Source organism: Sphingobium sp. EM0848, from assembly GCF_013375555.1.
Classification (GTDB): domain Bacteria; phylum Pseudomonadota; class Alphaproteobacteria; order Sphingomonadales; family Sphingomonadaceae; genus Sphingobium.
In genome coordinates, this window is sequence record NZ_JABXWB010000001.1 from 1,243,234 (window position 1) to 2,144,597 (window position 901,364).

The 901,364-nt window shown below is 63.5% G+C and carries 866 protein-coding genes, 15 tRNA genes, 1 other RNA gene and 7 pseudogenes (2 of these 889 only partly in view); 431 read left to right on the forward strand and 458 right to left on the reverse strand.

The window, feature by feature from the left end; genetic code table 11:
* Window positions 1-3,342: the 3' portion of a DNA polymerase III subunit alpha gene (dnaE, locus tag HUK73_RS05905; protein ID WP_176592838.1), read on the forward strand. The gene continues 192 nt to the left of window position 1, outside the view; the window shows 3,342 of its 3,534 coding nt (coding positions 193-3,534); its start codon lies off the left edge, out of view; it ends in the stop codon at window positions 3,340-3,342.
* On the opposite strand, the gene HUK73_RS05910 is transcribed toward dnaE, so the two are convergent.
* Window positions 3,339-4,406 carry a PA0069 family radical SAM protein gene (locus HUK73_RS05910; RefSeq protein WP_176591064.1) on the reverse strand — a complete coding sequence of 356 codons (1,068 nt, stop codon included), beginning with the start codon at window positions 4,404-4,406 and terminating at the stop codon, window positions 3,339-3,341. The genes dnaE and HUK73_RS05910 overlap by 4 nt on opposite strands.
* A gap of 82 nt (window positions 4,407-4,488) precedes the next feature.
* Here HUK73_RS05910 and HUK73_RS05915 point away from each other — a divergent pair, with 82 nt between their 5' ends.
* Window positions 4,489-4,998 (forward strand): YbjN domain-containing protein, encoded by a 510-nt coding sequence (locus HUK73_RS05915; protein WP_176591065.1) that lies wholly within the window; start codon window positions 4,489-4,491, stop codon window positions 4,996-4,998.
* Window positions 4,999-5,008: 10 nt separating this feature from the next.
* On the opposite strand, the gene moaB is transcribed toward HUK73_RS05915, so the two are convergent.
* From moaB to HUK73_RS05930, 3 genes are read right to left on the reverse strand one after another with little or no spacing between them, the layout of a single operon-like run.
* Window positions 5,009-5,536, reverse strand: a complete 528-nt coding sequence (moaB, locus tag HUK73_RS05920) for a molybdenum cofactor biosynthesis protein B (protein ID WP_176591066.1) — start codon at window positions 5,534-5,536, stop codon at window positions 5,009-5,011.
* Window positions 5,536-7,326 carry a lytic transglycosylase domain-containing protein gene (locus HUK73_RS05925; protein WP_176591067.1) on the reverse strand — a complete coding sequence of 597 codons (1,791 nt, stop codon included), beginning with the start codon at window positions 7,324-7,326 and terminating at the stop codon, window positions 5,536-5,538. The genes moaB and HUK73_RS05925 overlap by 1 nt, the downstream gene beginning before the upstream one ends.
* Window positions 7,323-8,036 (reverse strand): uracil-DNA glycosylase family protein, encoded by a 714-nt coding sequence (locus HUK73_RS05930; RefSeq protein ID WP_176591068.1) that lies wholly within the window; start codon window positions 8,034-8,036, stop codon window positions 7,323-7,325. The genes HUK73_RS05925 and HUK73_RS05930 overlap by 4 nt, the downstream gene beginning before the upstream one ends.
* Window positions 8,037-8,163: 127 nt before the next feature.
* Here HUK73_RS05930 and HUK73_RS05935 point away from each other — a divergent pair, with 127 nt between their 5' ends.
* Genes HUK73_RS05935 through HUK73_RS05965 form a run of 7 tightly spaced genes read left to right on the forward strand, consistent with a single transcriptional unit; the run spans window position 8,164 to window position 15,982 of the window.
* Window positions 8,164-9,816, forward strand: coding sequence for an electron transfer flavoprotein-ubiquinone oxidoreductase (locus tag HUK73_RS05935; RefSeq protein WP_176591069.1), 1,653 nt, complete (start codon window positions 8,164-8,166; stop codon window positions 9,814-9,816).
* A gap of 19 nt (window positions 9,817-9,835) precedes the next feature.
* Entirely contained in the window at window positions 9,836-11,458 is a 1,623-nt protein-coding gene (locus tag HUK73_RS05940; RefSeq protein ID WP_176592839.1) for a tetratricopeptide repeat protein, read from the forward strand.
* Entirely contained in the window at window positions 11,445-12,338 is an 894-nt protein-coding gene (locus HUK73_RS05945; RefSeq protein ID WP_176591070.1) for a 4-(cytidine 5'-diphospho)-2-C-methyl-D-erythritol kinase, read from the forward strand. The genes HUK73_RS05940 and HUK73_RS05945 overlap by 14 nt, the downstream gene beginning before the upstream one ends.
* Window positions 12,335-13,051: an N-formylglutamate amidohydrolase gene (locus HUK73_RS05950; RefSeq protein WP_176591071.1), complete on the forward strand. Its 717-nt coding sequence runs from the start codon at window positions 12,335-12,337 to the stop codon at window positions 13,049-13,051. Before HUK73_RS05945 ends, HUK73_RS05950 begins: the two co-directional genes overlap by 4 nt.
* A complete protein-coding gene (locus HUK73_RS05955) occupies window positions 13,048-13,392 on the forward strand; it encodes a hypothetical protein (protein WP_176591072.1) in 345 nt (114 codons plus the stop codon). Before HUK73_RS05950 ends, HUK73_RS05955 begins: the two co-directional genes overlap by 4 nt.
* On the forward strand, window positions 13,389-14,780 hold the full coding sequence (locus tag HUK73_RS05960) for an NAD(P)H-hydrate dehydratase (RefSeq protein ID WP_176591073.1): 1,392 nt from the start codon (window positions 13,389-13,391) through the stop codon (window positions 14,778-14,780). The genes HUK73_RS05955 and HUK73_RS05960 overlap by 4 nt, the downstream gene beginning before the upstream one ends.
* Window positions 14,777-15,982, forward strand: coding sequence for a class I SAM-dependent RNA methyltransferase (locus HUK73_RS05965; protein WP_176591074.1), 1,206 nt, complete (start codon window positions 14,777-14,779; stop codon window positions 15,980-15,982). The genes HUK73_RS05960 and HUK73_RS05965 overlap by 4 nt, the downstream gene beginning before the upstream one ends.
* Window positions 15,983-16,055: 73 nt before the next feature.
* On the opposite strand, the gene HUK73_RS05970 is transcribed toward HUK73_RS05965, so the two are convergent.
* The 7 genes from HUK73_RS05970 to HUK73_RS05995 form a co-directional block, all read right to left on the reverse strand.
* A complete protein-coding gene (locus HUK73_RS05970; protein ID WP_176591075.1) occupies window positions 16,056-17,261 on the reverse strand; it encodes a type III PLP-dependent enzyme in 1,206 nt (401 codons plus the stop codon).
* 149 nt (window positions 17,262-17,410) lie between these two features.
* A complete protein-coding gene (locus HUK73_RS05975; protein ID WP_176591076.1) occupies window positions 17,411-18,583 on the reverse strand; it encodes a carboxynorspermidine decarboxylase in 1,173 nt (390 codons plus the stop codon).
* A 132-nt stretch (window positions 18,584-18,715) separates the two neighbouring features.
* Window positions 18,716-19,921, reverse strand: a complete 1,206-nt coding sequence (locus HUK73_RS05980; protein ID WP_176591077.1) for a saccharopine dehydrogenase family protein — start codon at window positions 19,919-19,921, stop codon at window positions 18,716-18,718.
* 84 nt (window positions 19,922-20,005) lie between these two features.
* Window positions 20,006-20,356: a GFA family protein gene (locus HUK73_RS05985; RefSeq protein WP_176591078.1), complete on the reverse strand. Its 351-nt coding sequence runs from the start codon at window positions 20,354-20,356 to the stop codon at window positions 20,006-20,008.
* Window positions 20,357-20,367: 11 nt separating this feature from the next.
* On the reverse strand, window positions 20,368-20,499 hold the full coding sequence (locus HUK73_RS26695) for a hypothetical protein (RefSeq protein ID WP_255326210.1): 132 nt from the start codon (window positions 20,497-20,499) through the stop codon (window positions 20,368-20,370).
* A 72-nt stretch (window positions 20,500-20,571) separates the two neighbouring features.
* Window positions 20,572-22,155, reverse strand: a complete 1,584-nt coding sequence (locus HUK73_RS05990; RefSeq protein WP_176591079.1) for a cisplatin damage response ATP-dependent DNA ligase — start codon at window positions 22,153-22,155, stop codon at window positions 20,572-20,574.
* Window positions 22,155-23,147: a ligase-associated DNA damage response exonuclease gene (locus HUK73_RS05995; protein ID WP_176591080.1), complete on the reverse strand. Its 993-nt coding sequence runs from the start codon at window positions 23,145-23,147 to the stop codon at window positions 22,155-22,157. Before HUK73_RS05995 ends, HUK73_RS05990 begins: the two co-directional genes overlap by 1 nt.
* Window positions 23,148-23,282: 135 nt before the next feature.
* Here HUK73_RS05995 and HUK73_RS06000 point away from each other — a divergent pair, with 135 nt between their 5' ends.
* On the forward strand, window positions 23,283-24,500 hold the full coding sequence (locus tag HUK73_RS06000; protein ID WP_176591081.1) for a DUF3419 family protein: 1,218 nt from the start codon (window positions 23,283-23,285) through the stop codon (window positions 24,498-24,500).
* Window positions 24,500-25,147 carry a class I SAM-dependent methyltransferase gene (locus HUK73_RS06005; RefSeq protein WP_176591082.1) on the forward strand — a complete coding sequence of 216 codons (648 nt, stop codon included), beginning with the start codon at window positions 24,500-24,502 and terminating at the stop codon, window positions 25,145-25,147. Before HUK73_RS06000 ends, HUK73_RS06005 begins: the two co-directional genes overlap by 1 nt.
* A gap of 45 nt (window positions 25,148-25,192) precedes the next feature.
* Here the strand turns inward: HUK73_RS06005 and hemA are convergent, their stop codons facing one another.
* From hemA to HUK73_RS06020, 3 genes are all read right to left on the reverse strand, one after another.
* Window positions 25,193-26,413: a 5-aminolevulinate synthase gene (hemA, locus tag HUK73_RS06010; protein WP_176591083.1), complete on the reverse strand. Its 1,221-nt coding sequence runs from the start codon at window positions 26,411-26,413 to the stop codon at window positions 25,193-25,195.
* A 154-nt stretch (window positions 26,414-26,567) separates the two neighbouring features.
* Entirely contained in the window at window positions 26,568-27,371 is an 804-nt protein-coding gene (gene murI, locus HUK73_RS06015) for a glutamate racemase (RefSeq protein ID WP_176591084.1), read from the reverse strand.
* Window positions 27,372-27,411: 40 nt separating this feature from the next.
* Complete coding sequence (locus HUK73_RS06020; RefSeq protein WP_176591085.1) at window positions 27,412-27,657, reverse strand: hypothetical protein; 246 nt, start codon at window positions 27,655-27,657, stop codon at window positions 27,412-27,414.
* Between the two features lie 156 nt (window positions 27,658-27,813).
* Between HUK73_RS06020 and plsY the strand changes: the two genes are divergently transcribed.
* The 3 genes and pseudogenes from plsY to topA all read left to right on the forward strand — a co-directional run bounded on the left by plsY (window position 27,814) and on the right by topA (window position 32,178).
* Entirely contained in the window at window positions 27,814-28,428 is a 615-nt protein-coding gene (gene plsY / locus HUK73_RS06025; RefSeq protein ID WP_176591086.1) for a glycerol-3-phosphate 1-O-acyltransferase PlsY, read from the forward strand.
* Window positions 28,425-29,506, forward strand: a pseudogene (gene dprA, locus HUK73_RS06030) (DNA-processing protein DprA). The gene plsY and the pseudogene dprA overlap by 4 nt, the downstream one beginning before the upstream one ends.
* Before the next feature lie 116 nt (window positions 29,507-29,622).
* On the forward strand, window positions 29,623-32,178 hold the full coding sequence (gene topA / locus HUK73_RS06035; RefSeq protein ID WP_176591087.1) for a type I DNA topoisomerase: 2,556 nt from the start codon (window positions 29,623-29,625) through the stop codon (window positions 32,176-32,178).
* Window positions 32,179-32,235: 57 nt separating this feature from the next.
* Here the strand turns inward: topA and era are convergent, their stop codons facing one another.
* From era to lepB, 3 genes are all read right to left on the reverse strand, one after another.
* Window positions 32,236-33,144, reverse strand: a complete 909-nt coding sequence (era, locus tag HUK73_RS06040; protein WP_176591088.1) for a GTPase Era — start codon at window positions 33,142-33,144, stop codon at window positions 32,236-32,238.
* Window positions 33,145-33,218: 74 nt separating this feature from the next.
* Window positions 33,219-33,890, reverse strand: a complete 672-nt coding sequence (gene rnc, locus HUK73_RS06045; RefSeq protein ID WP_176591089.1) for a ribonuclease III — start codon at window positions 33,888-33,890, stop codon at window positions 33,219-33,221.
* Window positions 33,887-34,711: a signal peptidase I gene (gene lepB, locus HUK73_RS06050; RefSeq protein WP_176591090.1), complete on the reverse strand. Its 825-nt coding sequence runs from the start codon at window positions 34,709-34,711 to the stop codon at window positions 33,887-33,889. Before lepB ends, rnc begins: the two co-directional genes overlap by 4 nt.
* Window positions 34,712-34,944: 233 nt before the next feature.
* Between lepB and pgi the strand changes: the two genes are divergently transcribed.
* Entirely contained in the window at window positions 34,945-36,450 is a 1,506-nt protein-coding gene (pgi, locus tag HUK73_RS06055) for a glucose-6-phosphate isomerase (RefSeq protein WP_176591091.1), read from the forward strand.
* A gap of 67 nt (window positions 36,451-36,517) precedes the next feature.
* Window positions 36,518-37,864 (forward strand): glutathione-disulfide reductase, encoded by a 1,347-nt coding sequence (gor, locus tag HUK73_RS06060; RefSeq protein ID WP_176591092.1) that lies wholly within the window; start codon window positions 36,518-36,520, stop codon window positions 37,862-37,864.
* Window positions 37,865-37,883: 19 nt separating this feature from the next.
* On the opposite strand, the gene HUK73_RS06065 is transcribed toward gor, so the two are convergent.
* Both HUK73_RS06065 and HUK73_RS06070 read right to left on the reverse strand, forming a co-directional pair.
* A complete protein-coding gene (locus HUK73_RS06065; RefSeq protein WP_176591093.1) occupies window positions 37,884-38,588 on the reverse strand; it encodes a 2OG-Fe dioxygenase family protein in 705 nt (234 codons plus the stop codon).
* Window positions 38,589-38,662: 74 nt separating this feature from the next.
* Window positions 38,663-40,078: a short-chain fatty acyl-CoA regulator family protein gene (locus tag HUK73_RS06070; RefSeq protein ID WP_176591094.1), complete on the reverse strand. Its 1,416-nt coding sequence runs from the start codon at window positions 40,076-40,078 to the stop codon at window positions 38,663-38,665.
* Between the two features lie 122 nt (window positions 40,079-40,200).
* Here HUK73_RS06070 and HUK73_RS06075 point away from each other — a divergent pair, with 122 nt between their 5' ends.
* The 8 genes from HUK73_RS06075 (at window position 40,201) to alr (ending at window position 50,196) form a co-directional block, all read left to right on the forward strand.
* Window positions 40,201-41,733, forward strand: a complete 1,533-nt coding sequence (locus HUK73_RS06075; RefSeq protein ID WP_176591095.1) for an acyl-CoA carboxylase subunit beta — start codon at window positions 40,201-40,203, stop codon at window positions 41,731-41,733.
* Between the two features lie 214 nt (window positions 41,734-41,947).
* Complete coding sequence (gene mce / locus HUK73_RS06080; RefSeq protein WP_176591096.1) at window positions 41,948-42,385, forward strand: methylmalonyl-CoA epimerase; 438 nt, start codon at window positions 41,948-41,950, stop codon at window positions 42,383-42,385.
* Window positions 42,386-42,477: 92 nt separating this feature from the next.
* A complete protein-coding gene (gene scpA, locus HUK73_RS06085; RefSeq protein WP_176591097.1) occupies window positions 42,478-44,631 on the forward strand; it encodes a methylmalonyl-CoA mutase in 2,154 nt (717 codons plus the stop codon).
* Entirely contained in the window at window positions 44,628-45,629 is a 1,002-nt protein-coding gene (gene bioB / locus HUK73_RS06090; protein WP_176591098.1) for a biotin synthase BioB, read from the forward strand. Before scpA ends, bioB begins: the two co-directional genes overlap by 4 nt.
* Before the next feature lie 103 nt (window positions 45,630-45,732).
* A complete protein-coding gene (locus HUK73_RS06095; protein WP_176591099.1) occupies window positions 45,733-47,718 on the forward strand; it encodes an acetyl/propionyl/methylcrotonyl-CoA carboxylase subunit alpha in 1,986 nt (661 codons plus the stop codon).
* Window positions 47,719-47,874: 156 nt separating this feature from the next.
* Window positions 47,875-48,246 (forward strand): tRNA-binding protein, encoded by a 372-nt coding sequence (locus tag HUK73_RS06100; RefSeq protein WP_176591100.1) that lies wholly within the window; start codon window positions 47,875-47,877, stop codon window positions 48,244-48,246.
* 100 nt (window positions 48,247-48,346) lie between these two features.
* Window positions 48,347-49,063 (forward strand): aquaporin Z, encoded by a 717-nt coding sequence (gene aqpZ, locus HUK73_RS06105; RefSeq protein ID WP_218036429.1) that lies wholly within the window; start codon window positions 48,347-48,349, stop codon window positions 49,061-49,063.
* 86 nt (window positions 49,064-49,149) lie between these two features.
* Complete coding sequence (gene alr / locus HUK73_RS06110) at window positions 49,150-50,196, forward strand: alanine racemase (RefSeq protein ID WP_176591101.1); 1,047 nt, start codon at window positions 49,150-49,152, stop codon at window positions 50,194-50,196.
* A 63-nt stretch (window positions 50,197-50,259) separates the two neighbouring features.
* On the opposite strand, the gene HUK73_RS06115 is transcribed toward alr, so the two are convergent.
* Both HUK73_RS06115 and HUK73_RS06120 read right to left on the reverse strand, forming a co-directional pair.
* On the reverse strand, window positions 50,260-51,432 hold the full coding sequence (locus tag HUK73_RS06115) for an acetyl-CoA C-acetyltransferase (protein WP_176591102.1): 1,173 nt from the start codon (window positions 51,430-51,432) through the stop codon (window positions 50,260-50,262).
* 51 nt (window positions 51,433-51,483) lie between these two features.
* The gene (locus HUK73_RS06120) at window positions 51,484-52,572 is read right to left on the reverse strand and encodes an alpha/beta hydrolase (protein WP_176591103.1); all 1,089 of its coding nucleotides are present in this window, start codon (window positions 52,570-52,572) and stop codon (window positions 51,484-51,486) included.
* On the opposite strand from HUK73_RS06120, the gene phaR reads away from it, so the two are divergent.
* Window positions 52,571-53,161 (forward strand): polyhydroxyalkanoate synthesis repressor PhaR, encoded by a 591-nt coding sequence (gene phaR / locus HUK73_RS06125; protein ID WP_176591104.1) that lies wholly within the window; start codon window positions 52,571-52,573, stop codon window positions 53,159-53,161. The genes HUK73_RS06120 and phaR overlap by 2 nt on opposite strands.
* A gap of 73 nt (window positions 53,162-53,234) precedes the next feature.
* On the forward strand, window positions 53,235-54,761 hold the full coding sequence (proS, locus tag HUK73_RS06130; protein WP_176591105.1) for a proline--tRNA ligase: 1,527 nt from the start codon (window positions 53,235-53,237) through the stop codon (window positions 54,759-54,761).
* 86 nt (window positions 54,762-54,847) lie between these two features.
* Here the strand turns inward: proS and hslU are convergent, their stop codons facing one another.
* Both hslU and hslV read right to left on the reverse strand, forming a co-directional pair.
* Entirely contained in the window at window positions 54,848-56,149 is a 1,302-nt protein-coding gene (hslU, locus tag HUK73_RS06135) for an ATP-dependent protease ATPase subunit HslU (protein WP_176591106.1), read from the reverse strand.
* 27 nt (window positions 56,150-56,176) lie between these two features.
* Window positions 56,177-56,743 (reverse strand): ATP-dependent protease subunit HslV, encoded by a 567-nt coding sequence (hslV, locus tag HUK73_RS06140; protein ID WP_304413751.1) that lies wholly within the window; start codon window positions 56,741-56,743, stop codon window positions 56,177-56,179.
* Window positions 56,744-56,916: 173 nt separating this feature from the next.
* Between hslV and HUK73_RS06145 the strand changes: the two genes are divergently transcribed.
* A complete protein-coding gene (locus tag HUK73_RS06145) occupies window positions 56,917-57,105 on the forward strand; it encodes a hypothetical protein (protein WP_176591107.1) in 189 nt (62 codons plus the stop codon).
* 16 nt (window positions 57,106-57,121) lie between these two features.
* Here HUK73_RS06145 and HUK73_RS06150 read toward each other — a convergent pair whose 3' ends face one another.
* Complete coding sequence (locus HUK73_RS06150; protein WP_176591108.1) at window positions 57,122-57,250, reverse strand: entericidin A/B family lipoprotein; 129 nt, start codon at window positions 57,248-57,250, stop codon at window positions 57,122-57,124.
* 135 nt (window positions 57,251-57,385) lie between these two features.
* On the opposite strand from HUK73_RS06150, the gene HUK73_RS06155 reads away from it, so the two are divergent.
* The 5 genes from HUK73_RS06155 (at window position 57,386) to HUK73_RS06175 (ending at window position 62,485) form a co-directional block, all read left to right on the forward strand.
* Window positions 57,386-57,460: transfer RNA gene (locus HUK73_RS06155), tRNA-Val, on the forward strand.
* Window positions 57,461-57,585: 125 nt separating this feature from the next.
* The gene (locus HUK73_RS06160; protein WP_176591109.1) at window positions 57,586-59,835 is read left to right on the forward strand and encodes a S9 family peptidase; all 2,250 of its coding nucleotides are present in this window, start codon (window positions 57,586-57,588) and stop codon (window positions 59,833-59,835) included.
* A 152-nt stretch (window positions 59,836-59,987) separates the two neighbouring features.
* Window positions 59,988-61,013 carry an aspartate-semialdehyde dehydrogenase gene (locus tag HUK73_RS06165; protein WP_176591110.1) on the forward strand — a complete coding sequence of 342 codons (1,026 nt, stop codon included), beginning with the start codon at window positions 59,988-59,990 and terminating at the stop codon, window positions 61,011-61,013.
* A 10-nt stretch (window positions 61,014-61,023) separates the two neighbouring features.
* The gene (locus tag HUK73_RS06170; RefSeq protein WP_176591111.1) at window positions 61,024-61,707 is read left to right on the forward strand and encodes a DUF2238 domain-containing protein; all 684 of its coding nucleotides are present in this window, start codon (window positions 61,024-61,026) and stop codon (window positions 61,705-61,707) included.
* Window positions 61,708-61,723: 16 nt separating this feature from the next.
* Complete coding sequence (locus tag HUK73_RS06175) at window positions 61,724-62,485, forward strand: alpha/beta fold hydrolase (RefSeq protein WP_176592842.1); 762 nt, start codon at window positions 61,724-61,726, stop codon at window positions 62,483-62,485.
* 21 nt (window positions 62,486-62,506) lie between these two features.
* Here HUK73_RS06175 and HUK73_RS06180 read toward each other — a convergent pair whose 3' ends face one another.
* Both HUK73_RS06180 and HUK73_RS06185 read right to left on the reverse strand, forming a co-directional pair.
* A complete protein-coding gene (locus HUK73_RS06180) occupies window positions 62,507-63,961 on the reverse strand; it encodes an AMP nucleosidase (RefSeq protein ID WP_176592843.1) in 1,455 nt (484 codons plus the stop codon).
* 72 nt (window positions 63,962-64,033) lie between these two features.
* Window positions 64,034-64,516 (reverse strand): peroxiredoxin, encoded by a 483-nt coding sequence (locus HUK73_RS06185; RefSeq protein WP_176591112.1) that lies wholly within the window; start codon window positions 64,514-64,516, stop codon window positions 64,034-64,036.
* Between the two features lie 147 nt (window positions 64,517-64,663).
* Between HUK73_RS06185 and HUK73_RS06190 the strand changes: the two genes are divergently transcribed.
* From HUK73_RS06190 to trxA, 10 genes are all read left to right on the forward strand, one after another.
* Window positions 64,664-65,224 (forward strand): YqgE/AlgH family protein, encoded by a 561-nt coding sequence (locus HUK73_RS06190; protein WP_176591113.1) that lies wholly within the window; start codon window positions 64,664-64,666, stop codon window positions 65,222-65,224.
* Window positions 65,225-65,388: 164 nt separating this feature from the next.
* The gene (locus HUK73_RS06195) at window positions 65,389-65,931 is read left to right on the forward strand and encodes a hypothetical protein (RefSeq protein WP_176591114.1); all 543 of its coding nucleotides are present in this window, start codon (window positions 65,389-65,391) and stop codon (window positions 65,929-65,931) included.
* Between the two features lie 123 nt (window positions 65,932-66,054).
* Window positions 66,055-67,464, forward strand: a complete 1,410-nt coding sequence (ahcY, locus tag HUK73_RS06200) for an adenosylhomocysteinase (protein ID WP_176591115.1) — start codon at window positions 66,055-66,057, stop codon at window positions 67,462-67,464.
* A 176-nt stretch (window positions 67,465-67,640) separates the two neighbouring features.
* Window positions 67,641-69,989: a PAS domain-containing sensor histidine kinase gene (locus tag HUK73_RS06205; protein WP_176591116.1), complete on the forward strand. Its 2,349-nt coding sequence runs from the start codon at window positions 67,641-67,643 to the stop codon at window positions 69,987-69,989.
* On the forward strand, window positions 69,982-70,440 hold the full coding sequence (tsaE, locus tag HUK73_RS06210; protein ID WP_176591117.1) for a tRNA (adenosine(37)-N6)-threonylcarbamoyltransferase complex ATPase subunit type 1 TsaE: 459 nt from the start codon (window positions 69,982-69,984) through the stop codon (window positions 70,438-70,440). The genes HUK73_RS06205 and tsaE overlap by 8 nt, the downstream gene beginning before the upstream one ends.
* On the forward strand, window positions 70,437-71,423 hold the full coding sequence (locus tag HUK73_RS06215; protein WP_176592844.1) for an aminoglycoside phosphotransferase family protein: 987 nt from the start codon (window positions 70,437-70,439) through the stop codon (window positions 71,421-71,423). Before tsaE ends, HUK73_RS06215 begins: the two co-directional genes overlap by 4 nt.
* The gene (locus HUK73_RS06220; RefSeq protein WP_176591118.1) at window positions 71,420-72,130 is read left to right on the forward strand and encodes a nucleotidyltransferase family protein; all 711 of its coding nucleotides are present in this window, start codon (window positions 71,420-71,422) and stop codon (window positions 72,128-72,130) included. Before HUK73_RS06215 ends, HUK73_RS06220 begins: the two co-directional genes overlap by 4 nt.
* Window positions 72,123-75,098 (forward strand): double-strand break repair protein AddB, encoded by a 2,976-nt coding sequence (gene addB, locus HUK73_RS06225; RefSeq protein WP_176591119.1) that lies wholly within the window; start codon window positions 72,123-72,125, stop codon window positions 75,096-75,098. Before HUK73_RS06220 ends, addB begins: the two co-directional genes overlap by 8 nt.
* The gene (gene addA / locus HUK73_RS06230; protein ID WP_176591120.1) at window positions 75,079-78,522 is read left to right on the forward strand and encodes a double-strand break repair helicase AddA; all 3,444 of its coding nucleotides are present in this window, start codon (window positions 75,079-75,081) and stop codon (window positions 78,520-78,522) included. The genes addB and addA overlap by 20 nt, the downstream gene beginning before the upstream one ends.
* Window positions 78,523-78,551: 29 nt before the next feature.
* Window positions 78,552-78,872 carry a thioredoxin TrxA gene (gene trxA, locus HUK73_RS06235; protein WP_176591121.1) on the forward strand — a complete coding sequence of 107 codons (321 nt, stop codon included), beginning with the start codon at window positions 78,552-78,554 and terminating at the stop codon, window positions 78,870-78,872.
* Window positions 78,873-78,890: 18 nt separating this feature from the next.
* Here trxA and HUK73_RS06240 read toward each other — a convergent pair whose 3' ends face one another.
* The 3 genes from HUK73_RS06240 to argJ are packed head-to-tail and all read right to left on the reverse strand — an operon-like array spanning window position 78,891 to window position 81,543.
* Window positions 78,891-79,502 (reverse strand): glutathione S-transferase family protein, encoded by a 612-nt coding sequence (locus HUK73_RS06240; RefSeq protein ID WP_176591122.1) that lies wholly within the window; start codon window positions 79,500-79,502, stop codon window positions 78,891-78,893.
* 14 nt (window positions 79,503-79,516) lie between these two features.
* Complete coding sequence (locus HUK73_RS06245; RefSeq protein WP_176591123.1) at window positions 79,517-80,317, reverse strand: inositol monophosphatase family protein; 801 nt, start codon at window positions 80,315-80,317, stop codon at window positions 79,517-79,519.
* Window positions 80,317-81,543, reverse strand: coding sequence for a bifunctional glutamate N-acetyltransferase/amino-acid acetyltransferase ArgJ (argJ, locus tag HUK73_RS06250; RefSeq protein ID WP_176591124.1), 1,227 nt, complete (start codon window positions 81,541-81,543; stop codon window positions 80,317-80,319). The genes HUK73_RS06245 and argJ overlap by 1 nt, the downstream gene beginning before the upstream one ends.
* 246 nt (window positions 81,544-81,789) lie before the next feature.
* Here argJ and secA point away from each other — a divergent pair, with 246 nt between their 5' ends.
* Complete coding sequence (gene secA, locus HUK73_RS06255; RefSeq protein WP_176591125.1) at window positions 81,790-84,519, forward strand: preprotein translocase subunit SecA; 2,730 nt, start codon at window positions 81,790-81,792, stop codon at window positions 84,517-84,519.
* Between the two features lie 56 nt (window positions 84,520-84,575).
* Here secA and HUK73_RS06260 read toward each other — a convergent pair whose 3' ends face one another.
* The 3 genes from HUK73_RS06260 to HUK73_RS06270 all read right to left on the reverse strand — a co-directional run bounded on the left by HUK73_RS06260 (window position 84,576) and on the right by HUK73_RS06270 (window position 85,738).
* Window positions 84,576-85,040 (reverse strand): DUF983 domain-containing protein, encoded by a 465-nt coding sequence (locus HUK73_RS06260; RefSeq protein ID WP_176592845.1) that lies wholly within the window; start codon window positions 85,038-85,040, stop codon window positions 84,576-84,578.
* Window positions 85,041-85,338: 298 nt separating this feature from the next.
* Window positions 85,339-85,575, reverse strand: coding sequence for a hypothetical protein (locus tag HUK73_RS06265; protein WP_176591126.1), 237 nt, complete (start codon window positions 85,573-85,575; stop codon window positions 85,339-85,341).
* Between the two features lie 73 nt (window positions 85,576-85,648).
* Window positions 85,649-85,738: transfer RNA gene (locus HUK73_RS06270), tRNA-Ser, on the reverse strand.
* A 149-nt stretch (window positions 85,739-85,887) separates the two neighbouring features.
* Between HUK73_RS06270 and HUK73_RS06275 the strand changes: the two genes are divergently transcribed.
* From HUK73_RS06275 to mazG, 11 genes are all read left to right on the forward strand, one after another.
* Complete coding sequence (locus HUK73_RS06275; protein WP_176591127.1) at window positions 85,888-86,925, forward strand: lytic murein transglycosylase; 1,038 nt, start codon at window positions 85,888-85,890, stop codon at window positions 86,923-86,925.
* Window positions 86,926-87,004: 79 nt separating this feature from the next.
* Entirely contained in the window at window positions 87,005-88,168 is a 1,164-nt protein-coding gene (locus HUK73_RS06280; RefSeq protein WP_176591128.1) for a D-alanyl-D-alanine carboxypeptidase family protein, read from the forward strand.
* The gene (gene tmk / locus HUK73_RS06285) at window positions 88,138-88,803 is read left to right on the forward strand and encodes a dTMP kinase (RefSeq protein ID WP_369805444.1); all 666 of its coding nucleotides are present in this window, start codon (window positions 88,138-88,140) and stop codon (window positions 88,801-88,803) included. Before HUK73_RS06280 ends, tmk begins: the two co-directional genes overlap by 31 nt.
* Window positions 88,800-89,786 (forward strand): AAA family ATPase, encoded by a 987-nt coding sequence (locus tag HUK73_RS06290; RefSeq protein WP_176591129.1) that lies wholly within the window; start codon window positions 88,800-88,802, stop codon window positions 89,784-89,786. Before tmk ends, HUK73_RS06290 begins: the two co-directional genes overlap by 4 nt.
* Window positions 89,787-89,806: 20 nt before the next feature.
* The gene (metG, locus tag HUK73_RS06295) at window positions 89,807-91,369 is read left to right on the forward strand and encodes a methionine--tRNA ligase (protein WP_176591130.1); all 1,563 of its coding nucleotides are present in this window, start codon (window positions 89,807-89,809) and stop codon (window positions 91,367-91,369) included.
* Between the two features lie 3 nt (window positions 91,370-91,372).
* Entirely contained in the window at window positions 91,373-92,146 is a 774-nt protein-coding gene (locus HUK73_RS06300; RefSeq protein WP_176591131.1) for a TatD family hydrolase, read from the forward strand.
* A complete protein-coding gene (locus HUK73_RS06305) occupies window positions 92,143-92,934 on the forward strand; it encodes an MBL fold metallo-hydrolase (RefSeq protein WP_176591132.1) in 792 nt (263 codons plus the stop codon). The genes HUK73_RS06300 and HUK73_RS06305 overlap by 4 nt, the downstream gene beginning before the upstream one ends.
* 5 nt (window positions 92,935-92,939) lie before the next feature.
* Entirely contained in the window at window positions 92,940-93,551 is a 612-nt protein-coding gene (locus HUK73_RS06310) for a TIGR02281 family clan AA aspartic protease (RefSeq protein ID WP_176591133.1), read from the forward strand.
* Window positions 93,548-94,843: an MFS transporter gene (locus HUK73_RS06315; protein WP_176591134.1), complete on the forward strand. Its 1,296-nt coding sequence runs from the start codon at window positions 93,548-93,550 to the stop codon at window positions 94,841-94,843. Before HUK73_RS06310 ends, HUK73_RS06315 begins: the two co-directional genes overlap by 4 nt.
* Before the next feature lie 169 nt (window positions 94,844-95,012).
* Window positions 95,013-96,428, forward strand: coding sequence for an ISNCY family transposase (locus tag HUK73_RS06320; RefSeq protein ID WP_176592847.1), 1,416 nt, complete (start codon window positions 95,013-95,015; stop codon window positions 96,426-96,428).
* Between the two features lie 261 nt (window positions 96,429-96,689).
* On the forward strand, window positions 96,690-97,478 hold the full coding sequence (mazG, locus tag HUK73_RS06325) for a nucleoside triphosphate pyrophosphohydrolase (RefSeq protein WP_176591135.1): 789 nt from the start codon (window positions 96,690-96,692) through the stop codon (window positions 97,476-97,478).
* Window positions 97,479-97,490: 12 nt separating this feature from the next.
* On the opposite strand, the gene hflX is transcribed toward mazG, so the two are convergent.
* The 7 genes from hflX to dusB form a co-directional block, all read right to left on the reverse strand.
* Window positions 97,491-98,822 (reverse strand): GTPase HflX, encoded by a 1,332-nt coding sequence (gene hflX, locus HUK73_RS06330; RefSeq protein ID WP_176591136.1) that lies wholly within the window; start codon window positions 98,820-98,822, stop codon window positions 97,491-97,493.
* A 64-nt stretch (window positions 98,823-98,886) separates the two neighbouring features.
* Window positions 98,887-99,369 carry an RNA chaperone Hfq gene (hfq, locus tag HUK73_RS06335; protein ID WP_176591137.1) on the reverse strand — a complete coding sequence of 161 codons (483 nt, stop codon included), beginning with the start codon at window positions 99,367-99,369 and terminating at the stop codon, window positions 98,887-98,889.
* Window positions 99,370-99,513: 144 nt separating this feature from the next.
* Complete coding sequence (locus tag HUK73_RS06340) at window positions 99,514-100,887, reverse strand: sigma-54 dependent transcriptional regulator (protein WP_176591138.1); 1,374 nt, start codon at window positions 100,885-100,887, stop codon at window positions 99,514-99,516.
* A complete protein-coding gene (locus HUK73_RS06345) occupies window positions 100,877-103,129 on the reverse strand; it encodes an ATP-binding protein (RefSeq protein ID WP_176591139.1) in 2,253 nt (750 codons plus the stop codon). The genes HUK73_RS06340 and HUK73_RS06345 overlap by 11 nt, the downstream gene beginning before the upstream one ends.
* Before the next feature lie 97 nt (window positions 103,130-103,226).
* Window positions 103,227-104,672, reverse strand: a complete 1,446-nt coding sequence (ntrC, locus tag HUK73_RS06350) for a nitrogen regulation protein NR(I) (protein WP_176591140.1) — start codon at window positions 104,670-104,672, stop codon at window positions 103,227-103,229.
* Complete coding sequence (locus HUK73_RS06355) at window positions 104,672-105,781, reverse strand: nitrogen regulation protein NR(II) (RefSeq protein ID WP_176591141.1); 1,110 nt, start codon at window positions 105,779-105,781, stop codon at window positions 104,672-104,674. The genes ntrC and HUK73_RS06355 overlap by 1 nt, the downstream gene beginning before the upstream one ends.
* Window positions 105,778-106,797, reverse strand: coding sequence for a tRNA dihydrouridine synthase DusB (gene dusB / locus HUK73_RS06360; protein WP_176591142.1), 1,020 nt, complete (start codon window positions 106,795-106,797; stop codon window positions 105,778-105,780). The genes HUK73_RS06355 and dusB overlap by 4 nt, the downstream gene beginning before the upstream one ends.
* A gap of 106 nt (window positions 106,798-106,903) precedes the next feature.
* On the opposite strand from dusB, the gene HUK73_RS06365 reads away from it, so the two are divergent.
* Complete coding sequence (locus HUK73_RS06365) at window positions 106,904-108,070, forward strand: bifunctional 2-C-methyl-D-erythritol 4-phosphate cytidylyltransferase/2-C-methyl-D-erythritol 2,4-cyclodiphosphate synthase (protein WP_176591143.1); 1,167 nt, start codon at window positions 106,904-106,906, stop codon at window positions 108,068-108,070.
* A 4-nt stretch (window positions 108,071-108,074) separates the two neighbouring features.
* Window positions 108,075-108,590: a CinA family protein gene (locus HUK73_RS06370; protein ID WP_176591144.1), complete on the forward strand. Its 516-nt coding sequence runs from the start codon at window positions 108,075-108,077 to the stop codon at window positions 108,588-108,590.
* On the opposite strand, the gene HUK73_RS06375 is transcribed toward HUK73_RS06370, so the two are convergent.
* The gene (locus HUK73_RS06375) at window positions 108,539-109,012 is read right to left on the reverse strand and encodes a type II toxin-antitoxin system RatA family toxin (protein ID WP_176591145.1); all 474 of its coding nucleotides are present in this window, start codon (window positions 109,010-109,012) and stop codon (window positions 108,539-108,541) included. The two genes, HUK73_RS06370 and HUK73_RS06375, sit on opposite strands and share 52 nt — an antisense overlap.
* 4 nt (window positions 109,013-109,016) lie before the next feature.
* Entirely contained in the window at window positions 109,017-109,955 is a 939-nt protein-coding gene (gene lipA, locus HUK73_RS06380; RefSeq protein ID WP_218036523.1) for a lipoyl synthase, read from the reverse strand.
* Between the two features lie 65 nt (window positions 109,956-110,020).
* Here lipA and HUK73_RS06385 point away from each other — a divergent pair, with 65 nt between their 5' ends.
* Genes HUK73_RS06385 through HUK73_RS06395 form a run of 3 tightly spaced genes read left to right on the forward strand, consistent with a single transcriptional unit; the run spans window position 110,021 to window position 111,691 of the window.
* Window positions 110,021-110,671 (forward strand): carbonic anhydrase, encoded by a 651-nt coding sequence (locus HUK73_RS06385; RefSeq protein ID WP_176591147.1) that lies wholly within the window; start codon window positions 110,021-110,023, stop codon window positions 110,669-110,671.
* Between the two features lies 1 nt (window position 110,672).
* Entirely contained in the window at window positions 110,673-111,410 is a 738-nt protein-coding gene (locus tag HUK73_RS06390) for an NYN domain-containing protein (protein ID WP_176591148.1), read from the forward strand.
* Window positions 111,410-111,691, forward strand: coding sequence for an acylphosphatase (locus tag HUK73_RS06395; protein WP_176591149.1), 282 nt, complete (start codon window positions 111,410-111,412; stop codon window positions 111,689-111,691). Before HUK73_RS06390 ends, HUK73_RS06395 begins: the two co-directional genes overlap by 1 nt.
* Window positions 111,692-111,881: 190 nt before the next feature.
* Here the strand turns inward: HUK73_RS06395 and ettA are convergent, their stop codons facing one another.
* Window positions 111,882-113,567 carry an energy-dependent translational throttle protein EttA gene (ettA, locus tag HUK73_RS06400; RefSeq protein WP_176591150.1) on the reverse strand — a complete coding sequence of 562 codons (1,686 nt, stop codon included), beginning with the start codon at window positions 113,565-113,567 and terminating at the stop codon, window positions 111,882-111,884.
* Between the two features lie 101 nt (window positions 113,568-113,668).
* Here ettA and HUK73_RS06405 point away from each other — a divergent pair, with 101 nt between their 5' ends.
* From HUK73_RS06405 to HUK73_RS06415, 3 genes are all read left to right on the forward strand, one after another.
* Complete coding sequence (locus HUK73_RS06405) at window positions 113,669-115,045, forward strand: M28 family peptidase (RefSeq protein WP_176591151.1); 1,377 nt, start codon at window positions 113,669-113,671, stop codon at window positions 115,043-115,045.
* A gap of 156 nt (window positions 115,046-115,201) precedes the next feature.
* Window positions 115,202-115,417, forward strand: coding sequence for a hypothetical protein (locus HUK73_RS06410; protein WP_176591152.1), 216 nt, complete (start codon window positions 115,202-115,204; stop codon window positions 115,415-115,417).
* Between the two features lie 130 nt (window positions 115,418-115,547).
* Window positions 115,548-115,624: transfer RNA gene (locus tag HUK73_RS06415), tRNA-Pro, on the forward strand.
* A gap of 99 nt (window positions 115,625-115,723) precedes the next feature.
* On the opposite strand, the gene HUK73_RS06420 is transcribed toward HUK73_RS06415, so the two are convergent.
* The 4 genes from HUK73_RS06420 to HUK73_RS06435 form a co-directional block, all read right to left on the reverse strand.
* Entirely contained in the window at window positions 115,724-116,998 is a 1,275-nt protein-coding gene (locus HUK73_RS06420) for an alginate export family protein (RefSeq protein WP_176591153.1), read from the reverse strand.
* A gap of 377 nt (window positions 116,999-117,375) precedes the next feature.
* A tRNA-Ile gene (locus HUK73_RS06425) sits at window positions 117,376-117,451 on the reverse strand.
* A gap of 55 nt (window positions 117,452-117,506) precedes the next feature.
* Complete coding sequence (locus HUK73_RS06430) at window positions 117,507-118,544, reverse strand: polysaccharide deacetylase family protein (protein WP_176591154.1); 1,038 nt, start codon at window positions 118,542-118,544, stop codon at window positions 117,507-117,509.
* A gap of 43 nt (window positions 118,545-118,587) precedes the next feature.
* The gene (locus tag HUK73_RS06435; protein WP_369805445.1) at window positions 118,588-120,297 is read right to left on the reverse strand and encodes a sensor histidine kinase; all 1,710 of its coding nucleotides are present in this window, start codon (window positions 120,295-120,297) and stop codon (window positions 118,588-118,590) included.
* A gap of 203 nt (window positions 120,298-120,500) precedes the next feature.
* On the opposite strand from HUK73_RS06435, the gene HUK73_RS06440 reads away from it, so the two are divergent.
* On the forward strand, window positions 120,501-120,974 hold the full coding sequence (locus tag HUK73_RS06440) for an Lrp/AsnC family transcriptional regulator (RefSeq protein WP_176591155.1): 474 nt from the start codon (window positions 120,501-120,503) through the stop codon (window positions 120,972-120,974).
* An 83-nt stretch (window positions 120,975-121,057) separates the two neighbouring features.
* Here the strand turns inward: HUK73_RS06440 and HUK73_RS06445 are convergent, their stop codons facing one another.
* Together HUK73_RS06445 and HUK73_RS06450 are read right to left on the reverse strand one after the other, a co-directional pair.
* Complete coding sequence (locus HUK73_RS06445; RefSeq protein ID WP_176591156.1) at window positions 121,058-122,329, reverse strand: hypothetical protein; 1,272 nt, start codon at window positions 122,327-122,329, stop codon at window positions 121,058-121,060.
* 108 nt (window positions 122,330-122,437) lie between these two features.
* Entirely contained in the window at window positions 122,438-123,712 is a 1,275-nt protein-coding gene (locus HUK73_RS06450; protein ID WP_176591157.1) for a hypothetical protein, read from the reverse strand.
* A gap of 256 nt (window positions 123,713-123,968) precedes the next feature.
* Here HUK73_RS06450 and gyrA point away from each other — a divergent pair, with 256 nt between their 5' ends.
* The 3 genes from gyrA to HUK73_RS06465 all read left to right on the forward strand — a co-directional run bounded on the left by gyrA (window position 123,969) and on the right by HUK73_RS06465 (window position 127,607).
* Window positions 123,969-126,659: a DNA gyrase subunit A gene (gene gyrA, locus HUK73_RS06455; protein WP_176591158.1), complete on the forward strand. Its 2,691-nt coding sequence runs from the start codon at window positions 123,969-123,971 to the stop codon at window positions 126,657-126,659.
* Window positions 126,656-127,003 (forward strand): DUF952 domain-containing protein, encoded by a 348-nt coding sequence (locus tag HUK73_RS06460; protein ID WP_176591159.1) that lies wholly within the window; start codon window positions 126,656-126,658, stop codon window positions 127,001-127,003. Before gyrA ends, HUK73_RS06460 begins: the two co-directional genes overlap by 4 nt.
* A 268-nt stretch (window positions 127,004-127,271) precedes the next feature.
* Window positions 127,272-127,607 carry a hypothetical protein gene (locus HUK73_RS06465; RefSeq protein WP_176591160.1) on the forward strand — a complete coding sequence of 112 codons (336 nt, stop codon included), beginning with the start codon at window positions 127,272-127,274 and terminating at the stop codon, window positions 127,605-127,607.
* A 149-nt stretch (window positions 127,608-127,756) separates the two neighbouring features.
* Here HUK73_RS06465 and HUK73_RS06470 read toward each other — a convergent pair whose 3' ends face one another.
* The gene (locus tag HUK73_RS06470) at window positions 127,757-128,866 is read right to left on the reverse strand and encodes a glycosyltransferase (RefSeq protein ID WP_176591161.1); all 1,110 of its coding nucleotides are present in this window, start codon (window positions 128,864-128,866) and stop codon (window positions 127,757-127,759) included.
* A gap of 53 nt (window positions 128,867-128,919) precedes the next feature.
* On the opposite strand from HUK73_RS06470, the gene HUK73_RS06475 reads away from it, so the two are divergent.
* From HUK73_RS06475 to HUK73_RS06505, 7 genes are all read left to right on the forward strand, one after another.
* Window positions 128,920-129,777: a lysophospholipid acyltransferase family protein gene (locus HUK73_RS06475; protein WP_176592849.1), complete on the forward strand. Its 858-nt coding sequence runs from the start codon at window positions 128,920-128,922 to the stop codon at window positions 129,775-129,777.
* A gap of 9 nt (window positions 129,778-129,786) precedes the next feature.
* A complete protein-coding gene (locus tag HUK73_RS06480) occupies window positions 129,787-130,428 on the forward strand; it encodes a phosphoribosylanthranilate isomerase (protein WP_176591162.1) in 642 nt (213 codons plus the stop codon).
* Between the two features lie 79 nt (window positions 130,429-130,507).
* The gene (gene trpB / locus HUK73_RS06485) at window positions 130,508-131,776 is read left to right on the forward strand and encodes a tryptophan synthase subunit beta (RefSeq protein WP_176591163.1); all 1,269 of its coding nucleotides are present in this window, start codon (window positions 130,508-130,510) and stop codon (window positions 131,774-131,776) included.
* Complete coding sequence (gene trpA / locus HUK73_RS06490; protein ID WP_176591164.1) at window positions 131,773-132,603, forward strand: tryptophan synthase subunit alpha; 831 nt, start codon at window positions 131,773-131,775, stop codon at window positions 132,601-132,603. Before trpB ends, trpA begins: the two co-directional genes overlap by 4 nt.
* Window positions 132,600-133,451, forward strand: coding sequence for an acetyl-CoA carboxylase, carboxyltransferase subunit beta (accD, locus tag HUK73_RS06495; protein ID WP_176591165.1), 852 nt, complete (start codon window positions 132,600-132,602; stop codon window positions 133,449-133,451). Before trpA ends, accD begins: the two co-directional genes overlap by 4 nt.
* 24 nt (window positions 133,452-133,475) lie before the next feature.
* Window positions 133,476-134,798 (forward strand): folylpolyglutamate synthase/dihydrofolate synthase family protein, encoded by a 1,323-nt coding sequence (locus HUK73_RS06500; protein ID WP_176591166.1) that lies wholly within the window; start codon window positions 133,476-133,478, stop codon window positions 134,796-134,798.
* 68 nt (window positions 134,799-134,866) lie between these two features.
* Window positions 134,867-135,307 carry a DUF6628 family protein gene (locus HUK73_RS06505; RefSeq protein WP_176591167.1) on the forward strand — a complete coding sequence of 147 codons (441 nt, stop codon included), beginning with the start codon at window positions 134,867-134,869 and terminating at the stop codon, window positions 135,305-135,307.
* On the opposite strand, the gene HUK73_RS06510 is transcribed toward HUK73_RS06505, so the two are convergent.
* Window positions 135,292-136,614: an MFS transporter gene (locus HUK73_RS06510; protein ID WP_176591168.1), complete on the reverse strand. Its 1,323-nt coding sequence runs from the start codon at window positions 136,612-136,614 to the stop codon at window positions 135,292-135,294. The two genes, HUK73_RS06505 and HUK73_RS06510, sit on opposite strands and share 16 nt — an antisense overlap.
* 84 nt (window positions 136,615-136,698) lie before the next feature.
* Window positions 136,699-137,157 (reverse strand): response regulator, encoded by a 459-nt coding sequence (locus HUK73_RS06515; RefSeq protein ID WP_176591169.1) that lies wholly within the window; start codon window positions 137,155-137,157, stop codon window positions 136,699-136,701.
* A 161-nt stretch (window positions 137,158-137,318) separates the two neighbouring features.
* Between HUK73_RS06515 and HUK73_RS06520 the strand changes: the two genes are divergently transcribed.
* Window positions 137,319-138,245, forward strand: a complete 927-nt coding sequence (locus HUK73_RS06520; protein ID WP_176591170.1) for a pseudouridine synthase — start codon at window positions 137,319-137,321, stop codon at window positions 138,243-138,245.
* The gene (gene rsmD, locus HUK73_RS06525) at window positions 138,242-138,781 is read left to right on the forward strand and encodes a 16S rRNA (guanine(966)-N(2))-methyltransferase RsmD (RefSeq protein WP_176591171.1); all 540 of its coding nucleotides are present in this window, start codon (window positions 138,242-138,244) and stop codon (window positions 138,779-138,781) included. The genes HUK73_RS06520 and rsmD overlap by 4 nt, the downstream gene beginning before the upstream one ends.
* Before the next feature lie 59 nt (window positions 138,782-138,840).
* Here the strand turns inward: rsmD and HUK73_RS06530 are convergent, their stop codons facing one another.
* Window positions 138,841-139,290: a globin domain-containing protein gene (locus tag HUK73_RS06530; protein WP_176591172.1), complete on the reverse strand. Its 450-nt coding sequence runs from the start codon at window positions 139,288-139,290 to the stop codon at window positions 138,841-138,843.
* 111 nt (window positions 139,291-139,401) lie between these two features.
* On the opposite strand from HUK73_RS06530, the gene HUK73_RS06535 reads away from it, so the two are divergent.
* A complete protein-coding gene (locus HUK73_RS06535) occupies window positions 139,402-139,893 on the forward strand; it encodes an Rrf2 family transcriptional regulator (RefSeq protein ID WP_176591173.1) in 492 nt (163 codons plus the stop codon).
* Here the strand turns inward: HUK73_RS06535 and HUK73_RS06540 are convergent.
* Window positions 139,838-140,254 carry a Fe-S oxidoreductase gene (locus HUK73_RS06540; protein ID WP_369805446.1) on the reverse strand — a complete coding sequence of 139 codons (417 nt, stop codon included), beginning with the start codon at window positions 140,252-140,254 and terminating at the stop codon, window positions 139,838-139,840. The genes HUK73_RS06535 and HUK73_RS06540 overlap by 56 nt on opposite strands.
* A 124-nt stretch (window positions 140,255-140,378) precedes the next feature.
* Entirely contained in the window at window positions 140,379-140,774 is a 396-nt protein-coding gene (locus HUK73_RS06545; protein ID WP_176591175.1) for a GFA family protein, read from the reverse strand.
* Between the two features lie 103 nt (window positions 140,775-140,877).
* On the opposite strand from HUK73_RS06545, the gene HUK73_RS06550 reads away from it, so the two are divergent.
* From HUK73_RS06550 to HUK73_RS06560, 3 genes are all read left to right on the forward strand, one after another.
* Window positions 140,878-143,154 carry an ATP-dependent helicase gene (locus HUK73_RS06550; protein ID WP_176591176.1) on the forward strand — a complete coding sequence of 759 codons (2,277 nt, stop codon included), beginning with the start codon at window positions 140,878-140,880 and terminating at the stop codon, window positions 143,152-143,154.
* 17 nt (window positions 143,155-143,171) lie between these two features.
* Complete coding sequence (locus HUK73_RS06555) at window positions 143,172-143,636, forward strand: N-acetyltransferase (protein WP_255326214.1); 465 nt, start codon at window positions 143,172-143,174, stop codon at window positions 143,634-143,636.
* A 79-nt stretch (window positions 143,637-143,715) separates the two neighbouring features.
* A protein-coding gene (locus HUK73_RS06560) for an IS630 family transposase (RefSeq protein ID WP_176591283.1) occupies window positions 143,716-144,673 on the forward strand; the annotation gives its coding sequence in 2 pieces (ribosomal slippage) (window positions 143,716-144,057 and window positions 144,059-144,673; 957 coding nt in all).
* Window positions 144,674-144,814: 141 nt separating this feature from the next.
* Here the strand turns inward: HUK73_RS06560 and HUK73_RS06565 are convergent.
* The 3 genes from HUK73_RS06565 to HUK73_RS06575 all read right to left on the reverse strand — a co-directional run bounded on the left by HUK73_RS06565 (window position 144,815) and on the right by HUK73_RS06575 (window position 145,558).
* Window positions 144,815-144,890 (reverse strand) — tRNA-Ala (locus tag HUK73_RS06565).
* Between the two features lie 168 nt (window positions 144,891-145,058).
* Window positions 145,059-145,134, reverse strand: a tRNA-Ala gene (locus HUK73_RS06570).
* Between the two features lie 88 nt (window positions 145,135-145,222).
* Window positions 145,223-145,558 carry a TIGR02300 family protein gene (locus HUK73_RS06575; RefSeq protein ID WP_176591178.1) on the reverse strand — a complete coding sequence of 112 codons (336 nt, stop codon included), beginning with the start codon at window positions 145,556-145,558 and terminating at the stop codon, window positions 145,223-145,225.
* Window positions 145,559-145,705: 147 nt separating this feature from the next.
* On the opposite strand from HUK73_RS06575, the gene aroA reads away from it, so the two are divergent.
* From aroA to HUK73_RS06610, 7 genes are all read left to right on the forward strand, one after another.
* Window positions 145,706-147,046, forward strand: coding sequence for a 3-phosphoshikimate 1-carboxyvinyltransferase (gene aroA / locus HUK73_RS06580; RefSeq protein ID WP_369805447.1), 1,341 nt, complete (start codon window positions 145,706-145,708; stop codon window positions 147,044-147,046).
* A complete protein-coding gene (locus HUK73_RS06585; protein ID WP_176591179.1) occupies window positions 147,043-147,294 on the forward strand; it encodes a hypothetical protein in 252 nt (83 codons plus the stop codon). Before aroA ends, HUK73_RS06585 begins: the two co-directional genes overlap by 4 nt.
* Window positions 147,291-147,926: a (d)CMP kinase gene (cmk, locus tag HUK73_RS06590; RefSeq protein ID WP_176591180.1), complete on the forward strand. Its 636-nt coding sequence runs from the start codon at window positions 147,291-147,293 to the stop codon at window positions 147,924-147,926. Before HUK73_RS06585 ends, cmk begins: the two co-directional genes overlap by 4 nt.
* A 171-nt stretch (window positions 147,927-148,097) precedes the next feature.
* On the forward strand, window positions 148,098-149,810 hold the full coding sequence (gene rpsA / locus HUK73_RS06595) for a 30S ribosomal protein S1 (RefSeq protein ID WP_176591181.1): 1,713 nt from the start codon (window positions 148,098-148,100) through the stop codon (window positions 149,808-149,810).
* A 167-nt stretch (window positions 149,811-149,977) separates the two neighbouring features.
* Window positions 149,978-150,265 (forward strand): integration host factor subunit beta, encoded by a 288-nt coding sequence (locus tag HUK73_RS06600; protein WP_176591182.1) that lies wholly within the window; start codon window positions 149,978-149,980, stop codon window positions 150,263-150,265.
* Between the two features lie 56 nt (window positions 150,266-150,321).
* Window positions 150,322-150,407 (forward strand) — tRNA-Leu (locus HUK73_RS06605).
* Between the two features lie 77 nt (window positions 150,408-150,484).
* Window positions 150,485-152,269: a cation:proton antiporter gene (locus HUK73_RS06610; RefSeq protein WP_176591183.1), complete on the forward strand. Its 1,785-nt coding sequence runs from the start codon at window positions 150,485-150,487 to the stop codon at window positions 152,267-152,269.
* Here the strand turns inward: HUK73_RS06610 and HUK73_RS06615 are convergent.
* A complete protein-coding gene (locus HUK73_RS06615; RefSeq protein WP_176591184.1) occupies window positions 152,266-153,204 on the reverse strand; it encodes a glutaminase in 939 nt (312 codons plus the stop codon). The genes HUK73_RS06610 and HUK73_RS06615 overlap by 4 nt on opposite strands.
* A gap of 197 nt (window positions 153,205-153,401) precedes the next feature.
* Here HUK73_RS06615 and HUK73_RS06620 point away from each other — a divergent pair, with 197 nt between their 5' ends.
* The 4 genes from HUK73_RS06620 to HUK73_RS06635 are packed head-to-tail and all read left to right on the forward strand — an operon-like array spanning window position 153,402 to window position 155,900.
* A complete protein-coding gene (locus HUK73_RS06620; protein ID WP_176591185.1) occupies window positions 153,402-154,382 on the forward strand; it encodes an agmatine deiminase family protein in 981 nt (326 codons plus the stop codon).
* A 5-nt stretch (window positions 154,383-154,387) separates the two neighbouring features.
* Window positions 154,388-154,732: a DUF3147 family protein gene (locus HUK73_RS06625; RefSeq protein ID WP_176592851.1), complete on the forward strand. Its 345-nt coding sequence runs from the start codon at window positions 154,388-154,390 to the stop codon at window positions 154,730-154,732.
* 11 nt (window positions 154,733-154,743) lie between these two features.
* Window positions 154,744-155,592 carry an N-carbamoylputrescine amidase gene (gene aguB / locus HUK73_RS06630; RefSeq protein WP_176591186.1) on the forward strand — a complete coding sequence of 283 codons (849 nt, stop codon included), beginning with the start codon at window positions 154,744-154,746 and terminating at the stop codon, window positions 155,590-155,592.
* A gap of 17 nt (window positions 155,593-155,609) precedes the next feature.
* On the forward strand, window positions 155,610-155,900 hold the full coding sequence (locus HUK73_RS06635; RefSeq protein WP_176591187.1) for a putative quinol monooxygenase: 291 nt from the start codon (window positions 155,610-155,612) through the stop codon (window positions 155,898-155,900).
* A gap of 9 nt (window positions 155,901-155,909) precedes the next feature.
* On the opposite strand, the gene HUK73_RS06640 is transcribed toward HUK73_RS06635, so the two are convergent.
* Window positions 155,910-156,563: a uracil-DNA glycosylase gene (locus HUK73_RS06640; protein WP_176591188.1), complete on the reverse strand. Its 654-nt coding sequence runs from the start codon at window positions 156,561-156,563 to the stop codon at window positions 155,910-155,912.
* Between the two features lie 23 nt (window positions 156,564-156,586).
* On the opposite strand from HUK73_RS06640, the gene folK reads away from it, so the two are divergent.
* Together folK and HUK73_RS06650 are read left to right on the forward strand one after the other, a co-directional pair.
* Entirely contained in the window at window positions 156,587-157,087 is a 501-nt protein-coding gene (folK, locus tag HUK73_RS06645; protein WP_176591189.1) for a 2-amino-4-hydroxy-6-hydroxymethyldihydropteridine diphosphokinase, read from the forward strand.
* Window positions 157,088-157,132: 45 nt separating this feature from the next.
* Window positions 157,133-157,208, forward strand: a tRNA-Lys gene (locus tag HUK73_RS06650).
* Between the two features lie 358 nt (window positions 157,209-157,566).
* Here HUK73_RS06650 and HUK73_RS06655 read toward each other — a convergent pair.
* Genes HUK73_RS06655 through HUK73_RS06670 form a run of 4 tightly spaced genes read right to left on the reverse strand, consistent with a single transcriptional unit; the run spans window position 157,567 to window position 162,574 of the window.
* The gene (locus HUK73_RS06655; RefSeq protein WP_176591190.1) at window positions 157,567-158,739 is read right to left on the reverse strand and encodes an acetyl-CoA C-acetyltransferase; all 1,173 of its coding nucleotides are present in this window, start codon (window positions 158,737-158,739) and stop codon (window positions 157,567-157,569) included.
* 14 nt (window positions 158,740-158,753) lie between these two features.
* Window positions 158,754-159,419: an NADPH-dependent F420 reductase gene (npdG, locus tag HUK73_RS06660; protein ID WP_176591191.1), complete on the reverse strand. Its 666-nt coding sequence runs from the start codon at window positions 159,417-159,419 to the stop codon at window positions 158,754-158,756.
* Entirely contained in the window at window positions 159,409-161,802 is a 2,394-nt protein-coding gene (cofH, locus tag HUK73_RS06665) for a 5-amino-6-(D-ribitylamino)uracil--L-tyrosine 4-hydroxyphenyl transferase CofH (RefSeq protein WP_176591192.1), read from the reverse strand. Before cofH ends, npdG begins: the two co-directional genes overlap by 11 nt.
* A 52-nt stretch (window positions 161,803-161,854) precedes the next feature.
* A complete protein-coding gene (locus HUK73_RS06670) occupies window positions 161,855-162,574 on the reverse strand; it encodes a TetR/AcrR family transcriptional regulator (RefSeq protein ID WP_176591193.1) in 720 nt (239 codons plus the stop codon).
* Window positions 162,575-162,671: 97 nt separating this feature from the next.
* Between HUK73_RS06670 and HUK73_RS06675 the strand changes: the two genes are divergently transcribed.
* From HUK73_RS06675 to HUK73_RS06720, 10 genes are all read left to right on the forward strand, one after another.
* Window positions 162,672-163,694 (forward strand): phosphotransferase family protein, encoded by a 1,023-nt coding sequence (locus HUK73_RS06675; RefSeq protein ID WP_176591194.1) that lies wholly within the window; start codon window positions 162,672-162,674, stop codon window positions 163,692-163,694.
* 22 nt (window positions 163,695-163,716) lie between these two features.
* Window positions 163,717-164,457 (forward strand): SDR family NAD(P)-dependent oxidoreductase, encoded by a 741-nt coding sequence (locus HUK73_RS06680; RefSeq protein WP_176591195.1) that lies wholly within the window; start codon window positions 163,717-163,719, stop codon window positions 164,455-164,457.
* A gap of 23 nt (window positions 164,458-164,480) precedes the next feature.
* Window positions 164,481-165,707, forward strand: a complete 1,227-nt coding sequence (locus tag HUK73_RS06685) for an acyl-CoA dehydrogenase family protein (RefSeq protein WP_176591196.1) — start codon at window positions 164,481-164,483, stop codon at window positions 165,705-165,707.
* Between the two features lie 107 nt (window positions 165,708-165,814).
* Complete coding sequence (locus HUK73_RS06690; protein ID WP_255326215.1) at window positions 165,815-167,137, forward strand: MFS transporter; 1,323 nt, start codon at window positions 165,815-165,817, stop codon at window positions 167,135-167,137.
* Window positions 167,137-168,672 (forward strand): AMP-binding protein, encoded by a 1,536-nt coding sequence (locus tag HUK73_RS06695; protein WP_176591198.1) that lies wholly within the window; start codon window positions 167,137-167,139, stop codon window positions 168,670-168,672. Before HUK73_RS06690 ends, HUK73_RS06695 begins: the two co-directional genes overlap by 1 nt.
* 5 nt (window positions 168,673-168,677) lie before the next feature.
* Window positions 168,678-170,756: a PQQ-dependent dehydrogenase, methanol/ethanol family gene (locus tag HUK73_RS06700; protein ID WP_176591199.1), complete on the forward strand. Its 2,079-nt coding sequence runs from the start codon at window positions 168,678-168,680 to the stop codon at window positions 170,754-170,756.
* Window positions 170,743-172,818, forward strand: coding sequence for a 3-hydroxyacyl-CoA dehydrogenase NAD-binding domain-containing protein (locus tag HUK73_RS06705; protein ID WP_176591200.1), 2,076 nt, complete (start codon window positions 170,743-170,745; stop codon window positions 172,816-172,818). Before HUK73_RS06700 ends, HUK73_RS06705 begins: the two co-directional genes overlap by 14 nt.
* The gene (locus tag HUK73_RS06710) at window positions 172,815-173,966 is read left to right on the forward strand and encodes a thiolase family protein (protein WP_218036434.1); all 1,152 of its coding nucleotides are present in this window, start codon (window positions 172,815-172,817) and stop codon (window positions 173,964-173,966) included. Before HUK73_RS06705 ends, HUK73_RS06710 begins: the two co-directional genes overlap by 4 nt.
* Window positions 173,967-173,969: 3 nt before the next feature.
* Entirely contained in the window at window positions 173,970-174,386 is a 417-nt protein-coding gene (locus HUK73_RS06715) for a Zn-ribbon domain-containing OB-fold protein (RefSeq protein ID WP_176591201.1), read from the forward strand.
* 10 nt (window positions 174,387-174,396) lie between these two features.
* On the forward strand, window positions 174,397-175,434 hold the full coding sequence (locus HUK73_RS06720) for an SMP-30/gluconolactonase/LRE family protein (RefSeq protein WP_176591202.1): 1,038 nt from the start codon (window positions 174,397-174,399) through the stop codon (window positions 175,432-175,434).
* A 7-nt stretch (window positions 175,435-175,441) separates the two neighbouring features.
* Here the strand turns inward: HUK73_RS06720 and HUK73_RS06725 are convergent, their stop codons facing one another.
* The 7 genes from HUK73_RS06725 to HUK73_RS06755 all read right to left on the reverse strand — a co-directional run bounded on the left by HUK73_RS06725 (window position 175,442) and on the right by HUK73_RS06755 (window position 184,198).
* Window positions 175,442-176,086: a nuclear transport factor 2 family protein gene (locus HUK73_RS06725; RefSeq protein WP_176591203.1), complete on the reverse strand. Its 645-nt coding sequence runs from the start codon at window positions 176,084-176,086 to the stop codon at window positions 175,442-175,444.
* Between the two features lie 2 nt (window positions 176,087-176,088).
* A complete protein-coding gene (locus HUK73_RS06730; protein ID WP_369805449.1) occupies window positions 176,089-177,096 on the reverse strand; it encodes an LLM class flavin-dependent oxidoreductase in 1,008 nt (335 codons plus the stop codon).
* 30 nt (window positions 177,097-177,126) lie between these two features.
* A complete protein-coding gene (locus HUK73_RS06735) occupies window positions 177,127-179,523 on the reverse strand; it encodes a CoA transferase (protein WP_176591204.1) in 2,397 nt (798 codons plus the stop codon).
* A gap of 151 nt (window positions 179,524-179,674) precedes the next feature.
* Window positions 179,675-180,328, reverse strand: coding sequence for a flavin reductase family protein (locus HUK73_RS06740; RefSeq protein ID WP_176591205.1), 654 nt, complete (start codon window positions 180,326-180,328; stop codon window positions 179,675-179,677).
* Between the two features lie 13 nt (window positions 180,329-180,341).
* Window positions 180,342-181,151, reverse strand: coding sequence for an enoyl-CoA hydratase/isomerase family protein (locus HUK73_RS06745; protein ID WP_176591206.1), 810 nt, complete (start codon window positions 181,149-181,151; stop codon window positions 180,342-180,344).
* Between the two features lie 125 nt (window positions 181,152-181,276).
* Complete coding sequence (locus tag HUK73_RS06750) at window positions 181,277-182,011, reverse strand: TetR/AcrR family transcriptional regulator (protein WP_176591207.1); 735 nt, start codon at window positions 182,009-182,011, stop codon at window positions 181,277-181,279.
* Window positions 182,012-182,149: 138 nt separating this feature from the next.
* On the reverse strand, window positions 182,150-184,198 hold the full coding sequence (locus tag HUK73_RS06755) for a PQQ-dependent dehydrogenase, methanol/ethanol family (protein WP_176591208.1): 2,049 nt from the start codon (window positions 184,196-184,198) through the stop codon (window positions 182,150-182,152).
* Between the two features lie 175 nt (window positions 184,199-184,373).
* Between HUK73_RS06755 and HUK73_RS06760 the strand changes: the two genes are divergently transcribed.
* From HUK73_RS06760 to HUK73_RS06770, 3 genes are read left to right on the forward strand one after another with little or no spacing between them, the layout of a single operon-like run.
* Window positions 184,374-185,144, forward strand: coding sequence for an enoyl-CoA hydratase/isomerase family protein (locus HUK73_RS06760; protein ID WP_176591209.1), 771 nt, complete (start codon window positions 184,374-184,376; stop codon window positions 185,142-185,144).
* Between the two features lie 7 nt (window positions 185,145-185,151).
* Window positions 185,152-185,580 carry a Zn-ribbon domain-containing OB-fold protein gene (locus HUK73_RS06765; protein WP_176591210.1) on the forward strand — a complete coding sequence of 143 codons (429 nt, stop codon included), beginning with the start codon at window positions 185,152-185,154 and terminating at the stop codon, window positions 185,578-185,580.
* 3 nt (window positions 185,581-185,583) lie between these two features.
* Window positions 185,584-186,771 (forward strand): hypothetical protein, encoded by a 1,188-nt coding sequence (locus tag HUK73_RS06770; protein WP_176591211.1) that lies wholly within the window; start codon window positions 185,584-185,586, stop codon window positions 186,769-186,771.
* Here the strand turns inward: HUK73_RS06770 and glgX are convergent.
* The 6 genes from glgX to HUK73_RS06800 form a co-directional block, all read right to left on the reverse strand.
* Complete coding sequence (gene glgX, locus HUK73_RS06775) at window positions 186,739-188,619, reverse strand: glycogen debranching protein GlgX (RefSeq protein ID WP_176591212.1); 1,881 nt, start codon at window positions 188,617-188,619, stop codon at window positions 186,739-186,741. The genes HUK73_RS06770 and glgX overlap by 33 nt on opposite strands.
* Window positions 188,616-190,058 carry a glycogen synthase GlgA gene (gene glgA / locus HUK73_RS06780; protein WP_176591213.1) on the reverse strand — a complete coding sequence of 481 codons (1,443 nt, stop codon included), beginning with the start codon at window positions 190,056-190,058 and terminating at the stop codon, window positions 188,616-188,618. Before glgA ends, glgX begins: the two co-directional genes overlap by 4 nt.
* 20 nt (window positions 190,059-190,078) lie before the next feature.
* Complete coding sequence (glgC, locus tag HUK73_RS06785) at window positions 190,079-191,338, reverse strand: glucose-1-phosphate adenylyltransferase (RefSeq protein ID WP_176591214.1); 1,260 nt, start codon at window positions 191,336-191,338, stop codon at window positions 190,079-190,081.
* 25 nt (window positions 191,339-191,363) lie between these two features.
* The gene (gene glgB / locus HUK73_RS06790; protein ID WP_176591215.1) at window positions 191,364-193,541 is read right to left on the reverse strand and encodes a 1,4-alpha-glucan branching protein GlgB; all 2,178 of its coding nucleotides are present in this window, start codon (window positions 193,539-193,541) and stop codon (window positions 191,364-191,366) included.
* Between the two features lie 18 nt (window positions 193,542-193,559).
* Window positions 193,560-196,028 (reverse strand): glycogen/starch/alpha-glucan phosphorylase, encoded by a 2,469-nt coding sequence (locus HUK73_RS06795; RefSeq protein ID WP_176591216.1) that lies wholly within the window; start codon window positions 196,026-196,028, stop codon window positions 193,560-193,562.
* Window positions 196,029-196,113: 85 nt separating this feature from the next.
* Entirely contained in the window at window positions 196,114-197,325 is a 1,212-nt protein-coding gene (locus HUK73_RS06800; protein ID WP_176592854.1) for a serine hydrolase, read from the reverse strand.
* Window positions 197,326-197,469: 144 nt separating this feature from the next.
* On the opposite strand from HUK73_RS06800, the gene HUK73_RS06805 reads away from it, so the two are divergent.
* The 4 genes from HUK73_RS06805 (at window position 197,470) to HUK73_RS06820 (ending at window position 204,685) form a co-directional block, all read left to right on the forward strand.
* The gene (locus HUK73_RS06805) at window positions 197,470-197,982 is read left to right on the forward strand and encodes an RNA polymerase sigma factor (protein WP_176591217.1); all 513 of its coding nucleotides are present in this window, start codon (window positions 197,470-197,472) and stop codon (window positions 197,980-197,982) included.
* A gap of 55 nt (window positions 197,983-198,037) precedes the next feature.
* Window positions 198,038-198,967: a FecR domain-containing protein gene (locus HUK73_RS06810; RefSeq protein WP_176592855.1), complete on the forward strand. Its 930-nt coding sequence runs from the start codon at window positions 198,038-198,040 to the stop codon at window positions 198,965-198,967.
* Window positions 198,951-201,383 carry a TonB-dependent receptor gene (locus HUK73_RS06815; protein ID WP_176591218.1) on the forward strand — a complete coding sequence of 811 codons (2,433 nt, stop codon included), beginning with the start codon at window positions 198,951-198,953 and terminating at the stop codon, window positions 201,381-201,383. Before HUK73_RS06810 ends, HUK73_RS06815 begins: the two co-directional genes overlap by 17 nt.
* 101 nt (window positions 201,384-201,484) lie before the next feature.
* Window positions 201,485-204,685 carry an autotransporter domain-containing protein gene (locus HUK73_RS06820; RefSeq protein WP_176591219.1) on the forward strand — a complete coding sequence of 1,067 codons (3,201 nt, stop codon included), beginning with the start codon at window positions 201,485-201,487 and terminating at the stop codon, window positions 204,683-204,685.
* 162 nt (window positions 204,686-204,847) lie between these two features.
* On the opposite strand, the gene HUK73_RS06825 is transcribed toward HUK73_RS06820, so the two are convergent.
* The 6 genes from HUK73_RS06825 to gatC form a co-directional block, all read right to left on the reverse strand.
* Complete coding sequence (locus HUK73_RS06825) at window positions 204,848-205,468, reverse strand: hypothetical protein (protein WP_176591220.1); 621 nt, start codon at window positions 205,466-205,468, stop codon at window positions 204,848-204,850.
* Between the two features lie 9 nt (window positions 205,469-205,477).
* Window positions 205,478-206,635 carry a M48 family metalloprotease gene (locus HUK73_RS06830; RefSeq protein WP_369805451.1) on the reverse strand — a complete coding sequence of 386 codons (1,158 nt, stop codon included), beginning with the start codon at window positions 206,633-206,635 and terminating at the stop codon, window positions 205,478-205,480.
* On the reverse strand, window positions 206,632-207,375 hold the full coding sequence (locus tag HUK73_RS06835) for a hypothetical protein (protein WP_176591221.1): 744 nt from the start codon (window positions 207,373-207,375) through the stop codon (window positions 206,632-206,634). The genes HUK73_RS06830 and HUK73_RS06835 overlap by 4 nt, the downstream gene beginning before the upstream one ends.
* Before the next feature lie 129 nt (window positions 207,376-207,504).
* Complete coding sequence (gene gatB, locus HUK73_RS06840; RefSeq protein ID WP_176591222.1) at window positions 207,505-209,007, reverse strand: Asp-tRNA(Asn)/Glu-tRNA(Gln) amidotransferase subunit GatB; 1,503 nt, start codon at window positions 209,005-209,007, stop codon at window positions 207,505-207,507.
* Window positions 209,008-209,245: 238 nt separating this feature from the next.
* Entirely contained in the window at window positions 209,246-210,730 is a 1,485-nt protein-coding gene (gatA, locus tag HUK73_RS06845) for an Asp-tRNA(Asn)/Glu-tRNA(Gln) amidotransferase subunit GatA (protein ID WP_176591223.1), read from the reverse strand.
* Complete coding sequence (gene gatC, locus HUK73_RS06850; RefSeq protein WP_176591224.1) at window positions 210,730-211,017, reverse strand: Asp-tRNA(Asn)/Glu-tRNA(Gln) amidotransferase subunit GatC; 288 nt, start codon at window positions 211,015-211,017, stop codon at window positions 210,730-210,732. Before gatC ends, gatA begins: the two co-directional genes overlap by 1 nt.
* Window positions 211,018-211,118: 101 nt before the next feature.
* On the opposite strand from gatC, the gene HUK73_RS06855 reads away from it, so the two are divergent.
* Both HUK73_RS06855 and ruvX read left to right on the forward strand, forming a co-directional pair.
* Window positions 211,119-212,237 carry a DUF3089 domain-containing protein gene (locus HUK73_RS06855; RefSeq protein ID WP_176591225.1) on the forward strand — a complete coding sequence of 373 codons (1,119 nt, stop codon included), beginning with the start codon at window positions 211,119-211,121 and terminating at the stop codon, window positions 212,235-212,237.
* Between the two features lie 2 nt (window positions 212,238-212,239).
* Window positions 212,240-212,710: a Holliday junction resolvase RuvX gene (gene ruvX / locus HUK73_RS06860; RefSeq protein ID WP_176591226.1), complete on the forward strand. Its 471-nt coding sequence runs from the start codon at window positions 212,240-212,242 to the stop codon at window positions 212,708-212,710.
* 7 nt (window positions 212,711-212,717) lie between these two features.
* Here ruvX and HUK73_RS06865 read toward each other — a convergent pair whose 3' ends face one another.
* Window positions 212,718-213,119, reverse strand: a complete 402-nt coding sequence (locus HUK73_RS06865; RefSeq protein ID WP_176591227.1) for a MerR family DNA-binding protein — start codon at window positions 213,117-213,119, stop codon at window positions 212,718-212,720.
* A gap of 70 nt (window positions 213,120-213,189) precedes the next feature.
* Between HUK73_RS06865 and HUK73_RS06870 the strand changes: the two genes are divergently transcribed.
* Window positions 213,190-213,954 (forward strand): MauE/DoxX family redox-associated membrane protein, encoded by a 765-nt coding sequence (locus tag HUK73_RS06870; protein ID WP_176591228.1) that lies wholly within the window; start codon window positions 213,190-213,192, stop codon window positions 213,952-213,954.
* Window positions 213,955-213,995: 41 nt separating this feature from the next.
* Here HUK73_RS06870 and HUK73_RS06875 read toward each other — a convergent pair whose 3' ends face one another.
* The 3 genes from HUK73_RS06875 to serB form a co-directional block, all read right to left on the reverse strand.
* Entirely contained in the window at window positions 213,996-215,540 is a 1,545-nt protein-coding gene (locus tag HUK73_RS06875; RefSeq protein ID WP_176591229.1) for a murein L,D-transpeptidase, read from the reverse strand.
* Window positions 215,541-215,548: 8 nt separating this feature from the next.
* Window positions 215,549-215,809: a hypothetical protein gene (locus tag HUK73_RS06880; RefSeq protein ID WP_176591230.1), complete on the reverse strand. Its 261-nt coding sequence runs from the start codon at window positions 215,807-215,809 to the stop codon at window positions 215,549-215,551.
* 167 nt (window positions 215,810-215,976) lie between these two features.
* The gene (gene serB / locus HUK73_RS06885) at window positions 215,977-216,855 is read right to left on the reverse strand and encodes a phosphoserine phosphatase SerB (RefSeq protein WP_176591231.1); all 879 of its coding nucleotides are present in this window, start codon (window positions 216,853-216,855) and stop codon (window positions 215,977-215,979) included.
* On the opposite strand from serB, the gene miaA reads away from it, so the two are divergent.
* From miaA to leuA, 7 genes are all read left to right on the forward strand, one after another.
* Complete coding sequence (miaA, locus tag HUK73_RS06890) at window positions 216,854-217,798, forward strand: tRNA (adenosine(37)-N6)-dimethylallyltransferase MiaA (protein ID WP_176591232.1); 945 nt, start codon at window positions 216,854-216,856, stop codon at window positions 217,796-217,798. The two genes, serB and miaA, sit on opposite strands and share 2 nt — an antisense overlap.
* A gap of 102 nt (window positions 217,799-217,900) precedes the next feature.
* Window positions 217,901-219,649, forward strand: coding sequence for an acetolactate synthase 3 large subunit (locus HUK73_RS06895; protein ID WP_176591233.1), 1,749 nt, complete (start codon window positions 217,901-217,903; stop codon window positions 219,647-219,649).
* 11 nt (window positions 219,650-219,660) lie between these two features.
* Window positions 219,661-220,005, forward strand: coding sequence for a hypothetical protein (locus HUK73_RS06900; RefSeq protein ID WP_176591234.1), 345 nt, complete (start codon window positions 219,661-219,663; stop codon window positions 220,003-220,005).
* Complete coding sequence (gene ilvN / locus HUK73_RS06905; protein WP_176591235.1) at window positions 220,005-220,520, forward strand: acetolactate synthase small subunit; 516 nt, start codon at window positions 220,005-220,007, stop codon at window positions 220,518-220,520. The genes HUK73_RS06900 and ilvN overlap by 1 nt, the downstream gene beginning before the upstream one ends.
* 173 nt (window positions 220,521-220,693) lie before the next feature.
* Window positions 220,694-221,713 (forward strand): ketol-acid reductoisomerase, encoded by a 1,020-nt coding sequence (gene ilvC, locus HUK73_RS06910; protein WP_176591236.1) that lies wholly within the window; start codon window positions 220,694-220,696, stop codon window positions 221,711-221,713.
* A gap of 114 nt (window positions 221,714-221,827) precedes the next feature.
* Window positions 221,828-222,451, forward strand: a complete 624-nt coding sequence (locus tag HUK73_RS06915) for a YceI family protein (RefSeq protein ID WP_176591237.1) — start codon at window positions 221,828-221,830, stop codon at window positions 222,449-222,451.
* Between the two features lie 265 nt (window positions 222,452-222,716).
* Window positions 222,717-224,390 carry a 2-isopropylmalate synthase gene (gene leuA / locus HUK73_RS06920; protein WP_176591238.1) on the forward strand — a complete coding sequence of 558 codons (1,674 nt, stop codon included), beginning with the start codon at window positions 222,717-222,719 and terminating at the stop codon, window positions 224,388-224,390.
* A gap of 37 nt (window positions 224,391-224,427) precedes the next feature.
* Here leuA and HUK73_RS06925 read toward each other — a convergent pair whose 3' ends face one another.
* Complete coding sequence (locus tag HUK73_RS06925; protein WP_176591239.1) at window positions 224,428-225,786, reverse strand: M20/M25/M40 family metallo-hydrolase; 1,359 nt, start codon at window positions 225,784-225,786, stop codon at window positions 224,428-224,430.
* A gap of 250 nt (window positions 225,787-226,036) precedes the next feature.
* Here HUK73_RS06925 and HUK73_RS06930 point away from each other — a divergent pair, with 250 nt between their 5' ends.
* The gene (locus HUK73_RS06930; RefSeq protein ID WP_176591240.1) at window positions 226,037-227,338 is read left to right on the forward strand and encodes a dicarboxylate/amino acid:cation symporter; all 1,302 of its coding nucleotides are present in this window, start codon (window positions 226,037-226,039) and stop codon (window positions 227,336-227,338) included.
* 59 nt (window positions 227,339-227,397) lie between these two features.
* Entirely contained in the window at window positions 227,398-228,735 is a 1,338-nt protein-coding gene (gene trmFO / locus HUK73_RS06935; protein WP_176591241.1) for a methylenetetrahydrofolate--tRNA-(uracil(54)-C(5))-methyltransferase (FADH(2)-oxidizing) TrmFO, read from the forward strand.
* Between the two features lie 7 nt (window positions 228,736-228,742).
* Here the strand turns inward: trmFO and HUK73_RS06940 are convergent, their stop codons facing one another.
* Both HUK73_RS06940 and HUK73_RS06945 read right to left on the reverse strand, forming a co-directional pair.
* Window positions 228,743-229,207 carry a hypothetical protein gene (locus HUK73_RS06940; RefSeq protein WP_176591242.1) on the reverse strand — a complete coding sequence of 155 codons (465 nt, stop codon included), beginning with the start codon at window positions 229,205-229,207 and terminating at the stop codon, window positions 228,743-228,745.
* An 11-nt stretch (window positions 229,208-229,218) separates the two neighbouring features.
* Window positions 229,219-229,866 (reverse strand): hypothetical protein, encoded by a 648-nt coding sequence (locus HUK73_RS06945; protein ID WP_176591243.1) that lies wholly within the window; start codon window positions 229,864-229,866, stop codon window positions 229,219-229,221.
* A gap of 80 nt (window positions 229,867-229,946) precedes the next feature.
* Here HUK73_RS06945 and HUK73_RS06950 point away from each other — a divergent pair, with 80 nt between their 5' ends.
* The 3 genes from HUK73_RS06950 to HUK73_RS06960 are packed head-to-tail and all read left to right on the forward strand — an operon-like array spanning window position 229,947 to window position 233,211.
* Window positions 229,947-231,974, forward strand: coding sequence for a TadE/TadG family type IV pilus assembly protein (locus HUK73_RS06950; protein WP_255326216.1), 2,028 nt, complete (start codon window positions 229,947-229,949; stop codon window positions 231,972-231,974).
* Window positions 231,974-232,558: a TadE/TadG family type IV pilus assembly protein gene (locus HUK73_RS06955; protein ID WP_176591244.1), complete on the forward strand. Its 585-nt coding sequence runs from the start codon at window positions 231,974-231,976 to the stop codon at window positions 232,556-232,558. The genes HUK73_RS06950 and HUK73_RS06955 overlap by 1 nt, the downstream gene beginning before the upstream one ends.
* The gene (locus tag HUK73_RS06960) at window positions 232,558-233,211 is read left to right on the forward strand and encodes a TadE/TadG family type IV pilus assembly protein (RefSeq protein WP_176592858.1); all 654 of its coding nucleotides are present in this window, start codon (window positions 232,558-232,560) and stop codon (window positions 233,209-233,211) included. The genes HUK73_RS06955 and HUK73_RS06960 overlap by 1 nt, the downstream gene beginning before the upstream one ends.
* A gap of 49 nt (window positions 233,212-233,260) precedes the next feature.
* On the opposite strand, the gene HUK73_RS06965 is transcribed toward HUK73_RS06960, so the two are convergent.
* From HUK73_RS06965 to eno, 4 genes are all read right to left on the reverse strand, one after another.
* Window positions 233,261-234,613 carry a pyruvate dehydrogenase complex E1 component subunit beta gene (locus HUK73_RS06965; protein ID WP_176591245.1) on the reverse strand — a complete coding sequence of 451 codons (1,353 nt, stop codon included), beginning with the start codon at window positions 234,611-234,613 and terminating at the stop codon, window positions 233,261-233,263.
* The gene (gene pdhA, locus HUK73_RS06970) at window positions 234,613-235,680 is read right to left on the reverse strand and encodes a pyruvate dehydrogenase (acetyl-transferring) E1 component subunit alpha (RefSeq protein ID WP_176591246.1); all 1,068 of its coding nucleotides are present in this window, start codon (window positions 235,678-235,680) and stop codon (window positions 234,613-234,615) included. The genes HUK73_RS06965 and pdhA overlap by 1 nt, the downstream gene beginning before the upstream one ends.
* 130 nt (window positions 235,681-235,810) lie before the next feature.
* On the reverse strand, window positions 235,811-236,122 hold the full coding sequence (locus tag HUK73_RS06975; RefSeq protein WP_176591247.1) for a septum formation initiator family protein: 312 nt from the start codon (window positions 236,120-236,122) through the stop codon (window positions 235,811-235,813).
* A 77-nt stretch (window positions 236,123-236,199) separates the two neighbouring features.
* Window positions 236,200-237,474 (reverse strand): phosphopyruvate hydratase, encoded by a 1,275-nt coding sequence (gene eno, locus HUK73_RS06980; protein WP_176591248.1) that lies wholly within the window; start codon window positions 237,472-237,474, stop codon window positions 236,200-236,202.
* A gap of 230 nt (window positions 237,475-237,704) precedes the next feature.
* Here eno and HUK73_RS06985 point away from each other — a divergent pair, with 230 nt between their 5' ends.
* The 5 genes from HUK73_RS06985 (at window position 237,705) to HUK73_RS07005 (ending at window position 240,001) form a co-directional block, all read left to right on the forward strand.
* A complete protein-coding gene (locus HUK73_RS06985) occupies window positions 237,705-238,328 on the forward strand; it encodes a hypothetical protein (RefSeq protein WP_176591249.1) in 624 nt (207 codons plus the stop codon).
* A 53-nt stretch (window positions 238,329-238,381) separates the two neighbouring features.
* A complete protein-coding gene (locus tag HUK73_RS06990) occupies window positions 238,382-238,738 on the forward strand; it encodes a hypothetical protein (RefSeq protein ID WP_255326217.1) in 357 nt (118 codons plus the stop codon).
* Window positions 238,735-239,058 carry a hypothetical protein gene (locus HUK73_RS06995; RefSeq protein WP_176591250.1) on the forward strand — a complete coding sequence of 108 codons (324 nt, stop codon included), beginning with the start codon at window positions 238,735-238,737 and terminating at the stop codon, window positions 239,056-239,058. Before HUK73_RS06990 ends, HUK73_RS06995 begins: the two co-directional genes overlap by 4 nt.
* Window positions 239,051-239,671, forward strand: a complete 621-nt coding sequence (locus HUK73_RS07000; RefSeq protein WP_176591251.1) for a hypothetical protein — start codon at window positions 239,051-239,053, stop codon at window positions 239,669-239,671. Before HUK73_RS06995 ends, HUK73_RS07000 begins: the two co-directional genes overlap by 8 nt.
* 105 nt (window positions 239,672-239,776) lie before the next feature.
* Window positions 239,777-240,001, forward strand: coding sequence for a DUF4170 domain-containing protein (locus tag HUK73_RS07005; RefSeq protein ID WP_176591252.1), 225 nt, complete (start codon window positions 239,777-239,779; stop codon window positions 239,999-240,001).
* Between the two features lie 16 nt (window positions 240,002-240,017).
* Here the strand turns inward: HUK73_RS07005 and HUK73_RS07010 are convergent, their stop codons facing one another.
* From HUK73_RS07010 to carA, 5 genes are all read right to left on the reverse strand, one after another.
* Window positions 240,018-240,677 (reverse strand): rhomboid family intramembrane serine protease, encoded by a 660-nt coding sequence (locus tag HUK73_RS07010; RefSeq protein WP_176591253.1) that lies wholly within the window; start codon window positions 240,675-240,677, stop codon window positions 240,018-240,020.
* Window positions 240,678-240,682: 5 nt separating this feature from the next.
* Window positions 240,683-241,159: a transcription elongation factor GreA gene (greA, locus tag HUK73_RS07015; RefSeq protein ID WP_176591254.1), complete on the reverse strand. Its 477-nt coding sequence runs from the start codon at window positions 241,157-241,159 to the stop codon at window positions 240,683-240,685.
* Window positions 241,160-241,240: 81 nt separating this feature from the next.
* Entirely contained in the window at window positions 241,241-244,576 is a 3,336-nt protein-coding gene (gene carB, locus HUK73_RS07020) for a carbamoyl-phosphate synthase large subunit (protein ID WP_176591255.1), read from the reverse strand.
* A 59-nt stretch (window positions 244,577-244,635) separates the two neighbouring features.
* Window positions 244,636-245,004, reverse strand: a complete 369-nt coding sequence (locus HUK73_RS07025; RefSeq protein WP_176591256.1) for a ribonuclease E inhibitor RraB — start codon at window positions 245,002-245,004, stop codon at window positions 244,636-244,638.
* Window positions 245,001-246,176 (reverse strand): glutamine-hydrolyzing carbamoyl-phosphate synthase small subunit, encoded by a 1,176-nt coding sequence (carA, locus tag HUK73_RS07030; protein ID WP_176591257.1) that lies wholly within the window; start codon window positions 246,174-246,176, stop codon window positions 245,001-245,003. The genes HUK73_RS07025 and carA overlap by 4 nt, the downstream gene beginning before the upstream one ends.
* Before the next feature lie 153 nt (window positions 246,177-246,329).
* On the opposite strand from carA, the gene HUK73_RS07035 reads away from it, so the two are divergent.
* From HUK73_RS07035 to HUK73_RS07065, 7 genes are all read left to right on the forward strand, one after another.
* Window positions 246,330-246,782: a GatB/YqeY domain-containing protein gene (locus HUK73_RS07035; RefSeq protein ID WP_176591258.1), complete on the forward strand. Its 453-nt coding sequence runs from the start codon at window positions 246,330-246,332 to the stop codon at window positions 246,780-246,782.
* Between the two features lie 152 nt (window positions 246,783-246,934).
* Window positions 246,935-248,839 (forward strand): DNA primase, encoded by a 1,905-nt coding sequence (dnaG, locus tag HUK73_RS07040; RefSeq protein WP_176591259.1) that lies wholly within the window; start codon window positions 246,935-246,937, stop codon window positions 248,837-248,839.
* Window positions 248,840-248,882: 43 nt separating this feature from the next.
* A complete protein-coding gene (rpoD, locus tag HUK73_RS07045; protein WP_176591260.1) occupies window positions 248,883-250,928 on the forward strand; it encodes an RNA polymerase sigma factor RpoD in 2,046 nt (681 codons plus the stop codon).
* A gap of 140 nt (window positions 250,929-251,068) precedes the next feature.
* Window positions 251,069-251,749 (forward strand): hypothetical protein, encoded by a 681-nt coding sequence (locus HUK73_RS07050; protein ID WP_176591261.1) that lies wholly within the window; start codon window positions 251,069-251,071, stop codon window positions 251,747-251,749.
* Window positions 251,750-251,829: 80 nt separating this feature from the next.
* Entirely contained in the window at window positions 251,830-252,675 is an 846-nt protein-coding gene (locus HUK73_RS07055; RefSeq protein ID WP_176592860.1) for a MoxR family ATPase, read from the forward strand.
* A 3-nt stretch (window positions 252,676-252,678) separates the two neighbouring features.
* A complete protein-coding gene (locus tag HUK73_RS07060; RefSeq protein ID WP_176591262.1) occupies window positions 252,679-253,092 on the forward strand; it encodes a GFA family protein in 414 nt (137 codons plus the stop codon).
* Window positions 253,093-253,185: 93 nt separating this feature from the next.
* Window positions 253,186-254,229: a hypothetical protein gene (locus tag HUK73_RS07065; protein WP_176591263.1), complete on the forward strand. Its 1,044-nt coding sequence runs from the start codon at window positions 253,186-253,188 to the stop codon at window positions 254,227-254,229.
* 3 nt (window positions 254,230-254,232) lie between these two features.
* On the opposite strand, the gene HUK73_RS07070 is transcribed toward HUK73_RS07065, so the two are convergent.
* Complete coding sequence (locus HUK73_RS07070; RefSeq protein WP_176591264.1) at window positions 254,233-255,636, reverse strand: methyl-accepting chemotaxis protein; 1,404 nt, start codon at window positions 255,634-255,636, stop codon at window positions 254,233-254,235.
* A 108-nt stretch (window positions 255,637-255,744) separates the two neighbouring features.
* Here HUK73_RS07070 and HUK73_RS07075 point away from each other — a divergent pair, with 108 nt between their 5' ends.
* Both HUK73_RS07075 and HUK73_RS07080 read left to right on the forward strand, forming a co-directional pair.
* Window positions 255,745-256,920 carry a VWA domain-containing protein gene (locus tag HUK73_RS07075; RefSeq protein ID WP_176591265.1) on the forward strand — a complete coding sequence of 392 codons (1,176 nt, stop codon included), beginning with the start codon at window positions 255,745-255,747 and terminating at the stop codon, window positions 256,918-256,920.
* A gap of 521 nt (window positions 256,921-257,441) precedes the next feature.
* Window positions 257,442-257,870, forward strand: a complete 429-nt coding sequence (locus HUK73_RS07080; RefSeq protein WP_176591266.1) for a DUF1003 domain-containing protein — start codon at window positions 257,442-257,444, stop codon at window positions 257,868-257,870.
* Here the strand turns inward: HUK73_RS07080 and HUK73_RS07085 are convergent.
* The gene (locus tag HUK73_RS07085) at window positions 257,867-258,955 is read right to left on the reverse strand and encodes an anhydro-N-acetylmuramic acid kinase (RefSeq protein ID WP_176591267.1); all 1,089 of its coding nucleotides are present in this window, start codon (window positions 258,953-258,955) and stop codon (window positions 257,867-257,869) included. The genes HUK73_RS07080 and HUK73_RS07085 overlap by 4 nt on opposite strands.
* A gap of 53 nt (window positions 258,956-259,008) precedes the next feature.
* Between HUK73_RS07085 and tyrS the strand changes: the two genes are divergently transcribed.
* Both tyrS and HUK73_RS07095 read left to right on the forward strand, forming a co-directional pair.
* The gene (tyrS, locus tag HUK73_RS07090; protein WP_176591268.1) at window positions 259,009-260,226 is read left to right on the forward strand and encodes a tyrosine--tRNA ligase; all 1,218 of its coding nucleotides are present in this window, start codon (window positions 259,009-259,011) and stop codon (window positions 260,224-260,226) included.
* A 76-nt stretch (window positions 260,227-260,302) separates the two neighbouring features.
* Complete coding sequence (locus HUK73_RS07095; protein WP_176591269.1) at window positions 260,303-260,656, forward strand: PilZ domain-containing protein; 354 nt, start codon at window positions 260,303-260,305, stop codon at window positions 260,654-260,656.
* A gap of 97 nt (window positions 260,657-260,753) precedes the next feature.
* Here HUK73_RS07095 and recG read toward each other — a convergent pair whose 3' ends face one another.
* Window positions 260,754-262,817 (reverse strand): ATP-dependent DNA helicase RecG, encoded by a 2,064-nt coding sequence (gene recG, locus HUK73_RS07100; protein ID WP_176591270.1) that lies wholly within the window; start codon window positions 262,815-262,817, stop codon window positions 260,754-260,756.
* A gap of 87 nt (window positions 262,818-262,904) precedes the next feature.
* Here recG and HUK73_RS07105 point away from each other — a divergent pair, with 87 nt between their 5' ends.
* The 4 genes from HUK73_RS07105 (at window position 262,905) to HUK73_RS07120 (ending at window position 267,977) form a co-directional block, all read left to right on the forward strand.
* Window positions 262,905-263,174 carry a succinate dehydrogenase assembly factor 2 gene (locus HUK73_RS07105; RefSeq protein WP_176591271.1) on the forward strand — a complete coding sequence of 90 codons (270 nt, stop codon included), beginning with the start codon at window positions 262,905-262,907 and terminating at the stop codon, window positions 263,172-263,174.
* Window positions 263,175-263,283: 109 nt separating this feature from the next.
* Entirely contained in the window at window positions 263,284-266,745 is a 3,462-nt protein-coding gene (gene mfd, locus HUK73_RS07110) for a transcription-repair coupling factor (RefSeq protein WP_176591272.1), read from the forward strand.
* Between the two features lie 103 nt (window positions 266,746-266,848).
* Window positions 266,849-267,259 (forward strand): hypothetical protein, encoded by a 411-nt coding sequence (locus HUK73_RS07115; protein ID WP_176591273.1) that lies wholly within the window; start codon window positions 266,849-266,851, stop codon window positions 267,257-267,259.
* Window positions 267,246-267,977, forward strand: coding sequence for a TorF family putative porin (locus HUK73_RS07120; protein WP_255326218.1), 732 nt, complete (start codon window positions 267,246-267,248; stop codon window positions 267,975-267,977). Before HUK73_RS07115 ends, HUK73_RS07120 begins: the two co-directional genes overlap by 14 nt.
* On the opposite strand, the gene HUK73_RS07125 is transcribed toward HUK73_RS07120, so the two are convergent.
* A complete protein-coding gene (locus HUK73_RS07125; protein ID WP_176591275.1) occupies window positions 267,966-269,978 on the reverse strand; it encodes an EAL domain-containing protein in 2,013 nt (670 codons plus the stop codon). The genes HUK73_RS07120 and HUK73_RS07125 overlap by 12 nt on opposite strands.
* 137 nt (window positions 269,979-270,115) lie before the next feature.
* On the opposite strand from HUK73_RS07125, the gene moaA reads away from it, so the two are divergent.
* The 3 genes from moaA (at window position 270,116) to HUK73_RS07140 (ending at window position 272,054) form a co-directional block, all read left to right on the forward strand.
* Window positions 270,116-271,126, forward strand: a complete 1,011-nt coding sequence (gene moaA / locus HUK73_RS07130) for a GTP 3',8-cyclase MoaA (protein ID WP_176591276.1) — start codon at window positions 270,116-270,118, stop codon at window positions 271,124-271,126.
* Window positions 271,123-271,899, forward strand: coding sequence for an NAD kinase (locus HUK73_RS07135; protein ID WP_176591277.1), 777 nt, complete (start codon window positions 271,123-271,125; stop codon window positions 271,897-271,899). Before moaA ends, HUK73_RS07135 begins: the two co-directional genes overlap by 4 nt.
* Window positions 271,900-271,979: 80 nt before the next feature.
* Window positions 271,980-272,054: transfer RNA gene (locus HUK73_RS07140), tRNA-Asn, on the forward strand.
* A gap of 138 nt (window positions 272,055-272,192) precedes the next feature.
* Here HUK73_RS07140 and HUK73_RS07145 read toward each other — a convergent pair.
* From HUK73_RS07145 to HUK73_RS07155, 3 genes are read right to left on the reverse strand one after another with little or no spacing between them, the layout of a single operon-like run.
* The gene (locus HUK73_RS07145) at window positions 272,193-273,485 is read right to left on the reverse strand and encodes an SPOR domain-containing protein (RefSeq protein WP_176591278.1); all 1,293 of its coding nucleotides are present in this window, start codon (window positions 273,483-273,485) and stop codon (window positions 272,193-272,195) included.
* Window positions 273,486-273,499: 14 nt separating this feature from the next.
* Complete coding sequence (locus HUK73_RS07150; protein WP_176591279.1) at window positions 273,500-274,063, reverse strand: hypothetical protein; 564 nt, start codon at window positions 274,061-274,063, stop codon at window positions 273,500-273,502.
* A gap of 15 nt (window positions 274,064-274,078) precedes the next feature.
* Complete coding sequence (locus HUK73_RS07155) at window positions 274,079-274,798, reverse strand: ParA family protein (RefSeq protein WP_176591280.1); 720 nt, start codon at window positions 274,796-274,798, stop codon at window positions 274,079-274,081.
* 167 nt (window positions 274,799-274,965) lie between these two features.
* On the opposite strand from HUK73_RS07155, the gene HUK73_RS07160 reads away from it, so the two are divergent.
* Window positions 274,966-275,982, forward strand: coding sequence for an SPOR domain-containing protein (locus tag HUK73_RS07160; protein ID WP_176591281.1), 1,017 nt, complete (start codon window positions 274,966-274,968; stop codon window positions 275,980-275,982).
* A 111-nt stretch (window positions 275,983-276,093) separates the two neighbouring features.
* Window positions 276,094-276,966, forward strand: a complete 873-nt coding sequence (gene purU, locus HUK73_RS07165; protein WP_176591282.1) for a formyltetrahydrofolate deformylase — start codon at window positions 276,094-276,096, stop codon at window positions 276,964-276,966.
* Window positions 276,967-277,052: 86 nt separating this feature from the next.
* Here purU and HUK73_RS07170 read toward each other — a convergent pair whose 3' ends face one another.
* The 5 genes from HUK73_RS07170 to HUK73_RS07190 all read right to left on the reverse strand — a co-directional run bounded on the left by HUK73_RS07170 (window position 277,053) and on the right by HUK73_RS07190 (window position 282,589).
* Entirely contained in the window at window positions 277,053-278,009 is a 957-nt protein-coding gene (locus HUK73_RS07170) for an IS630 family transposase (RefSeq protein WP_176591283.1), read from the reverse strand.
* 816 nt (window positions 278,010-278,825) lie between these two features.
* On the reverse strand, window positions 278,826-279,038 hold the full coding sequence (locus HUK73_RS07175; RefSeq protein ID WP_176591284.1) for a DUF2093 domain-containing protein: 213 nt from the start codon (window positions 279,036-279,038) through the stop codon (window positions 278,826-278,828).
* Window positions 279,038-280,441: a nitronate monooxygenase family protein gene (locus HUK73_RS07180; RefSeq protein WP_176591285.1), complete on the reverse strand. Its 1,404-nt coding sequence runs from the start codon at window positions 280,439-280,441 to the stop codon at window positions 279,038-279,040. The genes HUK73_RS07175 and HUK73_RS07180 overlap by 1 nt, the downstream gene beginning before the upstream one ends.
* Before the next feature lie 96 nt (window positions 280,442-280,537).
* Window positions 280,538-281,701 carry a glycosyltransferase family 4 protein gene (locus HUK73_RS07185; protein ID WP_176591286.1) on the reverse strand — a complete coding sequence of 388 codons (1,164 nt, stop codon included), beginning with the start codon at window positions 281,699-281,701 and terminating at the stop codon, window positions 280,538-280,540.
* A gap of 15 nt (window positions 281,702-281,716) precedes the next feature.
* Complete coding sequence (locus HUK73_RS07190; RefSeq protein WP_176591287.1) at window positions 281,717-282,589, reverse strand: alpha/beta fold hydrolase; 873 nt, start codon at window positions 282,587-282,589, stop codon at window positions 281,717-281,719.
* A gap of 40 nt (window positions 282,590-282,629) precedes the next feature.
* Here HUK73_RS07190 and HUK73_RS07195 point away from each other — a divergent pair, with 40 nt between their 5' ends.
* The 8 genes from HUK73_RS07195 (at window position 282,630) to HUK73_RS07230 (ending at window position 290,005) form a co-directional block, all read left to right on the forward strand.
* Window positions 282,630-284,024, forward strand: coding sequence for a protein adenylyltransferase SelO (locus HUK73_RS07195; RefSeq protein WP_176591288.1), 1,395 nt, complete (start codon window positions 282,630-282,632; stop codon window positions 284,022-284,024).
* A 27-nt stretch (window positions 284,025-284,051) separates the two neighbouring features.
* A complete protein-coding gene (gene astD, locus HUK73_RS07200; RefSeq protein WP_176591289.1) occupies window positions 284,052-285,485 on the forward strand; it encodes a succinylglutamate-semialdehyde dehydrogenase in 1,434 nt (477 codons plus the stop codon).
* 127 nt (window positions 285,486-285,612) lie between these two features.
* A complete protein-coding gene (gene cobA / locus HUK73_RS07205) occupies window positions 285,613-286,404 on the forward strand; it encodes a uroporphyrinogen-III C-methyltransferase (RefSeq protein WP_176591290.1) in 792 nt (263 codons plus the stop codon).
* Complete coding sequence (locus HUK73_RS07210) at window positions 286,401-286,697, forward strand: DUF2849 domain-containing protein (protein ID WP_176591291.1); 297 nt, start codon at window positions 286,401-286,403, stop codon at window positions 286,695-286,697. The genes cobA (HUK73_RS07205) and HUK73_RS07210 overlap by 4 nt, the downstream gene beginning before the upstream one ends.
* Window positions 286,698-286,699: 2 nt before the next feature.
* Window positions 286,700-288,331 carry a nitrite/sulfite reductase gene (locus HUK73_RS07215; RefSeq protein WP_176591292.1) on the forward strand — a complete coding sequence of 544 codons (1,632 nt, stop codon included), beginning with the start codon at window positions 286,700-286,702 and terminating at the stop codon, window positions 288,329-288,331.
* The gene (locus HUK73_RS07220; protein ID WP_176591293.1) at window positions 288,324-288,764 is read left to right on the forward strand and encodes a DUF934 domain-containing protein; all 441 of its coding nucleotides are present in this window, start codon (window positions 288,324-288,326) and stop codon (window positions 288,762-288,764) included. The genes HUK73_RS07215 and HUK73_RS07220 overlap by 8 nt, the downstream gene beginning before the upstream one ends.
* Entirely contained in the window at window positions 288,757-289,548 is a 792-nt protein-coding gene (locus HUK73_RS07225) for a phosphoadenylyl-sulfate reductase (RefSeq protein ID WP_176591294.1), read from the forward strand. Before HUK73_RS07220 ends, HUK73_RS07225 begins: the two co-directional genes overlap by 8 nt.
* Window positions 289,549-289,612: 64 nt before the next feature.
* Window positions 289,613-290,005, forward strand: a complete 393-nt coding sequence (locus tag HUK73_RS07230; RefSeq protein WP_176591295.1) for an MAPEG family protein — start codon at window positions 289,613-289,615, stop codon at window positions 290,003-290,005.
* Window positions 290,006-290,054: 49 nt separating this feature from the next.
* Here the strand turns inward: HUK73_RS07230 and HUK73_RS07235 are convergent, their stop codons facing one another.
* On the reverse strand, window positions 290,055-291,536 hold the full coding sequence (locus HUK73_RS07235; RefSeq protein WP_176591296.1) for a replicative DNA helicase: 1,482 nt from the start codon (window positions 291,534-291,536) through the stop codon (window positions 290,055-290,057).
* A gap of 122 nt (window positions 291,537-291,658) precedes the next feature.
* Between HUK73_RS07235 and HUK73_RS07240 the strand changes: the two genes are divergently transcribed.
* The 5 genes from HUK73_RS07240 to HUK73_RS07260 are packed head-to-tail and all read left to right on the forward strand — an operon-like array spanning window position 291,659 to window position 294,715.
* Window positions 291,659-292,141, forward strand: coding sequence for a UPF0262 family protein (locus HUK73_RS07240; RefSeq protein ID WP_100238442.1), 483 nt, complete (start codon window positions 291,659-291,661; stop codon window positions 292,139-292,141).
* A gap of 32 nt (window positions 292,142-292,173) precedes the next feature.
* Window positions 292,174-292,839, forward strand: coding sequence for a glycoside hydrolase family 25 protein (locus HUK73_RS07245; protein WP_176591297.1), 666 nt, complete (start codon window positions 292,174-292,176; stop codon window positions 292,837-292,839).
* On the forward strand, window positions 292,836-293,294 hold the full coding sequence (locus HUK73_RS07250; protein WP_255326219.1) for a cytidine deaminase: 459 nt from the start codon (window positions 292,836-292,838) through the stop codon (window positions 293,292-293,294). The genes HUK73_RS07245 and HUK73_RS07250 overlap by 4 nt, the downstream gene beginning before the upstream one ends.
* A 6-nt stretch (window positions 293,295-293,300) precedes the next feature.
* Window positions 293,301-293,855 (forward strand): dCTP deaminase, encoded by a 555-nt coding sequence (gene dcd, locus HUK73_RS07255; protein ID WP_176591299.1) that lies wholly within the window; start codon window positions 293,301-293,303, stop codon window positions 293,853-293,855.
* 44 nt (window positions 293,856-293,899) lie between these two features.
* Entirely contained in the window at window positions 293,900-294,715 is an 816-nt protein-coding gene (locus tag HUK73_RS07260) for a metallophosphoesterase (RefSeq protein WP_176591300.1), read from the forward strand.
* Window position 294,716: 1 nt separating this feature from the next.
* Here the strand turns inward: HUK73_RS07260 and HUK73_RS07265 are convergent, their stop codons facing one another.
* Both HUK73_RS07265 and HUK73_RS07270 read right to left on the reverse strand, forming a co-directional pair.
* On the reverse strand, window positions 294,717-295,412 hold the full coding sequence (locus tag HUK73_RS07265; protein WP_176591301.1) for an anti-sigma factor: 696 nt from the start codon (window positions 295,410-295,412) through the stop codon (window positions 294,717-294,719).
* Window positions 295,409-295,897 (reverse strand): RNA polymerase sigma factor, encoded by a 489-nt coding sequence (locus tag HUK73_RS07270; RefSeq protein ID WP_176591302.1) that lies wholly within the window; start codon window positions 295,895-295,897, stop codon window positions 295,409-295,411. Before HUK73_RS07270 ends, HUK73_RS07265 begins: the two co-directional genes overlap by 4 nt.
* 92 nt (window positions 295,898-295,989) lie before the next feature.
* Between HUK73_RS07270 and HUK73_RS07275 the strand changes: the two genes are divergently transcribed.
* The 3 genes from HUK73_RS07275 to HUK73_RS07285 all read left to right on the forward strand — a co-directional run bounded on the left by HUK73_RS07275 (window position 295,990) and on the right by HUK73_RS07285 (window position 298,716).
* A complete protein-coding gene (locus tag HUK73_RS07275; RefSeq protein WP_176591303.1) occupies window positions 295,990-297,285 on the forward strand; it encodes a S8 family serine peptidase in 1,296 nt (431 codons plus the stop codon).
* Window positions 297,286-297,384: 99 nt separating this feature from the next.
* On the forward strand, window positions 297,385-298,056 hold the full coding sequence (locus tag HUK73_RS07280; protein WP_176591304.1) for a hypothetical protein: 672 nt from the start codon (window positions 297,385-297,387) through the stop codon (window positions 298,054-298,056).
* Window positions 298,057-298,296: 240 nt separating this feature from the next.
* A complete protein-coding gene (locus tag HUK73_RS07285; protein WP_176591305.1) occupies window positions 298,297-298,716 on the forward strand; it encodes a hypothetical protein in 420 nt (139 codons plus the stop codon).
* Between the two features lie 80 nt (window positions 298,717-298,796).
* Here HUK73_RS07285 and ctrA read toward each other — a convergent pair whose 3' ends face one another.
* The gene (ctrA, locus tag HUK73_RS07290) at window positions 298,797-299,504 is read right to left on the reverse strand and encodes a response regulator transcription factor CtrA (protein WP_176591306.1); all 708 of its coding nucleotides are present in this window, start codon (window positions 299,502-299,504) and stop codon (window positions 298,797-298,799) included.
* 209 nt (window positions 299,505-299,713) lie between these two features.
* A complete protein-coding gene (locus tag HUK73_RS07295; RefSeq protein WP_176591307.1) occupies window positions 299,714-300,607 on the reverse strand; it encodes a LysR family transcriptional regulator in 894 nt (297 codons plus the stop codon).
* Between the two features lie 124 nt (window positions 300,608-300,731).
* Between HUK73_RS07295 and HUK73_RS07300 the strand changes: the two genes are divergently transcribed.
* From HUK73_RS07300 to HUK73_RS07315, 4 genes are all read left to right on the forward strand, one after another.
* Window positions 300,732-301,451, forward strand: a complete 720-nt coding sequence (locus tag HUK73_RS07300; protein ID WP_176591308.1) for a pirin family protein — start codon at window positions 300,732-300,734, stop codon at window positions 301,449-301,451.
* Window positions 301,452-301,573: 122 nt separating this feature from the next.
* Complete coding sequence (gene wrbA, locus HUK73_RS07305) at window positions 301,574-302,173, forward strand: NAD(P)H:quinone oxidoreductase (protein ID WP_176591309.1); 600 nt, start codon at window positions 301,574-301,576, stop codon at window positions 302,171-302,173.
* Between the two features lie 156 nt (window positions 302,174-302,329).
* Window positions 302,330-302,785, forward strand: a complete 456-nt coding sequence (locus HUK73_RS07310; protein ID WP_176591310.1) for a carboxymuconolactone decarboxylase family protein — start codon at window positions 302,330-302,332, stop codon at window positions 302,783-302,785.
* Window positions 302,785-303,645 (forward strand): sigma-70 family RNA polymerase sigma factor, encoded by an 861-nt coding sequence (locus HUK73_RS07315; RefSeq protein ID WP_176591311.1) that lies wholly within the window; start codon window positions 302,785-302,787, stop codon window positions 303,643-303,645. Before HUK73_RS07310 ends, HUK73_RS07315 begins: the two co-directional genes overlap by 1 nt.
* Window positions 303,646-303,647: 2 nt before the next feature.
* Here HUK73_RS07315 and HUK73_RS07320 read toward each other — a convergent pair whose 3' ends face one another.
* Window positions 303,648-304,610, reverse strand: a complete 963-nt coding sequence (locus HUK73_RS07320) for an acyltransferase family protein (RefSeq protein WP_176591312.1) — start codon at window positions 304,608-304,610, stop codon at window positions 303,648-303,650.
* 68 nt (window positions 304,611-304,678) lie between these two features.
* Here HUK73_RS07320 and HUK73_RS07325 point away from each other — a divergent pair, with 68 nt between their 5' ends.
* From HUK73_RS07325 to HUK73_RS07340, 4 genes are all read left to right on the forward strand, one after another.
* A complete protein-coding gene (locus HUK73_RS07325) occupies window positions 304,679-305,356 on the forward strand; it encodes an RluA family pseudouridine synthase (protein ID WP_176591313.1) in 678 nt (225 codons plus the stop codon).
* 3 nt (window positions 305,357-305,359) lie between these two features.
* Window positions 305,360-305,785, forward strand: a complete 426-nt coding sequence (arfB, locus tag HUK73_RS07330) for an alternative ribosome rescue aminoacyl-tRNA hydrolase ArfB (protein ID WP_176591314.1) — start codon at window positions 305,360-305,362, stop codon at window positions 305,783-305,785.
* A gap of 47 nt (window positions 305,786-305,832) precedes the next feature.
* Window positions 305,833-306,318 carry a GAF domain-containing protein gene (locus tag HUK73_RS07335; protein ID WP_176591315.1) on the forward strand — a complete coding sequence of 162 codons (486 nt, stop codon included), beginning with the start codon at window positions 305,833-305,835 and terminating at the stop codon, window positions 306,316-306,318.
* Between the two features lie 112 nt (window positions 306,319-306,430).
* Window positions 306,431-306,946 carry a hypothetical protein gene (locus tag HUK73_RS07340; protein WP_255326220.1) on the forward strand — a complete coding sequence of 172 codons (516 nt, stop codon included), beginning with the start codon at window positions 306,431-306,433 and terminating at the stop codon, window positions 306,944-306,946.
* A gap of 6 nt (window positions 306,947-306,952) precedes the next feature.
* On the opposite strand, the gene HUK73_RS07345 is transcribed toward HUK73_RS07340, so the two are convergent.
* From HUK73_RS07345 to HUK73_RS07355, 3 genes are all read right to left on the reverse strand, one after another.
* Complete coding sequence (locus tag HUK73_RS07345; protein WP_176591316.1) at window positions 306,953-309,475, reverse strand: bifunctional diguanylate cyclase/phosphodiesterase; 2,523 nt, start codon at window positions 309,473-309,475, stop codon at window positions 306,953-306,955.
* Between the two features lie 134 nt (window positions 309,476-309,609).
* The gene (locus HUK73_RS07350; protein ID WP_176591317.1) at window positions 309,610-310,428 is read right to left on the reverse strand and encodes an arginyltransferase; all 819 of its coding nucleotides are present in this window, start codon (window positions 310,426-310,428) and stop codon (window positions 309,610-309,612) included.
* Window positions 310,429-310,561: 133 nt separating this feature from the next.
* Window positions 310,562-311,809, reverse strand: coding sequence for a threonine ammonia-lyase (locus HUK73_RS07355; protein ID WP_176591318.1), 1,248 nt, complete (start codon window positions 311,807-311,809; stop codon window positions 310,562-310,564).
* 167 nt (window positions 311,810-311,976) lie between these two features.
* Between HUK73_RS07355 and HUK73_RS07360 the strand changes: the two genes are divergently transcribed.
* The gene (locus HUK73_RS07360; protein WP_176591319.1) at window positions 311,977-312,846 is read left to right on the forward strand and encodes an NAD(P)-dependent oxidoreductase; all 870 of its coding nucleotides are present in this window, start codon (window positions 311,977-311,979) and stop codon (window positions 312,844-312,846) included.
* On the forward strand, window positions 312,843-314,546 hold the full coding sequence (locus HUK73_RS07365; protein WP_176591320.1) for an amidohydrolase: 1,704 nt from the start codon (window positions 312,843-312,845) through the stop codon (window positions 314,544-314,546). Before HUK73_RS07360 ends, HUK73_RS07365 begins: the two co-directional genes overlap by 4 nt.
* Before the next feature lie 66 nt (window positions 314,547-314,612).
* Here HUK73_RS07365 and HUK73_RS07370 read toward each other — a convergent pair whose 3' ends face one another.
* The 19 genes from HUK73_RS07370 to HUK73_RS07460 form a co-directional block, all read right to left on the reverse strand.
* Complete coding sequence (locus tag HUK73_RS07370; RefSeq protein ID WP_176591321.1) at window positions 314,613-316,367, reverse strand: MFS transporter; 1,755 nt, start codon at window positions 316,365-316,367, stop codon at window positions 314,613-314,615.
* A complete protein-coding gene (locus HUK73_RS07375) occupies window positions 316,367-317,119 on the reverse strand; it encodes an FkbM family methyltransferase (RefSeq protein ID WP_176591322.1) in 753 nt (250 codons plus the stop codon). Before HUK73_RS07375 ends, HUK73_RS07370 begins: the two co-directional genes overlap by 1 nt.
* Window positions 317,116-318,267, reverse strand: a complete 1,152-nt coding sequence (locus tag HUK73_RS07380) for a glycosyltransferase family 4 protein (protein WP_176592861.1) — start codon at window positions 318,265-318,267, stop codon at window positions 317,116-317,118. The genes HUK73_RS07375 and HUK73_RS07380 overlap by 4 nt, the downstream gene beginning before the upstream one ends.
* A gap of 8 nt (window positions 318,268-318,275) precedes the next feature.
* Window positions 318,276-319,562, reverse strand: coding sequence for a hypothetical protein (locus HUK73_RS07385; RefSeq protein WP_176592862.1), 1,287 nt, complete (start codon window positions 319,560-319,562; stop codon window positions 318,276-318,278).
* 29 nt (window positions 319,563-319,591) lie between these two features.
* A complete protein-coding gene (locus tag HUK73_RS07390; RefSeq protein WP_176591323.1) occupies window positions 319,592-320,344 on the reverse strand; it encodes a methyltransferase domain-containing protein in 753 nt (250 codons plus the stop codon).
* Between the two features lie 62 nt (window positions 320,345-320,406).
* The gene (locus tag HUK73_RS07395) at window positions 320,407-321,540 is read right to left on the reverse strand and encodes a glycosyltransferase (protein ID WP_176591324.1); all 1,134 of its coding nucleotides are present in this window, start codon (window positions 321,538-321,540) and stop codon (window positions 320,407-320,409) included.
* A complete protein-coding gene (locus tag HUK73_RS07400; RefSeq protein ID WP_176591325.1) occupies window positions 321,540-322,889 on the reverse strand; it encodes a sugar transferase in 1,350 nt (449 codons plus the stop codon). The genes HUK73_RS07395 and HUK73_RS07400 overlap by 1 nt, the downstream gene beginning before the upstream one ends.
* A 160-nt stretch (window positions 322,890-323,049) precedes the next feature.
* Window positions 323,050-324,945: an XrtA/PEP-CTERM system amidotransferase gene (locus HUK73_RS07405; RefSeq protein ID WP_176591326.1), complete on the reverse strand. Its 1,896-nt coding sequence runs from the start codon at window positions 324,943-324,945 to the stop codon at window positions 323,050-323,052.
* A 90-nt stretch (window positions 324,946-325,035) separates the two neighbouring features.
* Window positions 325,036-326,580 (reverse strand): exosortase A, encoded by a 1,545-nt coding sequence (gene xrtA / locus HUK73_RS07410; RefSeq protein WP_176591327.1) that lies wholly within the window; start codon window positions 326,578-326,580, stop codon window positions 325,036-325,038.
* The gene (locus HUK73_RS07415; RefSeq protein WP_176591328.1) at window positions 326,577-327,800 is read right to left on the reverse strand and encodes a TIGR03087 family PEP-CTERM/XrtA system glycosyltransferase; all 1,224 of its coding nucleotides are present in this window, start codon (window positions 327,798-327,800) and stop codon (window positions 326,577-326,579) included. Before HUK73_RS07415 ends, xrtA begins: the two co-directional genes overlap by 4 nt.
* Window positions 327,797-328,858, reverse strand: a complete 1,062-nt coding sequence (locus HUK73_RS07420; RefSeq protein ID WP_176591329.1) for a FemAB family XrtA/PEP-CTERM system-associated protein — start codon at window positions 328,856-328,858, stop codon at window positions 327,797-327,799. The genes HUK73_RS07415 and HUK73_RS07420 overlap by 4 nt, the downstream gene beginning before the upstream one ends.
* Window positions 328,855-329,700: an XrtA system polysaccharide deacetylase gene (locus HUK73_RS07425; RefSeq protein ID WP_176591330.1), complete on the reverse strand. Its 846-nt coding sequence runs from the start codon at window positions 329,698-329,700 to the stop codon at window positions 328,855-328,857. The genes HUK73_RS07420 and HUK73_RS07425 overlap by 4 nt, the downstream gene beginning before the upstream one ends.
* A gap of 3 nt (window positions 329,701-329,703) precedes the next feature.
* Complete coding sequence (locus tag HUK73_RS07430; protein WP_176591331.1) at window positions 329,704-330,933, reverse strand: XrtA/PEP-CTERM system-associated ATPase; 1,230 nt, start codon at window positions 330,931-330,933, stop codon at window positions 329,704-329,706.
* Window positions 330,934-330,963: 30 nt separating this feature from the next.
* Complete coding sequence (locus HUK73_RS07435; protein ID WP_176591332.1) at window positions 330,964-332,550, reverse strand: hypothetical protein; 1,587 nt, start codon at window positions 332,548-332,550, stop codon at window positions 330,964-330,966.
* Complete coding sequence (locus HUK73_RS07440) at window positions 332,550-333,482, reverse strand: exopolysaccharide biosynthesis protein (RefSeq protein WP_176591333.1); 933 nt, start codon at window positions 333,480-333,482, stop codon at window positions 332,550-332,552. The genes HUK73_RS07435 and HUK73_RS07440 overlap by 1 nt, the downstream gene beginning before the upstream one ends.
* A gap of 13 nt (window positions 333,483-333,495) precedes the next feature.
* Window positions 333,496-335,007, reverse strand: coding sequence for an XrtA system polysaccharide chain length determinant (locus HUK73_RS07445; RefSeq protein ID WP_176591334.1), 1,512 nt, complete (start codon window positions 335,005-335,007; stop codon window positions 333,496-333,498).
* Window position 335,008: 1 nt separating this feature from the next.
* Window positions 335,009-335,653 carry an XrtA/PEP-CTERM system exopolysaccharide export protein gene (locus HUK73_RS07450; protein ID WP_176591335.1) on the reverse strand — a complete coding sequence of 215 codons (645 nt, stop codon included), beginning with the start codon at window positions 335,651-335,653 and terminating at the stop codon, window positions 335,009-335,011.
* A gap of 133 nt (window positions 335,654-335,786) precedes the next feature.
* Window positions 335,787-337,019, reverse strand: coding sequence for a pyridoxal-dependent decarboxylase, exosortase A system-associated (locus HUK73_RS07455; RefSeq protein ID WP_176591336.1), 1,233 nt, complete (start codon window positions 337,017-337,019; stop codon window positions 335,787-335,789).
* A complete protein-coding gene (locus HUK73_RS07460) occupies window positions 337,016-338,557 on the reverse strand; it encodes an acyl-CoA ligase (AMP-forming), exosortase A system-associated (RefSeq protein ID WP_176591337.1) in 1,542 nt (513 codons plus the stop codon). The genes HUK73_RS07455 and HUK73_RS07460 overlap by 4 nt, the downstream gene beginning before the upstream one ends.
* A 49-nt stretch (window positions 338,558-338,606) precedes the next feature.
* On the opposite strand from HUK73_RS07460, the gene HUK73_RS07465 reads away from it, so the two are divergent.
* Both HUK73_RS07465 and HUK73_RS07470 read left to right on the forward strand, forming a co-directional pair.
* Complete coding sequence (locus tag HUK73_RS07465) at window positions 338,607-339,614, forward strand: GNAT family N-acetyltransferase (RefSeq protein ID WP_176591338.1); 1,008 nt, start codon at window positions 338,607-338,609, stop codon at window positions 339,612-339,614.
* Window positions 339,615-339,641: 27 nt separating this feature from the next.
* Window positions 339,642-339,932 (forward strand): acyl carrier protein, encoded by a 291-nt coding sequence (locus HUK73_RS07470; protein WP_176591339.1) that lies wholly within the window; start codon window positions 339,642-339,644, stop codon window positions 339,930-339,932.
* A gap of 131 nt (window positions 339,933-340,063) precedes the next feature.
* Here the strand turns inward: HUK73_RS07470 and HUK73_RS07475 are convergent, their stop codons facing one another.
* The 3 genes from HUK73_RS07475 to folE all read right to left on the reverse strand — a co-directional run bounded on the left by HUK73_RS07475 (window position 340,064) and on the right by folE (window position 342,375).
* Window positions 340,064-340,840, reverse strand: a complete 777-nt coding sequence (locus HUK73_RS07475) for an enoyl-CoA hydratase-related protein (protein WP_176591340.1) — start codon at window positions 340,838-340,840, stop codon at window positions 340,064-340,066.
* A gap of 90 nt (window positions 340,841-340,930) precedes the next feature.
* On the reverse strand, window positions 340,931-341,770 hold the full coding sequence (locus HUK73_RS07480; RefSeq protein ID WP_176591341.1) for an SDR family oxidoreductase: 840 nt from the start codon (window positions 341,768-341,770) through the stop codon (window positions 340,931-340,933).
* Window positions 341,767-342,375, reverse strand: a complete 609-nt coding sequence (folE, locus tag HUK73_RS07485; RefSeq protein WP_176591342.1) for a GTP cyclohydrolase I FolE — start codon at window positions 342,373-342,375, stop codon at window positions 341,767-341,769. Before folE ends, HUK73_RS07480 begins: the two co-directional genes overlap by 4 nt.
* A gap of 154 nt (window positions 342,376-342,529) precedes the next feature.
* Here folE and HUK73_RS07490 point away from each other — a divergent pair, with 154 nt between their 5' ends.
* Window positions 342,530-343,120 carry a nucleotidyltransferase family protein gene (locus HUK73_RS07490; protein ID WP_176591343.1) on the forward strand — a complete coding sequence of 197 codons (591 nt, stop codon included), beginning with the start codon at window positions 342,530-342,532 and terminating at the stop codon, window positions 343,118-343,120.
* Here HUK73_RS07490 and HUK73_RS07495 read toward each other — a convergent pair.
* Window positions 343,117-344,787, reverse strand: coding sequence for an MFS transporter (locus HUK73_RS07495; protein WP_176591344.1), 1,671 nt, complete (start codon window positions 344,785-344,787; stop codon window positions 343,117-343,119). The two genes, HUK73_RS07490 and HUK73_RS07495, sit on opposite strands and share 4 nt — an antisense overlap.
* Before the next feature lie 194 nt (window positions 344,788-344,981).
* On the opposite strand from HUK73_RS07495, the gene HUK73_RS07500 reads away from it, so the two are divergent.
* From HUK73_RS07500 to HUK73_RS07525, 6 genes are all read left to right on the forward strand, one after another.
* Window positions 344,982-346,190, forward strand: a complete 1,209-nt coding sequence (locus tag HUK73_RS07500; RefSeq protein ID WP_176591345.1) for an acetyl-CoA C-acetyltransferase — start codon at window positions 344,982-344,984, stop codon at window positions 346,188-346,190.
* A gap of 107 nt (window positions 346,191-346,297) precedes the next feature.
* Window positions 346,298-348,475, forward strand: a complete 2,178-nt coding sequence (locus tag HUK73_RS07505) for a 3-hydroxyacyl-CoA dehydrogenase NAD-binding domain-containing protein (protein WP_176591346.1) — start codon at window positions 346,298-346,300, stop codon at window positions 348,473-348,475.
* Between the two features lie 68 nt (window positions 348,476-348,543).
* Window positions 348,544-349,548 (forward strand): UDP-glucose 4-epimerase GalE, encoded by a 1,005-nt coding sequence (gene galE / locus HUK73_RS07510; protein WP_176591347.1) that lies wholly within the window; start codon window positions 348,544-348,546, stop codon window positions 349,546-349,548.
* Complete coding sequence (locus HUK73_RS07515) at window positions 349,545-350,018, forward strand: YbaK/EbsC family protein (protein WP_176591348.1); 474 nt, start codon at window positions 349,545-349,547, stop codon at window positions 350,016-350,018. The genes galE and HUK73_RS07515 overlap by 4 nt, the downstream gene beginning before the upstream one ends.
* 5 nt (window positions 350,019-350,023) lie before the next feature.
* Window positions 350,024-350,713 (forward strand): 6-phosphogluconolactonase, encoded by a 690-nt coding sequence (gene pgl / locus HUK73_RS07520; RefSeq protein ID WP_176591349.1) that lies wholly within the window; start codon window positions 350,024-350,026, stop codon window positions 350,711-350,713.
* Between the two features lie 75 nt (window positions 350,714-350,788).
* Window positions 350,789-351,934: an aminotransferase class I/II-fold pyridoxal phosphate-dependent enzyme gene (locus HUK73_RS07525; RefSeq protein WP_176591350.1), complete on the forward strand. Its 1,146-nt coding sequence runs from the start codon at window positions 350,789-350,791 to the stop codon at window positions 351,932-351,934.
* Window positions 351,935-352,122: 188 nt separating this feature from the next.
* On the opposite strand, the gene HUK73_RS07530 is transcribed toward HUK73_RS07525, so the two are convergent.
* A tRNA-Leu gene (locus HUK73_RS07530) sits at window positions 352,123-352,207 on the reverse strand.
* A gap of 274 nt (window positions 352,208-352,481) precedes the next feature.
* Here HUK73_RS07530 and zwf point away from each other — a divergent pair.
* From zwf to HUK73_RS07555, 5 genes are all read left to right on the forward strand, one after another.
* Window positions 352,482-353,945, forward strand: coding sequence for a glucose-6-phosphate dehydrogenase (gene zwf, locus HUK73_RS07535; protein ID WP_176591351.1), 1,464 nt, complete (start codon window positions 352,482-352,484; stop codon window positions 353,943-353,945).
* Window positions 353,938-355,764 (forward strand): phosphogluconate dehydratase, encoded by a 1,827-nt coding sequence (edd, locus tag HUK73_RS07540; protein ID WP_176591352.1) that lies wholly within the window; start codon window positions 353,938-353,940, stop codon window positions 355,762-355,764. Before zwf ends, edd begins: the two co-directional genes overlap by 8 nt.
* A gap of 62 nt (window positions 355,765-355,826) precedes the next feature.
* Window positions 355,827-356,801: a glucokinase gene (glk, locus tag HUK73_RS07545; protein WP_176591353.1), complete on the forward strand. Its 975-nt coding sequence runs from the start codon at window positions 355,827-355,829 to the stop codon at window positions 356,799-356,801.
* Window positions 356,792-357,409: a bifunctional 4-hydroxy-2-oxoglutarate aldolase/2-dehydro-3-deoxy-phosphogluconate aldolase gene (gene eda, locus HUK73_RS07550; RefSeq protein ID WP_176591354.1), complete on the forward strand. Its 618-nt coding sequence runs from the start codon at window positions 356,792-356,794 to the stop codon at window positions 357,407-357,409. Before glk ends, eda begins: the two co-directional genes overlap by 10 nt.
* Window positions 357,410-357,446: 37 nt before the next feature.
* Window positions 357,447-357,959, forward strand: coding sequence for a hypothetical protein (locus HUK73_RS07555; RefSeq protein WP_176591355.1), 513 nt, complete (start codon window positions 357,447-357,449; stop codon window positions 357,957-357,959).
* 50 nt (window positions 357,960-358,009) lie between these two features.
* Here the strand turns inward: HUK73_RS07555 and HUK73_RS07560 are convergent, their stop codons facing one another.
* The 3 genes from HUK73_RS07560 to HUK73_RS07570 all read right to left on the reverse strand — a co-directional run bounded on the left by HUK73_RS07560 (window position 358,010) and on the right by HUK73_RS07570 (window position 361,298).
* Window positions 358,010-358,594, reverse strand: a complete 585-nt coding sequence (locus HUK73_RS07560; protein WP_176591356.1) for a gamma carbonic anhydrase family protein — start codon at window positions 358,592-358,594, stop codon at window positions 358,010-358,012.
* Window positions 358,595-358,674: 80 nt separating this feature from the next.
* On the reverse strand, window positions 358,675-359,670 hold the full coding sequence (hemB, locus tag HUK73_RS07565; protein ID WP_176591357.1) for a porphobilinogen synthase: 996 nt from the start codon (window positions 359,668-359,670) through the stop codon (window positions 358,675-358,677).
* Window positions 359,671-359,717: 47 nt separating this feature from the next.
* Window positions 359,718-361,298 carry a M28 family metallopeptidase gene (locus HUK73_RS07570; protein WP_176591358.1) on the reverse strand — a complete coding sequence of 527 codons (1,581 nt, stop codon included), beginning with the start codon at window positions 361,296-361,298 and terminating at the stop codon, window positions 359,718-359,720.
* Window positions 361,299-361,417: 119 nt separating this feature from the next.
* Here HUK73_RS07570 and HUK73_RS07575 point away from each other — a divergent pair, with 119 nt between their 5' ends.
* The 4 genes from HUK73_RS07575 (at window position 361,418) to HUK73_RS07590 (ending at window position 365,058) form a co-directional block, all read left to right on the forward strand.
* Entirely contained in the window at window positions 361,418-362,149 is a 732-nt protein-coding gene (locus HUK73_RS07575) for a head GIN domain-containing protein (protein WP_176591359.1), read from the forward strand.
* The gene (locus HUK73_RS07580) at window positions 362,137-362,826 is read left to right on the forward strand and encodes a GIN domain-containing protein (protein WP_218036436.1); all 690 of its coding nucleotides are present in this window, start codon (window positions 362,137-362,139) and stop codon (window positions 362,824-362,826) included. Before HUK73_RS07575 ends, HUK73_RS07580 begins: the two co-directional genes overlap by 13 nt.
* 106 nt (window positions 362,827-362,932) lie before the next feature.
* Window positions 362,933-364,201, forward strand: a complete 1,269-nt coding sequence (locus tag HUK73_RS07585; RefSeq protein WP_176591361.1) for an ammonium transporter — start codon at window positions 362,933-362,935, stop codon at window positions 364,199-364,201.
* Window positions 364,202-364,206: 5 nt separating this feature from the next.
* Entirely contained in the window at window positions 364,207-365,058 is an 852-nt protein-coding gene (locus HUK73_RS07590) for a glycosyltransferase family 2 protein (protein ID WP_176591362.1), read from the forward strand.
* Between the two features lie 59 nt (window positions 365,059-365,117).
* Here HUK73_RS07590 and HUK73_RS07595 read toward each other — a convergent pair whose 3' ends face one another.
* Window positions 365,118-366,449, reverse strand: a complete 1,332-nt coding sequence (locus HUK73_RS07595) for an MFS transporter (protein ID WP_176591363.1) — start codon at window positions 366,447-366,449, stop codon at window positions 365,118-365,120.
* A 188-nt stretch (window positions 366,450-366,637) separates the two neighbouring features.
* Here HUK73_RS07595 and cyoA point away from each other — a divergent pair, with 188 nt between their 5' ends.
* From cyoA to HUK73_RS07630, 7 genes are read left to right on the forward strand one after another with little or no spacing between them, the layout of a single operon-like run.
* A complete protein-coding gene (gene cyoA / locus HUK73_RS07600) occupies window positions 366,638-367,756 on the forward strand; it encodes a ubiquinol oxidase subunit II (protein ID WP_176591364.1) in 1,119 nt (372 codons plus the stop codon).
* A gap of 5 nt (window positions 367,757-367,761) precedes the next feature.
* On the forward strand, window positions 367,762-369,762 hold the full coding sequence (gene cyoB, locus HUK73_RS07605; RefSeq protein ID WP_176591365.1) for a cytochrome o ubiquinol oxidase subunit I: 2,001 nt from the start codon (window positions 367,762-367,764) through the stop codon (window positions 369,760-369,762).
* Between the two features lie 26 nt (window positions 369,763-369,788).
* Complete coding sequence (gene cyoC / locus HUK73_RS07610) at window positions 369,789-370,391, forward strand: cytochrome o ubiquinol oxidase subunit III (protein WP_255326340.1); 603 nt, start codon at window positions 369,789-369,791, stop codon at window positions 370,389-370,391.
* Window positions 370,388-370,795, forward strand: coding sequence for a cytochrome o ubiquinol oxidase subunit IV (cyoD, locus tag HUK73_RS07615; protein WP_176591367.1), 408 nt, complete (start codon window positions 370,388-370,390; stop codon window positions 370,793-370,795). The genes cyoC and cyoD overlap by 4 nt, the downstream gene beginning before the upstream one ends.
* Window positions 370,792-371,517 (forward strand): SURF1 family protein, encoded by a 726-nt coding sequence (locus HUK73_RS07620; protein ID WP_176591368.1) that lies wholly within the window; start codon window positions 370,792-370,794, stop codon window positions 371,515-371,517. The genes cyoD and HUK73_RS07620 overlap by 4 nt, the downstream gene beginning before the upstream one ends.
* Window positions 371,514-372,842, forward strand: a complete 1,329-nt coding sequence (locus HUK73_RS07625; protein ID WP_176591369.1) for an ATP-binding protein — start codon at window positions 371,514-371,516, stop codon at window positions 372,840-372,842. The genes HUK73_RS07620 and HUK73_RS07625 overlap by 4 nt, the downstream gene beginning before the upstream one ends.
* Window positions 372,832-373,365: a response regulator transcription factor gene (locus tag HUK73_RS07630; protein WP_176591370.1), complete on the forward strand. Its 534-nt coding sequence runs from the start codon at window positions 372,832-372,834 to the stop codon at window positions 373,363-373,365. The genes HUK73_RS07625 and HUK73_RS07630 overlap by 11 nt, the downstream gene beginning before the upstream one ends.
* Before the next feature lie 18 nt (window positions 373,366-373,383).
* Here HUK73_RS07630 and HUK73_RS07635 read toward each other — a convergent pair.
* A tRNA-Gly gene (locus HUK73_RS07635) sits at window positions 373,384-373,457 on the reverse strand.
* Between the two features lie 200 nt (window positions 373,458-373,657).
* Between HUK73_RS07635 and HUK73_RS07640 the strand changes: the two genes are divergently transcribed.
* Together HUK73_RS07640 and HUK73_RS07645 are read left to right on the forward strand one after the other, a co-directional pair.
* Window positions 373,658-375,235: a PAS domain-containing sensor histidine kinase gene (locus HUK73_RS07640; protein WP_176591371.1), complete on the forward strand. Its 1,578-nt coding sequence runs from the start codon at window positions 373,658-373,660 to the stop codon at window positions 375,233-375,235.
* A 143-nt stretch (window positions 375,236-375,378) separates the two neighbouring features.
* Window positions 375,379-376,260 (forward strand): alpha/beta fold hydrolase, encoded by an 882-nt coding sequence (locus HUK73_RS07645; RefSeq protein ID WP_176591372.1) that lies wholly within the window; start codon window positions 375,379-375,381, stop codon window positions 376,258-376,260.
* A 40-nt stretch (window positions 376,261-376,300) separates the two neighbouring features.
* Here the strand turns inward: HUK73_RS07645 and HUK73_RS07650 are convergent, their stop codons facing one another.
* The 3 genes from HUK73_RS07650 to epsC (HUK73_RS07660) form a co-directional block, all read right to left on the reverse strand.
* Window positions 376,301-377,233: a nitronate monooxygenase family protein gene (locus tag HUK73_RS07650; RefSeq protein ID WP_176591373.1), complete on the reverse strand. Its 933-nt coding sequence runs from the start codon at window positions 377,231-377,233 to the stop codon at window positions 376,301-376,303.
* A gap of 134 nt (window positions 377,234-377,367) precedes the next feature.
* Window positions 377,368-377,727, reverse strand: a complete 360-nt coding sequence (locus HUK73_RS07655) for a DUF2794 domain-containing protein (RefSeq protein ID WP_176591374.1) — start codon at window positions 377,725-377,727, stop codon at window positions 377,368-377,370.
* Window positions 377,727-378,437 carry a serine O-acetyltransferase EpsC gene (gene epsC, locus HUK73_RS07660; protein WP_176591375.1) on the reverse strand — a complete coding sequence of 237 codons (711 nt, stop codon included), beginning with the start codon at window positions 378,435-378,437 and terminating at the stop codon, window positions 377,727-377,729. Before epsC (HUK73_RS07660) ends, HUK73_RS07655 begins: the two co-directional genes overlap by 1 nt.
* Before the next feature lie 161 nt (window positions 378,438-378,598).
* Between epsC (HUK73_RS07660) and HUK73_RS07665 the strand changes: the two genes are divergently transcribed.
* Window positions 378,599-379,372: a sulfite exporter TauE/SafE family protein gene (locus HUK73_RS07665; protein ID WP_176591376.1), complete on the forward strand. Its 774-nt coding sequence runs from the start codon at window positions 378,599-378,601 to the stop codon at window positions 379,370-379,372.
* Window positions 379,373-379,411: 39 nt separating this feature from the next.
* The gene (locus HUK73_RS07670; RefSeq protein WP_176591377.1) at window positions 379,412-380,338 is read left to right on the forward strand and encodes a hydrogen peroxide-inducible genes activator; all 927 of its coding nucleotides are present in this window, start codon (window positions 379,412-379,414) and stop codon (window positions 380,336-380,338) included.
* Here the strand turns inward: HUK73_RS07670 and HUK73_RS07675 are convergent.
* Genes HUK73_RS07675 through pgsA form a run of 3 tightly spaced genes read right to left on the reverse strand, consistent with a single transcriptional unit; the run spans window position 380,335 to window position 381,599 of the window.
* On the reverse strand, window positions 380,335-380,775 hold the full coding sequence (locus tag HUK73_RS07675; protein ID WP_176591378.1) for a molybdenum cofactor biosynthesis protein MoaE: 441 nt from the start codon (window positions 380,773-380,775) through the stop codon (window positions 380,335-380,337). The genes HUK73_RS07670 and HUK73_RS07675 overlap by 4 nt on opposite strands.
* Complete coding sequence (gene moaD, locus HUK73_RS07680; RefSeq protein WP_176591379.1) at window positions 380,772-381,032, reverse strand: molybdopterin converting factor subunit 1; 261 nt, start codon at window positions 381,030-381,032, stop codon at window positions 380,772-380,774. Before moaD ends, HUK73_RS07675 begins: the two co-directional genes overlap by 4 nt.
* A 3-nt stretch (window positions 381,033-381,035) precedes the next feature.
* The gene (pgsA, locus tag HUK73_RS07685) at window positions 381,036-381,599 is read right to left on the reverse strand and encodes a CDP-diacylglycerol--glycerol-3-phosphate 3-phosphatidyltransferase (RefSeq protein WP_150290382.1); all 564 of its coding nucleotides are present in this window, start codon (window positions 381,597-381,599) and stop codon (window positions 381,036-381,038) included.
* Window positions 381,600-381,734: 135 nt separating this feature from the next.
* On the opposite strand from pgsA, the gene HUK73_RS07690 reads away from it, so the two are divergent.
* Window positions 381,735-383,030 (forward strand): MFS transporter, encoded by a 1,296-nt coding sequence (locus tag HUK73_RS07690; RefSeq protein ID WP_176591380.1) that lies wholly within the window; start codon window positions 381,735-381,737, stop codon window positions 383,028-383,030.
* Window positions 383,031-383,043: 13 nt separating this feature from the next.
* On the opposite strand, the gene HUK73_RS07695 is transcribed toward HUK73_RS07690, so the two are convergent.
* Window positions 383,044-383,241 (reverse strand): hypothetical protein, encoded by a 198-nt coding sequence (locus HUK73_RS07695; protein WP_176591381.1) that lies wholly within the window; start codon window positions 383,239-383,241, stop codon window positions 383,044-383,046.
* Between the two features lie 105 nt (window positions 383,242-383,346).
* Here HUK73_RS07695 and HUK73_RS07700 point away from each other — a divergent pair, with 105 nt between their 5' ends.
* The 9 genes from HUK73_RS07700 to HUK73_RS07740 all read left to right on the forward strand — a co-directional run bounded on the left by HUK73_RS07700 (window position 383,347) and on the right by HUK73_RS07740 (window position 392,784).
* A complete protein-coding gene (locus tag HUK73_RS07700; protein WP_176591382.1) occupies window positions 383,347-385,422 on the forward strand; it encodes a transglycosylase domain-containing protein in 2,076 nt (691 codons plus the stop codon).
* Between the two features lies 1 nt (window position 385,423).
* The gene (locus HUK73_RS07705) at window positions 385,424-386,809 is read left to right on the forward strand and encodes a hypothetical protein (RefSeq protein WP_176591383.1); all 1,386 of its coding nucleotides are present in this window, start codon (window positions 385,424-385,426) and stop codon (window positions 386,807-386,809) included.
* 56 nt (window positions 386,810-386,865) lie between these two features.
* On the forward strand, window positions 386,866-387,288 hold the full coding sequence (locus HUK73_RS07710; RefSeq protein WP_176591384.1) for an iron-sulfur cluster assembly scaffold protein: 423 nt from the start codon (window positions 386,866-386,868) through the stop codon (window positions 387,286-387,288).
* On the forward strand, window positions 387,288-389,108 hold the full coding sequence (locus tag HUK73_RS07715) for a cation:proton antiporter (RefSeq protein ID WP_176591385.1): 1,821 nt from the start codon (window positions 387,288-387,290) through the stop codon (window positions 389,106-389,108). Before HUK73_RS07710 ends, HUK73_RS07715 begins: the two co-directional genes overlap by 1 nt.
* Window positions 389,105-389,431, forward strand: a complete 327-nt coding sequence (locus HUK73_RS07720) for a DUF423 domain-containing protein (protein ID WP_176591386.1) — start codon at window positions 389,105-389,107, stop codon at window positions 389,429-389,431. The genes HUK73_RS07715 and HUK73_RS07720 overlap by 4 nt, the downstream gene beginning before the upstream one ends.
* Window positions 389,432-389,492: 61 nt before the next feature.
* Window positions 389,493-389,963: a Fur family transcriptional regulator gene (locus HUK73_RS07725; RefSeq protein WP_176591387.1), complete on the forward strand. Its 471-nt coding sequence runs from the start codon at window positions 389,493-389,495 to the stop codon at window positions 389,961-389,963.
* 49 nt (window positions 389,964-390,012) lie between these two features.
* Entirely contained in the window at window positions 390,013-391,947 is a 1,935-nt protein-coding gene (dxs, locus tag HUK73_RS07730; RefSeq protein WP_176591388.1) for a 1-deoxy-D-xylulose-5-phosphate synthase, read from the forward strand.
* Between the two features lie 65 nt (window positions 391,948-392,012).
* Window positions 392,013-392,468: an SRPBCC family protein gene (locus HUK73_RS07735; RefSeq protein WP_176591389.1), complete on the forward strand. Its 456-nt coding sequence runs from the start codon at window positions 392,013-392,015 to the stop codon at window positions 392,466-392,468.
* Window positions 392,455-392,784 (forward strand): helix-turn-helix transcriptional regulator, encoded by a 330-nt coding sequence (locus HUK73_RS07740; RefSeq protein ID WP_176591390.1) that lies wholly within the window; start codon window positions 392,455-392,457, stop codon window positions 392,782-392,784. The genes HUK73_RS07735 and HUK73_RS07740 overlap by 14 nt, the downstream gene beginning before the upstream one ends.
* A gap of 10 nt (window positions 392,785-392,794) precedes the next feature.
* On the opposite strand, the gene HUK73_RS07745 is transcribed toward HUK73_RS07740, so the two are convergent.
* The 8 genes from HUK73_RS07745 to gpmA all read right to left on the reverse strand — a co-directional run bounded on the left by HUK73_RS07745 (window position 392,795) and on the right by gpmA (window position 400,553).
* Window positions 392,795-393,208, reverse strand: coding sequence for a DUF3035 domain-containing protein (locus HUK73_RS07745; RefSeq protein WP_176591391.1), 414 nt, complete (start codon window positions 393,206-393,208; stop codon window positions 392,795-392,797).
* Window positions 393,208-393,720 carry a signal peptidase II gene (lspA, locus tag HUK73_RS07750; protein WP_176592863.1) on the reverse strand — a complete coding sequence of 171 codons (513 nt, stop codon included), beginning with the start codon at window positions 393,718-393,720 and terminating at the stop codon, window positions 393,208-393,210. Before lspA ends, HUK73_RS07745 begins: the two co-directional genes overlap by 1 nt.
* Window positions 393,721-393,868: 148 nt before the next feature.
* Entirely contained in the window at window positions 393,869-396,700 is a 2,832-nt protein-coding gene (gene ileS, locus HUK73_RS07755; RefSeq protein WP_176591392.1) for an isoleucine--tRNA ligase, read from the reverse strand.
* A gap of 34 nt (window positions 396,701-396,734) precedes the next feature.
* Complete coding sequence (locus HUK73_RS07760; protein WP_176592864.1) at window positions 396,735-397,673, reverse strand: bifunctional riboflavin kinase/FAD synthetase; 939 nt, start codon at window positions 397,671-397,673, stop codon at window positions 396,735-396,737.
* A 7-nt stretch (window positions 397,674-397,680) separates the two neighbouring features.
* On the reverse strand, window positions 397,681-398,202 hold the full coding sequence (locus tag HUK73_RS07765; RefSeq protein WP_176591393.1) for a dihydrofolate reductase: 522 nt from the start codon (window positions 398,200-398,202) through the stop codon (window positions 397,681-397,683).
* Window positions 398,199-399,269 carry a 5-(carboxyamino)imidazole ribonucleotide synthase gene (locus HUK73_RS07770; RefSeq protein WP_176591394.1) on the reverse strand — a complete coding sequence of 357 codons (1,071 nt, stop codon included), beginning with the start codon at window positions 399,267-399,269 and terminating at the stop codon, window positions 398,199-398,201. The genes HUK73_RS07765 and HUK73_RS07770 overlap by 4 nt, the downstream gene beginning before the upstream one ends.
* A 1-nt stretch (window position 399,270) precedes the next feature.
* Entirely contained in the window at window positions 399,271-399,765 is a 495-nt protein-coding gene (purE, locus tag HUK73_RS07775) for a 5-(carboxyamino)imidazole ribonucleotide mutase (protein WP_176591395.1), read from the reverse strand.
* 101 nt (window positions 399,766-399,866) lie between these two features.
* Window positions 399,867-400,553 carry a 2,3-diphosphoglycerate-dependent phosphoglycerate mutase gene (gene gpmA, locus HUK73_RS07780; RefSeq protein WP_176591396.1) on the reverse strand — a complete coding sequence of 229 codons (687 nt, stop codon included), beginning with the start codon at window positions 400,551-400,553 and terminating at the stop codon, window positions 399,867-399,869.
* Window positions 400,554-400,707: 154 nt separating this feature from the next.
* Here gpmA and sppA point away from each other — a divergent pair, with 154 nt between their 5' ends.
* The 5 genes from sppA (at window position 400,708) to HUK73_RS07805 (ending at window position 405,440) form a co-directional block, all read left to right on the forward strand.
* The gene (gene sppA, locus HUK73_RS07785; RefSeq protein ID WP_176591397.1) at window positions 400,708-402,609 is read left to right on the forward strand and encodes a signal peptide peptidase SppA; all 1,902 of its coding nucleotides are present in this window, start codon (window positions 400,708-400,710) and stop codon (window positions 402,607-402,609) included.
* A gap of 49 nt (window positions 402,610-402,658) precedes the next feature.
* On the forward strand, window positions 402,659-402,997 hold the full coding sequence (locus tag HUK73_RS07790; RefSeq protein WP_176591398.1) for a hypothetical protein: 339 nt from the start codon (window positions 402,659-402,661) through the stop codon (window positions 402,995-402,997).
* A gap of 38 nt (window positions 402,998-403,035) precedes the next feature.
* A complete protein-coding gene (locus tag HUK73_RS07795; RefSeq protein ID WP_150290403.1) occupies window positions 403,036-403,701 on the forward strand; it encodes a response regulator transcription factor in 666 nt (221 codons plus the stop codon).
* Window positions 403,702-403,785: 84 nt separating this feature from the next.
* Complete coding sequence (locus HUK73_RS07800; protein WP_176592865.1) at window positions 403,786-405,090, forward strand: HAMP domain-containing sensor histidine kinase; 1,305 nt, start codon at window positions 403,786-403,788, stop codon at window positions 405,088-405,090.
* On the forward strand, window positions 405,087-405,440 hold the full coding sequence (locus tag HUK73_RS07805; RefSeq protein WP_176592866.1) for a YbaN family protein: 354 nt from the start codon (window positions 405,087-405,089) through the stop codon (window positions 405,438-405,440). The genes HUK73_RS07800 and HUK73_RS07805 overlap by 4 nt, the downstream gene beginning before the upstream one ends.
* Before the next feature lie 40 nt (window positions 405,441-405,480).
* Here HUK73_RS07805 and HUK73_RS07810 read toward each other — a convergent pair whose 3' ends face one another.
* Window positions 405,481-406,704, reverse strand: a complete 1,224-nt coding sequence (locus HUK73_RS07810) for a polyhydroxyalkanoate depolymerase (protein WP_176591399.1) — start codon at window positions 406,702-406,704, stop codon at window positions 405,481-405,483.
* A gap of 124 nt (window positions 406,705-406,828) precedes the next feature.
* Here HUK73_RS07810 and HUK73_RS07815 point away from each other — a divergent pair, with 124 nt between their 5' ends.
* Window positions 406,829-407,485, forward strand: coding sequence for a glutathione S-transferase (locus HUK73_RS07815; RefSeq protein ID WP_176591400.1), 657 nt, complete (start codon window positions 406,829-406,831; stop codon window positions 407,483-407,485).
* Here HUK73_RS07815 and HUK73_RS07820 read toward each other — a convergent pair.
* The 3 genes from HUK73_RS07820 to acnA all read right to left on the reverse strand — a co-directional run bounded on the left by HUK73_RS07820 (window position 407,482) and on the right by acnA (window position 411,253).
* The gene (locus HUK73_RS07820; RefSeq protein WP_176591401.1) at window positions 407,482-408,183 is read right to left on the reverse strand and encodes a glutamine amidotransferase; all 702 of its coding nucleotides are present in this window, start codon (window positions 408,181-408,183) and stop codon (window positions 407,482-407,484) included. The genes HUK73_RS07815 and HUK73_RS07820 overlap by 4 nt on opposite strands.
* A 71-nt stretch (window positions 408,184-408,254) precedes the next feature.
* Window positions 408,255-408,509 (reverse strand): hypothetical protein, encoded by a 255-nt coding sequence (locus tag HUK73_RS07825; protein ID WP_176591402.1) that lies wholly within the window; start codon window positions 408,507-408,509, stop codon window positions 408,255-408,257.
* Between the two features lie 74 nt (window positions 408,510-408,583).
* Complete coding sequence (gene acnA, locus HUK73_RS07830; RefSeq protein ID WP_176591403.1) at window positions 408,584-411,253, reverse strand: aconitate hydratase AcnA; 2,670 nt, start codon at window positions 411,251-411,253, stop codon at window positions 408,584-408,586.
* A gap of 411 nt (window positions 411,254-411,664) precedes the next feature.
* On the opposite strand from acnA, the gene HUK73_RS07835 reads away from it, so the two are divergent.
* Window positions 411,665-411,931 carry a hypothetical protein gene (locus HUK73_RS07835; RefSeq protein WP_176591404.1) on the forward strand — a complete coding sequence of 89 codons (267 nt, stop codon included), beginning with the start codon at window positions 411,665-411,667 and terminating at the stop codon, window positions 411,929-411,931.
* A gap of 39 nt (window positions 411,932-411,970) precedes the next feature.
* Here HUK73_RS07835 and HUK73_RS07840 read toward each other — a convergent pair whose 3' ends face one another.
* The 6 genes from HUK73_RS07840 to HUK73_RS07865 form a co-directional block, all read right to left on the reverse strand.
* A complete protein-coding gene (locus tag HUK73_RS07840; protein WP_176591405.1) occupies window positions 411,971-412,174 on the reverse strand; it encodes a DUF5818 domain-containing protein in 204 nt (67 codons plus the stop codon).
* A 165-nt stretch (window positions 412,175-412,339) separates the two neighbouring features.
* On the reverse strand, window positions 412,340-413,218 hold the full coding sequence (locus HUK73_RS07845; RefSeq protein WP_176591406.1) for a copper resistance protein B: 879 nt from the start codon (window positions 413,216-413,218) through the stop codon (window positions 412,340-412,342).
* A complete protein-coding gene (locus tag HUK73_RS07850) occupies window positions 413,215-414,951 on the reverse strand; it encodes a copper resistance system multicopper oxidase (RefSeq protein ID WP_176591407.1) in 1,737 nt (578 codons plus the stop codon). The genes HUK73_RS07845 and HUK73_RS07850 overlap by 4 nt, the downstream gene beginning before the upstream one ends.
* A 36-nt stretch (window positions 414,952-414,987) precedes the next feature.
* Window positions 414,988-415,569, reverse strand: coding sequence for an RNA polymerase sigma factor (locus tag HUK73_RS07855; RefSeq protein WP_369805457.1), 582 nt, complete (start codon window positions 415,567-415,569; stop codon window positions 414,988-414,990).
* Window positions 415,566-416,024: a periplasmic heavy metal sensor gene (locus tag HUK73_RS07860; protein ID WP_176592868.1), complete on the reverse strand. Its 459-nt coding sequence runs from the start codon at window positions 416,022-416,024 to the stop codon at window positions 415,566-415,568. Before HUK73_RS07860 ends, HUK73_RS07855 begins: the two co-directional genes overlap by 4 nt.
* 13 nt (window positions 416,025-416,037) lie before the next feature.
* The gene (locus HUK73_RS07865; protein ID WP_176591408.1) at window positions 416,038-416,316 is read right to left on the reverse strand and encodes a hypothetical protein; all 279 of its coding nucleotides are present in this window, start codon (window positions 416,314-416,316) and stop codon (window positions 416,038-416,040) included.
* A 140-nt stretch (window positions 416,317-416,456) separates the two neighbouring features.
* Here HUK73_RS07865 and copC point away from each other — a divergent pair, with 140 nt between their 5' ends.
* Window positions 416,457-416,834, forward strand: a complete 378-nt coding sequence (gene copC, locus HUK73_RS07870; protein WP_176591409.1) for a copper homeostasis periplasmic binding protein CopC — start codon at window positions 416,457-416,459, stop codon at window positions 416,832-416,834.
* Between the two features lie 18 nt (window positions 416,835-416,852).
* On the opposite strand, the gene HUK73_RS07875 is transcribed toward copC, so the two are convergent.
* On the reverse strand, window positions 416,853-417,851 hold the full coding sequence (locus HUK73_RS07875) for a D-glycerate dehydrogenase (RefSeq protein WP_176591410.1): 999 nt from the start codon (window positions 417,849-417,851) through the stop codon (window positions 416,853-416,855).
* Between the two features lie 113 nt (window positions 417,852-417,964).
* Between HUK73_RS07875 and HUK73_RS07880 the strand changes: the two genes are divergently transcribed.
* Complete coding sequence (locus tag HUK73_RS07880; protein ID WP_176591411.1) at window positions 417,965-418,432, forward strand: SH3 domain-containing protein; 468 nt, start codon at window positions 417,965-417,967, stop codon at window positions 418,430-418,432.
* Window positions 418,433-418,441: 9 nt separating this feature from the next.
* On the opposite strand, the gene HUK73_RS07885 is transcribed toward HUK73_RS07880, so the two are convergent.
* Entirely contained in the window at window positions 418,442-419,947 is a 1,506-nt protein-coding gene (locus HUK73_RS07885; RefSeq protein ID WP_176591412.1) for a peptide MFS transporter, read from the reverse strand.
* A gap of 139 nt (window positions 419,948-420,086) precedes the next feature.
* Between HUK73_RS07885 and HUK73_RS07890 the strand changes: the two genes are divergently transcribed.
* Together HUK73_RS07890 and HUK73_RS07895 are read left to right on the forward strand one after the other, a co-directional pair.
* Window positions 420,087-420,665: a nitroreductase gene (locus HUK73_RS07890; RefSeq protein ID WP_176591413.1), complete on the forward strand. Its 579-nt coding sequence runs from the start codon at window positions 420,087-420,089 to the stop codon at window positions 420,663-420,665.
* Between the two features lie 72 nt (window positions 420,666-420,737).
* Window positions 420,738-421,082, forward strand: a complete 345-nt coding sequence (locus HUK73_RS07895) for a GntR family transcriptional regulator (RefSeq protein WP_176591414.1) — start codon at window positions 420,738-420,740, stop codon at window positions 421,080-421,082.
* Window positions 421,083-421,121: 39 nt separating this feature from the next.
* Here HUK73_RS07895 and prsR read toward each other — a convergent pair whose 3' ends face one another.
* The 7 genes from prsR to HUK73_RS07925 all read right to left on the reverse strand — a co-directional run bounded on the left by prsR (window position 421,122) and on the right by HUK73_RS07925 (window position 428,245).
* The gene (prsR, locus tag HUK73_RS07900; RefSeq protein WP_176591415.1) at window positions 421,122-422,486 is read right to left on the reverse strand and encodes a PEP-CTERM-box response regulator transcription factor; all 1,365 of its coding nucleotides are present in this window, start codon (window positions 422,484-422,486) and stop codon (window positions 421,122-421,124) included.
* Window positions 422,486-424,588 carry an XrtA/PEP-CTERM system histidine kinase PrsK gene (prsK, locus tag HUK73_RS07905; RefSeq protein WP_176591416.1) on the reverse strand — a complete coding sequence of 701 codons (2,103 nt, stop codon included), beginning with the start codon at window positions 424,586-424,588 and terminating at the stop codon, window positions 422,486-422,488. The genes prsR and prsK overlap by 1 nt, the downstream gene beginning before the upstream one ends.
* A gap of 9 nt (window positions 424,589-424,597) precedes the next feature.
* Window positions 424,598-425,986, reverse strand: a complete 1,389-nt coding sequence (locus tag HUK73_RS07910) for a TIGR03013 family XrtA/PEP-CTERM system glycosyltransferase (protein ID WP_176591417.1) — start codon at window positions 425,984-425,986, stop codon at window positions 424,598-424,600.
* A 147-nt stretch (window positions 425,987-426,133) separates the two neighbouring features.
* Complete coding sequence (locus HUK73_RS07915; RefSeq protein WP_176591418.1) at window positions 426,134-426,406, reverse strand: hypothetical protein; 273 nt, start codon at window positions 426,404-426,406, stop codon at window positions 426,134-426,136.
* A 52-nt stretch (window positions 426,407-426,458) separates the two neighbouring features.
* A complete protein-coding gene (locus tag HUK73_RS07920; protein WP_176591419.1) occupies window positions 426,459-427,106 on the reverse strand; it encodes a sigma-70 family RNA polymerase sigma factor in 648 nt (215 codons plus the stop codon).
* A 116-nt stretch (window positions 427,107-427,222) separates the two neighbouring features.
* The gene (locus tag HUK73_RS26700) at window positions 427,223-427,357 is read right to left on the reverse strand and encodes a hypothetical protein (RefSeq protein WP_255326223.1); all 135 of its coding nucleotides are present in this window, start codon (window positions 427,355-427,357) and stop codon (window positions 427,223-427,225) included.
* Window positions 427,358-427,450: 93 nt separating this feature from the next.
* A complete protein-coding gene (locus tag HUK73_RS07925; protein ID WP_176591420.1) occupies window positions 427,451-428,245 on the reverse strand; it encodes a response regulator in 795 nt (264 codons plus the stop codon).
* Between the two features lie 65 nt (window positions 428,246-428,310).
* On the opposite strand from HUK73_RS07925, the gene HUK73_RS07930 reads away from it, so the two are divergent.
* The 3 genes from HUK73_RS07930 to HUK73_RS07940 all read left to right on the forward strand — a co-directional run bounded on the left by HUK73_RS07930 (window position 428,311) and on the right by HUK73_RS07940 (window position 430,581).
* On the forward strand, window positions 428,311-428,544 hold the full coding sequence (locus HUK73_RS07930) for a hypothetical protein (protein ID WP_176591421.1): 234 nt from the start codon (window positions 428,311-428,313) through the stop codon (window positions 428,542-428,544).
* A 39-nt stretch (window positions 428,545-428,583) separates the two neighbouring features.
* Window positions 428,584-428,835: a NepR family anti-sigma factor gene (locus HUK73_RS07935; RefSeq protein ID WP_255326224.1), complete on the forward strand. Its 252-nt coding sequence runs from the start codon at window positions 428,584-428,586 to the stop codon at window positions 428,833-428,835.
* 237 nt (window positions 428,836-429,072) lie between these two features.
* Entirely contained in the window at window positions 429,073-430,581 is a 1,509-nt protein-coding gene (locus HUK73_RS07940) for a sensor histidine kinase (protein ID WP_176592870.1), read from the forward strand.
* An 18-nt stretch (window positions 430,582-430,599) separates the two neighbouring features.
* Here the strand turns inward: HUK73_RS07940 and tgt are convergent, their stop codons facing one another.
* Complete coding sequence (tgt, locus tag HUK73_RS07945; protein ID WP_176591422.1) at window positions 430,600-431,730, reverse strand: tRNA guanosine(34) transglycosylase Tgt; 1,131 nt, start codon at window positions 431,728-431,730, stop codon at window positions 430,600-430,602.
* A 51-nt stretch (window positions 431,731-431,781) separates the two neighbouring features.
* On the reverse strand, window positions 431,782-431,961 hold the full coding sequence (locus tag HUK73_RS07950) for a hypothetical protein (protein WP_176591423.1): 180 nt from the start codon (window positions 431,959-431,961) through the stop codon (window positions 431,782-431,784).
* Between the two features lie 236 nt (window positions 431,962-432,197).
* Between HUK73_RS07950 and HUK73_RS07955 the strand changes: the two genes are divergently transcribed.
* Entirely contained in the window at window positions 432,198-433,157 is a 960-nt protein-coding gene (locus HUK73_RS07955; RefSeq protein WP_176591424.1) for a crotonase/enoyl-CoA hydratase family protein, read from the forward strand.
* Window positions 433,158-433,169: 12 nt separating this feature from the next.
* On the opposite strand, the gene HUK73_RS07960 is transcribed toward HUK73_RS07955, so the two are convergent.
* Window positions 433,170-435,119, reverse strand: coding sequence for an EAL domain-containing protein (locus HUK73_RS07960; protein WP_176592871.1), 1,950 nt, complete (start codon window positions 435,117-435,119; stop codon window positions 433,170-433,172).
* A 200-nt stretch (window positions 435,120-435,319) separates the two neighbouring features.
* Between HUK73_RS07960 and HUK73_RS07965 the strand changes: the two genes are divergently transcribed.
* On the forward strand, window positions 435,320-436,000 hold the full coding sequence (locus tag HUK73_RS07965) for a GNAT family N-acetyltransferase (protein WP_176591425.1): 681 nt from the start codon (window positions 435,320-435,322) through the stop codon (window positions 435,998-436,000).
* On the opposite strand, the gene HUK73_RS07970 is transcribed toward HUK73_RS07965, so the two are convergent.
* The 3 genes from HUK73_RS07970 to groES all read right to left on the reverse strand — a co-directional run bounded on the left by HUK73_RS07970 (window position 436,001) and on the right by groES (window position 438,785).
* Window positions 436,001-436,609: a hypothetical protein gene (locus HUK73_RS07970; RefSeq protein ID WP_255326226.1), complete on the reverse strand. Its 609-nt coding sequence runs from the start codon at window positions 436,607-436,609 to the stop codon at window positions 436,001-436,003.
* A gap of 192 nt (window positions 436,610-436,801) precedes the next feature.
* On the reverse strand, window positions 436,802-438,448 hold the full coding sequence (gene groL / locus HUK73_RS07975; RefSeq protein ID WP_176591426.1) for a chaperonin GroEL: 1,647 nt from the start codon (window positions 438,446-438,448) through the stop codon (window positions 436,802-436,804).
* Between the two features lie 49 nt (window positions 438,449-438,497).
* Complete coding sequence (groES, locus tag HUK73_RS07980; RefSeq protein ID WP_025549259.1) at window positions 438,498-438,785, reverse strand: co-chaperone GroES; 288 nt, start codon at window positions 438,783-438,785, stop codon at window positions 438,498-438,500.
* 458 nt (window positions 438,786-439,243) lie between these two features.
* Between groES and HUK73_RS07985 the strand changes: the two genes are divergently transcribed.
* Window positions 439,244-442,216, forward strand: a complete 2,973-nt coding sequence (locus tag HUK73_RS07985) for a TonB-dependent receptor (RefSeq protein WP_255326227.1) — start codon at window positions 439,244-439,246, stop codon at window positions 442,214-442,216.
* Between the two features lie 158 nt (window positions 442,217-442,374).
* Window positions 442,375-443,241 carry a glutathione-dependent disulfide-bond oxidoreductase gene (gene yghU, locus HUK73_RS07990; protein ID WP_176591427.1) on the forward strand — a complete coding sequence of 289 codons (867 nt, stop codon included), beginning with the start codon at window positions 442,375-442,377 and terminating at the stop codon, window positions 443,239-443,241.
* Between the two features lie 23 nt (window positions 443,242-443,264).
* Here the strand turns inward: yghU and ligA are convergent, their stop codons facing one another.
* From ligA to rimP, 18 genes are all read right to left on the reverse strand, one after another.
* The gene (gene ligA / locus HUK73_RS07995; RefSeq protein WP_176591428.1) at window positions 443,265-445,400 is read right to left on the reverse strand and encodes an NAD-dependent DNA ligase LigA; all 2,136 of its coding nucleotides are present in this window, start codon (window positions 445,398-445,400) and stop codon (window positions 443,265-443,267) included.
* 10 nt (window positions 445,401-445,410) lie between these two features.
* Window positions 445,411-445,602 carry a hypothetical protein gene (locus tag HUK73_RS08000; RefSeq protein ID WP_176591429.1) on the reverse strand — a complete coding sequence of 64 codons (192 nt, stop codon included), beginning with the start codon at window positions 445,600-445,602 and terminating at the stop codon, window positions 445,411-445,413.
* 3 nt (window positions 445,603-445,605) lie between these two features.
* Complete coding sequence (locus HUK73_RS08005) at window positions 445,606-445,980, reverse strand: putative quinol monooxygenase (RefSeq protein WP_176591430.1); 375 nt, start codon at window positions 445,978-445,980, stop codon at window positions 445,606-445,608.
* A gap of 60 nt (window positions 445,981-446,040) precedes the next feature.
* A complete protein-coding gene (gene recN / locus HUK73_RS08010) occupies window positions 446,041-447,717 on the reverse strand; it encodes a DNA repair protein RecN (RefSeq protein WP_176591431.1) in 1,677 nt (558 codons plus the stop codon).
* 122 nt (window positions 447,718-447,839) lie between these two features.
* The gene (locus HUK73_RS08015) at window positions 447,840-448,625 is read right to left on the reverse strand and encodes an outer membrane protein assembly factor BamD (protein WP_176591432.1); all 786 of its coding nucleotides are present in this window, start codon (window positions 448,623-448,625) and stop codon (window positions 447,840-447,842) included.
* A 182-nt stretch (window positions 448,626-448,807) separates the two neighbouring features.
* The gene (locus HUK73_RS08020) at window positions 448,808-449,821 is read right to left on the reverse strand and encodes a histidine kinase dimerization/phosphoacceptor domain -containing protein (RefSeq protein ID WP_176591433.1); all 1,014 of its coding nucleotides are present in this window, start codon (window positions 449,819-449,821) and stop codon (window positions 448,808-448,810) included.
* A gap of 144 nt (window positions 449,822-449,965) precedes the next feature.
* Window positions 449,966-452,293: a polyribonucleotide nucleotidyltransferase gene (gene pnp / locus HUK73_RS08025; RefSeq protein ID WP_176591434.1), complete on the reverse strand. Its 2,328-nt coding sequence runs from the start codon at window positions 452,291-452,293 to the stop codon at window positions 449,966-449,968.
* A gap of 175 nt (window positions 452,294-452,468) precedes the next feature.
* Window positions 452,469-452,738: a 30S ribosomal protein S15 gene (rpsO, locus tag HUK73_RS08030; protein WP_046763409.1), complete on the reverse strand. Its 270-nt coding sequence runs from the start codon at window positions 452,736-452,738 to the stop codon at window positions 452,469-452,471.
* 19 nt (window positions 452,739-452,757) lie between these two features.
* Entirely contained in the window at window positions 452,758-453,651 is an 894-nt protein-coding gene (gene truB / locus HUK73_RS08035; protein WP_176591435.1) for a tRNA pseudouridine(55) synthase TruB, read from the reverse strand.
* Window positions 453,652-453,684: 33 nt separating this feature from the next.
* The gene (locus tag HUK73_RS08040; protein ID WP_176591436.1) at window positions 453,685-454,032 is read right to left on the reverse strand and encodes a DUF6491 family protein; all 348 of its coding nucleotides are present in this window, start codon (window positions 454,030-454,032) and stop codon (window positions 453,685-453,687) included.
* Between the two features lie 110 nt (window positions 454,033-454,142).
* A complete protein-coding gene (locus tag HUK73_RS08045) occupies window positions 454,143-454,724 on the reverse strand; it encodes a thymidine kinase (RefSeq protein ID WP_176591437.1) in 582 nt (193 codons plus the stop codon).
* Complete coding sequence (locus HUK73_RS08050) at window positions 454,724-455,620, reverse strand: alpha/beta hydrolase (RefSeq protein WP_176591438.1); 897 nt, start codon at window positions 455,618-455,620, stop codon at window positions 454,724-454,726. Before HUK73_RS08050 ends, HUK73_RS08045 begins: the two co-directional genes overlap by 1 nt.
* A 71-nt stretch (window positions 455,621-455,691) precedes the next feature.
* Complete coding sequence (gene rbfA, locus HUK73_RS08055; protein ID WP_176591439.1) at window positions 455,692-456,090, reverse strand: 30S ribosome-binding factor RbfA; 399 nt, start codon at window positions 456,088-456,090, stop codon at window positions 455,692-455,694.
* A gap of 44 nt (window positions 456,091-456,134) precedes the next feature.
* Window positions 456,135-458,774 (reverse strand): translation initiation factor IF-2, encoded by a 2,640-nt coding sequence (gene infB / locus HUK73_RS08060; protein ID WP_176591440.1) that lies wholly within the window; start codon window positions 458,772-458,774, stop codon window positions 456,135-456,137.
* An 85-nt stretch (window positions 458,775-458,859) separates the two neighbouring features.
* Entirely contained in the window at window positions 458,860-459,516 is a 657-nt protein-coding gene (locus HUK73_RS08065) for a DUF448 domain-containing protein (protein WP_176591441.1), read from the reverse strand.
* 63 nt (window positions 459,517-459,579) lie between these two features.
* Window positions 459,580-459,828, reverse strand: a complete 249-nt coding sequence (locus tag HUK73_RS08070) for a 4-oxalocrotonate tautomerase family protein (RefSeq protein ID WP_176591442.1) — start codon at window positions 459,826-459,828, stop codon at window positions 459,580-459,582.
* Window positions 459,829-459,834: 6 nt separating this feature from the next.
* Window positions 459,835-461,406: a transcription termination factor NusA gene (nusA, locus tag HUK73_RS08075; protein WP_176591443.1), complete on the reverse strand. Its 1,572-nt coding sequence runs from the start codon at window positions 461,404-461,406 to the stop codon at window positions 459,835-459,837.
* Window positions 461,407-461,418: 12 nt separating this feature from the next.
* Window positions 461,419-461,943 (reverse strand): ribosome maturation protein RimP, encoded by a 525-nt coding sequence (gene rimP / locus HUK73_RS08080; protein WP_176591444.1) that lies wholly within the window; start codon window positions 461,941-461,943, stop codon window positions 461,419-461,421.
* A gap of 268 nt (window positions 461,944-462,211) precedes the next feature.
* On the opposite strand from rimP, the gene HUK73_RS08085 reads away from it, so the two are divergent.
* Window positions 462,212-462,946: a hypothetical protein gene (locus tag HUK73_RS08085; protein WP_176591445.1), complete on the forward strand. Its 735-nt coding sequence runs from the start codon at window positions 462,212-462,214 to the stop codon at window positions 462,944-462,946.
* Between the two features lie 34 nt (window positions 462,947-462,980).
* On the opposite strand, the gene HUK73_RS08090 is transcribed toward HUK73_RS08085, so the two are convergent.
* From HUK73_RS08090 to tpiA, 3 genes are all read right to left on the reverse strand, one after another.
* Window positions 462,981-464,612, reverse strand: a complete 1,632-nt coding sequence (locus tag HUK73_RS08090) for a CTP synthase (RefSeq protein WP_176591446.1) — start codon at window positions 464,610-464,612, stop codon at window positions 462,981-462,983.
* A 90-nt stretch (window positions 464,613-464,702) separates the two neighbouring features.
* Complete coding sequence (gene secG / locus HUK73_RS08095; protein ID WP_176591447.1) at window positions 464,703-465,071, reverse strand: preprotein translocase subunit SecG; 369 nt, start codon at window positions 465,069-465,071, stop codon at window positions 464,703-464,705.
* 165 nt (window positions 465,072-465,236) lie between these two features.
* A complete protein-coding gene (tpiA, locus tag HUK73_RS08100) occupies window positions 465,237-465,977 on the reverse strand; it encodes a triose-phosphate isomerase (RefSeq protein WP_176591448.1) in 741 nt (246 codons plus the stop codon).
* Between the two features lie 184 nt (window positions 465,978-466,161).
* Here tpiA and HUK73_RS08105 point away from each other — a divergent pair, with 184 nt between their 5' ends.
* Window positions 466,162-468,111 carry a peptidylprolyl isomerase gene (locus HUK73_RS08105; protein ID WP_176591449.1) on the forward strand — a complete coding sequence of 650 codons (1,950 nt, stop codon included), beginning with the start codon at window positions 466,162-466,164 and terminating at the stop codon, window positions 468,109-468,111.
* Window positions 468,112-468,130: 19 nt separating this feature from the next.
* Entirely contained in the window at window positions 468,131-469,633 is a 1,503-nt protein-coding gene (gene trpE / locus HUK73_RS08110; protein ID WP_176591450.1) for an anthranilate synthase component I, read from the forward strand.
* A gap of 3 nt (window positions 469,634-469,636) precedes the next feature.
* Here trpE and HUK73_RS08115 read toward each other — a convergent pair whose 3' ends face one another.
* The gene (locus HUK73_RS08115; protein WP_176591451.1) at window positions 469,637-469,909 is read right to left on the reverse strand and encodes a DUF4242 domain-containing protein; all 273 of its coding nucleotides are present in this window, start codon (window positions 469,907-469,909) and stop codon (window positions 469,637-469,639) included.
* 157 nt (window positions 469,910-470,066) lie between these two features.
* On the opposite strand from HUK73_RS08115, the gene HUK73_RS08120 reads away from it, so the two are divergent.
* Window positions 470,067-471,024 (forward strand): IS630 family transposase gene (locus HUK73_RS08120; RefSeq protein WP_176591283.1). Its coding sequence is split into 2 segments (ribosomal slippage): window positions 470,067-470,408 and window positions 470,410-471,024, totalling 957 coding nucleotides; the frame shifts between segments, so codons are not numbered across the junction.
* Window positions 471,025-471,141: 117 nt separating this feature from the next.
* Here the strand turns inward: HUK73_RS08120 and HUK73_RS08125 are convergent.
* Both HUK73_RS08125 and HUK73_RS08130 read right to left on the reverse strand, forming a co-directional pair.
* Entirely contained in the window at window positions 471,142-471,912 is a 771-nt protein-coding gene (locus HUK73_RS08125) for an NUDIX domain-containing protein (protein ID WP_176591452.1), read from the reverse strand.
* Window positions 471,913-471,977: 65 nt separating this feature from the next.
* A tRNA-Ala gene (locus HUK73_RS08130) sits at window positions 471,978-472,053 on the reverse strand.
* A gap of 217 nt (window positions 472,054-472,270) precedes the next feature.
* Between HUK73_RS08130 and HUK73_RS08135 the strand changes: the two genes are divergently transcribed.
* The gene (locus tag HUK73_RS08135; RefSeq protein ID WP_176591453.1) at window positions 472,271-473,182 is read left to right on the forward strand and encodes a DUF2171 domain-containing protein; all 912 of its coding nucleotides are present in this window, start codon (window positions 472,271-472,273) and stop codon (window positions 473,180-473,182) included.
* Between the two features lie 78 nt (window positions 473,183-473,260).
* On the opposite strand, the gene HUK73_RS08140 is transcribed toward HUK73_RS08135, so the two are convergent.
* Window positions 473,261-474,097, reverse strand: a complete 837-nt coding sequence (locus tag HUK73_RS08140; protein WP_176591454.1) for a CoA ester lyase — start codon at window positions 474,095-474,097, stop codon at window positions 473,261-473,263.
* A 333-nt stretch (window positions 474,098-474,430) separates the two neighbouring features.
* Here HUK73_RS08140 and HUK73_RS08145 point away from each other — a divergent pair, with 333 nt between their 5' ends.
* Window positions 474,431-474,769, forward strand: a complete 339-nt coding sequence (locus HUK73_RS08145) for a DMT family protein (RefSeq protein ID WP_176591455.1) — start codon at window positions 474,431-474,433, stop codon at window positions 474,767-474,769.
* Between the two features lie 12 nt (window positions 474,770-474,781).
* Here HUK73_RS08145 and queA read toward each other — a convergent pair whose 3' ends face one another.
* The 5 genes from queA to HUK73_RS08170 form a co-directional block, all read right to left on the reverse strand.
* Window positions 474,782-475,810 (reverse strand): tRNA preQ1(34) S-adenosylmethionine ribosyltransferase-isomerase QueA, encoded by a 1,029-nt coding sequence (gene queA, locus HUK73_RS08150; protein ID WP_176591456.1) that lies wholly within the window; start codon window positions 475,808-475,810, stop codon window positions 474,782-474,784.
* Between the two features lie 27 nt (window positions 475,811-475,837).
* Entirely contained in the window at window positions 475,838-476,611 is a 774-nt protein-coding gene (locus HUK73_RS08155; protein ID WP_176591457.1) for a peptidylprolyl isomerase, read from the reverse strand.
* A 108-nt stretch (window positions 476,612-476,719) separates the two neighbouring features.
* On the reverse strand, window positions 476,720-477,229 hold the full coding sequence (gene coaD / locus HUK73_RS08160; RefSeq protein ID WP_176591458.1) for a pantetheine-phosphate adenylyltransferase: 510 nt from the start codon (window positions 477,227-477,229) through the stop codon (window positions 476,720-476,722).
* A gap of 4 nt (window positions 477,230-477,233) precedes the next feature.
* On the reverse strand, window positions 477,234-478,121 hold the full coding sequence (locus HUK73_RS08165; RefSeq protein WP_176591459.1) for a polyprenyl synthetase family protein: 888 nt from the start codon (window positions 478,119-478,121) through the stop codon (window positions 477,234-477,236).
* A 26-nt stretch (window positions 478,122-478,147) separates the two neighbouring features.
* Window positions 478,148-478,411, reverse strand: a complete 264-nt coding sequence (locus HUK73_RS08170) for an exodeoxyribonuclease VII small subunit (RefSeq protein ID WP_176591460.1) — start codon at window positions 478,409-478,411, stop codon at window positions 478,148-478,150.
* 179 nt (window positions 478,412-478,590) lie between these two features.
* Between HUK73_RS08170 and HUK73_RS08175 the strand changes: the two genes are divergently transcribed.
* Entirely contained in the window at window positions 478,591-478,971 is a 381-nt protein-coding gene (locus HUK73_RS08175) for a hypothetical protein (RefSeq protein ID WP_176591461.1), read from the forward strand.
* 59 nt (window positions 478,972-479,030) lie between these two features.
* Here HUK73_RS08175 and HUK73_RS08180 read toward each other — a convergent pair whose 3' ends face one another.
* The gene (locus tag HUK73_RS08180; RefSeq protein ID WP_176591462.1) at window positions 479,031-479,459 is read right to left on the reverse strand and encodes a DUF805 domain-containing protein; all 429 of its coding nucleotides are present in this window, start codon (window positions 479,457-479,459) and stop codon (window positions 479,031-479,033) included.
* Window positions 479,460-479,566: 107 nt separating this feature from the next.
* On the opposite strand from HUK73_RS08180, the gene purL reads away from it, so the two are divergent.
* Together purL and purT are read left to right on the forward strand one after the other, a co-directional pair.
* Window positions 479,567-481,744, forward strand: a complete 2,178-nt coding sequence (purL, locus tag HUK73_RS08185; protein ID WP_176591463.1) for a phosphoribosylformylglycinamidine synthase subunit PurL — start codon at window positions 479,567-479,569, stop codon at window positions 481,742-481,744.
* Between the two features lie 132 nt (window positions 481,745-481,876).
* Window positions 481,877-483,046 (forward strand): formate-dependent phosphoribosylglycinamide formyltransferase, encoded by a 1,170-nt coding sequence (gene purT / locus HUK73_RS08190; RefSeq protein WP_176591464.1) that lies wholly within the window; start codon window positions 481,877-481,879, stop codon window positions 483,044-483,046.
* Here purT and HUK73_RS08195 read toward each other — a convergent pair whose 3' ends face one another.
* Entirely contained in the window at window positions 483,047-483,814 is a 768-nt protein-coding gene (locus tag HUK73_RS08195; RefSeq protein ID WP_176591465.1) for a methyltransferase, read from the reverse strand.
* 62 nt (window positions 483,815-483,876) lie between these two features.
* On the opposite strand from HUK73_RS08195, the gene HUK73_RS08200 reads away from it, so the two are divergent.
* From HUK73_RS08200 to bfr, 3 genes are all read left to right on the forward strand, one after another.
* Complete coding sequence (locus HUK73_RS08200) at window positions 483,877-485,106, forward strand: DUF418 domain-containing protein (protein ID WP_176591466.1); 1,230 nt, start codon at window positions 483,877-483,879, stop codon at window positions 485,104-485,106.
* Window positions 485,107-485,160: 54 nt separating this feature from the next.
* Window positions 485,161-485,331, forward strand: a complete 171-nt coding sequence (locus HUK73_RS08205) for a bacterioferritin-associated ferredoxin (RefSeq protein ID WP_025547882.1) — start codon at window positions 485,161-485,163, stop codon at window positions 485,329-485,331.
* A 147-nt stretch (window positions 485,332-485,478) separates the two neighbouring features.
* Window positions 485,479-485,958: a bacterioferritin gene (bfr, locus tag HUK73_RS08210; protein WP_176591467.1), complete on the forward strand. Its 480-nt coding sequence runs from the start codon at window positions 485,479-485,481 to the stop codon at window positions 485,956-485,958.
* A 48-nt stretch (window positions 485,959-486,006) separates the two neighbouring features.
* On the opposite strand, the gene HUK73_RS08215 is transcribed toward bfr, so the two are convergent.
* Window positions 486,007-486,414, reverse strand: coding sequence for a (deoxy)nucleoside triphosphate pyrophosphohydrolase (locus tag HUK73_RS08215; RefSeq protein ID WP_176591468.1), 408 nt, complete (start codon window positions 486,412-486,414; stop codon window positions 486,007-486,009).
* A gap of 78 nt (window positions 486,415-486,492) precedes the next feature.
* Between HUK73_RS08215 and HUK73_RS08220 the strand changes: the two genes are divergently transcribed.
* A complete protein-coding gene (locus HUK73_RS08220; protein WP_176591469.1) occupies window positions 486,493-486,678 on the forward strand; it encodes a Flp family type IVb pilin in 186 nt (61 codons plus the stop codon).
* A 137-nt stretch (window positions 486,679-486,815) separates the two neighbouring features.
* Window positions 486,816-486,977: a Flp family type IVb pilin gene (locus HUK73_RS08225; RefSeq protein ID WP_046764629.1), complete on the forward strand. Its 162-nt coding sequence runs from the start codon at window positions 486,816-486,818 to the stop codon at window positions 486,975-486,977.
* 76 nt (window positions 486,978-487,053) lie between these two features.
* Here the strand turns inward: HUK73_RS08225 and HUK73_RS08230 are convergent, their stop codons facing one another.
* The 5 genes from HUK73_RS08230 to HUK73_RS08250 form a co-directional block, all read right to left on the reverse strand.
* Window positions 487,054-488,520: a M48 family metalloprotease gene (locus HUK73_RS08230; RefSeq protein ID WP_176592874.1), complete on the reverse strand. Its 1,467-nt coding sequence runs from the start codon at window positions 488,518-488,520 to the stop codon at window positions 487,054-487,056.
* Between the two features lie 87 nt (window positions 488,521-488,607).
* Window positions 488,608-489,552, reverse strand: coding sequence for an acetyl-CoA carboxylase carboxyltransferase subunit alpha (locus HUK73_RS08235; protein WP_176591470.1), 945 nt, complete (start codon window positions 489,550-489,552; stop codon window positions 488,608-488,610).
* 11 nt (window positions 489,553-489,563) lie between these two features.
* The gene (locus tag HUK73_RS08240) at window positions 489,564-490,481 is read right to left on the reverse strand and encodes a tyrosine recombinase (RefSeq protein ID WP_176591471.1); all 918 of its coding nucleotides are present in this window, start codon (window positions 490,479-490,481) and stop codon (window positions 489,564-489,566) included.
* Complete coding sequence (locus tag HUK73_RS08245) at window positions 490,481-492,298, reverse strand: hypothetical protein (protein WP_176591472.1); 1,818 nt, start codon at window positions 492,296-492,298, stop codon at window positions 490,481-490,483. Before HUK73_RS08245 ends, HUK73_RS08240 begins: the two co-directional genes overlap by 1 nt.
* A gap of 5 nt (window positions 492,299-492,303) precedes the next feature.
* A complete protein-coding gene (locus HUK73_RS08250) occupies window positions 492,304-492,492 on the reverse strand; it encodes a hypothetical protein (RefSeq protein ID WP_176591473.1) in 189 nt (62 codons plus the stop codon).
* Window positions 492,493-492,568: 76 nt separating this feature from the next.
* Between HUK73_RS08250 and HUK73_RS08255 the strand changes: the two genes are divergently transcribed.
* Both HUK73_RS08255 and aroB read left to right on the forward strand, forming a co-directional pair.
* On the forward strand, window positions 492,569-493,117 hold the full coding sequence (locus HUK73_RS08255; RefSeq protein WP_176591474.1) for a shikimate kinase: 549 nt from the start codon (window positions 492,569-492,571) through the stop codon (window positions 493,115-493,117).
* On the forward strand, window positions 493,108-494,220 hold the full coding sequence (gene aroB, locus HUK73_RS08260; RefSeq protein WP_176591475.1) for a 3-dehydroquinate synthase: 1,113 nt from the start codon (window positions 493,108-493,110) through the stop codon (window positions 494,218-494,220). Before HUK73_RS08255 ends, aroB begins: the two co-directional genes overlap by 10 nt.
* Window positions 494,221-494,303: 83 nt before the next feature.
* On the opposite strand, the gene rpmE is transcribed toward aroB, so the two are convergent.
* From rpmE to rpsB, 12 genes are all read right to left on the reverse strand, one after another.
* Window positions 494,304-494,528 (reverse strand): 50S ribosomal protein L31, encoded by a 225-nt coding sequence (gene rpmE / locus HUK73_RS08265; RefSeq protein WP_013847278.1) that lies wholly within the window; start codon window positions 494,526-494,528, stop codon window positions 494,304-494,306.
* A 123-nt stretch (window positions 494,529-494,651) separates the two neighbouring features.
* On the reverse strand, window positions 494,652-495,134 hold the full coding sequence (gene fabZ, locus HUK73_RS08270; protein ID WP_176591476.1) for a 3-hydroxyacyl-ACP dehydratase FabZ: 483 nt from the start codon (window positions 495,132-495,134) through the stop codon (window positions 494,652-494,654).
* Between the two features lie 7 nt (window positions 495,135-495,141).
* Window positions 495,142-495,798: an OmpH family outer membrane protein gene (locus HUK73_RS08275; RefSeq protein ID WP_176591477.1), complete on the reverse strand. Its 657-nt coding sequence runs from the start codon at window positions 495,796-495,798 to the stop codon at window positions 495,142-495,144.
* Entirely contained in the window at window positions 495,798-498,476 is a 2,679-nt protein-coding gene (gene bamA, locus HUK73_RS08280) for an outer membrane protein assembly factor BamA (RefSeq protein ID WP_176591478.1), read from the reverse strand. Before bamA ends, HUK73_RS08275 begins: the two co-directional genes overlap by 1 nt.
* Before the next feature lie 112 nt (window positions 498,477-498,588).
* A complete protein-coding gene (rseP, locus tag HUK73_RS08285; protein ID WP_176591479.1) occupies window positions 498,589-499,722 on the reverse strand; it encodes an RIP metalloprotease RseP in 1,134 nt (377 codons plus the stop codon).
* The gene (locus tag HUK73_RS08290; protein ID WP_176591480.1) at window positions 499,719-500,876 is read right to left on the reverse strand and encodes a 1-deoxy-D-xylulose-5-phosphate reductoisomerase; all 1,158 of its coding nucleotides are present in this window, start codon (window positions 500,874-500,876) and stop codon (window positions 499,719-499,721) included. Before HUK73_RS08290 ends, rseP begins: the two co-directional genes overlap by 4 nt.
* Entirely contained in the window at window positions 500,876-501,652 is a 777-nt protein-coding gene (locus HUK73_RS08295) for a phosphatidate cytidylyltransferase (RefSeq protein ID WP_176591481.1), read from the reverse strand. Before HUK73_RS08295 ends, HUK73_RS08290 begins: the two co-directional genes overlap by 1 nt.
* 5 nt (window positions 501,653-501,657) lie before the next feature.
* Window positions 501,658-502,398 carry an isoprenyl transferase gene (locus HUK73_RS08300; RefSeq protein ID WP_176591482.1) on the reverse strand — a complete coding sequence of 247 codons (741 nt, stop codon included), beginning with the start codon at window positions 502,396-502,398 and terminating at the stop codon, window positions 501,658-501,660.
* A gap of 43 nt (window positions 502,399-502,441) precedes the next feature.
* Window positions 502,442-502,999, reverse strand: a complete 558-nt coding sequence (frr, locus tag HUK73_RS08305; RefSeq protein ID WP_176591483.1) for a ribosome recycling factor — start codon at window positions 502,997-502,999, stop codon at window positions 502,442-502,444.
* Between the two features lie 6 nt (window positions 503,000-503,005).
* Window positions 503,006-503,731 (reverse strand): UMP kinase, encoded by a 726-nt coding sequence (pyrH, locus tag HUK73_RS08310; RefSeq protein WP_176591484.1) that lies wholly within the window; start codon window positions 503,729-503,731, stop codon window positions 503,006-503,008.
* A 169-nt stretch (window positions 503,732-503,900) separates the two neighbouring features.
* A complete protein-coding gene (tsf, locus tag HUK73_RS08315) occupies window positions 503,901-504,827 on the reverse strand; it encodes a translation elongation factor Ts (protein ID WP_176591485.1) in 927 nt (308 codons plus the stop codon).
* A 100-nt stretch (window positions 504,828-504,927) separates the two neighbouring features.
* Window positions 504,928-505,686 (reverse strand): 30S ribosomal protein S2, encoded by a 759-nt coding sequence (rpsB, locus tag HUK73_RS08320; RefSeq protein WP_046764859.1) that lies wholly within the window; start codon window positions 505,684-505,686, stop codon window positions 504,928-504,930.
* A 261-nt stretch (window positions 505,687-505,947) separates the two neighbouring features.
* Here rpsB and HUK73_RS08325 point away from each other — a divergent pair, with 261 nt between their 5' ends.
* Entirely contained in the window at window positions 505,948-506,178 is a 231-nt protein-coding gene (locus HUK73_RS08325) for a hypothetical protein (RefSeq protein ID WP_176591486.1), read from the forward strand.
* Window positions 506,179-506,182: 4 nt separating this feature from the next.
* Here the strand turns inward: HUK73_RS08325 and HUK73_RS08330 are convergent, their stop codons facing one another.
* On the reverse strand, window positions 506,183-506,959 hold the full coding sequence (locus HUK73_RS08330) for a phosphatidylcholine/phosphatidylserine synthase (RefSeq protein WP_176591487.1): 777 nt from the start codon (window positions 506,957-506,959) through the stop codon (window positions 506,183-506,185).
* The gene (locus HUK73_RS08335) at window positions 506,959-507,693 is read right to left on the reverse strand and encodes a phosphatidylserine decarboxylase (RefSeq protein WP_176591488.1); all 735 of its coding nucleotides are present in this window, start codon (window positions 507,691-507,693) and stop codon (window positions 506,959-506,961) included. The genes HUK73_RS08330 and HUK73_RS08335 overlap by 1 nt, the downstream gene beginning before the upstream one ends.
* Window positions 507,694-507,860: 167 nt before the next feature.
* On the opposite strand from HUK73_RS08335, the gene HUK73_RS08340 reads away from it, so the two are divergent.
* Both HUK73_RS08340 and HUK73_RS08345 read left to right on the forward strand, forming a co-directional pair.
* Window positions 507,861-509,081 (forward strand): NADP-dependent isocitrate dehydrogenase, encoded by a 1,221-nt coding sequence (locus HUK73_RS08340; protein WP_176591489.1) that lies wholly within the window; start codon window positions 507,861-507,863, stop codon window positions 509,079-509,081.
* 168 nt (window positions 509,082-509,249) lie between these two features.
* Entirely contained in the window at window positions 509,250-510,863 is a 1,614-nt protein-coding gene (locus HUK73_RS08345) for a bifunctional GNAT family N-acetyltransferase/carbon-nitrogen hydrolase family protein (protein ID WP_176591490.1), read from the forward strand.
* On the opposite strand, the gene HUK73_RS08350 is transcribed toward HUK73_RS08345, so the two are convergent.
* Window positions 510,860-512,074 (reverse strand): FAD-dependent oxidoreductase, encoded by a 1,215-nt coding sequence (locus tag HUK73_RS08350; protein WP_176591491.1) that lies wholly within the window; start codon window positions 512,072-512,074, stop codon window positions 510,860-510,862. The genes HUK73_RS08345 and HUK73_RS08350 overlap by 4 nt on opposite strands.
* A gap of 44 nt (window positions 512,075-512,118) precedes the next feature.
* On the opposite strand from HUK73_RS08350, the gene HUK73_RS27120 reads away from it, so the two are divergent.
* A complete protein-coding gene (locus HUK73_RS27120) occupies window positions 512,119-512,202 on the forward strand; it encodes a KTSC domain-containing protein (protein WP_176592875.1) in 84 nt (27 codons plus the stop codon).
* A 72-nt stretch (window positions 512,203-512,274) separates the two neighbouring features.
* On the opposite strand, the gene glmS is transcribed toward HUK73_RS27120, so the two are convergent.
* The 3 genes from glmS to glmU all read right to left on the reverse strand — a co-directional run bounded on the left by glmS (window position 512,275) and on the right by glmU (window position 516,448).
* Entirely contained in the window at window positions 512,275-514,098 is a 1,824-nt protein-coding gene (glmS, locus tag HUK73_RS08360) for a glutamine--fructose-6-phosphate transaminase (isomerizing) (RefSeq protein WP_176591492.1), read from the reverse strand.
* Window positions 514,099-514,179: 81 nt separating this feature from the next.
* Complete coding sequence (locus tag HUK73_RS08365) at window positions 514,180-515,034, reverse strand: metallophosphoesterase (protein WP_176592876.1); 855 nt, start codon at window positions 515,032-515,034, stop codon at window positions 514,180-514,182.
* A gap of 13 nt (window positions 515,035-515,047) precedes the next feature.
* The gene (glmU, locus tag HUK73_RS08370) at window positions 515,048-516,448 is read right to left on the reverse strand and encodes a bifunctional UDP-N-acetylglucosamine diphosphorylase/glucosamine-1-phosphate N-acetyltransferase GlmU (protein ID WP_218036438.1); all 1,401 of its coding nucleotides are present in this window, start codon (window positions 516,446-516,448) and stop codon (window positions 515,048-515,050) included.
* A gap of 44 nt (window positions 516,449-516,492) precedes the next feature.
* Between glmU and HUK73_RS08375 the strand changes: the two genes are divergently transcribed.
* The 3 genes from HUK73_RS08375 to HUK73_RS08385 all read left to right on the forward strand — a co-directional run bounded on the left by HUK73_RS08375 (window position 516,493) and on the right by HUK73_RS08385 (window position 519,252).
* Window positions 516,493-517,161: an HAD family hydrolase gene (locus HUK73_RS08375; RefSeq protein ID WP_176591494.1), complete on the forward strand. Its 669-nt coding sequence runs from the start codon at window positions 516,493-516,495 to the stop codon at window positions 517,159-517,161.
* On the forward strand, window positions 517,158-517,919 hold the full coding sequence (locus tag HUK73_RS08380; RefSeq protein ID WP_176591495.1) for an enoyl-CoA hydratase/isomerase family protein: 762 nt from the start codon (window positions 517,158-517,160) through the stop codon (window positions 517,917-517,919). Before HUK73_RS08375 ends, HUK73_RS08380 begins: the two co-directional genes overlap by 4 nt.
* Before the next feature lie 154 nt (window positions 517,920-518,073).
* Window positions 518,074-519,252: a GGDEF domain-containing protein gene (locus HUK73_RS08385; RefSeq protein WP_176591496.1), complete on the forward strand. Its 1,179-nt coding sequence runs from the start codon at window positions 518,074-518,076 to the stop codon at window positions 519,250-519,252.
* 93 nt (window positions 519,253-519,345) lie between these two features.
* On the opposite strand, the gene lpdA is transcribed toward HUK73_RS08385, so the two are convergent.
* The 8 genes from lpdA to HUK73_RS08425 form a co-directional block, all read right to left on the reverse strand.
* The gene (gene lpdA / locus HUK73_RS08390; RefSeq protein ID WP_176591497.1) at window positions 519,346-520,746 is read right to left on the reverse strand and encodes a dihydrolipoyl dehydrogenase; all 1,401 of its coding nucleotides are present in this window, start codon (window positions 520,744-520,746) and stop codon (window positions 519,346-519,348) included.
* Window positions 520,747-520,772: 26 nt separating this feature from the next.
* The gene (odhB, locus tag HUK73_RS08395; RefSeq protein ID WP_176591498.1) at window positions 520,773-522,011 is read right to left on the reverse strand and encodes a 2-oxoglutarate dehydrogenase complex dihydrolipoyllysine-residue succinyltransferase; all 1,239 of its coding nucleotides are present in this window, start codon (window positions 522,009-522,011) and stop codon (window positions 520,773-520,775) included.
* An 8-nt stretch (window positions 522,012-522,019) separates the two neighbouring features.
* Complete coding sequence (locus tag HUK73_RS08400) at window positions 522,020-524,815, reverse strand: 2-oxoglutarate dehydrogenase E1 component (protein WP_176591499.1); 2,796 nt, start codon at window positions 524,813-524,815, stop codon at window positions 522,020-522,022.
* Between the two features lie 86 nt (window positions 524,816-524,901).
* Window positions 524,902-525,786 carry a succinate--CoA ligase subunit alpha gene (gene sucD, locus HUK73_RS08405; RefSeq protein ID WP_022681282.1) on the reverse strand — a complete coding sequence of 295 codons (885 nt, stop codon included), beginning with the start codon at window positions 525,784-525,786 and terminating at the stop codon, window positions 524,902-524,904.
* 104 nt (window positions 525,787-525,890) lie between these two features.
* Window positions 525,891-526,853: a malate dehydrogenase gene (mdh, locus tag HUK73_RS08410; protein WP_176591500.1), complete on the reverse strand. Its 963-nt coding sequence runs from the start codon at window positions 526,851-526,853 to the stop codon at window positions 525,891-525,893.
* A gap of 283 nt (window positions 526,854-527,136) precedes the next feature.
* On the reverse strand, window positions 527,137-528,249 hold the full coding sequence (gene zapE, locus HUK73_RS08415) for a cell division protein ZapE (protein ID WP_176591501.1): 1,113 nt from the start codon (window positions 528,247-528,249) through the stop codon (window positions 527,137-527,139).
* Window positions 528,246-528,707 (reverse strand): PaaI family thioesterase, encoded by a 462-nt coding sequence (locus tag HUK73_RS08420; protein ID WP_369805459.1) that lies wholly within the window; start codon window positions 528,705-528,707, stop codon window positions 528,246-528,248. Before HUK73_RS08420 ends, zapE begins: the two co-directional genes overlap by 4 nt.
* A gap of 5 nt (window positions 528,708-528,712) precedes the next feature.
* On the reverse strand, window positions 528,713-529,501 hold the full coding sequence (locus HUK73_RS08425; RefSeq protein WP_176591502.1) for a succinate dehydrogenase iron-sulfur subunit: 789 nt from the start codon (window positions 529,499-529,501) through the stop codon (window positions 528,713-528,715).
* A gap of 113 nt (window positions 529,502-529,614) precedes the next feature.
* Between HUK73_RS08425 and HUK73_RS26705 the strand changes: the two genes are divergently transcribed.
* From HUK73_RS26705 to HUK73_RS08440, 3 genes are read left to right on the forward strand one after another with little or no spacing between them, the layout of a single operon-like run.
* Window positions 529,615-530,727 (forward strand): glycosyltransferase, encoded by a 1,113-nt coding sequence (locus tag HUK73_RS26705; protein WP_176591503.1) that lies wholly within the window; start codon window positions 529,615-529,617, stop codon window positions 530,725-530,727.
* Window positions 530,724-531,803 carry a CDP-alcohol phosphatidyltransferase family protein gene (locus tag HUK73_RS08435; RefSeq protein ID WP_176591504.1) on the forward strand — a complete coding sequence of 360 codons (1,080 nt, stop codon included), beginning with the start codon at window positions 530,724-530,726 and terminating at the stop codon, window positions 531,801-531,803. Before HUK73_RS26705 ends, HUK73_RS08435 begins: the two co-directional genes overlap by 4 nt.
* Window positions 531,800-532,228 (forward strand): HIT family protein, encoded by a 429-nt coding sequence (locus tag HUK73_RS08440; RefSeq protein WP_176591505.1) that lies wholly within the window; start codon window positions 531,800-531,802, stop codon window positions 532,226-532,228. Before HUK73_RS08435 ends, HUK73_RS08440 begins: the two co-directional genes overlap by 4 nt.
* Here HUK73_RS08440 and HUK73_RS08445 read toward each other — a convergent pair.
* Window positions 532,216-532,983: a sugar phosphate nucleotidyltransferase gene (locus tag HUK73_RS08445; protein WP_176591506.1), complete on the reverse strand. Its 768-nt coding sequence runs from the start codon at window positions 532,981-532,983 to the stop codon at window positions 532,216-532,218. The two genes, HUK73_RS08440 and HUK73_RS08445, sit on opposite strands and share 13 nt — an antisense overlap.
* Before the next feature lie 119 nt (window positions 532,984-533,102).
* On the opposite strand from HUK73_RS08445, the gene HUK73_RS08450 reads away from it, so the two are divergent.
* Window positions 533,103-534,434: a lipopolysaccharide biosynthesis protein gene (locus HUK73_RS08450; RefSeq protein WP_176591507.1), complete on the forward strand. Its 1,332-nt coding sequence runs from the start codon at window positions 533,103-533,105 to the stop codon at window positions 534,432-534,434.
* On the opposite strand, the gene HUK73_RS08455 is transcribed toward HUK73_RS08450, so the two are convergent.
* The 7 genes from HUK73_RS08455 to HUK73_RS08485 form a co-directional block, all read right to left on the reverse strand.
* Window positions 534,431-534,937, reverse strand: coding sequence for an asparaginase domain-containing protein (locus tag HUK73_RS08455; RefSeq protein ID WP_176591508.1), 507 nt, complete (start codon window positions 534,935-534,937; stop codon window positions 534,431-534,433). The genes HUK73_RS08450 and HUK73_RS08455 overlap by 4 nt on opposite strands.
* 66 nt (window positions 534,938-535,003) lie before the next feature.
* On the reverse strand, window positions 535,004-535,816 hold the full coding sequence (locus HUK73_RS08460; RefSeq protein ID WP_176591509.1) for a pyrroline-5-carboxylate reductase: 813 nt from the start codon (window positions 535,814-535,816) through the stop codon (window positions 535,004-535,006).
* An 11-nt stretch (window positions 535,817-535,827) separates the two neighbouring features.
* Entirely contained in the window at window positions 535,828-536,334 is a 507-nt protein-coding gene (locus tag HUK73_RS08465; protein WP_150290870.1) for a YbjN domain-containing protein, read from the reverse strand.
* A 91-nt stretch (window positions 536,335-536,425) separates the two neighbouring features.
* The gene (locus tag HUK73_RS08470) at window positions 536,426-536,716 is read right to left on the reverse strand and encodes an accessory factor UbiK family protein (RefSeq protein ID WP_176591510.1); all 291 of its coding nucleotides are present in this window, start codon (window positions 536,714-536,716) and stop codon (window positions 536,426-536,428) included.
* Between the two features lie 45 nt (window positions 536,717-536,761).
* On the reverse strand, window positions 536,762-537,310 hold the full coding sequence (locus HUK73_RS08475) for a TspO/MBR family protein (protein WP_176591511.1): 549 nt from the start codon (window positions 537,308-537,310) through the stop codon (window positions 536,762-536,764).
* Window positions 537,311-537,460: 150 nt separating this feature from the next.
* Entirely contained in the window at window positions 537,461-538,198 is a 738-nt protein-coding gene (locus tag HUK73_RS08480; RefSeq protein ID WP_176591512.1) for a TlyA family RNA methyltransferase, read from the reverse strand.
* Complete coding sequence (locus HUK73_RS08485) at window positions 538,198-540,219, reverse strand: protein-disulfide reductase DsbD (RefSeq protein WP_176591513.1); 2,022 nt, start codon at window positions 540,217-540,219, stop codon at window positions 538,198-538,200. The genes HUK73_RS08480 and HUK73_RS08485 overlap by 1 nt, the downstream gene beginning before the upstream one ends.
* A 79-nt stretch (window positions 540,220-540,298) precedes the next feature.
* On the opposite strand from HUK73_RS08485, the gene HUK73_RS08490 reads away from it, so the two are divergent.
* Window positions 540,299-541,966, forward strand: coding sequence for an alkaline phosphatase family protein (locus tag HUK73_RS08490; protein ID WP_176591514.1), 1,668 nt, complete (start codon window positions 540,299-540,301; stop codon window positions 541,964-541,966).
* A 44-nt stretch (window positions 541,967-542,010) separates the two neighbouring features.
* Here HUK73_RS08490 and epsC (HUK73_RS08495) read toward each other — a convergent pair whose 3' ends face one another.
* The 8 genes from epsC (HUK73_RS08495) to HUK73_RS08530 form a co-directional block, all read right to left on the reverse strand.
* A complete protein-coding gene (gene epsC, locus HUK73_RS08495) occupies window positions 542,011-542,997 on the reverse strand; it encodes a serine O-acetyltransferase EpsC (protein ID WP_176591515.1) in 987 nt (328 codons plus the stop codon).
* A gap of 107 nt (window positions 542,998-543,104) precedes the next feature.
* Window positions 543,105-544,418 (reverse strand): ATP-binding protein, encoded by a 1,314-nt coding sequence (locus tag HUK73_RS08500; RefSeq protein WP_176591516.1) that lies wholly within the window; start codon window positions 544,416-544,418, stop codon window positions 543,105-543,107.
* Complete coding sequence (locus HUK73_RS08505) at window positions 544,415-545,125, reverse strand: response regulator (protein WP_176592878.1); 711 nt, start codon at window positions 545,123-545,125, stop codon at window positions 544,415-544,417. Before HUK73_RS08505 ends, HUK73_RS08500 begins: the two co-directional genes overlap by 4 nt.
* 198 nt (window positions 545,126-545,323) lie before the next feature.
* Window positions 545,324-546,145, reverse strand: coding sequence for a TorF family putative porin (locus tag HUK73_RS08510; RefSeq protein WP_176591517.1), 822 nt, complete (start codon window positions 546,143-546,145; stop codon window positions 545,324-545,326).
* 296 nt (window positions 546,146-546,441) lie between these two features.
* Window positions 546,442-547,938, reverse strand: a complete 1,497-nt coding sequence (locus HUK73_RS08515; protein ID WP_176591518.1) for a SulP family inorganic anion transporter — start codon at window positions 547,936-547,938, stop codon at window positions 546,442-546,444.
* A 6-nt stretch (window positions 547,939-547,944) separates the two neighbouring features.
* Complete coding sequence (locus tag HUK73_RS08520; protein ID WP_176591519.1) at window positions 547,945-548,643, reverse strand: carbonic anhydrase; 699 nt, start codon at window positions 548,641-548,643, stop codon at window positions 547,945-547,947.
* A gap of 139 nt (window positions 548,644-548,782) precedes the next feature.
* Window positions 548,783-549,493: a response regulator transcription factor gene (locus HUK73_RS08525; protein ID WP_176591520.1), complete on the reverse strand. Its 711-nt coding sequence runs from the start codon at window positions 549,491-549,493 to the stop codon at window positions 548,783-548,785.
* Window positions 549,494-549,641: 148 nt separating this feature from the next.
* Window positions 549,642-550,181: a hypothetical protein gene (locus HUK73_RS08530; RefSeq protein WP_176591521.1), complete on the reverse strand. Its 540-nt coding sequence runs from the start codon at window positions 550,179-550,181 to the stop codon at window positions 549,642-549,644.
* Window positions 550,182-550,457: 276 nt separating this feature from the next.
* On the opposite strand from HUK73_RS08530, the gene HUK73_RS08535 reads away from it, so the two are divergent.
* The gene (locus HUK73_RS08535; protein ID WP_176591522.1) at window positions 550,458-551,207 is read left to right on the forward strand and encodes an SDR family NAD(P)-dependent oxidoreductase; all 750 of its coding nucleotides are present in this window, start codon (window positions 550,458-550,460) and stop codon (window positions 551,205-551,207) included.
* A 727-nt stretch (window positions 551,208-551,934) separates the two neighbouring features.
* Window positions 551,935-553,290, forward strand: coding sequence for an endo alpha-1,4 polygalactosaminidase (locus tag HUK73_RS27065; RefSeq protein ID WP_176591523.1), 1,356 nt, complete (start codon window positions 551,935-551,937; stop codon window positions 553,288-553,290).
* Window positions 553,291-553,307: 17 nt separating this feature from the next.
* Here the strand turns inward: HUK73_RS27065 and HUK73_RS08545 are convergent, their stop codons facing one another.
* The 5 genes from HUK73_RS08545 to HUK73_RS08565 all read right to left on the reverse strand — a co-directional run bounded on the left by HUK73_RS08545 (window position 553,308) and on the right by HUK73_RS08565 (window position 556,251).
* Window positions 553,308-553,637, reverse strand: a complete 330-nt coding sequence (locus HUK73_RS08545; protein ID WP_176591524.1) for an FAD-binding protein — start codon at window positions 553,635-553,637, stop codon at window positions 553,308-553,310.
* Window positions 553,637-554,293 carry a maleylacetoacetate isomerase gene (gene maiA, locus HUK73_RS08550; protein WP_176592879.1) on the reverse strand — a complete coding sequence of 219 codons (657 nt, stop codon included), beginning with the start codon at window positions 554,291-554,293 and terminating at the stop codon, window positions 553,637-553,639. The genes HUK73_RS08545 and maiA (HUK73_RS08550) overlap by 1 nt, the downstream gene beginning before the upstream one ends.
* Window positions 554,293-554,988 carry a fumarylacetoacetate hydrolase family protein gene (locus tag HUK73_RS08555; protein WP_176591525.1) on the reverse strand — a complete coding sequence of 232 codons (696 nt, stop codon included), beginning with the start codon at window positions 554,986-554,988 and terminating at the stop codon, window positions 554,293-554,295. Before HUK73_RS08555 ends, maiA (HUK73_RS08550) begins: the two co-directional genes overlap by 1 nt.
* Window positions 554,989-555,144: 156 nt before the next feature.
* Window positions 555,145-555,468 (reverse strand): thioesterase family protein, encoded by a 324-nt coding sequence (locus HUK73_RS08560; protein WP_176591526.1) that lies wholly within the window; start codon window positions 555,466-555,468, stop codon window positions 555,145-555,147.
* Between the two features lie 135 nt (window positions 555,469-555,603).
* The gene (locus HUK73_RS08565; RefSeq protein ID WP_218036439.1) at window positions 555,604-556,251 is read right to left on the reverse strand and encodes a TetR/AcrR family transcriptional regulator; all 648 of its coding nucleotides are present in this window, start codon (window positions 556,249-556,251) and stop codon (window positions 555,604-555,606) included.
* 238 nt (window positions 556,252-556,489) lie between these two features.
* On the opposite strand from HUK73_RS08565, the gene HUK73_RS08570 reads away from it, so the two are divergent.
* Window positions 556,490-557,857 carry a DUF1214 domain-containing protein gene (locus tag HUK73_RS08570; protein ID WP_176591528.1) on the forward strand — a complete coding sequence of 456 codons (1,368 nt, stop codon included), beginning with the start codon at window positions 556,490-556,492 and terminating at the stop codon, window positions 557,855-557,857.
* A gap of 233 nt (window positions 557,858-558,090) precedes the next feature.
* On the opposite strand, the gene HUK73_RS08575 is transcribed toward HUK73_RS08570, so the two are convergent.
* The 5 genes from HUK73_RS08575 to HUK73_RS08595 all read right to left on the reverse strand — a co-directional run bounded on the left by HUK73_RS08575 (window position 558,091) and on the right by HUK73_RS08595 (window position 563,876).
* Entirely contained in the window at window positions 558,091-560,658 is a 2,568-nt protein-coding gene (locus tag HUK73_RS08575) for a bifunctional YncE family protein/alkaline phosphatase family protein (RefSeq protein WP_218036440.1), read from the reverse strand.
* Between the two features lie 549 nt (window positions 560,659-561,207).
* Window positions 561,208-561,837 carry a maleylacetoacetate isomerase gene (maiA, locus tag HUK73_RS08580; RefSeq protein ID WP_176591529.1) on the reverse strand — a complete coding sequence of 210 codons (630 nt, stop codon included), beginning with the start codon at window positions 561,835-561,837 and terminating at the stop codon, window positions 561,208-561,210.
* A gap of 4 nt (window positions 561,838-561,841) precedes the next feature.
* Window positions 561,842-562,549: a fumarylacetoacetate hydrolase family protein gene (locus HUK73_RS08585; protein ID WP_176591530.1), complete on the reverse strand. Its 708-nt coding sequence runs from the start codon at window positions 562,547-562,549 to the stop codon at window positions 561,842-561,844.
* A gap of 37 nt (window positions 562,550-562,586) precedes the next feature.
* Window positions 562,587-563,639 carry a cupin domain-containing protein gene (locus tag HUK73_RS08590; protein ID WP_176591531.1) on the reverse strand — a complete coding sequence of 351 codons (1,053 nt, stop codon included), beginning with the start codon at window positions 563,637-563,639 and terminating at the stop codon, window positions 562,587-562,589.
* Between the two features lie 24 nt (window positions 563,640-563,663).
* Entirely contained in the window at window positions 563,664-563,876 is a 213-nt protein-coding gene (locus tag HUK73_RS08595) for a hypothetical protein (protein ID WP_176591532.1), read from the reverse strand.
* Between the two features lie 312 nt (window positions 563,877-564,188).
* Between HUK73_RS08595 and HUK73_RS08600 the strand changes: the two genes are divergently transcribed.
* The 5 genes from HUK73_RS08600 to HUK73_RS08620 all read left to right on the forward strand — a co-directional run bounded on the left by HUK73_RS08600 (window position 564,189) and on the right by HUK73_RS08620 (window position 570,229).
* Complete coding sequence (locus HUK73_RS08600) at window positions 564,189-565,004, forward strand: IclR family transcriptional regulator (RefSeq protein WP_176591533.1); 816 nt, start codon at window positions 564,189-564,191, stop codon at window positions 565,002-565,004.
* A gap of 376 nt (window positions 565,005-565,380) precedes the next feature.
* Window positions 565,381-567,789, forward strand: coding sequence for a TonB-dependent receptor (locus HUK73_RS08605; protein ID WP_176591534.1), 2,409 nt, complete (start codon window positions 565,381-565,383; stop codon window positions 567,787-567,789).
* A gap of 106 nt (window positions 567,790-567,895) precedes the next feature.
* Window positions 567,896-568,102 (forward strand): molybdopterin-binding protein, encoded by a 207-nt coding sequence (locus HUK73_RS08610; RefSeq protein ID WP_176591535.1) that lies wholly within the window; start codon window positions 567,896-567,898, stop codon window positions 568,100-568,102.
* Window positions 568,103-568,287: 185 nt separating this feature from the next.
* The gene (locus HUK73_RS08615) at window positions 568,288-569,886 is read left to right on the forward strand and encodes a GMC family oxidoreductase N-terminal domain-containing protein (RefSeq protein WP_176592881.1); all 1,599 of its coding nucleotides are present in this window, start codon (window positions 568,288-568,290) and stop codon (window positions 569,884-569,886) included.
* 79 nt (window positions 569,887-569,965) lie between these two features.
* Window positions 569,966-570,229: a hypothetical protein gene (locus HUK73_RS08620; protein ID WP_176591536.1), complete on the forward strand. Its 264-nt coding sequence runs from the start codon at window positions 569,966-569,968 to the stop codon at window positions 570,227-570,229.
* Here the strand turns inward: HUK73_RS08620 and HUK73_RS08625 are convergent.
* Genes HUK73_RS08625 through HUK73_RS08660 form a run of 8 tightly spaced genes read right to left on the reverse strand, consistent with a single transcriptional unit; the run spans window position 570,226 to window position 578,096 of the window.
* Window positions 570,226-570,789, reverse strand: a complete 564-nt coding sequence (locus HUK73_RS08625) for a VOC family protein (RefSeq protein ID WP_176591537.1) — start codon at window positions 570,787-570,789, stop codon at window positions 570,226-570,228. The genes HUK73_RS08620 and HUK73_RS08625 overlap by 4 nt on opposite strands.
* 9 nt (window positions 570,790-570,798) lie before the next feature.
* On the reverse strand, window positions 570,799-571,296 hold the full coding sequence (locus HUK73_RS08630; RefSeq protein WP_176591538.1) for an aromatic-ring-hydroxylating dioxygenase subunit beta: 498 nt from the start codon (window positions 571,294-571,296) through the stop codon (window positions 570,799-570,801).
* Entirely contained in the window at window positions 571,293-572,657 is a 1,365-nt protein-coding gene (locus HUK73_RS08635) for a Rieske 2Fe-2S domain-containing protein (RefSeq protein WP_176591539.1), read from the reverse strand. Before HUK73_RS08635 ends, HUK73_RS08630 begins: the two co-directional genes overlap by 4 nt.
* A complete protein-coding gene (locus HUK73_RS08640; protein WP_176591540.1) occupies window positions 572,644-573,483 on the reverse strand; it encodes an SDR family oxidoreductase in 840 nt (279 codons plus the stop codon). Before HUK73_RS08640 ends, HUK73_RS08635 begins: the two co-directional genes overlap by 14 nt.
* Window positions 573,484-573,486: 3 nt before the next feature.
* The gene (locus HUK73_RS08645) at window positions 573,487-574,629 is read right to left on the reverse strand and encodes an FAD-dependent oxidoreductase (RefSeq protein ID WP_176591541.1); all 1,143 of its coding nucleotides are present in this window, start codon (window positions 574,627-574,629) and stop codon (window positions 573,487-573,489) included.
* Window positions 574,630-574,631: 2 nt separating this feature from the next.
* Window positions 574,632-575,564, reverse strand: a complete 933-nt coding sequence (locus HUK73_RS08650) for a VOC family protein (protein ID WP_176591542.1) — start codon at window positions 575,562-575,564, stop codon at window positions 574,632-574,634.
* A gap of 26 nt (window positions 575,565-575,590) precedes the next feature.
* Window positions 575,591-577,057: an NAD-dependent succinate-semialdehyde dehydrogenase gene (locus tag HUK73_RS08655; RefSeq protein WP_369805513.1), complete on the reverse strand. Its 1,467-nt coding sequence runs from the start codon at window positions 577,055-577,057 to the stop codon at window positions 575,591-575,593.
* A gap of 16 nt (window positions 577,058-577,073) precedes the next feature.
* Window positions 577,074-578,096: a dihydrodipicolinate synthase family protein gene (locus HUK73_RS08660; protein WP_218036441.1), complete on the reverse strand. Its 1,023-nt coding sequence runs from the start codon at window positions 578,094-578,096 to the stop codon at window positions 577,074-577,076.
* 25 nt (window positions 578,097-578,121) lie between these two features.
* Here HUK73_RS08660 and HUK73_RS08665 point away from each other — a divergent pair, with 25 nt between their 5' ends.
* A complete protein-coding gene (locus tag HUK73_RS08665) occupies window positions 578,122-578,895 on the forward strand; it encodes a recombinase family protein (RefSeq protein ID WP_176591544.1) in 774 nt (257 codons plus the stop codon).
* A 9-nt stretch (window positions 578,896-578,904) separates the two neighbouring features.
* Here the strand turns inward: HUK73_RS08665 and HUK73_RS08670 are convergent, their stop codons facing one another.
* Entirely contained in the window at window positions 578,905-580,458 is a 1,554-nt protein-coding gene (locus HUK73_RS08670) for an ISL3 family transposase (protein WP_176591545.1), read from the reverse strand.
* 137 nt (window positions 580,459-580,595) lie between these two features.
* On the opposite strand from HUK73_RS08670, the gene HUK73_RS08675 reads away from it, so the two are divergent.
* A complete protein-coding gene (locus HUK73_RS08675; RefSeq protein WP_176590058.1) occupies window positions 580,596-580,787 on the forward strand; it encodes a hypothetical protein in 192 nt (63 codons plus the stop codon).
* 193 nt (window positions 580,788-580,980) lie between these two features.
* Here HUK73_RS08675 and HUK73_RS08680 read toward each other — a convergent pair.
* The 5 genes from HUK73_RS08680 to HUK73_RS08700 form a co-directional block, all read right to left on the reverse strand.
* Window positions 580,981-581,057: transfer RNA gene (locus HUK73_RS08680), tRNA-Arg, on the reverse strand.
* Window positions 581,058-581,091: 34 nt separating this feature from the next.
* Window positions 581,092-581,574, reverse strand: a complete 483-nt coding sequence (locus HUK73_RS08685; protein WP_176591546.1) for a DUF1178 family protein — start codon at window positions 581,572-581,574, stop codon at window positions 581,092-581,094.
* Entirely contained in the window at window positions 581,571-582,401 is an 831-nt protein-coding gene (locus tag HUK73_RS08690) for a carbon-nitrogen hydrolase family protein (RefSeq protein ID WP_176591547.1), read from the reverse strand. The genes HUK73_RS08685 and HUK73_RS08690 overlap by 4 nt, the downstream gene beginning before the upstream one ends.
* A gap of 4 nt (window positions 582,402-582,405) precedes the next feature.
* A complete protein-coding gene (grxC, locus tag HUK73_RS08695; RefSeq protein WP_176591548.1) occupies window positions 582,406-582,663 on the reverse strand; it encodes a glutaredoxin 3 in 258 nt (85 codons plus the stop codon).
* A 49-nt stretch (window positions 582,664-582,712) separates the two neighbouring features.
* Complete coding sequence (locus HUK73_RS08700) at window positions 582,713-583,453, reverse strand: ComF family protein (protein WP_176591549.1); 741 nt, start codon at window positions 583,451-583,453, stop codon at window positions 582,713-582,715.
* 41 nt (window positions 583,454-583,494) lie between these two features.
* On the opposite strand from HUK73_RS08700, the gene HUK73_RS08705 reads away from it, so the two are divergent.
* Window positions 583,495-584,355, forward strand: a complete 861-nt coding sequence (locus HUK73_RS08705; protein WP_176591550.1) for a class I SAM-dependent methyltransferase — start codon at window positions 583,495-583,497, stop codon at window positions 584,353-584,355.
* A gap of 19 nt (window positions 584,356-584,374) precedes the next feature.
* Here HUK73_RS08705 and HUK73_RS08710 read toward each other — a convergent pair whose 3' ends face one another.
* Both HUK73_RS08710 and HUK73_RS08715 read right to left on the reverse strand, forming a co-directional pair.
* Window positions 584,375-585,343, reverse strand: coding sequence for a diacylglycerol kinase family protein (locus tag HUK73_RS08710; RefSeq protein WP_176591551.1), 969 nt, complete (start codon window positions 585,341-585,343; stop codon window positions 584,375-584,377).
* Between the two features lie 6 nt (window positions 585,344-585,349).
* On the reverse strand, window positions 585,350-585,844 hold the full coding sequence (locus HUK73_RS08715) for a DUF2141 domain-containing protein (RefSeq protein WP_176591552.1): 495 nt from the start codon (window positions 585,842-585,844) through the stop codon (window positions 585,350-585,352).
* A 131-nt stretch (window positions 585,845-585,975) separates the two neighbouring features.
* On the opposite strand from HUK73_RS08715, the gene lptF reads away from it, so the two are divergent.
* Window positions 585,976-587,187, forward strand: coding sequence for an LPS export ABC transporter permease LptF (gene lptF, locus HUK73_RS08720; protein WP_176591553.1), 1,212 nt, complete (start codon window positions 585,976-585,978; stop codon window positions 587,185-587,187).
* A 3-nt stretch (window positions 587,188-587,190) separates the two neighbouring features.
* On the forward strand, window positions 587,191-588,294 hold the full coding sequence (lptG, locus tag HUK73_RS08725; RefSeq protein ID WP_176591554.1) for an LPS export ABC transporter permease LptG: 1,104 nt from the start codon (window positions 587,191-587,193) through the stop codon (window positions 588,292-588,294).
* A 31-nt stretch (window positions 588,295-588,325) separates the two neighbouring features.
* Here the strand turns inward: lptG and HUK73_RS08730 are convergent, their stop codons facing one another.
* Entirely contained in the window at window positions 588,326-589,390 is a 1,065-nt protein-coding gene (locus HUK73_RS08730; protein ID WP_176591555.1) for a fatty acid desaturase, read from the reverse strand.
* A 148-nt stretch (window positions 589,391-589,538) separates the two neighbouring features.
* On the opposite strand from HUK73_RS08730, the gene HUK73_RS08735 reads away from it, so the two are divergent.
* The gene (locus tag HUK73_RS08735; protein WP_176591556.1) at window positions 589,539-590,696 is read left to right on the forward strand and encodes an N-acetyltransferase; all 1,158 of its coding nucleotides are present in this window, start codon (window positions 589,539-589,541) and stop codon (window positions 590,694-590,696) included.
* A 28-nt stretch (window positions 590,697-590,724) separates the two neighbouring features.
* On the opposite strand, the gene HUK73_RS08740 is transcribed toward HUK73_RS08735, so the two are convergent.
* Window positions 590,725-591,612 (reverse strand): diacylglycerol kinase family protein, encoded by an 888-nt coding sequence (locus HUK73_RS08740; protein ID WP_176591557.1) that lies wholly within the window; start codon window positions 591,610-591,612, stop codon window positions 590,725-590,727.
* Window positions 591,613-591,679: 67 nt separating this feature from the next.
* Between HUK73_RS08740 and HUK73_RS08745 the strand changes: the two are divergent.
* Window positions 591,680-592,006, forward strand: a pseudogene (locus HUK73_RS08745) (metallophosphoesterase); the annotation flags it as partial.
* A 31-nt stretch (window positions 592,007-592,037) separates the two neighbouring features.
* Here the strand turns inward: HUK73_RS08745 and HUK73_RS08750 are convergent.
* The 7 genes from HUK73_RS08750 to HUK73_RS08780 all read right to left on the reverse strand — a co-directional run bounded on the left by HUK73_RS08750 (window position 592,038) and on the right by HUK73_RS08780 (window position 598,740).
* Window positions 592,038-592,556, reverse strand: coding sequence for a DUF2239 family protein (locus tag HUK73_RS08750; protein WP_176591558.1), 519 nt, complete (start codon window positions 592,554-592,556; stop codon window positions 592,038-592,040).
* A 67-nt stretch (window positions 592,557-592,623) separates the two neighbouring features.
* Window positions 592,624-593,397 (reverse strand): exodeoxyribonuclease III, encoded by a 774-nt coding sequence (xth, locus tag HUK73_RS08755; RefSeq protein ID WP_176591559.1) that lies wholly within the window; start codon window positions 593,395-593,397, stop codon window positions 592,624-592,626.
* A gap of 133 nt (window positions 593,398-593,530) precedes the next feature.
* Window positions 593,531-593,857 carry an iron-sulfur cluster insertion protein ErpA gene (erpA, locus tag HUK73_RS08760; protein WP_176591560.1) on the reverse strand — a complete coding sequence of 109 codons (327 nt, stop codon included), beginning with the start codon at window positions 593,855-593,857 and terminating at the stop codon, window positions 593,531-593,533.
* Between the two features lie 80 nt (window positions 593,858-593,937).
* Window positions 593,938-594,663: a M23 family metallopeptidase gene (locus tag HUK73_RS08765; RefSeq protein ID WP_176591561.1), complete on the reverse strand. Its 726-nt coding sequence runs from the start codon at window positions 594,661-594,663 to the stop codon at window positions 593,938-593,940.
* A 107-nt stretch (window positions 594,664-594,770) separates the two neighbouring features.
* Window positions 594,771-595,580 (reverse strand): ferritin-like domain-containing protein, encoded by an 810-nt coding sequence (locus HUK73_RS08770; RefSeq protein WP_176591562.1) that lies wholly within the window; start codon window positions 595,578-595,580, stop codon window positions 594,771-594,773.
* Window positions 595,577-596,038, reverse strand: a complete 462-nt coding sequence (gene bcp / locus HUK73_RS08775; protein ID WP_176592883.1) for a thioredoxin-dependent thiol peroxidase — start codon at window positions 596,036-596,038, stop codon at window positions 595,577-595,579. Before bcp ends, HUK73_RS08770 begins: the two co-directional genes overlap by 4 nt.
* A gap of 2 nt (window positions 596,039-596,040) precedes the next feature.
* Complete coding sequence (locus tag HUK73_RS08780; protein WP_176591563.1) at window positions 596,041-598,740, reverse strand: bifunctional [glutamine synthetase] adenylyltransferase/[glutamine synthetase]-adenylyl-L-tyrosine phosphorylase; 2,700 nt, start codon at window positions 598,738-598,740, stop codon at window positions 596,041-596,043.
* A 71-nt stretch (window positions 598,741-598,811) separates the two neighbouring features.
* Between HUK73_RS08780 and HUK73_RS08785 the strand changes: the two genes are divergently transcribed.
* On the forward strand, window positions 598,812-599,003 hold the full coding sequence (locus HUK73_RS08785; protein ID WP_176591564.1) for a hypothetical protein: 192 nt from the start codon (window positions 598,812-598,814) through the stop codon (window positions 599,001-599,003).
* An 81-nt stretch (window positions 599,004-599,084) separates the two neighbouring features.
* Window positions 599,085-599,420 carry a hypothetical protein gene (locus tag HUK73_RS08790; protein ID WP_176591565.1) on the forward strand — a complete coding sequence of 112 codons (336 nt, stop codon included), beginning with the start codon at window positions 599,085-599,087 and terminating at the stop codon, window positions 599,418-599,420.
* 3 nt (window positions 599,421-599,423) lie between these two features.
* Here the strand turns inward: HUK73_RS08790 and HUK73_RS08795 are convergent, their stop codons facing one another.
* The gene (locus tag HUK73_RS08795; protein WP_176591566.1) at window positions 599,424-600,299 is read right to left on the reverse strand and encodes a neutral zinc metallopeptidase; all 876 of its coding nucleotides are present in this window, start codon (window positions 600,297-600,299) and stop codon (window positions 599,424-599,426) included.
* A 160-nt stretch (window positions 600,300-600,459) separates the two neighbouring features.
* On the opposite strand from HUK73_RS08795, the gene HUK73_RS08800 reads away from it, so the two are divergent.
* The 3 genes from HUK73_RS08800 (at window position 600,460) to HUK73_RS08810 (ending at window position 603,928) form a co-directional block, all read left to right on the forward strand.
* Window positions 600,460-601,638 carry a patatin-like phospholipase family protein gene (locus HUK73_RS08800; RefSeq protein ID WP_176591567.1) on the forward strand — a complete coding sequence of 393 codons (1,179 nt, stop codon included), beginning with the start codon at window positions 600,460-600,462 and terminating at the stop codon, window positions 601,636-601,638.
* Window positions 601,635-602,426: a 3-hydroxybutyrate dehydrogenase gene (locus HUK73_RS08805; protein ID WP_176591568.1), complete on the forward strand. Its 792-nt coding sequence runs from the start codon at window positions 601,635-601,637 to the stop codon at window positions 602,424-602,426. The genes HUK73_RS08800 and HUK73_RS08805 overlap by 4 nt, the downstream gene beginning before the upstream one ends.
* Before the next feature lie 146 nt (window positions 602,427-602,572).
* Window positions 602,573-603,928, forward strand: coding sequence for an amidohydrolase (locus HUK73_RS08810; RefSeq protein ID WP_176591569.1), 1,356 nt, complete (start codon window positions 602,573-602,575; stop codon window positions 603,926-603,928).
* A 63-nt stretch (window positions 603,929-603,991) separates the two neighbouring features.
* Here HUK73_RS08810 and bdcA read toward each other — a convergent pair whose 3' ends face one another.
* The gene (bdcA, locus tag HUK73_RS08815; RefSeq protein ID WP_176591570.1) at window positions 603,992-604,705 is read right to left on the reverse strand and encodes an SDR family oxidoreductase; all 714 of its coding nucleotides are present in this window, start codon (window positions 604,703-604,705) and stop codon (window positions 603,992-603,994) included.
* A gap of 72 nt (window positions 604,706-604,777) precedes the next feature.
* Between bdcA and HUK73_RS08820 the strand changes: the two genes are divergently transcribed.
* Complete coding sequence (locus HUK73_RS08820) at window positions 604,778-605,404, forward strand: TetR/AcrR family transcriptional regulator (RefSeq protein ID WP_176591571.1); 627 nt, start codon at window positions 604,778-604,780, stop codon at window positions 605,402-605,404.
* A 14-nt stretch (window positions 605,405-605,418) separates the two neighbouring features.
* On the opposite strand, the gene HUK73_RS08825 is transcribed toward HUK73_RS08820, so the two are convergent.
* From HUK73_RS08825 to HUK73_RS08840, 4 genes are all read right to left on the reverse strand, one after another.
* Window positions 605,419-606,408: a nucleotidyltransferase family protein gene (locus HUK73_RS08825; protein WP_176591572.1), complete on the reverse strand. Its 990-nt coding sequence runs from the start codon at window positions 606,406-606,408 to the stop codon at window positions 605,419-605,421.
* A complete protein-coding gene (locus tag HUK73_RS08830; RefSeq protein ID WP_176591573.1) occupies window positions 606,405-607,268 on the reverse strand; it encodes an HprK-related kinase A in 864 nt (287 codons plus the stop codon). Before HUK73_RS08830 ends, HUK73_RS08825 begins: the two co-directional genes overlap by 4 nt.
* Window positions 607,265-607,546, reverse strand: coding sequence for an HPr-rel-A system PqqD family peptide chaperone (locus tag HUK73_RS08835; RefSeq protein WP_176592884.1), 282 nt, complete (start codon window positions 607,544-607,546; stop codon window positions 607,265-607,267). The genes HUK73_RS08830 and HUK73_RS08835 overlap by 4 nt, the downstream gene beginning before the upstream one ends.
* Before the next feature lie 68 nt (window positions 607,547-607,614).
* Window positions 607,615-608,040 (reverse strand): hypothetical protein, encoded by a 426-nt coding sequence (locus HUK73_RS08840; RefSeq protein WP_176591574.1) that lies wholly within the window; start codon window positions 608,038-608,040, stop codon window positions 607,615-607,617.
* A gap of 99 nt (window positions 608,041-608,139) precedes the next feature.
* Here HUK73_RS08840 and HUK73_RS08845 point away from each other — a divergent pair, with 99 nt between their 5' ends.
* The 7 genes from HUK73_RS08845 (at window position 608,140) to phoB (ending at window position 615,482) form a co-directional block, all read left to right on the forward strand.
* Window positions 608,140-609,393 carry an ATP-binding protein gene (locus HUK73_RS08845; protein WP_176592885.1) on the forward strand — a complete coding sequence of 418 codons (1,254 nt, stop codon included), beginning with the start codon at window positions 608,140-608,142 and terminating at the stop codon, window positions 609,391-609,393.
* Window positions 609,394-609,561: 168 nt separating this feature from the next.
* Window positions 609,562-610,617 (forward strand): substrate-binding domain-containing protein, encoded by a 1,056-nt coding sequence (locus HUK73_RS08850; RefSeq protein WP_176591575.1) that lies wholly within the window; start codon window positions 609,562-609,564, stop codon window positions 610,615-610,617.
* 4 nt (window positions 610,618-610,621) lie between these two features.
* Window positions 610,622-612,016 carry a phosphate ABC transporter permease subunit PstC gene (gene pstC / locus HUK73_RS08855; protein WP_176591576.1) on the forward strand — a complete coding sequence of 465 codons (1,395 nt, stop codon included), beginning with the start codon at window positions 610,622-610,624 and terminating at the stop codon, window positions 612,014-612,016.
* Window positions 612,013-613,257 (forward strand): phosphate ABC transporter permease PstA, encoded by a 1,245-nt coding sequence (gene pstA / locus HUK73_RS08860; RefSeq protein ID WP_176591577.1) that lies wholly within the window; start codon window positions 612,013-612,015, stop codon window positions 613,255-613,257. Before pstC ends, pstA begins: the two co-directional genes overlap by 4 nt.
* Window positions 613,258-613,262: 5 nt before the next feature.
* Window positions 613,263-614,063 (forward strand): phosphate ABC transporter ATP-binding protein PstB, encoded by an 801-nt coding sequence (gene pstB / locus HUK73_RS08865; protein WP_304413752.1) that lies wholly within the window; start codon window positions 613,263-613,265, stop codon window positions 614,061-614,063.
* 22 nt (window positions 614,064-614,085) lie between these two features.
* Complete coding sequence (phoU, locus tag HUK73_RS08870) at window positions 614,086-614,778, forward strand: phosphate signaling complex protein PhoU (RefSeq protein WP_176591578.1); 693 nt, start codon at window positions 614,086-614,088, stop codon at window positions 614,776-614,778.
* A 2-nt stretch (window positions 614,779-614,780) separates the two neighbouring features.
* Window positions 614,781-615,482 (forward strand): phosphate regulon transcriptional regulator PhoB, encoded by a 702-nt coding sequence (gene phoB / locus HUK73_RS08875; protein WP_150290812.1) that lies wholly within the window; start codon window positions 614,781-614,783, stop codon window positions 615,480-615,482.
* A 98-nt stretch (window positions 615,483-615,580) separates the two neighbouring features.
* Here the strand turns inward: phoB and HUK73_RS08880 are convergent, their stop codons facing one another.
* From HUK73_RS08880 to HUK73_RS08890, 3 genes are all read right to left on the reverse strand, one after another.
* Window positions 615,581-616,396 carry a ferredoxin--NADP reductase gene (locus tag HUK73_RS08880; protein WP_176591579.1) on the reverse strand — a complete coding sequence of 272 codons (816 nt, stop codon included), beginning with the start codon at window positions 616,394-616,396 and terminating at the stop codon, window positions 615,581-615,583.
* 513 nt (window positions 616,397-616,909) lie between these two features.
* Entirely contained in the window at window positions 616,910-617,227 is a 318-nt protein-coding gene (locus HUK73_RS08885) for a hypothetical protein (protein WP_176591580.1), read from the reverse strand.
* A gap of 118 nt (window positions 617,228-617,345) precedes the next feature.
* Complete coding sequence (locus HUK73_RS08890; RefSeq protein WP_176591581.1) at window positions 617,346-618,941, reverse strand: phosphoenolpyruvate carboxykinase; 1,596 nt, start codon at window positions 618,939-618,941, stop codon at window positions 617,346-617,348.
* A 301-nt stretch (window positions 618,942-619,242) separates the two neighbouring features.
* On the opposite strand from HUK73_RS08890, the gene HUK73_RS08895 reads away from it, so the two are divergent.
* From HUK73_RS08895 to HUK73_RS08935, 9 genes are all read left to right on the forward strand, one after another.
* Window positions 619,243-619,950: a response regulator transcription factor gene (locus HUK73_RS08895; protein WP_176591582.1), complete on the forward strand. Its 708-nt coding sequence runs from the start codon at window positions 619,243-619,245 to the stop codon at window positions 619,948-619,950.
* Window positions 619,916-621,511: a stimulus-sensing domain-containing protein gene (locus HUK73_RS08900; protein WP_176591583.1), complete on the forward strand. Its 1,596-nt coding sequence runs from the start codon at window positions 619,916-619,918 to the stop codon at window positions 621,509-621,511. Before HUK73_RS08895 ends, HUK73_RS08900 begins: the two co-directional genes overlap by 35 nt.
* Window positions 621,512-621,600: 89 nt before the next feature.
* Window positions 621,601-622,065, forward strand: a complete 465-nt coding sequence (locus tag HUK73_RS08905) for an HPr kinase/phosphorylase (protein ID WP_176591584.1) — start codon at window positions 621,601-621,603, stop codon at window positions 622,063-622,065.
* On the forward strand, window positions 622,062-623,000 hold the full coding sequence (gene rapZ / locus HUK73_RS08910; protein ID WP_176591585.1) for an RNase adapter RapZ: 939 nt from the start codon (window positions 622,062-622,064) through the stop codon (window positions 622,998-623,000). The genes HUK73_RS08905 and rapZ overlap by 4 nt, the downstream gene beginning before the upstream one ends.
* A gap of 25 nt (window positions 623,001-623,025) precedes the next feature.
* Window positions 623,026-623,430, forward strand: coding sequence for a PTS sugar transporter subunit IIA (locus HUK73_RS08915; RefSeq protein ID WP_025547579.1), 405 nt, complete (start codon window positions 623,026-623,028; stop codon window positions 623,428-623,430).
* Window positions 623,427-623,699 (forward strand): HPr family phosphocarrier protein, encoded by a 273-nt coding sequence (locus HUK73_RS08920; protein ID WP_176591586.1) that lies wholly within the window; start codon window positions 623,427-623,429, stop codon window positions 623,697-623,699. Before HUK73_RS08915 ends, HUK73_RS08920 begins: the two co-directional genes overlap by 4 nt.
* A gap of 118 nt (window positions 623,700-623,817) precedes the next feature.
* Window positions 623,818-624,813: a sensor domain-containing diguanylate cyclase gene (locus HUK73_RS08925; protein ID WP_176591587.1), complete on the forward strand. Its 996-nt coding sequence runs from the start codon at window positions 623,818-623,820 to the stop codon at window positions 624,811-624,813.
* 74 nt (window positions 624,814-624,887) lie between these two features.
* Entirely contained in the window at window positions 624,888-625,685 is a 798-nt protein-coding gene (locus tag HUK73_RS08930) for an RNA methyltransferase (RefSeq protein WP_176591588.1), read from the forward strand.
* A 45-nt stretch (window positions 625,686-625,730) separates the two neighbouring features.
* The gene (locus tag HUK73_RS08935) at window positions 625,731-627,002 is read left to right on the forward strand and encodes an MFS transporter (protein ID WP_176592887.1); all 1,272 of its coding nucleotides are present in this window, start codon (window positions 625,731-625,733) and stop codon (window positions 627,000-627,002) included.
* Between the two features lie 81 nt (window positions 627,003-627,083).
* On the opposite strand, the gene def is transcribed toward HUK73_RS08935, so the two are convergent.
* Complete coding sequence (gene def, locus HUK73_RS08940; protein WP_176591589.1) at window positions 627,084-627,614, reverse strand: peptide deformylase; 531 nt, start codon at window positions 627,612-627,614, stop codon at window positions 627,084-627,086.
* 31 nt (window positions 627,615-627,645) lie between these two features.
* Window positions 627,646-628,242 (reverse strand): recombination mediator RecR, encoded by a 597-nt coding sequence (gene recR / locus HUK73_RS08945; protein WP_176591590.1) that lies wholly within the window; start codon window positions 628,240-628,242, stop codon window positions 627,646-627,648.
* A 186-nt stretch (window positions 628,243-628,428) separates the two neighbouring features.
* On the opposite strand from recR, the gene fmt reads away from it, so the two are divergent.
* Entirely contained in the window at window positions 628,429-629,334 is a 906-nt protein-coding gene (gene fmt, locus HUK73_RS08950) for a methionyl-tRNA formyltransferase (RefSeq protein ID WP_176592888.1), read from the forward strand.
* Between the two features lie 5 nt (window positions 629,335-629,339).
* Complete coding sequence (gene truA, locus HUK73_RS08955) at window positions 629,340-630,086, forward strand: tRNA pseudouridine(38-40) synthase TruA (protein ID WP_176591591.1); 747 nt, start codon at window positions 629,340-629,342, stop codon at window positions 630,084-630,086.
* A 5-nt stretch (window positions 630,087-630,091) separates the two neighbouring features.
* Here the strand turns inward: truA and HUK73_RS08960 are convergent, their stop codons facing one another.
* Entirely contained in the window at window positions 630,092-630,814 is a 723-nt protein-coding gene (locus HUK73_RS08960; protein ID WP_176592889.1) for a queuosine precursor transporter, read from the reverse strand.
* A gap of 85 nt (window positions 630,815-630,899) precedes the next feature.
* On the opposite strand from HUK73_RS08960, the gene HUK73_RS08965 reads away from it, so the two are divergent.
* Window positions 630,900-630,976, forward strand: a tRNA-Arg gene (locus HUK73_RS08965).
* 12 nt (window positions 630,977-630,988) lie between these two features.
* On the opposite strand, the gene HUK73_RS08970 is transcribed toward HUK73_RS08965, so the two are convergent.
* From HUK73_RS08970 to fsa, 3 genes are all read right to left on the reverse strand, one after another.
* On the reverse strand, window positions 630,989-633,028 hold the full coding sequence (locus HUK73_RS08970) for an acyltransferase family protein (RefSeq protein ID WP_255326229.1): 2,040 nt from the start codon (window positions 633,026-633,028) through the stop codon (window positions 630,989-630,991).
* A gap of 87 nt (window positions 633,029-633,115) precedes the next feature.
* On the reverse strand, window positions 633,116-633,442 hold the full coding sequence (locus HUK73_RS08975; RefSeq protein ID WP_176591592.1) for an antibiotic biosynthesis monooxygenase: 327 nt from the start codon (window positions 633,440-633,442) through the stop codon (window positions 633,116-633,118).
* Between the two features lie 98 nt (window positions 633,443-633,540).
* The gene (gene fsa / locus HUK73_RS08980; RefSeq protein ID WP_176591593.1) at window positions 633,541-634,194 is read right to left on the reverse strand and encodes a fructose-6-phosphate aldolase; all 654 of its coding nucleotides are present in this window, start codon (window positions 634,192-634,194) and stop codon (window positions 633,541-633,543) included.
* Between the two features lie 144 nt (window positions 634,195-634,338).
* Here fsa and HUK73_RS08985 point away from each other — a divergent pair, with 144 nt between their 5' ends.
* Genes HUK73_RS08985 through HUK73_RS08995 form a run of 3 tightly spaced genes read left to right on the forward strand, consistent with a single transcriptional unit; the run spans window position 634,339 to window position 637,369 of the window.
* On the forward strand, window positions 634,339-635,004 hold the full coding sequence (locus HUK73_RS08985; RefSeq protein ID WP_176591594.1) for a DUF2490 domain-containing protein: 666 nt from the start codon (window positions 634,339-634,341) through the stop codon (window positions 635,002-635,004).
* A 38-nt stretch (window positions 635,005-635,042) separates the two neighbouring features.
* Window positions 635,043-637,214 (forward strand): primosomal protein N', encoded by a 2,172-nt coding sequence (locus tag HUK73_RS08990; protein WP_176591595.1) that lies wholly within the window; start codon window positions 635,043-635,045, stop codon window positions 637,212-637,214.
* Window positions 637,214-637,369, forward strand: coding sequence for a DUF1289 domain-containing protein (locus tag HUK73_RS08995; RefSeq protein WP_176591596.1), 156 nt, complete (start codon window positions 637,214-637,216; stop codon window positions 637,367-637,369). The genes HUK73_RS08990 and HUK73_RS08995 overlap by 1 nt, the downstream gene beginning before the upstream one ends.
* On the opposite strand, the gene HUK73_RS09000 is transcribed toward HUK73_RS08995, so the two are convergent.
* Window positions 637,338-638,876, reverse strand: coding sequence for a hypothetical protein (locus tag HUK73_RS09000; protein ID WP_255326230.1), 1,539 nt, complete (start codon window positions 638,874-638,876; stop codon window positions 637,338-637,340). The genes HUK73_RS08995 and HUK73_RS09000 overlap by 32 nt on opposite strands.
* Window positions 638,877-638,915: 39 nt before the next feature.
* Window positions 638,916-639,977 carry a bifunctional DNA-binding transcriptional regulator/O6-methylguanine-DNA methyltransferase Ada gene (gene ada / locus HUK73_RS09005; protein WP_176591597.1) on the reverse strand — a complete coding sequence of 354 codons (1,062 nt, stop codon included), beginning with the start codon at window positions 639,975-639,977 and terminating at the stop codon, window positions 638,916-638,918.
* A gap of 116 nt (window positions 639,978-640,093) precedes the next feature.
* On the opposite strand from ada, the gene HUK73_RS09010 reads away from it, so the two are divergent.
* The 11 genes from HUK73_RS09010 (at window position 640,094) to HUK73_RS09060 (ending at window position 652,578) form a co-directional block, all read left to right on the forward strand.
* On the forward strand, window positions 640,094-641,641 hold the full coding sequence (locus HUK73_RS09010; RefSeq protein WP_176591598.1) for a trypsin-like peptidase domain-containing protein: 1,548 nt from the start codon (window positions 640,094-640,096) through the stop codon (window positions 641,639-641,641).
* 184 nt (window positions 641,642-641,825) lie between these two features.
* A complete protein-coding gene (locus tag HUK73_RS09015; RefSeq protein ID WP_176591599.1) occupies window positions 641,826-642,380 on the forward strand; it encodes a F0F1 ATP synthase subunit delta in 555 nt (184 codons plus the stop codon).
* A 10-nt stretch (window positions 642,381-642,390) separates the two neighbouring features.
* Window positions 642,391-643,920 (forward strand): F0F1 ATP synthase subunit alpha, encoded by a 1,530-nt coding sequence (gene atpA, locus HUK73_RS09020; RefSeq protein ID WP_176591600.1) that lies wholly within the window; start codon window positions 642,391-642,393, stop codon window positions 643,918-643,920.
* 151 nt (window positions 643,921-644,071) lie between these two features.
* Window positions 644,072-644,698, forward strand: a complete 627-nt coding sequence (locus HUK73_RS09025; protein WP_176591601.1) for a LysE family translocator — start codon at window positions 644,072-644,074, stop codon at window positions 644,696-644,698.
* A 3-nt stretch (window positions 644,699-644,701) separates the two neighbouring features.
* A complete protein-coding gene (locus HUK73_RS09030) occupies window positions 644,702-645,586 on the forward strand; it encodes a F0F1 ATP synthase subunit gamma (protein ID WP_176591602.1) in 885 nt (294 codons plus the stop codon).
* Window positions 645,587-645,607: 21 nt separating this feature from the next.
* The gene (gene atpD, locus HUK73_RS09035; protein WP_066558844.1) at window positions 645,608-647,053 is read left to right on the forward strand and encodes a F0F1 ATP synthase subunit beta; all 1,446 of its coding nucleotides are present in this window, start codon (window positions 645,608-645,610) and stop codon (window positions 647,051-647,053) included.
* Between the two features lie 55 nt (window positions 647,054-647,108).
* Window positions 647,109-647,363 (forward strand): ATP synthase F1 subunit epsilon, encoded by a 255-nt coding sequence (locus tag HUK73_RS09040; RefSeq protein ID WP_176591603.1) that lies wholly within the window; start codon window positions 647,109-647,111, stop codon window positions 647,361-647,363.
* A gap of 122 nt (window positions 647,364-647,485) precedes the next feature.
* Complete coding sequence (locus HUK73_RS09045) at window positions 647,486-649,465, forward strand: hypothetical protein (RefSeq protein ID WP_176591604.1); 1,980 nt, start codon at window positions 647,486-647,488, stop codon at window positions 649,463-649,465.
* Complete coding sequence (locus tag HUK73_RS09050; protein ID WP_255326231.1) at window positions 649,462-650,034, forward strand: hypothetical protein; 573 nt, start codon at window positions 649,462-649,464, stop codon at window positions 650,032-650,034. Before HUK73_RS09045 ends, HUK73_RS09050 begins: the two co-directional genes overlap by 4 nt.
* 71 nt (window positions 650,035-650,105) lie before the next feature.
* Window positions 650,106-651,632 carry a CpaF family protein gene (locus HUK73_RS09055; RefSeq protein WP_176591605.1) on the forward strand — a complete coding sequence of 509 codons (1,527 nt, stop codon included), beginning with the start codon at window positions 650,106-650,108 and terminating at the stop codon, window positions 651,630-651,632.
* 37 nt (window positions 651,633-651,669) lie between these two features.
* Window positions 651,670-652,578: a DMT family transporter gene (locus HUK73_RS09060; RefSeq protein ID WP_176591606.1), complete on the forward strand. Its 909-nt coding sequence runs from the start codon at window positions 651,670-651,672 to the stop codon at window positions 652,576-652,578.
* On the opposite strand, the gene HUK73_RS09065 is transcribed toward HUK73_RS09060, so the two are convergent.
* Complete coding sequence (locus HUK73_RS09065; RefSeq protein WP_176591607.1) at window positions 652,567-652,998, reverse strand: OsmC family protein; 432 nt, start codon at window positions 652,996-652,998, stop codon at window positions 652,567-652,569. The genes HUK73_RS09060 and HUK73_RS09065 overlap by 12 nt on opposite strands.
* A gap of 302 nt (window positions 652,999-653,300) precedes the next feature.
* Here HUK73_RS09065 and HUK73_RS09070 point away from each other — a divergent pair, with 302 nt between their 5' ends.
* The 10 genes from HUK73_RS09070 (at window position 653,301) to HUK73_RS09115 (ending at window position 663,304) form a co-directional block, all read left to right on the forward strand.
* Window positions 653,301-653,969: an alpha/beta hydrolase gene (locus HUK73_RS09070; RefSeq protein ID WP_176591608.1), complete on the forward strand. Its 669-nt coding sequence runs from the start codon at window positions 653,301-653,303 to the stop codon at window positions 653,967-653,969.
* Between the two features lie 100 nt (window positions 653,970-654,069).
* Window positions 654,070-654,261, forward strand: a complete 192-nt coding sequence (locus tag HUK73_RS09075; protein WP_176591609.1) for a YezD family protein — start codon at window positions 654,070-654,072, stop codon at window positions 654,259-654,261.
* Between the two features lie 175 nt (window positions 654,262-654,436).
* Complete coding sequence (locus HUK73_RS09080) at window positions 654,437-656,893, forward strand: TonB-dependent receptor (protein ID WP_176591610.1); 2,457 nt, start codon at window positions 654,437-654,439, stop codon at window positions 656,891-656,893.
* Window positions 656,894-657,023: 130 nt separating this feature from the next.
* Window positions 657,024-657,896 (forward strand): 3-methyl-2-oxobutanoate hydroxymethyltransferase, encoded by an 873-nt coding sequence (panB, locus tag HUK73_RS09085; RefSeq protein WP_176591611.1) that lies wholly within the window; start codon window positions 657,024-657,026, stop codon window positions 657,894-657,896.
* Between the two features lie 74 nt (window positions 657,897-657,970).
* On the forward strand, window positions 657,971-658,669 hold the full coding sequence (locus HUK73_RS09090) for a tetratricopeptide repeat protein (protein WP_176591612.1): 699 nt from the start codon (window positions 657,971-657,973) through the stop codon (window positions 658,667-658,669).
* Between the two features lie 14 nt (window positions 658,670-658,683).
* Complete coding sequence (locus HUK73_RS09095) at window positions 658,684-660,027, forward strand: PQQ-binding-like beta-propeller repeat protein (RefSeq protein ID WP_369805516.1); 1,344 nt, start codon at window positions 658,684-658,686, stop codon at window positions 660,025-660,027.
* Window positions 660,028-660,144: 117 nt separating this feature from the next.
* On the forward strand, window positions 660,145-661,512 hold the full coding sequence (der, locus tag HUK73_RS09100) for a ribosome biogenesis GTPase Der (protein ID WP_176591614.1): 1,368 nt from the start codon (window positions 660,145-660,147) through the stop codon (window positions 661,510-661,512).
* Complete coding sequence (locus HUK73_RS09105) at window positions 661,499-661,714, forward strand: sulfurtransferase TusA family protein (RefSeq protein ID WP_176591615.1); 216 nt, start codon at window positions 661,499-661,501, stop codon at window positions 661,712-661,714. Before der ends, HUK73_RS09105 begins: the two co-directional genes overlap by 14 nt.
* Window positions 661,715-661,795: 81 nt before the next feature.
* Window positions 661,796-662,236 carry an Hpt domain-containing protein gene (locus HUK73_RS09110; RefSeq protein ID WP_176591616.1) on the forward strand — a complete coding sequence of 147 codons (441 nt, stop codon included), beginning with the start codon at window positions 661,796-661,798 and terminating at the stop codon, window positions 662,234-662,236.
* Window positions 662,237-662,287: 51 nt separating this feature from the next.
* Window positions 662,288-663,304 (forward strand): LLM class flavin-dependent oxidoreductase, encoded by a 1,017-nt coding sequence (locus HUK73_RS09115; protein WP_176591617.1) that lies wholly within the window; start codon window positions 662,288-662,290, stop codon window positions 663,302-663,304.
* On the opposite strand, the gene HUK73_RS09120 is transcribed toward HUK73_RS09115, so the two are convergent.
* On the reverse strand, window positions 663,272-664,354 hold the full coding sequence (locus HUK73_RS09120) for an acyltransferase (RefSeq protein WP_218036443.1): 1,083 nt from the start codon (window positions 664,352-664,354) through the stop codon (window positions 663,272-663,274). The two genes, HUK73_RS09115 and HUK73_RS09120, sit on opposite strands and share 33 nt — an antisense overlap.
* A 188-nt stretch (window positions 664,355-664,542) precedes the next feature.
* On the opposite strand from HUK73_RS09120, the gene HUK73_RS09125 reads away from it, so the two are divergent.
* The gene (locus HUK73_RS09125; RefSeq protein WP_176591618.1) at window positions 664,543-666,201 is read left to right on the forward strand and encodes an ATP-binding protein; all 1,659 of its coding nucleotides are present in this window, start codon (window positions 664,543-664,545) and stop codon (window positions 666,199-666,201) included.
* A 3-nt stretch (window positions 666,202-666,204) separates the two neighbouring features.
* On the opposite strand, the gene HUK73_RS09130 is transcribed toward HUK73_RS09125, so the two are convergent.
* Both HUK73_RS09130 and HUK73_RS09135 read right to left on the reverse strand, forming a co-directional pair.
* Window positions 666,205-667,653, reverse strand: a complete 1,449-nt coding sequence (locus tag HUK73_RS09130) for an MATE family efflux transporter (RefSeq protein ID WP_176591619.1) — start codon at window positions 667,651-667,653, stop codon at window positions 666,205-666,207.
* Window positions 667,654-667,697: 44 nt separating this feature from the next.
* Window positions 667,698-670,421 carry a valine--tRNA ligase gene (locus HUK73_RS09135; protein ID WP_176592894.1) on the reverse strand — a complete coding sequence of 908 codons (2,724 nt, stop codon included), beginning with the start codon at window positions 670,419-670,421 and terminating at the stop codon, window positions 667,698-667,700.
* A gap of 76 nt (window positions 670,422-670,497) precedes the next feature.
* Between HUK73_RS09135 and HUK73_RS09140 the strand changes: the two genes are divergently transcribed.
* Window positions 670,498-671,211: an alpha/beta fold hydrolase gene (locus HUK73_RS09140; protein WP_176591620.1), complete on the forward strand. Its 714-nt coding sequence runs from the start codon at window positions 670,498-670,500 to the stop codon at window positions 671,209-671,211.
* A 4-nt stretch (window positions 671,212-671,215) separates the two neighbouring features.
* On the opposite strand, the gene HUK73_RS09145 is transcribed toward HUK73_RS09140, so the two are convergent.
* From HUK73_RS09145 to HUK73_RS09160, 4 genes are all read right to left on the reverse strand, one after another.
* Entirely contained in the window at window positions 671,216-673,258 is a 2,043-nt protein-coding gene (locus tag HUK73_RS09145) for a S9 family peptidase (protein ID WP_176591621.1), read from the reverse strand.
* Between the two features lie 219 nt (window positions 673,259-673,477).
* Window positions 673,478-673,987 (reverse strand): DUF2497 domain-containing protein, encoded by a 510-nt coding sequence (locus tag HUK73_RS09150; RefSeq protein WP_176591622.1) that lies wholly within the window; start codon window positions 673,985-673,987, stop codon window positions 673,478-673,480.
* A 128-nt stretch (window positions 673,988-674,115) separates the two neighbouring features.
* Window positions 674,116-675,582, reverse strand: a complete 1,467-nt coding sequence (locus HUK73_RS09155; protein ID WP_176591623.1) for a TolC family outer membrane protein — start codon at window positions 675,580-675,582, stop codon at window positions 674,116-674,118.
* A 20-nt stretch (window positions 675,583-675,602) separates the two neighbouring features.
* The gene (locus HUK73_RS09160) at window positions 675,603-676,235 is read right to left on the reverse strand and encodes a protein-L-isoaspartate O-methyltransferase (RefSeq protein WP_176591624.1); all 633 of its coding nucleotides are present in this window, start codon (window positions 676,233-676,235) and stop codon (window positions 675,603-675,605) included.
* A 199-nt stretch (window positions 676,236-676,434) separates the two neighbouring features.
* Here HUK73_RS09160 and HUK73_RS09165 point away from each other — a divergent pair.
* The 5 genes from HUK73_RS09165 (at window position 676,435) to HUK73_RS09185 (ending at window position 680,805) form a co-directional block, all read left to right on the forward strand.
* Window positions 676,435-676,508: transfer RNA gene (locus HUK73_RS09165), tRNA-Cys, on the forward strand.
* Window positions 676,509-676,673: 165 nt separating this feature from the next.
* Entirely contained in the window at window positions 676,674-677,882 is a 1,209-nt protein-coding gene (locus HUK73_RS09170; protein WP_176591625.1) for an integrase arm-type DNA-binding domain-containing protein, read from the forward strand.
* Window positions 677,883-677,889: 7 nt separating this feature from the next.
* Window positions 677,890-678,771, forward strand: coding sequence for a hypothetical protein (locus tag HUK73_RS09175; protein ID WP_176591626.1), 882 nt, complete (start codon window positions 677,890-677,892; stop codon window positions 678,769-678,771).
* A 544-nt stretch (window positions 678,772-679,315) separates the two neighbouring features.
* A complete protein-coding gene (locus tag HUK73_RS09180; RefSeq protein WP_176591627.1) occupies window positions 679,316-679,516 on the forward strand; it encodes a hypothetical protein in 201 nt (66 codons plus the stop codon).
* A gap of 587 nt (window positions 679,517-680,103) precedes the next feature.
* On the forward strand, window positions 680,104-680,805 hold the full coding sequence (locus HUK73_RS09185) for a hypothetical protein (protein WP_176591628.1): 702 nt from the start codon (window positions 680,104-680,106) through the stop codon (window positions 680,803-680,805).
* A gap of 324 nt (window positions 680,806-681,129) precedes the next feature.
* Here HUK73_RS09185 and HUK73_RS09190 read toward each other — a convergent pair whose 3' ends face one another.
* Entirely contained in the window at window positions 681,130-682,683 is a 1,554-nt protein-coding gene (locus HUK73_RS09190; RefSeq protein WP_176591545.1) for an ISL3 family transposase, read from the reverse strand.
* A 282-nt stretch (window positions 682,684-682,965) separates the two neighbouring features.
* Here HUK73_RS09190 and HUK73_RS09195 point away from each other — a divergent pair, with 282 nt between their 5' ends.
* From HUK73_RS09195 to HUK73_RS27135, 10 genes and pseudogenes are all read left to right on the forward strand, one after another.
* Window positions 682,966-683,274, forward strand: coding sequence for a type II toxin-antitoxin system ParD family antitoxin (locus tag HUK73_RS09195; RefSeq protein WP_255326233.1), 309 nt, complete (start codon window positions 682,966-682,968; stop codon window positions 683,272-683,274).
* Window positions 683,275-683,580 carry a type II toxin-antitoxin system RelE/ParE family toxin gene (locus HUK73_RS09200; RefSeq protein WP_176591629.1) on the forward strand — a complete coding sequence of 102 codons (306 nt, stop codon included), beginning with the start codon at window positions 683,275-683,277 and terminating at the stop codon, window positions 683,578-683,580.
* Window positions 683,581-684,063: 483 nt separating this feature from the next.
* Complete coding sequence (locus tag HUK73_RS09205) at window positions 684,064-684,237, forward strand: helix-turn-helix domain-containing protein (protein ID WP_176591630.1); 174 nt, start codon at window positions 684,064-684,066, stop codon at window positions 684,235-684,237.
* Between the two features lie 111 nt (window positions 684,238-684,348).
* Window positions 684,349-684,903: a hypothetical protein gene (locus HUK73_RS09210; RefSeq protein ID WP_176591631.1), complete on the forward strand. Its 555-nt coding sequence runs from the start codon at window positions 684,349-684,351 to the stop codon at window positions 684,901-684,903.
* A gap of 207 nt (window positions 684,904-685,110) precedes the next feature.
* Entirely contained in the window at window positions 685,111-685,482 is a 372-nt protein-coding gene (locus HUK73_RS09215) for a hypothetical protein (RefSeq protein WP_176591632.1), read from the forward strand.
* Entirely contained in the window at window positions 685,479-687,314 is a 1,836-nt protein-coding gene (locus tag HUK73_RS09220; protein ID WP_176591633.1) for a type IV secretion system DNA-binding domain-containing protein, read from the forward strand. The genes HUK73_RS09215 and HUK73_RS09220 overlap by 4 nt, the downstream gene beginning before the upstream one ends.
* Window positions 687,314-690,073: a MobF family relaxase gene (gene mobF, locus HUK73_RS09225; protein WP_176591634.1), complete on the forward strand. Its 2,760-nt coding sequence runs from the start codon at window positions 687,314-687,316 to the stop codon at window positions 690,071-690,073. Before HUK73_RS09220 ends, mobF begins: the two co-directional genes overlap by 1 nt.
* Before the next feature lie 145 nt (window positions 690,074-690,218).
* Window positions 690,219-690,644 (forward strand): annotated as a pseudogene (locus HUK73_RS27125) (type IIL restriction-modification enzyme MmeI); the annotation flags it as partial.
* Between the two features lie 68 nt (window positions 690,645-690,712).
* Window positions 690,713-692,680: pseudogene (locus tag HUK73_RS27130) on the forward strand (DNA methyltransferase); the annotation flags it as partial.
* Window positions 692,678-693,019 carry a type IIL restriction-modification enzyme MmeI gene (locus HUK73_RS27135; protein WP_369805464.1) on the forward strand — a complete coding sequence of 114 codons (342 nt, stop codon included), beginning with the start codon at window positions 692,678-692,680 and terminating at the stop codon, window positions 693,017-693,019. The pseudogene HUK73_RS27130 and the gene HUK73_RS27135, both read left to right, overlap by 3 nt.
* Before the next feature lie 56 nt (window positions 693,020-693,075).
* Here HUK73_RS27135 and HUK73_RS09235 read toward each other — a convergent pair whose 3' ends face one another.
* A complete protein-coding gene (locus tag HUK73_RS09235) occupies window positions 693,076-694,347 on the reverse strand; it encodes an IS110 family transposase (RefSeq protein ID WP_176591635.1) in 1,272 nt (423 codons plus the stop codon).
* Between the two features lie 246 nt (window positions 694,348-694,593).
* Between HUK73_RS09235 and HUK73_RS09240 the strand changes: the two genes are divergently transcribed.
* The 10 genes from HUK73_RS09240 to HUK73_RS09285 all read left to right on the forward strand — a co-directional run bounded on the left by HUK73_RS09240 (window position 694,594) and on the right by HUK73_RS09285 (window position 707,264).
* Window positions 694,594-695,412, forward strand: a complete 819-nt coding sequence (locus tag HUK73_RS09240) for a hypothetical protein (protein WP_176591636.1) — start codon at window positions 694,594-694,596, stop codon at window positions 695,410-695,412.
* Entirely contained in the window at window positions 695,409-697,472 is a 2,064-nt protein-coding gene (locus HUK73_RS09245) for a DEAD/DEAH box helicase (RefSeq protein WP_176591637.1), read from the forward strand. Before HUK73_RS09240 ends, HUK73_RS09245 begins: the two co-directional genes overlap by 4 nt.
* On the forward strand, window positions 697,459-698,673 hold the full coding sequence (locus HUK73_RS09250; protein ID WP_176591638.1) for a GIY-YIG nuclease family protein: 1,215 nt from the start codon (window positions 697,459-697,461) through the stop codon (window positions 698,671-698,673). The genes HUK73_RS09245 and HUK73_RS09250 overlap by 14 nt, the downstream gene beginning before the upstream one ends.
* A 362-nt stretch (window positions 698,674-699,035) precedes the next feature.
* A complete protein-coding gene (locus HUK73_RS09255) occupies window positions 699,036-699,818 on the forward strand; it encodes a HipA family kinase (protein ID WP_176591639.1) in 783 nt (260 codons plus the stop codon).
* Entirely contained in the window at window positions 699,815-700,678 is an 864-nt protein-coding gene (locus HUK73_RS09260; RefSeq protein WP_176591640.1) for a DUF3037 domain-containing protein, read from the forward strand. The genes HUK73_RS09255 and HUK73_RS09260 overlap by 4 nt, the downstream gene beginning before the upstream one ends.
* A 337-nt stretch (window positions 700,679-701,015) precedes the next feature.
* A complete protein-coding gene (gene istA / locus HUK73_RS09265) occupies window positions 701,016-702,512 on the forward strand; it encodes an IS21 family transposase (protein WP_082430708.1) in 1,497 nt (498 codons plus the stop codon).
* Complete coding sequence (istB, locus tag HUK73_RS09270; RefSeq protein ID WP_054944222.1) at window positions 702,509-703,276, forward strand: IS21-like element helper ATPase IstB; 768 nt, start codon at window positions 702,509-702,511, stop codon at window positions 703,274-703,276. Before istA ends, istB begins: the two co-directional genes overlap by 4 nt.
* Window positions 703,277-703,573: 297 nt before the next feature.
* The gene (locus HUK73_RS09275; protein ID WP_176591641.1) at window positions 703,574-704,209 is read left to right on the forward strand and encodes a hypothetical protein; all 636 of its coding nucleotides are present in this window, start codon (window positions 703,574-703,576) and stop codon (window positions 704,207-704,209) included.
* Window positions 704,206-705,762, forward strand: a complete 1,557-nt coding sequence (locus HUK73_RS09280) for a HEPN domain-containing protein (protein ID WP_176591642.1) — start codon at window positions 704,206-704,208, stop codon at window positions 705,760-705,762. The genes HUK73_RS09275 and HUK73_RS09280 overlap by 4 nt, the downstream gene beginning before the upstream one ends.
* A 554-nt stretch (window positions 705,763-706,316) precedes the next feature.
* On the forward strand, window positions 706,317-707,264 hold the full coding sequence (locus HUK73_RS09285; protein ID WP_255326236.1) for an ArdC family protein: 948 nt from the start codon (window positions 706,317-706,319) through the stop codon (window positions 707,262-707,264).
* A 255-nt stretch (window positions 707,265-707,519) separates the two neighbouring features.
* Here HUK73_RS09285 and HUK73_RS09290 read toward each other — a convergent pair whose 3' ends face one another.
* A complete protein-coding gene (locus HUK73_RS09290) occupies window positions 707,520-708,311 on the reverse strand; it encodes a sulfite exporter TauE/SafE family protein (RefSeq protein ID WP_176591643.1) in 792 nt (263 codons plus the stop codon).
* A gap of 176 nt (window positions 708,312-708,487) precedes the next feature.
* On the opposite strand from HUK73_RS09290, the gene HUK73_RS09295 reads away from it, so the two are divergent.
* The gene (locus HUK73_RS09295; RefSeq protein WP_176591644.1) at window positions 708,488-709,162 is read left to right on the forward strand and encodes a glutathione S-transferase family protein; all 675 of its coding nucleotides are present in this window, start codon (window positions 708,488-708,490) and stop codon (window positions 709,160-709,162) included.
* A gap of 71 nt (window positions 709,163-709,233) precedes the next feature.
* On the opposite strand, the gene ndk is transcribed toward HUK73_RS09295, so the two are convergent.
* The 3 genes from ndk to HUK73_RS09310 all read right to left on the reverse strand — a co-directional run bounded on the left by ndk (window position 709,234) and on the right by HUK73_RS09310 (window position 711,644).
* The gene (ndk, locus tag HUK73_RS09300; protein ID WP_009820765.1) at window positions 709,234-709,656 is read right to left on the reverse strand and encodes a nucleoside-diphosphate kinase; all 423 of its coding nucleotides are present in this window, start codon (window positions 709,654-709,656) and stop codon (window positions 709,234-709,236) included.
* A 93-nt stretch (window positions 709,657-709,749) separates the two neighbouring features.
* Window positions 709,750-710,187, reverse strand: a complete 438-nt coding sequence (locus HUK73_RS09305; protein WP_176591645.1) for a DNA polymerase III subunit chi — start codon at window positions 710,185-710,187, stop codon at window positions 709,750-709,752.
* A gap of 11 nt (window positions 710,188-710,198) precedes the next feature.
* A complete protein-coding gene (locus HUK73_RS09310; protein ID WP_176591646.1) occupies window positions 710,199-711,644 on the reverse strand; it encodes a leucyl aminopeptidase in 1,446 nt (481 codons plus the stop codon).
* A gap of 181 nt (window positions 711,645-711,825) precedes the next feature.
* On the opposite strand from HUK73_RS09310, the gene HUK73_RS09315 reads away from it, so the two are divergent.
* The 5 genes from HUK73_RS09315 (at window position 711,826) to HUK73_RS09335 (ending at window position 717,975) form a co-directional block, all read left to right on the forward strand.
* Entirely contained in the window at window positions 711,826-714,093 is a 2,268-nt protein-coding gene (locus tag HUK73_RS09315) for an LPS-assembly protein LptD (protein ID WP_176591647.1), read from the forward strand.
* An 86-nt stretch (window positions 714,094-714,179) separates the two neighbouring features.
* Window positions 714,180-715,565, forward strand: a complete 1,386-nt coding sequence (locus tag HUK73_RS09320; RefSeq protein ID WP_176591648.1) for a peptidylprolyl isomerase — start codon at window positions 714,180-714,182, stop codon at window positions 715,563-715,565.
* Window positions 715,543-716,568 carry a 4-hydroxythreonine-4-phosphate dehydrogenase PdxA gene (pdxA, locus tag HUK73_RS09325; RefSeq protein WP_176591649.1) on the forward strand — a complete coding sequence of 342 codons (1,026 nt, stop codon included), beginning with the start codon at window positions 715,543-715,545 and terminating at the stop codon, window positions 716,566-716,568. Before HUK73_RS09320 ends, pdxA begins: the two co-directional genes overlap by 23 nt.
* Window positions 716,558-717,400, forward strand: coding sequence for a 16S rRNA (adenine(1518)-N(6)/adenine(1519)-N(6))-dimethyltransferase RsmA (gene rsmA / locus HUK73_RS09330; protein ID WP_176591650.1), 843 nt, complete (start codon window positions 716,558-716,560; stop codon window positions 717,398-717,400). The genes pdxA and rsmA overlap by 11 nt, the downstream gene beginning before the upstream one ends.
* Window positions 717,401-717,528: 128 nt before the next feature.
* Window positions 717,529-717,975, forward strand: a complete 447-nt coding sequence (locus HUK73_RS09335; protein WP_176591651.1) for a hypothetical protein — start codon at window positions 717,529-717,531, stop codon at window positions 717,973-717,975.
* Between the two features lie 97 nt (window positions 717,976-718,072).
* Here the strand turns inward: HUK73_RS09335 and HUK73_RS09340 are convergent, their stop codons facing one another.
* The 9 genes from HUK73_RS09340 to ptsP all read right to left on the reverse strand — a co-directional run bounded on the left by HUK73_RS09340 (window position 718,073) and on the right by ptsP (window position 729,111).
* Window positions 718,073-718,591 carry a tetratricopeptide repeat protein gene (locus HUK73_RS09340; RefSeq protein WP_176591652.1) on the reverse strand — a complete coding sequence of 173 codons (519 nt, stop codon included), beginning with the start codon at window positions 718,589-718,591 and terminating at the stop codon, window positions 718,073-718,075.
* A gap of 92 nt (window positions 718,592-718,683) precedes the next feature.
* Window positions 718,684-719,859, reverse strand: coding sequence for an RsmB/NOP family class I SAM-dependent RNA methyltransferase (locus HUK73_RS09345; protein ID WP_176591653.1), 1,176 nt, complete (start codon window positions 719,857-719,859; stop codon window positions 718,684-718,686).
* Window positions 719,860-719,902: 43 nt separating this feature from the next.
* Window positions 719,903-721,360 (reverse strand): IMP dehydrogenase, encoded by a 1,458-nt coding sequence (guaB, locus tag HUK73_RS09350; RefSeq protein ID WP_176591654.1) that lies wholly within the window; start codon window positions 721,358-721,360, stop codon window positions 719,903-719,905.
* Window positions 721,361-721,579: 219 nt separating this feature from the next.
* Window positions 721,580-723,529: an ATP-dependent zinc metalloprotease FtsH gene (gene ftsH / locus HUK73_RS09355; RefSeq protein WP_176591655.1), complete on the reverse strand. Its 1,950-nt coding sequence runs from the start codon at window positions 723,527-723,529 to the stop codon at window positions 721,580-721,582.
* 67 nt (window positions 723,530-723,596) lie between these two features.
* The gene (locus HUK73_RS09360; protein ID WP_176591656.1) at window positions 723,597-723,788 is read right to left on the reverse strand and encodes a hypothetical protein; all 192 of its coding nucleotides are present in this window, start codon (window positions 723,786-723,788) and stop codon (window positions 723,597-723,599) included.
* 130 nt (window positions 723,789-723,918) lie between these two features.
* Window positions 723,919-724,863, reverse strand: coding sequence for a tRNA lysidine(34) synthetase TilS (gene tilS / locus HUK73_RS09365; RefSeq protein WP_176591657.1), 945 nt, complete (start codon window positions 724,861-724,863; stop codon window positions 723,919-723,921).
* 7 nt (window positions 724,864-724,870) lie between these two features.
* Window positions 724,871-725,779 carry a tol-pal system YbgF family protein gene (locus HUK73_RS09370; RefSeq protein ID WP_176591658.1) on the reverse strand — a complete coding sequence of 303 codons (909 nt, stop codon included), beginning with the start codon at window positions 725,777-725,779 and terminating at the stop codon, window positions 724,871-724,873.
* Window positions 725,780-725,881: 102 nt separating this feature from the next.
* Window positions 725,882-726,754 carry a helix-turn-helix domain-containing protein gene (locus tag HUK73_RS09375; RefSeq protein WP_176591659.1) on the reverse strand — a complete coding sequence of 291 codons (873 nt, stop codon included), beginning with the start codon at window positions 726,752-726,754 and terminating at the stop codon, window positions 725,882-725,884.
* A gap of 80 nt (window positions 726,755-726,834) precedes the next feature.
* The gene (ptsP, locus tag HUK73_RS09380) at window positions 726,835-729,111 is read right to left on the reverse strand and encodes a phosphoenolpyruvate--protein phosphotransferase (RefSeq protein ID WP_176591660.1); all 2,277 of its coding nucleotides are present in this window, start codon (window positions 729,109-729,111) and stop codon (window positions 726,835-726,837) included.
* Between the two features lie 202 nt (window positions 729,112-729,313).
* Between ptsP and HUK73_RS09385 the strand changes: the two genes are divergently transcribed.
* Complete coding sequence (locus HUK73_RS09385; protein WP_176591661.1) at window positions 729,314-730,480, forward strand: pyridoxal phosphate-dependent aminotransferase; 1,167 nt, start codon at window positions 729,314-729,316, stop codon at window positions 730,478-730,480.
* Window positions 730,481-730,537: 57 nt separating this feature from the next.
* On the opposite strand, the gene HUK73_RS09390 is transcribed toward HUK73_RS09385, so the two are convergent.
* The 5 genes from HUK73_RS09390 to HUK73_RS09410 are packed head-to-tail and all read right to left on the reverse strand — an operon-like array spanning window position 730,538 to window position 733,147.
* Complete coding sequence (locus HUK73_RS09390; protein ID WP_176591662.1) at window positions 730,538-731,005, reverse strand: SRPBCC domain-containing protein; 468 nt, start codon at window positions 731,003-731,005, stop codon at window positions 730,538-730,540.
* A complete protein-coding gene (locus HUK73_RS09395) occupies window positions 731,002-731,493 on the reverse strand; it encodes a VOC family protein (protein ID WP_176591663.1) in 492 nt (163 codons plus the stop codon). The genes HUK73_RS09390 and HUK73_RS09395 overlap by 4 nt, the downstream gene beginning before the upstream one ends.
* 12 nt (window positions 731,494-731,505) lie before the next feature.
* Window positions 731,506-732,303 carry a VOC family protein gene (locus tag HUK73_RS09400; RefSeq protein ID WP_176591664.1) on the reverse strand — a complete coding sequence of 266 codons (798 nt, stop codon included), beginning with the start codon at window positions 732,301-732,303 and terminating at the stop codon, window positions 731,506-731,508.
* Window positions 732,304-732,315: 12 nt separating this feature from the next.
* Window positions 732,316-732,678 (reverse strand): DUF1428 domain-containing protein, encoded by a 363-nt coding sequence (locus tag HUK73_RS09405; RefSeq protein WP_176591665.1) that lies wholly within the window; start codon window positions 732,676-732,678, stop codon window positions 732,316-732,318.
* A 28-nt stretch (window positions 732,679-732,706) separates the two neighbouring features.
* Window positions 732,707-733,147, reverse strand: a complete 441-nt coding sequence (locus tag HUK73_RS09410) for a VOC family protein (protein ID WP_176591666.1) — start codon at window positions 733,145-733,147, stop codon at window positions 732,707-732,709.
* A gap of 126 nt (window positions 733,148-733,273) precedes the next feature.
* Between HUK73_RS09410 and HUK73_RS09415 the strand changes: the two genes are divergently transcribed.
* Window positions 733,274-733,948, forward strand: coding sequence for a winged helix-turn-helix transcriptional regulator (locus HUK73_RS09415; protein ID WP_369805466.1), 675 nt, complete (start codon window positions 733,274-733,276; stop codon window positions 733,946-733,948).
* On the opposite strand, the gene HUK73_RS09420 is transcribed toward HUK73_RS09415, so the two are convergent.
* The 4 genes from HUK73_RS09420 to HUK73_RS09435 form a co-directional block, all read right to left on the reverse strand.
* Entirely contained in the window at window positions 733,929-734,243 is a 315-nt protein-coding gene (locus HUK73_RS09420; protein WP_176591667.1) for a multidrug efflux SMR transporter, read from the reverse strand. The two genes, HUK73_RS09415 and HUK73_RS09420, sit on opposite strands and share 20 nt — an antisense overlap.
* Before the next feature lie 114 nt (window positions 734,244-734,357).
* On the reverse strand, window positions 734,358-735,197 hold the full coding sequence (locus tag HUK73_RS09425) for a hypothetical protein (protein ID WP_176591668.1): 840 nt from the start codon (window positions 735,195-735,197) through the stop codon (window positions 734,358-734,360).
* Between the two features lie 215 nt (window positions 735,198-735,412).
* Window positions 735,413-736,423 (reverse strand): nitronate monooxygenase family protein, encoded by a 1,011-nt coding sequence (locus tag HUK73_RS09430; protein ID WP_176591669.1) that lies wholly within the window; start codon window positions 736,421-736,423, stop codon window positions 735,413-735,415.
* Between the two features lie 145 nt (window positions 736,424-736,568).
* A complete protein-coding gene (locus HUK73_RS09435) occupies window positions 736,569-737,834 on the reverse strand; it encodes an aspartate kinase (protein ID WP_176591670.1) in 1,266 nt (421 codons plus the stop codon).
* Between the two features lie 97 nt (window positions 737,835-737,931).
* Here HUK73_RS09435 and ubiG point away from each other — a divergent pair, with 97 nt between their 5' ends.
* Together ubiG and HUK73_RS09445 are read left to right on the forward strand one after the other, a co-directional pair.
* Window positions 737,932-738,669: a bifunctional 2-polyprenyl-6-hydroxyphenol methylase/3-demethylubiquinol 3-O-methyltransferase UbiG gene (ubiG, locus tag HUK73_RS09440; protein ID WP_176591671.1), complete on the forward strand. Its 738-nt coding sequence runs from the start codon at window positions 737,932-737,934 to the stop codon at window positions 738,667-738,669.
* Window positions 738,670-738,673: 4 nt separating this feature from the next.
* Window positions 738,674-739,282 carry a YdeI family protein gene (locus HUK73_RS09445; protein ID WP_176591672.1) on the forward strand — a complete coding sequence of 203 codons (609 nt, stop codon included), beginning with the start codon at window positions 738,674-738,676 and terminating at the stop codon, window positions 739,280-739,282.
* Window positions 739,283-739,341: 59 nt separating this feature from the next.
* Here HUK73_RS09445 and HUK73_RS09450 read toward each other — a convergent pair whose 3' ends face one another.
* Both HUK73_RS09450 and HUK73_RS09455 read right to left on the reverse strand, forming a co-directional pair.
* Window positions 739,342-740,118 carry a hypothetical protein gene (locus HUK73_RS09450; protein WP_255326238.1) on the reverse strand — a complete coding sequence of 259 codons (777 nt, stop codon included), beginning with the start codon at window positions 740,116-740,118 and terminating at the stop codon, window positions 739,342-739,344.
* Window positions 740,119-740,359: 241 nt separating this feature from the next.
* The gene (locus tag HUK73_RS09455) at window positions 740,360-741,175 is read right to left on the reverse strand and encodes a CoA ester lyase (protein ID WP_176591673.1); all 816 of its coding nucleotides are present in this window, start codon (window positions 741,173-741,175) and stop codon (window positions 740,360-740,362) included.
* Window positions 741,176-741,270: 95 nt separating this feature from the next.
* On the opposite strand from HUK73_RS09455, the gene HUK73_RS09460 reads away from it, so the two are divergent.
* On the forward strand, window positions 741,271-742,245 hold the full coding sequence (locus tag HUK73_RS09460) for an SPFH domain-containing protein (protein ID WP_176591674.1): 975 nt from the start codon (window positions 741,271-741,273) through the stop codon (window positions 742,243-742,245).
* Complete coding sequence (locus HUK73_RS09465; protein WP_176591675.1) at window positions 742,242-742,688, forward strand: NfeD family protein; 447 nt, start codon at window positions 742,242-742,244, stop codon at window positions 742,686-742,688. The genes HUK73_RS09460 and HUK73_RS09465 overlap by 4 nt, the downstream gene beginning before the upstream one ends.
* 93 nt (window positions 742,689-742,781) lie before the next feature.
* On the opposite strand, the gene rplS is transcribed toward HUK73_RS09465, so the two are convergent.
* The 7 genes from rplS to HUK73_RS09500 all read right to left on the reverse strand — a co-directional run bounded on the left by rplS (window position 742,782) and on the right by HUK73_RS09500 (window position 747,538).
* Entirely contained in the window at window positions 742,782-743,150 is a 369-nt protein-coding gene (gene rplS, locus HUK73_RS09470) for a 50S ribosomal protein L19 (RefSeq protein WP_176591676.1), read from the reverse strand.
* Window positions 743,147-743,893, reverse strand: coding sequence for a tRNA (guanosine(37)-N1)-methyltransferase TrmD (trmD, locus tag HUK73_RS09475; protein ID WP_176591677.1), 747 nt, complete (start codon window positions 743,891-743,893; stop codon window positions 743,147-743,149). The genes rplS and trmD overlap by 4 nt, the downstream gene beginning before the upstream one ends.
* On the reverse strand, window positions 743,890-744,162 hold the full coding sequence (locus HUK73_RS09480; protein WP_176591678.1) for a hypothetical protein: 273 nt from the start codon (window positions 744,160-744,162) through the stop codon (window positions 743,890-743,892). Before HUK73_RS09480 ends, trmD begins: the two co-directional genes overlap by 4 nt.
* 8 nt (window positions 744,163-744,170) lie before the next feature.
* On the reverse strand, window positions 744,171-744,650 hold the full coding sequence (gene rimM / locus HUK73_RS09485) for a ribosome maturation factor RimM (RefSeq protein WP_176591679.1): 480 nt from the start codon (window positions 744,648-744,650) through the stop codon (window positions 744,171-744,173).
* Between the two features lie 5 nt (window positions 744,651-744,655).
* Complete coding sequence (gene rpsP / locus HUK73_RS09490; RefSeq protein ID WP_176591680.1) at window positions 744,656-745,102, reverse strand: 30S ribosomal protein S16; 447 nt, start codon at window positions 745,100-745,102, stop codon at window positions 744,656-744,658.
* Between the two features lie 41 nt (window positions 745,103-745,143).
* Window positions 745,144-746,613 carry a signal recognition particle protein gene (ffh, locus tag HUK73_RS09495; RefSeq protein WP_176591681.1) on the reverse strand — a complete coding sequence of 490 codons (1,470 nt, stop codon included), beginning with the start codon at window positions 746,611-746,613 and terminating at the stop codon, window positions 745,144-745,146.
* A 205-nt stretch (window positions 746,614-746,818) separates the two neighbouring features.
* Window positions 746,819-747,538 carry a hypothetical protein gene (locus HUK73_RS09500; protein ID WP_176591682.1) on the reverse strand — a complete coding sequence of 240 codons (720 nt, stop codon included), beginning with the start codon at window positions 747,536-747,538 and terminating at the stop codon, window positions 746,819-746,821.
* 178 nt (window positions 747,539-747,716) lie between these two features.
* Between HUK73_RS09500 and HUK73_RS09505 the strand changes: the two genes are divergently transcribed.
* The 7 genes from HUK73_RS09505 to HUK73_RS09535 all read left to right on the forward strand — a co-directional run bounded on the left by HUK73_RS09505 (window position 747,717) and on the right by HUK73_RS09535 (window position 754,259).
* Window positions 747,717-749,117, forward strand: a complete 1,401-nt coding sequence (locus tag HUK73_RS09505) for an amino acid permease (RefSeq protein WP_176591683.1) — start codon at window positions 747,717-747,719, stop codon at window positions 749,115-749,117.
* Window positions 749,118-749,177: 60 nt separating this feature from the next.
* The gene (gene dapF, locus HUK73_RS09510) at window positions 749,178-749,960 is read left to right on the forward strand and encodes a diaminopimelate epimerase (protein WP_176591684.1); all 783 of its coding nucleotides are present in this window, start codon (window positions 749,178-749,180) and stop codon (window positions 749,958-749,960) included.
* On the forward strand, window positions 749,960-751,201 hold the full coding sequence (gene mtaB, locus HUK73_RS09515) for a tRNA (N(6)-L-threonylcarbamoyladenosine(37)-C(2))-methylthiotransferase MtaB (RefSeq protein ID WP_176591685.1): 1,242 nt from the start codon (window positions 749,960-749,962) through the stop codon (window positions 751,199-751,201). Before dapF ends, mtaB begins: the two co-directional genes overlap by 1 nt.
* Before the next feature lie 118 nt (window positions 751,202-751,319).
* On the forward strand, window positions 751,320-752,252 hold the full coding sequence (ftsY, locus tag HUK73_RS09520; protein WP_176591686.1) for a signal recognition particle-docking protein FtsY: 933 nt from the start codon (window positions 751,320-751,322) through the stop codon (window positions 752,250-752,252).
* Window positions 752,242-752,895, forward strand: coding sequence for a septation protein IspZ (ispZ, locus tag HUK73_RS09525; protein WP_176591687.1), 654 nt, complete (start codon window positions 752,242-752,244; stop codon window positions 752,893-752,895). The genes ftsY and ispZ overlap by 11 nt, the downstream gene beginning before the upstream one ends.
* Window positions 752,896-753,080: 185 nt before the next feature.
* Window positions 753,081-753,695: a superoxide dismutase gene (locus HUK73_RS09530; protein ID WP_176591688.1), complete on the forward strand. Its 615-nt coding sequence runs from the start codon at window positions 753,081-753,083 to the stop codon at window positions 753,693-753,695.
* 126 nt (window positions 753,696-753,821) lie between these two features.
* A complete protein-coding gene (locus HUK73_RS09535) occupies window positions 753,822-754,259 on the forward strand; it encodes a hemerythrin domain-containing protein (protein ID WP_176591689.1) in 438 nt (145 codons plus the stop codon).
* On the opposite strand, the gene HUK73_RS09540 is transcribed toward HUK73_RS09535, so the two are convergent.
* The 11 genes from HUK73_RS09540 to mscL form a co-directional block, all read right to left on the reverse strand.
* A complete protein-coding gene (locus tag HUK73_RS09540) occupies window positions 754,243-754,596 on the reverse strand; it encodes a (2Fe-2S) ferredoxin domain-containing protein (protein ID WP_176592899.1) in 354 nt (117 codons plus the stop codon). The two genes, HUK73_RS09535 and HUK73_RS09540, sit on opposite strands and share 17 nt — an antisense overlap.
* Window positions 754,569-755,117: a DnaJ domain-containing protein gene (locus HUK73_RS09545; protein WP_176591690.1), complete on the reverse strand. Its 549-nt coding sequence runs from the start codon at window positions 755,115-755,117 to the stop codon at window positions 754,569-754,571. Before HUK73_RS09545 ends, HUK73_RS09540 begins: the two co-directional genes overlap by 28 nt.
* Window positions 755,118-755,183: 66 nt before the next feature.
* An RNA gene (rnpB, locus tag HUK73_RS09550) (RNase P RNA component class A) lies at window positions 755,184-755,568 on the reverse strand.
* 42 nt (window positions 755,569-755,610) lie between these two features.
* Window positions 755,611-756,309 (reverse strand): N-acetylmuramoyl-L-alanine amidase, encoded by a 699-nt coding sequence (locus tag HUK73_RS09555; protein WP_176591691.1) that lies wholly within the window; start codon window positions 756,307-756,309, stop codon window positions 755,611-755,613.
* Between the two features lie 125 nt (window positions 756,310-756,434).
* A complete protein-coding gene (locus HUK73_RS09560) occupies window positions 756,435-757,331 on the reverse strand; it encodes a protein-glutamate O-methyltransferase CheR (RefSeq protein ID WP_176591692.1) in 897 nt (298 codons plus the stop codon).
* Window positions 757,331-758,410, reverse strand: coding sequence for a chemotaxis protein CheB (locus tag HUK73_RS09565; protein WP_176591693.1), 1,080 nt, complete (start codon window positions 758,408-758,410; stop codon window positions 757,331-757,333). The genes HUK73_RS09560 and HUK73_RS09565 overlap by 1 nt, the downstream gene beginning before the upstream one ends.
* Before the next feature lie 61 nt (window positions 758,411-758,471).
* Entirely contained in the window at window positions 758,472-758,837 is a 366-nt protein-coding gene (locus tag HUK73_RS09570; RefSeq protein ID WP_176591694.1) for a response regulator, read from the reverse strand.
* An 82-nt stretch (window positions 758,838-758,919) separates the two neighbouring features.
* Window positions 758,920-759,357, reverse strand: coding sequence for a chemotaxis protein CheW (locus HUK73_RS09575; RefSeq protein ID WP_176591695.1), 438 nt, complete (start codon window positions 759,355-759,357; stop codon window positions 758,920-758,922).
* A 12-nt stretch (window positions 759,358-759,369) separates the two neighbouring features.
* Window positions 759,370-761,751 (reverse strand): chemotaxis protein CheA, encoded by a 2,382-nt coding sequence (locus HUK73_RS09580; protein WP_176591696.1) that lies wholly within the window; start codon window positions 761,749-761,751, stop codon window positions 759,370-759,372.
* Between the two features lie 138 nt (window positions 761,752-761,889).
* Entirely contained in the window at window positions 761,890-762,165 is a 276-nt protein-coding gene (locus HUK73_RS09585) for a hypothetical protein (protein WP_150290710.1), read from the reverse strand.
* 135 nt (window positions 762,166-762,300) lie between these two features.
* Window positions 762,301-762,729 carry a large conductance mechanosensitive channel protein MscL gene (gene mscL / locus HUK73_RS09590; protein WP_176591697.1) on the reverse strand — a complete coding sequence of 143 codons (429 nt, stop codon included), beginning with the start codon at window positions 762,727-762,729 and terminating at the stop codon, window positions 762,301-762,303.
* 100 nt (window positions 762,730-762,829) lie between these two features.
* Between mscL and HUK73_RS09595 the strand changes: the two genes are divergently transcribed.
* From HUK73_RS09595 to polA, 5 genes are all read left to right on the forward strand, one after another.
* On the forward strand, window positions 762,830-763,432 hold the full coding sequence (locus HUK73_RS09595; RefSeq protein ID WP_176591698.1) for a LemA family protein: 603 nt from the start codon (window positions 762,830-762,832) through the stop codon (window positions 763,430-763,432).
* 8 nt (window positions 763,433-763,440) lie between these two features.
* Complete coding sequence (locus tag HUK73_RS09600) at window positions 763,441-764,226, forward strand: YgcG family protein (protein WP_176591699.1); 786 nt, start codon at window positions 763,441-763,443, stop codon at window positions 764,224-764,226.
* Complete coding sequence (locus HUK73_RS09605; RefSeq protein WP_176591700.1) at window positions 764,226-764,903, forward strand: TPM domain-containing protein; 678 nt, start codon at window positions 764,226-764,228, stop codon at window positions 764,901-764,903. Before HUK73_RS09600 ends, HUK73_RS09605 begins: the two co-directional genes overlap by 1 nt.
* Window positions 764,900-765,442, forward strand: a complete 543-nt coding sequence (locus tag HUK73_RS09610) for an NUDIX hydrolase (RefSeq protein WP_176591701.1) — start codon at window positions 764,900-764,902, stop codon at window positions 765,440-765,442. Before HUK73_RS09605 ends, HUK73_RS09610 begins: the two co-directional genes overlap by 4 nt.
* Before the next feature lie 76 nt (window positions 765,443-765,518).
* A complete protein-coding gene (polA, locus tag HUK73_RS09615; RefSeq protein WP_176591702.1) occupies window positions 765,519-768,299 on the forward strand; it encodes a DNA polymerase I in 2,781 nt (926 codons plus the stop codon).
* Between the two features lie 47 nt (window positions 768,300-768,346).
* Here the strand turns inward: polA and HUK73_RS09620 are convergent, their stop codons facing one another.
* The 3 genes and pseudogenes from HUK73_RS09620 to HUK73_RS09630 all read right to left on the reverse strand — a co-directional run bounded on the left by HUK73_RS09620 (window position 768,347) and on the right by HUK73_RS09630 (window position 770,973).
* Entirely contained in the window at window positions 768,347-769,825 is a 1,479-nt protein-coding gene (locus tag HUK73_RS09620) for a mannose-1-phosphate guanylyltransferase/mannose-6-phosphate isomerase (RefSeq protein ID WP_255326240.1), read from the reverse strand.
* Window positions 769,826-769,956: 131 nt separating this feature from the next.
* A pseudogene (locus HUK73_RS09625) lies at window positions 769,957-770,277 on the reverse strand (zf-TFIIB domain-containing protein).
* Window positions 770,278-770,280: 3 nt separating this feature from the next.
* Window positions 770,281-770,973, reverse strand: coding sequence for a Bax inhibitor-1/YccA family protein (locus tag HUK73_RS09630; protein WP_176592901.1), 693 nt, complete (start codon window positions 770,971-770,973; stop codon window positions 770,281-770,283).
* Between the two features lie 306 nt (window positions 770,974-771,279).
* Here HUK73_RS09630 and cysS point away from each other — a divergent pair, with 306 nt between their 5' ends.
* The 4 genes from cysS to HUK73_RS09650 all read left to right on the forward strand — a co-directional run bounded on the left by cysS (window position 771,280) and on the right by HUK73_RS09650 (window position 775,721).
* Window positions 771,280-772,797, forward strand: a complete 1,518-nt coding sequence (gene cysS / locus HUK73_RS09635) for a cysteine--tRNA ligase (RefSeq protein WP_176591703.1) — start codon at window positions 771,280-771,282, stop codon at window positions 772,795-772,797.
* Window positions 772,798-772,920: 123 nt separating this feature from the next.
* Complete coding sequence (locus HUK73_RS09640; protein ID WP_255326241.1) at window positions 772,921-773,280, forward strand: Rap1a/Tai family immunity protein; 360 nt, start codon at window positions 772,921-772,923, stop codon at window positions 773,278-773,280.
* A 123-nt stretch (window positions 773,281-773,403) separates the two neighbouring features.
* The gene (locus HUK73_RS09645) at window positions 773,404-774,774 is read left to right on the forward strand and encodes a class II 3-deoxy-7-phosphoheptulonate synthase (RefSeq protein ID WP_176591704.1); all 1,371 of its coding nucleotides are present in this window, start codon (window positions 773,404-773,406) and stop codon (window positions 774,772-774,774) included.
* A gap of 194 nt (window positions 774,775-774,968) precedes the next feature.
* Window positions 774,969-775,721 (forward strand): ParA family protein, encoded by a 753-nt coding sequence (locus HUK73_RS09650; RefSeq protein ID WP_176591705.1) that lies wholly within the window; start codon window positions 774,969-774,971, stop codon window positions 775,719-775,721.
* Here the strand turns inward: HUK73_RS09650 and HUK73_RS09655 are convergent.
* Window positions 775,718-778,009, reverse strand: a complete 2,292-nt coding sequence (locus HUK73_RS09655; protein WP_176592903.1) for a bifunctional diguanylate cyclase/phosphodiesterase — start codon at window positions 778,007-778,009, stop codon at window positions 775,718-775,720. The two genes, HUK73_RS09650 and HUK73_RS09655, sit on opposite strands and share 4 nt — an antisense overlap.
* Before the next feature lie 185 nt (window positions 778,010-778,194).
* Window positions 778,195-779,916, reverse strand: coding sequence for a fatty acyl-AMP ligase (locus tag HUK73_RS09660; RefSeq protein ID WP_176592904.1), 1,722 nt, complete (start codon window positions 779,914-779,916; stop codon window positions 778,195-778,197).
* Between the two features lie 198 nt (window positions 779,917-780,114).
* Here HUK73_RS09660 and HUK73_RS09665 point away from each other — a divergent pair, with 198 nt between their 5' ends.
* The 4 genes and pseudogenes from HUK73_RS09665 to HUK73_RS27140 all read left to right on the forward strand — a co-directional run.
* A complete protein-coding gene (locus HUK73_RS09665) occupies window positions 780,115-780,639 on the forward strand; it encodes a regulatory protein RecX (RefSeq protein WP_176591706.1) in 525 nt (174 codons plus the stop codon).
* A gap of 62 nt (window positions 780,640-780,701) precedes the next feature.
* Window positions 780,702-781,229, forward strand: coding sequence for a DUF192 domain-containing protein (locus HUK73_RS09670; RefSeq protein WP_176591707.1), 528 nt, complete (start codon window positions 780,702-780,704; stop codon window positions 781,227-781,229).
* Between the two features lie 45 nt (window positions 781,230-781,274).
* Window positions 781,275-781,673 (forward strand): NADH:ubiquinone oxidoreductase subunit NDUFA12, encoded by a 399-nt coding sequence (locus HUK73_RS09675; RefSeq protein WP_176591708.1) that lies wholly within the window; start codon window positions 781,275-781,277, stop codon window positions 781,671-781,673.
* Window positions 781,674-781,900: 227 nt separating this feature from the next.
* A pseudogene (locus tag HUK73_RS27140) lies at window positions 781,901-782,071 on the forward strand (DUF2155 domain-containing protein); the annotation flags it as partial.
* A gap of 35 nt (window positions 782,072-782,106) precedes the next feature.
* Here HUK73_RS27140 and aat read toward each other — a convergent pair.
* Window positions 782,107-782,862 carry a leucyl/phenylalanyl-tRNA--protein transferase gene (gene aat, locus HUK73_RS09685; RefSeq protein ID WP_176592905.1) on the reverse strand — a complete coding sequence of 252 codons (756 nt, stop codon included), beginning with the start codon at window positions 782,860-782,862 and terminating at the stop codon, window positions 782,107-782,109.
* Window positions 782,863-782,936: 74 nt separating this feature from the next.
* On the reverse strand, window positions 782,937-783,386 hold the full coding sequence (locus HUK73_RS09690) for a DUF6456 domain-containing protein (RefSeq protein ID WP_176591709.1): 450 nt from the start codon (window positions 783,384-783,386) through the stop codon (window positions 782,937-782,939).
* A gap of 97 nt (window positions 783,387-783,483) precedes the next feature.
* On the opposite strand from HUK73_RS09690, the gene HUK73_RS09695 reads away from it, so the two are divergent.
* Both HUK73_RS09695 and HUK73_RS09700 read left to right on the forward strand, forming a co-directional pair.
* Window positions 783,484-784,047 (forward strand): helix-turn-helix domain-containing protein, encoded by a 564-nt coding sequence (locus HUK73_RS09695; protein ID WP_176591710.1) that lies wholly within the window; start codon window positions 783,484-783,486, stop codon window positions 784,045-784,047.
* Window positions 784,048-784,105: 58 nt separating this feature from the next.
* Window positions 784,106-785,281 (forward strand): glycosyltransferase, encoded by a 1,176-nt coding sequence (locus HUK73_RS09700; RefSeq protein ID WP_176591711.1) that lies wholly within the window; start codon window positions 784,106-784,108, stop codon window positions 785,279-785,281.
* Here the strand turns inward: HUK73_RS09700 and HUK73_RS09705 are convergent.
* Entirely contained in the window at window positions 785,269-786,933 is a 1,665-nt protein-coding gene (locus HUK73_RS09705; RefSeq protein WP_176591712.1) for a molybdopterin-dependent oxidoreductase, read from the reverse strand. The two genes, HUK73_RS09700 and HUK73_RS09705, sit on opposite strands and share 13 nt — an antisense overlap.
* 100 nt (window positions 786,934-787,033) lie before the next feature.
* Here HUK73_RS09705 and modA point away from each other — a divergent pair, with 100 nt between their 5' ends.
* Complete coding sequence (gene modA / locus HUK73_RS09710) at window positions 787,034-787,807, forward strand: molybdate ABC transporter substrate-binding protein (RefSeq protein ID WP_176591713.1); 774 nt, start codon at window positions 787,034-787,036, stop codon at window positions 787,805-787,807.
* Between the two features lie 13 nt (window positions 787,808-787,820).
* Here the strand turns inward: modA and HUK73_RS09715 are convergent, their stop codons facing one another.
* The gene (locus tag HUK73_RS09715) at window positions 787,821-788,567 is read right to left on the reverse strand and encodes an HAD-IIB family hydrolase (RefSeq protein ID WP_176591714.1); all 747 of its coding nucleotides are present in this window, start codon (window positions 788,565-788,567) and stop codon (window positions 787,821-787,823) included.
* A gap of 109 nt (window positions 788,568-788,676) precedes the next feature.
* On the opposite strand from HUK73_RS09715, the gene modB reads away from it, so the two are divergent.
* Both modB and HUK73_RS09725 read left to right on the forward strand, forming a co-directional pair.
* Window positions 788,677-789,375: a molybdate ABC transporter permease subunit gene (gene modB / locus HUK73_RS09720; protein WP_176591715.1), complete on the forward strand. Its 699-nt coding sequence runs from the start codon at window positions 788,677-788,679 to the stop codon at window positions 789,373-789,375.
* A complete protein-coding gene (locus HUK73_RS09725; protein ID WP_176591716.1) occupies window positions 789,365-789,973 on the forward strand; it encodes an ATP-binding cassette domain-containing protein in 609 nt (202 codons plus the stop codon). Before modB ends, HUK73_RS09725 begins: the two co-directional genes overlap by 11 nt.
* Here HUK73_RS09725 and HUK73_RS09730 read toward each other — a convergent pair.
* The 8 genes from HUK73_RS09730 to thiS form a co-directional block, all read right to left on the reverse strand.
* Window positions 789,960-790,781 (reverse strand): aminoglycoside phosphotransferase family protein, encoded by an 822-nt coding sequence (locus HUK73_RS09730; RefSeq protein ID WP_176591717.1) that lies wholly within the window; start codon window positions 790,779-790,781, stop codon window positions 789,960-789,962. The two genes, HUK73_RS09725 and HUK73_RS09730, sit on opposite strands and share 14 nt — an antisense overlap.
* Window positions 790,782-790,803: 22 nt before the next feature.
* Window positions 790,804-792,087, reverse strand: coding sequence for a capsule biosynthesis protein (locus tag HUK73_RS09735; protein ID WP_176591718.1), 1,284 nt, complete (start codon window positions 792,085-792,087; stop codon window positions 790,804-790,806).
* Window positions 792,080-793,708 carry a beta-3-deoxy-D-manno-oct-2-ulosonic acid transferase gene (locus tag HUK73_RS09740; RefSeq protein ID WP_176591719.1) on the reverse strand — a complete coding sequence of 543 codons (1,629 nt, stop codon included), beginning with the start codon at window positions 793,706-793,708 and terminating at the stop codon, window positions 792,080-792,082. The genes HUK73_RS09735 and HUK73_RS09740 overlap by 8 nt, the downstream gene beginning before the upstream one ends.
* A gap of 102 nt (window positions 793,709-793,810) precedes the next feature.
* The gene (locus tag HUK73_RS09745; protein WP_176591720.1) at window positions 793,811-795,109 is read right to left on the reverse strand and encodes a glycosyltransferase family 1 protein; all 1,299 of its coding nucleotides are present in this window, start codon (window positions 795,107-795,109) and stop codon (window positions 793,811-793,813) included.
* Window positions 795,110-795,124: 15 nt separating this feature from the next.
* Window positions 795,125-795,565 (reverse strand): HIT family protein, encoded by a 441-nt coding sequence (locus HUK73_RS09750; RefSeq protein WP_176591721.1) that lies wholly within the window; start codon window positions 795,563-795,565, stop codon window positions 795,125-795,127.
* 9 nt (window positions 795,566-795,574) lie between these two features.
* Window positions 795,575-796,225 (reverse strand): CoA transferase subunit B, encoded by a 651-nt coding sequence (locus HUK73_RS09755; RefSeq protein ID WP_176591722.1) that lies wholly within the window; start codon window positions 796,223-796,225, stop codon window positions 795,575-795,577.
* Window positions 796,225-796,935, reverse strand: a complete 711-nt coding sequence (locus HUK73_RS09760) for a CoA transferase subunit A (RefSeq protein ID WP_176591723.1) — start codon at window positions 796,933-796,935, stop codon at window positions 796,225-796,227. Before HUK73_RS09760 ends, HUK73_RS09755 begins: the two co-directional genes overlap by 1 nt.
* A gap of 81 nt (window positions 796,936-797,016) precedes the next feature.
* The gene (gene thiS / locus HUK73_RS09765) at window positions 797,017-798,018 is read right to left on the reverse strand and encodes a sulfur carrier protein ThiS (protein ID WP_176591724.1); all 1,002 of its coding nucleotides are present in this window, start codon (window positions 798,016-798,018) and stop codon (window positions 797,017-797,019) included.
* 98 nt (window positions 798,019-798,116) lie between these two features.
* On the opposite strand from thiS, the gene aroQ reads away from it, so the two are divergent.
* The 4 genes from aroQ (at window position 798,117) to arsC (ending at window position 800,824) form a co-directional block, all read left to right on the forward strand.
* Window positions 798,117-798,557, forward strand: a complete 441-nt coding sequence (gene aroQ / locus HUK73_RS09770) for a type II 3-dehydroquinate dehydratase (RefSeq protein WP_176591725.1) — start codon at window positions 798,117-798,119, stop codon at window positions 798,555-798,557.
* Window positions 798,558-798,641: 84 nt separating this feature from the next.
* Entirely contained in the window at window positions 798,642-799,118 is a 477-nt protein-coding gene (gene accB, locus HUK73_RS09775; protein WP_176591726.1) for an acetyl-CoA carboxylase biotin carboxyl carrier protein, read from the forward strand.
* A gap of 9 nt (window positions 799,119-799,127) precedes the next feature.
* Window positions 799,128-800,480, forward strand: coding sequence for an acetyl-CoA carboxylase biotin carboxylase subunit (gene accC / locus HUK73_RS09780; protein WP_176591727.1), 1,353 nt, complete (start codon window positions 799,128-799,130; stop codon window positions 800,478-800,480).
* Window positions 800,477-800,824: an arsenate reductase (glutaredoxin) gene (arsC, locus tag HUK73_RS09785; RefSeq protein WP_176591728.1), complete on the forward strand. Its 348-nt coding sequence runs from the start codon at window positions 800,477-800,479 to the stop codon at window positions 800,822-800,824. Before accC ends, arsC begins: the two co-directional genes overlap by 4 nt.
* Before the next feature lie 235 nt (window positions 800,825-801,059).
* Here arsC and HUK73_RS09790 read toward each other — a convergent pair whose 3' ends face one another.
* The 4 genes from HUK73_RS09790 to sdhC all read right to left on the reverse strand — a co-directional run bounded on the left by HUK73_RS09790 (window position 801,060) and on the right by sdhC (window position 804,264).
* On the reverse strand, window positions 801,060-801,596 hold the full coding sequence (locus HUK73_RS09790) for a hypothetical protein (RefSeq protein ID WP_176591729.1): 537 nt from the start codon (window positions 801,594-801,596) through the stop codon (window positions 801,060-801,062).
* A gap of 132 nt (window positions 801,597-801,728) precedes the next feature.
* A complete protein-coding gene (sdhA, locus tag HUK73_RS09795) occupies window positions 801,729-803,543 on the reverse strand; it encodes a succinate dehydrogenase flavoprotein subunit (protein ID WP_176591730.1) in 1,815 nt (604 codons plus the stop codon).
* Window positions 803,543-803,932, reverse strand: coding sequence for a succinate dehydrogenase, hydrophobic membrane anchor protein (gene sdhD, locus HUK73_RS09800; protein WP_176591731.1), 390 nt, complete (start codon window positions 803,930-803,932; stop codon window positions 803,543-803,545). Before sdhD ends, sdhA begins: the two co-directional genes overlap by 1 nt.
* The gene (gene sdhC / locus HUK73_RS09805) at window positions 803,932-804,264 is read right to left on the reverse strand and encodes a succinate dehydrogenase, cytochrome b556 subunit (protein ID WP_369805468.1); all 333 of its coding nucleotides are present in this window, start codon (window positions 804,262-804,264) and stop codon (window positions 803,932-803,934) included. The genes sdhD and sdhC overlap by 1 nt, the downstream gene beginning before the upstream one ends.
* Window positions 804,265-804,569: 305 nt before the next feature.
* Between sdhC and HUK73_RS09810 the strand changes: the two genes are divergently transcribed.
* Together HUK73_RS09810 and HUK73_RS09815 are read left to right on the forward strand one after the other, a co-directional pair.
* Window positions 804,570-805,862 carry a methyl-accepting chemotaxis protein gene (locus HUK73_RS09810; RefSeq protein ID WP_369805518.1) on the forward strand — a complete coding sequence of 431 codons (1,293 nt, stop codon included), beginning with the start codon at window positions 804,570-804,572 and terminating at the stop codon, window positions 805,860-805,862.
* A gap of 64 nt (window positions 805,863-805,926) precedes the next feature.
* A complete protein-coding gene (locus HUK73_RS09815) occupies window positions 805,927-806,943 on the forward strand; it encodes a 50S ribosomal protein L11 methyltransferase (protein ID WP_176591734.1) in 1,017 nt (338 codons plus the stop codon).
* 33 nt (window positions 806,944-806,976) lie between these two features.
* Here the strand turns inward: HUK73_RS09815 and ruvC are convergent, their stop codons facing one another.
* The 6 genes from ruvC to HUK73_RS09845 all read right to left on the reverse strand — a co-directional run bounded on the left by ruvC (window position 806,977) and on the right by HUK73_RS09845 (window position 809,838).
* Window positions 806,977-807,468: a crossover junction endodeoxyribonuclease RuvC gene (gene ruvC, locus HUK73_RS09820; RefSeq protein WP_176591735.1), complete on the reverse strand. Its 492-nt coding sequence runs from the start codon at window positions 807,466-807,468 to the stop codon at window positions 806,977-806,979.
* A 78-nt stretch (window positions 807,469-807,546) separates the two neighbouring features.
* Window positions 807,547-808,290, reverse strand: a complete 744-nt coding sequence (locus HUK73_RS09825) for a YebC/PmpR family DNA-binding transcriptional regulator (RefSeq protein ID WP_176591736.1) — start codon at window positions 808,288-808,290, stop codon at window positions 807,547-807,549.
* Window positions 808,291-808,364: 74 nt separating this feature from the next.
* Window positions 808,365-808,859, reverse strand: a complete 495-nt coding sequence (locus HUK73_RS09830) for an arsinothricin resistance N-acetyltransferase ArsN1 family B (RefSeq protein WP_176591737.1) — start codon at window positions 808,857-808,859, stop codon at window positions 808,365-808,367.
* The gene (locus HUK73_RS09835; RefSeq protein WP_176591738.1) at window positions 808,856-809,182 is read right to left on the reverse strand and encodes a heavy metal-binding domain-containing protein; all 327 of its coding nucleotides are present in this window, start codon (window positions 809,180-809,182) and stop codon (window positions 808,856-808,858) included. The genes HUK73_RS09830 and HUK73_RS09835 overlap by 4 nt, the downstream gene beginning before the upstream one ends.
* Window positions 809,183-809,256: 74 nt before the next feature.
* Window positions 809,257-809,499 carry a DUF2312 domain-containing protein gene (locus HUK73_RS09840; protein WP_150290645.1) on the reverse strand — a complete coding sequence of 81 codons (243 nt, stop codon included), beginning with the start codon at window positions 809,497-809,499 and terminating at the stop codon, window positions 809,257-809,259.
* A gap of 39 nt (window positions 809,500-809,538) precedes the next feature.
* Window positions 809,539-809,838, reverse strand: coding sequence for a DUF1244 domain-containing protein (locus HUK73_RS09845; RefSeq protein WP_176591739.1), 300 nt, complete (start codon window positions 809,836-809,838; stop codon window positions 809,539-809,541).
* A 105-nt stretch (window positions 809,839-809,943) separates the two neighbouring features.
* Between HUK73_RS09845 and pyk the strand changes: the two genes are divergently transcribed.
* Entirely contained in the window at window positions 809,944-811,395 is a 1,452-nt protein-coding gene (pyk, locus tag HUK73_RS09850; protein ID WP_176591740.1) for a pyruvate kinase, read from the forward strand.
* Between the two features lie 37 nt (window positions 811,396-811,432).
* Here pyk and HUK73_RS09855 read toward each other — a convergent pair whose 3' ends face one another.
* Together HUK73_RS09855 and ykgO are read right to left on the reverse strand one after the other, a co-directional pair.
* Window positions 811,433-812,053: an HAD family phosphatase gene (locus HUK73_RS09855; RefSeq protein ID WP_176591741.1), complete on the reverse strand. Its 621-nt coding sequence runs from the start codon at window positions 812,051-812,053 to the stop codon at window positions 811,433-811,435.
* Window positions 812,054-812,103: 50 nt separating this feature from the next.
* Window positions 812,104-812,229 (reverse strand): type B 50S ribosomal protein L36, encoded by a 126-nt coding sequence (ykgO, locus tag HUK73_RS09860; RefSeq protein ID WP_004210176.1) that lies wholly within the window; start codon window positions 812,227-812,229, stop codon window positions 812,104-812,106.
* 200 nt (window positions 812,230-812,429) lie between these two features.
* Here ykgO and HUK73_RS09865 point away from each other — a divergent pair, with 200 nt between their 5' ends.
* Complete coding sequence (locus tag HUK73_RS09865) at window positions 812,430-813,029, forward strand: DUF4136 domain-containing protein (RefSeq protein WP_176591742.1); 600 nt, start codon at window positions 812,430-812,432, stop codon at window positions 813,027-813,029.
* A complete protein-coding gene (locus HUK73_RS09870) occupies window positions 813,026-814,159 on the forward strand; it encodes a carboxypeptidase family protein (RefSeq protein WP_176591743.1) in 1,134 nt (377 codons plus the stop codon). The genes HUK73_RS09865 and HUK73_RS09870 overlap by 4 nt, the downstream gene beginning before the upstream one ends.
* A gap of 62 nt (window positions 814,160-814,221) precedes the next feature.
* Here the strand turns inward: HUK73_RS09870 and HUK73_RS09875 are convergent, their stop codons facing one another.
* The 6 genes from HUK73_RS09875 to HUK73_RS09900 all read right to left on the reverse strand — a co-directional run bounded on the left by HUK73_RS09875 (window position 814,222) and on the right by HUK73_RS09900 (window position 818,248).
* Window positions 814,222-814,941 (reverse strand): dienelactone hydrolase family protein, encoded by a 720-nt coding sequence (locus HUK73_RS09875; protein ID WP_176591744.1) that lies wholly within the window; start codon window positions 814,939-814,941, stop codon window positions 814,222-814,224.
* 63 nt (window positions 814,942-815,004) lie between these two features.
* Window positions 815,005-815,298 (reverse strand): DUF2218 domain-containing protein, encoded by a 294-nt coding sequence (locus HUK73_RS09880; protein ID WP_369805469.1) that lies wholly within the window; start codon window positions 815,296-815,298, stop codon window positions 815,005-815,007.
* A gap of 3 nt (window positions 815,299-815,301) precedes the next feature.
* Window positions 815,302-815,919 carry a PadR family transcriptional regulator gene (locus HUK73_RS09885; protein ID WP_176591745.1) on the reverse strand — a complete coding sequence of 206 codons (618 nt, stop codon included), beginning with the start codon at window positions 815,917-815,919 and terminating at the stop codon, window positions 815,302-815,304.
* Window positions 815,920-816,093: 174 nt separating this feature from the next.
* Entirely contained in the window at window positions 816,094-816,648 is a 555-nt protein-coding gene (grpE, locus tag HUK73_RS09890; RefSeq protein WP_176591746.1) for a nucleotide exchange factor GrpE, read from the reverse strand.
* Window positions 816,645-817,688, reverse strand: coding sequence for a heat-inducible transcriptional repressor HrcA (hrcA, locus tag HUK73_RS09895; RefSeq protein WP_176591747.1), 1,044 nt, complete (start codon window positions 817,686-817,688; stop codon window positions 816,645-816,647). The genes grpE and hrcA overlap by 4 nt, the downstream gene beginning before the upstream one ends.
* A gap of 44 nt (window positions 817,689-817,732) precedes the next feature.
* Window positions 817,733-818,248: a DUF6438 domain-containing protein gene (locus HUK73_RS09900; RefSeq protein ID WP_176591748.1), complete on the reverse strand. Its 516-nt coding sequence runs from the start codon at window positions 818,246-818,248 to the stop codon at window positions 817,733-817,735.
* 97 nt (window positions 818,249-818,345) lie between these two features.
* On the opposite strand from HUK73_RS09900, the gene rph reads away from it, so the two are divergent.
* Both rph and rdgB read left to right on the forward strand, forming a co-directional pair.
* The gene (gene rph, locus HUK73_RS09905; protein WP_176591749.1) at window positions 818,346-819,062 is read left to right on the forward strand and encodes a ribonuclease PH; all 717 of its coding nucleotides are present in this window, start codon (window positions 818,346-818,348) and stop codon (window positions 819,060-819,062) included.
* Between the two features lies 1 nt (window position 819,063).
* Window positions 819,064-819,693: an RdgB/HAM1 family non-canonical purine NTP pyrophosphatase gene (rdgB, locus tag HUK73_RS09910; RefSeq protein WP_176591750.1), complete on the forward strand. Its 630-nt coding sequence runs from the start codon at window positions 819,064-819,066 to the stop codon at window positions 819,691-819,693.
* Between the two features lie 37 nt (window positions 819,694-819,730).
* Here the strand turns inward: rdgB and HUK73_RS09915 are convergent, their stop codons facing one another.
* Entirely contained in the window at window positions 819,731-820,261 is a 531-nt protein-coding gene (locus HUK73_RS09915; RefSeq protein ID WP_176592907.1) for a CAP domain-containing protein, read from the reverse strand.
* A gap of 187 nt (window positions 820,262-820,448) precedes the next feature.
* Between HUK73_RS09915 and hemW the strand changes: the two genes are divergently transcribed.
* Entirely contained in the window at window positions 820,449-821,624 is a 1,176-nt protein-coding gene (hemW, locus tag HUK73_RS09920) for a radical SAM family heme chaperone HemW (RefSeq protein WP_176591751.1), read from the forward strand.
* 4 nt (window positions 821,625-821,628) lie between these two features.
* On the opposite strand, the gene HUK73_RS09925 is transcribed toward hemW, so the two are convergent.
* From HUK73_RS09925 to HUK73_RS09965, 9 genes are all read right to left on the reverse strand, one after another.
* Window positions 821,629-823,110: a M56 family metallopeptidase gene (locus tag HUK73_RS09925; RefSeq protein WP_176591752.1), complete on the reverse strand. Its 1,482-nt coding sequence runs from the start codon at window positions 823,108-823,110 to the stop codon at window positions 821,629-821,631.
* Entirely contained in the window at window positions 823,107-823,475 is a 369-nt protein-coding gene (locus HUK73_RS09930; RefSeq protein WP_176591753.1) for a BlaI/MecI/CopY family transcriptional regulator, read from the reverse strand. The genes HUK73_RS09925 and HUK73_RS09930 overlap by 4 nt, the downstream gene beginning before the upstream one ends.
* 319 nt (window positions 823,476-823,794) lie before the next feature.
* Complete coding sequence (gene grxD / locus HUK73_RS09935; protein WP_176591754.1) at window positions 823,795-824,127, reverse strand: Grx4 family monothiol glutaredoxin; 333 nt, start codon at window positions 824,125-824,127, stop codon at window positions 823,795-823,797.
* 60 nt (window positions 824,128-824,187) lie between these two features.
* Entirely contained in the window at window positions 824,188-824,421 is a 234-nt protein-coding gene (locus HUK73_RS09940) for a BolA/IbaG family iron-sulfur metabolism protein (RefSeq protein ID WP_176591755.1), read from the reverse strand.
* Window positions 824,422-824,439: 18 nt separating this feature from the next.
* Window positions 824,440-824,757: a DUF1476 domain-containing protein gene (locus HUK73_RS09945; protein ID WP_176591756.1), complete on the reverse strand. Its 318-nt coding sequence runs from the start codon at window positions 824,755-824,757 to the stop codon at window positions 824,440-824,442.
* Between the two features lie 57 nt (window positions 824,758-824,814).
* Window positions 824,815-825,423 carry a 3-isopropylmalate dehydratase small subunit gene (gene leuD / locus HUK73_RS09950; protein WP_176591757.1) on the reverse strand — a complete coding sequence of 203 codons (609 nt, stop codon included), beginning with the start codon at window positions 825,421-825,423 and terminating at the stop codon, window positions 824,815-824,817.
* Window positions 825,424-825,535: 112 nt separating this feature from the next.
* Complete coding sequence (gene leuC / locus HUK73_RS09955) at window positions 825,536-826,990, reverse strand: 3-isopropylmalate dehydratase large subunit (RefSeq protein WP_176591758.1); 1,455 nt, start codon at window positions 826,988-826,990, stop codon at window positions 825,536-825,538.
* Between the two features lie 216 nt (window positions 826,991-827,206).
* Window positions 827,207-827,908, reverse strand: a complete 702-nt coding sequence (locus tag HUK73_RS09960; protein WP_176591759.1) for a glutathione S-transferase family protein — start codon at window positions 827,906-827,908, stop codon at window positions 827,207-827,209.
* Window positions 827,909-828,158: 250 nt separating this feature from the next.
* Window positions 828,159-829,751 (reverse strand): isocitrate lyase, encoded by a 1,593-nt coding sequence (locus tag HUK73_RS09965; protein ID WP_176591760.1) that lies wholly within the window; start codon window positions 829,749-829,751, stop codon window positions 828,159-828,161.
* 148 nt (window positions 829,752-829,899) lie between these two features.
* On the opposite strand from HUK73_RS09965, the gene HUK73_RS09970 reads away from it, so the two are divergent.
* Window positions 829,900-831,297 carry a short-chain fatty acyl-CoA regulator family protein gene (locus HUK73_RS09970; protein WP_176591761.1) on the forward strand — a complete coding sequence of 466 codons (1,398 nt, stop codon included), beginning with the start codon at window positions 829,900-829,902 and terminating at the stop codon, window positions 831,295-831,297.
* Window positions 831,298-831,449: 152 nt separating this feature from the next.
* Here the strand turns inward: HUK73_RS09970 and HUK73_RS09975 are convergent, their stop codons facing one another.
* Both HUK73_RS09975 and HUK73_RS09980 read right to left on the reverse strand, forming a co-directional pair.
* The gene (locus tag HUK73_RS09975; RefSeq protein ID WP_176591762.1) at window positions 831,450-831,653 is read right to left on the reverse strand and encodes a hypothetical protein; all 204 of its coding nucleotides are present in this window, start codon (window positions 831,651-831,653) and stop codon (window positions 831,450-831,452) included.
* 46 nt (window positions 831,654-831,699) lie between these two features.
* On the reverse strand, window positions 831,700-832,638 hold the full coding sequence (locus HUK73_RS09980; RefSeq protein WP_176592908.1) for a right-handed parallel beta-helix repeat-containing protein: 939 nt from the start codon (window positions 832,636-832,638) through the stop codon (window positions 831,700-831,702).
* A gap of 139 nt (window positions 832,639-832,777) precedes the next feature.
* Here HUK73_RS09980 and HUK73_RS09985 point away from each other — a divergent pair, with 139 nt between their 5' ends.
* Window positions 832,778-834,265, forward strand: coding sequence for an ABC transporter substrate-binding protein (locus tag HUK73_RS09985; RefSeq protein ID WP_176591763.1), 1,488 nt, complete (start codon window positions 832,778-832,780; stop codon window positions 834,263-834,265).
* A gap of 19 nt (window positions 834,266-834,284) precedes the next feature.
* The gene (locus HUK73_RS09990; protein WP_176591764.1) at window positions 834,285-834,707 is read left to right on the forward strand and encodes a DUF4112 domain-containing protein; all 423 of its coding nucleotides are present in this window, start codon (window positions 834,285-834,287) and stop codon (window positions 834,705-834,707) included.
* Window positions 834,708-834,713: 6 nt separating this feature from the next.
* On the opposite strand, the gene HUK73_RS09995 is transcribed toward HUK73_RS09990, so the two are convergent.
* Both HUK73_RS09995 and nadC read right to left on the reverse strand, forming a co-directional pair.
* The gene (locus HUK73_RS09995) at window positions 834,714-835,418 is read right to left on the reverse strand and encodes a ribonuclease T (RefSeq protein WP_176591765.1); all 705 of its coding nucleotides are present in this window, start codon (window positions 835,416-835,418) and stop codon (window positions 834,714-834,716) included.
* Entirely contained in the window at window positions 835,411-836,274 is an 864-nt protein-coding gene (nadC, locus tag HUK73_RS10000; RefSeq protein ID WP_176591766.1) for a carboxylating nicotinate-nucleotide diphosphorylase, read from the reverse strand. Before nadC ends, HUK73_RS09995 begins: the two co-directional genes overlap by 8 nt.
* 104 nt (window positions 836,275-836,378) lie before the next feature.
* Here nadC and HUK73_RS10005 point away from each other — a divergent pair, with 104 nt between their 5' ends.
* Window positions 836,379-836,864, forward strand: a complete 486-nt coding sequence (locus HUK73_RS10005; RefSeq protein WP_176591767.1) for an SRPBCC domain-containing protein — start codon at window positions 836,379-836,381, stop codon at window positions 836,862-836,864.
* 109 nt (window positions 836,865-836,973) lie between these two features.
* On the opposite strand, the gene nadA is transcribed toward HUK73_RS10005, so the two are convergent.
* Genes nadA through HUK73_RS10020 form a run of 3 tightly spaced genes read right to left on the reverse strand, consistent with a single transcriptional unit; the run spans window position 836,974 to window position 839,576 of the window.
* The gene (gene nadA / locus HUK73_RS10010; protein WP_176591768.1) at window positions 836,974-837,960 is read right to left on the reverse strand and encodes a quinolinate synthase NadA; all 987 of its coding nucleotides are present in this window, start codon (window positions 837,958-837,960) and stop codon (window positions 836,974-836,976) included.
* Window positions 837,961-837,993: 33 nt separating this feature from the next.
* The gene (locus tag HUK73_RS10015; protein WP_176591769.1) at window positions 837,994-838,713 is read right to left on the reverse strand and encodes a DUF4230 domain-containing protein; all 720 of its coding nucleotides are present in this window, start codon (window positions 838,711-838,713) and stop codon (window positions 837,994-837,996) included.
* Window positions 838,698-839,576, reverse strand: a complete 879-nt coding sequence (locus HUK73_RS10020; protein WP_176591770.1) for an MBL fold metallo-hydrolase — start codon at window positions 839,574-839,576, stop codon at window positions 838,698-838,700. Before HUK73_RS10020 ends, HUK73_RS10015 begins: the two co-directional genes overlap by 16 nt.
* Window positions 839,577-839,638: 62 nt before the next feature.
* Here HUK73_RS10020 and HUK73_RS10025 point away from each other — a divergent pair, with 62 nt between their 5' ends.
* Entirely contained in the window at window positions 839,639-840,535 is an 897-nt protein-coding gene (locus HUK73_RS10025; protein WP_176592909.1) for a tyrosine recombinase XerC, read from the forward strand.
* On the opposite strand, the gene HUK73_RS10030 is transcribed toward HUK73_RS10025, so the two are convergent.
* Genes HUK73_RS10030 through rsmI form a run of 4 tightly spaced genes read right to left on the reverse strand, consistent with a single transcriptional unit; the run spans window position 840,532 to window position 843,350 of the window.
* Window positions 840,532-841,131, reverse strand: a complete 600-nt coding sequence (locus HUK73_RS10030) for a DedA family protein (protein WP_176591771.1) — start codon at window positions 841,129-841,131, stop codon at window positions 840,532-840,534. The two genes, HUK73_RS10025 and HUK73_RS10030, sit on opposite strands and share 4 nt — an antisense overlap.
* Window positions 841,132-841,147: 16 nt before the next feature.
* Window positions 841,148-842,122 (reverse strand): glutathione synthase, encoded by a 975-nt coding sequence (gshB, locus tag HUK73_RS10035; RefSeq protein WP_176591772.1) that lies wholly within the window; start codon window positions 842,120-842,122, stop codon window positions 841,148-841,150.
* A 35-nt stretch (window positions 842,123-842,157) separates the two neighbouring features.
* Complete coding sequence (locus HUK73_RS10040; RefSeq protein ID WP_176591773.1) at window positions 842,158-842,511, reverse strand: YraN family protein; 354 nt, start codon at window positions 842,509-842,511, stop codon at window positions 842,158-842,160.
* The gene (rsmI, locus tag HUK73_RS10045) at window positions 842,508-843,350 is read right to left on the reverse strand and encodes a 16S rRNA (cytidine(1402)-2'-O)-methyltransferase (RefSeq protein ID WP_176591774.1); all 843 of its coding nucleotides are present in this window, start codon (window positions 843,348-843,350) and stop codon (window positions 842,508-842,510) included. Before rsmI ends, HUK73_RS10040 begins: the two co-directional genes overlap by 4 nt.
* A gap of 11 nt (window positions 843,351-843,361) precedes the next feature.
* On the opposite strand from rsmI, the gene HUK73_RS10050 reads away from it, so the two are divergent.
* Window positions 843,362-844,564, forward strand: a complete 1,203-nt coding sequence (locus HUK73_RS10050; protein ID WP_369805471.1) for a penicillin-binding protein activator — start codon at window positions 843,362-843,364, stop codon at window positions 844,562-844,564.
* A 54-nt stretch (window positions 844,565-844,618) separates the two neighbouring features.
* Here HUK73_RS10050 and HUK73_RS10055 read toward each other — a convergent pair whose 3' ends face one another.
* Complete coding sequence (locus tag HUK73_RS10055; RefSeq protein WP_176591775.1) at window positions 844,619-845,398, reverse strand: ABC transporter ATP-binding protein; 780 nt, start codon at window positions 845,396-845,398, stop codon at window positions 844,619-844,621.
* Window positions 845,392-846,387 (reverse strand): iron ABC transporter permease, encoded by a 996-nt coding sequence (locus tag HUK73_RS10060; RefSeq protein WP_176591776.1) that lies wholly within the window; start codon window positions 846,385-846,387, stop codon window positions 845,392-845,394. The genes HUK73_RS10055 and HUK73_RS10060 overlap by 7 nt, the downstream gene beginning before the upstream one ends.
* Before the next feature lie 104 nt (window positions 846,388-846,491).
* Between HUK73_RS10060 and HUK73_RS10065 the strand changes: the two genes are divergently transcribed.
* Window positions 846,492-847,313 (forward strand): ABC transporter substrate-binding protein, encoded by an 822-nt coding sequence (locus HUK73_RS10065; protein WP_176591777.1) that lies wholly within the window; start codon window positions 846,492-846,494, stop codon window positions 847,311-847,313.
* Window positions 847,314-847,465: 152 nt separating this feature from the next.
* Window positions 847,466-848,002, forward strand: a complete 537-nt coding sequence (locus tag HUK73_RS10070; protein WP_176591778.1) for a molybdenum cofactor guanylyltransferase — start codon at window positions 847,466-847,468, stop codon at window positions 848,000-848,002.
* Here the strand turns inward: HUK73_RS10070 and cobA (HUK73_RS10075) are convergent.
* From cobA (HUK73_RS10075) to HUK73_RS10105, 7 genes are all read right to left on the reverse strand, one after another.
* The gene (gene cobA / locus HUK73_RS10075; RefSeq protein WP_176591779.1) at window positions 847,956-848,768 is read right to left on the reverse strand and encodes a uroporphyrinogen-III C-methyltransferase; all 813 of its coding nucleotides are present in this window, start codon (window positions 848,766-848,768) and stop codon (window positions 847,956-847,958) included. The genes HUK73_RS10070 and cobA (HUK73_RS10075) overlap by 47 nt on opposite strands.
* Window positions 848,755-851,364: a nitrate reductase gene (locus HUK73_RS10080; protein WP_176591780.1), complete on the reverse strand. Its 2,610-nt coding sequence runs from the start codon at window positions 851,362-851,364 to the stop codon at window positions 848,755-848,757. The genes cobA (HUK73_RS10075) and HUK73_RS10080 overlap by 14 nt, the downstream gene beginning before the upstream one ends.
* A gap of 109 nt (window positions 851,365-851,473) precedes the next feature.
* The gene (gene nirD, locus HUK73_RS10085; RefSeq protein ID WP_176591781.1) at window positions 851,474-851,809 is read right to left on the reverse strand and encodes a nitrite reductase small subunit NirD; all 336 of its coding nucleotides are present in this window, start codon (window positions 851,807-851,809) and stop codon (window positions 851,474-851,476) included.
* A gap of 5 nt (window positions 851,810-851,814) precedes the next feature.
* A complete protein-coding gene (gene nirB / locus HUK73_RS10090; protein WP_176591782.1) occupies window positions 851,815-854,319 on the reverse strand; it encodes a nitrite reductase large subunit NirB in 2,505 nt (834 codons plus the stop codon).
* A 271-nt stretch (window positions 854,320-854,590) separates the two neighbouring features.
* Window positions 854,591-855,835: a NarK/NasA family nitrate transporter gene (locus tag HUK73_RS10095; RefSeq protein ID WP_176591783.1), complete on the reverse strand. Its 1,245-nt coding sequence runs from the start codon at window positions 855,833-855,835 to the stop codon at window positions 854,591-854,593.
* Window positions 855,836-856,058: 223 nt separating this feature from the next.
* Window positions 856,059-857,261: a CmpA/NrtA family ABC transporter substrate-binding protein gene (locus HUK73_RS10100; RefSeq protein ID WP_176591784.1), complete on the reverse strand. Its 1,203-nt coding sequence runs from the start codon at window positions 857,259-857,261 to the stop codon at window positions 856,059-856,061.
* Window positions 857,261-857,839, reverse strand: coding sequence for an ANTAR domain-containing response regulator (locus HUK73_RS10105; protein ID WP_176591785.1), 579 nt, complete (start codon window positions 857,837-857,839; stop codon window positions 857,261-857,263). The genes HUK73_RS10100 and HUK73_RS10105 overlap by 1 nt, the downstream gene beginning before the upstream one ends.
* A gap of 177 nt (window positions 857,840-858,016) precedes the next feature.
* Here HUK73_RS10105 and HUK73_RS10110 point away from each other — a divergent pair, with 177 nt between their 5' ends.
* On the forward strand, window positions 858,017-859,597 hold the full coding sequence (locus tag HUK73_RS10110; RefSeq protein WP_176591786.1) for an ABC-F family ATP-binding cassette domain-containing protein: 1,581 nt from the start codon (window positions 858,017-858,019) through the stop codon (window positions 859,595-859,597).
* A gap of 7 nt (window positions 859,598-859,604) precedes the next feature.
* Here the strand turns inward: HUK73_RS10110 and HUK73_RS10115 are convergent, their stop codons facing one another.
* Genes HUK73_RS10115 through HUK73_RS10125 form a run of 3 tightly spaced genes read right to left on the reverse strand, consistent with a single transcriptional unit; the run spans window position 859,605 to window position 863,830 of the window.
* Window positions 859,605-861,134 (reverse strand): DHA2 family efflux MFS transporter permease subunit, encoded by a 1,530-nt coding sequence (locus tag HUK73_RS10115; protein ID WP_176591787.1) that lies wholly within the window; start codon window positions 861,132-861,134, stop codon window positions 859,605-859,607.
* Between the two features lie 13 nt (window positions 861,135-861,147).
* Window positions 861,148-862,311 carry an EmrA/EmrK family multidrug efflux transporter periplasmic adaptor subunit gene (locus HUK73_RS10120; protein WP_176591788.1) on the reverse strand — a complete coding sequence of 388 codons (1,164 nt, stop codon included), beginning with the start codon at window positions 862,309-862,311 and terminating at the stop codon, window positions 861,148-861,150.
* Window positions 862,304-863,830, reverse strand: a complete 1,527-nt coding sequence (locus HUK73_RS10125; RefSeq protein ID WP_176591789.1) for an efflux transporter outer membrane subunit — start codon at window positions 863,828-863,830, stop codon at window positions 862,304-862,306. Before HUK73_RS10125 ends, HUK73_RS10120 begins: the two co-directional genes overlap by 8 nt.
* Before the next feature lie 89 nt (window positions 863,831-863,919).
* Between HUK73_RS10125 and HUK73_RS10130 the strand changes: the two genes are divergently transcribed.
* Window positions 863,920-864,567: a TetR/AcrR family transcriptional regulator gene (locus HUK73_RS10130; protein WP_176591790.1), complete on the forward strand. Its 648-nt coding sequence runs from the start codon at window positions 863,920-863,922 to the stop codon at window positions 864,565-864,567.
* A 58-nt stretch (window positions 864,568-864,625) separates the two neighbouring features.
* Window positions 864,626-865,249, forward strand: coding sequence for a response regulator transcription factor (locus HUK73_RS10135; protein WP_176591791.1), 624 nt, complete (start codon window positions 864,626-864,628; stop codon window positions 865,247-865,249).
* Between the two features lie 6 nt (window positions 865,250-865,255).
* Here the strand turns inward: HUK73_RS10135 and HUK73_RS10140 are convergent, their stop codons facing one another.
* The 5 genes from HUK73_RS10140 to argH are packed head-to-tail and all read right to left on the reverse strand — an operon-like array spanning window position 865,256 to window position 869,878.
* Window positions 865,256-866,209, reverse strand: coding sequence for a zinc transporter ZntB (locus HUK73_RS10140; RefSeq protein ID WP_176592911.1), 954 nt, complete (start codon window positions 866,207-866,209; stop codon window positions 865,256-865,258).
* Window positions 866,206-866,964, reverse strand: coding sequence for a bifunctional precorrin-2 dehydrogenase/sirohydrochlorin ferrochelatase (locus HUK73_RS10145; RefSeq protein WP_176591792.1), 759 nt, complete (start codon window positions 866,962-866,964; stop codon window positions 866,206-866,208). The genes HUK73_RS10140 and HUK73_RS10145 overlap by 4 nt, the downstream gene beginning before the upstream one ends.
* The gene (gene lysA / locus HUK73_RS10150; RefSeq protein WP_176591793.1) at window positions 866,964-868,229 is read right to left on the reverse strand and encodes a diaminopimelate decarboxylase; all 1,266 of its coding nucleotides are present in this window, start codon (window positions 868,227-868,229) and stop codon (window positions 866,964-866,966) included. The genes HUK73_RS10145 and lysA overlap by 1 nt, the downstream gene beginning before the upstream one ends.
* Before the next feature lie 21 nt (window positions 868,230-868,250).
* Entirely contained in the window at window positions 868,251-868,514 is a 264-nt protein-coding gene (locus tag HUK73_RS10155; protein WP_176592912.1) for a hypothetical protein, read from the reverse strand.
* On the reverse strand, window positions 868,514-869,878 hold the full coding sequence (gene argH / locus HUK73_RS10160) for an argininosuccinate lyase (protein ID WP_176591794.1): 1,365 nt from the start codon (window positions 869,876-869,878) through the stop codon (window positions 868,514-868,516). Before argH ends, HUK73_RS10155 begins: the two co-directional genes overlap by 1 nt.
* Before the next feature lie 58 nt (window positions 869,879-869,936).
* Between argH and HUK73_RS10165 the strand changes: the two genes are divergently transcribed.
* Window positions 869,937-870,542 carry a TlpA disulfide reductase family protein gene (locus HUK73_RS10165; protein WP_176591795.1) on the forward strand — a complete coding sequence of 202 codons (606 nt, stop codon included), beginning with the start codon at window positions 869,937-869,939 and terminating at the stop codon, window positions 870,540-870,542.
* Between the two features lie 92 nt (window positions 870,543-870,634).
* Here the strand turns inward: HUK73_RS10165 and HUK73_RS10170 are convergent, their stop codons facing one another.
* Window positions 870,635-870,913: a hypothetical protein gene (locus tag HUK73_RS10170; protein WP_176590059.1), complete on the reverse strand. Its 279-nt coding sequence runs from the start codon at window positions 870,911-870,913 to the stop codon at window positions 870,635-870,637.
* Between HUK73_RS10170 and HUK73_RS10175 the strand changes: the two genes are divergently transcribed.
* The gene (locus tag HUK73_RS10175) at window positions 870,801-873,344 is read left to right on the forward strand and encodes a TonB-dependent siderophore receptor (RefSeq protein ID WP_176591796.1); all 2,544 of its coding nucleotides are present in this window, start codon (window positions 870,801-870,803) and stop codon (window positions 873,342-873,344) included. The genes HUK73_RS10170 and HUK73_RS10175 overlap by 113 nt on opposite strands.
* A gap of 39 nt (window positions 873,345-873,383) precedes the next feature.
* Here the strand turns inward: HUK73_RS10175 and HUK73_RS10180 are convergent, their stop codons facing one another.
* The 5 genes from HUK73_RS10180 to HUK73_RS10200 all read right to left on the reverse strand — a co-directional run bounded on the left by HUK73_RS10180 (window position 873,384) and on the right by HUK73_RS10200 (window position 876,839).
* On the reverse strand, window positions 873,384-873,566 hold the full coding sequence (locus HUK73_RS10180; protein ID WP_176591797.1) for a Trm112 family protein: 183 nt from the start codon (window positions 873,564-873,566) through the stop codon (window positions 873,384-873,386).
* Window positions 873,563-874,171, reverse strand: a complete 609-nt coding sequence (locus tag HUK73_RS10185; protein ID WP_176591798.1) for an LON peptidase substrate-binding domain-containing protein — start codon at window positions 874,169-874,171, stop codon at window positions 873,563-873,565. The genes HUK73_RS10180 and HUK73_RS10185 overlap by 4 nt, the downstream gene beginning before the upstream one ends.
* Before the next feature lie 15 nt (window positions 874,172-874,186).
* Window positions 874,187-875,098 carry a tetratricopeptide repeat protein gene (locus HUK73_RS10190; RefSeq protein WP_176591799.1) on the reverse strand — a complete coding sequence of 304 codons (912 nt, stop codon included), beginning with the start codon at window positions 875,096-875,098 and terminating at the stop codon, window positions 874,187-874,189.
* Between the two features lie 97 nt (window positions 875,099-875,195).
* Complete coding sequence (locus tag HUK73_RS10195) at window positions 875,196-875,918, reverse strand: sterol desaturase family protein (protein WP_176591800.1); 723 nt, start codon at window positions 875,916-875,918, stop codon at window positions 875,196-875,198.
* A gap of 30 nt (window positions 875,919-875,948) precedes the next feature.
* Window positions 875,949-876,839: a prephenate dehydratase gene (locus HUK73_RS10200; protein WP_176591801.1), complete on the reverse strand. Its 891-nt coding sequence runs from the start codon at window positions 876,837-876,839 to the stop codon at window positions 875,949-875,951.
* A gap of 187 nt (window positions 876,840-877,026) precedes the next feature.
* Here HUK73_RS10200 and HUK73_RS10205 point away from each other — a divergent pair, with 187 nt between their 5' ends.
* The 3 genes from HUK73_RS10205 to argB all read left to right on the forward strand — a co-directional run bounded on the left by HUK73_RS10205 (window position 877,027) and on the right by argB (window position 879,970).
* A complete protein-coding gene (locus HUK73_RS10205) occupies window positions 877,027-877,653 on the forward strand; it encodes a cytochrome c family protein (protein ID WP_176591802.1) in 627 nt (208 codons plus the stop codon).
* 702 nt (window positions 877,654-878,355) lie between these two features.
* Window positions 878,356-879,027 (forward strand): queuosine precursor transporter, encoded by a 672-nt coding sequence (locus tag HUK73_RS10210; RefSeq protein WP_176591803.1) that lies wholly within the window; start codon window positions 878,356-878,358, stop codon window positions 879,025-879,027.
* 25 nt (window positions 879,028-879,052) lie between these two features.
* The gene (gene argB / locus HUK73_RS10215; RefSeq protein ID WP_176591804.1) at window positions 879,053-879,970 is read left to right on the forward strand and encodes an acetylglutamate kinase; all 918 of its coding nucleotides are present in this window, start codon (window positions 879,053-879,055) and stop codon (window positions 879,968-879,970) included.
* Here the strand turns inward: argB and HUK73_RS10220 are convergent, their stop codons facing one another.
* Window positions 879,971-880,498 carry a GNAT family N-acetyltransferase gene (locus HUK73_RS10220; RefSeq protein ID WP_176591805.1) on the reverse strand — a complete coding sequence of 176 codons (528 nt, stop codon included), beginning with the start codon at window positions 880,496-880,498 and terminating at the stop codon, window positions 879,971-879,973.
* Between the two features lie 142 nt (window positions 880,499-880,640).
* Here HUK73_RS10220 and HUK73_RS10225 point away from each other — a divergent pair, with 142 nt between their 5' ends.
* From HUK73_RS10225 to HUK73_RS10245, 5 genes are read left to right on the forward strand one after another with little or no spacing between them, the layout of a single operon-like run.
* Window positions 880,641-880,931 (forward strand): YggT family protein, encoded by a 291-nt coding sequence (locus HUK73_RS10225; RefSeq protein ID WP_150291612.1) that lies wholly within the window; start codon window positions 880,641-880,643, stop codon window positions 880,929-880,931.
* Entirely contained in the window at window positions 880,928-881,263 is a 336-nt protein-coding gene (locus HUK73_RS10230) for a DUF167 family protein (RefSeq protein ID WP_176591806.1), read from the forward strand. Before HUK73_RS10225 ends, HUK73_RS10230 begins: the two co-directional genes overlap by 4 nt.
* Window positions 881,264-881,313: 50 nt before the next feature.
* Window positions 881,314-882,207, forward strand: coding sequence for a bifunctional methylenetetrahydrofolate dehydrogenase/methenyltetrahydrofolate cyclohydrolase FolD (folD, locus tag HUK73_RS10235; protein ID WP_176591807.1), 894 nt, complete (start codon window positions 881,314-881,316; stop codon window positions 882,205-882,207).
* On the forward strand, window positions 882,204-882,878 hold the full coding sequence (locus HUK73_RS10240; protein WP_176591808.1) for a hypothetical protein: 675 nt from the start codon (window positions 882,204-882,206) through the stop codon (window positions 882,876-882,878). Before folD ends, HUK73_RS10240 begins: the two co-directional genes overlap by 4 nt.
* A complete protein-coding gene (locus HUK73_RS10245; protein WP_176591809.1) occupies window positions 882,875-883,492 on the forward strand; it encodes a MarC family protein in 618 nt (205 codons plus the stop codon). Before HUK73_RS10240 ends, HUK73_RS10245 begins: the two co-directional genes overlap by 4 nt.
* A 41-nt stretch (window positions 883,493-883,533) precedes the next feature.
* Here the strand turns inward: HUK73_RS10245 and HUK73_RS10250 are convergent, their stop codons facing one another.
* On the reverse strand, window positions 883,534-884,214 hold the full coding sequence (locus HUK73_RS10250; protein ID WP_176591810.1) for an OmpA family protein: 681 nt from the start codon (window positions 884,212-884,214) through the stop codon (window positions 883,534-883,536).
* A gap of 154 nt (window positions 884,215-884,368) precedes the next feature.
* On the opposite strand from HUK73_RS10250, the gene HUK73_RS10255 reads away from it, so the two are divergent.
* The 4 genes and pseudogenes from HUK73_RS10255 (at window position 884,369) to HUK73_RS10270 (ending at window position 889,041) form a co-directional block, all read left to right on the forward strand.
* Complete coding sequence (locus HUK73_RS10255) at window positions 884,369-885,685, forward strand: hemolysin family protein (RefSeq protein ID WP_176591811.1); 1,317 nt, start codon at window positions 884,369-884,371, stop codon at window positions 885,683-885,685.
* 5 nt (window positions 885,686-885,690) lie between these two features.
* Window positions 885,691-886,491 (forward strand): kinase, encoded by an 801-nt coding sequence (locus HUK73_RS10260; protein WP_176591812.1) that lies wholly within the window; start codon window positions 885,691-885,693, stop codon window positions 886,489-886,491.
* Between the two features lie 120 nt (window positions 886,492-886,611).
* A pseudogene (locus tag HUK73_RS10265) lies at window positions 886,612-887,874 on the forward strand (IS256 family transposase).
* A gap of 708 nt (window positions 887,875-888,582) precedes the next feature.
* Window positions 888,583-889,041, forward strand: coding sequence for a DUF4279 domain-containing protein (locus HUK73_RS10270; protein WP_176591813.1), 459 nt, complete (start codon window positions 888,583-888,585; stop codon window positions 889,039-889,041).
* 62 nt (window positions 889,042-889,103) lie between these two features.
* On the opposite strand, the gene HUK73_RS10275 is transcribed toward HUK73_RS10270, so the two are convergent.
* Genes HUK73_RS10275 through HUK73_RS10290 form a run of 4 tightly spaced genes read right to left on the reverse strand, consistent with a single transcriptional unit; the run spans window position 889,104 to window position 894,705 of the window.
* Window positions 889,104-890,618 carry a Ppx/GppA family phosphatase gene (locus HUK73_RS10275; protein ID WP_176591814.1) on the reverse strand — a complete coding sequence of 505 codons (1,515 nt, stop codon included), beginning with the start codon at window positions 890,616-890,618 and terminating at the stop codon, window positions 889,104-889,106.
* A 5-nt stretch (window positions 890,619-890,623) separates the two neighbouring features.
* Complete coding sequence (locus tag HUK73_RS10280; protein WP_176591815.1) at window positions 890,624-892,762, reverse strand: RNA degradosome polyphosphate kinase; 2,139 nt, start codon at window positions 892,760-892,762, stop codon at window positions 890,624-890,626.
* Window positions 892,763-892,792: 30 nt separating this feature from the next.
* The gene (locus tag HUK73_RS10285) at window positions 892,793-893,404 is read right to left on the reverse strand and encodes a chromosomal replication initiator DnaA (RefSeq protein WP_176591816.1); all 612 of its coding nucleotides are present in this window, start codon (window positions 893,402-893,404) and stop codon (window positions 892,793-892,795) included.
* Window positions 893,401-894,705: a heavy-metal-associated domain-containing protein gene (locus HUK73_RS10290; RefSeq protein ID WP_369805472.1), complete on the reverse strand. Its 1,305-nt coding sequence runs from the start codon at window positions 894,703-894,705 to the stop codon at window positions 893,401-893,403. Before HUK73_RS10290 ends, HUK73_RS10285 begins: the two co-directional genes overlap by 4 nt.
* 91 nt (window positions 894,706-894,796) lie before the next feature.
* Between HUK73_RS10290 and purM the strand changes: the two genes are divergently transcribed.
* Genes purM through nadB form a run of 5 tightly spaced genes read left to right on the forward strand, consistent with a single transcriptional unit; the run spans window position 894,797 to window position 899,922 of the window.
* Window positions 894,797-895,891 (forward strand): phosphoribosylformylglycinamidine cyclo-ligase, encoded by a 1,095-nt coding sequence (purM, locus tag HUK73_RS10295; protein ID WP_176591817.1) that lies wholly within the window; start codon window positions 894,797-894,799, stop codon window positions 895,889-895,891.
* A 19-nt stretch (window positions 895,892-895,910) separates the two neighbouring features.
* Window positions 895,911-896,861 carry a phosphoribosylglycinamide formyltransferase gene (gene purN / locus HUK73_RS10300; RefSeq protein ID WP_176591818.1) on the forward strand — a complete coding sequence of 317 codons (951 nt, stop codon included), beginning with the start codon at window positions 895,911-895,913 and terminating at the stop codon, window positions 896,859-896,861.
* 58 nt (window positions 896,862-896,919) lie between these two features.
* Window positions 896,920-897,852 (forward strand): ABC transporter ATP-binding protein, encoded by a 933-nt coding sequence (locus HUK73_RS10305; protein WP_176591819.1) that lies wholly within the window; start codon window positions 896,920-896,922, stop codon window positions 897,850-897,852.
* On the forward strand, window positions 897,849-898,298 hold the full coding sequence (locus tag HUK73_RS26735; protein ID WP_369805473.1) for an endonuclease domain-containing protein: 450 nt from the start codon (window positions 897,849-897,851) through the stop codon (window positions 898,296-898,298). Before HUK73_RS10305 ends, HUK73_RS26735 begins: the two co-directional genes overlap by 4 nt.
* Window positions 898,299-898,302: 4 nt before the next feature.
* Window positions 898,303-899,922, forward strand: coding sequence for an L-aspartate oxidase (gene nadB / locus HUK73_RS10315; protein WP_176591820.1), 1,620 nt, complete (start codon window positions 898,303-898,305; stop codon window positions 899,920-899,922).
* A gap of 128 nt (window positions 899,923-900,050) precedes the next feature.
* On the opposite strand, the gene HUK73_RS10320 is transcribed toward nadB, so the two are convergent.
* Complete coding sequence (locus HUK73_RS10320; RefSeq protein WP_176592914.1) at window positions 900,051-900,887, reverse strand: alpha/beta fold hydrolase; 837 nt, start codon at window positions 900,885-900,887, stop codon at window positions 900,051-900,053.
* A gap of 167 nt (window positions 900,888-901,054) precedes the next feature.
* On the opposite strand from HUK73_RS10320, the gene HUK73_RS10325 reads away from it, so the two are divergent.
* On the forward strand, window positions 901,055-901,364 hold the beginning of the coding sequence (locus HUK73_RS10325) for a serine hydrolase (protein ID WP_176592915.1). 836 nt of this gene lie beyond the right edge of the window; only the first 310 of its 1,146 coding nucleotides appear in the window; it begins with the start codon at window positions 901,055-901,057; its stop codon lies off the right edge, out of view.

A 901,364-nucleotide genomic window follows, 5' to 3' on the forward strand; every position in this document is an offset into this window, starting at 1 on the left:
ATCATCGGCGCCATGATCGGCATATCCCGGCCCGGCCGACCGGCCAATGCCGCGCCCGTCCATGACTGGATCGCGCTCTATGCGCAGGATGCAACCGGCTATGACAATCTCTGCGCGCTCGTTTCGATGGCGCATCTGGAGCGCCCGGTCGAGGAAGTGCCCCATATCAGTCTGGAGACGCTGGAGGGGCGCACGGACGGCTTGATTGCGCTGACGGCGGGCGGAGAGGGAGCGTTGGCCCGGCTCTTTGCCGAGGATCAGCCTGCCGCCGCTTCAGCCTATGCCGACCGGCTGGAGGCGCTGTTCCCGGGACGGCTTTATGTTGAAATCTGCCGCCGCCTCGATCCGGTCGAAGGGAAAGCGGAGCCGGAACTTCTCGACCTTGCCCATGCGCGCGACCTGCCATTGGTGGCGACCAATCCGACCTGCTTTGCCGAACCGCATTTCCATGAAGCGCATGACGTGATGCTGTGCATCGCCGACAGTGCCTATGTGGAGACGCCCGACCGTCGCACCAGTTCGCCCGATGCCTGGATGAAGCCGGCGGCGGAAATGAAGCGGCTGTTCGACGATCTGCCCGAAGCGCTGGCGAACACGCTGGTCGTGGCGCAGCGCTGTGCCGTGGCGGCGCCCAAGCGCAAGCCGATCCTCCCCAGCCTTGCCGGTGATATCGAGGGCGAGGCGAAGATGCTGCGCGAGCAGGCAGCCGAGGGGCTGGAAGCGCGGCTGGCCAAAGCGGGCATCACCGGGGAGGAGGCGCGCCAACCCTATTTGGACCGGCTGAAGTTCGAGACGGACATCATCATCCAGATGGGCTTTCCCGGCTATTTCCTGATCGTTGCCGACTTCATCAAATGGGCGAAGGAGCAGGATATTCCGGTAGGGCCGGGCCGCGGTTCAGGCGCGGGATCGGTCGTCGCCTGGGCGCTGACGATCACCGATCTCGACCCGCTGGAACTGGGCCTGCTGTTCGAACGCTTCCTCAATCCGGAACGCGTGTCGATGCCGGACTTCGATATCGACTTCTGCGAAACCCGGCGCGGGGAAGTGATCCGCTACGTCCAGCAGAAATATGGGTCGGACCATGTCGCGCAGATCATCACCTTCGGTAAGCTGAAGGCCCGCGCCGTTCTCAAGGACACGGGCCGCGTCCTCCAGATGAGCTATGGCCAGGTCGACCGCCTCGCCAAGCTGGTGCCCAACCACCCGACCGATCCCTGGACGCTGGAACGTTCCCTGAATGGCGTGGCGGAATTCCGGGCGGAATATGACAATGACGGGCAGGTAAAGCGCCTCATCGACTATGCGATGAAGCTGGAGGGCTTCCCGCGTCACAGTTCGACCCATGCTGCGGGCGTGGTAATCGGGGACCGGCCCTTGTCGCAACTGGTGCCGCTCTATCGCGACCCGCGTTCCGACATGCCGGTGACGCAGTTCGACATGAAATATGTCGAGGGCGCGGGACTGGTGAAGTTCGACTTTCTGGGCCTCAAAACCCTGTCGGTGTTGCAAAAGGCCGTACAGTTGCTCGCCGGGCGGGCCGTGGAGATCGATCTCAACAGCCTGAGCTGGGACGATCCGGCGGTTTATGAGTTGCTCCAGCGCGGCGATACGGTGGGCGTGTTCCAGCTCGAATCCGAAGGCATGCGCAAGACGCTGGCGGCCGTGCGTCCGACCAATTTCGGGGACATCATCGCGCTGGTGTCGCTCTATCGGCCCGGTCCGATGGACAATATCCCGATGTTCGGGCGTCGTAAGAATGGTCAGGAAGATATTGAATATCCTCATATTCTTCTGAAACCGATCCTCGAAGAAACCTACGGCATCTTCGTCTATCAGGAACAGGTGATGCAGGCCGCGCAGATATTGGCGGGCTATTCGCTGGGCGACGCAGACCTTCTGCGCCGCGCCATGGGCAAGAAGATCAAGGCGGAAATGGACGCCCAGCGCGCGCGTTTCGTCGAAGGCTGCGCCAAAAGCGATATCGCCGCAGGCAAGGCGAACGAGCTGTTCGATTTGATCGACAAGTTCGCGGGCTATGGCTTCAACAAGAGCCACGCTGCTGCTTATGCGTTGCTCGCTTATCAGACAGCGTGGCTGAAGGCCCATTATCCGGCGGAATTCTACGCCGCGTCCATGGCCTATGATATCCATCTGACCGACAAGCTCACTGTGTTCGTCGACGATATGCGGCGCATGGGGCTTGGCTGTCTGGCGCCGGACATCAATCGCAGTCTGGCGGATTTCTCGGTCGAGGCAGTCGAGTTTGAGGGGGACGATCCGCGTCTGGGCTTTGCCGTGCGCTATGCACTGGGCGGCCTGAAGGGCGTGGGTGAAAAAGCGATGGAGCAACTCGTCGCGGAGCGCGATGTTGGCGGACTGTTCAAATCGCTGGACGATTTTGCCGACCGGATCGAGCCGCGCCTGCTGAACCGGCGGCAACTGGAGAGTCTGGCGGCGGCGGGTGCCTTTGACGGGGTTCATGCCGACCGGGCAGGCGTGCATGCCGCCGCCGAGACAATATTGAGCGTGGCGTCGAGCGCGGCCGAGGCGCGGGAAAGTGGGCAGGGTGGCCTGTTTGGCGACGTAGAGACGCCCCATGCCGATGTTCGCATCCCGCCGCATCAGACATGGTCGACTGCGGACCGGATGGCGCAGGAAAAGGACGCCTTCGGCTTTTATTTCTCGGCCCATCCGGTGGATCGTTACCGCCATCTGGCCGAAGCTCGGGGGGCCAAAAGCTATGGTGCGATCTGCGCCGAGCCAGTGGCCGAGGGTGGTCGCGCCAACGGCGTAATGGCCGCCATGGTCGAAGATGTGCGCTGGCGCGAAACCAAGCGTGGCGCGCGCTATGCCGCCGCGACCTTCTCCGACAGCAGCGGCCAGTTCCAGGCAAGCTGCTTCGATGAGGACGCCTGCAAGGCTATCGAAGACATGGCGCGGGAGGGTGAGTGCGCCCTGCTGATGGTGGAACTGGACCGCCTGCCCGGTGAGGAAACGCCACGCGTCACCATTCGCGGGGTCGAACCGTTCCGCCAGTTGGCCAATAGTTCTCGCATGGAACTGGTAGTCGATGTCAGCGATGCGGCGGCGGTCGATGCACTGGCGCAATTGCTGACGCGTGCCAAGGGTGGACGGAGCGAGGTGTTCCTTCGCGCGCCCGTTGGGAATGGCAGGGCGGCACGGCTGTTTCTGGGCGACGATTATCTGATCGGCGCGGATCAGGTCGATGCCATCGTGCTGATCCCGGGCTTGCGCATTGGCCGCTTCGAACGGATGGAGGCGAAGGCCGACGGTTATCGGGCGCGTAACAGGCGGTCGGGATTGCGGCTCGTCGGTTAAAACAAGCGCAGTTGATCGCCCTGCGGCGGCCGGAAGAGATCGGTACGCAGCGTCAGGCGTTCACCCCCTAATCCTGCGCGCTTCCGTGCTTTCAGGAAGCGCGCACGGATAAGATCGGCCCAGACGCCCTGTCCCCGCATGCGGCTACCGAAATCAGGATCATTGTCGCGCCCGCCCCTCATGTCATGAATGATCCCCATGACCTTGGCGGTGCGATCCGGATAATGAGCTTCCAGCCAGGCCCGGAACAGCGGCGCGACCTCATGGGGCAGGCGGACCGGGATATAGCTGACCTCACGCGCTCCTGCCTCGGCCACGCGCGTGACAAGGGTTTCTATTTCATGATCGGTGATGGCCGGGATGATCGGGGAAAGGCTGGCGACGACCGGCACGCCGGCATCGGAGAGCTTGCGAATGGCGTCGAGCCGGCGCAGCGGGTGGGGGGCGCGCGGTTCCAGTGTTCGGGCAATGGCGGGATTGAGGCTGGTGACGGAAATCATCACGGATATCAGGCTGTTCTCTGCCATGGCGGCGAGGAGATCGATGTCCCGCAATATGCGGTCCGACTTGGTCGTGATATAGGCTGGATGGCGGCATTCCCACAATATTTCAAGGCATTGCCGGGTAATCCTCCAATCCTTCTCGATCGGCTGATAAGGGTCCGTATTGGTGCCCATGGCAAGCGGGGCGACGATATAGGATTTGCGCGACAGTTCGGCCTTCAGCAATTCTGCGGCATTGGGCTTGGCAAAAAGGCGCGTTTCGAAATCAAGACCGGGCGACAGGTCATGATAGGCGTGAGACGGGCGCGCGAAACAATAGATGCAGCCATGTTCGCAACCGCGATAGGCGTTGATCGATTGGCTGAAGGCAATGTCTGGGGATTTGTTGCGGCTGATGATCGTGCGCGGTTGTTCGACCGTGACCTGCGTCCGGCGTCGTGAGGGCAGGCCGTCGACCTCCTCCAGCGCGTCCAGCCAGTCACCGTCCGCGATCCGCTCAGGCATATTGAAACGGCGGCTTTCGCCGTTCAGCGTTGCGCCTCTGCCCTTCTCAACAGCCATGTTCTCATTAGAACATAAGAAGAACATGTTGACAAGTGGAGATGCTCCGGTCAACAGGGTTGCAGCAAATTCAGAGGGTTGAATGAAGAAGACAGCAATCGCCGCAGCGCTGTGGGCAGCCTTCATGACGACATCGGGCCAGGCGGCCGACAGTGATCCCTGTGGACCGGGTCTTGTCTGCGCCAATGACCCGCAAACTGTAGTCCGGGCTTTACAGGCCGAAGGCTATAAGGCAGCGCTCGGCAAGAGCAAGACGACTGGCAACCCGAAGATCGAGAGCGCGGCCAGCGGCTATGATTTCACGATCTTCTTTTACGAATGCGAGCAGGGGAAGAATTGCGGATCCCTGCAATTTCAGCTCAGCTTTGAGGATGATGGCGGCAATACGCCGGAACTCGCCAATAAATGGAACAAGGATAAGCGCTTCAGCCAGATGTCCGTCTGGGACGATCATTCGCTGGCGCTGGCCTATGACGTGACGACCGTGGGCGGTCTCAATCAGAAGAATTTCGCCGATGTAATCGACTGGTGGGCCGTGATGCTGGGCGAGGCCGCGAAGTTCTTCAAGGAAAACCCCGCCCCGGCGAAGTAGGGGATCAACTTCAGCGTTCCGTCAGGCGCGGCATCAACTCGACGAAATTGCACGGGCGAAATCGGCTGTCGAGTTGGCTGGCGAGAATCCCGTCCCATGCATCCTTCACCGCGCCGGTCGATCCGGGCAGGGCGAAGATATAGGTTCCACGCGCAACGCAGGCAGTGGCGCGCGACTGGATGGTGGACGTGCCGATGGTCTGATAGCTCAGCCAGCGGAACAGTTCGCCAAAGCCCGGTATTTCCTTGTCCTGCACCTGGGCGAGTGCCTCAGGCGTCACATCGCGTCCTGTGACCCCGGTGCCGCCCGTCGTGATGATGCAGTCGATCTGCGGATCGTCGATCCAGGCGTGGAGCCGGGCGACGATAGCGGCCCGCTCGTCCCGCTCGATATAACGGGCAGCCAGAAGATGGCCAGCAGCGGTGATCCGCTCCGCCAATATGTCGCCTGAGCGATCATCCTCAGCGGTACGACTATCGGAAATGGTGAGAAGCGCGATCCGAACCGGCAGGAAGGTCCGGCTTTCGTCGATGGGCATCAGTCGGAGCCGCCCGCGATACTCGCGCCTGCCATCGACATCTTCGGCGTCAGACGCACCAGACGGGTGCCCTTGGCGCCGGGGAAGGTCGGCCACAGGCCCTGCGCCATGCCGGCCAGCGAATCCGCGCTACCCTTCGCCTGAATCTGATACATCCAGTAATTGCGCATCACGATGTTCACATAGGCGCGGGTTTCATAATAGGGCAGCGATTCGATGAAGAGCAGCGGATCGCCATTGTCCTTCACTTCGCTGTTCCAGCGTTCGACCGGCAGCGGTCCGGCATTATAAGCCGCCATCACCTTGGGCAGCAGCCCGCCGGTTGCGCTCATGTCACGCAGATTTTCCAGATAGCGCTGGCCATATTCCATATTGGTCGATGGCACGAATAGCTGATCGGAAGAGGAAAGACCCATGAGATTGCCGGTGCTGGGCAGGACCTGCATCAGCCCGCGCGCTCCCGCGCTGCTCACGACATCGCGGCGGAAACCCGATTCTTGGAGGGTATGCGCATAGATCAGCGCGGGATCGACGCGCCAGCCGCCATCGGGCCGCCAATCAGGCGCGGGGAAGCGGGCGAAACTTGCCGGCTGCTTGCCCGCCGGCCCGTTATGCGCGAGCCAGAGCTGCGTTTCCGGCAGGTTCAGCGCACTTGAAAGACGGAGCAGAGCATCATATTGCCCGGTGCCGCCGATCCGCGCCTGATAGCGGAGCAATTGATCGGCCCGGCCATTTTCACCGATTGCCACCAGAGAAATCGCCGCGCGCACATTGGGGCTGTCCTTGAGCTGCTGCCATTCGACAGACCCGAAACGGGCCGCGACCGGCGCGCCGCCCAGCGGCAGCGCGAGCGTCTCGCGCGCCAGCAGGCCATAGAAACTTTCGTCCGACCGGGCGGCCGTCTTCAGCAGATTCTGAACCTTTTCAGGCTCGCCGCAGACCATATAGGCGCGGGCCGCCCAATAAGCTCCCGCCGCCCGCATATCCGCATTGCCCGCCAGCGCTGCGACGTTGCCGAAGGCGGGGGCAGCAGCGCGGCAATCATTCTGCCGCCAGGCCGCAAGGCCGGTGGTCCAATGAGCCTGAACCGCCCAATCGCCGCCGTTTCGACCTTCCAGAGCCTTGGCAGCCATGCGGCGGGCGTTGGCGTCATCGCTTTCGATATAATAGGCCCAGGCAACGCGCTGACGCACTTCTGTCAGGCCTTCCGGGGTTAGCCCCGCTTCGCCCGTTGCCAGCAGCGCTTCCGCGCCGGCGGGGTCGTCATTCTTGATGAAGGGCTGGATCTGTCCGACCAGCGCCTGCGCGAGAGTGTCTGTTTTGACCGCGGGCACATATTCGCGGCGCGGCGCACTGCCCAGCCAGACCATTTTCTGGATCTGCGGCAGGGTCGGCAATATCGTCGCGCCACGCTTCTGCGCGAGGCGGGAAAGCTGGTCCGCCTTATCGAGCCAGGGCGCTTTGTTGATGAGGTCGAGCAGTTCGAACAATTCGACCCGCGGCGAATTCTTCGCGAGATAAAGTTCGGCAAGGGCGACAGGACGTATGGCATCCTGAGCGTCCAGGGCCAGGGTCATTGCCTTCGCATCGGTCCATTTCTGGTCCCGCAGAGCCGCGAAAATGGCATTGTAACGGACCTTGTCAGCATCGCTCAACTGCAACGGCGCGGCCGGTGGGGCTTTGGAAAAAGCTGGCGCTGAAACGGCCGTATCGGCATGTGCGGGCATGGCGGCCAAAGCGGCTGCGGCGGCCATAGCCAGACGGGACGAGCGGGTGACGGCGCGAATCACTGGGGCATTTCCTCAAACAGACTCTGCAATATACGCCAACATTCCGACTTTGCCGCAGGCTGACCGAGCAGCAGGCGCGGATGAAATGTGGCAAAGGCGGGCATAGTGCCGCCATCATGGTTAAAAATTGGTAAACGATGCTCATCCTGCGGCATCAGCGTGCGGATCGTGCGATCGCCTAGCAGCAACAGCCGCTGCGGTGCGGCAAGCATCACATGTGTGCGCATGCGCGCTGCAGCCATCGTCAGATCCGAAGCCTCGACCATGCCGCCCGGCGGGCGTGAGAAGAAAAGCGATGCGAGATGGATATCCGCCCGGGCGAGGCCGATGGCGCGCAGCATGGCGTCGAACAACTGTCCGGCCTTGTCCGCCAGCAGTCGCCCTGCACTCATATCGGCCGGATCGGGCATGTCAGTGACGACCATCAATGGTGCCTGCGCCGGTCCCGTGGGAAGAATCGGCGTTCCGGGCCAGCGACGCTCGGGCTGGGCGGCATCTTCGGCAAGCCAGGCAAGGAACGCGTCGAAGCTTTGCGGGCGAAGCGGGGGCAGGGTTTCAGTCGCGGCAGGAGATGCCTGAACCGGCGCTGGAGCCGGGCGCAGCCAATTGGTCGGCGTTTCACCGATCGCGCAATCCACGCCGGCCAGATTCCACCACGCCAGATAGGCATCGGCAAGGTCCGCCGTATTTTTCTGCAATGATCCCCGCATCAATTGTCTTGGGCCAGAGGTTGACGCCGTGGTCAAGAATCTTCATCGCCTTTGATGGCAAAACGTTTGGGACATGCGGCGACCAGATCGGAGAGGGAACCGACGGCGCCCGCAAAATGGAGGGAATATGAGCGAACGGGATTCGATGCCCTATGACATCGTCATCGTCGGCGGGGGACCGGCGGGGCTGTCCTCTGCGATCCGGCTAAAGCAGCTGGCGAACGATGCGGGCCAGGAATTGTCGGTGTGCGTACTGGAAAAGGGGTCGGAAATCGGCGCGCACATATTGTCGGGCGCGGTCGTCGATCCCAAGGCGCTGGATGAGCTGTTTCCCGAATGGCGCGACATGGGCTGCCCGATGGCGGAAGTGCCCGTCACGGACAACCAGCACTGGTTCCTGACCAAGGGCGGCAAGATGGCCATGCCGCACATCATGACGCCGGGCTGGATGCACAATAAGGGCACCTATACCGGATCGCTGGGCAATCTCTGCCGCTGGCTGGCGGAGCAGGCCGAAGGGCTGGGCGTCGAAATCTTCCCCGGCTTTGCCGCAGCGGAAATCCTCTACAATGAGGATGGTTCGGTGAAGGGCGTCGCGACCGGCGACATGGGCATCGACCGCGAAGGCAATCGCAAGCCCGATTATCAGCCGGGCCTTGAACTGCACGCTCGCTACACCTTCTTCGCCGAAGGCGCGCGCGGCCACCTGACCAAGATCCTGAAGCGCCAGTTCGCGCTCGATGCGGACTGCGAGCCGCAGGTCTACGGTATCGGCATGAAGGAATTGTGGGACATCGATCCCGCCAAGCACAAGCCTGGTCTGGTCATCCACACCCAGGGCTGGCCGCTGACCGATGCCTATGGCGGCGGTTTCCTCTACCATCAGGCCAATGGCCAGGTGGCCTTGGGCTTCGTGGTCGGCCTTGGCTACAGCAACCCCTATCTCTACCCGTTCGAGGAATTCCAGCGCTGGAAGCAGCACCCGGAAATCCGGAAATATCTCGAAGGCGGGCGCCGCGTTTCCTATGGTGCGCGCGCGATCAACGAAGGCGGCTGGCAGTCGATCCCCAAGCTTGCCTTCCCCGGCGGCGCTCTGATCGGTTGCTCGGCGGGCTTCGTCAACGTGCCGCGCATCAAGGGCACGCATACCGCGATGAAGTCCGGCATGCTGGCCGCCGAATCCGCGTTCGCCGCGATCCAGGCGGACCGTTCGAGCGATGTGCTGGCCGATTATGAGCCGACGCTGCGGTCGAGCTGGATCGCGACCGAACTCCAGCTGGTCAAGAATGCCGAGCCGCTGCTGGCCAAGTTCGGCAACACCATCGGCACGATGCTGGCGGGTATCGACATGTGGATGCGCACGCTGAAGATCGGCCTGCCCTTCACGATGAAGCACAAGCCCGATTGCGAGAAGCTCGCCCGCAAGGACCACGCCAGGAAAATCGACTATCCCAAGCCCGACGGCGTGATCAGCTTCGACCGTCTGTCCTCGGTGTTCCTGTCGAACACCAATCATGAGGAGGACCAGCCGGTTCACCTGCAGCTCAAGGACCCGTCGATCCCCATCAGCTACAACCTGCCCCTTTATGACGAGCCGGCGCAGCGTTATTGTCCGGCAGGCGTCTATGAGGTGGTCGGGCTGGACGAGGGCAATCCCCGCTTCCAGATCAATGCGCAGAACTGCGTCCACTGCAAGACGTGCGACATCAAGGACCCGACCCAGAATATCAACTGGGTCGTGCCCGAAGGCGGTGGAGGGCCGAACTATCCCAACATGTAGGCGTCTATTTGCCGCAATGATGCTGATGCTGCCCGCTGCGGCGGGCGCATCGCTCGATCCTGCGAGCGCTTTGCATGCCTATATGCGGGGGCGCCTGGCCGATGGCGAAGGCGCTTCCGGCGTTGCGCTCAGCAGCTATCGCCAGGCGCTGGGACAGGATCCCGCCAGTCTGGCCGTGGCCCGACGCTCCTATTTTCAGGCGCTGATCAGCGGCGACAGGCTGCTGGCGCTCAAATCCGCCGCCATATTGGAAAGCGACGGGCAATTACCGCGCGACGGCACGCTGCTTCAGATCGGCGATGCTCTCGGACGCAAGGACTGGCCGTCAGCGCGACGCCTGGTCGACCGGCTCGTCGAGGAAGGAAATTTCGCCTTTCTCGCGCCGATCATCCGTAGCTGGATTTCGGTCGGGGAGGGGCGTCATGCGCCGCCTGCGATCGACCACAACGACCGCTTCGCCTCGCTCGCCAGACGCTATGCCGACGAACATCTGGCCTTGCAGGCCCTTGGCAAGGGTGATCTGGAAACCGGCCAGTCGGCGATCAATCGCGCCCTGGCCCTGCGGATCGGAGAGGCGGCGGAAATGCGCCTGCTCTTCGCAGGACAATTGGCGGCGCGCGGCGCAAGGACGCAGGCGCTCGATCTGTTGCCGGCACGGGAAGCCGATCTGGCGCAGGCGAGGGCGGACATCACTCGTGGCAAGTCGCTTTCCCAATGGGGCAAGCCGTTGACGCCGGCTCAGGGTTTTGCGCGCCTCGTCGCGCGGCTCGGCGCCGATATTGCGACAGACGGCAGCACGGGAACGCTTGGCATCAGGCTCGCACGCATCGCCGGTTTTGCGGACCCGGATGGACCCGCCGTTCATCTGATCGCGGCCAATCTGCTGACGCGCGCGGGACATGCCGAATATGGCGTGGACGAAGCGCGCAGGATCGCGCCTGCCGGCTGGTACGGCGCACTCGGACAGGAGGAACTGGTCGAGGCTCTGGCGGCATCGAACAGGCGAGGCGAGGCGATCGCGTTGGCGCGCGCACTGGCCGCCGCACCCGATGCCGAAGCGGAGCGTCATGTACAACTCGGTCGGCTGCTGGCGGACGAAAAGGATTATGCCGGCGCAGCGGACGCCTTCCGGGCGGCACAGGCGCGCTACCCGGAAAATGCCGCTCCCTGGATGCTCCTGCTGTTCGAGGGGAGCGCTCTGGAGCAAGGCGCACGCTGGACCGAAGCGCGGGCCGTGCTGGAGCGGGCGGCCCGGATCGCGCCCGATGAGCCTGCTGTCCTCAACTATCTCGGCTACGCGCAGATCGAGCGGCGGCAGAATATGACCGCTGCGCTCGATCTGTTGAAACGGGCCAGTGCGCTGAAGCCGGATGATGCATCGATCACCGATTCGCTCGGCTGGGCGCAATTTGTGACCGGCAATCTGGACGCGGCGGTGCCGATGCTGGAACGCGCGGCAGCGGGGGCGCCAGCCGATGTGACGATCAACGAACATCTGGGCGATGCACTTTGGTCCGCCGGGCGACGCTATGAGGCACGCTATGCCTGGCGGGCGGCTGCCGTCTTTGCCGAAGGGGAGGCTGCGGACCGGCTTGCTGCCAAGGCGAAAGAAGGAATGAAACCGGAATATGCCGCACGTTGACGCGGGAACGACGCCTGCGCTGTCGACTCTGGAATTGGTCGAGACAGCCTTTGCCAAAGTGAACCTGGCTCTGCATGTCCGCGAAAGGCGGGCCGATGGTTATCACACACTGGAAAGCCTATTCGTTTTTGCCGAAACAGGGGACCTGCTGTCTGCCCGCCCTCGGTCCGATGCCATGGTCAGCCTGTGCATTGAGGGCCCTTTTGCCGGTGCGCTGGATGCCGGGCCGGACAATCTGGTGATGAAGGCCGCGCACGCGCTACAGGCTCATATGGGCGAGGAGCGCGGCGCGGCGTTGCTATTGAAGAAGAACTTGCCCGTGGCATCGGGCATAGGCGGCGGTTCGGCCGATGCGGCAGCTGCGCTGCGGCTGCTGGTGCGGTTGTGGAATGTCGACATCGCACCGGAGGCGCTGGCGCAGATCGCCCTGTCGCTGGGGTCGGATGTGCCCGCCTGCATCGCGAGCGTGACGCAAATGGTGCGCGGTCGGGGTGAGGTGTTGCAGCAGCAGGCAGTGGAGGGTCTCCCCGGAACGCCGATGTTGCTGGTCAATCCGGGCGTAGGAGTTTCGACGGCGCGGATTTTCGGGGCGTGGGATCAGGTCGATCGCGGGCCACTAAATGCTGCCAGCCTGGCGCAGATCATGGGCGAGGGACGCAATGATCTGGAACCGCCAGCGATAGAGGCGGCTCCTGCGATCGCCGATGTGCTGACCGCCCTGCGTTCCTGCGAAGGAGTGAAGATGGCGCGCATGTCGGGATCGGGTGCGACCTGTTTCGCGCTGTTCGAAACGGATCGGCATCTGGCGGCAGCGGGAGCTTTGCTGCGGGCGGAACACGCCCATTGGTGGGTCGCGGAAACGAGGATCAGGACGGCATGAGCGAGGCTTTCACCCAAATTGTCGGCGGCGATCTCGACATATTGATCATTGCCGATCATGCCTCTGCCCATGTCCCGGCGGATGTCGATCTTGGCATCGATCCGGCATTGCTCCACGATCATATCGCGATCGATATCGGCGTGGCGGAGGTCAGCACGCTCCTGGCCCGGCAATTGGGCTGCACCGCGATATTGGGTGGCGTTTCCCGTCTTGTGATCGACCTCAACCGGGAAGATGACGCGCCCGGCCTGCTGCCCGTGATGAGCGATGGCCATGCCATTCCCGGCAATCGCCATGCCGATTTTGCCGAGCGGATGATCCGCTTCCACCATCCCTATCATCACCAGATCGGGCGGCGGCTGGACGATATGGGATCGCCCTTCATCCTGTCGGTCCACAGTTTCACGCCCCGGCTGGCCAGCGATCCCGATCAGCAGCGCCCCTGGGACATCGGCATCCTTTATAATGAGGATGACAGGGCGGCCCGCATTGCCATTCCCTTGCTGGAGGAAGCCGGGCTGAAGGTTGGGGATCAGCTACCTTATTCGGGCAAGTTGCTGAACGCCACGATGAACCGCCATGCCGAAGACAATGGCATCCCCTATCTCGGCATAGAAATGCGGCAGGATCTGGTCGGCAATGCCGAAGGCCAGGCCCGTTTCGCCCGAATATTGGAACCCATAGTGCTGGAATGCCGTAGTCGGCTGGCATGAGGAAGCGGACGCTTCGGAGTGGATTGCTCTGCCTGCCACTTCTGGGATGCGGCGGGCATGCCGGCTCCGACGCCGCTCCACAAAGCATCGAATGCGCCATTGGGGTCGGCGCTGACTGGACCGGCCATTGCCCGGTCGAACGCAATGGCGCCCTTTTGACCGTTCGCCATGTCGATGGGGGGTTTCGCCGCTTTCGGATCATCCAGCGCGGCCATGCCCTGATGCCCGCCGACGGGTCGGAGGAATCGAGCAGCCGCAAGATAGACGGCAACAGGATCGAACTCAGCATCGGTGAGGATCGCTATCGCCTGCCCTTACGATTTAACGAGGCGTTGAAATGACGAAAGAAGCAGTCCTGACCGTCGGACAGATGCGGGCAGCCGAACAGGCGGTCTTTGCGACGGGCGTTCCCGAATATGAGTTGATGGAGCGCGCGGGCGCGGCGGCGGCAGAGTTCATCTGGCGGGCGGGGGCAAAGAGGGACTTATTGGTCCTTTGCGGTCCGGGCAATAATGGCGGCGACGGCTTCGTGATCGCACGGCTGCTGCGGGCGCGGGGCGTGCCCGTTCGGGTCGCGGCGCTGGGTGAAAGCCGCACGCCGTCGAGCCTGAAGGCGCGGGCGAACTGGGCGGGGCCGATAGAAGATGTTTTCAGCGCCCCACCGGCGACGCAGATCGTCGATGCCCTGTTTGGCACGGGACTGTCACGAGGGCTGGAGCCCGGCTTGGCCGACAGGCTTTGCGCGCTGACCGCGCAGGCGAGCTTCAGCTATGCGGTCGACCTGCCAAGCGGTGTCGACACTGACGGAGGCATATTGCTGTCTGCTGTCCCGACTTTTGGCGTCTGCATTGCGTTAGGGGCGTTAAAGCCTGCCCACCTGCTCCAACCGTCCGCCGCCTGTTGGCAAAGACTGGTCTGCGCAGAGATTGGCATCAATGTGTCGGGCGCGATGATCCATCAACTTTCGGCGCCGCATCTCTTGGCTCCGCAGCCTTCGGATCATAAATATAGCCGCGGCCTCGTCGCGGTGATCGGGGGAGTCATGGCGGGAGCCGGTCTGCTTGCCAGCCATGCCGCCGCATGTTCAGGTGCGGGGATGGTCCGTCGTCTGGCTTGGGATTTGGGCGGCGATCCCCATGCAATCGTCACGCAACGGGCCGACAGCGCTGCGGATGTCGCGCGGCTGCTCGGAGACGACAGGATCAAGGCCGTTCTCGTCGGGCCGGGATTGGGCCGCGATGGGGATGCGCCTGACAGGCTGGAAGCCGCGATGAAGAGCGGGCACGCGCTGGTTCTGGATGCCGACGCCCTGTCCCTGTTGGCGGACAAAGGAACCAACACCATTCCGCCTGGTGCGATCCTGACACCACATGAGGGCGAATTCGTCCGTTTGTTCGGAGATTTACCGGGCAGCAAGATCGACCGCGCGCTGGAGGCCGCCAGACGGGCCGACGCGATCCTGATCTACAAGGGCAGCGACAGCATCATTGCCGCGCCCGATGGCCGCGCCATGATTGCGTCAGGCAGTTCGGCCTGGCTCTCCACGGCCGGAACCGGCGATGTATTGGCGGGCCTGGTGGCGGGACGGCTGGCCGTGACGGGGGACGGGTTCCGCGCCGCATGCGAGGCGCTGTGGCTCCACGGGGAGGCTGCGCGAAGGGCCGGGGCAGCTTTTGTCGCGGATGATTTGCTTGTGGAGTTGCCAGCGGCTATCGCCTCTCGCCTGTGACTGACACCGATATCGACATCATCGTCCGCATCGCCGCAAAAGGCGATGGCATGACCGCCCATGGCCGCCATATTCCGCTAACCGCTCCGGGCGACCGCATTGCGGCTGACGGAACCGTCCTGCGTGGACCGCATCATGTCGATCCACCCTGCCGACATTTTCCGGCCTGTGGCGGATGTGAGTTGCAGCATGTCGATGAGGGCAGCTACGCCGATTTCGTGACGGCGCGGGTTGTCGGGGCGCTGGCCGGGCAAGGGGTGACCGCCGACACCGTGCTGCCGCCGCACATCTCGCCGCCACGCACGCGGCGACGCGCTTCGCTGCGGGCGAGCAGGCAGGGGCGGAAGGTTGTCATCGGCTTCGCGGAGGCGGGGAGCCATGCGCTGATCGACCTCTCCATGTGCGAGATTCTCGATCCCCGGTTGTTCGCGCTGCTGGAGCCGTTGCGTGGGCTCTGCGGCGCGATCCTGCCTGATCGACGGGCGGCGCATGTGCGTATGTCACTGACGGACCAGGGTGTCGATCTGCTGCTGGAAGGCGTAAAGGTCGAGGGACTGGCCGCCGATGAAGCCTTGCTGGCTTTCGCGCAGGACCATGCGCTGGCCCGGCTGACCATCGATGAGGGGGATGGAGCGCAGACGCGTTGGGAACCGGAACCCGTGACGGTCAGCTTCGGCGGCGTGCCGGTGGCCTTTCCGCCATTCGCTTTCCTTCAGGCGACGCCCGACGGAGAAGCGGCGCTGGTGGGGACAGTCCGTGATGCACTGCCGGCGCAGGGCGTGGTGGCCGATCTCTTTTGCGGGCTTGGCACCTTTGCGCTGGTGCTGGGGCAGGACCATCCCGTCTATGCGGCCGAAGCGGCGCGCGATCTGGTGCTGTCGCTCAAAACGGCCTCCAATCGCGCACAGCGGCGGTTTGTGGCGGATCATCGGGATCTGTTCCGCCGTCCGCTGACACCGGCGGAACTGAATCGCTTCGCCGCCGTCGTCATCGATCCGCCCCGGGCGGGTGCGAGGGAGCAGGTGATGCAAATCGCAGCTTCTGCCGTTCCACTGGTCGCCTATGTCTCCTGCAATCCAGCCAGCTTTGCGCGTGATGCGGCGCATCTGATCGGCGGCGGTTATCGGCTGGAAAGCGTGCGACCGGTCGGACAGTTCCGTTGGTCGACCCATGTGGAACTGGTTGGGATCTTCCGGCGCTGAAAAGATTAATCCCCCGCCGCATGGGATTGCGGCGAGGGATCTTGCATCCTCTCCCAAGGGGAGGGCTGTGCCTCTAACCCAGCTTGATGACAGTTGCGCTACGACGAACGGGCACGGCGTCGATATAGAGGCTGGCCATCGGTTCATCCTCGACTTCGACGATGGTTTCCGACGTGAAGCCGTTGAAACCGGTGCGCATCGCCGCGCCATAGGCGCCGAGCATGCCGATCTCGATATAGTCGCCGGGCTTCACGTCCTCGGGAAGCATGAAGGGGCCGACCATATGGTCCATGTCGTCGCAGGTGGGGCCGTAGAAGGAGAAGCCGGTCAGCTCCGCCTCGCTCTCTTCCTCGCGCAGCAAAGCCACGGGGAAACGCCAGCCGATATGCGCCGCGTCGAACAGCGCGCCATAGGCCCCGTCGTTGATGTAAAGTTCCGTGCCGCGACGGCGCTCCACGCGTACAACGACCGAGCTATACTCCGCCGACAGCGCGCGGCCGGGTTCGCACCACAGTTCCGACGAGTAGCTGACCGGCAGGCTTTCGAAGCCGCGATGGATCGCGTCGAAATAATTTTCGAGCGCAACCGGCTCCATGCCCGGATAAATGGACGGGAAGCCGCCACCGACATCGATGATGTCGACCGTGACCGCCGCATCGACGATTGCAGCGCGAACGCGTTCGATAGCGTCGCTATAGGCCTGAGGGCTCATCGCCTGGCTGCCGACATGGAAGCAGATGCCGAGCGCATCGGCCGCCTGACGGGTCGCCATCAGCAGTTCGCGGGTCTCGCCCAGTTCAGCGCCGAATTTGGATGCGAGGCTGAGTTCCGAATGTTCGGAGGACACGCGCAGCCGCACGCAAAGCTCAAGGTCGGTCGCATCGTTCGTGGCGCGCATGATCTTGGCCAGCTCGTCGAGCGTATCGAGCGAGAAGGTACGCACGCCATGGACATGGTAAGCCTCCGCGATCGCTTCCTCGGCCTTGACCGGGTGCATGAAGCAGAGCTTCGCCTGACCCTGTTCGGCATTGGCCAGCGTTTCCGCGACCAGACGCACTTCCGCGATGGACGCCACGTCGAAATGCGTGATGCCCGACGCGAACAGCGTACGGATCAGATCAGGAGACGGATTCGCCTTGACCGCATAGAGCGAGCGCCCCGGAAACTTCTCAGAGAAGAATCGGGCGGCCCGGGCCGCAGCCTGGGGACGAATCAGCGTTACCGGTGCTGCCGGTGTGAGGGTGGTCGCTACCCCCAGCGCGCTATGATGCTTGTGCAACTCAAGGGACCTCCAGTGTAGTTTGTGGGCATTCAAGCTGCCTTGCGGTGGAAGTCCCATGGGGCAGCGGAGGGCCCGTATATGCCCCCCATCCCCCCCTGTAAAGCGCATGTGTAAATTTTGTTGCGCGGCCGGCTACGAAACGTGCGTCAGGAAAGACGGGACTTGAAATCTTCGTAGGAAAACTGGCGGATTTGCTTGAGTTCGTCGGTTTTGGAGTTCCACAGCCAGATGGCGGGCAGGGGCACGCCATTGAATGTGTTGGTCTTTACCATCGAATAATGCGCCTGATCGAGGAAGGCGATCCGCCGTCCCGGAGTCGCGCCACCGGGGACTCGATAATCGCCGATGATGTCGCCTGCGAGGCAGGAGGGGCCACCGAGTCGAGTCGGTTTGCCTTCGCCTTCCTCGTGAAGCATGGCGGGACGATAGGGGGCCTCAATGACGTCGGGCATGTGACATGTGGCCGAGATATCGGTGATCGCCACCGGCATGCCGTTATCAATGACGTCGAGGATTTCGCCGATCAGGATGCCCGCATCGAGCGCCATGGCCTCACCCGGCTCGATGTAGAGTTCCAGCCCGGTTTCCGCCTTGATCCGTTTGAGGAAGGCGATGAGGTCGTCGATCTGATAGTCGGCGCGGGTGACGTGATGGCCACCGCCAAAGTTCAGCCATTTCAGTCCGCCGACATGCAGCATGACTCGCGATTCAATCGCAGCCCAGGTCCGCTGGAGCGGCAGAAAATCCTGCTCGCAGAGATTGTGGACGTGAAGGCCGTCGACGCCCTCCAGATGTTCGGCGCGAAGTTGATCGATCGGGAAGCCGAGGCGGCTGTGCGGTTGCGACGGGTCATATTTGGGGACTTCGCCTTCCGCGTGGAGCGGGTTGATGCGCAAGCCGATGTCGAAGGCGCGGCCCTCAGCGCGGGCAGCTTCGATGACGGGCTTCATGCGCGCGATCTGGCCGGGGCTGTTGAAGATGACATGGTCGGAGATTTTGAGAATCTCGGCCAGGTCTTCGGGTTTGTAGGCGGCGCAATAGGTGGCGACCTCGCCGCCATATTCCTCGCGCCCGAGCCGGGCTTCGTAGATGCCCGAAGCGCAGACGCCGTCCAGATATTCCGCGACGACTCCGCCCAGCGACCACATGGAGAAAGCCTTGAGCGCGCCCAGCACCTTGATGCCCGCACGGTCGCGGATGTCAGCCAGGACGCTCAAGTTGCGGCGCACCGCGGCCTCGTCCACCACGAAGGCGGGCGAAGGGACGCGGTTCAGGTCGAAATGCGCGAAGGCGGCGGGATCGCCAGCTTTGGTTTCCATGGTGCTTCTCGTCATTCCCGCGAAGGCGGGAATCTATCTCCCGACGTCGCGACTGGGGCTAGGGCAGGAGATGGGTCCCCGCGTTGGCTGACGCCGCCCTTCGGGACGCGGGGATGACGATATATTCGTGGATTAGAAATCCAGCGGCGCGTCCAGTTCCTTCACCTGCCAGGGCAGGCCGTGCCTGTTCAGCATGTCCATGAAGGGATCGGGATCGAACTGTTCGATATTGAACACGCCCTCACCCTTCCACGCGCCCGTCAGCATCATGGCCGCGCCGATCATCGCCGGAACGCCGGTGGTGTAGCTGACCGCCTGATTGCCGGTTTCTGCATAGGCGTCCTCATGGTCGCAGACGTTCAGGACATAGACGGTCTTCTGCTTCCCGTCCTTCACGCCGGTCGCTATGTCGCCGATATTGGTCTTGCCCTTGGTGGTCGAACCCAGGCTCGACGGCTCGGGCAGCACGGCCTTCAGGAACTGGAGCGGAATGATCTCCTGACCATTGTAGATCACCGGATCGATGCGGGTCATGCCGACATTCTGGAGCACTTCGAGATGCTTCAGATAGGCGTCGCCAAAGGTCATCCAGAAGCGGATGCGCTTGATTTCCGGGTAGAATTTGGCGAGTGATTCCAGTTCCTCATGATACATGAGATACATGTTCTTCTCACCCACCTGATCGAAGTCGAACACTTGGCGATGCTTGAGCGCCGGACCTTCCACCCACTTGCCGCCTTCCCAGTGGCGCGACGGAGCGGTGACTTCGCGGATGTTGATTTCCGGGTTGAAGTTGGTGGCGAAATGCTGGCCATGGTCGCCGCCATTGCAATCGAGAATGTCGAGCGTGTCGATCCGGTCGAGCAGATGCTTCTTGATGTAGCTGGCGAACACGCTGGTGACGCCGGGGTCAAAGCCCGAGCCCAGCAGCGCCATGATGCCCGCTTCCTTGAAGCGCTCCTGATAGGCCCACTGCCAGCTATATTCGAACTTAGCGGTGTCGCGCGGCTCGTAATTGGCGGTGTCGAGATAGTCGACCCTGGTCGCCAGGCAGGCGTCCATGATCGCCAGGTCCTGATAGGGCAGGGCCAGGTTCACGACCAGCTTGGGCTGGACCTTCTCAATGAGGGCGATGGTTTCTTCGACATTGTCGGCATCGACCTGCGCCACGTCGATGGTGACGCCGGTGCGGGCCTTGACCGATTCGGCCACCTTCTCGCAGCTGATGATGCGACGGCTGGCGAGCGTGATATGGCTGAAAATGTCACTGTTCATCGCCATTTTGTGAACCGCGACAGAACCCACGCCGCCCGCGCCAATGACCAGAACCTTGCTCAATTCAACTGCTCCATGACTGTGGTCGCGCCAGACGCGCGAAAGCGCCCATATAGGGGCTGTGCGTGACAGCGCAAAGTCAGTCTGTCAGAAGCTGGCGCCGTCGACTTTTTTGATGGCTAGCGCATCGAGGTCGATGGAAGGCACGCAGCGCAGGTTGACGGCGCGTATGGCTGAGCCATCCGGGCCTTTACCCTCCGCGAAGGCCTGTGTGCCGCAGATGTTGCAGAACTGATGCGTGATCTTGTGCTTGTAGAATTGATAGTCGGTCAGCCTGTCCGCGCCGCCGTCGAGGGTGAACTGGTCGGCCGGCACAAAGGTCAGCACGAAGCCCTTGCGGCTGCAGTGCGAGCAGTTGCAGGTCATTGCGTCAGTCGGCGCGTCGGCGGCTACAGTGAAGGTGATGGCGCCGCAGTGGCAGCTTCCTGTATAGGGCACGGACTCTCCTTTCAGATGGCCTGAACAATAACCGCAATTGCGCTGACGATCCATGCACCGTAAATGATGGCAAGTGCCAAGATCGTCCATCCAGGTCCTTTGGCGGTCAGCCGGTTCAGAACGGATGCCAGGTAACGGTCCATCTTTTCCCTCCATCGATTTCAAATCGTTGATTGGGATATTTCAAGATGGTTGCCGCAACCCATTAAACCTTTCTAACTTACCAACCGCTTCAACCCTTCCACCGTATCCGCCTCATGCGCAGGCTTGTCCCGCCTGATGCGCGCAATCCGGGGGAAGCGCATCGCAAGCCCCGATTTATGCCTCCTGCTTTCGTGGATGCTGTCGAAGGCAACCTCCAGCACCAGCGACTTTTCCACCTCGCGCACCGGGCCGAAGCGGTTGATCGTGTTCCCACGCACGAAGCGATCGAGCCATTTCAGCTCCTCATCGGTGAAGCCGGAATAGGCCTTTCCCACGGGCAGCAGTTCGCCTTCCTCCGTCCAGCAACCGAAGGTGTAGTCCGAATAAAAGGATGAGCGTTTGCCGTGACCGCGCTGGGCGTACATCATCACGCAGTCGGCGGTCAGCGGATCGCGCTTCCATTTATACCAGAGCGCTGCCTTGCGCCCTGCCACATAGGGGCTGTCGCGGCGCTTCAGCATCACGCCCTCTATCGCGGCGTCGCGTGCGCCTGCGCGCAGGTCCGCCAATGCCTCGAAATCGGACGCTTCGATGAGCGCGGAAATATCGAAGCGGTGCGCATCGAGTGTCGGGACGATGGTTTCGAGGCGGACGCGGCGTTCCGCCCATGGCAGGGAGCGGAGGTCTTCGTCGGCGTCGAGCAATATGTCGTAGAGACGGACGAAGGCGGGGTAATCGTCCATCATCCTTGCCGTCACCGCCTTGCGGCCGAGGCGCTGCTGGAGGGCGTTGAAGCTCGCCGCCTCTCCGCCCTGAAACTCACCTTTGACGAGCAGTTCGCCGTCGAGGACTGCGTGATGGTGGAAGGCTTGGGCTATGTCGGGGAAGCTGCCCGTGATGTCATCGCCGGCGCGACTGTAGAGACGGGTTTCCTCTCCCGTGCCGACGATCTGGATGCGGATGCCGTCCCATTTCCACTCCGCCGCATAGTCGCCCAAATCGACACTTTCGGCTTCGAGCGGATGGGCGAGCATGAAGGGGCGGAAAAAGGGTGTGCCTGCGGGGTCGGGGCGGGGGGCCTTGCCCTGCGCCCAGGCGAAGAGGGCGGCATAGGGTGGGGCGAGGGCGTGCCAGCATTCCTCCACATCGTCGACATCCAGCCCGAAAGCTTGCGCGAATCCGGTTTTCGCGAGGCGGGCGGAAATGCCTACGCGCAGGCCGCCCGTGGCAAGCTTGAGCAGTGCGAAGCGGCCGGAGGCATCGAGATGATCCATCATTTGCGCGAGGATCGCGGGGGCAGTGGCTCGGCTGGTGGCGTGGAGCCGGTCGACAATGGCAGAAAGGGTTAGGGAGCCATCGTCCAGTTCTTCGCTCTGGTCTGCGGGTCCTGGCCAGAGCAGGGCCACTGTTTCGGCGAGGTCGCCCACATAGTCGCGGCTCATTTCGAACAGGACCGGATCGGTTCGGCTGCGCGCCATTTCCGCTATGGTGGAGGCCTTGACGGCTTTGAGATCGAGATTGCCGGTGAGGGCTGCCAGCGCCCAGCCTCGATCCGGGTCGGGGGCGGTGCGCATATAGCTGGCAATGAGGTCCAGCTTGCCATTGCGGGAACGGGTGTAGACCAGGCCATCGAGGAGTTGGGAAAAGGCGCGCATCAACCTTCATCCTCATCTTCGCGGCCGATAAGAGCGAGGGCGCGGGCGCGGAACTGGTGGGTCATGCACCAGTGGAGCAGGGCTTCCTCGCGGCCGTGGGTGATCCATGTTTCGGAAGGCGCAACTTCGCGGATGGTGTCGGTGAGTTCGTCCCAGTCGGCATGGTCGGAGATGACGAGCGGCAGTTCGACATTGCGCTGGCGGGCACGCTGGCGAACGCGCATCCAGCCTGACGCCATGGCGGTGATCGGATCGGGAAGGCGGCGGCTCCAACGGTCGTTGAGGGCAGAGGGCGGCGCGACGATGATGCGACCGCGCATGTCATTTGCGGCGATGCCGGTCGCTGGACGAAGGTCGCCCATATCGACACCGAACTGCTCGTAGAGCGCACACATTCTTTCCAGCGCGCCGTGGATATAGATGGGGTTTTTATGCCCTCTCGCGCGGAGTTCGCAGATGAGGCGTTGCGCCTTGCCCAAAGCATAGGCCCCGACAAGGACGCAGCGATCGGGATTGGCGTGCAGGACCGTGAGGAGTCGATCGACTTCGCTGCCCGTGTCCGGGTGGCGGAACACGGGCAGGCCGAAGGTCGCTTCAGTGACGAAGATGTCGCAAGGGACCGGCTCGAAGGCTCTGCAGGTGGGATCGGGGCGCCGCTTATAATCTCCGGTCACAACGACGCGCTCGCCTGCATGAGAGAGGACGATCTGGGCCGAGCCCAGGACATGGCCAGCGGGCACGTAGCGGATAGTGACGCCGTTCATGCGGATTTCCTCGCCATAGGGAACGGCTGTGCCCGACGCCGTGCCGTAGCGCAGGGCCATGATGGCAAGTGTTTCCTGCGTGGCCCAGACATGGCCATGCCCGCCCCGCGCATGATCGGCATGGCCATGGGTGACGAGGGCACGTTCCTGAGGCGTGGAAGGATCGATCCAGGCGTCGGCGGGGCGGATGTAGATGCCGGTCGGGTGAGGTTCGATCCAGTGGGCCATGGCGCAATAGCAAAGTGGTTGATGTGCTTTGGTTCCGCAAGGGACCTTCACATTGCCGTAACCTCATCGTCACGCAGCCGACATGCCATTGCCCTAGGAGCCGCCGAACGACCCGGCAGCGAGGAGGCGCGGCACATGGCATCTACGGCTCACCAGAATGTTACCCGCGCGGTACATCGGCATCGGCACCTTTCCAAACAGGGTTTGCTGGAACGTGCCTTTACCTTCGCGTTTCGGGGGCTGGTTTACGCGCAGATCTGGGAAGACCCGGAAGTCGATATGGAAGCGCTGGCGATCACGCCGGACAGCCATGTCGTCACCATCGCTTCGGGCGGCTGCAATGTCCTGAGTTATCTGACCGCCAATCCGGCGAAGATCACGGCGGTTGACCTCAATACCGCGCATATCGCGCTCAATCGCCTGAAGCTGGCCGCCGCACAGGCATTGCCGGATCATGAGGCGTTCCATCGCTTCTTCGCCAAGGCGGATTGCAAGGAGAATGTGGCGGCCTATCGCAGCTTCGTCGCGCCGCATCTGGACGATGCCACCCGGCGCTATTGGGAAGGGCGGGACTTCATCGGGCGGCGGCGCATCGGCGGCTTTGCGCGCGGGATTTACAAGCATGGCCTGCTGGGCCGCTTTATCGGTGCGGCGCATTTGCTGGCCCGCTTGCACGGCGTCAATCCGCGTCGGATGCTGGACGCGCAATCGCGTGAGGAGCAGCGGGCCATTTTCGAGCAGGAACTGGCTCCGGTGTTCGAGAGCGCCTTCATGCGCTGGCTGACGAGCCAGCCGGCTTCGCTTTTCGGGCTGGGTATCCCGCCCGCGCAATATGAAGCGCTGGCTGGCGATGACCGGATGGACAGCGTGCTGAAGGCGCGGTTGGAAAAGCTCGCCTGCGACTTCGATCTCAAGGACAATTATTTCGCTGTGCAGGCGTTCGGTCGTGGCTATGCCGGCGGCGAAGGGCCGTTGCCGCCCTATTTGCAGGCCGCAAACCATCAGGCTGTAGTGGAGCGCGCCCGGCGAGTGGACGTTCGCCATGTGAACTTCACGGATTTTCTGGCGTCGCAGGAGGCCGGATCGGCGGATCGCTATATATTGCTGGATGCGCAGGATTGGATGGACGACGCGCAGCTGAATGCGCTGTGGGCGCAGATCACGCGTACGGCCAAGCCGGGCGCGCGGGTATTGTTCCGCACTGCAGGCGAGCCGAGTATCCTTCCCGGTCGCGTCGTCGATGCGGTGTTGTCGCGGTGGGATTATCGGGCGGAAGAATCGCTGGATTACACGGCGCGGGATCGGTCGGCCATTTATGGCGGCGTCCATCTCTATGTGTTGAAGGACGCCTGATGAGCGCCGGGCATGATGGGCTGATGGACAGCGTCTATCGGCACCAGAGGCACATATACGATCTGTCGCGGAAATATTATCTGCTGGGGCGGGATGGGCTGATCGCGGATCTCGCTCCCCCCAAAGGTGGCGCCGTGCTGGAAATCGGCTGCGGGACCGGCCGGAACCTTATTGCCGTGGGCCGGGCCTGGCCGGAGGCGCGGCTCTATGGCGTCGATATTTCCGAAGCGATGCTGGAAACGGCGCGCAAGGCCGTGGCGAAGGCAGGCATGGCGGATCGCGTGGTGTTGGCGCAGGGCGATGCCTGCGCGTTCGACGCCCAGGCGCTCTTTGGACGGGCCGATTTCGAGCGGGTATTCATCAGCTACGCGCTGTCGATGATCCCCGATTGGCAAGGCGCTCTTCGGCAGGCTGCATGCAGTGTTGCTGCCGGAGGCAAGCTGGAAGTCGTGGACTTCGGCCAGCAGGACAATTTACCCGGCGTCTGGAAGCGGGCGTTGTTCGGATGGCTGGCGCGCTTTCATGTATCGCCGCGCGCCGAACTCGCACAGGCGATCAACAGATTGGCGGCCGATATGGGCGGTTTTCCCCACAGCCGGAGCCTGTATCGCGGCTATGCGGTCAGGGGTGGATTGATCCGGGTTTGACCACCGATCAACGGAGGCGGGACACGGACCGCCTCCTCCCAATTTTCATGCCGCCTTTTTCAGTTCCAGTTCCAGCCGGTCCCAGATTTCGACCAGCGCCTCGACCAGTTCCTTCATCATCTCTTCGCTATGCGCCGGGCCGGGCGTGAAGCGCAGGCGCTCCGTCCCGCGCGGGACGGTCGGGTAGTTAATCGGCTGCACATAGGCGCCATATTCGGCAAGCAATATATCGCTGATCCGCTTGGCCTTGACCGGATCACCGACCATCAGCGGAACGATGTGCGTCACCGACGGCATGACCGGCAGCCCTGATTCCGCCATCAGGCGCTTGAGGGTCCCGGCGGCGGCCTGCTGACCCTCGCGTTCCTCGTTCGACTGTTTCAGGTGGCGGACGCTGGCGAGAACACCCGCGACCAGCACCGGCGACAGCGAAGTCGTGAAGATGAAGCCCGGCGCATAGCTGCGGATCACGTCCACGATCATCTGATCAGCGGCGATATAGCCACCCATGACACCGAACGCCTTACCCAGCGTGCCTTCGATGATGGTCAGGCGATGGGCAACCTCATCCCGTTCGGAAATGCCGCCGCCATGGGCGCCGTACATGCCGACGGCATGAACTTCGTCAAGATAGGTCAGCGCGTTGAATTCATCGGCCAGATCGCAGATCGCAGCGATGGGGGCGATGTCTCCGTCCATGGAATAGACGCTTTCAAAGGCGATCAGCTTGGGCACTTCGGGGTCTTCGGCAGCGAGCAGTTCGCGCAGATGATCGACATCATTGTGACGGAAGACGCGCTTTTCGCAGCCCGAATTGCGGATGCCCGCGATCATCGATGCGTGGTTGAGCTCGTCCGAAAAGATGATGCAGCCGGGCAGTATCTTCGCCAGCGTGGAAAGCGTCGCTTCGTTCGAGACATAGCCCGAAGTGAACAGCAAAGCCGCTTCCTTGCCATGCAGGTCGGCGAGTTCGCTCTCCAGATCGACGTGATAATGGGTGTTGCCGCCAATATTGCGCGTGCCGCCCGATCCTGCGCCGACGTCGTGCAGCGCTTCTTCCATCGCGGCGACGACCTTGGGATGCTGGCCCATGGCGAGATAGTCGTTGGAACACCAGACGGTGATCGGTTTCGGTCCGTTATGGCCGTGAAAACAGCGGGCGTTGGGGAAGGCACCCTTGTTGCGCAAAATATCGATGAATACGCGATAACGGCCCTCGCTATGAAGCCGGTCGATCGCCTGCGTGAAGATGTGCTTGTAGTTCACTTAAGCCCTATCCCTCATTCCCGCATCCCCTCATTAAGAGGGGCATTTACCTTCAGCCGGGTCCCATTACCAGTGATAACCGTTCGCAGCCTTAGGGAGAATTCCCTATCATAGTGATAGAAAGACTTGCGATTGGACCAAAGGTCCACCCCCCTCAAAGCGCCTCAATCCGGTGCAATCCATAGCTGACAAGCGCAGGACGAAGCGCATCGACGCTGTCGTCCAGCCGGGTGAAGACGGCGGTTCCGGGCGGTGGGGCGCTGGGCCAGTCCTGCCCATGGGTCAAATAGGCGATGCGGCGGGCGATTCCTTCACCACCATGCACGAATCGAAGCGGGCGGGGTGAGGCGACGGCGAGTTCTTCTTCAACCAGCGGGAAATGCGTGCAGGCAAGCGCCACCACGTCCATCCGGTCGCCGCCGGGCTGGTCGAACAGGCCTGCAAGCGCGTCGCGGGCTATGGCGGGGTCGAGCGATTGGCCGCGCAGCTTGGCTTCGGCCAGCTGGACAAGCGCAGCCGATCCATGGCGCAGTACGATACAGTCCGAACCGAACTCGGCGGCTAATCGGTCCACATAAGGCTGGCGGACGGTCGCGTCCGTACCGAGGACACCAAAGACCCGGCTTTGCGAGAGCAGGGCGGCCGGCTTTATCGCCGGGACGGTTCCCACGACCGGAATGTCGAGCGCGGCGCGAACGGCGGACAAGGCTATGGTCGAAGCGGTGTTGCAGGCGATAACGGCCAGGCGCGGGCGGTAGCGCTCGACCAGCCGGCCCAGCAACGCCGGCACGCGGGCGGCGATTTCGGTTTCGCTTTTCGTGCCATAGGGGAAACCTGCGCTATCGGCGGCATAGACGATGGGTGCGTTGGGCAGAATCGCCCGCGCGGGGCCAAGGATCGAAAGCCCGCCGACGCCGGAATCGAAGAACAGGAGGGGGGCATTGGGTGCGATCGTCATAGATGGTCACATCTCAAGGGATCGATGCACGCTGTCAACATCAGGAGCGATCGCCCCAGCGCCATCGCCAGCCGCCTTCCGTTTTCAAGGCGCAGATGATGCAGAGGATGCCGATCGCCAATCCTGTGCAAAGGATAAGGGCAATGCCAGTCAATGCGATCTGGACCAGCAGGACGACGCCAATGAAAGTCAGCAGAACCAGCCAGCCCTGCCATGTGACGGGCAGGCCCGATCCATAGCCGTAGCGCTTTGGCGCGAACCAGGCTTTTGAGGGATGTTCGGTCATGGCGAAGAACGCTCCTTGGTGCGATGGATAGCATGGAGGGCAGGACAGGCCCAGTCTTCGCAACGGAAATGCCCGGCGCAAGCTTTTCCGACACCTTCGCCATTGCCCGCTCCGCCGGGGACGCTATGGTCGCGCCGCAACAATTTCGGCGAAACAATGACTCCTCCCTGGCTATTACCCGCTTTCGTCCTGCTGATCGGCTATCTGCTGGGCTCGATTCCCTTCGGGTTGCTGCTGACGCGCTTCACCGGGGCGGGCGATCTGCGCAAGATCGGTTCGGGCAATATCGGCGCGACCAATGTGCTGCGCACCGGGCGCAAGGGGCTGGCGGCGGCGACCCTGCTGCTCGATCTGGCGAAGGGCGCAGGGGCGGTCCTGATCGGTACGGCGCTGGTCGATGGCGGCGGGCCGATGGCGGGGGCGATGGCCTTTATCGGACATTGCTACCCCATCTGGCTGCGCTTTGCCGGGGGCAAGGGCGTGGCGACGATGATGGGCGTGGTGACGGCGCTTTATTGGCCGGCCGGGATCGTCTTTGCGGTCGTTTGGCTGGCTGCGCTGTTCGGGACGAAATGGTCGTCGGTCGGCGGCATGTCGGCGGCGGTGAGCGCACCTGTTGCGATGTGGTGTTTCGGGCGGCTTGATCTGGTGCCGGTGGCCTTGGCTCTGGCGCTGATCGTTCTGTGGCGGCACCGGGAGAATATCGCCCGGCTCGCCAAGGGGATCGAGCCCAAAGTCGGCGCCTCCAGGAAAGCCGCGTCGGACGAATGAGCGAGCAGGAGCGGTTCAACCGCCTGCGCCTGATCCGTTCGCCGCGCATCGGGCCGGTCACATTCCGGCAATTGATGGCGCGTTTCGGTACGGCGGGCGAAGCCCTGCGGGCGGTGCCGGATCTGGCGGCGCGGGGCGGCGGCAAGGGTAGCGTCATCGATGCGGCGCTGGTCGAGCGGAAATCGCGCGCAGCAAGGCGCTGGGCGCGCGCTATCTGTTGATGGGGGATGCGGATTATCCTTTTCTGCTGGATCAGATGGAGGGCGCACCGCCCGCGCTGATCTTTCGCGGCGATGTGACGCTGGCGGCGCGGGAATGCGTTGCGATGGTCGGGGCGCGCAACGCTTCGGCAGCGGCCTGCCGCTTTGCCCGGACATTGGCGCAGGATTTGGGACAGCGCGGCGTCGTCGTGGTGTCCGGGTTGGCGCGGGGGATCGACACGGCCGCGCATCAGGGATCGATCGGGAGCGGGACCATTGCTGTGATCGCCTGCGGGATCGACATTGCCTTTCCGCCGGAAAATGAGGCCTTGCAGGAGCAATTGGCGGAGCAGGGGCTATTGGTGACGGAGCATCCGCCCGGAACCCAGCCGCTCGCCCGGCAATTTCCTGCGCGGAACCGGATCATCGCCGGACTGGCGCGGGGCACCGTGGTCGTGGAGGCGGCGCCAAAGTCTGGATCGCTGATCACCGCGCGTTTGGCCGGGGAAGCAGGGCGCGAGGTCATGGCCGTGCCGGGATCGCCGCTCGACCCTCGTGCGCAGGGATGCAACCAACTCATTCGCGAGGGGGCGGTGCTGGTTCAGAATGCGGCCGATGTAATCGAGGCGATCGGAACCATCGACGCGCGAATGGTGCGGCAGGGCAGGTCCGATTTCGCAGGGGAGCCGATGCAATCGGACGTCACCGAGCGGGAGCGGGCGGCGGTGGTCGGGCTGCTGGGCGCGGCGCCGGTTCCGGTCGATGAGATCATCCGGCTGTCGGGACTTGGCCCCGCCGTGGTGCAGACCGTGCTGCTGGAGCTGGAGCTGGCCGCGCGGCTGGAACGGCATGCGGGCGGGAAAGTCAGCATTTCATGATCCTGCGGACTGGCCTTGGCGCAAATCCGCTCCTACATCGGGGGCGCTTGACGGGGGCCGTCATCACCTTCCAGACTCGCGCGTGTACGTGAGAACATTTTTGAACCGGGGCTTTAATGCAGCTTGTCATCGTTGAATCGCCGGCCAAGGCGAAGACCATCGAGAAATATCTGGGCGGCGATTTCCATGTGCTCGCCAGCTATGGTCATATCCGCGACCTGCCCGCCAAGGACGGGTCGGTCGATCCCGACGCGGGCTTTGCCATGCAGTGGGAAAATTATGCCGACAAGGGCAAGCAGCTGAAAGCCATTGCCGACGAAGCCAAAAAGGCGACGCGCCTGATCCTGGCGACTGACCCTGATCGCGAAGGAGAAGCGATCAGCTGGCATGTGCAGGAGGTGCTGCGCGCCAAGAAGGCGCTGCCCCAGAAGGTCGACCGCGTGACCTTCAACGCGATCACCAAACAGGCGGTGACCGAGGCCATGGCCCAGCCGCGCGCCTTGGACGAGGATCTGATCGACGCCTATCGGGCGCGGCGGGCGCTGGACTATCTGGTGGGCTTTACGCTCTCCCCGGTGCTGTGGCGCAAGCTGCCCGGCGCCAAGTCGGCGGGCCGCGTGCAGTCGGTGGCGCTGCGGCTGGTCGTGGACCGCGAGCGCGAGATCGAGAGTTTCGTGCCGCAGGAATATTGGTCGGTCGCGGCCGAAATGGAGCAGGGTGGGCAGGGCTTCACGGCGCGGCTGGTGCGCTGGCGCGGCGAGAAGATCGAGCGGCTGACCATCGGCAAGGAAGGCGACGCCATGGCCGCGAAGGCGGACGTGGAGGCCGGGCGCTTCACCGTCGAGAAGGTCGAGACGAAGCCGGTTTCGCGCAACCCTCCGCCGCCGTTCACGACCTCGACGCTTCAGCAGGAGGCGGCACGCAAGCTTGGCTTCTCGGCCAGCCATACCATGCGGATCGCGCAGCAGCTCTATGAGGATGGCGCGATCACCTACATGCGTACCGACGGCGTGCAGATGGACGGCAGCGCCATTTCCGCCGCGCGCAAGGCGATCGCGGACCGCTATGATGGCGGCTATCTGCCCGAAAAGCCGCGCCAGTATCAGACCAAGGCCAAGAATGCGCAGGAAGCGCACGAGGCCATTCGTCCGACCGAATTTTCGCGGGACAAGGTGGGTTCGGGCGATCATGCGCGGCTTTATGACCTGGTCTTCAAGCGCGCTCTGGCGAGCCAGATGGCTTCGGCGCGGCTGGAGCGCACGACCATCGATCTGGTGGATGGAACCGGGCAGCATGGGCTGCGCGCTACGGGCCAGGTGGTGATCTTTCCGGGCTTCCTGGCGCTCTATGAAGAAGGGCGCGATGATGCCGAGGATGACGACAGCAAGCTGCTGCCGCGCATGGTTACGGGGGATGCTCCGGCCAAGAAGAAGGTGACGGCGGAGCAACATTTCACCCAGCCGCCGCCGCGCTATTCGGAAGCTTCGCTGGTCAAGAAGCTGGAGGAATTGGGGATCGGGCGTCCGTCCACCTATGCCTCGACGCTGCAGGTGCTGAAGGACCGCGACTATGTGCGGGTGGAGAAGAACCGCTTCTTCGCAGAAGAGAGCGGACGGCTGGTGACGGCCTTCCTCGAACGCTTCTTCGAGCGTTATGTGTCCTATGATTTCACGGCGGGGCTGGAGGATGAGCTGGACGAGATTTCCGGTGGCCGTGCCCAGTGGCAGGCGGTGCTGGAAGCCTTCTGGCGTGACTTCAAGCCCAAGACCGCCGAGGTGATGGAGCAGAAGCCGTCCGACATCACGGCCGAACTGGACAAGTTCCTGGAGCCGATGCTCTTCCCGCCCAAGGCGGACGGCAGCAACCCGCGCGCCTGTCCGATGTGCGGCGATGGGCAATTGTCGCTGCGGGGCGGGCGTTTTGGCGCGTTCATCGCGTGCTCCAACTATCCCGAGTGCAAATATACGCGGAAGTTCGGGCAGCCGGGCGGCAAGGACGGCGCCGAGGATACGGGTCCGGAAGTGCTGGGCAAGCATCCGGAAACCGGGCAGGATATCGTTCGCAAATCCGGGCGTTTCGGTCCCTATATCGAAATGGGCGAGGGCAAGGAGGCCAAGCGCGGTTCCATCCCCAAGGATTTGCCCGATGGAGAGATGACGCTGGACTGGGCGATCAAGCTGCTGAGCCTGCCGCGGGAGGTCGGGCTGCATCCTGAGACGGGCAAGCCGATCGTGGCCAATATCGGGCGCTTTGGTCCCTATCTGCTGCATGACGGCAAATATGGGCGGCTGTCCTCCACCGCGGAGATTTTCGAGGTGGGCATGAACAGCGCCGTCGCCAAGCTGGCCGACGCGGCGAACAAGGGCGAGCGCGGGGCTTCCTCGCGAGAACCGCTCAAGGTGCTGGGCAAGCATCCGCGTACGGAGGCCGAGATCAAGCTGATGGCGGGGCGCTACGGTCCCTATGTGACCGACGGGACCACCAATGCGACTTTGCCCAAGACGATCGAGCAGGATGCTTTGACGCTGGAAGAGGCTGCCCAGTTGATCGATGCAAGGGCTGCGGCGGCACCTGCCAAGAAGGGGAAGAAGGCACCGGCCAAAAAGGCGGCTGCGAAGAAGCCTGCCGCCAAGAAGGCGCCAGCGAAGAAGAAGGCAGCGGCGGCAGAATGACCATCACCGTCATCCCTGCTTTCGCGGGGATGACGGTGATTTGATAGGCTGGGTGGCTTACTCGACCCAGTCGAGGCCGATATCGCGGTAGATGAAGCGGTCATCCTCCCAATCTTCCTTCACCTTGACGTGGAGGTAGAGGTGGACTTTGACGCCAAGCAGGCTCGCCAGTTCGGCGCGGGCTTTTGAACCGATTTCCTTCAGGCGCTGACCGCCCTTGCCCAGCACGATCGCGCGCTGGCTCGAACGCCCGACCAGGATTTGCTGGTGGATTTCGACCGAGCCGTCCTCACGCTCGCTATATTTTTCCGTGTCAACCGCGGTTGCATAGGGCAGTTCGGCGTGGAGTTGGTGGTAGAGCTGCTCACGGGTGATTTCCGCCGCCAGCATCCGGTCGGTGGCGTCGGAAACCTGATCCTCCGGGAAGTGCCAGGGCCCATCAGGCATTGCATTGGCGAAGGCAGTCTTGAGTTCCGCAAGGCCATCGCCAGTCGCGGCGCTCACGAAGAAGGTTTCCGCAATGTCGAGCTGTTCGTAGAGGCGCTGGGTGTGGACCAGCAACTTTTCCTTGATGGCGATGTCGACCTTGTTGAGGATCAGCCATTTTTTCTCCGGCCGAGCGGCCAGAGCGCTGATGATCGGCTCCATTTTGGGGCCAAGGCCCGCCTTGCCGTCGACGATCAGCGCGATCAGGTCAGCGCCCTGCGCGCCGCCCCAGGCAGCCTGAACCATGGCGCGGTCGAGGCGGCGTTTCGGCGCAAAGATGCCGGGAGTATCGACCAGCACCATCTGCGCGTCGCCCTCGATCGCGACACCCATGACGCGGGTGCGCGTGGTCTGCGCCTTGGGGCTGGTGATCGCCACCTTCTGGCCCACCAGCGCGTTCACCAGCGTTGATTTGCCCGCATTGGGTGCGCCCACAATGGCCACGACGCCACAGCGCTGATTATCGAGATCGATCGTCAAACAAAAACTCCGTTCACCCATGCGCCTTTCGCCTGGGCTTCTTTCCTAATGCAAAAAGTGGCCGTGGGACAGGCTCAGCCGCCAAGCTTTTCCAGCAGCGCCTTGGCGGCAGCGGTTTCGGCTTCCTGCTTGGAGCCACCGGTGGCGCTTGCCTCGCCCGCGCCCTTGATGCTCACCGTCACGGTGAAGCGCAGCGCATGATGCGGACCGGAGCGGTCGGTGAGCGCATATTCCGGCGGCTTGCGCTTGTTGGCGGCGGCCCATTCCTGAAGCGCGGACTTGGGGTGTTTGGGCGCGCTGGCCTGCGTGTCCACGCGGTCCCCCCAAAGGCGACGGACGAGGGTGCGGGCTTCTTCCAGACCGCCCTCCAGATAGAGCGCGCCGATCAGCGCCTCCATCACATCGCCCAGCACATTGTCGCTGTCGGCGGCGCCATCGTCGCGGGCCTGCTTGCCGAGGATGAGGTGGGTCGGCACGCCAGCGACTCTGGCGACTTCGGCGCAGGTTTCGCCTGACACCAGCGCGTTGAATCGGCGGGACAGCTTGCCTTCCGGTTCCGTGGCAAAGCGGTCATAGACCCACTCCGCGATCAGCAGGCCCAGGATACGGTCGCCCAAAAATTCCAGCCGCTCATAATTGACCGCATTGGCGCTGCCATGGGTCAGCGCCTGCGTGAAGGCGGCAGGGTCCTTCGGCGCACGGCCGATCAGGGCTTTCAGCCAGCCTTCGGTGTCCACTTTGGTCAAAAGCCTTCCCCGATGCGGCTCCAGCGCGCGGCGGTGATCCAGGTCCAGGGGAGCAGCCAATTGGCGCTGCCATCGGTCGAGAAGACCGAGATCATCGCCTTGCCGACCAGATTTTCTTCGGGGACAAGGCCAATGCCGCCCCCGTCGACCGCCGGGAAGCGGCTGTCGGCGCTGCGGTCGCGATTGTCTCCCATCATGAAGAGGTGGCCTTCGGGCACGACCACCGTGTCACGGTCGTCCGCCGCACCATCAGGCACGAGGTCGAGGACATTATAGCTCTTGCCGCCGGGCAGCGTCTCGCGGAACTGCGGGTAGCGGCACTGCCGGCCGCCGCCGGGCGCGGCTTCCTCGAACTTGGGGCGATAGCATGGGGAGGGGCTGCCTTCCTTGGCCGCCGCGTCTTCCATATTCGGTGTGACGGGAATGACGAGATCGGCGACCTTCTGCTTCGGGATCGCCTGACCGTTCAGATAGACCGTGCCCCCGCGCACAGAGATCATGTCGCCGGGCAGGCCGATGACACGTTTGATATAGTCATTCTTCTGGTTCGGCGGCGCCTTGAACACCACCACGTCGCCACGCTGGGGCGTCGAGGCAAAGACGCGGCCGGGGATCAGCGGGATGCCGAAGGGCAGCGAATAGCGCGAATAACCATAGGGCCATTTCGCCACCAGCAGATAATCACCGATCAACAGACGCGGCTGCATCGATTCCGATGGGATGTTGAAGGGCGAAACGATGAAGCTTCGCAAGATGAAGACGAACACCGCCAGCTTTGCGAGAAACCAGAGGAAATCCCGCGTTTCGGATTTTGCGCTCATGCTTTGATCGTCTTTTCCTTCAATTCGCCCTGAAAACAGGCCGTCGCGGCTTTTGCGGGTTCGTAAAGCCGCCGTCAAGCGCGCTAGAGACCAACGGGTCATCACCTTATGCTGCCCTGCAACCTGATTTTTGTGCCTGAACGGTGCAATAGCGCAACGACTTGGTTAAATAGAGACAAGAATCGACAGGTGCAGCGTCGATATCGATCAACGACGAATGAAGGATATTCCTCATGTCCAGCCCTGCACTGGCAGCGCTTGCGGCCCTTCCCCAAGCCGATCTCAAATCCATCTTCACCACCGATCCCGACCGGCTGAGCAAATTCACGCTGACGCATGGGCCGATCCGTTTCGACTGGTCGAAGACGCATCTGACGGATGCTCTGTTGGACGGGTTCCTGAAGCTGGCTGAGGAAAAGGGCTTTGCCGCGCAGCGGGATGCTCTGTTCGCGGGTGAAGCCGTCAACAATACAGAGGGCCGCGCAGCCGAGCATCCCGCCGAACGGGGTGAGGGCAATGCCGACAGCGTGGCGCGGGCCAAGATGTTCCATTCCCGGATGCGCGCGCTGATCGACGCGATCGAGGGTGAAGCGCTGGGGCCGATCCGGCATATCCTGCATATCGGCATCGGCGGGTCGGCATTGGGACCAGACCTGATCGTCGATGCTCTGGGCGGCGATGGTGCACGCTATGACGTTGCCATCGTGTCGAATGTCGACGGGACGGCGCTGGAACGGGCGATTTCACGCTTCGACCCCGAAGCGACGCTGATTGCCGTGGCGTCCAAGACCTTCACCACCACCGAAACCATGTTGAACGCGGCGAGCGCGATCAACTGGATGGTCGAAGCCGGTGTGGAAGATCCCTATGGCCGGGTGATCGCGCTCACGGCTTCGCCGGAAAGGGCGATTGAATGGGGCGTGGATGAAACGCGTGTGCTGCCCTTTGCCGAGAGCGTGGGCGGGCGTTATTCGCTCTGGTCTTCGATTGGATTTCCAGCAGCGCTGGCGCTGGGTTGGGATGCGTTCGAAAGCCTGCTCGAAGGGGCTGCGGCGATGGACCGGCATTTTCGCCTGTCCGACCCCAAAGCCAATGCGCCGTTGATCGCGGCCTTTATCGATCAATATTATGCACGGGTCATGGGTTGTCAGACGCGGGCCTTGTTCGCCTATGACGAACGTTTGCGGCTGCTGCCGTCCTATCTCCAGCAGTTGGAGATGGAGAGCAACGGCAAGAGCGTGACCCGCGAAGGAAAGCCGGTGGATGGGCCGACGGCGGCGATTACCTGGGGCGGTGTGGGCACCGATGCGCAGCATGCGGTATTCCAGTTGCTGCATCAGGGCACGATCCTGACGCCGGTCGAGTTCATCGCCTCCATCGAGCCCGGCCATGCGCTTGATCCGGCGCATCATCGGGCGCTGTTGGTGAACTGCTTTGCGCAGGGCGCCGCTTTGCTGCGCGGCAAGGATAATGCGGCCGATCCGGCGCGGGCCTATCCCGGCAATCGGCCTTCGACCACGATCCTGCTCGATGATGTGACGCCGGAGGCTCTGGGCGCGCTGATCGCTTTTTATGAGCATCGGACCTTTGCCAATGCGGTGCTGATGGGGATCAATCCCTTCGACCAGTTCGGCGTTGAGCTGGGCAAGGAAATCGCCAGATCCATCGAGGCCGAAGGGCCGAAGGGTTTCGATCCCTCGACCATGGCGCTGATCGATCTGGCGCTCGGCGGCGTATAAGCGCAAATCTCATTTGTAACTCCGCTGAGTAGCCTCCATATGCGGGCGCAACTCAGCGGAGGCAGGAATGAGCGACTACGACTTCGACCTTTTCGTCATCGGTGCGGGATCGGGAGGCGTGCGTGCTTCGCGCGTCGCGGCGGCTCACGGCGCCAGGGTCGCGGTGGCGGAGGAATATCGTGTCGGAGGCACCTGCGTCATTCGCGGCTGCGTGCCCAAGAAGCTGCTGATCTACGGCGCGCATTTTGCTGAGGATCTGAAAGACGCGCGCCGCTTTGGCTGGAATGTCCCGGACTGCGATTTCGAATGGACGACGCTGCGCGACAATGTGCTGGCTGATGTCGACCGGCTGGAGGGCCTCTACAAGAACACGCTCGATAGCCATAAGGTCGAACTGATCCCCGAGCGCGCGACGATCACCGGGCCGCATAGCGTGAAGCTCGCCAGCGGGCGGGACGTCAGCGCGAAATATATCCTGGTCGCGACCGGGGCCTGGCCGGTGATCCCGGACGTTGAGGGTGCCGAGCATGGCGTGACCTCCAATGAGGTGTTCCATCTGGAGGAATGTCCCAAGCGGATCGTCATCGTTGGCGGCGGCTATATCGCCAATGAATTTGCGGGAATCTTCCACCAGTTCGGCAGCCATGTGACGATCGTGAACCGGTCGGGCACCCTGCTGCGCGGCTATGATGAGAGCATTCGCGACCGGCTGCTTCAGATTTCGACGATGAAGGGCATCAATTTCCGCTTCAACGCCGAGATGGAGAAGATCGAGAAGAACGAGGACGGAACGTTTTGCGTGCGCTTCAAAAATGGCGATCCTGTGGCCTGCGACCTGCTGGTGTTCGCGACCGGGCGGCAGCCGCATGTCGACGGGCTGGGGCTGGAGAATGCCGGGGTCGAGCTGAACGAGAAGGGCGCGATCAAGGTCGATGACTATAGCCGTACGAATGTCGAGAGCATCTATGCCGTGGGCGACGTCACCGATCGTCTGCAACTGACGCCGGTGGCGATCCGGGAGGGGCACGCCTTTGCGGACACCGTGTTTGGCGATAATCCGCGGACGGTGGATTACAACTGCGTGCCTTCCGCCGTGTTCAGCCATCCGCCCTTGGCTGGCGTGGGCATGACCGAGGCGCAGGCCAAGAACAAGCTCGGGACGGTGAAGGTCTATACTTCCGACTTCCGGCCGATGAAGAATGTGCTGGCCGGGCGTGACGAGCGGGCGCTTTACAAGATGGTGGTGGATGCGACGACCAATCGCGTGGTCGGGCTGCACATGATCGGGCCGGACGCGCCGGAAATCCTTCAGGCCGCAGCCATTGCGGTGAAGGCTGGCCTCACCAAGCCGGAATTTGATGATACCGTGGCCCTGCACCCCAGCATGGCCGAGGAACTGGTACTGCTGAAATAAGGATCGAGGGGCGGGGGCGCTATTTCGTCTCTGCCGCGAAGGTAAGGACGAGGGCGTCGCGCCACGCGGGTTGCGCGGCGTCGACCGCGTGGATTTCCGTGACGCCGTGCATGATGCGACGGTCATCGATCAGCACGGCGTCACCGGGCCGGGCGAGGGTGAATTCGCCCAGTTCCCGCCCTTCCGGCGTGCCGATCCGGGTGGTGCCTTCCCGGATATTGCAGCGCTCGATCAGCATGACGAAGACCCAATCCACGCCGTCGCGATGCATGCCTTCGGGCGTGGGGCTGCCCGTTTCGCCGATACGTGCCTCGATACGGAACTGGTGGAGTTCGACATGCTGCCGCCCGGCCAGGGGGAAGCTGCGGGCGCAAAAGGCGAAGATCGACTGCATCACGGCGTTGTCGATCGTCGACTGTGCGACGGGATCGAACCAGCGCTGCACGTCGCCGTTCAGGGGGTTATAATCGCGGCTCTGGAAATGCGGCTGGTGCGGTTTGCGCGCGAAATTTCCGTTCTCGCTTGAAAAGGTTGCGTGACGGCGCCGGCGATAGCGGCCTCCGTCAGCCATATAGAGGTCCGTCCCAAGGGCGTCCCAGCTTCGCGCAAATGCGCTCCAATCGGCGGCTTCAATCCCAAGCTGGTCCAACAGGCCGGGGCCGGGCAGGCGGACATAGCCTGCCTGCTCCAATTCTTGCTGGAGGGTAATGGCGATATCGATCATCCGTCTTTCCTATCGGGAGAGACAAACGAGCGACAGGGCCAGTTTTTGCAAGCCGGATTGCGGCCGCGCGTCGCCTAGCCGATCCAGTAAGGCACGATCTGGCGATTGTCGGGATCGACATGGATCGGCCGGTCGGCGGGCGGAAAGGCGCGCTGGTCGCAGCTTTGACGCGGGCAGAGGCGGCAGGTGATGCCGATGGGCGTCGCCGCCCCTTCCACTTCCAGTTGCAGGCCGTCGGCATAGACGAAGTTCGCCGCATGCGCGATTTCGCAACCCAGCACCACGGCGAAGCGGCGCGGGGTGCGACTGTAGCTCCCGGAGGGTTTGACCAACCCCTTGGCCATGGAGACATAGCGCACGCCGTCCGGCGTTTCGCCAAGCTGGACGTTGATCCGGTCGGGGACGGCGACCGCTTCATGCACGTTCCACAGGGGACAGGCACCACCGAAGCGCGCAAATTGCAGGCGGGTGGCACTGTGGCGCTTGGTGATATTACCGGCCATGTCGACACGGCAGAAGAAGAAGGGAATGCCGCGCAAGCCGGGCCGTTGAAGCGTCGAGAGGCGATGGCAGGCCTGTTCGAAGCTGACGCCGAAGCGGCGTGCCAGCCTGTCGATATCGTGGCGAACTTCGCGGGCAGCCTCCCTGAACGGGGCATAGGGCATCAGCAGCGCGCCCGCCGCATAGTTGCCAAGACCGATGGCAAGCAGCCGGTCCGCGCCCATGACGGGCAGGCCGGCCTTGCTCACCACGTCCGCGATCACCGCTTGCCCCTCCAGCATCATGAGTTGATGGGCGAGCATGAATTTGCGGCTTTCGGTGGGCAGGGCCGCGTTCACGAACAGCCGCCTTTCGCTGCTGGTGTAAGAGCGGAGCGCGAAGTCCGGGGTTTCCGCGATCAATGTTTCGATGCCATGGCGCCGCGCCAGCGCTTCGACCAGCATGCCTTCGTCGAGCGACTGCCCAGCGGTGAAGCTCGCCGCCATATCCTCCGCCAGGCAATCGAGCGGATGGACGTAATTGCCGGCTTCATGGAACCAGTCGCGGGCCGCTTCCCAGGGCAGGCGGGCCTGAACCGCATGATCGTTGGCAATCGCCTCCTCGATCATGTTGATCCGCTCATTGGCACGCATATGGGCGTTGTAAAGGTCGACATAGCGCGCCGCGAATTCGGGGAATTGCAAATGCAGCTTTTCGATCCGTTCCGGCTCCATCGGTGCGCCGGGGAGTTCCGGATGGGCAAGCGCGAAGGTGAACGCGCCCAGCAGCTGCTCTTCCTCACGGCTGTCGAAACTGGCCCAGTCAGTGGGAAAGGCGCTGGCAAGCGCGGCCTTCACCTTGGCGGTAAGGGGGCGATCGTCATTCTCAAGCTGGCTGAGATAGGATACGGATATGCCCAACGCCTGTGCCATGGTTGCCTGGTCCATGCGATGGTCCAGGCGAAGTTGACGCAGGCGCGGACCTGCGAAGATTCGATTGCCACGAGCCATGCTTTGTCCTTAATTTGCAAAATCGCGATTTGCAAATTGGCAAAATTGCATTTGCGAAAATGGGGAAAGATTGAAAAGGGGCAGGCATAGACGCCCGCGACAAGCCGGAGAGAAAAGCTGATATGTCGAAGCTCGCGATTATCGAACAGCTGGAAGCCAAGCGCGAAGCCGCGCGTCTGGGCGGCGGCCAACGCCGCATTGACGGTCAGCATGCCAAGGGCAAGTTGACGGCCCGCGAACGGCTAGAAGTGCTGCTGGACGAAGGCAGCTTCGAAGAACTGGACATGTATGTCGAGCATAATTGCATCGACTTCGGCATGGACGAACAACATATTCCGGGCGACGGCGTCGTCACCGGATCGGGCACGATCAACGGCCGCCTCGTCTACGTCTTTTCGCAGGACTTCACCGTTTATGGCGGCGCGGTGTCGGAACGGCACGCGATGAAGATCTGCAAGATCATGGACATCGCCATGAAGGGCGGCGCGCCGGTAATCGGCCTTAACGATTCGGGTGGCGCCCGCATTCAGGAAGGCGTGGCTTCGCTCGCCGGCTATGCGGAAATCTTCCAGCGCAACGTGCTGGCTTCGGGCGTGGTGCCGCAGATCAGCGTGATCATGGGCCCCTGCGCGGGCGGCGCGGTTTACTCGCCCGCCATGACCGACTTCATCTTCATGGTGAAAGATTCCAGCTTCATGTTCGTGACCGGCCCGGACGTGGTGAAGACCGTCACCAACGAGGTCGTGACGCAGGAGGAATTGGGCGGCGCGGTAACGCACACCACCAAGTCCGGCGTGGCCGACGTGGCGTTCGAAAATGATATCGAGGCATTGCTGGCGGTGCGCGATTTCGTCGACTTCCTGCCCGCATCCAACAAGGAGCCGGTGCCCGAGCGCCCAAGCGCCGATCCGTGGGATCGGATGGAGGAAAGCCTGGACACGCTGATCCCGGCCAATGCGAACCAGCCCTATGACATGCATGAGCTGATCCGCAAGGTTGTGGATGAGGGTGACTTCTTCGAAGTGCAGCCGGCCCATGCGGGCAACATCATTTGCGGCTTCGGCCGGGTCGAGGGCAAGACCGTCGGCATCATCGCCAACCAGCCCATGGTGTTGGCAGGCGTTCTCGACATCAACTCGTCCAAGAAGGCCGGCCGTTTTGTCCGCTTCTGCGATGCGTTCGAAATCCCGCTCGTCACTTTCGTCGACGTGCCGGGCTTCCTGCCGGGGACGGCTCAGGAGCATTCGGGCATCATCAAGCATGGCGCCAAGCTGCTGTTCGCCTATGCCGAAGCGACCGTGCCGAAGATCACCGTCATCACCCGCAAGGCCTATGGCGGCGCCTATGACGTTATGTCGTCCAAGCATCTGCGCGGCGACCTCAACTATGCCTGGCCGACCGCCGAAATCGCGGTGATGGGCGCCAAGGGCGCGGTAGAGATCATCTTCCGCGGCAAGACGCCCGAAGAGATTGCGGAAAAGACCAAGGAATATGAAGACCGCTTCGCCAACCCCTTCGTGGCGGCGAGCAAGGGCTTCATCGACGAGGTGATCCAGCCGCACTCGACCCGCAAGCGGATCGCTCTGGGCCTGCGCAAGCTGCGCAACAAGAGCCTCGAAAATCCGTGGAAGAAGCACGACAATATTCCGTTGTGAACATGGTCAAGCACATCATCTTCTTGGCGTTGGCAGGACTTTTCCTCTGGCAGGCTATCCGCGCTATTAGGAGAGGGATGCTTGCGCCCAACATGGAACCTACAAGATTTCATCGACCTAAGCAGTTCTGGGTGATTATCACCATGCAAACTGCCTTGGCGATTGGGTTAATATATTATCATTTGCCGCCTTTGATTGGCGCAGGAGGTGCGATGTGAAACTCGGCCGTCTCAATCATATCGGCGTCGCGACGCCTTCGCTGGAAGCCAGCATCGCTTATTATCGCGATGTCATGGGCGCGACGATCACGCACCAGCCTTTCGACCTGCCCGCGCAGGGCGTGAAGGTGTGCTTCGTCGACACGCCGGGCGAGAACGGCACCAACGGCACGCAGATCGAGTTGATCGAGCCTTTGGGTGAGAACAGCCCTATCCACGGCTTCATCGCCAAGAACCCGGCGGGCGGGCAGCATCATATGTGCTATGAAGTGCCCGACATTCACGAAGCCAAGACATGGTTCGAAGGGTTGGGCAAGAAGGTGCTCGGCGAGCCGCGTATCGGAGCGCATGGCACGCTGATTTTCTTCGTTCACCCCAAGGACATGAACGGGGTGCTGACGGAGATCATGGAAACGCCGAAAGAGGCGCATTAAACCCACCGTCATTCGTGTCGAACGACATCGAGACGCGAATAGCGTAACCACATCGTCTCACCGCTTGACGCGAGACGAACGGAGAGTGTGAAGTGACCGAGAAGCCGACGCTGGATCAGTGGGCGACCGCCGCCGCCAAGGAAGTGAAGGGCAAGGACCTGAACTGGGAGACCCCGGAAGGGATCACCGTCAAGCCGCTCTACACCGCTGAGGATGTGACCGTCGATCCGGGTCTTCCCGGCTTCGCGCCGTTCACGCGTGGCGTGCGCGCCTCCATGTATGCAGGCCGTCCCTGGACCATCCGGCAATATGCGGGCTTCTCGACCGCCGAGGAATCCAACGCCTTCTATCGCCGCAATCTGGCCGCGGGGCAGAAGGGCCTCAGCGTCGCTTTCGACCTTGCCACCCATCGCGGCTATGACAGCGACCATCCGCGCGTCGTCGGTGACGTCGGCAAGGCGGGCGTCGCGATCGACACGATCGAGGACATGAAGATCCTGTTCGACGGCATTCCGCTCGATCAGATGTCGGTTTCCATGACGATGAACGGCGCGGTGATCCCGATCCTGGCCTTCTTCATCGTCGCGGGCGAGGAGCAAGGGGTCGAGCGCAAGCTGTTGGACGGGACCATTCAGAATGACATTCTGAAGGAGTTCATGGTCCGCAACACCTATATCTACCCGCCCGAACCCTCGATGCGGATCATCTCGGACATTTTCGGCTATACCAGCCGCGAGATGCCCAAGTTCAACAGCATCTCCATCTCCGGCTATCATATGCAGGAAGCCGGCGCGACGCAGGTGCAGGAACTGGCCTTCACCATCGCGGACGGCGCGGAATATGTGCGCTATGGCGTGGCGAGCGGCCTCGACATCGACAAATTCGCCGGGCGCCTCAGCTTCTTTTTCGCCATCGGCATGAACTTCTTCATGGAGATCGCGAAGCTGCGCGCCGCCCGTGTGCTGTGGCATCGCGTCATGACGAAGCTTGGCGCGAAGGACGAGCGCTCCAAGATGCTGCGCACCCATTGCCAGACGTCGGGCGTGTCGCTGACTGAGCAGGACCCCTATAACAACGTCATGCGCACCACCATCGAAGCGATGGCGGCCATGCTGGGCGGCACGCAGTCGCTGCACACTAACGCGCTGGACGAGGCGATCGCGCTGCCGACCGACTTCTCCGCCCGCATCGCGCGCAACACCCAGATCGTCATCCAGGAAGAGACGGGCATGTGCAATGTCGTCGATCCGCTGGGCGGCAGCTATTATATCGAAGCGTTGACCCAGCAACTGGTCGACGCCGCGCAGGAGATCATCGACCGCGTGGAAGCTGAAGGCGGCATGGCGAAGGCCGTGGGCGCCGGTTGGCCCAAGGCGATGATCGAAACCGCCGCCGCTGCCCGTCAGGCGCGCGTCGACCGGGGCGAGGACGTGATCGTCGGCGTCAACAAATATCGTCTGGCGAACGAGGATCTGCTCGAAACGCTGGAAGTCGACAACACCAAGGTCCGCGAAGCGCAGATCGCTCGCATCAACAAGGTGAAGGCAGAGCGCGACGAGGCCAAGTGCCAGGCTGCGCTGGAAGCGCTGCGTCAGGGCGCTGCGGGTGCGCAGTCGATCGAAAACAACCTCCTTGCCCTTGCGGTGGAATGCGCCCGTGCACGCGCAACGCTGGGCGAGATTTCCTCCGCCATGGAGGACAGCTTCAACCGTTATGGCACGGTGCCGACGCCGGTGAAGGGCGTCTATGCCGAGCCTTATGCCCAGGACAGCCGCTGGAAACAGGTTCTTGACGGGGTGCAGGCCGTCGAGCGGCGCCTCGGTCGCAAGCCCAAACTGCTCGTCGCCAAGATGGGACAGGACGGCCATGACCGGGGCGCCAACGTGATCGCGTCCGCTTTCGGGGACATGGGGTTCGACGTCGTGTCGGGGCCGCTGTTCCAGACGCCGGAGGAAACCGTCGTGCTGGCGCTCGACAGCGGTGTGGACGTGGTGGGCGCATCGTCGCTGGCTGCTGGACACAAGACGCTGATCCCCGAACTCATCAGGCAGCTTCGGGAAAAGGGCCGCAACGACATCAAGGTGATCGCGGGCGGCGTCATTCCTCCGCAGGATTATGACTTCCTTCGTGACGCGGGCGTTCAGGGGATTTATGGACCCGGCTCCAACGTCGTGGAATGCGCCGCCGATGTGCTGCGCCTCCTCGGCCACAACATGCCCCCGGCGGGGCTGGAGGAAGCCGCTTGAACACCACTACCGCCCGCACCGACTGGACCCGCGACGAGATCGCCGCGCTATTCGACCTGCCCTTCAACGACCTGATGTTCGAAGCGCAGTCGATCCATCGCGCGAACTTCCCGCGTAATGAAGTGCAGCTTTCAACCCTGCTGTCGATCAAGACAGGCGGTTGCCCGGAAGATTGCGGCTATTGCAGCCAGTCGACCGAGGCGGAAAGCGGCCTGAAGGCGACCAAGCTGATGGACGTGCAGGCCGTGCTTCAGGCGGCGGCGCAGGCCAAGGACCATGGTTCGGGTCGTTTCTGCATGGGCGCGGCGTGGCGCAACCCCAAGGAACGGGACATGCCCAAGCTCATCGAAATGGTGAAGGGCGTGCGCCAGATGGGCATGGAAACCTGCATGACGCTGGGCATGCTGTCCGCCGATCAGGCGAAGCAGCTCGCGGATGCGGGCCTCGATTATTACAACCATAATATCGACACCTCGCCGGAAAATTACGCCAACGTCATCACCACCCGGACCTTCGAGGACCGGATCGAGACGCTGGAAAATGTGCGCGACGCGGGCATCAATGTGTGCTGCGGCGGGATCGTCGGCATGGGCGAGACGCGGTCGGATCGCATTGGCTTCCTGCATGCGCTGGGCACCATGCCGCATCCCGAAAGCGTGCCGATCAATGCGCTGGTGCCGGTGGCCGGGACCGTGCTGGGCGATATGCTGAAGGACACGCCGCTCGCCAAGATTGACGAGGTGGAGTTCGTCCGCACCGTGGCCGTGGCGCGCATCGTCATGCCGCAGTCGATGGTGCGGCTTTCCGCCGGCCGCGAGAGCATGAGCGAAGCCTGTCAGGCGCTCTGTTTCATGGCGGGCGCGAACAGCATCTTTACCGGCGACAAGCTGCTGACCGCAGCCAATGCCGGGGACGACAAGGATAGCGCGCTGCTTTCCAAGCTCGGGCTGACGCCGATGATGGCTCAGCCGCACGGGCATCTGGAAGCAGCGGAATAATTCAACGCACAGGTCGAAGGCCGCGCATCCCTTTCAGGGAGCTGGCCTTCGGCAACTCGCACCAAGCGGCGCGAGAGGAATAGGACTGGGGCAAGGACTCAAGATGGCAATCACCAAGATCCTGATCGCGAACCGTGGCGAAATTGCATGCCGTGTCATTCGCACCGCGCGGAAGATGGGCATCAAGACCGTGGCGGTCTATTCGGACGCGGATGCGCGTTCGCCTCACGTCCTGATGGCGGATGAGGCCGTGCATCTCGGCCCGCCGCCTGCCGCGCAATCCTATCTGCTCGCCGACAAGATCATTGAGGCGTGCAAAGCGACCGGCGCCGATGCGGTGCATCCGGGCTACGGCTTCCTGTCGGAGCGGGAGAGCTTCCGCAAGGCGCTGGACGAAGCGGGCATCATTTTCGTTGGCCCTCCCGCCAACGCAATCGCCGCCATGGGCGACAAGATCGAGTCCAAGAAGCTGGCCAAGGAAGCCGGCGTCAACGTTGTCCCCGGCTATGTCGGCGTGATCGAGGACACCGAACATGCCGTCCGCATTTCCAACGAGATCGGCTATCCGGTGATGATGAAAGCGTCGGCCGGCGGCGGCGGCAAGGGCATGCGCCTTGCCTATTCCGAGCAGGACGTCCGCGAGGGCTTCGAGGCGACCAAGCGCGAGGGCCTCAACAGCTTCGGCGACGACCGCGTGTTCATCGAGAAGTTCATCGAGAGCCCGCGCCACATCGAAATCCAGATATTGGGCGACCAGCACGGCAATATCCTTTACCTCAACGAGCGCGAATGCTCGATCCAGCGCCGCCACCAGAAGGTGGTCGAGGAAGCGCCGTCGCCCTTCGTCAGCCCGGAAATGCGCAAGAAGATGGGTGAGCAGTGCGTCGCCCTGGCGCGGGCAGTCGGCTATTTCAGCGCGGGCACGGTCGAACTGATCGTGTCGGGCGCGGACAAGACCGGCGACGGCTTCTACTTCCTGGAAATGAACACCCGCCTGCAGGTGGAGCATCCCGTCACCGAAGAGATCACCGGCCTCGATCTGGTCGAGCAGATGATCCGCGTCGCCAATGGCGAGGAACTGAGCTTCCGTCAGGAAGATGTGAAGATCAACGGCTGGTCGATCGAGAACCGCGTCTATGCCGAAGACCCCTATCGCGGCTTCCTGCCCTCGACGGGCCGTCTGATCCGCTACAATCCGCCTGAAGCCGTGGACGGCGTGCGCGTCGATGACGGCGTTGTCGAAGGCGGCGAAGTCAGCATGTTCTACGATCCGATGATCGCCAAGCTGATCACCTGGGCGCCGACCCGTCTGGAGGCCATCGACAAGCAGATCGCGGCGCTTGACCAGTTTGAGATCGAAGGTCCCGGTCACAATATCGATTTCGTCTCTGCTCTGATGCAGCATGAGCGCTTCCGTTCGGGCAACATCACCACGGGGTTCATTGCCGAGGAATATCCCGAAGGCTTCACTGGCGCCCCGGCTTCGGAAACGCTGCTCAAGCGGCTGTCTGCCATCGGTGCCTTCGCCGCCATGGCGCAGGCCGATCGTGCCCGCCGGATCGACGGACAGCTGGGCAAGAAGCTCAAGGCACCGACCGATTGGCAGGTCAAGATTGGCGACGCCATCCATGACGTCGTGATCAATGGCGATGACGTCAGTGTCGACGGCGAAGCGATCGACATCGCACTGGAATATACGCCTGGTGATCGACTGATCGAGGCGGAATTCGGTGAGGAGCTGTTGGCGGTGAAGATCGCGCCGGTGCGTTCCGGCTTCGTCCTGACCGCCCATGGCGCCAGCCACAAGCTGCGCATCCTGCCCGCCCATGCGGCAATTCATGCCAAGCATATGATCGAAAAGATCCCGCCGGATCTGTCGCGTTACCTGATCTGCCCGATGCCGGGCCTGCTGGTCGCACTGCACGTCAAGGAAGGCGACAAGGTCGAGATCGGCCAGCCGCTGGCCGTGATCGAGGCGATGAAGATGGAAAATATCCTGCGCGCTCAAAAGGCGGGTGTGGTGAAGAGCGTTTCCGCCGCGCAGGGCGAAAGCCTGCCGGTCGACGCGATCATCCTGGAAATGGAATAAGATCTCCGCCGGAGCATCAAAATGATGCGGCAAGGGAGAAGTGGAGCACGCGCCCTGCGTCTGTTTTGAAGCAGCGCGCTCCAGTTTCGAGCGGGTCGGGAAGGATAGAATTATCCGTCTCTCGACCCGCCTGAAACGAATGGATAGAGTGGCTTCATGCACCTCTCCCACGAGCCCGACGCCCCTCCCGCAGAGTTGATCGGCTTTGACGATTTCCTGAAAGTCGACATTCGGGTCGGCACGATCCTGACCGCCGAGCCCTATCCCGAAGCACGCAAGCCTGCCTATAAATTGCTGATCGATTTCGGTCCGGCGATCGGGAAGCGCAAATCGAGCGCACAAATCACAGAGAATTATTCAGTAAACGACCTGCCAGGGCGACAGGTCGCTGCGGTGATCAATTTTCCGCCGCGTCAAATCGGCAAGTTCCTTTCCGAAGTGCTGACATTGGGTTTTGCCGATGGTCAGGGAGCGGTGACACTGTTTTCGCCGGACAAGCCCGTGCCCAACGGTGCGCGCCTTTTCTAGCGACCTGAGGGGGCAGCAGGTCATGGCTGTCTTTCAATAATCTTCTTGCCGTCTTGATCGATGTTACATAGCTTTCCGAGAAAAGCCGAAAGAGGAGAGTATGATGCGCAAATTGATCGCTGAATTCCTCGGTACTGGATGGTTGGTTCTTGGAGGTTGTGGTTCGGCGGTATTGGCGGCCGCTTTCCCTGATCTTGGCATAGGCTTTGCGGGCGTGGCGCTGGCCTTTGGCTTGACGGTCGTCACCATGGCCTATGCCATCGGCCATGTTTCAGGCTGCCATCTCAATCCCGCCGTCTCTTTCGGGCTATGGGCTGGCGGCCGGTTCGCTCTCAACGAACTGCCCGGCTATGTCATCGCACAGACACTGGGCGCCGCTGCGGGCGCCGGCGTGCTTTACCTGATCGCCAGCGGCCATCCCGATTTCAGCCTGGCAGGCGGATTTGCGAGCAACGGCTTTGGCGAACATTCGCCGGGGGGCTATTCGCTGGGTGCCGCTTTCGTCTGCGAACTGGTCATGACCTTCGCCTTCCTGTTCGTCATCATGGGAGCGACGCATGGATCGGCACCCAAGGGCTTTGCTCCACTGGCCATCGGGCTGGCGCTGACCCTGATCCATCTGATCAGCATTCCGGTGACCAATACGTCGGTCAATCCGGCGCGTAGCACCGGGCCGGCGCTGTTCGTGGGTGGCTGGGCACTTCAGCAACTCTGGCTGTTCTGGGTCGCCCCCATTTTGGGTGGGGTCGTCGGCGGTATTTCTTATCGTCAACTTAGCCCCGATCAACCCGCCCCCATCGATATTGGGGGACAGTGAAACAGCCGCCCTTCCCGAAACGCAGGGCGGAAAAACGGGAGGCGTGATGTCTCGACGGTGACGTCGAGCAACGCTATCCGCATCGTATGACCGATTTTTCCGCACCGTTGCGTCTGCGTCTGGATGAAGACGCGCTGCTATCCAACTGGCACTGGCTGAAGGGGAGGGGTGGTGCTCCGGCCTGTGGCGCCGCGGTGAAAGCCAATGGCTATGGGCTGGGCGCGGCAGAGGTGATGCGACGCCTGCTAAAAGCGGGCTGCCGGGACTTTTTCGTGTCCAACTGGGCAGAAGCGATGGCTTTGGAGTCATTGCTGGCTGAGGGCGTTTCGCTGTCGGTGCTCCATGGCGTGCGGGAAGAGGATATGGCGGTCGCGCTGGCTTCGCGCGCTCGGCCCGTCCTGTGCACGGAAAAGCAGATCGCGCGGTGGAAGGCAGCCGATGGCGGTCCATGCGACGTGATGGTCGACACGGGCATGAACCGGCTGGGTCTTGACTGGCGGGGCGATGTCGCGGGGCAGATAGCGGGGCTGACCATCGTGACATTGCTCAGCCATCTGGTGTCGGCCGATGAGGACACGCCGCTCAGTCAGGACCAGCTAGAGCGGTTCATCCGCGTGCGGGGGAGCGTGACGGCGGCGCGATACAGCCTGGCGAACAGCGCAGGCATCTGTCTTGGAACGGCCTACGGCTTTGACATGACCCGGCCTGGCCTTGCCCTTTATGGCGGCGTTCCGCGCGGCGAAGCGGTAGGGCATATCCGGCAGGTCGTCTTTCCCGAAACACAAGTGTTGCAGCGGCGGCGTGTCCGGGCGGGCGATGCGATCGGCTATAATGCCACCCATGTCGCGGCGGCCGACATGGAGATCGCGGTGCTGAATTTGGGCTATGCCGATGGCTATTTGCGGGGTTTTTCCGGGCGCGGATCGATGTGGGCAGGGCAGGTGCACCTGCCGGTGGTGGGGCGTGTGTCGATGGATCTGACGGCGGTGGATGTCTCCACGCTGCCTGATGTGGCAGAGGGGGATTGGCTGGCCGTTGACTATGCTCTGGATGAAGCCGCCGCGATTTCCGGGCTGTCGCAATATGAGTTGCTGACAGGTCTTGGCGCACGGTTCGACCGGCTCTGGGACTGAGCCAAAGAAAAGGGCCACCGATCCTTCCGGGATCGACGGCCCTTCTGTCAGTTCAGTTTCCGCTTAACGTTCGATGCACATGGCGACGCCCATGCCACCGCCGACGCACAGCGTAGCAAGGCCCTTCTTGGCGTCGCGCTTCTGCATTTCGTAGATCAGCGTGGTCAACACACGGGCGCCCGAAGCGCCAACCGGGTGACCGATGGCGATGGCGCCGCCGTTCACATTGACCTTGGCCGGGTCCCAACCCAGTTCCTGACCAACCGCCAGAGCCTGTGCGGCGAAGGCTTCATTGGCTTCGATGAGGTCCAGGTCGGCCAGCGACCAGCCGGCCTTGGCCAGCGCATTGCGGGTCGCGGGAGCCGGTCCAATGCCCATGATCGCCGGATCGACGCCGCAGGTCGCGAAACTGGCGATGCGCGCCAGAACCGGGGCATTGCGCTTGGCGGCGTCCTCGGCGCTCATCACGACCAGCGCGGCTGCGCCGTCATTGATGCCGCTGGCGTTGCCGGCGGTCACGGTGCCGTCCTTCTTGAAGGCGGGGCGCAGGCTCTGCATGGCTTCGATCGTCGCGCCGGCGCGGATATATTCGTCGGCATCGACGATGGTGTCACCCTTGCGGCCCTTGATCGTCACGGGAACGATCTCGTCCTTGAAGCGGCCGGCGGCGCGAGCGGCTTCAGCCTTGTTCTGGCTGGCGACGGCGAATTCGTCCTGCGCTTCGCGGCTGATCTGGTACTTCTCGGCCAGATTTTCGGCGGTGATGCCCATGTGATAATTGTGGAACGCGTCGGTCAGGCCGTCATGCGTCATCGTGTCGATGAACGAGATCGGACCCATTTTCGCACCGGCGCGCAGATATTGTGCATGGGGCGCAAGCGACATGCTTTCCTGTCCACCCGCGACCATGATGCGCGCGTCGCCCGCCTTGATCGCCTGTGCCGCGAGCGCGACCGCGCGCAGACCCGATCCGCAAAGCTGGTTGAGGCCGATGGCGGTGCGCTCGACCGGGATGCCGGCGTTGACGGCGGCCTGACGGGCGGGGTTCTGCCCCTGCGCCGCGGTCAGGATCTGGCCGAGGATGACTTCATCCACTTCCTCCGGCGCGACGCCGGCCTGAGCGAGAGCGGCGATGATCGCGGTACGTCCCAGTTCGTGTGCGGGAGTCGAGCCGAATACGCCCATGAAGCTGCCGACCGCGGTACGCTTGGCGGCGGTGATGACGATGTCTGACAAAGCCTTGATCCTCGATTCCGGGGGTGATTGTTTTCGCGGCCGCACATATCATCATCCGCCGTGCCTGCAAAGCCATTGGGACAGGGGGCCCCACAGGTACTGTCGGGCGCTGCCGCCGACGATCATGCCGACATGGCCGAGCGCCAGCGTCTCCTGTTCCGCCATTTCAGGCGCAGCTTCGGCGGGAACGATGCGGTCCCGCGCGGAACGGATTGAAAGCGTGGGACAAGTCAGCTCGGCAGGATCGATCCGCTTGCCGTTGATGCGCCACCGACCAAGGCCACTCGCATTCGCAGCATAAAATTTTTCGAACAGATCAAGACCCGCGCCATAGGTGAGCGGCGGGCCGCCATTGGCCCAATCCTCCACCGCCAGAAAGGCATGTTCCTCATCCGAACCCGTCATCGTTTCGGCGAAAGCGGCATATTTTCGGATGGTCCGTGCCGGATCCATCGCCCAGAAACCGGATTGCAGCACCTCCATGGGGACATATCCCAGACGCTCGCACATGGGTTTCGCGCCCTGCCATAGCGCCGAGATCTGTTCACGGTCGGCCTGTGGAATGCCATCGAAATCCCAGGGCGCGGCGATGGTCGCTACGGCTCGGGTTTCCATCGATGCTGCAGCGCCGATCACCAGATTTCCGCCCAGACAATATCCGACCAGGATCGGCGGCCGGGGCAGGGATTGCAGCATGGGAAGCAGCTTTGCGAACACATGGCCATCAAGGCCCAGGCCACCTTCGCCCTCAAGCGGGGCGCCCCAGTCGACCAGATAGGCGTCATGTCCTGCTGCACTCATATGGCGCAGCATGGAGCGGCTGGACGAGAGGTCCAGCACCAGCGGCGGGTTGATGAGGGAAGGCACGAAAACCACCGGCGCGCGGCCATTATCCGTCCCATAGCGGAGCAGTCTGGCATTGCCCGCGGATGCGAAAGGCGGCGGCGCATGCGGGGGAGAAGGGCGCCTAGCCTCTTGATATTTACGCAAACCTTGGAAAGCGCGCTTTCGCAGTTCGGGATCATCCTGCGTTTCCCGCCATAAAATATTGAGAAAAAGGGGTAATGGCCGCGGGCCATGTTGCGACGCGGCATTGGGCTGTGCTAATGCGGAAAATGCAGGTGTGGGAGAGGTATCCATGGCCAAATCTAAGACCGCGAACGAATCAGAGCCGGTCGTCATCAAGAAGTACGCTAACAGGCGGCTCTATAACACAGAAACGTCGAGCTACATCACGCTGGATCTTTTGTCGCAGATGACTCGTGAGGGGCGCGAGTTCGTCGTCGTCGACGCAAAGACCGGAGAGGACATCACGCACAATGTCCTGACGCAAATCATCATGGAGGAAGAGCAGCGCGGCAAGAACATGCTGCCCGTCAACTTCCTGCGCCAGCTGATCGCCATGTACGGCGATTCCATGCAGTCCATGGTGCCGCAATATCTGGAAGCGTCGATGGAGGCGTTCCGCAAGAACCAGCAGCAGTTTCAGGAAGCGATGAAGGGCGCTTTCGGCGGCGGCCCTCTGGCCGAAATCGCCAAGCGCAACATGCAGATGTTCGAGGCGGCGGCGAGCGCCTTTGGCACGGGAATGCCCGGGATGCCGGGAATGCCGACGCCTGCGCCGTCGCCGGCTCCATCGTCCGCTTCGGAAGAGGCCAAGGATGATGAAATTGCCGAACTGAAGGCGCAACTTGCCGCGCTCAATGCCAAGATAGACAAGCTGACTTAAGCCTTCGGGGTCGACATGGACGGCGCGCTTGGCTTATGGCGCGCCATCCACTCGAAAACAAGGTCGATCCGAAGTGAAGCACGCCCTTTCCGTTACCCGCGAACAGGATTTCGCCGCCTGGTATCAGGCCGTCATTTCCGAAGCCGATATGGCCGAGGAAAGCGGTGTGCGCGGCTGCATGGTCATCCGGCCATGGGGCTATGGCATCTGGGAACGGATGCAAAAGCTGCTGGACGAACGCATCAAAGCGACCGGCCACGAAAATTGCTATTTCCCGCTGTTCATTCCCTTGAGCTATTTCGAGAAGGAAGCCGAGCATGTCGACGGCTTTGCCAAGGAAATGGCGGTCGTCACCCATCACCGCCTGATCCAGAAGGATGGCAAGCTGGTCCCCGATCCCGAGGCCAAGCTGGAAGAGCCGCTGGTGGTTCGCCCGACTTCGGAGACGGTGATCGGCGCGGCCTTCTCGCGCTGGGTGCAGAGCTGGCGCGATCTGCCGGTGCTGATCAATCAGTGGGCCAACGTCGTCCGCTGGGAAATGCGCACGCGCATGTTCCTGCGCACCGCCGAATTTCTCTGGCAGGAAGGGCACACGGCTCACGCCAGCGTCGATGAGGCGATGGAAGAGACGATGAAGATGCTCGAAGTCTATCGCGAGTTCGCGGAGGAGTGCGTGGCGCTTCCGGTCATCGCGGGCGAGAAGCCGGAAAATGAGCGCTTCCCCGGTGCCGTCGCAACCTATTCCATCGAGGCGATGATGCAGGATGGCAAGGCTTTGCAGGCAGGGACATCGCACTTCCTGGGCACGACCTTCTCTCAGGCGCAGAACATCAAGTTCCAGAATGCAGAGGGACAGCAGGAGCTGGCTCAGACGACCAGCTGGGGTGTTTCGACGCGCATGATCGGCGGGCTGATCATGGTGCATGGTGATGATGACGGCCTGCGCGTGCCGCCGCGCATGGCGCCCTATCAGGTCATCGTGGTGCCGATGCTGCGCGATACCGAAGAGGATGCCGCGATCCTCGCCTATTGCGGTGATCTGGTGACGGAATTGAACAAGCTGGACGTGTTCCGCGAGCCGGTGCGTGCGTTGCTCGATCGCCGTCCGGCCAAGGCCGCCAACAAACGCTGGGGGTGGGTCAAGAAGGGCGCGCCGATCGTGATCGAGGTCGGCGGGCGCGATGTGGCGGGCGGCAACGTGTCCGTCATTCGTCGTGACCGGCTCTATCGCGAGGACGGCAAGCTCGACAGCCAGATTGTCGCCAAGGGCGATTTCCTGGGTGCGGCGACGGGAATGTTGGAGGATATCCAGCAGGCCTTGTTCGCGGACGCGCAGGCACGGTTGCACGGCAATATCGACAAGTCGATTACGTCGCTCGACGCACTCAAGGCTTATTTCAACGCGAGCAAGAAGCCCGGCTGGGCGCTGGTGCAGTGGTCCAAGCCGACCGGCGCGGCGCTGGACAAGGTGGTCGAGTGGCTGAAGGGCGAAAAGCTGACGCTGCGCAATGTGCCGACGGATGCGGAAGCGGCTGACGGTGCGTGCATCTTCACTGGCGAGAAAGCGGTGGAGCGCGTGCTGGTCGGGCGGAGCTACTGACTTTTTGAGGCGTGCCGTGTTCCTGCGAATGCAGGAGCACGGGAAGGTGATGTGGAAGGGCAGCCCAATGGGGCTGCCCTTTGCATTTACAGTACGTACTTGCTCAGGTCCGTGTTGCGCGCGACCACGGCCAACTGCTTTTCGACATAGGCTGCATCGACAATCAGCGTTTCGCCCTGACGATCCTCAGCCTCGAAGCTCACATCCTCCAGCAGCTTTTCCATCACCGTCTGGAGGCGGCGGGCGCCGATATTCTCAACCTCGCTGTTCACCTCGGCCGCAATCTTGGCCACCGCGCGGATGCCGTCGGGGGTCAGGTCGATGGTCACACCCTCGGTCGCCAACAGCGCGCGGTACTGCGCGACGAGGCTCGCCTTGGTGTCTGAGAGGATCGACACGAAATCATCCTCAGTCAGTGCCTTCAGTTCCACCCGGATCGGCAGTCGGCCCTGCAATTCCGGCAGCAGATCGCTGGGTTTCGCCACATGGAAAGCACCCGAAGCGATGAACAGGATATGGTCCGTCTTGAGCGGGCCATATTTGGTCGAAACCGTAGTCCCTTCAATCAGCGGCAGCAGGTCGCGCTGCACGCCTTCGCGGCTGACCGATCCGCCGCGTACGTCGCTGACCGCGATCTTGTCGATCTCGTCGATGAAGACGATGCCGTTCTGTTCCGCGCTGGAGATGGCGACACGGGCGACATCATCCTGATCGAGCCTCTTGTCCTGCTCTTCCTCGACCAGCTTGTCCCAGGCGTCGGCGACACGCAGCTTGCGGCGCTTCTTCTGTTGCTGACCAAAGGCTTTGGACATCATGTCGCTGAGGTTGATCATGCCGATCTGACCACCCATGCCGGGAATTTCCATCGGCATGGAGGGGCTGTCGGTGACTTCCACCTCAACCTCAACCTCATTCATCTGGTTGTTCTCGATCCGCTGGCGGAAGGAGAGGCGGGTGGCTTCGCTCGCTTCCTTGCCGGTGAGCGCGTCGAGCAGGCGGGCCATGGCGGCTTCGGAGGCGGCTTCCCGCACAGCCTCGCGGCGGCGGTCGCGTTCCAGGCGCACGGCTTCCTCGACCAGATCGCGGACGATCTGCTCCACGTCGCGGCCGACATAGCCGACCTCGGTGAACTTGGTCGCTTCCACCTTCACAAAGGGGGCATCGGCCAGCTTGGCGAGGCGGCGGCTGATCTCCGTCTTGCCGCAACCCGTGGGGCCAATCATCAGGATGTTCTTGGGCGTCACCTCATCGCGCAGGTCGGCGGAGAGGCGCTGGCGGCGCCAGCGGTTGCGCAATGCCACCGCGACGGCGCGCTTGGCGTCGGCCTGGCCGATGATGTGCGCGTCCAGCGCGGAAACAATGGCTTTGGGGGTCAGGTTATCGTTCATGATATTCCGCAAATTCCGTGAAAAGGCTCAGTTCACGCTTTCCAGCTCTTCGACGACGAGCTGGTCGTTGGTGTAGACGCAGATATCCGCCGCCACAGCCATCGCCTTGCGGGCGAGCGTTTCGGCATCCTCCTCATATTCCATCAGCGCCCGGGCGGCGGCGAGGGCGAAATTGCCGCCCGAACCGATGGCGGCGACTCCGCCCAGCGGCTCCAGCACATCGCCATTGCCGGTCAGGATCAACGTCACTTCCTTGTCCGCGACGATCATCATCGCTTCGAGGTTGCGCAGATATTTGTCCGTCCGCCAGTCCTTGGCGAGTTCGACGGCGGCGCGCATAAGCTGGCCATTGTGGCGTTCCAGCTTGGCCTCCAGCCGTTCGAACAGAGTGAAAGCGTCTGCGGTCGCCCCGGCGAAACCGCCGATGACCGATCCGTCATGGAGACGGCGAACCTTGCGGGCATTGGGCTTCATCACCGTCTGACCCATGGAAACCTGGCCGTCACCGGCCACGATCACCTTTCCGTTTTTGCGTACCGACATGATGGTGGTGCCATGCCAGACCGGCATGGAGCTGGAGCGTTGGTCGTTCATGGCCCGGCATATGGGAGCGATGGCGACTGCGTGCAAGCGCCCTCAATAGAAGCGCCCAATCGTGTCATTTTCTGGACAGATTTATTTCAATCCGTTCAGGAATCAACCTGGCTCAATTGACATTGTGCAATGCAACAATAATTATTGCCGACATGTTGCAGAGAGGAAACCTCATGTCCCTCAAGGCCAGGGCGCAGGAAAAAGTCGAACGCGCTGGAATATCCAACTATTCCTTCGACCAGGACGTACTGGTGATGTGCGGCGTGCGCTATACTATTGCGGCCTGCGATTGTGGCGAACCAGATTGCGACGGTGTGCGCCTGGAAAAAGATGCGGCCGTCGCCAGCCGCATCCTTCAATAAAGGCGATCCTGCCGGATCAGTGAATGACCCGTTCGCCAGCGCTGCCGACGGATTCGATATCCCGGCCTGCGCCCTTCACCGTGTTGCAGGCGGCGAGCGAGGAAAGAAGCAGCCCTGCGATGACAAGGGCGACGGTTTGACGCATTGGATATGCACTCCTTTTGATAGCGTTCCGATTATAACGCCCAGAGCGCGAATAAGTCCATTTTGTCAAATTGCGTTGTTTGAAGCGCTTGACAGGCGGCGCGGCGGATGCCAATGGCCGCCTCCTCCTTACAGGGGGCGCGTAGCTCAGCGGTAGAGCACACCCTTCACACGGGTGGGGTCACAGGTTCAATCCCTGTCGCGCCCACCATGACTTACCCAGTCATGGCCAGAGAAATATTATTTCCCAACATTGATCTTTTCGTCCGCGTCGCGCTAATTCTTGGCGCATGTCGCGCGGCGCTTCCATGCGCTGCGAGCAAGCAAGGGAAGATCATGTCGCCATATTGGAAATGCGGTGCGGCCTTGGGCGCGCTGCTGCTGAGCGTTTCCGCTCAAGCCCAAAACAAGCCAGCACCACAAAAGCTTACATTGGAACGGGTTTTTGCCAGCCCCGACCTGTCAGGGCCGCAACCGCGTGCGCTGAAGCTCTCACCCGATGGGAAGCTGGTGACGTTGCTGAAGCCCCGCACGGATGAGAAGGAGCGACTGGACCTTTGGGCGGTCGACACCTCGACCGGCGCGGAACGGATGCTGGTCGATTCGAAGAAGACCGGCAGCGGTGCGGAACTTTCCGAAGCGGAGAAGATGCAGCGGGAGCGCGACCGTTCGGTGGCCGGCAACACCGGCATCGTCAGCTATGACTGGGCGCCGGATGGGAAGTCGATCCTCGTGCCCGTCGATGGCGATCTCTATCTGGCCGCGCTGGACGGCAAGGTCAGGCGCCTCACCGATACGCCGGATGGAGAATTGAACGGCGTGGTCAGTCCCAGGGGCGGCTATGTGTCCTTCGTGCGCGGCGGCAATTTCTTCGTGCAGCCTATGGGCGGCACGGAGAAGCAACTGACGCAGGGCGCCAGCGATACGCTAAACTGGGGTGTGGCGGAGTTCGTCGCGCAGGAGGAAATGGACCGGCGCACCGGCTATTGGTGGTCGCCCGATGACAAGCTGATCGCGGTCGCTCGCGTCGATGAAAGCCCGGTGGGCGTCGTCACCCGCACGGCCATCGGCGGAGAGGGCACGAAGGTCTATGAGCAGCGCTATCCCGCTGCCGGCAAGCCCAATGCGCTGGTCGACCTCTATGTGATGAAGCCTGAAGGTGGATCGCAGGTCAAAGTCGATCTGGGGCCGGAGAAGGACATCTACCTCGCCCGCGTCGACTGGTCGAAAGACGGCAAGACCCTCTACGTCCAGCGTGAGAGCCGGGACCAGAAGACGCTCGACCTACTCGCCGTCGATCCCGCGACGGGCAAGGCCAGGGTGATCCTGACCGAAAAGGCGAAGAGCTGGATTAACCTCAGCAACAATTTCCATCCGCTCAAGGACGGCAGCTTCCTTTGGTGGTCGGAAAAGACCGGCCATGGGCATCTCTATCATGTGCGAGGCGGCAAATGGACAGCTCTCACCAGCGGCGATTGGGAAGTGCGCGATGTCGTCGGCGTGGATGAGGGTGTTAACGGGGGTAGGGGCCTCGTCTATTTCACTGGCAACAAGGAAACGCCGCTGGAGCAGCAGCTTTACGTCGCGTCGCTCGCCAAGGCGGGGCCGCTCAAGCAGTTGACCTCGACCGGCTGGTGGAATGACGCGGTGATGGACGGTGCGGCCAGTCGCATCGTCGTCGCGCGCAGCAATACGGATCAGCCTAAGCAGGTCTATTTGGCCGACAGCGCGGGCAAGCAGATGCAATGGCTGTCGGAGAACGCGATTCTGGGCGACCATCCCTACGCGCCCTATCTCGCCAGCCATGCGAAGACCAAGTTCGGCACCATCAAGGCGGCGGATGGATCAACACTCTACACGCGCATCATGACGCCGCCGCTGGAGGCCGGGAAGCGCTATCCCGTCTTCATGCTGCATTATGGCGGGCCAGGCAGCGGGCGGCAGGTCACGAACTCATGGGGTTCGCCTATCTACCAATATCTGGTGGACAAGGGCTGGATCGTCTTTGTCGTCGACAATCGCGGCACGCCCGATCGCGGCAAGGCGTTTGAGGACCAGATCTACCATGCCATGGGCACGGTCGAGGTCGAGGATCAGCTTGCGGGCGTGCACTGGCTCAAGACCCAGCCCTATGTCGATCCCCAGCGGATTGCGACCTATGGCTGGTCCTATGGCGGCTATATGTCGCTGAAGCTGCTGGAGAAGGCGCCGGGCGTGTTTTCGGCGGCGGTTTCGGGCGCGCCGGTCACGAAATGGGAACTGTATGACACCCATTATACCGAGCGCTATCTGGGCCAACCGCAGGAAAAGCCAAGCGCCTATCCCGGTTCCGGCGCGGTGGATGAGGCCGTGAAGATCAAGGACCCGCTGCTGCTGATCCACGGCATGTCGGACGACAATGTGGTGTTCGACAATTCGACCGCGCTGATCGCGAAGATGCAGGGCGCCGCCGTGCCGTTCGAGATGATGGTTTATCCGGGGCAAACCCATCGCGTCGGCGGTCCGGGCATCAGCGTGCACCTGTGGCACACGATCGAGGATTTTCTGGCACGTCACGGCACAGCGCCGGAAACGCCCGCAAAATAAGGCGCAAGGACGTTGCCGTGGACGCGAACCCGCGGCAACGTCCAGCGACAGAAGCAGCGCTTTGACGCAATAAACTGCTTGTCTCTGGACAAATGGCGCAAGGGCGCTATGGCGCGCACTCCGCAATTTTGCATGGAGTGGAGTGTTTAGTCATGGGTTACAAGGTCGTCGTCGTTGGTGCCACCGGTAATGTGGGCCGCGAGATGCTGACCATTCTCGCCGAGCGCGAGTTCCCTATTGACGAGATCGCGGCGGTTGCTTCGTCCCGGTCGCAGGGCACCGAAATTGATTTCGGTGACACCGGCAAGACGCTCAAATGCAAGAATATCGAGCATTTCGACTTCACCGGCTGGGATATCGCCCTGTTCGCCGCAGGCTCCGGCCCGACGGCGGAATATGCGCCCAAGGCGGCTGCGGCTGGCTGCGTCGTGATCGACAATTCGTCGCTCTATCGCATGGACCCGGACGTTCCGCTGATCGTGCCCGAAGTGAACCCGGACGCTATCGACGGCTATACCAAGAAGAACATCATCGCCAATCCCAACTGCTCGACCGCGCAGATGGTGGTGGCGCTCAAGCCCCTGCATGACGCCGCGACGATCAAGCGCGTCGTCGTCGCCACCTACCAGTCGGTTTCCGGCGCGGGCAAGGCGGGCATGGACGAGCTGTTCGAACAGTCGCGCAACATCTTCGTCGGCGATCCGGCCGAGCCGAAGAAGTTCACCAAGCAGATCGCCTTCAACGTGATCCCGCACATCGACGTCTTCCTGGACGATGGTTCGACCAAGGAAGAATGGAAGATGGTCGCGGAAACCAAGAAGATCCTCGATCCCAAGGTGAAGGTCACGGCGACCTGCGTGCGCGTTCCCGTGTTCGTTGGGCACTCCGAAGCGCTGAACGTCGAGTTCGAGAAGGAAATCTCGGCCAAGGAAGCGCAGGACATCCTGCGTGAAGCGCCGGGCGTGATGCTCGTCGACAAGCGTGAGGATGGCGGTTATGTCACCCCCGTCGAGTGCGTGGGCGACTATGCGACCTTCATCAGCCGCGTGCGTGAGGATTCGACCATCGAGAACGGTCTGAACCTCTGGTGCGTCAGCGACAACCTCCGGAAGGGCGCTGCCCTCAACGCGGTGCAAATCGCGGAACTGCTGGGCCGCCGCCACCTGAAGAAGGGCTGAGGCCTTCCCCATGATCTCCGGCGCTGTGGCTGTCTGGACAGCCGTTCCGAAAGCGCAGCGCCGGATGATCCTGCTGCTGATTGCGGCCATTGGCGCCGCCAATATCGATCAGCCCTATCCCGAACTTGCGCCGCTCCAGCATGGACCGACCGTCCTCTTGGCCATCGCCGCACCCTGGCTGCTGCGCCGATGGCCTTTGTCGAACGGATCGGCGGGCTGCGTCCTGCTTTTCCTGCTGCTGCATACGCTGGGCGGGCGCTACATCTATTCCTATGTGCCCTATGATGTCTGGGCGCGGGCGATCAGCGGGCATGATATTTCCGGCACTTTCGGCCTTGCGCGCAACGGTTATGACCGGCTGGTGCATTTCGCCTTCGGTGCGCTGCTGACAGCCCCTTTTGCTGAAATGGCACGACGCTATGGCGGCATGCGAATGGGATGGAGCCTGACCTTCGCCTTTACTGCGGTCGGCTTTGTGGGTGCGTTGTACGAGATTTTCGAATGGCTGCTCACCGTTATGGCGGCGGGCCAGACGGCCGACTGGTATAATGGCCAGCAGGGCGACATGTGGGACCCGCAAAAGGACATGGCAGCAGCGCAGATCGGAAGCACGCTCGCCCTGATCTGGCTTGCGGCCACTCGACAATGGCGCACGGAAGCCATATCGGCGGGTGGCAATCATCCCGAGGAGTAGTCCCATGCCGGCCCCCGTGCCTGACCTGCCGATCGAAAAGCTGGAGATCAAGGGGCTGGGCGGCCTGCCGATCGCGGTGCATGTGGCGGGCGAAGGCCGAGATATCGTCCTCATCCACGGCTATTTTTCCAACGCCTGGACCAATTGGGTTCGCTACGGCCATGCCGCCAGGCTGGTGGATGCGGGCTTTCGGGTCATCATGCCGGACCTGCGCGGCCATGGCGAAAGCGGCAAGCCGCATGACGTCGCCGCCTATCCCCCTGACGCGTTGACGGAGGACAATCTGGCGCTGGTCGACCAGCTTGGCCTGACGGACTATGACCTTGGCGGCTATTCGCTGGGTGCGCGGACGACGACGCGGATGCTCGCGCGGGGAGCCTCTCCCCGCAAGGTGATCCTGGCCGGAATGGGGCTGCGGGGTCTCGTCCAAACGCTCGACAATGGCGGCTATTACAGGAATGTGCTGACCAATCTTGGCACCTTCGAGCGCGGCACGTCAGAATGGATGACCGAAGCCTTCCTCAAGACCACCAAGGGCGATCCGGTGGCGATGCTGCACATCCTCAACACCTTCGTCGATACGCCGAAAGAGATCATTGCCGGGTTCATGCAGCCGACCGAGGTGATCTGCGGCGCCGACGACCGGGACAATGGCGTGGCGCAGGAACTGGCCGATGTGCTGCCCAATGGCCGCTACGTCGAGGTTCCGGGCAACCATATGAACGCCGTTACCCGAAAGGAGCTGGGGCAGGCGATGGTGGATTTCCTCACCGCCTGACCTGCGGGAACATGGCCATGTTTACCGGAATGGCGGTTCGTTGAAAGCGCGCAGTTTGCGGCTGTGGAGCTTCGGCCCCTCCTGCCGCAACAATTCACAGGTCATCAGGCCCACGCGCAAATGGCCTGCAATGGCTTCCTCATAGAAGCGGTTGGCCTGTCCCGGCAGTTTCAGCTCGCCATGGATCGGCTTGTCCGAGACGCAGAGCAGCGTTCCATAGGGCACGCGGAAACGATAGCCCTGCGCCGCGATGGTGGCCGATTCCATGTCGATCCCGACCGCGCGGGACAGGCTGAAGCGTAGCGCCGAACTGGAATAGCGCAGCTCCCAATTGCGATCGTCGGTGGTGACGACCGTGCCGGTGCGCAACCGCCGCTTGAAATCCTCCCGATCATTGCCGCCCAGCACTGCCTCCGCCGCCCTGGCGAGCGCGACCTGAACCTCGGCAATGGCCGGAACCGGAATTTCCGGGGGCAACATTTCGTCCAGCACATGATCATCGCGCAGATAGGCATGAGCCAGCACATAGTCGCCGATCCGCTGGCTGGGCCGCAGGCCACCGCAATGGCCGATCATCAGCCATGCTTCGGGACGCACCACCGCCAGATGGTCGCAGATCGTCTTGGCATTGGACGGACCGACGCCGATATTGACCAGGGTGATGCCGCTGCGATCCGGCGCGATCAGGTGGTAGGCGGGCATTTGATGCTTGCGCCACGCGCTGTCCGCGATCATCCGCGCGGGGTCGGCGGTTTCGGGCGTCACATAGACACTCCCGGCGCCGGAAAGCGCGGTATAGCGCGTCCCTTCCCGCTGCAATTCGGCGCAGGCCCAGCTCACAAATTCATCGACATAGCGGTGATAGTTGGTGAACAGGATATAGCGCTGCACATGGTCGGCGGGGGTTCCGGTATAATGTTTGAGCCGGGCGAGCGAGAAATCGGTGCGCAGCCCGTCGAACAAAGCGAGCGGCCTTTCGCCCTCCGCGTCCGGCATGAACAGCCCGTCCGCGATTTCGTCCCCGATCTCCGCCAGCTCGGTCGCCGGAAAATAGCGGGCCAGTTCGGTCGGCGGCGTCCCGTCCAGGGCGCTGATGTCCAATCCATCCAGCACATAGGGGAAGGGGATCTGCTGGTCGCTGATCGCCGTTTCGACCTCCACCCCATAGTCGCGGACCAGAAGATCGATCTGCTCGGCCAGATATTCCGCGAACATGGCGGGCCGTGTGACCGTGGTCACATATTGTCCCGGCTTGGACAGGCGCGCGAAGGACCTACCCGGCGGCGGTGCGTCGGTTTCGGCATGATGCGTGATCCGCAACTCGGGATAGCAGAAGCGACGATCCGTCGCGGCCTCCGCCGGCGGCACGCTGCCGTCGCGGGCATAGGCACGCATGGCCTCACGCAGATTTTCGATGGAATTCCGATAGATTTCGTCGAGCTGCGCGACGATGGCGTTGCCGATGCTTCTTGTCATCGACACTTGGTAACGCACTTATATGGCGGAAGAAAGATGCGCGCCCGAAACGGCGGGCGCGCACTCCATAATTCAGATCTGTTCCAGCAGATATTCGGCCGATGACACCTTGAAATCGCCTGGTGCTTCGACATTGAGTTCGGTCACGACGCCGTCCTTGACGATCATCGAAAAACGCTGGCCGCGCGTCCCCATGCCGAAACCGCTGCCATCCATGGTGAGGCCGACCGCCTTGGCGAAATCGGCATTGCCGTCGGCCAGCATCGTCACCTTGCCGTCGGCATTGGCGGACTTACCCCAGGCGCCCATGACGAAGGCGTCGTTGACGGCGGTGCATGCGATTTCATCGACGCCCTTGCCCTTGATATCCTCCGCCTTGTCGACAAAACCCGGCAGATGGCGCGCCGAGCAGGTGGGCGTGAACGCGCCCGGCACGGAGAAAAGCGCGACGGTGCGACCCGCGAAATAATCGTCCGAAGCGACCTTTTCGGGGCCGTTGTCGGTCATCTTGACGAAAGTGGTGCTGGGGATGCGATCGCCCTTCGAAATGGTCATCTTGTGTCTCCTGGCCCTTTTTGGACGGGCGGCACGTTGGTTCCGAGCCGTCTTCTGTCAAGGGGCAGATGAACGAATGTGGCGTGTCGCCTCGTCCAAGCGACAACCCGGCATTGGCAAAGACATGAAGGGGCGTATAGTCGGGGGATGACCACAGCGCGCTCCTATGCCGGCCAGTTTCTCCTCGCCCTGCCGGGCATGGAGGATATGCGTTTCAATCATTCTGTCATCGCCATGTGCGTCCATGACGAAAATGGCGCCCTGGGGATCGCCGTCAGCGACGAGATTGACGGCGTCACCCTGCACGACCTGCTCGAAAGTTTCGAGATCGAACCACGCGACGTCCCGGACATGCCGGTACTGCGCGGCGGGCCGGTCGAACCCCGGCGCGGCTTCGTGCTGCATTCGCTCGACTGGACAGGGCATGACATGGTCACGGTGGGGGATGGCTGGGGCCTTTCCGGCTCGCTGGAAATCCTCAAGGCCATTGCGGAGGGCAGTGGACCGAGTCGCTATCTGGTCGCATTGGGCTATGCCGGATGGGGGGCAGGCCAACTCGATGAGGAGATGAGCGGGGAAAGCTGGTTTCCGACGGGTTGCACCGCCGAACTGCTGTTCGAGGTTCCCGCGACGCGCAAATGGTCGGCGGCCTATGCCTCTGCCGGAGTCGATGCTTCTCATCTGGTCAGCGGCGCGGGGTCGGCCTGACATTTATCCATCGCGCCGGTCTTGGAAGGTGGCCTTGTGAAAGGCTTGTTTCCCTAACGTAACTGAACGCTTCACGGTAAAACCCGGCTAACCTTTATCGTAGAGGTTCCGGCAACCGGACGAGCGCACCCTGTTCCGTGGGCAATTGGACGGGGGTTCAAACCATGAGGAAACTGATCGCAGCGGCGCTTGCCGCGACGATGCCGCTTGCGCCGGCGACGGCCGCGACCTGCTGGAAGCAGACCGCGGTGGAAGCGGCACAGATCCGCGACTTCGAAATGATGTTGATGGTGTCGGCTTTGCGATGCCGGGGGACGGGGAATAATTTTCTGGCGGGCTATAACCGCCTCATCCGCGAAAAGCGGGATGCTCTGACGCAGGTGAATGATGAACTGCGCGAGCATTTCCGCTCTGCGGCGGGGCCGGTCGGCGGGCTGAATGCCTATGACAATTATGTGACCGGCCTTGCGAACATTTATGGCGCGGGCGCCGATGGATTGGCCTGTCGCGATCTGCAGTCGATCACCGATGCGGCCAATGCCTTGCCGCCGACCCGATCGGCTCTGCTGGAACTCTCCGATGCCGCCGGGATCCGCCCGCATCTGTCCGGAGCACGCTGTGATGTGGTCATGGCAATTGCTGGGAAAGCACAAAAATCGGAGGATAATGAGCCTGTGCGGGTCGCATCGCGAGGACTGACGAAGTGAGATATAAAGAAAACTTTATATGAGTTGCCTTAAACGGCGGCGATTGGTAAAGCCCAGCCCATCGCCGCCGTTTCGCATGTTTGCGATCGGCCCAGCACATTCTTGACCAATGGAGACACGCTCGTGGCCACCGCACCCGCCACCCAGGCGCAGGATTATGTGATCCGCGACATCGCACTTGCCGCTTTCGGCCGCAAGGAAATCGAGATCGCCGAAACCGAAATGCCCGGCCTGATGGCCCTGCGCGCCGAATTCGGCGCTGCCCAGCCGCTGAAGGGCGCGCGCATCACCGGCTCGCTGCACATGACGATCCAGACCGCCGTTCTGATCGAAACGCTGGCTGACCTCGGCGCCGAAATCCGCTGGGCCTCGTGCAACATCTTCTCGACGCAGGACCATGCCGCCGCCGCCATCGCACAGCGCGGCATCCCCGTCTTCGCCGTCAAGGGCGAGACGCTGGAAGAATATTGGGACTATGTCATCCGCATCTTCGATTGGGGTGACACGACCTGCAACATGATCCTGGACGATGGCGGCGACGCCACCATGTTCGCGCTGTGGGGCGCCCGCGTCGAGGCCGGGGAAGAGCTGTTCACGCCCGGCAACGAGGAAGAGGAAATCTTCGTCGCCACGCTGAAGCGCTTCCTGGCGGAGCGTCCGGGCTATCTCACCAAGACCGTCGCCGCGATCAAGGGCGTGTCGGAAGAGACCACCACCGGCGTCCATCGCCTCTATGAGCTGGCGAAGAAGGGCAAGCTTCCCTTCCCGGCGATCAACGTCAACGACAGCGTCACCAAGTCGAAGTTCGACAATCTTTATGGCTGCAAGGAATCGCTGGTCGACGCCATCCGTCGCGCCACCGACGTCATGCTGGCCGGCAAGGTCGCTTGCGTCGCCGGTTTCGGTGACGTCGGCAAGGGTTCGGCCGCGTCGCTCCGCAATGGCGGCGCCCGCGTGCTGGTGACCGAAGTCGACCCGATCTGCGCGCTTCAGGCGGCGATGGAAGGCTATGAAGTCGTGACGATGGAAGAAGCGGCGACCCGCGCCGACATCTTCGTCACCGCGACCGGCAACGAAGCCGTCATCACCGTCGATCACATGCGCGCCATGAAGAACATGGCGATCGTCTGCAACATCGGTCACTTCGACAGCGAGATCGAGATTGCCGGCCTCAACAACATGCAGTGGACCGAGATCAAGCCGCAGGTGGACGAAGTTCAGTTCCCCGATGGCAAGAAGATCATCGTGCTGGCCAAGGGTCGTCTGGTGAATCTGGGCTGCGCCACCGGCCACCCGAGCTTCGTCATGTCCTCCTCCTTCACCAATCAGGTGCTGGCGCAGATTGAACTTTGGACCAAGTCGGAAACCTATAAGAACGACGTCTATGTGCTGCCCAAACATCTGGACGAGAAGGTCGCCGCGCTTCATCTCGAAAAGCTGGGCGTGAAGCTGTCGAAGCTGACGCCGAAGCAGGCCGCCTATATCGGCGTGTCGGCGGAAGGCCCGTTCAAGCCGGACCACTACCGCTACTAAGATCAGGGAAAGGGAGGCGCAAAGCCTCCCTTTTTCGTTAGGGCAGGGCCTTGTCCTGTCGCATGACCTGCAATTCTTTGCATCTCAGCGCTTCACGCTGCATCCGACTTGGGTTAGTCCCCTGATCGAACATGAACGGGGGCAAACATTTCGCGATGAGGGTGAAGTAGGACGCAATGACGTCGTTGACCCCATTGGCCGCCGTAATCCTGGGCGTCGTTCTGGCCGGCTGGCTAGGCGCGGCGATCTGGGCGCTGTCGAGCGGCCAACGCCGTCGTCGCGAAGGGATGCAGGCGCAAGGCAAGCTCGATCGGCTGTCCGTCCTGCTGGCCTCCGCCCCCGCTGCGCCGATCGTCGTCCATCCCGATGGACGGCTGGAAGCAGCCGACCGTCTCGCCAAATGGCTGGGCAAGGAACGGGTGCCGACTTTCCTGTCCGAACTGACCGCGCCTGATGGCGGGCTGGAGCCGGACGATGCCGCTGCCCTTGCCCAGGAAATCGCCGCCGCCCAGCGTGCGGGACGCAGCTTTGCGCTGCCGGTGCGCGGGGTCGATTCGTCCCGGCTCCTGCTGGTTCGCGGTGCGCCTGCCGGGCCGGTGCTGGCGGAAAGCGGCGGCGTGGTGCTGTGGATATTCGACGCGACGGACAGCCAATCCGAAATTCAGGCGCTGAAAGGCAAGGTCGAGCAGCTCCGCGACGCGCTGGAAGCGCTGGCGGGGCTGGTGGAGGCTGCTCCCTTCCCGATGTGGCACCGCACGGCCGACATGCGGTTGAGTCTGGTCAATACGGCCTATGTCCGCGCCGTGGACGGGGACAGCGCCCGAGAGATCATCGCCAACGGCACCGAACTGGTCGAGACGGTGGCGGGTCTCAGCCCGCAGGCGGCGGCGGCGCAGGCGCTGGAGGAAGGCCGCTCCATCGAGCGCATGGTCCCTGCCACCATCGACGGCGAACGGCGCACCATGCGCGTGGTCGACGTACCGCTGGGAGCGGCAGGCGTGGCTGGCTTTGCCATGGACCAGAACGAGCTGGAACAGTCGCGGGTCGAACATCGTCGGCTGGAGACGGCGCAGCGCGATCTGCTGGACCGGCTGTCGGCGGGCGTCGCGCGCTTCGGCTCCGATCGCGCCCTGCGCTTCTGGAACCAGCCCTTCATGAGCCTGTTCGGGCTGGATCAGGAGCGCCTGACCGACAATCCGCCGTTCGAACGCGTCCTCGATCAGATGCGCGAGGCGCGGCGCCTGCCCGAAAATCGTGACTTCCCGGCCTGGCGCACTGAGCGGCGCGACTGGTTCCTCTCGCCCGATCCCAAGGAAGAAAATTGGCTGCTGGCCGATGGCACGCATTTGCGCGTCTATGCCCAGCCGCTGCCCGATGGCGGCCTGCTGCTGATCTTCGAGGATCGGACCGAGCAGGTGCAGCTTTCCAGCGCGCGCGACACACTGCTCCGCGTCCGTACCGCGACCTTCGACAATCTGTTCGAGTCGATCGGCGTCTTTTCGTCCGATGGCCGCCTTTCGCTCTGGAACAGCCGTTTCCGCTCGATCTGGGACGTACCGGAAGATTTGCTCGCCAAGCATCCGCGCATCGACGAACTGATGCGCGCCGTCCAGTCGCGCCTCGCCAAGCCGCAGCAGGCCAATCTCGTGCGGGAACTGGTGCGCGCCGCCACGGTGGAGCGCAAGCAGCGCGTCGGCCATGTCGGCTTTGCGGACGGGCGCATCTTCGAATTCGCCGCCATTCCCTTGCCGGACGGCAATGCGCTGTTCACCATGCTGGATGTGACCGACAGCCGCCGGGTCGAGCAAGTCCTCCGCGACCGCAACGACGCGCTGGAACAGGCGGACAAGGTCAAGACCGCCTTCGTCACCAATATGAGCTATGAACTGCGCACGCCGCTCACCACCATTGCCGGTTTCGCCGAGATGATGAGCGCCGGCTATGCCGGGGATCTGAGCCAGTCGGCCAAGGAATATGTCGACGGCATCCTGCAAAGCACCAGCCGCCTGTCGATGCTGATCGACAATGTGCTCGATCTGACGCAAAGCGAGGCAGGAATGCTGCCGGTCGAAAAGGCGCCGGTGGATCTGGCCGCCGAGGCGCGCGATGCTGCGGCGCGGATCAAGGGCGACGCCTCGGCCAAGGGGATAGACCTTGCCCTGTCGCTTCAAAGCTCGCTGGGCACGGTGCAGGGTGACAAGCGCAGGATCGGTCAGGTCCTCGACCATCTGCTGGAAAATGCCGTGCGCTATTGCAGTCGGGGCGGCCGGGTATTGCTGCACGGCGACGGCGGAGCGGATAGCGCCCGGCTGGTCGTTTCGGACAATGGTCCGGGCATCAATGCCAAACGGCAGGCCACGATCTTCGACGCGTCTTCCCGCACGGAACAGGCACGCAACGGCAGCAAGGCGGGCATCGGCCTGCCGCTCGCCAAGCAATTGGCGGAAGCGCATGGCGGCACGCTGCAACTCGTGTCCGAGCCGGGGCAGGGCACCATGGTCGTGATCGAACTGCCCCGTGGTTGAGACGGAAATCATCCTCGCCGGAGAGGCGGCCATGCTGGCCTTCGGACATAAGCTGGCCGGGCTGGTGCGCATCGGCGACGTCATCGCGCTGGAAGGCGGGCTGGGCGCAGGCAAGACCACGCTTGCGCGAGGCATTTTGGAAGGGCTGGGGCTGGAGGAGGAGGCGCCGAGCCCCAGTTTCGCCATCGTCCAGCCCTATGACATTCCCGAAGTCCGGTTGCCTGTCGCCCATGTCGACCTCTACCGGCTTGACGGACCGGACGAGGCGGAAGAACTGGCGCTTGGCGACTATCTGATGGACAGTCTGCTGATCATCGAATGGCCCGACCGGCTGGGTGAAGGGGTTTGGCCCGATGCCCTGCGGTTCCACATCGGCATTGAACCCGATGGCGCTCGACGCTTGACAGCGCGCGTGCCGGGCGCTTGGACGGAGCGATGGTCACAGATATGATCCCGCCCGCCGCCGCTCCCGCCTTTCTCGCGCAGGCGGGGTGGGAACATGCGGCCATCGTGCCGCTGGCCGGCGATGCGTCCTTCCGTCGTTATTTCCGGGTGATCGACGGTTCCCGCCGCGCCGTGCTGATGGATGCGCCGCCGCCGCATGAGGACCCGCGCCCCTTCATCGCCATCGCCGAATATCTGACGGGGAACGGCTTTGCCGCGCCGCTGATATTGGCGCGCGATCTGGAACAGGGGCTGGTGCTGATCGAGGATTTCGGCGACCTCCGGGTGAAAGAGCATATCGACGATCTCCCCGCCGCCGAACTGGAGATATATGGCCGTGCCGTCGACCTGCTGGCCGAACTGCATCGCCTGCCTGCTGCCGATGTACCTCCCTATGATCGCGCGGTTTACCAGCGGGAGGCGGGCCTGCTGACCGAGTGGTATTGTCCGGCCCTTGGCCTCGCCGTGGATGAGGAGGCCTATGTCCACGCCTGGGATGCAGTTCTACCGATCGTCGAACAATCGGCCAGTCCGGTCGTCACCGTGCTGCGCGACTATCATGCGGAAAATATCATGCTGATCGACCGGGCCGCGTCGCACGGTCTGGGCCTGCTCGACTTTCAGGACGCGCTGGCCGGGCATCCCGCCTATGATCTGGTGTCGCTGCTTCAGGACGCGCGGCGCGACGTGCCGCCCGCCGTGGAGGCGGCGATGCTGGACCATTATCGCGCCATCGCCCATCCGCCCGCCGATTTCGATGCGGCCTATGCGGTGCTGGGCGCGCAGAGAAACGCGAAGATCATCGGCATCTTCACGCGCCTGTGGAAGCGTGACGGCAAACCCCGTTATCTGTCCTATCTTCCGCGCATGTGGGATTTGCTGGAGCGCGATCTCGCCCACCCGGCACTCGCGCCCGTGGCGGCGTGGTTCGCGGCCAATATCCCCGCCGACAAGCGTCATCAGGCTCTTGAGGAATTTGCACCTGCATGATCGACACCGCGATGCTGATGGCCGCCGGACTGGGCAAGCGCATGCGTCCGCTTACCGCGACCCGTCCCAAGCCGCTGGTCAAGGTGGCGGGCAAGCCGCTGATGGATCATGCGCTGGACCGGCTGGCGGCGGGCGGCATCCGGAAGGTGGTCGTCAATGTCCACTATCTGGCCGACACGGTCGAGGCGCATCTGGCCGCGCATAATAACGGCATGACGGTTGCCATCTCCAATGAACGCAGGAAGCTGCTGGAAACCGGCGGCGGGTTGATGCATGCGAAAGAGCAATTGGGCGATGCACCCTTTTTTTGCGCCAATAGCGACAATCTGTGGATTGACGGGCCACAGGAAACGCTGGGGATGATGCGCAGGATCTGGGACCCGGCGCGCATGGATGCGCTGTTGCTGCTGGTTCCGCTCTCCCGTGCCACTTGTCACAAAGGTCCGGGCGATTTCCATATGGATGCGAACGGCCGACTGACACGGCGGAAAGCCGCCCATGTCGCGCCCTTCGTCTTTACGGGAGTGCAGATCATGTCACCGGGCCTTCTGGTCGATCCGCCTTCGGATGTCTTTTCCACCAATGTCTTCTGGAATCGGGCGATAGAATCCGGGCGCCTCTACGGTGTGTCGCATCAGGGCCTCTGGTTCGATGTCGGCACGCCGCAGGCAATCCCCGTCGTGGAGTCGATGCTGGCCCATGGGTGATCGCACCCGGCCCGCTCTGTTCAACATCCCCGCGCACCGCGCCTTTTCCGATGCGTTGGTAGCGGGAATTCTTGCCCAGCATGGCGCCGATCCGATGCGGCTGGCGCAGGGCATGATCCTGCTGCCCAGCAACCGTGCCGTCCGCGCCGTCAGTGATGCCTTCGTCCGTAAATCGGGTGGCGGATTGCTGCTCCCGCGACTGGTGACGCTGGGCGACCCGGACCTGGGCGAGCAGATTGGCGGCGCGCTCGATCCGCTGGGGGAGGGGGACGCGATACCGCCCGCCATCACGTCCATGCGCCGCCAGATGATCCTGGCCCGCATGGTGCAGCAGGCATCCACCCATCCCGTCGACGCGGGGCAGGCGCTGAAACTCGGTCAAGCCCTCGGCGCGGTGCTCGACCAGATGCAGGTTGAGCGTGTGCCCGTCACGGCGCTGGCCGATCTTGGCCTGTCGGACGAACTGTCACAGCATTGGCAGACATCGCTCACCCTGTTTTCCATTTTGCTGGCGCGCTGGCCGGACGAACTGGCGCGACTGGGGTGCATCGATCTGGCCGACCGCCGCAACCGGCTGCTGGATCGCATGGCGGCGCGCTGGGCGAAGGAGCCGCCAGGCGGTTTCGTGGTCGCGGCGGGTATTTCCACCACCGCGCCCGCCATCGCCGCACTGCTGCGTCGGATCGGAATGATGCCGAACGGCATGGTGGTCTTCGCTGGTCTCGATCAGGAGATGGACGGCGAAAGCTGGGACGCCATCGGCCCCTTCGTTCCCGATCCGATTACGGGCCGCGCCCCTGCGGGTCATGAAACCCATCCACAATATGCGCTGAAGCGCCTGCTCGACCGGATGAGCGCGACACGCGACGACGTGGCGCTCTGGCGCTGGGGCAGTGAGCATGATGCCCGGGCGGTGCGCGGGCGGAACATCTCCAACGCCATGCTGCCGCCACGCCTCACCAGCCGCTGGCGCGACCTCAAGACGGCGGATCGCTCGCTGGCGGGCGTCGAGGCGCTGGAAGTCGCGACGCCGGGCGAGGAGGCGCAAGCCATTGCGATCGCCTTGCGCGAAGCGGTGGAGACGGAAGGCCGCACCGCCGCGCTTGTCACGCCGGACCGGCAATTGGCGACGCGGGTGTCCGCGCATCTGCGACGCTGGGGCGTGGAGGCCGATGATTCCGCCGGTCAGCCCCTGTCCCGCCTGCCGCCCGGTACGCTGTTGATCGCCATGGCCGAAGCGTTGGCCGAACGGTTCGCCCCGATCGCGCTGCTCACCTTGCTCAAGCATCCGCTGGTGATGCGCGGCGAAGGACGCGTCGCCTGGCTGGAGGGGGTACGCGGGCTTGACCTGTTGCTGCGCGGTCCCCGGCCGCAGGCGGGCATTTACGGCATCGACCTGCTGCTTCAGGAACGGGACGGCGAGGACCGGCAGCGTGTCCTGCGCGCCCAAACGCGGCTATGGTGGCCGGAAGCCCGTGCCCTGTTGGAACCGCTGGAGCAGGCATTTCTCGCCGCGCCCGATCTCGCCGCGCAACTTGCGGCCATTCGCGAACATGCCGGCTGTTTTTCGCAGGATGCTATCTGGGCAGGACATCAGGGTCACGCCGCCGCGGATCTCTTCGCGGAGATGGAGTTGGCCGCCAGTGAAGGCCCGCGTCAGGCGGATATCCGCTCGCTTCCGACACTGCTCGATCATCTGCTGAGCGGCCTGTCGGTTCGCCCGCCTCAGGGCGGTCATCCACGCGTCAGCATCCTCGGCCTTATCGAAGCCCGGCTGGTTCAGACCGATCTTATGATCCTGGGCGGGCTCAATGAAGGCACCTGGCCGGGCCTGCCCACGCCCGATCCCTGGCTGGCGCCGCGCATTCGCCGGGAACTGGGACTGCCGGGCCTGGAAAGCCGCATCGGCCTTGCCGCGCATGATTTCGCAAGCGCGCTCGGCGCTCCCCATGTCCTCATCACGCGCGCCCGGCGTGGGGCTGGCGGCCCGGCGGTCGCATCGCGCTTCTGGCTGCGGCTGAAGGCGATGGCCGGTGCGCAGTGGAAAAGCGCCGATCGCTATGCGGCGCTGGCGCAGGCGCTGGACCATCCGGCGGAACACAAACCCGCTCGCCGTCCCGCGCCGGTCCCGCCTCTCTCGGTCCGGCCGAAGCTCATTCCCGTTACCGACGTCGACCGTCTGAAGGCCGATCCCTATGCCTTCTATGCCAAGCGCATCCTGCGCCTCGCGCGGCTGGACCCGGTGGATGCCGATGCCGGTCCCGCCTGGCGCGGCACGGCGGTGCATGAAATCCTTCAGCAATGGGCGGAGGCGGGCGAGGGCGACCTTGCCGATCTGGAAGCCCGCGCCCGGGCGATGTTCGACCGGCCCGATGTCCACCCCCTGCTGAAAGCGTTCTGGCAACCGCGCCTGATCGAAGCGATCCGCTGGATCGCCGCCGAAGTGGCGAGCGATCTTGCCGCGGGGCGCAAAATCCTCTCCGTCGAGATCGAGGGCCGGGCCGATATTGCGGGCGTCACGCTCACCGGCAAGGCCGACCGCCTCGACCTTCTCCCGGACGGGAAGCTCGGCATTGTCGACTACAAGACCGGCAAGCCGCCCAGCGCCCGGCAGGTCAGGGCGGGCTATGCGCTGCAATTGGGCCTGCTGGGCCTGATCGCGGAACATGGCGGCTTCCCTGGCACCGATGCCGCGCCGGTGGCGGGCGATTTCGAATATTGGTCGCTCGCCAAGAAGGGGGACGCTTTCGGCTATCGCGAAAGCCCGGTCGATCCGATGGGCAAGCGCGACAAGATCATCACCGCCGACTTCACATCCCATGTCCATGCGCAATTCGACGAGATCGCCGCCACTTATCTCAACGGCTCGGCGCCCTTCGATGCGCAGGTGAACCCCGAAGTCGCAAATTATGGTGATTATGACCAGTTGATGCGGCTGGAGGAATGGTATGGCCGCGACGATGGCTAAAAAGGCCAAAGCCCTGCAACCGCTGGCGGGTGCGCAGGCGCAGGCGGCGGCGCCCGATGCCCATGTGTGGCTGTCGGCCTCGGCGGGGACGGGGAAGACCCATGTGCTGACCGCCCGGGTGTTCCGCCTGCTGCTTCAGGGGGTGAGGCCCGAAAATATCCTCTGCCTCACCTTCACCAAGGCGGGCGCGGCGGAAATGGCCGACCGTATTCACGACCGGCTCGCCGCCTGGGTGCAGATGGAGGAGGGCGACCTCTTCCACGATCTGGAGGCCTTGGGCGAGGAGTCCGGTCCCGAAGCCCGCGACAGGGCGCGCCGCCTCTTTGCCGAAGTGCTGGAATCGACGGGCGGCGGCCTGCGCATCCAGACGATCCACGGCTTTTGCCAGCAATTGCTGACCGCCTTCCCGCTGGAGGCTGACCTGCCGCCCGGCTTCCGTCCGCTCGACCAGCGGGAGCAGGCGACGCTGGCGCGCCAGACGCTGGCCGATGTCGTGATCGTGGCGCAGGAACAGGGCGACGATGCGCTGATCGAGGCGCTGCAGGCGCTCAGCCTGCGCATGGGTGAGGGGGGTGCGGAAAACTTCCTGCTCCGCTGCGCGGCCCGGCTGGATGCGCTCAAGGAACTGCCCGAGGATATCGCGCCCTGGCTGCTGCGCGAACTCGACCTGCCCGAAGGCGATATCGATGCGCATATTGCCGAACAATGCGCGGACGACCTGTTCGACATGCGGACGCTGGGCTGGATCGCACAGGCCAATGCGGATTGGGGGACGGGACGGGCATTGGAACGCTGCGACCGGATTGCGCGCTGGCGGAACCTCGATCCAGCGGCGCGGGCGGTTACGCTCCCCGATCTGCATGGCGTCTGGGCCAAGTCCGACGGCGAACTCATTTCAACCGCCAAGGGATGGGCGCCGCCGGTCGACGGCTATGGCGACGCCATTGCGCGGATGCATGAGCGTTGCGCGGCATTGCTGGGCCTGAAGCTGCGGGCGGATTATGCCGCTCTGCTTGCCAGGGCGCTGCATGCCGGGCGGGCCTATGCGCGCGCCTATGCCGAGGCGAAGCAACTGGCGGGTGCGGTCGATTTCGACGACCTGATCGCGAATACGGCGCAACTGCTGTCGCAGCCCGGCATTGCCGACTGGATTCGCTTCAAGCTCGACCAGCGCATCGACCATATATTGGTGGATGAAGCGCAGGACACCAATGTCAGCCAGTGGCAGATCGTCGGCGCGCTCGCCGCCGAATTTTTCGCGGGCGAAGGGGCAAAGGGCGACAAGGTCCGCACCATCTTCACCGTGGGCGATTTCAAGCAGGCGATCTTCGGTTTTCAGGGCACCAGCCCCGAAGCATTCCGCGCTGCGCAGATCATCTTCCAGCGTCATGCCGAGGATGCGCAACACCCCTTCCACGACCTTTCGCTTCAGCACAGCTTCCGCTCGACCCCCGCCGTTCTGGATGTGGTCGACCGCACCATATCGACCCTGCGCGCCGAGCGGCTGGGCCTCGATCCGGGTGAGGTCAGGCATATCAGCGCCAACCGTTTCCCTGGCGAAGTGCTGCTCTGGAAGCCGATCATCGCTGGCTTGTCCGATGATGCAGATGGGGAGGAGGATTGGGCCGCCGATCAGGAGCGCGTGCTGGCGCAGAATATCGCGCGGCAGATCAGGCAATGGATCGATGACGGGCTGATGCTGGAAAGCCGGGGACGGCCGGTAACGGCGGGCGACATCATGATCCTGGTCCGCCGCCGTAGCGAGTTGGCGCGGCTGATCGTTGCGCGGCTTTATGAGGAAAAGGTGGCGGTGGCGGGCATCGACCGGCTTCGCCTGAACGCGCCGCTGGCGGTGCGCGACCTGCTGGCGGCGCTGCGTTTCGCGGTGCAGCCGGAGGATGACCTGAACCTTGCCGCGCTGCTGGTTTCGCCGCTGATCGGCTGGACGCAGGATCAGTTGATGGATCGCCTGATCGGACGGCGGATCGGCCTGTGGCAGCATCTGACCCGGACTTTGGAGGACCCGCTGCTGGCGCCCCTGCGCGGCTTGCTGGGGCAGGCGGATTTCACGACACCCTATCGCTATCTGGAAGCCATATTGTCCGGGCCGATGGATGGCCGCCGCCGCCTGATCGAGCGGCTGGGGTCCGAGGCGGCCGACCCCATCGAGGAACTGCTGAACGCGGCGCTGGCCTTCGAAAGCGACGATCATCCCTCGCTGCAACGCTTCATCGACTGGTTCGACCGGGGTGAAGTGGAGATTGTGCGCGATGCTGCAACGCAGGGCGATTCGCTTCGTTTGCTGACCGTGCATGGTGCGAAGGGCTTGCAGGCGCCCATCGTCATTCTGGCGGATGCCTGTCTTGACCCTGATGCGGGCAATCGCGCGGATTCGCTGGAATGGAACGGCCTGCCGATCATCGCGCCGCGCAAGGCGGAAAGGCAGGGACCGATTGGAGAGGTGGCCGAAGCCGCCAGCGCCATCGAACGGGCGGAACATTGGCGGTTGCTGTATGTGGCCCTGACCCGCGCTGAGGAAAGGCTGGTGGTCGCCGGTTCGCTCGGTCCCCGTACCAAGGGTGAGGTGAAGCCGGAAAGCTGGTATGCTGCGGTTGAGGGCGCACTGATTTCGCTGGATGCGGAATGGGAGGCCGATCCGCTCTGGGGCGCGCGGCGCAGTTGGCGGGGAAGCGAAATTCTCCCTTCGAAAGACCCCGACCCGGTCATTGCCGAAGACCGGCCCGTTGACGTCGAACCTCACTGGCTGCGCCAGCCCGCGCCGGCCGAAGCGCGGCCGCCCCGCCCGCTCGCGCCCTCCGCTGCGGTGGAGGATGATGTGCCTTATCCGCCTCCGACCCCAGCCATGCGCGACGCTGCCGAACGTGGACGCTGGTTGCATCGGCTGTTCGAACGGCTGGCGGACGTGCCGCCAGACAGTCGCCGCATCCGGGCTGATAGCTGGCTCGCACAGCAGGGGCTGGGCGACCCGGCGCGGCGGCATGACGTCATCGAACAGGCGCTGCGCGTGATCGAAGATTCGCAATTCGCCGCGCTTTTCGGCGCCGATTCCCTGGCCGAAGCCCCCATTGCCGCCGTGGTAGGGGAGGCGGTGATCGCGGGGACGGTCGATCGGTTGCGCATCAGCGATGATCTGGTTCAACTGGTCGACTTCAAGACCGGGCGCATCTCCCCCCTGACGGTAGAAGAAGTTCCGCTCGCCCATATCCGGCAGATGGCGGCCTATGCGGCGGCCTTGCAGGTGATCTTTCCCGATCGCCGGATCGAGGCGTCCCTGCTCTACACCGCCGCGCCGCGTCTTATTCCGTTGCGGCCGGAGCTGCTGGCCCGCCACAAGCCCGGCTTTTCCGATGCACAGGAGAATTTGCCGCTTCCGACCGTTGAGACGGATGCACAGCCGTCCTAAATATCCGCCAACTGAAGGAGATACCCCAAATGGCTACCAAGGCAGTCACTGACCTGAGCTTCCAGCAGGATGTCATCAATGCGGACAAGCCTGTCCTCGTTGATTTCTGGGCGGAATGGTGCGGCCCCTGCAAGATGATCGGCCCCGCTCTGGAAGAGATTTCGGAGGAGCTGGCTGACAAGGTCACCATCGCGAAGATCAACATCGACGAAAATCCCGATGCACCCGGCAAATATGGCGTGCGCGGCATCCCGACGATGATCCTCTTCAAAAATGGCGAAGCCGCCGCAACCAAGGTCGGCGCAGCACCCAAGAGCGCGCTCAAGGGCTGGATCGAAAGCGTCCTCTAAACTTTTGAAAAGGCCGGCTTATGTGAGCGGGATCATCACCGTTTCGACATAGGCCGGCCTTTCGCGCAGCCTGTCATACCAGGCGCGCGCATGGGGCACGTCGGGCCGTTCCATCTCCAGCGTGAAGAAGGTGTGGGCGTAAGCGCCCATCGGCACGTCCGCGACTCCGAAACTTTCGCCCGATAGCCAGGCTTGTCCCGCCAGCGCATGGTCGAGGATCAGCATGGCCTCACCCGATTGCCGGGCAGATTTCGCCAGCGCCGCGGCATCCCGTTCCTCCGGCTTCCTGCGGATCAGGTTCAGGAAGGCGCCGCGCTGGGCATCGGCAAAGCTGAATTGCCAATCCATCCACTTGTCCCCCTGCGCCCGCGCTGCCGGATCAGCGGGCCACATTGTCCTGGGCGCATAGCGCGCCGCCAGATAGCGCAGGATCGCGTTGGATTCCCACAGCACGACATCGCCATCCTCGATCGTCGGGATCAGCCGGTTGGGGTTCATCGCCACATAGGCATCGCTCATGCCGAACTGCCCGCCGACATCATGGCGAACATAGGGCAGGCCGATCTCACTGGCGAACCAGGCGACCTTCTTCACATTATGCGAGTTGAGGCGTCCCCAGATCGTCAGCATGTCCGTCCTTTCGTTCAGCGGAACAGCCGGTCCGCCGCCAAATCCCACAGCCGGGGAGACGAAGCCCCCAGCAATCCGCGCCGCGTGTCACCCACGACATAGGGCGAACCGTCGAGCCGCTGGCACCGCCCGCCTGCTTCATTCAGGAACAGCGTGCCCGCCGCATGATCCCAGGGCAAGGTGCGCGAAAAGACCGAAATGTCGTTCTGGCCCAGCACCAGACGGGGATATTGCTCGGCGGCGCAGCGTGGAATATCCACCAGCCGGAAAATGGCATCCGAACGACGCTTGATATCGGCGCGCTCTTCCTCGGTCATGAAATAGACGGCGAGCGCCGCGACGGGCAAATCCTCTCCGCTTTCGCGAGCATAGACCTGCCCACCGTCGATATGGCTGCCTGCGCCCAATATGGCATGGCATAACCGCCCGGACAGCGGGTCCAATATCCATCCGGCGAGGATCGTCCCCGCATCGGCCAGCGCGACCATGATGCCGAAAGGCGGCTTTCCCGCGGCGAAATTGCCTGTCCCGTCAATCGGGTCGATGATCCAGTTCAACCCTTCGCCCGCCCGCTCCAATATCGCTGGATCGGCGGCGCAGGCTTCTTCACCGATGATGCCGGCTTCCGGCAATATGGCGGACAATCCTTCGGCCAGCCGAATCTCGCTTTCCTTGTCCGCGATGGTCACAAGGTCATCAGCCGCCGATTTCTCGCTGACCTCATGGCTGGCGAGATTCTGGTAGCGCGGCATGACGATATCCCGCGCCACTTCGCGCATCAGCGAGACGACGGGTTCATGCAATTCTATCGGCATCAGCTCCGATAATCCGCGTTGATCGAGATATAACCGTGCGTCAGGTCGCAGGTCCAGACGGTCGCCCGGCCATTGCCCAGTCCCAGATCGACGCCGATCAGGATATCCTGTCCCTTGAGATGGGCCGCCACCGGCGCTTCATCATAGCCTTCGAGCGCAAGACCGCCCGAAGCCACCTGAGTCGCGCCGAAACGGATGGACAGCTTGTCGCGGTCCGCCGGTTCGCCTGCCTTGCCGACCGCCATCACGACCCGGCCCCAATTGGCGTCCTCGCCCGCGATTGCGGTCTTGACCAGCGGCGAATTGGCGATGGACAGGGCGATGCGATGCGCGCTGCCGTCGCTTTCGGCGCCTTCTACGGTGATCTCGATGAACTTCGACGCGCCTTCGCCGTCGCGGACCACCAGATGCGCAAGCTGGCGGCAGATATCGCCAAGCGCCGCCGCAAAGGCATCCGCCCCGGCATCGTCCATCGAGGTCAGTACATCATTGCCCGCCTTGCCGGTGGCGAAGGCCAGCACCGTATCGCTGGTCGAGGTATCGCTGTCGACCGTGATGCAGGAGAAGCTCTGCCTGTTGGCGGCGGACAGCATCTGCTGCAACAGCTTGGGATCGATTGCCGCATCGGTGAAGATATAGCCGAGCATCGTCGCCATGTCGGGCGCGATCATCCCCGAACCCTTGATGATGCCGACCAGTTCGACCCGCGTGCCGCCGATCATGGCGGAGGCATGGGCGCCCTTTGCATAGGTGTCGGTCGTGCCGATGGTGGTCGCCGCATCCTCCCAGCCGCACGGTTCGGCGGCGAAGGCGGCGTCCAGTCCCGCCTCCGCCTTGTCCACCGGCAGCGGAACCCCGATCACGCCGGTCGAGGAAACGAAAATGTCCGAAGGTTTGCAATCCAGATGATTGGCGACCTTCGCGGCAATCGCCTCCACCGCGGCGCGACCCCGATGGCCGGTAAAGGCATTGGCATTGCCCGCATTCACCACCAGCGCCCGCGCCGAGCCAAGGGGAATAGCGTCCCGGCACCATTCGACCTCGGGGGAGGGACATTTGCTCTGTGTCGTGACGCCAGCGACCGCCGTTCCCTCTGCCAGTTCGACATAGGTCAGATCGCACCGATCCCAGTTCTTGTAACGCGCTCGCGCCACGCGTGCGGTCACGCCGGCAACGGGCGGAAGGGCAGGGAAAGCGGCGGGGGCAAGGGGCGAGCACTGTGTCATGCCCGTCGCTTAGCGCAATATGCCCGCCCGTCAACGGCGAGATGATTCGGGCGCGCGCGCGAGCCCCAGGGGAAAAGTCGCGCCACGCAACTTTCCGGTGCAATATCCGCTTCAGCAAGTCCGTCTGTTGGCGTGGCGATCATTGCCGCTCTGATTGACTAACGCCTGTGCGCCCCCTAAATCGCCGCGCATGTCTGTGCGCGTTCCCTCAATGGGGCACGCGACCCCCTTTTGTCAGGAACTTGCATGTTCGGCGCACTCGCCAAGTCCATTTTCGGCTCCTCCAACGACCGCTATGTGAAGTCGCTGGGCAAGACCGTCGAACGCATCGCCTCTTTCGAATCCACCATTTCCGTGATGAACGACGAGGAACTGACGGCGCAGACCGTGCGATTCCGTGAGCGGCTGGCGCAGGGCGAGACTCTGGACGACCTGCTGCCCGAAGCGTTCGCCACCGTGCGTGAGGCCGCGAAGCGCACCCTTGGTCAGCGCCATTATGATGTGCAGATGGTCGGCGGCATCGTTCTCCATCGCGGCGAGATCGCCGAAATGCGCACAGGTGAGGGCAAAACGCTGGTGGCGACGCTGGCGACCTATCTGAACGCGCTGGAAGGGAAGGGCGTTCACGTCGTCACCGTGAACGACTATCTCGCCAGCCGCGACTGCGAATGGATGGGGCAGGTCTATCGTTTCCTGGGCCTGACCACCGGCGTCATCGTGCCGAACCTGTCGGAAGACCAGCGTCGTGAGGCGTATAATGCCGACATCACCTATGCGACGAACAACGAACTCGGTTTCGACTATCTGCGCGATAATATGAAATATGACCGCGCATCGATGGTGCAGCGGCCCTTCAACTTCGCCATCGTCGACGAGGTGGACTCGATCCTGATCGACGAAGCGCGCACGCCGCTCATCATCTCCGGTCCGACCGACGACAAGTCGGAACTCTATGTCGCCGTCGATGCCATCGTGAAGCGGCTGGACGAGTCCGATTATGAGAAGGACGAAAAGCAGCGCACCGTCACCCTGACCGAGGACGGGACGGAGAAGATCGAGCGCATGCTGGAAGAGGCCGGGCTGCTTCAGGGCGCCAACCTCTACGATTTCGAGAACACCGCCGTCGTCCACCACGTCAATCAGGCGCTGCGCGCAAATGCCATGTTCCGCCGCGACATCGATTACATCGTCAAGGACGGCAAGGTCATCATCATCGACGAGTTCACCGGCCGCATGATGGACGGCCGCCGCTGGTCGGACGGCCTTCATCAGGCGGTGGAAGCCAAGGAAGCGGTGAATATCGAGCCGGAAAACCAGACGCTCGCCTCCATCACCTTCCAGAATTATTTCCGCATGTACCCCAAGCTGGGCGGCATGACCGGCACGGCAGCGACCGAAGCGACCGAATTTTACGAAATCTACAAGATGAACGTCGTCACCATCCCGACCAACCGGCCGGTGCAGCGTGTCGATGAGGAAGACAGCTTCTACAAGAATCTGGAAGACAAGTTCCGCGGCATCGCCAAGACGATCAAAATCCATGCCGACAAGGGGCAGCCGGTCCTTGTCGGTACGGTTTCGATCGAAAAGTCGGAAATGCTGTCCGAATTCCTCAATCAGGAAGGCGTCAAGCACGCCGTCCTGAACGCCCGCTTCCATGAAAGCGAAGCGCATATCGTCGCACAGGCAGGCCGGAAGGGCGCCGTCACCATCGCCACCAACATGGCCGGTCGCGGCACCGATATCAAATTGGGCGGCAACCTGGAGATGCGCGTCGAGGACGAGCTGCGCGACATGCCGGAAGGGCCGGAGCGCGAAGCCGCGATCGCCCGCATCGACGCCGAGATCGAGGCCGAAAAGGCCGAAGTGCTCGCCGCCGGTGGCCTGTTCGTGCTCGCCACGGAACGCCATGAAAGCCGCCGCATCGACAACCAGTTGCGCGGCCGCTCGGGCCGTCAGGGCGATCCGGGCCTTTCGCGCTTCTACCTCAGCCTTGACGACGACCTGATGCGCATCTTCGGCCCGGACACCATGTTCGCCAAGATGATCCGCTCCAATCTGGAGGATGGCGAGGCTCTGCCGCCATCCAAGTGGCTCAGCAAGGCCATCGAGACCGCGCAGAAGAAGGTCGAGGCGCGCAACTACGATATCCGCAAGCAGGTCGTCGAATATGACGACGTGATGAACGACCAGCGCAAGGTCATCTATGAACAGCGCAGCGACATCATGGACGCGGAAACGGTCGATGATGTCGTCGTCGACATGCGCCATGAGACGGTCAATGATCTGGTCGGCGCCTCCTGCCCTCCGGGCACCTATCCCGAACAGTGGAACATGGAGCGCCTGAAGGCCCGTACCGCCGAGGTCCTGAATCTGGAGCCGGATTTCGACGCCTGGCTGGCCGAGGACCATGTCGATCCGGAAATGATCGAGGAACGGCTGACCGCTCTGGCAGACGAAGCCGTGGCCGAGAAGGTCAAGGAACTCGACCCCGAAAACTGGCACATGATCGAGAAGAGCATCCTGCTTCAGAGCCTCGATCATCACTGGAAGGAGCATCTGTCGACCCTCGACGCGCTTCGCCAGGTCGTTCACCTGCGCGCCTATGCGCAGAAGACGCCGATCAACGAATATAAGCAGGAAGCCTTTGCCCTGTTCGAACGCATGCTCGGCAATATCCGCGAGGATGTGACCGGATCGATCGCGCGCGTTCAGTTCCGGATGGAAGAGCCGCTGCCTGAATTCGACCTGCCGGTGCTGCCCGACTTCATCACCACCCATATCGACCCGTTTTCGGGCGAGGATAACAGTGCGGATATCGACGGCGCGCGGCTTGGCATCACCACCACCATTCCTCGCCCGCCAGTCGGCAACGCACAGCCGGGCGAGTTCGCCAATCTGGACATCAGCCGCAACGCCCCATGCCCTTGCGGATCAGGCCAGAAATACAAGCATTGCCACGGCGCGCTCAGCTGAGCGCGCCTTTCGGTCAAAGGATGACGATCGCACGTCAGGATTGATGTGCGTCGTCTTTATTGGCCCTTATCGTCGGGCTGCTCATCATTCAGCTTCGCCCATAAGCGGGCGGTGCCTGCCTCTTGCGCCTTGTTCACATATTGCGCAGCCACCAGCCATCCCTTGATCGGCCGCAACGGCAGCACCGCTGTCAAAATCAGGACGGGGATGCCGACCGCCAGATGCACCCACAGCCCCGGCCGCGCCAAAATCTCCAGCATCACAATGAAGATGACGCCGGGCACGCAGGCAAAGAGCTGAACGAACACGGCCGGCCCGTCTGCGGGATCGGCAAAGTCGTAATTAAGCCCGCAAACCTCGCATCGGTCGCGCAAGGTCAGAAATCCATGAAATATATGCCCCTCGCCGCAACGGGGGCAACGACCGAAGGGACCTGTCTCGACCGGCGAAAGACGCTTCCAGCGCCTGCCATCTTCAGCGGTCAAAAATTGCGCGGCTTGATCGGTTTCGCTCTGGTTCATCATTCCATCATCCTGTCGGACACAGGATGGCACGGCCATGGACGCTCTTCAATTGGGCCTTTTGCCCTAGGGTAAAACTACATGATCGGGCACGTCATATTGCAACGCACCCAGAGAATGACGCTACGGAAAGCTTGAGCATATCCCATTGGTTAAATTGCCCGGATCGCCCATCGCTGCTATGCAGAATGCGATTTGGATGCCCGACAGCATACAAATTGCGCTCCCGGTTCTTCCTTGCCCGGGAGCGCTTTTATTTTATCCTGATCAAATTGCTCGAAAAAGTTGCGAGCGCCGTTCAGTGGCGCGTCTTGCTCAAAAGAGAATCGGCGGATTTCTGGCCTCTCTCCATCGCATCATGCAGAACCTGATCAGGGCAGGACATTGCCAGGGCCCTGACCTTATAGCGCAAGGCCAACTCGCGATGAGCCGCAATTTCCTGTGGCGGGCCGCGCCTTTTCAATGCTGCGTCCGCCTTTGCGGATTCTTCGCGATAACGCTGGAACAGATAGCGGGCGTCGGTATCGACGGGCATCGTCATCTCCCGATAAAGAATGGCTGACCCTTAGCATGGGAAAAAACGACGCGCTTTAACGGGGATCAAATTGTGGCGGACAGGGTGGGATTCGAACCCACGGTGGGCGTAAACCCACGGCGGTTTTCAAGACCGCTGCCTTAAACCACTCGGCCACCTGTCCGTCGCCACGCTTCCTAGCGAACCCGGCGGCCATGCCAAGCGCAAAAATCGAGAAATATGGCTTTGTCCCCTATTATGCGGTCATGCGCCAATAAGGGGATTCACCTCACGGCATCCCTGTGCGACAAAAGGGCATAAGGAGATTCTTCAATGCGTTCGTCGATGTTGTCGCTGTTGCTGGGCATGGCCGCCATCATGGTGGGCGGTCTGACGGCGGACAGCGCGATGGCGCAGGGGGATCCGGGTTTCCAGGCCTATCTGGAATCCATCCGTCCCCGTGCCCGCGCCATGGGAATCAGGGACGCAACATTGAACGATGTCTTTGCGACGCTGACGCCCAATCCGCGCGTGGTTCAGTTGGACCAGAATCAGCCCGGCGGCGGTGCCTATGCGCCGATCCCCAATTTCGAACCCTATCGCCGCCAACATGTCGATGCAGCGCGCATCAGCCGCGGCCGTACAGCCTATCTCTCCAACCGCGCCCGGCTCGCCCGGATCGAAGCCGAAACGGGCGTGCCGGAAGAGATCATGGTCGCCATTTATGGGCATGAGACCAATTATGGCGCCTATACCGGCGATTTCGACCTGATCCGTTCGCTGGCGACGCTATCCTATGAAGGCCGCCGCCGCAGCTTGTTCGAGCCTGAACTGCTCGCGACGCTGAAGATGCTGGACAATGGCGTACCACGCAGCCGGCTGGTCGGCAGTTGGGCGGGTGCCACCGGCTATCCGCAATTCCTGCCCAGCGTCTATTTGCGCCTGGGCAAGGATGGCGATGGCGACGGCAGGGTCGACATCTGGAACAGCGAAGCCGATGCGCTGGCCTCAATCGCCAATTATTTCGTCCATGCCGGTTGGCGCCGCGGTCAACCCTGGGGCATCGCCGTGTCCGTGCCCGCCGGCCTGGACCGTATGTCGATCACCGCACGGACCAATCCGGCGCGCTGCGAGCGCGTGTTCAACCGGCACAGCCGCTGGCTCAGCATGGCGGAATGGCGACGCATGGGCGTTGTCCCGACCGGCGGCAGCTGGCCGGCAGACCGGGTGATGGCGACGCTGCTAGAACCCGACGGCCCGGGCAAGACCGCCTATCTGCTCACCAGCAATTACCGGGCGATCCTGGACTATAACTGCTCCAATTTCTATGCTTTGTCGGTCGGCCTTCTGGCAGACGCGGTCAGACAATAGACCTCTTTGCGATTGGCCCGGTCAGGGCTAATGAAAGCCAAAGGCACATCAGAATCCATTCATCCGAAGGCAGTCCTGCATGAAGAAGTCCGTCGCCGCCCTCCTTTTCGTCGGCTTGCTTTCCCAGCCGCTGGTGGCCGCCGCGCCGCCCTATACCAGTGAGGCGCCGATCGCCTATATGAAGGACCTGTCATCCGGCGCCGTGCTGCTTGACAAGGGCGGCGAAACGCGGATGCCGCCAGCGTCCATGGCGAAGATGATGACGGTTCACGTTGCCTTCCGTCTGATCCAGAAGGGCGATCTGAAGCTCGACACGAAATTCACCGTTCGCCCGGAAACCTGGCAGAAATGGCACGGCCCGCAGGCCGGTTCGACCATGTTCCTCTCGCCCGGCGAACAGGTGTCGGTCGAAAATCTGCTGCACGGCATCGTGACGCTGTCCGGCAACGATGCCTGCGTCGTTCTGGCCGAGGGCATCGCCGGAACCGAGCAGGCCTTTGTCGCGCTGATGAACCAGGAAGCCAAACGGCTGGGTCTGAAGAACAGCAATTTCGGGACCAGCAATGGCTGGCCGGACGAGGGCGTGACCTATGTGACCGCGCAGGACCTCGCTTCGCTGGCCGAAGCGACAATTGAGGAAACGCCGGGCCTCTATAAGAAATTCTACGCCACCCGCGCCTTCACCTGGGGCAAGACCATGGGCGGCGCGGATATCGAACAGGGCAACCGCAACCCCATTCTCGGCAAGGTGCAGGGCGCAGATGGCCTCAAGACCGGCCATACAGAGGAAGCGGGCTATGGCTTTACCGGCTCCGCAGAGCAGGAAGGTCGTCGCCTTGTGATGGTCGTCGCAGGGCTCACCAGTTCGAACCAGCGTATCGCCGAATCCGTGCGCTTCATGGACTGGGGTTTCCGCGCGTGGAAGGCGCAGCCGCTGTTCAAGAAGGGCCAGACCGTCGAAACCGCCGAGGTCCAGCAGGGCAGCGCCACCAAGGTCGCGCTAGTCGCGCCGCAGGATATGGCCGTGACCCTGCCGCGCGCGGCTTCGTCACAGATTTCGGTCAAGGTTGCCTATACCGGCCCGATCAAGGCGCCCATCGCCAAGGGACAGAAGATCGCACAGCTCATCATCTCCACCCCCGACACCCCGCCGCAGATCCTGCCGCTGGTCGCAGGTGAAGATGTGTCCGAAGCGGGCATTTTCTGGCGTCTGTGGAACGGCCTGAAGTCGTTCTTCGGGTGACGGTCCGGACGGCAAGGGGCCGTTTCATCTCTCTGGAAGGCGGAGAGGGGGCAGGCAAGTCGACCCAGCTTCGGGCGCTTGCCACCGCTCTGCGTGCACATGGGCTGGAGGTGGTCGAAACCCGCGAACCCGGCGGCAGCGAGGGCGCGGAAGCGATCCGGGCCTTGTTGCTGACGGGGGGCGCCGACCGCTGGAGTCCACGGGCCGAAGCCCTGCTGTTCGCCGCCGCTCGCGCCGATCATGTCGAAAAGACGATCCGTCCGGCGCTCGACCGCGGGGCATGGGTCTTGTCGGACCGCTTTCTGGACAGCAGCCGCGCCTATCAGGGCATGGGGGTTTTGACGGACGCCGACATATTGGCGCTTCACCGGATCGGCAGCGATGGCTTCCTGCCGGATCGCACCCTGTTCCTTACCTTGCCGGAGGGGGAGGCGACCGCCCGTACCCGCAGCCGCGATGGCGACGCCCCCGACCGAATCGGGGGACGAGACCGGACCTTTCATCTGGCCGTGGCTGATGCCTTCGCCCGCTTTGCCCAGACTGAGCCGGAACGCGTGCGTGCGATCGACGCGTCGGGCGCTGCCGGCGCTGTGACCGAACGCCTGTTGCTTGCGCTGCAAGACCTGCTGCCATGACGTCACTTCTCGGGCATGACGAGCAGGCCCGCACGCTGCTGGGCGCAGCGCGCAGCGGCCGCCTGCATCATGGCTGGATACTCACCGGCCCGCGCGGTATCGGCAAGGCCAGCTTTGCCCGCGCCATGGCCCTGCGCCTGCTGGCCGAGGCCGCCGATCCGGCCATAGCGGGCGACGGCCTCGACGTGCCGCAGGACCACCCCATTCGCCGGCTGTTCGAGGCGGATGCCCATCCCGACTATGCCGAGCTTTTCTGCCTCGAAAAGGAGACCGGCACTGCGCGCAACATCACGGTCGACCAGATCCGGGGACTTCAACGGCTGATCCAATCCGCTCCATCCATGTCCACGCGCCGTGTCGTCGTCATCGACAGCGCCGACGATTTGGAGCGAGGCGCCGCCAATGCGCTGTTGAAAAATCTGGAGGAACCGCCCGCCGACATGCTGTTCCTGCTGATCAGCCATGCGCCCGGACGCCTGCTGCCCACGATCCGCTCCCGGTGCCGGACGCTTCGTTTCGAAACGCTGAATGACGAAGCCATGCGGACGGTGCTTCGGGCCGAGAAGGAAGAGTTCTCCTCAACCGAACTCGACGCTCTGGTGCGTGCCGGTGAAGGATCGCCTGGCAAGGCATTGCGCTATGCGGGCCTTGACATCGCAGATATGGAACGCGCCCTCGCGGCCATCGCCGCGGATGGCGATCCTGGCAACCGCCAGCGTTTGACCCTTTCCAAATCACTCGCCTCCAAGGCTGCAAAACCGCGTTACGAGGCTTTTCTTGAGCGGGCGCCAGCCTTTATCGCCGCCGCCGCGCGACAGCGTCAGGGTTCCGATCTCGGCAAGGCGCTCGACCATTGGGAGGCGGCACGGCAACTTGCGAGCGGCGCCATCATCCTGTCGCTGGAACCGGGGGCGGTCGTCTTCGAACTGGCGGGCCATGTCGCCGCCCTTGCCAATGGAAAAGCGGCTTTGCGCGGGGACTAACAACCGCTAGGGAAGGCCGCATGTCCAAGCCCTATACCATCACCACAGCCATCAGCTATCCCAACGGCCGCCCGCACATCGGCCATGCCTATGAGGTGATCGCCACCGACGCGATTGCCCGTTTCCAGCGGATGATGGGCCGCGACGTCTTCTTCCAGACCGGGACCGACGAACATGGGTTGAAAATGGCCCAGACCGCACGCAACCGGGGCATCGAACCGCGTGAGCTGGCTGACGAAATGTCAGGATATTTCAAGGTCATGAACGATGGTTTGAATATCAGCTATGATCGCTTCATCCGCACCAGCGAGCCGGACCACCACAGCGCCAGCCAAGCCATCTGGCAGGCGATGGAGGCCAATGGCGACCTTTATCTCGGCCGTTATGAAGGCTGGTATTCGGTCCGCGACGAAGCCTTTTACGACGAAAAGGAACTGACCGAAGGGGAGGGCGGGCAGAAGCTGTCGCCCCAGGGCACGCCGGTCGAATGGACGGTCGAGGGAAGCTGGTTCTTCCGCCTGTCGGCCTACCAGCAGAAGCTGATCGACCTCTACACCAGCCAGCCGGATTTCATCCAGCCGGACAGCCGCCGTAACGAGATCATGCGCTTCGTCGAGGGGGGCCTTTCCGACCTCAGCGTCTCGCGCACCAGCTTCGACTGGGGCGTGAAGGTGCCGGGCAGCGATGGTCATGTCATGTATGTCTGGGTCGACGCGCTCACCAATTACCTGACCGGCTGCGGCTACCCCGACGATGCCGAACGCATGGCCCGCTACTGGTCGGAAGGCGGCGATATCACGCACATCATCGGCAAGGATATCGTGCGTTTTCATACGGTTTATTGGCCTGCCTTCCTGATGAGTGCAAATTTGCCTTTGCCGAAACAGGTGTTCGGTCACGGCTTCCTCCTCAACCGTGGGGAGAAAATGTCCAAATCGCTGGGCAATGTGGCCGATCCCATGGAACTGGCTGAGCGGTTCGGCGTCGACCAGTTGCGCTATTTCCTGCTGTCCGAAGTCACCTTCGGCAATGACGGCAGCTACAGTGCGGAAGCGATCGTTGCCCGATCCAATAGCGATCTCGCGAACAGCTTCGGCAATCTCGCCCAGCGGACGTTGAGCTTCATCGCCAAGAATCTGGAAGGTCGCCTGCCGGAACCCGCCGCGCAGGATGTGGACAGCGATCTCCTCAACGTCGTTGTCGAAGCCGCGCAGACCTTCCAGAGCGCGATGGCCGACCTTGCGCCTTCGACCGCCATCGAGGCGTGGATGCGCGCCGTCTTCGCCTGCAACGCCTATATCGACGCGCAGGCCCCCTGGGCACTTCGCAAGACCGATCCGGCTCGGATGAAGGCGGTTCTGGCCACCCTCTACGAAGCCATCGCCAATCTCGCCGTCATGATCCAGCCGATCATTCCGGCCAGTGCAACGGCGTTGCTCGACCAGATGGGCATGGGTGGGGAAGGGCGGACCTATGCGGCTATCGGCAGCAACTGGTATGAGCAGCTCCGGGCGTCGGGCTTCACCCTCAGCACGCCCAAGCCGCTTTTCCCGCGTCTCGAACTGCCCGCCGAAGAGGCGTAAGCCATGCTGATCGACAGCCATTGCCACTTGAATTACAAGGGGTTGATCGAGGATCAGCAGAATGTGCTTGAACGCGCGCGGGCCGCGGGCGTGGGCCTGATGCTCAATATCGCCACCCGCGAAAGCGAATGGGACGATGTGCTGGGCACGGCGCTGCGCGAGGCCGATGTGTGGGCGACCGTCGGCATCCATCCGCATGAGGCGGACGAGCATCCCCATATCGACACCGCCAAGCTGGTCGAGCGCGCGTCGCATCCTCGCGTCGTCGGCATCGGGGAAACAGGCCTCGATTATTATTACGACCATAGCGACCGCGAACGCCAGCAGAGAAGCTTCCGTGCCCATATCGCGGCTTCGCGCGAAACCGGCCTGCCCCTGATCGTCCACACCCGTGATGCGGAAGAGGATACGCTGGCCATCATGCGCGATGAGATGGGGAAGGGGGCCTATACGGGCGTCATCCATTGTTTCACGGCCAGCGGCGCCTTTGCCGACGCGGCATTGGAACTTGGTTTTTACATCAGCATTTCCGGCATTGTGACGTTCAAAAATGCCAGGGATTTGCAGGAAACCGCTGCACGCCTGCCGCTGGAGCGGCTGCTGGTCGAAACGGATTCGCCTTTCCTCGCCCCGGTGCCCCATCGCGGCAAGCCCTGTGAGCCTGCCTATGTGGCCGACACCGCCCGCTTTCTCGCCCAATTGCGGGGCGAAAGCCTTGAGCAACTGACCGAGGCAACCTCCGCCAATTTCCGCACTTTGTTCAGCAAGGCCGAATGAGCCTCAAGCTCACCATTTTGGGCAGCGGCACATCTTCAGGCGTGCCGCGGATCGGCAATGACTGGGGCGCCTGCGACCCAACTGAGCCAAAGAACCGGCGGACCCGCGTATCCATTCTGGTCGAAAGTCCATCCACACGCATTCTGGTTGATACATCGCCCGACATGCGTGCGCAGTTGCTCGCGGCCGATGTCATCGACATAGACGCGATCCTGTGGACCCATGACCATGCCGATCACAGCCACGGCCTGGATGATGTGCGCCAGCTCTATCATCATCGAGGCACGCCGCTTCCCGGCTACGCCCGCGCCGAGACGCTCAAATTGCTGAAACAGCGCTTCAGCTATGCCTTTGAGGGCCGCCATGGCTATCATCCGACGATAGAAGCGCATCCGCTGCCCGATGGCCTGCGCATCGGCGATATCGACATCGCCTGTACCGATCAGCCCCATGGCGAGATATTCTCGACCGGATTTCGCTTTACATATGGCGGCAGATCCATTGGCTATGCAACTGATTTTCATGATATGACAGCAGATATGCTGGCGCTTTACGATGGCCTCGACATCTGGGTCGTGGACGCGCTCCGCGAACGGCCGCATCCGACTCATGCCCATCTGGCGCTGACGCTGGACGGCATTGAGGCGCTCCGCCCCGGCCGTGCCATATTGACGCATATGGATCAGAGCATGGACTATGCAACACTATGCCGCACTCTGCCGCCCGGCATCGAACCGGGCTATGACGGCATGGTGATGGAATTGGATGCAAAGGCGAGAGGGGGCTGACAGGCATGAGCGGCGATCAGGCGATGTCCAGCCTTTGGTATGTGCTGGCGCTCGTCCTCGTCGGATCGGCCCTGTTGGCACGCCGGGTGCCCATGAGTGGCATGTTGCGCATGGCCATGATGTGGGTCGTGATTTTCGTAGCTTTGCTTGGCCTCTTCAAAATCGGTGAGAAATACGGCCTGTTTTCCAGCCGTACCGGGCAGGGGAGCGGTCTATCCTCCGAAGCGCCTCCCCCTGCCCGTGTGGAGGGTCAGGCTCTGCGCATTCCGATCGCCCCGGACGGCCATTATTGGGTCGAGGGTATCGTCAACGGCACATCGGCCCGCTTCCTGATCGACAGCGGCGCCAGCGTCACGGCCCTCTCCGTCACCACGGCCCGCGCCGCCGGCCTGAATTTTGATCTCAACGCGCCCGGCGTCAGCATGATGACCGCCAATGGAAAGATCGACGCCAAACGCTCGACCATCGCGACGCTCGCCATCGGACCGATCCGTGCGAGCGATCTGGATATCGTGATCTCGCCGGCCTTTGGCGATGTGAATGTGATTGGCATGAACACGCTGTCGCGCCTGAAAAGCTGGGGCGTCCAGAACGGTGAAATGGTGCTGACACCATGACGTCACATTTGACGGCGCCCAACCAGCGCGAGCGCCTGAAGGCCATAATCGGCGGTTCCACCGGCAATCTGGTGGAATGGTATGACTGGTATGCTTATTCCGCCTTCACCCTCTATTTCGCCCCGCATTTCTTCCCAAGTGAGGATCGCACGGCCCAATTGCTGAGCGCCGCGGGCATTTTTGCGGTCGGCTTTTTGATGCGGCCAATCGGCGCATGGGTCATGGGCGTCTATGCGGACCGACATGGACGAAAGAGCGGATTGACCCTCTCCGTCGCGCTGATGTGCGCTGGCTCTCTGCTGATTGCGGTCACGCCATCCTATCGGACGATCGGCATCGGCGCGCCCTTGCTGCTGGTCCTGGCCCGTCTGATGCAGGGCCTGTCCGTCGGCGGGGAATATGGCGCCAGCGCAACCTATCTATCGGAAATGGCAGGCCGGAACAGGCGCGGTTTTTTCTCCAGCTTCCAATATGTGACGTTGATCGCCGGGCAGTTGGTCGCGATCTGCGTGCTGCTCATTCTGCAGGCCATGCTCAGCGAAGCGGATCTGGATGCCTGGGGCTGGCGCATTCCGTTTCTGATCGGCGGGGCGCTGGCGGTAATCGTCTTCTGGCTGCGGCGCGGCCTTTCCGAAACGCAGAGCTATGCCAAGGTTCAGGCGGAAGGCGCACCGCGATCTGGCTTCGTCGAGCTCGTCACCCGCCATCCCCGAGAAACGCTGACGGTGATGTTGTTGACGGCAGGCGGCACCATCGCTTTCTACGCCTATTCCATCTACATGCAGAAATTCCTGGTCAACACCAGCGGCTTGAGCCGGGAAACCGCATCCCAAATCAATGGGATAACGCTGTTTCTTTTTATGCTGTTGCAGCCTGTGGCCGGCGCCTTGTCTGATCGGATCGGCCGCAAACCGCTGATGGTCGGCTTTGGCGTGCTGGGCGTGATCGCCACTTATCCCATCTTCACCACGCTGGCCGTGACCAGGGAGCCGGTGATCGCCGGGTTGCTGGTGATGGCGGGATTGGTCATCGTGACCGGCTATACGTCGATCAACGCCGTGGTGAAGGCGGAGCTTTTCCCGGCGCACATCCGGGCGCTGGGCGTCGCGCTGCCTTATGCGCTAGCGAATACCTTGTTCGGCGGCACGGCGGAATTTGTCGCGCTGTGGTTCAAGCAAATGGGTATGGAGCAAGCCTTCTACATCTACGTCACGATCATGATCGCCATATCGCTGATCGTCTATATCCGGATGCAGGATACGCAGCGCTACAGCCAGATCATGGAAGACTGATCCGGACCAGGATTCTGGACTGTATTTAACATAATCCTTATTATCGATCTAAACGAATGTAAGCGCCGGATAGAAATGACACCCCTCTGCTAGATAGAAATGACACCGTCGGGCGTCCTTAGCAGAGCTCGGTGGCATGGTCCTCCTGGCAGTTCGGGAGGACGCGCTTATGCCGGTGGTTGCGATGAGCGATGGCGAGCTTTTGCGGTTTGATACATTGTCACGTGTGGAGCGCGGCGAACTTCGGGTTGAGGATGCGGCGCTTCTGCTGGGATTGCAGCGCCGGCAGATTTTCCGGTTGCTGGAACGGTTGCGGACCGATGGTGCTTCAGGCCTGGTGTCGCGCAAACGTGGCCGGCCGAGCAACCGGCGTCACAGCGAGGCCTTTCGCGGGCGGATTCTATCGATCGTGCGCGAACATTATCATGACTTCGGACCCACCCTGGCCCGAGAATATCTGGCGGAACGTCATGCTATCAGCATCGGCTGCGAGACATTGCGGCAGTTGATGATCGAGGCGGGCATTTGGCAGGATCGCGCTGCCCGTCGTTCTCGGCCCTATCAGCCACGCCATCGGCGGGAGTGCCGTGGCGAGCTGGTCCAGATCGACGGCTCGGAGCACGCCTGGTTCGAGACGCGTGGTCCGAAATGCACGCTGCTTGTCTATATCGACGACGCGACCAGCGAGCTGCTGCATCTCAAGATGGTCGAGAGTGAAAGCACCTTTTCCTACATGGAGGCGACACGCGAATATATCGAGCGGCACGGCAAGCCGGTGGCCTTTTATTCCGACAAGCATTCGGTGTTCCGCAACGCCAAGGCGACGGCGAAGGGTGATGGCATGACGCATTTCGGGCGCGCGCTCGATGCGCTGAACATCGAGATCATCTGCGCCAACTCGCCGCAGGCCAAGGGCCGGGTCGAACGGGCGAACGGCACCTTGCAGGATCGCCTGGTCAAGGCGATGCGCCTGGAAGGCATATCGACGATTGCGGACGCCAACGCCTTTCTGAGCAGCTATCGCCTAACGCACAATGCGCGTTTTGCGCGCCCGGCGGCAGGCAGTCGTGATCTGCACCGCCCTCTGGCGCCGCGGGATGATCTGCACTCCGTCATGGTCTGGCGCGAAAAGCGGAAGGTGTCAAAGGCACTGACGCTGCATTACAACAAGATTCTGTTCATTCTGGAGCCGACTGCGATCAGCAAGGCCCTGGTAGGTAAGCGTGTCCACATCTGCGAATATCCTGATGGCCAGGTCGAGATCCGTCATGAGGAGCGCTCCCTTCCCTATCGCCTGTTCGACAAGATGCCCCGGATCAATCAACCTGCCATTGTCGACAACAAGCATCTCGACGCGGCACTGATGCTGGCGAAGCAGATCCAGGCGATGGCGCCGCATCACCGGCAGCGGAACAATAATGCGCCTGCCCGCCGCGACCAGCCCATGCATCTGTTCCCCGAGCCGGAAGCGCCGGCAAAGGTCGATCGCCGTCGCCTGGGCGGTCCCAAGCTCAAGCGTGGCCCCCGGCTCAGCGAGGCCGAGTTGCAGGCGCGGGGCACGCTGGAGTTTGTGAAGGCCCGCTGAGCCTGTCCGACCGGCGTTGACCGAGCCCGCTGCCTGCGCAGCGGGTCCATGCCCCTCCCCTCCATGTTCCGCTCACAGCAGGGCCTGCGCTGCGCTAAGCCGATGGCTCCACGCAGCCCCTGCTGTCCTCAAAGGTGTCATTTCTATCGGGGACAGAAAGTGCCTTTTCTAAACAGCAGGAACAACGAAAATGCCTCCGCCTCTGGCCATTCACCCGGCGAAACCCTATGCCAAGCGAAGATTCACGATCCAGGTCCCCGCATGTCCTCCAATGCCAAGGCGAGTCCCGCCGACATCATGCCGCTTGCCAATGTCATGGCGCGGCTCCGCGATCCGGAAACCGGCTGTCCATGGGACATCCAGCAGGATTTCGCCAGCATCGTGCCCTATACGATCGAGGAAGCCTATGAGGTTGCCGACGCGGTCGAACGCGACGATATGACAGCCCTGCGCGATGAACTTGGCGATCTGCTGCTGCAAGTAGCCTTTCACAGCCATATGGCCGAACAGAGCGGCCATTTCGCGCTGCAGGACGTGATCGACAGCATCACGGAAAAAATGGTCCGCCGCCATCCCCATGTCTTTGACGAAGGCGCGGTCCGGGAGGACGGCCATGCGCAATGGGAAGCCATCAAGGCCGCCGAACGTGCCGACAAGGACCCCGATCCCAGCGCGCTTGCAGGCGTCGCCATCGCATTGCCCGCTCTCCTTCGTGCCGAAAAGCTTCAGAAGCGTGCAGCCCGCACCGGCTTCGACTGGCCTGACATCGGCGGCGTCATCGATAAGATCGAAGAAGAACTGGACGAAGTCCGGGCGGCGTCATCGCAAGAGGATCGGGAGGAGGAAATCGGCGACCTGCTCTTTGCCGTCGTCAACCTCGCCCGCCATTTGAAGGTCGATCCCGAGGTCGCCCTGCGCGCCGCCAACGGTAAGTTCGACAAGCGTTTCCGGGTCATGGAAAGCCTGGCGGGAGAGGATTTTCCCGCCCTTTCCCTCGACCGGAAGGAAGCCTTGTGGCAACGGGCAAAACGGCAGTTGAAACAGATCTGATCCGGTCTGCTTTCAACTCCCCCGGCGCTTGAGAAACCGCGCCAGCGCCGAGTCCGACAACCGGACCTCCACCAGCATATCCTCGCCCTCCGCGCGGCTGCCGATCACTTCTCCATGTTCGTGCAACCATGCCGTTGCCGCACCGTCAGCCAACGGCACACGCAACTGGTGAAGTTGCGCACCGGAAGTCAGCCGCGCACTGATCATCCGCTGAAGGCCATCGACACCCTCGCCGGTCAAGGCCGACAGGATCACAACATCATCCCGCCGCGCAGCCGTTTCCCGCGCCAGAGCGGTACTTTCGTCGTCCAGCAGGTCAAGCTTGTTCCAGGCTTCTATAATCGGTGGCGGCTCATTGCCCTCGCCCGCTTCCAGCGCCCCTTCCCCGGCCACGCCCAGTTCGCCGAGTACGTCGAGCACGTCGTCGCGTTGCGCCTCCGTGTCGGGATGGGCGATGTCGCGCACATGGACGATCAGGTCCGCCGACAAAACCTCTTCCAGCGTCGCGCGAAAGGCCGCGATCAACTGTGTCGGCAGGTCCGAGACAAATCCCACCGTGTCCGACAGTATCGCCTTGTCCAACCCCGGCAGCGCGATCTGCCGCATGGTCGGATCAAGCGTCGCGAACAGCAAATCCTCTGCCATGACGTCAGCGCCGGTCAGCCGGTTGAACAGCGTCGACTTGCCCGCATTGGTATAGCCGACCAGCGCGATCACCGGCCAGGGTGCCCGCTGCCGCCGGGCACGATGCAGGCCGCGTGTCTTCGTCACCTGATCCAGTTCGCGACGAATCTTCGCCATGCGGTCGCGGATCATCCGGCGGTCGGCCTCGATCTGCGTTTCACCGGGGCCGCCGAGAAAGCCGAAGCCGCCGCGCTGCCGTTCAAGGTGGGTCCAACTGCGCACGAGCCGTCCCGCCTGATAATCGAGATGCGCCAGTTCGACCTGAAGCCGCCCCTCATTGGTCGCGGCCCGTTCACCGAAGATTTCCAGGATCAGGCCCGTCCGGTCGATGACCTTGGTTTCCGTCGCCTTTTCCAGATTGCTCTGCTGCACCGGGCTGAGCGCATTGTCGACAATGACCAGCTCGGCTTCTTCCATCCGGGCGAGCGTTGCGATCTGATCGACCTGACCGCTGCCGAACAGGGTCGCGGGCTTGCGGTCGCGCACGCGGAAGGCCTGCGCTGCCCGCACATCGATGCCGATCGCGAGGGCAAGCCCCTTCGCCTCCTCCAGCCGAGCGTCGCTGTCGCGGCGTTCCGGGCCGTGGACATCGGCGCGCACGACAATGGCGCGCGCTCCACGCGAAACCTCGTCTGCGGAATCTCTGTTGAAAACTGCCATATCGGCTTAACGCTTCTGCCCCCGGCCCGCTTCCGTCAAGTAGAGCCGGGGACGGAAAAAGCGATCAATCCTCGCCCTCGCCTTCACCGGAAAGGTCGAGATTATGCAGCGGCTGCACGGTCGAAATCGCGTGCTTGTAGACGAGTTGAACCATGCCGTCCCGCTCCAGCAACATGCAGAACAGATCGAAGGCCGCAATTTCACCCTGCAGCATCACGCCATTCACCAGGAACATGGTGACGGGGCTGCCGGACTTGCGCACCGCGCTCAGGAAGATTTCCTGGAGCAGTTTCGACTTGCCATTGCCGTCGCTCGCCTTGCGCAGATCGGTCAGATCCATGGATTGCGCCGGCATGACGGTGGAGATCGCATGCTTGTACACCAGTTGCGACTGACCATCCCGCCGCAGAAGCACGGAAAAATTGTCGAACCAGGTGATAATGCCCTGCAACTTCACGCCCTTGACCAGGAACATGGTCACCGGCGTCTTGCTCTTGCGCAGGCTGTTCAGGAAGATGTCTTGAAGGTTATTCACTTTGTCGGCCATGGTCTTCGCCAGTCCTTTATTGGCGGGACGTTACCCGCTCTCGCACTCCTGGGCAGAGTGTCTTGCCTGCCCCCGCCTGTCGGAAGCAGCGCGAACCTACCGCAATTGCGAAGAGCCGTCCATGCCCTGATTGGGTGAAAGCGATCAGCCGTCCTTCCCGTCCGTAATACCCAGCAGCTTCAATTTCCGATGAAGCGCGGACCGCTCCATGCCGATGAAGGTGGCGGTACGGGAAATATTGCCGGAAAAGCGCCGTATCTGGATGCGCAGATATTCACGCTCGAAACTCTCCCGCGCCTCGCGAAGCGGCGCGCCCATGATGGCGGACTGGCCCATACCTTCCGAACTGCCATTGCTGGTGAGTTCGGCCGGCAGCATGTCGAGTTCGATCCGCCCGATCCGCTCGCCTGGCGCCAGGATCATCGTGCGTTCGATGACGTTACGAAGCTGCCGGACATTGCCCGGCCACTCATTGGCCTGCAACGCAGCCATGGCGTCACTCGCGATCTCGGGGGACGGAACGCGGCGGTCAGCGGCGAAACGCGCCAGATAATGTTCGACCAGCGGCGGAATATCGTCGCGCCGCTCGGCCAGCGGCGGAATGACCAGCGGAACCACGTTCAGGCGATAGAACAGGTCCTCACGGAAACGCCGCTCCTCGATCTCCGTCGCCAGATTGAGCGCGGTCGAGGAAATGACGCGCACATCCACCTTCACCTGCCGCTGCCCGCCGACGCGGGTAAAGCTCTGGTCGGTCAGCACGCGCAGAATCTTGGCCTGAGTGGTAAGCGGCATGTCTGCAATCTCATCGAGATAGAGCGTGCCGCCATGCGCCTGCTCCAGATAGCCCGGACGCACCAGCCCGCTTGGGTCCTCGACTCCGAACAGTTCTTCTTCGACCCGATCAGGGTCCATCCGTGCAGCGGCAACGATGATGAAGGGGGCATCCGCCCGCCCGCTCCAGCTATGGAGCATGCGCGCCGCGACTTCCTTGCCCACGCCCGCCGGGCCGGAGATCAGCACACGGCTGCCGGTTCCTGCTACCTTCTTGATGGTCGCCCGAACGGCATTGATCGCCGCCGAAGTCCCGGTCAGTTCGTCATCCTGCCCGAAACGGGCGCGCAACACCTGATTTTCCCGCCGCAACCGCTCGGTCTCGGTCGCCCTCGACACGAGATGCAGCAACCGGTCCGCCTCGAACGGCTTTTCGATGAAGTCAGCGGCCCCCTTGCGAATGGCGGCCACCGCGGTGTCGATATTGCCATGACCAGAGATCATCAGCACCGGAATGGTCGCGTCGCGCCGCTTGATCTCATCCAGCAGTTCCAGGCCGTCCAGCTTCGAGCCCTGCAACCACACGTCCAGCAGCACCAGCGAAGGACGCCGCGAATCCAGCGCCTCGATCGCGCTGTCACTGTTTGCGGCAGTGCGGGTCGTGAAGCCTTCGTCCTCAAGCACACCCGCGACCAGATCGCGAATGTCCTCTTCGTCATCGACTATCAGAATATCAAGCGCCATGGGCCGTCACTTTTCCCTTGGGCAAGGCGATCACCTGCCCCTCTTCCAATTTTTCGAGTACCGCGACCGGGAAGCGCAACGTCACGCGCGCGCCGCCGCCTTCGGCATCGTCGAAGCGGATTTCGCCCATATGCTCCTCGACAATCTTCTTGACGATGGCGAGGCCCAGACCCGTGCCCTTGGTACGGGTCGTCATATAAGGCTCCAATATGCGTTCCCGCTCAGGCGGCAGGCCAATGCCATTGTCCTGCACCGAAATCAGCAGATTGCCTTCGTCGTGGCAGACGGTCATGCGCACCTTACCCCGCCAAGCGCCATCGTCGGCCGCCGGTTTGGGTTCTATGGCTTCCACCGCATTTTTGACGATATTGGTCAGCGCCTGTCCCAATTGCCGCCGGTCGCAGACCATCTCGATATCGCCATCCTCCAACCGATATTCGAAACGGATATCGGGATGAGCGACTTCATGGAGAAACAGCGCATGGCGAGCGATGTCATCGATCCGCTCCCGCCGGAACACCGGCTTGGGCATGCGGGCGAAGGAGGAAAATTCGTCCACGATCCGCCGCAAATCACCGACCTGCCGAACGATCGTGCCAGTCAGGCGGGTGAAGGTCGCCTTGTCGCTCGTCACCTCTTCGGAATAGCGGCGTTGCAGGCGCTCGGCGGCAAGCTGAATGGGGGTAAGCGGGTTCTTGATCTCATGCGCGATCCGCCGCGCCACGTCGGACCAGGCGGCGCGGCGCTGGTCGGAAAGCTGCTGGGTGATATCGTCGAAGGTCAGAATATGCCGAGAAGCATCCTCCGACACCTTCACCGCGAGCGTCCGCACATCGCCATGCGCGCGAATCTGCACGATGCCGGCTCCGTCCTGCGACTCGATCAACGCGGCAAGTTCAGGCGACACGTCGGTCAGCGGGCGGCCCACCGGATCATCCCCCTCCCGCACCAATATATCCGCCGCCGAGCTGTTGAGCAGCAGGATGACGCCATCGCGATCCACCGAAAGCACGCCCGCCGAAACCCCGGACAGGATCGCCTCGATAAAGGCGCGACGCTCATCAAGCTGGCTATTGGCTGCCACCAGCGCGCCGGTCTGCGCTTCCAGCCGCTGCGTCATCCGGTTGAAGGCGGACGCCAGCGTGCCAATCTCGTCGCGGGCCTGCGGACTGGTGACGCGCGCCGACAGGTCGCCCGCGGTGATCCGCCGCGCCGCCATCACCAGTTCATTGACCGGCCGCACCATCCAGTCGGCCACTTTGAGCGCGATATAGACCGCAACCCCCACCAGCAACAACGACCCGACGAACAGCATGATGTTGAAGCGCAACTGAAGCGCCCGGGATTGCGCGGCAAAAATGTCGTAATCCGACAACACCTTCTGCGCCCGCTCGACATTACTGAAGGCGGTCGATCCGGAATCGCGGGTGGCATAGAGATAGATTTTCGCGTTCGGATAGAGCAGCGTCACCGCTTCGATCTGATTGGGCTTGGCGGCGACCACGACGTTTTCGCCGGCGGCCAGCCGCTTGATCACATCGGCCGTCAGCATTTCCGATGCAGGCCGGCTGTCGGGATCGACCGTCGCCGCCGTGCGCGCCACGCCGTCATTGCCGACCTCTATGATCGCGGAGCGGTTCAGTTTCCGCGTCACCACCTGATAGATATAGCCCTCGGCAAAGCGCGGGCTCGAAACCTTCGACTGGTTCAGATAGTCGCGCAGGTCGCTCGCCATGGTGGTGGTTTCATCGCCGACCTCCCGCAAATTCTGCTCATAATAGCCGCGCGCCAGATCGCTCGCATTTTGCAGCATGCCGCGCGCGCTGTCGGAAAACCAGAATTGCACGCCATATTGGAACAGCAAGGAGGCGAAGATCACGACCAGCAGCATCGGCACGCTGGCGACGATGGAAAAGATCGCCACCAGCCGAACGTGCAATTGCCCATCGCTGCCGATGGCGGACTGCGTCGCGCGCCGTTTCGCCACACGCCGTCCCAGCAGGACCAGCAAAGCAATCGCCGGCACCAGATTGGCCACCAGCAGCAGCGCGACGATCGGCGGCGTCAGCAATGTGTAGCTTTGCCCCTGCCCGGTCAGCAGAAAATAGGTGATCCCCGCCACCCCGAGAAACAGGATCAACGTCACCACTTCCACCACTGTAGCCAGGCGACGGCGGAGGAAGGGCGGAAAATGCCTTTTCCATGCCCGGCGACGTACCGGGAGAGTCACTGCGCCTTCCATAGTGGCTTGGTTACAACATTAATGTGCCCGATCAAACACAGTAATTGTCCGAGGGAGGGCCGCCGGTCGAAAAGAGCTTTCGTTTCGTCCCGCCGCCTCAATCGCTGATCCGAAGCTGCAAGGGATCAAGCCCATAATCCGTCAGTTTCTTGCGCAGCGTGTTGCGGTTGATCCCCAACAGCCCGGCGGCGCGAATCTGGTTCCCGTCCACGCTCGCCAGCGTTTCCTGGAACAGGATCGGTTCGACCACCGCCAGCAGATCGTCGTGCAGATTGCGATTGGGCTGAATGACGCCGATCCCCAATTGCCGCTTCGCCCATTCCCGCACCGCCTGCGCCAGCAGGTCGGCGGGGGCAGCATGATCGGCGGGCACGGCATCCAATGGCAGGCTGTTGCGCAGAATCTCCGCCGTGATCACATTTTCGCGGCTGAGCACGGCCAGCCGCTGCATCAGATTCTGCAATTCGCGGACATTGCCCGGCCAGTGATAAGCCATCAGCAATTGCGCCGCCTCGTCCGAGAGGGATTTGCGCGGCAGGCCTTCCTGCGCCGCCCGATCCAGGAAATGGCGGGCCAGCAGGATCACATCCTCGCGCCGCTCACGCAGGGCAGGCAGGGCGATGGGCACGACATTCAACCGATAGTAAAGATCCTGCCGGAAGCGGTTTTCCTCGATCAGCCGGGGCAGGTCCTTGTTGGTGGCGGCAATGATGCGGACATTCACCTTGACCGATTTCGACCCGCCAACGGTCGTCACTTCGCCTGATTGCAGCACGCGCAGCAGCCGCGTCTGCGCCTCCATCGGCATGTCGCCGATCTCGTCGAGGAACAGCGTGCCGCCCTGCGCCTGCTCGAACTTGCCGGCGGTCCGGGCATGGGCGCCGGTAAAGGCCCCCTTCTCATAACCGAACAGTTCCGCCTCAATCAGTTCGCGCGGAATGGCGGCCATGTTGATGGGCACGAAAGGCTTCGTCCGCCGCTGCCCCAGGCTGTGAATCGCCTCGGCCACCAGTTCCTTGCCTGTGCCGGATTCGCCCAGCACCAAAATGCTGAGATCGTTCGACAGCACCCGCGCAATCGTCCGGTAAACCTCCTGCATCGCCGGGGAGCGCCCAACCAGCGGCAGGCCGTCATGCGGCAAGCCGGCATCGGCGGTGTCCTCATCGGCCTCTTTTCTGGCCCCCAGCGCATCGGAAACCGCCCGTGTCAGTTCGTTGAGGTCGAAGGGCTTGGGAAGATATTCGAACGCGCCCTTTTCCGTGGCGCGAATCGCGGTATTCAACGTATTCTGCGCCGAAAGGACGATCACGCTCAGCGCAGGCCGACGCTCCAGAATTCCGGCAATGCCTTCCAGCCCGTCACCATCGGGCAGCATGACGTCGGTGATCAGCACGTCAGGTGAAAAGCTTTCCAGAAGGGCACTGCGCTCCCGGATAGAGGCTGCCGTCTTGACCCTATGCCCCTGCCGCCGCAGCGCTTCACCAACGACCACGCAGATCGCCGGATCGTCATCCACCACCAGAACCGCGCCGATCGCCGCCATCAATCCATTCCCATCGGCAGCAAGATGCGAAAAGTCGATTCTCCCGCTTCCCTGTCACGCGAATATTGAACGAAACCACTCATGTCCCGTACCAGCTTGTCCACCAGCGCCAACCCCAGCCCCGTTCCATCCCGTCGCCCCGTGATGAACGGATTGAACAGATGGTCGAGAATATGTTCCGGCACCCCCGGCCCATTGTCGACCACCAGTATCTCAATGGGCAGCACCGCGCTGCCTTTCCCCTTCCCCACCACGACGGATACGCCATGGCGAAAGGCCGTTTCGACGCGGATGCGGGGCTTTTCCGTATATTCCAGCGCCTCGGCGGCATTTTTCAGCAGGTTGATCATCACCTGCACCAGCGCATCGTCATTGATATTGGCGAATGGCAGGGATGGATCATAACTCTTTATGATACGGATATTTTTTGCAAATCCCGCCGCGGCGATATTGGCCGCGCGGTCGATCAGAGGATAGATGTTGCCGTTACGGCATTCCAGCGTCCGGTCGGTCGTGAAATCCTGCATCCGGTCGATCAGCGCGGCGATGCGGTCCACTTCATTGCAGATAAGCTGGGTCAGGGCAGTGTCGCGCCCCTCATTGCCCGATTCCAGCAATTGCGCCGCGCCTCTTATACCGGACAGCGGATTTTTGATCTCATGCGCCAGGATCGCAGCCGCACCTATGGCGGAACGTGCGCCGCCCGCAGTGCCGCGATGGCCGATCTTGCGCGCCTGGCTCTGGGTGTGGATCGACACCACGCGCCAGCCTTCATGATCGACGATGGGGGAGATCATCAGATCGACCTCCATCTCCGCCGTTCGGCCGACATGCACGCGGATATCATAGGCCGCGATCGGCTTGTTGCTGTGCCAGATATCGAAACGCGCGCCCATTTCCGCGATACGGATGGTGCGCGCCACATCGCTGCCGACAATGGCGGACCGCGCCATGTTGAGCAGCGTTTCCGCCTTCACATTGGCGTCAGCGATGCTGTTATCCGGCCGGATCACCAGCGTCGCCACCGGCAGCGCGGTCATCAGTTCGGAAAGCGATGGCCCATCCTGTTGCGGTCGAAGCGACGGGATGGTCGTCATGTCTGTCGTCATGCCGCCTTGAGCGTCTCGACCGGCCCCTCGTCGGCGATCAGCGGTTCGTAGAAGCGCGCCAGCATGTCGAGTACGACCTCGCCGTCCGGCTCCTGATTCACGGCGTTGCGGAACTCGGCCGATCCCGGCAGGCCCTTGGTATACCAGCCGATATGCTTGCGGGCCATATTGACGCCCGTATGATTGTCATAATGTTCCAGCATTGCACGATAATGCTCTGTAATAACGCGATATTGCTCTTCCAGAGACGGGTCAGCCAGACGCTCGCCCGTTCGGAACCAGTGCATGACCTGCCCGATCAGCCACGGCCGCCCATAGGCGCCGCGCCCGATCATCACGCCATCCGCGCCACTCTGTTCCAGCGCCATCTCCGCATCATCGATCGAGCAAATATCGCCATTCACGATCACCGGCAGCGAAACGGCATCCTTGACGCTGCGCACGAACGCCCAGTCCGCCGATCCCTTGTACATCTGGCAACGGGTGCGGCCATGAACGGTGATGAGCTTCGCGCCCAGATCCTCCGCTATGCGGGCCAGTTCCGGTGCGTTCAGGCTGGCATGGTCCCAGCCCATGCGCATCTTGACCGTGACGGGAACGTCGACAGCCTTGACCGTCGCCTCGATCAGCGAAGCCGCCAAGGGCAAATCCCGCATCAGGGCGCTGCCCGCGTCGCCATTGACGACCTTCTTCACCGGACAACCCATATTGATGTCGATGATCGCCGCGCCGCGATCCGCATTGAGCTTCGCCGCCTCACCCATTTCGGTGGGCGAGCAACCGGCAAGCTGCATCGACACGGGTTCTTCCAGTGGATGCCAGGCCGCCTTTTGCAGGGATTGCCGCGTCTCCCGGATCATCGCGGCGGTCGCGATCATCTCCGTGACATTCAGGCCCGACCCATAACGCCGCACGAGCGTGCGGAACGGCATGTCCGTCACGCCGGTCATCGGTGCGAGCACGACCGGCATGTCAATCGTCACCGGACCAATGGAAATAGGGGAAAGCGTCGTCATCAATCTGTCACTGCCTAAAAAACAGGCAGCCCTTAGCCGAAATCGCCCCTCTCGGCAAGCAAAGCGGGTCTGGCGATCCGCCGCACCCTGCGATACATGGCCCGCCATGACAGAAAAAACCGTCGCATTGTTGGTCGCAGCAGGACAGGGGAATCGCGCGGGCGGCGAAATTCCCAAGCAATTCCGTCTCATCGGGGGCAAGCCGGTCCTGGCGCATGCCGTCGATGCCCTGCTCGCCCATCCTGCTATCGATTCCGTCACGGTGGTGGTCGGCGCCGGTCAGGAAAGTGCCGCTCGAGCCGCCCTCGCCGGACGCCCCATCGCTGCCATTGTCGAAGGCGCCGACAGCCGCCGAGGGTCCGTCCGCGCGGGGCTCGAACAGATCGCCGGTTCCGGCGGCGCAGCGCGCATTCTCATTCATGACGCCGCCCGCCCCGCCCTCCCCGCTTCCGTCATTGACCGGCTGCTGGCCGCGCTGGAGCATGCGGTCGGCGCCATTCCCGTCCTTCCGGTCGCGGACACGCTGGTTCGCCATCAGGATAATCGCGCGGGCGAAGTCGCGAACCGCGACGCACTCGCTCGGGTACAGACGCCCCAGGCATTCGATTTCAACACCGTGCTGGCCGCCCATCGCGCCTGGGACATTGCGCGGGAGGCGACGGACGACGCGCAGATGGTACGACATCAGGGCAGTGACGTCATGCTCGTGGCTGGAGACGAAAGGCTGGAAAAATTGACCTATCCGCAGGATTTCGCCCGCGCCGAGCGCAGCCTTGCCGCCGCGCGGAGCACCCGCGTCGGCATGGGCTATGATGTCCACCGTCTGGCCGACAAGGAGGAGCTTTGGTTGGGCGGCATCCAGATTCCCCATGATCGCGGCCTTTCCGGCCACAGCGATGCAGATGTCGCGCTCCATGCGATTGTCGACGCGCTGCTAGGCGCGCTAGCCGAAGGAGACATTGGCAGCCACTTCCCGCCCAGCGATCCGCAATGGCGCGGAGTCGCCTCTTCCCGTTTCCTGGAATATGCCGCCGAGCGTGTCGCGAAACGGGACGGCACCATCGAGCATGTCGACCTGACGATCATCTGCGAGGCGCCCAAGATCGGTCCGCATCGCGACGCCATGCGTGCACGGATCGCGGAAATCCTCGCCCTTCCGCTCGATCGGGTCAGCGTGAAGGCCACCACTACCGAGCGGTTGGGCTTCGCAGGCCGTCGCGAAGGAATTGCCGCACAGGCTGTTGCCACCCTCTCCCTGCCCACGCTATTCTGACGCCATGCCTGACAGCATCCTTCCCGCACCGCTTGTCGATCTTGCCGAGCGCGTCATCATCGCCAACCGCCGCGCCGGTCGTACCATTGCCGTGGCAGAAAGTTGCACCGGCGGCCTGGTTTCCGCAGCGCTGACTGAGATCGCCGGATCCTCGGAAGTGTTCGAGGCCGGATTTATAACCTATTCCAATGACATGAAGAGCGAACTTCTGAAAGTTTCGCAGGATGTCATTGAAACCTTCGGCGCGGTTTCCATCGCCACGGCGTGGGCGATGGCGCAGGGCGCGCTGAACAAGAGCCACGCCAATGTCGCCGTCGCCATCACCGGCATTGCCGGGCCCGGCGGCGGATCAGAGCAGAAGCCCGTCGGTACGGTCGTCTTTGCCCGCGCCGAGCGGGGCGGCAACCCCGACAAGGTCGTCGCCGACATGCATCATTTCGGGGATACTGGCCGGGGTGGCGTCCGCCTTCAGGCGGCGCTCTGCGCGCTCGAACTGCTGCTGCCCGAGTCGCCGGCGTAAAGCTCTGCAGCACGGGTCTCGAAGGCGCCGATCATCTTGCGCAGCGCCTTGTCGAACACCTGCCCCGCGAGCATCTCGAACAGCTTGCTCTTGAATTCGAACTCGACTTCGAAGTCCACCAGCACACCGCCCTTGCCATCGTCGCGGAAGCTCCATTCATTGTGAAGATGCTTGAGTGGTCCGTCGAGATAATCGACGCGCACATGATCCGGCCGATGCTTGTGGACGCGGGAGGTGAAGCTCTCCTTGATCCCCTTGAACCCCACGATCATGTCCGCGATCATTTCCGACTCGCTGTCGGAGCGGACACGAATGGCACTGACCCAGGGCAGGAACTCGGGATAGGCTTCGACATTCGCCACCAGGTCGAACATCTGTTCGGGCGTATAGGGCAGCGGCCTTGTTTCGTTATGCTTGGGCATCGGCTTATTTGGCGGCCTTTGCCAGTTGCGCCTCACGGGCTGCGCGCATTTCGGCAAAATCCTTGCCCGCATGATAGCTGGAGCGAGTGAGCGGACTCGAAGCGACCTGCAGAAAGCCCTTGGCCCGCGCAATCGCCGCATAGGCGTTGAACGCCGCCGGGGTCACGAATTCCATGACCTTGGCATGCTTCGGCGTCGGCTGGAGATACTGGCCCATGGTCAGGAAATCGATGTCGGCCGAGCGCATGTCGTCCATGACCTGATGGACCTCCAGCCGTTCCTCGCCCAGTCCCAGCATGATGCCCGACTTGGTGAAGATCGACGGATCGAGCTTCTTCACCGTCTCCAGCAGACGCAGCGACGCGTAATAGCGAGCGCCGGGACGAATGGTCGGGTAGAGCCGGGGCACCGTCTCCAGATTATGGTTATACACGTCGGGCCGCGCTGCAACGATCATCTCGACGGCCCGCTCATGTTTGTTGCGGAAATCGGGCGTCAGGATTTCGATGGTCGTGTCCGGCGTCGTGCGACGCAGCGCCTCGATCACCTTCACGAACTGCGTCGCACCGCCATCGGGAAGGTCGTCGCGGTCGACCGAGGTGATGACGATATGTTCCAGCCCCATTTCCGCGCAGGCGTCGGCCAGATTCTGCGGCTCATTGGGATCGACCTTCCGTGGCATGCCGGTCTTGACGTTGCAGAAGGCGCAGGCGCGCGTGCAGACATCGCCCAAAATCATCACGGTCGCGTGCTTCTTGGTCCAGCATTCCCCGATATTCGGGCAAGCCGCCTCTTCACACACCGTCGCCAGCCCCTTGGCCCGCATCAGCTTGCGGGTTTCATTATAGCCGGGGCTGGTCGGCGCTTTCACCCGAATCCAGTCGGGTTTGCGGGTTCGCTCGGGTCGATCGGTCGGCACAGGGATCGGGGCAATATCGGTCATGCGCCCCAGATAGCGATGCAGGGACACTCTTGCCAGCCCCTAGATTGTCCGGCACAGAGCGCGGCATGACCGATTTCGCCGACATGCTCGCTGGCTATCGCCGCTTCCGCAACACCGGTTGGGCGCAGCAGCGTGGGCGATGGGACGAACTAAACGAAGGGCAAAGCCCCCGCGTCATGGTCATCGCCTGTTCCGACAGCCGAGTCGACCCGACCCAGATTTTCGACACCAGCCCCGGCGAGATTTTCGTGGTTCGTAACGTAGCCGCGCTGGTGCCGCCCTTCGAAACCAATCCCGGCCGCCATGGCGTGTCCGCCGCACTGGAATTTGCGGTGCAGGTGCTGAAAGTGGATGAGATCGTCGTCATGGGCCATGGCAAATGCGGCGGCTGCAAGGCTGCGCTGAGTCAGGCGCTGAAGGACTCGCCTCCGGGCGAAGGCGGCTTCATCCATAGCTGGATCGAACTGCTCGACGATGCGCGGGAAAAGGTCGTGGAGCGCTTCGGCGACGATCGCGGCCGCGATGCCGAACGCGCCATGGAGCAGGAAGGGGTGAAGGTCAGCCTCGAAAACCTGCGCACCTTCCCCTGCGTCCGCAGCAAGGAACGCGACGGCGAACTCAAGCTGATCGGCGCCTTCTTCGCCATTGCCGACGGCCAGCTCCATCTGCTGGACGAGGCAAGCGGCGAATTTAACCCGGCACCGCTGGAGGCCTGACATGACGGCGCCGATCCCCAGCGGCAATGTTGCCCTGCTGATCGACGCCGACAATGCTTCAGCCGACCATTTCGACCCGGTGCTGACCGTTCTGGCGGAACTGGGCACCGTCAACATCCGCCGCGCCTATGGCAATTGGAGCAAGCCTGCGCTCAAGGGCTGGGCCAGTCAGGCGGTGATGCAGGCCATCGAAACCCAGCAACAGTTCGACCTGACCAAGGGCAAGAACGCCACCGACATGAAGATGACGATCGACGCCATGGACCTGATGGCGAGCGGCCGTGTCACCGGCTTCGGCCTGATGTCAAGCGACAGCGATTTCACGCCGCTGGTCACGCGCATCCGGCAGGAAGGCATCCCGGTCTACGGCTTCGGATCGGCCAATACCCCGCAGGCCTTTCGCAGCGCCTGCACCCGCTTCATCGATGTCGGCGCGCTGACAAGCGCGCGGGAGGACGCCCCGGTCGAACCGACAGAGCCCGATGACAATCCCGACGACGATGACGGCGCGGAGGTCGCGCCCGATCTCGTCAAGCTGCTGATCGACGCCTACAACGCCGTGAAACGCGACGATCAGGGCTTTGCCCGCCTCAGCGAAGTCGGCCAACTCGCCGGCAACCGCTCCAGCTTCGACACGCGCAATTACGGTTTCAAACGGCTGTCGGACCTTGTCCGCTCGATCAAGAATTTCAAAGTGGAAAGCCGCGATGGCCAGACCTGGATCAAGCGAGTCCACTAATGGCGGTCATCGCCCGCCATCTGATGATCCTTGGCCGGGTTCAGGGCGTATTCTATCGAAACTGGACCGTGGAAGCGGCAAGCAAATTGGGCCTCGCCGGCTGGGTTCGCAACCGCATCGACGGCAGCGTGGAAGCGCTGGTGGAGGGGCCGCAGGACGCTGTGGAGCAATTCATTGCCCTTGCGCATGAAGGCCCGCCGGCCGCTCGCGTTGCGCGGATCGACTCTCAGGATATGGCGCCTGAAGGCCTCACATCCTTCCAGAAGCGGCCAAGCTGCTGATCCTTGGCTTATCCCTGATCGAATAAAAAAAAGGCCGATCCCAAGGGGACCGGCCTGAAAGTTTTAGGAGAGGATGCCTGAAAGGCACTCCCTATGTGCGGTGCAGCACGTTATTTCGCAAGTGCGAAAGACGAAACCTTCATTGCAATGATTGCAACCGGGTTATCGTCCACGCGATGCACCACTCAAATCAGCGGGTCAGCTTCTTATAGGCAAGCCGCGTCGGACGATCCGCCGCATCGCCCAGACGACGGCGCTTGTCCTCTTCATACATTTCGAAATTGCCTTCGAACCATTCGACATGGCTGTCGCCCTCAAAGGCTAGGATGTGAGTTGCCAGACGGTCGAGGAAGAAACGGTCGTGGCTGATGACCACGGCGCAGCCCGCGAAATTCTCGATGGCTTCTTCCAAAGCCGCCAGCGTTTCGACGTCAAGGTCGTTGGTCGGTTCGTCGAGCAGCAGCACATTGCCGCCCTTCTTCAGCATCTTGGCGATGTGGACGCGATTGCGCTCACCGCCCGACAGCTTGCCGACATTCTTCTGCTGGTCCTGCCCCTTGAAATTGAAGGCGCCGACATAGGCGCGGGTCGACATGTCGTGACCGTTGACCTTCACATAATCGAGGCCGTCGGACACTTCTTCCCAGACATTCTTCGACGGATCGAGATGGTCACGGCTCTGGTCGACATAGCCCAGACGCACGGTCGAACCGATATCGATCTCACCCGAATCGGGCTGTTCCTGCCCGGTGATGATCTTGAACAGCGTCGACTTACCCGCGCCGTTCGGCCCGATCACGCCGACAATGCCGCCCGGCGGCAGCATGAAGGACAGGTTTTCGAACAGCAGCTTGTCGCCATAGGCCTTCGAGATATTCTTGGCCTCGATCACCTTGCCGCCCAGACGCTCGGGCACCTGAATGACGATCTGCGCCTTGCCGGGCGTACGGTTTTCCTGCGCGGCGACCAGCTCCTCGAACTTCTTGATACGCGCCTTGGACTTGGTCTGGCGACCTTTGACACCGGCGCGAATCCATTCCAGCTCGTCCTTGATCGCCTTCTGGCGGCCGGATTCCTCACGGGATTCCTGCTCCAGACGCTGTGCTTTCTTTTCGAGGTAAGTGGAATAATTGCCCTCGTAGGGGAAATATTTTCCGCGATCGAGTTCGAGGATCCAACCCACGACATTATCGAGGAAATAGCGGTCGTGGGTGATCATCAGCACCGCGCCCGCATATTCCTTGAGATGGTTTTCCAGCCACTCGACGCTCTCGGCATCCAGATGGTTGGTCGGTTCGTCGAGCAGCAGGATGTCCGGCTTCTGGATCAGCAGGCGAGTCAACGCGATACGGCGCTTTTCACCGCCCGACAGGCTGTCGACCGGCCAGTCCGAAGGGGGGCAGCGCAGCGCCTCCATCGCGATCTCAAGCTGGTTGTCCAGCGTCCAGCCGTCGACCGCATCGATCTGCTCCTGCAACGTGCCCATTTCCTCCATGAGCGCGTCGAAATCGGCATCTTCCGGCGGATCGGCCATGATCATGCTGATCTCGTTGAAGCGGTCCATCTTGTCCGCAATCTCGCGGGCGCCGTCCTTGACGTTCTCAAGGACGTTCTTGCTCGGGTCGAGCTGCGGCTCCTGCGGCAGATAGCCGACGGTGATATTCTCGCCGGGCCACGCCTCGCCGGTGAAATCCTTGTCGATGCCGCCCATGATCTTCATCAGCGTCGACTTGCCCGCGCCGTTGGGGCCGACGATGCCGATCTTGGCGCCGCGATAGAATTGCAGATTGATGGCGTTAAGCACCGGCTTCTGGGCGCCGGGAAAACTCTTGGTCATGTTTTTCATGACAAAGGCATATTGCGATGAGGCGGACATGGTTCGCGCGAGCTCCGAAAGTCAGACAGATAAAATCCGGGCGGAGTTAGCGGAGCCCAAGCGCGTTGGCAAATGGGCGTTGCCTCGCTAAGCCTTGATCCATGCAGAAAATCCGATCGGGCACGCTGGCCGCCCTTTTCCTCGGCAGCATCTTCACCCCCGCCCTGCCCCTCGCCGCCGCGCCATCCCCGGTGGAAACGATTCGCACGGCGGCCTTGACCGATGGGGTCGCGATGGACTTCACCGAAGGTCTGACCACAGAAGTCGGCCCCCGCCCGGCCGGCACCCCTCAAGAGGCCCGCGCCCGCGAATGGGCCGTGGCAAAGCTCAAGAGCCTCGGCTTCTCCAACGTCCGTGCCGAACCCTACACCATGCCCGTCTGGCTGCGCGGTCATGATGAAGTGCGCGTGCTTTCGCCCTTCCCCCAAAATCTGGTCGTTGCCGCGCTGGGCAACAGCGCCTCGACGCCGGACAAGGGAATCGAGGGCGAAGTCGCCTATTTTCCGACCCTCGCCGACCTTGAAGCCGCGCCCGAAGGCAGCCTTAAGGGCAAAATCGCCTTCGTCAGCCACGCCATGCACGCGACGCAGGACGGCAGTTCCTATGGCTATTTCGGCGCGACCCGCCGCCAGGGACCCAGCATCGCGTCGAAGAAAGGCGCCATCGCCATATTGATCCGCTCCATCGGCACCGACCATCACCGCCAGCCCCATACGGGGGTCCAGATGTGGGCCGATGGCGTCAAGCCGATCCCTGCCGCGGCCCTTAGCGTGCCGGATGCCGAACAACTGGCCCGCATGATTTCACGTGGCCAAGCGATCCGCCTGCACCTGACGCTGACGTCGAAGATGCTGAAGGATCAGCCCTCAGGCAATGTCATCGCCGAAATCCCCGGCAGCGATCCCAAGGCGGGCGTGGTCGTTGCCGCCTGCCATCTCGACAGTTGGGATCAGGGCACGGGCGCCATTGATGACGGCGCTGGTTGCGGCATCGTTGCAGCGGCTGCGCTGCAAGCCGCAAAGGCCGGACCGCTCCGCCGCACCATCCGCGTGCTCATGGCGGGCGCGGAAGAGGTGGGCGGCAATGGCGGCCGTGCCTATTTCGACGCCCATGGCAAGGAACCGCACGCCATGGCGATGGAATCGGATTTCGGCGCAGACCGCGTATGGCGTGTCGATTTCAAGCTACCGCAGGGCCATGACGCCCTCGCCCGCCGGATCGCTTCCGGTCTTGCACCGCTCGGCGTCGGCACCAGTCGATCGCCCGCCGGCGGAGGTTCCGACATCGAACCGCTGGTCAAGGCAGGCGTTCCCGTGATCGATCTCCAGCAAGACGGCACCCGCTATTTCGACATTCACCACACGCCCGACGATACATTGGACAAGATCGATCCGGCACAACTGCAGCAGAATGTCGCGGCTTGGACGGTTGCACTTTTTGAAATCGCAAATGCGCCGGAATCGCTAGGCGTTAACTGAACTTTTATTGTAGACAACTGCTTGTCGCGTGATTCTGTCGCTTCACCGACGCAGAAAAGCATTGATTTGTGCAGCGCACACGTTAATGCGGGTCGCTCGCGTAGGTCACGAATTTAACGTGTCTGACGCGGCAAAATGCTATGGGAGCCGTACACAATGAAGAAGATCGCTGTTGTTTTCGCTTCGGCCGGCCTGATGGCCCTCGCCGCTTGCGGTGAGAAGCCGGCCAACGAGACCGCGAACGCTTCGAACGCTGTTGTCGAGAACGTTGTCGAAAACGCCGCTAACGCTGCTGACAACGCTGCGAACGCTGCTGACAACGCCGCGAACGCTGCTGCGAACGTTGCGGGCAACGCTGCGAACGCCAAGTAATCTTCGCTTCAGCGAGATTTTCGAAAGGGCGGATCGTCTGGGACGGTCCGCCCTTTTTCTATGCCTCGCATATCCGCATAAAAGCTGGATTGACGGGCGCCCCACTTCGCCGCTAAGGCCGCCCTCGCGCCGGGGAGTAGCGCAGTCTGGTAGCGCGCCTGCTTTGGGAGCAGGATGTCGCAGGTTCGAATCCTGTCTCCCCGACCACCCCTTTCCCAAAACCGGAAAAGCCACCGCCACCGGACCTTCCACAACTCCGGCAGCGATGACTTCTCCGTCAGGGACAGCAACAACCGCCCCTAATGGTCAAAGCGCATAGTCGATCTGCGCCCAGAATTTCCGGGTGTCAGCATCCCCTGCATAGCTGGCGATCCCCTTGCGCTCATAATCGGCATATTTGACGAGTGCGCTCAGATGCCTGTCGATTTTCAGCGTCACCTGCGCATCATATTCATCACCATAATGGATCGACAGCCGGTCGCTGTTGAACCGATGATAGACGAAGGACGCCACCAGCGGCCCCGCCTTGCCAATCTTGGGCACGGTATAGCTTGCCCCCGCATAATAGTCCTGAATACCGGTCCCCGGCGTGGTCAGGAATTTGTCGGCCCAGCCATTGAACTTGTGCAATGTCGCAAAGGGCGTCTGGAAGGCATAACCGCCCGCGATCCCGGTTGCGCCCGGGTCCGAACCCAGCAATTCATAGCCGCCCGTCAGCTTGAACGCAGCGACATCCAAACCCAGCTCCGCCGCGACATAGTCCGCCGAATAACGAACCGGATTGGACGCATAGTCGCTCTGCCGCGCATAGCTCGCCAGATAACTGAGCTTCACCTTCTTCGATAAGGGCAGAGCGCCCATGAAACGCGCACCATAGGTCTGGCTGCTGTTCCGTCGCAGCGCGACGACGGCCTCATCCTCGTCCACCAGATAGGCAAAGCCGGTCAGCGTCCCCAGCTTGGTCTTGTAGGAAATATTGGCAAAGACATTGTCGCCGTCGATGTTCGTCGGCCGGTTGGTCGCGCCGAATTTACCGCCGTCGATGCCCCAGATCGTCCGCGCCGAAATCGCATAGGTGACGTCGACCTTCAGATTCTCAACGCCCATATATTCGACGCGCACCGCATCAAAGGTCTGCTCATTCTGCCGCCAGCCGACTGAACCGACGAAACGCTGATCGTCCAGATTGATCCGTTGCCGCCCGATGGTCACGACCAGCGGCTTGGTGCGGTACTGGATCTGCACCCGGTTGGCCTCGACATTCTCCGGATCGGCGACGATCGGATAGAGCGTCTTGCCATTGACGCCGCTATTATAATCCTTGTCGAGAGCCAGCGTACCCTCCGCCTCAGCCAGGAAAGCGAACGGCCCCTTGGAAATCTCTCCGCCCGCGCGCAACCGCATCGTCACCGCATTGGCATCCTGGCTGCTGGTGAGCGGCGCAGGGCCAGTCTGATCGACCGTCTCGTAACGCAGCCGCGCCTCGACGATCGGCTTGAACACCACATCCTGCGCCAAGGCCGGTCCTGCACATGCTGCCGCCAAGGCCGATGCCGACGCCAGAAACATTATTTTGCCCATTATTCCCCCTTCATTGTTCGCGCAGCCCCTTCCGCGCAAAAAGAGCGCAGCCTGCCTCCACCGGAACCCGTCCGATGTGCGAAAGATGTTTTTGAAAGCCGCCCGGCGACCTCCTGATCCCCGGCGGAAACCCAATAAAAAAGCCGCCGGGATCAAGGTCGTCTGACCTGTCCGGGCGGCGTCATTGCCTTTTATCGATCCTCTTGAGGATCGGAACCAAGTCCACCGTCATCGATGAACTTCAGCCTCTGCGCATCGAAGCGACCCTGCCTCGATGATGGTCAAGCTGTCATCGATTCATGAAAGGCGCAAGCAAAATTTTGCATTGCACAAATTGCCGCGACTTCAATCGCCATGCGCCTGAAATAAAAGGAATTTGGTGGGCCCGGCAGGACTCGAACCCGCAACCTAGCCGTTATGAGCGGCCAGCTCTAACCATTGAGCTACAGGCCCCACCCTGATGTGATGTCGAAGCGTCACATCCTTATGTTCGTCCGGATAGGCAGCATCAGGCCGCTTGGCAAGCCCGTCTGCGCGCCGGCACCGCGTTCAACAGCTGATCCAGCGTCGCCGGCAGAATATTTCGCCGGGCCAGATGATTGAGCACCGCGTCCCACCAGCGATAAAATGCCGTGCGGTCACCCTCATTCCGGACATAGGGCGCATGCCCCGGCTCCAGCGTAGGCGAGTGGAAACTGAAATTGAGGACCCGAACACCCTCCGCGATCAGCGCGTCGATCGCCTGAATCGCTTCCCGCGACGACACACCTTCCGGAGTCAGGGGCACCCGGCTCAGCATCCTTGCCCTTGCCATTGCACCCGCCATCGGTCCCATGCCCTGCGTGGCGCGATAAAGCCGCTCGCCACCGCTCCGCAGCAGGCCGACAAAAGCTGTCGATAGCGGCAACTCCACCAACGTCCGGTTCGGTCCTGTCCAATAGGGGTTCTGCGGCAACCCCCGGAAATCCGGCCCATGCTGCGCACTATAATCGAACCGGCTGCGTACGGAGCTATCCAGTCGAAATCCTGCCACTTCCAACAGGCGCGCACTGTTCGGCCCTACGCCGTAGCGCCCCGCCCGATAGGCGATGGGCCGCCGCCCGAACCGCTCTGCGATCCGCTGGCACAGAAACTCCAGTTTTGCCCGTTCGACCGTTTCGGGCAGAAAACCGACATAGCTGTTCGCAGCCGTCACCTCTTCCACATGCGGCGGATTGACCCAGGGATGGAGGTGCGCGCCAATATCCGCAGTAGCATCTGCCAGCCAGCGCCCCATCATGTCCGCTGCGGCATCGCTGTCGACCACCGGATAATCGGTGACATAGACAGGCCTCACGCCCGCCGCCGCAAAAAAGGCTTGTCCCCGCGCCAGACCATCGAGCGCCGTCACGCCATGCGCTGTACGGCTGAACGGCGCGTTCCAGTCAAACTCTTCTTCAGTATCCACGAACAGCATGAAGCGCGTGCCGAACGCAGGATCGAGCGCGATCCTGTCCTCCGCGGCGGGCGCGCGGAGCAGATTGCCGTCATGGGAAAGCCTGTCCATCCCGCTTCCCTACGCGGCAATGGTTGCCATAGGGTTCATGCCGTCAGCCGTTGCCGACCGCATCCCCGGTTTCGGCCATCGCCGGCACGGCAAGCAGGAAGCGCCCCGGCTCGATCTCCAGCGCTCCGCCGCATCCGGCGGCCAGGCTGCGGATCAGCCGCAGGGAAAAACCCAGCCCCAGCAAAGGCCCATCGGCCCAATTCCCGTCCGGCATATAGCCCGGATCGAGCAGCTTTCCTTCTTCCATCCCGATCAGGCTGGACGGCCGGTCGATCGCCAGCACGACCCGCCCCTCGCCACTTTCGGGCTGGAACCAACAGGATCCGGTCAGAGCTTCCCCGGCAGGCGCCACGGAAATCAGCGTGCGCAACAGATGCTGCACCATGCGTTCGCCCTGCACCGGATCGATGCGCACCATGGGCAGGCCGCGCGCCATGGCGATGTCAATCTGCGCGCCATCCCCCTGTTCGCGGAAGCGCGCCGAAACCTGCGTCACCAGCAGCGCCGGATCGATCGCCCGCGGCGCCATATTCCCTTCCCCGCGCGACACCCGCGCCGCCAGGTCGAGATCGTCGAAAGCCGTCAACAAGTGCCGCGCATCCAACGCGATCTTCCCGGCCATGTCGCGATAGGCTTCGCCAGCCGGACCGAACAGCTCCTGCTCGATGATCTCGGCAAAACCCAATATGGCATTCAGCGGCGTGCGCAGTTCATGCACAAGCTGCCGGATCGAGTCGGCGGAAAGCCCCGCGATGGACACTGGCTCCGCTCGCGGTTCGCTCGCCACCTCATGCAGATAGGGGCGCCGCGCCTGCCCGCGATAGCCCTGAAACCGCCCGGAACGCGGATCGAAAAACGGCGTTGCCGAAAGCCGCCATTCGCCCGCCATCGTCCCACCGACAATCGTATAGCGGCCGTTCTGAAAACCGCTGCGCCGCATGAAGGCGCCTGCGACATGGCCATCGGGACCGCTGCCGCCATCCAGTGCGATTTCGTTGAGTGCGAGGCCGATCAGCGCCGCCCTGGGCCCCTGATCGATCCAGACGATGACGCCGGCGGCATCAGTCTCAAAGGCAAAGGTGCGTGGCCCGGCGGCTTCATCGCGCCGCAGCGCTTCGACCGGTTCGCCGGTCCGCCGCGCATTGGTGAAGCGGGCGATCCGATCCACCAGATTGCGAATCTGGCTTTGGTCCTCAGCCGCTTCCAGGGGCTGATCGTGATCAGGCGCCACCTCCGCTTCGACCGGCTCCACAGGCACGATCATCGCCTCGGTCAGGAGCATATCCTCCTGCTGCTCGACCGCGCTGGTCAACACCAGATCGGTGGCGCCGAATGCCTCCAGCCCCTGCACCGTCGCCGTGCCCAGATCGCGCCGCGAGCGCAGCACCCCGCGCGCCGTCGGCGTCAAGCGCGGCAACATCGCCACCCAAAGTTCGTCCGGCAATTTTGCGCGGGATATGGCGGCCGCCGCAATGGCGGGCCGGTCGCCCGCGAAAAACTCGATCAGAGCCGGAGACCGCAGCCGCCCGCCCAGTTCCACCACCGTCGCGATCCGCTGCGTTTCCGACAGTTTCGGCAGCAGCCCGTTCATGCGTTCCAGCAGAACGGTGCGCTCGGAATCGGACATCACGGTCCGGTCATGCCTGTCATTCTGCGCCAGCAGATCCACGCATTGCCGCCACAGCGTCACGGCGCCAATGCCGCTCCTGCCTTCCGCAGCCAGAACCGTCTGCATGAGATCGTTGAAGCGCACCCAAATTCCCCATTCTGGCCCCCGGCGCAGCGCTAACCAACCATTCGCCGAAGGGATCGTTACACAGGGATAATGCTTCGCACCGCAAAGGGAAAGAGGCGCAAATGGGTTCTTATGCGAACGTCGCATAGTGGGACAATTGCATTGCTCTGAAATATTATTATGGTAACCTCCTCTTAACAGGCAAGGAAATAAGCGGAATAATGGCCGGCCCCAATATTGACGACATCGACCTCCAGATCCTGGGTGAGTTGCAGGACGACGGCAGGATGACCAATGTGGAGCTGGCCCGGAAGGTCGGGCTGACAGCTCCCCCCTGCCTGCGCCGCGTCCGCGCGCTGGAGGAAAGCGGCGCGATCAACTCCTATCATGCCGTGGTGAACCCAGCGATGCTGGGCTACACCATCACCGTGTTCGCGATGGTCAGCCTGAAGAGTCAGGCCGAAGCGGACCTCAAGGCATTTGAAGATCACATCGCGACACTGCCCGAAGTGCGGGAATGCTATATGCTGAACGGCGAAATCGACTTCATCCTGAAGGTCGTGGCAAAGGATTTGCAAAGCTTCCAGCAATTCCTGACGTCGAAACTGACGCCCGCGCCCAATGTGGTAAGCGTCAAGACGTCGCTTACCATTCGCACATCGAAAAACCTGCCGGGTGTACCGTTGCCCGTTTGAGGGCCGGTTAATGGTACAAATATAAAAAGCCCTCCCCATCATGCGATGGGGAGGGCTTTATTATCCGTGACGGTCGACACCGATCAACTTGCCGGCGGCACGACCACCGGCTTGAGCGCTGTTTTACGGCTCTGCTGATCAACCCATACCGACCAGAAACCCGCATCATTGACCCAATTGCCCGTCGTCACTTGTGCGAGCGCGGCTTTCGCGCCCGCCAGATCTCCCGAACGCGCCAGCGCCACGCCCAGCCGCGCATTGGCTTTACCCGTATCGACCCCACCCTTGCTCAAGGCCAGCCGATATTGCTCGACCGCCTGGGGGAACTGGCTGAGCGAGAAATAGGTGTCGCCGACCGTCATCGCCGCTGATCCATCCTTGGCCGCCGCCGCCTTTTTCGCTGCGGCAGGCAAGGCCGCGATTTCCTTGGCGGCCTTGGGGGTTGCGCTCTTCAACAATTGCGCCGTCGCCGCCTGAGTCAACGTAAGCTTGCCCGCCGAACGCCCGGCCTCGATGATCGCCTTGGTTTCCGCGCTATAGCCGGTCTTGTCGGCCAACTGTGCATAGGCCTGATAGTCGCGTTCGCTCGCCATCGCGCCATTGGCGGCCTGCAAGCGATAAAGATCCAATTGAACCTGCGGGTCCATGCCCGGCGCACTCAGATAATTGGCCAGCGCGGACCGCCACTCGCCAGCAGAATCATAATGGCTCAGCCGCTCACGATACAGTGCCCCCACATCGGACCAATCCCCCGCCTGATAGGCCATGGAGATGGCCCGGTCATACCAGGCCGCCGGGATCGGCTGTCCTGCCGTCCGCTGCCGGGCCAGCGCCTCCTGCACGAAAGCACGGGCATCCTTCGCCTTGTTCCGCCGCAGCGCGATATCCCCGCGCAGCATCGTCGCATCGATCGGGTCGTAGCCCAGCGTCTTGGCATAATCGAGCTGCGCCGTCGCATCGTCATAATTGCCGACGATGAAGGAGAGATAACCCGCAATATAGCGCAATCGCGGCATGTCCGTCTTGGGCACGGAGGATGTCTTGAACATATCGTTCAGCGCGACCCGTTGCGCCTGCCGATCGACCTTCAGCACCGCCAGTTCGAACCGCAGCCCGGCGGCCACATAAGCCTCGAAATCGCTGACCGGCATCAGCCCGGAAATCTTCGCCTGAGCACCGGAAACATCGCCCGCCTTGATGGCGCTGTCTGCCGCCTGCGTCGCCGCGCGGAAACTGTCCGACATCTCGATCACGGGGCCAGCCGCAACCGGCTTCTTCGCCCCAGCCGGCGTCGCCAGCACAGCCGCTCCCGCCAACAGCGCACAGGTCAGAATCGAATGTCGCATCTTGGCCATGTCAGCCATTCCCCTTGTCGCCTGGCCCTGACCAGCGCGTTGATCATGCTTGAAGATAAGGATGGCGCACCGCTCCATCGGAGCAGCGCGCCATATAAGCCCGAAAAATCAGGCCTTGGTGGCGAGATAGGCCAGCCAAAGATCGGCGATCTTCTTGCGCGAACCGGCCTGCACCGACTGGAAAGCCGCCTTGGCCGAAGCGGTGTCGCCACCCAGCGCCTTGGCAATGCCCATGCGGCTGTTGATTTCGTCCGCGTCGACACCGCCCTTCTGCTTGGCGAGTTCGAACATGGCCGCCGCCTTGGTATAATCGCCATAGCCCAGATAGGCATCAGCGGTAGCCGCCGCGATCTTGCCGTTGGCGGCCTTCTTCGCATCAGCCTCGGCCGAACCCAGCGAACCCTTGTCGCCCGCAATCTTCGGCACGGCGGTCTGATACAGGTCGCCACCCTGGCTGGCGCTCAGCACGCCCTTGCTGCGCCCGGCGTCGATCGCCGACTTCACTTCACCGTAAATGCCGGTCTTGGACGCCATTTCGGCATATTCCAGATAGTCCTGCGCGACCACCAGACCACCCGAAACCGCCATCAGACGGAGCACGTCGAGATTTTCGCGGTTGGAGATATTCGGATTGGCCTGCTGGAACAGGCGGACCAGCGTGCGCAGATTTTCACCGCTGGGATTGGCCTGATAGGCGAGCGTCGCCCATTCGGTGACTTCCGGCAGCTTTGCCGTCGCCGCGCGGCTGACGCCGATCTGATACCATTGGGCCGGCACCTGACCGCCCGCCGCCTTGGTCGCATCCGCCGCCGCCTTCAGCGCGACGAGGCCCTGCTGGTTCAACCCGCGCTGCGGCTCCACCGAAGCATTGGCGGTGCCGGCCTTGCCGAAATAGGCCTGCGCCAGCGTCACGTTCACCGCATCGGGCTTGTAACCGGCAGCAGCCGCAGCCTTGGCGCGTGAGATCGCCAGATCGTAATTCTTCGCCTGCAGCGCCTGATCAGCAGCCACCGCATTGAACTGGCCAACCTGTTCCGCCGGCGTCAGGCCGCTGTCGAGCATCTGCGTCAGCGCCTCACCCTGCATCGCGGCATCCTTGGCGGCGATGGAGGTGTTCAGCTTGACGGCACCGATCTGATATTTGTCGTCATTCGACTTCGCCTTGCTATCCGCCTCGGCCAGCGCGGCCTTGGCGCCCGCAAAGTCCTGCTTGCCGGCAGCCGTCTGTGCCGCCTGGAGCGCCTTGATCACGTCAGGCGACACATTGAGCTTGGGCGCGCTGCTCTTTTCTTCCTTCTTCGCAAATGCCGGAGCCGATACGGCGCCGCCGGTCAGCGCGAGAGTCAGCGCGAGCGCCACGGGGGTAACAAAACGCATGTTCATCTTCTCCTCTGCGCCCGGGGGACAGGCGGCCCTTGTATGACGCCGATAGGGGTCGGCGCGTGAATAACGTTTGAACAGCCTATATGCACGACTTGACAGCATGTCAGCCCCCGCCGCACGTTCTGGCGCGCTCTTCATGCATCTCATGGTTTGTGCAGTTCGTGCTTGGCGCGCGCGTGCGCGCGAGGGGTGACAGAATTGTTTCGCTCGGCTAGTGCATAGCCAACAACATACACTCACCAAAAAGAGAATCGATTTGACCGACGAGACCGTCCTCGCCGACCCCTCGGACATCAGCCCCATCTCCATCGTGGAGGAGATGAAGACGAGCTATCTCGACTATGCCATGTCGGTCATCGTCGCCCGCGCCCTGCCGGACGTGCGCGACGGGTTGAAGCCGGTGCATCGCCGCATTCTCTTCTCGGCCCATGAATCGGGCTTCCATCACAACAAGCCCTACCGCAAGTCGGCGCGCATCGTCGGTGACGTGATCGGTAAATATCACCCTCATGGCGACACGTCGATTTACGACGCGTTGGCGCGCATGACGCAGGACTGGGCGATGCGCGTGCCGCTGATCGACGGTCAGGGCAATTTCGGTTCGATGGACCCCGATCCGCCGGCAGCCATGCGTTACACCGAAGCGCGCCTCGCCAAGGTAGCCGGTGCGATGCTGGAGGACCTCGACAAGGATACCGTCGACTTCCAGCCCAATTATGACGCCTCCGAAAGCGAGCCGCAGGTCCTGCCCGCTCGCTTCCCCAACCTGCTGGTCAATGGCGCGGGCGGCATCGCGGTCGGCATGGCGACCAACATCCCGCCGCATAACCTTGGCGAAGTGATCCGCGCCTGCCTCGCCTATATCGACAATAGCGGCATCACCGTGGACGAACTGATCCAGATCGTCCCCGGCCCGGACTTCCCGACCGCTCCCCTGATCCTCGGCCAGTCCGGCGCCCGCAGCGCCTACCATACCGGTCGTGGTTCGATCATGATGCGCTCGCGCCATGAAATTGAGGAAGGGCGCGGCGACCGCCGCTCCATCGTGCTGACCGCCATTCCCTATCAGGTCGGCAAGAACGGCCTTGTCGAAAAGATCGCCGAAGCCGCCAAGGACAAGCGGATCGAGGGCATCAGCGACATTCGCGACGAATCGAGCCGCGAAGGCGTGCGCATCGTCATGGATCTGAAGCGCGACGCCACACCGGAAGTCGTGCTGAACCAACTCTGGCGCAACACCCCCGCCCAGTCGAGCTTCCCGGCGAACATGCTCGCCATTCGCGGCGGCCGCCCCGAAGTGCTGAACCTGCGCGACATTATCGAGGCCTTCATCCGCTTCCGCGAAGAGGTCATCACCCGCCGCACCAAATATGAACTCAACAAGGCCCGCGACCGCGCGCATATCTTGCTGGGCCTCGTCATCGCGGTCACGAACCTCGATGAAGTCGTCCGCATCATCCGTGGATCGTCCAGCCCGGCGGAAGCGCGCGAATCCCTGCTCGCCCGCGAATGGCCGGTGGCGGAGATCGCGCCCTATCTGCGCCTTGTCGAAGCCATCGAGACGGAAGTCAGCGGCGACACCTATCGCCTGTCGGATACGCAGGTCCGCGCCATCCTCGATCTGCGCCTGCACCGCCTGACCGCGCTCGGCCGCGATGAGATCGGCAATGAGCTGGCGGAACTCGCCGCCGCCATAGCCGAATATCTCGCCATCCTCGGTGATCGCGTGAAGCTTTACGCCGTGATGCGCGAGGAGTTCGAAGCCATTGAGCGCGACTTCGCCACCCCGCGCCTTTCGGAAATCACCGCTGCCGCCGACGGCATCGATGATGAAGACCTGATCGAGCGCGAGGAGATGGTCGTCACCGTCACCGTGCAGGGTTATATCAAGCGCACCCCGCTGGAGAGCTTCCGTGCCCAGGCACGCGGCGGCAAGGGCCGCTCCGGCATGGCGACCAAGGATGAGGACGCCGTCACCGAACTGTTCGTGACCTCCACCCACACGCCGGTCCTGTTCTTCTCGACGGCGGGCAAGGTCTATCGCCTGAAGGTCTGGCGCCTCCCCGAAGGCGGCCCGGCGACGCGCGGCCGCCCGATGGTGAACCTGCTGCCGCTCGGCCCCGGCGAGACGATCCAGACCGTCCTGCCGCTGCCCGAGGATGAGGATAGCTGGAAGGACCTGCACGTCATGTTCTCCACCGCGAACGGCACGGTCCGCCGCAACAGCATGGACGCCTTCGCCAACATCCCGTCGAACGGCAAGATCGCCATGCGGTTCGACGATGAAAGCACCGACCGCCTGATCGGCGTGGCGTTGCTGACCGAAGAGGATGACGTCCTCCTCGCCACGCGTCAGGGCAAGGCAATCCGTTTCCAGGCGACCGACGTGCGCGAATTCCAGAGCCGCACCTCGACCGGCGTGCGCGGCATGACGCTCAAGCGCGATGACGAGGTGATCTCCCTCTCCATCCTCCACCGCTCCGGCGCCGATCAGGAACAGCGCGAGGAATATCTGCGCTTCGCCCCCTGGAAGCCCGAAAAGGAAGGGGAAATGCAGGATCAGGGCATGTTCGCCCTCATGAAGGATCGCGAACAGTTCATCCTCACCGTCTGCGCCAACGGCTATGGCAAGCTGTCCTCTGCCTACGAATATCGCCGCACCGGACGCGGCGGTCAGGGCATCACGAACATCGACAATATCGGCCGCAATGGCCCGGTTGTCGCCAGCTTCCCGGTGACACAGGCCGACCAGCTCATGCTCGTCACCGATCAGGCGAAGCTGATCCGCATGGGCCTGGACAGCTTGCGCGTCATCGGCCGCAGTTCAGCGGGCGTGCGTCTGTTCAACGTGTCCGATAACGAACATGTCGTCAGTGCCGCGAAGATCGAGGAAAGCGACGAAGCTGAGGATGCGGCGGAAACCGGCTCCGAAAACAACGAAGCGTGACCGACCTCTTCGCCTACAAGATCCTGACGAAGGATCAGTATGACCAGCTGAAGACCGACGGCGTGTTCAAAGGCGCGCCCATCGATCTTCAGGACGGCTATATCCATATGTCCACACGCGAACAGGCGGCCGAAACCGCCGCCAAACATTTCGCGGGTCAGGACAATCTGGTGATGGTGATGATCGACCTCGCCCCCTTCGGCGACGCGCTCAAATGGGAAGAGTCACGCGGCGGCGCCCTCTTCCCGCACCTCTATGGTGACCTCCCGCTCGGCGCAGTGGCGGGCAAGGTCGTCTTGCGGCTGGACGAGCAGGGCAAGCATCTCTTCCCGGCAGGCTTCTAACCAACCTCCGTTCGTTTCTGGCGAAGGCGAGAAACGTGACTTAAAGCGCGCCCCTCCCGTCATTTCGGCAGCCGCAGCCGGCGCGAAATTGCCGGCTCGGCTTCGCGCCGCCTACCCAACGCTTTAATCCGCATGTCGCCAAACATTTTTTAAGGAACCGGTGAACCACTGCGGCTCCCGGCGCAACTAACAAAGCGCCCTACTGTTTCTGCAGGACAGGGCACTTTTATCAACGCAGTTCCGGTGAGTAGATGAAGGAGCTTTTGCCATGAAAGCCGCAATTATCTTATTTGGTGCCGCAGCCATTTCGTTCATGCCCGCATCGGCCTCTGCTCAAACATCGCCACCGGGCAACGGTCAGAATAATGGACAAGGCTATTGGCATTCGGTGGGGCCGCCGGTCACGACTGGCCAACCCGATGAGGACTGCGAAGCGCTTATCGCGAGCGGCACAGGCGCCGATCCGGGGCATTCAGCTGACTCCGGCCACTCTGCATTCGGCGGAAGCGCCGGCGACGTTTATGCCGGCTCCCAGCCGCAAAATTCGCGCAATTCGGCAAGTGTGTCGCAGTACGACGTCGCCTGTTCCGAGCAGCCCTTGTGATCTGAGCTGTACCCTCTTCATGCGGCGTTCGGCTTTGGCTCGAACGCCGCAGTTCCATGTCATCCGACAATCGCGGACGATCACTTCGATTACGGCCGCCCCTTACCCGCGCGCGCACTGTGAACTTCAGCGAAAAATGGCCAAAACAGCTATTCCACCCTTTCCATCCGCACGACCTTCCCGCCCTTCACCCAATAATCATATCCGCCCCACCTGATCCGCCGCGACCCAGCCGCCGCCAACTGCATCCCCCAATGCGCCCAGCACACCGCAAAGGGCGCCAACATATCCCACCAAAGCGACCGCCGCGCCTTCTGCGCCTGCCCTGACTCCACCACGCCCCCAATAATCCGCCGCCGCACCAGCACCCGCCCCACAGCCGCCGCATAGCCCACGGCCACGGCACTCCAGCCGCCCCAACCAAGCGCCCAGCCCCAGCCCAAGGCCTGCACCCCGACCACAGCGCAGGCTATCAGCCACATCCCCGCGCTGTTGGTCAGGATATGCCGATACTGCCGCACGCCAAAGCCAAGCGCCCCGTGCCCCTGCAACGTGCTCGCCACCAGCAAGTCCCGCACTGGCCGCAACCGCAGCTTCGCGCGCCATCCGGCCAACCCGATCGCCATGTCATCGGACAGACGCCCGGCCAGAGCCGCATCCAGGTCCAGCCGCTCCGCCACCTCCCGCGTCAGCGCCATCGCCCCGCCCCAGGGCATGGTCGCACTGGCGGCACGGGGAAGGGTCGCAAGCTGCATCTCCACTGCCCCCACCAGAGCCGCCTGCATATCCGCCTCCGGCAACAGCAACCGATAGCCGGTCACGATATCCGCCTTCCCCCGCACCAGAGGAAAGAGCAACCGCCCCACCAGCCGCGCCGGAGGCTCGATATCCGCGTCCACGAAAACCAGATAGCGGTCTCCCTCACGCAAAGCCCGCAAGGCCGCCCGCAATTTGTGCACCTTCTGCCCCTCATCGCTCGCAAGCCCGGCGCGAACGATCTGCACCCAGTCCCCCTCACGCGCCGCAAGAGCCTCAGCCGCTGCGCATCCTCCGCTCGAAGCAATCACCAGCCGGAAACGCACCGTTTGCGCCTTCAACCGCGCGATCAGCTCCGTCCCGCCGTTCCAATCATCCCGCACCGACAGCAGCACGACAACGCCCTCGGGCGCTTCCTCCTGCCTGTCCACCGGCAGATGCCGCCAGTAATTGAGTACCCCCAGCAGCGTCAGCCCCTGCAAGACCACCCATAACCAAAACATCGCAAATCCAAGCCCTTTACCGCCCCGACCGCTGCTGTATGACGGCAGGCGCGATGCTCTCCAACCCCTTTCTCTTCACCCTGCTCCGCCTTCTCCCCGCCTCCTTCGCCTCATGGCTGGGCGGCTGGCTGTCGGCAAACATCGCGCGCAAATCGATGAAGCTGCGCGACCAGCGCGCCCGCGACAATCTTGCCCTCCTCCGCCCCGACCTCCCCGAAGCGACCCGCGAGGCGATCCTCACCCGCCGCTGGTTCAACCTTGGCCGTACCATGGCTGAGCTCGCCAATGTCGACAGGCTGGTGAACGCCCGGCACGTCACCATTGCAAATGAAGCCGCCTACCGCGAAGCGCTCGCCTCGCCGCGCCCGATGATCTTCCTGACGACCCATATCGGCAACTGGGACCTGCTGGCAGCGCATCTCAAGGCCTCGACCGACCGCCCTGGCCTCGGCGTATACGACCCGCCCGAAGACCCCGCGCAGGCCGCCATGCTGAAACGCGCTCGGGAAAGCTATATGGGCGAGGCGATCACCGGCAACAGCGGCGCCGCGCGCGCGATCCTGCGCCATCTGGCGGAAAAAGACCGCGCCATGCTCTACATATTGGTGGACGAACGGCGCGATCGTCAGGTCTGGTTCCCCCGTTTCGGCCGCGATCTGGAGCCATCGGGCAATCTCTCCATCGCCCTGCGCCTCGCCCGGCGCAGCGATGCCCGCTTCCTCCCCTTCACGCTTGCCCGGACCAAGGGCGCCCATTTCCACCTCGACTGGCACCCACCACTTGATCCCAACGAAATGGACGAAGTCGAAATGTTGAAGGCCATGGACGGCTTCCTCGGCAAAGCCTGCATCGACCATGCCGACCAATGGCTTGCCCTCCATGACATGGACCTGACCGCCCCAACCGCCTAAAGCGCCTGCATGTCCCGACTCGCCATCAAAATCTGCGGCCTTTCGACACCCGACACGGTAGGCGCCGCCATGCGGGCAGGCGCCACGCATCTGGGCTTTGTCCATTTCCCCAAAAGCCCCCGCCATGTCGAAGCGGATCAGTTGCGCGCCCTCACCGCGCCGGTCCCTGCGCATATCGAGCGCGTCGCCGTTCTCGTCGACCCGACCGACGAAATCCTGACCGAACTCACCGCCGCGGGCGCCCTCACGGCCCTCCAACTCCACGGCAAGGAAAGCCCCGAACGCACCGCCGCCATCCGCGCCCGCTTCGCCATCCCTGTCTGGAAAGCCATTTCCGTCAAGACCCGCGCCGACATCGAAGCAGCCAAGGCTTACACCGGCGCCGCCGATTTCCTCCTCTTCGACGCCAAGACCCCGGAAGGCGCGGCCCTTCCCGGCGGCATGGGCCTGCGTTTCGACTGGACGCTCCTGCGCGGCGCGCCCATATCCACCCCCTGGGGCCTGTCGGGCGGCCTGGGCATCGACAATGTGGCAGAGGCCGTCCGCATCACCGCCGCCCCGCTGGTCGATGTTTCGTCCGGCGTCGAAAGCGCGCCGGGCATCAAGAGTGTGGACAAGATCATGGCCTTCTGCAATGCGGCGTCCTCATGAGGCAGCTAACCAGCACACGATGGCGTTGATCGCTTCGAAACCCGCGAAGTGACCCACATTGCCTGACGAGATTGATCCGATGACCGACACCATCACGCCGCCTATCACCTTGGCCAACAGCCTTCGCTCGCAGCCCGACGCCTCCGGCCATTTCGGCGCTTTCGGCGGCCGTTATGTCGCCGAAACCCTGATGCCGCTGATCCTTGAGCTGGAGAAGGTCTATAAGGAAGCCCGCCAGGACCCGGCCTTCGACGCCGAATTCACCGAATTGCTGCGCAGCTATGTCGGCCGCCCCAACCCGCTTTACTATGCCGAGCGCCTGACCGAAGCCCTGCGCGCTGAAGCCCCCGCAGGCCCAAATGGTCAGAAAAGGGGTGCCAAAATCTACCTCAAGCGCGAGGAACTGAACCACACCGGCGCGCATAAGATCAACAATTGCATCGGCCAGGCGCTGCTCGCCCGCCGCATGGGCAAGAAGAAGGTCATCGCCGAAACCGGCGCGGGCCAGCATGGCGTCGCCACCGCGACCGTCGCGGCCCTGTTCGGCATGGAATGCAAGATTTTCATGGGCGCCAAGGACGTCGAGCGGCAGAAGCCCAACGTCTTTCGCATGAAGCTGCTGGGCGCGGAGGTCATCCCCGTCGTCTCCGGCTCGCAAACGCTGAAGGACGCAATGAACGACGCCCTGCGCCACTGGGTGTCGAACGTACACGACACTTTCTACATCATCGGCACGGCGGCGGGTCCGCACCCCTATCCGGAACTGGTCCGCGACTTCCAGTCGATCATCGGCCGGGAAGCCCGCGAGCAGATTCTGGAACTGGAAGGCCGCCTGCCCGACATGCTGATCGCCCCGGTCGGCGGCGGCTCCAACGCCATCGGCCTGTTTCACCCCTTCCTCGATGATGCGGACGTCAAGATGATCGGCGTCGAAGCGGCGGGCGAGGGCCTGCAAGGCAAGCACGCCGCCTCCCTCGCGGGTGGCAAGTCGGGTATCTTGCACGGCAACCGCACCTATCTGCTTCAGGATGAGGACGGCCAGATCACCGAAGCGCACAGCATCTCCGCTGGCCTCGACTATCCCGGCATTGGCCCTGAACATAGCTGGCTGCACGAAATCGGCCGCGTCCAGTACATGCCAATCACCGACGATGAGGCGCTCGCCAGCTTCCAGAAGCTCTCCGCGCTTGAAGGCATCATCCCCGCGCTCGAATCCGCCCATGCGGTCGCCAGCGCGGAAAAAGTCGCGCCCACGCTCGACGCCGACCAGATACTGATCGTCAATCTCTCCGGCCGTGGTGACAAGGATATCTTCACCGTCGCCAGCGCCCTGGGTGTCGAAATATGACCGCTGACCGCCTTTCCGCCCGCTTCGCCGCCTGCAAGAGCGCAGGCCGCGCCGCCCTCGTCACCTTCGTGACGGCGGGCGATCCGACCGTGGCCGACACGCCCGCCATCCTCGACGCACTGGTCGAGGGCGGCGCGGATATCATCGAACTCGGCATGCCCTTCACCGATCCGATGGCCGACGGCCCCGCGATCGAACTCGCCAACCTGCGCAGCCTCGGCTCGGGCACCAGGACGAAGGACATCTTCGCCCTCGCCACCGCCTTCCGCGAGCGCCATCCGGATACCCCACTGGTGCTGATGGGCTATGCCAATCCGATGCTGGTGCGCGGCTCCGAATGGTTCGCCGACCAGTGCAAGGCCGCAGGCGTCGACGGCGTCATCTGCGTCGATGTCCCGCCAGAGGAAGATGCCGAAATCGGCCCGGCCCTGCGCGCGGCGGGCATCCACCTGATCCGCCTCGCCACGCCGACCACCGATGCGGCCCGGCTGCCCGCCGTGCTGAACGGCGCCAGCGGCTTCCTCTACCATGTCGCCGTCGCAGGCATCACCGGCAAGCAGCAGGCCGCCCAAGCCGCCGTCGAACAGGCGGTCGCGAAGCTCAAGGCCGCCACCGACCTGCCCATCGCGGTCGGCTTCGGCGTGCGCTCCGCCGAGCAGGCCGCCGCCATCGGCCGCGTCGCCGACGGCGTCGTCGTGGGGTCCGCCATTGTCGACATCATCGGCTCGCACGGCGATGCCGCTCCGCCCTTCGTCAAGGATTTCGTTGCCGCCCTTCGCGGCGCGCTCAACGCCAACAGCCCTCATTTCCGGGAGACCGCAGCATGAGCTGGATCAACCGCGTCCGTAACGCCCTTCCCTTCATGGCCAAGAAGGAAACCACGGCGGAAACGCTGTGGCACAAATGTCCGTCCTGCGCCGAGATGATCTTCATCAAGGAATGGGAAGACAATCTGTCCGTCTGCCCGCGTTGCGACCATCATGGCCGCATCGGCCCGTCGGAGCGTTTCGAACAGATTCTCGACGCCGGCTTCATCCTGTTGCCGACCCCGCATGTGCAGGAAGACCCGCTCAAATTCCGCGATTCCAAGCGTTATCCCGACCGCATGAAGGCCTCCCGCGCCTCGACCGGCGATCAGGACGCGCTGATCAATGCGCGCGGCGCCATCGATGACGTGCCGCTGGTTATGGGCGTGCAGAATTTCGCCTTCATGGGCGGTTCCATGGGCATGGGCGTCGGCGCAGCCTTCATCCAGGGCGTCAACGAAGCCATCGCCCACAAATGCCCCTATGTGATCTTCACCGCAGCAGGCGGCGCACGCATGCAGGAGGGCATTCTCTCCCTCATGCAGATGCCGCGCTCGACCGTCGCAATCCAGAAGCTGCATGCGGCGGGCCTGCCCTATATCGTGGTCCTCACCGACCCCACCACCGGCGGCGTCACCGCCAGCTACGCCATGCTGGGCGACGTCCAGATCGCGGAACCCAATGCGCTGATCGGCTTCGCAGGCCAGCGCGTCATTGAAAGCACGATCCGCGAAAAGCTGCCCGACGGTTTCCAGCGCGCGGAATATCTGCTGGAACATGGGATGCTCGACATGGTCATCCACCGCAGCGAACTGCGCGACACGCTCGCCCGCGTCATCGGCTATCTGACGCCCCGCGCGGCGGCCTGACGGCGCATCCGGGGGAAAGCGTCGATGGCCGACCACGCAGTCTCCGACGATCCGGGCGTCCAGGCCCAGCTAGACCGCCTCGCTACGCTATCGCCCGGCGCCGATATATTGGGACTGGACCGCATCACCCGGCTGCTTGACCGCATCGGCAACCCGCACCGCGCCCTCCCCCCGATCTTCCACGTCGCAGGCACCAATGGCAAGGGGTCGACCTGCGCCTTCCTGCGCGCGGCCCTCGAAGCGGACGGCAAGACCGTCCACGTCTTCACCTCGCCGCATCTGGTGCGCTTCAACGAACGCATCCGCATCAGCGGCAAGCTGATCACGGACGAAGCGCTCGCCCAATATCTTTCCCGCGTCCTCGACGTAGCGGAGGGGATCGGCGCCAGCTTCTTCGAAGTCACCACCGCCGCCGCCTTCCTCGCCTTCGCTGAACATCCCGCCGACGCCTGCATCATCGAAGTGGGCCTGGGCGGTCGCCTCGACGCCACCAATGTCATCGAAAAGCCCGTGATCTGCGGCATCGCCCAGCTCGGCCTCGACCATCAGAGCTTCCTTGGCACCACGCTCAAGGAAATCGCCGCCGAAAAGGCCGGCATCGCCAAGCCCGGCGCTCCGCTGGTGACGCAGCGCTATTCCGATTCGCTCTTTCCCGTGATGCTGGACGCCGCCGCCCGCAACCGGACCCAATGGTTCGCCATGGGCGAAAGCTGGGACGCGGCCGCTTACCGGGACCGCCTCCATTATCGTGACGATCTCGGCCATCTCGACACGCCGCTGCCCCGCTTGCCCGGTGCGCATCAGGTCCAGAACGCCGCGCTGGCCTTCGCCATGTTGCGCCATCAGAACGTCATCCCGGTCGGCGAAGCGGCGTTGAAGGCCGCCCCGCTCTGGGCACATTGGCCCGCCCGTCTGCAAAGGCTCGACCGTGGACCGCTGCTGGAGCCCTTGCCGGAACGCACTGAGGCATGGCTCGACGGCGGCCATAATGCCGGAGCGGGCGAAGCGATCGCCGCCTTCTTCACCCCTGACCGGCTGGAAGGGCAAAAGCTCCAGCTCGTCATCGGTATGCTCTCCAACAAGGATCTGGACGCCTATCTCGTCCCCTTCGCCGGCCGCATTGCCCATATCCACGCCCTCCCGGTCCCTGGACATGACCATCATCCGCCCGAACGATTCGCCGCCATCGCGGATTTATGGGGCATATCCTGCACCGCGCATGACAATGCCGAGGGCGCCATCGCCGCCATTGCCGCACAGGCCCAGCCCGCGCCAAAGCTGCTGATTGCAGGCTCGCTTTACCTGGCAGGCGAAATTTTGCGGCTGAACGGGCAATATCCCGACTGAAATTACTTGCGATTGACTCGCAATAGCGTACCTTCACCATCGAACGACAAGATAGAAGGTACGAACGCATGACCCATGGAGAGTCCCCCGCCCTCGATCAGCCCAGCCCGCTTCCCGGCGGCTATGGCAACCGGCTGTTCCTTTATGTGATGCGCCGCATGGCCACCGCCGGGGTCAACGATGCCCATGCCGCCAATGCGATGCTGGGCGCCTTTGGAAGAAGCTACCGCCGCCCACTGGTCCTGATGCGCGCGATGATGCTGGAACTGGCGCGCACGTCCAGCCGCAAGATCCTGATTGCTCCCTGTTGCTGCTCCCGCATGACGACGGACGAGGCGCTGATGATGCAGGCGGTGGGCGGCGCCCTGCGCAACCCGCGCACAGCCTATGACGATGTCGCGACCCTGCTCGGCAACGACCATGCGCTGGGCGCGCTCACCTGCCTGCAAGCGGTGGCACAGGCCCATAATGATCTGGGCCGCCCGCTTGACCTTTATGCGGCAGGCTGACCCGTGTCTCCCGCTGCGCTGCCGACGCTGGTTTCGACCAGACCGGCGCGCATCAGCAGCCAGAACAACAGGATTCCCGGCAGCGCCAACAGGGTCGTGAGCAGATAAAAGTCGACATAGCCGAAGCGTTCGATCAATGCCCCAGCCGTTGTCCCGGTCAGAAAGCGGCCCAATATGCTCGCCGCGGCGGAGATCATCGCATATTGGGCCGCAGTAAAGCGCAGATCGCACAGCGCGGAGAAATAGGCGACCACCGCGACCCCACCGATCCCGCTCGCGAAATTCTCGAAACCGATGGCACCGGCCATGCCGAGATTGCTCTTCCCCACCGCCGCGAGCGCCGCGAAGCTGAAGTTGGAAACGGCCATCAGGATCAGGCTGATCATGACCGACCGCTTCATCCCCAGTCGCGCATAGAGCACGCCGCCCACGAAAATTCCCGCCAGCAATGCCCAGAAACCCACGCCGACATCGTAAAGCGCGATCTCGTCATTGCTGTAGCCCAGATCGTTGAACAGCAACCGGAATGTCAGATTGGCCAGCGTATCGCCAATCTTGTGAACGATGATGAACAGCAGGACGAGCAGCGCACCCCTGCGCCGGAAAAAGTCGACGAACGGACCCACAATCGCCTGCGCCAGATTGCCCATGCTCTTGCGAGTCGCGATTTCACGATGCCGTTCAGGCTCCCCCACGACCAGCGCCGCCAGCATTGCGGGCAGGGCGAAGAGCGAGCAGGCGAGATAGGCAATGGTCCAGTTCCAGTGCTGCGCGACCACCAGCCCCACGGCGCCGGCCGCCGCAGCGCCGATCCGCCAGCCATATTGCGACATGCCCGCGCCGATACCCAATTGTTCAGGCTTCAATATCTCGATGCGATAGCCGTCGATGATGATATCGAAGGTGGCGCCCGCTATGCCCAACAGGATCGCGGCTCGCACCGTCCCCATGATATCGGCCGCCGGATCCACGACCGCCAGATTGACCACGGCCGCCATCACCAGCAGCCCCGCCACCAGCATCCAGGACACGCGCTGCCCCATGCGATGCAACAGAGGCAGTTTCACCCCCTCTATCACCCATGCCCACAGCCATTTGAAATTATAGGCCAGCAAAACCAGACTGAAGGTGGTGACGCTTTTCTTGTCGATCCCGTCCTGCGCCAGTCGCGACGCCAGATTGGCCCCGATCATCGCAAAGGGAAAACCGGAGGATATCCCCAGGAAAAGCGCGGCCAGGGGCGCTTTCTCGACATAGGGTTTGACCGCATCCAGCCAGCTTCCGGTACCCTTGGCGATGTCGGTCATAAATATGTGCGCCCCCGAATGAATTGATCGGTGCCACCATATGAACAAATGCCGCCGAGGCAAGCCGCGCCGCAGTGCTGAAAATCAGGCAGCATCCTCAAACAGATGCAATCCCTCGGGAAATCGCGGCAACGGCTTCCCACGCAACAGAGCGTCCAGCACTTCGATCGCCGCCAGCAGGTCCCGAGGCGCATAGGGCTTCGTCAGACAGCCCAACGCCACTTCCCGCGCATCGACGGGGCAGGCGCCAGTCACGAACAGCACCGATACGCCCTTGCCCGCAGCGAAGCGGGCCAGGTCGATCCCGGTCTTCCTGCCATGCAGCATCACGTCCGCAATGACCAGATCGACGCTCTCTTCCTCAATGACACTGACAGCATGGGCATATTCATCGACGGTCGCGGTCACGCGATAGCCGGCCATCTCCAGCACATGTTCATTGTCGAAGGCAACCAGCGGCTCGTCCTCAACCACCAGCACGCTGCGAATGGCCTTGCGGCGCCCCCGCGCCCCGGCTTCCCCTTTTACCAGCCCGAAAAACATTTGCCGATCCGCCCCAATTGCGCCATTCAGCCGACCAATGTGCGATGCCCCAAGCGGGTCTCTTGTCGTCCCGGCACATTGGCGTCAGGACAGCATCATTAGTCAATTTTCTGGCGCTCCCGATATGGGAATGCCATCCCGTTTTGAAAAGGAACTTTTCCGTGGAACCGCCGAAAAAATCTGGACCGCCGCGCCGGTCAGGCCCCGGCGGTCCCAGGCGTCCGGCCGGCACCAAAACCGGCACTCCGGTCACGCCCGGTTCCCGCCCGGCACGCCCGCCGTTCAAAAAGGCGAAAACGGCCCCAGCGAAGCCCGCAAACCCACATCCTGCCCGGGCGGCGGCAGCTGCCGGTGGCAAGACTGAGCCTCAACGGATCGCGAAACTGCTCGCCCGCGCCGGCGTCGCCTCCCGCCGCGAGATCGAACGGATGATCGAGGAAGGCCGCATCACCCTGAACGGCGAAGCGATCACGACCCCCGCGACGCTGCTCTCGTCGCTCCACGGCATTGCGGTCGACGGCAATCCGGTCGCTCAGCCTGCGCCCACCCGCCTGTTCCTTTTCCACAAGCCATCGGGTTTCCTGACCACCGAGCGCGACCCGCGCGGCCGCCCGACCATCTACGACAAGCTGCCTGCGGATCTGCCTCGGGTCATGCCGATCGGCCGTCTCGACATGACGACCGAAGGGCTGCTGCTGCTGACCACCGACGGCGAGTTCAAGCGGCAGATGGAACTGCCCTCCACTGGCGTGCCGCGCACCTACAGGGCACGGGCGTTCGGCGAGGTCAGCCAGAATCAGCTTGAGGACCTGTTCGAAGGCATAGAAATCGACGGTATCCGCTACGGCCAGATTGAGGCCAATCTGGAACGCCGTACCGGCCGGAACCAGTGGATTGAAATGACCCTGACCGAAGGCAAAAACCGCGAAGTCCGCCGCGTCCTCGAACATCTGGGCCTTCAGGTGAATCGCCTGATCCGCACCAGCTACGGCCCCTTCCACCTTGGTGAACTGGCCTCCGGCGCGGTTGAGGAGGTTCGCCAGCACGACCTCATCCTCTTCCGCAAGAGTCTGAAGGCGCCGAGATGAGGATCATCGCAGGCCAATGGCGGGGACGCCCGCTGTCCGCGCCCAAGGGTGATGCCACCCGTCCCACGGCGGACCGCACCCGCGAAACGCTGTTCTCCATGCTGCTGAGCCGCATCGGTTCCTTTGAAGGCTTGACGGTGGGCGATTTTTTCGCCGGTTCCGGGGCCCTCGGCTTCGAAGCCCTCTCGCGCGGTGCCGCAAGCTGCATTTTCGTGGAACAGGATCGCGCCGCCCTCGACGTGATCCGGGCAAATGGCGATAAATTGGGCATCCGTCCGGACGTCCGCCAAAGCAGCGTCCTGTCCCTCGGCCCGGCGGGCAAAGCGCTGGACCTCATCTTCATGGACCCGCCCTATAATACGGGAGCGGGATCGGTGGCGCTCGACAAGCTGAGCCGTCTGGGCTGGACCGGACCCGCCACCTGGATCAGCATAGAAACCGACCGCCGCGAGGACGTGGAGGTCAAGGGCTTCGCCATTGAAGCCACTCGCGATGTCGGCAAAGCCCGTCTCACACTGTTAAGAGCAGAAGAGTGACCATATGATTGGGAATCCCTGGCTCCCGCGCAGACAGGAGCCAGGTTTCGATTTCCGGTTCAGGCCGCTTCGGCGTCCTCATAAGCCACCGCTTCCTTGGCGATCAGAATATTCGCCAGAAACCAATAGGCCTGCCCCCAGGCGTTGAGCACGGCATCGGTCGCCACCTCTGCCCCCAACACATCCCGAATAGCCGGCAACAGCGCCTCAGCCACCTTGGGGTAATGCTCGGCCTTTACGCCAGTTTCGACATGGCGCTGCACCATCCGCGCAACCGCGCCGTCAAGCGCCTGCAACTTGTCGATATTTTCAGCATAGCCCAGTATGGCCGCAGCCAGTCGCTTGGGCTGCTCGCCGCTTTCCTGCGCGGCCTGGTCGAACATGTCCCTGATCGATGCATCCTGAAACAGCCGTGCATACATGGCCGTCGTGATTTCCACCCCATGCTGACGCAGCGCGGGTGCGGTAGCCTTGACGATGGCGATGGTGTCGGCGGTCAACTGGGTCATGAAATGCACCTTTCCTTGGAGACTCGATGAAGGTGTATTTAAATTGCATCTTTTAAGATGTAAATAGAATGAATGTTTGAATGCGCCGTTCGCGCTTTTAACGGTGACTCCATGCAATTGACCCGCCACACCGACTATGCCCTGCGCGTCCTGATCCACCTTGTGGTGGCGCCCTCCGGCCGCGCCACGATATGGGAAATTGCCGACACTTACGGCCTGTCGCGCAACCATCTTATGAAGGTCGTCCATCATCTGGGTCAGGGAGGATTTCTCGATACCCAGCGCGGACGCGGCGGCGGCTTCACCCTCGCCCGTCCGCCTGAAACGATCAGCATCGGAGAAGTGGTCCGCCATTGCGAACCCGATATGAACATGGCCGACTGCGGCTCCTGCGCGATCCGCCCCGCCTGCGGCCTGTCAGGCATATTAAAGGCGGCCACCGCCGCCTTCCTCGCCGTCCTCGATCAGCACAGCCTGGCCGATGCATCGCGCGACCGGGCCGGGTTGGCGGCGATCATCGCCGCCCTGCCCGGCCCGAACGCCTTACCTAATGATGCCTGCGCGCCGTCTTCTTCATCGCCCGCGGCGCCTCACTCGGATTGATGCAACTGTCCTGTACGGTCTTGCTGCACAGCGGATAGTTTTTCGCCTCGATCGGCGGCGGCGTCATATTGCCGCCAACGGTCGCCGGATTGGCTGAACTGCCAACCGGCGCGGTCGGATCCCTGGGCACACCGGCCGGCGCCGGAGCCATCCCTGTATCAGGCGGCACGGCCCCTGTCGGCTGCCCCGCATTGGGGTCCGCCCCCACAGGCGACGTGGCCTGAACGGGCGGAGGCGACGCATTGGCGGCAGGCTGCTGTGCGGATGCGGGCATATCCTGCGCGACAGCGAATCCGGTGACGCCGGAACCAAAGGCCAGCATGGCCGCGCCCGCAAATAGGATCGATTTCATCGGGATCATCCTTTCATTCTTCTTCACCCCGTTCCGCCGCGTGGGCTGAAGAAAAAACCGGATTTGTGACGCCAGCGTTCCGGCCACGACGACGAACCGTGGCTCACTTGCCGCAAGATGAACCCTTTCCCTGTCAAACCTCTGGATAGCGATCGAATTTCGGCAAATCGCAGGCCGCCTCCATCCAGGGAGCGGCTTCCGCATATTGCACATGAACGGCCGGCGGAAAGGCCGACTGATCATCCAGCGTCGCCGTCTGGATATCCACCATGCCCGGAAAGGCAACGGCATTGTGGTAGAACAACCCCGTTCCGCAGGTCCCGCAAAACTGCCTTATGGCATTTTCCGACGACCGGTAACTCACCGGCTCACCGCTCACAGTCACCATATTTTCGGGGAACAATGCCCAGCCGACCATGGGCGCGCCGGCGCTTTTCCGGCAATCGGAGCAATGGCAAAGCACGCTATAAGCCGGTTCGCCCCGCGCTTCATATTGGATCGCCCCGCATTGGCACCTTCCCGTAACCACGGCCTTTCTCCTTGCATGATTCTCCTTTTGTTCTCATAAACGACGGGCGGGCGCAAGAGCGCGCGCCCTTGCCGCCCTTCGTTCCGCACCCTAGTTGATGGCCATGACCCTGCCCGCTCCCTCACCCGACGATCCCGCCTATCTTCAGGGCCTCAACGAACCGCAGCGGGAAGCTGTACTCACCACAGAAGGCCCGGTCCTTGTCCTCGCCGGCGCGGGCACGGGCAAGACCGCCGCCCTCACCGCCCGGCTCGCCCATCTGATCGCCACCCGCCGCGCCTACCCTTCGGAAATCCTCGCCGTCACCTTCACGAACAAGGCGGCCCGCGAAATGCGTGAGCGTGTCGGACGCATGATCGGTCCGGCGGTCGAGGGCATGCCCTGGCTCGGCACCTTCCACGCCATCGCGGCGAAGATGTTGCGCCGCCACGCCGAACTGGTGGGCCTGCAATCCAATTTCACCATCCTTGACACCGACGATCAGCTTCGCCTGCTAAGACAACTCGTCCAGGCCGAAGGGATCGACGAAAAGCGCTGGCCCGTACGCCAACTGGCTGGTCTGATCGACCAATGGAAGAACCGGGGATGGACCCCGGAGGAAATCGGCGCAGGCGAAAGCGAAGGCTATGCCAATGGTCGGGGGCAGAAGCTCTACGCCGCCTATCAGGCCCGGCTGCGCGATGTGAATGCCTGCGATTTCGGTGACCTCCTGCTGCATGCTCTCACCATATTGAAACGCCATCGCGACGTTCTGGAAAGCTATCAGCAGCGCTTCCGCTACATCATGGTGGATGAATATCAGGATACGAACAGCAGCCAATATCTCTGGCTCCGCCTGCTCGCCCAACAACGCAAGAATATCTGCTGCGTGGGCGACGACGATCAGTCCATCTACAGTTGGCGCGGCGCGGAGGTCGCCAACATCCTTCGCTTCGAAAAGGACTTTCCGGGCGCGAAAATCGTTCGCCTCGAACAAAATTACCGCTCGACTCCCCATATCCTGGGCGCAGCGTCCGGCGTGATCGCGGAAAATGGCAATCGCCTCGGCAAGACGCTCTGGACCGAGATCGACGTGGGCGAGAAGGTGCGCATCATCGGCGTGTGGGACGGCCCGGAGGAAGCGCGCCGCGTCGGCGACGAAATCGAATCGATCGAACGCAGCGGCCAGTCGCTGGATCAGGTCGCCATCCTCGTCCGCGCCCAGCATCAGACCCGCGAATTCGAAGACCGCTTCATCCAGATCGGCCTGCCCTATCGTATCGTTGGCGGCTTTCGCTTTTACGAACGCGCTGAAATTCGCGACGCGCTCGCCTATCTGCGCCTCGTCAACCAGCCCGCCGACGACCTTGCCTTCGAGCGAATCGTCAACGTTCCCAAACGCGGCCTGGGCGACAAGGCGGTCGAAAAGCTCCACCGGCTCGCCCGCGCCGAATCCATTCCCCTGACGCTTGCCGCCGCGCGCATCCTCGACACCGATGAACTCACGCCCCAGGCCCGCCGCAGCCTTGGCGCCTTCATCGGCGACCTTGCCCGCTGGCGCGACCGCGCCGCGCAACTGCCCCACGCCGAACTCGCCCGGCAGATATTGGACGAAAGCGGCTACACCGCCATGCTTCAGGCCGAGCGCACCGCCGAAAGCGCGGGGCGGCTGGAGAACCTCAACGAACTCACCCGCGCCATGGAGGAATATGAAACGCTGGGCGCGTTCCTCGAACATGTGTCGCTGGTTATGGACAATGAGGCGCAACAAGACGAGCGCAAGGTCACAATCATGACCATCCACGCCGCCAAGGGGCTGGAATTCGACACGGTATTCCTCGCGGGCTGGGAAGAAGGCATCTTCCCGTCACAGCGCGCCCTCGACGAAGGCGGCCTCAATTCCCTGGAGGAAGAACGCCGCCTCGCCTATGTCGCGCTCACCCGCGCGCGGAAACGCTGCATCGTCCTCCACGCCGCCAATCGCCGCATCTACGGCCAGTGGACCAGTTCCATTCCCTCCCGATTCGTGGGCGAATTGCCGCCCGAACATGTGGAGGAGGAAAGCAGCATGTCCGGCGGCGCCTCGCTCTGGCGCGCCAACTGGTCCGAGCGGGCCGACCCCTTCGCCAATGTCCAGCGCGGCACGGGACGAGGCCCCGGCTGGCAACGCGCGCAACAAAGCGGGCATTTTGTGAAGGAGCCGGTCCGCATCGTCGAGGCCCGCGCGTCCGCCGTTTCACTCGGCAACAAGGGTCGCGACGACATGAGCGTCGGTCTGCGCGTCTTCCACCAGAAATTCGGCTACGGCACAGTCGCGGAGATCGAAGGCAACAAGTTGGAGATAGATTTCGAAACAGCGGGCCGGAAGCGGGTCATGGACAGCTTCGTCCAGCCCGCATGATCTGTCGTTGGAGACAAATGCGCGGACCTGACCTGCCGGCGGTCAAGGCGATCTCCGACGCGGTCCACGGCGCTTATACGGAGAGCGAATCGATCTATGCGGAAAGGCTGGCGCTCTACCCCTCAGGCTGCCTGATATTGGAAGGCGACGGAATGCCAATCGGTTATCTCATCGCCCATCCCTGGCACAGCCGGACGCCGCCGCCCCTGAACATACCTCTTGGCGCGATTCCCGCCGATGCCGACACCTATTATCTGCATGACATCGCGCTGCTGCCCGCTGCCCGAGGCAATGGCGCAGGCGTTCAGGCTACCATATTGGCTATGAGCGAGGCCGGAAAAGCCGGGTTCGACACGATCACATTAATGGCAGTAAACGGCGCCGATCGTTTCTGGGCCTCGCAGGGCTTCAGCCCAGTCGCAGACCAGCCAGCCCTTTACGGTCCTGAAGCGCAATTTATGTGGCGCCCTTTGCCCCGCTAGAGCAGTGAGCACAAAGTAGGAATCGCGGACGATTCCTTTTTGCGCGGATTTGTGATTCATGTGCCTGTGGAGGTGAACCATGGGCAGAGCATATTCGGCTGATTTGCGGGAACGGATATCGGCGCACGTAAGGGCGGGACACTCGCGCCGGGCGGCGGCCCGCCATTTCGGTGTGAGCGCGAGTTGCGCAGTGAAGTTGTTGCAGCGAGTGGAACGAACAGGTTCGGCTGCTTCTTCACGAATAGGGCGGCCACGCGGCGCTGGTAAGTTGGCGCCGTATATGGCCCGGTTGACGGGCTGGGTGGATAGGGAACCAGACATCGGCATGTCGGAGCTGTCCAACAAGCTTGCAGCGGAGACGGGCGTAGTTGCCCATCCGGCATCCCTCTCGCGGGTGCTGATCCAGGCTGGCTATCGGGTAAAAAAAAACGCTGCTGGCCAGCGAGTGCGGACGCGATGATGTCGCTCATGCGCGACTGCGATGGCGCCTCGACCGGCAGCCGCAGATGCGCGCAAAGCCTCATCACCTCGTCTTTCTGGATGAGACGGCGACCACCACGAAGATGACCAAGCTTCGTGGCCGGGCGCCAAAAGGAGAGCGTCTCAAGGCCCGCGCTCCGTTCGGTCATTGGAAAACGCAAACCTTCATCGCGGGGCTGCGCTGCGATTGCTTGGTTGCCCCGTGGGTGATCGACCAACCGATGAACCGGCGCCTGTTCGAAACCTATATCGAAACCCAGTTGGCGCCAACGCTCAGCCCCGGCGATGTTGTGATCGCCGACAATCTGTCGAGCCACAAAAGCGAAAAGGTCAAAGCCTGCCTTAAAGAGCGAGGTGCGTGGATCCTTTTCCTCCCCGCTTATTCACCCGATTTGAACCCAATAGAAATGGCCTTCGCTAAATTGAAATCGCACCTGCGACGGATCGGGGCGCGGACCATCGATGAGCTATGGAAGGCTCTCGGACATATCTGCGACCTCTATTCTGCCGAAGAATGTTGGGAATATTTCAAGGCCGCCGGATATGCGTCCAACTAATCGCTCACCGCTCTAGCCGTTCGCCAAGCCGGACTCGTGCCTATATGAAATCGGACGCTGGACGTGCGCGAAGGGCGGAGACAAAACGGCATCGACCCGAAGCCGCTTTCCATGATGTCGGGAATAATCGTTTCGGAAAATTGGTGGAGCCTAGCGGGATCGAACCGCTGACCTCCTGCATGCCATGCAGGCGCTCTCCCAGCTGAGCTAAGGCCCCATCGTTGCGCGGCATCATACCGCATCCCAATGGATCAGGCCATGACCGGCATGAAGCCGTCGGCCATATCTTCGACGCAAGGTCATTCATAACCTCACGACACCCCTCGCTTGCGCTCGGGAGTTTTTCGGGAAAATGTCCCCCGGACATTTTCTTTCTCCGAAAAACTGGTGGAGCCTAGCGGGATCGAACCGCTGACCTCCTGCATGCCATGCAGGCGCTCTCCCAGCTGAGCTAAGGCCCCGTTTCCAGTCTGGCGCCGTTTGGGTCCGGCGCCCCGGAGGTCGCTGCCATTAGGTGGCGGCGAACTCCTTGGCAAGCACAAAATTCAATTAATTGTCGTCGTCGCCGTCGTCGCCGCCAGCATCGACGCCCAGATCGTCGTCACCGCCCAGATCGACGTCATTATCCGGCGAATCGCCGTCATCATCCACGTCCAGATCCAGGTCCAGATCGTCGTCAGCCGTCTCACGTTCGCCATCGGCGGTTTCGATGATCTTCTTGGGCGCTTCCTCATAGGGCAGCGGCTGCTTCGACTTCAGCACCGGCTCGGGCTCCCAGGCCGTACCGCAGTTGATGCAGGTGACCGGGTCATCCTTGCCCAGGTCGTAGAAGCGCGTGGCGCATTTCGGGCAGGTACGCTTCGTGCCCCATTCAGCCTTGACCATGTCCGGCCTTGTCCTTCTTGCGAGTGCTCAAAACAGAGATTACGCGGCACGACTGGGTCGCCCGCGAAGAGACGGCGCCTTGCCATAGCGAAACCGCGCTGTCAAAAGCCGGGCGCATTTTTTCAAGTTTTGCAGACGGATTGACCCGTGACCGCTTCTTCCGACCAGCCCACCCCGATGACCTTCACCACTGCGCCCGCGCTTTCCGGCTCGATCACCGTGCCGGGCGACAAGAGCATTTCACACCGCTCGCTGATGCTTTCCGCCCTGGCCGTGGGCGAAAGCCGGGTCGAAGGACTGCTGGAGGGGGAGGACGTTCTCGCCACCGCCGCCGCCATGCGGGCCATGGGCGCCGACATCCGGCGCAATGCCGACGGCATCTGGCATATCCATGGCGTCGGCGTAGGTGGCCTGCTGCAACCCGACAGCGCACTCGACATGGGCAATAGCGGCACCTCGACCCGCCTTCTCATGGGCCTGATCGCCAGCCACGCCATCACTGCCACCTTCGTGGGTGACGCCTCCCTCAGCAAGCGCCCCATGGCCCGCGTCACCGAACCGCTCTCCCGCATGGGCGCAAGCTTCACCACCAGCCCCGGCGACCGCCTGCCGCTCACCATGCGCGGCGCCTGCCCGGCCGTGCCGCTGGACTACCGCCTCCCCGTCGCCTCGGCACAGGTCAAGTCGGCGATCCTGCTCGCGGGCCTCAACGCCCCCGGCATCACCCGCATCGTGGAACCGATCCCGACCCGCGACCATAGTGAGCGGATGCTCAAGGGCTTCGGCGCCGATCTCAATGTCGAAATCGAAGCCGACGGCGCCCGCATCATCACGCTCAAGGGAGAAGCCGAACTTCGCCCGCAATCGATCACCGTCCCCGGCGACCCCTCCTCCGCCGCCTTCCCGATGGTCGCCGCGCTGCTGGTCCCCGGCTCGAAAGTCACCATCGCCAATGTTGGCCTCAACGCGACCCGCGCAGGCCTGATCGACCTGCTGCGCGAAATGGGTGGGGATATCGTCATCGAAAATCCACGCGAAGTCGGCGGAGAGCCGGTTGGCGACCTCATCATCACCGCTTCGGCTCTGAAGGGTGTCGACCCCGACCCGGCGCGCGCGCCGTCGATGATCGACGAATATCCCGTCGCCTTCATCGCCGCAGCTTTCGCGGAAGGGCACAGCACTTTCCGCGGCCTTGAGGAATTGCGCGTCAAGGAATCGGACCGCATCGCCACCATGGCAACCGGCCTGCGCGCCATTGGCGTTCGCGTAGAGGAACTGGAAGACGGCATTGTCATCGAGGGTAGCGGCGGCGCGCTCCTGCCCGGCGGCGGCCCCATCTCCACAAAACTCGACCATCGTATCGCCATGAGCTTCGCAGTGGCGGGCCTCGTCTCGAAAAACGGCGTGGCCATCGACGACATGCGTCCCGTCGCCACCAGCTTCCCCGGCTTCACCGGCCTGCTGCAGGCACTCGGAGCCCTGATATGACCTTCGACTTCGCCAACATCATAGGCCTGATCGGCAGCGGCCTGATGATCGCCGCCTATGCCTATAGCAATGTGGCGAAGGTGCTGAATTTCACCCTGTTCAACCTGCTGAACCTGATCGGCGCCCTGCTGCTCATTTCCTCGCTGATGGTTCACTTCAACATCGCATCGATGGCGCTGGAAGTCGTCTGGGCCTTCATTGCGCTCATCGGCCTCACCAAGGCGCTGCGGAAAGGCAAAGCATCATGATCATCGCCGTCGACGGCCCCGCCGCCTCGGGCAAAGGCACGATCGCCAAGGCGCTCGGCCGCCATTATAGCCTGCCCGTCCTCGACACCGGCCTGCTCTACCGGGCGGTAGGTCTGGCTGTACTCAAGGCCGGCGGCGATCCCGACCATGAAGCGGACGCTCTTGCCGCCTGTGATTTCGAGGATGCCGTCCTGACAGACCCTGCCCTGCGCAGCGAGGCCGTAGGCTCCCTCGCCTCGCGCGTGTCCACTCATCAGAGCGTCCGCCAGGCGCTGGTAAAGCGCCAGCGCGACTTCGCCACCCAGCCAAGCGGCGCAATCCTCGACGGCCGGGACATCGCCACCGTCATTGCCCCTGATGCCGATGCCAAGATCTTCGTCACCGCGAGCGTTCACGTCCGCGCCCAGCGCCGCTATGACGATGCCCTGTCCCATGGCGGCCATCCCGATATGGACAGCCTGATCGCGGACATTCAGGCCCGCGACACCCGCGACATGAGCCGCGACCATGCCCCGCTGCGTATGGCCGATGGAGCGGACTTGCTCGATACCAGCAATTTGACTATAGACGCCGCCGTCCAGCAGGCCATTACACTGGTGGACGCCCAGTTGGAACGTCGGCAACAGGCCTGACGCGATGCCGGGTGCCGGGGATTCCCAGGCGCCCTTTTCGCTTATCCACAGGGCGTCGACTCGTTAGGGCCGAACGGATGTTCGCGTGCTATTCGGGTGCGCGGGCGGTTTGGCCTGAAAGACCACCGGATACAACCGGTAGGCCAGTAATGACGAGTGAAGGACTTAAATATGGCCTCTACGGCATTCCCCTCGCGCGACGATTTCGCCGCGCTTCTCAATGATTCTCTCGGTGGCGAGGACGGCGGCTTCGAAGGCCGTGTCGTCAAGGGCACCGTTACCGGCATCGAAAACGACATGGCGCTGATCGACGTCGGCCTGAAGTCGGAAGGCCGCGTGCCGCTGCGCGAATTCGCCGCGCCCGGCCAGAAGGCTGACCTGAAGGTCGGCGACGAAGTCGAAGTCTATGTCGACCGCGTCGAAAACGCCCATGGCGAAGCCATGCTGTCGCGCGACCGCGCTCGCCGCGAAGCCGCCTGGGACAAGCTCGAAGCCGAGTTCACCGAAAATGCCCGCGTCGAAGGCGTCATCTTCGGCCGCGTCAAGGGCGGCTTCACCGTCGACCTCGACGGCGCCGTGGCGTTCCTCCCCGGCTCGCAGGTCGATATCCGCCCCGTGCGCGACGTCACCCCGCTGATGGACATTCCGCAGCCCTTCCAGATCCTCAAGATGGATCGCCGCCGCGGCAACATCGTCGTGTCGCGCCGCGCCATTCTGGAAGAAACCCGCGCCGAACAGCGCAGCGGCCTCATCCAGACGCTGGCCGAAGGTCAGATCATCGAGGGCGTCGTCAAGAACATCACCGATTACGGTGCGTTCGTTGATCTGGGCGGCATCGATGGCCTGCTGCACGTCACCGACCTGTCGTACAAGCGCATCAACCACCCGAACGAGATGATCAACATCGGCGACACCGTCCGCGTTCAGATCATCCGCATCAACCGCGACACCCAGCGCATCAGCCTTGGCATGAAGCAGCTGGAAAGCGATCCGTGGGAAGGCGCCGCCGCCAAGTACCCGGTCGGTGCGAAGCTGTCGGGCCGCGTCACGAACATCACCGAATATGGTGCGTTCGTCGAGCTGGAGCCGGGCATCGAAGGTCTGGTCCACGTTTCGGAAATGTCCTGGACCAAGAAGAACGTCCACCCCGGCAAGATCGTTTCGACCAGCCAGGAAGTCGACGTCATCGTTCTGGAAGTCGATCCCGAAAAGCGCCGCATCTCGCTCGGCCTCAAGCAGGCCCAGAACAACCCCTGGGACAGCTTTGCCGAACGTCACCCGATCGGCTCGACCGTCGAGGGCGAAGTCAAGAACGCGACCGAATTCGGCCTGTTCATCGGCCTGGACGGCGACGTGGACGGCATGGTCCACATGTCGGACATCGCATGGGGCATTTCGGGCGAAGACGCGCTGGCTCTGCACCGCAAGGGCGAGACGGTTCAGGCCGTCGTTCTCGACATCGACGTCGAGAAGGAGCGCATCAGCCTCGGCATGAAGCAGCTTGAGCGTGGTGGTCCGGCCGCTGGCGGCACCGCTGCTGCTGCTGCTGGCCTGTCCAAGAACTCGATCGTCACCGTGACGGTTCTGGAAGTGCGCGACGGCGGTCTGGAAGTCCAGGCTGGCGAAGACGGCGCCGCCGGCTTCATCAAGCGCAGCGACCTTGGCCGCGACCGCGACGAACAGCGTCCGGAACGCTTCCAGGTCGGCCAGAAGTTCGACGCCATGGTCACCGGTTTCGACCGCGCCAAGAAGCCGACCTTCTCGGTCAAGGCGATGCAGATCGCTGAAGAGAAGCAGGCTGTCGCACAGTACGGCTCGTCCGACAGCGGTGCGTCGCTTGGCGATATTCTTGGTGAAGCATTGAAAGCCAAGAGCGAAGGTTAAGTCTCCTTCGATATCTAACTAAAGTAATAGAGCCCGCCGGAACTTAACTCCGGCGGGCTTTTTCTATTCCCAGAATGAGAAAAACATACCGATATTGGACAATTGTCAGAAGGTTAAGGATTCAGTATAAATTAACTGGGAACCAGAAGGGGGAGTCTGGAGGACCAATGATACGCTCGGAACTGATACAGAAACTGGCTGAGGAAAATCCAAACCTCAACCTCCAGGAAGTCGAAAGGATCGTCGATCTCTTTTTCAAGGAGATTGTCGACCGCCTTTCCAACGGCGGACGCGTCGAGCTGAGAGGCTTTGGCGCGTTCACAACCCGCGCCCGTGATGCACGCACCGGTCGCAATCCGCGAACCGGTGAACAGGTGCCCGTGGACGCCAAGCGCGTTCCCTATTTCAAGCCCGGCAAGGAAATGCGGGAACGGCTGAACGATAAGGTGGTGTAGTCTGTAACACATCCTTGACCTGTGCGCTGTTAGCCTTCAGGGGAAGTCTGCCTCAAGCGGACGTGGCGAAATCGGTATACGCAGCGGACTTAAAATCCGCCTCCCCCTGGGAATGCGGGTTCAAGTCCCGCCGTCCGCACCAGCGCACAGGCAAAGACCGGCCGGTTCCTTCCTAACCTTAAAGCTGGATATTTGCGGTATTTGCCGCAATGATTGACCATGGCCGGCGCAATCAATCCCCAAAGTTTCAGCGATTCCCTCGTCATTCTTGGTGCAGCGGGACTGGTCATTCCCGGCTTCGCCCGGTTTCGCATCAGCCCCGTCATCGGTTTCATTCTGGTCGGACTGGCGGTGGGGCCATCGGGGCTGGGCGCCTTGGTCAGCCAATATCCCTGGCTTTACCATGTGACCATTTCCGATAGAGCGGCCATAGAACCCTTTGCCGAACTGGGCGTCATATTGCTGCTCTTTTCCATCGGACTGGAACTGAGCTTCCGGCGCTTATGGATCATGAGAGCGCAAGTATTCGGTGTTGGCGCTGCAGAATTAATTGGCGGCGGAGCACTCATTGCACTTGGCCTTTACTTGCTGGGGCAATCGCCTGCGGGCGCATTTGGCCTGGGGCTGGCTTTAGCGCTGTCGTCCACGGCGGTTGTGCTTCCCATGGTCGGGACGCAAAGCGCCGTCGGCCGCGCCGCTTTTTCCATGCTGCTTTTCGAGGATCTGGCGCTCGTTCCCATCATCTTCATGCTGGGTGCGCTGGCGCCATCGGTCGCCGCCAGCCCCGAGGGGCCTTGGAATGAACTGGCCAATACGCTGATCAAGAGCGGCATCACCATCAGCATCATGCTGGTGCTGGGGCGTGTCTGCCTTCCGCATATTTTCCGGCAGGCAGCGCGCACCAAAAGCCCGGAAGTGTTTCTGGCTGCAAGCCTGCTGGTCGTCATCGTGTCCAGCATGGCGACCTCTATCGCCGGGCTTTCGCCGATCGTCGGCGCGCTGCTAGCGGGCCTGTTGATCGCGGAGACGGATTATCATGGCGAGGTCGAGGTGATGACCGCGCCGTTCAAGGGGCTGGCGCTAGGGGTGTTCCTGATCACGGTCGGCATGGGCCTGGACGTGCGGGTAATCCTGGCCAACTGGCCGACGCTCGTTCTCGCGGTGGTGGGCGTCGTCCTCGCCAAGACCATTGTAACAGCCGCGCTGCTCTATATATCGGGCGCACGCAAGGGCGTCGCGCTGGAAGTCGGCGTGTTGATGGCGAGTCCGTCGGAAACCACCCTGATCGTGCTTTCCGCCGCCGCCGCCGCGCAGTTGATCCTGCCGTCCACTGCCGCCTTCTGGCAGATTGTAACCGCCATCGGTCTCACCATCACGCCGCTTCTGGCACGACTGGGCCATGACATCGCGCGGCGGTTGGAAATGGCGCTGGGCGAGGAAGCCGTCGAAGTCAGCGAGGATCATGCGGAGGCTGCCGCCGTGGTGATCGGCTTCGGCCGGGTCGGGCATATGGTCTGCGACCTTCTGCGCCTGCACAATCAGCGTTTCATTGTCGTTGAATCCGACCCCGATGTCGTTGCGGAGGCGCGGCGCGGTGGTTACCCCATATTGTTCGGCGACGTGGCGCGGACAGAGATGCTCGACAAGCTGCGCCTGGGCCATGCCAGGGCCTTGATCCTGACCATGGACGATCCGGTCCTGTCCGTCCGCTTGACGAAGCGCGTGCGCGGCTGGGTGCCGGACCTGCCGATCATTGCCCGCGCACGCGACACCGATCATGCCGCGCAACTCTACCGCGCCGGGGCGAGCGATGCGGTGCCCGAAACGCTGGAAAGCTCCCTCCAGCTTGCGGAGACGGCGCTCGTCGATCTGGGCGTGGCGATGGGGCCGGTGATCGCATCCATCCATCAGACCCGCGAGGATCTGCGGATGGGGATCAAGGATGCGGCGCAACTCGAAACGGCGCCGAAGCTCCGGCGCCTGCGGCCCGACGAGGTGCCTTAACCCTCGTCCTGCGGCGGGCTGAAAACCGACCAGCCTGTGCGCCGGGCCAGTTCCTCCAGAGCCAATGTGCCAAGCCGGCTATTGCCATTTTCATTAAGACCAGGCGACCAGACCGCGATGGAGGCGCGGCCGGGAACGATTGCCAATATGCCGCCGCCCACGCCAGACTTGCCGGGAATGCCGACACGAAAGGCGAAATCCCCCGAGGCGTCATAATGGCCGCAGGTCAGCATCAAAGCATTGATACGCTTGGCGCGGCTGGAGGAAACGACCCGGCCGCCTTCCGGATGCCGCCCGTCAAGCATCAGGTAACGGCCCGCCAAAGCGAGCTGGCGGCAACTCATTTCCATGGCGCAGTGGTGAAAATAGGTGCCCAGCACCAGATCGACGGGATGACGGACATTGCCGAAGGCGCGCATATAATTGGCGAGCGCCATGTTGCGGAATCCCGTCGCCGTTTCCGATGCCGCCACGGTTTCGTTGATGGCGATGCTGTCATCGCCGGCCAGATAGCGGACGAATTGCAGCATCTCACCAATCGCGACGCGGGGTTGATGACCGCCCAGATTGACGTCCGCGACGACGATTGCGCCCGCGTTGATGAAGGGGTTTCGCGGAATGCCCTGTTCCTGCTCCAACTGCACGATGGAATTGAAAGCGTTGCCGGACGGTTCCCGCCCCACCCTTTCCCAAAGCTGGTCGCCGACCTTGCCCAGGGCAAGGGTCAGGGCAAAGACCTTCGAAATGGACTGGATGGAGAAGCCCACATCGGAATCGCCGCCCTCAATCAATCGGCCGTCCGCCGTGGCGATGGCGATGCCGAACTGGCCAGGATCGACCTTCGCGAGTTCCGGTATGTAGCTCGCGACCGTGCCGCGATCTTCACGGATGGCTGCGGCGGCAACGATTTCGGCCAGAATGGCGGAGAGGTCCATGGGCGATCAGCTTTCGGATCGGAAGGATTGTGGTGACATAGGCCACACTATAGAAGCGCGGGAAAGCTCCGACAGGGGGTGCGGGACAGAATGTTTTGCGCTGGTCGGTCAAATGGCTTCTCCGCATATTTGCCGCTGTCATAGCTCGCGCGATCCTGTAGAGGCCGCGATAAGACCCCCTAGCAGGAGCCAAGCCCATGACTTTCCGTATGCCCGCCGAATGGGCGCCGCATGAATGGACCTGGATCGGCTTTCCCACCTATCCCAAGGAATGGCCCGGCGCTTTCGATGAAGCGCGCCAACAGATCGCGGCCTTTGCCAATGCGCTTCACGGCAAGGGGGAAGATGTGCGGCTGGTGGTCGCTCATGACGGCGATGCCGATGTCGCGCGCGGGCTAGTGACACCGGGCGTCACGATCGTGGTGCAGAAGCTGGGCGACATATGGCTGCGCGACACGGCGCCGATCGCGGTGATGCGCGGGACTGAGCGGGCGCTGGTGGATTTCGGCTTCAACGGCTGGGGCGGCAAATATCGGATGCCCGGCGATGAGGATATCGGCGCGCGGCTGGCGGCTATGACGGGCCTGCCGACCTCCACCCAGCATTGGGTGTTCGAAGGCGGCGCGGTCGACACTGACGGCACCGGGCTGTTCGTGACGACCGAGCAATGCCTGCTCAATCCCAATCGCAACCCGGAACTGGACCGGGGGAAGATCGAGACATTGCTGGCGGGATCGTTGGGTCTGTCCGACATGCTCTGGCTGGGGGACGGGCTGCTCAACGATCATACGGACGGACATGTCGACAATCTGGCGCGCTTCGTGGCACCGGGCGTTCTGGCGCTGCCCGAGGCGAGTACGGAGGATGACCCCAATGCCGCCATCTATGCGGATGCGCGGGCGCGGGCGAAGGCTTTCGGGGTCGAGGTGGCGTCGATCCCCTCCCCCGGCCGCGTCGTCGTGGATGGGGAGGTCATTCCGGCAAGCTACATGAATTTCTATGTTGGCAATGCTGCCGTCATCGTGCCCATCTATGGCCAGCCAAATGATCAGGCGGCTCTGGATGCGTTCAAACCCTTTTTCCCCGGTCGGGAGATCATCGGCCTGCGCAGCGACGCGATCCTTTCGGGCGGCGGCAGCTTCCACTGTTGCAGCCAGCAGATGCCGGCGGGCGAATGAGCGCGATGCTCGCGCTGCGCGCGCTGATTTCCGGCGTCATCATCGCCATCGTATCAGTGGTGTCGCGGCGCTATCCGGCGTTGGGAGCGCTGATCGCGTCGCTGCCGCTGATTTCGGTGATGGGGATGATCTGGCTGTGGAACGACAGGCCGGATGCCGAAAATATGGCGCGCCATGCGGAGGCGACATTCTATTATGTCATCCCCTCGCTGCCGATGTTCCTGCTGATCCCGATGTTGCTGCGGCGGGGCGTAGCCTTTGCACCCGCACTGATCGCGGGTTGCGTGCTGACGATCCTGCTCTATCTCCTGACCGTTGCCGTTGCCGCCCGGTTGGGCATTCGTTTGTAGGGTTCTGATCCATGACCAAAGTTACCGTCGCCGCGCTCCAACTGGCCTTTTCCGACGACCGGGCGGACAATATCGACATGGTCGCCGGCCATGTGGTGAAGGCCGCCGCGCGGGGCGCGAAAATCGTGCTGCCGCCGGAACTGTTCGAAGGCCCCTATTTCTGCAAGGTCGAGGACGAGGCGCTGTTCGCCAACGCGCTACCCCTGGACGAGCATCCGGCCGTGCAGGAAATGCGCAAGGTGGCCAAGGCCGAGGGCGTCTATATCCCCACCAGTTTCTTCGAGCGCGACGGCCATCACTATTACAACTCGCTCGCCATGATCGATGATGAGGGCGAGATCATGGGCGTTTATCGCAAGAGCCATATTCCCGACGGGCCGGGCTATGAGGAGAAATATTATTTCCGTCCCGGCAATTCGGGCTTCAAGGTGTGGAAGACGAAGTTCGGCACCATCGGCGTCGGCATCTGCTGGGACCAATGGTATCCCGAAACCGCGCGGGTCATGGCGCTGATGGGGGCGGAGATGCTGTTCTACCCGACCGCCATCGGCTCCGAACCCTATGATGCCGACCTTGATACCAGCCGCATGTGGCGCCGGGCAATGATCGGTCACGCGGTCAGCAACTGCATGCCGGTGATCGCCGCCAACCGCATCGGTGAGGAAGACGGGCAGAAATTCTACGGCCACAGCTTCATCACCGACCAGTGGGGCGATTTCGCTGCGGAGGCTGATGCGAAGGACAATGGCGCGCTGGTGGCGACGCTGGACTTGGAGCAGGCCAGGATGCATCGTGCCGGCATGGGCTTCTTCCGCGACCGGCGGCCGGAGCTTTATACACGGATCGCGCAGGACATCTAACAAGCAGGAGAGAGACGATGACCGTTGCCCGCCACTATATCATGCACGCGAAGGAAGGCATGGACGCCGAACTGGAAACCGCCCTACGCGCGGTGGCGGATGCGGTTCGCCCCCTGCCCGGCTGCGAAGGCGTGGAAATGCTGCGCGACCTTGGCAATGAGCGGCGATTCGTCTTCATCGAGAAATGGGCCGATATAGACGCGCACAAGGCGGCCGGCGCGGTGCTGGACAAGGGCCTGTTCGCGCCGATGATGGCCGCGCTCGACGGGCCGCCGGACGGCGCCTATTTCGACTATCTCATCCGCTGATCGATCGCCTTATTTGCTGAGCGTCAGGGCGCGGGCAAAGACGGCTTCGAACATTTCCGCCGTCAGACGGCCGGTATTCTGATTGTATCGGGAGCAGTGATAGCTGTCGATCACGATCCGGCCGTCGGGCATGCGATGCTCGGCAAGATGAGCGAAGCGCGCCTTGGGTAGCTTGCCGCCCAACGACTTGACTGTTGACTGGTGCGCGATCTGGCCAAGGGCGATGAAGACGCGGGCATGGGGAAGCGCCGCGACCGTGGGCTTCAGAAAAGCGCGGCAGTTGCGGATTTCCTCCGGCAGCGGTTTGTTCTGCGGCGGCAGGCACTTCACCGCGTTGACGATGATGATGTTGCGCAGGGCCAGCCCATCGTCCGGCCGCGCGTCATAACTGCCTTCTGTCAGGCCGAATTTGCCGAGCGTGGCAAACAACAGGTCGCCTGCAAAATCACCGGTGAACGGACGGCCAGTGCGGTTGGCGCCGTTCTTGCCTGGGGCAAGGCCGACAATGGCAATTCGTCCCGCCGGGTCGCCAAAGGACGGCACCGGCGCGTTCCACCAGTCGGGATGCTCCGCCCGGCATTCCTTGCGAAAAGCGACAAGGCGGGGACAGAGCCCGCAATCATGGGGCGGTTCGGTGTGCGGGATGGGGCTTTGCAGCGTCATGAAGACCCGATAGGCGCTGCATCATGGCCAAGACAAGCATTCCTCACCTTTATGCGCTGGCGCTGGGATCGAACCGGCCATTGTCGGCGCAACTCGCGCCTGCCCGGATATTGGATGCAGCGGTGGAGAGGATCGGCGCGCTGGGCGCCGTTCAGGCCGTGGCGCCCGTATTGACCACGCCGCCTGTCGGACCTTCACGCCGGGTCTTCGCCAATGGCGCGCTGATCGTGAAAAGTGACTTGCCACCCGATATGATGCTGGCCCGATTGCAGGAGATCGAACGATCGCTTGGCCGCCGCCGATTCAGACGCTGGGGCGCGCGCAGCATCGACATCGACATCATCTTCTGGTCAGGCGGGCGATGGAACAGCCGATCGCTGCATATCCCCCATCCGGCTTTTCGGCAGAGAGATTTCGTGTTGAAGCCCCTTTGCGCCATCATTCCGCACTGGCGCGACCCTGTTTCCGGCCTTTCGATACGTCAATTGCTCGTCCGATTACGAAAAGCGATTTCTGGAGGTTGACCATCCGCATCGCCGCCTCTAGTGCGTGCGAACCTCAAAACATGAGGGCCCTTAGCTCAGTCGGTAGAGCAACTGACTTTTAATCAGTAGGTCGCTGGTTCGAATCCAGCAGGGCTCACCACCTCTCGCCGCTCCGGTCAGGCCAATGCCTTTACGAGGATCGCGGCGAAGCACCAGATTTCGATCGACATCAACAGGCCGAACAGAATGCCGAACATGGCATGAGGCTTTAGCGCATCGTCCATCGCCCTCTCCAATTTCTCATTTCTTTCTGCAAGATGAACGAGTTAGCCGAGCAATCGGTTCCCAGGGAATTTCAACGCGCCTTTGAAGCACCATGTCGTTGCACGGCATTGTGGCCGCAATCCCGGTAATTGCGGGGAGGAGAGCCGACGAAAGCCAGGCTCATTTTCATGAGGGCGCTAAATTCGGCGGCGCCGGATCGATCATCGATCATCCTGCGCCGCTCAAGCAACGTGTCAGAGCCGTTCGATGATGGTGACGTTGGCCATACCGCCTGCTTCGCACATGGTTTGCAAACCGTAGCGGCCACCCCGGTCGTGGAGAGCGCTGACCAGCGTCGCCATCAGCTTCGCGCCAGACCCGCCGAGCGGATGACCGAGTGAAATCGCGCCACCGTGGACGTTGAGTTTTGCCGGGTCGGCTCCCAACGCCTGCGCCCAAGCCAGCGGGACTGGGGCGAAGGCCTCGTTGACTTCATAGAGATCGATGTCGGCGAGCTTCATGCCGGCTCTCGCCAGCGCCTTTTCCGTCGCGGGGATCGGGGCTTCGAGCATGATGACGGGATCGTGCCCCAGCACGGTCATCTCATGGATGCGGGCGAGCGGCGTCAGGCCATGAGCCTTGAGCCCGCGTTCATTGACCACCAGCAACGCGGCGGCACCGTCGCAAATCTGGCTGGCATTGGCGGCTGAGATCACGCCGCCCTCGGTCAGCAGCTTGACGCTGGCGATCTTTTCCAGGGTCGCGTCGAAGCGGATGCCTTCGTCGATTGTGTGGAGGACGGTTTCGCCCTCCGGGGTCACGACTTCGAGGGGGATGATTTCGGCGTCGAACTTGCCTGCCTGCGTGGCGGCGGTGGCGCGGCGGTGGCTTTCAAGCGCATAGGCGTCGAGGACTTCGCGGCTGAGGCCATATTTCTTGGCCAGCATTTCCGCGCCGCCAAACTGGCTGAAGGGCTGGTTGGGATAGCGCGCTTCGATGCCGGGGCTGCGATAAGTGCCGAAGCCATGTTTGGCGGGCAGCGTCCACGGCAGACCCATGGGTACGCGGGTCATGCTTTCGACGCCCGCTGCGATCACCACGTCCTGCACGCCGGACATGACGGTGGCGGCGGCGAAGTGCAGCGCCTGTTGCGAGGAGCCGCATTGGCGGTCGACATGGGTGCCAGGGACGGATTCCGGCAGGCCGCTGGCGAGGACGGCGTTGCGGGCGATGTTCGCGCCCTGCTCGCCACCGGGGCAGGCGCAGCCCATGATGACATCCTCGACGGCGGCGGGGTCAATCCGCGAGCGTTCGACCAGCCCTGCGAGGACTTTGCCCGCCAGATCGGCGGGGTGGACGGCGGCAAGGCGACCGCCACGCTTGCCGCCAGCGCTGCGCGCGACGGCCGCGATATAGGCTTCAGCCATTTATTTTTCTCCTGTCAGACGCCGGTGATGCGGATTCCGGAGCCGGGGACCTTATATTTGCGGTTGAGGGCGATGAGGACGGAGGTCAGTCCTTCGGCCACCACCGAATTGCACAACGGCCCGGCATTCCATGCACGCAGGCCAATCTCTTGCGCGAGCGCGACCACCATGTCGGCGGCTTCGCTGTCGTCGGCGCAGACGAGGACATCGCATTCAATCTCCTCATCCAGCTTGGTGAGGTGATGAGCGCTGATATTCTGGAAGGCGGAAACGACGCGCACCCCCTCGCCCAGCATCTTCTGCACGGCTTCGACGGCTGAGCCGCCTTCGGGGAGTTGCACGCGGCTGACCTTGGGCGGGACCAGAGGCACCGTCACGTCGATCAGTATCTTGCCCGCCAGCGCGGGTTCGACATCCTTCACCGTCGATTGCTGCGCGGCATAGGGCACGGCGAGGACGACGATATCGGCCTGCGCGGCGGCTTCCGGGTTGGCGGCGCCGGTGATGGTGCCGTTGCCCAATATCTCGTTCATCTGGGCGGCGGCTTCCTGCGCGCGCTCGGCGGTGCGGCTGCCGATGATGACCTTGTGGCCCTTATGCGCCCAGCGGAGCGCGAGGCCGCCGCCTTCCTTGCCGGTGCCGCCAAGGACGGCGATGCTCGCCAGAGTGTCATTCTGCATATTCAAATCTCTCCTGTTCTTTCCGGCGTTTGCGCGGGGGCGTGAGGATCATCGGCGTGAGTTCCTCAGCGGCCATGCCGCGGTCGTGAATGTCCTGCGTCACCGCGCCATAGGCCGTGCTGCGCTGGCGCGGGGTGCGGCTGAGCGAGCGGATCAGCGCCTCCATCGCGGCGGGCGGCATTTCCTGACCGTGCTGGGTGCCGGCGGCGCGGGAGATGCTCTCGTTCATCAGCGTGCCGCCAAGGTCGTTGGCGCCCGAAGTGAGGCAGGCCTTCACGCCCTCGGGGCCAAGCTTCACCCAACTGGTCTGGATCGAGCGGATATGCGGGTGCAGCGCGAGCCGGGCGACGGCGTGCATCAGGCGGACTTCGCGGAAGGTCGGGCCATGGCGCGCCTCTCCGCGCAGGCCCATGGGCGCTTCCATATGGACGAAGGGCAGCGGCACGAACTCGGTGAAACCGCCGGTGCGGCGCTGGAGGTCGCGGATGCGGATCAGGTGGCGCGCCCAATGGCGGGGGGTGTCGACATGGCCGAACATGATGGTGGCGGTGGTGGTGAAGCCGACCTTATGCGCGGTTTCGACCACCTCCAGCCATTGCTCGGTGTTGAGCTTGTCGGGGCAGATTTGCGCGCGGACTTCTTCGTCGAGGATTTCCGCCGCCGTGCCGGGAAGCGTGTCGAGGCCGGCGTCCTTCAGGCGGAGGAGGAATTGTTCGACCGTCAGGCCAAGGGTCGCGGCGCCCTGTGACACTTCCAGCGGGGAGAAGGCGTGGATGTGCATCTCCGGCACGGCGGCGCGAACCGCTTTGGCGAGATTGATGTAAGTGTCGCCGGTATAATGGGGGTGGATGCCGCCTTGCAGGCAGACCTCGGTGCCGCCGCGTTCCCATGCCTCGCGGGTGCGGCGGATGACTTCTTCGAGGTCGAGGTCATAGGGTTTGCCGCGCAGTTCCTCCGCCTTGTCGCCCTTGGAGAAGGCGCAGAAGCTGCATTTATAGGCGCAGATATTGGTGTAGTTGATGTTGCGGTTGACGACATAGGTGATCTCGTCACCCATCACCTGTTCGCGCAAGGCGTCGGCGCTGTCGCAAATATGTTCAAGGTCGGTTTCGCGGGCGGAGAAGAGGGTCGTGATCTCCTCCTCTGCCAGCAGTTCACCCGCCATGGCGCGCTTGACGATGGCGGCGATCTTCGGGTCGACCGGCAGGGTCGAGGGACGCGTGACGCGGGGCTCCAGCGCGATGCCCGGCGACCATCTGTCCTCGCGGGCGAAGCCCTCCGCATCGGCATGGGCGAGGATGTCGCGCACCATCGCAGCGTCCTGCCAGCGGGCATTATCCTGCGCATAGGCCGGATAGACCGGCAGGCGCGCAACCAGCATCCTCCCTTCGCCTTCGGTCGCCATGCGCAGGCGCTCGACTTCGGGCCAGGGGGCCTCAGGGTTCACATGGTCGGGCGTGACCGGCGAGACGCCGCCCCAATCGTTGATCCCGGCCGACAGCAGGCGCGGGAAGTCAGACGCCGAGAGATTGGGCGGCGCCTGAATGTTCATCTGCGGCCCCAGGATCAGGCGGGCGGCGGCAATGGTCCAAAGCAGTTCGTCCATGTCCGGCTCAGGCGCATGGGCCATCACCGTGCGCTCCTTGGCGCGGAAATTCTGGACGATCACCTCCTGAATATGGCCGTAGCGTTCGTGCAGGTCGCGAATGGCTTTAAGCGCTTCGATCCGCTCTGCGCGGGTTTCGCCGATGCCGATCAATATGCCGGTGGTGAAGGGAATTTGCAGTTCGCCCGCGAGGCGGATGGTTTCGAGGCGCGCCGCCGGTTCCTTGTCGGGCGAGCGGTAATGCGCGCCGCCCTTCTGGCAGAGGCGATCGGACACGGACTCCAGCATCAGGCCTTGGCTCACCGACACGCGGCGAAGCGCGGCCATCTCCTCACGGGTCATGACGCCTGCATTGATATGCGGCAGCAGCCCGGTTTCGTCGCGCACCAGCGCGGCCATTTCGGTGAGATAGGAGATGGTCGTGGCATGGCCGAGCCGCGCCAGTTCTTCACGGGCGGCGGCGAAGCGCAGTTCCGGCTTGTCGCCCAGCGTGAACAGCGCCTCGGTGCAGCCCGCCGCCTGGCCTGCACGGGCGACGGCCAGCACCTCCTCGCGGGTCATATAGGCGTTCTCGCCCGGACGCGGCGGCTGGGAAAAGGTGCAATAATGGCAGAGATTGCGGCAGAGCTGCGTCAGCGGGATGAACACCTTGCGCGACCAGCTCTGAACCCGGCCATGCCCCTCATCACGCAGCCCAGAGGCCGCAAGAAGAAGATCAGGCAAGGGCGCTTCCAAAAACGCATTCATCGCCTTTGATCCAAAAAACTCTCCAGCCATTCGTAGAATCCTATCCCATCTTCTTCTTTTTTGGCGGCAACGGGCTTTAACTTCAACCCACCGGGCCGGGGCGTTCAAGCCCAAAACCCTCTTTCCTGGGAATATCAGCCAACATTTCCAGCGGCAGGTCAATCGGCGCAGCCAGCAAGGCGACGAGCGATTGGGCGAAATGCTCCAGGCTCGCATCATTGCCCCACATGGGATGGTCGCGACTATGATCCACAAGGGCACGTTGCCGCGCGGACAGGACGGCACTGATATAAGCCCCCATGAACACGAAACGCTGATTTTGAATGGCCGCCGGCAGATGCGGCATCAACTTGCGCAAATGGTCGAGGCACCGGCCATAGGCGCTGTTCCATGCGGGATCGATGGCATCCAGCATCATGTCCCTGTGGGTCATGGCGAAGATGACGATGAACTGCACATAATGTTCATCCGGCAAGGCAATGACTGGGCGGATCAGGACATCGACGACCTCGCGGATCGTGCGCGGACCGCCCTGCCCCTCCAGCGAATCGAGCGCGGCATTGCGCTCCCGGTCCAGCGCTACCGCTCCGTCCATAACGATGGCGCGGACCAGCGCTTCCTTGGACCCGAAATAATAGCCGACCGCGCCGTGATTTTTCTGGCCCGCCGCCGCCGCGATTTCTCGCACGGTCACGCCATCGACGCCCCGTTCCGCGAACAGGCGCAGGGCGACTTTCTTCAATTGCTCTGCAGCCGTGCTGCGAGCCACTTCATCGGCCTTGGCGAGTTGAAGTCTGACCATGTGTGCATTTTTCTCATTGCCAAGCGGGTTCGTCAAGTGCATTATCCACTTGATCTAATCAACGATCCAACAGTCGAAAAAAGTGAGGGATGTCTAAGTGGAATCAGCGGTCGACATCGAGTCGCTGGCGGCGTGGATGACGGATCAGGGGCTTGGCTCCGGTCCGCTGACCAACGTGACGCCGCTTGCGGGAGGGACGCAGAATATCCTGCTGCGCTTCAGCCGTGACGGGCGCGATTATGTGTTCCGGCGTCCGCCTGCGCACCCCCGCCCGAACAGCAATGAGACGATGCGGCGGGAGGCTCGCGTGCTGCGTGCGCTGGCCGGGACGGCGGTGCCGCATCCGGCGCTGATCGCCGATTGTGGCGACGAGAGCGTGCTGGGCGTCGCCTTCTATCTGATGGAGCCGGTGAATGGCTTCAATCCGGTCGGGCAGTTGCCGGAACCGCATGCCAGTTCGTCGGATATGCGCCATGTCATGGGATTGGCGCTGGTGGACGGGATCGCGGCCTTGGGGGCACTGGATCATGAAGCGTTGGGCTTGGCCGATTTCGGCAAGCCGGAGAATTTTCTGGGGCGGCAGGTGGATCGCTGGCGCTCGCAACTGGCTGGCTATGCCGAATTTGATGGTTGGACGGGACCAGAGGTGCTGCCTTCGGTTGCGGCGGTCGGGGACTGGCTGGAGCGGCATCGACCAGAGCGGTTCAAACCCGGCATCATGCATGGCGACTATCATCTCGCCAATGTGATGTATCGGCCGGATGGACCGGAGCTGGCGGCGATCATCGACTGGGAACTGGCGACGATTGGCGATCCGCTGCTGGACCTTGGCTGGGTACTCGCGACTTGGCCGGATGGAAAATCGGAAAGTACCGTATCGGTTACGCCGTGGGAGGGATTTCCGACCGCTGGTGAGTTGGTGACGCGCTATGCGGAAGGGTCGGCGCGCGATCTGTCGGCGGTTGACTGGTATCATGTGCTGGCCTGCTACAAGCTCGGCATCCTGCTGGAGGGCACTTACGCCCGCGCCTGCGCCGGGAAGGCGCCGCGCGAGACCGGCGACAAACTCCACGGCCGGGCCATTCATCTTTTCGAGCGCGCCGAAGCGCTGATCCGCTGACAAATATGAGAGGGAATTTCCTTTGACCAACGAACTCGACTTCACCGGAAAGACGGTGCTGGTGGTCGGCGGATCGAGCGGCATCGGCAACGGCATGGCCCAAGCCTTCCGCCAGCGCGGCGCGCAGGTCCATGTCTGGGGCACGCGAGCCAGCGCGGCGGATTATGCGGGCGAGGAAGGCTCCGATTTGGAAGGCGTCGGCTATACTCAGGTCGATGTCAGCGATGCGGCGGCGATCGCGGCGGCGCCGGTGCCTTTCGACAGGCTCGACGTGCTGATCCATTCGCAGGGGGCGGTGCTCTACCGGCGGCAGGAGTTTGAGGCCGAGGGCTGGAACAAGGTGATGGCGGTCAATCTCGACTCCATCCTTCATATTTCCAACCTGTGCCGGGAAGCGCTCGCCGCCGCCAAGGGATCGATCATCGTCGTCAGTTCCATCGGCGCGTTCAAGGCGACCTTCGGCAATCCCGCCTATGCGGCGTCCAAGGCGGGCGCGGTCAATCTGGTGCGGGCGCTGGCGATTGCCTGGGCGGGCGACGGCATCCGCGTCAACGGTATCGCGCCCAGTCTGGTCGACACCAAGATGACCAAGGTGACGATGGACAATGACGAGCGACGGAACCGTGCGCTGGCGAAGATTCCGTTGGGGCGCTTCGGATCGGTCGAGGAAATGGCGGGCGTGGCGCTGTTCCTCGCTTCTCCCCTCTCCGGTTATATTTGCGGGCAGACTCTGGTCGTCGATGGCGGCCTCACGCTCACCTGAATTTTTCCAAGAAGGATCATCCCATGGACTTCGAATATTCCGACAAGGTGAAGGCGCTGAGGGCGCAGCTCATCGATTTCATGGACGCGCATGTCTATCCGATCGAGAAGGAGCGTGACCATTTCCACCATGATCCGGCGAACCTGTGGAAGCGCTGGCCGGGAACGGAAGAGATCAAGGCCAAGGCGAAGGAAGCCGGTCTGTGGAACCTGTTCCTGCCGCATGAATATGGCGAATGGAGTCCAGGTTTAACCAATCTGGAATATGCGCCGCTGGCCGAGATCATGGGCCGCGTGATCGGGTCGTCGGAATATTTCAACTGCTCCGCGCCGGATACGGGCAATATGGAAGTGCTGGCCCGCTATGGCACGCCGGAACAGCAGGAGAAGTGGCTGAAGCCGCTGCTCGATGGCACGATCCGTTCCTCCTATGTGATGACGGAGCCGGAGGTCGCCTCCTCGGACGCGACCAATGTTTCCACCACCATCATCGCGGATGGTGATGATTATGTGATCAATGGCCGGAAATGGTGGATTTCGGGCGCGCTCGATCCCAATACGAAGCTGTTCATCCTGCTTGGCAAGACGCCCAATGACGGGCCGCGTCACCAGCAGCATTCGCAGATCCTCATCCCCGCCGGTACGCCCGGCATCGAGATCATCCGACCGCTCGATGTGCTGAACGCGGTGCATTCGCCCGGCGGCCATGCCGAGATGCTGTTCAAGGATGTGCGCGTGCCCAAGGCGAACCTCATTCTTGGCGAAGGGCGCGGGTTCGAGATCGCGCAGGGTCGCCTTGGGCCGGGTCGCATCCATCACTGCATGCGGCTCATCGGGCAGGCGCAGCGGGCGCTGGAATATATGGCGCGGCGGGTGAACAACCGGGTCGCCTTCGGCCGCAAGCTCGCGGATCAGGGGAGCATTCGGCAGGACATCGCCCTCTCCTTCTGCGAGATCGAGCAGGCGCGGTTGCTGACGCTGAAGGCCGCCGATGCGATGGACCGCTATGGCAACAAGGTCGCCAAGGACCTGATCGCCGCCATCAAGATCGTCGCTCCGCGCATGACCCAGACGGTCGCGGATCGCGCCATGCAGGTGTTTGGCGGCATCGGCATTTCGAGCGATTTCCCGCCTGCCGCCGCCTTCATGAACGCGCGTTACCTGCGCTTCGCTGATGGGCCGGACGAGGTACATATGGCGCAGCTTGGCAAGCTCAAGATCGCTGAACTCAACGAACTGCCGGTGCGGTAAGCCGGAGCATCCAGCGCAAAAGTGGGAACCGGTTTTGCGCGAACCGGGATGCGGCAACGAAGACGAGAGCGCATCGCGCTCTAACCGGAAAGGCGAGGATCATGCTGATGAGTACGCAGAACCAGACCGACCAAGCCAGTCGATTGGGAACAAGCTGGTGGATGGTGGCGGTTCTGTTCGGGCTATATGTGCTGAGCTGGGTCGACCGGCTAATCGTGTCGATGCTGGTGACGCCGATCAAGGCGCATCTGCTGCTGTCCGATGTGCAGATCAGCATGATCACTTCGACCAGCTTTGCGATCTTCTATGCGATTTTCGGGCTGCCGCTCGGCTGGGCTGCGGATCGTTTTTCGCGGCGCTGGATCATCTTTGGCGGCGTGGTGATCTGGGGGATTGCGACCACGGCTTGCGGGTTCGCGCAGACCTATAAGGCTTTGCTGATCGGGCGGATTTTCGTGGGCGTGGGCGAGGCCGCGCTGCTGCCTGCCGCCTATTCGCTGATTGCCGATGCCTTCCCGCCGCATCTGCTGACGCGGGCGACCTCGACCTTTCAGATGGCGGGCAAGGTGGGGTCGGCGACCGCCTTTGCCTTGGGGGGCGTCGCCATTGCCTTTGCGGCGGCGCATACCGGCATCCACATTCCCTTTCATGGCCCGGCCCAGCCGTGGCAGCTCGTCATGATGATGGTCGGCCTGCCGGGGATCATCTTCGCGCTGCTGCTGTTCACCTTTCCTGATCCGGGCCGCAAGAAGCTGCCGGGCGCGGCCTCCGTCGCCGCTTCGGGGGAAATCCGGGCCTTCGTTTCACGCAACTGGAAGCTGCTGGCGCTGATGCTATTGGGCACCTCCTGCCTTGCCATGTGCGGCTATTCGATGACCAACTGGGTGCCCGCCTATATCGAGCGGCATTTCGGCTGGAAACCAGTGCAATATGGGCTGGCGCTCAGCATGATGAACATTGTGTCGGCCGTGTCGCTGGTGGTGAATGGCTGGATCGTCGACCGTCTGTTCGCGGGCGGCATGAAGGACGCGCATCTGCGCTTCTATGGCTGGCTGATCCTGGGGTTCCTGCCGGTCGTCGGCTATATGTTCTTCGCCACCAACGTCTATGTGTTCCTCGCCTGCTATTGCGTGGCGCAGTTCATCACCGTGCCGTTCATGGTCTATGTGTCGTCGGTCATGGGGCTGATCGCTCCCGCCACGATCCGGGCGCGGATGCTGGCATTCTTCCTGTTCGTCTTCACCATTCTCGGCCTCGGCGCGGGGCCAGCGATCGTCGCGGCGCTGACCGAATATGTGTTCCATGACGAGGGCGCGCTGGGGCAGTCGCTCGCCGTCGTGGTGACGGTCTGTTCGGTGATCGCCTTGATCTCCTTCCGCATGGCGCTGCGCTATCTGGCGCCCGCCATTGCTTCCCGAAAGGACGTTTGATGTCTTTGAGCCTAAGCGGGGTCGATCCCGCGCGTCGCGACCAACTCGCCCTTGCCGATGAGCGGGTGACTTATGACTGGCACCAGTTGGACGAGTTGCTCAACCGGGCGGCCAATGCGCTGAATGGCCTTGACCTGACCGAGCGGCGGGTGGCGGTATTCGCGCCCAACAGCGCCGAGACGGTCATCGCCTATGTCGCCTGTCTGGAAGCGGGCATTTCGAGCGTGCCGGTGAGCTTTCACCTGACGCCTTCGGAGGCAGCCTATATTTTGAAGGACAGCGGTGCGGTGGCGTTGCTCGTCGGGCCGGAAACGATGGAGGCCGGGCTGGCCGCCGCCGCAGAGGCTGGCGTCAAGACGGTGATCGGCTGGCGTTGTCCGGATCGGGAGGGCGTCATCCATTGGGAAGACTGGATCGCCGCCGCTTCGACCGATGAACCCGATCCCGAAGTGCCGCCCCTGCCGCATCTCCATTACACGTCGGGCACGACCGGGCGGCCCAAGGCGACCGAGACGCCACCCCCCTATTTTCCGCGCGTCGCTACGGTAAAGGCTCTGGCCGAAGCGATCCGGCCCAAGATCACGCCTTCGCCGGGCATTGCGGTGGGGCCGCTTTATCATACCGGGCCGCTTGGCATGGCGCGCAATGTGTTTGGCGGCATGAGCCTCATCACAGTCGAGCATTTCGACGCGGAACAGACGCTGGCGCTGATCGAGAAATATAGGGTCGCAGGCTCCGTGATGGTGCCCACCCATTTCCAGCGGATGCTGGCACTGCCCGAAGAGGTGCGCGCCAAATATGATGTGTCGAGCATCCAGCGCCTCGCCCACACCGGCGCGGCCTGTCCCCGTGCGGTGAAGCAGGCGATGATCGACTGGTTCGGGCCGGTGCTGGTGGAGGCCTATGGCGGGACCGAGGCGGGGTCGACCACCTTCATCACTTCGCAGGAATGGCTGGAGCGGCCGGGGTCCGTGGGCAAGGCGCTCCCGCCCTTCCAGACGGAGATTTATGGCGAGGATGGGCAATTGCTGGGACCGAATGAGGTCGGGCAGGTCTATTTCCGCGACACCAGCGGCCATGGCATCGTCTATCGCGGCGACCCGGGAAAGACCGCCGCTGCCCATATCTCGCCGGGCGTCTTTACGCTGGGCGAGATGGGTTATGTGGATGCGGAGGGCTATCTCTTCATCACCGATCGCGTGTCGGACATGATCGTGAGCGGCGGGGTGAACATCTATCCCGCCGAGTCCGAACATGTGCTGCTGCGCCATCCCAAGGTGGCGGACGTCGCCGTGGTCGCCGCGCCCAATGCCGAAATGGGCGAGGAAGCGCGGGCGCTGGTCATTCCCAAGGATGCGGGCGATCCGCCGACTCCGCAAGAACTCAACGCCTTCTGCCGGGCGAACCTCGCTGGTTACAAATGCCCGCGTGGCTATGAGATGGTCGACGACATCGGCCGCACCGTCATGGGCAAGGTCAATAAGAAGGCGCTGCGCCAGCGCTTCTGGCCTTCTGATCGCACCATCGGGGGTTGAGCTTCATGCGTTTTGTCCTGCCCTTGTTATTATTGCTCGCCGCCTGCGCGCCCTCGGGTGTGGCGAAACGCGATGGCAGCGACTGGCCCGGCTATGGCGGCATCGATGAGAACCATTATAGCCCACTCACGCAGATCAATGATGGCAATGTCGGGAAGCTGAAGCTCGCCTGGTATCATGACATCACCAGCGGCGGGGCGAGCCTGTCCGCGCCGATCGCGGTGGACGGCATCGTCTATTATGCCTCGGGCTACAGCGTCATTCATGCGCTGGATGCCGCGACCGGGCGGGAATTGTGGACCTATGATCCGCAAAGCTGGAAGGTCGCCGGGCAGAAGATGCGCGCCGCCTGGGGCATCAGAGGCATCGCCTATGACAATGGCATGGTCTTTACCGGGACCATCGATGGCCGCCTGATCGCGATCAACGCCCGGTCCGGCCATCCCGTCTGGACCGCGCAGACCATCGGCAAGGATGACGAGCGCTATGTCACCCGCGCGCCCTGGGTGTTCAAGGGCAAGGTGATCATTGGCCATGGCGGGGCGGACTTCGCGCCGGTCCGGGGCTATGTGACCGCCTATGACCAGCAGACGGGGAAGCAGCTCTGGCGCTTCTATACCGTGCCGGGCGACCCGAAGCTGGGTTTCGAGAATAAGGCGATGGCGATGGCCGCCAAGACCTGGACCGGGCAATGGTGGAAATATGGCGGCGGCGGGACGGCCTGGAACGCCATGGCCTATGACCCCAAATATAACCGCATCTATATCGGGGTCGGCAATGGTTCTCCGTGGAACCGGAAGATCAGGTCGCCGGGGGGCGGGGACAATTTGTTCCTCTGCTCCATCGTCGCGCTGGACGCGGATACGGGCGAATATGTCTGGCATTATCAGACCAATCCCGGCGAGACATGGGACTTCAACAGCGCGATGGATATGGAGCTGACCCGGCTCACCATCGGGGGGAAAGAGCGCGATGTGCTGATGCACGCGCCGAAGAATGGCTTTTTCTATGTGATTGACCGGGCGACGGGGAAGCTGATCTCCGCCCGCAATATCGTGCCGGTCAACTGGGCGAGCGGCATCGACATCAAGAGCGGACGGCCGATCGAAAATCCGGCGGCGCGCTATCCGGACGGAAAAGCGGCGATCGTCTACCCCTCCCCCTTCGGTGCGCATAATATCGAGGCGATGTCGTTCAATCCGGGGACGGGCCTTGTTTATATCCCGACCATGGATCAGGGCCGCGTCTATATCGACACGGCTGAACCCTTTCAGGGCTGGAAGCATCTGAATGGCCAGCGGCTCAGCACTGGCACCGGCGCGCCGCCTCCGGGCGTGGTGCCGGATCGACCCGCAACCAGCTTCCTCCTCGCCTGGAATCCGGTGACGCAGAGCGAGGCCTGGCGCGTGCCGATGCAGGGCATAAGGGGCGGCGGCGGCACGGCGACCACGGCAGGCAATCTGCTGTTTCAGGGCAATGCGGTGGGCAAGTTCGTCGCCTATGCCGCGAAAAGCGGGAAGCCGCTCTGGTCCTTCGACGCGCAGACGGCGGTGATGGCGCAGCCGATCACCTACAAGGCGCGCGGCAGGCAATATGTGACGGTGATCGCAGGGGCACGTTTCCCCAGCGCCACCGGCACGGGGCATGAGTGGAATTACCGCACCCAACAATGGCGCGTCCTCACCTTCGCGCTAGATGGGAAGGCTGCCTTGCCACCAGTCCAACCCGTCGAAACGCCGGTCATCGACATGCCCGATTTCGCCGTCGATCCGGCCAAAGCCACCATCGGCGCAGGCGTTTTCGGACAGCGTTGCTCCATCTGTCACGGCGCCAATGCGGTGTCGGGCGGCATGGCGCCGGACCTGCTCCAGTCGGGCGTGCCGCTGGATACCGCCAGCTTCAAGGACGTGCTGCACAAGGGCATCCTGCGCGAACGAGGCATGCCGCGCTTCGAGGAACTGACCGACGTCGAGATCGAAGGTCTGCAACATTATTTCCGCCAACGCGCCCGCGAGGTTCTGGCCGCGCAAGCCGCCGCCAGGCCGGGCGCCCAGACACATAGAGGCTTGAATGAAGGTCAATGACGTCGTCACCTATGAGGTGGAAGGCCCCATCGCGGTCATCACGGTCAACTCGCCGCCGGTGAACGCGCTTTCCAATGCCGTGCGGCAGGGCGTCGCGGGCGCGGTACAGACCGCCATCGGCGACAGCAGCGTGGGCGCGATGGTGCTGATCTGCGAGGGGCGCACCTTCTTCGCCGGGGCGGACATCACCGAATTCGGCAAGCCGCCTGTCGAGCCGACCCTGCGCAACCTCCAACTGGTCGTGGAGAACGCCACCAAGCCAGTGATCGCCGCCATCCATGGCACGGCGCTGGGCGGCGGGCTGGAACTGGCGCTGGTGGCCCATTATCGCATTGCCGTGCCTTCGGCCAAATGCGGGCTGCCGGAGGTGAATCTCGGCCTGCTGCCGGGCGCCGGCGGCACGCAGCGTTTGCCGCGCATCGTCGGGGTCGAAAAGGCGCTGGATCTCATCACCTCCGGCGCGCCGGTCGGGGCAAAGGCCGCGAAGGAGATGGGGCTGGTCGATGAACTGGCGGCAGAGGGCAATCTGCGCGCCGACGCCATCGCCTTTGCGAACCGAGTGCTGGAGGAAAAGTGCCCCTTGCTCAAGGTCCGCGACCGCACCGAAAAGCTGGACGAAGCACGCGGCAAGCCGGAAATCTTCGCGGATTTCAGAAAGGCCAATGCCAAGAAATTCCGCGGCTTCAACGCTCCAGAAGCAATCATCCGCTGCATCGAGGGGGCGCTGGAAAAGCCCTTTGACGAGGGCATGGTCTATGAGCGCCAGTTGTTCAATGAACTTCAGGAAGACAGCCAGTCCGCCGCCCAGCGTCATGTCTTCTTCGCGGAGCGGCAGGCGGCCAAGATTGACGGCATTCCCGCCGACACGCCCGCTCTGCCCATCGCCAGGGTCGGCGTGATCGGCGCGGGCACCATGGGCGGCGGCATCGCGATGAACTTCGCCAATGTCGGCATCCCCGTGACCCTTGTGGAGACGAATGAGGAGGCTCTGTTCCGGGGCCTGCGCATCATTCGCGGCAATTATGAAACCACCGCGAAGAAGGGCAGGATGAAGCCCGAGGATGTCGATACCCGCATGGGCCTGCTGACCGGCTCTGTCGCGATGGAGGATCTGGCCGACTGCGACCTCATCATCGAGGCGGTTTTCGAGAATCTCGACGTCAAGCGCGAAGTGTTCGGCAAGCTCGACAGGATAGCCAAGCCCGGCGCGATCCTCGCCACCAACACCAGCTATCTCGACATTGACGACATCGCCGTCGCCACTTCCCGGCCGGAGAGCGTCTGCGGCCTGCACTTCTTCTCACCCGCCAATGTGATGAAACTGCTGGAAGTGGTCCGCACCAAGGATACGAAACCCGAAATCACCGTCACCGCCATGAAACTCGCCAAGACCATCGGCAAGATCGGCGTGCTGGTGGGCAATGGCTTTGGCTTTGTCGGCAACCGCATCCTTGCTGCGCGCAACACGCAGGCGGACCTGCTGGTGCTGGAGGGCGCAACGCCATGGGCCGTGGACAAGATACTCTATGACTTCGGCTTTGCCATGGGGCATTTCCAGATGCGCGATCTGGTGGGGCTCGACGTCGGCTGGACCCGCGAGGCGACCAGTTCCGCCAATGTGCGGGAAATCCTCAATGAAATGGGCCGCCATGGGCAGAAAACAAAGGGCGGCTATTATGACTATGACGAGAACCGCAAGCAGACGCCCTCCCCCATCGCCATGCAGGTTATCGAGGATTTCGCTGCCAAGCAGGGCATCGCCCGGCGCGAGGTGAGCGACGCAGAAATCCACGACCGCATCCTCTTCGCCATGGTGAATGAGGGTGCGCGTATTCTTGATGAAGGCATCGCGTCACGGGCGTCGGATATCGATATCGTCTGGATCACCGGTTACGGCTGGCCGAAATATCGTGGCGGCCCGATGTTCTGGGCGGATTTGCAGGGCCTCCCGACCGTACTCGAAAAGCTGAAGGCGCTCGAAGCCACCCATGGCGAGGCATTCAAGCCCTCCCCATTGATCGAACGGCTGGTGGCCAAGGGCAAGGGGTTCAAGGACGCATGATCAGAGGAAACCGCATCGCCATCACCGGGGTCGGTGAAACGCCCTTCCTGCGCAAAGGCGAGGAAGGAGTCATGAAGATGATGACCCGCGCCAGCCTCGCGGCGATTGCCGATGCGGGCCTGACGCCGAAGGACATCGACGGCTATATCTCCAACAAATATGCGGGGCATGGGTCGGACGAGGTCGCCTTTGCGATAGGAGCGGGCGAGAAGCGTTTCTGCGCCACCACCGACAGCGTCGGCGGCACGGCCACTTCGGGGCAGGCGCTGCAACTGGCGCAAATGGCGATCGAGGCGGGTCTGGCGCGGCATGTGTTGGTGCCCTATGCGATCCAGTCGACCAAGCCCGGCGGCGTCTATGGCTTCCATGCGCGCGAGCCGCAGAAGGCCGGGATCGAAATGCCGGTCGGCTTCTTCGGCCAGCCCACCTATTTCGCGAGCATGGCGAACCGCTATGCCCATGAATATGGCATGACGGAAGAGGAGCAGGCCGCGATCCCCATGACCTATCGGGCCTGGGCGGTGCTGACGCCGAGCGCGCAGCGGCGCGATCCGATGGATTTGGAAGCCTATCGCCAGTCGCCGATGATCTCGACGCCATTGCGGGCGGCGGATTGCTGCCTCACCACCGATGGCGGCGGCGCCTATGTGGTGAGCGCCATTGAGGAAGCGCGCGACATGCCCCATCCCGTGGTGAGCGTGCAGGGGCTGGGACTAGGCTTCAACAACTGGCCGCAGGGGGTGCTGTTCACCCAGACGCCCTGCACCTACGACTTTCCCGGCGAGGTATCGGCGAAACTGGCCTATGCCATGGCGGGCTGCGATCCCAAGGACTTGGACCTGGCGCAAATCTATGACGGCTTCACCATCTCAGCGCTGGTGCAGACCGAGATGCTGGGCCTGTGCGAGCGGGGCGAAGGGCCGCGCTTCTATGCAGCAGGGCATGGGATGCCGGGCGGACGAATGCCGATCAACACCAGCGGCGGGCATATGTCGGGCGGCTATGTGCCCGGCATGAACCTGCTGATCGAGGCGGTGCGGCAGTTGCGTGGGCAGGAAGGCGAGCGGCAGGTGCCGGACGCGAAGCTCTGCGCCGTGGCCGGGCTGGGCGGCAACAATCATTCCACCACCATTTTGGCGCGGAGCTGATCCATGGGCATTCCGGTTTACCCTCCCAAGATCGAGGACCCGCTGTTCCAGGGCTATTATGACGGACTGGAAGCGGGCGAACTGCGCATCACCGCCGATGCCGAGACGGGCGAATGGATTTGGTATCCGCCCGAAGTCATCCCCGGAAAGCCCGACGCCGTGCTGGAATGGCGCCCGGTTTCGGTAGAGGGCTGCGCCTACACCTTCACCACCGTCATCCGCAGCCTGCTGCCCGGCGATCACAAGGCGGAAGTACCCTTCACCGTGGTCCTGTTCGAACCGGATGACGCGCCGGGCGTGCGCGTGCCGGGGCTATTGGTCGAAGCCGAGGGAATGGAACCGCGCTGCGGGATGCGGTTGAGGTTTCAACCGGTGCAGGCGGGGGACCACAAGATTGCAGGCTTCGCGCCCATTGGTTGAGGAACCTGTCATGGAAATGGGCCGCCGCGAGCTTTTGGTGAGCGGGATGGCCATGGCCCTTGCCGGTTGCGCGGGATCGGGAGGGATCGGCCAGCCCTCGCCGCCCAAACCGCTCAGCGTCACCGACTTCACGCTGGTCCGGGGCAATCTGGACGCGCCCGAGGGCATAGCGAGCAGCCCCGACGGCCGCCTGTTCGTCTCCAATGGCGGCGGCGCCATCGGCGTGCTGGAACATGACGGCACCCTCCGCCAGATCGGCAAGGCGCTCGCCCCCAATGGCGTCGCGGTCGACCGCGAAGGCCGCGTCATCGTCGCCAATATGGGCCTGCTCAACAAGGGGCCGGGTCCGCTGCAGCGGATCGACGTCGCGACGGGCACGGTCGAAACACTGGTTTCGGAACTGGAGGGCCGGCAACTGGTCGCCTCCAACGGCCCGGCAACGGCGCGCAATGGCGATATCTACTGCACGCACAGCACATGGGGACCGATCGGCAATATCGGCACGACCACAGCGTCGGGCTTTATCTACAGGTGCGCGCCCGACGGCCATGCGTCCATTGTCGCCCGTGATCTACGCGGGGTGAACGGTCTCTGCCTCGATCGGGAAGAGCGCCATGTCTATGCCTCCCTGACCGCCGAAGGACGCATCCGGCGCTGGCGGCGGCAAGCGGATGGGTCACTTACCGATCCACAGGATTATGGCCCGCAACTGGGCGTGGTGGCGCCCGATCAACAGGCGAAGGACATTCGCGCCATGCCTGCATCGGAACGCGCGGACCTTGGCTATTGCGACGGTATCGCGTTCGATCAGGCGGGCAATCTCTGGGTAACGCTGCCCTTCGCAAACCGGATCGTTGCCATTACGCCGGACGGCCGGAAGGTGGAGATTGCGCATGATTCTGAAGGAAAAATGCTCTCCAGCCCGACCAATCTGTGCTGGGGCGGGGCGGACCTGCGCGATCTTTATATTGTCTCACGGGCGAGCGGGATGGTGGTCAAGGCCCGAACGGATGTCGCGGGCCTGCCGTTGGCGAACTGGCCAGGCTAAGCGCAGATCAGCTTCCCTCGAATTGCTGACGCATCCTGTAATAATCGTCGTTCGGATATTTCTCGCTATGCTGCCCGGCGGGCCATTGCGCATAGGTGGTTTCCGACGGGAATGCGGGGGAGGTATAGTCCGACAGGCCCCGGCGGCGGATGATCTTCCACTCACCGTTGCGCCGTTCCAGATCGTCCAGATAGCGCCCCTGGAAGAACTGGTCCTCCTCGCCCGTGCCATCTTTCCGGTCGCGGCGATGTTGCGCGAAATAATAGCATTCGGAAAAGGCTCTATCCCCCTTCACCTCGACCGAAACGTTGGAAATGTGATGGCAGGCATATTTGAGGCCTGAGACGATCTTGAAGGCAAAGCCCACGAAATCCGACGATTTGCCCTCGAACTTCCCATGTTTGTGGGTCGATTCCGGCCAGAACAGCGACTTCATCAGTGCTTCATCCGCCCGGTCATTGGCGCGGGCATAGGCATAAAGCAGTTCGGTGATCGCCTGTCTGGATTCGATCGCATCGAGACGATCGGCCACGCTTGCCATTGGCTTACCCTTTCCCTTGACGGTCGCGGCCGAAGCCTGCCCTACCGCCGCCAGACCAAAGGGAACGGCCAGCATGGCAGCCAGCGTTCCGCGACGATTTTGCGCTTCCATGCTCATTCTCCCGCCATTTCCAGCAAGCCCGGTTCGGCCTTCAGGCGCGGCAGCACGTCCTTTTCGAACAGGCGCAGGCTCCGCCACGAAATTTCGGGATCGAGCCCGCCCAGCAGCGCGTGGAAAGTAACCGCCGTGCCGCGCCCCAGATCCTTCAGATAGGCGAAGCATTCGTCCGGCGTCAGCACCTTGATATTGGGCATGGCTTTCAGAGCCTCGACCGTCTCCGCCGCGTTATAGCGGGTCTGGCCGGTGCCGCGTTCCTTGGCCCATTCGGCATAGGTGTTGGTCGCATAGGCGACATGCGGCGCCACCAGAGGCCAGTCGCGATCCGGGTCGTCCGATACATAGAGGAAGCTCGCCGCAGGCTTGCGCAGTTCCTCCGGCGGCCCGAAGCCCGCCTTTGCCCGCTCCTCCTTATAGAGGGTGAAGAGGTCGGGATGGCCGGGGAAATATTGATAACCGCCCTTGGCCGCGCGGATGGCGGACTTGTCGGTCGAACCACCCATGTAGATTTTGGGACCGCCCGGCGTTGCTGGCGCAGGCGTCACCCGGACCGTGCGACCGTGAAATTCGAAAGGCTCGCCGGTCCATGCATGTTTCAGCGTCGCCATCGCTTCGTTCATGATGGCGAGCCGCTTGGTGATGTCGCGGTCGAACATCTCGAACTCATGCGGCCGATAACCCATGCCCGCCGTCAGCCAGACACGCCCCGGCGCGATATTGTCGAGCACAGCCAGATCCTCTGCCAACCGCAGCGGATCGTGCATCGTCACCACCAGCGCCGAAAGATGCGCGACGATATTCTCCGTCGCGCCCAGGATGGAGGCGGCCTGTATCATGGAGGACGGGCAATAGCCCCCCTCCGCGCCGTGATGTTCGGCCAGGAACACCTGCGTGAAACCGAGCTTATCGGCCCATTGCGCCTGTTCGATGGCGGTGCGGTAGAGCAGGGGATGCGGCGCGCCGAAATCCGGGCGGTTCATGTCGTAGCGAAGGTTCAGTTGCACCTTGGCGGTTCCTCTCTTGTCTTTTTCCTGTCAGGCGGCGGAAACGCGCGACTGGATGCGGCCCTTGACGTCCGCAGCCTGCATCGCCTTGCCGCTTTCGATGAGCGCATCGATCTCCGCGTCCGAATAGCCGATCTCGCTCAAAATCTGCCGCGTATGCTCGCCCAGACGGGGCGCGGAGCCTTTGGCGAGGCTCGGGGTACGGCTGAAGTGCATGAAGCTGCCGAACTGGCGGACATGGCCGTACATGGAGTCGAAATTCTCGATCACCCGGTTGCTCGCCGTCGCCCAGTCCTGCCAGAGCGCTTCACGGACCCAGCTTGTCTCGCGGGCGATTTCGCTCGGCGCTCCGGCGGCTTCGAGAAGCGCATGGGCCACCTCGCTGCTCTGGCCTGCGAAGAGTGGCTTGAGCACCTCCAGCAAAGCCGCGTCATGGGTCGAACGGTCGCGCGCCGTGGCGAAGCGGGGATCGCCCAGCCATTGTTCCTGCCCCATGGCCTTGGCCAGCGCGGCAAAACGCTCGTCCGACCGGCAACTGATGCAAAGCCAGCCGTCGCTGGTCCTGTAAATCCGGTCGAGCGCGTTGAAGCCCGCCTGCTCCTTGTCCAGCCGGAAGCCGTAGACCACCTTCCTGTCGGCATCGAGGAAATGTTCGGAGGTCGTCCACAGGCTCGAATGAAGCTGCGGTATCTCCATATAATCGCCCTTGCCGGTGACGGAGCGATGTTCAAGACCCATCAAAATGCCCGCCGCGCCGAGGAAGCCGTTATTATAATCCTCATTGCCGAACACCGCGCGGGTCGGCGGATTACCCTCGCCGCCCCCTTCGTAGAGCAGGCCGGTCCAGCCCGACACGAGCGGCGCGAAGCTCTTGAGCAGCGACTTCGGCCCCTTCGAGCCATAGCCGGGCAGATAGACATAGATGAGGCGCGGGTTGAGTTTCGACAGCGCCTCATAACCGATGCCGAGCTTGTCGGCCTTGCCGGGGCGGAGGTTGTGCGTGACCACATCCGCCGTCGCCACCAGCTTGAGCGCAGCCGCCAACGCTTCCGGGTCCTTGAGATTGAGGACAATGTCGCGCTTGCCGCGCTGGGCCGCGTCGAAACAGTCGGGCAACGGACGCATCTGGTCGCCGCCGGGCGTTTCCACCTTGATGACGTCCGCGCCAAGATCCGACAGCAGGCGCCCGCCATAGCCGACCGCGAAGAAGGAGGAGAAATCCACCACCCTGATGCCTTCCAGCGGCCGGTCGAGCGGCTTGCCGTCGGCGGCGAGCGTAGCGCGACGGCGAGCAATCAGGTTCGCCAGAGCGTCATTGTCCGCGCCCACTTCCGGGGCTGGCCTCGGCGCGGGGGCTGGAGCGTTCGCCATGCGCACAGCGGGCGCGGCCTGATAGATGGTGCCGAAGTCCTTGTCCGGCATCGCAATGCGCTGGCCGACAAATTCCACCTGATCGTCGAGCAGCACTTCGGCAGGCTCCAACACGGGGAGCGCCGCCACGTCCGCTGCCTGGAACAGGGAAATCCATTCGGCGCGCGGTCTGGTCTTGAAGGCATCGAAAATCTCGACGCGGGCAATATTATATTCATCGTCGGTCAGCGGCACCGACATTTCCGGCGCGGTTACGGTCTGGATGCGGTCACCAAAGCCCAGCACGTCCATCGCCGCCTTGAAACCGCCCTGCCCACCCGTGTGCATCTGAAGATAGAGGCCGTCGCCGCATTCAAACATGCCGGTCGCCAGCCGGGTTTTCCCGAAGCGGTCCACCGCACCGGAATCGCCCGCCTTGATGTAGCTGATCCCTTCTTCCTGCCACCAATTGTTCATCGGCGACTGGGCGATCATGGCGTCCAGCAGCGAAGCTTCGACCCGCTGGCCCTTGCCGATATGGCGGCGGGCGCGAACCGCCGACAGCGCGCCGATCACGCCGAGAAACGCCTGCCCATAATGCAACGCCGGATGGCCGAGATAGACGGGTCCGGGCCGGAAGCTGCTGGATCGGTCGATCATCGTACCGAGCAGCGCCGCGGCAAGGGATTCGCCATGAGGGCGCCCCGCAAAGGGCGTGTCCGCGCCATAGGCGGTCAGCGCGCAGACGATCAGTTCAGGAAAATCGCGGGCCAGACTCTCGCCGTTCAGCCCCAGCGCCGCCGCATCCTCTTCCTCCAGCGCATGGATGAAGATATCCGCCCCTTCGAGCAGACCGCGCAAAGACTGGAGGCCTTCCGCCGCCCGCACATCCAGTTCGACGCTGCGCTTCGACCGGTCCCAGCTCTTGCGGCTGAGGTCATGGGCGAAGAAGGCACCGCCCTTGGGCTCAACCTTCAGCACGTCCGCGCCATGATCAGCAAGCAGCATGGCGGCAATGGCAACAGGCATTTGATCCGCCAATTCAATGACGGTCAGATGATCCAGGGGACCGGGCATCTCATCACTCCTATGGCGGGTCATGCCCGCTGCCTTTTTACGGAATTATCTTTATGGCTTCACATCGTTCGACGGATCGAAAAATGCTCTCATATGCAGGAAACACCAGTTTGATCCTCAGTGCAAGAAATTTTGCACCATAGGTTCAAATTCATTCCGCAGCCTTGTCCTTCATCGCCAGACGAGAGGGGTCGTAGCGGGGCCGTTCCATCTGAAAGCTGTCGCTGTTGCGGACATACCAACCGCTGCCATGGGTGCGGCCAATCAGCTTCATCGCGGGCGTGTCGAAATAGACCCGCTCCCGGTCGGTGATGAATTCATCCTTGATGTGCGCCATCAGGATTTCGCCGATAATCACGGTCTGCATCGCGCCGATGTCCATGGCGGCGACCTTGCGGCATTCGAAGCTGACGGGGCTGGACGCGATGCGCGGCGGCGCAACGACGACAGACGGCGCGGTTTCGATGCCAGCATAGTCGATCTCGCTGACATCAGCGGGCGCATCGACGCTGCACAGGTTCATTTTCTCTGCGTCGCCCTCACAGACGAGATTCACGACGAACTCGCCGGTCGCGATGATGTTGGAGGCAGTGTTCTTCAGGCCGCGCGAGGCCGGTTCCTTGAGCAAGCCGAGCACCACCAGAGGCGGCTCCGTCCCGACGCAGTTGAAAAAGCTGTAGGGCGCGGCGTTCAAAATACCGTCCACCGACTGGCTGGTGATCCAGGCGATGGGGCGTGGCGTGATCGTCGAATTGACGATCTTGTACCGCGTGACCATCGGAAGCTCGCGCATATCGAATTGCATGGCCGGGCCTCCCTTATTGTGCTGCCCTGGCGGCCGCTTTCGCGGCGGCGCGGGCCTTGAAACGTTCCCTTGCGCGGGGCACTTCCTCACCCGTCTGACAGGCGTGGCAATAGACCAGTTCCAGCGCATGGGTGGTCGCCAGATCGCCACTTTCCGCCTGCTGAAGCAGCCTTTTCGTCAGTTCGACCGCATGGCGGTTGCCATCCCCGATTGTCCGGCCCAGAGCCATGGCCGCATCGACGGCGGCGCCCGGCGCCATGACCCGGCTGACAAGTCCCAGCGACAGCGCCTCCGTCGCATCCAGCGTCCGGCCCGAAAAGATGATCTCCGCCGCCCGCGCCCGGCCCAGTTGTTTCGTCAGGAACCAGGCGGCGCCACCGTCGGGCACCAGCCCGAATTCAAGGAAAGGCGCTCCGAAGCGCGCATTGTCGGCGGCAAAGATCATGTCGCAGGCCATGGCAAGGCTCCATGACACACCGAAGGCACCGCCCTCCACCGCCGCCACGGTCGGGATCGGCAGGGCGCGGACGCGGCTGATGATCCGCTGCCCCATTTCAAGGCGGGCCGCCAGCGCCAGCGCGCCTCCCCCCCTTGCGGGCGGCACCTTCACATCGCCGCCATTGCTGAAATAACCTTCCGCGCCGCTGATAATCAGCAGCCGGGCGGGCGTCGCATTTTCAAGGACGTCGAGCGCGGCCGAAAATTGCTCCCACATCGCAAAGGACACGGTATTTTTCGCACGGGGACGGTTGAGGACAATATGCGCGATCCCCTGATCGTCCAGATCGAACAGCAGTTCAGGGGTTTCGCTTACCGCGTTCATCTCTCGCTCTCCATTCCCGCGCCTTTCCGTGGGCGCAGGAACTGACTAGCCGACAGGGCGCCCCTCTTCAAGTAAATTTGCATATATGTGCAAATTTTCAAGGAGATTGGCGGGCATGCGCAAATTCATGCCGCGACAGCCTTGGGCCGCTGGATGGTAGGCAGCGCCGCCATGCCACGCTCCGCAACGTCCTTGATCAATGCTTCCGCATCCTTGCGCGCGGCGCCCTTGAGCGCGCCGAGCAGGCAGGTCAGATAACTGCTGACCAGGCGGATGATCACCTCGTCATCGGGGATTCGCCCCTGCGCCCAATCGTTGATGGTCGCATATTCGAAACGCACCAGATCCTCGACCAGCTTGTCGACATCGACCCAGGGCTGAATCTGCTTCTTGGCCTCCAGCACCTCGATCCACTGGCGGTTATGGTGGACCGCCGGGGAGTGCATCGCCGCCCAGATGTCATGGTCGACATCGGAGCTGAAATAGAGCGCCATGATCGCCTTGATATAGTTGCGAATCTTCCGGTTACGCTGCACGACGGAAATCATGCGTTCCAGATTGTGCTGCATCGTGCCGGGTTCGCTGGAATAGGCGATGCGGCTCACATATTCGTCGAAATATTCCTGAATGGCGGAGGCGATCATCCGCTCGCGAGTCTGGAACGCATTGTAGAGCGTGCGCTTGGCCACGCCGGCACGCTGGCCGATCTCGTTCATGCTGAGCGCGGCGATACCCTGTTCGGCGATAACCTTCCGTGTTTCCTCCAGAATTCGGCGGCGCCGCTCGATGATGGCGGGGCTGGAATAGGTCTGTGGCCGCTCGCCGCTTTCCTTCAATTCGTCGTTCGCTTTACTCGCCAAAGTCACTCGCCTTCATAACCAGATGCCGTCTCTTCCACGGCAGATCATAGCGGGATTGCTTGAACGCGCAAATTCATCGTCCCTGATAAGGTGGAAAAACCCGCCCCACCCGAAGGCGGGACGGGGCAGCCCGACCAGTCACTTCCCCTTGGGCGCGGTTTCCCGCGCGCGCTGGCGGATATAATGGCGCAACCCTTCCAGTTCCGCGTCGGTCAACTGGCTGAAGGAGCCCATGCCCCGCGCCATCAGCGCGCCGTCATGCACCACCGACTTGAAGGTTTCCGCGTCCAGCGGAACGCCCGACTTGCGCAGGTCCGGCGCCGCGCCGCCCGCCATCATGCCCGAACCATGGCAGATGACGCAGCTGCTGTTGTAGATGCCCGCGCCGATCTTCGCCTTGTCCGCGTCCACCACGAAAGCGGGATCGTCCTGGATCGGTTCGTCCACCGGATCGACCTTGGGCAGCTTCTTCGCGCCGCCGATGGTGAAGGTCAGCAAACGCCGCTGCTGCTGGCGATAGTCCCAGTTGGGCGAATTGGGGAAGCTGCTGCGGAAGCCCGTGATGACGCTGACATATTGCACGCCGCCGACCGTATAGCTGATCGGCGCGGACAGGATGCCGTTCTGCGCCGGCCAGGACCAGAGCTTGCGCCCTGTCGTGGCGGAGAAAGCATTCAACATGCCGTCATTGGTGCCCTGAAACACCAGATTGCCCGCCGTCGCCAGGGTCCCGCCGTTGAACACGCCGGGCTGCGGCACAGACCAGGCGATCTTGTTATTGGCGACATCATAGGCGACGAGCTTGCTGACGGCAGCCGGCGGAACAAGATTAGCCGGCGGCGCGCCCAGCCCGGTGTTCACCATCATGCCCGGCTTGTATTTCCAGTCCTTCAGGTTCGGCGGATCGGTGACGACCCGGCCGCCCTCCATGACGGGGATATAGCTGTAGCCAGTCTTGGGACTGAACGACATCGCCTGAATCCCGTGCGCGCCGTTGGGGAAGGGATACATGATGAAGGCCGTGCCGTTGGGATAGGCGGCTTCGGGATTCAGTTCCGGCTTGCCTGTTACCGGATCGATGCGCTTGGCCCAATTCTGCTTCGAAAATTCGCCTGCATGGATGAATTTGCCGGTTTCGCGGTCGATGGCATAGAAGAAACCGTTCTTCGGCGCGTGCATCAGCACCGACCGCTTTTTGCCGCCGATCATGATATCCGCCAACTGGATATCCATCGCGTCGTTCCAGTCATAGCTGTTTTCAGGGTTCACCTGATAGTGCCAGACATATTCGCCGGTCTTCACGTCCAGCGCGACGATGGAGGAGAGGTAGAGATTGTCACCGCCGCCGGGGCTGCGGATCTTTTCATTCCACGGGAAGCCGTTACCGGTGCCGAGATAGATGCGGTCATATTTGGCGTCATAGGCCATGGCGTGCCAGACGGAGCCGCCACCACCCCATTTCCACCATTCGCCGGTCCATGTCTTGGCGGCGGCCTCCATCGCCTTATTCTCGAAACCCTTGGCCGGATCGCCGGGCACGACATGCCAGCGCCACGCCTTCTTGCCGGTCTTGATGTCATAGGCGGTCACATAGCCGCGCACCGGGCTGTAATCCGCGCCGCCAAAGCCGATCACCACCTTGTCGCCGGCAACCCATGGCGGGCCGGTGATATAGCCGCCCTCCGCCTCATCCAGCGTCTTGACCGACCAGCGCGGCTTGCCGGTCTTGGCATCGACCGCGATCAGGCGGCCTTCACGCGTGGCGGTGAAGATGGTGCCGTCCTTATAGGCGATGCCGCGCGTGCCCCACCCCGCGCGCATCCGCCATTTCGCCTCGGGCTGGCTCGCCACATCGGGATCATATTGCCACAGCAGCTTACCGGTGCGCGCATCGACCGCATGGACGACGCTGAGGCCCACCGCGAAATAGATGACGCCGTCGACCTCCAGCGGCTGGGTATAGCTGTCATAGGTGTCGATATCATAGGACCAGGCAAGGCCGAGCTTTCCGACATTCTGCTCGCTGATCTGCGCGAGCGGGCTATAATGCTGCTCATTGTCGTCGCCGCCATAGCTGGACCAGTTCACCGCCGTCGGCCCTGCACTTTCCGCCGAGCGGGAGATGACAGCGGTGGAGAGCGTCAGAACCGCGGCCCCCGCCGCCAGTGCCGAAATTCTTGCCTTCATGGGTTTCATCCTCTTTCTTCGGCGCGCATGGCCGGCGCAGCCTTTTATTGCACCATCGTGCAATATTATGCCGTTGTCAACGCGTCTCCTCAATTGACAGGGCCAGCTTTGCAGATTTAATATTGCACCAAAGATCATATTTTAGGAGCAGGGCCGTGAAACGCAGGGGAAGGCGATGACTGTCCGGGTCGAAAAGCGGGCTTCAACCGCCATCGTCACGCTCGACCAGCCGGGCCGCGCCAATGCCTTCACCATGGCGATGCGCGAGGAAATATGGCGCACTTTCGAGGAGTTGGGAGAGGATGACGAGGTTCGCGCCATCATCCTGACTGGCGCTAACGGACAATTTTGCTCCGGGGCCGATACCGGCGACATGGGCCATCAGAGCACGGCCGCTTTCCTGCGGCGAATGCGCTGGCTGCACCGGATGGTGAAGGCGATTGGCGGCATCCGCAAGCCCGTGATCGCGGCGATCGACGGCGCCTGCGTCGGCGCGGGATGGAGCCTGGCGCTGGCCTGCGACATCGCCATCGCCACGCCGAACGCGCGCTTCTGCCAGAGCTTCGGCCGGATCGGCTATGTGCCCGATGCGGGGGCAGTGTGGCAGCTCAACCGCCTCCTCGGGCCGATGCGCGCCAAGGAGATCGTCTATTCCGCCCGCATGGTCGATGCGCAGGAAGCGCTGCGATTGGGGCTGCTTCTGGAACTGATCGAGATCGACAGGCTGATGGCGCGGGCGATGGAAATGGCGGACGCGCTGGCGCAGGGGCCAACCTTGGCGACCGGCATGGCCAAGCGTCAGTTCGAGGCCGCGCAGGCCCTTTCACTGGATCAGTTTCTGGAGCTGGAGTTCACCATGCAGCCGCTGCTGGCCACGACTCATGACCATCAGGAAGGCATAGCCGCCGCGCGGGAAAAACGTTCGCCGCATTTTCAGGGATTGTGAATTTTCGATGCCGGAAACAGATTCTCCCCAGCGTCCTCTGCCTCTGCCCGATCCGCTGTCGGAACCCTTTTGGGCGGCGGCAAGGCGTCATGAACTGCATATGCAGAAATGCGAAAGTTGCGGTCGCCTCGCTTATCCGCCCGAAATCGCCTGCCGCGCCTGTGGCGGAGGCCGATTGGCCTTCACGCCGGTTTCGGGACGCGCGACGCTGCATAGCTGGACCGTGCTGCACGACCCGCCCTCCCCCGGCTTTCGCGACCGGCTGCCGGTGATCCTGGCGGTGGTGGAACTGGAGGAGCAGGAGCGGCTGCTGATGAGCAGCAACCTGATCGGCATCGCGCCTGAAGATCTGCGTATCGGCCTGCCGCTCGAAGCGCTGTTCGAGGATGTGACGGACGACTGCACGCTGGTGCAGTTCGGCCCGACGGAGCGCTGAGCCATGTGGGATTATCGGGACAAGGTCGCCATCGCCGGAGTCGGCTACAGCAAACTGGAACGGCGGTCGGACCAGACCTTGGCAGCATTGACGCTGGAGGCCTGCGATGCGGCGCTGGCTGACGCCGGGCTGCTGCGGAGCGATCTGGACGGGATCGCGACATCGCCCTCCATGCCGCGCTACGGCGGAAAGAAGGGCGTCGATGAAGGGATCGACGTCGTGACGCCCTGGTATCTGGCGAGCCTGCTGGGCGTGACATCCGACGTGCAATGGATCGGCTCGACCAACGGCATGGTGACGCAGAGCCTGATCGATGGGGCGATGGCGATCATCGCCGGGCTTTGCGATCATGTGCTGGTCTATCGCGCGCTCCATGTGCCCGATGGCCGCTATGTGAATTTCGAGTCGACCCATGCGGTGGGGACGGACCAATATCTGGCGCCCTATGGCTTCTCCATGCCACCGGCCTGGGCAGCCGTGGTGCTGCGCCGTTATTTCGAGCTTTACGGCTATGACCGGGCGGATTTTGCCCATTATGTCGCCAACAACCGCGCCAACGCGCAACGGAACCCCAATGCCTATTGGCGGGGCAAGACGATCACGGCGGGCGATTATCTGGGCGCGCGGATGATCGCCGATCCCATGTCCATCCTCGATTGCGATATTCCGGTGGATGGCTGCTGCGCGCTGATCCTGACCTCGACCGAGCGGACGCGGCACCTGCGCCAACCGCCCGCGCTGCTCACCGGCTTTGCCGCTTCGGCCTATCAGGGTGCGGGAGGCACGCCGATGAACCTGGAGGATATGTGGGACGGCGCGAAGGATGTCGCGCGGCGGCTCTGGGATGCGACCGGCCTGTCACCGGCGGATGTGGATGCCGCTCAGCTTTATGACGGGTTCAGCGTGCTGGTGCTGACATGGCTGGAAGGCATGGGCTTTTGCCGGGATGGCGAGGGGCTGGCCTTCCTGCGCGAAGGACATGGCGATCTGGGCGGGCGGCTGCCAGTCAATACCGGCGGCGGCGCGCTGGGCGAAGGGCGGCTGCACGGCATGACGCAGTTGGCGGAAGCTGTCGCGCAGGTGACGGATCGGGCAGGCAAGCGGCAGGTGCCGGGCGCGGCGCGGTCGCTGGCGACGATCTCGAACGGGTTGGCGAAATCAACCGCCTTCCTGTTCAGCCGCGACGGGTAGGACCGTTCGGGCGGGGACCTGAACGGCGCCGAAGCTACGGGGCTGGTCGTCGCCATTGATGAAGATGGTGAAGCCTGACTTGCGGAAGCGCATCATCAGGCAATGGCGATCAGGGTCTTCCCATTGCGCGACGGTCAAGGGCTGGCCCTGCTCATCGAGCCATTCGACATCCGCTGCGGCGAGCCAGCACGTATCGCTGAGGTCCGGCTGCGATGCCCGGAGTCTGGCGAGCGCAAAGGCGTGCGCCTCAATCTCCCGGTCGCGTCCTGCCCAGTCGATCCAGCCTATCGCATTGTCCTGCGCATAGGCATTGTTATTGCCCTGCTGCGAGCGGCCGAACTCGTCCCCCGCCGTCAGCATGATCGTGCCGCGCGAGCAGAACAAAGTGCCAAGCAAAGCCTTGATGTCCCGCCGCCGCGCGCTCTGCACCGTCGGGTCGGCGCTTGGTCCTTCGACGCCATTGTTCCAACTGAAATTCTCACCATGACCATCGCGGTTCTGCTCGCCATTGACCTCATTATGCCTGTGGGCGTAGGCGGTGATGTCCGCCAGCGTAAAGCCGTCATGGGCAGCGAGGAAATTGATCGTGCGGGTGGCGGGACTGCCGCCGAATATGTCCGACGAGCCGGCGAGGCGCGTCGCCAAGGCCCCCAGCGTCCCGCGATCCCCCCGCCAGAACCGCCGCAGATCGTCGCGATAGCGGTCGTTCCATTCGAGCCAGCCTTCGCCGAAATGGCCCAGCTGATAGCCACCGGGACCTATATCCCATGGCTCCGCGATCATGATGCGGTCGGACAGCAGCGGATCGGCGCGCATCGCTTCCAGCAATGGCGCCCGCGCATCGAAGCCGCTGGCCAAACGCCCCAGCGCCGGCGCCAGATCGAAGCGGAAACCATCCACCCCCGCCGCGCTCACGAAATGGCGGAGCGAATCCAGAATGAGCCGCTGGGCCACGGGATGATTGCAATCGATGCTGTTCCCCGTGCCGGTATCATTGATCAGGCGGCCATCCGGTTCATGCCGGAAATAGCTGCGCGCATCGAGGCCACGCAGCGACAATGTCGGGCCTTGGCGGTCGCTTTCCCCGTCATGATTGTAGACCATGTCGAGGATCACGCCGATCCCCGCCTCATGCAGCGCCTGAACCGCCGCGCGCAATTCCGCCATGCCGCCGGGCGCCAGTCGGGGATCGAGCGCAAAATAGCTGACCGGATTATAGCCCCATGCGTTGCGCAGTCCGAGCGGTCCCAGATGCCGCTCATCGATCCAGGCATTGATCGGCATCAGTTCCACCGCCGATACATGCAACCGGCGCAGATGATCGATCACGGCGGGATGGCCGAGCGCGGCGATCGTTCCACGCTGCGTCTGTGGAATGTCCGGGTGCAGCATGGTGAAACCGCGCGCCTGCACTTCATAGATCAACCCGCCGGGACGAAATTTGGGTGGCGCGACAGAGACTGGCGGAAGCGGCGCCGTCACCACGCCCTTGGGCATCAGCGGGGCGGTATCGGCGCCCTTTCCTCGCGGCGCAGCCAAAGCGGGATCATAGACGAACGCCCGGTCGATCGCCGCCGCATAGGGATCGAGCAGCAGTTTGTCAGGATCGAACCACAACCCCGCTCCGGGATCATAGCCTCCATCGGCCCTGATACCGTAGCGCGTGCCCTCCCCGATGCCCGGCACGTCGATGGACCAGATGCCCGCGCCGTCCCGCACCATCGGCAGGCGCGTCTCCCGCTCTTCGGCATCGAACAGGCACAGCCAAAGCCGGTCCGCATCGGGCGAACGGACATGAAAGCGGGTTCCCTGCGCGTGGATTTGCGGTCCCAGCGCAGGCCCGTTCATGCGGCCTCCTGCACCAGCGCCCGGAACAGTTCGGCATAGCGCGCCGCACTGTGGGTCCAGGAAAAATCAGCGCGCATCCCCGCTCTCTGCATCGCCTGCCAGTCGGGCTTCGACGCATGCAGCCGGACGGTCCGCGCAATCGCGCCATGCAGCGCCAGCGGATCGGACGGCGCAAAGACCACGCCCGTCGCCGCCCCGGCCGCCACCGCCGCCTCATTGGCGTCGATCACCGTATCGGCCAGCCCGCCGACCCGCGCCACCACCGGCACGCAGCCATAGCGCAGCCCGTAAAGCTGCGTCAGGCCGCAGGGTTCGAAGCGCGAGGGGATCAGGATCGCGTCACCGCCCGCCTGCATCAAATGGGACAGCGGCTCGTCATAGCCGATCTGCGCGCCCACGCGCCCGCGATGCCGGTCCGCAGCCGCCAGAAACGCGCCCTCCAGCGGATGATCGCCCGACCCCAGCACCGCCAGCTTGCCGCCCAGCCCGACCAGATGGTCGACGGCATCCATCACCATGTCCATGCCCTTCTGCCAGGTCAGACGGCTGACGATGATGAAGAGCGGCGCATCGTCGCGATCCAGCCCGAAGCGCGCCTCCAGCGCCCGCCGGTTCGCGCTGCGCCCGCTGAGCGCCCGCGCACTGTATCGCCGCGCCAGCAGCGGATCGGCCGCCGGGTCCCAGATCGCCGTGTCGACACCGTTCAATATGCCATGCAGCCGGTCGGCACGCCCGTCGATCAGCCCGTCCAGTCCCATGCCATGGATCGGCGAACGGATTTCATCGGCATAGGTCGGGCTGACGGTGGTGATGGCGTCGGCGGACACCAAACCTGCCTTCAGAAAGCCGGTGCCGCCATAATATTCAACGCCATCCACGCCCCATGCTTCCGGCGGCAGGCCCAGATGCGCGAAAATATCGGCCCCGAACCGCCCCTGAAAGGCAAGATTGTGGATCGTCACCACCTTGGGCACGGCATGGGCCGGACCGAAGCGCATATAGGCGGCGGTCATCGCCCCCTGCCAGTCATGGGCGTGGACCAGATCGGGCTGCCAGCCCTTCACCCCTTCTGCGGCGATATCCGCACCCACGCGGGACAGTGCCGCGAAGCGCTTCCAATTGTCGCCCCAGTCCCGGCCGCCAAGATCGCCATAGGGCCCGCCTTCCCGCGCGAAAAAGTCCGGCGCGTCGAGGACCAGCAGATCCAGTCCCCCGACCTTTGCCGCAAGGACCGCAGCCGGCGCGCCGAACAGCGCGTCATAGCACCGCACCGCCTTCGCCTTGCCCAGCCGCGAGAGTAGGGACGGATAACCGGGCACCAGCGTCCGCACGGCAATGTCATGACCAGCCAGCGCCTCCGGCAAGGCGCCCGCCACATCGGCCAGCCCGCCGGTCTTGATGAGCGGATAGATTTCGGACGCGACCGAAAGAATCTGCATGGAAGCCGTCTTGTTCAAAATCAGTCCACCAGCCGTTCGATCATATATTGGGTGATCAGTGTCACGCCATTGTCAGTGCGGCGGAAGCGCCGCGCATCATGGTCGGGATGCTCGCCCACGATCAGGCCGGGCGGGATGTTGACGCCTGAATCCAGCACGCATTTGTGCAGCCGCGCGCCGCGCCCGATCACGCAATCCGGCATGATCACGCTTTCCGTGACCGACGAGAAGCTGTGTGTCCGCACCCCTGAAAAGAGCAGGCTGCGATGGAGCGAAGACCCAGACACGATGCATCCGCCCGCCACCAGAGAGGATGTCGCGGAACCGCGCCGTCCCTCCTCATTATGCACGAATTTCGCGGGCGGAGTGACTTCGGAATAGGTCCAGAGCGGCCAGCTGCGGTCATACAGATCGAGCGAAGGCACCACATCGGTCAGGTCGATATTCGCCTGCCAATAGGCATCGATCGTGCCGACATCGCGCCAATAGGGCACCGGCTCGCTCTCCGCGCGCACGCAGCTGTTGGAAAAGCGATGGGCGACGGCTTTCCCATGCTTCACGATATGGGGGATGATGTCGCCGCCGAAATCGCGCTTGCTGTCACGGTCATCGGCATCGCGGCGCAGTTCTTCGACCAGAAAGGCCGTACGGAATACGTAAATGCCCATCGACGCCAGCGCCATGCCCGGATTGCCCGGAATATGCGGCGGATGCTTGGGCTTTTCGACAAAGGCGGTGATGACGTCCTGCTCATCCACATGCATGACGCCAAAGCCTGTGGCCTCCTTCAGCGGCACCTCCATGCAGCCGACGGTGACGTCCGCGCCACTGTCGACATGCTGCTGGAGCATCAGCTCATAGTCCATCTTATAGACATGATCGCCCGCCAATATGACCATATATTCGGGCGCATAGCCTTCGATGATGTCGATATTCTGGAACACGGCGTCGGCCGTGCCCTCATACCACTGGCTTTCCGACACGCGCTGGCTGGCGGGGAGAATGTCAAAGCTCTCATTGCGTTCGGGCCGCAGGAAGTTCCAGCCGCGCTGGAGATGCCGGATCAGCGAATGCGCCTTATACTGGGTCGCCACGCCGATGCGCCGGATGCCGCTGTTGAGCGCGTTGGATAGGGCAAAGTCGATGATCCGCGCCTTGCCGCCGAAATGCACAGCGGGCTTGGCGCGCCGGTCGGTCAGTTCCGCAAGCCGGCTGCCACGCCCGCCCGCCAGCACATAGGCCATGGCGTCGCGCGCAATCGGCTGGTTTCCCGGTGGCATCGGCATTCCTCTCCTTCAACTCAGCTTAATAGTCCAGTTCCAGCATCAATGTGCCGAAGGGCGGAATGGTGACATGCGTCCATCCTTCTTCATCAGCGGTGACGATGCCCATATTCCCCGCGCCGCTGCCACCATATTCCGATGCATCGCTGTTCATGATCTCACGCCAGCGCCCGCCGGACGGCAAACGCATCCGATAGCTGTGACGCAGCAAGGGCGTGAAATGGCTGATGACGACGATCGGCGCCACGCCCGGCGCCCGCCGGACCCAGGCGAAGATCGAATCCCCAGCCGCATCGACAAGGACCCATTCGAATCCCTCCATCTCGCAATCGCGGGCATGAAGCGCCTTGCGGGCGCGGTAGAGACGGTTGAGATCGCCAATCAGCAGCTGCACGCCCCGATGCGGCTTGTGATCGAGCAGGTGCCAGTCCAGCGCCCGCTCCTCGCTCCATTCCTCGCGCTGGGCGAATTCCTGCCCCATGAACAGCAGCTTCTTGCCCGGATAGCCCCACATCATGGCGTAGTAAGCGCGCAGGGTCGCGAATTTCTGCCAGTCATCGCCCGCCATCTTGTGCAGCAGCGACGATTTGCCATGCACCACCTCGTCATGGCTGAGCGCCAGCACGAAATTCTCCGTAAAGGCGTAAAGCAGGCCGAATGTGATGTCGTCATGATGATGGGCGCGATGCACCGGATCGCGCGCCAGATAGCGCAGCGTGTCGTGCATGAAGCCCATATTCCATTTGAAGCCGAAACCCAGACCCCCTTCATGGACCGGATGCGAAACTTTGGGCCAGCTGGTCGATTCCTCGGCAATGGTCATGACGCCGCGATGGGTGCCGTAGAGCGCCTTGTTCATCTGCTGGAGGAACTCGACCGCCTCCACATTCTCCCGCCCGCCATGCTTGTTGGGAAGCCACTCGCCCTCCTTGCGCGAATAATCGAGGTAGAGCATCGAGGCGACGGCATCGACGCGCAGCCCGTCGACATGATAGCGCTCGGCCCAGAAGAGCGCGTTGTTGACCAGATATTGCGCCACCTCCCGCCGGCCGAAATTGTAGATGGCGGTGTTCCAGTCGGGATGGAAACCCTTGCGCGGGTCCGCATGTTCGTAAAGCGCCGTACCATCGAACCGGGAGAGGCCATGGGCGTCGGTCGGAAAATGCGCCGGCACCCAGTCCAGAATGACGCCAACCCCCGACCGATGCGCCCCGTCCACGAAACGCGCGAAGCCCGCCGGATCGCCAAAACGGGCGGTCGGCGCATAAAGGCCCGTGGTCTGGTATCCCCAGCTTGGATCATAGGGAAATTCGCTGATCGGCAGGAACTCGATATGGGTGAAGCCCATACCGACCACATAGGGGATCAGCCGGCTGGCCAGCGCGTCCCAGTTCAGAAACTCGCCCTGCTCGTCCCGTTGCCATGACCCGGCATGGACTTCGTAAATGGCGATGGGTTCGCGGCGCGGATCGACCCTTTCCCAATAAGCGCGGTGGCGTTCGTCGCCCCAGACATGATCCGGCGGGGCAGCCACGACAGAGGCGGTGGCAGGCCGCAGTTCCGACTGAAAGGCGAAGGGGTCGGCCTTCAGCGGCAGGATTTCGCCATCCGGCCCCATGATCTCGAACTTATAGGGACTTCCCGCGCCGACTTCAGGCAGGAAGATTTCCCACACCCCCGCATCCTGTCGCCGCCGCATCAGTCCCCGGCGGCCATCCCAGCGGTTGAAGTCGCCCACCACCGACACGCGCTTCGCATTGGGCGCCCAGACGGCGAAATGCGTGCCCTCCACCCCCTCATGGCTGATGCAATGCGCGCCCATCTTGTCGAACAGTCGGGCGTGCGAGCCTTCGGCGAAATAATGATCGTCCATCGGACCCAGCACCGGGCCGAAACTATAGGGATCGATCAGCGCAAATTCGCCGCCATCGGCATAGGTGGCCCGATAGCGGAGCGGATGGCGTTTGCGGATCGACACCTTGCCGAAGAAAAGACCGCCCGGATCGAGCGGCACCAGCGCACCGACCGGCTTTCCGTCCAGCCGGTGGGCGGTGACGCTCACCGCTTCGGGCAGAAGGACGCAGGCCGTGAAGCCCCCTTTCCCCTCAGAAGCGCCCGCCGGGTGGACGCCAAGCGTCGCAAAGGGATCGTCCTCACGCCCTTCCAGCAGCCGGTCGATCTGTTCCGGCGTCAACCCCACCCTAGTTCCGGCCTCCGCTCAAACCGACAGATTCCAGATATCCGTCGCATATTCCCTGATCGTGCGGTCGGACGAGAACCAGCCCATGCGCGCGACATTGTGGATCGCCATCTTCGCCCATAATGGCTGATCGCGCCACATAGCATCCACCCGCCGCTGGGCGGAGGAATAGCTGTCGAAATCGGCGGCCACCATGAACCAGTCATGATCGTAGATGCCCTGCACCAGATCGCGGTAGCGCCCCGGATCGTCCGGCGAGAAAACCCCGCTGGCGATCGCGTCCAGCGCCTGCCCCAGTTCGCGGCTGCGGGCGATGACCTCACGCGGGTTATAACCCTGCGCACGCCGCTCGTTCACCTGCGCGGCGGTGAGGCCGAAGATCACGATATTCTCCTCCCCCACATGGTCGCGCATCTCGACATTGGCGCCGTCCAGCGTGCCGATGGTCAGCGCGCCATTGACCGCGAACTTCATGTTGCCGGTGCCCGATGCCTCCATGCCGGCCGTGGAAATCTGCTCCGACAGGTCCGCCGCCGGGATCATCATCTCCGCGAGGGAGACATTATAGTTGGGCACGAACTGCACCTTCAGCAGCCCCTGCGCCGCCGGATCATGATTGACCGCGCGGGCCACGTCGCCCGCCAGTTTGATGATCAGCTTGGCATTATGATAGCTGGGCGCCGCCTTGCCGCCGAAGAGCTTGACGCGGGGCACCCAGTCCTTTTCGGGATGCGAGCGTATCTGGTCGTAAAGCGACACCGCCTCGATGATGTTCAGCAACTGCCGCTTATATTCATGGATGCGCTTGATCTGGATGTCGAACAGCGCCGCCGGATCGATCCGCGCATTCACCCTTTGCCGCAACAGATCGGCCAGCGCGACCTTGTTGGCGCGCTTCACCGCCAGGAATTTTTCCTGAAAGGCGCTGTCGTCCGCGAAGGGATCAAGATCGCGCAGCGCTTCGGGATCGTCCATGAAGCGGTCGCCAATCGCCTCGCGGATCAGCTCGAACAATCCGTGATTGCACTGCATCAGCCAGCGGCGGAAGGTGACGCCATTGGTCTTGTTGTTGATCCGTGATGGGTAGAGCCGGTGGAAATCGGCGAACACCGTCTCCTTCATCAACTCCGTATGCAGCGCCGACACGCCATTGACGCTATGCGACCCGGCAAAGGCCAGATTGCCCATCCGTACCCGCCGTTCGCCGCCTTCATCGATCAGGGAGATCGCACCGATGGCCCGGTCGTCGAACTGGCCGGACCGCCGCGCTTCGCCCAGCAGACGGCTGTTCACCGCATAGACGATCTGCATGTGCCGGGGCAGCAGCCGTTCGAACAGCGGCACCGGCCAGCTTTCCAGCGCCTCGGGCAGCAGGGTGTGATTGGTGTAGCTGAACGTGCGCCGGGTAATGTCCCACGCCTCGTCGAAATCGATGCCGTGATGGTCGAGCAATATCCGCATCAACTCCGCCACCGCAACGGCGGGATGGGTGTCGTTGAGCTGGATCGCCGCCTTGTCCGGCAGGGTACGGATGTCGTCGAAATATTGGATGTGCCGCCGGACGATGTCCTGCAGTGAAGCGGAGGAGAAGAAATATTCCTGCCGCAACCGCAATTCCTGCCCGGCGGGCGAACTGTCGGCGGGGTAGAGCACCCGCGTCAGCGCCTCGGCCCGGTTGCTCTCGGTCAGCGCGCCCAGATGATCGCCCGCATTGAAGCGGTCGAGCAGGATCGGGTCGATCGGCTGCGCTTCCCAGAGGCGGAGGGTGTTGACCCGCTTGCCGCGCCAGCCCGCAATGGGCGTGTCATAGGGGGTCGCGATCACCCGCTCGGCGGCTTTCCAGCGCATCTGGTGCGGGCCGGCATCCTCGCGCTCCGACGGATCGACGCGGCCGCCAAAGCCGATTTCATAGCTGGCCTCGCGCCGTTCGAACTCCCAGGGATTGCCGTGGGCCAGCCAGGTTTCGGGCAGTTCCACCTGCCAGCCGTCCGAAATCTCCTGCCGGAACATGCCGTTCACATAGCGGATGCCATAGCCATAAGCGGGCACGTCGACCGTCGCCATGGACTCCATGAAACAGGCCGCCAGCCGCCCCAGACCGCCATTGCCCAGCGCCGCATCCGGTTCCAGCGCCGCGATGATGTCGATATCGACGCCCAGCGAACTCAGTGCCGCCTGCATGTCGTCCAGCATTTCCATATTGGACGCGGCATCGCGCATCAACCGCCCGATCAGGAACTCAAGGCTCAGATAGTAGACCCGCCGCCCCTTTTCCTCATAGGTTTTCTGGGTGGAATTGATCCATGCATCGATCACCCGGTCGCGAATGGCCAGGATGACGGCATGCAGCCAGTCATGCGGTTTCGCCGCCTCCGCATTCTTGCCAATGCGATAGGTCAGCCGCTCGACGATCTCATGGGCAAGGACCTCCGGATCGACCTGCCGCGGGGCGGGCCTGGGAAGGGTGGTTTGGCCTTTGAGGTTCATGCGCGTGCCCCTTGCCGTGAGTCCGGAGCGGATGATTGCACGGCCCCTCCCCCTCGCCAACAGCAAATTTTGCAGCGCAGCAAATTTAGCCGGCATTTCCCCGGTGATCGACGATTGCATCGCGAATGCCGCGCCGCAACTCGCCCCGCACCGGATAGGTGCTGGAAGGGAAATGCTGGGTCATGAAAATGCCGATCAACCGCTCCACCGGATCGATGAAGAAGAAGGTGGAGAAGACCCCACCCCAATAATATTCCTGCGTCTTGAGATCGGTTGCAAAGCCGAGGCCGAAGCCGACCCCGGCATAATCCGCTTCACTGAACATGGAGGAAGACAGGCTTGCGAGGTCCCTGCCCCTCGGCAGGTGATTGGCATGCATCGCCGCCACCGTTTCCGGCTTCAGCAGACGCACACCATCAAGCTCCCCGCCCCGCAGCAGCATCCGGGCAAAGCGATGATAATCCGCCACGCCCGACACCAGCCCGCCGCCGCCTGAACGCAACCGCAGCGGCCTGCGCCAGCCGCTGCGCGCGCCCCGCTCGTAGAGCGACAGCGTGCCGTCCGGTCCCAACTGCCAGGCGTCGGTCATCCGCTCGACGCGATCCTCCGGCAGTTCGAAGAAACTATCCACCATACCCAGCGGATCGAAAATCCGTTCCCGAAAGAAGCGCTCCAGATCAAGACCGCTCAGCCGCTCCACCACCACGCCCAGCACATCGGTCGACACCGAATAATTCCACCGCTCGCCGGGGGAAAATTCGAGCGGCAGGGACGCGAGCGCGGCAATGAACTCATCGGGACTGCGCTTCTGCTGAAATTCGTCGAGGCCAAGGTCCCGGTAACGCGCATCGATGGGCGTCTGCCGCTGCAAGCCATAGGTCAGGCCCGATGTATGCCGCAGCAGGTCGATCATTCGCATCGGCCGCCGCATCCGCCCGCGGCCGTCCGCGCCAACGGCCAGACCGGCAAATTCGGGCAGCACCTTCGTCACCGGATCGTCCAGCGCGACCAACCCCTGCTCGACCAGCATCATGAAGGCAAGGGAAGTCACCGGCTTGGTCATGGAGGCGGTGCGGTACAGCGCATCGGCGCCAAGCGGCTCCCCCGTCGCCCGCGCCACGCCGCTGCGGACGGACAGGATCACTTGCTCGTCGCGCGATACCAGCAATTGCATATGGGGCAGCTTGCCCGGCACGACGTAAGTTTCGTGCACATGGTCGGCCACCGCCCGCAGCTTGCCGGCATCCATGCCTGCTACCCCCGCTGCCGCTGCGTCCACCTGCCCTATCGCCTGCATCATGCCTCCTGCCGGTACTGACGAACCCAGCTAGAACAGTCGCTGTCGCAGGTAAATGCCGTGCCTCCCTAAACGCTTGCCCGTTGCAACGCCCATCATGGCCCTTTATGGCAACCGCCTGATCTCACTGGACGCAAGTTCTTCATGGCTACCGGCCTTTCCGCCATCTTCATGCATAATCGCCCCGCCTTGCTGCGCTTCCTGCGCGCTCGTGGTGCGGGAGATGAATCCGAAGACCTGTTGCAGGACATGTGGATGAAGCTGGAGGAGAAAGATCTGGGGCCAATCGCCGATCCGTTGCCCTATCTTTACCGCATGGCGAACAATCTGATGCTGGACCGCTATCGCTCCGCCACCCGGCGCGAGCGGCGGGAACAGGATTGGGCCGAAGGCGCTGGCGGCGTTATGGCCGATCCTTCGGAGGACATTGCGATAGACGAACGGCTGATCCTGACCGAAAGACTGGATGAGGCCCGCGCCGTGTTGCGATCGCTGGGACCGCGCATCGAACTGGTGTTCCGCCGCTTCCGCATCGAGGGCATCGGGCAAAGGCTGATCGCGGAGGAACTGGGGGTCAGCCTCACCACCGTGGAGAAGGATCTGCAAAAGGCCTATCGCGCCATGATCGCCCTCAAACAGAAAATGGATACGGAATGAGGACGACGGCGGCGTCTCGCCCTATAAGGGGCATGCAATGAACAGGGCTGGAGCCATGATGAATGAGGAGGCGCTCGGATGGGTCATCCGCACGCGCGATCCTGAATTTGCCGATTGGGAGGCGTTCACGCAATGGCTGGAGGCGGATTCCGGCCATGCGGCGGCCTATGACGCGCTGATGGCGGCGGATGCTGACCTCGCCCGGATCGTGCCGGCCGAACCTGTCACCATCGCCGTGCCCGCCAATGATCCGGGAACGCGCGGTTGGCGGCCGATGCGCTGGATCACGGGCGGGGCCGTCGCGGCGGCTCTGGTCGGTGTGGTTTCCGTCGGCATGCTGAACCGGTCGGACATCTACACCGTCACCACCCGGCCCGGCGAAACCCGCACAATCGCGCTGGACGATGGCACCCGCGTCGATCTGAACGGCGGCACGGTCATGCGCTTCGACCGGCATGATGCGCGCTTTGCGGCTTTGGACAGCGGCGAGGCGGCCTTCACCGTCCGGCATGACGCCGCCCATCCCTTCCGCGTGACCGTGGGCAGTGCCGTGTTCGAGGATGCCGGGACCGTCTTCAACATCGTCCATAGCGGCCGCGCCATGCGCATCGGCGTGTCGGAAGGCAAGGTGATCTATAATCCCGATGCGGAGGCCATCGCCCTGCCCGCGGGTCGCGCGCTCAGCGAGGACGAAAGCGGCCTGCGGGTCATGGATATCGCCCCCGATGCGGTCGCAAGCTGGCGTCAGGGACGGCTGACCTACGCCAACGCCCCGGTGACGCAGATCGGCGCCGATATTGCCCGTTCGCTGGGGGTGCAGTTGACCGCCACGCCGGGCGCGGGCGCCATGCACTTTACCGGCACGATCCGTCTGGACCGCGATCCGGCGCGTTTCTTTGGCCAGGCCGCGCCGCTGATGGGGCTGAGCGCCGTCAGGCAGGGGAACGGATGGCTATTGAAGGAGGGGGATGGCCCGCCACGCTGACGTCCTTTTCGTCACCGCCCTCGCCATAACGGCCGCTTCGCCCGTGCAAGCGGCGGAAAGACAAGAGATCAGCATCGCCCCCGGACGGCTGGGCGAGGCGGCGATAGCGCTCGGCCATCAGACCGGCGCCAGCATCGGCATGTCGGATCAGTCGCTCGCCGGGATCGCGACCCCCGCCATCCATGGCCGCATGTCGGTGGAAGCCGCGCTCAAGCGGTTGCTCAGGGGCAGCGGCGCCAGCATCCGCAGGATCGACGACAACACGTACCGGATCGTGCGCGAACGGGTCATGCGTGAGCAGCCCCGAACGGCCGTTGCCACCACTCCCGTACCTGCGACCGAACCGGAACCGGCGGAAATCATCGTCACCGCCTCTAAGCGCAGCACGCCCCTCTCCCGCTATGCCGGCATGGTCGATGTGGTGGGCGACAATGCGTTTAGCGCAGGCGAAGCGGCGGGCGGCACCGCCAGCCTGATCCTGCGCGTGACGAGCCTCAGTTCCACCCATGCGGGCGCGGGACGGAACAAGCTGTTCATCCGCGCCATCGCGGATAGCGGCGTCGCCGGACCGACCCAGGCGACGACCGGCCAGTATCTGGGCGACATGCGCCTGAACTATGCCGCGCCCGATCCAGACCTGAAGCTCTACGACATGCAGGGCGTGGAGGTGCTGGAGGGGCCGCAGGGCACGCTCTACGGCGCGGGTTCGCTGGGCGGCATCGTGCGCATGATCCCCAACGCGCCCAATCTCGGTCAGACAGGCGGCCAGATCTCCGCCGGGGTGAGCGCGACGCAGCATGGCGATCCGGGTGGCGACCTTGCCGCGACGATCAACCTGCCGATCGTTTCGGAGAAGATCGCGCTGCGCGTCGTTGGCTATGGCGTGCAGGATGGCGGCTATATCAACGATGTCCTGCGCCACAAGGATGACGTCAACCGCACCCGCACCTTCGGCGGCCGCGCGGCGCTGCGGTTCGCGCCGGACGAGGATTGGATCATCGACCTCACCGGCGTCTATCAGCGGATCAAGGCCGACGATGCGCAATATGCAGCAAAGAAGATCGGCGATCTGGAACGCGCCTCCGCCGTCGCGCAGCCCTATTCGTCCGACTATGCGCTCGCCAATCTCAGGGTGGAGCGGCAGTGGGACGATCTGCGCTTCGTGTCCTCGACCGGCTATGTGCGCAACATATTGTGGGAAAGCTATGACGCGACCCAGCCCGGCGGCCCTCCGGCCCTGTTCCGGCAACGGAACAAGGTCGACATCTTCTCCACCGAAAACCGCATCGTCCGCGATCTGGACAATGGCCTGGGCTGGATATTGGGCGCATCCTATCTGGAAAGCACGTCGAATATCGAACGGTCGCTGACCTCCTTCGGCACGCCGCCCATCCAGCAGCAGATCATTCCCGGCGTTCCGGTTTATGGCCGGGGGATGCCCGCGACCTCGACCGGCGTTCGCAACCGCATTCGGGAAGCGACGCTGTTCGGCGAAGCATCCTTCGAACCCGTCAGTGGCCTGATCGCCACGGTGGGCGGACGCCTCACCAACAGCCGCCTCACCGGCCAAGCGCTCGATCCCATCGCTTTCCTGTCCACGGCCGCCATCGCCAAGGCGGAGGCGCAAGCGAACCGGGACGAGACGATCTTCCTTCCCTCCTTCTCGCTGCTGACCGACGCCTTGCCCGGCATGACGCTCTATGCGCGCTTCCAGCAGGGCTTCCGTCCCGGTGGGCTTGCCGTCGACGACCAGCATATCCAGCGCTTCCGCAACGACCGCGCATCGACGGCGGAAATCGGCTTCCGCAAGGGCGTGCCCGGCATCGATACCGTCGCGCTGACCGGCAATGTCGCCTATACAAGGTGGAAGAACATCCAGGCCGACGTCACCGACCGCATCGGTATCCCGACCACCGCCAATATCGGGGACGGGCGCATCTATACGGTGGAAGGCCGTATCGTCGTCCACCCCGCGCCGCGCCTGACGTTCGACGGAAGCTTCATCTATAATGACAGCCGCCTCAGCCGCCCCGCCCAATTCGTGCGGATGCTTTCTTATGAAGGCCAGACGCTGGCCCTGCCCAATGTCGCCAATTGGGGTGGACGCGCCAGCTTCGACTATCGCGCACCGGTGGGCGACTCCATGCAGTTCCACCTCAACGGATCGGCCCGCTATGTCGGCAAGTCGCGTCTCGGCGTCGGGCCGATATTGGGCCGGGAACAGGGCAATTATGTCGACACCGCGCTCAGCGCCAGTCTGACGCGAGGGCCGATGCAATGGTCGCTCTCGCTTTCCAATCTGCTTGACAGCACCGGCAATCGCTTCTCGCTCGGCACTCCCTTCGACCTGCGCGGCGATTATGTGACGCCGCTGCGTCCCCGCACCGTGCGGCTGGGGATGGATTTCGCCTTCTGAACCTGCGTCGCATTATTTTTATCTGACGGAACGCACGGCTCAGCGCCGTCTCCCGCTCATGCGCGCTCATCAAAAAAGGCGCGGCACGCAGAGGAGACATCATGCGCAATCTATTGGCCTGCACGGCCATCGCCCCCGTTCTGGTCGCCCTGACCATGGGCAATGCGGCGGCGGAAACCACCATCGGTTCTTCCACCACCACTGCCGTCAAGACCTCCACCGCCGCCAGCGGCGCCGCCGATGACGTCACGGTCAGTTCCGCCGGATCGATCACGCTCACCAGCGGAACCGCGATCACCCAGGACAGCAACAATGTCGTCAGCAATGCAGGCGCGTTGAAGATCACGGACTCCAATGGCGCAACCGGCATCCTTGCCCAATCCGGCACGACCGGCGCCATCACCAACAGCGGCACCATCACCATCGATGAAAGCTACACCGCGACCGATACCAACAGCGACGGCATCCTCGACGGCGCCTTCGCGCAGGGGTCGAACCGCAACGGCATATGGGTCGCATCCGGCGCGGCTCATGGCGGCGATATCGTCAACAGCGGCACCATCACGATCAAGGGCAACCAGTCGGCGGGCATCCGCATCGACGCGCCGCTGACCGGCAATCTTTCGTCCAGCGGCACGATCAGCGTGCTGGGCGACAATGGCTATGGCATATTGGCCAATGGCGTCACCGGCGATGTGAAGCTGACCGGCACCACATCCGTGACCGGCGCGGGCAGCGTCGGCGCCGCCCTGCTCGGCGATGTCGGGGGCACGGTCCAGTTTCTGGGCACGACCACCAGCACCGGCTATCGCACCACCTCGCGTCCGACCGACACCAGCACGCTGAGCGCCGCCAATCTGCAGCAGGCCGGATCGGCCGTGACTATAGCCGGCAATGTCGCAGGGGGCATCGTCTTCGATTATGTGCCGGCGACGACCAGCACCGACAGCAGCGGCAACACCACCACGACCGCAGCCGTCACCTCCACGATCCTCACTTACGGATCGGCGGCCGCCGTGCAGATCGGATCGGCGACCAACAATATCAGCATTGGCGCCGTCACGTCGGAAACCAGCGGTTACGGCCTGATCGTCAAGGGGACCGTGGCCGGCTATGGCATTTACAACGGCGTGGACGCCAACGGGCTGGCGATCGGCGGGCTGGGCGGCAACGTCGCCCTGACCAAGGGCCTGTTGGTCACGGGATCGGTCGGCGCGGTATCCTATGACAGCAATGCTACAGCCCTGCATCTGGGCAGCGGCGTCACGGCCGATACCATCCAGATCAGCGGCACCGTCGGCGCGACGGGATCGAGCGTGGCAGGGACGTCTGCACGCGCGCTGGTCATCGACGCCGGCGCAACCAGCGGCAGCATCGTCAACAGCGGCACGATATCCGCCTCTGCGACGAGCACCACGAACGGGACGGCGATCGCCCTTCTCGATTCCTCCGGCACGGTGTCGAGCCTCAGCAACACAGGCACAATCTCGGCCGCCGGCGGCAAGGACGGCTCCAACATCGCCATCGACATGAGCGCCAATAGCAGCGGCGTGACACTGACGCAGGCGCTGGCCTCCTCAACCTCCACCGCGCCCAGGATCGTCGGCGACGTCCGCCTGGGATCGGGCAATAATGTCGTCACCGTCTCCGCAGGCACCATCACCGGCAATGTCAATCTGGGTACGGGCAGCAACAGCCTGGCGCTTTCGGGCTCCTCCGCCCTGACCGGCAACGTCATCCTCGGCGGCAACGGTTCCAGCCTCAGCCTGGCGGGCACCTCGCAAATCACGGGCGGCGTCGATTTCGGCGGCGGCACAAGCACGCTCACCCTGTCAGACACCGCGGCGCTGACCGGTGCGATCAGCAATATGGCCAACACCGCCGTCGTCGTGAACGGCGGCACGCTCAATGCCACCAATACCGGCACGGTGGCGCTGGCTTCGCTGAACGTGGGCGGCTCGTCCGTGATCGGCGTCACCATCGACGCGGCGAACGGCACCAACACGCGCTATGATGTCGCTGGCGCCGCGACCTTCGCCAGCGGATCGCAGGTGAAGGCATCGCTGACCACTGTCGCCGGGTCCGAAGGCGATTATGTCATCGTCCGCGCCGGATCGTTGAGCGGCACGCCCGTCCTCTCCAGCACCACGCTGATCCCCTATATGTTCACAGGATCGGTGGCCAGTGACGCTTCGACCGGCGAAGTGACCTTGTCCATCAAGGCGAAGACAGTTTCCGAACTGGGCCTCACCGGATCAAGGGCCCGCGCCTATGACGCGATCTTCAACGCGCTCGACAAGGACAGCGCGATGGCCAAGGCCTATCTCGCGATCACCGACGGCAACACGCTGAAGGCCGATCTGCAACAGATGCTGCCCGACCATGCAGGCGGCACCTTCGAAGCCGTGACGGCAGGATCGCGCGCTGCCGCCCGCATCCTGTCCGACCCCGGCGGCATCTATCGCACGCCCGACGGCAATCTGGGCTTCTGGTTGCAACAGGTCGCCTTCGGCAGTTCGAAGAGTGTGGGCGACACCGCCTCCTATGACATCAACGGCTGGGGCGCGGGCTTCGGCGCGGAATATCTGACGGGCATGGGCGCCTTTGGCGGATCGTTCACCTATATCCACGGCAGCGATTCCACGGGCGACACCGACAACGCCGTGGATTCCGAGCAGTTCGAACTGGCGGCACACTGGCGCGGCGATTGGGGTCCGTTCCAGACCTATGCCCGCCTGTCGGCGGCGCAGATCGACTTCAGCGGCAGCCGCCATTTCGCAAGCGGCGATGTCGTCCGCACGGCCAAGGGCGACTGGACCGGCAAGCTCTATTCGGCCACCGCGGGGGGATCCTATGAGATGCGCTTCGACCGCTTCACCCTGCGTCCGGCGGCGAGCATCGATTATTATCGCCTGAAGGAAAACGGCTATAGCGAAACGGGCGGCGGCGATGCGTTCAACCTGATCGTGGACGGCCGCACCAGCGACGAACTGACGGCCAGCGGCAATGTGACAGTGGGCTATGATTTCGGCAGCCTCAAGCGCGAGGACGGCTGGATGCGGGTCGAACTGGAAGGCGGCCGGCGCCAGATCATCGGCGGTTCACTGGGCGACACCATAGCGCATTTCACCGGCGGGGAGGACTTCACCCTGATCGCGGACAAGCGCACCAGCGGCTGGACCGGGCGCGCACGCGTGATCGGCGGCACGGAAAGCTTCCGCGTGGGCGGCGAATTCGGCGCGGAGCAGCAACAAAATCACGTCGCCCTCTCTTTGCGGGCGACGGTTAACTTCATCCTGTGACGTCCTGTCATTGGAAGAATTGGCGGGCCTTACCCTACAGACCCTCCCTTGGCCCGCCAGTCTGCCATGACATAACCCGTCCCCACGGGGTCATGGCATAAGGAAGGGGCGCTGCCTCCCCCGGCAGCGCCCCTTTTCATTTCTGCGTTGCGGCTTTTGCAGTCAGCGGCGCGCAACCGGGGCAACGCTTTCCAGCCGGGCGGTGGACACCATCTGCCGGAAAGCGGCGATATCCCGGTCGAAATAGAGAATAGCGGGCGCGTCGAAGCTCATGAGATAGAGCCTGCCATCCACGATCGCGCCCACGGCCTCGCCATTGCGCGACACATCCTCCATCTGCTTGCGAAAACTGTAGGAAAAGCGGACGCCCCTGGTGCCAAGAAACGGCACCGGCTCGACCTCAGTCATGGTGAAAAGCGTGGTGCCTAGCGCGATGCGATAGCTATTCTCCAGCAGCGCCGGAATGTCGGTCAGCAACATGGTCGACGAAAAGTGCGGCAGCGGCTTGGTCTTCTTGCTGACTTCGCGGAACAGCGCGCGCCCGCTTTCGATGCTGTAGAAATTGACGCCGTTCAGATCATCGCCATCCAGCGTCCAGGTTTCCGAGTTGCGGCCCGGTCGCGCCGACAATCGGTTCCATTCCTGCTCCGGCGTGACCGTCAGCGTCGATCGGGCGACAGCAACCGGCGTTCCCGCCGGCATCAGGGCATTGCCCGCCATCAGCGGCTGGGCCGACAAAAGCGCACCAATTGCAAAGGCTGTTGAAAAAATTCGTATCGCCATGGGAATATCCTATTCGCCGATCATTGCATGCAGCATGGAAATATCGGCTGCCTGCGGGCGCAGCCGGATGTAGTTTTGAAGCGCCGCTGCCCCTTCCGCCTGCTGGCGGTTGCGCATCAGGCACAGGCCGAGGCCGCGCCACGCTTCCGCCAGATCGGGATCGGCACCGATGGCCGATCTGTAGAAGTCGGCTGCGGCCACCAGATCGCGGGGATTGCCGCGCTGACGATAGAGTTCCGCGCGGGCAAAGAGCAGCGGCGCGGTCCAATGCTCGCCCGCCAACGAGGAAAGCAGATATTCCGTCCCGCCAAAGTCGTTGAGTTTGAGCTGATCGGACAGAAATTCCGGCAACCATCGGGCAAGCGCCACCGTATAGCGTTCCTCTTCCTCCGGCTTTGCCGCGACATCGGCGGACAGGGTGGAAAGATAGGACGCCCGCTCCAGATTGGTCGGATGGGTCGAGAAGAAGGCGACCCGATCATAGCGCTGGCTGCGCTGCTTGCGGCCCAGGGCCGTTGCATCCGCCTCATCCATCAGCCGCTGCCAGATATGGGAGGCGGCCTGCGCCGAATAGGGCGACTGCATCGCATATTTCAGCGACAGGAGATCAGCCTGCTTTTCCTGCTCGCGGCTGAACTGAAAGATCGATCCGATCGCGCCCTGCTGGATCGCCGGGCCATATTGCCCCAGAAATGCCGCCCAGACCGCGATATCCGTCGCAGTCCGCCGCTGGCGAAAACCCGCAAGGCTGTGCCGCAGTTCAAAATGCGCGAACTCATGACCCAGCACCGCCGCCAGTTCCGCCTCGCTCCGCACCCGCAGCAGCAGGCCGCTCCACACCTGCATCGTGCCATTGGGCGCCATATTGGCGTTGAAGGACGCGACCCGCACCAGATAGATGCGCACGCCCCGGCAACGGTCCTCGCCCACCGCCCGGCACAGGACCCCGCCGACATAAGCCTGCAGCGCCGGATCGTTGATGAGGAATTTCGAGTCCCTTAAGGTCCGCTCATCCTCATCCGCCAGCATCCAGAGGCCGCGTTCATCGGTCCCCTGCGGCTGATAGGCCTGCGCATAGGGCGGTAGACCGACGGGAGCGGAGGCCGCCGCCGCGATCGGCAGCGCCAGCGCCAAAAGCGGGATGACCCGCAGCAGGAGGCGCCTCACTGCGCTGCGGAGGCAAGGTTGGCGGTGCTGCCGGGGAAATCCTCCAGCAACTGGGCCACGCGGCGGCGGGCGCCGTCCATGGTCCGCACGTCACCGCCCATCTGCAAATCGGCATTCAGCCACAGCAGATCGCCGGTGCGCAGGTCGACCAGCCCGGCAAAGCCCTTATGCTGGCCTGACTGGACGCTGACGCCACCCATCGCCGCGAAAACCTGAAGGACCTTACGCCCCGTCGAACCGAACTGATCCTCGGTGAAGATGAAAAGACCATAGCGCGCGCCGGATCGGGCAGCGAGCGCGGACACACCGGGGCCGAGCGTCCAGTCGAATGCCGCACCCTTGCGCTTCTTGGTCGGCAGGCGGTTGCCGGGGAAGAACTGAAATTCAATCACCGATTGCGCGACGATGCCGAACAACGACTGATATTCGGCAAGGCTTTCGGCCTGCTGCCCGAAAAGATCGCCCGAACCGACGATTTCATTGCCCAGATTCTGTTGCGCTTCGGCAAGCGCCATATCCAGATTATCGCGGGCCTGCTGCGTCCAGTCGGCATTGGGCTCGAACATACCCGCAGTCGATTGGCTGCCGACCGTCACCTTAGGCCGGAACAGCAAAATTCTGGTCGAATAGGCATCGAGAACAAAGCCCTGCCGGACTGCTGATTTTTCCTGCGCCATAGCCATAGGCGACAGACCACCCAGCAGCAGGCACAAGACGGCAAAGCCGAATGCGTAACGCATGATCCCCCCTGTTCGCAGCCGAGTCCCCCCCGACTCATTTTGGCTGCATTCAGGGACTTAACGGGGAAAATAAGCGGCGTACAGAGGACGCGATGCCTGCCCGGCAGACATCGCGCCGAAATGGAGCAATCAGGCCAGCGCCTTCTTGATCAGTTCGTTGACGACCTGCGGATTGGCCTTGCCCTGCATCGCCTTCATCGTCTGGCCGACGAAGAAGCCGAACAGCGCTTCCTTGCCCGCCTTATACTGCTCGACCTTGTCGCCATTCTTGGCAAGCACGTCAGCCACCGCCGCCTCGATCGCGCCGGTATCGCTGGTCTGCTTCAGGCCCTTTTCCTCGACGATCCTGGGCGCGCGTTCTCCGGTTTCGAGCATGATCTCGAAAACCTGCTTGGCGATGGTGCCGCTGATCGTGCCGTCCGCGACGAGGGCCAGCAGTTCCGCACCCTCCTCCGGCCCGACCGGGCTGTCTTCCAGCGTTTTGCCGAGGCGGTTGAGCGCGCCATAAAGCTCTGACAGCAGCCAGTTGGCCGAAGCCTTGGCGACTTCGCCTTCGCTCTTCTTCTGGATGCGCGCACCCTCGGCCAGCAGCGCCTCGAACCAGCGGGCAGTGTCAGCGTCGGCCGTCAGCGTCGCGGCATTATAGGCGGACAGGCCCAGACTCTGCTCATAGCGCTGACGCTTGGCGTCGGGCAGTTCCGGCAGCGACTGGCGGCATTCCTCCAGAAACGCATCGTCCAGTTCGAGCGGCAGCAGGTCCGGGTCCGGGAAATAGCGATAATCATGCGCGTCTTCCTTCGACCGCATGGACCGCGTTTCATTCCTGTCCGGATCGTAGAGCCGGGTTTCCTGCACGACCTTGCCACCGGCCTCCAGCACGTCGACCTGACGGTTCGCCTCATGCTCGACGACAGCCATGACGAAGCGGACCGAGTTCACATTCTTCGTCTCGGTGCGGGTACCGAATTCCTCGCCCGGACGGCGGACCGACACGTTGACGTCGGCGCGCATCGAGCCCTGATCCATATTGCCGTCGCACGACCCGACATAGCGCAAGATCGTCCGCAGCTTGGACAGATAGGCCCCGGCCTCAGCGGGCGAGCGCATATCCGGGCGGCTGACGATCTCCATCAGCGCCACGCCCGAGCGGTTGAGATCGACATAGGAACGGGTCGGATGCTGGTCGTGCATCAGCTTGCCCGCATCCTGCTCGACATGGATGCGCTCAATGCCGATCCGCTTGGTCACAGCATCGGGATTCTTGTCATCGAGGCTGATCTCGATCTCACCCTCGCCCACCAGCGGGTGGTAGAGCTGGCTGATCTGATAACCCTGCGGCAAGTCCGCGTAGAAATAGTTCTTGCGGTCGAAGCGCGACCATTTGTTGATCTGCGCCTTGATGGCCATGCCGGTGCGCACCGCCTGGCGGATGCACTCCCTGTTCGGCACGGGCAGCATGCCGGGCATGGCTGCGTCGATCAGCGACACCTGCGTGTTCGGCTCCGCGCCGAAAGCCGTGGCCGCGCCGGAAAAGAGCTTCGCCTGGCTCGTCACCTGCGCATGGACTTCCAGGCCGATCACGACCTCCCACTCGCCGGTTGCGCCCTGAATGCGATAGGTTGATTCAGTCATTTCGCTTCTTGCCCATCAATTTCCGTCGGAGCGATCAGCGCCGATCCGAACTTCGCTTCGGCGCCCCTTGCCCCACAATCTTGTCCTGGGACGATCGGCGGTCGCATCCGCTGTTGCAACGTTGATCTTGTGGCGCTTCGCCGCACGATCATCGTTACGTTTATATCTCTGCCTCCCGGAACTCGTGAAACAACTCAGCATGTCGACAATGCCGTCCACAAGTTCCGCGAAGTGCATCTTACCACCACTTCTCCGGCCGCGCCGTAAAGCCCGCGCGCTCTTCAATCGCGAGGCCCGCGTTCAGCACGGTCTGCTCGTCCAGCGCCCTGCCGATGATCTGGAGACCCAGCGGCAGCCCTTGCGCGTCCAGCCCACCCGGCACCGCCATGGCGGGCAACCCGGCAAGCGAAGCCGGCACGGTGAAGACGTCGTTCAGATACATGGCCAGCGGATCGGCCTGCTTCTCGCCCAGCGCGAAGGAGGCGCTCGGCGCGGTCGGCGTCAGCAGCAGGTCGCATTTTTCGAAAGCCAGTTCGAAATCGCGGGAGATCAGCGCCCGGACCTTCTGCGCCTGCGTATAATAGGCGTCGTAGAAGCCCGCCGACAGCACATAGGTGCCGATCATGATACGGCGCTTGACCTCCGGCCCGAACCCCAAGGCGCGGGTCGCGGCATACATGTCCTGCAAGCCCGCCCCATCAGGCAGGTCACGCTGGCCATAGCGCACGCCGTCATAGCGGGCGAGGTTCGAGGAAGCCTCGGCCGGCGCGATGATGTAGTAGGTCGGCAGCGCATATTTGGTGTGCGGCAGCGATACTTCCACCACCTCGGCGCCCGCATCCTTCAGCCATTCGATGCCGCGATCCCACATGGCGGAGATTTCCGCGTTCAGGCCATCGGGGCGATATTCCTTGGGAATACCGACCTTCTTGCCCTTGAGATCGCTCGACAAATTGGCTTCCCACTGCGGCACGGCCAGATCGAGCGAGGTCGAATCCTTGGGGTCGAAGCCCGACATGGTTTCCAGCAGGATCGCATTGTCGCGCACCGTCCGCGCCATCGGCCCGGCCTGATCGAGCGACGAGGCGAAGGCCACAATGCCCCAACGCGAGCAACGGCCATAGGTCGGCTTGATGCCCGAAATGCCGGTAAAGGCCGCAGGCTGGCGGATCGAGCCACCCGTGTCAGTGCCGGTCGCCGCCGGACAGAGTCGCGCCGAAATCGCCGCCGAAGACCCGCCCGAGGACCCGCCGGGAGCCAGCGCGGCATTGTCACCGCCACCGCGCCGCCAGGGCGAGATCACATTTCCATAATAGCTCGTCTCGTTGGACGAGCCCATGGCGAACTGGTCGAGGTTGAGCTTGCCCAGCATGCCCGCGCCCGCGTCCCACAGCTTCTTGGAAACAGTGGACTCATAGGTCGGCGTGAAGCCTTCCAGCATGTGGCTTGCGGCGGTCGTCTGCACGCCTTCCGTGCAGAACAGGTCCTTCATACCGATCGGCACGCCCGAAAGCGGCTTCAGCGTCTCGCCCGCAGCCTTGGCCTTGTCGGCAGCGTCGGCGGCTTCCAGCGCCTTTTCCGGCGTCTCGACGATGAAGGCGTTCAGCGCCTTGGCCGCGGCAACATTGGCGTTGAACGCCTCCGCCACTTCGCGCGCCGAAAAGTCGCCGCCACGGAAACCGTCACGGATTTCCGCGACCGTCAGATCAGTCAGATTGCTCATTATTCAATCACCTTCGGCACCGCGAAAAAGCCATGTTCGGCCTGCGGCGCATTGGCCAGCACCTTATCGCGGACATTGCCGTCGGTGACGGCGTCCTCGCGCAAGCGCAGATGGTTGGGAATGACGGCGGTCATCGGCTGCACGCCGGTGACATCCACCTCGCCCAATTGCTCCACCCAGCCAAGGATGTTGTTGAGTTCCGGCACCATCGCTTCGGCTTCGGCGTCAGTCACCGAAATGCGCGAAAGGCTGGCGATCTTTTTCACGGTCTGAAGGTCTATCGACATGGGCCGCCGCTACCATTGGGGGCCTCGCGCTTCAAGTCCTTGCGCGCATGGCGCGCTTCCGCCAGACAGAGAAACGCACCACCCACTATGGAGAGCAACTGTTGGCGCGCAAGTTCCTCTATGTCGTTGCCGGCCTGATCGTGCTGGTGATCGGGGCATCGCTGGTCTATCGGGTCTGGGGCATGCAGTTGATCCGGGCGGTGATGGTGCCGCGGGAAGCCTTTGCGCAAATCCCCCCGCTCCCCGCCAATGCCTATGACGATCCCAAATTGTGGATCGCGCGCCCCGACATCAGGAACGACAATCCCGCCCTCTGGACGCCTGAAGGCGTGAAGGACGCCCCCTCCGCGCAAAAGGCGACCGTCTTCTTCATTCACCCGACCTCCTACATCACGACGCTGGGCGACGCGCACTGGAACATGCGGCTGGACGATCAGGAGTCGCTCGCCACCGCCCGCCGCTTCGTGAAAAATCAGGCGAGCGCCTTCAACGCGGTCGGCGCGGTCTGGGCGCCCCGCTACCGTCAGGCCAATTACGGCGCCTTCCTGACGGACAAACCCGCCGGCGATCAGGCACTGGCCCTTGCCTATCGCGACGTCGTCCAGGCCTTCGCCGCTTTTCTCAAGGCCAATCCGGACGGCCCACTCATCCTTGCGGCCCACAGCCAGGGGTCGCGCCACCTGCTCCAGTTGCTCAAGGAACAGGTCGCGGACAAGCCCGTGGCCAACCGGATCGCTGCCGTCTACGCCGTGGGCTGGCCGGTTTCGGTTGAAGCGGACCTCCCCGCCCTTGGCCTTCCCGCCTGCGCGCGGCGCAACCAGTCGCACTGCATCGTCAGTTGGCAAAGCTATGCCGAACCGGCCGATCCCTCCGCCGTGATCGAAAGCTTCGAACGCAAGTCCAGCTTCACCGGCAAGCCCCACAAGGGCACGCACATGCTCTGCACCAACCCGATCACCGGCGCCTTCAACGGAGCCGCACCGGCCAGCGCCAATCGCGGCACGCTGGACGCCCGCGATGCCGAGAAGCCGACGCGTCTGGTTCCCGGCATCGTGCCCGCGCGCTGCGACACCAGCGGCGTGCTGATGATCGGGGAGCCGGTGGACATGGGGCCCTTCACCTTGCCGGGCAATAATTATCACGTCTATGACTATGCGCTGTTCTGGGCCGATGTGCGCGAAGACGCAAAGCAACGGCTCGCCGCCTTTTTGAAGAAGTAGACATGTCCATTCTCACCGCCGACCGCGCGGTTTTTCGCGAAGCTCTGCCCCATGGCGGCCGCCTGATCGGGCTGGACGTCGGCACCAAGACCATCGGCCTTGCGCTCTGCGATGCGGGCTGGTCCATCGCGAGCCCGGCCCATACTGTCAGCCGGGGCAAGTTCAGCAAGGACAAGATCGCGCTGGCCGCCTTCATGGAACAACAGCAGGTGAAGGGCGTGGTGATCGGCCTCCCCCTTAACCTCGACGGCAGCGAATCCCCTCGCAGCCAGGCCAGCCGCGCCTTTGGCCGCAATATTGCCGATCTGGGCTTGCCGATCCTGCTCTGGGATGAGCGTTGGTCGACGCAGGCGGTGACGCGGACATTGCTGGAGGCTGACGCCAGCAGGGCGAGGCGGGACGAGTTGGTGGACAAACTCGCGGCAAGCTACATTTTGCAGGGCGCAATCGACGGACTGATGGCGGGTTTTTAAGAAAACCTCACCCCTCAAATGCCGAGATGATCGGGCAAGGCCCCTCTTCTGACGCATGGCAGGCGCTCGCCAACCGCCGCAAACTGTCGCGCGCCGCCTGCAATTCCGCGATCCTGAGGTCCAGCGCCGCGAGCCGCTCCGCCGCCAGTTCACGCGCCCGTGTCCGGTCCTGTCCGGCGTCCAGCCGCAGCAATTCGCCGATCTGCTCCAGGGTAAAGCCAGCCGCCTGCGCTGATCGGATAAATTTCAACCGCCGCACATCCGCTTCATCATAGCGCCGCACGCGCCCGGAAACGCCACCGCCCTGCGGCCGATCCGGCGTATCGAGCAAGCCCCGCCGCTGATAAAAGCGCACTGTCTCGACACCCACGCTGCCCGCGCGCGCCAGACCGGAAATCGTCATCGCCATACTTGACCCCGTACCATGGTACGGAAGCTATATGGTCGGCATCGGAGTATATTCCAAGGGAAGCAATGCCATGACGACCTCAGCAACCACCGCCACGGCCGGTAAAAGCGCCACCCTCTATCGCATGGTGATGCCGGGCCATGTCTGCCCCTATGGCCTGAAAGCGCGCTGGCTGCTCAAGCATAAGGGCTATGAGGTTGAGGATCGCTGGCTGACCAGCCGTGCGGAAACGGACAGCTTCAAGGCCGCGTACGATGTCAGGACGACGCCTCAGATCTTCATCGACGGCCAGCGCATCGGTGGTCACGACGACTTGCGCCGCTTCCTGGGCCTGAAAATCGCCGATCCCGGCGCGACCAGCTATACGCCCGTTCTTGCCGTGTTCGCGGTCGGCGCGCTGCTGGCGCTGGCGACAAGCTGGCTGACCGCCATGCCGCTGATCGGCATCGGCACGGTGGAACGCTTCATCGCCATTACCATGATGCTGCTGGCCATGCTGAAATTGCAGGATGTGGAGCGCTTTGCGACCATGTTCCTGAACTACGATCTGCTCGCCCGTCGCTATGTGCCCTATGGGCGCGTCTATCCTTTCCTGGAACTGGGCGCGGGTCTGCTGATGCTGACGGGCGCGCTCAACTGGCTGTCCATCCCGGTCGCGCTGTTCATCGGCGGCATCGGCGCGGTGTCGGTGTTCAAGGCGGTCTATATCGAGAAGCGCGAATTGAAATGCGCCTGCGTCGGCGGCGGCAGCAATGTCCCGCTGGGCTTTGTCTCGCTTACCGAGAATGTGATGATGGTGGCGATGGCGCTTTGGATGATGGTGGGCATCCACTGAACTGCAGTTGACGGGCGTGGCGCATCGAACGCCACGCCGCTTCACATGGCGTCCCGTCCATAAACATCGGGCAGGAACTGCACCGAATTATCGGACGCAGCCGCCGTCAGATAGGTCAGATACACCGGCACCGGCTGGGGCAGCGGCTCATGCTGCTCCGGCTTGTCATCATCGGCCTTGAGTGGTTTCCCGAAGAACCAGCGCCCCAACCGCTCCGCATCCTCCAGCCGCACGCAGCCATTGCTGAACTGCCGCGCCGGCTTCGCCAGCAGATCGCGCGACGGCGTGTCGTGCAGGTAGATGCCCAGATCATTGGGGAACATGAACTTGACCTTCCCCATGGCATTATCCCCGCCGGGAAGTTGCCGCACGCGCAGTTCGGTGCGCCCGTCAGCCACCGCCTTCCAGTCGATCGTCCCCGGATCAAGCCTCTGCGCATTGGCGCTCCAGTCGGACAGCGCCTCATAATGCTTCTTCGTGAAACTGTCGCCGGCCAGCATCTTGGGCGCCAGTTTCCGCTCGACGAGGTCATAGGGCACGTTCCAATAGGGGTTCAGCGTCGCATAGCGGATCATGCCCGCCATCATCGGCGTCTGGCTTTCCCTGGCGCCGACGACGACCTTCATCATCCCGTCCTGTTCGCCCTTGCTGAAATACCAGAGCCGCGCGGAGGCCGCATCGACCACGACATGCCGCACATAAGGCCCCGGCAACAGCCGTGTCCGCTCCAGATTGAGCGCGATTACCCGGTCATAATAATCGTCGCCCCGGTTGAGCGCTTCGATCGTAGCCGCGCCGGCGACGCCATCCGGCTTCAATCCATGATCGCCCTGAAAGGCCTTCACCCTCGCGACCAGCGCCTTGTCATAGGCTGTGCCACTGTCCAGCCCCAGCCGTCGCCGCAGGGGCGCTGCACCGGACTTCATGCCGGGCCGCAACTTCACATCGGTCGGCACCACGACCTGCGGCAGGTCGCTCCAGCGCTTGGCGAACGCTGCCCGCGCATTGCGCAGCTTCACATAAAAGGGGCTCATCCAGCCGATATTCTGCACATAGTCGACAAAGGATGGCGCCACAGCCGCGGCCCGCAAAATCTCCCTCGGTTCCTCGTCCTTCGGTTCCACCTCCGGGTCGAGATACCGCACCTTCACCCTGCGCGAAGGTTTGCGCATGTCGCTCACCAACGCTGCGAAGGCCTTGGAAAGGGCGAGGTCGGTTCGCGCCAACAGCTTGGAATCGCCGCTCGCGTCAGCCTCCTGCATCAGGCTTTTCAGCTGACGGGCATCATAGTCCCTGGGTTTCAGCCCATCCGCATCCGCGCTTTCGATGAGGGCGATCAGCGCATTGCCTTGCGGCCCGACCCTGCCCTTCTCGATCCAGAGCGGCCAATAGCCGCGCGGGCCGTAGAAATCCCTGAGCTTCCCGCCGACAGCCGAACGGATTTCCGCCGCGACGCTGGTGCGCGCGGCATCCGAAACAGCGACTGGTTGTGCGATGACTTGTCCAGGCCATGCCGCGAGCATCAGCGCTGGAAGCAGGATCGTGCGAAAGAAGGGGGCGCGACCGTGACGCCGCGCCCGAACCATTGCCTGTGTCAGCCGCGTTCTCCACGACGCGAGGGCGGCGGTGGCGGCGGCGGTGGCGGACAGGGCGGCCCCTGAATCTCATGATACATGCCGTCGGGCGAATAATAGCCATCGACAATGCCGTCGCCATTGCGGTCAGCCGCGACGGTGCCGGCAATCGCTCCCGGGCCGACCGGCGGCGCGGGCGCGACAGGTTCATTCCTCGTCGACGCGCAAGCGCTTAAACCAAGCGCCGCCCCGCCGAGAAGTGCCAATAAGCGGATTTTCATACCCTCTCCCTTGGCGCGACGAGGACCGTGCGCCGGCTAGATTGAACACTGCCGATTGCAGCGGAAGTGTAACAACCGAGCCACGGATATGATTCCATTACTGGCGCGCAATGACGACGAAACGTGCTTAACCAGCGCCTAACCGTTACGCGACCCAAGCATCAACTTCAGGCTTCAACCCACTCGGCAGAGGGAATGCCCTGCGCGTAAAGCAGGACCGAAAGATCGCCATGCACGATTTCCGCCGCCGCAGCTTCCCGCGTCTTGGGCTTGGCATGATAGGCAACGCCCAGCCCGGCCCCCTGGATCATCGGAATATCGTTCGCGCCATCGCCTACCGCCAGCGTCAGCGCACGGTCGATACCACCCTCGATCGCGCCTTCCAGTTCAGCGCGCTTGCGTGCCGCATCCACGATCGGCATCGTCACCGTCCCCAGCAGAGCGCCGTCCGCGATCTCCAGCACATTGGCGACGGCGGCATCGAAGCCGATTTCCTGCGCCACCGGCCCTGTGAAACGCGTGAACCCGCCCGATACCAGTAGTGTCTTCGCGCCGCGCGCCTTCATCGTGCGGACCAGCGCCCTGGCGCCGCCCATGATGACGACCCGCTCTTCCCGGCACTGGTCGATGGCCGCATCCGCCAGCCCCTTGAGCAGCGCGACCCGCTCGTGCAACGCGCCCGCGAAATCCAGTTCGCCGCGCATCGCCCGTTCCGTGATCTCGGCGATCTGCGGCTTGATTCCGGCATAGTCCGCCAGTTCGTCGATGCACTCGACGGTGATCATGGTGGAGTCCATATCCGCGATCAGCAGCTTCTTTTCGCGTCCCTCGGCCAGTTGCACGATCACGTCGACCTTGTCGCCGATGCCGGTCAGCACCGCCCGCGCCGCCACGGGATCGGACCCGAAGAAAATATCCGCCGCCTTGCCCTCGTCCAGCCACACGCTATCCACCGGCGCGCAGCCTGCGGTCGCCAGCCGACCCGCCGCCTCCGCAATATCTTCCTGACTCAAGGCCGCACTTGCCACTAAGGTCGCGACGAACATGAACACTCCTGAAACAGATAAGGGCGAATCCCGCCCGCGCGTCGCGCTTATTGCCGGGCCTACCGCCAGCGGCAAGAGCGCGCTTGCGGTTCGCCTCGCCCATGCGACCGACGGCATCGTCATCAACGCCGATGCGAGCCAGGTCTATGCCGACCTCCAGATCCTCTCCGCCCGCCCGAACAAGGAGGAAATGGCCAGCGCCCCGCATCGCCTCTTCGGCCATATAGACGGCGCGGAAGCCTGCACCGCCGCCCGCTGGGCCGCCGAGGCCCGCGCGGAAGTGGATCGGGCGCATTTGGAGGGCCGCCTCCCCATACTCGTCGGCGGCACGGGCCTTTATCTGCGCACCTTGCTCGACGGCATTGCGCCAGTCCCGGACATTGACCCTGCCATTCGCGCCGCCATCCGCGCCATGCCGGTGACGGACGCCCATGCCGCCCTCTCACGGGAAGACCCGGACGCCGCCACACGCCTCGCCCCCGCCGACACCACCCGCGTCGCCCGCGCGCTGGAAGTGGTCCGCTCGACGGGCAAGCCCCTGCGCGAATGGCAGCAGCACAAGCAAGGCGACATAGGCAATCGCATCTCTCTCTCGCCGCTCATCCTGCTGCCTCCGCGCGACTGGCTGATCGCCCGCTGCGACCTTCGTTTCGAACAGATGATCGACAGCGGGGCCGTATCGGAAGTCGAAGCCCTGCTGGCCCGGAACCTCTCCCCCGACCTGCCCGTCATGCGCGCCATCGGCGTGCCGGAAATCGCCGCATGGCTGTCGGGTGAGATCGACCGCGACACCATGCTCGAACGCGGCCGCATCGCCACCCGGCAATATGCCAAGCGCCAATATACCTGGTTTTCGCGCCAACCCCCGGCGCACTGGCCGCGCGAAACACGACAGATTGATGATAAAATTGCAGCCGATTTAGAAATTAAATTACAACAATAGTTCTTGACTTGCCATTTTATGTCCAATAGACGCAGCCGCCTTGCCATCACGCCATCTCTGGCGCAAATGGCCTTGCCTTGCATCAAGCGGAAGGATTTTATCGTGGCCGAAAAGAGCGGCGCGGACATATTGGTTGAGTGCCTGATCGACCTGGGGGTCGAGGTCGTGTTCGGTTATCCGGGCGGCGCGGTGCTGCCCATTTATGACGCACTCTTCAATCATCCGAAGATCCGCCACGTGCTCGTCCGCCATGAACAGGGCGCGACCCATATGGCGGAAGGTTATGCCCGTTCGACCGGCAAGCCCGGCGTGGTACTCGTCACCTCCGGCCCCGGCGCGACCAATGCCGTCACCGGCATCACCGACGCGCTGATGGATTCGATCCCGATGGTCGTCATCACCGGGCAGGTTCCGACGCAACTGATCGGCACGGACGCTTTTCAGGAAGCGGACACGATCGGCATCACGCGCCACTGCTCGAAGCATAACTATCTGGTGAAGTCGCCCGCCAGGCTGGCCGGCGTCATCCATGAGGCGTTCCATATCGCCACTACGGGCCGTCCAGGTCCGGTCGTTGTCGACATTCCCAAAAATGTCCAGATCGCGACCGCGCCCTATGAAAAGCCTTCGGCGTTCGAACATGCCAGCTACCGCCCGCAGACCAGGGCGGACGCCGGCGCCATCGCCAGCGCGGTCGAGATGCTTGCCGCTGCCCAACGTCCGGTTTTCTACACTGGCGGCGGCGTCATCAACTCCGGCCCCGAAGCAACCGCCCGGCTGCGCGAGATCGCCGCGCTGACCGGCGCGCCCGTCACCTCGACGCTGATGGGCCTCGGCGCTTTTCCGGCTTCGTCGGACCAGTGGCTCGGCATGCTGGGCATGCACGGCACCTATGAAGCCAATTGGGCGATGAACAAGGCGGACCTGATCGTCTGCGTCGGCGCCCGCTTCGATGATCGCGTGACCGGCCGTCTGGACGCCTTTGCGCCCTTTGCGCAGAAAATCCACATCGACATCGACCGCAGCTCGATCAACAAGACGGTCGAGGTCGATCTGCCCATCGTCGCGGACGTCGCCAGCGCGCTCGGCGACATGATCGCGCTCTGGAAGGATCGCGGTCACAAGGCGGCCGACCTCACCGAATGGTGGGCGCGTATCGACGGCTGGCGCGCGCGCAACAGCCTCGCCTATCCCGACAGCCGGGAGGAGATCATGCCGCAGGAGGCGATCGCACAGCTCTACAAGGCGTCGCGGTCGGCCAAGGATGTCATCATCACCACTGAAGTCGGCCAGCATCAGATGTGGGCGGCCCAGCATTTCGGCTTCGATGAACCGAACAAGTGGCTGACCTCCGGCGGCCTCGGCACCATGGGCTATGGCTTCCCCGCCGCCATTGGCGCGCAGGTCGGCAATCCCGACAGCCTGGTCGTCTGCGTCGCGGGCGATGCCTCGATCCAGATGAACATTCAGGAAATGGGCACGGCCAGCCAATATCGCCTGCCGGTCAAAATCTTCATCCTGAACAATGAATATATGGGCATGGTCCGCCAGTGGCAGGAACTGACCTATGAAAGCCGCTATTCCAACAGCTATTCGGACAGCCTGCCCGATTTCGTGAAGCTGGCGGAAGCCTATGGCTGGACCGGCATCCGCATCGAGGGGCCGCAGGAACTGGAGGCGGGCATCCGCCAGATGATCGACACGCCCGGCCCGGTGATCGTGGACTGCCGCGTGGCGAAGCTTTCCAACTGCTTCCCGATGATCCCGTCGGGCGCGGCGCATACCGACATGCTGCTCGACCCCAGCCAGGTCGAGGGGATCATGTCGGATGAGGCGAAGGCTTTGGTGTGAGGATTGGGGGTGTGACCGCTCATCTGAAGCTCCGCATCCATGTGAGCGAACCCTTTGATTTCGAGCGGCTCGCCGGCACGTCCGACCTGACGGGTTGGACGGTGGACCATGCCGATCCCGAAAATGAGGATTGGGAAGTGCATCTGGATGAGGGCTTCGATTTCAACGAGCGCCATATCGGCCGCCTGCTCGTCAGCCCGCGCTATGTGGGCGAGCATCTGGCCCGGATGTTCGACGCCATAACGGGTCTGCCGGTACGCCTCGCCCACAGGGATGACGGCAGCTGGCACTACGCCTTCACGGGCATGATTGCAGAGCGCCATGAGCGCGAAGAACCGGATAACGGAACGATCTGATGCACATTCAGGAAGAATATAGCGAGCGGCACGTCCTGTCGCTGACGGTTGCGAACGAAGCGGGCATATTGGCGCGCATCGCAGGCCTGTTCACCGCGCGCGGCTATAATATCGACAGCCTGACCGTGGCGGACATCACCGCCGACCATGCGATCAGCCGCATCACCATCGTCACCAGCGGCCCGCCCAAGGTGATCGATCAGATCATTGCTCAGCTCGATCGTCTGGTGCCGGTGCACAAGGTCACCGACCTTACCGACAACGGGCCTTTCGTCGAACGTGAACTGGCGCTGGTCAAGGTTGCGGGCGTCGGTGAGGACCGGATCGAGGCGCTGCGTCTGGCCGATGTGTTCCGCGCCAAGGTGGTCGACACCACGATCGAGAGCTTCATCTTCGAGATCACGGGCACGACCGACAAGATCGACAATTTCGTCGGCCTCATGCGCCAGATCGGACTGGTCGAAGTCGGCCGGACCGGCGTCGTGGGCCTGATCCGCGGCAAGGAGCCGAACTGAAGAAATAACCCCTCTCCCCTTGTGGGAGAGGGATGTCGAAAAGAGTCACTTGCCTCTTTTCGATACCGCAAATCGGCGGGAGGGCGAGGGCGACAAGCCTCCCGCACAAGGACATCCCTCGCTAATCAAGGCTCCGCAAGGGGTCATTCGGACTGCACAAGAAGGAACGGCAAATGAAGGTTTATTACGACCGCGACGCGGACATCGGCCTGATCAAGGGCAAGAAGGTCGCCATTCTGGGCTATGGCTCGCAGGGCCACGCTCATGCCCAGAACCTGCGCGACTCCGGGGTCGCCGAAGTCGCGATTGCGCTGCGCGCCGGTTCGGCCAGCGCCAAGAAGGCGGAAGGCGCAGGCTTCAAGGTCCTCGCCAACGCCGACGCCGCCGCCTGGGCCGACGTGTTCATGATTCTCGCGCCCGATGAGCATCAGGCCGAAATCTACGCCAATGACATTCACGAGAATCTGAAGCCCGGCGCCGCGCTGGCTTTCGCGCACGGCCTCAACGTCCATTTCGGCCTGATCGAGCCGCGCAAGGATGTCGACGTCATCATGATCGCGCCCAAGGGTCCCGGCCACACCGTTCGCGGCGAATATGTGAAGGGCGGCGGCGTGCCCTGCCTGATCGCCATCCATCAGGATGCGACCGGCAACGCCCATGACATCGCCCTTTCCTACGCCAGCGGCGTCGGCGGCGGCCGCAGCGGCATCATCGAAACCAACTTCCGCGAAGAGTGCGAAACCGACCTGTTCGGTGAGCAGGCCGTGCTGTGCGGCGGCGCCACCGCGCTGGTGCAGGCTGGCTTCGAAACGCTGGTCGAGGCCGGCTACGCCCCGGAAATGGCCTATTTCGAGTGTCTCCACGAGCTGAAGCTGATCGTCGACCTGATGTATGAAGGCGGCATCGCCAACATGCGCTATTCGATCTCGAACACCGCCGAATATGGGGACATCAAGACCGGTCCGCGCATCATCACCGAAGAAACGAAGAAGGAAATGAAGCGCGTCCTCGCCGACATCCAGTCGGGCCGCTTCGTCAAGGACTTCGTACTCGACAATCGCGCCGGCCAACCGGAACTCAAGGCCAGCCGCATTGCGGCCAAGCGCCACCAGATCGAGCAGACCGGCGAACAGCTGCGCGCGATGATGCCCTGGATCGGCGCGAACAAGCTGGTCGACAAGGACAAGAACTAAGCTTTCCCAAATGCGTAGTCGGTAACCCTTCGTTTCCGGTTACGCCTCTGGAACAATCAAGGGACGTTGCTATTCTGGCGGCGTCCCTTGATTGCTTTTCGGAGAGCATAGTTCATGCGCAAATTCCTGATCCCCGCCGCCGCCCTTATCGCCATTGCCGGCGGCAGCGTCGTCGTCGCCCAACAGATGCCGCCCGCGTCCGGTGCAAAGGATCCGACCCGCGTCACCGCCGGCACCTACACGATCGATCCGGGTCACACCCAGATTCTATTCGCCTATGACCATATGGGCTTTACAAACAATATGGGCGTCATCGCCGAACCGTCCGGCACGCTGACTCTCGATCCCAAAAATCCCTCCGCCGCCAAGGTATCGGTCGACGTTCCGGTCAGCAACCTGCGGACCGGCGTCGCCAAGCTCGACGAACATCTGATGAAGCCCGAATTTTTCGATTCCGCCAAATTCCCCAAGGCGACCTTCGTGTCGACCGGCGTGAAGATTCAGGGTTCCGAAGCGGAAATCACCGGCAACCTGACCATCAAGGGCGTGACCAAACCCGTGACGCTCGACACTGAATTCTACGGCGCGGGCAAGGCCCCGGCGATGATGGGCGGCAAGGAAAATATCGGCTTCGTCGCCACCACCACCGTCAAGCGCAGCGATTTCAACATGGGCTATGGCGTGCCGATGATCGGCGACAAGGTGGAACTGAAGATCGTCGCCGCTTTCCAGAAGTAAACCGCATGCCCCCTCCCGCTTGCGGGTGGGGGCAGTCATGCCGCTGGCACAGCAGCCCTTGCGCTTCCCTGCCGATATGGGCTATGGGCAAACCATCATGCAGCGCGCGCTTCTTCCCCTGCTACGACTTACACGCCCTTAGGCGTGGCTTTTGTGCTGCTCTTCGCTTGAATGACGCGGCCATACGCCTAAGGGCATAATCAACCAGATAGTCGTACCACCGGGCAGGCCGCGCGCCGCCCGTATGCAGAGAAGTCCCTTTGTCATGATGCTGAACGATCCCTCGCTGAAATACCGCGCCTTCCCTCAGGTCGATCTGCCCAATCGCCAGTGGCCGTCGAACGTCATCACTTCGCCGCCGCGCTGGCTGTCGACCGACATGCGCGACGGCAACCAGTCACTGATCGACCCCATGAACGCGGAAAAGAAGCGCCGCTTCTTCGACCTGCTGGTCAAGGTCGGCGTCAAGGAAATCGAGGTCGGCTTCCCCAGCGCGGGCGCGACCGAGTTCGACTTCATCTCCGGTCTGGTCCGCGATGGCGCGATCCCCGACGACGTGTTCCCGCAGGTGCTCACGCAAGCCCGCGAAGATTTGATCGCCACCACCTTCGAATCGCTGCGCGGCGCGAAGAAGGCCATCGTCCACGTCTATAACGCCGTGTCTCCCGCCTGGCGCAACATCGTGTTCCAAATGGACCGGCCGCAGATCAGGGAAATCGCGATCAACGCGGCGAAGCTGCTGCGCGACAATGCGGCCAAGCAGCCCGACACCGACTGGCATTTCGAATATTCGCCGGAAACCTTCTCGACCGCCGAGCTGGATTTCAGCCTGGAATGCTGCGAAGCGGTGATGGACATCCTGCAACCCACGCCGGAACGCCCGCTGATCCTGAACCTGCCCGCCACGGTTGAGGCTGCGACCCCCAATATCTATGCCGACCAGATCGAATGGATTTGCCGCAATATTTCGAAGCGCGACAGCGTGGTGATCTCGCTGCACACCCATAACGACCGCGGCACCGGCGTCGCCGCCGCCGAACTGGGCCTGATGGCGGGCGCGGACCGTGTCGAGGGCTGCCTGTTCGGCAATGGCGAGCGCACCGGCAATTGCGATCTGGTGACGGTCGCGCTGAACATGTACACGCAGGGCATCAATCCGGGGCTGGACTTCAGCGACATTGACGAGGTCATCCAGACCGTCGAATATTGCAACCAGTTGCCCGTCCATCCGCGCCACCCCTATGCGGGCGAGTTGGTGTTCACCGCCTTCTCCGGTTCGCATCAGGACGCGATCAAGAAGGGCTTCGCGGCGCAGGAAGCGCGCAACGACCAGATCTGGGACGTGCCCTATCTGCCGATCGATCCCAAGGATCTGGGCCGCGATTATGAAGCCGTGATCCGCGTCAACTCGCAGTCCGGCAAGGGCGGCGTCGCCTGGGTGCTGCAGCAGGACAAGGGGCTGAAGCTGCCCAAGCGGATGCAGGCCGACTTCTCCAAGATCGTGCAGGCGCTGGCCGACGAGAGCAGCCGCGAACTGAACGCCGCCGACATCTGGGCCGCGTTCGAGGATCATTACCGCCTGACCGGCGAACAGTCCTACAGCCTGATCGACTATCATGAGAGCGGGGCTGCGGGCGACCGCATCTTCACCGGCAAAATCATACATAAGGGCGGCGAGCGTTCCATTTCCGGGCGCGGCAACGGCCTGATCTCCTCGGTGCTGGCCGCGCTGCGCGATGAACTGGGCGTCGATCTGGAGGTCGCGGACTATAGCGAACATGCCATCGGCGCAGGCACAGACGTCGCCGCCGCAGCCTATGTCGAATGCCGCACGCCCGATGGCCGTACCATCTTCGGCATCGGCACCGACACCGACGTCGCCACCGCCTCTGTCCAGGCCGTGCTGTCCGCGGCGAACAGCGTGGCGGCCCAGCGCTGACCCTTTTCCCTCCCGCTCGCGTCCGGCGGGCGGGAGGTTATTGCGCCAACGCCTTCACGACCCGCTCCCACTGATCCAGCGCCGCAGGGATGCCGGCCACCGGCACCCGTTCGTCCAACCCATGGGCAAAGCCGTCCTCGCCGCGCTGGAACAGGCTTGAGACCCCATAGCAAGGGATGCCCAAGGCCCGGAAATAAAGGCTGTCCGTCGCCCCCGCCGACATGGTGGGGATGACCGGAATAGCAGGAGCGCGCGCCGCGACCGCCGCCGTTACCGCTTCCATGACATCCGACCGCAGCGGGGAGGCATCGCTGCTCAGCGGGTTGTCGAGCAGCGTCATCGACGCGCTCGGATCGGCGATGACGCGCGCCAGTTCGGCCTTGATCGTTCCGACCGAAACACCGGGGAAGATCCGGCAATTGACGCTGATCTTCGCGCTCTGCGGCAACGCGTTCAGGGCATGGCCCGCCTGCGCCATGGTGGCGACGCAGGTGGTCCGCACCTGCCCGATAAATTCGGGAAATTCGGACAGGATATCGGCCGATTTCCTGTCTCCATTTTTCGCATAGCTGCGCATCGCCACCCCGACCTCCCCACCGATCCGGTCCGCGGACAGAAGCAGGGACGCCTTGGTCAGTTCATTACGCATCGGCACGAAGCGATAGGCCGCGATCCGGTCGATCACCCGCGCCATGCGATAAATCGGGTTGCCCGGCGTCGGCGCGCTGCTGTGGCCGCCCGGATCGGTGAAGCCGATCTCGAAATCGGCATAGGTCTTTTCGCCCGCCTGCAACTGGAACAGCACCGGCTGGCCGCCTTCGTCCAGCAGGCCGCCGCCGCCATCCCCGTTCAACAGCAATTCGGCGCCCCGATATTTCGCCGCCAGCGCCGGGGTCGTCGCCATATGGGTTTCCTCATCGCCCGACAGCAGCAGGGTTACGCTCCGGCGCGGCTGCCACCCCGCCCGCTTCAGCCCAGCCATGGTCGCCACCATCATGGCGACATCATATTTATTGTCCTCCGCCCCCCGGCCGAAAATATAGCCATTTTCCTCGACCGGCTTGAAAGGATCGCGTTTCCAGTCCGCCGCATTCGCCGCCACCACGTCCATATGGCCGATCATCAGCAGCGGCTTGAGCGTCGGGTCGCTGCCCCGGATCGTCGCGGCCAATGTGGCGGTTTCGCCCATCGGCGTGATTTCGATCTCCGCCGCCGCAAAACCTGCGTCCCGCAATATCGAGGCATAATAAGCGGCCAGCGCCGGAACCTGTCCCGCCCCCTCCACCGTCCGAAAGGCGATGGACTTCATCAACACCGCTTTCGCCAGTGCAGGGTCGCCCGCCGCCTGCGCGGCCTGGGGCAGCATCAACGCCGCCAGAACCACCCAACCTCTCATCAACACGCAACTCCCCGCTGGATTTCATCGCCCTGTGTGGCATAGCGGATCGCGGCGGCCAATGCGTTTGGACGCCTGGAGCATTTTCAAGTCGGCTGGACCGGTTGACGGCCCGGAAAATGCGGAAATAAAATCGTGCTGCGGAAGGAGGGCGTCCTTATCCGCATTACCCCCATAAAGAATTGCTTGCGCGCATTCGGCGGAAGCCCTTCCCATATCGCGCGCCGATCGTCGCAAGGAAATGAGCCTCATGGCCCTCAATTACCGCAGTTTCGGATTCCAGGTTCTTGCCGGCATGGCCGTCGGCATGGTGCTCGGTCTGCTTGCGCGATCCATGGGCACGGGGGTGAATGGCGAACTCAACGGGCTGGCAACCGCGCTCAAGACGACGGGATCGATCTTCGTCTCGCTGTTGAAGGCGGTTGTCCCGCCGCTGGTGTTCGCGGCCATCGTCGCTTCCATCGCCAATCTGCGCGCACTCGACAATGCCGCCCGGTTGGCTGGGCAGACACTGCTCTGGTTCGCATTCACAGCGTTGATCGCCGTGGTGATTGGCCTCGTCATCGGCCTTGTCATCCAGCCCGGCGCCGGTCTGCACGGCCAGACGCTGACGGTAGGCAAGCCGGATTCCTACGGCGGCTGGCTCGATTTCCTGAAAGGGCTGGTCCCCGGCAACAGCTTCGCTCTGTCGGCCAGCACCAAGGTGGAGGAAACAGGCGCCACCACGACGCTCTCCTTCAACATCCTTCAGCTTCTGGTCGTCTCCATCGCCGTGGGCATCGCGACGCTGAAGGTCGGGGACAAGGCCGAGCCATTCCTCGCCTTCGTCCGCTCGCTGCTCGCGGTTGTGCGCGCGATCCTTGGCTGGATCATCCGCCTGACGCCCATCGGATCGGCGGCGCTGATCGGCAGCGCCATCGCCACCTATGGATGGAGCGCACTCGCCCAGCTCGGTACTTTTGCGGGCGCGGTCTATCTCGGCCTCGCTCTGGTGTTGCTGGTGGTCTATCCGCTGCTGCTGGTCGCCAATGGCCTCAAACCCCTGCCCTTTTTCGCCAAGGCATGGCCGGCGATCCAGCTTGGCTTCGTATCGCGATCCTCGGTCGGCACCATGCCCGTCACTGAAACCGTGACGGAGCGGCTGGGCGTCGACAAGGGCTATGCCGCCTTCGCCATTCCGCTCGCCTCGACCACCAAGATGGACGGATGCGCGTCAATCTATCCCGCGCTCGCGGCGATCTTCATCGCCAATTTCTACGGCATAACATTGCACGCGGCGGATTATGGACTGATCGTTTTCGTATCGGTCGTCGGATCAGCGGCGACGGCGGGGCTGACCGGCGCCATCGTCATGCTGACGCTCACCCTCTCCACCCTCGGCCTGCCGCTGGAGGGTGCGGGCCTGCTGCTTGCCATCGACCCGATCCTCGACATGGGGCGCACCGCCGTCAATGTGGCGGGTCAGGTGCTGGTCGCCACCATTGTCGCCCGGCGCGAGGGGATATTGGACGAAGCCGCCTTTTACGGCGATGCCGAACTGGTGACGGCCTGAACAGCGCCCCACCGGAACAACGGTTGACCTGCGGCGCGGAGGGGACCATGGGTCGCCCCATGCATCAGGTTCACATCATTGGCGGCGGACTCGCCGGGTCCGAAGCGGCATGGCAATTGGCGCAGGCCGGGATCAAGGTCCGCCTGTCGGAAATGCGCGGTAGCGGCGACATGACCCCCGCGCACCAGACCGAGGGTCTGGCCGAACTGGTCTGTTCCAACAGCTTCCGATCCGATGATGCGGACAAGAATGCCGTGGGCCTGCTGCATCAGGAAATGCGGCGTCTGGGTTCCCTTATCATGACGCAGGCGGAACCGGCCAAGGTGCCGGCAGGATCGGCGCTGGCGGTGGATCGCCACATCTTTTCCGATGGCGTCACCCGCGCGCTGGCCGAACATCCCCATGTCGAAATCGTGCGCGAGCGGATTGACACGCTGCCAACCGAGGGCATGACCATCGTCGCGACCGGTCCCCTCACCGCGCCCTCTCTGGCGGCCAGCATCGGCCAGGCGGCCGGGATCGACCATCTCGCCTTTTTCGACGCCATCGCGCCGGTCGTGCATTTCGACAGCATCGACATGGACAAATGCTGGATGGCCAATCGCTGGGACAAAATCGGCCCCGGCGGCGGCGAGGGCAAGGATTATATCAACTGCCCCATGAACCGGGAGCAGTATGAAGCCTTCGTTCAGGGCCTGCTCGACGGCGAAAAGACCGAGTTCAAGGAGTGGGAAACGAACACGCCCTATTTCGAAGGCTGCATGCCGATCGAGGTGATGGCGTCGCGCGGTCCCGAAACGCTGCGCCATGGGCCGATGAAGCCGATGGGGCTGGACGATCCGCGCACCGGGCGCTGGCCCTATGCCGTGGTGCAATTGCGGCAGGACAATGCGTCGGGCACGCTGTGGAACATGGTCGGTTTCCAGACCAAGCTGAAACATGGCGCGCAGGCGGAGTTGTTCCGCACCATTCCGGGGCTGGAGAAGGCGGAGTTCGCGCGTCTGGGTGGGCTGCATCGGAACACTTTCATCCAGAGCCCCAAGCTGCTCGACGCCACGCTGCGCCTCAAGAGCGCGCCGCATATCCGCTTTGCGGGCCAGGTGACGGGGTGCGAGGGCTATGTGGAAAGTTCAGCCATCGGCCTTCTGGCCGGGCGCTTTGCGGCGGCGGAAATATTGGGCCGCCCGCTCGCGCCGCTGCCACCTGAAACGGCGCTGGGGGCGCTGCTCGGCCATGTGATCGGCAATGTGGAAACGGCGGATTATCAGCCGATGAACGTCAATTTCGGCCTGTTCCCGCCGCTGGAAGACGTGAAAAAGAAGCAGCGCAAGGAAGCGATGACCGCCCGTGCGCGCGCGGCGCTGGGGCAATGGCTGGGCGAGCTTCAGCCCGCCTGACGCTTTATCAGCATTTGCATTTGGGCGCCGCCTTCCGCTTGGGCGCGGTGGTTGCGAATTCGGCCGGGGTCAGCTTGCCATCGCCATTGGCGTCCGCCGCGGCGAAGCGATCGGAGGTCGTCACCGCCCACTCCTCAAAGGAGAGGAGATTGTCGTTGTTCTTGTCCAGCGCCTTGAACGCCTTCACGCGGCTGCCCATCATCTCGACCCGGGTGATGACGCCGTCGCGATTGCGATCATAGCGGGCAAAGCGTTTCTGCTCACGGCTTTGCGCACTTGCCTCGCCGGGCATAGGCGGCGCCTCACCCACCGCATCCGGGTCGCCCTCAGGCAGATTTTCCAGCGCCGGAGGGGGCGGCGATCCGATCAACGGCTGCGGCACGGCTTCGTTACTGGCGTGCCCCTGCCACCAGAAAAGCCCGCCCGCCGCCAAGAGCAGCGTCGCCATGACGCTGACCAGAACTCGCCCCACCGTCTACCCCCTTATCGTCCGATCAGTGCGACGCGCATCAACCTCAGATATAGTGCCGGGGTCAATCCCGCCGGTGCGCGCCGTCCCTTTTCCATATCCTGACGCGCCAGATGATAGGCGATCCGCATGGGACGCCATTCGGGCCGCCAATCCTGCTTCCCCGACAGCAAATTCTGGCGACCCAAGGCAATGGCCCGATCCGCGACCCCATCGTCGCCGACATGCCCCGACAAGTCCCATAGCGCCCAGGCCGTCCCCGCCCGTACCAGCCATTCGGGAATGTCGTCCCGTCCGGCCAGTGCACGGAACAAACCGCCGCCGCGCCCCTCCGCATAGGCGCGAAGGTCGATCTCCCCGATCAGGGCTTCCCATCCATCCAGCCATGGAGTCAGCCCCGGCGGCGGCGCGGCGTCCAGCGCACGCATCGCGTCGATCAGCGGTTCCCCCCGCCCCTTGACCCCGCTGTCGTCGGTCAGCGCATCATTCCACCAGGTCAGCCGCATCTGCCCGATCATTGGCTCGCTGGTCGTCGCCACCAGCCGAGCGAACCGCGCATCGAGCGCCCAAACCAACCGATGCCGGGGGGCGTCCTGCCCCGCATAGGCGCTGAGCAATGAAGCGAGAGGAGGCAGTTCTCCTGCCGTTTCAACCTTCAGCATATATCCTCAAATATAGAGAATCGTGGAATTATCCGCTTTTTAACCCGTGCCAGCCTATTGCTCCGACTGACTGCTGCCAAATGGGGCAGCCAGTCGCCCTGCCTGAAATGGGGGTGCAGGGCAAGCAGGGGCAAATGCGGACCATGGGCGATCGGATCAAACGCGCGCTATTCATTCTGATGCGGCTTTACCATAATCAGACCGGCAATACGCTCGCCATCGTGGCGGCCGCGGTGATCCCACTGGCTGGTCTGATCGGCGGCGGCGTCGACATGAGCCGCGCCTATATGGTCCGCGCACGCATGCAGCAGGCCTGCGACGCCGCCGCGCTGGCGGGCCGCCGCGCCATGACCACATCGTCAATGACCGACGCGAACAAGACGGAGGCCAAGCGGTTCTTCGACTTTAATTTCCCGCAGGGAACATTCGGCGCCTCCAGCTTCACGCCCACGATCCAGAGCAAGCCGGGCGAAACCACGACCGTCCAGGTCGGCGCGACCGCCACCATCCCGACCACGGTGATGCGGATCTTCGGCAAGGAAACGATGGAGTTGGCGGTGAATTGCGAATCCCGCTTCGACATCGGCAATACCGACGTGATGCTGGTGCTGGATACCACCGGATCGATGACCTCCTCGATTTCCGACGGCAATGGCGGTTCGACCACGCGCATGGCCGCGCTGCAAAAGGCGGTGAAGGACTTCTACGACACGCTGGGCGCCGGATCGGATCAGACGGGCCGCATCCGTTACGGGTTCATGCCCTATACCAGCACGGTCAATGTCGGCTATCAATTGCCCGCCAGCTATCTGTTGGGCGGCACGAGCGGCGAAACCTGGAATTATCAGACGCGCGCCAACCTCTCTATCAGTTACAATACGTCGAACTCGCCGGGCTCCTGGGTCTATTATTCCGGCTCGACTACCAATGGCAGCGGTTCCGTCGGCCCCGCCAGCAGTTGCCCCTCCATCCCCAGCAACACGACAAGCACGGTCACTGGCGCACCGACAACAACAACCTCTACCGATGCCAACGGCGTTATAACCACGACCACCGTGGCCACGCGCACCACCAGCGGCACCAGCTATACGGCTGGGAATTGCTCGGGCGGCAAGAATAACAAGACGCAGAACTACACCTCCGTCACCTATTCCAACTATATAGAGCGGAAGACCGACACATCGACCCAGACGCCGCAATATAGCTGGCAATATGGTCCATATCCCCTCGACGTATCGGGGTTCGTCACCGGCAATGCCGTTGCGAACCCAACCTATGATAGCCGTGCGCCCAACGATTCCAACGGCAACAGCGTACCGTCCACCGCAACCTGGAAGGGCTGCATTGAGGAACGCGCGACCGACAGCACGATCACGTCGACGACATCGGCGTCCTCGATCCCCGGCACGGCCTATGACCTGCAGGTCGACACGATACCGAACAGCACGGCCACCAAATGGCGCCCGCATTGGCCGGAGGTGGAATTCACGCGCGGCGGTTCTTATCTTAATACGTCAAGCCGGCAAAGCGGCGGCTGGAACGCCTGTCCCAGCCAGGCGCGCAAGCTGACCTCCTACCCGGATCGCACGACCACGCCCACCGGCCAGTCGAGCAGCTTCAACAGCTATGTCGACGGGTTAGTCGCAATCGGCGGCACCTATCATGACATCGGCATGGTCTGGGGCGCCCGCTTCCTCTCGCCCACCGGCATTTTCGGGTCGGAAAATTCCACCGCACCCAATGGCTTCAACATCTCCCGCCACATCGTGTTCATGACCGATGGCGACATGAGCGCCTATACCGACGTCTACGGCGCCTGGGGGTATCAGACGCTCGACCAGCGTGACGGTCCCTCAGGGTCGAGCGACAGTTCGCTGACCGCAATCCACAACCGCCGACTGGAGATGCTGTGCAACTCTATCAAGGGCATGAACATCACCATCTGGATCATAGGCTTCCGAAACGCCTCGGAAGGCGCCGTCAGCAGCCAGTTGCAGAATTGCGCGACCAGTTCGAACCACTGGATGATGGCCTATGACGGCGCGACGCTGAGCCAGAAATTCAAGGATATCGCCAAGAATATCGGCGGCCTGAGGTTGTCGAACTGATGAGCGGGATGAAGCTGAAACGCGACGAGCGCGGCGCGACGCTGATGGAGTTCGGCCTGATCGCCGCGCCGCTTTGCCTGATGTTGATGGGGATCGGCGATCTTGGCTATCAATCCTATCTGCGGGCGGTGACGCAGGGCGTGCTGGACCGTGCAGCCCGATCGGCCTCCGTCGGCGCGCTCAACTCGACAGCGGTGGACAGCTATATCGACCAGCAGATGCAGGCCATCAACACGAAGAACGGCAGCACCTCGGTCGTCAAGAAAAGCTATTATAGTTTTTCGAAAATCGGCAAGCCGGAGAAGATCACCACCGATACCGTACCGCTGGGCGTCTATAATCAGGGCGATTGCTATGAGGACGCCAATAGCAACGGCACCTATGACACCGACATGGGCTCGGCCGGTCTGGGTGGCGCAGACGACACCGTCTATTATCAGGTGACGATCACTATGCCACGCCTCTTCCCGATGGCCAGCCTGCTGGGCTGGAGCGCCAACCAGTCGGCTACGGCAACGGCCATCATCCGCAACCAGCCCTGGGCGAACCAGACGGCACAATCCACGACTGTGCGGTGTACATGATGAAGTGGCTTTTCCCCCGGTTCCGCCATGCGGCGAGCGCCATCGGCAAGGACGAGAGCGGCCTTGCCGTCATCGAATTCGCCTATTCCCTGCCCGTTCTGATGGTGCTGAGCCTGGGCGGTCTGGAAACGGCGAACCTGGCCATGACGCATATGCGGGTCAGCCAGGTGGCAATGCTGGTGGCGGACAATGCCTCGCGCGTCCGCACCTCCATCGACCAGGCAGACGTCAACGAACTGTTCACCGGCGCGGAACTATCGGCCGCCAATGTCAAGAATTTCAAGGCCAACGCCAAGATCTACCTGACCGACCTGGAACCCAATGGCAAAGCCGCGCCGAACAGCGGACAATTTATTCGCTGGCAGTGCAACTGGGGTTCAGGCGCATTCACCTCCAGCTATGGCGCAACCGGCAACGGGCAGAATGACGCCACGCTGGTGAACGGCATAGGCCCGACCGATAACAAGATCATAGCGGGCAGCGGCACGGCCGTGATGTTCGTCGAGGTGGCCTATACCTATCAGCCTCTGGTTTCGGACTCGATCTTCGGCCCCAAGGTGATCCGCTACACCAGCGCCTTCAATGTCAGAGAGCGCACCGACCAGTCGCTGAAAAACGCCAGCAGCATCGCCAATCTCTGCACGACCGTCTGAGTTGGCGGTCTGAGCGGGGCGGCGCCGAAAGGGCCGCCCCGTCCCATTCTTATTTGTAGCAGACCTTCTTCACCGTCGCGACAACGCGCGAGACATCGATCAGGGCCGCCTTTTCAAGGTTCGCCGCATAGGGCAGCGGCACGTCTTCATTGGTGACGCGCAGAACCGGGGCGTCGAGATCGTCGAACCCATGCTCCATCACGACCGCCGCGATTTCCGAGGAAATCGAGCAAACCGGCCAGCCTTCTTCCACCACGACGAGGCGGTTGGTCTTCTTCAGGCTTTCCAATACCGTCGCCGTATCCAGCGGACGCAGCGTGCGCAGGTCGATAACCTCCGCATCGATGCCCTCGGCCGCCAGCGCATCGGCCGCTTCCAGAGCGACGCCGACGCCGATGGAGTAGCTTACCAGCGTCACATCCTTGCCCTCGCGGACGATGCGCGCCTTGCCGATCGGCAGGACATAATCGTCGACCTTGGGCACATCGAAACTGCGGCCATAGACCAGTTCATTCTCAAGGAACACGACCGGGTCTTCGGAACGGATCGCCGCCTTGAGCAGGCCCTTGGCGTCGGCAGAGTCATAGGGCGCGATCACGATCAGGCCCGGAACCGCCGCATACCAGGGACCGTAATTCTGGCTGTGCTGGGCAGCAACGCGGCTGGCTGCGCCATTGGGACCACGGAACACGATGGGGCAGCGCATCTGGCCGCCGGACATGTAATTGGTCTTGGCCGCCGAGTTGATGATGTGGTCGATCGCCTGCATCGCGAAGTTGAAGGTCATGAACTCGACGATGGGCTTCAGGCCGCCCATGGCCGCGCCCGCGCCGATGCCGGCAAAGCCATATTCGGTGATCGGCGTGTCGATGACGCGCCTGTCGCCAAATTCTTCCAGCAGGCCCTGAGTGACCTTGTAGGCGCCCTGATATTCGGCGACTTCCTCGCCCATGACGAAGACGCGTTCGTCGCGGCGCATTTCCTCCGCCATGGCGTCGCGCAGCGCTTCGCGCACGGTCGTCTTTACATATTCCGTGCCCTCGGGAAGGGCTGGGTCCTTGACGGTCGCCTTCGGTTCGGCAGCGGGCTTGGCCGCGACGGGCGCCGGAGCCGCTTCCACCTTGGGCGCTTCGGTCTTCGGAGCGGGAGCGGCTGCACCGCCCTCGCCTGCCATCGTCGCGATGACGGTGCCGACCTTCACGCCTTCAGTGCCCTCGGCCACCATGATCTGGCCGATCTTGCCCTCATCGACGGCCTCAAATTCCATCGTCGCCTTGTCGGTCTCGATCTCGGCCAGGATGTCGCCCGAACGGACCTCATCGCCTTCCTTCACCAGCCATTTCGCCAGCGTGCCTTCCTCCATGGTCGGCGAAAGCGCCGGCATCTTGATTTCGATACCCATTAATATTGCTCCACCAGCACGTCGGTATAAAGCTCGTGCAGTTCCGGTTCGGGAGAGGTTTCAGCGAAGTCCGCGGAATCGCTGACGATCTTACGAATGTCCTGATCGATCTTCTTGAGCTCGTCTTCGGAAACGCCGACTTCCGCCAGATATTTCTTGACGCCTTCAATCGGGTCGGACTTGTCGCGCATCGATTGCACTTCCTCGCGCGAACGATATTTGGCCGGATCGGACATGGAATGACCACGATAACGATAGGTCTTCATTTCCAGCAGGATCGGACCGTTGCCGCCCTGCACCCATTTCAGCGCTTCCTCGGTCGCGCCGCGCACCGCCAGAACGTCCATGCCGTTCACCTGGATGCCCGGAATGCGGAAACTCTCGCCCCGGCGGTAGAGCTGGTCTTCGGCCGAAGAGCGGTTGACGCTGGTGCCCATGGCGTACTGGTTGTTCTCGATCACGAAGATGATCGGCAGCTTCCACAGCTCGGCCATGTTGAAGCTTTCGTAGACCTGGCCCTGATTGGCCGCGCCGTCGCCGAAGTAGGCGACGCAGACGCCGCCGTCATTATTATATTTGTGCGCGAACCCCAGACCCGCGCCGAGCGACACCTGCGCGCCGACGATGCCGTGGCCGCCATAGAATTTATGCTCGACGCTGAACATGTGCATCGAACCGCCCTTGCCACGCGAAATGCCCGCTTCACGGCCGGTCAGTTCCGCCATGATGAGGTTGGGATCGATGCCATAGGCCAGCATATGGCCATGGTCGCGATAGCCGGTGATAACGCTGTCCTTGCCGGGCTTCAACGCCGACTGGATGCCGACCGCGACTGCTTCCTGCCCGATATAGAGGTGACAGAAGCCACCGATCAGACCCAGGCCGTAAAGCTGGCCGGCCTTTTCCTCGAAACGGCGGATGAGCACCATTTGCCGGTAGAATTCCAGCAGCTCTTCCTTCGTGGCCTTATAATCTGTGGGAGTTTCGGGGCGAGGCCGGTTATGGTCCGCGCCGGCAGGACTGGCTGCCTTTGCGCGTGAAGGACGCGGCGTCGTTGGTTTCGCCAAGGCTGTTATCCTTTTGCGTGGGTGAGGATGGAAGGAACGCCAATATAGCGGCAGACCGCCCCAAATTGCAACGCAGCATGGGCCAGAAGCGCAGCAAATCCGTCCAAACAGGCGTTTCAGTGCCGGATGATCAGTTTAGCGGAACGATGACTTCGTCATGATGGATGACGCCCAGCTCCCGCCGGATCAGTTCATCGCTGAGATCGGGATCGACACGCCGGGGATTGAGCAAATCCACCCGGTTCTTCAGTTCCTGCCGATGGGCCTGAACCTGCTTCAGTTCACCCTGCGCATTGTGCAACTGCCGCTTATAGTCGCCCCAGGCCAGAACACCGTTCGAACCGAGCACCACATAACCAGCGAAGAAAAGAAGAAGAAGCACCGCGATAGCCGGCCCGAAAGCCGAGAAAAGCAACATGCGGAGTTTCGCGATATGCGCCATGGACCAGTTGAATCACAAGGACGCGCGGGCCGCAAGGGAAATCTACTTCCCCTGCGGCCAGCGGTCGGAATTTTGACTTAACGGAAGATCGAACGCCCCGCGTAGACCGCAACATCGCCCAGCTCTTCTTCAATACGGATGAGCTGGTTATACTTGGCAAGCCGATCCGAACGGGCGAGCGAGCCGGTCTTGATCTGACCGCAATTGGTGGCGACGGCCAGATCCGCGATGGTCGCATCCTCGGTTTCACCCGAACGGTGCGACATGACGGCGGTATAGCGCGCACGGTGCGCCATGTCGACGGCGGCCAGCGTCTCGGTCAGCGAACCGATCTGGTTCACCTTGACCAGCAGCGAATTGGCGAGCCCCTTGCCGATGCCCATTTCCAGACGCTTGGGATTGGTGACGAACAGATCGTCGCCAACCAGCTGGACCTTGCCGCCGATCTTGTCGGTCAGCGCCTTCCAGCCTTCGAAATCATCCTCGCTCATGCCGTCTTCGATCGACTTGATCGGATAATCGGCGCACAGAGCCGCCAGATAATCGGCCATTTCGACGGGGCTCAGCGACAGACCCTCGCCCGAAATCTCGTACTTGCCGTTCTTGAAGAATTCGGTCGCGGCGCAGTCCAGCGCCAGCACGACATCGTCGCCCGGCCTGTATCCAGCCTTCTCGACCGACAGCATGATGAAATCGAGCGCGTCGCGGGTCGAAGCGATGTTGGGCGCGAACCCGCCTTCGTCGCCGACCGAGGTCGCCAGCCCCTTGTCATGCAGGCCCTTCTTCAGCATATGGAAGATTTCCGAACCGATCCGCACGGCGTCGGCAATGCTTTCGGCACCGACCGGCATGATCATGAATTCCTGGAAGTCGATCGGATTGTCGGCATGCTCGCCGCCGTTGATGATGTTCATCATCGGCACCGGCAGGACATGGGCGTTGACGCCGCCGACATAGCGATAAAGCGGCAGGCCGCGCGCATCGGCGGCAGCCTTCGCCACGGCCAGGCTGACGCCCAGAATGGCGTTGGCGCCCAGGTTCGACTTGTTCTCCGTGCCGTCGAGCGCGATCATCGCCGCGTCGACTTCGGCCTGATCCTCGGCATCCAGACCAATGATCTGCTCGGCAATCTGGTCGTTGACGGCGGCAACGGCCGCCAGCACGCCCTTGCCCAGATATTTGCTCTTGTCGCCGTCACGCTTCTCGACCGCTTCATAAGCGCCGGTCGAGGCGCCTGACGGCACGGCGGCACGCCCGAAGCTGCCATCCTCCAGCATCACGTCGACTTCGACGGTCGGATTGCCGCGGCTATCCAGGATCTGGCGGGCATGAATATCGAGAATGGCGGTCATGGATCGCTCCTTGAGAGTGGCTCTGGGGGACTGGCTCTGGGTCGCTTTTCGCGCCCCGCTTAGCCAGCACCTTCCCGAATGGCAATGCGGGGGCTTGCAAGGACTCGAAAAATGCCGATGTTCAAAATAGTAACGGCAACGGAACTGTGAGCCGTCGCGAAGCATTTGGAAAAGAGCTGCCCGACCGTTTCGTGGATTCCGCCGCATCTTTCAAAGGGAGACTAAGGACGATGGCCGACACCCCGGAAACTCCGCCCGCAAAGCGCACCAAAAAAGCCAGCGCTCCGAAGTCCCCGGCATCCAAGGCAAAGCCTGTCGATGCCGCCCCCGCTGCTCCGGCCAAAGCCGCGCCGGCGAAGACTGCCGCGACCCGCAAGGCCGCCAAGCCGCCAAAGCCCGGCAACGGCGCAGCCGCGCACGGCTGGACCGTGCAGATCGCACCGCTGAAGGCGCAGGCCGAAAAAGCGGCGAAATCTGCCGTGGACAAGCTGAACGCCGTCGACTGGAAGGCGCATGTCGATCCGCTGAAGGAGCAGGCCAGCAAAACCGCCAAGTCAGCAGCCGGTGTCGCCAAGGACAAGACCGGGTCGGCCATGCAGAGTCTGGCCAAGCTGATTTCCGACACGGCGGGCACGGTGGATGCCAAGCTGGGTCCGCAATATGGCGACTATGCCCGACAGGCGGCCGAATCGGTCGCGGGCGCGGCCAAGACGCTTGACGGCAAGGATGTCGACCAACTGATGACCGAGGCTCGCGACTTCGTGCGCAAAAGTCCGGCGGTGGCGATCAGCGCGGCTGCGGTGGTCGGCTTCGTGCTGATGCGCCTTGCCAAGGGATCCGATGAAGACGCCTGACCGCGTCCTCCTCAGCGATGGAATCAAAGCCCGGCGGCCGGGCGGAGGAAGTTTTGACGCAAGAGCCCATGCAGTTCGAAGGGCAGGATGAATCCGTCCGGGATGTCCTGACGCGCCTTTATACCGATGGGCGCGCCTATGCCGAGGCGGAGGTCGAGCGGCAGAAGCTCCGCGCCGGACTGGTCGGCGCGGGTATGCGGGACGCGCTGATCCTCGGGGCGGTCGCTATCGTTCTGGCCTTTGCCAGCCTTGTCGCCTGCCTGATCGGCTTTATTCTGGTGCTAGCCCCGCTGGTGGGCACGGGTTGGGCGACCTGCATCGTCGTCGGCGGCGGACTGGTGCTGGCGCTGATATTGCTGCTGTTCGCGAAGGGACGGATCGATCGGATGAAAAAGGCCGTCAGATCATGAGCCGGGAAGAGGCCTATCGCGCTGCCAGAGCGAAGGCGGAGGAGCGCAAGGCAACCTTCCTCACCGCCGTGCAGGCCACCAAGACCCGTGTTACGCCGGAGCGCCTCAAGCAGGATGCCCGTGACAAGATCACGGGAACCGTCCTGGACGGCGCCGCCTATGCGGCGGCCAAGGTACAGCAACGGCCCGCCGCAACGGCAGCAGCAGTGGGCGCTTTTGCCCTTTATGCGATGCGCCGCCCTATTGGGGCACTTTTCCGGCGACTATACGTTCGGATGAGCAACCGCAAAGAAGAGATTTCGGAGATTGATCATGGCTGACATCCGCTCACAAATCACCCGCGCCCGCGAGGCGGCGAATGATATGGCGGAAAGCGCGACCGGCATGTTCCGCGACACCACGGATCGCGCCCGGGAAAGCGCCGGCGAGTTGATTCAGGTCAGCCGCGAACGGGCCAATGATGCGCGGGACAAGGCCGTCGACAAAGCGACCGCCGCCTATGCCGATGCGCGGAACCGTACCCAGCGCGTCGCGGCGCGCGCCAATGAAATCGTGCAGGAACATCCGGTCGCCGTCGTCGCAGGCGCCGTGGCCGCGGGCGCCGTCATTGCATGGATGTTCCCCAAGAGCCGCAAGGCGATGAAAGCCCTGCCCGGCTTTGCCTCAACCGCTGGCGCCAAGGTGATGGAGGCTGCCCTCGCCGCCCGCTCGGCAGCGGCAGAAAGCGCGGAGAATCTGAAATCCAGCGTGGGCGAAATGCTGCACGATGCCAGTGAAAGGGCGAAGGATGCGGCTTCCACCGCCTCCAATGCGGCGACGTCGGCGGACCTTGGCGGCAAGGCGTCCCGCTTGGCGGAAGATGCCGTCGCGCTGGTGGCGGGCAAGATCGATGCAATCAGCGAAGCGTTGAAGGCGCGGTTGCCGAAAGCGTAATCGCTTCGTCATCAAAAGCATGCCAATATGGCCGCCTGCGCCCTTGGATGGGCGCGGGCGGCCTGCTAATGTTCGCGCTCACCGAACAGGAGAATATAAGCTACCATGAGCAAGCTGCACCTTGTGATGGGCGGTCGCGTCAAAAACCCCCAGACGCTGGAATTCGAGGATTTGAACTCGATCGAACTGGTCGGCGTCTTCCCCGACTATGCCTCTGCCGAAAATGCCTGGCGCGGCGCGGCGCAGCGTACCGTCGACGACGCGGAAATGCGCTATGTGATCGTGCATCTGCACCGGCTGCTCGAACCCGAACTGCCGCCAGCCAAGTAAATTTCAGGCCAAAAATTCAGGAAAGGGGCTGGGACCGCTTGCGAAAGCGCCAACGGAGCAGCGGACGCGTAAGCACCAGCCCCATCAGAAAGCCGCCAATATGCGCGGCAATCGCGATCTGACCAAGATCGCCCAGACCGCCTGCCGTAGCCAGGCCGATCATGAGCTGGATCGCGATCCAGCTCGCCGCCAGCCATAGCGCACGCACCAGACTGGCCGAAAGCGGCCCGATCCGCCGGACATTCTGCTGGCTGTAGAGCAGCGCATAGGTCGCGATGATCGCGGAAATCGCTCCACTCGCCCCGACCATCGGGTTGGTGGAATGGGGATCGGTCGCCCATTGCAGCGCCGTCGCGCCATAAGCGCCCGCCACGTACAGGACCAGCGTGGCCCCCTTGTCCAGAACATGCTCCACCTGCCGTCCGCAAAAGACGAACATGAACAGGTTGAAGGCGATATGCAGCCAGTTGGCGTGAACCAACGTGCAACTGATCGGCGTCAGCCAGACAGGCACCGCCACCATACCGGCGAGCAGCGTGCCATCTTCGACCCGGGCGGGGATGAAGCCCGCCATGATGGCCGCATTATCGACCTGCCCCGTCAGATACAGCAACAGGAACGCGACGAAAGTGATCGCCGCGATCCCGTTGGTCATGCGCCCGGCAGGCAGTTTCATGGAGGTCAGATGAAATCGATTTTGTCGACCAGGTAGAATTTGTCGCCCGAGGGAACCGACACTTCGACCTCTTCACCGATCTGACGGCCGATCAGCGCACGGCCGAGCGGGCTGTTATAGCTGATCATGCCGACCTTGGCGTCCGCCTCGGCCTGACCCACGATCTGATATTTGACCGGCTTGTCGTCTTCATCGAGCAGGGTCACGGTCGCGCCGAACACCACCTTGTCGCCCGACAGGGTGGTCGGATCGATGATCTGGGCGCGCGACAGCTTGTCTTCCAGATCGGAGATGGTGGCCTCAACCTGGCCCTGGCGTTCCTTGGCCGCATGATATTCCGCATTTTCCGACAGATCGCCGTGCGCGCGGGCTTCCTCGATGGCGTCCACGATCAAGGGCCGCTCAGCCTTCAATTCGCGGAGCTGCGCATTGAGCTTGTCATAGCCCACCTGCAGCATCGGCATCTTCTCGACGGTCGCCATTATTGCAAATCCTTCGTCAAAACTTCCCTTTGGCGGCTCCGATCTTGGAGCCGCCCGCAGCATGCTTCCTTGTGCAGGGGATCAGGCTTGCGGCACGGGATAATAGGATTGGAGCGACCGCACTTCAAGAGCATGCCCTTGAAGTGCCTCGATCGCGTCCGCCGCGGCAAGGCTGGCCGCCGCCGTGGTGAAGCTCGCGACCTTGGCGCGGAGCGCGCTGGTGCGGATCGCCTTGCTGTCCTTGAGCGACTGCCACCCTTCGGTCGTGTTGAAGATCAGGTCGACGTCGCCGTCGGTGATCTTGTCGACGATATGCGGGCGCCCCTCCGCCACCTTGTTCACCGGCTGCACGGCAATGCCCTGCTCTTCCAGATAGCGCGCGGTTCCGCCGGTGGCGATGATGGTGAAACCCAGGCGGGCCAGTTTCTGCACGGCGGGCAGGATCACTGCCTTGTCGCTGTCCTTGACCGACACGAACGCAGTGCCGGATGTCGGCAGGACCATGCCGGCGCCAAGCTGAGACTTGGCGAAGGCGGTCGCGAAGTCGCTGTCGATGCCCATCACTTCGCCGGTGCTCTTCATTTCCGGCGACAGCACGGGGTCGACACCGGGGAAGCGCGCGAAGGGGAAGACCGCTTCCTTGACCGCGATATGCGAGATCGCGTTGCGATCGATCTCCGGCAGCTCCTTGAGCTTCTCACCCGCCATCACGCGGCTCGCGATCTTGGCGATGGGCGTGCCGATGGCCTTGGCGACGAAGGGCACGGTGCGGCTGGCGCGCGGGTTGACCTCGATCAGGTAAACCACGCCATCCTTGACCGCGAACTGGATGTTCATGAGGCCACGCACCGTCAGAGCGCGGGCGAGGACATCGGCCTGACGCTCGATTTCGGCAATAATCTCGTCCGACAGGCTGTAGGGCGGCAGCGAACAGGCGCTGTCGCCCGAATGGACGCCCGCCTCCTCGATATGCTGGAGTACGCCCGCCACGACCACATCGTCGCCGTCGCAAAGCGCATCCACATCGACCTCGGTCGCGTCACGCAGATACTGGTCGATCAGCACCGGGGAGTCGCCCGACACCTGAACGGCGGTGGCGATATATTCCTCCAGTTGCGCCTGACCGTCGACAATCTCCATGGCGCGGCCGCCAAGGACGTAGGACGGGCGCATCAGCACCGGATAGCCGATGCGGTTGGCGACCGCGATCGCTTCTTCCCGGCTGCGGGCGATGCCATTGGCGGGCTGCTTGAGCTTGAGCTTGTCGATCAGCGCGGCGAAACGCTCGCGATCTTCGGCCAGATCGATGGCGTCGGGCGAGGTGCCAAGGATCGGGATGCCCGCATCCTCCAGCGCCTGTGCGAGTTTCAGCGGCGTCTGGCCGCCAAACTGGACGATGACCCCGGCAAGCGTGCCGTTGGACATTTCGACGCTCAGGATTTCAAGGACGTCCTCAGCCGTCAGCGGCTCAAAATAGAGGCGGTCGGACGTGTCATAGTCGGTCGACACTGTTTCCGGGTTGCAGTTGACCATGATGGTCTCGAACCCGGCTTCACTAAGCGCGAAGCAGGCGTGCACGCAGCAATAGTCGAACTCAATGCCCTGCCCGATGCGGTTGGGACCGCCGCCCAGGATGACGACCTTCTTCCGGTCGCTGGGCTGCGCTTCGTTCTCGGCCTCTCCGAAGATCGGGGCTTCGTAGGTCGAGTACATATAGGGCGTCTTCGCCTCGAACTCGGCCGCGCAGGTGTCGATGCGCTTGAAGACCGGCCGCACGCCCAGCTTGTGGCGCAGGCTACGCACTTCATCCTCGGTAACGCCGCCGGTCATCGCCTTGACCGCATCGTGGATCAGGCCCGAACTGCGGGCAATGCCCCGCTCCATGCCGCGCAGATTGGCGGACTTGAGGGCGAGATAGGCAAGGCGCTTGTCGGAGAAGCCCATCGACTTCAGGCGGCGCATGCCGTCCGCATCCTGCGGCAGGCCATTTTCGAGGATTTCGGCCTCAGCATCAATGATTTCCTTGATCCGCTCCAGGAACCAGGGATCGAACTTCGCGATGCTGTGGATTTCCGCGACGGTCAGCCCTTCGCGCAGAGCCTGCGCGGCGACCAGCAGGCGATCCGGGGTCGGCTGGGCGAGAGCGGCGACGATGTCATCCTTGGGCGCGCCCTCCAGATGCTCCACATTGTTGAAGCCGCTGAGGCCCGTTTCCAGACCGCGCAACGCCTTCTGCATCGATTCATGGATGTTGCGGCCGATCGCCATCACCTCGCCCACCGACTTCATCGCGGTGCCGAGCAGCGGTTCGCTCCCCTTGAACTTCTCGAAGGCGAAGCGCGGAATCTTGGTCACGACATAGTCGATGGTCGGCTCGAAGCTGGCGGGCGTCGCGCCGGTAATGTCGTTCTCGATCTCGTCCAGCGTGTAGCCGACCGCCAGCTTCGCCGCGACCTTGGCGATGGGGAAGCCGGTCGCCTTCGACGCCAGCGCCGAGGAACGGGACACGCGCGGGTTCATCTCAATGACGATCAGGCGGCCATCCTTCGGATTGACTGCGAACTGCACGTTCGAACCGCCTGTTTCCACGCCGATTTCACGCAGCACCGCGATGCTCGCGTTGCGCATGATCTGATATTCCTTGTCGGTCAGGGTCAGCGCGGGCGCGACGGTGATGGAGTCGCCGGTATGGACGCCCATCGGGTCGACATTCTCGATCGAGCAGATGATGATGGCGTTGTCGTTCCGGTCGCGGACGACCTCCATCTCATATTCTTTCCAGCCGAGCAGCGATTCCTCGATCAGGACTTCGGTGGTGGGCGATGCGTCCAGCCCTTCGGCAACGATCCGCTTGAACTCTTCCTTGTTATAGGCAACGCCGCCGCCGGTGCCGCCGAGCGTGAAGCTGGGGCGGATGATCGACGGCAGGCCGGTGAATTCCAGCGCCTCCAGCGCCTCTTCCATGCTGTGCGCGATGCGCGAGCGAGCAGATTCGAGGCCGATCTTATCCATCGCGTCGCGGAATTTCAGGCGATCCTCGGCCTTGTCGATGGCTTCGGCGTCAGCGCCGATCATCTTGACGCCATATTTCTCCAGCGTGCCGTCATTGAACAGGGCCAGCGCCGTGTTGAGCGCCGTCTGGCCGCCCATGGTCGGCAGCACCGCGTCGGGGCGCTCCTTCTCGATGATCTTCGCCACGATTTCGGGCGTGATCGGCTCGACATAGGTCGCGTCGGCAAATTCCGGGTCGGTCATAATGGTGGCCGGGTTGGAATTCACCAGGATGATGCGATAGCCCTCTTCCTTGAGCGCCTTCACCGCCTGCGTGCCCGAATAGTCGAACTCGCAAGCCTGGCCGATGATGATCGGGCCAGCGCCGATGATGAGGATGGAGGAGATGTCGGTGCGCTTGGGCATTATTCGGCCTCTGGTTTAACGGTGGAAGGCGCTGGCGCGCACAATTTGCAAAATGATTATCAATGCACTTGTCCGGATCGGGCTTCGCAGCCCCAGCCGTCATATTCGACGCCGCACAGGATTTCGATCTGGAGGCACTTCTTCGTCAGGGCGCGGATCGACTGCTCATCGACCGGCTGCACGCATTCGAGGAAGAGGAACAGGTCGCCCTCCTCATCTTCCTCGCGGTCCAGTTCGACGAAACCGAATTGGCTGGCGATGGTCAGGACGCGCTCGAAATCCTTCTCGCTGCCCTTGAAGCTGACGTCGACCGGGCGGGCGATGCGCGCCACGTCACCATTCTGCGCGAGATTGGCGAGGACGGCCTTGTCCGCCTCCCATTCTTGCGCGAGGCGGGCTTCGTCAACCGGGGGCGGGTTGAGGCTCACTTAAGCCCCTCGACGAAGCGCTGGAACAGGTAGAAGCTGTCCTGCGGGCCGGGCGAGGCTTCGGGGTGATACTGGACCGAGAAGGCCTTCTTGTCCGTCAATTCGATGCCGCAGTTGCTACCGTCGAAGAGCGACACATGGGTCGATTTCACATTGGCGGGCAGCGTGTGGGTATCGACCGCGAAGCCGTGGTTCATCGAGGTGATCTCGACCAGACCGTCGGACAGGCGCTTAACCGGGTGGTTGGCGCCGCGATGGCCCTGATGCATCTTGATCGTCTTGGCGCCTGCGGCAATCGCCAGCATCTGGTGGCCAAGGCAGATGCCGAAGATCGGCTTGTCGGCTTCCAGCACCTTCTGGATGACTGGCACGGCATATTCGCCGGTCGCAGCCGGATCGCCGGGGCCGTTGGAGAGGAACACGCCGTCGGGCTGCTGCTCCATCACCTGCTCGAAGGTCGCTGTGGCGGGCAGGACGGTGACGCGTGCGCCTGCCTTCACCAGATTGCGGAAGATATTGTTCTTCGCGCCATAATCGAGCGCGACGACATGTGGGCGTTCGTCGTTTCCGATTTTTTGGCTGGCCTCATCAAGGCCATAGCCATGGCCAAGCTTCCACACGCCGTCCTTCCAGAGGCGCTCCTCGCCCGATACTTCGATGGCGAGGTCCATGCCTTCAAGGCCCGGCCAGCTTGCGGCCTTGGCGGCGAGGCCTTCGAGGTCGAACTTGCCTTCGGGATCATGGGCTATCACGACATTAGGCGCGCCCTTCAGGCGGATCATGCGGGTGAGCGCGCGGGTGTCGACACCGGCAAGGCCGATGCGGCCCTTTTCCTTCATCCACTGGTCGAAGGGTTCGACATTGCGGAAATTGCTCGGCTCGGTGACGTCCTGACGCACGACACAGCCCAGCGCGTGGGGGGCGTCGGCCTCCACATCGTCGAGGTTCGTGCCGACATTGCCGATATGCGGGAAGGTGAAATTAATGATCTGACCGGCATAGGAGGGATCGGTCATGATCTCCTGATAGCCGGTGATAGAGGTGTTGAAGCACAACTCGCCCACCGCGTCACCGACAGCGCCGAAGCCGCGGCCGAAGACCGCGGAGCCATCGGCAAAAACCAATACCCCTGTCGCTCCTTTAGGCACAATGAGGGTCTTGGCGTCAGCCATGGTCTTTAGGTCCTTTATGCTTTTTGCGGGAACCCGTCTGGAGCGGGTTAAACGGCCGGTCACCTATGCGGGTGAGGCCCTGCGGTCAACTCCTGTTAAAAATCTCTTTTGGCATTATATCTGATCCTTTCCCGAGAAACAGGATTCATTCGCATGATTCGCGAGACCATCAAAAGTGCCCAGGTCGAAGCCATGAAGGCCGGGGAAAAGGATCGGCTGGCCGCCGTGCGCCTGATCCTGGCCAAGCTGAAAGACCGCGATATCGAACTGCGTACGGCTTCCAATGTGCCGGATGACGATACGGTCGTGGTTGAGGTTCTCCAGAAGATGGTGAAGCAGCGCCGCGAATCCATAGAAATGTTCAAGAATGGCGGGCGCGACGAACTGGCCGCGAAGGAACAGGTTGAGCTGGACGTGATCGACAGCTTCCTGCCGCAACAGCTCAGCGAGGATGAAACCAAGGCCGCGATCGAGGGAATCAAGGCCGAAGTCGGCGCCGCCAGCGTCAAGGATATGGGCAAGGTCATGGCTGTGCTGAAGGAACGCCACGGATCGGTGATCGACATGAGCAAGGCCAGCGGGCTGGTGAAGGCCGCTCTTTCCTGAGATTGTACTGGCCTGAGATTGTACCGGCCTGAGATTGCGTCGATGCGCTCTGCTGACGCGTTGTTTTTTGCGCAAAACCTGTTCCCACTTTTGCGCATGATGCTCTAAAAACTCCCCCTCCTGCTGGAGGGCAGCAATGGGGGTGAGGTTCGGTGAGTCTTTCTCCGGCTTTTTTGGATGAGTTGCGGGCGCGCACTTCGCTGTCGACGCTGATCGGGCGCACGGTGAAGGTGCAGAAGGCAGGCCGTGAATATAAGGCCTGCTGCCCCTTCCATAATGAGAAGACGCCCAGCTTCACCATCAACGACGAAAAGGGCTTCTACCACTGCTTTGGCTGCGGGGCGCATGGGGACGCCATCCGGTGGATGACGGACCAGCGCGGTCTTCCCTTCATGGAAGCGGTGAAGGAACTGGCGCAGACAGCGGGGATGGACGTCCCCGCCCCCGATCCTCGGGCTGCCAAACGGGCCGAACAGGCCAGAGGGCTGCACGATGTCATGATGGCCGCCCAGAGCTTCTTCGAGGACCAACTGGGCGGGATCGACGGAGCGGAAGCGCGTGATTATCTCGCGCGGCGCGGCATCAGTGACGCTACACGACGCGCCTTCGGCTTTGGCTATTCGCCCGATTCACGCGGGAAGCTCAAAACGGCGCTTCGGGATTTTGGCGAAGCGATGCTCGTGGAAACAGGACTGCTGATCGATCCCGATGGCCTTGAGCCGGATGGCGGAACAGCAAAAAAACGCGATAGCTATGATCGATTCCGGGGTCGACTGATGTTGCCGATCCGGGACATTCGCGGGCGCGTCATCGCCTTTGGCGGGCGCATCCTTGGCGCTGGCGAACCCAAATATCTGAACTCGCCCGACACGCCGCTCTTCGACAAGGGGCGCACGCTCTACAATATCGACCGGGCTTCCCCGGCCAGCCGCCAGACCGGGCGTGTGATCGTGGTCGAAGGCTATATGGACGTCATAGCCCTGGCGCAGGCGGGCTTTGGCGAGGCGGTGGCGCCGCTGGGCACGGCGCTGACCGAGCATCAGATAGAGCGGATCTGGAAGATGACCGATGTTCCGATCCTCTGTTTCGACGGGGATTCGGCAGGACAGAAGGCCGCGATCCGGGCGGCGATGCGCGCCCTCCCCCTGTTGCGGCCGGGGATGAGCCTGGCCTTCGCCACCTTGCCGGCGGGACAAGACCCGGACGACCTCATCCGCGCGGACGGTCCCGCCGCGATGGAAGCCGTGCTGGGCCGGGCCGAACCTCTGGTCGAGCGGCTCTGGGCGTTCGAGCAGGCGGCTGCCCCGCTGGACACGCCGGAGCAGCGGGCGGCGCTCAAGCAGCGGCTTTCCGCCATCACCGATTCGATCGCCCATCCCGATGTCCGGGCGCATTATGTCCATGCTTTCCGCGAGCGTTATGACGCGCTCTTCTTCGCCCGCCCCGGCTTTGGCGGAGCGCCTCGGCACCCGCGTGGCGGCAGCGCCCGGCCGGGATGGCAACGGGACCGGCGGGGGAACTGGAAACCACCCTTGCCTCCGGCGGGCAATGAGGCGCGGGCCATTGGGGCGAGCGGGATGGAACAACGGTTGCTGCGGGCCGTTCTGGCCAGTCTCCTCCGCCATCCGGAGCAGATCGGCCTGCATCGAGAGATGCTGGTCGGGCTTCGAATCGCGGATGCGACGCTCGCGGAATTGCTCAACGTGATGATCGCGGCGTCGCTGACTAAAGAAACAGTTGAAACCGATGGCCTCCTTACCATATTGGGGCAAGGTGAAGTGTATAATATGGCAAAGGGGATGCTCCGGGCCGACACGTTCACATTCACCCCCCACAGGATGAAAGCCGACTCGGGTCGCGTGCAGCGCGATCTGGACGAGGCCATTCGGGTGATGGCGCAGGGACCGGAGCTGGAAATGAATTTGGCGGCAGCGACCCGACGGGCGATGGACGATGTGACCGAGGCGAATCTGTCTGCGCAACAGCAGGCGCTGGCCGCACATCGCGATCATCTGACCCGGTTGGCGGAACTGGCGCAGTCAGAAGACATTGTTTGATTTTGAGTCGTCCTCTTCAGGATGGCAGAGTTAAGGCGAATAAATGGCGAGCAAGGCGAACAGCAAGGGTGCGGGCGAGGATCAGGATACCGGCGATGCGCCGCTGCTGGATCTGAACGAAGCTTCGGTCAAGAAGCTGATCGCGCGCGCCAAGAAGCGCGGCTACATCACCTATGACGAATTGAACGACGCACTGCCGCAGGACCAGATGTCCTCCGAGCAGATCGAGGACATCATGTCCGCGCTCAACGAGATGGGCGTGAACATCGTCGAGAATGAGGAAGCCGGCGAGGACGGTGAGGATCAGCGCGACGATAGCGACGATGAGAATGCCGACGACGGTTCGGACGAGGATGGCGGCCCCAAGCTTGTCACCGAGAAGAAGAAGGAAACGGTCGATCGCACCGACGACCCCGTGCGCATGTATCTGCGCGAAATGGGGGCGGTGGAACTGCTCAGCCGTGAGGGCGAAATCGCCATCGCCAAGCGGATCGAGGCCGGTCGCGACACGATGATCCTGGGCCTGTGCGAAAGCCCGACGACCTTCAACGCGATCATCGAATGGTCGACCGCGCTCAACAATGGCGAAATGCAGCTGCGCGAAATCCTCGACCTCGACGCCATGCTGTCCAAGGACCCCGCTCCGGAAAATCTGGAGGAGGGCGCCGAGGACGATGATGGCGAAATCAGCGAGAAGACCGCTGGCCCCAGCTTCAAGGAAGAGGAAGAGCCGGAGGAGGAATCCGCCGATTCCGATGAGGATGAGGACGGCCTGACCGAACGCCGCGCCCGCCGGATGGAAGAGGAGGAAGAGGAGGACAACACCCTCTCCCTCGCCCAGATGGAAGAGACTCTGAAGCCCATGGCTCTGGAGAAGTTCGCGACCATCACGGAGATTTTCCGTACCTTCTCCAATGCGCAGGAAATGCGCATGATCGCCATGGCCATCGGCGAGACGCTGAGCCAGAAGGATGAGGACGAATATCAGGAACTGCGCGAGCGACTGACCGCCGAGGTCGAAAGCGTCCAGTTCCATCAGCAGAAGATCGAATATCTGGTCGATCAGCTCTATGCCTATAACCGGCGGCTGACCGCGCTGGGCGGGCAGATGCTGCGCCTGGCCGAGCGTCACAAGGTCAGCCGCAAGGACTTTCTCGACCGCTATGTGAACCATGAGCTGGACGATGGCTGGCTCGACAAGGTGGCTGGTCTGGACAAGAAATGGGCCGCCTTTGCCGCCGCCGAAGGGCGCGCGGTCGAGCGTATCCGCACCGAGGTCAGTGAGATCGCGCAGGCGACCGGCATGTCGCTCTCCGAATTCCGCCGCATCGTCAACATGGTGCAGAAGGGCGAGCGCGAGGCGCGCATCGCGAAGAAGGAAATGGTCGAGGCGAACCTGCGCCTCGTGATTTCCATCGCTAAAAAATATACGAACCGTGGCCTGCAATTCCTTGATCTTATTCAGGAAGGCAATATCGGCCTGATGAAGGCGGTCGATAAGTTCGAATATCGGCGCGGCTACAAGTTCAGCACCTATGCGACATGGTGGATCAGGCAGGCGATCACCCGCTCCATCGCGGATCAGGCGCGGACCATCCGTATTCCGGTCCATATGATCGAGACGATCAACAAGCTGGTCCGCACCAGCCGCCAGTTCCTGCACGAGCAGGGCCGCGAGCCGACTCCGGAGGAGATGGCCGAGCGCCTGTCCATGCCGCTGGAAAAGGTGCGCAAGGTGATGAAGATCGCCAAGGAGCCGATCTCGCTCGAAACGCCGATCGGCGACGAGGAGGATTCGCATCTGGGCGATTTCATCGAGGACAAGAATGCGATCATCCCGGTGGATGCCGCGATTCAGGCGAACCTCAAGGAAACCGTCACCCGCGTATTGGCCTCGCTGACGCCGCGTGAGGAACGCGTTCTGCGCATGCGCTTCGGCATCGGCATGAACACCGATCACACGCTGGAGGAAGTGGGCCAACAGTTCAGCGTGACCCGCGAACGCATCCGCCAGATCGAGGCGAAGGCGCTCCGCAAGCTGAAGCACCCCAGCCGCAGCCGCAAGATGCGCAGCTTCCTCGATCAATAGAGGCGGAAGCACGGCAGACTGATCCAAAAAGGCGGCTTTCGGGCCGCCTTTTTTACTGGCGTAAACTCCTCTTTTACCTCGACTCTCTAGGGTCTCCGGACAAGGCGTATCCGGCTGTCCGGCACGTGTAGGGGAAGACGATGAGCGAAGCAGCACAGCGCTATCAATTTGGCGATGTATCGCAGATTTTAGAGGCCGTCGTGGCCGCGGACGGCACCGCCGACCATAGCTATGCCCGCGGAGCGCGCGCCAGTTTTGGGCCCAATGCGACGCTGTCCCTGCCCGATCTGGCCGATGCGGCCTATTATCTCTGCCTGCTCCATGGCCGCCATCCGGGCGTCATCGACCATGCCGCCACACGCTCGGCGGACAATGCGGCACGCGGATGGCTGATTCAGGCGGCCGATGCCTTCGCCCGCGAGCGGGCCTATCTGACGCAAGTGACCGTCGCGGTCGGCCCGGCCCCCAGCACGGCCGGTCAAAGCGATTGCGAAACCGTCGTCAGCCAGCAACGCCATGCGCTCGACATGCTCGCCCAGTCGGACCGGCGCGGTTGCGCCATGGGCGCGGCGATGGCGCTGGTGCTGGATTGGCGGGCCGTGCGTCATGTGCTGGACATCGCCGCGATCCGTGTCGGGCTGGAACCCCATGGCTGCGACCTGCCGGATCGCGCCGCAACGCTGTCGGTGGCGCAGGCCATTGGCGGGGACGATGCGATCGATCGCGCCATATTGTTCGGCGGCCGCCAGCTCCTCCACCAGCATCGCGGGCTTTGGGACGTGCTTCAGGCCCGCGCCCGGATCCGCGCCAGCCAGAAGTGATCCCCCCGCATAAAGGCTTGCTCCTCTCTCCTGCTTTGCCATAGTCGGCCCCAGTGCAGACAGGATGAGTGATGAAGCATATGCGGTTTGAAGGTACAGAGGATTATGTCGCCACCGATGATCTGAAGGTGGCGGTCAACGCCGCGGTGTTGCTTCGTCGCCCCTTGTTGGTGAAGGGTGAGCCGGGTACCGGCAAGACCGTGCTGGCGCAGGAAATCGCCAAGGCGCTGGACGCCCCGCTGATCGAATGGAACGTCAAGTCCACGACCAAAGCGCATCAGGGCCTGTATGAATATGACGCCGTGGCCCGTCTGCGCGACGGCCAGCTTGGTGATCCGCGCGTTCATGAGATCGGCAATTATATCCGCAAGGGGAAGCTGTGGGAGGCCTTCACCTCCCCCACCCTGCCGGTCCTGCTGATCGACGAGATCGACAAGGCCGATATCGAATTTCCCAACGACCTGTTGCAGGAACTCGATCGCATGGCCTTCCACGTCTATGAAACGGGCGAAACGGTCGCGGCGAAGGAACGGCCGGTGGTCGTCATCACGTCCAATAATGAGAAGGAATTGCCCGACGCTTTCCTGCGCCGCTGTTTCTTCCACTATATCAAATTCCCCGACCGGGAGACGATGCAGGCCATTGTCGACGTGCATTTCCCCGGCATTCAGAAGATATTGGTCAACCGGGCGCTGGAGATTTTCTATGACATCCGGGAAGTGCCGGGTCTCAAGAAAAAGCCTTCAACCAGCGAATTGCTCGACTGGCTAAAACTGATCCTGGCTGAGGATATGCCGCTGGACGTATTGCAGGACCGCGATCCGACCAAGGCGATCCCGCCGCTGCACGGCGCGCTGCTCAAGAATGAGCAGGATATCATGATGTTCGAACGGCTCGCCTTCATGGCGCGCAGGCAGGGACGCTGACCCATGGCCCATGGTGCGGGATGCCTGTGCGGCCAGGTGCGGATCAGCATCGACGCCGAACCGATGGCCGCCCGCATGTGCTGGTGTCGGCTTTGCCAGTATCTGGGCGGCGGATCGGGCACGGTGAATATCTGCTTCCCGTCCGACAAGGTGGTGACGACGGGAGAAGTCCGCTGGCATGAGAGCGTCGCCGACAGCGGCAACGCCATGCGGCGTGGCTTCTGCCCCCAATGCGGAACGCCGCTGTTCAGCCTGGCCGAATCGCGGCCGCATCTGACCTTCATTCGGGCCGGGGCGCTGGACGATCCCAATCTGCTGGGGCCGCAAGCGGTCATCTGGACCGATGCGGCGCCCGATTGGGCGCATCTGGACCCGGAGTTACCCCATTATCCGGCACAAATTCCGCCGGTCGCGTAAAAGCGCGCTTGCCTGGGGCCTGCAATTCGGCTCAACCTTCCTTTCTGACATTCAAAACCGCGCAAAGACGGTTTGAATTTGGGAAGGATGCCAATGCCGAAGCGTGCCCCCTCTCTCCTGTCGACGTCCCTTTTGTCTGCTGTGCTGGCTCTGTCGGCACCTGCGCTGGCGCGCGCGGCTGAGGAACGGGAAGCCTGGACACCGACCGCCACTGCCCTGCGCGCCGATGCCGCCGGCATCGCCCTGCCGCAGACGGTGGCGGGCCTGTCGTTGTCCAAGAGCGGCGAAGTGTCCCATGGTGGCAGCGGCATCGACAATTATGCGCAATATCTGTCGGACGACGGCGCGATCCAGGCAACGCTTTACATTTACATGCCAAGCTATGCCGACGCATCGCTGGCGGCCTATATGACCGACAAGGCGATCATGGCGCGCTTCGGAAGCAGGACGCACCGCACCGCCTATGCCAGCGTGGCGGCGGCGGGCCATGCCAATGGCGCGCTTCGGGCGGTCTATGACGATGCGGCCGACGGCGCGCTGACGACGGCGGCGGCCTTCGTTCATGCGGGCCGCTGGATGGTGAAGCTGCGCGTGACGGGCCCGACGGAACGGCGCACCGAAGTGCTGGCGGGTCTGGACGGCATGCTGTCGGGCCTGCGCTTCGACGATGCGTCGAGCATCCATGCGACCCGCCCTGCGACCTTTGCGTCATGCCCGGCGGCTGATGGCATCGATGCGCGGATGACAGGCCCGGCGGCAGCGACACCCGTAGACATCGCAATGCCGCGTGAGGGGAGCGCGCCGCTCTGCATTCGGGGCCGCGTGGATACGGCGAACGGCAATTATGAGATGCTGCGGCAGGCCGGAGTAAAGGATGGCGCCACCATTGTTCCGGTGGACGATGCCGGCACGGTGCTCGCCTTCGATCCGGCGAAAACGGGTGCAGGCTATCAGCTTTCCATCCATTCAGTCGGTCAGACCGACATTTTCGGCATCTATGACAAGGTGCCAAGCGCGCGTCAGATCGCGGAGATATTGGACGGCAAGGACCCCCAGACCGCACGGGCGGGGGCAGTCGTCGCCTTCGCTGCCAATGGTGAGGTGACGCTGCGCAATGGGGATGGGAAAAGCCGCTGATCCTCAGATCAGATAACCGACCTCATAGAGTCCCCAGCGCCGCCCGCGGATGACGAGGGGCACGAATACGCTGCGCAATGCACGATACCGGCCCTCCCCCAGATCCTGCCGATAGGTGAAGAGGAAGAAATCCCCTTCCCTGTCCAGTGCGCGGCGAGTCTGGCCGTCCATGAAGATCTGGCGGTTGCGGGCATTTTCCATATTCCAGCGCGGCTGACCGGGACGCTGCGGCTGGCTGCGCGCACTGATATGCGTGGGCAGATAGCCATTCATATCGACCAGACAGCAGCCGACGATCGCACTATCCTGCGCCGTGCGCCGATCGAGCAAAGGCTGCACATGGCGGTCGGCAAAGGCGGTCAAGGCATTTTCATATTGCACCGGCTCCGTCCCCGGAATCGGGCGATAGGCGGTATCGAACAGAAAGGACATATCGAGCCGCTGCTCTTCCAGCGCAGTTTCGATCAGCGCCATGACTTCCTCGGCACCGTCCTCGGCCATGGCGATATAGCGGCTGTTGCGGGTGACATGCCCGCCATGGGCGGCGGTGTTGAGCATGTCGTTCGCCATCCCTTCCAACTGTTCGAGCTGGCTTCGGGCGGTTTCGACGCGGGCGGCGCTTTCGCTCGACGACTGGCTGAAGCGCGACAATCCCTGCCGCAAGGCGGCGATATCGCCATCGGCTTCATCCGTGCAGGTCACGATCGTGTCGGATCGGTCCCCGAACTGCGTCACGAGAGAGGCGATTTCAGCCATGCTGATGCGCAGCGTGTCGATATGCGCGCCGACATCGCGACCTCGCACGATATTGGCTTCGACGCCTCCTATGAGTTGGCGCGCATCGCGGTCCAGCTGGCCCAGCTTGTCGCCTACGGAAGCCGTGGATTCGCCCGCCTGCCCGGCAAGACGCCGGATTTCATCGGCAACGACGGCAAAGCCCTGCGTCGCCGCGCCGCCCCGCGCCGCCTCGATCGCCGCATTGACGCCAAGCAGCCGGGTCTGACGCGCTATGGCGCCCAATTCTTCCGAAATGCCGCCCACCGTTTCGATAACGCTCAGAAACTGGCGCAAATGGCCTTCCAGCCCGGTGACATTCTCGATCAGTTCAGTGATCTGCCCCAGGGACAGGGTGATCGCCTCATGCCCATCGGCGATGATCTTCCCCGCGCGCCGGGCGGTGAGGCTGAGTTCCTGCGCGGCGAGAACGCTTTCATTCTGGCTGACCGCCAGAGCCTCCATGTTCGACTGCAATTCGCTGAGGCGCGTGGAATCGGTCTGAATCCGACGGGTCAGTTCGCCAAGAAAACCGGCTGTCTCGCTGCATTGCAGCGCAATATCGCCGGATCGCTCTCCCAGATCGGTCAATAAATCCCCGTTTTTCAATATCACCCCGTCCAGTCCGCCCATTTGGATACTGCCCTATTAACGATGCATTGCAACATTTAACATTCCGACAATGATGCAGCGTCGAACCGCCTTGCATCACTTTCGAAGCTGGCGGAGAAGGGCGGCATCATGATGCTCAATTTTCTCGACGCGCTTCGTGCTGCGGGCATTCCCGCCAGCATCAAGGAACATCTGCTGCTGCTGGAGGCGCTGGACCGCGACGTGATCGGACAGCGGCCGGAGGATTTCTATTATCTCGCCCGCGCGACCTATGTGAAGGACGAAGGACTGATCGACCGCTTCGATCAGGTGTTCGCGCGGGTGTTCAAGGGTGTGCTGGGCACCGAAGGGGTTGAGGCGGAAATTCCCGAGGAATGGCTGCGGCTGGTCGCGGAGAAATTCCTCAGTCCAGAGGAGATGGAGAAGATCAAGTCGCTGGGCAGCTGGGACGAGATCATGGAGACGCTGAAGAAGCGGCTGGAGGAACAGAAGGGCCGCCATCAGGGCGGGAACAAATGGATCGGCACCGGCGGCACATCCCCCTTCGGCAATGGCGGTTACAATCCCGAAGGCGTGCGCATCGGCGGCGAAAGCCGGCACAAGCGCGCGATCAAGGTGTGGGAAAAGCGGGAATTCGCCAATCTGGACAACACGCGTGAACTGGGCACGCGCAATATCAAGGTGGCGCTGCGGCGGCTGCGACGCTTCGCGCGGGAGGGGGCGGCCGACGAGCTGGATCTGGACGCGACCATCCGGGGGACCGCGCGGCAGGGATGGCTGGACATCCGCATGCGGCCGGAGCGGCACAATGCGGTGAAGCTGCTGCTGTTCCTGGATGTGGGCGGATCGATGGACCCGTTCATCAAGCTCTGCGAGGAGCTGTTCTCCGCCGCGACCGGCGAATTCAAGAATATGGAATTCTTCTACTTCCATAACTGCCTTTATGAAGGTGTGTGGAAGGACAATAGGCGGCGCTTTTCCGAACGGATTCCGACCTGGGACATCCTCCACAAATATGGGCATGACTATAAGGTAATCTTCGTCGGGGACGCGGCGATGAGCCCCTATGAAATCAGCCATCCGGGCGGATCGGTCGAACATATGAACGAGGAAGCGGGCGCGATCTGGCTGAACCGGGTTACGCACACCTACCCCGCCGCAGTGTGGCTGAACCCGGCACAGGAGGCCCATTGGAGCTATAGCCAGTCCACCCGGATGATCCGCGAGATCATGAACGAACGCATGTACCCCCTCACTATCGAAGGGATCGATGAGGCGATGCGGGAACTGACGCGCAAGCGATAAGAAGTCAGCGTCGGAATTTGACGCTGATCAGCGAGCCGATACCATAGTCCGCCGCTGCTGCAATCCAGCCCGCAATCGCGGTCAGGCTGCTGCTGTGGATAAGTTTGTGGATAACTGTGTGGATGAAGCTGTGGACAGGTCTGTGGATGATTCCTCGGCCTGCGCGCTTGGCTGCACAAAGGCGGGCGATGCGCCTATCGCGAGGGCAATCGCGACCAGCGCGATGGCTCCCTTCAGGCTATTCTGCCCCTTTTTTGACGCCAAGCGGGGCGAGCCTTTTCCGGCCCATTCGATCGAAGATGACCGATATTTAATCCGCGCGCCGGTTGACCTCAGCCTATAGCGGGCGCATCTCCCATTCATCGGCTTTCAGGCCGGTTTTTCGTGCATCCCAGAGGGAACCATGTCCAACGACGACCATAGTCGAATGACCGTCCCGCCGGGACTTTCGCACTGATCGGGTAAGTCGATCCCGCTCACCTGCGACCGGCCCGGCGGGATGGTCGGCCAAGAGGTGAGTTATGAACGCAGCCATCCGCTTCCTGACGGCGCCGCTCCGCCGCGTGCCCGTATCCCGCGACCTCAACGAAGTGTTCGACCAGGGGCTGACCTTCGGCGAGAAGCTGGCCGACCGGGTTGCCGCCATAGGCGGGTCCTGGAGCTTCATCATCGGGTTCGGCCTGTTCATGGTGGCCTGGGCGCTGCTCAACACCATGGTGCTGGCGACCCGTGCCTTCGATCCCTTTCCGTTTATCTTCCTCAATCTGATGCTGTCGATGCTGGCTGCGTTGCAGGCGCCGGTCATCATGATGAGCCAGAACCGGCAGGCGGCGAAGGACCGGCTGGAGGCGCGGATGGATTATGAGACCAATTTGCGCACGGAAACGGAGATCGCCAATCTGCATGAAAAGATGGACCGGCTGCTGGCGCGGCTGGAGGTCGATGCCTAAACAGGGTCGAACAGAACCCCGCCGCCCATGGGCTGCGGCGCGCCGGTGGTGCCGGGGAAGCTGATCGGCAGATTTTTCAGATGGCGGACCGCCATATAGGCGAAGCCCTGTGCCTCCAGTGCGTCGCCGTCCCAGCCCAGTTCATCCACGGCCCGGACCTCCGCGCCGCAATAGCGCGCCAGCATCCGCATCAGCGTGGCGTTGTGGCGGCCGCCGCCGGCCACGTAGATGTGCTCAGGGCGCTCAGGAAGATGATCCAGCGCCTTGGCGACCGCTGCGGCGGAGAAGGCCGTCAGCGTCGCGGCGCCATCCTCCAGAGAGAGGCCTCGGGTGGATTCGATGGTGAACGCTTCGCGGTCTATGCTCTTGGGCGGGGCCACTGCAAACCAGGGGTCGGCAAGCATTTGTGTCAGGCGGGCTTCATCCACCTGCCCGGTGGCAGCAATGGCGCCATTTTCATCGAAATTGCGATCACTGTGGGTCTGCATCCAATTGTCGATAAGGCCGCTCGCCATGCCAGTGTCGAAGGCGACGATCTGTCCATCGGATGCAATGGCGGTGATGTTGGCCACGCCGCCAAGGTTCAGAATGGCGACGGGCTTGGGCAAGTCATGCGCGAGGGCGCGATGATAGACCGGGAGCAGCGGCGCGCCCTGCCCCCCCGCCGCGACATCGGCGCTGCGCAGGTCGCCGACGACCGGGATGCCGAAGGCGCCTGCAAGCGCGGCGCCGTCACCGATCTGCCAGGTCCAGCGCCTTTCCGGACGGTGCGCAACGGTGTGGCCGTGGAAACCGATCACCGCAACGTCCTGCGCCGTAGTGCCGCTGCGGGCGAGGAGGTCGGTGACGGCCTCCACATGAAGTTCGGTCAACTCTTCCTCGACCGCGTGGATCAGGGGTTCGAAACCGGGCTTTTCCATCGCCATGGCCCGTTGGCAGGCTTCGACAAGGCGCAGGCGGAAACCGTCATGATAGTGCATGGCGTGGAAGGCGATGCCCTTGCTGGCGCCTTCTCCATCGGTTTCGATCAACGCGGCGTCTATGCCATCGCGCGAAGTGCCCGACATCAGGCCTATTGCCAGCATGAAATTGTCCCACCTCTTTTACAGTCGCTCCCTCAATGCTACAGGCGCGCGCCATGAGCAACTACCAGTCCGATCTGCTCCGCCTGCTCGAAGCGCGCGGTTACATCCACCAGCTGACCGACGCGGAGGGGTTGGATGCCCTGGCCGCCAAGCAGATCGTGCCGGGCTATATCGGCTTCGATCCGACGGCGCCGTCGCTGCATGTCGGGCATCTGGTATCGATCATGATGCTGCGTCAGTTGCAGAAGGCCGGGCACAAGCCGATCGTGCTGATGGGCGGTGGGACCGGCAAGATCGGCGACCCCAGCTTCAAGGACGAAGCGCGCAAGTTGCTGACCACGGACCTGATCGCGGAGAATGTATCCAGCATCAAGCGCGTGTTCGAGCGGTTCCTGACCTTTGGTGACGGGCCGACCGATGCGATCATGCTCGACAATGCCGAATGGTTGGACAAGCTGGAATATATCCCGTTCCTGCGGGATATCGGGCAGCATTTCTCGGTCAACCGGATGTTGAGCTTTGATTCGGTGAAGCTGCGGCTGGATCGCGAGCAGTCGCTGAGCTTCCTCGAGTTCAACTACATGATCCTCCAGGCCTATGACTTTCTGGAGCTGTCGCGGCGGTCGGCCTGCCGGTTGCAGATGGGCGGGTCGGACCAGTGGGGGAACATCGTCAACGGCGTCGAACTGGCCCGCCGTGTGGATGGCACGCAGGTGTTCGGCCTCACCACGCCGCTGCTGACCAACGCCGACGGCACCAAGATGGGCAAGACCGTGGGCGGCGCGGTATGGCTGAACGAGGACCAGCTTTCGAGCTACGATTATTGGCAGTTCTGGCGGAACACCGCCGACGCCGACGTGGCGAACCGGCTGCGGCTGTTCACCGACCTGCCGATGGATGAGGTGGAGCGGCTCGCGTCGCTTCAGGGCGCGGAGATCAACGAGGCGAAGAAAATCCTCGCCAATGAAGCTACCGCGCTATGCCGTGGAATCGCGGCGGCGGAGGCCGCGGCGGAGACGGCGCGCCGCACCTTCGAGGAAGGTGCTGCGGATGCGAACCTGCCGACGGTCAGCCTGGGGGCCGAAGGGCTGAATATCGTTCAGGGGACAACCGCGCTGGGTTTTGCCGCGTCCAACAAGGAAGTGCGGCGGAAGCTTTCGGAAGGCGCCATCCGCGTTAACGGGGAAGTCGTGAGCGATCCGGCCCTGGTGTTGAAGGCGGGGGACAAGGTCAGCTTCGGCGCGAAGAAGCATGGGCTGGTAACCGCTTGAATTTAAATGAGCGTCAAGGGCGCGTTAACCAGATCGTGTAAGGAAGAATCTATCTTTCTTACCTTAATCTGATCCCATGCCTTCGGTGTTCGCAAGCCTTACGCATCTTAACCAGTCGCGGGACCCTTCGGTCGACCAGCGACGGATTCAGCGCGACCTGGTCGATATGGTCAGCCATATCACCGCGAACGGGCGCACCTATGGGGCGCGGATCATCAATATTTCAGCGCTGGGCCTGATGTGCCGGTCCGACGCGCAATTCGACATCGGCCAGCGGATGACGGTGTGGCTGCCGGTCGCGAAGGACCTCGCCGGAGAAGTCCGCTGGGCTGAGGATGGCCGGGTGGGCGTCGAATTTCTGGCGCGGATCGATCAACCCATGTACGACGCGATGCTCTCGCTCATTCCGCCGCGACAGACGGCCTGGTAAAGCCCTCCCCCGCTTCCAAGGAGTGACGGGATCGGCATGATGTGGTGCAGGCCATGTCCGATTGCATTGATTTTGCAAAGACCGGAACAGATAATGCCTATCCGCTGCGGAGCAGGCCCACGGCAGCGTCGCGTTCAAAAAGATACAGGCAGGTTCTGGCCGCCTCTCCTCTCGCTTCGCTGAGACCGCCGTCGCGGTCGATCAGGAGATGGGCGTCGTCTCGGGCGGAATCGAGCAGCGCGGAAAGATGTTCGGGCGTGGCGAGCCTGAGTTGCTGCTCACCAGACTGACGGGTGCCCAGAATTTCGCCCGCCCCTCTCAAGCGCAGGTCTTCTTCGGCGATCCGGAAGCCGTCATTGGTTTCCCGCATGAGCGCGAGGCGGGCACGGCTGGTTTCGCTGAGCGCGCCGCCGCGCAGGAGGATGCAGACGCTGTGGTTCTGGCCTCGGCCTACCCGGCCCCGAAGCTGGTGAAGCTGGGCAAGGCCGAACCGCTCGGCACCTTCAACGATGATGAGGTTGCTGTTGGGAACATCGACGCCGACCTCGATGACGGTCGTGGCGACAAGGACCTTGGTGCGGGCCGCAGCGAAGGCCTCCATCGCGGCGTCCTTTTCCGGGCCTTTCATGCGGCCGTGGACGAGCCCGACAAGATCCCCGAAGCGCATTTTCAGCATTTCTGCGCGGGCTTCGGCGGCAGCCTGATCGCTGGTTTCGCTTTCCTCGACCAAAGGGCAGACCCAATAGGCCTGGCCGCCGCCTTCGATATGGCGGGCAAGCGCTTCGACCACTTCGTCGAGGCGGTTGGACGACATCACGACCGTCTGGATCGGCTGGCGGCCGGGGGGCATCTCGTCGAGGCGGGAGACGTCCATTTCGCCATAATAGGTCAGCGTCAGCGTGCGCGGGATCGGGGTGGCGGTCATCACCAGCAGATGCGGCGTGCGCTCGGCCTTGGCCGCGAGCATCATGCGCTGGGCGACGCCGAAGCGATGCTGTTCGTCGATCACCGCGAGGGCGAGATTCTTGTAGCGGACGGCTTCCTGAAAAATGGCGTGTGTGCCGACGAGGATGTCGATGCTGCCATCCGCCAGACCCATCAGGGTGGACTCGCGGGTCTTGCCTTTCTCGCGGCCGGTGAGGATGGCGATGGTGACTGGCAGACCGGACGCCATCTTGCGCAGGGTTTCATAATGCTGGCGGGCGAGGATTTCGGTGGGGGCGAGAAGCGCGCCCTGCGCGCCCGCTTCCACCGTGTTGAGGAGCGCCATCAGGGCGACCAGCGTCTTGCCCGAGCCGACATCGCCTTGCAGCAGGCGGAGCATGGGGACGGGCTGGGCCATGTCGCCTTCGATTTCCGTGAAGGCGCGCCGTTGGGCGCCTGTCGGGGCGAAGGGGAGTTGCAGCATGGCGCGCAGGTGGCCGTCTCCGGCGATGGGGACGCCCTTGCGCTTGCGGGAGGACTGGCGGACCAGCATCAGCGCGAGTTGGCCGGCGAAAATCTCGTCATAGGCGAGCCGTTCGCGGGCCTTGGCGTCGCTGGGGTCAGCGTGGATGCGGGTCAGGGCTTCGTGCCATGTGGGCCACCCCTTTTGCGCGAGCAGGCTGGGTTCGATCCATTCGGGGAGATCGGGGGCGCGGCTCAACGATTGGGCGACCAGATCGCGCAGGCGGTTGTTGGTCAATCCCTCCGACAAGCCGTAGACCGGCTCTCGCGCGGGGATGGTGGCGGCTTCCTCCGGTGGGAGGACATAGTCGGGGTGAACGATCTGGAGATTGTCGCCATAGGCCTCCAGCTTGCCGGAGATGAATTTGGGCTCGTTCAGGGGCAAGAGCTTGCGTGGCCAGGCGCTGTTACGGCCGAAATAGACCAGCGCGACCATGTTGCCATATTTGTCCTGCGCAATGACGCGAAAGGGCGCGCGGGCGCTGCCGGAGGCTCGATAGTCGGTGGGGGTCAGTTCGATGCCGATGACGCGGCCTGAGTCGGACAGGATCAATTCGTCCACCATCCGGCGGTCGATGAAGCTGACCGGCAGGTGGAAGGCGACGTCCACGGCACGGGCCAGCCCCAGCCGCTCCAGCGGTTTGGCAAGCGCGGGGCCTACGCCCTTGAGCGCTTCGATTTCGGTGAAGAGTGGATTGAGAATATCTGGGCGCATGGTTATGGCCCGATGCTCTAGCCCAGCCGGGACGGTGGTTCAAACATCCGATCGGTGTTTTTGGCATGTCCGGTTAAGGAACAAATTGTGAACGAAGATCCCCGTATCCGCCGCCTGCAATTCCGGGCCTGGCATCGCGGCATCAAGGAAGCCGATCTGGCCGTGGGTGGGTTCTTCGATCGCTATCATGCCGAGTGGGGCGAGGAAGAGATCGTCTGGTTCGAGCGGTTCATGGATGAGCAGGATGCCGACATCATGGCCTGGGCCATGGGGGTGCTGCCGGTGCCGGAAGAGTGGCAGGGGCCAATGTGGGACAAGTTCGCCAAGCTGGATTTTGTGGAGATTGGGAAGAAATAAGTCCCAGTCCGTCATCCCCGCGAAGGCGGGGATTCATCTCCTGACGGAGCATCCAGACCTGAGGTTGGGAGATGGGTTCCCGCCTTCGCGGGAACGACGAAATGAGAATATGACCGATCTTCTGAAAATCCTCAAAGCCTCCGCCCCCATGACTCTTTCGGGGGTTCCGGCCGGGTTTCAGCCCTGGTTGCTGGCGGACATTGCGCGGGCAGCGCCTTCACGCGCCTTGTTCGTCGCACCCGATGAGCAGCTTATGCGGGCAGTGGCGGATACGGCGCATTATTTCGCGCCGGAGATCGAGATTGTTGAAATTCCCGCATGGGACTGCCTGCCCTATGACCGGGCAAGTCCTTCGCTGAGAACGGCTTCGGCGCGGTTGGCGGGGCTTTATGCGCTTCAGGGCAAGCCCAAGGGACCGCAGCTTGTTCTGACGACGCTCAATGCGTTGACCCAGCGGACCCTCACCCCCTTCCGCGTGCGGCAGTTGGTGGCGAAGCTCGCGCCCAAGGAGCGGATCGCGATTTCGCGGCTGGCGGACATGTTGCAGGCCAATGGCTATGTGCGGACCGATACCGTGCATGACCGGGGCGAGTTCGCCATTCGCGGCGGCATTGTCGACCTGTTCCCCGGCGGCGAGGAACAGCCTTTGCGGCTCGATTTCTTCGGGGATGAGATCGAGACGGTGCGGCGCTTCGATCCCGCCGACCAGCGGACCAGCGGGAGTGTCGAGGGCTTTACGCTGCTGCCCGCGTCCGAGGCTTTGCTGGATGAGGAGACGATCAAAAGGTTTCGCGGGCGCTATCGCGAGACGTTCGGGGCGACGGCGACGGGCGACCCGCTCTATCAGGCGGTGAGCGACGGGCGGCGGCTCGCGGGGATGGAGCATTGGCTGCCGCTGTTCGAGGAACGGCTGGTGCCGATGACCGAGCATCTGGGCGACGATACGCTGGTCCTGCTGGATCATGGCGTGGCGGGCGCGGCCGAGGCGCGCTTCGAGGCGATCCGAGATTATCACGCCAATCGCGTTCAGGCGAAGTCCTCCGATCCGGGGGCGTATCGGCCTTTGGAGCCGAAGGCGCTCTATCTGGATGCGGAGGAATGGGACGGCATCGTGCGAGAGTGGCCGATGCACGCCACCACGCCTTTCCATGAGCCGGAAAGCGCTTCGGTTCTGGATTTCGCCGTCGATGGCCCGCGTGATTTCGCGCCGGAGCGGGCGCAGAACGCCAATGTCTATGAGGCGGTGGGGAAGCATATCGCTTCGCTGCAACGGGCGAAGAAGAAGGTCGTCATTGCGAGCTATTCCGGGGGTGCGCGGGAGCGGCTTTCGGGGCTGCTGGCGGATCATGGGCTGAAGCGGATCGCGGCGGCGGACAGCTGGCAGGAGGCTTTGGGGATCGCGGCCGGAGGCAGCACGGTGCTGACCGTCTTGCCGCTGGACCATGGCTTTACCGCGCCCGATGTGGCGGTGCTGACCGAGCAGGACATGCTGGGCGACCGGCTGGTGCGGCGGGCCAAGCGGAAGAAGAATGCCGATGCGTTCCTGCAGGAGTTGGCGACGCTCTCGCCGGGCGATCTGGTCGTGCATATGGATCATGGCATCGGCCGCTATGAGGGGCTGACGCAAATCCCGGTCGCCAAGGCGGCGCATGACTGCGTGGCGCTGGAATATGCCGGCGGCGACAAGCTCTATGTGCCGGTGGAGAATCTGGAGGTTCTCTCCCGCTACGGGTCCGACAGCGAGGGGGTGAGCCTCGACAAGCTGGGCGGCGAGGCGTGGCAACGGCGCAAGGCGCGGATGAAGGAGCGCATCCGCGAGATTGCGGGTGAGTTGCTCAAGACGGCGGCGGAGCGGGCGCTTCGGGCCGCGACCGTGGCGGAACCGGATAGCGCGGGTTATCCGGCCTTCGTGGATCGCTTCCCCTATCAGGAGACGGAGGATCAGGACCGCGCCATCATGGACGTGGTCGAGGATCTGGGCGCCGGGCGGCCGATGGACCGGCTGGTCTGCGGCGATGTGGGCTTCGGCAAGACGGAGGTGGCTTTGCGCGCCGCTTTCGTGGCGGCGATGGCGGGGATGCAGGTGGTGGTGATCTGCCCGACCACCCTGCTCGCCCGGCAGCATCATATGAATTTCGAGGAGCGGTTCCGGGGTTTTCCGGTGAATATCGGGCGCCTGTCGCGACTGGTGCCGGACAAGGAGGCCAAGGCCGTCAAGGCGGGCCTTGCCGATGGGACCGTCGATATTGTGGTGGGCACCCATGCGCTGCTGGCCAAGGGGCTGGAGTTCAAGCGGCTGGGCTTGGTCATCGTTGACGAGGAGCAGCGTTTCGGCGTGACGCACAAGGAGCGGCTGAAGTCGCTCAAGACCGATGTGCATGTGCTGACGCTGACCGCGACGCCAATCCCGCGCACCTTGCAGATGGCGATGTCGGGGCTGCGGGAACTATCGGTCATTCAGACGCCCCCGGTGGATCGTCTGGCGGTGCGGACCTATATCATGCCCTGGGACGGGGTGGTGATCCGAGAGGCGCTGCTGCGCGAGCATTATCGCGGGGGGCAGAGTTTCTTCGTGGTGCCGCGAATTGCCGATCTGACCGAGGTGGAGGAATTCCTGCGGACCGAGGTGCCGGAGGTGAAGCCCATCGTCGCCCACGGCCAGATGGCGGCGGGCGAGGTCGAGGAACGCATGTCCGCCTTCTACGACAAGCGTTATGACGTGCTGCTGTCGACCACGATCGTCGAAAGTGGCCTCGATATTCCGTCCGCCAATACGCTCATCATCCACCGGGCGGATCGGTTCGGGCTGGCGCAATTGTATCAGCTTCGCGGGCGTGTCGGGCGGTCGAAGACGCGGGCCTATGCCTATTTCACCACGCCCGCGAACCGGGCGATTACCGAGACGGCGGAAAAACGACTCAAGGTGTTGTCCGATCTGGATACGCTGGGGGCCGGGTTCCAGCTGGCAAGCCATGACCTCGACATTCGCGGTGCGGGCAATCTCGTCGGGGACGAGCAGTCGGGGCATATCAAGGAAGTCGGGTTCGAACTCTACCAGTCGATGCTGGAGGATGCGATTCTGGAAGCCAAGGCTGGTGGCGCCGGGCTGGAGAAGCGGGAGAGCTTCTCGCCGCAGATCACGGTGGACGCGCCGATCCTTATCCCCGAGGATTATGTGCCCGATCTCGACCTGCGCATGGGGCTGTATCGCCGCCTGAACGAGGTGGAGGACCGGCAAGGGCTGGAGGCTTTTGCCGCCGAGTTGATCGACCGTTTCGGCAAGCTGCCCGCCCCGACGCAGAATCTCTTCAAGGTGATCGAGATCAAGCAGAACTGCGTGAAGGCCAATATCGCGAAAATCGACGTGGGACCGAAGGGGGCGCTGGTCAGCTTCTTCGAGGATCGCTTCCCCAAGCCGGAGGGGCTGGTGGCCTATGTTCAACGGTTGAACGGCGTGGCGCGTCTGCGGCCCGACAGCAAGGTGGTGGTGAACCGAGCATGGGCCGATCCGGCGGCTCGGCTGAATGGAGCTTTGCAGCTTTCGAAGGGATTGGCGAAAGCGGCAGGATAGCACCGCTTTGTTATTTCCCAGACAACAGCCAGCAACAGTCGCAACCTAAATCCTGTCTCGATGACCGGGCAGCAAAGTCCGGCATCCAGCAGGAGAATTTTGCATGAGTTTGACCCTTATCGCGCTGGCGACGGCAGCAGCGACGCACACCGTCCAGATCGACCATCGTGGAACCCCCGTGCAGGCCACCTACAGCGCGCGGGCGGAGTTCCGCACCAAGACCGTGGGTGCCAAAACCCCGAACCGGATGGACATGCAGCGGTGCCAGTGGACCGCAACCATCATGGTCGATCGCGCCCTCAGCCATGGCCCCGCGCACAGCCGAACCATTTCGAGCGACAGGGAATTTTCCGGCAGCGAGCATGGCGCCTGCACGCCGGGCCGTCAGTCGGGCGAGCGTAATCTGGCGCAGCATGAGGGCGCGATCCGCGAACATCTGATCTCGGTTGCCGAAGCAGATCAGACGCCGCTTCTGACCGAGCTCGATGCGGTTCGCAATCTTGCCTCGAACTGAGAAGCGGGCCGCGCTGGCATGCGCCCTGTTGGGTTGCGCCAGCGCGGGTCCTGCCTTTGCCCAATATGCTGAAGGCGTTTCGGCGACGGTCGAGGTCGCGAGCGATGAACGGCGCCGCGGATTGAGTTGGAGCGATGGCGACCCTGTGCTGCGCGGCACGGTTTCGGTGCCCGTGACCGAAGGGCTGAGCCTGGATGGCGCAGCGGTTTCGCTCTGGGGGAGCGACCGGCATGACGGCGCGGATGCCGCGGTCGATCTGGGCGCAACCTATGCGCGGCAGATCGACGGATGGCGACTGTCCGCTGAGGGGCGCTATCACCTGTTTCCGGGCGCATCCGGGCAGGGCTATGGTGAAATGGGCGTCGATGCGGGATTTTTGATCGGACCGGCCAGCGTTGATCTCAACGGCAGCTATGCCCCCCGGCAATCGTCCATTGGTGGGGATAATCTCTATCTGTCGGCGTCGGTCGCCATGGCTGTGCCGGGAACGCCTTTCACCGTTTCGGCGCGGATCGGGCGATCGTCGGGGAACGTTCGCGATCCGGTCCGGGCCGCGCGATTGCGGCCGGATGGCACATATTGGGATCATGGTGTCAGCGTCGACTATCTGAAGGGGCGCTGGTTCGCCGGGGTGCGCTATGCCAATAGCAGCATCGACGGGCCGGGTAGCCGTCATGCCGGAGCGAGCATGATCGGGCGGCTGGGCCTAAGCCTTTAGCGCCAGCGCCACGAGATCGGCGGACGACACGCCCGCCGAACGCAGGAAACCCTGATAATAGTCGCAGCCTTCCCGGGTCAGGAGATCGAGCTGCTGTTCGGTCTCGACCCCCTCCGCGATGACGCTGAGGCCCAGCGATTTCGCCATATGGATGACGCTGCGCACGATGATGCGGTCGCGGGCGGTGCCCGCAATGTCCTGCGCCAGACCGCTGTCGATCTTCAGATAATCGAGCGGCAGGCTTTTCAGATAGGCAAGGCTGGAATAGCCGGTGCCGAAATCGTCCACCGCGACGGCCAGCCCCTCCGCACGCAAAGCGGTGAGCAACGCGGTCGCATTGTCCACATCCTCGATCAGGCCGCTTTCGGTGATCTCCACCGTCAGGCGAGAGCGGGGAAAGCCGCTGGTGTCGACCAGATTCAGGAATTGCGGCATGAAGCCGGGCTGGGCGATATCGTCCGCCGTGACGTTGATCGACAGGCGCAGGTGCGACAGCGCGCGGGGCCAAGCGGCGGCCTGACGCAAGGCTTCGGCCTGAATATGCGCCGAAAGCGGCAGCATATAGTCGGAACGCTCCGCCGTCGCGAACAGCATGCCCGCGCCCAGCGCCCCATATTGCGGGTGGTTCCAGCGGGCGAGCGCCTCCACCCCCGTCATATGCACGCTGTCGACCGGATATTGCGGCTGGAACACAATGCCGATCTCGCCCCGGTCAAGCGCCAGACGGAGATCGGTTTCAAGCTGGTCCGCATCGACCTGACGGCTGCGCTTTTCGGCGGAGAAGATGCGGATGCCCTCCCCGCCGCCCTGCCGCGCATCGGCCAGAGCGGTTCCGGCGCGGCGGATGAGGTGCGTGGCGTCGTCGTCAGGGCGCGACTGGGCAATGCCGCAGCGAGCGGTGAGGCGAATCAGATGGTCGCCCGCGCTGAACGGGCGGCCGATGGCGCCGATCAACTGACGCGCGAGGAAGGTGGCGCGGTCGGCGGCGGCGGCTTCGCCCGTCAGACCGATCAGAAATTCCGTGCCCGCAATGCGCGCGGCGATGGCGCCTGCCGCCATGTCGACCGTCATGCGCTCGATCCGGCGAGCGATGCGGCCCAGCAGCGCGTCGCCCACGACCTGGCCATAGGCCGCGTTCATCCGGTCGAACTGGCTGATCGATAGCAGCAGCACCGTGGTCGCCAGCCCCTTGCGCTGTTCCAGCCAGTCCAGCGCAGCCTGACGCGAGCGCAGGCCGGTCAGGTCGTCGCGGCCGGTCGCGTCATGACCGTGAGCATCGGACAGCCACTCCACATCCGCCGCAACCACACCATCAATCAGACGCAGATGGTGGACCAGCCTGTCGCCGGGACGACCGGGCGCGGCATGGGCGAAGGCTTCCGGGCGGCCGGCACGCATCATGCCGCGCAGCGCCGCGATGACGGAGCGGCGTTCCGAACGGGGCAGGCGACGGATGAAACCCGCCGGGCCGAGCCGCGGGCTGTCGAGGCCGAAATGCCGGGCAAGACTGTCGCTGAGGCGGATGTCGTTCCCTTCCCTCTCCCAGAACAGCGCGTCTCCGCGCCGGATGCGCTGGGCGCGGCGGCTGTGGGTCACGCCGCCGACGAGCCGGTCGACCAACCGCTGTGCGGACGCGAGGGTGGCGCGCAACTCATCCGGGGAGAAAGGCGCGGCAAGATAATGGGTGGCGCCCACCTCCATCAACAAGGGCACATTGGCCATCCCCTGCCTGTCGACCAGCGCGATCAAAGCCCCGCCCCCGGCATCGACCACGGGGGTCATGGCCGCGATCAGCCTTGTGCCTCCGTCGCGGGCGCCGCGCATGTCGATCAAAGCGATCTGGGCATCGCTGTGCAGGAAACGCTGCGCGGCATCGGCAGGCCGCCGGGCCGCCATCACGCGCCAGCCCGCCTGCCGCGCGACATGGGACAAGCCGTCGCGGTCACCCGGTGACAGAATGAAAAGGCTGCGTTGTCCGTCCAGTGCGGTTTCACCGCTCACATGATGCTCCTTGGGGGACGGTCCATTGCCCCCTTCCTACCTTCCATCGGTTACCGACCTGTTCACATTGCTGCAACGGGAGAGGGTACGAATGCGTTGTGCTTGCACGGGACAGGTCCATGGCCTAGCTAGGAAATATGGAGATGGTCGATCCTGCGCGCACGGCGTTGACCGATGCGCTCGGCCGCCGGATCAGCTATTTGCGGATTTCGGTGACGGACCGCTGCGACCTGCGCTGCCGTTACTGCATGGCGGAGCGGATGCAATTCCTGCCGAAGAATCAGGTACTGACGCTGGAGGAGATCGCGCTGCTGGCCGATCTCTTCATCTCGCGGGGCGTGCGCCGGATTCGGCTGACGGGCGGCGAACCGCTGGTGCGGCGGGATATCGTCGATCTGGTGCGGCGGATCGGGCGGCATCTGGGCGGTGGGCTGGACGAGGTGACGCTGACCACCAACGGCACACGGCTGACGCAGCATGCGCAGGCGCTGGCCGATGCGGGCGTCCGGCGGATCAATGTCAGTCTGGACAGCCGCGATCCCGACCGTTTCGCCCATGTGACGCGCGGCGGCGATGTGCAGGCCGTGATCGACGGGTTGGATGCGGCGCGGGCGGCGGGCCTTTCGGTCAAGATCAATATGGTCGCGCTCCGTGGCATCAACGAGGATGAGATCCTGCCGATGCTGCATTGGTGCGACCGCCAGGGCTTCGACCTGACGCTGATCGAGACGATGCCATTGGGCGAAACCGGCGAGGACCGGACGGATCATTATCTGCCGCTGACGCAGGTGGCCGAATCGATCCGGCGGCATCATGCGCTGAAACCGATTGCACATCGCACCGGCGGTCCCGCGCGCTATCATGCGGTCGAGGGATTGAATCTCCGTCTGGGGCTGATCACGCCGCTCACCCATAATTTCTGCGACGATTGCAACCGGATGCGGATGACGTGTGAGGGCAAGATCTTCATGTGTCTGGGTCATGAGGATCATGTCGACCTCAAGGCCGCCTTGCGCGAGGATGGTCTGGCCGCCGTGCAACCACTGATCGATCGCGCCTTGCGGTTGAAGCCCGCGCGCCATGACTTCCGCATCGCAGCGGGCGCTCCGGCCGCGGTGCGGCGTCACATGAGCGTGACCGGCGGATGACGGACGAGGTTCGGCGCGCTCTGGTCGCCTCCCCCACTCCGGCTGCCAAGGCGGCAGAGGAAAGGCTGCGCGCAGCCTATGATTTCGTGCCGGTCGAACAGGCGGACATGATCATCGCGCTGGGCGGCGACGGCTTCATGCTCCAGACGCTGCATTCCATGCTGGAAGGGCGGCGCATCCTGCCGGTGTTCGGGATGAACCTGGGCACGGTCGGCTTCCTGATGAACGAATGGCGGCTGGAGCGGCTGGAACAGCGGATCGAAGCCGCCAAGCCGTTCAAGGTCAATCCGCTGCGCATGAACGTCGATACGGTGGACGGGGAACGCTTCTCCATTCCCGCGATCAACGAGGTGTCCCTGCTGCGCGAAACGCGCCAGACGGCCAAGCTGGAGGTGAAGGTCAACGACCGTACCGTGCTGCCGGAACTGGTGTGCGACGGGGTGCTGGTAGCGACGCCGGCGGGATCGACGGCCTATAATCTCTCCGCCCATGGGCCGATTCTGCCGCTGGGGTCGGCGCTGGTGGCGCTGACGCCGATCAGCCCCTTTCGCCCCCGGCGCTGGCGTGGGGCGATCCTGCCGGAGAGCACCGCAATCCAGTTCACCGTGCTCGATCCGGTGAAGCGCCCGGTCAGTGCCGTCGCCGACCAGCGCGAAGTGCGCGACATCGCGCAGGTCGAGGTGAAGATCGACCGCGCAACGCCGCTGACGCTGCTGTTCGACCCCGAACATACGCTGGACGACCGGATCGCGGCGGAACAGTTCATCGCCTGAAAAATTTCCGTCATTTGCCGCTTGCCATCTCTGGAAAGCCGCTGCTATAGGCGCGGCCTGCCCAGCGGAAGCCGGGCTGCTCCCCGATAGCTCAGCGGTAGAGCATTCGACTGTTAATCGAATGGCCGTAGGTTCGAATCCTACTCGGGGAGCCACTTTAGCCCTTCCGGCGGGCGAGAAAAATGGCCGGATTTCCTGATTTCGATGCTATCGCTCCGGCACAGCCTTCGCGCCAAAAGCATTGCGGGCGGACACCGTCGACGCCGCCCGCATAAAAGCTTTGTGATCGTCCTTTAACGCGTCGCGTATTGCCGACCGCGGGTCGTCAGTGCCCAGCGCTGCGGAGTGGCGTCAGGAACATTTTCACGCACGAAGCACTGGCCGCGACGGGCCTGGATGCCGTGGCAGAGTGCCGCCGCTGCGGCTCGGTCATCAAAGCCGCCGACAGCGAGGCGCGCAAAGGTTGCCCCATTCACCGTGATCTGACTGGTGACGACGGGAAGGTTTGGCAGCGCGCTGTTCCGACGGGCCATGGCAACCCATTTTTCCTTGGCAATGGCCGCATTGCCATAGGCGCCCAATTGCACAACCCAGTTGCCCGCGCCCTTGCCGCTCGGGCGGAAGGCGATCTGGCGGATGCGGGCAGGCGCGGGCTGACGCGACGCGACAGAGCGGGCCGCGACACGAACCGGAGCCGCAATGGCCTGGATCACCGGCGCAGGCGCTTCGTTGGCGACGGGCTGCGACGCAGGGACGGGCGCCGGATCGGCAGCGGCCATTTCAACAGGCGCGACGTCAGGGGCTTGTTCGGCAACAGGCGCGGTTTCCGCCATCCGGGCCGGAGCGGCTTCCGGCGCCAGCGCGAGAGCCACGGGCTGACCCGCATCGCCACCGTTGATCGTCACACCCATCAGCGCCGCGACACGCTGCTCAGGCTGACCGGGAATGGCGGTCTGCGCCCATTGAGCGATCCGCTGATTGGCGGCGAGCGGATCAAGGTCGAAGCCCGCCATCATCCGCGCATCCTTCCACCGGCCGGCCAGCGCATAGGCATAGGCCAGGTTCTGGCGCGTCTGCGCCGTGGCCGAAGGATCGTGGATCACTTGCGAGAGGATGCGCACGCCTTCCTCCGCATCCCCAGCCATCGCCATGGCCAAACCATAATCGGCGGCGGGAACCACGTCCGCATTATTGGCAAGCAGGTCGCGCGCGGCGCGATCCTTGCCCAAAGCAGCCTGCACCAGCGCCAGAGTGACGATGGTGCGGGCATCGCGATTGCCGAGCGTCATGGCGTCCGTCAACGCCGTTTCCGCCGAGACGAAACGGCCATCCGCGACATAGGCCCGGCCCAGCAACTGGCGATAGCGGGCATCGCGCGGGGCACCCTCCACCACAGCCTCCGCTGCCTTCACGGCGCGAGCGCCATCGCGGTCGGCGAGCGCCTTTTCGACGCTGGCGGCCAAACGATCGGGACTTGGCTGCGGTGCAATGGCGGCGGGACGGAAGGCTGCACCCGTGCATCCCACCATGGTCGTGCCAACGAGCAGCGATGCGACTGCTGCCTTTGCGAAAGCCTTGCGCTTCATGGCCTTGCCGTTCCTCAATTGTCGCCGCGGGCGCGCGGCAGCTGTTGGGCCAGCCGGTCGATTTCCGGCAGGCTGCTCAGGAAGGAGTCGAGAGCTTCCGTCACCATCTGTTGCGCCGATCGGCCCGCAATGGCGCTGGCCAGGCGAAGCTTCAAATGGCGGTCGGCGTCGAGCCGCAGGGTAAAGGCGGCCTTACGTCCCTTCGCCACGGCGGGCGTGCGGGCCTTGCCCGGCTTCCTGGGCCTGGCCGGCTTCACATCCGCGATCGGGGCGGGAATGCTGACTTCCGCGATGCGCTCGGCCAGTTCCTCGCGTTCGACCACCACGGGCGGCACCGGCGCAACGGTCGGGACAGCCGTCATCGGCGTCAACCCAGCGACAGAGCGTGGTTCAACCGGCGTCGGCTCAGGCTGAGTGACGTCGAAGCCCATGTCGTTCCAGCCCAGATCCTCCTGAAGCGCGGTCGCTCCGGCGGTCATGCCAAAGCCCAGTACCGGGCGGCGCATGGCGGGCTGAGCGGCGCCCTTGCGAGCCAGCAGGCCCGAGGTCAACGAGGCGAGAGGTTTCGGTTCGGCCATGTCTATCCTCTCCCCTTACTGCGCGACCCGGCGGCCGAAACCGCCGTTTGCCGGACGAACCGTGCCCGCCGTTCCCACGGCATTGTGCGGCACGGAAAAGACGGTGCGGCGGAAATTCTTTTCCAGCCGGTCGGAAATATAGGTCCAGAGCTGCGTGACCTCTCCGGCCGAGCGGCCATTGGGGTCGACCTCCATCACCGTGCGGCCGTCGATCATCGAGGCGGCGAAATCGGTGCGGTGATGCAGCGTAACGGGAGCGACTGTCCCATGTTGGGACAGGGCGACGGCGGCTTCGGAAGTAATGCGCGCCTTGGGGGTGGCGGCGTTGACCACGAAGATCAGCGGCTTGCCTGCGCGTTCGCATAGGTCGACCGTGGCGCCCACGGCGCGCAGGTCGTGCGGACTGGGACGGGTCGGCACGACGATCAACTCGGCCACGGAAATGACGCTCTGGATCGCCATGGTGATCGCCGGTGGCGTGTCGATGACGGCCAGCTTGAAGCCCTGCTGGCGAAGGATTTCCAGATCGGCGGCAAGGCGTGCCACCGTGGTCTGGGCAAAGGCGGGATATTCGGCCTCACGCTCGTTCCACCAATCGGCCAGCGACCCCTGCGGATCGATGTCGATCAGCACGACCGGGCCTGCGCCCGCCCGCTGGGCCTGAACGGCCAGATGGCCCGACAGGGTCGTCTTGCCCGACCCCCCCTTTTGCGATGCCAATGCCAATATGCGCACGCAACTTCCCCCAGAAAATCCAATTGCTGCAAGGAGTGCCACAAGGCCGCCTAAGAATTGGTTAATGGATACGGAAGCGTAGCAAGGGGTGAAAAGGCGATGTTCTTAATGCTAAGTCGCTATTAACCTTGTGTCGGCATAGGTTGAAGCGAAGACCCATTGGGAGCATGAGCATGAAGCGTATCTGGGGGGCACTGGCCGCTGGAACAGTGCTGAGCATCGCGCAACCGGCACTGGCCGATGTGAAGGCGGGAGTCGATGCATGGCAACAGGGAGATTACGCCAAGGCCGTCGCCCTGTGGCTGCCGCTGGCGCAGACCGGCGATCCCGATGCGCAGTTCAACATGGGGCAGGCCTATAAGCTGGGGCGCGGCGTGAAGACGGACCCCGCCGCCGCGATCGATTGGTATCGCAAGGCCGCCAAACAGGGCCATTCACGTGCGGAGGACAATCTGGGCCTGTTGATGTTCCAGCAGGGGGATCGGGCAGGCGCCCTGCCCTTCCTGCAGCGAGCCGCCGACCGGGGCGAGCCGCGGGCGCAATATATCGTCGGCACCGCACTGTTCAACGGCGATCTGGCGGCGAAGAATTGGGTGCGGGCCTATGCGCTGATGACGCGGTCATCCGAATCCGGGCTGGCGCAGGCGACGACCAGCCTTCGCCAGATGGACAAGTTCATACCCCAGGATCAGCGCAGCGAAGGCATTGCCATGGCGCGTTCCATGGCGCAGCAGGAACAGCCAGCGGACAGCGGCGCCCCGACATCGCGCGAGGCGCCAAAGCCGATCCGCACGACCGCCCTGCCACCCTCCACCCCAGCCTCCCCTGCCCCTTCTCCCAGGCCGGAAAAGGTTGAAACCACGCCTCCGCCCAAGGCCAAACCCGCGCCCGCGCCCGCTCCCGCGCCGAAAGTCGCGACGGCGAAACCTGCTTTGCCGCATGTCGCCAGCGGTGGCGCATGGCGCGTACAGATCGGCGCATTCAGCGAGGAGGCGCGCGCACGCGCGCTCTGGAGCCAGCTCAACAGGAAGGTCAGCGGCCTGTCTGGCTATCAGCCCTATATCATGACCAGCGGCGGCGTGACCCGCTTGCAGGCCGGACCACTGTCGAGCAGTGCCGATGCGTCCAGGTTATGCGGCGCGATCAAGGCGGCCGGTGCCGACTGCATGCCCAAGAAAATGTAATTTTATTCCGGCACGGCGATGTACGCGGCATTGTCACGGTAACGCGCGCGAAGCGTAACGGGTTGATCGGCGCGCCGGCTTGAGGCAACGCATTTGCCACTTTGCGGGGAGATGCGCGTGACTGATCCGGTTGTTCCATCCTGGGTTCTTACTCTGGCCTGTGCCGACCGGGTCGGCATCGTCGCGGCGGTGAGCCGGTTCCTGGCCGAGCGCGGCGGCTTCATCACTGACAGCCAGCAATATGCAGATCGGGAGGCGGGCCGCTTCTTCATGCGCGTCGCGTTCGAGGCGACAGACGAGCGGATGAACGATACCGACCTATTGCGTAGCGAATTTGCGGAAATCGGTACGCATTTCATGATGGATTGGCGATTAACAGCAGCCGACGAAAAGCCACGCATGCTGATAGCGGTTTCCAAGGGGTCCCATTGCCTTGCGGATCTTCTGCATCGCTGGCAGACCGGAATGCTGGCGGTCGACATCATGGGCGTGGTGTCCAACCATCCCGACATGCGTCGCATCACCGAATGGCACGGCATTCCCTATCATGAGTTGCCGCCCAATGGCGACAAGGCCGCCCAGGAAGATGCGCTGATCGGTATTTTCGAGCGGACACGGTCGGAATATCTGATCCTCGCCCGTTATATGCAGGTGCTGTCCGAAGGGTTGGTCGAGAAGCTCGCGGGGCGATGCGTCAATATCCATCACAGCTTCCTGCCCGGCTTCAAGGGCGCGCGTCCCTATCACCGGGCGCATGAGCGCGGGGTCAAGCTGATCGGGGCGACGGCGCATTTCGTGACCGCCGATCTGGACGAAGGGCCGATCATCGAGCAGGCGGTCGAACGCGTCGACCATCGCGCCACGGCCGAGGACATGATCCGCATCGGCCGCGATATCGAGGCACAGGTACTGGCTCGCGCGGTCGGCTGGCTGGCCGACCGTCGGGTTTTGCTGAACGGTGGGAAAACCGTGGTCTTTCGGTGAGCTTTAAATTTGCGCGTTCCCGCACAGGAACGCACAAATTCACGCCGGACGCAGCGCGCCGCACGATGCTCTAGAGCGGTGAGCGATTAGTTGGACGCATATCCGGCGGCCTTGAAATATTCCCAACATTCTTCGGCAGAATAGAGGTCGCAGATATGTCCGAGAGCCTTCCATAGCTCATCGATGGTCCGCGCCCCGATCCGTCGCAGGTGCGATTTCAATTTAGCGAAGGCCATTTCTATTGGGTTCAAATCGGGTGAATAAGCGGGGAGGAAAAGGATCCACGCACCTCGCTCTTTAAGGCAGGCTTTGACCTTTTCGCTTTTGTGGCTCGACAGATTGTCGGCGATCACAACATCGCCGGGGCTGAGCGTTGGCGCCAACTGGGTTTCGATATAGGTTTCGAACAGGCGCCGGTTCATCGGTTGGTCGATCACCCACGGGGCAACCAAGCAATCGCAGCGCAGCCCCGCGATGAAGGTTTGCGTTTTCCAATGACCGAACGGAGCGCGGGCCTTGAGACGCTCTCCTTTTGGCGCCCGGCCACGAAGCTTGGTCATCTTCGTGGTGGTCGCCGTCTCATCCAGAAAGACGAGGTGATGAGGCTTTGCGCGCATCTGCGGCTGCCGGTCGAGGCGCCATCGCAGTCGCGCATGAGCGACATCATCGCGTCCGCACTCGCTGGCCAGCAGCGTTTTTTTTACCCGATAGCCAGCCTGGATCAGCACCCGCGAGAGGGATGCCGGATGGGCAACTACGCCCGTCTCCGCTGCAAGCTTGTTGGACAGCTCCGACATGCCGATGTCTGGTTCCCTATCCACCCAGCCCGTCAACCGGGCCATATACGGCGCCAACTTACCAGCGCCGCGTGGCCGCCCTATTCGTGAAGAAGCAGCCGAACCTGTTCGTTCCACTCGCTGCAACAACTTCACTGCGCAACTCGCGCTCACACCGAAATGGCGGGCCGCCGCCCGGCGCGAGTGTCCCGCCCTTACGTGCGCCGATATCCGTTCCCGCAAATCAGCCGAATATGCTCTGCCCATGGTTCACCTCCACAGGCACATGAATCACAAATCCGCGCAAAAAGGAATCGTCCGCGATTCCTACTTTGCGCTCACTGCTCTAAAGACCCAGAAGTCTCCAGAACTCCTCCGCCTTGACGGGCGCGGCGTTCTGCGGGGCACGCTCAACGCGCGTCCATGAGGAGTGAGGGATGCGGACTTGCCGATCTGCACCAAGGCGGCGCGATTTACGACTATGGGGGGAATGGTGGGTCATCGTCTTCTCCAGCAGAGGAGGAACACGAAACCTTGCGTGGTCGCTTCAGTACCGTGCGCTTTAGCCGTTGATGACGCGGAGCAAGCTGACATCCTTCAAAAGCCGCGGAGCATATCGCTCGCGACCTTGTCTACTCATTCCATAGAAAATTGAAACATAGCTTTGCTTGGAAGCGGTGGGCTTCCAGCTTTCAGCGCAAAAGATGATGGGGGAACGCCCAGGCTCGCAAAATCACAGCGCGCCGGACGGAGAGATAAGCAGGCTATCAGAACAGCCGTGGCGCGGGCGAAAGGACGATGCCCAGCCTATTCAGAAGGCGACATTATAAATGAACCAGCCAACGATCAGCAGGCTCGTCACTACGCAAACGCGATCACCAAAGATATCAATCCGCGACATTCCCGACATCCTTCCTCTTTCGCGCGATCTCCGCCGCTTCTGAAGGAAGAATAAACCATTTATCCGGCAAAAGAAATAGCAGAAAATAGATGAAATGCCGCATCACAACGGCAAATCGCTTCCTACACCCTAAAAAAGCGCATCACATAGCCAAAATGGCTACGCAATCGCCGTCCTTTCCCTCAACGGAATGCCAAACCGCGATGTTTCAGGAAGGACTGAGTCGCCTCGACCGGGCCACGATAGGCCTCCTGAAACTCCGCGCTCCAATATTTGAGATCGTCGAGATCGATTCGCGCACCCGAAACTGCGCAGACAACGAATTGCCCCGGACGCACAATGTCGAAATGCGGTGTTTCATAGTGCAACACCGCCAGTCCCTGAATATCCGCCATCAGTCGCCGGTCAGGATGCGGTCGAAGAGCTGCTTCACGGTCGGCACGAACCCGTTCGAATAGAAGGGGTCCTGCTTGAACTTATAGGCGCCATGGCCCGCGAAGAGCAGATTCTTGTCGAGATCGCCGCCATGCACGGCCTCCTGCAACGACTTCTGGATGCAGAAGCTGCGCGGATCGGCCAGACGCCCGGTCGAGTTGGTCTCGCTGTCCATCCAGCTGGAGAAGGCGCACTGGCTGAGGCAGCCCATGCAATCGGTCTGATCCTTGCGGATTTCGGCCTTCTCCTCCTCGGTCACGAAAACCAGCGTGTTATCCGGCGTCTTGAGCGCCGAGGTGAAGCCCTGCCCCACCCATTCGCGGGCGCGCAGAAGGTCGTTCCGCGTCACCCAGAAATTCTTGCCCTTCACCCCCGCGTCGAGTTGGTGCGTGTGGTCGCCCGCCTGTTCGGTGCTGAACGGAACCTGCCGTTCCGAGCGGGCTTCAAGCAGTCGCAGGAAGGGATTGCGGACCGCCGAACTGTAGAAGCCCGTCGGCGAGAAACGGTGCAGCAGCACATCGCCCGGCTCAAGCTGCGTCAGGCGCTGCTTCCACTCGTCAGGGATCGGGCTTTCCTGCGTCAGCAGCGGACGGGTGCCGAACTGAAAGGCGATGGTGCCCAGTTCGGGATTGTCGATCCAGTCGTTCCAGTCCTTCAGGTGCCAGACACCGCCCGCCATGACGATGGGCACGTCGTCGGAAATGCCGCCTTCGCGCATGGTGGCGCGCAAATCCCGCACGCGCGGATAGGGGTCCTGCGGAACCTTCGGGTCCTCGGCATTGGAGAGACCGTTATGACCACCGGCCAGCCACGGATCTTCATAGACCACCGCCGCCAGCCATTCCGAAGCCTTGGAATAGGCGCGCTTCCAGAGGGCGCGGAAAGCACGGCCGGAAGAAACGATGGGCAGATAGCTGACGCCATAGGACGCCGCGATTTCGCTGAGCTTGTACGGCATTCCTGCGCCGCAGGTGACGCCCGCAACCATGCCCCTGGTCTTTTCAAGCACGCCATGAAGGACGCGCTGGGCGCCGCCCATTTCCCACAGCACGTTGATATTGATCGCGCCCTTGCCACCCGCGATTTCGAAGGCGCGCTTCACCTGCTCGACCGCACCGTCAATGGCATAGGCAATCAGCTCTTCATGGCGGTCACGGCGGGTGCGGCCATGGTAGATTTGCGGAATGACATTGCCGAAGCTGTCATAGCTGTCGGCATTGACCGCCGACACCGTGCCGATCCCCCCGGCCGCCGCCCACGCGCCCGAACTGGCATGGTTGGAAACAGCTACGCCCTTGCCGCCCTCGACCAGCGGCCACACTTCGCGGCCGCCGTAAATGATGGGCTTCAACCCCTTGAACAACGCATTCTCCCAGCGCAAAAATCCAGTGGCCGCCGACCACTTAAACGCCGCCCTATAGCAGTTTTCCTGAAACAGGGCGAGGTTTCCGGCGGCGCCCTACCGCAAAATGGATGGGCTGGATAGTGCCTGTCCGTAAAGCGTCGCATAGGCGGCCACCATGGCCTCCTCCGCGAAGTCGCGCCGGGCACGGTTGCGGTTCGCTTCGCCCAGCCGCGCGCGCAGATCCGAACTGGCGGCAAGCTGGCCGAGCGCGGTGCTGAGCGCGGCTCCATCGGAAACAACGAAGGGCCGGTTTTCGGGCGCAACCATGTTCGCGACATCGCCAACATCGGTTGAAACGACAGGAAGACCCGCCGCCATGGCTTCGACCAGCGAAATCGGAAATTGTTCGCTGTCCGATGAAAGCGCGAAGATGTCGAACAGGCCAATGAAGCGCCAGGGTTCGCTCATGAAGCCGGCCATGCAGATATCGTCGAGGCCATGGGCGTCAGCTTCGGCCAGAATGGCGTCGCGCTCCGGCCCCTCCCCGACCACCACCAATTGCAGGCGGTCGCGATGCGGGGCGACGGCGCGGACCAGGCGGGGAATATTCTTGACCCCGCGCAGACCCGCCAGCGTGCCGACCAGCAACTTGCCGTCCGTGCGGTTAAGGGCCGGAATGGCATCGGGCGCGGGCGGCTGTTCATAACGGGCCGTGTCGATGCCATTGCGGATCAGGTGAACCTTGGCCGCTGGCTGGCGCCAGACCTTGCGGGCGATGGCGTCGAGGCGGATCGAGGGGATGACCAGCGCATGGGCGCGCTGAAGCGCGATACGGCGGTAGAGGTTGCGCTGAGGCTTGAGGCCGTTCGCTTCGTCAGCGTTGAAGCCGTCTTCATGATGGATCAGCGGCGGCAGGTTGAGCGACCGGGCATGGACGCGGTGCGCCATCACCGCATCCATCGCCCCCCAATTATAGCTGAGGACGAGGTCATAGCCCGACAGGAATTCCGCAATGGCCTTGAAGCGCGCGAGGCCGGGCTTGCCGGCGAGCGGTGGCGGATCGGGAAAATCGACGGGCGTGGCTGGATCGATGGCGTCGCGGGCACTCATCAGATGGGGAGCGGCGCTGACGACGCTGTGATGAACACGCTCCCCCCAGAGGTTCATCAGGCGAACCGCCCGCGCTTCCTTGCCGCCCAGCGAGAAACTGCCGTGAACGTGCAGCAGCCGGGGCGGTGTCCCCGCCTGCCGTGATTTTCGAGAGGTGAAATGGTCCATTTCCCTCAAATCACGTCAGCCATTCAGCACTCGCGCGAGCAGCCGGTCAATGGCAAAGGCCGATGCCGGCTCATCAAGAACAGGCGTGTGGCCGACATTGGGGATGGTCGCGAGTTCGGCGTCGGGGCCGATTTCCTCCACCATGCGGCTTGCGGTTGCTGCCGACAGCAGGTCGGAACGCTCGCCCCGCAGCAGAAGCGTCGGGATGCCGCGAAAGGCCTGCATCACCGGCCACATGTCGACCCCGGCGGCTTCGTCGTTCGCGACGCGCAGCGGCTCGGCAATGCGCATGTCATAGTCGAGGACGATCCGGCCCGCACTGTTGAGCCGGTAGAGACGCTTCGCCATGGCGAGCCATTGATCAAGGCCATAGGCCGGATAGACGTCGCGGTTCGCTTCCTCCAGCGCGCGGGCGGCGTGGACCCAGCTTGGATGCGACTGGCCGATGCCGACATAGGTGCGGATGCGGTCAAGCCCCCCCTCCTCCAGCGTCGGGCCGACATCGTTGAGCAGCGCGCCCGCCAGCCATTCGCTATGCGTCGCGGCGATCAGCATGGTGATGATGCCGCCCAGCGATGTGCCGACGGCAACGAAACGGGTGATGGCAAGATCGGCCAACAAGCGACTGATGTCCTGCAAATAAGTGAGCGGGACATAGGTCATCGGATCTTTCGCCTGCGCGCTTTCGGCACGGCCCCGCATGTCGGGGCAGATCAGGCGCCAGTCGCCCGCCAGTCGCGCCGCCAGCGGCTCGAAATCGCGGGCATTGCGGGTCAGGCCCGGCAGGCAGAGCAAGGGTGGGCGGTCATCCGCGCCGCCTGCATAATCGCGATAATGAAGCCTTAGCCCATCGGGGGACCACCAATATCCGTCGGTGTAACTGCTCAAGCTGCTTGATCCTTCCACCCTGCATCCCCCATATCGCCGCATGCGCTCTGCCCTGCAACCCTCCGAATATCGTCCGGCGAATGAAATCGCTGCGCTGCAACCCGATTTTGCCGATCCGGTCGCGGCGGCGGACTTTCCGCAGACAACCCTGCGCTTCCGCAACGACCGATGGGCGCCGACGGTGGGGCTCGGCGATCTCGGCGATGCGGAATGGGTGGCCCATTTCGGGCGATTCACGCCGCTGGAAGGATCGCTGCCTCAGCCATTGGCGCTGCGTTATCACGGGCATCAGTTCCGACAATATAATCCCGATATCGGGGACGGCCGGGGCTTTCTGTTCGCGCAGTTGCGGGACAAGGCCGGACGGTTGCTGGACCTTGGCACCAAGGGATCGGGACAGACGCCCTACAGCAGGTTCGGCGACGGGCGGCTGACGCTGAAGGGCGGCATGCGGGAGATATTGGCGACCGAGATGCTGGAGGCACTGGGCGTCAACACATCCAAGACCTTCTCCATCATCGAGACGGGCGAGGCGCTGGAGCGCAATGATGAGCCCTCCCCGACCCGTGCGGCGGTGATGGTGCGGCTCAGCCACTCGCATATCCGCATCGGATCGTTCCAACGGGCGGCCTATCATGATGACAAGGCTCTACTGGAGCGGCTTGTCGATTATGCGCTGACGAAGCTTTATGGCGAGGTTCCGGGGGATAATCCGCCCGCGCAATTGCTGGGGCGCGTGGTCGAGCGGACGGCCGATCTGGCGGCGAGCTATATGGTCGCGGGTTTCGTGCATGGCGTGCTCAACAGCGACAATATCAATGTGACGGGCGAGAGCTTCGACTATGGGCCATGGCGGTTCACGCCGCTATGGGAGCCGGGCTTTACCGCCGCCTATTTCGATCATAGCGGGCTTTATGCTTTCGGGCGGCAGGCCGAGGCGATCCATTGGGACGTGGCGCAACTGGCGGTGTCGCTGCGGCCTCTGGTGGAGGCGGAGCCGTTGATCGCGCAGCTGGAGCGCTTTCCGGCGCTTTATGGCGAGGCTATGGTCCGGCGCTTTTGCTGGCGTTTGGGCGTCGTGCAGAGCGACGATGCGTCCGCGATGATCGAGGCGGCGGTGCGCGGGATGATCGCCAGCCAGATGCCGATCGACCGCTTCTTTCAGGATTGGCGGGGCGGCGATCCGCGTGAAAGCGCACTTTATGCTGGGGAGGAATGGGCAGGCTTCCGCGAAACCGTCGCGGGATTTGAGCCGAGTGGGGCGAAAGATCACCCCTATTGGACGGACGCCACGCCCTGCTCCATGCATATCGATGAGGTGGAAGCGATCTGGAGCGCCATCGACAGTCAGGACGACTGGGCGCCGCTCCATGCCAAGGTCGCTGCAATCCGACGCATGGGCGACGCGCTGGGGGATGCGCCACCCCTTCCCTAACGCGCAATTATCCGTCATATCGAAGCCATGTCCGCAACGCTGACTTCGACAGAACCCGCCACTGGTGCTCAATTGTGGCAGGGAACTGCCAGCGATGTGGAGGCGGAAGTCGCCCGCGCCCGCACCGCATGGCCCAAATGGGCCGCGCAACCCATCGCCTATCGCATTGAAACGCTCCGCCGCTTCGTCAATGTCGTGCGCGCCAATGAGGAAGCGCTGGCCGATCTGATCGCGCGGGAAACGGGCAAGCCGCTCTGGGACGCGCGCACCGAAGTGACCGCGGTGATGAACAAGGTCGACATTTCCGTGGCGGCCTTTTCGGAACGCACCGGACAGCGGCGGCTGGAGGCGGCCATGGGCGCGCGCCAGTCGGTGCGGCACAAACCGCATGGCGTCATGGCGGTGCTGGGGCCGTATAATTTCCCGGCGCATCTGCCCAATGGCCATATCGTACCTGCCTTGCTTGCCGGCAATGCGGTGATCTTCAAGCCGTCGGAAAAGACGCCTGCCGTGGGCGAGACGCTGGTGCGCTTCTATCATGAAGCCGGCGTGCCGGAAGATGCCGTTCGGCTGGTGCTGGGCGGACCGGAAGAGGGCAAGGCGCTGGCCGCGCATCCCGATGTGGGCGGCGTCCTTTTTACCGGATCGGCGCAGACGGGGATCGCGATCAACCGTCAGTTCGCGGCCAATCCGGGCAAGATGCTGGCCCTCGAAATGGGCGGAAACAATCCCATCGTCGCCTGGGACACGGCGGACATCGCCAGCGCGGCAACGCTGATCGTGCAATCGGCTTTCCTGTCGAGCGGACAGCGCTGCACAGCGGCGAGCCGTCTGATCGTCAAGGAAAGCCTGGCCGATATATTGATCGCAGAGGTCAAGAAACTGGCCGACCGGCTGATCATTGACCATCCCCATGCCGACCCTGCACCCTTTATGGGGCCGGTGATCGACAATCAGGCAGCGGATCAACTGACCGAAAGCTTCCTCTATTTGATGAGCAACGGCGGCAGGCCGATCAAGCATATGGTGCGCACGACCAAGGGGTTGCCGTTCGTGACACCCGCGATCATCGATGTGACCCCCATGACGGAACGGCCGGATATCGAACTGTTCGGCCCGCTGTTGCAGGTGGTCCGCGTAGCGGATTTCGAATCCGCGATCCTGGAGGCGAACAATACCCGCTACGGGCTGTCCGCCGCTCTCATCGGCGGCTCACCGGAGCAATATAATCAGTTCTGGTCGAATATCCGGGCGGGGATCGTCAACTGGAACCGGCCGACCAATGGCGCTTCCTCCTCCGCACCGTTTGGGGGCGTCGGCATTTCGGGCAACCATCGGCCCAGCGCTTATTATGCCGCGGATTATTGCGCCTATCCGGTGGCTTCGGTGGAAATCGAACAGCCTCGCGCATCGATCGGCGTCGGCCTCAAGGACATCGACACCAGCGCGATGGGGGATTGAATCCCGTTCCATCATACTGCCGCAGGCCGGGATGACGGAGATTAAATAACCGCCCCCCAAATTTTCCTACGCGCCGGGCAAAGCATTCTGAATTGAAACCATTGCCCGCTTTCGCCATTTGCCCAGCATGGCTGAAACTGCACCTGCCACTGTCTATCTTGTCGGCGCGGGTCCGGGCGATCCGGAACTGCTGACGCTGCGCGCGGCGCGCCTGATCGGCGCGGCCGAGGTGATCGTGCATGACGGGCTGGTGTCGGCCGAGATATTGGCGCTGGCTCCGGCGGATGCGGAGCTCGTCTCCGTTGCCAAGCAGCGCAGCCGCCATAGCGTGCCGCAGGACGGGATCAACGCCCTGATCGTCAAACTAGCATTGGCCGGGCGCTCGGTCGTGCGGTTGAAAGGCGGCGACCCCTTCATTTTCGGGCGCGGTGGTGAGGAAATGGAAGCCTGCCGGGCTGCTGGCGTGCCGGTCGAAATCGTGCCGGGGATCAGCGCCGCCATCGGCAGCGCAGCGCAGGCTCAGCTCCCTCTCACCCATCGCGACGCCGCCAGTGCGGTGAGCTTCGTCGCGGGCCAGTGCAAGGGGCTGACGGATCAGGACTGGTCGGGACTGGCGGGCGCGGGTCGGACGCTCATTATCTATATGGGCGTGGCGACGGCGGCGGACATTGCCGACAAACTGATCGCCGATGGCGTGTCGCCCGGCATTCCGGTGGCGGTGCTGGAGAATGGCACGCGCGCCGACATGCGGACCTTGCGCACCCTGCTCGCCGATCTGGGCGACATGGTGGCGCGGGAGAATGTGAAGAGCCCGGCGCTGATCGTCGTCGGGGATGTGGCGGCCTATGCGCTAGCGCAGGATGTGCTGCTTCCATATCGGGATTTGATACCGTCAGAGAGCGGGAAAAGGGTAGAATGAAGATTTTGACCGGGAATGATCTGTCGTCGGGTGATGTCATCTGGTGGGCGGGCGATGGCTGGTCGCGGCAGGTCGGCTACTCCGTCGACGTGGGCGACAAGGGCGATGAACTGGCTCGCGCCGAGGAAGCCGCGCTGCGCGTCGTGGGCGCCTATGTGATCGACGCAACTGTCGATGAAGACGGCGTGCGTCCCGCGCATATCAAGGACCGTATCCGCGCTCTGGGGCCGACCGTGCGCCCCGACCTAACGCTGAAACCGAATGATGCCGATGCCGGCAACTGGGTGATCTGACCATGTATCGTTACGACAGCTACGACCAATCCATCGTCGACGCCCGCGTCGAGGAATTTCGCGACCAGGTGCAACGCCGCCTGGCCGGGCATCTGACCGAGGATCAGTTCAAGCCGCTGCGGCTGATGAACGGCCTCTACCTCCAGCTGCACGCCTATATGCTGCGCGTCGCCATCCCCTATGGCACGCTGTCGGGCAAGCAGATGCGCAAGCTGGGCGAGATCGCGGCCAAGTACGACAAGGGCTATGGCCATTTCACCACGCGCCAGAACCTGCAATATAACTGGATCAAGCTGGCCGATGCGCCGGATATCCTGGCCGAGCTGGCGACGGTCGAGATGCATGCCATCCAGACCAGCGGCAACTGCATCCGCAATATCTCGTCCGATCAATATGCGGGCGTGTCGGCGGATGAAGTGACCGATCCGCGCCCCTGGGCGGAGCTGCTGCGCCAATGGTCGACCTTCCACCCGGAATTCACCTATCTGCCGCGCAAGTTCAAGATCGCGGTGATCGCCAGCGAGGATGACCGTTCGGCCATGCGGCTGCACGATATCGGCCTGAAGCTGGTGTCGCGTGATGGACAGATCGGGGCGGAAGTCTATGCCGGTGGCGGCATGGGCCGCACGCCGATGGTTGCGCCGCGAATCAAGGACTTCGTGCCAGAAGATGAGATTGTTTCTTATCTGGAGGCCTGCCTGCGCGTCTACAACCGCTACGGCCGGCGCGACAACAAATATAAGGCGCGGATCAAGATCCTCGTCCATGAACTGGGCGTCGAGGAATATAAGCGTCAGGTCGAGGAAGAGTATGCGCATATGAAGCAGCTCGGCCTCAACCCGCCGACCGAGGAGCTGGACCGCATCCGGCCCTTTTTCGCGAACCCCGCTTATGAGGCGGGTCTGAGCGACGATCTCGATCGCACCGATCCGGCCTTTGCCCTGTGGGTCGACCGTCAGGTCGCGGCGCACAAGCAGCCGGGCTATGCCATCGTCAACATCAGCCTGAAGCCGCGCGGCGGCATTCCGGGCGACGCTTCGGCGGAGCAGATCGAGTTGGCGGCGGCCCTTGCCGAAACCTATTCGTTCGACGAACTGCGCGTGACCCATGCGCAGAACCTCGTCCTGCCGCATGTAAAGAAGGCCGATCTCTACGCCATCTGGCAGAAGCTGGATGAGGCCGGGCTGGCGGAGGCCAATCTGGACCTGATCACCGACATCATCGCCTGCCCCGGCCTCGACTATTGCAGCCTTGCCAATGCGCGGTCGATCCCGCTGGCGCAGAAGCTGTCGGAGCGTTTTGCTTCAGCCGAGCGGCAGAAGGATCTGGGCGAGCTGAAGGTGAAGATTTCGGGCTGCATCAACGCCTGCGGCCATCACCATGCCGGTCATATCGGCGTGCTGGGCGTGGACCGGAAGGGCGTGGAGAATTTCCAGCTCTCGCTCGGCGGATCGGGCGCGGAGGATGCCGCCGTGGGCCAGATCACCGGCCCCGGCTTCTCGGAGGACGGCGTGGTCGACGCCATCGAGAAGGTCACGGACCTCTATCTTTCGCAACGGGAGGAAGGCGAACGCTTCCTCGACACCTATCGCCGTCTTGGCATGAAACCCTTCAAGGAGGCGATCTATGGTTGAGTTCCTGTCCTTCCGCGAAAGCGAAGCCGCCCAGGAACCGGCCGTGACGGTCGAATCCTTCACCGGCCAGTCCAACTCGACCGCCGTGCGGATCGAAGCAGGCGAGGATGCTCGGGAATTGCTGCCCTATCTCGACCGGCTGTCGCTGGTTGAGGTGAACTTCCCCGCCTATGGCGACGGGCGCGGCTATTCGGCGGCGCGGATTCTGCGCGAAGCCGGATATGAGGGCGAACTGCGCGCCGTGGGTGATGTGCTGGTGGACCAGCTCAATGCCATGCGCCGCTGCGGTTTCGACACGTTCCGGCCCGACAAGGCGCTGGACGATGCCGCCGTGGAGCGCGCCCTCAATCGTTATGCCGACGTCTATCAAAAGACCGTCGATGGCCGCCGCCCGGTGTGGGCGAAACGGCACCCGGAGACTGTGAATGGCTGAACCTGCCCGTCAGTTGGACGTCATCGACGCCCGCCCTGCCTTCATCCAGGCCGATGCGGACGCGCTCAACGCGCGTTTCGAAGGCGTCGACACGCTGTCGATGCTGAAGACCGTCTTTGCCGAAGGACTGGCGGGAAATGTCGCGGTCGTGTCATCCTTCGGTACGGAAAGCGCGGTGCTGCTGTCGCTGATCGCCAAGGCGGACAAGACGGTGCCGGTGATCTTCGTCGATACGCTCAAGATGTTTCGCGAAACGCTGGACTATCGCGAAACCCTGATCAACACGCTGGGCTTTACCGACAGCCGGGCCGTGGTGCCCAATGCCGAAGTGCTGGCGAAGAAGGACGAAACGGGCCTGCGCTGGTCCTATGATCCCGACGGCTGCTGCGAAATCCGCAAGGTGGAGCCGATGGCCCGCGCCAAGGAAGGCCTCGACGCCTGGATTTCGGGGCGCAAGGCGTTCCAGTCGGTGACGCGGCAGAACCTGCCCCGCTTCGAGATCGAAAATGGCCGGTTGAAGATCAATCCGCTGGGCGATTGGACCAAGGACGATCTGGAAGCCTATTTCGAGGCGGAAAATCTGCCGCGCCATCCGCTGGAGGCGCAGGGTTATCTGTCGATCGGCTGCGAACCCTGCACGTCCAAGGTGCTGCCGGGCGAAGACCCACGCGCCGGGCGCTGGCGCGGGTGGGACAAGGTGGAGTGCGGGATTCACTCGCCGGTGACGCCGATCCCCTCGCCTGCCGCCGATCCGGACGATCCGGCCAACCAGCCAGTATTCTGATTTCCCTCACCCCTCCTATCACGATAGGTTGCCGGCGATGGGTGACTGAAGAGGGAGACAGGATATGGCCGTTGAGCTGAAGATATTGGCATGGAGCTGCGTGCTGCTGCTGATCCACATTTTTGCGGCGACGCATATCAAGACCCGGCAATATGGCGTCAAGTGGAACATGGGCGCGCGCGATGAGGCCTTGCCGCCCCTTGATCCCGTGGGTGGCCGGCTGGTTCGGGCACAGGGGAATTTCCTGGAAACCTATCCGATTGCGATCATCACGCTGCTGGGCGTGGTGATTGCCGGGAAAACCAGCGGGATGACGGCCTTTGGCGGCTGGCTCTGGCTGGGTGCGCGGGCCATTTACCTGCCGCTCTACGGCATGGGCGTGCCGATGGTGCGGACCCTGGTCTATGCGGCCAGCATGGTCGGGCTGGCGCTGGTATTTCAGGCTTTTATGGGGTGAGCGAAACCCTTGATCCTCCCCCTCTTTCGATGGGGAGGATCAGGCGGACTTACTCATAATCGTCGAGATAACTGCCTTCCGCGAGGTCGGAGAAGCGCGTGATCTTAGCGTCGAACTTCATACGGATGCGGCCGGTGGAACCGTGGCGCTGTTTCGCCACGATCACTTCGGCCAGGCCGTAGATGCGCTCCATTTCCTGCGCCCATTCGAGATGTTCGGGGCTTTCCTTGTTCCCCGGCTCCTTGGCGGCGACATAATAATCCTCACGGAACACGAACCAGACCATATCCGCGTCCTGCTCGATCGAGCCGGATTCACGCAGATCGGACAGTTGCGGACGCTTGTCCTCGCGCTGCTCCACCGCACGGCTGAGCTGCGACAATGCCAGAACCGGACAGTTAAGTTCCTTCGCCAAGGTCTTCAAACCACGCGAAATTTCCGAAATTTCGTTGACGCGATTGTCGCCCTTGCCGGTGCCCTGAAGCAGCTGAAGATAATCGACCACCACGAAGCCGATATCATGGCGACGCTTCAACCGCCGGGCGCGGGTCCGTAGAGCCGCGATGGTCAGGCCCGGCGTATCGTCGATGAACAGCGGCAGTTCCTGCAATTCCCGCGCCGCGCGGGAAAGGTTCTGGAAGTCGGCACGGCTGATCTTGCCCATGCGCAACGCTTCGCCGCTGATGCCCGACTGTTCGGCCAATACGCGGGTGGCAAGCTGGTCGGCGGACATTTCGAGGCTGAAGAACGCCGTCTTGGCGCCCATATTCTTTTCCGGCGGGATGCCGTCACCATGGTCCCGCAACCAGCGGGAGGCCGCATTATAGGCGATATTGGTGGCGAGCGAGGTCTTGCCCATGCCCGGACGACCCGCAAGGATCATCAAGTCCGAATTGTGCATACCACCGATTTTCTCATTGAGGCTGTTGATGCCGGTGGTGATACCCGACACATGGCCGCCGCTGTTGAGCGCGCGTTCGGCGACCTGAACCGCCATGGTGGTGGCGGTGGCAAAGCTCTTGACCGAACCGGTTTCGCCCTCCCCTTCGGACACTTTATAGAGCGCGACTTCCGCCTGCTCGATCTGCTCGCGGGGATTCACATCCTCGCTGGTATCCAGAGCATTTTCAACCAGTTCCCGTCCGACATGAACAAGCTGCCGCAACAGGGCCAGGTCGTAAATCTGCGTCGCAAAGTCCCGCGCACCAAGCAGCGCCGCACCATTGCCGGTCAGCTGCGCCAGATAGCCCGCGCCGCCCAGTTCCTTGAGCGCAGGGTCCTGCTCCAGCATGGGCTTGAGCGTCACGGGGTTCGCGACCATGTCGCGCTCCACCAGCTTCATCACGAATTCGTAGATGCGGCCGTGCAGCGGTTCGAAGAAATGCTCCGGCTTGAGCTTCAACTGCACATCTTCGGCGATGCGGTTGTCGATCATCAGCGCGCCCAGCAGCGCGGCCTCCGCCTCGACATTGCGGGGGAGTTCAGGGGTGCCAGCTTCTGCGGCGGCATTCATTTGTACAAGTTCGACCATTGCCCCCTCATCGCTTCGCGCATCGCCCCTTGCAAGGCTGAACGTTGAAAGCATTTGGAAAAGCTGTGGACAACAGTCCCCCTTGCTTTTCGGCGCGCGGCACCGCACTGACCATAACGTCCATGGCCGATCCGCGCATCATCGATATCACGCTCGACGAGCGGACGATTCTCTGGCGCAATGCCGATGTCGAGCAGGAACGGCGCATCGCCATTTTCGACCTGCTGGAGGATAATTATTTCGAACCGCAGCGGGTTCATGAGGACGGTTATACCGGCCCCTACAAGGTGCTGCTGCGGGTCGAGGAAGGCCGGCTGGTCATCGAAATCCGGCGGGAGAATGGCGATCCGCTGGAGGCCATCATTCTGAGCCTGGGCCGGTTCCGCCGCCCGATCCGGGATTATTTCGCCATTTGCGACAGCTATTATCAGGCGATCAGCAATGCATCGCCGCAGCAGATCGAGACGGTGGACATGGCGCGCCGCGGCATCCACAATGCCGCCGCCGAGACGCTGATCGAGCGGCTGGAGGGAAAGATCAAGGTCGATTTCGATACGGCCCGGCGTCTCTTCACGCTGATCTGCGTTCTGCACATCAAGGGGTAAGGGGCATCCGTATCAATAGTGTCGGCCAGTTATTGGCCCGTTTCTGCGTGGTTTTTGCTGTTCTGGGCCTGTTGTCTCTGGGCGCGTGGCTCTATGCCCGCGACTGGGCGCCGACACGGGAGACATTCCCGACCCAGGGCGTGTCGGTGTCGTCGGACAATGGCACCATCGAATGGGGCACGCTGGCGGCGCAGGGAGCCGATTTCGCCTATATTCGCGCGGCCAGCGGCGGGCATTTCCGCGACCCGGCGTTCGAAACCAATTGGGAAGGCGCACGGGCGGCGGGGATGCGTTATGGCGCGTCGCTCGACTTCAGCCTGTGCGCGAAGGCCTCCGACCAAGCGACCGGCTTCATGGCCATGGTGCCGCGCGACAATGCCGCCCTGCCGCCGATGATCCGGCTGGCGTTCGCGCCGGGTTGCCGGGTCCGGCCGGGACAGGATGCGGTGTTGTCGGAACTGAACACGCTGATCAATCTGATCGAAAGCCATTCGGGCACGCCTGTCGTGCTGAACGTCAGCGACGATTTCGACGCGCAATATGGCATTGCCTCCGGCATCAACCGGACATTGTGGCTGGACCGCAACTTCTTCCCGCCCGATAGCGAAAAGCGCAAATGGGTGATGTGGACAGCCAGCGATATGCGGCATATCGACGGCATCGACGGTCCCGTCAGATGGAGTGTGATGCCGCAATGAGTGCGACGGACAAGCTGATCGAGGCGGCGCGCGGGGCGATGAGGCATGCCCATGCCCCCTATAGCCGCTTTGCCGTGGGCGCTGCGGTGCGGCTGACCGACGGGCAAATCGTGACCGGCTGCAATTTTGAGAATGCGAGCTATGGGCTGTCGCTCTGCGCGGAAACCGTGGCGTTGGCGGCGGCGAACGCGCAGGGCCGCTTCGCCGATGTGGAGGCGATCGCAGTGGTGGGCGGCGCGATGGACGCCGATGGGTCGGTAAGCGGCGCGGCCATCGTCACCCCCTGCGGCCGGTGCCGTCAGATCATGAACGAAGCCGAACAAATGGCCGGGCGGACGCTTTCCATCTATTGCGCGGCGCCCGAAGGAGACGCGGTGGTCGAACATAGCGTCGCTGAACTATTGCCTCATGCCTTCGGTCCTGCCGATCTGGGCATCATCCCAAGAAAGAGCTGAACAGCCATGTCGATATTGTCGGATAAGTGGATTCGTGAACAGGCCCAGACCCATGGCATGATCGAGCCGTTCGTGGAGAGCCAGCGGCGCGACGGCTGCATCAGCTATGGCCTGTCATCCTACGGCTATGACGCGCGGGTCGCGGACGAGTTCAAAATCTTCACCAATGTCGACAGCGCCGTGGTGGACCCCAAGAATTTCGCCGCGAACAGCTTCGTCGACCGCAAGACCGACTGCTGCATCATCCCGCCCAACAGCTTTGCCCTCGCCCGCACGGTCGAATATTTCCGGGTGCCGCGCGACGTGCTGGTGATCTGCCTTGGCAAGTCGACCTATGCGCGTTGCGGCATCATCGTGAACGTCACCCCGCTGGAGCCGGGCTGGGAAGGCCATGTGACGCTGGAATTTTCCAACACCACGCCGCTGCCCGCCAAAATCTACGCCAATGAGGGGGCGTGCCAGTTCCTGTTCCTGAAGGGCAATGAGCCGTGCGAGACGAGCTATGCCGACCGCGCCGGTAAATATATGGGGCAGCAGGGCGTGACATTGCCCCGCCTGTAAGGGCGTGCGACACTGGCGGGCATGATGTGGGAGCCTTGCCCGCCATGCTGATGCCCTTTCGCCGTCGCAAAGCTTCGGACCACGGGCCGCCGCCCAGCGTTGGCGAGGATGTGCGCGTCTATGCGATCGGCGACATTCACGGGCGCGACGATCTGTTCGCCGAATTGCTGGAGAAGATCGCGCGGGATGAGGCGGATCGCCCGCCTTTACCCCGACTGCTGATCCTGCTGGGCGATCTGGTGGATCGCGGGCCGCAATCGGCGCAAGTGGTGGAGCGAGCGATGAAACTGGCGCAATCGGGCCAGAATATCCGCTTCATCAAGGGCAATCATGAGGAAATGTTCATCGCGGCTGCGCGTGGCGAAGCGCAGGCGGCGCATTTCTTCCGGCGGTTCGGCGGAGTCGAGACGCTGGCCAGCTATGGGCTGTCGCCCGATGACAGCAGCGCGATGAGCGACGCGGCGCTGGCCCAGTGGATGCTGACCCATATCCCGCGCGGCCCGATCGATTTTCTGGATGATTTCCCCGATATGCTGACAATCGGCGACTATCTCTTCGTCCATGCCGGAGTCAGGCCGCGCATCGCGCTGGACGCGCAGATACCGGCCGATCTGCGCTGGATCAGGGGCGATTTCCTGAACCACCGGCGACGCTTCGGCAAGATGATCGTCCATGGCCACAGCATCAGCGAGGATGTGGACATCCAGTCCAACCGGATCGGCATCGACACCGGCGCCTTTCGCAGCGGCAAGCTGACCGCCATCGGGCTTGAACAGGGCCAGCGATGGTTTCTGCAAACCGGCGCCGATGGGGAACAGCATGTTTCGCCCGCTATCGACCCGATCCGCAGCGCTTCCTGACCTATTGCCACTTTCCTTCTTTGGCCGCCTTTTCCCGCGCCGCATCGGCCGGCGCGCCTGCCATCAGCGCATCGATCGTCGCCATGATGCGCGCATCGCCGGACGAAGCCTGACGATAGGCCGTGCCCTGCCCTGCGCCCGGCACCAATTGCTGCACCTGCCAGCCCTGCCCTTCGCGACAGGCGACGCCCGCCACCGCCTGTCCTTCGAAGCTGCGGCACCAGCCGCCGCCCTTGCGCTGGAAGCTGAGGCCGATGCGAATCGCCGCGCCGTCCTGAGCCGAGGCCAGTTGCGTGTCGAGCGCAGAGGCCAGCTCGCCTTGGGCAACCATCGCGCCATTATTGACCGCGACCGGCCCGCTGGGACCGCGCAACTGATGACCAATGCCCAGACCCAGCACCAGACTCGCGGCAATCGCGCCGCCAATCCCCCAATTCTGCCAACGCGGTGCAGCGGGACGGGTGAGCGGCACCAGCTTCGCATTCTCCTCCAGCAATGCGCGCATCGCGGGCGGCACCTGCTCCGCCTCGACCGGCGCATAATGGCCCGACAAACGATCGCGCAGACGCCTGTGCATCTCCAGACGCTCCGCCAGCGCGGGGTCTTCCGCCACTGCGCGATCCACGCGCCGCCGCGTCACTTCATCCAGTTCGCCATCGACCCAGGCGATCAACATGGCTTCATCGATATCCGTCATGCCGCTTCCCCCAGAATTTCGATCAGCGCCCCGCGCCCGCGCACCAGCCGCGAGGTCAGCGTGCCCATGGGAATGCCCAGCACATCCGCCGCTTCCTTGTAGGACAACCCCTCCACCAGCACGAGCGCAATGGCTTCGCGCTGCTCGTCAGGCAAGGCCTGCATGGCCCGGTCGACGTCGGAGAGCATGACATGCGCCTCCACATCGCGGTCGCCGGCATAACCGACATGCTCGCCCGCTTCTTCCGGCGCGAAAGTCCGGGCGGCGCGCTGCCGCGAGCGGCCCTCGTCGATCCAGAGATTGCGCATGATCCGATACATCCAGCTATCCAGTCTCGTTCCCGGCTGCCATTGATCGCGCGCCCGCAGCGCCTTTTCCAGGGCCGCCTGACACAGGTCGTCGCCATCGGCACGATCCCGCGACAGGCTGGCGGCGAAGCGCCGCAGCCGGGGCAGGATCGCCAACAGATCGCTTTCGAACGACATCCGGTCTCCATTTTCTGTCCGTTGGGGATGAAACGACCGCCAACCACCGTTTCATCCCTGACAGCCAATCATGTATCGGAAATTTTTTCGCGATGAATCATTTTGAGAGCGAAAGGACCGGAAAAGGAACCGGTGGCAGAGAGGTGGAGATGAAGTTCGCGCATCCCTGGATCGTTGCTGGCCTGCTGTTGACCGCGCCGGGCGCGCAGGCGCAATTGCTGCGCTCACCCGGCGAAGCGTTGGGGCAGGTTGGCGGGGTGGTGCCCGGCCTTCTCGACCGGGTTGAAGGGACATTGGATCGGACGGGCCTTTCCCCTGCCCGGCTGGCCGACAGGCTGGTCGCGGCGCGAACTGCCCGGATCGGGGATTTGCTGCAACGGCATGGGGAGTCGATCGAGCTGGACGACCGGCGCGAACCGGCAAGGCGGGGCGTGATCCTGCTGACCGGCGCCGGGGAGCCGAGTATCAAGGCCCTGCAATCGGCGGGCTATGGCGTGGAAACGCAAGCGGTCGAAGGGCTGGACCTCAGCGTCACACGGCTCACTGTGCCCAAGGGGCAAAGTCTCCCGCGCGCCCTGAAACAGGTGCGAACCATCGCCCCGGAAGCGGAGGCGAGCGCGGACAATCTCTATTTCCCCAGCGGAGCCGGACTGGCAGTGGCAACGACCGTCCTGGCGGAAGGAAGCCCGGTTCGGGGCCGAAGCGCAGGACTGATCGACGGTGGCGTCGCAAAACATCCGACGTTGAGCGGCCCGGTCGAACAACAGGGCTTTGCACGTGGTGCGCCCCGCGCCAGCGCGCATGGAACGGCGGTGGCCTCGCTTATCAGCGGAACCGGGATGGTGCGCGGCGCTGCGCCCGGCGTGCCGCTGCTGGTCGCCGATGTCTATGGCGACGATCCGGCGGGCGGCGGCGCCTTTGCGATTGCGCGGGCGCTGGGCTGGATGGCGGCGCGCGGTGCGAGCGTGGTGACGGTCAGCCTGGTGGGACCGGACAATCCGCTGTTGGCGGGGGCGATCCGGCTGGCGCGGGACAAGGGCGTGACGGTGGTGGCGGCGGTCGGCAATGACGGTCCGGCGGCGCCCCCGGCCTATCCCGCCTCCTATCCCGACGTCATCGCCGTGACGGGCATCGATGGCCATGGTCGGCCACTGCCGGAGGCCGGGCGAGCGCGGCATGTCGATTTCGCCGCGCCGGGAGCGGACATGAACGCCGCCAGAGCGGAGGGTGGTAAGGGACGCGTGCGGGGCACCAGCTTTGCCGCGCCGCTGGTGGCCGGGCGACTGTTCGCCACCGGCGGCCTGAACGCCCTGCGGATGGAAGCGAAGCCCGGCGGCAAGGCGTTAGGAAAGGGCATTATCTGCGGATCTTGCAGGAATATCGATTGAATTTCAGTGTGTTGAAAATTTTTTTGGCATCTCGGGATTAAATCGATCGGCCGTCCCGTTGTCCCTTCATCGGATCGACAACGAACAAGGAGACGATCGATGAAGATGAAGTTCTTTCTTGCTACCGCCGCTCTTGCCGCTCTGACGGCCGCCCCCGCTTCGGCTCAGCTGCTGGGCGGCGGCGGTGGCGGCATGCTGGGCGGCGGACTGGGTGGCGCTACAGGCTCGCTGGGCGGCACCCTTGGCGGTTCGGGCGGGATAGGCCTTGACCGCAGCATCGACCTTGAGAACGGCCATGTCGGCGCCAGCGGATCGGGCCATGGCAACGCCAACGGCGCGGCCAGCGGATCGGTCAGCCGTCACGGCAAAAATCATGGCGGCAGCGCATCGGGTTCGGCCAACGGGTCTGCCAGCGGTAGCCTGACTGCGGATACGCTGGGCACCAGCGATGTCCGGAACGCCGTCGGCGGCGCGCGGGACCAGGTGAGCAACACCGCAGGTACGGCGCGGGATCGGGCGACGACGGCGGCCGGCAATGTCCGCGACCGGGCCGGAGCAGCGGCGAACGCTACGCGGGACCGCGCCACCGATGCAGCGAGCCGGACGCGCTCGGCAGCAGGGAGCGCCGCAGGCAGCGCGGCGGGGTCCGCGAACGGCCTTGCCAATAGCGCAGGCAGCGCGGCCTCGATCAACGCCAGCGGCCAGCTTTCCGGCAGCGGTCAGGCATCGGGCCAAAGCCAATCTTCCTCTTCGGACCAGGCGGCCAACTAACCCCCCGCAGCCGGCTTTCAGCCCGCTTGCCGCCTGACCGGAAAGGCTGGCGATCCCATCGGATCGCCAGCCTTTCTGGAATTCGGCACAATATAAACAGGTTAGGCTGATCCGCCTTCCCATGCCCGGACAAAGCAGCTAAATTGGCTCCATAACAGGGCCCGGCGGGTGTAAGAAGCTGTACGGGACAAGGTCGCCACGGTGCTCGCCACACCATAAATGAAGAGCTGCGGGACAGGCATGTCCGATTTCGATCCCGATTTCCTCTCCAAACGGCTCTACGACCGGAAGCGCAGACTGCTGAAGGCGCGCATGCGTCATCCCCGCCATGGGGAAGTCGAGATATTGGTCCGTGATGTATCGGAACGCGGTCTGGGCGGGCGGTGCGAGTTGGACCTTGCGGTGGGCGACAACGTGATCATAGGCTTGCCCGACTGCGCACCCACGGAAGGTCGGATTGCCTGGCGCAAGGGACAGGCTTTCGGCGTTCAACTCGACGCCCCGATCAACCCCGAAACGGTCAAAAGCCCCGCCCCCGGCGAACGCCCGGTCGAAGCGGGCTATCAGGTGCCCACCCATTTCCGCGCATCGATCGAAACGAAAAGGCCCGGCTTCCGGACACGTACCCCGGGGATCGACACGAAGACCAAGTGGAGTTGAGATAGAAATACAAAAGAAAAGACCGGCGTCCCCCCGGACCGCCGGCCTTTCCATCCCCTTTGACAGGTGCGTCAGACGCGTCAGGCGACCTTGGTCGCCAGTTCTTCCGCCTCGTCCGGATCGCGCAGGACATAACCGCGACCCCATACTGTCTCGATATAATTTTCGCCGCCGCAGGCCAGCGCCAGCTTCTTGCGCAGCTTGCAGATGAAGACGTCGATGATCTTGAGTTCCGGCTCGTCCATCCCGCCATAAAGATGGTTCAGGAACATTTCCTTGGTCAGCGTCGTGCCCTTGCGGAGCGAGAGCAGCTCCAGCATCGCATATTCCTTGCCGGTCAGATGGACGCGATTGCTGTCCACTTCGACGGTCTTCGCATCAAGGTTGACCGAAAGCTTCCCGGTGCGGATGACCGACTGCGAATGACCCTTCGATCGGCGCACCACGGCATGGATGCGGGCGATCAGTTCCTCGCGGTGGAAAGGCTTGGTCACATAATCGTCGGCGCCGAAGCCGAAGGAGCGGACCTTGCTGTCCATCTCCGCAATGCCCGACAGGATCAGCACCGGCGTCTGCACCTTGGCGGCGCGGAGCTTCTTGAGCACGTCATAACCGTGCATGTCCGGCAGGTTGAGATCCAGGCAGATGATGTCGTAGTCATACAGTTTGCCGAGGTCGAGACCCTCTTCGCCAAGGTCGGTCGTGTAGACGTTGAACCCCTCGGTCGTGAGCATCAGCTCGATCGCCTTGGCGGTTGTCGGTTCGTCTTCGATTAGCAGCACGCGCATGTGAAGCCCCTTTGCGTAGCAGTCCCGTTCACCCCCAGAGAACGGTCTCCGCTCCAATTCATTAACCAAAAAACTTCTGAAGGACAAAGGTTAATTTTTAGATAACCCAGGGATTCCAGCGAGTCGCGTGATTTTGAATCACTTTAAGATGTTTTTGAGTCGAAATGATTCAGATGGAGTCAAGATAGATTCAGATTCGAAACAATCCGTCAGCAGCTATGATGACTCGTCAGGAAATCCAGCACCGCATCGACGCGCGCCGGCCGCAGGCGCGAAGGCGGCGTGACCAGATGGATGCCAAGGGGGCGCGGCCGCCAGTCGACGAGAATCTCTTCCAGCTCGCCTGACGCAAGCCCTTCGCCAACGATGAAGTCAGGCAATCGCGCAATGCCGACTCCCGCACGCAAAGCGGGCAGCATCGCCTCCCCGCTGTTCACCGTGATGCGGCCGCGTACCTGCACCACGACATTCTGCTGGCCAGGACCGGAAAAGCGCCAGACGTCCGGCGTGGCCATATTGGCGTAGCAGAGGCAATCATGGCTGCCGAGATCGCTGGGGTGCATCGGGCGTCCACGCTCCGCCAGATAGGCGGGTGAGGCGACAACATACATGGTGACGTCAGCCAACCGCCGGGCGCGCAGCGAACTGTCGGGCATGTCGGCAATGCGAATGGTCGCGTCCAGTCCCATTTCGACCAGATCGATGCGGGCGTCGGACAAATGCAGGTCGATGTCGACCTGCGGATGCTGCCTGGTGAACTCCGCGATCAGCGGCGCGACGCGGAGCAGACCGAAGGTCATGGGCGCGCCCAGCCGGACTGTGCCGGACAATTCCGCTGTTTCGTCGCGGGCAGCCTCCTCCGCCGCCTGTCCCTCGGACAGGATGCGGGCGGCATGATCGGCCAGCCGCTTGCCGCTTTCGGTGAGCGTCAGACGGCGGCTGGTGCGGCTGAACAGGCTGGTGTCGAGATGCTGTTCCAGACGGGTCACCGCCTTGGACACGGTGGCCTTGGAAACACTGAGCGCCTTGGCGGCGTCGGTGAAGCTGCGATGTTCGGCCACAGCGGCGAACATCGCCCAGGCCTCAAAATCAGGAAGACGCATAAGGAAACAATCCGTTTCAATGCTGCTTATTCACGAAACGATCCTGATCGCTAGATTGTCGGAAAGCAAGCCGGAAGCTCCTGTGTGGGGAGTTGGCGGCAAGATATTCGAAAGGCATCAGCATATGAGTACGACAGTCGGGAGCCGCATCGAGCGCCGTCCTTTCGCCTCGCTCGGCCATGCCGACCATGGCTGGCTGAATGCGCGGCATCATTTTTCCTTCGCGGACTATCATGATCCCGCCCGGCTGCACTGGGGTGCGATCCGGGTCTGGAACGACGATGAAATCGGCCCGCGCACCGGCTTCCCACCGCATCCCCATGTCGACATGGAAATCATCACCTATGTCCGCAAGGGCGCGATCACCCATCAGGACAGCCTGGGCAACAAGGGCCGTACCGAGGCCGGCGACGTTCAGGTGATGAGCGCCGGCAGTGGCATCCGCCATTCCGAATATAATCTGGAGGATGAGACGACGACGCTCTTCCAGATCTGGGTCATTCCGCGCAGCCGGGGCGGCCAGCCGAGTTGGGGCGCCAAGCCTTTTCCCAAGGGCGACCGTTCCGGCAAGCTGGTGGTGCTGGCAAGCGGCTATGATGACGACAGGGAAGCGCTGCGCATCCGCGCCGACGCCCGCCTGCTGGGCGGAACCGTCAGGGCGGGTGAGAGCGTCACCTACGACAGCGCCGAAGGACGTCACCTCTATCTGGTTCCGGCGACGGGACGGATCGAGATTGACGGGCAGATTTTCGAGGCGCGCGACGGCGCCGCGATCATCGGCGGCACGCCCATTACCATCAGGGCGATTGAGGACACCGAAATCGTCTTGGTGGACAGCGAATAAGGCCCCGTCCCCTCCGGGGCCGAAAGGCCGCCCGCCCATTCTCCCCTCCCTTGCAGGCGGGCGGCGAAATTTTTTCGAAACCTTTTATCGATCAATGCATTAACCCGCGATTGGAGACACTCATGGCTAAGGTTCTCGTTCTCTATTATTCCTCTTACGGACACATCGAAGCCATGGCGAAGGCCGTGGCGGAAGGCGCTGCCGCTGCCGGCGCGCAGGTCGACATCAAGCGCGTGCCCGAAACCGCACCGCTGGAAGTCGCACAGGCCGCTCATTTCAAGCTGGACCAGGAAGCGCCGATCGCAACGGTCGCGGACCTGGCCGACTATGATGCGATCATCGTCGGCACGGGCACCCGCTTCGGCCGCATGTCCAGCCAGATGGCGGCGTTCCTCGATCAGGCCGGCGGCCTCTGGATGCGCGGTGCGCTGAACGGCAAGGTCGGCGGCGCCTTCACCTCGACGGCCAGCCAGCATGGCGGACAGGAAACCACGCTTTTCTCGATCATCACCAACCTGCTGCATTTCGGCATGGTGATCGTCGGTCTTGATTACGGCTTCACCGCGCAGATGGGCGTGGACAAGGTGCGCGGCGGTGCGCCCTATGGCGCGACCACCATCGCGGACGGCGACGGCAGCCGCCAGCCCGGTGAAGAGGAACTGGAAGGTGCCCGTTATCAGGGCCGCAGGATCGCGGAAACAGCGCTCAAACTGCACGGTTAAGAAGTTGTTGAGCCTTGGGTCGCGAGGCATCAACGTCAGGGGGAGCCGACGCCTGAACTGCGCGCCGGCTCCTTTTTTTATTTTTTCGCGCCTCATGTCACAACGGCCGATCCCGCCTCGTCATAGCAGCACAACCCACAAGGAAAGGTGCTGACCATGACTGCCAAATTCGATCCCTTTGCCGCCGCGCCCCAGTTGATGAAGAGCTGGTTCGCCACTTCCAATGCCGTCAATGACAGCCTGGAACCGAGCCTGATCGAACTGGTGAAGATCCGCTCCTCGCAGATCAATCAGTGCGCCAACTGCATCAACATGCACACGGCCGATGCCCGCGCGCAGGGTGAGACGGAGCAGCGCATCTATCTGCTGTCGGCCTGGCGGGAGGCACCGTGCTATACGTCGCGCGAACGAGCGGCGCTGGCATGGACGGAGGCCTTGACGCGGCTTTCCGAAGGGCACAGCCATGAGGCGGCGCATGAGGCGCTTGCGGCCGAGTTTTCGGAGGAAGAACAGGTGAAGCTGACGCTGATGATCAATGTCATCAATGGCTGGAACCGCATCGCGGTCGGCTTCGGCCTCTGGTACGAAACCCCCGCCAAGGCAGCGGCCTGATGGCGCAGGGGACGCATCTGGACGCGGCGGAGAGCTTCGACCCGCTGCGTCCCCGCCTTACCCGCGTCGCTTATCGGATGCTCGGGTCCGTCGCCGATGCCGAGGACGCGGTGCAGGAAGCCTTCATCCGCTGGATGGGTGCGGACCGTGATGCCGTGCGCGAGCCGGAGGCCTATCTGCGGCGGACGGTAACGCGGCTCTGCCTCGATCAGCTCAAATCCGCCCGGCATCAACGGGAAACCTATGTCGGGCCATGGCTGCCCGATCCGGTGGTCGAGGATGTCGAGGAGGAGGAGGATGTGACGCTGCCGCTGATGCTTGCGCTGGAACGGCTCTCGCCCTTGGAGCGCGCGGCATTTCTTCTGCATGATGTGTTCGGCGTTGGCTTTGAGGAAATCGCGGCGACGGTCGATCGCGATCCGGCGGCCTGCCGGCAACTGGCGGCGCGAGCGCGGACCCATGTTCGGGAAGAACGGCCTCGCTACAGGCTGGAAAAACAGCGCGGACTGGAGATCGCCAACGCCTTTTTCGCGGCTTCGCGCAGCGGCGACATGACGACGCTGGGCGCGATGCTGGCGCAGGATGTCAGCATGCACAGCGATGGCGGCGGCAAGCGGCCCGCGGCGATCGTTCCGGTGCTGGGCTATGGCCAGGTCATGCAGGTGCACAAGGCGCTGGCGGTGCTGTTCGGCAAATATGGATCGACGCTGGTGCGCGTGGGATTGATCAACGGCCTGCCCGGCTTCGTGACGCGTGAGGCGGACGGTGAGCTCCAGACGACGGCGCTTGATATCGAGGATGGACGCGTCACCGGCATTTACGTGGTGCGGAACCCCGACAAGCTGCGCCACCTGCATTGACGTCAGAGGAAGATACGGCGCGCTCCGGGCACGGATCGGATCAGATGATAAGCGGCGAGCGGCAGGAACAACGCCAGCATCAGCAGCCACGGCTTGCTCCAATAGGGCGAGAGATAGTGGATCACCGCGACATGCAGATACATGATCACCAGTGACGCGCGCCCGATCGCCGCAATCCAGCCGCCAAAGGACGCAATCCGCACCGAAACACGGAACAGCAGGAAACTGCTCGCGACCGCCGAACCGATGGAAAGCAGCGGCCAGCCATAATCGGCCACCTTCATATTGAGCGTCGGCAGCAACGCCAGCAGGCCCGCCAGCGACAGAAGGGCAAGCGGCGCCAGCATCCATCTTCGCCAGATCACGAGCTGCCACGCGGCGCCGATCCAGAGCAGCACGAACGCCATGGGCACGGTCAGCAGGCCGAGCGGCGACAGGCTGGTGCACCGGCCCACCCCATAGGCGAGCAACAGACAGGGCAGCAGCACCCAGCCCCATCGCCGGTCAAGCGGGTCGGGCCACCGCGCCAGCACCATGTTGAACAGGATGCGCGCCATCATCAGGCAGGGCACGAACCAGAAAATCGTGAAAGGCCCGCGCAACCATGAACCGCCCAGCAGGATCGGCAACACATCCTTCGGCCAGTCATGGAAGATCGGCCGCCCGCCCTTCATCGTCTCGATGATCTGATCCGCCACGATCAACAGAATCAGGAATGCCGCATAGGGCCGCATCTGCGAAACCAGTTGCCGCCGAGTGAAATGCGCCACCGGCTGCGGCCGGGTCAGCAGCCCCGACAACAGGAAGAACAGCGGCATGTGGAAGCTGTACATCGCATCACGCAGCGTCCCCCGCGTCCACACATGGCCGATGACGACGGCGATGATGCCGATGCCGCGCGCGACATCGATCCATTCCAGCCGCCCACCGCCCGGCGGGTGCGTCTCATGCCCCCTGTTCTCCATAAGCACGACGCCCTATAGGAAGCCGCACGCGCGTCAATCGCCTCCCTGAATTTACGGAATAACGCCTCTTGTCCCTGCTTCACGACCGAGTCCTGTTCATCGATGGCGAGGCCATCATCCTCGACAAGCCCGCCGGCCTGCCGGTCGACGCGCCGCGCGACGGGTCGCTGAGCCTGGAGAACCATCTCTCCTCGCTGACCTTCGGCTTCCAGCGCTGGCCGCTGCCGGTGCACCGGCTCGACCGCGACACCAGCGGCTGCCTTGCGCTCGCCCGCAATCCCAAGGCGCACAAGCGCTTCGCCGCCGCCTTCGAGGCCGGGATCGTCGCCAAGCGCTATGTCGCTGTAGTGGACGGCATTCCGGCGGAGGAAAGCGGCCTCATCGAACTGTCGCTCAAGAAGATCAGCACCCCCGCGCAAGGTTGGCGGATGATCCCGGCCAAGGCGGGCAAGGCAGCGTTCACCGAATGGCGCAAGATCGCGGAGAAGGATGGCCGGTCGCTGATCGTCTTCACCCCGCGCACCGGGCGCACCCATCAGATCCGCACCCATGCGCTGCACGGACTGGGCTTCGGCATTGTCGGCGATCCGGTCTATGGCTCGGGCGTTGGGCCGATGCTGCTGCACAGCCGCTTCCTCAGCATCCCGCGCGGCGAAAAGGCACCGGCGGAGGCGACCGCGCCCCTGCCGGAAACCTTCGCGGCGGCGGGTTTCGGGCAGGAACTGCTCGAACAGGCCGGACTGTAGGGCTTGCCCCTCATCCCCATCACCCGGTCGATCGCCATCGACACGGATGAACTGTCGGAGACATTCGTCCGTTCGACTGGTGCGGGGGGCCAGCATGTGAACACCACCGACAGCGCCGTGCAGTTGCGCTTCGACGTGGCGAACAGCCCTTCCCTGCCCGAGGCGGTGAAAAACAGGCTGGCGGCGATCGCCGGTCGCCGGATGACGGCGGAGGGCGTGCTGATCCTGCGCTCCGAAGGATCGCGCTCACAGCTTTTGAACCGGCAGGAAGTCCTGGCGCGACTGGTCGACCTCATCCGTGAGGCGACTGTGGTTCCCAAGGCGCGCAAGGCCACCAAGCCCGGCAAGGCCGCCAAGGCGCGGCGGGTCGACGCCAAGAAGGCGCGCAGTTCGGTGAAGGCCGGGCGCGGCAAAGTGCGGTTCGACTAGTCTGGCCGGACTGGCTGAAATGCTCTGCACGCCCTATATCCCGCGCCATGTTCGATTTTACTCCCACGGCGGATGCCGACAAAGCCACGCTGTATGACGACCTTCTCTCCGCCGCCGATGCACTGACGGCGGGCGAGACCGACGCCGTCGCCAATATGGCCAATGTCTCGGCGCTGATCTGGCAATTCCTGCCCGATCTCAACTGGGCCGGTTTCTACCGGATGGTCGAGAGCGAGCTGGTGCTGGGGCCGTTTCAGGGCAAGACCGCCTGCATCCGCATCCCGCTGGGCAAGGGCGTCTGCGGCGCGGCGGCGGCGAGCGGCGAGACGCAACTGGTGGAGGATGTCCATGCCTTCCCCGGCCATATCGCCTGCGACGCAGCCAGCGCTTCGGAAATCGTCGTGCCGGTGATCCGGGACGGCCGGGTGATCGCCGTGCTCGATCTCGACAGCCCCCGGCTGGCCCGGTTCGATGACGCGGACAAGGCGGGGCTGGAGGCGCTGATAGCCCGGATCGGATCACGCCTCGGCTGAACCGGCCCTGACCCGTTTCGGGACAGGACTGGGCATGTTGGAGCCATGGATCGCCCCATTTTGTCATGCTAAACAGGCCGTTAACAAATCAGCGGAAAGCGGGGAATCCAGCATGCGGATACGGAGTATCGTCCTGGCGGGCATCAGCCTGACATGCGGGATGACGACGCCCGTTCTGGCGGGCGACAATCCGCCGCCTCCACCCGGCTTGCGCTATGATGACGAGGTGACGGCGCAGGACAGCCCGCCCCCTCCACCGGAAATGCCGGGCTATGAAGGGCGCTGGAGCGGCACATGGCGCGACAGGGACGGCAGGACCTATAGCGGCGATTATGAGGGCCGGTTCGAAGGCCATGTCCATGGCCGTCCCGGCGTCGATTACGACGCGCCGCCCTATGCCGCCGCCCCATATGTGACCAGTGCGCCCGCAACTCACGGCCAAGCCCCCGCGCCCGGCCAGCCGATCGTCACGACAACGCAGGCGCCCGGTTATTTTGCGGATGGCTATTATTATCCCGGCGCGACCACCACGACCGTCGTGATCCAGCCGACTGCCACGACCACGCGCAGCTATGTGACGCAAAGCGTGGCGCCCCGCAAAGCCCGGCAGCGCGCGCGTTCAAGATAAAATGGCTCAGGCGGCCTGTGATCGCACCGTCGCCCAGGTCTGCGGCCGGCCGAACAGATAGCCCTGCCCGACCGTACAGCCGCGCGCCAGCAGCAGGTCGATCTGGCCGGGCCGTTCAACGCCCTCAGCCACCACTTCCATGCCGAGACTGCCGCCCAGCTTGCCGATGGCGTCGACGATGACCGCGTCGCCTGCATCCTCCTCAATATTGCTGACGAAGCTCTTGTCGATCTTCAGCACGTCGACCGGATATTGCTTCAAATGGCTGAGCGAGGCGTAGCCGGTGCCGAAATCGTCCAGTGCGATCCGCACGCCCGCGGCCGAGAGCCGGTGCAGCGCCCTTTCGACCTGATCCGCCCCCCGGCCCAGAAACACCGTTTCGGTGACTTCGACCTCGAAATGCTGGGGCGATATGCTGTTGCGCGCAAGATGATCGAGCACATAGCCAGCAAAATCATGCTGCATGAAGTCCGCCGCCGATGCATTGATCGCCACCCGGCCCGGATCATAACCCGCGCGCAACCAGCGGCGGACGTCCTGCACCACAGCCGCCATCATCTTTGCGGTAAGCTGAACCGCGATTTCCGCATTGTCGAACGCAGCAGCGATGCTATCGGGCGCATGGACGCCGGTACGTGGATGCTCCCAGCGCAGCAGCGCTTCATAACCGAATATCTGCCCGGTCCGTAAATCCACCTTGGACTGGTAATAGGGCACCACCAGATCGTCCGCGATCGCCTGCCGCGCCATGTGAATCATGGAACTGCGCTGTTGCGCCTCCGCCCGCAATTGCGAATGGAACAGCGTCAATCGCCCACGCCCTGCGGATTTGGAGGCATAGAGGGCCAGATCGGCGGCCTTCAGCAGCTCGGTCGCTTCGTCGCCATGCTCACCGAACACGGCGCCGCCAATGCTGACGCTGCAATCGAGCGAACGGCCATTATGGACGTAAGGACCGCGCACACCGCCCAACAGTTCCGCGCTCCATTGGGCGAGCGCCGCGCTGTCGGCCAGAGACGGGGCGATCATGCCAAATTCATCGCCGCCCAACCGCCCGACCGTGGCGTCAGCAGGCGCGCAGGCCGCGAAGCGTCGGGCGAAACCGCACAGCAGCGCGTCGCCCCCATCATGGCCCAGCATGTCGTTGGTACGCTTCAGATCGTCAATGTCGACCAGCACCAGACCGAAACGCTCACCCGTCCGATGCGCCTGTTCGGTCATTTCCTCCAGCGTGGCCTGCCACAGCGCCCGATTGGGCATCCGCGTCATCGGGTCATGGGTGGCGGCCCAGCGGATACGGTCCTCGCTGTTCCGTTCCTCTGTCACATCCTGAAAAGTGACAATGACCCGCACCGGGCGGCCGGATTCGGAAAAGCTCCGCCAGCCGATGCTCCTGATCCACCGCAGCGCGCCGGTGTCGGCGCGATATACCCGCAGCGTCGCCTCGAAATGCGGCGGCAGGCGTTCGGCGGCCACGGCATCCAGCATCTCGGCAAGCTGCGCCCGGTCCTCCGGGTGAACCAGCCGCAGCGCCAATTCGCTGGTCGCAGGTTCCGTATCGGACAGGCCCAGCATCGCTCGAAATTCGCGCGACCATGTGCGCGTCCCGTTCGCCCCGTCGAAATCCCAGATGCCAAGACGCGCCGACTGCACAGCCAGCCGGAAACGCTCCTCGCTGTCGGCCAGTTCGCGCTGCGCCAGCTTTTGTTCGTGAATATCCTCCAGCGTGCCGTACCAGCGCACGATCTGGCCCTGATCGTCCCGGCGCGCCGAAGCCCGCGCCCGCATCCAGCGATAGCTGCCGTCGGCAAGGCGTATCCGATAATCGACATCCACCGGATCGCCCGACCGCAGCCTTTCGCCCCAGAGCGACAGGGTGCGCCCCACATCATCGGGATGCAGGGATGCGATCCATCCCGCCCCCTTCGCGGATTGCGGCGGCATGCCCGTCAAATCCCACCAGCGGGGCCCGACTTCTTCGATCATGCCGTCGGGCGTCGCCGTCCAGGGCACCTGCGGACTGAGTTCGACCGACCAGCGATAATGTTGCCGGCTTTCGGCCAGCGCGTCGACCAAAGCGCGCTGGTCATGATCGTGGCGATCGTCGATATCCTCGATGGTGCCGTACCAGAGCGGCGCTTCGCCCGGCTCCACGACGAGCACCATTCGCACGATGCCCCATCGCCTTGCCCCCGACTGCGTGCGGATTCGAAGGGGAACGGGATCGGGGCGGTCCGCTTCTTTCGCCGCTCCGGCCAAGGCCCGCCGGCCGCGCCGGTCAAGCAAGGCCCGCCAGTCATATCCCATGATGTCACAGGCGAAATGGCGCGCGAACAGGTCGGAACATATCTCCCGGGACAGGATGCGGCCGCGATCGTCCGCGATCCAGCGAATCAGTGGAGGGGAAACCCGGTGAAAAACGGGCGAGAACGCCATTTCATTGCGGTAATGAAGCATATCCCAGTCCGACCGGCCCAGGGCCGGTTCGCCATCAATATCTCCAAATCGGCGATCAGCAAAACGGTCCATGGGACGGCTCTGATCTATCGCTGTTTCCGCACTTCATAAGCATGCTGTAGCGGAAAAAGTTAAATAAGCTTTCCCATGCAAGTATCGGAAATATATCCGTAATGGCGCGTGCCTGAATGCTTCGGTCAAGCGCCCTATTTGCGGAAGATCGCCGCCAGTTCGCGTGGCAGGACCGGCTCATCGCGGCTCTCCGCCTCCCGAACGGCCTGCACCTGCTCCTGCGGGTCGAAGCGCGTCCAGCCGTTGCGGCTCAGCCTTTCAAGCGGACGATAGCGGATCTTGTACTGCATCCGCTGCGATCCCTCGACCCAGTAGCCGAGATAGACATAGGGCAGACCGGCCTTCGCCGCGCGCAGGATATGATCCATGATGATGAAATTGCCCAGCCCCTTGCGATGCTCCAGTTCCGTATCGAAGAAGCTGTAGATCATCGACAGGCCGTCGCCCTGCCGGTCGGTCAGGCAGGCGCCGATCAACTTGCCGGGACGACCATTTTCACCCGGTTCGCGATATTCGACGACATGGCTTTCCACCGGGGTCTGTTCGACCATGTCGGCGAAATCCATCTCATCCATTTCGGTCATTCCGCCGCCGGGATGCCGGGCGCGCAGGTAACGCTGAAGCAGCGCGAACTGTTCCTCGGTCGACCAGGGCTTGCAGGCGGTGATGACCAGATCTTCATTCTTGCGCAGCAATTTGCGCTGGGTCGCATTGGGCGTGAACTCGCCCGCGACGACGCGCACCGAAACGCAGGCGGAGCAATCCGCGCAACTCGGGCGATAGGCGACATTCTGGCTGCGGCGAAAACCGATGCGGCCAAGCGCATCGTTCAGTTCCGACGCGTTGTCGCCGCTGAGTTCGGTGAACACTTTCCGCTCACTCTTGCCCGGCAAATAGGGGCAAGGATTGGGATTCGTCACGAAGAAGCGCGGAAAGCGGAATGGCGCACTCACAACCGCATCTCCCCCACAGCGTTGCCCGACCCCTGATTCATAAGACGACTATGCCGCCGGCGGGCCGCTGTGAAAAGTTTATTTACCACGAAAATTGCACGGGGGGCAGAGGGCGTGGCGGAGAGAGCCTCGATCAGGCGACTTCGATCGGCGCGACCTCATAACCAACCGCGCGCAGGGCAGCGATCAGACGCTCCAGATGGGCGCCGTCGCGCGTCTCGCACTCCACGTCGAGGCTGAGCCCCTTGGCCGGCAGATTGGTGAAAATCCGCTGGTGCGAAAGCTCAAGGATGTTGACCGCTTCCTGGTCGAAGATGCGCGCGACATGGAACAGAGCGCCCGGCCGGTCCTGAAGGATGATGCGCAGCCGCGCCAGACGGCCCGAGCGCGCCAGATCGCGCAGCAGGACATTCGCCAGCAGGCGCGTGTCGATATTGCCGCCCGTCAGGATCAGGCCGACCTTGCGCCCGGCGAAGATTTCCTTGTTGATCAGCAGCGCGGCGAGACCGGCGGCCCCCGCCCCCTCAACCACTGTCTTCTCGATCTGGAGCAGCAGGCTGACGGCTTCCTCCAGATGACGTTCGCTGACCAGCAGGACATCGTCCGCCAGCCGCTCGACAAAGCGGCGGGTGAGTTCGCCCGGCTCCCTGACGGCGATACCTTCCGCCAGCGTGTCGCCGTCGCAGGGCAGATTCGCGCCCTTGATATAGTCGTACATCGACGGATAGAGTTCCGCCTGCACACCATAGACCTTGATGTCCGGCTTCATCGCCTTGGCTGCGGTCGCCGTGCCCGAAAACAGGCCACCGCCGCCGATCGGGACGATCAGCGTGTCGATCTCCGGCGCGTCCTCCAGCATTTCCAGCGCGACCGTGCCCTGCCCCGCCATGATGTCCGGCTCGTCAAAGGGATGCACGAAGGTCAGGCCCTGCTCCACCTCCAGCTTGCGGGCATGGGCATAGGCGTCGTCGAACTTCTCGCCAAACTGGACCACCGTGGCGCCATGACCCTGCGTCTGCGTCACCTTCACCGTGGGGGTGGTGGTGGGCATGACGATGGTGACAGGCACGCCCAGACGCTTGCCATGATAGGCAAGGCCCTGCGCATGATTGCCGGCGGAAGCGGCGATCACGCCCTTTTTCTTTGCCTTCTCGTCAAGCTGGAGCAGGCGGTTCAATGCGCCGCGTTCCTTATAGGCGGCGGTGAACTGGAGATTTTCGAACTTCAGATAGACCTTGCAGCCGAACATGGTCGAAAGCGTCTGGCTCACCAGCGTCGGCGTGTGCACGACGGAACCCGAAATCCGCACCCGCGCCGCCAATATATCGTCGACGGAAATGGGCAGCGGCGTAGCGCTCTCGATCTTGGTCAAGGTGTTCATGGTGCGCTCCCCTAAAGCATTTTCGCGGAGGCTGAAACAGGCCAACGACATGAAAAAGGACCGGTGCGCCAGTTTTTGTAGCCGTATCGTTTTTTCGTAAAAGCGGTTCCCACTTTTGCGCACGATGTTCTATGGCTTTTCCTCAAGCTTTTAACTGCATGAGGCATATGGCACATATCGCTTTTATCGGCCTGGGCGTCATGGGTGGCCCGATTGCAGGACATCTGGCGAAGGCCGGACATCAGATGACGGTGTACAACCGTTCCATCGGCAAGGCGAAAAGCTGGGCGGAGGCTTATGGCGGCGCGGTCGCGGTCAGCCCGGCCAAGGCCGCCGAACATGCCGATATCGTGATCAGCTGCGTGGGGACGGATGACGATCTTTCGCAGGTCACGCTGGGCCGTGACGGCGCTTTCCGCGCGATGAGGCCCGGCGGTCTCTATATCGACCATACGACCGTTTCGGCGCGGATCGCGCGGCAACTCTATGTGGAGGGGGAGAGCCGGGGCCTTTATTTCGTGGACGCGCCGGTCACGGGTGGTCAGGCGGGCGCGGAAAAGGGTTCGCTGTCCGTGATGTGCGGCGGTAGCCAGCCCGCCGTGGACGCCGCGAAAATCGTGATGCAGGCCTATGCCGCGCGCATCGTTCATGTCGGGAAAGCGGGCGCGGGACAGACCGCCAAGATGGTGAACCAGATCTGCATCGGCGGCGTGGTTCAGGGACTGGCCGAGGCGTTGCGCTTCGCACAGGCGGCCGAACTCAATCTGGACAAGGTGTTCGAAGCGATTTCCGGCGGCGCGGCGCAAAGCTGGCAGATGGACAATTATTGGAAGACGATGGCGGCGGACAGTTTCGATTTCGGTTTCGCGGTGGACTGGATGCGCAAGGATCTGGGGCTGGCGCTGGAGGAGGCGCGGGCGAACGGCGCGACCCTGCCGGTGACGGCGCTGATCGACCAGTTCTTTGCCGACGTGCAGGCGATGGGCGGCCATCGGCAGGACACCAGCGCTCTGGTACGGCGGATCACGCGGGCATGAGGGCTGCATTGCTGGCGGCGGTGGCCGCGATCCTTCTGCCCGCCCCGGCCTTGGCTGCGGGCGTAATCGACAATGTGAACGGCATATCGTTGGACGCCAATGGGCGGCTGGTGCGCTTCCGGGCGCTGACCATCGACGATGAGGGCAAGGTCGAGAAACTGCTGCCCGACCGCTATCAGGAGCCGGAACAGCCGCGCCCAAGAAAGCGCAGGAAGAATGAGCCGGAGCCGCCCCAGCCCAAAAGGCTCGACTTCAAGCTGGACGCGGGCGGGAAGACGCTGATCCCCGGCCTGATCGACGCGCATGGGCATGTCATGGCCTATGGCCTGTCGCTCATCACGCTGGACCTGTCGGGCACGACATCGCTGGCGGAGGCGCAGGCGAAGATCCGCGACTATGCCGCCGCCAATCCGGGGCGGAAGTGGATCATCGGGACGGGCTGGAATCAGGAGCTTTGGGGGCTCGGGCGTTTTCCGACCGCTGCCGAACTGGATTCGGCGGTCAGCGACGTGCCGGTCTGGCTGGAACGGGTCGACGGCCATGCGGGCTGGGCCAATTCGCTGGCGATCAAGGCCGCCAATGTCACCGCCGCGACCAAAGCCCCTTCCGGTGGACGCATCGAAATGGCGGGCGGCAAACCTGCGGGCGTGTTCGTCGACAAGGCGATGGATCTGGTGACGAAGGTCATGCCGCCACCCGCCCCCAAGGACCGCGACATCGCGCTGGAAAAGGCGCAGCAGGCGCTGCTCAGACAGGGCATTACCGGCATTGCCGACATGGGCACCAGCATCGAGGACTGGCAGGCGTTCCGGCGCTCCGCGGATCGGGGCGCTCTGCGCGTGCGGATCATCTCCTATGCCTATGGTCTCGACAATATGGCGCTGATCGCGGGGCCGGAGCCGACGCCCTGGCTCTCTGACGACCATCTACGCATGGGCGGGATCAAGCTGATCCTCGACGGCGCGCTGGGGTCGCGCGGGGCGTGGCTGAAGGCGGACTATGCCGATGCGCCGGGCCAGCGCGGATTGTCGATGATCCCCTCGACGCAGTTGCGCAACATCATGAGCCGGGCGGCGATGGATAATTTCCAGATCGCGGTCCACGCCATCGGCGACGCGGCCAACAGCGAAGTACTGGACGCCATTCAGGAACTTGGCGAAACCTATAAGGGCGACCGGCGCTGGCGCATCGAACATGCGCAGATCGTCGATCCCGCAGAGCTGCCGCGCTTTGGACAATTTGGCATCGTGGCGTCCATGCAGCCGGTGCATGAGACGTCCGACTGGCGCATGGCGACGGCCCGGCTGGGCGAAGCGCGACTGAAAGGCGCCTATGCGTGGAAGGCGATGCTGGACAATCGCGTCCCCCTCGCCTTCGGGTCGGACGTGCCGGTGGAAAGCCCCAATCCCTTCCTTGGCATTGCCGCCGCCATGAGCCGCGAGGATGCTTCAGGCCAACCGGCGGGCGGCTGGATGCCGGAGCAGCGGGTGAGCTTTGAGGCAGCGCTGGACGGGTTCACGCGGCAAGCGGCCTATGCGGGCTTTGCGGAAAAGCGCTTCGGCAGCCTCGTGCCGGGTCAGCGGGCGGATTTCCTGCTGATCGACCGGGATATTTCGCTCTCCAGCGCGAGCGACATTCGCGCGACGCAGGTGCTGGAGACATGGATCGGCGGCAAGCGCGTCTATGTGAAGGGGCAGTAACGCCCCATAGAGTTATTTGACCGCGATTTCTTAACCAGCGACCGATTCGGTCGCTTGGAAATCGCTCTAAAGAACATCTCCCGCCGCGTTGAAGGCATCCTCTTCCGTCTCGGGCAACGGGGGCTGGACCGGCTTGTCGCAGCCCTCTTCCTTCATATGCGCGCGCAGGGCGTCCATGCGCCCGAGATTCCAACGCGCAAGCGGCACGCCCAGAGGCCGGAACTCGGCGCGGTCGAACAGCTCGACCACATAATTTTGGCAGAGATTATCCACCTGATCGAGCGTCAGCATGCCAAGGTTCATCACCATCGGCTTGCCCGGCACGCCATTGCGGCCCCGGACCAGATCGGTGACGTAAAGGCCGCCACGCGGATCGACCAGCACCACATCGGCCTTCGACGCGTCGATCATGCGGTGGCTCGCCGCATAGGGCGCGACGAACAGATGCGTGCGCCAGACAAGGAAGGCGCTGGCCAGCAGGGTGATCCCCACGCCCAGAAACACCGGCCGCATTGCTCCAGCCCGGAAACGCGCCCACCCCAGCCCGGCAAGCAGGCAGAACGGCCCGATAAAGCCATGGGCATAGCGAAACCCCCAGCCATAGCCTTGCGCCAGCGCCAGTGCGCAGCCCGCAAAGCAGCCCAGCGCCAGCGGCAAGGCGATTTCCTGCCCCCGGATCGCCTTGCGCCAGCGCATCGCGAACACGCCCAGCGTCGCCAGCGGCACCATCAGGATATTGTTCCAGGCGGCGAAACGGCTGAGATTGACCAGCGGCTGCCAGCGGTCGCCAAGCCTCTCGAACAGGCTGCCCACCTTGTCCCCCACGCCCGCCGAGGGACGGACGTCGGTCGGCTGGCCCAGCACATGGGTGAGGAAAGCCGGCCAGAGCTTGGCCCAGACGATGACGATGGCCGCCAGCACGAGAATATGGAAGATCGCGACCTTCCACCGCTTGCCAAGCAGCATCCACAGGATGAACGGCGCGATGAAGATGGGCGGGAAATGCCATTGATGCAGCCCGGCCGCCGCCAGCGCGACGACCGCCGCGCTCAGATGCCCGACCAGCCCCCCGCGCAGCACCAGCGCCAGCCAGACCATGTTGAGCGCGAAATGGCCCGTCATGGCGTAGGGCGTCATCGCCGTGACCCATAGCTGCGCCGAGGACAGGCCAAGCAGCATCGTCACCCACACCGCATCTGGCCGATCGGGGAAGAGATGCAGCGCCACCCGCCACAGCGCGAACAGCCCGGCGATCAGCAGCGCAGGCCCCGCCAGATTGGGATCGCCCAATTGCCAGAACAGCGCCTGGATCGCGCTGTTCACCGGCAGATAGGCCGCCGTCCAATAATCCGCCGCGCCAAAGGGCGAGAAGAATTCGGGCATGATCGCCCGGCGATAGGCTTCCCATTCCATCGGGATCGGCCGGGCCAGAAACCCCTCCCGCATATAGGCGGCGGCGAAGCGCGCCACTTCCTCATCGCGGGAGATGGAATAGTCCTGAAACAGCCAATAATGGCCCGCCCAGGCGACCAGACCGAAAAGGACGATCAGCGGCACCATGACCCGCGCGCGTGGCAAGGGCAGGCGCCAGCCCAGCCCTTCCGCAAAGGGCGCGGCCAGCGTCAACAGCAGCAGGCCACCCAGCAGCGCCGGAAAATCCTGATCGAGGAACAGGATGACGGGCAGGCTGATCCCCTGCCTGTAGGTCACATGCCAGAGGAAGGTCCCGCCCAGCCAAAGCGTCAGGCCGATCGCACCCGCAAGGAACAGGCGCGTGGCGCTGACGCCACGATGAACAGTGGGGCGGGTGCGAACGTCCATCAGCAATCCTGCGGCAACAGCGCCTGATTGACGAAAATGCCGTCCATTTCGACGAGCAGCGGGAAATGCCCCTTATTATTGGCGAAAAAGGCCGACGGCACGAAGGCGCGCTCCGCCAGCCAGTCGATCATCGCGCGATAACCCGTGCCGCCTTCATAGATTGGACGGACACCGAGTTCGGTCTGGACGCCGGCCATTTCGCCCAATGCGCCGCCCGCCCCTTCGCAGACGGAAAGGTCGTGCCCCTGCGTGTCCATCTTCAGGAACGGCCGGGCAAACCCATGCGTCGCTTTCAGTTCGGACAGCAGCCCGTCAAGGCGGCGGCACTGCATGTCGACCGTGCGCGTCACCTTGTTGCGCTCGGCGAAAACCGCGTCCTGCTGCTCGGAAGGTTTCTTCAGGGAGCTGAACTGGTCGGCCGCCATGATGTTGAAACTGGCGGTGCCGTCAAAGTCCGACAGCGCCATGTTGAACACATGCCATTTGCCGTCAGACGCGGCGCGCCCCTCCAGTTCCGCGAAAATCTCGGGATTGGGTTCGAAGGACAGTATCGTGCCCCTGAACGCCGCATCCTTGCGCAACATCGTGGCATATTGACCGCGATTGGCGCCGACGTCGAACACGCAGTCTACCGCAAAGGCGCTCAAAAACCGGCGCAGCGCCTGAATTTCCGGATATTGATGGACCCGTCCGGCGAGGGCGAGGCGCATCGCCAGCATCCGGTCGCCCAATTCACGAACATAACGGCTCATGCGCCGGTCACGCCGCGATAGATGGCGCCATAGATCGCGCTGGTGGCGGACGCCATGTCCTTCCAATTGCCCATTGAATCTCCATAGCTGCACGCGTGCGCGCCCAAAGCCTGCCTGATGACCGCGCTTTCTACGAGGGGCAAGAGGGCTTGCGCAAGCGCCGCCGCATTTCCTGCCGGCGCCTTTACGGCAACCTCCGGCGGCAGGCTGGCGAACATGCCCGCGTCGGACGTGACCATCGCCTTGCCATGATGCAGCGCCGACAGAAAAGCGCCGCTGCTGTCGATATGGCGATAGGGAAAGACCAATATGTCCGCCTTCGCCATATGCGCGTCGAGCCGCTGTTCGGTGAGGAAGCCGAGATCGGCGATCAACCGCTCTCCGAAACCCGCCGCGCGCACGCCGTCGAGCAGCGGCGCTATGTCCATGAAGGGCTTGCCCGCCAGCACCAGCTCGAAGCGATGCCCCGCCCGCCAGAGCGACAGACAGACCTCCACCAGCAGATCAACGCCCTTATAGGGCCGGATCGTGCCGAAGAAGAGCAGGCGCGGCATGGCGGCGTCGGGCACCTCCGCCAGATCGCCCGGCCCGGCGGCCGCCAGACGCATCGGCGGATGGGGCGTCACATGGATGCGCGCCGGGTCGATGCCCTGCTGCTCCAGCGCCGTCCGGGTCGTCTCGCCATGGACGATCAGCGCATCGAACATGTCCAGCAGGGCGCGATAGCCCCTGCCCTGCACACCCGCGTCGGCATGATAGGCATCGGCATTATGGACGGTGTGGACGAGCTTCGTCCTGCCCCTCAACCGCCGCAGCATGATCCGGTCTGCGGGCGCGAGCGGGAGCCATTGCATGTGCGCGACATCCGCCTTCGCCAGCGCGTCGAGATCGCCCAAAGCGCAGCTCAGTCCATATTCGCCAGCCTTGAGCAAACGGAAAGCCCGCCCCTCCCCGATCCGCCTGCGCAGCGCTTCGCTCCGGCGGAAGAAGCGCGCTTCATAGCGATAGCCCTGCGGGATGATGGCGTCGGTCGCCCGCATCGGACGACCCAGCAGGGTCACGTCCAGGCCTTCCGCCGCCATCGCAGCGCACAGGCTGTCGTCATAGCGCCCGGTGAAGAGCGAGGGATCGCACATTGCGACTTTCAGGGCGACCTTCATGCGCGCCTGCCCATCAACTGGCGCAGGGACAGGCCGTGGATGCTCGCGGCCACGAACAGGGTCAGCGTGTAAAGGATAAGGAACATCAGGTCGAACCGATCCGGCGCGAACATCCGCGCCAAAGGCACGCTCAGCAGCGAGCCGGTGAGAAAGGGCAGCGACCGCCCCAGCAGCAGCGTGAACCGTCCCAGCGCGCCCTGCACATAGACCGACACGCAAATCACCGCGAGCGCCAGCAAGGCGCCGTCGATCAACAACAGGTCGACGCGATCGATCGACGCGCGGCCGTCGAACAGCTTGGTAAACAGCCATTCGCCCAGCAGCAGCAAGGCGCTTGAAGCCCCCAGCGCAAAGAACAGCGCCACGCCCAACGCCCGCCCCATCAACTGACGCAGGCGCGCCCTGTCGCCTGCATGAAAGGCCCGGGTGATCCGGGGCAGCGCCGCCTCCACCGTCGCCCGCACCAGCATCGAGAGCGACCGCGACATCTTGAAAAAGAAGTCGAAGATCAGCATCGGCCGCGCGTCATGAGTGGCTGCGGCGATGGTGAAATAGGGCGCGTTATAAGCCAGGATTTCCGAAATGGTGAACGCCGCCGAAGCGCCGATATCACGCAGATAATGGGCCCGCACATGCCCGCCGCCGACGCGGAAGGACAGCCAGTGCGCCGCCCGCATGCCCAGCCGACGGTGCACCAGAAAAATGGCATAGCCAATGACGGCGACGCTGACGCAAAGCTGCAAGGCGACGGACGTGCGCGGGTCCAGCCCCTGCAGGATGAACAGCAGCAGCGCGATGGTCATCACCCGGCGCAGGCAATCAAGCGCTTCCCAGAGGAAATTGCCGTCCACCGCCGCCAGCGCCCTTTTGGCAAGCAGCGCGGGCAGGTTGAGGCAGGCCGACAGGAAGAACAGCAGGAATAGCAGCGGCATGCCCGTATGCAGCCCGCCCAGCGCCAGCGCGACCAGCAATATCGCGAACCCGCCAACGATCAGCAGGCCGAGGAACAGGAACAGCACGCCCATTTCCTCCAGCCGGAAGCCGCCAGCCTCGTCCCCGCCCAAGCCCAGCCAATGCCGCCGCAGCCGCGCATAGATGATGCTGGTGAGGCCGAACTCAGCGGAAATGGTGAAATTGCCGAACGCCACCAGCAACAGGAAGGACTGGAACTCCCGCAGCGGCAGGGCGCGCACGAACACATAGGTGACGGCAAAGCCCCAGATCAGCGTCAGCCCGACATTGGCGAGCTTGATAAGGGCAAGGATGCGGGCAGAAGCCTCCATCCGGGCGAGCGCCCTGCCGAGCGGTTCGCTCACCGGGGCGAGGTTCCGGCGGGCTTGCGGGCGCGGAAGAGCCGGTCGTCCAACGCATAATAATGCCGCGTGCCGGCATCGATGCCGCTCGCGTCAATCTCTTCCAGCTCGAAACCCGCCGCGCGGATGCGGTCCGCGAAATCCAGGCCATATTGGCGCACATGATCCCATTGGCCGAAGCGGCGCTCGCGTTCGCGTGGAGGGATGTCGAAGCTGCCGTCCTCCGTCGGCTTGTCCCATAACGGGACGATCAGCCAGGCCTCACCACCCGGCTTCAGGGCGCGGTGGATGTTGCGCAGCACGGCATGATCGTCCGGCACATGCTCCATGACATGGCTGGCGTAGAACAGGTCGTAGCGATCGCTGTCGTTCAGCGCCATCAGGTCGACGCGCCGCATATTGGGCACATGATAGCGGCCGGGATCAAGATCGGCGGGGGTATAGTCAGCGGCGGTCGAAAAGCGGCGCACAAGGCTGCCTTCATTGGGCGCCATATGCAGCACCGCCCCATCCACCGGCACGGTCAGCACATCGCCCGCGATCAGATGGTTCATCAGCCGCTCGCGCGGGGAAGCGCCACAGTTCGGGCAACCCCATTCGCCATTGTCGCCATAGCGGAAGAAACCCACCACCGCCTGCCCGCAGGCCGGGCAGCCCCGGTTCGCCCGCGCGCCCAGCGCCTTGCGCACGGCCAGCAGGGTTCGGGTCAGATGCTTGCCGGCGGCTTTCGCCACCCGCTGGAAAGTAATCACGCCTTGGCTCCGCTAAACATTGGGTCGCCTATACAATATGCCGCCGCTTTGGCGAGAGGGGATCAGCGCGACTTGGCGGGATTCCAGATGGTCACGGTGCGGCCGGTCATGGCCTTGAACACGCCTTGCAGGGTCGCGAAATAGGCGATCACGATGTCCACGACCGCCGCGAACGGCCCGCCTTTGGATCGCAACCCGCGCCAGAGGATGAACACGCCGGTCAGGCCACCAACCATATAGAGCGTTGGCGAAATCCGCATTGCCAGCGTCCCCGCCGCGACAATGCCGGTCAGGATGAAGATACCGCCGAACCAGCGCACGATCTTGCGCGAGCCATATTTGAAACGGTCCAACGCGCCCATGCGCCGCAATTGCGGCCGCAAATGGCTGTGCGTGTGCCAGGCGCGGGCGGCGATCCGAACCTTGCGGCGATATTCGTCGCCCCGCGCCGCCACCAAGCGCTCGCGGGCGATGACGTCCTTGGCCTTGACCAGCCGCTTGCCCGCAAAGACCACGGCCATGGAGACGGTCAGGTCGTCCAGCACGCTGTCGGGAAATTCGGGATAGAGCGCCCGCCGGATCGAGAAGATGGACCCGTCCGCCCCCAGCACATTGCCGGTGCGCGATTCCTCATCCTTCAGCTTTTCTTCGATCCGCCAATAGAGCGAACCGACCGACGCCGTGGCGCTTTCGCCATCGCCCATATAATGCAGCGATCCCAGCACCCCGCCAATTTCCGGGTCGGCATAGCGGGCCAGCAGATTGTCGATGGCATCACCGTCCAGCATCACATTGGCGTCGGTGAAGATCAGCACATCGCCCTTCGCCCGCGCCGCCAGCAGCTTCATCCCATGCGCCTTGCCGCTCCGCCCCGGTCCTCGCAGCAGCGTCACCAGATCGCCCTGCGCCGCGATCAGCCCCGCCGTCTCATCCGAGGAGCCATCGTCGAAGGCCAATATCTCAAGACCCGGATAGCGCGCCTTCAGCATCGCCAGATTGGCGAGCTTTTCCGGCATGGCCGCCGCCTCATTATAGGCGCAGAACAGCAGCGAAGCCGACGGCGCCGGCCCCACCACAGGCTGCTCGGGCCGCGTCGGCAGCATCCGCAGGATCAGCGGATAGAAGAGGAAGGGCCACGTCACCGCCACCAGCGACAGCAGCAGCACGAGCGCCGCGACAAGATTGATCACATCCATCAATAGGCCTTGTGGTGCACCAGCACGCCGATGGTCGCGACGATGATGCGCAGGTCGCGCCAGATCGACCATTTGGTCACATATTCCAGATCCGACTGAAGCCGGTCGATCAGGTCCTGATGGTGATCCGTCGATCCGCGATGACCGCGCACCTGGGCAAGGCCCGTCATGCCCGGCTTGATGCAATGCCGCTCCCAATAGCGTTCGTCCACCTCCCAATAGAGGCTGTCCCCGGCCTTGGCGGCGGCGGCATGGGGACGCGGACCGACGATGCTCATGTCGCCGCGCAGCACGTTGAAAAGCTGCGGCAACTCATCGATGCTGGTCTTGCGCAGGAAGCGGCCGACCGCCGTCACCCGATCGTCATCGCGGGCGGTCAGCTTGTCCGCCTTGCGGTCGCTGGCCTCGGCGCGCATCGACCGGAATTTGTAGATGCTGAACGGCGCCGCATCGCGGCCGATACGCGGCTGGCGGAAGATGACCGGGCCGGGGCTGGTCAGCTTCACCGCCAGCGCGGCCACGATCAGCACCGGCGACAAAGCAATGGTCGCGACAGTCGCGACGACAATGTCGAAGAAGCGTTTGATGATGCGGTCGCGGAACTGGAACGGCCCGCCCGCGACGATGATCGTCGGCTGTCCGTCAAATTCATCCACCCGTGCGGGCGCAAAGCGCAGCAGTTCCGGCACGACGATCTCCCCCCGTGCCGACAGCGATTTCAGCGCCACGGACCAGTCGTCCATCCGCTCCATGGGGCAGGCGACGATCACCCGCTCCGCCATGCCGACGGCAGCGGCAAGCCGCGCGGCCATGTCGGCATCATGGCCTTCAGGGCGCAGACCGGCAGCAGCAGCCTCGATCACTTCCATGTGCGGGCCGGTGTCGATGGCCACGCCGTCCATGATCACGACGGTCAGGTGCGGCACTTCCCCCAACAACCGCGCACCGAGGCGACCGATGGCCAGCCGCACCATGGCCACGCTGACCGCCGAAAAGCCAAGGCCGACGATGAAGGTGAGACGCGAGAGTTGCTCGGCGATCTTGCCCAGATAGACGATCAGCAGCATCAGCATCGCGGCTTGCGCCAGAGCGAGCAGTCCCCGGAAAATGCCGCGCCGCAGATTTTCCAGCATATGAATGCCGTAGGCGCCGCCCTGCACGCCCAGCAGCACGTAAATCGGCGCGATCATCGCGAACATGACCAGGCCATGCGGCTTGCCCGGTTCGCCAGAAAACGCGCCCAGCACCAGCAGGTTGGCGAGCAGAAAGGACAGGAAAAGCCCCGCCATATCCCCCAGCAGACACAGCAGGTACAGCCGCACCCGCACGATTTCCTTGGAGACTGTCACCCTTGACCCTGTTTACTTAGCGTGTCCGCTCCGTTGGCACTGCTGGAGGCGGCTTTCAAGAGCTAGAGCGTTTTCGAAGCAGGTAGAATCACCTGCTGCCTCGGAAAACGCGTCAAATCAAAAGACCAATCGAACCGATGCAGTCGGATCGGAAGCTGCTCTAAAGCGCAAAGAGCCGTGCCAAAGCCTTGTCCAGCATCAGCAATTGCCACAGCAACCGCCCATGATCGGCCAGTCCGGCCTTATGGTCCGCCGCGACCTTGCCCAGCATCTTCGCATCGAACCAGCCCGTCTTCGCCAGCGCCGACCCGCCCGCAATGGCGCTCGCCTCGCCCGCCAGAGGCCCGCGAAACCAGGCGCTGACCGGCGTCACGAAACCCATTTTCTGCCGGTAGAGAATGTCCTGCGGCAGATAAGGCTCCATGGCCTTCTTCATCAGATATTTGCCGCTATTGCCGCGAATGCGCTGGGCGACGGGCAAGCGCGCGGCGAACTCTACGAGGCGATGGTCGAGCAGCGGCTCGCGCGCTTCCAGACTGACGGCCATGCTCATCCGGTCGGTCTTGGTCAGGATATCGCCGGGCAGCCAGATGCGGATGTCGGCATATTGCGCCCGGTCCAGCGGATCGCGGGCGGGCGCCTGCGCCATCGCCTTGATATAGCGATCCTCCGCCCGATAGGCGCCGAGCCGCGTTCTCATATCCTGACTGAACAGTTTCTGCCGCAGGGCATGGGGCGTCACCCCGACCGAGGCGGCATAGGCTTCCCCACCCTCCCCCGCCAGTTCGAGGAAGGTCGACTTGGCGCGCAGCGGGCGCGGCGCCCAGTCGGCCTTGGGATAATAGCGCCCCAGCGTCCCGAACAAGGGCTGCCGCACCGAAGCCGGGATCAGGCCGCGCAACCTCTCACCCTGCATCTGGAAGCGATGCCGCCGATAGCCCGCAAAGGCCTCATCCGCGCCGTCCCCGGAAAGCGCCACCGTCACCTGCTCCCGCGCCAGTTCGCACACCCGATAGGTGGGCAGCGCCGAGGCATCGGCAAAAGGCTCATCGAAATGCAGCGCCAGCGTGTCGATCAGTCCATAATCGTCGGGCGACACGATCCGCGTGCGATGATCGGTGGCGAAACGCCGCGCGATCCGGTCGGCATAGGCGGTTTCGTCCAGTTCCTTGACGTCGAAGCCGATGGTGCAGGTCTTGACCGCCTGCTTGGATGTCTCAGCCATCAGCGCGACCACGCTGCTGCTGTCCACGCCACCGGACAGGAAAGCCCCCAAAGGCACGTCCGCCACCATGCGCGAGCGCACCGCCTGCCGCATCAGCGCGACCAGTTCCTCCTCCAGCGCTTCAGGTTTCGCCTTGCTGCGGTCGGCAAAGCTGATGTCCCAATAGCGTTGCGGTTGCGGCAGGGGCCGCCCGCGCACGATGCGCAAAGTCTCGCCAGCGCCCAGCTTGCGCACGCCCGCGACCATGCAGGCATCATCGGGCACATAGCCAAAGCTAAGATAATCCTCGACCGCCGACAGGTCCGGCGCGCGACGCAACAACGGATGGGCGAGCAGGCTCTTCAGTTCCGATCCGAAGATCAGGCTTCCGTCCGACAGCAGCGCATAATGGAGCGGCTTCACCCCCAAGCGATCGCGCGCCAGCCAAAGGGACTGCGCCCGCGCATCGAACAGGGCGAAGGCGAACATGCCGTTGAACTTCTCGACACAGGCCTCGCCCCATTGGCGATAGCCGTGGAGGATGACTTCCGTGTCGCTGTGCGTGCGGAAGACATGGCCCTTGGCCTCCAGTTCCGCGCGGACCTCCATGAAATTGTAGATCTCGCCATTGAAGACGACCGCCAGGCTGTCATCCTCGGTCAGCATCGGCTGCGCGCCGCTGCCAAGATCGATGATCGACAGGCGCAGATGCCCCAGCCCCACGCCCGGCGCTGTCCAGATGCCGCTGTCATCCGGCCCGCGCCACGGCATGGCGTCCAGCATCAGGCCAACCCGCGCCGGATCGACCGGCTTGGCCGTTTCAAGGTGGAAGATGCCCGCTATTCCGCACATGCGAAGGGTCCTAGAGCATTTTGAAGATAGCTGGAACAGCTGACGACTCGCAAAATGCGGAAAACAAAGGACGAGCAGGCAATGGTCCGATCAATTTGATCGGGTCACTGCCTGCTGGCTTCCGACGCTGCGGTCAGCCAAATCCTTCACATCGCCCAATTCTTGCAGGAAAGCGCTGATCACCGCGTCCGCCGAATGCCCCGGTCTTTGCTCCACAGACACCAATAGGGCGGCGGCGCGCTGGTCGCCGCCCAGCAGGCGCGCCTTCATCGTCTCCAGCTTCACCAGATGGCCGCTGCCGGTCGGGCTCCCGGTTCCAACGACATAGAAGCTCACCACATGGCGCACCACCCGGCCGGGACCGGTGATCTGCTCGCCACGCGCATCACCCGGCGCGGGGGCTGGCTGCGACCATGTCCAGCCGCTGTCGGCGCCCGCAGCGCCCTGACCGAAGCCGACCAGCTCGCGTCCGTCATCCTGCCGGTCGAAGGTCGCGATGGCGAGGTCGACAGTCTCTCCTGCCGCATTGCGGTAGCGGGCCATGCTCAGATAATCGGCCCCGTCGAAGCGCGGCTGCCACGGTTGGAGCGGCGGTTCATCGCTGCGGACCCAGCCCTTCACCTCCGGCATGGCGGGTGCACCCGGCAAGGGCTGCCCCGTCGCCGCGCTCGCCGTCAGCCAGAGCGGCGCCGCCACGATGATCGCCAGCGCGCCGCCCGCGATCGGCCCCGTGGCCGATCCGCCTCCATGCCTCAACTGGTCGGGATCGAACCAGGGATCGCCGGGCTTGCGATCGAAAAACGGCCACGCCACGGCCATCACGATGACCATGATGATGGCGAAGAAGACCCAGCCATAGACGACATGATCGAAGCCCGCCGCCGCATCGATGGTCGTCACTTCCGCGACGAAGATCGTGGCGAAGGCCCGCACTCCGTTGGCCAATATGGACAGCGCCAGCGCCCCAGCCATGAAGGCGATCCGCCGGCTCCAACGGGTGAAGCAGACATTGCAGACCAGCAGGCCATAGGCCGTCATCGCAATCACGAACTTGGCCCCGGAACAGGCCTCCGCCACCTCGAAATAGCCATTGGGCGTGGTGATGAAGATGCCCTGCATCTGCGCCGGAACGCCGGTCAGATACAGCAGGATCATGCTGATATGCGCCGTCAGAAGCTGGAGGGGCGCGACGATCTCCTCGCCGAACGGCACCATGAAGAAGGCGTAGAAAAGCGGAAACAGCAAAGCCCGCGACACGGCGGGACCCAGCAGTGCGATCACCGACCCCTGAAGCATCAGGATCAGCGCCCCATGGCGCACCACCGCGACTCCCGCCGCCGCCCCAAGCATCCAGGCAAAGGCCCCCAGCGCCAGCCAGATCAATCCCGGTGCCCAGGCCGTCGGCTCCAACTGGCGAAGGCCCGGCAATCGCTGCTGCACCAGCCACGCGACCAGAATCGGGATGAACAGGCAATGGCCATAGGTGGAGGCGTTCCACCAGATCGCCATCATGCCCAGCACATCGCGATGGAACAGCGCTAAAATGGTGAAGGCGATGATGCCGAGCACCGTCAGATGCCCGCGCCAGCCCGCAAGCCCGACATCCGGCTTCACCAACAGGATGCGATCGATCATGCAGCTCTCACGGCGGCTTGCGATCCGAACAGCATGTCCGGCAACGCGGCCAGCGTCGCGGACCAGCGATAGCGCTCCTCCATCCGCACCCGCGCCGCTTGGCCCAGACGCCGGGCGCGATCTCCGTCGGACAGCAATGCGACGATCTTTTCCGCTTCCTGCGCGGGATCGGCGGCGATCAGCAGATGTTCCCCATCCCGCGCGTCAATCCCTTCGGCGGCTTGTGGGGAGGCGACCACAGGCCGCGCCATGGCCATCGCCTCCAGCACCTTGTTCTGGATGCCGCGCGCGATCCTGAGCGGCGCCACCACCACATCCGCCGCCGCCAGCCAGCCGCGCACATCGGGCACGGCGCCGGTCACGACCACGCCCGGCAGCGCGGCCAATGCCTGAACCGCCTTGGTGGGATTGCGGCCGACGATCGCGAAGGTCGCCTCCGGGCATCGAGCGCGGACCGCAGGCAGGGTTTCGCGGGCGAAGCTCTCCACCGCTTCGACATTGGGGCGATAATCCATCTGCCCGGTAAAGACGAGCAATGGCGCCGTCGCGCACTGCACCGCCGGGAAATCCGACGCCGGATCGAAATAATCCAGCGCCACGCCATTATCGATGGCGACGATGCGATCCGGCCCCAGCCCGCTCGCCTGCCGAAACAGCGCCGCCTCCGCCTCGCTCACGAAGGCACAGAGGTCCGCGCGCTTCGCCACCGCCCGCTCGAAGTCGAGCAGCATCCGCCCCTCGCGCCGGTTGATCCACGCCATCGGCCCGGAGCCCTGCGCGCCATATGCGGCATATTTGGCCGAATCGAAATCCACGAAATCCATGACGAAGCGCGTCGCCTGCGGCAGCGCCGGCACGAAATGCGCCATTTGCGCGGAATAGGTGACGATTGCCTTGATAGGCCGCTCCGCCAGCGTCTTCGCGACCCAGCGATGCAGGTCGGGATGATCGAACAGCGACACCAGCAGGGACTGCCCCGTCGCCAGCCCCTTGAGACCCGCCACCACCCGCGAACGATCCCGCATCAGCACGCATTGGCTGGCGGTTATCCGCGCCATGTCGGGTGCGAAACCCATATCCCGCGCGTCATCCGCGAAGCAGCCGACATGCACGGGCGCGATCTGCGCCATCCGCTCCAGCAGGTGATAGGAGCGGATCTTGTCCCCCCGGTCCGGCGGAAAAGGGATGCGGTGGCAGAGAAAGAGAATCTCGCCCGTCACCCCAGCCCTCGCGCGATGAAGGGGCCGATCAGGTTCGCGACCGGCAAGGGCAGCTTCTTCCAGAGGTCGATCCGCCGCTGATATTGCGGGCTGTTGGGGTTGATGTCGCGCCGCTCGCCGCTCGCGGACCAGCTATGATAGGACAGCGGCGCCGGATCGAAACCGAAGCTCTTCTTCCACGCCGCCTGACCACTGCCCGTCTTGGAGCGGCCGAAGTCGAAGACGCTCATGCCACGCTCGCGCCCATGCGCCATCAAACGAAAATAGAGGAGTTCATTGGACCGCAGCCGCCGCGCATCCGCTATCCCGCCGCCCCAGAAAGGCATCACCCGCCCCTGGTGATAAAGCGTCAGCACGGCAGAAACCGGCCGATCGCCGTCATAAACCACCATGATGTCAGCATCTGCGCCAAAAGCCACCATGACTTCACGGAACAACCGTGCCGGAAAAACCGGAGTGCCGAGATTGCGTACACTTTCCGAATAGATGCGATAATGGGCCTTCAGATGCCGATCTTCCCGGCCGATCTCGATACGCAAGGCGGTATTGGCGAGCGCCTTGCGCAGTTCCGCGCGATGCTTTTTCGGGATAGCACGCAATTCCGCCTCGTCATCCCCGGCAATCGGCCGCGCAAAGCCGAGGTGACTGCCTTCATGCAGGGTCCAGCTCTCACCCGGCACCGGCCCACCCCGTATCTCGACCGAAGCGATGCCGGCATCGCGCGCCATGCCTTCGCAGGCGGCGGCCAGAGCAGCGACAGCCGCCGGATCGGTCGCCAGGATCCCGCCATCCACGGCAAAGCCCGACGACACCAGTGCCTGTCCGAACAGGGCGCTCTTCACATGATGCAGCGGCAACAGCCCGACGATCTGGCCGGACGGCGCGACCGCGCCAAGCATATGCGCAGCATTGCCCGTCCCCCGCGCCACGCCCAGCAGCCACGCCGGACGGTGAAAGGGCGTGCCCTCGGGATGCGCCAGCACAAACGCGTCCGCCGCCTGCCGCTGCTCCGGATCGCTCAGGTCCAGCGGTGTGACCATGATCTCGCTCGCCCTCATGCCGCCCGCGCCGCTTCCTGCGCGGCCAGCGCATCCACGCGGCCCCAGGCAAAATCGCGTGTCAGACGGCGCAACTTGCCCGCCATGGCCGACAAATTGGTGTAATGCCGGAAGCGCGAGCGCAGCGGCGCACCCTCGACGCGCGGCTGTTCCGGATCGATTTCCCACGGATGGAAATAGATGATCGCAGGCCGTTGATCCCGCCGATTGACCTGCCGGATCGCCCAGCGCGAAAACCCATAAGGCAGCAGCCGGAAAAAGCCGCCTCCCCCTGCCGCGAGCGTTCGTCCCGCCAGCTTCGCCGTCGTCACCGGCAGTTCGACCAGCGACGATCCATGTACTGGCTTCCACGCAAAGCGCGGGCTTTCCGGCCAGCCATAATGATCGTGCCGGATCGGCGCGACGCTGCTGGAATAGGCATAGCCTTCCTCGGCCAGCACCTCATGCGCCCACGGCGCCCGCCGGTCGATGGAGAAGCTCGGCGCGCGATAGCCGGTCACGGCCTGCCCGCTCGCATCCTCCAATATCGCGCGCGACCGGCGCAGGTCGGCCCGGAACTGCGCCCCGTCGAAAGTGGAGACCCGCGCATGGTCATAACCATGGCTCGCCACCTCATGCCCGGCCTCCACGATCCGCCGCATCAGCGCCGGATAGCGCTCCGCCACCCAGCCCAATGTGAAGAAGGTCGCCTTGACCCCGGCCTCATCGAACAGCGCCAGCACAGCATCGGTGTTGCGCTCGACGCGATGGATAAGGCCAGCCCAGTCCTCACGCCGGATCGTGCGTTCGAACGCACCGACCTGGAACCAGTCCTCGACATCGACGGACAGGGCGTTCAACATGGTTCAGGCAGCGGCGCTGTGCGGCGCGGCGCCCATCCGCTCTTCGCGCTCAACCCATTCGACCAGCATCGTCAGCACCCGGCGCAAGGCGGTATCCTGCTCCGTAACGCGAAACTCCAGCGTGGACAGCCGCTCTTCGATCAGGGCGAAACAGTCCTTGAGCGCTTCGGGATCGACACTCGGCGCGCTGCGGGCAAAATCATTTTCCGCCCGCAGCGTATCGATCTCCGCCCGGAGCGCATGAATCTCGTCCATCAGATTGACCGCCGGTTCCGTCCGTTCGGCGCGCAACGCCTCAATCTCGGCCCGCAGCGCCGTGACCTCATCCGATATGGCCGGATCGACCGCGACCGGCGCCGGCATCTCGACCAGTTCCTCCGCCTCGTCCAGCACGCTGTGCGCCATTGGCTCGGGCGTCACATCGGCATCCGCGCCCATATCGGCCACGACCGCATAGACCACCTCGGCATCGATCACCGATAGCTGGTCCAACGCGCCCAGCAGCAGCACACGGCTCACCAGCACGTTGATCCGACGCGGCACGCCGCCGGTCGCGGCATAAATGGCGTTGAAGGCTTCGGGCGTGAACTGCGGATCGCCCTGCCAGCCGACCAGCGACAGGCGATGCACGATATAGGGCTCGACCTCGCGCCGCATCATGGGGTCAAGATGATGGGTCGCAATGACGCGCTGGCGCAACTGCTCCAGTTCCGGCGACTTCAGCAGGTCGCGAAACTCCGGCTGGCCGAGCAGGAAGATCTGCAACAGCGACTGCCCGCCCAACTGAAAGTTGGACAGCATCCGCAGTTCCTCGATGGCCGAGATCGGCAGGTTCTGCGCCTCGTCCACGATCAACAGAGAACGGCGCCCCGCCCGTGCCTGCGCATGCAGCCAACCCTCGATCTGGCGCAGGATCTGCGCCTTGGGCATGCCGTCCACCGCCAGACCGAAGCTCTGCGCGGCCAGACGCAGCATGTCGTCGCCCTCCACCTGGGTCGAGACGATCTTCACCGCCGTCAGCCGCGACGGGTCGATGGTGTTCATGAGATGCCCGACCAGCGTGGTCTTGCCCGCGCCGATATCGCCGGTGATGACGATGAAGCCCTCTCCCTGCGCCAGACCATAACCGAGGTAGGACAAGGCCTTGCGATGGGTCGCGCTCTCGAAATAGAAATGCGGGTCCGGCGTCAGCTGGAACGGGCGCCCCTGCAATCCGTAGAACTGATCGTACATGCCTATTTCTCCAGCCCGTGGGGCTCTAGCTTAAAAAGTATAACGCAGGCCAAGCTGGCCCATCGCATTGATGACGCTATCCAGCTTGTCCGCCTTGGCACTGTCGATGCCGACCGAGGCCGACGCCTGAAGATTGCGCGTGACGAGGCGATAATAGCTGGCGAAGGCGCCCAGATTGAGCACGTCCAGACGATTGCCGCTGGCGTCGAAATAATTGGCATAGACCGCCGTATCGATGCTCGACTGGCTGTCGATCCGATAGGTGAGCGAGGCATTGCCATACCAGTTCTGGTCCCGCGTCCCGCGCACGAACACCGTCTCGCCCGAGGGCGTCACGAATTTGCGCTGCGAATAGCCCAGGCCGATGCCCATCCCCCACGGCCCGCGCGACGCCGCATATTGCGCAGCCACGCCACGATAACGGAAATTGGCGCCCGTAATGCCCGCCAGCGCATCGTTGAAGCACTGCCCTCCCCCCGTCGAGGAGAAGGCGCAGCCAGTGAAATCGCCGGTAAAGGGGTTGCGCACCAGATTGAGGTTACTGCCCGACAGCGCCGCCACATCGGAGGTGATGACCCGCCCGAAACTGTCGATCCCGTCGAACACCACCAGCGCGAAACTCTGGTTGCGCCCCTGCCAGATGAAGCTGCCCGAATAGGTCATCCCGCCATAGCGCTCACCCACCCGCGCCGTGAGCGAAGTGCGATGGCTTGGCCGCCAGAGCACACCGACATCCCAGATGATGTCATCGAAATCGTAGATCAGCTGGCGCGGCGAGCTTTCATCGGTGACATAACGGCCGCTCGAGGAAATCACCGGCGCGCCATTGCTGTCGAGCAAGGGCGAACGCTGGCTGATCTTCATATCCTCATAGCCGACGCCGCCGATCAGGGCGACCGTGGGCGATACCGGCAGCGTCGCATCCAATCGCGCCCATTTATCCTCGAACCGCTGGTCGAGCTGGCTCGTATCCTCCCGGCTGTAGCCCGCGCTGGCGACCAGGCCCAACGGCATCCACACGCCCGGCCGGACGCCCACCGACCCCATCAGGTCATGGGTCGTCGAATCCGCGAAGGAACTTCCCCGCGCTACGCCCGGAAGCGAAAGGCCAAGATCATCCTCAACCCGCGCATAGCCGAGCCGATAGGAGGCGTTGATGTCGAGATCGCCGAGCCGGGTCGTGTAGGACGGCCCGATATAGCCGGCATAGACCTGACTGCTATAGCCGTCATTGCGCACCGCAGCGCCCGACAGTCCATCGGTCCGCACCCGTGTCGCAAGACCGCCCGCATTCAGCGTCAGCCCCCGCGCAACGCCATAACGCCCGCTGACGATGCCGCTGATGACATCCTGATCGCTGATCTGGCTGCCCCAGCCGAAGCTGTGCGCATATTGCAGGTCGGCCGCTGCTTCCATGCGGCGCGTCTGGATGCTGGCCGTCACGCCTGCGGTGACATTGGTGTAGGTGAGAACGTCGCCGTCGCCCTTGACCGGCGCGACCACGACCTGATCGATGCCGAGATAGGGCGTGACGTCGACCTTGCGCTGCTCGTCCCGCGCAAAGGCGGGCGAGGTCAGAGCGATCCCCGCAAGAAGAAGGGCAATGCGGGACATCATCAGTCGGCATTTCCCTTGGCATAATAGCTGCCGAAGCGCCGCCCGCCGGTGGAGAAGCGCACGCCGTTCAGCAGCAGCTTCACCTGCGGCCCGCCCTTCAGCAGGCTCGCCGCATCGCGCAACGCGCCTTCCGTGGTGCTGTCGGCCCGTACCACCAGCAGGGCAACAGCGGCATGGCTCGCCAGCACCGCCGCCGGGGACGCCGCGAGCAGAGGAGGCGAATCGAACAGGATGATGCGGTCCGGCCGCCCTTCCGTAAGGCGGTTGAACAGCATTTCCGTCCGCGCCGACGCCAGATATTCGGTGTCGTTATTGCTCCGCTGCCCGGCGGGAAGCACGGCAAGCGACAGAATGTCGGTGCGCAGCACGCAATCCTCAATGGCGATGGCCGGATCAGCCAGCGCATCCATCAGTCCCGGCCCAGCGGTCAGCCCCAGCGCCTCGGGAATGCCCGGCTTGCCGAAATCCGCGTCGACCAGCAGGATTTCCCGCTCCTTCTCCGCCGCGAGGCTGAGCGCCAGGTTGATCGCGCAGAAGCTCTTGCCCTCCCCGCTATGCGCCGAGCAGATGAGCACGCGATTGCCGCGCCCGGTTTCCGCCAGCGTCGCCAGCAGGTCGCGCTTGAGCAGCCGAAATTCCTCGCTCATCGCGCTCACCGGACCATCGGGCAGCAAATAGCCCCCCTCGACCAGCGCGATGCGGTCGATCGGTTGCACCAGGCCGGTCCAGTCGGGCGCGCGATAGCCGGTTTCCGGTGCCTCGAACGCGGCCGGTGCAGGCTGCGCCATCTCCGCTTCCGGCGACGGGAGCGGCTCATCCTCCGGCACTTCCACCGCGGGGGCCGCGCGGCCACGCAGGGCCGCGCTGAAATCGTAGATTTCGGTCGCGCGCTCGATCAGGGAACCGCCGGACAGGGACTTATGTTTGTTCATCGCCAGTCCCCCTTCACGCCAGCCCACGCTGGACAAATTCGATGACGATCAGCAGCAGGCACAGCGCCACCAGCCCGCCGCTCGCCCCCGCGAACCATTTCAACCGCTGCTTTTCCACGGCGACCTCCGCCGCGCTGACCGTCTGGCTGATCGATCCGATCACGGACACGCCCAGCGCCTTCTCCAGCCGCGCCGCATTGGGGAAGCCGCCCTTCAACTGCGCCATGGCGAAGGCCGTGCCGATCCCCGCGCCAAGCCCCAGGATCAGCACGCCCAGCAACAGCAGCGGCCGCTTGGGGGCAGCCGGGGCCGTCGGCAGATTCGGGGGATTGATGACGCGGAACTGGACCTGTCCGGTTTCCGTCTTCACATCGCCGCGCAGGCGGATTTCCTCGCGATCGGCGAGCATCTTGTCATATTGGGTCTTCAGCACCTGATAATCGCGGTCGAGCTTTTCCTGCTCGGCGGAAAGGCCCGGCTCGTCGCTCTGGCGCGAGGTCATGGCATTGAGGTCAGCCTGCAACTGCGCCTTGCGGGCGGAAAGCCCCTGCACGGTCGCGGCGCGCTCCGCCTGCATCGACCGGATCGACAGATAGGCCGGATTGGGCGAGCCGGTCGTCGCACCGCTTCCCTGACCACGCAGCAGATTGACCTGCCGCTGCGCCGCGATCACATCGGGATGGTCGCTGGTGAAACCCCGCGCCCGCATCGACGCCAGATCGGCCTGCGCCTGAGCAAGCGCCGAAGGGCCGCCCGAAGCCCCCATAGCGGGCAAGGTTTGCGGCGTCCCCGCCAACTGCCCGTTCATCGCCGCCAGAGCACTCTGAGCCTGAACGAGCTGCGAATCGATATTGCTGATTTCCTGCCGGGCGGCGTCCATGCGCTGACCGATCGACCCCGCGCCCGGCAACATCCCGGCATAGCGCTGCTCGAACTCGACGCGGCGCTGTTCGGCGGCGGCAAGCTGCTTGCCGCGCGCCGCCAGTTGCTGGTCGAGGAAGGCAAGGCTCTGCTTCGTCTCGACTTTGTCGGACGACAGGTTGGTTTCCTGAAAAATGTCGACAAGCTTTTGCACGATCTGCTGCGAGATGCGCGCATTGGCGCCGTCCGACAGACCCGAATCCGCCGAGGTCGCGCTGATGTCGATCATGCTGGGATCAAGCTGCGCGACCACGGTGATGCCTTCACGCAGCTTCGTGATCTTCGCCGCCATGTCGCGCGAGCCGTCGACCGTCCGGCTGAGGTCGGTTTCCCTGACCACCCGTTCCAGATTGTCCGTACTCGCCAGCGTCTGGCGCACCCGGTCCAGATCCTGCTGCGACTGGACCTGGGTGATGCCGACCTTGTCCTCCAGCAGCGACTGGGTGTTCACATAGACCCGCGCCTTGGATTCATAGCTGTTGGGGATGAGCGCCACGCCCAGCCAGCCCAGCAGGCACACGCCCCATGCCACGCCCAGCGCCAGCCAGCGCCGGGTCCAGATGCCATGCAGGATGACCAGCAGTTCGTCGACCAGCGCCGCCACGTCAGAACATGCTTTCGGGAATGATGATGACGTCACCCGGCGCCAGCATGACATTGGCCCCGCTGTCGCCGCGCTTCAGCAGGTCGCCGATGCGGACCTGATATTCCTGCTGCTTGCCCGTATCCCGGTTGAAACGGACCAGCCGCGCCTTGTTGCCCGCGGCATATTCGCTAAGGCCGCCGACGGAGATCATCGCGTCCAGCAGCGTCATGTTCGCGCGGAACGGGATCGAGGCGGGCTTTTCCGTCGCGCCGACGATCCGCACCTGCTGGCTGAAGGTGCCGGAGAAATTGTTGACGATCACCGACACCAGCGGATTTTCGATATATTTGGACAGCGCGACCTTCAGATCGTCGGCCAACTGCTTCGGCGTCTTGCCGACAGCCGACATGTCCGAGATCAGCGGCGTGGTGATGCGCCCGTCCGGCCGAACCTGAACCTTCGCGCCCAAATCCGGGTTGCGCCACACGAAGACGGTGAGATCGTCCAGCGGACCGATCACATATTCCTCGCCCGGCCCTTCCTGCGTCGAAACAAAGGCAGCCGGCGGCAACTTCGGTGCACTGCCGCCCGAAGCACAGCCCGAAAGGGCCAGGGCAGGCAGCGATGCGCCGATCAAAGCCCGGGAAACCGACACGAAACGCATGTTCTTCACCTCTTGCAACGACCGCGCGCCGACGACCGCCAAAGAGACAAGGCAGGCCATCAAGCACCGGGCTTTGACAGCCTTCTTGCCCGCAAAGGGTAAAAATAGCGTTAGGAGTTAAGTTACTGGCAAATCAGCCAAGTAATAGCTCTCCGGGACTTGGATGACCAAGAAAAGCGGCAGGACTGGCGGAGGCGCCATAGGCCCCCGCAAGGAATATCGCGATCAGATCGCCCTCCTCCACCGGCGGCAATGCGACCTTGTCTCCCAGCTTGTCGATCGGGGTGCAGAGGCAGCCGACCACCGTCACGGCTTCCTCGCCAGGCGTCTCCCCGAAACGGTTGGCGACGGCAATGGGATAGTTGCGCCGGACCACCGTGCCGAAATTGCCGCTGGCGGCCAGTTGATGGTGCAGGCCGCCATCGACCACGACAAAGGTTTCGCCCTGACTTTTCTTCACGTCGACCACGCGGGTCAGGTAGACGCCCGCCTCACCCACCAGCCAACGGCCCAGTTCCATGGCGAACTCGCTGCCCTGAAGGATGTCGGCGCGTCCGTCCAGCACGGTGCCCAATGCCTCTCCAATGGGTCTGATATCCAGCCGCTCATCCCCCGGGAAATAGGGGATGCCGAACCCGCCGCCCAGATTGACCAGCGGCGGCGTCACGCCCACCGCCTCGGACAGCCGGGTCGCAAGGCCGATGGTCGCCGCCTGCGTCTCGATCAGCGCCTCCGCGCCCAAGGCCTGGCTCCCGGCGAAGATATGCCATCCGCGCCAGTCGGCCCCGGCATCGATCACCCAGCGGGCCAGATCGGCCGCCCGCTCGGCATCCACGCCGAAGGGCTTGGCCCCGCCGCCCATGCGCATGCCGGAGCCTTTCAGGTCGAAATCCGGGTTCACCCGCACCGCGAGCCTCGGCGTCTTGCCGCGCCGCTCGCCCAGGGCGACCGCCCGCCGCGCCTCGCCCTCCGACTCCAGATTGATCGTCGCACCGCTGTCGATGGCGACGATCAGTTCATCGTCGCGCTTTCCCGGTCCGGCGAAGCTGATGTGGGCCGCGTCCATGCCCGCTTCCAGCGCGCGCGTCAGCTCTCCACCCGAAGCCACGTCGAAGCCGTCGACCAGCCCCGCCATCCGCTCCAGCAAGGGGGCATAAGGGTTCGCCTTCACCGCATAATGCAACGACAGGATGGAGGGCATGGCGTCACGCAGCGCGCGCACCTGCGCCTCCACGATCCCCATGTCATAGACGAAGAGCGGCGTGTCGCCCGCTTCATCGACCACGCTGGCAGCACCGCAACCGCCGATCAGCAGCATTCCCTCTTCGCTGGAGAAAAATGGCGGGATTGGTCCCATCGGCTTCATGCGGCATACTCCCTGGCCAGCGCCACGCGGTCGATCTTGCCATTGGGATTGCGGGGGAATTCGGACAGCATGATGATCTCGCGCGGTTGCATGAAATTGGGCAGTTCGGCCTTCAGCCGCGCCTCGACCTCCGCCTTTAGTTCAGGAGCCGTACCGCGCAACAGCAACAACACCGCCTGTCCCAGCCGCTCATCCCTGACACCCAGCGCGACGGCTTCAGCCACGCCTTCGACAGCGACGGCGGCTTCCTCGATCTCGGTCGGGCTGATGCGGTTGCCCGCCGACTTGATCATCGCGTCGTCGCGTCCGACGAAATAAAGCAGTCCTTGCGGGTCCCGTCGCACGGTATCGCCCGACCACACAGCCATGCCGCCATAGCGCGAAGCCACCGGCGCCGGTTTGAACCGCTCCGCCGTGCGGGCGGCGTCCTGCCAATATCCCTGCGCCACCAGTGGCCCGCAATGCACCAGTTCACCCGGCTCATCATCGTCGGTCAGACTGCCATCGGGCCGCACCACCAATATCTCGGCATGGGGAATGGCGGCCCCCATGCTGTCGGGATGGCTGTCCACCAGCGCGGGCGGCAAATAAGTGGAGCGGAACGCCTCGGTCAGCCCATACATGGGATAGAGATCCGCCTTCGGAAATAGCGTCCGCAACTTCGCCACCAGAGGCCGGGTCAGCGCCCCGCCGCTGTTGGTAAGGCGCCGAAGCTTGCCCGCGATCTCCTCCGGCCAATCCAGCTCGGTCAGTTGCACCCAGAGCGGCGGCACTCCAGCCAGCGTGGTAATGTCCCGCCGGTCCACCGATTTCACCACATCGCGCGGTGTCAGATAATCCAGCGGATAGACGCATCCTCCGGCAACCCATGTCGAAAGCAGCTGATTCTGCCCATAATCGAAGCTGAACGGCAGCACGCAAAGCGTCCGGTCCTGTTCCGTCATCTTCAGATAATCCGCCACCGCCACGGCGCCCAGCCACAGATTGGCATGACTCAGCATCACCCCCTTGGGCCGCCCGGTCGATCCGCTGGTGTAGAGGATCGCCGCCAGATCGTCCGCCGCCGCCTCCGAAGGCCCCAATGCCTCCCCGCCGCTCATCGCGCCGGCGGCGTCATCCTCCCGATGCAGATGACATCCGTTGGGCACATCGCCCGACTCCAGAGTCGAAAGCCGACTCGCGGTGCCGATCAGCAGCGACGCCCCGCTATCGGCCAAAATATGCGCGACCTGTGCATGTTTGAGCAACGGATTGATCGGCACATGGACCAGCCCCGCCCGCGGCGCGGCCAGCGGCATCAACGCCGCCACCGGCCCCTTGGCGATCCAACTTGCGACTCGCGCGCCCTTTTCCAGCCCGAATCCCACCAGCCAGGCCGCCAGTCGCCCCAGCGTGATTTCCAGTTCCGCATAGGTCTGCGTGCCCGACCGTCCATCCAGCGCGGGCCGCGCCGGATCGCCGCGCAGCAGCACATGATCGATGGGCCGCACTGCCGCGCCATCGATCGTCGTCGGCACCGGGGAATCGCTTAACTCCATCTCCAGACTTTTTCCCTAAACGCCATGATGTTGCCGGGGAGATAGTAGTTTGCTGGTCGCAAGGGAATATCGCAGCGTTGCAGAAGCGCGTCAGGCGCTTTCCGGCGCGCTCGACCGCGCGGCCACGCCCTCCCTGTTCGACCGGATCGACTGGTTCGAATCGCTCCATGACCATTGCTTCCCCCAAGTTCCGGTCCGCATCTGCAACGCCGTGGAGGAAGGCAAGGCCGTGTGGCTGTTCCTGCTCTCTTCCGGAGCGGGGCAACTCAGCGCTCTTGCCAACTGGTACAGCTTCGATTGGTCGCCCGTCTTTCTTGGCGCGCCGGACCCCACCGTCCGGCGGCGGCTGATCGAAGTGATCGCCCAGAAATTGCTGAAGGACAGCGCCCGGATCGACCTCTACCCCGTAACCAATGCGTCAGACCTGCTGCTGGAGGCATTCCGCCGCGCGGGCTGGTTCGGCGTGCGCCGGTCGATGGGCGGGCGGCATCTGCTGCGTCCCCAGGGCCGCAGCTTCGCGGACTATTGGACAGATCGGCCCGGCCGCCTGCGCACGCTCATCACCCGCAAGAGCCGCGCCAGTCGCTTCACGCTCAGCATCACGGATCGGCTGACCGATTCCCTGTGGCACGACTATGCCGCCGTCCATGAACGCAGTTGGAAACAGCCCGAACCGGACCTGCCGTTCCTGCGCGCACTGGCCCAGCGGGAAAGCGCCGCCGGGACGCTGCGTCTGGGTTTTGCGCGGCTGGAGGAACAGCCGGTCGCCGCCCAGCTCTGGACCGTCGAAAACGGCACCGCGCTGATTCACAAGCTGGCCCATGACAAGGGTTTTGACGGCGCGTCGCCGGGCAGTTTGCTGAGCCACGCCCTGTTCGCCCATGTCATGGACAAGGACGGCGTGACCCTGATCGACTATGGTACGGGCGACAATGGCTACAAAACCGACTGGATGGAGGAGCGCGAGACGCTCTACCGGCTCGACTTTTTCAACCCGCGCTGCGCCTCCGTCTGGCTGCCCGCAGCGCGCACCGCCATTTCCGCGCTTGTCGGATAGCGTCTGAACGATTAGGTAGCGCCCATCATGCGGGCGGACAATATTCAGCCGGTCGACCGGACAATGGACATCGAAACAATGATGCGCGCCTTGCTGCGCGACGTACTGGCCCTGTCGCAGGAACGCGTCGATGCGTTCGATGCGGACACGCCGCTATTCGGCGCGCTGCCGGAGCTTGACTCCATGGCCGTCGCTGGCCTGCTCACCGAAATGGAAGATCGCTTCGATATCCTGATCGAGGATGAGGATATCGACGGCGATACCTTCGAAACCTTCGGCACGCTGGTTGCCTTCGCTGAGGCGAAGGTCGGGAACTGAGCTTCCACCCGTGCGGACCTGAAGATTATTCTGAAACGGTGGATTGCCGCCCCCTCCCGCAAGCGAGAGGGGGAGCGAACTCGTCTGGTTCGGGCCATTCCCGGCCCGATTGCCACGCAGATTGAAAGAGATCAGCGCCCCTTCCAGACCCCGGGACGCTTGGCGACGAAGGCTTCCATGCCTTCCTTCTTGTCCTCGGTCGCGGTCAGGATCTGGAACAGGCGACGCTCGGTCAATATGCCCTGAGCCAGCCCGGTTTCGAAAGCCAGATTGACCATTTCCTTGTTCACCATCGCGGCCATGGGCGGCATCCCGGCAATCGCCGCAGCGGTCTTGAACGCGTCGTCCAGCAACTCAGCCGCCGGAACGATCCGGGCGACCAGTCCGGCGCTTTCGGCTTCCTCTGCCCCCATCATCCGGCCGGTCAGGCACATTTCCATCGCCTTCGCCTTGCCGACCGCGCGGGTCAGACGCTGCGACCCGCCCATGCCCGGCGCCACGCCCAGCTTGATTTCCGGCTGACCGAATTTCGCCGTATCGGCGGCCAGAATGAAGTCCGCCATCATCGCCAGTTCGCACCCGCCGCCCAGCGCGAAACCGGCGACCGCCGCGATCCACGGCTTGCGGGTGGCGACGACATCGCTCTGCCAACCGGCGAAGAAATCCTGAAGGAAGAAATCCGCCGCGTCCTTCTCCACCATTTCCTTGATGTCGGCGCCGGCGGCAAAGGCCTTTTCACTGCCGGTCAGGACCAGGCAGCGCTGCGACGGATCGGCATCATAGGCCGCGAAGGCCGCGCCCAGATCCTTGAGCACCTGGCTGTTCAGCGCATTCAGCGCCTGCGGACGGTTGAGCGTGACCAGCGTGACCGCATCGCGCTGCTCGACCAGAATCGTTTCGTAAGCCATTGCCATCTCCGTTCATTCGACCAGTTGCGGACTGCTCTATGCAGCGCAACGGTGCTTGACCAGCCCCGACAAACCGCAAGTTCGCAGCCTCTATCGGCACAGATGCATGAAATCCCGATCATAGCTGCGCAGATGCGCGCCGCCGTCAATATAAAGGGTCTGCCCCGTGATCGCACCGGCCCCGGCCAGATAAAGAACCGCTTCGGCAATCTGGTCCGCCTGCGGCAACCGCTCCAGCGGCATCAGCTTCGCCAGCCGCTCCATCTGCCCAACATCATAATCGGGCGTGGCGATGGTCAGGCCCGGCGCCACGGCATTGACCCGAATCTGCGGCGCCAGCGTCGAGGCGGACAGCTTCGTCAGACCCGCCAATGCCATTTTCGAGAGCGTATAGGCCAGCTGATCGCCATGCGGATGATCGATCCGCTGGTCCAATATATTGACGATGCATCGGTCGCCTGTCCCGGCCGGGACGGTCGCGAACGCCTTGGTCAACAAAGTAGGCGCTGCGCAATTGACCGCATAATGCCGCATCAAGTCATCGGCATTCACATTGTCGATGCGATCCTGTCCGAAGATCGCCGCGCTGTTGACGAGAACATCGGGCGGGCGGCCGAAACGCTCGGCAACGAGCGCGACCAGTTCCTCCGCCCCTTCGGGATCGGCGAAATCGACGGTGAAGCCGTCCCATTCGGTCCCATGCTCCTCCAACGCCAGCGCCAGATGGGAATCGAGACGCGTGTCGTGGCTACCATGGATCGCCAGCGAATAGCCCGCCCGCGCGAAGGCAGCCGATATGATGCCGCCCAGCCGCCGGTGTCCGCCGGTGACGAGCGCCAGGCGTTTCTGCGCCAAGGGCAGTGCGCCAGCTTCCGCCCGTTTCTTCGCACCGCCCAAGGGCCGGTAGCTGGGCGTTTCCTCTTCGCTCACGCGCCGATCAGCTTCAGCACTTCTTCACGGCTCTTCTCATCGTCGCGGAAAACACCGAGCATGCGGCTGGTCTTCATGACGACATTGGGCGTGCGAACACCGCGTCCGGTCATGCAGCCATGGGTCGCTTCCACCACCACGGCCACGCCCTGCGGCTTCAGATTTTCCCATATGCAGTTGGCGACTTCCGAAGTCAGCCGTTCCTGCACCTGAAGGCGGTGGGCAAAAGCGTGAAGCACGCGCGCCAGCTTTGAAATGCCCACGACATATTGGCCGGGCAGATAAGCGATGTGCGCGACGCCGACGATCGGCGCCATATGATGTTCGCAATGCGACTGAAACGGAATGTCCTTCAGCAGCACGATGTCGTCATAGCCGCCTACTTCATGGAAAATGCGCGAGAGATGATAGGCCGGGTCGTCATCATAGCCACGGCAATATTCCTTCCACGCCCGCGCCACGCGTTCAGGCGTTTCCAGCAACCCCTCACGCTCGGGCGTATCGCCCGACCAGCGGATCAATGTCCGAATCGCTTCCGAAACATCCTTGGGGACCGGAATCTTGACCGACTCGCCCACGGCTTCGGCATCGGGATCATATTCCATGGACGGCACCACTCCTCCTGTTGCTTCAGGGGCATATGGCGACTGATTCGCAGGAACGCCAGCCCCTTCACCGTGCTGGACAGAAGATCGCCCCAGTGGCACATGCTGGTCAAACCGGATAAGCCGGGTCGCGACAATCAACCAAAATGGAACCATGCGGACCGAACAGATCGCCGCCGTCCTGCTTGCGGCAGGCACATCCTCCCGCTTTGGCGAGGAAGACAAGCTGATGGCCGAATGGCGCGGCAAGCCGGTGGCCGTTCATGCCCTGGAAACCATCGCCTCCATGATCTTCGCCGAGCTGGTGGCGGTGGTGCGGCCTATCGACCAGGCGCCCGTCCTTCACCGCAGACTGGAACGGCGCGGCTATACGATCCTGGTCAATGATCGACCGGAGGAAGGCATTTCCGGCAGCATTGTAAGGGCGGTCGAACATGTGATGCCGCTTCGCAAATGCCGGGGGATACTGATCTGCCTGGCCGACATGCCCGACGTACCGCAGACCCATTATAACCGCGTCTGCCTGGCGGCCGAGGACATCCGCTCAGTGGTCGCCAGTACGGACGGCTTTTCCTCCTCTCCCCCAGCTTTCATCGGCCGCAAACATTTCCCCGAATTGCTGGGACTGCGCGGCGATCAGGGGGCACGGGCACTGCTCAGCCATGGCATGCAGATCGAGACGATGGGCGCCTGCCTGCGCGACATCGACACGCCGGAGGACCTGCTGGCGCGGAGCGGCGACTAACTCGAACGGGTCGGGTCGGTCATCGGATCGCCCATCTCCCGCGGATCGGCGGAACGGGCCAGCGGCAGGGAGCCGGTCTGCCGTTCCAGCATGCGGTGGACGACCGGCGGATTGGGACCTTTGTGCAGGACGTGAATCGCTTCGCTATTCGCCATGTCCGCTACAGTCCGACGGCTGTTGTGGCGCACATAGTCGAGCCAGGTCGAGACATGATAGCGCTCCATCCACAATTCCGGATCGCCCAGATCGCGCAGCAGCGACCAGCCATGCGCGCCATCGCGGCGGCGAATGCGGCGGCGTTCGCTCATCGCCGCCAGGAACGGGACGACCGATCCGGCCGGAATGCGATATTCGATGGTGACGACCACTGGACCGCTGCGCGGTTCGATCGGCACCGCCGTCTCCGGCTCTCGCCAGAGATTCTGGAGGTCGAGATTTTCCTCCCCCGCCTGCGGCAAAGGGCAGAGATAACCGATCAGGGCTGAAACCAACTGGACAGCGACGGCGGCAAAGAGCGCGACGACAACGCCATGATCCTCCGCCAATGTGCCGAACAGCCAGGCGCCGCCCGCCATGCCGCCAAAGGCGACCATCTGATAGAGCGCGACCGCGCGCGCCACGACCCAGCGCGGAGCGGACATCTGGACCGAGACATTGAAGCTGGACAGCGCGATCACCCACCCCGCCCCTGCCAGCAACAGGCCGATCAAGGCCAGCACCAGCCAGGGGCTGGCCGCCATCAACGCCGTCCCGGCAGCCAGCGCCAGAGCGGCACAGCGCACGATGGTTTCGACTGAAAAGCGCTGACGCAACTTGCCCGTGGACAGGGCGCCCAGCACCGCACCGATGCCAAAGGCAGCGCTGAGTGCGCCGAATGTCAGCGCGCTGCCGCCCAATATGTCGCGCGCCACCAGCGGCATCATCGCCGACACGGCACTGGCCCCGATGCCGAACGCTGCGGCACGAAGCAGGACGCGCTGAATCTTGGGCGACATCGCGACATAGCGGACCCCTGCCCGCATCGCGACGCCCATCCGTTCGCGCGGGAGGAGTTGGGGCGGACGCTCGGGACGCCAGCGGGCCAGCACGAAAACGAGGCCGATATAGCTGATAGCGTTGATCAGGAAGGCGCTCGCCGCGCCCGCCACGGCAACGATGACGCCGCCCAGCGCCGGGCCGGTGCTGCGCGCCATGTTGAAGCCCATGGAATTGAGCGAGACGGCGTTGGGCAAGGCCGCGCGCGGCACCATGTCCCCGACCGAGGCCTGCCAGGCAGGACCGTTGATCGCCGTCGCGCAACCGACCAGGAAGGTGAAGCCGAGCAGGGCCCAGGGCGACACCCATCCCATCCAGGCGAACAGCGCCAGCAGGGCGGAAACGGTCAGCATGAACAACTGGCTGCAGAGCATCACCAGCCGCCGGTCGCGATTATCCGCCAGCGCCCCCGCCCAAAGCGACAGCAGCATGATCGGCAGGGTCGTCGCAGCCGGCACCAGCGCGATCATCTGCGGCGATGCCGACAGCGAAGTCATCATCCACTGGGCGCCGACCGACTGGATCAGCCCGCCGAAATTGGAGGCAAGGCTGGCCCACCAGATCGCGCGAAAGATCGGAATCGAAAAAGGCGATGGAGCCTGAGGGGGTTCTGAGTCTGCCACGCAATCCATGAAGCGGAATTGAGCGGGACGGTCAAATCAACGAATCGCGAAATGAACTGAAAGCATGAATGAAATCGCGGAACGATCATAATCTTCGGGATGACGTTACGGTCGGCGCGGCTTGACGATAGGACTTGCACTTTACGTAAACGTAAATACATTCACGCGCATATCCGACGCCCTGCGGAGAGGAATGGAAAGCCATGGAAGCCTTTATTTACGATGCCGTCAGAACGCCCCGCGGCCGGGGCAAGGCCGATGGGTCGCTTCACGAAATCACGCCGATCCAGTTGGCGACGCAGGTTCTGGAAGCCGTGCGCGACCGGACGCAGATCGACACCGCCGATGTCGACGATGTGATCCTGGGCTGCGTCAGCCCCGTGGGCGAACAGGGCGCCGACATCGCCCGCGTCGCGGTGCTGAACGCCGACTATGCCCAGACCGTGCCGGGCGTTCAGATCAACCGTTTCTGCGCATCCGGGCTGGAAGCGGTGAACATGGCCGCCGCGAAAGTCTATTCGGGCGAGGCCGGCCTCGCCATCGGCGGGGGCGTCGAGTCGATGAGCCGCGTGCCGATGGCTTCGGACGGCGGCGCCTGGGCCATGGACCCGGCGGTCGCCTACAAGAGCTATTTCGCGCCGCAGGGCATCGGCGCCGACGTGATCGCCACCAAGTTCGGGATCAGCCGCGACGATGTCGACGCCTATGCCGTCGAGAGCCAGCGCCGCGCCAAGGCTGCGTGGGACGAGAGGCGTTTCGCCAAGTCCATCGTCCCGGTGAAGGATGTGATCGGTCAGGTCGTGCTCGACCATGACGAGCATATGCGACCCGATGCAACGATGCAGTCGCTGGCTTCGCTGAAGCCCAGCTTCGCCGCGCTGGGCGAAGAAATGCCGGGCTTCGATACCGTCGCCCTGCTCCGCTATCCGGAACTGGAGCGGGTGAACCATGTCCATCATGCCGGCAACAGCTCCGGCATTGTCGACGGCGCCGCCGCAGTGCTGGTCGGCAGCAAGGAGATGGGCGAGAAATATGGGCTGAAACCCCGCGCCCGGATCAAGGCCATGGCCTCTATCGGATCGGAACCGCTGATCATGCTGACCGGGCCGGAATTCGTCGCAGGCAAGCTGCTCAGCCGCGCGGGCATGAGCAAGTCCGACATCGACCTTTGGGAACTGAACGAAGCCTTTGCCAGCGTCGTGCTGCGCTACATGCAGGCGATGGACCTCGATCACAGCCGGATCAACGTCAATGGCGGCGCGATCGCCATGGGTCATCCGCTGGGCGCTACGGGCGCGATGGTGCTGGGCACGGCGCTGGACGAGCTGGAGCGCACCGGCAAGGGCACCGCGCTCATCAACCTGTGCGTCGGCGCGGGCATGGGCACCGGCATCATCATCGAGCGTATCTGAACCCCTCCCCCGTTCGGGCTGAGCCTGTCGAAGCCTTGTCCTTCTTTGAAGAAAGAAAAACCCTTCGACAGGCTCAGGGTGAACGGAGAGTAAAAAGGCAGCATCTCATGCAGACCATCAATTTCGACATCGACGCCGAAGGCATCGCCACGCTGACCATCGACGTTCCCGGCCAGTCGATGAACGTCATCGGCCCGGACTTTCTGGCCGATCTGGGGGCCGCGATCACGCGCATCGCTTCCGAGGAGGCCATCAAGGGTGCAGTCATCGCATCCGGCAAGGACAGCGGCTTCATGGCAGGCATGGACCTCAAATATTTCGGGTCGATGCTGGCCAGCGGTCCGGGTGGGCGCCCTGCTCCGGCCGCGATCTTCGATCAGGTGTTCGAGCTGAACCAGCTGTTCCGCAAGCTGGAAACCTGCGGCAAGCCGGTCGCCTGCGCCATAGAGGGCACCTGTGTCGGCGGCGGTTTCGAACTGGCGCTGGCCTGCCATCGCCGCTTCGTGGGCGACAGCCCGAAGACGCAGCTGGGCCTGCCGGAAATCCTGATCGGCCTGTTCCCCGGCGGCGGCGGGTCGCAGCGCCTGCCGCGCCTGATGGGCGTGCAGGCGGCGCTGATGTACATGTTGCAGGGCAAGCTGTTCCGCCCGGCCGAGGCCGCGATGCTGAAGGTCGTCGATCAGGTCGTTCCGCAGGGCACGGCTCTCAACGCCGCCCGCTTATGGGTGAAGGCCAATCCCGGTGCCAATGCCCAGCCCTGGGACGTCAAGGGTTACAAGGTGCCGGGCGGTGCGGGCGGCTTCAACCCCGCCTTCGTCCAGACCATGGCGGGCGCGCTGCCGATGACGCTGAAGCAGACGCAGCGGAACATGCACGCGCCGATCGCCCTGCTGTCCGCCGTCTATGAAGGCATCACCTTGCCGATGGATCGCGCCATCCGGATCGAGAGCAAATATTTCGCCAAGGTCGCCGCCGACCCCCAGGCGAGCAACATGATCCGCAGCCTGTTCGTCAACAAGCAAGCGGCCGAGCGCGGCGCACGCCGCCCCAAGGACCAGCCCAAGGCGCCGACGAAGAAGCTGGCCATGCTCGGCGCGGGTATGATGGGGGCCGGCATCGCCACCGTGGCCGCGCAGGCGGGCATGGAAGTGGTGCTGTTCGACCGCGATCAGGCCTATGCCGAGAAGGGCAAGGCGCATGTCGAGGAGGTGCTGAAGAAGCGGCTTGGGCGCGGCATGACACCGGAGAAGATGGCGGAAACGCTGGCCCGCGTGACGCCAACGACCGACTATGCGGCGCTGGCCGGAGCGGACTTCGTGATCGAAGCGGTGTTCGAGGATGTCGCGATCAAGGCGGAAGTCACGAAAAAGGTCGAGGAAGTGCTGGGCGCGGACACGATCTTCGGGTCCAATACCTCTACCCTGCCAATCACCAGGCTGGCCAAGGCATGGAGCAAGCCGGAGAATTTCATCGGCGTCCACTTCTTCTCCCCGGTCGAGAAGATGCCGCTTGTCGAGATCATCCTGGGCAAGGAAACCGGGCCTGCGGCGATCGCCAAGGCGCTCGATTTCGTCGCCCAGATCAAGAAGACGCCGATCGTCGTCCATGACTCGCGCGGCTTCTACACGTCCCGCAGCTTCGGCACCTATGTGCAGGAAGGCGTGGAGATGGTGGCCGAGGGCATCAACCCGGCGCTCATCGAAAATGCCGGGCGGCAGCTGGGCATGCCGGTGGGACCGCTGGCCGTCGGCGATGAAGTGTCCATCGAGCTTGGCCACAAGATCGTCATGGCCGCGCAGAAGGAACTGGGCGACGCCTATGTCGCGCAGCCGTCCGATGCGGTGATGGCGAAGATGGTCGAACTGGGTCGCCTCGGCCGCAAGAGCGCCAAGGGCTGGTATGACTATCCCGAGGGTGGGAAGAAGCATCTGTGGACCGGCCTTGAAGAGATGTTCCCGCGTGCTGCCGTGCAGCCGGATGTCGAGGAGGTGAAGGAGCGGCTGCTCTATCGCCAGCTGGTGGAATGCGCCCGCTGCTTCGAGGAAGGCGTGCTGGAAACGCCGGAGGATGGCGATATCGGCGCGATCTTCGGCTGGGGCTTTGCGCCCTATACCGGCGGGCCGTTCAGCCATATGGACACGGTTGGCATCGGTCTTGTCGTGGCGGTGCTGGAACGGCTGGCCGAGAAGCATGGCGATCGTTTCGCGCCCACCGTGCAGTTGCAGGACATGGCGGCCAGCGGCGCAACCTTCTATCACCCCGCTTCATCTCGCGCGGCGGCGTGATTGGGGTGTAAATCGTAACGCTGGTGGTTTAGGTCTTCCCGGGACATCTCCGGGGAGACCTTCTTTTTATGAGCGAAAAGCCGACGGTTCTGGTGACTGGCGGGGCCGGTTATATTGGCAGCCATGCCGTTCTGGCGCTGCGCGACGCGGGCTATGGCGTCGTGGTGATCGACAATCTGGTGACCGGCTTTCGCTGGGCGGTGCCCGACGATGTGGCTTTCGTCGAGGGCGATATCTCGGACCAGCCGCTGGTGCAGAAGACGCTGCGCGATCATGGCGTGAAGGCGGTGATGCACTTTGCCGGGTCGGTGGTCGTGCCGGAATCGGTCGAAAACCCGCTGAAATATTATCACAACAACAGCGCCAAGACCCGCGACCTGATCGAGAGCGTGGTGACGGTCGGCGTGCCGCATTTCATCTTTTCATCCACCGCCGCGACCTATGGCATTCCGGAGGAAAGCCCGGTCAAGGAAACGACGCCGCAGCGGCCGATCAACCCCTACGGCATGTCGAAGCTGATGACCGAGTATATGCTGCGTGATGTGAGTGCGGCGCATGCGATGAACTTCTGCGCGTTGCGCTATTTCAACGTGGCGGGCGCCGATCCGGCCGGGCGGACGGGGCAGTCGACGGCGGGCGCGACACACCTGATCAAGGTCGCGGTGGAAGCTGCTCTGGGCAAGCGGAGCCATGTTTCGGTGTTCGGCACCGATTTCGACACACCAGATGGCACCGGGGTGCGCGACTATATTCATGTCACTGATCTGGCGGCCGCGCATGTGCTGGCGCTGGAGGCGCTGATGACCAGGCCGGAACAGAATTATCTGCTCAATTGCGGTTATGGGCGCGGCTTTTCCGTGCTGGAGGTACTGGATGCCGTCGACCGGGTGACGAACCTGAAGATCGACCGGCGAATGGAAGGTCGGCGGGCGGGCGACCCCGACGCGCTGATCTCCGATAACCGGGCGATCATGGGTGAGTTTCCGTGGAAGCCGCAATATGCCGATCTCGACCAGATCGTGACCCACGCCCTGGCCTGGGAACGCAAGCTGACCGAGATTCAGGGACAATGAGCGCGGAGTCGGTTCGCGCCTTTTTCTCCGCCCACGCGCCGGAGGTCACCATCATCGACCAGGGGGTGAGCACCGCCACGGTCCATGAAGCGGCCGAAGCGCTGGGCGTGATTCCGGCGCGGATCGCCAAGACCCTGTCCCTGCGGGTCGGGGATACCGTCGCGCTGGTGGTGGCGCGGGGCGATGCGCGGCTGCACAATGGCAAGGCGAAGGCGGCGCTGGGCGCCAAACCAAGGATGCTCGGGCTTGAGGAGGTCGAGGAACTGACGGGGCACGTCGTCGGAGGCGTCTGCCCCTTCGGGCTGGCCGCCCCCCTGCCCGTCTATTGCGACATATCCTTGCAGGCGTTCGAGACGGTCTTTCCCGCTGCGGGGTCGCGGACCACATCAGTGGAACTGACCCCCGCGCGGCTGGCGGAACTGACCGAAGCGCAGTGGATCGATATTTGCACCCTTCCTGAAGGGAGTTGAACCCGATGCCGACCGAACATCTTTTCATCGACGGCGCTCTGGCGGCGGCGGACATGGCGCGGCGGATCACCCTGATTCTGGGGGAAGCCATCGCGGCGCGTGGCGTGGCGACGATCGCGCTTTCGGGCGGACGGTCGCCACGGCCGGTGCTGGAAGCCCTGTCGGCCACGGCGCTCGATTGGGACAAGGTGATCGTGACGCTGGTCGATGAACGCTGGGTGGCGCCCGATCATGCCGACAGCAATGAACGGCTGGTCCGCGAAACGCTGCTTCAGGGGCAGGCCGCGGCGGCGCGGTTCGTGCCGATGAAGAATGGGGCAGCGGACGCCCATGCCGGTCAGGCTGCATGCGAGGCGGCCTTGGCTGCCCTGCCCTGGCCGCTCGACATCGTGCTGTTGGGCATGGGGGAGGATGGACATACGGCCTCGCTCTTCCCGGCGGCGAAGGAGTTGGCCGAGGGGCTTTCGACCGAAGCTTTGACACTAGCCGTGACGCCGCCGGCCGCACCGCACCAGCGCATGACGCTGAGCGCCAAGGCGATCCTCAAAAGCCGACATATATTCCTGCAGATCGGCGGAGCAGCGAAGAAGGCGATTTATCACAAAGCCTTGGCGGGCGAAGCAATGGAAGAACTGCCGATCCGGGTCGCCCTTTGCCAGCATGCAGTGTCGGTGGAGGTCTGGATTTCCGAATAAAGGCTGGAGCCTGTCCCACATGCTTTTCCAACGCGGCGATTGTGACAAGGATGCCGCGCAGGTAAGAGGCGGCCCATGATAGCCCAGATAGACCCCTTCCACGCCATCGCCATCAGCCGGGAAGCGCACCAGCTTGAGGCCGAGGGGCGTTCGATCCTGCACATGGAGTTCGGCCAGCCTTCGACCGGGGCGCCCTCCGCCGCCATTGCGCAAGCGCATGCCGTGCTGGACCACGACCCCATGGGCTATTGGGAAAGCACAGCGCTGAAGGAACGGATCGCGCTGCATTATCGCGAACACTATGGCGTGACGGTGGAAGCGGAGCAGATTCTGCTGACCTGCGGGGCTTCGCCGGGGCTGGTGCTGGCGCTGACCAGCCTGTTCGCGCCGGGAGCAAGGGTCGCGACGGCGCGGCCCGGCTATGTCGCCTATCGGAACACGCTGAAGGCGCTGTATCTGGAACCGCTAGAGGTCGATTGCGGTCCGGCGGAACGCTATCAGATCAGCGCGGCGGCGCTGGAGGCGCTGGAACCCGCACCAGATGGAGCCATCATCGCCAGCCCGGCCAATCCCACCGGAACCATCATCCCTGCGGAGGAAATGGCGCGAATCGCTGACGTCTGCCGGGCGCGCGGCATCAGGATCGTGTCGGACGAAATCTATCATGGGCTGAGCTATGGCGATCCGGCGCGGTCGATGCTGGAATTCGCGCCGGACGCGGTGATCGTGAACAGCTTTTCCAAATATTTTTCCATGGCCGGATGGCGGCTGGGTTGGGTGGTCTTTCCGCCCGAGTTGATCGACACGGCGCGGGCGCGAATGGGCAATCTGTTCCTGACGCCGCCTTCCCTGGCGCAACATGCGGGTCTGAAGGCCTTCGATTGCGTCGATGAGTTGGAGGGGCATGTCGCGACCTATCGGCGGAACCGGGAATTGCTGCTCGCCGCCCTGCCAGCACTGGGCCTGAAGGAGATCGCGCCGCCGGACGGCGCCTTCTACATCTATGCGGATGTGGGTCATCTGACCCACGACAGCCTGTCCTTCTGTCAGAAGCTGCTGCGCGAAACCGGGGTGGCGACGGCGCCGGGGATCGATTTCGATCCGGTGGACGGACATCGGCATATCCGCTTCAGCTTTGCCGTGTCGACCGACCGGGTGGAGGATGCGATCGGGCGGATGATTCCCTGGTTCAAGGCGCAGGCCGTAACGGCGACGAATTGATCCATTTTGGATGGAACTGAAAATTATTCTGGCATCGCAACGATTTATGGTTAATCGCGGCGATGCGACCCGAAGCTTTTACGTTGTGAAGGCTTTCCCTAGCCCGGCAGCCATGGTTGCCGGGCTTTTTTTGCGCGCGCAACGACCTGCGCGGTCAACGCCAATACATCCGACAGTGATTGAGAGGATGGTGCGGGCGGTCGGAATCGAACCGACACTCCTTTCGGAACCGGATTTTGAGTCCGGCGCGTCTACCAGTTTCACCACGCCCGCGTCATGGTTGAGCGCAAATGGCAAAATCAAAGACCCGCGTCCAGCCAAAAATCCATGCCTTGCTCTTCTCGCAGTTGCGAGATGAACGCTGCGGCGATAGCCTGCTTGCGTAACGAGTGCCGCAGGGTATAAGGGCAGCTTCGTGCAGACCTGAAAATATCGGACAACCGGCCCAATCATATTGGACCGGCCTATCCGGTTCTTTGTCAACGCGATTTCCGGCCAACGGGTATCCGCCCGCCTGGAAATCGCTCAAGCGGAAAAGGGACAACCTTTGACCGAGCCGTCTGCTACCTTCCTGTTGTTTGGCGCCACGGGCGACCTAGCGCACAGGATGATCTTCCCCTCGCTCTACAATCTGCTGGCCGATGGGTTGTTGCCCGACGATTTCATGATCGTCGCGTCGGGCCGCTCCGATTTCACGGACGAGCAGTTCCGCAGCGATATCGACAAGGCGCTCAGGAAATTCCTGGCCGCCGACCGCTATGAGACGGAGATGGCCGGCAGGCTCTGCGGCATGATCGTCTATCAGCCGGTCGAAGCAGGCAATGCCGATCAGTTCCAGGCGCTGGCAAAGCGACTGGACGGCCGGCTGGACAAGGGTGTGTCCGTCTATCTGTCGACGCCTCCTTCCCTCTTCGCGCCGACCGCTCAGGGGCTGGCCGAAGCTGGCATCATCACGCCCCGGACGCGAATCGCGATGGAAAAGCCCATCGGCAAGGATCTGGCATCGTCCAGAGAGGTCAATGACGGCATCGGCGCTCTGTTCGCCGAGGACCAGATTTTCCGTGTCGACCATTATCTGGGCAAGGAAACGGTCCAGAACCTGCTCGCCCTGCGGTTCGGCAATGTGATGTTCGAGCCGCTGTGGAACGCCACCGCCATCGACCATGTGCAGATCACCGTGGGCGAGACGGTGGGGCTGGAGGGCCGCGTCTCCTATTATGACGGCGTCGGCGCGCTGCGCGACATGGTGCAGAATCACGTCCTCCAGATTCTGTCGATCATCGCGATGGAGCCTCCCGCGCGCATGGACCCGACAGCGGTGCGCGACGAGAAGGTCAAGGCGCTGCGTTCGCTGCGGCCGATGACCGCCGAAACCGTCAAGACCCATAGCGTGCGCGGCCAATATACGCCGGGCGCGGTGCAGGGGCAGATCGTCACCGGCTATGCCGACGAACTGGGCAAGCCTTCCGAAACCGAGACGTTCGTGGCGCTGAAGGCGTTTATCGACAATTGGCGATGGCAGGGCGTGCCCTTCTATCTGCGCACCGGCAAGCGCATGCCTGCGCGGCAATCGGAAATCATCATCCAGTTCAAGCCCGTGCGCCATTCGATTTTCGGCCGCAACGGCCATGGCTCAGGGCTGGAGCCCAATACGATGATCATCCGGTTGCAGCCGGAGGAATATATCCGCCTGCTCATCATGACCAAAAGGCCGGGGCTGGAGCGCGAGGTTCGTCTGGAGGAAGTGACGCTGGACGTGTCGCTGACCGCCGCCTTTGCCGGGCAGCGCCGCCGCATTGCCTATGAGCGGCTGATACTGGACCTGCTGGCCGGGGACGCCACGCTGTTCGTGCGCCGTGATGAGGTCGAGGCGCAATGGACTTGGATCGATTCGATCATCGACGGGTGGAAGGACGCAGGCGTGAAGCCTTCGCCCTATTCTTCGGGGAACTGGGGACCGTCTTCAGCGATTGCCCTAATCGAACGTGACGGAGCAAGCTGGAATGACTGATCTTCATCCGGTGATCGCCAGGGTCACCGAACGCATTACGAAGCGGAGCGCCGCTTCGCGCCTCAAATATCTGAGCCTGATCGAGCGCGGGCGGGATGCGGGGACCAACCGCGCCCAGCTTTCGTGCGGGAACCTTGCCCATGGCTTTGCCGCGAGCGGCGAAGACAAGGCTGTCATCCGCACCGGAGCGGCGATGAATTTCGGCATCGTCACCGCCTATAATGACATGCTTTCGGCGCATCAGCCCTATGGCCGCTACCCGGAACAGATCAAGATCGCAGCGCGGGAGGTCGGCTGCACCGCGCAGGTCGCGGGCGGCGTTCCGGCCATGTGCGACGGCGTGACGCAGGGGCAGGCGGGCATGGACCTGTCGCTCTTCTCCCGCGACACCATTGCGTTGGGGACGGCGGTTGCCCTCTCCCATGCGATGTTCGAAGGCGCGCTGATGCTGGGCATCTGCGACAAGATCGTGCCGGGCCTGCTGATCGGCGCGCTGCGGTTTGGGCATCTGCCGACCATCTTCATTCCCGCCGGGCCGATGCCCTCAGGCCTCGCCAACAAGGAGAAGGTGCGCATCCGCCAGCTCTATGCCGAGGGCAAGGTGGGCAAGGAGGAATTGCTGGAATCCGAAAGCGCCAGCTATCATGGCGCGGGAACCTGCACCTTCTATGGCACGGCCAATTCGAACCAGATGATGATGGAGATGATGGGGCTGCACATGCCCGCCGCCTCCTTCGTGCATCCGGGCACCAAATTGCGGCAGGAACTGACGCGGGCGGCGGTGCATCAATTGTCGCGCATCGGCTGGGACAGCGAGGATTATCGTCCCCTTGGCCATTGCGTGAATGAGAAGGCGATCGTCAACGCGATCATCGGCCTGATGGCGACCGGCGGGTCGACCAACCATGCGATCCATCTGCCCGCCATGGCGCGGGCGGCGGGCATCCATATCGACTGGACCGATTTTGCGGAGATTTCAGATGTCGTCCCGTTGCTGGCGCGGGTCTATCCCAATGGATCGGGCGATGTGAATAATTTCCATGCGGCGGGCGGCATCAGCTATGTGATCCGCGAACTGCTGGGCAACGGCCTGCTGCATGGCGACATTCCGACCGTCGCGCGCCAAGGCCTGACCGATTATGGCAAGGAGCCGGTGCTGGAGAATGACGCGCTGGTCTGGAAGGACGTGCCGGAATCGCGGGATGAAGCGATCCTGCGGCCGGTATCCAACCCCTTCAGCGCGGATGGGGGCATGAAGCTGCTGTCGGGCAATCTCGGCCGCTGCGTCATGAAGGTGAGCGCGGTCGACAAGGAGCGCTGGACCATCGAGGCCCCGGCAGCGGTCTTCCACGATCAGGACGATGTGCTGCGTGCCTTCAAGGCGAGCGAACTGGAGCGCGATGTCGTGGTCGTCGTGCGCTTTCAGGGGCCAAAAGCCAACGGCATGCCGGAGTTGCATAAGCTGACCCCGGCGCTGGGCGTTTTGCAGGATCGCGGCTTCCGCGTGGCGCTGCTCACCGATGGACGCATGTCGGGCGCTTCGGGCAAGGTGCCTGCGGCGATCCATCTGTCGCCCGAGGCCCTGGGCGGTGGCCCCATCGGCAAGCTGCGCGATGGCGATCTGGTGCGCGTCTGCGCGGAGACGGGTGAGGTCACGGCGCTGGTCGATGCGGCGACATGGGATGCGCGGGACATCCCGGCGGCGCCCCCTGCCCCCTATGATACCGGCCGCGAATTGTTCGCGCTGTTCCGGCACCATAGTGATCTGGCCGAGGCCGGCGCTTCGCCCATCCTCGCGGCGATGGAAACCGAAGTTTAAGATCATCCGTTGGTTCGGGCGGAATCGTGGCAACCTCATGAAAGGGCTGCCGGAGAGAAAATATGACTGAAATCATCGCAGCCGATATCGGTGGAACCAATGCCCGCTTCGCGCGCGCCAGACTGGACGCGCGGGGGGTGCCGACGCTGGGCAAGGTGCGCAAATATAAGGTGGCCGATTATCCCAGCCTTCAGAGCTGCTGGGCGGCCTTTGCGCAGGATGAAGGCGGCGATCTGCCGACTTCGGCGTCCATCGCCTTCGCTACCGCCATCGGGCGCGAGGTGATCAAACTGACCAACAGCAGCTGGACGGTCCGTCCCGATACACTGGATGAGGAACTGGGCCTGAAGCACCTTCGTCTGGTCAATGATTTCGAGGCGGTGGCCCATGCCGTCGCCCGGTTGCCGCAGGAAAATCTGCCTTTGCTGCTCGGGGAGGACAGGCCTTTCCCGCGTGACGGCGGGGTGACGATCCTTGGTCCCGGCACGGGTCTTGGCGTGGCGATGATCGCCTTCGACGATGGCGAGCCGCACGTCATCGCGACCGAGGGCGGGCATCTGGACTTCGCGCCGCTCGACCCGCTGGAGGAGAAGATCCTCGCCTATCTGCGCGACAAATTCCTGCGCGTATCGACCGAGCGGATCGTGTCAGGCCCCGGCCTCAACAATATCTACAAGGCGATGGCAACCATCGGCCATGAACGGGTCATATTGATGGAGGATGCCGAACTGTGGCAGGCCGCCATCGACGGCACGGACGAATTTGCACGCGCGGCGTTCGAACGCTTCTGCATGTCCTATGGCTCGGTCGCGGGCGATCTGGCGCTGGCGCAGGGGCCGCACTCGGTGGTGCTGGCTGGCGGCCTGACCCAGCGGATGCGCGAATGGCTGCCGCACAGCGGATTCCATCAGCGCTTCACCGCCAAGGGGCGGTTCGAAAGCCTGATGAAGTCCGTACCGATCCGCCTGGCCCTGCATGATGAAATCGGGCTGTACGGCGCCACCGCAGCCTTTCGGGAGAAGAAAACATGTTCTTGAGCGTTGAACAGGTGATGGAACTGGCTCCTGTGATCCCGGTGCTGGTGGTCGATCGGGTCGAGGACGCGCTGCCAATTGCCCAAGCACTCGTGAAGGGCGGCCTCCCCGCGCTGGAAGTGACGCTGCGCACGCCTGCGGCACTGGACGTGATCCGCGAAATGGCAAAGGTCGAGGGCGCCGTGGTCGGCGCCGGCACGGTCCTCCATCCGGCGCAACTGGACGCGGCAATGGAGGCAGGCGCGCGCTTCATCGTCAGCCCCGGCCTGACCGAACCACTGGGTAAGGCTGCGATCGCGGCGAACATCCCTTTCCTGCCCGGCACGGCCACGGCGGGCGACATCATGCGCGGCATGGACATGGGGCTGTCGCACTTCAAATTCTTCCCGGCGGAGACGTCCGGCGGCTTGCCCGCGCTCAAGGCTCTGGCGGCGCCGCTGCACAGGGCGCGTTTCTGCCCGACCGGCGGGATCACGGCGGAAAACGCACCCAAATGGCTGGCCGAACCCTTCGTCAAATGCGTGGGCGGTAGCTGGGTCGTGCCCAAGGGGCCGGTCGACCCGGCGAAGATCGAAGCCCTGGCACGGGAAGCCGCGGCGCTGCCCCGCTAAGCTTGCCTAGCAGCGCGGCTCACCCTAGATGCACATCATGAACCCGCGTCGGCTGCTTCCGTCCCTGATCCTTTTCCTGTCTGGTTGCGCCAGCACCTTTCAGGGCTATCCCTCGCTCGCCAAGCGGGCAATCGAGGACGCGCCCATCGCCGAAGCGGCGCCTGCGCCTTCTCCGGTCGCGCCGGAAGCGGAATTGGTCCAGAATGTCGACCGGCTGACGGCGCAGGCGCGGGCCGGCGGCGCGGCGTTCGACAAGGCATGGCCGACGGCGGACAAGGCGACGCGCACGGCTTCAGGATCGGCGGTTTCCAGCGAGGCCTGGGTGGCGGCGCAGACGGCGCTCAGTGCACTGGAATCGGCCCGAAACGACAGCGTTTCCGCGCTCGCGAGCCTCGACGTGCTTTATGTCGAACGCAGCAATGCAGTGTCCGAAGGCAAGGTGAGCGGCGGGATCGATACCATCGATTCGGCCCGGACTTCGGTGCTGGCGATTGTCGATGGGCAGAATGACCGGCTCGACGCGCTCAAGGGACGCCTGGCGCAGCCCTGAAAAGTGAATCCTGTGAAGGCGGGAGTACGGCTCGCCGTGCTCCCGCCAGATCAACCGTGCGAAAACGCGGCCTTGACCGCTCCCTTATGCGCTTTCCCATTATGGACATAATGTTCGACGCCTTCGCGCATGTCGACCACCACCTCGTCCGACAGATCGCGCATATATTTGGCGGGGCGGCCCGCCCAGAGCTGGCGGTGAGGCACCGTCTTCCCCGGTGACAGCAGCGCGCCCGCAGCGAGCATGGCGTCGCTTTCCACCGTGCAGCCGCTCATGACGATGGCGCCCAGGCCCACGAAGGCGCGGTCCTTCAGCACGCAACCATGGACCATCGCCATATGGCCGATCAGCACATCCTCACCGATGATCGTGGGCCAGCCCTCGGACGGGCGGCCATCAATATGGTCGCCGGGGCTGTCGCAATGGACGACCGTACCGTCCTGAATATTGGTGCGCGCGCCGATGTGGATGAAGTTCACGTCCGCCCGGATCACGCAATTATACCAGATGCTCACATCGGGGCCGATCTCCACATCCCCAATGATCCGGCAACCCGGCGCGATGAAGGCGCTGGGGTGGATTTTCGGGGTCTTGCCGTTGAAGGGCAGGATAGTGGCTTCGGGATGATCGGTCATTCTCAGGCTCCCAGGAGCATTTCAACTTGGCCGTCTACGGCCAACGGCTCGGCAAATGCGGCAACAGACAGGCTGGAGCGTCAACGCTCCAGCAGGCGCGCGGCGTGGAGCGCGTGGTAGGTAAGGACACCCGAACAGCCGGCCCGCTTGAACGCCATCAGCGTTTCCAGCACCAGTGCGTCACGGTCCCCTGCCCCCACGGCGACGGCGGCCTCCAGCATCGCATATTCGCCCGACACCTGATAGGCGAAGACGGGCACTTCGAACCGATCCTTCACCCGCGCGATGATGTCGAGATAGGGCAGGCCCGGCTTCACCATCACGCTGTCGGCACCCTCGGCGATATCAAGGGCGACTTCGCGCAACGCTTCCGCGCTGTTGGCGGGGTCCATCTGATAGGTCTTCTTGTTGCCCTTCAGCAGACCGCTGGAGCCGACCGCATCGCGGAACGGGCCGTAAAAGGCGCTCGCATATTTGGCGGCATAGGCCATGATCTGCACATTGGCATGGCCTTCCTCCTCCAGCGCCTCGCGGATGGCGCCGACGCGGCCGTCCATCATGTCGCTGGGGGCGATGATGTCCGCGCCCGCCGCCGCCTGGTTGAGCGACTGGCCGATCAGCATATCGATGGTCGCGTCATTGACGACATAGCCCTCTTCGTCGAGCAGGCCGTCCTGACCATGGGCCGTATAGGGATCGAGCGCCACATCGGTCAGAATGCCGATATTGGGCACCGCGTCCTTGATGGCGCGGATGGCGCGGCACATCAGATTGTCGGGGTTCAGCGCTTCGGCGCCGTCATCGCTGCGGCGCTCGGGCTGGGTATTGGGGAAAAGGGCAAGGCAGGGAATGCCCACGGCCTGCGCTTCCTTCGCGCGCTCCACCATCAGGTCCACCGACCAGCGCGACACGCCGGGAAGCGACTTGATCGGCTCCTCCACTTGCCGCCCTTCGGTCACGAACAGCGGCCAGATGAAGTCGCTCGGCGAAAGGCGGTTTTCGGCGTGCATCGCCCGGCTCCAGGCCGACGCGCGGGTGCGGCGCAGACGAAGCGCCGGATAGGAAGCTTGGGTCATGGCCGGGGGTGTAGGCGGCTCTCCTTCGACGATCAAGCGCGGGAATATTATTTGGCAAAGCGGCGGAAGAAGCTGTCCCTGTTCCATTCCGGGCGCTTTGGAGCATTGGCGACGCGCAGGGCGACAGCAGCGACATAGTCGTTCAGCTTCACCGACTCCGCCGGCATCACCGGCTGGTTCGCATCGTCGCTGGGCGAATGGTAGATATTGGCGCGCCACGCCCGTTCGATTGCCGCCTCCGGCGTGCCCGCCTTGAAGCCATATTTGAAGAAGAGCGCGGGAATGCCGGTGCGGATGAAGCTATATTGATCGGAACGGATGAAGACATTGCGGTCCGGGAAGGGATCGGGCGTGATCGGCAGGTTCATCTGCGCGCTGACCGCGGCGGCATCCTGACCAAGGCTGCTCTGATCGTAGCCGATCGGCGTCACGCTGGTCAGCGGGAAGATGGGCAGCGCCATGTCGAAATTGAGGTCGGCGACCATCGCCTTGTGCGGCACGGTCGGGCGCTGGGCGAAATAATTCGAACCCAGCAGCCCCTTTTCCTCCGCCGTCACGAAGGCGAAGAGGATCGAGCGTTTCGGTTTGACCTTGCCTTCGCGCAGGGCGCGGGCGATTTCGATCAGGCTCGCGACGCCCGATGCGTTGTCGAGCGCACCATTATAGATTGCGTCGCCCTTGATCGGCGTGCCGATGCCATAGCCGTCGAGATGGGCCGAAAGAACGACATATTCCCTTTTGAGATACGGGTCCGTCCCCGGCATGATCGCGATGATATTGGGCGAGGAAAGGTCAGCGCGCCGCGCTGCCACCTGCGCATCAAGATGCTGGGCAAGCGCGAAAGACGGCACCGGCGCCGAGGCATCGGCAGCGGCGGCGATTTCCGCAAAATCATGCCCTGAACGGGCGAAGAGCAGAGCGGATTTCGCCGGATCGAACTGGGCGTTCAGGAAAGGCATGGCGGCATCGCGCAGCGCCGGGTCCTGAAAGAACAATGCCGGTTGGCTGGCGAGCGCCCTGCGGCGGTCCCAGGGGATTTCGACCTGTTTGGGTGTGACCAGTTGAATCAGCCCCAGCGCGCCGCGCTGCGCCAGCCAGCTCGCCCTTTCGGAGCGGGCATGGGATTTGAGCGCGCCGGAAATGCTCGCAGGGCCACCGGAGACGACCACCACAATCTTGCCCTTGATATCCAGTCCGGCGAAATCGTCATGGCCGACCTCCGGCAGATGCAGGCCATAGCCGGCAAAGACCAGTGGCGCATCGATGGCCTGCGGCACGGGACCACCGCTACCGGAAATGATGATGTCGTCCGGGATCGACAGCGGCGTCGTTCCCTGCGGACCGATCAGCCGGGCGCTGCTGCCTTCGGGCAGGATGACCTGCTCGGTGAAGGCAATGGGCTGCTTATAGCCGTCGGTTCCGGCTGGCTGTAGACCGAGCGCGCGCAACTGGCCGATCACATAATCCGCCGCCCTGTCATAACCCGGCTTGCCGGCCCCCCTCCCCTCATAGCTGTCGCTCGCGAGCGTCTGCACATGCCGCCACCAGATGGCGGCGCGATCGTCCGGGGCAGCCATGGCGGCAGCGCTGGTCATGAGGAGAAAAAGCCCGGAAACCATCTTGCGCATCAATCGCTTACTCCCCTCACCGCTTGACGACGATCATGCCCGATCCTGTGCGACGAACAAGGGGGCTTGGAACCGCCACCCCCGCTGTGTACTATCATGGCAATACAGTATGGAGATGCATGATGCCCCTGCCCCGTCCCCTGATGCTGCTGGCCGGGCTGGCGATGATGACGAGCGCCTGCGGCCGCAGCCCGGAACCCGGAACCGATCAGGCGCGGACGGTCAGCGACTGGTCGGCGCTCAAGGACTTTACGGCGGTCGATGCGACCGGGCCGGACGATGTCGCCATCACCATCGGCAATGGCTTTTCCGTGAAGCCGGAGGGCGATCCCAAAGCCATAGATAAGCTCGACATCCGGGTCGAAAAGGGCAGGCTGAAGATCGGACGCAAATCGGGCACGACCGGTTTGTGGGAAAGCGACAAGGGCGCCACAATCCGCGTCACCATGCCTGCGGTCAAGGCGCTGGAGCTTACCGGAACGGGCGAGATGTCGTTGGACCGGGCGGAGGGCAAGGCGCTCGACCTGTCGCTCACCGGGACGGGCGAATTGAAGATCGCTGCGGTCAAACTTGAGGAATTGGGGGCGGAATTGACGGGGTCGGGCGATGTCGAACTGGCCGGGACGGTGGCGAACGCCAAATTCTCGACCACCGGGACCGGCAGCGTGGACGCGGAACGCCTGAAGGCCGGCAAAGCGGATATCGCCGTGCAGGGGACGGGCGATGTCGACCTTGCCTCTGACGGAGCGGTCGCTATCAGCATCATGGGAACCGGCAATGTGACGGTGAAAGGCAAGGCTCAGTGTACGATCAGGCGCATGGGAACAGGCGAAGCACGTTGCGCGCCCTGATCGCGATCGGCGCCATCGCGCTGGCGGCGCCCGCCGGAGCGGCGACACGGGGCTTCACCATCTCCAGCTTCGACGCGATCCGGATCGATGCGCCGGTCGAGGTTATCGTCACCACCGGCGCGGGCGCCTCGGCGCGAGCCGAGGGGGACCAGGCGGCACTGGACCGGCTGAAACTGGATGTGTCGGGACGTTCGCTATCCGTGACGATGGCCAAGGCACAGCCCGGTGAGAAAAGCGGCGGGCGAGCCATATTGCGGCTGTCGACCGGCGATCTGGCGCGAATCGTGCTGACGGGCGGCGGATCGGTGTCGGTCAGCCGGATGAAGGGGCTGCGCGGCGATATCGTGCTGGGCGGCAATGGCGATGTCAGCGTGGCGGCGGTCGATCTGGACCAGCTCAATCTGTTCGTTGCCGGTGCCGGACGGGCGACCCTGACCGGACGCGCCGGGATCGCCAATCTGCGGGTGAACGGGCCGGGCGCGGTCGCGGCGGAGGGCCTGCGGGCACGGCAGGCGGCAGTCGCGAATGACGGGCCAGGCACGACCACGCTGACCGCCGATGTGACGGCCAAGGTGACGGCATCCGGTTCGGGGGATGTGACGGTAGTCGGCAAGGCGGCTTGCAGCGTCGACAATCGCGGAACGGGGCGGATCAGTTGCGGTGGGGAGGCTTATTAGAGGACTCGCCTCGCCCACACCCGCCTTCCGGAAAATATTGGTTAGGCAAGTCTTTACTTCGCTTGCGTTACGATGCGCCGGACTTGCTGGATTGCCGGGTTGCCTGATGCGTCTTTTCCTTGCCCTTCCCCTTCTTTTCGCGCTGCTGCTGCCCCAGCAGGCCATGGCGCAGGTCGCCGTGGCCGACAGCGGCGATACGGCCTGGATGATCCTGTGCGGGATGCTGGTGCTGATGGCGGCCATGCCCGGATTGATGCTGCGCCATGCGGGGCTGGTCCGTGCCCGCAACAGCCTGTCGGTGATCGTGCAGGGGCTGGTGGCGGCCGCAGGGATTTCACTGCTCTGGGGGATAATCGGATACAGCCTTGCCTACGCTCCGGGGAGCAGTTGGCTGGGTGGCGGCGCGAATATCCTGCTGGCCAATCTGGGACCGTTGCGGGATGGACTGACCGTGCCGGAATCCGCCTTTGCCCTGTTCCAGATGGCGTTGGCCATATTGGCCGCCTGCCTGTTGCCCGGCGCCGTGGCGGAGCGGGTGAAAATCGGGTGGATGACGGTCTTCGCCCTGCTCTGGCTGCTGCTGGTCTATACACCCGTGGTGCATTGGGTGTGGGGCGGCGGATGGCTGGCGCATCTGGGGGTCATGGATTTTGCCGGCGCGCTGGTCGTTCATCTCTGCGCGGGCTTTTCGGCGCTGGCGTTGGTGCTGATCGTTGGAAAGCGGCGAGCGGTCTCCAGCGGACATGCTTCGGTGCTGGGGATTGCGGGCGGCGCGCTGCTGTGGGTCGGTTGGGCGGGAATCGTCGGCGGCTGGGCCTTTGGCGCGACCGATGAGGCCGCTACAGCCATTCTCAATGCCCATTTCGCCGCTTGCGCAGGCGCCTGCGGCTGGATGCTGGTGGAACGGATCGACGGAGGCCGGTTGACGGCCACAAGCCCGGTGTCGGGCGCATTGGCCGGGCTGGTCGCCATTTCCGCCTCGGCAGCGGTGGTGGGACCAGGGGGCGCGATGGCGATCGGGCTGATCGCGGCCATCCTTTGCCGTGTCGGCAAGGCATTGCTGGGCACGCGGATCGACGATCCGGCGGATGTTTTCCTGATCCACGGAATAGGCGGCCTGACGGGCATGCTGTTACTGATACCCTTTGCCCTGACCCCGCTGGGTGGGGCCGGCTTTGCCGCCGGGATCAGCCTTGGCGGCGCCCTTGTCGCGCAGTTGATCGGCATCGCGGCGGTGGCGTTCTGGGCGATGGCGGGTTCGGCCATTATCGCGTTGATCCTGTCGGTGGTGGTTCCGCCCCGGATCGGGGCGCGGGAGGAAGCCGAGGGTCTCGACCTGATGCAGCATGGGCAGCAGGGCTGGGATTTTCGCTGAAGATCATGGGCATCGCGGTTGGCATTTTCGCGCATCAGGAGGAGCGGCGGATCGGGCTTTGCCTGGCGTCGCTGCCGCTGGACAGGCCGGATACGGTCTTTCATGTGCTGGTGAACGGATCGACGGACTCGACCGTCGCGCGGGCGCGGGAAGCGGCCGGGGGACGATCCCATATCGTCGTTCATGACATCGCCGCTGGCGGCAAGTCGCGAACATGGAACCATTTCGTCCATGACCTGCTGAGCGGCGATGAAAGAGCGGTCGTCTTCATGGACGGCGATGCCGAAATCGTCGCCGGGTCGCTCGATGCCCTGGTGGCGGATTTGGCCGCGCGGCCGGATGCCAATGCAGCCGCCGGAATGCCGGTCAACGGACGGTCGGTGGAAGCCTATCGGCAGAGCCTGCGCGACGAGCGGGGATTGTTCGGTGATCTCTATGCCCTTTCCGGGCGTTTCGTCGCGGCGATCAGGGCGAAAGGCTTGCGGCTCCCCGAAGATCTGATCGGGGATGACGGGATGGTGGCCGCCTGGGCGCATACCGATATGGGACGTGATGCCGATTGGGAGCGGGAGCGCGTGCTGGCCTGCGAAAAGGCCGGATTCCGCTGCGAGGTGGTAAGCCTGCTGCACCCCTCCACGCTTCGGATGCAATATCGGCGCATGACCAACTATTCCGTGCGCTTTTTCCAGAACCGGATCATTTCCGACATCATGGCCCGCGAAGGCGTGTCGGGCCTGCCCGCGCGGATGGATATGCTTTACGGCGAATGGCTGCCGCGCTTCCGGCCAAGGGCTTTCCCGACCGGCTGGTTCGACCGAAAGGCATTGGCGCGGATGCGCGCGTCCACCGCTCCTTGAAACGCAAAGGGCCGGAGAGACGCGTGTCTCCCCGGCCCTTTTTGGAGCGATCACGGACCTTAGCGGTCGCGAGCCGCCAGTTCCTTGTTGACGTACAGTGCGACCATCGTCGCCAACGCGCCCGAGAGCAGATAGGCCCCCGAAGCGGCAAGACCGAACTTCACCGACAGAAGCAGCGCGACCAGCGGAGCGAAACCCGCGCCGACCAGCCAGGCAAGGTCGGACGTCAAGGCCGACCCGGTATAGCGCGCCTCCGTCGCGAAGTTGGAGGCGACCACGCCGGAGGATTGCCCAAAGGCCAGCCCCAGCAGCATGAATCCCAGGATCATGAAGGCGACTTCGCCCAGGTCCCCGCCGTTCAGCATCACGGGTGCCAGGACGCTGAAGATCGCGATGCCCAGCGCCGACCATGCGAGCAGCGAACGGCGACCGATCTGGTCCGCGACGAAGCCCGACACGACGATAGCGAGAAGACCGACCGACGCGCCGATCATCTCGATGATGAGGAAGCGTTCGATGGGCTGGTTCGTGAAGAGGGCGACCCAGCTCAGCGGGAACACCGTGACCATGTGGAACAGCGCGAAGCTGGCCAGAGGGGCGAAAGCGCCGATGACGATATTGCGCCCTTCCGCGCGGACGGTCGGCAGCACTTCGGACGGCTGAAGGTCCCTCTGCTCGAACAGGCGCTCAAATTCATGCGTCACCACGATTCGCAGGCGGGCGAACAGCGCCACCACATTGATCGCAAAGGCGACGAAGAAGGGATAACGCCAGCCCCAATCCAGAAAATCGGCGCGTGAGAGCGACAGCAGGAAGAAGGCGAACAGACCGCTCGCCACCAGCAGGGCGAGCGGCGCGCCGAGCTGCGGCACCATCGCATACCAGCCGCGCTGATGCTGCGGCGCATTAAGCGACAGCAGCGAAGCCAGACCATCCCACGTTCCGCCCAGCGCAATGCCTTGTGCGGCGCGCAAAATGATCAAAACCACCGCAGCGTAATTGCCGATGGTCACATAGCCGGGCATAAAGGCGATCGACGCGGTGGAGCCACCCAGCAGGAAAAGGGCGACGGTCAGCTTCGTTCCCCGCCCATAATGCCGGTCAATTGCCATGAAGATCAGCGACCCGATGGGGCGCGTGATGAAGGCCACGGAAAAGATCGCGAAGGAATAGAGAGTTCCCGTCAACGCATCGACATAGGGGAACACCAGGCTCGGAAAAACGATAACCGAAGCAATGGCATAGACGAAGAAGTCAAAAAATTCGGAGGTGCGACCGATGATGACTCCGATCGAAATATCACCCGGCGCGATCCTGTGGTCCCGCGCATTGATCAGGCGCGCATCATCCTCCAGCGATCGAGAGGTGAAAGTCATGGCCTGTGAACTCATAGGCATCCGCTCCTTGGCTAAGCCACCGGAACGCTTTTGTGTTCTGCCGGTGGCCACAGAAAGGCAACATAACAGAAAACCCGCAGAGTCTAAGCAGTATCCCATGCCTCAAGCATTTTTTGCATCTGCGCACAATGGGACAAATTGCCCACTATTCGACTCTGTGCGGAAGGGGTAGGCGCGCGCCCATGTCACACCCTCTCTCACCCAACTGGACCCGGATTTTCCGTTGGTCCGCTCCGATCCTTGCGGCGCCGCTGGCGGGCTGCAACTGGGTCGTGATGAACCCGTCGGGCGATATTGCGGTGCAACAGCGCGACCTGATCCTGATTTCGGTCGCGCTGATGCTCCTCATCGTCGTCCCCGTCATGGCGCTGGTCGTCTGGTTCGCGTGGCGCTATCGCGCGGCGAACGAAGCGGCTGAAAAAGACTATGATCCCGATTGGGATCACTCCACCAAGCTGGAGCTTCTGATCTGGTCCGCGCCGCTGCTGATCATCATCGCGCTGGGCGCGCTGACCTGGGTCAGCACCCACAAGCTCGACCCCTATCGGCCGCTGGACCGGATCGACGCGAAGACCGCGATCGACCCCAAGGTGAAACCGCTGACGGTCGAAGTGGTCGCGCTCGACTGGAAATGGCTGTTCATCTATCCCGAACTGGGCGTCGCCACGGTCAATGAGCTGGCCTTGCCCACCAATGTGCCGGTCCGTTTCGACATCACGGCATCGACGGTGATGAACAGCTTCTACATTCCCGAACTGGCCGGGCAGATCTATGCCATGCCGGGCATGAAGACGCAGCTTCACGCCGTCGCCAACAAGCCGGTCGGCAGCATCGGCTTCTCCGCCAACTATTCGGGCGCGGGCTTCAGCCATATGCGCTTTGCCTACAAGGCGGTGGACCAGGCCGGTTTCGATGCCTGGGTCGCCAAGGCGAAGGCCAGCAGCGCCCATCTGGACCGCAACACCTATCTGACCCTTGCCAGGCCCAGCGAGAAGGCGCCCGTCGCTTACTTCTCCAGCGCCGATCCCAAGCTGTTCGATGCGATCGTCAACCTCTGCCCCAAGCCGGGCCAGCGCTGCATGGGCGAGCTGATGCACGTCAACATGATGGGCGGTGCGGGCAAGGAATCGGCCAGGGATACCCAGGGCCTGAAATATGACTTCCCCAACGGCCATGTGATCGACCAGGCCGACGAGAATAAGGAGCAGGAAACTGCGCCCGACGCTCCCGGCGCGACGGCCACGCCCGCGGCCGATCACTCTTCTCACAGCGGCGCTGACGCGCACGCGCAGCATCGGTAAGGCCCATGACTGGCACACTCACAACAACGCAGATGATCTTCGGTCGTCTGACATGGGATGCGTTCCCATGGCATGAACCCATCGTCGTCGCGACTTTCGTCGCGGTGGTGCTGGGCGGCGCGGCAGTCGTCGCGGCGCTCACCTATTTCAAGCTCTGGGGCTATCTCTGGAAGGAATGGTTCACCAGCGTCGACCACAAGAAGATCGGCATCATGTACATGGTGCTGGGCCTCATCATGTTCCTGCGCGGCTTTGCCGACGCGGTCATGATGCGACTGCAACAGGCTTTGGCCTTCAACGGGTCAGAGGGCTACCTCAACGCCCATCACTATGATCAGGTGTTCACCGCACACGGCGTCATCATGATCTTCTTCGTGGCGATGCCGTTCATCACCGGATTGATGAACTATATCGTCCCGTTGCAGATCGGCGCGCGCGACGTGTCGTTCCCCTTCCTGAACAATTTCTCGTTCTGGATGACCACGGGCGGCGCGGTGCTGGTGATGATCTCGCTGTTCCTGGGTGAGTTCGCCCAGACCGGCTGGCTCGCCTATCCGCCGCTGTCGGGACTGGCCTACAGCCCGGCCACGGGTGTCGACTATTATATCTGGGCACTACAGGTGGCCGGTGTCGGCACAACCTTATCGGGCATCAACCTGATCGCGACCATCGTGAAGATGCGCGCGCCCGGCATGTCGCTGATGAAGATGCCGGTGTTCACCTGGACCTCGCTCTGCGCGAACATCCTGATCGTCGCTTCCTTCCCCATCCTGACCGCCACCCTCGCCCTGCTGTCGCTCGACCGCTATGCGGGCACCGCCTTCTTCACCAATGATTTCGGCGGCAACCCGATGATGTACGTCAACCTCATCTGGATCTGGGGCCACCCGGAAGTCTACATCCTCATCCTGCCGCTGTTCGGCGTGTTCTCGGAAGTCGTCTCGACCTTCTGCGGCAAGCGTCTGTTCGGCTACACGTCGATGGTCTACGCGACCTGCTGCATCATGGTGCTGTCGTACCTCGTGTGGCTGCACCACTTCTTCACCATGGGCTCGGGCGCCAGCGTCAACAGCTTCTTCGGCATCACGACGATGATCATCTCGATCCCGACGGGTGCGAAGCTCTTCAACTGGCTCTTCACCATGTATCGCGGCAAGATCCGTTTCGAGCTGCCGATGATGTGGGCCGTCGCCTTCATGCTGACCTTCACCATCGGTGGCATGACCGGCGTCATGCTGGCCGTCCCGCCAGCCGACTTCGTCCTGCACAACTCGCTGTTCCTGATCGCGCACTTCCATAACGTGATCATCGGCGGCGTGCTGTTCGGCCTGTTCGCGGCGATCAACTATTGGTGGCCCAAGGCGTTCGGCTTCAGGCTGAACCAGTTCTGGGGCAAGGTGAGCTTCTGGTGCTGGCAGGTCGGTTTCTGGCTGGCCTTCACCCCGCTCTACATTCTGGGCTTCATGGGCGTGACCCGCCGCATGCGGGTGTTCGACGATCCGTCGCTGCACATCTGGTTCATCATCGCCGCCATCGGCGCCGCCATCATCGCGGCAGGCATCGGTGCGATGCTGGTGCAGTTCGCCGTCTCCATCTGGAAGCGCGACGAACTGAAGGTGGAGGGCGATCCCTGGGATGGCCGTACCCTGGAATGGGCGACCAGCTCGCCCCCGCCGGAGTATAACTTCGCCTTCACGCCGGTGGTCTATGACACCGACAGCTGGGCCGACATGAAGCGGAACAACTACCAGCGTCCGCTGTCGGGCTATCAGGCGATCCACATGCCGAGCAGCACGGGCGCGGGCGTCATCCTCGCCGCTCTGGCGACGCTCTGCGGCTTCTCGCTCATCTGGTACATCTGGTGGCTTGCCGGCCTCAGCTTCGTCGGGATGATCGCGGTCGCCATCGGCCATACCTTCAACTACAAGCGCGACTTCTACATCCCGGCGGATGTGGTGACGCGCACCGAGGAAGAGCGCACGCGAATCCTCGCGGCGGGAGTGTGACACTCATGAGCAGCGCAACTGCAACGATGGAACCTCGGGCATATCATTTGCCCGAGGAACCCCACCTCCACGAAGGCCACAGCACCATGCTGGGCTTCTGGATGTACCTGATGAGCGACTGTCTCATCTTCGCCATCCTCTTCGCCACCTATGCCGTGCTCGGCGGCAGCTATGCCGGCGGCCCCGGCCCCAAGGACCTGTTCGACCTGCCGCTCATCGCGCTCAACACCGCGATGCTGCTGTTCTCGTCGATCACCTATGGTTTCGCCATGCTGGCCATGGAAAAGAACAGGGTCAGCGCCACGCAGGGCTGGCTGTTCGTCACGCTGCTGTTCGGCGGTGCGTTCCTGTTCATCGAACTTTACGAATTCTCGCACCTCATCCATGAGGGCGCGGGTCCATGGCGTTCGGCGTTCCTGTCATCCTTCTTCACGCTGGTCGGCACCCACGGTCTGCACGTCACCTTCGGTTCGATCTGGCTGATCACGCTGATGGTGCAGGTCGCGAAGAAGGGCCTGATCCCGGCCAACAAGCGCCGCCTGATGTGCCTTTCCCTGTTCTGGCACTTCCTTGACGTCATCTGGATCGGCGTCTTCACCTTTGTCTATCTGATGGGAGTGCTCCGGTGAAAGACGCAGTCCATCCTCATGGTGGCCACGGCCACCACGACGATCATCATGACGATGGTCACTCGCACGGCAGCTTCGGCAGCTACATGATCGGTTTTGGCCTGTCGGTGATCCTGACGGCCATTCCCTTCTGGCTGGTCATGACCGGCGTGCTGAACGATCCCCAACTGACCGGAGTGGTCATCATGGGCTTCGCCGCCGTGCAGGTGGTCGTCCACATGATCTACTTCCTGCACATGAACACCCGCGTCGAAGGCGGCTGGTCATTCATGGCGATGATATTGACCGTCGTTCTGGTCGTCATCGTCCTGTCGGGATCACTGTGGGTCATGTACCACCTCAACAACAACATGATGCCGCACGCGGACATGTCCGCGATGAAGCAGATGAGCGAGATGCCGTGACAGCATCCGGGACTGGGGAGCGCCGCCGGCGCTCCCCGGCTTTTCCGATCGGCCTGACGCTGATCGCCCTTTTCTTTTTCGCCGGATTTTGCGCCCTGGGCGCCTGGCAGATCCAGCGCCTGAGCTGGAAGCGCGACCTGATCGCCCGCGTCGATGCGCGGATTCATGCCCGCCCCGTTCCCGCTCCCCGCGTCGCCGTAAAGACCGATGAATATCGCCGGGTGCGCATCTCGGGCCATTTCCTTCATGACAAGGCTGCTCTGGTACAGGCCGTGACCGTGCGCGGCCCAGGTTTCTGGGTACTGACGCCGCTCGCCACCGACCAGGGCTTTACCGTGATCGTCAATCGCGGCTTCGTGCCGCCTGAAAACCGCAAGGATTATGCGCGGCCACTGGGCGAAGTGCAGCTTGCGGGCCTGCTGCGTCTGAACGAGCCGGGCGGCGGCTTCCTGCGTTCCAACGATCCGGCGGCGGACCGCTGGTATTCCCGCGATGTGACGGCCATTGGCGCCGCGCGCGGAATCAAGGGACCACTCGCCGGTTATTTCATCGATGCCGACGCCGCCTGCGGTCCCGACAGCCTACCCGTCGGCGGCCTGACCGTCGTCACATTTCCCAACAACCATCTGCAATATGCCGTCACATGGTTCGTGCTGGCGACGATGATCGCCAGCGCCTACATCTATGTCATGCGCCAGGAGTGGAAAGACCGCCGGGGATGAGCCGGAATCTGCCCATCAGCACCCTCTGGCAGCCCAGCCAGTGGCCGGCCGATGCCGCGGGCCGCAAGAATCTGGCGCTGCTGGTGCAATTGCGCTGGCTGGCGATCGCGGGGCAGCTCATCACCATCCTGACGGTGCATTTCGGCATGGGCATTCACCTGCCGATCGCGCCTATGCTGCTGGTGGCGGGCATGGCGATCCTGATGAACGCCCTCAGCTTCGGCGCGTTGCGCAAGCGGACCGACGTGTCCCATGCCGAACTGTTCCTGTCGCTGCTGTTCGACGTGCTGTTGCTGACGGCGCAGTTGTACCTGTCCGGCGGGGCGACCAATCCCTTCATCTCGCTCTATCTGGTGCAGGTCGCGCTGGGCGCGGTGCTACTCGACCGCTGGAGCATCTGGGGGATCGTGTTCGTCTCGGCGCTCTGCGCGGGGTTGCTGGCGCTGCACTACCGGCCGTTGGACCTGAGCGGCGCTCTGGAAGGACATTTGTTCGACCTGCATATCGTCGGCACCTGGATCTGCCTCACCATGATCGCGGTGCTGCTGGTGCTGTTCGTGCTGCCGGTGACGCGCAATCTTCAGGTACGGGATGCCTATCTTGCGAAGCTGCGGCAGCAGGCGGCGGAAGAGGAGCATATCGTCCGCATGGGACTGCTGGCCTCGGGCGCCGCGCATGAACTGGGCACCCCCCTATCCCAACTTGCGGTGGTGCTGGGTGACTGGCGGCATATGCCGGAAATCACCGACCATCCCGCCCTGGTCGAGGAAGTGCAGGAAATGCAGGCGGCGGTCGGGCGCTGCAAGGAAATCGTGACGGGCATCCTCCTCTCCTCCGGCGAAGCGCGGGGCGAAGCGCCCGCGATCACCAATGTGCGGGAATTCATCGACGGCATCGCCAGCGACTGGCGCAAAGCCAATCCGGGGATGCCGCTGCGCTGCGACTTCGGCCCGCATGACTATCCCCGCATCATCGCCGATCCAGTGATCCGGCAGGCGATCGGCAATCTGCTCGACAATGCGCGGGAGGCCGGTGCGAGCTATATCGACCTGCTCGTCGGGCGCGACAGCACGTCGCTCAACATCGCGGTGCGCGACAATGGCAGCGGCTTCACCAGCGAGATGCTGGAGGATTTCGGCAAGCCCTATCGGTCGAGCAAGGGCAAGGAAGGCCACGGCCTCGGCCTCTTCCTCGTCGTCAATGTGGTGCGCAAACTGGGCGGCAGCGTCAGCGCCAGCAATGGCGCGGATGGCGGGGCGCTGATCCTGCTGCGCCTGCCGCTGGGCACGGTCGGGCTGGAAGAGGAGACATTGGGTGAGCCATGAACGCCTGTTGATGCTGGTCGAGGATGACGAGGCCTTCGCCAAGACGCTGAAGCGCTCGTTCGAACGGCGCGGCTATACCGTGCTGACGGCGGACAATCATGCGTCGCTGGTGACGCTGCTCGCCGACCACAGGCCGACCCATGCGGTGGTGGACCTGAAGCTGGGCGCGGAATCGGGGCTGGTGTGCGTACAGACGCTGCATGCCCATGATCCGGCAATGCTGATCGTGGTGCTGACCGGCTTTGCCAGCATCGCGACGGCCGTGGACGCGATCAAGCTCGGCGCGTCCAACTATCTCGCCAAACCGTCCAACACCGACGATATCGAAGCGGCCTTTTCACGGTCGTCGGGCGACCCCTCGACCCCGCTGGCGCCGCGCCCGACCTCCATTAAAACGCTGGAATGGGAGCATATCCATGAGGTGCTCAAGGACAGCGACTTCAACATTTCCGAAGCGGCCCGGCGGCTGGGCATGCACCGGCGGACGCTGGCAAGGAAGCTTGCCAAAAGACAGGTGGGGTGAACGGCGATTTCGGGAAATTGGAGCGGGTGAAGGGAATCGAACCCTCGTCGTAAGCTTGGGAAGCTTCTGCTCTACCATTGAGCTACACCCGCCTGGGTGAAACGCGGCTTAGCCGTTGATGCGAATGGCGTCAACGACATCCCCGGCGAGAATTTTTCGACATCAGCGGTTGGGCACGGCCCTGGCGCGGAGGAGCCGCCCCACGCACGACAACCGCTTTCGATTGCGGAACGTTCGCGACAGGCCCGCGTTGTCATGGTGCATGCCCCCGGAAATCCCACGAGGACCGTCCATGAGCGCGGTGGAACCTGCATGGTCTGGAAACCGCTTTGAATTGCTGGTCCAGAGCATCACCGATTATGCGATCTTCATGCTGTCGACCGACGGCATCGTCGCCAGCTGGAACGCCGGGGCGCGCCGGTTCAAGGGCTATGAAGCCGAAGAGATCATCGGCCGACACTTTTCCCTGTTCTACACGCCGGAGGATCAGGCGGCTGGCATCCCCGCTCTGGCGCTGGCAACCGCCGAAAAGACAGGCCATTTCGAGGCCGAAGGGTGGCGCGTGCGCAAGGATGGATCACGATTCTGGGCCAATGTCGTCATCGACCCTATTCGCGATCCCAACGGCACGCTGATCGGCTTCGCCAAGATCACCCGCGACCTCACCGAAAGGCGGGAGACGCAACTGGCGCTGGAGGAAGCGCGCGAGGCGATCTTCCAGTCGCAGAAGATGGACGCCATCGGCAAGCTGACCGGCGGCGTCGCCCATGACTTCAACAATCTGCTGGCGGTGATCGTCGGCAGTCTGGATCTGGCCCGCCTCCGGCTGGCCGCCGGGGCGGACGTATCGCGTTATATCGACAATGCCATGACCGCGGCGGAACGCGGCGCGACACTGACGCAGCGGATGCTGGCCTTTGCCCGCAGGCAGGAGCTGAAGCTGCAAAGCGTCGACTGCGTGGCGCTGGTGCGGGACATGGCGGACCTGCTCAAGACCACATTGGGCAGCGGCATCGCGATTGAAACGCGCTTTCCCCTGCACCTCGCCCCTGCCTATGCCGATCCGTCGCAACTGGAACTGGCGCTGCTCAACCTGGCGGTCAATGCAGGCGACGCCATGCCGCAGGGCGGGCGCATCATCATTGAGGGAGCCGAAACGATACTGCCGGGAAACCCGCGGTCCGATCATGAGAGTGGCCACTATGTCCGGCTGTCGATCGTGGATGAAGGCGAAGGGATGGACGAGGCGACGCTGGAGCGGGCGCGCGAGCCCTTCTTCACTACCAAGGGTGTCGGCAAGGGGACGGGGCTGGGCCTGTCCATGGTTCATGGCTTTGCCGAGCAATGCGGCGGGTCACTGACCATCAGCAGCACATTGGGGCACGGAACGACCGTATCGCTCTGGCTGCCAGTCGCGGTTCAGGACATGGCGGCACCGGAGGCGGTCCGGACGGACGACGCCGCCTTCATCGAAGCAAGCGAACCGCTGGTCATATTGGCGGTGGACGACGACGATCTGGTGTTGACCAACACCGCGGGCATGCTGGAGGAGCTGGGCCATACGGTGTTCCTGGCGGCATCGGGCGCCGATGCGCTGCGGATGCTGGAGGAGGGCAATGTCGATCTGGTCATCACCGATTATGCCATGCCGGGCATGACCGGCGCGCAGTTGGCAGACGCGATCGACGAAAGGCTGCCGGGCCTGCCCGTGATCATCATCACCGGCTTTGCCGAATTGCCGCCGCATATGACGAACCGGCCAAGGCTGGACAAACCCTTCAAGCAGGCGGAACTGGCGCGGATCGTCACCAGTACGGCGCAGGGCAGTCAGCGGCTGCTCCGCCTGGCCGCTCATTCGGACGACCGCTGATCCTTTTCCCCATCTTTACCGAAGTTTGAGGAAACTGGTGTAAAACAAGGCATTTCTTGCTGCTCTACCCTTGCAACCGCGAGGAAGTTTGCCAAAGAGGCATGAACGTCGTCCGCCCCTTCCCTCCCTCTCAGCAGGACCGCATGAGTACGTCAGCCGCCCCAACGTCGCATTTCTACACATCGTTGCGGATGCGCCTGCACTATCTGGACTGGGGCAACAGTTCGGCGCCGACGCTGATCCTGGTGCATGGCGGATTCGATCATGCGCGCAGTTGGGACTGGACGGCGCGGGCGCTGGCGAAGGACTATCATGTCGTTGTCCCCGATCTGCGCGGTCATGGCGACAGCGCCTGGTCGGCCGAAGGCTCCTATATGATGGCCAATTACGTCTATGATCTGGCGCAACTGGTCGAACAATTGGGGCGGGACCCGGTGATTCTGGTCGGCCATTCGCTGGGCGGATCGATCGCGCTGCGCTATGCCGGGCTGTTCCCGGAAAAGGTCGCCAGAATCGTCGCGATAGAAGGGCTTGGCCTGTCGCCCAACAGCATCGCGGAAAGGGCGCAGAAACCGGCGCCCGACCAATGGCTGGACTGGATCGGGAAGCGGCAAAAACGCGCGCGCCACACAAGACGGCATTATCCGACCATCGAGGCAGCGGTGGCGCGCATGCGGGAACGGAACGACCATCTGTCAGTCGAGCAGGCGATGCATCTCACCATCCATGGCGTCAATCGCAACGAGGATGGCAGCTATCGCTGGAAATTCGATCCCTATCTGCATGACATGGCGCCGCAGGCCGGGAGCGACGCCGAATTGCCCCAGTTCTGGAGCCGGATCGCCTGCCCGACGCTGCTCTGCCTGGGACTGGACAGTTGGGCGTCCAATCCGGTGAAGGATGGACGCGCCGCGCATTTTCGGGACGCCCGATTGGTCGAATTCGCACAGGCCGGCCATTGGCTGCATCATGACCAGTTCGACCGCTTCATGGTCGAACTGCACGAATTTCTGACCTCATCCTGATTTGCGTCATGCTCCTGCAGGCGCAAACCAACGCAGGAACCTAGGAATTGAAGGCTGAGACGGCGGCTTCATATTCCGCCTTCAGTTGCGCGATGAAGTCGGCAGCGGGCTGGACCTGCCGGATCGCGCCGATTCCCTGCCCCGCGCCCCACACGTCGCGCCAGGCCTTCTTTTCGCCGCCCGACAGCTTGGCAAAATCCATGTCCATCGCCTTGGGCAGCTTGTCGGGATCGAGACCGGCCGCGCTTATGCTGGGGCGCAGATAATTGCCGAGAACGCCGGTGAAGAAATCCGAATAGACGATATCATTCGCGCCGCTGTCGACGATCATCTGCTTGTAACCCGATTCGGCATTGGCTTCCTGCGTCGCGATGAAGGAGGAACCCATATAGGCGAAGTCCGCGCCCATCATCCGCGCCGCCGCAATCGAGCGGCCCGTCGCGATCGCACCCGAAAGCGCCAGCGGGCCGTCGAACCAGCTGCGAATTTCCTCCACCAGCGCGAAAGGCGACAGGGTGCCGGCATGACCGCCCGCCCCCGCCGCAACGGCGATCAGGCCGTCGGCGCCCTTTTCAATCGCCTTGCGCGCGAAGACATTGTTGATGACGTCATGCAGGACGATGCCGCCATAGCTGTGCACCGCCTGATTCACATCCTCCCGCGCGCCCAGCGAGGTAATGACGATCGGCACGCGATATTTGACGCAGAGGGCAAGGTCCTCCTCCAGCCGGTCATTGGTCTTGTGGACGATCAGGTTCACCGCGAAGGGTGCGTCCTTGTCCGTCAGAGCTTCGTTCAGATGCTGGAGCCATTGTTCGAACACGCCGGACGGGCGGGCGTTGAGCGAGGGGAAGGAACCCACGATCCCGGCACGACACTGGGCGATCACAAGCGCCGGCTGCGACACGATGAACATCGGTGAGCCGATCAGCGGCAGGGACAAACGGCCTTTCAGCAATGCCGGCAAGCTCATGAACGGGTCTCTCCTTGATGGTCTTCGGAACAGGGCGCTATCATCAGCGCAATCGCAGCAAAAGGTGAAATTTGTGGCGATGACCGGGCTGATCGCGGGATGCGCCGGTTGTCGTAACGGCAGAGCCGGGAAAATTATTCGCCAACGATCTTGAGCAGCCGCCGTTCGACCGGGGCGAGCACACCCTGCAACTCGGCTCCGCGCTTCAGCACATTGCCCGCTTCACCGATCAGCGCCCACATGCCTTGCCGATGGCGCAGGGCGGGACGCTTTTCGATACGGAATTCAGGCCGTTCAGCGGCGCGGCGGAAGGCGGAGAAAATGGCGGCTTCACGGCCCATATCCAACGCATAGTCGCGCCAGTGACCGGCGGCCACCATCCGGCCGTAAAGATCCATGATCCGCTGAAGTTCGAGACGATCGAAACCGATCTGGCTGGCTGAAGCCCCTGCACCCTGGGCCGCCTGCGACGGGAACGGCGTCACATTGCTCATCAGGCGCGGCCACGCTCCTTGAACAGAGGCGCATCGTCGTCCGGCGTCCGGCCCCGTTCCGCCATCAACTCAGCAAGGCGCTTCTGCAATTGCTCGACCTCGCACTGGAGCAGTTCCAGCTTTTGCTTTTCCGGGTCGAAACAGTCCGAACAGGGCGTGCCATAGGGCAGGAAGTCGCGCTGATAGGCGGTGACGTCGACCAGCATGGGACGCGCGGGGATGCCGACCATGGTCGCGCCTTCCTTCACATCCTTGGTGACGACGGCATTGGCGCCCACGCGGGCACGGGCGCCGACGCGCACCGGACCCAATACCTGCGCGCCCGAGCCGACGATGACGCCATTCTCCAGCGTGGGATGACGCTTGCCCGCAATCCCGTTCGCCGGATCGGTGCCGCCCAGCGTCACATTCTGATAGAGGGTGACGTCATCGCCAATCTCCGCCGTCTCTCCGATCACGGTAAAGCCATGGTCGATGAAAAAGCGCTTTCCGATGCGGGCGCCGGGATGAATGTCGTTACCGGTCAGGAAGCGCGAGAAATGATTCACCGCCCGAGCCAGGAAAAACAGCCGCGCGCCGTAAAGCCGATGGGCCACGCGATGGAAGGCCAGCGACCAGACGCCGGGGTATAACAATATCTCGGCGCGCGAACGCGGCGCGGGATCGCGCGATTTGACCGAGTCCAGATAAGCAATAAGATTGCGCAACATGCAGCGCCCCTTTGGAAACCGACCAATCGGTACATAAGCACAAAGGGATGAATTTTCCAGATGTGCGGCTATTTCGGCTTCGCTCGATAAAACAGAAAGTTTCTTGGTACTTGATGATATACCTACCAAGGCGATAGACAATTCAAGACAGGGGCCGATGGATGACCGACAGCTTTATCGCCAATTTCGCCGAAATACTGCCGTTCATCCTCGTGGGTTTCGGGGCGCAGATGATCGACGGCGCACTGGGCATGGCCTATGGCGTGATCTCCAGCACGCTGCTGCTGGCGCTCGGCCTGCCGCCCAGCAAGGCTTCGGCCAGCGTCCATGCGGCGGAAACCTTCACCACCGGCGTGTCCGCAATCAGCCATATCGCGCATCGTAACGTCGATTGGCGGCTGTTCGCGCGGCTCATCATTCCCGGCGTGATCGGCGGGGTCACCGGCGCTTATCTGCTGGTTCATGTCGATGGCGCGGTCATCAAGCCGTTCGTGCAACTCTATCTGACCGGGATCGGCGTCTATCTGGTCTGGCGCGGCTTCCATTTCCCGCCGCAGGCGCGCGATCCCAAATGGGTCGCGCCGCTGGGGCTGGTCGGCGGCTTCATGGACGCGACGGGCGGTGGCGGCTGGGGCCCGGTGGTGACGTCGAACCTGCTGATCCAGGGGTCCAGCCCGCGCCACACCATCGGCACGGTCAACAGCGTCGAATTCATCCTGACCCTGTCGATCAGCATCACCTTCCTGCTGCACATGGGTTGGGAAACCTTCACCACCTATACGGTCGGCCTGCTGATCGGCGGCGTGGTCGCGGCGCCCTTCGGCGCGATGCTGGCCCGGCATGTGGCGCCGCGCACCCTGTTCATCGCCGTGGGAACGATCCTGACCCTGACGTCCCTGTTCGGCGTCGCCAAATGGCTTGGATATATCGGCTAAGACACTTATATTGGGCCTTCCAATCGAGGAAGGCGATCAATGTCGAGCTACATGCCCACGCTCAAGCAGCTCCAATATCTGGTGGCGCTGAAGGAGCATGGCCATTTCGGCAAGGCGGCGGATAGCTGTTTCGTGACCCAGTCGACCCTGTCGGCGGGCATTCGCGAATTGGAGTCGCTGATCGGCATCACCCTGGTCGAGCGGACGCGCCGGGTGGTGCGCTTCACGACGCTGGGCGACCGCATTGTCGAGAAAGCGCATCGGGTATTGCGCGAGGCGGAGGAACTGGCCGCCATTGCCCAAGCGTCGGGCAAGCCGCTGACCGGCGAACTCAGGATGAGCGTGATCCCGACCATCGCGCCCTTCCTGCTGCCCCATCTGCTCCCCAAGCTGCGTGCGGAGCGGCCCGAACTGAAACTCTATCTGCGGGAGGAGACGACGCAGACGGCGATCGAATCGCTGCGGCACGGCAGTGTGGATTGCGTGCTGCTGGCGCTGCCCTTCCCGACCGGGGAACTGGACAGCGAGTTTCTGTTCAAGGACCGGCTCTATGTCGCCTTTCCGCGCGACGATCCGCGCGATCCGCCCGAATGGATCGCGCCGGAAATGATCGACGAGACCAAATTGCTGCTGCTGGAGGACGGGCATTGCTTGAAGGATCATGCGCTGGCGGCCTGCAATCGGCCCGAAATCCGGGCGAGCGCGATGATGATGGGCACCTCGCTCCACACGCTGGTGCAGATGGTCGATAATGGGCTGGGCATGACGATCATGCCGGAAATGGCGATTTCGGGTGGGATATTGAACCATACCCAGATCACGGCCCGGCCGCTGCGGTCCGAGCGGTCGCATCGCGACATCGCGCTGGTGTGGCGCAAGAACAGCCCGCGCGAGAAGGAATTTCGGCTGCTGGCGGAGCTGCTGCGGGAGGCGGCGGAACAGCCCGAGGTCAGCGCAGCGGCTTAACGCTTCCAGCTCTCGGCCCTGGCGTCGTCCTCGGCGCGCGCTTCGACCCAGGCGGTGCGATCCGCGAAATGCTCCTTCTTCCAGAAGGGCGCCTGCGATTTCAGCCAATCGATGAGGAAGGCGCAGGCCTCCAGCGCCACCGTGCGATGACGCGAGGCCGTGCCGACGAAGACGATCCGCTCGCCCGGCTCCAGCCGTCCATAGCGATGGATCACCCGGACGCCGAGCAGCGGCCAACGCTCCAGCGCTTCCTCGACAATGCGCTCGACCTGCGCGTTCGTCATGGCCGGATAATGTTCCAGTTCGAGCGCGACCAGCCCGCCCTCTCCCCGAACGATGCCGGTGAAACTGGCAACGCCGCCACCGCCGGAGGCTTCCAGCGCCGCCAGTTCGTTTGCGGGATCGAAATCCCCCGTCTGGATGGAAACGCGGCTCATCCGCCCGTCACCGGCGGGAAGATCGCCACTTCCCTCGCGTCGCCAATGGGGCTGTCGAGCGGCACGAAGCGCTGGTCCAGCGCCGCGCGCAGCTTTTCGGGCTGGGCGAAGGCTTCGGCATGACCGCCGCCCTGCTCCGCCAGCGCGGCGATCAGGGCGCGGATGGTGACGTCCGGCGTAGGCCGCTCGACCTGCTCCTCATCCCGGCCGATGGCTTCGCGGACCCAGGCGAAATAAACGAGGGTGAGCTTCGCCATCACTCAATCCATATGCTTGATGCCGACGCGCAGATAATCCCAGCCGGTGATCAGCGTCAGGATCGCCGCCGCCCAGAGCGTCACGATGCCGACCAACTGCACGAAGGGGAATTGCGGCACCGCGCCAGCCAGAATCAGGGCGCCGAGCGCGATGAGCTGAAACGTCGTCTTCCATTTGGCCAGACGCGACACCGGCACCGACACCTGCAATCCGGCCAGAAATTCGCGCAGGCCGGATACGGCGATCTCGCGCAGCAGGATGATCATCGCAGCCACGATGTGCAGACCCGAAATGTCCCGCGTCGCCGCCAGCATCAGGATCACCGCGCCGACCATGATCTTGTCGGCGATGGGATCGAGGAAAATGCCGAGTTTCGACACCGCCCCCTGCGCGCGGGCAAGATAGCCGTCGAAATAATCGGTGATCCCCATCAGGCAATAGAGCCCGAAGGCCAGCATATAGCCGGTCGTCCAGCGCGCACCCACTTCCGCCGGCCAGAGCAGCGCGACAAGCAGGGGCACGGTCAATATCCGCGAAAGCGTCAGCAGATTGGGCAGCGTCAGCATGGCGGCGGACTGCCACAGTCAAGCGCGCCGCACAAGCGGAGCCGACAGCATTAACGCACGGGAGGGTTGGACAGACCCCCATTCTGTGGCTAGACCCCGCCTCGCAAGTCCACAGCGAAGAAGACCCCATCGCCCATGCAAGCCTCTTTCAGGCTCCTTACAAAGCGACGTTTTCTGCCGCTTTTCATCACGCAGATGCTCGGCGCCTTCAACGACAATCTGTTCAAGAACGCGATGGTGCTGTTCGTCGTCTACACGGTCTATAACGACGAAAAGTCGGAGACGTGGTTCAGTGCGCTGGCGACCGGCGTGTTCGTCCTGCCCTTCTTCCTGTTGTCCGCCCTGTCCGGGCAATTGGCGGACCAGCGGGACAAGGCGACCATCATCCGCATCGTGAAAGCCGCCGAAATCGTCATCATGTCGGTGGGCGCGGCAGGGCTGGCGCTGATCTGGAGCGGGATCGCGGTCCACACGCTCGCCATTCCGCTGCTGCTGATCGCGCTGTTCGCCATGGGGGTGCATTCAACCTTCTTCGGCCCGATCAAATATGCGATCCTGCCGCAGCATCTGCATGATGAGGAAGTGCTGGGCGGCACCGGGCTGGTCGAGGCGGGCACCTATATCGCGATTCTGGCGGGCACGATCCTGGCCGGAATCATCCCGATCCAGGCTGCGGCGGCGGGCATCATCCTGACGGCGGTCATTGGCTGGCTGTCGGGACGGCAGGTCCCCTCCGCCCCCTCTCTGCTCGAACGGCAACCGATCGACTTTCATATCATCCGTTCCTCGGTCACGCTGGTGCGGGGAACGATGCACATCCGGCGGCTTTACCTCGCCATCATGGCGATCAGCTTCTTCTGGGCGGTGGGCACGATATTGTTCATCCAGTTTCCGCCGCTGGTGAAGAATGTGCTGACCGCCGACAAATCGGTCGCCAGCCTGTTCCTGGGCATTTTCTCCATCGGCATCGCCATCGGGTCGATTGCGATCAACCGGCTTCTAGGCGGGCATGTCTCGGCCAAATATGCCCCGGCTTCCGTGATCGGCATGGGAATCAGCGTCGTCGCCTTCCATATCGTGTGCGACCTCTGGATGGCGGAATCGACCGGACAGATGCTCTCGCTGGCTGGCTTCCTGTCGCATCCGCTGGCGATCCCGCTGTCGATCTGCCTGCTGAGCGTGGCGACATTCGGCGGCATGTTCGTCGTGCCGCTCTACGCCTTCCTGACCACCACGGTCGAAAAATGCGAGGCGGCGCGGACGGTGGCGGCGAACAATATCGTCAATTCAGGCGCGATGGTGCTGGGTTCGCTCATCACCATCAGCCTCAGCATCGCGGGAATGTCCGTGGTCAACCAGTTGCTGCTGGTGGCGGCGCTGTGCCTGCCCTGCGCGTGGATCGCCTGGACGCTGCACCAGGCCTGCGATTGAGGCCTTCCGCGCCTTAAAAGATGAAGCTGTAAAAGGCCGTGAAGAAGGCGCCGAAGCTCAGCATGAACAGCTTCCAGTCATTATCGTCGGAGACCGGGGGACGCGCGGCGTCGCCCGCCTCACCCGTCTGGCGCAGCACATGGCGCGGCAGCCGCTGGCGGAACGGATGGCGCGCGGATTCGGTCGTCAGGACAAGAGGACGTGTTCGCATGAGTCGGATGTTAACGGATTCTTTACCATTTGGACCATGGCGATTCTTAGTTAAGGATTGTCCCGCGAAGGGACATGCTTGACTGTATCAGGCAAATAACACAGCATGACCGAAGCGATGAACGATCCCCTGCCGACTCCTGAGCCTGACGCCCTGCCGCCGCGCGAATTCGGCGCCGGACCGCCCAGTTCCTTTGCCCGGCCCGGCCCATGGAAGCGCCGGTTGCAGATCTGCGGATGGGTGGTGGCGGCGCTGCTGGCGCTGCTGATGGTCATCATCGCTTGGCTGGCGGTGACGGCGCCGCTGTCCCGGTCCCTGAAGCCCATCGCGCCACCCAGCATCAGCCTGATGTCGGCGGACGGCCATCTGATCGCGCGGCGCGGTGCGATCATCGACAGGCCTGTCACCGTCGCCGCCCTGCCCAAACATGTGCCGCAGGCCTTCATGGCGATCGAGGACCGGCGTTTCTATAATCATTGGGGCGTCGATCCACGCGGCATCGCGCGCGCGGCATGGCATAATCTCTGGTCCGACGGGTCGTCTCAGGGTGGCAGCACGATTACCCAGCAACTGGCCAAGGGGGTATTCCTCTCCGCCGACCGGACCTTCGGGCGCAAGGCGCGGGAGGCGCTGATCGCCTTCTGGCTGGAGGCGTGGCTGACCAAGGACCAGATCATGGAGAGATATCTCTCCAACGTCTATTTCGGCGACAATGTCTATGGCTTGAGGGCAGCGTCGCTACACTATTTCAACCGCCAGCCCGAACGGCTGACCATCCCGCAGGCCGCCATGCTGGCGGGGCTGCTGAAGGCTCCGTCGCGCCTTGCGCCGACGACCAATCTCAAGGGCGCGCAGGAACGGGCGGCGCTGGTGACGCAGGCCATGGTCGAGGCGGGCTATATCACAAAGGCGCAGCGCAACGCCCTGCCCCCCGCGCGGCTCAACGTGCATGAGGCGCCCGATCCTACCAGCGGAACCTATTTCGCGGACTGGGTGCTGCCGCAGGCGCGCGACCGGGCGGGCGCGGTCTATGGCGCGCAGAATGTGACGACGACGCTCGACTGGCGCATCCAGCGGCTGGCGGAGGCCGCGATCCGGCGCGCCCCGCTGGGCAAGGCGCAGGCAGCGCTGGTGGCGATGAAGCCCGATGGCAGCGTTGTGGCGATGGTAGGCGGCAAGAACTACAGCGACAGCGCCTTCAATCGCGCCGTGCAAGCGAAACGCCAGCCGGGATCGACCTTCAAACTGTTCGTCTATCTCGCCGCCTTCCGCGCGGGGATGACTCCGGACGACATGATCGACGACACGCCGATCACCAGCGGCACCTATCGCCCGGCCAATCACAGCGGCAAATATCGCGGCCGGATCACGCTGCGTCAGGCCTTCGCGGCGTCGAGCAATGTCGCAGCGGTGCGGCTGACGCAGAAGGTCGGCGTCGACAATGTCATCAAGGTGGCGCGCGATCTGGGCGTCACGGCGCCCTTGACCGAAGATCTCAGCCTGGCGCTCGGCACGTCGGAAATCCCGCTGGTGGAGCTGACGGAGGCCTATGCGGCGGTGGCGGCGGGCGCCTATCCGGTGCTGGCCCATGGCCTGCCGCCCGAGGAACAGAGCTGGTTCGGCCGCCTGATGAGCCGCCAGCGCCATTTCAGCGACGATCAGCTGGAGATGATTCGCGACCTCCTGTCCTCCGCCGCCAATCGGGGCACGGGCAGCGCAGCGGCCCTGCGCACCAGCACGTTCGGCAAGACGGGAACGACGCAGGACAGTCGCGATGCGATTTTCGTCGGTTATGCGGGGGGCCTCGTGACGGCGGTGTGGATCGGCAATGACGACAACACCCCCCTGCCCGGCGGCGCGGCGGGCGGCGGCGTGCCTGCGCGGATCTGGCGCAATTTCATGGCGGGCGCGATCAACGAGCCGGTCGAGGATGCTCCGGAAGAGACGAAGGACAGCGATCTGGTCAACGCCATCGCCAATGTCGCGACCGAGGCAGGGCTGGGCAATATGAGCGTTGGGCTGGATACGCAGGGCGTGACGGTCAATATCGGCGGTGGACAGATTCGCCTGCCGATCGACCAACCGCCCGTTCCCCCACCGGGCGCGCCGGGGCCTCAGCCGGGAACGCCGCCGCCACGCGTCGCGCCGACCGATCCTGCCCCTGCCGAGCAGCGCCCCTGACATGAAAGCGGCGCGCCCGTCGCATATTCTGGCTTTCCTGCCGCTGCTTGCGGCGGTAGCGCTGTCGCTCAGCTATTGGCCGGGCCTCGTCACCTATGATTCGGTGCGGCAATATGATCAGGCGTTGAGCGGCGCGTTCGACGACTGGCATCCGCCGATGATGGAGGGCATCTGGCGGCTGATCCTGCCCCTATGGCCAGGACCGGCGCCGATGTTGCTGTTGCAGCTTGGCCTTTATGCGGCGGGCATGACGGGGATGATCGTCTGGGCATTGCGCCGTGGACGGCCGGGGGTAGCGGTCGGGCTTGGCCTGTGCACGCTGCTGCCCCTGTCCGTCGCCTTGATGGGCGAGGTGCTGAAGGACTGCCTGATGGCGGGCGCGCTGACGGCGGCTGTGGCGATGATGCTGCTGTCGCAGGAAAGCCGATCCGTCCTGCCGAGGGTCGGTGCGGCAGCGCTGGTCTTCTTTGCCGCGACGTTGCGGTTCAATGCCTTTCTGGCGGGCGTGCCGATCCTGCTGCTGGCGCTGGGACCGGTCGTGCTGGTTTCCCGGCTGCGGATGGCTGTGGGCGCGGCCGTCATGGCCGTGACGCTGCTGATGGCCATGCCGCTGGCCAATCGGGCGCTGGGCGCGGAGGCAAGCGACGTCAATCTGTCACTGGTGATCTTCGACCTCGCCGGAATCACTGAACATGGCGGACAGGATGCCTTCCCCCCGATGCATGTCGGCAATCCGGTCGCAGTGGTCCATCACTGCTATACGCCCGTTAAGTGGGACAGCTTCTCCTGGTGGGTCGATCCGCTCTGCCCGCTGAATTTCGAACAGGTCCGGCGGGACTTTCACGCCTCCCACATCAGTGCCCTGCCTTTCTGGCTCGGGCAGATCGTTCGCCATCCCATTGCTTATGCGCAACACCGGCTCGCCCATTGGAATATCAATGCCCGCTTCTGGGTCCATGATGAAGTGGAACGGCCCGTGCAGCGGGAATCTGCGCCCAATGACTGGAATTTCCATGTGACGTCCGGCCCGGCGCTGAACTTCGTCGATGATGCCGCGGTCAAAAGCGCGGATACACCGCTCGGCTGGCCCTGCGCATGGATGGCGCTGGCCCTCGGGCTGATGCTGGCGGCGCGGCGCATGGCATCGGCGAAGATCATCTGGATGCTGGCCGGATCGGCGCTGTTTTATGGCTTGGGCTATGCCGTGTTCAGCGTGGCGGCGGAGCTTCGCTATTATCTCTGGACCATGATGGCGGGAGCGATGGCGACCGTGATCGCGATCGGCGATTTCCCCGCCTTGCCCCGTTCGCAGCGATGGCGCGCAGGGCTGGAGATCGCCCTGCCCTCCCTGGCCGTCATATCGGCGGCCACCCTTGCGCGGCTGTAACAAAACATGGGTTTGCGCCCTTTCTCATCGGCTCATCCTGCCCTACATGGGTCGGAATGAATGCCCCCCTCTACAACAAGGACATTTTGCGGCTCGCCGCGAATATCCCCCATCACAAGCGGCTGCCCGACGCGCAGGCAAGCGTCGAAAAACGCTCCCCCACCTGCGGATCGCGGGTGACGGTGGACGCGCGGATGGAGGGTGGGTGCCTGAGCGATATCGGGCTGGACGTGAAGGCCTGCGCGCTGGGTCAGGCATCGGCGGCGCTGATGGCGGCCCATGCCATCGGCCTCACCGCTGATGAACTGGCCGAGGCGCGCGATCGCCTGACCGCCTATCTGGCGGGGACAAGCGAGGATCTGGATTTCTGGCCGGGGCTGGCGGTGCTGGCGCCGGCACGGGGATATCCGGCGCGCCATGCCTCCATCCGGTTGGGCTTTGAAGCCATTGCCGAAGCCGCGCGAATGGCGGACGCCTGATGCAGGATCGGATTTCCCAAATCGCCGCCGCTCCTGTCTCCGCCACGGATGTCCTGCTGTCCGAAGGGGTCATCCTGCTCGGCGCGGCGGTATTGTTCGTGATGCTGTTCCGCCGATTCGGCCTGGGCGCCGTGCTTGGCTACCTCGTCGCGGGCGCGCTGGTCGGGCCGCAGGGATTGGGACTGGTCGGCGGAGCGGAATCGAAGCTCGCCATTGCCGAGATCGGCATCGTGCTGCTGCTGTTCCTGGTCGGCCTTGAGCTCCATCCCGCGCGACTCTGGCGGTTGAAACGCGATATTTTCGCGCTGGGCTTGATGCAGGTCGCGCTGTGCGGCTGCGCGCTGACGGCGATCATCTTCCTGTCGACCGGTTTCACCTGGGGCGCGGCGATTGCGCTGGGGCTGCCACTGGCTCTCTCCTCGACCGCGCAGGTGCTGCCCGGCCTCAAGAGCAGCGGCCGCATCAACTCGCCCTTTGGCGAGAAGGTGTTTTCAATCCTGCTGTTCCAGGACTTGTCGATCGTTCCGCTCATCACCATCGTCGCTGCCCTTTCGCGCAATCCCGACGATGCCGGCGGCCCGCCGGGATGGATCATGGCCGGCTATACGGTGGCCGCCATCGCCGGGCTGGTGCTGGCCGGACGTTTCATTCTGCGTCCCCTGCTCCGCTTTGTGGGGCGGCTGGGCGAGCGGGAGCTGTTCGTCGCGGTCGGACTGTTCACCGTGCTGGCAGCCGCATCGCTGATGCATGCGCTGCATCTTTCGACCGCGCTCGGCGCCTTCGTCGCGGGCGTGATGCTGGCCGATTCGCCCTACCGGCATGAGATCGAGGCGGATGTCGAACCCTTCCGTTCGATCCTGCTTGGGCTGTTCTTCCTGGCCGTCGGCATGGTGCTGGACCTGCGCGCCGTTGCCGCCAATCCCTTTTTCGTGATCGGCATGGCGGCGATTCTGGTCGTCACCAAGGCGGTGCTGATTACCGGCCTCGCCCGGCTGTTCGGCATGGAAAGAAATCAGGCCATCGGCGCGGGCCTGCTGCTGAGCCAGGGCGGCGAGTTCGGCTTTGTCCTGTTCGCGCAGGCGCAGAACGCCCTGCTCATCGCCCCTCAAGCCGCCAGCCTGTTCAGCGCCATCGTCACCTTCTCCATGGCGACGACGCCGTTCCTGATGCTGTTCGCGCGCAGGCTGGAATTCGCCAGGCCCAGGGACGGGCTGCACCTGCCCAAGCCCGATGACGCGCCGCGCGGCACGGCGATCATCGTCGGCTATGGTCGCTTCGGCCAGACGGTGGCGCAGATGCTGATGGGCCATGGCTTCGGTGTCGTGCTGATCGACAAGAAGCCCTCCCAGATCGAGATGTCCAGTCAGTTCGACATGAAGGTCTATTATGGCGATGGCACGCGCATCGACCTGCTGCGCCGGTCGGGGGCGGAGGATGCGCGGCTGATCGTCTTCTGCATCGACGATCCTTCGCTTGACGGGCGGGTGCTGGAACCGATTGCGGATGCCTTCCCGCAGGCGGCGCTGCTGGTGCGGGCCTTCGACCGGCGACAGTTGCTTGCCTTCAAGGACCTGGACCTGACAGGCGTCGTGCGCGAAGTCTTCGAATCCGCCATTTGCATGGGCGTGCAGGCGATGCGGGCGCTGGGTGTGCCGCAGGAGGAAATCGAGGAGGTCGAGCGCCAATATCGCGAGAATGATGCGGAGCGCATGAGCCTTCAGTTCGAACATGGCGATTTGCTGGCCGCCAAGGATTTGATGTACCGCCCCGGCAGGCGGATGCGCCTGCTGACGCGGGGCGAGGGGGAGGAAAAGGCATGATTGCGGTTCTGGCGGCCTTGTCCGCGGCTCTGGCGATTGGCGCGGGCGCCTTTGGCGCGCATGGGGCGGCCAGCCCGCAGGCGGCGGAATGGCTGCGGACAGGCGGCCTCTATCAACTGATCCACGCGGTTGGCGCTCTGGCGATCATGGGCGTGGCGCGGGGACCTGCCGCGCTGATGCTGGGCGGTGGGGCGATCTTTGCCTTCACCCTCTACGCCATGGCCCTTGGCGCGCCGAAATGGCTGGGCGCGGTAACGCCCATCGGTGGAACGCTGATGATCGCGGGCTGGCTTTGGACGGCCTGGATCTATTGGCGGACCTGATTCCGCGACCGCATCCTTGGCCACCCTTGCCCCCGGCATAACCCAGGCTTAGATTGAACTTATGGCCGATCACCACCATCACGACCATCATGAACCTTCAGGCGCCAGTCTGGCCGATGCCGCCCGCGCCACGCTGGAGGCGAGCCAGGAACAATGGACGCCGATGCGCGCCGCGATTTTCGATGCGCTGGCGGCGGAGGAAACCCCCGCATCGGCCTATGACATAGCGGACACCGTGTCCAAGGCGCGCGGCAAGCGGGTGGCGCCCAACAGCGTCTATCGCATCCTGGACCTGTTCGTGAGCAACAATATCGCGATGCGGGTGGAAAGCGCCAATGCCTATATCGCCAATGTGCATCCAGGCTGTCACCATGACTGCATCTTCTTGGTATGCACCCGCTGCAAGCAGGCCACCCATGTCGATGACGACAAGGTCACGGACAAGGTTCGCGCCGTCGCCCGAGGGGAAGGTTTTCAGCCGGAACGCCCCGTAATCGAGATATTGGGTACCTGCGCCAAGTGCGCAGCGTGATGGAGACGTTGCGCTTCGCCGTGGATCGGCCTAGCGCAGATCGGAGTCTATGCCTTTCATGAACGATCGCCCCTCAACACCGCTGCTCGACCAGATTGTCTGGCCTTCCGACCTGCGTGCCCTGGAACCCGAACAGCTTCGGCAACTCGCCGATGAGCTGCGGCAGGAAGTGATTTCCGCCGTAGGCGTTACCGGAGGGCATCTGGGATCGGGGCTTGGCGTTGTGGAATTGACCACCGCCATCCATTATGTGTTCGACACGCCCAACGACAAGTTGGTGTGGGATGTCGGGCATCAATGCTATCCCCACAAGGTCCTGACCGGGCGGCGCGACCGCATCCGCACGCTGCGCCAGGGCGGTGGCCTGAGCGGTTTCACCAAGCGGAGCGAGAGCGAGTTCGACCCCTTCGGCGCGGCGCACAGTTCCACGTCGATCAGCGCGGCTTTGGGCTTTGCGGTGGCAAACAAGCTGAGCGGCAAGCCCGGCAAGGCCATTGCCGTGATCGGCGACGGATCGATGTCGGCGGGCATGGCCTATGAGGCGATGAACAATGCGCGGGAAGCCGGCAACCGGCTGATCGTGATCCTGAACGACAATGACATGTCGATCGCCCCTCCTGTCGGCGGGCTGTCCGCCTATCTGGCGCGGCTGGTGTCGAGCCGGGAGTTCCTTGGCCTGCGCGACATCGCCAAGAAGCTGGCGCGCAAGCTGCCCCGCCCGCTCCACAACGCGGCGCGCAAGACCGATTCCTTCGCCCGCGGCATGGCGATGGGCGGAACCCTGTTCGAGGAACTCGGCTTCTATTATGTCGGCCCGATCGACGGCCATAATATCGACCAGCTGATCCCGGTGCTGGAAAATGTCCGCGACGCGGCGGAAGGCCCCTGCCTCATCCATGTCGTGACGCAGAAGGGCAAGGGCTATGCCCCGGCCGAGGCGGCGGCGGACAAATATCATGGTGTGCAGAAATTCGACGTCGTCACCGGCGCGCAGGCCAAGGCTCCGCCCGGCCCGCCCAGCTATACCGGCGTCTTTGCCAAGGCGCTGACCGCCGAGGCGACGCGCGACGGGACGATCTGCGCGATCACCGCCGCCATGCCTTCGGGCACGGGCCTCGACAAATTCGCGGAGGCTTTTCCGGACCGCGCCTTCGACGTGGGCATTGCCGAACAGCATGCCGTGACTTTCGCGGCGGGGCTGGCTGCGCAGGGCATGCGGCCCTTCTGCGCGATCTACTCGACCTTCCTGCAACGCGCCTATGATCAGGTCGTGCACGATGTGGCGATCCAGAATCTGCCGGTGCGCTTCGCCATCGACCGCGCCGGGCTGGTGGGTGCGGATGGATCGACCCATGCAGGCAGCTTCGACGTCACCTATCTCGCCACCCTGCCCAATTTCGTGGTGATGGCGGCGGCTGATGAAGCGGAACTGGTCCATATGGTCCACACCTGCGCCGTGCATGACGATGGGCCGATCGCCGTGCGCTATCCGCGCGGCAATGGCGTGGGCATCGCCCTGCCCGAAACGCCCGAGCGGCTGGAGATCGGCAAGGGCCGCATCGTGCGCGAAGGGCGGCAGGTGGCGATCCTGTCGCTCGGCACAAGGCTGGAGGAAGCGCTGAAGGCGGCCGAGGCGCTGGAGGCCAAAGGGCTGTCGACCACGGTGGCCGATCTGCGCTTTGCCAAGCCCCTGGACGAAGCGATGATCCGACGGCTGCTGACCACTCATGAGGTCGCCGTGACCGTCGAGGAAGGCGCCATTGGCGGCCTGGGCGCCCATGTGTTGACCCTGGCGAGCGATCTGGGGCTGATCGACAACGGCCTCAAGCTGCGGACAATGCGCCTGCCGGATATCTTCCAGGATCAGGACAAGCCCGAAAAGCAATATGCCGATGCCCGGTTGGATGCGGAGGCCATCGTGGATACCGTGCTGACGGCGCTGCGTCACAACAGTGCAGGCATGGGTGCCGAAGCGAGCGCCTGATTTGGCAACCAGAAGGTTGCATTAATTAGTGGAAGGGCCATATTGGCAACCAGGAGGTTGCTGATATGGCCGATTCTATCATCAAGACCATCGACATCGCCGCGCCCGTCGCGAAAGTCTGGGACGCGCTGACCGATCATGAGAAGTTCGGGACCTGGTTCCGGGTGGCGCTGGACCAGCCCTTCGCCGTGGGCCAGCCCTCGACCGGACATATGACCTATCCCGGCTATGAACATTATCGCTGGGAAGCGCGGATCGTGGCGATCGAGCCGATGACCCGCTTTGCCTATGAATGGCCGGCGACCGGAGGCGACAAGGCGCTGATGGAAAGCGGTGTGCCCGTGCCGGAATGGACGCTGGTGGAGTTCGTGCTGGAGCCTGTGGGAGATGGCACACGGTTGACCGTGACCGAAAGCGGGTTCGACAAGGTGCCGGAACCCCGGCGGAGCAATGTCATGCGGTCCAATGACGGCGGCTGGGCCGAACAGGTGAAGAATATTCGCGACTATGTTGAAGGGTGAAGACTCCCCTGCCCGGCTGTTCGCAGCCTTGGGGGATGCAACACGACTGGGATTGATCGGCCGGCTTTCCGACGGTTCGGAACGGTCGATCGTCCAATTGGGCGATGGCTTGCCGATCAGTCGTCAGGCCGTGGCCAAGCATCTGGACGTGCTGCTGGGCGCGGGTCTGGTGCGCCGTACCAAGAGCGGACGGGAGGTGCTGTTCACCCTGCGCCGGGAGGCTGTTTCGGAGGCTCAGGACTGGCTCCACACAGTGGGAAACCAGTGGGACGATGCCCTGGGCCGGTTCAAGGATTTTGTCCAGAACCAGCCCTAAGCTTCGGATTTTACTGCTGCGGCGTGGAAGCGCGAGCGTCCTGCCCATCGCCTTCCGGTGCGGCGATGATGTCGCGGGTGGTCGCCCCCTTCTCCACGACGTCCGTGCCCGGATCGCCCGCCGAAGAACGGATGCCCGCAGCAGCATTGGCGCGACCAGCGGTGGTCAGGGTGCCGGTTTCAGCGGCACTGCGAGCGGCCGGGCCACCGAACATGGCTTCCATCGCGGCCTTGCTCGAATCGACCGAGGCGGCTGCAGGCGTGCCGGGCGCAGGCGGGACCAGTGCGTAATCGGGCGGAATCACCAGCGGGGCCTGACGCGACACGGCGAACTCATCGGGACGGGCGCGGTTGAACAGGCCGCCACCGCCGCCACAGGCGGACAGCATGGAAATCAGGCCAGCGGCGAGGATCAGTTTACGCATTACTTCAGAGTCTCCGTCTTTGTGCCCTTCTCGCGCAGCAGAAGCGCCCGCGCAAGCAGGATCAGCACGCCGAAAGTGATGGCCGCGTCTGCCAGGTTGAAAATCAAGAATGGCCGCCACTCACCGAAATGCAGGTCGGCATAGTCGACCACATAACCCAGCCGCACGCGGTCCACGATGTTGCCGATGGCGCCGCCCAGCACGAGGCCGAGGGCAGCGACATCCTGCCGCGCCTTTTCGCGCCACATCCAAACACCCACAAAGCCCGCGATCAGCATGGTCATGCCGACCAGTATCCAGCGCATGACGTTGGTGTCAGCATGGAAGAAGCCCATGGAAACGCCGCGATTTTCCAGCCAGTGCAGGCGAAAGATCGGCAAGATTTCAATGCCGTCGTCCATCCGGCTTTTCAGCGCCAGCGGGTAAGTGACGGTATATTTGACAAGCTGGTCGAGCGCGAGCGTGACGATCGCGACGGTCAGACCCAGCGGACGGTGATTGACGGCCGCCATCAGCGCGCAACCGGCAAGGATTTGGGTGACATAAGTGACACGATGAAGTCCTGCAAAACCGCCATTTTTTCTCAATTTTCCTACAGGCGCGAAAACGACGTCGCGGGCTATAGCGCAGAGAAGGGCCTGTAGGACAGGCCCTTTCGCGTCAGGCCTCCAGCACCTCGTCGCAGCGATTGCAGAGCGTGCCGTCTTCCTCCACCTCCGGCAGCAGGCGCCAGCAGCGGCCGCATTTGTGCCAGTCGCTGGGCTTGACCTCTATGCCATCACCCTTGCCCATTTCTACGCGGGCGACGATGGCGATCTCCGCAAAATCAACGCCGCCTGTCGCCAGCATTTCGCCCAGGGTGACGTCGGCTTCCAGGCTGGAGCGGACGATCTTTTCGCGGCGGAGCGGTTCGATGGCTTCGTTGACCTGATCGCGCTGGTCACGCAGTTCCGTCCACTTGTCGCCAAGGCCGTCATTGGCCCAATGCGCATCGACCTTCGGCCATTCGAGGAAATGGACGCTTTCTTCAGCGTTTGGATAGCGACTTTGCCACACTTCCTCAGCGGTGAAGGGGATGATCGGCGCGGCATAGCGAACCAGAGCGTGGAACAACGTGTCGAGTACGGTGCGATAAGCGCGGCGCTTGGGGTCCGACTTCGCATCGCAATAGAGGCAGTCCTTGCGGATGTCGAAGAAGAAGGCCGACAGGTCGCTGTTCGCAAAGTCCATCAGCGCGCGGGTGTAGCGGCTGAATTCGAGCCAATTCTCGCTGCCCGCCGCCTTGTCGACCACGCCCTTGAGGTCGGCGTCGAGCTTGGCGAACAGATGGAGCATGTAACGCTCCAGCTCCGGCATTTCCGAAACGGGCAGCTTTTCCTCTTCAGAAAAATCGGAAAGAGCGCCAAGCAAGTAACGGAAAGTATTGCGAAGCTTGCGATAGGCATCGGACGAACCGGCCAGCACTTCCTTGCCGATGCGGACGTCATCGAAATAGTCGGTGCTGGCGACCCAGACGCGCAATATATCGGAGCCGCTTTCGGCGATGACCTTGAGCGGATCGACGACATTGCCGAGGCTCTTCGACATCTTCCGCCCCTGCCCGTCCAGCGCGAAGCCGTGGGTGAGGACGGCGTCATAGGGCGCGCGGCCGCGGGTGCCGCTGCTTTCGAGCAGGGAGGACTGGAACCAGCCGCGATGCTGGTCGGAGCCTTCCAGATAAAGGTCGGCGCGAGCGCCTTCGCCATAGCGGCCTTCCACCACGAAGCTGTGGGTCGAGCCGCTGTCGAACCAGACGTCGAGAATGTCGTTCACCACCTCATAGTCGTTGAGGTCGTAATCGGCCCCGAGCAGCGCCTGATGATCGGCGCCGAACCAGGCGTCGGCGCCAGCGCCCTTGAACGCCTCAATGATGCGATCATTGACTGCCTTATCAACAAGATATTCGCCAGTCTTGCGATGGACATAGAGCGCAATGGGGACACCCCAGGCGCGCTGGCGGGAGATCACCCAGTCCGGGCGGCCCTCCACCATTGAGCGGATGCGGTTGATGGAGCGTTCCGGCACCCAGCGGGTGCGCTCGATCGCGTCGACCGCCAGTTCGCGCAGGGTCGGTTCGTTGGTGACGATGGGCGTCGGAAGGATGCCCTCGCCCGCTTCAACCACGGCGCCCGGCTGGCGCTGGTCCATGGGGATGAACCATTGCGGGGTGCAGCGGAAGATGATCTTCGCCTTGGAGCGCCAGCTGTGGGGGTAGCTGTGCCTGAAGTCGTCGGAAGCCACCAGAAGTCCGCCTGCTTCGCGCAGGTCGGTGCAGATCGGGCCGTCCTTGCCGACGAATTTCGGGTTGATGACCGATCCCTGACCGCCAAGCCAGAGCCAGTCTTCGCGATATTTGCCGTCATTCTCGACGGCGAAGACCGGGTTGATGCCGTTCGCCTTGCAGAGCGCGAAGTCGTCTTCGCCATGGTCGGGCGCCATGTGGACGAGGCCAGTGCCCGCATCGATGGTGACGAAATCGCCTGCGAGCAGCGGGCGCGGCTTGGCGAAAAAGCCGCCGAGGGCGTGCATCGGATGGCGGGCCACGGCTCCAGCCAAGGCTGCGCCCTTGAAATGCTTGTGCGGCTGGGCGTGAACGAGGCCCGAGCGCTCCTTGAACGCACCGATCAGGGCTTCGGCAATGATGAACTTCCGCCCCTCGCCTTCCAGCAGCACGTAATCGACTTCCGGCCCATAGGCCAAAGCCTGATTGACCGGAATCGTCCAGGGCGTCGTCGTCCAGATCACCGCATGCGCACCGACCAGTTCCGGCGCGTTCGGCGCTTCGACAATCTCGAACGCCACGTCGATCTGGGTCGAGACAATGTCCTCATATTCCACTTCCGCCTCGGCCAGCGCGGTCTTTTCGACCGGGGACCACATGACGGGCTTGGCGCCGCGATAGAGCTGACCGCTTTCCGCGAATTTCAGCAGCTCGCCGACGATGGTAGCTTCGGCGTCGAACTTCATGGTGAGATAGGGATCGTCCCAATCGCCCATCACGCCAAGGCGCTTGAACTGCTCCTTCTGCACGCCGACCCATTTGTCCGCATAGGCGCGGCATTCGGCGCGGAATTCCTGCGCAGGAACCTCGTCCTTATTCTGCTTCTTCTTACGATATTCCTCCTCGATCTTCCATTCGATCGGAAGACCGTGGCAGTCCCAGCCGGGCACATAGGGCGCGTCCTTGCCGAGCAGCGACTGGCTGCGGACGATGATGTCCTTCAGCACCTTGTTCATCGCATGGCCCATATGGATGTCGCCATTGGCATAGGGCGGGCCGTCGTGGAGGATGAAGCGTTCGCGGCCCTTCCGCCGCTCGCGCAGCTTGCCGTAGAGGTCCATTTCCTCCCAGCGCGCGAGAATGGCCGGTTCCTTCTGCGCCAGCCCCGCTTTCATCGGGAAGTCGGTGACGGGAAGGAAAACAGTGCTCTTATAATCTGGCTGGTCGGTCATCGGGGTCCGCGCGAGTTAATTCAACCGCGCGGCATTAGGCGAGGTGTGGCGTTCCCGCAAGGATTTGCCGCGCATCGTCGCAATCCTTGGCAATGGCGGCCATGAGCGCATCAAGGCCATCGAGCTTCGCTTCGGGGCGGAGATAGTGAATCAGTTGGACCTCGATCCGCTGGTCGTAGAGATTTTCCGCGAAATCGAAAAAATGCGGCTCCAGCAATTCCTTGGGCGGATCGAAGCTGGGGCGGATGCCGAGATTGGCGGCGCCGTCAAGGACGCGCCCGTCCGGCAGCAGCGCGCGGACGGCGTAAATGCCATAAGCCGGGCGCAGATAATGGCCCATGTCGATATTGGCGGTCGGGAAGCCGATGGTGCGGCCGAGCTTGTCGCCATGCTGAACGACGCCCTCGATGGTGAAGGGGCGGGTCAGCAGACGGGTCGCGGTGGCGCAATCGCCGGATCGAAGGGCTTCACGGATGCGGGTGGAGGAGATGATTTCCCCGCCTTCGCCCGTCACCGGAGCGACGGCTTCGGCGGTGAGTCCAATAGTCTCGCCAAGCTGTTTCAGCGTTTCGATAGAGCCGGCGCGGTCCTTGCCGAAGGTGAAATCCTGCCCCGTGACAACGCCCGCCACACCCCAATCGGCAAGCAGGCGGACGAAGCCCTCGGGATCGAGCGACGCCAGGTCGCGGGTGAAGTCGAAAACCAGCATCGCGTCGGCGCCTGCCTTCGCGAAGAGGCGCTCGCGCTGGTCCAGCGTCGTCAGGCGGAACCATGGCGTGTCCGGGCGGAACAGGCGCATCGGGTGCGGGTCGAAGGTCGCAATGATGGTGGGCCGGCCTTCCGCGCGGGCGCGGTCGATGGCGCGGCCTGCCACGGCCTGATGGCCTGCGTGGAATCCGTCGAAATTTCCCAGCGCCATGATGCACCCGCGCAGATGGGCGGGGATCGGGTCGCTGCTATGCAGGCGCTCCATGAGGGGGCTATAGGGGCGCGTCAGGCCGCTGGCAATGCGCGGCTCTGCGGAAGGTGACGAAGCTGTAGGCGGGGCGGCCGTCCAGTGCAGCATGGTCCTCACGGGCGGTTTCCTGCCAGTCGGCGGGATCAGGATAGGCGATGTGGGTGTCGCCTTCCGCGTCGATATGGACTTCGGTGAGTTCGATACGGTGCGCGAGGGGAAGGAAGAGCCGGTAGATTTCCGCGCCGCCTATAACCGCGATGCCGGGAGCGTTCGCTTGCGTGATCGCGGCTTCTGGCGTGGCTGCGGGTTCGGCGCCCTTCCCTGCCCAGCCTGAATCGCGGGTCAGGACGATGTGACGGCGGCCGGGGAGCAAGCCGGGCAGGCTGTCGAAAGTCTTGCGGCCCATGATCATCGGCTGGCCGAGGGTGAGCGCCTTGAAATGCTTGAGATCAGCGGGCAGACGCCAGGGCAGATCGCCGTCCCTGCCGATCACGCCATTGTCGGCGCGGGCGAGGATCAGGACGATTTCGGGCGTTTCGGTCACAGCGTGAGGCGGGTTACATGGCCCATTTTGCGGCCGGGGCGAGCTTCATGCTTGCCGTAGAGGTGCAGATGATTGGCCGGGTCGGACAGGATCTGCTGCCAGTCATTGGCCTGATCGCCGATAAGGTTGTGCATCTCGACCTTTGTTGCCGCGAGGCTGGTGTCGCCCAGCGGCAGGCCGCAAATGGCGCGGACATGATTTTCGAACTGGCTGGTGAGCGCGCCTTCGATCGTCCAGTGGCCGCTATTATGGACGCGCGGGGCCATTTCGTTGAACACCGGGCCGTCAGCGCTTGCGAAAAATTCCAGCGTCAGGACACCGACATAGTCGAGCGCGTCGGCAACCTTCGAAGCAAGGGCGCGGGCCTGCGCGACCTGCCCTTCGATCAGGGCGCCGGCAGGGACCGTCGAGGTGTCGAGGATGCCGTCCGTGTGGACATTGGCGGCGCTGTCCCAGAAACGGATTTCGCCATTGGCGCCACGCACGAGGATAACGGAAAACTCCTCCGCGAAGATCACGAAGCCTTCAAGGATGGCGCTCTGGCGGCCGATGGCGTTCCAGGCGCCGACCGCGTCGCCGGGATCGGAAAGGCGCGCCTGCCCCTTGCCATCATAGCCCATGCGGTTGGTTTTCAGGATCGCCTTGCTGCCAATCTGGTCCAGCGCTTCTTCGAGATCGTCGAGGCTTTCGACCGGAGCGAAGGGCGCGGTCAGGCCACCCAGATCGCAGACGAAGCGCTTTTCGGCGAGACGGTCCTGTGCGACGCGCAGCGCCTGCGCGCCGGGACGGACGAGGCCGTGGGTGGCGAGAACTTCGACCGCCGAGGGGTCGATATTCTCGAATTCATAGGTGACGACATCGACGCTGTCCGCGAAAGCCGCGAGGGCGTCGGCATCTTCATAGGCGCCCTGCGTCCAGCGGGGGGAGACGTCAGCGGCGGGACCACTCGTTTCCGGGGCGTAGATGTGCGTGCGGTAGCCAAGCTGCGCGGCGGCGATCGCGATCATGCGGCCCAATTGGCCGCCGCCGAGTATGCCGATGGTGGAGCCGGGCGGGATCGTGGTCATCTTATTCGGGGGTTTCCGCTACGTCGTTGGTCTGCTTGGCGCGCCATGCGTCGAGACGCTCGGCCAGCGCTGCATCGGTGGTGGCGAGGATCGAGGCGGCGAACAGCGCGGCGTTGATCGCGCCGGGCTTGCCAATGGCCAACGTGCCCACGGGGATGCCGCCGGGCATCTGGACGATGGAGAGCAGGCTGTCCATGCCCTTCAGCGACTTGGATTCGACCGGCACGCCCAGAACCGGCAGACGGGTCATGGAGGCAGTCATGCCGGGAAGATGCGCGGCGCCGCCCGCGCCCGCGATGATGACTTTCAGGCCACGCGCCACGGCGCCGGTGGCATAGTCATAGAGGCGCTGCGGGGTGCGGTGCGCGGAAACGACCTTGCATTCATGGGGGACGCCCAGCGCTTCCAGCGTTTCGGAGGCGTGGCGCATCGTTTCCCAGTCGGATCGGCTGCCCATGATGATGCCGACGGTCGCGGCTTCGGTTGCCCCGGTCATTTTGCTTGGCACTTCCCTGATAGTGCGGAAAGCAAAGCCCCTTAGCGGGAGGACCGCCAAGGGGCAATGCGGGATTTCGGTTCAATCCGTGAGGAGCGCGATCAACGTTCCGACAGATAATAACGATCCTTCGCCGTCAGATCGTCGTTCAGTTCATAGACGATCGGCTGGCCGGTCGGGATTTCCAGTTCGGTGATCTCGTCATCGGGGATGTTCGAGAGGTGCTTCACCAGCGCACGCAGCGAGTTGCCATGGGCGGAGATCAGGACGCGCTTGCCAGCCTTGAGGTCGGGGGCGATGCGCGCCTCCCAATAGGGCAGCACGCGGGCGATGGTGTCCTTCAAGGATTCCGTCGCGGGGATCGCAATGCCCGCATAGCGGCGGTCCTTCGACAGGTCGAACTCGCTGCCCGCATCCAGCGGCGGCGGGGGCGTGTCGAAGCTGCGGCGCCAAATCTTCACCTGATCGTCACCATGCCTGGCCGCCGTCTCCGCCTTGTTGAGGCCGGTGAGACCGCCATAATGACGCTCATTCAGGTGCCAGTCCTTCTCGACCGGCAACCAAAGACGGCCCATTTCCTCCAGCGCGAGGTTCAGCGTCTTGATCGCACGGGTCTGGACGGAGGTGTAGCACTGGTCGAAATCCAGCCCCTTTTCCGCCATCAGGCGACCCGCGGCGCGTGCTTCCTCAGCGCCCTTTTCGGTCACGTCCACATCCCACCAGCCGGTGAAGCGGTTTTCAAGGTTCCACGAGGATTGACCGTGGCGAATAAGGACGAGCGTGGGCATGAAGCGTGTCTCCTGCAAGAGAAACCAGAATTGCGCCCTCCCATAGCGCCGGAAAATATGGGCGCAAGCTTGTGCAGGTCCCACTTCCTCCCACATTGCAGTCGGTCCGTCGATGGGATAGCCCTTGGGCAGAGCAAGAAGAGGAAGCAGCATCTTGGCTTTTGTGAAGGGCGCGTGGCGCATTTTGGTCGCGATCAAGGACGGGCTGGTGCTGCTGTTCCTGCTGGGCTTCTTCGGGCTGCTCTACGCCGCCTTGTCCTGGTCGCCCAAGCCCGCCCAGAGCGTGAGCAGCGGCGCGTTGCTGCTGAAGCTGGACGGCACCCTCGTCGAGCAGCCATCGGACGTCGATCCGATGGCGCTGCTCACCGGCTCGAAGGACAAGGCCAGGGAATATGGGCTGGCCGACATCGTCGCCGCGCTGGATGCCGCAAAGGACGACCGGCGGGTGAAGGCGGTCGTGCTGAATCTGGACGGTTTCATGGGCGGCGGTCAGGTGGCGCTGGCGCGGGTCGGCAAGGCGCTGGACGCAATCCGTGCGGCGAAGAAGCCGGTCTTTGCCTATGCCACCATCTACAGCGACGACAGCTACCAACTGGCGGCCCATGCGACCGAAAGCTGGGTCGATCCGCTGGGCGGCGTCGCGATCATCGGGCGCGGTGGATCGGGCCTCTATTATAAGGGCCTGATCGACAAGCTGGGCGTCAACACCCATGTCTATCGCGTCGGCACCTATAAGAGCTTTGTCGAGCCGTTCACGCGGACGGGCCAGTCGCCCGAAGCGAAACAGGCCAATCAGGCGCTGGCCAATGCGCTGTGGGAAGACTGGCAGCAGGAAGTCGCCAAGGCACGGCCGAAGGCGAAGCTGGCCGCCTATGTCAGCAATCCGGCGGCAGCGGCGCAGGGTGCGGGCGGCAATCTGGCCAAGGCGGCGCTGGACGCCGGGCTGGTCGACAAGCTGGGCGATGCAGCGGCTTTTGGAGCGCGCGTGGCGCAGGTCGCTGGCGACGCGCCGGATGACAAGGCCGGAAGCTTCGCGACCATCGACCTTAGAAATTACATGCGCTCGCATAAGCCCGCCAATGGCGGCCATATCGGCGTGCTGACCGTGGCCGGAGACATTGTCGATGGCGAGGCGGGACCGGGAACGGCCGCCGGCGACACGATTTCGGCGCTGCTGCGCAAGGCGCTGGCGGAAAAGAATCTAAAGGCGCTGGTGGTGCGGGTCGATTCGCCGGGCGGATCGGTGATGGCGTCGGAAAAAATCCGCAGCGCCATCATGGCCGCCAAGTCGGATGGGCTGCCGGTGGTGGTGTCCATGGGCAATGTCGCGGCCAGCGGCGGCTATTGGGTATCGACGCCGGGCGACGTGATCTTTGCCGAGCCTGACACGATCACCGGCTCCATTGGCGTGTTCGGCATCATCCCGAGCTTTGAGGGCACGCTGGCGAAGATCGGCGTGACCACCGATGGCGTGAAGACCACGCCGCTGTCGGGTCAGCCAGATGTCGTCGGCGGCACGACGCCGGAATTCGACCGGATCATGCAGATGGGGGTAGAGGATATTTACGGCCGCTTCGTGGGTCTGGTCGCCCAGTCGCGGCGCAGGACACCGCAGCAGATCGACGCCATCGCGCAGGGCCGCGTCTGGGATGGCGGCACGGCACGGCAGATCGGGCTGGTCGATCGCTTCGGCGGGCTGGAAGACGCGATTGCCGAGGCCGCGAAGCTGGCGAAGATCGATCCGGCCAAGGCCCGCCCCTATCGCATCGCGAAGGAACCGGACAAGTTCGCACAGTTCGTCCAGTCGATCATGGAGCGCGAGGAAGACGACGATGCGGGCGCCCCCAACGGTCTGGTCGGCCGCGACCTGCTGGGACGGCAGGCAATGGTGCAGCGCAACTGGGCCTTGCAGGCGCTGTCGGACGTGCGGGCACTGGTGAATGGCGCTGGCGTGCGGGCGGATTGTCTGGAATGCCGGGGCTATGGCGCGCCCAGGGTGACGAAGGCGGCGGACGAGCGCGGCTTCTTCGCCCTGCTGCTGGGGTTGTGGAAATAAGCGGACGGGAGGCACCGCCTCCCCCTCCAACCCATTCACCACCTGTTCAATGGTGCACCGCTATGCCAAGGTCATGCGAATGATGCCGTTGAAATTCCTTGCGGGCCTTGGCGCCATGGCGGCGGTTTTCGTCACGAATCCCGCTGCTTATGCCAGCGGTCAGCGTGACGAGCAGGATGCCGCCCGCCGCGCCATGCTGGACGGGCAGGTCATGCCCTTTTCCGTCATCAAACGCCGGGTCGATGCCGCCATGGGGGGCGCCACCTATCTGGGCAGCGAGTTCAACCCCTCCTCCAACCGCTATCGCCTGAAATATGTGAAGGACGGCAAGGTGGTATGGGTTGATGCGGACGGTCGCACGGGCGATATAATCGGCTGGGCGCGCTGAACGGCGCCATAAGAGCAACAGAAAAGAAACGGAGCCATATGCGTCTGCTGATCGTCGAAGATGAACCCAGCCTGGGGCAGCAGCTCCGCAACACGCTGGAAGGCGCGGGCTATGCCGTGGACCTTGCCGACGATGGCGAGGACGGGCATTTCCTCGGCTCCACGGAAAATTACGACGCGGTGGTATTGGACCTTGGCCTGCCGACCATTGACGGACTGACCGTGCTGGACCGTTGGCGCAAGGAAGGGCGCGGCTTTCCCGTGCTGGTGCTGACGGCGCGCGACAGCTGGTCGGACAAGGTGGCCGGGCTGGACGCGGGTGCCGACGATTATCTCGCCAAGCCGTTTCAGAGCGAGGAATTGATCGCCCGCCTGCGCGCGCTCATTCGCCGGGCATCGGGCAACGCGTCGAGCGAACTGATCGCGGGCGACGTGCGGCTGGACACGCGGTCGGGCAAGGTGACGCTGAAGGGCGAGCCGGTGAAGCTGACGGCACAGGAATATAAGCTGCTGTCCTATCTGCTCCATCACAAGGGCAAGGTGGTGAGCCGCACCGAACTGATCGAGCATATCTACGATCAGGATTTCGACCGCGATTCCAATACCATCGAAGTGTTCGTGACGCGCATCCGCAAGAAGCTGGGCGCGGACGTCATCACGACGATTCGCGGCCTGGGCTACAGTCTCGACGAACCGGGGCGATAATCGGGGCCGAGGTTCCGGCGCCCCGCGATGACCGATCCCCATTCTCCTTCCCAGGTTCGCTCCACAGGGTCGCTCAGCCGCCGCATGATCGGCATTGCGGCGCTGTGGATCAGCCTGCTGCTGCTGGGTGGCGGGCTGGCGCTCGACCGGGTGCTGACGAACGCGATCACGCGCAATTTCGACGACGGGATGAACTATGTCCTGACCGCCATGATCGCATCGGCGGAAATCGGGCCGGATGGCGAGGTACTGTTCAATCGCGAACCCGCCGACCAGCGCTTTCTGGAGCCCAATAGCGGCATTTATTACCAGATCAGCGGTCAGGGGCATGAGGACTGGCGGTCGCGCTCGCTCTGGGACCGGGCGCTGAAGGTCAATCCGAACCATCAGGACGACGCCCCCCACATCTACGACAGCAACCAGTTCCCCGGCGAGGACCTGCGCGTCATGGAGCGCAGCATCATCCTGCCGGGATCGAAAACGCGCTGGATGTTCATGGTGGCGCAGGCGCGCGAAGGGCTGGACGCGCAGATCAAGACGCTGCGATCGACCCTGTTCGAAAGCTTCGCCTTGCTGGCTTTGGGGCTGATCGTGCTGGCGACGCTCCAGACCATCTATGGCCTGCGCCCCCTGCGCAAGGTACGGCATGAGATTGTGCGGATGCGGGCGGGCGAGAAGAACCGCGTGACCGAGCCGATGCCCGCCGAAGTGCTGCCCATGGTCGAGGAACTGAACGCCCTGCTCGCCCATAATGAGCGGCAGGCGGAGGAAGCGCGGACCCATGCCGGAAACCTCGCCCATGCGCTGAAGACGCCGCTGACCGTCATCATGAACGCCGCGACGGCGCAGTCGCCGGATCTGGGCGACACGGTGATCCGCGAGGCGACGACGATGCGGCGGCAGGTGGATCATCACCTCGCTCGCGCTCGCGCCGTCGGGCGGCGCGGCGCGGCGCAAAGCCGGGCGGAGGTCTGGCCCAGCCTGGATGCGGTCGAGCGCGCGGTGCAGCGGCTTTATCCCGACGTGCGGATCGACATGGACGGCGTCAAGGACGCCGCCGTCCGGGTCGAGCGGCAGGATCTAGACGAAATGCTGGGCAATCTGGTTGAAAATGCCGCCAAATACGGCGGCGGCAGCGTGTTCGCGACAGTCGGGCGCAAGGGCGCGATGATCGAGATACTGGTCGAGGATGACGGCATGGGCATAGCCGAAGCGGATCGCACGCGCATTTTCGACCGGGGCGTACGGCTCGATTCGGGGAAGCCCGGCACGGGGCTTGGCCTCGCCATCGTGCGGGATGTCGCGGAAATCTACGGCGGGTCGGTGGGGCTGGAGGAGAGCGAGGATCTGGGCGGGGTGCTGGTGCGGTTGCGATTGCCGACGGCCTGATGCGGCATTTCTACCTGTTCTCCGGCTTTCTCTCCCTCGGCCTGGGTGCGATCGGCGCGTTTCTGCCGCTGCTGCCGACCGTGCCATTCGTGATCCTGGCCGCCTTCTGCTTTGCGCGCTCCAGCCCGGCGATGGAGGCGCGACTGTTGGAGCATCGCCATTTCGGGCCGCATATACGGCGCTGGCGGGAAAGCGGCGCGATCAGCCGGAGAGGCAAGAAAGCTGCGCTGGCCGCCTTTGCGTTCAGCGCGGTGCTGGCGCTGATCTTCTCGCCCTTGCCCTGGTGCCTGATCCCTATTGCCGCCGCGCTGATCGGCGGGACGTGGATATGGACCCGACCGGAAGCGTAAATCCCCTCCCCACACCTTCCCCATGGGGAGAAGGAGGAGATCAGTTCATCGCAAGGATCATGTTCCGCACCTGCGGATAGACCTGCTTTTCCCATTTGCTGCCGGAAAACACGCCATAATGGCCGACGCCGGGCTGGAGATGATGACGCTTGAGATGCGGGCGCAGGCTGGTGCAAAGCGCATGGGCGGCAGCGGTCTGACCAACGGCGCAGACATCATCCTTCTCACCTTCGACGGTCAGCAGCGCGGTGCTGCGGATCGCGCCCGGATTGACCTTCCGCCCGCGATAGGTGAGTTCGCCCTTTGCCAGCAGGGTGCGCTGGAACACCTTGTCCACCGTCTCAAGGTAGAATTCAGCCGTCATGTCGAGGACCGCGAAATATTCCTCATAGAAGGTCTTGATCTTGTCGGCCTCAACCTGCTTGCCGTCGGCCAGAAGCTGATAGAGTTCACGATGCGCCGCGCCGTGGCGGTCCATGTTCATCGACATGAAGGCCGAAAGCTGGAGGAAGCCCGGATAAACCCGCCGTCCCCGGCCCGCATAGCGCATCGGCACCATGCTGATCAGATTGTCCTCGAACCATTTCAGCGATTGTTCATTGGCCAGTTCATTGACGACCGTGGGGGCCGCCCGCGTGTCGATCGGGCCGCCCATCAGCGTCATGGAGCGCGGCGTCGCAGGGTCCTTATCCTCCGACATCAGCGAAACGGCCGCCATGGCGGGCACGCAGGGCTGACATACAGAGACAAGGTGCGATCCCGGCCCCAATTCCTGCATGAAGGCGATGATATAGTCGACATAATCGTCGAACCCGAAACGACCGGCGCTGAGCGGCACATCTCGCGCATTCTTCCAGTCGGTGATATAGACGTCATGGTCGCGCAGCAGCGTCTGGACCGTGTTGCGCAGCAAGGTCGCGAAATGGCCGGACATCGGCGCCACCACCAATATCTTGGGCTGGGCGGTTTCGACATCGTCCTTGGCAAAATGCAGCAGATTGCCGAAGGGCATGTCGAGCACCACCTCCTCGCGCACCGGCGCCAGCGCGTTGCCGGTTTCGACGGGGCGAATCGCATAGGCAGGACGATGATGGGTCAGCTTCGCACCCTGGAACACGTCCATCAGGGCGAACATGCGACGGGGCATGGCCCAATTCGCCATCGGGCCGATTTTATCCCTGTAGGACAAGGCGATCTGCGCGCCGAAACGCGCGGGGGCCAGCATGTCATTCCAGGCCTGGTAGCCGCTGTACAGCATCATCATCTATTTAAACGCACCTTGATCTCTGTCGGTGCCGATTCGGCCCGTTGTACGGTCGTTATACAGCTTTTCTATATTGCACCGCATCATGATTGATGGAAAAGTAAGACGAAGCGGGAGGATTGCCATGACCGTCGCGGAATTGACCATTTCCAGCAAGACTTATTCCTCTTGGTCCCTGCGGGGATGGCTGTTGTGCCGCCTCGCGGGATTGCAGGTGTCCGAAAAGACGATCGCGCTCGACGATCCGGAAAACCGGGCGGAATTGCTGCTTTTGTCGCCGTCGGTACTGGTGCCGCGCCTGACCCATGAGGGCGCAAGCGTCTGGGATACGCTCGCAATCGCGGAATATCTGCACGAACTTTATCCCCATGTCGGGCTTTATCCGGAAGATCGCATCGTCCGCGCCCATTGCCGGTCGGTATCGGGGGAAATCCATTCGGGTTTCATCAACCTGCGTTCCGCCTTGCCGATGAACCTGAAGGTCCGGCACGAGAAATTCCCGGTTTTCTCCGGCGCCAAGCCCGACATCGAGCGAATCGAGGAAATCTGGACCGAATGTCTGGACGCCTATGGCGGGCCCTGGCTGTTCGGGGAAAGGCCGACCGTCGCGGACGCGATGTTCGCTCCGGTGGCGCAGCGTTTCCTGACCTATGCGGTGCCCCTGTCCGCCAAATCGGCCGCTTATTGCAATTTCAGCAATGACTGGAACCTGATGCGCGAGTGGATCGACGCCGCGCGAAAGGAAAAGGACGAGGTCGAGGAACTGGAAGTCGAGTTTTAAACGTCCAGCCCTGACAGCCATTCTCCGATCATGGCTCGTCCCGCCGCGACGGCGCCGGGGCCATGGTCGACATGATCCTGCCGCAGGGCAATGCCGCATTGCCGGGCGATGTCGAGATCGGCCCAGAAATGGGTCAGCCAATCCTCGAAACGCGGGTCCTCACCCATTTCCGCATGGAATTGCAGCGCCAGCAGATTGCGGCCGCGGCGGAAAGCCTGATGCGCATAGCTGGTCGTTGACGCCAGCAGATCGACCCCGGCGGGCAAGTCGAAAGTGTCGCTATGCCAGTGCAGCACAGGCACGCCGTCAAGATGACGCAGCGGCGAGTCGGCCCCTGCCCCGTTCAGCGTGACCGGCGCAAAGCCCAGTTCCATCCGACCGCCGGGATAGACGCGGGCGCCGAGCGCCGCCGCGATCATCTGACTGCCCAGACACACGCCCAATGTAGGCAGGTCCTGCTCCAGCCGGGCGGCCAGCTTTTCGATCTGGTGGGGAATCCAGGGATGGATGTCCTGTTCATAGACGCCCATCGGACCGCCCATCATGATGAGCAGGTCGGGCGTGCACAGGTCGGCATCAAGGAAATCGGAGCTGGCGACATCAATCCGTTCGATCTCATAGCCTGCGGCCTCGATCGGCTGGAGATACCCCGCCGCTCCTTCACGCGGCACATGACGGACGATAAGCGCTTTTTTCATCTCTGCTGTGTGGCTAGCCAAATGACGGGCCGGCCGCCACCCCAGCCTTTCTTGAGACGGCAATATTCCTGCTATTGCCGGGTGCGTTTCAACCGGGCGATCCGCGCCAGTGCAACAGTGCCGATGCCCAGCCAGATGATGTTGAGGACCATCGACGGAATCGCCCCGTGCCACCAGGTATTGAGGATGAACAGCGCAGAACCCAGCGCGTTCATCCATTGGAACAGCGCCGATTTGCCCGATACCCGGCCGCTGGACACAAGCATATAGGCGCCCAGCACCAATATCGCGCCAAGCCATCCCGCCGCTTCTATCAGGATCGCCAATCCGTCCCCCAAAGAAAAAGGGCCGCCTCCGGAGGGGAGACGGCCCTTATTTCCTAACTCAGCGCGTCAGCCGATCAAGCGGCCAGCTTGCGCAGCACATATTGGAGGATGCCGCCGTTCAGGAAATAATCCAGTTCGTTGACGGTATCGATGCGGCAGAGCGCGGTGAAGGTGAAGGTCGAGCCATCGGCGCGCTTCACGATCACGTCCACGTCCTGACGGGGCTTGAGGCCCGAGACATTCTGGATCGTGAAGGTTTCGTCACCCGTCAGGCCCAGCGTGTCCTTGTTCTGGCCGTCCTTGAACTGGAGCGGCAATACGCCCATGCCAACCAGGTTCGAACGGTGGATACGCTCGAAGCTTTCAACGATCACGGCGCGAACGCCGAGCAGGTTGGTGCCCTTCGCCGCCCAGTCGCGCGACGAGCCGGTGCCATATTCCTTGCCGCCGATGACGACCAGCGCGGTGCCGTCCGCCTTGTGCTTCATCGCCGCGTCGTAGATCGGCATCACTTCGCCGTCATAGCGGGTCATGCCGCCTTCGACGCCGTCCAGCATCAGATTCTTGATGCGGATGTTGGCGAAGGTGCCGCGCATCATGACTTCGTGATGGCCACGGCGCGCGCCGTAGCTGTTGAAGTCTGCCTGCGCGACCTGATGCTCGCTCAGCCACTTGCCCGCGGGCGAGGTCGCCTTGATCGAACCGGCCGGCGAGATGTGGTCGGTCGTGATCGAGTCGCCGAAGATGGCGAGCGGCTTGGCTTCGACGATGTCGGTGACCGGCTTCGGGGTCATGGTCAGACCCTCGAAATAGGGCGGGTTGGCGACATAGGTCGAACCGGCGCGCCATGCATAAGTGTCCGAACCCGTGACGTCGATCGCCTGCCAGTGCGCGTCGCCCTTGTAGACATTGGCGTAGCGGGCCTGGAACATCGGACGATCCATGCAGCCAGCCATGGTGGTGGCGACTTCGTCATTGGTCGGCCAGATGTCCTTCAGGAACACGTCCTGACCGTCCTTGCCGGTGCCGATCGGGGTGGTGATGAAGTCCTCGACCACCGTGCCCTTCAGAGCATAGGCAACGACCAGCGGCGGCGAAGCGAGGAAGTTGGCGCGCACGTCAGGCGACACACGGCCTTCGAAGTTGCGGTTGCCCGAGATAACGGCAGCGGCGACGAGGCCGTTTTCGTTGATCGCCTTGCTGATCGGCTCGGCCAGCGGGCCGGAGTTGCCGATGCAGGTGGTGCAGCCATAGCCGACCAGGTTGAAGCCGACCGCGTCGAGGTGCGACTGAAGACCGGCCTTTTCCAGATAGTCGGTGACGACCTGCGAACCGGGAGCGAGCGAGGTCTTGACCCAGGGCTTGGGCTTCAGGCCCAACTCGTTCGCCTTCTTGGCGACGAGGCCGGCGGCGACCAGAACGCCGGGGTTCGACGTGTTGGTGCAGCTGGTGATCGCGGCGATGGTGACGTCGCCGTCGCCAATGTCGAAATCCTTGCCCTCAACCGGAACGCGCTGCTGCGCCTTCTTGTAGACATTCGCCATGTCGGCGTTGAACACGTCATCGACTTCCGGCAGCGCGACGCGGTCCTGCGGACGCTTGGGACCGGCGAGGCTGGGGACGACGGTGGCGAGGTCCAGTTCCAGCGTGTCGGTGAAGACCGGCTCGATGGAGGGATCGATCCAGAAGCCCTGCTCCTTGGCATAGGCTTCGACCAGCGCGATATTCTCGTCGGTGCGGCCGGTCAGGCGCATATAATCCAGCGTCTTGTCGTCAATGCCGAAGAAGCCGCAGGTCGCGCCATATTCCGGCGCCATGTTGGCGAGCGTCGCGCGGTCGGCCAGCGACAGCGAGGCAAGGCCGGGGCCGAAATATTCGACGAAGCGGCCAACCACGCCCTTCTGGCGCAGCATGGCGGTGCAGGTGAGGACGAGGTCAGTGGCGGTCACGCCTTCCTTCAATTCACCAACCAGCTTGAAGCCGACGACTTCGGGGATGAGCATGGAGACGGGCTGACCCAGCATCGCCGCTTCGGCTTCGATGCCGCCCACGCCCCAGCCCAGAACGCCCAGGCCGTTGATCATGGTGGTGTGGCTGTCGGTGCCGACGCAGGTGTCGGGATAGGCGACGGTAACGCCGTCAGGACCTTCGCTCGACCACACGGCCTGCGCGATATTTTCCAGGTTCACCTGATGGCAGATGCCGGTGCCCGGCGGCACGGCGTAGAAGTTGGCGAGCGACTTGCTACCCCACTTCAGGAAGTCGTAGCGCTCCATATTGCGCTGATATTCGATTTCCACATTCTGCTCGAACGCCTTGGGCGTGCCGAATTCGTCGACCATGACCGAGTGGTCGATGACGAGGTGGACGGGAACCTGCGGGTTGATCTTGCTGGCGTCGGCGCCCAGCGCGGTCATCGCGTCGCGCATGGCGGCGAGGTCGACGACGCAGGGCACGCCGGTGAAGTCCTGCATCAGCACGCGGGCGGGACGATACTGGATCTCGCGCTCGGCCTTGCCCTTGTCATTCTGCCAGTCGACGATCGCCTTCACGTCGTCGGTGGTGACGGTGACGCCATCCTCGAAGCGGAGCAGGTTTTCCAGCAGCACCTTCATCGAGAAAGGCAGACGGCTGACGTCGCCAAGCTTGGCCGCGGCCTTCTTCAGCGAATAATAGGCAATGTCCTTGCCGCCGACCTTCAAAAGGTCGCGCGTGCCAAGAGTGTCCTGTCCGATGGCGGTCATGAGTCGTGCGTCTCCTCGCAGTTGCCCCGACCATGCGGAGGCAGGATGACGCAGTTCCACCAGAGGCTCGCCGGACGGCGAAAAAACTACCGGACGGCAAGGTGGCGGGATGCGCCCCAACTCATGGCCGAAGCGGATATGTCCCGATGCGCGCCGCCATAGCGCTTGCGTGCCCCAAGTCAAATGCGAAGGCGCGAAAATGGGACATTTCTTGGAATCTTTCTTGTAGACGCACTCGTTCCACGCGGGATACATTGGGTGGCAGCCGCGTTCTGGTTCAAGGAGCGGGCTGCACAGAGATGAAAATGGGTCGCTCGCTCTGACTGTCGTCGTTGCATCAATGCAGGCGTGATCGGGTTTCGTGCACTTTCGCGCCGATTCCGAGAATATATGTCTGAGGAGGAAGAGACGATGCGCCCAGTTTCCAGCCTCGCCACCGGCAAATCTTTTGACCCGGCTTTAAGGGGTTACATCATTCATTATCATCCGGGGGAAGCCAATCATTGCCCCAGCTGCGGCCGCAGCCAGTGGATGGTCGGTCGCCTGATGGCGGAATGCGCTTATTGCGAAACCGCGCTTCCGCTTGAAAATAATCGGGGTTTCGGGTCCTGCGCCCGCTTTGTGCACACACATGACGCCATGACGTCCTATGACGCGCGCGAGTCGTTCAATCCGTGATCGAAACACGGCCCTGACGAATGCAAGGCCGCAGCCCGGTCAGGCAGCGGCCACCCCTTCGACCTCCACTATGCCGTTCCCGGCATAAAATCCCTGCACCCGCACCCGCTTTTCGACATGGTCGACGGGCACGCGCAGCAGCACCAATCGATAGGCGCCGCCCAGATCGCGCTGAAGCAGGAACCCGGCCTCATCGCGTATCAGCCGGCCGGTTTCGTCCACTCTGGCGCCAATCTCCATCATATCCCGTCAATCTATCGCTTGCTTGATTCCCTTGCCGGCCAATAGCCCCAGAAGGAGGAAGATGACAGGGCGACGGGTTCCGGTTTTCAAAGGATATGCGCCATGATGGCATGTGGCCCATCCTGCAAAGTTGCAATGTCCAGCGTGGAGCATCGCGCAAACTTTCTAAAACCAGAAACGCACGCCCGTCACCAGACTGGCGGCTGATGCCCGCTCTCCCCCGGCGCGGGCATAGCGGGCGGTTTCGCCCAACTTGCGTTCCCAGTTGACGCCGACATAGGGCGCGAATTCGCGGGCAAATTCATAGCGAAGACGCAGCCCCAGCTCGATATCGGAGAAGCCCGAACCGATACCCAGTTCCGGCACACGCTGCGCCGCGATATTCACCTCCGCCGCCGGTTGCAGGATCAGGCGCTGGGTGATGCGCTGGTCATAGCTGCCCTCCAGCCGCAGATGCGCGTCGCCCTTGTTGGAGAGGAAGGCCTGCGCACCGACATTGAACCAGTAGGGCGCAAGACCCTCAATCCCCACGACCGCATAGCTGCGTTGCGGATCGGGGCGGATGTCGTGGCGCACGCCCGCCTGCAGATTGAACCACGGATCGATGGCCCGGCTGTAGAGCGCCTGCACCTCCGCGCTTTCCAACCCGCCGCCGATCTTACCCTCGCCCTCGGTCCTGAAGGCGAAGCGGTTGATATCGCCGCCGATCCAGCCCTCCCCCTCCCAATGATAGCCATCCGCCCCCTTGCCCAGACGATATTCCAGCCGGTCGAGCATGAGTTGGGAGAAGATCATGCCACCGCTTTCCTTGAGCATGGCGGCGCGGGCACGGGCCATGTCCGCAGCGTCGTAAAAGGCGTCGGCGGCATGGTCCCCCGGCGGCGTGGGTGCCGCGTTTTGAGGAGCGCCGCCATCGGCCACGGATTCGCCATGCCCGGCATGGGAATGGTCCATCGCGCCATGATCCATCTGGCCATGGTCCTGCGCCAGCGCAGGCGCCGAAACGGAAGCGAGCAACAACGCGGCCGAGATCAGCGCCTTCACGCCGCCTCCTCCTCATGCCGGACCGTCACCACCCGCATCATCCCCGCATGCATGTGCATCAGCATATGGCAGTGAAACGCCCAGTCCCCCAGCGCATCGGCTGTCAGGTCGAAGCTGACCTTCCCGCCCGGCAGCACGTTCACCGTATGCTTGCGCGGGGCATGCGCGCCCGCGCCCGTCACCAGCTCGAAGAAATGGCCGTGCAGGTGGATCGGATGCGGCATCATCGTATCGTTGATGAGGTTCACCCGCACCCGCTCCATATGGCGGAAAGGGATCGGTTCAGCCCCGTCCGACAGCTTCACCCCGTCGAAGGACCACATATAGCGCTCCATGTTCGCGGTCAGGTGAATGTCCAGCATACGCGTCGGCGCGCGACTATCCGGGTTGGGTTCAAGCGCCCTGAGATCGGCATAGGTCAGCACCCGATGATCGACCTGCTCCAATCCGGTGGGCCGGTCCGCAGTCCGATCCACCGGCATGGGCGACAATGTCGCCACTCCCGGCCCCATCTTCACCTGCGGAGCGACCGACCTGTCGCGCATCTTCATCGAATGGCCGGCCATGCTGTCATTGGCGGGCTGGCTGAGATCCAGCACGCCGCCCTGCCCCATGTCCATTCCGGACATGTCCATGCCCATGTCCTTCATGCCCAGCAGCGGCCGGTCCCGCACGGCAGGCACGTCCGCCACCATCCCCATGCGCGGCGCCAGCGTGGCCCGCACCAGCCCGGATCGATCGATCGCCTCCGCAATCAGCCCATAGGGGCGTGGCTCGGTCGGCTGGACCACCACATCATAGGTTTCCGCGATGCCAATCTGGAACTCGTCGGTTTCGACCGGCTGCACATGCTGGCCGTCGCACTGCACCACCGTCATCGCCAGACCGGGCAACCGCACATTGAAATTGGTCATGGCCGACGCATTGACGATGCGCAGACGCACCCGTTCACCCGGTGTGAACAGCCCGGTCCAGTTCTCCGCCGTCCCATGCCCATTCACCAGAAAACTGTAGGTCGACCCCGTGACGTCCGAAATATCGGTCGGGTCCATCCGCATCGCGCCCCATTCGCGCCGCTCCCGTCCGCTCTGGTCCCTGCCCGCTATCTGCCCCGCCAGCGTCTGCTTCTGCATGTTGAAATAGCCACCCATCTGCTTCAGCCGTTTCAACAGCAGATGCGGATGGATCGGACTCCAGTCGGACAGCACGATCACATGCTCGCGCTCACTGCGCACCGGATCGATGCCTGCGGGATCGATGACGATGGGGCCATAATGGCCGACCGCCTCCTGCATTCCCGAATGGCTGTGATACCAGTAGGTCCCCGACTGACGGACCGGAAATTCATAGGTGAAGGTCTCACCCGGCCCGATGCCAGGAAAGCTCACCCCCGGCACCCCGTCCATCTGAAAGGGCAGGATCAGCCCATGCCAGTGGATCGACGTATCCTCCCTGAGCCGGTTGGTGACGGACAGCCGCACATTCTGCCCCTCCTTGAGCCGGATCAGCGGGGCGGGCAGCGTTCCGTTGACCGTCACGGCATGGGCGGAACGTCCGCCGGTCGCGAAATGGCTTTCCCCCACGGTGAGCGCGATATGCTCCCCGCTCAGCGCGGCGGGAAGACCCGCTGTCCCGCTCCGCGCCCAGGCGGGGAAAGCGTGGCTCCATGCCAGCGCTCCGCCCAGCCCCCGGATCAGGCCGCGTCGATCAACTTCAGGAAGGGAAAATGCCATGAGGATGCAAGTCTTTGTTGGGAGGACCGTTTCCCCCTATACGCGCGCCGCGTCGTCATCCCTCAATCGCTCGGCCAATTTGTTGCGCGCACGATAAAGGCGGGTTTCGACCGCCTTCTCGCTGATGCCCAATATCTGCGCAGTCTCGGCCTGACTCATTTCCTCAATGGCGCGCAGCAGTAGAACGTCCCTGAGATTGACCGGCAAGGCTGCGATGGCGGCATCGATCCGTTCCAGTTCCGCCCGGCTCTGCACGACTTCCTCAGGCGTCGGCCCAGCGTCGGCGACCGCCCCGGCCTCCTCGATCGGCCGGGCAAAGGTGAAGAAACGCCGCACCGCGCGCCGCCGCGCCCAGTCATGGCATTTGTTGATCGCGATCCGCGCGATCCACAGGCGGAAGGGCCGCCCTCCATCATAGCGGGCCAGAGCGGCGAAAGCGGAAATGAACGCCTCCTGCGTGATGTCGAGCGCCTCTGTCGCGTCCCCCACATGGCCGCGTGCCAGACGGAACACCCCGTCGCGATGCCGCCGCATCAGCTCGCCATAGGCGCTCTCCTGCCCGGCAAGAGCCAGCCCGGCGAGTTCCGCGTCGCTGCGATCGGTGAGCGAAACGCTCACCTTTGTGGTTGCGACTGGGCCGGTTGCGACTGGCCGGGGTCGGTCAGGGCCTTGACGACAGCGGCGTCGAACTGCGCCGCCTGATCCCGCCGCAGCACGGCCCGCATCGCGAAAATATGCTTCAGCGTTTCCTTCTGAAGCATGCCCATGACATGATGGGAACGGTCGACGGCCTCACCCACTTTCGGGCCATAGCCATGCTCCGCCGCGATTGCCTGCGCCAGACGGGCATTGTCAGCGCGCATCTCCGCCTCCATCGCCTCGCGCCGTCTGGCGAAATCGGCCTCCAGCGCGTGGATGCGCTGCTCCTGCGCGGCATCCAGTTTCAGCTTCCTGTGGATGAGGGCATGAACCTCGCTCTCCACCCGTGGCTCAGGCGCGATCCAGACCCGCGCGACCAGCACCGCCGCCAGCGCCGCCGCAAAGGCGACCAACGCAACCAGCCCATAGCGCATCGCGCCCTTCACCTTATTGCTCCAGCAGGCGCGACGGCGCGTAATCGGACATGCCGATCACGACCGGCCGCGATACCGCCTGCGCCGGGTGGCCGGGCACAACGCTGCCGACCCAGCCGATCCCGATGGCGACGATTCCCGCCAGCGCCAGACTGCGCCGCGCCACCGTCCGTTCGCGGCGGATGGTGACGCCCGCCATGACCGCCTCTTCCATCGCCTCCAGACGCGGATCGTCCGGGCCATTCCGCATCCGGGCGCGCAGCTGGCCGAGCAGCAGATCCAGGTCGCTCATCACTCACACTCCCATGTCTTCGCCTGAAGATACGCGGTGCGCGCTCCTATCCCTCATGCAAAAATTTCAGTCTGCGCGTCGAGGGGTGGGAAAATTCGATGCGTATCCATCCTTAAGCAACCCCATTGGAGACCATAGCCATGCGTCGCATCCTGTTCGCCACCGCACTCGCCCTGACGGCCCTGCCCAGCATGGCCATGGCGCACGCCACGCTTCTGTCCTCCACTCCAGCCGCGGGCGCCACCGTCGTCCGGCCGACCGGCCTCAGCCTCACCTTCTCCGAAACGATGCAGCCCCCCTTGAGCGGCATCGACCTCACCATGACCGGAATGCCCGGCATGACCAATCATGCGCCGATGCCGGTCAAGGGATTCAGGACCGCCGTCGAAGGCGACGGCAAGACAATGACCATCACCCTGCCCCGCGCACTGCCGGCGGGCGATTACGACATCGACTGGCACTTCGTCGGCGCCGACCAGCACAGGACTTCGGGTAAAATCAGCTTCTCGGTCAAATAGAGGCGGCGATTGGCAGGCTCAGACCCAGCCTTCCAGCACCTGATTGGGCGGCCGATGCCCGTCGACCCAGCTGCGGATATTGGCGATCACCCGCGCTCCGGTGGCATCGCGCCCCTCGAAGGTCGCGGACCCCATATGCGGCAGCAACACGACATTGGACAGCGCCAGCAAGCGCGGATCGATTGCCGGTTCATGGGTATAGACGTCCAGCCCCGCCCCAGCGATCCGCCCTTCCGACAGCGCCGCGATCAGCGCCGGTTCGTCCGTGATCTCCGCGCGGGAGGCGTTGATGAGATAGGCGTCGGGCCGCATCAGCCCGATCCGCCGTGCATCGATCATGCCCCGGCTATCGGCATTGAGGGGACAGTGAATCGACAGGATGTCGCTCGTCTCCAGCAATGCGTCCAGATCCGGGCACCAATGCGCGTCCAGTTCCTGCTCGACCTCGAAGGGCAGGCGATGCCGGTTATGATAGGCGATGGAAAGGCCGAAGGCCGCGGCCCGCCGCGCCACCGCGCGACCGATGCGGCCCATGCCGATAATGCCCAGCTTCTTGCCGCCGATCCGGTGCCCCAGCATGCCCGACGGACTCCATCCGGTCCAGGCGCCGGAACGGACCAGCTTCTCCCCTTCGGCAAGGCGGCGCGGCACCGACAGGATCAGCGCCATGGTCATGTCGGCGGTATCTTCGGTCAGCACGCCGGGGGTGTTGGTGACGATGATCCCCTTTTTCCGCGCGGCGGTCAGGTCGATATGATCGACCCCGCTGCCGAAGCTGGCGATCAGTTGCAGCCGCTCGGGCGCTGCCTCGATCAGCGCGGCGTCGATCTGGTCGCTGACCGCGGGCACCAGCACGTCGCATTGCGCCATGGCGCGGGTCAGCGCGGCGCGGTCCATCGGCACGTCGCCGATGTTGAAGACGGTGTCGAACAGGTCGGCCATGCGCGCCTCCACATTGGGGGGCAGACGGCGCGTAACGATGACGCGCGGCGTGGCGGGGCGCGGTTTTTTGGCCATGTCTGGCCGCTATTCTCCGCCGCGACGATGGTCAAGCGCTTATAAGAGCAGTTGTCCGCAATGCCCTCCAACGTCTATGAAAGCGGACGGATCGGCATGGGGATTATTGAGTTATGAAGGGCTATTTGCTGGGCACGGCCATGATCGCCGCGCTTTGCGTGGACGGCAGTGCTGGGGCGAACCCGGTGAAGCCTGTCCCCTATTGGGCCTCGCTCAGCCATGCAGAAGCGCGGATGCGCGTCGGCCCCAGCCTCGATTACCCGTCCAACTGGGTCTATCGCCGCCGCGATCTGCCGGTGAAGGTGGTGCAGGTGCTGGGCCTGTGGCGCAAGGTCGAGGATTCGACCGGCGCCCAGGGCTGGATGCATGTCCGTTTGCTCAGCGACGCGCAGACCGGCATCGTCACCGCCGACATCGCACCGATGCGGGCCTCCCCCAACGAGGATGCCCGCGCCGTCTTCCGCGCGCAGAAGGGCGTGGTGGGGCGCCTCTCCTCCTGCGGCAAGGGCTGGTGCGCGTTCGATGTGGGCGGGCAGAAGGGCTTTATCCGGACCAATGAGATATGGGGGGCGACGGAGTAATACTCCGTCTCACTTCGCCTCCCCGGCGTGCATCAGCCGCTTGACCAGCGGCGCGATGGCCATGACGACCACGCCAAATCCCACCGACCACCAGCCGATGCTGCTATAGACGGCCAATACCTGATCACGGCTCGCCGCGCCGCTTTCCCCGCCGGTCGCCGCCGCGATCAGCCCGGCGGCATATTCGCCCAGCGCCATGGCGAGGAACCAGATGCCCATCATCAGCCCGATCATGCGCGATGGCGCCAGCGTCGACATGGCGGACAGCCCGACCGGCGACAGACACAGTTCCCCAAGGGTGTGGCAGAGATAGAGCAGGAAGATGAACAGCACCGGCGTCAGCGCGCCCGGCGCGCCGGCTCCCGCAACCAGGACCAGGAAACCCGCCCCGACCAGTGCAACCGCAATGCCGAATTTGGCGGGGGTCGAGGGCTCCCACCCCCGCTTCGCCAGCCAGATCCAGAGCGCCGCCATTACCGGCCCGAACATCAGGATATAGGCGGCATTGACCGACTGGAACATCGATGCCGGAACGTTGAAGCCCAAAATATGCCGGTTCGTATAGCGATCCGTGAACAGGCTGAGCGACGAACCGGTCTGCTCGTAAAGGCCCCAGAAGATCGGATTGATGACCAGCAGGAACAGCGCCGCCAGCATCCGGTCGCGCCCGATTCGCTCCATCCGGCCAAAGGCTTCCCAGAGGATATAGAGCACCACAGCCACGCTCGACGCCGCCAGCATCCAGCCGACGATCACATGCTGCTGGATGAGGACCCAGCAGAAGGCGATGGAGGCAAGGCTGGAAAGATAGACCAGCCATTCCCGGCTGATCAGCCCGCCGACGCGCTCTGCCAGATAGACCGGATTGGACGGTTCCCCGCCCCCCTGCAACAGCGGCTTGCTGAGGGCAAAGCCGATCACGCCCGCGATCATCCCCACCGACGCGGCGCCGAAACCCCAGTGCCAGCCCCATGTCTGGCCGAGATAGCCGCAGATCACCGGGCCGATGGTCGCGCCCAGATTAATGCCCATGTAGAAGATGGTGTAAGCCGGGTCGCGCCGCATGTCGTCGCGCGGGTAGAGCTGGCCCACCAGCGCCGACGCGCTGGACTTGAGGAAGCCGGTGCCGGTGATGACCGTCGCCAGCCCCAGCCAGAAGAGGCCGAGGCCCATGGTCCCCGCATTGTCACCTTCGACCCCAAGGATGATATGCCCGATGGCGATGACGATGCCGCCGAACAGCACCGCCTTGCGCTGGCCGAGATAACGGTCAGCCAGATAGCCGCCCATCAGCGGCGAAATGTAGATCAGCGACATATAGGCGCCATAGGCATAGGACGCGTCGCGGTCGGAAAAGAGGAAATGCTGCGTCAGATAGAAGATCAGCAGCGCACGCATCCCGTAGAAGGAAAAGCGTTCCCACATCTCCACGAAGAACAGCAGGAACAGGCCGCGCGGATGGCCGAGCCAGGTCTTCGCACCCGCCCCGGCCGGAGTAGAAACTGAGGTCGCCATTCAGGCCCCTTTTACCCTATCTTGTTGTCGGGCCGCGAACCCGGCCCCTTATGCCGCCAGCCTAGAGCGGAAATTATTCATCTGTCAAAGAAGGCCGATGCCCTTGCGTCCGACACGGCGGCAGGCCATCTGATCCGCCATGTTCAACGACCTCAGTTCTCCGCTCTCGCTCCTCCAGACGCGCCGTTCCGGCAAGCCGCGCGATCTTGTCGCTCCCGGCCCGGATGCGGACCAATTGCGCGCCATAGTGGAAGTCGCGCTGCGCACGCCCGATCATGGCAAACTGGCGCCGTGGCGCTTCGTGATCGTGCCGCAGGACCGGCGCGATGCGCTGGCCGACCTGCTGGAGGGCGCCTATCGCGCCGAAAAGCCCGATGCAGGACGGCTGGAGATCGAGGCCATGCATCAGTTCGCGCATCAGGCGCCCGCGCTGGTGGTCGCCCTGTCCGCGCCGGTCGCGGGCAGCAAAATTCCGGTCTGGGAACAGGAATTGTCGGCGGGCGCGGCGATCATGAACCTGCTGCACGCGACCCATGCGCTGGGCTTTGCCGGCGGATGGCTGACGGGGTGGCCCGCCTATAATGAGGATGTCCGCGCCGCTTTCGCGCAAGGGGATGAGCGGATCGCCGGATTCGTCTTCATCGGTACGCCCGGCAAGCCGCAGGAAGAGCGCCCCCGGCCAGAATATGACAACAGAGTTTCCATCTGGGACAGATAGTTACACGGTTGACGTCCTATTGGGAAAGAGTCTGCCTTGACGCGCATGGCTGTATTATGTCACTGATGCACTATGGCCGACGATTCCAAACCCGTCTATCTCCGCCTGCGGGAGATCATTGCCGCCTCCATTCTGGATGGGGAATTTCACGACGGCGACATGCTCCCATCGGTCCGCGCGCTGGCCGCACAGCAGGGCGCCAATCCGCTGACGGTGGCCAAGGCCTATCAATGTTTTCAGGATGACGGGCTGGTCGTGGTGAAGCGCGGCGTCGGCATGTTCGTTGCTGACGGCGCGACAAGACGGCTGCGCGACATGGAACGGGCACGCTTCATGGATGCGGTGTGGCCGCCCGTGGCGGAGCAGATCAGGCGACTGGGAATCAGCGCGGCCGATCTGGGCGTCGAGCGGGTTTAGAAACATCCGTCATTCTTGCAGAGGCGACACGCCCCGCCTTCACCCCTGCATCCGATATTGCTTGAGCAGATCGTAGAGCGTCGGCCGGCTGATCCCCAAAATCTTCGCAGCGCCGGAAATATTCCCGTCCGTCCGCGCAATCGCACGCCGGATCGCGCGGCGGTCGGCCATTTCCCGCGCGGCCTTCAGGTTCACCACATCGCCACCCTCGGCACGATCCCCGTCAAGGTCGAGATCGGCAGCGGTGACATGTTTGCCGTCCGCCATGATGACGGCGCGCTTCATGCGGTTTTCCAGTTCACGGACATTGCCCGGCCAGCCCCAGCCGTCGAGCGCCGCCAGCGCGTCGGGCCCAAGGCCCTTGACCTGCGGGTTCATATCCTGGGCAAAGCGGTTGAGGAAATGCCGCGCCAGCAGGGCCGGATCGCCGGGCCTATCCTTGAGCGCCGGAATGCGCACGACGATCTCCGCCAGCCGGTAATAGAGGTCCTCGCGGAAACCGCCTGCCGCGATCATCGCCTCCAGATCCTGATGCGTCGCGCAGACGATCCGCGTGTCGACCGCTATGGGTTGCCGCCCGCCGATCCGCTCGATCACCCGATCCTGCAGGAAGCGCAACAGCTTCACCTGCAAGGCCAATGGAATGTCGCCCACCTCGTCGAGAAACAATGTGCCGCCCTGCGCCAGTTCGATCTTGCCCGGCATGGTCTTGATCGCCCCGGTGAAGGCGCCCTTTTCATGCCCGAACAGCTCCGCTTCCAGCAGCGTTTCCGGGATCGCCGCGCAGTTGATCGCGACAAAGGCGCCTTCTCGGCGCGGGCTGGCGTCGTGCAGGCCCTGCGCCAGCAATTCCTTGCCGGTGCCGCTCGCGCCCAGCAGCAGCACGGACACATCCGCCCCCGCCACCCGCTCTATGGTGCGGGCGACCTTCATCATCTCCGGCGCGGCGGTGATCAGGCGGCCCAGCACGCGCCCACTCTCCGGCGCGGTTTCGGAAAGGCGCGCATTCTCCTGCTCCAACGCATGGACATGGAAAGCGCGACGGACGATCAGGCCCAGTTCATCAATGTCCACCGGCTTCTGGTAGAAATCATAAGCGCCGCCGGAAATGGCGTTGAGGGCGCTTTCCCGCGCGCCATGGCCGGATGCGACGATGACTTTCGTATCCGGCTTGATCCGCAAAATCTCCGCCAGCGTCGCGAATCCCTCGCTGGTGCCGTCGGGATCGGGCGGCAGGCCCAGGTCCAGCGTCACCACGTCGGGCGCCTGTTCCCGCAGCATTTCGATCGCCTCCTCACGGTCGCCCGCGATGAAGAGCTGATATTCCTCATAGGCCCAGCGCAGTTGCCGCTGCAGGCCCGGATCGTCCTCCACGATCAGCAATTTCGGTCGCGTATCGCTCATCAGGCGGCCTTCCCCCCAACCATTTTCCCTGAAGAAATCTCTTCCCCCGAAGCCAAAGGCAGGCGCAGCGTGAAACGGCTGCCCACTCCCGGCTTGCTTTCCACATCGATCCGGCCGCCCATGGCTTGCGCGAGCGCCCGCGCCTCGAACGCACCGATGCCAAAGCCCCCCGCCTTGCTGGACGAGAAGGGCTTGAACAGTTCGCGGCGGATGAATTCGGCGCTCATGCCCCGGCCCTGATCGACCACTTCGAGCAAGGCGTCGCCGCCGTCCGTCGAGAGGCGCAGTTCGACCGGACTGTCCGGCGCACTGGCGTCGATGGCATTTTGCAGCAGGTGGATCAGGATCTGCTCGACTCGCACCGGATCGGCCATCGCCAACGGCGCCTCGCCAGTGACGGACACTGGATGCTGGCGCGAGCGGGTGCCCGCGACCTGCCGCGCGACCTCATCCAGCGCCATCGGTCGCGGTTCCTCCGCCCTGCCCTTATTATGTTGCGACAGGCGAGCGAGCATGTCGTTCATCTTGCCCACGGACTCTTTCAGCGTCAGCACCATGTCGGCGCGGAAATCGGGATTGTCGGCATGCCGCTCCGCATTGCGGGCGAGCAGGGAGAGCTGGCTCACCAGATTCTTCACGTCATGGATGATGAAGGCGAAGCGGCGGTTGAATTCATCGAAGCGCTGTGCGTCGTCCAGCGCCTGCTGCCCCTGCGCCTCGCTCAGATAGCTGGCCGCCTGCCGTCCGGCAGCGCGCAGCATGTCGAAATCTTCCCAGTCGAGCCGCCGGTCTATGGGCGGGCGGGCGAGCAGGATCGCGCCGATCAGCCGGCCGAAGTGAATGAGCGGCACCATCGCCCAGGCCCGGCGATCCTCGCTCATCCAGCCGGGTGCGACGACCTCGCCCACCGCACTGGTTGGACGGGCGACATCGATGATCCAGCCGCTTTGTTCGATCAGCAGCGCGACCGGTGCGGGAACCACCGCGTCGTCAGGCAACTCACCCAGCCAGTTCCACTGTGTTTCAAAGACCAGCGCGCCATCCTCGCCACGCAGCATCAGGATGGCGGCGGGGGAATCGGTGATGTCGGCCACCGCCTTCGCCACACGCTCGCCCAGCGGCAGGGCATTGTCGCCCCTGTCGCCCCCCGCCCGGCCAATGGTATCGCCAAAACGCATCCATTCCGTGCGATAATCATAACGATGCTGGAAGAAATGCTTGGCGACCTGCACCTTCCAGAAGGCGTGCAACCGGCGCGAAGGCAGCAGCACGAGCGCGCTGACCGCCATGAAGAAGACACAGCCGATCTCCACCACCCGGGCATAGGGACCGGCGACCAGTTCAACCAGAACCGCCGCCGCCGTCAGCGCGACGACATAGAGCAGCACGGCCGCCAGCGACAGCGACTGGAAAGTCAGCGTGCGCGACAATTGCAAACGGCCGTTGATATCATTGCGGATTCCCGCCCCGATGACCGGCGCCAACAGCGCCATCATCGCGCCGCGCAAGGCGTACAGCTCATTCGCCCGGTGCATCGCGAAATAGCCGATGGCGTAGAGATTGAGATCATAGGTCCACATTGCCGCCAGCGCGCCCAGCAGCAACGCCACCCGGCCCCGCTCCCGGATCGCCCAATTGACATAGAGATGATGGACCAGGATCAGGCTGCCGATCGCGGTCATCATGTGCAGGACCAGCGAGACATGGACGAGCGCTTGATGCACCTCGCTCATCACCGGCAATTGCCGCCAGATGAGGTCGGTGAAGGTCTGGAGCAGGATCAGCCCGGCCACCGACGCATAAAGCGATCCGATCGCCACCATAGACCCGGTCCGCGCCGCTGGCCCCCGCCGCAACATGACGAACAGCAGCAGCAGCCAGGCGGCGTTGCGGATATTTTCGCCAATGCCGGTCAGCGGCTTTTCCACCCCGCCGAAGGACACATAGAGCGACCAGCAGGAGGTCAGCAGCAACGCGGAAGCCAGCAGGCGCTGTTCCGGCGCTTCATCACGGCGACGCAGGATGAAGATGCCGAGCGCCGCGAACAGCACGGCGGCCAATGCATGGCCCCAATCCCCGACAAATTGCAGGAGCGTGCCCATCGTCCGCCCTCAGCGCGCGCCTTCGGGCCAGAGGATGACCCGCAGCGTCTGGATCAGGATGAGGAGATCGAGGAAAGGCGTGTAATTCTTGGCATAATAAAGGTCATATTCCAGCTTGTGCCGGGCATCCTCTATCGATGCGCCATAGGGATAGTTGATCTGCGCCCAGCCCGTGATGCCGGGCTTCACCATATGCCGCTCGGCATAATAGCGCAGATGCTGTTCCAGATCCTCGACGAACTGGCGGCGTTCCGGGCGCGGGCCGACAAAGCTCATCTCGCCTTTCAGCACCGTCCAGGTCTGCGGCAGTTCGTCGATGCGCAGCTTGCGCAGCCAATAGCCCAGGCGCGTGATGCGCGGATCGTCCTTTTCCGCCCAGACGGCCTGCCCCGACACCTCGGCATCCTGCCGCATGGTGCGCAGCTTCACGATCCAGAATTCCTCACCATACAGGCCGACGCGCTGCTGGCGATAGAAAGCAGGCCCCTTGCTGTCGAGCTTCACCAAAATCGCCGCGAGCAGGATGACCGGGCCGGTCAGCAGCAGCAGGATCAAACTGGCGGCGATGTCGAACAGCCGCTTGGCAATGCTGGAAAGGCGGCGGCCGGCGGAAAAGCCATCGGAGAAGATCAGCCAGCTCGGATTGACGCTGTCCAGATCGATCCGGCCCGTCTCCCGCTCCAGAAAGGTCGAGATTTCGTTCACATGGACGCCGGTGGTCTTGATGCGCAGCAGGTCCGCCAGCGGCAGCGCGTTGCGCCGCTCTTCCAGAGCCAGCACCACTTCGCTCGCGCCCAGACGGACCACGAAATCGGCGAGATTATAGATGGCGCTGCGGTTGATCGCCTCGGGGATCACCTGCGCGCCGTCGTTCATGGCGATATAGCCGACAACGAGAAAGCCGGAGCCCTTGCGCTGTTCGATATCCCTTATGCGATTGGCGCGATTACCAGCGCCCAGCACCACCAGACGCCGTTTGAAGGCTTCCCCGCCCAGCATCGACCCCAGCAGCAGGCGGATCGCAAGCAGCAAGGCGATGGCCAGCCCCATGGCGTAAAGCGAATTGGACCGCCAGAGCGTGATATTCGGCAGCACGAAATGCATGACCGAGAGGAACAGAACGCCCAGCGAAATCGCCACCAACAGCCGCGCCAGCGCATGGCGGATCGATTGCAGCGCTTCCGTCCCATAGGCGCCGACGGCGATCATCGCGGTCTGGATCGCCATGGCAAAGCTTGCCAACGGCCCGATCCGGGTGACGACATGGTCTACGTCCATGCCGATCTGGTGCGCGCGCAAAATCCAACCGCCCTCCGCCGCGCCGAACAGCAGCATAAGGTCGAGCAGACCGAGCAGAAGCACCGCATGCGGAATATAATGTTTGAACAATCTTATCATGTGTCGCGCGTATCCCGCTGCGCCCGGCGGGCAGACCAGATAGCCGGATCAGCTTACAGGGGGCTGTAAGGAAATCCGACATGCCGTCACAATGCACGACAATCGCAAAGAATTTCTGAACAGGGGATTTTGGCGTGATGCCCGGCGTCAATCGCGATTCTGGATCGCGTCCGCCGCGTTCTTCGCTGCATTGCTGACCACGCGTGCGGCGCTGTCGGGCGCTTCGGTAACTGCGTTCAGGGCATCGGCCTGCCGGTCAGTGTTGTCCTTGGTGGCATAAAAAAAGCCAATCGCCAGTATCAGGGCGATCGCCACGAGAACGAAAATGATAAAACTGCCGCGCGACCGGCCCGCCACCGGGGTCGGCTCGTTCGCATCCTTGAATGGAATGGGGGATTCGCTTCTTCGATCCTCGACCATTCTCCTTCTCCGGTCCTGCCAAACGAAATGGATGGCAGATTTATCATATGGATCATTCCTGATCCGGGACGTTATCTCCCTTCGCTTCCCGGCCGCGGCTCAGCCGGTCGACATCGTCCATGATCTCATCGAGTACCGCAGCATCGCTGCTGTCATGGCTGCGACGTGAAGGCAGGTCGCCATTTTCCAATATCTGCTCCAGCGCCGCCCGGCCGCGCGCGACGCGGCTCTTGATCGTGCCGACCGCCACGCCGCAGATTTCGGCGGCTTCCTCATAGGCAAAGCCGCCCGCGCCCACTAGGATCAGCGCCTCCCGCTGCGGCTGGGGCAGTTGCAGCAGGGCGCGCTGCATGTCGGACAGTTCGACATGCTTGTCCTGCCCCGCCGGCGCCGCCAGCAGGCGATCGGCCGCCAGATCATCCCAATCGCCCCGGAAACGCGAGCGGCGCATCTGGGACAGATAATGGTTGCGCAGGATGATGAAGGTCCATGCCCGCATGTTGGTGCCGGCCTGGAAGCGCGCGCGGGCTGCCCAAGCCTTCAGCAAGGTTTCCTGAACCAGATCGTCCGCCACGTCCCGGTTGCCCGACAGCGACCGGCCAAAGGCACGAAGATGCGGAATTACCGCCGCCAACTCGCGCTTGAAATCGGCGTCGGACAGGGTTTCGCGTTCCAAATCCTGGTCCACGCTGTCGTTCATGGACACAACCCCCTCATCGGCTGTCGCCCTCGCTGCATGAACCGAAGTCGTCAAAGCCATATCTGTGCCCGTATCCTAACCCTATTCTTCTCAAGGACCAATCGCCGCGACACCATTTAATGGCCCCACAGGATCGCGATCATCGCGATGATGGCGAGTGTGAGTGAAATACCAGCAACATAGCGCACCATATGCGGGGTCGAGCCAGCCATGGCTTTTTCGCCCGCAATATGTTGCTCCTGCTCCGCCATTGGGGGCCCCTCCAGATCGTTACGCAACAATAACGCGAGTCGCGGATCGGAGTTCCCCTTTTTTGGCCTAATTTTCGGCGGCTAGCCCGGCAGTCAGGCCGGAGCGGTCGCTTCGTCGAAGAACAGGGCCTGGGAAATGGCGGCTTTTACGGTGGAACGCTGGAACGGCTTGGTGATCAGGAAAGTCGGTTCCGGCCGCTCGCCGGTCAGCAGACGCTCGGGAAAAGCGGTAATGAAGATCACCGGAACCGAAAATTCGGAAAGAATATCCTTCACCGCATCGATGCCGCTCGAATCGTCGGCCAGTTGAATGTCGGCCAGCACCAGGCCGGGCCGTTCCGCCATCGCCTCACGCACCGCATCCTCGCGGGTGACGGCGATCGCGGTCACTTCATGGCCAAGGTCGCGGACGATGGTTTCGATATCCATGGCGATGATCGGTTCATCCTCTATGATCAGCACCTTGGCACGGGTCTGCTCCTCAATCTCGCTCAGCGCTTCCTTCACCAGTTCCTCGACATCGTCGCTGTCGAGACCGATGAGATAGCCGACATCGTCAACCGTGAACCCCTCCAGAGCGGTCAGCAGCAGCGCCTGGCGCGGCAGCGGCGTCAGACGGGCAAGCCGCGCCTGGGCAATGGCTTCCTGCCCATCGGCGCCCGTCAGCGCCGGACCGTCGTCGAGATGGGAGGAGGACCAGATGGCATGGAACGTCTTGTAAAGGCCAAGACGCGGGTCGACGGTAGCCGGAAATTCATCGGGCGCCGCCACAATCGCTTCCAGCGTCGCGCGAACATAAGCGTCACCATGCGCCTGGCTGCCTGTCAGCGCGCGGGCATAACGACGCAGGAAAGGAAGATGGGGGTGAAGTTGCTGACCAAGCGACATCTGTTAAAATTCTCCCAGCCCAATGGGCGCCTTGTTCCGAACCATCTGCCGGACAGGAAGGATGGATGGACGATGCCGATGTGGCAAGCCCCCTCCCCCCTTTTCAAACAGCAGGCAGCCAGGCCGCCTTTCGCTCCGCCGACATAATCGCCCCGCGTCCATTCTTTCCATCCGCAGCCGACGGGGCAAAAAATGCTTCGCCAAGGGAACCATCAAGCGACGGATTTGTTTCACTGGCGTTTGGTTTTTTCGAAAATCTTTGGGATTTTGTGTTTTCATTTTCCCCGGCGTCGAATTGACGTCATGGGCGAAAGCCGCAAGAAGAGCAGGCGGACGTGATGCTGATGGCTGCAGAGGGGCGTGTTTTGGTTGCTTCAACGACGGAACGGGATGTGACGGGAGGGGACAAAAAAGATGTCAGCGCCAGCACTCCGGCTTCGCGCGTGAAGAGCAGCGTTGCACGCAAGAAACGCGTCGCCACGGCGAAGGATGACGGACAGGTGGCCAATGCCCTGCGTTCCGTCTATCAGCGCGCGGTGGAGGAAGATATTCCCTCCGAAATGCTCGACCTTCTCAGCAAGCTCGATTAGGCCGTAAACCCGTCGAAATGTGGAGGACGGGCGGAGGGGTGATGACGCAGATTGCAGAAGGCAGCGTCCCTCTTCCGCGACGGCGATCAGGCGCCTTCACGGAAATGGCTCGCTCCATTCAGCATCAGGCCTATGGTCACTAGCCCGGAAACGCCGCCGGTGCAGAACAGCCCAGCAACGGCTGCACCATCCCTCCTGCAAAAATTGAGCCTCCTGTCGCAATCGACGGGCGTGAAGATGTTCCTCATCCTCACCCTCGCGCTCCTGCCGCTGGGGCTGATCGCGCTGGTGGCCTCGCTTCAGGCGATCCGCACCACCGATCTGGAAAAGGAAGCGTTGCTGCGTGTGGCGGTCACGCAGAGCGCGCGCCAATTGTCCGCCGATCTGGCGTCGGACCGGACCGCGCTGATGCTGACGGCCAACACATTTGCCGCGACCGGACCCGATCCGGCAATGTGCGCGCGCCTCTCGGCCTTTCTCGCCGCCCATGATCGGGGGGACGGACGCTATTATATTTACGACCGCCATGGCCGGCGGCTTTGCGGCTCGCCGCTGCCCGAACCGGAAGGGCTGACGCCGGCGCAACGCTTTTCGGGGCAGACGGTACAGTTGCTGCCCGCCGCTCAGTTTCTGGTCAACCGGGCACAAAGCGGCAATGGCGCGGTTGTCGCCCTGGCCTATTATTCGCGCTCCTATCTGGAGATGATGGCCAATCCCAGCGGCGCCTTGCAGAACCGGCGGATCAGCCTGCATCAGGGCCAGGACAGCCTGCTCATCAGCCACCCCGCCACCCTGTCGCACGGCCGCAGCACCACCCTTTCCGCCCGGCTCGATCCGCCCGACATGATCCTCACCATGTCGCTACGCGATCCGCCGGTGACGCTGGCGCGGATGCTCTCGCTCTTCCTGCCGCTTGTCATGTGGTTCGCCGCGGCGGCGATCGGCTGGTTCGTCGTCAACCGGCTGCTCATCCGGCCGCTCGTCCTGCTGCGCCGCTCCGTCGCCGCCTATCAGCCCGGCGCGGTGCTGGAACCGATGCGCCGCATCCGCACCCCGGCGCAGGAAATCGTCGCGCTGGGCAATACCTTCCGCGAGATCAGCGAAGATGTCGCCACCCATGAGATGGAGATGGCCGAAGGGCTGGAAACCCAGCGCAAACTGACGCGTGAGGTTCATCACCGGGTCAAGAACAACCTCCAGATCATCGCCAGCCTCATCAACCTGCACGCGCGCTCCGCCCATGACGCCGAAGCGGTCGAAGCCTATGCGACGATCCAGCGCCGGGTCGACGCGCTTTCGGTCGTCCATCGCAACCATTATGCGGAGTTGGAGGAGCATCGCGGCGTCGGTGTGCGATCCCTCATCAGCGAATTGTCGGCCAGCCTGCGCGCCACCGCACCGGCGGAAGCGCGGCGTTTCGGCATCCAGATCGACAGCGACAATCTGCATATCAGCCAGGATGTGGCGGTGCCGATCGCCTTTCTGCTGACCGAGCTGGTGGAACTGGCCATGCTGTCCGATCCGCGCGCGGCGATGCGCATATCGGTGCAGCTGGAGGATGAGCGCGAGGATCGCGCCGTGCTGCACATCACCTCGCCCGCGTTGCGCGGATCGCCGGAGATGACCGAGCGGCTGGAGGAACGCTATGGTAGGGTGCTGACCGGCCTTTCCCGGCAACTTCGCGCGCCGCTGGAGCATGATCCCGAAAACGGAGATTATGCCATCGCCATCACCGTGCTTCCCTGATCGTCCGCGCCAGAGCCGTCAGGCGCGCTTATAGTCCCGCCTGAAATCGGCGGCGAAGGCAGCGAAGCGCCCCTCCGATATGCTGTCGCGAATGCCCTGCATCAGCGCCTGGTAGAAATGGATATTATGCTGGGTCATCAGCATCGCGCCCAGCATTTCCCCCGCCTTCACCAGATGGTGCAGATAGGCGCGACTCCAGGTCGAACAGACCGGACAGCCACAGCGCGGATCGAGCGGCGCCATATCCTCTGCAAAACGCGCATTGCGGATGTTGAGCGGGCCGGCCCAGGTAAAAGCCTGCCCATTGCGCCCGCTGCGCGTCGGCAGCACGCAATCGAACATGTCGATGCCACGCTCGACCGCGCCGACAATGTCGTCGGGCTTGCCCACGCCCATCAGATAGCGCGGCTTGTCCGCAGGCAACATATCCGGCGCGAAGTCGAGCGTGGCGAACATCGCCTCCTGCCCCTCGCCCACCGCAAGACCGCCGACCGCATAGCCGTCAAACCCGATCTCGATCAGCTTTTCCGCCGAAATCCGCCGCAGTCCTTCGTCGAGCGAGCCCTGCTGAATGCCGAACAAAGCCGCGCGCTCGGCATGTTCGCCGCCCGTATCGAAACCGTCGCGCGAGCGCTTCGCCCAGCGCATGGATCGCTCCATCGACTTTGCCGCCTCGTCATGGGTGCAGCCATTTTTGGTGCACTCGTCAAAGGCCATGACGATATCGCTGTCCAGCAGCCGCTGGATTTCCATCGAGCGCTCCGGGGTCAGCATATGCTTGGACCCGTCGACATGGCTGGAGAAGGCAACCCCTTCCTCGCTCATTTTCGTAAGGGCGCTCAGGCTCATCACCTGATAGCCGCCGCTGTCGGTCAGGATCGGCCGGTCCCAGCCCATGAAGCCGTGCAACCCGCCCAGGCGCGCCATGCGCTCCGCGCCGGGACGCAGCATCAGATGATAGGTATTCCCGAGGATGATGTCGGCGCCCGCCGCACGCACTTCTGCCGGACGCATCGCCTTGACGGTGGCGGCGGTGCCCACCGGCATGAAGGCGGGCGTGCGGATGTCGCCACGGCGCATATGGATTGTGCCGGTGCGGGCCTTGCCGTCGGTCGCGGCTACGGAAAATGAAAAGCGGGGTTTGGTCACAGCCGCCGCTGTAGAAGTGAAAATCGCGCCAGACAAGGCCGGCGGGCGGCCTCAACCGTCCTTGCGCAACCCGTCCAACGCAATGATCGCATCGATATTAAAGCCCTCTATCCGGCGATAATTGCCAATGAAACAGAGGCAATCCGCGGACAGGCTGAGCCGCCAGGCTTCACCTTGCATATCGTGCAGCAGCAGAGTCACAAGCTGCATGTCGGTTCGGGGCGTCTTCATGAAATCCTTCGTAATTAATAAAGGTTAACAAAGGCCTGTCTGCGATATCCCCCCGATTTCTTAACGGTCATTTGTGGCATTAATACAACATTAACTATATTGAATCGGATTTTTCAGCGACTTAAGCGCAACAGTGCGTAACAAAAATGGTTAACGATACCGATGCCTCTATGGGATGGTTGCATAGAAGTTGTATGAGCGTTCATCTCAGTCCCAACGATAATTTGGGGGCGCAGATGGTTGATTCTGGACAATTTAATTCGAGGCACGAACAGATAGGCGATCTCTCGCCGACGCAGCTTTCGCCGGGCGACGACGAAGCGCTCGCTGCCGCTACGGAAAGCTTTGTTTCGGCGCCACGGATCGGCCAATCGACCCTGTTCGACCTGGGCCAGATCGACGTCCGGTGGGACGCCGCAGAGGAAAGCCTGTGGGCATTCATGACGCCCACGAATCGTCCCAATTTCAGCATGCAGATGCTGCGCGACGTCGGCACCTGGTATTCGGAAACCAAAAGGCTGTTCGACTCCGGCGTATTGCCAGTCAAATATATGATCGCGGGATCGCGCTTCCCCGGCGTCTTCAACCTTGGGGGCGATCTGGAACTGTTTGCCGGCTGCATCGAGCGGCGCGATTTGCCCAGTCTGATCAAATATGGCCATGCCTGCATCGACGTCGTCCATCGGACCTGGCGCAATGCCGACCTGCCGGTCGTATCCGTCGCGCTCGCGCAAGGCGATGCCCTGGGCGGCGGCTTTGAAGCGTTGCTCTGCTTCGACATCGTGATTGCCGAGCGCAGCGCACGCTTCGGTTTGCCCGAAATGCTGTTCGGCCTGTTCCCCGGCATGGGCGCCTATTCAATCCTGGCGCGCAAGCTCGGCCGGATGATGGCCGAACGCATGATCCTGTCCGGCAAGGTCTATACCGCAGAAGCGATGTACGACATGGGCATCGTCCACACATTGGTGGAGGATGGCGAAGGCGAGCAGGCCGTGCGCGATTATATCGCCGCGAACCGGGCCCATCATGCCGGTCATGTCGGCGTGTACCAGGCGGGGCGGCGGGTCGATCCACTCGACTATGCGGAACTCAAGGATATTGTCGAAAACTGGGCCGAATGCGCGTTACGGATCGACCTCAAGGACCTGCGCATGATGCGGCGACTGGCGTCCGCTCAAACCCGGCTTGTCAAATAAGCCGGGGAACCTTCAGGCGCGCCGACGATCCCCCTCCATCGGGACCTCTTCGCCGTCAATTCCCTGCATCCGCCGCAGCAACTGGTCGGCGGGTATCGGCTTGCACAGGACGAAGCCCTGCACATTGGTGAAGCCCGTCTCACGGGCGTAGCGCAGCTGTTCCTCGGTCTCGATGCCTTCGGCCACGGTTTCGACGTCCAGCGCACGCGCCAGATAGGCGACCGACTGGGCAATGGCGCGGTCACGCGAATTTTCGCCGACACCGCGCATGAAGCTTTGGTCGACCTTGATCGTGTCAAAGATATTGTTGCGCAAATAGCCCAGCGAAGAATAACCCGTCCCGAAATCGTCGAGCGCCAGCCGCAGGCCAATCCGGCGCAATTCGTTCAGGATCATGTGGGTGCGGCCGTCATTTTCCAGGAAAATCGACTCCGTCACCTCCAGTTCCAGGCGGCGTGGCTTCAGGCCGGATTGCAGGAGGGCGGCCATGACCCCGCGCGGCAGATTATCGCCCCGGATCAGCGCGGGCGAGATGTTCACGGCCACACGGATATCCTCGTCCCAGGTCATGGCGTCCCGGCATGCCTGTTCCAGCGCCCATAGCGTCATCGGTTCGATCATCGAGGAGCTTTCGGCGATCGGAATGAATTCCGCCGGGGAAATCCGGCCCAGCACCGGATGCTCCCAACGCATCAGCGCTTCGCAAATGGCGATGCGATTGGTGACGGCATCGAATATCGGCTGATAATGCAGCGCCAGCTCGCCATTGGCGATGGCGGTGCGCAGGCCCATTTCCAGTTCGTAGGTACGGTTCTGCCTCTCCTTCATCTCCCAGTTGAAATGAGCATGGCGGTTTCGCCCCTCATGCTTGGCGCGATATAGCGCCATGTCGGCATGTTGCAGCAATTCGTCGCTGTCGCGGCCATCCTCTGGAGCGACGGAGATGCCCATCGATGCCGTGATGTTCAGATGATAATTCTCGACCTCGAAATCGGGCGCGAATTCGGCAAGCAGGTCGGACGCGATTTCTTCTGCGCCGGCCCGGTCGACGCCTGGGCAGATGAGAATAAATTCGTCACCGCCGAAGCGCGCGACATGGCCGCGCCGGTTCAAGGCTCGCGAAAGCCGCTCGGCGACCAGACGGAGTAGCTGGTCGCCGATGATATGGCCGAGCGAATCGTTGATTTCCTTGAAGCGGTCCAGGTCCATCCACATGACCGCCATCAACTCGTCGTCGGATCTTCGTGAATCGAACCACTCACGCAATCGCATGTGCATCGCCATGCGGTTTTCCACGCCGGTCAGGCTGTCGAAGCGGGCCAGCCGTTCGAACTTGAGCGCCAGTTGCGACTTTTCATATTTGCCCTGAAACGCGTCCAGAACGATATGGTGGGTTGTGCGCGTGATATCCGCCATGGCGAAGATCATCAGGAAACACAGGATTCCCAGGGTAGTGTAAGCCACCCCACCGACCAGCAGCAGCCCGAACGACGTCGGCAGCATCGTAAAGCAGGTCTGCCCCACGGCGACATGGATACGTCCCGCATTGCGCCCCGATATGCCGCCGGCATAGACAGCCACGGTGCCCACGCTCAACACATGCAGGGTCAATATGTCGGTGAAGGTCAGGGTGACGAACGCCAATACGCCCAGCAGCGCGGCATAGCCCCAGGCGCCCAGTTCATAGGCAAAACCCCAGATGGGCTTGGCCGGTCGATCCTGATGCGCCAGCTCCCGATGGAAATAGAGCGAGGCGATCGAGCGGCTGATTCCGACCAGGCAGATCAGGATCGAAACGACCGTGATCTGGGGCATCTGCGCCTTGTAGGCGATCACCAGGCTAGCGCCGCCACCGGCGATCGCCCCGCTCATCAGCGATGCCGGGGATGCATAGAGTGCCTTGACGAGATTCGCCTGCACTTCAGCGCTGTGCTGAGTGCCTGGCGCAAGGCGCGCGCGCATGGAAGCGATCAGGTTTCGAACAAGGCGTGACACGTCATCAGCACCATTGGCGAAACATGATTTCCATTTGGTAAACCGCGCCTTTGCAAAGCGCTCCACAATGACGAATCCGTTATGAATTTGGTCGATTTCGCTCATGCCGACTTCACGGACGGTTGGGAAAATCTTGCTTTCGCGGCGCATCGGCGGAAAATGGCGCCATGTCCCTTCACCCGCTCCACCGCCCGGTCTGGAATGCCCTCAACAGCGGCTGGTCGACGCTCGCCGAAGGGGGGGCGAAAGCCTTGCGGATCGATCCGCGCTACGGCCCCTTTGCGGCTGCGGCGGATGGCGGAGCCGAAGCGCAGACCGCCCTCGCCGCGCTTGTGCCCCAGGATGGCGAAGCCTGGATCGTCGAACCCGACCCGATCGTCGCGCCGCCGGGCACCCATGTTCTGCGCGAAGCCATGCTGGTGCAGATGGTCGCGGCGGACATCCATGGGACTTCGCTTACGCTCGATCCCGTATCGCTTGGCGAAGAAGATGCCGCGGAAATGCGCACCCTCGCCCTGATGACCAAGCCGGGGCCGTTCCTGCCCCTCACCCATCGGCTGGGCCATTTCATCGGGATCAGGGACCAGGGCAAGCTGGTCGCTATGGCCGGAGAGCGGATGCGCATCCCCGGATTTGCCGAAATCAGCGGTGTGTGCACCCATCCCGACCATCGGGGCAAAGGCTATGCCAAGGCGCTGATGCAGCTTGTCGGGCGCGCCATGCTGGCGCGGGGCGAGACACCCTTCCTCCATGCCTATGCCGCGCATGAGGCGACAGTGGCGCTGTACCGGACGCTCGGCTTCGAGGTTCGGGCACAGATGCACATGATGGTGATCGGAACCGCCTGATCAGCGGGCGGCCGCCTCATTGGGGTCGATGGATTTTATGGGGGTCGTCTGATAAGGAGCCGGTGCGGCTGTGGGCATGATCGCCGGTGTCGCCGTGGGAACATGGACTTCCTGATCGACAAAGACGTCGAAATCCGTCCCCGCCGGTAGTTTCACATTCCTGCCCTTGATCAATATGGCCAGCGGCAGAAAGACGATGCCCGCCCCTACGGCGCCCAGCGTGCCCGATTGGCCCTGCGAGTTGCGCTGGCCCCGCACGGGAATTTCCAACTGGCCCACCTTCACCCGGTCGACCCGAATGTCGAGCTTGCCCGAACGGCCCAGCAGCCCATTGCCCTTGGCCCGGGTGACTTCCCCGACAGCGGGCGTTCCGGCTGGAATGACCGTAACGCCGTCGATCGTCACCGCCTTGGCGACGGACAATTCCACCTGATCCCCGACGCGCGCCGATTTGGAAGAGATGTCCGCGCGCGTCTGCAAGGAAATGGTCAAACCCTCGGGAAGAACGAGATATTGGGCGGACGCTGGGAAGGCATTGACCACCGAGAAGGCCGTGGCGGCGATGGCCAATCGCCGTGCCCAGCCCATCGACAATGCAGCGCGAGTCATAAGGACGTCCTTTCCGCCGGTTGCCTGTGGCCGGAGTGAAGCCATGCGCGGCAATTTACGCTTCCGGCCGTGGAGCGTCAACGAAGGGGACGGCTTGATCGGGGCGATAATGGCGACAGGGCAAAGCGGCAGGCAAAGAAAAAGGCCGACGGATCGCTCCGCCGGCCCTTCTCAATCGACATAGCGCAGGACTTAGAAGTCCATGCCGCCCATGCCGCCCATGCCGCCGCCGGGCATGCCCATCGGCGCCTTGTCGTCGGCGGGCAGTTCAGCGATGGTCGCTTCAGTGGTGATCAGCAGGCCAGCAACCGAAGCGGCGTCCTGCAGAGCAGCGCGGACGACCTTGGTCGGGTCGATGACGCCAGCGGCAACCAGATTCTCGTAAGTATCGGTCGCAGCGTTGAAGCCCTTGGTCTCGTCATTCTCGCGCAGCAGGTTGCCGGCGACAACGGCGCCGTCAACGCCCGCATTCTGGGCGATCTGGCGCAGCGGCGCTTCGATGGCCTTGCGGATGATGTCGATACCACGGGTCTGGTCGTCGTTCGAACCCTTGAGGCCTTCGAGAGCCTTGGTCGCGTAGAGGAGGGCCGTGCCGCCACCAGGGACGATGCCTTCTTCCACAGCGGCGCGGGTCGCGTGCAGCGCGTCGTCGACGCGGTCCTTGCGCTCCTTCACCTCGACTTCGGTCGCGCCGCCGACCTTGATGACGGCCACGCCGCCAGCCAGCTTCGCCAGACGCTCCTGGAGCTTCTCACGGTCATAGTCGGACGTGGTCGTCTCGATCTGCGCACGGATCTGCTCGGTGCGGCCCTTGATCGCTTCGGCATCACCGGCGCCATCGACGATGGTGGTGTTGTCCTTGTCGATGGTGACGCGCTTGGCGGTGCCGAGCATGCCCAGGGTCACGTTTTCGAGCTTGATGCCCAGGTCTTCCGAGATCACTTCGCCCTTGGTCAGGACGGCGATGTCTTCCAGCATGGCCTTGCGGCGGTCGCCGAAGCCCGGAGCCTTGACCGCAGCAACCTTCAGGCCGCCGCGCAGCTTGTTGACGACCAGGGTCGCCAGCGCTTCGCCTTCAATGTCCTCAGCGATGATGAGGAGCGGACGGCCCGACTGCACCACGGCTTCCAGAATCGGCAGGATCGACTGGAGGTTCGACAGCTTCTTCTCGTGGATCAGGATGTACGGGTCAGCAAGCTCGACCGCCATCTTTTCCGGGTTGGTGATGAAGTAGGGCGACAGGTAGCCGCGGTCGAACTGCATGCCTTCGACGACGTCCAGCTCGAAATCGAGACCCTTGGCTTCCTCGACGGTGATCACGCCTTCCTTGCCGACGCGGTCCATGGCTTCAGCGATCTTCTGACCGACTTCCACGTCGCCATTGGCCGAGATGATGCCGACCTGGGCGACTTCGTTCGAACCGGCAACCGGCTTCGAGCGGGCCTTGATGTCCTCGACGACCTTCGAGACAGCGAGGTCGATGCCGCGCTTCAGGTCCATCGGGTTCATGCCGGCGGCAACCGACTTCATGCCTTCGCGCACGATGGCCTGAGCCAGAACGGTCGCGGTGGTGGTGCCGTCACCGGCGATGTCGTTGGTCTTCGAAGCGACTTCGCGGACCATCTGGGCGCCCATATTCTCGAACTTGTCCTTCAGTTCGATTTCCTTGGCGACCGAAACACCGTCCTTGGTGATGCGGGGCGCGCCGAAGCTCTTGTCGATGACGACGTTGCGGCCCTTCGGACCCAGCGTCACCTTGACCGCGTCGGCCAGGATGTCGACGCCGCGCAGAATGCGCTCACGGGCGTCGCGGGAGAATTTTACGTCTTTTGCAGCCATGGTAAAAACCTTCTAGCAAATGTGAATGTCAGGAAAATTGACGAAAATCTCAGGCGACGACGCCGAGGATATCGCTTTCCTTCATGATCAGCAGGTCTTCACCGTCGACCTTGACCTCGGTGCCCGACCACTTGCCGAACAGGATGCGGTCGCCGGCCTTGACGTCCAGCGGAGTGACCTTGCCGTCTTCCGACTTGGAGCCGGTGCCGACAGCGACGATCTCGCCTTCCTGCGGCTTTTCCTTGGCGGTGTCGGGGATGATGATGCCGCCAGCAGTCTTCTCTTCCGCCTCTACGCGGCGGACGAGAACGCGGTCATGCAACGGACGAAATGCCATGTTGTGTGCCTTTCCCTCTTACGACGTTTAAATGGGATGGGAAGGAACCGCATGGACAGCGACTCCGGCTCCCTCTCCCGATGAACCTGTGTCTGTTAGCACTCCCCATTGAAGAGTGCCAGCGCCGTTTCATATGGACCGGCAAAGCCAAGGGTCAAGGGTAATCCCTGATATTTTTTTAGCCCCTGCCGATAGCCGGTCGCAGGACGAAGAATGTGAGACGGCGACCCTATAGAACTTCCGTCCCTCAACAGACAGGGAAACTGTTGCATTTATGCTTCTACGTGCAGGAAATGCGACGAATGCGCAGACGTCTGCCGGAAATACAGCTTTACGGTATTAAAACAGAAGCGCAACAAATGGTCCTGCCGGTCGCCTCCTAACTGGACTGTCCGGCAAAAACAGCGCGATGTCGTAGCGTAAATTGACTGCGACAGGCGCCTCAGAGGGGATACCTGATGTCTATGATGAAGACATTTGCCCGGCTGCGTGATGGCGCGGCCCTTTCTGTGTTTGCCATTGTCAGCCTGAGCGCCGCGCCGGCGCTGGCGCAGAATGCGCCTCAAGCCACACCTCAGAACTCCGCCGCCTCCGACGAGGGCGAAACCATCGTCGTCACGGGATCGTTGTTCCGCCGCACCAACACGGAAACGCCCTCCCCGGTAACGGTGCTGACCGCCGACACATTGCAGAAGGCGGGTATCACCACCGCATCCGACGCCATCCGTTCGGTTTCCGCGGATAGCGCAGGGTCGATCGGCACCGGCTTCCAGAGCGGCTTTTCGGCCGGCGGTTCGGCCGTATCGCTGCGCGGCCTGGGCGTATCCTCGACACTGGTCCTGATCGATGGCTTGCGCTCCACCAATTTCCCGATCAACGACGACGGGCACAATGCCTATGTAGATCTGAACTCCATCCCCTTCAGCCTGGTGGAGAGGGTCGAAGTGCTGAAGGACGGCGCGTCGTCCACCTATGGCGCGGACGCGATCGGTGGCGTCGTCAACCTGATATTGAAGAAGCATTTCACCGGCATCGCTGGGAGTGCCGAGGCAGGCGCAGCCTTCAAGGGCGATGCGACACATCGGCGCGCGGACCTGACTATCGGCTATGGCGATTATGACGATCAGGGCTTCAACTTCTATATCAACGGCGAATATCAGCATGACGGCCGCGTCACCAATCACAGCCGCGGCTTCCCCTATAACACGCGCGACCTGACCTCGATCGGGGGCCGCGATACCAACCGCAATGACGACTCGCTGACGGGCGGATCGAACAATGGCACGCCTACGGCCGTCGTGACCCGCGTCAACCAAAGCGACCTCAACAATCCTCTGAGCGGCGGCACGACCCCGCTTACGCAGAACCCAACCCAATATAATGCGCTGAACCTGAATTGCGCCAACGGCACCTTCACAGTGAACACGGCGTCGCAGGTGGGCACGAGTTGCAAATATAATCTGGAAGATCTCTACAACCAGATTGCTCCGCTGCAGCGCCGCTACGCGTTCAACGCCCGCCTCAGCGTTCGCGTGAACGATAATATCGAAGCCTATCTGACGGGCATGTATTCCAACGACTTCGTCAGCATCAAGAATCAGCCCCGCGCCCTGCGCGCGACGCAGCCCTTTGGCGGATCGCCCTCCCTTGCGTCGAACAATCCGGGCATCGTCCTGCCGGTCTATATCTGCTCTGCCGGCGTGAACTGTGCAACGGCTGCCGATCGCCGACTCAATCCGAACAATCCCTATGCGGCCGCCTTCGCCAACGATCCGGCCAACGGCGCGGCCCGCCTTTACTATTTGTTCGGCGATATCCCGGCCGGTAGCGACCGGACCAACGAGGTTTATCGCTTCGCGGGCGGCTTCAGCGGCAGTATCAATGACGACTGGAACTGGAAAATCGACGGCGTCTATGCCCGCGACAATCTGAAGGTCACGCAATATGGCTTCCTGAACATCGCCAACACGCTGAACGCGATCAATACGGGCGCCTATAATTTCGTGAACCCGTCGCTCAATACCGAAGCGGTCCGCAATTTCATCTCGCCCGACCGGACGACGCCATCACATTCCGAAATGTATTCGATCGACGCTTCCATAACGAAGAAGCTGATGGACCTTCAAGGCGGCCCGCTCCAGATCGCCATCGGCGGTCAGGTTCGTCGTGAAACGCTGGAGAACAACAACCAGAATGCGGCGCTCGATACCTGGACGCTGACAACGTCCTCGGCCTTTGGCAAGCACACGGTTTCAGCCGCCTATTTCGAAATCCAGGCACCGCTTCTCACCAATCTGGAAGTCAACGCCTCGGGCCGGTACGACCATTATTCCGAGGGGTTCAGTCACTTTTCGCCCAAGGTGGGCGTGAAGTTCACACCCATTCGTGAAGTGGCCCTGCGCGGCACTTTCTCCAAGGGCTTCCGCGCACCAACCTTCGCGGAATCCAATCCGCGAAGCCAGTTTGCAGGCTTTTCGACCTTCTCGCCGCCCCAGTCGTTCATCGACGCACATGGCGGTGCGGGTAACAACTATACCGCGCCCTATAATCTGGGTTCGGGCCTCACCGGCAATCCCGACCTGAAGCCCGAAAAGTCACGCAGTTTCACCGCAGGCGCCATTTTCGAACCGACGCGCTGGCTCAGCCTCACGGTTGACTATTACAACGTCAAGAAATCGGACCTGATCGTGGCTGGCCCACTGACCGGTGCTGCACGCACGGCCTATTATTCGCAATCCAATGTCACGGCGGCCTGCGCGGCTGTCGCAGCCGTTGGCCCAGGCTATTCGTGCAACGCCATCGACGCCATCGATCCGCTGTTTCCCAACGCCCTGCCGCGTATCCTGATCATCAACGCGCCGTTCGTGAATGCCAACTATGCCGTAACGTCGGGCATCGATCTCTCCGCCACGGCCAAGATACCGCTGGGCCAGGACATATCTTTGACAAGCCGTCTGGAGGCCACCCATGTCTTCCAATATGACCTGCACACCTCAAACGGCGTTCAGAAATATGCCGGTACGCTTGGGCCGTTTGAACTGTCGTCGGGCAACGGCACCCCTGACTGGCGCGGAAACTGGCAGAATACCTTGCAGATCAACAAATTCTCACTGACCGCAACGGCTTATTATGTCGGCAGGATCAAGGCGGTGGCCGCGGACGAAGGTTCGCTCGACTTGTCCTGCGCGCACAATCTGTACGGAACGGGCGACGCATTCTGCCACATCAAGAGCTTCCTCTATGTTGACATGAACGCACAGGTGGAAGTGAACGACAGGTTCACCTTCTTCGCCAATGTGGGCAATATTTTCGGTGCCCACGCCCCGGTTGCTCCCGCAGCCTATTCCAGCAATCCGAACTTCCTGACCACCTGGCACTATGCCGGGCTGATCGGCCGCACCTTCAAGGCGGGGGCGAGCTTCAAGTTCTGATCTCGGGTCAGGGGGGAGAAAGGGCGGCCTCCCTTGGGCCGCCCTTTTTTTGTCCGCGCGGGTTTGTACCAGACGATGGCGATCCCTAACTAGCCTGGACCGGCGGGCGCCTTTGCCACCCGTCACACCGTTGCAAAGCCTTTAAAGGGATCGCCTGCATGCCCGAAACCTATACCCCGCCCCGCGTCTGGACCTGGGACAAGGATAATGGCGGTGCGTTCGCCAGCATCAACCGGCCCATTTCCGGCCCGACCCATGACAAGGACCTGCCCGTCGGCAAGCATCCCCTGCAGCTCTATTCGCTCGCCACACCCAATGGGCAGAAAGTGACGATCATGCTGGAGGAGTTGCTGGAGGCGGGCAAGGATGCGGAATATGACGCCTGGCTGATCCGCATCGGCGATGGCGACCAGTTCGGCAGCGGCTTTGTTTCCGTCAATCCGAACAGCAAGATCCCCGCACTGATGGATCATGGCGTGTCGCCGCCGCAGCGCGTGTTCGAGTCCGGGTCGATCCTGCTCTATCTGGCCGAGAAGTTCGGCGCTTTCCTGCCAACCGATCCGTCCAAGCGGACGGAAGTCCTGAACTGGCTGTTCTGGCAGATGGGTGCCGGGCCGCTGCTGGGCGGCGGCTTCGGGCATTTCTTCGCCTATGCGCCGGAAAAGTGGGAATATCCGATCAACCGCTATGCCATGGAAGTGAAGCGGCAGCTCGACGTGCTGGACCGGCAGCTCGCGAACCATGAATATATCGCGGGAGACGAATATAGCATCGCCGACATGGCGATCTGGCCCTGGTATGGCGGTCTGGTTCTGGGCCGCGCCTATGACGCGGCGGAGTTTCTCGATGCCCAGAGCTACAAGAATGTGATGCGCTGGGCGCAGCAGATCGATACGCGCCCTGCGGTGAAGCGCGGACGCATGGTCAACAAGACGAACGGCCCGCTGGAAGAGCAACTGCATGAGCGTCATGGCTCCAGCGACTTCCAGACGCGAACCCAGGACAAGCTGGAAGGGGCGGCGTAAAAGCCCCCCCTCGGCGGGGTATCCTACCCCGCCGCCTTCACGATTTCGGCCCAGGCGGCTTCGTCTATGACTTCGATGCCGAGCGCCGCCGCCTGTTTGAGCTTCGAACCCGCGCCGGGTCCGGCCACCACCAGATCGGTTTTCGCGCTGACCGATCCGGCCGCCTTGGCCCCCAGCCGTTCGGCCTGCGCCTTGGCCTCATCGCGGCTCATGGTTTCCAGCTTGCCGGTGAACACGACCGTCTTGCCGGTGACGGCGCTGGCCGTCGTTTCGACCACATAATCGGGCGAGGAAACTTCCCCCAGCAGGTCGTTCCAGACCTCCACATTATGCGGTTCGTGGAAGAAGTCCGCCAGCGCATGGCCGACCGCCGACCCCACATTCTCCACGCCGATATGTTCGGCAATCACCTTGTCGAGCCGGTTGCGGAAGCGGCTATCCTCTTCCCCTTCCGCCGGCACGGTGGCTTCGCGCAGGGCGATGACCTCCCTGGCGAGCGCATATATGCCCGGCAGCGTCGTATAGCGCTTGAGCAGGTCGCGAGCGGTCACCGCGCCGACATGGCGGATGCCAAGGCCGAAGAGCAGGCGCGCGGCGTCCGGCTGGCGCTTGGCCTCAATCGCGACGAACAGATTGTCGACCGATTTTTCCTTCCAGCCTTCCCGGCCGAGCAGGTCGACGCGATGCGACCTCAGGCGGAAAATATCCGCCGGTTCCGCGATCCAGCCAAGGTCGAGAAATTCCTCGATGCTCTTTTCGCCCAGCCCCTCGATATCGAGCGCGGCGCGGCTGACGAAATGGCGCAGACGCTCGAAACGCTGAGCGGCGCAGATCAGGCCGCCAGTGCAGCGGAAGTCGACCTCCCCCTCCTCGCGTACCGCTTCGGACTGGCAGACGGGGCAATGGTCGGGGAAGGGAAAGGGCTCACGCGCTTCGTCGCGGGTGAGGTTGTCGACCACCTGCGGGATGACGTCGCCCGCACGCTGGACCACGATGCGGTCACCCGGACGCACGCCGAGCCGCGCAATCTCGTCGGCATTGTGGAGGGTGACGTTGGATACGACGACGCCGCCCACGGTGACTGGCGTCAGGCGACCCACCGGGGTCAGCTTGCCGGTGCGGCCGACCTGGATGTCGATGGCTTCCAGCGTGGTCTGGGCACGTTCGGCGGGGAATTTATGCGCGATGGCCCAGCGCGGCGCCTTGGCGACGAAACCCAGCCGCTGCTGCCAGTCGAGCCGGTCGACCTTGTAGACCACCCCGTCAATGTCGAAGGGCAGGTCGGCGCGAGCAGCCTCGATCCCGCGATAATGGGCGATCAGCGCGTCGAGCGTGTCGACGCAGGTCAGCCGGTCGGAAACCGGCAGGCCCCAGCCCGCAATCGCCTGCATCACGCCAAGCTGGGTCTCGGCGGGCACGGCGCTGACCTCACCCCAGCCATGGGCGAGGAAGCGCAACGGGCGGCTGGCGGTAATGGCGGCGTCCTTCTGGCGCAGCGAACCGGCGGCCGCGTTGCGCGGATTGGCGAACTGGCGGGCCTTTTCCGGGTCATCGGCTTCGGCCAGCAGGCGTTCGTTGAGCGCCACGAAATCGGCCTTGGCCATATAGACCTCGCCGCGCACCTCGAACAGATCAGGGATATTCTCACCCGTCAGGCGATCGGGAATGTCGCCGATGGTGCGCACATTGGCGGTGACATCTTCGCCGGTCGTACCGTCGCCGCGCGTGGCGGCAAGGACCAGTTCGCCCTTTTCATAGCGCAGCGAGCAGGACAGGCCGTCAATCTTGGGTTCCGCCGTCAGCGCGACCGGTGCGTCCTCGGGCAGCGCGAGGAAGCGGCGGACACGGGCGATGAATTCCGCAATGTCCTCGTCCGAAAAGCCGTTGTCGAGGCTCATCATGCGGACGGCATGCTGGACCTTCTTCAGCGCCGATGTCGGCGCAGCCCCGACCTGCGCATTGGGAGAGTCGCTGCGGATGAGGTGCGGAAAGGCCGTCTCCAGCGCATTATTCTCGCGAACCAGCGCGTCATAGTCGGCGTCCGCAATCTCCGGTTCGTCCTGGTCGTGATAGAGCCGGTTGTGGCGCGCAATCTCCCGCGCAAGGCGCATCAGGCGGTTGGCGGCTTCGGCTTCGGTCATCTGGGCGGGATCGGTCATGCGCCTCTCCTTAGCCTTGGCGTCCGGCTGCGGGTAGCTGCAATTCGAGCGGAATCGATTGGGGAACCGGCGTCAACAGGATGGCCAGCCCGGCGATCAGGCCAAGCGCGGCCCAGACATAGCGACCGGCGCGCAGGTCAAAGGCCGCCCGGACCAGACAGAATAAACCGCCGAGCAACATCACAATGACGTAGATGTTCAACTGTCAGACTCCCGCGACGGGCACGGTTTCGAAATGTTGGGGCAAGCCCGCGATGATCGGGCGGGCCCTGACAATGGCGGCGCGGACGGCGGGCAGCCTGAGCGACGCCATGTGGCTTTCGCGGCTATCCCAGACTTCGGTGATCCACAGCGCATCGGGATTCGCCGTGTCGAGCGCGATGACATAAGAAATGCAGCCCGGCATCTCGCCGACCGCTTCCTTCAGATAGCCGATCAGTTCGTCGCGCTTACCGGGTTGGGCAAGCATCTGACCGATGAGGCCGAATTTCAGTTTCGCCTCCTGCGCCCCGGCGGGAACGGTGCTGGCAGCAAGGCCTGCGGCGGCAAGAGTGAGCATATCCCGACGGTTATGGGTCATCCTGTCCTCCATGGAACCCGCGCATCCATACCTCGCCTTCGCTCGACACGGATGGAGCGGTCAGAGTTTTTCCAACAGCCGTTCCGCTTGCGCGCGGGCTTCGGCAGTGATCTCCGCACCCGACAGCATCCGGGCGATTTCCTCCCGGCGTTCGCCATCGCTGAGCGCCCGAACGCCGGTGCGCGTGACCGTTCCCCCATTCACATGGGCGCTCGACTTGGCGATCAGCATATGGCCCGCACCGCGCGCCGCCACCTGCGGGCTGTGGGTGACGACCAGAATCTGGTTGCTCTGCGACAGGCGCGCAAGGCGGTCGCCGATGGCGGAGGCCACGGCGCCCCCCACCCCACGGTCAATCTCGTCGAAGATCAGCGTGTCAGCCCCGCCCTGTTCCGCCAACGCCACTTTCAGCGCGAGGATGAAGCGGGAAAGCTCACCGCCCGATGCGATCTTCACCAGCGGCGCGAAGGGTGAACCCGGATTGGTCGAGATTTCAAATTCCACCCGGTCCAGACCATGCGCGCCCCATTGCCCCTCCTCCTGCGGTGCGACCACAGTGCGGAATCGGGCAGCGTCCAGTTTCAGCGGCGCCAGTTCGGCGGCGACCGCGGCATCGAGCTTGCCGGCCGCCATTTGGCGTTCGGCGGACAGGGCCTGCGCCGCTTCGCGATAGGTGGCTGCCCTTGCCTTAACCTCTGCTGCAAGGGCGGCGAGATGCTCCTCCCCACCCTCAATAGCAGCCAGTTTGGCGGCCATTTCATCGCGCAGGGCAGCGAGATCGTCAGGCTGGACCTGATGCTTGCGGGCAAGGCCGCGCAGGTCGAACAGACGCGTTTCAATGGCGTCGAGACGGGCAGGGTCGAAGCTCAATGCCTCGGCCGCTTCGTTCAGGCGATCCTCGGCCTCGCCCGCTTCGATAACGGCGCGGTCGAGCGCGGCCAGAACCTCGGCCAGCGGCTCATATTCGCTGACGATGCGGTCAAGACGGCGGGCGGCCTGCCGCAACTGGGCAAGGCCGCCGTCCGAGCCAGTGAAGCACTCGGTGACGGCGGACAGATCGTCAGCCAGGCGCGCGCCCTTCTGCATCGTCGCGCGCTCTTCGGCCAGCGTGGCTTCTTCGCCCGGCTCCGCGGCGAAACGGGTGAGTTCGTCGACCGCATGGGTCAGATAATCGCGGTCGCGGGCGGCGCTCTCCACGCTGGCGCGGCTTTCCGCGAGCCGGTCGGCGGCGGCGCGCCATGCATGATAGGCGCCGCTGACCGCGCCCGCGTCGCACCGCCCATAGGCGTCGAGCAAGGCACGATGACCGCGCGGGTTGAGCAGGCCGCGATCATCGTGCTGGCCATGAATTTCGACCAGAGCGCCGCTCAGGTCGCGCAGCAAAGCCGCCGAGCAGGCCTGATCGTTGATGAAGGCGCGGCTGCCGCCATCGGCCTTGACCGTGCGACGGATGATCAGCGGTTCGCCCGGCTCCAGGTCGATGCCATTGCCGGCCAGCAGATCGGTCGCGCGGTGATCGGCGCGGGGCGCGTCGAAAGTGGCGGTGACGCTGGCTTGCGCCTCCCCGTTCCGCACGAGGCCGCTGTCGGCGCGGGCGCCCAGAGCGAGGCCCAGCGAATCGAGCAGGATCGACTTGCCCGCCCCGGTTTCGCCGGTCAGCACGCCAAGGCCGGACCCGAAATCCAGATCCAGCGCCTCGATCAGCACGACATTGCGAATGGACAGGGCGGTCAGCATGGCAGGCTTCTACCCGCTAGAGTGATTTCAAAGCAGGTGGAGCATCTGCTGACTCGGAAATCACGGAAAACACCGCCTCTAGCGTACAAAAGGGGAACAAGCCAGCAGCTTATGGCAGCACCTTATGCCTTGTTGGGGTGTTCCCGCATCAGCTTGTAGCTGCGCTCATACCATTTGGAACCGGGATAGTTCTTGCCCAGCACCGCCGCGGCCTTCTGCGCTTCGGCGGGAATGCCGAGCGAGAGATAGCTTTCGACCAGACGCTCCAGCGCTTCGGGCGTGTGCGTGGTCGTCTGATATTTGTCGATCACCGTGCGGAAACGCAGCGTCGCGGCGAGCCACTGGCCACGACGCTGGTAGAAACGACCAATCTCCATTTCCTTGCCCGCAAGGTGATCGTTGACGAGATCGAGCTTCAGCCGCGCATCGGCAGCATAGCGGGTGTCGGGATAGCGGCGGATCATCTCGCCCAGCGCGTCCAACGCCTGCTTGGTGATCTTCTGGTCGCGGGTGACGTCGGCGATCTGCTCATAATAGCAGAGCGCGATCAGATAATAAGCGTAGGGCGCATCCTTGTTACCCGTGTGAATCGACAGGAAGCGCTGCGCCGCGCTGATCGATTCCGGATAATCCTTGTTCATATAATAGCTGAAGGCGGACATCAGCTGCGCCCGGCGCGCCCAGGGCGAATAGGGATGCTGGCGTTCCACTTCGTCGAACAACGCGGCAGCCAGCTTGTACTGGCCGCGATCCAGCCGGTACTTGCCCGCATTGTAGAGCGTCGACACGTCGCGGGCGACATATTGGGTGTCGGCCTTGTTCTTCGACGTGGCGCATCCGGCAAGAAGAGCGGCAAGCAGAAGCGGTGCAGTGGCCGCGCCGATGCGCGTCATGGTTTTCGTCAACATGGCCGGGTCATAGCCGAGCGAATGGCACTCGCCAAGCGGCAGATTGGTGGTGATGGCGACTAGAGCGGTTTACGATCCGATTGCATCAGATCAACCGCTCTGTTTCTTTGTTTTACCGCGATTTCTTAACCAGCGATTGATTGGCTTCGCCGAACTGCGTTTCCAATCGCTTGGAAATCGCTCTAAGCGCGGGCCGGCAGGTCGAGCCGTGCGATTGCACCGCCCTGCGCAGAGGGCTTCAGCGAGAAGCGGCCGTTGAGCTGACCGGCCAGAGCGTTGGAAATACGCAGACCCAGGCTCCTGGCGCCGCTATGGTCGAAATCGGACGCTATGCCTTTGCCATCGTCGGTGACATGCAGCGCGATGCCTTCCTCCGACACGTCCAGCCCGACATGGATGCGCCCGCCCCGATGCGGCAGGCCATGTTCAATGGCATTGCTGACCGCCTCCGTCACGATCAGGGCAAGCGGCACGGCGACATCGGGTTCGAGAATCAGGTCCCTCGGCGCTTCGACCGTCATGGCGATGTCGTCGCGACCGCTCGCCTCCATCACATCGGCGGTCAGCGTGGTCAGGAAAGCGCTGATATTCTGCCCCTCCCCCGAAGGATTGTAGAGCGCGCGGCTGATACGCCCGACCAGCGACAGCCGGGCGGAGGCGTCGTCCAGCGCGCGGCGGGCAAGGTCATGGTCGACATGGCGGCGCTGGAGCGAAAGCATGGCCGCCACGACCTGAAGGTTGTTGGACACGCGATGCTGCAATTCGTGGAACAGCAATTCGCGATTCTCGGCCAGCACGCGGCTTCGCTCGCGCTCGACCGCGAGGTCGAAATTCGCCTTCTGCATGAAATGGATAAGCGCGATGTCCACGGCCACGACCACGCCATAGAAGCTGAGCGCCAGCATCACCCCCGGACTGAAGGCAAAACCCATGCGCGGCGGAATGAAAAAATACCAGGAAATGAGACCGCAGAGTATTGCCGCATAAATGCCGGGCCGCACGCCGAAGAGAAAAGAGGTGAGAATGACGGCAGGAAAGAAAGAAACGAAAGGATAACCCACCGGCATGGCGATCTCCGCCATGCAACGGATCGCCAGCGCCAACAGACAAAGAACCGTTGCCAGCAGATAGGCGTACCAGGGCCGGCGCAGGACGAGCGGCAGACGCTCGACAAAGCGTATATTTTTGCGCTGCACATCGCCCCCCTATACCCTTTGTTACAGTAACATAACTTTCGCCCACGCCAATTGATTGAGATCAGTAAAATATTCAGTTCATCGAAAAGGGCGCCCGGATGACCCGGACGCCCCTCTTTTCTTGTCAAAGCTGACGGTTCGCGATCAATCCTGGGTCAGGAAATCGGGCAGGCCAGCGTTGGAGCCGTCATCGTCGCCTCCATTACCCTTGCCTTCGCCGCGCGGGCCACGGTCGCGACGCGGGCCGCGATCGCCGCCCCGATCACCACCGCGTCCACCACGGTCCCCGCCATCACGGCGCGGGCCGCGACCACGATCGCCACGATCACCGCGCGGTTCACGCGGTTCGCGGGCCGGACGGGTGTCTTCCAGTTCCGCGCCGGTTTCCTGATCGACGACGCGCATCGACAGGCGAACCTTGCCGCGCGGGTCGATCTCAAGAACCTTGACCTTCACTTCCTGACCTTCCGACACGACGTCGGTCGGCTTCTCGACACGCTCATTCTTCATTTCGGAGACGTGGACGAGGCCGTCCTTGCCACCCATGAAGTTCACGAACGCACCGAAGTCGACGATGTTGACGACCTTGCCGGTGTAGATCTTGCCGACTTCCGCTTCCTCGACGATGCCGAGAATCCACTTCTTGGCGGCCTCGATCTGGTTGAGGTCGGACGAGGAAATCTTGATGATGCCTTCGTCGTCGATGTCGACCTTGGCGCCGGTTTCCGCGACGATCTCGCGGATGACCTTGCCGCCGGTGCCGATGACATCGCGGATCTTCGACTTGTCGATCTGGATCGTCTCAATGCGCGGAGCATGAGCGCTCAGCTCGGTGCGGGTCGAGGACAGAGCCTTGCCCATCTCACCCAGGATATGGGCGCGGCCTTCCTTGGCCTGACGCAGCGCGACTTCGAAGATTTCCTGCGTGATGCCGGCAACCTTGATGTCCATCTGCATGGTGGTGATGCCCGCTTCCGTGCCCGCCACCTTGAAGTCCATGTCGCCGAGATGATCCTCGTCGCCCAGAATGTCGCTAAGGACAGCGAAATTCTTGCCTTCCAGGATCAGGCCCATGGCGATGCCCGACACCGGACGCTTCAGCGGAACGCCCGCGTCCATCATGGACAGCGAACCGCCGCAGACCGTCGCCATAGAGGACGATCCGTTGGACTCGGTGATGTCCGACAGGACGCGGATGGTGTAGGGGAACTCTTCCTTGCTCGGCAGGACCGGGTGCAGGGCGCGCCATGCCAGCTTGCCATGGCCGACTTCGCGACGGCCCGGCGCGCCGAAGCGGCCGACTTCACCGACCGAATAGGGCGGGAAGTTATAGTGCAGCATGAAGCTTTCATAATGAACGCCGGTCAGGCCGTCGATCATCTGCTCCGCGTCCTTGGTGCCCAGCGTGGTGGTGCAGATCGACTGCGTTTCGCCACGGGTGAACAGCGCCGAACCATGGGTGCGCGGCAGGAAGCCCACCATCGCCTCGATCGGGCGGATCTGGGTGGTGGTGCGGCCGTCGATGCGCTTGCCGTCCTTCAGGATGGCACCGCGCACGATTTCGGCTTCCAGCTTCTTGGTCAGCTTGATGCCGGCCATGACGGTCTGAGCGTCGAGGCCGTCGGCCGCGAACTGGGCCTTCGCCTTGGCGCGGGCTTCGTTCAGCGCGTTGGAGCGGGCCGACTTGTCGGTCAGCTTGTAGGCAGCCGTGATGTCCTTGCCGATCAGCTTCTTGAGCTTCTTCTTCAGGTCATCCAGATCGTCGCCCTTGGCGACTTCCCACGGGTCCTTCGCGGCCTGCTCGGCCAGATCGATGATCGCGTTGACGACCTTCTTCGACGCTTCATGCGCGAACAGGACGGCGCCGAGCATGACGTCTTCCGACAGTTCCTTGGCTTCGGATTCGACCATCATCACGGCGTTGCCGGTGGCGGCGACGACCAGGTCGAGCTCGCCGGTCTTCACTTCGTCCAGCGACGGGTTCAGCTGATATTCGCCATCCTTGTAACCGACGCGGGCAGCGCCGATCGGGCCGAGGAAGGGAACGCCCGACAGGGTCAGCGCGGCCGAAGCGGCGATCATCGCCACGATATCGGGTTCGCTTTCGCCGTCGAAGCTCAGAACCTGAGCGATAACGTTGATTTCGTTATAGAAACCTTCGGGGAACAGCGGGCGGACCGGACGGTCGATCAGGCGGGAAACCAGCGTTTCCTTTTCCGTGGCGCCACGCTCACGCTTGAAGAAGCCACCCGGAATGCGACCGGCGGCCGAATATTTTTCCTGATAGTGGACGGTCAGCGGGAAGAAGTCCTGTCCTTCCTTCACCGACTTGGCGGCGGTCACGGCGCACAGCACCACGGTCTCGCCATAGGTCGCCAGCACGGCGGCGTCAGCCTGACGCGCAATACGGCCGGTTTCGAGCGTGAGGGTCTTGCCGCCCAGCTCGATTGATACCTTCTTTACATCGAACATGCTTATTTCCTTCGCCCGCCTGGCCCTATTGCCGGGCGGGGCCTGTGTTGCGCGCTATCCGGCGCGCGGCGGTTTCGGAGCATCGTCTGGCCCTTGATATGCAACAGGGCGCCGGATTGCGCCCCATTCCAGAATCGGAAACGGCCCCGAATGGGGCCGTCCCTTTGTAGCAGGCTTACTTGCGCAGGCCCAGCTTGGTGATGAGGTCGGTATAGCGACCCGCATCCTTCTTCTTCAGATAGTCCAGCAGCGAACGGCGCTTGTTGACCAGCATCAGCAGGCCGCGACGGCTGTGGTTATCCTTGTGGTGACCCTTGAAATGCTCGGTCAGGTTGGAGATGCGCTCCGAGAGGATCGCAACCTGGACTTCCGGCGAACCGGTATCGCCTTCGGCGCGGGCATGTTCCTTGATCAGCGCTTCCTTGCGCTCAGCAGTAATCGACATCGGCTTCCTTTCGTAACATCTAGAGATTGAAGCCGCGCACCACCCGGATTTCCGGGCCACTGGCTTCGACCAGCGCGACGGGCGTGTCGCCCTCCATCGCCAGCATGAGGCCGGTATGCGGTTTCCCCACAAGCACCTTCCCCTGTCGGAGAGCCAGCGCATCGTCGGGAGAGACTGCAAGAGCCGGGATGTCGTCCAGCCCTGCGGTCAACGGCAGCATAAGACCACCGAAGCCGCCGCCCCTAGCAGCTTCGTCCAATTTGTCCAGCGAAATCGCGGATTCCAGGGTGAACGGACCCGCCTTCACCCGGCGGAGCATGGTGACATGGCCCACCGTGCCAAGCGCCAGCGCAATGTCGCGGGCAAGGCTGCGAATATAGGTGCCCTTGGAAACATGGGCGGTCAGCGTGACGGAGGCCAAGCCCTGCCCTTCGGCCTGCTGGCCCGTCACGGTGAGCGCATGGATGGTGACGGCGCGCGTCTTCATCTCCACATCCTGACCGGCGCGGGCGAGATCATAGGCCCGCTGGCCGTCGATCAATATGGCGGAATAGGCGGGCGGCGCCTGTTCGATGGGACCGGTGAAGCGCGGCAGGATCGCCTCGACATCGGCCAGCGCCGGGCGATGGTCGTGGCGCGCGATTTCCTTGCCCTCAAGGTCCAGCGTATCGGTCTGGACGCCGAAGGTGACAGTGAAATCATAGATTTTGTCGCTGTCCAGCATCCGTCCGGCAAGCTTGGTTGCCTCGCCGATCGCGATCGGCAGCACGCCGGTCGCCAGCGGATCGAGCGTGCCGCCATGGCCGACCTTCCACTTGCCCGCGCCGCTCTGGCGCAGGGCGCGCTTCACCGCGCTCACTGCCTGTGTCGATCCCAGCCCATGGGGTTTGTCAATGATGATCCAGCCGTGCATGGCGGCGGCCTCTACCGGGAGCGCCGCCTGCTGTCAGCCTTTCTTTGCCTTCACGGGCGGGCCGTAGCTCAGCGTGAAGCTCATGATCGGGCAACGCTGGCCGCGCACGATCACCGTGCCGAACTTATCCAGCGTGTCGATCCCGCGCGTCTCGAAGCCCACGGCATTGGCGAAAGGCAGGTCGAAGCAATTGCCCATCAGCTTCGCATAATACCAGCGGCGATGCTGGTCCTGCACATAAAGGCCGTGCGAGCCGTCCGCCTGCCAGTTCCAGACTCCGCCATGGTTGACGAAAGGGATCGAGGCTTCCGGCGACGCGGCGGATGCCATGGCCCCCGCCGCCAGCAGCGGCGCGGCGAGAAAAGCGATCAATGTCTTCATGGTTCTTCTCCAGCTTCAGGAGAGCAGAACCCCCGGTGCTCTATCCTTATGACGCGAAGATAGAAAGCCGACCGCCCGACCGGGAGGCCGATGCGACACTTTAAGACAAATCAGTTGCCCGAACGCCGCTCAACAAAATGACGGCGGCAGAGAGCGACATAGCGGTCATTGCCACCGATTTCGGTCTGCTCCCCCTCGCGGATCGGGCGCCCCTCCCCGTCGACGCGCAGGTTCATCGTCGCCTTCCGCCCGCATTCGCAGATCGTCTTGATCTCCGTCAGCGTGTCGGCAAGCCCCAGCAGCGCCGCACTGCCCTCGAACAATTGCCCCTGAAAATCCGTGCGTATGCCATAACAGAGGACGGGAATGCCCAGCCGGTCGCATATGGCGGAAAGCTGCCAGACCTGTGCCGTGTTCAGGAACTGCGCCTCGTCGACCAGCACGCAGGACAGCGGGGTCTGGGCATGCTGGGCTGCGATACCGGCGAACATGTCGGTCGCCGCGTCGAACAGATGCGCCTCCGCCTCCAGCCCGATGCGCGAAACGATCAGGCCCTGCCCGTAGCGGTCGTCGATCGCGGCGGTCCAGAGCATGGTTTCCATGCCCCGTTCGCGATAGTTGAAACTGGATTGCAGCAGGGTCGTCGATTTCCCCGCATTCATCGAACTATAATAGAAATAGAGCTTGGCCATCAGCGTGCCATGGGCGCGATCTGCTTGAGGAAGCGAACCAGCGCATCCGCGAGCGCAATGCGCTTGTCGGAAAAACTGTGGTCGGTCGGCCAGACCATCAGCCGCGCGTCGGGATTGGCGGATTGCGCATCAGCCGTGACCTTGCGCGCCATGGAGCCGATGCCCCGTTCCGCACCGATGATGGTCAGCGGACGGCGGCCATAGCCGACAAGCTGGCGGCCGAGGTCGAATTTCTCGCCATTGGCGCGAATTTCTCCGGTCAGGCTTTCATAAGTGGCGCCCTTGAGCGGCGGGAGGTCGCCCGCCACTTCTTCCTTCCATGCCGCCTCGCCTTGCGGAGAGGAGAGAGCAGTGACGGTTTCGGCCGGGTCCCAGGGATCGATCAGGAACAGGCCCGCGACATGGGGTTCCGCGGCGGCGACATCGGCGGCCATGAAGCCGCCCATGCTGTGCCCGGCAACGACGATGGCGCTGGTATCAATGCGATATCTGGCGACATTGGCCGATTGCTGAAGGAATTGCAGCGCATTCCACGCATCTTCCGAGGCATGGGTGAAGGAGAAGCCGCCCGGACTGCCCCAGCTACCGCGATAATGGAGCGTCAGCACATTCCACCCGGCGCGACGCGCCGCCTGGGCAAGGTCCAGATTCTGCTCATTGCCGGGGAAGCCGTGGAGCAGCAGCAGCGTCGGGTGCAGGCCCGAACCTGCGGCGGTGTAGAGCACCGCGTTCAGTGCGCCGTCTTCGGAGGGGATGACGAAGGCACTCATGCCTGCTGGATAGGTCGCGTCGGGGGCGGGATCGCTGATGACGGCGGGATGGACCGCCGCTTCCTTCGCCGCCAACGGTGACGCAAGCGCCAAAGCTGCGGCCCCGAAAATCCCGATCCTTTTCATGCCCCTTGCCCCTTTTGCCTCGCCTGCGGGAAAGACGCTGTTAGCCGGGCCGCGCCGTCACGTCGACGGGATTACTCGCCTTCGTCCGGCTTTTCCAGATCGCGGGCGACCTTGGGATCACGCAGCAGCCTGTCGATATGGCTGCCTTCATCGAAGCTCTCATCGGCCAGGAATTTGAGCTTCGCCGCATATTTCAGGCGCACGCGGGTCGCGACCTCACGCTGGAGATAGGCGGTGTTGGTGCGCAGGGCCTTGATGACCGCCTGCTCATCCTGCCCCAGCAGCGATTTCACGAAAACCGTTGCATGGCGCAGATCGGGCGACATGCGGACTTCGGTGATGCTGACGACATGGCTGGTCAGCACATCGTCATGCACATCGCCGCGCTGAAGGATGTCGGACAGGACGTGGCGCACCTGTTCGCCCACGCGGAGCAGACGGACAGAGGGGCCTTCATTTTGTTGAGCCATAGCCAAAAACTCCCCCCTCCCTTCGGAGGGAGGGTTTTCCTACATTACAGCGTGCGAGCGCGTTCCTCGACCTCGAACAGTTCGAGCGTATCGCCGACCTTGATGTCGTTCGTATCCTGAAGGACCGCACCGCACTCCATACCGGCGCGGACTTCGGACACGTCGTCCTTGAAGCGGCGCAGCGAGGCGATGTGGGTGCGCGACACGATGACATCGTCGCGGGTAAGGCGCGCGGCCAGACCCTTGCGGATGATGCCGTCGAGGACGAGCAGACCGGCTGCCTTGTCCTTCTTGCCCGCCGGGAACACCTGAAGCACCTCGGCCCGGCCGACGATGGTTTCGATGCGCTCTGGAGCCAGCTGGCCCGCCATTTCGCCGCGAACCTCTTCGAGCAGGTCGTAGATCACGTCATAATAGCGCAGCGAGATCTTCTCGCGTTCCGCCAGCTGACGCGCCTTGGCATTGGGACGCACGTTGAAGCCGATCAGCGGCGCGCGGCTGGCGGCAGCCAGCGTGACGTCGCTTTCGGTGATCGCGCCGACGCCCGAATGCAGGATGCGGACCTTGATCTCATCGGTCGAGATCTTGTTCAGCGACGACACGATCGCTTCCACCGACCCCTGCACGTCGCCCTTCACCACCACCGGATATTCGATGACCTTGGTGTTGAGCGCCGAGAACATATGCTCGAAGCTGGTCGGAGCCGCCGTGGTGCGCTTCTTGGTCGCCTGTTCCTGACGATAGGCCGCGACTTCGCGGGCGCGGGCTTCATTCTCGACGACGGTGAGTTGATCGCCCGCCAGCGGAACACCCGACAGACCCAGAACCTCAACCGGGGTCGAAGGACCGGCGGTCTTCACATTCTGGCCCTTGTCGTTGATCAGAGCGCGGACCTTGCCGCTCTCCGCGCCGATGACGAAGGTGTCGCCGACCTTGAGCGTGCCCTTGCGGACCAGCACGGTCGCAACCGCGCCACGGCCCTTGTCGAGTTGCGCCTCGATCACATTGCCTTCGGCGGCGCGATCGGGGTTGGCGGTCAGTTCCATGACCTCGGCCTGGAGCAGGATCTTTTCGATCAGCTCGTCCAGACCGGTCTTCTTGAGCGCCGAAACCTCGACATCCTGGACGTCGCCGCCCATATCCTCAACGACGATTTCCTCGCTCAGCAGGCGCTCGCGCACCTTCTGCGGATTGGCTTCGGGCTTGTCGCACTTGTTGATCGCGACGATCATCGGGACGCCAGCCGCCTTGGTGTGATTGATGGCTTCGATGGTCTGCGGCATCAGCCCGTCATCGGCCGCCACCACGAGGATGACGATATCCGTGACGTTCGCGCCGCGCGCGCGCATTTCCGAAAAGGCTTCGTGGCCCGGCGTATCGAGGAAGGTGATGACGTCACCGCCCTTGGTCGTCACCTGATAGGCGCCGATATGCTGGGTGATGCCGCCGCTTTCGCCCGCGACCACATCGGTCCCGCGCAGCGCGTCGAGCAGCGAGGTCTTGCCGTGGTCGACATGGCCCATGATGGTCACGACCGGCGCACGCGGCTTCAGCGCTTCAGGCGCGTCAACCTCACCCTCCATGCCGATTTCGACGTCGGCGTCGGACACGCGCTGGATGCGGTGGCCGAATTCCTCGACCAGCAGCTCCGCCGTATCCTGATCGATCGGCTGGTTCAGCGTGACGGCGGTGCCCATCTTGAACAGGGCCTTCACCAGATCCGCGCCCTTTTCGGCCATGCGGTTGGCGAGTTCCTGAACGGTGATGCTTTCCGGCACGACCACGTCGCGGACCTGCTTTTCACGCTGCTGGGCGCCGCCCGAATAATGGGCGCGGCGTTCCTTCTCGCGGGCGCGCTTCAAGGCTGCGAGGCTGCGGGCGCGGGCGCTGTCGTCGTCCGCCAGAGCGCGGGTGACGGTGAGCTTGCCGGCCTGACGGCGATTGTCGTCGCCACGCTTGGCGCGATCCGGCTTGGCCGGTTCGGGGCGCTTGACCGGCGCAACCGGGGTGAAGCGGCGCGGCGGCGGCACGGTCGAAGAGGTGCTGGTGGTCGTCGCGGCGGGCTTCTGCTCGGCAGCAGCGGCGGCGGGCGCGGCTTCGACCGGAGCAGCGGCAGCAGGTGCAGCAGGCGCCTCGACCGGCTCGGGCGCGGGAGCAGGCGCCTTGGCAGCTTCCTCGGCGGCCTTGACGGCTTCCTCGGCCTGACGCGCGGCTTCCGCTTCGGCGGCCTCGGCGGCAAGGCGATTTTCCTCGGTGCGGCGCTTCTCTTCCTCGCTGGCGGCAAGACGCTGGGCGTCCTCACGGCGGCGCGCATCCTCCAGCGCGGTCATGCGGGCTTCCTCAGCCTCGCGCAGCAGCTTCGCCTGCAATTCCTGACGCGACATCAGGCTCTGCGGCGGCGCGTGACGCACGGGCGCGGGTTGCGGCGCGCGGGCCTGGGGCTGCTGCGGCGCAGGGGCCGGAGCCGGTGCCGCAGCGACAGGCGCGGGTGCGGCCTGATCTTCAGGCGCAGCGTGACCGGACTCACCCGGCTTGCCCAGGATGCGGCGCCGCTTCACCTCAACCACGACCGTATTCTTGCGGCCATGGCTGAACTGCTGCTGCACCTGACCGGACTCGACCGTGCGCTTGATCCCCAGCGGCTTGCGGCCCAGAACCGGCTTGTCTTCCTTGCTGTCACTCATACGACTGAACTATACCCTTCACATCAACTCGACCGGCAAGGCCCGTCGGCGCCTTCATTCAATAAGCCGCTACCGACAGATTACGTTAGGCGCCCAGCACACCGGCGGAGTCCTGCTCCCCATGCACCGGCGCTCCGTTAGCGCAACCCAGATAGCTTTCCAAGCGGCCTATGGCCGCACGCAGACGCGACGCCGCACGCGAGTCGGTCACTGCGATATGGACGACATTATCCCGCCCCATTGCCATAGATAGGGCGTGTCGGTCCACAGGCAAGACGATACCCGCCAAATCCGTACCTTCCGCTTCCTGCCCGACGCGGTAGGCCTGATCGAGCTTGCGGTTGCCGTCGGCGGCCGCGTCAGCGGCGTGGAGCAGCAACTCGACCTGCCCCTTGCGGCAGGCGACGTCGATCTTTTCCGAGCCGGTGAGGACCATGGACGCCCTCGCCTCCAGTCCCAAGCGGTCGAGCAAAGCCTTGCGCAAACCGTCCTCAATAAGGGCGGGCAGCGTGTCGGGGATTTGCAGATCGCCGGTCTTGAACGCGCGGGCGAGTGCGCCCTTGAGCTTGCCCTTGGCCAGCGCCTGTTCGAGTTCGGCGCGTGACACGCCGATCCAGGCGCCACGGCCGGGAGCTTTGGCGCGGATGTCGGGCAGAATTTCACCGTTCGGGCCGCAAGCGAGCCGGACCAGCATGTCCGGGTCCGCGCGGTCGCCCGACAGGATGCATTTGCGTTCGGTCATGTCAGCGCCTCCCTTATGGAAGCGGACATGCCGATCTCAATGCTATGGGAGAGCCTCAGCCTCTCATTGGGAAGTGACCGCAGCATTGGCGTCCTCCCCTGCATTTGGCCCAGGCTTGGGCGCAGGCGCGCGATCAGCGATAAGCTGACCGCCCGACCCATAATTTTCCGTCGAAATCTCGGAAATCACCACCTGCACGGCAGAGGCCGGCTTCCCCAGACGCTCGACGAGCGACTGGGTGACGTCGGCGACGATGGCCGCCTTCTGCTCACGGGTGGCGTTTCCGGCCAGACGGATGTCGACAAAGGGCATCTTGGCTTACGCTTCCTCGCCTTCGAACCAGTGGGCGCGAGCGGCCATGATGATCTCATTGCCCTGCTCTTCGCTGAGGCCATATTCGGCGAGAATCCCGCCCTTGTCCTCATTGCTCTCATTGCGGCGGCGACGCTGGTCGACGCGCTTCTTGGCGATCAGCTCGTCGGTGGCGAGGTCGGCCAGATCGTCGAGCGTCTTCACGCCCGCCTTGCCCAGCGTCACCAGCATGGCTTCGGTGAGGTGCGGCATGTCGGCCAGCGCATCCTCGACGCCCAGCGCCTGACGCTCCTCACGGGCAGCGGCTTCGCGGCGGTCGAGCGCTTCCTGCGCACGGCTTTGCAACTCCTGCGCCAGTTCCTCGTCAAAGCCTTCGATCGCGGCCAGTTCGTCGATGCCGACATAGGCCACTTCCTCCAGCTCGCCAAAGCCTTCGGCCACCAGCAGCTGCGAGAGGGTTTCGTCGACGTCCAGTTCGTTCTGGAACATTTCCGAACGGGCGACGAATTCCTTCTGGCGCTTCTCCGACGCGTCAGCCTCGGTCATGATGTCGATGGCCTTACCGGTCAGCTGCGAGGCAAGACGGACATTCTGGCCACGACGGCCGATGGCCAGCGACAGCTGATCGTCGGGAACGACGACTTCGATGCGCTCCTCTTCCTCGTCGATGACGACGCGGGCGACCTGCGCGGGCTGGAGCGCGTTGACGACGAAGGTCGCCGTGTCCTCGCTCCACGGAATGATGTCGATCTTCTCGCCCTGCATTTCCTGCACGACGGCCTGCACACGGCTGCCCTTCATGCCGACGCAGGCGCCGACGGGATCGATGCTCGAATCGCGGCTGATGACGCCGATCTTGGCGCGCGAACCCGGATCGCGGGCAGCGGCCTTGATCTCGATCACGCCGTCATAGATTTCGGGCACCTCCTGCGCGAACAGCTTCTTCATGAACTCAGGATGCGCGCGGCTGAGGAAAATCTGCGGCCCGCGATTTTCGCGGCGTACGTTCAGGATCACCGATCGGATGCGGTCGCCGACGCGGACGACTTCACGCGGAATCTGCTGGTCGCGGCGGATGACGCCTTCTGCGCGGCCGAGGTTCACGACGACATGGCCGAACTCGACCGACTTCACGACGCCGGTGATGATTTCACCCACGCGGTCCTTGAATTCCTCATGCTGGCGCTCGCGCTCGGCGTCGCGGACCTTCTGGAAGATCACCTGCTTGGCCGACTGGGCGTCGATGCGGCCCAGATCGATCGGGGGCAGCGGGTCGACGATGAAGTCACCGATCACGGCGTCCTTCTTCAGCTTCTGCGCCTGACGCAGATCGACCTGCTTGAAATAGTCGTCGACCGCCTCGACCACTTCGACGACGCGCCACAGGCGCAGGTCGCCGGTGTCCGGGTCCAGCTTCGCGCGAATGTCGTTTTCCGCGCCATAGCGCGCACGAGCGGCACGCTGGATCGCGTCTTCCATCGCCTCGATGACGATCGCCTTGTCGATCATCTTCTCGCTGGCGACGCTGTTCGCAATGGCGAGCAGCTCGGCCTTGTTGGCGGAAATGGCGTTGGCCATGGTCGTAAACCCTTATTCTTCGGTTTCGAACTCGTCCGCCCCATCGGAGGAGAGCGGCATACTAGCAGCAATCAGCGCGTCGGTCAGTATCAGCTTGGCATCCCCGACCAGCGCGAAAGGGATGACCACGGCACCGGCCTTGGCGTCGGTGAAAAGGATATTCTCGCCCTCGACGCCGTTCAGCACGCCCCGGAAGCTCTTGCGGCCGGAGACGGTTTCGGTGGCGGCGATCTTCGCCTCATGCCCGGCCCACTCCATGAAGTCGTGCAGGCGGGTCAGAGGACGGTCGATGCCCGGCGAGCTGACTTCCAGGCGATAGGCTTCCTCGATCGGGTCGGCTTCGTCCAGCACGTCCGAGAGGCGGCGGGAGATGGTGGCGCAATCCTCGATGACGAGCTGCTTCGTTTCGGGCCGCTCGGCCATGATCTGAAGCGTATATTCGTCACCCGACCCGAACAGCTTGATGCGCACGAGGTCGAAGCCCAAGGCTTTCACCTCCGGTTCGATCAGGGCTGTCAGTTCGGCGATGTCCGCCATGGAGTCTCCAAAAAGCAAAAATGTGCGGCCTCCCGTCGCCGCAGGCTCCCGCCCGCGACCCCAACATGTTTGACGATGTAAGGAAGCAAGGGCGATATAAGCGCGATGCGACGCCGCTGCAACAACATTTGTTGCGGATCATTGTCACGCCTGCATTTGCACCCGCTGCACGCCAGACCAAGGGCGCCGTTCAGCAGGGAAAGAACTTGTTCCCTTCAATGTCTCTTAACCCCCCGCCGCTTATCGCAATGGAAACAGGGGGGATTTCATGCTGCGCATCTTATTGCCAATTGGCCTTTTCGTTGCCGCACTGCTCTATTTCGGCGGCTTTCTCAATTCCGGTTATACCCGCGACGTCGAACGACCGGTAAGGGACGTTATGACTGCGCTTGAGGGGCTGGATGTCCGGAGAGAGCCAGGATCGCCAGGCACCGATCCGTCGCGTTCGGGAGGCGTGATGCCCGATTTCAAACTGGAACGCGAACCGGGCAAGATGGTCTGGGTGGTCATGGCGGGGGACAAGGTCGCCACCCGCATGATCGCGACGCTGGAGCCGCTCAAGGACGGTGCGGCTACCCGCATCCACGCTGCGGTTGAACGCGGCGACGCGCCCGAGGATATCGTCTCACCCGCCTTCCGGTCGGAGAAGATCACGCTCGGCCTGTTCGCTGCCGCACTGGAAAGCCAGATCAACAAGCTGACACTCGCCTGGGGGCCGCAATGCGACCAGTTGGTGCAGGAATTCCTGAACGGCGGATCGCCGGGATCGGACGACCGTAGCACGCTGGGCGGCGCGATCGGAGCGACATCCCGTGACATCATGCGGATCGGGGCAGCCGATACCAAGCTGCGCGCAGCGGGTTGCGATCCGGATCAACGCCCCAAGGATGCCGCTCCACTCACCCCGGCGATAACGCCGCCGCACTCCATGTCCGGCCCAGCGCCTCAGGACGAGGTCCGCTTCGAACCGGGCAAGCCGATGATCGATCCGACCGTCCGCTGAAACGAAAAACGGGGCCAGTCCGGCCCCGTTTCTCTTATACCAACCGGCTCTGCTTGACCGCCGCTTCAATGAAGCTGGCGAAGAGCGGATGCGGGTCGAAGGGCTTGGACTTGAGTTCCGGGTGGAACTGGACGCCCACGAACCAGGAATGATCCGGCCGCTCGACAATCTCCGGCAGCGTGCCGTCCGGCGACATGCCCGAGAAGATCAGGCCGCCCTTTTCCAGCGGCTCGCGATAGCCCGCATTGACCTCATAGCGATGACGGTGCCGCTCGCTGATCTCGCTCGCACCGTAAATACCCGACACCACGCTGTTGCCGCTGAGCTTGGCGGGATAGGCGCCCAGACGCATGGTGCCGCCCAGATCGGTTTCGGCGGTGCGCTTTTGCAGGCCTTCCTTGCTCATCCACTCCGTGATGAGGCCGACGACCGGCTCGCTGGTTTCGCCGAACTCGGTGGTCGAGGCGTTTTCGATGCCCGCCGTGTTCCGCGCGCCCTCGATGCAGGCCATCTGCATGCCGAGGCAGATGCCGAAGAAGGGCACGTTACGCTCACGGGCGAACTTGACCGAGGCGATCTTACCCTCCGAACCGCGCACCCCGAAGCCGCCGGGGACGAGGATGCCGTGCATCGGCTCAAGGCTGGCGGCGAGATCCTCGCCCTTCTCGAACAGCTCGGCGTCGATCCAGCGGATATTGACCTTCACCCGGTTGGCAAGGCCGCCATGGTGCAGCGCTTCATGCAGCGACTTATACGCATCGAGCAGGCCGACATATTTGCCGACCACGCCGATCGTAACCTCGCCCTCGGGGTTGAGCTGGCGGTCCATGATGTCGTCCCAGCGTTCCAGCTTGGGCGCGGGCGCATCCTTGATACCGAAGGCGCGCAGCACTTCCTCGTCCAGCCCCTCGTCATGATATTGCTGGGGCACGGCATAGATGCTGCTGGCGTCGAGTGCCGGAATCACAGCTTCGGGCCGGACATTGCAGAAGAGCGCGATCTTCTTGCGCTCGCTCTCCGGCAGCGGATGCTCGCAGCGGCAGAGCAGGATATCGGGCTGGATGCCGAGCGAAGTCAGTTCGCGCACGCTATGCTGGGTCGGCTTGGTCTTCAGTTCGCCCGCCGCCGCGATGTACGGCACCAGCGTCACATGGACGAAGATCGACTGGCCGCGATCAAGGTCATTATGCAGCTGACGGATCGCCTCCATGAAGGGCAGCGATTCGATGTCCCCCACCGTGCCGCCAATCTCGCACAGCACGAAATCGAGGTCGTCGGTATCCGCCAAGGCGAAGGCCTTGATCTCATCGGTGACGTGCGGGATCACCTGCACCGTCGCGCCCAGATAATCGCCGCGCCGCTCACGCTGAATGATGGTCTGATAGACCCGGCCCTGCGTCACATTGTCCGACTGCCGCGCCGAAACGCCGGTAAAGCGCTCATAATGGCCAAGGTCGAGGTCGGTTTCCGCCCCGTCATCGGTCACATAGACTTCGCCATGCTGATACGGACTCATCGTGCCCGGATCGACGTTGAGATAGGGATCGAATTTCCGAATGCGCACACGGAAACCTCGCGCCTGCAACAGAGCTGCAAGCGAAGCGGCCATCAGGCCCTTGCCAAGCGAGGAGACCACGCCGCCGGTGATGAAAATATACCGCGCCATGGGAGGAGAGGCTTAGCCTTTTACAAACGAGTTGGGCAAGCGCGCGAATCCACGCGCGAGCAAAAAAAGTCGGATTGAGCGGTAAGTCGCTTAGTTGGCGAGCGGAACCGCGCCGTTGGAGGCGTTGCCGCTCGGCGCACCCGCCGGCGGATTATTGCCCGCCGCCGGTGCCGGCGCCGAAGCCGGAGCGCTGGGGGCCTGCTTTACCAGCGAAGTGTCGATGTCGCTCGGGCGATGCTGGATCGATGCGATGACCGCCAGAACGATCGACAGCGACACGAAGATGGTCGCCAGAATCGTGGTCGAGCGGGTCAGGAAATCCGCCGCACCACGCGCCGACATGAACCCCGCCGGGCTGCCGCCGACGCCCAGGCCGCCGCCTTCCGACTTCTGCATCAGGATGACGGTGACCAGCAGAGCGGCAACAATGGCCTGCACGACAAGGAGGAAGGTGAACATGGCTAGCGAATTGTCCGGTAAAGGGTGCGTTGTCGCGCACATAGCGACGATAGGGCGCGGGGGCAACCGCCCGCCTTCGCCAAGCGTCGTTCAGGCCCCAGCATCGTTTCAGGCAAAGCCGTGATGCGCGTCACGACTTCGCCTGAAACGAAAGGATGGCCGTTTTCAGGCCGCCGCGGCGATCACCGGGGCGAATTTTTCCGCCGTCAGGCTCGCGCCACCGACCAGACCACCGTCGACATCGACAATCGCCATCAGTTCCGCGGCATTGTCGCCATTCATCGATCCGCCGTACAGGATTCGCATTCCATCGGCCTCTGCCCCGATCCGGCTTGCCAGCGCGGCGCGCAGCGCGGCGTGCATGGCGGCAACCGCTTCCATGGTCGGGATTCGGCCTGTGCCGATCGCCCAGATCGGTTCATAAGCGATCGCCAGCCAGTCGGCCGCCGCGCCCTCCGGCAACGATGCCAGCAATTGCTCCGACACCACCGCCTCGGCATTTCCCGCGTCGCGGACCTCCAGACTCTCACCCACGCAGAGAATGACCTTCAGGCCCGCCGCCTTCGCCGCCAGCGCCTTGGCCGCGATATCGGCATCGGTTTCGCCTTGGTCCTGCCGCCGTTCGCTATGGCCGACGATGGTCCAGCTCGCGCCCGCTTCCGCCAGCATCGCCGCGGACAGGCAACCGGTATGCGCGCCGCTGTTCTTCATATGGCAATCCTGCGCGCCCACAAAGGCGGCGCCCTTCACGCCGTCCGCCGCCGCGATCAGCGTCGCGGGCAGGCACAGCCCGACTTCGACCGCCGCATGATCGCGGGCAAGCCCGCCAATCGCCTCGACCTCGCCCAGCTGGGCACGCAGGCCGTTCATCTTCCAGTTACCGACAACCAGCTTTCGCCTGCTCATCCGCTGTTCCCCTTGTGATTGTTGCTGCACGCAGCCCTCCAGCACCGCCCATCCGGGCGAACTGTCAGGTTGGTCGAGCCGATGAACGGCGCTTGGCCATTTGTCCAGCCTTGCGCCCCTTGCCCACGCGACGATCCGCCCTTAAAGCGGGCCGCCATCAAAGCCGCATTACGGACTTTCCTCCATGCTTTCAGTCTTTCGCCGTTTCATTCACTCCAAATTCGGCGCCTTCGCGGCCCTGATCTTCCTTGGGATCGTCGCCGCTGCCTTCATCATGGGGGATTTAACCAGCGGCAAGTTCGGCACGACGCTGGGAAGCGGAGAAACCGCGGCGAAAGCGGGCGGATCGCGGCTGACCGTGACGGAGCTTCAGGATCGCGTGCAGCGCGTGTTCGAAAATGCGCGCCGTTCCAATCCGGGACTGCAAATCGCAGATTTCCTGGCGCAGGGCGGCGCGGCGCAGGTCTATGACCAGCTGGTCGCATCGTTGACGCTGAAGGAATATGCGAACGATCAGAAAATCCATATCTCGAAGCGGCTGGTCGATGCGCAGATCGCGCAGATCCCTGCCTTTCAGGATGCGGCCGGCAATTTCAGCCAGGACAATTTCCGCCAGCTGCTGATGCGCGAGCGGATCACCGAGCAGGCTCTACGCGACGATATCAGCCGCGAAATACTGGAACGGCAGATGCTCAGTCCCCTGGGCCTTGGCGTGAAGCTGAGCGATTCCCTGGTCCTGCCCTATGCCTCGCTGCTGCTGGAAGCGCGTCAGGGCACCATCGCCGCGATCCCGGCCGCCGCGTTCAGGGACATCAAGGACCCGACCGACGCGCAACTCAATGATTTCTACAAGAGCAATGCCGCGCGCTACACCATTCCGGAGCAGCGCCGCATCCGCTATGCGGTGATCGACGTCGAGCGCTTCGCTCAGGCCGCGCAGCCGACCGATGCGGAAATCGCCGCCTATTACAATCAGAGCAAGGCCGCCTATGCCGCCAAGGAAAACCGCAGCTTCGAGCAGTTGATCCTGCCGACGGAAGCGGGCGCCAAGGCCATGGCCGATCAGGTCAAGGGCGGAAAGTCGCTCGCCGCCGCCGCGCAGGGTGCTGGCCTCTCCGTCTCGCAGCTTACCGATGAAAGCCGGGAGGCGCTGACCGCTGCTTCGTCCGCCGCTGTCGCCAATGCGGGCTTTGCCGCGAAGCAGGGCGAACTGGTCGGCCCGATGCGCGGGTCGCTGGGCTGGGTGCTGCTGCGTGTCACGGCGGTCAAGACGACCCCTGCCCGCACTCTGGACGCCGTGCGCAGCGAAATCGTCGCCACGCTGCGGACGCAGAAGGAAAAGAAGCTGCTGAACGACTTCACCAGCAAGATCGAGGATCAGATCGCCAATGGCGGCAGCTTCGAGGAAGTGGTGAAGGACAATGGGCTGAAGCTGGAAACCACGCCCTTCCTCGTGTCCTCCGGCAAGCAGGTCGAGGATGACGCCTATCAGCTTTCGCCCGACGTGAAGCCGCTGCTGGCGCCCGTCTTCGCGATGAGTCAGGATGACGATGCGCAGTTGATCCCCATCGCCGCCGACAAGCGCTATGCGCTCACCGCGCCCGGCGACATCCAGGCCGCCGCGCCGCCGCCGCTCGCCAAGGTCAAGACGCTGGTGGTGATGCAGTACAAGCTGGCCCAGGGCAATGAGAAGGCCAAGGCGCTGGCCGAACAGATTCGCGCCAAGGTCGCCAAGGGCACGAAGCTGTCCGACGCGATCGCCGCCGCTGGCATCCCGCTGCCCGCGCCGCAGGTCGTGGGAGGCCGCCGCGCCGACCTCATGCGCGAGGGACAGCGTCCTCCGGCGGAGGTCGCCATGCTCTTTTCGATGGCGCCCAATAGCGTGAAGATGCTGCCGGTGGGTCAGGATCGGGGCTATTTCGTGGTGCAGCTCAACGGCATCAAACATGGTGACGCGGCCAGCGACAAGGTGCTGCTGAATCAGGTGCGCGACCAGTTGGGCGATGTCGTCGGCCAGGAATATGGCCAGCAGTTCGAACGCGCGGTCGAGAAGGACATGGGCGTGAAGCGTAACGCGGCGGCCGTCGCCAGCGTTCAGCGCGCACTCACCAACAGCAATAGCGGCGGTCAGTAAAATGGGGGGATCGGCAGCGATGGATGGCATCGACAGCGCACGCAAGGCACTGGCGGCGGGGCAATCCGCGCTGGTGTGGCGGCGCCAGATCGCCGACACCGACACGCCGATTTCCGCAGCGCTCAAATTGTTCGAGGCAGATCGCGGCGATTTCCTGCTGGAATCGGTCGAAGGCGGCGCGGTACGCGGACGCTACAGCCTGATCGGCCTCGCCCCCGACCTCGTTTTCCGGGCGCAGGGTCAGAGGGCCGAAATAAACCGGCAATGGGCGGCCGACCGGGATGCGTTCCAGCCCGAAAGTCTGAGCACGCTGGACGCCTTGCGCGCGCTGGTCGCGGAATGCCGGGCGGAACTGGACCCTGCGCTGCCCGCTGCCCTCGCCTGTCTGGTCGGCTATTTCGGTTATGAGACGGTCGGACTGGTCGAAAAACTGCCGCGCCCGGAGGAAAACCCGATTGCCCTGCCCGACATGCTGTTCGTGCGGCCAACCGTGATATTGGTGTTCGATCGGCTGGCCGATGCGCTCTATCTGGTCGCGCCGGTATGGAGGGGCAGTTTCACCGATGCCGATCGCGCCGTCGAACAGGCGCTGGAGCGGATCGACGCGGTCGCCGCGCGACTGGCGGCGTCCCTGCCCGCGCAGACGGTCCCTGCCGACATTGCCGATGTCGAAGTAACGCCGATGCTGGAACCGGGCCGCTATGCCGCGATGGTCAACAGGGCGAAGGATTATATCGTCGCAGGCGACATCTTTCAGGTGGTGCTGGCCCAGCGCTTCACCAGCCCCTTCACTCTGCCGCCGATCGCGCTCTATCGCGCGCTGCGGCGGATCAATCCCTCCCCCTTCCTCTATTATCTCGACCTGCCCGGCTTCGCGCTGATCGGGTCCAGCCCGGAAATCCTGGTCCGGGCGCGCGATGGCGAAGTCACCATCCGCCCCATCGCCGGCACCCGTCCACGCGGCCGGAACGCAGTCGAGGATGCCGCCAACCGCGAAAGCCTGCTGGCCGATCCCAAGGAGCGGGCGGAACATCTGATGCTGCTCGACCTTGGCCGCAATGATGTGGGCCGGGTCGCGGCGGCGGGCACCGTTACCGTGACGGACAGCTATACCGTCGAATTTTACAGCCATGTCATGCACATCGTTTCAAACGTGGTCGGACGGCTGGCGCCGGGCAAGGATGCGCTGGACGCACTGTTCGCGGGCTTCCCGGCGGGCACGGTTTCCGGCGCGCCCAAGGTCCGCGCCTGCGAGATCATCGCGGAACTGGAGCCGGAGACACGCGGCGCCTATGCCGGTGGCGTCGGCTATTTCGGACCCGATGGCAATATGGACAGCTGCATCGTCCTGCGCACCGCGGTCCTTAAAGACGGCGTCATGCATGTGCAGGCCGGCGCCGGCATCGTTGCCGATTCGAACCCGGAATATGAACAACGCGAATGCGAGGCGAAGAGCGGCGCACTGCTCGCCGCCGCCCGTGAAGCCGTGGCGCTAGCGCGCGAATCGGGCTTTGGCCAGTAAAGGTCAGTCGGCGGTCGTCGGATCGATCGTCGCACGGACCTGCGCGATGCTGTTGGCGGGGAAGCCCGCCATTTCCGCGTGCTGGCGGATCAGTTCCTCACTGGGTGCGCGATAGACGCAATAGATTTTGTCGTCCGTCACATAGCTGTGAACCCATTGAATATCCGGGCCAAGCTGGCGCAGGACATTGCAGGATCCCTGCGACGCGCCCTTGAGCTGCTCTCCTGACAACTGGCCTACACCCGGCATGTGCCGTTCGATCACGAATTGCGGCATGGCATCCTCCCCTTTTCTCAAAGGTGGGTCGAATGTACGCCCTTCACGCACCGGGTTCGAGAGGCAATATCGAATTAGAGCAGTGAGCGCAAAGTAGGAATCGCGGACGATTCCTTTTTGCGCGGATTTGTGATTCATGTGCCTGTGGAGGTGAACCATGGGCAGAGCATATTCGGCTGATTTGCGGGAACGGATATCGGCGCACGTAAGGGCGGGACACTCGCGCCGGGCGGCGGCCCGCCATTTCGGTGTGAGCGCGAGTTGCGCAGTGAAGTTGTTGCAGCGAGTGGAACGAACAGGTTCGGCTGCTTCTTCACGAATAGGGCGGCCACGCGGCGCTGGTAAGTTGGCGCCGTATATGGCCCGGTTGACGGGCTGGGTGGATAGGGAACCAGACATCGGCATGTCGGAGCTGTCCAACAAGCTTGCAGCGGAGACGGGCGTAGTTGCCCATCCGGCATCCCTCTCGCGGGTGCTGATCCAGGCTGGCTATCGGGTAAAAAAAAACGCTGCTGGCCAGCGAGTGCGGACGCGATGATGTCGCTCATGCGCGACTGCGATGGCGCCTCGACCGGCAGCCGCAGATGCGCGCAAAGCCTCATCACCTCGTCTTTCTGGATGAGACGGCGACCACCACGAAGATGACCAAGCTTCGTGGCCGGGCGCCAAAAGGAGAGCGTCTCAAGGCCCGCGCTCCGTTCGGTCATTGGAAAACGCAAACCTTCATCGCGGGGCTGCGCTGCGATTGCTTGGTTGCCCCGTGGGTGATCGACCAACCGATGAACCGGCGCCTGTTCGAAACCTATATCGAAACCCAGTTGGCGCCAACGCTCAGCCCCGGCGATGTTGTGATCGCCGACAATCTGTCGAGCCACAAAAGCGAAAAGGTCAAAGCCTGCCTTAAAGAGCGAGGTGCGTGGATCCTTTTCCTCCCCGCTTATTCACCCGATTTGAACCCAATAGAAATGGCCTTCGCTAAATTGAAATCGCACCTGCGACGGATCGGGGCGCGGACCATCGATGAGCTATGGAAGGCTCTCGGACATATCTGCGACCTCTATTCTGCCGAAGAATGTTGGGAATATTTCAAGGCCGCCGGATATGCGTCCAACTAATCGCTCACCGCTCTAGCCGTTGGCGACAGGGCCGCCAGCGCCAGATACGGCGCTTAACGCGATCGAGATGCAGACGGCGCGACGCGACGCAGACGGACATGGATGCATCGCATGTCTTCAAGTGCGCCGGACAGTCCCCGCTGGTTCCGATGTTACCGGGTAGCCCAGATGCCCGGGAATACAAAGATGCTGTTGCCCATCCCTCTCCTCGAACCAGGGCGTCACCTTCTCGACCGGAATCGACAGGGCATGGGCCGCGAGATCATCGAAGCTGCCAAATTGCGCCAGCCGCTCCAGATTGCGGCGCGTCGGGAAGATGATCTGCCCTTCCCCCCTGTCGCACCGCGCCAGCGTTGCCGCCGCACCGCTCCAGAAGAGCTGCACATTTTCGGTTTCATCGACGCTCGCCGTCTGCCCTTCCGGGGCTCGGACAAGATAGAAGCGGGTATCGAACACGCGCTTCACATTCTCCATCCGCGCCGGATGCCAACGCGCAAAAGGCACCAGCGCATCCAGCCTGATCTCCACACCCTCTGCGACCAAGATCTCGCTGAAGCTGGCGCCATCCAGCAAGGCCCGCCGCATGGCGACAATCCGATCGGTTTCCAAAGAGCCATTCAATGCGATGGCAAGCCCGCTTTCTTCCAGCGTTTCACGGATGGCGGCAATGCGCGCCGCCGCTTCGTCCAGAGCGAGGCCACCACCGATCATCGCCGCCAGTTCGCGGTCGTGCGCGTCCACCGCCCCACCGGGAAAGACCAATGCGCCCGCCGCGAAAGCCATGCTCGACGCGCGTTCCATCATCAGGATTTCCGGAGCGGCGTCGAGGCGATCGCGCAGGATCACCACGGTCGCAGCAGGGCGGCCTTCATTCATATTTCTTGTCATGGAACCGCCATAGGCGTTGAAATCGCCAGCGGTAAAGTCCCTTCAGGCCAATCCCATGAAGGAATTGGTGGAGCCGAGGGGGATCGAACCCCTGACCTCGTCATTGCGAACGACGCGCTCTCCCAGCTGAGCTACGGCCCCAAAGGAGCGCTGCCTATAGGCGAGCGATTGCGCCCGCGCAACGGTCTTTTTGCGCAAAAATACGATTCCTCATCATGTTGCGGCCTCTTCCGGGGAACAAGGACAAAGCAGGAACGTTAATGCTTCGCAACAACTGGAACGATGCGTGTCCCCGCTCATTGGTGCGACAACGGGGCAGTTTCATGCACCGTGGAAAGGACAAGCAAGGAGAAGGACCATGGCTTACCAAGGCGGGCGCCGCTATGGCGGCAATGACCGCATCCGCAGCGATTGGGATCGCGGGTCGGACCGTTACCGGATGTTGCGCGGCCACCGATATGGGGCAAGCATGCGGGGACCGGCGAGTGGCCCGGATTTTCAGCATTTCCCCGAAGGCTACGACCCGGAAATGCGCGGCTTCTTCGACCGGGCGGGGGATGAGATCCGCAGCTGGTTCGGCGACCATGACGCGGAAGTGCGCCGTGAATATGATGAATATTATAACCGCCCCTACGGCGACCCGCGCGATGAAAGCAGCCGCGTCGGCTTCGCCTCCGCCTCCAGCAGCAACCGCTATCTTCCCAATAGCGGCTATGCCCCCTTTACCGGTGAACGCAGCGGCTATGGCAACGAGGATCACGGCTCCACCATCCGCTCCTATGGCGCGGTGCATGATTATGGCGGGCATCATGACGCCAACTATTATCTCTGGCGGCAGGAGAGGATCGCGGAACTGGACCGCGACTATGCCGAATATCAGCGGGAAAATCGCGAGCGCTTCAATCGGGAGTTCGGCGATTGGCGCAGTCGGCGCGGCGACCAGCGCAGGGCCATGGCGCAGGTGCGTGAACATATGGAAGTGGTGGGCAGCGACGGCCTGCATGTCGGCACCGTCGATGCGCTGCGCGAGGATCGCATCATCCTGACGAGGAACGATGCCAATGCGGGCGGGATGCATCATTCCATCCCCAGCTTCTGGATCAGGTCGGTCGATGCACGGCAGGTGATGTTGGAAAAGACCGCCGCTGAGACCCTTGCCGCCTGGTATGTCGAAAGCGGCCAACAGGCCCACCGTCGCGGCGATGCCGGCTGGGGCATGGAGGATCGCGCCAGCAGCAGCGCACCCGACGACAAGGGCCGTCCGCACTGATGCGAGGCTCCGCGCGGCGTTTGAAATAAACAGGCGATGGGGCGCACCCTGAAGGCGCGCCCCTGTCTGGCCCTTCCCCTAATCCGCTGCGGCCAGAACCCGCTGCGCCTGGATGAGATGGGGCCGGTCGATCATCTTGCCGTCGAGTTTCAGCACCCCTGCACCGGGATTGGCGGCGAACGCCTCCACCACGGCCTTTGCCCGTGCGACCTCGGTTTCGCTGGGGGTAAAGCCTTCATTGATCGCGGCGACCTGTACCGGATGGATCGCCATCATGCCGGTGAAGCCATCGCGTCGCGCCCGCCCGACATAGGCCTTGAGGTCGTCCATCGCCTCTATCCGGGGAAAAACGGTATCAATTGCCGGAACCCCGGCGGCATGAGCGGCAAATAGCGTCAGGCTGCGCGCCATTTCGAAGGGCGCGGTATAGCGGCCATCCTCCTCGCGCGAGGTCGAGGCGCCAACCGATGCCGGCAAATCCTCCGCCCCCCAGGTCAGGCCCGCCAGCCGTTGACTGACCTGCCGGAACGTGCCCAATTCGAAAATGGCAATGGGCGTTTCGGTCGCGATCGGCAGGATCGGCGGCACATTCCCGCCATCGGCCAGACCGATCAGCGTCTGGATGCTCGACGCGCCTTCCGCCTTGGGCAGCATGATGCCGTCAGGCGCCGCAGGCAGCACGGCGGTCAGGTCCGCGCGGGTGTGATCCCCGTCGAGCGGATTGACCCGCACAAACGCCACGCAATCACGCGGGCTGGCCAGCCATTCCGCAATCGCCTCCCGCCCAAAGGCCTTGCGCTCCGGCGCGACCGAATCCTCCAGGTCGAGAATGATCGCATCGGCTCCGCTGGCCGCCGCCTTGGCGAAACGCTCGGGACGATCTCCGGGAACGAACAGCAGGGAACGCAATTTCATGCAGGCCTCTTCCTCAAATCATGCCTTCCACGGGCATTGGCGGACGATCTCGTCCCGCCCGTTATAGCGCCTATCCGCTTATGTCACGATCCCGCCGCGCTAGTGTGGTGGATTTGAAATACGCCTCATTACAGCGGCCAGGTGGGGAGCGTATTTCAAATCCATAAACCACACTGGAAACATATATTTGCTAGTGACCCTGATGGATCTGAAGTTCGTTCAGCGCCTGCCCAATAGTGTGACGAACTTCAGATTCGGGGTCACTAGGGACGCCCTTGCACCCCCTTCCCCGCAGTGCGACAGCGCGCATCACCCGCCCATCAGAGGTTCTTCATGCCGACCATCCTGCTCCTCACCATTTCCAACCTGTTCATGACCACGGCCTGGTACTGGCATCTGAAGGGTGGGATGACCAAGCCTCTGTTCGGGGTCATCCTGATCAGCTGGGGCATCGCCTTCGTCGAATATTGCTTCGCCGTGCCCGCCAACCGCATCGGTTTCGCCAGCGGCTGGAGCGCGGGACAGCTCAAGATCGCTCAGGAAGCCATTGCGCTGCTGATCTTCGGCGGTTTCATGGTGATGGTGCTGGGCGAACCGCTGCACTGGCGCCACCTTGCCGCCTTCCTGTGCATCATGGCGGCGGTCGGCTTCCTGTTCGTGGGCCGCGGCTGAACGCCTCCCCGCTCAAGGCAGGAGGAGCGAGCTATCCCCATAGCTGTAGAAGCGATAGCCCCGCGCAATCGCATGGGCATAAACCGCCTGCATGCGCTCCCGCCCCATCAGCGCGCTGACCAGCATGAACAGCGTCGATTTGGGCAGATGGAAATTGGTCATCAGCCCATCCACCGCCCGGAACCGATAGCCCGGCGTGATGAAAATCCGCGTCTCATCGGCGAAAGGCCGAATAACGCCATCTTCGCCGCAAGCACTTTCCAGCAGGCGCAGACTGGTGGTCCCGACGGCGATCAGGCGCCCCCCCTCCTGCCGCACGGCATTCAGGCGATCCGCCGTCGCCTGGTCGATCCGCCCCCATTCGGCATGCATCCGATGATCATCGGTGTCGTCGGCCTTCACCGGCAGGAACGTCCCCGCGCCGACATGCAAAGTGAGCGTTTCCGTCCCCACGCCCGCTCCCTTCAACGCCGCCATCAGCGCAGGCGTGAAATGCAGCGCCGCCGTGGGTGCGGCGACCGCGCCGTCCTCCCGCGCGAACATGGTCTGATAATCGCTGCGGTCACGCTCGTCCGTCGGGCGTTTGCTGGCGATATAGGGCGGCAGCGGCATCCGTCCCGCGCGCTCCAGCAGTATCTCCACCGGCTCCTCACCCTCGAAGCGCAGCGTAACCCCGCCGTCCTCGTCGCGTGGACCGGCCAGCGCCGTGACTCCATTACCGAAATCAATCCGGTCGCCGTCGCGCACCCGCTTGGCATTGCGGAGAAAGGCCTGCCACTCGCGCAGTCCGAGGCGCTTGTGAAGCGTCGCCCCGATCTTTGCCTGCCCACGCATCCCTTCCAACTGCGCCGGGATGACCCTGGTATCGTTGAACACCAGCACATCGCCCGCTCGCAGCAGGCCCGGCAGGTCATGCACGATATGATCCTCGAACGGCGCATCGCCAGCTACCAGCAGCAACTGCGCCGAATCACGCGGCGAAGCAGGCCGCAGCGCAATGCTCTCAGGCGGCAGGTCGAAATCGAACAAATCTACGCGCATGGCTTCAGCCCCCGCGAACGGGGCGCCTTACTTCTTCGTTGGCGCGACCGGCTTCTTCGCGGGCGCGGGCTTCTTGGCCGGCAGCGGCGCGACGATCGAGGGAGCGGGCGGCGCAGGCGGCGTCGGCAGCGCGGTCACGGGCGGCTTGCCATCGCTTTCGATCGAGGCCTGAAGAATGAGCGTCGGATCGGCCGGCGGCTCACCCTGATGGATCGCGTCGACATATTGCATGCCCTCGATCACGCGGCCGAAGACGGTGTATTTCTTGTCGAGCTGCATGCGCGGCAGGAAGACGATGAAGAACTGGCTGTTCGCGCTGTCATCGCTCTGGGCGCGCGCCATCGACACGGTGCCGCGCAGGTGCGGCATCGGGTTGAACTCAGCCTTCAGGTCCGGAAGCGTCGAACCGCCGGTGCCATCACCCTTGGGATCGCCGCCCTGCGCCATGAAGCCGGGGATGACGCGGTGGAATTTCAGGCCATTATAAAAGCCCTGCCGCGTCAGTTCCTTGATCCGCTCGACATGGGTCGGCGCAATATCGGGGCGCAGCTGGATACGCACGCGGCCACCGCTCGACAGGTCGAGGTCCCACACATTCTGCGGATCGACCGGCACGGTCGCCGGCGGCAGCTTGGACGCCGGGTCCAGGCCGAGCTGCTTGGCCGTCTGCTCCGCGCGGACGGCGGCCTCTTCCTTCTTCATCTCCTCGGCATTGCGCCCGCCCTGGGCCAGGGCCGCGCCGCTCGATGCATAGAGAGCGAAACCGATCGCCACGGTCTTGAGCGCCGACGTGAACCGCATGAATGAAGCTTTCCTAATATGTCTGGCCAGTTGCGAAGTTGCCTCTGATAGCGCCCTCTTCGCGATTGGCAACTGAACGAAGGCTGAGTCGAGCCTTTACTGGCCCTGTTACTGGCCCTTAAGGCCCAAAGCCGCCACCCGCTCGACCACATCGTCGCGCACGGCCGCGCTGACGAATTTGTGGATCGGGCCGCCGTAAAGCGCGATTTCCTTGACCAGCCGCGAAGCGATGGGTTGCAACGAGACGTCCGCCATCAGGAAAACCGTCTCGACCCGGCCGTTGATCTGCTGGTTCATGCCCGCCATCTGATATTCATATTCGAAGTCCGCGACGGCGCGCAAACCCCTGATGATGACGCTGGCCCCCTGCGATTCGGCAAAGTCCATCAGCAGCGAATTGAAGCCGGTGACGACGATTTCCGTATCGATCCCCGCGCATTCGCGGCGCACCATGTCCAGCCGTTCCTCATCGGAGAACATCGGCGATTTGGTGATGTTGGTCGTGACGCCGATCACCAGTTTGTCGACCAGCTTCGCGCCGCGCCGGATGATGTCCATATGACCCAAGGTGACCGGATCGAACGTGCCGGGATAAACCCCCACCCTCTGCTTGCTCATGCCCCTAGCGATCCCTTTCCACGATATAATCCGCAATGGCGCGCAGCAGGTCGGCCTCCGGGCCGTGGCCATGCAGATGCGCCTTGGCCTGTTCGACGAGCAGGCGGCCCTGTTCCCGCGCCCGTTCGACGCCGAGCAGCGAGACAAAGGTTTCCTTGCCCGCCGCCGCGTCCTTGCCCAGCGCCTTGCCGGCGAGATCGGCGTCGCCCTCCACATCGAGCAGATCGTCAGCAATCTGGAAGGCAAGGCCGATGTCGCGCGCATATCCGTGCAGGCGCGTGCGCGCATCAGGCGGGATGCGCGCCATGATCGCCGCCGCATCGACACAGAAGCCGATCAGCGCGCCGGTCTTCAATTGCTGGAGCCGGGTGACGGTGGGCAGGTCGAAGCTTGCCTTTTCCGCCTCCAGATCCATCATCTGGCCACCCGCCATGCCGCAGGCGCCGCTCGCGATGGCCAGCGCCTTCACCAGTTCGACACGCACGAAGGCGTCGGGATGGGTCTCCTCATCCGCCAGCACTTCGAAGGCAAGGTCGTGCAGGGCGTCGCCCGCCAATATCGCCGTCGCCTCGTCAAACGCCTTGTGGACCGTCGGCTTGCCCCGGCGCAGATCGTCATTGTCCATCGCCGGCAGATCGTCATGAACCAGCGAATAGACATGGATGCATTCGACCGCGACGCCGACGCGCAAGGCCGATTCCTGCGAAATGTTGAACAATTCGCTCGCCGCCTGCACCAGCAGCGGGCGCAGCCGCTTGCCGCCCCCCATGGCGGCATGGCGCATCGCCTCATAGACGCGGGCGCGCGGATCTTCGGGAATCGCCAGAAGCGCGTCGAACAGGCGATCGACCTCTATCGCGACGGCGGCGGCGCGGCTGGCGATCAGGCTCATCTCCGCCTCTCCCAAATGTCTTGCACTCAGTCCGCGCCGAAGGGCTGCGCGCCCGTCACGGCGCCGCTGGCGTCGAGGGTCAGTTTGGCGATGCGCGCCTCCGCCGCCTGGAGCCGTTCCATGCAGCGCTTCCGCAATTCCTCGCCCTGCGAATAAAGCGAAATGGATTCATCAAGCGGAACGTCGCCGCTTTCCAGCCGACGAACAATCGATTCGAGCGCGCGCAGCGCATCCTCGAACGACATTTGCGACGGATCGCCCTGCTGCTGTACCATGCTGTCTTGCGCCATGTTCCTGCATTGGCCGCGCCTGCCCGCCCGGTCAAGCCCGCATGGGTCATTGGCGCCGATTCCGGCCCCTCTCCCGCACCATGTCATGAAAACGTCATGACGTCGCGTCAGGGGGCTGGCGGACTTTTGGCAGTTTTGCGTTGACGCTTGGCGTAGCTAATGCACATAGAAGGACCGCTATGAAACATTATCTCCCCCTTATCTCCGTTGCGGCGGTCGCGCTGCTTTCGGCCTGCAACAAGAATGACGAACCCGAAGTCGTCGGCGGCCCCGCCGATCCGATGGCTGAAAAGCTGGCCAACGCCGCGCCGGTCGAGCTGCCCCCTTCGGTGCAGACCAGCCGCCAGTATCGTTGCAAGGACAACAGCCTGCTGTTCGTCGACTTCATGAGCGACGGCAAGACCGTGCAGCTCCGCACCGAGAAGAACGGCACGCCGACCAAGCTGACCGCCGCCGAAGCCGGCAAGCCCTTCGAGGGCGAAGGCTACAAGGTCGAGGGTTCGGACAAGCAGATCACCGCCACCCTGCCCGGCAAGAGCGCGCTGAGCTGCAAGGCCTGATCCTTTTCATCTTCCGCCAGTTCAGGCCGGCCTTCCCTATGGAGGCCGGCCTTTTTCTTTTAGCGCAGTTCCGGTTCGCCCGTTTCGACCGGATCGGGACCAAAGCGGTTGGGTCCGCGCGTGCCGCCCATGATCAGGAAGATCAGCAGGACGATGCTGCCGATGAACGGAAAGACAACGATCGGCAGCCACCAGCCGCTGCGTTCCGTGTCATGCAACCGGCGGACGGACACCGCCAGATTGGGAATCAGCATGGCCAGCGCGAATAATCCCGTGAGCGGGCCGCCGCGCGTACTGTAGCCCGCATTCGCCCACCAGGGTCCGCGCTGGAACCAGCGTTCCGTGGTGGTAAGGCCGAGCGTTGTTTCGACCAGCGACAGGACAATGAAGCAAAGCAGCAGGAACAGGACGAACATCCAATATTCCTTCGGCCGCGACCGACCGGAAAATTGGGCGTAACGGCGCAGCGGCAACAGCATCCATTCCATGCGGACCTCCCCTTTCGGCTTGCACAACGTGCGAAAGCTATCATGTTTTCACGGCTGTGCGAGGCGCAGGATTGTCTATCCGGCGCTCCCCCGCTAAAGGCGCGCTCATGACCAGCACCGCATCCCAGATCACGCCCCAGGTCGTCGCCGAACATGGGCTTTCCCCGGAAGAATATGATCGCGTCCTGCACGCGCTTGGCCGGGAACCGAATCTCACCGAACTCGGCATCTTTTCGGTGATGTGGTCGGAGCATTGCTCCTACAAATCTTCGCGAATCCATCTGAAGAAACTGCCGACCGAAGGCCCGCAGGTCATTTGCGGCCCCGGCGAAAATGCGGGCGTCGTCGACATCGGTGACGGCCAGGCCGCGATCTTCAAGATGGAGAGCCACAACCATCCCTCCTACATCGAACCCTATCAGGGTGCGGCAACCGGCGTCGGCGGCATCCTGCGCGACGTGTTCACCATGGGCGCGCGCCCGGTGGCGAACATGAACGCGCTGCGTTTCGGCCGCCCGGATCACCCCAAGATGAAGCATCTCATCAGCGGCGTGGTCCATGGCATTGGCGGCTACGGCAATTGCGTAGGCGTCCCGACCGTAGGCGGCGAGGTGAATTTCCACCCCGCCTATGACGGCAATATCCTGGTCAACGCGATGACCGTGGGCGTCGCGGAAACGAACAAAATCTTCTATTCGGCGGCCTCGGGCGTCGGCAATCCGATCGTCTATGTCGGCTCCAAGACCGGCCGCGACGGCATCCATGGCGCGACCATGGCCTCGGCCGACTTTGGCGAGGATTCGGAAGAAAAACGCCCGACCGTTCAGGTGGGCGACCCCTTCACCGAAAAGCTGCTGATCGAAGCCTGCCTTGAGCTGATGGCCTCCGACGCGATCGTCGCGATTCAGGATATGGGCGCGGCGGGCCTCACCTCCTCATCGGTGGAAATGGCGTCCAAGGGCGGCGTCGGCATCCAGCTCGACATGGACAAGGTGCCGCAGCGCGAAACCGGCATGACGGCCTATGAAATGATGCTGTCGGAGTCGCAGGAGCGCATGCTCATGGTCCTCCAGCCGGGCAAGGAAGCTTTTGCCGAAGCCATTTTCCGCAAGTGGGAGCTGGACTTCGCGGTGATCGGCCATGTGACCGACACTGGCCGCATGGTGCTGGTCCACAAGGGCGAGACGGTGTGCGACATTCCGCTCGCCCCGCTGGCCGACGACGCGCCGCTCTATGACCGTCCGGCGATGCCGAAGGATGAGTATAGGGTCTGGTCGGGCGTCAAGCCGTTGGGCGAGATTGCCGAAAGCGCGGACATTGGCGCGGACCTGATCAAACTGATGGGTTCGCCCGACATCGCCAGCCGCCGCTGGATCTGGGAGCAATATGACCACATGGTCGGCGCCGACACGGTGCAGCGCCCCGGCGGCGATGCGGCAGTCGTCCGCGTCCACGGCTCGCAGAAGGGCATTGCGATCAGCACCGACTGCACCCCGCGCTATTGCTATGCAAATCCCTATGAGGGCGGCAAGCAGGCGATTGCGGAATGTTATCGCAACATCTCGGCGGTCGGCGCGACGCCGCTCGCCGTCACCAACTGCCTCAACTTCGCCAATCCGCAGCGGCCGGAGATCATGGCGCAGTTCACCGGCTGCCTCGAAGGCATGGGCGACGCCTGCCGCGCGCTCGACTTCCCGATCGTGTCGGGCAATGTCAGCCTCTATAACGAGTCCAAGGCGACCGGCGGTGGTTCCGCGATCCTGCCGACCCCGGCGATCGGTGGCATCGGCCTGCTCCAGAATGTCGACGTGATGGCGACCGTGGCCTTCAAGAATGAAGGCGACGCGATCTGGGTCATCGGCGGCGCAGGCACGCATCTGGGTCAATCGATCTGGCTGCGCGAAATCGCAGGGCGGGAAGCGGGCGACGCGCCCAAGGTCGACCTCGCCGCCGAACGCGCCAACGCCGAAACCGTCCGCGCACTGATCGCGGAGGGCAAGGTCAATGCGGTGCATGACATTGCCGACGGCGGCCTGCTGGTTGCCGTGACCGAAATGGCGCTGGCTGGTGGCATCGGCGCGGACCTCAGCATCGCGCTAACGACCGCGAGTGCCTTTGGTGAAGATCAGGGCCGCTACATCGTCGCGGCGCCGCAGGGCGTCGAGATTGCGGGCGCCGTCAAGATCGGTATCAGCGGCGGCGACAAAGTCGCCGGTGTGGCGCTGGCAGACCTGCGTGGCGCGCATGAGGGCTTCTTCCCGGCATTGATGGACGCGGAACTGTAATAGACTCACCCCTCCCCTTCAGGGGAGGGGCAGGGGGTGGGGGATCACCCCAGGCGCGGCGCCAAGTGGACAGCCCCTTCCCAAACCCCTCCCTGAAGGGAGGGGCTTTTTTCAAATAACAGGAGTGATCTCATGGCCTTTACCGCGAAGATTCTCCTCCTCGGCTCGGGCGAACTGGGCCGCGAGTTCGTGATCTCCGCCAAGCGCCTCGGCGCACAGGTCATCGCCTGCGACAGCTACCCGCAAGCCCCCGCCATGCAGGTCGCGGACGGCTATGAGGTTTTCTCGATGCTCGACGCCGACCTGCTCGCCCAGGCGATCGAAAAGCATCAACCCGACTTCGTGGTTCCCGAAATCGAAGCGATCCGCACCGAAGTCCTCGCCGATTTCGAGGCGAAGGGCGTCACCATCGTCCCCTCCGCCCGCGCGACGATCATGACCATGAACCGCGACCGCATCCGCGAGGTCGCGGCGGTGGAACTCGGCCTGCGCACCTCCCGCTATCGCTATGCCGAGACGCTGGAGGAAGTGCTGGCGGGCGCCGAGCATACCGGCCTCCCCTGCGTCATCAAGCCGGTCATGTCCTCCTCCGGCAAGGGCCAGACCACAGTCCGCGCAGCCGACGAGCTGGAAGCGGCGTGGAATTATGCCGTCGCCAATATGCGCGGCGACCGCAGCCGCGTGATCGTCGAGGAGTTCATCGCCTTCGACTATGAAATCACCCTGCTGACCGTGCGCAGCCGCGACGGCGTCAGTTTTTGCCCGCCTATCGGCCACCGGCAGGAGCGCGGCGACTATCAGGAAAGCTGGCAGCCCACGCCCATGTCGAACGCCACCCTCGCCGCCGCCCAGGATATGGCGCGCAAGGTCGTCGACAATCTGGGCGGCTACGGCATTTTCGGCGTGGAGTTCTTCGTGAAGGGCGAGGATGTCATCTTCTCCGAACTGTCGCCCCGGCCGCATGACACCGGCATGGTGACACTGATCTCGCAAAATTTCAGCGAATTCGACCTGCACGCCCGCGCCATACTGGGCCTGCCGGTGCCGGAAGTGACGCTGCATGGGGCGGCGGCTTCAGCGGTCATATTGGCGGATCGGGAATCGGACGACTTCCGGTTCGAAGGATTGGCCGACTCATTGTCGACGCCGGGTGGCGAGGTCGACCTGCGCCTCTTCAGTAAGCCGACGACGCGTCCCTATCGCCGCATGGGCGTGGCCCTTGCCCGCGCCCAAGACGCCGACAAGGCGCGCGCCGTCGCGGCGGAAGCGGCAGGCAAGGTGCGGATCGTTTACGGGGAATAGCTAAGCGGCGCGCGTCACGCGCCCGAACAGCACCTGATAGACATCATCGCCGCCGCTCTCCTCAAAGGCAGCCATCACCCGGCGCAAATCCCTGGGACCAAGCGGCTTGCGCCCTTCGTTCGGCACCACGGCGCCAATGCCCTTCAAATGCGCGATCAGTCCCTTCGCGCCGCCGCAGGGCAAGGCATAATCCTCGTCAAAGGCGAAGGCATCCTCGAACCGCATCAGCATCGACCGCAACATTTCGAGCGAGGGATAGGCCGGGATACCGCCCGCCACCCCAACCGCATCATGCGCCGCGCGCCAGCGGGCGAAGCTGCCCTGTCCCATGGTCGAGAAGATGAGGCTCCCCCCCGGCCGCAGCAAACCGACCAGACGGGCAATGGCGCCCTCCAGATCGTCGAACCATTGAAAGGCCAGGCTGGAGAGGATGAGGTCGAACCATTCCCCTTCGAATATCGGCGCCTCTCCGTCCATCGTCAGAAATGTGCCCGCGACCAGCCCCCCAGTCGCCGTCCGCGCCAGCATGTCGGGCGACAGGTCCGTCACCACCAGTTCCGCGCCCGGCCAATGCGCCTGAATATCCCGCGTCAGAAAACCGGTGCCACAGCCGATCTCCAATATCCGCCCGACGCCGCCGGACTTCTGCCGCTGGGCGAGATCGCCCACCAGCGCCGCCGCGAGCCGTTGCGGCCCGGCATGATCGTCATAATGCCGCGCCGCCGCGCCGAAAGCGTCGCTTATTCGTTGCTTGCGGTGGCCGTTCATGGCTAGTCGCATTGGCAGAGCGACGCGCTCATTTCCAGCATCATCAAGGACCACCCTGCCCCATGACCGCCTTTTCTTCCCGGATTCCCGCCATGGACGTGCTGCGCGGCTGCGCGGTCATGGGAATCCTCTGGATGAACATCGCGGCCTTCGCCTTGCCTGAACAGGCCTATTTCAGCCCGGCGGCGGCAGGACCGCTATCGGGCGGCGACGTGATTTTCTGGGCAGCCAGCTTTCTGCTGGTCGACGGAAAAATGCGGGCGCTGTTTTCCATGCTGTTCGGCGCGTCGATGCTGCTGCTGATCGACAAGGAGGAAATGGCGGGACGGGACGGCCGCCGGGCACAGATGATCCGCGCGGCCTGGCTCTTCGTCTTCGGCCTCGCCCATTATCTGCTGCTGTGGTGGGGCGATATCCTGATGATCTATGCGCTGGTGGGCCTCGCCGCGCTGCTTTTCGTGCGCAAGGAACCGCTGTCGCTCGTCAAATGGGCCTTCCTCTTCTTCCTCCTGCATTTCCTCGTCTGCGTGTCCTTCATCGCCACGCTCTATGCTTGGAGCCATGCCACGGCATCCCATGTCAGCGCTGGTTTCGCGCATTTCATCGGCTCCTTTTCCGATCCCTCCCATCCGGCGGTCCGCAGTGAGATCGAAATCTATCAAGGCGACTATGCGGGCATATTGCTGCATCATATCGCCCTGTTCGGCGGCCAATGGGTGACGACCCTGCCGTTCGTGATATTCGACACGCTCGGCTTCATGCTGCTGGGCATGGCGATGCTGAAGGGCGGTTTCCTGACCGGGCGCTGGCAGGCGGAGCAATATTGGCGCACCGCGCGCCATTGCTTCCTGATGGGACTGATCCCGATGGCGGGCCTTGCCTGGTGGGTGATCGCCAGCGGATTCGCCGCTCTGCCGGCACTGGGCACGGTGCTGGCCTGGTCCTTCCCCTTCCGCATTCCGCTGGCCGTCGGCTGGGCGGCGCTGATCCTGTGGCTGTTCACGCGCTTTCGCGACCGGAGCCTGACCCATCGCATCGCCGCCGTCGGCCGTCTGGCGCTCAGCAACTATCTGGGCACCAGCCTTGTCATGAGCGCGACCTTCTACGGATGGGGCCTGGGACTGTTCGGCCATGTGCGCTACAGTCAATTGCCGCTGTTCGTGATTGCAGCCTGGGCGGTCATGCTGCTCTGGTCGCCGTTCTGGCAAAAGCGATTCGCGCTGGGACCGATGGAATGGCTGTGGCGGACGCTCGCCCAGGGTCAGGCGCAAAAGATTCGCAACAGCGATTGAATCACTATTGCGACCTATTATCACTTAAGCTATCTCCCCTTGCAGGAGATTTACATGGTCGTCTGTGTTTGCAATGCCATTCGTGAGAAAGATCTGAAGGAAGTCGCTCGCGAAGGCTGCGCGACCCCGTGCAGCGCCTATGCCCGCCTTGGCCGCCGGCCCAAATGCGGCCAGTGCGTGCCCTTCGCCCGGACGATCATCGCCGCCGAACGCGCCTCCATTTAAGGCCATTGCAAATCAGGCGCATCTAAAAGGCGCGAACTCCACGCAATAGCGCAGAGGAAAATGGCGGATTTCCGCGGCTTTCCGGTTAACAAACGGAAGCGAAACGCTTATACTCCCGGCACTTCCCAATAGCCGGAGAAAAACGCCATGAAGGGCGATCCCAAGGTCATCGACTATTTGAACGAGGTGCTCAAGAATGAGCTGACCGCGATCAATCAATATTTCCTGCATTATCGCATGCTCAATCACTGGGGCGTCGAGAAGCTGGCCAAGTTCGAATATGAAGAATCGATCGACGAGATGAAGCACGCCGACAAGCTGGCGGAACGCATCCTCTTCCTCGACGGCTTGCCCAATTTCCAGCTGCTCGGCCGCCTGAAGATCGGCGAAACGGTGGAGGAAATCCTGAAGGCCGATCTGGAGCTGGAATATGAAGCGCTTCCGGTGCTGAAGGACGCCATCGCCTATTGCGAATCGATCCGCGACTATGTGAGCCGCGATCTGTTCCAGCACATCCTCGAAAGCGAGGAAGAGCATGTCGATACGCTGGAAACCCAGTTCGAGATGATCGATCGCATGGGCATCCAGAATTATATCCAGCTGCAGAGCAAGGCTGCGGAGGAATAAGCCTTCTGGCGGGGCAGGCCCATCCGGCGTGCCGCCCCGCCGCTTTCCCTATATCAGCGAATCGAGCAGGCCGATGAGCGGCAAGTCCGCCGGCGGCATCTCCAGCGCATACATCTGCGCCGGCCTTACCCATTGCAGCGCGGTCGCGTGCCGCGCTTCGGGAATGCCCTGCCATTTGCGGCAGACATAGAGCAACAGCAACAGATGCCTATCGCCCAACGGCTCGCTGGCGAAGGTTGCGGGGGCCAGGCAGCTCGCATGGGTGCGGATGCCCAATTCCTCCTCCAACTCGCGGATCAGCGCCTCTTCGGGCGGTTCGCCCGGTTCAACCTTCCCGCCGGGAAATTCCCAGAGGTGCGCCATCGGCTTTCCGGGCGGCCGCTGCTGCAAAAGTACACGGCCATCCGCGTCGACCAAAGCGGCGGCGACCACCAATAGAGGAGAATTTATCGTCATAACGGTCCGGCTTGAGGGGTTTGTTAACTCTGCCACTTTTACAAGGGCATTCAGGGCTGTCTGTAAACGGGGTTGGACATGCGGGCGTTGATCAAAAGCTTTCGCCTTCGGGGACTTGCGGCGTGCCAGCGCGGAGCGACGGCGGTGGAATATGGACTGATCCTCGCGCTAATCTGTCTGGCCATCATCGGCGCCATGTCAAGCGTCGCCAACAAGACCATCGGCATGTGGAACAATGTGGCGACAGAAGTTCTCGCGCATTAACCATCAATATCTGACAGCCTTTTTCGTCCATTAAATCTTTATCAACCGACACCCTCTACACCTGCCATTGCTGACCTTCATTCGACGGGGGGGCGGCCGGGTAGTTAAACGTTGAATTTGAGGCAAGGAGACTTCCAATGCAGTTCATCCGTAAGATGCTGAAGAACGAAAAGGGTGCGACCGCCATTGAATATGGCCTGATCGCTGCTCTGATCGCCGTCGCCGCCATCGGCGCCATGACCAGCCTCGGCGGCAAGCTGGGCAACACCTTCAACAATGTCTCGGGCAACCTGAAGTAAGCCCGACCACATTGAAGAAAAGGGCGGTGGGAGCAATCCCGCCGCCCTTTTTCTTTGCGCCCGCGTCGGCAGAACATCACCAGGTAACGATCTTCACCTTCTGCCCCGGCTTCAGCACGCTGCTGGCGGTCAGCGCGTTGATCGTCAGGAAGCGGTCGAGCGGATAATCGCCATAGGCCATGCGCTTGGCCAATGACTGGACGGTGTCGCCCGATTTGACGGTAAGCACATTGACATGGCGCGGCTTGATGGCGGCGGCTTCCTGGGCGGAGAGGCGCTGCACCGACTGCACCATGGTCGAAAATGGACCTATCCCTTGCCCCGCCGCCGTCAGCAGCAGAAAGTGATAGGCTTTGCCGCCGCCAAAATCATAAGCGAAGACCGTGGCATCGACCTGGCTGGACTGGGTGCTGGCCCGGATCGTGCGCCATGCCGCCGGAAGCCCGTTGACCGTGGTCCGGCGAACCTCCCCTGACGGGACAGCGCCACCTCCACCCAATTTGGCGAACACCGAATCGATATAGGCGGACAGATCGCCGGAAAAAGGCGCTGCGCCGAACTGCGCCTGCCCGCCCGATCCCGCGACCGTGACGGCATCCGCGCCATTTTCCATGCCAAAGCCCTGTGGTGCGGTAAAACTCAATCGCAGATCAGGATGCCGGAAACGATTGCCCTCGATCACGCCCTGCTTGGGATCGTCGCCATAGAGGGCGCCGTTCAGCGCGTTCAGAAAGGCATCACGATTGCGCACCGTACTGGTCGATCCGCTGGCGGCAGCATTGCGCGCGGCGCGACCGACGCGGGAGGCGGGATCGGGATGGGTGCTGGCCCATTCGGGCACGGATCGGGCGTTGCCGGCCACCCGGGCGTCGAGGCTGCTCTGCGCGGCGAGCGAAGCCAGCATGGTCGACAGGGCGCGCGGATCATAGCCGCCCGATGCCAGATAGCGGATACCAAGATCGTCCGCTTCATATTCCTGAGTCCGGGAGAATTTGAGCGTCAGCAACTGGCTGCCCTGACCGATCCCCTTTTGCAGCAGGCCACCCAGCGCCGAATCCCCCAGCAGCGCCCCAGTCAGCACCTGAAGCAGCGTGCCGCCAATGGCGTTACGCTGCGCCGCCTGTTGCCGCCTTTGGCCATGCTGGGCCGCGACATGGCCGATTTCATGACCGAGCACCCCGGCCAGTTCCGCCTCGTCATTCATCAGCGCCATGAGTTGGCGCGTCACATAGACATAGCCGCCGGGAATGGCGAAGGCGTTGTTCACCGGCGAATTGAGCAGGGTGACGGTGAAATCCCCCTGCGCATTGGACAGACCCGACTGGACGGCGATGCGGCGACCGACACCTTCCACATATTTCGCCTGCGGCCCGGCATAGGCGCCGCCGAACTCGTTGAGCAGTTGCGGATGCTGCTTGGCGCCGGATTCCTTGTCCTGCGGGCTGATCGACGAAACGGTGCGAATCGCCCGCTGTTGTCCGTGCACCGACGGCGCCGCGGCAAGAGCGATCAAGCCCAGTCCCGCATAGGCCCAAGATGACATGTGCTTCACGGCCCCTCCTGCTCCCCTGTTACCATGACGAAAGGAGGGATAGCAGGCACAGCTTCCCGCCGACAGGGGGTGAAGCGGTCAGACGCCGATGGCGAGGAACTTGTCGGCGCGGTCGGTACGCAACGCGTCGGGGCTCATGCCCGACAGTGCATCCAGTTCCTCACCGATGGCAGCGCCCAGATTGGCGATCGCCTGCACCGGCTCGCGATGAGCGCCGCCGGTCGGTTCGGGCACGATTCGGTCGATGACGCCCAGCGCCTTCAGATGCTGCGCCGTGACCTGCATGGCAGTGGCCGCGTCGCTCGCCTTTTCGGCGGTGCGCCAGAGGATGGAGGCGCAGCCCTCGGGCGAGATCACCGAATAAACCGCATGTTCGAACATCAGCACGCGGTTGGCCGCCGCCAGCGCGACCGCACCGCCCGAGCCGCCCTCGCCCACCACGGCGGCGACCATCGGGACGCCCAGCGCCAGACATTGTTCGGTCGAGCGGGCAATGGCCTCCGCCTGTCCGCGCTCCTCCGCCTGCACGCCGGGGAAAGCGCCCGACGTATCCACCAGCGTCACCACCGGCAGGCCGAAGCGGTCGGCCAACTGCATCAGGCGGATCGCCTTGCGATAGCCCTCGGGCTTGGCCATGCCGAAATTGTGGCGGACGCGGCTGGCGGTGTCATCGCCCTTTTCATGGCCGATCACGACCACGCGCCGGTCGCCCAGCGTCGCGAAGCCGCCCAGGATCGCCTGATCGTCCGAAAAGGCGCGGTCCCCGGCCAGCGGCATGAAATTGTCGAACATGCCCGCGACATAGTCCTTGAAATGCGGACGGTCGGGATGGCGCGCCACCTGCGTCTTCTGCCAGGGCGACAGCTTCGCGTAACTGTCCACCAGCATCTTCGCCGCGCGCTGTTCGAGCTTGTCGATCTCGCCGCTTATGTCGATATCGCCCACATTGGCGGTGGCGCGCAATTCGATGATGCGCGCTTCCATCTCCGCGATGGGCTTTTCGAATTCGAGAAAACTAACCATGGCGCATGGCGTTAGGGCGATGACACGGCGCCGTCAACGCGCCGATGCGTCATAGAAGCGAGCGGATGGCGGCTGTTGACCAGTTCGACCAGCCTGCGGCTGTCGACATGGGTGTAAATTTGCGTGGTGCCGATGTCGGCATGGCCCAGCATCGATTGCAACGCGCGCAGGTCCGCGCCGCCCTCCAGCAAATGGGTGGCGAAGGCATGGCGCAGCACATGGGGGCTGACCCGTTCCGGCGCGATCCCGGCAGCGGCGGCGAGCGCCTTCACCATCTGATAAAGGCGAATCCGGCTCACATGACTCTTGCCGGAGGGGAACAGCCACGGGCTGTCCGGCGCGACATGGGGCAGCCAGGCGGCCACGGCGGCACGGGCACGGTCCGAAATGGGAACCAGCCGTTCGCGCGCGCCCTTGCCCTTGAGAATCAGGAAGGGCCGGTCCGCCGCCAGTGCGCGACGCGGCAGCGACACCAGTTCGGTCGCGCGCAGGCCCGAACCGTAGAGCAACTCGATCAGGGCCGACAGGCGCAGATCGAGCGGAGCGGGATGCGCAGCCGCCAGCTTTTCCGCGATCAGGGCGAAAAGCGAATCGACTTCCCCCGTCGACAATATCTTGGGCAGCGGACGGCGCGTCGCCGGGCGCGGCAAAGCCGTCGAAGGATTGTCGGCGCGCAGCCCCTCTTCCTCCAGAAAGCCGTAAAAGGCGCGCAGGGCCGACGCTTTGCGCGCCACGGAAGAGGCCGCCAACTCGGCCCAGGCGCTCGCCAGCCCGGCTATGCTATCCTTGGTCGCACCGGCAAGACCGCCGACGATCTCCGCCGCGCCCATCAGATCGGCGCGATAGGCGAGCAGCGTGTTGCGCGACGCCCCCCGTTCCGCCGCCATCATTTCCAGAAAGCGGTCGATGAGCGCGGCATCCTCGCCCATCAGAGCCGCGTCATCGCCTCCGCCGCGATCATCCGCGCTTCCGGGTCCAGCCCGACGCGATGCAGCGCGGCGACGATATGATAGAGGTGGAGGGGCGGCAGCCGGTTCCAGTCCGCCGTCTGCATGCCCACCGCCGCCAGCAGCGCGACGCTGCCTGTCTCACCGCGCCCGGCCGCCGCATCGATGGCGCGCGACCAGCGGCTGGTCATGCCGAGGTTGAAGCCATTGTCCTGCGCCAACGAAGCGCCGTCCTTCGCATTGAGGCGGGACAGACCGGCCAGCGCGGCGATCAGCATCTGGGTCTTGCGGGCGTCCGCTCCCTTGGCGAAGGACGAGACGCGCCCGCTACTGATATCGACGACGGGGCTGGGCGCTCCCACGGCCAGCAAGGCCCACAGATCGCCCGCACCGTCGCCATCCGCCTGGGCGGCGAGGCGCCCCCACGCAGCGGCGCTGCGGTCATAGCCCGCAGTGAACATGGCGGCGACCAGATTGGCCGCGTCCCGCGCGCTCAATTCCGAAACCGGCAGCGCAGCCGCCGCCCGCGCCGTCGCGATCAGGCCGACGAAATCGGGCCGCGCCTCATTCTGCCAGACCGTCCGCATCGCCTGCAGCCGATCATCCGCGCTCGATCCGGAATAAGCGGTGCGCAGCGCATCGATCCGGTCGGCAGTGGCGGAGGGCGCGTCGCCGTCAACGCCAAGTTGGCTGTAGAAGCCGACCAGCGCCTTGTTGGAAAAGACGCCCAGCCGCGCCGCCACTTCCGCGCCGGGCAGGCGGCGCGCCGCCGACAGCGCGGGCGCACGGGCTTCCCAGGCACGGACATGCGGACCGGCCGTAGCGTAGAGGTCGTCGGGAATCGGCACATTGAGCGCAGTCGCCAGGCCAAAGCGCCAGGCCGTCAGCCGATCCACCGCATCCCATTCGATCTTGACCGAACGGCGCGCGTTGAAGCCGGTGCCGACCACCTTTTCCGCCAGCCGATAGTCGATGCCGCGCACCACGCCGCGCCGCTGCACCTGATTGAGCGCGCCGCTGGCCGAACCCTGATCGCCCGACAGCGCCGGGCAGATCGCCCGCGTCATGTCCCAGCCCGGCTCTTTGCTGAACCGCAGCGCACCCGCCGAAAGCGGGCACAGCCCCGCCGGATCGGCGGTCGCCAGATAGGTCTGCATGGCGATGGCATAGAGGCGCGGGGTGAACTGGTCCGAATCGACGCTCTGCACCAGCAGGCGCGCGCTGTCCGCTTCCCCCATGCGCAGCAGCAGCCAGGCGCGCTCCGCCACCCAGTCGGCGCCTTCAATGTCTCCCGGCGTGTCGGTGGCCGACAGCAACGCCCGCCGCAGCAGGATCGACGCCCAGCGCGACGTGATCGGCGCACGCGTCTGCTTCATCAGCGTGGCAAGGAACTGGCCCGATTGCGCTCCGAACGCTTTGGGCGCCATGCCCAGTCGATCGGGCGTCAGCGGCCCTACCCGATCCAGCGAACGATGCGCATTTTCGGGAAGGTCATATTTCGCCTTCTCCGCCGCGATCTCCTCATCGGACAATTGCTCGTCGGCGGCATTGTCGGCCATATCGTTCGACAAGGCAAAAGCCGGCGGCTGAACCGGAACCGCGGGCGCTGGAGTCGTCGGCGCGGCGGGCCCCTGCGCTGGACGGGCGGGCTGCGACGGCGCAGGCGCGGGTGTCGCGGGCGCTTCACCAAAGCCGGGCGGCAAAAGGGATTCGGGCGCCTGCTGCGCGATAACCGGCAGGGTCAGGGCCAGCGCGAAGCTGCCCAGCGCCCATTTCACATTCACCCGTCCTTGGCCCATGCCGCTTAGTGGCCCAGCTTTTCGGCGGGAATGACCTTTTCCACGCGGCTCTGCGGCTTTTCGCCGCCGCGCGACCAGAGCAGGGCGATGATCGCGACCAGCACGACAAGCGCGATGATGGGAATGATCGGCAGCGACCGTCCACGACGACGCGAACTGCCTTCAAAACTGCTGTAGGAACGATTGCGCTTCATGAGTCCTGTTCTGGCTCGGCCTGAAGGAAAGTTGCGATTTGCCTTGTTGACGCGGGGTTGTATAGCCCCCCTCGCCATGCAGCGAAACACCAAATCCGCCCATGCGCCCGTGAAGCGCGGTCCCATCGTCTTGGTCGGCATGATGGGCGTGGGCAAATCGACCGTCGGACGGCGGCTGGCGGCGCGCCTGGGCCTTGGCTTCGTGGATGCCGACGAGGAGATCGAAAAGGCTGCGGGCATGACCATCACCGAGATGTTCGAACGCTATGGCGAGGCCTATTTCCGCGACGGTGAGCGGCGCGTGATCGGTAGATTGATGGATGGCGAACCCAAGGTGATCGCCACCGGCGGCGGCGCCTTCATGCAGGAGGAGACGCGCACGCTGATCCTCGACCACGCGCTCGCCATATGGCTGGATGCCGATATCGACACGCTGGTCGACCGGGTGTCGCGCCGCGAAGGGCGGCCGCTGCTGAAGGGCAAGGACCCGCGCGTCGTGTTGACCGAACTGGCCGCGATCCGCAATCCCGTCTACGCGCTCTGCCCCATTCATGTGAAGAGCGCCGCCGCGCCGCATGAAGTGGCGGTCGACAGCATCATGGAGAAGCTTTCAGAATGGCATTAGTCCGCGTCGCGCTGGATGCGCGCAGCTACGATATCGTGATCGAACAGGGCGCGCTGGATCATGCGGGCGGCTATCTGGCGGGCTATGCGCGCAAGGGCCGGCTGGTGGTCGTGACCGACGCGAATGTTGCCAGGGCGCAACTGCCCCGGCTGGAGGCCAGCCTGCGCAGCGCCAATATCGCCGTCGAACCCGTCATCCTGCCGCCGGGCGAGCAGACCAAGAGCTGGCGCCATCTGGAAGAACTGCTCGACGCGCTGCTGGCGCTGGAGATCGAGCGCGGCGACCATGTGGTGGCGCTGGGCGGCGGCGTGATCGGCGATCTGGTGGGCTTTGCCGCCTCCATCCTGAAGCGCGGATGCCATTTCATTCAGGTGCCGACGACGCTGCTGGCTCAGGTCGACAGTTCGGTCGGCGGCAAGACCGCGATCAATGCGCGGGCGGGCAAGAATCTGATTGGCAGCTTCTATCAGCCCGCGCTGGTGCTGATCGACCCGTCGACGCTCGACACGCTGCCTGTGCGGGAAACGCGGGCAGGCTATGCCGAGGTCGTGAAATATGGCCTGATCGACGATCCCGATTTCTTCGCCTGGTGCGAGGCGGAGGGGCACAGACTGCTCGCGGGCGATGCCGAGGCGCGCGAATATGCGATCGAGCGCAGCGTGGCCGCCAAGGCCGCGATCGTCGCCGACGATGAGCGGGAAACCTCCGGTCGGCGGGCGTTGCTGAATCTGGGCCATACCTTTGGCCATGCGCTGGAGGCGGATACGGGCTTTTCCGACACGCTGCTCCATGGCGAGGGTGTGGCGGCAGGCATGGCGCTGGCCTTCCGCTATTCGGCGCGGCTGGAGCTGTGCGCGGCGGAAGAGGCCGAACGGGTGACGGCGCATCTGAAGGCCGTGGGGCTGCCCTATGATCTCGCCACCGCGCATGTGACGGCGGACGGCCCGACGTTGGTCGCGCATATGCTGCACGACAAGAAGATGGCGGCGGGCACCCTGCCCTTCCTGCTGGCGCGAGGAATCGGGCAGACGTTCCTGTCGAAGGATGTCGTGCTGGACGATGTGGCCGCGTTTCTGGATGAGGATCGGGCGGCGGCCCTCTGACAGGCCTCCCCTCAAATGTCATCGACAAACAAAAAGGGCGCCTCGAAGGCGCCCTTTCCTTTTCGTGCCTTTGAAGGCGCCGATTACTTCTTCAGCGTCAGACCGCCGAAACGCTTGTTGAAGCGTGCGACCTGGCCGCCCTGCTCCAGCTGGCGCGTGCCGCCCGTCCAGGCCGGGTGCGACTTGGGATCGATGTCGAGCGCCAGCGTGTCGCCTTCCTTGCCCCAGGTGGAGCGGGTGCGGAAGGTGCTGCCGTCGGTCATCTGGACGGTGATGAAGTGGTAATCGGGATGCGTATCGGCCTTCATGAGACTGCTCCGTCAAAGGGCCGGTTTCCGACCGGCCATGGATGCGAAAAATTGCGAAGGCGCGCGGTTACATGGGTTCTCGCGCAAAAGCAAGGGGAGAAGCCAGCCCCTCCCCTTTCACCGTCAATCCTTCGGCGGATCGGCGATCATCGCGACGAAATTGGCTTCCGCATGGACCTTCCCGTCGATCAGCGCCTTGCCGCTGAACTTGCAGACCGCGCCGCGCATCTGCACGATGTCGACCTGCAGGTCGAGCAGGCAGCCCGGCTCGACCGGATTGCGGAACTTCACCGCGTCGATGCTCATGAAATAGACGAGCTTGCCTGATCCCGCGAGGTTCAGCGACTGCACGGTCAGCACGCCTGCCGCCTGCGCCATCGCCTCCACGATCAGCACGCCCGGCATGATCGGCCGGCCGGGGAAATGCCCCTGGAAGAACGGCTCATTGATCGACACGGCCTTGATCGCGTGGATCGATGTGTTGGGCACAATCGAAACCACACGATCAACGAGCAGCATGGGATAACGGTGCGGCAGCGACGCCATGACCCCCCGAATATCGAAGGGGCCGATGGCGACCGGTGCCGCGTCAACCTGATCCGTCATCGATGGATCAGCGCGAGGTCGGCTGCTGCGACGGGTTGGCAGGCACAGCGGCCGGAGCGGCGGCCTGACCCTGACGACCCGGCTGCCAGCCGGCCGGCGGGGTGATGCCAACGCTGGGCACCAGCGCGTTCAGTTCAGTCACGACCTGCTGCGTGATGTCGACGGTCGGCTGGTAGGAAACGGTCGCGTCGGGCGACAGGATCAAGTCGACCTTCGCCTTGGTCATGGCGGACTTCAGCGCGTCCGACAGCTTGGCCGAGATCTGCTCCTCGACATAAGCGTTGGCGAGCGCGATCGGCTGGCCCATGCGCTGCAGTTCGGCCTGACCGTCCTGACCGGCCTTCTGATAGGCTTCATACTGGGTCTGGATCGCCGGGGTCGGCTTGTTGCCAGCCGCCTTCATCGCGGCTTCCAGAGCAGTGCCCTTGGCCTTGAGGTCGGCGTCGATGGCGTTCTTGCGCGCGGTGAAGCTGTCGATCTGCGCCTTGTAGGTCGTCTGGATCTGCGTGCGTGCGGTCGAATAAGCAGCGCTGGTGGCCACGGCGCGCTGCAGGTCGACGACGGCGATGCCGGTCTTCGACTGGGCGGCGGCCGGAACGCTGGTCAGCGCCATGGCAGTCATCGGCGCGAGAACGAGCGCAGCAGCCTTGAAAATCGTCTTCATCAGAATTGAGTCCCTACGTTGAAGGTGATGAGTTTGGTGTCGTCCCCTGGTTCCTTGAGCAGGGCCTTGGCGATATCGATACGGAACGGCCCGAAGGGCGAGTTCCAGTTGACGCCAAAGCCGACGGACACGCGGGGTTTCAGCGTGTCGCCCAGATATTGTTCCACAAATGCGCCCGTGACGGTGTCATAGTTAGCGGGGCAAACAGGCGCTGTCGCCGATCCCGTCGCCTTGACGGTAGTCAGCGAGGAATTTGTGCTCGACGAGCAGTAGCCCGGGAAGCCGTTGTTGACGCCATTGGCTTCACCGATCAGACCCGGATTTTTCAGGCCGCCGACGGCACCGGCATCAAGGAATACGGAGGGTCGAAGGCCCATTTCCCGCGCACCCGCGCCGAGCGGAATCTCGACTTCCGCACGCGCCATATAATAAATCCGGCCGCCCAGCGCGTCATCTGTCCGGTTATTGGTCCCGGTCGTCTCCGCGCCCGTGAACGAACCGTCGCTGTTTGTTGTCGTGGTATAATAGCGGCGCACCACACGCGGCCCGATACCGCGAATATCGAAACCACGAATTTGCGGTTCGCCCAGGAAGAAGCGGTCGGTCAGACGGACAGGATCGACCAGAGCGCCCGTGGAATCCCGACGGTCGCCTTCCAGACTATGGATATAACCGCCTTCACCCGACAGCGAGAAGATGAAACCCTTGCCCAGCGGCCAATATTTCGACCCGTTAAGCCGCGTGCGCACATATCGGACGCTGCCGCCCAGCCCTGCAAAATCCTGGCTGAGGACGATGTTATTACCACGCGTCGGCCGGATGCGGTTGTCGCGGGTATCGTAGATCAGCGAGTAACCAATGGAGGACGTCGTCCGCTTGCCAATGGCATCGCAAAGATAGCGGCCGGCCAGGATCGGGTCGCACTGCAACACCCCATTCGCGTCGGCAGAATAATAGGTATTCTTGTCGAGCGTCACATCGTCCAGATTGAGCGTGTAACGCAGCGCCAGCGACATATATTCGGTGATCGGCACGCCCGCACGGAGCTGGAAGCCCGTGGTGGTCTGACTATAGGTCGTGTTGCGGTCGTTATTGTTGATATAGTTGAAGCTGTTCAGATCACGGCGGTAGATATCGCCGCCCAGCGCGATATTCTTGTCCATGAAATAAGGCTCGGTGAAGCCCACTTCGACCGACTTGGAATAAGCCGAATAATTGACGCTGGTGCGCAGTTCCTGGCCCTTGCCGCGGAAGTTGCGCTGGGTGATCGACGCCGAGACGATGAAGCGCTCCAGCGAGGAGAAGCCCGCCGACAGCGACAGTTCGCCGGTCGATTTCTCCTGCACGTTGGTTTCCAGCACGATGCGGTCGGGCGCGGAACCCGGCTTCTGCTCGACATCCAGCTTTTCCTGGAAGAAACCGAGCGAGTTGATGCGGTCCTTCGAACGTTTGACGAGGAAGCTGTTGAACGCATCACCCTCCGCCAGACGAAATTCGCGGCGGATCACCTTGTCCTGCGTCAGCGTGTTGCCGTTGATGTCGACCCGCTCGACATAGACGCGCGGCGCGTTGGCGATGCGGAAATCGATCCCCATCGTCAGCGTGTCCTTGTCGCGGTTGAAGTCCGGCTGGACCTCCGCGAAGGCATAGCCGAACAGGCCCGCCGTCTCGCTCAACGTGTCGACCGTGTCCTCGACCTGCTTGGCGTTGTACCACTGCCCCTTCTTCATCGGCAGCATCTTGGTCAGCGAATCCCCCGACAGGTCGCGAATATCGGACTGGACCTTCACGTCGCCAAATTTGTAGCGCTGCCCTTCCTCCACCACATAGGTGATGATGAAGTCCTGCTTGTCCGGCGTCAGTTCGGCCACGGCGGAGATCACACGGAAATCGGCATAGCCGTTGGTCAGGTAGAATTGGCGCAGCTTCTGCTGGTCATAGGCGAGGCGATCCGGGTCGTAGCTGGTGCCCGAGGAGAAGACGCGGAACCAGCGCGACTGCTTCGTTACCATCTGGCTGCGCAGTTCGCCGTCCTTGAACTTCTCATTGCCGATGATGTTGATCTGGCGGACCTTGGATTTCGGCCCTTCCGAAATTTCGAACACGATATCGACGCGATTCTGGTCCAGTTGCACCATCTTCGGCTCGACCGTCGCGGCGAAGCGGCCCTGACGGCGATACAGCTCGATGATGCGGGCAACGTCGGCGCGCACCTTCGACCGGGTATAGATCTGGCGTGGAGCCAGTTTTATTTCAGGACGAATCTTGTCTTCCTTGAGGCGCTTATTACCTTCAAGGACGATGCGGTTGATGACGGGGTTTTCCTTCACCTCGACCGTCAGCGCGCCATTGTCATTGCGAATCTGAACGTCGGCGAACAGTTCCGTTTCGTAAAGGTCGCGCAGTGCCTGATCGAGCGTTTCCTGGGTGAAGGGAAGGCCGACGCGCAATTTGGTGTAGGAGAGCACCGTATCCGGTTCCAGGCGCTGCTGGCCGGAGACCGCCACGCTGCGGATCGTTCCGGCGGTCGGCGTGACTGCCGGAATCGGGGCAGCGGGCACGGGGGCCGCCGCCGGCTTGGCGTTTTGCGCCATCGCCGGAACCGCAGACATGCCCGCGATCACCGTGGTCGCCAACAGGGCCACGACGACCGGGCGCTGCCTGTTGCTGCTCATCATCGCTGTCACCCGCTCCACCTTCTACAAAAAAGCAATATTCCGTTCACACCGGGCCAATTCCGTTCACAATCGGAAAGACGGCGTCAAATCGCGTCTCCCTGCCCGATACGGCTCAGCCGATCAAGCCGGACAGACGTTCCCACAGACCGAAAGAGGATAAATCGTTGAATGTTACCAGCACCATCATCGCCAGCAGAACGGCCAGACCCGACCGATAGGCCCATTCCTGCACCTGTGGGCTGACCGGCCGCCGCTGTATCGCCTCCACCCCGTAAAACAGCAGATGGCCGCCATCCAGCATGGGAATTGGCAACAGATTGATGAACCCCAAATTAATGGAAATCAGGGCCATGAAGAAGACGAAGCTCTCTACCCCCAGCGTCGCCGCCTGACCCGAAACCTCCGCGATCTTCAGCGGCCCGCCCAGTTCCCTGACCGACCGACCGCCGCCAACGATCTGGCCGAGCGTCTCAACCATCGTGCGAACGATCTGCCCGGTGCGTTCGATCGCGACAACCGGCGCACGGGCGAGGCTCACCGGCTCGATCACCGGCTCGCCGGGCGCAATGCCGAGGCGGCCGATACGGAATCTGTTGCCGAAGCCGTCGCCTTCCTCGACCGCGCCGACCTTCCCCTGCTTTTCGATCAATCGGCCCTTGCGATCGATCATGATCGTCACCGGCTCACCCGGACGGATCTGCGCGAAGAGGCGGATGTCCTCGAAGGTCGCCATCTTCCGCCCATTGAGCGAGACGATGCGGTCGCCCACCACGATCCCCGCCGCGGCGGCCGCGCTGCCCGGCTGCACCTGCCCGGCGACGGCAGGCGTGCGGCTTTCGCCATGGACGAACGCGAAGGTCGCGAGAATCAGGATGGCGAAGAGGAAATTGATCGCCGGACCGGCGGCAACGATCGCCGCACGCTGCCACAGCGGCTTGGCGGGGAAGCTCTGCGCCCGTTCGGCCGCCGGCATTTCCAGCCAGCGCGGGTCGGTCTGGCTCGCAGCGTTCATGTCGCCCTTAAAGCGCACATAACCGCCAAGCGGCAGCGCGCCGATCCGCCAGCGAGTGCCGCGCTTGTCCACCCAGGCGACAATCTCCGGGCCAAAGCCGATGGAAAATGCCTCCGCCTTCACCCCGCACCAGCGACCCACCAGATAGTGGCCCAGCTCATGCACGAAGACGAGCGGTCCGATGACTGCCACAAAAGCCAATACAGTCAGCAGGAAACCGGGATTGTGGATCAAGCGGTCAATCTTTCCATCACTAGGCCGGCCATTCTACGCGCCTCTGCGTCCGCTTCCAGCACATCGTCGATCTGACGAGGCGCAGGCGCGCTATAGCGGTTCAGAACATCCTCGACAATCATGGCGATATCAAGGAAGCCGATGGCACCTTTGAGGAAAGCGGCGACCGCGACTTCATTGGCCGCGTTCAATATGGCGGGTGTCGCGCCGCCCTTTTCCGCCGCTTGCCGTGCCAGGCGCAGCGCGGGAAAGCGGACGTCATCGGGCGCCTCGAAGTCCAGTCGGCCGGCGCGGACCAGATCCAGCGGCTGGCATGGCGTGGCGATCCGCTCAGGCCACGCAAGCGCATAGGCGATCGGAATACGCATGTCGGGCGAGCCGAGCTGTGCCAGAGTGGAACGGTCGCGAAACTCGACCATGGAGTGGATGGTCGATTGCGGATGGACCAGTATCTCGATCCGGTCGAGGCCCACGGGGAAGAGATGCGCTGCCTCGATCAGTTCAAGGCCCTTGTTCATCATCGTGGCGCTGTCGACGCTGATCTTCGCGCCCATGGACCAGTTGGGATGGGCCACCGCCTGCGCCGGCGTGATGTCCCGCATCTCGTCCCGGCTGCGGGTGCGGAAGGGGCCGCCGCTGGCGGTCAGCGTGATCCTTGCGACATCCTCCAAGCGATTGCCAGCAAGGCATTGGAATATCGCATTATGTTCACTGTCGACCGGCAGCAGCGTGGCGCCTGACGCCCCGACCGCATCCATCATCAGCGCACCCGCCGATACCAGCGATTCCTTGTTGGCAAGGGCGACAGTGCCGCCCGCCTTCAGCGCGGCCATGGTCGGGCGCAGACCCGCGCAGCCGACAATCGCCGCCATGCTCCATTCTGCTCCGGCCTTGGCGGCGTCGACCAGCGCCTCCTCACCCGCCGCCGCCTCCACGCCGGAACCGCGTAGCGCATCCTTCAGCGCCTCATAATGATCTTCGCGACCGATGACCGCCAGTCGGGCATTGTTCTGCCGCGCGGCAGCGGCAAGGCCCGCCACATCGCTATGCGCGGTCAGCGCCACGACCTGATAGGCATCAGGATTGCGCTGGACCAAATCCAGCGTTGACATGCCGACCGACCCGGTCGCGCCAAAGATCGAAATCGTCTTCATCAGGGCAACACCAGAAACATATAGCAGATCGCCGCCAGCGGCGCAGCCGCCACCACACCATCCAGCCGATCCATCACACCCCCATGTCCGGGAAGCAACCTACCGCTGTCCTTGACGCCCGCGCGCCGCTTCATCCAGCTTTCGAGCAGGTCGCCCAATTGTGCCGCCACCGCCAGCAGACCGCTGGCCGCGGCAAGCTGGACCGGGAGGTCGGCAAAACGATAGAGCAGGAAGCCCACGAGCAGCGCAGCCAGCACCCCGCCGCCCAGACCGGACCATGTCTTCGATGGACTGACGCGCGGGGCGAGCTTTGGCCCACCGATGGAGCGACCCGCGAAATAGGCGCCGATATCGGTCGCCCAGACCAGCCCGAGCGCCCAGAAGGTCAGCAACAGGCCATAGCCATAGGGCGCCTGTCCGCGCAGGAACAGCAGCGCCATTACCGGAACGACGATGTAAGGCACGCCCAGCGCCAGCTTGATCGAGCGGCCGACCAGCGCCACGAAGAAAAAGGCGGCTGCCATCAGAGTGAAAGCGAGCCAGGACACCCCTGCGGCTGCCGGGCAGAGAATCGCCAGCGGAACCGACACGGCGAACATTGCCAGCTTGCGGTTCTCTGGCGTGGCGCCGGTCAGGTCGCCCCACTCCCCCTGCATCAGCACGCCGGCCACCACCAGCAGCAGCCAGAAGAGAAATCCCCCGAAGAAAAGCGCACCAAGCGCCATCACTATCAGGACGATGCCGACAGTCGCGCGGGTGCGAAGCTCGCTCGACATACGCGTCACAGCCCGCCGAAACGGCGGTCCCTCAAACGAAAGGCATCGAGCGCGGCGGCCAGTGCCCGCCCATCGAAATCCGGCCACAACATGTCGGTGAAATAGAGTTCCGCATAGGCGGCCTGCCACAGCATGAAATTGCTGAGCCGCTGCTCGCCCGATGTGCGGATCATGAGGTCCAGCGGCGGCAAATCGGCGGTGTAGAGCGCCGCATCGACATCGCCTATGCCAATCTCCTCCGCCGCGATCTCACCTGCGGCCACCCGGCGGGCCAGCGTCTGCGCCATCCGCACCAGTTCGTCCTGCGCGCCATAATTGAGCGCAATGGCGATGGTCGGCCCGGTGTTCGCCGCCGTGCGCGCCATCGCTTCTTCAATCAGTTCGACCAGGGCGGGAGCAAGCGCCTGATAATGGCCGATGATGCGCAACCTCACACCGTTGGCATGAAATTCATCCAGATCGGATTGGATGAAATGGCGCAGCAGACCCATCAGGTCCGCCACTTCGCTCGCCGGGCGCTTCCAGTTTTCCGAGGAAAAGGCGTAGAGCGTCAGACACTCCAACCCCAGCTCCTGCGCCGCGCGAGCGACGCGGCGCACCGCCTCCACCCCGGCACGATGCCCGGCGATACGCGGCAGGAACCGCTTCTTCGCCCAGCGACCATTGCCGTCCATGATGATGGCGACGTGACGCGCGCCATGGGCGGGCGCACCGCTGGTCAGATCGGGCTTGGCTTGGCTGGCCATCAGAGAGAGATGCGTGCTTTGACCGCGAAAGGAAAGCCCCGGCTCACTGGCCGAGAATTTCCTTCTCCTTCGCCGCCGCAGCGGCGTCGATATCGGCGACGGTGCTGTCGGTCAGCTTCTGGACTTCGGTTTCCAGACGCTTGCGCTCATCCTCGCTGATCTCGCCCTTCTTCTCGTCGGTCTTGAGGCTGTCCATGCCGTCGCGGCGAACGTTGCGGACGGCAACGCGGGCGCCCTCGGCATATTTGCTGGCAAGCTTGGCCAGTTCCTTGCGGCGCTCCTCGGTCAGGTCGGGGATCGGCAGGCGCAGCGTCTGGCCGTCGACGATCGGGTTGAGGCCCAGCCCCGCCGAACGGATGGCCTTGTCGCACGGGCCGACATTGCTCTTGTCCCACACCTGCACCGACAGCATGCGCGGTTCGGGCGCCGAGACGGTCGCGACCTGATTGAGCGGCATATGCGCGCCATAAACCTCGACCGTCACCGGATCGAGCAACTGGATATTGGCGCGGCCGGTACGCAGGCCCGCAAGATCGCCCTTCAGCGATTCGACGGCACCGTGCATGCGGCGTTCAAGGTCGGCCTTGTCATATTGAGCCATATTATTTCAGCGCTCCTGATTTTGCACGATCGTCGCCACACCGTCACCGGCCAGCACCTTGGCCAGATTGCCGGTTTCACGGATGTTGAACACGACAATGGGAATATTGTTTTCGCGGCAAAGGGCAATGGCGCTCGCGTCCATGACCTTCAGATTATCGTTCAGCACGCGGTCGAAGCTGATCTCTTCATAGCGCTCCGCTTCGGGGACATTTTTCGGATCAGCGTCGTAAATGCCGTCAACGCTGGTGCCCTTGAACAGCGCGTCGCAATTCATTTCCGCCGCGCGCAGGGCCGCCGTGGTGTCGGTGGTGAAATAGGGGCTGCCGGTGCCCGCCGCGAAGATGACGATCCGGCCCTTTTCCATGTGCCGCACGGCCTTGCGCCGGATATAAGGTTCGCAGACCGAAGCCATGGGAATGGCCGACTGGACGCGGGTGTCATAACCCAGCTTTTCCAGCGCATTTTGCACCGCCAATGCGTTCATGACGGTAGCAAGCATGCCCATATAGTCGGCGCTCGCCCGGTCGAAGCCCTTGGCGGCGCCCGCGAGACCCCGGAAGATATTGCCGCCGCCAACGACGACGCACAGCTCGAAACCGGCGTCCTTGGCCGCCGCGATTTCGCCCGCGACCCGGTTCACGGTTTCCGGCTCGATACCGAACTGCCCCTGCCCCATCAGCACTTCGCCCGAGAGTTTCAACAAGATGCGCTTGAAGGCGGGTCGGGTCATGCCGGGCAATGTTCCGTTATAGTTGGGCAAGGAAATGGCGCGCACCTTAGGCAGTGCGCGCCATATTGTGAAGCAGCCTTTTGAGGGCCATAGCTTCCTTAGCGTTCCCCTCGGGCTTGTCGAGAAGCCTCAGCCTCCCGACACCGCCCGAAGCGAACGGTCTGTCAGATCAGACGCCGGCAGCGGCAGCCACTTCAGCGGCGAAGTCGCTCGTTTCCTTCTCGATGCCTTCGCCGAGCTGGAAGCGGACATAGTTTTTCAGCGTGATCGACGCGCCGGCTTCCTTCGCCGCCTTGGCAACGACGTCGGCGACCGGAGTCTTGTTGTCCATCACGAACAGCTGGCTGAGCAGCGCCTGCTCCTTGGCGAACTTGGCGACCGCGCCGTCGACCATCTTGGCGACGATTTCGGCGGGCTTGCCCGATTCGGCAGCCTTTTCAGCGGCGATGGCGCGCTCGCGCTCCAGCAGCGCCGGATCGATGTCGGCAGCCGACAGCGCCAGCGGGAAGGCAGCGGCGATGTGCATCGCGATCTGCTTGCCCAGCGGCTCCAGAACGTCAGCCGGCGCGTCGCCTTCCAGCGCGACCAGAACACCGATCTTGCCGAGGCCCGGAGCAGCCGCGTTGTGGACGTAGGGAACGACCGCGCCCTGGCTCACTTCGACCTGGCCGACGCGGCGCAGGGTCTGGTTTTCGCCGATGGTGGCGATGTTGGCGACCAGCTTCTCCGCGACGGTGCCGCCCGAGGGATAGACAGCGTTCGACAGCGCGTCGGCATCGGTAGCGCCGTTCTCGAGCGCGATGGTCGAAACGGTGCGGACGAAATCCTGGAACTGGTCGTTCTTGGCGACGAAGTCGGTTTCGCTGTTCACTTCGACGGCAACACCCTTGGTGCCGGCAACGGCAACGCCGACCAGACCTTCAGCCGCGGTGCGGCTCGACTTCTTCTGCGCGGCGGCCAGACCCTTGGCGCGCAGCCAGTCGGTTGCGGCTTCGATGTCGCCATTGGCTTCGGTGAGCGCCTTCTTGCAATCCATCATGCCCGCGCCCGAACGGTCGCGCAGTTCCTTGACGGCGGCAGCGGTAATCTCGGCCATGTTTCGGCTCCTAAAGTTTCAGGTGTTTCAAATAAGCGCTAGGGCGCGTTCCGGTGGAGCGCGCCCTAGCCTGTCAATCTTGCAGTTCGAAGACCGCGTCTCAGGCCTGAGCGACGACCTCTTCGGCCTCGGGCTCGTCCAGAGCGCCCAGGTCGACGCCCGAAGCCTGCTGCGCACCACGGTTGCCCTTGGTGGCGGCGGCGGCGATGGCGTCGCAATAGAGGCGGATCGCGCGGCTGGCGTCGTCATTCGCCGGAACCGGGAAGGCGATGCCGTCGGGCGAGACGTTCGAATCGAGGATCGCGACGACCGGGATGCCCAGCGTGTTGGCTTCCTTGATCGCCAGTTCTTCCTTGTTGGCGTCGATCACGAACATGACATCGGGGATGCCGTTCATGTCGCGGATGCCGCCCAGCGACAGTTCGAGCTTCTCGCGCTCGCGGGTCATCTGAAGGACTTCCTTCTTGGTGAAGCCGTGGGTGTCGCCCGACAGCTTCTCTTCCAGGGTCTTCAGACGCTTGATCGAACCGGAGATGGTCTTCCAGTTGGTGAGCATGCCGCCCAGCCAGCGGTGGTTGACGAAGTGCTGACCCGACTTGCGGGCGGCTTCAGCGATCGGGTCCTGCGCCTGGCGCTTGGTGCCGACGAACAGCACCTTGCCACCGGCGGCGACGGTCGCCGACACGAAGTCCAGCGCGCGGCCGAAGAGCGGCACGGTCTGCGACAGGTCAAGGATGTGGATGCCGTTGCGCTCGCCGAAGATGTACGGCTTCATGCGCGGGTTCCAGCGGTGGGTCTGGTGGCCGAAGTGGGCGCCAGCCTCGATCAATTGGTGCATGGTGACGACAGGTGCCGCCATAATAACTTCTCCTTCCGGTTACACCTCTGGGAATCAGGAACGGGGCGTCGCGCCACCGCACCGGATATGTCGATTCCCATGTGGAATGGCCGCGCCTTTAGACGCGTCGAAAGGCCAATGCAAGGGCCAATGGAAAGGGGTTGACTCTCCGTTCTGGATAGAACATAAGGAGAACATAGGGAGCAAATGACGGTTTTACGCCATTTGCTTGCTCATAGTGAACCAAGCCGTGCAAATGGCAAGACAGAAAGTGATTGGCTTATGCTCGCACTGATCGCCGCATTGGTTTTCATCGGATCGTTCCTGCTCGCCGCAGGCACCATCGTCGGCATGTTCATGGCCTATCATGACAAGATGGTGGCCGCGCTGACGTTCGAACCGATCCCGCAGGAAGCGCCGGTCTATCGCCTGCGGATCAGCCGACGCCGGGCCGCGCCCATGGTATCGCGACGTCCGGCTTACGCTTTCCCGACGGCAGCCTTCGCCGCGTAAAAGCTTATTGCCCCTCGCTCAGCCGCTGGCGCTGAACCTTGGCATAGGACATCATGCCAAAGGGAATGAGCAAGAGGTAGAAGACGCAAAGAACCAGCAGCGTCAGCCAGGGATCGGTGAGCAATAGCGCACCCAATAATCCGGCAAGCGCAATGGCCTCCAGCCTGATGCGCTTGCGCAGACGAAGCGCCGACCAGCTATAGGTCGCGACGCTGGAAATCATCAAAAAGGCGGTGAAGGCCGTCCAGGGCGCCACCACATACCATTCGCGAAATAGTGGCTCGCCCGTCACCAGCCAGAGATAGAGCGGCACAAAAGCCACACCGGCCCCAGCCGGAGCCGGAACGCCGGTCAGGAAACCGGCTGACTTGTGCGGCTGCACATCGGCATCGATATTGGCGTTGAAGCGCGCCAGCCGCAACGCGCAGGACAGGGCATGCGCCAGCGCGAAGATCCAGCCGAATTTCGGCATGGCATGAAGCGACCAGAGATAGAGGACCAAGGCGGGCGCCACGCCGAAAGCGATCGAATCGGAGAGGGAATCCAGCTCCGCCCCAAAACGGCTTTCACCCCGCAACATCCGGGCGATCCGGCCGTCCAACCCGTCCAGCACGCCCGCGATCAGGATGGAGAGCACCGCCCTCTCCCACTCCCCGGAAATGCCGTAGCGCACGCCGGTAAGGCCAAAGCACAACGCCATCGCCGTCACGGCATTGGGCGCCACCATCCGCAGGGTGATCCCCCGGCGCAGGCCACGCGGGATGGTGCGCCTCTGCCGCATTATTGCTGAATCCCCGAAATCACGCGCATGTCGCCCATTTGCCCAAGGACCGTCTCACCCGCGACGGTGCGCTGGCCAAGAACGACACGAGGCGCGGTTCCGGCGGGGAGATAGACGTCCACCCGGCTGCCGAAGCGGATCAGGCCGATCCGCTGCCCGGCCGCCACCATGTCGCCCGGCTTCACGAAAGGCACGATCCGCCGCGCCACCAGCCCGGCGATCTGGGTAAAGCCGATGCGTACGCCATCATGCCGCTCTACCAATATGTGCTGGCGCTCATTATCCTCGCTCGCCTTGTCGAGATCGGCGTTCAGGAATTTGCCGGAAATATAGACGACCGACTTCACCGTGCCGCCGATCGGAGTCCGGTTGATGTGCACGTCGAACACGCTCATGAAGATCGAAACGCGGATCATCGGCTGGTCACCCAGACCATCAGGCCCGGCCATTTCGCGCGGCGGTGGCACGCGCTGGATCAGCGTCACCAGCCCATCGGCCGGCGCCACGATGGTGCGCTCATCCTGCGGCACGGCGCGGACCGGATCGCGGAAGAAGGCCAGAACCCAGATCGTCACCATCACCATCAGCCAGCCGAGAATTTCCCAGCCGACCAGAAACAGCAGCGCCGTGACCGCAGCTGCTATCAAGCCGAATTTGACACCCTCCGGATGCACGGAGGGGAAACGCCATTTCACATTGCCGCCCAATGCGACGGTCAGTTCGTCATTTTCCATGGGCACCGTCTTTAGGCACAGTCACTTGCAGTGACAACGTCCGATACCGTCCGAACAGCCATGAAATGATCCCGCCTCGCAAAGGCCATTGCATGGTTGAACATTTCCGCCGCTTTGCCTAGGGCGGTCCCCAAATTCCACCCGAACGAAGAAAGCGATTAGGCGCTATGGCTAAGATCAAGGTGAAAAACCCCGTCGTGGAGATCGACGGCGATGAAATGACGCGGATCATCTGGCAGTGGATCCGTGAGCGCCTCATCCTCCCCTATCTCGACATCGACCTGAAATATTACGATCTGGGCGTCGAAAAGCGCGACGAAACCAACGACCAGATCACCATCGATTCCGCTAACGCGATCAAGGAACATGGCGTCGGCGTGAAGTGCGCCACCATCACCCCCGACGAAGCCCGCGTCGAGGAATTTGGCCTGAAGGAAATGTGGAAGTCGCCCAACGGCACCATCCGCAACATCCTGGGCGGCGTGGTCTTCCGTGAGCCCATCGTGATCCGCAACGTGCCCCGCCTGGTGCCCGGCTGGACCGACCCGATCGTCATCGGCCGTCATGCGTTCGGCGACCAGTATCGCGCTACCGACTTCCTCGTCCCCGGCCCCGGCAAGCTGCGCATGGTGTGGGATGGCGCCAATGGCGAGAAGATCGAGAAGGACGTCTTCAACTTCCCCAGCTCCGGCGTCGCCATGGGCATGTACAATCTCGACGATTCGATCCGCGATTTCGCCCGCGCCAGCATGAACTATGCGCTGGGTCGCGGCTGGCCGCTGTATCTCTCGACCAAGAACACCATCCTCAAGGCCTATGACGGCCGCTTCAAGGATCTGTTCCAGGAAGTGTTCGACGCTGAATTCGCCGATCAGTTCAAGGCCGTCGGCGCCGTTTACGAACATCGCCTGATCGACGACATGGTCGCCTCCGCCCTGAAGTGGAGCGGCAAGTTCGTCTGGGCCTGCAAGAATTATGACGGCGACGTCCAGTCGGACACCGTGGCGCAGGGCTTTGGCTCGCTCGGCCTCATGACTTCCGTGCTGCTCTCGCCCGACGGCAAGACCGTCGAGGCCGAAGCCGCGCACGGCACCGTCACCCGTCACTATCGCCAGCACCAGCAGGGCAAGGCGACCTCGACCAACCCGATCGCCTCGATCTTCGCCTGGACACAGGGCCTGAGCTATCGCGGCAAGTTCGACGAGACGCCGGAAGTCACCAAGTTCGCCGAAACGCTGGAAAAGGTCTGCATCGAAACCGTCGAAAACGGCGCGATGACCAAGGATCTCGCCCTGCTGATCGGTCCGGATCAGGCCTGGATGACCACCGAGCAGTTCTTCGAGGCGATCCGCGTGAACCTGGAAGAAGCCATGGGCAAGTGGGCCTGAACTAGGCTGGTTCCCGCATTCTGCGAGCCGTGGGCCGTTCCGGCCCACTTCAGAATGCTCAAGGGGAACTGATCCACTTCTCCGCGGTTCAATACGATAACGGAACGAGGCGGCGCCGCATCCCGGCGCCGCCTTTTTCGTGGGTCGCATTGGGCGGGAGATACAAGGATGACGACGACGGCGAAGAAACGTCTGGAGGTCCGCGCGGCGGTTCCCGCCGACGTGCGCGGCATCCAGCGGCTGATCGCCCGCGTCTATCCGGGCCTCCCCAATTATTCGCTCGCCACCCTGCGCGGGCAGATCAACAACTTCCCCAACGGCTGCTTCGTCGCGCTCTATGACAGCAAGGTCGTCGGCTATTGCGCGACCATGCGCGTCAGCCGAAGCATGGCCTTTTCCAAGCATGATTGGGAGGAGATCACCGCCAACGGCTTCGGCACGCGGCACAGCGCGGCGGGCGAGTGGCTCTATGGCTATGAAATGGCCGTCGACCCCAAGCTGCGGGGCCTGCGCATCGGTCAGCGGCTCTATGACGAGCGCAAGGAACTGGCCGAGGAACTGGACCTGCACGGCATCGTGATCGCCGGGCGCATGCCGGGCTATGCCCGCGCCAAACGCCGCGTCCATGGCCCCGTCGATTATCTGGACAAGGTCGTCCACGGCAAGATCCGCGACCAAGTGATCAGTTTCCAGTTGAAGAACCAGTTCGAACCGATCGGCGTCCTCGAAAATTATCTGCCCGAAGACAGACAGTCCGAGGGGAACGCCGCCCATCTGGTCTGGCGCAATCCCTATGTCGACCCCGACGAAGCGCCGGAAATGCGGGTGCCGCGCGGCGTCGAGAGCGTTCGGCTCGCCACCTGCCAGCTTCAGGCGCGCGCCGTGAAGGATTTCGACGAATTTGTCCGCAACATCGAATATTTCGTCGATGTGGCGGCGGATTATCGATCCGACTTCATCGTCTTTCCCGAACTGTTCACCCTCCCCTTGCTCTCCTTCGAGACGAAGAAGCTGTCCCCCACCGACGCCATCGACAAGCTTACCAGCTATACGCCGCGCCTGACGAGGGAACTGACGCGGATGGCGCTGGAATATAATATCAACATCATCGGCGGCTCCCATCCGACCCGAGCCGAGGATGGCGATATCCAGAATATCGCCTATGTCGCGCTGCGTGACGGATCAGTCCACACGCAGGAAAAGATTCACCCGACGCCCAACGAAGCCTTTTGGTGGAACATCAAGGGCGGGGATTCGCTGGACGTGATCCAGACCGATTGCGGGCCAATCGGCGTACTCATCTGTTATGACAGCGAATTTCCGGAACTGGCGCGGCGGCTGGTCGATCAGGGCGCGCGTATCATCTTCGTCCCCTTCTGCACCGACTCGCGACTGGGCTATATGCGGGTGCGCTACTGCGCGCAGGCCCGCGCGATCGAAAATCAATGCTATGTCGTGATGTCAGGCAATGTCGGCAACCTGCCCAATGTCGACAATATGGACATACAATATGCCCAGAGCGCAATCCTGACCCCCTGCGACCTGCCCTTTGCACGGGACGGCATCGCGGCAGAATCGACGGAAAATGTCGAGACGCTGACCATGGCGGACGTGAACCTCGCGGACCTGAGCTGGGCGCGGGCGGAGGGTACGGTACGCAACCTGCGCGACCGGCGGTTCGACCTCTATCACATCGATTGGGACAGCAATCCCGACCACAGCCACGCCCCCAGCGGCGGCCCGGTGCCTGCGGGCGGACATAATGCGCCGGGTGGGGGTTAAACGCGCCTCCCGGCATCAGGCGAGCGGATATGCTCGCGACGGATGCCCAAACCGACAAGCCGTGCCGGAATGCCGCGCAACGGGCCGCAGCGATCGAGCAGTCTCACCACCCAGGGCGGCCGCAAAAGGCGCGCTTCGGGATCGAGCAGCGCGCCGATGATCCTGTCATGCGCCATCTTCTGCGCCCGCTGAATGATCCGCGTAGGAAACAGCCGGCGCTGCTGAACGCGTGGCGCGATAGCATCGACATCGCCGCCCTCGGCCATGGCCCGCGCCATCAGGTTCGCCGCCGCCACGGCATCCTGTATGGCGAGGTTGATCCCGACCCCGCCCACCGGCGACATGGCGTGGGCCGCATCGCCGATCGCCAGCAATCCGGGCCGATACCAACGTGTCAGCCGATCAAGCGCCACCGAGAGCAGCTTCACCTGATCCCAATCCGTCAGTTCCCCGGCAGCCGCACCCAATTCCGGCAGCAAACGGGCAATCTCCTCCCGAAAAGCCGGCAGACCGCGCGCCCGCACCGCATCCGCCTGCCCCTTGGCGAAGACATAGGCGCACTGCCAATAATCGCGGCGGTCGATCTGGACAAACAGCCGTCCCGCCTCGAACACGCCCATGGTCTGGTTCTCCAGCGTCGCCGCCTTGGGCAAGCGGAACCAGAAGACATCCACCGGCGCGCCCAGATCCTCCAGAGGCAGGGCCGCCGCATCGCGCAGCACGGAGCGCCGTCCATCCGCCGCGATGACATAATCGGCGGGCACCCGTTCGCCGCTCGCCAGAATGACGCCATTCACGCGTCCCGCCGCATCGTGGCTCAGGCCCACGGCTTCCGCATTCATGCGCAGGGTGAAATCGGGATAGCGCTCCGCCTCCCGCACCACGAAATCGAGGAAGTCCCATTGCGGCATCAGCGCGATGAAGTTGCTTTCCACGGGCAGACGGCGGAAATCGGCAATCCGCAGCCGCTGCCCGGCGATGCGTCCGGTGAGTTCGCTCACCTTGTCATGCCGTCGCTCCAGCAATCTGTCGCGCAGGCCAAGTTCGCGAAACAACTCCAGCGTCGAGGGATGCACCGTGTCCCCCCGGAAATCGCGCAGGAAATCGCCATGCTTCTCCAGCACCGTGACCGGCGCGCCTGCCCGTGCGAACAACAGGCCCGCCATCATGCCCGCAGGCCCGCCCCCGACGATCACCAGATGCGACGCCATAGCCCCTCCCGAAACATCGCCCGCCGCCGCGCATTATAACGGACATGCCGTCGACCGCCATTCACAGCTTCGCCTATGACCCGGACCGGCACCGACTGGACGTGCAGTTCGTCAGCGGCAAGCGCTAAAGCTATTTCGATGTGCCCGCCGATGTGGCGGAAGGCATGCGGGTCGCGATCGCTTCACGCGCCAGTCCCGCTTCACTCCACCGTGACGGATTTGGCGAGGTTGCGCGGCTGATCGACATCGGTGCCCTTGGCGACGGCGACATGATAGGCGAGCAACTGCACCGGCACGGCATAGACCATCGGCGCGATCAGCGGATGGACCTTGGGCATGGTGATCGTCGCCATGCAGCCCTCACCCGCCGCCTGCACCCCGTCATAGTCGGAGATCAGCACCACCTTGCCGCCGCGCGCCTGCACTTCCTGCATGTTGCTGACGGTCTTTTCGAACAGAGGACCGCTGGGCGCGAGGACGATCACCGGCACCTTGTCGTCGATCAGCGCGATCGGGCCATGCTTCATCTCGCCCGCGGCATAGCCCTCGGCATGGATATAGCTGATTTCCTTGAGCTTGAGCGCCCCTTCCAGCGCCAGCGGATAATCCGGTCCGCGACCCAGATAGAGCACATCGCGCGCCCCTGCGATCAGATGCGCCATCGCCTCGATCGACTCGTCGTAGGCCAGCGCGCCGTTGAGCGCGGCGGGCGCTTCGGCGAGATGACGGACCAGCTCCTTCTCGGCCTTCGCGTCCAGCCGTCCCTTGGCCCGCGCCAGATTGGCCGCGAATGCCGCCAGCACCGCCAACTGGCAGGTAAAGGCCTTGGTCGACGCCACGCCGATTTCCGGTCCGGCCAGCGTCGGCAGCAGCAGGTCCGCCTCCCGCGCCATGGTGCTGGTCGGCACATTGACGACGGCGGCGATCTTCTGCCCTTCGGCGCGGGCATGGCGCAACGCGGCCAGCGTATCGGCGGTTTCGCCCGACTGGCTGATGACGATCATCAGGCCGCCTTCCTCCATCACCGGCGCGCGGTAACGGAATTCGCTCGCCACATCGATGTCGACGGGCACGCGGGCGAACTGCTCGAACCAATATTTGGCGACCATGCCAGCATAATAGCTGGTGCCGCACGCCACGATCGTCACGCGGCGGATCGCGCCCAGATCGAAATCGGGGATCGGCAGCGACACCTGATCCTCCATCCGGCGGAGATAGGAACGCAGCGTCTGCGCCACGACCACCGGCTGCTCATAAATCTCCTTGAGCATGTAATGACGGTGATTGCCCTTGGAGATCAGCTCGCCGGTCACGCCCGAAATGGTGACGGGACGCTCGACGGGATTATTGTCCTTGTCGAAAATCTCCGCGCCGTCGCGGGTGATGATGACCCAGTCGCCTTCCTCCAGATAGGCGATGCGCTGGGTCAGCGGCGCCAAAGCCAGAGCATCCGACCCCAGATAGGTCTCGCCCTCACCATAGCCCACCACCAGCGGCGAGCCGAGCCGCGCGCCGATCAGCATGTCCGGATGGCTGCGGAACAGGATCGCCAGCGCAAAAGCGCCGTGCAGGCGCGGCAGCACCTGCTGGACCGCTTCCTTGGGACTGGCGCCCTGCTCCACCAGTTCGCTCACCAGATGGGCGACGACTTCGGTGTCGGTCTGGCTGTCGAAGGTCCGGCCGCGCGCCATCAGTTCCTCGCGCAGCGGCTTGAAATTCTCGATGATGCCGTTGTGAACGAGGGCGACTTCCCTGGTCGCGTGGGGATGCGCATTGTTGGTCGTCGGCGCGCCATGGGTCGCCCAGCGGGTGTGGGCGATGCCGGTCGTGCCGGGCAACGGCGCCTGCGCCAACTCCTTCACCAGATTGACCAGCTTGCCTTCGGCCCGGCGACGGTCGATCGCGCCCTCATACACCGTCGCGACCCCCGCGCTGTCATAGCCGCGATATTCGAGACGCTTCAGCCCCTCGACCAACCGCTCCGCCACGTCGTCCTTGCCGATGATTCCAATGATGCCGCACATGGATGTCGACCCTCAAACCCCAAGAAAATCAATAATGCCATGCCTATGCCATGTTCGCGCGACCGGCGACAGAGGCATGGTTCATCGTGGACGAATTGTAATCAGCCAGACATCCGGCGGCGCGAGCATCCGGATCGGCAGACCGCTGGTGCCCAGTCCGCCCGAAACCACCATGGTCTTCGCACCGTCACGATAGATGCCACAGGCATAGCGTGTCCTGTAACGCGACGGGACATAGACAATTCCCACAAAGGGCAACGCCACCTGTCCGCAATGGGTATGCCCCACCAACGTCAACATGCTCTGATCCGGCAGAAGCGGAAATACATCCGGCCCATGGGAAAGCATCAGCGGTGCGCCGCCCAGGACGCGCATCTCCGCCAGCGTGCCGGGAATATCGGGCCGGGCAGTATAGATGTCGCGCAGGCCGCCCACCGCCAGCGGTCCCGTCCGCACCGCTTCATTGTCAAGCAGGCGGATACTCAGGCGGTCGAACAGTATCCGCCATTGCTTGCGGCCGATCCCGGCATGTTTGCGGGCATCGTGATTGCCCAGCACCGCCACCACGCCCAAGGGCGCGCGCAAGGCCGCGAAAGGCGCCAGGCTTTGTTCCGGATCATAGGTCGCGCCCCCCTTGGCATCGCCCATATAATCACCGCCGAGCGCGATCAGGTCCGGTTTCAGCCCATTCACCAGAGCCACGATCCGCGCCATCCGCTCCGGGCTGTTGTCCGGCCCGGACAGATGGCTGTCGGTCATCCATGCGACCGTTATCGGGCGGCGCGGCGCATCCGCCGGAAAGGGCAGAGCGATCTCCATATGCCGGACGACCGGCATCGCCCGCGCATTGGCGACGAGCCAGACGATGCCGCCCGCCAACGCCAGAAGGAGGAGGAGCAGCGCCGTCAGCCAGCGCCGCCCGCGGACAAATCCCATCATGGACAAGCCGTTAGCGGCCGGCCTTGCGCGCCTGCATCTTCGCCCGGAAGCGGGCGGCCCAGCCCGGCTTGCCCTCCTGCCGGGGCCGCACGAGACAGAGCGCATCGGCCTCCACTTCCTGCGTCACGACGCTGCCTGCGGCAACGATCGCGCCGGCCCCGATCTTCACCGGCGCGACCAGCGCGCTGTTGGAGCCGATGAACGCCCCCGCGCCGATCTCCGTCTTGTACTTGAAGAAACCGTCATAATTGCAGGTGATGGTGCCCGCGCCGATATTGGCGCCCGCGCCAATGCTGGCGTCACCGATATAGGAAAGGTGATTGGCCTTGGCCCCTTCGCCCAATTCGGCCTTCTTCACCTCGACGAAATTGCCGACCTTCGCCTTGACGCCGATCTTCGCGCCGGGACGCAGGCGGGCATAGGGGCCGATCTCCGCGCCGGTTTCGATGGTCGCGCCTTCAAGATGGGAAAAGGCGTGGATCGTCACATTGTCCGCCACCGTGACGCCGGGGCCGAAGACGACATTGGGCTCAACCACCACGTCGCGGCCCAGCTGGGTATCATGGGCGAAGAACACCGTTTCCGGCGCGATCAACGTCACCCCTTCGCGCATCGCCTCGGCACGACGGCGGTCCTGCCAGACGGCCTCGACTCCGGCCAGTTCAGCCCGGCTGTTGACGCCCGCCACTTCCCAGGATTCTGCCTCGATCACCGCACTCTGGGCGCCGGGGAGCATGACGATATCGGGCAGATAATATTCGCCCGCCGCATTATCATTGCCGATCTTGTCGAGCAGCACGAACAGATCGGTCGAGCGCACCGCCATCAGCCCCGAATTGCAGAGCGTCACGGCGCGCTCTTCGGCATTGGCGTCCTTATATTCGACCATCTTTTCGATCACGCCCTGGTCGCGGGCGATGATCCGGCCATAGGCGGCCGCATCTTCGGGCCGGAAACCCAGCACCACGGCGCGCGGCTCATCGCCCCAGTTCAGCCGCTCCAGCATGGTCCGCATGGTTTCGGTCCGCACCAGCGGCACGTCGCCATAGAGAATCAATATGTCGCCCGCAAAACCCGCCAGCGCATCATGGGCCTGCGCGACGGCATGGCCGGTGCCCAGTTGCTCCGCCTGCACGGCGATGACGGTGCCGCTGCCCTCGACCGCCTTTTCCACCTGTTCGCGCCCAGCCCCGACCACGACCACCTGCCGCTCCGGCTGCAATTCGGCCACGCTGGCGAGCAGATGGAGCAGCATCGACCGCCCCGCGATCGGGTGCAACACCTTGTGCTTCATGGATTTCATGCGCGTACCCTGCCCGGCGGCAAGGATGATGACGGCAAGGGGACGAGTGGCGGTCACAGGAACGTCCTTTATGGCAAAGAGGCCAAGAATCTGAGCGCTCTCTGCCATGTTTGACTTGCCTTTGCCACCCGCCAAGCGGCATGAGCCGGGCCATGGCACCGATCCCCTTCGACATTGTCGGCTTCGACCTTGACGGCACCCTGCTCGACACCAGTGGCGATCTGGCCGCTGCGGTCAATTACGCCATCGCCACGGACGGCCGCCCGCCCTTCCCGGTCGAGGCGATCCATCCCTTCGTCGGCAAGGGCGCGAAAGTGATGCTTCAGCGCGCGCTCGACGCCTCGGGCGGCTATGACGAAGCATTGCTGGCGAAGATGCTGCCGATCCTGCTCGATTATTATGAGCAGAATCTGGCGATCCATTCCCTGCCCTATCCCGGTCTGATCGCGGCGATGGACATATTGCAGGCGGCGGGGGTGAAGCTCGCCATCTGCACCAACAAGGCTGAGCGCTTCACCATTCCGCTGCTCCATCAGATCGGCCTGTCGGATCGCTTCGCCAGTGTCGTTGGCGGCGATACGGTCGGCATCGCCAAGCCCGATCCGGCGCCGATCCACGCCATGATCGCGCGCGCCGGGGGCGGACGCACGATCTTCCTGGGCGACACGATCAACGACATCGCCGGCGCGCGCAATGCGGGCATCCCCAGCATCGCGGTCAGCTTCGGCTTCCTCGACGGCCCGGTCGAGGAACTGGAAGCGGACGCCGTCATCCATCATTTCGATGAACTGGTGCCGCTGCTGGAACGCTGGCCCGCATGACGCTGCGGCTGGAACGGGACGGCGCCATCGCGACGCTGCTGATCGACCGGCCCGGCCGGCACAATGCCATGACTCAAACGATGTGGGAGCTGCTGCCTCAACTTGTCGGGCAGGCCATGGCGGATGACAGCGTTCGCGTCCTCATTCTGACCTCTGCCGCGCCGGGATTGTTCTGCGCGGGCGCCGACATCCACGAATTTGCCAGCCATTCGGGCGAGGAAGATTGGCGCATCGCCAATCAGGCGGCGATCCGTTCGACCCAATATGCCCTCGCCCATGCCGGAAAACCGGTCATTGCCGCCATAGACGGCGATGCCATTGGCGGCGGCTGTGGGCTGGCCATCGCCTGCGACCTGCGGATCGCTTCGCCCAGAGCGCGACTGGGCATCACCCCGGCCAAGCTCGGAATCGTCTATTCCCTGTTCGACACCAAGTTGCTGGTCGATCTGGTCGGCCCCGCGCGAGCCAAGCGCATATTGTTCACCGGCGCGCTCCATGACGCCGATGAAGCGCTTGCCATCGGCCTGATCGACGAAATCGCTGCCGATCCGCTGGACGCGACAAAGGTCATGGCGGAAACGATGGCGGCCAACGCGCAACATTCGATCCGTTCCTCCAAGGCGATCATCCGGCGCATCCTGGACGGACAGGCGGATGACGATGCGACGACCCTCGACCTGTTCCGCGATGCTTTCACCCTGCCCGATTTCAAGGAAGGCGTGCAGGCGTTCCGCGACAAAAGGCGGCCGCGTTTCTGAACAGCGCGCCGTCCTTCATGTAATTCATCCATATCGGACCAACATCTCATCCGATCTCGAAATATTTGTTAAGAATCAGCCGATAACCGCTTGCTCGCGCGGATAAGGCGCTGGTTTCGCATATCTTTCAGCAACCAAGGAACGACAGAGCTGCGTGGGAGAAAATTTCGCCTTCTTCCTGCCCATCATGATGGCAAGCTTCGGCGTTCTGTTCGCAGGCGTCTGGCGCTGGCGCGTGCGGGCGGCTGGATTCTGGAGTTGCGCCTTTTTCTGCGTCGCGGGCGGCTTTGCCGTGCCGGTGGCCTTCGCCGCCTTGCCCAGCGCGCTTTGGAGCTTGGTGGCGGACCTGCTGTTCGGCAGCGGTTTCCTGCTGTTCAGTCAGGCGTTGCTGGAACGCTGGCGCCCGTCCTGGCTGATCCACGGGCGGATCGCGATCTGGGCGTTGTCGATGCTGCTTTGCGCTGTCGGCATCGCGTTCGACAATCTGCCTCTGGAACTGGTGGCATCGGATTTCGGCTGCTTCCTGCTGATCGGCCTGCCCCTGATCGCGGGCAGGAACCATCTTGGCCACTGGCCTGACCGCATTTTGTTTGGTGCCGCCACATTGACCGCGCTGGACAATCTGATGCGCGGCAGCACGGTGCCGCTCACTTTGTCGGACGGCAATTTCCCGGACAGCACCTACGCCTTTCTGATGCAAGCGCTGGCCTGCATCTTCGGCCTTTTCCTCGCGCTGGCGGCACTGGCGGCGAACATGATCGATTTGCTCGATCGCTATCAGCGCGATGCCCTGCACGATCCGCTGTCCGGTCTGCTCAATCGGCGGGGCTTTGACGATGCTATCGCCGGACGGCACCGAAAACTCCCGTTGGACGGTAGCCTGATCGTCTGCGACATCGACCATTTCAAGGCGATCAATGACGAATATGGCCATGCGCTGGGCGATCAAGTCATCATCGCCCTGGCCGGGATGTTGACGCGATGGGCGCCGTCGAACGCCGTCACCGCGCGCTTCGGCGGCGAGGAATTCGTGCTGTTCCTGCCCGACACCAATGCAGCGCGGGCAGCGGGCGTCGCCGATGACATTCGCGAAAATTTTGCGCGAGATGTCGCGGACCAGTTCGGCCTGGCCCGTCCGCTCACAGCCAGTTTCGGCCTGTCGACCATCCAACGTGCCGATGCCTCGATCCATGACGCGATCGCGCGGGCCGATACGGCGCTTTATGAAGCGAAGGCCCGTGGCCGTAACCGGGTTTGCGTAAGGCGGGCATTATCACCACCGGATGCGTCCACTGCCGGGCCAGTGGCGGTCAATCTCCCCTACCGCGCCTGAGCCTCCCTCCAAAGCCTGATCGCCAAACAGACCCAAATAAAAAGGCCGCCCCGAAAGGCGGCCTCTTCATGCTGGTGGAAGAGTAGGCAGCGATCACATATGGATCGGCTTGCCCGTCACGGCCATGGCCGCTTCCTTGATCGCTTCGCTGTGCGTCGGATGCGCATGGCAGGTATAGGCGATGTCCTCGCTCGACGCGCCGAACTCCATCGCCTGCGCGGCCTGCGCGATCATCGTGCCGGCGACCGAAGCAATGATCCAGACGCCCAGAACCTTGTCGGTTTCGGCATCGGCGATCACCTTCACGAAGCCGTCCGGCTCATGATTGGTCTTGGCGCGGCTGTTCGCCATCATCGGGAATTTGCCGACCTTGACCGCGCCCTTTTCCTTGGCCGCTTCTTCGGTCAGGCCCACGCCAGCGATTTCCGGCTTGGTGTATACCACCGACGGGATCACGTCATGGTTCACAATGCCGGTCAGGCCCGCGATATTCTCGGCAACGGCAATGCCTTCGTCCTCGGCCTTGTGCGCCAGCATCGGGCCGGGGATGACGTCGCCGATCGCCCAGACGCCCGGAACCTTGGTCGCGAAGTCATGATCGGTTTCGATCTGGCCGCGCGCGTTGAGTTCCAGACCGATCTTGTCGAGGCCCAGCCCTTCGGTGTTCGGACGGCGGCCGATCGACACCAGCACGACATCGGCTTCGATCTTCTCGGCGGCTCCACCGGCAGCGGGTTCGACCGTCAGGGTGACGCCCTTCTTGCCGACCTCGGCGCCCGTGACCTTCGTGCCGAGCTTGTACTCAAAGCCCTGCTTCTTGAAGATCTTGTTCGCTTCCTTGCGGACTTCGCCGTCCATGCCGGGCAGGATCTGGTCGAGATACTCCACAACCGTGACCTTCGCGCCAACGCGACGCCACACCGAACCCAGTTCCAAACCGATGACACCGCCGCCGACGACGACCAGATGCCCCGGAACCTTGTCCAGTTCCAGCGCGCCGGTCGAATCGACGATCTTGCCGCCGGCATTGTCGACCGCGACGCCCGGAAGCGGCGTGACCGACGAGCCGGTGGCGATGACGATATTCTTCGCCGTCACCTTCTTGCCCGCCACTTCGACGGTGTTGGCGCCGGTGAAGGTGGCAAGGCCCTTCAGCCAATCCACCTTGTTCTTCTTGAACAGGAACTCGATGCCGCCGGTCAGGCCCTTCACCGCATCCTTGCGCTGGCCCTGCATGGTATCGAGGTCCAGGCTCATCTTGTCGATCTTGACGCCCAGCTTGGCGAGCGCGCCGTTCGCAGCCTCTTCATACAATTCCGAAGCGTGCAGCAGCGCCTTGGACGGAATGCAGCCAACATTGAGGCAGGTGCCGCCCAGCGTCTCGCGGCTTTCGGCGCAGGCGGTCTTCAGACCAAGCTGCGCCGCACGGATCGCGGCGACATAGCCGCCCGGCCCCGCGCCGATTACCAGAACGTCATAGTCGAATTCAGCCATGGTTCGTCTTCCTCTGGCGTGATGTCTTACAGGTCGATCAGCAGGCGGGTCGGATCTTCGATCGCGTTCTTGACCGCGACGAGGAAGGTGACCGCTTCGCGACCATCGATCAAGCGATGGTCATAGCTGAGCGCAAGATACATCATCGGACGGATGACGATCTGGCCGTCGCGGACGACCGGACGGTCCTCGATGCGGTGGAGGCCCAGCACCGCCGACTGCGGCGGGTTGATGATCGGGCTGGACAGCAGCGAGCCGAAGACGCCGCCATTGGAGATGGTGAAGGTGCCGCCCTTCATATCGTCCATGGTGAGCGTGCCTTCCTTGGCCTTCTTGCCGAAGCCGCCGATGGTCTTTTCGATCTCAGCCACGCTCAGCGATTCCGCGTTGCGGATGACCGGCACGACCAGACCGTTCGGGGCCGAAACCGCGACCGAAATGTCCGCGAAATCGTTATAGACGATCTCATCGCCCTCGATCTGCGCGTTGACGCCCGGAATGTCGCGCAGCGCCATGCAGACGGCCTTGGTGAAGAAGCCCATGAAACCCAGACGGACGCCATGCTTCTTCTCGAACAGGTCCTTATACTTGGCGCGCGCCTCGATGACGTTGGTCATGTCGACGTCGTTATAGGTCGTCAGGAGAGCAGCGTTGTTCTGTGCTTCCTTCAGGCGCTTGGCGACCGTCTGGCGCAGGCGGGTCATCTTGACGCGTTCCTGCGCACGGCTGGGACCAGCGGCCGGGGCAGCTGCGGCAGGCGCGGCAGCCTGAGCCGAAGCAGCCGCCTTGGCGGTGCCGGCGGCGACGGCGGCCATCACGTCATCCTTGGTCAGGCGACCGTCCTTGCCCGTGCCCTTGATCTTGCTCGGGTCCAGACCATGTTCCAACACCAGGCGGCGCACGGCAGGCGACAGGGTCAGGCTGCCGCCTTCATCTTCATCCGCGGGAGCCGAAGCGGCCGGCGCCGGGGTCGCAGCTTCCGCCTTGGCAGCAGGAGCAGCAGCGGCAGGAGTCGCCGCAGCAGCCGCGCCTTCATTCACATAGGCCAGCAGAGCGCCGACATTCACGGTGTCGCCTTCCTTGGCGACGATATCGCCCAGCGTACCGCCGACCGGCGCGGGCACATCAACCGCAACCTTGTCGGTTTCGAGGGACACGATGGGCTCATCCGCCTTCACGGCGTCGCCGGGCTTCTTCAGCCACTGACCAACGGTTGCTTCGGTAACGGATTCGCCCAGCGTGGGGACTTTTACTTCGGTAGCCATGAGCTTGTTCAGCCTTTCTTCTGGCGACGGATTTCTTCACGGACGCTGTGACCCAGCGCATCGGCGACGAGGGCGCCCTGTTCGGCGACATGGCGCTTGGCGAGACCCGTTGCGGGCGACGCCGAGGCCTTGCGACCGGCATAGCGGGCGCGCATCGGCGCCTTGCCGGCCTGCGCCAGAGCTTCCTCGATATAGGGTTCCACGAAGAACCAGGCGCCGTTGTTGCGCGGTTCTTCCTGACACCAGACGACCTCCTGAAGGTTCGTCATACGCGCTATGCGCGTGGCGAGGGCCTCCGTCGCGAACGGGTAGATCTGCTCGATGCGAACGATCTGCACGTCCTTGTCGCCAGCGGCATCGCGGGCTTCCATCAGGTCATAGAAGACCTTGCCGGAGCACAGGACCAGGCGCTTGGTATCCTTGTCGGGCGCCGCATTGGGGTCCGACAGGATGCGCTTGAAGTGCGTTTCACCCTGGAAATCCTCCGCCTTGCTGACCGCCAACTTGTGACGCAGCAGCGACTTGGGCGCCATGATGATCAGCGGCTTGCGGAAGGGCCGCAGCATCTGACGACGCAGGACATGGAAATAGTTCGCCGGGGTGGTGATGTTCGCGACCTGGATATTCCCCTCGGCGCAGAGCTGGAGATAACGCTCCAGACGAGCCGAGCTATGCTCCGGCCCCTGCCCTTCATAGCCATGCGGCAACAGGCAGACGAGGCCGTTGGAACGCAGCCACTTGGTCTCCGACGAGGCGATATACTGGTCGAAGATGATCTGCGCACCGTTTGCGAAGTCACCGAACTGCGCTTCCCAAAGCACCAGGCTCTTCGGGTCCGCCAGCGCGAAACCATATTCGAAGCCCAACACGCCATATTCGGAAAGCGGCGAGTCCAGCACCTCGAAACGGCCATGCGGCACGGTCGACAGCGGGATATATTTCGCTTCCGTATCCTGGTCGGTCCAGACGGCGTGACGCTGGCTGAAGGTGCCGCGCCCGGAGTCCTGACCCGACAGGCGGACGCCATAGCCTTCCGACAGCAGCGACCCGAAGGCCAGCGCCTCGCCGGTCGCCCAGTCGAAATTCTCGCCGGTCTTAAACATCTCCGCCTTGGCGTCGATCACGCGCTTCAGCGTCTTGTGGACGTTATGGCCTTCCGGGATCGTCGTCAGCGTCTTGCCCAGGCTGTCGAACAGCTTCTGGCTGATCGCCGACTCGACACTCTGCCGGGTGGTTTCGGCGTCGGCGGGCTTGTGCAGGCCCGACCAGCGACCGGCGAACCAGTCTGCCTTGTTGGGCTTGTAGCTCTTGCCTGCCTCGAATTCGTCCTCCAGATGATTGACGAAATCGCCGGTCACCTTGTTGACATAGTCGTCGTCGACCACGCCTTCGGCCTTCAGCCGTGCCGAATACATGTCGCTGACCGGCGGATGCTGGCGGATCTTGGCATACATCTGCGGCTGCGTGAACGAAGGCTCGTCGCCCTCATTATGGCCGAAGCGGCGATAGCACCACATGTCGATCACGATGTCGCGATGGAAGGTCTGGCGATATTCCATCGCCAGCTTGCACGCGAAGGTCACGGCTTCCGGATCGTCGCCGTTGACGTGCAGGATCGGCGCCTGGACACCCTTGGCGACGTCACTCGGATAGGGCGAGCCGCGCGAAAATTGCGGGCTGGTCGTGAAGCCGATCTGGTTGTTGACGATGAAGTGGATGCAGCCGCCGGTATTGTAGCCGTCGACGCCCGAGAAGCCGAAGCACTCCCAGACGATCCCCTGCCCGGCAAAGGCAGCGTCGCCATGGATCAGCACGGGCAGAACCTGCTCATGCTTTTCCAGATCGTCGCGGAAGGTCTGCTGCGCGCGCACCTTGCCCAGCACCACCGGATCGACGGTTTCGAGGTGCGAGGGGTTCGGGACCAGCGACATATGGACCTTGACGCCGTCGAACTCGCGGTCGGTCGAGGTGCCCAAGTGATATTTCACGTCGCCCGAACCACCGACATCCTCGGGATTGGCGGTGCCGCCCGAAAATTCGTGGAAGATGACGCGGAAGCCCTTGGCCATCACATTGGCCAGCACGTTCAGGCGACCACGGTGGGCCATGCCGAACACGATCTCACGCACGCCCGACAGGCCGCCATATTTGATGACCGCCTCGAGCGCGGGGATCATCGATTCGCCGCCGTCCAGACCAAAGCGCTTGGTGCCGACATATTTGCGGCCCAGGAACTTCTCATACTGTTCGGCGTGGATCACCTTGGTCAGGATCGCCTTCTTGCCCTCGGGCGTGAAATGGATTTCCTTATCCTTGCCCTCCAGACGTTCCTGCAAGAAGCGGCGCTCCTCCACATCGGCGATGTGCATATATTCCAGGCCGACATTGCCGCAATAATTGGCCCGCAGGATCGCGACGATCTCGCGCACCGTGCCATATTGCAGGCCCAGCGTACCGCCGAGATAGATCTTCTTCTCAAGGTTGGTGAGACCGTGATATTCGGGCGTGAGGTCAGCGGGCAGGTCGCGCTTCGCCAGACCAAGCGGATCGAGATTGGCCGCGAGGTGACCACGTACGCGATACGTGCGGATCAGCATCTGCGCGCGGATTGCATCTTCGGCCGCTTCTGCGATATCGGCGTCCGACACCGCCTTGCCGGCGGCTTTGGCGGCGGCTTTCACAGCCACCTGCATCTGCGTGGGATCAAGTGCCCCGGTCAGGTCGTCGGTATCAATCGGCGGCCAGTTGGTGCGTGCCCAGCTTGGCCCGCGTTCGATCTCGAAGTCCTGGTTCTCGTAACCCATTTCTCATGTCCCATGCCGACCGCGTGCAGTCGCGGAGCGGGGTAACAAGCGGCCGGGGTGCAGCCCGGCCGCCTTGTCTGGCGTGATTAGCCCTTCAACACTTCGAGCAGGGTCGTGCCCAACTCGGAGGGGCTGGCAGCGACCTTGATGCCGGCCGCTTCCATCGCCGCGATCTTGCTCTCGGCGTCGCCCTTGCCGCCCGACACGATCGCGCCGGCATGGCCCATGCGACGGCCCGGAGGCGCCGTGCGGCCCGCGATAAAGCCGGCCATCGGCTTCTTGCGGCCCTTCTTGGCTTCGTCGATCAGGAACTGGGCAGCCTGCTCTTCCGCGTCGCCGCCGATTTCACCGATCATGATGATCGATTCGGTGGCGTCGTCGGCCAGGAACAGTTCCAGCACGTCGATGAAGTTGGTGCCGTTGACCGGATCGCCGCCGATGCCGACAGCCGTGGTCTGGCCCAGGCCCGCATTGGTGGTCTGGAACACCGCCTCATAGGTCAGCGTGCCCGAACGCGACACGACGCCGACGCTGCCCTTCGAGAAGATGTTGCCGGGCATGATGCCGATCTTGCATTCGCCGGGCGTCAGCAGGCCGGGGCAGTTCGGGCCGATCAGGCGCGACTTCGAACCGGACAGAGCACGCTTCACGCGAACCATGTCGAGGACCGGAATGCCTTCGGTGATGCAGACGATCAGCGGAATTTCCGCGTCGATCGCTTCCAGGATCGAGTCGGCCGCGAACGGCGGCGGAACATAGATGACCGATGCGTCGGCGCCGGTCTTCGACTTGGCTTCGGCAACGGTGTCGAACATGGGCAGACCGATATGGGTCGTGCCGCCCTTGCCCGGCGTGACGCCGCCAACCATTTGCGTGCCATAGGCAAGCGCGGTTTCGGTGTGGAAGGTGCCGGTGGCACCGGTCATACCCTGGGTGATGACCTTGGTGTTCTTGTTCACCAGAATGGACATGCGTGTCCCTTTATCTTCTGTGGACGTGGCACTTTGGGTCTAAAGGCGACCCATCCCAGGCTGCGCACTCACCTGGGACAGATCGGTGCAAGTTCGTAGCGAAATCAGGCGAGCGAGGAATCGATGCCCTTGCAGGCTTCCAGCAGTTCCTTGACGGCGTCGACCGACACCTGAAGGTTCGCCTTGGCCTCGTCGTTCAGTTCGATCTCGACAATCTGCTCGACGCCGTCCTTGCCGATGATCACGGGCACGCCGACATAGAGGTTGTCGACGCCATACTGGCCGGTCAGGTTCGCGGCGCAGGGCAGCAGGCGCTTCTTGTCGCCCAGATAGGCTTCAGCCATGGCGATGGCGCTGGTGGCCGGAGCGTAGAAGGCTGAGCCGGTCTTGAGCAGCGCGACGATCTCGCCGCCGCCCGAACGGGTGCGCTGAACGATCGCGTCGATGCGTTCCTTGGTGGAGCGGCCCTGCTTGATGAGGTCGGGGATCGGGATACCGGCAACGGTCGAATATTCCACGACCGGCACCATGGTGTCGCCATGACCGCCGAGGACGAAGCTGTTCACTTCCTTCACCGACACCTGGAACTCTTCGGCCAGGAAGTGGCTGAAGCGCGCGGAGTCGAGAACGCCCGCCATGCCGACGACCTTGTTGTGCGGCAGGCCGGAGAATTCGCGCAGCGCCCACACCATGGCGTCCAGCGGGTTGGTGATGCAGATGACGAAGGCGTTGGGGGCATTGTTCTTGATGCCCTCGCCCACGGCCTTCATGACCTTGAGGTTGATGCCCAGCAGGTCGTCGCGGCTCATGCCCGGCTTGCGGGCGACGCCGGCGGTGACGATGATGACGTCCGCGTCCTTGATGTCGGCATAGTCGTTCGTGCCGGTGATCTTGGAGTCGAAACCTTCGACAGGACCGCACTGCGACAGATCGAGGGCCTTGCCCTGCGGCACGCCTTCGACGACGTCGAAGAGAACGATGTCGCCAAGTCCCTTGAGAGCCGCGAGATGCGCGAGCGTGCCACCGATGTTGCCAGCGCCGATGAGCGCGATCTTCTTACGGGCCATATCTAATCCTCCAAGCCGTGGAAACTGGAATTGCAAGAGCGCTTAGGCCTATCCGGCCAAGGATTCAACCGCGCAAAAGCCCCAGTCCCAAATTATCTTTGCAATTCATTCGCAATTTCATTAGAGGTGATTTTGCCTCTGATGCCCAAGCGCTCCTACCCTGGCGCATGGCCCTTCCCCCGCAGCGGCCACCTGCCGCGCGCCTCCCTTCCCGGAAGCGCGCGGCCCCTTTTTCTCTAATCTTAGATTGTTACCAGATGAACGGACTCGCGAGAGGGCGAAATTATTTCTCGCCGTGTCCCAGCGCCAGATAATCGTCCGACTGCATTTCCATCAGCCGCGACACGGTGCGCTCGAACTCGAAGGCGCCATCGCCTTCGGGATACAGCCGCGCAGGCTCCGCATCGGCGGAGGCGAGCAGCTTCACCTTATATTCGTAAAGCGCGTCGATCAGTGTCACGAAGCGCGCCGCCTCGTTGCGCTTTTCCGGACCCAGCACGGGTATGCCGACGATGATGACGGTGTGATATTTGCGCGCGATCGCCAGATAATCCGGCGCTCCGCGCGCTTCGGCGCAGAGACGCTTGAAGGAAAAGACGGCCACGCCCTTCAGGCTCTTGGGAACATGCAGCGTGCGCCCGCCCTGCACCTTCATATCCTCGGCCGGCACCTTGGCGCGATCCTCGACCGGATAATCGGTCAGCCGGAAAAAAGCCTCCGACAAGGCTTTGGTCGCCTCCGGGCCATTGGGCGCGTGCCACAGCTTGGCATCCCCAAGACGATCAAGCCGGTAATCAGTCGGCCCGTTCAGCGTCATCACGTCCAGCTTCGCCTTGATGAGGTCGATGAAAGGCAGGAAAAGCTGTCGGTTGAGACCGTTCTTGTAGAGTTCGTCCGGCTCGCGGTTGGAGGTGGTGACGATTGTCACCCGCTTTTCGAGCAGCCCCGTGAACAGGCGCGACATGATCGCGGCGTCCGCCATATTGTTGACGACCATTTCATCGAAGCAGAGCAGACGCGCTTCATCGGCCAGCGACTCGACAACCGGCGGGATCGGATCGCCCGTTTCCGACTTGCGCGCCTCGGCCAGCCGGGCATGGACGTCCAGCATGAACTCATGGAAATGGGCGCGCATCTTGCGCTGGACATGAACCGAGTCGAAGAACAGGTCCATCAGCATCGATTTGCCGCGCCCGACGCCGCCCCACATATAGAGTCCGCGCGGCGGCTCCGGCGCCTTGCGGAGCAGCTTCCACAGCGTCGATCCGCGCGGCGGTGTCGCCTCCAGTTCCTGTTGCAGCCGGTTGAGTCGCTCCGCAGCCGCCCGCTGGTCGGGATCGGCCCGCAATTCACCCGCCGCGACCAGCGCATCATATCTGGCGATAACGCTTGTCACTTCGGAACAGGTGCCTTGCGCACCGTTGCGGTCGAGGCCGCGATCAGATTTTCGTCCTGATGGATGGTGAGGCGCAGGAACATCAGCCGCGCCGTCTCCCGCAGCAATTCGACCTCTGCGCGCAGGATCGAACCGATTTTGCCGGAACCGCAATATTGCATGCTAAGGTCAACCGTCACTGCCGCCGCCTGTTCCGGCCGCCCCATCGCGGCCAGCGCGGCAAAATAGGCGTGATCGGCAAAACCGGCAAGGAAACCACCATGCAGCGCACCCAGCCGATTGGCGTGCGACGGCGCGCTTTCCAGCATGACCGTCGCTTTCCCCGCCGTATCGCTCCGCGAATAGCTGGTGCCGATCGCCGTGTCGAGAAAGGTTCCCGGCACGGTGTCGGCCCAGGACAGCCAACCCGCCCAAGGCCCTTCGGCCACCAGGCTCAGATGACCCGCTCCATCGCTCACGTCGATCAGAGCTGCCGTTCGACCATCATCTTCTTGGTTTCCGCAATCGCCTTCGCCGGGCTCAGACCCTTGGGGCAGACATTCGCGCAGTTCATGATGGTGTGGCAGCGATAGAGGCGGAACGGATCCTCCAGATCGTCCAGACGCTCGCCGGTATATTCGTCGCGGCTGTCAGCCAGCCAGCGATAGGCCTGAAGCAGGATCGCCGGACCCAGAAACTTGTCGCTGTTCCACCAATAGCTAGGGCAGCTGGTCGAGCAGCAGGCGCACAGGATGCACTCATACAGGCCGTCCAGCTTCTCACGGTCGGCGGGCGACTGGAGTCGCTCCTTGCCGCTCGGCGCCGGGCTGACGGTTTGCAGCCAGGGCTTGATCGAGTTGTACTGCGCATAGAAATGTGTGAAATCGGGCACAAGATCCTTGATCACGTCCATGTGCGGCAGCGGCGTGATGCGCACTTCCTTGCCCGAGCATTCCTCGATCGAGGTGGTGCAGGCCAGGCCATTGCGACCGTTCATGTTCATCGAGCAGGAGCCGCAAATGCCTTCGCGGCAGGACCGGCGGAAGGTCAGCGTCGGATCATATTCATTCTTGATCTTCAGCAGCGCGTCCAGAACCATCGGCCCGCAATTGTCGAGATCGATCTCGAACGTGTCGTAGCGGGGGTTCTGACCGGAGTCGGGGTCGTAGCGATAAACCTTAAAGCTCTTGACGTTGGTGGCCCCGTCCGGCGCCTTGTGGGTTACACCCTTGGCGCTGATCCTGCTGTTCTTGGGCAACGCAAATTCAGCCATCGACAATAATTCCTCGCTAGTTGGCGCTGCCATTAACCGCTTGAACCGGCCATCTCAATACCCTAATTGCGCGGCGTTGACGCCTTAGCAATTTTTGAAAGTTCCCCCGATAGATGACGAAAATCGCCCTCGTGACCTATGAGATGAATCAGGGCGGCACCAATCGGGTTCTCTGCCAACTAGCAGACGGTTTTTCAGCTGCTGGCTACGAAACCTTCATTCTATCATGCACTTCCACAGGCATATTGAATAGGCATTTCAGCGACAAGCTTTGCAGCAGCGTAGAAAATATCGCACTGAGCAATAGGGCATGGAAAAGCAGAAGCTGGGGACAGATACGTACTTTCATACGCTATCGCCGCTGGCTGAAAGCCGTCAAACCGGATATCGTGCTCGCGACCGGTAATAATATAAGCTGGTTTTCGGGTCTCGGCACATTGTTGATGCCGGCACCCCGCGCACGGTTGATCATCAAGACGACCAATCCCATCATTCGCGAGCGCGACGGCGCGTTCGTCAGCACGATCCGCCGAACGGTATACAGTTTTCTTTTCCGCCGGGCCGACAAGGTTTTAACCTTGAGCGATGCGGAAACCGCATTGCTGCAAGGTCAATTTCCTTCAGCCTCGGATCGTTTTGCCACCGTTTTCAATGCATATATAACCAGCCCCTTCGACCGAACCGGCCCCCTCCCCCCAGCACCGGGCCGCACGAGAATTGTTGTAGGAATTGGCCGTTTGGTCGAGCAGAAGAATTTCCCTCGGCTGCTCCATGCCTTCGCGCAAGGTTCGGACGAAAACGTTGTTCTGAAAATCGCAGGCGAGGGCAAGGACCGCAAAGCACTCGAAAGTCTTGCGAGGGAACTCGGCATTACCGATCGAGTGCAGTTTCTGGGCTTTGTGCAAGACATTCCCGCATTGCTGGCGAGCGCGGATCTTTTCGTGCTGTCGTCTGATTATGAAGGGCTTCCAGCGGTCGTAGTGGAAGCTCTTGGTTGCGATTGTCCGGTGATTGCTACCGATTGCTTCGCCAATGCGAAAGATTTACTGGAAGGTTTGCCAGGTTGCCGGGTTACCGAGCGAAGCGTCGAGGCGCTTGCAGACGCACTGAACGACTGGCTGAGCACATCCATGCCGCGCCCCTCCCTTCGTGATCATGCGGAACCATACACCACAGCATCATCCGTTCGCAGCCATATGACAGCCATGCGCCTGTTACCGGCATGACTTCAGCCATGGGTCCCATAAGGCTGTTGGGCAACAACGCCACCCGCATCTGGGGTATGTCGAACGCAGAGCGCTGTCGCCGCATGGCGGAAAGCGCGGGGAGGAGCGGCAGCAGAATGGCTCCTGGCCATATACTGCTGTTCAACCTCCAATACGTCTTCGATCCCATGCTGTTGAGGTTGGCGCTGGATGAGCCGGGCACGTTATTCAGCTGGGGCGGAACGCCGATTGTCGGACAAGTGACAACCGATGGCGATCCTTTAGCGGCACCAAATATCGTCGACCTGTCGGATGGGCGGAAGCTCTATAATCGCCAGTTGCGCAAGCTGGAGCAGCCCTTCGTCAAGGAACTGACCCCAGCCACCCGGCGGGAGATCGAGCGGCGCAGCTATTTCGGCGCCTATAAGGGCGTGACCGACCTGCTGACCAAATATCTCTGGCCCGAACTGGCATTGTGGCTGACCCGGCTGGCGGCGTCGCTTGGGATAACGCCCAATATGGTGACGGCGCTCGGTGCGACGCTCTGCGTGGTCGCGACCTGGTTCTTCGCACAGGGACTCTACTGGACGGGAATGCTGGCCGGCTTCGCGTTCATGGTGCTGGATACCGTGGACGGCAAGCTGGCGCGCTGCACCATCACCTCGTCCAAATGGGGCAATGTCGCGGACCATGGCGTGGATCTGATCCACCCGCCCTTCTGGTGGTATTTCTGGGGCGTGGGCCTTTCCGCCTGGGGCCTCGCCCTGCCAACGCAAACCTTCGCGCTGGTGATGGCCGCCATTGTCGCGGGCTATGTGCTGCAACGGTTGATCGAAGGGATGTTCATCAAGGATTTCGGGATGGACATCCATGTCTGGGGACGGTTCGACAGCTGGTTCCGGTTGATCACGGCGCGGCGCAATCCCAATATGGTGATCCTGTTCTTCGCGCTGCTCACCGGGCGCCCGGATATAGGACTGATCGCGCTGGCCTGGTGGACGGTGATCTCGCTCCTCGTCCATGCCTTGCGGCTGTTGCAGGCCTATGGCGTGAAGCGCAATGGACAGCCGATTGTCAGTTGGATGGAGGCGGCATGAACGCGACGATCGAGAAATTCGGCTTTCCCGCAACGCTGGTCGCCGAGTTCCGCCATTGGGTCGTCCTGCTGCGCCCGGCGCAGCCGACGCTGGGATCGCTGGTGCTGGCGGCGAAGTCCGACGCGACGGCCTTCGGGAATCTGCCGGGCGAAGCCCATGCCGAACTGGCCATCGTGACCAAGGCGATCGAAAGCGCGCTGACCCAGCCCGTCGGCTATCAGAAGATCAACTATCTGATGTTGATGATGGTCGACCCGCACGTCCATTTCCACGTTCTGCCCCGCTATGAGGGCAGTCGGGAACAGGCGGGTATCGTGGCTTCCGACGCTGGATGGCCGGGACAGCCGGACCTGGGCAGCGCGGTGAAGCTCACCCCTGGGCAGATCGCCGCGCTGGCCGATTGGCTGAAGCCCTATTTCGCGTAGCGCCCTTCGGCCAGCCAGCGGGCGGTGAGCGCCTTCGCCGCCTCGACATCCTGCGGGAAGTCGACTTCCTGCCAGTCCAGCCCCTCGATCGAGACGGTGCCGACGCGGTTGCCCTTGGCGATGATGTCGATGGCGCGCAGATACCAGCGCTCGACACCCTCGGGCGTCCGCATCATCTGATCGATCTGGTTGCGGAAGATCGCAGGCCCCTCGCCCCTGAACGCCAGCATGCCGATGGATTCGGCATTGGTGTCCGGCGGCAACAGCCGCTTGCCGATGGCGTGAAGGCGGCCCGTCTCGTCCCGGTTCACCTTCATGTCGTCATCGTCATAATCGCCCGGCTTCACATCGACGGTGACGGTGATGGCGTCCTGCGCGCCCTCGATCAGCTTCGCCACGATCTCATCCGACACGATGGTGTCGCCGTTGAGGATGATGAAGTCCCGGTCCATCTCCTCCCGCGCGATCCAGCAGGTGCCCAGATTGTCCGCGACCTGAAAGAAGGGATTGAACATGGTGCGGATGCGTGCGCCCGTATCGCGGTAGAGTTGCAACGCATGATCCTCCACCCGCTCAGTGCGAAATCCGGTGACGACGACGATATCGGTCACGCCATTGGCGACCAGCGCCGCGACCTGCCAGCTGATGAGGGTCCGGCCGTTGAAATCGATCATGCATTTGGGCACGTCGCGGGTCAGCGGCAACAGGCGCGACCCCTGCCCCGCGGAAAGGATGATGGCTTTGGTGATGCTCATGGCCCGCCGCCTTAAAGCAAAGGACATGGGATGGACAGCCTGTGTTGCATCGCACCCGCCCCGATCCTAGATAGGCGCGCGCCCAGACGGCGGCGTCGCATCGAAAGGCCGGAGTGTCAGTGAAGATCAAGCGCGGATCGGGTGGCGCCCAGGAAGGCTTTGCCCGCATTCTGGCGAATACCGGATGGCTGCTGGGCGGCAAGGGCGTGGGCGGGATATTGAGCCTTGCCTATCTGGCTATCGTCACACGAACGCTGGGCGTGGCGGATTTCGGGCGGTTCGCGCTGGTGCTGAGCGCTGCCAACGTCATCCAGACGCTGGTGAGCTTCGACAGCTGGCAGATCGTCGTGCGCTATGGCCAGCCGCATCTGGCGGCGGGCAATGGCGATGCGCTGAACCGGGTGCTGCGCTTCTGCATCCTGATCGACCTCGCGTCCGCGGCCATTGGCGGGCTGATCGCGGCCTTCATCATCCTCGCCTTCGGACCGTTGATGGGATTGTCGGCGGGGATGGGGTGGCAGGCATGGATCTTCTGCATGGTGATGATGATCACCATCCGGTCCAGCCCGACCGGCGTGCTGCGCCTGTTCGACCGGTTCGATACGGGCGCCTTTGCCGAAACGATGATCCCGGTCGGACGGATGATCGGCGCCGTTCTGGCCTGGGTGCTGATGCCCAATATCACCGGCTTCCTGATTGCCTGGGGGGCCGCCGAACTGCTCTGCGCGGTCAGCTATTGGTCGCTCGCGATCCGGGTCGGCGGCGAGAAGCTGGGGAACTGGCGGGCGGGCAAGGCGATGGATGCGCGGGTGGAAAATCCGGGCATAGTGGGCTTTCTGACCGCGACCAATTTGCAGACCACCCTGTCGTCCATGGGGCAGCAGGTGGCGGTGCTGGTGGTCGGCCTGTTCGTCGGGCCGACCGGCGCGGGACTGTACCGGCTCGCCAACCAGCTTGCCAATTCGCTGACCAAGATTTCCGGTTTGCTTTCCCGCAGCATCTTCGTGGAACTGAGCCGCACCCATTCAAGCCAGGGGCATGAAGCGCTGGGGATGCTGTTCCGGCGGACCAACCGTCTGGCTCTGATAGCGGGCGGGGTCATCATCGGGCTGATCCTGACCGTCGGTCATCCGTTGTTGGGCCTGATCGCGGGGAAGGCGTTTCTGCCGGCCTATCCCTTGCTGGTGCTGCTCGGCATTTCAGCCTGCGTCGATCTGGTGGGGGTGAGTTATCGCCCGCTGCTGATGGCGACCGACCGGGCGAGCCTGTCGCTGCGCATCACGCTGGTTTCCACCGCGCTGCTGCTGGGAATGCAGGCGGCGTTGCTGCCCCTCTATGGCACCGTCGGCGCGGCGGCGGCGAATGTCCTGGCTTCGATCCTGGCCTTTGCGATGATGGGTCTGGCAAGCCGCCGCGCCATGACAGGGCGTGGCGTCGAGGAACGCCGCTAGGGCCGGTCGGCCGGGACGAACGCCCCCTTGGCCCTGTCCTTCACCACCTTGTCGGCGCGGAAGACGGAACCGCTCATCGTGATATAGACCCCCGGCTCCGCCATCTGAACCGTGGCGAAGGCCATGCCGAGGTTGAAGCTGGCGTCGCTCTCGCCAAAGCGCGCCGGGGCCAGCGCGCCGACCAGCACCACCGTCTTGCCGGGGATGGCGGCGAGCAGCTTCGCCGTTTCCGTCATCGTATCGGTGCCATGGGTGATGATGACATGGCTTTCGGGCGCTGCGGCCACCCGGTCGCGGATCAGCGCCCGGTCGGCATCGTCCAGTTCCAGACTGTCCTTGCGGACCACTTCCTCGATGCGGAAGGGGCGCTTGACACGACCGATCTCCAGCAACTTCGCCATCACCGTCTCACCGACCTGATAGTCCGACAGCGCGTCGAAATAGATCTTGTCGATGGTCCCGCCGGTGGTGAGCAGGAGAATGGACGTTTCGGGGGACAACATGGCAGGACTCCAAGGGACATTAGCCGCCCCTTTAGAATATTTCCGCAAAGGCGTGAACCGGCGGCCTTAACCGCCTCTGGCCATTTCCTCGCCCCGGTCACGGGCAGCGACAAGCGTGTCGGTGAGGAGCTTCAGCAGCCGGTCGTCGGCGTCCAGCACGTTCAGCCCCTGCCGCGTCATGCCGCCCGGACTGGCGACGCGGTCGGCGAGAATCGTCGGGCTTTCGCTGGCATGGGCCGCCATACTGGCCGAACCGCGCACCGTGGCGAGCGCCATGCGCGCCGACTGATCGGCCGGCAGGCCCAGCGCCTCGCCCGCCCGGGCGAAGGCGTCGATGAAGCGGAACAGGAAGGCAGGACCACAACCCGACAGCGCCGTGACTTCGTTGAACTGCCCCTCATCGGCAATCCATTCGGCAAGGCCCAGGGGCGCGATGAAACCATCCACGGCAGCGCGCGAAGCGACCGAAAGGCCAGCATCGGCATGAAGCGCGGTGACCCCCTCCCCTATGCCTACGGGCAGGTTGGGCATGGCGCGGACAACCTCGCCCGCCTGCGCAAAACGGACGCGCAGTTCGGCAAGCGGCGTCCCCGCAAGGATCGAGATGATCCGCGTATCACCGGTGCAAAGCGGCGCGAGCAACGCCGCCACATCGCCCAATTGATAAGGTTTCATGCCCAGCAGCACGGTCGTCCCGGCAGGCAGCGCGGCGGGATAGTCCGTGACCACCCGCACGCCTTCCGCGACAGGCTTGCCGCTTGGGCGCAGCACTGTCACGCGGGCCGGATCAAGACCACAGGCGAGCCAGCGGGACAGCATCTGCCCCGCCATATTGCCGCAGCCGACGAGAAACAGATGGTCTGGCCAGATTGGGGTCATGCAATGAGTACTCAGGCTTCGCCGCGGGTTTCGATCAGGCTGGCGGAAATGGCTTCGGTCGGCGTCTTGCCGCCCCACAGGACGAACTGGAACACCGGGTAGAAGCGTTCGCACTCGTCGATCGCGGTTTCGATCAGGATCTGCGCCTGATCGAGCGTCAGCGTGCCCCCCGCGCCCAGCAGCGCGCCATGGCGGAAAAGAACGATCCCGCTCGACGACCACAGCTCGAAATGACCGAGCCAGAGCTGCTCGTTGATGAGGCCCAGCGTTTCATAGATGGCGGAACGCTTGTCGTCGTTCACCCGGATGTCGGGCAGCGCGAGCAGTTGAAGCACCTGATCCTCGTCACGCCAGATGCCGCGCAGCTCATATTGCGCCCACGACCCCTGGGTGCTGGCGACGATTTCGTCCTCGCCCACCTGATCGAAACTCCAGCCATGCGCCTCGAAATAGGCGGCCAGCATGTCGATCGGCGCGGCTTCCTGGCCGCCATTTTCAAATTCGTCGCTGTCCATCATCAGGGCGCCTTAGAGCATTTTTCCATGCCGGGGAAAGCACAGCCATAGAAAAATGCGTGGACAACCGAAGGCCGGCAGGAAAAAGCGCCGCTTATTCCGCGTCCTTGCTTTTGGCGCGGACTGTCTTCGTCACGGGTTCGGGCGCCTTGCCTTCCAGCGCGTCAAGGCGGGCCTTCAGCAACTCCACCTCTTCACGGGCGGCGGCGGCGAGCGCCTTGACCGCATCGAATTCGTCGCGGCTGACGAAATCCATGCCGCCGATCCACTGCTTGGCCTTTTCGCGGGCATTGGTTTCGAACTCGCGGCTCATGCCCGCGACCGTTCCGGCCGCGCCGTTCACCAGCTTGGCAAGGTCGTCGAAAAAGCGGTTTTCGCTCTGCATGATGCTTGGTCCTTTAACGGGGCGCCCCTGTCCGGGCGCCAAAAATCATATCTGGGTCTGGAATGCGGGTTTGCCAAGGCTTTCCGCGTCCGGGTTGAGGCGGCCGATCTCATAGTTGAGGTAGGATGCAAAGGCCAGCCAGCACAGATAGGGCAGCAACAAAAGCCCCGCGATGCGCCGAACCCGCCAGAATAGCGCGGTCGTGATCGCAACCAGCGCAATCAGGGCGACGATGAGGACCAGTGCCTGCCCCACCTGATGCGCGCGGAAGAAGAGCGGCGACCAGAGGAGGTTGAGCGCGAACTGGACGAGAAAGACCACGATGGCGATCCCCCGTCCCCGTGCGCCCCGCGCGTGGAGGACGATCGCGAGCGCAAGCGCCATCAGGATATAGAGGGCCGTCCACGCCACGGCGAAGGCCCAGCCGGGCGGGATCAGTTCCGGTTTCGCCAGCGCCGCGAACCAGCGGTTGCCATAGCCACTATTGGCGAGCTTGCCGGAGAGAAAGCCAAGGAAAACAATCGCAGGCACAGTAACCAGCGCCCAGCGCAGATAGGCGAGGCGTAATTGACCCGGAGACGCAATCTCGTTCATCGGCAACGAAGCTCCACGATTTACTCAGCGACCGCGCACGAATCCTTCAAGGCCGAGTCAAGCCGCCGATGGACGGTTTGCGGTGAAACGGTTCGTCCTGCAACCCGTGAATAGAAGATCGGGATCGGGATCGGCGTAATGAGCGCCGGATTATCCGCCGAATATGGCGGAGAGGAGAAATTCCACATTGCCCTGCGGCCCGGTGATCGGGCTGGTGGCGATGCCCTCCACCTGCCAGCCTTTGGATTCCGCCCATGCCCGCGCTTCATCGCACACCCGCTGGTGAATCGCCGGATCGCGGACGACGCCGCCTTTGCCGACTTCCTCCCGCCCCGCCTCGAACTGGGGCTTGATAAGGGCGACGAGACGCGCGCCAGGGCGGGCGAAGCTCAGGGGGCGGTCCAGCACCTTGGCCAGCGAGATGAAGCTGGCGTCGCAGACGATGATGTCCACCGGCTCGGGGATATGATCGGCGGTCAGGATGCGGGCGCTGGTCTGTTCATGGACGATGACCCGAGGGTCGGAGCGCAGTTTCCAGGCGAGTTGGTTGGTGCCGCTGTCCACCGCATAAACCCGCGCCGCGCCGTTGCTGAGCAGCACGTCGGTGAAGCCGCCGGTCGAACTGCCCACATCGATGGCGACCGCGCCGGTCACGTCGATGTGGAACGCCTCCAGCGCATGGGCGAGCTTGATGCCGCCGCGCGAGACCCAGGGATGGTCGCGGCCCTTCACCTCCAGTTCGGCGTCGACGGCGACCTGCTGTCCGGCCTTGTCGATCTTTTTGTCGCCCAGAAAGACAAGGCCCGCGAGGATGAGCGCCTGCGCGCGGGCGCGGCTTTCGGCCAGGCCGTTGTCGACAAGCAGTTGATCGGCGCGAATCTTGGCCATCAGGACAGCAGGGCCTTCAGCGTGGCGGGTGTCAGGATCTGGGGCAATGTCTGCGCATCCTTGCCGGGGGCATACCAGAGATAAAGCGGAACGCCCGACCGGCCCTGCCCTTCCAGGAAGCGGGTAATGGCTGGGTCCGCATTGGTCCAGTCGCCGACCATCACGGTCACGCCCGCCTTGTCGAAGGCGGCGCGGGTTTCGCTGCGGTCGATGGCGGCGGCTTCATTCGCCTTGCAGGTGAGGCACCAGTCGGCGGTGAAATAGAGGAACACCGGCTTGTTGGCGGCGCGCAGGCTGGCAAGGCGGGCTTCATCGAAGGGAATCCGGTCATCGGCCTCGGAAGCGGCGGGCGCGCGGGCGGGCAGGAGCATGGCCGATCCGCCGAGCAGGGCCAATGCCGCGAAGGTCGCCAACAGACCGCCGCGCTTGCCCTGACGCTGGCGGCCGCCAAGCCACCAGAGGAGCAGCGCGAGGATAAGCGCCGCGCCAAGACCCAGCGTCATGGCGGAAACGCCCCGCTGCTGGCCGAGCAGCCATGCAAGACCGAGCGCAGTCAGGAACATCGGCGCGGAAAGGATTTTCTGCACCCGGCCCATCCACGCGCCGGGTCGGGGCAGACGGGTCCGCAATGCAGGCATATGGGCCAGCACCAGAAACGGCAGCGCAAGGCCAAGCCCCAGACCTGCGAAAATCGCCAGCGACGCCGCCAGCGGCAACACCAGCGCCGCGCCCATGGCCGCGCCCATGAACGGCCCGGTACAGGGCGTCGCGACGAAGGCCACCAGCACGCCGGTCCAGAAGGCGCCCGCAAGCCCTCCCTTCCCCGCCAGCTTCTCGCCGCCGCCATAGGCGCTGAGTTCGAACAGCCCAGCCAGGTTGAAGGCAATCGCCGTCACCAGCAGCAACAGCGCCAGAATGATGCGCGGGTCCTGCAACTGGAACGCCCAGCCGACCGCCGCCCCCGCCGCGCGCAGCCCCAGCAGCAGACCGCCCAGCACAAGGCAGGTCAGGATGATGCCCAGACTGTAGGCCAGCGCCTCACGGCGGACGACCCGCTCATCCCCGCCCGCCCTGGCGAGCTTCATCGCCTTGAGGCCCAGGATCGGAAAGACGCAGGGCATGATGTTGAGCAACAGCCCGCCCAGCACGGCCCCGCCCAGCGCGATCAGCGCCGTTCGCAGCGTGTCGGACCGAACGGTCGGAACGTCGCCGGGCCGGGCGGTCAGCAGGAAGCCGACATGATCGCCGGTCCGCAGCACGGCCTGTACCGGACCGGGCTTCAGCCCTTGCCCAGCCTCGGTCTCGACCAGCAGGCGGTCGCCCTGCCGCGAGACGGTCTGCGGCGCGGCATAACGCGCAAGGCCATCGGCCAGCGGGAAGAGATGCACGTCGCGCACATCGGCACCCGCCGGAAAGGGAATCGCCAGACGCAACCGGCCATCCACGATCGCATAGCGCGCCTCGCTGCCCAAAGGCCGGGGCAGATGGCTGCGCCAGCCATCGAACTGCGCCCGTCGAGAAGGCAGGATGGTGCCGTCGCCGGCGGTCAGATCAAGGCTCAATTCCGCGCCTTCGGGCACGCAGACCTTATCCGTGCAGGCCAGCCAGTCGGCGCGGACCTTGATCGGCAGCTTCGTGCCCGCCGGGACGTCCGGCGCGACGGTCAGCTTCGCCAGAACGCCATAGGGACCTTCATAGACATGATTCATCAGGCCCGAAATCAGCAGGGTTTCCGGCACCGGATAACGCAGGGCGCCAATGGTGACGCCGTCGGGCAGCGTCCATTTGACCGTCATGCCCAGACCCGCATCGCCCGGATTTTCCCAATAGCCGTGCCATCCCGCTTCCGGCCTCATGGAAAAGGCAATGGTCGTGTCCCTGCCCGGCTGCGGCATCGTCGTTTCCGCCGTCAGTTCCGCCGCGATATGGGGGGCGCCCTGCCCGAACGCGCCCTGCGCCCGCGCCACCACCGGCGCGAACGACAAAAGGACTGTCATAAGAAGGACATGAAAAATCCGCATCGGGCCTCTGGTCGCGTGGATGCAAGGGGGCTAGGTCCCGATGCATCTGTCGTCAAGGCATCAGAAGGTATCCTCCCCCATGTTGAAAAAAGTCGCTGCCGCCTTGCTCCTGGCCAGTTCCATCCCCGCGCTGGCTCAGGCGCCGGCAGTTCCGGTGGCAGCCGCGCCCGCTCCGTCGACGCCGCCCAAGCTGATCGTCGCCATCTCCGTCGATCAGTTTTCCGCCGATCTGTTCAGCGAATATCGGCAATATTATACCGGCGGCCTCAGGCGGCTGACCGAACAGGGCGTAGTCTTCCCGCGCGGCTATCAGAGCCACGCCGCGACCGAAACCTGCCCCGGCCACAGCACCATCCTGACCGGCAGCCGCCCGTCGCGCACCGGCATCATCGCCAATAACTGGTTCGACCTTGGCACCGCCCGCGCCGACAAACAGGTCTATTGCGCGGAGGATGAGACGCAGCCAGGCACCGACAGCGAGAATTATCAGGCCTCGCCCATGCATCTGAAGGTGCCGACGCTGGGCGGACGGATGAAGATCGCCAACCCCGCGACCCGCGTCGTGTCGGTTTCCGGCAAGGACCGCGCGGCCATCATGATGGGCGGGCCGACCGCCGATCAGGTCTGGTGGCTGGGCGGACCGAAGGGCTATGTGAGCTATAAGGGCGTGGCCGTGCCGCCGCTGGTGGCGAAGGTCAACGAAGTCATGGCCCAGCGTCTGGCGCAGCCCAATCCGGGCTTCGAACTGCCGCCGCAATGCGCGGCAAAGGATTTCCCCGTAAAGGCCGGGGACAGGACGGTCGGCACCGGACGCTTCGCGCGCGAGGCAGGCGATTACAAGGGCTTCCGCATCTCGCCCGAGCAGGACGCGATGACGCTGGCCTTCGCCGCCGCCGCCATCGAGACTATGGCGCTGGGCAAGCAGGCGCAGGCCGACATCATCTCCATCGGCCTGTCCGCTACCGACTATGTCGGCCACAGCTATGGCACCGAGGGGACCGAAAGCTGCATTCAGGTCGACCGGCTGGACCGGGAACTGGGCGCCTTTTTCGACCGTCTGGACAAGGACGGGCTGGATTATGTGGTGGTGCTGACCGCCGATCATGGCGGCCATGACCTGCCCGAACGGCACCGGATGAACGCCATGCCGATGGAGCAGCGCGTCGACAAGGCGCTCACTCCCAAGGCATTGTCGGCGGCGATCGCGGAAAAGACCGGCATCAGCGGCAAGACGCTGATCTGGGGCGATGGCCCGGCGGGCGACCTGTATTTCGACAGGAGCCTGACCGCCGCCCAGCGTAGCAAGGTGGAAGCCGCGACACTGGCCCTGCTGCGCGCTCATCCGCAAGTGCAGACGGTCTTCACCAAGGCGGAAATCGCCGCGACGCCTTCGCCGTCCGGCCCGCCGGAAAGCTGGTCGCTGCTTCAGGAGGCCCGCGCCAGCTTCGATCCGCAGCGCTCGGGCGACCTGCTGCTGCTGCTGAAGCCACGGGTCATGTCGATCCCGGAAAGCGCGGTGATGGGCTATGTCGCCACCCATGGCAGCCCCTGGGACACGGACCGCCGGGTGCCGATCCTGTTCTGGCGCAAAGGCCTCACTCATTTCGAGCAGCCACTGGGCGTCGAGACGGTGGACATCTTGCCGACGCTGGCGGCGCTCATCAAACTGCCGGTGCCCAGGAACGAGATTGACGGGCGATGCCTGGACCTGATCGCGGGCGAAGGGGATAGCTGCCCGGCGCAATAAACCATGCCGAACGAGGCGAGCGCCCCTCGCCCCGTTCGGAAGGCTCAGATATTCTCCGCGATCCCGTCGCCCTCCTCCACCAGCGCGTGGACACGATGGGGCGCGGAGACTTCGACCCGGCTGGTCACTTCATAATGGGCCTTCGCCTGCCGGACATTGCTGTCGGCCGGCACGCTGTCGGTCAGCCAGACATTGCCGCCGATCACGGACCGGCTGCCGATGATGATGCGCCCCAATATGGTCGCCCCGGAATAGATCACCACATCGTCCTCGATGATCGGATGGCGGGCCAGCGCCTTTTCCAGCCGCCCCTTCTCATCCGCCGGAAAGCTGCGCGCGCCCAGCGTCACGCCCTGATAGATGCGCACCCGGTCGCCGACGATGGCGGTTTCCCCGATCACGACGCCGGTGCCATGATCGATGAAGAAGCTGCGGCCGATCTTCGCGCCGGGATGAATGTCGATCCCGGTGCTGCTGTGCGCGATTTCGGAGATGATCCGCGCCACCAGCGGCGCGCCCAACTGATACAGACGATGCGCCAGCCGATGATGGGTGATCGCCATCATGGAAGGATAGCAGATCAGCACCTCGTCCACGCTGCGCGCGGCGGGATCGCCCAGAAAGGCCGCCTCCACATCGCTGTCGAGCAATTCGCGCAATGCCGGCAGGCTTTGCGCGAAAGCGCCGATGATGCGCGAGGCTTCCCGGTCCAGATCCTCGGACGCTTCGCCCTGCATCGTGTAGATCAGCTCAAGGCGGATCTGGCCGTACAGGCGGCTGAGCGCGGTCTGCAAGGTCTGCGCGACATAGGCGTCTTCATTATGCAGCCGCACGAAGCTGGGGCCGAGGCGGAGCGGAAACAGCGCGCCGCACAGCGCCGCCATGATCTTCGTCAGCGAAGCGCGCGAGGGGAAACCCTCCGCGCCATATTCGGCATGATGGTCCTGCCCCTGCCGCCAGCGCCGCCGCACCGTGCCCAGTTCAGCCGCCAGCCGGTCAATGTCCCAATAGCCTTCGCCCTGCGCCGTCATATGTGCCTCTTTACGAACAGGCTACCGGCATAGCCCGCCAGTGCAGGCGGCGATAAACGAGTTTTGCTTGGGGGTTGCCAGATTCTCTTTTTACCGAAACTTTGCGCTCAGCGATCTTCCTCCGGCAGATTCAGGCATATTTCCGCCCGCAATCCTCCCCCCGGCCGGTTGGCGAGAAGCAACCGCCCGCCTTCCTGCTCGACCGCGCGGGCAACGATGGCGAGGCCCAGGCCCAGCCCACGCGTGTTGCGCTGTCGCGCTTCGTCCAGCCGGGCAAAGGGTTTCAACACCTCCTCCAGCTTGTCGCGGGGAATGCCGGGACCGTCATCGTCGACCCGGATCAGCACTTCCCTGTTCCGCCGCTCCAGTGTCACGCGCGCGCCGCCGCCATAATGCAAGGCGTTCTCGATCAGATTGACCACCGCCCGCCGCAGCGAGAGTGGGCGCACAGCCATTTCCAGATGGTCCAGTCCGGCATAGTCGACGGGCCTGCCGTGATCCTGAAAGGCGTCGACCACCGTGGCCGCCATCACCGCCACATCGATCCGCACCGGGGGTTCCGCGTTTTTCTCGCCCCCCAGAAAAGCGAGGAGCGAGTCGATCATCTCGCCCATTTCCTCCAGATCGCCCTCCATCGCTTCCCGCGCATCATTTTCGGGAAGGTTTTCCAGCCGCAGCTGCAACCGCGCGAGCGGCGTGCGCAGATCATGGCCGACTGCGGCGAGCGTCTCGGTCCGTTCGGTGATCAGGCGGTGGATGCGGGTCTGCATGGCGTTGAAGGCGCGAATGAGGTTGCGCACATCGCTGGAGCCGCCCTCCGCCACCATGACTTCGTCGCTCAGACCGATGCGCTCGGTCGCCTGGGTCAGGTCGCGCAGCGGCGCCAGCGTGCGGCGGATCAACATGCCGCCGACGACCAGCAGCGCCAGCACCGGAATGAGCGCCAGCCCCATACGACCGATGGTGAATGTCCATTTGCCGCCGCTATGCCGCATGCCGAAATAGAGCCAGCTGCCGTCCGCCAGCCTCAGGCCGCCATCGATCTGCGACATGCGCGCCGGGGCGGCGAGCCGCAGCCAGAGATGCGCCTGCTCCAGCGTCGGTTCCCAGTCGATGATCTGGCGCCGCATCCGCTCCAGCCCCGGCGCCAGCGGCGGCGGCGGCGGCGATGCAGCCGTCCAGTGAATGTCATAGCGGTCGGTGGTCAGTTGCAACGCCAGCGCGTGCCGTTCATCCGGCGGCTGTTCGGTCAGCAGCTTGCGGGCGATGACCAGATGCTCGGCCAGGCGGCGCGCCTCGTCATCCTGGAGCGACAGCTGGTTCGCCCGCTCATTGACCAGAGTGCCGAGGGCAAATTCCAGCGTCAGGGTCAGCAACAGGATCGCGAAAATCTGCCCGACCAGGCTGACATGCCGTCTCAAGCCCGGCTAACCTCCGCATTGAACATATAACCGACGCCGCGAACGGTGGTGATCGGCGCGGCGCGATCCTGCGTGGACAGCTTGCGGCGCAGGCGGCTGACGAGGACATCGATGCTGCGGTCGCTGCTGTCGCCCATGCGGGTGCGGGACAGTTCGATCAGCCGTTCGCGGGCGATGACGCGCTGCGGATGGCTGAGGAAGGAGCCGAGCAGGTCGAACTCCGCGCCGGTCAGGTCGACGATGGCGCCAGTGGGCGATCGCAGTTCGCGGCGCGGGAAATTGACGACCCAGCCGTCGAAGCGGGCTTCATTCTCCCGATGTTCGTCTGGGCCGCGCTCCACGCCGACGCGGCGGAGGATGGCGCGAATGCGGGCGATCAGTTCGCGGGTGCCGAAGGGCTTGGGAAGATAATCGTCCGCGCCCAGTTCCAGCCCGACAATGCGGTCGGTCTCGCTGCCCTTGGCGCTGATGAAGATGATGGGCACATCGCTCTTGCGCCGGATCTGGCGGCAGAGGTCGATGCCGTTGGTGCCGGGCAGCATCACGTCGAGGACGACGAGATCGACCGGCCCTGCATCGAAGGCCACCCACATTTCCGGACCGGAGGAGGCCGGGCGGACCTGATAGCCATGTTCCTGCAACGCCCGTGCCGTCAGCGTGCGCAGCGGCGGGTCGTCCTCCACCAGGATGATCGTGGGGGCGGTCATGCCGCTATGGTGGGCCAAGAAAATCTGCTCATGGAAGCGAGATAGGTCGCGCGGGATAGACGGTCAACCGGACGTTGCCGCAGCAACAGGCCCCTGCAAGCCCAGCAACAATTTGTCACGATGGGGACAATCGCTTGTCCCGTCCTGGCAAGATTTGTCATGCCGGGCCTCCCCCTGAAAGGCCCGGCATGGCTCCCGTCAGAAGGCGGCCGAAAGGGAGAAGACCACCCGGCTGCGGGCAATGGACGAACCATCGGAATCGGAGAAGTTCGGACGAATGTAGTTTTCCTCGACACGAGCGATGTCGGTGTCGACATAGGCGACGCCCAGCGTCAGCGGCGTGCCGGGAATGGCGACGTCCGCGCCCACCAGCCAGTCGAGATATTTGCCCGTGGGCGCGACCGAGGTGCCGTTGGGACCAAGACCGGGATTGCCGTTCGACCAGCCCAGATGCGCCTTCAGCGTGACTGGCGTGTTGGGAACGGCGCCGCTGACATCACCCCAGATGTAGAGATTATCCTCCTTGTCGCCGATGCGGCTCTGCGGCGTGTTCGACCAGTTGCCCAGCGCCTGCTGCTTGGGCGCATAGGCGACGCCGATCAGCCCCTTGACCGGGCCGAGTGCGCTCGACAGCTTCACATAGGGTTCGGCGAAATCGGTCTTGTCGGCGCCCGACGGGTACATGTACCAGGTCAGGCCGACGTCCAGCGTCGCGCCGCCCAGCGGCACCGCATAACCCGCAAACAGGTCCAGTTCCAAGTTCGACCCGCCGAACGTGCCCCAGCCCGAGAGATTGGAGGCCCAGGTGCCGGCGTAGGCGCCGCTTTCATGGGTCAGCGTGATGCCGCCCTGCACCGCCATGCCCTTGTCGGTCTGCGACACGCCGCGGAAGCGATAGTCAGACACCAGCGCGACGCTGCCGGAAACGGTGACGGGGCCTGCAGGCTCTTCCTGAGCGAAGGCCGGAGCGCTGGAAAGCAGCGCAAACGCGGCACAGGCAATCTGATACTTCATGAACATTCCCCTTTTTTAGGCAAGAATGTTCCGTCCTGCGTCCACGCATTCGAAGATCTGTCTAATAAATCGCCTTCGATATTCGTGGAACAGGGGCAGTTTATGGATTCAATAGCGCTCCATGGAAGGCATTTTCTGCAACTGCGAAAGCATAGTGCATTTCTGTGGCGTCATAGACACGCTATTTTTCTTTTACGATGCCGAATGTTTCCATTTCATTTCTGAATGGAAAGGAAAAGGCCGCCGCGTCACTGGGTCTCGTGACGCGACGGCCTGCTGATCGCCTGATGAGGGGGTGAAGGTCAGGCGACCAGATGGCGCATCCGGCCGGTGGCGCCGAACAACTCCACCTCGGCCCCGGTTCCCCGACGCCGGTCGACCCATTCGCGGACCATTTCCGCGCAGGTATGGTCGATATGGCCCAGCCGCTCGACATTCAGGATGACAAGGCGACCGGCGGGCACCGACTCCAGCTTGGCCGACAGTCGGGGCAGGTTGAGGAAGGTGGCCGTGCCGTGCAGCGCCACTTCATGCGCATCCTCGCGACTCTCCTCTTCCAGTCCCAACCGCAGACGGCGGGCATGGGGCAGCATTTCCAGCAGCGACAGGCCGATACCCACCAGCACGCCGGTCAGCAGGTCGGTCGCCACGACACAGATCAGCGTCGCCGCCCACACCACGGCCGGGAGCGGACCGTAACGGTGGAACAGGTGCTTCGCATGATCGAAGCTGACCAGACGAATGCCGGTGACGACCAGGATGCCGGCCAGCGCCGCCATCGGGATTTCCCTCAGCAGCCAGGGCAGCAGGGCAACGAAGCCCAATATCCAGACGCCATGCAGGATGGTCGACAGACGGGTCCTGGCGCCTGCCTGGACGTTGGCCGAACTGCGGACGATCACGCCGGTCATCGGCAGCGCGCCCGCGACGCCGCAGAGCAGATTGCCCACGCCCTGCGCGCTCAGCTCGCGGTTATAGTTGGTGCGGACGCCGTCATGCATCCGGTCGACCGCCGCCGCCGACAGCAGCGTTTCAGCGCTGGCGATGAAGGCGATGGCAATGGCGGTGGTGAGGATCGCCGGGTTCATGAGTTGCGCCAACAGCCCCTGTTCCGGCAGCGAAATGGCGGCGACGATCGATTCCGGCACCGTCACGCGGGCGACGGGCAGACTGAAGAGGAAGGCCGCCAGAGTCGCCAGCACCACGCCGACCAGCGCGCCGGGAACCAGCTTCATCGAGGCAGGACGGAATTTCTCCCAACCCAGCATACCGCCGATGGTGACAAGGCCGACCGCGAAAGCCGTCGCCGCGTCCTGATGGGTGAGGCCGAAAATCTGCCCCGGCATGGCGACCAGATTGGCAAGCCCGCTGGAGAGCGGCTTGTCGTCGAACAGCACATGGAACTGCCCCACGACGATCAGCACGCCAATGCCGGCCAACATGCCATGCACCACGGCGGGCGAGATCGCGCGGAACCAGCCGCCGACGCGCAGCAGACCGGCAATCACCTGTATGGCGCCGGCCAGGATCAGGATCGGACCGAGGGCGGACAGGCCCTGTTTCTGCACGATTTCGAAGACGATGACGGCCAGACCCGCCGCCGGACCGCTGACCTGCAAGGGCGATCCCGCCAACAGACCGACGATCAGACCACCGATCATGCCGGTGATCAGGCCCTTTTCCGGCGGCACGCCGGATGCGATGGCGATGCCCATGCACAGTGGCATCGCCACCAGGAAGACGACGATGGACGCCGTGAAGTCGCGGCTGAAAGCGCCGCCGGAAAATGCCTTCATCATGGGAAATTACTCCGCGGCCACCGCATAGCCGCCATCGGCGGCCAGGCGCTTCGCATGGGGCAGCGCAACGGGCAGCGGCTGATTTTCGCGCAGGGGAAGGAAGCGGCCGGTCTCGCCATCCAGACCCAGAACCTGGCCCGCATGAATATCGACATACCAGCCATGCAGAGCGATTTCACCGCGCGCGATGCCCGACGCGACCGACGGATGCGTGCGCAGATGGGCGAGCTGCACGACGATATTTTCCAACGCCATGTTGCGCAGCTTTTCAGCGTCGCTCAATTCATCCGGATAGCTTTCGCGGCAGACCTTCTGCGCGGCATGGCTGTGGCGCAACCAGGCGGCAACATTGGGCATTGCCGTAAGGTCGGCATTGGTGGACAGCGCCTTCATCGCGCCGCAATCGCTATGGCCGCAGACGATGATGTCGCGAACGCCCAGCGCCATGACGGCATATTCGACGGTGGAGGTGACGCCGCCATTCTGCGTCGCATGGGGCGGGACGATATTGCCCGCGTTGCGGCAGACGAACAGATCGCCCGGATCGGCCTGCATGATATGTTCGGGGACGACGCGCGAGTCCGCGCAGGAAATCATCAGCGCCTTGGGGCTCTGCCCATCGCTGGCGAGGCGGTTGTAGAGCGCGCTCTGGTTCGGAAAGACATGGCTTTCGAAGCTGAAGACGCGACCGATAAGCTCGTTCATGTCACTGCATCCTTCTTTATATGCTGGCAGGTCAGGGGGCAGACCGGCCTTGAGGATGAAGGATAGGGACGCGTTTTTGCTGCGGCGCAGCGGGTTTGTTAAATACTGTGTCTGGAACATCGTGCGGTAAATTGGATGATCAGCGCCGGTCGACCACCGCACTGAACATATATCCGCCGCCACGCACCGTAACGATCGGGGCAGCCCGCCCGCCGTGGCTGAGCTTGCGCCGCACCCGGCTGACCAGCACGTCGACGCTGCGATCGGAAGATGGGGTGTCGCGCACCCCGGCCAATGCCATCAGGCGCGCTCGGGCGATCACCACGCGCGGATGATCGAGCAATGCAAGCAGCAGCGAAAATTCGGCGGCGGTCAGTTCCACCCGGCCGCCATTGGGGTCAATCACCTCCCGGCGCGACGAATCGACCGTCCAGCCATCGAAGCGCGCCTCCGTCGGGCGGTGTGCGCCCAGCGCCCGGTCGTTGCGCCCACGGCGCAGCACCGCGCGCAACCGAGCGGCCAGTTCGCGGGCAGAATAGGGCTTCGCCATATAGTCGTCGGCGCCCAGCTCCAGCCCGACCACGCGGTCGACCTCGCTGCTGTTGGCGCCCACCAGGATGATCGGCACGTCGCTGCGTTCGCGCACGTCGCGGCACAGGTCCATGCCGTCCGGCCCGCGCAAGGCGGCATCCAGCACAACCGCGCCGATGGCCATGCTGTCCATCGCATTCCAGATTTCGGTTGCGGAGACAGCGGGCAGAGCGCGAAACCCGTTCTGCTCCAGCGATTGGCGCACCTCATGGCGCACGTCCTGCTCAACCTCCGCGATCAATATGAGCGGTGGGCTCATCTGTCGATCACGGCGCCTGTCATGGACAGCGCATGGAACATGGGGGCCTTCTCCTTACCAACCGGCATGGTTGATCAGGATTAGGCCCCCTGAATGTCTCCGAAATTTGCCGAGCGTTACAAATTATTGCTGACGCACAATGTCCCGCTCAACTCAGTCGCATCAGCGCACGGCGTTGGCCCACGGCCTTGCCCGACAGATGATCCAGCAACGCCGACAGCCACAGCGCGTCGGTGGCCGCCCGATGCCGTTCGACATGGCGCGCATCGGCGAAGGCGACGGCGGCGCTGATCCGCTGCTCATCGGCGCGATGTTCGTCCAGCAACAGCGAGACATGGTCGATAAGGAAGGGCGTCGCCTGCCCCGCCGCATCGGCCAGCGTATCCAGCCAATATTGGTCGATCATGCTGTCGGCCACCATGCGCCGCCCATCACAGGCGGCCACGAGCTCCGCCAGCACGGTTTCCACGTCCAGGCCATCGCGATTAATCTGGTCCAGGCTGATGCCGTGCAGCGCCTCGGCCTCTTCCGACCAATGCCAGCCGACCCAGTCGTCATGAGGCCTGATCAGCCAGCTTTGCGCTTTCCCATCGCCGGCAATACCGACTTCGATCGGGTAGGACAGACCGTGCCGGGGCAGGCACGACGCCTCGAAATCGATCGTGAGGATCGTCAAGTTACTCTCCATATTTCAAGACCGTATCCGCCCCTCTTCAGACCGGCCAGCCTGTTTTTCGATGCGCCCTTCTTAGAAGGAGACTATTGCAGTCCCAAGTCAGCCGCGCCGAAAATGATGTCGGCGGCCTCTTTCCAGCGATCAGTTGAACAGGGACATTCCGGTGCAAAAAACCGGACATGAAGGGGCAACCCATTGGCAAATGGCACTTGGCATCGGCAAAATCATGCCTAGATCGCGGAACCGTTACCGCCCCGTTCGCGGGCGCCAAAAGGATGGACTCATATCATGGCAGGAACCGCACTGATCACGGGAGCAACCGCAGGCATCGGCGCCGCATCGGCGCGACGTTTCGTGGCTGCGGGGTGGAAGGTGGTCGTCACCGGGCGCCGGACCGACCGGCTGGAGGCGCTGGTCGCCGAACTGGGCGCGGACAAGGCCCATGCCATCAGCTTCGACATGCGCGACGATGCCGCCATCGACGCGGCTCTGGCCGGCCTGCCCGCCGATTTTGCCGATATCGACCTGCTCATCAACAATGCCGGACTGGCGCTGGGCACGGCCCCGGCCCATCAGGCCGATCTCGACCAGTGGCGGCAGATGATCGACACCAACATCACCGGACTGGTTACGATCACGTACAAGCTGCTGCCCCGCCTGATCGAGAGCAAGGGCGCGATCATCAACATCAGTTCGGTCGCGGCGACCTATCCTTATGCGGGCGGCAATGCCTATGGCGGGACCAAGGCCTTCGTCACGCAATTCTCGCTCGGCCTGCGGTCGGACCTGCACGGCACCGGGGTCCGCGTCACCTCGATCGAGCCGGGCATGGTCGAGACGGAATTCACCCTGGTCCGCACCGGCAGCCAGGCCGCATCCGACGCTCTCTATGGCGACGCCAATCCCATGACGGCGGAGGATATTGCCGAAACCCTGTTCTGGGTCGCCAGCCAGCCCAAGCACCTCAACCTCAACCGGATCGAGTTGATGCCCGTCACCCAGTCCTTCGCCGGATTCCAGGTCGCGCGGAAAGGATGATCGCGATTCGCCCTGCCCCGTCATTCGGCACGCGCGGGGCATCCGCCGCAGCGCCGACGGCACAGCTGAGCGCAACCCATTGACATCCGGCCAGCATCTCGCTGGGTGGCGAAATCATCGTCATCCGGCCGGTTGCCGGTCCAGCGCTCGGCAACGACCCTGGGCACGGCCACAGCCAGCGAACGCCCCCTTGGCTTACGCCCCGAAAATCATTTGAAATTTCACCTTGGGCAGCCCCGTTTCGGGTGATTTTACGGGGCCATCAATTGCATCCGCGGGCCGAAAAAGCGGGGTTTCCCCTATCCTCGACAGCAATCCCACCACATGGTCCGGGCTGCATCTCTGACCATCGAAACCACGGCTCCGCTCATCGTACCCGAAGCCCGTCCGGAAATGTTGTTAATGTGGGAGACAGCTTTTCCCACCACAAGCTTGCCCCGTCGATGATCCAGAAGAGGGGGAAAATCCAATATGGCTTTCTTGCGTCTTGACGCAATGCAATCTGACGACCTCAGATCGTCGGCAATATGCTTTAAAATCAAAGAGACAATCTGTCAACAACGCTTCGCGGCCGCACAGCCATGCTTTGCGGCGGACGGTTTGGATCATCGTGAACGTTAAACTGCAATCGTCGTGAAACACGGGCGGCGGCGAAAGGCTGATTCAACAGCTTCCACTTCCTGAGTTTTGCATCTTCGGGTCTAGAAAATTTTTATCAGGAGTAATTATGACGCATACAGGCATGTATGTCTTGCAAGGAGTCGTTCCTTCGGAAATCGCCGCAGCACCGTTCGACGTCAAGGTCATCGACATTTATGACGACAACGGCAACACGTTCACGCCAGCACAGGTTGCCCAGATGGGCGGTGGTCCAGGCAGCTCCCTGTTATTGGGTTATTTCAGCATCGGCGAAGCCGAAGATTATCGGGATTATTTCAACACCATCCCGAAAGCGGCGCTCGGCCCGGAAAATCCGCAATGGCAGGGCGACTATCAGGTCGCCTATTGGACGCCGGAATGGCGCACCGTCGCCACCGCCTATATCGATAAGATGATCACGGCCGGATATGACGGTGTCTATTTCGACGTCGTCGACGAATATCAGCAGGCCTGGGCCAAGGCGAATGCGCCCGGCGGCGCGGCCGGGGCGGAGCAAGCCATGGCCGATCTGGTGGCGTATCTGGCAGACTATGCGCACGCCAAGGATCCCAATTTCAAGATCTGGGCGAACAACGCCGAGGAATTGCTGTCGAACAATACCTATTTCTCGCACCTCGACGGCATGTATAAGGAAAATCTATACTATACGGACAGCGGGTCAAAGCAGCCGGTGAGCGAGACACAGGCAAGCCTCGCGCTGATGCAAAAGATGATCGACGCTGGCAAGGACGTCATCGCCATTGAATATGTGTCCAGCAAGACCGCTGTCGCCGATGTCGAAACGCAGGCGGCGCATGACGGCGTGGGCTATTATACCGCCGATATCAATCTGAACGGGATCAGCTATACCGGGGTGCAGCCGGGACAATATATTCACGCGGACTGGGGCACGACGACCACCACTCCGACCCCTGCGCCTGCGCCCACTCCCGCACCCGCCCCTGCGCCGGTCGATCTGGTCCTGACGGGGAACAGCTACAACAACACGCTCAAGGGCGGCGACGGCAATGACAAGCTTTATGGCAAGGCGGGCAACGACACCTTGATCGGCAATGCCGGCAATGACTGGCTTGACGGCGGCAAGGGCAATGACGTGCTCACCGGCGGGAGCGGTTCGGACACCTTCGTGTTCAATGCCTCTGGCAGCAAGAATGTCGACAAGATCACCGATTTTCAGCATGGCATCGACACCATAGCGCTGGACCATTCGGTCTTCACAGCGGCTGGCGCCATCGGTCAGTTGCCCGACAGCGCATATTGGGAGGGCACACGGGCACATGATGCGAACGATCACATCATCTACAATCCGACGACGGGGACCATATCCTACGACCCCGATGGAACAGGCCCCGCGCAACAGACCCAGGTGGCCATGGTGCTGATCGGCACCCATCTGGATCACACGGACTTTTCCATCATCTAAAGCTCTGCATTCTCGCGTTACCAATATGGGGCGTCAAACATGACTCCCCATATTGATAGCCAGCGTAGCTGCGCGGGGCGGCGCCTGCCCGCATGCGAAACGCCAGGCACCCATGTGCTGCCGCTGGCTAACCGATCATCGAGCGGATCGCGGAAGAGTGAAGCCCTGATTTTCTGTGTTCGCGATGGCATCACGCGGAAGCAGTTTTCGGACCTGATCGAGCGGGACAACAGTTTCAGTCCTGAAGCGGAGATCGCCAGACGATCATTGCGCCGCGCAAAGCCGATGGCGGCGGCAAGGCCGCCAATGCCCGCGCCGATCACGAGGACCGATTGAACCTGTTTCATTAGCCGCCTTCCCGGATTTCACTGTCCGGCTGACAATGCGCATGCGCGGCAACAAACGCCGGATGCCGGGCATAGCTTTCCGCCAGGGCAGAGATGCGCGGCAGATGGGCATAGCTGATGCCGAACCGGTCCGCGGAATAGAGCTGGGGGGCGAGGCAGATATCCGCCAGCGTCGGACTGTCCCCGAAGGCGAAGGGGGTAACGTCCCGCTCCGACAACAAGCCCTCAAGCGCTTGCAAACCGTCGCCCAGCCAGCGCGCGAGCCACCTGTCCACCCCTGCCTGATCCTGCGCCAGTTCGCCGCGCAGATATTGCTGAACGCGCAGGTTCTGCAACGGATGGATGTCGCAGGCGACCGCAAGGGCGAAGGCGCGGATCTGAGCACGATCCAAGGCATCGCCCGGCAACAGCGGCGGATCGGCGACCGTCTCGTCCAGCCATTCCAATATGGCAAGTGACTGGGTGAGGATGCGTCCGCCCACCTCCAGCGCGGGTACCAGCGCCTGCGGATTGACCTGCCGGTAGGCGGCGCTTTTCTGCTCGCCGCCATTGCGGGTGAGATGGACAGGCACCAGTTCCGGCGCCACGCCTTTCAGGTTGAACGCAATCCGGCAGCGCCACGCCGCCGAACTCCGCCAATAGCCATGAAACCGCATCACGCCGCAGCGCCCAGTGTCAGGGTCAGCGGGGCAAGACCGTCAATCTCGCCCTCAAGCCGATCCCCCGCGACCACGGGGCCAACGCCGGCGGGCGTGCCGGTATAGATCAGGTCGCCCGGCTGAAGATGATAAAAGCGCGACAGGTGGGAAATCAGTTCGGGCACGCTCCAGATCAGGTCGTCCAGCTTCTGGTCCTGCTTCACCTGCCCATTGACCTTGAGGACGATCCGCTGGCTGGCGATCGCGCCGAAATCAGCGGCTTTGGTCAGCGGCGCCATCACCGCGGACTGTTCGAAATCCTTGCCAAGGTCCCAGGGGCGCCCCTTTTCGCGTGCGGCGAACTGCAGGTCGCGCCGCGTCATGTCCAGCCCGCAGCCATAGCCATAGATGACCGACATCGCATCCTCCTGCGCAATGCGGAAAGCATGGCCGCCGATCGCGACGACGAATTCCATTTCATGATGATAATTTTCCGTCCCCGGCGGGTAAGCTATGGTCGCGCCGCTCTCGACCAGCGCGGACGGGGACTTGATGAAATAAAAGGGCGCCTCGCGATCTGCCTTGAAACCCATTTCGGCGGCATGGGCTTCATAGTTCCGCCCGACGCAGAAGATACGGTTCACGGGGAACAGCGCGGTTTCGCCCCGCACCGGAACGGCGGGAATGGCGGGCGGTTCGAACAGGAAATTCATCGGGCACGTTCCTCATAATAGCCTGGTCGTCGTTGCATCGGACGGTCATGAACTTCACCGTCGATGGCACGATGGCCGATATCGGCAAAAACAGAAGCAATAAAAACATCCTTCGCGGACGAACGGGACGGCTTCCCGTGTCCCCGACGTCACTCATCAGCCTGCCCCCATCAGATAGCCGGAAAGTCCGGCGCGCAAGGTCGCGGATATTGGTGCGGCGCGACCGGTCGCGTCGACATGGACGACGCTGTGCCTCCCTTCGACCGCCGGAACTTCACCGCTCAATATCTGCCAGCCATAAGTGACGGAACTGTTGCCGAGCCTTTCGACCCAGAGCCGGACCATATAGGCATCCCCCGCCAGGAAAGGCTGAAGATATTCCGCCGAAACGGCCCACAGCAGCGCATTGGCATAGTGGAAACGCCCGGACGCGTCAGCTTCCGACCAACGCACCGCTCCCTCGACAAGGAAGGCGGACATCAGGCCAGCCCACCCAGCACGGGCAGCCCGCTGCCGCCACGCACCTATGGCGTCCGGGGTCGGTTCAGTTTCTGAAATTTACGACGTTCATAATTCAGATGGCGCGACATTCGCTGCCGCGCCATCGGTCGCAGCCTATTGGACATCCAGAACGGCTCGGGCCGTCTTGCGCAGTACCGACTTGAAGATCGCCACTTCGGTGGGATCATCCGGCCGATATGGCCGCTCACTTCCCAACTGTTCCGGATTGCAGACATAGTGAAGAATACTGCCGCTCAGCAGGTTGACGAGATACATGGAATTGACGTCTGCAAAGCGCCCGGCTGCAATACCTTCCGCGATAATGCTGCGCAGCAATTGAAGGGCATCGTCTGAATAGGCTTCGTGCCCTTCATCACCGACAGCGGGTGTGGCGCAGTTGCGCAGGATCAGGCGCGCCGCCGTCGGCCGACCGATCATGAAGTCGAGCCAGGTTTCGACCAATAGCATCAGCTTTTCCCAGGCGTCACTGACGCCATCGAGCCGCATCCCGGTCAGATTGATGAGGCTGTGATGGATTTCCTGCATCAGTTCATCGAACAACCGACGCTTGCTGGGGAAATAATAGAAGATCGCGGCCTGTTTGATGCCGACATCGTCCGCGACCGTTTCAAGACGCGCAGCGTCATAACCCAAATCAGCGAACCTGGCCTCTGCAGCCTTCAGGATGCTGCGGCGCGTGACCTCTCCCTTGGAAAATTTGCGTGACAATGTGTCAGCCTGACTGGACGCGTTGGAGGGCATGCCGGGGATCATGCCAAGGCCGAGATTCGGGGTCAAATCAATTTGGGAGTAAGTCAGTTAAATTTCCCCACTGACGGAAATCGATCAGATATTGTCGCGTCCCGCAAACCTATCTTGGATATTTTTTACTTTTTAATAAGTAATTTTTTATCCAAGATGACGCCTCACAATGGCAAAGCGTCGGCACGAGCCGAGCTTCCGGGAGAGCGATGTCGTGGCCAATGGAGTTGGGAATCTGTTGAAGCGTTTACGCTGGCATCTCCTTGCGCAGGGCGGATTGGCTGCGCTTGCGAGCCTGACCGTTGTCCCGGCGCTGGCCATGGCTTCCGCTGCGTCACCGGCCCCCAGCGGCGCACTTGCCAATATGCGGCAGGTCGCACTCGAAGCCACGGCATTGCGCATTCTCGCCAGTGCGCCGATGCAGGCGGAAATCAAGCGGGTTGAAGCCCTTTATGCCGCCGACCCGCAGGGTTCGACGCCGACTGGCCGTATGACCATAGGACGTGCGGCTGAATCGATCGCAATGGCAGCGATCCAATATGCGGTCGGAGAGGACACTGATCGCCCTTCCATGATGTGGGTGGTGAACGCGCCGCATGACTGGTTCGGGATGCGGGTGCCGCGATCCGGCTACGGCATCGACAATCCCGACAATGTCTACCGCAACGCCATGGTCGATGGCGCCGTCCGCTACGAAATCCATGGACGGGTCAAGCGCCCTGCCCCCGCCGAATTGCATTTCGAGCTTCGGGATTCGATCCCCGGAACGGCCGCGATGGCGGCCGAAGGCGGCAAGCAACTGGGGACGCTGCGAAGCGACGCCATGCAGATCGCCGCGGACGGCAGTTTCACGATCACCCTGGACAGCGCACCCGCCGGCGGGCGCCGCAATCACATTCAGACCCCGGCGCACGGCAAGTTCCTGCTGGTCGTGCGCGATCTCTTTACCGATTGGTCGACACAGAATCCGGTTGCGCTGGAAATCCACCGCGTCGATGGTCCGCCAATGGCTCCGCCGCCTTCCGACGAAGCCTTGGCGCGCCGCGCCGCTGCATTGCTGTCGCAGATAGCGCCCTATTGGGTCGATTATGACAATCGGTTCGTTTTCACCAGACCCGTTAACCAGATCGGTGTGCCGCGCGTCCGGCCGGGTGGTCGCGGCTTTTCGACCAGCGGCCATTTCAACCTTGGCCCGGATGAGGCGTGGGTGGTGACATTGCGCTCGCTGGGTGCAGCGTCCTTGGGATTCCAGCTCACCGATCCGTGGGGGGTGGCCTATGACTATGTCGGACGCACAAGCAGTCTCAACACCGCGCAGGCCAAGCCCAATGCCGATGGCAGCTACACTTTCGTGATCTCCCAGAAGGACCCCGGCGTCTACAACTGGCTCGATCCCGAAGGCTATGCGGCGGGGGCCTTCGCCATTCGCTGGCAGTCGCTGCCGCCGAACAGTGAGCCGACCGACGCGGTTAAGGATTTCAAGGTTGCTCCGCTGGCGCAGGTCAGGCAAATGCTGCCCGCAGGGGCGGCATTGATCACGCCACGCGGACGCAAGGCGCAACTGGCCGAACGGCTTGCAAGCTATAGGCGCAGGCTCACCGAATAACATCCGGAACTGCCGCACTGTGAGAAGAGCGGCGTGATGCGCGCGCTCTTCGCCCCGCTCCCCAGCCGATGATCATCAGACTGATTGGTGGCTTACTTGACCGGCTCAGCAGACAAGGAGAATCCGGTCCCATCAACTTCGCAACCGGCTCGTGTCCGGGGACGACGGGTTTTCTGTCCTCTGCCGCAGGGTAGCATCATCCCCTGCGCGAAAAACCTTGAGGATCAGGCCCTTCAGTCGTCCCGGTCATGCTCCGCATCTTCGCTCACATCGATCAAGGGGCGGAAGCGATGCACTGGCGCAGGCATGTCGGAATGCGCGCCGCGAACACTTTTCCACACGATCTGGTTGAGCGCGAGCATCGGCGCACGGTCGAGCTCGGAAAAATCCATGCGGGCACTTTCCTTTGCGCCGAAAGCATCGGGCGTATTCTTTGCGGCAAGGTCAACCTGCGGCGCGATAGCGCTGAATGGTGAGATGTCGGGCTTTACGCCGAACGCGGCATAGAGCGGCATTGCCGCCGCGTCATACTGGCTCATCGGCGGCAGCCCAAGCAGGAGTTCGATTGAGCGGACGAAGGAACTGGTCGAATAGAGCGTGCTGTCGACAATGCCGCGTCGCGTATAGGGGCTGAGTACAAGACCCACGGTGCGACGCGCATCGACATGATCCGCGCCATCCTGCGCGTCATCCTCAATGATGAAAATTGCGGTTTCGGGCCAGTAACGACTGTGACTCACGGCATCGACCAACTGGCCGACGGCCTGATCATTGTTGGCGACCATGGCTTGTGGGGTATAAGCGCCGGGCTTCGTGCCGCGCGTGTGATCTTCGGGCAAGGACATCACGATATAATTGGGCAAACGCTTGCCTGGGTCCGTGTCGTCGTAATTGGCTTCATATTCACGGAATTCCCGCAGGAATACCGCCACCCGGTCGGTGTCGCGCGTCACCTCGATCCCGGTGAGGAAATCCTTCGAAACATGGCCCACCAGACCCTCGGCCCCAATGGCGGCTTCCATCATGTTGCCGGTGCTGGCACGCGCGGCATTCTCACCATAAGCGCGATAGGTCAGGCCCTTGCGCCGGGCAAGGTCCCACAGGCGTCCACCGGAGGGAATGAAGGCCTGCACATTATAATTGGCGATGCTGTACCCGCCATAGGCGGCCGGCCATTGTTTCTCGTTAAAGTCGGTCGCATAGGCCGCGTTCGACCAACTGTGGCCATCGACGCTGACCTCGCCATCGGCATAAAGATTGTCGAGCGTGACATAGGTCCGCGCAAGCGCATGCTGGTTGGGGGTCACTTTCTCGCCGAAGATCGCCAGCCTCGGATCGCCATTGGCGCCGGGAAGATCCCCGAACAGCTGATCATAGGTGCGGTTTTCCTTGATGATATAGATCACATGCTTGATCGGTGAGGCTTCGCCCACACGCTGGGGAAGGATGCTCGGCGCGCTCGGCGGTCGTGCTTCGGAGAGAAGGGAAGCACGATAGGGCGTGTTCTGCGTCACCTGGCGGGTCCAGCCCGGAAGCTTTGCGCGCAAATCGGCGAGGGGCAGCGTCTCGATGCTTCCGGTCTGGAGCGTCTTGATGCTGATTTTCGCCTCTTTGGTATCGTCGGATTGCGCGGCCAGCGGACTGTGCGGTCCATCGGGATCGGGATAGGCCCGCTCGCCCTTGGCCGTTCCGATGAACAGCATGCGCCCCTTATCGGCCAGCGCGAGCGCGGAAGGATACCAGCCGGTCGGCACGAAGCCGATTACGGCACTGTGCGCGCGATTGGCAATCGAAGCGACGACAAGCGAATTATTGTCGGCATTGGCGATGTAGATCAGCTTGCGCGCATCATCCACGGCGATCGCATCGGGGGTCGAACCTTCGGGCGCCAACGGCGTCTGCGTGGTTGAAATCCGCTCGATCACACGTAACGAAGCGGTGTCGATCACATGAATGCTGTTGTCATTGGAACAGGCGACGAACAGACGTCCATCTGCGGAAAGTTTCATATCATTTGGATTGATGCCGACGTGCAGCGTGTCGATCACGGTGTTGCTCGCGGTATCGATGACACTGACCGATTGGCTGGACCAGTTGGAGACAAACAGGCGCTTGCCATCGGGCGTCGCCACGATCTGATAGGGCGAAACCCCGACGGGAATTCGCGTGACGATCGCCCGGCTCTTTGCGTCGAACACCACGACATTGCCCGCCCCAGGCCCCATCAGATTTGCAGCATAGAGCAAATCTTTGCCCGGCAGATAGGCCAGACCGGACCACCAGACGTTCTTCGGGGCGATCGTCTCATGCAGTGCGCCCGTTGCGTCTTCGGTCAACCGGCTGCCATTATAATGGAAGACGCGGATTGGCGCGACCGGATCGCTCTTGTTACGCGCACCCGACGCGTTGCCGCCAGACACGTAAAGCGTGCGACCGTCAGCCGACCAGGCCAATCCCAGAAAAGTGGAGGGAAGCGCGATACGCTGGATCAACTTCTGGGTGCGCGCGTCGAACAGGTTCAGCGCGTGCGGCTGAAAGCCGGAGTTGACTGAGATGATTGTCTTTCCGTCCGGCGCGAGTGACAGATTGGTCACCAGATCACCGGTGGTCGCCACAGTCTTGCCCGCCGGCGTGATGCGCCATCCGTTCGGCAGGTCCGCACCGCCTACGAATGGCGCGGGCGTCCGTCCAGCTGATCGGTCTGGTAGCGGTTGCCCCACCACAGTCGATGCGGTGGCGAATGAAAGCATCATGCCCATCATCGGGGCGAGAAGGAACGGCGCTCGGCGGCTGTTGCTCACGGAATGATTTCCCAGTCAGTATCAAAACGATCGCCGTTGGGACGGCATGGCGCTAGCGTCATCCTGATGGCAAGAGGATGGAATACCGACGGAACTCCCCTATACGGCCGACGCATTCCGAGCCGCTAGATCGACTAGGTGTCAATTGCGTGACACCGCATTCAAAACCACGCCACTGTCGATCAGCTTTCGTCCGACGAAGAGATACAGTCTTATATGCGGGTATCGCTGACTATTGCCATTATTCCGTCTACAACTCCGCCGGAACTGGATAGCAGCCGGGCTATAATGCCGCCAACGATGCGATCGGCCGCTATCTCCTCGCCAAGATCAATGTAAACCCCTGTCCTTCCGATGCGCGGGGGATGCTGCAGAACAATGCCGCATCCCCCACCCCAACTTCTACCCATCTATTTGCTGCACGTCGGGCCGACGCAGGACCTGCTCGCCGCCGGAGAGGACAGTGCTGGCGCGCGTCGACCATGGGGGCCTTGCTATCGATATGGCTTCGGGCGCCACGGTCGGTTTCGTTGACCAGTCTGGAAATCCTCAGTCAGCGAACTGCAGCGGTGCGGCCGCCCGGAAGGCTGCGAGTTCAAGACAATTGCTGTCGACCGCCATGATTTCCGGCCAGCGGGAAAGATCGACGCCGAAACGGCGCGCGCTTTCCACCTGAGGGATCAGATAGACATCGGCCAGACTCGGCTGCTCACCGAAGGAGAAGCCCCGCCGTGCCCGATCCTTTGCGATGAGCGCCTCATAGGCATCGAAGCCAGCGGTAATCCATGTGCCGGTCCACTCCTTCACCGCATCCTCGTCCGCGCCCTTGGCCCGAAGATATTCAAGCACCCGCTTGTTGTTGATGGGATGGATATCGCATCCAATAATGGCGGCGAGCGCCCGGACATGCGCGCGCGCGCCCACATCTCCGGGCAGCAACGCCGGATCGGGGAAGCGTTCCTCCAGCCATTCGAGGATCGCCGGGGACTGGATCAGCACGCCGTCTTCCGTTTCCAGCGCGGGAACCAGCCCTTGCGGGTTGAGGCTGTGGAAGGCCTCGCCCAGATGTTCGCCGATCCGCAGGTCTACCGGAACATAATCGACCGACAGCCCCTTCAGGTTGAGGGCAATGCGAACGCGATGCGAACTGCCGCTGCGAAAGAAGTGGTGCAGCTTCATGGCATCACTCCCCAGGAACGATGCGAAGATCGACAGTGCCCACATCCGCAACGCTGCCGTGGAGCGCCGCACCGGGCGTCACGGCGCCGACACCTTCGGGCGTGCCGGTGTAGATCAGGTCGCCGGGCTGCAGATGATAATAGTGTGAAAGGTCGGCGATGATTTCGCGAATATTCCAGATCAGCTTGTCGAGATCGGACGACTGGCGCACTTCGCCATCGACTTCCAGCGTGATCGCGCCGAATTCCAGCACCGTACCGGGCATGGGCACGATCTCGCCGATGACGGCCGATTCCTCCACATCCTTGCCAAGATCCCACGGCCGTCCCTTGTCGCGCGCCACAAGCTGCAGATCGCGGCGCGTCATGTCGAGGCCAGCCGCATAGCCGTAGATGAGCTCATGCGCCTTGTCCGCAGGCACCCGGAAACCGGGGACGCCGATGACGACGACGAGTTCCATTTCATAATGGAAATTGTTCGTGCCCGAAGGATAGGCGACTTCCGCGCCGGACACGGTCAATGTTTGCGGTGACTTGGTGAAGTAGAATGGCGTTTCTACGGACTTGTCGACCGGACGGCCCATTTCGACGGCATGCGCATGATAGTTGCGGCCGACACAGAAGATGCGATTGACAGGAGCAGAGCGCGTTTCGCCGCGAACGGGGATGAGCGGTGCCTGGAAGCGGGTCCAGAGCAGATCGGATGCAGACATTTCGATTACCTCGTTGATGTGATGTTATGGGGGAGCGTCAGGGACGGACTTCGTAAAGTCCCAGCTTGCGATGCAGGGGGCTTTCGTCCGCGATGAAGAGAAACGCCGGTTCATCGGGGGACGAATTGTGCAGCGTGGTCGCGGCGAAACCGGGGACGCAGCTGGTGTCGCCCTCGGCCATCGCGAAGCTGCGGCTTTCGGTCGTCAGTTCGACATGGCCCTCGATCACATGGAACACGCTGGCCGGCGAGCGGGTCGGCAGCGTCAGTTCCTGGCCGGGACGCAACATCATCGCGAAATAGCCGAGAATCTGCTGGGTATCGGCGCCGGTCTCGGGATTGACATAGGCCATCTGCACGGCCTCCAGATCGGGCCCCCCTTCGGCAAGCGAGAGCAGGGCCGCCTTTGCATCGGCCCATGGATAGTGAAGCATCGGGTAAGGCTTGTCGCCACGCTCGAACAGCGGCGAGGGCACCAGTCCTCCACGGGCATAGTTCTTGTTGCCGAGCGAAGGCAGAACCGACTGCGGGTTGCCGTCTATGTGGTAGGATGCCTCCAGATAATAGACCAGCGGCAGGTCGAGGACGTCCAGCCACATCACGGGCGCGTCGCCTTCATGTCCATGTTCGTGCCACACGCCCGACGGCGTGAGGATGAGATCGCCACGCCGCATGATGCACTTTTCGCCATCCACCGTCGTGTAGGCGCCCTCGCCTTCGACGATGACCCGGATCGCGTTGGGCGTATGGCGGTGGGCGGGCGCGACTTCGCCCGGCAGCAGCAGTTGCATGCCAAGGTAGATCGCGGCACTCGCCTGCATCTTTTCAAGACCATGGCCCGGATTGGCGAGCACGAGCACGCGCCGCTCCGCCTTCTCGATCGGGGTCAACTCGCCCGCCTGAAGCAGCAGGGGCCGCAGCCCGGAATAGGGCCAGTGTGTCGGCTGCGTCCGGGGAATCGGCTTTTTCGCGGGCATGACGCTGCTGAGGCTGGGCCACAGGGGAACCAGATTCTGCTCGGTCAGGGTGTTGCGATAATCCTGCGGCAAATCGTCGAGACTTGCGAGTGTATCGAAGCGATTATCTTCCATTTCACATATCCTCCAAATGCGTGATCATTCGGCGGCCGAGAAGCAGTTCGACACGTTCCAGCCGTAGAGCCAGGAAATCGCCAGCCGTGCACCCCTTCCACAGCGAGTTGCGGACGTGCCATCGCCAGCAGGTGAAGGCTGGGCGAAACGGCAGCGGCGCAGCTCAGGCTTGCGCTCCCAGCGGCCCGCCAGAGGTCCGGCCAGCAGGGCGACGATATCGAGCGTTTTTCCCTTCAAGCCTTCCTCCACGGTCGAGGGGCATCGAGCCGCGCCTCGCTCCGGTCCGTATCTCATAACGAAATATGTTTCACAATGCGTAATTTCACAAGCGAGAGACTCGACGAGAGGAGAATGAATGAACCGTTTCGTCGTGACGCTGCACGCACCCTGGCCTTCGCAGTGACGGCCGGACGGTCAGGACGTCCTTCAATCTGGAGGCAGGATGGACACCAACCTGACAGTTGAGCTTCCACAGCGCGAATTATTCCAGTCTGCGTTTCTGATCGTCCATGTTGGCTCCCTGACATGACTCCCCTATGGAACTGTCCAATGACCCAAGATCACCGCCCCCTACAGGCAGAAGGCGCGGAAAAGCCGGCGCGCCGGTCCGGCATCCAGTCGATCGAGATCGGCTTTCAGATTCTCGACGCCCTCGCCCGGCTCGGCCGCCCCGCGCCGCTCAGCGTCCTCGCCAAGGCCTGCGGCATGGCGCCGCCACAGGTGCATCGCTATCTCGTGACCATGGTGGATGTCGGCCTCGCCCAGCAGGAAACGTCGAGCGGACATTATGACCTGGGGCCGGCAGCCCTGAATCTTGGCCTTTCGGCGCTGTCCCGTACCGACGCATTCCGCGAGACGGATGCAGCGATTGCGGCCTTCGTCAAAAGCAGCGGGCGAACGGTACAGATCGCCGCGCTCGGTCCGCTGGGTCCAACGATTGTCCGATGGCATCTCGGCTCGCCGCCCGTCATGACTTCCTTCGCGGTGGGCACGGTCCTGCCCCTGCTGCATTCGGCGACGGGCCGGATGTTCATCGGATTCTCGCCTGAAAGCGAGATCCGTCATTTCCTTCACAAGGAAATCGACAGACCGGGCGCGCCATCGACGGCCCAGATCGAAAGCATCCGTCAGGAAGTGCGCAAGGCTGGCTTTGCCCATATTTCCGGCGACATGATCCCCGGCCTGAGGGCCACGGCATTCCCCATCCGTGACCTCCAGGGGCGGCCCGTCCTTTCAGCGACATTGCTTGCCAATGACGCCTTCGATGCTGACGATGATGCACGGTCGCTGGAAGCCATGGCGGAAGTCTGCCGCACGGTGAGCCATGCGCTCGGCTGGCGAGAGACGCACACCGCCAGCGCGTAAGCCCCAGGGCCTTGCTTTCCAGCCAGAACGTGAAAGCGAAGCACAACGGAGGATATCGTTGCAACGAACCTGAAAACGCCTGCGCAGGATGACGGCCACTTGGCGTTTTCCGTCCAGGCGCATCATTTTGGGTGCAAGTCCCGCACATAGACAATTGACGCTATATTCGATCGTATATAGTTAGCCGCGTCGTGAGCGATGATGCGGGTCTAGATTCACTATGCCTGTCATTGTCCCATCGCAGTCGGCTTCAACGGGGGAGCCGACTTGATGCGCGCTCTTTGCCGGCACCACGGCCCGTCGCTTCGGAATTCCTGCGGCAACGCCGACAGGTCGCGCGAGCCGCTGAACAACGACATAAAATAAAGGGGAAATCATGGGTAGGGTTCAAATTCGCCGCCTGGCTTTGCTGCTCACCGCGGCTCTCGCGCCAGCGCCGGCATATGCACAGGCCTCGTCAACTGCACAGGTCGCGCCAACTGCACAGGCCGCGCCAACTCCGTCCGTCGAAGACGCCGGCAATTCCGCAGGGATGATCATCGTGACCGCGCGTCGGCGGGCTGAAGATGCTCAGACCGTGCCAGTTTCCCTCTCGGTTGTGGAGCGCGACCTGCTCGACCGAACCTATACGGTGAACACCAACCAGCTCAGCCAGCTCGTCCCGTCGCTCAACTATTCCTCCGCCAATCCCCGCAATACCGCCTTCACCATTCGCGGCCTGGGATCGAGCGTCGTCGCGGTCAGCCAGGCCAATGACGGACTGGAGCCGGGCGTCGGCTTCTATGTCGATCAGGTCTACCACGCGCGTCCGGCCACGGCGGCTTTCGATTTCACGGACATTGATCAGGTCGAGGTGCTGCGGGGACCGCAGGGCACCCTGTTCGGCAAGAACACGACGGCCGGCGCCATCAACATCACGACCAAAAAGCCGGGCTTCGACTTCGGCGCGGATGCCGAACTGTCCTATGGCAGCCGGGACTTCGTACAGGCCAAAGCCGCGATAACGGGTCCGCTGGCGGGCGACGTGCTGGCATTCCGCCTCTCAGGCTCGATCACGCGGCAGGACGGCTATATCGAAAATGTGCGCCGCGATGAGGTGCAGAATAATGTCCACAATGATGCGATCCGTGGGCAATTGCTGTTCCAGCCTTCGTCCAATTTCTCGCTGCGACTGATCGGCGACTGGGCGCAGTTCAAGAATAATTGCTGCGCGCAGGTCTATGTCCGCGTCGCGCCAACGCTGAAGCCCGCAGCCCAGCAATATGCCGCGCTGGCGGCCAATGCGCCCGGAGGAGCCTATGCACCGCCCAGCACCAATCCCTATGACCGGGTGACCGACAATGACGCGCCGCTGGGCGTCGATACCAGCGAGGGCGGCGTTTCCGCCATTGCCGACTGGACGGTCGGCAGCGCGACCATCACCTCCGTCAGCGCCTGGCTTTTCTGGAAATGGGATGCGGCGAACGACCGCGATTATACCGGCCTGCATATCCAGACGACCCAGCATATCCCCTCGCGGCAGGACCAATATAGTCAGGAGTTCCGGATCGCCTCCAACACGCCGGGACCGATCGACTATGTGGCGGGGCTTTATTATTTCAACCAGAAGATCGTCGGCCACCCGATCAGCATCTACGGGCCGCTTGCATCCTATTGGTTGCTCAATTCGAACAATTCCGCCCTGCTGGACGGATATCAGAGCAACGGCACCACCGACTTCCGCACCGAAAGCTATGGCGTGTTCGGCGAAGTGACCTGGCATCCCCTGCCGCGCCTCGCGATTACCGGCGGCATCCGCTATACCTATGAGGAGAAGGACGGCGTCTATGACGTCCGCACCTTCGGCGGCAGCGCGCCCACCTCCAGCCAGGCGCAGGGCATATTGCGCACCCAATATTATACCGCGCATCTGGGCGACGGCAGCGCGTCCGGCCGGGCCAACATCGCCTATCAGTTCACCGATGACGTCATGGCCTATGCCAGCTTCGCGCGGGGCCAGAAGTCGGGCGGCATCAACATGTCGGGCCTGCCGGTCTATGGCGCCGGCGTGCCGGGCCATGCTTCGGGCGACCCGATCCTCAGCACCGTCACCATCCGCCCGGAAAAGAACAGCACATGGGAAGCGGGCTTCAAGACCAGCTGGCTCGACCGGCAGATCACCTTCAACATCGACGCCTTCTATACCCGCGTCACGGATTTCCAGGCCAATGTGGTGGACAATGCGGCCGTCGTCGCGCTGCGCAGCTATCTCGCCAATATTCCCAAGGTGACCGTCAAGGGGATCGAGTTCGACGCAGCCGCCCGGATCGGGTCGCATCTGACCCTGCGCGCGGCGGGCGCCTGGTCGGACGGCGAATATAGCAGCTACCCCAAGGGGCCTTGCCCGATCGAACTGACGGGCAGCGCGACCACCAGCTGCGACCTGTCGGGCAACGGACTGCCGGGCCTTCCCAAATGGTCGGGCACCGCCGGCGGTCAATATGAGCTTCCGGCGCGGCTGGGCTTGATCGACGGCAGCTTCTTCCTCACGGCAGACGTCAACACCAAGACGAAGGTGCTAGGCGACGCGACGGGTTCAGCCTATACGATCATCAAGGGCTATACTCTTGTGAACGCCAGTCTGGGCTATCGCACGCCGCACTGGGAAGTGGCCCTGTTCGCGCGCAACCTCTTCAACAAGGATTATATGCAGAACCTCACCGTTCAGGCGGGCAATAGCGGCCTCATTGTCGGCACGCCAAGCGAACCGAGGCTGATCGGCGTTACCCTGCGGCTGCATCAATGATGCGGTGAACGCAAATGCACGGGGCAGGCGCCAGTGACGCTTGCCCTGTCTCAACCATGTGCGTGGACAGGCAGATGCGCTATAGTCCACGCGCATGGAGGCCGCCATGAAGATCAGTGCACGCAACCAGATCACCGGGACGATCGTCAACGTCACCCCAGGCGCCGTCAACGCCACCGTGAAGGTCGATATTGGCGGCGGCAATCTCATCACATCCAGCATCACCAATGAAGCGGTGCAGGATCTGGCGTTGGCCGAGGGCGATGCCGTGGTCGTCCTCATCAAATCCAGCGACGTGCTGATCGGCAAGTAGAGGCTCCTGCCGATCCGTCCGTGCTTTTCGCTGCAAAGCTGCATGGCTGGTGCCCCCGCCCCTTCTCCGCCATTCAGCATCAGCGGGTGCGGAAGCACGTCGTCCCGCCGCCCGATATTGACCCCGTCCACGCGCTGGGCCATTGCATCGGCAACCCAAATCCAAGGCAGAGGCGACCGGAGAGCGTGCCCGACCATTTCGGTGACTATGACTATATCGTCATCGGGGCGGGCAGCGCAGGCTGCGTGCTCGCAAACCGGCTCAGTGAGGATAGCCGCAACAGCGTGCTGTTGCTGGAAGCAGGCGGCAAGGACAATCACCCGTGGATCCGCATCCCGGTCGGCTATCTCTATTGCATGGGCAATCCGCGCACGGACTGGTGCCTGAAGACGGAAGCGGAGGCGGGCCTCAACGGCCGCGAGCTCAATTATCCGCGTGGCCGCGTGCTGGGTGGCTCCTCCTCGATCAACGGCATGATCTACATGCGCGGACAAGCCGCCGACTATGACGGATGGCGGCAGATGGGCCATATCGGCTGGGGCTGGGACGATGTGCTGCCCTATTTCCTGAAGTCAGAGGATCATGTGGACGGCGGCGATGCGCTGCATGGCAGCGGCGGCCCCCTGCGCGTGGAGCGACAACGGCTGCGCTGGGAATTGCTGGAGCGCTTCCGCGACGCGGTGGAGCAATATGGCGTGGCGAAGACGCCGGACTTCAATCGGGGCGATAATGAAGGCTCCGGCTATTTCGAGGTCACGCAAAAGCGCGGGCGGCGGTGGAGCGCGTCCGACGCCTTTCTGAAACCCGCCCTTGCCCGCCCCAATCTGCGGGTGGTCACAGGGGCGTTGGTGGACCGGCTGGAGATTGCCGAGGGGCGCGCAACGGGCGTCCACTTCACCCTGAGCGGCAAGGAGTGGCTGGCGACTGCGCGTGGCGAGCTTCTGCTGGCGGCGGGGGCGATCGGTTCGCCGACGATCCTTCAGCGGTCGGGTATTGGCGATGGCGAATGGCTGAGGCAGGCTGGGGTGGCGACCATCCATCACCTTCCGGGCGTCGGCGGAAATCTGCAGGACCATCTCCAGATTCGCTGCGCCTATCGCGTCACCAAGGTGCCGACGCTCAACATGCGAGCGAGTTCCTTGGTCGGCAAGGCGCTGATCGGGCTGGAATATCTCCTCAACCGCTCCGGCCCGATGTCGATGGCGCCGAGCCAACTGGGCGTCTTTCTGAAATCCCATCCGCGCCATGCCACCGCGAACCTGGAATATCATGTCCAGCCGCTCAGCCTCGCGGCCTTTGGCGGCGCGCTCGATCCCTTCCCGGCCTTCACCGCCAGTGTCTGCAACCTGCGGCCACAGAGCCGGGGGAATGTTCGCATCGCAGGGCCGGATGTTGCCATGTCACCGACGATCCGCCCCAATTATCTTTCAGAGGAAGAGGATCGGCGTGTCGCGGTGGAGGCGGTGAAGGTCACGCGCGCCATCGTTGCCCAACCCGCGCTTGCCGCCTTTCGGCCGGAGGAGTTTCGTCCCGGCCCGAACATGGTAGACGACGCCGCCATTCTGAAATCGGTGAGCGAGATAGCGACCACCATCTTCCACCCCGTCGGCACCGCCGCCATGGGGACAGTGGTGGATGCCGAACTGAGGGTGCAGGGTATTGGGGGGCTGCGCGTCATTGACGCCTCCGTGATGCCGACCATCACATCTGGCAACACCAACGCGCCGACGATGATGATTGCAGAGAAAGGCGCGGACATGGTGCGGGCCGCCGCGCGCGGCTGATCCGTTCATCGCCGCCTCGTGCGATGATGTCCTGTGGAAGTCGCACACTGCGCTGTTCAGGCCTCTGCCTCCTCGGCCCATGCGCAACAGCCATATCCTGGCTCAGCCGCATCGTGCATCAGACTCCACCGTCTGCGACAAGGCCATCGCCATATTGCTCGCCCCCGCCCTGCCCGATCATGACGGGCTGGAACTGGTGCCGCTCATCAGGGCGGCCGGTGCGTGGCTTCCTGTCATCTCGACGCGCAACGCCACCGACCAGAAGGCCGCCGCGCTGCAGACGACTATCTCACCAAGCCTTTCGACACGGAAGAAGCCCCGGCGCGCATCCGCACGGCTCTAATCTTTCCTGCGCTCGCTCGGCGCGCCGGGAATGAACTGGTCCGATTTGCCGTCACGGAAATTCTCAAAGGCCTCCCGTGCGACCCCGTCCACATAATAAAGCTCGGTATAGCAGCCGATCTGCAGCCGGGTATCGACATAGGCCCATTTGCAATTGCCTTCAGGCGCCCGGAACCAGCCCGACATGGCTTCCGCTATGCCCTGATCGCGATAGTGGCCCAGTGCGGCCTCATAGTCCTCTGTGCTTTCCAGCCGGAAGCCGATATGGTGCATCGACTCCCCATGTTCGTCCAGCCAGTCCTTGTACACGCTGCGCCCGCCATCATGCTCGGCCAGTTCGATCAGGGTCGTGCCGGCAAAACCATAAGCGCAGCTGAACTGGAAGTCCTCTTCCTCCCCCCAATATTTCTTGTTCACCTGCCCCTTGGCGAGATCATAAGCCTTGGACCAGCGCTCCACGCCATTGACGCGGCGCCAATAGTCAATGGCCTCATCGAGATCGCGGACCACGAAACAGATCTGGTCGAAAGCGCGGCCGATGAATTTGGGATAGGCTGACATGGGAAACCTTCAGAGAAAGATACCAAGATTGGGCGTCGAGAGAACGACTTCGGTGATGAGCGCGGTACGCCTGAACAAATGTGCGCCGTCGGCGGTAATGCGCAACTCGTCCTGACGGCGAACCGGGATGACTTCGCCCGGCGCTTCATGGCCGCGCTGGCGATAGAGAATCAGCGCGCTTTCCACCGCAATGATCTCCGGGTCGGGCCGCTCGACGATCAGGCTGCCGACCAGCCGCAACGTGCGCGAGGGCGGCACCTCCGCCCAGGCATGGCCGGACAGCAGCCGGTCGATGCGGATGCGGATCAGCGCCTTGTCGTCACGGATGCGATAGCCACCCTCCGCCATTTCCTCTGCATAGTCGATCTGCGCGGTGCGGATCGGCACATGATAGACGATGTCGTCGTCCAGCATCGCATACCAGTCCTCAAACCGCCGCTCGTCCAGCAACTTGGCTTCGCGCGCCAGAAAATCCTGCGCGATCAGGAAGGCCTCCATGTCGGTCATTGGCCCGCCCCTCCCTTGCGCATGTCGTCCAGCCAGCGGCGCCAGAAGGCTTCCTGGCAATATTCACCGTAAATGCTCGGATAATATTCGCCCGGCCCCTTCCAGTCGGGATCGGGCTCGACGCGAAGCTGCCCATAATGGAGCTGCGTGCCGAGGCGCCGGTTCCACGGACTGGTCGCGGCGCGCGCAATGCCTTCCCAGACCGCCGTGTCGTCCTGCTCGAAAATGCCGCCAGCACCGAAACCGAACTGACCCGCCAGATAGCTGTCATCCTTGTGACGCTGCGGCGCGCATTTCCAATCGAACTCCCACACCCACAATTCCATCACGCCGGGCGCGGAAGGCTGCCACATGCGGATATTGGTGAAGGCCATGGGGAACTCGCCGGACCGCGCAGGCTGCGGGAAACGCAGGAAGCTGAAATTGGGGAAGATGGTGCCGATGGTGGGCGGGACCTTCTTCATCATCTCGATCTGCTGCGCGTCGAAGCGCGACAGGTCGAACTGCTCCTGCACCTCCGGCGGATAGCCCCAGAAGGCGAAGGGCGGACCGAACCAGTCATGCAGCGCATGGCCGATGAAGCTGTGCCCGCCATCGAATTTATAGCCCCGCGCATTCGGCCCGGTTTCACGGACATCGCCGGGGATCAGCCCCGACAGGGTCGCCGAATAATGCGCCGTGCCGACATGATAGGCGTCGCCGCAGAAATTCTCCGCCCCGCTCTTCCAGTCGGCGCGCACGATGAAACGCTCGGGCGGCCCCAGCACTTCCATGCCGTCGGGATGCAGGTTGAAGATGCAGTCGAGCATCCACGCCGCCCCACCCAGATAGTCGCGCAGCGACGGCGCATTCTCATCGAGGCAGGCAAAGATGAAGCCGTGAATGCTGTCGACCTTGGGCGCGCGCAGCAGGCCCCACTCCTTCGCATCCAGTCTGCCGCCATAGGCCTGCCGCATGTCGGGCGCGCCGACGAAATCGCCATTATTCTTGTAGATCCAGCCATGATAGGGGCATTTGAAGTGCGAGGCATTGCCCCGATCCTGATGACAGACCTCCGTACCGCGATGACGGCAATGGTTGAGCAGCACATTGACGCCACCCTTGGGATCGCGGGTGACGATGACCTGATCCAGACCAATCTTGCGCAAGACATAATCGCCCGAATTGGGGATTTCGCTGTCATGCGCGACAAAGACCCAGGTGCGGGTGAAGATACGCTCCATTTCCGCGCGGAAGACTTTTTCGTCGCTGAAGACGTCGACCGGCAACAGCCCTTCATCCAGACTGCGTTCCACCCGGTCGCAGAGGGCTTCGATATAGGATACCTCGTCGCCTTTATGGACTTCATTATATTTGAACATTGTCACCCTCTCCGGAAGGCAGTGGCGCGCCAAGCAGCATCCGGTTGAGCAGGCCCTGATCGGCGACCATGGTCTGCCCGGTCATGATCCGGTTGTGGCGCGAAACGAGAAAGGCGTAGATGGCCCCGTGATCCTCCGGCGTCGGCAGGTCCTGCAACAGGCTGATCTGGCGGAATTTGGCGAGGAAGAGGTCCTGCGGAATGTCCGACTGGCGGGCCGCTTCCATGCCCAGCGTAGCGGGGCCGCGCAACTGGCTGTTGGCGATGCCCGCCGGGGCGACGCCGTTGACGCGGATATCGGGCGCAAACTCGAAGGCCAGTTGCTGGACCAGACTGCGGATCGCGCCCTTGGTCGCACTGTAGATCGCGCCGCCGCCGTCGGCCGCATAGGCCGCCGTGGAAGAGGTCAGCACGATCGCGCCCTTGGAAGCGCTGAGCATCGCATGGAATATGCGAGCGGCAAGGACATGCCCCTTCACATTGACGTGAAACAGTTCGTCGAACAGGCTGTCCAGCCGCTCGACCGGCACATCGCGCAACCGCACATTGCCGTCGAAAATCCCCTGAACACCGATCAGCGCATCCAGCCGTCCGAAGCGCGCCTCGATCGCTGCCCGACACGCTTCTAGGTCAGCGGCGCAGGTGCAATCCCCGCGCATGACAAGCGCGTCGGCGCCAAACTCTTCTGCCACCGCCGCAACCTTGGCTTCGGAAATGTCCAGCACCGCGACCTGAGCGCCCTCGGCCCGGCAATAACGCGCAACGCCAAGGCCAAGCCCCGATCCCCCGCCCGTCACCAGCACGACATGATCGTCGAGCATCCCCATGGCTCAGATTTCCCCCGCAAGCGCGAGGAAGGATTCCCGCATCAGCGCGGCATGTTCGGCCTTGTCGCCATGCTGCACCTCGATCTCGCCCAGACGACCGCTATTTTCCACCACCATGCGGCAGCGGTCCCAGCGCCGTTCCTCGAACGCCGTCAGCGCCGTTTCGACACTGGCGGCCCCGACACCAGGAACCTTGTCCAGTTCCTCCGCCAGCACGATGGCATCCTCGATCCCAATGCCCGCTCCGGACGCCAGATGCGGCGTGGTGGCATGAACGGCGTCGCCGATCAGCACGACCGGCCCGACATGCCATGGGCGCGGCAGCAACATCCCCTCGATCGGGCGGAAGATGATGTGCGAGTCCGGTGACAGCGCATCGCGGATCGCCCGCACATCCTGCGCCGGGAAGGCGTCCAGCAACCCGCGCAGTCGCGGCAGGAACTCGGCCGCGTCGATCCGCTCGTTCACCGCCCGGTTCTCATTGACGAACAAATAGATTTCATCGCGCGAGACGGGATTGACGCCGACCTTCAGATCATCCCCAACCCAGAGGATCGTGCCGGTGACATGATCCGGCCGCGGCAGCACCGCGCGCCACACGCCCTGCCCATTATAGCGTGGCTGCACGCTGTCTGGGAACAGCAGCGCCCGCACTGCCGAGCGCAGGCCATCCGCGCCGATCACCAGATCATAACGCCCCCGCGTTCCATCGGTGAACTGCGCCTCCACCCCGCCATCCGTGCTGTCGAGCGCGGTAAAGGTGCAACCCAGCCGCGCCGACACCCCGGCCGCCAGCGCCGCTTCGGCCAGGATGCGCGCCAGCACGGGGCGCATGACGGCGGCATTGCCCGGCACGTCCGGTCCAGCGATGCGCGGCGTCGGCAGGGCGGCGATCACCCGGTCGTCAGGCGTGCGCAACTCCGTGCCGTCCCCGGCAAAGCCCTGCTCCAGAAAGCGGTCCAGCACGCCCAGCGTCTTGAGCGCCCGGAGCGTCGCTCCGCCGATGCTGATTCCCGCGCCATAGGTCGTCCATTCCCCATCGATCTCGACCAGATCGACCCGATGGCCGCGCCTGCACAGGGCTATCGCGGCGGACAGGCCGGAAAAACCACCGCCCACGATCAATATGTCCAACGGACGGTCCATGCTCAATGCGCTCCCCCAGTGGCGGCCACGCCCGGAGGCGGCCCGCCCGGCACCCAGTTTTCGCGCTGCTGGAACAGAAAGGCCTGCGCATTATCGGGATGGAAGGGCATGGCCCGCGCCACCCAGCCGTCATCGACCTGATCCAGATCGGCGTCATATTCGACGTTACAGCCCAGCGGGCTCTTGAAATACCAGAACCAGTTGGACCCCATGATGTGCCGCCCCGGTCCCCAGAAACTGTCATGGCCCAGCTTCGAGAAACGGTCGCCCGCGCGCATCACCTCACCCGGCCCGCTGACATGGAAGGCGAGATGCTCCATGCCCTTCATATGCGGCGGCGTCTTGATGAGGAACAACGTGTGATGCTCATGCGTCCCCGCCGGGCGCATGAACGGCCCGCCGCCCAGCCGATCGGTCACGCGGAAGCCCAGACGGTGATAGAAAGCCTCAACCTTTTCCACATCGGGCACGAACAGCGCGAAATGCGACAGGGTGCGCGGTACGGGCACGAAATCGTCCGCAAAGCCCATTTCGTTGACGGCCCGCTCCACATTGCTGCGTTCCATCGATGCATCGAAAGCCCGGCGGCGTGTCAGCGCGAAGCGGAGTACGAAATCCAGATCGTCCTGCACCTCGATCCCGCCGTCGGCCAGCCGCGTGACGGCGCGATCCTTTTCCAGTTCCGCCGCCACGGCATCCAGCGCCGCCTGATCGGCGACGCCATAGGTCGTGCAGCGAAGCCGGTTGTCGGTGCCCAGCCTATTGGGATAAGCGCTGTCATCCTCCGCCACGATTTCGATGCCGCTGCCGTCCAGCGCCTCGAACCGGCGCACATCCCCCGAAACAGGGACCAGCCCATAGTCGGTCAGATAGGTCGTCGCCTGCTCCATGTCCGCAACGGCGAAAGTGAGCGTATCGGGTCCGATGATGTTCATTTATCCTCTCCTTTGCCCCTTGCGGATCAAAGCGGCGTGACGCCGTCCCAGCAGAGATATTTGACTTCCAGAAATTCCTCGATGCCAAGGTGCGATCCTTCGCGCCCCAGCCCCGATTGCTTGACCCCGCCAAAGGGCGCCGCCTCGTTGGAAATGAAGCCGGTGTTGATCCCGACCATGCCCGCCTCCAGCGCTTCCGATACGCGCCAGATGCGCGCGGCGTCGCGGCTGAACAGATAGGCGGCAAGGCCATATTCGGTGTCGTTGGCCAGAGCCACGGCCTCTGCATCCTCGCGGAAGCGGAACAGGGCGGCGACAGGGCCGAAGGTTTCCTCCCGCGCGATGTCGGCGTCCGCCGGGACATCGGCCAGCACCGTGGGCGCGAAGAAGTTCGCCCCCGCCTCGCTGCGCACCCCGCCGCACAGCAGCTTCGCGCCGCGCCCGATCGCATCCTCGACATGCGCCTGTACTTTGTCCACTGCGCCGCCATCGATCAGCGGCCCGATCTCAACGCCGTCCTCCAGACCGTTGCCGACCTTCAGCGCAGCAACACGCTCCGCGAACCGCTCGGCAAAGGCATCGAAAATACCGTTCTGCACATAGATGCGGTTGGCGCCGACGCAGGATTGGCCGCTGTTGCGGAACTTGGCGACCAGCACGCCCTCGACCGCCTTGTCCAGATCGGCATCGTCGAAGATCAGCACCGGCGCATTGCCGCCCAGTTCCATCGAGCAGGTCTTGATCGTCGCCGCCGATTGCTGGAGCAGCACCCGGCCGACTTCGGTCGATCCGGTGAAGGTCAGCTTGCGGACCAGGTCATGCCCGGTCAACCGTCCGCCGATGGCACGGGTGTCGTTGCCCGTCAGCACGCTGAACACACCTGCAGGCACGCCCGCGCGCTCGGCCAGTTCCGCCAGCGCCAGCGCGGTCAGCGGCGTCTGGCTGGCGGGCTTCACCACCATGGTGCAGCCTGCCGCCAGCGCCGGTCCGGCCTTGCGCGTGATCATCGCCGCTGGGAAGTTCCACGGCGTGATCGCCGCGCAGACGCCGATGGGCTGCTTCAGCGTCACGATCCGCTGGCTGGTGAGCTTGGCGGGGATGGTGTCGCCGCGCACGCGGGTCGCTTCCTCGCTGAACCAGCGCAGGAAGGATGCCGCATAATCGACCTCGCCCAGCGCTTCGGAAAGCGGCTTTCCCTCCTCCAGCGTGATCAGGCGCGCCAGATCCTCGCGGGCGGCGACCATCAGCTCATACCAGCGGCGCAATATGTCGGCGCGATGCTGGGCCGACGTCTTGCGCCATTGCCCAAAGGCGCGGTTGGCGGCCTCTATGGCGCGGTCGGTTTCTGCTTCCTTGCAACGCGGCAGCACCGCCAGCACCGCGCCGGTCGCGGGATTGGTGAGGTCATAACTGCCATGCGACGTTTCGCCGACCCATTGTCCGTCGATATAGGCGGCGGTGCGCCACAGCGACTTGTCCGAAAGATTGTCCATCATCGCTTCCTTTCTTTCAACCGGGATAGCGGCCGATCATGAAGGCGCTATCCGGTTCTTCCGTGGTCGGGCATCCCGAAGCGGAAAGGCCCGCACGTAGAACCTTCATATGCGCATCGGGTATCCGTGGCGTCGGGCTACGCAACGGACCACCGTTGAAGCCCGCCAGCCAGTCCATATATTTCCAGTTGGTCCGGTTGATGAAATTGACGCCGGGCATATAGGCCGCCGTGCTGTTGCCCGCCGCCTTGCGCGCCGGATGCACCCGCCAATATTCCTTCATCGCCTCTTCCCACTTGCCTTCGCGCGCGAGGCCGAAGGCCTTGGGGAAATAATCGCCCATCCACTGGGTATAGCTGGTGCCCGAAAATTGCAGGTCCAGATGGTTCATCAGCGGAATGCAGTCCCCCTCGATCGGGCAGCTGATGACGACTTCATCGCGGAAGTGATGATACATTTCAATGAGGCCCGCGATCAGCGGAAAGCCCTGTTCCGACTTGACCGACACGATATTCGGGCAGGCGTCGAGCAATCGACGGATCAGTTCCACGCCCATGCCCATCGGATGGAAACGCTCAAAACCCCAGAGCGGGATCGCGAACAACATCACCGGCAGCCGCGTCGCGTCGCAAAAGGCCTTGCTATAGTCGAACACATCCTGTTCGCAGGTCGGCCAGAATTGCGAGGGGTAGGACAGCAGGACAATGTCGGCGCCCGCCTTTTCGGCCAGTTGCACCGCCTCGATATTCTCGGCCAGCGTGCCGAAACCGGCGTGGAAGAACAGGCCCAGCCGGTCGCCGGCCGTGTCCTTGGCGATGGCGGTGAACTGCGCATTTTCCTCCGGCGTGATCGCGACTTCGGTGCAGAGCAAAGTCCAGCCGAAGCCCAGTTCGATCATCTTTTCGATATCGTGCCGGATACCCTTTTCGTTCAGCGCCTTGAGGTCGGCGCTGTAACTGGGAATGGTCACGCCCGAACAACCGACCAGATGTTCTTTGGCCCAGCCGCGCAGTTCGCCATTATTGGTTACAGCCATCATCTTGTCCTATTTGATAATTGTGTGGATGGGCGGCATTCCGCCCCTTGGCTATCGGCCCGATGGCCGGACGCTCGCCATCGTACCAGAGCAGGCCGCCCTCGTGAGAGACATCTACCGGCGTTATCTCGAGGTCCGCAACGTGCGGCTGCTGGCCGAAGCCCTGCAGAAGGACGGCATTCTGGCGCCCGAGCGAACAACGGCCACGGGAAAGAAAATGGGGGGCCGCCCGTTCACCCGCGGCCAGCTCTATCTGATGCTGGGGTGCCGGACATATCGGGGAGAGGTCCGGCATCATGACGCCATTCATCCCGGGCTGCATGAGGCCATCGTCGGGCAGGATCTGTGGGATGCCGTTCAGGCCATGCTGGCCTCTAACCGTCAGGGCCATCGCTCCCGGCACAGGGCCGAAAATCCGAGCCTGCTGGCGGGCCTCGTCACCGACGACCGGGGCGAGCCGCTCGTTGCGGTCCACGCCACCAGGGGCAAGGTCCGCTACCGCTATTATGTCAGCCGGGCGCTCCACCATGGCGAAAGCAGCGAAGGCATGCGCATCCCAGCCCGGGAGCTGGAGAATATCGTGGTGGAGCGGCTCGCGATCCTGTGCGGGGATCCGCTGCAGCTCGCCATCGCCATCGACATGCCGCTCGAGAGCGCGGACCTGCCGACGTTTGCCGCCGGCCTCCAGAAGCTGGCCGAGGCCGTGAAACGACGGGACGGCGACATTCTGCGCAGCCTTGTCAGCAGAATTGAAGTGCGCCGTGTGGAGCGGCGTGCAAAATTGGCTCTGACGCAATTTTGATGACGGAGATCATGTCGCAGCCGCGATCAGTCTGGCCTCCAGGAGGTCAAGCTTGGCTCGGCCGTACATCTGCCGCTTGACGAGCTTGAGCTTGGTGATCTGGCCTTCGGTCTGCCCGTTTGACCAGTTCGAGGCGATCGCGGCCCGAACGGCGTCGATGTCCTTGGTCATGCCGCGGGCGAAGGAGTTCACCAGGCTTTGACGCGCTCTTTCGAGCCAGGCATCGAGAGAGGAGGCCGCTTTCTTCCGCAGCATGACATGGAAGGCGTCGGTGATGTCGCGTGCCTCGACGAGTTCGGGGACGGATTCCTCGATCGCCGCGACGGTGATCGTTTCAGCTCTCGAAAGAGCTTCGCGCTCTACCATCATCAGCCGCGCGATGGTTCGAGCTGACGGAACCCGGTGCAATCCCTCCGCTTTTTCCGCCCGCCGCTTCCGCGTTGCCCATTCGGTCACTACCCGAAGCGAGCCCCCGAAGCCCTGCTGTCGCATCTGCCGCCAAAGCTGTGCAGCGTTGCGCTGGCCACCAGCCCATTCCGCATCGAGCCAAGGCAACCAGGCTTCAAGGGAGTTTTCCCGAGTACGGAAGATATCGGTCCGCTGACCACGCAACACAGCCCGCACATAACCTCGGCTGCGCCCGGTCCGGCGAACGATCTCCTTGATACCGAGCCCAGATTTTGCCTGCTTCAAAATGATTTCGTTGTTTTCCTGTCGGCGAAGATAGCCCTCATATTGCAAGCGTTCCGCCGCCGTGAGCAGGTCCGGATTAACGATGGTCGTGCCGATCGCCGTACGGATTTCGCGCATCGAGCAGCGAACCGCATCGAGAAAGGCGTGGCTGGCATTTTCCATCAGATGCCAACGATCAGCCACTTGCTGGGCGTGGGGAAGGGCCTGGGCGGCGGCTAACGCATATCCACCTCCGCGGTCCCGGGCGACGACCTCAATCTGCTGTTGTCCCACGAGCCAGCCGCGTGCGGTGGCAGGCTCGCGATCGGGGAGCAAACGGATCGGCCTACGCCGTTCGAGATCGCAGATAATTGTGCCGTAACGCTGATTGCGCCGCCATGCCCAATCATCAATGCCGACCACCGTGGGTGCAGCATGTTCAGGACGGCCACGGCGACGGATCGACCGCAGCAGCGTATCCTTGCTGACGGGCGCCATCAGCCGATTGGCAAAACGAGCGCCGGGCCGACCGCCAAGTGCCAAGCCGAGATGAAAGACCAGCAAACCGAGCCTACTGGTTCGGCGCGCCCAAGGTTCCACAACCTCGGTGTCGAAGCGCTCGGCGAAAATACGTCTGGCACAGTTTGCTGTCCGACAGCGGAATCTCCGCGCATTGAGAACCAGACGAACGGATCGGCCGGCCAGCGGAAGGTCACCCAACCGCCGGGAATAATGGCTATGCACCGCCGCCGCCTTAACGTCGCAGCTTGGGCACCGAGAATATGGCTTTGCTGAACGAACCGCGATTTCCATCACCGCTCCAGCATTGTCGACCTGTTCTACCACCAGGCCCGCTGGCACCAACGCTCCATTACGCAATCGACGAGGCATGCTGCTGATCCTCCTTGGAAAATCAACCAAACCCTACCTGCCAATTGCATCAAATATGAGTCAGAGCCCAAAATTGACCCCCATCATTCCAGAGTGTGAGGCGTCGCGGCTTGGGCTTCCAGGCGGCGAGGACGGGGATGTTGATTGTGGAGACTATTGCCAAGATACGCAGGGAGCACAGGGACGGTAAGCCGATCAAAGAGATCGCGCGTGATTTACGGTTGTCGCGCAACAGCCGGCAGCCGCCATCGCTCACGCCGCGGAGCCTGATAAAGCTGGCCGCCATCCCTCTGGACTGGAAACGCCAGCGCGAAGCACTCGGCTTCTAGCAGCCGCTCGAAAAACCGTGTGCCACCTGAAGAGGCCTCGTGAGACGCGGGGCCTTTTTTGTGACTCCCGGACCCAGAATCGCGTCTCTGCGGCCACCGCTTTTCTGACACACCATGAAACAGGCGCGGAACTGCGCCATTCCTGCGCCTGCCAACAGTCGCGCCCGATTTTGGGTCGCTATGAGAGAATACGTGGTGCGCCCAACAGGATTCGAACCTGTGGCCTTCGGATTAGGAATCCGACGCTCTATCCTGCTGAGCTATGGGCGCCCGGTGAAGGCTCTATGCTGCGCGGAGGGTGTGGTCAATTCTTTGCTTCAGGGGGAACCACCGGAAAAGGCAGCGGCGCCACCTCCACCCCTTCGGCAATCAGCGCCCGCGCCTCTTCCAGCGCGACTTCGCCATGGATGCTGCTGCGGTCCTGTTCGCCATAGTGCATGGCGCGGGCCTGCTCGGCAAAACCGCGCCCGACCCAGGTGGAATTTTCCAGCGCCTTCTGCTGCGCCTGCGCCAGTGCCTGGATCAGTTCGCGCATCTTGCTCTCTTCGCCCGCGCCCATGGCGATCGATGCGCCGTCGGAGGGACCAACCTGCGCCAGCAGTTCGCTGCGGCTGTTGCCCTTGGCGCCGACGGCAGGCGCCATCACGGCCTTGCTCACCTGCATGTCACCGCATAGCGGACAGGACAGCAGCCCCCGTGCCTTCTGGTCTTCATAATCGGCGCTGGAACCGAACCAGGCCTCGAACACATGGCCTTGGGATTCGCATTTGAGGTCGAAAACAATCACGACACTGTCACATCCATGGGCAATGATCGCCGATTGGCGAGCGCGGGGACTCGACCGCGCACGTCCTCTATGCGCGACAGGTCGATCTCCGCAAGGGCAAGGCCCGCCGTTTCGCCCATATCCAGAACAATGTCCCCCCATGGGTCAGCGATCAGGCTGTGGCCATAGGTGTCGCGACCATCGGCATGATGGCCGGTCTGCGCGGCGGCGATCACGAAGCAGCCCGCCTCGATCGCCCGCGCCCGCAGCAATATGTGCCAGTGCGCCCTGCCCGTCGGCACAGTGAAGGCGGCCGGTATCAACAGCACCGTCGCGCCCGCATTGGTGAGCGCCCGGTAAAGATCGGGAAAGCGCATATCGTAACAGACCGACAGCCCCATGCGCGCCCAGGGCGTGTCGACGGCGACGACCCGTTCGCCCGGACCATAGACCGAGGATTCGCGCCAGCTTTCGCCCGTCGCCAGATCGACATCGAACAGATGGATCTTGTCATAGCGCGTGCGGATGGCACCATTGTCGTCGATCATGAAGCTGCGATTGGCCCAGCGTCCATCGCCGCGCTCATCCTTGAGCGGCAGGGAGCCGAGATGCACCCACAGCCCCTGCTTCGCCGCTGCCTCGCGCACCACCGCCAGCACCGGATCGTCCGCCTCCGACCGGAGCGTCGCCGCCGCCCGCCGCCGGTCGCGGTCCAGATAACCCGCCATTTCCGGGGTGAAGAGCATGTCCGCCCCTTCCCCTCTGGCGCGCGCCGCCATCTCCACGATCGCCGCGGCATTGGCGGCGGGGTCGATCCCGCTGGTCATCTGGAAGATCGCGGCGCGCATCGGATTATACTCCCAGCAGCGCGTCGAGCTTGCCCTGCCGGTCCAGCGCCACCATGTCGTCGCTGCCGCCGATATGCGCGCCGTCGATGAATATCTGCGGCACCGTCGTCCCGCCATTGGCGCGGCCCAGCATTTCCTCTCGCTTCGGACCGCCCATGGTGATGTCATATTCCTCGAACGGGACGCCCTTGCCCTCCAGCAACGCCTTCGCCCGCGCGCAATAGCCGCACCAGGCCTTGGTATAGATTTCCACTTTCGCCATTTGTTTCGATACTCCTTGGCTGCCGAAATTGTGACTGGGCGGGCTTTTGTCAATCATCCACATCCGGCAGCACCCGCGCCCAGCAGAGCAGATGAACGCTCGCCGCGCCGCCGCGTTTCAGCGTCCGGGCGCAGGCCGCCGCCGTCGCGCCGCTGGTATGCACATCGTCGATCAGCAGCACGGCCTTCCGCTTGAGGCCATGGCCCGGCGCCAGCGCAAAGGCGCCGCGCACCGCCTTCGCCCGCGCTTTCGGGTTCATGCCGCGCAACGGCGCCGTCCGCCGGCTGCGGAGCAAGCTATGGTTGTCGACCGGCAGATCCGTCATCCGCCCCAGATGCCGGGCGATCAACGCCGCCTGATTGAACCCCCGCCACCACAGGCGCCAGCGATGCAGCGGCACCGGCACGATCACCGCATCCTCCATCTCGGGAAGCTGCCGCGCCATCTGCCGCGCGATCAACCGGGCAAGACCGATGCGCCGCCCATATTTGAGCCGCAGCGCGACCGCCCGCGCGACATCGCCATAGGCCAGCACCGCCCGCGCACTGTCGAAAGGCGGTGGCTCGGCAAGACAGGAGCCACATTGCGCGCCCTCGCCCCGATCATAGTCGAAAGGCACGCCGCAGCGCGCGCAGCAGGGCTCCCCCAGAAACCGCATCCCGCTCCAGCAACCGAGGCAGAAGGCATCGTCCGCATCCACGATCATCCCGCAACCGGGGCACCGGGGCGGCAGGGCATAATCGAGCGCCGGGCGCAGCATGGTCTTGAGAAGCGGCGAAAGGGACATCATCTCCCTTGTTCCCACTCCTTCGCCGATGCACAAGGCCCGCCATGACCAACCCCGACATCTTCGACCGCCGATTGCGCGCCCAGCGGCGCGACCGGATGGTGGCGCGCTTTGCCGAACATGACTTTCTCTACCGGGCAATGCTGGACGAACTGCTCGACCGGCTGGGCGATGTGCAGCGCGAGTTGAAGGAAGTGCTGGTGATCGGCTGCCCCGACGACAGCGCCAGGGTCGCGCTGGAAGCGATGGGCAAGACGGTCGTCTCCGCCGATCCCGGCTTCGCGGCGGCGCGGGCGCAAGCCGGGGGGCTGGGGCGTGTGCAGGTGGATGAGGATGCCCTGCCCTTTGCCGACGACAGCTTCGATCTGGTGATCGCCTGCGGCACGCTCGACAGCGTCAACGACCTGCCCGGCGCGCTGATCCTGATGCGGCGGATATTGCGGCCCGATGGGCTGATGCTGGCGGCCTTTACCGGCGCGGGTACGCTTCCGCGCCTGCGCGCCGCCCTGATGGCGGGCGAAGGCGACCGGCCGGGACAGCATATCCATCCGCAGGTCGATGTGCGATCGGCGGGCGACCTGCTGAGCCGGGCGGGCTTCACCATGCCGGTGGCGGATGGCGACGTGCTGACCGTGCGCTATGGCGACGTGCTGCGGCTGATGCACGACCTGCGCGGCATGGGGGCGGGCAATGTGCTGACATCCCGTCCGCCGGTGCTGCGGCGGGAGGCGCTGATGGGCGCCGCCCGGCATTTCGCGGCAGCGGCCGATGCCGATGGCCGGACCGCCGAGCAGATGGCGATCGTCTTTCTGAGCGGTTGGAAACCCGATCCGAGTCAGGCTCGGCCCGCACGCCGGGGCAGCGCGACCATGTCCCTGGCCGAGGCGCTCAAGCCCAAGCCCTGACCCGTTCCTAACAGGATTGTTACGCCGCCAACCGCAGGAACGGGACCGGTTCGGTCGAACGCAGGACGATCGGCTTGCCTTCCGATGCTTCGAACAGTTCACCGTCCAATATGACGCTGCTGTGATCGCCTTCGATACGGATCACATCGCCCTGTTCCAGATGGATGCCCTGCATCTGCGCCTTGCCGACGCGTCGGGTGATGCTGGCCCAGAGAAGGCGCAGCAAAGCGGGCAGATTCTGGTCGACCGCCATCAGCTTCATATGCCCGCGCTGGCTGCCGCCCGCTTCCAGACCCAACAGCAGCCGTTCCAGCGTCGTCACGATCAGCACTGCGAAGCGCCCGGCCAATTGCCCGTCTCGCATCAGGGAGATGCGCACGGGATGGCTGGATTGCGGCAGAAATCGGGCACGAATGCCAAAGACGAGCGACAGAATCACCGCGATCAACGTCAGGAAATGACTGACGCCGTTGGACAGGCCCAGCGGATAGATCTGGTTGCGGCAATAGAGCATGTAATCGGCCAGCCCCGCACCGCCCAGGAACATGCCCAGCACCGGCCGCGTTTCCGCCCTGCCGTCCGACAGGGCGATCAGTTCGCGCGCCACGACATGATCGTCGACGCCCGCCTTGGCGATCTGGACGATCTTTTCCAGCGCCTTGATCGGGTCGCCATGGATGCCGAGATCGAGCGCGATCAGGTTGGTCTTGCCATTGGGCAGCACCGCGATGGGCGGCACGCGACCCTGAAAATGCTCGCCCTGATACAGTTCGGTCAGCGCCGCCTGCACCGTGCCGTCGCCACCGTTGATGACGATGACGACCGGATCGACACGGGCGATGGTCTGCAACGCCCGGCCGATCTGTTCGACCTGTTCCACCTCATAATGGAAGATGTCTGGGTTGTTGGCGCAATAGCTGCGCACGCGCGGCAGCGTCTGCCGGTTGCCCGTCGACTTGGGATTGGACAATAGCGCGACGCGAACCATGGCAGATCACATATATTTGAGGTTGATGGTGATTTTCGTCACACCCGGCCCGGCATAGAAGGCGGCCTTTTCGACGCCCGGCTTGCCCAGGTTGAAGATGCTGATCGACGGATTGTTGGAAAAGCCGCCGCCATCGCGTGAAATATCGGTCTTGCCATTGCCGTCCCGGTCATGACGCACGGCGATGCCATATTTGCCGGCCTGCGGCACCGGCATGCAGAACCGCATCTCTCCGTTGCTGACCTTCACCGGCACGTCGATGCGGCTGAGCCATGCACCCTTGGCCAGCCAGGCCGCCTTGGTCGCGGGATAGGCTTGCACGCGCACCGTGCCGGTCGGAGCCGCGAAACCGCGCACATCGATCAGAACCGCCGGCCCTTTGGAATCGGCCGAACAGCGTTCCAGATCATTCCCGATTTCCATGCCGTGGGCGATAGCCGGGGCGGCGGCGAACAAGGCCCCCACCGACATCAGGCCCAATGCAACTTTGAACATGACCATCCTACTCCGTGAAGCTATAGCCGCCCGTTGACACTGGACGGCGAGCCCCTGTTCGCCCCGCAACTTACCTGTCTTCCGATATGGGCAGGGTTTGCGGCCAAATCATGGTGATGGGACGACCACATAGAGAAATGCTGACAGCCACCGACAGATATCTCGCCCGCCTGATCGCCTTGCCCATGTTGGGGACGCTGGTGATCTCCGCCATGCTGCTTGTGCTCGACAAGATGCTCAGCCTGTTCGACTTCGTCGCGGCGGAGGGCGGGCCGGTCAGCGTCGTGTGGCGGATGCTGGCCAATATGATGCCCGAATATCTGTCGCTGGGCATTCCCATCGGCCTGATGCTGGGGATATTGCTGGCCTTTCGGAAGCTGGCCATGTCGTCCGAACTGGACGTGATGCGCGCCGTCGGCCTGTCCTATGGCCGGTTGCTGCGCGTGCCCTATATGTATGCGATCGCGCTCGCCCTGCTCAATTTCGGCATTGTCGGCTTTGTCCAGCCGCTATCCCGCCATGCTTATGAAGCGCTGCGGTTTGAGCTGCGATCAGGCGCGCTGGGAGCCTCGATCAAGGTGGGCGAGTTCACCACGCTGGGCAAGCGGATGACCCTGCGGATCGAGCGCAGCCTGGACGAAGGGCGCAACCTGCAGGGGATTTTCGTCCGCGCTCTCGGCAAGGACGGGCAAACCGTGGCGGTGACGGCGGCACAGGGCGAATTCCTGGCTACCGACGATCCCGACACCATCATCTTCCGCCTGCGCAACGGCGTGCTGGTCAACGACGCGCCGAAATATAAGTCGCCGCGAATCCTCTCCTTTTCCAGCCACGACCTGCCGATCGACCTGCCTCAGATCGAGAAATTCCGGGGACGCGACGTGGATCGGGAGAAAACCATTCCCGAACTGGTGGTGATGGGCCATGATCCGTCGACGCCTGACAAGCTGCGCAACGAAATCCGCGCCAATTTCCATTTCCGCATGGTGGAGGTGGCGATGATGCTGCTGCTGCCGCTGGCGGCCCTCGCCTTCGCCATTCCGCCCAAGCGATCCACTTCGGCGCTGGGGGTATTCCTGTCCATCGTGTTCATCGTGACCTATCACAAGATCAACGAATATGGGCAGGGCGTCGGATCGCTGGGCAAGATCGACCCGATCATCGCGCTTTGGGGACCGTTCCTGCTGTTCGCGGGGCTGATCCTGTGGATGTATCATGTGATCGCGCACCGCCCCGGCGGCCAGCCGATCGCCGCGCTCGAATATGCCTTTGCCAAGATCGCCAAGCAGATTCCCCGTTTGCTGGGTCTGGTCCGGCGACGGCGAACCGTGGCGGAAGGAGCCGCCTGACCCATGCATCAGTTCAATTTCTTCCCGTCACGCCAGATCAGCTGGTACATGGCGCGGCTGTTCCTGACCCGCACTTTCGCGGTGCTGGCGATGCTGGTCGCGGTGCTCCAGACGCTCGATCTGCTGGGCGAATCCGGCGACATTCTTGCCTATGCCGGCAATGGCGACGCGCAGCTCTGGCATTATGTGGCATTGCGCGCACCGCAGATCGTTGCCCGATTCCTGCCCTTTTCGGTGTTGCTCGGCACGCTCATCATGCTCGCCAGCCTCAACCAGAACAGCGAGATCATCTCGATGAAGGCGGCGGGGCTGTCCGCGCATCAGATATTGGCGCCGCTGCTGGCGGCAGCGATGGGCGTGGCGGTCATCAGCTTCGCCTTCAACGAACGGATCGTGGCGCGTTCGACCGCGCGGCTTTCGGCGTGGCAGGCTGTGGAATATGGCCCCCTGCCCCCTGAAACCGGGGTCAAGGCCAATCCTTGGGTGCGCGACGGCAATAATCTGGTGACGGCCGCCATCGTCGCCGGACGGGGCACGGCGGTCCAGTTGCGTAAGGTCGAGATCTTCAACCGCGTCAACAATACGCTGACCACCATCGTGCAGGCGCCCAAGGGCCATTATGACGCCGCCAGCAAGAGCTGGGTGCTGGAAGGCGCCCGGCAGTTCGACGTGGCGCGGGGCACCGAGCAACAGATCGGCACGGTGCGCTTCGGACATGATATCCGTCCCAACCAGTTCACCCTGGCCAAGATCGATCCCGACGCCCTGACCTTCGACCAGTTACAGGCTGCGATCGGCGACCTGCACGATGCCGGGCGGCCGACGGCGGAGTTGGAAGGGAGCCTGTGGCACAAGCTGTCAGGGCCGCTGTCCGCCCTGCTGATGCCGATATTGGGTTCGGTCGCGGCCTTCGGCCTCGCGCGGTCGGGCCAGCTTTTCGTGCGCGCGGTGATGGGGATGGCGCTGGGCTTTGCCTATTTCGTGGCGGACAATTTCTCGCTCGCCATGGGCAATCTGGGCGCCTATCCGCCTTTCCTCGCCGCCTGGGCGCCGTTCCTGCTGTTCCTGCTGCTGGGCGAGACGGTGCTGTTCCGGACCGAGGAATAACAAAAAGGCCGGGGTTTCCCGGCCTTTTCTTTTAACGGCGAACCATCGTGCTGCGCGCGATCTTGCCGACCAACGGCCACATGCCGGGATAATTGCCCCGATGATAGGGCGAATCCGCTGCCAGCGTCGTCACCAACCGCTTATGCGCCTCTCCCAAGGCATGATAGGGGACGCTGGGCAGCAGGTGATGCAACGCGTGATAGCGCAGCCCCACCGGCGCCCAGATTTCGGCAAAGGGCGACGGCGGCGGCACATTGACCGAATCGAGATATTGCGCGGTGACGGTCATCGCATCACCCTCATTCTCCCAGAGATGCGCGACGAGCGTGCGCAGCTGGTTGATGACGGTCATGGCCGAATGCACGGCCATATAGGTCAGCAGCGGCTTCCAGCCGAAGGCGAACACACTGCCGACCAGCGCCAGCGCGAAAATGCAGGCCCCCGCCTCCTGCCACGCCCATGCCCGCGCGAACTCCCCTTCCGGCGCGCGGCGGCGATAGGCGGGGTTGATCGAGAGCGCGGAAAACTCCGCCACCACCTTCCGCCGCAGCGGCGGGAAGAGCAGGCTGAGCGGCGCCAGCACACCAAAGCGCAGGATGAGGCCGACCGGCGCCAGCGCCGCCACCAAGATGAACAGCGGCAGCGACCAGGGCTTCATCAATGCCAGCGGCAGATATTCCGGGTCATTGGCGGTGCCATAGCGGGTGCGCGCATGATGCTGGGTGTGCACCTCCTCATACATGAAGGAGGGGATCATCAGCGGAATGCCGACGATCAGGTTCCAGCCGAAGCGGAAACCCGGCAGCGCACCTTTACGGATATGCGTCAGCTCATGGATGAAGCTCGCCGCGCGGTAGAGCGCCAGCATCGCCACCAGTCCGAACGCCACCATCGGCACGCCATCGGTCAGGATCGCCCCGGCCAGCGCCGCATAACCGACAAAGGCCGAAACCAGCAGGTCGGGCCAGTAGATGAATGCCTTGGCCGTCGACAGCTCACGTGTCAGGTCCGCCGCCGCGCGCAGCATCGCCGCATCGTCGGGGATCGCGCTCTTCGTCCGCGAAACGGCTGCAATATGGGGATCGTGCACAGTCATGCCGTGGTTCCTAAAGGGTAAATGCGCTGCAATTGGGGCAGCAACATGACGATTTCGCCTTGTTGGGCCATCCGCTCATGTCCCGATTGACATTCGTCCGACAAGCGCCGAACTGCTCTGCCCAAACCTCTCCAGCGAAAGCTCCCCCGTGGCCAATACCGAACTGGTGATCACCCCCGTCATGTCCAAGGCCGATCGCAAGGCTTTTGTCGACCTGCCCTGGCGGCTCTACGCCAACGACCCCAATTGGGTGCCACCGCTGAAGGATGAGGTATACAGCCTCATCACGCCGGGCAAGAATCCCTTTTTCGGCCATGCTGAGGCGCAATATTTCCTCGCTCGCCGGGGCGGCAAGGTCGTCGGCCGCGTGTCCGCGCATCTCGACCATCTGGCGCTGGGCCAACCCGCCGAGCAGGGCATGGGTCCCGGCACCGGCAATTTCGGCCTGTTCGAGGCGGAAGATGCCGAAGTGGGCGCGGCGCTGATCGCGGCGGCGGAAGGCTGGCTGCGGGCCAAGGGCATGACCCGCTCGCTCGGCCCGATTTCGCTGTCCATCTGGGAGGAGCCGGGCCTGCTGATCGAGGGGTTCGACCATCCGCCGACGGTGATGATGGGCCATGCCAGGCCCGCCTATCAAGCCATGGTCGAGGGTGCAGGCTACAAGCCGATCAAGCAGCTCAAGACCTATGAGCTGGATATCACCCAGCAATTTCCGCCGCTGATCCAGCGCATCGTCCAGTCGGGCGAGAAGAATGAACGCATCCGCATCCGCAATGTCGACAAGTCGAAGTTCGACAGCGAGGCGGCGATCATCCTGGGTATCTTAAACGACGCCTGGGGCAATAATTGGGGCTTCGTGCCGATCACCGATGAGGAAGTCGCCCATTTCGGCAAGCAGCTGAAGCCGATCGTCTTCAACGACCTCATCATGATCGCGGAGCTGGAGGGCGAACCCGTTGCGTTCATGATGACGCTGCCTGACCTGAACGAGGCGATTGCGCCGCTCAACGGCTCCCTATTCCCCTTCGGCTGGGCGAAGCTGCTCTGGTGGCTGCGCAAGCCCCAAGTGCGGACCATGCGCGTGCCGCTGATGGGCGTGGTGCAGCGGCTGCAATCATCCCGCATGGCGAGCCAGCTTGCCTTCATGATGATCGAATATATCCGCCGCAACTCGACGGCGAACTATGGCGCGACGCGTGGTGAGATCGGCTGGGTGCTGGACGACAATCAAGGCATGAACGCCATCGCCAACGCCATCGAAAGCAAGGTGAACAAGGTTTATCAGGTGTACGAGAAGGATCTCTGACCTTCCGCCGTAAGTCGGAGGGGCCGGATTAGGGCACCGCCACATCCACAGCGCCCGCCGCGATCTTCACCGTGGCGGGCGTTTTCGCCAGCACCTCCCCATCAATGGAGATGCGCTGCGGCGGCACTGTTTCCACGCGGAAGGATTTTCCGCGAAATTCCTCCGTATGCGCGTCCTTGTCGCGCAGCTTGAAGAATTTCGCATACCAGTCCCAGGCAAGCCGCGCATGGCTGCGCCCGACCACCGCCTGAATCACGATCTCCCCCGTATCCACATCGGCTTGATCGGACAGTTCCACCCCGCCATGATAGGGACCGTTCAGGATGCGCACCTCTGTCGACCACATGCGCCGTTCGCCGCTGCCATCGTCCAGCACCAGCCGAAAGGCGCGGAAGCCGACCGAACATTTCACCGCCCAGAACAGATAGCCGACCCGCCCGAGATAGCGCTTGAGCCTGTGCGGCACCGTGTCCCCGATCATCGGCGACAATCCCAGCGACGCCGCATTCACGAAATAATCATGCCCGATCATGCCGAGGTCGATCCGCCGCCGCTGGCCACCGGCAATGACCGCCACCGCCCCCTCCAGATCGAGCGGAATGCCAAGCGTCCGCGCAAAACTGTTCGCGGTCCCCAGCGGCAGCACGCCGAACACGCAATCCTTGCCCACCAGTTCATCCACCGTGCCGGACAACGACCCGTCGCCGCCGCCCACGATCACCATAGGCGCACCTTGCCCGACCGCTTGCCGCACCATGCCCTGCAATCGGTCCGGTTCCTTGACTGCATGCGCCGCGATCAGGCGCATGCCCGCACGCTCCAGCAGGGCTTTCGCATCGTTGAAAAGAGCCTCTCCCCGGCGGGAATGCACATTGACGATCAACACCGCCTCCCGCGGCAGGGATTTTGTTTCCATGCCTTAAATACTCGTGAGCCGGCAGTGAGGTCCGAAACCAATTCATGCCGGCACTCGTTCATGAGCGATGGCCCGCATCGCCCATCTGTCCGACATTCATTTCGGCGCGCATGACCCCAGAATCGTCGCCACCGCCGAAGTCTGGCTGCAACAGCACCGGCCCGATCTGGTCATCATCAGCGGCGATTTCACCCAGCGGGCCATGCGCAACCTGTTCCGACAGGCCGCCGCCTGGCTCAACCACCCGCTCTTCGCCATGCCGATCGGCTGGGGCAATGAATATAGCGAAGCGGCCGGGCGGCATGAGGACGCGGTGCGGGCGGCAGCGCAAGCGGGCATTCACATCGCGCTCGCCGGGCATTTCCATCGCACCTATGCGGAGGCGGCGCAGGAGGCGCGGGCCTGAACCTGTTCAGGCTCCGCGCCTAATCGAACGCCGCCTCTGCCAGCGCCGCTCCATGGTCGCGAACGGCGCTCGGCCAATCCGCCGATGCTTGCCCGAAACCCGCTTTGTCTTTGGCATAGAGCGCCCGCATGGCCTCTTCATAACCCGGCCGATCCCCCGCCATCACGGTCAGGAAATGATAGGCCGCGTCCATCGCCGCACGGGGCGATGGCTTGTCCTGGGCAGCCTTGCGCGCCGCCTCCACCAGCCGCCGCAGCGTCACCGAAGCCCCGCCGGGCTGCGATGCCAACCAGTCCCAATGCCGGGGCAGCAGGGTCACTTCCCGCGCCTGCACGCCCAGTTTCGGCCGCCCGCGTCCACGGCTCGGCTCCGGCGCAGGGCCGCGCAAATCGATGTCCACCTGCCGCCCGCTACCGTCATCGAACAGCAGCAGGTTCTGCGCCTCTTCCCCCATGGCATGGAGGGCGGCGCGCACCTCTTCCTCATCGCCCGTCGCGATCCAGAGGTCGCCCGCAAAAGCCGTCAAAGTCCGGGTCATGCCGAAATCTCCTTCGGCATGATCATTATTACCCGGATATTATTGAGTCAATATTGTCCGGGTAAAATTATTCAGTCAGTTCCACCCAGGTCGGCGCATGGTCGCTGGCCTTCTCCCGCCCGCGAAAATCCCTGTCCACCTGCGCATCGATCAGCCGGTCCGCCGCAGCAGGGCTCAGCAGCAGATGATCGATCCGAAAGCCCGCATCGCGCGGCCAGGCGTTCATCTGATAATCCCAATAGGTCCACACCCCTCCCGCCGGATGGCGCGAGAGGATGGCGTCGGTCCAGCCATCGCCCAGCAGACGCCGATAGGCCGCACGGCTTTCCGGCTGCATCAGCGCGTCGTCGGCCATGGCCTTCACTGAATAGACATCCTTGTCGCGCGGAATGACATTATAGTCGCCGGCCAGGATGGCGGGCACTTCCTCAGCCCAGATTTCGGCGGCACGGTCCCTCAGCCGCTTCATCCAGCGCAGCTTATAGTCGAATTTCGGTCCCGGCTGCGGATTGCCGTTGGGCAGATAGATGCTGGCGACGCGCACGCCCTTCACATCGGCTTCGAGATAGCGGCTATGTTCGTCTTCCGGCTCGCCCTCAAGGCCACGGCGAACCTCCGCCGGCGTCTCTCCGCGCGCCAATATGGCGACACCGTTGAACCCCTTCTGCCCATGCCAGATCGCGCCATAGCCGACGCTTTCAATATCCTTCAGGGGAAAGGTGTCGTCGGACGTCTTGATTTCCTGAAGGCAGGCAATGTCCGGCCGGGTCTCGTCCAGCCACTCCAGCAGACGCGGCAGTCGCGCCTTGATCCCGTTGATGTTGAAAGTGGCGATGCGCATGGACGAAATCTCCTTGCGCGCATCCCTAGAGCATCGTGCGAAAAAGTGGGAACCGGTTTTTCGTGAAAACGACGCGACAACGGGAAGAGGTGGGCCGCCCTTCGGCAAGCTCAGTTCTGGCCCGCCGCGACGATCAGACCGAAAAACTCGTGCCGCAGCCGCAACCGGCGGTGGCGTTGGGGTTCGTCACCTTGAACGCCTTGCCGCCCAGATCGGACACGAAATCGACCGCCGATCCGCGCACCAGATCAAGGCTGACGTCATCGACCACCAGCGTGACGCCGTCCCGTTCCACCGCGACGTCATCGGCTTCCACCGCTTCCGCGAGGCCGAAACGATATTGGAAGCCCGAACAGCCCCCACCCTCAACCGCAAGGCGCAATATGGCAGGCTTGCCCTGCTTGGCGGCAATGGCTGCGACACGGGCAGCGGCAGAAGGGGTCAGATCGATCTCAGCCATGGCATCTAGATAGGGTCACGCAAAAGGCCCGGCAAGCTCTCGCATCGCCGGGCCTTTGGAAAGACAGAAAAATGAGGAACTTATTCGTCCGCAGCCTTTTCCTGGGCCTTGGTCGGGCCGCCCATGGCGACCGGCGGCTTGGTGTTCATCGCCACCAGATAGTCGGGACCGGCGACGAAGGGGATCGGGTTGATCGCCTGACCGTCAACGCGCACTTCATAATGCAGATGGCTGCCGGTCGAGCGGCCGGTCGAGCCCATCAGGCCGATCAGCTGGCCGCGATGGACATAGGCGTTGGGCGAAACCAGCAGCTTCGACATATGGCCGTAGCGCGTTTCCATGCCGCCGCCATGCGAGATCTGGACGAGATTGCCATAACCGCTGGCCCAGCCGGCGCGGCTGACGATGCCGTCGGCGGTCGCGTAGATCGGGGTGCCCATCGGGCCGGGAATGTCGATGCCCTTGTGCATCCGGGCGCCGCCGTTGAAGGGGTCGGAGCGGACGCCGAAATTGGAGGTCAGCGACAGCTTGGCTACCGGACGCCCCGAAGGAATGTTGTTGCTCGCCTTGCTCTGACCGTCGAGCCGCTGAAGGCTGGAGAAGAGGTTGGAAAAGCCGACATCGGCCGGGCCAAGCGCGCTGGTGTTGATTTCCGAGGCGTCTCCATAGGGATCGTCGTCGTCGCTCTTCGCCTGGGCAGGAATTGCAGCGCAAAGTGCCCCTGCCATGCCGACAGCACCGGCAATTTTAAGAGCAGAACGGAACCATCGCGCCGCGCGCGCATTTTCAGACTGAAGAACCAACATGCCGACCCCGACTATTGACCGGAGGCTTATGCCTCTCGGCTATCCCCACGTTAACCAAAATGCGGCTGATGCCGCCACCCGCTGACCTTAGAAGGCCATGTCGCGGCCTATTGTGCAAGCGGAGTGTAAAATTCCCGCGTTAAACCGGCTTGTCGACGCGCCGAGTCGTTGAATGGAGGCTTCAACGCTCCACGAAAGTGGCGTTTCACAAGGATTTGGTAATGATTTGCGGGGTCCAGCCCCAATCGCTTCGTCGCATGGCCGAACCATGTCGTCCCGGCCGCGACGTGCCGAATCTCATCCGTCATAATCCTGCGCAAGATACGCGCGGAGGCTTCGTCCGCCGCCCCCTCGAACCGCGCCACGGTGGCGGGCGTGATGTCGAGCGCCCGCGCCTCCAGCACCATCGGCACAATGGCAAGGCGGGCCAGCGCGTCATGCGCCGTCTCCCGCGCCGCCTCCCACAACCCGTCATGCGCGGGCAGCGCGCCATAATGGCTGCCCAATTGCCGCAACCTCCGGTCGAGCACCGCGAAATGCATCGCCTCGTCGGCGCCGACGCGCATCCATTCATCGGTAAATTCCGGCGGAAACTCTCCTCCGAAGCGCCCGATCAGATCGAAGGCAAGGTCGATCGCGACGAATTCGATATGGGCAAGCGCATGCAGCATCGCGATCCGCGCCCGGTCGGAGCCGATTTTGCCGCGCTTGGGCATCTGGTTGGGCGGCAGAAGCTCCGGCTTGTCGGGCCGGGCGGGCCGATCCGGCATCGCCACGTCGAAACGATGCGCCAATCGCCCCAGCCGCCAATTCCGCGCCACCGCCCGCGCCGCCATCAGCTTGGCGACGGGATCGGGCGTCAGCAACACATGGGCGCAGGCCACGCCCACGCCATTTGTCGAAACAGGCAGGCTCAAAGCGCTTGTCCGGCCTCCAGCACCTCGGCGGCGTGGCCCTTGACCTTCACCTTGGGCCAGACGCGCAATATCCTGCCGTCCGCGCCGATCAGGAAGGTCGCCCGCTCGATCCCCATATATTTGCGGCCGTAAAGCGACTTTTCGACCCAGGTGCCGAAGGCCTCGCACATATCGCCGGGCTCGTCCGACGCCAGCGTGACGGTCAGGCCATATTTATCGGCGAATTTCCTGAGCTTGGCGGGCTTGTCCTTCGAAATGCCGACCACCGGAATGCCCAGCGCCGCGAAATCGGCGGACAGGGCCGTGAAATCCTTCGCCTCATTGGTGCAGCCGGGCGTGTCCGCCTTGGGATAGAAATAGACGACCAGCGGCTTGCCCCGATAGCGCTCCAGCGTGAAATCCACGCCATCCGCATCCTTCAGCCCCACATCGGGCACGACATCGCCCACATCCAGCATCGTCATTCCTCCGTAAAAGATGCAGCCAGCGCATCCCAGGCTTCGCGCACCCTTTGCCGGGCCTGGCGGTAGCTTTCAAGCAGCGCGTCCCAGCTTTCGACCCCGCAGGCCCTCGCGACCAGAGGCCGCGTCGCCTGCGGAGGCTCGGTCGACTTGGGCGAAACGAGGCGGGAAACGATGAGGAAACGCGTGATAAGGTCATGCGCCGCGATCAGTTCAGCCGACAGATGCCCCGCCGCCACAAGCTGCTCCAGCGCCGCGCGCAAATCGGGATCGAAGGCCATGTTATGGCGGAACTGGGTGACGTGGATCAGGAATTCCAGATCGACCAGCCCGCCCGGCACCATCTTCACGTCAAGGTCGCCCGCAGGCGCCTTATGTCTGGCGATGTCGCCACGCATCTTCACGGCATGACGGGCCAGTTCATCGAAATCGCGCGGCCGTTCCAGCGTTTCGGTCAGGATCGCGTTCAGCGCCGCCCGCGCCGCATCCGACCCGAACACCGGCCGGGCGCGGGTCAGTGCCAGATGCTCCCAGGTCCACGCCTCCTCCCGCTGATAGCGCGCGAAGCTGTCAAGGCTGACCGCCAGCAAGCCCTGCGCGCCCGAGGGCCGCAACCGGGTATCGACCTCGTAAAGCGGTCCCGCCGCCGTCGACACGGACAGCGCATTGGTGATCCGCTGGCCAAGACGATTGAAATATTGCGTCGCGCCCAATGGCTTGGGACCATCGGATTCCGTCTCGAAACTGCCGGTGAACAGATAGACGAGATCAAGGTCGGAAGCATGGGTCAGCACCCCGCCGCCCAGCCTGCCCAGCGCCAGTATCACCATCTCGCCGCCGGGCACCTTGCCATGGGCACGTTCGAACTCGGCCACGGTGGCGGCGCTCAGCGCCTCGATGGCGGCCTCCGCCACGCGCGAATAGCCCCGTCCCGCCTCCAATGGATCGCCGCCCCGGATGATCTGCGCGCCCAGTGCAAAGCGGCGATCATTCACCCGTTGCCGCACCCGGTCGAGCAGGGCCTGATAATCCTCGCCCTCCTCCAGCCGGGCGAACTGGTCCGCCAGCGCCTCGACGGCGGGCGGCGGATCGAAGGCGGAGGTGTCGATCAGGCCGTCGAGCAATTCCGCCCGCCGCCCCAACGCGTCCGCCAGAGTCGGCGCATGGCTGAGCACTTCCGCCAGCAGTTCCGCCAGCCCCGGCCGCGCCGCCAGCAGCTTGAAGAAGTTGATCGCGCTCGGCAGCCGCCCGATCAGGTCGTCCAGCCGGTTGAGCGCCCGCGTCGGATCGGGCGCGGCGGCCAGCGTGCGCATCAGCCCCGGCAGTAATTCCTCCAGCGCCTCACGCGAGGCCCCGCTGCGGAGCGCGCGGATCGTGCCGGAGCGCCAGCGCGTGATCCGCGCAACCGGCGTTTCCGGCTCGGCAAAGCCCAGCCCCGCCAGTTGCTCCTTCAGCCGGTCCTCATCATGCGACAGCGATTCCTGCTCCGCCGCCGGGGTCAGCCGGTCGTAATTGCTGCCCACCCACTGCACTTGCGGGCGCAGCAGGTCGAGCAGCGCCGCGCCGCCCTTCAGCCCGTGCAGCCGGGCGACATTGTCCATCGCCTCCGCCGTCTTGGGCAATTCATGGGTCTGGCGGTCCTCCACCATCTGCAGCCGATGTTCGATGGTGCGGAAGAGGACATAGGCATCGTCCAGCTTTGCCGCGACCTCCGGTTCGAACACGCCCGCCGCCGCCAGCGCGCGCAGGGCCTCCCGCGTGTTGCCCGAACGCAGCGACGGATCGCGCCCGCCATGGATGAGCTGGTGGACCTGCGCGAAAAATTCGACCTCTCTTATGCCGCCGCGCCCGCGCTTCAGGTCATATCCCGGCCCGAAGGCCTGCCCCTGCGAATAATGGTCGCGGATACGCCGTGACATGTCGGTGATCGCGTCGATGGCGCCGAAATCCAGACTGCGCCGCCAGACGAAGGGCCGGATCGCCTGCATGAAATAATCACCCAGCGCCAGATCGCCCGCCGCCGGACGCGCCCGGATGAACGCCGCCTGCTCCCAGCCGAGCGCGGTCGATTCATAATAGCCGATCGCCGCCTCCACCGGCAGCGCGATCGGCGTCGCCTCGGGCGAGGGGCGCAGGCGCAGGTCGACGCGGAAGACATAGCCGTCGCCGTCGCGGGCGTTGAGCAATTCGCTGACCCGCCGCCCGATCCTGACCGCCGCATCGGCGGGGTCCTCCCGCTCGCCATGAGGCAGGGTCCTGGGATCGTAGAGCAGAATCGGGTCGATATCGGAGGAGTAGTTCAGTTCCCGGCTACCATGTTTGCCGAGCGCCAACACGACGAACCCCCGGTTTTCCGCATCGGGATAGCGCTCCGCCATGGCGGCGGCCAGCGCCTCTTCCAGCGCCTGATCGGCAAAATCGGACAGGGTGCGCGTGACCCGGTCGACATCCCATGCCCCCGCCAGATCCGCCGCCGCCGTCACCAGCGCCACCGCGCCGCGCCTGCGCCGCAAGGAACGGGCAATGCCGTCATCAGGCGCCGCCACCTGTTGCGCGGCGGCCCATGCTCCCTCGAAATCTCCGCTTTCCAGAAGTCCGGCGATGTCCGGGAAACGATCCATCTGCCTCGCCAGAAATGGCGAATATGCCCGCATCCTTGCCGCAGCCGCCCTAGCGTCCGTCACCCGTACCTGTCCCATAATGGAGCCGATATCGCGTGCGTTTGCGACGAATGCCAGAAACTTTTACGCGCCTGAACAGTTATTTGGACATGGAAATGCAACGCAAGCCCCTCAGCCCGTCGACGAAGATACAGGGTGGCGCGATTCGCCGCGTGCTGACGGTCGGCGTTCCGCAGCCCTATGAAGGCATTGGCAACGCGCTGCGTTCCACCTTCCGTACCGGGCGGGACAGCCTGCCCGACGACATGCTGGACCTGCTGGCGAAGCTGGACCGGCACTGACGGAACCGGCCACAGCGGGCAGACAGCAATTTATTTACCAACCCGTTCTAGGATGATGCGACTTTCACGGGATGCATCACCATGATCTACAAGGCTTTTGCTGCCGTAACCCTGATCGCCGCGCCGATCATCGTATTGACGGTGCAAAGCTTCGTGCCGCGGACGAACCAGCCGACGGCCCCTTCCGCCGTTGCGCCGGTTCCGCCCGTCACGGTTGCCAACACTCCTGCGGTCAGCGCCCCGGTCAACGCGCCCATCGGCGTTCCGCCCGGCGACGCAGCGTCCTTCGGCCAGCCCGTGCCGGATGCCGGCAAGCCCGTTCTGGCGCCCGGCGCCGGCTTGCCGCCCATAACCGTGTCGCAGCCCTTCACCCCGGACGAAGCGCGTCCGCCGCAGTCCGACAAAGTCCTGCAATAAGGGCTACACCCCCTTGAACGTATCGCATTGGGCCGGATCGCCACTGTCCAGCCCCTTGCGCAACCATGTCATGCGCTGCTCACTGGTGCCATGGGTGAAGCTCTCCGGCACCGGCCGCCGTCCGGCCGCCTTTTGCAGCGTATCGTCGCCGATCGCCTGCGCCGCCTTCATCCCTTCTTCCAGATCGTCCGGCTCCATCAGCCCGGTGCGCTTGGCCCAGACCCCCGCATAACAGTCCGCCTGCAATTCCACCCGCACCTGCAGCGCATTGCCCTGCTCTTCGCTCTCCGTGCGCTGCTGCCTGTTCACTTGACCCAGCGTGCCTTCCAGATCCTGCACATGATGGCCGACCTCATGCGCGATCACATAGGCCTGCGCGAAATCGCCCGGCGCGCCGAAACGCTGGGTCAGTTCGGTGAAGAAATCGGTGTCGAGATAGACCTTCTTGTCATTGGGGCAGTAAAAGGGACCCATGGCGCTCTGCGCCGCGCCGCAACCCGACGTGCCGCTCTGCGAATAGAAGGACAGGATCGTCGGCTGATATTGCTGGCCGGATTGCTGGAAGACCTGGCCCCATACCCGCTCGGTCGATCCCAGCACCTTCAGCGACCAATGCTGGATGGCGCTCAGCTTGGACGCATCGCGACTCACTTCCCCGCTTTGCGGCATCTGGCCGCCGCCGCCGCTCATCAGGCTCAGCGGATTGACGCCCATCACCGCCAGCACGATCAGCACCACGACGATCCCGCCACAGCCAAAGCGGCTGCCGATCAGGGGCAGCAACAATCCAAGACCGCCGCCCATGCCGCCGCCAAACCCGCCGCCGCGGCCGTCCTGAACCTCAAAATTCGTGCTTTCCTGTTCGTCGTCCAGCCGCATCTTGTCCCTCTCTTTCCACGCCTTGCCTAATCCATTCGACCGCCGGGGGGAACGGCTGGCATGCGCCGCCGGTTGCACCCGTGAACAGATTGTAACGCGACAGGCAAAAGGAACGATGGCAGTTGGAATGCCGCTGGAGAACTCTATATTGCACTGCGACATGGCCGATACCGAACCTCAACCGCGCCACCGCGCCAATACACCGCTGCCTCTCCCCCGCGAAGTCGCCCTTTTGCTGCAGGGCGGCGGCGCGCTCGGTTCCTTCCAGGCGGGCGTCTATCAACGACTCGACGAATTGGGAATCGACGTCAGCTGGGTCGCGGGCATCTCCATCGGCGCGGTCAACGCCGCCATCATCGCCGGGAATCCGCCGCACAAGCGGCTCAACCGCCTCAAGAAATTCTGGCTGACCGTATCGGGCGGCATGCCCAATATCGTCCTGCCCGAAATCAACCATATCCGTGAAGCCGCCCATCTGATGGCGGCGGGCACGGTCGCGACCTTCGGCGTGCCGGGCATGTTCCGTCCGCGCCTGTGGCCCGCGCCATTGATGCCGGAGGGCACGCCGGGCGCGATCAGCTTCTATGACAGTGCGCCGCTCAGGGAGACGCTGAACGCCTGCGTCGACTGGGATCTGCTGAATGACGGGCCGGTGCGCCTGTCGGTCGGCGCGGTGGACGTGGAAAGCGGCAATTTCGCCTATTGGGACACGCGCGGTCCCGGCGGCAACACGCGAATCGACGCACGGCACATCATGGCGTCGGGCGCCCTGCCCCCCGGCCTGCCGCCGGTCGAGATCGACGGGCGCTGGTATTGGGACGGTGGCATCGTCTCCAACACCCCGCTCGCCCATGTGCTGGATCACCAGACCGACGACATGCTGGTGTTCCAGGTCGATCTGTTCCCCGCCGAAGGTCCGATGCCCCGGCAGATGACGGACGTCTATTCGCGCACCAAGGACATCCAATATTCCAGCCGCACCCGGCAGGTGACGGACCAGTATCTGCGGCTGCGCAAGGAGCATAAGGCGATCCGCGCCCTGCTCGACAAGCTGCCCCCCGAATTGCAGGACGATGCCGACGCCCAGCGTCTGCGCCAGTTCCTGGACGTGGGATCGGTCAATATCGTTCACCTGATCTATCGCAGCCGCGCCTGGGAAAGCGGTGCCCGCGATTTCGAATTTTCCCGCTCCACCATGCTGGACCACTGGTCGCAGGGCCGCGACGCGGTGGAGGAAGTGATGCACAAGGGCGACCTGATCGCCCGCAACATCGTCAACGGGAAAAGCTCCACCTTCGACCTCGACGCCCCCGACCATCTCAAGGAGAAGCAGGCATGAGCAAATCGCTTTCCGGCAAAACCGCCCTCATAACCGGATCGACCTCCGGCATTGGCCTCGCCTATGCCAAGGCGCTGGCCGGGGAAGGCGCCAATGTCGTCATCAACGGCTTCGGCGACGCGGATGCGATCGAGAAGGAGCGGGTCGGGCTGGAGGGCCTGAGCGGCGCCAGGGCGCTCTACAGCGGCCATGACTTGACCAAGGTCGACCAGATCGAGGCGATGATGAAGGAAGCGGCGGATGCCTTTGGCGGCGTCGACATCCTCATCAACAATGCCGGGATGCAGCATGTCGCGCCGGTGGAGGAGTTCCCGGTCGACAAGTGGAACCTCATCATCGCGCTGAACCTGACCAGCGCCTTCCATACCTCCCGCCTCGCCATTCCCACCATGAAGGAAAAGAAGTGGGGCCGGATCATCCAGACGGCCTCCGCCCATTCGCTCACCGCATCCCCCTTCAAGAGCGCCTATGTGACGGCGAAGCACGGGCTGGCGGGCTTCACCAAGACGCTGGCGCTGGAACTGGCGACCTTCGGCGTGACGGCCAACTGCATTTCGCCGGGCTATGTCTGGACGCCGCTGGTGGAAAACCAGATCCCCGACACGATGAAGGCGCGCAACATGACCCGCGAGCAGGTGATGAACGACGTGCTGCTCGCCGGGCAGCCGACCAAGCAGTTCGTGACGGTCGAGCAGGTGGCGTCCATGGCGCTTTACCTGTGCAGCGATGCCGCCGCCAACATCACCGGCGCGAATATGAGCATCGACGGCGGCTGGACCGCCCAGTGACGGCCTCGTGACGGCCTCGTGACGGCCTCTTTTCCTCCTCCCCATCCGGGGAGGAGGATGTTTGTTTCGCAACTGCCGCATAATCACCCTTAAAAGGTCGATAAATTCTTCCTATGCTCCCCTCGCCTTCCAGGGAGAACATATCGATGCGTCATGCGTTGACGGCCATCATGGCCGCCGCCAGTCTTTCCTCTGTTGCCCATGGGCAGACCAAAGCGGGAACGCCCGCCGCTGCTGCCCCGCAGCCCAATGCCATCGCGACGACCATCGCGAAGGACATGGACGGGCTGATGACGCTCTATCGCGACCTGCACGCCAATCCTGAACTGTCGGAACAGGAAACCGCCACCGCCGCCAAGCTCGCCCGCCGTCTCAAGGCCATGAAGTTCGACGTCACCGACAGGGTCGGCGGCACCGGCGTCGTCGCGGTGCTGAAAAACGGGTCCGGCCCGGTACTGCTGATCCGTGCCGATATGGACGCGCTGCCCGTCACCGAACAGACCGGGCTGGAATTTGCCTCCAAGGTCAAGGCCAAGACCGCCGACGGCACCGAAACCGGCGTGATGCACGCCTGCGGCCATGACACGCACATGACCGCCTTCATCGAGACGGCGCGCCTTCTGTCTTCCATGAAGGACCAGTGGAAGGGCACTTTGGTCATGATCCTGCAGCCCGCCGAGGAAGTGGGGCGCGGTGCCCGGCTGATGCTGGAGGACGGGCTTTATACCCGTTTCCCCCGCCCGACCCATGCCATCGCCTTCCACGACGCGGCCAATCTGGAGGCGGGCAAGATCGGCTACACGCCCGGCTTCGCGCTCGCCAATGTCGACAGCGTCGACCTGCTGGTGCGGGGCACGGGCGGCCATGGCGCCTATCCGCAAACCACCCGCGACCCGATCGTGCTGGGCGCGCGGATCGTGACCTCGCTGCAAACGCTGGTCAGCCGGGAACAGGACCCGTTCGACCCCGCCGTGGTCACGGTGGGCAGCTTCATGGGCGGCGCCAAGCATAATGTCATCCCCGATGACGCGAAGCTGTTGCTGACCGTGCGCAGCTATTCCGACCAGACCCGCGAAAAGCTGATCCACGGCATAGAGCGCATCGCCCGTGGCGAAGCCATTGCGGCCGGTATTTCCGACGACAGGATGCCGGTGGTTTCGGTGAAGGACGAATTCACCCCCTCCACCTACAATCCGCCCGTCTTTGCGAACCAGATGGCGGATGTGCTGAAGGCGCATTTCCCCGCAGGCACGGTGACAGAAACAAAGCCGTCCATGGCGGGTGAGGATTTTGGCCGCTATTACCGCGCCGACAAGAGCATCAACAGCTTCATCTTTTGGGTGGGCGGCGTCCCTGCGGACCAGATGGCCAAGGCCGAAGCGGGCGAAATCACCCTTCCCTCCCTGCACAGCCCGTTCTGGGCGCCGGAGGCGGACAAGGTGATCGCCACCGCCAGCGAAGCGATGACCGTGCTGGCGATGAACATATTGAAGCGGAATTGAACGGCCAGGAAGGCTGATCTTTTCAGATCCTCCCCATCGCGATGGGGAGGATGGTTCGCTTTCCTACGCCGCAAAGCCGCCGTCGATCGTGTGCATCGCGCCGGTGACGATGCCCGCTTCCGGTCCGGCCAGATAGGCCGCCAGTCCGGCAATCTCCTCTCCCGTCGCGTGGCGCTTGATCGCCATGAAATCGTGCATCATCGCGCTCATCGGGCCATCGGCCGGATTCATGTCGGTGTCGGTCGGTCCCGGCTGGATGATGTTGACGGTGATCCCCCGTGCCCCGAAATCACGCGCCAAACCCCGTGCCAGACCCTGAAGCGCCGACTTGGTCAGCGCATAGGCCGCCCCACCCGCGAACGGCATGCGGTCGCCGTTGGTCGACCCGATCACGATGATGCGCCCGCCATCGGGCATCCGCCGCGCAGCCTCCACCGCTGCATGATAGGGTGCGCGGACATTGATATCGATCATCCGGTCGACCGCATCGGCATCCAGCGTCAGCGGATCGCCCATCACGAGGGCACCCGCATTCACCACCAATATATCGAGCGGACCTTCGCCGCTCACCACTTCGATCACCGCCTGCCGGTCCGCTGCGTCGGAACGGATTGCCCTGGACCCCGTCTCGCCCGCCAGCACCTGCGCCGCGTCGTGCGACCCGGCATAGGTGAAGGCGACCGTCGCGCCATCGTGCGCGAAGCGGCGGACGATGGCCGCGCCAATGCCCCGGCTGCCGCCCAGGACAAGCACCTTCTTGTTCGAGAAATCAGTCATGGAGGGATTCCTTGTTAAATTTGTAATGATCGCTATATAAATCACCAAGCGAGAAGGTCAAGGAATTTTGTAGTGGTCATTAAAGAAAAATCCAAAGCCCGTGGCCGCCCCCGCGCCTTCGACAAGGAAGCGGCGCTGGACGCTGCCCAGGCACTGTTTCATCTGCACGGTTATGAAGGAGTCGGCGTCGCCGCGTTGGCTCAGGCCATGGGCATCAATCCGCCCAGCCTTTACGCCGCCTTCGGGGACAAGACCGCATTGTTCGATCAGGTGCTGGCCCGCTATGCGCGTTCAGCGCTGCCGGTCGATGAACTGCTGGTCCCCGGCGCCCCACCGGCGCAAGCGCTTGCCCAATTACTGCGCGAAGCCGCCCGCATCTACGCTGCCAATCCTTTGGCGGCGGGATGCCTCGTGCTGGAGGGCGCTCGCGGCAGCGACCCCGATGCCGCCGCCCATGCCCGCATCCGGAAGGAGGCCAGCATGCAGCGGATCGTGGATTTCATCGCGCCCACCCACCCGGACAAGGCGGAAAGAGTGGCCGATTATATGGTGACGATCATGTCCGGCCTGTCCTCCGACGCCCGTGCCGGGAAATCCGCCGAACGCCTGCTGGCCGTCGCGGACATGGCTGCGCTCGCCCTTGGGGCAACGCTCAGCCAGAGCATCCTGCACAAAACGGGGACCGGTTTTGTGCAATAACGATGCAGCGCGCTTCAGGCAGGGCGATGCCCCTTGCGCCATTTGGTCAACAGATGGCGCGCCAGCATGACAGGCGGCATCCGCAGCCAGTGCGAGCGCACATAAAAGGCAAAGCCGAGCAGCTTGCGCCTTTCCCGCCCCCATCCGTCCCGTGCCAACAGCCGCGCCGCGACGATCCGGTCCCACAGCGTCAGCCGCCCACCCGCGCCATAGAGCGCCGCCGCCAGCCGCTGCGCCTGCCGCACATGCCGCACAAGGCCATGCCGCGCCGCGCGCGCTTCCAGCGCCGCGGGATCGATCCCGTCGAGCAGGCAATATATGTCCCAAAGATTGCGCAACCCGCCCGCCAAATCGCCATCGGCCAGCAGATGCGCCACCGCATGGCAAACCCGGTCCTCCGGGCAGAGCATATATAACTCATTGGTAATGGGAACCGCATCGGCCAGCATCGCCGCCGCGTCCGGCGTCTGCCGCGCCGTCAGCGGCAGGACGGTATGATGCACATCGATCATCCGGTCCCGGCTGGCATGGATCATCGGCGGCAGTTCATGCATCCACTGCCGATAATAGGCGTCGTCATAGGGGTCGTCCTTCACCCATTCCCATCCCGCGCCGATCAGGGCCTGCTCGACATCCTTCATCGCCTCGCGCGGGACCAATATGTCGAGATCGCCGATGAAGCGCCCTTGGCCCGCGCTCAGCCCCGCCGCCGCATAGGCCGTACCCTTGAGCAGCACGACCGGTACGCCCAGCCCCGCCAGCGCTTCCGCAGCCCGATCCGCTTCCCATAGCGCCTGCCGCGCCTCCCGTTCCGCATCGGCCCGCGCATCCATCAGGATCGGCCGCACCGCCATGGGCACGGGTCGCTCCCCGATCCGCAGGGCCAGCGTGCCGATCAGCCGCTCCGCCCGCGCCATGGCGATCAGGCTGTTCCAACCCCGCCCATCCAGAGCCGCGACACCGCCGGGATCGCGCAACGCCCGCACCAGCAGCCGCGCGCTCATGCCAGATCCTCCCAAAGCCGCTCGACCAGAGCGATGGCTTCACCGCCAGACGGAAAGTCGATGGCGCGTGCCGGGACATTCCGGACGAAGCGGGTCAGCGCCGCGAAGCCCGGCTCGCCCAGTGCGACATAATTGGTCGACGCCTGGGTCAACCGCATGAAGATCTCACCCTGTCCCACGGCCCGTACATCCGTCGCATGACCGAAACGCGGAAACAGCAGCAGCGCGGGCAAAGCCCCCTCGCTCATCCGTCCGACCGCATCGCCGCGAGGAACGAGGTGGCGGATATCCCCCTTCGCCGTCCCCGCGAGCAGCGGTCCCATGCGCCCCGGCGGAGCCTCCGCCGCCAGCACGTCGATGGCACGGTTCTTGAGCGAGACAAGGCGCGGAAAGGGGAAGATCGCCCCAGTTTCCAGATCGAGCAGCGCGAACTCATCGCCCATCAGCCGCCAGCCCCGCTCCCCCAGTTGCGCGGCCAGGGTGGACTTGCCGGAACCGGACTCGCCGGTCATCACCAACACCCGACCGCCCTTCTCCACGCTGGATGCGTGCAGCAGCAGATGCCGCCGCCAGCCCAGCGCCATTTGCAGGTTCATCCCCATTTCCGCCGCCAGCAGGCCATGGGCAAGGCTCATCGGCGCGGCATCGGCCAGCCCATGATCGCCGGTGATGAAGATGGACGGCCGAAACCAGCGCCGGAAAGGGCTGGTCGGCTCCAGCCGGACGGTGAAATCGGCAATCTCGTCCGCAGGCGCGGGATAATCGGCATAGAGCCGCGCCAGTGCCTCGACCGGCTGTCGCCAGGCCGATCCGATGCGGAAGGTCGCGGGACCGATCTTCAGGGAGAGCGCGTGCTTCACGCGACGCGCACCAGTCCCAGGGCCGTCAGTTCCACGAGATGCGCCTCGACCTGCGGCAGCGCCTCTTCCGTCGCACCCAGATCGTAGAGCCGGGCCAACTGGCCGAGGACCTCGCCCGCCGTCAGCGCCGCACCATCGTCCAGCGTCGCCAAAATCTCCGGCACCGGGCTGATGACCATATGGGTCTGCCCCGAGGGGCGATGGTAGAGCAGCACCATGTCGTCCAGCACACAGGACGCAGTGGCGTCGGGGCTGTCCTGGCAATAGCGGCGGGGCATGGTCACGAAATGGCCTTCCAGGAGTGGGAGCGTCCCGCCACCCTTAGGGCAAAGGAGTAGCCAAGTGCCTAACGCGGCATTTGCAGCGATGCGTAGCAGGTAAAGCCGCTCGCCCCCGACTGGAGACGGCGGATATAGTTCAGATAGGCCTGATTCTGGTCATAGCCGGTGCCCGGCAGGCGACCGCCGCGCAGCGCCTGCTTCACCTGCTCCCCGGTAAAGCCATGTCCGGCGCCGGGAAAGGCCCCCTGCGTGCCCGCAGGCACGACCTGACCATTGGGCGCGATATAATTGCCCGAACGGCCCTGATCCGGCACCGGGATCGTGCAATTGAGCACCGAAGCCGCGGTGTTGGCCAGTGCCGGGCGGATCGACACAATGGCGGATGCCGCCACCGCTCCGCCCATCAGCAACTGACGGCGCGAAGGAACGGCCGGATTCAACCCGGCATCGGGCGATTCGGCATTCTTCTCGGGTGGCAATGGCTCGCTCATGTCATCCTGATCCGCTATCGCGCTTGCCAAAATGTAAAAATTGCACGCTATTGCGACAGGCTTTGCAGCAAATGCGCCCAATATCCAACCATGGTAACCATGAATCGCCTCTCGACATCCCAGATCACCGCTTCGCTCGCTGTCCTGTTGCTGACGACCGGCGGCGCGTTGATGATCGGCGCGAAACCGCTTCACATCATCCTGCCGGTGCTGGCGGGGCTGGTAATCCTGATCATCGCCGCTGGCGGCAACGGCCGCGCCGAAAAGCCGACATCGGCGGTCATGGAAGTGCCCGACATCGTCGCCCATCCCGATGCGCGCGGATTGCTGGAGGGCATTTCCGACCCGCTGATGCTGATCGAGCGGGGCCGAATCCTGTCCGCCAACCGCGCCGCGAAACGCCTGCTGGGCGCGCATATCGAGGGGGAGGATGCGCGCATCGCCATCCGCCATCCCGCTGCCGCCGAACGGCTTGCCAGCCTGGCGCCCATGGCAGAGCCGGTGATGATCGAACTGGTGGGTCTGGGCACCCGCGATCAACGCTGGCAGATGCGCATCGCGCCGGTGGGTGAGCCGGGACAGGTCCGGCGGCTGGTGCATCTGGCCGATCACAGCGGCGCCCATGCCGCCGAAAAGATGCGCGTCGATTTCGTCGCCAATGCCAGCCACGAACTGCGCACCCCGCTGGCCGGGATATTGGGTTTCATCGAAACGCTGGCCGACCCTGATCTGGGCCGCGATGTGGAAACGCGCAAACGCTTCCTTGCGATCATGGACGGCGAGGCGCGGCGGATGCAGCGGTTGATCGACGATCTCATCTCCCTTTCCCGGATCGAGGCGGAGAAATATCGCGTGCCCGACTGCGCCGTCGACCTGTCGGGGCTGGTGGCCGAAGTGGTCGGCGTGTTCCGCTCCAGCCATGGCGAACGGGGCCGCGAGGTCGAGATGGAGATCGCCCCGGACCTGCCCGCCGTGCAGGGCGACCGGGCGCAACTGTCGCAACTGCTTCACAATCTGATCGGCAATTCGGTCAAATATGGCCGCGCGGGGACACCGATCCGCGTGATGCTGATGGACGGTCCCAACGGCATGTTACGGCTCGGCGTCGCGGATGAGGGCGAAGGCATCGGCCCGGATCACCTCCCCCGCCTGACCGAGCGCTTCTATCGCGTCGACTCCGGCCGCAGCCGGGCGGTGGGCGGCACCGGCCTTGGCCTCGCCATCGTCAAGCATATCGTGGAGCGCCATCGCGGCCGGCTCGACATTGCCAGCGTGCTGGGCAAGGGGACCACGATCACCATTCTGCTGCCCCGGATGGCGGTGGAGGAAAAGGCACTCGCGGCAAGGGCCTGAGTAAACAATAACTTGAATAAAAAAGGCGGGGATGGCTCGCGCCTCCGGCCGCATTGTCATAAAAGTGCAATTCAATTGTCACAAAGCCGCGACGTACCGAGGTTACGGCGCATGCCCAGAGGGGGGCAGCGACGGCGAATCGCGGCCTTTTGACGAAGGAGACGTTCCGTGAAACATATCGCTCTGCTTGCTGCGACCGCTGCGGCCGCACTTACTCTCGCTGGCTGCGGCCAGCAGTCCGGCGGCGCGGCCGGCGGCACCCGCGACCAGATTCGCGCGGTCGGCTCCTCCACCGTCTATCCCTTTGCCACGGCGGTCGCGGAAATGTTCGTCCAAGGCAATCCCGGCATGAAGTCGCCGATCATCGAATCGACCGGCACCGGCGGCGGCATGAAGCTGTTCTGCGCGGGCGTCGGCGCCCAGCATCCCGATATCGCGGACGCGTCGCGCCGGATGAAGAAGAAGGAATTCGAGGACTGCCAGAAGAATGGCGTCAAGGACATCGTCGAAATCCAGGTCGGCGTCGACGGCCTTGCCTTCGCGGAATCGAACAAGGGGCCCGGCTTCCAGCTGACCCCCAAGATTGTCTATGAAGCGCTGGCCGCCAATCCCTACGGCAAGGGTCCGAACAAGGCCCAGACGTGGAAGGATGTCGACCCCAGCCTGCCCGCCACGGCCATCTCCGTCTTCGGCCCGCCCTCGACCAGCGGCACGCGCGACTCGCTCGCTGAGCTGATCCTGACCAAGGGCTGCGAGACCGATCCGGCGATGGAAGCGCTCAAGAAGAAGAGCGAGGACGAGTTCAAGGCCACCTGCACCCGCATCCGCGAGGACGGCAAATATGTGGACTCGGGCGAAAACGACAATCTGATCGTCCAGAAGCTGGCCGCCAACCCCAATGCGCTGGGCGTCTTCGGCTTCAGCTATCTGGAAGAGAATAAGGACACGCTGAAGGACGTGCCGATCAACGGCATCGCGGCGACCTATGAAACCGTGTCGACCGGCACCTATCCGGGCGCCCGCCCCCTCTTCATCTATGTGAAGAAGGCGCATATGACCGCGATCCCCGGCCTTCAGGCTTATCTCAACACCTTCGCCGCCAACTGGGAACCCAATGGTCCGCTGATCAAGCGTGGCATGGTCGCGGCGCCCGACGCCGTGCGCAAGGCCAGCGCCGAGGCAGTCAAGTCGCTGCCCGTGCTCGACGGTTCGCAGTTGAAGTAAGAAAATGACAGGTCCTGCAACTCTCCTGCTGCTGGCAGGCCTGGGCGCCATCGCCTGGGTCAGCGCCCGCGCCCGTGCGATGCGGTTGCAAACCGCCGCACGGGCTTCGGGCCGCCGCGACGCCGTGCACAGCCTTCCGGGCTATCATGGCTGGTATGTCGCGCTCTGGACGCTGGTGCCGGCCGGTATCTTCCTGGCGGTCTGGGCGAATGTCGCCCCCGGCCTTATCACCCAGGATGTGCTGAACAGCCCGGCGGCGCACAGCCTGCCCGCCGACGATTTCTCCCGCTCCGCCATCCTCGGCGAAGCGCGGGCGATCGCCACGGGCGCGCAGGCGGGGGCGTTCAATCCGCTCTCGCAGGGCCTTGTCGAACCCTATGAGGCCGCCATCGGCAAATATGGCATGGCGGGCGCCGCGCTGGCGCTCGTGCTCGCCTTTGCCGGCGGGGCCTATGCCTTCACCCGCGTCCGCCCCGACTTCCGGGCGCGCACGCGGGTCGAGCGGCTGGTGATGGCGACCTTGCTGATCGCATCGCTGCTGGCGATCATCACCACGCTGGGCATCGTCGCATCGCTGCTGTGGGAAAGCTTCCGCTTCTTCTCCATGGTCAGTCCGATCGATTTCCTGTTCGGCGCCAAATGGAGCCCTCAGTCCGCCGCGCTCGGCTATGGCAATGACAATGCCTTTGGCGCGGTGCCGCTCTTCTGGGGCACGATCTTCATCGGCGCGATCATCGCCATGGTCGTCGCCATCCCGCTCGGCCTGATGAGCGCGATCTATCTGACCCAATATGCCAGCCCGACGGTCCGCAAGTGGATGAAGCCGATCCTCGAAGTGCTCGCGGGCGTACCCACCGTGGTCTACGGCTATTTCGCGGCGTTGACCGTGGCCCCTGCGCTGCGCGATTTCGCGGTGAAGATCGGCATCCACGGCGCTTCGTCCGAAAGCGCGCTGGCCGCCGGTCTGGTGATGGGCGTGATGATCATTCCCTTCGTCTCCTCCATGGCGGACGACAGCATCGCCGCCGTGCCGCAATCGATGCGCGACGGCAGCTTGGCCATGGGCGCCACCACCAGCGAGACGATCAGCCGCGTGCTGATCCCCGCCGCCCTGCCCGGCGTGGTTGGCGGCGTGCTGCTGGCCGTCAGCCGCGCCATCGGTGAAACCATGATCGTGGTGATGGCCGCCGGCCTTGCCGCCAATCTCACCCTCAACCCCTTTGCCAGCGTGACGACGGTGACGACTCAGATCGTCCAGCTGCTGACCGGCGACCAGGAATTCGACAGCGCCAAGACGCTGGCCGCCTTTGCCCTGGGTCTGGTGCTGTTCATCGTCACCCTGTTGCTCAACATCGTGGCCCTGCGGGTCGTGAAGAAATATCGCGAGGCTTACGAATGAGCGCGACACGCAACCCCACCGACTGGAAGTCGGACGCGATGCGCAGGCGGATCGCCCGGCGCTATGCCGCCGAGCGCCGCTTCAAGCTGGCGGGCCTGCTGGCCGTCGGCATCAGCGCTGCCTTCCTCGCCTTCCTGCTGTTCACCATGATCGGCAATGGCGTGCGCGGTTTCACCCGGACCGAGATCGCGGTGAAGATCGACTTCCCCGCCTCCCCGCTGCTGCTCGACCCCAATGCCATCACCGATCAGGCGCTGGCCAATGCCAATCTGCCGATGGTGACGGGCGAGGTCGTGAAGAAGGCCCTTGGCGCGGATGCCGAGGAATGGGTTTCGCCCACCGCCTGGACCGTGCTGCGCGATCGGATCAAGGCCGATCCCAAGATCCTTTCGCGCACCGAGACGATCGACCTGCCTGCCGCCACCACCATCGATCTGGCCGCCAAGAGCAAAGGCTCACCTGAGGCTGAGGCAGCGGTGGACAGGCTGACGAAGGCGGGCCTGCTCGACACCGGCTTCAACTGGAGCTTCCTCAGCGCCAGCGACGGCACCGATCCGACGCAGGTCGGCATCTGGGGCGCGTTCAAGGGTTCGTTGCTGACCATGCTGGTGACGCTGGCATTGAGCTTCCCGGTGGGTGTCGCCACGGCCGTCTATCTGGAGGAATATGCGCGCAAGAACTGGATGACCGACATCATCGAAGTGTCGATCAACAATCTCGCCGCCGTCCCTTCGATCATTTTCGGCCTGCTGGGCCTGTCGATCTTCCTCAATTTCCTGCACCTGCCGCGCTCGGCCGCGCTGGTCGGCGGCATGACGCTGGCGCTGATGACCATGCCGGTCATCGTCATCGCAGGCCGCAACGCCATCAAGTCGGTGCCGCCCAGCATCCGCGACGCGGCGCTCGGCGTGGGCGCTTCCCCCGTGCAGGTGGTGTTCCATCATGTTCTGCCGCTGGCCCTGCCCGGCATCCTGACCGGCACCATCATCGGCATGGCCCGCGCCCTAGGCGAAACCGCGCCGCTGCTGATGATCGGCATGCGCGCCTTCATCGCCACGCCGCCGGGCGGCATCACCGATCCGGCAACCGTGCTGCCCGTGCAGATCTTCCTCTGGTCGGATGAAGTCTCCAAGGGCTTTGTCGAAAAGACTTCCGCCGCCATCATCGTGCTGCTGGTGTTCCTGCTCGCGATGAACGGCCTCGCCATCTACCTGCGCAACAAGTTCGAAAGGCGGTGGTAACCGCGATGACAGCCATGATCCATGAACAGCAAAATGTGACGCCCGCCGTCGAAACCAAGATGACGGCGCGCGACGTCAAGGTCTTCTACGGCGAAAAGCAGGCGATCAAGGGCGTGTCGATCGATGTCGACATGGACAATGTCACTGCCTTCATCGGCCCGTCGGGCTGCGGCAAGTCGACCTTCCTGCGAACGCTCAACCGCATGAACGATACGGTGTCGAGCGCTCGCGTCGAGGGTACGATCACGCTGGATGGCGAGGACATCTACGCCCCCAGCATGGACGTGGTGCAACTGCGCGCCCGTGTCGGCATGGTGTTCCAGAAGCCCAATCCCTTCCCCAAGTCGATCTATGAAAATATCGCCTATGGGCCGCGCATCCACGGCCTCGCCCATGGCAAGGCGGATCTGGACGTGATCGTCGAGAAATCGCTGCGCCGCGCGGGCCTTTGGGACGAAGTGAAGGACCGATTGCATGACAGCGGCACCGCCCTGTCGGGCGGCCAGCAGCAGCGCCTCTGCATCGGCCGGGCCATCGCGGTGGAACCCGAAGTCATCCTGATGGACGAGCCCTGCTCGGCGCTCGACCCCATCGCGACCGCCAAGATCGAGGAACTGATCCACGAACTGCGCGGCCGCTATGCCATCGTGATCGTCACCCACAATATGCAACAGGCCGCCCGCGTGTCGCAGCGGACCGCCTTTTTCCATCTGGGCGATCTGGTCGAATATGGTGTGACTTCGGACATCTTCACCAATCCAAAGCAGGAACGGACGAAGGATTACATCACCGGACGCTACGGCTGATCAGGGCGAGAGAGACAAGAAAATGGCAGAACATACGATCAAGGCGTTCGACCAGGAAATGGACAAGCTCCGCGGTCTGATCGCCGAAATGGGCGGTCGCGCGGAAGAGGCGATCGAAAAAGCGATGCTCGCGCTGCAACGCCACGACAAGGTGATGGCGGCGGACGTCGTCGCCGAGGACAAGCGCATTGACGCCATCGAGGCGGAAGTCGAAAAGCTGGCCATCGAGATCATCGCCCTGCGCGCTCCGATGGCGAACGACCTGCGCGACGTGATCGCCGCGCTCAAGATCGTCGGCGTGGTCGAACGCATCGGCGACTATGCGAAGAACATCGCCAAGCGCGTGCCGCTGATGTCCGCCAATCCGCGCACACAGGAACCGATCGCCCTTCTCCCTTCCATGGGCCAGGTCGCGGGTGAGATGGTGCAGGATGCGCTGAACGCCTTTGCCGCGCGCAATGCGGACCTGGCCCTTGCCGTGATCGAGCGCGATACGGTGGTGGACGATTTCTACAACAGCGTCTTCCGCACGCTCGTCACCTTCATGGTCGAAAATCCCAAGACGATCAGTGAATGCGCGCATCTGCTGTTCATCGCCAAGAATATCGAACGCATCGGCGATCATGCCACGAACGTGGCGGAAATGGTCTATTACGCCGCGACGGGCAATATCGCGCCCGAGCGCGAGCGCGGCGGCCAGAGCCAGGAGGACTGAGCATGGCCCGGGCGAAAATGCTTCTGGTGGAGGATGACGCCGCGCTGGCGGAATTGCTCATCTGGCACTTCAAACGTGAGGATTTTGAGGTTTCGCACACCGTCGACGGTGAGGAAGCGCTGCTGATGGCACAGGAAAATGTGCCCGATATCGTGCTGCTCGACTGGATGGTGGAAAGCCTGTCGGGGATCGAGGTCTGCCGCCGCCTGCGCCGCATGAACGGCACGGCCAATGTTCCGATCATCATGCTGACCGCGCGCGGCGAGGAAGAGGATCGCGTCCGGGGCCTGGAAACCGGCGCGGACGATTATGTCACCAAGCCCTTCTCCCCCCGCGAACTGGTGGCCCGCGTCGGCGCGGTGCTGCGGCGCGTGCGCCCCGCGCTGGCCGGCGAGACGCTGACCTTCGCAGATGTCGAAATGGATACGGTGGGGCACAAGGTCCGTCGCGGCGGCCAGGTGATCCCGCTGGGGCCGACCGAGTTTCGGTTGTTGAAGCATTTCCTGGAGCATCCGGGCTGGGTCTTCTCGCGCGAGCGGCTGCTCGACAGCGTCTGGGGGCAGGACAGCGATATCGAGTTGCGCACGGTCGACGTGCATATCCGCCGCCTGCGCAAGGCGATCAATGCGGATGGCCGCTATCACGACATCATCCGCACCGTCCGCTCGGCCGGCTATGCGCTGGATACGGACGGGGTCGCATAAGGGCTTTAGGTCGGCCGTCTGACCAAATGCGGATGGTCACCAAAGCAAAAGGGCCGGCATCACTGCCGGCCCTTTTTTCTCACCCGCGCACAGAGCGATCAGCCGACGAAGGCCCGCTCGATCACATAGGCGCCCGGCGCGGCGTTGGAGCCTTCGGCAAAGCCCTGCTCCTCGAAATAGGCGCCGAACTGCTTGATCATCTCCATGCTGCCGCACATCATGATCCGGTCGGTCTCGGGGTCGAACTTCGCCGCGCCCGGAATGCCTTCAAACAGCGCGCCCGTCTCCATCAGCTTGTCGATGCGGACATTGTTGCGGAACGGCTCGCGGGTCACGGTCGGGACATAGTGGAACTGCGTCGCCGCCTGCTCGGCCACCAGCGGGTCTTCCGCCAGCTTGCCCGTCAGTTCGTCGTGGAAGGCGAGATCGCTCACCCGGCGGACCGAGTGGACCACCACGACCTGTTCGTAAAATTCATAGACGTCCGGGTCACGCGCCAGGCTGAGGAAGGGCGCCAGCCCTGTCCCGGTCGACAGCATGAACAATCGCTTACCCGGCAACAACGCGTCCGTGACCAGCGTGCCGGTCGGCTTGCGGCCCAGATAGATCTGGTCGCCGGGCTGGATCAGTTGGAGCTTGGAAGTCAGCGGACCGTCCTGAACCTTGATCGACAAGAATTCCAGTTCCTCATCCCAGGACGGGCTGGCGACCGAATAGGCGCGCAGCAGCGGCTTGCCATTGTCGCCCTGCAGACCGATCATGACGAACTCGCCCGAACGGAAGCGGAAGCTGGCCGGCCGCGTGATGCGGAAGCTGAACAGATGCTCGTTCCAGTGCTTCACCGACAGCACGGTTTCCACGGAGAGCGCGCCGGTCGGTTCCAGTGCCGGCTTTTCGATGGTCACGTCGTTCAAAATCTTTTCCCCTGCCAAATCCACGACCACCATCGCCCGGAGGGGGCGCTAGTTGCGTGGGTTTCGCAATAAGCTATGCAGCGCGAATGCGCCCATGGGCGCGCGAAGGCAAGGTGAAAAAAACTTGTCGCCGCGAAAGCTGACGATCACGCCCGGGGACAGATACGCGAATTCGCTCGCCGGGAGGGGATGCAGCAAGCCAAATTCACAGGCACTGGCGCGCGAAAAACCCCGCCGCCCCGCGCACAAGCTCCATCCTCCGTACGTTCGCCTGCCAGATAATGGCCCGCCGCCGGGCCATTGATGCTTAATATCGCCATCACGGCAGCGCCGCCCCGCAGCATCTCTCCGATCATGGTAGCTTCCCCTGCCAACGGCCGCGAAATGCGTCCGCCCCCCGGCGCGCCCATAATCCTTTGCCTAACCAAAGGCATACCCAATGCGGGGTATTTCAGCATGAGAATTGCAAATAATTCTCATGCCGCGACAGGAAATGACCTGATAGCGCCCGGCTCAGCCAAACAGGCCCTTGGCCAGATTGCCCAGTTCATTGAGCGGATTACCGTCGCCATCCCGGTCGAACAGCCCGCCCAGCTTGGACAGAATCGCCTCCGGTCCACCGAAATGCGAGAGGAGGTCCTGCAACTTGTCGGCGGACACGCCATGCTCCGCCGCCGTGGTGGCCAGCGCCGCGACATCGGTTTCGCCCGAAGCGATCTTGCCGCCGATTTCGGTCATCAGCGCCTGCATCTGCTCCGGCTCCAGGCCGATCTTGGCGGCGACCGCTTCAAGCCCACCCATATTGCCCAGAAGATCATCGAACATGGCCATGACAAGATCCTTAAAGAATTTGAAGCAGGATAGCATTGCCGCACAGGAACAGAAAGCAAAAGAGGCCGGGGGACGCATCCCCCGGCCTCTTTGCCGTCGGTTGCCGACGCTTCCGGCGTCAGGCGGCGGTCAGCGCAGCGTCCCGCACCGATTCATCGACATGGTCAACGAACTGGGCGAAATTATCGACAAACTGCTTCACCAGCTTGGCCGCCGTCTCGTCATAGGCCGCCTTGTCGGGCCAGGTCGCACGCGGATCGAGCATGGCCGCTTCGACACCCGGCACCGCGACCGGCACTTCGAAGCCGAAGTTCGGATCGGTGCGGAATTCGGCATTGTTGAGGCTGCCGTCCAGCGCCGCGTTGAGCAGGGCGCGCGTGACCTTGATCGGCATGCGCTTGCCGACGCCATATTTGCCGCCGGTCCAGCCGGTGTTGACCAGCCAGCAGGTGACGCCGCCCTTGTTGATCCGTTCCTTCAGCAGATTGCCGTAGACCGACGGGTGACGCGGCATGAAGGGCGCGCCGAAGCAGGTCGAGAAGGTCGCCGAAGGCTCCGTCACGCCGATCTCGGTGCCCGCGACGCGCGCGGTATAGCCCGAAAGGAAGTGATACATGGCCTGATCCGGCGTCAGCCGCGCGATCGGCGGAAGAACCCCATAAGCGTCAGCGGTGAGGAAGATGATGTTCTTCGGCACCGGACCCAGATTCTTTTCCGACGTGTTCGGGATGAAATCGATCGGATAGGAACCGCGGCTGTTCTCGGCCAGGCTGTTGTCGTCCAGGTCGATTTCGCGCGTTTCCTCGTCGATCACGACATTTTCCAGCACCGTGCCGAAACGCTTGGTGGTGGCGAAAATCTCCGGCTCGGCCTCGGCCGACAGGTTGATCATCTTGGCATAGCAACCGCCCTCGAAATTGAAGACGGCGGTGTCTGACCAGCCATGCTCGTCGTCACCGATCAGCGTGCGGCTGGCATCGGCCGACAGGGTGGTCTTGCCGGTGCCCGACAGGCCGAAGAAGACGGCGGTGTCGCCGTTCGGGCCGATATTGGCCGAACAGTGCATCGGCATCACGCCCTGCGTGGGCAGCAGATAGTTGAGGATGCCGAACACCGACTTCTTCATCTCGCCGGCATAGCGGGTGCCGCCGATCAGGATCAGCTTTTCGGAGAAGTTGACCGCGATGACGGTTTCGCTGCGGCTGCCGTGGCGGGCCGGATCGGCCTTGAAGGTCGGCAGGTCGATGATGGTATATTCGGGCGTGAAGCCCGTCAGCTCTTCCGCGCCGGGACGGACCAGCAGGGTGCGGATGAAGAGGTTATGCCAGGCCAGCTCGTTGATGACGCGCACATTGACGCGATATTCGGGCTGCGAACCGCCGAAGAGATCCGCGACGTAGAGCTTGTCCTTTTCGCCCAGCGCGTGGAAGAAATCTTCCTTCAGCGCGGCGAAATGCTCCGGCGTCATGGGAACGTTGGTCTTGCCCCACCAGACGGTGTTTTCAGTTTCAGCATCCTTGACGATGAACTTGTCGGAGGCCGAACGGCCGGTATGCTTGCCGGTCTTGACGACCAGCGGGCCGTCCTTGGCCAACATGCCTTCGCCATTGGCGAGCGCGGCTTCGACCAGCGGGGCGGTGCCCAGATTCCAATGCTGAACGGCATTGGTGGAAATACCCTGCCGTTCCAGGGTGAAAGAGGATTTGGCCTGCACGCCTTTGCTCCTGAATATCAATATGCCCGGTCGCCATCTTATCATGTTCCCGACCGGTCCGCCTCTCGACGCCGCGATTTTGTGAGCCGCGTGACGCCATCTGCTGCAGACAGGGGCGACATAGGCTTTTGCGGAAGATGCGTCAAATCCCGGAAAACGCCCCATCCCGTGCATCTATCCCGAATACCCATGGCTACACCGCATAAACCAGCCCCTGCACCTTCCTTGCGAGCGGCGCGGGCATGGTCTAACGCATGGCGGACCCTGTCTCCCCTCCCAACACAGATTTCCGGGACGAAGCATGACCGCAACCATCGCGCTGGTGGACGATGACAAGAATATCCTGACCTCTGTATCGATCGCGCTGCAGACGGAGGGTTTCCTGACGCGCCTCTATTCGGACCCCGAAGCCGCACTGAAGGCGCTGGTCGAGAATCCGGCGGACCTGGCCGTGTTCGACATCAAGATGCCGCGCATGGACGGGCTGGAACTGCTGCGGCGGCTGCGCGAGAAGAGCCAGATGCCGGTCATCTTCCTGACGTCCAAGGCCGATGAGCTGGATGAAGCGCTGGGCCTGGCCATGGGCGCGGACGATTATATCAGCAAGCCCTTTTCCCAGCGCCTGCTGATCGCGCGCATCCGCGCGATCCTGCGCCGGGCGGAAGCCAGCCACACGGACGCCGCCCCGGACGAGCCGGTGGCTGAACCCATCATCCGCGGCCGGCTGGAAATGGACCCCGCACGGCATCGGGTGAAATGGATGGGCCGCGATGTCACGCTGACGGTGACGGAATTCCTGATCCTGGAAACGCTCGCCCACCGTCCCGGCGTGGTCAAGAACCGCAACCAGCTGATGGATGCTGCCTATCAGGATGACGTCTATGTCGACGACCGCACCATCGACAGCCACATCAAGCGCCTTCGCCGCAAATTCCGCGAAGTCGACTCCGAATTCAACGCAATCGATACCCTTTATGGCGCCGGCTACCGTTTCTCCGAAGAAGGATGACGCGGGCGCGGGTTGGAGCTGGTCCGGCCGGATCAGCCTGACCCCGCGCATCCTGGCGGTCAATGTGTTCGCGCTGGCGCTGCTGGCGGGGGGCTTCTTCTATCTCGACAGCTATCGCACGCGGATCGTCGATGAACGGCTGGGCCAGTCGGCGCGCGAGCTCAGATTGCTGGCGATCGGCCTAGCAAATGCTCCGGCCGACCGGCAGAACGCTCTGATCGCGGCCTATTCGCGACAGACGAGCGACCGGGTGCGCCGCTATGATCGCTCCGGCCGGCTGATCGCGGACAGCTTCACCATGAACGCGCCGCGCTATCGCCTCCGCATGCCCGAAGAGGAGGAGTGGCAGCGCCATGTCGCCCGCTTCCTCGACAAGGCGATCGACCGCATCGTCTCCGCCGACCGTCCGCCCAATTTCGAAGAACCGGCGATCGACCGGGCGCAGGCCTGGCCCGAACTGGTCCTGGCGCGCGAGACCGGGCAGATGCAGGCGATGAACCGCTACGCGCCCGACCGGACCTTCATGATCTCCGCCGCTCTGTATATGAAGGACGGCACGGGCCTGCTCGCGACCGAAAATGCCCGTGACATCACCCGCATCGTCCGGGCCGAACGCTTCCGGCTGGGCATGGTGCTGGCGGCGGCGGTGCTGGCATCGGTGCTGCTCTCGCTCTTTCTGGCGCGGACCATCGTCCAGCCCTTGCAGCGCCTTGCCCGTGCGGCGGTGCGGGTACGGCTGGGCCGCGCGCGCGAAGTGACGGTGCCGCGCCTGCCGGATCGGCGCGATGAAATCGGCATGCTGGCCCGCGCCCTGTCGGACATGAGCCATGCGCTGCGCCAGCGGATCGACGCCACCGATGCCTTTGCCGCCGACGTCAGCCATGAACTGAAGAACCCCATCGCCTCGCTCCGTTCCGCGCTCGACGCGCTCGACCGGGTGGACAAGCCGGACCTGCGAGCCCAGTTGATGGCCATTGCGCAGGACGATGTGCGGCGGCTCGACCGGCTGGTCACGGACATTGCCGAGGCATCCCGCATCGACGCCCAACTCTCCCGCACCCGGTTCGAGCCGATTGACCTTGGCCTGCTGATCGAGCGGATGGTCGTCGCTCGGGAAGCGCGCGGCGTACCCCGCGGCGTGCGCCTCGCCTTCGCCCGCCCGCGCAAGAATGTGGCGGTGGTGCTGGGTGAGGAGCAACGGATCATCCGCGTACTCGACAATCTGATCGACAATGCCATCTCCTTCTCTCCCGATGGCGGTCTGGTGCAGATCGTCGCCACGGTCGCGGACAAGGAAGTGCTGGTCAGCGTCGAAGACGAAGGCCCCGGCGTCCCCGAGGGCGAGCGCGAACATGTCTTCCGCCGTTTCCACAGCGTCCGGCCGGAGCATGAGACCTTCGGCAAGCATTCGGGCCTGGGCCTTGCCATCGCCCGCTCCATCGTGGAGGGGCATCAGGGCAAGATCAGCATCGCGGACCGCAAGGATGCGCAGAGCGGCGCCTGCTTCATCCTGCGCCTGCCCATGGCGGTGGAACGCGACCCAGGCATCGTGTCGGAATAAGTGCCTGTCCTTATTTGGCCATCCGCCAGTCAATTCCATTTCCACCAGCGACAACTAGGACTAGAATAGCGGCAAAGCGATAAGGCGATATGGCGTCGACATCTTCCTCCGAAACCCTTCATGCGACCAGCGTGGCGATCAATGGCCGCGCCGTGCTGCTCTGCGGCCCCAGCGGCATGGGCAAGTCCGATCTGGCGCTGCGCCTGATCGATCGCGGCGCCGTGCTGGTGAGCGACGATTATACCCGCGTGCTGGAGATTGAAGGCCGGCTGTTCGCGCGCGCGCCCGATCGGATCGTCGGCATGATGGAGGTACGTGGTCTGGGCCTCATCGACATGCCCCATGCCGACAATGCGCCGGTTGCCCTGGCCGTCGACCTCAGCGACACGGTGGAACGCATGCCGCTGGAAACGGCGATGCGCGTGATTGCCGGAGTCGAAGTGCCCGTGGTGCGGCTCGCCCCGTTCGAAGCCTCCGCCCCGATCAAGGTGGAACTGGCCGTCCGGAGCATAGGCCTGAAAAACACGGATCTGAAGAGCACGGGGCCGTCGTGAGTTCCGAAACGCCGAAGACCATCCTGCTCGTTTCGGGCCTGTCGGGCGCGGGCAAGACCACCGCGCTCAAGACGCTGGAGGATATGGGCTGGGAAGTGGTCGACAATCTGCCGCTGGTTCTGCTCGACCGGCTGCTCGACACGCCCCTGCCGGAGGGGCATGACGAGGGCACCGACCGGCCGCTGGCGCTGGGCATCGACGCGCGCACCCGCGGTTTCGACGCCGGCGCCATCGTGCAGCGGATCAAGGCGCTGCGTTCCCGCCACGGCCATGATGTGGAAACGCTGTTCCTCGACTGTTCGGGGGCGGAGTTGGAGCGCCGCTTCGCCGAGACGCGCCGCCGCCATCCGCTGGCGACCGACCGCCCCGCCCGCCATGGCATCATGCGCGAACGCGAATTGACCGAACCGCTGCGCCGCTGGGCGACCCAGGTGATCGACACCAGCAGCCTCAGCAGCAATGCGTTGCAGCAGGAAATCCGCAACCGCTTCGGGCGCGAGGGGCTGTCGGACCCGGTGCTGACGATCCTGTCCTTCGGCTATTCGCGCGGCGTGCCGCTGAACGCCGACCTGATGTTCGACATGCGTTTCCTGCGCAATCCCCATTGGGTCGAGGAACTGCGCCCGAAAACCGGCCTTGATCCCGATGTCGCCGAATATATCATGGAAGATTCGGCCTATGAGGAGGCCGTCGGGCGGATCGAACAATTGCTGACGCTGTTGCTGCCGCGCTATGCGGAAAGCGGAAAAAGCTACATCACCGTGGCCTTTGGCTGTACCGGCGGCCGCCATCGGTCGGTTCATGTGGCCGAACGCGTCGCCAGATACTTGCAAGATGCGGGGTTTTCGCCCACGGTCTCTCACCGCAATATGGAATCAGCGCCGCAGGATGCCCTGGAGAAGCGCAGACCGGGAGGCCCGAAAGCAATATCATGAAAAACAGGTGGGCCACGCAAGCAAGATGATTGGACTGGTACTCGTCACCCATGGGGCGCTGGCGACGGAATTTGTCGTCGCGATGGAGCATGTGGTCGGTCCGCAGCAGCAGATCGAAACCATCTGCATCGGGCCGGAAGACGACATGGAAATGCGTCGCGCCGACATTGCGAACGCGGTCGCCCGCGTCAATGACGGGTCAGGCGTGATCCTGCTCACCGACCTGTTCGGCGGCACCCCGTCCAATCTTGCCATTTCGCTGCTGAAGGCGGGCGAGATCGAAGTGATCGCGGGCATCAACCTGCCCATGCTGATCCGTCTGGAAAGCGCGCGCAAGGTCATGGACGTGCGGCAGGCCGTCGCCGCGGCGCGGGAAGCGGGCCAGAAATATATCAGTGTTGCATCGGAACTGTTGGGCAGCACCACATGAGTGAGATCAGTCAGGAAGTCAGGATCAGCAACCGCCGGGGCCTGCATGCCCGCGCCAGCGCGAAATTCGTGACATTGGCCAGCGGCCTGCCCGCGCAGATCACCGTACGCAAGGACGGCAGCGAGGTCACGGGCACCTCGATCATGGGGCTGATGATGCTGGGCGCGGCAATGGGCGACAGCATCACCATCAGCGCCACCGGCCCCGACGCCGCCGATTCGCTGGGCAAGCTGGTCACGCTGGTCGAGGACAAGTTCGGCGAAGAATAAGCCGGATCGAACCCGCCAAGCCTTTGTTAAACAACGCCGGGCGATTATCAGACGTTCAGAAAAAAGAGAGTCGCGGGGCGCGGGGAGAAGCCGCGTCACCAATTGAGGTGCATGGGCCATGCTCGATCCCAAACTGATGGATGAACCGGCGCGCATCGCCGCGCTTGATCGCTACGACGTTCTGGACACGCCAAGAGAGCCCGGTTTCGACCGGATCACCAATCTGGTCCGCAGCATATTGGGCGTGCCGATTTCCGCGATCTCGCTGCTCGACAGGGACCGGCAATGGTTCAAGTCGCTCAATGGCCTCGATGCCAGCGAAACGCCCCGCGACATTGCCTTTTGCGATTACACCATCCGCCAGCGCGCGCCGATGATCGTTACCGATGCCCACGCGGACGCGCGTTTCTGCGACAATCCCTATGTCATCGGCGACCCCAATATCCGCAGCTATGCCGGCATCCCGCTGGAAACGCCCGACGGCTATAATATCGGCTCGCTCTGCGCGATCGACATCGTGCCGCGCCAGTTCGACCCCGGCCAGATCGCCATATTGCAGAATCTGGCGGCACTGGTGGTCGAACAGCTCGAACTGCGCCGGATCGCGGAGCGCGACCATCTGACCGGCGCGCTCACCCGCCGTGCTTTCCTGGGTGAGATGAACCGCGCCATCGCCCTGTTCGAGCGGCATCAGCGCCCGGCCAGCCTGCTGCTGTTCGACATCGACCATTTCAAGCAGATCAACGACAATCATGGCCATCCCGCCGGTGATCAGGTAATCCGTGGGATCGCCCGGCTTTGCACTGGCCTGCAACGGCCCAGCGATTCGCTCGGCCGGCTGGGCGGCGAGGAATTCGGCATATTGCTGCCCGAAACCGGGCAGGAAGACGCGGCCCGAGCCGCGCAACGCTTCTGCGAGACGATTGCCGCGACCGAGATTCCCGGTACGCCGCCACTGCGCGTCACCGTCAGCTTTGGCGTGGCGGAACTGCGCAGCGACTGGCCGACATGCGAAAGCTGGCTGGCGGTGGCGGACATGGCGCTCTACGAAGCCAAGCGATCCGGCCGCAACCGCGTCGCCATTGCCCGGCATGACGCTTCGCACGCCACCTGACCCCCTACCCTTTTTCGTGATCCCCCTATAGAGAGGCCGCTTCTGCGGACTTTAAACAGGCTTGAGACAGGATCGTGGCACGCGAAATCACCGGATTTTCCAACCCGCTGGTGAAGCGCGTCCGCTCGCTGCGCGAGAAGAAGTTCCGCAAGGCCGAAGGGCTGTTCCTGGCCGAAGGCCTGCGCATCCTGACCGAAGCACGCGAAGAAGGCGTGCTGCCGGAAATGCTGTTCCATGCCGGGTCGAATCATCCGCTGGCCGCCGAACTGATCGATGCGATGGAAGCGGCGGGCGGCGATGTCATCGAAACCACGCCCGATATTCTCTCCAAAATTTCCGGCAAGGATAATCCGCAGGCGGTCGTCGGCGTCTATCGCGACCGGCTGACCCCGCTGGCGAAGCTCGACCGCAGCAGGGCCGATATCTGGATCGTCGCCCAGTCGCTGCGCGATCCGGGCAATCTGGGCACCATCCTGCGCACCGGCGATGCGGTCGGTGCGGGCGGGTTGATCCTGATCGACGATTGCGTCGACCCCTTTTCGGTCGAATCCGTGCGCGCCAGCATGGGGGCGCTCTTCACCCAGTCGATCACTCAGGCGCGCTGGGGCGAGTTCATGCACTGGCTGCGCGAAGAGCCGGGCGAGCTGATCGGCACCAGCCTGAAGGCCACGCACGATTATCAGGAACCGCGCTACCAAAGCCCCAGCTTCCTGCTGGTCGGCAATGAAGCGCAGGGCCTGCCCGAAAGCTACGAAGCCGAATGCGACCTGCTGGTGAAGATGCCGATGCTGGGCAAGGCGGACAGCCTGAACGCGGCGGTCGCCTGCGCGGTGATGGCCTATGAATTGCTGAACCAGAAGCGGGCGAAATAGAATATGGCGAGGGGCGAACAGGGGATGGAAGCAGCTTCAGGGGAAATGGGCGGGATCGGCGCGATGCTGCGCCACAAGCGGGTGCTGGCGGCGAGCCTGATCGGCACGGCGGTCGAGTTCTATGACTTCTACATCTACGCGACCGCCGCCAGCCTTGTGTTCGGCCCCCTCTTCTTCCCCGCCTCCTCCCCCTCGGCGCAATTGCTGGCCGCCTATGGCAGCCTTGCCCTCGCCTTCTTCGCCCGGCCGCTCGGCGCAGCGGTGTTCGGCCATTATGGCGACCGCATCGGGCGCAAGGCGACGCTGGTGACGTCGCTGATGCTGATGGGCGGATCGACGCTGGCGATCGGCTTTCTGCCGACCTACCAAAGCATCGGCTGGTGGGCGCCGCTGATCCTCTGCATCCTGCGCTTCGGGCAAGGCTTTGGCCTCGGCGGCGAATGGGGCGGCGCGGCACTGCTGGCGGTGGAGAATGCGCCTCCCGGCTGGCGGGCGCGCTTTGGCATGTTCCCGCAATTGGGCGCGCCGGTCGGCTTCCTCGCCGCGAATGGGCTGTTCCTGGCTCTCGGCATCTTCCTCACTGACAGGGACTTCTTCGCCTGGGGCTGGCGCCTGCCCTTTCTGGGCAGCGCAGTGCTGGTGTTCCTCGGCCTCTGGATACGCCTCAAGCTCACGGAAACGCCGGAATTTGCCGCCGCCAAGGCAGAGGCGCCCCCGCCCGCCGTGCCGCTCGCGACGCTGTTCCGCAGCCATCTGGGGGCAGCCATTGCGGGCACCTTCGCCTGCGCGGCCTGTTTTGCGGTCTATTATATCGCAACCGCCTTCGCGCTCGGGTACGGCACGACGACGCTCAAGATCGACCGCGAAATCTTCCTCGCCATTCAGCTCGGCGCGATCCTGTTCATGGCGCTCAGCATCGTCATCGCCGGCTGGTGGTCGGACAAGGCCAGCCCGACCCGCGTGCTGGTCGCGGGTTGCATCGGCACGGTGCTGATGGGCATCATCTTCGGCCCCGCCATGGGCACCGGGCAATTGCTGCCGATCTTCCTGATCCTCAGCCTCGCGCTGTTCCTGATGGGCTTCGTCTATGGGCCGCTCGGCGCTTATCTGCCGCATCTCTTCCCGGTGCAGCTGCGCTATACCGGCGCTTCCTTCGCCTTCAATCTGGGCGGGATCATCGGCGGCGCGCTGGCCCCCATCGTCGCGACCTGGCTGATCGGGATGCAGGGCGTGGCGCTGGTCGGCCTTTACATGTCGGCGGCGGCGGCGATCAGCCTGGGAGGGCTGTGGTTTACCAGCCGCCGGGATCGCGCCTGAACCGCATCCAGTTTTACCCAAAATAACAAGCGCCCCGGCTATCCTACCGGGGCGCTTGTTATTTCAACCTCTTACCGGGTCTCAGGCCGCCTTGCGCGCCTTGGTCAGTTTCTTCATCAGCATGTCCCGCTTCAGGCGCGACAGATGGTCGATGAACAGCACGCCCTGCAAATGATCCATCTCATGCTGAAGGCAGGTGGCGAGCAGCCCTTCCAGCCGCTCCTCATGAATGCGTCCCTCGCGGTCCATCCAGCTTGCCCGGATCGACGCAGGCCGCTCTACCTCGGCAAACTGGTCGGGGACCGACAGGCAGCCCTCATTATAGACCGACTGATCCTCCGACCCTTCGAGGATTTCCGGGTTGATGAACACCATCGGCTTCTTGACCGGCGGTGCGCCCTCCTCGTCCGATTCCGGTTCCTGAAGGTCGATCACCAGCACCCGCTTGGGCACGCCGACCTGAATCGCCGCCAGACCGATGCCCGGCGCATCGTACATGGTTTCGAACATGTCATCGATCAGACGCTGCAAATCGTCATCGATCGCCTCCACCGGAGACGAAATGGTACGCAGGCGCGGATCGGGCGCCTCCAAAATGGGAAGAATGGCCATGGCCCTAAAATAATCGGAAGGGCGGAAAAATTCAAGCGACCGGGCGTCGCGCCCTAAGTGCCTGTGCCAGCGTGCCTTCGTCCAGATAATCCAGCTCCCCGCCGACCGGTACGCCATGGGCAAGCTGGGTCAGGCGGACAGGAAATTGCTCCAGCCGCTCGGCCAGATAATGGGCGGTCGTCTGCCCCTCCAGCGTGGCGTTCATCGCCAGCACCACCTCATCGATGCCGCCCGCCTCGACCCGCGCCACCAGAGCGTCGATGGAAAGATCCTCCGGCCGCACGCCCTCCAGCGCGGAAAGCCGCCCGCCCAGCACATGAAAGCGGCCCGGAAACAGCCGCGACTTGTCCAGCGCCCAAAGGTCCGCCACATCCTCCACTACGCAGAGCGCGCGGGCATCGCGCCGCGGATCGGCGCAGATGCCGCAGGGATCGACGGTATCGACATTGCCGCATATGCTGCACGTCACCAGCCGGTCGTTCACGGCATCGAGCGCGCGCAGCAGCGGCTCCAGCGCGGATTCGCGCTTCTTGAGCAGATGCAGCACAGCGCGCCGCGCGGAACGCGGGCCAAGGCCGGGCAGGCGGGAGAGCGCCTGCGTCAGCGCTTCGATCTCGGGAGAAGCCATGGAACCGGAATAAGGGCTTGCAAGTCGTGGACACAAGGGGTTTGAGGTGCGTCTTTGGAAATACGCCTCTGGCGCATTTCAGATGCGGCACCGGCCCGCTCCCCCACCCGGCCACCCACATGATACTGCCGCTGGGTGGCCGGGTGGGGGAGCGGGCCGGTGCCGAAACCCAATAAAAGGCCCGCCATGCGTATCGTCTATATGGGAACCCCCGATTTTGCCGTTCCGGCTCTGGTCGCGCTGGCCAAGGCGGGGCACGAGATCGTCGCTGTCTATAGCCAGCCGCCGCGTCCGGCAGGGCGTGGCAAGGCGCTGCGCCCCTCCCCCGTCCATGCCAAGGCCGAGGAAATGGGCATCGAAGTGCGCACGCCCGTCTCTCTCAAAGACGCAGAGGTGCAGGCCGCCTTCGCCGCGCTGAAGGCCGATGTCGCGGTGGTCGCCGCCTATGGGCTGATCCTGCCGCGCCCGATTCTCGACGCGCCGCGCCTAGGCTGCATGAATATCCATGCGTCCCTTCTCCCCCGCTGGCGGGGGGCGGCGCCGATCCAGCGCGCCATATTGGCGGGCGACAATGTCACCGGCGTCACCATCATGGATATGGAAGCAGGCCTCGACACCGGGCCGATGCGCGCCAAGCACGTCACCCCGGTCGAGGACAAGACCGCCGGCGCGCTGACGCAGGAACTGGCCGAGGCGGGCGCGGAACTGATGATCGAGGTGCTGGACGACATCAGCCTGCATCCCCCCGTCCCGCAGCCGGAAGAGGGCGTCACCTATGCGTCCAAGATCGACAAGGCGGAATCGCGCATCGACTTCAGTCGCGACGCGCATCAGGTCGAGCGGCAGGTGCGCGCCTTCAACCCCTTCCCCGGCGCCTTTTTCGAATATCGCGGCGAGCGCTTCCGCATCCTGACCGCCCATGTCGAGGAGCATGGCGGCCCGGCGGGAGAACTGCTCGACAACAGCCTGCTCATCGGCTGCGGCCATGGCGCGATCCGCCCCACGCTGATCCAGCGCGCGGGCAAGGGCGCGATGTCGGCGGGCGAACTGCTGCGCGGCTATGACATGCCGGCGGGCAGCCGGGTCGACTGACAGGCATGACCCGTTTCGCCTTCACCGTCGAATTTGACGGCCGCCCCTTCATGGGCTGGCAGCGACAGGCCCATGGCCCCAGCGTCCAGCAGGCGATCGAGGATGCGATCCGCGCCGTCACCGGCGAACAGGCCGTGATCCACGCGGCCGGCCGCACCGATGCGGGGGTCCACGGTCTCGCCATGCGTGCCCATGCGGACATAGAGAAGGACATGACGCCCTTCCGGCTGATGGAGGCGCTGAACGCGCTCCTCCGGCCCGATCCGGTCGCGATCCTGGCTTGCGAGGTCGTGCCCGATGACTGGCATGCGCGCTTTTCCTGCCTTGGCCGATCCTATGTCTATCGCATCGCCAATCGCCGCGCGCCGTTGACCTGGGAAAATGGGCTTTGCTGGCGGGTGATCCAGCCGCTGGACGAAGGGGCCATGCACAAGGCCGCGCAGCTTCTGGTCGGTCGGCACGACTTCACCACCTTCCGGTCGGCTCATTGCCAGGCGGAAAGTCCGGTCAAGACGCTCGACCGGCTGGACGTGGAACGCTCCGGCGACCGCATCGCCATCTATGCGGAGGCGCGCTCCTTCCTCCATCATCAGGTGCGCTCGATGGTCGGCTGCCTTGCCATGGTCGGCATGGGGCGCTGGTCCATCGGCGACATGGAAACGGCCCGCGATGCGAAGGATCGCGCCGCGCTGGGCCTCAACGCGCCGCCGGACGGGCTCTATTTCGTGAGCGCCCATTATCCGGGCGAGTAACCTGTTCAGGAAAGGCTGGCGCGGAAGGGCGTGAAATTCGTGCCCTCGTCATAAACATCCAGCCCCTCGGCCCGCTTCAGGCCGTTGACCACCATATAGGTCACAGGCGTGAGCACCACTTCCCAGCCAACCTTCATCGCCCAGTTGGTGATCATCACGGTCAGCACCTGTTCCTTGGTCCAGATGCCATAGAAGGCGAGCGGATAGAAGAAGATGCTGTCCACCCCCTGCCCCACGATGGTCGAGCCGATGGTGCGGGTCCACAGATGCTTGCCCTCCGTCAGCAGCTTCATCTTGGCGAGGACGAAGCTGTTGGCGAACTCCCCTGCCCAAAAGGCGGTGACGGAGGCGAAGACGATGCGCCAGGTGCTGCCGAACACCGCTTCATAGGCCTTCTGGTCGGGCCAGCCCGCCGCCGGGGGCAGTTGCACCACCACCCAGCTCATCAGCGCCATGAACAGCATCGCGCCGAAGCCCGCCCAGACGCAGCGCCGCGCCCGCGCATAGCCATAGACTTCGGTCAGCACGTCACCCAGCACATAGCCCAACGGGAAGAAGAGGATGCCCGCGCCGAAGGTGAAGCCGCCCACGGTCGACAGCTTCGCCGCGCCGATCAGATTGGACAGCAACAAGATGGCGACGAAGGCCGCCATGCAGAAATCGAAGTAGCGCAGGGGGCGTGCGCCCAACGCATAGGCATCGATTTTTCTTATCCCCGCTTCGCTCATGCCGTTGTGCATAAATGGCATTCCGGCAAAAGCAATGCCGCGCATGATTGCGCGAAAGACCAACCCCCGCTATCGAACCGCTGACGGCCCCGTAGCTCAGTTGGATAGAGCATTCGCCTTCTAAGCGAATGGTCGCAGGTTCGAATCCTGCCGGGGTCGCCAAACGGCGCGCCTTCAGCTTTTCTTGTCGGCCGGTTTCATCGCGTCATAGACCATGCCGGTCAGCATCAGGCTGCCCTGCCGCGACAGATGATCATCGTCGGAATAAAGCGGCACGCCATGCACCGTCATCGCACAATGGCCGGTGCGGCAGAGCAAGCTGTGGGGGTAGAGGATCTTCACCGGGAAACGGCGCCGCATCTGGTCGAAGGCGTTGAACACGCCGCGCTGCCGCCGCAAATAGTCCGCCCGTGACAGGGCCAGCGGCGCCGGTTCGCTGTAAAGTTCGGCCCGCGCCAGCGTTTCAGGCACATTGCGGCGGAATTCGGGGATGGGCGCGACCAGAATCACCTGCTTGCCCATGGCCGCCAGCGTCCGCACCGTTTCCTGAAGCCCCGCGCGGAAGAGCTGCGCGTCGCGGCCAAGGCTGCGATCGTCATCCTCATCCCGGCCGAGATAGCAGGGCGTGCCCCCTTCCGGCCGCTTGCCATTGGCGCAAAGCCCCCAGCGCGACACCAAGAAAACCGTGTGGATGGATGGACTGGCGCGCAGCGTTTCCAGCACCAGCCGGTTGAACTCGCTGCAATCATGGGCGGGCGGCTGGTCCAGCCGGTCAAGGCCGAGCAGCGTCGGACAGGCGGGGTAGGAAGCGATCCGCCCCGAAAGGCCCAGTGCATTCCCGGCCCGGTCGAAGGCCGGTCTCAGCGCCTGGGCATGGGAATCGCCCCAGAGGAGGAAGCGGGGCGCCCTGCCGTTGCGCGCGCCGACCGGGCAGAGCCTGTGATGCCGCGCCGGCGCCATGCCGGAGCAGCGCGCGGGCAGATAGGCCATGCTCCGACTCGCGGCATCGAGCGCCGCGACCGATGGCGCGACTCGCGATGGCAGGCCGCCCGAGAAATAGAGCAGCGCCCCTGCCCCGCACCCTGCCATGACCAGCGATCCGGCAAAGGCGAAGGCGCGGCTCGTGGTGAAACTGCGCGCGCGGCGGAACGGCTCTTCGACGAAACGCCAGCTGAGCCATGCGACCAGCAACGACAGCAGCATGATCAGCAACTGCTCCCGCAGGCGCCAGTCGCCGTCAGTGCGGTAGGTCCAGAAGACGATGATCGGCCAGTGCGAATAGGAGATGCGACCGATCGCCACCGGCACGGCATGGCCCAGCAGACGATTGACCAACGATCCGGTCAGCCCCGCATGCAGGATCAGCATGGCGCCCAGCACTGGGAACAGGGCGTTGGCGCCTGGGAAGACGGTCGCGTTGGAAAAGTTGAGGATAGCCCAGCCGATCAGCGCCAGTCCGGCCAGTCCGCAAAGCTGCGCCATCAAAGGGCTTCGCATGACGGGAATCCGCCCTGTCGCCAGCAGCGCACCGCCCAAAAACTCCCATGCACGCGGAAAGGGCAGGTAGAAGGCCGCGACCGGCGACCGATCGACCAGCAGCAGCGCTGCGAGGAAAGACAGCAGCGCCACCATGCCGAGCGCCGGACGGAAACGCCCTCCCGCCCGGAAAATGAGGAACATCAGCAGAGGAAAGACGATGTAGAATTGTTCCTCCACCGCCAACGACCAGCCATGGAGCAGCGGCGCTTCCTCCCCGGCGGCGCCGAAATAGCCGCTCTGCCGCGCGAAATAGAGATTGCTGGAAAACAGCACCGTCGCCACGGCGCTCATCCCCAGGGCGCGATAGTCGAGCGGCAGCAGGATCAGGCTGCCCGCCGCGATGGTCACGGCGATCATCGCGAACAGCGCCGGGAAGATCCGGCGGATGCGCCGGGCATAGAAGCCGGTCAGGCTGAACCGCCCCTGCTCCAGTTCGCGCGCGATGATCGACGCAATCAGATAGCCCGAAATGACGAAGAAGATGTCGACCCCGACAAAGCCGCCGGAAAAGGGCCAGAGGCCGAGATGGAAGAACAACACCGGCAACACCGCCAGCGCGCGCAGCCCGTCGACATCGCGGCGATAGGCGATATGCGGCTGCGCCCTGTCCTCCGGCGAAACCGGCAGGATGGCGGGGGATGCGCTGGTGGCGATGCTCTTTCCCTCCTTTTTCAAAGGGATTGGGCAGTGATAAAGGCTGTGCCGGCCAGCGCATCAGGGCATCGGGGGAGCCGCGAAGGGCAGAGGTGGTAGGGCGATTGGTCAGTCGCGCGCGCGCAGCAGCAGATCGTCGGTCACGGTCATGGTGAAGATGGGATCGGCGTCGGGCGGCACTTCGGCGATGGCATCGACGAAGGCGGCGCGGGTTTCCGGCTCGTCATAGACCATCTTCCGGTCGAAGGCCGCGCGCCAGGTCGCCTCGTCCGGCCATTCGGCATAGCCGACGAAGCGCCCGTCCGCATCGCGATGCAGCCGCGAACCGTAACTGCCATATTTTTCGCGGATCAGGTCGGTTCCCCGGCGCCAGGCCTTGCGGAACTGTTCTTCCTTGCCGGGGTGGACCCGCCACCAATAGACCGCGACGAACATCGGCTCTCTCCTTTACCGGAGAGAATGATGCGATGCGGGGAAGGTTGCGACAGAAAAAGGGCGCCCGGTTCCCCGCGCGCCCTTTTTGGAAATGAAAATCAGAGAACCGACTGGCCGGTCTTTTCCCAGTCGGCGAGGAATCCGGCAATGCCCTTGTCCGTCAGCACATGGTTGAACAGCGCCTTGATGACCGAGGGCGGCGCGGTCATGACATCGGCGCCGATCTTCGCCGCTTCCAGCACATGGATCGGGTGACGGACGCTGGCCACCAGGATTTCGGTGTCGAACGCATAATTGTCGTAGATCAGGCGGATATCCTCGATCAGCTTCATGCCGTCGAAGCCATTATCGTCATGCCGGCCGACGAAGGGCGAGATGAAGGTCGCGCCCGCCTTGGCCGCCAACAGCGCCTGATTGGCCGAGAAGCAGAGGGTGACGTTCACCATCACGCCCTCGCCGGTCAGCGCCTTGCAGGTCTTGAGGCCGTCGATGGTCAGCGGCACCTTGATGCAGACATTGTCCGCGATCTTCCGCAGCACAGCGGCTTCCTTCATCATCGTCTCATGATCGAGCGCGACGACTTCGGCCGACACCGGGCCTTCGACCAGCCCACAGATTTCCTCGACCACTTCCAGGAATTTGCGGCCCGACTTGTGGATCAGCGAGGGGTTGGTGGTGACACCGTCCAGCAGGCCGGTGGCGACGAGGTCGCGAATCTCATTGGTGTCTGCGGTGTCGACGAAGAACTTCATGGCGTGGCTCCGAAGGGAGAGGGTGGCGAATCGCGCTCCCTTTAGCGGCTGATGGCGGATTTAGCCATTATTGCCGGTGGCTGAGGCTTTACCAACGCGCCCGCGCAATATTATGACGGCGGCACCTTTCCAAAGGACCGATCGATGCTCCGCCTTCAGCGTTCCCGTCCTATATGGGACGCGCCCCTGCTCATCGCACTGAGCGCCGCCACCCCCGCCGCCGCCGCAACCAGCGAAACCCAAGGGTGGATGACCGAATCGGTGATCGTCAAGGCAAGCGATGCCGACACCGTCCTGATCGACACCAGTCAGCGCTTTCGTCAGGACAGTTCCAATGGCGATCAGCAGGTCGCGCGCATCTCGCTCGATCATCGCATCGCGACGGGCGTGCAGATCGGCGGGGGTTTTGCCTATTTCCACTCCGGTCCCGAGCAGGAAATGCGCCTGTTCCAGCAACTGTCGATGGCGAAGGGCATTTGGCTGGCCCGGACCCGGATCGAGCAACGCTTCTTCGACACCGCCGACAAGGCGAGCTGGCGGTTGCGCCAGCGGGTGCAGGCGTCGGTCCCGCTCGACAGGGCCAGGCAATGGACGCTGGTCGCGGCCACCGAACTGATGTTCCAGCTCAACCGCGCCAAGCCCAGCGACAAGCTGGGCCTTGCCGTCATGCGCAACCAGATCGGCCTGCGCCATCCGATCACCAAGGCGCTCGACGCCCAATTGCTCTATATGCGGCAGCAGACCTTCCGCGATGGCAAGCCCGATGCGGTGGCGCATATTCCCTGGCTGACGTTGAGCTGGAAAATCTGACGCTTGCCTCCCCCGTCCCTGCCATTAGGGAGGGGGCGATGAGTTCGCGCGCCCGTGTCATCCTGCTGAACGCCGCCCTGGGGCCACTCGACTATCGCGTGCCGCACGGGATGAGCGTCAAGCCGGGCAGCATCGTGGTGGCGCCGCTGGGGCCGCGCCAGATTGTCGGCGTGGTGTGGGACGAGGACAGCTTCCCCGATATCGAGACGGTGGGCGACAATCGCCTGCGCAATATCGTGGGACTGGTCGATGCGCCGCCCGTGCCCGAAACGGTGCGCCGCCTGATCGAATGGACGGCGGACTATTATCTTGCGCCTATTGCCGCCGTATTGCGCATGACGCTGGCGTCGATGGCGGCGCTGGAGGGAGCGCGCACCGTCATCGAATATCGCGCCACCGGCGATCTGCCGGACCGCATGACCGAACAGCGCGCGCAGGCCATGGAGCGCATTGGCGATCGGCAGGGGCTGATCCGCGAACTGGCGATGATCGGCGGGGTCAGCGACGCGGTGATTCGCGGTCTGGTCAAAGCAGGCGCCTTCGAAGCGGTCGAAGTGAATGTCGACACCCCCTTCCCCATGCCCGATCCCGACCATGCGCCGCCCCTGTTGTCCGACAAACAGGGGGCCGCCGCCGATCAGTTCATCGCGGCCGTGAAGGAACGGGCCTTCGCCCCCTTCCTGCTCGACGGCGTGACCGGATCGGGCAAGACGGAGGTTTATTTCGAAGCCATCGCCGCCGCCATTCGGGAAGGGCGGCAGGTGCTGGTGCTGCTGCCCGAAATCGCGCTGACCGAGCCCTTTCTCGAACGCTTCGAAAAGCGCTTCGGCACGGTGCCGGTCAACTGGCACAGCGGCCTGCGTCAGAGCGAGCGGCGCCGCGCCTGGCGTGCCATCGCCGCCGGGGAAGCGCCGGTGGTGGTCGGGGCGCGCTCGGCGCTGTTCCTGCCCTATCCCAATCTGGGCCTCACCATCGTCGATGAAGCGCATGAGGCCAGCTTCAAGCAGGAGGATGGGGTGCATTATCACGCCCGCGACGTGGCCGTGATGCGCGGGCTCATCGAGAAATTTCCGGTCATCCTCGCCTCGGCCACCCCCGCCATAGAGACGCGGCATCAGGTGGAACTGGGCCGCTACAGGGAAATCAAGCTCCCCTCCCGCTTCGGTGGCGCGGCCATGCCCGCGATCGAGGAGGTCAACCTGCTCACCGACCCGCCTGAGCGCGGCCGCTGGATCGCCCCGCCGCTGGTCCGCGCCATTGACGAGAATATGGCGAAGGAGGAACAGAGCCTGCTCTTCCTCAACCGCCGGGGCTATGCGCCGCTGACGCTCTGCCGCCATTGCGGCTATCGCTTCCAGTGCCCCAATTGCACCGCCTGGATGGTCGAGCACCGGCTGACCCATCGCCTCGCCTGCCATCATTGCGGCCATGTCATCCCCGCCCCGCGCTTCTGCCCGGAATGCAAGGAGGAGGATTCGCTGGTCGCCTGCGGCCCCGGCGTCGAACGCATCGCGGACGAGGTGAAGGCGCTGTGGCCCAATGCCCGCACCGCCATTGTCACCTCGGACACGCTCTGGTCGCCCGCCAGGGTCGCGGAGTTCGTAAAATCGGTCGAGGCAGGCGCCATCGACATCATCGTCGGCACCCAGCTCATTACCAAGGGCTATCATTTCCCCAATCTGACGCTGGTCGGCGTGATCGACGCGGACCTGGGGCTGGAGGGCGGCGACCTGCGCGCATCGGAACGCACTTTCCAGCAGATCGTGCAGGTGGCGGGCCGCGCAGGGCGCGGGCAGAAGCCGGGCCGCGTGTTCATCCAGACCCGCATGCCCGAGGCGGAGGTCATCAAGACGCTGATCGCAGGCGATTCGGAACGTTTCTATGAGGTGGAAACGGCCAATCGCCGCCATGCCAACGCCCCGCCTTTCGGCCGCTTCGCCGCGATCATCATCTCCAGCGAGGATGCCGACGAAGCCGCAGAGGTCGCCCGCCTGATCGGCAAATCGGCACCCTTGATCGAGGGGATGCGCGTCTACGGCCCCGCCCCCGCCCCGCTTTCGGTGCTGCGCGGTCGGCATCGCCACCGCCTGCTGATCCACGCGACGCGGCAGGTCGATGTGCAGGGCGCGATCCGCGAATGGCTCGGCAATCTGACGTGGAAATCGGGCACAAGGGTAGCGGTCGATGTCGACCCCTACAGCTTCATGTGATGGAAAGCCCCTGCGTCAATATCTGCAAGCTCGACAAGGCCAAACGGGTCTGCACCGGCTGCGGACGCACCACAGATGAGATCGCCCGCTGGCGAGGGATGAGCAAGGCGCAGCGACGCGCCATCATGGAGCGGTTGAGGCTGTCTTCCGCTTGACCGCCTCCGCATCGAGCCGTTTCTTCAGCGCCATTGCGCTGTCGCGCATCCCGGAGGGGTGCGGCGAATAGGCCAACGGATCAAGCAGCCGGGACGCCTCGGCATAATGCCCCTGAAAGGCCAGCGCCTGCACATAGGCCATGCGATATTCCGGGCTTTGCGGCAGCAGCATATAGGCCTTGGCCAAGCCGTCATAACCGATTTGCGGCATGAGCCCGCCCTTCATCGCATGATAGCGATAGAAAAGCGCCAGAGGCACGGGGTCCTCGGTATCCGCACGATTCGCCTTGATGATGGCGGAACGCGCAGCCTTCCAGTCCTCTTCCCGGTCATCGTCATGCGCCCGTTCCAGCAGCACGCGGGCGCGCGTGCTGTATGCCCGCGACAATCCGGGATCGAGGGCAATGGCGCGATCGGCATCGGCCAGCGCGACATCCTTGTCCTCGGCCTGCCACTCAGCCTCCGCCAGCAGCGCCAGCGCATAAGCGCTTGACGGGAATTTGGCCGCCGTCGCCCGGATGGAACTCACGATCTGCGGCAGTTCGTCGGTGTGGGGATGATTCATCAGCCGCAATTCATCCTCGATCAGCGCACCCCGCGCCGGTTCGACCGGGCTGACCGTGATGGCGCCGATCGTCACCGCCTTGGCATCAAGCCGCGATGCGGACAGCGGACGACGCATATAGGCCTTGAGGTCCTTTTCCAGCCCATCGACGCCACCCGCGAAATAGCCGTCCAGCTTCATATCCGGGACGCCAGCGGTCAGATCTTTCAGATAATGGCTGATCTCCGCGCGACGGTCCGCCTTATACTGATAATAGTGGGTGAGCAGCCACGCCGTGCCATAATAACGGTCGCCATCGCGCAGCCCCAACCCCTCCGTATCGCGGGCGAACAGGTCCTTCAGCGGATAGGGCGAATCCTGCACCAGCGTGGGCGCCCGCGCCATCGGAATCAGGCCGAATTGGATCGACCCGTCCTTGGGGAATTTCACGGCCGAGAAGAATTCCGCGAAGCCCTCAACATACCAGGCCGGATACGCCGCCGGAAAATGGTGCAGCATGAAGTGATGGGTATATTCGTGGAACAATATGTCTTCGGCGCCGAACTCAAATTCGCTCATCTTCGAGCCGCGAGCCAGCACGGCATAGGCGAAGCGATCCGACGTCCTATAGAAACCCCCGATATTGGGATTGCGCGCCAGTGCCTTCACCTTGCCATCGTTCGACAGCAGATAGACATTGACAGGGCTTCCCGTGTCCGGATCGGTGATGCCGGACACCTGACGCAGCAGGCTGTCGAATTTTTCCAGTTTTTCGGCGAACTCGTGCAGCTTTGCTTCGCCGCTCTCGCTGTAAATAGTGAAATGCTGGCTCTTCGCCTGCAACCACGCCGCCTGCGCCGTCCCCGGAACAAGCGCCAGCGCGCTTGCCAGAGCCAGCAGCGCGCAAAATCCCCTTATCTGCACGCCACCCCCTGCACGGCGTTGAACACCCGCTGCGTTCATGGCGAACAGCCTGCTGAAAGAAAAGCGAAAAGCGCGGCCTCAATCGTGCCGTTCCCGCTCCAGCAGGGCTTGCTTGCGTTCGGTGCCGTAGGCGTAACCGCCCAGGCTCCCGTCGCTCCGCAAAACCCGATGACATGGGATCAATACCGCCAGATTGTTACCGCCACAGGCCGTCCCGGCGGCCCGTACCGCCCCCGGCCTTCCGATTGCCGCCGCGATTTCGCCATAGCTGCGCGTCTCACCCGCAGGAATGGCGCGGAGCGCCGCCCAAATCGCCTGCTGGAAAGCCGTTCCCGACACATCCATCGGCAGGTCAGGCGCATGGGCCGGATCGTCGATCAACCGCGCGACCTGCGCCGCCAGGCCAAGAAGCGCCTCATCGGCAGGCAGAATTTCCGCCTTGGGAAAACGTTGGCGCAAGTCCGATTCGTCTTCGTCGAAGCTGATCCGGCACAGCCCCCGCTCCGTTCCGGCCACCAGCGCAGGGCCAAGGCTGGTCGGCACCACCGCATGGCGAATCACCGCACCCCGGCCCCCGTCCCGCCAGGCGCTGGGGGTCATGCCCAGATGTTGCCCGACATCGGCATAGGCCCGGCTTGGCGCATTATAGCCCGCTTCATAGATGGCCGCGGTGACGCTGCCTCCCTCCGCCAGAGCGCTTTTCAACCGTTCGGTACGCAGCGACCGGGCGTAGGCGGCGGGCGTCATCCCCGTTTCCCGTTTGAACAGCCGATGGAAATGATGCGACGCATAGCCGGCATGTTCCGCGATTTCCGCCAGCGAAGGCGGCGTTTCGGCGGCGGCGATGAAGGCGATGGCCGCCTCCACCGCCAACCGGTCGCGCCCCACCTCGTCTGGGCGGCAGCGCAAGCAGGCGCGGAAACCCGCCGCCCGCGCTGCCTCCGGATCGACCAGGAAGATCATATTCTCCCGCCTGGGATGGCGCGCGGCGCAGCTCGGCTTGCAATAGATGCCGGTGGTCAGCACCGCCCCCACGAACCGCCCGTCCAAGGCGCGATCCCGACGCAAAAAGGCGTCCCAGCAGGCATCGGCATCCGGCATGGCGTGCGTCACGGGTTCGATAGCTTTCATCTCGGTCATGCATATGGGATAGGCGACCGGAAGGCGCCATACTTCCCGATGCTTGCGGTCAAAAAGCGGTTTCGCATATTTCCGCATTGCCTCAATCCCGTCATCGCATATGAATGCCGCAAATCATGGTCGCACTATTCCGTCGCCTCGCCCTACTCCTCGCCCTCCTCGCGCCCCTGAGCGCGCGTGCGGAACAGCAGGATATCGCCGCCGCCGCCCGTGGCGTGGTTCGCGTCGTGCTGGTCGCGACCAATGGCTCCGACGCCTATTTCGTCGGGCATGGCAGCGGCTTTGCGGTCGCCCCCGACAAGATCCTGACCAACGCCCATGTGGTCGAGTTGACGCGGCAGGAAAAGAATCTCGTCATCGGCGTCATCCCCTCGGAAGGGACGAAGACCTTTGGCGGCCGGATCATCGCCTATTCGCCGGGCAACGACCTGGCGCTGATCCAGTTGGAGGAAGGGAGCCTGCCGGTCAGCACCTTCTACGCCGGGGCGGTCAGCGACGGGCAGCATGTCACCGCCATCGGCTATCCCGGCACGGTCGACCGCGCGCAGGGCCTTGGCCTCAAGCAGATGGTCGAACCGCTGGGCACGGTGAAGACGAGCGGCAATGTCTCCTCCGGGCGGGCCAGCCAGAGCTTCGACACGGTATTGCACACGGCTCCGCTGGCGGCAGGCAATAGCGGCGGCCCGCTGGTCGACGATTGCGGCCGCGTGCTGGGCGTCAACAGCTTCGGATCGGTGTCGGACGGCAATGATGCCGAGTTCGGATTCGCCGTATCCTGGCGCGAGGTCGCCTCTTTCCTGCGGCAGGCGGGCGTGTCCTCACTGCATACGGTGATTCCCTGCCGCTCCATGGCGGAGGCCGACGCCGCCGAAGCCACCCTCACCCAGCGCGAGGAAGCGCGGAGCGAACAGTCCGAACGCGCCCGCGCCGACGCCCGCGAAATCGCGATGAACAAGGCGCGCGACACCGCCGAACGCGACGTGATCTCCGCTCGCGAAAATGCGATGGCGGGCGCCGCCGTGCTGCTGGCGATGGCGGTTCTGGGTCTGGGTGCGGGCGGGCTGTTCTACAGCCAGGGCCGGGAAAAACGCGCGACCTGGTGGCTGGCCGGGGGCGGCGTGCTGCTGTTCGGCGCGATCGGACTGTTCTTCCTCAAGCCCAGCTTCTCCAGCATCGACGAGCGCATCAAGCTGCCCGAGGACAAGAGCGTCATCGGCAACAATGCCTATGCCTGGGCGGGCGACAATATCTGCAAGGTCGACTTGAGCCGCAGCCGCCTCACCGTGTCGGAACCCAATGACATCGGGTTCAACTGGGCCGACGGGGGCTGCGTCGACGGTCACACCCAATATGTGTCATCCGGCACCGGCTGGCAGCGGGCAAGCGTGCCCGACGATCATAATTTCGTGACCGTCAGCCGCTTCGATCCCGCCACCGGCATCTTGCGGGTCCAACGCTGGCTGCCCGACCTGAACAGCATGGACAGGGTGCGGGCGCTGCTGAAGAACGGGCCGATCAAGGGGTGTGGCAGCGACTCCGCGCTGCTGGCGCAGATCGCTTCGCTTCAGACCGATCTTGGCGCCCTTTTGCCGCCCCAGCCCAATGAGCGGATCGTCTATCGCTGCCAGAAGGGCCGCCTCGCTCCGCCCGACGGCCAACAATAACCGATTCCGCCGTCATAAAAACTCAGTCAAATCGCGATGATTTCATACTGACGGTCGAATCGCGTTCCATGACTTGCATAGTCACAATCCCACTGCTAACCGGCCCCCCAACAGGGGACCGGGACGGACAGAACCGCGCCCCCTTTTTGCATGACCCGCAAAACAAGTGGAGGACGGTAAGCGCGTGGAGACGACCGGCGGTATTCAGGCCAGCCTCAGCGGCCGCTATGCGGTGGCGCTGTTCGATCTGGCCCGCGACGGCAAGACGCTCGACACCGTCGCAGCGAGCCTGACGGCGCTTAAGGCAGCATTGGCCGAATCGGCCGATTTCAAGGGCCTGATCAACAGCCCCGTTCTCAGCCGCGACGCAGCGGGCAAGACGATTGCCGCTGTTGCATCCGCCATGGGAACCGATGCGCTGACGACGAATTTCCTCGGCGTGCTCGCCCAGAACCGCCGCCTCTCGCAGCTGCCCGCGGTCATCCGCGCCTATGAGACGCTGCTGTCGAATCACAAGGGCGAGGCCCGCGCCGAAGTGACGAGCGCCCACCCGCTCGACGCCAGCCAGATCACTGCTCTGCAAAAGAGCCTGAAGGCCCGTGTCGGCCGCGATGTCGCGGTCGATACCAAGGTCGATCCTGCAATTCTCGGAGGTCTGGTCGTCAAGATCGGCAGCCAGATGATCGATTCCTCCATCCGCACCCGTTTGAATAGTCTCGCCCACGCGATGAAAGGCTGAAAGGCTGAACATGGATATCAACGCCGCAGAAATTTCGAAGGTCATCAAGGACCAGATCGCCAATTTCGGCACCGAAGCGCAGGTGAGCGAAGTCGGTTCCGTGCTGACCGTGGGTGACGGCATCGCCCGTGTCCATGGCCTCGACAACGTCCAGGCGGGCGAAATGGTCGAGTTCGCCAATGGCGTGCAGGGCATGGCGCTCAACCTGGAGGCCGACAATGTCGGCGTCGTGATCTTCGGCTCGGACGCCGAGATCAAGGAAGGCGACACCGTCAAGCGCACCGGCACCATCGTCGACGTTCCGGTCGGCAAGGGCCTGCTGGGCCGCGTTGTCGACGGCCTCGGCAACCCGATCGACGGCAAGGGCCCGATCCAGTACAGCGAGCGCAAGCGCGTGGAAGTCAAGGCGCCGGGCATCATTCCCCGCAAGTCGGTGCACGAGCCCGTGCAGACCGGCCTCAAGGCCATTGACGCCCTCGTCCCCGTCGGCCGTGGCCAGCGCGAACTGATCATCGGCGACCGCCAGACCGGCAAGACCGCCGTCGCGATCGACACCTTCATCAACCAGAAGGGCATCAACGCGGGCGATGACGAGAGCAAGAAGCTCTACTGCATCTACGTCGCCGTCGGCCAGAAGCGCTCGACCGTCGCGCAGATCGTCAAGCAGCTCGAAGAAAATGGCGCGATGGAATATTCGATCGTCGTCGCCGCGACCGCTTCGGAGCCCGCTCCGCTCCAGTATCTGGCGCCCTACACCGGCGTCACCATGGGCGAATTCTTCCGCGACAACGGCATGCACGCCGTGATCGTGTATGACGACCTTTCCAAGCAGGCCGTCGCCTATCGTCAGATGTCGCTGCTGCTGCGTCGTCCTCCGGGCCGCGAAGCCTATCCGGGCGACGTTTTCTACCTGCACAGCCGCCTGCTGGAGCGCGCGGCGAAGATGAACGACGCCAATGGCAATGGTTCGCTGACCGCGCTGCCGATCATCGAAACGCAGGCGGGCGACGTGTCGGCCTACATCCCGACCAACGTGATCTCGATCACCGACGGCCAGATCTTCCTCGAAACCAACCTCTTCTATCAGGGCATCCGTCCGGCCATTAACGTGGGTCTGTCGGTTTCGCGCGTCGGCTCGGCCGCACAGACCAAGGCGATGAAGAAGGTTTCCGGCTCGATCAAGCTGGAGCTGGCCCAGTATCGCGAAATGGCGGCCTTCGCCCAGTTCGGTTCGGACCTCGACGCTTCGACCCAGAAGCTGCTGAACCGTGGTGCGCGCCTCACTGAACTGCTGAAGCAGGCCCAGTTCTCGCCGCTGCCCTTCGAAGAGCAGACCGCGTCGATCTTCGCGGGCACCAGCGGTTATCTGGACGGCATCCCGGTCAAGGATGTGACGCGTTATGAAGAACTGATGCTCGCCTATCTGCGTCACGACCATGCCGATGTCCTCGCCGCGATCCGCGACAGCAAGGATCTGGGCGACGAGCCCAAGGCGAAGCTGAAGGCCGCGCTGGACTCGTTCGGCAAGACCTTCGCCTAACGCACAACCCCGTCATTCCCGCGACCCGAAGGGCGACCGAAGGTCAACGCGGGAACCCATCTCCTGACCGAGCGCCCAAAACGCAACGCAAGGGAGATGGATCCCCGCCTCCGCGGGGATGACGGAAAAAAGGAAGAACGAAGCTGCGACAATGCTGACCACCCATTCCCTCCTTGCCTGGACCGTAATGTCGATCGGTCTGGTGCTGCTGCCGGGACCGGACACCATGTTGGTGGCCGGTCACGCGGCGCGCCGTGGGCTGAAGGCAGGAATGGCGGCGATCGGCGGCATCCAGCTCGGCGGCCTCACCTACATGGCGCTCTGTGGCTTCGGCTTTCTGAGCGTCCTGAACGCAGTGCCGGGGCTGTTTATGGCCGTGAAGATTGCGGGCGCCATCTACCTCGCATGGCTGGGTCTTTCGATGCTGCGTGGCGCTGTGAAGCCCTCGCCCGCGACGGAAGCCCCCGGCCTGCGGATTGGCGGATCGCCCTTCACCCAGGGGTTCATCAGCACCGTGCTGAACCCGAAGGTCGCGATCTTCTTCCTCGCCGCGCTGCCGCAATTCGTCGGCACGGGTCAGCAAGCGCCCTATCAGGGCATGTTGCTGATCGCGATCGTCTATGTGCTGGGCTTCTTCTGGTGCGCCCTGCTGGCCGTGCTTGCCACCAAGGCAGGCCGCAAAGTGGGTCAGAGCAGCGCGATGCGCTGGTTCGAAGGCGCCATGGGCGTCGGTTTCTTTGGTCTCGCGGGCCGTCTGGCCCTTGCTCGGAATGTTTGAACTATGGCTAGCCTCAAGGAACTGAAGCTGCGCATCGGGTCGGTGAAGTCGACCCAGAAGATCACCAAGGCGAAGCAGATGGTCGCCGCGGCCAAGCTGCGCAAGGCGCAGGCCGCTGCCGAAGCCGCCCGCCCCTACTCCAGCCGCCTGGAAGCGGTCGTCGCCAGCCTCGCGTCGAAGATCGCGGGCGGTTCGGGCGAAGGCGCCTCCCCACTGCTCGCCGGCACCGGCAAGGATGAGGTTCATCTGCTGGTCGTCGCCAACTCGGACCGTGGTCTGGCCGGCGCGTTCAACGCGAACATCGTCAAGGCCGCTCGGGCCAAGGCCGATGAGCTGATCCAGCAGGGCAAGACCGTCCGTTTCTACCTGATCGGCCGCAAGGGCCGCCCGGTGATCAACCGCACCTTCCCCGGCATGATCGTCGCCCAGTTCGACACTACGGGCGCCAAGGAACCCGGCTACGCCCAGGCCGAAGAAATCGCGCATGAGCTGACGCAAATGTATCTGAACGGCAAGTTCGACGTCGCGCATCTCTTCTTCTCGCGCTTCAAGTCGGCCCTCGCCCAGATCCCGACCGAACAGCAGATCATTCCGGTCAGGATTCCCGAAGACGCCGACCGCAACGCCATCGGCGCGACCGTGGAATATGAGCCGAGCGAGGAAGCGATCCTCGACGACCTGCTGCCGCGCAACGTCACGGTGCAGATCTTCAAGGCACTGCTGGAAAACAACGCGTCCGAACAGGGCGCATCGATGACCGCCATGGACAATGCGACCCGCAATGCCGGCGACCTCATCAACAAGCTGACCATTCAGTACAACCGCAGCCGTCAGGCCGCGATCACCACCGAACTCGTCGAAATCATCTCGGGCGCCGAAGCCCTTTAAGTGCAGGCAAGGACAGTAGTCATGGCAACCACCAACAATGTAGGCCGCATCTCGCAGGTCATCGGCGCTGTCGTCGACGTGACCTTTCCCGATGCGGTGCCGTTCATTCTCTCGGCACTGGAAACCAGCAACAACGGCCAGCGCCTGGTGCTGGAAGTCGCCCAGCATCTGGGTGAGAACACCGTCCGCACCATCGCGATGGACTCGACCGACGGTCTGACCCGCGGTCAGGAAGTCACCGACACCGGCGCGCAGATCCGCGTTCCCGTCGGCCCGGCCACGCTCGGCCGCATCCTGAACGTCGTCGGCGAACCGATCGACGAGCGCGGCCCGGTGGAAACCACCCTCTCCGCTCCGATCCACGCCAAGGCGCCTGAGTTCGTCGACCAGTCGACCGACGCGTCGATCCTCGTCACCGGCATCAAAGTCATCGACCTTCTCGCCCCCTATGCAAAGGGCGGCAAGATCGGCCTGTTCGGCGGCGCGGGCGTCGGCAAGACCGTGCTCATCCAAGAACTGATCAACAACATCGCGAAGGGCCATGGCGGCACCTCCGTGTTCGCGGGCGTCGGTGAGCGGACCCGCGAGGGCAACGACCTCTATCACGAATTCCTCGACGCGGGCGTTATCGCCAAGGACGCCGATGGCAACGCGATCAGCGAAGGATCGAAGGTGGCGCTGGTTTACGGCCAGATGAACGAGCCGCCGGGCGCCCGCGCACGCGTCGCCCTGTCGGGCCTGACCATCGCGGAATATTTCCGCGATCAGGAAGGCCAGGACGTGCTGTTCTTCGTCGACAACATCTTCCGCTTCACCCAGGCGGGCGCGGAAGTGTCGGCTCTGCTCGGCCGTATTCCTTCGGCCGTGGGCTATCAGCCGACCCTCGCCACCGACATGGGCGCCCTTCAGGAGCGCATCACCTCGACCAACAAGGGTTCGATCACCTCGGTTCAGGCCGTGTACGTCCCCGCGGACGACTTGACCGACCCGGCGCCTGCGACCAGCTTCGCGCACTTGGACGCCACCACCGTTCTCAACCGCGCCATTTCGGAACTGGGCATTTATCCGGCGGTCGACCCGCTGGACTCGACCAGCCGCGTTCTGGAACCCCGCGTCGTCGGTCAGGAGCACTATGAAACCGCCCGTGCGGTTCAGGCGATCCTGCAGAAGTACAAGTCGCTTCAGGACATCATCGCGATCCTGGGCATGGACGAGCTGTCGGAAGAGGACAAGCTGACCGTCGCCCGCGCCCGCAAGATCCAGAAGTTCCTGTCGCAGCCCTTCCACGTCGCCGAAGTCTTCACCGGCATCTCGGGCAAGTTCGTCCAGATCGAAGACACGGTGAAGTCGTTCAAGGCCGTGGTCGAAGGCGAATATGACCATCTGCCCGAAAACGCCTTCTACATGGTCGGCGGCATCGACGAAGCCATTGAAAAGGCGAAGAAGCTGGCTGCGGAAGCCGCCTGATCAACGCTCATACACCCCTCCCCCGTTTGGGGAGGGGATTTAGGACTTTCGAAGAATGGCACTGCATTTCGAACTCGTGACCCCGGAAAAGCTCGTCCGCTCGGAAGAGGTCTATCAGGTGGTCGTCCCCGGCACCGATGGCGACTTCGGCGTGCTGGAAGGCCACGCGCCCTTCATGTCGACCGTCCGCGACGGCGCGATCCAGATTTTCGCCAACGCCGGCAGCGCGCCGGAAGTCATCCCGGTCCGGGGCGGCTTTGCGGAAGTGAATGAAAAGGGCCTGACCGTCCTTGCGGAGCATGCCGGCTGACAGGCCCGGGCAACCCGCTCTAAATCAGACAAGGGGCTGCGTTCCACATCGGAACGCGGCCCCTTTGGTTAGCAGCTCCTTAACCTTGGCCCGCTAATCGGAGGCTCAGTTTGGGAGTCTCCATGTCCTATATGTTCCAAGACCTTGCGGGCCTTGCCCTCGCCGCGCTGCTGGCGCCGCTGGTCTTGTATTTGCCAGGCCTTGGGCTGGTCCGTTTACTCAGCCGGGCAGGCCTCGGGATCGAAAGCTTTTGGCAGCGCGTGGGCTGGGCCATGTTGTTGGGCCTTACGATCCTGCCGGTGTTCGACACGCTCATCATCCGGGTGGCCGGCATCCCCGGCATGCTCGCGCTGAACGGCACACTGGCGCTTTGGGGCTTGTCCTTGTTCAAGGGGATGGACCGGAACAGTTCCATTGCCCCTTTCCTCCTGCTCGCGTTGCTTTGGTGGCTCATCTGCGCCTGGAGCATCATCGACGTCGACATCGACCATCGGCTCTACCAAAGTCTGATCGTACTCGACATGGTCAAGCACGCCACCGTGGTCGAGCAGATCGTCCGCGAAGGCATTCCCTTCTCCGACCCATTCTTCGCCCGCGACGGCATGGCCGGCTATTATCATTATTTCTACGTCTGGCCCGCAGCGATCAAATGGCTGGGCGGAGAGGCTATCAATGCCCGCATGGCCTTTAGCGGAACGGTCTATTGGACCGGCTTCGGCGTCATAGCGCTGGTCTGGCGGATCGCCGCCGATGCGGCCTTCATCCGGCCCGGCCGTGACCGCCGCCTGCTACTGATCGCCATCCTACTCTGCTTCGTGGCGGGGGCCGACCTGTTGTTCATGGCGCTGCGCTACATGGTCATCCACCGGATCGAGCCGGAACTGGATAGCTGGAACACCGAAATCCGCATGCTTGGCACGTCCGTCCTGTGGGTGCCGCATCATGTGTCGGCCATGATCGCGGCGTGGGTCGGGATGTTGCTCGTCACCCGCGCGGACACGGTACGCGGCCAGGCACGACTGTGGCTCGGCATGGCAGCAGGCGCGGCCTTCGCCACCATGTTCGGCGAGTCCGTCTGGATCGCCCTCACCATCGCGCCGATGCTGGTGGTCTGGACCCTGGTCCGCCTCCCTCGGCGCGACTTCATCCTGCCTCTGGCGGGCTCCGTCGCGCTCATCCTGTCATTGCCGCAACTGCACGACATTCTGCATGGCCGCGCGCCGGAGGCCTTTCCCGTCGCTTTCGGCGTGCGCTTCTTCACCGTGATATTCGCGGGCGATACATGGCAACAACAGCTCTGGTGCCTGATCCTCCTCCCATTGAACTACGGCATGGAATTCGGCATTTGCGCCATCGGCACCTATCTCTACTGGCGCACGCGCAGACGCCCCAGCGATCAGGGCCTCGCCGTCCGCCAGCTGCTGCTGTGGAGCACGATCACATCCTTGCTGATCGCCAGCTTCGTCAAATCCGTCATCATCAACAATGATCTGGGCTGGCGCGCCGTCCTCTTTCCCGTAACGGCCGTGCTGATCTACACATTGCGGCTCGGTCAAAGCATTCCATCCTTCCGCAAGCTTCATCCATTGGCATTGATCCTGCTGATCCTGGGATCGGCAGGCACAGCCTGGGATCTGTTCGGCATGCGGCTCATCCGTCCGCCGTTATTTCCGGTACGGCCGATTGAGGTCAACAACTCGCCGCCTACCGCCTATGCGCTCCGCACGGCCTATGGCTGGGCGGACAAGCATCTGCCCGCAGGCGCGATCCTCCAACATAATCCAGCCATAACACAGCGCGTCCTCGATTTCGGCCTGTACGGCCGTCACTGGCCCGCCGTGGCTGACGAACAGGCCAATCTGTTCGGTTCCGGCGCGCAGACGACCGCTGATCGCATGGCCCTGCTCAAGCCCATCTACAACCGCCCGCTGCCGCCGCCGAACATCATCCGACGTGCCCGGCAGGCCCATATCGACTATCTGCTCTTCACCGTACGCGATCCGGTGTGGCGCCTTCAGGGTGGGCCGCCCGCCGCCTTCCCCTGCGTCTACCGCTCAAAGCTGATCTGCATCGCGCCGGTACCGAAAGCGGCGTCGCGATGAGAGCGCTTCTTCATTCCCTCGCCACACTGCTTCTTGCCTATGGGCTGACCCTCACGGCGGGCTTCATCCTGTATATCGCCCTCATCCGCAGTCCCCTGCTGGGCGCTGTCGGCATTCTTTTCTACCGAGGCATCGCCATCGCGGCGGTCACGGCGCTGCTGTTGCTGCTCGCGGGCCTGATGCTCCGCCCCCGGATGCAGCTCGATCCGGCAACGCTGGTCGGCGGCGTCGCCCTCTCCCTCTCCTTCAACCTCTGCTTCCTTATCACCTTTCCCGTGACCTTCGACCGATCGATCACCACCTTCCTGCTCGCGCGGATCGAGCAGCATGACGGCGAACTCGACACGGCGATGCTGGAGCAACTCTTCATCCGCCAATATCTGGGCGACATGCACCAGATCGATCGGCGCATCGCGGAGCAGCAACTGTCCGGCACCATCCGCGTCGAGCAGGGACGCATCCACATCACCCCGCAAGGCCGGCGCCTGCTGGAAAGCGGAAGGACAATCGGCGGCTGGTTCGGCGCCGATCCACGCTTCGTCACGGCGACCCCGGCTCCGCGCCATTAGCCATTTATCAAAGTTTCCACCTTATTCACCTTTGCAGCCACAGCTGATCCAGATCATTTCGGCGGAGAATTATGAGCGCGTTTGGACGGAAGAACGGACCTGCCGGCATCAAGCCAGCCTTTGGCATTGCCCGGCCGATGCAGGGCGGCGCACCGCGCGAAGAAGTCAAGGGCGGAGAACAATTCCCGCCGCTGGACATGACGGCCCTGCCCACGGAAGCGCCCATCGACCCGCTGTCCGCGCCCACCGGCCAGATGCAGCGCAATGCCGACGCGATGCAGCGCCTGTCGGAGCGCGCCAATGCCGAACATGCGCCCGATGCCGGGCCGCAGGGCTTCGAAGCGTCGGTCCACACGATCAAGGAGCAGGTTCTTCCCCGCCTGCTGGAGCGTGTCGATCCCGAAGCCGCCGCAACGCTGACCAAGGATGAACTGGCCGAGGAATTCCGGCCGATCATCATGGAAGTGCTGGCGGAACTGAAGCTCACCCTCAACCGGCGCGAACAGTTCGCGCTGGAGAAGGTGCTGGTGGACGAGTTGCTGGGCCTGGGCCCGCTGGAGGAACTGCTGTCCGACCCGGATGTCAGCGACATCATGGTCAATGGTCCGGAGCAGACCTATATCGAAAAGAAGGGCAAGCTCCAGATCGCGCCGATCAAGTTCCGGGACGAGGAGCATCTGTTCCAGATCGCCCAGCGCATCGTGAACAAGGTTGGCCGGCGCGTCGACCAGACGACGCCGCTGGCCGACGCCCGCCTGCCCGACGGTAGCCGCGTGAACGTGATCGTGCCGCCGCTCTCGCTGCGCGGCACCGCCATCTCGATCCGTAAATTTTCGGCCAAGCCGATCACGCTGGACATGCTGGCCCAATGGGGCGCGATGAGCCAGAAGATGTGCACCGCGCTCAAGATCGCGGGCGCCTGCCGCTTCAACATCGTGATTTCAGGCGGTACGGGTTCGGGCAAAACCACCATGCTCAACGCCCTGTCGAAGATGATCGATCCGGGCGAGCGTGTGCTGACCATCGAGGACGCGGCCGAACTTCGCCTGCAACAGCCGCACTGGCTGCCGCTGGAAACCCGCCCGCCGAACCTGGAGGGTCAGGGCGCAATCACCATCGGCGACCTTGTGAAGAACGCCCTGCGTATGCGTCCCGACCGCATCATCCTGGGCGAAATTCGTGGCGCGGAATGTTTCGACCTGCTCGCCGCGATGAACACGGGCCATGACGGCTCCATGTGTACGCTCCACTCCAACAGCCCGCGCGAATGCCTCGGCCGTATGGAGAATATGATCCTGATGGGCGACATCAAGATTCCCAAGGAAGCCATTTCCAAACAGATCGCCGATTCGGTCGACCTGATCGTGCAGGTGAAACGCCTGCGCGACGGTTCGCGCCGCGTCACCAATGTGACCGAAGTGATCGGCATGGAGGGCGACGTCATCGTCACGCAGGAACTGTTCAAGTTCGAATATCATGATGAGGATGACAGCGGGAAGATCATCGGCGAATATCGCTCCATGGGCCTGCGTCCCTACACGCTGGACAAGGCGCGGCAGTTCGGCTTCGATCAGCCGTTTCTGGAAGCCTGCCTGTAAAGCTTGCCTGATCCCGCCACTGCTCTAAGGCGGGCGCGTGTCGCCCGTCCCTTCCCACAATCGCCCCCATCGCCCGCTTTACGCCATCGCCCTGCGGCTGATCGCGGTGATCTGCCTGTCGATCATGTTCGTGACGGTCAGGCTGGCCGATGCGCGCGGCGTGCATGTGATCGAATCGCTCTTCTATCGGCAGGCGCTGGCGCTGCCGGTGGTGTTCGCCTGGATCGCATCGACCACCGGCATCGGGTCGATCCGCACCCGGCGGATCGGCGTTCACGCGACCCGCATGGCCATCGGCCTGACCGGCATGGCGTTGAATTTCCTGTCCTATATCCTGCTGCCCCCTGCCGAGGCCGCGTCCATTGGCTTCACCATGCCGATTTTCGGCACCATATTGTCCGCGCTGATCCTGCGCGAAGCGACCGGCATCCACCGCTGGAGCGCCGTGCTGATCGGCTTTCTGGGGGTGCTGATCATGGTCCGCCCGGATGCCGGCCATTTCCCCGCGATCGGAGTCGCGGTCGCCATTGTCGCCGCCTTCGTCACCGCCAGCGTCAGCCTGGTCCTGCGGGAACTGGGCCGCACGGAAAATGCCGGGGTGATCGTCTTCTGGTTCACCCTGCTTTCGGTTCCGCCGCTGGCCGTCGGCATGCTGTTCTACGGCCAGTCCCATGATCCCGTCACATGGGGCCTGTTGCTGCTGATCGGCGTGGTCGGCGGCATCGCCCAGATCTGCCTCACCGCCGCGCTCCGCTGGGCGCCGGTATCTGTGGTGCTGCCGATGGACTATAGCACGATCATCTGGACCACCTTGCTGGGCTGGGCGATCTGGGGCGACTGGCCGATGAGCACGACGTGGATCGGCGCCGCGCTCATCATCGCCAGCGGTCTCTATATCGCCTGGCGGGAACATGTCCGCGCCAGGCGACCCGCATCAGCCCAATAGCTCTGCGTCGAGGCTGATTTCCGCGTTCAACAGCTTGGACACCGGGCAATTTCCCTTCGCCTTGGCGGCCAGCTCCTGAAACTGCGCATCGTCGGCACCGGGAACGGTCGCCTTCAGGCTGAGCTTGCTGGCGGTGATGGCAAAGCCCCCATCCTTCTGTTCCAGCGTCACGACGGCGTTGGTTTCCATCTTTTCCGCCGTCAGCCCCGCCTCGCCCAGAATCAGCGACAATGCCATGGTGAAGCAGGAGGCATGGGCCGCCGCGATCAGTTCTTCCGGATTACTGCCCGGCACCCCTTCGAAACGCATCGCAAAACCATAAGGATGCGCATCCAGCGCGCCGCTCTGGGTCGAGATCGCCCCCTTGCCGTCCTTGAGGCCACCACTCCACACGGCTGAACCGCTGCGATTGATCTTCATGTCCGTCCTCCTGATTCCCGGAGAAACCCCGCCGGTTCCCCTCGGTTTCACCAGCATAAGGCGAAATTGCGCAAGAGCGTGACAATGAACGACAAGGCTGTGGAAAATCATGGCCTTACCCGCCATTATGCAAGCTTTTCAATCGCTTAGAAAGAGGACGCTGGACAGGGTTCGGCGTGCCCCTTTAACATGAACGCCAGATGAATCGGACTGCCTAGATTCCGACACATTTTGTCGCTTACCCATTGTCTACTTAATAAATAGAATTATCTCTGTCCCTCGATAAGGACGAGGATGAGACCATGGAGCGATTCGGACATTCAGGTGACGCGCGCCAACCAGTCGTGCTGACCATTCCGGGCCTCAACAACAGCGGTCCGGGCCATTGGCAGACCCTTTGGGAAGAAACACGGGGCGATTGCGATCGCGTCGATCTGGGCAGTTGGGCCAGCCCCAGCCGGAACAGTTGGGTCACGCGTCTGGACGCCGCGATCCGGCGGGCCGATGGCCCGATCATCTTGGCCGCGCACAGCCTGGGCTGCCTTGCGGTCGCCTGGTGGGGCGCCCTGCAAAGCCAGGCCTATGGCTGGCCCGTGACGGGCGCGCTGCTGGTCGCACCACCCGACTGCGACCGGATGGAAACGCCCGAGACGATCGGCGGCTTCGGCCCCACGCCCCGCGCGCAACTGCCCTTCCCGTCGATCGTCGTGGCAAGCCGCAACGATCCCTATATCTTCTTCGAACGGGCCCACAGCATCGGCAAGAATTGGGGCAGCAGCTTCGTCGACGCCGGCTTTTGCGGCCATATCAATGCGGAATCCGGACTGGGTGAGTGGCGTTTCGGCCAGGCGTTGCTGGAAAAGCTGATCGACAATGCGCATGAGCAGGCCTCTGCGATGCGCCAGTTACGGCCCGCCATTCCGCTGACCCATCAGGACCGACGATTGGCCGCGCTGCGGGTCCACGGCTGAACTTTTCATCAAGGGCGCAACAAGAGAAACTTGAGCGCCCCTTATATTTGCTTTTTTGTCTACTGATACAGTTGAGATAAAGAGCGGCGAAGAGGTGCTTATGAGTGAAAACCGTTCGATAGAATTTACCCGCAACGGCCGCAGCGACGGGCCGCGCCACGACATCGCGCTCAGCATCGACAAGGTGCGCAGCGTGTTGGAGGCGCTGCGTTTCGGATCTGTCACGCTGACCGTGCATGACGCCCGCGTGGTGCAGATCGACGTCACCGAAAAAACGCGCCTGACCGCCTGAACGGGGTCGCGAAGGGGGCATAAAGACAGGGTTGCTGAACAAGGTCCGCCAAAAGGCCGGCCGGATAAAAGTGGCAAGGGGTGGGCCACATTTACCATTCCCAGACCTACGGCTTTGACCGGACCACCGGAAATGCCGCGATCAATTTCACCGGACATCCGGAAGGGGAATTACCATGATTGCGCGTTTTCTGTGGCTCGCCGGCGTGGCGAGCGCATCCATCATTGCGTCCAATGCTTCTGCGCAGGACGCGCCTCAGCCCGCAGCGGACACCAACACCGCAGACAGCGCTGAACAAAGCAGCCCTCGCGGTGAGGTGATCATCGTCACCGCCCGCCGCCGTCAGGAAACGGCGCAGGAAGTGCCGCTGGCAATTTCCGTGGTGAAGGGCGACAGCATCGAGGCCACCGGCAATTTCAACGTCGTGAAGCTCCAGCAACTGGCGCCGACCTTGCAGGTCTACACCACCAACCCGCGCAACACCTCGGTCAACATCCGTGGCCTGGGCGTGCCGTTCGGCCTGACCAGCGACGGTTTTGAACAGGGTGTCGGCATCTATGTCGACGACGTCTATAACTCCCGCGTCGCCGCCGCGACCTTCGACTTCCTCGATGTCGCCCAGGTTGAAGTGCTGCGCGGTCCGCAGGGCACACTTTACGGCAAGAACACCACGGCGGGCGCGATCAACATCACGACCAACCAGCCGACCTTTGATTATGAGGCCCGCGCCGAGCTGACCGTCGGCAATCTCAACTACAAGCAGGCGAAGGCGGCCGTGTCCGGGCCGCTGTCCGACACCATCGCCGCCCGCATCGCGATCGCCTCGACCAGCCGTCGCGGCACGATCTACAATGTGACGACCGACCGCTGGATCAACGAACAGGACAATCTGGGCCTGCGCGGCCAGTTGCTGTTCAAGCCCAATGACGATTTCAGCCTCACCCTGTCGGGCGACTATAGCAAGCAGGACCCCGAATGCTGCGGCACGGTCTTCGTCCGCGTCGGCAAGACCCAGCGGGTGATCACCCGCCAATATGATGCGCTCGCCGCCGCGCAGAATTATGTCGTTCCCAGCCGCAATCCCTATGACCGGCTGACCGATCTCGACAGCGAACTCAATGCCGGCAACAAGATCGGCGGCGTGTCGGCCAAGGCGGTCTGGAATGTTGGGCCGGGCACGCTGACCTCCGTCACCGCCTGGCGCTTCTGGGACTGGAAGCCCGCGAATGACCGCGACTTCACCGGCCTGCCGATCGTCTCGAAATCGCAGAACCCCTCGCAGCAGAACCAGTATAGCCAGGAGTTCCGCTACAATTACGAAAGCCAGAAGATCGACTTCGTGGTCGGCCTGTTCGGCTTCAAGCAGCGGATCGACACCCAAGGCACCGAGCAGCAGGGCAGCGCCGCAAGCAAGTGGAGCCTGACCGGCGCGCTGGCGAATGATCCCAGCGTCCTCAACGGCCTGACCGCCACCAATACGCAGTGGCTCAAGAGCGAAAGCGCGGCCCTGTTCGGCCAGCTTAGCTGGAAAGTGACGGACGCCCTCACCATCCAGCCGGGCGCGCGCCTCAACTATGACAAGAAGTCGGGCTTCTACCAGCGCGTCGTGACCAACGGTCAGGGGCAGGTCATCAGTTGCACTCCCGTCCCCAATGCCACCACCCAGCCGGTGCTGGCGGCGCAGTGCGGCATCTACCAGCCGCAGGTCAGCGCGCCGTCCGACAGCGCCTGGAACTTCACCTACGACTTCAACATCAATTACAAGATCGCGCCGGACGTCCTCGCCTATGCGACCTATGCCAAGAGCTTCAAGACGCTGGGCATCAACCAGAACGGCCTGCCGCTCAACGCCGACAATACGGTGAATTACGACGCCAGCACGGTGAAGCCGGAATCAGTCAACCATTTTGAAGTCGGCCTGAAGACCCAGTTCTGGAACCGCCGGGCGACCTTCAACCTCACCGCCTTCCGCACGGAGATCAAGAATTTCCAGGCGACGGTGAATGGCGGCCAGTTCGGCACCGTGCGCGGCTACCTCGCCAATGCGGAAAAGGTCCGGTCGCAGGGCATAGAGGCTGACTTCAAGATCGTCGCCAGCGATCGCTTCACCGCCTATGCCAATGGCGCCTATACCGACGCCAAGTACAAGAAATTCACCAACGCGCCCTGCCCGCCCGAACTGTCGGGTGGCACGCTCCAGCCGATCGGCGCGACGCCGGACTATTCCAATGCGGGCGTCCCCAACACCGCCAGCCCGCGCCAGTGCGACATTTCCGGCCAGAATCTGCCCGGCGTGTCGAAATGGGCCTTCTCCTATGGCGCGGAATACAACGTCCCGGTCACGCTGCTGGACAAGGAAGGTCAGGTCTATCTGGGCGTCGACGGCAATTATCGGTCGCACTGGAACTCCAACGCCTCGCCGTCCATCTATACGGAGGTGAAGGGCTACGCCCTGACCAACTTCCGCGCCGGCTTCCGTGGCGAGGGCTTCGACATCTTCGGTTGGGCCCGCAACGCCTTTGACGTCAACTATATCGACAATCTTCAGGTTGCCCCCGGCAACACCGGCCTGATCGCCGGCACGCCCGGCGACCCGCGGACCTGGGGCGGGACGATGAAATTCTCTTTCTGACCGATCAACGATGTTCACCCCCTGCGGGAGCGGCACTGGCCTGCCGCTCCCGCTTCTTTTGATGCCGCTTGCATCCGACTGGACCTTCGCGCGATTTGCGCCCGGCGCGCCGCTGGGGTAGAGCGCAGCCATGTCCACGACCTTCACGCTCGACACGTCGACCAGCCGCGCCAATCCCACCCCCGCGCCGATGAAGCGCCTGACCGTGCCCGCCATCCAGCGGCGCAAGTTCGAGGGGAAGACGGAACAACCGCTGGTCATGCTGACCGCCTATACCGCGCGGCAGGCGCAACTGCTGGACCCCCATTGCGACATGCTGCTGGTGGGCGATTCGCTGGGTCAGGTGATTTACGGCCTGCCCTCCACCCTGCCCGTCACGCTCGACATGATGATCGCCCATGGCGCCGCCGTGGTGCGCGGCAGCTATCACAGCGTCGTGCTGGTCGACATGCCCTTCGGCAGTTACGAAGCCTCCCCGCAACAGGCCTTTGCCAGCGCGAGCCGCATCATGGCCGAAACCGGCTGCGCGGGCGTCAAGCTGGAGGGCGGCGTCGCCATGGCGGAGACGATTTCCTTCCTCAGCCAGCGCGGCATCCCGGTGATGGCCCATATCGGCCTCACCCCGCAGGCGGTGAACGCGCTGGGCGGCTATGGCGCGCGCGGCAAGAGTCAGGAGGAGCATGCGAAGATCATCTCCGACGCCCGCGCGGTGGCGCAGGCCGGGGCCTTCTCCATGGTGATCGAGGGGGTGATGGAGGATATCGCCATTGCCGTCACCGACAGCGTGGACGTCCCCGTGATCGGCATCGGCGCCTCCGCCCATTGCGACGGCCAGGTGCTGGTGGCGGAAGACATGCTGGGCATGTTCGAACGCGTGCCCCGCTTCGTGAAACGCTATGAAAATATCGCCGAAACGATCGAAAAGGCGGCCGCCCGCTACGCCGAAGATGTCCGAAACCGGCACTTTCCGACCGAAGATCAGGTCTATCGCCCCAAAAAGTGATTTGCGCGGAGCAATAGCGCCGCTAATGATCGCGCCTTCCGCGTGCCTTATCTGACGATTTTCTGGAGACCCAAGTGGCCCTGACGCCGCAAAACAGCGAAGCCTTCATGCGTGAGGTCGACGAGGCCGTTCGACAGGACCAGTTGCTGACCTTCTGGCAGCGCTTCGGTCGCTGGATCGTCGTGCTGGTGGTCCTTGGCCTCGCGGCGTTCGGCGGCTGGCTCTATTGGCAGCATTATACGAAAACGCAGTCGCAGGCCGTTTCGGAGAAGATGGACCAGGTGATCGCCACGGCTGTCGGCGGCGGCACGCCCGACGCGAAGGAGCTTGACGCGCTGACTCAGGCGAGCCAGCCCGGCTTCCGCGCATCGGCCCTGCTGGTGAAGGCCGGCACCGCCGCGCGCAAGGGGGATAGCAAGGCCGCGATCGCCGCCTATCAGGCGATGGTCAGCGACAGTTCGATCGATCAGCCCTATCGCGATCTCGCGCTGATCCGCCAGACCACGCTGGAGTTTGAGAGCCTGCAACCGCAGCAGGTGGTCGATCGCCTGAAGCCCCTTGCCGTCGAGGGCGCGCCATGGTTCGGCAGCGCCGGGGAACTGGTCGCCATCGCCTATATGAAGATGCGCAAGAACGATCTTGCCGGGCCGCTGTTCGCCGCCATGGCGAAGGACAGGAACGTGCCCCAGTCGATCCGTTCACGCGCGCGACAGATGGCCGGCTTATTGGGTGTGGATGCAGTCGAAACGCCGAACGCGGCGGGACAGGAATGATTGGGCGCATGGGAATGCACAGCATGACGAAATTTTCGGGCGCCAGCCGCGCCGTGACTGTTGCCATGATGATCGCCCTGCTTGCAGGTTGCGGCGTGGTCGGCGGCAAGAAGGGCGGTCCGAAGACCCCCGTGGTCGGCAAGCGCACCTCGATCCTCAGCAATGAACAGGGCGTGGAGGTCGATCCGACGCTGGCCGACGTGCCCGTGGCCCTGCCCGAACCCTATGCCAACGACCAATGGTCGCAGCCGGGCGGCAGCCCCGCCAAGATCATGGGCAATCTGGCGCTCAGCGCATCGCCCTCGCAGGCCTGGACCGCTTCCATCGCGGGCAGCACGCCGCAGGCACGCCTTGCCTCTGCGCCAATCATCGCGGGCGGCAAGCTCTATGTGATCGACGCCGACGCCCGTGTCATCGCCTTCGACGCCAACAGCGGCGCGCGGCTGTGGCAGACCGCCCTGCCCTCCGAAGGCAGCGGCCGCGCCCGGTTCGGCGGCGGCGTCAGCTTCGTCGACGGCAAGCTCTACGCCAGCACCGGCGTCGGCGATGTCGCCGCGCTGGACGCCAACACCGGCGCCATCCTGTGGAAGAAGCGCCCCGGCGGACCGCTGCGCGGCGCGCCGACGCTCGCCAACGGTCATGTCTATGTGATGGGGCAGGACAACCAGATTTTCGCCCTCAATCAGAGCGACGGCGATGTGCAGTGGACCGATAGCGGCACGCTGCAGGTCACCGGCATTTTCGGCGTGGCCGCCCCCGCCGCCGCGCAGGGCACGGTGATCGCGGGCTACAGCTCGGGCGAGCTGACCGCCTATCGTTATGAAAATGGCCGGACGCTGTGGGGCGATGCGCTGTCGCGCACCAGCATCTCGACCGCCGTGGCGACGCTGACCGACATCGACGCCGATCCGGTGATCGATCGCGGCCGGGTGTTCGCCATCGGTCAGGGCGGCCGCATGGCCAGCTACGAACTGGTGAGCGGCCAGCGCCTCTGGGAAATCAACATCGCAGGCATTTCCACCCCGGCCGTCGTGGGCGAATGGGTGTTCGCCGTGACCAGCGACGCCAAGCTGCTCTGCGTCGCCCGCGCCACCGGCAAGATTCGCTGGATCAGCCAGCTGCGCCGCTGGGAAAAGGTGAAGAAGAAGGACAAGGCGATCCGCTGGACCGGCCCGGTGCTGGCGGGTGGCCGCCTGATCCTGGTGTCGACCCATGGCGATCTCAACTATGTCGATCCGACCACAGGCAAAATCCAGGCGGAGGTGAACATGAAGAAGTCCATGTCACTGTCGCCGGTGGTTGCGAACAACACGCTGTATATTCTCGCGGATGACGGCAGGCTGACGGCGCTTCGCTGACGGCCACATTGATGTTAAGCAAATGTGCTCCTGCGATGGCAGGAGCCCGGCTCCACCGTTCGGACCGGGCTTCTTCCTTCGCAGGAGCACTGATATTTTAAAGGAAACGGGCCTGCCATGCTGCCCACTATTGCCATTGTCGGGCGGCCCAATGTGGGCAAGTCCACCCTCTTCAACCGGCTCGTCGGCAAAAAGCTGGCGCTGGTCGACGATCAGCCCGGCGTCACCCGCGACCGGCGCGAGGGGCAGGCTAGCCTGCTTGGCGTCGATTTCACCATCATCGACACCGCCGGTTATGAGGATGAAGATCCGCAGACCCTGCCCGGCCGCATGCGCCTGCAAACGCAGGCGGCGGTGGAAAATGCCGATGTCGCGCTGTTCGTCGTCGACGCCCGCGCCGGGATTACGCCACTGGACGAGGAAATCGCCCGCTGGCTGCGCGAGGGCGACGCACCGGTCGTGCTGATGGCCAACAAGGCCGAGGGCAAGGCGGGCGACGATGGCGTGATGGAGGCGTTCAGCCTCGGCCTTGGCGACCCCATCCCCTTCTCCGCCGAACATGGACAGGGTTTGGCCGATCTGTTCCAGGCGCTGCTCCCCTATATCGACCGGGAGGATGAGGAAGAAGAGGCTGAACTGAGCGAAGCCGACCTTGAAGCCGCACCGCTCAAACTCGCCATTGTGGGGCGGCCCAATGCGGGCAAGTCCACCCTCATCAACCGTCTGCTGGGCGAAAACCGCCTGCTGACCGGGCCGGAAGCAGGCATCACCCGCGACAGCATCGCGGTCGACTGGAAATGGACCAGCCCGGATGGGCAGGAACGCCCCGTCCGCCTGATCGACACGGCGGGCATGCGCAAGCGCGCCAAGGTGCAGGACAAGCTGGAAAAGCTGGCGGTTTCGGACGGCCTCAACGCGGTCAATTTCGCGGAAGTCGTGGTGTTGCTGCTCGATTCCACCCGTGGCCTTGAAGCGCAGGATTTGCGCATCGCCGACAAGGTATTGGAGGAAGGCCGCGCGCTCGTCATCGCGCTCAACAAATGGGACACGGTGGAGAATGGCTCGGCGCTCTATCAGGGCATCAAGCAGGCGCTGTCCGACGGCCTCGCCCAGATACGCGGCGTGCCGATCATGACCGTCTCGGCCGCCACCGGAAAGGGGCTGGACGACCTGATCCGCGTCGCCTTCGAAACCCGCACAGCCTGGTCGCAGCGCGTGTCGACCGGCATCCTCAACCGCTGGTTCGAACGCGCGCTGGAGGCCAATCCGCCCCCCGCGCCGGGCGGCAAGCGGATCAAGCTGCGCTACATCACCCAGAACAAGACCCGCCCGCCGACCTTCGTGCTGTTCGGCACGCGGCTGGACGAACTACCGGAAAGCTATCGCCGCTATCTGGTGAACGGCATCCGCAAGGAACTGGGTTTCGGCGCGGTGCCTGTGCGTCTGACGCTGCGCAGCGCCAAAAATCCCTATGCCAATAAATGAGCCGGTGCATGTCGACGCCAGGGGCATGAAATGCCCCTGGCCCGCCTTGCGCGCCGCCCGGGCCATGCGCAGCGCGGACGCCGTCACCATGGAGGCCGATGACCCCATCGCGCCCGGCGAACTGGAGGCGCTCGCCCGGCAGCAGGGCTGGGCGTTCGAGGTCAGGGGACCGCATCTCTTCGCCTTCGTCCGGCCCGGCTGATCGTTCCAGGCTCGATACGGCTTAACCGGCTATTTACGCGTCCCTTCTATACTGTCGCGGCAAATCAGGGAGTCGCGCAGCGTGTCATATCAAGAGGCAGAACTGGTCAACTGGACCGAGTTTGCCAAATCGCGATCGGAGCTCGGCAGCGCCTTTCTGCGAATTCTCGGCTATTTCCGGGAAGATGGCGGCAAGGCGATCGGCGCGATCGAGGAGGCCATTCGCGCCGACAACGCCGTCGCACTCGTGACGCCCGCCCACACGCTGAAAGGCGAAGCCGCCCAATTCGGAGCCTATCGCTTGAGCGCCATGGCGGAGAAAATCGAGATGGTCGCCCGCCGCTGCATCGAAAGCCGGGAAAGCCCCGACGAACTGATCCAGGACGTGGTGGCGCTGCGCCCCTGCTTCACCGAAACCATGGCGCTGCTGGACCGCGATGCCAATCCGCTGGTCGCGCGGCGGCCCTCCGGCTTTGGCCGGCGCGTCGATACACCCGCGCAGGGTTTCGGCCGCGCAGGCTGATTTGAAAATTACGTATTGAAATAAAACGGGTTAGTGCCCCATATCCGGGCCATGACCCGTTTCTCCGTTCTGGACCTCGTCCCCGTCATCGAAGGCAGCAATGTGCAAGCGGCGCTCGCCAATGCCGCCGCCTTTGCCGCCCATGCCGAAGCGCTGGGCTTTCATCGCTATTGGGTGGCGGAGCATCACGGCATGCCCGGCATCGCATCGGCAGCGACCGCCGTGGTGCTGGCGCATATCGGTCAGGCCACCAGCCGCATCCGCATCGGTGCGGGCGGCATCATGCTGCCCAATCATGCACCGCTGTTGATCGCGGAGCAATTCGGTACGCTCGCCGCGCTGTTTCCCGGCCGGATCGATCTGGGCCTTGGCCGCGCGCCCGGTTCGGACCAGCGCGTCGCGCAGGCGATGCGTCGGACCCTGACTGGCGGTCCGGACGAGTTTCCCCGCGACGTCATGGAATTGCAGGCCTATTTCGCCGGGGACGAACGCCTCGGCTTTCAGGCGACGCCCGGCGCGGGCGAGGATGTGCCGCTCTGGATTCTCGGCTCCAGCCTTTATGGCGCACAGTTGGCGGCGGCGCTGGGCCTGCCCTATGCCTTCGCCTCCCACTTCGCGCCCGGTGCGCTGGACGAGGCCATCGCCATCTATCGCCGCGATTTCCGGCCCTCGGCCCAGCTCAAATATCCCTATGTCATGGCGGGCTTCAACGTCTTCGCCGCTGACACGACGGAGGAAGCGCGCCTGATCGCCACCTCCATGCAGCAGGCCTTCGTCCGCCTGCGCACCGGCCGTCCGGGCAAGCTGCAACCGCCGGTGCCGGGCTATTATGAAAACCTGCCGCCCCAGGCGCAGGCCATGCTGGCCGACGTGCTGAGCGCCTCCACCATCGGCGCGCAGGAAGATGTCGAGCGCGATCTGGCTGCCTTCATCCGCCGCACCCAGGTCGATGAGATCATCCTGGGCGGACAGATCCATGATTTCGAGGCCCGCAAGCGCAGCCTGGAAATCGCCATGGCAGCGGCGAAAGCGGTGTCAGGCGGCCATCAGGCGGCCCCCGCTCAGTAGCTTCGCCATGCGTGGCGCAGCGCGGCTGAGCAGCGACCCCAGCAGGATGACGGCGACCAGCACCAGCAAGGGCTGGACCAGCAGATAGGCCGGATAGAGCGGCGAGCCGAGCTTGCCGAACAGGGCGCCCAGCACCGGCCCGCCCAGCCAGATCAGGATCAGGTGCGAGCAGAAGAGGAAGAAGGCGAACGGCTCGATGCGCAGCAGCATCCCTCGCGCGGCGCTGGCGGCCAGGCTCCACGCCAGCCGCCAGAAGAAGACCGCCGCCGCGACCCGCGCCGCCATGTCCAGCGTGGCGATACCGATTCTCGGCATCCCGCTCACCGGATGCAGCGAATAATGAAGCTGCGCGATCATCAACAGCGCGAAGGGCGGCGCGGCGACCGTCCAGGGCAGCGCCGCCACGCGATCGGCGAGGCCCTCGCGCCGGGCAATGATGCCCATGACGAAGAAGAACAGGATCGACGCCCGCATCAGCACCGGCGGCCCCCAACCCATGATCTGGCAAAGCGCCGCCATGGCCGCGATCAGGCCCAGCATCCAGCCGGGCAGGCGCACGAACAGCGGCGCGGCGACCATGCACAGGAACAGATCGCGCAGGAACGGCATCTGCACGTTGATGTCGGGGTTGCGACTGACGATGAACAGTTCCTGGAACATCCAGTCGGTCGAGGATGGCACTGGCGCGGACAGGCCCACGATCCATGCGGCACCCGACACGAACAGGATCGCCAGGCCGTTCCACAGGATCATCGGCAACAATATGGTCCGGGCCTTGCGTCCGACATGGCGTATCCAGTTCTGCGTGCGCGACGACCCTTCAACCAGCCAGCCGGAAATCAGGCCGAGCAACGGCACCGCGCTGCGCCCGAAAATCTCCATCAACGCCCAGCGTAGGCTGTCCTGCGGCGTGCCGCGCAGGCTTTCCAGATCATAGCCGCTCAGGCCCGTCCAGGCATGGACATAGACCACGCCCAATATGCAGATGACGCGCGCGATGGAGATCGCATCGGATCGGCGGGCCGCGTCGGTCGTCAGCGTGTGAACCAAACAATTTTCCCGATTTTCGGCAAATGTTTCAACGACCAGGCCCGACACAAGGTTCCTCTGCACATGGCGGCGCAGGCAAGGGCCGCACGCTAGTTTATGGGGGCGGGATAAGCATATTCTTTACCAGTCGCACGTTAAATCGCTCCGACGTGCCGGAATCCGGTCCGGTCGAGGAGAATAAAAGGCTCATGACCCATATGCACGGTGCTGACCATTTCGCCGGCGCGCAAGCGCAAGTCTTTCAGGCAGCGGTCGATCCGATGGGCATGGTTTTCCAGATTGCCGGGTCCAGTTCGCAACTGGTCCTCGATGGCGCGCGCCTTGCCCTGCTGGCGCGGGATGCCGATCCCTGCATCGCCATGGCCGGGCAGGTCGGAGCGCAGGTGAAGATGCGCGTCGGCAACGTCTGGCTGATCGCCAGCGTGCGCACCATGGCGATGGATCGTCAGGACGGCGGCAACATCATCGCCGACATCGATTTTCTGGGCGAAGGCGACGAGGAAAAGCTGACGGGGCGCATCTACCGCTTCCGCCGTGGCGTCACCCGCTATCCGACGCCGGGTACGGCGGTCTATCCGGTGTCCAGCCAGGACATGCAGCAAATCTATTCCGCCGACGACCGCCCCCATGTGCAGATCGGCACCGTCTATCCCACCACCGACACCCGCGCGGCCCTCTATGTCGATTCGATGCTGGGCAAGCATTTCGCGTTGCTCGGCTCGACCGGTACGGGCAAGTCGACCAGCGCCGCCCTCATCCTCCATCGCATCTGCGACCTGTCGCCGCAGGGGCATATCGTGATGATCGATCCCCATGGCGAATATGGCGCCGCCTTCCAGACCAATGGCGCGGTCTATGACGTCAACAACCTCGCCCTCCCCTATTGGCTGATGAATTTCGAAGAGCATTGCGAGGTGTTCGTCACCTCCGAAGGGTCCGAACGGACGGTCGATTGCGACATCCTCGCCAAATGCCTGCTCGCCGCCCGGTCGAAGAACCGGCTGGCTGAAAGCATCGGCCGGCTGACGGTCGATTCGCCGGTGCCCTATCTGCTGTCGGACCTTACCAACATCCTCCAGAATGAAATGGGGAAGCTGGACAAGGGCACCGGGTCGCTGCCCTATATGCGGCTGAAGACCAAGATCGACGAGATCAAGACCGATCCGCGCTACAGCTTCATGTTCTCCGGCATGCTGGTTGCGGATTCGATGCAGGAATTCCTCGCCAAGATTTTCCGCCTGCCCTCGGGCGGCAAGCCAATCTCGATCATCGACGTGTCGTCCATGCCGTCCGACATCACGTCGGTCGTCGTGTCGGTGCTCTCGCGGCTGGTGTTCGACTATGCGCTGTGGGCACGCGACGAGCCGCAGCGGCCGATCCTGCTGGTCTGCGAGGAAGCGCATCGCTACATCCCCAGCAGCACGACCGGCGGCGGTCAGGCGGTGCGCCGCATCCTGGAGCGGATCGCCAAGGAAGGCCGTAAATATGGCGTGTCGCTGGGCCTCATCACCCAGCGCCCCTCCGACCTTGCCGAAGGCGTGCTGTCGCAGTGCGGCACGATCATTTCGATGCGCCTCAACAACGACCGCGACCAGGCATTCGTGAAGGCGGCCATGCCCGAAGGCGCGCGCGGCTTCCTCGATTCCATCCCCGCCCTGCGCAATCGGGAAGCGATCATCTGCGGCGAAGGCGTCGCCGTACCGATCCGCGTCGCGTTGGACAATCTGGAGGAAGAACGGCGTCCGGCCTCGGGCGATCCGAGCTTCACCGACCTCTGGCGTCAGTCGGGCGGCGAGGCCGACATCCTCGACCGGACGATCACCCGCTGGCGCAGTCAGGGACGATAAAGCTCAGCCCGTCGGCAGGATTCGGCCGGCGGGCTCCCCCTCCGCATTGACCGCTTCGCGGCATTCCTCCTCATTGGGCTGGGCCAGCAGCTTCGCCTTCTTCCAGCCGCCCTGCATATAATAGGCGACGCCCAGCAGCAGCGTCGTGCCCGAACCGATGGGGAAGCTCAGCCACAGCGCATCCGCCCCCAGCGTACCATAGCCAAGCTTGTAGAAGCCCAGCCGCACCGCGAACATGGTGAAAGTCAGGATGAGGAGCGGCCCCACCACCACGCCGTTCGCCCGCATGATGCCGAAGAAGATCATCGCGCAGCCGAAGAGGATGAAGCTCCAGCTCGCCAGCAATTGCATGTGCCAGGCGACAGGGACGGCGGGGCTCCCCGTTCCCAGGAACAGCCCCAGCAACGGTTCGTGGAACAGCAGCATCACCGCGATCATCGCCCCGGTGACGAGCAGCAGATAGCCGATGCCATAGGTGGCGATCCGCCCCACCCTGTCCCACCGGCCCGCACCGATATTCTGCGCCGCCATGGCGCTGACTGCCGCGCCCATGGCCATGGCGGGCATCTGCAAATAGGTCCAGAGCTGCTGCGCCGCGCCATAGGCGGCAGTCACCACCAGCCCCTCCCGATTGACGAGGCCGATCATCACCAGCCCTGAGGCCGACATGACGATCATTTGCAGGCCCATGGGCAGTCCCTTGCCCACCAGCATGCGGATTTGGGCGACGGTCGGCCGCAAATAGGCGAGTTCGCTGCCTCGCAGGCGCAGCGGCAGGTCCTTGCGGTAGATATAGAGGATGACGCCGATCAGGCTGACGAAACCGGCCATGGCGGTGGCCGTCGCCGATCCGGCGATGCCCATGCGGGGAAACGGCCCGATCCCCAGGATCAGAACCGGATTGAGCACCAGATCGACCCCGACGCTGACGAACATGAAGATCAGCGGCGTGCGCGCGTCGCCCGTGCCGCGCAGCCCCATCATGATCATGACGCTCAGCAGGCTGGCGGGCATGGCGATGAAGATGACGCGTAGATAGGCCAGCGCAGGACCGAACGCCTCGGCAGGCGTTGCCAGCAGGCGCAACAGCGCGGGCGCGCCCAGCCATCCGGCTGTTGCGACACCCAGCGCCAATATCGTGCAGAAACCGACCGCCGCGCCGAATGCCCGCCGCGCGGACGGCAGGTCCCGCGCGCCGAAGGACTGCGCGATCATCACCGTCGCGGCCATGCCGAAGCCGAACACGACCGAGAATAACAGGAACATGATGATGTTGGCGTTCGCCGTTGCCGCCAGCGCCCGCTCGCCCAGAAAGCGCCCGACCCAGATCGCGTTGATCGATCCGTTGAGCGACTGAAGCACGTTGGAGCCAAGCGTCGGCAGCGCGAACATCAGCAATGCCGGACCGATCGGCCCCTGCGTCAAATCCCTTCCCTTGGCTGCCCCGTTCATCGTTCCTCGCTATTCTTGTCTTATCGGTGAACGGGGAGAGCCGTTCAGGCCAGCCGTTCCAACGCCGCCTTCAATCTTTCTGCTTCGGCCGCCTTTTCGGCATGGTCCTCGCGCGCCTTGGCGACGGCTTCAGGCTTGGCCTTTTCGACAAAGCTGGGATTGGAAAGACGCCCGGAAAGGGAATCCCGTTCCTTCTCCGCCGCCGTCAACGCCTTGGCGAGACGCGCCTTTTCCGCCGCAATGTCGATCACGCCTTCCAGCGGCAGGATGAAAGTCGCCTCATCGACGACAATCTGCGCCGCGCCGCCCGTGACATTCTCGCCGAAGGACAGGCTCTCGACGCGACCCAACCGCGCCAGCGCCGCGCCCTGCCGGTCGATCCGGCGGCGTGTTTCCTCCGACGCATCATGGACGACCACGCCCAACTTCGCGCCCGGCGGGACGTTGAGCTCCGTGCGCGCGGTGCGCATCGCGCCGATCAGGCGGATCAGCCAGTCGATCTCGGCCTGCGCCTCCCGGTCCACGGCATAGAGCGCCTGCGGCCAACGGGCGACGATCAACTCGCTCTCACGCGCGCCGGTCAGATTCCACAACTCTTCGGTGATGAAGGGCATGAAGGGGTGCAGCATGACCAGAATCTGGTCGAACGCCCAGCCCGCGACGGCACGGGTTTCCTCGTCCATCGACCCCTTGGTGAGTTCGATATACCAGTCGCAAAACTGGTCCCAGACGAAGTGGTAGATGGCATTCGCCGCCGCGTCGAAGCGCAACTCGGTCATGGCGGTGTCGATCGCCTGCACGGTCGCGACCGTTTCGGCAATGATCCAGCGGTTGACCGGCGCCTCGGCGGACGGCGCCTCATGGCTGGTCGAGGCGGTGACGCCGTTGGATTGCAGGAAGCGCGCCGCGTTCCACAGCTTGGTCGCGAAGTTGCGATAACCCTCAACCCGCTTCTCATCCATCTTCACGTCGCGGCCCTGGCTTTCCATGGCGGACATGAAGAAGCGCAGCGCGTCGGCGCCGAATTTGTCGATCAGGCCCAGCGGATCGACGACATTGCCTTTGGACTTGGACATTTTCTGCCCGTCCGCCGCGCGCACCAGCCCGTGGAGGTAGAGCTTGCGCCACGGCACTTTTTGTTGCGGGTCGCTCCGCTCCGGGCCCATGAACTCCATCCCCATCATCGCCATGCGCGCATCCCAGAAGAACAGGATGTCGAAGCCGGAAATCAGCAGGTCGTTGGGATAATGGCGCTTGAGCGTCTCGGTCTGCTCCGGCCAACCCAGCGTGCCGAAGGGCCAGAGCGCCGAGGAGAACCAGGTGTCGAGCACGTCAGGATCGCGGGTCAGCTTCTTGTTGCCCGCTTGGCTCTGCGCTTCCTCCTCGCTCTCCGCGACGTAAGGGTTGCCGTCCTCGTCATACCAGGCCGGAATCTGATGCCCCCACCAGAGCTGACGCGACACGCACCAGGGCTGGATATTCTCCATCCAGTTGAAGAAGGTCTTTTCCCACGTCCTGGGGACGATCTCGATCCGTCCGTCACGCACCGCCTGCATCGGCGCGACGGCGAGCTTTTCGGCATCGACATACCATTGGTCGGTCAGCCAGGGCTCGATCACCACGCCCGAACGGTCGCCAAAGGGTGTCTGGATGGTGCGCGGCTCAGCGTCGGATTCGACCTCCTCGCCTTCCTTGTTCTTGGTGACATGCGGGACAAGCATGCCCAGCGCCTTCATCTCCGCCACGACCAGTTCGCGGGCGCCATCGACGCCATCGCGCCTGAAACGGTGCAGCCCCAGAAAGCGATCCGGGATCAGCCCATCGGCGGTCTGGATCACATTGGCATCGGCGTCGAGCATGTTGAGCATGTCGGCCGCGCGGAAGCCCGCCCGTTTGCCCACCTCGAAGTCGTTGAAGTCATGCCCCGGCGTGATCTTGACCGCACCCGACCCCAGTTCCGGGTCGGCATGCTCGTCCGCGACCACCTTGAACCGGCGGCCGGTGATCGGCTGGAGGATATCCTTGCCGATGACGTCCTTGTAGCGCGGATCTTCGGGATTCACCGCGACCGCCATGTCGGCCAGCATCGTTTCGGGCCGCGTGGTGGCGACGACGATATGGTCCGCGCCATCGGCCAGCTTCACCCCATCCGCCAGCGGATAGCGGAAATGCCAGAAGCCGCCCTTCACTTCCTTGGTCTCGACCTCCAGATCGGAGATGGCCGAGCGGAAATGCGGGTCCCAGTTTACCAGCCGCTTGTCGCGATACAGCAGGCCGCGCTTGTGCAGCTCCACGAAGGTCTTGATGACGGCCTTCGAAAAGCCCTCATCCATGGTGAAGCGCTCATTGGCCCAATCCATCGAGCAACCCAGACGGCGGAGCTGGCGCGTGATCGCGCCGCCGCTCTCGGCCTTCCATTCCCAGACCTTGGCGACGAAGTCGTCGCGGCTGAAATCGGTGCGCTTCTGGCCCTGCGCGTTCAACTGGCGTTCGACCACCATCTGGGTCGCGATGCCCGCATGGTCGGTGCCCACCACCCACAGCGCATCCTTGCCGCGCAGGCGCTCGTAACGGATCACGATATCCTGCAAGGTGTTGTCGAGCGCATGGCCGATATGCAGGCTGCCCGTCACGTTCGGCGGCGGGTTGACGATGGTGAAGGGTTCAGCGCCGGGACGTTCCGGGCGGAACAGGCCCTTTTCCTCCCAATGGGCGTACCAGCGGGACTCGATTTCGGCGGGGTCGAAGGTCTTGGGCAATTCGGTCATAGGCTGGCCTTTACGCAAGGCGGCGGCGGCGTCAAATATCCGCTGCATCTTTCCGCTCCGAAGAGGCAAAAAAGCCGTGACCACATCCCAAAAGCTGCCAACCATCGTGCTGATCCCCGGCCTGATGAATGACGCCTGGGTGTGGCATGGGGTGATCGGCCCGCTCAGCCGGTTGGGCGCGGTCCATATCGCCCGCACCGACGGCTGCGATTCTCTCGGCCTCATGGCGGAACGGATCGCGGCGAGCGTCAGCGGCCCGATGGTGGTGATCGGTCACAGCATGGGCGGACGGGTGGCGCTGGAACTGGCCGATCAGGCGAGGGAGCGGATCGTGGGGCTGGTGCTGCTCGACACCGGAGCGGCCAGTCCGACCACGCAGGAAGCGGAGGGTCGGTTGAAGCTGGTCGACCTCGCCCGCGCGGAGGGCATGGCAAGCGTCGCCGGAAGCTGGTTGCCGCCCATGCTCGCGCCGGACCGGCGGGATGACGTGGCGCTGGTCGATGGCATCACCGCCATGCTGCTTCGCGCCGATGCGGATATTTTCGCGGCACAGCAGCGGGCTCTGCTGAACCGGGCGAATCGGCTGGACCTGCTGGCCTCGATCCACTGCCCCATCCTCGCCGTCACCGGCAGCGAGGACAGATGGTCGCCGCCCGCCCAGCATCAGGAGATGGTCGACCGCGCGCCCAACGCCCGGCTGGAGGTGGTCGAAGGCGTCGGTCATATGCTCCCGGTGGAAGCGCCCGAAAAGCTTGCGGAGATACTGATCCGCTTCATCCGGGCGCTTTAGCGGCTTATTTCTTCGTCCACCTGTCCAGCCAGTCCAGCGCCTCATCATACCACTGCAACGAGTTGCGCGGCTTCAGGACCCAGTGATTCTCGTCCGGGAAGACCAGCAGCTTCGACGGCACGCCCCGCCGCTGGAGCGCCGTGAAGGCCGCCAGACCCTGCGTATAGGGGATGCGGAAGTCCTTCTCACCCGTCACCACCAGCATCGGCGTCTTCCAGCTCGTCACATGGTTGACCGGATTCCATTTCTCGAACTCTTCCGGCTTCTCATAATAGGGGCCGCCATGTTCCCATTCGTCGAACCATAGCTCTTCGGTCTCATAAGCCATGGCGCGGGCATCGAACACGCCGTCATGCTGGACGAGGCACTTGAACCCGTCCGGCCAGTTGCCTGCGATCCAGTTCATCATGTAGCCGCCATAGCTTGCGCCCAGCGCGCAGCCATTGCCCGCATCGACCTGCGCATCCTTGGCCGCCGCCGCAGCCAGCCCCAGCTTCAGATCCTCCAGCGGTTTCCCGCCCCAATCCTTGTTGATGCTGTCGACAAAGGTCTGCCCGTAGCCGGTCGACCCATGGAAATCGACGATCACCGCCGCATAGCCATGGCTTGCAAAGGCCTTGGGATTCCAGCGATAGGACCAGCTGTCGTTGAAGCTGCCCTGCGGCCCGCCATGGACCAGGAAGGCCACCGGAAGCTTGCCCGTCGCGCCCTTGGGCTTCACGATCTGCCCCCAGACGGTCTCGCCATTGGCCCCCTTGAAGCTGTAGCGCTGCACCGACACATCATCGACCCCGGCCAGCTTGTCCGCATTGACGCTGGTGAGCCGCACCGGCTTGCCCTTTGCGGGCATCTTCCAAAAATCCGCAGGCGACTGGATGCTGTCCATCGTATAGACGAAGCCGCCCTTGGGCAGCGGCACGACGCTGCCCGCATGGCCCGCCTGCGTCAGCCGCGTGACCTTGCCCGAAGCTACGTCCACCCGGAATACCGGATGATCCAGCACATCGTCGGCGGTGACGAATATGCCCTTCCCGTCCGCCGCCCAGGCGATGGAAGCCACCGACCGGTCCCAGCCTTCGGTCAGCGCCTTCGTCTCACCCGTCGCGATGTTGCGCAGCATCAGCACCAGCCGGTCGCTCTCATAGCCCGGCCGCTTCATCGCGGCATAGGCGAGCCATTTTCCATCCGGCGATACGGCGGGCATGGTGTCCATAGCATCATTGGCGTCGGTCAGGTTCACCGGCGCGGCGCTGCCGTCCGCAGGCACCGCGAAAATGTCGAGATTGGTCGACAGCGATTCGATCCGCCCCGCCTCGCGCAGCGCGAAGAACAGAGTCTTGCCGTCCTGGCTCCACGCAATTTCCTCGGCCCCGCCAAAGGGCTTGGACGGGCTGTCCCCAACCAGCGCGCCCATCACCGACACGGCCTTCCCGCCGCTGAGCGGCATGACGAAGATCTGCGAGCGCTGCCCGTCCGCCCATGCATCCCAATGGCGCACGAAAAGCTGGTCATAGACGCGGCCCGTGCCTGCGCTGGGCGGCGTGGCGGGCTTCACATCGTCGATGGTCTTCGCGCCCACCGGCCGATCCGCCCACAGCGCCACCCGGTCACCGCCCGGACTCAGCAAAAAGCCCGAAATGCCACCGGGCGCCCGCGTCACCTGTTCGCTCTGGCCGCCCGCGACGGGCGCGCGCCACAATTGGTCATCCCCGCTCTGGTTGGACATATAGTAAAGCATCCGGCCATCCGCTGAAAAGGCCGGCGCGCTTTCATTCTTGTCCGCGATGGAGGCGATCATGCGCGGCGCCGCGCCCGGCTTGCTCAAATCCAGCAGATAGAGGTCCGTCCACCCCTTGTTCCCCACAAGGTCGGTCGTCCGCAACTGATAGGCCAGCCATTGCCCGTCGGGCGATACCGTCGGCGCGGACACGCGATTGAGGCTGACCATATCGCTGGGCGTGAACGGCCGGGCAGATGCCGGCGCGATGGCCAGCGCGGCTTGGGCCAAGGCCAGCGCGCCCAGCCCGACATGCAGAAGATTTTTCATGGAGTGACACCCTCGGATCGGATCGCACGGCGCAGAAGGGCGCACGTCGACAGCTATGAGAAAGGGTGTAAGCCGCGCCTGTGCCGCTCGCAAGGATCAATCACAAGCGCGTAATAAAGAAACAAAAAGCTGGAAGAGTCAGAAGGCCGGGCAAGCGCGCAACGGCGATTAAACGCAATGGCTCGACGGGATCGAGCGAATCACCGCCTGTTTCGACCTTCAACGGCCGGTGATGCGGGCGATTTCCTTGGCCACCATCTCTTCGACCATCTGCGGCAACCGCGCATCCAGCCAGTCCTTCAGCATCGGCTTCAGCAGCGAACGAACCAGACCGTCCAGCGTATTGTCCTCGCCTTCCTTCGGCGCCACCAGCATGGACGACAGGGCCGACAGCGAATGACGGGCCGCAACCTCGCTCTCTACCGAGAGGATGGATGCGTCGCTTTCCTCAGCCACCGGGCGGGGCGCGCGGGATGTACGATGGGCAGGCATGGGTTCCTCCGCAGCGACCTCGTCGGTCAGTTCCAACACTTCATCCATCGTTGCTTCGCTCGCCTGCTCCACCGCAGCGTCCGGCGCGGCGGGCGCTCGCGGCGCCGCCTTGGGCACGGCTTCACCGCGCACCCGGCGCGGCAGGGTCTGCACGACCTCCTCGCCCTCTTCCGCGATGATCCGCTTGATGGAAGAGAGGATGTCCTCCATCGAGGGTTCCTTGCTCATGTCACCCATGGTTAACCCCCAATCCCGTCCCGTTAACGCATTTTCTGCCCAGCATTTTGCAAGACGCTGCCCTATCGGCCGACTGCAAAGATGCTTAATAGCAGAACCTAGGAACTCATGCCGAGGTTAAAATTGCGTTAAGGCTTCGCCAATGCGGGGTCCACATTGGCGTTTTGCGCCGGCGAGTCAACGGTCCGCGTCGATTGCAACTTGGGCGCGGGGCCGAAATCCCAGTCGAACCACTTGCCCTTCACCCGGTCATAATTAACCATCGGGTCGTACAGCGTGCCGGCATCCAGATTGAGGTTGCCCGCTTCCGCATGGCCCATGGCGGCCAGCAGGCTGAAACCCGCGACATAGGCGTTGCGCCGCGCCGTCACGAGCTGGACCTTCGCGTTCACCGCTTCCTGCTCGGCATTCAAAATGTCGAGGATGGTACGGCTGCCGACCGTATTTTCCGCTCGCACGCCTTCCAGCGACAGGTTCGCGGCATCGACCGCCTTCTGGTTCGACTGGATGCTCTCCAGCGAGGCTTGCCAACTTGCATAGGCGGAACGGGTCTGCGCGATCACACCGCGTTCGACCTCGATCTCCTTCTCCATCGCCTGCGACTCGAGCGCCTTGTTGCGCCGCACCTGCGCCGCCGGGCGACCGCCCTGATAGAGCGGGATATTGAGCTGAACGCCCGCCGCCGCCTGCTTGTTGATCTGCGATCCGTTGAAGCTGCCGCTCAGCGTGTCGAGATAATTGGTGTACCCCCCCTGGGTGAAGGCGGTCACCGTCGGCAGCACCGTACCCTTCGCGGCGCGTACATCGATACCCTGTGCTTCGCGCAGCTTTTGCGCGGCAAGAATGTCGGGATTGTCCTTGAGCGCCACCTGCACGGCCGTATCCACGCTCGCGGGCAGGCCCGGCAGGGGCGGCGGCGATTCCAGATTGTCCGGCGCTTCGCCCACCAGCGCGATGTAATTTTCACGGCTGGAAATCAGATTGGCTTCCGCATTCTGCAGATCGGACCGGGCCAGCGCCAGACGCGACTCGGACTGGGCAACGTCGGTGCGGGTCACGTCGCCAACCTCGAACCGGTCGCTCGTCGCCTGGAGATTGACCTCCAGCGCGTTCACATTGGCCTGATTGAGCGCAACGACCGCACCGTTGCGGATGACGTCCATATAGGCGGCGACAACTTGGGAGAAAACGCTGGATTCCGTACCGCGCAGGTCGGCCTGCCCCGCCGCGACTCGCGTCTTGGCAGCCTTGATGCTGTTCCGCACACTGCCGCCCGAATAGATCGGCACGCTGAGCTGGGCGTTGGTGTCCAACGTCCGCTGGGGCGAGGTGAAGCTGATCGTCGGCTTCAATATGCTTTCGGTGTAGGTGCCCGTCACATTCAGCGCCGGCCGCCCCGAAGCCTTCTGAAGCGGTACGGTTTCATCTGTCGCCCGCAGCCCGGCCCGCGCCCCGTTCAGCGTCGGGTTGTACCGATAGGCCTTGGCGAGCGCGCCCTGCAACGTCTCCGCCTGGGCCGCCCCCGCCATGGCGGAGGAGATGAGCAGCAAAACCGATGCGGCGCCGCGGCGAACAGCCTGATGTCGTGCCGTCATGTCCCCCCCAAACTGTTCCTCTAGAACACAAATCGCTCCGGAGCGGCAAAGCCCGGAAGCACCACCATTTCCAGATCGGCAAGGCTGGCAAGCCCCAAAGCGCCAGCCACCACACGACCGCTGCACAAACGTGTGACGCCACGCTCGACAATTCCCGTCACCACGCGCGCGCCATCGGCAAGCTGCCCGACGAGCGCGGCGGGGACTTCCTCCACTGCGCCTTCGATGAACAGCACGTCATAGGGCGCACCGGCAGGCGCACCGGCGTTCAGCGGACCGCGCACGACAGTGACGCCCGCAACCGAAATCTCCGGCCCGCCTTCTTCCTCGACCGCGGTCACCTTCGTCCCCATCGTCGCGAGCAAGGCGGCGCTGTAGCCGGTGGCGGCGCCGACCAGCAGCACCTTGTCGCCCGGCGCGATCTGGGCTTCCTTCAGCAGGCGCCCGGTGATCAGCGGCGGATTGAGCGAGCGACCGTTATCCAGCGGAATCGGGCGGTCGACATAGGTCATCGCCCGGCGCTCAACCGGCACGAAATCCTCACGCGCGACATGCGCCATCGCCGCGATCACGCGCTGATCGTCCACATCGCTGGTGCGAAGCTGGCTTTCGACCATGGCGGTCCGCATCGATGAAAAATTCTGCTCGGTCACGACAATTCCTCGATTGGCACAACTGTATTGCGATGACAATACAGCAAAGACATAATCGGACCTCTAAATCAGCGAACAGGCCACGCCAAGCGGCTTTGCGCCCCTCGCGTCCAGAATCTTGCCGGAAACTTCGAAGACAATATCACAGCCCCGCTTGACTTTGCATCAAAAGCCGCACATTTGCGGCCACCCACGCCGAGGCCCGATGGCGGAGTGGTGACGCAGCGGACTGCAAATCCGTGCACGCCGGTTCGATTCCGGCTCGGGCCTCCAGATTGCTGTCAGCCAACGCTCGCTGATAATTGAAAAAACCCCTTATTTCCGCTAGTTTACAGGTAATCGCTGGTTGGCAGCGACCGCCTCTATTTGCCTGTGACCGCAGACGATGGGGGCCTACCTTGGGGGCCTCGCGAGGCCCCCACAGCATCGAGGCCCCCAATGGCGCTGACCGATACGGCAATCCGAAACTCCAAGCCAAAAGCGAAGCCTTACAAGGTGACAGATTCTCAGGGGCTTTACCTACTGGTCAACCCAAAGGGCAGCAAGCTGTGGCGCCTCAAATACCGAATGAATGGCGTGGAGCGCAAACTGGCACTGGGGTCTTACCCGGAGATCACGCTAGCCGAGGCGCGCGCGGCGCGCGATGCCGCCCGCAGACAGCTTGCTCATTCAATTGATCCGAACAGTGCCAAACGGCAAGCGCGGATCGAGGCAAGCATCCGCGCCAACAACACCTTCCGCAGCGTGGCCGAGGAACTGATCGAGAAGAAAACGCGGGAGGGGCTGGCGGAACCGACGCTGGAAAAGATGCGCTGGTTCGTGAAGCTGCTTGGCACCGATTTCGGCAAGCGTCCCATAACGGAGATCACGCCGCAGGAACTGCTGCATGAACTGAGGAAACATGAACGACGGGGTCGGCTGGAGACGGCGAATCTCTTGCGATCCTTCGCCAGTCGCGTGTTTCGCTATGCGGTAGCAACGGCACGGGCCGAGCGCGACCCGGCTCAACTGCTAATAGGTGCGCTGACCACAGCAAAGGTCAAACACTTCCCGGCTATCACCGATCCAGCCACGTTCGGCGCATTGCTCCGGGCAATAGAGGATTATCAGGGCGACCCCGCCGTCATATATGCCCTGAAACTCACGCCGCATGTGTTCCAGCGCCCCGGTGAAATCCGACAGTTGGAATGGAAGGAGGTCAACTTCGACAAAGCGGTCTGGATCATTCCCGAAGAGAAGATGAAGATGCGCCAGCCCCATTCGGTGCCCTTGTCCCGGCAAGCGTTGGCGATCCTTTCGGAGATGCGTTCCCTGTCCGGCTCCGGGCGCTACGCCTTTCCATCGATACGGACGCGCGCGAGGCCGATCAGCGATAACACGATCAACGCGGCATTGCGGCGCATGGGTTATTCGAAGGACCAGATGACCGCGCACGGCTTCCGCACGTCCGCGTCCTCGCTCCTGAACGAATCGGGCAAATGGAATCCCGACGCCATCGAGCGGGCACTCGCCCATATGGTCGCGGGCAGCGTGCGACGTATTTACAACCAGTCCGCATATTGGGGCGAACGTATTGAAATGGCGCAATGGTGGAGCGATTATCTGGACCAGTTGCGCGATAGCGGCAACGCACCAATCCGCCGATGAGGGATAGATGATGGATCGCAATGACGATGACCGTTCACTTCGGAGAATCGCCTTGCGCATCCTGAATGAAAATGAAGATCAGGCGCGCGATGAACTGGATAGCGTCATCCAAGCGGTGGAAGATCACATAGGGCGGCAATCATCCGTCTATACTTGGTCCGTTCCGGTCATTCTCATCATTCCCGCATTATGCCTGATACTCTCCATTTTCGTAGCGCTGGCATCCAAAGCGGTTGCCGATACCCTTTTGAACATAGCCATCGCAGCTTGCCTCATTCCGCTGTTCATGGCGTGGCTCTGGCGTCGTTTCCAATACGGGACCGGCAGGCTGCGAAAGCCGCGAGAGGCAATCTACGCAAACGCCAGCGACGAGACGCGGGAAGCGCTTGAAAAGCTCTTTGCCTATCTCCAGCGCGAAAGCGCACCAAGGGCCTACTACCGCAACTGGAGGGGCACCCCGATTTATCTGGAGCGCCGTTATTTCTTCGGGAATTTGCGAGTCCTGCTTTTATCGGAATTTGCCGCCGTCCGGGCGCTTTGCCTCGCACCGGGCGGGAACCGGATTTCCGGGGCTATCAAGATCGAAAAAGACCCCGACGAGGTTATCAAGGAACTCGGCATCAAGCCCAAGCGGGCCGGTGGTCCAGGCCGGAACGCGAAATATGCCTATAGTGACGCTCTTATATCTCTGATCGGCGACGCTCGACTTAGCGCGCTGGACATGAGCAACCGGACAGCGGCGATCAGGGCAATCAAGAAATGGCTATCGGAATGGTTTGAGGAACATGCTGACGAAACCGGGGACGTGCCACGCAGCGACCTTCTGGCTCCCTATGCGGAAAAAATTTGCGCGCATCTGGAGAAAATCGCGCTTCCCAAGGGCCGTTAACCGACACCTTGCTGATTCCAGCGAACCTGACTCGCAATTCCCGCTGATGGCCGACACCAGAATGACCGGTCTGCGGCAAGCGACTCAGGAAAGCTGCCCCTACCCTTGCAGAGGAACCCGCCGCGCCGCAGACGACCAGAAATTGCCGTCTGCCCTCGACCCGATGAATGCCCGTAGCTGACATTGCTATCGTGCAATATGGGTTCGCTCAGAAGCGCATGAATGAGCCCTAACACGCAGATTTGGATCGCAATTCTCTCATGCCTGCTGTTGGGCGGAATTTCCTGCTTCGTCCTTATATGGCTGACATATAAATTCATGCGACTAAACCGTGGAACAGCGACCTTGGTGGGCGTAATCCTGTTCGCGGCTCTGTTCATGATAGGCGGGTATTTCGCGGTTATGGCACAGCCTGAGTCGGGTGCAGCTTTCGTGATGATGCTTGGAGCATCTATCACCTTATTATCCGGACTTGCGGCAGGGCCTCTCGCTTTTATCGCCACCACTCGAAACGTAGAGACCTAAAGCGGCAGTAGAGGACGACATGACACATTACGAAGAGATTTCGATGGCGGCGTTCGGTCGCGAGGCCATGAATGAAATTTATGCCATCTATAACGCGAGGAAGGGCGGGTACGAGAATGTCGACCGAGCAGCTGTAAAGAGGGTTCTTGACCGGTTTCCCGATGCGACGGACAAAGAAAAGGACACCGTAGAAACGTGGGCGGCTATTCAAACTAGATGAGAAGCAGCGTCGTCGCCATTGGGCTTATCCTCGCATCATGTTCAAAGCCGTCGGCACACGACTTCGCGGTGCTGGCAGAGCGATGCGAATGTCTCAATGGAGGCATGTGTATCAGGGTCAATCCGACACCTGAGAAGAAGGAAATGAGCAATCAGCAGTGCCGCAAGATGGGATGGTTCGATAACCGAACCTACTGCACTTTTGATTTAAAGACGTACGACACGGATGATCGGCTGAATAAGCATGCTCTTTCGACAACCCATGCCTTTTCCATCATGGGAACCAGCGAACGAGGACAAGAGTGCGTTGCTCAGTCATCAATTGGCCCCATTTAGCAGCTCACGATAATCTGAAATTCCCCAGATTTATGCGGTTTTCTGTCACCGTGAAATGACCGTTATCGCGCTACGCCTCCCCGTGAGCGGTCAGTCCCGAATCCACCCAGCATCGCCGTCCCTTGTCCACGAATCGGATTGCGCCGGCGACAAGCCGCTGTTCCGGTTACTGGTGGGTAAGCCGCTCGACAGATTTCCGAAGGGAGCTGACGGGCTGGTTGCGACATGAGCCGATCGGAATGATCCTCTGCCATGCCCAAGATGGGTGGATTCAAGACGGTCGGGTTTCGGAATGGATCGAGCGACTTGCGGACATTCGATGAGAATGTAACACCCTTCTTCATGCTTGGTATTTCGATCAAACTTATGGCTGCTGCTATGGCCGGTGCCATCCCAGCCAATCCGCTCGATATTCCTGTTGAGTTGGTCAAACCGGAAGTCGCGGCAGCGCAGGTCGCCGCGTGCGGCATGAAGAACGTCCGTTCAAAGCTTGATGACACTCTTCAAGAGGATGTGATCGAAGTGGGAGATGTATCCGCTTCGGAAGAACAGCTAAGGTGCGTAGCCCGTGCTTCGCTGGTTTCACGCTACTATGTAGTGTTTCCATTGTCGGTAGAGCGGGGCTACCAGGCGGTGTACCAGCGCTTGTCGAATGAAAAAGACAAGGCTGACGCAAAGGCTTGGTTAGAGAAGAGAGGGCTACTCTCCCGGTTGCCAACTTATGACCCCAAACATTCTGATGAGGTGGCTTTCGTTCGTGAACTCGAAGCGATGTGCGGCCCTGATGCAACTGGCACAATTAAAACCATGCATGGGATGGGCACCTTCGAAGGCGACGCCGTTTCGTCAGGCAAGTTAAACGACGGAACATTTTGGTGCCTCATAAATGGCGCAGCGGCGTCGGGATACCCCTTCGGCTTCATCGGAAACGAGCAGTATGGCGAAAGGCCATAGGGCAACGACCTGCTACGGAACGTGAACAAGCATCAGGTTTCGCTCATCGGAAAGTTGCCGATGAAAGGCAAAAACTGGTCGCTTTCAGAAAGATTGCCTATTCCGCCTTCGTCGCTTGAAAAACCAGCGGATGGCACGTCGAACGACTTCGAATAGCGTTAGCAAGATCAATAGGCTCATGGCCTGATGGTAGTCATGGAATAAATACCATGCCCAAAATACCAAGCCGATAATAAGCAATAAAAGGCCACGCCACATGCCATGCACGATATGTTTGTGGAGCGGCGTGCAAAATTGGCTCTGACGCAATTTTGATGACGGAGATCATGTCGCAGCCGCGATCAGTCTGGCCTCCAGGAGGTCAAGCTTGGCTCGGCCGTACATCTGCCGCTTGACGAGCTTGAGCTTGGTGATCTGGCCTTCGGTCTGCCCGTTTGACCAGTTCGAGGCGATCGCGGCCCGAACGGCGTCGATGTCCTTGGTCATGCCGCGGGCGAAGGAGTTCACCAGGCTTTGACGCGCTCTTTCGAGCCAGGCATCGAGAGAGGAGGCCGCTTTCTTCCGCAGCATGACATGGAAGGCGTCGGTGATGTCGCGTGCCTCGACGAGTTCGGGGACGGATTCCTCGATCGCCGCGACGGTGATCGTTTCAGCTCTCGAAAGAGCTTCGCGCTCTACCATCATCAGCCGCGCGATGGTTCGAGCTGACGGAACCCGGTGCAATCCCTCCGCTTTTTCCGCCCGCCGCTTCCGCGTTGCCCATTCGGTCACTACCCGAAGCGAGCCCCCGAAGCCCTGCTGTCGCATCTGCCGCCAAAGCTGTGCAGCGTTGCGCTGGCCACCAGCCCATTCCGCATCGAGCCAAGGCAACCAGGCTTCAAGGGAGTTTTCCCGAGTACGGAAGATATCGGTCCGCTGACCACGCAACACAGCCCGCACATAACCTCGGCTGCGCCCGGTCCGGCGAACGATCTCCTTGATACCGAGCCCAGATTTTGCCTGCTTCAAAATGATTTCGTTGTTTTCCTGTCGGCGAAGATAGCCCTCATATTGCAAGCGTTCCGCCGCCGTGAGCAGGTCCGGATTAACGATGGTCGTGCCGATCGCCGTACGGATTTCGCGCATCGAGCAGCGAACCGCATCGAGAAAGGCGTGGCTGGCATTTTCCATCAGATGCCAACGATCAGCCACTTGCTGGGCGTGGGGAAGGGCCTGGGCGGCGGCTAACGCATATCCACCTCCGCGGTCCCGGGCGACGACCTCAATCTGCTGTTGTCCCACGAGCCAGCCGCGTGCGGTGGCAGGCTCGCGATCGGGGAGCAAACGGATCGGCCTACGCCGTTCGAGATCGCAGATAATTGTGCCGTAACGCTGATTGCGCCGCCATGCCCAATCATCAATGCCGACCACCGTGGGTGCAGCATGTTCAGGACGGCCACGGCGACGGATCGACCGCAGCAGCGTATCCTTGCTGACGGGCGCCATCAGCCGATTGGCAAAACGAGCGCCGGGCCGACCGCCAAGTGCCAAGCCGAGATGAAAGACCAGCAAACCGAGCCTACTGGTTCGGCGCGCCCAAGGTTCCACAACCTCGGTGTCGAAGCGCTCGGCGAAAATACGTCTGGCACAGTTTGCTGTCCGACAGCGGAATCTCCGCGCATTGAGAACCAGACGAACGGATCGGCCGGCCAGCGGAAGGTCACCCAACCGCCGGGAATAATGGCTATGCACCGCCGCCGCCTTAACGTCGCAGCTTGGGCACCGAGAATATGGCTTTGCTGAACGAACCGCGATTTCCATCACCGCTCCAGCATTGTCGACCTGTTCTACCACCAGGCCCGCTGGCACCAACGCTCCATTACGCAATCGACGAGGCATGCTGCTGATCCTCCTTGGAAAATCAACCAAACCCTACCTGCCAATTGCATCAAATATGAGTCAGAGCCAACTTTGCGCGCCGGTTGACAATATGTTCGCCATGTAGGATCGGCAAGCGGAATGTCCGCTGTTGGATGAGCCTTAACCGCTTCTAAAAGGCAATTTCTGGTCGGTTTCGCACGGGCAGCTTTTGCCGTTCCCCCGTGCAACCCCTGCAACGTAACAGCGGGCATTGTGTTTCGATCTTCGAAATTAAGGGCCTGGAGAATGCGGCCCCTTCAAATGTCAAAGATTGCGCATTTATTGTTATTTTGCTATTATGCGGCAGATCAAATGGAGGTTCCTATGAATGTTTCTGTGGGCGAGCGCTGGGAAGGTTTTGTTGATGCCGTTGTCAAGTCCGGGCGCTACGGGTCGGCCAGTGAGGTCGTGCGCGAGGGCCTTCGGCTTGTCGAAGAGCGTGAGGCCAAGCTTGTCGCCCTGCGCGAAACACTGAATGCCTCGATTGCCCAAGGTGGCGAACATGATGCTGACGACGTGAGGCGGCACCTCGCCGCAGTGTCAGAAGAACTGATTCGTGGTGGCAACTAAGTGCGTCGGCTCATTTATCTAGAATCGGCCAGGAACGATCTGGCCGGAATCCTCCGTCACATTGCACTTGAAGCCGGCGACCTCCCGATTGCTCAAGCCTTTATCGAGAAGCTCATGGCCAGATGCGAGCATGTTGCAAACCTGCCCGGAACGCTCGGAACCCATCGACCTGAGCTGCGGCCTGACATTCGATCTCTTTCACATCAGGGATATGTGATCTTCTTCCGCTATTGCGGTGATCGTTTGGAAATCGTGAACGTATTAAATGGTCGGGTGGACGTCGAAAATCATCTCGAAGGCCACTGAAGATTGCATAATTCCTCAATAGCAGCGATCATTCGGCCTCGAACGGCCACCTTTTGGTCACCTGCTTCTGGGCAGCTGCCTGCCCCGAACCGGATCAGCGGTCGATAGTGCGGAACGTTTTTGCAAATCGGGAATGACCGGTTCCAAGATCGCGACTTTGGCCTCGGAACGGCAAAAAATGGCGCAAGGCAGTCGAGAAACCGTCACCGGGAATCGTCTTCTTCCCAAGTCTGCGCACCCGAAAGCAGTCTATCTGATACCCCATTGCCCGTCATTATCTGGTCTACTGAGTCAGGTTGGCTGGAATCAGCAGCACGTCCGATTTTTGGCTACGGCATAAAGATTTTCGGTCGACGCCACCTATTTTCGTATCCGCGCGTCATCGGCAGTTTCCTACGGCTTTCCCATTGCTGGACGACGCATAGGCGAACGTGTGCAAACTGAACCGTCTCTCGCCACGAATCGGCAAACACGGAGACGCACATGGAACCTCTGGCCATTTCCATCAATGACACCTGCAAGGCGCTCGGCGTCGGGCGGTCATCGGTTTACGTCCTGATCAAATCTGGTGGCCTCGACGCCATCAAGATCGGCAGGCGAACCTTGCTGACGACTGATTCTATCAGGCGCTTGGCACAATCACGATCCGTCGCCTGATTTACAGGCGGGCTACGGCCTAGCCTGACTGGTGGGCGGGCCGCTTCGCGCCTTCGCTTCCCCTCAACCCCAATGAGCACCCGCCATCGTGATTTCACGAAAGGATATCCCATGCCCATTTTCGAACGCACCTTGGATCGGCTTGCCGATTTCATCTGGAAAAGCCGCAAGGTCACTCTGCGCTTCACCGCCGACTATCGCACCGGCTGCGTCGCCTTGCCGCTCATCAAGAAGCTGCTTGCCGATAGCGAGGACGGCGAGACCTATCGCTGCTCCATCGCGCATTGGCATTTGAACGAGCGTCCGCCGCTCCATATTCACCGGGGCGAGGTTTCGACCGTGCGTATCGATGGCCCGTTGCAGAACGCGGGCACGAGCTATTTGCCGCTTGGTGGCCTGATCGAATCCCCCGGCGTGACCGCGCATCTCGATCCCGTCGAAGCTGACCGGCTCGACAGGCGGATGCAGGAAGCGGTCGAGCGGGCCATTCGTGACTGGATCATCGAGCATGGCCTTTACGACCAGCCGCGCCCCCGCCGGGAGATCGACCGGCGCAAGGCTGACCGGGCGGCCCGCGCGGTCATCGCCCGATGGGTGACGGAGCAGTTCGGAGAGCCGGAACCGGTGCACCCGTCCGATAGCCGGAAAGGGCCGGACCATGCCTGAGCCGGACGCCCACGAGGCAATGTTGTGGGGCTGCGATGCTACGCATCGAGCCAGCAATTCAGATACACACCTCACGCACGGGTGCATCCAGCTTTTCCGCCATTTTTCGGGACAGCGATCCGACAGCACCGTTTCTCGTCGGCCATCAAAGCGTGGATTTCCGCCACATTCCGAGACAGCGGATCGCTGTCGCGGTGGAGGCAGGCAATGAAGCTGGTCCGTCACACCCTCCGCCTTCCCGTGGCGCTCGACAAGACCCTTCGGACGCTGGCCGAACGGCAAGGCATCAGCGCCTATGCAATGCTCCAGCGCAGCGTCAAAGCCGGTATCGCGACACAGATAAGCCCGCCAGCCCGCGACACTGGCAATGCTGGAATGGTTGCCGAACTGGCATCGGTCAGTACCCGTATGGTCGATGTCGAGCGGATGCTGGACCGGGCGCTGTTCACCGCCTGCGCCGCCTATTGCTATGCCCGCAGCGCGGCGACCGGCGCGCGCAAGAGCGATGAGGTCATCACCGCCGAGATCAACGCCGCCTATGATCGCCAGCGCAGACTCTCCCAGGAGAAGCGGCCATGATACAACCCCATGATCGCCGCATCCACGCAGACGCCTTGCGGCGACAATATCGTGGCAACCAGTGGTCCCGCTTCAAGCGGCAAGCCGGTATCATGCTGTCATCAGTTGTCCTGGGTGCAGTCGCCGCGCCTTATGCGACGCTGGATCAGAACAGGATGGAGGCCCTTTCCGCCTGGTCCGTGGCGAAGGCGAAGCTGTGGCTCGCTTCGGGCACGTTCGCCGATGCCGAAGTCAGCGTCCGCATCGGCGGCCAGACCTATTCCGGCCGGTCCGCTCGTGCCGTGGCCGCCCATCCCTATTACCGGCAGTCGGTTGAGATGGCCTATGCTGATGCCAAGCGCGGGGGCGAACTCGGCTTCGCCGCTTGGTTGTCCTGCCTGTTTCTGTTTCGCGGAGCCGTCCGGCGGCGGCATGAACGCGCCTTGCGGGATCGCGTCATCGCCGGAACCTTGGTCACAACCGAGAAGCAGCTTGCCAAGATGACCGGCGCCGAAGCAGATTCCCGCGCGCTCGCCATCGGCACAGTACCGATCCCGTCGCGGCTGGAAACCCGGCACTTGTCGATGATTGGCACGACCGGCTCAGGTAAGACCACGGCGCTGCGTCAGTTGCTCGACGGGATCGAGGCACGCGGCGAAGCTGCCTTGGTTTACGACACCAGCGGCGAGTTCATCGCGCATTACTACCGTCCCGAACGCGGCGACGTGATCCTGAACCCGTTCGACGCCCGATGCGCCTTCTGGTCGCCCTTCGCCGAGATCGCCCATCCCGCCGACGCCGACCGCATCGCGCACCAGCTTATCACCGAGACGGGCCAGAGTGACCGCGACGTGTGGCTGGAAACCAGCCGCATCCTTGTCGCCAATATGATCCGCGCCTTGTGGCGGGAAGGCAAAGGCACCTTGCCGGACCTGTTGGACGCGCTTCAGGACCGGACGAAAGACGACCTCAAAATCTGGCTGGCGGGCAGTTCGTCGGCGCGGACCTTCGCCGAGGATGCCGACCGGGCAACGGGCAGCGTGTTGTTCATGCTCGCCAAGGCCGCGAACCTGATCCAGTTCCTCCGCGCGGACGGCAGCGGCGGCGATCCTTTTGCCTTCCGGGACTTCATTCACGGGTTGGATAAGCGCACCGGGGCGCGCCCGTGGATTTTCGTCCCCCGCAAGGAGGATTATTTCGAGGCGTCGAAGCCTTTACTCGCCTGTTGGCTGGAATGCGCGGCCAGCGCCGTGCTGGGGCTGCCCCCCTCGCCCGACCGGCGCATCTGGTTCGTGCTGGACGAGCTGGCCGACCTACCCCGCGTCGATAATCTGGCGCGGCTCCTGCCCGAAGGGCGCAAGTTCGGGGCCGCTGTGGTGCTGACCTTTCAGGCGCTGGGCCAGATGCGGCATCGCTACGGGCCGCAGATCGCCGAATCCATGCTGGGCTGCTGCAATACCAAGCTGTTCCTGCAAACCATCGACAGCGAAACCCGGCAATGGGCCAGCCAGACCATCGGCGAGTGCGAGGTCGAAATCCAGACCATGACCGACGCGCTGGCCGAAGGTGACGATGAGGCCCACACTACCTTGGGGCGGATGCGCAAGATGCGGCCCGCCGTGCTGGAAAGCGAATTGCGCCTGCCCAAGTTCGAGGGCTTCCTACTATTCCCGGATGGCTTGCCGGTGGCGCGGATCAGGCTCACCGCCGATCATGTCGCGCGGCGCGGCGAGCCCCGCCAACCTGGATTCATTGCGGGCGATCCCGACACCACGCTTTGGAAGCAGAACGGAGCCGTCGCGCCCGCGCCGTCACCGACCCCGCCATCACCCCCCAGCGAAGGGCCGGTGTGATGGTGGCCTCCGTATCCGCGCTGACCAGTTCGGCGCAGGCCAGCAGCTATTATGAGGCTGATGACTATTATTCAGAGGACGGCCTTGCGCCTTCCGAATGGCAGGGCGCGGGCGCGGAGGTGCTGGGCCTGTCCGGCGAGGTAGACCGCGATCAGTTCCGCGCCTTGCTGGATGGCAGAATCGCCGATCAGCAGTTGGGCACCTTTCGCGACGGCCAGCTTGAGCATCGCCCCGGTTGGGACGTGACTTTGAGCGCGCCCAAGTCAATTTCCATCATGGCCGAGGTGGCAGGCGACCGACGGTTGATCGCCGCGCATGGCGAAGCAGTCAGAACCGCGATGGCCCATGTCGAGAAACATATGGCCGCCACCCGCGTCCGGGACGGCGGCACCGTCACTCGCGAGGCTACCGGCAATCTCATGATCGCCAGCTTTCAGCACGGCACCAGCCGCGCCCAAGACCCGCAGCTTCACACGCACAATGTCATCATGAACGCGACGCGGGACGAGGATGGCGCTTGGCGCAGCCTTGAGCCGCGCGCCATCTACCAGCTTCAAAAGCAGATCGGCGCGATCTACCGGCAGGAATTGGCCTTGAAGGCGCGCGAACTGGGCTATGAGATCGAGACGGGCAAGGACTCGCTGTTCGAGATCAAGGGCGTGCCCACCGAGGTGATGACCGCGTTCAGCACCCGCAGCGCCGAGATCGAGGCGGCATTGGCGGAACGCGGCACGTCCCGCGACACGGCCAGCGCCGTTGAGAAACAGGTCGCCACGCTCGACACCCGGCAAGCCAAGGTCGCGACCGATCATGCCTCCCTTGTTGCGGACTGGCGCGAGACGGCGAGCAAGGCCGGGTTTGGGCCAGAGGCACGTCTGGCGATGATTGAACAGGCCGAGGGCAAGGCCGCCGATCCTTCCCGTCGCGCCGATATGGATCGCGAAGCGACCATGGCGGATCGTGCCGTTGCCCATGCCGCCGATAGGCTGGGCGAACGGCAATCGGTCTTTTCCGCCGCCGCCTTGCAGGAAGAAGCCGGACGGATCGGGCTGGGCAAGATCGGTTACGCGCAGATTGGGACCGCCATAGAGGCGGCGGCGAAACAGGGCGAGTTGATCGACCGGACCTTTCAGGATCGGCGCGGCGCGGAATTTGCGGGGTTCACCACCCGCCAGAATGTCGAAACCGAATCCAAAATGCTGCGGATCGAGGTGGAAGGGCGCGGCGTGTTCGCGCCCATCGCGTCAGAACTTGCTGCCGCCAAGGCCATCGCTACCGCATCGGCACAGGCGGAACGGGCAGGTTTCGGTTGGAATGCGCATCAGCGCGCCGCCACCGAGCAGCTATTGACCAGCCGCAGTCGGATCACCGCCTTGCAGGGCTATGCAGGCACCGCCAAGACCACGACCGTCTTGGCGACCTTTGCCCGCGAGGCCGAGGCGCGCGGAATGGCGGTAACGGCATTGGCTCCCACCGCATCGGCGGCGATGGTGTTGGGCGAGGCACTGGGCACGCGCGGCGATACCGTCGCACGGCATCTGTTGTCGCCGGAGCGGCCCCAACCGGGCCAGCCCGCCGCGTGGATCGTGGACGAGGCTTCTTTATTATCCGCCCGCGATACCGCCCGGCTGTTCGACCTGGCCGACAAGCATGATGCCCGCGTTATCCTTGTCGGCGACGTGAAGCAGCTTGGTTCAGTCGAGGCGGGCGCGGCCTTCGCCCAGTTGCAGGGTGCAGGCATGGAAACCGCGAAGCTGGGCGAGATTGTGCGGCAGACCAACGATGCAACCAAGGAGGCCGTGCTGGCGTCCATCGAGGGCGATGCCAGGAAGGCGCTGGCCGCGCTGGATAATGGCGGCGGCCAGATCGTCGAGAATGCCGACCGCGCCGAACGCTTCGCTGCCATCGCTGAACGGTATGCGGCGCTAGACAAGGCCAGCCGCGCTCGCACCCTTGTCATCGAGCCGTCGCGCGAAGGTCGCGACGCGCTTACCGCCGACATTCGCGCCGCGCTTTCCAAATCGGGCGCACTCAACGGCCCCGCCGTCACCATACAGAGTCTCGCCAACAAAGGGCTGACCCGTACCGAGGCCCGTGATCCCACGAGCTACGACAAGGGCGATGTTGTCCGGTTCGCCTGCGACTATGCCGACAAGGGCGTGACGCGCGGCGAAGCCTACAGGGTAGAGAGCATCGACCCGGCCAAAGCCGCCATCACCCTCAAATCCGAGGATGGGCACGAGGTGGATTGGCGCTTGCGGCAATGGGGTGCGGGCAAGGTGCAGACGTTCACGCCGCAGACGTTGGACCTGAAAACCGGCGATAGCATCCAGTTCACCCGCAACGACCGCGAAGCTGGCCGGATCAACGGCGGACGCGGCGAGGTAATCGCCGTGGACGAGCAGACCCGCATCGCCACCATCCAGACCGCGCAAGGCAGGACGGAAACTCTCAATCTCGATTCCTCCCGCGACCAGCATATTGCCCATGCCTATGTGGATACAGCCTTCGCCGCCCAAGGCCGCACCGCCGATCATGTGATGATCCATGCCGACAGCCGCGCGACCAACCTTGTCGATCAGAAATCCTTTTATGTCGGCATTTCCCGCGCGAAAGAATCGGCCACCATCTTCACCAATGATCGCGGCAAGCTGGTATCCGCCATCAACGAACGCGCCGGACAGGTGCAAACCGCCATCGCGCAGGCCGTCATGGCCGCGCCAGCAGCCGACAAGGCAGCGGGGGCCGGAATGGGGTGAAGCCGGGAAATATGCCGCCACCCCGCGCGGTTGGGGATGACATCCGTAGTCCGCCCCTCTAGTTTCCCCGTTCGGGGGAAAACGCGGCAGGCATCCGCCACGCGCCGCACACCCGCACCAAAGAAAACAGGACTATGGCCGCGTAATGAACGCCGTTGAAATTGAAGAAGCTGTCTCCGCGCTGGCGGAACGACCGTTCGATGCGGCGGAATTTCCGTTTCAGTTCCTTGAAGCCTTCGGCAACAAGGAAACGACAATTAAGCGCCTGCGGGCAGCCAAAGGTTCTACGAACGCTTCCGATCTTCCCGGTGCGGTCCTGCAACGCAGTAATATCCATATCGCCGTCGCCGCGCCCAGCGAGGTTTCTGCTGCCTTCGCCGCACTGAAAGCCAGCCCGGCTACCACCAAGGCCAAGGCCCAATTCATCCTCGCTACCGATGGCGACACCTTCGAGGCGGAGGATTTGGCGTCGGGGGAAACCGTCGCCTGTCAATATGCCGACTTCCCGAACCATTTCGGTTTCTTCCTGCCCTTGGCGGGCATCAGCACCGTCAAGCAAGTGCGCGACAGCGCCTTTGACATCCGCGCCACCGCCCGGCTCAACCGGCTCTATGTCGAATTGCTGAAAGACAACCCCGATTGGGGCAAGGCGGAGCGCCGGGCCGAGATGAATCACTTCATGGCCCGGCTGATTTTCTGTTTCTTCGCTGAGGATACCGACATCTTCCACGGTGAGGGGCTGTTTACCGCCGCCGTGGACCGGATGAGCGCCAAGGATTCCGCCAATACCCATGAGGTGATCGGCGAGATTTTCAGGGCGATGAATGTGCCGACCAAGCATGAAGGCCAACTTGATGACCGCTATCGCCGGGCGGCAGGCATCCGTTCCTGGGCCGATGTTTTTCCCTATGTGAACGGCGGGCTGTTTTCTGGCAGCTTGGAGGTGCCGCGATTCAGCCGCATTGCCCGCAGCTACCTTATCCATATCGGCAGCCTGAAATGGACCCAGATCAACCCGGATATTTTCGGCTCGATGATCCAAGCCGTCGCCGACGATGAGGAGCGCGGCGCTCTAGGGATGCACTACACCAGCCGTCCCAACATTCTGAAAGTGCTGAATCCGCTGTTTCTGGATGACTTGCGGGTGCACCTGGCCGAGGCCGACGACAATCCGCGTAAACTGCTGAACCTGCGCAACCGCATGGCGAAAATCCGGGTGTTCGATCCGGCCTGCGGTAGCGGCAATTTCCTTGTGATCGCCTACAAGGAAATGCGCGAGATTGAGGCCGAGATTAACCGGCGACGCGGCGAGGCCGAGCGGAAATCGGACATCGAGCCGACCAATTTCCGGGGCATCGAACTGCGTCCGTTCCCCGCCGAGGTAGCGCGGCTTGCGCTAATTATCGCGGAATATCAGTGCGACGTGCTGTATCGTGGGCAGCAACTTGCGCTGGCCGAGTTCCTTCCGCTCAATGCCGAAAACTGGATTACCTGCGGCTAGATTGGTTGAGCATCTGCCCGCCGACCGGGCGCGGCGGCGGTAAGATTTACGCCGATGACCTGTTTGGCGCACCACTGGACCAGACACAGGTGGATTTCGCCAACGAGGGCGGCGAGACCTATATTTGCGGGAATCCACCCTATCTCGGTTCCACTTGGCAAGACAGAGAGCAGAAGGCCGAGTTAGAGGCGATTTTTGCACATCGCACGAAAAGCTGGAAATCGCTCGATTACGTTGCTGGTTGGTTTATGAAGGCAGCTGACTATGGCACGCAGACCAATGCGGCGGCGGCCTTCGTTTCCACCAATTCCGTCTGCCAAGGCCAGCAGGTGCCGATCCTGTGGCCGCTAATTTTCCAGACCGGCCATGAAGTCGCCTTTGCCCACACATCATTCAAGTGGGCGAACCTTGCCAGCCACAATGCCGGTGTGACGGTCGTCATTGTGGGCATCTCAAACCGCGTGGGCAAAGAACGGCTATTGTTCTCGGTTGCGGATGATGGAGGCTCCGTCGTCAAGGTTACCGAGAATATAAACGGATACTTGGTGCCTGGTCCAAATGTTGAAATCGCAAAATCTCCAACTCCGCTATCGTCTATAGCATCAATGGACAGGGGCAGTAGTCCCGTAGACGGGGGTCATCTTCTTCTAGAAGTTTTTGAGCTTCATCAGCTTAGATTAACGGAAAGCGAACGCCATCGGTTTGTCAGAAGAATTTTTGGATCGATCGAATTTATCCGGGGGCTTCAAAGGTTTTGCCTGTGGATTGGTGACGAGGAGCGGAACGATGCGATGGCAATCGAAGCGTTACGGGTTCGTATCGAATCCGTTCAGCGTATGCGCCTTGCTAGTCCAAAAGCCGCTACGCGCGACGGAGCAAACCACCCGCATCGCTTCGATGAAAAACGACAGCGGGGCGACGAGCGAATAATCACGATTCCGCGCATCTCTTCGGAGTCGAGAGAGTATCTTCCTGTTGGTATTTTGCCGCCAGGCGACATCATTACCGATCTGAATTTCGGTATCTATGATGCTCAGCTTTGGAACATGGCAATCATCGCATCACGCCTTCACCTCGTTTGGATTGCCACCGTATGCGGCAAGATGAAAACCGATTTTCGCTATTCCAACACTCTCGGTTGGAACACCTTTCCGGTCCCGACGCTCACGGAAAAGAACAAGGCCGACCTAACCCGCTGCGCCGAGGACATTCTGTTGACCCGCGAGGTCCATTTCCCGGCCACCATCGCCGATCTCTACGACCCGCAGAAGATGCCCGCCGACCTACGCGACGCCCATGAGCGCAACGACGAGGTGCTGGAACGCATCTATATCGGGCGGCGATTCAAGAACGACACCGAACGGCTGGAAAAGCTATTCGACCTCTACACCAAAATGAGCGCGAGAGCAGGAGCGCCCAAGGCGCGCAAGGCTGGGGGCGCATGAGTAGCCTGACCGACCTTGAAAAACGCTAAGGAGAAACAAAACCGATTGTCTGTGGATCATGGGGCCTCTGCGATTGGTTGAAGCTCGACCTGGAAGCCAAGCTTGGTGAGCTGGGCGACCAGACGCCTGGCTTTGCATTCGGCGGAGCGACGGTCGAAGTGGTCGATGCCAAGATCCTGATGTACGACGCCGTTTGTGAGCATGTGCCAGATCGCGGTGAGCATGGCGGCGGCGACCGCACAGATCGCTTTCTTGGGTCCCCGCCGGCTGCGCAAGCGGTTGAACTGCGCCTTGTAATAGCTGTCTTTCTTTTTCACGGCAGACCAGGCGCATTGGACCAGCACGGTCTTGAGCCAGCGCCCGCCCTTGCGCAGGTGCGAGGATTTGCGCTTGCCGGCGCTCTCATTCTGCCCCGGACACAGCCCGGCCCAGGCGACAAAATGCCCGGCGGTGGCAAAGCGGCTCATGTCGGTGCCGGTTTCCGCCAGGATGCTGGTGGCCGACAGGGTGCTGATGCCCGGCATCGTGTTGAGAAGATGGATCAGGGATCGAAAGGTGGCTCGCCCGGGCGCCACCTGCTGGTCCATGGCAGCGATTGCGGCATCAACTGCCCGATCGATCTCGATGATCGCCTTGTCCAGCGCGTCATACTGCTCGAGGTAGAGCCTGAGCATGAAACAGTGATGATCGGTCAGCCGCCCATGCAGCGCATCATACAGATGTTTGGGAGTGGCCTTGACCCGTCCATCGGCCAGGGCCGCCAGCCTGGCCGGATTGCGGATCCCGGCGATCATCGCTTCGATCATCCGGCGGCCCGACACGCCCATGATGTCGCTGATTACCGAATCCAGTTTGATATTGGCCTCTTCCAACGTCTTCTGGATCCGCTGGGTGTGGCGGGTCTGCTCCTGGATCAGCTGCTTGCGCATGCGCATCAGCGAACGCAGCTCCTGCGTCGCCTGGTCGGGAACGAAGCTCGCCCGGATCAGGCCACAGGCGACCAGATCGGCAATCCAGGTCGCGTCATTGACGTCGGTCTTGCGGCCCGGAACATTCTTGATGTGCGCGGCATTGGCCAGGATCAGATCGAAGGGGCCCTCGCTCAGGATATTCCACACCGGCTTCCAGTAGACCCCGGTCGCCTCCATCGCGACATGGCTACAGCCTGAGTCCGTCAGCCACGCCAGCAAGGACGACAGGCCCGCCGTCGTGGTCTCGAAGGACTGGCATTCCCGGCTTGTCTTGCCCTCCGACGCCAGGCGTACACAGCCCACGATCATCGCTTTGTGTACATCCAGACCAGCGACACGTTCGTGCATGATCTCCATCGAGACTCTCCTCTCACCAGTGCCGCCAGCGTGGGGACCTCACCGAAAAGAACTCTAAGGAACGCGCTCCAGGAACATGGCTGCTCCCTGGCGCCAATGGGGGTGATCGAGGCGCCCCGGGTCCAAACTACTTTACGGGCTCTCCAGCACCATAGCAAAAAGCAACCTCCGTGCTGACGACGTCGACATAATATCGCGCGGAGCGCAGCCCGACCAGTTTCAGTTAAGGGGGTCAGCCAAAGGCTGGTGCCGAACTACTTTGAAAACTTGCTTGGAATGGCGAGCGGCTATGTTCTGGACTACACCGACCAGACCTTTGCTGAGTTTTTCAACCGCTACCGTATCCAGATTCACGGCGCGAAATACCAAAGCTACGGCAGCTCGAAAGCCAAGAAGCTCCGTTCCTTTTGGGAACAAGAGCTGGACGCCGTTGTGAGTAAGGTCTTGTCCGAATTGCTGGACGCCTACGAGACGGTGTGCACGCTCAACGGCCAGCAAACCGACACCGTTGTTCTCGGCAAGGCACGGGCCATTGTCGCCCGGCTTGAAGGCAAGCCCGTGCCGACTCCGGCCACCACGGCTCAGACCGTAGATGACTTTCTGCACAGTGAGTTCACGATTCCAAATATCCAGAAACTCCCCGTCGAGGCCCTAGCAATCCCGATCATCGAGAGCCGCTTGGCCGAGGCTCGGACAGCTATGGGGGCTGGCGCGTATCTATCGACCATTCTGCTATGCGGAAGCGTGCTTGAAGCTGTCTTGCTTGGAGCCGCACAGAAGGAACCGGCCCGCTTCAATCGGGCGACGGCCAGCCCTAAGGCTGCGGATGGAACCGTGCGGCGGTTTCACGAATGGAATCTCGCCCAATTCATCGACGCAGCCACCGAGATTGACTTGCTCAAACCCGATGTAAAGAAATTCAGCCACGGTTTGCGCGAGTTCCGCAACTACATCCATCCATACGAACAAATGGCCTCCGGCTTTACGCCGGACCAACATACGGCCAAGGTTTGCTTTCAGGTTTTGAAGGCGGCGCTGGCTAGTGTCGCGGGGGAAAGACAATGACAATCGACAGGAAATCCGTCCCTTCCGTCTCGGTTTCCTATGCCCGCAACGGCGCATCCACCAAGGCCAACACCCTTGGGATGCGCGCCATGCAGGAACGCGCCTACGATAAGCGTGGCGAGCCGTATCTGCTTATCAAGTCCCCGCCCGCTTCGGGGAAAAGCCGGGCGCTTATGTTCATCGCGCTCGACAAGCTGGCGAACCAAGGCTTGCGGCAGGCCATCATCGTCGTGCCGGAAAAGAGCATCGGCGCGAGCTTCGCCGATGAGCCGTTGAGCAAATACGGCTTCTGGGCGGATTGGACCGTCACCCCCAAATGGAACCTCTGCAACGCCCCCGGCGAGGATGGTGGCAAGGTCAACAGCGTCGGCGCCTTCCTCGAAAGCGCCGACAAGGTGTTGGTCTGCACTCACGCCACCTTCCGCTTCGCGGTGGAGAAATTCGGCGTCGCAGCCTTCGATGACCGCCTGATCGCAGTGGACGAGTTCCACCATGTTTCCGCCAACCCCGGCAATAAGCTGGGCCTGCACCTTGCCGAGTTCATCGCCCGCGACAAGGTGCATATCGTCGCCATGACCGGCAGCTATTTCCGGGGCGACGCCGAGGCCGTGCTTTCCCCCGGCGACGAGGCGAAGTTCGATAGCGTCACCTACACCTATTATGAGCAGTTGAACGGCTATGAGTGGCTGAAACGGCTGGACATCGGCTATTTCTTCTATTCCGGGGCCTATGCCGACGACATCCTCGCCGTGCTGGATCAGGACGAGAAAACCATCATCCACATCCCCAGCGTCAATTCCCGCGAAAGCACCAAGGACAAGATCAAGGAAGTGAACCACATCCTTGATGCCCTTGGCACATGGGAAGGCGTGGACGACGCCACCGGCTTCCAACTGGTGAAAACATCAGCGGGCCGGACCCTGCGCATCGCGGATTTGGTGGACGACGATGCCAACAAGCGCGCCCGTGTCCTCGCCGCCCTCAAAGACCCGGCCCAGAAGAACAATCGCGACAATGTGGACATCATCATCGCCCTGGGCATGGCGAAGGAGGGTTTCGACTGGATTTGGTGCGAACACGCGCTGACCGTTGGCTATCGCGCCAGCCTGACCGAGATCGTTCAGATCATCGGTCGCGCCACCCGCGACGCGCCGGGCAAGACTCATGCCCGCTTCACCAACCTGATCGCCGAGCCTGACGCTTCCGAAAGCGCGGTGACGGAAGCGGTGAACGATACGCTGAAAGCCATCGCCGCCAGCCTTCTTATGGAGCAGGTATTGGCCCCGCGCTTCGAGTTCAAGCCGAAGAACCCGGCCACCAGCAGCGCCACGCCCGGTTTCGACTATGGCGAGGGCGGCTACCAGCCGGATAAGTGCAATGTCGGCTTCCACGAAGAACGCGGCATTTTCCAGATCGAGATCAAGGGCCTTGCCGAGCCGAAATCCACCGAGGCCAACCGCATCTGCCGCGAGGATTTGAACGAGGTGATCGCCACCTTCGTTCAGCACAAGCCCACGATGGAACGTGGCCTGTTCGATGAGGAACTGGTGCCCGAGGAACTGACGCAGCTTCGCATGGGCAAGATCATCAAGGACAAATATCCCGAACTGGACGAGCAGGACCAAGAGGCCGTGCGCCAGCACGCCATCGCCGCTCTGAATCTCACCCAGCAGGCCGCACGCATCGCCGCCGGCGACGCAGGCGGTGAGCCGAGCGCCAATACCGCCCTGATCGACGGCGTGCGCAAATTCGCAATGGACGTGCGGGAACTCGACATCGACCTGATCGACCGGATCAACCCGTTTCAGGAGGCCTACGCCATTCTCGCCAAGACCATGAGCGAGGAGAGCCTGAAACAGGTCGCCGCCGCCATTGCCGCCAAGCGCACCAGCCTTTCGCCCGAGGAGGCGAAAGACCTTGCCCAGCGCGCCGTCCGTTTCAAGAAAGAGCGCGGGCGGCTCCCGTCCATTTCATCAACTGATGCTTGGGAAAAGCGCATGGCCGAAGGTGCGGCGGCCTTCGTGCGCTATAAGGATGAGGGCCGCTATGACCGACCTTAACCTTGATGAATTGCGCGACGAACTCGCCGACTTCGCCCAGCCGCAAAAGAAGGGCGGGCGCGCGCCGCGCGATGAGCGGATCATTGCCGGGTTCGAGGAAGTGCAGCGTTTCGTGGACGAACACGGCCACGTCCCTCGCCACGGCGAGGGCAACGACATCTTCGAGCGCCTTTACGCAGCGCGGCTGAATCGTCTGCGCGCCTTGGAGGAATGTCGCGCTTTACTGACCCCGCTGGACCGGCAGGGGCTGTTGGCCGGGACCGCCGCCACCGCCGCACCGGATGACGAAATCGGCGAGGACGAATTGCTGGCCGAACTGACCGGCGCGGCGGGCGACGTCAGCATTACCGAGCTTCGTCATGTGCGCACCGCTGCCGAAAAACGCGCCGCCGAGGAAATCGCCAACCGCGAGCCGTGCGAGGATTTCGACCGCTTCAAACCTTTGTTCAGCGCCTTGCAGGCCGACATCGACAGCGGCGCACGCATCACCCAGCCCATCCGCAAGGATGCCGGTTTCCTAAAAACCGACATCCGAGAAGGCGAGTTTTTCATCCTTGGCGGCCAGACCGCCTATGTCGCCGAAGTGGGCGAACTTATCAAAGCGCCCAACGGCGAAAGCGATGCCCGGCTTCGCGTCATCTATTCCAATGGCACCGAGAGCAACCTGTTGCTCCGCTCCCTACAACGCGCGCTCTATAAAGACGACGCCAGCCGCCGCGTGTCCGAGCCGAGTGCCGGGCCACTGTTCGCCAGCGAAAACGAGGCCGACGACCTCGCCAGCGGCACCATTTACGTACTGCGCAGCAAATCGGACAATCCCATTGTCGCCGCCAACCGCGAGGTGCTGCACAAAATCGGCGTCACCGGCGGCGATGTCGCCAAGCGTATCGCCAATGCCAAGCTGGACCCGACCTTTTTGATGGCCGACGTAGAGATCGTCGCCACCTATACCCTTTACAACATCAACCGCGTGAAGCTCGAAAACCTCATCCATCGCATCTTCGCGCCCGCACAACTGGATATTGAGATCAAGGACCGTTTCGGTAATCCGGTTGTGCCGCGCGAATGGTTCCTTGTCCCGCGTTTCGTCGTGGATAACGCCGTGGAGCGGATCAAGGATGGCACGATCACCGGCTACGTCTATGATCCAGCAGCGGCGCGACTGGTGCGGCAAAAAGAAAAACCGGGGGAACGTCCATGACTTCAATGCCGGGGGATGTTGTCAATCGCATTAAGCGGTTGCAGAACGGGTGATCTTGATAGACGGAGAGCGCTTGGGCGAGGTCTTTTTCATTGAAGAGTAAGACAACGGCCGCCTTGACGCCTTCGCGCCAAAGCCCCGGTCAGTGCGCGGCCAGAGTGTCGATCCCAGAAGCTACCGCCAGCGAAGTTCCTGCCGATGGGTCTGAAAGACTGGGTCTGGGACGAAGCCGTCGCCTGCATACGCGTCACACGCCAGATAATTGCACTGGCCGCTTCCTTTAAGAAAATCTATTCGGTTCAATGGTATGACTTGATTCGGGCCAAGCTATAGGATTGAGGGCGTTGTAGAGAGGGGGTTTGATGCTGCGTCAACTTGAGGCAGTCCAATATGTTGCCAAGATTGGTAGCGGCAAGACGGAACCGGCCATCATCGTTGGGGAGACGCCCGACGGCGAAACTATTGAGGTGGTTGGAAAGCTTGCGTCCGCCTGTGAGCGAAAGACCAACGCGCTCGCGATCGAGGTGATCGCAGCCTGTCTTGCTGGCTCTTTGGGGTTACCAGTCCCAGAACCCTTCATTCTGACTATTTCTCCAGAATGGAAAGCCACCTTGCCATTCGAATATGCGAGCAAGATCACAACTGGAGACACATTGGCCTTCGGTTCTAAGCTTGTATGGCCGCAGTGGCCAACCTGGACCATGGGTCATAAGGTGACAGAAAAGATGGCACAGACTGCTGCTAGCATTTTCGCGTTCGATGCCTTTGTGGACAACGTCGATCGCAGAGAAGGAAACTCGAACTGCCTTGTAAGTGGCGATGATCTCAGAATTTTTGACCACGAGCTTGCTTGGCCTCCTCCGCTGCTGTTCGCCAAAAAGCCATGGATGCCGGAGGGCCTTTCCTCGATCGCACAGCCAGGAAACCATATCTTTCGAAATGAGCTTCGGGCACGGCCAATAGACCGCGCGGCCATCCGCAGTGCATGGGCAGGGTTGCAAGATGCTGATATAACCGCCTATGGCGCCGCAATTCCGGCCCACTGGAGGGATGACGCTTTTATAAACGATGTTCTCCAGAAAATTCGGGACGTGCGGGATAACATTGATGGTTGCATGGACGAGTTCGAACGGGTGCTGAAATGAGCAGTAGAAGAGCCTACAGCTATAGCATTTTGCGCTACGTTCATGACGTCGTGACCGGTGAGTTTGTGAACATCGGCATCGTATTTTTTGCACCGGCGACGCCTAGCGCTGGGCCGGTAGTGAAATACGATTTCAAAGACAGGATCGGTCGGATACGCGGCATGTTTCCCGATCTGGATCGGGATGCCTTTCAGGCTGCTGTCCATTCGCTTCGTCGTCGCGCGTCAGGAGTAGCGAAAGAGGCGGAGAAGGAAGATTTATTTTCCGACTTTAAGAGCGTCCTGTCGGTTGCCCATCGCATTCTGCCACATGATGGAAGCGCTCTGCAGTGGGCAGAAGCAGGGACCGGTATAGCTTCCGACCTTGATGCCACCTTCCAGCGCATATCGCATCGGATGGTCGGCAACTATGACAAGCGCCATGAAAGCCGCCGCACAGATGATGATGTATGGCGGCCTGTAAGGCAGGCGCTGCATGATCGCCATGTGCCAATCGAATTTGAACCGAAGGCCATTATCGGATCGGTTGATATAATCGAATTTAAGCATTCATGGAAAAATGGCAAAGTTCATGCCTACGAACCCCTGTCGTTTGATCTGGCGGACGCAGAAAACATCAAGGATAAGGCCCGTCGTTGGATGGGGCACCTATCTGCGGCTCACATCGGGTCCAGGGAAGATTTCAAGGCATATTTTATCGCTGGACAGCCCTCAGATCAGACGCTGATGCCTGCCTATCTCAACGCAATCGAAATCCTACGAAATGCTCCTGGTCAGCCAGAGGTCTACGAGGAAGGCGATCTTGATCGTCTGGTTGACATGATCGAGGACGATTACCGTCATCATATCGCAGCAGGCTAAGGCACCTTCGGCACCTCACCCTGCCTCTGACGTTCACCAATTATGGTAAACGATAGCCATTCTATCCTGCCGTGCCTTTGTCGCTTTCCAACCGCTCGACTTCGCGTTCCAGCACGTCCCGGATGAAAGCCGCGCGCCGCTGACGCCCGACTAGCTTGTCAATTCGTTCGCCTAACCCTTCGGGCAAACGAACATTGGTCGATTTCAAGTTGAGCGGCTGAGAACGGCGGTGCAAAATTAGACCACGGTGGCGGCGGCGAAGTGCTGCTGCGGGCGGCGTAAAAGTCGTCCACTTTGCCTTCTTTGCGCGAGCAGGGAGGGCGTGGAGATATATACCGTGGATCTTTACCTGAAGGTGCGTCTTGCTTGCGCGGGCGGCATGAGCCAGCGTGAGGCGGCGAAGCATTTCAACGTATCGCGCGACACGGTCCGCAAGATGCTGTCGTATTCGGAGCCCCCCGGTTACCGCCGGACGGCGGCGGTGCGGCGGCCCAAGCTGGAAGCGTTCGTTCCGATCATCGATGCATGGCTTGATGGTGACCGTCAGGTTCCGCGCAAGCAGCGTCATACGGCGAAGCGGGTATTTGACCGCCTTCGCGAAGAGCACGGTTTCACCGGCGGCTACACGATCATCAAGGATTACATCCGACAGCGCGAGCAGCGCAGCCGGGAGATGTTCGTGCCGCTGGCGCATGCGCCCGGCCATGCCCAGGCAGATTTTGGTGAGGCCATGGTCGAGATCGGCGGTGTTGTGCAGAAGGCGCATTTCTTCGTGCTCGATCTACCGCACAGCGACGCCTGCTACGTGCGCGCCTATCCCGCTGCCGTTGCCGAGGCATGGATGGACGGCCACGTGCACGCCTTCGCGTTTTTCGGCGCGGTGCCGCTGTCGATCGTCTACGATAACGACCGCTGCCTGGTCTCGAAGATCCTGCCCGACGGCACGAGGCAGCGCGCCCGGCTGTTCAGCGGCTTCCTGTCGCATTACCTGATCCGCGATCGTTACGGCCGTCCCGGCAGGGGGAACGACAAAGGCAGTGTTGAAGGGCTGGTCGGTTATGCTCGCCGCAACTTCATGGTGCCGATCCCCCGGTTCGCGACGTGGGAGGCGTTCAACCTGTGGCTCGAGGAGCAATGCCGCAAGCGTCAGAACGACCGGCTGCGGGGCGAGAGCGAGACGATCGGCGAGAGGCTGAAGCGCGATCTGGCGGCGATGCAGGAACTGCCGGCTGCCCCGTTCGAGGCTTGTGACCAGACCAGCGGCCAGGTCTCGTCGCAGGCGCTGGTGCGTTACCGGACCAATGATTACTCGGTGCCGGTGCGCTTCGGCCATCAGGAGGTATGGATCCGGGGCTATGTCGGCGAGGTGGTGATCGGCTGCCGGGGCGAGGTCATTGCCCGTCATGTGCGCAGCTACGAGCGCGAGGACGTGATCTTCGATCCCATCCATTACCTTCCCCTGATCGAACAGAAGATCAATGCGCTCGATCAGGCAGCGCCCCTGCAAGGCTGGCACCTGCCCGAAGCGTTTGCAACGCTGCGCCGCCTCATGGAAGCTCGTATGGGCAAGCATGGTCGGCGCGAGTATGTGCAGGTGCTGCGTCTGCTGGAGAGCTTCACGCTTGCCGATCTGCATGCGGCCGTAAAGCAGGCTCTCGATATCGGGGCGATCGGCTTTGATGCCGTGAAGCATCTCCTGCTGTGCCGGGTGGAGCGCCGACCACCCCGATTGGACATGGCGATCTATCCCTATCTGCCCAGAGCCAGGGTGGAGACGACATCGGCGCGCTCCTACATGCAGTTGCTCTCGGGCGATGCGAAGGATGCGGCATGAGCAGTCCGTCCCCCGAGCTGTTACTGGCCAGCCACCTCAAGACGCTCAAGCTACCAACCTTCCTGCGCGAGCATGACAAGCTGGCCCGGCGATGCGCGGCCGAGGGCGCAGATCACGTCCGCTACCTTGCCCGGCTTGTCGAACTGGAGCTGATCGACCGGGAACGCCGGATGGTCGAGCGCCGGATCAAGGCTGCGAAGTTCCCGGCCGCCAAGAGCCTCGACAGCTTCGACTTTGCCGCGATCCCCAAGCTCAACAAGATGCAGGTGCTGGAACTGGCACGCTGCGACTGGATCAACCGCCGCGAGAACGTCATAGCCCTTGGTCCCTCGGGAACCGGCAAGACCCATGTGGCGATCGGCCTCGGCCTTGCCGCCTGCCAGAAGGGCCTGACGGTCGGCTTCACCACCGCGTCCGCGCTGGTCAGCGCGATGATGGAGGCACGCGACGAACGCCGCCTTCTGCGCCTCCACAAGCAAATGGCCGGATACAAGCTCCTCATCATCGATGAACTGGGGTTCGTGCCGCTCTCGAAAACCGGCGCGGAACTGCTGTTCGAGCTGATCTCGCAGCGTTACGAGCGCGGCTCGACGCTGATCACCAGCAACTTGCCGTTCGACGAGTGGACCGAAACGTTCGGCTCCGAGCGCCTGACAGGCGCGCTCCTCGACCGGCTTACCCACCACGTCTCCATACTCGAGATGAACGGAGAGAGCTATCGTCTGGCCCAAAGCCAGGCGCGCAAGGCACGCTCCAACCCCTGACAGAAAAGACCATCCGTGTGTTGGCGACCCCCACTCGGGCTACGCCCTCGCGGCGCTCGCCAGCACACGGATCACCCGGCCTGATTTTGCGCCGCCCAATGGCCGACTTTTACTCCGCCGTTGACAGCGGCGGTCTTCCCATATAGTTGTCGTAGCCGCGCATGGCACCTGTTCAACCTGAAGCAGAATAAGCGGTGCCGCTTATTGCATATTTCCTACCTTTCGCGCTATAAGCGGTGCCGGTTATACGTTCCGGTGCGGCTACTGCGCGTCGGAAGGCTGAAGGAAGGAAGGCTGATGAGTTTACGCAACCTCCCACCGCGCGATTCGAAAACCGTCACTTCCAGACGCGCATTGCTACATGGCTTGACCGTCGCGCCTGTCACCGCATCGGCAATCGCCTCGCCTTGGGCAAAGGCTTTGGCATCGCTGCACCGACGTTATGAGGACGAACCGGCCACCCTTGTTCGGACCAAGATGGGCCGCGCGCTCAGCCGCGACCGCTATGATAGCGCGGAAATCGCCTTCGCTCCGATCGAGGCGGGTTTCTTTGCGCGAGACGTTCGCGTGACGCTGCATCAGGCGGGGGCCATCGCCAAGCTGGCGCTGTGCGCTTATCTTCTGGACATTGGTTTTCCCGATGACTGGAACGCGGCGCATATCCGGCAGGACATTGCGAAGGCGCTGGCCTACGCCAACGCTACTGGGTTTGGGCATGACTGCCCTGACATGGCGCAGCTTGCGGTCATTCTCTCACCCTATTGGAAATGGGGCTATCCGCATCTGATCGGCGACCCGCCGATGAATGACGGCGGCTTCACGCCTGATCGGGTCCGTCCGCTTGTGCGCACCTTGCTGGACCGCGTGGCTGACGTGACCGGCCACCCGCGCCCGCAGGGATTTAAGCGCCGCCAGCGGGAGGTGCTGTCATGATGTTGCGCACCGATGCCGACCATCTGCCCGTGCCGATTCGAGCAGAGCTTCTTCGCGTGGCAACGATCCTGTTCGAGGCATTCGAGGAAACAGCCAAGGGCAGGCTGTCGCAGCAGTATCGGGCGGGTCGGATTCTGACGCTGATCCTGCATGGCCCCCATGCCGAACAGGGTTGGGAGCAGGTCGCACCGGGAGAAGCGCTCCGCCTGCTGATGATCGTCAATTATCCCCGCCTCGCCCGCAGTGAAGGCGACTGGCGGCTGGTGCGGGAACGGTTGCGCCGCGCATGGGAGTTTGGCGAGATCACCCGCCCGGTGCGGCTGACCGTCGAAAGTCTGGAGCGGATCAACAGCGCTCTTGTCGAGGGCGTTCCGCATTTCGTCACCATCGCGGAGCAGGGAATAGCCCTTTACCAGATGGATGGCCTGCGCCTGCAAGCGCCGCGTCATCTCCCCGTGCGCGACCGGGCCATACGCGGCGTCGCGGAGTATCGGCGTTGGCACAGGAACGGATGCGATTTTCTGGCGGGCGCGATCTTCTACCGGGATCAGGGCAACGCGCCGATGGCGGCGCTGCTGCTGCATCAGGCGTGCGAACATTTCTATCAATGCGTGCTGTGGTCGATCACCCTCCACGGCCCGCGCACCCACGCGCTGGACGAATTGCGCGAAGCCGCCGAAGCGCTCGACGCGCGCCTGTGTTCAGCGTGGCCGCGAGTCAGCCGGTTCGAGCGCCGCGCCTTCGGTTGCATCCGCCGAGCCTATGTCGAGGCGCGCTATGGGCGATCCTACCGCATCTCGCCGCAGGAACTGGCATGGGCGTTCGCGCGAGTCGAAATATTGGCGGAACGGGCGGCGTGCGTCTGCGCCGATCATCAAGCCTCGCTTGTCGCAGGGCCACCAGCGCCGACGCTCCCACCACCCGCAGAAGAAGCCACGATTATTACGCTTCCCCAGCCCATCCACTGCGCCAATATGCCGCGACGGACATGGCGGATTGTGCACCACGCGCGCCCGTCGCGGGTCCGATGGAATCGGCTCATTCCCGTTCACCGTTTCTGGCGTTCGGACAGGTTCATGCGATGGGTTGACCGTATCCCCTTGGCTATGATCGGCCTGTGTTTCTTTATGGCTGGCGCGGAGGCCCTATGGCAGGTGAGGTCCGTCTATCCAGCGCAGGCAGCCCGTTCCAAACCCGCCGACCCGTCCGCCGTGTTGGACTTCAATGTGCGCGCAGATACGGTGCTGGGCGCAGTCATGGTCGTTGCAGAGCGGGCGGGCTACCGCGTCAAAGCCAACGAGGACATTTGGGCGGTACGTTGGACCGGAGCCTATCGCGCCAAGGCAACGACCTTCGACGCGCTGGCGGACATTCTCTATGGCTCCGGCCTTTGCCCTGCCATCAGGGACGACACCATTACCGTGCGCTATTGCGACAAGAGCCGTCCACCGATTGTCGCGACGGTTGAATATATGGCGGAACCCGATGGGAGATTGCGTTTCGGGCGCACAAGAATGTTTGAGGAAAATCGCGCGAACGAATCGGTCGGCTGACAAAATCAGTCGGGATTGCAGTGTTTCAGGCGCTCATTCCGCAAAACTGCCTTTTCCAATTCAAAGTTGAGAGAAATTTGCCTCCATTCACTCAAACTGACTTTTTCAATCGCAAATTGAGTTCCTCAATCCTAAAATGCCAACACAGCTTCCGGTCATCCACTCAACGCCCAGCTTATGGGTTGGGTTAGCTGTAACCTTGCTTCCCAACACCGGCGTTCGAACCGCTGCAAGGAGCAGCCTGCCGATCCAAACCCAGCGCAAGTTGGAAGCGGTGAATGACGGCCCGATTCGCCGCACTTGTTGCGGTGAATAACCTCGACAAGACCGGACGGTTGCCATCCCTGACGTAAGCTAGGGCGGGCAGGCCTGCCCGACGCTGAGCGCCGCAGTGGCGCGACCTTTCTCCGATTCGAGGAAGAAAGAGGCGCTGCCTCTCTCTCCCTGCAAGGCCATGCTTTGGTGGCCGTGGCTCGCTGCGCTGCGCCCGCACCACCCACCGGCACCAGACCTTGCCCCCTCTCTCTCCGCCCCTCGCCGGGTCGGCAGGGGTCATGCGCGGCATGACCCGCTGCGCGGATTGGAAGGGAGTGAAGATCGTGACCAAGCAAGACCCCCACAGCCGCATCACCGACCGCATATTGGCCGAACTGGAACAAGGCACCCGCCCGTGGATCAAACCGTGGAGCGGGGGCGACATGGCCGCATCGGGGCAGACCCGACCGTTGCGCGCCACCGGCCAGCCCTATCGCGGCATCAATGTTCTGTTGTTGTGGATGGAGGCCCAGGCATCCGGGTTCGTCAGCCCGTCATGGATGACCTACAAGCAGGCACAAGCCTTGGGCGCGCAGGTGCGCAAGGGCGAGCGCGGCGCAACGGTGGTCTATTACGGCGACAGCAGCAGGACCGTTCATGATGAGGCGAGCGGCGAGGACAAGGAACAGGCGTTCCGTTTCCTGAAAAGCTATACCGTGTTCAACGTGGCGCAGGTCGACGGATTGCCCGAGCAATTCCATATCGTGCCGGAACCACCTCTGGAGGTGGAGAGAATCGAAGCGGCCGAGGCGTTCTTTGCCAGTGTCCCGGCAACCGTGAACCACGGCGGAGATAAGGCGTATTATGTGCCGTCAGCCGACCGCATCCAACTTCCGCCCTTTGCGGCCTTTCATGATGCCCACGCTTACTACGCCACCCGAGGTCATGAAACTTGCCACTGGACTCGACACAAGAGCCGCCTTGATCGCAGCTTTGGCCGCGAGAAATGGGGCGACGAAGGGTATGCACGCGAGGAGCTTGTAGCGGAATTAGGCGCGGCGTTCCTGGCCGCCGATCTTGGCTTGGCCGTCGAGCCTCGTCCGGATCATGCCAGCTATATAGCGAGTTGGATCAGGGTGCTGCAAAACGATTCGCGCGCCATTGTGCAGGCCGCAGCCCATGCCGAGCGCGCCGTGGCCTATCTGCATCAACTGGCGAATCCCGACGAAGAGAAAGAGGCGGCATAGTCAGCCGATGAGCAAGGCCGCCCCAGACAGGGGCGACCACCTTGTTTGGTCCGCCCACCCAACCCCATGTGCGGGACATTCCCTTCGGCCTGCCCTCGTGGTATAAGTATTGGGAAACCAATGTGATTCCTGATTGTAGCCTGACCGAACTGTGGCCTTTTTGGGGGCCTATTTTTCGACTGGCAATCAATAAATCTCTGAAAAATCAAACAAATTTGTTACCAATTCGATTCCGGCTCGGCAACTATGCGCCGGTCAGGCGATCAGGCGCCACCCCACCACCACCAGCACCGTCGCCAGCAAGGGCTGAAGCACGCGCTCCGACGCCCTGGCGGCGAGCAGCGAGCCGATCACGATGCCTGGCAGCGAACCAGCCAGCAGGTTGACCAGCAGCGCCGGATTGACGTTGCCGATCCACAAATGGCCCAGCCCCGCCACCAGCGTCAGCGGCACGGCATGAACGATGTCGGTCGCGACCAGCCGCTGCATCCGCATGCGCAGGGGATAGAGCGCCAGCAGCAGCGTCGCGCCGATCGCGCCCGCCCCCACGGAGGTCAGCGTCACCATCGCGCCCAGCAGCGCACCGGCCAGCACGGTCAAAGCCGGTTGCCAGCGGGTGAACCCCTCCGCCGTGCCGACGCGGCGGGCAAGGGCCCAGGCATGGAAACGGCCGCGCATCAGCGTCGCGACCGCCGTGGCGATCAACACGAATCCAAGGGCGGAGGTGATGAGGCCGGTCTTGATCTGGCCGATATGCATTTCCGACAGGAAGGCGAGCGTGATCAGCGAGGCCGGGATGCTGCCGATCATCAGGCGCTTCACCACCTGATAGTCCGGCCCGCCATCGGACCCGCCATGATGATGATGGACCGCGCCGCCCACCGCCTTGGTGATCGAGGCGAACCACAGGTCCGTGCCGACCGCCGTGGTGGGCGCGACGCCGAACAGCAGGATCAGGATGGGCGCCATCAGCGATCCCCCGCCTACCCCAGTCATGCCGACCATCACGCCGACGAACAAGCCCGCGACCGCGTGCAACCAATCCATATAAAGTCCCAAGCTTGTTATGTGAGTTATTTGGTAGACATTTACGGCCCAAATCCCCGAACAGCCAGCCCCCTTATGGATGGGAAATTTTTCGCCGTCGAAAACAAATGCTGTCCGCTGTTTCGTCGCCGCCTTTTTCTCGACTCCGCTTCCCACCCCCGTCTAAAGACAGGGACATGATGAAGCTGTTCATTGGCAACAAAGCCTATTCGAGCTGGTCGCTGCGCGGCTGGCTGGCGTGCAAGCTGTCCGGCCTGCCGTTCGAGGAAGTCGTCGTCCCGCTCTATGACGAAGCATGGGAGAAGCGGCGCGAGGGCGATGAATTCGCGCCCTCCTCGGGCAAGGTGCCGATTCTGTGGGATGGCGAGGATGTTGTCGTGTGGGACAGTCTGGCGATCGTCGAATATCTCAATGAAAAGTCGGGCGGCGACAAATTCTGGCCGGCCGACACCGCCGCTCGTGCCATGGCCCGCTCCATGGCGGCGGAAATGCATTCGAGCTTCGCGGCGCTGCGTCGCGAGCACAGCATGAACATCCGTCAGATCTACGCGCCCGTCCCACCCTCCGAAGCGGTGGCGCAGGATATCGGCCGGATCATGCAGCTCTGGGCGCAGGCCCGTGCGCGCTACGGCGGCGAAGGGGATTTCCTGTTCGGGGAATTCGGCGCGGTCGACGCGATGTTCGCGCCGGTCGTGACCCGCTTCATCACCTATCAGCTTCCCGTCGCCCGCTTTGCCGAAGCCTATATGCGCGCGGTCATCAACCATCCCTGGATGCAGGAATGGATCGGCGGCGCCCAGGCGGAGGAGTGGGTGATCGACAGGTTCGAGGGACCGCCGCAATCGGTCTGAGAAGGGGAACATGAAAAAAGGGCCGGAAGCACTCCGCTCCGGCCCTTTTTCTATCGCTCTCGCAGGCTGGATCAGCCGACGATTTCTTCCGGCTTGAAGAAATAGGCGATCTCGATCGCGGCATTTTCCTCGCTGTCCGAACCATGGACCGAATTGGCTTCGATCGATTCGGCATAGTCCTTGCGGATGGTGCCTTCATCAGCATTGGCCGGGTTGGTAGCGCCCATGATGTCGCGGTTGCGCTTCACGGCGTCTTCGCCTTCCAGAACCTGCACGACCACCGGGCCGGAGATCATGAAGGCGACCAGATCGGCAAAGAAGGGGCGTTCCTTGTGAACGGCGTAGAAGCCTTCGGCCTGCTCACGGCTCATGCGGATGCGCTTGGATGCGACGACCCGCAGGCCCGCTTCTTCCAGCTTCTTGGTCACGGCGCCCGTCAGGTTGCGACGGGTCGCGTCGGGCTTGATGATCGAAAAGGTGCGGGTCACGGCCATGAGGCTCAAAAGCTCCAGATTGTTTGGGATAAGTTCGCGCGCCCTTTAGACCGGGGCGGTGGCTATCGCAAGGGGGCTGATTTACGGCTCCAGCTAAGGACCCTGCACCCATTTGCGGCCTTCCTGCCGCCAGAAACGGGGGGGTACGCCCTCCCGCTTGGAGAGCGTCCGCCAGCTTGCCCGCGCACCCTCTATGGTTTCGCCGTCGAAGAAATAGAAGGCGCGCTCAAACTCCAGCGCTTCTTCACGCCAGATGCCGTCCGCCAATGCGATATGCCGTGCCCCATTGGCGGCGACGCAATCCGATGCCAGCAACACCGGCTGCACCGACTCGGCGCCCTCGCCCGCTTTGCCATGGGCCAGGAAGCTTTCCGGCGGCCCGGCCCACAGACCTGCGGAAATCCGATCCAGGCGGTCAGGCTCCTGCGCCACCACCAGCAGCCGCGCGCCCATGTCCAGGATGCGGCCCGCAATGGCGGGCAGCACCTGTTCCACGGGATCGCGGCTCAACTGGTAGAAATCGACCTGCATCGGTTCCTACATCAGCCTTCAAATTTGTCCGCGACGTAGCGGTCGAGCAGCCGCACGCCATAGCCGGTCGCGCCCTTGTCCCAGGTCGCACCGGGCTTGTCGGCCCAGACCATGCCGGCAATGTCGAGATGCGCCCATTTGACGCCTTCGTCGACGAAGCGCTTGATGAACTGCGCCGCCGTGATCGACCCGCCATAGCGCGGCCCGATATTCTTCATGTCGGCAATCGGGCTGTCGAGCAGCTTGTTATAGGCATCGCCCAGCGGGAAGCGCCAAAGCTGGTCGCCCGCTGCCTTGCCCGCCGCGATCAGATCGTCGGCCAGGCCATCGTCATTGGCGAAGATGCCCGCATATTCATGACCCAGCGAGATGATCATCGCGCCGGTCAGCGTGGCAAGGTCAATGATAACTTCCGGCGCATAGGTCTTCTGCGCCCAGGTGATGACATCGCACAGCACCAGACGGCCTTCCGCGTCCGTGTTCAACACCTCGATGGTCTGCCCCGACATGGAGGTGACGATGTCGCCGGGGCGCTGGGCATTGCCGTCGGGCATATTCTCGACCAGCCCGCAAATGCCGACCACGCGCGCCTTGGCCTTGCGTCCAGCCAGCGCCTTCATCGCGCCAGCGACTGCGCCAGCGCCGCCCATGTCCCACTTCATGTCTTCCATGCCCGCGCCGGGCTTCAGCGAAATGCCGCCGGTGTCGAAGGTCACGCCCTTGCCGACAAAGACCAGCGGCTTTTCGGTAGCGCCACCCGTGCCGTCCCATTCCATCGCCAGCAGGCGCGGCTCGCGCACCGACCCCTGCGCCACGCCGAGCAGCGAGCCCATGCCCAGTTCGGTCATCGCCGCCTTGTCCAGCACGCTGATCTTCACGCCCAGTTCGGCCAGATGCTGGCAGCGCTCGACGAAGCTCTCGGGATAGAGGATGTTCGCCGGTTCCGACACCAGTTCGCGGGTGAAGGCCACACCCGCCGCAACGGCGGCCTGCCTTTCCCATGCCGCTTCGGCATCGGCCGACACCAGCGTGATCTTGCTCAGCGTCGGCTTGGCCTTTTCCGGCTGCCGCGTGCGATAGCTGTCGATCCGCCAGCCGCGCAGCAACGCGCCAAAGGCCAGTTTCGCCGCCTGTTCGCCGCTCGCGCCGCCGAAAAACTCGACCGCGGCATGAGCCGCACCGCTGGTCGCCAGCCGCGCCGTCAGCGCGCCGCCCGCCCGCTCATAATCCGCGTCGCTGCCCGCGCCGGTGCCGACCAGCACCACGCGCAGCACCTTGCCGCCCTCTTCCACGAAGCTTTCGAAGCTCGACCCCGCCTCGCCCGTGAAACGCGCTGCCGCCGCGCCCGCCGCCAGCACCGGCGCCGCACTCAGGGGCAGGGCGTCGAAACCGCCCTTGGGCACCGCAAAGGCCAGTGTATCGGCTTCGGGACGGATCGGGCTGAACGCGATTTCCATCAAAGGTCCTTTATTTCCTGCAAGGCGTTATGTGTCTGATGCTCAGATAGTGCGGCTTACCCTGTCTGGCAAAGCCGTTCGACTGATTTTCGGGCAAAAGTCTTGGCCCAGACGATTGCAGCGCAGACAAAGCAATGCGATAGGCGGGAAACAAAGCGCCCCGTCAAAGAGGCCCGTTCCTTTGCAGAATATCCCTTTCCCTTCGCGTTTCAAACAGGCTTTAGCCGTCGGCGTCGCCTTTCCGTGCCTTGCGGTCGCCCCCCATGCTGCCGCGCAACAGCTCAACGAGCCGCAAACGACGGTCAGCGCGCCCGATACGCCATTGCCCGAAAATGACGAGCAGATCGGTTTTGCCGCCGATGCGCTGGAATATGACAACAACAATGAAATCGTGACCGCAAGCGGCAATGTGCAATTGCTGCGTGAAGGCAATCGGTTGCGCGCCGACAAGGTGGTATGGAACCGCAATACGGGCAAGGTGGAGGCGACCGGCAATGTCTCCGCCACCGATCCCGAAGGCAATATCGCTTATGGCGACAGGTTCGACGTCACGGATTCGCTTCAGGACGGCATGGTCCAGAACATGCTGCTGGTGTTGCAATCGGGCGGACGCCTTGCCGCCGCCAATGGCGAGCGAAGGAACGGCGTCTACACGCTGCACAGGGCCGCCTATACCGGCTGCGCGGTCGAAGACCACAAGGGCTGCCCCAAGGAACCGACCTGGCAGATCAAGGCGGTGAAGGTCGTCTATGATCCGACCAAGGCCCGCGTCAAATATACCAATGCCAGCGTCGAACTGTTCGGCCTGCCGTTCATCCCGCTTCCCGCCTTTTCCCATCCGGTGGGCGACAATGGCGGCAGCGGCCTGCTGATTCCCGAGATTCGCTACAACCGCACCAACGGGCTGGAACTCGCGCTGCCTTATTATATGAAGCTTGCGCCCAATCGCGACCTGACGATCACGCCGCACGTCTTCACCAACGCATTGCCGATGATGGAAGGCCATTACCGTCATCTCTGGGACCGCGGCGCCTACCAGATCACAGGCTATGCCACCTATGGCAGCCGCCTCGACGCCAGCACCACCTCCAGCACCGTGGACACTGCGGCCGCACAGAAGGATTTCCGTGGCTATCTGGATGCCAGCGGCGGCCTGCAACTGACGCCGGAATGGAGTGTCAACGGATCGATCCGCGTCGTTTCCGACCGCACCTTCCTGCGCCGCTATTATCTCGGCAATGACGACCGGCTGCGTTCAACCATCAACGCCCAGCGGGTGGGGGAAAACAGTTACTTCTCGATCGCGGGATGGGCCATCCAGACGCTGCGCGCCAATGATTCGCAGGGACAGACACCGATCGCCCTGCCCGTGATCGACTATCGCCTGCGCATGAAGGACCCCTGGCTGGGCGGCGTCGCCCAGTTTCAGCTCAACAGCCTGGCCATCACCCGCACCCATGGAGAGGATACGCAGCGCGCCTTCGCCGCGTTCGAATGGAACCTGCGCAAGCTGACGCCAATGGGTCAGGAAGTGACCTTCACCACCTACCTGCGCGGCGACGTCTATCACAGCAGCGACAATCTGCTGAACACCGTGGCCAGCTATGCCGGCGATCCGGGCTGGAAGGCGCGCGGCATCGCGGCGGCGGCGATCGATCTGCGCTGGCCCTTCATGGGCGAGGCGTTCGGCGGCGTGCAGCGTATCGCCCCGCGCGTGCAGATCGTCGCGGCGCCCAAGATCGCCAACCTTTCCGTCCCCAATGAGGACGCCCGCGCCATCGATCTGGAGGACAGCAACCTCTTCGCGCTCAACCGTTTTTCCGGCTACGACCGATTCGAGGATTCGACCCGCGTCACCTATGGGCTGGAATATAGCCTGTCGCTCCCGAACTTCTCGCTGGAGAGCGTGATCGGGCAGAGCTATCGCCTCAACAGCCGCGAAAGCATCCTGCCCGACGGCACGGGCCTGTCGGATCGACTGTCCGACATCGTCGGACGCACCACCATCCGTTACAAGGATTTCATCAGCTTCACTCACCGCTTCCGGCTGGACAAGGACAATCTCGCCATCCGCCGGAACGAGATCGACGCGACGATCGGGAGCAAGAAAACCTATGTGATGATCGGCTATCTGCGCCTCAACCGCAATGTCGACCTCAGCCTGGAGGATTTGCAGGACCGCGAGGAACTGCGGCTGGGCGGGCGTATACAGTTTGCGCGCTTCTGGTCGCTCTTCGGTTCGACCGTCATCGACCTGACCGACGCGAAGGAAGATCCGCTGAGCAGCGCGAACGGTTATCAGCCGGTGCGGCATCGCGTGGGCGTCGCCTATGAGGATGACTGCCTGACGCTCGGCCTCACCTGGCGGCGCGACTATCAGGTGCTGGGCGACGCGCGAAAGGGCAATAGCTTCCAGCTTCGGCTGGCTTTTCGCAATATTGGCATATAAGGATCAGCCTTCCCGTTTCCTGCTCAGGGCCGGTTAAGGCGGATCGGCGCATCTCGCGTCGAACCGATTGGAGAGTTTTGTCGACGATGCAGCCTGTCGTTTTCCCGTTTTCCCGCATTGGCAGCATGGCCGCCAAGGGCCTGCGCACCCTGCTCCTGTCCTCCGCCCTTCTGGCGACAGGGGTGACTGGCGCCGCTGCCCAAACGGTCAATGACGATGACTCCGTCGCGACCCAGCAGCTCAACCTGCCCAAGGACGTCACCGTCTTCGGCAAGAGCGACCCCAATGTCCGCAAGGCAACGGCCATCGTCAACGGCCGCATCATCACCGGCACCGATGTCGACCAGCGTCTGGCGCTCATCATCACCGCCAATGGCGGCAAGGTGTCCGACGAGGAAAAGGAACGGCTGCGCGTGCAGGTGCTGCGCAACCTGATCGACGAGACGCTTCAGATTCAGGAAGCCGCCGCCAACGACATCAAGGTCGACAAGGCCGAAATCGAACAGAGCTATGAGCGGGTCGCGGCCAATTTCCGCCAGTCGCCCGCCCAGTTCGACCAATATCTGCGCCAGCAGGGGTCGTCCGCCGCCAGCATCAAGCGCCAGATCGAGGGCGAACTGGCCTGGAGCCGCCTGCTCCGCCGCAACATCCAGCCCTTCGTCAACGTGTCGGAGGATGAGGTGAAGGCGGTCGTGGATCGCATGAACGCGGCCAAGGGCAGCGACGAATTTCGCATCGGTGAAATCTACCTGTCGGCTACCCCGGAAAACCAGCAGCAGATCATCGCCAACGCGCGCAACATCATCGAACAGATCAAGCAGGGCGGCAGTTTCGCGGCCTATGCGCGGCAATTCTCCGAAGCGTCCACCGCGGCGGTCGGCGGCGATCTGGGCTGGGTCCGTCCCGCCCAGCTTCCCGACGAACTGGCCCATGCGGCGGCCGAAATGCAGGTCGGCCAGATCGCCGGTCCCATCAGCGTGCCCGGCGGCGTTTCGCTGATCTATGTCATGGACAAGCGCAAGGTGCTGACCGCCGACCCGCGCGATGCGCTGCTCAGCCTCAAGCAGTTGTCCGTCAGCTTCCCCGCCGGCACCACCAAGGAACAGGCCAGCGCGAAGGCGGCCGCCTTCGCCGCCCAGACCAAGGCGATCAAGGGCTGCGGTCTGGCCAATGAGCTGGGCGCGAAAATGGGCGCAGATGTGGTCGACAACGACAATGTGAAGCTGCGCGACCTGCCGCCGCAATTGCAGGACATCCTGCTCAACCTCCAGGTGGGTGAGGCGACGCCGCCCTTCGGCTCGATCACCGACGGCGTGCGCGTCCTGGTCGTCTGCGGCCGCGACGAAGCCAGTTCCGCCGCCGCGCCCAATGCCGAGCAGATCATGGCGCAGATGGAGGAAGAACGGGTCAACAAGCGCGCGCGCATCTATCTGCGCGACCTCCGCCGCGATGCCGTCATCGACTATAACTGATCCGGTGGACATGCCGCCTTTCGCCGTGTCGCTCGGCGATCCGGCAGGCATAGGCCCGGAAATCGTCGCCAAAAGCTGGGTCATGCGTGAGGCACGCGGCCTGCCGCCCTTCTTCGCGGTAGGCGACGCGGCGACGCTGCGCGCGGTCTGGACCGGCCCGGTTGAGACGGTCAGTTCGCCCGAAGAAGCCGCCACGATGTTCGACAGGGCCCTCCCCTGCCTGCAGGTCGCGGATGCCGGGGAGATCGTCCCCGGCATGCCCAGCATCGATGGGGCACGCGCGGCTTTTCAGGCGCTGGAGGCTGCGGTCGGACTCGCCCGCACCGGCTCTGCGGCAGGAATCGTCACCGCGCCAGTGGGCAAGGAACAGCTTTACGGCGTGGGCTTCACCCATCCTGGGCAAACCGAATTCATTGCCGAACGCTGCGGCGTCGCCCCGCATAATGCGGTGATGATGCTGGCCGGACCGTCGCTCAAGGTCGTGCCGATCACCATCCATATCCCGCTGGCCGATGTGCCCTCGGTCCTGACCGTAGACCTGATCCGCGCTCGCGCCATCACCACGGCCAGGGGGCTTCAGCGCAATTTCGGCATCGGCCGCCCGCGCCTGGTCGTCGCCGGCCTCAACCCCCATGCAGGCGAGGGCGGCGCACTGGGCCGGGAGGAAATCGACATCATCCGGCCCGCCGTGGAATCGCTGCAGGCGGAGGGTTATGACATCAGCGGCCCGCTCGCCGCCGACACGCTGTTCCACGCCCGCGCCCGCGAAACCTATGACGCCGCGCTCTGCATGTATCACGATCAGGCGCTGATCCCGATCAAGACGCTGAATTTCGATGAAGGCGTCAACATCACACTCGGCCTCCCCATCGTGCGCACCTCGCCCGACCATGGCACGGCCTTCGGCATAGCCGGCAAGGACAGCGCCAATCCCGGCGCGATGATGGCCGCGATCAAGATGGCCGCCGAGGCCGCCCGCGCCCGGCTCACTCATGGCTGCTGAACTCCACCCCAAACTCCCGCCGCTAAGAGAAGTCATCGCCGCCCACGGGCTTCAGGCGAGCAAGGCGCTCGGACAGAATTTCCTGCTCGACGAGCAATTGCTGGACCGGATCGCCGCTATCCCCGGCACCCTGAAGGACCAGCCCGCCTTCGAAGTCGGGCCCGGTCCCGGTGGCCTGACCCGCGCGATCCTGCGTGCGGGAGCGAAGCTGGTCGCGGTTGAACGCGACCATCGCTGCCTCCCCGCCTTGGCTGAACTCTCCGAAGCCTTCCCCGATCAACTCCGCGTCATTTCCGGCGACGCCATGCAGGTCGACGCCCGCACCGAAGCGGGCGAAGGCGCGCATATCATCGCGAACCTGCCCTATAATGTCGGCACCGCGCTGCTCATCGGCTGGCTTTCGGCGGAATGGACGCCGCTCCCCTGGTGGTCGACCCTGACGCTGATGTTCCAGATGGAGGTCGCCGAACGCATCGTCGCCAGGCCCGGCGGCGACCATTATGGCCGTCTGGCCGTACTCGCCCAATGGCGCAGCGACGCCCGCATCGCGATGAAGGTGCACCGCAGCGCCTTCACCCCGCCTCCGAAGGTCATGTCGGCGGTCGTCCACATCACGCCCAAACCCGCTCCCGAAGGCGTGCAACTGAAGCATCTCGAACGGCTGACCGCCGCCGCCTTCGGCCAGCGCCGCAAGATGCTGCGTCAGAGCCTGAAGGGCCTGCCCGGTGCGCTGGATGCGCTGGATGCGGTCGGCATCGACCCGCAACGCCGCGCCGAAACCGTCAGTGTCGAGGAATTTGTCGAAGTAGCAAGGGTGATGGGGCGCCCTTAAACCTCAGGTGTGAAATGGGTGGATAGCGGTCAGGCGGGTTTGGTCACGCACCAAAATGAAAGCAGACGTTGACCTTTTTCCGTTATCTCCCGCTTTGGTGTGTGAGTTGAGCTTGGGAGGAGCCGATAATGAAGTCTCTTTTACTGTTTGCTATGGTAGCTCAATATCAGATGCCCCCCGTACCCGCGCCACCCCCCGCAGGCGGAGAGGCGCTGGAGAGCGAGCTTGGCAGAATGGCACAACGCTATCGGACGCAATGCTATTCCGAAAAAGCTATCAAAATTATGATTGAGAGCACCCGGCGCGCGAGAACAACCGTGTCACCCAATGTCGCGGCAATTCGAGCCACGTATAAGGAACTGGCAGATGCAGCATATGCAGAGCCGTTCGACAAAAATCGGATGGTGCTGGCCATGCGTGCCAGCGCCCAAGCCCAAGCCCAAGCCGATTCAATGGTACACTATCCCGACAACAGCATTGCGATTTTGGAACAACTGCCGAAGCCAGATCAGGTTATCTTCGCACGGTTGCATTCCGGTGCAACGCCAGTGTTTCCGACGAAGCCGTGCTCCTGAGGGCCGGTGCAAGTAGGCCCAACGGTCTGCTCTTGGGGTTCTTACGGTTGAGTGATTTGGGCAACAACTGGTCGAAACTCGCCGCAGCCCAAACCCGTCAAGGCGTCTCGGTTTCCGTGGTCTTGGGCGCGGGCACCTTGTCCTTGGCGCTCAGCACCGTTGCGGGCGGCCCCTTCGCGATGACGGCGGCCAGTTGCCCCACCAATGCGCAGTTGGACTTGCACAGGCTCTGCGCCTGAGCCAGATTTTCCTTTGCCTTGGCGATCGCGCCCTTCTCGACCATCGCTTCGCCCTGCCCGACCAGCGCGGTCAGATCATTCGGCTCCAGCGTCAGCGCCTCCCGATAGAGGCGAATCGCCTTGCCCTGCAGGCCCTGCGCCCGCGCCACTTCGGCCAGTTCGATATAGGCCGTGCGATTGCGCGGATCGACCGCGAGCGCGCTTTCCAGTGCGTCATTCGCCGCCGGATAATTGCCCGCCTTCCGCGCTGCCTCACCGGCCTTCTGCCATTCGATCGACAGCGGCGAAATCTGCGAATCCGGCCGCTGCGACAGACCCGCGCTGGAAACGGTGGTCAACAGGACAGCCAAGGCAATCGAAGCAGGGGTAAAACGCATGCACAACTCCAGCCATGTTTCAGGCATTGATTCCGGCTCAAATCCAGGGGGGCGAGTGTCGCGATTTTGCGCCCGCTTGTCCATCGACTCTTTCAAGCGGCCCGGCGCAGGCGCGCGAAATAGAAACCGTCGGTGCCGTCATGGCCGGGTGTCAGCAGCAGCCCGTCGCCATGGGCGCGACCCATCGGCGCCTCGATCCGTTCCACGGTCCATCCATCATGCCGTGCCAGAAATGCCCGCACCTGATCCCGCCCCTCCCGGTCTGTCAGCGCACAGGTAGCATAGACCAATATGCCTCCCGGTGCCAGCAAGGGTGCCGCAAAATCAAGGATTCGCGCCTGTTCCGCCACCAGCCGGTCGAGCCGCGCGGGAGTCAGCCGCCAGCGCGCCTCCGGGTTGCGCCGCCATGTCCCGGTGCCCGAACAGGGCGCATCGACCAGCACCACATCGGCACGGCCCGCCAGACTCTCCAGCGCATTCGCCTCATGTCCCTGATCGAGCAACAGCGTCTCGATGAAGGTCGCCCCCGCCCGCTCCGCGCGCGGGTCGAGCCGCGCCAGCCGCGAACGGATCGTGTCCGCCGCAATCAGCGTGCCCTTGCCCGCCATCGCCGCCGCCAGAGCCAGGGTCTTGCCGCCCGCTCCGGCGCAGAGATCGATGACGGTCATGCCCGGCTGCACCGCGCAGGCGGCCGAAATGAGCTGGCTCCCGGCGTCCTGCACCTCGACCAGCCCCTGTTTCCACGGCTCGCTCTGTTCGACGGGCGCGCCCTCCGGCAAGCGCAGCGCATCGGGCAGGCCGGGCAGGCGCAGGGCTTGCGGATAGGCCGGCGCCACCATGCCCGGCTCTGCCTTCAGCCGATTGACGCGCAGATCGACCGGCGCACGGCCCAACAGCGCCTCGCGCTCCACCGGCCCGGCCAGCAACGGCTCGATCCAGCCCGGCACGACACCGGCCGGTGCGCCCGCCTCTCCATCGGAAATGGGGGCCGGTCCATGCGTCGTTCCGTCGAACAGCGCGGCCAGTTCCACCCGCTCGCGGGCCAGACCGACCATCGCCGCCCGGCCACTATCGGGCCGTTCGGCGACCCGGCGCACCGCGTCATAGACATGGTCGCGCACCGCCCGCCGGTCGCGCGACCCGGCATAGCGCCGCTCCTTGAAATAGCGCGCGATCAGCGTGTCCGCCGCCGGGCCGCCATCCCGTGCCGACGCGATGATGGCGTCCAGCAGTTCGACGGCAGCCTGGACACGAGCGGATGGGGTCATAATTCACTCCCCCCTCCCCAGGAGGGAGGGGAATCAAGGGGCCTCAGCGCGTCGGATAATTGGGCGCTTCGCGGGTGATCGTCACGTCATGCACATGGCTTTCCGAAAGCCCAGCATTAGTGATCTGAACGAAACGGGCCCGTTCCTGAAGATCCTTGATCGTGCGGCTGCCAGTATAGCCCATCGCTGCCTTCACGCCGCCGACCAGCTGGTGGATGACGTCCTTGGCCGGTCCCTTGAACGGCACCTGGCCCTCAATACCCTCGGGCACCAGCTTCATCTGGTCCTTGATGTCCGCCTGGAAATAGCGGTCCGCAGACCCCCGCGCCATGGCGCCGACGCTGCCCATGCCGCGATAGCTCTTATAGGCTCGCCCCTGATAGAGGAAGGTTTCGCCCGGCGCTTCCGCCGTGCCCGCCAGCAGCGATCCGACCATGACGCAGCCGGCACCCGCCGCCAGCGCCTTCGCCACATCGCCCGAGGTCCGCAGGCCGCCATCGGCGATCACCGGCACGCCCTGCTTGGCGGCTTCATTGGCCGAATCCATGACGGCGGTAAGCTGAGGCACACCGACGCCCGCCACCACGCGGGTGGTGCAGATCGACCCCGGCCCGATGCCGACCTTCACGCAATCCGCGCCTGCGTCGATCAGCGCCTTGGTGGCCTCGGCGGTGGCGACATTGCCCGCGACCACCTGAACATGGTTGGACAGCTTCTTGACCGCCTCGACCGCGACGGCGACCTGCTTGCTGTGACCATGGGCAGTGTCGATGACGATCAGATCGCATTCCGCGTCGATCAGCGCCTTGCTGCGCTCCAGCCCCTTGTCACCCACGGTCGACGCCGCCGCGACGCGCAGGCGGCCCGACGCGTCCTTGGTCGCCTGCGGATAGGTGACGGCCTTCTCGATATCCTTGACGGTGATGAGCCCCACGCAATGATAGCTGTCGTCCACCACCAGCAGCTTTTCGATCCGGCGCTGGTGCAGCAGGCGCATGGCCTCGTCCTGGCCGACGCCCGCCTTCACCGTGGCAAGATTGTCCTTCGTCATCAGCTCGCTGACCGGCTGCGACGGATTTTCGGCAAAGCGCACATCGCGGTTGGTGAGGATGCCGACCAGCTTGCCGGAGGATTCGACCACGGGAATGCCGCTGATCTTGTGGCGCTGCATCAGCATCTGCGCATCGGCCAGCGTGGCGCTGGGCAGGATGGTGATGGGATTGACCACCATGCCGCTTTCGAAACGCTTGACCGCGCGCACCGCGTCCGCCTGCTCCTCAACCGACAGGTTGCGGTGCAGCACGCCGATCCCGCCCAGTTGCGCCATGACGATGGCCATGTCAGCCTCCGTCACCGTGTCCATGGCGGACGACAGGATCGGGATATTAAGCTTGATCTCCCGCGTCACATGGGTGCTGGTGTCTGCCTGGCTGGGCAGCACATCGGATTCGGCGGGCTGCAAAAGCACGTCGTCGAAGGTGAGGCCGAGGCGGATATCCATGTGAAAGCCACTTTCTACTGCGCGGGCCGGGGGCAGGCCGCTGGGGATTTGTGGCGGCCCATGTAACCATTAAGCACGAAAACGACCAGTCCCCTCCCGTCATTTTATTGCGTAGCGGCTTGGGGGCATCGGAAATGAAGGGATCATACTCCTCCCGCTCAAGCCAAAAAGGGCGCCACCTTCCGGCAGCGCCCCTTTTTTGCATCATTTGCGCTCGCCTCAGGCCCCGGCTGGCGTCGGATCGCCAAACGGCCCCTTGCGTCGCCGCGTCTTGGGGATCGAGGACCCTACCGCCGGAATGACCGATGGCTTGATCGTCGTGCCGTCGTCGCGGGTGATCTCACCCTTGTCGAGCAGCGTCTTGATCTCGTCGCCACTCAGCGTCTCATATTCCAGCATCGCATTGGCGAGCAGGTGCAGTTGATCCTCATGGCCCTTCAGGATTTCCTGCGCGCGGGAGTAGCCCTGCTCCACCAGCCCGCGAATTTCCTTGTCGATCAGCTTCGCCGTCTCGTCCGACATATGGACGCGCTGGCTCTGCGAATAGCCGAGGAAGGTTTCGCCCTGCTGCTCCTCATATTGCAGCGGACCCAGCTTGTCCGACATGCCCCATTGCGTGACCATGTCGCGCGCCAGCTTGGTCGCGTACTGGATATCACCCGAAGCGCCCGACGACACCTTGTCGTAACCGAAGATGATCTCTTCGGCGACGCGGCCGCCCATGGCGACGGCCATGTTCGCATGCATCTTGTCGCGGTGATAGGAATAGCTGTCCCGTTCCGGCAGGCGCATCACCATGCCCAGCGCACGGCCGCGCGGGATGATCGTCGCCTTGTGGATCGGGTCGGACGCCGGTTCATGGACCGCAACGATGGCATGGCCCGCCTCATGATAGGCGGTCATCTTCTTCTCATCGTCGGTCATGACCATGGAGCGGCGCTCGCTGCCCATCATGACCTTGTCCTTGGCCGCCTCGAACTCATCCATGGCAACCAGACGCTTGCCCCGGCGAGCGGCCATCAAAGCCGCCTCATTGACGAGGTTGGCCAGATCAGCACCCGAGAAACCGGGCGTGCCGCGCGCGATAGTGCGCGGATTGACGTCCGGCGCCAGCGGCACCTTCTTCATGTGCACGGCCAGAATCTTCTCGCGGCCCTCGATATCCGGGCGCGGCACCACGACCTGACGGTCAAAGCGGCCCGGACGCAGCAGCGCAGGGTCCAGCACGTCGGGACGGTTGGTCGCCGCGACGATGATGATGCCCTCATTCGCCTCGAAACCGTCCATCTCGACCAGAAGCTGGTTCAGCGTCTGCTCGCGCTCGTCATTGCCGTTGCCCAGGCCCGCGCCACGATGACGGCCGACCGCATCGATTTCGTCGATGAAGACGATGCAGGGCGCGTTCTTCTTCGCCTGCTCGAACATGTCGCGCACGCGGCTCGCGCCGACGCCGACGAACATCTCGACAAAGTCCGAACCCGAAATGGTGAAGAAGGGCACGCCCGCCTCACCCGCGATCGCGCGGGCCAGCAGCGTCTTGCCCGTACCCGGCGAGCCGACCAGCAGCGCGCCCTTGGGGATCTTGCCGCCCAGTCGCGCAAATTTGCTCGGGTCCTTCAGGAACTCGACGATTTCCTGCAATTCCTCGCGCGCTTCATCGATGCCCGCGACGTCATCGAAGGTCACCTTGCCATGCTTTTCGGTCAGCAGCTTGGCCTTGGACTTGCCAAAGCCCATGGCGCCGCCCGCGCCGCCGCTCTTCTGCATCTGGCGCAGCACGAAGAAGGCGATGCCCAGGATCAGCAGGAACGGCAGCGACTGGTAGATCAGGATCATCCAGAAGCTCGGCTGCTCCTCCGCCTGGCCGGAATATTTGACATTATAGTCGTCCAGCAGACCGGTCAGGCCCGGATCGTTCACGGGCACGGTGCTGAATTTCTGCCCGCTCGACAGCGTGCCGGAAATCCGGTCCGTGGCGATGGCGACGTCCTTGACCTGCCCTTCCTGCACCTTGGCGCGGAATTCCGAATAGGCAATGCCGGTCCCCGCCGTCGACGCCGTGCGGCTGTCGAACATCGACACGAAGAGGAGCAGGGCGACAATCACCCCGGCCCAAATCATCGCGCTCTTGATCCAGGGATTACCCTGCGGGTCTTTCTCGTCGTTCATTCACCACTCTCTTTCACCCGGCAAGATAGGATGCCGCAGTAAAATCGCAAGCGCGCCGCGCGCAACCTTAACCGCTGACAAATTGCGACAGGGCAATATAGGCCAGAATCACGGCGATCCCCGCCGAAAGGCCACATAATATATAGCCCGTACACAGCAGCATCGGCGGATGAGGCCGCGCCAGCCGGCGATTGCGCTGGGCCGCCGAAAGGATGACACTGGCCAGAAGACCATAAGTCAGTGCCGCAAATTCCATCATGAATCGAAAATTCCCACGCTCAACAGCCTCCATTAAACAGCGAGGGCGTTAAGGAAAGATCATTGCGCACGATCAATTCGACAAAATGGGCGAGTCATGCGCCGGGCCGTGGAACCTTTGCGTAACGACCTTACTGCCAGCGACGCGGCGGCGCGAGCTTCATCGTCCAGCATGGCCCACCCTTCAGCAAGGCCCGCCCAATGCTCGCCTGCCCGCCCTCTCGGGCCGCCGCGATCAGCCGGTCGATCGCCTCACCCCGGGGTGGCGCGGCATCGGGCTGGAGGCGCGCCACCATGCGCAACAACAGGCGGCGGAGCAATTCACGCGGCAGGTCCGTCCGGTCCAGCACCAGCCCCTTGTCGTCGGCACGGACATGGCTCACCTCCAGCCCGTCGACGATCCAATCCAGCGCATCCCCGACCTCGGCCAGTGCCGCCGCACTCCGGCCCGCCGCCGCCACGTCGATCCAGTCCACCCCGGCCAGCGTGGCGCGCATCACCGCCCGGTCAAAGCGCGGATCGCTGTTCGACGGGTCGTCCGCATGCGGCAGGCTTCGTTCTTCCACATAGTCGCGCAACGCCGCCTTGCGCACCCCGAGCAAGGGCCGCAGCACGACACCCTGCCGCGCCCGCACGCCCGCAAGACCGCTCACCCCCGCCCCCCGGTTGAGCCGCATCAGCAGCGTTTCCAACTGATCATCGGCGTGATGCGCGGTCAACAGCCAGTCCAGCCCACGCTCGATCCGCCAGCCTTCCAACAGGGCATAGCGCTGCGCCCGCGCCCAGCTTTGCACATTGCCGCGCACCGCTCCATTGGGATGCAGGGTCGCATGGGCAATACCCGCCGCCGCGCACCAGTCCGCCACCATCGCCGCTTCGGCAGCGGAGGCTTCGCGCAAGCCATGATCGACGGTCGCCGCCTCGACCCGTCCCGGAAAAGCCTGCGCCATCAGATCCAGCAGTGCCATGCTGTCCGGCCCGCCCGAAACCGCGACACCGAAACGGGCGCTGGCGGCATTCTCCACCAGCGCCTCGATCGCCTGCTTCAGATGCGCCTGAAGATCGCCTTCAGCCATGGGGGCGTCAGGCGCTGCACTTTGCCCTGGCGCGGCCCTTGTCCATCATCCCACGCAGGCTGGCCGACAGGCTCGCGCCATAGACCTGCTCCAGTTCCGAATAGACCTTGCAGGCATCGGCGGGTTTCTTGAGCTGGATCAGCGCCTCACCCAGATAGGCAAGGCTGTCGGCCGCGCGATCGCCCTTGGGCCGCTTCTGGTAATTTTCGTAGAAGGCGACCGACGCCAGCGCGGGCTTGCCATCGTCCAGATAGGCGCGGCCCAGCAGGTTCGCCGCCTTGCTCGCGACCGGGCTGCTGCCATATTTGTCGACGGTCGATTTGAGCTGCGCCTGCGCCTCGGGATAGAATTTCGCGCCCCACAGGCGGAAACCATAAGTATAGGCGTCGTCCGCCTCATTGCCGGTGGAGGGCCGCTCGATCCCGGCCACAGCGGCCTTGCGTTCCTCGCTCGCGCCATTGGCGGCGGGCTTCGGCGCGGCCGGCCGGGTCGCAGCAGGCGCGGGATCGGCGGGACGCACGGCCGGCGGCACCACCACCTGCGCGGCGCGGCTTTCCTGTTCGGCCTTATAGCGGTTGAACGCCTCTTCCAACTGCTTGAGCTTGAAGCTGTTTTTCTCGACCTGCCCGGTGACGGAGGCGAGCTGCGATTCCAGCGCATTCACCCGCGCCGTCAGGTCGGCCACCGGCGTGGAACTGGGCGAGCCCGGCACGACCGCAGGCGCTGCCGGGCGGGTGATCTCCGCCTCCAGCGGGGCGCCAGCCGGAAACACCTTGCGCTGGACTGCGCGCATTTCCTTTTCCAGCCGGTCCACCCGCACATCGATGCCGACATTCTGGGCCGCTACCGGCGAAGCAAGAGCGAGCAGCACAGGCGCCCCCAGCGCCAATGGGCTCGCAAGAAAGGCGTTACGCATGATAATCCCCGACTTAGATATTCGCCCTTAACCATAGGGCGAGATTTCGCGCGGTAAAGCGCGACGTTAACGGCCTGGCGTCGAAGCGTCCCCCTTGTCGCTTCAGTTGCCGGCGGCAGACACGGGCGCCTGAACGGCCGGCGCCGGTGCGGCGGCAGGCACGGCGGGCGTCGCCCCAGCCTGAGGCGCGGGCGCGGCGCGGGCCAGCAGCGCTTCGGCATTGACCGGCACATCGGATATGGTGCGATCCGGTGGCCCCAGCGGCGCGATGGGCTTGCCGCCAACCGTCACGGTCAGCGCCTGCGGGCGCCCGGTCAGGATCATCGGATTATGCGCATTGCCCGGCAGGGTGAAGCTCTCCCCCTTCTTCATCAGGCCGTCCTTCAGCCGCTCACCCGTCTCATCATAGATGCGCAGCCACACATCGTCATTGGCGGTGAACACCACCGTCTGCACCACCGGCGCGGCAGGATGCGCACCCGCTGCGGGCTTGGTTGCGGCGGGGGCCGGTGCAGCCTGTTGCGCCGCGATTTGATCCGTCGTCGGCGGGGTCATCACCTGCGTCCGCCACACCGCGAAGCCCGCCACCAGGATCACCACGATCGCCGCCGCCGTCCAGGCCAGCATGCGCGACGGCACCCGCGCCGGATCGGCCGGCTCGAACGCCTCATAACGGTTCGCGCCCAAATCCGAATTGTGGACGGCGTTGCGCACATCGGCGGCAATGTCCACCTCATCCACGTCGATAGCGCGCGCATAGGCACGGGCGAAACCGACCGCATAGGGAATACCCGGCAGAGCGGCGTAATCGTCGCGCTCAATCGCCTCCAACTGCCGCTGGGCAATGCGGGTGCGGGTCGCCACATCCTGTATCGACAGCCCCTGCGCCTCCCGCGCCGCGCGCAACCGCGCGCCCGGAGTACCCAGCCGTTCCGGCGCCGCGACGCCGGGTTCCTGTTCGACTTCTTCTGCCATGCTGCTCTGTCTCATTCCGGGACGGGGATTGTCAACGCCGCTTGCCACCCGTTCAGGCGGAAAAGCGCGCGTCAATCGCGTTAATTCAATTCGATACCCCGTTCACCGGCCCATTCGGTCAGCGCCGAGCGCATATCGATGACGCCCTTGTCCAGCAGTTCGCGCATCATCGCGCGCAGTTCCGCCACATCGATGGAGCGGATCATCGCCTTGACCGGCCCGACCGAGGCCGGCGTGATCGACAGCCGCCGCACGCCAAGGCCGACCAGCGCCATCGCCTCCAGCGTGCGCCCGCCCATTTCTCCGCAGACGCCGACCGGCACTTCATAGGCTTCGCAAGCCCGCACCACCCGGTCCAGGAAACGCAGGATCGCGATGCTCAGCCAGTCATAGCGCTCCGCCAGCTTGGGATGCGCGCGGTCGGCGGCAAACAGGAACTGGGTCAGGTCGTTGGTGCCGATGGACAGGAAATCCAGCCGTGGCAACAGCAGGTCCAGCACCTCGGCCAGCGCAGGCACCTCCAGCATCGCGCCATAGCGCACCGCCACCGGCAGCTTCTTCTTCTGCGACGCCAGCCACTGCCGCTGATGTTCGACCAGTGCGCGCGCCTGCTCATATTCCCAGGGTTCCGACACCATCGGGAACATGACGTGCAACACCTTGCCCGCCGCCGCCTCCAGCAAGGCGCGGGCCTGCGCCTTCATCAACCCGTCGCGGTCGAGCGCCAGCCGCAGGGCGCGCCAGCCCATCGCCGGATTATCCTCCAGTTCCTCGTCATCGTCGCGCTGCATATAGGGCAGCGCCTTGTCGCCGCCGATATCGACCGTGCGGAAGATGACCGGCCGGTCGCCTGCCGCATCCAGCACGTCGCGATAAAGCCGCTGCTGCTTTTCCCGCTGCGGCAGGGTGGCGGAAACGAGGAACTGGAACTCGGTACGGAACAGGCCGATACCGTCGGCCCCGACAATATCCAGCGCCTGCGCATCCTCACGCAGTCCCGCATTCACCATCAGCTCGATCCGCTGACCGTCCGTGGTGACAGACGGCAAGTCGCGCATCGCCGCGAATTCGGCCCGGCGCTTCTGCGTCACATGCAGCTTGTTCTCGAACGCCTCTTCCATGTCGGGCGTCGGTCGGATCAGCAGATTATTGGCGGCCACATCCATCAGGATCATGTCGCCCTCATTCACCTGATGGCGGATATCGCGCACGCGGCCCAGCACCGGCACGCCCATAGCACGCGCGACGATGGTGACATGGGCGGTCAGCGACCCTTCTTCGAGGATGACGCCCTTCAGCCGCCGCCGGTCATATTCCAGCAGCTCCGCCGGCCCCAGATTGCGCGCGATCAGGATCGCATCCTGCCGCAGACCAAGCTGCGCCGCCGTCCCCAACTGTCCCGAGACGATCCGCAGCAGCCGGTTCGCCATATCCTCCAGATCGTGCATCCGGTCCTGAAGCAGCGGGTCGTCAATCTGCCGCATGCGCATCCGGGTGCGCTGCTGCACGCGCTCGATGGCGGCCTCCGCGGTCAGGCCGCTGTCGATGGCCTCGTTGATGCGCCGCGCCCACCCCTCATCATAGGCGAACATCTTGTAGGTTTCGAGCACCTCCTGATGTTCGCCCTCGGTGCCGAATTCGGCCGCGCCGGTCATGCGGTCGATCTGTTCGCGCATCTTGGTGAAGGCGGAAATGACGCGCTGGCGTTCGGCCTCCGTATCTTCGGCCACGGTATGCTCGATATGGACGCGCGGCTGGTGGAACACCGCATGCCCCCCCGCCATGCCCATGACGAGTTGCAGCCCGTGCAGAACCGTGGAACCCGTATCCTGCACCCGGCTGTCCAGCGGACCGTCATCAGCCAGTTCGGCATTGGCGATCAGTTCGGACATCACCATCGCCACGGTCTGAAGCGCCTCGATCTCGACCTCCTCATAACGGCGGGGTTCCACATGCTGCACGCATAGGACGCCGATGGCCCGCTCGCGCCGTACAATCGGCACGCCGGCAAAACTGTGGAACAGTTCCTCCCCCGTTTCTGGGCGATAGGCATAGTCGGGGTGCGAGGCGGCTTCATCCAGGTTCAGCGTCTCGACATTGGCGGCGATGGTGCCGACCAACCCCTCGCCCATCGCCATGCGGGTGACGTGCACCGCCTCCTGCTTCAACCCTCGGGTCGCGAACAGCTCCAGCACGCCCTCACGCACCAGATAGATGGAGCAGACCTCGCTCGACAGGGATTCGCCGATGATTTCGACCACCTTGTTCAGCTTCGCCTGCGCGCTGGTTCGCGCGGCCATCACCTCCTGCAAGCGGATGAGTATCTGGCGGGCGGCTGCGGCGGGCGTGCTGGGCATGAATGAAGCGCTAACAGATCGCACCCCCGCTTTCCAAGGCGAATATGCGCGGTTCCTGTGGATTTTGTGCGCATCGCCATGGCCCGGACGGCCCGACCACCGCCAGCGGCATAAAATGTCAAAAATCAGCAACGCCGCATTGTGGAAATATGCGCGCCCCTTCGTTTCCCCTCTCGGAATATGCGCAACAAAGGGAACAGACATGACCATGCTATTGGAAAAGGACGCCCGCGAAGATCTGCTCGAACGCGGCTATTCCCGCCGGACCATCGGCAAGATCTCGGCCCTGATGGCCGCCGGGGCAGCGGCCCAGTCGCTGCTGGTCCAACCCGCCCTTGCCCAGCAGCAGGCCGCGCGCGGCATCAAGGGCGCCGTCCGCATCGGGTCCAATGAATGCTGGACCGGGCCGTTCGAACCCGGCGTGCAGGCCGCTGCGAAGGCCGCCGCGCTCGGCAACTGGTACGACCCCGACAATTATCGGGGCGACCTGATATCGACCGTGGCGAAGGTCGAGGGCATCCCTGAATCGCACATCATGCTCTGGCCCGGTTCGGGCGGTCCGCTGGTCAGCACGGTCGCGGCCTATTGCTCGCCCACCAAAGGCCTCGTCACCGCCGACCCGACCTTCGAATCCGCCTGGCGCACCGCCGATTATCTGGGCGCCCCCATCGCCAAGGCGCCACAAGCGGTCGGCAAGGGGCATGACGTGAAGGCGATGCTGGCCGCCAATCCCAATGCCGGGCTTTATTATATCTGCTCGCCAAACAACCCGACCGGCACCGTCACGCCGCTGGCCGACATCGAATGGCTGCTCGCCAACAAGCCCAGGGATTCGATCCTGCTGATCGACGAAGCCTATATCCACTTTTCCGAAGCGCCGAGCGCGGCGAAACTGGTGGCGGGCCGCAGCGACCTGATCGTCATGCGGACCTTCTCGAAGCTGTTCGGCATGGCGGGCGTGCGGCTAGGCCTGACCTTCGCGGACCCCGAAATCCAGAAGCGCATCGGCCTTTTCGGTCCCACGGCCGGCGGCCTGTCGATCACCGCCATGGCCTGCGGCACGGCGGTCTATCCCGAAACGGGCCTCATCAAGGCCCGCCGCCAGGAAATGATCGCCAATCGCGAGGAAACCATCGCCTGGCTCACCAGGAAGGGCATTGAGGTTCAGCCCGGCAGTCAGGCCAATATGTTCATGATGAACTGGAAGAAACCCGCCAAGGACATGCAGGCGGCCCTTCTCGCCACGCCTGAAAAGGTGCAGATCGGCCGCGCCTGGCCGATCTGGCCTACCGTCTCGCGCGTCACCGTCGGTTCGGCGGACGATATGGCCAAGTTCCGCTCAGCCGTGGAGAAAATCACCAAGGCCTGATCGGCCCTCTTCCCCCCAGCGAAATGGGCGCCCGGTCATCCGGGCGCCCATAGTCTTTCATGCGCTCGCCGCCGATGTCTCGCAAAGCGCCTTGAACTGCTCCGCCATCTGGTCCCAGCCGGGATGGAAACCCATTTCCTTATGCTTCTCCAGCGCTTCGGCATTCCAATGCCGGGCGGTCCCGGTAAAGCGCGTCCCCTCCCCCTCATCGGCAAAGTGCCAGATCGCGGTCATGAAGGGCGTTTGCGGCACCCAACCGGACGCATAGGCGTCGGTAGTCACCACCTTCTCCATCGGCACCACCTCCAGGATCACGCCCTCCATCGGCCCGGTGTCCTCGCCATTGGGGCCGATCATGCGGACAGCACTGCGCCCGCCGGGCCGCAGATCCTCCTCGACGACCTCGGCCCGCCAGGGCTTGGGACAGAACCATTCGCCCTTCAGGTCGGTCCACACCTTCCACACAATCTCGCGCGGGGCGGCGATGTGGCATGTCACCGACAGTTCGAACTCCGTGCCGCTCATGCCGCTTCTCCCTCGAAGGCCGCCTTCATCCTGGCTGCGTCCAGCTTCTGCATGGTCATCATCACCGCCATCATCCGCTGGATGCCGGGACCGTTGCCGGTCTTGTAGAGGTCCATGATCTCCTGCGGCACGATCTGCCAGGACAGCCCATATTTGTCCTTCACCCAGCCGCACGGCCCCGGCGACCCGCCATCGGCGGTCAGCACCTCGAAATAATGATCAACCTCCGCCTGATCCTTACAGGACACGGACAGCGAGATCGCCTCGGTAAAGCCGAATTCCGGCCCACCATTCAGCGCCTGATAGCTGTCCCCGAACAGGGTGAACTCCGCCATCAGCACCTCTCCGCCCTTGAACGGGCTGGGCGAGGGTTGCCCTTCGGGATAGCGGCTGACGAAATCCACCGATCCGCCAAAGATCGAGACATAGAAGCGCGCAGCTTCCTCCGCCTGCCCGTTGAACCACAGGCAGGGTGAAATCTTGGACATGGCTCCTCTCCCTTATGTCAGTTCAGGCGCGCGCATGCCCACCAGCGCGAACATCGCGCCCTGCGGATCGGTTGCCTGGATGATCCAGGCCCCGCCCGGCACCTCCATCGGCCCGTTCAGCACCGTGCCGCCACCGGCTTTCACCTTCTCCGTCGCCACATCAATATCCGGCACGACGAAATAGAAGAGCCACAAGGGCTGATGCATTTCCTTGGGCAACGCCATGATGCCACCGCTCATGCTCTGGAAATCCGTCGCCCCGCTTTGCGAGAAGAGCTGATAGTTCCCCATCTCGCCCATATTCATGGCCTCGCCCTTCCCCCAGCCGAATTGCGAGGTGTAGAAGCTGAGGTCGGCATCGAAATTGCCGCTGTACAGTTCATGCCAGCCGATATGCCCATTCGCCATCGGCGACGGCGCGTCCATCCCCTCCGGGCTGGAACCCTTGAGCAGCATGAACACCGCGCCGCCCGGATCGCCCATCACCGCAAAGCGTCCGACGCCCGGAATATCCTCCGGTGCGCGCTTCACGCTGCCCCCAGCATCAGCCAGCCGCTTCGCATCGGCATCGACATCCGCCGACCCGACATAACCGCCCCACCAGGGCCTCATGCCGCAATCCTTGGCCTCCGCCGGAATCGCCATGATCCCGCCCGTCGGCCCGGCGCTGCCGGAGATCACCTGATAGTCATGACCGCCGCCAAAGGCCTGCGCCGTCCAGCCGACGACATCGCCGTAAAAAGCCAGCGCCGCCGCCGGATCACTGGTCATCAGTTCGTACCAGAAGAATTTGCCGTTCAAATCGGTCATCGTCCCTCTCCTTCAGGCTTTCGCGTCGAGCAGTACTTCAAACCCGCCATAGATCAGCCGCGCACCGGAAAAGGGCATCTCCTCCCCTTCCTTGGGCTGCATCCGGGGGTCGTTCATCACCTTTTCCGCGCCTGCATCGCGTGTCGCCTTGTCGGGCCATTCGATCCAGGAAAAGACGACCTCCTCATCCTCCTCCGCGATGACGGCAGTGCGGAAATCATTGACCTTGCCGGGCTTGATATCGTTCGCCCAACATTCCACGATCCGCAGCGCGCCATATTCGATGAAGATCGGCGCGGCATAGGCGGCGACTTCCTTATATCGTGCCTTGTTGCCCTTGGGCACCGGGATCACGAAACCGTCCATATAGCTCATGGCATCTCTCCTCATGAAAGGCGGAAGGTCAGGCGGCGGATTCCCTGTTCGCCGCCAAAGCCGCCTCCACGTCCATCCACGTCACTTCCCAGATATGGCCATCCAGATCGGCAAAGCTGCGGCCATACATGAAGCCGTGGTCCTGCTGCGGATTGGGTTCCGTCCCACCCGCCGCCAACGCCTTTTCGGTCGTGTCGTCCACCTGCTCGCGGCTTACCTCGCTCAACGCCAGCAGCACCTGCGCGGTTGCATGCGCATCGGGAATCTTGCGCGGCGTGAAACTGGTGAACCGCTCATGCGTCAGCAGCATGACATGGATGCTTTCGGAAAAGCTCAACATCTGCGCGCTGTCATCGGCAAAGTCCTTGTTCCTGACCGCGCCCACGGCCTCGTAAAAGGCGATGGAGGCAGGCAGGTCCGCGACCGGCAGGTTCACGAAAATCATCTTCGGAGCGGGGGCATTCGACATCGCACATCTCCTCGGGATTATGGGGTCCAGCGGTCGCAGACGGCGACTCGCTGACTTGAACTTTATGAACTGATAAATTATCTTCTACAACAAATAAGTTAGAAAAAATAACCAAGGATCAGCCAAGTGAAGAAACGGGCCTATCAGGATGGTTGCGCAGTCGCCCATGCGCTGGATCTGATCGGGGATCGCTGGGCGATGCCGATCATGCGGGAATTGATGCTTGGGCCCAAGCGCTTCACCGATCTGCGCGCCAGCCTGCCCGGAATCAGCGCCAATGTGCTGACCCAGCGGCTGGAGGAGCTGGAAGCCGCCAGCGTCCTCATCCGCCGCCGCCTGCCCCCGCCAGCCGCCAGCCAGATCTATGAGCTGACGCCATGGGGGCGCGAGTCGGAAATCCTGTTTCAGGTGATGGGTCGCTGGGCCTGCCGCTCCCCGACGATGGAACCGGGCATGCCGATGAGCAATGTGTCGGTGATCCTGTCGATGCGCACGATGATCGACCGCAGCCGCATCGGTGACATGAACGCCACCATCGGCCTGCGCTTCGGGGAGGAGGAGTTCCGCCTGATCCTGAAGGACGGCGACTTCACCGCCGATCGTGGCGATGCGGCCGGCGCGGACATCATCCTCTCCGGCGATCAGAATGCGCTGGTCGCCGTGATCTATGGCGGCGCGCCGTTCGAGGCTGTCGTCGATGCGCTCCGGGTGGAGGGAGACAGGGTACTGGCGGACCGTTTCGTTCGCCTCTTCCCCTTGCCTCCCAAGGCGCCCTCGACCGTCAGCTCGACAGCTTCATGAGGACCAGCCCGCCCAGAATCATCATGGCGGCCAACAGGCGCATGGCCGTCGCCGCCTCGCCGAGAAAAGCGATCCCGACCAGAAACGCGCCCACCGCGCCGATGCCGGTCCAGATCGTATAGGCGGTGCCCAGCGGCAGGCTCTTCATCGACAGCGACAACAGCGCAAAACTGCCGATCATCGCGCCCAGCGTGACGAGCGTCGGCGTCAGCCGCGAAAAGCCCTGCGACTGCTTCATCGCAAAAGCCCAGACGATTTCGAGCAGACCGGCGACAATCAGATAAATCCAGGCCATCTGGCCCTCCCTTGCAAGAGAGCCGGGCCGTCCCGGACTTGAAACCCGCAAGGGGGGAGGACGTGGCCTCGCTTGGCGGGCGGGATAGGGTTGTTGCCCGACCTTCGCAACCGCCTACTTCGCGGGGATGAACGTCTCCCGCATCGGCGTCAGCGGGAAGGTCGGCACTTCGACCCGCACCGGCGCGCCCGATTTCAGGGAAGAAGGTGGCGCCATCGCCGCCGCATTAGGCACGAATCCGGACGCGACCTCCTTGGGCGCCATGGGTGGTGGCGGCAGAGGCGTGGGCGACACCACCACCGTCACCGTTCCGCCAAAGCGCGACTGCCATTCGGCCAGCCGCCGCAGATAATCGGCATAGGCCGCGTAAAATTCCTGAAACGGCTTTTCCAGCGCGGTCAGCGCCTCTGGCGCATAGGCCAGCAACTGGCTGGAAGGCATGGCAAGGATCTTCGCGCCCACCTCGATCGCCGCGGGGCAGAAGCTTTTCGTCACCGGCGGCAAAGCGAAGAAATTATAGACGACGGTGTTCAGCAATTCCCGCGCCTTGAGCCCGCCTGTCCCATAGGCAGCCAGATAATTGCGGTCGACCGCCGCATTGGCCTCCCGCAGCGCCGCCTCGTGCACATGCAATATCTGATTATACTGGATGCGCGCCGGTTCGTTGACGCCGTGGCAGGACAGCGCCGCGACATTCAGCGCCATGCGCACGTGCCAGAGCGCCGTATTGGCCGTCACCCCGCGATTGGGCGTCAGATATTTGCCGTCACTCGCAATCTCGGGAATGCTCATCCCCTCCACCGCCCCCATGGGCGGCAGAGGCTTGATCGTGCTCACAACCGGGGGCGGGGGCGTAGGCGGCGCCTTCTCCGGCGTGGAACAACCCGCGACCAGCGCAAGCGCGGTAGCGGGAACCAATTGGCAGAAACGGCGAACGGCGGTACGCGGCGGCACCCTGTCATCCCTTTAAAGATCATTCAGACTTCACAACTCATCGCAAAGTCAGGCGTTCCCGACGACCGGCGCCGAGCTCGCTTCGTCTGGAGAGGGATTCGCTTCGTCCGATTTAGAGCGATTTCCAAGCAATCGAAATCGATTGCTGGTTAAGAAATCGCGGTAAAACAATAAACCAGAGCGGTTGATCTGATCCAATCAGATCGAAAACCGCTCTAGCCGCGGCGCTCCAGCGCGACCGCCGCTTCGTCCATCAACTGGGCGATGATGTCGGCGACCGGCTCTTCCTTCGACACCATGCCGACCGACTGCCCGGCCATCAGCGATCCGCCCTCGACATCGCCGTCGATCACCGCGCGGCGGAGAGCGCCTGCCCAATAATGTTCGATCTGCAACTGCGCCTGGCCCATGTCGACCGTTCCACCGTCGAGCAGATTGGCGACTTCGCGCTGCTTGGCCGTGAACGCCTCGGTCCCGGCATTTTTGAGCGCGCGCACCGGAATGACAGGGAGGCGCGGATCGATCTGCACGCTGGCAATCGCATCGCGTGCCGAGGCGCGGAAGAAGGCCTTCTTGAAGTTGGGATGCGCGATGCTCTCGGTCGCGCAGGCAAAGCGGGTGCCCAACTGCACGCCTGCCGCGCCCATCTCCAGATAGGCGGCAATCGCTTCGCCACGGCCGATGCCGCCCGCGACGAACACAGGCACCTGGCTCGCCATTTCGGGCAGGATTTCCTGCGCCAGCACGCTGGTCGCCACCGGGCCGATATGGCCGCCCGCCTCCATGCCCTCGACCACCAGAGCGTCCACGCCCGAACGTACCAGCTTCTTCGCCAGCGCCAGCGCCGGGGCGAAGCAGATCAGCTTCGCGCCCTTCTCCTTGATCGCCTCGATGCTGCCCTTGGGCGGCAGGCCACCGGCCAGCACGACATGGCCGACCTCATGCTTGGCGCAGACTTCGATCAGGTCGAACAGCTGCGGATGCATGGTGATGAGGTTGACGCCAAAGGGCTTGCTCGTCAGCGCCTTGGTCGCCGCGATTTCCCTGTCGAGCAGCTCCGGCGTCATGGCGCCGCAGGCGATCACGCCAAAGCCGCCCGCATTGGAGATGGCCGCCACCAGATTCCGCTCCGAAACCCAGCTCATCGCCCCGCACATGATCGCAACGTCGCAGCCCAGAAATTCGGTGCCGCGAGCCATCAGGGAAGCGAGTTTGGCGTTCGTCATCAAAATATAATCCTGTCGTCCCCGCGAAGGCGGGGATCCATCTCCTACCCCATCCCCAGACGCAAGGTCTGGAGATGTTGAAGAGAGTCACATGCCTCTCTTCAACCCGCCTTCGCGGGAATGACGTCATGTGTAAAGGGTTCGCTTAAGCGACCGGCGCATCCAGCCCATAAGCCGTGTGCAGCACGCGCACCGCCAGTTCCGTCTCATCCTCGTCGATCAGGACCGACACCTTGATCTCGCTGGTCGAGATGGCGAGGATATTGATCCCGCGATCGGCCAGCGACTTGAACATGGTGGACGCCACGCCCGCATGGCTCTTCATGCCGACGCCGACAACGCTCACCTTCGCGACCTTCGTATCCGGGATCACGCGGTTGAAGCCGATGATGTCCTTCTGGCTCTCCAGCACATCCAGCGCCCGCGCCAGATCCGCGCCCGGCACCGTGAATGTGACGTCCGTCTCGCCCTTGTCGCGGCCGACATTCTGGATGATCATGTCGACGTTGATCGCGGCATCGGCCAGCGGCCCGAAGATGTGCGCCACCGCGCCCGGACGATCCGGCACGCGGGTCAGGGTGATCTTCGCCTCATTCTTGTCATGGGCGATGCCGGTGATGAGCTGACGTTCCATCTTGTCTTCCTTGAGCTTGGCTTCCAGTTCCTCTTCGCTGACGATCAGCGTGCCGGGGAGGTCGGTCTGGGTGGGATCATCGAAGGAGGAAAGCACCTGCACGACCACGCCTTCCTTCATGGCGAGGCCGACCGAGCGGGTCTGGAGCACCTTGGCCCCGACCGAGGCCAGTTCCAGCATTTCCTCATAGGTGACGAGGTCGAGCTTGCGCGCCCGCGCCACGATGCGGGGATCGGTGGTGTAGACGCCATCGACATCGGTATAGATGTCGCAGCGATCCGCCTTGAGCGCCGCCGCCACCGCGACAGCCGACGTATCCGAGCCGCCACGGCCCAGGGTCGAGATGCGGCCATCCTCCATCATGCCCTGAAAGCCCGGAATCACCGCCACGGTGCCCGACCGCATGGATGCGAGCAGGTCGATCGTGTCGATCTCCCCAATGCGCGCCTTGGCATGGGCTTCATTGGTGCGGATCGGCAGCTGCCAGCCGAGCCAGCTGCGCGCGTCCACGCCCATGGCCTTCAGCGTCATGGCGAGCAGCCCGCTCGTCACCTGCTCACCGCTGGCGACGACGACGTCATATTCGGCCGGATCATAGAGCGCCGAGGCTTCCTTGCAGAAGCCGACCAGCCGGTCCGTCTCGCCCGCCATGGCGGAAACCACGACGGCGACTTCATGACCCTGCTCGACAACATGTTTGACTCGCGCGGCCACGTTGCGAATTCGTTCCATCCCCGCCATGGAGGTGCCGCCGAATTTCATCACGATGCGCGCCATTTGCTTGTCGAGCCTGCCTGATTGTAAGAAAGAAAATGTCCCCCTAGGGCGACCCAGAGGAACGAAAACGGCGCCCCTATTAGCAGCGGATACGAATATGGCAAGCAAACCCACACCGACCATCGACCCGCGCGAGGCCGCGCATTTCGGCACGATGGCCGCCGATTGGTGGGACCCGAACGGTTCCAGCGCCATGCTGCACAAGCTGAACCCGGTGCGCCTGCACTATATCCGCAACGCCATCGATCATCACTGGCCGCAGGGAAGCGGCGGATTCCGGCCCCTTTCGGGCAAGCGCGCGATCGATGTGGGCTGCGGTGCGGGCCTGCTGGCGGAGCCGCTGGCGCGCATGGGCGCGACCCTGACCGCACTGGACGCGGCGGAGGAAAATATCGCCGTCGCCCGCGCCCATGCCGAAGGGCAGGGCCTGACGATCGACTATCGCGCCACCCCGGTCGAGCAGTTGGACGCCAGTGGATTCGACCTCGTGACCTCGATGGAAGTGATCGAGCATGTGACCGACCCCGCCGCCTTCGTCCGCGCGCTGGCGACAAAGCTGGCCCCCGACGGTCTGATGATCCTGTCCACGCCCAACCGCACGCCGCTTTCCCGCCTGGCCATGATCACCATCGGCGAAAGCATCGGCGGCATCCCCAAAGGCACGCATGACTGGCACAAATTCCTCAATCCCAAGGAACTGACCAGCCTCCTCGATGAAGCGGGTCTGGAAGTCACCGACAGCACCGGCCTCAGCTTCGATCCGCGCTATGGCTTCACCCTCTCCGCCAACAAGGCGATCAACTATCTGCTGACCGCCCGGCACCGGAGGGACTGACATCATGGCGATCGAGCCGAAGGTCGATGCCTATATCGCCCGGCAGGCCGATTTCGCCCGTCCGATCCTCAGCCATTTGCGCGGCGTCATCCACGCCGCCTCGCCGCAGATCGGGCCGGACATCGAGGAAGCGGTCAAATGGGGCATGCCCTTCTTCACCTATAAAGGGCAGAATCTCTGCAACATGGCCGGGTTCAAGGCCCATGTCGCCTTCGGCTTCTGGCATGACAAGGTTGCGCGGGATGGCGCCAGCGAAGGCGCAATGGGCCAGTTCGGCCGGATCGCCAGCCTGGCCGATCTGCCGGACGACGCCAAGCTTACCGCCCTGATTGCTCAGGCCATGGCGCTGATCGATGCCGGGGACAAGGCCCGCTCCGGCCCGAAACCGGCGCGCGAACCGCTGCCCCTCCACCCCGCCTTCGCCGCCGCGATCGAAATCGATCCCGCCGCAGCAGCCGCCTGGGCAGCCTTCCCGCCCGGCAAGGTGCGCGACTATTGCGAGTGGATCAACGATGCGAAGAGCGACGCCACCCGTGACAAGCGCATCGCGCAGGCCGTGGCCTGGATCGCGGAGGGCAAGGGCCGCAACTGGAAATATGAAAAGCGTTCATAAGGGCGCATTGCATCGGCGGCGCCGCGCTCCCCAAAAGCGCGGTCTCGTTCCCGCCGAGTTCAGCTTACGGGCTTCGCCGATGCCATGACAGCCGGTTGCACCACCGGCTTGCTGTCCGCAGGCGCCGCATTGACCGGAGTTGCAGCCTGCGTCTTCAGGGACGCCGCCGCCGTCTGAAGCGCCGCCGCCGCCGCTTCAAGCGCCGCCGCCGCCGACTCGGGCGTCACTTGCTGCGGAGCAGGCGCGGGCGTGGCAGCCGCAACCGGCACAGCCGGATCACTCGCCACCGCCACTTCCTTGGCAGGGGCAGGGACAGGGGCAGTAACGGGCACTGGGGCTGAAGCTGGGGCCGCAACCGCCATCTGGCAGGCATCCCCTACTCCGGCCGGCTTTTCCGAAAAATTCCGGGCCAGCACGGCGATCTCGCTTTCATTGGCATTGGTCGCCAGCGACAGCAATGTGTCCGCCATCTGGCAGAAACCCGCTGTCTGCATGCCATCGGTATGACTATTGGCCAGACGGGTTATAAAATCATTATAAGCGTCCTGACCGCCAGTAATGCCGCCTTCCCGCATAAAATGCAGCTTCAGTGCATTATTATACTTATCAAGGCTTCCCGATTTCTCGTAGAATTTATCATATTTCGCAGTAATATCACTATTGGTCGCCCGACATTTCAACGACCCCAGCATCAGCATGATCTGTAAATCCCTGACGCGCGCTGCTTCTATTTCATGAGGTTGCCAACATTGCGCCTCCCCCGCCGCCGCAACCCCGCCGAAAAAGAGCGCGCCAAAACAGCAGGCGGCTCCCACCGCCATCCGCAATCTAGACATGATGGACCTCGCAGACTCAACCAGACCCCGCGTAGGAAATAGTATCATTTTGCCATGAAAACGCCACGTTTATTAACTTGACAGTGGCATAAAGGACGCAGCCGAAACGACCCCTTGAAAGGGGCCGTTTAACGCCCTGATCAAAGGATATAATCCCTAATTGCCAGCCGCCTACCGCACGCCTCCGCAAAAACACGCGCGGTCAATTCTGCAAATCAGGCAAAATTGCGGCAGCTTATTTTTATCCGCCCACCGCTTCGGCTCTGGTCACGAGAGCCTTCGCTTCCTCGACATGCATGCTTTCGATCATGCGTCCTTCGAAGCGCTCCGCCCCGCCCGTCGCGGCCTCTATCAACCGGCGCGCATCGGCCACTGCCTGAGGATCGGGACCGAAAACCTGATTGGCGACCGGCACCTGGCTCGGGTGGATCAGCGTCTTGCCGTCAAAGCCCAGCACATGGCCGGCGGCGCATTCCGCTTCGAACCCGGCCTCATCGTCCAGCCGGTTGAACACCCCGTCGAACACGGCAATCCGCGCCGCCCGCGCTGCCAGAATGACGGACTGCAGGGACAGGGACAGCCCCTCGCGCCCGGCGGACGGCGGGATGCCCAGATCCTGCCGCAGATCGTTATTGCCCATGAAGAGGCCGGCACAGCCCTCCGTCGCGGCAATCGCCTGCGCCGCCAGAACACCCGCCGCGCTTTCGATCATCGCGATCACCGGCTTCTGGCAGACGCTGAACACATCCTTCACCTGCTTGGGATTCTCGACTTTGGGCAGCACGACATAATCGACGGCGGAGGCCTTCATCGCCACCATCTCCCGCCCATGGGAGGGCGCACCCTCGACATTGATGCGCACCGCCGTCAGCCGCTGGCCAAAGCCACCCGCCACCGCCTCGACCGCATGGGCCAGCGCCTCTTCCTTGCGGTCGTCGGGCACGGCGTCCTCCAGATCGAGCAGCACCATGTCGCAGGGCAAGACCCGCGCCTTGGCGATGGCGCGCGGGTTCGACGCCGGCAGGAACAGCAGCGAACGGGCGTGGCGCAACAACATGAAAACTCTCCTTTGCTTGACCTTTTCCCGTTAATGATTTCGCGTCATAGTCCAAGCGGATTTAACCCGAGCGGGTTCATGGGGGGAAGGCAGAAATGCTGACGACATTCGCGCTGACGGTGACGTGTCTGGTGCTGTTCTATCTGGCGGTGAGCGTCAAGGTGGTGCGTCAGGGCTATCAATATACGATCGAACGCTTCGGCCGCTTCACGGAGGTCGCCCGCCCCGGCCTCAATTTCTACCCCGCCTTCTTTTATTCGGTCGGGCGGAAGATCAACATGATGGAACAGGTGGTCGACGTCCCCAGTCAGGAGATCATCACCAAGGACAATGCCATGGTGTCGGTCGACGGCGTGGTGTTCTTCCAGGTACTGGACGCGGCCAAGGCGGCCTATGAGGTTTCGCAGCTCTATGTCGCGATCATGCAGTTGGCGACCACCAACCTGCGCACGGTGATGGGGTCGATGGACCTCGACGAAACCCTGTCGAAGCGCGACGAGATCAACGCCCGCCTGCTCCATGTGGTGGACGATGCGACGGTGGCCTGGGGGATCAAGATCACCCGCGTCGAGATCAAGGACATCCGCCCGCCCAAGGATATTTCCGACGCCATGGCCCGCCAGATGAAGGCCGAACGCGAAAAGCGTGCCGCGATCCTGGAGGCGGAGGGCATGCGTGCATCGGAAATCCTGCGCGCCGAAGGGCAGAAGCAGAGCCAGATTCTGGAAGCCGAGGGCCGCCGCGAAGCCGCCTTCCGCGACGCCGAAGCCCGCGAACGCGAGGCGGAGGCCGAGGCCAAGGCGACGCAAATGGTGTCCGACGCCATCGCGTCCGGCAATGCGCAGGCGATCAACTATTTCGTCGCGCAGAAATATGTCGAGGCGGTGAGCCAGTTCGCCACCTCGCCCAATGCCAAGACCATCCTGTTCCCGGTCGAGGCGACGCAGCTGATCGGCACGCTGGGCGGCATCGGCGCACTGGCCAAGGAGGCGCTGGGCGGGGTGGGGGGCGAGGGAACCCCGCCCCCCACCCCGCCCCGTCGCGGGCCGTTCGGACAGGGGCCGGCATGATGGAATGGCTCAGCCTGCTGGAGGATCATTGGGGCTGGCTGGTTTTCGCGGCGCTGCTGGGCATGGGCGAAGTGCTCCTGCCCGGCATCTTCCTGATCTGGGTCGCGCTGGCGGCGGCGGCGACGGGGCTGATCGCCCTCGCCTTGCCGATCACGCTGCCGGTCCAGTTGCTGCTGTTCGCGGTGCTCTGCCTCGTCTCGGTATGGGGCGGGCGACGCTGGTACGTCAGCAATCCGGTGGATTCGCAGGACCCCCTGCTCAATGACCGAACGGCGCGGCTGGTGGGGGAGATCGTCACCGTGGTCGAACCGATCGACAATGGCCGTGGCCGGGTGAAGGTCGGCGACAGCGTCTGGTCCTGCCGAGGCCCCGATGCGCCGGCGGGCACAAGGGTCCGGGTGATCGGCGCGGAAGCCTCCGTGCTGAAGGTGGAACTGGCCTGAAGGCTGCCTGAGAGGATTGTCGCAAACAGAAACAGGCGGCGCTCCCAAGGAGCACCGCCTGCCTGTTGTTCACATGCCGTCAGGCGAAGGAAATCAATCCTCGCTGCGGACTTCGCGGCGCTCGGCAATACGGGCGCGCTTGCCGGTGCGGCCACGCAGATAATAGAGCTTCGCGCGACGCACGACACCGCGACGGACGACGGTGATCGAATCGATGTTCGGCGAATAGAGCGGGAAGACGCGTTCCACACCCTCACCGAACGAAATCTTGCGCACGGTGAAGTTGCTGCCCATGCCCTTGTTGGAGCGGGCGATGCAGACGCCTTCATAGTTCTGGACGCGGCTGCGGTCGCCTTCGACGACCTTCACGCCGACGCGCAGCGTATCACCCGGACGGAAATCCGGAATATCCTTGGCGAGAGCCGCAATGTTTTCGGCCTCGATCTGCTGGATCAGGTTCATAACTCAGGTCCTGTTTCTTCGCGTTGCGCACCAGAGGGCGACTGGTCCCGAACGCCGATATGACGTTCCCAAAGGTCCGGCCGCCTTAGCCGTGTATCTTCTTCCGCCCTTTGTTTCCGCCAGGCGGCGATCTTCGCATGATCCCCCGATCGCAACACTTCAGGGATCGTGCGCCCTTCCCATATAACGGGCCGGGTATAGTGCGGATACTCGAGAAGGCCGCTTTCGAAACTCTCTTCATCCCCACTGGAAGCGGCGCCCATTACCCCAGGAAGCAGGCGGATGCAAGCATCCAGCAGCATCAGCGCGCCCATCTCCCCACCGGACAGGATAATGTCGCCCATGCTGATTTGCTCGACGGGGCGGGCCTCGAAAATGCGCTCGTCAAAGCCCTCGAACCGGCCGCAGAGGATGGTCGCGCCGGGCCCGGCGGCAAGTTGGCGGATACGGCCCTGCGTGATCGGCGCGCCACGCGGCGTCATGGCGATGACGGGCAGGTCGGGGGCCTGCTCCAGTGCATGGTCGATGGCGAGGCCGAGAATGTCAGCGCGCAGCACCATGCCCGCGCCGCCGCCCGCTGGCGTATCGTCGACCGTGCGATGCTTGTCCGTGGCGAAGTCGCGAATGTGGATAGGATCGCAGGCCCATTTCCCCTCCGCCAGCGCCCGCCCGGCGAGCGACACGCCCAGCGGGCCCGGAAACATCTCCGGGTAAAGCGTCAATATCTGCGCGCGAAAGCTCACGCCTTGCGCGCCTTGAGCCATGCCCCCGCCATGCCGCCCAGCAGCGACACTCCGCCGCCGAGCATCAGTGCGATACCGATGGCGCGCAGCAGATCGGCAAAGGGCCGGTCAGGCTGCATCAGCGCGGGCAGCAGGAACAGCATCGGAATGGGAATGACCAACGCCAGCGCCGCGCCGATCTTCAAGCCCCGTGACCAAGACATGGTGAACAACCGCCAGCCAGCGGCGACCATCAGCAGCAGATAGAGGGAGGCAAGAAGTTTGGGCATGACAAGCCTTAAACCGCGAAAGCCGCCTCAATCACAACCCGCTCATCCGCGATCGTCACGGCATGGATCGGCGCCATGAAGCGCTTGCCCGTCGGCCGCTCGACCTCGATGATATCGCCCGCGCCGAAATTCTCGACCGCGACGATATTGCCCAATCCTTCGCCATCGCTGGAGAAGCAGGGCAGGCCGATCAGATCAGCATGATAATATTCGCCCTCCCCCAGCGGAGGCAGAGCGGAGCGCGGCACGGTCAGTTCGGTCCCACGCAGGGCTTCGGCAGCGCTACGGTCGCCAACCTCGACGAAACGCGCCACCGCGCCATTGGGGCCGGGACGCACCGACTTCAAGGTCAGCGTGCGCCCCGCCGCATCGAAGCCCTTATAGGATTTGAGCGTTTCCACGCCCTCCCCGAAGAGCTTCAGACGGACTTCGCCCGCCACCCCATGCGCACCGATAATGACGGCGAGAGTGACGGGCTTGTCGGTCAAGATAATCAGCCTTCAGCCGATTCTTCAGCGGCAGCTTCTTCAGCCGGGGCTTCGGCCGGTGCAGCAGCGGCTTCAGCGGCGGCGGCCTTGGCGGCTTCGGCAGCTTCAGCGGCTTCCGCAGCCTTGGCAGCGCGGTCTTCGGCGCGATCCTTGGCCTTCTGACCCGGCTCAGCCTTCTTCGGGTTATTGCGGGCAGCGCGTTCCTTCACGCCGGCGGCGTCGAGGAAGCGGGCCACGCGGTCGGTCGGCTGCGCACCAGCGGCAACCCAGTGCTTCGCGCGCTCAACGTCGATCACGACGCGCTTCTCGTCGCCCTTGGGCAGGACGGGGTTGTAGCTGCCGATGCGCTCGATGAACTTGCCGTCACGCGGAGCGCGGCTGTCGGCCACGACGATGCGGTAATAGGGGCGCTTCTTGGAGCCGCCGCGCGACAGACGGATGGAGGTTGCCATTAAACTTGCCTTTCTACTCTAAACCAAATGACTATATTTGCTTATTTCTTCATGAAATTCTGAAAGCCGGGCGGCAGGTTCGGCATGTTGCCGCCCAATCCACCCAGACCGCCTAGCCCGCTGAGGTCAGGCGCGCCCGCACCACCGGCACCGCCCAGCATCTTGTCCATGCCGCCGCCGGTGAACATCTTGGCCAGCCCTTTGAGGCCGCCCATCTTGCGGATCTTCTTCATCGCCGTTTCCATCTCCTGATGCATTTTCAGGAGCTTGTTGACTTCCTGCACCGTGCGGCCGGAACCCTTGGCGATACGAATCTTGCGCTTGGCGTTGATGAGGGCGGGCTTTTCGCGTTCCTTCGGCGTCATCGACCCGATCATCGCGTCGAGATGGATCAGCGTCTTGTCGTTGGCGCCGCTCTGCGCCATCGCCGCCTGCGCCTTCTTGAGGCCCGGCAGCATCCCCGCCAGCGCGCCAAGGCCACCCATGCGGCGCATCTGGTTCAGCTGGGCACGCAGGTCGTTCATGTCGAACTGACCCTTGGCCATTTTCTTGGCGAGCTTGTCGGCTTCCTCGGCGTCGATCGTCTCGGCGGCCTTTTCGACCAGCGACACGACATCGCCCATGCCAAGGATGCGCTGCGCCACACGCGCCGGATGGAAAGGCTCGATCGCGTCGAGCTTTTCGCCGGTGCCCGCGAACTTGATCGGACGGCCGGTGACGGCGCGCATCGACAGCGCGGCGCCGCCACGGGCATCGCCGTCCATGCGGGTCAGCACCACGCCGGTCAGCGGAACCTGCTGGGTGAAGCTGGTCGCGACATTCACCGCGTCCTGACCGGTCAGCGAGTCGACCACCAGCAGGATTTCCGCCGGGTTCGAAACGTCCGCAACCGCCTTCATCTCGTCCATCAGCGCCTGATCGACGTGCAGACGACCGGCGGTGTCGAGCATCACCACGTCGAAGCCCTGGAGCTTCGCCGCCTGCAAGGCCCGCTTGGCGATATCGACCGGCTGCTGCCCCGGCACGATCGGCAGGGTCGCCACATCGGTCTGGGTGCCCAGCACCGCCAGCTGCTCCTGCGCGGCCGGGCGCTGGACGTCGAGCGAGGCCATCAGCACCTTCTTGCGCTCTTTGTCCTTGAGGCGCTTGGCGATCTTGGCGGTGGAGGTGGTCTTACCCGACCCCTGCAAGCCGACCATCATGATGACGGCGGGCGGGGTGACGTCGATCAGCAGGTCGGAGGTTTCCGACCCCAACGTTTCGGTGAGCGTGTCCGAGACGATCTTGACGACCATCTGGCCCGGCGTGACCGAGCGCAGCACATCGCTGCCGACCGCCTTTTCAGTCGCCTGTTCGACGAACTGGCGGACGACGGGAAGGGCGACATCGGCTTCGAGCAGCGCGATTCGCACCTCGCGCATCGCGGCACGGACATCGTCCTCCGTAAGCGCACCGCGCCCACGCAGCTTGTCGAATACCCCACCGAGACGATCGCTTAGCGAATCGAACATCTTCACCTCATTTGGGCCGAAAAGCCCGGAAAATTGCGCTTACCCTGCCAAACGACAAAATCGCCGGCGGGCGAAACCTCGCCGGCCAGCGTCCATCCGGTGCCCCACATGGGCACCATGGATCTGTCAGGGTATCAGACAGCGGACTGCCCAATTGCAGGGGCGCCCTTAGCGCAAGGGCACGCCCAACGCAACCGAAAGCCGCTTATCCGGCCAGCGCAGCCGCCAGCCCGACAAAAAGCGGCGTCGCCGCAAGGATCGGCACGGCCAGCCCTTCGACCAGAATCACCGCTGCGCCAATCCCATAGGCCGGATGCACCCGCCCGTGCGCGACAAGATCATGCGCTACAGCCACCGCCACGAACAGCATCTGTCCGCTCATCACCGCAAGCCCGCCCCAAGGCCCCAGCAACGACATCGGCAGGATACGCCCGAAAGCCGGCCCGATAATCGATATCATGGCACAGAGCATCAGCCGCCGATGCCATTCGGTGCGCCGCCGCAGCCTGATCGCGCTGGTCAGCAGCGTGACGAAGGCGACCAGTTCCAACGCGCTCAAAGCCAGGAAAATCGGCGGAGTGAAGAAAGACGGCACGCGATCAAGCACGACAGCCATGCTCGCGGTAAGGACGCCCAGCGGCACCATCGCCGCCGCCAACCCCACCGCGACCCAACCCAGCCGCCGGTGCAGCGCGATCGATCCACGATGGGCCAGCGCATTCTGCGTGACGAACAGCAGCGTCCAACTGACGAACACCGCGCCATGGACATGCACCCAATAGGGCAAGCGCGGCACATCCACCAATCCGCGCAGCGCAAAAGAACCGAAACCGCCAATCACCGTCGCCGCAATGGCGACCGACATTCCCAGATAAAAGCCATTGCCCCGGATCGGTACCGGGACGGTCGACGCAGCAGCATCCATGGGACGCCCCCTTCCCCGCAAAGATGAAGATTCAGCCGTCGCGACCTTTGTTTGCGGCTCTGTAACAGAATATCAGAAGAGTCGCGAGAGGGGCGCACGCCATGATTTACATTTGTAAAATTCTCCTTGCCAACCGGCCCCACAACGGCAAGGTCCGCGCAAACAGGGAGGGAGAGACATGAGCTGGACGCGTCGCAAACCAATGGAGGCCATGATGCCCGCGCAGGAAGGGCACAGGCTGGCGCGCACCCTGTCCTGGCCGCATCTGCTGGCGCTGGGCGTGGGGGCTATTGTCGGGACCGGCATCCTGACGCTGATCGGCGTCGGTGCGGATCGGGCGGGGCCTGCGGTGCTGCTGTCCTTCGCCATCGCGGGCGCGATCTGCGCCTGCGCGGCGCTGGCCTATGCCGAACTCTCCACCATGATGCCCGCCGCCGGAAGCGCCTATAGCTACAGCTATGCGGTGCTGGGCGAAGGCATTGCCTGGATCGTGGGATGGAGCCTGATCCTCGAATATTCGCTGGTGGTGTCGACGGTGTCGGTGGGCTGGTCGGGCTATGCCGCGCCCTTGCTGACCTCGGTGGGCTTTCCCGAACTACTGACCAAGGGGCCGGAACTGGGCGGTCTCATCAATGTGCCTGCGGTGTTCATCATCGCCGTGGTGGCGGGGCTGCTGATGTTGGGCACGCATGAGAGCGCGCGGCTGAACTCGCTGCTTGTCCTCATCAAGATCGCGACCTTGAGCCTGTTCGTGGCCGTCGCCTTACCCCATTTCGACACGCAGAACCTGTCGCCCTTCATGCCTTTCGGCTTCGCCAAGTCGATGGGGCCGGACGGGGTGGAGCGCGGCGTCATGGCGGCGGCGGCGATCATCTTCTTCGCCTTTTACGGCTTCGACGCCATCTCCACCGCTGCGGAGGAGGCGAAGAATCCGGACCGCGACCTTGCCATCGGCATCGTCGGATCGCTGATCGCCTGCACGCTGATCTATGTGCTGGTCGCGGCGGCGGCGATCGGAGCGATGCCCTTCACCCGTTTTGCCGACAGCCCCGAACCGCTGGCGCTGATCCTGCGCGAAATGGGACAGGGACAGGTTGCGCGGATCGTCGCCATCGCGGCGGTGATCGCCCTGCCCACGGTGCTGCTCGGCTTTCTTTACGGCCAGAGCCGGATCTTCCTCGTCATGGCGCGGGACGGCTTCCTGCCGCAGAGGCTGGCGCTGATTTCGAAGCGCGGCACGCCTGCCCGGATCACCGGCGTCACCGCCATATTGGTCGCGATCATCGCGGGCGTGCTGCCCATCGATGAGATTGCAGCGCTCGCCAATGCGGGGACGCTGATCGCCTTTACCGCCGTGGGCGCCTGCCTGCTGATCCTGCGGCGGCGGATGCCGGACATGAAACGGCCCTTCCGTACACCGGGGGCAACGCTGGTCGGACTGGGCGCGGTGCTGGGCTGCGCCTATCTGTTCATCAGCCTGCCGATGAAGACCATCCTTGCCTGCTTCATCTGGAACGCCATCGGTTTGGGCGTCTATTTCCTCTACGGACGGCACCGCGCCGCGCTCCGCGTCGGATAGGCTGGCCTTTTCCTCCCACACACCCTACATGCGCGCGCATTATGGGCCGTTTTTTCGAAAATGCATGGATTGGGCAATGACTTTGTCGTGATCGACGCGCGGGATGCCGCGCTCGACATGACGCAGGCGCGTGCGCAGGCCATTGCCGACCGCCATGCCGGGATCGGCTGCGACCAGTTGATCCTGATCGGGGATTCCGAGCGCGCCGATGTGTCGATGCGCATCTTCAACAGCGACGGCAGCGAAGTGGAGGCCTGCGGCAACGCGACCCGCTGCGTGCCCCTGTTCATCGGGCGGGATGTGCTGATCGAGACCAAGGCCGGGCTGCTGGACGCGAAGGGCGTGGACGGCGGCGCGAGCGTCGACATGGGCGAGCCCCGGCTGGAATGGGACGCGATCCCCCTCTCCTATGCCATGGACACGCTGACCATGCCGGTGAGTTGGGAGGACCTCCCCGCGCCGGTCGCGGTCAATGTCGGCAATCCGCATGTGATCTTCTTCTGCGACGATCTGGACGCGGTCGACATTGAGCGGCTAGGACCGCTGATCGAGACGGACCCGCTGTTCCCGGCGCGGGTGAATGTGAATTTCGCGCAGATTGTTGGCGAGAATCATATCCGCCTGATCGTCTGGGAGCGGGGTGCTGGCCTGACGCGGGCCTGCGGCACCGGCGCCTGCGCGACGGCGGTCGCGGCGGTACGGCGCAAGCTGGTGAGCGGGCCGACCCGCGTCACCCTGCCCGGTGGCGATCTGATGATCGACTGGGCGCCGGGCGGCCATATATTGATGACCGGGCCTGCCACCCATGTCTTTGACGGTGAGGCTGACTGGGCGCGCTTCTGATGAGCGGGCCGCAGATCATCACCTTAGGCTGCCGCCTCAACATCGCGGAGAGCGAGGCGATCCGCGAAATGGCGGGCGGGCAGGATGATCTGATCGTCGTCAATAGCTGCGCCGTGACGGCGGAAGCGGTGCGCCAGACCCGTCAGGCGATTCGTCGCGCCCGGCGTGACCGGCCAGCAGCCCGAATCATGGTGACAGGCTGCGCGGCGCAGACCGAGCCTGAGACTTTCGCCGCCATGGCCGAAGTCGATGCGGTGATCGGCAATCGGGAGAAGATGGAGACGGCATCCTTCGCACCAAATGAAGGCAAGCTCCGCGTCTCCGACATCATGGCCGTGCACGAAACCGCACCGCATATGGCGAGCGCCTTTGCCGAACATGCCCGCGCCTTCCTTGAGGTCCAGAATGGCTGCGACCATCGCTGCACCTTCTGCATCATCCCTTATGGCCGGGGGAACAGCCGCTCGGTGCCCGCGGGCGCCGTCATCGAAAAAGCCCGCGAACTGGTCGACGCCGGATACAAGGAAATCGTCCTGACCGGCGTGGACGTCACCAGCTATGGCCCGGACCTGCCCGGCGCGCCTTCGCTCGGCCTGCTGATCGAGCGCATCCTGAAAGGCGTGCCCGACCTCCCCCGCCTACGCCTCTCCTCACTCGACAGCGTGGAGATTGACGAGCGCCTCTTCGACCTGCTCGCCCATGAACCGCGCATGATGCCGCATCTGCATCTTTCGCTTCAGGCAGGCGACGACATGATCCTCAAGCGCATGAAGCGCCGTCATGGCCGCGCCGATGCGATCCGCATCGTCGAACGCCTCAAGGCCGCCCGCCCGGACATCAGCATCGGCGCCGACATCATCGCCGGTTTCCCGACCGAGGATGAAGCGATGTTCGACAACAGCCTGAAGCTGGTCGAGGAGTGCGCCATCGTCCACGGCCACATCTTCCCCTATTCGCCGCGCACCGGCACCCCCGCCGCCCGCATGCCGCAGGTCGATCGCGCCACCATCAAGGCCCGCGCCGCCCGCCTGCGCTCGGCCTGCGAAGCGCAGCGCGAAAGCTGGCTCCACAGCCTCATCGGGTCGCCGCAATCCGTGCTGGTCGAACGCAACGGCCTCTCCGGTCATGCCGAGAATTTCGCCCCGGTGCGTTTCGCCCAGCCGCAATCCCCCTCCTCCATCATCCGCGCGACCATCACGGGCCTTGAGAATGGCGCGCTGATCGCGCAAGAGGCGGCATAAATGGGATTTCCATTTCCCTTGTCATTCCCGCGCAGGCGGGAATCCATCTCCGGCGCAAGCAGTTACGGATATGGTTGGAGATGGATTCCCGCCTTCGCGGGAATGACGGTATTAAATAATGGCTGAAACATCCTGGCGCGATCGCCTCTTCGGCGGCCTCAAGCGCACTTCCGACAGACTCGGCGAGAATCTCACCGGCCTCTTCACCAAGGCCGCGCTCGACGAACAGACTTTGGACGAGATCGAGGAAGCGCTGATCGTCAGCGACCTTGGCCCCGCCATGGCTGCCCGCGTGCGCGACCGCCTGTCCGAAGGCCGCTACAACCGCGAACTGACCGAGGAATATCTGCGCGAGATCATCGCGGAGGAGATCGAGAAGGTCCTCGCCCCCGTCGCCCGCCCGCTGGAGATCGAGGCCTTCCCCCGCCCGCAGGTCATCCTTGTCATCGGCGTCAACGGCTCCGGCAAGACCACCACCATCGCCAAGCTCGCCAACCTCTTCCTCGAACAGGATTATGGCGTGATGCTGGCGGCCGGCGACACGTTCCGCGCCGCCGCCATCGGGCAATTGAAGGTCTGGGCCGAACGGCTGGGCATCCCCATCGTCGCGGGCAAGGAAGGCGGCGACGCGGCGGGCATCGTCTTCGATGCGGTGAAGCAGGCCACCGCCACCGGCATCGACGTGCTGATCGTGGACACGGCGGGCCGCCTTCAGAACAAGACCGAGCTGATGGACGAGCTGGCGAAGATTCGCCGCGTCCTCGGCCGGTTGAACCCGGCGGCGCCGCATGACGTTGTTCTGGTGCTGGATGCTACCACAGGACAGAATGCGTTGAGCCAGATCGAGGTGTTCAAGGAATTTGCGCAGGTGACGGGCCTGGTCATGACCAAGCTGGACGGCACGGCGCGCGGCGGCGTGCTGGTCGCGGCGGCGGAAAAATATCGCCTGCCCATCCATGCCATCGGCGTGGGGGAGAAGATCGCGGACCTGCGCCCCTTCGATCCGGGCGACATGGCGCGCGCCATTGCAGGAACCGCTTATGCCCGCTGACGCCAAGAAACCCGCCCATGGCGGCAATTTGAGCCTCGCGCTCGATTTCGGTCCGCTGCTGGTCTTTTTCCTGAGCTACAAGGGCGCGGGCTGGCTCTGGGGGCCGGGCAATCCGATCACCGCCATGACCTTCGGCACCGCCGCCTTCATGGCCGCGATCGTCATCGCCGTCATCATCTCCAAGGTGAAGCTGGGCCGCGTGTCCCCCATGCTGTGGCTCTCCGCGCTGCTGATCCTCTTTTTCGGCGGCCTCACCATCTATTTCCGCGACCAGAGCTTCATCCAGATCAAGCCGACCATCATCTACGCCTTCTTCGCGCTGATGCTGTTCGCCGGGCTGATGCGGGGCAAGCCGCTGCTCAAATATCTGCTTCAGGCCGCCTATGACGGGCTGACGGAGGAAGGCTGGCGCAAATTGTCGCGCAACTGGGCCTTTTTCTTCGTCTTCATGGCCGTTGCCAATGAAGTGATGCGCCGGACGATGAGCTTCGACGGCTGGCTGGCGGTCAAGGTCTGGGGCGTGACCATCGTGTCGGTCGTCTTTGCGGGCGCCAATATCCCGATGCTGATGCGCCACGGCCTCACCCTTGGGGACAAGCTCGACAGTGAAGAGATTGGCGAAACCACCCCGCCCCAAGGCTGAATCCAGCGCTGAATCCGGCCCCATTGCTGAGATCGTTTCGCAATAGGCACATATCTGTTTCCATGAGCCTTTGGGGCGCATATGGGAAAGGCGCGGCGGCGTCCACGCCCCGACAGGACCATTGAACCAACTGGCCGCGCCATCCGTTGTGCGGCCGTCGACCCATGAACCCGAGGAGTTCTGCCATGGCCTTTGTTCTTCCCGATCTGCCCTATGCCAAGGATGCATTTGGCGACATTCTTTCCGCCGAAACCTTCGACTATCATCATGGCAAGCATCACAATGCCTATGTGGTGAAGGCCAATGAACTGGTCGCCGCCGACGCCTCGCTTCAGGGCAAGTCGCTGGTCGAGCTGATCGAGTCGAGCAAGGGCGGCCTCTTCAACCAGGTCGGCCAGATCTGGAACCACACTTTCTACTGGAAGTCGCTCTCGCCCGCGAAGACGGCGCCCAGCGGCGACCTGCTGGCCAAGATCAACGAGGCTTTCGGATCGGTCGACGCGCTGGTCGAAAAGCTGAAGGCGGAGGCCGTGGGCCACTTCGCCAGCGGCTGGGCCGCGCTGATCCTGAAGGACGGCAAGCTCGAAGTCACCAGCTATCATGACGCCGACACGCCGGTCGCGCATGAAGGCCACGCGCCGCTGCTGATCCTCGATGTGTGGGAACATGCTTATTATATCGATTATCGCAACGCCCGCCCGAACTATGCCGACCGCATCCTGAAGGAAGCGATCAACTGGGACTTCGCCGCCCAGAATCTGGACGGTCAGGGCGTCAGCCGCGCCGACCAGCCGGCCTGATCGGCAGGAACCGCCCACCGCTCCGCATGAGCGGTGGGCGGTTCGCCCAAGCCGTTGCGAAGACGGAACAACTGTTTCTTAACCCGGCCATTGGACAATGGTCCACGGGGACGGGGGAAACAGTGTATGAACCTCGACGAATTGCAAAGACAGCATGTCGAGATCGAGGCCTTGGCAGCCCGGTTCCGACAGGCGATTGCGGATGACAGCAGCCCGCAAAGGCTGGGCACGCTGCGCTGGCAATTCGCGCGGCAACTGATGGCGCATCTGGCGCTGGAAGACCGGATTCTCTACCCCAATATGCAGCGGCACACCCATGCCCGGCTGCGCGATACGGCGGCGCGACTCGAAATCGAAATGGCCCCCATCGCCCAACGCTTTTCCACCTATATGTCCCGCTGGAGCGACGATCGGATTGCGCGGGAATGGCCGGATTTCTGCCGCGAAAGTCGGGACATGCTCGGCCTCGTCCTCAATCGCATCGAGAAGGAAGAACGGCTGCTGATGCCGCTGCTCACCGAGGCCAGACTGATCGAATCGCCGCGCATCAGGCTGGCGGGTTGAGATTCGCTTTCGTCAGGATCAGGTCCAGCGCCCCGGACAGTTCATCCAGATCGGCGCCCGGCCGCACCAGCAACCAGTCACGGGCCTGCGCGCCGTTGACGACCGTCACCGCGCCCTTGGGACAGACGCCAAGGCAGTTGACCTCGATAATGCCCGCCGAAGCCTTGCGCCCCTTCTTCAACGACAGATGGCGGCGTAACGCCTTGGCCAGCCGCTCCTCGCCATCGCGGCCAAAACCACCATCGAGCTTTTTCGAACATTTGCGGCAGACGAGCACCACATGATCCCAATTCGAACGGACCAGATGCTTCAACCGGCATGCTCCCGCGGTTTCCAGGTCCGGCGTTCCTCGGCCGCACGCAGCACTTCATAGGCGGCCTGGATCGTCTGGAAACGGATAGCGGCCTGCGCGTCGCCCGGCTTCACATCGGGGTGATATTCCTTGGCGAGGCGGCGCCAGCTCTTCTTCACCGCTTCGAAATCCGCGTCATCCTCAAGGTCCAGCGCCTTCAGCGCATGCAGTTCATCGCGCGATCGGCTGCCATCGCCAGGACCGCCCCAGCCATGATAGGCGCTGTTCTGATATCCGCCCGCGTCGCGACGCTCGGCATGTTCGCGCTGCTCGCGCTCCTCCCGGTCGAGGCCCTGAAAATAGTCCCAATTGCGGTTATATTCCGCCGCATGATCGGTACAGAAATACCAGCGTTCCCGGCTGTTGGGCGATTTGGGCGCGGGGCAGTCACCGGGCTTGTCACAGCCATGCCGATCGCACAGACGCACCTGTTGCGCCTCACGCGATGCGCCATAGCTGCGCCAGCGGGGAAAGCCCCAGTCATTTGATCGGCTGCTTCTTGCCATCGTTCCAAATTAGGCAAGCCGCAGGCGGAAAGCCACCCCGGCGGGCCATGAAATTGCTGTCACTTCAATGCCAGAGGGCCTGTAAGCCGGGTTCTGTCCTTCCCCGAAAGGAAGTGGCGACCATTCCTCTAGGGACCGGATTGCTCCGGTCCTCAAGCAACCAACCCGGGCGGTCTCAGCCGAAACAGGCCTAGCAGTCGAGCTGCGCGCCGCCCCTATTCGGTCTTGCTCCCGGTGGGGTTTACCGTGCCGCCTTCCGTTGCCGGAGACGCGGTGCGCTCTTACCGCACCCTTTCAATTTCGCGGGGCCGAAACCTTCGCGACCTGCTTTCTGTTGCACTGTCCCTTGGATCACTCCAGCCGGCCGTTAGCCGGCACCGTTATTTCGTGGAGCCCGGACTTTCCTCGCCGTGGAAGTTACCCGCCACGCCGCGGCCGCCCGGCCCTCTGGCAGGGGCGCCTATACACGGGGGCAAGGCCCCCGTCATCCCGCTTAATCGTCTCCGCGAGGTTTCGGCAGCAGCAAGGCGAGCAAAATCGCCCGACATTCGCCATCGATGATCCCGTCGATCAGTTCGGGGCGGAAGCGCCGCTGGAACGCGACCACCGCCGCCTGCGGTTCGGCAATGTCATAGCCGAAGCGCTCCAGCGCCAGCATGAATCCGCCGTCGCTCCAATGCGGGTCCATCAGATTCTTGGTCGGACGCGGCAAAGCCAGCCGCAGCCGGGCAAGCTGCCCCCAGGGGAAAAGCTCGCCGGGGTCCTGCTTGCGCGCGGGGGCGACATCGCTATGCCCGACAATATTGCCCCGCGTGATCTTGTGGCGCTGGACGATCTGGTGGATCAGCGGGATCAGCGACCCCATCTGCGCATCCGGGAAGGGCCGATAGCCCCATTCATGGCCCGGATTGACGATCTCTATGCCGATGCTGGCCGAATTGATGTCGTCAATCCCCCGCCAATGCGCGCGGCCGGCATGCCAGGCGCGCTTGTCCTCATCGACCATGCGGATGACCTGCCCATCCTCGGTCACGACATAATGGGCGGACACCTTCGATTCCGGGCTGGCGAGCCAGTTGATCGCGGTCGCCGCATCCACCATTCCGGTATAGTGCAGCACCAGCATCGATATGGGCAGGCTTCGCTCGTCGAAATTGGGTGACGGCGTATCGATCATCGGAAAGTCGGTCATTGCGAAAGGCCAGTCACCCGCACTCGTCTATCCTCGGCTACCGGCAGAACATGGCCGACAGCGCCGGCTCAATCAAGCGCGCCGACCTGTAAAAATCATCATGGACCAGATCGGGAAGAGAAAGATCAGAGCGCCCGGCGGAGTGAAGCTTCGGCCTGTACGGGCGCCTCGATCCGTCGGCCGTAGCTGCCGCGAAATTCGGGATGCGGCGCGAAATCATCGCCATGGCCGATCACCGTTTCGCCCGCACCCAGCAGCAGGACGGAGCGCGCATGACTGTGCGTGGCCAGCAGACGCAGGACCCTCTGACGGCGCTCCGGCGTAAAATAGAGCAGCACATTGCGGCAGAGCAGAAGATCATATTCGCCCGTGGGCGCGCGGTGATCGAACAGATTATCGGTCCGGAAATCGATCATCTGCCGCAACGTGGGGTTGACGCACCAATCGTCCCCCGACGGTTCGAACCATTTGATGAGATCGCCGACCGCCAGTCCGCGCTGCACATCCATCTGGGTGAAAATGCCCGCCTTCGCCTGATCTATGGCGGCGGTGGAAATATCCGTCGCCAATATCTCGATCTTCCAGCCGCGCCAGCGCGCCATGTCATTGCTTAGCTGGATCGCGATCGAATAAGCCTCCTGCCCCGTCGAGCAGCCCGCGCTCCAGATGCGCAGCGTCCGGTCGGTCCGCCGCGCATGAATTTGCGGCAGGATCTGACGATGGATCATGTCGAAAATCTGGAGATCGCGGAAAAAGCTGCTCTCATTGTTGAGCAGCGCATTGACCACCGCCCCTTCCAGCGCCGCGTCCTTGCGCGTGATCAATCGCGCGGCCAGGGCATCCATATCCGGCAAGCCATGGCTGCGCAGCACGGGCTTCAGCGCCGTTTCCATCCGCCAGGCGCGATTTTCCGAAAGGATCTGCCCGGTGCGCGCTTCCAGCAGGCCCGACAGGATGCGGGCGGCGCTGGATGAAGAGGAAGAATTGGAAGCAGCCGAACCGGACGAGGGAGACAATGCCATCAGTTTCTGTTCTTTCCTCGTCGTGCCACGAAATCCATGATCGCATGGGGTTCCAACAATGCGCAGTTCAGGCCTTCGCCCGCGATCGATCCGGGCATTCCCCAGACGACGCTGCTCGCCGCATCCTGCGCCACGATCCAGCCGCCCGCCGCCACGATGTCCCGCGCGCCGGCCGTGCCGTCGCGGCCCATGCCGGTCAGAACCACGCCCGCCGCGCCCGCCCCATAGGCCTGCGCCATGCTGGAAAACATCGGGTCGACGCCCGGCAGATTGCCTGCCGGGGTGCGCTGCGGATTGAGCAGCACGGACACCCGTCCATGCAGCGCCCGCCGCAACTGGAGATTGGCATCGCCCGGCGCGACATAGACGATGTCGGACGCCAGCGATTCGCCCTGCTCGGCCACCTTGACCTTCAGGCTGGTCATGCGTCCCAATTGCTGGGCGAAATAATAGGTGAAACTGGCCGGAAGATGCTGGGTCAGCAGGATCGGCACGCCCAATGGCGCGGTCAGGCCCGCGAACAATTGCCCCAGAGCATGGATGCCCCCGGTCGATGCGCCAATGCCAAGGCAGGCCAGAGGCTGCTCCGCCTGCCCTGCCTCGACCCGCGCGACGGGACGAACGACAACCGGCGGCGCCTCCCCGCTGAACAAGCGGGAGAGCCGTTCGATCAGGGCTTGCGGAAAATGTTCACCAAAGCTGCCGCTGCCCGGCTTGGCAAGGATGTCGCTCGCCCCGAGCGCCAGCGCCTCGACCGCGGCAGCACTCCCCTCCTCGCAATTGCCGGACAGGATCACGACCTTGGCATCGGGGCTGGTCCGCAGGATGGCGGGCAGCGCCATCAGGCCGCTCTGACCGGGCAACTCGATATCGAGCAGCACGAGGTCGACCGCATTCTCGCTCAGATAGCCCAGCGCATGTTCGGCGCTATTCGTCTTGTGGATGACGGAAAAGCCCGCATCCATGTTCAAGATCCGTTCGATCACCGTTCGGACCACGACCGAATCGTCGACGATCAGGGTGCGTACCGCCCTGTCTTCGCTCCGGTTGCTGGCCATGATCGGCACAAGGACGGTCATTGAAGGAGGAACTTTCTCAAGCGAAGGGGGAAGAAAGGAGGGCGGTGGAGCGTGGCGGCGGTCAGATCACGCCGACGATCGACAATTTGCTTTCCAGCGTTTCACGATCGAACGGCTTCATCACATATTCGTCCGCGCCCGCTTCCACGGCGGCCTTGATATGGCCAATGCCGTTTTCAGTGGTGCAGAAGATGATCTTGGGCCGGGCCGTCAGCTTGGCGCTGGACAGGGCCTGGAGGAATTCCATCCCGCTCATCACCGGCATGTTCCAGTCCAGCAGCACGACATCGGGCACAGAGGCTTCGCACTGGGTCAGGGCATCGCGGCCGTCGACCGCTTCACTGACCGCCAAATCCAATGATTCCAATATGTGGCGCGCAACCTTTCTTATGACTTTCGAATCATCGACAACCAGGCAGTTTTTCATGAAGCGTCCCTTTATTTTGCATCCTGTTTGGATGAGACCTAGTCGGCAAAGCCAAGCAATTGGTAAACGCGGGTAAAATTAGTCATGCCGCGTGCGCCATCGCGCCCGCCTCGATGAAACCGGCCAACGACACCAGCAGATGGGGCTGCCCCTCATGTTCGACCAAGCCCCGCGCATGGGGCAGCCATGCGGGATCGAGCTGCCCCCGCAACGGCAATTCTCCTTCCGGCACCTGACAGATGTCGTAGACCGCATCGACCATCAGCCCATAGCTGTGCCCGGCAATGTCCGCGATCACCGCGAAGCCCCGTTCCTCGGCGGGCGTCGGCTCCCCCCGAATCAGCGCAGCGACGTCGATGACCGTCAGCACCCGGCTGCGCAAAGCGGAAAGGCCCGCGACATGCGCGCCCATCCCCGGCACGGGCGATATGTCGGTCAGCTTCACGACTGCCTCGACCTCACGGGTTTCGATGGCGACGCGCACGCCGGCCAGCCGGGCAAGAAGATAGAGCCGGTTCATGGATTTTCCCCCTTATCCGCGTGATCCGGCCACCGCCGCCATCAGCGCGTCCTGGTCATAGCGATAGATGCTGCTGTCCTGCGGCCCGCTGGGTCGGGGCGTGGCGCGCAGATGGACGACGCGGCAACCCAGCAGTTCGCCCGTCTCCGAAAGGTCGGCGCCCGTGAACAGCACCACGTCCTGCGGATCGACCGCCGCGTCGGACGGCAGGCCCAGCAACACCTCATGCCCTGCCTGCCGCAACAGTGGCGCCAGTATCTCGCGGGTCCAGCCATCCTCGCTGTCGGCCAGCAGGCACCGGCCGCCGCGCTTTTCCATGATTGCCTCATCCGGCAACGACGCGAACAGGGCGAAGGGATTGATGACCTCCAGATGCTCGCCATCGATCACCGCCACGCCGCTCAGCATGCCGTGCATCGCCACCATGTCGGGCACGGCGGGCATGTCCACGATATCGAGGACCGCCGCGACCGGATAGCAGGCCTCCCGCGCGCCGTCGCGCAGGCGCAACGCCGCAACCTTGTCCCCGGAGAAGCCATGATGGCCATTGGCGACCGGCACCAGACGCCCGTCCAGACGGACATAGCTGCACGCGCCCGACCGGCCGAACAGATGCGTATCGACATCCTCGACCCGCTCGATCAGCGACAGTTTGAGCAGCCGGCGCTCGCCCGACAATTCCTCGAACCGCAGGGCTGGCACCATCTCGATGCCACCCTGCACCTCCTCCGCCTCCACGGCCTGCCGGGCGGCGCGGTCATCAAGAATATTGGGCAGGCGCGCCGCATTGGCGAGGCCCGCCGCATCCAACAGCAGCATCGGCTTGCCATTGTCGGGCAGGGTCATGCCCGCATAGACCCCCGTCGCCATCACCAGCGGCGAGGCGGGGCGGATCACCAGTTCCTCATGATTGTCGACCGCCGACACCCCCATGGCAAAGGGCACGCCGGTGGCCGATCGCACGACCATGATGGCGCGCGGACCGATCTGCTCGGGCTTTTCCATGCCCAGCACATCCTCCAGATCGATCATCGAATGACGGACCGAACGGATGGTGGCGATCTTGGCGCCGCCCACTTCGGCAATGGCCAGCGTCTCATTGTTATCGTGCAGTATCTCCACCACCGCCGCGCGCGGAATGGCGAAATGCAGGCCCCCTGCCCGCACGATCAGGCCCGGAATGATGGTCAGTGTCAGCGGCACGCGCAGCATGATCGTCAGGCCGCGGCCCGGCCGGTTGTCGAGCGCGATGACCCCGCCGATCCGCTCCACATTGGCGCGGACCACGTCCATGCCGACGCCGCGCCCGGAAATGGCCGTGACCTGATGGGCGGTCGACAGGCCGGGATGGAAGATGAGGTCCAGCTTCTCCGCCTCGCTCATGCGCATCGCCGCTTCCGGCGTCAGCCTGCCCGCGGCGATCGCCTTGCTCACCAGCCGGCCCGTGTCGATGCCCTGCCCGTCATCGGAAATCTCGATGACGATCTGGTTGCCCGACTGGCGCGCCTCCAGCTTCAGCTTCCCCGCCTCGGGCTTGCCCAGCGCGCGACGCTTTTCCGGCGCTTCGATGCCATGATCGATGCTGTTGCGGACGATGTGGGTCAGCGGATCGACCACCATCTCGACCATTTCGCGATCCATCTCGACATCGCCGCCTTCCAGCGTGAGATCGATGCGCTTGCTGAGGTCCCGCCCCAGATCGCGGACCATGCGCGGAATGGCGGTGAACAGCCGGTCGACGCGCTGCATCCGCGTCTTGGAAATGGCGTCGCGCATGTCGGCCACGCAGGTCGACAGCCGCTCGAACGCGCTTTCCAGCTCCGGGTCGCCGGTCCGCTCGCGCAGCTTGCGGGACAGCTCGTTACGAGCCAGCACCATGTCCGACACGCCGTTCATCAGCTGGTCGATCAGCGACAGCGGCAGGCGAATGGTCCGGGGCGCGGCCTGGCCATGACCCTGGCGGGCGACGGCGACCGGCGTTGCGGGTTCGGCGCTCTCGACCTGGGAGGTTCCGGCAACGCCCTCGTCCCTCTCCATCAGCGCGGCAATCAGATAGTCGTCATTTTCATGCGGCAGGGCCGCGCCGATCGCGACCGCCTCGGCCAGTTCGGCAATGCGGTCCATGATGCCCAGCACGGCGCTCACGGTGGCGGCGTCGGCGCTGCGCTTGTCGGCACGAATCTCGGCCAGCACATCTTCGGCGGCGTGGCTCAACCGCTCGAAGCGCGGCAGATTCAGGAAACCGCAGCTCCCCTTGACCGTGTGGAAGAAGCGGAAAATGGCATCCAGCCGGGCACGATCCGTCGGATCGGCTTCCCAGGCGACGACCTCTCCGGCCAGCGCTTCCAGCGTTTCCTGTGTTTCGGATATGAATTCCTGGAGTAACTCGTCCATTCCCGCGCCTCATCGAGTGTGCGCGGACCATGGCCGAACCGTGGTTAAAGGCCGGTTAAAGACAAGAAATCCCAGACAAAAGAGGCGCCGCAACCTTTTGTCGCGACGCCCCCTTTCAACCGGCCAAAAGCCGTGAAATCAATGCTTCTCGGTCTTCTCCACCGCGTCAGCCGCCTTTTCACCGGCCTCGCGGGTGGCGTCGGCCTTGTTTTCCAGCGCGTCTGCAGCATTTTCAGCCGCATTTTCGGCATTACCGCTCAGATTGTCAGCCATGGCTTCCATATTCGCCGCCTGATTGTCGATGGCGTCCGCCTGATTCTCATACGCGTTCTCGACCTTGTTCTCCTTCTTGGAATCGCACGCACCCAGTGCGATCAAGCTGGCAAGGCCAAGGACTGATACGATGGTTTTCACGGCGTTTTCTCCTGTTACGCCCCATTTGGGCTGACGTCGTTCGCACGGGGACCGGCTGACCGGAACCCTGACGGCGTTCAACCGGCTGCACGCGGGATGGTTCCCGCCGAAAGCTCCTTTCGCCGCGCAAAAGACTTATTTTTTAAGGCTATCCCGGATTTCGCGCAGCAGGAGCACGTCTTCCGGCGTAGCGGCTGGCGCCTCTTCCGGCTTGGGCATCAGCTTGTTCACGGCCTTGATCAGCAGGAAGATGATGAAGGCCAAAATCAGGAAATTGACGAACACCGTCAGAAACTCACCCCAGCCGAACATGGCGACGCCAGCGGCCTTCAGGTCCGCATAGCTTTCCGGATTGCCCTTGAATCCTGCGGGCAGATCGCCCAGCCGGATGAAGTAGCGCGAAAAATCCGCGCCGCCGAAAACATAGCCGACCACCGGCATGATCAGGTCGTCGGTCAGCGATTTGGTGATGGTGGCGAAGGCGCCGCCGATGATGACGCCGACGGCCAGATCCATGACATTGCCACGGCTGATGAAGGTCTTGAATTCGGATATCAGCCCCATGGTAAACCCCTTTCCTGATTGCGATAATGATAGCATGAGCCGTTGCGAAGGGTTCGACAACCGCCTATTTCCCTCAGCGAAACAATGACGAGGATGTTCCATGACGATCCTGCGCCACCTCCGTTTATTTCTCCTGCCGCTTCTGGGCGCTTTCGCTCTGTCTGCCTGCGGCATCAACAGCGTCCCTGCCGCCGAGGAAGTCGCCAAGGCCAAATGGGCCGACGTGCAGGCGCAATATCAGCGCCGCGCGAATCTGGTCGGCAATCTCGTCGCCACGGTGAAAGCCGCAGGCAAGCAGGAGCAGGATACATTGGTCAAGGTGACGGAGGCCCGCGCCAAGGCGACGTCGGTGCAGGTCAATGCGGAGGATCTGTCCGACCCCGCCAAGGTGCAGCAGTTCCAGCAGGCGCAAGCGCAGCTTTCGCAGGGCCTTGGCCGCCTGCTCGCCTCGGTTGAGGCTTATCCCGACCTCAAGACCAACCAGAATTTCCTCGACCTGCAATCGCAGCTGGAGGGGACGGAAAACCGCATCGCCGTCGCCATCCGCGACTATAATGAAGCGGTGCGCGCCTATAATACCCGCATCCGCACCTTCCCCGACGCGATCGGCGCGAAGATCATCCACGGCGCGAAGCCGATGACTCCGTTCCAGGCCACCACGCCCGGCGCGGAAGAAGCGCCGAAGGTCGACTTCGGCAACTGAGGCAAGCCATGCTCCGCCGCCTGCTCCTGATCCTCGCCTTGCTGGCTTTCCTGCCGCTGACGGCGCAGGCTCAGACCTTCCCCAAGCGCGACATTAGTGGGGTTGTAGACACAGCCAATTTGCTGACCCCTCAGCAGCGGCAAATGTTGAGTCAAAAGCTCATCGCTCAGCAGAAAACGAGCGGGCGGGCGCTGGTGGTTGCTACTATTTCGGACCTCCAGGGTTATGACATAGCCGATTATGGATATCGGCTGCTAAGGACCTGGGGAGTAGGCAGTAAAGGTAATGATGGGGCGATCCTGATCATCGCACCTAACGAACGCAAAGTCCGTATCGAGGTAGGCTATGGCCTCGAAGGCGTGCTGACTGATGCGCTATCCTCCCAAATCATCCGTAACAGCATTACACCACGGTTCAAAGCCGGCGACATGGCGGGCGGTATCAACGACGGCGTAGATCAGGTCAGCACGCTGCTGGCGCTTCCACCAGCCGAAGCGCGGGCCCGCGCCGCCGCCGCCGAGGCCGACAAGCGGAAAGGTTCGGGAGGAAATGGGCTGATCATGCTGTGGGCTGGACTCTTTATCTTCTTCTTTTTCATATTACCGCTACTAGGCCGGTTCCGGGGCGGCAGACGTTACCGCGACGGCAGCGCTCCTGTCATTATCTGGGGACCACCTATGGGCGGCTCCGGTTGGGGTTCCAGCGGGGATTCGGGCTGGAGTGGTGGTGGTAGCGGAGGAGACTTTTTTGGCGGCGGCAGCGGCGGCGGCGGCGGCGCTTCGGGGGGCTGGTAATGGGTCTGGATTTAAGCGAAGCCGATCATGACCGCGTGACCGCCGCGGTGGCGGAAGCGGAAAAGGCGACCGATGGCGAAATCGTCACCATCGTCGCCCGCCGGTCCGATGCCTATCATGACGCCGGCCTGCACTGGGCGATCGGCGTCGTATTTCTGGCGCTGTCGGCGGCGGCGGCTTTTCCGCAGCATTTCCGGGCGCTCTGCTCCTGGCTGCTGCAAAGCTGGGACCATGAGATAGCGGACTGGAAGCTGCTGACGATCCTGCTCGGCATTCTCATCCTCAAATTCCTGATCGTCCGCTATGCGCTGGCCTGGATGCCGCTGCGCATGGCGCTGACCCCGAAAGCCACCAAGGCCCGGCGGGTGCGGCGGCGCGCCATCACCCTGTTCCGCGCCGTGGCCCAGGGGCGGACGCGCGGACGGACCGGCGTGCTCATCTATCTTTCGCTCGACGAACATCGCGCGGAAATCGTGGCCGACGCCGCCATCAATGCGAAGGTCACGCCCGAAATCTGGGGGGAGGCGATGGCCGCCCTGATCGACGCGGTACAGGAAAATCGCGCCGCTGACGGCATGGCCGAAGCCGTGCGGCAGGTCGGCCTGGTTCTCACCCGCCACTTCCCGGCTAGTGGCGACAATCCCAATGAACTGCCCGACAGGTTGATCCTTTTATGAGCGAACAGGATATGGCGTCTTCCGAAGAAATCATGTGGGAGGGCCGTTTCATCACCGCCAAACGGCGGGGTCGCTGGGAATATGTCGGCCGGGCGCGCGGTATCCACGCCGCCGTCATCCTGGCCGTCGACGAGGCCATGGACGGACGCCATGTGCTGCTGGTCGACCAGTTTCGCGTGCCGCTGGGCCGCCGCTGCATCGAACTGCCCGCAGGACTGGTGGGCGATCATGATGAAGGCGAGGAAGCCATGCTCGCTGCGACCCGCGAACTGGAGGAGGAAACCGGCTATCTCGCGGGACGGATGGAGGCGCTAGGCGAATTCTACAGTTCTCCCGGCATGGTGTCGGAAAGCTTCACCCTGTTCCGCGCCCATGACCTCAGCAAAACCGGCGAAGGCGGCGGCGTCGATGGGGAGGACATCCGCGTCCACCGCGTAGCGCTGGCGACGCTCAGCGACCAGATCGCCGCATGGCGGGCGGAAGGCTTCGCTATCGATGTGAAGCTGTTGCTGCTGCTGGGTGGGGGAATCGTCGGCTAGGATTGGATCACTGCCGCCTGCTCCCGCCGAAGAACCGCACTGGAGAGGATCGGAATAACCCGCTATCCCCTCCCCCATGCCTCAGAATCATCTCTATCTGGTCGACGGCAGCGGCTATATTTTCCGCGCCTATCATCAGCTTCCGCCGCTCACCAACAAGCATGGCCAGCCCGTCGGCGCGGTCTATGGCTACACCACCATGCTCTGGAAGCTGGCCGAGGAGTTGGGCAAAGCGGAAGGCCCGACCCATCTCGCGGTGGTGCTGGACAAGGGCAGCCACACCTTCCGCAACGACATGTACGACCAGTATAAGGCGAACCGCCCGCCCGCGCCGGAAGACTTGGTCCCGCAATTCCCGATGATCCGCGACGCCACCCGCGCCTTCTCCCTCCCCTGCATCGAGGAAGCGGGTTTCGAGGCGGACGACATCATCGCCAGCTACACCAAGGCCGCCGTCGCGGCGGGCTGGCATGTCACCATCGTCAGCTCCGACAAGGACCTGATGCAGCTCATCCAGCCCGGCGTCGACATGTACGACACGATGAAGAATGAGCGGCGCGGCGCCGACTATGTGATGACCAAATTCGGCGTCCAGCCGGGGCAACTGGGCGACGTCCTTGCGCTGATGGGCGACAGCGTCGACAATGTCCCCGGCGTCCCCGGCATCGGCCCCAAGACCGCCGCCAAGCTCATCACCGAATATGGCACGCTGGAAGCCACACTCGACGCCGCGCCTGCGATGAAGAAGTCGAAGATGCAGGAAAATCTCATCGCCCATGCCGACATGGCGCGCCTGTCGCGCCGCCTCGTCGCGCTGCACGATGCGATGGACCTGCCCGAGCCGCTGGAGGACTTGACCCTCAAGGGCATTCCGCCCGAACCGCTGGCAGAATTTCTCGGCCATCATGGTTTCAAGTCGCTGCTCGCTCGCCTTGGCGCGCCCGCCGCTGCCGTTGCGGTAGCTGCTGTAGCCGCCAGCGAAGCCACGCCCATCGCCGCCCCGGTCCGTGAGGAAGAACCGCCGATCGACCGCAGCCTCTACGAAACGGTGGTGACGGAAGAAGCGCTCGACCGCTGGATCGCCGCCGCCCATGCGGAAGGTCTGGTCGCCGTCGACACCGAAACCGACAGCCTCGACGCCGTATCGAGCGCGCTGGTCGGGGTGAGCCTCGCCACCGGACCGAACAAGGCCTGCTATATCCCGGTCGGCCATGGCGGAAAGGACATGTTCGCGGAGAAGCCTCAGCAGCTTCCCCTCGCCCTCGTCATCACCAAGCTGAAGCCGCTGCTGGAGGACGACAGCGTCCTCAAAATCGGTCAGAATTTGAAATATGACCTGACCGTCCTGCGCCGCCATGGGATCGAGATCGCACCTTATGACGACACCATCGTCATGAGCTTCGACCTCGACGCCGGGCAGAGCCTCGCGGGCCACGGCATGGACGAGGCCGCGAAGGTCCACCTCAACCATATCTGCATCAGCTTCAAGGATGTGTGCGGCACCGGCAAGAGCCAGATCAGCTTCGCGGAAGTCCCGCTCGACAAGGCGACCGAATATGCCGCCGAGGACGCCGACGTCACGCTGCGCCTGTGGAAGCTGTTCAAGACCCGCGTCGCCCATGAAGGCGCCACCCGCGTCTATGAACTGGTCGACCGCCCGCTCGTCTCCGTGATCGCGAAGATGGAGCAGGAAGGCATCAAGGTCGACCGCGAAGCCCTGTCCCGCCTCTCCGCCGAGTTCACGGCCGGGATCGCCGCTTTGGAGGCGGAGATTCACGAAATCGCGGGCCAGCCCTTCGCCATCGGCTCGACCCAGCAACTGGGCGCGATCCTGTTCGACAAAATGGGATATAAGGGCGGCAAGAAGGGCAAGTCCGGCGCCTATTCCACCGACGTCACCATACTCGAACAACTGAAAGCCCAGGGCGCGGACATCGCGGGCAAGGTGCTGGACTGGCGCCAGCTCTCGAAACTGAAATCCACCTATACCGACGCGCTTCAGGCCCAGATCAACAAGGACACCGGCCGCGTCCACACCAGCTACAGCCTGTCCGGCGCGCAGACCGGCCGCCTGTCCTCGACCGACCCCAATCTCCAGAACATCCCGATCCGCACCGAAGTCGGCCGTCAGATCCGCCACGCCTTCGTCGCGGAGCCGGGCAATGTCATCCTGGCGGCGGACTATAGCCAGATCGAACTGCGCCTCGCGGCCCATATGGCAGACGTCCCGGCGCTGAAGGAAGCCTTCGCGAACGGCGAGGACATTCACGCCGCCACCGCCCAGCAATTGTTCGGAGAGGTCAACCGCGACACGCGCGGCCGGGCCAAGACGATCAACTTCGCGATCCTCTACGGCATCAGCCGCTGGGGCCTCGCCGGGCGGCTGGAGATCGGCGCCGACGAAGCGCAGGACATGATCAGCCGCTATTATGAGCGCTTCCCCGGAATCAGCCTCTACATCACCGACACGATCGAGAAGGCGCGCTCAAGGGGCTACACGGAAACCCTCTTCGGCCGGAAAACATGGTTCCCGCGCATCAAGGCCTCGGTCCAGCATGAACGGCAGGGCGCCGAACGCGCTGCAATCAACGCGCCCATTCAGGGCACCAGCGCCGACATCATCAAGCGCGCCATGGCCCGCATGGGACCGGCGCTCGCCGCCGAAGGGCTGCACAACGTAAAGATGCTGCTGCAAGTCCATGACGAACTGGTGTTCGAACTGCCGGAGGGCGATGTGGAACAGGCCAGCGCGGTCATCCGCCGCGTCATGGAAAGCGCCGCCGAACCGATCGTGAAACTCAGCGTGCCATTGGGCGTCGAGATCGGCCACGGCCCAAGCTGGGGCGCGGCGCACTGAAAATTGCCTGCGCCATCTCCTCGCGAAGAGGGGATGGCGCAGCAACCTTACCCGCGTGCGTAGCGGTCCTCGTACCGCACTATGTCGTCTTCACCGATATAGGAACCGGTCTGCACCTCAATGAACACCAATGGGATACGGCCCGGATTTTCGATCCGGTGCTTCACGCCGACGGGGATATAGACCGACTGGTTTTCCGACAGCAGCTTGATGTCCTCATCCACCGTCACCTTTGCCGTACCCTCGACCACAATCCAATGTTCCGATCGGTGGAAATGGCTCTGCAGGCTTAATGAAGCGCCCGGCAGGACAGTGATCCGCTTGACCTGAAACCGACCGCCGACAAGCAGGCTCTCAAACCAACCCCATGGCCGGTGGTCCTTGGGAAAATGCTCCGCCTGCCTGGCATCCTTGTGCTTCAGGGCGTCGACCGCCAGCCGCACGTCCTGCGAGCGCGACTTGTCCGCGATCAGCACCGCATCGTTCATCGCCACGGCGATGATATTGTCGAGGCCCAGACCGACCAGTTCCAGCCCTTCGCTGTCCGACCGCAACAGCGTGTCGCGGCAATCGATCGCCGTCGCCGCGCCGGACAGGGCAACGCCATTTGCGTCGGGTTGCAAATGGCTCCAGACCGCGTCCCAGCCGCCCAGATCCGACCAGCCGCCGTCATAGGGCACGACGGAGAGATTGCTCGCCCGCTCCATGATGGCATAGTCGATCGAAATATCCTGGCAGCTTTCCCAGGGCTCGGCCGCCAGCCGCAGGAAGCCCAGATCGCCCTCCGCCTGTTCAACCGCCTGCTTCACCGCAGCCAGAACGTCCGCCGCATGGGTTTCGAAGGCCGCGATCAGATCCTTCGCCGCGAAGAGGAAAATGCCCGCATTCCAGAGATGGTCGCCGGAAGCCAGCATGGCCGCAGCCCGCTCGGCGTTGGGCTTTTCGACAAAGCGGGCCAGCTTGACCGGCTGCCCGGACGCATCGGGCTTCTCGACCACCTGCAAATAGCCATAGCCCGTTTCAGGCCGCGTCGGCTTGATCCCGAACGTGACAAGGTCCCCGCTGCTCGCCGTTGCGACCCCTTTCCCGACCGCGAGGCAAAACGCCTCCACATCAGGCACCACCTGATCGGACGGCGCGACAAGCATCATCGCATCGGGATTTCTGCCGATCAGGTAAAGCGCCGCCGCGAGGATCGCCGGCGCGGTGTTGCGGACCGCCGGTTCGATGAGAATGGCCTGCGCGTCGATCTCTTCCTGCGCCAGCTGTTCAGCCACGATGAAGCGGAAGGCGGAATTCGTCAGAACGATCGGCCGGGAAAAGGAAAAACCTTGCCCCTGGCCCGACAGGCGCCGGGCCGCCGAGCGGAAAAGCGTCGTGTCGCCAAGAAGGGGCACGAACTGCTTGGGATAGGACTTACGCGACAAAGGCCACAGCCGCGTCCCGCTTCCACCGGCGAGAATGACCGGTGTCACATCCTGAACGTCCATGGCATTATTTTCGGGCATGTTGCTACTTTTCGGCAAGAGACGGCCTCCCTCTAAGCGATACGGCATATGCTTTTCAATCGGGGCCTGCCTCTCCCTAAAGAATGGAAGTGACGACGGGGTAAAAATGCAATGGCCGGATCGGCATCGCGCCAACCCGGCCATTTCCCTTAATCGAACAGCTCTTCCAGAAAGCTCTTCTTTCGCTTCTTCTGATAATATCGCCCATCATCGCGATCCGGCCGGTAGCTGGGCTGCGGAGCCGGAACCCCGCCCGCCGACCGCTCGATGATCTTGTCCAACTCACCCCGGTCCAGCCACACGCCCCGGCATTGCGGGCACCGAGCGATTTCAAGCTGGTTGGCACAGCCTGCGGCTCGGAAATCGCGTTAATCAAAGGCTCTGATCTCGACCTCCTGCCGGTCCGTCATGGCAAGTCCCACATGACAGACCGGACAGAGCATGGCGGAAACCGCCGCCTGATCCCGCATCGGCTACTCCCGCTCGCCGGTCAGGCTCAGCAGCATCTGGAACAGGTTGACGAAGTTCAGATAGAGCGACAGCGCGCCCATCACCTGCATCTTCTCGGCCACCTCATGGCCGGCATAGTAGAAATATTCCGACTTGATGCGCTGCACGTCCCAGGCGGTGAGGCCGGTGAAGACCACCACGCCGATGATCGAGATCACCATGGCCATGGCCGACGAGCCGATGAAGATGTTGATAAGGCTCGCCACCACGATGCCGATCAGGCCCATCATCAGGAACGACCCGAATTTCGACAGGTCACGCCCGGTCGTATAGCCCCACAGCGCCATGGCCAGGAACATCACGGCGGCCGAGAAGAAGGCCTGCGCGATCGACCCGCCGGTGAACACCAGGAAGATGCTGGCCAGCGACACGCCCATCACCGCCGCAAAGGCATAAAAGGCCATGCGTGCGCCGGACGTCGTCATCTTTTCAATGCGGAAGCTGAACAGGAACACAAAGGCCAGCGGCGCGAAGATCGCCACCCATTTGAGCGGCGTGCCGAAGATCGCGGCGGCCAGTACCGGCGTATTGCCGACAAAAGCAGCCACAAGCCCAGTGATGATCAGGCCAATGCCCATATTGCGGAAAACGCCCAGCATGTGCGCGCGCAGCCCGGCATCGGTCTGCGCCGTCTGGCTCGCACCATAGCCCGGCATACGAACGGGATTGTTCACGGCGTTATACTCCATCCAAAATCATTCAGGGATCGAGTGGCCCGGCGCGGTCTCGTGAGGCTTAGAGGGGGGGACAAACACTCAGGAACCTGCACCGAGCACACTCGATGCGGTCCGACATCACGGCTGGATCATGTCACACATGTCCAACCGCCAGAGGGGCCCGGCCCGCACAGACAATATCGGCAGTCGAACGCTCCAGCGCAAGGGACAGAGCCGTCAGCAACAATTTGTTACAATCACGCAGGGCTGTTGACGCATCCGCCGAACCGCCGCATGGCTGCGCCCATGAGCGACCAGTTCACCCCCGCCCAGCAGCATGCCGACGCGCCCCTGCGCCTGTTCAACAGCCTGACCCGCACGGTCGAACCCTTCGCGCCGATCGAGCCCGATCATGCGCGCGTCTACAGCTGCGGCCCCACGGTCTACAACTACGCCCATCTCGGCAATCTGCGCGCCTATGTCTTCACCGACACGCTGCGCCGGACATTGCTGTGGAAGGGCCTCACCGTCACCCACATCATCAACATCACCGATGTCGGCCATCTGACCAGCGACGCCGATGCCGGCGACGACAAGATGGAGGCGGCCGCCCGCGCCCAGGCAAAGAGCATCTGGGACATCGCGGCCCATTATACCCAGGCGTTCAAGCAGAATATCGCCGACCTCAACATCATCGCCCCCAGCGAATGGACGGTCGCCACCGACTATGTGCCGCAGATGATCGCCTTCGCGGAGAAGATCGCGCCGACCCATTGCTACGAACTGGAAACCGGCCTCTATTTCGACAGCAGCACGGTGCCCGATTATGGCGCGCTGGCCGGGGGCCGCGACGATGCCGCCCATGCGCGCATCGATCCCGTCGCGGGCAAGCGCAACCCGTCCGACTTCGCCATCTGGCGCAAGTCCCCTCCGGGCGAGCAGCGCCAGATGGAATGGGACTCCCCGTGGGGCAAGGGCGCTCCGGGCTGGCACCTTGAATGCTCGGTAATGAGCGAGGCGCGCCTTGGCCATCCCTTCGACATCCACACCGGCGGCATCGACCATCGCGAAATCCACCACCCCAACGAGATCGCCCAGAATCAGGCTTACTGCGCCTGCACCGATGCGCAGCCCGGCTTCACCGGCGCGAAATGGTGGATGCACAATAATTTCCTGGTCGACCGTCAGGGGAAGATGAGCAAGTCCAAGGGCGGCTTCACCACCCTCTTCTCCCTGATCGACGCGGGTGTGCATCCGCTCGCCTACCGCCTGCTGTGCCTTGGCGCCCATTATCGCAGCGAACTGGAGTTCAGCGCGGAGAGCGTCGCGGCTGCCCTCACGCGCCTGAAGCGTCTCGTCATGGGCGTCGAGAACCTCAAATCCCGCGCCGAGGGCGTGACGTGGCAATCGTCCAGCCTGGAATTCCTCCGCGCCAATCTCCACCCCAGGCTCGCGCCGTTGCTCGAACAGTTCGACGCCGCGATCAGCGACGACCTGATGACCCCGCGCGCCCTTCCCCTGCTGGAAGAAACGATCGGGATGAAGAAGGTGCCGGTGGACGAAAAGCTCTGCCTGCTTGGTGCTTTCGATTCTGCGCTGGGTCTGAACCTGCTGACGATCAGCCGCGCCGACCTGCGTGTTCAGCCCAAGGACGCGCAGATCACGCCGGAGGAAATCGAAGCCGAACTCGACCTCCGCCAGACCGCCCGCGCCGAAAAGGACTTCGCCCTGTCGGACGAGATCCGCGATGCGCTGATCGCCCGTGGGGTGGAGGTCATGGACGGCGATCCGCTGCGCTGGGACTGGCGTCTCACGCTGGGGTAAATCTCATCGAAACGGCGCCCACCCCGGCCGCCGGATGGAAAAATTCAGCGAACTAAGGCAGAATGTGCGCGGGACAGGTCCGTCCGTTTGGACAGACCTGTCCGGAACGGGCAGATTCCGCACATGCTCAAATACGCAATCGCAGCGATAATCGCGTTTGGCGGCACAACGGCATTGCCCGTTGCTGCACCTGCTCAGACCTATATGTTCGAAACGGGCACGACTCTGCTTGCCAAATGCCGGAACAAGGCGCCCGAATATGCGCTGGCCTGCACCGCCTATATCGTCGGCGCGGTGGACGGCATCAAAAAGGACGTCTTCATCGGCCGCGCCAAGCCCAATTGCTGGCCCGCGCAACTCGATTCCGTAAAGGTACGCGACATCGTCATCGCCTATCTCACCCGCTATCCCGACCAGCGCAAGGCGCCCGCCTCCGTCCTGGTCAGCGTCGCGCTGAACGAACAATATCCTTGCCAGAAATAACTCCGATCACGCTGATCGGAACCGTGCATTAGGCAAATCCCGCCCCCAATCGCTATAAACTTGCGCAGCCCCCTGCAACAGCGTAGGTGCGGCCCCTATTTTAGACTTTTTGGGAGACTCAAAGTGGCGGCGAAGTGGACGCCGGAAAGCTGGCGGGAGCATAAGGGCATTCAGATGCCCGTCTATCGTGATGCCCAGGCGCTTGGCGCGGTGGAGGCACAGCTCAGCCAGTTTCCCCCGCTCGTCTTTGCCGGCGAAGCGCGCAATCTGAAGGCTGATCTTGCCAAGGTGACGAATGGCGAGGCGTTCCTGCTGCAAGGCGGCGATTGCGCCGAAAGCTTCGCGGAGTTCCACCCGAACAACATCCGCGACACCTTCCGCGTGCTGCTCCAGATGGCGGTGGTGCTGACCTTCGCGTCGAAGCTGCCGGTGGTGAAGGTCGGCCGCATGGCAGGCCAGTTCGCCAAGCCCCGCTCGGCCGATACCGAGACGATCGGCGGCGTGGAACTGCCCAGCTATCGCGGCGACAATGTCAACGACATCGCCTTCACGCCCGAAGCGCGCGAACCCGATGCCCAGCGCATGATCCGCGCCTATAACCAGTCGGCGGCGACGCTGAATCTGGTGCGCGCCTTCTCGACCGGCGGCTATGCCAGCCTCGACCGCGTGCATGGCTGGATGCTGGATTTCATGGGCCGCAGCCCCTGGGCCGCGAAGTTCGAGGCGATGGCGGACCAGATCGGCCAGGCGCTCGACTTCATGCGCGCCTGCGGCCTGTCGCCCGATACCGTGCCGCAGCTTGGCGGAACCAGCTTCTACACCAGCCATGAGGCGCTGCTGCTCCCCTTCGAGCAGGCGCTGACCCGGCAGGATTCGCTGACCGGCGACTGGTACGACACGTCCGCGCACATGCTCTGGATCGGCGACCGCACGCGGTTCGAAGGATCGGCGCATGTCGAATATCTGCGCGGCATCGGCAATCCGATCGGCATGAAATGCGGTCCGTCGCTGGAGCCGGACGCGCTGATCCGCCTGCTCGACGCGCTGAACCCGTCGCGCGAGGCGGGCCGGATCACGCTCATCACCCGCTACGGTCATGACAAGATCGAGTCGGGCCTGCCCAAGCTGGTCCGCGCGGTCATGCGTGAAGGCCATCCGGTGCTCTGGTCCTGCGACCCGATGCACGGCAATGTCATCAAGGCAGCCAATGGCTACAAGACCCGTCCGTTCGACCGCATCCTGGCCGAAGTGCGCGGCTTCTTCGCCGTCCACCGTGCGGAAGGCAGCTTCGGCGGCGGCATCCATGCCGAAATGACCGGCCAGAATGTGACGGAGTGCACCGGCGGCGCCATCGCCATCACCGATGAGGGACTGGCGGATCGCTACCACACCCATTGCGACCCGCGCCTCAATGCGGCGCAGAGCCTCGAACTGGCTTTCCTGCTCGCGGAAATGCTGAATGAGGAGCTGAAGGAACGCCGCGCCGCGGCCTGATCCTTCGCAACAGGAAAAAGGTCCCGCCGCGCGGTTCGCTCGCGGCGGGATTTTTATGCCCGGATTCCGCACCCCCAAATCCCGCGCTGCGTGACGCCCCCATTTTACCCGGCGGCCCGGTTCGTCATACCGGCGTAATAATGCCATGATTTCAGCGCTTGCTTTGACGGCTCGAAACCGTAGCTTGGCATCTCATGGCAAAGGATCAGGCATTGGCGACCATCGCCGTATACAGCCTCAAAGGGGGCGTGGGCAAAACCACCTTCGCGATCAACCTCGCCTGGGCGTCAGCCAGCATCTCGAAGCGTCGCACCCTGCTCTGGGATCTCGATCCGCAGGCGGCGGCGAGTTGGCTGATCTCCACCGACATGGAAAGCCGCGACGCCGCGCAGGCGATCTTCAGCAAGGATGTCGAGGTCCGAAAGCTGATCCAGCCCTCGTCGGTGGAGGGGCTGGACCTGATCGCCGCCGACACCTCGCTGCGCAGTCTCGACCATCTTTTCCGCGAAATGGACAAGAAGAAGCGGCTCGCCAAGCTGATCGAAAGCCTGGGGCGCGATTATGACCGCATCATCCTCGACTGCCCGCCCGGCCTCACCGAAACCAGCGAACAGGTGCTGCGGGCGGCGGACATGATCGTCATTCCGGTCATCCCCTCGCCGCTCGCCCAGCGCGCCATGGCGGAGGTTGCCCGCTATCTGGTGCAGCGCGGCGGCAGCCACCCGCCGATCATGCCGGTCTATTCCATGGTCGACCGCCGCCGCGCGCTGCACCGGGCCGCGCTGGATGGGCAGCCCGACTGGCCCGCCATCCCCATGGCCAGCGCCGTCGAGCAAATGGCCGTCCGCCGCAAGCCGCTGGGCAGCTTCGCGGCGGCCTCACCCCCGGCGCAGGCCTTTTCGGGTCTCTGGACTTCCATCGAGCGGCAGGTGCAGGCGCAAGGTTAGGCCCGCGCGCGCACCTGATCCGCGGGAAACAATGCCGCGGCGTCCGCTGCGGGCATGGGCCGCCCGAAATAATAGCCCTGCACCTTGCGGCATCCCAGTTCGCACACCATGGCCAGTTCCGCCTCGGTTTCCACCCCTTCCGCGGTGGTCGCCATGCCCAGGCTCTCCGCCAGCGTCACCACGGCGCGAATGATCGCAAGACTCTCCGGCTTTTTGTTCGCCGCACCCACCACGAAACTGCGGTCGATCTTGATCGTGTCGAACCGCGTGCGGCTGAGATAGCCGAGCGAGGAATAGCCCGTCCCGAAATCGTCGAGCGACAATTGAACGCCCAGCGCGCGCAACTGGTCGAGGACCTTCAGCGCCCCGGTATCGGCGTTGACGAACACGCTTTCGGTCACTTCCAGTTCCAGCCGCTGGGCTTCCAGCCCACTTTGCGCCAGCGCGGACACCACCGCGCTGACGAAGCTGGGATGCGTCAGTTGCTCCGCCGACACATTGACCGCGATCCGCACCGGAGCGGGCCAGCGCGCCGCCTCCATGCAGGCGGTGCGCAACACCCATTCCCCGATCGGCCCGATCAACCGCGCCTCTTCGGCCACAGGCACGAATTTGGCGGGCGAGATCGGCCCCATGTCCGGATGCGTCCAGCGCGCCAGTGCCTCGAACCCCGTGATGCGGCCCTGCTGGGCCTCCACCACCGGCTGGTACAGCACATGAAGCTGGTTATTCTCCAGTGCGTCGCGCAGCGCCAGTTCCAGTTGCCGCCGTTCCTCCGCCTGGGCGTGGAGTTGCGGCTCATAGGCGCAATGCACGCCCCCACCCTCGCTCTTCGCGCGATAGAGCGCCAGGTCGGCACTGCGAATCAGCGCCTCGGCTTCCTTGCCGTCCTGCGGCGACAGCGCCGAGCCGACCGACGCCCCGACATAGAGCAGATGCTCATCCACCTGATAGGGCGCGGAGAGGCCGCTGATGATGGCCGCGGCCAGCTTGTCGATGCTGCGATTGTTCGCAATCTGGGGGATGACGACGGCGAATTCGTCGCCACCGATGCGGCCGCAAAATTCGCTGCCCGAACAGATATGCCGCAGCCGCCGCGCCACCTGTGTCAGCAGCATGTCGCCGACCTGATGGCCCAGCGTGTCATTGACCCCCTTGAACCGATCCAGGTCGATCATCAGAAAAGCGCAGCCCGGCACCCCGCCGCGCGCCGTCGCCATGGATTGGTCCAGCACTTCCCGCAGATGTGCCCGGTTGGGCAGGCCCGTCAGCGGATCGAACCGCGCCAGTTGCGCGATTCGATCGGCCGATTCGCGTTGTTCGGTAATGTCCGATCCCACGCCTCGGAAGCCCAGAAATACACCGCCCTCGTCATAGCGGGGAGAGGCCGACAATTCCCACCACCGCACGCCATCCGGCACCTCGACCGGCAGTACGATGGCGCTGAAACTTTCCCGCCGCTTCAGATGATCGGCCAGCGCGTGCAATTCGGTCGGGAACAGCCCGCTTTCCCAGGCGCTGCCTGCCAGCACCTGCACCAGCGGCGTTCCCTCGATCGCGGCGGCCGTCCGCCCCAGCATTTCCGCCATGCGCGACGATACGCCGTTCAGCCGCCGCGCGGGATCGGTCTGCCACAGCCAGTCGGACGCGCCATGTTCATATTCGCGCAGCAGCAGGCTCACCACCTCGCTCTTTTCCTCCAGTTGCACGCTGGCGCTATGCTGGCGGGCGAAGGTTCGCGCATAAATGAAACAACCGACCAGCAAGGACAGCGCATAGCTGGTGGCAAGCGCCAGCAAAGGCAGCGCGGCGCTTTCATCGAACATGAAGAACAGCCCGGCGATGCAGGGCAACAGGAATCCCGTCGCGGCCAGCGGCGTCGGGGCATAGCTGATCGCCCCGCACACCATGATGCAACTGATGAGCGTCCAATAGGCCACCAGCAGCGAAGCGTTATGGCCTGAGGACAACAGCATCATGCACGAACCCCAGACCAGCCCGTGCAGCAGCCCCGTCAGGCCGTGAATCCTCAGATGAGCGACCGTCACGGCGACCGCTGAACGGCGGCGGCGGTCGAGAAGGATGCCGGTGATCATCGCGACCGCCAGTCCGGCACTCCATAGGATCAGCCGGGACGCGGAACTGTGATGACCGAAAACCCGCAACAGAAAAATGAGGCCAAAGACATTCATCGCCTGCCGCAGCACCGCGACCTTATCCGCCGATCGCAATTGGGCGGCCAGCACACGCTCCGCCGCATCGCCGGACGCGGTGACCATGCCCATCATCGCCCGCAACGGCAGGCGCTCCTGCGGCTTCTCGTCAGATGAATTTTGCCCGCGTCTCACTCGCCCGGTTTAGCAGCAAGCGGTTATCAATCCGTAACGGCGGCACGACAAATTCCAGGAAAATGCAGGGACGGGAACACACCGCTTTCGGCACGCCCCCGTCTCTAAATCATAAAACCGGAAACTCAGGCCGCGATGTCGTAAGGCCGAATTTCACCCGTCAAATAGAGGTTGCGCGCCTTCGACCGGCTGAGCTTGCCCGAACTGGTGCGCGGCAGGGTCCGCGGCGGAACCAGTTCGACCACGCAATTCATGCCGGTGATGGCCCGCACCCGTTCGCGAATCTGGTCGCGCAGGCGGGTACGCTCGTCATTGTCGGAGGTACGGCAATGCACCAGCACGGCGGGCGCTTCCTCACCGCCCGGCGTGGTGATGGCGAAGGCGGCGATATCACCCTGCTTGAAGCCGGGAAGCTGCTCCACCGCCCATTCGATATCCTGCGGCCAGTGATTCTTGCCGTTGATGATGATCATGTCCTTGGCGCGGCCGACAATATAAAGATAGCCGTCGGACAGATAGCCCATGTCGCCAGTGTCCAGCCAACCGTCGAGCATGCAGGCGTCGGTCGCCTCCTGATCGCGGAAATAGCCGACCATCAGGCTCGGCCCGGTGGTCCACACCTTGCCGATCTGGCGTTCGTTCAGCACGCCGCCATCCTCGTCGCGGATCTCCACGATCATGTCGCGGGCGGGCTTGCCGCAGTTGACGATCGAGCGGAAGCGCTGCGGACGGCCCTCGGTCGCGTCGCCGCCCGACAGGTCGGTTTCCTCAACCAGCTCGACGATGATGCCCTCGCCCGGCGGCATGATGGTGACGGCCAGCGTCGCTTCAGCGAGGCCATAGCTCGGCAGGAAGGCCCTGGGGCTGAAGCCCGCGTCACCGAAGGCGTCGACAAAGCTCTGCATCACGTCGGGACGGATCATATCCGCGCCATTGCCCGCCAGCCGCCAGCGCGACAGGTCGAAGCGATCCTGCGCCTTGGTCTGGCTCGACATGCGGCGCGCGCAGATATCATAGCCGAAGGTCGGCGAATAGCTGATCGAAGTGCCCTCATTACGGCTGATCAGGTCCAGCCATGCCAGCGGACGGCGGGCGAAATCCTCAGTCTTCATATAGTCGGTCGACACCTGGTTAGCGACGACGGACAGGAAGCAGCCAACCAGACCCATGTCATGATACCAGGGCAACCAACTGATGCAGCGATCGGTCGCGATCAGTTCCATGCCATGGCTGTGCGCGGCAAGATTGCTCAGCAGCGCATGGTGCGTCACCGCCACGCCATGGGGGAAGCGCGTCGAACCGCTGCTATATTGCAGATAGGCGATTTCCTCACCCTTCGCCTGCGGCAGGTCGCAGGGCACGGCCTCGCGGGCGATGAAATCCTCGAACGCGATGCTCTCGACAGCCTTCTGACGGCCGGATTCCCCTGCCATCTCTTCCAGTTCCTTGGGGAAGAGGAACAGCATCGGGTCGCAGCTCGACAGCTGGACGTTCAGCTGGTCGATATAGCTTTCCTTGCCGCCGAAGCTGGTCGGCAGCGGCAGCGGCACCGGCCAGGCACCCGCATAGACGATGCCGAAGAAGAGCTGGGCGAAATCCACGCCCGTTTCGGCCACCAGCGCCACGCGGTCTTCCGGCTTCACACCATGGGCGATCAGCCGGTGCGCGCAGGCAATGGCGTCCTCGCGCAGCTCCGCAAAGGGATAGGGTCGCGCCAGATTTCCACGGGCATCGTGGAAATTCAGGCCCCGCCGCCCCGTCGCAGCATAATCCAACGCCTCGCCCAGCGTCTCGAAATCCGAGAAACGGCGGGGCAGATCGTCGGTGGTCGGCGTCGGTGCCATCATGCTTTGCGAACCCGTCATATTGGTGTCACCCAATGCGTTAATTGTCATAGTCTTCATATCCGGGCGCGCCGCTAACAGCTTTCGCGCGACTTTGCACCGGATAGTTGCATTCCAGCCTGGGCTTTTACTCTACAAGGGGCGGTAAAATTCCGGCCCGACTGTGGCATAATCAAGGCGCAGCAGGCATGAAGCATGTCCATGACCGGCAAACGCCCCCCTCCACCCCTTGATGAAGAGGCTCTGCGCGAACTGGCGCTGCGCTATGTCGGGCGTTTCGCGACCAGCCGCGCCAGGCTGCTCGCCTATCTGGGCCGCAAGATCAAGGAGCGCGGCTGGGGCGGCGAGGCGCCCGCCGATCCGCAGGCGCTGGTCGATCGCCTGAGCGAACTGCGCTATGTCGACGATGCCGGCTATGCGACGATGAAAAGCGCCTCGCTCACCCGGCGCGGCTATGGCGCGCGCCGGGTCGCGGAAAGCCTGCGCGCCGACGGCATCTCCGAAGTCGACCGTGAAGAAGCCGATGCCCAGACGGCATCCGAAAGCTGGCAGGCCGCCGACCGCTTCGCCCGCCGCAAGCGTCTTGGCCCCTATGCCCTGACGCTGCCTGACCCGAAACAGCGCGAAAAAGCCATCGCCGCCTTCCTGCGCGCCGGACACAATTATGAAACGGCCCGCCGCTGGATTGATGCCGCACCGGGAGAAGTGCCGGAGCAAGAGGAATAATCCGCTCAAACCACGAGCGTCTTGAGTAGCGCCACCCCCGCCCGATAGGTTACCTCCACTCCATGAAGCGCCTCTTCCTCCTGCCACTCGCCCTCCTCGCCGCCTGCTCGTCCTCCGCGCCCCAGGCCGAAAACGCAACCGCCACGGCAGTCCCCCAGCGAACCGCCCTCCTCCCCCTCGTCATTCGTACCGCCAGAGGCGACCACCGCTTCACCGTAGAGGTCGCCCGCACCGAGCAGGAACAGGAACAGGGCCTCATGTTCCGCAAATCGCTCGACGCCGATTCCGGCATGCTCTTCCCGATGTCCCCGCCCCGCACGGCCAGCTTCTGGATGAAGAACACGCTGATCCCGCTCGACATGCTGTTCATCCATACGGACGGCAGCATCGCCTTTCTGAAGGCCAATGCGCAGCCCTATTCCCGCGAACCCGTCTCAGCCGGCATCCCCGTCGCCGCCGTTCTTGAACTGCGCGGCGGGCGCGCGGCGGAACTGGGCATCAGGGAAGGCGACCGCATCCGTTGGGGGCCTTGCGCCGTGCCCGGCGCACCGCAGCCCAAGGACAGCCCCAATTTCTGTCCGCCAAACTAGAAGCACCTTGCCAAGCGCCAGCCCCAGCGGCTAAGCGCTTCGCCCATGGGACTCCTTGGCAAGATCTTCACCTGGTGGGATGGCGCGACCATCGGCACCGCGCTCTACACCTCCCGCAAGGGCACCAAGGTCGGTGAGGACCATCAGGGCAATGTCTATTATGAAGGCGGCAAGGACGTGAACGGCCTGACCCGCCGCTGGGTCATCTACAACGGTCCCAATGATTCGAGCCGCGTGCCCGCCGAATGGCATGGCTGGCTGCATCATTCGATCGAGGGCGCGCCCGAAAGCTTTCTGCCGCCGCCGCGCATCTGGGAAAAGGACTTCACCCCCAACGCCACCGGCACGGCGAATGCCTATCGCCCCTCCGGCGCGCTCGAAAAGGGCGGGCAGCGCCAGAAGGCAACCGGCGATTATGAAGCGTGGAGCCCCGAGGCGTCATGATCCCGCGCCCGGCGGGACGTTTCCTGCCGATTCTCGGTTGCACCCTGATGATGGCCGGCTGCGGCGGTGACGATCTGCCTACAGCCAACCAGTCCGGCCCCGTCCGCATCGAAGGGCAGAAGATCAGCAACGGCGAATCGGGCAGCCTGCCCGGCACGCCGATGAGCGAGCGGGTGGCGGTGATCGGCCTGCTCAACAAGCGCAACGGCATCACCGCCGACCTCAAGATGAAGCCCGGCGAAGCGTTGCGCGTGGGCGACGCCATCGTCCGCCTTCTGGCATGCGAAACCACCGCACCCTGGGAAAATGTGCAGGAAACCGGGGCTTTCGTGCAACTGGATGTGCGCAGCACAGCCGACAATAAATGGCGGCGCAATTTTTCCGGTTGGCTGTTCAGGGAACGGCCCGACCGCAATGTGGTGCAGCATCCAATCTATGACGTCTGGGTGAGAAGCTGCACGATGTCCTGGCCCGAAACCGGCCCCGATACGGTGAAACTGGGCGACAAGGGGGATGTCCCCGCCGCCAAGGCATCACCGGCCAGTGGCGAAAATGCCAGCTCCGCCCAGACTCCGGAACCAGCCGCCAGCACGCCCCGTCCCGCGCCCAGCGCCACGCCGTCGAGCGCGCCCGCCAAAGACTGAAGATAATCGCGCTGGCTGATCTCGATCGCGCCCAGCGATCGCAGATGTTCGGTCATGAACTGGCAGTCGAGCAGGGTGAAGCCGCCAAAGCGCATCCGCGCCGTCAGCCAGGCCAACGCCACCTTCGACGCGTCGGTCCGGCGCGACACCATGCTTTCGCCGAAAAAGGCCCGCCCCATCGCCACGCCATAGAGGCCGCCGACCAGTTCCTCGCCCTCCCACACCTCCACGCTATGGGCGAAGCCGATCTCGTGCAGATGACGGTAAGCGCGTTCGATCGGATGATTGATCCAGGTGGAGGGCCGGTCGGCGGCTGACTCCGCGCAAAGCCGCACGATCCCCGCAAAATCGCGATTGGCGGTAACCCGAAACCGATCCCGCCGAATCGTCTTGGCCAGCGAATGGGAGATGTGGAAGCCATCCAGCGGCATGATCGCCCGCCGCTTCGGCTCGATCCAATAGACTTCCTCCGCCTCGCGATCGTCGGACATGGGAAACACGCCGATAGCGTAGGCCTGCAGCAGCACCAGCGGATCAATGGTCATCAAGGAAAAGATGTAACTCCAGATGCGCTTACGCGCCAGTGACAGTTTGCGGCCACCGCCAGATCATTTCGTGCCTAACCCACCCGATACCAGCCCGCCACCCGATCCAGCGCCAGCGTCAGCACCAGCTTTCCCGCACGGGTCGGCCAGCCCAGCGCCTTTTCCGCCGCCGCCAGCCCTTCCCCCGCGCAGGCCACCCGCCAAAGTACATCCGCCAGCCCCGGTCCCGCTGCCCGGATCGCGCCATCGAACCGCTCCCTCGCGGACAGTTGCGCCACGGTCGGCTCCGCCCTGCGCCCCGCCCGCCCCTGGCGCGGCGTCACGTCCCAGCGCATGGTGATGCGTGGCCCCAGCCCGGCCTTTTCCCAATCCGCGCGCAACATGTCGCCCGCGACATAATGGCGCTCGCTCAAATGCCCCCGCGCATGCAGCCAGGCCAGCGGTGATTCCCCGATGTTCACGGCCACCTTCCGCACCTGACCAAAGGGATCCTCGATAATCTGTTCGACACATTGCGCGGCCATGCGGCGCCCTCCCTGCTGGAATTGGATGCAGGGGACTTGCCATGCAGGCGCCTTTGTAGGAAAGGATAAAAACCAAATAGGTGAAACAGGACGACATATGATCACCCGTATCCGGGAAGTGCGCAAGGCAAAGGGGTTGACGCTGGAACAGGTGGGGGCGCTGTGCAATCCCCCGACCACGGCTCAGACCATCGGCCGATTGGAAACCGGAACCCGAACCGTATCGGTCAACTGGCTGAACCGCATCGCCAAGGCGCTGGGCGTCGCTTCTTCGGAACTGGTGGCCCTGCCCGGCCAGAGCGTCGTGCCCGTCGCCGCGCTGCTCGGCCCTGACGGTGCCCGCGCGCCGACCCGCCCGCTCGCGCTCCCCCCGCCGGCCCCCGCCGACGCCATGGTCGGCGTGCAGGTATCGGGCAGCATCGGCGATTACCGCAGCGGCGATGAAATCTGGTGCCGCCGCATCCTGCCCGACGAATTTGCCAGCGCCCTCAACCGCGACCTGCTGTTGCCGCGCCATGCCGGGCGCTTCCTGTTCGGACGGCTGATCGGGCGGGAGGATGACCGGCTGCAAATCCTGCCGCTGGGCAGCGGGTCGCGCCAGCAGGTGATCACCGACCCACCTTGGGGCGCCGTGGCGGTCCAACTGGTGAGAAGGCTGTAGACAGGCGGGCCGCTTCATCCTTAACCCGTCATCAACTGCGGTGTTGTAGGAAGATGCCATGACGCTGAACGTCCTGACGCTGTCGACCCTGTTTCCGGACATGAGCCGGCCCAATTTCGGCGTCTTCGTCGAACGGCAGGCGCGGGAACTGGCCAGCCGGGACGGCGTCAGGGTCACGGTGGTCGCGCCGCTCGGCATCCCGCCCTGGCCGCTTTCCCGATCGAAGCGTTACGCGGCCCTTTCCGCCCTGCCCGCCAGGGAAAGATGGAAGGACCTGACCGTCTATCGCCCGGTCTTTCCGATCCTGCCCAAATTCGGCGGACGGCTGAACGTCCACAGCATGACCCGCGCCATCCTGCCGCTGGTCCGGCAGTTGCACGCACAGCAACCCTTCGACGTGATCGACGCCAGCTTCTTCTTCCCCGACGGCCCGGTCGCGCAACGCCTGTCCCGTGCGCTCGGCATCCCCTATTCGGTCAAGGCGCGCGGCGCCGACATCCATTATTGGGGCACGCGCAAGGGCACGCGGAAGATGGTGAAGCGCGCCGCCGACGATGCCACGGGCCTGCTCGCCGTGTCGGATGCGATGCGCCGGTCAATGGCGCGCATGGGCATCGATGCCGACAAGATCCGCGTCCATTATACCGGGGTGGACCTCGACCGTTTCGAGATCGTCGACCGCGCCACCGCGAAGGAAGCGCTGGGCTTCGAAGGGCCGGTCGTCCTGTGCGTCGGCGCGCTGATCCCGCGCAAGGGACAAGAACTGCTGGTGCAGGCGCTGCCGCAACTGCATGGCGTGACGCTGCTGTTCGCCGGGCAGGGGCAATATCGCCGGGCCTTGGAGAAGCAGGCGGAGGAACTGGGCGTCGACCGGCGCATCGGCTTCCTCGGCTCCGTGCCGCATGACCGACTGCCGCGCATCTATGCCGCCGCCGATGTGATGGCGCTGCCATCCTCCTCCGAAGGCCTCGCCAATGCCTGGGTCGAAGCGCTGGCCTGCGGCACGCCGATCGTCATCACCGATGTCGGCGGCGCGCGGGAACTGCTGGATCGCCCCGAAGCGGGCCAGATCGTCGCGCGCGAACCGGAAGCGCTGGCCGCCGCGATCAGCGATATCCTCATCAACCCGCCCGAGCGCGAGGCGGTGCGCGAGACAGCGCGGCGCTTCACCTGGAGCGCCAATGGCGACGCGCTGCTGGAGCATCTCCGCAAGATTGCGGGTCAGCCGGCCTGATCCCAGCTTGATATGAGGCGCGCCTTCCCATCCGGCGTCGGGAACCGCCCCTCATCGAACGGCACCTCCCCCCAGCGCCAGGGCGTCAGTTCATCATAAGCCGGGTTGGAGATGGGCGCGTGCCGACTGAGGTTGAGCAGCCTCCCCCCTTCATTGCGATAGGCGGTCAACCGCACATGCTCGCGATAGATTTCCGCCGGTCGCTCATAATGAAAGGCATCGCCCCAGCCCATGGCGCGAGCGATCCGGGTCACGATCCACCAGTCGGGCTTCGCCTCACCGGGCAAGGGAAAGAGCCGCCGTTGCCGGCTGATCAGCCGATCCGCGCCGGTCAGCGTTCCGTCCTTTTCCACCCATACCGGCGAGGGGAGCGCGACCCTGCCCGCGCCTCTCAACTCCGGCCCCATCCACGGCGTCGTCGCGATCAGCAGCGGCACCCGATCCAGCAAGCCACGGATCGGATGCCCCGCCGAGGGCAATCCGCCCAACATCAGCAGCGCCTTGATCCGCCCCTCGCCCATCGCCTCGGCCAGGGCCGTACCGGACAGGCCGGATTGTCGCGCCATGGCGGTCGCGCCCCAGAAACGCTCGACCGCCGCCAGCGCGTCGGGAGAGAAATCCCGATGCGCCGCCAACTCGCCCGCGCGGCAGCCGACCTCCCGCCCGCCCATGCCATTGGCCGCATCGGTGACGGCGAAGGGCGTGGCGCCCGGCCTGCCGATCCGGCCCGTGGCGAGATGAAGGTTGAGGACGGCGGCGGACAGACGCCGCGCATCCTCCCCGGCCTCGCAAGGACTGAACAGCGTCACCAGACGCGGCGAACCAGCCACCGCTTCATAAAAAGCCCGAACCTCTCCCGGCTCCAGACCACAGGCGCGCGCCACCGACCAGAGATCATGCCCCTTCCGCAATCCGGCCCAGAAATCGGAAGGCACCGCAACGCTGCGGGCCAGAAAAGCCTCGTCCAGAACCCCGCCATCCCGGCAATGCAACAGCAGTCCGGACAGCAGCGCCGCCTCGCCGCCGGGCGTGACTGTCAGGCGCAGATCGGCCTCGATCTCCTGCCCCTCATCCCCGCGCGCGATCAGGATCAGCCGCGCACCCTGCTCCCGCGCAGCTTCGATACGATCCTGAAGCACCGGATGGCGGCGGACGGCATCCCCACCCACCACCAATATCAGGTCCGCCCGTCCGATATCCTCGGCAGCGGCAGGCATCACATCCTCGCCAAAGGCCGCGCGCTGCGCCGCCGCCATGCCCCCTGCCTCGGCCCAAAGCGCATCGATATGGGCGGAGCCGATGAAACCCTTCATCAGCTTGTTGGCGACATAATAATCCTCGGTCAGCAGCCCGCCCGGCACATGCAGTGCCACGCTGTCCGGCCCATGGCGGGCGATGACATCGCCCAGACGCCGCGCAGCCTGCCCAAGCGCGCGATCCCACCCGACCGCCCGGTCATCGACCATCGGCCGAAGCAGCCGATCGTCGAGCGGCAGCATGTCGTCGAGCGCCCCGCTTTTCGCGCAGAGCAAGCCGCCATTGACGGGATGCACCGGATCGCCATCGATCCGGACCTGCCGCCCCTCGCCGGTTACGGCGCGGATGCCGCAACCCAGGCCGCACTGGCCGCAAAGCGATCGAATGGCCGGCACGGCGCGATCAGGCCGCCGGCAGGGTCGGGAGGAAGATCATGACCCCGCTTAACCGATGGTCGCCCAAGACAAAAGACCGGCGAACTGGCAAGAAGGGGGGATGCAGAAAGTGATTCTCCGCGCCCTCGCGCTGCTCGCTATATTTCTTCATATATCGCTCGTGCCCGCCATGGCGCAGCAGCGGGGGCCTTTGGTGCTCGCCGCCGCCAGCATGCAGGAGGCGATGACCGCCGCCGCCGATGCCTGGGCGGCTCGGCGCCATGCCCGCCCCGTCCTGTCCTTCGCCGCCTCTTCCGCCCTTGCCCGCCAGATCAAGAGCGGTGCTCCGGCCGACCTGTTCGTCTCCGCCGATGAGGATTGGATGGACGATGTGGAAAAGGCCGGGTTCGTCCAGCGCGGCAGCCGCGCCGATCTGGCGGGGAACCAGCTTGTACTGATCGCGCCCGCCCGCATGCCGGTGCGGCTGCGCATCGCCCGGAACATGCCGCTTGCCCGGACGCTGGGCGATTCCCGCCTCGCCATGGCCAATCCCGACAGCGTGCCCGCGGGCAAATATGGCAAGGCGGCGCTGACCATGCTCGGCATCTGGCCCTCAGTCGCGAACCGGCTGGCGCTGGGCGACAATGTCCGCTCGGCCATGGCGCTGGTGGAGCGTGGCGAGGCGCGGCTGGGCATCGTCTACGCGACCGACGCCCGCGCCTCGAAGGATGTGATGGTGGCCGGCACCTTTCCGCCGGGCAGCCATGAACCGATCCGCTACCCCATAGCCCGCCTCGCCAAAAGCCAAAGCGCCGATGCGGAAGGCTTCCGCCGCTTCCTGCTCTCCGATGCCGGGCAGAGCATCCTTGCGCGCTACGGTTTCAGCCGCCCCTAGGACAGATCGGCATTCATTTCTGGCAGGCGATGATCGCGTCGATCACCGACAGCGTCTCCTGCGGGTCGCGCACGCGCACCGTATCCAGCCCCAGTTGCTTCGCCGGATAATCATTGCCGCCGGGGAAAATCGCATCACCGATGAACATCATCGCGTCGAGCGCGATCCCGCTCGCATCGCGCAGCTTTTTCAGCCCATAGGCCTTGTCCACCCCCTCACGCGTGATGTCGATGGAGGTCGCCCCGCCCATATTGATCGACAGGCCGGGCAGGCGTTCCCGCAAGTCCGCCTGGATCACCTTGCGCTTGGCGAAATCCGGGTCCCACACTTCCTTGGCATGGATCGGCGCCTGCTGGCCGAGCGCGGAAAAGGTGATCTGGCTCCCCCGATCCTCGATCCGCTCGCCCCACACCTCTTCCGGCACGAAGCCGGTCGCTTCCAGCGAAGCGTCGAAGGCCTCCAAAATCGCCTGCTTCTGCGCGTCGTCGAACAGTTCGGCATAGACCGGCGCCCAGCCACGCTCGCCATAAGTATAGAGCTTCGTCCCCGTGGTCGGCATCAGCCACAGGCGCGAACGGTCCGCCCGCTCCGGCAGGCGGCTTGCCACCTGCTTGTCGAATTGCGGCCAGTCACCCCCGGAAATCACCGCGACATGGGCGACCTGCAACAGCCCCGCCAGCGCCTCACCCATCGCTTCCTCCAGCGGCTGCTTGCTCTCCGCAAGCGTCCCATCAAGGTCGAAGGCGATCAATTCTTTCATGCGGACGGCTCCAGACTGGACAGGCGGTGGCTTTGCCCCGTGCGTCGGTGCGATGCAATGCTCATGACGAAGGCTGGTTTTTTCCATTTTCCTGTTCAAAAGAGAGGGCATGATCCTGTCACCCGAAGAATGGGGCATCGTCCTGCTGTCGCTTCAGGTCAGCCTGGTCGCGGTGGGGCTGATGCTGCCCATTGCCTTTGCGCTGGCCTGGCTGCTGGCCCGCGCCCGCTTTCCCGGCAAGCTGCTGATCGATGCGGTCGTGCACCTGCCGCTGGTGGTGCCGCCGGTCGTCACCGGATGGCTGCTGCTGCTGCTCTTCGGCGCCAACGGCCCGCTGGGGGGCCTGCTGGAGCGGACGCTGGGCATCAGCCTCATGTTCCGCTGGACCGGCGCCGCGCTGGCCGCCGCGATCATGGCGATGCCGCTGATGGTGCGCGCCATGCGCCTGTCGATCGAAGGCATCGACCATCGGCTGGAACTGGCGGCCCGGACGCTGGGCGCGCGGCCATGGCGCGTCTTTTTCAGTATTTCCCTGCCGCTGGCCCTGCCCGGCATATTGGCGGGATTGGTGCTCGGCTTCGCCCGCTCCATCGGGGAATTCGGCGCGACCATCACCTTCGTCTCCGACGTGCCGGGCGAAACCCGCACCTTACCCATCGCCATCTATTCCGCGCTGCAAGTGCCGGGCGCGGAAACAGCCGTGACGCGGCTCGCCATATTGTCCGTCATCCTGTCGCTGGCGGCGCTGGTCGCATCGGAAATGCTGGCCCGCCGCGCCGCAGGAGGCCGCACCAATCATGTCCTTTGACCTCGATCTGGACCATCGCATCGGCGATCGCCGGATCACGCTCCAATGCCGCACCGACGCGGGCCTCGTCGCGCTGTTCGCACCCTCTGGCGCGGGCAAGACCAGCATCCTCAACATGGTGGCGGGCATCCTGACCCCGGACCGGGGCCGGATCGCCGTTGCGGGCGAGATGCTGTTCGACAGCGCGACGGGGATCAACCGGCCCCCGGAACAACGCCGCGCCGGTTACGTATTTCAGGACGGCCGCCTCTTTCCGCACAAAAAGGTCCGCGCCAACCTGCTCTACGGCCAGCATGGCAATCCGCCCATGTCGTTCGAGGCGGTGCTCGATTTCCTGGGCATCGGCCATCTGCTCGACCGCTGGCCCGCCACCCTGTCGGGCGGCGAGGCGCAGCGCGTCGCAATCGGCCGGGCGCTGCTGTCGGGCCCGCGCTTCCTGCTGATGGACGAACCGCTCTCCTCGCTCGATCCGTCGCGGCGGGAGGACATCCTCTCCGTGATCGAGCGGATGAAGCGCGACCTCGCCATGCCGATCCTCTATGTCAGCCACGACCGCGCGGAGGTCGAGCGGCTGGCCGACCAGATCATCCCGCTGTGACGGGCAGGCCCACATCCGTCAGCGCGCAGTTGAGATAGGCGAGGAAAGCCTTCCGCCGCACCGGCGCGCGCGCGCGCAGCCATGCCAGCCCGACAATCGCCCGCCACTCCGGCACATGATGGAAATGGTCCGGCGCGATGCAGCGATAATGGTCAACATAGCAGCGCGCCGCCCAATCGCGCACCCGGTTGGTCAGCCAGTCCTGCGGCCCCTCGCCAAAGCGCATCAACATTTCCGTCCGCACTATGTCCGGCGTCACCGGCCCGCGTGACGCCTTGGACCAGTCGATCGCAACCGGCCCGCTGTCTGCCATCAGGATGTTCTTCACATGAAAATCGCCATGCAGCAGCCGGTCGCCATCGGGCAGCCCGTCCAACAGGCGAAGCGCGGCCTCCTGCAAGGCCGGATCGGCAGGTCCGTAGATGATGTCCGTCCCGAGCACCTGCCGCAGCGCGCGCAGGCCCGGCGCCGGACAGCCATGAATCCGCCGGTGGAATGCCGCCATGTCGCGCAGCATCGCACCGCTTTCCAACGGACGCACGCGCATCCGCCGCATCAACGTCGGCCCCGCTATCTCGGGATAGAGGATCGCCCGCCCCGCCCTCAGGCGCAATTGCTCGACCGGCCGGGCGACCGCGATGCCGCAATCCGCCGCCAGCGTCGCCGCCGCGAATTCGCGGTCGATCATCTCCTCCGAAACGGCGGCATGGAAAATCTTGACGACATAGCGTTCAGGCACGCGGCACACCCGCGCGCTGGCGCCGGATGCCAGGGTCGAAAGATTGTCCTCCAGTAATTCGGCCGACATCCCGGATGGTGCGGACGACACCCTAGCGCGCAGCGGTTCGCGCGGAATTCAGATCGTGCACCTCCGCCCCGCGCCGAACGGGCGCGCGCGCCGGTGGCCTGCGGGTCAGCCGCTCGACCGCATTCTCGACCAGCATCGCCAACCCCTCTTCGCTGAGCAGGCCGCCCCGGATCAGGCAACGGTCGATCAGCACCCGGCGGAAGGCGGAATAGAGCGCCATGTCCGGCGCTCCCGGCGCCGACCAGAACTCATCGAGCGACCTTTTATGCACCACGCCCGGCACTTTGTAGACCGCGTGACCCAGCACCACCACCGGCTTACCCGCATTCAGCGCCAGCGTGCCTACGGTGCTGTTGACCGTCACCACGCCCAGCGACCTGCCGACCACCTCGGCAATGTCCCAGTCCGCCAGATAGAAGACGCGATCGCCGACGCCATAATGCGCCGCCAACCGCCGCACCAGCCGTCCCCAGGCCACCAGCCCCGGATCGAGCGGATGCCGCTTCACCACCAGAGCGGTATTGGCCGGGGCGTGGGACGCAAAGCTCTTGATCACGAAGCGCAGCGCCGCCCGCATCGTGCCAAAGGGCGAATGCACGCGAATCTGATAGTCGGAATCGAGCTGGAGCGGCAGAGCGAAATAGGGCCGGTCCCCGACCTCCGCCCATTGCTCGCGCGACTTGCGGCGCTCGGCATGGCGCAGGTTCAGCTTCTTGAACCAACCCACCGTCTCCCAGAGGAAGCTGTTGGGCCGGTGCGTCTTGTAGAAGGGAAAGGCAGGCCGCATCAATGCCGACGCCATGCCGTTGCGCCCGGTGTTGAAGGCGCGCTGGCGGAAGGTGGAGGGGATTTGCGGGTCCCGCCCATTTTCCTCCGGCGGCAGCGCCCTGGCCTGCTCCAGATACCAGTCGGGATCGAGCGGCAGGGTCGAATTGCCGTTCACCCCCTCTTCCTGAAGCGTCAGGAAATCGGGCCGGATATAGCCTTCCTCCACCACATGGACGCGCAGATTGCGCAACCGCGCCATCTTGTGCGCCGACGCATGATAGGGGCGGCAATCGCCGTAGAGAATAAGGTCGGTGACGCCATGGTTGACGATATAATCGTCGAAGAAAAGCGGCCAGTTGCGGAAGGTCCCGCGATAGTCGGTCGCCCCCTCCCCCTGCCAGTCGACCTTATCGCCGCCATTGATGTTGATGCGTAGCGCCTGGTGCCCCTTTGCACGCAAGGCCTCGGCCAACATGGCGAAATAGGGTCCATGCGGCCCCTGAAGAAACAGGAAGGTCTTGGCTCGGGCGTCAACCATGCAAATACTCGGCAGACAAGGTCATAAATCTCTGCAACTTCCCCTGTAAAGTCCGCAGTCGGATCAACCAGGATACCGGCAACGGCGCCCCGCTTGCCAGCCGCTCCACCATCACCTCGGGGCCGCAGGGCAAGCGCGTTACCGGATCCAGATAGAGTGGATAAAGAATGAGGGCGCCCGCGACAAGCTGATCCAGGCTGAGTTGACGACCACGCCGTTCATTGGGCTGCACCAGATCGCGTGTCAGCCCCCATCCGGCGTAGAAGGGCATGCCGTGCACCGACACCGGCCGGTCGCGCATCAGCGCCTCGAACCCGGTGAGAGAGGAGAGCACATGCACCTCGTCCACCGCCTGCACCAGTTCCATGAGCGGCGATCCCGTGTCGATGCAATCGGCGTGTGCCAGCACCACCGCGTCGCCTAGATGCCCCTTGCGCAGCCCCGCCTGCACATCCGGGTGGGGGCGATAGACGATGAACGCATCCGGCTCGGCAGCACGCACCCGCTTCAGCAGGTCCAGATTGCCCGCCACACCCGCACCGCCATAGGCGACCGACAGGTCATCCTCCACCTGCCCCACGGCCAGGACGGTGCGGCGTCCGTACGGCAGATCGATCATCCGCCCGGCATCGCGGCCATATTTGGTGACGGCCGATGCCCGGATCGCCGCGCGCAGACGCGCCGCCCGCGCCTCCAGTCCGGGGGAAAAGACATGGGTCGCCAGCAGCTTTTCCATATCGCTCGGCCGCCGCGCATCATAATAAATGCCCAAACGGTCGACCACCACGGAGCCGGGCGGATGCAACGCAGCGCCCAGCCCCCTGGAACGAAGGAAGCCATCCTCGACGCGGGCGATGGCGACATCGCTCTGCTCCAGAACGTCTGAAGACACGCGTGAGGGCCAGACGGCCAGCACAGCGCCCTGCTTCCGCGCCCGCCGCAGCCCTTTCTCCGTCGGCAGGAAAGGCGGCGAACGCACGCCGTCCCACAGGAAATGGCGCATCGCCTCCCGCTTCCAGAAAGCCATGCCGCTGGCCGCCGCGATCCCCTGATTGCCGTCCAGATGCCGCCGCCAGTCGGCCAGTTGCGCCACCGCCTGCGCCGCATCGACCGCCTCTCCACTGAAGCAATCGCGATAGCTGGCCGCCGCGATCCTGGCGCGGGCGGCTTCCCGCAACCGCTCAGGCGCGACCGGCGCTTCATCGGGACCGAAGACCGGCACGCCCAGCAGCCCCGCGACGATCGCCAGATCATCGTCCGGCGCGGCATGAACGGATCGCGCGGAAGCGATCAGCGTCCAGAGGTCGCTCGGCTCCGGCAGGATCACGCCTGACGCACGGGCCACCCGCTTGCCCTTCAAGGCCACGCCGATGTCCCGCTCGGTCAGCCCGTCCAGCGCCGCCTGCGGCACCGCGACGCCCTCGCGCATCACCAGCTTGATGCCTGTGGGGCGATGCCCCCAGAATGTGCCGCCGACCCGCGCGTCGGCAATGGCGTCGAGCACGGCGTCGGATATGTCAACAAGCCGCTCGTCCGGCCGCAGGGCGCGGCTGATCGCGGCCACTGCGGCCTTCACCCCCGGAAAGGGTGGAGAGCGCAGAAAAGGTTGCGCATTCGTCAAAGCCGTCCCTTGCCCCCGTCAGACCCACAGCACATGGTGCGACGCTTCAACCGCCAAAAACGCAATCCATACAATGGCTTCTGTGCGCCCGATGGAAATACGTCAAGCACCGGCCGATGCCGTCATCTCCTGCAACATATCCGCCACAATATCGAAATAGGCTTTCCATGTCGGTGGACGCCAGGCCGCGATCCGCGCCAGTTGCGCTTCACGCTCCGGCGATGCCGGCTGGCAATAGGCCTCAATGGCGCGCAGCCAACCCAGCCCGTCCAGCGGATCGAGATAGTCCGGCGCATTCCCGCCGACCTCCCGATGCGCGACGATGTCGCTGCAAATCACCGGCACGCCCGCCGAAAGGGTTTCGATCACCGGCATGCCATAGCCTTCCTCGAAGGAAGGCATCAGCATCGCCCGCGCCCCCGCGACCAGCGCGTTCATTTGGCTGTCGGGCACGCTGCCCGCCTCGATCACATGCCCGCGCAGGATCTCCGCGCGCTCCAGCATGTCGACGACATTCTCATTTTCCCAACCACGCCGCCCGATGAGCACCAGCACCGGCGCCTTGTCGCCCAGCTTTTCCACCAGCCGCCGCCAGATATTCAGCAACAGCAGATGGTTCTTCCGGGGTTCGATGGTCGAGATATAGACGAAATAGGGCCGGTCCGGCAGGTCATGACCGCCCTCCACCACCATGTCGGGCGCATCGGCGCCGAAATGCGCCACCCGGATCACGCGCCCAGCAAGGCCACGCGTCAGATGCGGCGCCAGCGCGTCGATGGTCGCCCGGCTGTTGCCGATGATCCCATCGGCATAGCGGTCGATCGTCCGCACCCGCTTCAGATGCTCGTCCGCGCCCTGGGGCCGGGCGAATTCAGGATGGGTCAGCGGGATCACATCATGCACCAGCGTCACGAAACGCGCACCCTCCGCCCGCAGGATCGCACCGACCTGATCGGCATCGTCCAGATGATGCGGCGACACCTGCAAATAAATGCGCGGCCCGTCCGCCACCGGCACCGGGCGGGGACGCAGGGCGATCAGATGGCGGATGACCGCCGCCTTGCTCTCCTTTTCATCCACCGGCCCCTTGTTGCGCCAGCGCGCCGCCGTGAAAGCCAGAAACTGGCGCACCGCCACATCCTTCAACCGCCCATAATAGCCCCCCGCCGGGTGCACGGCGGCAAAGGCGAGACGCTCCGGCATCCGCTCCAGCAATTCGCGGGCATAGGTAAATTCGACCCGGTCGATGCCGGTCGGCGCGGCATGAAAACTGCGCGAGAGCAGCCGCGAAATGTCGAGAATGACCTCCGCAGGCCGATCCCCGCCGGAAAAGCGCCGGCTTTCCCGCTTGGAGCGCAGCGCCAGCCGCGCCCCAGGGGCCTTGAAGGGCTTGAGCGCCATGTCAGAGCAACTGCATCAGAACTGCGCGCGAATCTCTTCCGCCAATGCCTGCAATGTCGCCGGATCGGCGAAATCGCCCTGTGCATGGGCGACGAAGTTGCGGGACTGCCCCTCCCAGCGCGGTACGATATGGACATGCAGATGGAACACGGTCTGCCCGGCCGGTGCGCCGTTGAACTGGGCGACATGAATGCCATCGGGGTCCAGCGCCTTGCGGGTCGCATTGGCGACCTTCTTCACCGTCGCCATGATCTGCGCCAGCGCCTCGTCCTCGACTTCCAGGATATTGCGCGCCCTCGACCATTTGGAAATGACCAGGCTGTGCCCCTTCGACTGCGGCTGGATGTCGAGGAAGGCATAGGTATGCTCATCCTCATATAATTTGGTCGAAGGGATTTTTCCCTGCAGGATCAGGGCAAAGACATTGCCGTCGTCATAAATGCCGTCGAGGCTCATTGCGCGTCCTTAAGCAAGATAGTGCGCGGTCGTCTTAGCGGCGACTTCCTGCGCCGTCACGCCCGGAGCGAGTTGGACGAGCCGGAACGGGCTGTCATGGTCGGGCCGCTGGAAGACGCACAGGTCGGTGACGATCATGTCGACCACATTCTTGCCGGTCAGCGGCAGGGTGCAGGCGGGGATGAATTTGGGGCTGCCGTCCTTGGAGGTGTGCTCCATGACGACGATGATCTTCTTGACGCCCGCGACCAGATCCATCGCGCCGCCCATGCCCTTGATCATCTTGCCGGGGATCATCCAGTTGGCGATGTCGCCATTTTCCGCTACTTCCATCGCGCCCAGCACGGTCAGGTCGATATGCCCGCCCCGGATCATCGCGAAACTGTCGGCGCTGGAGAAATAGGCCGAATTGGGCAATTCGCTGATCGTCTGCTTGCCCGCATTGATCAGGTCGGCATCCTCCTCGCCCTCATAGGGGAAGGGGCCGATGCCCAGCATCCCGTTCTCGGACTGGAGCGTCACCTCCACGCCCGCGGGAATATGGTTCGCCACCAGCGTCGGGATGCCGATGCCCAGGTTCACGTAGAAACCGTCTTGCAGCTCCTTCGCCGCGCGGGCGGCCATTTCATCGCGTGACCAGCCTTTGGATTCCTGGGCCATTATGCAGTCTCCCTCTGGCGAACGGTGCGGAATTCGATCTTCTTGTCATAGGGGCTGCCTATGATCATGCGCTTCACATAGATGCCGGGCAGATGGATCGCATCGGGATCGAGGCTGCCGACCGGCACCACTTCCTCGACCTCCGCGACGCAGATCTTGGCCGCCGTCGCCATAGGCGCATTGAAGTTGCGCGCCGTCTTGCGGAAGATCAGATTGCCGCTCTCATCAGCCTTCCAGCCCTTGACGATCGCCACGTCCGCGAAAATCCCGCGTTCCAGGATATAATCCTGCCCGTCGAAAGTCTTGACTTCCTTGCCCTCGGCCACGGCGGTGCCTACGCCCGTCCTGGTGTAGAAGCCCGGAATCCCCGCGCCGCCCGCGCGGCAGCGTTCCGCCAGCGTGCCCTGCGGGCAGAATTCGACCTCCAGCTCTCCCGCCAGATATTGCCGCTCGAATTCCTTATTCTCCCCGACATAGGAGGAGATCATCTTCTTCACCTGCCGCGTGCGCAGCAGCTTGCCCAGCCCCTCGCCATCGATCCCGGCATTGTTGGAGGCGATGGTCAGGTCCCTGACGCCCGAATCCCGGATCGCGTCGATCAGCCGTTCCGGAATGCCGCACAGCCCAAAACCGCCCGCGCACAGATGCATCCCGTCGAAGAGAAGACCCTCCAACGCGGATGCAGCATCGGGGTAGAGCTTGTTCACCATCGCTTGTCCTCCTCTTCCAAACCTTCGCCAAGGAATAGGAGGAAGCCGGGAGGTGGTCAATTTGCTGCGATAGCGAAAATCTCAAATCAATCCGGCCAGCGGACTCGACGGATCGGCATACATGCGCTTGCCCATGCGCCCGGCGCGATAGGCCATGCGGCCCGCCTCGACCCCCGCCTTCATCGCGGCGGCCATCAGCACCGGGTCCTTCGCCTCGGCTATGGCGGTGTTCATGAGCACGCCGGTGCAGCCCAATTCCATGGCCTGCGCCGCTTCCGACGCCGTGCCCACGCCCGCATCGACCAGCACCGGCAGCTTCGTGCCCTCGACGATCAGCCGGATGGTCACGCGGTTCTGGATGCCCAGCCCCGACCCGATCGGCGCGCCCAGCGGCATGATCGCCACCGCGCCCACATCCTCCAGCCGCTTGGCCGCAATCGGATCGTCTACGCAATAGACCATCGGCTTGAAGCCTTCCTTGGCCAATATCTCGGTCGCCCGCAGCGTCTCCACCATGTCGGGATAGAGCGTCCGCGCCTCGCCCAGCACCTCCAGCTTCACCAGATCCCAGCCGCCCGCCTCACGCGCCAGACGCAGCGTGCGGATCGCCTCCTCGCCGGTATAGCAGCCCGCCGTATTGGGCAGATAAGTGATCTTCCTGGGATCGATAAAGTCGGTCAGCATCGGCGCCTTGGGGTCCGACACATTGACCCGCCGCACCGCCACGGTGACGATCTCCGCCCCCGAAGCCGCGACCGCCGCCGCATTCTGCTCGAAATCCTTATATTTGCCGGTGCCGACAATCAGGCGCGAACGGAAGGTCCTGCCCGCCACGGTCCAGCTATCCTCATCGACCGCCGACACGTCGCCACCGCCAACGAAGTGCACAATCTCCAGTTCATCGCCATCCTCGACGCGCACCTGCGCCAGGGTCGAACGCGGCACCACCTCCAGATTGCGCTCCACCGCCACCTTTTCCGGCGCGAAGCCCAACTCGCTCGCCAACGCCGCCAGCGTCATGCCTTCGCGCACGCGGCGATGCTCGCCATTGATATGGATGGAGATGGTTCCGTCGACGCTCACTATGCAAACCTTCCTTGATGCGGCTAAGAGGCTTTCATGTCCGCGCGCCGCATATAGGGTCAGCGACACGCGCCCCGCAACCATTCAAGGGAACAGTCATGGCCGACACGCGCAAGATTTATGTGTTGAACGGTCCCAACCTCAACATGCTGGGCACGCGCGAGCCGGAAATCTATGGCTATGACACGCTGGACGACATTGCCGAACGGATGGAGGACGCCGCCGGTCGCGCCCATGTCGAGATCGATTTCCGCCAGTCCAACCATGAAGGCCATCTGATCGACTGGTTGCAGGAAGCGCATTTCGAGGGCGCCCATGCCGTCATCCTCAATCCCGGCGGGCTCACCCACACCTCCGTCGCGCTGCACGACGCGATCAAGGGCATCGCCGTCCCGGTGATCGAAATCCATCTTTCCAACCCCCATAAGCGGGAGGATTTCCGCCACAAAAGCTATGTCGGCATGGCGGCGAAGGGAACCATCGCGGGCTTCGGCGCGATGTCCTATATGCTGGCGCTGGAAGCTGCCCTCGAACTGTAACTCGACGCACATAAGTTGCGCTTTGCCGTAAATGCGCATAGGCGCGAGCGTCAGAAACGAAATTCACGTGTCCAGGGACAGACAATGAACGACAAGGAAAAGGGCGCAATGCAGGTGGACGTACAGCTGGTGCGCGATCTCGCCGCGCTGCTCGATGACACCAATCTGACGGAAATCGAAGTCGAGGACGGCGATCGCAAGATCCGCGTCGCGCGCAAGGTCGGTGGCGGCGCACCCGTCGCCTATGCGCCCGCCCCCGTCGCTGTCGCCCCGGTCGCCGCCGCGCCTTCTGCCGCTCCGGCTGAAGCCGCCGCGCCCGCCATTTCCGCCAATGCCATCCGCTCGCCCATCGTCGGCACCGCCTATCTGGCGGCCGAGCCGGGCGCGGCGCCCTTCGCCGCCGTCGGTTCGACCGTGAAGGCGGGCGACACCGTGCTGATCGTCGAAGCCATGAAGGTCATGAACGCGATCACCGCGCCCAATGCCGGCACGGTCAAGGCCGTTCTGGTCGATAACGGCCAGCCGGTCGAATATGACCAGCCGCTGATCGTCATCGAATAAGGCGCTCTTATGGCCATCGAAAAGCTGCTGATCGCGAACCGGGGCGAAATTGCCCTGCGCATCCATCGCGCCTGCCATGAAATGGGCATCAAGACGGTGGCGGTCCATTCGACCGCCGACGCCGATGCCATGCATGTGCGCCTTGCCGACGAAGCGATCTGCATCGGGCCGCCCGCGGCCAAGGACAGCTATCTCAACATCGCCGCGATCATCTCCGCCGCCGAAATCTCCGGCGCGGACGCGATCCATCCCGGCTATGGCTTCCTGTCGGAAAACGCCCAGTTCGCGGAAATCGTGGAGGCGCATAACCTCGCCTTCGTGGGGCCGAAGCCCGAACATATCCGCATCATGGGCGACAAGGTCGAGGCGAAGCGCACCGCTGGCGCGCTCGGCCTGCCGCTGGTCCCCGGCTCCGACGGCGCGATCACCAGCGTCGAGGAGGCCAAGGAAGTGGCCGCCAAGATCGGCTACCCCGTGCTGATCAAGGCCGCGTCGGGCGGTGGCGGTCGCGGCATGAAAGTCGTGCCGGAGGAATCCCAGCTCGAAACGCTGATGAAGCAGGCCGGGTCGGAGGCGAAGGCCGCCTTTGGCGACGACACCGTCTACATGGAAAAATATCTGGGCAATCCCCGGCATATCGAATTCCAGGTCTTCGGTGACGGCAATGGCAACGCGATCCACCTCGGCGAGCGCGACTGCTCGCTCCAGCGCCGCCACCAGAAGGTGTTGGAAGAAGCCCCCTCCCCCGTCCTCTCCACCGCCGAGCGCGACCGGATGGGCGAAGTGGTGCGCAAGGCGATGGCCGACATGGGCTATCGCGGCGCGGGCACGATCGAATTCCTGTGGGAAGACGGCGAATTCTACTTCATCGAGATGAACACCCGCCTTCAGGTGGAGCATCCCGTGACGGAGATGATCACCGGCGTCGACCTCGTCCGCGAACAGATTCGCGTGGCGGAAGGCAAGCCGCTGTCGGTCGCGCAGGAAGATATCGAATTCCACGGCCACGCCATCGAATGCCGCATCAACGCCGAAGATCCCCGGACCTTCGCGCCGTCGCCGGGCACCGTCACCAGCTATCATGTTCCAGGCGGCATGCATGTCCGCGTCGATAGCGGCCTCTATCAGGGCTATAAGGTGCCGCCTTACTATGACAGCATGATCGGCAAGCTGATCGTCTATGGCCGCACCCGCGAAGGCTGCATCATGCGCCTGAAGCGCGCGCTGGAGGAATATGTGATCGAGGGCATGAAGACCACGATCCCGCTCCACCAGAAACTGCTGACCGACCCGGATTTCCTGAACGGCGACTATACGATCAAGTGGCTGGAAGAGTGGCTGTCGAAGGACGACGCGAAGTGACGAAAGCGACCATCTGGCACAATCCCCGCTGCTCCAAGTCGAGGGCCGCGCTTGCAATCCTCGAAGCCGCGCCGAGGGTCGAGGTCGAGGTGGTCGAATATCTCAAGACCTCGCCCAGCCGCGCCGAAATCGAAACGGTGCTGGCCAGGGCGGGCGTCCACCCCTCGCAGGCTCTCCGCAAGGGCGAGGCGGTCGTCAAGGAAATCGGCCTCGACGTGACGGATGACAAGGCGGTCCTCGACGCGATGGCAGCACACCCGATCCTGATCGAGCGCGCCATCGTCATCACGGAAAAAGGCGCCGTCATCGCCCGCCCGCCCGAGCGGGTCAGCGAAGTTCTTTAGACCTGCGCTCTTACATGGCTGACCACAGCCACGGCGCCGACAGATGTCGGCGTCACTCCCGACGCTCCCCTCCCGCATCCATCAGCGTCGTTCGGCCCCTGGCTCGAACGCGGGCGCCGCTATGGGAGGTCAAATTGGTCGAGCGGACCAATCCTGCCAGCCGGAAGCTCGTGCAATAAACAACGCCCTCTGATGAAGTTCAGTACGGCGGAGCAAGGACAGCGGATTTGGGTGGCTAGCGGACCGGCTGGTTCGCCGCCTCTGATCCAAGATCAGCGTGTGCGGCAGCAAACATATCATGCTGAAGCGCTTTGCCGTTATCCGTCCAGCAACCTTCATCTACCGGCGCGGCTTGAACTTGACCCGCCACCCTAACCCAAAAGCTGGTTGACCCGTCCATCGACGGGAGATCGATAGTGATCTGGCTAGGTTGTAAGCGTCGCCTACGCCGAGCCTCGCTATTTTCGACGCGCAGACAATTGGGTGTTTTGAATCCCAATTTTACAACCTTTGTCGCCAAGGCCCGTATGTTAGCGAGGTGATCTGCGGATAACCGCCCCTGCTGAGCTGCGACGGGCTCCAAAGCTCCGCCTTTCGGTTGTGCCAGCCGATATTCGCCGCTTTCAAGGTCGATTTTCAGTTCGGAGTGGAGCGACATTATGCCGCCCGATACATATTCGATGCGGTCTGGCAGGGGTGTTGATCCGGCAAGGGCTGGCTGCGCGGTCACGATGAACGTGGCGAGGATCGGGAAAGATGATTTCTTAATCATAGCCGCTCTACCTGCATCCTTCCGACATAACATTGCTATCCGATAGCAAGAAATGGTCGAAACCAGCCAATAATATCAAAAAGGGCGGAACCTCTCGGCCCGCCCTCTTCTCGTCTTACCTGACAGCGCGCCTTAGTAAACGCGCGCCTTGGGCTTGATATATTCCGCCTCGTCGGTCAGCGTATAGTCGTGCACCGGACGGTAATCGAGCGTCACCTTGCCGCCCTTGCCGCCCCAGCCCTCGAACCAGCTGATGGTGTGCTTCATCCACTCATTGTCGTCGCGGTTCGGGAAGTCCTCATGCGCATGGGCGCCGCGGCTTTCCTTGCGGTTTTCCGCGCTGACCATGGTGCAGACCGCCTGCGACATCAGGTTGTCCAGCTCCAGCGTCTCGATAAGGTCGGTGTTCCAGATCAGCGAACGGTCGCTGACGCCGACATCCTGCATGCGCGCATTGACCTCGGTCATCTTGGTGACGCCCTCGGCCAGCAGCGCGCTGTCGCGGAACACGGCGGCGTGCTTCTGCATGGTGTGCTGCATTTCGAGGCGGATCTTCGCCGTCGCGGAACCGCCCTTGGCGTTGCGGTAATGATCCAGACGGCCCAGCGCCAGATCGGCCGCATCCTTGGGCAGCGGACGATGCGAGCCGTTGGGCTTGATCGTTTCCTTGAGGTGCAGGCCGGTCGCGCGGCCGAAGACGACAAGGTCGATCAGCGAGTTGGAGCCGAGGCGGTTCGCGCCATGGACCGACACGCAGGCCGCTTCACCGACCGCATAGAGGCCCGGCACCACGACTTCCGGATCGTCGCCGACCTTGGTCACGACCTGCCCATGATAGTTACAGGGAATGCCGCCCATATTGTAATGGACGGTCGGCGTCACCGGCAGCGGCTGACGGGTCAGGTCGACGCCCGCGAAAATCTTGCCGCTTTCGGTGATGCCCGGCAGACGCTCGGCCAGCACCTTGGGATCGATATGGTCGAGGTGCAGGAAGATGTGGTCCTTGTTCGGACCCACGCCGCGCCCTTCGCGCATTTCCATCGCCATCGAGCGCGACACGACGTCACGCGACGCCAGGTCCTTCGCCGAGGGGGCATAGCGCTCCATGAAACGCTCGCCCTCGGAGTTGGTGAGGTAGCCGCCTTCGCCGCGCGCGCCTTCGGTGATGAGCACGCCCGCGCCGTAAATGCCGGTCGGGTGGAACTGCACGAACTCCAGATCCTGAAGCGGGAGGCCCGCGCGCAGCACCATGCCGCCGCCGTCGCCGGTGCAGCTGTGCGCCGAGGTGGCGGAGAAATAGGCACGGCCATAGCCGCCCGTCGCCAGCACCACTGCCTTGCTGCGGAAGCGATGGATCGAGCCGTCTTCCATGCAGATGGCGATGACGCCACGGCATTCCTTGCCGTTCGGGCCATCTTCCATGATGAGGTCGATGGCGAAATATTCGATGTAGAAGTCCGCGTCATACTTCAGGCTCTGCTGGTACAGAGCGTGCAGCATGGCGTGGCCGGTACGGTCTGCGGCGGCGCAGGTGCGCTGCACCGGCGGGCCGGCGCCCATATTCTGCATGTGGCCGCCGAAGGGACGCTGGTAGATCGTCCCATTCTCGTTACGGCTGAACGGCACGCCGGCATGTTCCAGCTCGATGACCGCCGCGGGGGCTTCGCGCACCATATATTCGATGGCGTCCTGATCGCCCAGCCAGTCCGACCCCTTGACGGTGTCGTACATGTGCCAGGTCCAGTGGTCCGGCGAGTTGTTGCCCAGCGACGCCGCGATGCCGCCCTGCGCCGCCACGGTGTGGCTGCGGGTCGGGAACAGCTTGGTGATGCAGGCGGTCTTCAGGCCCGCTTCCGCGCTGCCCATGGTCGCGCGCAGGCCGGAGCCGCCCGCACCCACCACGACGGTGTCGTAGGTGTGATCGATGATCTTATAGGCTTCGCTCATTACTTGACGATCCCCGTGAAGGCGATCTTGGCGATCGCGAAGACGCCCGCGGCCGCGCCGCCAAAGGCATAGAAGTTCAAGAGCAGCATGGAGAGGAAGGCCAGACCCTTGTCATGGACATAGTCCTCCAGCATCACCTGCATGCCCAGCCGCAGGTGCCAGAAGATGCTGACGATCATCAGCATCAGCGGCACGGCGACCAGCGGATTGTGAATCCAGTGCACGACGCTCTGATAATCAAGGCCGGGCAGCGCGATCAGGCTGAACAGCAGCCACAGCACCAGAAGCAGGTTGCCGATGGCGGTGTAACGCTGCGCCAGCCAATGGTGCGCGCCATGTTTGGCCGAGCCAAGACCACGGACGCGGCCGATTCCGGTTCCGGTTCCCATCAGAATTTCCCCGTGCAGATGGCGGCCCAGAAGGCCAGCGTGGCAAGCGTCGACAGGACGAAGGTCAGGAGCGACCACATCTTGTTGTTCTTGAGCTCATAGCCCGCGCCCATGTCGAGCACGAAGTGGCGCAGCCCGGAAAAGAGATGCTGGAAGAAGAACCAGCTGAGGCCCGCCATCACCAGATAACCGATGGGCGAAGTCGCGCAGGTCACGAAGGTCGCATAGGCCTCCGGCCCGGCAGCGGCGGCCATCAGCCACCAGACCAAACCCAATGCCCCAACCGTTGCCAGACCGTTGCCGGTCACGCGGTGCATGATGGAAACGGCCATTGCTGGTCCCCATTTCCAGATCGTCAAATGCGGCGAGAGCGGCCGGCTCGTGGTTCGCGCCATATCTACCTACGTCCCTGATGTTGTCCCTCGAGTCCCGTCCCCTTAGGAGCGAACGTGCGAGAGGGCAAGCCGCCTCGCCCACGCGATGGAACGTTGCCGATGAACCGGCCCGTGTCGACCGGCGCGCAACTAAGAAGTGATTAACCAAATGGCGCTATCGGTCGAACGGACCAACGAAACCAATTTTTGGGGTTCTGCCGAAGATGACTTCCTCCACCATGCCCAAGAGCAGCATTCTTGCAATGATGAAGGAGGTCGATCCGCACGGGGAACTGGCGCGGGGTCTGCGGGAGATTCGTGATCTGGTGGGCGACAACGCGACCGTGGCGGCGCGCACCTTCTACGATTCCTATATCGAGCAGACGGATCTGCGCAGGAAGCTTACCCCCGCGACCCTCGCGAAGATCGAGACAGAGGCGCATGAATATGTCCGCCAGAAGCTCGGCTATTATGAAGCGGGGGAATGGGCGATGTCGTCCGCCGCCTGCGTTCGCCACGCGCGCAAACAGGGATCGCCGCTGCGGTCCGTGCTCATGCCCGTGGCCACCGCCAATGAAAAGCTCATCGACATCATCTGGCAGCGTACCGACGATGAAACGACACGCCGCCGCCTGACGCATGTGATGATGCACGTCGGCATGTTCGATGCAGCGCTGATGGCGAATGTCATCGCCGGGGACGAAGCCGCCGCCCAGCGCGATGAGCGCCAGCGTTTCGGGACGTTGTTCGAACAGCGGATCATGGGCGAGATCGACGGCGCCTCGCAACTGGGCGAATCGCTGCGCGAACAGGCGAAGGACGCCTCCGCCGCCACCCGCGGCATGCTCGGCAAGGCATCGGAAGTGGCCGCCGCCGCCGAACAGTCCGCGCTCGCGATGCGGGAAGCCGCGCGCACGTCGGCCGGTCTGATCCGCGCGATCGAGGATGCCCGGACCGAGGTCGAAAGCGCCGCCGGCGTCGCCCAGCGCGCCGCGCGCCAGTCGGGCGATGCCGTCACCATGTCCGCCACCCTGTCCGAACATGCCAAGTCGATCGAGTCGATCCTGGGCCTGATCCGCGACATTGCGGGCCAGACCAATCTGCTCGCCCTCAACGCCACGATCGAGGCCGCGCGCGCGGGCGATGCCGGACGCGGCTTCGCGGTCGTCGCGCAGGAGGTGAAGAGCCTCGCCAACCAGACCGCCCGCGCCACCGACGAGATTGCGGGCAAGATCGCCGACATCCAGGCCTCGACCCGCCAGTCGGTCGAAACCAATGAGCGCATCCGTGACACGGTGGGCGAGGTTCAAGCCAGCGCCGAGCGCATCCGCCACGCCATGGACGCGCAGGCGCAAACGGTGACGATGATCACGGCGGCGGTCGACGAAACCGCGCTCGCCGCCGACTCCATGTCCTCCACGATCAGCGCGATCCGGCAGGATACCGAAGTCGTGGCGTCGGAGATCGACCAGCTCGAACGCGGCTTCATGAGCGTGGAAGGCAAGCTTTCAGGCCTGCGCGCCGCGTCCACCGACTTCGGCAAGCAGGTCGCCTGACGCGGACGGAGGGGGACCTCCAGACCGCTTTCCCTTCCTCCCCCAAAGGTCTAAAGGCGGCGACATGAACGATGTCGCACCCCCCACTTCCTTGACGGAACCGGCCGCCCAGAGCTGGAAAGTCACCCTGCCCTGCACCCGCGCCGAGGCCGAAGCGCTGGACGGGGATATTGCCGCCTTCGCCCTGATGGACCGCCCGCCCGTGCTGATGACCAGCGAGGCGGAACCGGACAATGAAGACAGCTGGCGGCTGGAAGCCTATTTCGAAGGCCAGCCCAGCCCCGCCGCGGTCAAGCTGCTCCGCTCGCTCGTCCCCAGTGCGGCGGGCACGAAACCGCTGGTCGAACAATTGCCGGACGAGGATTGGGTAACGCTCAGCCAGCAGGGGCTGGAACCCGTCACCGCCGGCCGTTTCCACGTCCGCAACCTCGCCAGCGACCCGCTACAGCCCGGCCATGTCAATTTCCTGATAGAGGCCAGTCGCGCCTTCGGCACCGGCCAGCATGAAACCACGGCGGGCTGTCTGATGATGCTCGACCGGATGCGCAGCATCGGCATGCGTTTCGGCAATGTCGCGGATATCGGCACCGGCACAGGCCTGCTCGCCTTCGCCGCGCTGCATCTCTGGCCCCGCGCCTATGCCACGGCATCCGACATCGATCCCGTCGCCGTCGAAATCAGCGGGGAAAATGCCGCCGCAAACGGCATATCGGCGGGGAAGGGTCAGGGCCAGCTCGCCCTCTACACGGCGGCGGGCGCGGACCATCCGGCCATCATCACCCGCGCGCCCTATGACCTGCTGATCGCCAATATCCTGGCCGGCCCGCTGATCGAACTTGCCCCCTCGCTCTGTGCGCTGGTCGAGGAAGGGGGGACGATCGTCCTTGCGGGCCTGCTCCGGGAGCAGGCCGACGCCGTGCTTGCCGCCTATCGCGCACAGGGGATGCGCCTTGCCGAACGGACCGACCGGGGCGACTGGCCGACGCTGCGCCTGCGCAAACGCCCGCAGATCGGCTGGAAACGTCCCCGCCGCATCGACGGCAGGGCGCGCGGTGAGGCGCCGGGCTTCGGCAGTATTTAACGGCAGGGGGCGGGGAAAGACCTTCCCTTGCCCCTATTTGCGTGGAATGCGCCGGGCGCTCGCCAGATGATGGGCGTGGGTGATGGCGACAGCCAGGGCGTCGGAGGCGTCCGGCCCCGCGACCTTTGCGCCGGGAAGGAGGCGGGACACCATGGCGTGGACCTGCTCCTTGGAAGCATTGCCAACGCCAACGACCGATTTCTTGACGAGACGGGCGGCATATTCGCCCACCTCCATGCCCGAGCGGGAGGCCGCCAGCAGCACGACGCCGCGCGCCTGCCCCAGTTTCAGCGTCGATTGCGGGTTCACATTGACGAACACTTCCTCGACCGCCGCGCCGCCCGGCTGATGTTCGAGGATGAGGTCGGTCAGCGCCAGGTCCAGCACCAGCAGACGATTCGCCAGCGCCATGCCGGAATCGGTCTTGATCTGACCGTTGGCGATATGGGTAAGGCGATTGCCGTCCGCGGCGATCAGGCCCCAGCCCGTGGTGCCGAGGCCGGGGTCGAGACCCAATATGATCATGCGTGGATCTCCGTTCGCTTCGAGTCCAGTCGAGCGCTACCGCGTAGCGGCTGCGCTCGACACGAACGGGGGCATTTTTTAACCCAGCTTCTCCATGACCTCGTCGGAGACTTCATAATTGCCCCAGACGGTCTGGACGTCGTCATCGTCTTCCAGCGTATCGACCAGCTTCATCAGCGTCGCGGCATTGCTCTCATCGACTTCGACGGTGGTCTGCGGCTTCCAGGCAAGCTTGGCGCCTTCGGCCGGGCCAATCTTGCCTTCCAGCGCCTTGGCGACTTCGTGCAGCGCGTCCATGGCGGTCCAGATTTCATGCTCGTCTTCATTGGAGGACACATCCTCCGCGCCCGCATCCAGCGCCGCTTCGAAGATCGCGTCGGCATCGCCCGCGCTCGCCGGATAGGTGATGAGACCCATGCGGTCGAAGCCATGGCTCACCGCGCCCGACGCGCCCAGATTGCCGCCATTTTTCGAGAAGGCGGTGCGCACATTGGTCGCTGTCCGGTTGCGGTTGTCGGTCAGCGCCTCGACGATGATGGCGACGCCGCCGGGGCCATAGCCCTCATAGCGGATTTCCTCGTAATTCTCCGTATCGCCGCCGATCGCCTTGTCGATGGCGCGCTGGATATTGTCCTTGGGCATGGACTGCGCCTTGGCGGCGTTGATCGCCAGGCGGAGACGCGGGTTCATGTCCGGGTCGGGCATGCCCATTTTCGCGGCCACGGTGATTTCGCGGCTGAGCTTGGAGAACATCGAGGAGCGCTTTTTGTCCTGCGCGCCCTTGCGATGCATGATGTTCTTGAATTTGGAATGGCCTGCCATGGATCCTGAATTCTTGTTTGCCGATTGAGGATTGATGGGCGCCCTTACACCAGCGAGCGGCCAAAGAGCAACCGTCAGAGCAATCTCTGCCACCAGCCGACATCGCGCCAACCGCCCATTTTCCATCCGACCTCGCGATAGACGCCGACGGGCGTGAAACCCATCGCCTCATGCAACGCGACGCTGGCGGCATTGGGCAAAGTGATGCCGGCGAAGACGGCGTGGCAGCCGCCCGCCTTAAGCTGCGGCAGCAGCATGTCATAGAGTGCGCGCCCTACCCCCTGTCGGGCGTGAGCGGGGTCGACATAGATGGCAACGTCTGCGGATGTCGCATAAGCCGCACGGGTCCGGTGCGCGCTGCCATAGGCGTAACCCGCCCCCTTCCCATCGGCCGTTTCCGCGATCAGCCACCCATGAGAAGCGCCATGGCTTGCGATACGCCGCGCCATTTCGGCGGCATCGGGCGCCTCCGTCTCGAAGCTGACGCAGCTTTCGGTGACGAAGGGGGCATAGATTTCCGCGCAACGCGCCGCATCGGACGGCCGTGCCGGGCGGATGTGCAGCGTCAAAACAGAATGGCCGTGCCCGAAGCCGTGACCATCAGCATCGATCCGCTGGACCCCACCGCCTCATAATCGAGATCGACGCCGACCACGGCATTGGCGCCCAGCACCGCCGCGCGGGTGCGCATTTCCCCGATCGCCTGTTCGCGGGCGCGTTGAAGCACATCCTCATAGGCGCCCGAGCGCCCGCCGACGATGTCGCGGACGCTGGCGAACAGGTCGCGGAAGAGATTGGCGCCCACGATCACCTCGCCGGTGACGATGCCGAGATATTCCTTCGCGGGCCGACCTTCCAATGTGGGAGTGGTGCTGACGATGATCTCGGACATGGAGGCGCTCTCCTTTGTTGGTGAGGTTGGTTATTCCAGACCCAAAGTCGGCTCTTTGAATGATGCCCCCGGCATCATTCCAGGCCAAGAGCCGACTTGTAGGTTTCCAGCAGCGCTTCGGCTTCCATGCGGGCGTTGCGTTCCATCTTCCGCAGGCGCACGATCGACCGCATCGTCTTCACGTCATAGCCATTGGCCTTGGCTTCCAGATAGACGTCCTTGATATCGTCCGCGATGCCCTTCTTTTCCTCTTCCAGGCGCTCGATGCGCTCGATGAAAAGGCGTAGCTGTTCGGCGGCGACATTGCCATCGCTCATGAGAATCTCCAGTCAGTGTGAATCGGTCGGGACAGGCTCCTAATGATTGTCGGCGTTCTTCGCCACACTCTCCTGCATCCTTGCGATCTGTTCCGGGGTCGCCTCACCCTGATAGCGGGACTTCCATTCGGCGAAGGGCATGCCGTGGATGATCTCCCGCGCCTCATCCTTGCCCAGCGTCCCGTCAGCTTCGGCAATCCAGTCGGCCAGGCAGTTGCGGCAAAAGCCCGCCGCGCCCATCAAATCAATATTTTGAACGTCGGTGCGGTGCTGCAAATGGGCCACCAGCCGTCGGAAGGCGGTTGCGGCCACTGCGTCGCTGAGTATGGTGTCGCTCACGGCGGAACCCTTTCGCTGATCTACATCATCCTGTCGTGCAGCACGGATAATCGAAAACCGCGCCCTGGCAAACCAGAGGCGAGCATGACGGTCAGGAGTTTGAGAATGACAAGATTACCGCCCCGTTCGCGCAAGGTCCGCATCCTCGCGACCCTTGGTCCCGCGAGCGACAGCCCGGAAATGATCCGGGCGCTGTTCGTCGCCGGGGCCGATGCCTTCCGCATCAACATGAGCCATGGGGCGCATGAGGATCATGCCGCGCGCATCGCCGCGATCCGCGCGCTGGAGAAAGAGTTCGGGCGCCCGACGACGATCCTGGGCGACCTTCAGGGACCAAAGCTGCGCGTCGGCACGTTCGAGCGCGGACTGGCGGTGCTGGAAACGGGGGCGTCCTTCGTGCTGGACAGCGATCCGACGCCGGGCGACGCAAAGCGCGTCAACCTGCCGCATCCGGAAATCTATGCGGCGCTGCTCCCCGAAACCCGGCTGCTGCTGGATGACGGCAAGATGGTGCTGCGCGTCAAGAAGGTGACGGAAGACCGCATCGACACAGTGGTCGAGGTCGGCGGCACGCTTTCCAACCGCAAGGGCGTGAACGTGCCCGATGTGGTGGTGCCGGTGCCCGCGCTGACGGAGAAGGATCGGCGCGACCTCAGCTTCGCGGTGGAACAGGGCTGTGACTGGATCGCGCTCAGCTTCGTGCAGCGGCCGGAGGATCTGGCCGAGGCGCGCAAGCTGATGGGCGGCGCGAGTGCGCTGATGGCGAAGATCGAGAAGCCGGCCGCCGTACAACGGCTGGAGGAAATCGTCGAACTGGCGGACGGCGTGATGGTCGCGCGCGGCGATCTGGGCGTGGAACTGCCGCCCCAGGCGGTGCCGCCCCTTCAGAAGCAGATCGTGGCGACGGCCCGGCGCATGGGCCGTCCGGTCGTGGTGGCGACGCAGATGCTCGAATCGATGATCAAGGCGCCGACGCCGACCCGCGCCGAAGTGTCGGACGTGGCGACGGCGGTTTATGACGGCGCCGACGCGATCATGCTGTCGGCGGAGACGGCGGCGGGCGACTGGCCGGTCGAAGCCGTGGCGATGATGGACAGCATCGCCCACAGCGTCGAGCGCGATCCGGGCTATTTCGGGCGGCTGCACTATACGGAGACGAAGCCCGATCCGACCACCGCCGACGCTTTGGCGGAGGGCGCGGGCGGCATCGTGTCCGTGGTCGGGGCGAGCGCGATCACCTGCTTCACCTCTTCGGGCAGCACCGTGCGCCGCGTGGCGCGCGAGCGGCCGATGACGCCGATCCTCGCCCTGACGCCGCGTCAGGACACCGCACGCAAACTGGGGCTGACCTGGGGCGTCTATGCGGTGCGGACCAAGGATATCGGCACGTTCGAGGAAATGATCGGCAAGGCCCGGCGGATGGCGCTGCGTCATGACATGGTCGCCAAAGGCGGCAAGATCGTGGTGCTGGCCGGTGTTCCCTTCGGCACGCCGGGATCGACCAATGTGCTGCACGTCGCCGCGATTCGCGGAGATGAGTTGAGGGGACGGGACTAAGCGCAGGGGCGCTTTCCCCCTGCCCCCTGCAAATCGTTCAAAGCAAACCCAACAGGGCCAGTTCCCGGCGCAGCATCGCTGCATCTCGGAACAGGTGGCCGTACATGCCCTGCGCCTGCGCCGCGACGATATTTTCCGCGCGGTCGTCGATGAACAGCGCCTGTTCCGCGCGCAGGCCGAATCGGTCGAGCGCCAGCCGGTAGATGGCGGGATCGGGCTTCACCAGCTTTTCCACGCCGGAAACCACGATGTCGCGAAAGGGCGCGAACAGGGCGGCTTCCCGGGCGTGGAAAGGCGTCCAGAACTCCGCGCTGAAATTGGTGATGGCGAAGAGCGCGACGCCCGCGCCGTGCAGGTCGCGCACGATCTCCGGCATGCCTGTGACGGCCGGACCTACGCTGTCGACGAATTTTTCACCCCATAGGCGAATCAGATCGGCGCGATCGGGATGGCGGGCGATCAATTCGGCGCTGGTTTCCGCGAAGGGACGGCCCTGATCATGCTGAAAATGCCAGTCCGTCGTCACCACGTCGCGGAGAAGTGCGTCGAGCGCCTGATCGTCGTCGATCAGGCGCTCGTGCAGAACCCTTGGGTTCCAGCGGTACAGGACATTGCCGACATCGAAGATGACGGCGGCAATTTCCGGCCTTTCAGTCATCGCATCGCTTAAGCAGAAAACCGGTTCCCACTTTTCTTCGCGATGCTTGATTAGCCCTGGCGGGCCTTGAAGCGGCGGTTGGTCTTGTTGATGACATAGGTGCGGCCGCGGCGGCGGATCACGCGGTTATCCCGGTGACGGCCCTTGAGCGACTTGAGCGAATTGCGGATCTTCATGGAACCAGCCTTATGAATGAATCTTGCGTGATCGAAAAATCGAAGCGCAGCCCCTATGGGTGAGGCGGCCGAAAGTCAAGGGCAACCAAGCGCATTTTGCCGCCATTCCTCCCCTGTGCGGCAAATCCACGGCTTCACGCTTTTAGGGGATTAGCGGCGCGGTGTCGTGTAGAGGGTGTCATCCTCTGGAGTTTCCGCCGATGTTGAAAAAGACCCTTCTCCCTTCCCTGCTCGCCCTTGGCCTAAGCGCCTGCGCCACCGCCATTCCTCCGGTCGAGGTGACGCGATTCCATATCGACAATCCGGTGCGCAGCGGAACCGTCGCGGTCGAGGAAATGGCAGGAAATCCCGATGTCGGACTGGAATTCCGCACCTATGCCGCCGCCGTCGATCAGGAATTGCAGCGGGCGGGTTTCACCGCCGCCGGGGAAGGCGCGAAGAGCGAATATGTCGCGCTGGTGGGCTTCCGCCGGACCTTTCGGGAAGCCAATGACTACGGCAATAACGGCAAGCCGGTGAGCGTCGGCATGGGCGGAGCCGTGGGGAGCCGTGGCTATTCCGGCCTTGGCCTTGGGATCGGCATCAACCTGTCGGGCAAGCCCAAGGGGCAGGTAGTCACCGAATTGCAGGTGCAGATCCGCCGCCGCGCCGATTCGACCACCATCTGGGAAGGCCGCGCGCAGACGCTGGCGCGCGAAGGCACGCCCGCCGCGCAGCCGGGCCTGGCCGCGCAGAAGCTCGCGGCGGCGTTGATCGGGGGCTATCCGGGAGAATCGGGTCGGACTATAACCGTCAAATGACCATCTCGATCACGAGCGCTTTCGACAGCGGCAATATTCGCCTTGTTTCCCTGAACGATAGTCCGGCCGGCGTCCGCGCCGAGCTGGAGATCGTGAAGGACCGGCAGAGCGACTTCTACCAATGGTTCCACTTCCGCGTGGCGGGCGTGGCCGGGCGAGAGGTCGAGCTGGCGATCACCAATTGCGGTGCGTCGGCCTATCCCGACGGCTGGCCGGGCTACAAGGCGCGCTTCAGCGAGGATCGCGAGAACTGGATGCTGGCGGACACCCGCTATGCCGACGGCACTTTGACGATCCGCCTGTCGCCCGATGCCAATGCGGTGTGGCTCGCCTATTTCGCGCCCTATTCGATGGAACGGCACCATGATCTGGTCGCCTGGGCCGCGTCACAGCCGGGGGTCGAGCATCGGGAACTGGGACTGACGCTCGACCGGCAGCCGCTCGACCTGCTGGTGCTGGGCGACGGGCCGAAGAAGGTCTGGCTCTATGCCCGCCAGCATCCGGGCGAGAGCATGGCCGAATGGTGGATGGAAGGGGCGCTGGAGCGGCTCTGCGACGAAGAGGATGCCGTAGCGCGGCTGCTGCGGCAAAAAGCGACCTTCTACATCGTGCCGAACATGAATCCCGACGGCAGCCGTCGCGGGCATTTGCGAACCAATGCGGTGGGGATCAACCTCAACCGCGAATGGCATGAACCGTCGATGGAGAAGAGCCCGGAAGTCTATCTGGTGCGCGCCGCGATGGACAAGGCGGGCGTGGATTTCGCCATGGACATGCATGGCGATGAGGCGATCGCCGCGGTGTTCCTGGCGGGGTTCGAGGGGGTTCCCTCGATCACCGAACGGCAATTGGGGCTGTACCGCCGCTATCGCGATACGCTGGCCGCCCGGACGCCCGACTTCCAGACGAAGAAGGGCTATCCCGTGGCGCCGGAGGGCAAGGCGAACCTTTCCATGTCGACCAACCAGCTGGCCGAGCGCTTCGGCGCGGTGGCGATGACGCTGGAAATGCCGTTCAAGGATAATGACGACCTGCCCGACCATGATTTCGGGTGGTCGCCGGCGCGCTCGATCCAGCTTGCCAAGGATTGCCTGGGCGTGCTGGCGGAGATGATCGACGAGATCGGATAGGGTTAGTTGCATGGACTCCTCCCCCTCCCGCTTGGGAAGGGGGAGAAGCCCATGCCAAGCCCTCAGGCGAACAGATCGCCCAGAAAGTCCACCATGGAACGGAAGCTGCGACGGTCGGCATCCGGCTGATAGGCCAGCCCCTTTTCCCGCATCCTGGCGTCATGGTCGGTGAAAGCGTGGCCGGTATGGCCATAGGCGTGGATTTGCCAGTCGCAACCGGCCTCGGTCAGTTCCTTCCCCAGCGCGACGGTGGCCTCGGGCGGCGCGATGGGGTCGTCCCAGCCATGACAGACCAGCAGTTTCGCGCCGATCTTCGCAGAGGGAAAGGGCGGTGCGTCATAGACGCCGTGGAAGCTGACGCCGCCCGCAATGTCCGCGCCGGAACGGGCAAGGTCGAGCACGCATTTGCCGCCAAAGCAGAAACCGATGGCAGCGGTGCGGCCCTCATCCGCCTCGGCCAGCGATTTCAGCACGGCATGGGCGGCGTTCAGCCGATCGCGCAGCAATCCGCGGTCGGCGTTCAGTTCGGCCATATAGCGGCCCATGTCCGGGTCCGCGCGGGTGGTACGCTTGCCCTGACCGAAAACATCCGCGACGAGGACGGTGTAGCCCAGCGCCGCGACCCTCTCCGCATAGGCGAAATCGGCTTCCTTGGTGCCCAGCACATTGGGGAAGAGCAGGATGCCGGGACGCGGCGCGGAAACGGCATCGTCGAACACGGCCATGCTCTCGAACAGGCCGCCGGGGCCTTCATGGACGGTGACGCGACGGGTGATGGTCATGGGCAGTTCCTTCGGGCTGGAGGATGAACAATGAAGGCAAAGGGCGTAGCCCTGATTGACCCGTTACCGCCAGTCGAAGCTCAACGGCGCCTCGCGAAAAGCGAAGCGGTCGAGATGATCCGCCACCACCTGCTTGAAGCGTTCGACATCGGCTCCCTCCTCCGGCTCGATGGTGACGGTCAGGGCTTCGGCCCCGGCCGCCATCCGAATCGGCCCCATGGGAAAGGCAATCACGCCCTGCTGCGCGTCGAATTCGGTGTCGAACTTATGCCCCCAATGCTTGCATAGCTGCTGGAGATAGCGGCTGGCATGGGCGGTCGGCACATTTGCGGTGAGGCTTTGGGCAATTGGGGCCACGGGTCAGAGCCTTTCGATCTTGCTGGCGGCCTCGTCGATCAGCGAGGCGACGTCGAACATGGTCTGGGCATCCGCCCCTTCCTTTTCAAGCCGCGCCCGGACCGCCATGCCCAGATTGTGCATCGCCCGTCGAATCGGCGCGCCATCGACACGCTCGGCCTTCTTCGCCAGTGAACCAAGACGATCCATGACCTCCTTCACGCCTTCGGCCTGTTCGGCCAGATGGGCCGACCCCGCTGGCGTGATGGCGAAGAGCTTGCGGCTGCTTTCACCCGGCTGCTCGGCGATCAGGTCCATGTCCGCCAGCAATGTCAGCGTCGGATAGACGACGCCCGGACTGGGCGCATAGACCTCTCCCGACAGGCTCTGGATCTCGCGGATCAGGTCATAGCCGTGACGGGGGCTGTCCGCGATCAGCTTGAGCAGAATGAGTTTGAGCGCGTCATTGCCGAACAGGCGCCGACGGCCACCGCCCCGCCCTCCGCCAAAGCGCCCGCCGCCTCCGAAAGGCCCTCCTTCGAAGCGGCCGCCAAAGGGACCGCGATCGAAACCTTCCGGCCCGAAAAAGCGGCCACGACCGAAATCGCGGCGCCCGCCGCGATGAGGATGATGAAAATGCATATAGGAGTCTCTCAACTGTTTCATGATGCGTTTAGATATATCTTAAAAAAGGACGCCGTCAAGATTTACGATATATCTTTTTATATCTCATGTGCCTGCTCTCGCACCCAAACGGAAAAGGCCCGCCGGACACAGGGTCCGGCGGGCCTTCGCATTTTTAAACCGACAAGCCTGTCAGTCGGGCTTTTTCGCCACGCTGACCAGCGCCGGACGCAGCAACCGATCCTTGATCGTATAGCCTGCCTGCATCTCGACCAGCACCGTACCCGGCTCCGCATCGGCGGAGGGCACTTCCATCATCGCCTGATGCTTGTTGGGGTCCAGCGGCTGGCCGACCGACTCCAGCTTCTCGATGCCGTTGCGGCCGAAGACGGCCTCCAGCTCGCGCCCGGTGGCCTCCAGTCCCGCGACCAGTCCCTTGAACTTCTCGTCCTCACGCAGATCGGCGGGAATCGCCTGAAGCGCCCGCCCCAGATTGTCCGCCACCGACAGCATGTCCCGGGCGAAGGACGTCGCGGCATAGGAGCGCGCGTCGGCCAGTTCCTTTTCCAGCCGCCGCCGCACATTCTGCGTCTCGGCATGGGCATAGAGGACGTCCTGCTTGGCGGTCGCCAGCTCGTTTTCCAATGCGGTGATCCTTTCCGCCGCCGCGTCGCCAACCGGCGCCGCATCCTCGGGCAGTTCGTCCACAAGTTCGGTATTTTCGATATTCTGTTTTTCTTCGCTCATCTCATCAATCTCGACAGCGTCTGCGCAGTGAAGTCCACCATGGGGATCACCCGCGCATAGTTCAAGCGCGTCGGCCCGATTACGCCGACCACGCCCACCACCCGGCCGTCACCGCCCCGGTAAGGCGCGGCTATGACCGAAGAACCCGACAGGGAAAAGAGCTTGTTTTCCGAGCCGATGAAGATTTTGGTCGCGCTGCCCGCCAAAGCGCTTTCCAGCAGGTGCGAAATTTCCTGCTTGCCTTCAAGCTGTTCCAGCAGTTGCCGCACCCGCTCCAGATCGGCGGCGGTGCCGTCATCCAGCAGATGCGCCTGCCCCCGCACGATCAGCACGGGGCGCTCGTCCGCATCCTGCGACCAGACGGCAATACCGCGCGCCACCAATTCCCGCGCCGCGCCCTGCAACGCGTGACGTTCATGCTCCAGTTCGCGCTGCAAGGCCTCGCCCGCCTGCGCAAGCGTCATCCCGCCAAAGCGCGCCGACATGAAATTGGCCGCCTCATTCAGCATCATCGGCGTCACGCCGATGGGCAGGTCGACCATGCGATTTTCGATGGACCCGTCCTGCCCCACCAGCACGGCCAGCGCCTGCCGCTCGTTCAACGGCACGAAACCGAATTGCCGCAGCACCGGCTCGCGCTTGGGCACCATCACGATGCCCGCACAGGCGGACAGGCCCGACAGCGCCGCCGTGGCCGCCGACAGCGCCTCCTCGATCGGTCCGCCTTCGGAAATCCCGGCCTCGATGGCGCGCCGCTCCTCCATCGAAGGCTCCGCCGCCTGCATCATGCCGTCGACGAAGAGCCTGAGGCCGGTTTCGGTCGGCATCCGCCCCGCAGAGGTATGCGGCGCGGCCAGCAGGCCCAGTTCCTCCAGATCCTGCATCACATTGCGGATGGAGGCGGGGGACAGGCTCAAGCTTGCCATCTTGCTGATCGTGCGCGAAGCGACGGGCAGTCCGGTCCCGAGATAGCTCTCGACCACCAGACGGAAAACGTCGCGCGCCCGTTCGTTCAACTCAGTGATCGGGGTGACCGCCATAAGGATTATCTAGGCAAGCATCGGCGCGCGCTCAAGCCCGCCAATCACTTGCCCTTGGCGGCGGTGGGTTTCACCATCGCCGCAATGTCCAGCATTTTGGGAATGGACGCGATGGTCGCGCGCAACCTGCCATAGCCCGCATCCATGCAGCCCGACTGGAATTCCAGTCGGGTCGGCTGCGCACCGTCGCGCGTCCATTCGATCACATAGCCGGGCATGTCGGTCGCGAAGCGGGCGCAATTCTCGCCCTGCCCGATTCGCTTCGATGTCCCCTGCGCGGGCCGGAACTGCGCCAGCGCAGTGCGGAAACGACGATATTGCAGGGGAGTCACGGTAAAGCGGGTCGGCCCCGGCACGGCGGTAAAGCGCTGCGGCTCGATCAACCCGGACCCGTCCGGCGTCACGCGCAGGGTATAGCTGGGGCAGGCGCCGAAACAGGAGCCGGCGGAAAATCGGATCGTGTCGCCGGCAGCCGTCGGCTTCTCCAGCTCGGTCTGTTCCGTCGCGCAAGCGCCCAGCAGCGCCGTCGCCGCCAAAATCATGATCGCTTTCGTCCCCATGCCCCGTTCCCTAGCATCTTTCGCATATATCGCCACTGGCAAGACTGCGCGCCTGCCGCTAAGCCGCACCCGTACAACGCTTCGGAGAAGAAATTTTATGCGTCCTTCCGGCCGCGCGCCCGACCAGATGCGCGAAATCACCATGGAACCCGGCTTCACCATCCATGCCGAGGGCAGCTGCCTCGTCAGTTTCGGCGACACCCGCGTCCTGTGCACCGCCTCGATCGAGGAAAAGGTCCCCCCCTTCCTGCGCGGCAAGGGATCGGGCTGGGTCACGGCGGAATATGGCATGCTGCCCCGCGCCACCCACACCCGCGGCAGCCGCGAGGCCGCCAAGGGCAAGCAGTCGGGCCGCACCCAGGAAATCCAGCGCCTGATCGGCCGCTCGCTGCGCGCCGTGGTCGATCTGGAAAAGCTGGGCGAGCGCCAGATCGTGGTCGATTGCGACGTGATCCAGGCCGATGGCGGCACCCGCACCGCCGCCATTTCGGGCAGCTGGGTCGCGCTGCGCATCGCCATCGACAAGCTGCTGGCGTCGGGCGCGCTCAAGGAAGACCCGATCATGCAGAAGGTCGCGGCGATCAGCTGCGGCATCTATAACGGCACGCCCGTCCTCGACCTCGACTATGCCGAGGACAGCAATGCGCAGGCCGACGCCAACCTCATCCTGACCGGCGATGGCAAATTTGCGGAAGTGCAGGCGACCGCGGAAGGCGCTACCTATGACGAGGAAGAGCTGCTTCGCCTGCTGCGTCTCGCCCGCATCGGCTGCGCGCAGATCTTCGCGGCGCAGGACAAGGCTACGGGACGATAAGATGAGCGACGAGTTCGGACAGGAACAGGCGATCCGCAAGCTGGGGCCGGGCAGGCTGGTGATCGCCAGCCACAATCCCGGCAAGGTACGCGAAATTGGCGAACTGCTGGCGCCCTATGGCATTGAAACGGTGTCCGCCGCCGCGCTGGACCTGCCCGAACCCGATGAGACCGGCACGACCTTCATCGCCAATGCGGAGCTGAAGGCGATGCAGGCGGCCGATCTTTCCGGCCTGCCCGCGCTGGCCGACGATAGCGGCCTGTGCGTCGAGGCGCTGAACGGCGATCCCGGCATCTTCTCCGCCCGCTGGGCTGGCGAGACCAAGGATTTCGGCCTCGCCATGCAACTGGTCCACGACAATATGGCGGCCCAGGGACCGGAAGTCGGCCATGGCGCGCATTTCGTCTGCGCCCTCGCCCTCGCCTGGCCCGACGGCCATGTCGAGGTGTTCGAAGGCCGCGTCGACGGCACGATCGTCTGGCCGCCGCGTGGGGACAAGGGCTTTGGCTATGACCCCATCTTCCAACCGCACGGCCACACTATCAGCTTCGGTGAGATGGAGCCGGAAAAGAAGCATGCCATGAGCCACCGCGCCGATGCGTTCCGGCAGATGGTGGCGGCGGTTTTCTGACCGATCCCCTCCTTCGGGGGAGAGGGGTCAGTCTCTGTCACTCGCCCCCGGCAAATTGGGGCGGCGTCGCCGGATCGCGATCCAACGGCCCCATGCCGAACCTGTTCCCCGCCGGATAATAGCGGCAGACGAGATAGTCGTAGCTCGCCCCTTCGGCGAGCGCGCATCCGACCTTGCGCGTGCCGCGCCAGATGATCTGGGTATAATGGCCCACATCCTCCCAACGCCCCGTCGAACTGAGATCGGGCAGCTTGCCGCCCCGCAGGAAATAGCGCTTCTCATCGAGGAAGGAGCCGACCATCACCTCATAGTCATAAAGGCCCCGCGACCCCATCCAGAGATTCTCGCCGCTCGGAATGGCGCGACTGGCACGGGGCGAATGGCGGAAGATATTGGTCTGCGCCATCTGCCGGGCATAGCGCGCCGCGTCGGCCGCCAAAGCGCTGTCCCACGCCAGCGGCGCCAGCCCCAGCGACTCGCGCTCCTCATTCTGCATGCCCAGCGCAACCTCGCGCAGCAGACCGTCGTCGCGGTCCGCTTCCTCCATGCCGTAATAGGATGGCGGCATGGTCGGTGGCAGGGAATGCGTTCCATGAGAGGGCGCTGCGCCACCCTGCCCCGCAACCGCCAGCAAAATGCCCGCCAACGCTAACCGCGCCGGCCAAATCCGTGGAGAGCGCCTTTGATTATCGCATCGCTTTTGCAAAAAACCGGTTCCCACTTTTTTGCGCGATGCTTTAGAACCACCCCCACTCATGCCCCCGACCCCTTTTAACCCCGCTGCGCCTTCGGCCGAGCCCATAGCCTTATATGTGCATTGGCCATTTTGCGTTTCCAAATGTCCTTATTGCGATTTTAACAGCCATGTGCGGGCGGACATTGACGAAGATGCCTGGCGCGACGCGCTGCTAGACGATCTGACCCATGAAGCGGCGATGAACGGCGGGCGGCCCCTTTCCTCGATCTTCTTCGGCGGCGGCACGCCTTCTCTGATGCCACCCCGGATCGTGGAAACGCTGATCGATGCAGCGACGCGCCACTGGAGCCCCACCCACGACATAGAGATCACGCTGGAGGCCAATCCCAGCTCGGTCGAGGCCGCGCGGTTCGCCGATCTGGCAACGGCGGGCGTAAACCGCGTATCGCTCGGCCTTCAGGCGCTGGAGGACGAAGCGCTGCATTTTCTGGGCCGCGCCCATGATGTGCGGGAGGGACTGGCGGCACTCGACGTCGCGCAATCGGTGTTCAGCCGCGTGAATTTCGATCTCATCTACGCCCGGCCGGGCCAGAGCGAAGCGGATTGGGAAGCGGAACTGGAGCAGGGCCTATCCTTCGGCACCGATCATCTCTCGCTTTATCAACTGACGATCGAGCCGGGGACCCGCTTTGCGACGCTGGTGGCGCAGGGCAAGCTGACCCCCGCCGACCCGGACCATGCCGCGACCCTCTATGAACGGACGCAGGCAATGACGGCAGAGGCGGGCATCCCCGCCTATGAGATCAGCAACCACGCCCGGCCGGGTCAGGAAAGCCGCCATAACCTCACCTATTGGCGTTATGGCGACTATGCCGGGGTCGGGCCGGGCGCGCATGGTCGGCGCGGGGGCCTGGCAACGCTGCGACACAAAAAGCCGGAAAACTGGATGAACGCGGTCGCCCGCAACGGCCATGGCCTGCAAAGCGAGGAGCCGCTCGCGCCCGAGGACCGGGCGCGGGAGGCGCTGCTGATGGGCCTGCGATTAGGAGAAGGGGTGGATCTGGAGCGAATTGCGCGGATTTCGGGCCTGACGATCGAGGCTCTGGTCGACGGGAATGCCATAGCGCGATTGTCGGCTCACGGCCTTGTCCGGCGAGAAGGGCCGCAACTATCCATCGAACCTGCTGGCATGCTGCTGCTGGACGCCATCCTGCCGGAGATCGTTGCGGTTTAGGCCCCTATTCTTCCCCATCCATATGCGCGATTTCCCTGTCCAGATCGCGTAGCACGTCGGCCCTGATCTTGTCCGACATCCGTGCGGCAGCGGCGACCTGCGCCCGTGCGGCAATCAGGCCCGCTCGCGCGGCGCGGTGCGCCTCCGCAGAGATTTGCGCCTCGCAGATGCGGACACGGATATTGCGGCGGCCATCGGCATCCACCGTCTCGCGCCGGGTCACATTCTTGCCGTCCTCGCAGCCATTGGCGACATCGACATGCGGCACCATGCGGCGGATTTCAGCCTCGCTCGGTATGGCGTGGGACAAGGACCGGTCATCGCGCAGACCAACCGGCGGAGCGGGCGGAGCCGGTGGCACGGGCGGCACCATGTCGGCGGTGGATGCCGGAGGAGCGGGCGGAGCAGGCGGGACGCTGTCGGCTTCCTCCGCAACCCTGGCGTCGTGCGCCGAGGGCTGGGCCGCCGCCGGTGCCTGAGGCAGCGCGATCTCGCTGGCGGAGGCAGGCTGGGCAACCAGATCGGTAAGGCGGCCGAAATTCATCGAATCGACCTTGCCGGTGATCGCCGCGACTTCCCGCGCCGCCCGGCTTCCCGAAGCAGTCAGCACCAGACCCGACACAGTTACCAGAGCGACCGCCGCCATGCCCCAACTGATCCGGCGCAGCGACATTTCATGGGTAGACAGCATTTTCAGCCTCCCTTTAAGGGCAGCAATGCGATTGAGATGACAGGCACCGGCGAACGGACGACCACCAGCGGCCTTCAATATGGCGCGGCCATAGATATGGGCCTGATCCTGCCCATGAAGCGCCAACACCCGCGCGTCGCAGGCCTGTTCCTGATCGGCCCGATAGGCGCGATAGGCGATCCAGGCGATGGGATTGCACCAGTGCAGGCCAAGCAGCAGCAACGCGACCATATTCGCGGCCAGATCGCCCCCCTGATGATGGGCGCGCTCATGGGCGACCGCCATGGCCTGTTCCTGGCTGTCGAAGCGCAGGACGAAATCGGCGGGCAGCACGACATAAGGCCGCACCACCCCGAAGGCGAGCGGCCCGCCCGCCTTCGGACTGGTCACGATGCGGATGCGCCCTTCTTCATCGATCGGCGTCGCATCCTTCAGGATGAAGCGGCAAAACCGCACATAGCCGATCCCCTGCACCGCCAGGAAGAAAACAACGCCGAGCAGCCAGAGCGACGCGCCGATCTCCAGCCATGGCATTTGCCATTCCGGCAGGGCCGAAACCACGGGCGCGGCGTCGAACAAGGTCGGCAGGCCCGCATGTTCCACTGCCCTATGCAGGGGCGAAGGACTCGCGACGTCCTGCGGCAGCGCGGGCAACAGCATGCGCGCCAAGGGCAGCAGCCATAGCCAATAGGCCGCCCTCGCCCCCAGCCAGTGCGCCACCGGCCGCCGCAACAGCATGACCAGCGCCATCAGCAGGGTCGTGGCGATCAGCGTTTCGGCGATCCAGACGCTCATGATTTCAATCCTCTCAGGATGTCCTCAAGCTCGGCGATATCCTCCGCCGTCAACTGGTCCTGACTGGCAAGCTGGGCGACCAGCGGCGAGATGCGTCCGCCGAACAGCCGGTTGACCAATCGCCCCGACTCGCTGGCAACATACGCCTCCCGCGCGACGAGCGGGCGATATAAAAAGCGGCGGCCATCCTGATCGGCGGCGATGACATCCTTTGCCATCAGGCGGGACAGCAATGTCTTGACCGTCTGAACGCTCCAGTCACGTCCGGCGGCGACGCGCTCGGCCACCTCGGCGGCCGTCTGGGGCGCGCGTTCCCACAGCGCCTCCATCACCACCAGTTCCGCTTCGCTGATCCTCTCGCTCATTGCAGCGGCCTCCTGGACTCGACAACTACATCTGTAATCGCATTGATTACAGATGTAGTCAAGAAGGCGTGCACAAACTGTCGGTGCATTTTACAAGCAGCAGCGTTGCCTGCGGCCCGTTAACCTTCCTGAACGCGGATATACGGCCTTTCCGGAAGCTGGCACGGGGCTTGCTGTGTCTGGAGCGTTCCCAACCGTTCAACTACCGGGAGGATGCAGGCACCAGTCTCCGCCGCATCCTCCCACCCGGTTTCTCATCCAGAACAAAAAAAGCGGCCCGGAAATCCGGACCGCCCGTCTGGTCACGCTCGCGAAAAATTCAGTTTGCCGGGGCGACGCCCTGATCGGTCATCAACTGCTGCAATTCGCCAGCCTCATACATTTCCATCATGATGTCGCTGCCACCGACAAATTCGCCCTTCACATAAAGTTGGGGAATGGTCGGCCAGTCGGAAAAGGCCTTGATCCCCTGCCGGACGCCCTGATCCTGCAGCACGTCGACGCTTTCATAGGCGACGCCCAGATGGTCCAGAATCGCCACCGCCCGGCTGGAAAAGCCGCATTGCGGGAAGAGCGGCGTACCCTTCATGAAAAGCACGACATCATTGCGGTTGACGATTTCGGCGATCCGCTGCTGCACGGCGTCGGTCATTTTATGGTCCATTCCTGTCAGGCGCCGGCGGTGAGGCGCGTAAAGTGTATCCGATGCCCGTTAGTTGGGAACGGCGGTGGTCAGTTGCAAGGCATGGAGCACGCCGCCCATACGCCCGCCCAGCGCCGCATAGACCGCCCGCTGTTGCGCGACGCGGCTCATGCCCCGGAAGCTTTCCGCAACGACGCGCGCCGCATAATGGTCGCCATCCCCGGCAAGATCGGTGATCTCCACCTCCGCATCGGGAATCGCGGCACGGATCATGTCCGCAATATCGTCGGCAGCCATCGGCACGATCTGTATTCCTCGCGCTTATTCGATGAACATGCGACGGGCGATGACCTGCTGCTCGTCCAGAGCGGCACGAACGCCAGCCTCGTCAATGTCGATGCCGGCCTGGGTCATATCGCCCATCAGCTTGCGGATGACATCTTCGTCGCCCGCTTCCTCGAAATCGGCCTGCACGACGGCCTTGGCATAAGCGTCGGTTTCTTCAGGCGTCAGGCCCATTTTCGCCGCCGCCCATTCGCCGAGCAGACGGTTGCGCCGCGCCTGGATGCGGAACTGCATCTCCTGGTCGTGCGCGAACATATTCTCAAAGGCCTTTTCACGGTCGTCGAAGGTCGTCATGCCTGTGCCCTGTAAAAGTGACGGATCATCTTGTCCGAAATAGGAAGAACGGACCGCTTACGCAACGGCGGGAACGAGCCAGGGGCGCGCGCCGGCATCCTTCGCCTCGAACGCGCCGATCACGTCCGCCTGTCCCAGGGTCAGGCCGATCTCGTCCAGACCGCCCAGAAGGCAGTGCTTGCGGAACGGATCGATCTCGAACTGGAAACGGTCCTGAAACCGGGTGGTAACGGCCTGATGCTCCAGATCGACATGGATCGGGTCCGGTGTTCCATTGATGCCCTGGGCGACCTCCATCAGCCGGTCGATCGCTTCCTGCGGCAACACCACGGTCAATATGCCATTCTTGAAGGCGTTACCGGAAAAAATGTCCGAAAAGCTCGGCGCGATCACCACCTTGATGCCAAGGTCGGCAAGCGCCCAGGCGGCATGTTCGCGGCTCGATCCGCAACCGAAATTGTCGCCCGCGATCAGGATCGGGCTGCCTGCATAGTCCGGATCGTCAAAGACATTGCCCGGTTCCTTGCGCAGAACCTCGAACGCGCCCTTGCCCAGGCCCGCGCGGCTAATGGTCTTGAGCCAATGCGCCGGGATGACGATGTCGGTGTCGACATTCTTCATCCCGAACGGATAGGCCTTGCCGTCAACGATATTCAGCTTTTCCATCAATGCGCAACCTGCTTGCTCGCCGGATGGTGCGTGGCTTGCGCACGCCCCAGGGTCGCCGCCATCGCGGCACTTGCCAGCGCACCCAGCGCCAGCAGCCAGAATACTTTCTTCATGCGACCGCCTCTCCCCTTTTTTCACCCATCAGTTCGCGCACGTCCGTGAGGTGTCCGGTGATGGCGGCGGCGGCGGCCATGACGGGCGAGACGAGATGCGTCCGCGACCCCGGTCCCTGCCGGCCCATGAAATTGCGGTTGCTGGTCGAGGCGCAGCGCTCGCCCGCGGGCACCTTGTCCGGATTCATGCCGAGGCAGGCGGAGCAGCCCGGTTCACGCCATTCGAAACCGGCGTCGGTGAAGATGCGGTCCAGCCCTTCGGCTTCGGCCTGACGCTTGACCAGACCCGATCCGGGCACGACCATCGCATGCTTGACCCCCGCCGCGATGTGACGGCCCTTGAGCAGGTCGGCGGCGGCGCGCAGATCCTCGATCCGGCTGTTGGTGCAGCTGCCGATGAAGATATGCTCGATCGCCACATCCTCCATCCGCTGCCCGGCGGTGAGCCCCATATAGTCGAGCGACTTCTGCGCGGCGGCGCGCTTGGAGGCGTCGGTGAAGCTCTCCGGATCGGGCACCACGCCCGTCACCGGCACCACATCCTCGGGGCTGGTGCCCCAGGTGACATTGGGGACGATCTCAGCCGCATTGATCACGACGGTCTTGTCGAACACCGCGCCTTCGTCAGTCGCCAGCGTCTTCCAATAGGCGACGGCGGCGTCCCACTCAGCACCCTTGGGCGCCATGGGGCGACCCTTGAGGTAAGCGAAGGTCTTTTCATCGGGCGCGAACAGGCCCGAGCGCGCGCCCGCCTCGATCGACATGTTGGCGACGGTCAGGCGTCCCTCGATCGACATGTCGCGGAAAGCCGAGCCGCGATATTCCATGACATAGCCGGTGCCGCCCGCCGTGCCGATGCGGCCGCAGATCGCCAGCGCCACATCCTTGGGCGTGACACCGAAGCCCAGTTCACCCTCGACCACGACTTCCATGGTCTTCGACTGCTTCAGGAGCAGCGTCTGGGTGGCGAGCACATGTTCGACCTCCGACGTACCGATGCCGAAGGCCAGCGCGCCCAGCGCACCATGCGAACTGGTATGGCTGTCGCCGCAGACCAGCGTGGTGCCCGGCAGGGTGAAGCCCTGCTCCGGCCCGACGACGTGGACGATGCCCTGCTCCGCATCGGCATCGCCGATATAACGGATGCCGAATTCCGGGGCGTTCTTCTCCAGCGCGGCGAGTTGCTGCGCGCTTTCCGGATCATCGATCGGGATGCGGTTGCCCGCCGCGTCGCGACGCGGGGTCGTCGGCAGGTTATGATCCGGCACCGCAAGGGTCAGATCGGCGCGGCGCACCTTGCGTCCGGCAAGACGAAGCCCTTCGAAAGCCTGCGGACTCGTCACCTCATGCACAAGATGGCGGTCGATGTAGATCAGGCAGGTTCCATCAGGACGCCGTTCAACGACATGCGCGTCCCAAATCTTCTCATAAAGCGTGCGGGGCTGGGTCATAGCCCTCCCCCTAGACCCAGACAGAGCCGGGCGGAAGAGGAAAATGGGGTCAATTTTTCCTGTTCCCGCCCATAGTCGCGCTGCGATGACGCAAGGTCAGGACGTTAGAGCATCGTGCGGAAAAGTGGGCGAGCCGGAGGCACGTGACTCCAAGCTCGGGTTTTCCGCTTAACACGATGCGACAAGAAAACTTAGAGCGCGCGCCCTACATCCGAGTTAACGCAGCGCGCTCTCAATGGCGCGGTAATCTTCCACGATGCGACCAGCCGCGCCCACTTCGGCTTCATGGCTTGCCTCTCGCCATGTTTCGGCCAGCGCCGCCGCCTCCCATTCGCGCATCGCGGGCAGTGCCAGCATATGATCGACCCAGGCCTGCGCCGCCGACCCGACATTCAGTCCATAGGTGCGCACCCGGAAAGCGACCGGCGCGTAAAAGGCATCGGCAGCCGTGAAGGCCCTTCCGCCAAGGAACGGCCCACCGAAACGGACAAGCCCCTCGTCCCAAAGTTCGGTGAGCCGGGCGATGTTCCGGTTGAGCGCGGGCGAAGGCATCCGCATCTCCACGCGCACCCCGACATTCATCGGGCAATCATTGCGCAGCGTCGCAAAGCCGCTGTGCATTTCGGCTACGGCCGACTGCGCCCACGCCCTTGCCACTTCATCACTGGGCCAGACCTTCGGATGACGATCGCCAAGATAGAGGGTGATGCCGAGCGAATCCCACACCGTCCGGTCGCCGTCGATCAGCGCGGGCACCTGCCCGGTGGGAGAAAAAGAGCGGAAGGCGGCGTAATTTTCCGCCGCTTCGAACGGCTCGATCCGGTCGGCGAAGGGGATTTCCAGCGCCTTCATCAGCACCCATGGGCGCAGCGACCAGCTCGAATAATTCCGGTTGGCGGTGATGAGGGTGTAGGACATCGGTTTCTCCCCTATAAAGGCGCGCCAAGGATAAGCCTTTCCACAACCGGACAAAAGCCGGAACGGCCAAGGGATTTCACAAGCTGTCCTTATGAAAAAACGGCCCGGAGCGTGATGCTCCGGGCCGTCCAGTCCTTCCACCCTGATCGCGCGAGACTGCACTCCCGCGACCCGGATCGGTCAGCGGCTTGTCGGCCGCAAACGGATTCCCCCGCAGCCTTTAGGCTGCAAACTGGTTCCCCCGCGGCTTTTAAGCCGCAAACTGATTCATCGTATTGTGGATGCCGCCGGCCTTCAGGGCCGCTTCACCCGCGAAATATTCCTTATGATCATCGCCAATGTCCGACCCGGACATGTTCTGGTGCTTCACGCAGGCGATGCCCTGACGGATTTCCTTGCGCTGGACGCCTTCGACATAGCCCAGCATGCCCGCCTCACCGAAATATTCCTTGGCCAGATTGTCGGTCGACAAGGCAGCCGTGTGATAGGTCGGCAGGGTGATGAGGTGATGGAAGATACCGGCCCGCGCCGCCGCATCCTTCTGGAAGGTACGGATCTTCTCATCGGCTTCACGGCCCAGATCGGTCGCGTCATAATCGGCGCTCATCAGCCTGTCGCGGTCATAGGCACTGACATCCTTGCCTTCCGCCGTCCAGCGGTCGAACACCTGCTGGCGGAAGTTCAGCGTCCAGTTGAAGCTGGGCGAGTTGTTGTAGACCAGCTTCGCATTGGGGACGACTTCGCGGATGCGGTCGACCATGCCTGCGATCTGCTCGATGTGCGGCTTTTCCGTCTCGATCCAGAGCAGGTCCGCGCCATTCTGGAGCGAGGTGATGCAGTCAAGGACGCAGCGATCCTCGCCCGTGCCGGTGCGGAACTGGAAGAGGTTGGACGGCAGGCGCCTGGGGCGGAACAGCTTGCCGTCGCGGGCCAGAACGACATCGCCGCGCAGGGTGGTGATGTCGGTGACCTCCTCGACGTCGAGGAAGCCGTTATACTGGTCGCCCAGATCGCCATCCTCGCGGCTGTAGGCGATCTGCTTGGTCAGCCCCGCGCCCAGCGAGTCGGTGCGGGCGACGATGATGCCGTCGTCGATGCCCAGTTCCAGGAAGGCGTAACGAACCGCGCGGATCTTCGCGAGGAAGTCCTCATGCGGAACCGTGACCTTGCCGTCCTGATGGCCGCACTGCTTTTCGTCCGAGACCTGATTTTCGATCTGGATGCAGCAGGCGCCGGCTTCGATGAACTTCTTGGCGAGCAGATAGGTCGCCTCGGCATTGCCGAAACCGGCGTCGATGTCCGCGACGATCGGAACGACATGGGTTTCGTAATTGTCGATATCGTGCTGGATCTTCTGCGCCTTGACCTCATCCCCGGCTTCGCGGGCGGCATCCAGGTCGCGGAACATCATGCCCAGTTCGCGGGCGTCGGCCTGCTTCAGGAAGGTGTAGAGTTCCTCGATCAGCATCGGAACGCTGGTCTTTTCATGCATCGACTGGTCGGGCAGCGGGCCGAATTCGCTGCGCAGCGCGGCGACCATCCAGCCGGACAGATACAGGTAACGGCCCTTGGTGGTGCCGAAATGCTTCTTGATGCTGATCATCTTCTGCTGACCGATGAAACCGTGCCAGCAGCCCAGCGACTGGGTGTAATTGGCCGGATCGGCGTCATAGGCGGCCATGTCGCGGCGCATGATCGCGGCGGTGTAGCGCGCAATGTCGAGGCCGGTGTGGAAACGGTTCTGAAGGCGCATGCGCGCAACCGATTCGGGCGCGATGCCATCCCAATGGCCCTGACCGCCGATGGTGGCGCCAGCCTTCGTGATTTCCTGTTGGTAGGTCATGAGCGTCGATTCCATCCAATGAGAGGCGAACTTGTGGGGCTGGCTTACGAGACTGTTCGCGGATGCGGCAGAGGGCGCGAAGTTCAGTTGTAGAACTTTACAATATTTGCGTGTAAAGTTGTAAAGCCTGCACAGGAGCGTTACGGAAATGGCCAAGGATCGTCCGGTTTACATGGGGCCACGCCTGCGCAGGCTGCGGCGCGAGCTGGGGCTGACTCAGGCCGATATGGCGGCGGACCTTGAGATTTCGGCCAGCTATGTGGCGTTGCTGGAGCGCAATCAGCGGCCACTGACCGCCGACATGCTGCTGCGGCTCGCGCGGACCTATAAGATGGACATGAGCGAGCTGGCCGGGGACGGCGGGGCGGAACAGACTGCCCGGTTGCAGGCGGTCCTCAAGGACCCGATGTTCGCGGATATCGACCTGCCTGTGCTGGCGACCGGGGATGTCGCGGTCAACTATCCCGGCATCACCGAAGCTTTGCTGCGCCTGCACACCGCCTATCGCGAGGAGCAATTGGCGCTCGCCGACAAGGGCGTGGAGCGTGAAGATACCACCGAAGCACCCGACCCCGTGGCCGAATCGCGGCGTTTCCTCGGGGCGCGGCGCAACAGCTTCCCGCTGCTCGACGACGCGGGCGAGAAGCTGGCGGCGGAAGTCGAGGCGGCGGGCGGGCTCGCCGGATGGCTCAAGGCCCGGCATAATCTGCGCGTGCGCCGCCTGCCTTCCGACGTGATGGCGGGGTCGATGCGGCGGCTGGACCGGCATCGCGACGCGGTGCTGCTGGACGATGCGCTGGACGGGGCAAGCACCCAGTTCCAGCTTGCCCTGCAAATCGCCTATCTGGAGATGCGGCGCGATTTCGAGGCGCTGTTGAAGGACAGCCAGTTCGCCAGCGAAAGCGGACGGCGGCTGACCCGGCGGGCGCTCGCCAATTATGCCGCGGCGGCGATCCTGATGCCCTATGGCCCCTTCGCCAAGGCGGTGGAGGCGCGACGCTATGATGTGGAAGCGCTGGCGCGGCAATTCGGCACCAGTTTCGAACAGACGGCGCACCGGCTGACCACCCTACAAAAGCCGGGGCAGGAGCGCGTGCCCTTCTTCTTCCTGCGGGTGGATCAGGCGGGCAATGTCAGCAAACGGCTGGACAGCGCAGGCTTTCCCTTTGCCCGCCACGGCGGCTCCTGCCCGCTCTGGTCGGTGCACCATGCCTTCGAACGGCCGCGCGAGGTGCTGACGCAATGGCTGGAACTGCCCGACGGCCAGCGTTTCTTTTCTGTCGCGCGGACAGTGACGGCGGGCGGCGGCGGCTGGGGCGCACCCCGGATCGAGCGCGCCATCGCGCTCGCTTGCGCGGCGGAACATGCCCATCGACTGATCTATGCCGCAGGGGAAGCGGCGGAGGAACCGACCCCCATCGGCGTCACCTGCCGCCTTTGCCACCGCAGCCAGTGCATGGCCCGCTCCGCTCCCCCCATCGGCCGCGACATGCTGCCGGAGGATTTCCGGCGGACCCATGCGCCGTTCGGATTTGCGGACGGATAAAGGCTGCGTGTACGGGTCCGGCTGACATCAGCCGGACCCGTTCGCCCCTTTTCCCTTCAATGCAGATCGGCCTGCCGCAGCCGACGCCCACCGCCATTGCCGGATCAACCGGCTTCGGCCCGCTTGGTTCCAGCGTCCGGAAAGAAAGAAAACTAGGACTCTATAAGGTCGAGATAAGCCACCACATCATTGTCGGTGGCCAAGAAAAGGCCGTCCTGCACATCCTGCGGCTGCTGCTCCGCGATCGACAGGGCCTCGCTCAGGGGACCGTAGAACAGCGTCGTCGCCGCGCCGCCGCCATCGGCGTCGCTGAGATGATAAAGGCGGACGGTGGCCGAGCTGTAGGTGGTGCGCATGGGCCGAATATCGGCCTGCGCGCGCAGGGATGCAAGCTTTCCCGGTTTACCGCCGGTCCGTGACCTTGATCCCGTCGGCCAGGCGATTAGGCCCGATCTTCACCGCATCGTCGGTGAAATTGGCGACGAAGCTGCTGCTGCGCTGCAAACCGGGAACGAAGGATGCGCCGTTATTGGCGATCGTCAGACCCGCGCTGTCCTGTTCGCGGCCTTCCGGCGCAACGGTGATGAAGGCGCTGTAATTGTCCTTATCCTTCCCCTGCACCATTTCATTGCCGCTGATCGTCCCGCTCGCGCCGTTGGAAAGGTCGATCATGTAATTGGTGAGCCGACCCGCGCTGTCGTCGAAACTGTTGTCGGTGATCGTCACGCGGCGCGCGCGGCTCTTCAGATAATGGCCGCCATCGCCCTGATCGAAGCGCGAACGGGTGACGGACAGGCTGCCATAGCGGCCTACATAGATGCCGTGCGCGCAGGCAAGATCACGGTCGCAGCGCCCCAGATGGCGGAAGGTCGACCTGTCGATGCTGATGCTGTTGCCGGGCGCATCGCCGGTCAATATGCCTTCCTCGCTATTGCGGAACAGGCTGTTGATGACGCTAAGATTGCCGCTTTCCAGCCTGACGCCCGCGCCATTGCCGTCGGGCACGCGCAGATTCTGGAAGACAAGACCTTCGATCGTGCTCGACCGGCCGCGCAGCACCAGCGCCGCCTTTTCTTCGCAGGCAACGCCGTCCAGGATCACGCTGCCGGCTTTCTGCGCGCGGATCGTGACGTCGCCGCCCTGTTGCACCGCGCATTGGGCGTAGCTGCCCGGCGCCACGATGACGGTGCCGCGACCGTTGCCGATGGCCCGGATCGCATCCCGTAGCGTCGCATAGCTGCGCCCGCTCTCCGCCACGGTGAAGGGCGACGCGACACCCTGTGCCAGCGCGGTGGCCGTCACGGCAGCGGACAGCAGCAGGATGGTCGAAAAGAGGCGCATAACCAAAGTTATAGGCATATGGCCGGGTCCGGCCAAGGTAGAGTTATGGTTAACAAAAAGCTGTTCCGCTATGGGACATGACGGTTCAGGCCTATGAGCGGTTGGCGGCAAGGCAGATGCGCGTTAAGCCTTGCCGGGCATGTCCTTATCCCTGCCCCGCCGCACTTTCGCCTGCCTCGCCCTGCTGGGCGCGGCGCTCGGCGGCTGTTCGGACGAGGGCAGCGGGCCGGTGACGGTGAGTGTCATCGGCACGCCGGCCGATTTCGCCAAGCCGCTGGACTATCTGCCCGATCCGGGATCGAAACTGTTTCTGGAGGCTACGGCGCAGGGACTGGTCGCCTTCGACGCCAGCGGGGAGATTCTGCCCGCGCTCGCGCAGCGCTGGATCGTGCAGGATGAGGGGCGCAGCTATATCTTCCGCCTGCGCCGTGCCTTCTGGCCCGACGGGACCAAGGTGACGGCGAAGGACGCCGGGCGGATATTGATGTCGCGCATCGACATGCTGCGGCGGCTGGACCCGGACGGGCCGCTGGACGCCGTGCAGGACGTGGTGGCGATGACCGGCGAAGTGATCGAGATCCGGCTGGCGGCGCCGCGCCCCTATCTGCTCCAAATGTTGGCCCAGCCGCAAATGGCGGTGCTGTCGCGCGACGGCGGGACCGGCCCCTATCGCCGGATTGCGCAGGGCAAGGCGCTGAAGCTGGTGCCGGTCGAGCGGGCGACCAACGAATCCGGCGACGAACTGCCGGTGCCTGCCTGGCAGACCCGCATCCTGCGCGCCGAGCGGGCGGCGCTCGCCATTGTGCGCTTCCAGCAGGACAAGGCGGCGCTGGTGTTGGGCGGGCGCTTTTCCGACTTGCCGCTGCTCGTCCCGGCGGGTGTGGATCGCGACGATGTGCGGATCGATCCGGTGCAGGGCCTGTTGGGGCTGGCGGTGACCGGCCAGAGCGGGAACCGGAGCAAATTGCTGGACGACGACGGCGTGCGGCGGGCGATCAACATGGCCATCGACCGCAGCCAGTTGCCGGTCCTGTTCCCGGTCGGTGGCTGGGCCACGACCGAGCAGATCGTGCCGGGACAGATCGACCTGCCGGGGCCGCCCGCCGTCCCCGACTGGACCGGAATGGCGATGGCGGACCGCTGGGCGCAGGGACAGGCGGTCATCAAGCGCTGGCGCAGCGAAAATGGCGATCCGCCGGTGCTGCGGCTGGCGCTGCCCAGGGGACCGGGGGCGACGATGCTGTTCGGGCTGGTGCGGTACAATCTTGGCATGATCGGCCTGGCGGTCGAACGGGTTGCGCTGGAAGAGGATTCGGATCTGCGGCTGGTCGATGAGGTCGCGGCCTATGACAGCGTGCTCTGGTATCTCGGGCGGATCGGCTGCGCGCGGAAGGTGCATTGTTCGGCGGAGGCCGATGCCGCGTTGCAGGCGGCAAGTCTGGCCAGTTCACTGGACGAACGCATGGCGCGCGTGGCGCAGGCCGAAGCGCTGATGCAGGCGCATAATGGCTATATTGCGCTGGGTGCGCCGGTGCGCTGGTCACTGGTCGCGCGGCGGCTGACCGGCTTCACGGCGTCCCCCAGAGCGCGGCACCCATTGAACCATCTGTTCAAGAGCACCAATTAGCGTCTCTGGAGGACAGAGGATGGCGATTTCGCAGGAACAGTTTGATCGGGTCATGCGCGACATGCCGGGTTTTGGCCGCGATCCGGCCTCGATTCGCAAGCGGATCGAGGCGATGGAGGCCCTGTTGGAAGGACTGTTCGTGATTCCCGGCACCAATCGCCGGGTCGGGCTGGACAGTCTGGTCGGGCTGATCCCGGTGGTGGGCGACTTCGCGACGGCGGCGATGGGCGCGTGGATCGTATGGGAAGCGCGCAATCTGGGGATGTCGAAATGGCAACTGACCCGTATGGCGGCCAATATCGGTTTCGACACGCTGGTCGGCGCCATTCCCTTTGCCGGGGATATTTTCGACTTTTTCTACAAGTCGAACACGAAAAATTTGCGGATCATCCGCAAGCATATGGACCGGCATCATCCCTCGACCGTGGTGATCGACGGTTAAGTTGGTTCAAGCGGGCGGAGCGATCTTCAGCACTGTTTCGGGACTGACGCCGCCCTGATGGGCGGGGCAGCGGGTGTAGCGCATCTTGCGGTCCATGCAGAGCCACACTTCGCTCAACCCATTGTCGCGCGTGGCGGTGACGCGCATCATATCGGCGCTCAGACCCCTGTTCGCCGCCGCGAAGGCCTGTGCGAAGGCGCCGGCGGTAAGGGCTGGTTGGCTGGCGAGCGCTTTCATGTCCGGATAACGCAGCGCCTGATAAAATTTGCGCGACAGGGCGAAGAAGCGGTCCGGCGTTGTGGGCATGCAGGTGCCATGCTTCACCCATTCATGCTGGATCAACTGCACCGAAGGCGTGGAACAAATATGCTGGCGGATGATGGCCCGCGACAGCGGCGCGGCGGCCTGGCAATATTGCGGCCATTCCTTGCCATAACCGTCCGGCCAGAGGCCGTGCAGCGTGAAACCGAAACGACCATGGCGACCGCTGCACTGGAAATCATCCTTCCGTCCCTGCGCGCCGGAGCAATATTGCGGCGACCAACTGATCGCCAACGTATAGCTGCCGATCGGCAAAACCCGGCGAGGTTCCTTCGAAGTCGGACCTTCGACGCGGGGACGGGGAAGTTGCTCGGGAATGCTGCACTGGGCGGCCTGTGCCAGCGCCGGAGCGGGGGCAACGAGCGCCAGCAGCAGGAGCGCCTTACGCAAAAGCAAAGTCCAGCCCGATATCGGCGGCTGGCGCCGACTGGGTGAGACGGCCGACGCTGATATAGGTGACGCCGGTTTCCGCCTTGGCGCGGATGGTGTCGAGCGTCACGCCGCCCGAGCTTTCGGTGGGCACGCGCCCGCCGATCAGCGTGACCGCGCCGCGCAGGGTGGCCGCATCCATATTGTCGAGGAGGAGATGGGTGGCCCCTGCGCCAAGCGCCGGTTCGATCTGGTCGATGCGGTCGACCTCCACAATGATGCTGGCGATCCCGGCGGCGGCCGCGCGGCGCACCGCTTCCTCGACCGATCCGGCGACGGCGACATGATTGTCCTTGATCATCGCCGCATCCCACAGACCCATGCGGTGATTGGTCGCGCCGCCCTGCCGCGTCGCATATTTCTCCAGCACGCGCAGGCCCGGAATGGTCTTGCGCGTGTCGAGCAGGGTCGCGCCGGTGCCCAGGATCGCGTCGACATAGGCGCGGGTCATCGTCGCGATGCCGGTCAGATGCTGAACGGTGTTGAGCGCGGACCGCTCGGCGGTGAGCATGGCGCGGGCCTTGCCCCGGATGCGCATGATGTCGGTGCCAGCGGAAACGCGATCGCCATCCTGTTTCAGCAGCTCGATCTCCACATCCGGGTCAAGCGCGCGGAAGAAGGCGGCGGCGATCGGCAGCCCGGCCAGCGTCACGGCGTCACGGCTGTCCATCACCCCATCGAAGATCGCATCGGCGGGAATCACAGCCTCGCTGGTGACGTCGCGGCCTTCGGGGCCGAGATCTTCAGCCAGTGTGGAAGCGATGAAGGCGTCAAGATCGAAGCCGGGAAGCGAAAAGGAGGAAGAATCAGCGCTCATGGCCGAGCGATGTGGCACAGTTGCCGGGCGGTTGACAGCCCCTCGGTCCGCAAGGCCGTTGCTGGCGCATTCCCAGGGGACTGGCACATTGAAGGAGAGGATATATGAGCGACGAACCCGAATCCGTCCGCGAGATCTTCATTACCCGGCTGATCGATGCCCCTGCCCATCTGGTCTTCGACGCCCATGCCGATCCGGTGCATGTGAAACGCTGGTTCGGGCCGATCGGCTGGCCGCTTACAAAATGCGAGATGGATTTTCGGGTGGGAGGCCGCTTCCGGTTCCAGATGACCAATGACGAGGGCGAACTGGGTCCGCCCTTTGGCGGCACCTATATGGAGATCCTGCCCAATCAGCGCATCCGCTATGACAATCGTTTCGAGGAACCCGGATCGCCGGTGATGGTGACGACGATCAGCTTTGCCGAGGATGCGGAGGGGCGGACGCTGCTGACCCATCATACCGTCTTCGAGAGCAAGGCAATGCGGGATGAATATCTGGACGTCGGCTTCGAGGAAGGGACGAACAGCGGGCTGGATCAGCTGGAAGGGGTCGTGGCGGAACTGGCGGCGGAGATGGGCGGGGGTTAGAGCATTTTCGAGTTGACTGTTTACGGTCAACGGCTCGGAAAATGCGGCAACAAAAAACGGAAGCGTTTTCCCTTATCCGGAAAACGCTTCACCCCGCCCTTCCCCCGGATCAGCGATTGCCCAGATCACCCTGCCCGACCGTGCCGCTCGCCATTTCGAGCATGCGGTCGAGGCTCTTCTTCGCGCCGAGGCGCAGTTCCTCGTCCATTTCGATGCGCGGCTGGAGGTCGCGGAGCGCCAGATAGAGCTTTTCCATCGTGTTGAGCGCCATGTACGGGCAGATATTGCAGTTGCAATTGCCGTCCGCGCCGGGCGCGCCGATGAACGTCTTTTCCGGCACCGCCTTCTGCATCTGATGGATGATATGCGGTTCGGTGGCGACGATCAGCGTGTCGCCGGGCATGGTCTTCGAGAATTCAAGAATGCCGCTGGTCGAACCCACATAATCGGCATGGTCGACGATATAGGGCGGGCATTCCGGGTGCGCGGCGATCGGCGCGTCGGGATGCTGGCCCTTGAGCTTCAGCAATTCGGTTTCGCTGAACGCCTCATGCACGATGCAAACGCCCGGCCAGAGCAGCATGTCGCGGCCCAGCTTGCGCTTCAGATAGCCGCCCAGATGCTTGTCAGGGCCGAAGATGATCTTCTGGTCCTTCGGAATCTGCGCCAGGATCTTTTCCGCCGAGGAGGAGGTGACGATGATGTCGCTCAATGCCTTCACCTCGGCCGAGCAGTTGATGTAGCTCAAGGCGATATGATCGGGATGGGCTTCGCGAAAGGCCTTGAACTGCGTCGGGGGACAGCTGTCCTCCAGTGAACAACCCGCGTCCATGTCGGGCAGCACGACGATCTTTTCCGGCGAAAGAATCTTCGCGGTTTCCGCCATGAAGCGCACGCCGCAGAAAGCGATGACGTCCGCATCCGTCTCCGCCGCCTTGCGCGAGAGTTCCAGGGAATCGCCGACGAAATCGGACAGGTCCTGAATTTCCGGTTTCTGATAATAATGGCCCAGGATGACGGCATTGCGTTCCTTGCGCAGCCGATCGATCTCCGCGCGCAGGTCGATCCCCTGCGGGATGGTGGTCATTGCAGTCATGTCCCTAACTCCTCTCGGCCTCCATGCGCGCCCCTAGCGGGCCTGCCGCCTGTTGGCCAGTACCTCATTGATCGGTGTGGTGACGTCCCATTGCTCGGGGTTGCGCTTCGCCCGTTCCGGCGGGAAGGTGACGATCACCCGCGCATCGCCATAGCCCAAGGCCCCGAGCGGCGCGCCGAGCAGCTTGCCCAGCGCAGCGCGGCCATAATCACGCGCCTGCGCCATGCGCTCGGGCGAGCGGGCTTCCTTTTCGGCCCGGCCCTGCGCGTGGAGCGAGGTCCGGCGGCTGAGTTCCTCACCCGCCTTGCGCGTCACGAACAGGCCGTTGGTCTGGACCAGCGTCCGGCGGCTCTCATCGATATTGGGGCGGGCCGGCTTCACATCGGGCGCATTGATGATGAGCGTGCGGGTCTTCTCATTCCATTCCAGATCGCTCGCGTCGATGCCGCTGACGTCGATGAAATAATCGACCGAGAAGGGCATCTTCACGACCTGATCCGATTTCAGCCAGCCAAAGCCGCGCACATCCTGCGCCGTGCTCTGGATCGTGCCGGACAGTTCCGACACCTTGAGGCTGGAGGCACCGGCGAAACGCTGGGCAATGACCTTGGTGACGGCGGAGCCGTCATCCTCCACGCTCACCGTATAGTCGCGCTCATAGCGGTGCCAGCCGACCAGCATGGCCGCGCCCACGGCCAGCAGGATCAGCGCGGCGGCAATCGGCCCGCCAAAGCGTTTCAGCGCAACTGCCATCGCCCGTCCCCCGTCGCGGCGGCGATGCCGCGTCCGTCGAGGTCAATCAGATGCGCGAGAACGGAGCGGCCCGCCGCGCTGTGCAGGCGCGGGTCGACGCCCTTGTACATTTCCGCGACCATGGTCGGGATTTCCGACGCGCCATGGCGTTGGAGGAAGCGCATGATCTGGCCCTCCCGCTGCTTGCGGTGGCCCATCATGCCGCGCACCAGACGCTGGGGGCTTTCCACCGGATCGCCATGCGCCGGGTAGAAGATCGCATCCGTCCGGTCGAGCAGGCGCTGCATCGACGCCATATAGGCGGTCATGTCGCCATCGGGGGGCGAGACGACACTGGTCGACCAGCCCATCACATGATCCCCGGTAAAGAGCGCAGCTTCCTCGATCAGGGCGAAGCAGAGATGGTTGGAGGTGTGGCCGGGGGTCGCGACGGCTTCCAGCGTCCAGCCCTTGCCCTCGATCCGCTCGCCATCCGTCAGCACCCGGTCAGGGCGGTAGGCGGCATCGAAGGCCGCATCGGCGCGGGGGCCGTCATCGTCCAGCGTCAGCGGCGCGCAACCGATGATGGGGGCCCCGGTCAGCGCGCTGAGCGGCGCGGCGGCGGGGCTGTGGTCGCGATGGGTGTGGGTGCACAGGATCGCCGTGACCGGGCGGCCGCCAATCGCCGCCAACAGCGCGTCCAGATGCGCCGGATCGTCCGGGCCGGGATCGACGACCGCCACATCCTCCACGCCCACCAGATAGGTTTGCGTGCCGGTATAGGTGAAGGGCGAGGGATTGGGCGCCAGCACACGCCCCACCAGCGGAGAGAGCTGCATCAGCGTCCCGGTCGGGACATCGGCCGGATCGAAGGAAGGTGCCATATTCCCCATGTGCCCATTTCCGGGCGGTTTTCAAGGGCGATCCCCTCGCCTACAGTGAAGCCATGACGGGTTCGGGCGATCTTTGCGAGCGATGGCGGCACCATCTGGCGCTCGACCGGCGACGGTCGGTTCACACGGTACGCGCCTATGTGGCGACGGCGGAACGGCTGATCGCCTTTCTGGAGGAACATCGCGGCGAGGCGGTGACGGCGGCGACTCTGGCCAGGGTCGAGCAGGCCGATCTGCGCGCCTTCCTGACCGCCCGCCGGATGGACGGGATCGGCAATGTGTCGGCGGCGCGGGAATTGTCGGCGGTGCGGGGGTTCCTGAAATTCGTCGGCGGCGAGGATGCGCGGGTGCCGATGCTGAAAGGACCGCGGGTGAAGCGTGGGTTGCCGCGCCCGGTGTCGCCCGATGAAGCCGTGGCGCTGGCGGAGGATATTGCCGAAACGGCGCGCGAGCCATGGATCGGCGCGCGGGACTGGGCGGTGCTGCTGCTGCTGTACGGGGCGGGCCTGCGCATCGGGGAAGCAATGGGGCTGACCGGGGCGGTGCTGCCGCTGGGGGAAACGCTGCGGGTGACAGGCAAGCGGGGCAAGACGCGGATCGTGCCGTTGCTGCCGCAGGTTCGGCAGGCACTGGGTAGCTATGTCGCGCTCTGCCCCTTTGCGGCGGAAAAGGATACGCCACTGTTCCGGGGTGCACGGGGCGGGCCGCTGTCCGCCGCCCTGATCCGGCGCGCGGTGCAGGGTGCGCGGGGACGGCTGGGGCTGTCGGACCGGACGACGCCCCATGCGCTGCGGCACAGCTTCGCGACGCATCTGCTGGGGCGTGGGGCGGATTTACGGTCGCTTCAGGAATTGCTCGGCCATGCCAGCCTGTCCTCCACCCAAATCTATACGCAGGTGGATGCGGCGCATCTGCTCGATATCTACCGCAACGCGCATCCGCGCGCCTAACCGCGCGGTTTCCATATGACGAGGCGCCACAGGTAGAAGACTAGCGCGCCGATCACGCAGGCGGTCGCGACGGGTCCCACATATTTGTCGATGTCGCGGAAATTCTGGCCGAGGACGTAGCCCGCATAGGCCAGGATGACATTCCACACCAGCGCGCCGCCGGTCGTCCAGATCAGGAAGCGGACATGACCCATGCGGAACAGCCCGGCGGGCAGCGAAATCATCGTGCGGAAAGCAGGCATGAAGCGGAAGACGAACACGACGATCTGCCCATATTTGCCGAAAATATGGTCCAGCGCCTCGACATCCTTCCATTCCAGCGTCGCCCAACGGCCGTAGCGGTCGACGATCGGTTTCAGCCGGCCAAAGCCCAGCACATGCCCGATCAGATACCAGAAATAATTGCCGACCGTGGTGCCGAGCGTCCCTGCGAGCAGCAGCCAGCCCATGTCCATCCGCCCCTGCCCGACGCGGATACCGCCAATCCCCATGATGAGTTCGGAGGGGATGGGCGGAAAGACATTTTCGATCACCATCAGGGCGAACACGCCCCAATAGCCGCCTGCGTCAATCAGGCGGAGAACCCAGTCGGTCATCAGGGCGCACTATTGCTCAGGCGGCTGCCCTCGCCGCCAGCCGGGCGTCGATCGCGTCCCAGATCATGCCGCCGGTATCGGTGCCGTTGAAGACATCGATGGACACAATGCCCGTCGGAGACGTCACGTTGATTTCCGTCAGCCACTCGCCGCCGATCACGTCGATGCCGACGAACAGCAGGCCACGACGCTTTAGTTCCGGTCCCATGGCGGCGCAGATTTCCAGTTCGCGGTCGGTCAGTTCGGTCTTGGCCGCCGATCCGCCCACTGCGAGGTTCGAACGGATCTCGCCCGCACCGGGGATGCGGTTGATCGCGCCCGCGACTTCGCCGTCGATCAGGACGATGCGCTTGTCGCCCTGCGCGACGCCGGGGATGAAGGCCTGAACCATGAAAGGCTCGACCCAGGAGCTCTTGAACAGTTCCACCAGCGCCGAGAGATTCGCGCCGGACTGCCCCACATGAAAGACGGCGTTGCCCGCATTGCCGTAAAGCGGCTTCACCACGACCTCGCCATGCTGGGCGAGGAAAGACTTCACCTCTTCCAGATCGCGGGTGATCATCGTCGGCGGCATGAAGCGCGCATAGTCGAGCACGAACAGCTTTTCCGGCGCATTGCGGACGGAGGCGGGGTCGTTCACCACCAGCGTCTCTTGCCTAACCCGTTCCAGCAAATGGGTGGCGGTGATATAGCTGAGATCAAAGGGCGGGTCCTGCCGCATCAGCACCACATCGACATCGCGGCCGAGATCGAGAATCTCCGGCTCACCGAGGGCATAATGATCGCCCTCGACCTTCTGCACCTTCACCGGGCGCGCCTTGGCCAGCACGCGGCCGTCGCGATAGGTGAGGTCGGGCGCGAGATAATGATAGAGCCGATGCCCCCTCGCCTGCCCCGCCAACATGATGTGGAAGGTCGAATCGCCACCGATCTTGATCCCTTCCATCGGGTCCATCTGTACGGCGACGGTGAGCGGGTTAAGCTGGGTCATGGGCGTTTCGCGTTCCTTCCAATGGCGGAAGGCTCTTACCCCCCATGCCAGACATTGGCCAGATGGCGTGGTGGACGGCCCGGTGCAAGGAGCATGACGTCGATTCGCATGTCGTCGCCCGGTTCGGCGAGGTCGTAGAAGAGGATTTCCGCCGCCGCAGCGACGCGGGACAGGCGGCGTTCGTCGATGGCAAGGTCAAGATCGGCGCCGGTGGCCCGTGCCTTCACCTCGACGAAAACGAGCATCCTGCCGCGCCGGGCAACCAGATCGACCTCGCCCGCAGGCGTGCGCATCCGGCGGCCGACGATCTGCCAGCCCTTCAGGCGCAGCCACCAGCCCGCGATGCGCTCAGCCTGCCGTCCGCGCTTTTCGGCGGCCTTTTTCTTCACCCCTTGAGTTCCAGCGCGCGGTCGTACAGCGCCCGGCGGTCGAGGCCGAGTTTCTTCGCGACCTCACCCGCCGCCTTGGAGACAGGGAGCCGCCCCATCGCTTCGAGCAGCGCCGCATCGGCATCCTCGGCGCTGGCGGGGGGTGCTTCGCCGGGTGGGCCGACGATGACGACGATCTCGCCCTTGGGCGGGGCGTCGGCATAGCGGGCGGACAGTTCAGTCAGCGTGCCGGTGGCGGTTTCTTCAAAGGCCTTGCTGATCTCGCGGCTGACGGCGGCTTCGCGGTCGCCCAGATGTTCGGCCATGGCGGCCAGGCTTTCCGAGAGGCGCGGGCCGCTTTCGTAGAAGACCAGCGTGGCGCGCAAGGCCGCAACCTCACCCAAGGCATCGCCCCGCGCCTTCTGTTTCGACGGCAGGAAGCCCATGAACAGGAAACGGTCGGTCGGAAGCCCTGACAAAGTGAGCGCGGCGATGGCGGCGCTGGGACCGGGCAAGGTCGTGATCCTGCGCCCAGCCGCCCGCGCATCGCGCACCAGCTTGTAGCCCGGATCGGAGATGAGCGGCGTCCCCGCATCCGAAAGCAGCGCCACCGATTCGCTCGCCATCCGCTCGATCAGACGGGCGCGGACCCCTTCAGCGCTATGATCGTGATAGGGGACCATCGGCCGGTCCGATCCGGCATGGCGCAACAAACGTGCGCTGACCCGTGTATCTTCCACGGCGACCACATCGGCCAGCCGCAGGACTTCGGCGGCGCGGGGGGTTAGGTCTCCAAGGTTGCCGATCGGCCCCGCAACGATGTAAAGCCCTGCCTCAAGACGAGATGGTTCAGTATCCATAAGGACGCCAGATGACAGAGACGGATGCCCCCCGGCAAGCGGACTTGTTCGCTTCGATGAAACGCGCCGGGCGGATTTTGTTCGCCGCGACGGCTTTGCTGGTCGCAGCCTGTCAGTCGATCGTGCCCAAGGGGCCGGGTCCGGCCCAGCCGACCGGCCCGGCGCAGACCGGCCCGGAAGTCACCGAAGGCCTGCCCACCGACACGCTGCGCCATCGCATCGCGTTGCTGGTGCCGATGAGCGGACCCAATGCCGGGGTCGGCCAGTCCATCGCCAATGCCACCACCCTCGCATTGCTGGATACCAAGGCCGACAAGGTGCGCATCACCACCTATGACACCGGCATGGGCGCGGCGGCAGCGGCGAACAAGGCGCTGGCGGACGGCAACAAGCTGATTCTCGGCCCCCTGCTGGCCGAGGATGCGCGGATCGTCGGACCGATCGCGGCGCGAGCCAATGTGCCGGTCATCAGCTTTTCCAACGATGTGAGCGTGGCCGGGAACGGCGTCTACATCATGGGCTACAACCCCAATCAGTCGATCGAGCGCGTGGTCGATTTCGCCAAGGGCAAGGGCCTGTCGCACTTCGCCGCGCTGGTGCCCAAGGGCACCTATGGCGAGCGGTCGGGCACGTCGCTGCTGCGCGCGGTCGAAAGCGCGGGCGGGACCGTCGTGTCGATGCAGACCTTTGACCGGACCCCGGCCTCGATCGCGGCAGCGGTCAAGAAATTGCAGGCTTCATCCAGCTATGACGCGCTGCTGATCGCGGACAGCGGCAAGGTGGCGATGCAGGTCGCGCCGATCGTGCGGAAGAATGGCGGCGCGACGGCGCGACTGCTGGGCACGGAATTGTGGAATACCGACAGTGGCCTTGCCTCCAGTCCGGTGCTGCGCGGTGCGTGGTTCGCCAGCGTGTCGGATGGGCTGTACCGCCAACTCGCGACCAAATATCGGGCGCGTTACGGCAATGCGCCGTTCCGCCTTTCGGCGCTGGGCTATGATGCCGTGCTGCTGACCGTGCGGATCGCGCGCGACTGGAAGCCGGGGACAACCTTCCCGGCGGCACGGCTGCGCGATGCGGGCGGCTTTGCCGGGATCGACGGGGCGTTCCGCTTCGGGCGCGACGGGATTGCGGAACGGGCGCTGGAAGTGTCGGAGATTGGCGCGGGGACCTTTACGGTCGTCGCTCCAGCGCCGCGTGCTTTTGCGGAGTAAGCGCTCCCCCTTCCATACCATGTCGTTCCCGCCTCCGCGGGAACGGCAATAAGTTCAGCCTTTGACCCGCCCCGTCGGCAAAATCAGCGGCCATTCGCCATCGGGTTCGATACAGGCGGAAATGCCATAGACGCTGGCGAGGCTTGCTTCCGTCAGCACCTCCAGCGGCGCGCCGTCAGCCACCAGAGCGCCCCGATCCATCAACACCAGCCGATCGCAATAGCGCGCCGCCATGCTCAGATCGTGCAGCACCGTCACGACCAACGCTCCCGCCTGCGCCTCGGCCTTGAGCAAATCCATGACATCGATCTGATGCCCCGGATCGAGCGCCGCCAGCGGTTCATCCGCGATCAGCGCGGGCGCGCCCACCGCCAACGCTCGGGCGAGCAGCACGCGGGCACGCTCCCCGCCCGAAAGTTCGGTCGCCACCCGCCCTTTGAGATGCAGCACATCGGCGCGCGTCAGCGCCACGTCGATCTGCGCCTCATCCTCTTCGGACAGGCGCGACAAGGGGCCAAGATGCGGCATCCGGCCCAGCGCCACCAGCCGTTCGACCGCCAACGGCCAGTGCAGGGTCTGGCCCTGAGGCAGATAGGCAATGCGCCTCGCAATCTCCCGCCGGTTGAGTCGTCCGCTGTCGACGCCGTCGACCAGCACCGTGCCGCTCTCCCGTTTCACCAGACCCAGTACCGCGCGGATCAGGGTCGACTTCCCCGCGCCATTGGGACCAATAATGCCGACCAGTTGGCCCGGCTCCAGAGCGAGATCGATGCCGTTCACCGCCGGGTGACGGCCGAGACGAACGGACAGGTCCTGCGTGCGGATCGTCACCATAGCCGCCGCTCCCGCATCAGATGGATCAGGAAGACGGGCACGCCCAGCAGGGCCGTCAGCACCCCCAGCTTGAGTTCGCCGCTCGTCGGGATCAGCCGCACGCCGATATCCGCCAGAGTCAGCAGCACCGCGCCGCCCAGCATGGAGGGGAGCAGGATCGCGGAGGGCGAACGGTCGGTCAGCGGTCGCACCAGATGCGGCACGATCAGGCCGACAAAGCCGATGGACCCCGACACCGCCACCGCGCCGCCCACCCCGATGGCGACGCCCAGCATCAGCCGCAGGCGCGCCTGACGCAGGTCGATGCCCAGCGCCTGCGCCCCATCCTCCCCCAGCGTCAGCGCATCGAGCGTCCGGCCGTCGGCGATCAGCAACGCCGCGCCGACCGCCACACAGGGCAGTGCGATCCAGACATGACCATAAGCGCGGTTTTCCAGGCTCCCCATCAGCCAGCTCATGATCTCCATCGCCGCAAAGGGATTGGGCGACAGGTTGAGCGACAGGCTGATCCCCGCCCCCGCCAGCGTGGCGATGGCGATCCCGGCAAGGATCAGGGTGAGCGGGCTTTCCGCAGGTCCGGAAAGCAGGAACAGCGCGCCGATGCCGATAAGACTGGTCAGGATGGCGAGCGCCGGAAGCGCCAGCGGATGGATCTGCGCAACGCCGAAATAGAGCGCGCAAACGGCTCCCAGAGCGGCGGCATTGGACGCGCCGAGCACGGAGGGTTCGGCCAGGGGGTTGCGCAAATAACCCTGAAGCGCCGCGCCGGACAGGCCCAGCATCGCGCCGACGATCAGCCCGAGCAGCATGCGCGGCAGGCGCAGGTCGATGAGGATCGTGCGGGCGACATCATCGCCACCCCCAGTCAGGACCGCGAGGATGCGCGCTGGCGAGAGCGGCACGGCGCCCAGAGTGAGGGAGCCGAGCGCGGCCACGACGATCAGCAGCAGAAGGACAGGTATCAGCAGCGGGTGGCGGCGGGCGCTCATGGCTTGCGAACCCGATTCTGCTTGCTAGAGCGTCTCAAGCGCTCCGTGCTCCCGTCCCTGCGGGCGCATGATGGCTTGTCGAGGCTGAAAGGAAGGGCGCGGGAATGCAGCGCAAAAAGATCATCATGATATTCAGCGCGCTTGCGCTGACCGGCGCCGCGCCCGCTCCGCCCAAACGCATCGTCTCGCTCAACACCTGCGCCGATCAATATGTGCTGGCGCTGGCCGATCCGGGACAGATCGCGGCGCTCAGCCCCTATGGCCATGACCCGGAACTGTCGGCGGCGGTCGGCAAGGCGCGCGCCTTTCGCACGCTCAGGCGCCCAGCCGAGGAAGTGCTGACGATCCGGCCCGATCTGCTGATCGGTTTTCCTGCCGGCGACAGCATCGTGGGCGCGCCGCCGGGGCGATGGAGGACTTTGGGGCTGGTGAGCGCGGACGGCTATGCCATGATCGTGACCCAGATTCGGCAGGTGGCGGCGGCGGTCGGCCATCCCGAGCGGGGCGATGCGCTGATCGCCCGGATGAACCGCGATCTCGCCACCCTCCCCCGCGCGCGGCGCGGCGGGGTTGCGGCCTATTATCAGCGGCGCGGTTATATGACGGGAACGGGCACGCTGGTGGACGACCTGATGAAGCGCGCCGGCCTCGTCAATCTGGCGGGGAAACTGGGGAAGCCCGCTTTGTCCCAACTCTCGCTGGAGGAATTGATCGCCGCCCGTCCCGACTGGCTGATCGTCGAAAGCGGCAGCGAGAGGGTTGTCGATCAGGGAACCGAAATGCTGCATCATCCGATCCTGCGCGCGATCCCCCGCATTCGCGTGCCGCAGGCATGGACGGTCTGCGGCGGTCCCGCCTATGTCGATGCCGCGCGGGATATCATCAGGCAGGTCAATGCCGCATCCCGCCGGAAATTCGGACGGTAGGGCAAACTGGCCGGGCGCGGTGACGATGATCCCGTCCTGCGCCAGCGCGGGCGTGGCCGGGAGAGAGATGGCGGCATTCCGCATTATCTTTGTTTCCCCGATCGCCGAGCGCCATAAGGGAAAGCGAAGGTCCTGCCAAGGGGAGCGAATGGATGCGATTGCTGGGCGCGGTGCTGGCGGGAGGACGCTCCAGCCGCTTTGGGAGCGACAAGGCGCAGGCGATGCTGGCCGGGCGAAGCTTGCTGAACCATGCGGCGGCGGCGCTGGGGGCCCATGTGGAGCAGGTGGTGGTCTGCGGGCGGCAGCTATCCGGCATGGTCGGGCTGGCGGACAGGCCCGCTCCGGACATGGGGCCGCTGGGCGGGCTGAACGCGGCGCTGCACCATGCGGCGGCGCAGGGTTATGATGCGGTACTGACGACGGGCTGCGACATGCCGGTCTATCCGGCGGGACTGGCGGAGGCGCTGATCGGGGACGGCGCGGCTATCCTAAAGGGACAGCAACTCGCCGGATTCTGGCCTGCCCGCCTAGCGAGCGAACTGGACGCGCATCTGGCCGAGGAGAATAACCGCTCAATCTATGGCTGGCTGGAACGGATCGGCGCGCGGATTGTCGAGCGGCCGGACCTGGTGCTGCCCAATATCAACCGACCGGAAGATCTGGAGGGGTGGGAGCAAGGCAGCCCATAGCACCCGCCGGGATATTCTGACCCGCGACTGCCTCACCGATCAGCAGCAGGGTCGGGTCCTCATCGCTGATCGTCGCCACCAGAAAGGCCAAGGCGGACAGCTTGCCCCGGATCAGCCGCTCATTGGGCAGCGAGACATTGACCGCGACCATCACCGGCGTTTCCGGATCGCGACCAGCGGCGATCAGCGAGCGGCTGATTTCTCCGGCGGCGGCGCGACCCATATAGATGCCGAGCGTGCTGCCGGGGCTGGCCAGCGCATCCCAGTCAAGCTTCAGCGGCTCGCCTGCCTTGAGATGCGCCGTCACGAGTGTCAGCCCCCGCGCCACGCCCCGCAGGGTGAGCGAGGCATGACCGCTCGCCGCCGCCGCACTCGCCGTGGTGATGCCGGGGCAGATGCGGACGGGCACGCCATCGGCGGCAAGATGTTCCATTTCCTCCGCCGAGCGACCGAAGACCGAGGGATCGCCGCCCTTCAGACGCACGACGCGCTTGCCTGCCCTGGCCGCCGCCAGCAGCAGGTCGTTGATGCTTTCCTGCGCCTTCGAGTGGCGGCCGGAGCGCTTGCCGACGCTGAACCGTTCCACGCCCTCGGGGATCAGGTCCAGCACGCCCGGTCCCACCAGCGCGTCGTAGAACACGATCTCCGCCGCCGCGATCAGCTTTTCCGCCTTGCGGGTCAGCAGGTCCGGGTCGCCGGGGCCTGCACCGACCAGCCAGACTTCACCGGGAGCGATCAGGTTCTTTGGCAATTCATTCGGCTGCATGGAGCGTCTCCTGCGTGCTTTGGGCGAGGATATTGGCGATGGCGGGGCGGCAGGACCCGCAATTGGTTCCGGCGCCGAGCGCCTTGCCGACGGCGGCGACATCAACCAGTTCCTGTTCGCGGATCGCCGTGACGATCTGGTTCAGGCCAATGTCGAAACAGACGCAGATGGTCGCACCCTTGTCGGGCTGGCTGCCGGGTCCGCGCGCGGCGAGGACGGAGCCGCCCACCCCTTCGGCTTCGAGTTGCCGGATCAGCCAGTCGCGCGAGGGCAACAGGCCAGTGCGGGTCACGAACAGCACACCGCAGAGCCTGCCTTCGCTGATGGTGGCGATGCGGCGGGTCCCGCGCGAGGCATCCATGGCTTCGACGCGGTCGCCTTTCGGAAGGAAGGCGTCGAGCCGCGCCGGGTCGCCATTGCCCGCAATCTCGTAGAGCGCGCCGCCCGGCACGGTGATCCGCGTCGACCAGAGGCAGGGCAGTTGCACCGGATCATGGCCGCGCAGGATCAGAAAGCCTTTCCATTCGGTCGCGACCCTCTCGACGCTGGCCGGGGTGGACTTGAAACCGGGCTGACCCGAATGGGGATCGACCAGCGGACGGGGCAGCAGGCCGGTGCGGCCGCCGGTCGAAACCTGATCCGTCCAGTGGATCGGGGTGAAGATTTCCCCCAAACGCTGGCCTTCGCTGATCGCCACCCGAAAGATGCTGTTGCCCTGCGCCGTCTGGACGCGGGCGAGATCACGGTCGGCGATGCCCAATTCCTCAGCATCCTGCGGGTGGATTTCCACCAGCGGTTCCTCGCGATGGCGGGCGAGTTTCGGAGACAGGCCGGTGCGGCTCATCGTGTGCCACTGGTCGCGATAGCGGCCGGTGTTGAGCGTCATCGGCCATTGTTTGAGCGGCTCCTGAATCTCCATCTGCTTCGTCAACACCAGCCGCGCCTTGCCGTCCGGGGTCGGGAAGCGGCCATCGGTGAAAGGGGTATCCCCCCAGCGGAACGGCTGCATGGCGTCATAGGCTGCATTGCCGATGGTGGCATGACGCCGGAGGTTCAGTACGCGCTGGCCGTCATTCTGATAGGCGGTCAGGCGGGCATGTTCGCGCCAGATGTCAGCGGGCCGCTCATAGGCGAAGGCATTGCGCCAGCCCATGCGGCGGGCGACTTCCTTGACGATCCACCAGTCGGGCTTGGCCTCTCCCGGCAGCGCGAGGAAGGGGCGCTGGCGGCTGACGGTGCGGTCCGAATTGGTGACGGTGCCGTCCTTCTCGCCCCAGCCCGCGGCGGGCAGGCGGACATCGGCATGGGCGCCAGTGTCGGTGTCGGCCATGATGTCCGACACGACGACGAAGGGGCAGGCCTCCAGCGCCTCGCGCACCCGGCCCGCATCGGGCAGCGAGACAGCAGGGTTGGTCGCCATCACCCAGAGCGCCTTGACCCGGCCTTCGTTGATGGCGCGGAACAGGTCGACGGCTTTGAGACCCGGCTTGGTCGCCATGGTCGGCGCGGCCCAGAAGCGGCCCACCCGTTCCACATTGTCCGGCGCGAAGTCCATATGCGCCGCCAGCGTCGAAGCAAGGCCGCCGACCTCGCGCCCGCCCATGGCATTGGGCTGGCCAGTGATCGAAAAGGGCGCCGCGCCCGGCTTGCCGATGCGGCCAGTGGCGAGGTGGACGTTGATGATCGCATTGACCTGATCGGTGCCGCGGATCGACTGGTTGATGCCCTGACTGAACATCGTGACCGTGCGCGGGGTCGCGGCAAACAGCTTGTAGAATTGTTCGAGCAGCGCCGGGGCAATGTCGCAGGTCTTGGCCGTGGTCCAGAGATCATGGCCGGTGCGGATATGCTCCCAAAAGCCTTCGGGGGCGTTCACATGATCGGCAAGGAAGGCCGGATCGGTGATCCCTTCCTGCGCTACCCAAGCCAGCAGGCCGTTCATCAGCGCGACGTCGGTGCCGGGCTTGACGGGCAGATGCAGGTCGGCGCCTTCGCAGGTTTCGGTGCGGCGCGGGTCAATGACCACCAGTTTGGTGCCACGAGCAGCGCGGGCGGCCTGGATGCGCTGATAGACGATGGGATGGCACCAGGCGGTGTTGGAGCCGACCAGCACGATCAGGTCCGCTTCCTCCAGATCGCCATAGGTGGCGGGCACCACATCTTCACCAAAGGCGCGGCTATGCCCGGCGACCGCGCTCGACATGCAGAGGCGGCTGTTGGTGTCGATGTTCGCCGAGCCGATGAAGCCCTTCATCAGCTTGTTGGCGACATAATAATCTTCGGTCATCAACTGGCCGGAAACGTAGAAGGCCACGCTGTCCGGGCCGTAACGCTCGATGGTTTCGCGAAATTTCTTCGCCACAAGGTCCAGCGCCTTGTCCCAGCTCGTCCGCTTGGAGCCGACCATCGGGTGCAGCAGGCGGCCCGTCAGCCCCACCGTCTCGCCCAGATGCGTGCCCTTGGAGCAGAGGCGCCCGCCATTGGCCGGATGCGCCTCATCGCCCTTGATCGTGACCGACCGGCCCCCGGTCGGCGTGGCCGAGATGCCGCAGCCGACGCCGCAATAGGCGCAGGTGGTGCGGATGGCCTGATTCATGCCTTTACCTCATATCCTGAAGAGAGAATTGGGTGGAGGTGCGTGCCGCAAGGGATGGCCAGCACGCCCCCTCCACCCCGGTCCCCGCTGAAAGTGGGGACCATATGGCTCACGCGGCCGCCTTCAACTTGGCTGGGCGGGCGATCAGGATGCGACCGCCCTCTTGGCGGACCTCGATGGTCGGCGTGCAGCCCTCGTCCGCGCCCTGCGCCTCACCCGTTTTCAAGGCGATGTTCCAGTTGTGCAACGGGCAGGCGACATTGTGGCCATGGACGATGCCATGGCTCAGCGGGCCCTTCTTGTGCGGGCATTCATTGACCAGCGCGAAGACATGATCGTCGCCGGTGCGGAACACCGCGATTTCCTTTTCGCCGGCAATCTGAACCGTGCGGGCGCCGCGCTGGGGAATGTCGGCCAGCGTTCCGATGTCGATCCAATCGGTCATGGTGATTACTCCGCAGCGATGGCGATGGGGGCGAGAGGCTGGTGCAGTTCACTGTCCGCACCGGCTGCGCGCTGCGCCCAGGGGTCATCCTGGCTGAAGCTCTGCGAGTAGAGGAAGCGGGCGCGCAGGGCTTCACGGCCTGCGTCATCTTCCACGATCCGTTGCTTGACATACTCGACGCCGACCCGCTCGATCCAGGGCGCGGTGCGCTCCAGATAGCGCGCTTCCTCGCGGTAGAGCTGGATGAAGGCGGCGCAATAATCGAGCGCCTCCTGCTCGGTCGACACCTTGCACAGCAGGTCGGTGGCGCGGACATGGATGCCGCCATTGCCGCCGACATGCAGTTCATAGCCCGAGTCCACGCAGACCACCCCGAAATCCTTGATCGTCGCCTCCGCGCAGTTGCGGGGGCAGCCGGACGCCGCGATCTTGAACTTGTGGGGCATCCACGATCCCCAGGTCATCCGCTCGATCTTGACGCCAAGGCCGGTCGAGTCCTGCGTGCCGAAGCGGCACCATTCGCTGCCGACGCAGGTCTTCACCGTGCGCAGCGACTTGCCATAGGCATGACCCGACACCATGCCCGCGGCATTCAAGTCGGCCCAGACGGCAGGCAGGTCTTCCTTCTTGATGCCGAAAATGTCGAGGCGCTGGCCGCCCGTCACCTTCACCATCGGCGCATCATATTTCTCGACCACATCGGCGATCGCGCGCAGTTCACGCGGGTTGGTGAGGCCACCCCACATGCGCGGGACGACCGAATAGGTGCCGTCCTTCTGGATGTTGGCGTGCATGCGCTCGTTGACGAAGCGGCTCTGCTGATCGTCCTGATATTCACCCGGCAGCGCGCAGAGCAGATAATAGTTCAGCGCAGGGCGGCAGGAGGAGCAGCCATCCGGGGTCGACCAATGGAGACGCTGCATCACTTCCGGGATCGAGCGCATATTCTGCGCCACGATCTCGCGGCGGACATCGTCATGGGTGAAGCTGGTGCATTTGCATAGCGTCTTCGGACCCGAAGCGACATCGTCGCCCAGCACTACGCTAAGCAGATTCTCGACCAGACCGGTGCAGCTGCCGCAGCTTGCCGACGCCTTGCAGGTGGCGCGCACCGCATCGAGGCTGCAATTGCCCGCTGCAATGCAGGACACGACCTGGCCCTTGCTGACGCCGTTGCAGCCGCAAATCTCGGCATCGTCCGAGAGCGCCGCAACGGCCGCCTTAGGGTCCAGCGCGCCTCCTCCCGAGGCGAAGGCTTGACCGAAGATCAACAGGTCACGGATTTCAACGACATCTTCTTCGCGCTTCAGCATGTCGAAATACCAGCCGCCATCGACGGTATCGCCATAAAGCACTGCACCGACGATCCTGTCGTCCTTGACAATGACGCGCTTGTAGACCCCGCGCGAGGCGTCGCGCAGGACGATATCCTCGCAGCCCTCGCCACCCGAGAAGTCACCGGCGGAGAAAACATCCAGACCCGCGACCTTGAGCTTGGTCGAGGTGACAGACCCCTTATAACCCGTATGCTGGTCGGTCAGGCCGTCCGCGAGGCTGCGGCACATGTCCCACAGCGGCGCGACAAGACCGTAAACATTGCCGTCATGCTCGACGCATTCACCGACCGCGAGGACATCGGGATCGCTCGTCACCATGTGATCGTCGACCTTGATGCCGCGATTGACCTCAATGCCGGCTTCGCGGGCCAGAGCGGTCGAGGGGCGAATGCCCACCGCCATCACCACCAGACTGGCCGGGATTTCACGGCCGTCCTTCAGGCGGACGCCCTCAACCTTACCGTCGCCGACAATGGCTTCGGTGTTGGCGCCGGTCAGAATGGTCTGGCCGCGTCCTTCCAGCGCGGTCTTGAGCAGCCAGCCCGCCGCTTCGTCGAGCTGCCGCTCCATCAGCGTGTCCATGAGGTGGATGACCGTCACCTTCATGCCGCGCAGGGTCAGGCCATGCGCGGCTTCCAGCCCCAGCAGACCACCGCCGATCACCACCGCGCTGCCGCCGTTATTTGCGGCCTCCAGCATGGTGTCGACATCCTTCATGTCGCGGAAGCTGATCACGCCCGGCAGGTCCTTGCCCGGAACCGGGATGATGAAGGGGTCCGACCCGGTGGCGATCAGCAGCTTGTCATAGCCGACGGTACGACCCGACTGGCTCGTGACGGTCTTTGCGGTGCGGTCTATGGCCGTCACCGGATCGCCCGCGATCAGCTCGATATTATTGTCCGAATACCATTCACGGCTGTTGATGATGATGTCATCGAAGCTCTTTTCCCCGGCCAGAACCGGCGAGAGCATGATGCGGTTATAGTTCACATAAGGCTCTGCGCCGAAGATGGTGACGCGATAGCGCCCCTTATCCCGCGCCAGCAGTTCCTCGACCGCGCGGCAACCGGCCATGCCGTTGCCCACGACCACCAGATGTTCCTGAACATCCTCGGACGGCACGAAGATTTCCTCTTCGCTCGCCGTTTCCGGTCCGTTGCTCTGAAAATCCATCCCTTGACTCCAGAAAAGAAAAAGGCCGCCATCCGGACCCTTGGGCTTTGAACCCAAAAGTCTGGATGGCGGCCTTGCCATCATTCACGCTTTGCTGATCCGTCCGTGGATCACCGCAGCTATGTTAGGAAGGACAACCCTGTCCTTTGCATTGCAGCATATGCGCCCAGCGATTCGCGTCAAGCGGTAAGTTTGCCGCCCCGTCGATCTTCGCACATGCGAAAGGGCGGCGGCCTTCGCGGGCCGCCCCGCCTCCCCTCCTGTCAACGCGTCAGATACGGGCGGCCGTGCTCCAAGTCGCGCGCCAGCGGGCACGGACCAGCGAGATGCCGAGGAAAGCCACCACGGCCAGCCCCGCGAAGATCAGGAAACCGGGTGCAAAGCTGCCGGTGAACTGCTTGGCGATTCCCAGCGAGGACGCCAGGTAGAAGCCGCCAATGCCGCCCGCCATGCCGACCAGACCCGTCATGACGCCAATCTCTTCGCTGAAACGTTGCGGCACGAGCTGGAAGACCGACCCATTGCCGACGCCCAGCGCCAGCATCGCGGCCACGAAGAAGCCAAGGGCCGAGAACAGCGTCGGCGCATAGGCGACCCCGGCCAGAGCCAGCGCGGCCATGATGTAAACCATCATCAGGGCCTTGACGCCGCCGATCCTGTCAGCCAGCGCGCCGCCCATCGGACGGACCAGCGACCCGGCGAACACGCAGCCCGCCGTGCAGTAACCCGCGACCACCGGGGTCAGGCCGAACTGGTCGGTGAAATAGATCGGCAGGGAAGCAGCCAACCCCACGAAGCCGCCAAAGGTCACCGAATAAAAGCCCATCAGCCACCATGCATCGGCGCTTTTCAGCGGGTGGAAATAGTCCACCAGCTTTTTCGGCGCGGGCGCGTTGGGGGAATTTTTCGCCATCAGCATGTAAAGGACGAAAACAACGGTCAGCGGAATGCAGGCGAGGCCCAGCACGGCGTTCCAACCAAAAGCCTTGGCCAGCATCGGCGCGAACAGCGACGCCAGCACCGTGCCGGAATTACCCATGCCCGCAAGGCCCATCGCCTTGCCCTGATGCTCGGCCGGATACCAGCGGCTGGCGAGCGGCAGCGCGATCGCGAAGCTCGCCCCCGCAAAGCCCAGGATCACGCCCAGCGCCAATGTGCCGCCGAAGCTGTTGACGCCCATGAACCAGGCCGCGAACAGGCCAAGGATGACAATGACCTGACTGATCGCGCCCGCCTGCTTGCAGCCGATGCGATCGACCAGCAACCCGTTGACGACGCGCAGGATCGCCCCCGCCAGCGTCGGAACGGCGACCATCAGGCCCTTTTCCGCCGGGGTCAGCGCCAGCGCCTTGGAAATGGAGGGCGCCAGCGGCCCCAGCAGCACCCACACCATGAAGGCGAGGTCGAAATAGAGGAAAGCAGCGATCAGGGTCGGCGTATGCCCGGCCTTCCAGAAGCTTGTCTGGCCGCCTTCCCCCTCCGCGTTTTTGTCGCGGTCCCAATAAGCAGTTGCCATGATGCAAGTCCCTCAATCTTTGTGAAATGGACACGAAAAAAGCCGCTCTCCGGACCCCGTTCTTCACGAAATCCGGCCAGCGGCTTTGCTGCAAAATATGGAGGAGAGCGGGTCCCAACCCTGGGAAGGCTCATCCTGATAAAACGCGCTTCGTCGCGCGACTCTTACTTTATCTCGCGATTCGTTTCATGTTGCAAGGCACAAAATCAGGTGCCGCACCGCATCAGAAACTGGCAAGGAAATCCTCGATCCGTTCGGGATCGAACACCCGCCCGTCGAAGAAGCGATCCGGCCCCAGCGTCAGTTCGCCCCGCTTCGACCCCACCGCCAGCGGAGAGGCCACCGCCCCTTCCAGCTTCATGCTGGCACCGGGCAACGGCACATCACTATCCGCCAGAGCGCGGCGGAAAATGTCGGGACGGAACACCGCCGCCGCCTTGGCCGCATTGTCGGCGCTATGCTCCACCATCTTCCAGCGGACGAGCTGCGAATAGATCCACAGCGCCTGACTGCGCCATGGAAAGGGCGTCGCCTCACGCGAGAAAAGCAGGAAATCGGGCATGGACAGCGGAGCCATGTCGATTCGCGGCGCGATGCCGCCCGACAGGGCGCGCAGGATCAGTTCGGAGGGTTGATCGACATAATGGGGCTGCGACAGCAAATGGGCCAGCGTCTCATGATTGGCCGGTTCGTCGCACCATGCCGCCGCACGCACCAGCGCCCGCAGCAACCCGTCGACGACCTCAGGATTTTCCTCCAGCCAGGGCGTGCGGAACGCCAGTATCTTTTCCACCCCGCGCCGCCAGATGCGCTCCCCGATGGCGACCGCTTCGGCCAGCCCTGCATCGACCGCCGCGCTGCCCCACGGCTCGCCCGCGATGAAGCCGTCAATCTCGCCCGCGCGCATCGCCTCGGTCGTGAGCGAGGGCGGCAGCACGCGCAACACCACATCGCGATCCGGGTCCACGCCCGCACTCGCCAGCCAGTAGCGCAGCATCACCGAATGGCTGGAAAAGCGATGGACGACGCCGATCACCGGCTTGCGTTTCCAAAGCCCGATGGCCGCCGCGAAATCATGCGCCGTGCCCAGCGGATCATCCAGCCGCGCGGCGACATCGGGATCGAGCGCCTGTGCGAACGCGCTCGCCATCACCAGCATATTGCCGTTGACGTTGAGCTTATAAGGCGCGGACAGCGGCGCGGCCTGCTGGCTGAGTCCCAGCGTCACCGCGACGGCCAGCGGCGCCAGCATATGCGCCGCCTGCACCTGCCCGAACACAAGTCGGTCCCGCAAAGTCGCCCAGCTTGTCGTGCGGACGAGGTCGAGATGCAGCCCCTCCTCTTCCGCAAAGCCCTTTTCCCGCGCCACCGCCAGCACGGCGGCGTCGGTCAGCGGCAGGAAGGCGATGCGCAGGTCGGTCGTCATTACATCCCTCCCAACAGGTCGCTGGCGGTGATGAGGGCCTGGGCGACATCCACGATCTTCTTCCCCTGGTTCATCGCGCTCGACCGCAGCAGCGCATAGGCGTCGGGTTCCGACAGGCCGCGCTGGCTCATCAATATGGACTTGGCGCGGTCGATGATCTTGCGGTCGCTGAGCGCCGTGCGCGCCTCGTCCAGTTCGCTCTGAAGTTTGGCAAAGGCGTTGAAACGCCGCACCGCCAGTTCCAGCACCGGCTTCACCCGCTCCTTGCGCAGCCCGTCCACCACATAGGCGGACACGCCCGCATCGATGGCCGCGCCGATCATGCTGTCATCGGACTGGTCGACGAACATGGCGATGGGCCGGGCCAGCGCGCGGCTGACGGTCAGCATTTCCTCCAGCGTATCGCGGCTGGGGCTGCCCAGGTCCATCAACACGACATCAGGCGCCATACGCTCCAGCCGCGCGACGAAGCCGCCGCGCGGTGGCACGATATGAATATCGTCATAGCCCGCTTCGCGCAGTCCTTCTTCCAGAACCGTCGCGCGCAGGCCGCTGTCGTCGATGATGACGATTCGCATGCACCCGCCTTTTTGCCATTCAGTGACGGCGATGCTGCGCCGCGTCAATCGCGCCATCCAGCCCGCAGTTGCCAAGGGCCGTGCAGCGCTGTATCACGCCCCCTCATTTCCCGGAGGAACCCGTCATGGACAAGTATCTGATCGCAAAGCCCAATTGCTCTGCTTTCAGGAAAGTCCATGCCCGTGCCCTCGATCATCGTTTCTCATCTCAGCTGGTCCGCGCCTGACGGATCATCCGTCCTTTCGGACCTCGATTTTCGCTTCACCACCGAACGAATCGGCCTTGTCGGACGCAATGGCGTCGGCAAGTCGACCCTGCTCGCGCTGATCGCCGGAACAAAAACGCCCGGCAGCGGCAGGATTCAGGTCGACGGCAGCGTGGCGACCCTGCGGCAGACGGTGCAGGTCACGCCGGATGAAAGCATCGCCGACCTGTTCGGCGTGCGCGAGGGGCTGGCCCTGCTCGACAAGGCGGAAAGGGGCACAGCCAGCATGGCGGAACTGGAAGCGTGCGACTGGCTCCTGCCCAGCCGGATCGAGGAAAGCCTGGCGCAGGTTGGACTGACGGCAGACCTTCAAACACCCCTGATCGCGCTGTCCGGCGGCCAGCGCAGCCGCGCCGCGCTCGCTGGAGCGATCTTCGCCCGGCCCGACTTCCTTTTGCTGGATGAGCCGACCAACAATCTGGATGCGGAAGGGCGCGCCGCCCTGCTGACCCTGCTGGGCCAGTGGAAGGCGGGCGCGATCGTCGTCAGCCATGACCGCGCGTTGCTGGAGGAGATGGAGGCGATTGCCGAGCTGACGACCCTTGGGATCACCCGCTATGGCGGCAACTGGACGGCTTATCGCGAGCGCAAGGCCATCGAACTGGCGGCCGCCGGACAGGAGCTCGAACAGGCCGAGCGGCGCATGAAGGACATGGCCCGCCGAACCCAGATCGCGACCGAACGCAAGCAACGCCGCGACGCTGCTGGGGCGCGCAAGGGCGCAAAGGGCGACATGCCGCGCATCCTGATCGGCCTGCGCAAGAACCGGGCGGAAGGGTCCGGCGGCGACGCCGCGCGACTGGCCGAGAGGCTCCACCGCGAAGCCGAAGAAGCGGCGCAGGCGGCGCGCAGCCGCATCGAGGTCGTCGAGAGCCTGACCGTCGCGCTGCCCCCGACCGGCGTTCAGGCCGACCGGCCGATTGTCCGGCTGGACGATGTGACGGCGGGCTATGCGCCCGAAGCGCCGGTGCTGCGTGGTTTCAGTCTGCGCGTGACGGGGCCGGAACGGATCGCGATAACCGGCCCCAATGGCGCGGGCAAATCGACGCTGCTGAAGCTGATCGCGGGCCAGTTGCCGCCCCTTTCCGGTACGGTGCGGCTATCGGTCGACTGCGCCCTGCTCGATCAGCGCGTCAGCCTGCTCGACCCGCATCGCAGCATTGCCGACAATTTCGCCCGGCTGCATCCGGCGGTAACGGATAATGCGGTGCGCGCGGCGCTGGCCCGCTTTCGCTTTCGCGCCGATCTGGCGTTACAACGTGTGGGGACGCTGAGCGGCGGGCAACTGCTGCGCGCAGGTCTCGCCTGCGTGCTGGGTGGAGATACGCTGCCGCCGCTGCTGATGCTGGACGAGCCGACCAACCATCTCGACCTCGACTCCATAACCGCCATCGAGCGTGGGCTGGCCGCCTTCGACGGCGCGTTGATCGTCACCAGCCATGACAGGGCCTTTCTCGAAGCGATCGGCATCGGCCGGCGGGTCGGGCTTTAGGAGGCGCTCAATGCGCCGCAGACGTATCCACCTTGCCGGTCGGACGTGGCGCAAGCCACACCAGGGCCGCCGCCACGAACAGCACCACCGCCGCCATGTAGAAGACATGGTTCATCGACACCACCAACGACTGCGCATCCACCAGATTGGCCACGACCTGCCGCGCCTGATCCTGCGAGAAGCCCCGGCCCGTCAGAACGGAGATGGTTCCATCGGAATTCAGCGTACCGACCATTTCGTTGCGTGAGACGCGCTGCCCATCGCTCCAGCCGGTCAGCACGATCGAGGTGGAAATGGCGATGGCCAGCGTGCGCAGGAAATTCTGCATGCCCGCGGCAGAGGCCGTTTCTTCCGGTCGGACCGACCCCAGGGTCAGCGTCGTGAGCGGGATCATGAAGAAGGGCATGCCAAAGCCCTGGACAAATTGCGGCAGCGCAATCGTCCAGAAATCGGCATCGGTGGTCCACTGCGCCCGCCACAGCGTCATCAGGCCGATCCAGGCCACGGCGCACGAAATCATGATGCGCACATCAACCTTGGTCACCAGCCGCCCGGCAATGGGCGCCACGAACAGCGCCGTCATCGCCGTCATCGCCGTCGCGTATCCCGACCAGGCGGCGGTATAGCCCATCGACATCTGCAACCATTGCGGAATGATGACGATACTGGCGAAATAGGCGCCGAAGCACAGCGCCAGCGTGAACACGCCGGAGGTGAAGCCCACATGGCGGAATACGCGCAGATCGACGACGGGGTGCTCCTCGGTCAGTTCCCAGATCAGGAAGACGCAGAAACCGACCGCCGCCAACACCGCCAGCACGACGATCAGCGGATCGCCGAACCAGTCGCGGTCACGCCCAATATCCAGCATGACCTGCAGGCAACCGATCCAGAAGATCAGCAGCACCAGGCCAACATAGTCGATGGGCAGCTTCACCCGCTCCGTTTCCACCGGGCGCAGCAGCACCAGCGCGGAAAAGACGCACAGGACGGCAATCGGCAGGTTGATGAAGAAGATCCAGTGCCAGCTCCAATTGTCGCTGATATAACCGCCGACGATCGGCCCCAGCGCCGGACCCAGCAGCGTCGTCATCGCCCAAAGCCCCATGACGCGCCCGCGCTGTTCCGGCGGATAGATCCGCATCAACAGCGTTTGCGACATGGGCATCAGCGGCCCGCCGCACAGACCCTGGCCGATGCGGCAGACGACCAGCATGCCCAGGCTCATCGACAGGCCGCACAGCAGCGAGAACAGGCCGAAGCCGACCATGCCCAGGGTGAACAGCCGCACCGCGCCGAAACGCTGCGCCAGCCAGCCGGTCAGCGGCACGCAGATCGCCTCCGCCACGGCATAGCTGGTGATGATCCAGGTGCCCTGATCGGCGGAAATGCCCAGATTGCCGGCGATATGCGGCACCGACACATTGGCGATGGTCAGGTCGAGCACGACCATGAAATTGCTGAGCGCCAGCGTCAGCCCCGCCAACAGGCGATGACGGGGCGCCAGGAGCGAGAATGTCTCTGCCGGACGGCTCACGGAAAAGGCTTCCTTATTCGGCGGAAAGGTCGATCTCGGCGTCCATGGAGAGGCCCACGCGCAACGGATGCGCGGCCAGTTCCCTGGGGTCGAGTGCAATGCGAACCGGCAGGCGCTGCACCACCTTGATCCAGTTGCCGGTCGCGTTCTGCGCCGGGATCAGCGCCATGGAAGACCCCGTGCCGCCGGAGAAACCGACGACCTTGCCATGATAGACGACGCCGCTGCCATACAGGTCGGACGTGACGGTGGCGGGCATGCCGACCTTCACCCGGCCAAGCTGGCGTTCCTTGAAATTGGCGTCGACATAGACCTGGGCGAGCGGCACGATGCTCATGATCGGCGTGCCCTGCGCGACACGCTGGCCGACCTGCACCGACCGCCGCGTCACCACGCCGTCGATCGGCGCGCGGATGATCGAACGGTCAAGGTCCAGCCGGGCATTGTCGAGCTTCGCCTTCGCCGCCAGCACGGCGGGATCGGTGTCGATGGTCGATCCGCGCACCAGCGCGTCATTGGCGGCGAGTTGCCCGCTGGCCGCGCCACGCGTCGCCTCCGCCGTCGCCACTCCGGCGTGCGCCTGCTCCAGCGCCGCCTGCGCAGCGGCATAGCCCTTGCGCGCGCTGGTCAGCTCCTCGCCCGAAACCGCGCCGTTGGGCGCCAGCGCCTCGCGCCGCTTGAGGTCGATGCGGGCCTTGTCGAAATCGGCCTGCGCCGTCGCCAGCTGGGCGCGCGCCTGATTGATGTCGGCGCCACGGGCGTCGACCTGCGCAGCCAATGCGCCGCTGGTCGCGACGGTCTGGCGGAATCTGCGCTTCGCTTCGGCGAGATCGGCCTCCGCCTGCGCCACCGCGATACGGGCGTTGGTCGGATCGAGCTTCACCAATATGTCGCCGCGCTTGACCGATTGCGTGTCGGTCACGAGCACCTCGACGGCCTGGGCGGAAATCAGCGGCGTCACCTGCGCCACCTCCGCATTCACATAGGCATTGTCGGTGCTGACATGGTTGCGCCCGATGAGCAGATACCAGATCGCATAAGCCCCGCCGATGACCAACACGGCCAGCGTCAGCCGCACCATCCATTTCTTGCGGATTTCCTGACGCTGCGCGGCGGCATCGTCGGCATTTTCAGCCTTGCTCGCTTGCGCGGTGAATTCGGGCGTGGCGTCAGCCATGGGAGGTATCCTTGGAAGGGTCGCTGTCGGCAAAGCCGCCGCCCAGCGCGCGAATGAGGGCAATGTCGAGCGTGAAGGCGCTTGCCTCCAACTCGGAGACGGTCTGGCGGGTGGCCAGAAGCTGGTCCTCCACGTTCAACACGTCAAGATAGGTGTTGAGGCCGCCTTCATAACGCTGGCGCGCAATGCCATAGGCTTCCTCGGACGCGGCCATCGCAGCGCGGGCATCGGCCAGCCGCTGATCCAGCGTCCGGCGTCCGGTCACGGCGTCGGCCACCTGCTGATAGGCGCCGAGCACGGTCTTGTCATAGGATGCCACCGCCTCGTCATAGGTGGCGCGGGCGCCGCGATACTGGCCGCGAAGCGCCCCGCCATGGAAGATCGGCAGGCTGACAGCCGGCCCGGCATTGCCGAACAACGAATCCTTCTTGAACAGCGTATCCATAAAGGAACTGGGTCCGCCGACAAACTGGCTGCCCTGAAGCAAGGTCTGATACCCCAGCGATTGCACGCCGATCAACGCGCTCAGGCGGATCGCAGGGAAGAAATCGGCCCGCGCCACCTTGATCCGCTTGGCGGCCGCCTCCGTCCGGGCGAGCGCCGCGGCGATGTCCGGGCGGCGCGCGACCAGATTGGTGGTGACATCGCCGGGCAGGCCCAGTGGCCCCAGCTTGCTGAGCTGCGGCCGGGTAATGGCAAGGCCGCGATCCGGCCCGGCGCCGATCAGCGCGGCGATCTGATGCTGGCGCACCGCGATCGCCTGTTCGGCACCGGCGAGCTGCGCCTTGGCGGATGACACGGTGGCATCGGCCCGCCGCTCGCTGCCGCGCGTTTCCAGCCCGTTGGCGCGGCGATCGGCCACCAGCTTCTGGCTGGCGGTCCGGATTTCCAGCGCGCGGACCTGGATATCGCGCTCATCATAGAGTCTGGCGAGGTCGGCATAGGCATCGGCCACCCCGGTCGCCAGCGCCAACCGCGCCTGCCGGGCATCGATCTCCGCCGCCCGCGCTTCGGAGGTCACCGCCGCCAGCGCCGCGCGATTCTTGCCCCAGATATCCAGGTCGAACCCGAAATTCAGCGCCACCTGCCCCGTGCCAAGCCAGCCCTTGGGCACGAATTCCTTGGGCATCCCCATATTATAGCTCGACTTGGTCGCGCCGCCCTTGGCGTCCAGATCGACCGACGGGAGCAGGGGCGCCCCCGCCTGCTGCACGACGGCCCCGGCCTGCCGGAAGCGGGCGGCAGCGGCCGCGACGTCAGGCGACCCCTTCAGCCCTTCCTCGATCAGCGCATCGAGCTGCGGATCGCCATAGGCCTTCCACCAGCCTTCGGACGGCCATTGGGCAACAGCGTCCGCCTGCAGACTGCGCTCCGCCGCGACAGTGTCGGGCGCTCGCACCACCGGCTTGGGACCAAGATCGGGCACCGCCGCACAGGCGGGCAGCAACAACGGGAACAGGGCTACCGGCCCGGCGCGACGAAAAAAGGCAGAGCGGCTCAAGGGACGACTCACGGGCATATCAAACCGTACCAGATAGTATGAAATTGGCCTTTGCTCCCGTTGCGAATCCTTGTCAACCGAAATAGCGTACTATATGGTACGGTTTTATGACGAACTGCGATTCCACCCTCAGCCGCCGGGAGACGCGCCGCCGCGAGCGGCGCAAGGCGATATTGGAGGTGGCGGCCCGGTCCTTTCTGAACAATGGCTATGCGGCCACGACCATGTCGTCGATTGCGGCGGAGATGGGCGGGTCGAAGGGAACGCTGTGGAGCTATTTCCCGTCCAAGGAAGCGTTGTTCTCCGCCGTTCTGGACGATGCGACGACCACCTATCGCGAGCGTCTGGCGGCGATCCTCGATCACCAGGGCGATCTTGACCGGACGCTGTACCGGCTGGGGATCAACCTGCTGCAGAAGGTGACTTCACCCGATGCTATCGCGCTGAACCGGCTGGTCACGTCGGAAGCGGGGCGTTTCCCCGAAATGGGCGCGATATTCTACAATCTTGCGCCCCGACATACCCGCATGCTGATCGCGGCCTTTCTGGAACAGGCGATGGACCGTGGCCTTCTGCGCAAGGCGGACCCGGAACAGGCGGCGCGTACATTCATGACCCTGCTGCTTTCGGGTTGCCACCAGTTGATGCTGATGGGGCAGATATCCCAGCCCACGGAGGTGCAGATCGACGCCGATGTCAGCTTCGCCCTCGATTGCTTCCTGCGGGCCTATGCGCCGGATGATCGCCCTGCCTGACCGTTAACCATTTCTTTGCGCGCCCGACCTACCCTGCCCGCCGCAGGAGTTGATCATCATGCAATTTTGGAAGCGCGATGCGATTCGCCGGTCCCGGCCGGAGCCAAACCCCAACGACGCCCGGACGGCGCGCAGGCTGCGGCTGTTGCTGGTGGATGAGGACGCAACGTCCCGCGCGGTCGTCGCGCGCCGGCTGTCGCATCTGGGCTATGATGTCGCGGCCGCGGAAAACGGCTTTGTCGCGCTGACCCTGCTGGTGACGCGGCCGGTGGACATCGTGATGATCGACATGGGGCTGACGCTGCTGCCGGCCATTGCAACGATGCGGAAGATCCGCGCGGCGGCTCTGGCGGAAAACAGCTGTTTCGTGATGATCGGCGGCCGACAGGAAACCGTCTCCGCCGTCGAGGCGCTGGCGGCGGGGGCCGACGATCATGTGGTGAAACCCTATGATTTCGACCTGCTCGACGTGCGCCTGCGCCATCTCTGCGCACGAGCGGAGCAATTGGGCGCGCTGACCCGGCACAATGCCGAACTGGACGCGCGCATAGCGCGTCGTGCCCTGGAACTGGGCGAAACGCGCGACGCGCTGGCGGAAATGCAGGCGGACCGGATGCGGCTGGTGTCGTCCATCCAGGCGCTGCATGACGAGATTGAGCGGCTCAACGCCTCGCGCAACTGACGCGTTTCACTTCAGCCACTGCGTCGCGACGAACCAGCCGCCGATCGCCGCCGCCATCGCAACGCAGACCCCCACCACGCCCCAGAAAGCCCAGGGTGCATGGGCGAAGGGAATACCCTCCACATTCATGCCCAGCAGGCCGGTCAGGAAGGTCAGCGGCAGGAACACCAGCGCGACGATCGAAATGATCAGCGCCTGCCGGTTCATCTGTTCGGCGCGCAGGTCGGTCAGTTCTTCATGGGCCAGCGCAGACCGTTCGCGCACCGCTTCCAGTTCTTCGGCCATGCGCGCGCATCGGTCGGCGGCTTCCTGCAAATGCAGCCGGTCATCGGGTTCCAGCCAATGCGCCTCCGCCGCGGACAACCGTTCAAGGGCCTGTCGCTGCGGCGCAATGAAACGGCGATAGCCAATGGCGGTCGCGCGGATTTCCGACACGCGCCGCCGCGCTTCGGCCGGACCATGCTGGGTCAGCGCGCTCTCAATCTCGTCCAGCCCGTCGCCCAGTTCCGCGACGTCCGGGTCCAGCGCCTCCGTGATCTGCTGGGCGAACTCGGCGATCAGGTCGCCCGGATCGCGAATCCTGCCGTCGAGCATCTGCGCCGTGACCGACTCCATCGCGGCGAGCCGGCGGTAACTCACAGAAATAACGCGCGCCTGCTCCGCCCAGAGGCGGATCGACACCAGCGGATCACCGCTATCGTCATCCCCTGAACCCAGCCCGCGCAGATTGATCAGCGCACCATGCCCCATCAGCGTACAGCGCGGTCGGGTCTCCTGCGCCAACAGCGCGGACAGCGCAGCCTGGGGCATATGGTCGCATTGGGAAACGACGGCGCGGGCATCCTCCCGCCAACCATCGGCGTGAATCCAGCTAAACGGCGCATCGTCCGTCCGCGCGAGGAAATCCTCCAGCGAGATTTCGTGCGCCTTGGCTCCGTCGAAGACAAAGACCCGGCTTATGGCATCATCTCCAGCCAGAGCGACAGGCCCTCGCCCGGTTCAGCGGGCAGCGCGCTTGCCACGATACGGACGGCATCGGCCCGCGCCCGGTCGAGGATCGCGGTGGGCACATCGGGCGCGTGATAGACGCGATCCGCCTCGCCCAGCAGGCGGGCCGCCCGCAATGTCAGATCATCGGGGTCGGCGGACAGCAGCTTGATCGGTTCAAGCCGGCTACGCTTGCCCTCGACACCGCCGGCCAGCCAGTCCGGCACATCATCCGACGCGCTGTCCGACAACGGATCGATCACCCCGCCCACAGCAAGCCCGGCATCAATCGCGCGCCGCCGGGCCGCCGCATCGGGCCAGCGCGCCCGGATCGCCCCGCGCGCATCGTGAAGCGCCGTCGCCAATGCGCCCAGTCGCGCGGGCAGCATGGCCTCGATCCGCTGCCGAAGCGCTTTCGCCAGCCCCGCCGAAGCGCCCCCCGTGCCAATGGCGATCAGCACCGGCTCCCGGTCGACAATGGCGGGCAAAGTGAAGTCGCAAAGGTCCGGCCTGTCGGTCGCATTCACCAATATGCCGCGTGCCTTGAGCCGCGCAACGGCCGCCTCGTCGCCATCCGACACGATGGCCAGCGCCGCCGCCGCCGCCTCGTCGACGATCCGTGCGCCTGCCCGCTCCAACAGGCGACGCTTGGCATCCGCCGCCTCGCCTTCCCCCGTCAGGATGACGGCCCGCCCTTGCAATCGCAGGAAGACGGGCAGGCTCTGCATCAGCTGTTCACCCAGTCCGGGATGCTGTCACCCTTGATCAGCGCCTCAATCGGCGGGCGGGCGCGGACCACGGCCCATTTGTCGCCCGACACCAGCACTTCGGGGGTCAGCGCGCGGCTGTTATAGGTGCTCGCCATGGTCGCGCCATAGGCACCCGCAGTCATGAAGGCGACCAGATCGCCCGCGCCCACCACATCCATGTCGCGATGCATGGCGAAGGTATCGCCCGTCTCGCACACCGGCCCGACGACATTGGCGGCGGCGCGATCGCCCTTGGGATGGACGGCGCGGATATCGTGCCAGGCATCGTAGAGGCTGGGACGCAGCAGGTCGTTCATCGCCGCGTCGACGATCACGAACGGCGCCTGCGCGCCCTGCTTCACCCGCACCACCTGCGAGAGCAGCACGCCCGCATTGCCGACGATCAGGCGGCCCGGCTCGAACATCAGGCGGACGTTCCAGCCCTGCGTCACTTGGCAAACCATGGCGCCATAGTCGGCGGGGCTGGGCGGCAAGGGCTGCGAGGGGTCATAAGGCACGCCAAGCCCGCCGCCGAGATCGGCGGTGCGGATGTCATGGCCCTCGCCGCGCAGCTTCTCGATCAGCGCGCCGACCTTGATGAAGGCGGCCTCCAGCGGCTTGAGGTCCGTGAGCTGGCTGCCGATATGCACGGCGACGCCCTGCACATCCAGGCCGAGGAGATCGCGGGCGGCGGCATAGCTCGCCAGCGCGCGGTCATAGGGAATGCCGAACTTGTTTTCCGACTTGCCGGTCGAAATCTTGGCATGGGTGCCCGCGTCGACATCGGGGTTGATGCGATAGGCGACCGGGGCCTTCTTCCCCATCGACAGCGCGACTTCGGAGAGCATTTCCGCCTCAGGCTCGCTCTCCAGATTGAACTGGTAGATGCCCTGTTCCAGCGCGATGCGCATTTCGTCGGCGGTCTTGCCGACGCCGGAGAATACGATGCGGTTCGCCGGAATGCCCGCAGCGATGGCGCGCAGCAATTCGCCCGCCGACACCACGTCCGCACCCAGCCCCAGCTTCGCCAGCGTCGCCAGCACGGCGGCATTGGGATTGGCCTTCACCGCAAAGGCGATCAGCGGATCGTCAAGTTGCGAGAGTCCTTCACGAAACACGCCGACATGGCGAGTGAGCGTCGCGGTCGAATAGATGTAGACAGGCGTACCGACCCGCGCGGCGATCTCCGCCATCGGCACCTGCTCCACCAGCATGGCGCCGTCGACATAGTTGAAATGGTCCAAGGCTTTTGTCCTAGCGAAATCTTATTTGGGGTCCCTCTCGGGCGGCAGGTCGAACGCATCGTCGTTGCGCACCTTTGACTGGACGAGCAGTTCGACGTTCCGTTCGGGCCGCGCCTGGATCGAGGGCGTGGTGAGTTGCGCCGCTGTGGGCGACGTCGCCGCGCCCACCGGCACGGCGGGCAAGCGCTGGCCCTGCACCGGCTTCAACGGCTGACGGCCGCCGCAGGACGCCAGAGCCAGCGCAAGCGCCGCCAGTGCAAACCCTTTGGCGATCCGTGCCGTCATCATTTCTTCTCCCTGGCCTGCGCAATCCGCACCCGCACCTGATCGGGCGCGGTGCCGCCATGGCTCTTGCGGCTGGCGACCGAGGCATCGACCGTCAGCACAGCATAGATACGATCATCGATCCGCGCATCAATGCCCTTGAGCGTCTCTATGGGCAGATCGGCCAGTTGCACGCCCGCCGCTTCCGCCGCCGCCACCGCGCGCCCGGTGATGTGATGCGCCTCGCGGAACGGGACGTTGCCCTCCCGCACCAGCCAGTCGGCAAGGTCGGTGGCAGTGGCGAAGCCGCTCTCCGCCAGCCCCCGCATCCGGTCGGTGCGGAAGGTGACGGTCTCGATCATCCCGGTCATCGCCGCGATGGAGAGGCCCAGCAGATCATGCGCCTCGAACACCGGCGGCTTGTCGTCCTGCATGTCCTTCGAATAGGCGAGCGGCAGGCCCTTCATCGTGACGCAGAGCGCGTTCATGCAGCCCATGATCCGCCCGGCATGGCCGCGCACCAGTTCGGCGGCGTCCGGATTGCGCTTCTGCGGCATGATCGAGCTGCCGGTCGAATAGGCGTCGGGCAGCTTGACGAAGCCGAAGGGCTGGCTCGCCCAGATGATGAACTCTTCGGCGAGGCGCGAGAGGTGCAGGCTGCACTGGGTCGCGGCCATCAGATAATCGAGCGCGAAATCGCGGTCCGACACGCTGTCGAGGCTGTTGTCGGTCGGCTTGGCGAAACCGAGCGCCGCCGCCGTCGCATGCCGGTCGATCGGAAAGCCGGTCCCGGCCAGCGCCGCCGCCCCCAGCGGGCATTCGTTCAGCCGCTCGCGCGCATCGGCAAAGCGGCTGCGGTCGCGGCGCACCATCTCATAATAGGCCATGAGGTGATGGCCCAGCGTCACCGGCTGCGCGGACTGGAGATGGGTGAAACCCGGCATCACCGCGTCGGCATGTTCCTCGGCACGGGCGAGCAGCATGGCCTGCAAGCCGGCAAGCCCCGCCTCGACCTCATCAATGGCGTCGCGCACCCAGAGGCGGAAATCGGTCGCCACCTGGTCGTTGCGCGAGCGCGCCGTATGGAGACGCCCGGCCGCCGGACCGATCAGCTCGGCCAGCCGCGACTCCGTGACCATGTGGATGTCTTCAAGGTCCAGCTTCACCGGAACGCCGTTCGCTTCATATTCGGCGGCGATCTGGTCCAGCCCGGCGGAAATCGCGTCGGCATCGGCCTGCGCGACGATCCCTTGCTTCGCCAGCATCGCGACATGCGCCTTCGATCCGGCGATATCCTGTTTCCACAGACGCTTGTCGAACGGGATGGAGGCATTTATCTCCCGCATGACCGAAGCCGGACCGGCCGCGAAGCGGCCGCCCCACATGCTGTTGGAGCTGTCCCCGTTGCGAACTTCCCCATTCCGATCTTCGTTGCCCTGCGTAATGACACTGCTCCTGCTGGCTGGCCTTGCCGCGTGCGATAAGCAATCGCCGCCCGCCGGGCAAGGGCCGAACGCCAATGCGGCGGCGCCCGCCACCAGCGGCGAGGCGACCGGCCCCGCCCAAAGCGGCGCTCCGGGCAAAGGGGGCCAGTTCAGCTACACGCTCGACAAGTCGAAGGCCGGCACCCCCGCCCCCGACTTCACCTTCCAGAACCCTGACGGCAGCGACGTGAAGCTCAGCGACTTTGCTGGCAAGCCGATGCTGGTCAATCTCTGGGCGACATGGTGCGCGCCCTGCGTCGCGGAAATGCCGACCCTCGACGCTGTCGCGGCGGAATATGGGAAAAAGGGCCTCGCCGTCCTCACCATATCGCAGGACAGCCAGGGGGAAGCGGTCATCAAGCCCTTCTTTGAGAAACACCCCCTGCCCCACCTCAAAGGCTGGATCGACCCGGAAAATCAGTTCGGCTTCCATTACAACACCGGGATGCTGCCCACGACCGTTATCTATGACGCGCAGGGCAAGGAAATGGCGCGCGTGGTCGGTGCCATGGACTGGAACAGCAAGGAAGGCCGCGCGCTGATCGAAGCGGCAATGGCCAGCTGACAATAGGGAATGAGGTTTCCCTGAAACGAAGCTTCGACAAAAATCCGCCATGCGCACCGCTTGCAAAATGCGCATGGCCATATGCAGCTTTATCACTTGCCAAGCGCCAGCATGGCAGAGCAGGCTGGAGCAATTTTTCGCAGAAACAGCGCAGAAAATATTGCGTTTTTCTTCAAATTTTGTGCGATGCAGTAGAGGTTCATTCCTAAAAGTTCGTTGATCCCCTTGTCACAGACAATGGAAAAACAGGGGGCATTGATGACAGGATTATCCGCTCTTCGACTTTCACTTGCGCTCGCCTCTTCCTGGTCGGCATGCGCCATGGCGCAAGAGGCGCAGGTGCCGCAGTCCGACGACGGCAGCGCGATCATCGTCACGGGCACGCGGGCCACGGGCATGCAGGCCGCCGAAAGCGCCGCGCCAGTCCAGGTGCTGTCCGACGAGGCCCTCAGCCATGTCGGCCAGCCAAACCTCAACCAGGCGCTCACCCAGATCGTACCCAGCTTCACCGCCCAGACGCAGGGCACCGACATGTCGAACTTCTCGCTGTCGGCCCGTCTGCGCGGCCTCAGCCCCAACCACACGCTGGTCATGGTCAATGGCAAGCGCCGCCATGGCTCGGCCATTCTTCAGGTGATCGCGGGCCCGTTCGGCGGCTCCGCCGCGCCCAGCATCGACCTGATCCCGCCGGACGCCGTAGCGCGCATCGAAATCCTTCAGGAAGGCGCCGCCGCTCAGTACGGCACCGACGCCATTGCGGGTGTCATGAACATCATCCTGAAGGACAATAGCGAAGGCGGCAGCTTCAAGGTCACGGGCGGCCAATATTATGACAGCGAAGGCGAAATGCTGTCGGTCAGCGGCAATGTCGGCTTCAAACTGGGCGCGGACGGCTATTTCAACCTGACCGGCTTCCACCGGCGGCAGGACTATACCACCACCGGCACCGGACAGGTGCAGATCTCCGACATCAACGGCAATCCCTGGTACACGACGGCGGGCAACAAGACCGGCTACACCAGCCCGACCGGCAGCGGCTATTATAACCCCGCCTGGGCCGGGCTGGACCTGAGCGGCATCAACGGCGGCCAGGCCAAATCGACGCTGAACATCCTCTTCTACAATATGGGCTATGATTTCGGCGGCGTCGAACTCTACAGCTTCGGCGACATTTCCCATCGTCTGGGCTATGCCTATCAGGGCTATCGCGTACCGAGCCGCATCTGCGCCGTCGCCTCCAACCCGGCGACCTGCTTTGGCGACACTGGCACCTTCGGCATGGTGCCCCAGCAAAAGGTGGAGCAGAAGGAATATAGCTTCACCATCGGCGCCAAGGGTGAAGCGGCGGGCTGGAACTATGATTTCAGCACCACCTATGGATCGGACAAGAACAATATCTGGACGATCGATTCCGCCAACCGCTCGCTGTGGATCAACACGTACAACGCCTCGCTCACCAATCCGAACATCGTGCCGAACACGCCGTCCAGCTTCTATGACGGCTTCTTCAAGAACACCCAGCTCACGGTGCAGGCCGATATCCGCAAGGAATTCGACCTTGGCATGGCGGAACCGCTGACCTTCGCCTTTGGCGGCGAATATCGGCGCGAAACCTATGGCATCGGCCAGGGCGATTATTATTCGACCTATCTGGAAGGGGGCCAGTCCTTCCCCGGCTATCGCGAAAGCGACGTCGTTAACGCCCGGCGTCAGGTGAAGGCCGCCTATGTGGACTTCATCCTGAACCCCGTCGACGGCTGGAGCATCGATCTGGCAGGCCGTTACGAGGATTATAGCGACTTTGGCGACACCACCATCGGCAAGGTCACGACACGCTACGACTTCTCCGACGCCTTCGCGATCCGGGGCACGGCCAGCACGGGCTTCCGCGCGCCGACCATGGCGGAAAGCTTCTATTCCTCCACCAATGTCAGCCCGACCAGCGCCATTCTTCAGCTGCCGCCCGGCTCCGTCGCCGGCGCCCTGCTGGGCTTCCCCGCGCTGAAGCCGGAGAAGTCGACCAATTTCTCCGCCGGCATCGTGCTGCGGCCGGTCCCGAAACTGGCGGTGACGATCGACGGCTATTATATCAAGATCAAGGACCGCATCGCCCTTACCGCGCCGCTCTATGCGCTCATCAGCGGGACCTTGCAGCCCGGTGGTCAGGCGGTGCTGGACGCCATTGCGGCGCGCGGCGTGCCCATCGACAATGTGCCGACCGTCGGTGCGGCCAGCTTCACCAACGGCATCGATACGCGGACCTGGGGCATCGATTTCGCCGCCCGCTATCCGGTGATGCTGGACTTCGGCAAGCTCGACCTGTCGCTGACCGCCAACTATAATGAGACGAAGATCACGAAGAACAAGATTCCGACGCTCTTCAACGCCACATCGGAAAGCTATATCGAGGACGCATCACCCAAATATAAGGTGGTGGCCGGCCTGTTGTTCACCAGCGGCAGGTTCACCGCCAATCTGCGCGAAACCTTCTATGGCAAGAGCAGCGTCCTCGTCACCTCCGCCATCAGCGGCCTCGCCCCGCGCGACGGCGTGGTGAAGGCCACGGGCATCACCGACCTGGAACTGGGCTATGACTTTACCGACAGCGTGACCTTCTCGGTCGGTTCGAACAATCTGTTCAACAAGCGCCCGGAAAAGCCCCAGCTGCTGACCGGCGTGACCGTCGCCCCCGGCCAGTCGCCCTATGAAAACGGGTCGACCACCTGGAACAGCTATTATGGCCATGGCGCCTATGGCACGTCGGGCGGCTATTATTATGCCCGTCTGGACTTCAAATTCTGAACAAGGAAAGGGGTCGGTCCAGCAAGGACCGGCCCCTTTTCACTCATTTTCGATAGCACGGGCTTCACGGACCACCAGCACCGGCACGCCATCCCGCACCGGGAAGGCCAAGCCCGCCGCCTCCGACACAAGCTCGCTGCGTTCCGCATCCCAGCGCAGCGGCGTGCGCGTCACCGGGCAGGCCAGCTTGGCGATCAACGCCGGATCAAGCCCGTCCGTCATTGCATCGTCGCTCCGCCATTGCGCTCGATCCGCCCGACGATCTGCATGAGCTGAATGATCCGGTCGGCCCGTTCGCTGAGATTGTCCGCCTCCAGCAAGGTCTGCTTGGCGGCCGGATCGAAGGGGGCGATCTGCGCGATCCCGTTCACCAGCGCCATGTCGTCGAGCCGCGACACCGCCGTCCAGTCCACCACATAGCCCAGCGCATCGGCAAAGCGCCGCGACTCCAGTTCCAGCGCCGCCCGCTCGACGGCGGAAAGGATTTCATCCTCCTGGTCGATCGGCTCCACATCCGCCTCAATCTGGCGAAAGGCGGTCGGCACATCCAGCTCCCGAACCACGCGGAACCGCGCCAGCCCTTTCAGCAGGATATTGTAGCGACCGCCCTCCAGCGCCTCGATCTGGGTGATATGGCCCAGGCACCCTATGTCGAACAGCGCCGGCTTGACCCCTTCCTCACGCGGCTGGATCATGCCGATGCGCCGGTCGCGGGCCATGGCGTCATGGATCATCGCCTGATAGCGCGGCTCGAAAATGTGCAGCGGCAGTTCCATGCCCGGCAACAGCAGCGCACCGGTCAGGGGAAAGATCGAGACGCGCGCCATTGCCGCCTCCTTCGATCAGGAAAAGAGGATCTGGGAAAGCTTGCGCCGCTGCGCCGCGACCCAGGGATCTTCCAGCCCCGTCGCCTCGAACAGCTTCAGCAATTGCGCCCGCGCCGCGCCGTCGTTCCACGCCCGGTCGCGGCGCACCAGTTCCAGCAGTTCCTCCGCCGCCCGGTCGCGGTCGCCATTGGCCATCAACCCGCCCGCCAGTTCGAAGCGCGCCTCATGGTCATCAGGATTGGCGGCCACCTTCGCCTCCACCCCGGACAGGTCCGACACAGGCCTGGCATCGCGGGCCAGCGCAATCGCCGCGCGGGCGCGCTCCACCGCCTGATCCTTGGCCACATCAGCCGGAAGCGCGGCCAGAACCGCTTCCGCTTCGTCCAGCCGTCCCAGCGCCACCAGCGCCCGCGCCTGACCCGAAGCGGCATCGGCATTGTCCGGCACCATTTCGGCAATCTGCTCGAACACGGACAGAGCGCGCTCTGCCTCGCCGCCCGCCAGCACTTCCTCGCCCATGGCGATCAGCGGCGCGATTTCCTGCAACTGCGCCTTCTCGTCGGATTCGATGGGAAGCTGGCTCAGCAACTGGTCGAGATATTGCTTGAGCTGCCCCTCGGTGCGCGCCTGACTGAGGTCCGCCACCGGCTGGCCCTGAAACACCGCATAGACGGTCGGGATCGACTGGACCCGGAACTGGGCGGCGATGAACTTGTCCTCATCGACGTTGATCTTGACCAGCTTCACGCCCTTGGCCGCATAATCGGCGCAGACCTTCTCGATCACGGGGGCGAGCTGCTTGCAGGGGCCGCACCATTCGGCCCAGAAATCGACGATCACCAACTGGGTGCGCGACGGCTCCACCACATCGCGGCGGAACGTCTCCACCGATGCCTTGTCGGCCTCGCTCATTCCAAGGGTCGCCACTACATAATCTCCTGCTGCAAATGCGGTCACTCGCCGCCCTCATACAGCGCCTTATGTGGGGCGTCACCCTTTTGGCACAAGAGAGATCCGCCGGAGATCAGGAGGCATCGAAGCCGCCCAATCCCCGGTCGGTCCCGCACAACCGATCCCAGAAACGGAAATAAAGCCCGTAATTGCAAGAATATCGCTCATGGTGCCGCTGATGGTGGCTGGCAGTGATCAGCCATTGGCCCAGCGGGGCCCGCACCATCCAGCGGGGAAACATCTCCCAGCCCATATGGTTGCTGCCCCCCATCACCGTCATGATCGCCAGCACCACGCCCAGCGCCGCCACATGGATCGGGATCAGGAAAAGCAGCGCCGGAATCACCACGGCGCCCGTTAGCGCCTCCCACGGATGGAAGCTCATCGCCGCCCAGGCCGTCGGCGGGCGGCTGGCATGATGCACCGCATGAGCGATGCGGAAAAGCCGGGGCCGGTGCATCCAGCGATGCGTCCAATAGAAGCACGCATCATGCGCCACCAGATAAAGGAGCACCGAAAGCGGCCAGTACCAGAGCGGAAAAGCGCCGGCATCGCTGTAGATTCGCGTCCAGCCCTGCGCCTGCCAGCCCCAGGCGACCACGCCCGCCGGAATACCGTAGATCAGCGCGGAACCCAGCGACCAGCCAATCTCCCGCCGAATCTGCCGGTCCAGCCCGCGATACAGCCCCGGCCTGCGCATCCGCGTCGCCAGCGCGAAACCGCCGCTCGCCAACAGATAGCGCACGCCGACAATGGCGCTCATCGCCAGGGCGGACAGGATGATCGCGGCGGCCATGGCAGGACTATAGCAGCCCCGCCGCCCCGGTCACGTGCGCGGTCTGGCCTGCCGATAGCTGCCCAGCATCCGCACCCATTTGGTGTGGAATTCCAGCTCCGCCAACGCCCGGTCCACCGCCGGATCGCCGGGCATCCCCTCAATATCGCAGTAGAATTCCGTCGCGGCAAAGCTGGCACCCCGCTGATAGCTTTCCAGCTTGGTCATGTTGACGCCATTGGTCGCAAAGCCGCCCATCGCCTTGTACAGCGCGGCGGGGATATTCTTCACCTCAAACAGGAAGGTGGTCATGACGGGGCCCACGCCCGCCGCTGGCATCTTCGGCTCGCGCGCCAGCACCAGGAAGCGCGTCATATTGTCGTCGCTATCCTCGATATTCTCCGCCACCAGCCGCAGGCCGTACAGCTCCGCCGCCAGATAGGGCGCGATCGCCCCCTCACCCGCCGCCTTCGTCTCCGCCACCAGAGCCGCCGCGCCCGCCGTATCGGCATAGCTGACCGGCTGAATGCCCCGCTCGCGCAGATAATGGCGGCACTGGCCCAGCGCCTGCGGATGGCTGATCGCGCTTTTCACCGGCGCGGTGTCGGGCGCCATCAGGCAATGCCGGATGCGCAGAAAATATTCGTCGATGATGTGCAGCCCGGATTCGGGCAGCAGGAAATGCATGTCGGCAACCCGCCCGTGCAGGCTGTTCTCGATCGGGATGATCGCCCGCGCAGCCTCACCATTCCTCACCGCATCGATCGCATCCTCGAACGCAAAACAGGGCAAGGGCTGGCAATCAGGCGCATATCCCAACGCGGCGAGGTGCGAATTGGCGCCCGGCGCACCCTGAAAGGACACGGCACGGGCCGGATCGGCGGCGGCCTTCGCGGCCATTTCCGCGACCAGAACGCGGGCGGGGGCGGGATAGTTTTCCATGGATGAGAAGCGCGCTTATTCACTCCATCGCGCCCGCGCAAGCATCCATGAACATGCAACCCCGCGAAAAGCAGGCCACTTCCCGTCATTCCAACGCTTGCGCGTTCGCGTTTGCGCCATTATGGCATCCCACCGAGAGGGGACGCGAACACAAGCGCCCAGAACAGATCCAGGGGAATCCGAGCGAATGGGCGATCGTTTCAACACCGCTGCTGGTTGGGCTTTGTTCGCAGGTATCGTCGCGCTGGGCGGCGCGATCGTCAGTTCCAAATTCTTCCATGAAGAACGGCCCGAGAAGATGGGCTACACCATCGAAGGCGTCGAAGCCGAGGGCGCGGGCGCCGCGGCCGCCGGCCCCGGCCTCAACACCCTGCTCGCCAGCGCCGACGTCGCGGCGGGTGAGAAGGTGTTCGCCAAGTGCGCCGCCTGCCACACCGCCAATCAGGGTGGCGCCAACGGCATCGGCCCGAATCTTTACGCCACGGTTGGCGAGGGTATCGGTCAGGGCAAGGGCGGTTTCGCCTTCTCCGACGCGCTCAAGAGCAAGGGCGGCAACTGGACCTTCGAAGCGCTGGACCACTGGCTGACATCCCCGCGTGAATTCGCTCCCGGCACGAAGATGACCTTCGCGGGCCTGGGCAATCCGGCCGATCGCGCGAATCTGATCGCCTGGCTGAACAAGCAGGGTTCGAACCTGCCGCTGCCCGCCGCCGACGCGGCCCCGGCCGCAGCAGGTGGCGACAATGTCGCGGCAGCCAACGCCTCCGCCAATGCGGCAGAGGCCCCCGCCGCGAACGCCGCCACCGGCAAATAAGCACTGATCCACGGCCCCATCCGGGTCGAGGTTATGACGGGCGCGGCACTGGTTGCTGCGCCCGACGCTTTTAGTGGGCCTGTTTATCGCGGCAGCCCCCACCTCCATGACCGAGCGGGTGGATGGCAGACAGACCGCTTATCGTTCAGAATTTTGATTAGTTGCCGATAGCCTGATAGGAGACTGCGACCTCTCCGACATTATCGCTTCGGTCAAAAATTCTAGATTGGTCAGCGTATCGGATAAGTAGATGGTCGGCCGCCAGCCATTTTACCTCTGCCCATGGTCCACCCCAGTCACCGGCCCGCGCTGTCCCGTGGCCGTCATCTGCCACAAAAGCGTTGCCGCTTCCCGATGCTGGTTTTCCAGCTTCAAGAACGGAAATCTGAGTGGAGAAGCCGGTTGTGGCCCCACAATCCCGCTGAAACATGATGGCTTCATGCTTCCCGTCAGGCGATAGCACTCGGGAAACTACAGTGTTTCCGCAAATGTCCGAACATCCGCCGATTAGGATCGGGGCAACGAGAAGGAGCCGCTTTCTGAACATGCTCTCACGCTAATCAAAGCCTTCGCGGGGTCAATGTCAGCTTTCGGCAGCACCGATGCTGGAATGCAATGACTGCCGTTGGTCGCCAATCCGACGACACACCCGTTTCACGCGGCACTCTTTCCACCCTTGTGAAATCCCGTTAAGTGCCGGCTATGGCTTCCCATTCCGCGCCGATTGCGCGTTCGCTCTTCGTCTTTTCGATCTTCTATGGCGGCATGGTCTGCATTGCGGGCGTGTTGGGCAACAAGCAGGTGACGCTGGGACCGCTCTCCGCCATCGGGCCGATGTTCGGGTTGGGCCCGCTGGCGGTGGAGGCGGGGATTTTCGCCTTCCTGTTGCTGGTGACGATTTCCAGCGCCGTTGCCGAACTGCACGGGCGCGCCACCGCCAACCGGCTGGTGCAGGTGGGTTTCCTGCCGCTGATCGCCTCTATCCTGCTGTCGATCGTGGTGTTGTCCGTGCCCGCGGCGAGCGACATGGACCCGGCGCGGCGTGATGCCTTCGCGCTGATGATGGGGGGCACGCCCCGCATCTGGCTGGGCGGGATCATCGCCTATGGCGTTTCGCAGACGCTGAACGTGACCCTGTTCGCGATGCTCAAGGGGCGGGAGGGGAGCCGCCTGCTCTGGCTGCGCGCGGCGGTGGCGAGCATGTTGTCGCAGATCGCGGACACGCTTCTCTTTGTTTCCATTGCCTTTTACGGCGTATTTCCCATCGGTGAACTGTTGCTGGGGCAGATGCTGGCCAAGGTCACGCTGTCGGCCATTCTTGTGCCGCCGATCATCTATGCGCTGGTGGCGCTGGGGCGACGGCTCGACCGCTAACTTGCGATGGCGTGCATAAAGCACTATGCGCCCGCGCATGAACAGCAAGCATGCCCCGGACCCGGCCCTTCTCGCCAAGGCTGAAACCCTCGTCGAAGCGTTGCCCTATATGCAGCGATATGCGGGCAAGACCTTCGTCGTGAAATATGGCGGCCACGCCATGGGCGATCCCGAGGCGGCACGCGATTTCGCGGAAGATGTGGTGCTGATGAAGGCGGTCGGCATCAATGTCGTCGTCGTCCATGGCGGCGGGCCGCAGATCGGCGCGATGCTGAAGAAACTGGGTGTCGAATCGCAGTTCATCGGCGGCCTGCGCGTCACCGACAAGGAAACCGCGCAGATCGCGGAAATGGTGCTGGCTGGTTCCATCAACAAGGAAATCGTCGGCTGGATTGCGGGCGCGGGCGGTCGTGCGGTCGGCATTTCCGGCAAGGACGGTGGTCTGGTCGTCTGCGAAAAGGTGCTGGGCAAGCGCGAGGCGGACCCCAATTCGGGGATCGAGCGCAATGTCGATCTGGGCTTCGTCGGCGATCCGGTGAAGGTCGACCGCAGCATCCTCGACACGCTGTCGCGGGACGGCATCATTCCCGTGGTCGCGCCGGTGGGGATTGGCGCGGATGGCCATACCTATAATGTCAATGCCGACACCATGGCGGGCGCGATCGCCGCGGAACTGGGCGCGTCGCGCTTCTTCCTGCTGACCGATGTCGCGGGCGTGCTGGACAAGCAGGGGCAGTTGCTGACCGACCTCGATCCCGAAGCGATCAAGGGGCTGGAGGCCGATGGCACGATCAGCGGCGGCATGATCCCGAAGCTGGAAACCTGCGTGCGTGCGGTGGAAGGCGGGGTGGACGCCGCCGTCATCCTCGATGGGCGGGTGCCGCATGCGATGCTGCTGGAAATCTTCACCGACCGGGGCGCGGGTACTTTAGTGCGCCGGTGATCAGCCCATTTTGAGCAGGACTGCCGGATCGGCCCAGTGGAAACGTTGTTCCGGCAATGTCCTGCCGTCGGGGCCGGGCTTTGCGGTATTTTCGACGACCAGCCCGCCGCGATGGGCATAGAAACCGCGCGCGGCGTGATTGTCGGCATAACACCAGAGATAGAGACCGTCTTGCGGGAAGCGTTGGAGCGCCCAACGTGCCGCTTCGGCCAGCAAGGCGCTGCCCAACCCCTTACCCCTGGCGGCGGGCAGGGCGTGGAGATTGTCGACCAAGGTTCCCCAACGGGGATGATCGGCGCCGATCAGGCAGGTGAAACCGATCGGCCGAGCGCCCTCTTCCGCGATGATGATCCGTTGCGTGGGGGACGGCGCGGTCAGGCGCTGCGTCCAGTGGGCCAGCCGTTCCGCCTCTATGCCGCCGGCGAGATAGGCGGGGTCCATGAAATGGGCATAGGCGCTGCGCCAGCTTTCCACATGACAGGCGGCGATCAGCGGAGCGTCTTCAAGGGTGGCGTCGCGAAAGTCCATGGAGGCAGGCTATAGCGGCGGAGGCAGCGGAATCCATGCTCTTGGCCGAACAAGCCCTGCATTTGGTGGAATAATCCGGTTGGCCGCTTGTCCAGCGCCACTCCCCTCGGCTAGAGCAAATCCCAATCAATTCGGAGACTGCATGGCCTACGCCCTCTATCAGATCATCGTCATCCTGCTCGATGTGCTGTGGTGGATCATCATCATCCAGGCCGTCATGAGCTGGCTGATCGCCTTTAATGTCGTCAATCTTTCCAATGATTTCGTGCGTACCGTGATGGTCGCGCTGGATCGGATGACGGCGCCGATCTACAATCCGATCCGCCGGATATTGCCCGATCTGGGGGCGCTCGACCTGTCGCCCATGGTCGTGCTGCTGGGTATCCTCATCATTCGTCAGGCCATATTGCCGCCGCTGTTCGGGCTGGTGTGACGGTCTGGAGCCGGGACGGCGACGATCTGCTGCTGTCCGTCCGGTTGACGCCGGGCGCGACGAAGGAAGAGGTCGGCGGCGTCTGGACAGACGAAAAGGGCGCCATGTGGCTGAGCGCGCGGGTGCGCGCCGTGCCGGAAAAGGGCAAGGCCAATGCGGCGCTGATCGCGCTGCTGGGCAAGTGGCTGGATTGGCCGCGCAGCGCGATTTCACTGGAATCGGGCGATACCAACCGGCTAAAGCGGCTGCGGATCAAGGGTGGGGGTGAAGCGTTGGCACTGGAGCATTTCCAAGTCAGATGGGATCATCTGACGACTCGGGAAATGCGGTAAAACCAAAGTGCCCGGCTTTCCGCCATTATCAAGGAACAGGGTGAAGCATCATGACCATCGGCAAGATCATTGACGGCAAGGCGTTCGCAGAGACGCTCCGCGGCAAGGTCGCGGACGGCGTCACCGCCTTCATCGAAAAGGCCGGGCGCAAGCCGGGGCTGGCCGTGGTGCTGGTGGGTGAGGACCCGGCGAGTTCGGTCTATGTCCGCAACAAGGGCAAGATGACCGTCGCCGTGGGCATGGAAAGCATGGAGTTCAAACTGCCCGCCGGGATCGGCGAGGAGGAACTGCTCGATCTGGTCGAGGAACTGAATGCGGACGAGCGGGTGGACGGGATTCTCGTCCAGTTGCCGTTGCCTGCCCATATCAATGAAGCATCGGTGATCGCCGCCATCAGTCCCGCCAAGGATGTCGACGGATTCCATGTCGTCAATTCCGGCCTGCTGGCGACGGGCCAAGAGGCGCTGGTGCCCTGCACGCCGCTGGGCTGCATCATGCTGCTCAAGGATGAGCTGGGCGATCTTTCGGGTATGGAAGCGGTCGTGGTCGGCCGCTCCAACATCGTGGGCAAGCCGATGGCGCAACTGCTGCTGGCGGAAAACTGCACCGTCACGATCGCGCATAGCCGCACGCGGGACCTGGCCTCTGTTGTGCATCGCGCCGACATCGTCGTCGCGGCGGTGGGCCGGGCCGAGATGGTGAAGGGCGAATGGATCAAGCCCGGCGCCACGGTGATCGATGTCGGCATCAACCGCGTCACGGATACGGAAGACGGCAAGAGCCGGATCGTCGGTGACGTCGCGACGGCGGAGGCTTTGGCCCATGTCCGCGCCATCACCCCGGTTCCGGGCGGGGTCGGGCCGATGACCATTGCCGTGCTGCTGCGCAATACGCTGGTGGCGGCTCATGCACGGGCGGGACTGACCAAGCCGGAGGGGCTGTGAAGGCGCGCCCGGCGTTTCTTGTCCTGACCTTGCTGGCATTGATGGGTGCGCGCCCGCCAATGCGTTATCAGCCTGATCCCAGCTCCGTCCTTGCTGCCGAGATTGCCTTCAACCGGCTGGCGCAGGAAAAGGGGCAATGGACCGCCTTCCGCGAGACGGCTGCGGAGGAAGCGGTGATGTTCGTGCCGCAGCGCGTGCTGGCGAAACAATGGCTGAAGGGCCGCGCCGATCCACCTGCTGCGGTGAGTTGGGCGCCCTCCACCATCTACGTATCCTGCGACGGCAATCTGGCGGCCAGCACCGGCGGCTGGAAGCGGCCCGATGGATCGGTCGGCTATTTCACCACCATCTGGCAGCGCGACAAGAAGGGCGTCTGGAAGTGGATCATGGACCATGGCGACACGCTCGCCGTCGCTCGTGAAGCACCGGAATATCTGATCGGCAAGGTCGCAACCTGCAAACGCGGCCATGGCGGCGAAGCCCCCCGCCCGGCCGGACCGCCGCCCGGCGGCAAGCCGGGGAAGGGAAACATGCCTCCCGCGCCGAAGGACGACAGCCTGAGCTGGACCGCCGATGTCGCGACCGATGGCAGCCGTCGCGTGACCGTGCGCATGTGGAACGGCGCCGATTATGAAACCGTGATCGACGACAGGGTGGCGGCGGGCGCATGATGGAATTGTTCATATCGGCCTTCGTCACCTTGTTCGTGGTGATCGACCCGCCGGGCTGCGCGCCGATCTATGCCAGCCTGACCACCGGCGCGACCATGGCGCAGCGGCGCAGCATGGCGATCCGCGCCGTGGGCATCGCGGCAGCGATTCTTCTGCTGTTCGCCCTTTGGGGCAAGCAGTTGCTGGGCGTGCTCGGGATCGAACTGGACAGCTTCCGCATCGCGGGCGGGATCATGCTGTTCATGATCGCCATGGACATGGTGTTCGAAAAACGCACCCAGCGGCGCGAAGACCGGGCGCAGAAGATCGCGGAAACCCCGGAGGTCGAGGATGTGTCCGTCTTCCCCATGGCGATGCCGATGATCGCCGGGCCGGGATCGATCGCCACGGTCATGCTGTTGATGTCGCGGGCCGAAGGGCTGGGCGAGCGCATGGTGGTGATCGGCGCGGTGGTCGTGACGCTGGCGCTGATGCTGGGATCGCTGCTGGCGGCAGGGCCGATCATGGCGCTGCTGGGCGCGAAGATCGAGGCGGTGATCACCCGGCTGCTCGGCGTGCTGCTGGCGGCGCTGGCCGCGCAGTTCGTGATCGACGGGTTGAAGGCGAGTTTCTGAACGGAACGGCGCGCTCGTACGGAGCGCGCCGTTTTCAAAGCTTAGCTACGGACGTCCTGCTCCGTTACCGGCGCGATCTTGATTTCGACGCGGCGGTTGGATGCCTTGCCTTCCGCCGTGGCGTTGGAGGCGATCGGCTGGGTTTCGCCAAAGCCGCGCGTGGCGATCCGCGCCGACTGGACGCCATGGGTCGTCAGATAATCGCCCACGGCCTGGGCCCGCCGTTCGGAAAGCGCCTGATTATAGGCGTCCGTGCCGTCGCTGTCGGTATGGCCGTATACGTCGATATAGGTCTTGGGATATTGGGCCAGCACCGACGACACGTCGTTCAGCGTCGGCTGGAACTGCGGCTGAACGGCCGAACTGTCGGTGGCGAAGGTGATGCCCGACGGCATGCGCAGCAGCAGATTGTCGCCGTCGCGGATCACGTCCACGCCGCTGCCGGCGGTTTCTTCCCGCAATTTCCGTTCCTGCGCGTCCATATAGGCGCCGATGCCCGCGCCTGCGACCGCGCCAATGCCTGCGCCCAGTATCTTTTCGGTGCGGTCATGCCGCCCGCCGACCAGGTCGCCCAGCAGATAGCCGCCCAGCGCGCCGCCGATGCCGCCGATCGCGGCCTTTGAAATGGTGCGATTGCCGGTATTGGGATCGGTGGTGCAGGCGGTGGTGGCCAACATGGCGGCCAGACCTGCCGCGCCGATGATGCGATGAAAATTCCGCATGGATTGTGATTTCCCTTTCTCGTGCACCCGAACGGGACGAATGCACCCCCTAATGGTTGAGCGGGGGCCTTTGTTCCACAGGCGAACTGAACTGTGGCTGATGGAACGGTTGTGAAATTGTAAGAATCAAGGTTATAGATGGCCGTTGACCACCATGGCCAATATCCCCCCGCACGCTCCGACGCCCTTTCCCTGGGTCGACCTCATCATCATTCTGGCGCTTGTGGCGCTGAACGGCCTGTTCGCCATGTCGGAACTGGCGATCGTTTCCGCCCGCAAGCCGCGGCTTCAGGCGATGGAGAAAGCGGGACGGCGCGGCGCGCGTTCGGCGCTGACGGCGGCGAGCGATCCGGGCAAATTCCTGTCCACCGTGCAGATCGGCATCACCCTGATCGGTATCGTCGCGGGCGCCTATTCGGGGGCCAGCCTGGGCGGCCCGACCGGCGAGCGGCTGGAAATGCTGGGCCTGTCGCCCAGTGTCGCGCAGCATATCGGCTTTGTGCTGGTGATCGGCCTCACCACCTATGCCTCGCTGATTATCGGTGAGCTGGTGCCCAAGCAGTTCGCCCTGCGCGCGCCAGAACCGATTGCGGTGCTGGTGGCGGGGCCGATGCTGTGGCTCGCGAAGGTCACCGCGCCCATCGTGTGGCTGTTGGACGGGTCGAGCGCGCTGATCTTCCGCCTGCTGGGCCTGACCCGCGAATCGGACAGTCATGTGACGGCGGAGGAACTGCACCTGATCGTGGCCGAGGCGAGCAAGTCCGGCGTGATCGAGGAAAGCGAGCGCGCGATCATTTCGGGCGTGGTCCGTCTGGCCGACCGCCCGGTGCGCGAAGTCATGACCCAGCGCATGGACGTCGACTGGATCGACATTCATGCCGATGAAGAGGCGATTCGCGCCAAGCTGCTCGATACGCCGCACACCCGGCTGCCGGTGGGCCGAGGCACGGTGGAGGACATTATCGGCGTCGTGCAGGCGCGCGACATCATGACGGCGCTGTTCCGGGGCGAAGGGCTGGATCTGGAAGCGTTGATGCGCAAGGTCGAGGTCGTGCCCGATCAGGTCGACGCGATGGACGCGCTGGAAGTGTTGCGCCGTGCCGAGGTGCCGATGGTCATGGTCCATGACGAATATGGCCATTTCGAAGGCATTGCGACGCCCGCCGACCTGCTGTCGGCCATTGCCGGTCATTTCGTGTCGGACCTCGACAGCGAGGATGAGCCGGATCTGGTCGAGCGGGAGGATGGCAGCCTGCTGGTGTCGGGCCAGATGCCGGTGGACCTGCTGGCGGAACGGATCGGCATCGACCTGCCCGAGGACCGCGATTATGCGACCGTGGCGGGTCATGCCCTGTGGCTGATGAAGCGGCTGCCTGAGGTGGGCGATTATATCGAGGATCAGGGCTGGCGCTTTGAGATTGTCGATATGGACGGCCGCAAGATCGACAAGCTGCTGGTTGCGGCGCGCTGATCGTCATGACCGGCGCGGCGCTGGATGCGGTCGAGGGGCTGGTCAGGCGGGCGCTGGAAGAGCGCGGCGGATTGCTGACGGTCGGGCTGTGCGGGGCGCAGGGCAGCGGCAAATCGACACTGGCGGCCGGGCTGCGGCAGCGGCTGGAGCGCGACGGCATGCCGGTCGCGATCCTGTCCATCGATGATCTCTATCTGACGCGGGCGGAGCGGGAGGCGCTGGGCCGATCGGTCCATCCGCTGTTGCGCACGCGCGGGGTGCCGGGGACGCATGACGTGGCGCTGGGCCTGCGGGTGATCGACGCGCTGGAACGGGGGGAGACGGCCTTGCTGCCCCGGTTCGACAAGGCGCTGGACGACCGCCTGCCCGAGGATCGATGGGAGCGGGCGGCGGCAGGGACGCGACTGCTGTTGCTGGAGGGTTGGTGCGTCGGGGCACGGCCGCAGGAGGATGCGGCGCTGGAGTCGCCGGTCAATGCGCTGGAACGGGAGGAAGATGCCGGGGGCGTCTGGCGCGCTTTCGTCAATAGGACGCTGGCGGGCGACTATCAGGCGCTGTTCGGGCGGCTGGATCGGCTGGCGATGCTGGCGGCGCCGGGCTTCGAGATTGTCCGGCGCTGGCGGACGCAGCAGGAACGGGAACTGCGCCGCGACGCGGGGAAGGGCATGTCGGATGCCGAAGTGATGCGCTTCATCCAGCATTATGAGCGGCTGACCCGGCATGTGCTGGACGAAATGCCGGGCCGCGCGGATTTGGTGATTGCGCTGGATGAAGAACGGCGAGTGTTGGGCGTTCGGGAGAAGTAAGGCGCCTTTCGGTAGAGTCAGGAGGTGGCGCGGTGTCGTGCGGCGCGCCTGTGGGGCTTGCCAGGGACTGTCATGATTTCCGTGTGCGGCGAGGCATAATGGGTAAGAAGGAGACCCAATATGTCACGACGCAAAGAACCATCGATACCAAACGACATTCTCGATCAGCTGCTGGGCGGCACTGACGCGGCCGCGGCGCTCAGCCAGGGCGGCCTGCTTGATACCCTGAAGAAGGCTTTGGCCGAACGGGCGCTTAATGCGGAGATGGATCACCATCTTGGCCAGCAGGAGCAAGAGGGCAACAGCCCGAACGGCTATGGTCGCAAGACGGTGACGACCGACAGTGGGCGGATCGAGATCGAGGTGCCGCGCGATCGGGCCGGCAGCTTCGATCCGCAGCTGATCGCCAAATACCAGCGCCGTTTCCCCGGTTTCGACGACATCGAGGATTGGCAAACGATCCGGGGGATCGTTTGCTGACGAGACATCTCGATGTACGCGCGCGGCATGAGTACCCGTGAGATCGCCGGGCATCTGCGCGAACTATACGGCATCGAGGCCTCGCCCGACCTGATCAGCACGATCACGGACGCTGTGCTGGAGGAGGTCGCGGCCTGGCAGCAACGCCCGCTGGATCCAGCCTATCCGCTGGTTTTCTTCGATGCGATCCGGGTCAAGATCCGCGACGAAGGCATGGTCCGCAACAAGGCGATCCATATTGCCCTGGGCGTCATGGCCGACGGAACCAAGGTCGTCCTGGGGTTATGGCTGGAGCAAAATGAAGGTGCCAAGTTCTGGCTGCGCGTCATGAACGAACTGCGCAACCGCGGCGTCGAGGACATCATGCTGGCGGTCGTCGACGGGCTGAAGGGCTTCCCCGATGCCATCACCGCCGTCTTCCCGGAAGCGATGGTCCAGACTTGCATTGTCCATCTGCTGAGGAACTCGATGGATTTCGTGGCGTGGAAAGACCGCAAGGCGCTCGGGACGGCCCTGAAGGCCATCTACCGTGCCGTCGATGCCGCGGCCGCCGAGGAAGCGCTGACGGCCTTCGAAGCGAGCTTCTGGGGACAGCGCTATCCCGCCATCGGCCAAAGCTGGCGCCGGGCATGGCCCGAGGTCATTCCATTTTTCGCCTTCCCCGACGAAGTCAGGCGGATCGTCTACACCACCAATGCCATCGAGGCCTTGAACTCCAAGCTGCGACGCGCTGTTCGTGCGCGGGGCCATTTCCCCAAAGATGAGGCGGCAACCAAGCTTCTCTATCTGATCTTGAACCGATCGGAGAAAGAGTGGAAAATGCCGCCGCGCGAGTGGAACATGGCGAAGGCTCAATTTGCCGTTCTCTTCGGCGAACGCTTCATCAGGGCCATGACGGCCTGATGGTCAACCGCCTCGCCGCACACGGAAATCATGACAGTCCCCGTAGAAACGATAGCCGGCTTCTGCCTTCGCTTTCGCGTGCAACGCCTTCTGCAGTTTCTGGACGCTTTTGCCGAGTTGATAGGTTTCCCAATCTCCTGCCCCTCACCACTTGTTGCGTTCATCTTGAACTGAGGCTCCTTCCCTCCACCGGCATTACCCGGCTTCCTCGGTACTACGGGCCTCTCCGCCACCCCATCGCGCCCTTCCCATCCCTCGCGAGCGTCCGGTTGCCGATCACTCGGCACGCCATGGGGCTTCCCGTGTTGCGTGCACTTTCCTTGCGTACATGCTGTCGCCACTACCCCGGTGCAGTAGACGGGCTCGAACGTCGCTCAGACTCGCCCATCCATATCAGCCTTCCCCGTAAAGGTTGACGGGTCGGCCTGCACATCGGCATTTTCGAGGATTGCTCAGCGTTCACTCACGTTACGGCCTGTACGCTCGCACGATCACCTACGTGACCGTCATCCGGGGGCTTCAGACATATCGTCACCTCCATGCCTGCCCCGGTTGCTTCCGGCTGGAGCATCGCCGGGTGGGCCTTTCACCCACTGGAAAAGTGCCGCCTTTGCACGGCGCACACCATTTTTCGCTGTTCAGAAGCTTGTACCTTCTCGCTGAAAGTAGTCATTGACGGATGCCGTCCGTGATCGGCTACATAGAGGGATGCAGAACTCATCCCCAGATGAAGAGGCAGAGCCGAGCTATTTCGCCTATAGCGCTACACTCCGCATTCACGGGAATAGTTTGCCGAATGAAGAAATTACGCGGCGCATCGGAACGCAACCTTCACATCAACATCGCAAGGGCGACAGGCGTAGGCCCAATTCTCGACCTTACCTAACTGACGCGTGGCATCTTACCGCTGCCATTCCAGAAGAAACTGAACTTTCGGTGCACCTTCGCGAACTGTGGCGTTGGGTCCAGCCCCATGTAGAATATCTGCGTTCGCTTGAAGCCGAAATAGATGTATTTTGCGGCTACAGGTCGAACAATGGAGCTTCTGGATTCAGGGTCGAACCCGATGCATTAGAGATTTTCCGCGCACTGAATATCCCGTTCGGCCTCTCGGTGATCGTTGATAGTTGGCTTGCACAGCGATTGGGTGAACCTACGATCCAATAGAGGATTGTCCCATAAATAGCGGCGCAGGCTAGAACCCGGCGGTCCCCTCTCCACCCCAATCCTCACCAAGCCAGCCGATACTTCACCCCCATGGCCTGCGCCAGTTGCCGCTGCCGCCGCTCCACCGCTTCGCCGAACAGATCGACGTCCACGCCGCGCAGCCGCAATTCGAGGACATCGCCCTCCATCTCCAGCCGCGACGCCAGCAGCGGTCCTTCGACACCGCCCGACAGCCGCTGCCCCAAGCGGATCGCCAGCCCCCAGAGCATCGCCTGTTTCAGCGCCTCGGGCGGGGCCAGCCGCTCGATGCCGGGTGGTGTAGACACCCCGCCGCCGAAATTGCTGTGCAGGGCCTGCGCCAGCATCGCGCGCTCAGACGCGGCAATACCCACCCAGTTGCTGTGGAGCGCGATCTCGACGCCGCGTTCCGACCGGAAATCGGGATTGGCCCGCCAGCCCACATCGGCCAGCAGGCAGGCCGCACGGCGGATGCGCCGCCAGGCGCTGCCATCCTCCATGAACAGGGGAGAAATCCAGCGCTCGATCATGTCGCCATGGCCGGAAAAGCGCGCCTGCGCCTCCCCCTCGGCCTCGGCGGCGACCAGCAGCGGGTCGTGCCTCTGGATATCGGGCGGCAAATCTCCGAACAACAGCCCTTCGCGCAGACCATAGGCCGACACCACCAGCCTGCTCGATTTCAACTGCCGCACGATGACGGAAAGCATCGCGGCAGCGTCGGGCAAGGTCGGCACGCGCGATCCGGTGATCTGGGGAATATCCTTGAACCGCGCCTTGTCGACATGGGAAATGATGCGGCTAAGCTGTCCGGCACGCTCGGCGGGCATCTCATATTGATGCACGACCGGAAGCGGGAAATGGGTCAGTTCCATGTCGAACCGCGCCAGCGCGCGCCATGACCCGCCGACCATGTAGAAGGGCAGGCCCGGCTCCGCCTGCCAGCCGGCCTTGTCCAGCATCTTCCTGACCTGCCGCTCCAGCGCCGCCGAGCCCTTCGCCCGGATCTGCGGCAGGCGCAGCACCCCCAGCGGCAGGGAAATCGTCTCATGCACCGCCCCGTCGCGCACACGGGCCAGTTCCAGACTGCCGCCGCCCAAATCGCCAACGATGCCGTTCGCGCCGGGAATCCCCGACAGTACGCCATGGCCCGCCGCCACAGCTTCCTGTCCGCCGGAAAGCAGATCGACGGTCAGCCCCATGGCGGCGGCGCGCTCGATGAATTCGCCACCATTGTCCGCGTCGCGCACGGCGGCGGTAGCGACGCAGCGCACCTCCTCCACATCCATTTCGCGACAGAGATGGGCGAAGCGCCCTACGGCGCGCAGCCCGCGTTCCATCGCGTCCTGCTCGATCTGTCCTGTCTTCCCCAGCGACGCGCCCAGCCCCGCCATCACCTTTTCATTGAAAAGGATGAAGGGAATGCGGCGCGGCCCGTCATAGACGACCAGACGCACGCTGTTGGAGCCGATATCGATGATCGCCGTCCGCGCCCGCGCATGTTCGGGCGAGGTGGCCATCGTTTCCGCGATGGCCCGGACCTGACTCAGCATGGAATTCATGAGGTTCAGGCCCGTCCGCGCAAACGCAGGGTTGGAATCGCTTCGCTATCCAACGCCGCGCCCCGGCCCGACAACGAGGGGTTGGTCATGAAATAGCGGTGCAGGTTGAACGGCCGGTCGGTCGCCTCCACGCGATGATATTGGCCCTCGCTGTCCAATACCCAGCTCTGTTCGGTGTCGATGAGATTGGCGACCATGACCTGATCCAATATCTGATCGTGGACGGTCGGATTCTCGACCGGCGCCAGAAACTCCACGCGCCGATCGAAATTGCGCGGCATCCAGTCCGCCGAGCTGATATAGACCTTCGCGCCGTTATTGGGCAGCGTCTTGCCATTGCCGAACACGGTGATGCGGCTGTGCTCCAGGAAACGGCCGACGACCGATTTCACCCGGATATTTTCCGACATGCCGGGAACGCCCGGCCGCAGGCAGCAGATGCCGCGCACGATCAGGTCGATCTGCACCCCGGCATTGCTGGCGGCATAGAGCTTTTCCATGATCGCCGGATCGACCAGCGAGTTCATCTTCGCCCAGATCGTGCCCGGCCGCCCAGCGCGGACATGCTCGATCTCCATGTCGATCAACTCGCACAGCCTGTTGCGCAGGTCGCGCGGGCTCATGACCAGCTTCTCCAACCGCTGCGGCTCGACATAGCCGGTGATGTAGTTGAACAGTGCCGCCGCATCCCGGCCATAGGAGGGGTCGGCGGTAAAGAAGCTCAGATCGGTATAGATGCGCGCGGTGATGGGGTGATAATTGCCCGTGCCGAAATGGCAGTAGGTGCGGAACGCCTCCCCTTCCCGCCGGACGACCATCGACACCTTGGCATGGGTCTTCCAGTCGATGAAGCCATAGACCACCTGCACGCCCGCGCGTTCCAGCGCATCGGCCCACATCAGGTTCTGCTCCTCGTCGAAGCGGGCCTTGAGTTCGACCACGGCGGTCACGGACTTGCCCGCCTCCGCCGCGTCGATCAGCGCGCGGATGATCGCGGACTGCTTGCCCGCGCGATAGAGCGTCTGCTTGATCGCCACCACATCGGGGTCGGACGCCGCCTGTTTCAGGAAGGACACCACCACGTCGAAGGCTTCATAGGGATGGTGGACGACAATGTCCTTCGCCCGGATCGCGGCAAAACAATCCCCCCCATATTCGCGGATGCGCTCGGGGAAGCGGGGGGCGTAAGGCTCGAACTTCAGGTCGGGCCGATCCTCCTCCACGATCCCGCTGAGGTCGCCGATGCCGACAAAACCCTCGACCTCGGCAATGATCGCCTCATGGCCCTGGAGCATGTCCTGCAACATCTCCTCGACCGGCTCGGGAATGCGCTCCTCTATCTCCATGCGAATCACGCGGCCGCGGCGGCGACGCTTGATGGCGCTGCGGAAATAGCGGACCAGATCCTCCGCCTCTTCTTCGATTTCGATATCGCTGTCGCGGATGATGCGGAACACGCCGCTGTTGCGCACCCGGTATCCGGGGAAGAGATCGGCGGAAAAGCGCCGGATCACTGCCTCCAGCGCCATATAGCGTGCGATTTCCCCCGGCATCCGCACGAAACGGGCCAGCGAGGACGGGATCATCACCAGCTCGCGAATCGACGCCTTGTCCGACAGCCGCTCCAGATCGAAGACGATCGACAGCCCCTGATTGGGAATGAAGGGGAAGGGATGCGCAGGGTCCAGCGCCTGGGGCGTCAGGATCGGGAAGATCTGATTGAGGAAATGCTCGCGCAGCCAGTTTTCGTCAGGGGCATCCAGCGCGCTCGACGGGCCGATCACCTCGATCCCGACCTTCGCCAGTTCGCCGTGCAGCGCCCCCCATACCTTTTGCTGCGCGCCCATCAGCCGCGCCGTTTCCTCGGTAATGGCGGCCAGCTGCTGCACCGGGGTCAGCCCGTCGGCCGAGCGCAGGTCGACATCCTGCAACTGCTGCCCTTTCAGGCCCGCCACGCGTACGGAGAAAAATTCGTCGAGATTCGCGCCCGAAATCGACAGGAAGCGCAGCCGTTCCAGCAACGGATGGGCGCGGTTCATCGCCTCTTCCAATACGCGTTGATTGAACGCCAGCCAGGACAGCTCCCGGTTGAAATAGCGGTCGCCAGGCAGGGTCAGGCTGGAAGAGGGGTCAGCTTCGGCCACGTCTCTCTCATGGGTCAGACTGAAGGTCAGTCAGGGGACTATAGGCAAAAATCCGGCACCTTGCAGGGCCTCTTTCGCCATAGCGACAGAAATCTTACGTCCAGATGACAGGGCAGCTTCGTCCAGCAGCCGCGTCACCGCCGCGATCACCGTATAGCTGCGCTCGATCCGGCGCAGAAGCCAGTCGGGCAGGTCGGCGGCATAATTCGCCCCCGCCGAAGCGAGCGGCCGTTCGATCAGCGCATGGGCCAGCGCCTCATCCGGCTCCTCGATCGCGACATGCGGCGCGGCGGCAAGGCGGGACCGCAGGTCGGGCAAGGCGACCTGCCATTTTTCGGGCGATGCCGCACCGATCAGCAACAGGGGATGCCGCGCCGTCTGCGCTTCATTCCACGCGTTGAACAGCATCTGCTCATCCTGCCCCTGCGCATCGTCGATCACCGTCCCGCCGCTCATCGCGACAAAATGGCGGCCCAGCGTCGAACGCCCGGACAGAGGCGGCCCGCTGAGCACGCTGATCGCCAGCGGCCAGTTCTGCCAGTTTTCCAGATGGCGAACGGCGATGCGATTGGCGTCGCTGACCAGGAAGGCGTCACCCGTCCCCTGGCCCGGCCGGTCGAACGGCAGGCTGATCTGTCTCATTGCGCCGGTGCGGCCCCCGTCGCGGCAGCGGCCTGCCGCCTGATACGCAGCGTGTTGCCCGACACCGCCACGCCATAGCCCCGCGACTGGAGCGCCGCCTTCAGCGCATCGATCGTGCCGTCGAAGCTCACCTGCATGACAGAGGTGCCGCCCAGCGCCAGACTGCTGGTCGCTGCCGAGCGCACACCGGGAATTGAGCGCAACGCGGCTTCGCCCTGCGTCACCGAGCCGACATCGGGCGTGTCGAACTGGATCGCGAAGCTGCCTGTGGTCGCGGCGGGCGTGGGAGCATTCAGCTCTTCGACCGGCTGCTCCGACCCATTCTCGATATCCAGCGCGTCAGGATTGACCGGCTCCTCGATGATCAGCGACGGGTCCGGCCGCAGACGGCCATCGTTCAGCGCCTGGGTGTAGAGCTGATCGATCCGCTGGGCCGCCTGATCCAGCATCTGCGGAATCGCGCTCTCATTGGAGGCACGGAGCGAGAAGCTGCCGATCAGGCTGTCATCCGGGCCATAGCGCGCGGTGAAGGTGCCGGTCACGGGACCGCCGGGATATTGGCGGTCAAGCCGGGCGATGGGAATCACCACGTCCGCCGCACCGTATTGGTCGAGCAGGACCCGCCACCACAGCCGCCCGCGCCGCCCGGTCTGCCCGGCATTCAGCAGGACTGGATCGGCAATCGACCCGGCCACGCGCACATAGTCGATGGCGCTGTCGCCGGTGCGGAAACGCGCCCACGCCTTTTGCCATTCATTGATGCGCTCATAGGAAACCGCAGAGCCGCCGTCCCACATCACCGGGATCACCAGCAAGGGCGGCGAATGCACGACATTGCTGCCGGTCACGCCCAGCAGTTGCCCGGTGCGCGCGCGGTCGAACATGATGCCCAGCGTCGCGACATAGCGCGTGGGACCGGACTGCTCATATTCGATCTCAATGCCGGAGATCATGCCTTCCAACTGCGAATCGGACAGGCCCGGCGCGCCGGCGCCGTCATGGGTCCGCGCCCACAGCATCTGCCACGCCCGGCGCTGCGCCAGCCGCCATCCGGCCTGGCGCGCGCTCGCCGCATCCTTGGCGAAGACATCGACCTTGACGTGGCTCACCTGAAAATCGCCGCCGCTGGCGATGGGGGGCACGCCGCGTTCCCCCTCCATCTGCGCGAACAGCGCGGCTGCGGCGAGACCGAGCGCGATCGCGCCCAGAATCTGGAGCGGTCGCGCCAGCACTCGAAAATGCGCGCGAATCAGGTTCAGAGGCCGAAAGGAAAGGCCGCGAAGGACAATAGGCAGGCTCACGCGCGTCCTTTTGGCGGGATTTGGCCCCTCTGCCAAGCGGCAACCCATTTCCCGTTCCGTTTTCCTTCCTATTGTTCTAGGGCGCTGGGCCATGAGCGACACCGAATCCTATAGCTACGCCAAGGCTGGCGTCGACATCGCCGCAGGCAATGCGCTGGTCCGCGCCATCGCCCCGCTTGCCAAGGCCACCCGCCGCCCCGGCGCCGATGCCGAACTGGGCGGCTTTGGCGGCTTCTTCGACCTGAAGGCCGCCGGCTATGACGACCCGCTGCTGGTCGCGGCCAATGACGGCGTCGGCACCAAACTGAAGCTGGCCATCGACCACAACGCCCATGATGGCGTGGGCATCGATCTGGTCGCCATGTGCGCCAACGACCTGATCGTGCAGGGCGCCGAGCCGCTGTTCTTCCTCGACTATTACGCCACCGGCAAGCTGGAGAGCGGCGTTGCCGAACGCGTGATCGCGGGCATTGCGGAAGGCTGCAAGCAGGCCGGCTGCGCCCTGATCGGCGGCGAAACCGCCGAAATGCCGGGCATGTACGGGCCGGGCGACTATGACCTTGCCGGTTTCTGCGTCGGCGCGGTGGAACGCAGCAAGGCGCTGACCGGAAACAAGGTGAAGGCGGGCGACGTGCTGATCGGCCTCACCTCCTCGGGCGTGCATTCGAACGGCTTCTCGCTGGTTCGCCGCCTCGCCGCCGACAAGGGCTGGAAGCTCGACCGTCCGGCGATCTTCGACAATGAAGTGCTGCTGATCGACGCGCTGATGGCGCCGACGCGCATCTATGTGAAGTCGCTGCTGCCGCTGGTGCGCGATGGCAAGATCAACGCGCTCGCCCACATCACCGGCGGCGGCCTGCTGGAAAACATCCCACGCGTCCTGCCCGAAGGCTGCCATGCCACGGTCGATGCGGATGGTTGGGAGCAGCCCCGGCTGATGGCCTTCCTCCAGGCGCAGGGTCATATCGAACCGGAGGAAATGGCCCGCACCTTCAACTGCGGTGTCGGCATGGTGCTAGCGGTGGATGCGGACGTTGCCGATGCCGTGACCGCCGAACTGGAAGCCGCAGGCGAAACGGTGGTCCGCGTAGGGACGATCGAAGCGGGCGAAAAGGGCTGCACGGTCAAGGGAAGCCAGGGCACATGGAGCGCCAAGGCCGACTGGACCGCCACGCATCTGGGCTGATCCGATGCAAAAGGCCCCAATGCAAAAAGCCAAGGTCGGGGTTCTGATTTCCGGGCGCGGCTCGAACATGGCGGCGTTGCTTTACGCCGCCAAGCACCCGTCCTGCCCCTATGAAATCGTGCTGGTCGCCGCCAACGACCCGGAAGCCTCCGGGCTGGCGCTGGCCGCCGCCGAGGGCATAGCGACCTTCGCGCAAAGCCATAAAGGCATGAAGCGCGCCGAGTTCGACCGGATCATCGATGCTGAGTTGCGCAAGGCAGGCGCCGAATATGTCGCGCTGGCCGGTTATATGCGCCTGCTCTCACCGGAGTTCGTCGCGGGGTGGGAAAGCCGGATGCTCAACATCCACCCCAGCCTGCTGCCCAAATATAAGGGCCTCGACACCCATCAGCGGGCCATCGACGCGGGCGATTCCCATGCGGGCTGCTCGGTCCACATCGTCACCGCCGAACTGGATGACGGCCCCGTCCTCGGCCAGACCGAAGTCGCGATCCTGCCCGGCGACACCGCCGACAGCCTCGCCGCGCGCATCCTGATGGCGGAACATCAACTCTATTCCCGCACCCTCGCGGATTTCGTCACCCGCGAACGCCAGCCCGAATGGCTGCTGAACAAGGTCCGCGAACGCGCCTTCGCCCTGCCGCAGGTCGATGAGGTGACATCGCACGGCATGCCCTGCTTCGGCATCGAGAAGGGCAAGAAATTCGCCTATTTCACGCAGGATCATCATGGCGACGGCATCATCGCCATCCTCGTCAAGACGACCGCCCCCGAAGAACAGGCGATGCTGATCGAAAGCGATCCGGTCCGCTATTACCGCCCCGCCTATTTCGGGGACGGATGGGTCGGCATCCGCGTCGACCTGGGCGATACGGATTGGGATCATATCGGCGACCGCCTGAGCAAAAGCTGGCGCACGGTCGCACCGCGCAAGCTCAGCACCTTGATGGACGCCGCCGATGAATTTTGACGGGTGCGGGCAATCCGTGCCTTTCCTTTGCGACGGCCCGACCCCACTATAGGCAGCGATGACCGACACCCCCCCTCCCCCGCCCGCCATAGAGATCACCAACCTCACCAAGGTCTACAAGGGCGGCAAACGCGCGCTCGACAATATCAACCTGTCGATCCCGCGCGGCCAGATTTACGGCCTGCTCGGCCCCAATGGCGCGGGCAAGTCGACGACGATCAACATCCTCGCCGGCCTCGTCAACAAGACCAGCGGCACGGCAAGGATCTGGGGCTTCGACATCGACCAGAATCCCCGCAACGCCAAAAACAGCATCGGCATCGTGCCGCAGGAAATCGTCTTCGATCCCTTCTTCACCCCCTTCGAAACGCTGGAGAATCAGGCCGGCTATTATGGCGTGCCGAAGGAACGCCGCCGCTCGATGGAATTGCTGCGCGCCGTGCATCTGGAGGACAAGGCCAATGCCTATGCCCGGACGCTCTCGGGCGGCATGAAGCGCCGCCTGCTGGTGGCCAAGGCGATGGTCCACAGCCCGCCAATCCTGGTGTTGGATGAACCCACCGCCGGGGTCGACGTGCAGCTTCGCCAGCAGCTATGGGCCTATGTCCGCGAACTCAACCGCCGGGGCGTCACCATCGTGTTGACGACCCACTATCTGGAAGAGGCCGAGGAGTTGTGCGACCGCATCGGCATCATCAACCATGGCAGGGTCATCACCGACAAACCGACCCGCGAACTGATCGCCATGGCGCAGGAAAAGGTGGTTCAGGTGACCGTCGACCGCGACATCGTCACGCCGCCCGCCGACCCCAGCTTCGAGAAGATCGAACTGTCGGACGAACGCACGCTCACCATCACCTATATGAAGAACCGGGCCAATGCCGGACAGGTGCTCTCCGCCGTTCAGGCGAGCGGCCTCTCCATCGTCGATGTCGTGACCCGCGACCCGGATCTGGAGGATGTGTTCCTCAATCTGACGGCGGCGGCGTGAGGGAAGAGCCTGGCACTCCCCCTCCCGCAGGCGGGAGGGGGCCGGGGGGTGGGCAGGCGCGACAGTTCAAAAGCAGAAACACCTCTCGCGCAAAGTCCCTAAGAAACGAATCTTCCCCGCCAGAACGCCTCCTCTGGCAGCATCTCCGCAATCGCCAGCTCAACGGCCATAAATTCAGCCGCCAAATGCCGATCGGCCCCTATTTCGCCGATTTCCTCTGCCGCGAAGCCAAGCTGATCGTCGAACTCGACGGCACGAGCCACGACAACAGAGCTGAATATGATGCCCAGCGGGACGCTTATTGCCGCCAACGGGGCTTTACCGTCTTGCGCTTTCAGAATGCCGACGTGATAGGGAATCCCGAAGGCGTGTTGTCGCGCATTGCGGCCACGCTGGCGCATTTGCCCACCCCCAACCCCTCCCGCCTGCGGGAGGGGAGCGAGTAAGTCCATGTCCACCATCACCCATGACGTCGTCATCATCGGCTCTGGCGCAGCGGGGCTGACAGCCGCCATCAACCTCGCGCAGGATCGCAAGGTCGTGGTTCTCGCCAAGGGCGCGCTCGACGGCGGCTCCACCAACTGGGCGCAGGGCGGCATTGCCGCCGTACTCGACGCAGGTGACAGTTTCGAGGCACATGTCGACGACACCATGGTCGCGGGCGCGGGCCTCAACGATCGCAGCACGGTGGAATTCGTCGTATCCGAAGCCCCTGCCGCGATCGAGCGGCTGGCGGCACTGGGCGTCCCCTTCAATCCTAATGAAGAGGGGGACGGCGAGGAATTCGGCGAACGCTGGCACCTGACGCGCGAGGGCGGGCACAGCCATCGCCGCATCGTCCATGTCGACGACGCCACCGGCCATGCGGTGCAGGTCGCGCTGCTGAAGGCGGCGCGGGCCAATCCCAACATCACCCTGCTGGAGGATATGGTCGCCATCGACCTGATCACCGGCCGCCATGGCGAGAAATATTCCGGCGAAGGCCATGTCTGGGGCGTCTACGCCTTCAACAAGAAGACCAAGCATGTCGACGCGATTCTGGGCCGCGCGACGATCCTGTGCACCGGCGGCGCGGGCCGCACCTATCTCTTCTCCACGGCCCCGCGCGGCGCGACCGGCGACGGCATCGCCATGGCCTGGCGCGCGGGCTGCCGCGTCTCCAACATGGAGATGAACCAGTTCCACCCGACCTGCCTCTATAATCTGGAGGTGAAGAACTTCCTCATCACCGAAGCGGTGCGCGGCGAAGGTGGTCATCTGAAGCTTCCCCCTGGCGTCCCCGGCGGCGGCGAGCGCTTCATGCCCCGATTCGACCCCCGCGCCGAACTGGCGCCGCGCGATATCGTCGCCCGCGCCATCGACCATGAGATCAAGCGCCTCGGCCTCGATTATGTCCATCTGGACATCAGTCACAAGCCGCCGGAATTCGTGCGCCAGCATTTCCCGACCATCTATGCGCGCCTGCTCGACCTCGACATCGACATCACCAAGGAACCGATTCCGGTGGTCCCGGCGCAGCACTACACCTGCGGCGGCGTCATCATCGATCTTGACGGCCGCACCGACCTGCCCGGCCTTTATGCGGCGGGCGAAGTCACCGAAAGCGGCCTGCACGGCGCCAATCGCCTGGCCTCCAACTCGCTGCTTGAATGCTTCGTCTTCGGCGAGGCGGCGGCCAGACATATCCGCGCCCATTGGGACGAACTGCCCCCGCCCCCGGCCATCCGCCCCTGGGACGAAAGCCGCGTCACCAACAGCGACGAGGAAGTCATCGTCCAGCATAACTGGAAGGAAATCCGCCGCTTCATGTGGGACTATGTCGGCATCGTCCGCACCACCAAGCGGCTGGAGCGCGCCCAGCACCGCGTCGCCCTGCTGGCGCAGGAGGTGGACGAATATTACGGCCATTTCCGCGTGACCCCGGACCTCATCGAACTGCGCAACCTGCTGGAGGTCGCGCGCCTCGTGGTCCGCTCTGCACTGCATCGGAAGGAAAGCCGGGGGCTGCACTATACGCTCGACTATCCCGACATGCTGCCGGAAGCCGTCGACACGGTGCTGGCGCCTTAAGGCCGATCGCCTCGAAAAAAGGTGGCGCAGCGGTCCATCGGCGCTGCGCCATCAGGGGAGGAGTGACGCGGAGAGAGGTGCGTCCATCTCTTGCTAGGCGGGAAACGGCCGTCCGCCTTTGACCGGCGTCAAATGGCTTTCAGAAAATTGCCGAGCGCCGCGTTAAAGCGCGCCGGCTGGTCGTCCATGACCATATGCCCGCTTGGCCCGATGGGCAGCAGCTTCACGTCCCGCTTGCCCGCATAGGCGGCACGGAAGGTACGGGTGATCGCATTGGCCTGCGCGGCGTCTGCGCCCACGGCATAGACCACCTCCATCGGAGCGGTCAGGCGCGGCAATTGCGGGCCCAGATCGACATTGGCGAGGTCCCGCAGCGCATTGGCGATAACATCGGGATCGCTCCCCTGCGCGCCCGGCATCTGCGCCAGCATGCCCGCCAGATAGCTGCGTCCCGCCTTGGTCCCGGTGAAATAATCGCCCAGCTGATCGGCCAGAAAACCCATACCGCTCGCCGTGCCGCCGACCATCGCCGCCCCTTCGGGCAACATGTCCACGACCATCAACCGACCCGCCAGCCCTTTGAGGCCCAGCATCATCGCCAGCGTCCCGCCCATGCTATGACCGACGATGGCCGGTCGAACCAGCCCCGCCGCGCCGATATAGCGGGCGATCTCATCAGCGACCGGCTCCACCAAGGGTCCGCTGGCATTGGCGTCCGCCGCCAGCCCGGCAAAACCCCGCACATGCACCAGATGCCAGCGATAGCCCGGAATCGCGCCGATCACGCCATTCCACAGCCCCGGCCCGCTGGCGAGACCGGCGATCAGCACCACGTCGCGCCCCATGCCCCGCGTGCTGACCACAATGCGGCGGGAGGCAAAGGGCGCCGCCCAGGCTTCCGGAGCCAAAGCGCCGCCTGCCAGCAACGCCGCCACCCCCTGCATCATCCTGCGTCGGTTCATCATGGTCTTCATGGTGATCCCTTTTGCAGCATGCTGCCTGAACCTCAACTGAGTTGAAGCAACCGCTGTTCAGGCTCCTTACATCCCATTTGTGGAATCGTTCGTCGCATGATTCTTGTCACCCGTCGGTCAACTGAACCCTAATGAACAAGGAGAGTGCGGGGATTTTGATGAAGATTTCGAATGGGGGGCGCAATCAGCGTCCGAATGGCGGCTCGGCTCGTCTTATCGTGTTGATGGCGGCGCTTTCGGCCTGCGTCAGCGCGCCGCAGCAACCCTATGCGCGCGCGACCCCGCCCCCAAGGCCGACGACGGCGACCTATCCGATCAAGCCGGTCGCCAATCCGCCCAAATCCTTCCAGTCACTGAATGTCGATCAGCGCGAAACGCCGCCGCCCGCGCTGGTGGCCGTGGTCCGCAATCTCGGCCAGAGCTTCCATGGCAAGGTCGGCATCGCCGTCCGCCGGGTGGGCAGCGACT

Excerpts from the sequence above, each read along its gene's own strand:
- HUK73_RS05910 (WP_176591064.1), bottom strand. The coding sequence starts at position 4,406 with ATGGCTGTTGAGAAGGGCAGAGGCGCAACGCTGAACGGCGAAAGCCGC.
- HUK73_RS05915 (WP_176591065.1), top strand. The coding sequence starts at position 4,489 with ATGAAGAAGACAGCAATCGCCGCAGCGCTGTGGGCAGCCTTCATGACG.
- moaB (WP_176591066.1), bottom strand. The coding sequence starts at position 5,536 with ATGCCCATCGACGAAAGCCGGACCTTCCTGCCGGTTCGGATCGCGCTT.
- HUK73_RS05930 (WP_176591068.1), bottom strand. The coding sequence starts at position 8,036 with ATGCGGGGATCATTGCAGAAAAATACGGCGGACCTTGCCGATGCCTAT.
- HUK73_RS05935 (WP_176591069.1), top strand. The coding sequence starts at position 8,164 with ATGAGCGAACGGGATTCGATGCCCTATGACATCGTCATCGTCGGCGGG.
- HUK73_RS05940 (WP_176592839.1), top strand. The coding sequence starts at position 9,836 with ATGCTGATGCTGCCCGCTGCGGCGGGCGCATCGCTCGATCCTGCGAGC.
- HUK73_RS05945 (WP_176591070.1), top strand. The coding sequence starts at position 11,445 with ATGCCGCACGTTGACGCGGGAACGACGCCTGCGCTGTCGACTCTGGAA.
- HUK73_RS05950 (WP_176591071.1), top strand. The coding sequence starts at position 12,335 with ATGAGCGAGGCTTTCACCCAAATTGTCGGCGGCGATCTCGACATATTG.
- HUK73_RS05955 (WP_176591072.1), top strand. The coding sequence starts at position 13,048 with ATGAGGAAGCGGACGCTTCGGAGTGGATTGCTCTGCCTGCCACTTCTG.
- HUK73_RS05960 (WP_176591073.1), top strand. The coding sequence starts at position 13,389 with ATGACGAAAGAAGCAGTCCTGACCGTCGGACAGATGCGGGCAGCCGAA.
- HUK73_RS05975 (WP_176591076.1), bottom strand. The coding sequence starts at position 18,583 with ATGGAAACCAAAGCTGGCGATCCCGCCGCCTTCGCGCATTTCGACCTG.
- HUK73_RS26695 (WP_255326210.1), bottom strand. The coding sequence starts at position 20,499 with ATGGACCGTTACCTGGCATCCGTTCTGAACCGGCTGACCGCCAAAGGA.
- HUK73_RS05990 (WP_176591079.1), bottom strand. The coding sequence starts at position 22,155 with ATGCGCGCCTTTTCCCAACTCCTCGATGGCCTGGTCTACACCCGTTCC.
- HUK73_RS05995 (WP_176591080.1), bottom strand. The coding sequence starts at position 23,147 with ATGGCCCACTGGATCGAACCTCACCCGACCGGCATCTACATCCGCCCC.
- HUK73_RS06000 (WP_176591081.1), top strand. The coding sequence starts at position 23,283 with ATGGCATCTACGGCTCACCAGAATGTTACCCGCGCGGTACATCGGCAT.
- HUK73_RS06005 (WP_176591082.1), top strand. The coding sequence starts at position 24,500 with ATGAGCGCCGGGCATGATGGGCTGATGGACAGCGTCTATCGGCACCAG.
- murI (WP_176591084.1), bottom strand. The coding sequence starts at position 27,371 with ATGACGATCGCACCCAATGCCCCCCTCCTGTTCTTCGATTCCGGCGTC.
- HUK73_RS06020 (WP_176591085.1), bottom strand. The coding sequence starts at position 27,657 with ATGACCGAACATCCCTCAAAAGCCTGGTTCGCGCCAAAGCGCTACGGC.
- plsY (WP_176591086.1), top strand. The coding sequence starts at position 27,814 with ATGACTCCTCCCTGGCTATTACCCGCTTTCGTCCTGCTGATCGGCTAT.
- topA (WP_176591087.1), top strand. The coding sequence starts at position 29,623 with ATGCAGCTTGTCATCGTTGAATCGCCGGCCAAGGCGAAGACCATCGAG.
- lepB (WP_176591090.1), bottom strand. The coding sequence starts at position 34,711 with ATGAGCGCAAAATCCGAAACGCGGGATTTCCTCTGGTTTCTCGCAAAG.
- pgi (WP_176591091.1), top strand. The coding sequence starts at position 34,945 with ATGTCCAGCCCTGCACTGGCAGCGCTTGCGGCCCTTCCCCAAGCCGAT.
- gor (WP_176591092.1), top strand. The coding sequence starts at position 36,518 with ATGAGCGACTACGACTTCGACCTTTTCGTCATCGGTGCGGGATCGGGA.
- HUK73_RS06065 (WP_176591093.1), bottom strand. The coding sequence starts at position 38,588 with ATGATCGATATCGCCATTACCCTCCAGCAAGAATTGGAGCAGGCAGGC.
- HUK73_RS06070 (WP_176591094.1), bottom strand. The coding sequence starts at position 40,078 with ATGGCTCGTGGCAATCGAATCTTCGCAGGTCCGCGCCTGCGTCAACTT.
- HUK73_RS06075 (WP_176591095.1), top strand. The coding sequence starts at position 40,201 with ATGTCGAAGCTCGCGATTATCGAACAGCTGGAAGCCAAGCGCGAAGCC.
- HUK73_RS06095 (WP_176591099.1), top strand. The coding sequence starts at position 45,733 with ATGGCAATCACCAAGATCCTGATCGCGAACCGTGGCGAAATTGCATGC.
- HUK73_RS06100 (WP_176591100.1), top strand. The coding sequence starts at position 47,875 with ATGCACCTCTCCCACGAGCCCGACGCCCCTCCCGCAGAGTTGATCGGC.
- aqpZ (WP_218036429.1), top strand. The coding sequence starts at position 48,347 with ATGATGCGCAAATTGATCGCTGAATTCCTCGGTACTGGATGGTTGGTT.
- alr (WP_176591101.1), top strand. The coding sequence starts at position 49,150 with ATGACCGATTTTTCCGCACCGTTGCGTCTGCGTCTGGATGAAGACGCG.
- phaR (WP_176591104.1), top strand. The coding sequence starts at position 52,571 with ATGGCCAAATCTAAGACCGCGAACGAATCAGAGCCGGTCGTCATCAAG.
- HUK73_RS06120 (WP_176591103.1), bottom strand. The coding sequence starts at position 52,572 with ATGGATACCTCTCCCACACCTGCATTTTCCGCATTAGCACAGCCCAAT.
- hslU (WP_176591106.1), bottom strand. The coding sequence starts at position 56,149 with ATGAACGATAACCTGACCCCCAAAGCCATTGTTTCCGCGCTGGACGCG.
- hslV (WP_304413751.1), bottom strand. The coding sequence starts at position 56,743 with ATGAACGACCAACGCTCCAGCTCCATGCCGGTCTGGCATGGCACCACC.
- HUK73_RS06145 (WP_176591107.1), top strand. The coding sequence starts at position 56,917 with ATGTCCCTCAAGGCCAGGGCGCAGGAAAAAGTCGAACGCGCTGGAATA.
- HUK73_RS06150 (WP_176591108.1), bottom strand. The coding sequence starts at position 57,250 with ATGCGTCAAACCGTCGCCCTTGTCATCGCAGGGCTGCTTCTTTCCTCG.
- HUK73_RS06160 (WP_176591109.1), top strand. The coding sequence starts at position 57,586 with ATGTCGCCATATTGGAAATGCGGTGCGGCCTTGGGCGCGCTGCTGCTG.
- HUK73_RS06165 (WP_176591110.1), top strand. The coding sequence starts at position 59,988 with ATGGGTTACAAGGTCGTCGTCGTTGGTGCCACCGGTAATGTGGGCCGC.
- HUK73_RS06170 (WP_176591111.1), top strand. The coding sequence starts at position 61,024 with ATGATCTCCGGCGCTGTGGCTGTCTGGACAGCCGTTCCGAAAGCGCAG.
- HUK73_RS06180 (WP_176592843.1), bottom strand. The coding sequence starts at position 63,961 with ATGACAAGAAGCATCGGCAACGCCATCGTCGCGCAGCTCGACGAAATC.
- HUK73_RS06185 (WP_176591112.1), bottom strand. The coding sequence starts at position 64,516 with ATGACCATTTCGAAGGGCGATCGCATCCCCAGCACCACTTTCGTCAAG.
- HUK73_RS06190 (WP_176591113.1), top strand. The coding sequence starts at position 64,664 with ATGACCACAGCGCGCTCCTATGCCGGCCAGTTTCTCCTCGCCCTGCCG.
- HUK73_RS06195 (WP_176591114.1), top strand. The coding sequence starts at position 65,389 with ATGAGGAAACTGATCGCAGCGGCGCTTGCCGCGACGATGCCGCTTGCG.
- HUK73_RS06205 (WP_176591116.1), top strand. The coding sequence starts at position 67,641 with ATGACGTCGTTGACCCCATTGGCCGCCGTAATCCTGGGCGTCGTTCTG.
- HUK73_RS06215 (WP_176592844.1), top strand. The coding sequence starts at position 70,437 with ATGATCCCGCCCGCCGCCGCTCCCGCCTTTCTCGCGCAGGCGGGGTGG.
- HUK73_RS06220 (WP_176591118.1), top strand. The coding sequence starts at position 71,420 with ATGATCGACACCGCGATGCTGATGGCCGCCGGACTGGGCAAGCGCATG.
- addB (WP_176591119.1), top strand. The coding sequence starts at position 72,123 with ATGGGTGATCGCACCCGGCCCGCTCTGTTCAACATCCCCGCGCACCGC.
- addA (WP_176591120.1), top strand. The coding sequence starts at position 75,079 with ATGGCCGCGACGATGGCTAAAAAGGCCAAAGCCCTGCAACCGCTGGCG.
- trxA (WP_176591121.1), top strand. The coding sequence starts at position 78,552 with ATGGCTACCAAGGCAGTCACTGACCTGAGCTTCCAGCAGGATGTCATC.
- HUK73_RS06240 (WP_176591122.1), bottom strand. The coding sequence starts at position 79,502 with ATGCTGACGATCTGGGGACGCCTCAACTCGCATAATGTGAAGAAGGTC.
- HUK73_RS06245 (WP_176591123.1), bottom strand. The coding sequence starts at position 80,317 with ATGCCGATAGAATTGCATGAACCCGTCGTCTCGCTGATGCGCGAAGTG.
- argJ (WP_176591124.1), bottom strand. The coding sequence starts at position 81,543 with ATGACACAGTGCTCGCCCCTTGCCCCCGCCGCTTTCCCTGCCCTTCCG.
- secA (WP_176591125.1), top strand. The coding sequence starts at position 81,790 with ATGTTCGGCGCACTCGCCAAGTCCATTTTCGGCTCCTCCAACGACCGC.
- HUK73_RS06260 (WP_176592845.1), bottom strand. The coding sequence starts at position 85,040 with ATGAACCAGAGCGAAACCGATCAAGCCGCGCAATTTTTGACCGCTGAA.
- HUK73_RS06265 (WP_176591126.1), bottom strand. The coding sequence starts at position 85,575 with ATGCCCGTCGATACCGACGCCCGCTATCTGTTCCAGCGTTATCGCGAA.
- HUK73_RS06275 (WP_176591127.1), top strand. The coding sequence starts at position 85,888 with ATGCGTTCGTCGATGTTGTCGCTGTTGCTGGGCATGGCCGCCATCATG.
- HUK73_RS06280 (WP_176591128.1), top strand. The coding sequence starts at position 87,005 with ATGAAGAAGTCCGTCGCCGCCCTCCTTTTCGTCGGCTTGCTTTCCCAG.
- HUK73_RS06290 (WP_176591129.1), top strand. The coding sequence starts at position 88,800 with ATGACGTCACTTCTCGGGCATGACGAGCAGGCCCGCACGCTGCTGGGC.
- metG (WP_176591130.1), top strand. The coding sequence starts at position 89,807 with ATGTCCAAGCCCTATACCATCACCACAGCCATCAGCTATCCCAACGGC.
- HUK73_RS06300 (WP_176591131.1), top strand. The coding sequence starts at position 91,373 with ATGCTGATCGACAGCCATTGCCACTTGAATTACAAGGGGTTGATCGAG.
- HUK73_RS06305 (WP_176591132.1), top strand. The coding sequence starts at position 92,143 with ATGAGCCTCAAGCTCACCATTTTGGGCAGCGGCACATCTTCAGGCGTG.
- HUK73_RS06310 (WP_176591133.1), top strand. The coding sequence starts at position 92,940 with ATGAGCGGCGATCAGGCGATGTCCAGCCTTTGGTATGTGCTGGCGCTC.
- HUK73_RS06315 (WP_176591134.1), top strand. The coding sequence starts at position 93,548 with ATGACGTCACATTTGACGGCGCCCAACCAGCGCGAGCGCCTGAAGGCC.
- HUK73_RS06320 (WP_176592847.1), top strand. The coding sequence starts at position 95,013 with ATGCCGGTGGTTGCGATGAGCGATGGCGAGCTTTTGCGGTTTGATACA.
- mazG (WP_176591135.1), top strand. The coding sequence starts at position 96,690 with ATGTCCTCCAATGCCAAGGCGAGTCCCGCCGACATCATGCCGCTTGCC.
- hflX (WP_176591136.1), bottom strand. The coding sequence starts at position 98,822 with ATGGCAGTTTTCAACAGAGATTCCGCAGACGAGGTTTCGCGTGGAGCG.
- hfq (WP_176591137.1), bottom strand. The coding sequence starts at position 99,369 with ATGGCCGACAAAGTGAATAACCTTCAAGACATCTTCCTGAACAGCCTG.
- HUK73_RS06340 (WP_176591138.1), bottom strand. The coding sequence starts at position 100,887 with ATGGCGCTTGATATTCTGATAGTCGATGACGAAGAGGACATTCGCGAT.
- HUK73_RS06345 (WP_176591139.1), bottom strand. The coding sequence starts at position 103,129 with ATGGAAGGCGCAGTGACTCTCCCGGTACGTCGCCGGGCATGGAAAAGG.
- ntrC (WP_176591140.1), bottom strand. The coding sequence starts at position 104,672 with ATGGCGGCGATCGGCGCGGTTCTGGTGGTGGATGACGATCCGGCGATC.
- HUK73_RS06355 (WP_176591141.1), bottom strand. The coding sequence starts at position 105,781 with ATGACGACAGACATGACGACCATCCCGTCGCTTCGACCGCAACAGGAT.
- dusB (WP_176591142.1), bottom strand. The coding sequence starts at position 106,797 with ATGACGACGCTTTCCCCTATTTCCATTGGTCCGGTGACGATTGACATG.
- HUK73_RS06365 (WP_176591143.1), top strand. The coding sequence starts at position 106,904 with ATGACAGAAAAAACCGTCGCATTGTTGGTCGCAGCAGGACAGGGGAAT.
- HUK73_RS06370 (WP_176591144.1), top strand. The coding sequence starts at position 108,075 with ATGCCTGACAGCATCCTTCCCGCACCGCTTGTCGATCTTGCCGAGCGC.
- HUK73_RS06375 (WP_176591145.1), bottom strand. The coding sequence starts at position 109,012 with ATGCCCAAGCATAACGAAACAAGGCCGCTGCCCTATACGCCCGAACAG.
- lipA (WP_218036523.1), bottom strand. The coding sequence starts at position 109,955 with ATGACCGATATTGCCCCGATCCCTGTGCCGACCGATCGACCCGAGCGA.
- HUK73_RS06385 (WP_176591147.1), top strand. The coding sequence starts at position 110,021 with ATGACCGATTTCGCCGACATGCTCGCTGGCTATCGCCGCTTCCGCAAC.
- HUK73_RS06390 (WP_176591148.1), top strand. The coding sequence starts at position 110,673 with ATGACGGCGCCGATCCCCAGCGGCAATGTTGCCCTGCTGATCGACGCC.
- HUK73_RS06395 (WP_176591149.1), top strand. The coding sequence starts at position 111,410 with ATGGCGGTCATCGCCCGCCATCTGATGATCCTTGGCCGGGTTCAGGGC.
- ettA (WP_176591150.1), bottom strand. The coding sequence starts at position 113,567 with ATGTCCGCCTCATCGCAATATGCCTTTGTCATGAAAAACATGACCAAG.
- HUK73_RS06405 (WP_176591151.1), top strand. The coding sequence starts at position 113,669 with ATGCAGAAAATCCGATCGGGCACGCTGGCCGCCCTTTTCCTCGGCAGC.
- HUK73_RS06410 (WP_176591152.1), top strand. The coding sequence starts at position 115,202 with ATGAAGAAGATCGCTGTTGTTTTCGCTTCGGCCGGCCTGATGGCCCTC.
- HUK73_RS06420 (WP_176591153.1), bottom strand. The coding sequence starts at position 116,998 with ATGGGCAAAATAATGTTTCTGGCGTCGGCATCGGCCTTGGCGGCAGCA.
- HUK73_RS06430 (WP_176591154.1), bottom strand. The coding sequence starts at position 118,544 with ATGGACAGGCTTTCCCATGACGGCAATCTGCTCCGCGCGCCCGCCGCG.
- HUK73_RS06440 (WP_176591155.1), top strand. The coding sequence starts at position 120,501 with ATGGCCGGCCCCAATATTGACGACATCGACCTCCAGATCCTGGGTGAG.
- HUK73_RS06445 (WP_176591156.1), bottom strand. The coding sequence starts at position 122,329 with ATGGCCAAGATGCGACATTCGATTCTGACCTGTGCGCTGTTGGCGGGA.
- HUK73_RS06450 (WP_176591157.1), bottom strand. The coding sequence starts at position 123,712 with ATGAACATGCGTTTTGTTACCCCCGTGGCGCTCGCGCTGACTCTCGCG.
- HUK73_RS06465 (WP_176591160.1), top strand. The coding sequence starts at position 127,272 with ATGAAAGCCGCAATTATCTTATTTGGTGCCGCAGCCATTTCGTTCATG.
- HUK73_RS06470 (WP_176591161.1), bottom strand. The coding sequence starts at position 128,866 with ATGTTTTGGTTATGGGTGGTCTTGCAGGGGCTGACGCTGCTGGGGGTA.
- HUK73_RS06475 (WP_176592849.1), top strand. The coding sequence starts at position 128,920 with ATGCTCTCCAACCCCTTTCTCTTCACCCTGCTCCGCCTTCTCCCCGCC.
- HUK73_RS06480 (WP_176591162.1), top strand. The coding sequence starts at position 129,787 with ATGTCCCGACTCGCCATCAAAATCTGCGGCCTTTCGACACCCGACACG.
- trpB (WP_176591163.1), top strand. The coding sequence starts at position 130,508 with ATGACCGACACCATCACGCCGCCTATCACCTTGGCCAACAGCCTTCGC.
- trpA (WP_176591164.1), top strand. The coding sequence starts at position 131,773 with ATGACCGCTGACCGCCTTTCCGCCCGCTTCGCCGCCTGCAAGAGCGCA.
- accD (WP_176591165.1), top strand. The coding sequence starts at position 132,600 with ATGAGCTGGATCAACCGCGTCCGTAACGCCCTTCCCTTCATGGCCAAG.
- HUK73_RS06500 (WP_176591166.1), top strand. The coding sequence starts at position 133,476 with ATGGCCGACCACGCAGTCTCCGACGATCCGGGCGTCCAGGCCCAGCTA.
- HUK73_RS06505 (WP_176591167.1), top strand. The coding sequence starts at position 134,867 with ATGACCCATGGAGAGTCCCCCGCCCTCGATCAGCCCAGCCCGCTTCCC.
- HUK73_RS06510 (WP_176591168.1), bottom strand. The coding sequence starts at position 136,614 with ATGACCGACATCGCCAAGGGTACCGGAAGCTGGCTGGATGCGGTCAAA.
- HUK73_RS06515 (WP_176591169.1), bottom strand. The coding sequence starts at position 137,157 with ATGTTTTTCGGGCTGGTAAAAGGGGAAGCCGGGGCGCGGGGGCGCCGC.
- rsmD (WP_176591171.1), top strand. The coding sequence starts at position 138,242 with ATGAGGATCATCGCAGGCCAATGGCGGGGACGCCCGCTGTCCGCGCCC.
- HUK73_RS06530 (WP_176591172.1), bottom strand. The coding sequence starts at position 139,290 with ATGACCCAGTTGACCGCCGACACCATCGCCATCGTCAAGGCTACCGCA.
- HUK73_RS06535 (WP_176591173.1), top strand. The coding sequence starts at position 139,402 with ATGCAATTGACCCGCCACACCGACTATGCCCTGCGCGTCCTGATCCAC.
- HUK73_RS06540 (WP_369805446.1), bottom strand. The coding sequence starts at position 140,254 with ATGATCCCGATGAAATCGATCCTATTTGCGGGCGCGGCCATGCTGGCC.
- HUK73_RS06550 (WP_176591176.1), top strand. The coding sequence starts at position 140,878 with ATGACCCTGCCCGCTCCCTCACCCGACGATCCCGCCTATCTTCAGGGC.
- HUK73_RS06555 (WP_255326214.1), top strand. The coding sequence starts at position 143,172 with ATGCGCGGACCTGACCTGCCGGCGGTCAAGGCGATCTCCGACGCGGTC.
- HUK73_RS06575 (WP_176591178.1), bottom strand. The coding sequence starts at position 145,558 with ATGGTCAAGGCTGAATGGGGCACGAAGCGTACCTGCCCGAAATGCGCC.
- HUK73_RS06585 (WP_176591179.1), top strand. The coding sequence starts at position 147,043 with ATGACCTTCGACTTCGCCAACATCATAGGCCTGATCGGCAGCGGCCTG.
- cmk (WP_176591180.1), top strand. The coding sequence starts at position 147,291 with ATGATCATCGCCGTCGACGGCCCCGCCGCCTCGGGCAAAGGCACGATC.
- rpsA (WP_176591181.1), top strand. The coding sequence starts at position 148,098 with ATGGCCTCTACGGCATTCCCCTCGCGCGACGATTTCGCCGCGCTTCTC.
- HUK73_RS06600 (WP_176591182.1), top strand. The coding sequence starts at position 149,978 with ATGATACGCTCGGAACTGATACAGAAACTGGCTGAGGAAAATCCAAAC.
- HUK73_RS06610 (WP_176591183.1), top strand. The coding sequence starts at position 150,485 with ATGGCCGGCGCAATCAATCCCCAAAGTTTCAGCGATTCCCTCGTCATT.
- HUK73_RS06615 (WP_176591184.1), bottom strand. The coding sequence starts at position 153,204 with ATGGACCTCTCCGCCATTCTGGCCGAAATCGTTGCCGCCGCAGCCATC.
- HUK73_RS06620 (WP_176591185.1), top strand. The coding sequence starts at position 153,402 with ATGACTTTCCGTATGCCCGCCGAATGGGCGCCGCATGAATGGACCTGG.
- HUK73_RS06625 (WP_176592851.1), top strand. The coding sequence starts at position 154,388 with ATGCTCGCGCTGCGCGCGCTGATTTCCGGCGTCATCATCGCCATCGTA.
- aguB (WP_176591186.1), top strand. The coding sequence starts at position 154,744 with ATGACCAAAGTTACCGTCGCCGCGCTCCAACTGGCCTTTTCCGACGAC.
- HUK73_RS06635 (WP_176591187.1), top strand. The coding sequence starts at position 155,610 with ATGACCGTTGCCCGCCACTATATCATGCACGCGAAGGAAGGCATGGAC.
- HUK73_RS06640 (WP_176591188.1), bottom strand. The coding sequence starts at position 156,563 with ATGACGCTGCAAAGCCCCATCCCGCACACCGAACCGCCCCATGATTGC.
- folK (WP_176591189.1), top strand. The coding sequence starts at position 156,587 with ATGGCCAAGACAAGCATTCCTCACCTTTATGCGCTGGCGCTGGGATCG.
- HUK73_RS06655 (WP_176591190.1), bottom strand. The coding sequence starts at position 158,739 with ATGGCTGAAGCCTATATCGCGGCCGTCGCGCGCAGCGCTGGCGGCAAG.
- npdG (WP_176591191.1), bottom strand. The coding sequence starts at position 159,419 with ATGCAGAATGACACTCTGGCGAGCATCGCCGTCCTTGGCGGCACCGGC.
- cofH (WP_176591192.1), bottom strand. The coding sequence starts at position 161,802 with ATGGCTGGAGAGTTTTTTGGATCAAAGGCGATGAATGCGTTTTTGGAA.
- HUK73_RS06670 (WP_176591193.1), bottom strand. The coding sequence starts at position 162,574 with ATGGTCAGACTTCAACTCGCCAAGGCCGATGAAGTGGCTCGCAGCACG.
- HUK73_RS06685 (WP_176591196.1), top strand. The coding sequence starts at position 164,481 with ATGGACTTCGAATATTCCGACAAGGTGAAGGCGCTGAGGGCGCAGCTC.
- HUK73_RS06690 (WP_255326215.1), top strand. The coding sequence starts at position 165,815 with ATGAGTACGCAGAACCAGACCGACCAAGCCAGTCGATTGGGAACAAGC.
- HUK73_RS06695 (WP_176591198.1), top strand. The coding sequence starts at position 167,137 with ATGTCTTTGAGCCTAAGCGGGGTCGATCCCGCGCGTCGCGACCAACTC.
- HUK73_RS06700 (WP_176591199.1), top strand. The coding sequence starts at position 168,678 with ATGCGTTTTGTCCTGCCCTTGTTATTATTGCTCGCCGCCTGCGCGCCC.
- HUK73_RS06705 (WP_176591200.1), top strand. The coding sequence starts at position 170,743 with ATGAAGGTCAATGACGTCGTCACCTATGAGGTGGAAGGCCCCATCGCG.
- HUK73_RS06710 (WP_218036434.1), top strand. The coding sequence starts at position 172,815 with ATGATCAGAGGAAACCGCATCGCCATCACCGGGGTCGGTGAAACGCCC.
- HUK73_RS06715 (WP_176591201.1), top strand. The coding sequence starts at position 173,970 with ATGGGCATTCCGGTTTACCCTCCCAAGATCGAGGACCCGCTGTTCCAG.
- HUK73_RS06720 (WP_176591202.1), top strand. The coding sequence starts at position 174,397 with ATGGAAATGGGCCGCCGCGAGCTTTTGGTGAGCGGGATGGCCATGGCC.
- HUK73_RS06725 (WP_176591203.1), bottom strand. The coding sequence starts at position 176,086 with ATGGAAGCGCAAAATCGTCGCGGAACGCTGGCTGCCATGCTGGCCGTT.
- HUK73_RS06735 (WP_176591204.1), bottom strand. The coding sequence starts at position 179,523 with ATGCCCGGTCCCCTGGATCATCTGACCGTCATTGAATTGGCGGATCAA.
- HUK73_RS06740 (WP_176591205.1), bottom strand. The coding sequence starts at position 180,328 with ATGCAATTCGATATGCGCGAGCTTCCGATGGTCACGCGGTACAAGATC.
- HUK73_RS06745 (WP_176591206.1), bottom strand. The coding sequence starts at position 181,151 with ATGAACGCGGTAAGCGAAACCCCTGAACTGCTGTTCGATCTGGACGAT.
- HUK73_RS06755 (WP_176591208.1), bottom strand. The coding sequence starts at position 184,198 with ATGAAGGCAAGAATTTCGGCACTGGCGGCGGGGGCCGCGGTTCTGACG.
- HUK73_RS06760 (WP_176591209.1), top strand. The coding sequence starts at position 184,374 with ATGACTGTCCGGGTCGAAAAGCGGGCTTCAACCGCCATCGTCACGCTC.
- HUK73_RS06765 (WP_176591210.1), top strand. The coding sequence starts at position 185,152 with ATGCCGGAAACAGATTCTCCCCAGCGTCCTCTGCCTCTGCCCGATCCG.
- HUK73_RS06770 (WP_176591211.1), top strand. The coding sequence starts at position 185,584 with ATGTGGGATTATCGGGACAAGGTCGCCATCGCCGGAGTCGGCTACAGC.
- glgX (WP_176591212.1), bottom strand. The coding sequence starts at position 188,619 with ATGAACGGGCCTGCGCTGGGACCGCAAATCCACGCGCAGGGAACCCGC.
- glgA (WP_176591213.1), bottom strand. The coding sequence starts at position 190,058 with ATGCAGATTCTTTCGGTCGCGTCCGAAATCTATCCGCTCATCAAGACC.
- glgC (WP_176591214.1), bottom strand. The coding sequence starts at position 191,338 with ATGCCACCGGGAAACCAGCCGATTGCGCGCGACGCCATGGCCTATGTG.
- HUK73_RS06795 (WP_176591216.1), bottom strand. The coding sequence starts at position 196,028 with ATGAACCTCAAAGGCCAAACCACCCTTCCCAGGCCCGCCCCGCGGCAG.
- HUK73_RS06800 (WP_176592854.1), bottom strand. The coding sequence starts at position 197,325 with ATGCAGGCGATAGGGCAGGTGGACGCAGCGGCAGCGGGGGTAGCAGGC.
- HUK73_RS06805 (WP_176591217.1), top strand. The coding sequence starts at position 197,470 with ATGGCTACCGGCCTTTCCGCCATCTTCATGCATAATCGCCCCGCCTTG.
- HUK73_RS06810 (WP_176592855.1), top strand. The coding sequence starts at position 198,038 with ATGATGAATGAGGAGGCGCTCGGATGGGTCATCCGCACGCGCGATCCT.
- HUK73_RS06815 (WP_176591218.1), top strand. The coding sequence starts at position 198,951 with ATGGCCCGCCACGCTGACGTCCTTTTCGTCACCGCCCTCGCCATAACG.
- HUK73_RS06820 (WP_176591219.1), top strand. The coding sequence starts at position 201,485 with ATGCGCAATCTATTGGCCTGCACGGCCATCGCCCCCGTTCTGGTCGCC.
- HUK73_RS06825 (WP_176591220.1), bottom strand. The coding sequence starts at position 205,468 with ATGGCGATACGAATTTTTTCAACAGCCTTTGCAATTGGTGCGCTTTTG.
- HUK73_RS06835 (WP_176591221.1), bottom strand. The coding sequence starts at position 207,375 with ATGCGTTACGCATTCGGCTTTGCCGTCTTGTGCCTGCTGCTGGGTGGT.
- gatB (WP_176591222.1), bottom strand. The coding sequence starts at position 209,007 with ATGACTGAATCAACCTATCGCATTCAGGGCGCAACCGGCGAGTGGGAG.
- gatA (WP_176591223.1), bottom strand. The coding sequence starts at position 210,730 with ATGAGCAATCTGACTGATCTGACGGTCGCGGAAATCCGTGACGGTTTC.
- gatC (WP_176591224.1), bottom strand. The coding sequence starts at position 211,017 with ATGTCGATAGACCTTCAGACCGTGAAAAAGATCGCCAGCCTTTCGCGC.
- ruvX (WP_176591226.1), top strand. The coding sequence starts at position 212,240 with ATGTCCATTCTCACCGCCGACCGCGCGGTTTTTCGCGAAGCTCTGCCC.
- HUK73_RS06865 (WP_176591227.1), bottom strand. The coding sequence starts at position 213,119 with ATGGCGATGACGATTTCCGGTCTGGCGCGCGCGGGCAGCGTGGGTGTC.
- HUK73_RS06870 (WP_176591228.1), top strand. The coding sequence starts at position 213,190 with ATGACGACCTCAGCAACCACCGCCACGGCCGGTAAAAGCGCCACCCTC.
- HUK73_RS06875 (WP_176591229.1), bottom strand. The coding sequence starts at position 215,540 with ATGGTTCGGGCGCGGCGTCACGGTCGCGCCCCCTTCTTTCGCACGATC.
- HUK73_RS06880 (WP_176591230.1), bottom strand. The coding sequence starts at position 215,809 with ATGAAAATCCGCTTATTGGCACTTCTCGGCGGGGCGGCGCTTGGTTTA.
- miaA (WP_176591232.1), top strand. The coding sequence starts at position 216,854 with ATGAACACTCCTGAAACAGATAAGGGCGAATCCCGCCCGCGCGTCGCG.
- serB (WP_176591231.1), bottom strand. The coding sequence starts at position 216,855 with ATGTTCGTCGCGACCTTAGTGGCAAGTGCGGCCTTGAGTCAGGAAGAT.
- ilvN (WP_176591235.1), top strand. The coding sequence starts at position 220,005 with ATGCACATTCAGGAAGAATATAGCGAGCGGCACGTCCTGTCGCTGACG.
- ilvC (WP_176591236.1), top strand. The coding sequence starts at position 220,694 with ATGAAGGTTTATTACGACCGCGACGCGGACATCGGCCTGATCAAGGGC.
- HUK73_RS06915 (WP_176591237.1), top strand. The coding sequence starts at position 221,828 with ATGCGCAAATTCCTGATCCCCGCCGCCGCCCTTATCGCCATTGCCGGC.
- leuA (WP_176591238.1), top strand. The coding sequence starts at position 222,717 with ATGATGCTGAACGATCCCTCGCTGAAATACCGCGCCTTCCCTCAGGTC.
- HUK73_RS06925 (WP_176591239.1), bottom strand. The coding sequence starts at position 225,786 with ATGAGAGGTTGGGTGGTTCTGGCGGCGTTGATGCTGCCCCAGGCCGCG.
- HUK73_RS06930 (WP_176591240.1), top strand. The coding sequence starts at position 226,037 with ATGGCCCTCAATTACCGCAGTTTCGGATTCCAGGTTCTTGCCGGCATG.
- trmFO (WP_176591241.1), top strand. The coding sequence starts at position 227,398 with ATGCATCAGGTTCACATCATTGGCGGCGGACTCGCCGGGTCCGAAGCG.
- HUK73_RS06945 (WP_176591243.1), bottom strand. The coding sequence starts at position 229,866 with ATGCTGAAGGTTGAAACGGCAGGAGAACTGCCTCCTCTCGCTTCATTG.
- HUK73_RS06950 (WP_255326216.1), top strand. The coding sequence starts at position 229,947 with ATGGGGCAGCCAGTCGCCCTGCCTGAAATGGGGGTGCAGGGCAAGCAG.
- HUK73_RS06955 (WP_176591244.1), top strand. The coding sequence starts at position 231,974 with ATGAGCGGGATGAAGCTGAAACGCGACGAGCGCGGCGCGACGCTGATG.
- HUK73_RS06960 (WP_176592858.1), top strand. The coding sequence starts at position 232,558 with ATGAAGTGGCTTTTCCCCCGGTTCCGCCATGCGGCGAGCGCCATCGGC.
- HUK73_RS06965 (WP_176591245.1), bottom strand. The coding sequence starts at position 234,613 with ATGGGTATCGAAATCAAGATGCCGGCGCTTTCGCCGACCATGGAGGAA.
- HUK73_RS06975 (WP_176591247.1), bottom strand. The coding sequence starts at position 236,122 with ATGGCGCATATCGCGAAACTCCGCATGTTGCTTTTCTCGGCTTTCGGG.
- eno (WP_176591248.1), bottom strand. The coding sequence starts at position 237,474 with ATGACCGCCATTCTCGATATTCATGCCCGCCAGATCCTGGATAGCCGC.
- HUK73_RS06985 (WP_176591249.1), top strand. The coding sequence starts at position 237,705 with ATGGCCGACACCCCGGAAACTCCGCCCGCAAAGCGCACCAAAAAAGCC.
- HUK73_RS06995 (WP_176591250.1), top strand. The coding sequence starts at position 238,735 with ATGAGCCGGGAAGAGGCCTATCGCGCTGCCAGAGCGAAGGCGGAGGAG.
- HUK73_RS07000 (WP_176591251.1), top strand. The coding sequence starts at position 239,051 with ATGGCTGACATCCGCTCACAAATCACCCGCGCCCGCGAGGCGGCGAAT.
- HUK73_RS07005 (WP_176591252.1), top strand. The coding sequence starts at position 239,777 with ATGAGCAAGCTGCACCTTGTGATGGGCGGTCGCGTCAAAAACCCCCAG.
- HUK73_RS07010 (WP_176591253.1), bottom strand. The coding sequence starts at position 240,677 with ATGAAACTGCCTGCCGGGCGCATGACCAACGGGATCGCGGCGATCACT.
- greA (WP_176591254.1), bottom strand. The coding sequence starts at position 241,159 with ATGGCGACCGTCGAGAAGATGCCGATGCTGCAGGTGGGCTATGACAAG.
- carB (WP_176591255.1), bottom strand. The coding sequence starts at position 244,576 with ATGCCCAAGCGCACCGACATCTCCTCCATCCTCATCATCGGCGCTGGC.
- carA (WP_176591257.1), bottom strand. The coding sequence starts at position 246,176 with ATGGCTGACGCCAAGACCCTCATTGTGCCTAAAGGAGCGACAGGGGTA.
- HUK73_RS07035 (WP_176591258.1), top strand. The coding sequence starts at position 246,330 with ATGATTCGCGAGACCATCAAAAGTGCCCAGGTCGAAGCCATGAAGGCC.
- rpoD (WP_176591260.1), top strand. The coding sequence starts at position 248,883 with ATGGCGAGCAAGGCGAACAGCAAGGGTGCGGGCGAGGATCAGGATACC.
- HUK73_RS07050 (WP_176591261.1), top strand. The coding sequence starts at position 251,069 with ATGAGCGAAGCAGCACAGCGCTATCAATTTGGCGATGTATCGCAGATT.
- HUK73_RS07055 (WP_176592860.1), top strand. The coding sequence starts at position 251,830 with ATGCGGTTTGAAGGTACAGAGGATTATGTCGCCACCGATGATCTGAAG.
- HUK73_RS07060 (WP_176591262.1), top strand. The coding sequence starts at position 252,679 with ATGGCCCATGGTGCGGGATGCCTGTGCGGCCAGGTGCGGATCAGCATC.
- HUK73_RS07065 (WP_176591263.1), top strand. The coding sequence starts at position 253,186 with ATGCCGAAGCGTGCCCCCTCTCTCCTGTCGACGTCCCTTTTGTCTGCT.
- HUK73_RS07070 (WP_176591264.1), bottom strand. The coding sequence starts at position 255,636 with ATGGGCGGACTGGACGGGGTGATATTGAAAAACGGGGATTTATTGACC.
- HUK73_RS07075 (WP_176591265.1), top strand. The coding sequence starts at position 255,745 with ATGATGCTCAATTTTCTCGACGCGCTTCGTGCTGCGGGCATTCCCGCC.
- HUK73_RS07080 (WP_176591266.1), top strand. The coding sequence starts at position 257,442 with ATGAACGCAGCCATCCGCTTCCTGACGGCGCCGCTCCGCCGCGTGCCC.
- HUK73_RS07085 (WP_176591267.1), bottom strand. The coding sequence starts at position 258,955 with ATGCTGGCAATAGGCCTGATGTCGGGCACTTCGCGCGATGGCATAGAC.
- tyrS (WP_176591268.1), top strand. The coding sequence starts at position 259,009 with ATGAGCAACTACCAGTCCGATCTGCTCCGCCTGCTCGAAGCGCGCGGT.
- HUK73_RS07095 (WP_176591269.1), top strand. The coding sequence starts at position 260,303 with ATGCCTTCGGTGTTCGCAAGCCTTACGCATCTTAACCAGTCGCGGGAC.
- recG (WP_176591270.1), bottom strand. The coding sequence starts at position 262,817 with ATGCGCCCAGATATTCTCAATCCACTCTTCACCGAAATCGAAGCGCTC.
- mfd (WP_176591272.1), top strand. The coding sequence starts at position 263,284 with ATGACCGATCTTCTGAAAATCCTCAAAGCCTCCGCCCCCATGACTCTT.
- HUK73_RS07115 (WP_176591273.1), top strand. The coding sequence starts at position 266,849 with ATGAGTTTGACCCTTATCGCGCTGGCGACGGCAGCAGCGACGCACACC.
- moaA (WP_176591276.1), top strand. The coding sequence starts at position 270,116 with ATGGAGATGGTCGATCCTGCGCGCACGGCGTTGACCGATGCGCTCGGC.
- HUK73_RS07135 (WP_176591277.1), top strand. The coding sequence starts at position 271,123 with ATGACGGACGAGGTTCGGCGCGCTCTGGTCGCCTCCCCCACTCCGGCT.
- HUK73_RS07145 (WP_176591278.1), bottom strand. The coding sequence starts at position 273,485 with ATGAAGCGCAAGGCTTTCGCAAAGGCAGCAGTCGCATCGCTGCTCGTT.
- HUK73_RS07150 (WP_176591279.1), bottom strand. The coding sequence starts at position 274,063 with ATGGCCGAACCGAAACCTCTCGCCTCGTTGACCTCGGGCCTGCTGGCT.
- HUK73_RS07160 (WP_176591281.1), top strand. The coding sequence starts at position 274,966 with ATGAGCATGAAGCGTATCTGGGGGGCACTGGCCGCTGGAACAGTGCTG.
- purU (WP_176591282.1), top strand. The coding sequence starts at position 276,094 with ATGCGCGTGACTGATCCGGTTGTTCCATCCTGGGTTCTTACTCTGGCC.
- HUK73_RS07170 (WP_176591283.1), bottom strand. The coding sequence starts at position 278,009 with ATGGGCAGAGCATATTCGGCTGATTTGCGGGAACGGATATCGGCGCAC.
- HUK73_RS07175 (WP_176591284.1), bottom strand. The coding sequence starts at position 279,038 with ATGGCGGATATTCAGGGACTGGCGGTGTTGCACTATGAAACACCGCAT.
- HUK73_RS07185 (WP_176591286.1), bottom strand. The coding sequence starts at position 281,701 with ATGGACCATTTCACCTCTCGAAAATCACGGCAGGCGGGGACACCGCCC.
- HUK73_RS07195 (WP_176591288.1), top strand. The coding sequence starts at position 282,630 with ATGCGCTCTGCCCTGCAACCCTCCGAATATCGTCCGGCGAATGAAATC.
- astD (WP_176591289.1), top strand. The coding sequence starts at position 284,052 with ATGTCCGCAACGCTGACTTCGACAGAACCCGCCACTGGTGCTCAATTG.
- cobA (WP_176591290.1), top strand. The coding sequence starts at position 285,613 with ATGGCTGAAACTGCACCTGCCACTGTCTATCTTGTCGGCGCGGGTCCG.
- HUK73_RS07210 (WP_176591291.1), top strand. The coding sequence starts at position 286,401 with ATGAAGATTTTGACCGGGAATGATCTGTCGTCGGGTGATGTCATCTGG.
- HUK73_RS07215 (WP_176591292.1), top strand. The coding sequence starts at position 286,700 with ATGTATCGTTACGACAGCTACGACCAATCCATCGTCGACGCCCGCGTC.
- HUK73_RS07220 (WP_176591293.1), top strand. The coding sequence starts at position 288,324 with ATGGTTGAGTTCCTGTCCTTCCGCGAAAGCGAAGCCGCCCAGGAACCG.
- HUK73_RS07225 (WP_176591294.1), top strand. The coding sequence starts at position 288,757 with ATGGCTGAACCTGCCCGTCAGTTGGACGTCATCGACGCCCGCCCTGCC.
- HUK73_RS07230 (WP_176591295.1), top strand. The coding sequence starts at position 289,613 with ATGGCCGTTGAGCTGAAGATATTGGCATGGAGCTGCGTGCTGCTGCTG.
- HUK73_RS07235 (WP_176591296.1), bottom strand. The coding sequence starts at position 291,536 with ATGGTCGAACTTGTACAAATGAATGCCGCCGCAGAAGCTGGCACCCCT.
- HUK73_RS07240 (WP_100238442.1), top strand. The coding sequence starts at position 291,659 with ATGGCCGATCCGCGCATCATCGATATCACGCTCGACGAGCGGACGATT.
- HUK73_RS07250 (WP_255326219.1), top strand. The coding sequence starts at position 292,836 with ATGAGTGCGACGGACAAGCTGATCGAGGCGGCGCGCGGGGCGATGAGG.
- dcd (WP_176591299.1), top strand. The coding sequence starts at position 293,301 with ATGTCGATATTGTCGGATAAGTGGATTCGTGAACAGGCCCAGACCCAT.
- HUK73_RS07260 (WP_176591300.1), top strand. The coding sequence starts at position 293,900 with ATGCTGATGCCCTTTCGCCGTCGCAAAGCTTCGGACCACGGGCCGCCG.
- HUK73_RS07265 (WP_176591301.1), bottom strand. The coding sequence starts at position 295,412 with ATGACGGATATCGATGAAGCCATGTTGATCGCCTGGGTCGATGGCGAA.
- HUK73_RS07270 (WP_176591302.1), bottom strand. The coding sequence starts at position 295,897 with ATGTCGTTCGAAAGCGATCTGTTGGCGATCCTGCCCCGGCTGCGGCGC.
- HUK73_RS07275 (WP_176591303.1), top strand. The coding sequence starts at position 295,990 with ATGAATCATTTTGAGAGCGAAAGGACCGGAAAAGGAACCGGTGGCAGA.
- HUK73_RS07280 (WP_176591304.1), top strand. The coding sequence starts at position 297,385 with ATGAAGATGAAGTTCTTTCTTGCTACCGCCGCTCTTGCCGCTCTGACG.
- HUK73_RS07285 (WP_176591305.1), top strand. The coding sequence starts at position 298,297 with ATGTCCGATTTCGATCCCGATTTCCTCTCCAAACGGCTCTACGACCGG.
- ctrA (WP_176591306.1), bottom strand. The coding sequence starts at position 299,504 with ATGCGCGTGCTGCTAATCGAAGACGAACCGACAACCGCCAAGGCGATC.
- HUK73_RS07295 (WP_176591307.1), bottom strand. The coding sequence starts at position 300,607 with ATGCGTCTTCCTGATTTTGAGGCCTGGGCGATGTTCGCCGCTGTGGCC.
- HUK73_RS07300 (WP_176591308.1), top strand. The coding sequence starts at position 300,732 with ATGAGTACGACAGTCGGGAGCCGCATCGAGCGCCGTCCTTTCGCCTCG.
- wrbA (WP_176591309.1), top strand. The coding sequence starts at position 301,574 with ATGGCTAAGGTTCTCGTTCTCTATTATTCCTCTTACGGACACATCGAA.
- HUK73_RS07310 (WP_176591310.1), top strand. The coding sequence starts at position 302,330 with ATGACTGCCAAATTCGATCCCTTTGCCGCCGCGCCCCAGTTGATGAAG.
- HUK73_RS07315 (WP_176591311.1), top strand. The coding sequence starts at position 302,785 with ATGGCGCAGGGGACGCATCTGGACGCGGCGGAGAGCTTCGACCCGCTG.
- HUK73_RS07320 (WP_176591312.1), bottom strand. The coding sequence starts at position 304,610 with ATGGAGAACAGGGGGCATGAGACGCACCCGCCGGGCGGTGGGCGGCTG.
- HUK73_RS07335 (WP_176591315.1), top strand. The coding sequence starts at position 305,833 with ATGTTCGATTTTACTCCCACGGCGGATGCCGACAAAGCCACGCTGTAT.
- HUK73_RS07340 (WP_255326220.1), top strand. The coding sequence starts at position 306,431 with ATGCGGATACGGAGTATCGTCCTGGCGGGCATCAGCCTGACATGCGGG.
- HUK73_RS07345 (WP_176591316.1), bottom strand. The coding sequence starts at position 309,475 with ATGGACCGTTTTGCTGATCGCCGATTTGGAGATATTGATGGCGAACCG.
- HUK73_RS07355 (WP_176591318.1), bottom strand. The coding sequence starts at position 311,809 with ATGAACACCTTGACCAAGATCGAGAGCGCTACGCCGCTGCCCATTTCC.
- HUK73_RS07360 (WP_176591319.1), top strand. The coding sequence starts at position 311,977 with ATGGCACATATCGCTTTTATCGGCCTGGGCGTCATGGGTGGCCCGATT.
- HUK73_RS07365 (WP_176591320.1), top strand. The coding sequence starts at position 312,843 with ATGAGGGCTGCATTGCTGGCGGCGGTGGCCGCGATCCTTCTGCCCGCC.
- HUK73_RS07370 (WP_176591321.1), bottom strand. The coding sequence starts at position 316,367 with ATGGACGTTCGCACCCGCCCCACTGTTCATCGTGGCGTCAGCGCCACG.
- HUK73_RS07375 (WP_176591322.1), bottom strand. The coding sequence starts at position 317,119 with ATGAGCCGTTATGTTCGTGAATTGGGCGACCGGATGCTGGCGATGCGC.
- HUK73_RS07385 (WP_176592862.1), bottom strand. The coding sequence starts at position 319,562 with ATGGAGGCTTCTGCCCGCATCCTTGCCCTTATCAAGCTCGCCAATGTC.
- HUK73_RS07395 (WP_176591324.1), bottom strand. The coding sequence starts at position 321,540 with ATGGATGTGATCAATCTTGTCGCGGCGCTCGTGCTGCTGCTGTCGCTG.
- HUK73_RS07405 (WP_176591326.1), bottom strand. The coding sequence starts at position 324,945 with ATGTGCGGAATAGCGGGCATCTTCCACCTTGAAACGGCCAAGCCGGTC.
- xrtA (WP_176591327.1), bottom strand. The coding sequence starts at position 326,580 with ATGATCGATCGCATCCTGTTGGTGAAGCCGGATGTCGGGCTTGCGGGC.
- HUK73_RS07420 (WP_176591329.1), bottom strand. The coding sequence starts at position 328,858 with ATGAGGGCGAGCGAGATCATGGTCACACCGCTGGACCTGAGCGATCCG.
- HUK73_RS07425 (WP_176591330.1), bottom strand. The coding sequence starts at position 329,700 with ATGTTGAACGCCCTGTCCGTCGATGTCGAGGACTGGTTCCAGGTCGGT.
- HUK73_RS07430 (WP_176591331.1), bottom strand. The coding sequence starts at position 330,933 with ATGTACGATCAGTTCTACGGATTGCAGGGGCGCCCGTTCCAGCTGACG.
- HUK73_RS07435 (WP_176591332.1), bottom strand. The coding sequence starts at position 332,550 with ATGATGTCCCGCATTGCCCTTCTTCTTGCGGGGATCGCTCTGACCTCG.
- HUK73_RS07440 (WP_176591333.1), bottom strand. The coding sequence starts at position 333,482 with ATGAACAAACATAAGTCCCTGTCCGGCGGTTCCCTGATCGAGCGCGCG.
- HUK73_RS07450 (WP_176591335.1), bottom strand. The coding sequence starts at position 335,653 with ATGCGTTTCGTGTCGGTTTCCCGGGCTTTGATCGGCGCATCGCTGCCT.
- HUK73_RS07455 (WP_176591336.1), bottom strand. The coding sequence starts at position 337,019 with ATGAAGCCGATGGGACCAATCCCGCCATTTTTCTCCAGCGAAGAGGGA.
- HUK73_RS07460 (WP_176591337.1), bottom strand. The coding sequence starts at position 338,557 with ATGGAGTTAAGCGATTCCCCGGTGCCGACGACGATCGATGGCGCGGCA.
- HUK73_RS07470 (WP_176591339.1), top strand. The coding sequence starts at position 339,642 with ATGCGGGCGGACAATATTCAGCCGGTCGACCGGACAATGGACATCGAA.
- HUK73_RS07475 (WP_176591340.1), bottom strand. The coding sequence starts at position 340,840 with ATGGCTTACGAAACGATTCTGGTCGAGCAGCGCGATGCGGTCACGCTG.
- folE (WP_176591342.1), bottom strand. The coding sequence starts at position 342,375 with ATGGAATATGATCCCGATGCCGAAGCCGTGGGCGAGTCGGTCAAGATT.
- HUK73_RS07490 (WP_176591343.1), top strand. The coding sequence starts at position 342,530 with ATGCGGACCGAACAGATCGCCGCCGTCCTGCTTGCGGCAGGCACATCC.
- HUK73_RS07495 (WP_176591344.1), bottom strand. The coding sequence starts at position 344,787 with ATGGATTGCGTGGCAGACTCAGAACCCCCTCAGGCTCCATCGCCTTTT.
- HUK73_RS07500 (WP_176591345.1), top strand. The coding sequence starts at position 344,982 with ATGGAAGCCTTTATTTACGATGCCGTCAGAACGCCCCGCGGCCGGGGC.
- HUK73_RS07505 (WP_176591346.1), top strand. The coding sequence starts at position 346,298 with ATGCAGACCATCAATTTCGACATCGACGCCGAAGGCATCGCCACGCTG.
- galE (WP_176591347.1), top strand. The coding sequence starts at position 348,544 with ATGAGCGAAAAGCCGACGGTTCTGGTGACTGGCGGGGCCGGTTATATT.
- HUK73_RS07515 (WP_176591348.1), top strand. The coding sequence starts at position 349,545 with ATGAGCGCGGAGTCGGTTCGCGCCTTTTTCTCCGCCCACGCGCCGGAG.
- pgl (WP_176591349.1), top strand. The coding sequence starts at position 350,024 with ATGCCGACCGAACATCTTTTCATCGACGGCGCTCTGGCGGCGGCGGAC.
- HUK73_RS07525 (WP_176591350.1), top strand. The coding sequence starts at position 350,789 with ATGATAGCCCAGATAGACCCCTTCCACGCCATCGCCATCAGCCGGGAA.
- edd (WP_176591352.1), top strand. The coding sequence starts at position 353,938 with ATGACTGATCTTCATCCGGTGATCGCCAGGGTCACCGAACGCATTACG.
- glk (WP_176591353.1), top strand. The coding sequence starts at position 355,827 with ATGACTGAAATCATCGCAGCCGATATCGGTGGAACCAATGCCCGCTTC.
- eda (WP_176591354.1), top strand. The coding sequence starts at position 356,792 with ATGTTCTTGAGCGTTGAACAGGTGATGGAACTGGCTCCTGTGATCCCG.
- HUK73_RS07555 (WP_176591355.1), top strand. The coding sequence starts at position 357,447 with ATGAACCCGCGTCGGCTGCTTCCGTCCCTGATCCTTTTCCTGTCTGGT.
- HUK73_RS07560 (WP_176591356.1), bottom strand. The coding sequence starts at position 358,594 with ATGACCGATCATCCCGAAGCCACTATCCTGCCCTTCAACGGCAAGACC.
- hemB (WP_176591357.1), bottom strand. The coding sequence starts at position 359,670 with ATGACCCAAGCTTCCTATCCGGCGCTTCGTCTGCGCCGCACCCGCGCG.
- HUK73_RS07570 (WP_176591358.1), bottom strand. The coding sequence starts at position 361,298 with ATGCGCAAGATGGTTTCCGGGCTTTTTCTCCTCATGACCAGCGCTGCC.
- HUK73_RS07575 (WP_176591359.1), top strand. The coding sequence starts at position 361,418 with ATGATGCCCCTGCCCCGTCCCCTGATGCTGCTGGCCGGGCTGGCGATG.
- HUK73_RS07585 (WP_176591361.1), top strand. The coding sequence starts at position 362,933 with ATGCGTCTTTTCCTTGCCCTTCCCCTTCTTTTCGCGCTGCTGCTGCCC.
- HUK73_RS07590 (WP_176591362.1), top strand. The coding sequence starts at position 364,207 with ATGGGCATCGCGGTTGGCATTTTCGCGCATCAGGAGGAGCGGCGGATC.
- HUK73_RS07595 (WP_176591363.1), bottom strand. The coding sequence starts at position 366,449 with ATGAGTTCACAGGCCATGACTTTCACCTCTCGATCGCTGGAGGATGAT.
- cyoA (WP_176591364.1), top strand. The coding sequence starts at position 366,638 with ATGTCACACCCTCTCTCACCCAACTGGACCCGGATTTTCCGTTGGTCC.
- cyoB (WP_176591365.1), top strand. The coding sequence starts at position 367,762 with ATGACTGGCACACTCACAACAACGCAGATGATCTTCGGTCGTCTGACA.
- cyoC (WP_255326340.1), top strand. The coding sequence starts at position 369,789 with ATGGAACCTCGGGCATATCATTTGCCCGAGGAACCCCACCTCCACGAA.
- HUK73_RS07625 (WP_176591369.1), top strand. The coding sequence starts at position 371,514 with ATGAGCCGGAATCTGCCCATCAGCACCCTCTGGCAGCCCAGCCAGTGG.
- HUK73_RS07640 (WP_176591371.1), top strand. The coding sequence starts at position 373,658 with ATGAGCGCGGTGGAACCTGCATGGTCTGGAAACCGCTTTGAATTGCTG.
- HUK73_RS07645 (WP_176591372.1), top strand. The coding sequence starts at position 375,379 with ATGAGTACGTCAGCCGCCCCAACGTCGCATTTCTACACATCGTTGCGG.
- HUK73_RS07650 (WP_176591373.1), bottom strand. The coding sequence starts at position 377,233 with ATGAGCTTGCCGGCATTGCTGAAAGGCCGTTTGTCCCTGCCGCTGATC.
- HUK73_RS07655 (WP_176591374.1), bottom strand. The coding sequence starts at position 377,727 with ATGAGCAATGTGACGCCGTTCCCGTCGCAGGCGGCCCAGGGTGCAGGG.
- epsC (WP_176591375.1), bottom strand. The coding sequence starts at position 378,437 with ATGTTGCGCAATCTTATTGCTTATCTGGACTCGGTCAAATCGCGCGAT.
- HUK73_RS07665 (WP_176591376.1), top strand. The coding sequence starts at position 378,599 with ATGACCGACAGCTTTATCGCCAATTTCGCCGAAATACTGCCGTTCATC.
- HUK73_RS07670 (WP_176591377.1), top strand. The coding sequence starts at position 379,412 with ATGTCGAGCTACATGCCCACGCTCAAGCAGCTCCAATATCTGGTGGCG.
- HUK73_RS07675 (WP_176591378.1), bottom strand. The coding sequence starts at position 380,775 with ATGAGCCGCGTTTCCATCCAGACGGGGGATTTCGATCCCGCAAACGAA.
- moaD (WP_176591379.1), bottom strand. The coding sequence starts at position 381,032 with ATGGCGAAGCTCACCCTCGTTTATTTCGCCTGGGTCCGCGAAGCCATC.
- pgsA (WP_150290382.1), bottom strand. The coding sequence starts at position 381,599 with ATGCTGACGCTGCCCAATCTGCTGACGCTTTCGCGGATATTGACCGTG.
- HUK73_RS07690 (WP_176591380.1), top strand. The coding sequence starts at position 381,735 with ATGCAAGCCTCTTTCAGGCTCCTTACAAAGCGACGTTTTCTGCCGCTT.
- HUK73_RS07695 (WP_176591381.1), bottom strand. The coding sequence starts at position 383,241 with ATGCGAACACGTCCTCTTGTCCTGACGACCGAATCCGCGCGCCATCCG.
- HUK73_RS07700 (WP_176591382.1), top strand. The coding sequence starts at position 383,347 with ATGACCGAAGCGATGAACGATCCCCTGCCGACTCCTGAGCCTGACGCC.
- HUK73_RS07705 (WP_176591383.1), top strand. The coding sequence starts at position 385,424 with ATGAAAGCGGCGCGCCCGTCGCATATTCTGGCTTTCCTGCCGCTGCTT.
- HUK73_RS07710 (WP_176591384.1), top strand. The coding sequence starts at position 386,866 with ATGAATGCCCCCCTCTACAACAAGGACATTTTGCGGCTCGCCGCGAAT.
- HUK73_RS07715 (WP_176591385.1), top strand. The coding sequence starts at position 387,288 with ATGCAGGATCGGATTTCCCAAATCGCCGCCGCTCCTGTCTCCGCCACG.
- HUK73_RS07720 (WP_176591386.1), top strand. The coding sequence starts at position 389,105 with ATGATTGCGGTTCTGGCGGCCTTGTCCGCGGCTCTGGCGATTGGCGCG.
- HUK73_RS07725 (WP_176591387.1), top strand. The coding sequence starts at position 389,493 with ATGGCCGATCACCACCATCACGACCATCATGAACCTTCAGGCGCCAGT.
- dxs (WP_176591388.1), top strand. The coding sequence starts at position 390,013 with ATGCCTTTCATGAACGATCGCCCCTCAACACCGCTGCTCGACCAGATT.
- HUK73_RS07735 (WP_176591389.1), top strand. The coding sequence starts at position 392,013 with ATGGCCGATTCTATCATCAAGACCATCGACATCGCCGCGCCCGTCGCG.
- HUK73_RS07740 (WP_176591390.1), top strand. The coding sequence starts at position 392,455 with ATGTTGAAGGGTGAAGACTCCCCTGCCCGGCTGTTCGCAGCCTTGGGG.
- HUK73_RS07745 (WP_176591391.1), bottom strand. The coding sequence starts at position 393,208 with ATGCGTAAACTGATCCTCGCCGCTGGCCTGATTTCCATGCTGTCCGCC.
- lspA (WP_176592863.1), bottom strand. The coding sequence starts at position 393,720 with ATGGCGGCCGTCAATCACCGTCCGCTGGGTCTGACCGTCGCGATCGTC.
- ileS (WP_176591392.1), bottom strand. The coding sequence starts at position 396,700 with ATGACCGACCAGCCAGATTATAAGAGCACTGTTTTCCTTCCCGTCACC.
- HUK73_RS07760 (WP_176592864.1), bottom strand. The coding sequence starts at position 397,673 with ATGGAGCGCCTGCATAGCAGCGACCCGATCCCCGCCCATCTGCGCGGG.
- HUK73_RS07770 (WP_176591394.1), bottom strand. The coding sequence starts at position 399,269 with ATGACCACGATCCCGCCCGGCTCCACCATCGGCATACTCGGCGGCGGC.
- purE (WP_176591395.1), bottom strand. The coding sequence starts at position 399,765 with ATGACCGGGGCAACCGAAGCCGCGACCGTCGGCATCATCATGGGCAGC.
- gpmA (WP_176591396.1), bottom strand. The coding sequence starts at position 400,553 with ATGCCCACGCTCGTCCTTATTCGCCACGGTCAATCCTCGTGGAACCTT.
- HUK73_RS07790 (WP_176591398.1), top strand. The coding sequence starts at position 402,659 with ATGGTGCACCGCTATGCCAAGGTCATGCGAATGATGCCGTTGAAATTC.
- HUK73_RS07795 (WP_150290403.1), top strand. The coding sequence starts at position 403,036 with ATGCGTCTGCTGATCGTCGAAGATGAACCCAGCCTGGGGCAGCAGCTC.
- HUK73_RS07800 (WP_176592865.1), top strand. The coding sequence starts at position 403,786 with ATGATCGGCATTGCGGCGCTGTGGATCAGCCTGCTGCTGCTGGGTGGC.
- HUK73_RS07810 (WP_176591399.1), bottom strand. The coding sequence starts at position 406,704 with ATGATGATGCTGTACAGCGGCTACCAGGCCTGGAATGACATGCTGGCC.
- HUK73_RS07815 (WP_176591400.1), top strand. The coding sequence starts at position 406,829 with ATGACCGTCGCGGAATTGACCATTTCCAGCAAGACTTATTCCTCTTGG.
- HUK73_RS07820 (WP_176591401.1), bottom strand. The coding sequence starts at position 408,183 with ATGAAAAAAGCGCTTATCGTCCGTCATGTGCCGCGTGAAGGAGCGGCG.
- acnA (WP_176591403.1), bottom strand. The coding sequence starts at position 411,253 with ATGACCGCCATCGGACAGGACACTCTTGGCACGCGCGACCTTTTGAAG.
- HUK73_RS07835 (WP_176591404.1), top strand. The coding sequence starts at position 411,665 with ATGCGCCCAGTTTCCAGCCTCGCCACCGGCAAATCTTTTGACCCGGCT.
- HUK73_RS07840 (WP_176591405.1), bottom strand. The coding sequence starts at position 412,174 with ATGATGGAGATTGGCGCCAGAGTGGACGAAACCGGCCGGCTGATACGC.
- HUK73_RS07850 (WP_176591407.1), bottom strand. The coding sequence starts at position 414,951 with ATGGCATTTTCCCTTCCTGAAGTTGATCGACGCGGCCTGATCCGGGGG.
- HUK73_RS07860 (WP_176592868.1), bottom strand. The coding sequence starts at position 416,024 with ATGCGCTATGGGCTGGTTGCGTTGGTCGCCTTTGCGGCGGCGCTGGCG.
- HUK73_RS07865 (WP_176591408.1), bottom strand. The coding sequence starts at position 416,316 with ATGAGCGACCTGGATCTGCTGCTCGGCCAGCTGCGCGCCCGGATGCGG.
- copC (WP_176591409.1), top strand. The coding sequence starts at position 416,457 with ATGCGTCGCATCCTGTTCGCCACCGCACTCGCCCTGACGGCCCTGCCC.
- HUK73_RS07875 (WP_176591410.1), bottom strand. The coding sequence starts at position 417,851 with ATGGCCAAAAAACCGCGCCCCGCCACGCCGCGCGTCATCGTTACGCGC.
- HUK73_RS07880 (WP_176591411.1), top strand. The coding sequence starts at position 417,965 with ATGAAGGGCTATTTGCTGGGCACGGCCATGATCGCCGCGCTTTGCGTG.
- HUK73_RS07885 (WP_176591412.1), bottom strand. The coding sequence starts at position 419,947 with ATGGCGACCTCAGTTTCTACTCCGGCCGGGGCGGGTGCGAAGACCTGG.
- HUK73_RS07890 (WP_176591413.1), top strand. The coding sequence starts at position 420,087 with ATGTTCAACGACCTCAGTTCTCCGCTCTCGCTCCTCCAGACGCGCCGT.
- HUK73_RS07895 (WP_176591414.1), top strand. The coding sequence starts at position 420,738 with ATGGCCGACGATTCCAAACCCGTCTATCTCCGCCTGCGGGAGATCATT.
- prsR (WP_176591415.1), bottom strand. The coding sequence starts at position 422,486 with ATGAGCGATACGCGACCGAAATTGCTGATCGTGGAGGACGATCCGGGC.
- prsK (WP_176591416.1), bottom strand. The coding sequence starts at position 424,588 with ATGGGCACGCTCCTGCAATTTGTCGGGGATTGGGGCCATGCATTGGCC.
- HUK73_RS07910 (WP_176591417.1), bottom strand. The coding sequence starts at position 425,986 with ATGATAAGATTGTTCAAACATTATATTCCGCATGCGGTGCTTCTGCTC.
- HUK73_RS07915 (WP_176591418.1), bottom strand. The coding sequence starts at position 426,406 with ATGGTCGAGGATCGAAGAAGCGAATCCCCCATTCCATTCAAGGATGCG.
- HUK73_RS07920 (WP_176591419.1), bottom strand. The coding sequence starts at position 427,106 with ATGAACGACAGCGTGGACCAGGATTTGGAACGCGAAACCCTGTCCGAC.
- HUK73_RS26700 (WP_255326223.1), bottom strand. The coding sequence starts at position 427,357 with ATGGCGGAGCAGGAGCAACATATTGCGGGCGAAAAAGCCATGGCTGGC.
- HUK73_RS07925 (WP_176591420.1), bottom strand. The coding sequence starts at position 428,245 with ATGTCGCTTGGTCAGCAACTTCACCCCCATCTTCCTTTCCTGCGTCGT.
- HUK73_RS07930 (WP_176591421.1), top strand. The coding sequence starts at position 428,311 with ATGGACGATGCCGATGTGGCAAGCCCCCTCCCCCCTTTTCAAACAGCA.
- HUK73_RS07935 (WP_255326224.1), top strand. The coding sequence starts at position 428,584 with ATGCTGATGGCTGCAGAGGGGCGTGTTTTGGTTGCTTCAACGACGGAA.
- HUK73_RS07940 (WP_176592870.1), top strand. The coding sequence starts at position 429,073 with ATGTTCCTCATCCTCACCCTCGCGCTCCTGCCGCTGGGGCTGATCGCG.
- HUK73_RS07950 (WP_176591423.1), bottom strand. The coding sequence starts at position 431,961 with ATGAAGACGCCCCGAACCGACATGCAGCTTGTGACTCTGCTGCTGCAC.
- HUK73_RS07955 (WP_176591424.1), top strand. The coding sequence starts at position 432,198 with ATGGTTGATTCTGGACAATTTAATTCGAGGCACGAACAGATAGGCGAT.
- HUK73_RS07960 (WP_176592871.1), bottom strand. The coding sequence starts at position 435,119 with ATGCGCGCGCGCCTTGCGCCAGGCACTCAGCACAGCGCTGAAGTGCAG.
- HUK73_RS07965 (WP_176591425.1), top strand. The coding sequence starts at position 435,320 with ATGTCCCTTCACCCGCTCCACCGCCCGGTCTGGAATGCCCTCAACAGC.
- HUK73_RS07970 (WP_255326226.1), bottom strand. The coding sequence starts at position 436,609 with ATGACTCGCGCTGCATTGTCGATGGGCTGGGCACGGCGATTGGCCATC.
- groL (WP_176591426.1), bottom strand. The coding sequence starts at position 438,448 with ATGGCTGCAAAAGACGTAAAATTCTCCCGCGACGCCCGTGAGCGCATT.
- groES (WP_025549259.1), bottom strand. The coding sequence starts at position 438,785 with ATGGCATTTCGTCCGTTGCATGACCGCGTTCTCGTCCGCCGCGTAGAG.
- HUK73_RS07985 (WP_255326227.1), top strand. The coding sequence starts at position 439,244 with ATGTCTATGATGAAGACATTTGCCCGGCTGCGTGATGGCGCGGCCCTT.
- yghU (WP_176591427.1), top strand. The coding sequence starts at position 442,375 with ATGCCCGAAACCTATACCCCGCCCCGCGTCTGGACCTGGGACAAGGAT.
- ligA (WP_176591428.1), bottom strand. The coding sequence starts at position 445,400 with ATGACCGATCCCGCCCAGATGACCGAAGCCGAAGCCGCCAACCGCCTG.
- HUK73_RS08005 (WP_176591430.1), bottom strand. The coding sequence starts at position 445,980 with ATGACCCATAACCGTCGGGATATGCTCACTCTTGCCGCCGCAGGCCTT.
- recN (WP_176591431.1), bottom strand. The coding sequence starts at position 447,717 with ATGCTGACCGCCCTGTCCATTCGCAATGTCGTGCTGATCGAGGCGCTG.
- HUK73_RS08015 (WP_176591432.1), bottom strand. The coding sequence starts at position 448,625 with ATGTTGACGAAAACCATGACGCGCATCGGCGCGGCCACTGCACCGCTT.
- pnp (WP_176591434.1), bottom strand. The coding sequence starts at position 452,293 with ATGTTCGATGTAAAGAAGGTATCAATCGAGCTGGGCGGCAAGACCCTC.
- rpsO (WP_046763409.1), bottom strand. The coding sequence starts at position 452,738 with ATGTCGATTACTGCTGAGCGCAAGGAAGCGCTGATCAAGGAACATGCC.
- truB (WP_176591435.1), bottom strand. The coding sequence starts at position 453,651 with ATGCACGGCTGGATCATCATTGACAAACCCCATGGGCTGGGATCGACA.
- HUK73_RS08040 (WP_176591436.1), bottom strand. The coding sequence starts at position 454,032 with ATGAAGACATTGATCGCTTTTCTCGCCGCGCCGCTGCTGGCGGCGGGG.
- HUK73_RS08045 (WP_176591437.1), bottom strand. The coding sequence starts at position 454,724 with ATGGCCAAGCTCTATTTCTATTATAGTTCGATGAATGCGGGGAAATCG.
- HUK73_RS08050 (WP_176591438.1), bottom strand. The coding sequence starts at position 455,620 with ATGAAAAGGATCGGGATTTTCGGGGCCGCAGCTTTGGCGCTTGCGTCA.
- rbfA (WP_176591439.1), bottom strand. The coding sequence starts at position 456,090 with ATGGCTCAACAAAATGAAGGCCCCTCTGTCCGTCTGCTCCGCGTGGGC.
- infB (WP_176591440.1), bottom strand. The coding sequence starts at position 458,774 with ATGAGTGACAGCAAGGAAGACAAGCCGGTTCTGGGCCGCAAGCCGCTG.
- HUK73_RS08065 (WP_176591441.1), bottom strand. The coding sequence starts at position 459,516 with ATGACCGAACGCAAATGCATCCTGTCGGGCGACCGCGCGGACCCGGAC.
- HUK73_RS08070 (WP_176591442.1), bottom strand. The coding sequence starts at position 459,828 with ATGCCCTTTGTCGACATCCGTCTGGCCGGAAACGCCACCCGTGAGCAG.
- nusA (WP_176591443.1), bottom strand. The coding sequence starts at position 461,406 with ATGGCCAACGCCATTTCCGCCAACAAGGCCGAGCTGCTCGCCATTGCG.
- rimP (WP_176591444.1), bottom strand. The coding sequence starts at position 461,943 with ATGGCGGACATCGCCGAACTGACAGCCCTGATCGAACCGGAGGTGAAA.
- HUK73_RS08085 (WP_176591445.1), top strand. The coding sequence starts at position 462,212 with ATGCTGCGCATCTTATTGCCAATTGGCCTTTTCGTTGCCGCACTGCTC.
- HUK73_RS08090 (WP_176591446.1), bottom strand. The coding sequence starts at position 464,612 with ATGGCGCGGTATATTTTCATCACCGGCGGCGTGGTCTCCTCGCTTGGC.
- secG (WP_176591447.1), bottom strand. The coding sequence starts at position 465,071 with ATGTTCACCTTCCTCCTTGTCGTGCAGGCCATTGTTGCCGCTCTGCTG.
- tpiA (WP_176591448.1), bottom strand. The coding sequence starts at position 465,977 with ATGAGCAGGCGAAAGCTGGTTGTCGGTAACTGGAAGATGAACGGCCTG.
- HUK73_RS08105 (WP_176591449.1), top strand. The coding sequence starts at position 466,162 with ATGCTTTCAGTCTTTCGCCGTTTCATTCACTCCAAATTCGGCGCCTTC.
- trpE (WP_176591450.1), top strand. The coding sequence starts at position 468,131 with ATGGATGGCATCGACAGCGCACGCAAGGCACTGGCGGCGGGGCAATCC.
- HUK73_RS08115 (WP_176591451.1), bottom strand. The coding sequence starts at position 469,909 with ATGCCGCAATTCGTGATCGAACGGCACATGCCGGGTGTAGGCCAGTTG.
- HUK73_RS08125 (WP_176591452.1), bottom strand. The coding sequence starts at position 471,912 with ATGACAAGAAATATGAATGAAGGCCGCCCTGCTGCGACCGTGGTGATC.
- HUK73_RS08135 (WP_176591453.1), top strand. The coding sequence starts at position 472,271 with ATGGCTTACCAAGGCGGGCGCCGCTATGGCGGCAATGACCGCATCCGC.
- HUK73_RS08140 (WP_176591454.1), bottom strand. The coding sequence starts at position 474,097 with ATGAAATTGCGTTCCCTGCTGTTCGTTCCCGGAGATCGTCCCGAGCGT.
- HUK73_RS08145 (WP_176591455.1), top strand. The coding sequence starts at position 474,431 with ATGCCGACCATCCTGCTCCTCACCATTTCCAACCTGTTCATGACCACG.
- queA (WP_176591456.1), bottom strand. The coding sequence starts at position 475,810 with ATGCGCGTAGATTTGTTCGATTTCGACCTGCCGCCTGAGAGCATTGCG.
- HUK73_RS08155 (WP_176591457.1), bottom strand. The coding sequence starts at position 476,611 with ATGCGGTTCACGTCGGCGCTCAAGACCGTGGCGATCGGTTTCGCTCTC.
- coaD (WP_176591458.1), bottom strand. The coding sequence starts at position 477,229 with ATGAGCAAGCAGAGGGTGGGGGTTTATCCCGGCACGTTCGATCCGGTC.
- HUK73_RS08165 (WP_176591459.1), bottom strand. The coding sequence starts at position 478,121 with ATGAGCCTGATCGCCAGCCGCGCCGCCGCCGTCGCGATAGAGGTCGAT.
- HUK73_RS08170 (WP_176591460.1), bottom strand. The coding sequence starts at position 478,411 with ATGGCGCAAGACAGCATGGTACAGCAGCAGGGCGATCCGTCGCAAATG.
- HUK73_RS08175 (WP_176591461.1), top strand. The coding sequence starts at position 478,591 with ATGAAACATTATCTCCCCCTTATCTCCGTTGCGGCGGTCGCGCTGCTT.
- HUK73_RS08180 (WP_176591462.1), bottom strand. The coding sequence starts at position 479,459 with ATGGAATGGATGCTGTTGCCGCTGCGCCGTTACGCCCAATTTTCCGGT.
- purL (WP_176591463.1), top strand. The coding sequence starts at position 479,567 with ATGACCAGCACCGCATCCCAGATCACGCCCCAGGTCGTCGCCGAACAT.
- purT (WP_176591464.1), top strand. The coding sequence starts at position 481,877 with ATGGCCTTTACCGCGAAGATTCTCCTCCTCGGCTCGGGCGAACTGGGC.
- HUK73_RS08195 (WP_176591465.1), bottom strand. The coding sequence starts at position 483,814 with ATGAACGGCCACCGCAAGCAACGAATAAGCGACGCTTTCGGCGCGGCG.
- HUK73_RS08200 (WP_176591466.1), top strand. The coding sequence starts at position 483,877 with ATGACCGCCTTTTCTTCCCGGATTCCCGCCATGGACGTGCTGCGCGGC.
- HUK73_RS08205 (WP_025547882.1), top strand. The coding sequence starts at position 485,161 with ATGGTCGTCTGTGTTTGCAATGCCATTCGTGAGAAAGATCTGAAGGAA.
- bfr (WP_176591467.1), top strand. The coding sequence starts at position 485,479 with ATGAAGGGCGATCCCAAGGTCATCGACTATTTGAACGAGGTGCTCAAG.
- HUK73_RS08215 (WP_176591468.1), bottom strand. The coding sequence starts at position 486,414 with ATGACGATAAATTCTCCTCTATTGGTGGTCGCCGCCGCTTTGGTCGAC.
- HUK73_RS08220 (WP_176591469.1), top strand. The coding sequence starts at position 486,493 with ATGCGGGCGTTGATCAAAAGCTTTCGCCTTCGGGGACTTGCGGCGTGC.
- HUK73_RS08225 (WP_046764629.1), top strand. The coding sequence starts at position 486,816 with ATGCAGTTCATCCGTAAGATGCTGAAGAACGAAAAGGGTGCGACCGCC.
- HUK73_RS08230 (WP_176592874.1), bottom strand. The coding sequence starts at position 488,520 with ATGTCATCTTGGGCCTATGCGGGACTGGGCTTGATCGCTCTTGCCGCG.
- HUK73_RS08235 (WP_176591470.1), bottom strand. The coding sequence starts at position 489,552 with ATGGTTAGTTTTCTCGAATTCGAAAAGCCCATCGCGGAGATGGAAGCG.
- HUK73_RS08240 (WP_176591471.1), bottom strand. The coding sequence starts at position 490,481 with ATGGGCGAGGATGCCGCGCTCATCGACCGCTTTCTGGAAATGATGGCG.
- HUK73_RS08245 (WP_176591472.1), bottom strand. The coding sequence starts at position 492,298 with ATGGGCCAAGGACGGGTGAATGTGAAATGGGCGCTGGGCAGCTTCGCG.
- HUK73_RS08250 (WP_176591473.1), bottom strand. The coding sequence starts at position 492,492 with ATGAAGCGCAATCGTTCCTACAGCAGTTTTGAAGGCAGTTCGCGTCGT.
- HUK73_RS08255 (WP_176591474.1), top strand. The coding sequence starts at position 492,569 with ATGCAGCGAAACACCAAATCCGCCCATGCGCCCGTGAAGCGCGGTCCC.
- aroB (WP_176591475.1), top strand. The coding sequence starts at position 493,108 with ATGGCATTAGTCCGCGTCGCGCTGGATGCGCGCAGCTACGATATCGTG.
- rpmE (WP_013847278.1), bottom strand. The coding sequence starts at position 494,528 with ATGAAGGCCGATACGCATCCCGATTACCACTTCATCACCGTCCAGATG.
- fabZ (WP_176591476.1), bottom strand. The coding sequence starts at position 495,134 with ATGACGGATCAGGTTGACGCGGCACCGGTCGCCATCGGCCCCTTCGAT.
- HUK73_RS08275 (WP_176591477.1), bottom strand. The coding sequence starts at position 495,798 with ATGAAGACGATTTTCAAGGCTGCTGCGCTCGTTCTCGCGCCGATGACT.
- bamA (WP_176591478.1), bottom strand. The coding sequence starts at position 498,476 with ATGATGAGCAGCAACAGGCAGCGCCCGGTCGTCGTGGCCCTGTTGGCG.
- HUK73_RS08290 (WP_176591480.1), bottom strand. The coding sequence starts at position 500,876 with ATGAAGACGATTTCGATCTTTGGCGCGACCGGGTCGGTCGGCATGTCA.
- HUK73_RS08295 (WP_176591481.1), bottom strand. The coding sequence starts at position 501,652 with ATGTCGAGCGAGCTTCGCACCCGCGCGACTGTCGGCATCGTCCTGATA.
- HUK73_RS08300 (WP_176591482.1), bottom strand. The coding sequence starts at position 502,398 with ATGGCCAGCCAAGCCAAGCCCGATCTGACCAGCGGTGCGCCCGCCCAT.
- frr (WP_176591483.1), bottom strand. The coding sequence starts at position 502,999 with ATGGCTCAATATGACAAGGCCGACCTTGAACGCCGCATGCACGGTGCC.
- pyrH (WP_176591484.1), bottom strand. The coding sequence starts at position 503,731 with ATGACCCGACCCGCCTTCAAGCGCATCTTGTTGAAACTCTCGGGCGAA.
- tsf (WP_176591485.1), bottom strand. The coding sequence starts at position 504,827 with ATGGCCGAGATTACCGCTGCCGCCGTCAAGGAACTGCGCGACCGTTCG.
- rpsB (WP_046764859.1), bottom strand. The coding sequence starts at position 505,686 with ATGGCGGCACCTGTCGTCACCATGCACCAATTGATCGAGGCTGGCGCC.
- HUK73_RS08325 (WP_176591486.1), top strand. The coding sequence starts at position 505,948 with ATGCTCGCACTGATCGCCGCATTGGTTTTCATCGGATCGTTCCTGCTC.
- HUK73_RS08330 (WP_176591487.1), bottom strand. The coding sequence starts at position 506,959 with ATGCGGCAGAGGCGCACCATCCCGCGTGGCCTGCGCCGGGGGATCACC.
- HUK73_RS08335 (WP_176591488.1), bottom strand. The coding sequence starts at position 507,693 with ATGGAAAATGACGAACTGACCGTCGCATTGGGCGGCAATGTGAAATGG.
- HUK73_RS08340 (WP_176591489.1), top strand. The coding sequence starts at position 507,861 with ATGGCTAAGATCAAGGTGAAAAACCCCGTCGTGGAGATCGACGGCGAT.
- HUK73_RS08345 (WP_176591490.1), top strand. The coding sequence starts at position 509,250 with ATGACGACGACGGCGAAGAAACGTCTGGAGGTCCGCGCGGCGGTTCCC.
- HUK73_RS08350 (WP_176591491.1), bottom strand. The coding sequence starts at position 512,074 with ATGGCGTCGCATCTGGTGATCGTCGGGGGCGGGCCTGCGGGCATGATG.
- HUK73_RS27120 (WP_176592875.1), top strand. The coding sequence starts at position 512,119 with ATGCCGTCGACCGCCATTCACAGCTTCGCCTATGACCCGGACCGGCAC.
- glmS (WP_176591492.1), bottom strand. The coding sequence starts at position 514,098 with ATGTGCGGCATCATTGGAATCATCGGCAAGGACGACGTGGCGGAGCGG.
- HUK73_RS08365 (WP_176592876.1), bottom strand. The coding sequence starts at position 515,034 with ATGGGATTTGTCCGCGGGCGGCGCTGGCTGACGGCGCTGCTCCTCCTC.
- glmU (WP_218036438.1), bottom strand. The coding sequence starts at position 516,448 with ATGGCAGAGAGCGCTCAGATTCTTGGCCTCTTTGCCATAAAGGACGTT.
- HUK73_RS08375 (WP_176591494.1), top strand. The coding sequence starts at position 516,493 with ATGGCACCGATCCCCTTCGACATTGTCGGCTTCGACCTTGACGGCACC.
- HUK73_RS08380 (WP_176591495.1), top strand. The coding sequence starts at position 517,158 with ATGACGCTGCGGCTGGAACGGGACGGCGCCATCGCGACGCTGCTGATC.
- lpdA (WP_176591497.1), bottom strand. The coding sequence starts at position 520,746 with ATGGCTGAATTCGACTATGACGTTCTGGTAATCGGCGCGGGGCCGGGC.
- odhB (WP_176591498.1), bottom strand. The coding sequence starts at position 522,011 with ATGGCTACCGAAGTAAAAGTCCCCACGCTGGGCGAATCCGTTACCGAA.
- HUK73_RS08400 (WP_176591499.1), bottom strand. The coding sequence starts at position 524,815 with ATGGGTTACGAGAACCAGGACTTCGAGATCGAACGCGGGCCAAGCTGG.
- sucD (WP_022681282.1), bottom strand. The coding sequence starts at position 525,786 with ATGTCCATTCTGGTGAACAAGAACACCAAGGTCATCACCCAGGGTATG.
- mdh (WP_176591500.1), bottom strand. The coding sequence starts at position 526,853 with ATGGCCCGTAAGAAGATCGCGCTCATCGGCGCTGGCAACATCGGTGGC.
- HUK73_RS08425 (WP_176591502.1), bottom strand. The coding sequence starts at position 529,501 with ATGGCTGAATTTGCGTTGCCCAAGAACAGCAGGATCAGCGCCAAGGGT.
- HUK73_RS26705 (WP_176591503.1), top strand. The coding sequence starts at position 529,615 with ATGACGAAAATCGCCCTCGTGACCTATGAGATGAATCAGGGCGGCACC.
- HUK73_RS08435 (WP_176591504.1), top strand. The coding sequence starts at position 530,724 with ATGACTTCAGCCATGGGTCCCATAAGGCTGTTGGGCAACAACGCCACC.
- HUK73_RS08440 (WP_176591505.1), top strand. The coding sequence starts at position 531,800 with ATGAACGCGACGATCGAGAAATTCGGCTTTCCCGCAACGCTGGTCGCC.
- HUK73_RS08445 (WP_176591506.1), bottom strand. The coding sequence starts at position 532,983 with ATGAGCATCACCAAAGCCATCATCCTTTCCGCGGGGCAGGGGTCGCGC.
- HUK73_RS08455 (WP_176591508.1), bottom strand. The coding sequence starts at position 534,937 with ATGTTGTCCCCCGAAACGTCCATTCTCCTGCTCACCACCGGCGGGACC.
- HUK73_RS08460 (WP_176591509.1), bottom strand. The coding sequence starts at position 535,816 with ATGACCCCAATCTGGCCAGACCATCTGTTTCTCGTCGGCTGCGGCAAT.
- HUK73_RS08465 (WP_150290870.1), bottom strand. The coding sequence starts at position 536,334 with ATGATGGACAGCGACGAATTTGAAAATGGCGGCCAGGAAGCCGCGCCG.
- HUK73_RS08470 (WP_176591510.1), bottom strand. The coding sequence starts at position 536,716 with ATGCAGAGCGAAAACCGCTTTTTCGACGACCTTGCCAAGCTGGTGAAC.
- HUK73_RS08475 (WP_176591511.1), bottom strand. The coding sequence starts at position 537,310 with ATGAACGAGATTGCGTCTCCGGGTCAATTACGCCTCGCCTATCTGCGC.
- HUK73_RS08480 (WP_176591512.1), bottom strand. The coding sequence starts at position 538,198 with ATGGCCAAGATTCGCGCCGATCAACTGCTTGTCGACAACGGCCTGGCC.
- HUK73_RS08485 (WP_176591513.1), bottom strand. The coding sequence starts at position 540,219 with ATGCGGATTTTTCATGTCCTTCTTATGACAGTCCTTTTGTCGTTCGCG.
- HUK73_RS08490 (WP_176591514.1), top strand. The coding sequence starts at position 540,299 with ATGTTGAAAAAAGTCGCTGCCGCCTTGCTCCTGGCCAGTTCCATCCCC.
- epsC (WP_176591515.1), bottom strand. The coding sequence starts at position 542,997 with ATGACGGCGCAGGGCGAAGGCTATTGGGACATTGACCGGCTGGCGGCT.
- HUK73_RS08505 (WP_176592878.1), bottom strand. The coding sequence starts at position 545,125 with ATGACCGCCCCCACGATCATCCTGGTGGAGGACGACCCGCCGCTGCGC.
- HUK73_RS08510 (WP_176591517.1), bottom strand. The coding sequence starts at position 546,145 with ATGTTCATGAAGTATCAGATTGCCTGTGCCGCGTTTGCGCTGCTTTCC.
- HUK73_RS08515 (WP_176591518.1), bottom strand. The coding sequence starts at position 547,938 with ATGATGAAGGCATTTTCCGGCGGCGCTTTCAGCCGCGACTTCACGGCG.
- HUK73_RS08520 (WP_176591519.1), bottom strand. The coding sequence starts at position 548,643 with ATGAACGAGCTTATCGGTCGCGTCTTCAGCTTCGAAAGCCATGTCTTT.
- HUK73_RS08525 (WP_176591520.1), bottom strand. The coding sequence starts at position 549,493 with ATGAGCCCACCGCTCATATTGATCGCGGAGGTTGAGCAGGACGTGCGC.
- HUK73_RS08530 (WP_176591521.1), bottom strand. The coding sequence starts at position 550,181 with ATGGAGAGTAACTTGACGATCCTCACGATCGATTTCGAGGCGTCGTGC.
- HUK73_RS08535 (WP_176591522.1), top strand. The coding sequence starts at position 550,458 with ATGGCAGGAACCGCACTGATCACGGGAGCAACCGCAGGCATCGGCGCC.
- HUK73_RS27065 (WP_176591523.1), top strand. The coding sequence starts at position 551,935 with ATGACGCATACAGGCATGTATGTCTTGCAAGGAGTCGTTCCTTCGGAA.
- HUK73_RS08545 (WP_176591524.1), bottom strand. The coding sequence starts at position 553,637 with ATGAAACAGGTTCAATCGGTCCTCGTGATCGGCGCGGGCATTGGCGGC.
- maiA (WP_176592879.1), bottom strand. The coding sequence starts at position 554,293 with ATGCGGTTTCATGGCTATTGGCGGAGTTCGGCGGCGTGGCGCTGCCGG.
- HUK73_RS08555 (WP_176591525.1), bottom strand. The coding sequence starts at position 554,988 with ATGAATTTCCTGTTCGAACCGCCCGCCATTCCCGCCGTTCCGGTGCGG.
- HUK73_RS08560 (WP_176591526.1), bottom strand. The coding sequence starts at position 555,468 with ATGTCCGCCTTCCTTGTCGAGGGAGCGGTGCGTTGGTCGGAAGCTGAC.
- HUK73_RS08565 (WP_218036439.1), bottom strand. The coding sequence starts at position 556,251 with ATGCCCTCCAACGCGTCCAGTCAGGCTGACACATTGTCACGCAAATTT.
- maiA (WP_176591529.1), bottom strand. The coding sequence starts at position 561,837 with ATGAAGCTGCACCACTTCTTTCGCAGCGGCAGTTCGCATCGCGTTCGC.
- HUK73_RS08585 (WP_176591530.1), bottom strand. The coding sequence starts at position 562,549 with ATGTCTGCATCCGATCTGCTCTGGACCCGCTTCCAGGCACCGCTCATC.
- HUK73_RS08590 (WP_176591531.1), bottom strand. The coding sequence starts at position 563,639 with ATGGAAGATAATCGCTTCGATACACTCGCAAGTCTCGACGATTTGCCG.
- HUK73_RS08600 (WP_176591533.1), top strand. The coding sequence starts at position 564,189 with ATGACCCAAGATCACCGCCCCCTACAGGCAGAAGGCGCGGAAAAGCCG.
- HUK73_RS08605 (WP_176591534.1), top strand. The coding sequence starts at position 565,381 with ATGGGTAGGGTTCAAATTCGCCGCCTGGCTTTGCTGCTCACCGCGGCT.
- HUK73_RS08610 (WP_176591535.1), top strand. The coding sequence starts at position 567,896 with ATGAAGATCAGTGCACGCAACCAGATCACCGGGACGATCGTCAACGTC.
- HUK73_RS08620 (WP_176591536.1), top strand. The coding sequence starts at position 569,966 with ATGCGCAACAGCCATATCCTGGCTCAGCCGCATCGTGCATCAGACTCC.
- HUK73_RS08625 (WP_176591537.1), bottom strand. The coding sequence starts at position 570,789 with ATGTCAGCCTATCCCAAATTCATCGGCCGCGCTTTCGACCAGATCTGT.
- HUK73_RS08630 (WP_176591538.1), bottom strand. The coding sequence starts at position 571,296 with ATGACCGACATGGAGGCCTTCCTGATCGCGCAGGATTTTCTGGCGCGC.
- HUK73_RS08635 (WP_176591539.1), bottom strand. The coding sequence starts at position 572,657 with ATGTTCAAATATAATGAAGTCCATAAAGGCGACGAGGTATCCTATATC.
- HUK73_RS08640 (WP_176591540.1), bottom strand. The coding sequence starts at position 573,483 with ATGGGGATGCTCGACGATCATGTCGTGCTGGTGACGGGCGGGGGATCG.
- HUK73_RS08645 (WP_176591541.1), bottom strand. The coding sequence starts at position 574,629 with ATGGACCGTCCGTTGGACATATTGATCGTGGGCGGTGGTTTTTCCGGC.
- HUK73_RS08650 (WP_176591542.1), bottom strand. The coding sequence starts at position 575,564 with ATGAACATCATCGGACCCGATACGCTCACTTTCGCCGTTGCGGACATG.
- HUK73_RS08655 (WP_369805513.1), bottom strand. The coding sequence starts at position 577,057 with ATGGACAATCTTTCGGACAAGTCGCTGTGGCGCACCGCCGCCTATATC.
- HUK73_RS08660 (WP_218036441.1), bottom strand. The coding sequence starts at position 578,096 with ATGATGGCTGTAACCAATAATGGCGAACTGCGCGGCTGGGCCAAAGAA.
- HUK73_RS08665 (WP_176591544.1), top strand. The coding sequence starts at position 578,122 with ATGGGCGGCATTCCGCCCCTTGGCTATCGGCCCGATGGCCGGACGCTC.
- HUK73_RS08670 (WP_176591545.1), bottom strand. The coding sequence starts at position 580,458 with ATGCCTCGTCGATTGCGTAATGGAGCGTTGGTGCCAGCGGGCCTGGTG.
- HUK73_RS08675 (WP_176590058.1), top strand. The coding sequence starts at position 580,596 with ATGTTGATTGTGGAGACTATTGCCAAGATACGCAGGGAGCACAGGGAC.
- HUK73_RS08690 (WP_176591547.1), bottom strand. The coding sequence starts at position 582,401 with ATGCGCGCCGCGATCTTCCAGATGACCAGCGGGATCGACCCCGCCGCC.
- grxC (WP_176591548.1), bottom strand. The coding sequence starts at position 582,663 with ATGGCGAAAGTGGAAATCTATACCAAGGCCTGGTGCGGCTATTGCGCG.
- HUK73_RS08700 (WP_176591549.1), bottom strand. The coding sequence starts at position 583,453 with ATGATGTCCCTTTCGCCGCTTCTCAAGACCATGCTGCGCCCGGCGCTC.
- HUK73_RS08705 (WP_176591550.1), top strand. The coding sequence starts at position 583,495 with ATGACCAACCCCGACATCTTCGACCGCCGATTGCGCGCCCAGCGGCGC.
- HUK73_RS08710 (WP_176591551.1), bottom strand. The coding sequence starts at position 585,343 with ATGGTTCGCGTCGCGCTATTGTCCAATCCCAAGTCGACGGGCAACCGG.
- HUK73_RS08715 (WP_176591552.1), bottom strand. The coding sequence starts at position 585,844 with ATGGTCATGTTCAAAGTTGCATTGGGCCTGATGTCGGTGGGGGCCTTG.
- lptF (WP_176591553.1), top strand. The coding sequence starts at position 585,976 with ATGCTGACAGCCACCGACAGATATCTCGCCCGCCTGATCGCCTTGCCC.
- lptG (WP_176591554.1), top strand. The coding sequence starts at position 587,191 with ATGCATCAGTTCAATTTCTTCCCGTCACGCCAGATCAGCTGGTACATG.
- HUK73_RS08730 (WP_176591555.1), bottom strand. The coding sequence starts at position 589,390 with ATGACTGTGCACGATCCCCATATTGCAGCCGTTTCGCGGACGAAGAGC.
- HUK73_RS08740 (WP_176591557.1), bottom strand. The coding sequence starts at position 591,612 with ATGGAAACAAAATCCCTGCCGCGGGAGGCGGTGTTGATCGTCAATGTG.
- HUK73_RS08750 (WP_176591558.1), bottom strand. The coding sequence starts at position 592,556 with ATGACCCGGACTTTGACGGCTTTTGCGGGCGACCTCTGGATCGCGACG.
- xth (WP_176591559.1), bottom strand. The coding sequence starts at position 593,397 with ATGCGCATCGCCACTTTCAACATCAACGGGATCAAGGCGCGACTGCCG.
- erpA (WP_176591560.1), bottom strand. The coding sequence starts at position 593,857 with ATGGCTGAGATCGATCTGACCCCTTCTGCCGCTGCCCGTGTCGCAGCC.
- HUK73_RS08765 (WP_176591561.1), bottom strand. The coding sequence starts at position 594,663 with ATGTTGGTTCTTCAGTCTGAAAATGCGCGCGCGGCGCGATGGTTCCGT.
- bcp (WP_176592883.1), bottom strand. The coding sequence starts at position 596,038 with ATGCTGGATGTGGGCGATGTCGTGCCCGATGTGGGGCTGAAGGATGCG.
- HUK73_RS08780 (WP_176591563.1), bottom strand. The coding sequence starts at position 598,740 with ATGGGACAGGTACGGGTGACGGACGCTAGGGCGGCTGCGGCAAGGATG.
- HUK73_RS08785 (WP_176591564.1), top strand. The coding sequence starts at position 598,812 with ATGGAAATGCAACGCAAGCCCCTCAGCCCGTCGACGAAGATACAGGGT.
- HUK73_RS08790 (WP_176591565.1), top strand. The coding sequence starts at position 599,085 with ATGATCTACAAGGCTTTTGCTGCCGTAACCCTGATCGCCGCGCCGATC.
- HUK73_RS08795 (WP_176591566.1), bottom strand. The coding sequence starts at position 600,299 with ATGCGGCTGGACGACGAACAGGAAAGCACGAATTTTGAGGTTCAGGAC.
- HUK73_RS08800 (WP_176591567.1), top strand. The coding sequence starts at position 600,460 with ATGGCCGATACCGAACCTCAACCGCGCCACCGCGCCAATACACCGCTG.
- HUK73_RS08805 (WP_176591568.1), top strand. The coding sequence starts at position 601,635 with ATGAGCAAATCGCTTTCCGGCAAAACCGCCCTCATAACCGGATCGACC.
- HUK73_RS08810 (WP_176591569.1), top strand. The coding sequence starts at position 602,573 with ATGCGTCATGCGTTGACGGCCATCATGGCCGCCGCCAGTCTTTCCTCT.
- bdcA (WP_176591570.1), bottom strand. The coding sequence starts at position 604,705 with ATGACTGATTTCTCGAACAAGAAGGTGCTTGTCCTGGGCGGCAGCCGG.
- HUK73_RS08825 (WP_176591572.1), bottom strand. The coding sequence starts at position 606,408 with ATGAGCGCGCGGCTGCTGGTGCGGGCGTTGCGCGATCCCGGCGGTGTC.
- HUK73_RS08835 (WP_176592884.1), bottom strand. The coding sequence starts at position 607,546 with ATGCCCCGCCGCTATTGCCAGGACAGCCCCGACGCCACTGCGTCCTGT.
- HUK73_RS08840 (WP_176591574.1), bottom strand. The coding sequence starts at position 608,040 with ATGAGCGAGCCATTGCCACCCGAGAAGAATGCCGAATCGCCCGATGCC.
- HUK73_RS08845 (WP_176592885.1), top strand. The coding sequence starts at position 608,140 with ATGAATCGCCTCTCGACATCCCAGATCACCGCTTCGCTCGCTGTCCTG.
- pstC (WP_176591576.1), top strand. The coding sequence starts at position 610,622 with ATGACAGGTCCTGCAACTCTCCTGCTGCTGGCAGGCCTGGGCGCCATC.
- pstA (WP_176591577.1), top strand. The coding sequence starts at position 612,013 with ATGAGCGCGACACGCAACCCCACCGACTGGAAGTCGGACGCGATGCGC.
- pstB (WP_304413752.1), top strand. The coding sequence starts at position 613,263 with ATGACAGCCATGATCCATGAACAGCAAAATGTGACGCCCGCCGTCGAA.
- phoU (WP_176591578.1), top strand. The coding sequence starts at position 614,086 with ATGGCAGAACATACGATCAAGGCGTTCGACCAGGAAATGGACAAGCTC.
- phoB (WP_150290812.1), top strand. The coding sequence starts at position 614,781 with ATGGCCCGGGCGAAAATGCTTCTGGTGGAGGATGACGCCGCGCTGGCG.
- HUK73_RS08885 (WP_176591580.1), bottom strand. The coding sequence starts at position 617,227 with ATGGCCATGTTCGATGATCTTCTGGGCAATATGGGTGGGCTTGAAGCG.
- HUK73_RS08895 (WP_176591582.1), top strand. The coding sequence starts at position 619,243 with ATGACCGCAACCATCGCGCTGGTGGACGATGACAAGAATATCCTGACC.
- HUK73_RS08900 (WP_176591583.1), top strand. The coding sequence starts at position 619,916 with ATGGCGCCGGCTACCGTTTCTCCGAAGAAGGATGACGCGGGCGCGGGT.
- HUK73_RS08905 (WP_176591584.1), top strand. The coding sequence starts at position 621,601 with ATGGCGTCGACATCTTCCTCCGAAACCCTTCATGCGACCAGCGTGGCG.
- HUK73_RS08915 (WP_025547579.1), top strand. The coding sequence starts at position 623,026 with ATGATTGGACTGGTACTCGTCACCCATGGGGCGCTGGCGACGGAATTT.
- HUK73_RS08920 (WP_176591586.1), top strand. The coding sequence starts at position 623,427 with ATGAGTGAGATCAGTCAGGAAGTCAGGATCAGCAACCGCCGGGGCCTG.
- HUK73_RS08925 (WP_176591587.1), top strand. The coding sequence starts at position 623,818 with ATGCTCGATCCCAAACTGATGGATGAACCGGCGCGCATCGCCGCGCTT.
- HUK73_RS08935 (WP_176592887.1), top strand. The coding sequence starts at position 625,731 with ATGGGCGGGATCGGCGCGATGCTGCGCCACAAGCGGGTGCTGGCGGCG.
- def (WP_176591589.1), bottom strand. The coding sequence starts at position 627,614 with ATGGCCATTCTTCCCATTTTGGAGGCGCCCGATCCGCGCCTGCGTACC.
- recR (WP_176591590.1), bottom strand. The coding sequence starts at position 628,242 with ATGGCTTCTCCCGAGATCGAAGCGCTGACGCAGGCGCTCTCCCGCCTG.
- fmt (WP_176592888.1), top strand. The coding sequence starts at position 628,429 with ATGCGTATCGTCTATATGGGAACCCCCGATTTTGCCGTTCCGGCTCTG.
- truA (WP_176591591.1), top strand. The coding sequence starts at position 629,340 with ATGACCCGTTTCGCCTTCACCGTCGAATTTGACGGCCGCCCCTTCATG.
- HUK73_RS08960 (WP_176592889.1), bottom strand. The coding sequence starts at position 630,814 with ATGAGCGAAGCGGGGATAAGAAAAATCGATGCCTATGCGTTGGGCGCA.
- HUK73_RS08975 (WP_176591592.1), bottom strand. The coding sequence starts at position 633,442 with ATGTTCGTCGCGGTCTATTGGTGGCGGGTCCACCCCGGCAAGGAAGAA.
- fsa (WP_176591593.1), bottom strand. The coding sequence starts at position 634,194 with ATGAAGTTCTTCGTCGACACCGCAGACACCAATGAGATTCGCGACCTC.
- HUK73_RS08985 (WP_176591594.1), top strand. The coding sequence starts at position 634,339 with ATGCTCCGCCTTCAGCGTTCCCGTCCTATATGGGACGCGCCCCTGCTC.
- HUK73_RS08990 (WP_176591595.1), top strand. The coding sequence starts at position 635,043 with ATGAGTTCGCGCGCCCGTGTCATCCTGCTGAACGCCGCCCTGGGGCCA.
- HUK73_RS08995 (WP_176591596.1), top strand. The coding sequence starts at position 637,214 with ATGGAAAGCCCCTGCGTCAATATCTGCAAGCTCGACAAGGCCAAACGG.
- HUK73_RS09000 (WP_255326230.1), bottom strand. The coding sequence starts at position 638,876 with ATGAACGCAGCGGGTGTTCAACGCCGTGCAGGGGGTGGCGTGCAGATA.
- ada (WP_176591597.1), bottom strand. The coding sequence starts at position 639,977 with ATGACCGAGATGAAAGCTATCGAACCCGTGACGCACGCCATGCCGGAT.
- HUK73_RS09010 (WP_176591598.1), top strand. The coding sequence starts at position 640,094 with ATGGTCGCACTATTCCGTCGCCTCGCCCTACTCCTCGCCCTCCTCGCG.
- atpA (WP_176591600.1), top strand. The coding sequence starts at position 642,391 with ATGGATATCAACGCCGCAGAAATTTCGAAGGTCATCAAGGACCAGATC.
- HUK73_RS09025 (WP_176591601.1), top strand. The coding sequence starts at position 644,072 with ATGCTGACCACCCATTCCCTCCTTGCCTGGACCGTAATGTCGATCGGT.
- HUK73_RS09030 (WP_176591602.1), top strand. The coding sequence starts at position 644,702 with ATGGCTAGCCTCAAGGAACTGAAGCTGCGCATCGGGTCGGTGAAGTCG.
- atpD (WP_066558844.1), top strand. The coding sequence starts at position 645,608 with ATGGCAACCACCAACAATGTAGGCCGCATCTCGCAGGTCATCGGCGCT.
- HUK73_RS09040 (WP_176591603.1), top strand. The coding sequence starts at position 647,109 with ATGGCACTGCATTTCGAACTCGTGACCCCGGAAAAGCTCGTCCGCTCG.
- HUK73_RS09045 (WP_176591604.1), top strand. The coding sequence starts at position 647,486 with ATGTCCTATATGTTCCAAGACCTTGCGGGCCTTGCCCTCGCCGCGCTG.
- HUK73_RS09050 (WP_255326231.1), top strand. The coding sequence starts at position 649,462 with ATGAGAGCGCTTCTTCATTCCCTCGCCACACTGCTTCTTGCCTATGGG.
- HUK73_RS09055 (WP_176591605.1), top strand. The coding sequence starts at position 650,106 with ATGAGCGCGTTTGGACGGAAGAACGGACCTGCCGGCATCAAGCCAGCC.
- HUK73_RS09065 (WP_176591607.1), bottom strand. The coding sequence starts at position 652,998 with ATGAAGATCAATCGCAGCGGTTCAGCCGTGTGGAGTGGTGGCCTCAAG.
- HUK73_RS09070 (WP_176591608.1), top strand. The coding sequence starts at position 653,301 with ATGGAGCGATTCGGACATTCAGGTGACGCGCGCCAACCAGTCGTGCTG.
- HUK73_RS09075 (WP_176591609.1), top strand. The coding sequence starts at position 654,070 with ATGAGTGAAAACCGTTCGATAGAATTTACCCGCAACGGCCGCAGCGAC.
- HUK73_RS09080 (WP_176591610.1), top strand. The coding sequence starts at position 654,437 with ATGATTGCGCGTTTTCTGTGGCTCGCCGGCGTGGCGAGCGCATCCATC.
- panB (WP_176591611.1), top strand. The coding sequence starts at position 657,024 with ATGTCCACGACCTTCACGCTCGACACGTCGACCAGCCGCGCCAATCCC.
- HUK73_RS09095 (WP_369805516.1), top strand. The coding sequence starts at position 658,684 with ATGCACAGCATGACGAAATTTTCGGGCGCCAGCCGCGCCGTGACTGTT.
- der (WP_176591614.1), top strand. The coding sequence starts at position 660,145 with ATGCTGCCCACTATTGCCATTGTCGGGCGGCCCAATGTGGGCAAGTCC.
- HUK73_RS09105 (WP_176591615.1), top strand. The coding sequence starts at position 661,499 with ATGCCAATAAATGAGCCGGTGCATGTCGACGCCAGGGGCATGAAATGC.
- HUK73_RS09115 (WP_176591617.1), top strand. The coding sequence starts at position 662,288 with ATGACCCGTTTCTCCGTTCTGGACCTCGTCCCCGTCATCGAAGGCAGC.
- HUK73_RS09125 (WP_176591618.1), top strand. The coding sequence starts at position 664,543 with ATGACCCATATGCACGGTGCTGACCATTTCGCCGGCGCGCAAGCGCAA.
- HUK73_RS09130 (WP_176591619.1), bottom strand. The coding sequence starts at position 667,653 with ATGAACGGGGCAGCCAAGGGAAGGGATTTGACGCAGGGGCCGATCGGT.
- HUK73_RS09135 (WP_176592894.1), bottom strand. The coding sequence starts at position 670,421 with ATGACCGAATTGCCCAAGACCTTCGACCCCGCCGAAATCGAGTCCCGC.
- HUK73_RS09145 (WP_176591621.1), bottom strand. The coding sequence starts at position 673,258 with ATGAAAAATCTTCTGCATGTCGGGCTGGGCGCGCTGGCCTTGGCCCAA.
- HUK73_RS09150 (WP_176591622.1), bottom strand. The coding sequence starts at position 673,987 with ATGGGTGACATGAGCAAGGAACCCTCGATGGAGGACATCCTCTCTTCC.
- HUK73_RS09155 (WP_176591623.1), bottom strand. The coding sequence starts at position 675,582 with ATGACGGCACGACATCAGGCTGTTCGCCGCGGCGCCGCATCGGTTTTG.
- HUK73_RS09170 (WP_176591625.1), top strand. The coding sequence starts at position 676,674 with ATGGCGCTGACCGATACGGCAATCCGAAACTCCAAGCCAAAAGCGAAG.
- HUK73_RS09175 (WP_176591626.1), top strand. The coding sequence starts at position 677,890 with ATGATGGATCGCAATGACGATGACCGTTCACTTCGGAGAATCGCCTTG.
- HUK73_RS09180 (WP_176591627.1), top strand. The coding sequence starts at position 679,316 with ATGACACATTACGAAGAGATTTCGATGGCGGCGTTCGGTCGCGAGGCC.
- HUK73_RS09185 (WP_176591628.1), top strand. The coding sequence starts at position 680,104 with ATGCCCAAGATGGGTGGATTCAAGACGGTCGGGTTTCGGAATGGATCG.
- HUK73_RS09190 (WP_176591545.1), bottom strand. The coding sequence starts at position 682,683 with ATGCCTCGTCGATTGCGTAATGGAGCGTTGGTGCCAGCGGGCCTGGTG.
- HUK73_RS09195 (WP_255326233.1), top strand. The coding sequence starts at position 682,966 with ATGTCAAAGATTGCGCATTTATTGTTATTTTGCTATTATGCGGCAGAT.
- HUK73_RS09205 (WP_176591630.1), top strand. The coding sequence starts at position 684,064 with ATGGAACCTCTGGCCATTTCCATCAATGACACCTGCAAGGCGCTCGGC.
- HUK73_RS09210 (WP_176591631.1), top strand. The coding sequence starts at position 684,349 with ATGCCCATTTTCGAACGCACCTTGGATCGGCTTGCCGATTTCATCTGG.
- HUK73_RS09215 (WP_176591632.1), top strand. The coding sequence starts at position 685,111 with ATGAAGCTGGTCCGTCACACCCTCCGCCTTCCCGTGGCGCTCGACAAG.
- HUK73_RS09220 (WP_176591633.1), top strand. The coding sequence starts at position 685,479 with ATGATACAACCCCATGATCGCCGCATCCACGCAGACGCCTTGCGGCGA.
- mobF (WP_176591634.1), top strand. The coding sequence starts at position 687,314 with ATGGTGGCCTCCGTATCCGCGCTGACCAGTTCGGCGCAGGCCAGCAGC.
- HUK73_RS27135 (WP_369805464.1), top strand. The coding sequence starts at position 692,678 with ATGAAAACCGATTTTCGCTATTCCAACACTCTCGGTTGGAACACCTTT.
- HUK73_RS09235 (WP_176591635.1), bottom strand. The coding sequence starts at position 694,347 with ATGGAGATCATGCACGAACGTGTCGCTGGTCTGGATGTACACAAAGCG.
- HUK73_RS09245 (WP_176591637.1), top strand. The coding sequence starts at position 695,409 with ATGACAATCGACAGGAAATCCGTCCCTTCCGTCTCGGTTTCCTATGCC.
- HUK73_RS09250 (WP_176591638.1), top strand. The coding sequence starts at position 697,459 with ATGACCGACCTTAACCTTGATGAATTGCGCGACGAACTCGCCGACTTC.
- HUK73_RS09255 (WP_176591639.1), top strand. The coding sequence starts at position 699,036 with ATGCTGCGTCAACTTGAGGCAGTCCAATATGTTGCCAAGATTGGTAGC.
- HUK73_RS09260 (WP_176591640.1), top strand. The coding sequence starts at position 699,815 with ATGAGCAGTAGAAGAGCCTACAGCTATAGCATTTTGCGCTACGTTCAT.
- istB (WP_054944222.1), top strand. The coding sequence starts at position 702,509 with ATGAGCAGTCCGTCCCCCGAGCTGTTACTGGCCAGCCACCTCAAGACG.
- HUK73_RS09275 (WP_176591641.1), top strand. The coding sequence starts at position 703,574 with ATGAGTTTACGCAACCTCCCACCGCGCGATTCGAAAACCGTCACTTCC.
- HUK73_RS09280 (WP_176591642.1), top strand. The coding sequence starts at position 704,206 with ATGATGTTGCGCACCGATGCCGACCATCTGCCCGTGCCGATTCGAGCA.
- HUK73_RS09285 (WP_255326236.1), top strand. The coding sequence starts at position 706,317 with ATGCGCGGCATGACCCGCTGCGCGGATTGGAAGGGAGTGAAGATCGTG.
- HUK73_RS09290 (WP_176591643.1), bottom strand. The coding sequence starts at position 708,311 with ATGGATTGGTTGCACGCGGTCGCGGGCTTGTTCGTCGGCGTGATGGTC.
- HUK73_RS09295 (WP_176591644.1), top strand. The coding sequence starts at position 708,488 with ATGATGAAGCTGTTCATTGGCAACAAAGCCTATTCGAGCTGGTCGCTG.
- ndk (WP_009820765.1), bottom strand. The coding sequence starts at position 709,656 with ATGGCCGTGACCCGCACCTTTTCGATCATCAAGCCCGACGCGACCCGT.
- HUK73_RS09305 (WP_176591645.1), bottom strand. The coding sequence starts at position 710,187 with ATGCAGGTCGATTTCTACCAGTTGAGCCGCGATCCCGTGGAACAGGTG.
- HUK73_RS09310 (WP_176591646.1), bottom strand. The coding sequence starts at position 711,644 with ATGGAAATCGCGTTCAGCCCGATCCGTCCCGAAGCCGATACACTGGCC.
- HUK73_RS09320 (WP_176591648.1), top strand. The coding sequence starts at position 714,180 with ATGCAGCCTGTCGTTTTCCCGTTTTCCCGCATTGGCAGCATGGCCGCC.
- pdxA (WP_176591649.1), top strand. The coding sequence starts at position 715,543 with ATGCCGTCATCGACTATAACTGATCCGGTGGACATGCCGCCTTTCGCC.
- rsmA (WP_176591650.1), top strand. The coding sequence starts at position 716,558 with ATGGCTGCTGAACTCCACCCCAAACTCCCGCCGCTAAGAGAAGTCATC.
- HUK73_RS09335 (WP_176591651.1), top strand. The coding sequence starts at position 717,529 with ATGAAGTCTCTTTTACTGTTTGCTATGGTAGCTCAATATCAGATGCCC.
- HUK73_RS09340 (WP_176591652.1), bottom strand. The coding sequence starts at position 718,591 with ATGCGTTTTACCCCTGCTTCGATTGCCTTGGCTGTCCTGTTGACCACC.
- HUK73_RS09345 (WP_176591653.1), bottom strand. The coding sequence starts at position 719,859 with ATGACCCCATCCGCTCGTGTCCAGGCTGCCGTCGAACTGCTGGACGCC.
- guaB (WP_176591654.1), bottom strand. The coding sequence starts at position 721,360 with ATGGATATCCGCCTCGGCCTCACCTTCGACGACGTGCTTTTGCAGCCC.
- ftsH (WP_176591655.1), bottom strand. The coding sequence starts at position 723,529 with ATGAACGACGAGAAAGACCCGCAGGGTAATCCCTGGATCAAGAGCGCG.
- HUK73_RS09360 (WP_176591656.1), bottom strand. The coding sequence starts at position 723,788 with ATGATGGAATTTGCGGCACTGACTTATGGTCTTCTGGCCAGTGTCATC.
- tilS (WP_176591657.1), bottom strand. The coding sequence starts at position 724,863 with ATGGCTGAAGGCGATCTTCAGGCGCATCTGAAGCAGGCGATCGAGGCG.
- HUK73_RS09370 (WP_176591658.1), bottom strand. The coding sequence starts at position 725,779 with ATGCGTAACGCCTTTCTTGCGAGCCCATTGGCGCTGGGGGCGCCTGTG.
- HUK73_RS09375 (WP_176591659.1), bottom strand. The coding sequence starts at position 726,754 with ATGGCAGAAGAAGTCGAACAGGAACCCGGCGTCGCGGCGCCGGAACGG.
- ptsP (WP_176591660.1), bottom strand. The coding sequence starts at position 729,111 with ATGCCCAGCACGCCCGCCGCAGCCGCCCGCCAGATACTCATCCGCTTG.
- HUK73_RS09385 (WP_176591661.1), top strand. The coding sequence starts at position 729,314 with ATGACCATGCTATTGGAAAAGGACGCCCGCGAAGATCTGCTCGAACGC.
- HUK73_RS09390 (WP_176591662.1), bottom strand. The coding sequence starts at position 731,005 with ATGAGCGGCACGGAGTTCGAACTGTCGGTGACATGCCACATCGCCGCC.
- HUK73_RS09395 (WP_176591663.1), bottom strand. The coding sequence starts at position 731,493 with ATGTCCAAGATTTCACCCTGCCTGTGGTTCAACGGGCAGGCGGAGGAA.
- HUK73_RS09400 (WP_176591664.1), bottom strand. The coding sequence starts at position 732,303 with ATGACCGATTTGAACGGCAAATTCTTCTGGTACGAACTGATGACCAGT.
- HUK73_RS09405 (WP_176591665.1), bottom strand. The coding sequence starts at position 732,678 with ATGAGCTATATGGACGGTTTCGTGATCCCGGTGCCCAAGGGCAACAAG.
- HUK73_RS09410 (WP_176591666.1), bottom strand. The coding sequence starts at position 733,147 with ATGTCGAATGCCCCCGCTCCGAAGATGATTTTCGTGAACCTGCCGGTC.
- HUK73_RS09420 (WP_176591667.1), bottom strand. The coding sequence starts at position 734,243 with ATGGCCTGGATTTATCTGATTGTCGCCGGTCTGCTCGAAATCGTCTGG.
- HUK73_RS09430 (WP_176591669.1), bottom strand. The coding sequence starts at position 736,423 with ATGACGAACGCCAAACTCGCTTCCCTGATGGCTCGCGGCACCGAATTT.
- HUK73_RS09435 (WP_176591670.1), bottom strand. The coding sequence starts at position 737,834 with ATGGCGCGCATCGTGATGAAATTCGGCGGCACCTCCATGGCGGGGATG.
- ubiG (WP_176591671.1), top strand. The coding sequence starts at position 737,932 with ATGGCAAGCAAACCCACACCGACCATCGACCCGCGCGAGGCCGCGCAT.
- HUK73_RS09445 (WP_176591672.1), top strand. The coding sequence starts at position 738,674 with ATGGCGATCGAGCCGAAGGTCGATGCCTATATCGCCCGGCAGGCCGAT.
- HUK73_RS09450 (WP_255326238.1), bottom strand. The coding sequence starts at position 740,118 with ATGTCTAGATTGCGGATGGCGGTGGGAGCCGCCTGCTGTTTTGGCGCG.
- HUK73_RS09455 (WP_176591673.1), bottom strand. The coding sequence starts at position 741,175 with ATGTTGTTGCGCCACGCCCGTTCGCTGCTGTTCCTGCCGGCGTCGAAC.
- HUK73_RS09460 (WP_176591674.1), top strand. The coding sequence starts at position 741,271 with ATGCTGACGACATTCGCGCTGACGGTGACGTGTCTGGTGCTGTTCTAT.
- HUK73_RS09465 (WP_176591675.1), top strand. The coding sequence starts at position 742,242 with ATGATGGAATGGCTCAGCCTGCTGGAGGATCATTGGGGCTGGCTGGTT.
- rplS (WP_176591676.1), bottom strand. The coding sequence starts at position 743,150 with ATGAACCTGATCCAGCAGATCGAGGCCGAAAACATTGCGGCTCTCGCC.
- HUK73_RS09480 (WP_176591678.1), bottom strand. The coding sequence starts at position 744,162 with ATGCCCAAACTTCTTGCCTCCCTCTATCTGCTGCTGATGGTCGCCGCT.
- rpsP (WP_176591680.1), bottom strand. The coding sequence starts at position 745,102 with ATGGCAACCTCCATCCGTCTGTCGCGCGGCGGCTCCAAGAAGCGCCCC.
- ffh (WP_176591681.1), bottom strand. The coding sequence starts at position 746,613 with ATGTTCGATTCGCTAAGCGATCGTCTCGGTGGGGTATTCGACAAGCTG.
- HUK73_RS09500 (WP_176591682.1), bottom strand. The coding sequence starts at position 747,538 with ATGGATGCTGCTGCGTCGACCGTCCCGGTACCGATCCGGGGCAATGGC.
- HUK73_RS09505 (WP_176591683.1), top strand. The coding sequence starts at position 747,717 with ATGAGCTGGACGCGTCGCAAACCAATGGAGGCCATGATGCCCGCGCAG.
- dapF (WP_176591684.1), top strand. The coding sequence starts at position 749,178 with ATGCATGGATTGGGCAATGACTTTGTCGTGATCGACGCGCGGGATGCC.
- mtaB (WP_176591685.1), top strand. The coding sequence starts at position 749,960 with ATGAGCGGGCCGCAGATCATCACCTTAGGCTGCCGCCTCAACATCGCG.
- ftsY (WP_176591686.1), top strand. The coding sequence starts at position 751,320 with ATGGCTGAAACATCCTGGCGCGATCGCCTCTTCGGCGGCCTCAAGCGC.
- ispZ (WP_176591687.1), top strand. The coding sequence starts at position 752,242 with ATGCCCGCTGACGCCAAGAAACCCGCCCATGGCGGCAATTTGAGCCTC.
- HUK73_RS09530 (WP_176591688.1), top strand. The coding sequence starts at position 753,081 with ATGGCCTTTGTTCTTCCCGATCTGCCCTATGCCAAGGATGCATTTGGC.
- HUK73_RS09535 (WP_176591689.1), top strand. The coding sequence starts at position 753,822 with ATGAACCTCGACGAATTGCAAAGACAGCATGTCGAGATCGAGGCCTTG.
- HUK73_RS09545 (WP_176591690.1), bottom strand. The coding sequence starts at position 755,117 with ATGGCAAGAAGCAGCCGATCAAATGACTGGGGCTTTCCCCGCTGGCGC.
- HUK73_RS09555 (WP_176591691.1), bottom strand. The coding sequence starts at position 756,309 with ATGACCGACTTTCCGATGATCGATACGCCGTCACCCAATTTCGACGAG.
- HUK73_RS09560 (WP_176591692.1), bottom strand. The coding sequence starts at position 757,331 with ATGGCATTGTCTCCCTCGTCCGGTTCGGCTGCTTCCAATTCTTCCTCT.
- HUK73_RS09565 (WP_176591693.1), bottom strand. The coding sequence starts at position 758,410 with ATGACCGTCCTTGTGCCGATCATGGCCAGCAACCGGAGCGAAGACAGG.
- HUK73_RS09570 (WP_176591694.1), bottom strand. The coding sequence starts at position 758,837 with ATGAAAAACTGCCTGGTTGTCGATGATTCGAAAGTCATAAGAAAGGTT.
- HUK73_RS09575 (WP_176591695.1), bottom strand. The coding sequence starts at position 759,357 with ATGAACCGGCTCTATCTTCTTGCCCGGCTGGCCGGCGTGCGCGTCGCC.
- HUK73_RS09580 (WP_176591696.1), bottom strand. The coding sequence starts at position 761,751 with ATGGACGAGTTACTCCAGGAATTCATATCCGAAACACAGGAAACGCTG.
- mscL (WP_176591697.1), bottom strand. The coding sequence starts at position 762,729 with ATGGGGCTGATATCCGAATTCAAGACCTTCATCAGCCGTGGCAATGTC.
- HUK73_RS09595 (WP_176591698.1), top strand. The coding sequence starts at position 762,830 with ATGACGATCCTGCGCCACCTCCGTTTATTTCTCCTGCCGCTTCTGGGC.
- HUK73_RS09600 (WP_176591699.1), top strand. The coding sequence starts at position 763,441 with ATGCTCCGCCGCCTGCTCCTGATCCTCGCCTTGCTGGCTTTCCTGCCG.
- HUK73_RS09605 (WP_176591700.1), top strand. The coding sequence starts at position 764,226 with ATGGGTCTGGATTTAAGCGAAGCCGATCATGACCGCGTGACCGCCGCG.
- HUK73_RS09610 (WP_176591701.1), top strand. The coding sequence starts at position 764,900 with ATGAGCGAACAGGATATGGCGTCTTCCGAAGAAATCATGTGGGAGGGC.
- polA (WP_176591702.1), top strand. The coding sequence starts at position 765,519 with ATGCCTCAGAATCATCTCTATCTGGTCGACGGCAGCGGCTATATTTTC.
- HUK73_RS09630 (WP_176592901.1), bottom strand. The coding sequence starts at position 770,973 with ATGCCGGGCTATGGTGCGAGCCAGACGGCGCAGACCGATGCCGGGCTG.
- cysS (WP_176591703.1), top strand. The coding sequence starts at position 771,280 with ATGAGCGACCAGTTCACCCCCGCCCAGCAGCATGCCGACGCGCCCCTG.
- HUK73_RS09640 (WP_255326241.1), top strand. The coding sequence starts at position 772,921 with ATGCTCAAATACGCAATCGCAGCGATAATCGCGTTTGGCGGCACAACG.
- HUK73_RS09650 (WP_176591705.1), top strand. The coding sequence starts at position 774,969 with ATGGCAAAGGATCAGGCATTGGCGACCATCGCCGTATACAGCCTCAAA.
- HUK73_RS09655 (WP_176592903.1), bottom strand. The coding sequence starts at position 778,009 with ATGATGGGCATGGTCACCGCGTCCGGCGATGCGGCGGAGCGTGTGCTG.
- HUK73_RS09660 (WP_176592904.1), bottom strand. The coding sequence starts at position 779,916 with ATGATGGCACCGACGCCGACCACCGACGATCTGCCCCGCCGTTTCTCG.
- HUK73_RS09665 (WP_176591706.1), top strand. The coding sequence starts at position 780,115 with ATGACCGGCAAACGCCCCCCTCCACCCCTTGATGAAGAGGCTCTGCGC.
- HUK73_RS09670 (WP_176591707.1), top strand. The coding sequence starts at position 780,702 with ATGAAGCGCCTCTTCCTCCTGCCACTCGCCCTCCTCGCCGCCTGCTCG.
- HUK73_RS09675 (WP_176591708.1), top strand. The coding sequence starts at position 781,275 with ATGGGACTCCTTGGCAAGATCTTCACCTGGTGGGATGGCGCGACCATC.
- aat (WP_176592905.1), bottom strand. The coding sequence starts at position 782,862 with ATGACCATTGATCCGCTGGTGCTGCTGCAGGCCTACGCTATCGGCGTG.
- HUK73_RS09690 (WP_176591709.1), bottom strand. The coding sequence starts at position 783,386 with ATGGCCGCGCAATGTGTCGAACAGATTATCGAGGATCCCTTTGGTCAG.
- HUK73_RS09695 (WP_176591710.1), top strand. The coding sequence starts at position 783,484 with ATGATCACCCGTATCCGGGAAGTGCGCAAGGCAAAGGGGTTGACGCTG.
- HUK73_RS09700 (WP_176591711.1), top strand. The coding sequence starts at position 784,106 with ATGACGCTGAACGTCCTGACGCTGTCGACCCTGTTTCCGGACATGAGC.
- modA (WP_176591713.1), top strand. The coding sequence starts at position 787,034 with ATGCAGAAAGTGATTCTCCGCGCCCTCGCGCTGCTCGCTATATTTCTT.
- HUK73_RS09715 (WP_176591714.1), bottom strand. The coding sequence starts at position 788,567 with ATGAAAGAATTGATCGCCTTCGACCTTGATGGGACGCTTGCGGAGAGC.
- modB (WP_176591715.1), top strand. The coding sequence starts at position 788,677 with ATGATCCTGTCACCCGAAGAATGGGGCATCGTCCTGCTGTCGCTTCAG.
- HUK73_RS09725 (WP_176591716.1), top strand. The coding sequence starts at position 789,365 with ATGTCCTTTGACCTCGATCTGGACCATCGCATCGGCGATCGCCGGATC.
- HUK73_RS09730 (WP_176591717.1), bottom strand. The coding sequence starts at position 790,781 with ATGTCGGCCGAATTACTGGAGGACAATCTTTCGACCCTGGCATCCGGC.
- HUK73_RS09735 (WP_176591718.1), bottom strand. The coding sequence starts at position 792,087 with ATGGTTGACGCCCGAGCCAAGACCTTCCTGTTTCTTCAGGGGCCGCAT.
- HUK73_RS09745 (WP_176591720.1), bottom strand. The coding sequence starts at position 795,109 with ATGGCGCTCAAGCCCTTCAAGGCCCCTGGGGCGCGGCTGGCGCTGCGC.
- HUK73_RS09750 (WP_176591721.1), bottom strand. The coding sequence starts at position 795,565 with ATGAGCCTCGACGGCATTTATGACGACGGCAATGTCTTTGCCCTGATC.
- HUK73_RS09755 (WP_176591722.1), bottom strand. The coding sequence starts at position 796,225 with ATGGCCCAGGAATCCAAAGGCTGGTCACGCGATGAAATGGCCGCCCGC.
- HUK73_RS09760 (WP_176591723.1), bottom strand. The coding sequence starts at position 796,935 with ATGGTGAACAAGCTCTACCCCGATGCTGCATCCGCGTTGGAGGGTCTT.
- aroQ (WP_176591725.1), top strand. The coding sequence starts at position 798,117 with ATGGCCGACACGCGCAAGATTTATGTGTTGAACGGTCCCAACCTCAAC.
- accB (WP_176591726.1), top strand. The coding sequence starts at position 798,642 with ATGAACGACAAGGAAAAGGGCGCAATGCAGGTGGACGTACAGCTGGTG.
- accC (WP_176591727.1), top strand. The coding sequence starts at position 799,128 with ATGGCCATCGAAAAGCTGCTGATCGCGAACCGGGGCGAAATTGCCCTG.
- HUK73_RS09790 (WP_176591729.1), bottom strand. The coding sequence starts at position 801,596 with ATGATTAAGAAATCATCTTTCCCGATCCTCGCCACGTTCATCGTGACC.
- sdhA (WP_176591730.1), bottom strand. The coding sequence starts at position 803,543 with ATGAGCGAAGCCTATAAGATCATCGATCACACCTACGACACCGTCGTG.
- sdhD (WP_176591731.1), bottom strand. The coding sequence starts at position 803,932 with ATGGGAACCGGAACCGGAATCGGCCGCGTCCGTGGTCTTGGCTCGGCC.
- sdhC (WP_369805468.1), bottom strand. The coding sequence starts at position 804,264 with ATGGCCGTTTCCATCATGCACCGCGTGACCGGCAACGGTCTGGCAACG.
- HUK73_RS09810 (WP_369805518.1), top strand. The coding sequence starts at position 804,570 with ATGATGAAGGAGGTCGATCCGCACGGGGAACTGGCGCGGGGTCTGCGG.
- HUK73_RS09815 (WP_176591734.1), top strand. The coding sequence starts at position 805,927 with ATGAACGATGTCGCACCCCCCACTTCCTTGACGGAACCGGCCGCCCAG.
- ruvC (WP_176591735.1), bottom strand. The coding sequence starts at position 807,468 with ATGATCATATTGGGTCTCGACCCCGGCCTCGGCACCACGGGCTGGGGC.
- HUK73_RS09825 (WP_176591736.1), bottom strand. The coding sequence starts at position 808,290 with ATGGCAGGCCATTCCAAATTCAAGAACATCATGCATCGCAAGGGCGCG.
- HUK73_RS09835 (WP_176591738.1), bottom strand. The coding sequence starts at position 809,182 with ATGTCCGAGATCATCGTCAGCACCACTCCCACATTGGAAGGTCGGCCC.
- HUK73_RS09840 (WP_150290645.1), bottom strand. The coding sequence starts at position 809,499 with ATGAGCGATGGCAATGTCGCCGCCGAACAGCTACGCCTTTTCATCGAG.
- pyk (WP_176591740.1), top strand. The coding sequence starts at position 809,944 with ATGACAAGATTACCGCCCCGTTCGCGCAAGGTCCGCATCCTCGCGACC.
- HUK73_RS09855 (WP_176591741.1), bottom strand. The coding sequence starts at position 812,053 with ATGACTGAAAGGCCGGAAATTGCCGCCGTCATCTTCGATGTCGGCAAT.
- ykgO (WP_004210176.1), bottom strand. The coding sequence starts at position 812,229 with ATGAAGATCCGCAATTCGCTCAAGTCGCTCAAGGGCCGTCACCGGGAT.
- HUK73_RS09865 (WP_176591742.1), top strand. The coding sequence starts at position 812,430 with ATGTTGAAAAAGACCCTTCTCCCTTCCCTGCTCGCCCTTGGCCTAAGC.
- HUK73_RS09870 (WP_176591743.1), top strand. The coding sequence starts at position 813,026 with ATGACCATCTCGATCACGAGCGCTTTCGACAGCGGCAATATTCGCCTT.
- HUK73_RS09875 (WP_176591744.1), bottom strand. The coding sequence starts at position 814,941 with ATGACCATCACCCGTCGCGTCACCGTCCATGAAGGCCCCGGCGGCCTG.
- HUK73_RS09885 (WP_176591745.1), bottom strand. The coding sequence starts at position 815,919 with ATGCATTTTCATCATCCTCATCGCGGCGGGCGCCGCGATTTCGGTCGT.
- grpE (WP_176591746.1), bottom strand. The coding sequence starts at position 816,648 with ATGAGCGAAGAAAAACAGAATATCGAAAATACCGAACTTGTGGACGAA.
- hrcA (WP_176591747.1), bottom strand. The coding sequence starts at position 817,688 with ATGGCGGTCACCCCGATCACTGAGTTGAACGAACGGGCGCGCGACGTT.
- HUK73_RS09900 (WP_176591748.1), bottom strand. The coding sequence starts at position 818,248 with ATGGGGACGAAAGCGATCATGATTTTGGCGGCGACGGCGCTGCTGGGC.
- rph (WP_176591749.1), top strand. The coding sequence starts at position 818,346 with ATGCGTCCTTCCGGCCGCGCGCCCGACCAGATGCGCGAAATCACCATG.
- rdgB (WP_176591750.1), top strand. The coding sequence starts at position 819,064 with ATGAGCGACGAGTTCGGACAGGAACAGGCGATCCGCAAGCTGGGGCCG.
- HUK73_RS09915 (WP_176592907.1), bottom strand. The coding sequence starts at position 820,261 with ATGCCGCCATCCTATTACGGCATGGAGGAAGCGGACCGCGACGACGGT.
- hemW (WP_176591751.1), top strand. The coding sequence starts at position 820,449 with ATGCCCCCGACCCCTTTTAACCCCGCTGCGCCTTCGGCCGAGCCCATA.
- HUK73_RS09925 (WP_176591752.1), bottom strand. The coding sequence starts at position 823,110 with ATGAGCGTCTGGATCGCCGAAACGCTGATCGCCACGACCCTGCTGATG.
- HUK73_RS09930 (WP_176591753.1), bottom strand. The coding sequence starts at position 823,475 with ATGAGCGAGAGGATCAGCGAAGCGGAACTGGTGGTGATGGAGGCGCTG.
- grxD (WP_176591754.1), bottom strand. The coding sequence starts at position 824,127 with ATGACCGACGCCGTGCAGCAGCGGATCGCCGAAATCGTCAACCGCAAT.
- HUK73_RS09945 (WP_176591756.1), bottom strand. The coding sequence starts at position 824,757 with ATGACGACCTTCGACGACCGTGAAAAGGCCTTTGAGAATATGTTCGCG.
- leuD (WP_176591757.1), bottom strand. The coding sequence starts at position 825,423 with ATGGAAAAGCTGAATATCGTTGACGGCAAGGCCTATCCGTTCGGGATG.
- leuC (WP_176591758.1), bottom strand. The coding sequence starts at position 826,990 with ATGACCCAGCCCCGCACGCTTTATGAGAAGATTTGGGACGCGCATGTC.
- HUK73_RS09960 (WP_176591759.1), bottom strand. The coding sequence starts at position 827,908 with ATGTCCTACACCCTCATCACCGCCAACCGGAATTATTCGAGCTGGTCG.
- HUK73_RS09965 (WP_176591760.1), bottom strand. The coding sequence starts at position 829,751 with ATGACCTACCAACAGGAAATCACGAAGGCTGGCGCCACCATCGGCGGT.
- HUK73_RS09970 (WP_176591761.1), top strand. The coding sequence starts at position 829,900 with ATGGCCAAGGATCGTCCGGTTTACATGGGGCCACGCCTGCGCAGGCTG.
- HUK73_RS09975 (WP_176591762.1), bottom strand. The coding sequence starts at position 831,653 with ATGCGCACCACCTACAGCTCGGCCACCGTCCGCCTTTATCATCTCAGC.
- HUK73_RS09980 (WP_176592908.1), bottom strand. The coding sequence starts at position 832,638 with ATGCGCCTCTTTTCGACCATCCTGCTGCTGTCCGCTGCCGTGACGGCC.
- HUK73_RS09985 (WP_176591763.1), top strand. The coding sequence starts at position 832,778 with ATGTCCTTATCCCTGCCCCGCCGCACTTTCGCCTGCCTCGCCCTGCTG.
- HUK73_RS09990 (WP_176591764.1), top strand. The coding sequence starts at position 834,285 with ATGGCGATTTCGCAGGAACAGTTTGATCGGGTCATGCGCGACATGCCG.
- nadC (WP_176591766.1), bottom strand. The coding sequence starts at position 836,274 with ATGAGCGCTGATTCTTCCTCCTTTTCGCTTCCCGGCTTCGATCTTGAC.
- HUK73_RS10005 (WP_176591767.1), top strand. The coding sequence starts at position 836,379 with ATGAGCGACGAACCCGAATCCGTCCGCGAGATCTTCATTACCCGGCTG.
- nadA (WP_176591768.1), bottom strand. The coding sequence starts at position 837,960 with ATGACTGCAATGACCACCATCCCGCAGGGGATCGACCTGCGCGCGGAG.
- HUK73_RS10015 (WP_176591769.1), bottom strand. The coding sequence starts at position 838,713 with ATGGCAGTTGCGCTGAAACGCTTTGGCGGGCCGATTGCCGCCGCGCTG.
- HUK73_RS10020 (WP_176591770.1), bottom strand. The coding sequence starts at position 839,576 with ATGGCACCTTCCTTCGATCCGGCCGATGTCCCGACCGGGACGCTGATG.
- HUK73_RS10025 (WP_176592909.1), top strand. The coding sequence starts at position 839,639 with ATGACGGGTTCGGGCGATCTTTGCGAGCGATGGCGGCACCATCTGGCG.
- HUK73_RS10030 (WP_176591771.1), bottom strand. The coding sequence starts at position 841,131 with ATGACCGACTGGGTTCTCCGCCTGATTGACGCAGGCGGCTATTGGGGC.
- gshB (WP_176591772.1), bottom strand. The coding sequence starts at position 842,122 with ATGACCCAGCTTAACCCGCTCACCGTCGCCGTACAGATGGACCCGATG.
- rsmI (WP_176591774.1), bottom strand. The coding sequence starts at position 843,350 with ATGGATACTGAACCATCTCGTCTTGAGGCAGGGCTTTACATCGTTGCG.
- HUK73_RS10050 (WP_369805471.1), top strand. The coding sequence starts at position 843,362 with ATGACAGAGACGGATGCCCCCCGGCAAGCGGACTTGTTCGCTTCGATG.
- HUK73_RS10055 (WP_176591775.1), bottom strand. The coding sequence starts at position 845,398 with ATGGTGACGATCCGCACGCAGGACCTGTCCGTTCGTCTCGGCCGTCAC.
- HUK73_RS10060 (WP_176591776.1), bottom strand. The coding sequence starts at position 846,387 with ATGAGCGCCCGCCGCCACCCGCTGCTGATACCTGTCCTTCTGCTGCTG.
- HUK73_RS10065 (WP_176591777.1), top strand. The coding sequence starts at position 846,492 with ATGCAGCGCAAAAAGATCATCATGATATTCAGCGCGCTTGCGCTGACC.
- HUK73_RS10070 (WP_176591778.1), top strand. The coding sequence starts at position 847,466 with ATGCGATTGCTGGGCGCGGTGCTGGCGGGAGGACGCTCCAGCCGCTTT.
- cobA (WP_176591779.1), bottom strand. The coding sequence starts at position 848,768 with ATGCAGCCGAATGAATTGCCAAAGAACCTGATCGCTCCCGGTGAAGTC.
- HUK73_RS10080 (WP_176591780.1), bottom strand. The coding sequence starts at position 851,364 with ATGAATCAGGCCATCCGCACCACCTGCGCCTATTGCGGCGTCGGCTGC.
- nirD (WP_176591781.1), bottom strand. The coding sequence starts at position 851,809 with ATGACCGATTGGATCGACATCGGAACGCTGGCCGACATTCCCCAGCGC.
- nirB (WP_176591782.1), bottom strand. The coding sequence starts at position 854,319 with ATGGATTTTCAGAGCAACGGACCGGAAACGGCGAGCGAAGAGGAAATC.
- HUK73_RS10095 (WP_176591783.1), bottom strand. The coding sequence starts at position 855,835 with ATGGCAACTGCTTATTGGGACCGCGACAAAAACGCGGAGGGGGAAGGC.
- HUK73_RS10100 (WP_176591784.1), bottom strand. The coding sequence starts at position 857,261 with ATGACGACCGACCTGCGCATCGCCTTCCTGCCGCTGACCGACGCCGCC.
- HUK73_RS10105 (WP_176591785.1), bottom strand. The coding sequence starts at position 857,839 with ATGCGAATCGTCATCATCGACGACAGCGGCCTGCGCGCGACGGTTCTG.
- HUK73_RS10110 (WP_176591786.1), top strand. The coding sequence starts at position 858,017 with ATGCCCGTGCCCTCGATCATCGTTTCTCATCTCAGCTGGTCCGCGCCT.
- HUK73_RS10120 (WP_176591788.1), bottom strand. The coding sequence starts at position 862,311 with ATGGCTGACGCCACGCCCGAATTCACCGCGCAAGCGAGCAAGGCTGAA.
- HUK73_RS10125 (WP_176591789.1), bottom strand. The coding sequence starts at position 863,830 with ATGCCCGTGAGTCGTCCCTTGAGCCGCTCTGCCTTTTTTCGTCGCGCC.
- HUK73_RS10130 (WP_176591790.1), top strand. The coding sequence starts at position 863,920 with ATGACGAACTGCGATTCCACCCTCAGCCGCCGGGAGACGCGCCGCCGC.
- HUK73_RS10135 (WP_176591791.1), top strand. The coding sequence starts at position 864,626 with ATGCAATTTTGGAAGCGCGATGCGATTCGCCGGTCCCGGCCGGAGCCA.
- HUK73_RS10145 (WP_176591792.1), bottom strand. The coding sequence starts at position 866,964 with ATGCAGAGCCTGCCCGTCTTCCTGCGATTGCAAGGGCGGGCCGTCATC.
- HUK73_RS10155 (WP_176592912.1), bottom strand. The coding sequence starts at position 868,514 with ATGACGGCACGGATCGCCAAAGGGTTTGCACTGGCGGCGCTTGCGCTG.
- argH (WP_176591794.1), bottom strand. The coding sequence starts at position 869,878 with ATGTGGGGCGGCCGCTTCGCGGCCGGTCCGGCTTCGGTCATGCGGGAG.
- HUK73_RS10165 (WP_176591795.1), top strand. The coding sequence starts at position 869,937 with ATGACACTGCTCCTGCTGGCTGGCCTTGCCGCGTGCGATAAGCAATCG.
- HUK73_RS10175 (WP_176591796.1), top strand. The coding sequence starts at position 870,801 with ATGACAGGATTATCCGCTCTTCGACTTTCACTTGCGCTCGCCTCTTCC.
- HUK73_RS10170 (WP_176590059.1), bottom strand. The coding sequence starts at position 870,913 with ATGATCGCGCTGCCGTCGTCGGACTGCGGCACCTGCGCCTCTTGCGCC.
- HUK73_RS10180 (WP_176591797.1), bottom strand. The coding sequence starts at position 873,566 with ATGACGGACGGGCTTGATCCGGCGTTGATCGCCAAGCTGGCCTGCCCG.
- HUK73_RS10185 (WP_176591798.1), bottom strand. The coding sequence starts at position 874,171 with ATGGCGCGCGTCTCGATCTTTCCCCTGACCGGTGCGCTGCTGTTGCCG.
- HUK73_RS10195 (WP_176591800.1), bottom strand. The coding sequence starts at position 875,918 with ATGGCCGCCGCGATCATCCTGTCCGCCCTGGCGATGAGCGCCATTGTC.
- HUK73_RS10200 (WP_176591801.1), bottom strand. The coding sequence starts at position 876,839 with ATGGAAAACTATCCCGCCCCCGCCCGCGTTCTGGTCGCGGAAATGGCC.
- HUK73_RS10205 (WP_176591802.1), top strand. The coding sequence starts at position 877,027 with ATGGGCGATCGTTTCAACACCGCTGCTGGTTGGGCTTTGTTCGCAGGT.
- HUK73_RS10210 (WP_176591803.1), top strand. The coding sequence starts at position 878,356 with ATGGCTTCCCATTCCGCGCCGATTGCGCGTTCGCTCTTCGTCTTTTCG.
- argB (WP_176591804.1), top strand. The coding sequence starts at position 879,053 with ATGCGCCCGCGCATGAACAGCAAGCATGCCCCGGACCCGGCCCTTCTC.
- HUK73_RS10220 (WP_176591805.1), bottom strand. The coding sequence starts at position 880,498 with ATGGACTTTCGCGACGCCACCCTTGAAGACGCTCCGCTGATCGCCGCC.
- HUK73_RS10225 (WP_150291612.1), top strand. The coding sequence starts at position 880,641 with ATGGCCTACGCCCTCTATCAGATCATCGTCATCCTGCTCGATGTGCTG.
- folD (WP_176591807.1), top strand. The coding sequence starts at position 881,314 with ATGACCATCGGCAAGATCATTGACGGCAAGGCGTTCGCAGAGACGCTC.
- HUK73_RS10245 (WP_176591809.1), top strand. The coding sequence starts at position 882,875 with ATGATGGAATTGTTCATATCGGCCTTCGTCACCTTGTTCGTGGTGATC.
- HUK73_RS10250 (WP_176591810.1), bottom strand. The coding sequence starts at position 884,214 with ATGCGGAATTTTCATCGCATCATCGGCGCGGCAGGTCTGGCCGCCATG.
- HUK73_RS10255 (WP_176591811.1), top strand. The coding sequence starts at position 884,369 with ATGGCCAATATCCCCCCGCACGCTCCGACGCCCTTTCCCTGGGTCGAC.
- HUK73_RS10260 (WP_176591812.1), top strand. The coding sequence starts at position 885,691 with ATGACCGGCGCGGCGCTGGATGCGGTCGAGGGGCTGGTCAGGCGGGCG.
- HUK73_RS10270 (WP_176591813.1), top strand. The coding sequence starts at position 888,583 with ATGCAGAACTCATCCCCAGATGAAGAGGCAGAGCCGAGCTATTTCGCC.
- HUK73_RS10275 (WP_176591814.1), bottom strand. The coding sequence starts at position 890,618 with ATGAATTCCATGCTGAGTCAGGTCCGGGCCATCGCGGAAACGATGGCC.
- HUK73_RS10285 (WP_176591816.1), bottom strand. The coding sequence starts at position 893,404 with ATGAGACAGATCAGCCTGCCGTTCGACCGGCCGGGCCAGGGGACGGGT.
- purM (WP_176591817.1), top strand. The coding sequence starts at position 894,797 with ATGAGCGACACCGAATCCTATAGCTACGCCAAGGCTGGCGTCGACATC.
- purN (WP_176591818.1), top strand. The coding sequence starts at position 895,911 with ATGCAAAAAGCCAAGGTCGGGGTTCTGATTTCCGGGCGCGGCTCGAAC.
- HUK73_RS10305 (WP_176591819.1), top strand. The coding sequence starts at position 896,920 with ATGACCGACACCCCCCCTCCCCCGCCCGCCATAGAGATCACCAACCTC.
- nadB (WP_176591820.1), top strand. The coding sequence starts at position 898,303 with ATGTCCACCATCACCCATGACGTCGTCATCATCGGCTCTGGCGCAGCG.
- HUK73_RS10320 (WP_176592914.1), bottom strand. The coding sequence starts at position 900,887 with ATGATGAACCGACGCAGGATGATGCAGGGGGTGGCGGCGTTGCTGGCA.